At 64.1% G+C, this 915,795-nt stretch carries 813 protein-coding genes, 17 tRNA genes, 7 pseudogenes and 4 riboswitches (1 of these 841 only partly in view); of the genes and pseudogenes, 361 read left to right on the forward strand and 476 right to left on the reverse strand.

Annotated features, from left to right (window positions below; all coding sequences use genetic code 11):
* Positions 1-42 precede the first annotated feature (42 nt).
* Both AC0IYS_RS17190 and AC0IYS_RS17195 read left to right on the forward strand, forming a co-directional pair.
* The gene (locus AC0IYS_RS17190) at positions 43-915 is read left to right on the forward strand and encodes an RNA polymerase sigma-70 factor (RefSeq protein ID WP_471706308.1); all 873 of its coding nucleotides are present in this window, start codon (positions 43-45) and stop codon (positions 913-915) included.
* A gap of 85 nt (positions 916-1,000) precedes the next feature.
* Complete coding sequence (locus AC0IYS_RS17195) at positions 1,001-1,474, forward strand: carboxymuconolactone decarboxylase family protein (protein ID WP_471706309.1); 474 nt, start codon at positions 1,001-1,003, stop codon at positions 1,472-1,474.
* Positions 1,475-1,489: 15 nt separating this feature from the next.
* On the opposite strand, the gene AC0IYS_RS17200 is transcribed toward AC0IYS_RS17195, so the two are convergent.
* Complete coding sequence (locus AC0IYS_RS17200) at positions 1,490-2,947, reverse strand: right-handed parallel beta-helix repeat-containing protein (RefSeq protein WP_471706310.1); 1,458 nt, start codon at positions 2,945-2,947, stop codon at positions 1,490-1,492.
* Between the two features lie 243 nt (positions 2,948-3,190).
* Here AC0IYS_RS17200 and AC0IYS_RS17205 point away from each other — a divergent pair, with 243 nt between their 5' ends.
* From AC0IYS_RS17205 to AC0IYS_RS17260, 12 genes are all read left to right on the forward strand, one after another.
* On the forward strand, positions 3,191-5,989 hold the full coding sequence (locus AC0IYS_RS17205; protein WP_471706311.1) for a TonB-dependent receptor: 2,799 nt from the start codon (positions 3,191-3,193) through the stop codon (positions 5,987-5,989).
* Position 5,990: 1 nt separating this feature from the next.
* Positions 5,991-6,911: an EamA family transporter gene (locus tag AC0IYS_RS17210; RefSeq protein ID WP_471706312.1), complete on the forward strand. Its 921-nt coding sequence runs from the start codon at positions 5,991-5,993 to the stop codon at positions 6,909-6,911.
* 25 nt (positions 6,912-6,936) lie between these two features.
* A complete protein-coding gene (locus AC0IYS_RS17215; RefSeq protein WP_471706313.1) occupies positions 6,937-8,238 on the forward strand; it encodes a D-tagatose-bisphosphate aldolase, class II, non-catalytic subunit in 1,302 nt (433 codons plus the stop codon).
* On the forward strand, positions 8,232-9,422 hold the full coding sequence (locus AC0IYS_RS17220; protein WP_471706314.1) for an SIS domain-containing protein: 1,191 nt from the start codon (positions 8,232-8,234) through the stop codon (positions 9,420-9,422). Before AC0IYS_RS17215 ends, AC0IYS_RS17220 begins: the two co-directional genes overlap by 7 nt.
* On the forward strand, positions 9,406-10,371 hold the full coding sequence (locus AC0IYS_RS17225; protein WP_471706315.1) for an N-acetylglucosamine kinase: 966 nt from the start codon (positions 9,406-9,408) through the stop codon (positions 10,369-10,371). The genes AC0IYS_RS17220 and AC0IYS_RS17225 overlap by 17 nt, the downstream gene beginning before the upstream one ends.
* A 24-nt stretch (positions 10,372-10,395) precedes the next feature.
* Positions 10,396-10,830 carry a hypothetical protein gene (locus AC0IYS_RS17230; RefSeq protein ID WP_471706316.1) on the forward strand — a complete coding sequence of 145 codons (435 nt, stop codon included), beginning with the start codon at positions 10,396-10,398 and terminating at the stop codon, positions 10,828-10,830.
* Positions 10,797-11,504, forward strand: a complete 708-nt coding sequence (locus AC0IYS_RS17235) for an amidohydrolase family protein (RefSeq protein WP_471706317.1) — start codon at positions 10,797-10,799, stop codon at positions 11,502-11,504. Before AC0IYS_RS17230 ends, AC0IYS_RS17235 begins: the two co-directional genes overlap by 34 nt.
* Positions 11,505-11,599: 95 nt before the next feature.
* On the forward strand, positions 11,600-12,427 hold the full coding sequence (locus AC0IYS_RS17240) for a DeoR/GlpR family DNA-binding transcription regulator (protein ID WP_471706318.1): 828 nt from the start codon (positions 11,600-11,602) through the stop codon (positions 12,425-12,427).
* A gap of 63 nt (positions 12,428-12,490) precedes the next feature.
* A complete protein-coding gene (locus AC0IYS_RS17245) occupies positions 12,491-14,677 on the forward strand; it encodes a glycoside hydrolase family 36 protein (protein WP_471706319.1) in 2,187 nt (728 codons plus the stop codon).
* 151 nt (positions 14,678-14,828) lie between these two features.
* On the forward strand, positions 14,829-16,871 hold the full coding sequence (locus tag AC0IYS_RS17250) for a TonB-dependent receptor plug domain-containing protein (protein WP_471706320.1): 2,043 nt from the start codon (positions 14,829-14,831) through the stop codon (positions 16,869-16,871).
* Positions 16,861-17,376: a YfiR family protein gene (locus tag AC0IYS_RS17255; RefSeq protein ID WP_471706321.1), complete on the forward strand. Its 516-nt coding sequence runs from the start codon at positions 16,861-16,863 to the stop codon at positions 17,374-17,376. Before AC0IYS_RS17250 ends, AC0IYS_RS17255 begins: the two co-directional genes overlap by 11 nt.
* Positions 17,373-19,232: a putative bifunctional diguanylate cyclase/phosphodiesterase gene (locus AC0IYS_RS17260; protein WP_471706322.1), complete on the forward strand. Its 1,860-nt coding sequence runs from the start codon at positions 17,373-17,375 to the stop codon at positions 19,230-19,232. The genes AC0IYS_RS17255 and AC0IYS_RS17260 overlap by 4 nt, the downstream gene beginning before the upstream one ends.
* Here the strand turns inward: AC0IYS_RS17260 and AC0IYS_RS17265 are convergent.
* The 8 genes from AC0IYS_RS17265 to AC0IYS_RS17300 are packed head-to-tail and all read right to left on the reverse strand — an operon-like array spanning position 19,229 to position 29,761.
* A complete protein-coding gene (locus AC0IYS_RS17265; protein WP_471706323.1) occupies positions 19,229-19,738 on the reverse strand; it encodes an NUDIX hydrolase in 510 nt (169 codons plus the stop codon). The genes AC0IYS_RS17260 and AC0IYS_RS17265 overlap by 4 nt on opposite strands.
* An 11-nt stretch (positions 19,739-19,749) precedes the next feature.
* Positions 19,750-20,991 (reverse strand): acyl-CoA dehydrogenase family protein, encoded by a 1,242-nt coding sequence (locus AC0IYS_RS17270; RefSeq protein ID WP_471706324.1) that lies wholly within the window; start codon positions 20,989-20,991, stop codon positions 19,750-19,752.
* Positions 20,988-21,950 (reverse strand): ABC transporter permease, encoded by a 963-nt coding sequence (locus AC0IYS_RS17275; RefSeq protein WP_471706325.1) that lies wholly within the window; start codon positions 21,948-21,950, stop codon positions 20,988-20,990. The genes AC0IYS_RS17270 and AC0IYS_RS17275 overlap by 4 nt, the downstream gene beginning before the upstream one ends.
* Complete coding sequence (locus tag AC0IYS_RS17280; RefSeq protein WP_471706326.1) at positions 21,947-23,647, reverse strand: ABC transporter substrate-binding protein; 1,701 nt, start codon at positions 23,645-23,647, stop codon at positions 21,947-21,949. Before AC0IYS_RS17280 ends, AC0IYS_RS17275 begins: the two co-directional genes overlap by 4 nt.
* 3 nt (positions 23,648-23,650) lie before the next feature.
* Positions 23,651-25,876: a TonB-dependent receptor family protein gene (locus tag AC0IYS_RS17285; RefSeq protein WP_471706327.1), complete on the reverse strand. Its 2,226-nt coding sequence runs from the start codon at positions 25,874-25,876 to the stop codon at positions 23,651-23,653.
* On the reverse strand, positions 25,845-27,548 hold the full coding sequence (locus AC0IYS_RS17290; protein ID WP_471706328.1) for a dipeptide ABC transporter ATP-binding protein: 1,704 nt from the start codon (positions 27,546-27,548) through the stop codon (positions 25,845-25,847). The genes AC0IYS_RS17285 and AC0IYS_RS17290 overlap by 32 nt, the downstream gene beginning before the upstream one ends.
* On the reverse strand, positions 27,545-28,411 hold the full coding sequence (locus AC0IYS_RS17295; protein ID WP_471706330.1) for an ABC transporter permease: 867 nt from the start codon (positions 28,409-28,411) through the stop codon (positions 27,545-27,547). The genes AC0IYS_RS17290 and AC0IYS_RS17295 overlap by 4 nt, the downstream gene beginning before the upstream one ends.
* A 3-nt stretch (positions 28,412-28,414) precedes the next feature.
* Positions 28,415-29,761 carry an LLM class flavin-dependent oxidoreductase gene (locus AC0IYS_RS17300; RefSeq protein WP_471706331.1) on the reverse strand — a complete coding sequence of 449 codons (1,347 nt, stop codon included), beginning with the start codon at positions 29,759-29,761 and terminating at the stop codon, positions 28,415-28,417.
* A 239-nt stretch (positions 29,762-30,000) separates the two neighbouring features.
* Between AC0IYS_RS17300 and AC0IYS_RS17305 the strand changes: the two genes are divergently transcribed.
* Together AC0IYS_RS17305 and AC0IYS_RS17310 are read left to right on the forward strand one after the other, a co-directional pair.
* Positions 30,001-30,927, forward strand: coding sequence for a CysB family HTH-type transcriptional regulator (locus AC0IYS_RS17305; RefSeq protein ID WP_471706332.1), 927 nt, complete (start codon positions 30,001-30,003; stop codon positions 30,925-30,927).
* Complete coding sequence (locus AC0IYS_RS17310) at positions 30,924-31,355, forward strand: ElyC/SanA/YdcF family protein (RefSeq protein ID WP_471706333.1); 432 nt, start codon at positions 30,924-30,926, stop codon at positions 31,353-31,355. The genes AC0IYS_RS17305 and AC0IYS_RS17310 overlap by 4 nt, the downstream gene beginning before the upstream one ends.
* Positions 31,356-31,573: 218 nt before the next feature.
* On the opposite strand, the gene AC0IYS_RS17315 is transcribed toward AC0IYS_RS17310, so the two are convergent.
* The 11 genes from AC0IYS_RS17315 to AC0IYS_RS17365 form a co-directional block, all read right to left on the reverse strand.
* On the reverse strand, positions 31,574-32,587 hold the full coding sequence (locus AC0IYS_RS17315; RefSeq protein WP_471706334.1) for an aldo/keto reductase: 1,014 nt from the start codon (positions 32,585-32,587) through the stop codon (positions 31,574-31,576).
* Between the two features lie 16 nt (positions 32,588-32,603).
* The gene (locus tag AC0IYS_RS17320; protein WP_471706335.1) at positions 32,604-34,415 is read right to left on the reverse strand and encodes an ABC transporter ATP-binding protein; all 1,812 of its coding nucleotides are present in this window, start codon (positions 34,413-34,415) and stop codon (positions 32,604-32,606) included.
* Positions 34,412-36,244 carry an ABC transporter ATP-binding protein gene (locus AC0IYS_RS17325; protein WP_471706336.1) on the reverse strand — a complete coding sequence of 611 codons (1,833 nt, stop codon included), beginning with the start codon at positions 36,242-36,244 and terminating at the stop codon, positions 34,412-34,414. Before AC0IYS_RS17325 ends, AC0IYS_RS17320 begins: the two co-directional genes overlap by 4 nt.
* A 136-nt stretch (positions 36,245-36,380) precedes the next feature.
* Positions 36,381-38,078 (reverse strand): ABC transporter substrate-binding protein, encoded by a 1,698-nt coding sequence (locus AC0IYS_RS17330; RefSeq protein WP_471706337.1) that lies wholly within the window; start codon positions 38,076-38,078, stop codon positions 36,381-36,383.
* Between the two features lie 10 nt (positions 38,079-38,088).
* Positions 38,089-39,393: an SfnB family sulfur acquisition oxidoreductase gene (locus tag AC0IYS_RS17335; protein WP_471706338.1), complete on the reverse strand. Its 1,305-nt coding sequence runs from the start codon at positions 39,391-39,393 to the stop codon at positions 38,089-38,091.
* Between the two features lie 2 nt (positions 39,394-39,395).
* Complete coding sequence (locus tag AC0IYS_RS17340; RefSeq protein WP_471706339.1) at positions 39,396-40,208, reverse strand: ABC transporter permease; 813 nt, start codon at positions 40,206-40,208, stop codon at positions 39,396-39,398.
* A complete protein-coding gene (locus AC0IYS_RS17345) occupies positions 40,205-41,191 on the reverse strand; it encodes an ABC transporter permease (RefSeq protein WP_471706340.1) in 987 nt (328 codons plus the stop codon). The genes AC0IYS_RS17340 and AC0IYS_RS17345 overlap by 4 nt, the downstream gene beginning before the upstream one ends.
* Before the next feature lie 10 nt (positions 41,192-41,201).
* Positions 41,202-42,968: an ABC transporter ATP-binding protein gene (locus tag AC0IYS_RS17350; protein WP_471706341.1), complete on the reverse strand. Its 1,767-nt coding sequence runs from the start codon at positions 42,966-42,968 to the stop codon at positions 41,202-41,204.
* Positions 42,959-44,344 (reverse strand): LLM class flavin-dependent oxidoreductase, encoded by a 1,386-nt coding sequence (locus tag AC0IYS_RS17355; RefSeq protein WP_471706342.1) that lies wholly within the window; start codon positions 44,342-44,344, stop codon positions 42,959-42,961. Before AC0IYS_RS17355 ends, AC0IYS_RS17350 begins: the two co-directional genes overlap by 10 nt.
* A gap of 163 nt (positions 44,345-44,507) precedes the next feature.
* On the reverse strand, positions 44,508-46,748 hold the full coding sequence (locus tag AC0IYS_RS17360; protein WP_471706343.1) for a glycoside hydrolase family 3 N-terminal domain-containing protein: 2,241 nt from the start codon (positions 46,746-46,748) through the stop codon (positions 44,508-44,510).
* Between the two features lie 150 nt (positions 46,749-46,898).
* Positions 46,899-47,834, reverse strand: a complete 936-nt coding sequence (locus AC0IYS_RS17365; protein ID WP_471706344.1) for a glycoside hydrolase family 6 protein — start codon at positions 47,832-47,834, stop codon at positions 46,899-46,901.
* 297 nt (positions 47,835-48,131) lie between these two features.
* Here AC0IYS_RS17365 and AC0IYS_RS17370 point away from each other — a divergent pair, with 297 nt between their 5' ends.
* Positions 48,132-50,135: a TonB-dependent receptor gene (locus AC0IYS_RS17370; protein WP_471706345.1), complete on the forward strand. Its 2,004-nt coding sequence runs from the start codon at positions 48,132-48,134 to the stop codon at positions 50,133-50,135.
* A gap of 146 nt (positions 50,136-50,281) precedes the next feature.
* Entirely contained in the window at positions 50,282-53,212 is a 2,931-nt protein-coding gene (locus AC0IYS_RS17375; RefSeq protein WP_471706346.1) for a glycoside hydrolase family 31 protein, read from the forward strand.
* A gap of 31 nt (positions 53,213-53,243) precedes the next feature.
* Here the strand turns inward: AC0IYS_RS17375 and AC0IYS_RS17380 are convergent, their stop codons facing one another.
* The 11 genes from AC0IYS_RS17380 to AC0IYS_RS17430 form a co-directional block, all read right to left on the reverse strand.
* Complete coding sequence (locus tag AC0IYS_RS17380; protein ID WP_471706347.1) at positions 53,244-53,528, reverse strand: type II toxin-antitoxin system RelE/ParE family toxin; 285 nt, start codon at positions 53,526-53,528, stop codon at positions 53,244-53,246.
* Entirely contained in the window at positions 53,525-53,803 is a 279-nt protein-coding gene (locus AC0IYS_RS17385; protein WP_471706348.1) for an antitoxin of toxin-antitoxin stability system, read from the reverse strand. The genes AC0IYS_RS17380 and AC0IYS_RS17385 overlap by 4 nt, the downstream gene beginning before the upstream one ends.
* 152 nt (positions 53,804-53,955) lie before the next feature.
* Positions 53,956-55,113 carry a Gfo/Idh/MocA family protein gene (locus AC0IYS_RS17390; RefSeq protein WP_471706349.1) on the reverse strand — a complete coding sequence of 386 codons (1,158 nt, stop codon included), beginning with the start codon at positions 55,111-55,113 and terminating at the stop codon, positions 53,956-53,958.
* A 1-nt stretch (position 55,114) separates the two neighbouring features.
* On the reverse strand, positions 55,115-56,170 hold the full coding sequence (locus AC0IYS_RS17395) for a sugar phosphate isomerase/epimerase family protein (protein WP_471706350.1): 1,056 nt from the start codon (positions 56,168-56,170) through the stop codon (positions 55,115-55,117).
* A 13-nt stretch (positions 56,171-56,183) separates the two neighbouring features.
* Positions 56,184-57,134, reverse strand: coding sequence for a substrate-binding domain-containing protein (locus tag AC0IYS_RS17400; RefSeq protein WP_471706351.1), 951 nt, complete (start codon positions 57,132-57,134; stop codon positions 56,184-56,186).
* A 21-nt stretch (positions 57,135-57,155) separates the two neighbouring features.
* Entirely contained in the window at positions 57,156-58,157 is a 1,002-nt protein-coding gene (locus tag AC0IYS_RS17405) for an ABC transporter permease (RefSeq protein WP_471706352.1), read from the reverse strand.
* Positions 58,135-59,625 carry a sugar ABC transporter ATP-binding protein gene (locus AC0IYS_RS17410; RefSeq protein ID WP_471706354.1) on the reverse strand — a complete coding sequence of 497 codons (1,491 nt, stop codon included), beginning with the start codon at positions 59,623-59,625 and terminating at the stop codon, positions 58,135-58,137. Before AC0IYS_RS17410 ends, AC0IYS_RS17405 begins: the two co-directional genes overlap by 23 nt.
* A 15-nt stretch (positions 59,626-59,640) precedes the next feature.
* Complete coding sequence (locus tag AC0IYS_RS17415) at positions 59,641-60,513, reverse strand: sugar phosphate isomerase/epimerase family protein (RefSeq protein ID WP_471706355.1); 873 nt, start codon at positions 60,511-60,513, stop codon at positions 59,641-59,643.
* A gap of 9 nt (positions 60,514-60,522) precedes the next feature.
* Positions 60,523-62,262 carry a GMC oxidoreductase gene (locus tag AC0IYS_RS17420; protein ID WP_471706356.1) on the reverse strand — a complete coding sequence of 580 codons (1,740 nt, stop codon included), beginning with the start codon at positions 62,260-62,262 and terminating at the stop codon, positions 60,523-60,525.
* A 1-nt stretch (position 62,263) separates the two neighbouring features.
* A complete protein-coding gene (locus AC0IYS_RS17425; protein WP_471706357.1) occupies positions 62,264-62,839 on the reverse strand; it encodes a gluconate 2-dehydrogenase subunit 3 family protein in 576 nt (191 codons plus the stop codon).
* Between the two features lie 23 nt (positions 62,840-62,862).
* Entirely contained in the window at positions 62,863-63,723 is an 861-nt protein-coding gene (locus AC0IYS_RS17430; RefSeq protein ID WP_471706358.1) for an AraC family transcriptional regulator, read from the reverse strand.
* 250 nt (positions 63,724-63,973) lie between these two features.
* On the opposite strand from AC0IYS_RS17430, the gene AC0IYS_RS17435 reads away from it, so the two are divergent.
* Complete coding sequence (locus tag AC0IYS_RS17435) at positions 63,974-64,591, forward strand: exopolysaccharide biosynthesis protein (RefSeq protein ID WP_471706359.1); 618 nt, start codon at positions 63,974-63,976, stop codon at positions 64,589-64,591.
* A gap of 70 nt (positions 64,592-64,661) precedes the next feature.
* Positions 64,662-65,951 (forward strand): hemolysin family protein, encoded by a 1,290-nt coding sequence (locus tag AC0IYS_RS17440; RefSeq protein WP_471706360.1) that lies wholly within the window; start codon positions 64,662-64,664, stop codon positions 65,949-65,951.
* A 13-nt stretch (positions 65,952-65,964) separates the two neighbouring features.
* On the opposite strand, the gene AC0IYS_RS17445 is transcribed toward AC0IYS_RS17440, so the two are convergent.
* Positions 65,965-67,614: a mechanosensitive ion channel family protein gene (locus AC0IYS_RS17445; RefSeq protein WP_471706361.1), complete on the reverse strand. Its 1,650-nt coding sequence runs from the start codon at positions 67,612-67,614 to the stop codon at positions 65,965-65,967.
* 212 nt (positions 67,615-67,826) lie between these two features.
* Here AC0IYS_RS17445 and AC0IYS_RS17450 point away from each other — a divergent pair, with 212 nt between their 5' ends.
* Entirely contained in the window at positions 67,827-68,696 is an 870-nt protein-coding gene (locus AC0IYS_RS17450) for a phytanoyl-CoA dioxygenase family protein (RefSeq protein ID WP_471706362.1), read from the forward strand.
* 14 nt (positions 68,697-68,710) lie between these two features.
* On the opposite strand, the gene AC0IYS_RS17455 is transcribed toward AC0IYS_RS17450, so the two are convergent.
* The 6 genes from AC0IYS_RS17455 to AC0IYS_RS17480 all read right to left on the reverse strand — a co-directional run bounded on the left by AC0IYS_RS17455 (position 68,711) and on the right by AC0IYS_RS17480 (position 73,180).
* Entirely contained in the window at positions 68,711-69,388 is a 678-nt protein-coding gene (locus AC0IYS_RS17455; RefSeq protein ID WP_471706363.1) for an HAD-IA family hydrolase, read from the reverse strand.
* 31 nt (positions 69,389-69,419) lie between these two features.
* Positions 69,420-69,938: a helix-turn-helix transcriptional regulator gene (locus AC0IYS_RS17460; RefSeq protein WP_471706364.1), complete on the reverse strand. Its 519-nt coding sequence runs from the start codon at positions 69,936-69,938 to the stop codon at positions 69,420-69,422.
* A 3-nt stretch (positions 69,939-69,941) separates the two neighbouring features.
* Positions 69,942-70,217: a hypothetical protein gene (locus AC0IYS_RS17465; RefSeq protein WP_471706365.1), complete on the reverse strand. Its 276-nt coding sequence runs from the start codon at positions 70,215-70,217 to the stop codon at positions 69,942-69,944.
* A gap of 159 nt (positions 70,218-70,376) precedes the next feature.
* On the reverse strand, positions 70,377-71,078 hold the full coding sequence (locus AC0IYS_RS17470; RefSeq protein WP_471706366.1) for a GntR family transcriptional regulator: 702 nt from the start codon (positions 71,076-71,078) through the stop codon (positions 70,377-70,379).
* Between the two features lie 106 nt (positions 71,079-71,184).
* Positions 71,185-72,129 carry a dihydrodipicolinate synthase family protein gene (locus AC0IYS_RS17475; RefSeq protein WP_471706367.1) on the reverse strand — a complete coding sequence of 315 codons (945 nt, stop codon included), beginning with the start codon at positions 72,127-72,129 and terminating at the stop codon, positions 71,185-71,187.
* 145 nt (positions 72,130-72,274) lie between these two features.
* The gene (locus AC0IYS_RS17480) at positions 72,275-73,180 is read right to left on the reverse strand and encodes a LysR family transcriptional regulator (protein ID WP_471706368.1); all 906 of its coding nucleotides are present in this window, start codon (positions 73,178-73,180) and stop codon (positions 72,275-72,277) included.
* A 110-nt stretch (positions 73,181-73,290) separates the two neighbouring features.
* Between AC0IYS_RS17480 and AC0IYS_RS17485 the strand changes: the two genes are divergently transcribed.
* On the forward strand, positions 73,291-74,040 hold the full coding sequence (locus tag AC0IYS_RS17485) for an SDR family oxidoreductase (RefSeq protein WP_471706369.1): 750 nt from the start codon (positions 73,291-73,293) through the stop codon (positions 74,038-74,040).
* A 51-nt stretch (positions 74,041-74,091) separates the two neighbouring features.
* Here AC0IYS_RS17485 and AC0IYS_RS17490 read toward each other — a convergent pair whose 3' ends face one another.
* From AC0IYS_RS17490 to AC0IYS_RS17500, 3 genes are all read right to left on the reverse strand, one after another.
* A complete protein-coding gene (locus AC0IYS_RS17490) occupies positions 74,092-75,273 on the reverse strand; it encodes an aldose epimerase family protein (protein ID WP_471706370.1) in 1,182 nt (393 codons plus the stop codon).
* A gap of 121 nt (positions 75,274-75,394) precedes the next feature.
* The gene (locus AC0IYS_RS17495) at positions 75,395-77,734 is read right to left on the reverse strand and encodes a family 43 glycosylhydrolase (protein WP_471706371.1); all 2,340 of its coding nucleotides are present in this window, start codon (positions 77,732-77,734) and stop codon (positions 75,395-75,397) included.
* A gap of 103 nt (positions 77,735-77,837) precedes the next feature.
* Positions 77,838-78,788 (reverse strand): LysR family transcriptional regulator, encoded by a 951-nt coding sequence (locus AC0IYS_RS17500; RefSeq protein ID WP_471706372.1) that lies wholly within the window; start codon positions 78,786-78,788, stop codon positions 77,838-77,840.
* Positions 78,789-78,894: 106 nt separating this feature from the next.
* Between AC0IYS_RS17500 and hmgA the strand changes: the two genes are divergently transcribed.
* Positions 78,895-80,235 (forward strand): homogentisate 1,2-dioxygenase, encoded by a 1,341-nt coding sequence (gene hmgA / locus AC0IYS_RS17505; RefSeq protein WP_471706373.1) that lies wholly within the window; start codon positions 78,895-78,897, stop codon positions 80,233-80,235.
* Here the strand turns inward: hmgA and AC0IYS_RS17510 are convergent.
* The 4 genes from AC0IYS_RS17510 to AC0IYS_RS17525 all read right to left on the reverse strand — a co-directional run bounded on the left by AC0IYS_RS17510 (position 80,209) and on the right by AC0IYS_RS17525 (position 82,259).
* Positions 80,209-80,700 carry a GNAT family N-acetyltransferase gene (locus tag AC0IYS_RS17510; RefSeq protein ID WP_471706374.1) on the reverse strand — a complete coding sequence of 164 codons (492 nt, stop codon included), beginning with the start codon at positions 80,698-80,700 and terminating at the stop codon, positions 80,209-80,211. The two genes, hmgA and AC0IYS_RS17510, sit on opposite strands and share 27 nt — an antisense overlap.
* A gap of 2 nt (positions 80,701-80,702) precedes the next feature.
* Entirely contained in the window at positions 80,703-80,975 is a 273-nt protein-coding gene (locus tag AC0IYS_RS17515) for a type II toxin-antitoxin system TacA family antitoxin (RefSeq protein WP_471706375.1), read from the reverse strand.
* A 61-nt stretch (positions 80,976-81,036) separates the two neighbouring features.
* Positions 81,037-81,678, reverse strand: coding sequence for an NrsF family protein (locus tag AC0IYS_RS17520; protein ID WP_471706376.1), 642 nt, complete (start codon positions 81,676-81,678; stop codon positions 81,037-81,039).
* On the reverse strand, positions 81,675-82,259 hold the full coding sequence (locus tag AC0IYS_RS17525) for a sigma-70 family RNA polymerase sigma factor (RefSeq protein ID WP_471706377.1): 585 nt from the start codon (positions 82,257-82,259) through the stop codon (positions 81,675-81,677). The genes AC0IYS_RS17520 and AC0IYS_RS17525 overlap by 4 nt, the downstream gene beginning before the upstream one ends.
* 118 nt (positions 82,260-82,377) lie before the next feature.
* On the opposite strand from AC0IYS_RS17525, the gene AC0IYS_RS17530 reads away from it, so the two are divergent.
* The 3 genes from AC0IYS_RS17530 to AC0IYS_RS17540 all read left to right on the forward strand — a co-directional run bounded on the left by AC0IYS_RS17530 (position 82,378) and on the right by AC0IYS_RS17540 (position 84,131).
* Positions 82,378-82,995 (forward strand): cytochrome b/b6 domain-containing protein, encoded by a 618-nt coding sequence (locus AC0IYS_RS17530; RefSeq protein WP_471706378.1) that lies wholly within the window; start codon positions 82,378-82,380, stop codon positions 82,993-82,995.
* 72 nt (positions 82,996-83,067) lie between these two features.
* Positions 83,068-83,799, forward strand: coding sequence for a molybdopterin-dependent oxidoreductase (locus AC0IYS_RS17535; RefSeq protein WP_471708898.1), 732 nt, complete (start codon positions 83,068-83,070; stop codon positions 83,797-83,799).
* Between the two features lie 59 nt (positions 83,800-83,858).
* The gene (locus AC0IYS_RS17540; RefSeq protein WP_471706379.1) at positions 83,859-84,131 is read left to right on the forward strand and encodes a pentapeptide MXKDX repeat protein; all 273 of its coding nucleotides are present in this window, start codon (positions 83,859-83,861) and stop codon (positions 84,129-84,131) included.
* Between the two features lie 7 nt (positions 84,132-84,138).
* Here AC0IYS_RS17540 and nhaA read toward each other — a convergent pair whose 3' ends face one another.
* Positions 84,139-85,314 carry a Na+/H+ antiporter NhaA gene (gene nhaA, locus AC0IYS_RS17545; protein WP_471706380.1) on the reverse strand — a complete coding sequence of 392 codons (1,176 nt, stop codon included), beginning with the start codon at positions 85,312-85,314 and terminating at the stop codon, positions 84,139-84,141.
* A 180-nt stretch (positions 85,315-85,494) separates the two neighbouring features.
* Here nhaA and AC0IYS_RS17550 point away from each other — a divergent pair, with 180 nt between their 5' ends.
* The 4 genes from AC0IYS_RS17550 to AC0IYS_RS17565 all read left to right on the forward strand — a co-directional run bounded on the left by AC0IYS_RS17550 (position 85,495) and on the right by AC0IYS_RS17565 (position 91,009).
* Positions 85,495-87,012: a BCCT family transporter gene (locus AC0IYS_RS17550; RefSeq protein ID WP_471706381.1), complete on the forward strand. Its 1,518-nt coding sequence runs from the start codon at positions 85,495-85,497 to the stop codon at positions 87,010-87,012.
* Positions 87,013-87,109: 97 nt separating this feature from the next.
* The gene (locus AC0IYS_RS17555; protein ID WP_471706382.1) at positions 87,110-88,456 is read left to right on the forward strand and encodes a chloride channel protein; all 1,347 of its coding nucleotides are present in this window, start codon (positions 87,110-87,112) and stop codon (positions 88,454-88,456) included.
* A 203-nt stretch (positions 88,457-88,659) separates the two neighbouring features.
* Positions 88,660-90,033 (forward strand): glycoside hydrolase family 27 protein, encoded by a 1,374-nt coding sequence (locus tag AC0IYS_RS17560; protein WP_471706383.1) that lies wholly within the window; start codon positions 88,660-88,662, stop codon positions 90,031-90,033.
* A 34-nt stretch (positions 90,034-90,067) separates the two neighbouring features.
* The gene (locus AC0IYS_RS17565) at positions 90,068-91,009 is read left to right on the forward strand and encodes an alpha/beta hydrolase fold domain-containing protein (RefSeq protein ID WP_471706384.1); all 942 of its coding nucleotides are present in this window, start codon (positions 90,068-90,070) and stop codon (positions 91,007-91,009) included.
* Here the strand turns inward: AC0IYS_RS17565 and AC0IYS_RS17570 are convergent.
* From AC0IYS_RS17570 to AC0IYS_RS17585, 4 genes are all read right to left on the reverse strand, one after another.
* Positions 90,974-93,025: a PAS domain-containing sensor histidine kinase gene (locus AC0IYS_RS17570; RefSeq protein ID WP_471706385.1), complete on the reverse strand. Its 2,052-nt coding sequence runs from the start codon at positions 93,023-93,025 to the stop codon at positions 90,974-90,976. The two genes, AC0IYS_RS17565 and AC0IYS_RS17570, sit on opposite strands and share 36 nt — an antisense overlap.
* Positions 93,026-93,169: 144 nt before the next feature.
* Positions 93,170-94,222, reverse strand: coding sequence for a glycoside hydrolase family 43 protein (locus AC0IYS_RS17575; protein ID WP_471706386.1), 1,053 nt, complete (start codon positions 94,220-94,222; stop codon positions 93,170-93,172).
* A gap of 48 nt (positions 94,223-94,270) precedes the next feature.
* Positions 94,271-95,038, reverse strand: coding sequence for a LytR/AlgR family response regulator transcription factor (locus AC0IYS_RS17580; protein WP_471706387.1), 768 nt, complete (start codon positions 95,036-95,038; stop codon positions 94,271-94,273).
* 2 nt (positions 95,039-95,040) lie between these two features.
* Complete coding sequence (locus tag AC0IYS_RS17585; protein WP_471706388.1) at positions 95,041-96,117, reverse strand: sensor histidine kinase; 1,077 nt, start codon at positions 96,115-96,117, stop codon at positions 95,041-95,043.
* Positions 96,118-96,318: 201 nt separating this feature from the next.
* On the opposite strand from AC0IYS_RS17585, the gene AC0IYS_RS17590 reads away from it, so the two are divergent.
* The 3 genes from AC0IYS_RS17590 (at position 96,319) to AC0IYS_RS17600 (ending at position 100,165) form a co-directional block, all read left to right on the forward strand.
* On the forward strand, positions 96,319-98,403 hold the full coding sequence (locus AC0IYS_RS17590; protein ID WP_471706389.1) for a TonB-dependent receptor plug domain-containing protein: 2,085 nt from the start codon (positions 96,319-96,321) through the stop codon (positions 98,401-98,403).
* 146 nt (positions 98,404-98,549) lie between these two features.
* Complete coding sequence (locus AC0IYS_RS17595; protein ID WP_471706390.1) at positions 98,550-99,500, forward strand: 5'/3'-nucleotidase SurE; 951 nt, start codon at positions 98,550-98,552, stop codon at positions 99,498-99,500.
* Positions 99,501-99,508: 8 nt separating this feature from the next.
* Positions 99,509-100,165 carry a hypothetical protein gene (locus AC0IYS_RS17600; protein WP_471706391.1) on the forward strand — a complete coding sequence of 219 codons (657 nt, stop codon included), beginning with the start codon at positions 99,509-99,511 and terminating at the stop codon, positions 100,163-100,165.
* On the opposite strand, the gene AC0IYS_RS17605 is transcribed toward AC0IYS_RS17600, so the two are convergent.
* Both AC0IYS_RS17605 and AC0IYS_RS17610 read right to left on the reverse strand, forming a co-directional pair.
* On the reverse strand, positions 100,153-101,394 hold the full coding sequence (locus tag AC0IYS_RS17605) for a TetR/AcrR family transcriptional regulator (protein WP_471706392.1): 1,242 nt from the start codon (positions 101,392-101,394) through the stop codon (positions 100,153-100,155). The two genes, AC0IYS_RS17600 and AC0IYS_RS17605, sit on opposite strands and share 13 nt — an antisense overlap.
* Before the next feature lie 97 nt (positions 101,395-101,491).
* Positions 101,492-101,902, reverse strand: coding sequence for a hypothetical protein (locus AC0IYS_RS17610; RefSeq protein WP_471706393.1), 411 nt, complete (start codon positions 101,900-101,902; stop codon positions 101,492-101,494).
* A gap of 201 nt (positions 101,903-102,103) precedes the next feature.
* Here AC0IYS_RS17610 and AC0IYS_RS17615 point away from each other — a divergent pair.
* Positions 102,104-103,608 (forward strand): annotated as a pseudogene (locus tag AC0IYS_RS17615) (CYTH and CHAD domain-containing protein).
* A 55-nt stretch (positions 103,609-103,663) separates the two neighbouring features.
* Here AC0IYS_RS17615 and AC0IYS_RS17620 read toward each other — a convergent pair.
* From AC0IYS_RS17620 to AC0IYS_RS17635, 4 genes are read right to left on the reverse strand one after another with little or no spacing between them, the layout of a single operon-like run.
* Complete coding sequence (locus AC0IYS_RS17620) at positions 103,664-104,389, reverse strand: GGDEF domain-containing protein (RefSeq protein ID WP_471706394.1); 726 nt, start codon at positions 104,387-104,389, stop codon at positions 103,664-103,666.
* Entirely contained in the window at positions 104,386-104,766 is a 381-nt protein-coding gene (locus tag AC0IYS_RS17625) for a DUF1987 domain-containing protein (RefSeq protein WP_471706395.1), read from the reverse strand. Before AC0IYS_RS17625 ends, AC0IYS_RS17620 begins: the two co-directional genes overlap by 4 nt.
* A 5-nt stretch (positions 104,767-104,771) precedes the next feature.
* Positions 104,772-105,329, reverse strand: coding sequence for a SiaB family protein kinase (locus AC0IYS_RS17630; protein WP_471706396.1), 558 nt, complete (start codon positions 105,327-105,329; stop codon positions 104,772-104,774).
* A gap of 11 nt (positions 105,330-105,340) precedes the next feature.
* Entirely contained in the window at positions 105,341-106,567 is a 1,227-nt protein-coding gene (locus AC0IYS_RS17635) for a SpoIIE family protein phosphatase (RefSeq protein WP_471706397.1), read from the reverse strand.
* 312 nt (positions 106,568-106,879) lie between these two features.
* On the opposite strand from AC0IYS_RS17635, the gene AC0IYS_RS17640 reads away from it, so the two are divergent.
* Positions 106,880-108,037, forward strand: a complete 1,158-nt coding sequence (locus AC0IYS_RS17640) for an FAD-dependent oxidoreductase (RefSeq protein ID WP_471706398.1) — start codon at positions 106,880-106,882, stop codon at positions 108,035-108,037.
* 60 nt (positions 108,038-108,097) lie between these two features.
* On the forward strand, positions 108,098-108,727 hold the full coding sequence (locus AC0IYS_RS17645; protein WP_471706399.1) for a pyridoxamine 5'-phosphate oxidase family protein: 630 nt from the start codon (positions 108,098-108,100) through the stop codon (positions 108,725-108,727).
* Here AC0IYS_RS17645 and AC0IYS_RS17650 read toward each other — a convergent pair.
* Positions 108,721-109,734, reverse strand: a complete 1,014-nt coding sequence (locus tag AC0IYS_RS17650) for a zinc-dependent alcohol dehydrogenase family protein (protein ID WP_471706400.1) — start codon at positions 109,732-109,734, stop codon at positions 108,721-108,723. The genes AC0IYS_RS17645 and AC0IYS_RS17650 overlap by 7 nt on opposite strands.
* A 121-nt stretch (positions 109,735-109,855) precedes the next feature.
* Between AC0IYS_RS17650 and AC0IYS_RS17655 the strand changes: the two genes are divergently transcribed.
* The gene (locus AC0IYS_RS17655; RefSeq protein WP_471706401.1) at positions 109,856-110,794 is read left to right on the forward strand and encodes a LysR substrate-binding domain-containing protein; all 939 of its coding nucleotides are present in this window, start codon (positions 109,856-109,858) and stop codon (positions 110,792-110,794) included.
* 9 nt (positions 110,795-110,803) lie between these two features.
* Here the strand turns inward: AC0IYS_RS17655 and AC0IYS_RS17660 are convergent, their stop codons facing one another.
* A complete protein-coding gene (locus AC0IYS_RS17660; RefSeq protein WP_471706402.1) occupies positions 110,804-111,574 on the reverse strand; it encodes an alpha/beta fold hydrolase in 771 nt (256 codons plus the stop codon).
* 113 nt (positions 111,575-111,687) lie between these two features.
* Positions 111,688-112,368, reverse strand: a complete 681-nt coding sequence (locus AC0IYS_RS17665) for a type 1 glutamine amidotransferase domain-containing protein (RefSeq protein ID WP_471706403.1) — start codon at positions 112,366-112,368, stop codon at positions 111,688-111,690.
* A gap of 293 nt (positions 112,369-112,661) precedes the next feature.
* Here AC0IYS_RS17665 and AC0IYS_RS17670 point away from each other — a divergent pair.
* From AC0IYS_RS17670 to AC0IYS_RS17680, 3 genes and pseudogenes are all read left to right on the forward strand, one after another.
* Positions 112,662-113,420, forward strand: a pseudogene (locus AC0IYS_RS17670) (aconitase family protein).
* A complete protein-coding gene (locus AC0IYS_RS17675) occupies positions 113,420-113,755 on the forward strand; it encodes a 3-isopropylmalate dehydratase small subunit (RefSeq protein ID WP_471706404.1) in 336 nt (111 codons plus the stop codon). Before AC0IYS_RS17670 ends, AC0IYS_RS17675 begins: the two are co-directional and overlap by 1 nt.
* Complete coding sequence (locus AC0IYS_RS17680; RefSeq protein WP_471706405.1) at positions 113,743-114,672, forward strand: alpha/beta fold hydrolase; 930 nt, start codon at positions 113,743-113,745, stop codon at positions 114,670-114,672. The genes AC0IYS_RS17675 and AC0IYS_RS17680 overlap by 13 nt, the downstream gene beginning before the upstream one ends.
* Before the next feature lie 37 nt (positions 114,673-114,709).
* Here the strand turns inward: AC0IYS_RS17680 and AC0IYS_RS17685 are convergent, their stop codons facing one another.
* From AC0IYS_RS17685 to AC0IYS_RS17715, 7 genes are all read right to left on the reverse strand, one after another.
* Positions 114,710-115,615, reverse strand: a complete 906-nt coding sequence (locus AC0IYS_RS17685) for a LysR family transcriptional regulator (RefSeq protein WP_471706406.1) — start codon at positions 115,613-115,615, stop codon at positions 114,710-114,712.
* 30 nt (positions 115,616-115,645) lie between these two features.
* Positions 115,646-115,987: a type II toxin-antitoxin system HicB family antitoxin gene (locus AC0IYS_RS17690; RefSeq protein ID WP_471706407.1), complete on the reverse strand. Its 342-nt coding sequence runs from the start codon at positions 115,985-115,987 to the stop codon at positions 115,646-115,648.
* Between the two features lie 112 nt (positions 115,988-116,099).
* Positions 116,100-116,297 (reverse strand): DUF1289 domain-containing protein, encoded by a 198-nt coding sequence (locus tag AC0IYS_RS17695; protein WP_471706408.1) that lies wholly within the window; start codon positions 116,295-116,297, stop codon positions 116,100-116,102.
* A 15-nt stretch (positions 116,298-116,312) separates the two neighbouring features.
* The gene (locus AC0IYS_RS17700) at positions 116,313-118,367 is read right to left on the reverse strand and encodes a TonB-dependent receptor (protein ID WP_471706409.1); all 2,055 of its coding nucleotides are present in this window, start codon (positions 118,365-118,367) and stop codon (positions 116,313-116,315) included.
* A gap of 118 nt (positions 118,368-118,485) precedes the next feature.
* Positions 118,486-119,922, reverse strand: coding sequence for an efflux transporter outer membrane subunit (locus AC0IYS_RS17705; protein ID WP_471706410.1), 1,437 nt, complete (start codon positions 119,920-119,922; stop codon positions 118,486-118,488).
* Positions 119,919-121,082: an efflux RND transporter periplasmic adaptor subunit gene (locus tag AC0IYS_RS17710; RefSeq protein WP_471706411.1), complete on the reverse strand. Its 1,164-nt coding sequence runs from the start codon at positions 121,080-121,082 to the stop codon at positions 119,919-119,921. Before AC0IYS_RS17710 ends, AC0IYS_RS17705 begins: the two co-directional genes overlap by 4 nt.
* Positions 121,072-124,317, reverse strand: a complete 3,246-nt coding sequence (locus AC0IYS_RS17715) for an efflux RND transporter permease subunit (protein WP_471706412.1) — start codon at positions 124,315-124,317, stop codon at positions 121,072-121,074. Before AC0IYS_RS17715 ends, AC0IYS_RS17710 begins: the two co-directional genes overlap by 11 nt.
* A gap of 303 nt (positions 124,318-124,620) precedes the next feature.
* Between AC0IYS_RS17715 and AC0IYS_RS17720 the strand changes: the two genes are divergently transcribed.
* Positions 124,621-125,316 (forward strand): hypothetical protein, encoded by a 696-nt coding sequence (locus tag AC0IYS_RS17720; RefSeq protein WP_471706413.1) that lies wholly within the window; start codon positions 124,621-124,623, stop codon positions 125,314-125,316.
* Between the two features lie 70 nt (positions 125,317-125,386).
* Here AC0IYS_RS17720 and AC0IYS_RS17725 read toward each other — a convergent pair whose 3' ends face one another.
* Complete coding sequence (locus AC0IYS_RS17725; RefSeq protein ID WP_471706414.1) at positions 125,387-126,256, reverse strand: SDR family oxidoreductase; 870 nt, start codon at positions 126,254-126,256, stop codon at positions 125,387-125,389.
* A gap of 117 nt (positions 126,257-126,373) precedes the next feature.
* On the opposite strand from AC0IYS_RS17725, the gene AC0IYS_RS17730 reads away from it, so the two are divergent.
* Positions 126,374-127,270 carry a LysR family transcriptional regulator gene (locus AC0IYS_RS17730; protein WP_471706415.1) on the forward strand — a complete coding sequence of 299 codons (897 nt, stop codon included), beginning with the start codon at positions 126,374-126,376 and terminating at the stop codon, positions 127,268-127,270.
* Between the two features lie 7 nt (positions 127,271-127,277).
* Here the strand turns inward: AC0IYS_RS17730 and AC0IYS_RS17735 are convergent, their stop codons facing one another.
* Positions 127,278-128,189 (reverse strand): LysR substrate-binding domain-containing protein, encoded by a 912-nt coding sequence (locus AC0IYS_RS17735; protein WP_471706416.1) that lies wholly within the window; start codon positions 128,187-128,189, stop codon positions 127,278-127,280.
* A gap of 100 nt (positions 128,190-128,289) precedes the next feature.
* On the opposite strand from AC0IYS_RS17735, the gene AC0IYS_RS17740 reads away from it, so the two are divergent.
* Complete coding sequence (locus AC0IYS_RS17740) at positions 128,290-129,126, forward strand: SDR family oxidoreductase (protein ID WP_471706417.1); 837 nt, start codon at positions 128,290-128,292, stop codon at positions 129,124-129,126.
* Here the strand turns inward: AC0IYS_RS17740 and AC0IYS_RS17745 are convergent.
* Positions 129,100-129,651 carry a cytochrome b gene (locus tag AC0IYS_RS17745; RefSeq protein WP_471706418.1) on the reverse strand — a complete coding sequence of 184 codons (552 nt, stop codon included), beginning with the start codon at positions 129,649-129,651 and terminating at the stop codon, positions 129,100-129,102. The genes AC0IYS_RS17740 and AC0IYS_RS17745 overlap by 27 nt on opposite strands.
* Positions 129,648-130,736 (reverse strand): catalase family peroxidase, encoded by a 1,089-nt coding sequence (locus AC0IYS_RS17750; RefSeq protein WP_471706419.1) that lies wholly within the window; start codon positions 130,734-130,736, stop codon positions 129,648-129,650. The genes AC0IYS_RS17745 and AC0IYS_RS17750 overlap by 4 nt, the downstream gene beginning before the upstream one ends.
* 176 nt (positions 130,737-130,912) lie before the next feature.
* Here AC0IYS_RS17750 and AC0IYS_RS17755 point away from each other — a divergent pair, with 176 nt between their 5' ends.
* From AC0IYS_RS17755 to AC0IYS_RS17770, 4 genes are all read left to right on the forward strand, one after another.
* Positions 130,913-132,187, forward strand: coding sequence for a DUF819 family protein (locus AC0IYS_RS17755; protein WP_471706420.1), 1,275 nt, complete (start codon positions 130,913-130,915; stop codon positions 132,185-132,187).
* 137 nt (positions 132,188-132,324) lie between these two features.
* Positions 132,325-132,714, forward strand: a complete 390-nt coding sequence (locus AC0IYS_RS17760) for a phosphonate transporter (protein WP_471706421.1) — start codon at positions 132,325-132,327, stop codon at positions 132,712-132,714.
* Positions 132,711-134,042 carry a sensor domain-containing diguanylate cyclase gene (locus tag AC0IYS_RS17765; protein ID WP_471706422.1) on the forward strand — a complete coding sequence of 444 codons (1,332 nt, stop codon included), beginning with the start codon at positions 132,711-132,713 and terminating at the stop codon, positions 134,040-134,042. The genes AC0IYS_RS17760 and AC0IYS_RS17765 overlap by 4 nt, the downstream gene beginning before the upstream one ends.
* On the forward strand, positions 134,018-135,778 hold the full coding sequence (locus tag AC0IYS_RS17770; protein WP_471706423.1) for a putative bifunctional diguanylate cyclase/phosphodiesterase: 1,761 nt from the start codon (positions 134,018-134,020) through the stop codon (positions 135,776-135,778). The genes AC0IYS_RS17765 and AC0IYS_RS17770 overlap by 25 nt, the downstream gene beginning before the upstream one ends.
* Before the next feature lie 28 nt (positions 135,779-135,806).
* On the opposite strand, the gene AC0IYS_RS17775 is transcribed toward AC0IYS_RS17770, so the two are convergent.
* Both AC0IYS_RS17775 and AC0IYS_RS17780 read right to left on the reverse strand, forming a co-directional pair.
* Entirely contained in the window at positions 135,807-137,774 is a 1,968-nt protein-coding gene (locus tag AC0IYS_RS17775; RefSeq protein WP_471706424.1) for an NPCBM/NEW2 domain-containing protein, read from the reverse strand.
* 32 nt (positions 137,775-137,806) lie between these two features.
* Positions 137,807-140,650, reverse strand: coding sequence for a TonB-dependent receptor (locus tag AC0IYS_RS17780; RefSeq protein WP_471706425.1), 2,844 nt, complete (start codon positions 140,648-140,650; stop codon positions 137,807-137,809).
* A 419-nt stretch (positions 140,651-141,069) separates the two neighbouring features.
* Here AC0IYS_RS17780 and AC0IYS_RS17785 point away from each other — a divergent pair, with 419 nt between their 5' ends.
* Positions 141,070-142,338, forward strand: a complete 1,269-nt coding sequence (locus tag AC0IYS_RS17785) for a glycoside hydrolase family 27 protein (protein ID WP_471706426.1) — start codon at positions 141,070-141,072, stop codon at positions 142,336-142,338.
* A 21-nt stretch (positions 142,339-142,359) separates the two neighbouring features.
* On the opposite strand, the gene AC0IYS_RS17790 is transcribed toward AC0IYS_RS17785, so the two are convergent.
* A complete protein-coding gene (locus tag AC0IYS_RS17790; RefSeq protein WP_471706427.1) occupies positions 142,360-144,480 on the reverse strand; it encodes a TonB-dependent receptor in 2,121 nt (706 codons plus the stop codon).
* Between the two features lie 157 nt (positions 144,481-144,637).
* Positions 144,638-144,872, reverse strand: a riboswitch (cobalamin riboswitch).
* A gap of 130 nt (positions 144,873-145,002) precedes the next feature.
* Here AC0IYS_RS17790 and AC0IYS_RS17795 point away from each other — a divergent pair.
* Positions 145,003-146,280 carry an aminotransferase class V-fold PLP-dependent enzyme gene (locus AC0IYS_RS17795; protein WP_471706428.1) on the forward strand — a complete coding sequence of 426 codons (1,278 nt, stop codon included), beginning with the start codon at positions 145,003-145,005 and terminating at the stop codon, positions 146,278-146,280.
* A gap of 48 nt (positions 146,281-146,328) precedes the next feature.
* Here the strand turns inward: AC0IYS_RS17795 and AC0IYS_RS17800 are convergent, their stop codons facing one another.
* From AC0IYS_RS17800 to AC0IYS_RS17810, 3 genes are read right to left on the reverse strand one after another with little or no spacing between them, the layout of a single operon-like run.
* Positions 146,329-146,745: a hypothetical protein gene (locus tag AC0IYS_RS17800; RefSeq protein ID WP_471706429.1), complete on the reverse strand. Its 417-nt coding sequence runs from the start codon at positions 146,743-146,745 to the stop codon at positions 146,329-146,331.
* Positions 146,746-146,767: 22 nt separating this feature from the next.
* On the reverse strand, positions 146,768-147,004 hold the full coding sequence (locus AC0IYS_RS17805) for a hypothetical protein (RefSeq protein ID WP_471706430.1): 237 nt from the start codon (positions 147,002-147,004) through the stop codon (positions 146,768-146,770).
* A gap of 8 nt (positions 147,005-147,012) precedes the next feature.
* Positions 147,013-147,345 carry an ArsR/SmtB family transcription factor gene (locus AC0IYS_RS17810; RefSeq protein WP_471706431.1) on the reverse strand — a complete coding sequence of 111 codons (333 nt, stop codon included), beginning with the start codon at positions 147,343-147,345 and terminating at the stop codon, positions 147,013-147,015.
* Positions 147,346-147,516: 171 nt separating this feature from the next.
* On the opposite strand from AC0IYS_RS17810, the gene AC0IYS_RS17815 reads away from it, so the two are divergent.
* Together AC0IYS_RS17815 and AC0IYS_RS17820 are read left to right on the forward strand one after the other, a co-directional pair.
* The gene (locus AC0IYS_RS17815) at positions 147,517-148,494 is read left to right on the forward strand and encodes a CE1 family esterase (protein WP_471706432.1); all 978 of its coding nucleotides are present in this window, start codon (positions 147,517-147,519) and stop codon (positions 148,492-148,494) included.
* A complete protein-coding gene (locus AC0IYS_RS17820; RefSeq protein ID WP_471706433.1) occupies positions 148,491-149,330 on the forward strand; it encodes a hypothetical protein in 840 nt (279 codons plus the stop codon). Before AC0IYS_RS17815 ends, AC0IYS_RS17820 begins: the two co-directional genes overlap by 4 nt.
* Here AC0IYS_RS17820 and AC0IYS_RS17825 read toward each other — a convergent pair.
* Positions 149,327-150,100, reverse strand: coding sequence for an SDR family oxidoreductase (locus AC0IYS_RS17825; protein WP_471706435.1), 774 nt, complete (start codon positions 150,098-150,100; stop codon positions 149,327-149,329). The genes AC0IYS_RS17820 and AC0IYS_RS17825 overlap by 4 nt on opposite strands.
* A gap of 153 nt (positions 150,101-150,253) precedes the next feature.
* Here AC0IYS_RS17825 and AC0IYS_RS17830 point away from each other — a divergent pair, with 153 nt between their 5' ends.
* Together AC0IYS_RS17830 and AC0IYS_RS17835 are read left to right on the forward strand one after the other, a co-directional pair.
* Positions 150,254-151,156, forward strand: a complete 903-nt coding sequence (locus AC0IYS_RS17830) for a LysR family transcriptional regulator (protein ID WP_471706436.1) — start codon at positions 150,254-150,256, stop codon at positions 151,154-151,156.
* Between the two features lie 116 nt (positions 151,157-151,272).
* Positions 151,273-151,857: a nuclear transport factor 2 family protein gene (locus AC0IYS_RS17835; protein ID WP_471706437.1), complete on the forward strand. Its 585-nt coding sequence runs from the start codon at positions 151,273-151,275 to the stop codon at positions 151,855-151,857.
* Between the two features lie 19 nt (positions 151,858-151,876).
* Here AC0IYS_RS17835 and AC0IYS_RS17840 read toward each other — a convergent pair whose 3' ends face one another.
* Together AC0IYS_RS17840 and AC0IYS_RS17845 are read right to left on the reverse strand one after the other, a co-directional pair.
* The gene (locus AC0IYS_RS17840) at positions 151,877-152,785 is read right to left on the reverse strand and encodes an alpha/beta fold hydrolase (protein WP_471706439.1); all 909 of its coding nucleotides are present in this window, start codon (positions 152,783-152,785) and stop codon (positions 151,877-151,879) included.
* Between the two features lie 21 nt (positions 152,786-152,806).
* On the reverse strand, positions 152,807-153,037 hold the full coding sequence (locus AC0IYS_RS17845) for a hypothetical protein (protein WP_471706440.1): 231 nt from the start codon (positions 153,035-153,037) through the stop codon (positions 152,807-152,809).
* A 200-nt stretch (positions 153,038-153,237) separates the two neighbouring features.
* Here AC0IYS_RS17845 and AC0IYS_RS17850 point away from each other — a divergent pair, with 200 nt between their 5' ends.
* The gene (locus AC0IYS_RS17850) at positions 153,238-154,236 is read left to right on the forward strand and encodes an SDR family oxidoreductase (RefSeq protein ID WP_471706441.1); all 999 of its coding nucleotides are present in this window, start codon (positions 153,238-153,240) and stop codon (positions 154,234-154,236) included.
* Between the two features lie 193 nt (positions 154,237-154,429).
* Here AC0IYS_RS17850 and AC0IYS_RS17855 read toward each other — a convergent pair whose 3' ends face one another.
* Together AC0IYS_RS17855 and AC0IYS_RS17860 are read right to left on the reverse strand one after the other, a co-directional pair.
* Positions 154,430-155,734 (reverse strand): hypothetical protein, encoded by a 1,305-nt coding sequence (locus AC0IYS_RS17855; RefSeq protein ID WP_471706442.1) that lies wholly within the window; start codon positions 155,732-155,734, stop codon positions 154,430-154,432.
* Positions 155,735-155,780: 46 nt separating this feature from the next.
* Positions 155,781-156,278, reverse strand: coding sequence for a lactoylglutathione lyase family protein (locus AC0IYS_RS17860; protein ID WP_471706443.1), 498 nt, complete (start codon positions 156,276-156,278; stop codon positions 155,781-155,783).
* Positions 156,279-156,382: 104 nt separating this feature from the next.
* On the opposite strand from AC0IYS_RS17860, the gene AC0IYS_RS17865 reads away from it, so the two are divergent.
* Positions 156,383-157,264, forward strand: a complete 882-nt coding sequence (locus AC0IYS_RS17865) for a LysR family transcriptional regulator (protein WP_471706444.1) — start codon at positions 156,383-156,385, stop codon at positions 157,262-157,264.
* Positions 157,261-158,172 (forward strand): LysR family transcriptional regulator, encoded by a 912-nt coding sequence (locus AC0IYS_RS17870; protein WP_471706445.1) that lies wholly within the window; start codon positions 157,261-157,263, stop codon positions 158,170-158,172. Before AC0IYS_RS17865 ends, AC0IYS_RS17870 begins: the two co-directional genes overlap by 4 nt.
* Before the next feature lie 58 nt (positions 158,173-158,230).
* Here AC0IYS_RS17870 and AC0IYS_RS17875 read toward each other — a convergent pair whose 3' ends face one another.
* From AC0IYS_RS17875 to AC0IYS_RS17890, 4 genes are all read right to left on the reverse strand, one after another.
* Positions 158,231-158,752, reverse strand: a complete 522-nt coding sequence (locus AC0IYS_RS17875) for an SRPBCC family protein (RefSeq protein ID WP_471706446.1) — start codon at positions 158,750-158,752, stop codon at positions 158,231-158,233.
* Complete coding sequence (locus AC0IYS_RS17880) at positions 158,749-159,129, reverse strand: hypothetical protein (protein ID WP_471706447.1); 381 nt, start codon at positions 159,127-159,129, stop codon at positions 158,749-158,751. Before AC0IYS_RS17880 ends, AC0IYS_RS17875 begins: the two co-directional genes overlap by 4 nt.
* A gap of 31 nt (positions 159,130-159,160) precedes the next feature.
* Positions 159,161-159,349, reverse strand: coding sequence for an LLM class flavin-dependent oxidoreductase (locus tag AC0IYS_RS17885; protein WP_471706448.1), 189 nt, complete (start codon positions 159,347-159,349; stop codon positions 159,161-159,163).
* Between the two features lie 297 nt (positions 159,350-159,646).
* The gene (locus AC0IYS_RS17890; protein ID WP_471706449.1) at positions 159,647-160,114 is read right to left on the reverse strand and encodes an Lrp/AsnC family transcriptional regulator; all 468 of its coding nucleotides are present in this window, start codon (positions 160,112-160,114) and stop codon (positions 159,647-159,649) included.
* Between the two features lie 117 nt (positions 160,115-160,231).
* Here AC0IYS_RS17890 and AC0IYS_RS17895 point away from each other — a divergent pair, with 117 nt between their 5' ends.
* Positions 160,232-163,783: an indolepyruvate ferredoxin oxidoreductase family protein gene (locus AC0IYS_RS17895; RefSeq protein WP_471706450.1), complete on the forward strand. Its 3,552-nt coding sequence runs from the start codon at positions 160,232-160,234 to the stop codon at positions 163,781-163,783.
* A 69-nt stretch (positions 163,784-163,852) separates the two neighbouring features.
* Here AC0IYS_RS17895 and AC0IYS_RS17900 read toward each other — a convergent pair whose 3' ends face one another.
* The 7 genes and pseudogenes from AC0IYS_RS17900 to AC0IYS_RS17930 form a co-directional block, all read right to left on the reverse strand.
* On the reverse strand, positions 163,853-164,764 hold the full coding sequence (locus AC0IYS_RS17900; protein ID WP_471706451.1) for an MBL fold metallo-hydrolase: 912 nt from the start codon (positions 164,762-164,764) through the stop codon (positions 163,853-163,855).
* 6 nt (positions 164,765-164,770) lie between these two features.
* A complete protein-coding gene (locus tag AC0IYS_RS17905) occupies positions 164,771-167,653 on the reverse strand; it encodes an insulinase family protein (RefSeq protein WP_471706452.1) in 2,883 nt (960 codons plus the stop codon).
* 24 nt (positions 167,654-167,677) lie between these two features.
* A complete protein-coding gene (locus tag AC0IYS_RS17910) occupies positions 167,678-168,541 on the reverse strand; it encodes a hypothetical protein (protein WP_471706453.1) in 864 nt (287 codons plus the stop codon).
* A 1-nt stretch (position 168,542) separates the two neighbouring features.
* Positions 168,543-168,872, reverse strand: coding sequence for a thioredoxin (trxA, locus tag AC0IYS_RS17915; RefSeq protein ID WP_471706454.1), 330 nt, complete (start codon positions 168,870-168,872; stop codon positions 168,543-168,545).
* A gap of 124 nt (positions 168,873-168,996) precedes the next feature.
* Entirely contained in the window at positions 168,997-170,685 is a 1,689-nt protein-coding gene (locus tag AC0IYS_RS17920; RefSeq protein WP_471706455.1) for an ABC transporter ATP-binding protein/permease, read from the reverse strand.
* A 26-nt stretch (positions 170,686-170,711) separates the two neighbouring features.
* On the reverse strand, positions 170,712-171,317 hold the full coding sequence (locus AC0IYS_RS17925; RefSeq protein WP_471708899.1) for a TonB-dependent receptor domain-containing protein: 606 nt from the start codon (positions 171,315-171,317) through the stop codon (positions 170,712-170,714).
* Positions 171,206-173,254: pseudogene (locus AC0IYS_RS17930) on the reverse strand (TonB-dependent siderophore receptor); the annotation flags it as partial. The pseudogene AC0IYS_RS17930 and the gene AC0IYS_RS17925, both read right to left, overlap by 112 nt.
* Positions 173,255-173,291: 37 nt before the next feature.
* On the opposite strand from AC0IYS_RS17930, the gene AC0IYS_RS17935 reads away from it, so the two are divergent.
* Positions 173,292-174,731, forward strand: a complete 1,440-nt coding sequence (locus AC0IYS_RS17935; RefSeq protein WP_471706456.1) for an aminotransferase-like domain-containing protein — start codon at positions 173,292-173,294, stop codon at positions 174,729-174,731.
* On the opposite strand, the gene trxB is transcribed toward AC0IYS_RS17935, so the two are convergent.
* Together trxB and AC0IYS_RS17945 are read right to left on the reverse strand one after the other, a co-directional pair.
* Positions 174,728-175,693: a thioredoxin-disulfide reductase gene (gene trxB, locus AC0IYS_RS17940; RefSeq protein WP_471706457.1), complete on the reverse strand. Its 966-nt coding sequence runs from the start codon at positions 175,691-175,693 to the stop codon at positions 174,728-174,730. The two genes, AC0IYS_RS17935 and trxB, sit on opposite strands and share 4 nt — an antisense overlap.
* The gene (locus AC0IYS_RS17945) at positions 175,693-177,216 is read right to left on the reverse strand and encodes a leucyl aminopeptidase (protein ID WP_471706458.1); all 1,524 of its coding nucleotides are present in this window, start codon (positions 177,214-177,216) and stop codon (positions 175,693-175,695) included. Before AC0IYS_RS17945 ends, trxB begins: the two co-directional genes overlap by 1 nt.
* A gap of 415 nt (positions 177,217-177,631) precedes the next feature.
* Here AC0IYS_RS17945 and AC0IYS_RS17950 point away from each other — a divergent pair.
* The 3 genes and pseudogenes from AC0IYS_RS17950 to AC0IYS_RS17960 all read left to right on the forward strand — a co-directional run.
* Positions 177,632-177,838 (forward strand): annotated as a pseudogene (locus AC0IYS_RS17950) (alpha/beta fold hydrolase); the annotation flags it as partial.
* 52 nt (positions 177,839-177,890) lie between these two features.
* Positions 177,891-178,238: a hypothetical protein gene (locus AC0IYS_RS17955; RefSeq protein WP_471708966.1), complete on the forward strand. Its 348-nt coding sequence runs from the start codon at positions 177,891-177,893 to the stop codon at positions 178,236-178,238.
* Positions 178,222-178,419 carry a hypothetical protein gene (locus AC0IYS_RS17960; RefSeq protein ID WP_471706459.1) on the forward strand — a complete coding sequence of 66 codons (198 nt, stop codon included), beginning with the start codon at positions 178,222-178,224 and terminating at the stop codon, positions 178,417-178,419. The genes AC0IYS_RS17955 and AC0IYS_RS17960 overlap by 17 nt, the downstream gene beginning before the upstream one ends.
* A 24-nt stretch (positions 178,420-178,443) precedes the next feature.
* Here AC0IYS_RS17960 and AC0IYS_RS17965 read toward each other — a convergent pair whose 3' ends face one another.
* Entirely contained in the window at positions 178,444-178,773 is a 330-nt protein-coding gene (locus tag AC0IYS_RS17965; RefSeq protein ID WP_471706460.1) for a helix-turn-helix domain-containing protein, read from the reverse strand.
* 139 nt (positions 178,774-178,912) lie between these two features.
* Entirely contained in the window at positions 178,913-179,038 is a 126-nt protein-coding gene (locus tag AC0IYS_RS17970) for a hypothetical protein (RefSeq protein ID WP_471706461.1), read from the reverse strand.
* A gap of 184 nt (positions 179,039-179,222) precedes the next feature.
* Here AC0IYS_RS17970 and AC0IYS_RS17975 point away from each other — a divergent pair.
* Both AC0IYS_RS17975 and AC0IYS_RS17980 read left to right on the forward strand, forming a co-directional pair.
* Positions 179,223-179,913 (forward strand): IS6 family transposase gene (locus AC0IYS_RS17975; protein WP_471706462.1). Its coding sequence is split into 2 segments (ribosomal slippage): positions 179,223-179,542 and positions 179,541-179,913, totalling 693 coding nucleotides; the frame shifts between segments, so codons are not numbered across the junction.
* Positions 179,914-180,305: 392 nt separating this feature from the next.
* Complete coding sequence (locus AC0IYS_RS17980) at positions 180,306-181,994, forward strand: subtype B tannase (RefSeq protein ID WP_471706463.1); 1,689 nt, start codon at positions 180,306-180,308, stop codon at positions 181,992-181,994.
* An 89-nt stretch (positions 181,995-182,083) separates the two neighbouring features.
* On the opposite strand, the gene ltrA is transcribed toward AC0IYS_RS17980, so the two are convergent.
* The 4 genes and pseudogenes from ltrA to AC0IYS_RS18000 form a co-directional block, all read right to left on the reverse strand.
* Positions 182,084-183,451, reverse strand: coding sequence for a group II intron reverse transcriptase/maturase (gene ltrA / locus AC0IYS_RS17985; protein ID WP_471706464.1), 1,368 nt, complete (start codon positions 183,449-183,451; stop codon positions 182,084-182,086).
* Between the two features lie 449 nt (positions 183,452-183,900).
* A complete protein-coding gene (ligK, locus tag AC0IYS_RS17990) occupies positions 183,901-184,584 on the reverse strand; it encodes a 4-carboxy-4-hydroxy-2-oxoadipate aldolase/oxaloacetate decarboxylase (protein WP_471708900.1) in 684 nt (227 codons plus the stop codon).
* Positions 184,585-184,595: 11 nt separating this feature from the next.
* Positions 184,596-185,621, reverse strand: coding sequence for an amidohydrolase family protein (locus AC0IYS_RS17995; RefSeq protein WP_471708902.1), 1,026 nt, complete (start codon positions 185,619-185,621; stop codon positions 184,596-184,598).
* Positions 185,622-185,644: 23 nt separating this feature from the next.
* Positions 185,645-186,750 (reverse strand): annotated as a pseudogene (locus AC0IYS_RS18000) (4-oxalomesaconate tautomerase).
* 128 nt (positions 186,751-186,878) lie between these two features.
* On the opposite strand from AC0IYS_RS18000, the gene AC0IYS_RS18005 reads away from it, so the two are divergent.
* From AC0IYS_RS18005 to AC0IYS_RS18020, 4 genes are all read left to right on the forward strand, one after another.
* On the forward strand, positions 186,879-188,087 hold the full coding sequence (locus tag AC0IYS_RS18005) for a LysR family transcriptional regulator (RefSeq protein WP_471706465.1): 1,209 nt from the start codon (positions 186,879-186,881) through the stop codon (positions 188,085-188,087).
* Positions 188,088-188,246: 159 nt separating this feature from the next.
* Entirely contained in the window at positions 188,247-189,590 is a 1,344-nt protein-coding gene (locus AC0IYS_RS18010; RefSeq protein WP_471706466.1) for an MFS transporter, read from the forward strand.
* 32 nt (positions 189,591-189,622) lie between these two features.
* Complete coding sequence (locus tag AC0IYS_RS18015) at positions 189,623-190,921, forward strand: gallate dioxygenase (protein ID WP_471706467.1); 1,299 nt, start codon at positions 189,623-189,625, stop codon at positions 190,919-190,921.
* A 90-nt stretch (positions 190,922-191,011) separates the two neighbouring features.
* On the forward strand, positions 191,012-192,103 hold the full coding sequence (locus AC0IYS_RS18020) for a porin (protein WP_471706468.1): 1,092 nt from the start codon (positions 191,012-191,014) through the stop codon (positions 192,101-192,103).
* Positions 192,104-192,193: 90 nt separating this feature from the next.
* Here the strand turns inward: AC0IYS_RS18020 and guaA are convergent, their stop codons facing one another.
* Positions 192,194-193,804: a glutamine-hydrolyzing GMP synthase gene (gene guaA, locus AC0IYS_RS18025; RefSeq protein ID WP_471706469.1), complete on the reverse strand. Its 1,611-nt coding sequence runs from the start codon at positions 193,802-193,804 to the stop codon at positions 192,194-192,196.
* 66 nt (positions 193,805-193,870) lie between these two features.
* Entirely contained in the window at positions 193,871-195,343 is a 1,473-nt protein-coding gene (guaB, locus tag AC0IYS_RS18030) for an IMP dehydrogenase (protein ID WP_090313801.1), read from the reverse strand.
* A gap of 226 nt (positions 195,344-195,569) precedes the next feature.
* On the opposite strand from guaB, the gene AC0IYS_RS18035 reads away from it, so the two are divergent.
* From AC0IYS_RS18035 to AC0IYS_RS18075, 9 genes are all read left to right on the forward strand, one after another.
* Positions 195,570-196,307, forward strand: coding sequence for a hypothetical protein (locus AC0IYS_RS18035; protein WP_471706470.1), 738 nt, complete (start codon positions 195,570-195,572; stop codon positions 196,305-196,307).
* A gap of 216 nt (positions 196,308-196,523) precedes the next feature.
* The gene (locus tag AC0IYS_RS18040; RefSeq protein WP_471706471.1) at positions 196,524-197,144 is read left to right on the forward strand and encodes a PEP-CTERM sorting domain-containing protein; all 621 of its coding nucleotides are present in this window, start codon (positions 196,524-196,526) and stop codon (positions 197,142-197,144) included.
* 351 nt (positions 197,145-197,495) lie between these two features.
* Positions 197,496-198,215 carry a hypothetical protein gene (locus AC0IYS_RS18045; protein ID WP_471706472.1) on the forward strand — a complete coding sequence of 240 codons (720 nt, stop codon included), beginning with the start codon at positions 197,496-197,498 and terminating at the stop codon, positions 198,213-198,215.
* Positions 198,216-198,388: 173 nt separating this feature from the next.
* Complete coding sequence (locus AC0IYS_RS18050) at positions 198,389-198,931, forward strand: DUF4124 domain-containing protein (RefSeq protein WP_471706473.1); 543 nt, start codon at positions 198,389-198,391, stop codon at positions 198,929-198,931.
* Between the two features lie 73 nt (positions 198,932-199,004).
* Positions 199,005-200,033, forward strand: a complete 1,029-nt coding sequence (gene gntR, locus AC0IYS_RS18055; RefSeq protein WP_090313807.1) for an HTH-type transcriptional regulator GntR — start codon at positions 199,005-199,007, stop codon at positions 200,031-200,033.
* 146 nt (positions 200,034-200,179) lie between these two features.
* Positions 200,180-200,701 (forward strand): gluconokinase, encoded by a 522-nt coding sequence (locus AC0IYS_RS18060; protein WP_471706474.1) that lies wholly within the window; start codon positions 200,180-200,182, stop codon positions 200,699-200,701.
* A 254-nt stretch (positions 200,702-200,955) separates the two neighbouring features.
* Positions 200,956-202,302, forward strand: coding sequence for an MFS transporter (locus AC0IYS_RS18065; protein ID WP_471706475.1), 1,347 nt, complete (start codon positions 200,956-200,958; stop codon positions 202,300-202,302).
* 44 nt (positions 202,303-202,346) lie between these two features.
* Positions 202,347-204,728 carry a GH36-type glycosyl hydrolase domain-containing protein gene (locus AC0IYS_RS18070; RefSeq protein WP_471706476.1) on the forward strand — a complete coding sequence of 794 codons (2,382 nt, stop codon included), beginning with the start codon at positions 202,347-202,349 and terminating at the stop codon, positions 204,726-204,728.
* Positions 204,729-204,755: 27 nt separating this feature from the next.
* Positions 204,756-207,020: a glycoside hydrolase family 3 C-terminal domain-containing protein gene (locus tag AC0IYS_RS18075; protein WP_471706477.1), complete on the forward strand. Its 2,265-nt coding sequence runs from the start codon at positions 204,756-204,758 to the stop codon at positions 207,018-207,020.
* A gap of 64 nt (positions 207,021-207,084) precedes the next feature.
* On the opposite strand, the gene AC0IYS_RS18080 is transcribed toward AC0IYS_RS18075, so the two are convergent.
* The 6 genes from AC0IYS_RS18080 to AC0IYS_RS18105 all read right to left on the reverse strand — a co-directional run bounded on the left by AC0IYS_RS18080 (position 207,085) and on the right by AC0IYS_RS18105 (position 210,383).
* Positions 207,085-207,915, reverse strand: coding sequence for a hypothetical protein (locus AC0IYS_RS18080; RefSeq protein ID WP_471706478.1), 831 nt, complete (start codon positions 207,913-207,915; stop codon positions 207,085-207,087).
* A gap of 18 nt (positions 207,916-207,933) precedes the next feature.
* A complete protein-coding gene (locus AC0IYS_RS18085) occupies positions 207,934-208,608 on the reverse strand; it encodes a hypothetical protein (protein ID WP_471706479.1) in 675 nt (224 codons plus the stop codon).
* A gap of 137 nt (positions 208,609-208,745) precedes the next feature.
* The gene (locus AC0IYS_RS18090) at positions 208,746-209,075 is read right to left on the reverse strand and encodes a helix-turn-helix domain-containing protein (protein ID WP_471706480.1); all 330 of its coding nucleotides are present in this window, start codon (positions 209,073-209,075) and stop codon (positions 208,746-208,748) included.
* A 38-nt stretch (positions 209,076-209,113) separates the two neighbouring features.
* Positions 209,114-209,515: a hypothetical protein gene (locus AC0IYS_RS18095; RefSeq protein ID WP_471706481.1), complete on the reverse strand. Its 402-nt coding sequence runs from the start codon at positions 209,513-209,515 to the stop codon at positions 209,114-209,116.
* A 159-nt stretch (positions 209,516-209,674) separates the two neighbouring features.
* Positions 209,675-209,959, reverse strand: coding sequence for an RnfH family protein (locus AC0IYS_RS18100; RefSeq protein WP_471706482.1), 285 nt, complete (start codon positions 209,957-209,959; stop codon positions 209,675-209,677).
* Positions 209,949-210,383 (reverse strand): type II toxin-antitoxin system RatA family toxin, encoded by a 435-nt coding sequence (locus tag AC0IYS_RS18105; protein WP_471706483.1) that lies wholly within the window; start codon positions 210,381-210,383, stop codon positions 209,949-209,951. The genes AC0IYS_RS18100 and AC0IYS_RS18105 overlap by 11 nt, the downstream gene beginning before the upstream one ends.
* Before the next feature lie 99 nt (positions 210,384-210,482).
* On the opposite strand from AC0IYS_RS18105, the gene smpB reads away from it, so the two are divergent.
* The 3 genes from smpB to AC0IYS_RS18120 all read left to right on the forward strand — a co-directional run bounded on the left by smpB (position 210,483) and on the right by AC0IYS_RS18120 (position 212,358).
* Positions 210,483-210,932, forward strand: a complete 450-nt coding sequence (smpB, locus tag AC0IYS_RS18110; protein ID WP_090313823.1) for an SsrA-binding protein SmpB — start codon at positions 210,483-210,485, stop codon at positions 210,930-210,932.
* Positions 210,933-211,132: 200 nt separating this feature from the next.
* A complete protein-coding gene (locus AC0IYS_RS18115) occupies positions 211,133-211,804 on the forward strand; it encodes a hypothetical protein (RefSeq protein ID WP_471706484.1) in 672 nt (223 codons plus the stop codon).
* Positions 211,804-212,358, forward strand: a complete 555-nt coding sequence (locus AC0IYS_RS18120) for a FlgO family outer membrane protein (protein ID WP_471706485.1) — start codon at positions 211,804-211,806, stop codon at positions 212,356-212,358. Before AC0IYS_RS18115 ends, AC0IYS_RS18120 begins: the two co-directional genes overlap by 1 nt.
* Positions 212,359-212,370: 12 nt before the next feature.
* On the opposite strand, the gene AC0IYS_RS18125 is transcribed toward AC0IYS_RS18120, so the two are convergent.
* Positions 212,371-213,198: an NAD-dependent protein deacetylase gene (locus AC0IYS_RS18125; RefSeq protein WP_471706486.1), complete on the reverse strand. Its 828-nt coding sequence runs from the start codon at positions 213,196-213,198 to the stop codon at positions 212,371-212,373.
* 147 nt (positions 213,199-213,345) lie between these two features.
* Here AC0IYS_RS18125 and AC0IYS_RS18130 point away from each other — a divergent pair, with 147 nt between their 5' ends.
* The 5 genes from AC0IYS_RS18130 (at position 213,346) to AC0IYS_RS18150 (ending at position 217,620) form a co-directional block, all read left to right on the forward strand.
* The gene (locus tag AC0IYS_RS18130; protein ID WP_471706487.1) at positions 213,346-213,930 is read left to right on the forward strand and encodes an RNA polymerase sigma factor; all 585 of its coding nucleotides are present in this window, start codon (positions 213,346-213,348) and stop codon (positions 213,928-213,930) included.
* The gene (locus AC0IYS_RS18135) at positions 213,927-214,685 is read left to right on the forward strand and encodes a zf-HC2 domain-containing protein (RefSeq protein WP_471706488.1); all 759 of its coding nucleotides are present in this window, start codon (positions 213,927-213,929) and stop codon (positions 214,683-214,685) included. Before AC0IYS_RS18130 ends, AC0IYS_RS18135 begins: the two co-directional genes overlap by 4 nt.
* The gene (locus AC0IYS_RS18140) at positions 214,682-216,184 is read left to right on the forward strand and encodes a S8 family peptidase (protein WP_471706489.1); all 1,503 of its coding nucleotides are present in this window, start codon (positions 214,682-214,684) and stop codon (positions 216,182-216,184) included. The genes AC0IYS_RS18135 and AC0IYS_RS18140 overlap by 4 nt, the downstream gene beginning before the upstream one ends.
* Positions 216,181-216,885, forward strand: a complete 705-nt coding sequence (locus tag AC0IYS_RS18145; protein ID WP_471706490.1) for a TorF family putative porin — start codon at positions 216,181-216,183, stop codon at positions 216,883-216,885. Before AC0IYS_RS18140 ends, AC0IYS_RS18145 begins: the two co-directional genes overlap by 4 nt.
* A gap of 117 nt (positions 216,886-217,002) precedes the next feature.
* Entirely contained in the window at positions 217,003-217,620 is a 618-nt protein-coding gene (locus tag AC0IYS_RS18150) for a PEPxxWA-CTERM sorting domain-containing protein (RefSeq protein WP_471706491.1), read from the forward strand.
* Between the two features lie 49 nt (positions 217,621-217,669).
* Here the strand turns inward: AC0IYS_RS18150 and AC0IYS_RS18155 are convergent, their stop codons facing one another.
* The 4 genes from AC0IYS_RS18155 to ppsA form a co-directional block, all read right to left on the reverse strand.
* Positions 217,670-218,089: a DUF4259 domain-containing protein gene (locus AC0IYS_RS18155; protein ID WP_471706492.1), complete on the reverse strand. Its 420-nt coding sequence runs from the start codon at positions 218,087-218,089 to the stop codon at positions 217,670-217,672.
* A 7-nt stretch (positions 218,090-218,096) separates the two neighbouring features.
* A complete protein-coding gene (locus tag AC0IYS_RS18160; protein WP_471706493.1) occupies positions 218,097-219,047 on the reverse strand; it encodes an SPFH domain-containing protein in 951 nt (316 codons plus the stop codon).
* Positions 219,048-219,070: 23 nt separating this feature from the next.
* Positions 219,071-219,502 carry an NfeD family protein gene (locus tag AC0IYS_RS18165; RefSeq protein WP_471706494.1) on the reverse strand — a complete coding sequence of 144 codons (432 nt, stop codon included), beginning with the start codon at positions 219,500-219,502 and terminating at the stop codon, positions 219,071-219,073.
* A 174-nt stretch (positions 219,503-219,676) separates the two neighbouring features.
* Positions 219,677-222,106, reverse strand: coding sequence for a phosphoenolpyruvate synthase (gene ppsA, locus AC0IYS_RS18170; protein WP_471706495.1), 2,430 nt, complete (start codon positions 222,104-222,106; stop codon positions 219,677-219,679).
* 175 nt (positions 222,107-222,281) lie between these two features.
* Between ppsA and ppsR the strand changes: the two genes are divergently transcribed.
* On the forward strand, positions 222,282-223,130 hold the full coding sequence (ppsR, locus tag AC0IYS_RS18175; RefSeq protein ID WP_315212929.1) for a posphoenolpyruvate synthetase regulatory kinase/phosphorylase PpsR: 849 nt from the start codon (positions 222,282-222,284) through the stop codon (positions 223,128-223,130).
* Between the two features lies 1 nt (position 223,131).
* Positions 223,132-224,181 (forward strand): endo-1,4-beta-xylanase, encoded by a 1,050-nt coding sequence (locus tag AC0IYS_RS18180; protein WP_471706496.1) that lies wholly within the window; start codon positions 223,132-223,134, stop codon positions 224,179-224,181.
* Positions 224,182-224,186: 5 nt separating this feature from the next.
* Here the strand turns inward: AC0IYS_RS18180 and AC0IYS_RS18185 are convergent, their stop codons facing one another.
* The 17 genes from AC0IYS_RS18185 to rpsB all read right to left on the reverse strand — a co-directional run bounded on the left by AC0IYS_RS18185 (position 224,187) and on the right by rpsB (position 241,074).
* On the reverse strand, positions 224,187-225,386 hold the full coding sequence (locus AC0IYS_RS18185) for an EAL domain-containing response regulator (protein ID WP_471706497.1): 1,200 nt from the start codon (positions 225,384-225,386) through the stop codon (positions 224,187-224,189).
* Positions 225,387-225,406: 20 nt separating this feature from the next.
* A complete protein-coding gene (locus AC0IYS_RS18190) occupies positions 225,407-226,192 on the reverse strand; it encodes a TrmH family RNA methyltransferase (RefSeq protein ID WP_471706498.1) in 786 nt (261 codons plus the stop codon).
* Complete coding sequence (gene rnhB, locus AC0IYS_RS18195; RefSeq protein WP_471706499.1) at positions 226,189-226,902, reverse strand: ribonuclease HII; 714 nt, start codon at positions 226,900-226,902, stop codon at positions 226,189-226,191. Before rnhB ends, AC0IYS_RS18190 begins: the two co-directional genes overlap by 4 nt.
* Before the next feature lie 9 nt (positions 226,903-226,911).
* On the reverse strand, positions 226,912-228,090 hold the full coding sequence (lpxB, locus tag AC0IYS_RS18200; RefSeq protein ID WP_471706500.1) for a lipid-A-disaccharide synthase: 1,179 nt from the start codon (positions 228,088-228,090) through the stop codon (positions 226,912-226,914).
* Positions 228,074-228,865 carry an acyl-ACP--UDP-N-acetylglucosamine O-acyltransferase gene (gene lpxA / locus AC0IYS_RS18205; protein ID WP_471706501.1) on the reverse strand — a complete coding sequence of 264 codons (792 nt, stop codon included), beginning with the start codon at positions 228,863-228,865 and terminating at the stop codon, positions 228,074-228,076. The genes lpxB and lpxA overlap by 17 nt, the downstream gene beginning before the upstream one ends.
* A gap of 2 nt (positions 228,866-228,867) precedes the next feature.
* On the reverse strand, positions 228,868-229,377 hold the full coding sequence (fabZ, locus tag AC0IYS_RS18210; RefSeq protein ID WP_090313858.1) for a 3-hydroxyacyl-ACP dehydratase FabZ: 510 nt from the start codon (positions 229,375-229,377) through the stop codon (positions 228,868-228,870).
* A 2-nt stretch (positions 229,378-229,379) separates the two neighbouring features.
* Positions 229,380-230,435: a UDP-3-O-(3-hydroxymyristoyl)glucosamine N-acyltransferase gene (gene lpxD, locus AC0IYS_RS18215; RefSeq protein WP_471706502.1), complete on the reverse strand. Its 1,056-nt coding sequence runs from the start codon at positions 230,433-230,435 to the stop codon at positions 229,380-229,382.
* Between the two features lie 23 nt (positions 230,436-230,458).
* Complete coding sequence (locus AC0IYS_RS18220) at positions 230,459-230,983, reverse strand: OmpH/Skp family outer membrane protein (RefSeq protein WP_471706503.1); 525 nt, start codon at positions 230,981-230,983, stop codon at positions 230,459-230,461.
* Positions 230,984-231,054: 71 nt separating this feature from the next.
* Positions 231,055-233,391, reverse strand: coding sequence for an outer membrane protein assembly factor BamA (bamA, locus tag AC0IYS_RS18225; protein WP_471706504.1), 2,337 nt, complete (start codon positions 233,389-233,391; stop codon positions 231,055-231,057).
* 34 nt (positions 233,392-233,425) lie between these two features.
* A complete protein-coding gene (gene rseP, locus AC0IYS_RS18230; RefSeq protein WP_471706505.1) occupies positions 233,426-234,862 on the reverse strand; it encodes an RIP metalloprotease RseP in 1,437 nt (478 codons plus the stop codon).
* Complete coding sequence (gene ispC / locus AC0IYS_RS18235; RefSeq protein WP_471706506.1) at positions 234,859-236,040, reverse strand: 1-deoxy-D-xylulose-5-phosphate reductoisomerase; 1,182 nt, start codon at positions 236,038-236,040, stop codon at positions 234,859-234,861. The genes rseP and ispC overlap by 4 nt, the downstream gene beginning before the upstream one ends.
* Positions 236,041-236,051: 11 nt before the next feature.
* A complete protein-coding gene (locus AC0IYS_RS18240) occupies positions 236,052-236,888 on the reverse strand; it encodes a phosphatidate cytidylyltransferase (protein ID WP_471706507.1) in 837 nt (278 codons plus the stop codon).
* Entirely contained in the window at positions 236,888-237,640 is a 753-nt protein-coding gene (gene uppS, locus AC0IYS_RS18245; RefSeq protein WP_471706508.1) for a polyprenyl diphosphate synthase, read from the reverse strand. Before uppS ends, AC0IYS_RS18240 begins: the two co-directional genes overlap by 1 nt.
* Positions 237,641-237,797: 157 nt before the next feature.
* Positions 237,798-238,358 carry a ribosome recycling factor gene (gene frr / locus AC0IYS_RS18250; protein ID WP_090313874.1) on the reverse strand — a complete coding sequence of 187 codons (561 nt, stop codon included), beginning with the start codon at positions 238,356-238,358 and terminating at the stop codon, positions 237,798-237,800.
* 47 nt (positions 238,359-238,405) lie between these two features.
* Positions 238,406-239,122: a UMP kinase gene (gene pyrH, locus AC0IYS_RS18255; RefSeq protein WP_090313876.1), complete on the reverse strand. Its 717-nt coding sequence runs from the start codon at positions 239,120-239,122 to the stop codon at positions 238,406-238,408.
* A gap of 161 nt (positions 239,123-239,283) precedes the next feature.
* Positions 239,284-240,195: a translation elongation factor Ts gene (gene tsf / locus AC0IYS_RS18260; protein ID WP_463450415.1), complete on the reverse strand. Its 912-nt coding sequence runs from the start codon at positions 240,193-240,195 to the stop codon at positions 239,284-239,286.
* 126 nt (positions 240,196-240,321) lie between these two features.
* The gene (gene rpsB / locus AC0IYS_RS18265; protein ID WP_090313880.1) at positions 240,322-241,074 is read right to left on the reverse strand and encodes a 30S ribosomal protein S2; all 753 of its coding nucleotides are present in this window, start codon (positions 241,072-241,074) and stop codon (positions 240,322-240,324) included.
* A gap of 498 nt (positions 241,075-241,572) precedes the next feature.
* Here rpsB and AC0IYS_RS18270 point away from each other — a divergent pair, with 498 nt between their 5' ends.
* The 7 genes from AC0IYS_RS18270 to AC0IYS_RS18300 all read left to right on the forward strand — a co-directional run bounded on the left by AC0IYS_RS18270 (position 241,573) and on the right by AC0IYS_RS18300 (position 252,176).
* Complete coding sequence (locus AC0IYS_RS18270) at positions 241,573-242,376, forward strand: MHFG family PEP-CTERM protein (RefSeq protein WP_471706509.1); 804 nt, start codon at positions 241,573-241,575, stop codon at positions 242,374-242,376.
* 165 nt (positions 242,377-242,541) lie between these two features.
* Positions 242,542-243,381 carry a type I methionyl aminopeptidase gene (gene map / locus AC0IYS_RS18275; RefSeq protein ID WP_471706510.1) on the forward strand — a complete coding sequence of 280 codons (840 nt, stop codon included), beginning with the start codon at positions 242,542-242,544 and terminating at the stop codon, positions 243,379-243,381.
* 18 nt (positions 243,382-243,399) lie between these two features.
* Positions 243,400-245,967, forward strand: coding sequence for a [protein-PII] uridylyltransferase (locus AC0IYS_RS18280; protein ID WP_471708903.1), 2,568 nt, complete (start codon positions 243,400-243,402; stop codon positions 245,965-245,967).
* A gap of 31 nt (positions 245,968-245,998) precedes the next feature.
* Positions 245,999-246,748 (forward strand): pseudouridine synthase, encoded by a 750-nt coding sequence (locus AC0IYS_RS18285; RefSeq protein WP_471706511.1) that lies wholly within the window; start codon positions 245,999-246,001, stop codon positions 246,746-246,748.
* 270 nt (positions 246,749-247,018) lie between these two features.
* Complete coding sequence (locus AC0IYS_RS18290) at positions 247,019-247,690, forward strand: flagellar brake protein (protein ID WP_471708904.1); 672 nt, start codon at positions 247,019-247,021, stop codon at positions 247,688-247,690.
* A 144-nt stretch (positions 247,691-247,834) separates the two neighbouring features.
* A complete protein-coding gene (locus AC0IYS_RS18295; RefSeq protein WP_471706512.1) occupies positions 247,835-251,254 on the forward strand; it encodes a hybrid sensor histidine kinase/response regulator in 3,420 nt (1,139 codons plus the stop codon).
* Positions 251,238-252,176 carry a response regulator gene (locus AC0IYS_RS18300; protein ID WP_471706513.1) on the forward strand — a complete coding sequence of 313 codons (939 nt, stop codon included), beginning with the start codon at positions 251,238-251,240 and terminating at the stop codon, positions 252,174-252,176. Before AC0IYS_RS18295 ends, AC0IYS_RS18300 begins: the two co-directional genes overlap by 17 nt.
* Positions 252,177-252,316: 140 nt before the next feature.
* On the opposite strand, the gene AC0IYS_RS18305 is transcribed toward AC0IYS_RS18300, so the two are convergent.
* The 5 genes from AC0IYS_RS18305 to AC0IYS_RS18325 all read right to left on the reverse strand — a co-directional run bounded on the left by AC0IYS_RS18305 (position 252,317) and on the right by AC0IYS_RS18325 (position 254,969).
* Complete coding sequence (locus AC0IYS_RS18305; protein WP_471706514.1) at positions 252,317-252,934, reverse strand: DUF1444 family protein; 618 nt, start codon at positions 252,932-252,934, stop codon at positions 252,317-252,319.
* A 28-nt stretch (positions 252,935-252,962) separates the two neighbouring features.
* Entirely contained in the window at positions 252,963-253,292 is a 330-nt protein-coding gene (locus AC0IYS_RS18310; RefSeq protein WP_471706515.1) for a ribonuclease E inhibitor RraB, read from the reverse strand.
* Positions 253,293-253,346: 54 nt separating this feature from the next.
* Positions 253,347-253,718, reverse strand: a complete 372-nt coding sequence (locus AC0IYS_RS18315) for a hypothetical protein (protein WP_471706516.1) — start codon at positions 253,716-253,718, stop codon at positions 253,347-253,349.
* A gap of 110 nt (positions 253,719-253,828) precedes the next feature.
* Entirely contained in the window at positions 253,829-254,293 is a 465-nt protein-coding gene (locus AC0IYS_RS18320) for a hypothetical protein (RefSeq protein WP_471706517.1), read from the reverse strand.
* Between the two features lie 121 nt (positions 254,294-254,414).
* The gene (locus AC0IYS_RS18325; protein WP_471706518.1) at positions 254,415-254,969 is read right to left on the reverse strand and encodes a hypothetical protein; all 555 of its coding nucleotides are present in this window, start codon (positions 254,967-254,969) and stop codon (positions 254,415-254,417) included.
* A gap of 209 nt (positions 254,970-255,178) precedes the next feature.
* Between AC0IYS_RS18325 and AC0IYS_RS18330 the strand changes: the two genes are divergently transcribed.
* Together AC0IYS_RS18330 and AC0IYS_RS18335 are read left to right on the forward strand one after the other, a co-directional pair.
* Positions 255,179-255,655: an SRPBCC domain-containing protein gene (locus AC0IYS_RS18330; protein WP_471706519.1), complete on the forward strand. Its 477-nt coding sequence runs from the start codon at positions 255,179-255,181 to the stop codon at positions 255,653-255,655.
* A 9-nt stretch (positions 255,656-255,664) separates the two neighbouring features.
* Positions 255,665-256,012 carry an ArsR/SmtB family transcription factor gene (locus AC0IYS_RS18335; RefSeq protein ID WP_471706520.1) on the forward strand — a complete coding sequence of 116 codons (348 nt, stop codon included), beginning with the start codon at positions 255,665-255,667 and terminating at the stop codon, positions 256,010-256,012.
* 6 nt (positions 256,013-256,018) lie between these two features.
* Here AC0IYS_RS18335 and AC0IYS_RS18340 read toward each other — a convergent pair whose 3' ends face one another.
* The 6 genes from AC0IYS_RS18340 to AC0IYS_RS18365 form a co-directional block, all read right to left on the reverse strand.
* Positions 256,019-256,663, reverse strand: coding sequence for a GNAT family N-acetyltransferase (locus tag AC0IYS_RS18340; protein ID WP_471706521.1), 645 nt, complete (start codon positions 256,661-256,663; stop codon positions 256,019-256,021).
* Between the two features lie 33 nt (positions 256,664-256,696).
* The gene (locus tag AC0IYS_RS18345) at positions 256,697-257,590 is read right to left on the reverse strand and encodes a hypothetical protein (RefSeq protein ID WP_471706522.1); all 894 of its coding nucleotides are present in this window, start codon (positions 257,588-257,590) and stop codon (positions 256,697-256,699) included.
* Positions 257,591-257,717: 127 nt separating this feature from the next.
* Positions 257,718-258,047, reverse strand: a complete 330-nt coding sequence (locus tag AC0IYS_RS18350) for a hypothetical protein (RefSeq protein WP_471706523.1) — start codon at positions 258,045-258,047, stop codon at positions 257,718-257,720.
* Between the two features lie 2 nt (positions 258,048-258,049).
* Entirely contained in the window at positions 258,050-260,596 is a 2,547-nt protein-coding gene (locus AC0IYS_RS18355; RefSeq protein ID WP_471706524.1) for a cbb3-type cytochrome c oxidase subunit I, read from the reverse strand.
* The gene (locus AC0IYS_RS18360; protein WP_471706525.1) at positions 260,593-261,564 is read right to left on the reverse strand and encodes a cytochrome c oxidase subunit II; all 972 of its coding nucleotides are present in this window, start codon (positions 261,562-261,564) and stop codon (positions 260,593-260,595) included. Before AC0IYS_RS18360 ends, AC0IYS_RS18355 begins: the two co-directional genes overlap by 4 nt.
* The gene (locus AC0IYS_RS18365) at positions 261,561-261,920 is read right to left on the reverse strand and encodes a c-type cytochrome (RefSeq protein ID WP_471706526.1); all 360 of its coding nucleotides are present in this window, start codon (positions 261,918-261,920) and stop codon (positions 261,561-261,563) included. The genes AC0IYS_RS18360 and AC0IYS_RS18365 overlap by 4 nt, the downstream gene beginning before the upstream one ends.
* A 120-nt stretch (positions 261,921-262,040) precedes the next feature.
* Here AC0IYS_RS18365 and AC0IYS_RS18370 point away from each other — a divergent pair, with 120 nt between their 5' ends.
* On the forward strand, positions 262,041-262,925 hold the full coding sequence (locus AC0IYS_RS18370; RefSeq protein ID WP_471706527.1) for a c-type cytochrome: 885 nt from the start codon (positions 262,041-262,043) through the stop codon (positions 262,923-262,925).
* 15 nt (positions 262,926-262,940) lie between these two features.
* Here the strand turns inward: AC0IYS_RS18370 and urtE are convergent, their stop codons facing one another.
* From urtE to AC0IYS_RS18400, 6 genes are read right to left on the reverse strand one after another with little or no spacing between them, the layout of a single operon-like run.
* Positions 262,941-263,639: an urea ABC transporter ATP-binding subunit UrtE gene (urtE, locus tag AC0IYS_RS18375; RefSeq protein ID WP_471706528.1), complete on the reverse strand. Its 699-nt coding sequence runs from the start codon at positions 263,637-263,639 to the stop codon at positions 262,941-262,943.
* A 5-nt stretch (positions 263,640-263,644) separates the two neighbouring features.
* Positions 263,645-264,442, reverse strand: a complete 798-nt coding sequence (gene urtD, locus AC0IYS_RS18380; protein ID WP_471706529.1) for an urea ABC transporter ATP-binding protein UrtD — start codon at positions 264,440-264,442, stop codon at positions 263,645-263,647.
* Positions 264,439-265,557 (reverse strand): urea ABC transporter permease subunit UrtC, encoded by a 1,119-nt coding sequence (urtC, locus tag AC0IYS_RS18385; RefSeq protein WP_471706530.1) that lies wholly within the window; start codon positions 265,555-265,557, stop codon positions 264,439-264,441. The genes urtD and urtC overlap by 4 nt, the downstream gene beginning before the upstream one ends.
* The gene (urtB, locus tag AC0IYS_RS18390; RefSeq protein ID WP_471706531.1) at positions 265,554-267,146 is read right to left on the reverse strand and encodes an urea ABC transporter permease subunit UrtB; all 1,593 of its coding nucleotides are present in this window, start codon (positions 267,144-267,146) and stop codon (positions 265,554-265,556) included. Before urtB ends, urtC begins: the two co-directional genes overlap by 4 nt.
* A 55-nt stretch (positions 267,147-267,201) precedes the next feature.
* Positions 267,202-268,458 (reverse strand): urea ABC transporter substrate-binding protein, encoded by a 1,257-nt coding sequence (gene urtA, locus AC0IYS_RS18395; RefSeq protein WP_471706532.1) that lies wholly within the window; start codon positions 268,456-268,458, stop codon positions 267,202-267,204.
* 24 nt (positions 268,459-268,482) lie between these two features.
* Positions 268,483-269,610, reverse strand: a complete 1,128-nt coding sequence (locus AC0IYS_RS18400) for a porin (RefSeq protein ID WP_471706533.1) — start codon at positions 269,608-269,610, stop codon at positions 268,483-268,485.
* Between the two features lie 165 nt (positions 269,611-269,775).
* Here AC0IYS_RS18400 and AC0IYS_RS18405 point away from each other — a divergent pair, with 165 nt between their 5' ends.
* Together AC0IYS_RS18405 and AC0IYS_RS18410 are read left to right on the forward strand one after the other, a co-directional pair.
* On the forward strand, positions 269,776-270,003 hold the full coding sequence (locus AC0IYS_RS18405; protein WP_315212814.1) for a hypothetical protein: 228 nt from the start codon (positions 269,776-269,778) through the stop codon (positions 270,001-270,003).
* A gap of 75 nt (positions 270,004-270,078) precedes the next feature.
* On the forward strand, positions 270,079-271,188 hold the full coding sequence (locus tag AC0IYS_RS18410) for a DNA topoisomerase IB (RefSeq protein ID WP_471706534.1): 1,110 nt from the start codon (positions 270,079-270,081) through the stop codon (positions 271,186-271,188).
* On the opposite strand, the gene AC0IYS_RS18415 is transcribed toward AC0IYS_RS18410, so the two are convergent.
* A complete protein-coding gene (locus AC0IYS_RS18415; RefSeq protein ID WP_471706535.1) occupies positions 271,174-272,055 on the reverse strand; it encodes a hypothetical protein in 882 nt (293 codons plus the stop codon). The genes AC0IYS_RS18410 and AC0IYS_RS18415 overlap by 15 nt on opposite strands.
* A gap of 140 nt (positions 272,056-272,195) precedes the next feature.
* Here AC0IYS_RS18415 and AC0IYS_RS18420 point away from each other — a divergent pair, with 140 nt between their 5' ends.
* Together AC0IYS_RS18420 and AC0IYS_RS18425 are read left to right on the forward strand one after the other, a co-directional pair.
* Positions 272,196-272,621 carry a hypothetical protein gene (locus tag AC0IYS_RS18420; protein WP_471706536.1) on the forward strand — a complete coding sequence of 142 codons (426 nt, stop codon included), beginning with the start codon at positions 272,196-272,198 and terminating at the stop codon, positions 272,619-272,621.
* Positions 272,622-272,790: 169 nt separating this feature from the next.
* Complete coding sequence (locus tag AC0IYS_RS18425) at positions 272,791-274,419, forward strand: methyl-accepting chemotaxis protein (protein ID WP_471706537.1); 1,629 nt, start codon at positions 272,791-272,793, stop codon at positions 274,417-274,419.
* 28 nt (positions 274,420-274,447) lie between these two features.
* On the opposite strand, the gene AC0IYS_RS18430 is transcribed toward AC0IYS_RS18425, so the two are convergent.
* The 6 genes from AC0IYS_RS18430 to AC0IYS_RS18455 all read right to left on the reverse strand — a co-directional run bounded on the left by AC0IYS_RS18430 (position 274,448) and on the right by AC0IYS_RS18455 (position 283,910).
* Entirely contained in the window at positions 274,448-275,506 is a 1,059-nt protein-coding gene (locus tag AC0IYS_RS18430) for an AI-2E family transporter (protein WP_471706538.1), read from the reverse strand.
* A 112-nt stretch (positions 275,507-275,618) separates the two neighbouring features.
* Complete coding sequence (gene def, locus AC0IYS_RS18435; protein ID WP_471706539.1) at positions 275,619-276,155, reverse strand: peptide deformylase; 537 nt, start codon at positions 276,153-276,155, stop codon at positions 275,619-275,621.
* An 18-nt stretch (positions 276,156-276,173) separates the two neighbouring features.
* Positions 276,174-278,507 (reverse strand): NAD-dependent DNA ligase LigA, encoded by a 2,334-nt coding sequence (gene ligA, locus AC0IYS_RS18440; RefSeq protein WP_471706540.1) that lies wholly within the window; start codon positions 278,505-278,507, stop codon positions 276,174-276,176.
* 14 nt (positions 278,508-278,521) lie between these two features.
* Entirely contained in the window at positions 278,522-279,742 is a 1,221-nt protein-coding gene (locus AC0IYS_RS18445; protein ID WP_471706541.1) for a cell division protein ZipA C-terminal FtsZ-binding domain-containing protein, read from the reverse strand.
* Entirely contained in the window at positions 279,739-283,266 is a 3,528-nt protein-coding gene (gene smc / locus AC0IYS_RS18450; protein WP_471706542.1) for a chromosome segregation protein SMC, read from the reverse strand. The genes AC0IYS_RS18445 and smc overlap by 4 nt, the downstream gene beginning before the upstream one ends.
* A gap of 125 nt (positions 283,267-283,391) precedes the next feature.
* Entirely contained in the window at positions 283,392-283,910 is a 519-nt protein-coding gene (locus tag AC0IYS_RS18455; protein WP_471706543.1) for a phosphatase PAP2 family protein, read from the reverse strand.
* 326 nt (positions 283,911-284,236) lie between these two features.
* Between AC0IYS_RS18455 and AC0IYS_RS18460 the strand changes: the two genes are divergently transcribed.
* Positions 284,237-284,875, forward strand: a complete 639-nt coding sequence (locus AC0IYS_RS18460) for a LysE family translocator (RefSeq protein ID WP_471706544.1) — start codon at positions 284,237-284,239, stop codon at positions 284,873-284,875.
* Between the two features lie 20 nt (positions 284,876-284,895).
* On the opposite strand, the gene AC0IYS_RS18465 is transcribed toward AC0IYS_RS18460, so the two are convergent.
* Positions 284,896-287,271 (reverse strand): DUF1631 family protein, encoded by a 2,376-nt coding sequence (locus AC0IYS_RS18465; protein WP_471706545.1) that lies wholly within the window; start codon positions 287,269-287,271, stop codon positions 284,896-284,898.
* 239 nt (positions 287,272-287,510) lie between these two features.
* Here AC0IYS_RS18465 and AC0IYS_RS18470 point away from each other — a divergent pair, with 239 nt between their 5' ends.
* Both AC0IYS_RS18470 and AC0IYS_RS18475 read left to right on the forward strand, forming a co-directional pair.
* The gene (locus tag AC0IYS_RS18470) at positions 287,511-289,340 is read left to right on the forward strand and encodes a methyl-accepting chemotaxis protein (protein WP_471706547.1); all 1,830 of its coding nucleotides are present in this window, start codon (positions 287,511-287,513) and stop codon (positions 289,338-289,340) included.
* 171 nt (positions 289,341-289,511) lie between these two features.
* Positions 289,512-289,706: a hypothetical protein gene (locus AC0IYS_RS18475; protein ID WP_471706548.1), complete on the forward strand. Its 195-nt coding sequence runs from the start codon at positions 289,512-289,514 to the stop codon at positions 289,704-289,706.
* 66 nt (positions 289,707-289,772) lie between these two features.
* On the opposite strand, the gene AC0IYS_RS18480 is transcribed toward AC0IYS_RS18475, so the two are convergent.
* Complete coding sequence (locus tag AC0IYS_RS18480; RefSeq protein ID WP_471706549.1) at positions 289,773-290,333, reverse strand: ATP-dependent Clp protease proteolytic subunit; 561 nt, start codon at positions 290,331-290,333, stop codon at positions 289,773-289,775.
* 150 nt (positions 290,334-290,483) lie between these two features.
* Positions 290,484-290,580: riboswitch (glycine riboswitch) on the forward strand.
* 44 nt (positions 290,581-290,624) lie between these two features.
* A riboswitch (glycine riboswitch) is annotated at positions 290,625-290,750 on the forward strand.
* A 75-nt stretch (positions 290,751-290,825) separates the two neighbouring features.
* Between AC0IYS_RS18480 and gcvT the strand changes: the two genes are divergently transcribed.
* The 3 genes from gcvT to gcvP are packed head-to-tail and all read left to right on the forward strand — an operon-like array spanning position 290,826 to position 295,277.
* Positions 290,826-291,947, forward strand: coding sequence for a glycine cleavage system aminomethyltransferase GcvT (gcvT, locus tag AC0IYS_RS18485; protein ID WP_471706550.1), 1,122 nt, complete (start codon positions 290,826-290,828; stop codon positions 291,945-291,947).
* Between the two features lie 51 nt (positions 291,948-291,998).
* On the forward strand, positions 291,999-292,379 hold the full coding sequence (gcvH, locus tag AC0IYS_RS18490; protein WP_471706551.1) for a glycine cleavage system protein GcvH: 381 nt from the start codon (positions 291,999-292,001) through the stop codon (positions 292,377-292,379).
* 3 nt (positions 292,380-292,382) lie between these two features.
* A complete protein-coding gene (gene gcvP, locus AC0IYS_RS18495; protein ID WP_471706552.1) occupies positions 292,383-295,277 on the forward strand; it encodes an aminomethyl-transferring glycine dehydrogenase in 2,895 nt (964 codons plus the stop codon).
* A gap of 105 nt (positions 295,278-295,382) precedes the next feature.
* On the opposite strand, the gene AC0IYS_RS18500 is transcribed toward gcvP, so the two are convergent.
* On the reverse strand, positions 295,383-297,011 hold the full coding sequence (locus tag AC0IYS_RS18500; protein ID WP_471706553.1) for a methyl-accepting chemotaxis protein: 1,629 nt from the start codon (positions 297,009-297,011) through the stop codon (positions 295,383-295,385).
* Between the two features lie 12 nt (positions 297,012-297,023).
* Complete coding sequence (locus AC0IYS_RS18505; protein WP_471706554.1) at positions 297,024-297,473, reverse strand: cache domain-containing protein; 450 nt, start codon at positions 297,471-297,473, stop codon at positions 297,024-297,026.
* A gap of 123 nt (positions 297,474-297,596) precedes the next feature.
* Here AC0IYS_RS18505 and AC0IYS_RS18510 point away from each other — a divergent pair, with 123 nt between their 5' ends.
* On the forward strand, positions 297,597-297,935 hold the full coding sequence (locus tag AC0IYS_RS18510; RefSeq protein WP_471706555.1) for a DUF6677 family protein: 339 nt from the start codon (positions 297,597-297,599) through the stop codon (positions 297,933-297,935).
* A gap of 31 nt (positions 297,936-297,966) precedes the next feature.
* Here the strand turns inward: AC0IYS_RS18510 and AC0IYS_RS18515 are convergent, their stop codons facing one another.
* From AC0IYS_RS18515 to AC0IYS_RS18530, 4 genes are all read right to left on the reverse strand, one after another.
* Positions 297,967-299,397, reverse strand: a complete 1,431-nt coding sequence (locus AC0IYS_RS18515) for a hypothetical protein (RefSeq protein ID WP_471706556.1) — start codon at positions 299,395-299,397, stop codon at positions 297,967-297,969.
* Positions 299,394-300,269 carry an ABC transporter ATP-binding protein gene (locus AC0IYS_RS18520; protein ID WP_471706557.1) on the reverse strand — a complete coding sequence of 292 codons (876 nt, stop codon included), beginning with the start codon at positions 300,267-300,269 and terminating at the stop codon, positions 299,394-299,396. Before AC0IYS_RS18520 ends, AC0IYS_RS18515 begins: the two co-directional genes overlap by 4 nt.
* Entirely contained in the window at positions 300,266-300,664 is a 399-nt protein-coding gene (locus AC0IYS_RS18525; RefSeq protein WP_471706558.1) for a GntR family transcriptional regulator, read from the reverse strand. The genes AC0IYS_RS18520 and AC0IYS_RS18525 overlap by 4 nt, the downstream gene beginning before the upstream one ends.
* An 82-nt stretch (positions 300,665-300,746) precedes the next feature.
* A complete protein-coding gene (locus tag AC0IYS_RS18530) occupies positions 300,747-300,998 on the reverse strand; it encodes a hypothetical protein (protein ID WP_471706559.1) in 252 nt (83 codons plus the stop codon).
* 144 nt (positions 300,999-301,142) lie between these two features.
* On the opposite strand from AC0IYS_RS18530, the gene AC0IYS_RS18535 reads away from it, so the two are divergent.
* The 4 genes from AC0IYS_RS18535 (at position 301,143) to AC0IYS_RS18550 (ending at position 304,157) form a co-directional block, all read left to right on the forward strand.
* A complete protein-coding gene (locus AC0IYS_RS18535) occupies positions 301,143-301,604 on the forward strand; it encodes a DUF421 domain-containing protein (protein ID WP_471706560.1) in 462 nt (153 codons plus the stop codon).
* 23 nt (positions 301,605-301,627) lie between these two features.
* Positions 301,628-302,413 carry an exodeoxyribonuclease III gene (xth, locus tag AC0IYS_RS18540; protein WP_471706561.1) on the forward strand — a complete coding sequence of 262 codons (786 nt, stop codon included), beginning with the start codon at positions 301,628-301,630 and terminating at the stop codon, positions 302,411-302,413.
* Positions 302,413-303,183 carry a histidine phosphatase family protein gene (locus AC0IYS_RS18545; RefSeq protein ID WP_471706562.1) on the forward strand — a complete coding sequence of 257 codons (771 nt, stop codon included), beginning with the start codon at positions 302,413-302,415 and terminating at the stop codon, positions 303,181-303,183. Before xth ends, AC0IYS_RS18545 begins: the two co-directional genes overlap by 1 nt.
* A gap of 149 nt (positions 303,184-303,332) precedes the next feature.
* Positions 303,333-304,157 (forward strand): NAD(P)H-hydrate dehydratase, encoded by an 825-nt coding sequence (locus AC0IYS_RS18550; protein WP_471706563.1) that lies wholly within the window; start codon positions 303,333-303,335, stop codon positions 304,155-304,157.
* 2 nt (positions 304,158-304,159) lie between these two features.
* Here AC0IYS_RS18550 and AC0IYS_RS18555 read toward each other — a convergent pair whose 3' ends face one another.
* From AC0IYS_RS18555 to AC0IYS_RS18595, 9 genes are all read right to left on the reverse strand, one after another.
* The gene (locus AC0IYS_RS18555) at positions 304,160-305,827 is read right to left on the reverse strand and encodes a peptide chain release factor 3 (RefSeq protein ID WP_090313935.1); all 1,668 of its coding nucleotides are present in this window, start codon (positions 305,825-305,827) and stop codon (positions 304,160-304,162) included.
* A gap of 124 nt (positions 305,828-305,951) precedes the next feature.
* Positions 305,952-310,688, reverse strand: a complete 4,737-nt coding sequence (locus AC0IYS_RS18560; RefSeq protein ID WP_471706564.1) for a pilus assembly protein — start codon at positions 310,686-310,688, stop codon at positions 305,952-305,954.
* 2 nt (positions 310,689-310,690) lie between these two features.
* Positions 310,691-311,308, reverse strand: a complete 618-nt coding sequence (locus tag AC0IYS_RS18565) for a pilus assembly PilX family protein (RefSeq protein ID WP_471706565.1) — start codon at positions 311,306-311,308, stop codon at positions 310,691-310,693.
* Complete coding sequence (locus AC0IYS_RS18570) at positions 311,305-312,540, reverse strand: PilW family protein (protein WP_471706566.1); 1,236 nt, start codon at positions 312,538-312,540, stop codon at positions 311,305-311,307. Before AC0IYS_RS18570 ends, AC0IYS_RS18565 begins: the two co-directional genes overlap by 4 nt.
* A gap of 1 nt (position 312,541) precedes the next feature.
* On the reverse strand, positions 312,542-312,958 hold the full coding sequence (locus tag AC0IYS_RS18575; RefSeq protein WP_471706567.1) for a type IV pilus modification PilV family protein: 417 nt from the start codon (positions 312,956-312,958) through the stop codon (positions 312,542-312,544).
* Positions 312,955-313,605 (reverse strand): pilus assembly FimT family protein, encoded by a 651-nt coding sequence (locus AC0IYS_RS18580; RefSeq protein WP_471706568.1) that lies wholly within the window; start codon positions 313,603-313,605, stop codon positions 312,955-312,957. The genes AC0IYS_RS18575 and AC0IYS_RS18580 overlap by 4 nt, the downstream gene beginning before the upstream one ends.
* Positions 313,593-314,021 (reverse strand): type IV pilin protein, encoded by a 429-nt coding sequence (locus tag AC0IYS_RS18585; RefSeq protein WP_471706569.1) that lies wholly within the window; start codon positions 314,019-314,021, stop codon positions 313,593-313,595. The genes AC0IYS_RS18580 and AC0IYS_RS18585 overlap by 13 nt, the downstream gene beginning before the upstream one ends.
* A gap of 155 nt (positions 314,022-314,176) precedes the next feature.
* The gene (locus AC0IYS_RS18590) at positions 314,177-315,352 is read right to left on the reverse strand and encodes a sensor histidine kinase (protein ID WP_471706570.1); all 1,176 of its coding nucleotides are present in this window, start codon (positions 315,350-315,352) and stop codon (positions 314,177-314,179) included.
* Complete coding sequence (locus AC0IYS_RS18595; protein WP_471706571.1) at positions 315,345-316,031, reverse strand: response regulator transcription factor; 687 nt, start codon at positions 316,029-316,031, stop codon at positions 315,345-315,347. The genes AC0IYS_RS18590 and AC0IYS_RS18595 overlap by 8 nt, the downstream gene beginning before the upstream one ends.
* A 217-nt stretch (positions 316,032-316,248) precedes the next feature.
* On the opposite strand from AC0IYS_RS18595, the gene AC0IYS_RS18600 reads away from it, so the two are divergent.
* On the forward strand, positions 316,249-317,058 hold the full coding sequence (locus AC0IYS_RS18600; protein WP_471706572.1) for a Crp/Fnr family transcriptional regulator: 810 nt from the start codon (positions 316,249-316,251) through the stop codon (positions 317,056-317,058).
* On the opposite strand, the gene AC0IYS_RS18605 is transcribed toward AC0IYS_RS18600, so the two are convergent.
* From AC0IYS_RS18605 to AC0IYS_RS18660, 12 genes are all read right to left on the reverse strand, one after another.
* Positions 316,955-318,610, reverse strand: a complete 1,656-nt coding sequence (locus tag AC0IYS_RS18605) for a CHASE3 domain-containing protein (RefSeq protein ID WP_471706573.1) — start codon at positions 318,608-318,610, stop codon at positions 316,955-316,957. The genes AC0IYS_RS18600 and AC0IYS_RS18605 overlap by 104 nt on opposite strands.
* A 159-nt stretch (positions 318,611-318,769) precedes the next feature.
* Positions 318,770-319,402 carry a response regulator gene (locus AC0IYS_RS18610; protein ID WP_090313944.1) on the reverse strand — a complete coding sequence of 211 codons (633 nt, stop codon included), beginning with the start codon at positions 319,400-319,402 and terminating at the stop codon, positions 318,770-318,772.
* 146 nt (positions 319,403-319,548) lie between these two features.
* Positions 319,549-319,956 (reverse strand): MerR family transcriptional regulator, encoded by a 408-nt coding sequence (locus AC0IYS_RS18615; protein ID WP_471706574.1) that lies wholly within the window; start codon positions 319,954-319,956, stop codon positions 319,549-319,551.
* 13 nt (positions 319,957-319,969) lie between these two features.
* Positions 319,970-320,317: an integration host factor subunit alpha gene (locus tag AC0IYS_RS18620; protein ID WP_008449399.1), complete on the reverse strand. Its 348-nt coding sequence runs from the start codon at positions 320,315-320,317 to the stop codon at positions 319,970-319,972.
* Positions 320,318-320,478: 161 nt separating this feature from the next.
* Positions 320,479-322,905: a phenylalanine--tRNA ligase subunit beta gene (pheT, locus tag AC0IYS_RS18625; RefSeq protein WP_471706575.1), complete on the reverse strand. Its 2,427-nt coding sequence runs from the start codon at positions 322,903-322,905 to the stop codon at positions 320,479-320,481.
* Between the two features lie 78 nt (positions 322,906-322,983).
* Positions 322,984-324,003 (reverse strand): phenylalanine--tRNA ligase subunit alpha, encoded by a 1,020-nt coding sequence (gene pheS / locus AC0IYS_RS18630; protein ID WP_463450341.1) that lies wholly within the window; start codon positions 324,001-324,003, stop codon positions 322,984-322,986.
* A gap of 100 nt (positions 324,004-324,103) precedes the next feature.
* Positions 324,104-324,463, reverse strand: coding sequence for a 50S ribosomal protein L20 (gene rplT, locus AC0IYS_RS18635; protein WP_090313948.1), 360 nt, complete (start codon positions 324,461-324,463; stop codon positions 324,104-324,106).
* 26 nt (positions 324,464-324,489) lie between these two features.
* On the reverse strand, positions 324,490-324,687 hold the full coding sequence (rpmI, locus tag AC0IYS_RS18640) for a 50S ribosomal protein L35 (RefSeq protein ID WP_471706576.1): 198 nt from the start codon (positions 324,685-324,687) through the stop codon (positions 324,490-324,492).
* A 263-nt stretch (positions 324,688-324,950) separates the two neighbouring features.
* On the reverse strand, positions 324,951-325,490 hold the full coding sequence (infC, locus tag AC0IYS_RS18645; protein WP_255372374.1) for a translation initiation factor IF-3: 540 nt from the start codon (positions 325,488-325,490) through the stop codon (positions 324,951-324,953).
* Positions 325,491-325,511: 21 nt separating this feature from the next.
* Positions 325,512-327,419 (reverse strand): threonine--tRNA ligase, encoded by a 1,908-nt coding sequence (gene thrS, locus AC0IYS_RS18650; protein ID WP_471706577.1) that lies wholly within the window; start codon positions 327,417-327,419, stop codon positions 325,512-325,514.
* A gap of 199 nt (positions 327,420-327,618) precedes the next feature.
* Positions 327,619-327,695, reverse strand: a tRNA-Val gene (locus tag AC0IYS_RS18655).
* 87 nt (positions 327,696-327,782) lie between these two features.
* Positions 327,783-327,859 (reverse strand) — tRNA-Val (locus tag AC0IYS_RS18660).
* Between the two features lie 140 nt (positions 327,860-327,999).
* Between AC0IYS_RS18660 and AC0IYS_RS18665 the strand changes: the two genes are divergently transcribed.
* The 3 genes from AC0IYS_RS18665 to AC0IYS_RS18675 are packed head-to-tail and all read left to right on the forward strand — an operon-like array spanning position 328,000 to position 330,083.
* Positions 328,000-328,953: a cation diffusion facilitator family transporter gene (locus AC0IYS_RS18665; RefSeq protein ID WP_471706578.1), complete on the forward strand. Its 954-nt coding sequence runs from the start codon at positions 328,000-328,002 to the stop codon at positions 328,951-328,953.
* An 18-nt stretch (positions 328,954-328,971) separates the two neighbouring features.
* Complete coding sequence (locus AC0IYS_RS18670; protein WP_471706579.1) at positions 328,972-329,613, forward strand: CatA-like O-acetyltransferase; 642 nt, start codon at positions 328,972-328,974, stop codon at positions 329,611-329,613.
* Positions 329,614-329,636: 23 nt separating this feature from the next.
* The gene (locus AC0IYS_RS18675) at positions 329,637-330,083 is read left to right on the forward strand and encodes a nuclear transport factor 2 family protein (RefSeq protein ID WP_471706580.1); all 447 of its coding nucleotides are present in this window, start codon (positions 329,637-329,639) and stop codon (positions 330,081-330,083) included.
* Between the two features lie 150 nt (positions 330,084-330,233).
* Here the strand turns inward: AC0IYS_RS18675 and AC0IYS_RS18680 are convergent, their stop codons facing one another.
* Genes AC0IYS_RS18680 through AC0IYS_RS18690 form a run of 3 tightly spaced genes read right to left on the reverse strand, consistent with a single transcriptional unit; the run spans position 330,234 to position 333,788 of the window.
* Positions 330,234-332,501, reverse strand: a complete 2,268-nt coding sequence (locus AC0IYS_RS18680) for a RelA/SpoT family protein (protein ID WP_471706581.1) — start codon at positions 332,499-332,501, stop codon at positions 330,234-330,236.
* A gap of 7 nt (positions 332,502-332,508) precedes the next feature.
* Positions 332,509-332,859, reverse strand: a complete 351-nt coding sequence (locus AC0IYS_RS18685; RefSeq protein ID WP_471706582.1) for a RidA family protein — start codon at positions 332,857-332,859, stop codon at positions 332,509-332,511.
* Positions 332,860-332,909: 50 nt separating this feature from the next.
* Positions 332,910-333,788 (reverse strand): alpha/beta fold hydrolase, encoded by an 879-nt coding sequence (locus tag AC0IYS_RS18690; RefSeq protein ID WP_471706583.1) that lies wholly within the window; start codon positions 333,786-333,788, stop codon positions 332,910-332,912.
* Positions 333,789-333,912: 124 nt separating this feature from the next.
* Between AC0IYS_RS18690 and AC0IYS_RS18695 the strand changes: the two genes are divergently transcribed.
* From AC0IYS_RS18695 to AC0IYS_RS18705, 3 genes are all read left to right on the forward strand, one after another.
* Entirely contained in the window at positions 333,913-334,707 is a 795-nt protein-coding gene (locus AC0IYS_RS18695) for a 3-hydroxybutyrate dehydrogenase (protein ID WP_471706584.1), read from the forward strand.
* Positions 334,708-334,837: 130 nt separating this feature from the next.
* Positions 334,838-336,148, forward strand: coding sequence for a dicarboxylate/amino acid:cation symporter (locus AC0IYS_RS18700; RefSeq protein WP_471706585.1), 1,311 nt, complete (start codon positions 334,838-334,840; stop codon positions 336,146-336,148).
* Between the two features lie 149 nt (positions 336,149-336,297).
* Positions 336,298-336,843 (forward strand): PEPxxWA-CTERM sorting domain-containing protein, encoded by a 546-nt coding sequence (locus tag AC0IYS_RS18705; protein ID WP_471706586.1) that lies wholly within the window; start codon positions 336,298-336,300, stop codon positions 336,841-336,843.
* 65 nt (positions 336,844-336,908) lie between these two features.
* Here AC0IYS_RS18705 and AC0IYS_RS18710 read toward each other — a convergent pair whose 3' ends face one another.
* The gene (locus AC0IYS_RS18710) at positions 336,909-337,559 is read right to left on the reverse strand and encodes a CoA transferase subunit B (protein WP_471706587.1); all 651 of its coding nucleotides are present in this window, start codon (positions 337,557-337,559) and stop codon (positions 336,909-336,911) included.
* Between the two features lie 20 nt (positions 337,560-337,579).
* Positions 337,580-338,278 (reverse strand): CoA transferase subunit A, encoded by a 699-nt coding sequence (locus tag AC0IYS_RS18715; protein ID WP_209714198.1) that lies wholly within the window; start codon positions 338,276-338,278, stop codon positions 337,580-337,582.
* A gap of 209 nt (positions 338,279-338,487) precedes the next feature.
* Between AC0IYS_RS18715 and AC0IYS_RS18720 the strand changes: the two genes are divergently transcribed.
* On the forward strand, positions 338,488-339,054 hold the full coding sequence (locus AC0IYS_RS18720) for a LuxR C-terminal-related transcriptional regulator (protein ID WP_471706588.1): 567 nt from the start codon (positions 338,488-338,490) through the stop codon (positions 339,052-339,054).
* On the opposite strand, the gene AC0IYS_RS18725 is transcribed toward AC0IYS_RS18720, so the two are convergent.
* Entirely contained in the window at positions 339,047-339,823 is a 777-nt protein-coding gene (locus AC0IYS_RS18725; protein WP_090313962.1) for an SDR family oxidoreductase, read from the reverse strand. The genes AC0IYS_RS18720 and AC0IYS_RS18725 overlap by 8 nt on opposite strands.
* 245 nt (positions 339,824-340,068) lie before the next feature.
* Between AC0IYS_RS18725 and AC0IYS_RS18730 the strand changes: the two genes are divergently transcribed.
* From AC0IYS_RS18730 to AC0IYS_RS18775, 10 genes are all read left to right on the forward strand, one after another.
* On the forward strand, positions 340,069-341,745 hold the full coding sequence (locus AC0IYS_RS18730; protein ID WP_471706589.1) for an electron transfer flavoprotein-ubiquinone oxidoreductase: 1,677 nt from the start codon (positions 340,069-340,071) through the stop codon (positions 341,743-341,745).
* A 184-nt stretch (positions 341,746-341,929) separates the two neighbouring features.
* Positions 341,930-342,391: a flagellin N-terminal helical domain-containing protein gene (locus AC0IYS_RS18735; protein ID WP_471706590.1), complete on the forward strand. Its 462-nt coding sequence runs from the start codon at positions 341,930-341,932 to the stop codon at positions 342,389-342,391.
* Positions 342,392-342,617: 226 nt separating this feature from the next.
* Positions 342,618-342,830: a flagellin gene (locus AC0IYS_RS18740; protein ID WP_471708905.1), complete on the forward strand. Its 213-nt coding sequence runs from the start codon at positions 342,618-342,620 to the stop codon at positions 342,828-342,830.
* A 213-nt stretch (positions 342,831-343,043) separates the two neighbouring features.
* On the forward strand, positions 343,044-343,937 hold the full coding sequence (locus AC0IYS_RS18745; protein WP_471706591.1) for a flagellin N-terminal helical domain-containing protein: 894 nt from the start codon (positions 343,044-343,046) through the stop codon (positions 343,935-343,937).
* 98 nt (positions 343,938-344,035) lie between these two features.
* Positions 344,036-344,944 carry a hypothetical protein gene (locus tag AC0IYS_RS18750; RefSeq protein WP_471706592.1) on the forward strand — a complete coding sequence of 303 codons (909 nt, stop codon included), beginning with the start codon at positions 344,036-344,038 and terminating at the stop codon, positions 344,942-344,944.
* A gap of 95 nt (positions 344,945-345,039) precedes the next feature.
* Positions 345,040-347,256, forward strand: coding sequence for a tetratricopeptide repeat protein (locus tag AC0IYS_RS18755; protein ID WP_471706593.1), 2,217 nt, complete (start codon positions 345,040-345,042; stop codon positions 347,254-347,256).
* A 54-nt stretch (positions 347,257-347,310) separates the two neighbouring features.
* Positions 347,311-348,270 carry a hypothetical protein gene (locus AC0IYS_RS18760; protein WP_471706594.1) on the forward strand — a complete coding sequence of 320 codons (960 nt, stop codon included), beginning with the start codon at positions 347,311-347,313 and terminating at the stop codon, positions 348,268-348,270.
* Between the two features lie 24 nt (positions 348,271-348,294).
* Positions 348,295-349,656 carry a chromate efflux transporter gene (chrA, locus tag AC0IYS_RS18765; protein WP_471706595.1) on the forward strand — a complete coding sequence of 454 codons (1,362 nt, stop codon included), beginning with the start codon at positions 348,295-348,297 and terminating at the stop codon, positions 349,654-349,656.
* 5 nt (positions 349,657-349,661) lie between these two features.
* Positions 349,662-350,072, forward strand: coding sequence for a hypothetical protein (locus AC0IYS_RS18770; protein WP_471706596.1), 411 nt, complete (start codon positions 349,662-349,664; stop codon positions 350,070-350,072).
* 19 nt (positions 350,073-350,091) lie between these two features.
* On the forward strand, positions 350,092-350,844 hold the full coding sequence (locus tag AC0IYS_RS18775; RefSeq protein WP_471706597.1) for a class I SAM-dependent methyltransferase: 753 nt from the start codon (positions 350,092-350,094) through the stop codon (positions 350,842-350,844).
* Between the two features lie 33 nt (positions 350,845-350,877).
* Here AC0IYS_RS18775 and AC0IYS_RS18780 read toward each other — a convergent pair whose 3' ends face one another.
* From AC0IYS_RS18780 to AC0IYS_RS18810, 7 genes are read right to left on the reverse strand one after another with little or no spacing between them, the layout of a single operon-like run.
* Positions 350,878-352,965, reverse strand: a complete 2,088-nt coding sequence (locus AC0IYS_RS18780; RefSeq protein ID WP_471706598.1) for a flagellar biosynthesis protein FlhA — start codon at positions 352,963-352,965, stop codon at positions 350,878-350,880.
* Positions 352,962-354,101: an EscU/YscU/HrcU family type III secretion system export apparatus switch protein gene (locus AC0IYS_RS18785; protein ID WP_471706599.1), complete on the reverse strand. Its 1,140-nt coding sequence runs from the start codon at positions 354,099-354,101 to the stop codon at positions 352,962-352,964. The genes AC0IYS_RS18780 and AC0IYS_RS18785 overlap by 4 nt, the downstream gene beginning before the upstream one ends.
* Entirely contained in the window at positions 354,094-354,882 is a 789-nt protein-coding gene (locus AC0IYS_RS18790; RefSeq protein WP_471706600.1) for a flagellar biosynthetic protein FliR, read from the reverse strand. The genes AC0IYS_RS18785 and AC0IYS_RS18790 overlap by 8 nt, the downstream gene beginning before the upstream one ends.
* Before the next feature lie 19 nt (positions 354,883-354,901).
* Positions 354,902-355,174 (reverse strand): flagellar biosynthetic protein FliQ, encoded by a 273-nt coding sequence (locus AC0IYS_RS18795; protein WP_090313971.1) that lies wholly within the window; start codon positions 355,172-355,174, stop codon positions 354,902-354,904.
* 29 nt (positions 355,175-355,203) lie between these two features.
* Positions 355,204-355,986, reverse strand: a complete 783-nt coding sequence (fliP, locus tag AC0IYS_RS18800) for a flagellar type III secretion system pore protein FliP (protein ID WP_471706602.1) — start codon at positions 355,984-355,986, stop codon at positions 355,204-355,206.
* Positions 355,983-356,354, reverse strand: a complete 372-nt coding sequence (locus AC0IYS_RS18805; protein WP_177196625.1) for a FliM/FliN family flagellar motor switch protein — start codon at positions 356,352-356,354, stop codon at positions 355,983-355,985. The genes fliP and AC0IYS_RS18805 overlap by 4 nt, the downstream gene beginning before the upstream one ends.
* A gap of 5 nt (positions 356,355-356,359) precedes the next feature.
* A complete protein-coding gene (locus AC0IYS_RS18810) occupies positions 356,360-357,241 on the reverse strand; it encodes a FliM/FliN family flagellar motor switch protein (protein WP_471706603.1) in 882 nt (293 codons plus the stop codon).
* Between the two features lie 665 nt (positions 357,242-357,906).
* Here AC0IYS_RS18810 and fliE point away from each other — a divergent pair.
* The 17 genes from fliE (at position 357,907) to AC0IYS_RS18895 (ending at position 372,209) form a co-directional block, all read left to right on the forward strand.
* A complete protein-coding gene (fliE, locus tag AC0IYS_RS18815; protein WP_471706604.1) occupies positions 357,907-358,272 on the forward strand; it encodes a flagellar hook-basal body complex protein FliE in 366 nt (121 codons plus the stop codon).
* Positions 358,273-358,351: 79 nt separating this feature from the next.
* Positions 358,352-360,115, forward strand: coding sequence for a flagellar basal-body MS-ring/collar protein FliF (fliF, locus tag AC0IYS_RS18820; protein ID WP_471706605.1), 1,764 nt, complete (start codon positions 358,352-358,354; stop codon positions 360,113-360,115).
* On the forward strand, positions 360,099-361,145 hold the full coding sequence (locus AC0IYS_RS18825; protein ID WP_471706606.1) for a flagellar motor switch protein FliG: 1,047 nt from the start codon (positions 360,099-360,101) through the stop codon (positions 361,143-361,145). The genes fliF and AC0IYS_RS18825 overlap by 17 nt, the downstream gene beginning before the upstream one ends.
* Positions 361,142-361,852 (forward strand): flagellar assembly protein FliH, encoded by a 711-nt coding sequence (fliH, locus tag AC0IYS_RS18830; RefSeq protein WP_471706607.1) that lies wholly within the window; start codon positions 361,142-361,144, stop codon positions 361,850-361,852. Before AC0IYS_RS18825 ends, fliH begins: the two co-directional genes overlap by 4 nt.
* Positions 361,849-363,159, forward strand: coding sequence for a flagellar protein export ATPase FliI (gene fliI / locus AC0IYS_RS18835; RefSeq protein ID WP_471706608.1), 1,311 nt, complete (start codon positions 361,849-361,851; stop codon positions 363,157-363,159). The genes fliH and fliI overlap by 4 nt, the downstream gene beginning before the upstream one ends.
* Positions 363,156-363,596, forward strand: coding sequence for a flagellar export protein FliJ (gene fliJ / locus AC0IYS_RS18840; RefSeq protein WP_471706609.1), 441 nt, complete (start codon positions 363,156-363,158; stop codon positions 363,594-363,596). Before fliI ends, fliJ begins: the two co-directional genes overlap by 4 nt.
* Before the next feature lie 178 nt (positions 363,597-363,774).
* A complete protein-coding gene (gene fliD / locus AC0IYS_RS18845) occupies positions 363,775-365,169 on the forward strand; it encodes a flagellar filament capping protein FliD (RefSeq protein WP_471706610.1) in 1,395 nt (464 codons plus the stop codon).
* Positions 365,170-365,227: 58 nt separating this feature from the next.
* Positions 365,228-365,617, forward strand: coding sequence for a flagellar export chaperone FliS (fliS, locus tag AC0IYS_RS18850; RefSeq protein ID WP_471706611.1), 390 nt, complete (start codon positions 365,228-365,230; stop codon positions 365,615-365,617).
* On the forward strand, positions 365,610-365,927 hold the full coding sequence (locus AC0IYS_RS18855; protein ID WP_471706612.1) for a hypothetical protein: 318 nt from the start codon (positions 365,610-365,612) through the stop codon (positions 365,925-365,927). The genes fliS and AC0IYS_RS18855 overlap by 8 nt, the downstream gene beginning before the upstream one ends.
* A 319-nt stretch (positions 365,928-366,246) precedes the next feature.
* Positions 366,247-367,377 carry a flagellar hook-length control protein FliK gene (locus tag AC0IYS_RS18860; RefSeq protein ID WP_471706613.1) on the forward strand — a complete coding sequence of 377 codons (1,131 nt, stop codon included), beginning with the start codon at positions 366,247-366,249 and terminating at the stop codon, positions 367,375-367,377.
* Positions 367,378-367,384: 7 nt separating this feature from the next.
* Positions 367,385-367,894, forward strand: coding sequence for a flagellar basal body-associated FliL family protein (locus AC0IYS_RS18865; protein ID WP_471706614.1), 510 nt, complete (start codon positions 367,385-367,387; stop codon positions 367,892-367,894).
* 33 nt (positions 367,895-367,927) lie between these two features.
* Entirely contained in the window at positions 367,928-368,662 is a 735-nt protein-coding gene (locus AC0IYS_RS18870; RefSeq protein WP_090313985.1) for a FliA/WhiG family RNA polymerase sigma factor, read from the forward strand.
* Positions 368,663-368,715: 53 nt separating this feature from the next.
* Entirely contained in the window at positions 368,716-369,630 is a 915-nt protein-coding gene (gene motA / locus AC0IYS_RS18875; protein WP_090315135.1) for a flagellar motor stator protein MotA, read from the forward strand.
* Complete coding sequence (locus AC0IYS_RS18880; protein WP_471706615.1) at positions 369,614-370,660, forward strand: flagellar motor protein MotB; 1,047 nt, start codon at positions 369,614-369,616, stop codon at positions 370,658-370,660. Before motA (AC0IYS_RS18875) ends, AC0IYS_RS18880 begins: the two co-directional genes overlap by 17 nt.
* 52 nt (positions 370,661-370,712) lie before the next feature.
* Positions 370,713-370,988, forward strand: coding sequence for a flagellar biosynthesis anti-sigma factor FlgM (gene flgM / locus AC0IYS_RS18885; RefSeq protein ID WP_471706616.1), 276 nt, complete (start codon positions 370,713-370,715; stop codon positions 370,986-370,988).
* Positions 370,985-371,419, forward strand: coding sequence for a flagellar export chaperone FlgN (locus AC0IYS_RS18890; protein WP_471706617.1), 435 nt, complete (start codon positions 370,985-370,987; stop codon positions 371,417-371,419). The genes flgM and AC0IYS_RS18890 overlap by 4 nt, the downstream gene beginning before the upstream one ends.
* Complete coding sequence (locus AC0IYS_RS18895; protein WP_471706618.1) at positions 371,406-372,209, forward strand: glycoside hydrolase family 73 protein; 804 nt, start codon at positions 371,406-371,408, stop codon at positions 372,207-372,209. The genes AC0IYS_RS18890 and AC0IYS_RS18895 overlap by 14 nt, the downstream gene beginning before the upstream one ends.
* A 77-nt stretch (positions 372,210-372,286) precedes the next feature.
* Here the strand turns inward: AC0IYS_RS18895 and AC0IYS_RS18900 are convergent, their stop codons facing one another.
* A complete protein-coding gene (locus AC0IYS_RS18900; RefSeq protein WP_471706619.1) occupies positions 372,287-373,975 on the reverse strand; it encodes a DUF3300 domain-containing protein in 1,689 nt (562 codons plus the stop codon).
* Between the two features lie 94 nt (positions 373,976-374,069).
* Positions 374,070-374,654: a flagellar basal body P-ring formation chaperone FlgA gene (flgA, locus tag AC0IYS_RS18905; protein WP_471706620.1), complete on the reverse strand. Its 585-nt coding sequence runs from the start codon at positions 374,652-374,654 to the stop codon at positions 374,070-374,072.
* Positions 374,655-374,956: 302 nt separating this feature from the next.
* Here flgA and flgB point away from each other — a divergent pair, with 302 nt between their 5' ends.
* The 12 genes from flgB to AC0IYS_RS18965 all read left to right on the forward strand — a co-directional run bounded on the left by flgB (position 374,957) and on the right by AC0IYS_RS18965 (position 385,091).
* Entirely contained in the window at positions 374,957-375,319 is a 363-nt protein-coding gene (gene flgB / locus AC0IYS_RS18910; RefSeq protein WP_471706621.1) for a flagellar basal body rod protein FlgB, read from the forward strand.
* A 67-nt stretch (positions 375,320-375,386) separates the two neighbouring features.
* The gene (gene flgC / locus AC0IYS_RS18915; RefSeq protein ID WP_471706622.1) at positions 375,387-375,809 is read left to right on the forward strand and encodes a flagellar basal body rod protein FlgC; all 423 of its coding nucleotides are present in this window, start codon (positions 375,387-375,389) and stop codon (positions 375,807-375,809) included.
* A gap of 3 nt (positions 375,810-375,812) precedes the next feature.
* Positions 375,813-376,487: a flagellar hook capping FlgD N-terminal domain-containing protein gene (locus AC0IYS_RS18920; RefSeq protein ID WP_471706623.1), complete on the forward strand. Its 675-nt coding sequence runs from the start codon at positions 375,813-375,815 to the stop codon at positions 376,485-376,487.
* A 24-nt stretch (positions 376,488-376,511) separates the two neighbouring features.
* Positions 376,512-377,729 carry a flagellar hook protein FlgE gene (locus tag AC0IYS_RS18925; RefSeq protein ID WP_471706624.1) on the forward strand — a complete coding sequence of 406 codons (1,218 nt, stop codon included), beginning with the start codon at positions 376,512-376,514 and terminating at the stop codon, positions 377,727-377,729.
* A 14-nt stretch (positions 377,730-377,743) separates the two neighbouring features.
* Positions 377,744-378,469: a flagellar basal body rod protein FlgF gene (locus AC0IYS_RS18930; RefSeq protein ID WP_471706625.1), complete on the forward strand. Its 726-nt coding sequence runs from the start codon at positions 377,744-377,746 to the stop codon at positions 378,467-378,469.
* Between the two features lie 47 nt (positions 378,470-378,516).
* Positions 378,517-379,308, forward strand: a complete 792-nt coding sequence (flgG, locus tag AC0IYS_RS18935) for a flagellar basal-body rod protein FlgG (RefSeq protein WP_177196627.1) — start codon at positions 378,517-378,519, stop codon at positions 379,306-379,308.
* Entirely contained in the window at positions 379,308-379,982 is a 675-nt protein-coding gene (gene flgH, locus AC0IYS_RS18940; protein WP_471706626.1) for a flagellar basal body L-ring protein FlgH, read from the forward strand. Before flgG ends, flgH begins: the two co-directional genes overlap by 1 nt.
* 32 nt (positions 379,983-380,014) lie before the next feature.
* Positions 380,015-381,136 carry a flagellar basal body P-ring protein FlgI gene (locus tag AC0IYS_RS18945; protein WP_471706627.1) on the forward strand — a complete coding sequence of 374 codons (1,122 nt, stop codon included), beginning with the start codon at positions 380,015-380,017 and terminating at the stop codon, positions 381,134-381,136.
* Positions 381,137-381,155: 19 nt separating this feature from the next.
* Positions 381,156-381,587: a rod-binding protein gene (locus tag AC0IYS_RS18950; protein WP_471706628.1), complete on the forward strand. Its 432-nt coding sequence runs from the start codon at positions 381,156-381,158 to the stop codon at positions 381,585-381,587.
* Positions 381,588-381,739: 152 nt separating this feature from the next.
* Positions 381,740-383,110, forward strand: a complete 1,371-nt coding sequence (gene flgK, locus AC0IYS_RS18955) for a flagellar hook-associated protein FlgK (RefSeq protein WP_471706629.1) — start codon at positions 381,740-381,742, stop codon at positions 383,108-383,110.
* Positions 383,111-383,119: 9 nt separating this feature from the next.
* Positions 383,120-384,025 carry a flagellar hook-associated protein FlgL gene (gene flgL, locus AC0IYS_RS18960; RefSeq protein WP_471706630.1) on the forward strand — a complete coding sequence of 302 codons (906 nt, stop codon included), beginning with the start codon at positions 383,120-383,122 and terminating at the stop codon, positions 384,023-384,025.
* A 28-nt stretch (positions 384,026-384,053) separates the two neighbouring features.
* A complete protein-coding gene (locus AC0IYS_RS18965; RefSeq protein WP_471706631.1) occupies positions 384,054-385,091 on the forward strand; it encodes a hypothetical protein in 1,038 nt (345 codons plus the stop codon).
* 122 nt (positions 385,092-385,213) lie between these two features.
* On the opposite strand, the gene AC0IYS_RS18970 is transcribed toward AC0IYS_RS18965, so the two are convergent.
* From AC0IYS_RS18970 to AC0IYS_RS18985, 4 genes are all read right to left on the reverse strand, one after another.
* Positions 385,214-387,418 carry a putative bifunctional diguanylate cyclase/phosphodiesterase gene (locus AC0IYS_RS18970; RefSeq protein WP_471706632.1) on the reverse strand — a complete coding sequence of 735 codons (2,205 nt, stop codon included), beginning with the start codon at positions 387,416-387,418 and terminating at the stop codon, positions 385,214-385,216.
* A 139-nt stretch (positions 387,419-387,557) separates the two neighbouring features.
* Complete coding sequence (locus tag AC0IYS_RS18975; RefSeq protein WP_471706633.1) at positions 387,558-388,232, reverse strand: amino acid ABC transporter permease; 675 nt, start codon at positions 388,230-388,232, stop codon at positions 387,558-387,560.
* Between the two features lie 2 nt (positions 388,233-388,234).
* On the reverse strand, positions 388,235-389,011 hold the full coding sequence (locus tag AC0IYS_RS18980; protein WP_471708906.1) for a transporter substrate-binding domain-containing protein: 777 nt from the start codon (positions 389,009-389,011) through the stop codon (positions 388,235-388,237).
* A 92-nt stretch (positions 389,012-389,103) separates the two neighbouring features.
* Positions 389,104-389,514: a hypothetical protein gene (locus AC0IYS_RS18985; RefSeq protein WP_471706634.1), complete on the reverse strand. Its 411-nt coding sequence runs from the start codon at positions 389,512-389,514 to the stop codon at positions 389,104-389,106.
* Between the two features lie 54 nt (positions 389,515-389,568).
* On the opposite strand from AC0IYS_RS18985, the gene AC0IYS_RS18990 reads away from it, so the two are divergent.
* Positions 389,569-389,787 carry a DUF3460 family protein gene (locus AC0IYS_RS18990; protein ID WP_471706635.1) on the forward strand — a complete coding sequence of 73 codons (219 nt, stop codon included), beginning with the start codon at positions 389,569-389,571 and terminating at the stop codon, positions 389,785-389,787.
* Between the two features lie 22 nt (positions 389,788-389,809).
* Here AC0IYS_RS18990 and AC0IYS_RS18995 read toward each other — a convergent pair whose 3' ends face one another.
* Both AC0IYS_RS18995 and AC0IYS_RS19000 read right to left on the reverse strand, forming a co-directional pair.
* A complete protein-coding gene (locus AC0IYS_RS18995; RefSeq protein WP_471706636.1) occupies positions 389,810-390,577 on the reverse strand; it encodes a YcbK family protein in 768 nt (255 codons plus the stop codon).
* 131 nt (positions 390,578-390,708) lie between these two features.
* Positions 390,709-391,554 (reverse strand): EAL domain-containing protein, encoded by an 846-nt coding sequence (locus AC0IYS_RS19000; protein WP_471706637.1) that lies wholly within the window; start codon positions 391,552-391,554, stop codon positions 390,709-390,711.
* 154 nt (positions 391,555-391,708) lie between these two features.
* Here AC0IYS_RS19000 and AC0IYS_RS19005 point away from each other — a divergent pair, with 154 nt between their 5' ends.
* Positions 391,709-392,515, forward strand: coding sequence for a class II glutamine amidotransferase (locus AC0IYS_RS19005; RefSeq protein WP_471706638.1), 807 nt, complete (start codon positions 391,709-391,711; stop codon positions 392,513-392,515).
* Positions 392,516-392,543: 28 nt separating this feature from the next.
* On the opposite strand, the gene AC0IYS_RS19010 is transcribed toward AC0IYS_RS19005, so the two are convergent.
* Positions 392,544-393,086, reverse strand: a complete 543-nt coding sequence (locus AC0IYS_RS19010) for a GNAT family N-acetyltransferase (protein WP_471706639.1) — start codon at positions 393,084-393,086, stop codon at positions 392,544-392,546.
* Positions 393,087-393,365: 279 nt separating this feature from the next.
* Here AC0IYS_RS19010 and AC0IYS_RS19015 point away from each other — a divergent pair, with 279 nt between their 5' ends.
* From AC0IYS_RS19015 to AC0IYS_RS19025, 3 genes are all read left to right on the forward strand, one after another.
* On the forward strand, positions 393,366-394,391 hold the full coding sequence (locus AC0IYS_RS19015) for a sulfate ABC transporter substrate-binding protein (RefSeq protein WP_471706640.1): 1,026 nt from the start codon (positions 393,366-393,368) through the stop codon (positions 394,389-394,391).
* An 83-nt stretch (positions 394,392-394,474) separates the two neighbouring features.
* Positions 394,475-394,696 carry a TOBE domain-containing protein gene (locus AC0IYS_RS19020; RefSeq protein WP_019919846.1) on the forward strand — a complete coding sequence of 74 codons (222 nt, stop codon included), beginning with the start codon at positions 394,475-394,477 and terminating at the stop codon, positions 394,694-394,696.
* Positions 394,697-394,947: 251 nt separating this feature from the next.
* Positions 394,948-395,820, forward strand: coding sequence for a serine hydrolase (locus AC0IYS_RS19025; protein WP_471706641.1), 873 nt, complete (start codon positions 394,948-394,950; stop codon positions 395,818-395,820).
* Between the two features lie 237 nt (positions 395,821-396,057).
* Here the strand turns inward: AC0IYS_RS19025 and recD are convergent, their stop codons facing one another.
* The 4 genes and pseudogenes from recD to AC0IYS_RS19045 all read right to left on the reverse strand — a co-directional run bounded on the left by recD (position 396,058) and on the right by AC0IYS_RS19045 (position 408,523).
* Complete coding sequence (recD, locus tag AC0IYS_RS19030; protein WP_471706642.1) at positions 396,058-398,040, reverse strand: exodeoxyribonuclease V subunit alpha; 1,983 nt, start codon at positions 398,038-398,040, stop codon at positions 396,058-396,060.
* The gene (recB, locus tag AC0IYS_RS19035; RefSeq protein ID WP_471706643.1) at positions 398,030-401,776 is read right to left on the reverse strand and encodes an exodeoxyribonuclease V subunit beta; all 3,747 of its coding nucleotides are present in this window, start codon (positions 401,774-401,776) and stop codon (positions 398,030-398,032) included. The genes recD and recB overlap by 11 nt, the downstream gene beginning before the upstream one ends.
* A pseudogene (gene recC / locus AC0IYS_RS19040) lies at positions 401,773-405,235 on the reverse strand (exodeoxyribonuclease V subunit gamma). The gene recB and the pseudogene recC overlap by 4 nt, the downstream one beginning before the upstream one ends.
* Before the next feature lie 63 nt (positions 405,236-405,298).
* Positions 405,299-408,523, reverse strand: a complete 3,225-nt coding sequence (locus tag AC0IYS_RS19045; protein WP_471706644.1) for a CHASE domain-containing protein — start codon at positions 408,521-408,523, stop codon at positions 405,299-405,301.
* A 418-nt stretch (positions 408,524-408,941) separates the two neighbouring features.
* Here AC0IYS_RS19045 and AC0IYS_RS19050 point away from each other — a divergent pair, with 418 nt between their 5' ends.
* From AC0IYS_RS19050 to AC0IYS_RS19065, 4 genes are all read left to right on the forward strand, one after another.
* A complete protein-coding gene (locus AC0IYS_RS19050) occupies positions 408,942-410,369 on the forward strand; it encodes a CehA/McbA family metallohydrolase (protein ID WP_471706646.1) in 1,428 nt (475 codons plus the stop codon).
* 248 nt (positions 410,370-410,617) lie between these two features.
* Complete coding sequence (locus tag AC0IYS_RS19055; protein WP_471706647.1) at positions 410,618-412,525, forward strand: putative bifunctional diguanylate cyclase/phosphodiesterase; 1,908 nt, start codon at positions 410,618-410,620, stop codon at positions 412,523-412,525.
* Between the two features lie 4 nt (positions 412,526-412,529).
* Positions 412,530-417,446, forward strand: a complete 4,917-nt coding sequence (locus AC0IYS_RS19060; RefSeq protein ID WP_471706648.1) for a hybrid sensor histidine kinase/response regulator — start codon at positions 412,530-412,532, stop codon at positions 417,444-417,446.
* Entirely contained in the window at positions 417,434-418,303 is an 870-nt protein-coding gene (locus AC0IYS_RS19065; protein WP_471706649.1) for a CheR family methyltransferase, read from the forward strand. Before AC0IYS_RS19060 ends, AC0IYS_RS19065 begins: the two co-directional genes overlap by 13 nt.
* A 9-nt stretch (positions 418,304-418,312) precedes the next feature.
* On the opposite strand, the gene AC0IYS_RS19070 is transcribed toward AC0IYS_RS19065, so the two are convergent.
* Positions 418,313-418,939 carry a glutathione S-transferase family protein gene (locus AC0IYS_RS19070; RefSeq protein ID WP_471706650.1) on the reverse strand — a complete coding sequence of 209 codons (627 nt, stop codon included), beginning with the start codon at positions 418,937-418,939 and terminating at the stop codon, positions 418,313-418,315.
* A gap of 1 nt (position 418,940) precedes the next feature.
* On the reverse strand, positions 418,941-419,642 hold the full coding sequence (locus tag AC0IYS_RS19075; protein WP_471706651.1) for a glutathione S-transferase family protein: 702 nt from the start codon (positions 419,640-419,642) through the stop codon (positions 418,941-418,943).
* Positions 419,643-420,124: 482 nt separating this feature from the next.
* Here AC0IYS_RS19075 and AC0IYS_RS19080 point away from each other — a divergent pair, with 482 nt between their 5' ends.
* Complete coding sequence (locus AC0IYS_RS19080) at positions 420,125-420,874, forward strand: YceI family protein (RefSeq protein ID WP_471706652.1); 750 nt, start codon at positions 420,125-420,127, stop codon at positions 420,872-420,874.
* Between the two features lie 245 nt (positions 420,875-421,119).
* On the opposite strand, the gene AC0IYS_RS19085 is transcribed toward AC0IYS_RS19080, so the two are convergent.
* On the reverse strand, positions 421,120-421,752 hold the full coding sequence (locus AC0IYS_RS19085; RefSeq protein ID WP_471706653.1) for a LysE family translocator: 633 nt from the start codon (positions 421,750-421,752) through the stop codon (positions 421,120-421,122).
* Between the two features lie 183 nt (positions 421,753-421,935).
* On the opposite strand from AC0IYS_RS19085, the gene AC0IYS_RS19090 reads away from it, so the two are divergent.
* Positions 421,936-424,842 carry a hybrid sensor histidine kinase/response regulator gene (locus AC0IYS_RS19090; protein WP_471706654.1) on the forward strand — a complete coding sequence of 969 codons (2,907 nt, stop codon included), beginning with the start codon at positions 421,936-421,938 and terminating at the stop codon, positions 424,840-424,842.
* A 17-nt stretch (positions 424,843-424,859) separates the two neighbouring features.
* Here AC0IYS_RS19090 and AC0IYS_RS19095 read toward each other — a convergent pair whose 3' ends face one another.
* Positions 424,860-425,267 carry a DUF3597 domain-containing protein gene (locus tag AC0IYS_RS19095; RefSeq protein ID WP_471706655.1) on the reverse strand — a complete coding sequence of 136 codons (408 nt, stop codon included), beginning with the start codon at positions 425,265-425,267 and terminating at the stop codon, positions 424,860-424,862.
* 297 nt (positions 425,268-425,564) lie between these two features.
* Here AC0IYS_RS19095 and AC0IYS_RS19100 point away from each other — a divergent pair, with 297 nt between their 5' ends.
* The 3 genes from AC0IYS_RS19100 to AC0IYS_RS19110 all read left to right on the forward strand — a co-directional run bounded on the left by AC0IYS_RS19100 (position 425,565) and on the right by AC0IYS_RS19110 (position 427,087).
* Positions 425,565-425,888, forward strand: a complete 324-nt coding sequence (locus AC0IYS_RS19100; RefSeq protein ID WP_471706656.1) for a hypothetical protein — start codon at positions 425,565-425,567, stop codon at positions 425,886-425,888.
* Between the two features lie 75 nt (positions 425,889-425,963).
* A complete protein-coding gene (locus AC0IYS_RS19105) occupies positions 425,964-426,545 on the forward strand; it encodes a helix-turn-helix domain-containing protein (RefSeq protein WP_471706657.1) in 582 nt (193 codons plus the stop codon).
* Positions 426,545-427,087: a GNAT family N-acetyltransferase gene (locus tag AC0IYS_RS19110; RefSeq protein WP_471706658.1), complete on the forward strand. Its 543-nt coding sequence runs from the start codon at positions 426,545-426,547 to the stop codon at positions 427,085-427,087. The genes AC0IYS_RS19105 and AC0IYS_RS19110 overlap by 1 nt, the downstream gene beginning before the upstream one ends.
* Here the strand turns inward: AC0IYS_RS19110 and AC0IYS_RS19115 are convergent, their stop codons facing one another.
* Entirely contained in the window at positions 427,088-430,222 is a 3,135-nt protein-coding gene (locus AC0IYS_RS19115) for an NAD(P)-binding protein (RefSeq protein ID WP_471706659.1), read from the reverse strand. It abuts the gene before it with no gap.
* 122 nt (positions 430,223-430,344) lie between these two features.
* On the opposite strand from AC0IYS_RS19115, the gene AC0IYS_RS19120 reads away from it, so the two are divergent.
* A complete protein-coding gene (locus AC0IYS_RS19120) occupies positions 430,345-430,995 on the forward strand; it encodes a phosphohydrolase (RefSeq protein WP_471706660.1) in 651 nt (216 codons plus the stop codon).
* On the opposite strand, the gene AC0IYS_RS19125 is transcribed toward AC0IYS_RS19120, so the two are convergent.
* From AC0IYS_RS19125 to AC0IYS_RS19135, 3 genes are all read right to left on the reverse strand, one after another.
* Positions 430,992-431,699 carry a CPBP family intramembrane glutamic endopeptidase gene (locus AC0IYS_RS19125; protein WP_471706661.1) on the reverse strand — a complete coding sequence of 236 codons (708 nt, stop codon included), beginning with the start codon at positions 431,697-431,699 and terminating at the stop codon, positions 430,992-430,994. The genes AC0IYS_RS19120 and AC0IYS_RS19125 overlap by 4 nt on opposite strands.
* Before the next feature lie 128 nt (positions 431,700-431,827).
* Positions 431,828-432,799 carry an SDR family NAD(P)-dependent oxidoreductase gene (locus AC0IYS_RS19130; RefSeq protein ID WP_471706662.1) on the reverse strand — a complete coding sequence of 324 codons (972 nt, stop codon included), beginning with the start codon at positions 432,797-432,799 and terminating at the stop codon, positions 431,828-431,830.
* A 39-nt stretch (positions 432,800-432,838) separates the two neighbouring features.
* The gene (locus AC0IYS_RS19135; RefSeq protein WP_471706663.1) at positions 432,839-433,597 is read right to left on the reverse strand and encodes an SDR family NAD(P)-dependent oxidoreductase; all 759 of its coding nucleotides are present in this window, start codon (positions 433,595-433,597) and stop codon (positions 432,839-432,841) included.
* 127 nt (positions 433,598-433,724) lie between these two features.
* Here AC0IYS_RS19135 and AC0IYS_RS19140 point away from each other — a divergent pair, with 127 nt between their 5' ends.
* Entirely contained in the window at positions 433,725-434,321 is a 597-nt protein-coding gene (locus AC0IYS_RS19140; protein ID WP_471706664.1) for a TetR/AcrR family transcriptional regulator, read from the forward strand.
* A 34-nt stretch (positions 434,322-434,355) separates the two neighbouring features.
* On the opposite strand, the gene AC0IYS_RS19145 is transcribed toward AC0IYS_RS19140, so the two are convergent.
* The 3 genes from AC0IYS_RS19145 to AC0IYS_RS19155 form a co-directional block, all read right to left on the reverse strand.
* Positions 434,356-434,823: an FKBP-type peptidyl-prolyl cis-trans isomerase gene (locus AC0IYS_RS19145; protein WP_471706665.1), complete on the reverse strand. Its 468-nt coding sequence runs from the start codon at positions 434,821-434,823 to the stop codon at positions 434,356-434,358.
* Between the two features lie 118 nt (positions 434,824-434,941).
* Complete coding sequence (locus AC0IYS_RS19150; protein WP_471706666.1) at positions 434,942-435,700, reverse strand: hypothetical protein; 759 nt, start codon at positions 435,698-435,700, stop codon at positions 434,942-434,944.
* Between the two features lie 112 nt (positions 435,701-435,812).
* A complete protein-coding gene (locus AC0IYS_RS19155; protein ID WP_471706667.1) occupies positions 435,813-437,258 on the reverse strand; it encodes an NAD-dependent succinate-semialdehyde dehydrogenase in 1,446 nt (481 codons plus the stop codon).
* 170 nt (positions 437,259-437,428) lie between these two features.
* On the opposite strand from AC0IYS_RS19155, the gene AC0IYS_RS19160 reads away from it, so the two are divergent.
* Positions 437,429-437,833, forward strand: a complete 405-nt coding sequence (locus AC0IYS_RS19160) for a hypothetical protein (RefSeq protein ID WP_471706668.1) — start codon at positions 437,429-437,431, stop codon at positions 437,831-437,833.
* A 14-nt stretch (positions 437,834-437,847) separates the two neighbouring features.
* On the opposite strand, the gene AC0IYS_RS19165 is transcribed toward AC0IYS_RS19160, so the two are convergent.
* Entirely contained in the window at positions 437,848-438,114 is a 267-nt protein-coding gene (locus AC0IYS_RS19165; protein WP_471706669.1) for a UBP-type zinc finger domain-containing protein, read from the reverse strand.
* A gap of 148 nt (positions 438,115-438,262) precedes the next feature.
* Between AC0IYS_RS19165 and AC0IYS_RS19170 the strand changes: the two genes are divergently transcribed.
* The 11 genes from AC0IYS_RS19170 to AC0IYS_RS19220 all read left to right on the forward strand — a co-directional run bounded on the left by AC0IYS_RS19170 (position 438,263) and on the right by AC0IYS_RS19220 (position 449,034).
* The gene (locus tag AC0IYS_RS19170) at positions 438,263-438,889 is read left to right on the forward strand and encodes a response regulator (RefSeq protein WP_315217501.1); all 627 of its coding nucleotides are present in this window, start codon (positions 438,263-438,265) and stop codon (positions 438,887-438,889) included.
* 36 nt (positions 438,890-438,925) lie between these two features.
* Entirely contained in the window at positions 438,926-439,198 is a 273-nt protein-coding gene (locus AC0IYS_RS19175) for a hypothetical protein (protein ID WP_471706670.1), read from the forward strand.
* A 68-nt stretch (positions 439,199-439,266) separates the two neighbouring features.
* Positions 439,267-440,988 (forward strand): Hsp70 family protein, encoded by a 1,722-nt coding sequence (locus AC0IYS_RS19180; protein WP_471706671.1) that lies wholly within the window; start codon positions 439,267-439,269, stop codon positions 440,986-440,988.
* Positions 440,989-441,003: 15 nt separating this feature from the next.
* Positions 441,004-441,501, forward strand: a complete 498-nt coding sequence (locus AC0IYS_RS19185) for a GNAT family N-acetyltransferase (protein ID WP_471706672.1) — start codon at positions 441,004-441,006, stop codon at positions 441,499-441,501.
* 58 nt (positions 441,502-441,559) lie between these two features.
* Positions 441,560-442,387 carry an alpha/beta fold hydrolase gene (locus AC0IYS_RS19190; protein ID WP_471706673.1) on the forward strand — a complete coding sequence of 276 codons (828 nt, stop codon included), beginning with the start codon at positions 441,560-441,562 and terminating at the stop codon, positions 442,385-442,387.
* 50 nt (positions 442,388-442,437) lie between these two features.
* A complete protein-coding gene (locus tag AC0IYS_RS19195) occupies positions 442,438-444,807 on the forward strand; it encodes a J domain-containing protein (RefSeq protein ID WP_471706674.1) in 2,370 nt (789 codons plus the stop codon).
* A gap of 99 nt (positions 444,808-444,906) precedes the next feature.
* Positions 444,907-445,899: an MBL fold metallo-hydrolase gene (locus AC0IYS_RS19200; protein WP_471706675.1), complete on the forward strand. Its 993-nt coding sequence runs from the start codon at positions 444,907-444,909 to the stop codon at positions 445,897-445,899.
* A gap of 108 nt (positions 445,900-446,007) precedes the next feature.
* Positions 446,008-446,850, forward strand: a complete 843-nt coding sequence (locus AC0IYS_RS19205) for an alpha/beta fold hydrolase (protein ID WP_471706676.1) — start codon at positions 446,008-446,010, stop codon at positions 446,848-446,850.
* 185 nt (positions 446,851-447,035) lie between these two features.
* Positions 447,036-447,581, forward strand: coding sequence for a Dps family protein (locus tag AC0IYS_RS19210; RefSeq protein WP_363503156.1), 546 nt, complete (start codon positions 447,036-447,038; stop codon positions 447,579-447,581).
* A 2-nt stretch (positions 447,582-447,583) separates the two neighbouring features.
* Positions 447,584-448,432, forward strand: a complete 849-nt coding sequence (locus AC0IYS_RS19215; RefSeq protein WP_471706677.1) for a sensor histidine kinase — start codon at positions 447,584-447,586, stop codon at positions 448,430-448,432.
* A complete protein-coding gene (locus AC0IYS_RS19220) occupies positions 448,411-449,034 on the forward strand; it encodes a response regulator (protein WP_471706678.1) in 624 nt (207 codons plus the stop codon). Before AC0IYS_RS19215 ends, AC0IYS_RS19220 begins: the two co-directional genes overlap by 22 nt.
* 212 nt (positions 449,035-449,246) lie before the next feature.
* Here the strand turns inward: AC0IYS_RS19220 and AC0IYS_RS19225 are convergent, their stop codons facing one another.
* The gene (locus AC0IYS_RS19225; protein ID WP_471706679.1) at positions 449,247-449,933 is read right to left on the reverse strand and encodes a hydrolase; all 687 of its coding nucleotides are present in this window, start codon (positions 449,931-449,933) and stop codon (positions 449,247-449,249) included.
* 159 nt (positions 449,934-450,092) lie between these two features.
* On the opposite strand from AC0IYS_RS19225, the gene AC0IYS_RS19230 reads away from it, so the two are divergent.
* Positions 450,093-450,506: a hypothetical protein gene (locus AC0IYS_RS19230; protein WP_471706680.1), complete on the forward strand. Its 414-nt coding sequence runs from the start codon at positions 450,093-450,095 to the stop codon at positions 450,504-450,506.
* A 34-nt stretch (positions 450,507-450,540) separates the two neighbouring features.
* Here the strand turns inward: AC0IYS_RS19230 and AC0IYS_RS19235 are convergent, their stop codons facing one another.
* The gene (locus tag AC0IYS_RS19235; RefSeq protein ID WP_471706681.1) at positions 450,541-453,543 is read right to left on the reverse strand and encodes a sensor histidine kinase; all 3,003 of its coding nucleotides are present in this window, start codon (positions 453,541-453,543) and stop codon (positions 450,541-450,543) included.
* Between the two features lie 215 nt (positions 453,544-453,758).
* On the opposite strand from AC0IYS_RS19235, the gene AC0IYS_RS19240 reads away from it, so the two are divergent.
* Positions 453,759-454,142, forward strand: coding sequence for a hypothetical protein (locus AC0IYS_RS19240; RefSeq protein ID WP_471706682.1), 384 nt, complete (start codon positions 453,759-453,761; stop codon positions 454,140-454,142).
* Between the two features lie 332 nt (positions 454,143-454,474).
* Entirely contained in the window at positions 454,475-455,368 is an 894-nt protein-coding gene (locus AC0IYS_RS19245; RefSeq protein ID WP_471706683.1) for a PAS domain-containing protein, read from the forward strand.
* A gap of 252 nt (positions 455,369-455,620) precedes the next feature.
* Here the strand turns inward: AC0IYS_RS19245 and AC0IYS_RS19250 are convergent, their stop codons facing one another.
* Entirely contained in the window at positions 455,621-455,848 is a 228-nt protein-coding gene (locus AC0IYS_RS19250; RefSeq protein WP_471706684.1) for a hypothetical protein, read from the reverse strand.
* Between the two features lie 172 nt (positions 455,849-456,020).
* Between AC0IYS_RS19250 and AC0IYS_RS19255 the strand changes: the two genes are divergently transcribed.
* Together AC0IYS_RS19255 and AC0IYS_RS19260 are read left to right on the forward strand one after the other, a co-directional pair.
* On the forward strand, positions 456,021-456,599 hold the full coding sequence (locus tag AC0IYS_RS19255) for a chromate transporter (protein WP_471706685.1): 579 nt from the start codon (positions 456,021-456,023) through the stop codon (positions 456,597-456,599).
* On the forward strand, positions 456,596-457,183 hold the full coding sequence (locus AC0IYS_RS19260; RefSeq protein ID WP_471706686.1) for a chromate transporter: 588 nt from the start codon (positions 456,596-456,598) through the stop codon (positions 457,181-457,183). Before AC0IYS_RS19255 ends, AC0IYS_RS19260 begins: the two co-directional genes overlap by 4 nt.
* A 31-nt stretch (positions 457,184-457,214) precedes the next feature.
* On the opposite strand, the gene AC0IYS_RS19265 is transcribed toward AC0IYS_RS19260, so the two are convergent.
* Positions 457,215-457,853, reverse strand: coding sequence for an XAC2610-related protein (locus AC0IYS_RS19265; protein WP_471706687.1), 639 nt, complete (start codon positions 457,851-457,853; stop codon positions 457,215-457,217).
* Positions 457,854-458,302: 449 nt separating this feature from the next.
* On the opposite strand from AC0IYS_RS19265, the gene AC0IYS_RS19270 reads away from it, so the two are divergent.
* The 6 genes from AC0IYS_RS19270 (at position 458,303) to AC0IYS_RS19295 (ending at position 463,764) form a co-directional block, all read left to right on the forward strand.
* Entirely contained in the window at positions 458,303-458,674 is a 372-nt protein-coding gene (locus tag AC0IYS_RS19270) for a VOC family protein (protein WP_471706688.1), read from the forward strand.
* A 104-nt stretch (positions 458,675-458,778) separates the two neighbouring features.
* Positions 458,779-459,573, forward strand: a complete 795-nt coding sequence (locus AC0IYS_RS19275; protein WP_471706689.1) for a hypothetical protein — start codon at positions 458,779-458,781, stop codon at positions 459,571-459,573.
* A 55-nt stretch (positions 459,574-459,628) separates the two neighbouring features.
* Positions 459,629-460,579 (forward strand): ATP-dependent Clp protease proteolytic subunit, encoded by a 951-nt coding sequence (locus AC0IYS_RS19280; protein WP_471706690.1) that lies wholly within the window; start codon positions 459,629-459,631, stop codon positions 460,577-460,579.
* A gap of 369 nt (positions 460,580-460,948) precedes the next feature.
* Entirely contained in the window at positions 460,949-461,731 is a 783-nt protein-coding gene (locus AC0IYS_RS19285) for a class I SAM-dependent methyltransferase (protein WP_471706691.1), read from the forward strand.
* Between the two features lie 208 nt (positions 461,732-461,939).
* On the forward strand, positions 461,940-462,767 hold the full coding sequence (locus AC0IYS_RS19290; RefSeq protein WP_471706692.1) for an HNH endonuclease: 828 nt from the start codon (positions 461,940-461,942) through the stop codon (positions 462,765-462,767).
* 298 nt (positions 462,768-463,065) lie between these two features.
* A complete protein-coding gene (locus tag AC0IYS_RS19295) occupies positions 463,066-463,764 on the forward strand; it encodes a hypothetical protein (protein WP_471706693.1) in 699 nt (232 codons plus the stop codon).
* A 115-nt stretch (positions 463,765-463,879) separates the two neighbouring features.
* Here the strand turns inward: AC0IYS_RS19295 and AC0IYS_RS19300 are convergent.
* The 8 genes and pseudogenes from AC0IYS_RS19300 to ssuE all read right to left on the reverse strand — a co-directional run bounded on the left by AC0IYS_RS19300 (position 463,880) and on the right by ssuE (position 472,259).
* A pseudogene (locus AC0IYS_RS19300) lies at positions 463,880-464,863 on the reverse strand (IS5 family transposase).
* A gap of 324 nt (positions 464,864-465,187) precedes the next feature.
* Entirely contained in the window at positions 465,188-466,963 is a 1,776-nt protein-coding gene (locus tag AC0IYS_RS19305; RefSeq protein ID WP_471706694.1) for an amidohydrolase, read from the reverse strand.
* Between the two features lie 89 nt (positions 466,964-467,052).
* Complete coding sequence (locus AC0IYS_RS19310; RefSeq protein ID WP_471706695.1) at positions 467,053-467,619, reverse strand: YceI family protein; 567 nt, start codon at positions 467,617-467,619, stop codon at positions 467,053-467,055.
* Positions 467,620-467,831: 212 nt separating this feature from the next.
* Positions 467,832-468,644 carry an ATP-binding cassette domain-containing protein gene (locus tag AC0IYS_RS19315; protein WP_471706696.1) on the reverse strand — a complete coding sequence of 271 codons (813 nt, stop codon included), beginning with the start codon at positions 468,642-468,644 and terminating at the stop codon, positions 467,832-467,834.
* Positions 468,645-468,662: 18 nt separating this feature from the next.
* Positions 468,663-469,499 carry an aliphatic sulfonate ABC transporter permease SsuC gene (gene ssuC, locus AC0IYS_RS19320; RefSeq protein ID WP_471706697.1) on the reverse strand — a complete coding sequence of 279 codons (837 nt, stop codon included), beginning with the start codon at positions 469,497-469,499 and terminating at the stop codon, positions 468,663-468,665.
* A 1-nt stretch (position 469,500) separates the two neighbouring features.
* On the reverse strand, positions 469,501-470,643 hold the full coding sequence (gene ssuD / locus AC0IYS_RS19325) for an FMNH2-dependent alkanesulfonate monooxygenase (protein ID WP_471708907.1): 1,143 nt from the start codon (positions 470,641-470,643) through the stop codon (positions 469,501-469,503).
* Positions 470,644-470,658: 15 nt separating this feature from the next.
* On the reverse strand, positions 470,659-471,651 hold the full coding sequence (locus tag AC0IYS_RS19330; RefSeq protein ID WP_471706698.1) for a sulfonate ABC transporter substrate-binding protein: 993 nt from the start codon (positions 471,649-471,651) through the stop codon (positions 470,659-470,661).
* 20 nt (positions 471,652-471,671) lie between these two features.
* Entirely contained in the window at positions 471,672-472,259 is a 588-nt protein-coding gene (gene ssuE / locus AC0IYS_RS19335; RefSeq protein WP_471706699.1) for an NADPH-dependent FMN reductase, read from the reverse strand.
* Positions 472,260-472,521: 262 nt separating this feature from the next.
* On the opposite strand from ssuE, the gene AC0IYS_RS19340 reads away from it, so the two are divergent.
* From AC0IYS_RS19340 to AC0IYS_RS19360, 5 genes are read left to right on the forward strand one after another with little or no spacing between them, the layout of a single operon-like run.
* Positions 472,522-473,730 (forward strand): acyl-CoA dehydrogenase family protein, encoded by a 1,209-nt coding sequence (locus tag AC0IYS_RS19340; protein ID WP_471706700.1) that lies wholly within the window; start codon positions 472,522-472,524, stop codon positions 473,728-473,730.
* Positions 473,730-474,560, forward strand: coding sequence for a methionine ABC transporter ATP-binding protein (locus AC0IYS_RS19345; RefSeq protein ID WP_471706701.1), 831 nt, complete (start codon positions 473,730-473,732; stop codon positions 474,558-474,560). The genes AC0IYS_RS19340 and AC0IYS_RS19345 overlap by 1 nt, the downstream gene beginning before the upstream one ends.
* Complete coding sequence (locus AC0IYS_RS19350) at positions 474,553-475,245, forward strand: methionine ABC transporter permease (protein WP_471706702.1); 693 nt, start codon at positions 474,553-474,555, stop codon at positions 475,243-475,245. Before AC0IYS_RS19345 ends, AC0IYS_RS19350 begins: the two co-directional genes overlap by 8 nt.
* Positions 475,246-475,256: 11 nt before the next feature.
* The gene (locus AC0IYS_RS19355) at positions 475,257-476,105 is read left to right on the forward strand and encodes a MetQ/NlpA family ABC transporter substrate-binding protein (RefSeq protein WP_471706703.1); all 849 of its coding nucleotides are present in this window, start codon (positions 475,257-475,259) and stop codon (positions 476,103-476,105) included.
* The gene (locus AC0IYS_RS19360; protein WP_471706704.1) at positions 476,105-477,493 is read left to right on the forward strand and encodes an LLM class flavin-dependent oxidoreductase; all 1,389 of its coding nucleotides are present in this window, start codon (positions 476,105-476,107) and stop codon (positions 477,491-477,493) included. Before AC0IYS_RS19355 ends, AC0IYS_RS19360 begins: the two co-directional genes overlap by 1 nt.
* Here the strand turns inward: AC0IYS_RS19360 and epsC are convergent.
* Entirely contained in the window at positions 477,490-478,413 is a 924-nt protein-coding gene (gene epsC, locus AC0IYS_RS19365; RefSeq protein WP_315217428.1) for a serine O-acetyltransferase EpsC, read from the reverse strand. The two genes, AC0IYS_RS19360 and epsC, sit on opposite strands and share 4 nt — an antisense overlap.
* Before the next feature lie 167 nt (positions 478,414-478,580).
* Here epsC and AC0IYS_RS19370 point away from each other — a divergent pair, with 167 nt between their 5' ends.
* Positions 478,581-479,762: a multidrug effflux MFS transporter gene (locus AC0IYS_RS19370; protein WP_471706705.1), complete on the forward strand. Its 1,182-nt coding sequence runs from the start codon at positions 478,581-478,583 to the stop codon at positions 479,760-479,762.
* 40 nt (positions 479,763-479,802) lie between these two features.
* On the opposite strand, the gene AC0IYS_RS19375 is transcribed toward AC0IYS_RS19370, so the two are convergent.
* The gene (locus tag AC0IYS_RS19375; protein ID WP_471706707.1) at positions 479,803-480,054 is read right to left on the reverse strand and encodes a hypothetical protein; all 252 of its coding nucleotides are present in this window, start codon (positions 480,052-480,054) and stop codon (positions 479,803-479,805) included.
* Positions 480,055-480,171: 117 nt separating this feature from the next.
* Between AC0IYS_RS19375 and AC0IYS_RS19380 the strand changes: the two genes are divergently transcribed.
* The gene (locus tag AC0IYS_RS19380; RefSeq protein WP_471706708.1) at positions 480,172-480,633 is read left to right on the forward strand and encodes an RrF2 family transcriptional regulator; all 462 of its coding nucleotides are present in this window, start codon (positions 480,172-480,174) and stop codon (positions 480,631-480,633) included.
* A 16-nt stretch (positions 480,634-480,649) separates the two neighbouring features.
* On the opposite strand, the gene AC0IYS_RS19385 is transcribed toward AC0IYS_RS19380, so the two are convergent.
* Positions 480,650-481,312, reverse strand: coding sequence for a GntR family transcriptional regulator (locus AC0IYS_RS19385; RefSeq protein ID WP_471706709.1), 663 nt, complete (start codon positions 481,310-481,312; stop codon positions 480,650-480,652).
* A 158-nt stretch (positions 481,313-481,470) separates the two neighbouring features.
* On the opposite strand from AC0IYS_RS19385, the gene AC0IYS_RS19390 reads away from it, so the two are divergent.
* From AC0IYS_RS19390 to AC0IYS_RS19435, 10 genes are read left to right on the forward strand one after another with little or no spacing between them, the layout of a single operon-like run.
* The gene (locus AC0IYS_RS19390; protein WP_471706710.1) at positions 481,471-482,487 is read left to right on the forward strand and encodes a TRAP transporter substrate-binding protein; all 1,017 of its coding nucleotides are present in this window, start codon (positions 481,471-481,473) and stop codon (positions 482,485-482,487) included.
* Positions 482,484-483,053 carry a TRAP transporter small permease gene (locus tag AC0IYS_RS19395; RefSeq protein WP_471706711.1) on the forward strand — a complete coding sequence of 190 codons (570 nt, stop codon included), beginning with the start codon at positions 482,484-482,486 and terminating at the stop codon, positions 483,051-483,053. Before AC0IYS_RS19390 ends, AC0IYS_RS19395 begins: the two co-directional genes overlap by 4 nt.
* Positions 483,050-484,399 (forward strand): TRAP transporter large permease, encoded by a 1,350-nt coding sequence (locus tag AC0IYS_RS19400; RefSeq protein WP_471706712.1) that lies wholly within the window; start codon positions 483,050-483,052, stop codon positions 484,397-484,399. The genes AC0IYS_RS19395 and AC0IYS_RS19400 overlap by 4 nt, the downstream gene beginning before the upstream one ends.
* Positions 484,400-486,061: a malonate decarboxylase subunit alpha gene (gene mdcA / locus AC0IYS_RS19405; RefSeq protein WP_471706713.1), complete on the forward strand. Its 1,662-nt coding sequence runs from the start codon at positions 484,400-484,402 to the stop codon at positions 486,059-486,061.
* 10 nt (positions 486,062-486,071) lie between these two features.
* Positions 486,072-486,386 (forward strand): malonate decarboxylase acyl carrier protein, encoded by a 315-nt coding sequence (gene mdcC / locus AC0IYS_RS19410; protein ID WP_471706714.1) that lies wholly within the window; start codon positions 486,072-486,074, stop codon positions 486,384-486,386.
* Positions 486,383-487,315 carry a biotin-independent malonate decarboxylase subunit beta gene (locus AC0IYS_RS19415; RefSeq protein WP_471706715.1) on the forward strand — a complete coding sequence of 311 codons (933 nt, stop codon included), beginning with the start codon at positions 486,383-486,385 and terminating at the stop codon, positions 487,313-487,315. Before mdcC ends, AC0IYS_RS19415 begins: the two co-directional genes overlap by 4 nt.
* Position 487,316: 1 nt before the next feature.
* Positions 487,317-488,033, forward strand: coding sequence for a biotin-independent malonate decarboxylase subunit gamma (gene mdcE / locus AC0IYS_RS19420; protein WP_471706716.1), 717 nt, complete (start codon positions 487,317-487,319; stop codon positions 488,031-488,033).
* Complete coding sequence (mdcG, locus tag AC0IYS_RS19425; RefSeq protein ID WP_471706717.1) at positions 488,017-488,736, forward strand: malonate decarboxylase holo-[acyl-carrier-protein] synthase; 720 nt, start codon at positions 488,017-488,019, stop codon at positions 488,734-488,736. The genes mdcE and mdcG overlap by 17 nt, the downstream gene beginning before the upstream one ends.
* Positions 488,737-488,738: 2 nt before the next feature.
* Positions 488,739-489,677 carry a triphosphoribosyl-dephospho-CoA synthase MdcB gene (gene mdcB, locus AC0IYS_RS19430; RefSeq protein WP_471706718.1) on the forward strand — a complete coding sequence of 313 codons (939 nt, stop codon included), beginning with the start codon at positions 488,739-488,741 and terminating at the stop codon, positions 489,675-489,677.
* Between the two features lie 2 nt (positions 489,678-489,679).
* Positions 489,680-490,603: an ACP S-malonyltransferase gene (locus tag AC0IYS_RS19435; RefSeq protein WP_471708908.1), complete on the forward strand. Its 924-nt coding sequence runs from the start codon at positions 489,680-489,682 to the stop codon at positions 490,601-490,603.
* On the opposite strand, the gene trxC is transcribed toward AC0IYS_RS19435, so the two are convergent.
* The 3 genes from trxC to AC0IYS_RS19450 form a co-directional block, all read right to left on the reverse strand.
* Complete coding sequence (trxC, locus tag AC0IYS_RS19440; RefSeq protein ID WP_363500558.1) at positions 490,604-491,065, reverse strand: thioredoxin TrxC; 462 nt, start codon at positions 491,063-491,065, stop codon at positions 490,604-490,606. It abuts the gene before it with no gap.
* A 118-nt stretch (positions 491,066-491,183) separates the two neighbouring features.
* A complete protein-coding gene (gene phaP, locus AC0IYS_RS19445; protein ID WP_471706719.1) occupies positions 491,184-491,825 on the reverse strand; it encodes a TIGR01841 family phasin in 642 nt (213 codons plus the stop codon).
* Between the two features lie 294 nt (positions 491,826-492,119).
* Positions 492,120-493,751 carry an OFA family MFS transporter gene (locus AC0IYS_RS19450; protein WP_471706720.1) on the reverse strand — a complete coding sequence of 544 codons (1,632 nt, stop codon included), beginning with the start codon at positions 493,749-493,751 and terminating at the stop codon, positions 492,120-492,122.
* A 174-nt stretch (positions 493,752-493,925) separates the two neighbouring features.
* Here AC0IYS_RS19450 and AC0IYS_RS19455 point away from each other — a divergent pair, with 174 nt between their 5' ends.
* The 7 genes from AC0IYS_RS19455 to AC0IYS_RS19485 all read left to right on the forward strand — a co-directional run bounded on the left by AC0IYS_RS19455 (position 493,926) and on the right by AC0IYS_RS19485 (position 500,395).
* Entirely contained in the window at positions 493,926-494,249 is a 324-nt protein-coding gene (locus AC0IYS_RS19455; protein ID WP_471706721.1) for a flagellar basal body rod C-terminal domain-containing protein, read from the forward strand.
* Between the two features lie 82 nt (positions 494,250-494,331).
* A complete protein-coding gene (locus tag AC0IYS_RS19460) occupies positions 494,332-495,921 on the forward strand; it encodes a class I adenylate-forming enzyme family protein (protein ID WP_471706722.1) in 1,590 nt (529 codons plus the stop codon).
* Between the two features lie 20 nt (positions 495,922-495,941).
* On the forward strand, positions 495,942-497,114 hold the full coding sequence (locus tag AC0IYS_RS19465) for an ABC transporter substrate-binding protein (RefSeq protein WP_471706723.1): 1,173 nt from the start codon (positions 495,942-495,944) through the stop codon (positions 497,112-497,114).
* A 16-nt stretch (positions 497,115-497,130) separates the two neighbouring features.
* Complete coding sequence (locus tag AC0IYS_RS19470; RefSeq protein ID WP_471706724.1) at positions 497,131-498,003, forward strand: branched-chain amino acid ABC transporter permease; 873 nt, start codon at positions 497,131-497,133, stop codon at positions 498,001-498,003.
* Entirely contained in the window at positions 498,000-498,983 is a 984-nt protein-coding gene (locus AC0IYS_RS19475; protein ID WP_471706725.1) for a branched-chain amino acid ABC transporter permease, read from the forward strand. Before AC0IYS_RS19470 ends, AC0IYS_RS19475 begins: the two co-directional genes overlap by 4 nt.
* The gene (locus AC0IYS_RS19480) at positions 498,976-499,701 is read left to right on the forward strand and encodes an ABC transporter ATP-binding protein (RefSeq protein WP_471706726.1); all 726 of its coding nucleotides are present in this window, start codon (positions 498,976-498,978) and stop codon (positions 499,699-499,701) included. Before AC0IYS_RS19475 ends, AC0IYS_RS19480 begins: the two co-directional genes overlap by 8 nt.
* A complete protein-coding gene (locus tag AC0IYS_RS19485; RefSeq protein WP_471706727.1) occupies positions 499,694-500,395 on the forward strand; it encodes an ABC transporter ATP-binding protein in 702 nt (233 codons plus the stop codon). Before AC0IYS_RS19480 ends, AC0IYS_RS19485 begins: the two co-directional genes overlap by 8 nt.
* Before the next feature lie 18 nt (positions 500,396-500,413).
* Here the strand turns inward: AC0IYS_RS19485 and AC0IYS_RS19490 are convergent, their stop codons facing one another.
* Complete coding sequence (locus tag AC0IYS_RS19490) at positions 500,414-501,400, reverse strand: Lnb N-terminal periplasmic domain-containing protein (protein ID WP_471706728.1); 987 nt, start codon at positions 501,398-501,400, stop codon at positions 500,414-500,416.
* Positions 501,401-501,630: 230 nt separating this feature from the next.
* Here AC0IYS_RS19490 and AC0IYS_RS19495 point away from each other — a divergent pair, with 230 nt between their 5' ends.
* A complete protein-coding gene (locus tag AC0IYS_RS19495) occupies positions 501,631-502,542 on the forward strand; it encodes a LysR family transcriptional regulator (RefSeq protein ID WP_471706729.1) in 912 nt (303 codons plus the stop codon).
* Between the two features lie 66 nt (positions 502,543-502,608).
* Entirely contained in the window at positions 502,609-503,613 is a 1,005-nt protein-coding gene (locus AC0IYS_RS19500) for a gamma-glutamyl-gamma-aminobutyrate hydrolase family protein (RefSeq protein WP_471706730.1), read from the forward strand.
* A 147-nt stretch (positions 503,614-503,760) separates the two neighbouring features.
* On the opposite strand, the gene AC0IYS_RS19505 is transcribed toward AC0IYS_RS19500, so the two are convergent.
* Complete coding sequence (locus AC0IYS_RS19505) at positions 503,761-504,879, reverse strand: YbdK family carboxylate-amine ligase (protein WP_471706731.1); 1,119 nt, start codon at positions 504,877-504,879, stop codon at positions 503,761-503,763.
* On the reverse strand, positions 504,880-506,067 hold the full coding sequence (locus AC0IYS_RS19510; RefSeq protein ID WP_471706732.1) for a cation:proton antiporter: 1,188 nt from the start codon (positions 506,065-506,067) through the stop codon (positions 504,880-504,882).
* A gap of 86 nt (positions 506,068-506,153) precedes the next feature.
* Here AC0IYS_RS19510 and fghA point away from each other — a divergent pair, with 86 nt between their 5' ends.
* Positions 506,154-507,005: an S-formylglutathione hydrolase gene (gene fghA / locus AC0IYS_RS19515; RefSeq protein ID WP_471706733.1), complete on the forward strand. Its 852-nt coding sequence runs from the start codon at positions 506,154-506,156 to the stop codon at positions 507,003-507,005.
* On the opposite strand, the gene AC0IYS_RS19520 is transcribed toward fghA, so the two are convergent.
* From AC0IYS_RS19520 to AC0IYS_RS19530, 3 genes are all read right to left on the reverse strand, one after another.
* Positions 506,995-507,576: a DJ-1/PfpI family protein gene (locus AC0IYS_RS19520; RefSeq protein WP_471706734.1), complete on the reverse strand. Its 582-nt coding sequence runs from the start codon at positions 507,574-507,576 to the stop codon at positions 506,995-506,997. The genes fghA and AC0IYS_RS19520 overlap by 11 nt on opposite strands.
* Before the next feature lie 104 nt (positions 507,577-507,680).
* Entirely contained in the window at positions 507,681-508,652 is a 972-nt protein-coding gene (locus AC0IYS_RS19525) for a chemotaxis protein (protein WP_090314093.1), read from the reverse strand.
* A 244-nt stretch (positions 508,653-508,896) separates the two neighbouring features.
* Positions 508,897-508,972: transfer RNA gene (locus tag AC0IYS_RS19530), tRNA-Gly, on the reverse strand.
* 117 nt (positions 508,973-509,089) lie between these two features.
* Between AC0IYS_RS19530 and AC0IYS_RS19535 the strand changes: the two genes are divergently transcribed.
* The 5 genes from AC0IYS_RS19535 to AC0IYS_RS19555 all read left to right on the forward strand — a co-directional run bounded on the left by AC0IYS_RS19535 (position 509,090) and on the right by AC0IYS_RS19555 (position 514,434).
* Positions 509,090-510,724 carry a Na+/H+ antiporter gene (locus tag AC0IYS_RS19535; protein ID WP_471706735.1) on the forward strand — a complete coding sequence of 545 codons (1,635 nt, stop codon included), beginning with the start codon at positions 509,090-509,092 and terminating at the stop codon, positions 510,722-510,724.
* Positions 510,725-510,732: 8 nt separating this feature from the next.
* Positions 510,733-511,803 (forward strand): sensor histidine kinase, encoded by a 1,071-nt coding sequence (locus AC0IYS_RS19540; RefSeq protein WP_471706736.1) that lies wholly within the window; start codon positions 510,733-510,735, stop codon positions 511,801-511,803.
* Entirely contained in the window at positions 511,791-512,540 is a 750-nt protein-coding gene (locus tag AC0IYS_RS19545) for a LytR/AlgR family response regulator transcription factor (protein ID WP_471706737.1), read from the forward strand. Before AC0IYS_RS19540 ends, AC0IYS_RS19545 begins: the two co-directional genes overlap by 13 nt.
* A 77-nt stretch (positions 512,541-512,617) precedes the next feature.
* A complete protein-coding gene (locus AC0IYS_RS19550; RefSeq protein ID WP_471706738.1) occupies positions 512,618-513,118 on the forward strand; it encodes a VOC family protein in 501 nt (166 codons plus the stop codon).
* Positions 513,119-513,231: 113 nt separating this feature from the next.
* Complete coding sequence (locus tag AC0IYS_RS19555) at positions 513,232-514,434, forward strand: acyltransferase family protein (RefSeq protein WP_471706739.1); 1,203 nt, start codon at positions 513,232-513,234, stop codon at positions 514,432-514,434.
* Here AC0IYS_RS19555 and waaF read toward each other — a convergent pair.
* The 6 genes from waaF to AC0IYS_RS19585 all read right to left on the reverse strand — a co-directional run bounded on the left by waaF (position 514,316) and on the right by AC0IYS_RS19585 (position 521,124).
* A complete protein-coding gene (waaF, locus tag AC0IYS_RS19560; RefSeq protein WP_471706740.1) occupies positions 514,316-515,581 on the reverse strand; it encodes a lipopolysaccharide heptosyltransferase II in 1,266 nt (421 codons plus the stop codon). The genes AC0IYS_RS19555 and waaF overlap by 119 nt on opposite strands.
* Positions 515,563-516,138 (reverse strand): D-glycero-alpha-D-manno-heptose-1,7-bisphosphate 7-phosphatase, encoded by a 576-nt coding sequence (locus tag AC0IYS_RS19565; protein ID WP_471706741.1) that lies wholly within the window; start codon positions 516,136-516,138, stop codon positions 515,563-515,565. Before AC0IYS_RS19565 ends, waaF begins: the two co-directional genes overlap by 19 nt.
* Complete coding sequence (locus tag AC0IYS_RS19570) at positions 516,129-516,872, reverse strand: SDR family oxidoreductase (RefSeq protein ID WP_471706742.1); 744 nt, start codon at positions 516,870-516,872, stop codon at positions 516,129-516,131. The genes AC0IYS_RS19565 and AC0IYS_RS19570 overlap by 10 nt, the downstream gene beginning before the upstream one ends.
* The gene (locus AC0IYS_RS19575) at positions 516,869-518,218 is read right to left on the reverse strand and encodes a glycosyltransferase (protein WP_471706743.1); all 1,350 of its coding nucleotides are present in this window, start codon (positions 518,216-518,218) and stop codon (positions 516,869-516,871) included. The genes AC0IYS_RS19570 and AC0IYS_RS19575 overlap by 4 nt, the downstream gene beginning before the upstream one ends.
* Positions 518,219-518,233: 15 nt before the next feature.
* Entirely contained in the window at positions 518,234-519,187 is a 954-nt protein-coding gene (locus AC0IYS_RS19580; protein WP_471706744.1) for a glycosyltransferase family 4 protein, read from the reverse strand.
* A 62-nt stretch (positions 519,188-519,249) separates the two neighbouring features.
* Positions 519,250-521,124: an ABCB family ABC transporter ATP-binding protein/permease gene (locus tag AC0IYS_RS19585; RefSeq protein WP_471706745.1), complete on the reverse strand. Its 1,875-nt coding sequence runs from the start codon at positions 521,122-521,124 to the stop codon at positions 519,250-519,252.
* Positions 521,125-521,342: 218 nt separating this feature from the next.
* On the opposite strand from AC0IYS_RS19585, the gene AC0IYS_RS19590 reads away from it, so the two are divergent.
* From AC0IYS_RS19590 to AC0IYS_RS19605, 4 genes are read left to right on the forward strand one after another with little or no spacing between them, the layout of a single operon-like run.
* Positions 521,343-521,630, forward strand: a complete 288-nt coding sequence (locus tag AC0IYS_RS19590; protein WP_471706746.1) for a DUF2795 domain-containing protein — start codon at positions 521,343-521,345, stop codon at positions 521,628-521,630.
* A 9-nt stretch (positions 521,631-521,639) separates the two neighbouring features.
* The gene (locus AC0IYS_RS19595) at positions 521,640-522,311 is read left to right on the forward strand and encodes a DUF4254 domain-containing protein (protein WP_471706747.1); all 672 of its coding nucleotides are present in this window, start codon (positions 521,640-521,642) and stop codon (positions 522,309-522,311) included.
* Complete coding sequence (locus AC0IYS_RS19600) at positions 522,308-523,156, forward strand: glycosyltransferase family 2 protein (RefSeq protein WP_471706748.1); 849 nt, start codon at positions 522,308-522,310, stop codon at positions 523,154-523,156. The genes AC0IYS_RS19595 and AC0IYS_RS19600 overlap by 4 nt, the downstream gene beginning before the upstream one ends.
* Before the next feature lie 7 nt (positions 523,157-523,163).
* A complete protein-coding gene (locus AC0IYS_RS19605; RefSeq protein ID WP_471706749.1) occupies positions 523,164-524,255 on the forward strand; it encodes a glycosyltransferase family 9 protein in 1,092 nt (363 codons plus the stop codon).
* Between the two features lie 34 nt (positions 524,256-524,289).
* On the opposite strand, the gene AC0IYS_RS19610 is transcribed toward AC0IYS_RS19605, so the two are convergent.
* The 4 genes from AC0IYS_RS19610 to AC0IYS_RS19625 all read right to left on the reverse strand — a co-directional run bounded on the left by AC0IYS_RS19610 (position 524,290) and on the right by AC0IYS_RS19625 (position 530,945).
* Entirely contained in the window at positions 524,290-525,333 is a 1,044-nt protein-coding gene (locus AC0IYS_RS19610) for a glycosyltransferase family 9 protein (protein ID WP_471706750.1), read from the reverse strand.
* Positions 525,330-526,730: a N,N-dimethylformamidase beta subunit family domain-containing protein gene (locus AC0IYS_RS19615; protein WP_471706751.1), complete on the reverse strand. Its 1,401-nt coding sequence runs from the start codon at positions 526,728-526,730 to the stop codon at positions 525,330-525,332. Before AC0IYS_RS19615 ends, AC0IYS_RS19610 begins: the two co-directional genes overlap by 4 nt.
* 9 nt (positions 526,731-526,739) lie before the next feature.
* Positions 526,740-528,440, reverse strand: a complete 1,701-nt coding sequence (locus AC0IYS_RS19620; RefSeq protein ID WP_471706752.1) for a carbamoyltransferase family protein — start codon at positions 528,438-528,440, stop codon at positions 526,740-526,742.
* 84 nt (positions 528,441-528,524) lie between these two features.
* Positions 528,525-530,945 carry a penicillin acylase family protein gene (locus AC0IYS_RS19625; RefSeq protein ID WP_471706753.1) on the reverse strand — a complete coding sequence of 807 codons (2,421 nt, stop codon included), beginning with the start codon at positions 530,943-530,945 and terminating at the stop codon, positions 528,525-528,527.
* A gap of 188 nt (positions 530,946-531,133) precedes the next feature.
* Between AC0IYS_RS19625 and AC0IYS_RS19630 the strand changes: the two genes are divergently transcribed.
* Positions 531,134-531,472 (forward strand): four-helix bundle copper-binding protein, encoded by a 339-nt coding sequence (locus AC0IYS_RS19630; RefSeq protein ID WP_471706754.1) that lies wholly within the window; start codon positions 531,134-531,136, stop codon positions 531,470-531,472.
* A 217-nt stretch (positions 531,473-531,689) separates the two neighbouring features.
* On the opposite strand, the gene AC0IYS_RS19635 is transcribed toward AC0IYS_RS19630, so the two are convergent.
* From AC0IYS_RS19635 to AC0IYS_RS19720, 18 genes are all read right to left on the reverse strand, one after another.
* On the reverse strand, positions 531,690-532,637 hold the full coding sequence (locus AC0IYS_RS19635; protein ID WP_090314101.1) for a LysR family transcriptional regulator: 948 nt from the start codon (positions 532,635-532,637) through the stop codon (positions 531,690-531,692).
* A gap of 56 nt (positions 532,638-532,693) precedes the next feature.
* Positions 532,694-533,665: a glycoside hydrolase family 43 protein gene (locus AC0IYS_RS19640; protein WP_471706755.1), complete on the reverse strand. Its 972-nt coding sequence runs from the start codon at positions 533,663-533,665 to the stop codon at positions 532,694-532,696.
* Positions 533,666-533,699: 34 nt separating this feature from the next.
* A complete protein-coding gene (gene yjfF / locus AC0IYS_RS19645) occupies positions 533,700-534,704 on the reverse strand; it encodes a galactofuranose ABC transporter, permease protein YjfF (RefSeq protein ID WP_471708909.1) in 1,005 nt (334 codons plus the stop codon).
* 11 nt (positions 534,705-534,715) lie between these two features.
* Positions 534,716-535,753, reverse strand: a complete 1,038-nt coding sequence (locus AC0IYS_RS19650; protein ID WP_471708910.1) for an ABC transporter permease — start codon at positions 535,751-535,753, stop codon at positions 534,716-534,718.
* 14 nt (positions 535,754-535,767) lie between these two features.
* Positions 535,768-537,333 carry a sugar ABC transporter ATP-binding protein gene (locus tag AC0IYS_RS19655; protein WP_471706756.1) on the reverse strand — a complete coding sequence of 522 codons (1,566 nt, stop codon included), beginning with the start codon at positions 537,331-537,333 and terminating at the stop codon, positions 535,768-535,770.
* Between the two features lie 12 nt (positions 537,334-537,345).
* Complete coding sequence (locus tag AC0IYS_RS19660; protein WP_315217327.1) at positions 537,346-538,320, reverse strand: ABC transporter substrate-binding protein; 975 nt, start codon at positions 538,318-538,320, stop codon at positions 537,346-537,348.
* Positions 538,321-538,452: 132 nt separating this feature from the next.
* Positions 538,453-540,888, reverse strand: coding sequence for a beta-L-arabinofuranosidase domain-containing protein (locus tag AC0IYS_RS19665; RefSeq protein WP_471706757.1), 2,436 nt, complete (start codon positions 540,886-540,888; stop codon positions 538,453-538,455).
* Positions 540,888-541,913 carry a family 43 glycosylhydrolase gene (locus AC0IYS_RS19670; protein ID WP_471706758.1) on the reverse strand — a complete coding sequence of 342 codons (1,026 nt, stop codon included), beginning with the start codon at positions 541,911-541,913 and terminating at the stop codon, positions 540,888-540,890. Before AC0IYS_RS19670 ends, AC0IYS_RS19665 begins: the two co-directional genes overlap by 1 nt.
* A 60-nt stretch (positions 541,914-541,973) precedes the next feature.
* Positions 541,974-543,521, reverse strand: a complete 1,548-nt coding sequence (locus AC0IYS_RS19675) for an alpha-N-arabinofuranosidase (RefSeq protein ID WP_471706759.1) — start codon at positions 543,519-543,521, stop codon at positions 541,974-541,976.
* A 17-nt stretch (positions 543,522-543,538) separates the two neighbouring features.
* Entirely contained in the window at positions 543,539-545,476 is a 1,938-nt protein-coding gene (locus AC0IYS_RS19680) for a glycoside hydrolase family 97 protein (RefSeq protein WP_471706760.1), read from the reverse strand.
* Between the two features lie 101 nt (positions 545,477-545,577).
* Positions 545,578-546,345 carry an SDR family NAD(P)-dependent oxidoreductase gene (locus AC0IYS_RS19685; RefSeq protein ID WP_471706762.1) on the reverse strand — a complete coding sequence of 256 codons (768 nt, stop codon included), beginning with the start codon at positions 546,343-546,345 and terminating at the stop codon, positions 545,578-545,580.
* Positions 546,346-546,408: 63 nt separating this feature from the next.
* Positions 546,409-547,977, reverse strand: a complete 1,569-nt coding sequence (locus AC0IYS_RS19690; protein WP_471706763.1) for an aldehyde dehydrogenase (NADP(+)) — start codon at positions 547,975-547,977, stop codon at positions 546,409-546,411.
* Entirely contained in the window at positions 547,974-548,966 is a 993-nt protein-coding gene (gene araD1 / locus AC0IYS_RS19695; protein ID WP_471706764.1) for an AraD1 family protein, read from the reverse strand. Before araD1 ends, AC0IYS_RS19690 begins: the two co-directional genes overlap by 4 nt.
* 17 nt (positions 548,967-548,983) lie before the next feature.
* Entirely contained in the window at positions 548,984-550,729 is a 1,746-nt protein-coding gene (locus tag AC0IYS_RS19700; RefSeq protein ID WP_471706765.1) for an IlvD/Edd family dehydratase, read from the reverse strand.
* 149 nt (positions 550,730-550,878) lie between these two features.
* A complete protein-coding gene (locus AC0IYS_RS19705) occupies positions 550,879-551,940 on the reverse strand; it encodes an aldose epimerase family protein (protein WP_471706766.1) in 1,062 nt (353 codons plus the stop codon).
* A gap of 107 nt (positions 551,941-552,047) precedes the next feature.
* The gene (locus AC0IYS_RS19710) at positions 552,048-553,001 is read right to left on the reverse strand and encodes a glycoside hydrolase family 43 protein (RefSeq protein ID WP_471706767.1); all 954 of its coding nucleotides are present in this window, start codon (positions 552,999-553,001) and stop codon (positions 552,048-552,050) included.
* A gap of 19 nt (positions 553,002-553,020) precedes the next feature.
* Positions 553,021-554,376: an MFS transporter gene (locus AC0IYS_RS19715; protein ID WP_471706768.1), complete on the reverse strand. Its 1,356-nt coding sequence runs from the start codon at positions 554,374-554,376 to the stop codon at positions 553,021-553,023.
* A gap of 79 nt (positions 554,377-554,455) precedes the next feature.
* On the reverse strand, positions 554,456-557,158 hold the full coding sequence (locus tag AC0IYS_RS19720) for a TonB-dependent receptor (protein WP_471706769.1): 2,703 nt from the start codon (positions 557,156-557,158) through the stop codon (positions 554,456-554,458).
* Between the two features lie 321 nt (positions 557,159-557,479).
* On the opposite strand from AC0IYS_RS19720, the gene AC0IYS_RS19725 reads away from it, so the two are divergent.
* Complete coding sequence (locus AC0IYS_RS19725) at positions 557,480-557,953, forward strand: hypothetical protein (protein WP_471706770.1); 474 nt, start codon at positions 557,480-557,482, stop codon at positions 557,951-557,953.
* Between the two features lie 47 nt (positions 557,954-558,000).
* Here the strand turns inward: AC0IYS_RS19725 and AC0IYS_RS19730 are convergent, their stop codons facing one another.
* The gene (locus tag AC0IYS_RS19730) at positions 558,001-558,657 is read right to left on the reverse strand and encodes a PEP-CTERM sorting domain-containing protein (RefSeq protein WP_471706771.1); all 657 of its coding nucleotides are present in this window, start codon (positions 558,655-558,657) and stop codon (positions 558,001-558,003) included.
* A gap of 180 nt (positions 558,658-558,837) precedes the next feature.
* Between AC0IYS_RS19730 and AC0IYS_RS19735 the strand changes: the two genes are divergently transcribed.
* Complete coding sequence (locus AC0IYS_RS19735; RefSeq protein WP_471706772.1) at positions 558,838-559,833, forward strand: SDR family oxidoreductase; 996 nt, start codon at positions 558,838-558,840, stop codon at positions 559,831-559,833.
* Here AC0IYS_RS19735 and AC0IYS_RS19740 read toward each other — a convergent pair.
* Complete coding sequence (locus AC0IYS_RS19740; protein WP_471706773.1) at positions 559,811-561,310, reverse strand: AMP nucleosidase; 1,500 nt, start codon at positions 561,308-561,310, stop codon at positions 559,811-559,813. The two genes, AC0IYS_RS19735 and AC0IYS_RS19740, sit on opposite strands and share 23 nt — an antisense overlap.
* Positions 561,311-561,451: 141 nt before the next feature.
* Here AC0IYS_RS19740 and AC0IYS_RS19745 point away from each other — a divergent pair, with 141 nt between their 5' ends.
* From AC0IYS_RS19745 to AC0IYS_RS19755, 3 genes are all read left to right on the forward strand, one after another.
* On the forward strand, positions 561,452-565,516 hold the full coding sequence (locus AC0IYS_RS19745) for a Pls/PosA family non-ribosomal peptide synthetase (protein ID WP_471706774.1): 4,065 nt from the start codon (positions 561,452-561,454) through the stop codon (positions 565,514-565,516).
* A 269-nt stretch (positions 565,517-565,785) separates the two neighbouring features.
* Complete coding sequence (locus AC0IYS_RS19750; protein ID WP_471706775.1) at positions 565,786-566,421, forward strand: PEP-CTERM sorting domain-containing protein; 636 nt, start codon at positions 565,786-565,788, stop codon at positions 566,419-566,421.
* 20 nt (positions 566,422-566,441) lie between these two features.
* Complete coding sequence (locus AC0IYS_RS19755; RefSeq protein ID WP_471706776.1) at positions 566,442-567,167, forward strand: polysaccharide deacetylase family protein; 726 nt, start codon at positions 566,442-566,444, stop codon at positions 567,165-567,167.
* A 26-nt stretch (positions 567,168-567,193) separates the two neighbouring features.
* Here the strand turns inward: AC0IYS_RS19755 and AC0IYS_RS19760 are convergent, their stop codons facing one another.
* Positions 567,194-567,739 (reverse strand): hypothetical protein, encoded by a 546-nt coding sequence (locus AC0IYS_RS19760; protein WP_471706777.1) that lies wholly within the window; start codon positions 567,737-567,739, stop codon positions 567,194-567,196.
* Positions 567,740-567,769: 30 nt separating this feature from the next.
* A complete protein-coding gene (gene bla / locus AC0IYS_RS19765; RefSeq protein WP_471706779.1) occupies positions 567,770-568,645 on the reverse strand; it encodes a class A beta-lactamase in 876 nt (291 codons plus the stop codon).
* A gap of 116 nt (positions 568,646-568,761) precedes the next feature.
* Here bla and AC0IYS_RS19770 point away from each other — a divergent pair, with 116 nt between their 5' ends.
* The 5 genes from AC0IYS_RS19770 (at position 568,762) to AC0IYS_RS19790 (ending at position 574,667) form a co-directional block, all read left to right on the forward strand.
* A complete protein-coding gene (locus tag AC0IYS_RS19770) occupies positions 568,762-568,878 on the forward strand; it encodes an FAD-dependent oxidoreductase (RefSeq protein ID WP_471706780.1) in 117 nt (38 codons plus the stop codon).
* A gap of 12 nt (positions 568,879-568,890) precedes the next feature.
* Positions 568,891-570,339: an FAD-dependent monooxygenase gene (locus AC0IYS_RS19775; RefSeq protein ID WP_471706781.1), complete on the forward strand. Its 1,449-nt coding sequence runs from the start codon at positions 568,891-568,893 to the stop codon at positions 570,337-570,339.
* Positions 570,340-570,499: 160 nt separating this feature from the next.
* The gene (locus AC0IYS_RS19780; protein WP_471706782.1) at positions 570,500-572,392 is read left to right on the forward strand and encodes a DUF885 domain-containing protein; all 1,893 of its coding nucleotides are present in this window, start codon (positions 570,500-570,502) and stop codon (positions 572,390-572,392) included.
* Positions 572,393-572,400: 8 nt separating this feature from the next.
* Entirely contained in the window at positions 572,401-573,660 is a 1,260-nt protein-coding gene (locus tag AC0IYS_RS19785; RefSeq protein WP_471706783.1) for a D-amino acid dehydrogenase, read from the forward strand.
* 41 nt (positions 573,661-573,701) lie between these two features.
* The gene (locus tag AC0IYS_RS19790) at positions 573,702-574,667 is read left to right on the forward strand and encodes a tetratricopeptide repeat protein (protein WP_471706784.1); all 966 of its coding nucleotides are present in this window, start codon (positions 573,702-573,704) and stop codon (positions 574,665-574,667) included.
* Positions 574,668-574,675: 8 nt separating this feature from the next.
* On the opposite strand, the gene AC0IYS_RS19795 is transcribed toward AC0IYS_RS19790, so the two are convergent.
* Positions 574,676-575,647, reverse strand: coding sequence for a LysR family transcriptional regulator (locus tag AC0IYS_RS19795; protein WP_471706785.1), 972 nt, complete (start codon positions 575,645-575,647; stop codon positions 574,676-574,678).
* Between the two features lie 196 nt (positions 575,648-575,843).
* Between AC0IYS_RS19795 and AC0IYS_RS19800 the strand changes: the two genes are divergently transcribed.
* Entirely contained in the window at positions 575,844-576,491 is a 648-nt protein-coding gene (locus AC0IYS_RS19800; protein WP_471706786.1) for a response regulator, read from the forward strand.
* Here the strand turns inward: AC0IYS_RS19800 and AC0IYS_RS19805 are convergent.
* The 4 genes from AC0IYS_RS19805 to AC0IYS_RS19820 are packed head-to-tail and all read right to left on the reverse strand — an operon-like array spanning position 576,488 to position 579,747.
* Positions 576,488-577,144, reverse strand: a complete 657-nt coding sequence (locus AC0IYS_RS19805) for a YoaK family protein (protein WP_471706787.1) — start codon at positions 577,142-577,144, stop codon at positions 576,488-576,490. The genes AC0IYS_RS19800 and AC0IYS_RS19805 overlap by 4 nt on opposite strands.
* Positions 577,131-577,541, reverse strand: a complete 411-nt coding sequence (locus tag AC0IYS_RS19810) for a DoxX family protein (protein ID WP_471706788.1) — start codon at positions 577,539-577,541, stop codon at positions 577,131-577,133. The genes AC0IYS_RS19805 and AC0IYS_RS19810 overlap by 14 nt, the downstream gene beginning before the upstream one ends.
* A 2-nt stretch (positions 577,542-577,543) precedes the next feature.
* Positions 577,544-579,472, reverse strand: coding sequence for an amidohydrolase (locus tag AC0IYS_RS19815; protein WP_471706789.1), 1,929 nt, complete (start codon positions 579,470-579,472; stop codon positions 577,544-577,546).
* Positions 579,472-579,747 (reverse strand): DUF1427 family protein, encoded by a 276-nt coding sequence (locus AC0IYS_RS19820; protein ID WP_471706790.1) that lies wholly within the window; start codon positions 579,745-579,747, stop codon positions 579,472-579,474. Before AC0IYS_RS19820 ends, AC0IYS_RS19815 begins: the two co-directional genes overlap by 1 nt.
* Before the next feature lie 231 nt (positions 579,748-579,978).
* Between AC0IYS_RS19820 and AC0IYS_RS19825 the strand changes: the two genes are divergently transcribed.
* From AC0IYS_RS19825 to AC0IYS_RS19845, 5 genes are all read left to right on the forward strand, one after another.
* Complete coding sequence (locus tag AC0IYS_RS19825; protein ID WP_471706791.1) at positions 579,979-580,386, forward strand: hypothetical protein; 408 nt, start codon at positions 579,979-579,981, stop codon at positions 580,384-580,386.
* Between the two features lie 26 nt (positions 580,387-580,412).
* Positions 580,413-581,114 carry a response regulator transcription factor gene (locus AC0IYS_RS19830; RefSeq protein WP_471706792.1) on the forward strand — a complete coding sequence of 234 codons (702 nt, stop codon included), beginning with the start codon at positions 580,413-580,415 and terminating at the stop codon, positions 581,112-581,114.
* 86 nt (positions 581,115-581,200) lie between these two features.
* Positions 581,201-581,521 carry a hypothetical protein gene (locus AC0IYS_RS19835; RefSeq protein WP_471706793.1) on the forward strand — a complete coding sequence of 107 codons (321 nt, stop codon included), beginning with the start codon at positions 581,201-581,203 and terminating at the stop codon, positions 581,519-581,521.
* A gap of 138 nt (positions 581,522-581,659) precedes the next feature.
* Positions 581,660-583,813 carry a TonB-dependent receptor gene (locus AC0IYS_RS19840; protein ID WP_471706794.1) on the forward strand — a complete coding sequence of 718 codons (2,154 nt, stop codon included), beginning with the start codon at positions 581,660-581,662 and terminating at the stop codon, positions 583,811-583,813.
* Positions 583,814-584,019: 206 nt separating this feature from the next.
* Positions 584,020-585,477: a serine hydrolase domain-containing protein gene (locus AC0IYS_RS19845; RefSeq protein WP_471706795.1), complete on the forward strand. Its 1,458-nt coding sequence runs from the start codon at positions 584,020-584,022 to the stop codon at positions 585,475-585,477.
* Here the strand turns inward: AC0IYS_RS19845 and AC0IYS_RS19850 are convergent.
* On the reverse strand, positions 585,474-586,061 hold the full coding sequence (locus AC0IYS_RS19850) for a TetR/AcrR family transcriptional regulator (protein ID WP_471706796.1): 588 nt from the start codon (positions 586,059-586,061) through the stop codon (positions 585,474-585,476). The two genes, AC0IYS_RS19845 and AC0IYS_RS19850, sit on opposite strands and share 4 nt — an antisense overlap.
* A gap of 60 nt (positions 586,062-586,121) precedes the next feature.
* Here AC0IYS_RS19850 and AC0IYS_RS19855 point away from each other — a divergent pair, with 60 nt between their 5' ends.
* A complete protein-coding gene (locus AC0IYS_RS19855; protein ID WP_471706798.1) occupies positions 586,122-586,865 on the forward strand; it encodes an SDR family NAD(P)-dependent oxidoreductase in 744 nt (247 codons plus the stop codon).
* Positions 586,866-586,879: 14 nt separating this feature from the next.
* Here the strand turns inward: AC0IYS_RS19855 and AC0IYS_RS19860 are convergent, their stop codons facing one another.
* The 3 genes from AC0IYS_RS19860 to AC0IYS_RS19870 all read right to left on the reverse strand — a co-directional run bounded on the left by AC0IYS_RS19860 (position 586,880) and on the right by AC0IYS_RS19870 (position 588,792).
* Positions 586,880-587,926 carry a GGDEF domain-containing protein gene (locus AC0IYS_RS19860; RefSeq protein WP_471706799.1) on the reverse strand — a complete coding sequence of 349 codons (1,047 nt, stop codon included), beginning with the start codon at positions 587,924-587,926 and terminating at the stop codon, positions 586,880-586,882.
* Positions 587,927-587,956: 30 nt separating this feature from the next.
* Positions 587,957-588,088, reverse strand: a complete 132-nt coding sequence (locus AC0IYS_RS19865; RefSeq protein ID WP_471706800.1) for a hypothetical protein — start codon at positions 588,086-588,088, stop codon at positions 587,957-587,959.
* Positions 588,089-588,171: 83 nt separating this feature from the next.
* On the reverse strand, positions 588,172-588,792 hold the full coding sequence (locus tag AC0IYS_RS19870) for an EF-hand domain-containing protein (protein ID WP_471706801.1): 621 nt from the start codon (positions 588,790-588,792) through the stop codon (positions 588,172-588,174).
* Positions 588,793-589,237: 445 nt separating this feature from the next.
* On the opposite strand from AC0IYS_RS19870, the gene AC0IYS_RS19875 reads away from it, so the two are divergent.
* The 3 genes from AC0IYS_RS19875 (at position 589,238) to AC0IYS_RS19885 (ending at position 595,318) form a co-directional block, all read left to right on the forward strand.
* Entirely contained in the window at positions 589,238-589,861 is a 624-nt protein-coding gene (locus AC0IYS_RS19875) for a PEP-CTERM sorting domain-containing protein (RefSeq protein ID WP_471706802.1), read from the forward strand.
* Between the two features lie 28 nt (positions 589,862-589,889).
* Positions 589,890-593,468 carry a pectinesterase family protein gene (locus AC0IYS_RS19880; RefSeq protein ID WP_471706803.1) on the forward strand — a complete coding sequence of 1,193 codons (3,579 nt, stop codon included), beginning with the start codon at positions 589,890-589,892 and terminating at the stop codon, positions 593,466-593,468.
* Positions 593,469-593,641: 173 nt separating this feature from the next.
* Positions 593,642-595,318: an alkaline phosphatase family protein gene (locus AC0IYS_RS19885; protein WP_471706804.1), complete on the forward strand. Its 1,677-nt coding sequence runs from the start codon at positions 593,642-593,644 to the stop codon at positions 595,316-595,318.
* Between the two features lie 61 nt (positions 595,319-595,379).
* Here AC0IYS_RS19885 and AC0IYS_RS19890 read toward each other — a convergent pair whose 3' ends face one another.
* Positions 595,380-595,748, reverse strand: a complete 369-nt coding sequence (locus AC0IYS_RS19890) for a response regulator (RefSeq protein ID WP_471706805.1) — start codon at positions 595,746-595,748, stop codon at positions 595,380-595,382.
* A 167-nt stretch (positions 595,749-595,915) separates the two neighbouring features.
* Here AC0IYS_RS19890 and AC0IYS_RS19895 point away from each other — a divergent pair, with 167 nt between their 5' ends.
* From AC0IYS_RS19895 to AC0IYS_RS19910, 4 genes are all read left to right on the forward strand, one after another.
* Entirely contained in the window at positions 595,916-597,454 is a 1,539-nt protein-coding gene (locus tag AC0IYS_RS19895) for a carboxylesterase/lipase family protein (protein ID WP_471706806.1), read from the forward strand.
* Between the two features lie 144 nt (positions 597,455-597,598).
* Positions 597,599-599,998, forward strand: a complete 2,400-nt coding sequence (locus AC0IYS_RS19900) for a M1 family metallopeptidase (protein ID WP_471706807.1) — start codon at positions 597,599-597,601, stop codon at positions 599,996-599,998.
* A complete protein-coding gene (locus AC0IYS_RS19905) occupies positions 599,995-600,489 on the forward strand; it encodes a DUF6702 family protein (protein ID WP_471706808.1) in 495 nt (164 codons plus the stop codon). The genes AC0IYS_RS19900 and AC0IYS_RS19905 overlap by 4 nt, the downstream gene beginning before the upstream one ends.
* Positions 600,431-602,518 carry a TonB-dependent receptor gene (locus tag AC0IYS_RS19910; RefSeq protein WP_471706809.1) on the forward strand — a complete coding sequence of 696 codons (2,088 nt, stop codon included), beginning with the start codon at positions 600,431-600,433 and terminating at the stop codon, positions 602,516-602,518. The genes AC0IYS_RS19905 and AC0IYS_RS19910 overlap by 59 nt, the downstream gene beginning before the upstream one ends.
* On the opposite strand, the gene AC0IYS_RS19915 is transcribed toward AC0IYS_RS19910, so the two are convergent.
* From AC0IYS_RS19915 to AC0IYS_RS20015, 21 genes are all read right to left on the reverse strand, one after another.
* Positions 602,519-603,544, reverse strand: coding sequence for an aldo/keto reductase (locus AC0IYS_RS19915; RefSeq protein WP_471706810.1), 1,026 nt, complete (start codon positions 603,542-603,544; stop codon positions 602,519-602,521).
* 109 nt (positions 603,545-603,653) lie between these two features.
* Positions 603,654-605,372, reverse strand: a complete 1,719-nt coding sequence (locus tag AC0IYS_RS19920) for a methyl-accepting chemotaxis protein (protein WP_471706811.1) — start codon at positions 605,370-605,372, stop codon at positions 603,654-603,656.
* Positions 605,373-605,551: 179 nt separating this feature from the next.
* Positions 605,552-607,171 carry a rhodanese-related sulfurtransferase gene (locus AC0IYS_RS19925; protein ID WP_471706812.1) on the reverse strand — a complete coding sequence of 540 codons (1,620 nt, stop codon included), beginning with the start codon at positions 607,169-607,171 and terminating at the stop codon, positions 605,552-605,554.
* Between the two features lie 32 nt (positions 607,172-607,203).
* On the reverse strand, positions 607,204-607,785 hold the full coding sequence (locus AC0IYS_RS19930; protein ID WP_471706813.1) for a cysteine dioxygenase family protein: 582 nt from the start codon (positions 607,783-607,785) through the stop codon (positions 607,204-607,206).
* Positions 607,786-607,813: 28 nt separating this feature from the next.
* Positions 607,814-609,154, reverse strand: a complete 1,341-nt coding sequence (locus AC0IYS_RS19935) for an LLM class flavin-dependent oxidoreductase (RefSeq protein ID WP_471706814.1) — start codon at positions 609,152-609,154, stop codon at positions 607,814-607,816.
* Between the two features lie 32 nt (positions 609,155-609,186).
* Positions 609,187-610,194, reverse strand: coding sequence for an ABC transporter substrate-binding protein (locus AC0IYS_RS19940; protein ID WP_471706815.1), 1,008 nt, complete (start codon positions 610,192-610,194; stop codon positions 609,187-609,189).
* Positions 610,184-612,688 (reverse strand): TonB-dependent receptor plug domain-containing protein, encoded by a 2,505-nt coding sequence (locus AC0IYS_RS19945; protein ID WP_471706816.1) that lies wholly within the window; start codon positions 612,686-612,688, stop codon positions 610,184-610,186. The genes AC0IYS_RS19940 and AC0IYS_RS19945 overlap by 11 nt, the downstream gene beginning before the upstream one ends.
* Before the next feature lie 33 nt (positions 612,689-612,721).
* Positions 612,722-613,735 carry an ABC transporter substrate-binding protein gene (locus AC0IYS_RS19950; RefSeq protein WP_471706817.1) on the reverse strand — a complete coding sequence of 338 codons (1,014 nt, stop codon included), beginning with the start codon at positions 613,733-613,735 and terminating at the stop codon, positions 612,722-612,724.
* Between the two features lie 28 nt (positions 613,736-613,763).
* Positions 613,764-614,186 (reverse strand): ExbD/TolR family protein, encoded by a 423-nt coding sequence (locus tag AC0IYS_RS19955; protein ID WP_363500262.1) that lies wholly within the window; start codon positions 614,184-614,186, stop codon positions 613,764-613,766.
* A 1-nt stretch (position 614,187) separates the two neighbouring features.
* Positions 614,188-614,985, reverse strand: a complete 798-nt coding sequence (gene tolQ / locus AC0IYS_RS19960; protein WP_471706818.1) for a protein TolQ — start codon at positions 614,983-614,985, stop codon at positions 614,188-614,190.
* Between the two features lie 14 nt (positions 614,986-614,999).
* Complete coding sequence (locus AC0IYS_RS19965; protein ID WP_471706819.1) at positions 615,000-615,803, reverse strand: TonB family protein; 804 nt, start codon at positions 615,801-615,803, stop codon at positions 615,000-615,002.
* 17 nt (positions 615,804-615,820) lie between these two features.
* A complete protein-coding gene (locus AC0IYS_RS19970; protein ID WP_471706820.1) occupies positions 615,821-616,690 on the reverse strand; it encodes a class II aldolase/adducin family protein in 870 nt (289 codons plus the stop codon).
* Positions 616,691-616,707: 17 nt separating this feature from the next.
* Positions 616,708-617,676 carry a D-isomer specific 2-hydroxyacid dehydrogenase family protein gene (locus tag AC0IYS_RS19975; RefSeq protein WP_471706821.1) on the reverse strand — a complete coding sequence of 323 codons (969 nt, stop codon included), beginning with the start codon at positions 617,674-617,676 and terminating at the stop codon, positions 616,708-616,710.
* A gap of 13 nt (positions 617,677-617,689) precedes the next feature.
* Positions 617,690-618,805, reverse strand: a complete 1,116-nt coding sequence (locus AC0IYS_RS19980; protein ID WP_471706822.1) for an LLM class flavin-dependent oxidoreductase — start codon at positions 618,803-618,805, stop codon at positions 617,690-617,692.
* Positions 618,802-620,040 carry an acyl-CoA dehydrogenase family protein gene (locus tag AC0IYS_RS19985; protein WP_471706823.1) on the reverse strand — a complete coding sequence of 413 codons (1,239 nt, stop codon included), beginning with the start codon at positions 620,038-620,040 and terminating at the stop codon, positions 618,802-618,804. Before AC0IYS_RS19985 ends, AC0IYS_RS19980 begins: the two co-directional genes overlap by 4 nt.
* Before the next feature lie 2 nt (positions 620,041-620,042).
* On the reverse strand, positions 620,043-620,906 hold the full coding sequence (locus tag AC0IYS_RS19990) for an ABC transporter ATP-binding protein (protein WP_471706824.1): 864 nt from the start codon (positions 620,904-620,906) through the stop codon (positions 620,043-620,045).
* A gap of 2 nt (positions 620,907-620,908) precedes the next feature.
* The gene (locus AC0IYS_RS19995) at positions 620,909-621,751 is read right to left on the reverse strand and encodes an ABC transporter permease (RefSeq protein ID WP_471706825.1); all 843 of its coding nucleotides are present in this window, start codon (positions 621,749-621,751) and stop codon (positions 620,909-620,911) included.
* A 128-nt stretch (positions 621,752-621,879) separates the two neighbouring features.
* The gene (locus AC0IYS_RS20000) at positions 621,880-622,806 is read right to left on the reverse strand and encodes a LysR family transcriptional regulator (RefSeq protein WP_471706826.1); all 927 of its coding nucleotides are present in this window, start codon (positions 622,804-622,806) and stop codon (positions 621,880-621,882) included.
* 44 nt (positions 622,807-622,850) lie between these two features.
* The gene (locus AC0IYS_RS20005) at positions 622,851-625,238 is read right to left on the reverse strand and encodes a TonB-dependent receptor plug domain-containing protein (RefSeq protein ID WP_471706827.1); all 2,388 of its coding nucleotides are present in this window, start codon (positions 625,236-625,238) and stop codon (positions 622,851-622,853) included.
* A gap of 28 nt (positions 625,239-625,266) precedes the next feature.
* On the reverse strand, positions 625,267-625,767 hold the full coding sequence (locus AC0IYS_RS20010) for a RidA family protein (protein WP_471706828.1): 501 nt from the start codon (positions 625,765-625,767) through the stop codon (positions 625,267-625,269).
* Positions 625,768-625,794: 27 nt separating this feature from the next.
* On the reverse strand, positions 625,795-627,357 hold the full coding sequence (locus AC0IYS_RS20015) for a flavin monoamine oxidase family protein (protein WP_471706829.1): 1,563 nt from the start codon (positions 627,355-627,357) through the stop codon (positions 625,795-625,797).
* A 240-nt stretch (positions 627,358-627,597) separates the two neighbouring features.
* On the opposite strand from AC0IYS_RS20015, the gene AC0IYS_RS20020 reads away from it, so the two are divergent.
* Complete coding sequence (locus AC0IYS_RS20020) at positions 627,598-628,563, forward strand: aliphatic sulfonate ABC transporter substrate-binding protein (protein WP_471706830.1); 966 nt, start codon at positions 627,598-627,600, stop codon at positions 628,561-628,563.
* 200 nt (positions 628,564-628,763) lie between these two features.
* Here the strand turns inward: AC0IYS_RS20020 and AC0IYS_RS20025 are convergent, their stop codons facing one another.
* The 3 genes from AC0IYS_RS20025 to AC0IYS_RS20035 are packed head-to-tail and all read right to left on the reverse strand — an operon-like array spanning position 628,764 to position 632,795.
* On the reverse strand, positions 628,764-629,552 hold the full coding sequence (locus tag AC0IYS_RS20025) for a phosphate/phosphite/phosphonate ABC transporter substrate-binding protein (protein WP_471706831.1): 789 nt from the start codon (positions 629,550-629,552) through the stop codon (positions 628,764-628,766).
* Positions 629,553-629,556: 4 nt separating this feature from the next.
* The gene (locus tag AC0IYS_RS20030; RefSeq protein WP_471706832.1) at positions 629,557-630,519 is read right to left on the reverse strand and encodes a fatty acid desaturase; all 963 of its coding nucleotides are present in this window, start codon (positions 630,517-630,519) and stop codon (positions 629,557-629,559) included.
* Positions 630,519-632,795: a TonB-dependent receptor gene (locus AC0IYS_RS20035; RefSeq protein ID WP_471706833.1), complete on the reverse strand. Its 2,277-nt coding sequence runs from the start codon at positions 632,793-632,795 to the stop codon at positions 630,519-630,521. The genes AC0IYS_RS20030 and AC0IYS_RS20035 overlap by 1 nt, the downstream gene beginning before the upstream one ends.
* 171 nt (positions 632,796-632,966) lie before the next feature.
* On the opposite strand from AC0IYS_RS20035, the gene AC0IYS_RS20040 reads away from it, so the two are divergent.
* Positions 632,967-633,161, forward strand: a complete 195-nt coding sequence (locus AC0IYS_RS20040; protein WP_143067886.1) for a hypothetical protein — start codon at positions 632,967-632,969, stop codon at positions 633,159-633,161.
* A 36-nt stretch (positions 633,162-633,197) separates the two neighbouring features.
* Here the strand turns inward: AC0IYS_RS20040 and AC0IYS_RS20045 are convergent, their stop codons facing one another.
* Both AC0IYS_RS20045 and AC0IYS_RS20050 read right to left on the reverse strand, forming a co-directional pair.
* Positions 633,198-633,908, reverse strand: a complete 711-nt coding sequence (locus AC0IYS_RS20045; RefSeq protein ID WP_471708911.1) for a Crp/Fnr family transcriptional regulator — start codon at positions 633,906-633,908, stop codon at positions 633,198-633,200.
* A gap of 223 nt (positions 633,909-634,131) precedes the next feature.
* Positions 634,132-635,301, reverse strand: a complete 1,170-nt coding sequence (locus AC0IYS_RS20050) for a 4-hydroxybenzoate 3-monooxygenase (RefSeq protein WP_471706834.1) — start codon at positions 635,299-635,301, stop codon at positions 634,132-634,134.
* 134 nt (positions 635,302-635,435) lie between these two features.
* On the opposite strand from AC0IYS_RS20050, the gene AC0IYS_RS20055 reads away from it, so the two are divergent.
* Positions 635,436-636,329, forward strand: coding sequence for a helix-turn-helix domain-containing protein (locus tag AC0IYS_RS20055; protein ID WP_471706835.1), 894 nt, complete (start codon positions 635,436-635,438; stop codon positions 636,327-636,329).
* Here AC0IYS_RS20055 and AC0IYS_RS20060 read toward each other — a convergent pair.
* Positions 636,326-637,099 (reverse strand): IclR family transcriptional regulator domain-containing protein, encoded by a 774-nt coding sequence (locus tag AC0IYS_RS20060; protein WP_471706836.1) that lies wholly within the window; start codon positions 637,097-637,099, stop codon positions 636,326-636,328. The genes AC0IYS_RS20055 and AC0IYS_RS20060 overlap by 4 nt on opposite strands.
* 145 nt (positions 637,100-637,244) lie before the next feature.
* Between AC0IYS_RS20060 and pcaH the strand changes: the two genes are divergently transcribed.
* The 4 genes from pcaH to pcaCD are packed head-to-tail and all read left to right on the forward strand — an operon-like array spanning position 637,245 to position 641,138.
* Positions 637,245-637,937, forward strand: a complete 693-nt coding sequence (gene pcaH / locus AC0IYS_RS20065) for a protocatechuate 3,4-dioxygenase subunit beta (RefSeq protein WP_471706837.1) — start codon at positions 637,245-637,247, stop codon at positions 637,935-637,937.
* A gap of 11 nt (positions 637,938-637,948) precedes the next feature.
* Positions 637,949-638,470, forward strand: coding sequence for a peptidase associated/transthyretin-like domain-containing protein (locus AC0IYS_RS20070; RefSeq protein WP_471706838.1), 522 nt, complete (start codon positions 637,949-637,951; stop codon positions 638,468-638,470).
* Between the two features lie 18 nt (positions 638,471-638,488).
* Entirely contained in the window at positions 638,489-639,868 is a 1,380-nt protein-coding gene (locus AC0IYS_RS20075) for a lyase family protein (protein ID WP_471706839.1), read from the forward strand.
* Positions 639,869-639,875: 7 nt separating this feature from the next.
* Entirely contained in the window at positions 639,876-641,138 is a 1,263-nt protein-coding gene (gene pcaCD, locus AC0IYS_RS20080) for a bifunctional 4-carboxymuconolactone decarboxylase/3-oxoadipate enol-lactonase PcaCD (RefSeq protein ID WP_471706840.1), read from the forward strand.
* Positions 641,139-641,156: 18 nt separating this feature from the next.
* Here the strand turns inward: pcaCD and AC0IYS_RS20085 are convergent, their stop codons facing one another.
* Together AC0IYS_RS20085 and AC0IYS_RS20090 are read right to left on the reverse strand one after the other, a co-directional pair.
* On the reverse strand, positions 641,157-642,188 hold the full coding sequence (locus AC0IYS_RS20085; protein ID WP_471706841.1) for a porin: 1,032 nt from the start codon (positions 642,186-642,188) through the stop codon (positions 641,157-641,159).
* Positions 642,185-643,450 carry a C4-dicarboxylate transporter DctA gene (locus tag AC0IYS_RS20090; RefSeq protein WP_471706842.1) on the reverse strand — a complete coding sequence of 422 codons (1,266 nt, stop codon included), beginning with the start codon at positions 643,448-643,450 and terminating at the stop codon, positions 642,185-642,187. The genes AC0IYS_RS20085 and AC0IYS_RS20090 overlap by 4 nt, the downstream gene beginning before the upstream one ends.
* Before the next feature lie 259 nt (positions 643,451-643,709).
* Here AC0IYS_RS20090 and AC0IYS_RS20095 point away from each other — a divergent pair, with 259 nt between their 5' ends.
* The gene (locus tag AC0IYS_RS20095; protein WP_471706843.1) at positions 643,710-644,573 is read left to right on the forward strand and encodes a MurR/RpiR family transcriptional regulator; all 864 of its coding nucleotides are present in this window, start codon (positions 643,710-643,712) and stop codon (positions 644,571-644,573) included.
* Between the two features lie 63 nt (positions 644,574-644,636).
* On the opposite strand, the gene AC0IYS_RS20100 is transcribed toward AC0IYS_RS20095, so the two are convergent.
* The 3 genes from AC0IYS_RS20100 to AC0IYS_RS20110 are packed head-to-tail and all read right to left on the reverse strand — an operon-like array spanning position 644,637 to position 647,852.
* Positions 644,637-645,821 (reverse strand): ABC transporter substrate-binding protein, encoded by a 1,185-nt coding sequence (locus AC0IYS_RS20100; protein ID WP_471706844.1) that lies wholly within the window; start codon positions 645,819-645,821, stop codon positions 644,637-644,639.
* Positions 645,822-645,840: 19 nt separating this feature from the next.
* Positions 645,841-646,803 (reverse strand): PDR/VanB family oxidoreductase, encoded by a 963-nt coding sequence (locus tag AC0IYS_RS20105; RefSeq protein WP_471706845.1) that lies wholly within the window; start codon positions 646,801-646,803, stop codon positions 645,841-645,843.
* Entirely contained in the window at positions 646,800-647,852 is a 1,053-nt protein-coding gene (locus AC0IYS_RS20110) for an aromatic ring-hydroxylating dioxygenase subunit alpha (protein ID WP_471706846.1), read from the reverse strand. Before AC0IYS_RS20110 ends, AC0IYS_RS20105 begins: the two co-directional genes overlap by 4 nt.
* A gap of 131 nt (positions 647,853-647,983) precedes the next feature.
* Between AC0IYS_RS20110 and AC0IYS_RS20115 the strand changes: the two genes are divergently transcribed.
* Complete coding sequence (locus tag AC0IYS_RS20115; RefSeq protein WP_471706847.1) at positions 647,984-648,511, forward strand: MarR family winged helix-turn-helix transcriptional regulator; 528 nt, start codon at positions 647,984-647,986, stop codon at positions 648,509-648,511.
* 45 nt (positions 648,512-648,556) lie between these two features.
* On the opposite strand, the gene AC0IYS_RS20120 is transcribed toward AC0IYS_RS20115, so the two are convergent.
* The 7 genes from AC0IYS_RS20120 to AC0IYS_RS20150 all read right to left on the reverse strand — a co-directional run bounded on the left by AC0IYS_RS20120 (position 648,557) and on the right by AC0IYS_RS20150 (position 654,555).
* The gene (locus AC0IYS_RS20120) at positions 648,557-649,258 is read right to left on the reverse strand and encodes an ABC transporter ATP-binding protein (RefSeq protein WP_471706848.1); all 702 of its coding nucleotides are present in this window, start codon (positions 649,256-649,258) and stop codon (positions 648,557-648,559) included.
* A complete protein-coding gene (locus tag AC0IYS_RS20125) occupies positions 649,251-650,009 on the reverse strand; it encodes an ABC transporter ATP-binding protein (RefSeq protein ID WP_471706849.1) in 759 nt (252 codons plus the stop codon). Before AC0IYS_RS20125 ends, AC0IYS_RS20120 begins: the two co-directional genes overlap by 8 nt.
* On the reverse strand, positions 650,006-650,998 hold the full coding sequence (locus AC0IYS_RS20130) for a branched-chain amino acid ABC transporter permease (RefSeq protein WP_471708912.1): 993 nt from the start codon (positions 650,996-650,998) through the stop codon (positions 650,006-650,008). Before AC0IYS_RS20130 ends, AC0IYS_RS20125 begins: the two co-directional genes overlap by 4 nt.
* Before the next feature lie 50 nt (positions 650,999-651,048).
* Entirely contained in the window at positions 651,049-651,915 is an 867-nt protein-coding gene (locus AC0IYS_RS20135; RefSeq protein ID WP_471706850.1) for a branched-chain amino acid ABC transporter permease, read from the reverse strand.
* 97 nt (positions 651,916-652,012) lie between these two features.
* On the reverse strand, positions 652,013-653,215 hold the full coding sequence (gene pcaF, locus AC0IYS_RS20140; RefSeq protein ID WP_471706851.1) for a 3-oxoadipyl-CoA thiolase: 1,203 nt from the start codon (positions 653,213-653,215) through the stop codon (positions 652,013-652,015).
* 15 nt (positions 653,216-653,230) lie between these two features.
* Complete coding sequence (locus AC0IYS_RS20145; RefSeq protein ID WP_471706852.1) at positions 653,231-653,893, reverse strand: CoA transferase subunit B; 663 nt, start codon at positions 653,891-653,893, stop codon at positions 653,231-653,233.
* On the reverse strand, positions 653,890-654,555 hold the full coding sequence (locus AC0IYS_RS20150) for a 3-oxoacid CoA-transferase subunit A (RefSeq protein WP_471706853.1): 666 nt from the start codon (positions 654,553-654,555) through the stop codon (positions 653,890-653,892). Before AC0IYS_RS20150 ends, AC0IYS_RS20145 begins: the two co-directional genes overlap by 4 nt.
* Positions 654,556-654,727: 172 nt before the next feature.
* Here AC0IYS_RS20150 and AC0IYS_RS20155 point away from each other — a divergent pair, with 172 nt between their 5' ends.
* On the forward strand, positions 654,728-655,567 hold the full coding sequence (locus AC0IYS_RS20155; protein ID WP_471706854.1) for an IclR family transcriptional regulator domain-containing protein: 840 nt from the start codon (positions 654,728-654,730) through the stop codon (positions 655,565-655,567).
* Between the two features lie 182 nt (positions 655,568-655,749).
* Here AC0IYS_RS20155 and AC0IYS_RS20160 read toward each other — a convergent pair whose 3' ends face one another.
* Positions 655,750-656,841 (reverse strand): porin, encoded by a 1,092-nt coding sequence (locus AC0IYS_RS20160; protein WP_471706855.1) that lies wholly within the window; start codon positions 656,839-656,841, stop codon positions 655,750-655,752.
* A 206-nt stretch (positions 656,842-657,047) separates the two neighbouring features.
* Between AC0IYS_RS20160 and AC0IYS_RS20165 the strand changes: the two genes are divergently transcribed.
* Entirely contained in the window at positions 657,048-658,223 is a 1,176-nt protein-coding gene (locus AC0IYS_RS20165; RefSeq protein ID WP_471706856.1) for an ABC transporter substrate-binding protein, read from the forward strand.
* A gap of 170 nt (positions 658,224-658,393) precedes the next feature.
* Positions 658,394-658,576 (forward strand): DUF3606 domain-containing protein, encoded by a 183-nt coding sequence (locus tag AC0IYS_RS20170; protein ID WP_090314197.1) that lies wholly within the window; start codon positions 658,394-658,396, stop codon positions 658,574-658,576.
* Between the two features lie 16 nt (positions 658,577-658,592).
* On the opposite strand, the gene AC0IYS_RS20175 is transcribed toward AC0IYS_RS20170, so the two are convergent.
* The 4 genes from AC0IYS_RS20175 to AC0IYS_RS20190 are packed head-to-tail and all read right to left on the reverse strand — an operon-like array spanning position 658,593 to position 662,881.
* Entirely contained in the window at positions 658,593-658,910 is a 318-nt protein-coding gene (locus AC0IYS_RS20175; RefSeq protein ID WP_471706857.1) for a DUF3325 domain-containing protein, read from the reverse strand.
* Entirely contained in the window at positions 658,903-660,423 is a 1,521-nt protein-coding gene (locus AC0IYS_RS20180; RefSeq protein ID WP_471706858.1) for a PepSY-associated TM helix domain-containing protein, read from the reverse strand. Before AC0IYS_RS20180 ends, AC0IYS_RS20175 begins: the two co-directional genes overlap by 8 nt.
* Positions 660,424-660,432: 9 nt before the next feature.
* Positions 660,433-660,729, reverse strand: a complete 297-nt coding sequence (locus AC0IYS_RS20185) for a DUF3649 domain-containing protein (RefSeq protein ID WP_471706859.1) — start codon at positions 660,727-660,729, stop codon at positions 660,433-660,435.
* A 1-nt stretch (position 660,730) separates the two neighbouring features.
* Positions 660,731-662,881 carry a TonB-dependent receptor gene (locus AC0IYS_RS20190; RefSeq protein ID WP_471706860.1) on the reverse strand — a complete coding sequence of 717 codons (2,151 nt, stop codon included), beginning with the start codon at positions 662,879-662,881 and terminating at the stop codon, positions 660,731-660,733.
* 268 nt (positions 662,882-663,149) lie between these two features.
* On the opposite strand from AC0IYS_RS20190, the gene AC0IYS_RS20195 reads away from it, so the two are divergent.
* Positions 663,150-663,332, forward strand: coding sequence for a DUF3606 domain-containing protein (locus AC0IYS_RS20195; protein ID WP_471706861.1), 183 nt, complete (start codon positions 663,150-663,152; stop codon positions 663,330-663,332).
* A 32-nt stretch (positions 663,333-663,364) separates the two neighbouring features.
* Here the strand turns inward: AC0IYS_RS20195 and AC0IYS_RS20200 are convergent, their stop codons facing one another.
* From AC0IYS_RS20200 to AC0IYS_RS20235, 8 genes are all read right to left on the reverse strand, one after another.
* Complete coding sequence (locus tag AC0IYS_RS20200) at positions 663,365-664,282, reverse strand: alpha/beta hydrolase (protein WP_471706863.1); 918 nt, start codon at positions 664,280-664,282, stop codon at positions 663,365-663,367.
* Positions 664,272-667,319, reverse strand: a complete 3,048-nt coding sequence (locus AC0IYS_RS20205) for a glycosyl hydrolase family 28-related protein (protein WP_471706864.1) — start codon at positions 667,317-667,319, stop codon at positions 664,272-664,274. Before AC0IYS_RS20205 ends, AC0IYS_RS20200 begins: the two co-directional genes overlap by 11 nt.
* An 11-nt stretch (positions 667,320-667,330) precedes the next feature.
* Positions 667,331-668,695 carry a gluconate:H+ symporter gene (locus AC0IYS_RS20210; protein WP_471706865.1) on the reverse strand — a complete coding sequence of 455 codons (1,365 nt, stop codon included), beginning with the start codon at positions 668,693-668,695 and terminating at the stop codon, positions 667,331-667,333.
* Between the two features lie 21 nt (positions 668,696-668,716).
* Positions 668,717-671,740, reverse strand: coding sequence for a TonB-dependent receptor plug domain-containing protein (locus AC0IYS_RS20215; RefSeq protein ID WP_471706866.1), 3,024 nt, complete (start codon positions 671,738-671,740; stop codon positions 668,717-668,719).
* 103 nt (positions 671,741-671,843) lie between these two features.
* Positions 671,844-672,398, reverse strand: coding sequence for a gluconokinase (locus tag AC0IYS_RS20220; protein WP_471706867.1), 555 nt, complete (start codon positions 672,396-672,398; stop codon positions 671,844-671,846).
* 301 nt (positions 672,399-672,699) lie between these two features.
* Entirely contained in the window at positions 672,700-672,945 is a 246-nt protein-coding gene (locus tag AC0IYS_RS20225) for a hypothetical protein (protein WP_471706868.1), read from the reverse strand.
* 108 nt (positions 672,946-673,053) lie between these two features.
* On the reverse strand, positions 673,054-673,671 hold the full coding sequence (locus AC0IYS_RS20230) for a TetR/AcrR family transcriptional regulator (RefSeq protein WP_471706869.1): 618 nt from the start codon (positions 673,669-673,671) through the stop codon (positions 673,054-673,056).
* Positions 673,672-673,772: 101 nt separating this feature from the next.
* A complete protein-coding gene (locus AC0IYS_RS20235; RefSeq protein ID WP_471706870.1) occupies positions 673,773-674,495 on the reverse strand; it encodes a siderophore-interacting protein in 723 nt (240 codons plus the stop codon).
* Positions 674,496-674,607: 112 nt separating this feature from the next.
* Here AC0IYS_RS20235 and AC0IYS_RS20240 point away from each other — a divergent pair, with 112 nt between their 5' ends.
* A complete protein-coding gene (locus tag AC0IYS_RS20240) occupies positions 674,608-675,048 on the forward strand; it encodes a MarR family winged helix-turn-helix transcriptional regulator (RefSeq protein ID WP_471706871.1) in 441 nt (146 codons plus the stop codon).
* A 29-nt stretch (positions 675,049-675,077) separates the two neighbouring features.
* Here AC0IYS_RS20240 and AC0IYS_RS20245 read toward each other — a convergent pair whose 3' ends face one another.
* A complete protein-coding gene (locus tag AC0IYS_RS20245) occupies positions 675,078-675,830 on the reverse strand; it encodes an NADPH-dependent F420 reductase (protein WP_471706872.1) in 753 nt (250 codons plus the stop codon).
* A gap of 94 nt (positions 675,831-675,924) precedes the next feature.
* On the opposite strand from AC0IYS_RS20245, the gene AC0IYS_RS20250 reads away from it, so the two are divergent.
* Positions 675,925-676,323: a winged helix-turn-helix transcriptional regulator gene (locus AC0IYS_RS20250; RefSeq protein ID WP_471706873.1), complete on the forward strand. Its 399-nt coding sequence runs from the start codon at positions 675,925-675,927 to the stop codon at positions 676,321-676,323.
* On the opposite strand, the gene AC0IYS_RS20255 is transcribed toward AC0IYS_RS20250, so the two are convergent.
* The 7 genes from AC0IYS_RS20255 to AC0IYS_RS20285 all read right to left on the reverse strand — a co-directional run bounded on the left by AC0IYS_RS20255 (position 676,287) and on the right by AC0IYS_RS20285 (position 687,775).
* Complete coding sequence (locus AC0IYS_RS20255; protein WP_471706874.1) at positions 676,287-676,868, reverse strand: M23 family metallopeptidase; 582 nt, start codon at positions 676,866-676,868, stop codon at positions 676,287-676,289. The genes AC0IYS_RS20250 and AC0IYS_RS20255 overlap by 37 nt on opposite strands.
* Before the next feature lie 104 nt (positions 676,869-676,972).
* Positions 676,973-679,549, reverse strand: a complete 2,577-nt coding sequence (locus AC0IYS_RS20260) for a TonB-dependent receptor (RefSeq protein WP_471706875.1) — start codon at positions 679,547-679,549, stop codon at positions 676,973-676,975.
* A gap of 206 nt (positions 679,550-679,755) precedes the next feature.
* A complete protein-coding gene (locus tag AC0IYS_RS20265; RefSeq protein ID WP_471706876.1) occupies positions 679,756-680,991 on the reverse strand; it encodes a cyanophycinase in 1,236 nt (411 codons plus the stop codon).
* 82 nt (positions 680,992-681,073) lie between these two features.
* Positions 681,074-681,658 (reverse strand): PEP-CTERM sorting domain-containing protein, encoded by a 585-nt coding sequence (locus tag AC0IYS_RS20270; RefSeq protein ID WP_471706877.1) that lies wholly within the window; start codon positions 681,656-681,658, stop codon positions 681,074-681,076.
* 125 nt (positions 681,659-681,783) lie between these two features.
* The gene (locus AC0IYS_RS20275) at positions 681,784-683,208 is read right to left on the reverse strand and encodes an efflux transporter outer membrane subunit (protein WP_471706878.1); all 1,425 of its coding nucleotides are present in this window, start codon (positions 683,206-683,208) and stop codon (positions 681,784-681,786) included.
* Positions 683,205-686,537 (reverse strand): efflux RND transporter permease subunit, encoded by a 3,333-nt coding sequence (locus AC0IYS_RS20280; protein WP_471706879.1) that lies wholly within the window; start codon positions 686,535-686,537, stop codon positions 683,205-683,207. Before AC0IYS_RS20280 ends, AC0IYS_RS20275 begins: the two co-directional genes overlap by 4 nt.
* A gap of 11 nt (positions 686,538-686,548) precedes the next feature.
* Positions 686,549-687,775 (reverse strand): efflux RND transporter periplasmic adaptor subunit, encoded by a 1,227-nt coding sequence (locus tag AC0IYS_RS20285; protein WP_471706880.1) that lies wholly within the window; start codon positions 687,773-687,775, stop codon positions 686,549-686,551.
* A 311-nt stretch (positions 687,776-688,086) separates the two neighbouring features.
* Between AC0IYS_RS20285 and AC0IYS_RS20290 the strand changes: the two genes are divergently transcribed.
* Together AC0IYS_RS20290 and AC0IYS_RS20295 are read left to right on the forward strand one after the other, a co-directional pair.
* On the forward strand, positions 688,087-688,803 hold the full coding sequence (locus tag AC0IYS_RS20290) for a succinate dehydrogenase iron-sulfur subunit (protein WP_471706881.1): 717 nt from the start codon (positions 688,087-688,089) through the stop codon (positions 688,801-688,803).
* 62 nt (positions 688,804-688,865) lie between these two features.
* A complete protein-coding gene (locus AC0IYS_RS20295) occupies positions 688,866-689,135 on the forward strand; it encodes a Crp/Fnr family transcriptional regulator (RefSeq protein ID WP_471706882.1) in 270 nt (89 codons plus the stop codon).
* Positions 689,136-689,158: 23 nt separating this feature from the next.
* Here the strand turns inward: AC0IYS_RS20295 and AC0IYS_RS20300 are convergent, their stop codons facing one another.
* Positions 689,159-690,055 (reverse strand): LysR family transcriptional regulator, encoded by an 897-nt coding sequence (locus AC0IYS_RS20300; RefSeq protein ID WP_471706883.1) that lies wholly within the window; start codon positions 690,053-690,055, stop codon positions 689,159-689,161.
* Between the two features lie 87 nt (positions 690,056-690,142).
* Here AC0IYS_RS20300 and AC0IYS_RS20305 point away from each other — a divergent pair, with 87 nt between their 5' ends.
* The 3 genes from AC0IYS_RS20305 to AC0IYS_RS20315 are packed head-to-tail and all read left to right on the forward strand — an operon-like array spanning position 690,143 to position 692,870.
* Positions 690,143-690,814 carry an RraA family protein gene (locus AC0IYS_RS20305; RefSeq protein WP_471706884.1) on the forward strand — a complete coding sequence of 224 codons (672 nt, stop codon included), beginning with the start codon at positions 690,143-690,145 and terminating at the stop codon, positions 690,812-690,814.
* Between the two features lie 24 nt (positions 690,815-690,838).
* Positions 690,839-691,495 (forward strand): 4-carboxy-4-hydroxy-2-oxoadipate aldolase/oxaloacetate decarboxylase, encoded by a 657-nt coding sequence (locus tag AC0IYS_RS20310; protein ID WP_471706885.1) that lies wholly within the window; start codon positions 690,839-690,841, stop codon positions 691,493-691,495.
* Between the two features lie 40 nt (positions 691,496-691,535).
* Entirely contained in the window at positions 691,536-692,870 is a 1,335-nt protein-coding gene (locus tag AC0IYS_RS20315; RefSeq protein WP_471706886.1) for an MFS transporter, read from the forward strand.
* A gap of 7 nt (positions 692,871-692,877) precedes the next feature.
* On the opposite strand, the gene AC0IYS_RS20320 is transcribed toward AC0IYS_RS20315, so the two are convergent.
* From AC0IYS_RS20320 to AC0IYS_RS20340, 5 genes are all read right to left on the reverse strand, one after another.
* Positions 692,878-693,879: an NADP-dependent oxidoreductase gene (locus AC0IYS_RS20320; protein WP_471706887.1), complete on the reverse strand. Its 1,002-nt coding sequence runs from the start codon at positions 693,877-693,879 to the stop codon at positions 692,878-692,880.
* 21 nt (positions 693,880-693,900) lie between these two features.
* Positions 693,901-694,746: an oxidoreductase gene (locus AC0IYS_RS20325; protein ID WP_471706888.1), complete on the reverse strand. Its 846-nt coding sequence runs from the start codon at positions 694,744-694,746 to the stop codon at positions 693,901-693,903.
* Between the two features lie 118 nt (positions 694,747-694,864).
* Positions 694,865-695,506 carry a TetR/AcrR family transcriptional regulator gene (locus AC0IYS_RS20330; RefSeq protein WP_471706889.1) on the reverse strand — a complete coding sequence of 214 codons (642 nt, stop codon included), beginning with the start codon at positions 695,504-695,506 and terminating at the stop codon, positions 694,865-694,867.
* Between the two features lie 37 nt (positions 695,507-695,543).
* On the reverse strand, positions 695,544-698,516 hold the full coding sequence (locus AC0IYS_RS20335; protein WP_471706890.1) for a glycoside hydrolase family 2 protein: 2,973 nt from the start codon (positions 698,514-698,516) through the stop codon (positions 695,544-695,546).
* Between the two features lie 123 nt (positions 698,517-698,639).
* Positions 698,640-700,652: an ATP-binding protein gene (locus AC0IYS_RS20340; protein WP_471706891.1), complete on the reverse strand. Its 2,013-nt coding sequence runs from the start codon at positions 700,650-700,652 to the stop codon at positions 698,640-698,642.
* Positions 700,653-700,900: 248 nt separating this feature from the next.
* On the opposite strand from AC0IYS_RS20340, the gene AC0IYS_RS20345 reads away from it, so the two are divergent.
* The 3 genes from AC0IYS_RS20345 (at position 700,901) to AC0IYS_RS20355 (ending at position 702,802) form a co-directional block, all read left to right on the forward strand.
* On the forward strand, positions 700,901-701,098 hold the full coding sequence (locus AC0IYS_RS20345) for a hypothetical protein (RefSeq protein WP_471706892.1): 198 nt from the start codon (positions 700,901-700,903) through the stop codon (positions 701,096-701,098).
* A gap of 33 nt (positions 701,099-701,131) precedes the next feature.
* Positions 701,132-701,650: a hemerythrin domain-containing protein gene (locus tag AC0IYS_RS20350; RefSeq protein ID WP_471706893.1), complete on the forward strand. Its 519-nt coding sequence runs from the start codon at positions 701,132-701,134 to the stop codon at positions 701,648-701,650.
* Positions 701,651-701,842: 192 nt separating this feature from the next.
* Positions 701,843-702,802: a GGDEF domain-containing protein gene (locus AC0IYS_RS20355; RefSeq protein ID WP_471706894.1), complete on the forward strand. Its 960-nt coding sequence runs from the start codon at positions 701,843-701,845 to the stop codon at positions 702,800-702,802.
* 9 nt (positions 702,803-702,811) lie between these two features.
* On the opposite strand, the gene AC0IYS_RS20360 is transcribed toward AC0IYS_RS20355, so the two are convergent.
* Entirely contained in the window at positions 702,812-703,723 is a 912-nt protein-coding gene (locus AC0IYS_RS20360) for a LysR family transcriptional regulator (RefSeq protein WP_471706895.1), read from the reverse strand.
* Between the two features lie 96 nt (positions 703,724-703,819).
* Between AC0IYS_RS20360 and AC0IYS_RS20365 the strand changes: the two genes are divergently transcribed.
* From AC0IYS_RS20365 to AC0IYS_RS20375, 3 genes are all read left to right on the forward strand, one after another.
* Complete coding sequence (locus AC0IYS_RS20365) at positions 703,820-704,953, forward strand: DSD1 family PLP-dependent enzyme (RefSeq protein WP_471706896.1); 1,134 nt, start codon at positions 703,820-703,822, stop codon at positions 704,951-704,953.
* Positions 704,954-705,119: 166 nt separating this feature from the next.
* Complete coding sequence (locus AC0IYS_RS20370; RefSeq protein ID WP_471706897.1) at positions 705,120-707,207, forward strand: methyl-accepting chemotaxis protein; 2,088 nt, start codon at positions 705,120-705,122, stop codon at positions 707,205-707,207.
* 3 nt (positions 707,208-707,210) lie between these two features.
* Complete coding sequence (locus AC0IYS_RS20375; protein WP_471706898.1) at positions 707,211-708,599, forward strand: chemotaxis protein CheW; 1,389 nt, start codon at positions 707,211-707,213, stop codon at positions 708,597-708,599.
* A 4-nt stretch (positions 708,600-708,603) separates the two neighbouring features.
* On the opposite strand, the gene AC0IYS_RS20380 is transcribed toward AC0IYS_RS20375, so the two are convergent.
* The 9 genes from AC0IYS_RS20380 to AC0IYS_RS20420 all read right to left on the reverse strand — a co-directional run bounded on the left by AC0IYS_RS20380 (position 708,604) and on the right by AC0IYS_RS20420 (position 717,640).
* Positions 708,604-709,827: a TerD family protein gene (locus AC0IYS_RS20380; RefSeq protein WP_471706899.1), complete on the reverse strand. Its 1,224-nt coding sequence runs from the start codon at positions 709,825-709,827 to the stop codon at positions 708,604-708,606.
* Positions 709,828-709,832: 5 nt separating this feature from the next.
* Positions 709,833-710,786, reverse strand: a complete 954-nt coding sequence (locus tag AC0IYS_RS20385; protein WP_471706900.1) for an HpcH/HpaI aldolase/citrate lyase family protein — start codon at positions 710,784-710,786, stop codon at positions 709,833-709,835.
* Positions 710,779-711,927 (reverse strand): cysteine protease StiP family protein, encoded by a 1,149-nt coding sequence (locus AC0IYS_RS20390; RefSeq protein WP_471706901.1) that lies wholly within the window; start codon positions 711,925-711,927, stop codon positions 710,779-710,781. The genes AC0IYS_RS20385 and AC0IYS_RS20390 overlap by 8 nt, the downstream gene beginning before the upstream one ends.
* Positions 711,924-712,676, reverse strand: a complete 753-nt coding sequence (locus AC0IYS_RS20395; RefSeq protein WP_471706902.1) for an HAD family hydrolase — start codon at positions 712,674-712,676, stop codon at positions 711,924-711,926. Before AC0IYS_RS20395 ends, AC0IYS_RS20390 begins: the two co-directional genes overlap by 4 nt.
* Positions 712,654-713,844 carry a phosphoribosyltransferase domain-containing protein gene (locus AC0IYS_RS20400; RefSeq protein ID WP_471706903.1) on the reverse strand — a complete coding sequence of 397 codons (1,191 nt, stop codon included), beginning with the start codon at positions 713,842-713,844 and terminating at the stop codon, positions 712,654-712,656. Before AC0IYS_RS20400 ends, AC0IYS_RS20395 begins: the two co-directional genes overlap by 23 nt.
* On the reverse strand, positions 713,841-714,899 hold the full coding sequence (locus AC0IYS_RS20405; RefSeq protein WP_471706904.1) for an ATP-grasp domain-containing protein: 1,059 nt from the start codon (positions 714,897-714,899) through the stop codon (positions 713,841-713,843). The genes AC0IYS_RS20400 and AC0IYS_RS20405 overlap by 4 nt, the downstream gene beginning before the upstream one ends.
* Before the next feature lie 150 nt (positions 714,900-715,049).
* Positions 715,050-715,625, reverse strand: coding sequence for a TerD family protein (locus AC0IYS_RS20410; protein WP_471706905.1), 576 nt, complete (start codon positions 715,623-715,625; stop codon positions 715,050-715,052).
* Positions 715,626-715,778: 153 nt separating this feature from the next.
* Positions 715,779-716,498, reverse strand: a complete 720-nt coding sequence (locus AC0IYS_RS20415; RefSeq protein ID WP_471706906.1) for a transglycosylase domain-containing protein — start codon at positions 716,496-716,498, stop codon at positions 715,779-715,781.
* Positions 716,499-716,533: 35 nt separating this feature from the next.
* Positions 716,534-717,640 (reverse strand): S-(hydroxymethyl)glutathione dehydrogenase/class III alcohol dehydrogenase, encoded by a 1,107-nt coding sequence (locus AC0IYS_RS20420; protein WP_463450038.1) that lies wholly within the window; start codon positions 717,638-717,640, stop codon positions 716,534-716,536.
* 140 nt (positions 717,641-717,780) lie between these two features.
* On the opposite strand from AC0IYS_RS20420, the gene AC0IYS_RS20425 reads away from it, so the two are divergent.
* Positions 717,781-718,824 (forward strand): GlxA family transcriptional regulator, encoded by a 1,044-nt coding sequence (locus AC0IYS_RS20425; RefSeq protein WP_471706907.1) that lies wholly within the window; start codon positions 717,781-717,783, stop codon positions 718,822-718,824.
* Positions 718,825-718,950: 126 nt separating this feature from the next.
* Here the strand turns inward: AC0IYS_RS20425 and AC0IYS_RS20430 are convergent, their stop codons facing one another.
* Positions 718,951-719,283 carry a DMT family transporter gene (locus AC0IYS_RS20430; RefSeq protein WP_471706908.1) on the reverse strand — a complete coding sequence of 111 codons (333 nt, stop codon included), beginning with the start codon at positions 719,281-719,283 and terminating at the stop codon, positions 718,951-718,953.
* Positions 719,284-719,509: 226 nt separating this feature from the next.
* Here AC0IYS_RS20430 and AC0IYS_RS20435 point away from each other — a divergent pair, with 226 nt between their 5' ends.
* The 7 genes from AC0IYS_RS20435 to AC0IYS_RS20465 are packed head-to-tail and all read left to right on the forward strand — an operon-like array spanning position 719,510 to position 724,524.
* A complete protein-coding gene (locus AC0IYS_RS20435) occupies positions 719,510-719,932 on the forward strand; it encodes a CsgE family curli-type amyloid fiber assembly protein (protein ID WP_471706909.1) in 423 nt (140 codons plus the stop codon).
* Positions 719,933-719,948: 16 nt separating this feature from the next.
* Positions 719,949-720,386: a curli assembly protein CsgF gene (locus tag AC0IYS_RS20440; RefSeq protein ID WP_471706910.1), complete on the forward strand. Its 438-nt coding sequence runs from the start codon at positions 719,949-719,951 to the stop codon at positions 720,384-720,386.
* A complete protein-coding gene (locus AC0IYS_RS20445; protein WP_471706911.1) occupies positions 720,383-721,261 on the forward strand; it encodes a CsgG/HfaB family protein in 879 nt (292 codons plus the stop codon). The genes AC0IYS_RS20440 and AC0IYS_RS20445 overlap by 4 nt, the downstream gene beginning before the upstream one ends.
* Entirely contained in the window at positions 721,258-721,701 is a 444-nt protein-coding gene (locus AC0IYS_RS20450) for a hypothetical protein (protein WP_471706912.1), read from the forward strand. The genes AC0IYS_RS20445 and AC0IYS_RS20450 overlap by 4 nt, the downstream gene beginning before the upstream one ends.
* Positions 721,702-721,761: 60 nt before the next feature.
* Entirely contained in the window at positions 721,762-722,721 is a 960-nt protein-coding gene (locus tag AC0IYS_RS20455) for a hypothetical protein (protein ID WP_471706913.1), read from the forward strand.
* A gap of 48 nt (positions 722,722-722,769) precedes the next feature.
* Complete coding sequence (locus AC0IYS_RS20460; protein ID WP_471706914.1) at positions 722,770-723,513, forward strand: hypothetical protein; 744 nt, start codon at positions 722,770-722,772, stop codon at positions 723,511-723,513.
* Between the two features lie 45 nt (positions 723,514-723,558).
* A complete protein-coding gene (locus AC0IYS_RS20465) occupies positions 723,559-724,524 on the forward strand; it encodes a hypothetical protein (RefSeq protein WP_471706915.1) in 966 nt (321 codons plus the stop codon).
* Between the two features lie 10 nt (positions 724,525-724,534).
* On the opposite strand, the gene AC0IYS_RS20470 is transcribed toward AC0IYS_RS20465, so the two are convergent.
* From AC0IYS_RS20470 to AC0IYS_RS20485, 4 genes are all read right to left on the reverse strand, one after another.
* Complete coding sequence (locus tag AC0IYS_RS20470; RefSeq protein WP_471706916.1) at positions 724,535-724,789, reverse strand: hypothetical protein; 255 nt, start codon at positions 724,787-724,789, stop codon at positions 724,535-724,537.
* Between the two features lie 201 nt (positions 724,790-724,990).
* Positions 724,991-725,812, reverse strand: coding sequence for a response regulator (locus AC0IYS_RS20475; protein WP_471706917.1), 822 nt, complete (start codon positions 725,810-725,812; stop codon positions 724,991-724,993).
* Positions 725,805-727,502: a PAS domain-containing hybrid sensor histidine kinase/response regulator gene (locus AC0IYS_RS20480; RefSeq protein ID WP_471706918.1), complete on the reverse strand. Its 1,698-nt coding sequence runs from the start codon at positions 727,500-727,502 to the stop codon at positions 725,805-725,807. Before AC0IYS_RS20480 ends, AC0IYS_RS20475 begins: the two co-directional genes overlap by 8 nt.
* Complete coding sequence (locus AC0IYS_RS20485) at positions 727,499-728,227, reverse strand: Crp/Fnr family transcriptional regulator (RefSeq protein ID WP_471706919.1); 729 nt, start codon at positions 728,225-728,227, stop codon at positions 727,499-727,501. The genes AC0IYS_RS20480 and AC0IYS_RS20485 overlap by 4 nt, the downstream gene beginning before the upstream one ends.
* A 303-nt stretch (positions 728,228-728,530) precedes the next feature.
* Between AC0IYS_RS20485 and AC0IYS_RS20490 the strand changes: the two genes are divergently transcribed.
* Positions 728,531-730,762: an NADP-dependent isocitrate dehydrogenase gene (locus AC0IYS_RS20490; RefSeq protein ID WP_471706920.1), complete on the forward strand. Its 2,232-nt coding sequence runs from the start codon at positions 728,531-728,533 to the stop codon at positions 730,760-730,762.
* Positions 730,763-730,849: 87 nt separating this feature from the next.
* Here the strand turns inward: AC0IYS_RS20490 and AC0IYS_RS20495 are convergent, their stop codons facing one another.
* From AC0IYS_RS20495 to AC0IYS_RS20505, 3 genes are all read right to left on the reverse strand, one after another.
* Positions 730,850-731,104, reverse strand: a complete 255-nt coding sequence (locus AC0IYS_RS20495; protein WP_471706922.1) for a FitA-like ribbon-helix-helix domain-containing protein — start codon at positions 731,102-731,104, stop codon at positions 730,850-730,852.
* A gap of 337 nt (positions 731,105-731,441) precedes the next feature.
* Complete coding sequence (locus tag AC0IYS_RS20500) at positions 731,442-735,632, reverse strand: NACHT domain-containing protein (protein WP_471706923.1); 4,191 nt, start codon at positions 735,630-735,632, stop codon at positions 731,442-731,444.
* A gap of 475 nt (positions 735,633-736,107) precedes the next feature.
* A complete protein-coding gene (locus tag AC0IYS_RS20505; RefSeq protein ID WP_471706924.1) occupies positions 736,108-736,434 on the reverse strand; it encodes an NIPSNAP family protein in 327 nt (108 codons plus the stop codon).
* Positions 736,435-736,622: 188 nt separating this feature from the next.
* On the opposite strand from AC0IYS_RS20505, the gene AC0IYS_RS20510 reads away from it, so the two are divergent.
* The 4 genes from AC0IYS_RS20510 (at position 736,623) to AC0IYS_RS20525 (ending at position 739,483) form a co-directional block, all read left to right on the forward strand.
* On the forward strand, positions 736,623-737,888 hold the full coding sequence (locus tag AC0IYS_RS20510) for an ABC transporter substrate-binding protein (protein WP_471706925.1): 1,266 nt from the start codon (positions 736,623-736,625) through the stop codon (positions 737,886-737,888).
* Between the two features lie 126 nt (positions 737,889-738,014).
* The gene (locus AC0IYS_RS20515) at positions 738,015-738,860 is read left to right on the forward strand and encodes a 3-keto-disaccharide hydrolase (protein ID WP_471706927.1); all 846 of its coding nucleotides are present in this window, start codon (positions 738,015-738,017) and stop codon (positions 738,858-738,860) included.
* Positions 738,861-738,954: 94 nt separating this feature from the next.
* Positions 738,955-739,200, forward strand: coding sequence for a type II toxin-antitoxin system ParD family antitoxin (locus tag AC0IYS_RS20520; protein WP_471706928.1), 246 nt, complete (start codon positions 738,955-738,957; stop codon positions 739,198-739,200).
* Entirely contained in the window at positions 739,193-739,483 is a 291-nt protein-coding gene (locus tag AC0IYS_RS20525) for a type II toxin-antitoxin system RelE/ParE family toxin (RefSeq protein WP_471706929.1), read from the forward strand. The genes AC0IYS_RS20520 and AC0IYS_RS20525 overlap by 8 nt, the downstream gene beginning before the upstream one ends.
* 62 nt (positions 739,484-739,545) lie before the next feature.
* On the opposite strand, the gene AC0IYS_RS20530 is transcribed toward AC0IYS_RS20525, so the two are convergent.
* The 3 genes from AC0IYS_RS20530 to AC0IYS_RS20540 all read right to left on the reverse strand — a co-directional run bounded on the left by AC0IYS_RS20530 (position 739,546) and on the right by AC0IYS_RS20540 (position 744,063).
* The gene (locus AC0IYS_RS20530; protein ID WP_471706930.1) at positions 739,546-741,204 is read right to left on the reverse strand and encodes an alpha-L-fucosidase; all 1,659 of its coding nucleotides are present in this window, start codon (positions 741,202-741,204) and stop codon (positions 739,546-739,548) included.
* A 36-nt stretch (positions 741,205-741,240) separates the two neighbouring features.
* On the reverse strand, positions 741,241-742,740 hold the full coding sequence (locus AC0IYS_RS20535) for a tryptophan halogenase family protein (protein ID WP_471706931.1): 1,500 nt from the start codon (positions 742,738-742,740) through the stop codon (positions 741,241-741,243).
* 132 nt (positions 742,741-742,872) lie between these two features.
* Complete coding sequence (locus AC0IYS_RS20540; protein ID WP_471706932.1) at positions 742,873-744,063, reverse strand: XylR family transcriptional regulator; 1,191 nt, start codon at positions 744,061-744,063, stop codon at positions 742,873-742,875.
* A gap of 552 nt (positions 744,064-744,615) precedes the next feature.
* Between AC0IYS_RS20540 and AC0IYS_RS20545 the strand changes: the two genes are divergently transcribed.
* On the forward strand, positions 744,616-746,742 hold the full coding sequence (locus AC0IYS_RS20545) for a beta-galactosidase (RefSeq protein WP_471706933.1): 2,127 nt from the start codon (positions 744,616-744,618) through the stop codon (positions 746,740-746,742).
* Here the strand turns inward: AC0IYS_RS20545 and AC0IYS_RS20550 are convergent, their stop codons facing one another.
* Entirely contained in the window at positions 746,743-747,957 is a 1,215-nt protein-coding gene (locus AC0IYS_RS20550) for a helix-turn-helix domain-containing protein (RefSeq protein ID WP_471706934.1), read from the reverse strand.
* A gap of 232 nt (positions 747,958-748,189) precedes the next feature.
* Between AC0IYS_RS20550 and AC0IYS_RS20555 the strand changes: the two genes are divergently transcribed.
* Entirely contained in the window at positions 748,190-749,278 is a 1,089-nt protein-coding gene (locus AC0IYS_RS20555) for a calcium:cation antiporter (protein ID WP_471706935.1), read from the forward strand.
* 3 nt (positions 749,279-749,281) lie between these two features.
* Here AC0IYS_RS20555 and AC0IYS_RS20560 read toward each other — a convergent pair whose 3' ends face one another.
* The 6 genes from AC0IYS_RS20560 to AC0IYS_RS20585 form a co-directional block, all read right to left on the reverse strand.
* Positions 749,282-750,028 (reverse strand): substrate-binding periplasmic protein, encoded by a 747-nt coding sequence (locus AC0IYS_RS20560; RefSeq protein ID WP_471706936.1) that lies wholly within the window; start codon positions 750,026-750,028, stop codon positions 749,282-749,284.
* Between the two features lie 92 nt (positions 750,029-750,120).
* Entirely contained in the window at positions 750,121-751,077 is a 957-nt protein-coding gene (locus AC0IYS_RS20565; protein WP_471706937.1) for a GGDEF domain-containing protein, read from the reverse strand.
* Positions 751,078-751,158: 81 nt separating this feature from the next.
* Complete coding sequence (locus tag AC0IYS_RS20570; protein ID WP_471706938.1) at positions 751,159-752,067, reverse strand: LysR family transcriptional regulator; 909 nt, start codon at positions 752,065-752,067, stop codon at positions 751,159-751,161.
* A gap of 172 nt (positions 752,068-752,239) precedes the next feature.
* Positions 752,240-752,875 carry a response regulator gene (locus AC0IYS_RS20575; protein WP_471706939.1) on the reverse strand — a complete coding sequence of 212 codons (636 nt, stop codon included), beginning with the start codon at positions 752,873-752,875 and terminating at the stop codon, positions 752,240-752,242.
* Between the two features lie 117 nt (positions 752,876-752,992).
* A complete protein-coding gene (locus tag AC0IYS_RS20580; protein ID WP_471706940.1) occupies positions 752,993-753,490 on the reverse strand; it encodes a hypothetical protein in 498 nt (165 codons plus the stop codon).
* Positions 753,478-753,789 (reverse strand): hypothetical protein, encoded by a 312-nt coding sequence (locus AC0IYS_RS20585; protein ID WP_471706941.1) that lies wholly within the window; start codon positions 753,787-753,789, stop codon positions 753,478-753,480. The genes AC0IYS_RS20580 and AC0IYS_RS20585 overlap by 13 nt, the downstream gene beginning before the upstream one ends.
* 354 nt (positions 753,790-754,143) lie before the next feature.
* Between AC0IYS_RS20585 and AC0IYS_RS20590 the strand changes: the two genes are divergently transcribed.
* From AC0IYS_RS20590 to AC0IYS_RS20600, 3 genes are all read left to right on the forward strand, one after another.
* Positions 754,144-755,685: an alpha-N-arabinofuranosidase gene (locus AC0IYS_RS20590; protein ID WP_471706942.1), complete on the forward strand. Its 1,542-nt coding sequence runs from the start codon at positions 754,144-754,146 to the stop codon at positions 755,683-755,685.
* A gap of 131 nt (positions 755,686-755,816) precedes the next feature.
* A complete protein-coding gene (locus AC0IYS_RS20595) occupies positions 755,817-756,071 on the forward strand; it encodes a type II toxin-antitoxin system Phd/YefM family antitoxin (RefSeq protein ID WP_471706943.1) in 255 nt (84 codons plus the stop codon).
* Positions 756,068-756,493, forward strand: a complete 426-nt coding sequence (locus tag AC0IYS_RS20600; protein ID WP_471706944.1) for a PIN domain-containing protein — start codon at positions 756,068-756,070, stop codon at positions 756,491-756,493. Before AC0IYS_RS20595 ends, AC0IYS_RS20600 begins: the two co-directional genes overlap by 4 nt.
* A gap of 78 nt (positions 756,494-756,571) precedes the next feature.
* On the opposite strand, the gene AC0IYS_RS20605 is transcribed toward AC0IYS_RS20600, so the two are convergent.
* The 26 genes from AC0IYS_RS20605 to plsX all read right to left on the reverse strand — a co-directional run bounded on the left by AC0IYS_RS20605 (position 756,572) and on the right by plsX (position 776,543).
* Positions 756,572-756,647, reverse strand: a tRNA-Gly gene (locus AC0IYS_RS20605).
* Positions 756,648-756,664: 17 nt separating this feature from the next.
* Positions 756,665-756,738 (reverse strand) — tRNA-Cys (locus tag AC0IYS_RS20610).
* A 54-nt stretch (positions 756,739-756,792) separates the two neighbouring features.
* Positions 756,793-756,868: transfer RNA gene (locus tag AC0IYS_RS20615), tRNA-Gly, on the reverse strand.
* A gap of 53 nt (positions 756,869-756,921) precedes the next feature.
* Positions 756,922-756,997: transfer RNA gene (locus tag AC0IYS_RS20620), tRNA-Gly, on the reverse strand.
* A 79-nt stretch (positions 756,998-757,076) separates the two neighbouring features.
* Positions 757,077-757,152, reverse strand: a tRNA-Gly gene (locus AC0IYS_RS20625).
* A 116-nt stretch (positions 757,153-757,268) separates the two neighbouring features.
* A complete protein-coding gene (gene pgsA / locus AC0IYS_RS20630) occupies positions 757,269-757,850 on the reverse strand; it encodes a CDP-diacylglycerol--glycerol-3-phosphate 3-phosphatidyltransferase (RefSeq protein WP_471706945.1) in 582 nt (193 codons plus the stop codon).
* Between the two features lie 143 nt (positions 757,851-757,993).
* Complete coding sequence (gene uvrC / locus AC0IYS_RS20635) at positions 757,994-759,889, reverse strand: excinuclease ABC subunit UvrC (protein WP_471706947.1); 1,896 nt, start codon at positions 759,887-759,889, stop codon at positions 757,994-757,996.
* Between the two features lie 19 nt (positions 759,890-759,908).
* Complete coding sequence (gene acpS / locus AC0IYS_RS20640) at positions 759,909-760,304, reverse strand: holo-ACP synthase (RefSeq protein ID WP_471706948.1); 396 nt, start codon at positions 760,302-760,304, stop codon at positions 759,909-759,911.
* Positions 760,301-761,059 carry a pyridoxine 5'-phosphate synthase gene (gene pdxJ / locus AC0IYS_RS20645; RefSeq protein WP_471706949.1) on the reverse strand — a complete coding sequence of 253 codons (759 nt, stop codon included), beginning with the start codon at positions 761,057-761,059 and terminating at the stop codon, positions 760,301-760,303. Before pdxJ ends, acpS begins: the two co-directional genes overlap by 4 nt.
* 28 nt (positions 761,060-761,087) lie before the next feature.
* Positions 761,088-761,990: a DNA repair protein RecO gene (recO, locus tag AC0IYS_RS20650; RefSeq protein WP_471706950.1), complete on the reverse strand. Its 903-nt coding sequence runs from the start codon at positions 761,988-761,990 to the stop codon at positions 761,088-761,090.
* 10 nt (positions 761,991-762,000) lie between these two features.
* Positions 762,001-762,903 carry a GTPase Era gene (era, locus tag AC0IYS_RS20655; protein ID WP_090314275.1) on the reverse strand — a complete coding sequence of 301 codons (903 nt, stop codon included), beginning with the start codon at positions 762,901-762,903 and terminating at the stop codon, positions 762,001-762,003.
* Positions 762,904-762,953: 50 nt separating this feature from the next.
* On the reverse strand, positions 762,954-763,763 hold the full coding sequence (gene rnc / locus AC0IYS_RS20660; RefSeq protein WP_471706952.1) for a ribonuclease III: 810 nt from the start codon (positions 763,761-763,763) through the stop codon (positions 762,954-762,956).
* Positions 763,764-763,818: 55 nt separating this feature from the next.
* Positions 763,819-764,229, reverse strand: coding sequence for a DUF4845 domain-containing protein (locus AC0IYS_RS20665; RefSeq protein WP_471706953.1), 411 nt, complete (start codon positions 764,227-764,229; stop codon positions 763,819-763,821).
* A 46-nt stretch (positions 764,230-764,275) separates the two neighbouring features.
* Entirely contained in the window at positions 764,276-765,196 is a 921-nt protein-coding gene (gene lepB, locus AC0IYS_RS20670) for a signal peptidase I (protein ID WP_471706954.1), read from the reverse strand.
* On the reverse strand, positions 765,193-766,986 hold the full coding sequence (lepA, locus tag AC0IYS_RS20675) for a translation elongation factor 4 (RefSeq protein WP_090314279.1): 1,794 nt from the start codon (positions 766,984-766,986) through the stop codon (positions 765,193-765,195). Before lepA ends, lepB begins: the two co-directional genes overlap by 4 nt.
* 185 nt (positions 766,987-767,171) lie before the next feature.
* A complete protein-coding gene (locus AC0IYS_RS20680; RefSeq protein ID WP_471706955.1) occupies positions 767,172-767,420 on the reverse strand; it encodes a glutaredoxin family protein in 249 nt (82 codons plus the stop codon).
* Between the two features lie 101 nt (positions 767,421-767,521).
* Positions 767,522-769,063, reverse strand: coding sequence for a Do family serine endopeptidase (locus AC0IYS_RS20685; RefSeq protein ID WP_471706956.1), 1,542 nt, complete (start codon positions 769,061-769,063; stop codon positions 767,522-767,524).
* 146 nt (positions 769,064-769,209) lie between these two features.
* Positions 769,210-769,548 (reverse strand): RseA family anti-sigma factor, encoded by a 339-nt coding sequence (locus tag AC0IYS_RS20690; protein WP_471706957.1) that lies wholly within the window; start codon positions 769,546-769,548, stop codon positions 769,210-769,212.
* Between the two features lie 90 nt (positions 769,549-769,638).
* Positions 769,639-770,241, reverse strand: coding sequence for an RNA polymerase sigma factor RpoE (gene rpoE, locus AC0IYS_RS20695; protein ID WP_471706958.1), 603 nt, complete (start codon positions 770,239-770,241; stop codon positions 769,639-769,641).
* A 79-nt stretch (positions 770,242-770,320) separates the two neighbouring features.
* Entirely contained in the window at positions 770,321-770,749 is a 429-nt protein-coding gene (locus AC0IYS_RS20700) for a hypothetical protein (RefSeq protein ID WP_471706959.1), read from the reverse strand.
* 173 nt (positions 770,750-770,922) lie between these two features.
* Positions 770,923-772,170 (reverse strand): beta-ketoacyl-ACP synthase II, encoded by a 1,248-nt coding sequence (fabF, locus tag AC0IYS_RS20705; protein WP_471706960.1) that lies wholly within the window; start codon positions 772,168-772,170, stop codon positions 770,923-770,925.
* A 31-nt stretch (positions 772,171-772,201) separates the two neighbouring features.
* Positions 772,202-772,441 (reverse strand): acyl carrier protein, encoded by a 240-nt coding sequence (gene acpP, locus AC0IYS_RS20710; protein WP_008449912.1) that lies wholly within the window; start codon positions 772,439-772,441, stop codon positions 772,202-772,204.
* A 154-nt stretch (positions 772,442-772,595) separates the two neighbouring features.
* On the reverse strand, positions 772,596-773,342 hold the full coding sequence (gene fabG, locus AC0IYS_RS20715) for a 3-oxoacyl-ACP reductase FabG (protein ID WP_471706961.1): 747 nt from the start codon (positions 773,340-773,342) through the stop codon (positions 772,596-772,598).
* Positions 773,343-773,390: 48 nt separating this feature from the next.
* Entirely contained in the window at positions 773,391-774,332 is a 942-nt protein-coding gene (fabD, locus tag AC0IYS_RS20720; RefSeq protein WP_471706962.1) for an ACP S-malonyltransferase, read from the reverse strand.
* Between the two features lie 129 nt (positions 774,333-774,461).
* Positions 774,462-775,466, reverse strand: a complete 1,005-nt coding sequence (locus tag AC0IYS_RS20725; RefSeq protein WP_471706963.1) for a beta-ketoacyl-ACP synthase III — start codon at positions 775,464-775,466, stop codon at positions 774,462-774,464.
* A gap of 15 nt (positions 775,467-775,481) precedes the next feature.
* Positions 775,482-776,543 carry a phosphate acyltransferase PlsX gene (plsX, locus tag AC0IYS_RS20730; protein WP_471706964.1) on the reverse strand — a complete coding sequence of 354 codons (1,062 nt, stop codon included), beginning with the start codon at positions 776,541-776,543 and terminating at the stop codon, positions 775,482-775,484.
* Between plsX and AC0IYS_RS20735 the strand changes: the two genes are divergently transcribed.
* Positions 776,515-776,691 (forward strand): hypothetical protein, encoded by a 177-nt coding sequence (locus tag AC0IYS_RS20735; RefSeq protein ID WP_177196599.1) that lies wholly within the window; start codon positions 776,515-776,517, stop codon positions 776,689-776,691. The two genes, plsX and AC0IYS_RS20735, sit on opposite strands and share 29 nt — an antisense overlap.
* A gap of 38 nt (positions 776,692-776,729) precedes the next feature.
* Here the strand turns inward: AC0IYS_RS20735 and rpmF are convergent, their stop codons facing one another.
* A complete protein-coding gene (rpmF, locus tag AC0IYS_RS20740; RefSeq protein ID WP_008449924.1) occupies positions 776,730-776,912 on the reverse strand; it encodes a 50S ribosomal protein L32 in 183 nt (60 codons plus the stop codon).
* A gap of 195 nt (positions 776,913-777,107) precedes the next feature.
* Positions 777,108-777,605: a YceD family protein gene (locus AC0IYS_RS20745; RefSeq protein ID WP_471706965.1), complete on the reverse strand. Its 498-nt coding sequence runs from the start codon at positions 777,603-777,605 to the stop codon at positions 777,108-777,110.
* Positions 777,606-777,741: 136 nt separating this feature from the next.
* Between AC0IYS_RS20745 and AC0IYS_RS20750 the strand changes: the two genes are divergently transcribed.
* Together AC0IYS_RS20750 and AC0IYS_RS20755 are read left to right on the forward strand one after the other, a co-directional pair.
* Complete coding sequence (locus tag AC0IYS_RS20750) at positions 777,742-778,383, forward strand: Maf-like protein (RefSeq protein WP_471706966.1); 642 nt, start codon at positions 777,742-777,744, stop codon at positions 778,381-778,383.
* Positions 778,384-778,389: 6 nt separating this feature from the next.
* Positions 778,390-779,115 carry an SAM-dependent methyltransferase gene (locus tag AC0IYS_RS20755; RefSeq protein WP_471706967.1) on the forward strand — a complete coding sequence of 242 codons (726 nt, stop codon included), beginning with the start codon at positions 778,390-778,392 and terminating at the stop codon, positions 779,113-779,115.
* A 102-nt stretch (positions 779,116-779,217) separates the two neighbouring features.
* On the opposite strand, the gene AC0IYS_RS20760 is transcribed toward AC0IYS_RS20755, so the two are convergent.
* The 3 genes from AC0IYS_RS20760 to AC0IYS_RS20770 form a co-directional block, all read right to left on the reverse strand.
* Entirely contained in the window at positions 779,218-781,410 is a 2,193-nt protein-coding gene (locus AC0IYS_RS20760) for a KAP family P-loop NTPase fold protein (protein WP_471706968.1), read from the reverse strand.
* A 397-nt stretch (positions 781,411-781,807) separates the two neighbouring features.
* Complete coding sequence (locus AC0IYS_RS20765; protein ID WP_471706969.1) at positions 781,808-783,076, reverse strand: EAL and HDOD domain-containing protein; 1,269 nt, start codon at positions 783,074-783,076, stop codon at positions 781,808-781,810.
* Positions 783,077-783,176: 100 nt separating this feature from the next.
* Positions 783,177-784,106 (reverse strand): 23S rRNA (adenine(2030)-N(6))-methyltransferase RlmJ, encoded by a 930-nt coding sequence (locus AC0IYS_RS20770; protein WP_471706970.1) that lies wholly within the window; start codon positions 784,104-784,106, stop codon positions 783,177-783,179.
* Positions 784,107-784,282: 176 nt separating this feature from the next.
* On the opposite strand from AC0IYS_RS20770, the gene AC0IYS_RS20775 reads away from it, so the two are divergent.
* Entirely contained in the window at positions 784,283-784,540 is a 258-nt protein-coding gene (locus AC0IYS_RS20775; RefSeq protein ID WP_471706971.1) for a hypothetical protein, read from the forward strand.
* Entirely contained in the window at positions 784,537-784,773 is a 237-nt protein-coding gene (locus AC0IYS_RS20780; protein ID WP_471706972.1) for a hypothetical protein, read from the forward strand. The genes AC0IYS_RS20775 and AC0IYS_RS20780 overlap by 4 nt, the downstream gene beginning before the upstream one ends.
* Positions 784,774-784,842: 69 nt before the next feature.
* On the opposite strand, the gene rraA is transcribed toward AC0IYS_RS20780, so the two are convergent.
* Together rraA and AC0IYS_RS20790 are read right to left on the reverse strand one after the other, a co-directional pair.
* Positions 784,843-785,337, reverse strand: a complete 495-nt coding sequence (gene rraA / locus AC0IYS_RS20785) for a ribonuclease E activity regulator RraA (protein ID WP_471706973.1) — start codon at positions 785,335-785,337, stop codon at positions 784,843-784,845.
* 37 nt (positions 785,338-785,374) lie between these two features.
* Positions 785,375-786,595, reverse strand: a complete 1,221-nt coding sequence (locus tag AC0IYS_RS20790) for an MFS transporter (RefSeq protein WP_471706974.1) — start codon at positions 786,593-786,595, stop codon at positions 785,375-785,377.
* A gap of 106 nt (positions 786,596-786,701) precedes the next feature.
* On the opposite strand from AC0IYS_RS20790, the gene AC0IYS_RS20795 reads away from it, so the two are divergent.
* Positions 786,702-787,493 carry an AraC family transcriptional regulator gene (locus AC0IYS_RS20795; RefSeq protein ID WP_471706975.1) on the forward strand — a complete coding sequence of 264 codons (792 nt, stop codon included), beginning with the start codon at positions 786,702-786,704 and terminating at the stop codon, positions 787,491-787,493.
* A gap of 130 nt (positions 787,494-787,623) precedes the next feature.
* On the opposite strand, the gene clpB is transcribed toward AC0IYS_RS20795, so the two are convergent.
* From clpB to AC0IYS_RS20825, 6 genes are all read right to left on the reverse strand, one after another.
* Positions 787,624-790,224: an ATP-dependent chaperone ClpB gene (gene clpB / locus AC0IYS_RS20800; protein WP_471706976.1), complete on the reverse strand. Its 2,601-nt coding sequence runs from the start codon at positions 790,222-790,224 to the stop codon at positions 787,624-787,626.
* A 129-nt stretch (positions 790,225-790,353) separates the two neighbouring features.
* Positions 790,354-790,812, reverse strand: coding sequence for a molybdenum cofactor biosynthesis protein MoaE (locus tag AC0IYS_RS20805; RefSeq protein WP_471706977.1), 459 nt, complete (start codon positions 790,810-790,812; stop codon positions 790,354-790,356).
* Positions 790,809-793,322 carry a DUF349 domain-containing protein gene (locus tag AC0IYS_RS20810; protein WP_471706978.1) on the reverse strand — a complete coding sequence of 838 codons (2,514 nt, stop codon included), beginning with the start codon at positions 793,320-793,322 and terminating at the stop codon, positions 790,809-790,811. The genes AC0IYS_RS20805 and AC0IYS_RS20810 overlap by 4 nt, the downstream gene beginning before the upstream one ends.
* 77 nt (positions 793,323-793,399) lie before the next feature.
* Positions 793,400-794,161 (reverse strand): hypothetical protein, encoded by a 762-nt coding sequence (locus AC0IYS_RS20815; RefSeq protein ID WP_471706979.1) that lies wholly within the window; start codon positions 794,159-794,161, stop codon positions 793,400-793,402.
* Positions 794,162-794,322: 161 nt separating this feature from the next.
* A complete protein-coding gene (locus AC0IYS_RS20820; protein WP_471706980.1) occupies positions 794,323-796,734 on the reverse strand; it encodes a bifunctional acetate--CoA ligase family protein/GNAT family N-acetyltransferase in 2,412 nt (803 codons plus the stop codon).
* Between the two features lie 53 nt (positions 796,735-796,787).
* Positions 796,788-797,777 (reverse strand): DUF2804 domain-containing protein, encoded by a 990-nt coding sequence (locus AC0IYS_RS20825; protein ID WP_471706981.1) that lies wholly within the window; start codon positions 797,775-797,777, stop codon positions 796,788-796,790.
* A gap of 257 nt (positions 797,778-798,034) precedes the next feature.
* Between AC0IYS_RS20825 and AC0IYS_RS20830 the strand changes: the two genes are divergently transcribed.
* The 13 genes from AC0IYS_RS20830 (at position 798,035) to dbpA (ending at position 815,554) form a co-directional block, all read left to right on the forward strand.
* On the forward strand, positions 798,035-800,686 hold the full coding sequence (locus AC0IYS_RS20830) for a diguanylate cyclase domain-containing protein (protein ID WP_471706982.1): 2,652 nt from the start codon (positions 798,035-798,037) through the stop codon (positions 800,684-800,686).
* 105 nt (positions 800,687-800,791) lie between these two features.
* On the forward strand, positions 800,792-802,030 hold the full coding sequence (locus AC0IYS_RS20835; protein ID WP_471706983.1) for an exonuclease SbcCD subunit D C-terminal domain-containing protein: 1,239 nt from the start codon (positions 800,792-800,794) through the stop codon (positions 802,028-802,030).
* Positions 802,027-805,878, forward strand: coding sequence for an AAA family ATPase (locus AC0IYS_RS20840; RefSeq protein WP_471706984.1), 3,852 nt, complete (start codon positions 802,027-802,029; stop codon positions 805,876-805,878). Before AC0IYS_RS20835 ends, AC0IYS_RS20840 begins: the two co-directional genes overlap by 4 nt.
* 52 nt (positions 805,879-805,930) lie before the next feature.
* Entirely contained in the window at positions 805,931-806,515 is a 585-nt protein-coding gene (locus AC0IYS_RS20845) for a putative metalloprotease CJM1_0395 family protein (RefSeq protein WP_471706985.1), read from the forward strand.
* A gap of 54 nt (positions 806,516-806,569) precedes the next feature.
* Complete coding sequence (locus tag AC0IYS_RS20850) at positions 806,570-806,779, forward strand: hypothetical protein (protein WP_008449977.1); 210 nt, start codon at positions 806,570-806,572, stop codon at positions 806,777-806,779.
* 67 nt (positions 806,780-806,846) lie between these two features.
* The gene (locus AC0IYS_RS20855; RefSeq protein ID WP_471706986.1) at positions 806,847-807,863 is read left to right on the forward strand and encodes a hypothetical protein; all 1,017 of its coding nucleotides are present in this window, start codon (positions 806,847-806,849) and stop codon (positions 807,861-807,863) included.
* 129 nt (positions 807,864-807,992) lie between these two features.
* Entirely contained in the window at positions 807,993-809,162 is a 1,170-nt protein-coding gene (locus AC0IYS_RS20860) for a methyltransferase (RefSeq protein ID WP_471706987.1), read from the forward strand.
* Between the two features lie 61 nt (positions 809,163-809,223).
* A tRNA-Met gene (locus AC0IYS_RS20865) sits at positions 809,224-809,300 on the forward strand.
* 164 nt (positions 809,301-809,464) lie between these two features.
* Positions 809,465-810,265 carry an alpha/beta fold hydrolase gene (locus AC0IYS_RS20870; RefSeq protein ID WP_471706988.1) on the forward strand — a complete coding sequence of 267 codons (801 nt, stop codon included), beginning with the start codon at positions 809,465-809,467 and terminating at the stop codon, positions 810,263-810,265.
* 4 nt (positions 810,266-810,269) lie between these two features.
* Positions 810,270-811,865, forward strand: a complete 1,596-nt coding sequence (locus AC0IYS_RS20875) for a hybrid sensor histidine kinase/response regulator (RefSeq protein WP_471706989.1) — start codon at positions 810,270-810,272, stop codon at positions 811,863-811,865.
* A 144-nt stretch (positions 811,866-812,009) separates the two neighbouring features.
* Positions 812,010-813,671, forward strand: a complete 1,662-nt coding sequence (locus AC0IYS_RS20880; protein WP_471706990.1) for an acid phosphatase — start codon at positions 812,010-812,012, stop codon at positions 813,669-813,671.
* Between the two features lie 127 nt (positions 813,672-813,798).
* On the forward strand, positions 813,799-814,023 hold the full coding sequence (locus AC0IYS_RS20885; protein ID WP_315215088.1) for a hypothetical protein: 225 nt from the start codon (positions 813,799-813,801) through the stop codon (positions 814,021-814,023).
* A 91-nt stretch (positions 814,024-814,114) separates the two neighbouring features.
* On the forward strand, positions 814,115-815,554 hold the full coding sequence (dbpA, locus tag AC0IYS_RS20890; RefSeq protein WP_471706991.1) for an ATP-dependent RNA helicase DbpA: 1,440 nt from the start codon (positions 814,115-814,117) through the stop codon (positions 815,552-815,554).
* Between the two features lie 9 nt (positions 815,555-815,563).
* On the opposite strand, the gene AC0IYS_RS20895 is transcribed toward dbpA, so the two are convergent.
* The 4 genes from AC0IYS_RS20895 to AC0IYS_RS20910 all read right to left on the reverse strand — a co-directional run bounded on the left by AC0IYS_RS20895 (position 815,564) and on the right by AC0IYS_RS20910 (position 820,743).
* Positions 815,564-816,850: a hypothetical protein gene (locus AC0IYS_RS20895; RefSeq protein ID WP_471706992.1), complete on the reverse strand. Its 1,287-nt coding sequence runs from the start codon at positions 816,848-816,850 to the stop codon at positions 815,564-815,566.
* Positions 816,851-817,157: 307 nt separating this feature from the next.
* Entirely contained in the window at positions 817,158-818,231 is a 1,074-nt protein-coding gene (locus AC0IYS_RS20900; protein WP_471706993.1) for a c-type cytochrome, read from the reverse strand.
* Positions 818,228-819,997 carry a GMC family oxidoreductase gene (locus AC0IYS_RS20905; RefSeq protein WP_471706994.1) on the reverse strand — a complete coding sequence of 590 codons (1,770 nt, stop codon included), beginning with the start codon at positions 819,995-819,997 and terminating at the stop codon, positions 818,228-818,230. The genes AC0IYS_RS20900 and AC0IYS_RS20905 overlap by 4 nt, the downstream gene beginning before the upstream one ends.
* Entirely contained in the window at positions 819,997-820,743 is a 747-nt protein-coding gene (locus tag AC0IYS_RS20910; protein ID WP_471706995.1) for a gluconate 2-dehydrogenase subunit 3 family protein, read from the reverse strand. Before AC0IYS_RS20910 ends, AC0IYS_RS20905 begins: the two co-directional genes overlap by 1 nt.
* A 229-nt stretch (positions 820,744-820,972) precedes the next feature.
* On the opposite strand from AC0IYS_RS20910, the gene AC0IYS_RS20915 reads away from it, so the two are divergent.
* Entirely contained in the window at positions 820,973-821,722 is a 750-nt protein-coding gene (locus AC0IYS_RS20915) for a hypothetical protein (RefSeq protein WP_471706996.1), read from the forward strand.
* A gap of 12 nt (positions 821,723-821,734) precedes the next feature.
* Here the strand turns inward: AC0IYS_RS20915 and AC0IYS_RS20920 are convergent, their stop codons facing one another.
* The 3 genes from AC0IYS_RS20920 to earP form a co-directional block, all read right to left on the reverse strand.
* Entirely contained in the window at positions 821,735-823,333 is a 1,599-nt protein-coding gene (locus AC0IYS_RS20920; protein ID WP_471706997.1) for an amidase, read from the reverse strand.
* A gap of 260 nt (positions 823,334-823,593) precedes the next feature.
* Positions 823,594-824,169: an elongation factor P gene (locus AC0IYS_RS20925; protein WP_471706998.1), complete on the reverse strand. Its 576-nt coding sequence runs from the start codon at positions 824,167-824,169 to the stop codon at positions 823,594-823,596.
* Between the two features lie 130 nt (positions 824,170-824,299).
* Positions 824,300-825,451 (reverse strand): elongation factor P maturation arginine rhamnosyltransferase EarP, encoded by a 1,152-nt coding sequence (earP, locus tag AC0IYS_RS20930; protein ID WP_471706999.1) that lies wholly within the window; start codon positions 825,449-825,451, stop codon positions 824,300-824,302.
* A 229-nt stretch (positions 825,452-825,680) separates the two neighbouring features.
* Here earP and AC0IYS_RS20935 point away from each other — a divergent pair, with 229 nt between their 5' ends.
* From AC0IYS_RS20935 to AC0IYS_RS20945, 3 genes are all read left to right on the forward strand, one after another.
* Positions 825,681-826,790, forward strand: coding sequence for a hypothetical protein (locus AC0IYS_RS20935; RefSeq protein WP_471707000.1), 1,110 nt, complete (start codon positions 825,681-825,683; stop codon positions 826,788-826,790).
* Positions 826,791-826,883: 93 nt separating this feature from the next.
* Entirely contained in the window at positions 826,884-827,174 is a 291-nt protein-coding gene (locus AC0IYS_RS20940) for a hypothetical protein (protein ID WP_471707001.1), read from the forward strand.
* Between the two features lie 11 nt (positions 827,175-827,185).
* Positions 827,186-829,222, forward strand: a complete 2,037-nt coding sequence (locus AC0IYS_RS20945; protein WP_471707002.1) for a S8 family serine peptidase — start codon at positions 827,186-827,188, stop codon at positions 829,220-829,222.
* Positions 829,223-829,287: 65 nt separating this feature from the next.
* Here AC0IYS_RS20945 and AC0IYS_RS20950 read toward each other — a convergent pair.
* The 10 genes from AC0IYS_RS20950 to apbC all read right to left on the reverse strand — a co-directional run bounded on the left by AC0IYS_RS20950 (position 829,288) and on the right by apbC (position 833,086).
* A tRNA-Glu gene (locus tag AC0IYS_RS20950) sits at positions 829,288-829,363 on the reverse strand.
* A gap of 52 nt (positions 829,364-829,415) precedes the next feature.
* Positions 829,416-829,491: transfer RNA gene (locus AC0IYS_RS20955), tRNA-Glu, on the reverse strand.
* A gap of 184 nt (positions 829,492-829,675) precedes the next feature.
* Positions 829,676-829,751 (reverse strand) — tRNA-Glu (locus AC0IYS_RS20960).
* A 22-nt stretch (positions 829,752-829,773) separates the two neighbouring features.
* A tRNA-Ala gene (locus AC0IYS_RS20965) sits at positions 829,774-829,849 on the reverse strand.
* A gap of 72 nt (positions 829,850-829,921) precedes the next feature.
* Positions 829,922-829,997: transfer RNA gene (locus AC0IYS_RS20970), tRNA-Glu, on the reverse strand.
* Positions 829,998-830,041: 44 nt separating this feature from the next.
* Positions 830,042-830,117, reverse strand: a tRNA-Ala gene (locus tag AC0IYS_RS20975).
* A 128-nt stretch (positions 830,118-830,245) separates the two neighbouring features.
* A tRNA-Glu gene (locus tag AC0IYS_RS20980) sits at positions 830,246-830,321 on the reverse strand.
* Positions 830,322-830,380: 59 nt separating this feature from the next.
* Positions 830,381-830,456: transfer RNA gene (locus AC0IYS_RS20985), tRNA-Ala, on the reverse strand.
* Between the two features lie 83 nt (positions 830,457-830,539).
* Positions 830,540-831,946, reverse strand: coding sequence for a glutamate--tRNA ligase (gene gltX, locus AC0IYS_RS20990; RefSeq protein WP_471707003.1), 1,407 nt, complete (start codon positions 831,944-831,946; stop codon positions 830,540-830,542).
* 51 nt (positions 831,947-831,997) lie between these two features.
* Positions 831,998-833,086: an iron-sulfur cluster carrier protein ApbC gene (gene apbC, locus AC0IYS_RS20995; RefSeq protein ID WP_471707004.1), complete on the reverse strand. Its 1,089-nt coding sequence runs from the start codon at positions 833,084-833,086 to the stop codon at positions 831,998-832,000.
* Positions 833,087-833,219: 133 nt separating this feature from the next.
* Between apbC and metG the strand changes: the two genes are divergently transcribed.
* From metG to AC0IYS_RS21020, 5 genes are all read left to right on the forward strand, one after another.
* Positions 833,220-835,385: a methionine--tRNA ligase gene (gene metG / locus AC0IYS_RS21000; RefSeq protein WP_471707005.1), complete on the forward strand. Its 2,166-nt coding sequence runs from the start codon at positions 833,220-833,222 to the stop codon at positions 835,383-835,385.
* A gap of 13 nt (positions 835,386-835,398) precedes the next feature.
* Complete coding sequence (locus AC0IYS_RS21005; RefSeq protein WP_471707006.1) at positions 835,399-835,878, forward strand: GNAT family N-acetyltransferase; 480 nt, start codon at positions 835,399-835,401, stop codon at positions 835,876-835,878.
* Between the two features lie 138 nt (positions 835,879-836,016).
* Complete coding sequence (locus tag AC0IYS_RS21010; protein WP_471707007.1) at positions 836,017-836,535, forward strand: hypothetical protein; 519 nt, start codon at positions 836,017-836,019, stop codon at positions 836,533-836,535.
* Between the two features lie 578 nt (positions 836,536-837,113).
* Positions 837,114-838,850 (forward strand): extracellular catalytic domain type 1 short-chain-length polyhydroxyalkanoate depolymerase, encoded by a 1,737-nt coding sequence (locus AC0IYS_RS21015; RefSeq protein WP_471707008.1) that lies wholly within the window; start codon positions 837,114-837,116, stop codon positions 838,848-838,850.
* Between the two features lie 146 nt (positions 838,851-838,996).
* On the forward strand, positions 838,997-839,377 hold the full coding sequence (locus AC0IYS_RS21020) for a hypothetical protein (RefSeq protein ID WP_471707009.1): 381 nt from the start codon (positions 838,997-838,999) through the stop codon (positions 839,375-839,377).
* A gap of 56 nt (positions 839,378-839,433) precedes the next feature.
* Here AC0IYS_RS21020 and AC0IYS_RS21025 read toward each other — a convergent pair whose 3' ends face one another.
* From AC0IYS_RS21025 to AC0IYS_RS21040, 4 genes are all read right to left on the reverse strand, one after another.
* On the reverse strand, positions 839,434-840,498 hold the full coding sequence (locus tag AC0IYS_RS21025) for a porin (protein ID WP_471707010.1): 1,065 nt from the start codon (positions 840,496-840,498) through the stop codon (positions 839,434-839,436).
* 24 nt (positions 840,499-840,522) lie between these two features.
* Complete coding sequence (locus AC0IYS_RS21030; protein ID WP_471707011.1) at positions 840,523-844,146, reverse strand: hydantoinase B/oxoprolinase family protein; 3,624 nt, start codon at positions 844,144-844,146, stop codon at positions 840,523-840,525.
* A gap of 44 nt (positions 844,147-844,190) precedes the next feature.
* Complete coding sequence (locus AC0IYS_RS21035) at positions 844,191-845,468, reverse strand: MFS transporter (protein WP_471707012.1); 1,278 nt, start codon at positions 845,466-845,468, stop codon at positions 844,191-844,193.
* A gap of 83 nt (positions 845,469-845,551) precedes the next feature.
* The gene (locus AC0IYS_RS21040; RefSeq protein ID WP_471707013.1) at positions 845,552-846,325 is read right to left on the reverse strand and encodes a putative hydro-lyase; all 774 of its coding nucleotides are present in this window, start codon (positions 846,323-846,325) and stop codon (positions 845,552-845,554) included.
* A gap of 153 nt (positions 846,326-846,478) precedes the next feature.
* Between AC0IYS_RS21040 and AC0IYS_RS21045 the strand changes: the two genes are divergently transcribed.
* Entirely contained in the window at positions 846,479-847,414 is a 936-nt protein-coding gene (locus tag AC0IYS_RS21045) for a LysR family transcriptional regulator (protein WP_471707014.1), read from the forward strand.
* 16 nt (positions 847,415-847,430) lie between these two features.
* Here AC0IYS_RS21045 and AC0IYS_RS21050 read toward each other — a convergent pair whose 3' ends face one another.
* A complete protein-coding gene (locus tag AC0IYS_RS21050) occupies positions 847,431-848,333 on the reverse strand; it encodes a DMT family transporter (protein WP_471707015.1) in 903 nt (300 codons plus the stop codon).
* A 137-nt stretch (positions 848,334-848,470) separates the two neighbouring features.
* Between AC0IYS_RS21050 and AC0IYS_RS21055 the strand changes: the two genes are divergently transcribed.
* The 3 genes from AC0IYS_RS21055 to panC are packed head-to-tail and all read left to right on the forward strand — an operon-like array spanning position 848,471 to position 850,508.
* Complete coding sequence (locus AC0IYS_RS21055; protein WP_090315205.1) at positions 848,471-848,680, forward strand: DUF3460 family protein; 210 nt, start codon at positions 848,471-848,473, stop codon at positions 848,678-848,680.
* Between the two features lie 18 nt (positions 848,681-848,698).
* Positions 848,699-849,619 carry a segregation and condensation protein A gene (locus AC0IYS_RS21060; RefSeq protein ID WP_471707016.1) on the forward strand — a complete coding sequence of 307 codons (921 nt, stop codon included), beginning with the start codon at positions 848,699-848,701 and terminating at the stop codon, positions 849,617-849,619.
* 49 nt (positions 849,620-849,668) lie between these two features.
* A complete protein-coding gene (gene panC, locus AC0IYS_RS21065; RefSeq protein WP_471707017.1) occupies positions 849,669-850,508 on the forward strand; it encodes a pantoate--beta-alanine ligase in 840 nt (279 codons plus the stop codon).
* Here panC and AC0IYS_RS21070 read toward each other — a convergent pair.
* The 17 genes from AC0IYS_RS21070 to flhD form a co-directional block, all read right to left on the reverse strand.
* A complete protein-coding gene (locus AC0IYS_RS21070; RefSeq protein WP_471707018.1) occupies positions 850,505-850,882 on the reverse strand; it encodes a hypothetical protein in 378 nt (125 codons plus the stop codon). The two genes, panC and AC0IYS_RS21070, sit on opposite strands and share 4 nt — an antisense overlap.
* A 15-nt stretch (positions 850,883-850,897) precedes the next feature.
* A complete protein-coding gene (locus tag AC0IYS_RS21075; RefSeq protein ID WP_471707019.1) occupies positions 850,898-851,269 on the reverse strand; it encodes a hypothetical protein in 372 nt (123 codons plus the stop codon).
* Positions 851,270-851,354: 85 nt separating this feature from the next.
* Positions 851,355-852,572, reverse strand: a complete 1,218-nt coding sequence (locus AC0IYS_RS21080; RefSeq protein ID WP_471707020.1) for an EAL and HDOD domain-containing protein — start codon at positions 852,570-852,572, stop codon at positions 851,355-851,357.
* A 93-nt stretch (positions 852,573-852,665) separates the two neighbouring features.
* A complete protein-coding gene (gene cheY, locus AC0IYS_RS21085) occupies positions 852,666-853,055 on the reverse strand; it encodes a chemotaxis response regulator CheY (protein ID WP_008450066.1) in 390 nt (129 codons plus the stop codon).
* Positions 853,056-853,199: 144 nt separating this feature from the next.
* Positions 853,200-854,270: a protein-glutamate methylesterase/protein-glutamine glutaminase gene (locus AC0IYS_RS21090; RefSeq protein WP_471707021.1), complete on the reverse strand. Its 1,071-nt coding sequence runs from the start codon at positions 854,268-854,270 to the stop codon at positions 853,200-853,202.
* A 46-nt stretch (positions 854,271-854,316) separates the two neighbouring features.
* Positions 854,317-854,913 carry a chemoreceptor glutamine deamidase CheD gene (gene cheD / locus AC0IYS_RS21095; RefSeq protein WP_090314347.1) on the reverse strand — a complete coding sequence of 199 codons (597 nt, stop codon included), beginning with the start codon at positions 854,911-854,913 and terminating at the stop codon, positions 854,317-854,319.
* Positions 854,914-854,916: 3 nt separating this feature from the next.
* Positions 854,917-855,792, reverse strand: a complete 876-nt coding sequence (locus AC0IYS_RS21100; protein WP_471707022.1) for a CheR family methyltransferase — start codon at positions 855,790-855,792, stop codon at positions 854,917-854,919.
* Positions 855,793-855,840: 48 nt separating this feature from the next.
* Entirely contained in the window at positions 855,841-857,577 is a 1,737-nt protein-coding gene (locus AC0IYS_RS21105; RefSeq protein ID WP_471707023.1) for a methyl-accepting chemotaxis protein, read from the reverse strand.
* Positions 857,578-857,711: 134 nt separating this feature from the next.
* Positions 857,712-858,200, reverse strand: coding sequence for a chemotaxis protein CheW (locus AC0IYS_RS21110; RefSeq protein ID WP_315214975.1), 489 nt, complete (start codon positions 858,198-858,200; stop codon positions 857,712-857,714).
* A 32-nt stretch (positions 858,201-858,232) separates the two neighbouring features.
* Positions 858,233-860,419, reverse strand: a complete 2,187-nt coding sequence (gene cheA, locus AC0IYS_RS21115) for a chemotaxis protein CheA (RefSeq protein ID WP_471707024.1) — start codon at positions 860,417-860,419, stop codon at positions 858,233-858,235.
* A gap of 39 nt (positions 860,420-860,458) precedes the next feature.
* The gene (locus AC0IYS_RS21120; RefSeq protein WP_090314352.1) at positions 860,459-860,824 is read right to left on the reverse strand and encodes a response regulator; all 366 of its coding nucleotides are present in this window, start codon (positions 860,822-860,824) and stop codon (positions 860,459-860,461) included.
* A gap of 85 nt (positions 860,825-860,909) precedes the next feature.
* Positions 860,910-861,458 carry a chemotaxis protein gene (locus AC0IYS_RS21125; protein ID WP_471707025.1) on the reverse strand — a complete coding sequence of 183 codons (549 nt, stop codon included), beginning with the start codon at positions 861,456-861,458 and terminating at the stop codon, positions 860,910-860,912.
* Positions 861,459-861,522: 64 nt separating this feature from the next.
* Positions 861,523-862,482, reverse strand: coding sequence for a flagellar motor protein MotB (gene motB / locus AC0IYS_RS21130; protein ID WP_471707026.1), 960 nt, complete (start codon positions 862,480-862,482; stop codon positions 861,523-861,525).
* Positions 862,483-862,535: 53 nt separating this feature from the next.
* Positions 862,536-863,396, reverse strand: coding sequence for a flagellar motor stator protein MotA (motA, locus tag AC0IYS_RS21135; protein WP_471707027.1), 861 nt, complete (start codon positions 863,394-863,396; stop codon positions 862,536-862,538).
* Between the two features lie 132 nt (positions 863,397-863,528).
* Positions 863,529-864,275: an SAM-dependent methyltransferase gene (locus AC0IYS_RS21140; RefSeq protein ID WP_471708913.1), complete on the reverse strand. Its 747-nt coding sequence runs from the start codon at positions 864,273-864,275 to the stop codon at positions 863,529-863,531.
* Between the two features lie 62 nt (positions 864,276-864,337).
* Positions 864,338-864,883: a flagellar transcriptional regulator FlhC gene (flhC, locus tag AC0IYS_RS21145; RefSeq protein ID WP_471707028.1), complete on the reverse strand. Its 546-nt coding sequence runs from the start codon at positions 864,881-864,883 to the stop codon at positions 864,338-864,340.
* A gap of 80 nt (positions 864,884-864,963) precedes the next feature.
* Positions 864,964-865,281, reverse strand: coding sequence for a flagellar transcriptional regulator FlhD (gene flhD, locus AC0IYS_RS21150; protein ID WP_090315207.1), 318 nt, complete (start codon positions 865,279-865,281; stop codon positions 864,964-864,966).
* 629 nt (positions 865,282-865,910) lie between these two features.
* On the opposite strand from flhD, the gene kynU reads away from it, so the two are divergent.
* From kynU to AC0IYS_RS21165, 3 genes are all read left to right on the forward strand, one after another.
* Positions 865,911-867,161 carry a kynureninase gene (gene kynU, locus AC0IYS_RS21155; protein ID WP_471707029.1) on the forward strand — a complete coding sequence of 417 codons (1,251 nt, stop codon included), beginning with the start codon at positions 865,911-865,913 and terminating at the stop codon, positions 867,159-867,161.
* A 10-nt stretch (positions 867,162-867,171) separates the two neighbouring features.
* Positions 867,172-868,056 (forward strand): tryptophan 2,3-dioxygenase, encoded by an 885-nt coding sequence (gene kynA / locus AC0IYS_RS21160; protein ID WP_471707030.1) that lies wholly within the window; start codon positions 867,172-867,174, stop codon positions 868,054-868,056.
* Positions 868,057-868,177: 121 nt separating this feature from the next.
* A complete protein-coding gene (locus tag AC0IYS_RS21165; protein ID WP_471707031.1) occupies positions 868,178-868,810 on the forward strand; it encodes a CHRD domain-containing protein in 633 nt (210 codons plus the stop codon).
* 121 nt (positions 868,811-868,931) lie between these two features.
* Here the strand turns inward: AC0IYS_RS21165 and htpG are convergent, their stop codons facing one another.
* Positions 868,932-870,851: a molecular chaperone HtpG gene (gene htpG / locus AC0IYS_RS21170; RefSeq protein WP_471707032.1), complete on the reverse strand. Its 1,920-nt coding sequence runs from the start codon at positions 870,849-870,851 to the stop codon at positions 868,932-868,934.
* Positions 870,852-870,944: 93 nt separating this feature from the next.
* Positions 870,945-872,594 carry an aminotransferase-like domain-containing protein gene (locus tag AC0IYS_RS21175; RefSeq protein WP_471707033.1) on the reverse strand — a complete coding sequence of 550 codons (1,650 nt, stop codon included), beginning with the start codon at positions 872,592-872,594 and terminating at the stop codon, positions 870,945-870,947.
* A 217-nt stretch (positions 872,595-872,811) separates the two neighbouring features.
* Between AC0IYS_RS21175 and AC0IYS_RS21180 the strand changes: the two genes are divergently transcribed.
* The 4 genes from AC0IYS_RS21180 to AC0IYS_RS21195 all read left to right on the forward strand — a co-directional run bounded on the left by AC0IYS_RS21180 (position 872,812) and on the right by AC0IYS_RS21195 (position 877,249).
* Entirely contained in the window at positions 872,812-873,699 is an 888-nt protein-coding gene (locus AC0IYS_RS21180) for a DMT family transporter (protein ID WP_471708914.1), read from the forward strand.
* A gap of 112 nt (positions 873,700-873,811) precedes the next feature.
* Positions 873,812-874,273, forward strand: coding sequence for a RidA family protein (locus AC0IYS_RS21185; protein ID WP_471707034.1), 462 nt, complete (start codon positions 873,812-873,814; stop codon positions 874,271-874,273).
* 108 nt (positions 874,274-874,381) lie between these two features.
* Positions 874,382-875,575, forward strand: a complete 1,194-nt coding sequence (locus AC0IYS_RS21190) for an aminotransferase-like domain-containing protein (RefSeq protein WP_471707035.1) — start codon at positions 874,382-874,384, stop codon at positions 875,573-875,575.
* A gap of 315 nt (positions 875,576-875,890) precedes the next feature.
* Positions 875,891-877,249, forward strand: coding sequence for a diguanylate cyclase domain-containing protein (locus AC0IYS_RS21195; protein WP_471707036.1), 1,359 nt, complete (start codon positions 875,891-875,893; stop codon positions 877,247-877,249).
* Here the strand turns inward: AC0IYS_RS21195 and AC0IYS_RS21200 are convergent.
* The gene (locus AC0IYS_RS21200; RefSeq protein WP_471707037.1) at positions 877,227-878,426 is read right to left on the reverse strand and encodes a hypothetical protein; all 1,200 of its coding nucleotides are present in this window, start codon (positions 878,424-878,426) and stop codon (positions 877,227-877,229) included. The genes AC0IYS_RS21195 and AC0IYS_RS21200 overlap by 23 nt on opposite strands.
* Positions 878,427-878,602: 176 nt before the next feature.
* On the opposite strand from AC0IYS_RS21200, the gene AC0IYS_RS21205 reads away from it, so the two are divergent.
* Entirely contained in the window at positions 878,603-879,667 is a 1,065-nt protein-coding gene (locus AC0IYS_RS21205) for an AraC family transcriptional regulator (protein ID WP_471707038.1), read from the forward strand.
* 18 nt (positions 879,668-879,685) lie between these two features.
* On the opposite strand, the gene AC0IYS_RS21210 is transcribed toward AC0IYS_RS21205, so the two are convergent.
* From AC0IYS_RS21210 to AC0IYS_RS21220, 3 genes are read right to left on the reverse strand one after another with little or no spacing between them, the layout of a single operon-like run.
* On the reverse strand, positions 879,686-880,561 hold the full coding sequence (locus AC0IYS_RS21210; RefSeq protein ID WP_471707039.1) for an SDR family NAD(P)-dependent oxidoreductase: 876 nt from the start codon (positions 880,559-880,561) through the stop codon (positions 879,686-879,688).
* Between the two features lie 19 nt (positions 880,562-880,580).
* Complete coding sequence (locus tag AC0IYS_RS21215; RefSeq protein WP_471707040.1) at positions 880,581-882,098, reverse strand: aldehyde dehydrogenase; 1,518 nt, start codon at positions 882,096-882,098, stop codon at positions 880,581-880,583.
* Positions 882,099-882,106: 8 nt separating this feature from the next.
* Complete coding sequence (locus tag AC0IYS_RS21220; RefSeq protein WP_471707041.1) at positions 882,107-883,519, reverse strand: flavin-containing monooxygenase; 1,413 nt, start codon at positions 883,517-883,519, stop codon at positions 882,107-882,109.
* 275 nt (positions 883,520-883,794) lie between these two features.
* On the opposite strand from AC0IYS_RS21220, the gene AC0IYS_RS21225 reads away from it, so the two are divergent.
* Positions 883,795-886,233, forward strand: coding sequence for a TonB-dependent receptor (locus AC0IYS_RS21225; protein WP_471707042.1), 2,439 nt, complete (start codon positions 883,795-883,797; stop codon positions 886,231-886,233).
* A gap of 4 nt (positions 886,234-886,237) precedes the next feature.
* Here AC0IYS_RS21225 and AC0IYS_RS21230 read toward each other — a convergent pair whose 3' ends face one another.
* Positions 886,238-886,660, reverse strand: a complete 423-nt coding sequence (locus AC0IYS_RS21230; RefSeq protein WP_471707043.1) for a hypothetical protein — start codon at positions 886,658-886,660, stop codon at positions 886,238-886,240.
* 168 nt (positions 886,661-886,828) lie between these two features.
* On the opposite strand from AC0IYS_RS21230, the gene AC0IYS_RS21235 reads away from it, so the two are divergent.
* Positions 886,829-887,227 (forward strand): VOC family protein, encoded by a 399-nt coding sequence (locus AC0IYS_RS21235; protein ID WP_471707044.1) that lies wholly within the window; start codon positions 886,829-886,831, stop codon positions 887,225-887,227.
* A gap of 10 nt (positions 887,228-887,237) precedes the next feature.
* Here AC0IYS_RS21235 and AC0IYS_RS21240 read toward each other — a convergent pair whose 3' ends face one another.
* Both AC0IYS_RS21240 and AC0IYS_RS21245 read right to left on the reverse strand, forming a co-directional pair.
* On the reverse strand, positions 887,238-887,438 hold the full coding sequence (locus tag AC0IYS_RS21240; protein WP_471707045.1) for a hypothetical protein: 201 nt from the start codon (positions 887,436-887,438) through the stop codon (positions 887,238-887,240).
* Positions 887,439-887,491: 53 nt separating this feature from the next.
* A complete protein-coding gene (locus tag AC0IYS_RS21245) occupies positions 887,492-890,218 on the reverse strand; it encodes a M16 family metallopeptidase (RefSeq protein WP_471707046.1) in 2,727 nt (908 codons plus the stop codon).
* Between the two features lie 217 nt (positions 890,219-890,435).
* A riboswitch (FMN riboswitch) is annotated at positions 890,436-890,585 on the forward strand.
* Positions 890,586-890,680: 95 nt separating this feature from the next.
* Between AC0IYS_RS21245 and ribB the strand changes: the two genes are divergently transcribed.
* Positions 890,681-891,343, forward strand: coding sequence for a 3,4-dihydroxy-2-butanone-4-phosphate synthase (gene ribB, locus AC0IYS_RS21250; RefSeq protein ID WP_471707047.1), 663 nt, complete (start codon positions 890,681-890,683; stop codon positions 891,341-891,343).
* Between the two features lie 122 nt (positions 891,344-891,465).
* On the opposite strand, the gene AC0IYS_RS21255 is transcribed toward ribB, so the two are convergent.
* Entirely contained in the window at positions 891,466-892,830 is a 1,365-nt protein-coding gene (locus tag AC0IYS_RS21255) for an MFS transporter (RefSeq protein WP_471707048.1), read from the reverse strand.
* 115 nt (positions 892,831-892,945) lie between these two features.
* Between AC0IYS_RS21255 and AC0IYS_RS21260 the strand changes: the two genes are divergently transcribed.
* The 6 genes from AC0IYS_RS21260 to AC0IYS_RS21285 are packed head-to-tail and all read left to right on the forward strand — an operon-like array spanning position 892,946 to position 897,657.
* Positions 892,946-893,812: a LysR family transcriptional regulator gene (locus tag AC0IYS_RS21260; RefSeq protein WP_471707049.1), complete on the forward strand. Its 867-nt coding sequence runs from the start codon at positions 892,946-892,948 to the stop codon at positions 893,810-893,812.
* Positions 893,813-893,864: 52 nt separating this feature from the next.
* Positions 893,865-894,653, forward strand: a complete 789-nt coding sequence (locus AC0IYS_RS21265; protein ID WP_471707050.1) for an MlaE family ABC transporter permease — start codon at positions 893,865-893,867, stop codon at positions 894,651-894,653.
* A 21-nt stretch (positions 894,654-894,674) separates the two neighbouring features.
* Positions 894,675-895,655: an MlaD family protein gene (locus tag AC0IYS_RS21270; RefSeq protein WP_471707051.1), complete on the forward strand. Its 981-nt coding sequence runs from the start codon at positions 894,675-894,677 to the stop codon at positions 895,653-895,655.
* Positions 895,652-896,323, forward strand: coding sequence for a hypothetical protein (locus AC0IYS_RS21275; protein WP_471707052.1), 672 nt, complete (start codon positions 895,652-895,654; stop codon positions 896,321-896,323). The genes AC0IYS_RS21270 and AC0IYS_RS21275 overlap by 4 nt, the downstream gene beginning before the upstream one ends.
* Positions 896,324-896,329: 6 nt before the next feature.
* Positions 896,330-897,310 (forward strand): nucleoside hydrolase, encoded by a 981-nt coding sequence (locus tag AC0IYS_RS21280; RefSeq protein WP_471707053.1) that lies wholly within the window; start codon positions 896,330-896,332, stop codon positions 897,308-897,310.
* A complete protein-coding gene (locus AC0IYS_RS21285) occupies positions 897,307-897,657 on the forward strand; it encodes a translation initiation factor Sui1 (protein ID WP_471707054.1) in 351 nt (116 codons plus the stop codon). The genes AC0IYS_RS21280 and AC0IYS_RS21285 overlap by 4 nt, the downstream gene beginning before the upstream one ends.
* Positions 897,658-897,675: 18 nt before the next feature.
* Here AC0IYS_RS21285 and AC0IYS_RS21290 read toward each other — a convergent pair whose 3' ends face one another.
* Positions 897,676-898,944, reverse strand: a complete 1,269-nt coding sequence (locus tag AC0IYS_RS21290; RefSeq protein ID WP_471707055.1) for a DEAD/DEAH box helicase — start codon at positions 898,942-898,944, stop codon at positions 897,676-897,678.
* Positions 898,945-899,061: 117 nt separating this feature from the next.
* On the opposite strand from AC0IYS_RS21290, the gene AC0IYS_RS21295 reads away from it, so the two are divergent.
* A complete protein-coding gene (locus AC0IYS_RS21295) occupies positions 899,062-900,036 on the forward strand; it encodes a dipeptidase (protein ID WP_471707056.1) in 975 nt (324 codons plus the stop codon).
* Between the two features lie 34 nt (positions 900,037-900,070).
* Here AC0IYS_RS21295 and AC0IYS_RS21300 read toward each other — a convergent pair whose 3' ends face one another.
* The gene (locus tag AC0IYS_RS21300) at positions 900,071-901,912 is read right to left on the reverse strand and encodes a DUF4153 domain-containing protein (protein ID WP_471707057.1); all 1,842 of its coding nucleotides are present in this window, start codon (positions 901,910-901,912) and stop codon (positions 900,071-900,073) included.
* A gap of 188 nt (positions 901,913-902,100) precedes the next feature.
* Between AC0IYS_RS21300 and dapC the strand changes: the two genes are divergently transcribed.
* From dapC to AC0IYS_RS21315, 3 genes are all read left to right on the forward strand, one after another.
* Positions 902,101-903,315 carry a succinyldiaminopimelate transaminase gene (gene dapC, locus AC0IYS_RS21305; RefSeq protein WP_471708915.1) on the forward strand — a complete coding sequence of 405 codons (1,215 nt, stop codon included), beginning with the start codon at positions 902,101-902,103 and terminating at the stop codon, positions 903,313-903,315.
* Between the two features lie 22 nt (positions 903,316-903,337).
* Positions 903,338-904,165: a 2,3,4,5-tetrahydropyridine-2,6-dicarboxylate N-succinyltransferase gene (dapD, locus tag AC0IYS_RS21310; RefSeq protein ID WP_315214858.1), complete on the forward strand. Its 828-nt coding sequence runs from the start codon at positions 903,338-903,340 to the stop codon at positions 904,163-904,165.
* A 63-nt stretch (positions 904,166-904,228) separates the two neighbouring features.
* Complete coding sequence (locus AC0IYS_RS21315) at positions 904,229-905,371, forward strand: PilT/PilU family type 4a pilus ATPase (RefSeq protein ID WP_471707058.1); 1,143 nt, start codon at positions 904,229-904,231, stop codon at positions 905,369-905,371.
* Positions 905,372-905,386: 15 nt separating this feature from the next.
* Here the strand turns inward: AC0IYS_RS21315 and AC0IYS_RS21320 are convergent, their stop codons facing one another.
* Positions 905,387-905,560 carry a hypothetical protein gene (locus tag AC0IYS_RS21320; RefSeq protein ID WP_471707059.1) on the reverse strand — a complete coding sequence of 58 codons (174 nt, stop codon included), beginning with the start codon at positions 905,558-905,560 and terminating at the stop codon, positions 905,387-905,389.
* A 189-nt stretch (positions 905,561-905,749) separates the two neighbouring features.
* Between AC0IYS_RS21320 and AC0IYS_RS21325 the strand changes: the two genes are divergently transcribed.
* The 4 genes from AC0IYS_RS21325 to AC0IYS_RS21340 all read left to right on the forward strand — a co-directional run bounded on the left by AC0IYS_RS21325 (position 905,750) and on the right by AC0IYS_RS21340 (position 910,292).
* Complete coding sequence (locus tag AC0IYS_RS21325) at positions 905,750-906,103, forward strand: ArsC family reductase (RefSeq protein ID WP_315214850.1); 354 nt, start codon at positions 905,750-905,752, stop codon at positions 906,101-906,103.
* Between the two features lie 20 nt (positions 906,104-906,123).
* Positions 906,124-907,257, forward strand: coding sequence for a succinyl-diaminopimelate desuccinylase (gene dapE / locus AC0IYS_RS21330; protein WP_471707060.1), 1,134 nt, complete (start codon positions 906,124-906,126; stop codon positions 907,255-907,257).
* Positions 907,258-907,317: 60 nt separating this feature from the next.
* Positions 907,318-908,205, forward strand: a complete 888-nt coding sequence (gene prmB / locus AC0IYS_RS21335; protein WP_471707061.1) for a 50S ribosomal protein L3 N(5)-glutamine methyltransferase — start codon at positions 907,318-907,320, stop codon at positions 908,203-908,205.
* An 86-nt stretch (positions 908,206-908,291) separates the two neighbouring features.
* Positions 908,292-910,292 carry an ATP-binding cassette domain-containing protein gene (locus AC0IYS_RS21340; protein ID WP_471707062.1) on the forward strand — a complete coding sequence of 667 codons (2,001 nt, stop codon included), beginning with the start codon at positions 908,292-908,294 and terminating at the stop codon, positions 910,290-910,292.
* Positions 910,293-910,312: 20 nt separating this feature from the next.
* Here the strand turns inward: AC0IYS_RS21340 and AC0IYS_RS21345 are convergent, their stop codons facing one another.
* Positions 910,313-910,813 carry a chemotaxis protein CheW gene (locus AC0IYS_RS21345; protein WP_471708916.1) on the reverse strand — a complete coding sequence of 167 codons (501 nt, stop codon included), beginning with the start codon at positions 910,811-910,813 and terminating at the stop codon, positions 910,313-910,315.
* 201 nt (positions 910,814-911,014) lie between these two features.
* Between AC0IYS_RS21345 and arfB the strand changes: the two genes are divergently transcribed.
* Positions 911,015-911,395: an alternative ribosome rescue aminoacyl-tRNA hydrolase ArfB gene (arfB, locus tag AC0IYS_RS21350; protein WP_471707063.1), complete on the forward strand. Its 381-nt coding sequence runs from the start codon at positions 911,015-911,017 to the stop codon at positions 911,393-911,395.
* Here the strand turns inward: arfB and AC0IYS_RS21355 are convergent.
* The gene (locus AC0IYS_RS21355) at positions 911,385-912,170 is read right to left on the reverse strand and encodes a sulfite exporter TauE/SafE family protein (protein ID WP_471707064.1); all 786 of its coding nucleotides are present in this window, start codon (positions 912,168-912,170) and stop codon (positions 911,385-911,387) included. The genes arfB and AC0IYS_RS21355 overlap by 11 nt on opposite strands.
* Before the next feature lie 82 nt (positions 912,171-912,252).
* On the opposite strand from AC0IYS_RS21355, the gene AC0IYS_RS21360 reads away from it, so the two are divergent.
* Positions 912,253-913,161, forward strand: a complete 909-nt coding sequence (locus AC0IYS_RS21360) for a LysR substrate-binding domain-containing protein (protein ID WP_471707065.1) — start codon at positions 912,253-912,255, stop codon at positions 913,159-913,161.
* A 3-nt stretch (positions 913,162-913,164) separates the two neighbouring features.
* On the opposite strand, the gene AC0IYS_RS21365 is transcribed toward AC0IYS_RS21360, so the two are convergent.
* Complete coding sequence (locus AC0IYS_RS21365; RefSeq protein WP_471707066.1) at positions 913,165-915,030, reverse strand: flagellar assembly protein A; 1,866 nt, start codon at positions 915,028-915,030, stop codon at positions 913,165-913,167.
* Between the two features lie 129 nt (positions 915,031-915,159).
* Positions 915,160-915,795, reverse strand: the 3' end of a protein-coding gene (locus AC0IYS_RS21370; RefSeq protein WP_471707067.1) for a flagellar assembly protein A. The gene runs 1,275 nt beyond the window's last position; 636 of the gene's 1,911 nt are visible here — the last part of the coding sequence; its start codon lies off the right edge, out of view — the gene reads right to left on this strand; it ends in the stop codon at positions 915,160-915,162.

Raw genomic sequence — 915,795 nt, forward strand, 5'->3', positions numbered from 1 at the left:
CCCGCGCGTCTAGCAGGGAAGACCACTCCGTTCGCAGACACCATGACCGACTCCGCCGCCTTCACCGCCCTCAGGCCCCGCCTGTTCGCCATCGCCTACCGCATGCTCGGCGTGCGCGCCGACGCCGAGGATGTGGTGCAGGATGCCTGGCTGCGCTGGCACGGCAGCGACCAGCTGGCGGTGCAATCCGCCGAGGCCTGGCTGGTCACCCTCACCACCCGCCTCGCCATCGACCGCCTGCGCGCCCGCCAGGCCGAGCGCGAAACCTACGTCGGCTGGTGGCTGCCCGAGCCCATCGTCGAGCTGGACGAGCGCACGCCCGAAAGCAGCGCGGAAATGGCCAGCGAGGTGTCCATGGCCTTTTTATGGGTGCTCGAACGCCTGTCCCCCGAAGAGCGCGCGGCGTTCCTGATGCGCCAGGTCTTCGATCACGACTACGCCGACATCGCCGACATGCTCGGCAAAAGCGAAGCCGCCTGCCGGCAGATGGTGCACCGCGCCCAGGAGCGGGTGCGCCAGCAAACACCCCGCTTCGATGTGCACAAAGACACGCATCGCGCCCTGCTGGGACGCTTCATGGCCGCCGCCCAGGCCGGGGACCGCGCCGCCATGAAGACCATGCTGGCCGACGACGTGCAGTTGGTGTCCGACGGCGGCGGCAAGATCAAATCGTTCCTGCGCATCCTGCGCGGCGCCGGCCGTGTGGCGGGCGTGTTCTGGTCGCTGGAGCACCAGTATCCGCTCGATGTCGCCTACCGTCAGGCCAGGGTCAACGGCGAGCCGGGGTTGCTGCGCTATGTCGCAGGCAAGCTGGAGTCGGCGCAATCGTTCGTCATCGAGGACGGGCGCATCGCCGCCGTGCTGGTGGTGCGCAATCCCGACAAACTGACGGGGATTCCGCAAACTATTTTCTAAAAGCAGTCACAGGCGGCACGGATGGTCCGTCTAACAAGGTATGAGCGGCGCAATGGTGCGCCCCTCCCCTTCGAAAGGCATCAACATGACGCAAACCGCCCGTATTTCGTCCTTCTACTCGGTGGCCCCGGCCAACCTGCAAGCCATGATCGCGCTGTCGGCGTCGGTCAAGAAAAGCTCGCTGGGCATCCGTCTGGTCGAACTTGTCAACCTGCGCGTGTCGCAGATCAACGGCTGCGGCGTTTGCATCGACATGCACTGGCGCGACTTGATCAAGCAAGGCGCCGATCCACGCCACCTGAACGCCATCGCCGGCTGGCGCGAGGCGCCTTCGTCGTTCTTCAGCGACAGCGAACGCGCAGCCCTCAACTGGGCCGAAGCCGTCAACGCGCTGCCGCACCAACAGCCGAGCGACGCCGATTTCGCCCGGCTCAAAGAACATTTCAACGAGACCGCGATCGCCGAACTGAGTTACGCGATCGCGGTGATCCGTGGTTGGAACCTGATCAACGCCAGTTTGCACAATCAAATCCCGGAGGTGCCGGCGTCGGGATTCTAAAGCCATACACTTCGGTTAAGGGGCGGTACCGTATTCGTCCGCGCCCAGATCGATCACGCCCTCCGCGCGCGCCTGGCCGTTGATGTCCTTGACGCCGTTGACCGGGATCGCGCCGGACGGGAAATAGGTCGCCCACAGCGGCGAGGTCCAGGTGGTCAGCGCCGTGCCGGGGTTGCCCACATTGATGGCTGGCGAGGTTTGCTGAAGGTTCAGATTACCGCTCTGCGGCGCGACATAACGCGGATCGGCCTTGACCTGGGTCCCCGGCAGATTGGTCGAACCGGACGCGCTGCCCCACCAAAGGTTGACACCCCAGACGTTGCCCGTATTGCCGCTGCCCTGCACCTTGTAGTTCTCCGCGATCGTCCCTTTGCCGAAGAAGATGTTGTTGCTGAAGCGGGAATCGATCACCTTGTACTGGAACACCACCTCGGTCCCCCAACCCTTGTTCTTGTAGAAGGAATTGTTGTTCACATAGATGCGGCGCGCCTGGCCAGCGGCCGACTTATAGCCGCCCACCGCCAAGCCGGCCTCGCGGTTGTTGTAGACGAAATTATTCGTCATCAGAATGTCTTCGGTGGCCTTGCCGCCATGTTCGCTGGCAAATTCGAAGCCGATGTCATTGCCGCTCGAGATGTTGCGATCGAAAATGATATTGCGCCCGCCGTCCACATAAAAGCCGCCGGCGGATCCTTCCCCGCTGTACCAGGGGTTGGTCTTGCTCGAATTGTTTTTGGCGATATTGTCGCGCACCATGCCGTTGCGCACCCGGTCCTTCTCGCCGCAACCCTCGCACGTTCCCTCGTAGCCGATGAAGTCGAAGCCGATGTTGTTGTTGTCGTGTACGTTGTTGTTGAGCACCTCGAAGCGGTCGACATTGCCATTGATAACCAGCGCCTCGCTTGCCTGCAACACGTTGCCGTACACCTCGTTGCCCTGCACCAGCAAGTCGGTCACGCCGGTGGCGTCGGTGCCGAACACCGCCAGGCCATGCGCGCCTACTTCGCAAGGATCCGTGCAGGTGTCCGTATTGATGATGCCGTGGATCTTGTTGTTGACGATCTGCAGGCGTTTGCCGTTGCCCTCCACCAGGATACCGACCGGGGTCGCGTTGGCGCCCGAGGTCAGGCCGTTGATGTCGAAACCCTCCACCCGCACATAGTTGGCGTTCCTGATCGTCACCAGCCCCTCGCGGTCGGACGGGCTCAATCCCTTGCCGCTGATGATGGCCCCCGGATCGCCTTTCAACGTGATAAACGCGCTGGCGGTGCCGGATTTGTCTTCGATCAGTACTTTTTGCTCGTACGTGCCAGCCAGCACGCGGATGGTATCGCCGGCCTTGGCCTGGTTCACTGCGGCCTGGATCGACTGGCCCGGGTTGACGGTCACGCTGGCGGCAAGCGCGGCGCCGACACAGGTGGACAGCAGAAGTCCGGCAGCCACGCGGCTCACGGTAGTTTTGACACAGTTCATAGGCTTTTTCTCCAGTTGGGTTAAGCGACCAGCCATCTCATCCGGGTCGTGGAAAGAATAGTAGTAAGCAAACAAAGAAAATACAAGAAACTTTCGAAGTATTTCTTTTTAGGGCAACAGCGGCTTTCGATGGCTTTTTCATCGCAAGATACAACATCAACCGAAAGTTTTCGAAAGTTACTTGCATTTCCGATTTCGTTTTATTACTATCGGTACCAGACGACAAAAAAACAGGAGAATGGCATGGATGGAGCAATCGGCAAGGGACTTCGGCGCACCTTAATGGCGGTGGCGGTGGAGATGGCTTTATGCGGCATGGCGTATGCGCAGGTTCAACCGGAAGCGCCTGCCGCGTCGGCCAAGGATCAAACCGGCGCGGCGCAGGAAGCGCCGCCGGTCGTCGTCGTGACCGGCGCGCGCGCCGCGCTGGCCAGGTCGCTGGAACTGAAACGCAACGCCGACGTGATCCAGGACTCGATCTCGGCGACGGAACTGGGCCGCTTCCCCGACGATAACGTGGCCGACTCGCTGACGCACATCTCCGGCATCTCGGTCTCCCGCACGCGCGGCGGCGAAGGCCAGTACATCAACGTGCGCGGCCTGGGTTCGGGCTACAACATCGTCACCCTGAACAAGCGCATCCTCGCCACCGACGGCGACGGCCGCGACTTCGCCTTCGACGTGCTGCCCTCGGAGGTGATCAGCGGCGCCGACGTGATGAAATCGGCCGAAGCCGCCCAGATGGAAGGCAGCATCGGCGGCTCGGTCAACCTGCGCTCGGCGCGGCCGATGGACAATCCCGGCTACCACGCGTCGGTGCGCTTCGAGGGCGACCGCAACGACCTGTCGCGCAAGAACGGCGGCAAACTCTCCGGCGTGGTCAGCAACACCTTCAATAACAACACCATGGGCGTGATCGTCGGCGCTGTGCTTTCCAAGCGCAACGTGCGCACCGATTCGCTCGGCTACCAAACCTTCAACGCCGATTCGCCGGGCAGCTTCGACGCCAACGGCGACGGCGCCATCGGCAGCGGCGAAAGCGGCCTGCTGGCGCCATGCTGCACCTCCTTCGGCTCCATTTTCGAGGAAAAGAAGCGCACTGCGCTGTCCGGCGCGTTCGAGTGGAAGGTCACGCCACAATTGCGCATGACCGTCGATGCCCTCGCCACCCGGCTCGATTCGCCGCAGGTCGGTTACCAGCAGTCGTACTATGTCGAACACGCGCCGGGCCGCTGGTCGGACGTGGTGATCAAGGACCATCTGATCACCAGCATGACGGTCAAGGACCTGGTGCCGGAAATGAGCAATGTCACCACCGACCGCGTGGTCGACACCAGGCAGCTCGGCTGGCACGGCGACTGGAAGGCCAGCCCCGACCTCAAGCTCTCGGGCGACTTGTACCGTTCGACATCCGAGCGCAACTCCGGCGGCAAGGACAGCTTCGTCGTTGCCGGCATCGCCGGCCACAACACCGGCTACTACCGCGCCAACAACGGCCGCCTGCCCGACATCCGCGTCACCCTCGAAGATGGCCGCGACCTGGCCACCGAACTGGCGGCCGGCCGTCTCGGCAACAAGGATTACGGCCTCCATTTCGTCGGCCTGACCGGCACCGACATCAAGGACACCGTCGACGGCGCCACCTTCGAGGGCCGCCTGGCGCTGGGCGGCGCGTGGCATATGGACGGACTGCAGTTCGGCGTGAGCGGCACCCGCCGGCAAAAGGACCGCAACTCGATCGGCAACGAAAAAAGCGGCGGCGCCTGCCAGTACTGCGACATGTATTCGACCACCTTCGCCTCGCTCGGCGCCGACGTGGTCAGCCCGATGACACTGCCGAACTACATGCGCAACGCCGGCGGCAGCTTCCCGGGCAGCTTCGTCAAGTTCGACGTGCCGGCCTATCTGGCCGCGCTCAAAAAGCTCGACGGCCGGCCCAATCCCGGCAGCCAGGTCAATCCGGACGGCCAAACCTTCAACGCCAGCCTGTCGCAGCCGGTGCTGGTGCCGACCGACTCTTATGCGGTGAGCGAAAAGACCGCGACCCTGTTCAGTCAACTGGAACTGTCGGGCGAGAACTGGAACGGCAATGTCGGCGCGCGCCTGGTGCGCACGCGGACCACGTCGCACAGCGCGATCGACCAGATCCTGGCGATCAACGACCCGACGCCGGACATCCCGACCAGCAGCCCGGACATCACCTACAGCCCGGCCGTGCCGGTGTCGCAGGACGGCAGCTACACCAAGCTGCTGCCGTCGGCCAATCTGAGCTGGTGGGCGCGGGACGACTTCGTGGTGCGCGGCGCGCTGGCCAAGGTCATGGCCCGGCCGTCGCTCGACAAGCTGGCGCCGACCCGCACCGACAATACGCTCGACCGCAGCTATGTGCTCAACATCGTCGGCGACCCGAACCTGAAACCGACCACGGCGGTGCAGCAAGACCTGTCGGTCGAATGGTATTACCGGCCGAAATCGGCGATCACTGCGGCGGTCTTCGCCAAGCAGATCAAGAATTTCGTCACCTACCAGACCGACGAAAAAGTCGACATCGGCGTGCCGGGCTACCTGTACACGGTCACGCATCCGGTCAACGGCGACAAGGCGCGCGTGCGCGGCATGGAAATCGGCGTCCAGCACCTGTTCGACAATGGCTTCGGCATCAACGCCAAATTCGCCAAGACCTGGACCAAGGCCTATCAGGGCGGCCAATACGTCGGCCAGCTCGAAGGCGTGGCGCCGACCGCCTCGTCGATCGGCTTCCTGTATGAGAAAAGCGGCGTCAACGCCTCCATCTCGTTCGACTACACCGGCGAGTACACGCAGAGCACCAATGTGATTGCCGGCTTCCCGAACAAGGTCGATTCGCTGACCTGGATCACCGCCTCGGCCTCGTGGGACATCACGCCGACGATCACGCTGTTCGTCGAAGGCAAGAACCTCGGCGACGCGGTCATGCGCTCCAACCTGGGCCGCGCCGACGCGCAGTATGGCTTCGAAACCTGGGGCCGCACCTACGTCGCCGGCATGAGCGTGAAGTTCTAACATGACCTCTTCGATAACGATGACCAACAAAGCCGGCGCCCGCCCCGCCGGCTGGCTCGGCTACGCGCTGACCACCACCTTGTTGTGGGGCGTGTGGGGCGCCTTCGCCGGCCTGCCGGGGCAGAACGGCTTTCCCGAAACCTTGATCTACGTGGTGTGGGCGTTGACGATGGTGCCGCCGGCCCTGCTGGTGCTGGCGCGCAATGGCTGGCGCGTGCGGCGCGACGGCCGCTCCGTCGCCTTCGGCCTGACCATCGGCCTGCTGGGCGCCGGCGGCCAGATGATCCTGTTCTACGCCGTCAAGGCCGGGCCGACCTATCTGATCTTCCCGCTGATCTCGCTGTCGCCGGTGATCACCATTGCGCTGTCCTACCTGTTCCTGCGCGAACGCACGGGCATGCTCGGCGTGGCCGGCATCATCCTGGCGGTGTGCGCGCTGCCGCTGTTCGACTTCACGCCCGGCGGCGCGCCTCGCCAATACGGCCTGTGGTTCGTGCTGGCCATCGGCGTGCTGCTGGCGTGGGGCTTGCAGGCCTACTTCATGAAACTGGCCAACGCCAGCATGGACGCCGAGAGCATCTTCTTCTACATGACCGCCAGCGCGCTGCTGTTCATCCCGGTGGCGCTGGCCATGACGGACTTCTCGCAGCCGATTAACTACGGCCCGGGCGGACCGCTGCTGGCCGCCGTCACGCAAATCCTCAACGCGGTCGGCGCCCTCACGCTGGTGCACGCCTTCCGGCACGGCAAGGCGCTGGTGGTCTCGCCGCTGGTCAACGCCGGCGCGCCGCTGCTGACCACCGTCATCGCCATGACCGTGGCGGCCACGCTGCCGAGCGGTTACAAGCTGGCCGGCATCGCGCTGTCGCTGGCCGCCGCGCTCTGCCTGGCGCTGCAACCGGACGACAACCCAACCGCCTGAATACACAGACTTCAAGGAACCTGACATGCAATATCTTCTCAATCTGGTGCGGCGCCACAAGGCCGGCGAAGCGGCCGGCATCTATTCGGTGTGCTCGGCCCATCCGCTGGTGATCGAAGCGGCCATGGAAGTGGCGGCCGCCGCCGGCGAGCCGGTGCTGATTGAAGCCACCTCCAACCAGGTCAACCAGGATGGCGGCTACACCGGCATGACGCCGGCCAGCTTCCGCGACTTCGTGCACGGCATCGCCGACAAGGTCGGGCTGGCGCGCGACAGCGTGCTGCTCGGCGGCGACCACCTCGGACCGAACGCCTGGCAGGACCAGCCGGCCGACGACGCCATGGCGAAGGCCGAGCTGCTGATCGAACAATACGTACTGGCCGGCTTCCGCAAGATCCACCTGGACTGCTCGATGTCGTGCGCCGGCGATCAGGTACCCCTGCCCGACGCCATCGTCGCCTGCCGCGCCGCGCGCCTGTGCGCGGTCGCCGAAGCCGCCTGGCAGCAAGCCGGCGGCGAGGCCCCGGTCTACATCGTCGGCACCGAAGTGCCGGTGCCCGGCGGCGCCCACGAGGACCTCGACGAACTGGCCGTCACCACGCCGCAGGCGGCCGCCGCCACCAGCGCCGTGCACCGCGCCGCCTTCGCCGAAGCCGGCTTGCAAGCGGCTTGGCCGCGCGTGATCGGCCTGGTGGTGCAGCCCGGCGTCGAGTTCGACCACCACAAGGTGATCGACTACCGCCCGGAAAAAGCACGCGAGTTGAGCCGCTTCATCGAGGGCGAATCCACCCTGGTTTACGAAGCCCATTCGACCGACTACCAGATCCGCGACAGCCTGGCGGCGCTGGTGCGCGACCACTTCGCCATCCTCAAGGTCGGCCCCGGCCTGACCTTCGCGCTGCGCGAGACGCTGTGGGCGCTGGCCGACATCGAAGAGGAAATGCTCGACGGCCGTCCCGGTTCCAACTTCAAGAACGTGGTGCTGGAGACCATGCGCGCCGAACCGGGCTACTGGCTCAAATACTACGGCGATCCGGTGCGCGTGCGCTTCGACCAGCAGTACAGCCTGAGCGACCGGATTCGCTACTACTGGCCGCACCCGGCGATCCAGCGAGCACAAACCGCATTGATCGATTACCTCGAACGCAACGCGCCGCCACTGACCTTGCTGAGCCAGTACCTGCCGGCCCAGTACGAGGGGGTGCGCGAAGGCCGACTGCGCAACCGTCCGGCCGACTTGCTCAAGGAAGGCGTGGCCAAAGTGCTGCGCCAATATATGGACGCCTGCACGGCAGGCGCCGCAACAAAGGAGTTGGAAACATGTTAGTAGTAGATACCAAAACAAGCATCATCGGCATCGACGAGGATAAGCTGGACGCGGCCGGCGCGGGCCTGACGGCGCGCGAAGTCGCCCAACAAAGCGCCGTCTGGCCGGCCATCGCCGAACTGCTGAACAGCCGGCGCGCCGACGTCGACGCCTTCCTCGCCCCGCTGCTGGCGCGGCCGGACCTGCGCATCGTGCTGACCGGCGCCGGCACCTCGGCCTTCATCGGCGAATGCCTGGTCCCGGCGCTGCTGCGCCAGGGACTGCGCGCCGAAGCCGTGCCGACCACCGACCTGGTATCGGGCCCGCATTCGTTCCTGCAACCGGCCGTGCCGACCTTGCTGGTCTCGTTCGGCCGCTCCGGCAGCAGCCCTGAAAGCGTGGCGGCGGTGGCGCTGGCCGACCAGCTGGTGGCCGACGTGCACCACCTGGTCATCACCTGCAACGCCGACGGCGAGCTGTATAGCATGGCCGAGGGCCGCGCCAACGCACTGGCGATCCTGCTGCCGGAGGCGACGCACGACCGCGGCTTCGCCATGACCACCAGCTTCACCTCGATGCTGCTGTCGGCCGCGCTGGCCTTCGGCGCGGTCGCTGACGAAGCCGTGCAAGCGCCATCGGCCGCCGCGCGACAATTGCTGCATAGCGCCCTGCCGCTGCTGAACCAACTGGTGGCGCAGCGCTTCAACCGTGTCGTCTACCTCGGCAGCAACGAGTTGCGCGGCTTGGCGCGCGAAGCCGCGCTGAAACTGCTGGAACTGACCGATGGTCAGGTGGTGGCGCTGTTCGATTCGCCGCTGGGCTTCCGCCACGGACCGAAGACCATCGTCAACGACCGCACCTTGGTGGTGGTCATGCTGTCGAACGACGCTCACGCGCGCCGCTACGATCTCGACCTCTTGCGCGAACTGCGCAACGACGGCCGCGCCGGCCGCGTGCTGGCCCTGAGCGGCATCGCCGAACCGGCGCTGGGTAACGATTGCGTGCTGCTGGACGGCGTGGACAACGCCAACGAACTGGCGCTGGCGCTGCCGTATATCGTATTCTGCCAAAGCTACGCGCTGCTGCAATCGCTCGACCTCGGTCTGCGCCCGGACACGCCCAGCGTCTCCGGCACGGTCAACCGGGTGGTGCGCGGCGTGACGATTTATCCATGTGAAGGAAAAAACGATGTTTCTGGGCGTTGACGGCGGCGGCACCAAGACCGCGTTCGCACTGGTGGACGCGGACGGCAACGTGCGCGCGCGCCACGAGGAAGGCAGCGCCTACTATCTCGAGGTCGGGATGGAAGGCGCCGCCGCGATGCTGGAGCGCGGTTGCCGCGCGCTGTTCGCCAACGCAGGCGTGCGGGCCGAGGACATCGCGCAGGCCTTCTTCGGCCTGCCCGCCTATGGCGAAGACCGCGCCGTCGTGCCCGCGCTCGACGCGCTGCCGCGCGCCATCCTCGGCCACGACCGCTACCGCTGCAACAACGACATGGTATGCAGCTGGGCCGGCTCGCTGGCTTGCGCGGACGGCATCAGCATCATCGCCGGCACCGGCTCGATGGCTTACGGCGAATACGCCGGCAAGCAGGCACGCGCGGGCGGCTGGGGTGAATTGTTCAGCGACGAGGGGTCGGCCCACTGGATCGCCCGCGCCGGCCTGGCTTTGTTTTCGCGCATGAGCGACGGCCGTACGCCGCGCGGCGAGCTGTATGCATTGGTGCGCGAGCGCCTGTCGCTGGACGAGGATTTGGACCTGTGCGGCGTGGTCTATGGCGATTTGAAGCGCGAACGCAGCGGGATCGCGCGATTATCGCGGCTGGTGAGCGAGGCCGCCGCGCTGGGCGACCGCCAGGCCATGGCGATCATCGACGACGCCGCCGGCGAGCTCGCCGACCTGGTCGATGCGGTGCGCGCCGCGCTGAACGTGGCCGACGATGTCGACGTCGCGGTGTCGTTCACCGGCGGACTGGTTGGCCCGGACGGGCCGTTGCGGACGCCGCTCACCAGGGCGCTGGCCGGCCGCGCGCGACCATATCTGGTATCGCCGCCGCTGTTCGCACCGGTCATCGGCGCGGCCTTGTACGCCGCCCGCAACGCCGGCACGCCGCTCGACGCCATCGCGCTGCATCGCTTGTCCGACAACAGCTGAACCACCAATACAAGAGGAAGTCCGATGCGCTCCACCCTCATCCGTCTCATGCTGGCGATGCTGCCGGCCTTGTCGGCGCAAGCCGCACAAAGCAATTACACCATGGCCGACTTCGAAAAGGTAGCGAAGATCGACGCCCATCTGCACCTGCATGGCGACAGCCAGACCGCCTATCTGAAGCAAGCCCGCAAGGACAACTTCCACGCACTGACCATCAACGTCGACTACGGCGACTCCCTCCTCCGGCGCGTCAACGGCAAGTCGCCAGCAAACTGGCGCACGCCAACCCGAAGGATGTCGCCTGGGTCGCGACATTCTCCACCAAGGACTTCGAGCGCCCCGGCTGGACCGAAGCCACCCTCAAAGACCTCGACACCGCCCTGGCCGACGGCGCCGTCGGCGTCAAGGTCTGGAAAAACATCGGCATGGACCTGCGCGACGCCGCCGGCAAACTGGTGATGGTGGACGACGCCCGCTTCGACCGTCTGTTCGACGGCCTGGCCCAACGCGGCGCCATGGTGCTCGGCCACCAGGGCGAACCTCACAACTGCTGGCTGCCGCTCGAAAAAATGACGGTCAACAGCGACCGCGAATATTTCAAAGCCCATCCGGCCTACCACATGTACCGGCACCCGGAAATGCCCAGCTACGAGCAGCAGATGGCCGCACGCGACCGCCTGCTCGCCAAGCATCCGACGCTCCGCTTCACCGGCGTTCACCTGGCCTCGCTCGAATGGGACATCGACCTGCTGGCGCGTTTTCTGGACGCGCACCCCGCCGTCAACGTCGATGTCGCCGCCCGCATCGGCCAATTGCAGTACCAGTCGCAGCGCGATCGCGAGCGCGTGCGCGCATTCTTCATCAAATACCAGAACCGCCTGATGTACGGCTCCGACCTGGCCCAATCGTCCGCCCAGCCCGACGCCGATTTCGCCAGGGACCTGGACACTGTCTGGCGGCGCGACTGGCGCTACTTCGCCACCGCCGAGAGCCAGATGGTGCCGGAACTGGACACGCCGGTGCCCGGTCTTGAGCTGCCGCGCGCGGTGATCGACAAGCTGTTCCGGGAAAACGCCGAAAAAACCTTCCCGAACGCGTGGAAAAACGCCCCGGCGAAGGCCAAAAAAGACTGAAAAAAGGATAACGCCGAACTTTCGATTCTTTTCGCGCCGGGCGTCCTGTATCATCGGGAACACTCTTTATTCGCGCAAAATTGGAAAGACCGGCAATGAAAACAACCCAGAAGACGGAAGCGAAAGCGATAGCAAAGGAAGCGCCAGCCGACAACAACCTGCTGGTGGAAGAACGGCGCCGCCACATCCGCGAGCTGGTCGCCGAGCGCGGCCGGATCACCGTGGCCGAACTGGTGACGATGTTCGACATCTCGCAAGTGACCGTGCGCAGCGACCTGAACGCGCTGGCCGAGATCGGCGCGGTGGTCCGCACGCGCGGCGGCGCCCTGGCCCAGCGGGCCGATGAAGACCTGCCGATCGGCGTCAAGCAAACCTTGCGCCGCGCCGAGAAGATGCGCATCGCCGAGGCGGCCGTGCAACTGATCGGCGAGGGACAAACCATCGTGCTCGATTCGGGCACGACGACGGCGGAAATCGCCAAGCAGATACGCGGCCTGAAGCTGCAGTCGATCAACGTCATCACCAACGCGCTCAACATCGCGGTGCTGCTGGCCGGCGCGCCGCACGTGACGTTGATCATGCTGGGCGGCGTGCTGCGGCCCAGTTCGTATTCATTGGGCGGGCCGCAGGCCGAGGCGGCGTTGCAGGGTCTGCACGCGGACATCCTGTTCCTCGGCTTCGACGGCCTCGATCCGGAGATCGGCGTGATGACGCCGCACCTGCTGGAGGCGCGTTTGAACTCGCGCATGCTGGAGATCGCGCGCAGCGTGGTCGCGGTGGGCGACTCGTCCAAGCTCGGACGGCGCAGCCTGTCCGTGATCGCGAAGATCGAACAAGTCGACCGCATCATCACCGACGCCGGCGCGGCGCCGGAGACGGTCGAAGCGCTGCGGGCACGCGGCGCGCAAGTCGTGCTGGTGTAGGCGGTCGCTGCGGCCGCCGTGCGCCGGCCATGCAGTCCACCTACAAGACAGACGAGGAGATGTATGAAGCAAGCGCATCAAAAAGCCAGCGACCGGGACCAGCCACAGCAACACGACAAGCTCATCGACAACGGACACGACCAGCGGCGCCGCACGCTGCTCGGATGGCTGGCCGGAACGGCCGTGGCCGTGCCGGTGGCCTCCGCCGCCTGGGCCGCCGAAGCGGCCACGATGGCGGCCGCCAAGGCCGGCGGCAAGAACGTCGCCCGCATCGGCGACGCCGCCATGGCGCTGGAATTCGACGGCCAGTTGCGCTGCCGCGTGCTCTCGAAACATGCGCCCCGCCCCAACCCCACCGCCGTCACCGCCGTCACCGCCTTCGCGCCGAGCGAACGGCTGCGCCTGAAAACCGGCCGCTGGATCGAACGCTTCGCGCTGACCGCGCAGGCGGCCGACCGCGTCGACGGTCCGCATGGCGCCGGCGTGCGCCACCGCTTCACCGGCGTGGCCGCCGAAGGCGTCGAGAAGACCGTCAACGTCACCTTCTACGAGCGCCATCCCGGCTTCGCCATCATCCGCGTCGGCTACCGCAACACCGGCGCCGCCGCGCTCCCCTTCACCGCCTGGAGCAACAGCGGACACACCTTGCAACCCGCCGCCGGCCGCACAGCCGAATTCTGGACCTTTTCCGGCGCCAGCCACCTGGACCGGCGCGACTGGGTCCAGCCGCTCAAAGCCGGCTTCGACCAGCGCAACTTCATGGGCATGAACGCGTCCGATTACGGCAGCGGCACGCCGGCGGCCGACGTCTGGCAGCGCGACTGCGGCCTGGCCGTCGGCCACATCGACACCGTCCCGCGCCTGGTGGCACTGCCGGTGCGCGAGGTCAAGGGCGGCGCGGCGCTGGCCGTCGAGTGCGAGCTCGATGTCACTTTGCAACCGGGTGAATCGCTCACCACGCTCGACACCTTCCTGGCGCTGCACACGGGCGACTACTTCGGCGCGCTGGACCGCTACCGCCAGGTGATGGCCGAACGCGGTCTGCGCTCGCCCGACTGCCCGGATGAATGCTACGAGCCGATCTGGTGCGCCTGGGGTTACGAGCGCGATTTCACGGTGCCGCTAATGGTCGGCACCTTGAAGAAAGCCAAGGAACTGGGGCTGGAATGGGCGGTCCTCGACGACGGATGGCAGACCAACGAGGGCGACTGGAAGATCGACACCAAGAAATTCCCGGGCGGCGAGGCCGACATGCGCGGCCTGGTCGGCTCGATCAAGGAAGCCGGCCTGAAGGCGCGCCTGTGGATCACGCCGCTGGCGGTCGACCCCGGCTCGGACCTGCTGCACGACCACACCGATATGCTGTTGCTCGACAAGGACGGCGCGCCGCAGCTGGTCACCTGGTGGAACAGCCTGTACCTGTGCCCGGCCTACCAGCCCACCATCGACATGACGCGCGACCTGGTGCGCAAGATCCTCGGCGAATGGGGCTACCAGGGCCTCAAGCTCGACGGCCAGCACCTGAACGGCGTGGCGCCCTGCTACAACCCGGCCCACAAGCACGCCCGCCCGGAGGAATCGGTCGAGAAGCTCCAGGATTTCTGGAAGATGGTGTACGACACCGCGATGGAAATCAACCCGAAGGCGGTGGTCGAGCTGTGCCCCTGCGGCACCTCGTACTCGTTCCACAACATGCCGTACATGAACCAGGCGCCGGCCGCCGACCCGTTGTCGTCGTGGCAGGTCCGCCACAAGGGCAAGACCCTGAAGGCGCTGATGGGGCCGTCCGCGCCGTACGCCGGCGACCACGTCGAACTGAGCGACGGCGGCGAGGATTTCGCCTCCACCATCGGCATCGGCGCGGTGCTGTCGACCAAATTCACCTGGCCGGTCGATCCCAAGCCGAAGGACAGCTTCCTGCTGACGCCGCAGCGCGAGGACAAGTGGCGCAAGTGGATCGGTATCTACCGCGACAAGATGCTGCCCAAGGGCATCTACCGGGGCGAGCTGTACGACATCGGCTTCGACAAGCCGGAAGGCCACGCGGTGGAGAAGGACGGCAGGCTGTATTTCGCATTCTACGCGCCGCGCTGGGACGGGCCGGTCGAGATACGCGGCCTGGGCGCCGGCCGCTGGCGCCTGCGCGACTATATCGACGGCCGCGACCTGGGCGAGGTGCATGGCGGCGGCAACCCGAAAGTGACGCTCCGGTTCGAGCATGCGTTGCTGATCGAAGCGGTCCAGGTCTAAGCGCTCGCGACCTAAGCGAGCTCAGCCACGCGCGCCGTTGCTGTGCTGTTGCAAGCACGCACAGGAACATTTTCAAAATACTAAAAAACGGCATTTCCAGCCATTACAAGGAGTAACATACTTTCTAAAAACCAATAAATCATTGCATACCGTGAACTCATCAGATCGCCGTGCACCGCGCTTCCGCTGCGTCACGCTGTTAGTACTGCTGGCGCTGCAGGCAAGCCGCGCCCTGGCCGTTGAAACAACCCAGTCCGCCCCGCCTTCCGAGGCGGAGGAACTGAGCACCCTGTCGCTCGAAAGCCTGATGGAGGTCACCATGGTGACCTCCGCCTCCCGCTTCGCCCAGCGTGTCAGCGAAGCGCCGTCCGCGGTCTCCGTGCTGACCTCGCAGGATGTGCGCGAGCATGGCTGGCGCACCCTGGGCGCGGCCCTGGCCTCCCTGCCCGGCCTGTACGTCTCGAGCGACCGCAACTACGACTACCTCGGCGCGCGCGGCTTCCTGCGCCCGGGCGACTACGACAGCCGTTTCCTGCTGCTGATCGACGGCGTTCGGGTCAACGACAGCGTCTACGACCAAGCCTCCATCGGCCAGGACAGCCTGGTCGACATGGACCTGGTCGAGCGCATCGAATACGTGCCCGGCCCGGGCGCGGCGGTCTACGGCTCGAACGCGCTGTTCGGCGTCATCAACGTCGTCACCAAGACCGGCAGCGCCATGGCCGGTCCGCAGGGGACGATTTCGGTCGGCGGCAAGGGCGAACGGCGGGCGCGCGCCAGCTACGGCTACCATGCCCAGGACGGCACCGACGTACTGTTTTCCGTCAACGCCTCCACCAGGCGCGGCGGCGCCCTGTACGCGCCCGAGTTCGACACGCCTGAACAGAACAACGGCCTGGCCGAGGGCTTGGACTACCAACGCGCGCGCGGCGCCTTCATCAAGGCCGGCCGCGACGGCTGGGGCATCAGCGCCGGCCACGTCACGCGCGTCAAGGGCGTGCCGACGGCGTCCTTCGGCGCCGTATTCAACACCCCCAACTACACGCGCGACGCCCAAAGCTTCGCCAGCCTGTCCTACAACGCGGCCCCCAGCGAAACGGTGGCGGTGTCGACCCGCATCGACTGGGGCCGCGCCGATTACCTGGGAGTCGGCCTGTATCCGGACGATCAGGGCCGGCCGCGCGCCAACGTCGACGGCGACCACGCCGCCTGGTACGGCCTGAACGTCAACGCCACGCTCACCGGCATCGCCGGACACAAGCTGGTGGCCGGCCTGGACGCGCAGCGCAACGCCCGGCGCGACCAGTTCAATTTCGATCCGGATCCGTACCAGGTCAAATTGGACGACCGCCGCGCCGACAGCCGCCTGGGCGCCTATCTGGAAGACGAGATGCGTCTGGCGCCGACGGTGATCGTCAACGCCGGACTGCGCTTCGACCGCGACAGCATCACCGGCACCCGCTTCAATCCGCGCGCGGCGCTGATCTGGCACGCGACGCCGGCCGACACGTTCAAACTGATCTACGGCACCGCCTACCGCTCGCCCAACGCCTACGAGTCCTACTACGCGGTGGGCGTGGGCGAAGGCGGCCAGGCGGCCAACACGCACCTGCGCGCCGAGGAGATCGCCACCCAAGAACTGGTGTGGGAGCGCCGGCCCGACGCCTACAGCAAATTGTCGCTGGCGATGTTCCACTACCGCCTCGACGGCCTGATCACCGAGACCTTGCGCGAGGACGGCCTGCTGGTGTTCGACAACACCGAGCGCGCATCGGCCAACGGCGCCGAGCTGGCGGCCGAGCGCCTGTACGCCGGCGGCGCGCGGCTGCGCGCCAGCTACGCGTGGCAGCAGGTGCGCAACGGCGACGGCGCGCGGCCGGTCAACTCGCCCCGCCACATGGCCAAGCTCAATGGCACCTGGCCGCTGCCGGGCACCGGCGGCACCCTGGCACTGGGCGTGGAAGGACAATGCATGGCGGGCCGGCTCACCCAAAACGCCGCCACCGCCGGCTTCTGCACCGTGAACCTGACCGTCACGCCAGCGCGCCGGCGCACCGGCGGCCTCGATTGGTCCGTCAGCTTCTACAATGCCGCCGACCGCCGCTACGCCGACCCGGCCGGTCCCGCGTTTGTGCAGGAATCGATTCCACGCGAGGGGCACACCGTGACCGCCAAGATCGGTTATGCGTTCTGAACCGCACAGCGTGACGCTGCTGGTGCTGTCGAGCGGCGCGCTGGCCCTGCTGATGTTGGCGCTATTGGCGCGCAGCGCCTGGGCCCAGTCCGACGACGCCGCGCTCAAGGCGGCCTACGTCTACAACATCGCCCAATTCACCAGTTGGCCGGCGGCGGCGGGCGCGCGGCCGCTGACCGTTTGCCTGAGCAGCGCGCACGCCTTGTGGGACAGCCTGCGCAAGTTGCAGGGCAAGCCGGTCGGCGAGCGCAAGCTGGCGGTGCTCGAACCGGGTCCGGGCGTCCAGTGCGACGTCGCCGTGTTGCGCGCCGGCGCCGCGCGTCCGGCCGGCGCGGCCAACGGCATCCTCGCCATCGTCGACGAGCCCAAGAACGGCTACGGCGGCGCCGTCGCGCTGGTCGAGGAGGACCAGCACCTGCGCTTCGACATCGACACCGAGGAAGCCGCGCGCGCCGGCCTGCGTTTCAGCTCGCGCCTGTTGAAGCTGGCGAGGAACGTCCGATGAAACCGCCATCGCCCGCGACGCCGGCGCCGATCTCCAGCGCGCTCGGCGCCGGCCAGGTCATCGCCGCCGCCGCCGCCCTGGTGATCGCCGGCGCCGTGCTGATCGCCTATCAGTTGCTCGACATGCGCCACGCGCTGACCGAAGGCGCCCGGGTGCAGGCGGCGATCGTGGCCGACAGCGTGACGGCGCCGCTGATGTTCGGCGACCGCGAGGCCGCCGCCGACGCCCTGCGCGCGTTCCGCTTCGCGCCCGGCCTGCGGGCGGTCGGCGTCTACGACGCGCAGGGCAATCTGTTCGCCGAGTTTTCCTATCCCGACAGCCGCTTGCCGGCGCGCCTGCCACCGGCCGACGCGCCCCCCGCCGGCGTGGTCAACGTCACCGACACGGTGCGCCACCGCGGCGTCACACTCGGCCACACGGTCACGCACACCAGCACCGGCAAGCTGCGCGCGGCCATGCTGCGCTACCTCGCGCTGCTGACGGTGGCCTCGCTGCTGGCCATGCTGGGGGTGGCCGCGCTCAGCCGCAAGACGCGCGCCCGGGTCGCCGCCGCCGAGCGCAAGCTCGATTACATGGCCCATACCGACCACGTCACGGGCCTGCCCAACCGCCACGCCACCTACGCACGCCTCGCGTCGGACATCGACGGCGCGCGGGCGAGCGGGCAGCAACTGGCATTGCTGCTGGTCGATCTGGACAACTTCAAACTGGTCAACGACAGCGCCGGCCACGCCGCCGGCGACGAGTTGCTCCAGCACGTCGCCGCCGCCCTGTCCGGCGCGGTGCGCGGCTCGGACCTGGTAGGCCGCATCGGCGGCGACGAATTCGCCATCATCGCCGGTCCCGTGCCCGACCGCGCGGCCGCACTGGCGCTGGCGGCGGGCGTCACGCAGGCGTTGCAGGCGCCGTTCCAGCTCAAGCAGGGCGAGTTCTTCGCCACCGCCAGCGTCGGCTTCTGCCTGTACCCGGACGACGCCGGCACCATGGGCGAGCTGATGAGCAGCGCCGACACCGCCCTGTACCACGCCAAGCACGGCGGGCGCAACCGGCTCGCCGAGTTCGTGCCGGCGATGACGGCCGCCACCCAGCGCCGCGCCGCGCTGGAACGGGAGCTGCGCCGCGCCATCGAGCAGGACCGGCTGTCCGTGCACTACCAGCCGCAGTTCGGCTGCGCCGACGGCGCGCTGGTCGGGGTCGAGGCGCTGCTGCGCTGGAACCATCCGGAGCACGGACCGGTGTCGCCGGCCGAATTCATTCCGATCGCCGAGGACAGCGGCTTGATCGTGCAACTGGGCCGCTGGGTGCTGCACCGCGCCTGCGACCAGGTCGCCGCGTGGGAGCGCGACGGCGCGCCGGCGCTGATGTTGGCGGTCAACATGTCGGCCCGCCAGCTGCGCGAGCCGTGCTTCATCGACGATGTCACGCGCGCCTTGGCGCAAAGCGGCCTGGCGCCGGGCCGGCTCGAACTGGAGCTGACCGAGAGCGTGCTGATGGAGGATGTCGACGGCGCCATCGCCTTCATGCAGGCCGTGCGGGCGCTCGGCGTGCGGCTGGCGATCGACGATTTCGGCACCGGCTACTCGTCGCTGGCCTACCTGCAATGCTTCCCGATCAACCAGCTCAAGGTCGACCGCAGCTTCGTGCAATTGCTGCCCAAGCGCGGCGAAACCATCGTCCACGCCATTCTGGCGCTGGCGCGCGGCTTCGGCCTGGCGGTCGTGGCCGAAGGCGTCGAGGAACAGCCGCAGCTGGACTGGCTTCGCGAGGCCGGCTGCGACATCGTCCAGGGCTTCCTGCTCGGCAAGCCGGTTGGCCCGGAGGAATTCGCCGCGCGCTATCTGGGCGGCGCCGGCTAGCCGCCGGCCAGTTCTATGGTCACCGCGCCGGGCGGAAGACGCCCGGCTAGGACCGGTTGTAAATGCTGGTGCAGGCGCGGTGGGAAAATCAGTTCCCGCGTCGAGGCCAGTTCCGCAAGCGACCACCACCTGAAATCCTTGACCACCCGCTCCTCCTCGGGCGTCAAACTCTGCACGCCGAGTTGCTCGCGCCGCGTGCGCGCCAGCACGAACTGCTCCTTCTGCAGTGTGGCGGTCCCACCAAGGTCGATCAAATGCTCCCCTTGCCAGATAATGGGTCCCAGTTCGAGATCGGCACCGGCCAGCCCCGTCTCTTCAAGCGCTTCGCGGCGCGCCGCTTGCCGCACCGTCTCTCCGGCCTCGATGCCGCCCCCGATCGTGCACCAAAAGCGCCGGTCCGGCAGTGCGATTTCCATCAACAACAGCTGATCCGATTGATTAAGCAATACCAGTCGGACAGTGCGCCGTTCAGGATACGGCCGCGCAGGTGTGGAAGCCTCTACCACCGACCGGCCACTCAAGCGGGATCAGCGGGCGGCAGTTGGCCTTCGGACGGCTCCTTCCACCAGCCCGAATCCGGCACCGTCCCGTTCAACAGGTAATCGCCGATGGCGCGCTCGCGGAAAATGGCCGGGTTGTGCGAGGCGGCCGTGCGGGCGTTGCGCCAGTGGCGGTCGAAGCGCCGCGTCTCGCTGGTGGCCGAGGCGCCACCGACCTCGAACAACAAGGTGCTTGCCTGTAGCACCAGATCGATCACCACCTGCTGCGCCTGGAACGCCTCGATTTCGGTCGCCACATACAAGGCGTCGTCGGCGGTCCCCGCGCGCGCCTGTTGCCAGTTGTGCTCCAACGCGCGCGCCACACTGTGCACCAGGCTGTCGGCCGCGTAGGACAGGCTGGCGATGCGTCCGACCACCCGCTGCACCAGCGGATCGAGGCGCGGACTCGATTGCCCCTGCACGTCGAAGGCCCGGGTGCGCGGCTGCACGAAGGCGACCGCGTCGCGCAGCACCGCGCGGCCGACGCCGGCGATGCTGGTCAGCAGCACCAGTTGCAGGAAGGCCTTTTGGTATGAGCTCGGCGGTTTCGAAGGGAAGCGCCGCACGATATGTTCTTCCGACAGCCGTACATTGTCGAACAAGGTGGTGCCGCTGCCGGTCATGCGCTGGCCGAAGCCGTCCCAATCGTCGAGCCGCGTCACGCCCTCCAGCGTCGCCGGAAAAGCCACGCTGACGCGCTCCTCACCGTCGACCACCGACGCCACGATCCAGTCGGCATAGATAGTGCCGGTGCTGTAGTACTTCTTGCCGTTCAACAGCCAGGACGCGCCGTCGCGGGTGATGGTGGCGCTGGTGCCGGTGGTCTCGGTGCGCTCGGCCATCGCGTAGCCGATCAGGGCGCCTTCCGCCACCTTCGGAAACCAGAACTCGCGGGTCGCCTCGTCCTCGTGATTGAGGCGGCTTTCAAGAAAGGCGAAGTGCCCGCGCAACAGATGCGAAACGTTCGAATCGGCCGTCGCCAGCTCCAGCAGCAGCGCGAAAAACTGCGGCAAGGTGGCGCCGATGCCGCCGTAGCGCTGCGGCACGCGCAGCGCGCCGAAGCCGGCCTCACGCAACCACCCGACCGCTTCGAACGGCAGGCTGCGTTGCTGCTCGCGCTCGACGGCACCGGCGGCGATGCGGTCGAAAATGGGACCGAAACGCGCGCGCAGCTGGTCATCGGTGGGGGCGTCGTGGGTGGGGATATAAGCTTGGTTCATGAGATGTTTTCAGATAGAGTTTGCGATGGACGGCGCAGGCGCGGATCGATCAGCACGTAGCTCGCGTCCACCAGGATATGCACGACGGCGTATAACAAGGCCGACAGCAGCGTGATGCCGAGCACCAGCGGAATGTCCTTGCCTGCGGTGGCCTCCACCATCAAGCGTCCAATGCCGCGCCGGGCAAACAAGGTCTCCACCACGGCCGTGCCGGCCAGCAAGGTACCGAGGATGAAGCCGGTCAGCGTGACCAGCGACAGCAATGCGTGGCGCATGGCGTGGCGCAGCCGCACGCCGGCTTCGCCCATGCCGCGCGCGCGGGCCATGGCGATGAACGGCTGTTCGAGGATATCGTCCAGCTCCTGGCGCAGCACCTGCGCCAGCCACGGCGTGATCGGCAACGCCAACGTCAGCGTCGGCAGCACCAGCGCGCGCCAGCCGTCCGAGCCGGAGGCCGGGAACCAGCGCAGCCGGAAGGAAAACAGCAACAACAACAGTAACCCCAGCACGAAGCCGGGCATCGACGCCAGCATCAGTTCGCTGGCCGAGGCGACGCCGCGCCAGCGGCTGCGGCGCCGTCCGGCGGTGGCCACCGCCAGCGGCACGGCCAGCAGCAGCGCCAGGGCGGCGGCGCTCAGCGACAAGGTCACCGTGTAGCCGAGCTGCTGGGCGATCAGCTCGGTGACCGGTGCGTTGAGGCGGTAGGAAATCCCCAGATCGCCCTGCACCACCTTGCCGAGGTAGATCGCGTACTGCACCGGCAACGGCCTGTCCAGGCCATAGTCGACGCGCACGCGGGCCAGCGCCTCCGGCGTCGGCTGCGCGGTTTCGCCGCCCAGGATCGCCACGGCCGTGTCGCCGCCGGTCAGGCTGACGGCGGCAAAGGCCAGGGTGGCTGCGCCCAGCATCACACCCAGCGCGCCCAAAACTTTATTGACGACATTACGGATCGGATTCATTTTTTCTCCAGCCAGACGCTCGGCAAGAACACCGTGTTGTGGGAGGTATCGAACACCAGCCCCTTGAGCCGCGTGCTGTAGGCGATCGAAGAGTAGTTTTCGTGGATCGGGATGGCCGGCACCAGTTCGGTCAGACGTTGCTGCGCCTGTGCGTAGACCGACTTCGCCAGCGCGGCATCCTGCGTTTGCCTGCCCTGCGCCAGCCAGCCGTCAAGCTTGGCGTCGCGCAGGCGCGAGATATTCTGGCCGATGCGCTTGTCCGAGCTGATCTCGCCGCTGTGGTAGCCGATGAACAGCGCGTCCGGCGTGTTGGTGTGCCACACGCCGGCGAACACGGCCTGGTAGGTGCCGGCGCTGCGGCGGTCGATCATTTGCCCCATCGGCAGCTGGGTGATGGTCAGCTCCATGCCCAGCTTGCGGGCGTCGGACTGGATCGCGGCAGGCATCGGGCTCGGCTGGAACGCCGACGACAGCAGCACCTCCGCGCTCAGGCGCTTGCCGGCGCGCGTGCGGTAGCCCTGGGTGTCGCGTCCGGTCCATCCGGCTTCGTCGAGCAGCTTGGCCGCTTGCGCCGGGTCGTAGCGCAACGCCTGCTGGAACGATGGGTCGTAATAACGCGTCGTGGCCGCCAGAAAATCCGCCTTGGGCTGGAATTCGCCAAAGCCGACCACCTTGACGATCCCCTCGCGGTCGACGCCGGCCGCCAGCGCGCGCCGCACCCGCACATCGTCGAACGGTGCGCGTTCGGTGTTGAACGCCAGGCCCCGCCACGGCGAGCCGGTGCGGATACGGTTGTCGAAGACGAAGGCCGGATCGGCCCGGATCGCCGCCGCGTTCTGCGTCGGCGCGTCCATCGTCAGGTCGTACTGTCCGGACAGCAGCGTGTTGTAGCGGATCAGCTGCTCGGGCACGAAATCGACTTCCACCCGGTCCAGGTACGCCGGTCCCTGGTGCCTGACCTGCGGCGGCGACCAGTTGTAATCCTTGCGCTTGACCAGCCGTATGCCTTGCTGGCGCGTGTAGCGCTCGACCACGAACGGTCCGGAGCCGACCGGGAACTCCCCCAGCTTGCCGGGATTGTCGCTGATTGCGCGCGGCGACTCCATCGACAGCCACGATTGCGCCAGCACATAGAGGAACGGCGTGTAAGGCTCGCGCAGCGTTGCCTCGAACACGTATTCGCTGAGCACCTTGCCGTCCACGTAAGGCGCGATATAGGCGGCAGCCAGCGGCGAACGCGTGGCCGGGGCGCGCATGTGCTCCAGATTGGCCTTGACGGCGGCGGCGTTGAACCTGGCGCCGTCGCTGAAGGTGACGTCGTCGCGCAGGTGGAAGGTGTAGGTCTTGCCGTCGGGCGAAACGTCCCACCGCGTGGCCAGCCACGGCGAGATCTTGCCGTCGGCATCCAGATACACCAGATTGTCGTAGATCATGCGCCCCAGCCACTGCGCATCGCCATGCGAGATGGCGTGGAAGTCCAGCGACGTCGGATCGCCGTAGGTCGAGATCCGCAGCGTGCCGCCGGCCTTGCCCGGCGTCGCTTCGGCATAGTCGGCCGCCGAGAACGGCCGCGCCCCCGCCTGCCGCGCCGGGCCGGCGTCGGCCGGCGCGTCGCAGGCGCTCAGGCCCAGCGCGGCCGCGGCGGCGAACAAAACCGCCCGCAGCGCCCGGGTCCATATGTAAGCGAGCCGCGTCATGGCTTAGCGGAAGCTTACGGTCAGGCCGGCATACGCGCCGAAGCCGTCGCCCGGCGCCGAGCGGCGCTGGTCGGTGCCGGCGTCGTTGTAGGCCGGCGCCACGCTGGAGACATAGTGCTTGTCGCCCAGGTTGCGCAGGTCGACGAACACTTTCCAGCCCTGCGTCGGATGGTCGAAACCGAGGCTGGCGCCGAAGATGCCGTAGCCGTGCGTGCGGAACGAGTTGGCATAGTCGACATCGATGCGCGACGCCGCCTGCGCGCTCACGCCGACATAAAGGCCGCTGGCATGCTCGAACTGCAACTCGCCTTGGTAATAGCGGCGCGGAATGCCCGGCAAGGTGTTGCGGCCGAAGCGCTGGTCATTGCGGAAGTAAAAGTCGTTGAGCGTGAACGACTGGCGGGCCGACAGCTTGCCCGCTGCGCCCTTCCACAACTGCGATTCCAGTCCGGCCTCGATCCCCTGGTGGATGGTCGGGCTGGCGTTGGACTCGGCGGTGATGGCGGCCGTGGTGGAACTGGCCGGGATCACCTCCACCGACAGCAGCTCGTTGCGGACATAGGAACGGTACAGGCTCAGGCTCCAGTTGGAGTTGAACGCCTTGCCGCGGCTGCCGATCTCGATGGTATTGGCCGATTGGTCCGCCAGATCGAGCCCGCGGCGCGACAGGCCGGTGGCCGGGCCGCTGGTGAAGGTCGGCGGTATCGTCAGGAAGGCCCAGCTGTTGGGCGGTTCGATCGAGCGGCTGACGTTACCGTACAGCTGAATGTCATTGTCTAGCGTGTAGCGCAGGCCGAGGCGCGGCGCCAGCGCCGTCGTGCTGCGGTTGTAAGGCTCGTTGGTGACCGGAAAGGTCACCTCCGTGTAGCGCTTGGTATGGATGGCCGACACGCCGGTGCTGAGCCACAGCTCCGGCGCCAGCTCCAGGTCGTTGCCTGCGTGCAGGATATGATCGGCGCCGTCGTAACGGGCGCGGCGGATCTTGGTCCCCACCGGCAGGCCGGCGGTCGGGCCGGCCGGGATGCGGACATAGGTGTCGAGCGAACCGTTCAGGTGACTGGTCGACAGCAACCCGACCTTGGTTTCGCTGCGCTTGCCCCACCAGTTGTCGTTGTGGGCAAACTGCAGCGACGCCGAAAAGTCGCGGAAGCCCCACTCGCCGGCGTTGACGCTCAGCTGCTGGTCGATCGGATAATCGTGGTAGACCAGGCCGGCCTCGAGCCGCGAGTTGTCGTCGATGTTCCACGTGGTCTTGTTGGCGATCCAGGTCGAGCCGGGCTGCTTGCGGTGGGCGTTCTGCGCCACCGCCACCGGGTTGGCCTGGCGCGGATCGGCCTCGATCTGGGCCACCGTCAGCGCGCCGGGCTGGTAGTTGTCGGTCTCGCGGTAGCGCAGATAGAAGCGGGTTTGCACATCCGGGCTGAATTTGTAGCCGACATTGGTGATCAAACCGCGCGAGCGGCCGTTCGACAACTGCTGGTAGCCGTCCCGTTCCGAATAGGTGCCGGCCGCATAGTAGTCCCACGCGCCGCTGACGCCGCCCGAGGTCAGCGCCACCTTGCGGTAGCCGTAGCTGCCGCCCTCGATGCGCGCCTCGAACGGCGCGGCGTCGGCGCCGGTGCGGGTGACGTAGTTGATGGCGCCGCCGAGCATCAGCGCGCCGAGGTTGAAGGCATTGGCGCCGCGCAGCACTTCGGTATGCGACAGCCCCAATGGCTCGAACAGTTCGTACGGCGTGCCGCCCGGACCGGTCACGGGCAGGCCGTCGAACAGGAACAGGGTGCCTGAGCGGAAGAAATTGGTGCCGCGGTTGATGGCCGAGCCGCGAATCGAGATTTTGATGCCGTCGGTGCCGCCGGCCGCCTGGGCGTAGACGCCCGGCTGGTAGGCCAGCACGTCCTCGTTGGTGAACACGCGCCCTTTTTCCACCTGCTCGGCGCTGATGACGCTGGTGCCGCCGGGGATTTCGTCGAGATTGAGCTTGGCGCGCTCGGCGCCGCCGAGGGCCTTGCCCTTGACGACGACCGATGCCATGGTCAACGCCGAGGCGCTTTCTACCGTGTTCGCTTGCGCGTCCTCCGCCTCATCGGCGGCCAGCGCGCCGCCGCCAAGGCACAAGGTGCCGACGGCGGTGGCGATCAGGGTTCTGGCGAAGCGGCGGCCCGGGGCCGCGCCGCGCTGTCGGGAAATCGTTTCTTCAGGCTGCGCCGAGTACACTTGCTTTTTCATTGATCCAGCTTTCTTCATTTATCGAATTGAACAAAAAAACGGGTTGGGGCATGCTCGCCTGCGCCGATAGCAGCAGGCGCGTATAGGGATGGCGTGGATGGGCGTAGATCTCGTCGACATGGCCCTGTTCGACGATGGCGCCATCCTTCATGACGGCGACGCGGTCGCAGATGCGGCGCACCACGCCCAGGTCGTGCGAGATGAATAAACAGGACAGACCCAGCCGGCGTTTGAGGTCGGCCAGCAGGTCGAGCACCTGCGCCTGGACCGAGACGTCGAGCGCGGACACCGGTTCGTCGCACACCAGCACGTCCGGTTCGGCCGCCAGCGCCCGCGCAATGGCGAGGCGTTGGCGCTGGCCGCCCGACAGCAGCAGCGGACGGCGCGCCAGACAGCCGGCGCCGAGCCGCACCAGTTCCAGCAGTTCGAGCGTGCGTTGGCGCCGGCCCGCGCCGCGCGCGACGCCGGCGGCGGCCAGCGCCTGATCGAGAACCCGTTCCACCGTATGGCGCGGATCGAAGCATCCCAACGTGTCCTGGAAGATCACCTGTACGCGGCGCCGCTCGCGGCGCTGCTGGGCCTTCGACAGCGACTGGACATCCTGACCGAACCATTGCACGCGGCCGCTATCGGCATATTCCAGGCCGAGCAGCACGCGGCTCAGCGTGGTCTTGCCGGAGCCGGACTCGCCGACGATGCCCAGCGTTTCGCCACGCCGCAATGTCAGCGACACATCTGCCAGCGCCCGGCGCGCGCCGCCGCCCGGTGCAGCGAAGGTCTTCGACAGACCGCTTGCCTGCAGCACGGCGGGTACGCGATGCGGCGGTGCGGCCGGCGGCCGGGGTGCGCCGCTGTCGTCGCGGCCATGCACGGCGTGGGCGGCGGCCACCAGGCCGCGGGTATACGAATGCTGGGGCGCATGGAGTATCTGCTGCGTCGGCCCCTGCTCCACCACCTCGCCGTTGAGCATGACGACCACGCGGTCGGCCAGCTTGGCCACCAGCGCCAGGTCGTGGCTGATCAGCAGCATTGCCATGCCGTCGCCGCGCAGCCGCAGCAGCAGTTCGAGCACTTGCGCCTGCACGGCCGCATCGAGTGCGGTGGTCGGCTCGTCGGCGATCAACAGGCGCGGGCCGCAGGCGATCGCCGAGGCGATCAACGCACGCTGGCGCAAGCCGCCCGACAACTGGTGTGGATACAGGCCGACGCGCTGTTCGGCGTCCGCCATGCCGGCCGATTTCAGCAGATTAACCACCTTGGCGGCGCGCTGGGCGCCATCGAGCTTGCGGTGCAAGTCCAGCGGCTCGCCCACCTCGCGGCCCAGGGTGCGCATCGGATCGAGCGCATTGAGGGCGTCCTGCATGACAAAGCCGATCCTGTCGCCGCGCAGCGAGCGCCATTGGCGCTCACCATAGGCGCTCAAGTCCTGGTCGCCGAAGCGCAGGCGCGCGGCGCTAACGCGGGCGCCATCGCCGGCCAGGCCGAGCAGGCTGCGCGCGGTCACGCTTTTGCCGGAGCCGGATTCGCCGACGATGGCGACGCATTCGCCCTCGCGCACCTCGAACGTGACGCCCTTGACGACGTCTTCCGCCTGGCCGAAGCCCACGCGCAAGCGCTCGACCGTCAGCAGCACGGGCTTGAGTTGATGCAGAATCGAGATGGGCATGTTCATGATGTTCTTCCTTCGCTTAGCAACAGCAGTTCGCGACCGAGCACGGTGATGGAGATGACGGTCAGGGTGATGGTCAGACCCGGCACGGCGACCAGCCACCAGGCGTTCGACATGAAATTGCGGCCCAGGGCCAGCATCGCGCCCCACTCCGGCGATGGCGGCGGCGCGCCGAAGCCGAGGAAGCTGAGCGCGGCGCCGAGCGAGATCTTGGCGCCGATGCCGATCGTGGCCAGCGGCAGCACGGGCCGCAGCGCGTTGGGCAGCACGTGGCGCCACAGGATCGACAGCGGATGCCAACCTTGCGTGCGCGCCGCCTCCACATACAAGGATGAACGCACCTGCACCGTCTGGGCGCGGATCATGCGGGCGTAGCGCGGCACGCTGGCCATGCCGACCGCCAGGGTGGCGTTGAGCAGGCCTTGGCCCCAGATCGCGATGAACACCAGTGCCAGCAACAGATCGGGAAACGCCAGCAGGATGTCGACGAAGCGCATCACGGCGGTGTCGAGCCAGCGGCGGCCCAATCCGGCCACGAGGCCGAGCGCCGCGCCGATGCCCACGCCGATGATGGTGGCGCCAAGACCCATGAGCAGCGACGGACGGGCGCCGTGGACCAGGCGGGTGAAGACATCGCGGCCGTTTTCGTCGGTGCCCAGCACGTGCCCGGCGATGCCCGGCGCGCCAAAGGCGTCGCGGGCGCTGCCATCAAGCGGATCGCCCGGCGCGAGCAGTCCCGGCGCGATCGCGGCGAGCAGCAGCACGGCGACAAAGATCGCGGCCAGCGTCAGGCCGGCGCGCGGCAGCGTGATATTGCGCGCGCGGGTTGGTGACGCGATCGGTGAGAGGGAAATACGGCTCGTCATGGGTCAGGCGGCGCTGCGGGCAAGACGACGTGCCGAGTACTGGCTGGCCGGCCGTTCCAGGCCAAGGTGATGACGCAGCGTGCTGCCGCTGTATTCGTGGCGGAAGATGCCGCGCTTGCGCAGCAGCGGCACCACGTGGTCGACGAAGATCTCGGCGCCGGACGGGAACACGTCGGGCATGATATTGAAGCCGTCGGCGGCGCCAGCCAGAAACCATTGTTCCAGGCTGTCGGCAACTTGCTCCGGTGTGCCAACCAGCAGGCGGTGACCGCTGCGGATGCGTCGCGACAGCTGGCGCACCGTCAGCTTCTCGCGGCGCGCCAGATTGATCTGGGCCTGGAAGAAGCCGTGCGAGCCGTTCGTCAGATCGCGCACATCGCCTATGCGCTCCCACGGCAGTTCGCTGTCCAGGTCCAGCTCCGCCACGGAGATGCCGATGCGCTGGGCGATCTGGCCCACCAAGCCTTCCTCTCCCTGGAAAGTGTCGAGCAGGTCGCAGCGGGCGTTCGCCTCCGCCTCGGTCGAGCCGATGACGGTCGACAGGCCGGGCATGATCTTCAACGACTCGGGATCGCGCCCCCAGCTTCGGGCGCGCCCTTTCATCTCGTTGTAAAAATCGATGCCGTCCTCCAGCGTGGTCTGGGTGGTAAAGATGGCGTCGGCGTAGCGCGAACCGAGACTTTTCCCATCCTCCGAAGATCCGGCCTGCACCAACACCGGGCGCCCCTGCGGCGTGCGCGGGACGTTAAGCGCGCCGTGAACCGAAAAATGCGCGCCGTCGTGGCGAATTTCATGAATCTTCGACGGATCGGCGTAGGTACCCGCTTCGCTGTCGCCGATGACGGCGTCGTCCTCCCAGCTGTCCCAAAGTTTGTTGGCGATGTCGATAAATTCGGCCGCGCGGCCATAGCGGTCCGCGTGCAGCGGCGCGCCGGTCAGGCCGAAGTTGCGCGCGGTGGCATCGCCGGCGGTGGTGACCACGTTCCAGGCCACACGGCCGCCGCTGACATGGTCGAGCGACGCCAGCCTGCGCGCCAAATTGTACGGATCGTTGTAAGTTGACGACGCCGTAGCGATCACGCCGATATGACGGGTGGCCAGCGCCACGGCCGTCAGCAGCACGGTCGGCTCCAGCCGTCCGGTCGGCGTGCTGACGATGTCGCCGAACAAGACAGGACCGTCGGCCAGGAAGATCGCGTCCAGCGTACCGCGCTCCGAGATGCGGGCGATATTGGTGTAGTAGTCCACGTCGAACAACGCCGATGGCGGCACTTCCCCCAGCCGCCACGCGGCACTGTGGCCGCCCAGGCCGAGGATGTTCATACCGATGCTCATTTGCTTGCGTGTCATGTCGCCGATCCGTCTTGCGTTGAATAGTGGGACGGAAGTTACATGGCAAATCGGCCACGCACAAACAATCAAAAGTGGTAACGATAGAAGCTGCGACGATATAAGCATGGCAGTACGAAGGGGCTTTGCTTTGCCGACCAACGTAGTTCGGATATGCATATTCGGAAGCGTTCGTTGTAAGCTGGCGCGGAATATTTATCATGTTGCCAAGCTCTTTACTTCAACCGATCGGACGCGACATGAATTTCCAGCAACTGCGCTTTGTGCGCGAAGCCATACGGAACAATCTGAACCTCACCGAGGTCGCGGCTGTGCTCTACACCTCGCAGTCGGGGGTAAGCAAGCAAATCAAGGATCTGGAGGACGAACTGGGGATCGAGCTGTTCGTCCGCAGCGGCAAGCGCCTGACGGGACTCACGCGCGCCGGCGACGGCGCCGTGCAAATCGTCGGCCGCATCCTGCAGGAGACCGAAAACCTGCGCCGCTACGCCAGCCAGTACGCCGGCGTCGATAGTGGGCGGCTGGTGATCGCTGCCACCCACACTCAGGCGCGCTATACGCTGCCCAAGGTGGTGGAGGAGTTCAACCAGGCCTTCCCGAAGGTGAAACTGGAGCTCCACCAGGGCGCGCCGCGCCAGATCGCCGACATGCTGGCCAACGGCGAGGCCGACATCGGCATCGCCAGCGAGGCGCTCGACAAGGCCAGCGAGGTGCAGGCCTATTCATGCTTCACCTGGAACCACCAGGTGGTGGTGCCGCTGGACCATCCGCTGCTGCGCCATGCGCCGGTGACCCTGGCGCAGATCGCCGAGTGTCCGCTGGTGACGTACAACGAGCAGTTCACGGGGCGAAAATGCGTTGACGCGGCCTTCAGCAAAGCCGGTTTGACGCCGGACCTGCGCCTGACGGCGATGGACGCGGACGTGATCAAGACCTATGTGCGCCGTGGGCTGGGGGTCGGCATCGTCGCCGAGATGGCGCTGGAGGACATCCAGCGCGACGGACTTGTGGTATTGCCGACACAGGGCGAATTATTCGGCACGTGCAGCACGATGCTGGCGGTGCGCAAAGGCGTCTTCCTGCCCAGCTTCGCGTACCGCTTCATCGAAATGTTCGCCCCCGGCCTGCCGCTGGAACGGGCAGCCGAGGAACGCCTGCCGGCATGACGATCGCATTAGTCACGGACTACCTTTTCGGGCCGCAGGAAGATATCGATGCCAGAACCCTGTTTGTCTTCGGTACGCCACACCATCAGGAGGAATTCGCGCTTCGCATCCACGAATTATGGCTGGCAAAGAACCTCGAACTGATAGTCATCAGCGGCCACAATGGCGAAGCGCAATCTATAGCAGCGATGGCGCAGCGACTAGGCGTGTCGCCGGATCTCTTCGTCCTTGAACATGCGGCCAGCAATACCTTGGAAAACGTGAAGCTGGGTGCGGACCTGCTGCGCCTGCACGTCCCAAGGCGCAGCACATACTTACTATGCAAACTACACGCGGTGCCCAGGAGCTTGTTGAGCTTTCGCAGGGTGCTGCCGGACTGGCACTGCCACGCGTACGCAGTGAATAACTTTGGCGTCGATGCCTCATAACTGGCAACACCATTCCCTTTTTGTGGAAAAGGTCAAAGGCGAGCTTCAGCGCATCGTTCGATACAGCGCCAAAGGCGACCTCACGGCACCCGAGGGGCTGGAGGAGAATGTCGCCGCCATGATCGTAGAGTTGGAAGCGCTGGACCGAGTTCCACGTAGGGCGGATTAGCGAAGCGTAATCCGCCACCGCAAGCGCGGCCAGCGGCGTCAAATACGACTCACCAGCGATGGCGGCTCGCCGAGAAATCGGCTTCGTAGAACGGCGCAACATGGGTGCCGGGCGGGATGATGGCGTCGATGCGCTCCAGATCCGCCGCGCTGAATTCCACTTTCAGCGACGCCAGCGCGTCCTCGAACTGCTCCAGCGTGCGCGGACCGATGATCGAACTGGTGACGGCCGGCTGCCGCACGGTCCACGCCAGCGCCAGTTGCGACAACGGTACGCCCTTCTCCTCCGCCAACTGCGCCAGCGGCTCGATCACATCGTACATGCGCGTCGTCATCCGCCGCGCCTGGAGCGGACTCGGATCGACGTAGCGGCCCTCGGCCGGCAACTGTCCGAGCCGATACTTACCCGACAAAAGACCGCCGGCGATGGGACTCCAGGGCAGCAGCGCCAGGCCCCAACTCTGCGCCACCGGCACCAGCTCGCGCTCGATGCGGCGATCGAGCAAATTATACGGCGGCTGCTCGGACACGAAACGGTTCAATCCCAGCTCCTTCGAAGCCCACAATGCCTCCACCACCTGCCAACCGGCGAAGGTGCTGGAACCGATATAACGCACCTTCCCCGACCGAACCAGATCGTCCAAAGCGCGTAAGGTCTCGTCGATGGCGGTATCCGGCGCCGGCCGGTGGATCTGATACAGATCGAGATAATCCGTGCCAAGCCGCCGTAAACTGTTCTCCGCCTGCTCGATGATATGCCGGCGCGAGCTGCCACGCAGGTTGGCGTCGGTGTCGTGCATCGGCAGATGCACCTTCGAGGCAAGGAAGACGTGCTGCCGGCGCCCGTTGGCCTTCAGCGCCTTGCCGGTGAATTCCTCGCTGACGCCGCGCGAGTACACATTGGCGGTGTCGATCAAGTTGATGCCGACATCGATCGCGCTGTCGATGATGCGCGCCGAGTCCTCATACTCGGTCTTTGAGCCGAACATCATGGTGCCCAGCGCCAGTGGCGATACCTTGACGCCGGTGCGTCCGAAAGGACGGTATTCTTGTATGGTAGTCATTTCTGCAAATCCTGAATCAGTTGGTTGGAAGGTCATCAAAAGAGGCGCTGCTGCTCGCGTGCAGCGCCGCGTAAAGGCCGTTGTGGGCCATCAGCTGCCGGTGGTCGCCTTGTTCGGCGATCCGGCCATGCCGCAGCACGACGATCTGGTCGGCGTCGCGCACGGTGGCAAGGCGGTGGGCGATGATGATCGTCGTGCGCCCCTTGCGCAAAAGTTCCAGCGCGCTCTGGATTTTCAATTCGGTGAAGCTGTCGATATTGGCCGTGGCCTCGTCCAGGATGAGTATCTTCGGCGACGCCAGCAAGGCCCGCGCAAAGCTGAGCAACTGGCGCTGGCCGACCGACAGGTTGCGCCCGCGCTGCCCCAACGGCGTGTCGTACCCCTGCGCCAGCGCGACGATGAAGTCGTGCGCATGCACCGCCTTGCAGGCCGCCACGATCTGCTCGCGGGTGGCCTCACGCACGCCGTAGCGCACGTTCTCCTCCACCGTTCCGCTGAACAGGAACGGCTCTTGAAGCACCATGCCCACGCCCTGCCCCAGCGAGTCCAGGGTCAGGTCGCGGACATCGTCGCCCGCCACGGTGACCGATCCGCTCCACACATCGTAGAACCGGTGCACCAGCGCGGCGATGCTGGTCTTGCCGGAGCCGGTGGCGCCCACCAAAGCGACGGTTTGATAAGGCTCGATGCGCAGGCTCAGATCGTGCAGCACAGGCTGACCGGGCCGATAGCCGAAATTGACCTTGTCGAAGATGATCGACGGCGGCGCCGCCGACATCGGCCGGGCGTCGGCCCGGTCCTCCAGCGTCACCGGCACGTCGAGCACTTCGAAAATGCGCTGGCCCGAAGCCATCGCCCGCTGCATGACGGTGTACTGCATCGTCAATGTGCGGATCGGATCGAAGAAGCGCTGCACGCAAAAGATGAAGGCGACGATGACGCCAACATCCAGCTCCCCCGCCACCACTGCGCGGCCACCCACCAGCACCACGATGGCCATGGCCACGCCGGTCAGCACATCGACCGTGGGCACCATCACCTGCGAGGCGCGCGACGAATCGACTTGCGCGGCGAGGTTTTCACGCGCGCGCAGCTCGAACCGGCCGAAGTTGACCTGTTCGCGGCGGTTCTCCTGCACCGTGCGGATGCCGTTGATGTTTTCCGCCAGCGCCGCGTTCACGCTCGACGAAGCTTCCCGGGCGCGCGTGAAGGCCACCCGCGCCCAGGGCAGCCAGACCAGCCGTATCAGCAGCAACGCCGGCAGTACGCACAGCGTCAGCAAGCCGAGTTTCACATCCATCGTCAGCAGCAGCGCGATGATCCCGATCAGCAGGAAAAGATCGCTCAGCGCCGACACCGATGTCTCCATGAATTCCTGCAGCGCGTTGACGTCGCCCTGAAGGCGCGACATCAACCGGCCGACCTGGGTCCGGTCCATGATCGACAACGAGAGCCTCTGCAAATGCTCGAACATGGCGCGCCGCAGATCGAAGATGACGGTTTGCGCCAGGCGCGCCGCCACCCACTCCTGAAGGAACGTCAACGCGGCGTTCAACCCGATCAACACCGCAAACAGCGCCAGCACCGCGCCAAAGCTGAACGGCGAGCGACCCAGCGCGCTGTCGACCGCGTGGCGCACCGCCACCGGTATCGCCACCTGCACCAGGGTGTAAAGCGCCACCGTCGCCAACACGCCGATGGCCGCAAGGCGGTGCGGCAGCATGAAACGCCACATGCGCGCGGTCACGCTGCGGTCGAAGCGCAGGAAGACCTGCTCGCCGCGATCGCGCAGCAGCGCTTCGACGGCGTCGGACTGGTCGGTGCTCAAGATTGCAACTCCTGTTCCGTTTCATCGGCAGTTAGACTTACGACGGTACCTTTGTTAGTCGACCTGGCTGCGCGGTGCTGAAGGCGCCACAACTCCGCATAGCGTCCCCCCAGCTCCAGCAACGCCTCGTGATCGCCGCGCTCCACGATGCGTCCCGCCTCCAACACGATGATCTGATCGGCGTGCCGCAAAGAACTGAGACGGTGGGCGATAACGATTGTCGCCGCCTCCCGCATGGCGGCTCGCAGCGATTGCCGGACCTGCTGTTCGGTGACGGCGTCGATTGCAGCCGTCGAGTCGTCCAGCACCAGAATATCGGGCCGGTCGACCAGCGCCCGCGCGATCGTCAGGCGCTGGCGCTGACCGCCCGACAAGGCCACGCCACGCTCTCCCACCTCGGTATCGTATTTCGCCGGCAGCTGTTCGACGTGGTCGTGGATACCCGCAGCGGCGGCCGACAACTTCACCGCTGACGCGCCGGCGTCGGGCGCGGCGTAGGCGACGTTGTGGTGCACCGACGTATTGAACAAAAAGTTCTCCTGCTGGACGACGGCGACCACGCGCCGCAAAGACGCCAGCGCGATGTCGCGCACATCCACGCCGCCCAGCGTGATACGGCCGACGGTGACGTCGTAGAAACGGGGGATCAGATGCGCCAGCGTCGATTTTCCGCTGCCGGGCGCACCGACCACGCCCAGAACCTGGCCGGGTGCCAGCTCGAAGCTAATGTCCTCCAACACCGGCCGCGCCTTGGCGCCGTGACCATAGCTGAAACAAACCTGCTCGAAGCGCAGCACGCCGGCGCCGTCATGCGGCACCTGGGCGGCGCTGCCGGCGTCACCGATGCCCGGAACCGCGTCGAGCACGTCGAACAGGCGCGCGCCGGAGCTGGTGGCGCGCGCGCTGGCGTTGACGATCATGCCGATCTGCCGCAACGGCTGCTGCAAAATCGTGATGAAGGTCAGGAATTCGGTCAGTTCGCCCACCGTCGACGTGCCGGCTGCCACGCGCAAGCCGCCGGCCCACAGCACCAGTCCCATGGAGATGTAATAGGCCAGTGTCATGAGACTCATCGACCGCATTCGCTGGGTGATGCGCAGATTCGACAGCACCAGCGCGCGCCGCGAGATGTCGTCGAAGCGCCCCATTTCGGCGCGCACCGAGTGGAAGGCGCGCACCACCCGCACGCCCTGGAGGTTCTCCTCCATGCGCAAGGTCAGTTCGGCCATCATCTTTTGCAGCCGCTGCCAGCTCACCCGCAGGCGCAGGCCGGTCGTCACCGAATTGGCCAATACAAAAGGCACGAAGCTTAATGCCAGCAAGCCAAGCGTGACGTCGAGGCTGAGCAAGCGCCAGGAGCCAATTCCCAGCAACAGCAGCAGTGTCAGCACGCGCAGAACGCCGAATTCGAGGAAGGCACGCACGCCCTCCAGATCGAGCATGCCGCGTGAAATGAGCTCGCCGGTGTGGATGCCATCGTGATAATCGAAACCGAGGCGCTGCAGCTTGTCGTAGTAGGCCAGCCGCAAATCGTAGCCGACTTGCTGCGCCAGCGTCTCGCCGAGATAACCCTGCAAACCGGTCAAGACGCCGCGCACGGCGCAGGTGGCGACGATCAATAGTGCGGTCAGCGTGAGCGCGTCCTGCGTCGAGCCGCCCGCGCCACCGCCGCCCGGTAGCAGATGGGCGGTCTGGTCGACCGCCTGTCCGAGCAGCCGTGGCATGACGAGATTGAAGACGGCGGCACCGAGCGCGCAGCCCAGCGCCGCCGCGCAGCGCCATGGATAGCGGCCGGTCAGCGCCATCAAGCGCCCGAGCACCTCGGGCATGGCCTGTACGTCAATGGTTTCAGCATGTTGCGGTGGTACATGGCGAGGCGGCGTGGCCGCGTTCATGGACGGGCCACCCTGCCAGCCCTGTCACCGCCTATCCGTTCGTGATCGATACCCAGGCTCATTGCCATCCTTATGTTTTGGTCAGCCAGACATTGGCGAAGTTGTTGCGCGTCTGCGCGGGGAATTCATCGACGTTGCGCAGGCGGCTGGAATAGATCGAGAACCACTTCACCTCCAGCAGCGGCAGCACCGGCAGGTCGGCCTGCACGATCTGCTGCAGGCGTTTGTAGTTGACGACGCGCTGGGCCGGGTTTTCGCCGGAGCGGCTTTGTTCGAGCAACGCGTCGACCTCCGGGTTGCTGTAACCCGAGGCTTTGCTCCACGGGACGCCGACGCGGTCGCCGCGTTTGCCATAGCGGATCTCCAGGCTGGCCTGCGGATCGCGGATCCAGCCGCCCCAGGAACTGATCAACTGGAAGTCGCGTTTGGTGAACACCTCGCGCGACCACGTCGACAAATCCTTGGCCCCGAGGCTGGCGTCGATGCCGATGCGGCGTAGCGCCTGGCGCACGAATTCGCCGGTGCGGCGGTAGTCGTCGCCGAACGGGATGAAGTCGTGCACCAGCCGGAAGCGCCAGCCGCCGGCCTTGCGCGGATAGCCCGCCTGGTCGAGCAGTTTCTCGGCCAGCGCGGGATCGAACGGATAGCGAGGCAGGTCACCGGTGTGGTATTCGGGTATCCCCGACGGCACCGGGCCGTCGAGCGGCGCGCCGTAACCGCCCCACACGGTCTTGACCAGCGCCGCGCGGTCGATCGCGTGTGCGATGGCGTGGCGCACCGCCAGCTTGCCGAGGATGGGATCGCGCAGGTTGAACTCTAGCCAGAACGACGTGGGCTCGTACTGGCGCGTATCGAGCACCAGGCTATCGAGCTTGCGCAGGCGCGCGGCGTCGCTGAAGGTGACCGGATTGCGCACGGCGAAATGCGCGGCGCCCGTTTCCAGCGCGGCGGCGCGGCTCGACGAATCGTTGATGACCTTCCAGACGATGCGGTCGAGATAGGGCTGGCCGGCCAGATAATAGTTCGGGTTGCGCTCCAGGACGATGTGGCTGCCCCGCTGCCACTCCTTGAACATGAAAGGACCGGTGCCCACGGGCTTGGTGTTGTACGGATTGGTGGCCAGGTCCTTGCCATGATAAAGATGGCGCGGCAGGATTTGGCCGCTGTTGGTGCCCAGGTAGCGCGTCAGCACCGGCCAGCGCTGCTTGAGCCGCAGCACGACCGTGAGGCTGTCCGGCGTGTCGACCCGCTCGATCACCGACGACACGTTGCTGACGCTGCGCGGCCAGATTTCCTCGATCGAGTATCTGACATCGTCGGCGGCAAAAGCGTGGCCGTCGTGCCACCGCACGCCGGGACGCAGCTTGATCGTCACCGTGCGGCCGTCGGCGGACGTGACGAGGCCGAGCGCCAGGCGTGGCACCAGTTCACCATCGTTGCCGTCGGCGAACAGCCGGTCGTAGATTTTGGACGTGATCAGCGAGATAGGATTGGCACCGTTCAGGTGCGTGGCCAGGGTCGGCGGCTCCGGATAAGCGATGCCGACCAGCGTACCGCCGCGCACCGGGGTTTCGGCCTTCGCATCCTTGACTGTGGCAGCCGCGGTGCCGGCGGCGGCCATGAAGGCGGTGGCCGCGGCGCCATGGGCGTGGGCTGCCGCCGGCAGCACGCCGCCCGCCAGCGCGGCACCGGCCCAGCGCAGCAGACGGCGGCGATGGTCGTCGGCGATACCGGCATAGACCGGCTTTCGGTGTGGCGTTTTGGTCATCGCGGCCTCCTTACAAACCTGCGGCCAGGCGCGGCACCGGCGGCGCGCCGGTGACCGGTTCCGGTCCTTCGGGCATGGCCTTCGGCGGCTTTTCGTCGGCCAGGTACTTGGCGCGGCGCAGCGGGGCCTTGTCGTTCACATAGTAGTTGCCGACGTCGAAGACGCGCCAGCGCACCGGATCATGCAGCGTATGGGTGCGGGCGTCGCGCCACAGGCGGTCGAGTGCATGCTCGGGAGCCGTCGAGCGCGTGCCGGCCAGTTCGAACAGCTTGTTCGTCAGCAGCAGCGCGCTGGCGGTGCTGGCCGCGCGCACCTCGGATACCGCCACCGCCGCCCGCGTCCAGTCGTCGGGCAGGCCGCTGACATAGGCGCGGTCGATCGCTCGCCCCGCCCGTTCCAGCAAGGCCTCGGCGCCGTGCAGCGACACCGCCAGTTCGCCCAGTTCGCGGATACTCAATTGATCCTCTTCCCACACCGCGTCGGCCGGCGCGTCGGCCGTTTTCGGATTGCGCTGGCGGATGAAGGCCACCGTCGCCTGGAACGCGGCGCGCGCCAGACCGGTGTCGATTGCAGCGTGCATGATCTGGCCGACCGGCCCCACCGGTTTGACGTGGTCGGGCGCGACGCTGTGCGGCACCAGCCATTCGGATTTGAGCGGCGCGTTTTCCGCGATCACCGTGCCGCTGGCCGTGGTGCGCTGGCCGAACGAGGCCCAGTCGTCGACGATGCGGATGCCTTCGGCCGCACGCGGGTAGATGGCCAGGAAGTGCCGTTTTTCGGCGTCGGCCACCGCGATCGGCACCCAGTCGGCGAACAGCGCACCGGTCGAGTAGTATTTGCGAACGCTGACGCGGTAGCCGTCGCCGTCGGTGGTCAGGCTGACTTTGCGGTCTTCCGGCTTGCGCACGTCCGGTTCCACCAGCGCGTTGCCGAAATGGTCGCCCGCGAGCACCCGCTCGAAGAAGAACGCCTTTTGCGCGTCGCTGCCTTCGTGGCGGATGATCTCCAGGATGAAGTAGTGGTTCTGCGGTATCTGACCTATCGAGCCGTCCGCCGCCGAAAGCAGCACGAAAACCTCGGCCAGCGTTGCATAGGATACGCCGGCGCCGCCGTACTCCTTCGGCACCGTGATGCCCCACAGGCCGCTCTGGCGCAGGCGCTTGAGTTCATGTACGGGAAGGCGCCGCTCGCGGTCGCGCAGAGTGGCGCCGGGCGCGAATTCGGCCGCCAGCGCGCGTGCGACTTCCAGCGCCTCGGCGTCGTCGCGGATGATGTGCGCCTTGCCGGCGCCGATGGGTGTGATGTGGGTGGTCATGATCAGTCTCGCAGCTTGGGGTTGAAGTACTGGTTGAGCGAATCGCCCAAAATGTTGAGCGACCAGACGGTGAGCATCACCGCCAGGCCCGGGATGGCAATCATGTACCAGCCGGTGCGGATCGCCTCGCGGCCGGTGCCGATCATCGCGCCCCAGCTGACGGCGTTGGGATCGCCCAGACCGAGGAACGACAGTCCCGACTCGGCCAGGATGCAGCCGGCGACGACGATCGAGGTGCTGACGATGATCGGCGTGAGCGCATTGGGCAGGATGTGGCGCAGGACGATGCGCGCGTGCGACATGCCCGCCGCCAGGCCCGCCTGCACGTATTCGCGGTTGCGCAAGCCGAGCACCTCGCCGCGCACCACGCGCGACGTATGCGTCCAGGAGGTCACGGCCAGCGCCAGTACCACCACCCAGACGGACGGCGACAACAGCGCCACCATGATCGCCGCCAGCAGGAAGCGCGGCACGATCTGGAACACGTCGGTCACGCGCATCAGGACATTGTCGACCCAGCCGCCGCAATAGCCGGCCAAGGTGCCGGTGACGACGCCCAGCAGCAGCGTCAACGCACCGGCGGCCGCGCCGACCAGCAGCGACACGCGGGCGCCGTGCGCCAGGCCGGCGGCGATATCGCGCCCCATCAGGTCCGAGCCAAGCGGATGGCGCCAATCCTCGCCCGGCCACAGGTAAGGCGCCAGCGACATGTCCTGCGGGTCGCCCGGGTACAGCAGCGGCGCGAACAAGGCACACAGGAGCACCGATAACAGCACCGCGACGCTGATCCTGACCTGGAAAGTCATGTTCTTCATGCCAGCTCGATGCGCGGGTCGAGGCGCGCCATGAGTAGATCTGTGAGCAGGCTAACGGCCATCACCACCAGGGAACTGAGGAACAATATCGACAGCAGCAGGTTGGTATCGCGCGCGCCGACGGCGTCGTAGGCCAGCTTGCCCAGGCCGGGCCAGGAAAACACCGTCTCGATGACGATGCTCCCGCCCAGCAGTTCGCCGACGCTGGCGCCGGCCAGGGCCAGCACCGGCAGCAGCGCGTTGCGCAGCGCGTGGCGGAAGTACACCAGCCGCTCCGACAGGCCCTTCGAGCGCGCCGTGCGGATATAGTCCTCCTGCAGTGCGTCCACCATCGAGGCCCGGGTGAAGCGCGCGTAGACCGCGCAGGAATACACGGCGAGTGTCAGCACGGGCAGCGCCAGGTGCCACAGCACGTCCCGCACGTCCGCCCAGCCTTGGAGCGCGACGCCCTCCACCTCGCGCATGCCGCCGATGGGGAACATTTGCAGCTTGACGCCGAACAGCACCACCAGCATCAGCGCCAGCCAGAACATGGGGATCGAGTAGCACAGCGCCATCAGCGCCGTCACCGAGCGGTCGAACCAGGAACCCCGATGGCGCGCGCACAGCATGCCAATGGCCACGCCGGCCACAAGCGCGACGGCCAGCCCGCTCAGGCCGAGCAAGGCGGTGGCGCCGATCCGGTCGCCGATCAGCTCCGCCACCGGCGCGCCGTAGCGGTGCGAGTAGCCCAGGTCCAGCATCAGCAGCTTTTTCAGGTAGATCAGCAGCTGCATGTGCAGCGGCGCGTCCAGGCCGAACGAGGTGCGCAACTCGGCCAGTTGTTCAGCGGTGCCGCCGGCGTTGTCGCCCTGGCCGGACTCGCCGGCGACAACTTCGGCCAGGTCGCCCGGGGCGAGCTGGATCAGCGCGAAGTTGAGGATGCAGATGCCGAAGATGATCGGAATGAATTGCGTCAGCCGGCGTTTGAGATACGTTTTCATGGCGTGGTCCTTATGCCAGGCGCGCCAGCGGCGCGGGTGCTTGCACCGGTGGCGCGGGCCAAGCCGGCGTCGCCGCGATCAGCTGCCGCGTGTAGGGATGCGAGGCGGCGCCGAACAGGCGGTCGCGGTCCACGGTTTCCACCGCCTCGCCCTTTTGCATCACCATCACGCGGTCGGCCATGTAGTTGATCACGGCCAGGTCATGGGAGATGAACAGGTAGGACAGGCCGAACTCCTGCTTCAGGTCGACGAACAGGTTCAGTATCTGGGCCCGCACCGACACGTCCAGCGCCGATACCGGCTCGTCGCAGATCAGCAATTGCGGCCGCAGGATCAGCGCGCGGGCGATGCCGATGCGCTGGCGTTGGCCGCCGGAGAACTCGTGCGGATAGCGCGCCACGGCGCCCGCCGGCAGCCCGACCGCGTCGAGCATGGCGCGCACGCGGCGCTGCCGTTCGGCGCGGTCGCGCTGGCCCTGCACCAGTTGGACCTCTTCCAGCATATCGCCCACGCGCAGGCGCGGATTGAGCGACGCGTAGGGGTCCTGGAACACCAGTTGCACCTTGGCCCGGTGTGGCCGCAGCGCGCCCCCGCGCAGGCGGGCGATATCGACGCCGTCGAGCACCACCTCGCCGGACACCACCGGATTGAGGCCGATGATGGTTTTGCTCAGCGTCGATTTGCCGCAACCCGATTCGCCAACAAGGCCCAAGGTTTCCCCGCGCCCGATGGTCAGCGAGACGCCTTTGACGGCGGAGATGGTGCCGTAGCGGGTGGAATACTGCGCGACCAGGTCGCGCACGGATAAAACAGGCGGCACGACCGGCGCGGGCGTGACGGAATCGGGCAATGGCGCCCGGCCCGTGGCCGGGCTGAAGGTGAAATCGTCTTCGCCGGCCGCCACATCGTCCACCTTGCGCATTTCGGCCAGCCTGACACGCTTGTAATGGCTGTCCGCCGCCACCTGCAGGGTGGCATCCAGCAAGCCCCGGCTATACGCGTGGCGCGGCGAAAAGAAGATCTCGTCGCGCGTGCCCTCCTCCACCTTGCGCCCGGCGCGCATGACCGCCACGCGGTCTGCCCACTGTCCGACCACGCCCAGGTCGTGCGTGATCAGCAGCAGCGACATCGACAGCTGTTCGCGCAATCCGGCCACCAGCTCCAGCACCTGCGCCTGGATCGTGGCGTCGAGCGCGGTGGTGGGTTCGTCCGCCACCAGCAAGCGCGGTTCGCAAGCCACCGCCATCGCGATCATCACCCGCTGCCGCTGCCCGCCCGACAGGTGATGAGGGAAATCGTCCACCCGCCGGTCCGGGTCGGCGATCCGCACCAGGTCCAGCAGCTCGATCGCGCGTGCGCGCGCCGCCGCACCTGTCAACCCCTTGTGCCGCCGCAGCACCTCGATGATCTGCATGCCGATGCTGAGCACGGGATTTAACGATGTCATCGGGTCCTGGAAGATCATCGCGATGTCGTTGCCGCGCACCCCGCGCAGCACCGACTCGGGCGCCGCCAGCAAGTCGCTGCCGTCCAGGAGAATCTCACCAGCGGTGCGCGCTTTCGGCGACAGGAGCCGGGTAATGGCCGCCGCCACGGTCGATTTGCCGCAACCGGATTCGCCCACCAGCGCGACAACCTCGTTGTGGCGGATCGACAGGTTGAAATCGGTCACGGCGGCGCCGCCCGGATACCAGACCTCGAGTCCGCGTATCGTCAGCAGAGGGGATGCCTCGTCGCGGCCGGCCTGCGTCCGGCGCCAGGCGGGTGTCATTTCCATAGGCGGTACGAGGCTGCGGTGTGGTTGGCGGGCAGGCGCGCGCGGTCGCGGCCGAACAGCTTCTGGCGCAAGGTGCCCTCCTGGTATGACGTCTTGTACAAGCCGCGTTGCTGCAGCTCGGGAATCACCAGGTCGACAAAGTCGCTGAAGGTCTCCGGCGCCACGGTGCGGGTCAGGTTGAAGCCATCGAGGTCGGTTTCGCGCACCAGCTTTTCGATTTCATCGGCCACCTGGGACGGCGTGCCGACGATGGCAGACTGCTGCGACCCGAAACCGCGCGTGGCCAGCAACTGGCGTCGCGTGGTGCCGGGGGCGAAGCGGCGGCCGCGCGCCTCGCCCACGCGGCGCAGCCGGTTCGGATACAGGTCCTCCAGCTTTTCCTCGGTGATCTCCTCGTCCAGGCCGAACTTTTCCAGATCCACGCCCATGCCGCTGACCATATGGGCCAGCGAACCCTGCGCGCTGGCATACTGTTTGTAGTCCTCGAACTTCTCGCGTGCCGCTTTCTCGCTGCGGTCGGTCACCACGGTGAGACTGGAGAACACCTTGATATCGTCCGCCTGCCTTCCGGCGTCCACCGCCAGGCTGCGGATGTTGGCGACGATGCGGGCGGTGCCGGCTCGGTCGGGACCACCGGTGAACACGCACTCCGCATGTTTGGCTGCGAATTGATTCCCGCGCTCCGAAGCGCCAGCCTGGAACAGGACCGGCGTGCGCTGGGGCGACGGCTCGGTGAGGTTGTAGACGCCATCCACCTTGTAGTATGGGCCTTCGTGGAAGACGCGATGGATCTTGGCCGGATCGGCATAGATGCCGCGCACGCGGTCGGCCAGCACGGCGTCGTCCTCCCAGCTACCCTCAAGCAGCTTGTAAAAGGCCGCCAGGAAGTCGTCGCCACGGTCATACCGGTCGTCGTGGTCCTGCAACTGCTTCAAGCCGACGCCGCGCGCCGCGCTGTCGAGATAACCGGTGACGATATTCCAGGCCACCCGGCCGGCGGTCAGGTGATCGAGCGTCGCCATGCGGCGCGCGAACAGATAGGGGTGCTCATAGCTCAAATTGCAGGTGACGCCGAATCCCAGGTGCTCGGTCGCCTGCGCCATGATCGGCACCACGTACGTCGGATCGTTGACCGGCAGTTGCACCGCCTCGCGCGCCGTGACGTCGATACCGCCGCCCAGCACATCGTAGACGCCAACGATATCGGCCAGGAAGACGCTGTCGAACAGCCCGCGCTCGAGCAGTTTGGCCAGGTCCGTCCAGTACTGCGGTTTGGTGTAATCGAGCGAGTTGTCGCGCGGGTGCTTCCACAGGCCGTGGTGTATATGTCCCACGCAGTTCATGTTGAATGCGTTCAGGCGTATCTGTTTGGTCACTGACGATCTCCGGCAAAGCTGAGCGATTTACTCAACCGGGGAACAGCTTATCCGCCGCGCTATCGTTTTAGAACCAAGCGATTTTCAGTTCGATATCATCGTCCCGCGTATAAGGTAAGCACAAATTCGGGATTGGGCGGGCGCCGCAACGCCCGCGCATCCCTCATTCGGTCAACTCGATGTTGGTGCGCAGCCGGATGTCGTTCGAGGCCGAACCCACCATCAGCTCGAACTGGCCGGGTTCGGCCACCCATTGCAGCTTGCGGTTGAAGAACGCAAGGCTGTCGCGGTTCAGCGTGAAGCTGACTTGTTGCTGCTGGCCGGGCGCCAGTGCGACTTTCTGGAATCCCTTGAGCTCTTGCAGCGGACGCACGGTGGAGGCGACCGGGTCGCGCAGGTACAGCTGCACGATTTCGGCGCCGGCCACCTTGCCGGTGTTCGCCAGCGTGAACGACAGCGTAACCTTGCCGTCGGCCTTCAGCGCGTTCTGGCTCACCTTCATATCGCGATAGGCGAACGTGGTGTAGCTCAGGCCATGGCCGAAGGCGTAGCGCGGCGTGTTCGGCATGTCGATGTAGCCGGACTTGTACAGCACGTCGCGCGGATCGGTCACCGGACGGCCGGTCCGGTATTGCTGGTAGGTGATCGGGATCTGCCCCTGATGGCGCGGGAAGGTCATCGGCACCTTGGCGGACGGGTTGACGGCGCCAAACAGTACGTCGGCGATGGCGTTGCCGCCCTCGCTGCCCGGCAGCCACGCGTACAGGATGGCCTTGGCCTGTTCGGCCACGTTCTCGAAGATCAGCGGACGGCCGGCCAGGACCACCACCACCGGCGTCTTGCCGGCCGCCTTGAGCGCGTCGAACAATTGGCCCTGGCGTCCGGGCAGGCCGATGTCGGCGCGCGACTTGGCTTCGCCGCTCATCTCCCACGACTCGCCGACGGCCAGCACCACGACGTCGGCGTCGCGCGCCGCCGCCACGGCGGCCGCGAAACCGCCATCGGTGGCGCAGGCGATATCGCAGCCGGCGGCGAAGCTCACGCGCGTGCCCGCTCCGGCTTGCGCGCGGATGGCGTCGACCAAATTGACCACGCGCGCCGCGTTCGACTTGACGATCCAGCCGCCCTCCAGGTCGCGGCGGGCGTCGGCCAGCGGACCGATGACGGCGATCGATTTGACGCCACGCTTGATCGGCAAGGTGGTGTCATCGTTTTTAAGCAGCACCATGGACTTGGCGGCGGTGGCGCGCGCGGCGGCACGGTGCGCGGGGTCGTTGATGGCCTGCTTTTCGCGCTGCACGTCGGAGTAGCGGTAAGGGTCGTCGAACAGGCCCAGTTCGAATTTCTTGGTCAGCACCCGCCGCACGGCGTCGTCCACCAGCTTGACGTCGACCTTGCCGGCGCCGACCAGTTGCGCCAACGAGCCGGAATAGGCGTTGCTCTCCATGTCCATGTCGCTGCCGGCAGTGATGGCCTTGGCCGCCGCGTCGGACAGGTCGCCGGCATAACCGTGCGGGACCATCTCGCCGATCGAATTCCAGTCGCTGACGACAAAGCCCTTGAAGCCCCAGGCGCCCTTGAGGATGTCGCGCTGCAGGAAGGCGCTGCCGGTGGCCGGCACGCCGTTGAGCGTATTGAAAGAATTCATGAACGTCGCCGCGCCGGCGTCGAGCGCCGCCTTGAACGGCGGCAGGTAGGTCTCGTACAACAGCTGGTCGCTCATGTCGACGGCGTTGTAATCGCGCCCGGCGATGGCGGCGCCATAAGCGGCGAAGTGCTTGGCGGTGGCCATCACCGAGCTCGTGCCGCCCAGCTTGGCGCCCTGGAAGCCGCGCACGCGCGCCTCGGCGATGCGGCTGCCGAGGAAGGCGTCTTCGCCGGCGCCCTCCATCACCCTGCCCCAGCGCGGATCGCGGCCGATGTCGACCATCGGCGCGAAGGTCCAGTGGATGCCCGAGGCCGACGCCTCGCGCGCGGCGATGCGCGCGGCCTGCTCGATGGCCTCCACGTCCCACGACGCCGCTTCGCCCAGCGGCACCGGGAAGACGGTCTCGTAGCCGTGGATGACGTCCAGCCCGAACAGCAGCGGTATCTTCAGCCGCGACTGCATGGCGATGGCCTGCACGGCGCGCGTGTCAGCCGCGCCCTTGACGTTGAGCATGGAGCCGACCTTCCCGGCGCGCAGGTCGCTCTCGAGATTGCGGCGCAGTTCGGATTCCGGGCCGGTGATGAATTCCTTGTCCGATATCTGGTTCAGCTGGCCGACCTTCTCTTCCAGGGTCATCTGGCGCAGCAGCGATTCGACCCGTTCGGTGATGGGAGCGCCCTGGGCCGCCCAGGCCCCGTTGGCGATCAATGCAAGCAGCGCCGTTGCGACCGAGCGTGCGATCAAGTTCCGTGTCATGCGTGTCTCCGTGCTATTTGTCGTTTAGTTAGCGTAGTGTGCGAAAAAGTTACGCAAATATACACGCAAACCGGGTGCGGGCTAAGCGGTTTTTGCCAGGATCGGAAACGATTCCATTCAGATCGTCGCGCGCCGCCCGCACCGCCCTCCCTAGAAGCCGTAGATCATCTTATAGGCCAGCTCGGGCACGAAGGTTCCGGCCGGCCCGGCACACCCGTCCGACTCGCCCGGCGACTTGATCCACAGCGCCATCTCCGGCTGGCTGCCGGCGGCGTTGACGCGCGGCGTCACGCCAAGCTTGCGCCCGGCCGGGTCGCACCACTGCGTCCCGTTCGGGCCGTTGCCGTTGCGGCTGGTGTCGACGACGAAGGTTTTGTTCACGCCGCGCTGGCGCAGCGCGTCGGCGACGGCCACGCCGTACGGATTGCTTTCGGCGTCGGTGCGGTAGTTCGACACGTTGAGCGAGAAGCCGCGGGCGTTGGCCACGCCGGCGTTGACCAGCCGCGTGGCCGCTTCGGCCGGCGCCAGCCAGGCGCTGTTGCCGATGTCGAGGTACAGATAGGCGCGCGGCGCCAGCGCGGTGAACTGCGACACCGCGTACTTGAACAGGTCCAGCCGCGCGGTCTTGCCGGCCGCGTCCAGGCAGTCGAGTTGCGGCAGCGCGTCCGGCTCCAGCACCACGATGGCCGGACGGTTGCCGACGGCGGCGGCGAACGCACGTATCCAGTCGCGGTAGCCCTGCACCGAGCCGGCGCCGCCGGAGCTGTACTGGCCGCAGTCGCGCGCCGGGATGTTATAGGCCACCAGGACCGGCGTGCGGTTGTTGGACGCGGCCGTGCCGACGTAGTTGCCGACGGCGGCGCCGATCTCGCCGCTCCAGTTGCCGAACCAGCGGGCGCCGGGCTGGTTGGCGATGCGGTTGCGGATATCGGTGGCGCGGCCGTCGGACGGGTTGTTGCGGGCCCAGACCGCGGCGCTCGAATTGGGGTCGGCGTATAACGCCGGATTGACCTGCGCATTGGCGGCCTGGACGGCGCCACACAATATCAATATCGCGGCCAGGGTTGGCCGTATCGTCATGTTCATGTTTGTCTCCTGTTGGTTTTAGAGGTCGTATTTACGGCATGAAACCGTTTTCAACCTCATCGGACCTTACCTGCGGCGTGGCGTTTTCGCCAATAGTTTGTTTAGTGACGTTTACTAAATTTGATAAACAATCGCAAATTGTGGCAAATTTGCCTCGCCCGCGAGAGGTCGGCGCGTCGGCCCGCAGGATCCCACGCCTCGGCGGCGGCAGCGCACGATGATTTGCCATGCAAAAAGGACATGGCTTGAACACGATTTCATCTAGGTAGGCAGGCCGGATACCGGTAAAATATCGGGATGACAACCCCGCCCTCCATCCGCTACGCCGTCCTGCTGGCCTGCGCCATTGCCGCCGCCGGGCCGGCAGCCGCCGCCGATGGAGCGCCGCCGCAGTCCTACCCTCCCGACTATTTCAAGCAATTCCAGGCCACGACGGCGATGGACATGGCCACCCGCCTGCCCGGCTTCGTCTTCGATGGCGGCAATGCGTCGCGCGGGGTGGCCGGCAACGTCCTGATCAACGGCAAACGCCCGGCGTCCAAGACCGAACCGCTCGGCGACGTGCTGGGACGAATCCCGGCGGCGGCGGTCGAACGCATCGACGTCATCAACGGCGGCGCGGGCGGCATCGACATGCAGGGCTACCCGACCATCGCCAACCTGGTGATCAAGCAGATGGACCTGGTGTCGGCCAGCACCACCGCGTCGAGCTACCTGACGGCGGACGGCGACCTGACGCCTTCGCTGGAAGGCAACTACAGCCTGAAACGCGCCGACAAAAGCATCAACCTCACCTTCGGCTGGACGCGCTCGCCGGACACCTCGCAGGGCCAGGCACGCAAGACCACCGTGTACGCCGGCCAGGTGCCGGCCACCGAGGTGACGATGGCCGGCGCCGGCACTTCCGGCAACAAGGTGGCGAAGTGGAACTACGGGCAAGACCTGCTCGACGGCCAGCTGACCTGGAACGGCGCCGTCAATCCCTGGACCTACCAGTCGCAGGCACGCTTCGACACCGAGACCGGCGCCCTGAACAGCAACGACAACGCCGGACGCACGATTGAACAGGGCCTGACCTACACGCGCGACCTGGCGCCCGGGACCAGCCTGGACCTCAAGGCGCTGTTCCGCACCTCCGAGGTGGACGCCGAGTCGACATTCTCCTCCAGCGGCAACACCTCTTATGCGGTCACGACCGCCAACGCCACCGAACAGATCCTCGCCGCGCAAATGAGTTGGCAGGCGCCGAACGGCGTGGTGCTGCGCGGCGGCGTCGAGCGGGCCGTCAACACCAACGACAGCGCCAACACCTACCAGGCCAGCGCCGGCGCGGCCGCCGTGCCGACCGGCAGCGCCTGGGTGCAGGAGGAGCGCATCGAGGGCCAGCTGTCGTCGGTCTGGCAGCTCGACAATTCGATCAACGCCGAAGCCGGCCTGAAAATTTCGCACGCCAGCTTGAGCGTGGGCGCCGACCAGCCCGAGGGCAAGGCCCACTTCTACCCCAAGCCGCGACTGCGGCTGTCGATGTCGCCGACGCCATCGCTGCAATTGCGCCTGCGCCTTGAGCGCGAGGTCAGCCAGCTCAATTTCGGCGACGCGGCGGCGTACTTCGGCATCGCCGACGAGTCGCTGCGCTCCGATTACCCGGAGCTGGTGCCGGCCAAGACCTGGCTGTGCGAAGGCGCGCTGGAATACCGCTTCTGGGACCGGGGCGCTGCCGTGCTGAGCTACACGCAATCGCATATCAGCGATGTCATCGACCGCATGCCGATGCGCGCGGCGAACGCCAATTACGACGCCGCCGGCAATATCGGCGACGCCAGCGCCGACAGCGTCATCGGCGTGCTGAACCTGCCCACCGACGACTGGGCCCTGCCGCAGGGCCTGCTCAAGCTGTCGACCACGTGGCGCTCGTCGTCGGTCACCGACCCCACCACGCAGGAGACGCGCCGCCTGTCCGGCGAGCAGCCGCTGGCGTGGCGGATCGAATTCTCGCAGGACTTGCCACGGCAGCGCACCGCCTGGGGCTTCTCGGTCGACAACGGCTGGAGCAACGACAGCTGGCAGATCGCCGACCGCGCCTCCAGCAGCGGCAGCGGCTGGGCGCGCGCCTTCGTCAACTACCGGCCGGCGCCGAACATGATGGTGACCCTGGAATTGAACAACCTCACCAGCCGCACCATCGCCTACGACCGCACGCACTACACCGGCGACCGGCTGGCGGGCGGCGTCGACTTCGTCGAACACAACCTTACCCGTACCCAACCCTTCGCCATGCTGCGCGTGCGCCGCGACTGGTAACCGTCCAACCCGGACTGATACCGATTTTGCTATCGACAGCGTGAAATTTGGAATTGGCGCCTGTCGAGCTCCTCTGCTAGTTTCGAGTCTTATCCTGGCCGCGTACAAGAGCCAGACCATCCACCGAGCAGGGGAGACAAATCCACATGAACCGACCTACCGCGCCAGCGGCATTGACGCTACTCGCCGTTCTCGCCGCAAACGCCTACGCCAACGCGGACGCGAAACCACCCGTCGGCCTCGACGCCAACGGCCACATGATGCCGGTCGCGGCTGGCGCACCTTCCTCACCGGCGTTCTCGTATTCGCAGATCGAACACGGTGTGCAGATCCGCGTCGGCGGCATGACCAAAAATGTGATCTTCTATGGCCCGGCGACGGTGCGCGTCAACACTACGCTGGCCGGGAATTTCTGGCGCCATCCGAGCATCGTCGTCACCGGCAAGCCGGCCGCCGTCGCCTTCAAGACGCGCGACAACGCAGACACCCTGACCCTGGAAAGCAAACTGCTGCACATCGTCATCGACAAATCGAGCGGCGCCCTCACCTTCAAGGACGCAAGGGGCAAGGTCTACACGCGGGAAAACCAGGCCGCGCCGCAGACCCTGAAAAAAATCGACATCTCCGGCGCACCGACTTATGAGGCCCAAAACACCTTCACGCTCAAGCCCGATGAAGGCATTTACGGCTTCGGCTTCGTGGGCCAGGGTGAACTCAATCGCCGCAACAAGGAGTTGCTGCTGGTGCAGACCAACGTCGGCATCGTCATCCCGGTCATGATGTCGTCGGAGCGCTACGGCATCCTGTGGGACACCTACTCGAAGATGCGCTTCAAGGACACGCCCGAAGGCGCCACGCTGTGGGCGGAGAGCGCGCCGGGCGGCGTCGACTATTACTTCATGGGCGGCGGCACGCTGGACGAGGTCGTGGCCGGCTACCGCGACCTCACCGGCGCGGCGCCGATGTACGCGAAGCAGGCCTTCGGTCTGTTCATGAGCAAGGAGCGCTACCAGACGCAGGCGCGCCTGCTGGAGGTGGCGCAAACCTTCCGCAAGGAGCAGTTCCCGCTCGACTACATCGTGCAGGACTGGCAGTACTGGGGCAGCGACAAGGACGGCACCTGGAGCGGCATGATCTGGAATCCAGAGCGCTTCCCCGATCCGAAGGGCATGACCAAGGCGATCCACGACATGAACCTCAAGCTGATGGTGTCGATCTGGCCGTCGATCGGCAACGACACCGCGCTGGCCAAGGAACTCGACCAGAACGGCCTGCGCTTCGAACCGCTGCACTGGATTTCCAAGAAGGCGCGCATCTACGACGCCTTCAGTCCCGAGGGCCGCAAGATCTACTTCAAGCACGTCAAGAAGGGCTTGCTCGACGTCGGCGTCGACGCGCTGTGGATGGACGGCACCGAGGTGGAGGTCGGCACGGCGGTCCACGACGCCGGTGAAACCGAGCGCGACATCAAGGGTCTCGGCAACAACGCCATGGGCGATTTCACCCGCTACCTCAATCCCTATTCGCTGATGACCACCTTGGGCACGTACGAAGGCCAGCGCGCCACCAGCAACCAGCGCGCCATGACCTTGACGCGCTCGGCCTGGGCCGGCGCGCAACGGACCGCCGCCACCTCCTGGTCCGGCGACACGCGCGCCAGCTGGAAAACCTTGCAGGAACAGATCAACGGCGGCGTCAACGTCACCGTCACCGGCAACCCGTACTGGACCCAGGACACCGGCGGCTTCTTCGTCAGCGGATTCCCGGGCGGCGAAAAGAACGCCTCGTACCGCGAGCTGTACGCGCGCTGGCTGCAATACGCCGCCTTCAATCCGCTGATGCGCATCCACGGCACCGACATCGAGCGCGAGCCCTATCTGTTCAAGCAATCCGATCCGGAGATGTACAAGTCGCTGCGCGACGCCGTCCACCTGCGCTACCGGCTGCTGCCCTACATCTACAGTCTGAGCTGGAAAGTGACCCATGACGGCTACACGATGATGCGACCGCTGCCGATGGACTTCCCGGATGACAAGGGAGTACGCAGCATCAACGACGCCTTCCAGTTCGGGCCGTCGTTCCTGGTCCATCCGGTCACGCGCCAGATGTACCGTTTCCAGCCGCCACCGCCAGCCACGATTCCGGCCAGCGCGCTGCGCACCGCCGACGGCAAGCCGGGACTGGCCGGACAGTACTTCGAAGGGACCGCCTTCGAAACGCTCAAGGGCAAGACCGTCGACGCCACCATCGACTTCCAATGGCCGGGGCCACCACTGGCGGATATCCCGGGCGGGCTCACCAGTCTGGACAACTTCTCGGCCCGCTGGAACGGGTCCATCGTGGCGCCGGAAGACGGCGAGTACGAACTGGGCCTGGAGGGCGACGACGGCTTCCGCCTGTTCTTGGACGGCAAGCTCGCCGCCGAGGACTGGAAGAATGGCGGCAAGCGCTACGCAGGAACCAAGGTCACGTTGAAACAGGGTCAAAGCCTGCCGGTCACCCTGGAGTACTTCCAGGGCGGCAACGAGCGCAACCTGCGGCTGGTGTGGCGCACCCCGTCGCAAGTCGCCAGCGCGGCCAAGGATAGCGGCAAGCCGGACACCATGATGCAAACCTACCTGCCCGCCGGCGCCGACTGGTACGACTTCTGGACGCATGAACGTTTTGCCGGCGGCAAGACGGTTGGCAAGGACGTGCCGCTCGATGTGTTCCCGCTGTACGTGCGCGCCGGGTCGATCGTGCCGATGGGACCGGTGGTGCAATACGCGACCGAGCGTCCGGACGCGCCGTACGAGATCCGCGTCTATCCCGGCGCCGACGGCAAATTCACCGTCTACGAGGACGACAACGAAACCTACGATTACGAAAAAGGACGTTACGCGACCTATGACCTGACCTGGAACGATGCTGCCAAATCGCTCACCGTCGGCGCCCGCAAAGGCAACTATAACGGCCTGGTCAAGACGCGCAAACTGAATATTGTGTTGGTGAGCCCGAAGAACGCCACCGCGATCAAACCGGCCGACGCCACTAAGTCGATCACCTATGCGGGCAAACCGGTGTCGGTGAAGTTCTAGCGAACCGGCGTTGCGCTGTCCCAGGGGGGAATCAATCACGGATCAATGGCCATTGACGCGCAGTGTGGACCAAAGCCAGCACCCACACAGTTTCGCCATTGATTTCATAAACGAGGCAGTAGCTTTCGTGCGGCACCAGCTGCCGCGTTCCTTGGATCTTTCCCGGCCGTCCCAGCTCCGGGTGATCGGCAAACCTGCCAGCAGCAACACTGAAAAGTTCATCCATATGGATGGCGGCGCGTAGATTGTCTGCCGCAATGTAATCCCAAATATCAGCGCGATCCTGCAGCGCTTCGGGAGTCCAAACGACATTCACACCTGGCTCTTGCCGCGTGCGCGCCGAGCGGCGAACATCGCCTCAACCTCGTCGTTGGAATGTCCCACACCTGCGCGCATCGATTGGCGCCCCGCATCAACCTTGCGCTGCAAGAACTCGTCATATTCCCTCGCCTCCCGCTGACGTTGGACAAAGTCCCGCATCAGCTCGCGCAGAATTTGCGAGGCAGGCCGGTGGGCGGCCTCCGCCTCGGCCATGAAGTCGGCGCGTAGTTCCGGCTCAAGCTTCATCGTAAAGACAGCTTCCTTTGCCATAAATCGACTCCCCACTAAATGTATGAACTAAGTATATACGTTTTCATTACATCGCAAGGTATTCAGGCGCAGTGGGAACCAAGCCAATCACGAAAAGAGACATATGACAGACGCATGGTAATCGCCGTCCAGAGCCGGCTGTGTCACCGCCACTAATCTGAGATTCTGATCCAGCGCGAACCCTGCCGGCTGCTTTCCATCGCCGCGTCCATGAACTGGAGGCCGGCCACGCCGTCGCCGACATCTGGCATGCCCTGAGTTAGCTCGGGAATGGGCTGCCCGGCATCGATTGCATGGATTTGCGCCGCAGCGTCGCGATACAGCTGCGCGAACGCTTCCAGATAGCCTTCCGGATGACCGGACGGCACGCGCGTCGCCGCATCGGCCGCCGCGCTGCGCACCCGTCCACGCGTCAGGCGCTGGGCGCAACCGCCCTGCGGCGTGAGCCACAGTTCGTTCGGGTTCTCCTGCTCGAAGCTGAGGCTGGCCTTGGTGCCGTACACGCGCAGACGCAGACCGTTCTCGCAGCCGGTCGCCATCTGGCTGCTCCACAGCATGCCGCGCGCGCCATTGGCGTAGCGCAGCATAACCTGCACGTGGTCGTCCAGCTTGCGTCCGGGCGTGAATGCGTGCAGCTCGGCGAGGATCTCGTTCGGCAGCATGCCGCTGACATAACCGGCCAGGTGATAGGCATGGCTGCCGATATCGCCCAGGCAGCCGTTCGGACCGGCGCGCAGCGGATCGTTGTGCCAGTTGTTGCGCTGGTAATCCTCGCTCTGGTTGGCCGCATCGGCCAGCCAGTCCTGAGGGTATTCCACGTGCACCAGCCGGATCTCGCCGATCTCGCCGGCCGCGACCATGGCGCGCGCGTGCCGCACCATCGGATATCCGGCGTAGACGTGGGTCAGCGCGAAGATTTTGTTGCGTTCGCGCGCCAACGCGGCCAGCGCCTCGCCTTCGGCCAGCGAAATCGCCAGCGGCTTGTCGCAAATGACGTGGATGCCCGCCTCCAGGAAGGCGGTGGCCATCGGCGCATGCAGATAGTTCGGCGTGACGATGGCGACCGCGTCGATGCCATCCGGCCGCGCCGCTTCGGCGCGCGCCATCTCGTGGTAGTCCGCGTAGCTGCGCGCCGAACCGAGCCGCAGGCCGGCGGCACTGGCCGCAGCTTTTTCCGGATTGCTGGACAGGTTGGCCGCCACCAGTTCGTAGCAGTCGTCCAGACGGCCGGCGATGCGGTGCACCGCGCCGATGAAGGCGCCGTCGCCGCCGCCCACCATGCCGAGTCGAAGTCGTCGTTGCACACTCATATCAATTCTCCAGTCCCATCAGCGCGCGCACCTGTTGCAGGTCCGCGCCGCTGCCGGCGAAATCGTCAAACGCCCGGCTAGCCACACGGATGATGTGGCTGCGGATAAAGTCCGCGCCTTCGCGCGCGCCGTCCTCGGGATGCTTGAGCGCGCATTCCCATTCCAGCACCGCCCAGCCCGGATAATCGTATTGCGCCATCTTCGAGAAGATCGCCTTGAAGTCGATCTGGCCGTCTCCCAGCGAGCGGAAGCGCCCTGCCCGCTCCTGCCAACCCAGATAGCTGCCGTACACCCCCTGGCGCCCGTTGGGCCGGAACTCGGCGTCCTTGACGTGGAAGGCCTTGATGCGCTCGTGGTAGATGTCGATGAAGGCCAGGTAGTCCAGCTGTTGCAGCACGAAGTGGCTAGGGTCGTACAGGATGTTGGCGCGCTTGTGGCCGCCCACCGCGTCGAGGAAGCGCTCGAAGGTCACGCCGTCGTGCAAATCTTCTCCGGGATGCAGCTCGTAGCAGACGTCGACACCGGCATCCTCGAAGGCGTTCAGGATCGGCAGCCAGCGGCGGCCCAACTCGGCGAACGCCTCCTCGACCAGTCCAGCCGGGCGCTGCGGCCACGGATACAGGTAGGGCCAGGCCAGGGCGCCGGAAAAGCTGACGTGGGCCGCCAGGCCCAGCCGCTTCGACGCGCGCGCGGCGCGCAGCAACTGGTCGACCGCCCAGGCCTGGCGCGCCACCGGATCGCCGCGCACATGCGCCGGCGCGAAGCCGTCGAACAGCGCGTCGTAAGCCGGGTGAACGGCGACCAGCTGGCCCTGCAAATGGGTCGACAGCTCGGAGATCTGCAAGCCGTGCGAGGCCAGCAGCGCGACGACGCCATCGCAATAATCCTGGCTGTCGGCGGCCTGCTCCAGGTCGAACAGGCGCGGATCGCACGGCAGCTGGATGGCTTTGTAGCCTAAGCCGGACGCCCAGCCGGCCAGGTTCTCGAGGCTGTCGAACGGGACGTCATCGCCCATGAACTGCGCCAGGAAGATGGCCGGCCCCTTGATGGTTTTCATGCTGAACTCCTACTTAGTACGGCGAATCGGCGAAATAGAACTGCTTGGCGTTCTCACGCGTGATCAGTACCGATGGAATGACGGTCTTGGCCGGCAAGGCTTCGCCTTTGAGGCGCGCGGTGGCGGTCATTTTGATGGCGTCGTAGATGAACTTCGGCGAATACGAGACGTTGGCCTGGATCAGCTTGTCGCCATCGATGATTTTCTTCACGGCGGTCTTGGCGCCGGCGCCGCCGAACACCTCCTTGATGTCGGTGCGCTTGGCTTGCTCGATGGCTTTGACCACGCCGATGGCCATGTCGTCGTCGGCCGCCCAGACGGCGTCGATCTGCTTGAAGCGGGTCAGGTAATCCTGCATGACCTTGAAGGCGTCGTCGCGGTTCCAGTTGCCGTATTTGGTGTCGAGCACCTTGATGCCGGGATTGGCTTTCAGGGCGGCGTTGAACGCGTCCACGCGCTCGTTGTCCAGGGTGCTGGGCATGCCGCGCAGGATGACGATATTGCCCTTGCCGCCCAGTTTCTTGGCCAGGTATTCGGCCGGCAGTTTGCCGAAGGCGGTGTTATCGCCCGCCACATAAGCGTTCTGCGCCGCCGGATTGGTCAGGCCGCGATCGACCACGGTGACATACACGCCCTTGTTTTTCAGCTGCGTCACCGGCTGCGTCAGCGAGGCCGACTCCAGCGGGAAGATCACCAGCGCGTTGATCTTGTTCACCACCAGCATGTCCTGCAGCTGGTTGGCCTGGTCCGGCGTGCTGGCGGCCGTCTTGATGATGACCTTGAGCGTCGGGTTGGCCGCCTCCAGTTCCTTCTTGGCCTGGTTGGCCCACCAGACGATGCCGCCGGTGAAGCCGTGGGTCGCGGTCGGGATAGCGACGCCGAGCGTGACTTTTTCAGCGGAGATGGCCGAGCCAGCTGTCACTGCCAGCAGGCATGCGCCAACGATGCGTTTCATTGTGATCATTGTGTTCCCTATTCAAAAAAATTAACGACGGCCGCGCTGCATGTAGGCGACGGTGATGATGACCACGCCCTGGACGGCGGCGTTCAGGTGGACGCTGATGATGCTGGTCAGGTTGACGATATTGCCGATGACCGACAGCAGGATGGCGCCGATGACGGTGCCCATGATGCGTCCCGATCCGCCCTTGAGCGAGGTGCCGCCGACGACCACGGCGGCGATCGCCTCGAGCTCCCACAGGATGCCGGTGGTCGGCGTGGCCGAGCCCAGGCGCGGCACGTACAGGATGGTGGCGATCGCCACGCACACGCCCAGCAGCAAATAGGTCAGCACCTTGATCTTGTCGACGCGGATGGCGGCGTAGCTGGCGACCTGCTCGTTGGAGCCGATGGCCTGCACGTGCTGGCCGAAGGCGGTACGGTTCAAGATCACCGCGCCGCCGACGGCCACCAGCAGGAACACCAGCACCGGAATCGGCACGCCCAGCACGCTCTGATAGTAGACCGGGCTATACACATCGGAGACGGTGCTGTCCAGGGTCAGCGCGCCGCCGTCGGACAGGTAGGTCAAGGTGGCGCGGAAGATGCCAAGCGTGCCCAACGTGGCGATGAACGGCTCGATGCGTCCGCGCGTGACCAGCAAGCCGTGGGCGCCGCCCAGCACGCCGCCCATCAGCAACGCCAGCGCGCAGCCCAGCATCACGGTCGTCACCGGGTCGAGCGGTTGCGCCGAAGCCGCGGCCGCGTTCATCACCATGATCATGGCGCCGGCGATCAGCGCCGCCATCGAGCCGACGGACAGGTCGATGCCGCCGGAGACGATGACGAAGGTCATGCCGACCGCGATGATGCCGATGAAAGCGGTGCGGGTGAGCACGTTCATCATGTTTTCGACGGTGGCGAAATCAGGGTTCAGCAGGCCGCCGGCGATGCACAGCAGGATCAGCGCCAAAACCGGGCCGTAGCCACGGAAGCGCGACAGTCCCGGCAGGGCGAAAGGAATCTTAGTGGTGGGTGTCGGTTGCATGGGAGATCAATTCTTCTTCGGTGAGATGGTCGTGGTCCAGCATCGCTTGCAGCTTGCCGCCGTGCAGGATGGCCACGCGGTGGCAAAGTCCGATCAGCTCGATCAGCTCGGACGAGATGACGATGACGGCCCTGCCCTCGGCCGCCAGGCGGTGGATCAGTTGATAAATGTCGCGCTTGGCGCCGACATCGACGCCACGGGTCGGCTCGTCGAGCACCACCACGCGCGGATCGCTGTGCAGGTATTTGGCCAGCGCCAGCTTTTGCTGGTTGCCGCCGGACAGGGAGCCGGCCTTGCAATCGATGTCGCGCAGGCGGATGCCGAAATCGGTGATCGCCTTGTCCAGCGCGGCGCGGCCGCCTTTCAGGTCCAGCCACGGTTTGGAGTCCCGCTCCAGCGTCATCATGGTGAGGTTTTCACGCAGGCCGAGGTCGACGTGCAAGCCCTTGCCCTTGCGGTCCTCGCTCAGGTAGGTCAAGCCGTGCAGCATGGCCTGGCGCGGGTTGCGGATATCGACGGGCTTGCCGTCGATTTCGATCCGCGCCGACGAGCGCGGGCGCAGGCCCAGCAAGGCTTCGAAAGCCTCCGTGCGGCCGGCGCCGACCAGGCCGCCGAAACCGAGGATTTCGCCGGCGCGCACCTCGAAGCTCAGGTCGCTCACCCAGCCGGGCACGGTCAGCCCCCCGACCTTGAGCAGCGCCTTGGCGTCCGGCGACGGCAACTGCTTGGCGACGAACATGTCCGACACGTCGCGCCCCACCATCAAATTCGCCATCTGATGGCGGTCGATGTCGGCGGTCACGGCGCGGGTGACGAAGCGGCCGTCGCGCATCACCACCACCTCGTCGGTGTTGGCTTCCATCTCGTCGAGCTTGTGCGAGATGTAGACGATGGTCACGCCCTCGGACTTGAGCCGCGCCATCAGCTCGAACAGCTTGCGCGTCTCGCCGGACGACAAGCTGGCGGTCGGCTCGTCCATGATCAGCAGGCGGGCCTTGCGGCTGAGCGCCTTGGCGATCTCCACCAATTGCTTTTCCGCGACGATCAGGTCGGCCACCTTGGTATCGGGACTGACGTTGAGCCCCACCTGCTCCAGGCAGGCGGCGGCGGCGGCGCGCATCGCCTTGGTGTCCAGCAGCCAGCCGCTGGTTTTCTCATGGCCGAGGAAGATGTTCTGCGTGATCGTCAAATGCTCGGCCAGGTTGAATTCCTGGTGGATCAGCGCGATGCCCAGCGCCTCCGCCTGGCGCGCGTCGGCGAAGTCGCGCGCCGTGCCGTCGATCAGCAACTGGCCGGCGGTGGGCCGTTCGTAGCCGGCCAGGATTTTCATCAAGGTCGACTTGCCGGCGCCGTTCTCGCCCAGCAGGCCGTAGACGCGGCCCGGCTCGAGCGCGAAGTCGACCCCGTGCAGCACGCGCACCGGGCCGAACTCCTTGACGATGTGTTGAAAATGTACTGACAAGCTCATGGAGTTCCCTGGACCTTATGGCGCCGGCATCTTGGACAAAATGGCTTGCAGGCCGCGCATCGACGCCGCCACCGATTCCAGCTGGCCCATGCCGTTCGGATACTCCTCCTGCTCGACGATGATCCACTCGGTGCCGCCGACGCTGCGCACCGCCTTGGTCAGGCCGGTCCAGTCGGTCTTGTCCTGGCCGATGATGCTGGTGCCTTCGGTGCCCTTGACGAACTTCGCCTTGTAATGCGTCGTCACGGTGCGGCCCGGATACTCTTTGACGAAATCGATCGGGTCTTTACCGGCGTAGGTGGTCCAGCCCACGTCCTGCTGCAGGATGAAGTTTTTGGGCGTGTTTTTGGCCAGCAGGTCCCAGTTGGTCTGTCCCTTGTCGCCCAACATTTCCGCTTCGTGGTTGTGATAGCCCAGCTTCATCCCCTGCGCGTCCAGCTTGGCCGACAACGCGCTCAGTTCCTTGGCCAGTTCGGTCGAACCCTCTTTGCTGGCGGCGCGCTCGTCCATCGAAATGATCAGGCGGTTGCAGCCGAGCGTTTTGTAGAAGTCGGTGGTGGGTTTGAAATTGGCGGCGTTGAGTTGGTCGACACGCATGTGGGCGCCGGCGCATTGCAGCCCCTTCTTCCGCAAAAACGCTTTCAACCCTGCAGGATCGGCCTTGTACTTGCCAAACTCGCCGGCGAATTCCACGCCCTGGAAGCCCAGCTTGGCCAGTTTGTCGAGGGTGCCCTCGAAGTCCTGCTTGACCTCGTCCTTGACCGACCACAGTTGCACGCCCAGCAGCGGGCTGGTGGCGGCCTGGGACGACGCGGCGCCCAGGGTGAAGCACAGCGTCAGGGACAGGGTAAGCGACAGGGAGAGGGCCTTGCGTTGATATGTTTTCATTATTATTCCTTAGAGTTTGCCAAGTTTGAGTTGTTCAGCCGCGTAAGCACAGGCGCGCACGGTGAGCGCCATGAAGGTCAGCGACGGGTTCTGCCAGGCGCTGGAGCACATGCTGGCGCCATCGGTCACAAACAGGTTCGGCACGTCGTGCGCCTGGTTGTAGCCGTTGAGCATCGAGGTCTTCGGATCGCGCCCCATGCGTGCCGTGCCCATTTCGTGGATCGACAAGCCCGGCGCCCACTGCTCCGTGGTCCTGATCGATTTCTGGATATCCTTCACGCCCAGCGATTCGAGGATGTTGGCGGCGGTGTCGGCCATGTCCTCGCGCATCTTGTCGTCGTTGGCCGAATACGTGCAGTCGATGTGCAACTGCGGCATGCCCCATTTGTCCTTTTTGGTCGGATGCAGGCTGACCATGTTTTCGTAGCGCGGCAGCATCTCGCCCTGGCCGTGCAGACCGAAGTGCCATGGTCCGGGCTTGCGTATCATGGCCTTGTACTCCTTGCCGAAGCCCGGCTTGTTGCCCTGCTGCGCCCAGCCCTCGCGTCCGGCGGCGCCCGCCAGAGCATAGCCGCGCAGGAAGCCGGGGTGCTGATCCGTCACGTTGCGGAAGCGCGGAATGTAAGGCGCGGTCGGACGGCGGCCGGAGTAATAATCGTTCTCGTAGCCTTCGACACGGCCGGAGGCGCCGGCGCCGAACAGGTGGTCCATCAGGTAGTGACCCAGCACGCCGGACGAGTTGCCCAGCCCGGTCGGGAAGGCCTCGGAGGTCGAGTTCAGCAAAACCTGCGTGCTGCCCAGGGTCGACGCGCACAGGAACACCACCTTGGCGTAGAACTCGCGGGTTTCCATGGTTTCGGCGTCGATCACGCGCACGCCGGTGGCGCGGTTGGTCTTGGCGTCGTACAACACGCTGTGGACGATGGCGTTGGTGGCCACGCTCAGGCGTCCAGTCGCGGCGGCGGCCGGCAAGGTCGAACTTTGCGTCGAGAAATACGCGCCGAAGGAGCAGCCCCGATGGCACATGCTGCGCGCCATGCAGCTGCCGCGTCCCATCTCCAGATGCTTTTCGTTGGGCTTGGTCAAATGGGCGCAGCGGCCCATGATCATGCGCGCCGGCGCGAAGCTGGCGTCGAACTTCTTCTTCATCGCCGCTTCGACGGTGTTGAACTCGAACGGCGGCAGGAATTCGCTGTCCGGCAGCACCGCCAGGTTTTCCTTCGCGCCGCTGATGCCGACGTGGCGCTCGACGTGGCCGTACCAGGATTCCAGGTCCGCATAACGGATCGGCCAGTCGACGCCGTGGCCGTCCTTGGCGTTGGCTTCGAAGTCGAGGTCGCTCCAGCGGTAGGACTGGCGCGCCCACATCAACGATTTGCCGCCCAGCTGGTTGCCGCGTATCCAGCTGAAAGGCTTGCCCTCCGGCGTGCTGTAAGGCATGTCGCGGTCGTTGTTGAAGAAATGCTTGGTATGGTCGTCGAAGGCGTAGCACTTGCGCTGCTCGGCGAACTGGTCGGCCGCGAGCTTTTCGTCGACCAGGCCGCGGTTGGGCAGGTTCCACTCGTCGACGCCTTCGCCGATGTAGTCGCTGCGGTGCTCGACGGGACGGCCGCGCTCGACCATGAGGGTGCGCAGGCCGCGCTCGCACATTTCCTTGGCCGCCCAGCCGCCGGTGATGCCGGAGCCGACCACGATGGCGTCGAATTGCTCGGCGCTTTGCTTGATATAAAATGATGAAGTTTGGCTCATGTCAGATCGCCCAGGTCCTGGTGTTTTTACGAACGGGGAAGTTGCCCTTGAAGCCTCCCGGCACCGGCAGGTAGGCCAGTTCGAGCGTCGAGCCGGCCTCCGAGGTGTAGTAGGCGAACAGCGTGTAGGACTTCATCTTTCGAAAAAACCGCTGGTCGTCGGCGCTGAACGGCGCGCTGCCGCCATCGAGGGCGTGCAGCAGCGCAATGCGGCGCTTGGCCGGCAATGCGCGGAAGCGTTTGCCGTCGGCCGCCAGCGCGACGGCGTCCACCCGCTCGAGGCCGGCGATAAAGCCCTGCTGCTCGGACGCGGTGGCGCACACCTTCAACATATGGTCGATGGTGCGGTGCGCGCCGACCGCCAGCGCGCCGGGCGTATCGGTCGCGGGAATGATGTGCTCGGCCATCACGGCCGTCAGCGCCAGCGCGTCGGCCGACAACAACTCCGGCGCGGCGGGTGCCTTGCCGGAAACCGCCAGCGCCGCCAGGGCGTCGCCGGACAATGCCAGGCCGCACAGGCCGGCTAACTTGATGAGAGCGGATCTGCGTCCGTCTATCTCTCGTTCAGCGTGCAACATGTCTCCTCCAATGCTTCTTTGGTTCAACTACTCCTTCGGACCGTTCCCGCCCGCCCGGAGGCCAGCAAGGACAGCTGATATTGTTTGGGCGTGATACCGACCACACTACGGAAAATCTTGGTGAAATAACTCTGCCCGCCAAAGCCGGTCTCCACCGCCACGCGGGCGATGCTTTGCGCGCCCGGCAGCAAGCGGCACGCCTCGTGGATCTTCATGCGCAGGATGTATTGCTTGGGCGTCAGCGAAAAGTGCTGCTTGAACTTGCGCTCGAAGGTGGACAGCGACATGCACGACAGGCTGGCCAGATGTTCGATGCCGATATCTTCCGTCAGGTGCGCTTGCAGGTATTCGATGCAGCTCTTGAACACGTGGAACGGCGCGATGGCCTCCTGCGAGCGCTGGGCGTCGCGGCTGAAACCCTCGACGCCGACAATCTCGCCATGGCGGTCGCGCACCGGCGCCTTGGTGGTGAACAGCCAGGTCAAGGCACCACTATTGCCGTCGATGACTTCCAGCTTGTTCTTGACGGCGACGCCGCTTTCCATCACCTGCAGATCGTCGGCGCGGATGCGGTCGGCGATGTCGCGGCGGAAGAAGTCATGGTCGGACTTGCCGATGATGTCTTTGACGCTGGACAGGGAATGCTGCTCTTGCAGCAGCCGGTTGCCCCAGACGAACTGGCCGGCGCGGTTCTTGGCGAAATAGTAAGTATCCTGCAGATCGTCGAACAGCACGCTGGGGGTGGAAATGCCATTGCGGTAGAAAAACTCGGTGCAATCGGAGCTGGACGCGCCGCCGTCACCGGCCAGGAAATTTTGGTGCTTTTCCTTTTCGGTATCGCTGGTGGCCACCACCATGCCCATCCTGATCATCCTCGTGCTCATCGCCTCTGCCATTCGCTAGTCTGGCGAGAATGGTAGCATCGACAATGCCGGGAAAGTAATAAAAAATCGGAAAAATTTATAACAAAATCGGCAAGTCAAAAATCGGGGAAGCGGCCTTCACGCCCTGCCGGCGCGGTTGGAATTTGTCACAACGGCGGACTTCTCCATGCCGTTAATAGGGTCTTAAGGTTCCAGGCCCACAATCGTGCAGAGTCCACTCCGCCTCCCCCTGAATAATGAAGCCTAACAAATGAGTTGCGCAGGCGACGGCCCCGCACTTTCCCAACTATTGCGCCAACTGGCCGACGATACGTCGCGGGACCGGATCGCCGTGGGCGACCTGTTGCACGCCCTGGGCGACCGCGCCACCGGCGCCCTGCTGTTCATTTTCGCTTTTCCAAACATCTTGCCGGTGCCGCCGGGAACGTCCGCCATCTTGGGCGCTCCCCTTGTGTTCCTCGCCGCCCAGCTGACATTCGGCATGCGGCCTTGGCTGCCGGGGATCATCAGCCGGCGTTCCATGGCGCGCGCGGATTTCCATGGCATGATGCGGCGCGTCATTCCGTGGCTGGAGCGCGCCGAAAAACTGCTGCGTCCACGCATCAGCGTCCTGGCGCTGCCGCCATGCGAATACGTGATCGGTCTTGTCTGCCTGTTGCTGGCACTGGTGTTGGTGCTCCCCATCCCGCTGGGAAACATGTTGCCGGCCCTTTCCATCAGTCTGCTTGCGCTGGGACTGCTGGAACGCGACGGCTTCGCGATCGCGACCGGCGTGGTGGCGGCCACCGCTTCGGCCGTTTTGGTTTCCGGCGTCATCTGGGGCATCGTCAAGGCGTGTGTTTTCATGGTCGCGCAAGTGCTGGTCTAGCTGCCCCCTGCTTCGTCCATGGCGGCTCCCGCGTCCCGCCCTTTTTGGTATGCTCGAAGCGGGAGATGCCATGGAAATCCTGATACTGATCGGCCTCAGCGTGCTCAACGGCGTATTCGCGATGTCCGAGATCGCCCTGGTCACTGTCCGCAAAGCCCGCTTGAAAAAGCTGGCGTCCGAAGGCGACAATGCCGCCACGACCGCCCTCGAACTGGGCGGCGATCCCACCGATCTCATGTCCACCGTTCAGATCGGCATCACCTCCATCGGCCTGCTCAACGGCATCGTCGGCGAAGCCGTGCTGGCCGCCCCGCTGGCGCAGTGGCTGCGCTCCCTGGGCCTGGCCGCAGGCACGGCCAACATCGGCGCCACCGCCGCAGTGGTTGTGGTGGTGACCTATATCTCCATCGTCGTCGGCGAACTGGTGCCCAAGCGCCTGGGGCAGATCGCAGCCGAGCCGGTCGCGCGGCTAGTCGCCCGGCCGATGCGGATACTGTCGATGGCGACGCGCCCATTCGTCGCCCTGCTGTCGCTATCGACCCGCTTCCTGCTGCGCCTGATGGGCGTGAATCAAAACGCCGAGCCCGGCGTGACCCCGGAGGAGATCCACGACGTGCTGGAGGAAGGTTCGGCGGCCGGCGTCATCGAGCAACACGAACACGAGATGCTGCGCAATGTCTTCCGCCTCGACGCCCGCCAGCTCGGCTCGCTGATGGTGCCCCGCGCCGACGTCGTCTTCATCGACATCAATCTGCCGCCGGACGAGAATCTGCGCCGCCTGATCGAATCGGAGCACACGCGCTTCCCGGTCTGCGAGGGCGGCCTGGACAAAATACTGGGCGTGATCCACGCCAAGCAGGCGCTCGCCGCCGTCGCACAAGGCCGGGCGCCCGATTACACGGCCAATCGTCGCCCCGCCATCCACGTGCCGGAAACGCTGACCGGCATGGAATTGCTCGACCAGTTCCGTGGCAACCAGGCGCAGATGGTTTTTGTGATCGATGAGTACGGCGAAGTCCAGGGCATCGTGACCTTGTACGACCTGCTGGTAGCGGTGACCGGCGAGTTCACCCCGCGCAGCGCCGACGCCGCGTGGGCGGTCCGGCGCGAGGATGGCTCGTGGCTGCTGGACGGTTCCATCCCGATTCCGGAGATGAAAGACCGGCTAGCGCTGAAGACGGCGCCGGAAGAGGACAAGGCGCGCTACCACACGCTCGGCGGCATGATGATGCTGCTGCTGGGGAAAATACCCGTACCCGGCGACTACGCGGAGTGGGAAGGCTGGCGGCTGGAGGTGGTCGACATGGACGACAAGCGCATCGACAAGGTGTTGGCCGTTCCACCGGCCCCGGCGGCTTAAGCGCTTCCTCTTTTTACATCACTGATTTGGCGAAGCTGTTGCGCGAAGCGGTGACGCCGATGCCCACCGGCGTCGGCATCTCCGCCGCCGCCGCGCGTTGCGGGGCGTAGAAAACGGTCTGGGTCGGGAACGCCAGGCCGATGCCGGCGGCTTCAAGCCGCTCGTATATCGTCAGAAGCAATTCTTCCCGGATCACCACCTGGGTGTCGAAGTCGGGCACGTCGATGTACGAGAACACCTCGATATTGAAAGCGCGGTCGGTGATGTTGCCCAACCGGGCGCGGGCGCCCTCCGCCATCTTGTCATGGGTGGCGAGCACCTGCTGGACGATGGTGATGGCCTCGCGCAGTTTGGCCGACGTGGTGCCGTAGGAAATGGCGATCACCGGATTGAACAGGAACCGGTCGCGCTCGGCGTAGTTCTCGATCTGGCGCGCCGACAGGTCGCCGTTGGGCACGGTCACCACGGTGCGCTCGCCGGTGCGGATGCGCGACGAGCGGATGCCGACGTCCTCCACCGTGCCGACCACGTCGCCGACCTTGACGAAGTCGCCCACCTGCAGCGGACGGTCGGCGATGATGGTGACGCTGCCGACCAGGTTCTCCACGGTCTTCTGGGCGCCCAGCGCCAGCGCGATACCGCCTATCCCCAGCGCCGCGATCCCGGTGGTCACATCGATGCCGAAGGTGCCGAGGATACCGATGCCGGCGAACGCGAGCAGCAGGAACTTGACCGTGCGTCGCGCCAGGATGATGACGGAGACGATCTGACGGCGCTGGTGGCGCTGCATGCGCGCGACGGCGAGGTCGGCGATGCCGTCGACCAGGCGCAGGCCGAACCACACCACCGCGATGGCGGTGATGACGCCGGTGTAGCGCAGCAAATTCTGGCGCGCGACGATGGAAACGGGCAGCGCGTCGGCCCAGTTGTAGAAAACGGCGACGGCAATGAGCAGGCTCAGCGGCGGCAGCGCCGCCTCGGCGAAGCGGTAGCCGCTGCTGGCGGCCGGATCGGCGACCAGCCGGCGGATGACGGTCACGCAAATGACGGAAACCAGCCACAAGCCGCCGAACACCACGACGCCCAGCCCGAGCAGCACGCCCCAGTCCTTGAGCGGCGCGCCGGCGACAAACCATTCGTTTTTCGGCGGCGTCTGCGCCACCGGCGCCAGCTTGATCGCCGCCGACGTCAGCGCCAGCGTCTCTTTCGAGATGCGCCACACCTGCCGGTCGCCGTCCTGGCCGCGCGTGAGCAGTATGGGCACTTGCTTGCCCTGCAATTTGATTTCACCGATGTTTTCCTCGTCGGCCGGCAGATCGTCGTCCAACCTGCCCGTGTCGACGTTGGACAAGGCGGCGAACGGCTTGAGCGAGCCGCTGTCGTCGAGCAACGCATGGAACGCGCGCGCCTGGCTGGCGGCGGTGCGCTGCTGCCGGTTGCTGGTCGGCGCCGGCAGATCGAAGAATTGGGCGGCGCGGTCGTAATCGAGTTCGGCCAGCGCGCCGATGAGCCCGGCGACCATGGAACGCGGGGTCTCGCGGCCGAGCGTATCGGAGGGAACCGATGGCGCCTCGGCGGCGGGCTTGGTGGGCGGTATCGCGGCGGCGAGGGGCGCAGTCAGCGCGAGCATCAGCCAGATCAGGAAGGTGGGAATAAAACGCATGCTAAGAACGACTCCTATGCCTGTTACATGGCAGCGCAAAACTGCCGCAAGACCACCATATGGGCCGTCAATGATAAAAGTCTCTCCGACGATGCTCCGTTCGCTACCGCACAAAGCGCACCGTCCTGCGCGATGCGCCGTTCAGCCGTGCCGCGCCGATTGGCGCGATTGTCTACAATCATCCCTGACCGCATCGAAACCAGGAGGCCACCATGGATCCAGACAAGCTCAAGTCCCCGGCGCCGGCCGATTACAGCGAAGCCGCCATCATGGGCGGGCTGTACGGAGACGGCTTTATCGCCTGCAAGGGCGCCTTCACCCGGGAGTGGGTGGGTCAACTAGGCGCGGATATCGCCGCGCTCTTCCAGGAGGCGCTGGCACGGCCGGGCGGCGCCCTGGGGCGCGGGCCGAACCGCTATTACGTCGAGATCCACCCGGAGCGCCTGGGCGGCTTCCTCGACATCGTCACGCACCCTTGGGTGGTGGCGGTCTGCCGCGCCATCCTGGGACCCGATTACCGTATCGTCGAAGCCGGCTTCGACGTGCCCGGCCCCGGCGCGCTGCACCAGCCCTGGCATCGCGACTTCCCGACGCCGGAGGCGACGCTGAAAGGCCGGCGCCTCAACTCGCTCGCGTTCAACATCACGACGGTGGACGTGACCGAGGACATGGGCCCCTTCGAGATCGCACCCGGCACGCAGTGGGACGACCTGGCCGGCGGCGACCCGATGTTCCCGGCGCGCGAATTATGGCCGCGCTACGAGGCGCTGGCGCAGCGCAAGCTGGCAAAAATGGGCGACATTTCGGCGCGCTCGGCGTTGACCATCCATCGCGGCACCGCCAACCAGTCCGACAAATCGCGCCCCGTGTTCGTGCTGGGGGTGGATGCGCCGGATGCCCGCAACGCCGACAAGCACGATCTACAGCTGACGCGCGGCTATTACGACAGCTTGCCGGAAGAAGTGCGCCGCCACATCACCTGCCGCGTGGTCCATACGCTCGATCCGATCGTGCAGGAGCATACAATCGCGGGCCTGCTGACGGGCGTGTCGCCGGGTGAACGAATGGGAACGGGCGGTTGAGCGCGCGGGCGTGCTCAAGACTGCCGACGCAATCCCTCCACCAAACCCGGCAATTCCGCCATCGAACCGAACACGAGCCGGGCGCCCGCCGCGCGCAGCCGATCGGCCTGGTCCGGCGGGCTGTGCGGGCCGCCGGTGAAGCCCAGTACAACGGCGCCGGCCGCCACGGCCGCGTGCACACCGGTGATACTGTCCTCGACGACGACGCAGTCGGCGGCGCGCGCGCCCATGCCGGCCGCTGCCAACAGGTAGACCGCCGGATCGGGTTTCGGCCGGCCGGCGATATCGGCCGTGTAGAGGCCGCCGTCGAACAAGGAGATCAATCCGGTGCGCTCCAGCAGGCCCTGCACGCGCACCAGGCGGCTGTTGCTGGCGACGGCCTTGGGCAGCGCGATGGCGCGCAACGCGGCCTCGACGCCGGGCACCGGCTCGGCCTTGCGGTCGCATTCGGCCTCGACCACGCCGCGCATGACGGCCAGGTCGGCGACACTCGGTTCCGGCAGGCCCAGCTCGGCGCAAACGCCCAGCACCAGCGCTTCGAGTTTCAGGCCCAGCCGGGGACGAATCAGCGGCAACACGCGCTCGCGGTCGCCGGCGATCGGCGCCAGAAAGTCGGCCAATGCCTGCAGGGCGATGGCTTCGCTGTCGATCAGCACGCCGTCGCAGTCGGAGATGAGGTGGGTGATGGTCATGCCTGGCCTTAGAGAATTGATAGAACTCCAATCATGCCATATCAGAATCCTGGCAACCGCAGCGCAATAACCGCTTCCCTTCCTTCGCCACGTTGACCTGCAGCGCGACGTTTGCCACTTCGAGCATATCTTGCGTCAACGAGTAGCCGCCCTTGGTATGCAGCCAAGCCAACACGTCCGCTAAATGCCAGATCGAAGAACTACCTTCATGTACCGGTGCCGGGAAACTGCCCGGGTAGGTCAACATCAGCTTGCGCATGTTTTGCCGCGACACACCCACTAATTCAGCCACGTCCGTCAATCCAACCAGATCCGGAGCGACCTCGATCAACGTCGCCGAAGGGATAGCTCTGCGCACATCGGCCAGTGCGCTGCGCACGGCAGCGTCCGCGTTGTCCGCGTCGCGTGTGAATTCCAGCGCCAGCCGGCCCGGCTGACCGATCCCGACCAAGGCATCGTCGCAGCCCTGCTGGCCCAGGCGCTCGACCAACCCATCGGCATCACGATCATCATCTGCCAGCTGATACTTCAACGTAAAGATATATTCCATTTGTCAATCCTCGGCATCGTTGGTGGCTTGCTGTTCCTTGCGGCGCGCCGTGCAACCGTCGACGACACGCCGCAGGGCACGCGCGTGGTTGCCAGGATTCTTCGGCGTGCTCCATACGGATGTGATACAGAATTCGCCGCAGCGGCACTCGCGATCGTTGTACGGACAGTAAATGCACCCCCAAGCATGGCCGCGGCCAACCTCAACCCGCCATCCTTGCCTTTCAGCGTGCCGAAGAGCACGCTCAATTTCATTTTTGGGATGGGACGGACGGACCATCAGTGATCTCCAGTATAGGACTTGCAATCAGGTTGTCAAGTGACAACCTGATTGCAAGCATGGGTTTTCGCACAGCCCATACGGGATTTTGAGTCAATGTGATGACGCGCAGGTTGAGACAGAATCAAATGGATGCCGCTCGGGGCGACTTTTGTCGCCCTACACCCGCCGCCGCGAGACGATGAAGCGCTCCAGCTCGGCGGCCGCGTGCTCGATGTGCCGCTTCAGCAGACCGGCCGCCGCCCTCACCTCGCCGACTTTGCATAGGCGCACGAGTTCGGCGTGCTCTTCCTCCGCGCGCCGGCAGCTTTCGGCGCTCAGCGACAATTGCAGTCGCGTGTAGCGGTCGGTCTGCTGCAACAGGCCGGTGACGATGGCCAAGGTGCGCGGCTGTTCGGCGCGCGACATCAGCAAGTCGTGCAGCCGCGTGTTCAGTTCGCCCCAGCGGGTCGGATGTTGCGTGTGTAATTCTTGTTTGTACTCGGCCAGGATGGCGTCGATTTCCGCAAAGTCGGCGGCGGTGAGCTTGGGCGCGGACTTTTTCAGCAGCAGCGGTTCGAGCAGGCCGCGCAACATGAACAATTCATTGATCTCGGCGATCGACAGTTCGGACACCACCGCCCCCTTGTGGGGAACGATCCTGACCAGGCCCTCGCCCTCGAGTTGCACCAGCGCCTCGCGCACGGGAATCCGGCTGATGCCGAATTCGGCCGCCAGCGCGTCCTGGCGCAACTGGAATCCTTCAGGCAGGTCGCCGGCCATGATCTTGCGGCGCAACGCGTCCGCCGCCTGCTCGGCGACGGTGGTCACCGCAAAACGCGGGGCGGCGGCCTTATTGGCGGCAGTGGCAGGGGAACTCATGGCGGGCTTTCGGTCAGCTGTCCGGTCAGGCGCCGGACTTTGCAGGCGGCAGTATAAATTATATTGTCGCCCCGCCGTAAATTACCGGCGCGCGCCGTCGAAAACCTCAGGCGGCGACCTCTTTCGACCAGCCGGCGTACCAGGTCCGGAACAGGCCGAACTGGATCTCTGCGTAGCGGCGCTGGCTGTCGCTCAGCACATCGGTCTCGTTGAAGTGCAAGGTGTATTCCTTGTCGCCGTTGAGCACCATCAGATATTTATAGAACAGCACCAGGTCGGTGCCTTCGTCGAACGACGACAGCACGGCCAGCGCCGATTCCAGCTCGCGCGCCTGGCGCCGTGCCGTAACGTCGCCCTCGGCAGCCTTGCGGCACAGCGCGACCAGTTGCAGCACTTCGCGCGGCAGCGCGTTGCCGATGCCGGTGATCGCGCCGGTGGCGCCGCAATTGACGAAGCCGTGAAACACCTGGGTGTCGACGCCGGCCATCAGCGTGACGTTCTCGTCCTGGCTGGTGATGTGCTCGGCCGCGTAGCGCAGATCGACCGCGCCGCCGAATTCCTTGAAGCCGATCAGGTTGGAATGCTTGGCGCGCAGTTCGAAGAACAGGTCGGCGCGCGTGGCGAAACCGTAGTACGGGCTGTTGTAGATCACGCTCGGAAGCTTGGGCGCGGCCGACAGGACCGCCTCGAAGTGCGCCTTCTGCGCGGCCGGCGAGGCGCCGCGCGACAGCACGCGTGGAATCACCATCAAGCCGCTCGCGCCCACCTTGGCGGCGTGCGCGGCGTGCGACACCGCCTCTTTCGAGTTGACCGCGCCGGTGCCGACGATGGTCGGAACGCCGGCGCCGACCAGGCGCGCCACGCCTTCCTGGCGCTGCGCTTCGGTCAGCAGCGGCCAGTCGCCCATCGAACCGCAATACACCACCGCACTCATGCCGAGGTCGACCAGCTCGCGGCCCTTCTTCACCAGCGCGTCGAAGTCGGGGGTGCGCTCGGGGGTGCATGGGGTCATCAGGGCCGGAATGGTGCCGGTGAAGATGTTGTCGCTCATGGTGCTTCCTTTAGATAGGCGTTGGGAGTGGGTAAAACGGACCCACGAATCATAATCCTTTTGGATATTTTATACAATCTTAAAAATCACGGGTAAGCGAAGTTCCGTCAAACCTTTGATTTTTATAGGAATCCCTGCGATCGACTTATCGATCCCAAGGTGGAATGCCTGAAAATTCGTCCGCCAGGAAGTCGATCATCACGCGCACTTTGGCGCTCAGGTGGCGCCGGCTGGGATACACCGCCAGCACGTCGATGTCGGGCAAAGAATAGTCCGGCAAGACGCGCACCAACCGCCCGGCCTTCAAGTCCGCGCCGATCAAAAAGGTCGGCTGCCAGATGACGCCGCCGCCGGCGACCGCCACAGAGCGGGCCGTGTCACCGTTATTGGTATGCAACGCGCAACTGACCTTGACCATGTCCGGCTGTCCCTGCGGATTGCTGAAGTGCCACTCGTCGGCGGTTGCCGCGTAACGGTAGCCGATGCAGCGGTGCGTGGCCAAGTCTTGCGGCACCTTGGGCACACCGTGTTTTTCGAGGTAGGCCGGCGCGGCGCAGCAGATATTTTGCGACGTGGCCAGCTTGCGCGCCGCGTGCGACGCCGAGCCGGAGCGCGAGATGCGAATCGCCAAGTCATAGCCCTCCTCGACGATATCGACCACGCGGTCGCTCAAGGCCACCTCCAGTTCGACGCCGGGATGCAGGTCCATGAACTTGCCCCACAGCGGCGCCAGCTGCAGCACGCCAAAACTGAGCGGCGCGTTCAGCCGCAGCAGGCCGCGCGGCGTCATCGATGTCGACGACGCGATCGCTTCGACCTCGGCCATATCCTCGACGATGGTCTTGGCACGCTCGTAGAGCGCGTCGCCGCTCTCGGTCAGCGACATCTTGCGCGAACTGCGGTTCAGCAGCCGCGTGCCAAGGTGGCTTTCCAGATCGGCGATGATGCGCGTCACATTGGCCGGCGACGTATCGAGCGCGTCGGCCGCCCGCGCGAAACCGTTCTTGCGCACCACCTCCACGAACACTTCCATCGCCCGCAACCTGTCCATAGCGCCTCCAATCTTCAGAAAACCTGAATATATCACCAACAAGCAAGGCTTTGATTGCTCGGATCATTAATCCTATAGTGGTTTCACACACACTCTTTTGGAGAACCACCATGAAACGCTTTGAAAACAAAACAGTCCTCGTCACCGGCGGCAATAGCGGCATCGGCTTGGCGACCGCCCTGCAATTTGCCAATGAAGGCGCGCGCGTTGTCATCACCGGACGCGATCCGGTCACGCTGGAAGCGGCTCGCCAGCAGTTGGGCGGCGCCGCGATCGCCGTGCGTAACGACCAGGGCGATATCAAGGATGCCGCACTGCTGGCCGCCACGCTCAAGGAAAAAGGCATCACGCTCGACGCGCTGTTCCTTAACGCGGGTGTGGCCAAATTCGCGCCGTTCGACGACACCGACGAAGCGCTGTGGGACAACACCTTCAACGTCAATGTCAAAGGCGCCTATTTCACGATCCAAGCGTTGACGCCGCTGTTCAATCGCGGCGCCGCGGTAGTGCTGAACGGTTCGATCAACGCCCACATCGGCATGCCCAACTCGTCGGTCTACTCCGCCAGCAAGGCCGCCCTGATCTCGTTCGCCAAGACGCTGTCGGCCGAGCTGATCCAGCGTGGCGCGCGCGTCAACGTGATCAGCCCCGGGCCGGTGTCGACGCCTTTGTATGGCCGCCTCGGCCTGCCGGACGCGCAACTGAACGACATGGCCGCCGGCATCGCGCAACAGATCCCGTTGAAACGTTTCGGTACGCCGGACGAGATCGCCGGCGCGGTGCTCTACCTCTCGTCGCCCGAGGCCGCCTTCGTCGTCGGCACCGAGCTCATCATCGACGGCGGCATGAGCCAGCTGTAAGTCACCGGTAGACAGGGGCGCGCCGTCGGATGGCGGCGCGCCCCGTTGGGTTTACTTACCGAGGGTATAGAAATGCAGTACCGTGGTCTGCGCATAGTCGCGGCCCGGGTCCACGCGGGTGGTCGGGAACGCCGGCTGGTTCGGGCTGTCGGGATAGCCCTGCGCCTCGAAGCTGATCGACTGGTACTTGGTCAGCTTCTGTCCGCCTTTGCCGGTGATCTCGCCCTTGAGGAAGTTGCCGGTGTAGACCTGCATGCCCGGCTCGGTGGTGGCGATGGTCAGGCCACGTCCGGAGGCGCGGTCCTCGATCTTGACGGCCGGCTTGGGTTCGGCCGTCTTGCCGCCGCGCAGGATGTAGTTGTGGTCGATGCCGCCGTTGGCCAGCGCCAGCTGCGGGTGCTGCATGCGCACGCGCTCGGTAACGACGCCGGGGGTGCGGAAGTCGAACGGCGTGCCGGCCACCGGCAGCGGCTGTCCGGTCGGGATCAGCGTTTTATTCACCGGCAGGATGGCGTCCGATTCGATGGTCACCTCGGCGTCGGTGGCCAGGCGCGTGGCCGGGATGCCAGACAGGTTGAGCATGCTGTGCCAGGTCAGGTTGACCACCGTCGGCTTGTCGGTCTTGGCGCCGTAGCGGATGGTCAGGTCGTTCTTGTTATTGAGTTCGTACGTCACGTCGGCGACGACGGTACCCGGGAAGCCCTGGTCGCCATCGGGCGACGTCAAGGTGAACGTCACCGACGCTTTTTCAGCCGTCTGTTCGACACTCTTGACCACCCAGTTGCGCTTGTCCCAGCCGATCGCGCCACCGTGCAGCGTGTTGGGCGCCTCGTTGACCGCCAGCGCGAACTTCTTGCCGTCGATGGCGAACGTGCCGTTGGCGATGCGGTTGGCGTAGCGGCCCACGGTCACGTTGGTGAAGCCCGGGGTCGTCTCGTATCCGGCCAGGGTGTCGTAGCCGACCGCCACATCGGCGGCGTTGCCCTGCTTGTCCGGGAAGCGCAGGCTCTGCACGGTGGCGCCGTAGGAAATGAGCGTGGCCGACAGCCCGCCGGCGTTCTTCAGGGTGATGGCTTCAACCTTGGCGCCATTGGACAGCGTGCCGAAGGGCATGCGCGACAGCGATACGCCCGAAGCAGCGGCGTCGTCGCGGGATGGCGTCTGGCTGCAGGCGCTGAGGCCGACCAGGGTACTGAGCAGGAAAATCTTGGCGGGTCTGGTGGAAATAGTCATGTGTAGGTGATGTGTCCGTTAAAAAGGAGGCGGCCGGCGGGTGCCGGCCATGCCTATGATAATTGCTGAGCCGGCCATTCGGCGCCCGGGAGGGCAGGCTCAGCATAAAAAAATCCCAGGCCTAGCGCGCGATGCTGGAAATCTCGCCGTCCGTCAACGCCGAGCCGTAGATGCGCAGGTCGTCCATCGACCCTTTGTACGGCGCATCCCACCAGTTCACGCCCAGAGCGAACACGCCGGTGGTGGTGGTGAACACGTTGGGGAAGTTCACGCCGCTGTAGCGCTTGGCGCCGTTGACGTAGATGTTGACGGCGCCGTTCTTGACGCTGAACGCCACGTGCGACCACTGTCCGGCCGGGATATTCATGCCCAGCCCGGCGTCGTACCACGCGGTGCCCGACCACAGCATGGTCGCGCCGCCGACGCCGTCATGGCCCTTCGGCAGCAGGCTGATCCAGGACTCGCCGTTGCGGGCGCCAAAGAACGTGGTGGAGAACGCGGTCAACTGGGCCGGCTTGAGCCACATCGCCACGGTGTAGGTATTGCTGGAGATCAGGCCGTTCGGCAGGCGCACACCGCTGGCGCCGTTGAACACGGCGGCGCTGCCCTTCATGCCCGGCTCGTAGCCCAGGCTGCCGCCGCCGACATCGATTTTCGCCCCGATCACGGTGCCGGCGCCGAACGCGCCGGTCGCATCGCCCAGGTTGCCATCGAAGGTGTAGTGGGCGATCATGCCGCCCACCTTGCGGACCGTCACGACGAACGACTTGACCACCCGCGCCTGCCCCTTGGTGATGGTCGCCGTCAAGGTGACGGTCACATCGCTGGCCGGGCTGGTGACCTGCCCGGTATTGCTCAATACCTGCGGGTTGGACGAGGTCCACGTGATCACGGCATCGCGCGCGCCACTGGTCGGCAGGGTCATGTCGCCGGTGACCGCGTTGGTATTGCCCAGCGTGAGCTGGTCGGCGATGGCGTTCACCGCCTGCATGTCGCTGCGCGGCGCCAGGCGGCTGCCCATGATGGAGACGCCGTCGCGCGAAGTCGCCGTGAACGTCATCACATGGCTTTGCGAGGTTTCATCCCACTGTTTGAGGAACACGCCCTTGAACGGCGGCGAACCGGGTAGACTGATCTCGGCCTGGTTGGCGCCCACCAGCGCCCACGAGCCGGAGACGGCACCGCTGATCGTGCCGTTGGCGTTGAGCGCGATGAAGCGGGATTTTTTGATGGTGGCCGAAATATCCTTGCCGTGGTTGACGAACATATAGTCGCCGAACACGAATCCGCGCTGGACCGCCTCCAGCGTCTCGTTGGAATTACGGTACGGCGCCACCACCGGCCAGCCATCGGCGTTCATGAACATCTGGTGCACGCGCACCTGATGCTGTTCGCCGCGCTCCGGGAACCGGGTATGGAAGATCAGGAAATGCTTGCCGGTGGCCGCATCGTAATAGGCCGAGTTGTGGCCGGCCGAGACATAGCCGGTACCGATGCCCGTGCCCGGCTCGCCCAGCTTGCGTTCGAACAGGAAGTTACCCATGATCTTCACGCCATACGGCGCGATCGAGGCGTCGTCGAACAGGGGTTTGGATGGATCGGCCTTGACGTTGGCCATGTCCACGCCCTGGGCGTCGTAGTACGGGCCGTCCGGCGAGGTGGCGCGGGCCACCCGCATGTTGTAGCCGCCGGCCGCGTCGAGGCCGCCGAACGAGGTGAACATGTAGTAATACTGCGTGACGGGGCTGAACATCACGTAGGCGCCTTCGATCCTGCTGTGATTGCCGCCCATCAAGCGCTTGCCGTACCCTTGCCCCGGCAGCGGCATGCCGTTGACCGGGTTCATCCGCATGATGAAGATGCCGCCGGAGTACGAACCATAAATCATCCACAGCCGGCCGCCGTTATCGAAAAACACGTTCGGATCGACGGTGTTTGGATGCTTGAGCGCGTCGTAGGCCGTGCCGTCATAGCTGGCCTGGCCCCACATGCCGGATTTGAGGAAGACGCCCTTGTTCACGTACGGGCCTTCGATCTTGTCGGCAACCGCGATGCCCATGGCAGAGCGCGGGGAATCGCCCTTGCAGGCGTTGTAATACATGTAGAACTTGCCATCGGCGAGGCGGATCACGTCCGGCGCCCACAGCGTGGTCGTTTGCGCCCAGCTGAAGGTCTCCGCCAGTTCCGTGTAGACGTTGTTCGAACCGTTCAGGAATAACTTGTTGGTGGCGGTGACGGAATCGGTGATCGGGGTCCAGCGCATCAAATCCTTGCTCTTGGCCGACGCCAGATGGGAGCCGAAAACGTAATAAGTGCCGTCCGTTTTGATCACGGAAGGATCGTGGACCGAGGCGTTCAGGAAGGTCACCGGCGCGGTGGGCGCCTGCGCGGCGACGTTGAGGGAAAGCATGGATGAGGCCACTACAGCGGCGGCTCCCCACAGCGAGAAGGATTTGGTCATGTCTGTCTCCGTTGATATTTTTATCGTTTTAGTCGTCAGCGGTTGGAACTCCACTGGCGGCCATGCACGATATCGCGCTGGAAACAAGGTGTCCAATGACCTTTTACTCCGCCGCGATAGCCAAACCAGCATCGGCAATGACGGCGGGGGCCGGCTCGGCGAACAGCGCGGCCACCAGCGCCCGCAACCAGCGGCCGCCCTCGTCCTGGTGGTAACGGCGGTGCCAGAACATATTTGTTTGCAGCACCGGCAACGGCAACGGCGAGTCGCTGTAGGCCAGGCCGAACGGCCCGGCGGCGCGCTCGGCCAGCTTGAGCGGCACGGTGGCCACCAGATCGGTGCCGGCCAGGATGTACGGCACGGCGGCAAAATGCGGCACGCTGAAACCGCCGTCGACGGCAATGCCGGCCTGCTCCAGCGCCAGGTTGATGCCGTCGTACGGACTTTCCATCGAATTGACCCGCAAGTGCCGCATCGCCGCCAGCCGCGACAGCGTGTGTTCCCCCTCGCCCAGCGAATGGCCGCGCCGGTACAGGCTGACGAAGTGCTGGCGGAACAGGCGGCGCTGGACCAAGACCTCCGGCGCGTCGTCGAAGGCGCCGATCGCCAAGTCCACCCTTCCCGCCTCGAGCGCCGCGCGCAGGTCGGTGGTTCCGGCGCGCACCGTGTCCAGCGCCACCCCCGGCGCCACACCAGCGCAGGCGTCGATCAGCCGGGGCATGAAATAGGTTTCGCCGACATCCGTCATGGCCAGGGTGAAGCGGCACCGGCTGACTGCCGGATCGAACGCGGCCTCCGGCCGCAGCGCGCGCTCGACATGCGACAGCGCCTCGGCCACCGGCCCGGCCATGCGCTGGGCGTACGGGGTGGGCTGCATGCCGTCGCTGGTGCGCACGAACAGTTCGTCCCCGACGCTGCGGCGCAGCCGAGCCAGCGCGTTGCTGACGGCCGACTGCGTCAGCCGCATGCGCTTGGCGGCGGCGGAAATCTGCCGCTCGCGGAACACTTCATGGAACACCAACAACAGATTCAGGTCGAGTTCGCGCAGGTCCATGCGATCCTTTATTTACATTGTAAATAGTCTTCATTTATCTATTTATATCGCAAAATCGGCGCGGCTGCACTACATTGTGCCGATACCATCTGCAAAAGGATCCAGCATGAACGTTCCCCATCCTCCCACCGGCTATCAAACCGGCTTCGGCAACGAATTCGCCACCGAGGCGCGCCCCGGCTCCCTGCCGCCGCACCGGAATTCGCCACAGCGCGCCCCGTACGGCTTGTACGCCGAACAACTTTCCGGCACCGCGTTCACGGCGCCCCGCGCCCACAACCGGCGCAGCTGGCTGTACCGCATCCGCCCGGCGGCCATGCACCAGCCGTTCCGCCAAGTGAGCAACGGCCGCATCGTCAGCCGCTTCGACCAGGTCGCCGCGCCGCCCAACCAGCTGCGCTGGGACCCGCTGCCGATGCCGCAAACGCCCACCGATTTCCTCGACGGCTGGGTCACCATGGCGGGCAACGGTTCGGTCGAGTCGCAATCGGGTTGCGCGATCCATCTGTACGCCGCCAACCGCGACATGGAAGACCGCTACTTCTACAGCGCGGACGGCGAGCTGCTGATCGTGCCGCAACAGGGCCGCCTGCGCATCGCCACCGAACTGGGACTGATCGAGATCGAACCGCAGGAGATCGCCGTGGTCCCGCGCGGCGTGCGCTTCCAGGTGGCGCTGCCCGACGGCGAGGCGCGCGGCTATATCTGCGAGAACTTCGGCGCCTTGCTGCGCCTGCCGGACATGGGGCCGATCGGTTCCAACGGCCTGGCCAATCCGCGCGATTTCCTGACCCCGCGCGCCGCTTTCGAAGACCGCGAGGGCGACTTCGAGCTGGTGGCCAAGTTCGCCGGCAACCTGTGGAGCGCGCGCATCGGCCATTCGCCGCTGGACGTGGTGGCCTGGCACGGCAACTACGCGCCCTACAAATACGACCTGCGCCATTTCAATGCGATCGGCTCGATCAGCTACGACCATCCGGACCCGTCGATTTTCCTGGTGCTGCAGGCGCCGTCCGACACGCCCGGCGTCGACACGCTCGACTTCGTGATCTTCCCGCCGCGCTGGCTGGCGGCCGAGGACACGTTCCGTCCGCCCTGGTTCCACCGCAACGTCGCCAGCGAGTTCATGGGCCTGATCGAAGGCCAGTACGACGCCAAGTCGGAAGGCTTCCGGCCCGGCGGCGCCAGCCTGCACAACTGCATGAGTGGCCACGGCCCGGACGCGCCCACGTTCGACAAGGCCAGCGCTGCCGACACCAAGTTGCCGCACAAGGTCGACAACACGATGGCCTTCATGTTCGAGACGCGCGACGTGATCCGCCCCACCGCCCACGCGCTGGCGTCGCCGCAATTGCAGCCGGACTATTACCAATGCTGGCAGGGCTTCAAAAAGTATTACTCCGACGACGGAGACCAGGAATTAAGACCGGCCAATGGGCAAATATAGGGTCAATGCCTTGCTTGCTGTTCGCCGGAATCCAAATCCCTCATAGAACGCAGCCGTCCGAGCATCCTTGGCATCCACGATCAACACGCGCACGCCCATCTTCTCTCGCACGGACAGGGCTAGGTTAACGGCATGCCCAAGCAACAAATGCCCGTGTCGCTTGCCTTTCTCGGCTCGCGCCACTGCCAGGCGCGCAACCCGTATCGCAGGCACAGGATACTTTGGGAGCCGCTTGCGGTCATGATGCAGCAATTCGTGCACATGCAGTTCCGTTGCGGAGAATGCGCAGTACCCCAGGATACGCGCCGGTTGTGCGTCGTCGATCAGGACATGAGTGGTGGCGATACCGTCGCGCTGATGCTGTCCCGCGCGTTCACGCAGATAGTCATCCAACGCGACGACGCCACACTCGAAGCCGTCGCGGTCATGCCGGGAGGCGTCCAGAACGGTAAAGACCAGCGCCATGCTCAGCCCTCAGCGAGCCGGGATGCCGCCTCCATCGCCTTCTTCAGCCGGTCATTCGGGCGGAATTGATCATCCAAGGCGTCAAGGAACCGGCGCGACTCCTTTTCGGACAGCGTGGTAACGCTGGCGGCGGCAATGGTGGTATCTGCTTCGCGCAGCACAGCATCGCGCACGAAAGCCGACACTGCCATTCCTCGCAGTGCGGCTGCTCTAGCAATACGATCTTTCTCACGCGATTCAAGACGAAGATCAAGGCGAGCGGGGGCAGTGGTCATGGCGAACTCCTTTGTACGGAATACTAGCGTACAAGCCCGGTCCCTGCAATCGATCAGTACCCTACCAGGCCAGCGCGCGCGGGCCGAGCGCCGCTCCCAAGGCGGTCGGAATCAGCATCCCCAACAGATACCAGAAACTAACGAATACAGGACTCATTTCCGGGCAGTGCAGGCAATACACGACCGCCGCCGCGCCGCCGGCCGCGAAACCTGCGGCGGCGCCCGCCAGGCGCAGGCGGGTGGGCGCCCGCCCGCGCAGGATATGCAGCGCTGCCGCCAGCAGCGGCAGCGACAACACCGCGATGAGCAGCGGGCAATAGCGCCACGTGCTGCCCCAGAACAGCTCCGAACGCGCTTCGGGCGCCGCCAGCCATAGCGAAGCGGCCGCCGCCGTCCACAGCGCCAGCACCGGGGCGGCGATAAACAACGGCAGCGCGCGCGTGCTGGCTCCCGGCGCGGCCAGGCGCTTGACCGCCAGCGCGCCCGCGCCCGCCAGCGCCAGCGAAAACACCAGCTTCAGCCAGAATTTCGGCCAGGTCATCTCCAGGTCCAGATCCGGGCGCAGGCCCAGTATCGCCAGCATCAGCGCGGCGCTGGCGAGCAGCCCGCCGAGCAGCGGCAGCGCCGTGGCGCGTAGCGGCCGCGCGGCCAGCGCCACATCGGGGCCGCTGGACAACATGGTGATCAAATCGTCTGTCTTCATGGCGAACCTCTCAGGATAGTGGCCAACGTCTTCATTCCACGATGCACGGATACCTTGACCGCCGCCTCCGACATCTTCAGCACCGCGGCGGCCTCGCGCGTCGACAAGCCATCGAGCTTGGTGTGGACGATGGCGTCGCGCTGCTTGTCCGGCAGCAGGCCAAGTATCTTGGCGAGGTCGCGACGCGCTTCGCCGGCCTCCTCCTCCGCGCTGGAGAACAGCGCGCTCTCGCCCTCGTCGACGTCGTCGAGCGAATCGTGCAGGCTGTCGCGCCGCGCGTGCCGCCGCAGCCAGTCGATCAGCTTGTACTTGGCGATGGTGTAGACCCACGCCGTCAGCGGCACTGCCGTGTCATAGCTGAGGCGCTGGTTGTGGATCGCCAGCAGCGCCTCCTGCACCAGATCCTCCACTTCGTCCGGCCAGCGGCTCAGGCGCCGGCGCAGGAAGGCGCGCAAATGCGTCGCCGTCGCCGTCAGAAAGCGTCGATAAGCCAGGGCGTCACCATCCCTGCCCTGTAAAAACAGGGCATGGAGGCGTAATTCGGTCATGCGAAGGTGGTCCACCTCTTCTATTCGTCGCATCGCGGCCTTTGGTTACATCGTCCTGCAGATAAACTTTTTTACGAATATTTTGATCCGGCCTGTAACCAATCCGCCGGCCGCCGCGAACTCACTGTTACCGACATCGAGAACGCTCATCATGAAACCCACAGTTATGCCAGCGCACCGAACAACAGCGATTATCCACCCAATATGGCTGCGGCTGACACATTGGCTCAACGCCGTCGCCGTCGTGATACTGCTGACAAGCGGCTGGCGCATCTACAACGCCACGCGGTTTTTCGATTTCGCGATTCCGCCGGGCCTGACCCTGGGCGGCTGGCTCGGCGGCGCCTTGCAGTGGCACTTCGCCGCCATGTGGCTGCTGGTCGCCAACGGCGTCCTGTATCTGCTGATCAACGTCGCATCGGGCAGATTGCGGCGGCAGTTTTTCCCGGTCACGCCGCGCCAGTTGCTGCGCGACCTGGGCCAGGCGCTGCGGGGCAAGCTGTCGCACGCCGATCCGCGCCATTACAACAGCGTGCAGCGGTTGGCGTATCTGTTTGTGATGGTCGCCAGCATCGTCATCGTGCTGTCCGGATTGGTGCTGTGGAAGTCCGTGCAGTTTCCGCTGCTGCGCGAGCTGATGGGCGGCTACGAAGGCGCACGCCTGGTGCATTTTTTCGCGATGGCGGGCCTGTTCGGCTTCATCGTTATCCATGTGGTGATGGTGGCCCTTGTGCCGCGCACGCTGCTTGCCATGTTACGCGGGCGTTGATCGCCGACTGGACACACCATGATAAGACTCTTCAAAAAACGCGAGATCGTATTGCCGACCGAAGGCGCCGCGATGCTGGCCGACGCCATCGCCCGGGTCCCGGAGCCGTCGCGCCGCGCCTTCCTGCAGCGCAGCGTCACCCTGGGCGGGTTGACCCTGCTGAGCGGTTGCTCCCTCGGCGGCGAGGAAAGCATCGAGGCGGCGCTGAACCAGGTTTCCCGTTTCAATGACCAGGTGCAGGGGATGCTGTTCGATCCCGCCCGGCTGGCGCCGACCTATCCGGCATCGATGATCACGCAACCGTTTCCCTTCAACGCCTATTACGGCGAGGAGGAGATCCGCGACATCGACGGCGACGATTGGCGCCTGGAGCTGAGCGGCATGGTCGCCGACCGCAAACCGTGGACGCTGGCCGGCTTGCGCGCGCTGCCGCAGCAATCGCACATCACGCGCCACATCTGCGTCGAGGGCTGGAGCGCGATCGGCAAATGGGGCGGCGTGCCCTTCTCCCACTTCCTGCGCCACATCGGCGCCGATTTAAGCGCGAAATACGTCGGCTTCAAATGCGGCGACGACTACCACACCAGCATTGACATGGCGACCGCCCTGCATCCGCAAACGCTGATGGCGCTCAGCTTCAACGACCAGCCGCTGCCGCCGCGCTACGGCTTCCCGATGAAGCTGCGCATGCCGACCAAGCTCGGTTACAAGAATCCCAAGCATGTACAAGCCATTTTTGTCACGAATACCCACCCTGGCGGCTACTGGGAAGACCAGGGGTATAACTGGTTCGGCGGCAGCTGACCGGTATCCACGTTGTTAATCTCGTTGTTAAAACCGTTGTTAAACTAAAAGGACCCACCATGAACAAAATGACCTCCGCCCTGATCGCCTGCCTGATGATGTCTGGCGCCGCCTACGCCCAGGATGCGATGAAGAAAGACGACATGTCCAAGGACGCCATGGCCAAGGACGGCATGGCAAAAGATGGCATGAAGAAGGACGCCATGAAAAAGCCCATGCATCAGGACAAAATGGCCAAGGACGGCATGAAGAAAGACGGCATGGCCAAGGACGAGATGAAGAAGGACGATATGAAAAAGGATGACATGGCGAAAGACGCGATGAAGAAGTAAGCGTCGGTCACGGATGTTCGGCAACGGGCTTGCCGAACATCTTCAACCAGACAAAACCCGCGATGCCGGCCACCAGCGAGGCCAACAAAATCGCCATTTTGGAGGCGTTGATCAGTGCCGCATCGTTGCTGAACGCAAGATTGGTGATGAATATCGACATCGTAAATCCAATTCCCCCGAGCAGGCCGGCGCCGATGACGTGACGCCATTTCAGATCGGCAGGCAGGGCGCAAACGCCCAGCGCCACCGCCCCCGTGCACGCGAGCGTGATGCCCAGCGGCTTCCCCAATACCAGGCCGGCAAGGATGCCGATGCTGTTGGACGACAGCAGCTCGCCCATCCACCCGGAGCCGATGACAATCCCCGTATTTGCCAACGCGAAGATGGGCAGGATGACAAACGCCACCGGCATGTGCAGCGCATGCTCCAAGCGGTGCGACGGCGAGGCGACGTCCTCTACCTTGGCCGAATAGGGAATGGCGAACGCCAGCAGCACGCCGGCGATGGTGGCGTGCACACCGGATTTGAACATCAAAAACCACATGAGCGCGCCGCCGACCAGGTACGGCGCGAGCGCAACCACGCGCAACACGCGGTTCATGCACAGCAGGCCGGCGAACACCAGCAGCGCCCCCAGCAGGTAGAGCGGCGCCAGGGTCGAGGTGTAGAAAACGGCGATGACGATGATCGCGCCAAGATCGTCCATGACCGCCAGCGCCGTCAGGAACACTTTCAACGAGGTGGGCACGGCCTTGCCAAGCAGCATCAGCACGGCCAGCGCAAAGGCGATGTCGGTAGCCATGGGAATGCCCATGCCGGTCTGGCTAGGCGTACCGCCATTGAACAGGAAGTGGATCAGCGCCGGCACGGCGATGCCGCCGGCCGCCGCCACCATCGGCAACAGCGCGCTGCGTATGCTCGACAGCTCGCCGTTGTGGATCTCCCGCTCGAGCTCAAGGCCGATCAACAGGAAGAAAATCGCCATCAAGGCGTCGTTGATCCACAACTCCACGGACAGGCCGGCGACCTTGGCATGCCAAAAATGCAGATAGGGCTCGGCGAACGGCGAGTTGGCCAGGCACAGGGAGATGATGGTGCAGCCGATCAGCAGGATGCCGCCGGCTTTTTCCGATTCGACGAAACGGTTGAAGGTGTTGGAGAGGGGCGTTGGAATGATATTCATAAGGACGCGTAAAAACCGCGCGGCGGCCCGACCTGACGCATTCCCTGCCACACGACATGTGCGGACACCCAAGTACGATGATAACAGAAGGTAACGACTTGCGGCGCACGGCACCGACGCACGCCTGAAAATGATGGCAAATTTGCTACGGTATAATTTGCCATGAGTTAAGGAGTTCCAATGCAAATTATATTCCCCGCATGTTTAATCATGCTCGTCGTTTTGTGGGGAATTTTCTCTCCCGCGACGATGGCCACCGTGTTCGGCGCCGCGCTGTCGCTACTGACCAAAAACTTCGGCTGGCTGTATTTGTGGGTCGTCCTCGGCCTGGTATTTTTCGCCGCCTACGTCGCCTTCAGCCGCTACGGCAATCTTAAACTCGGCAACGAGGACGACGAGCCGGAATTCAGCGTCGGCAGCTGGTTCGCCATGCTGTTCGCCGCCGGCATGGGCATCGGCCTGGTGTTCTGGGGCGTGGCCGAACCGGTTTCCCATTACGTCACACCGCCACCGGGCATCACCGCCGGCACGCCGGAGGCGGCCAACGCGGCGATGCGCTACGTCTTCTTCCACTGGGGCATACACCCGTGGGCGGTCTACAGCATCGTCGCGCTGGCGATCGCCTTCTTTCAGTACCGGCGCGGCGGCCTGCCCATGATCAGCACCGTAACCGGCAGCCTGCCGTGGCGCTGGGTGCGGTCGCTGTCGGGCGTCTTCAACGGCCTTGCGATTGTCGCGACGGCCTTCGGCGTGGCCGCCTCGCTGGGCGTGGGCGCGCTGCAGATCAATACCGGCATGAACGCCGTCTTCGGCCTCGACGTCAGCAAGACCTGGCAGATCGTCATCATCGTGGTAACGGCCGCCGTGTTCATGACGTCGGCCGTGACGGGCGTCGAAAAGGGCATCAAATATCTGTCGAACTTTAATATCGGCGTGGCCGTGCTGCTGGCCGTCACCGTGTTCGTGCTGGGACCGACGGTGGCCATCATCGACACCTTCAGCAACACCCTCGGCAGCTACCTGACCGATATCGTGCGCATGAGCCTGAGGTCAACGCCGTTCCGCGACAGCGAATGGGTGGGCAACTGGACGATTTTCTACTGGGCCTGGTGGATCTCCTGGTCGCCTTTCGTCGGCCTGTTCATCGCCCGCGTCTCGCGCGGCCGCACGATCCGGGAGTTTATCGTCGGCACCGTGGTCGCGCCTTCGCTGGCGGCGTTCGTCTGGTTCTCGGTGTTCGGCGGCACCGCGCTGCACATGGAAATCTGGCAGCACGTGCCGCTGTCGGCAGCGGTCAAGGCGGACGTCGCGACGGCGCTGTTCGCCATGTTCGCGGCCATGCCATTCGGCCTGATCATGTCGGTGGTCGCGACCATGCTGGTGTTGGTGTTTTTCATTACCTCGGGCGACTCCGCCGTGCTCGTGCTCGGAATGATGAGCACCAATGGCAATCCCAACCCGCCTAACAAGGTCAAGGTGCTGTGGGGCGTGCTGGTGGCCGGCATCGCCGTCAGCCTGCTGCTGGCCGGCGGCCTTGAGGCGGTGCAGACGGCCACCATCCTGTTCGCGCTGCCGTTCGCCGTGGTGATCGTGCTGATGGTCGTGGCGCTGTGGCGGGCGCTGCGCGAAGACTGGGACGCGGAGAACAAACGCGAGCGTGAGATGCGCAAGCGGGTGCGCGAGTTGTTATCCAAATAGGGGCCGGGACAAGGCCGGTGTCCGGTGCATATATCCTGCCGGGCACGGCTGCCCTTCCCCCGCATATATAATAGGTTTCCGTCTCCCGAGCCCATCCATGCATCCGCCCGACAAGTCTCCCCACGACATGCGCAGCGCCTTCCGGCGCGAGTTCGCTTCGCCACAAGTGTGGATGGTGCGCACCGTGGTGGTGGGCGCGGCCGCCGTCGCCGGTCTGGTGGTGGTGGGCTTCACCTGGCTGGCCGAGCGCGCGCTAGGCCTGTTCCTGCAACTGGCCAACGCCGCGTGGTGGCTGCCGCTGCTGTGGACACCGCTTTGCTGCGGCGTCATCGTCTGGCTCACCCGGCGCTATGCGCGCGGCGCGGGCGGCTCCGGCATTCCGCAAGTGATGGCCGCGCTCGACCCGGAAGTGTCCGGCGGCAGGCGGCCCCTGCTTGTCTCGCTGCGTCTGAGCGTCGCCAAGATCGGACTGACGTCGGCCGGCCTGCTGGGCGGCCTGTCGCTGGGACGCGAGGGACCGTCGGTGCAAATCGCGGCCGGCGTGATGCTCGCCGCGCGACGCTGGTTGCCGCGCGGCAGCGGGGTAAGCGCCCATTCCCTGCTGGTGGCCGGCGGCGCGGCCGGCATCGCGGCGGCGTTCAACACGCCGCTGGCCGGGGTCATGTTCGCCATCGAAGAACTGTCGCGCACGCCAGAACAACGCAATAGCGGTCTGATCGTCTCTGGCATCGTGCTGGCAGGCTTGATCGCCGTCTCGGTGTATGGGAACGGCACGCATTTCGGCGTTATCCACCCGGGGCCGATCGGCCTGCCCCTGCTGGGGCCGGGACTGCTGGTGACCCTGGTCGCCGGGCTGGCCGGCGGTCTGTTCGCCCGCCTGCTGCTCGCATCGCTGCGCGGCACCTCGCCCGACCGGCCCAGCCGCTGGCGGCAGCGCTTTCCGATCCGCTTCGCCATCGGCTGCGGACTGGCGGTGGCGCTGATCGGCGTCGTCACCGGCGGCGCCACGTATGGCAGCGGCAACGAAGCCACGCGCGCCTTACTCGACAATAACGGCCACGTCCCGACCGGGTTCGCGCTGTTCAAGTTCACCGCGACCTGGTTGACGGCCTGGTCGGGTGTACCGGCCGGCATCTTCGCGCCGTCGTTGTCGATCGGTGCGGCGCTCGGGCACGACGTCGCCGCGCTGACCGGTTATCCGAACGCCCCGGCCGTCATCGCGCTGGGCATGGTCGGCTTCCTGGCCGCCGCGACCCAGGCGCCACTGACCGCGTTCATCATCGTCATGGAAATGGTCGACGGCCACGGCATGGTGCTCAGCCTGATGGCGTGCGCAGTCATCGCCAGCACCGTCTCGCGCGTGCTGAGCCCGCCCCTTTACACGGCTCTGGCGACGATCCAGTTGCCACCCCGGCGTGTGTACGCCGCCCCGGACAAGGGCTGACGTATCGACTGATCGAGACGTTGAACGGCAAACGCCTTCTCCCTAGCAGGCAGGCGCAGCTTGTGCGCCATCGGCTTGCCGGCATGCAGGCTGACGCATTTTTGGTTGCCGTTTTGGCGAAATTCACAATTGATAAGAATCGCGAGTTGTGCAATGCTATTCCGCACCGAAATATCCCCCCGACTCGTCCCGCTCAGGATTCCATGATCAACTTACCGCGCCGCCACCTTCTGACCGCCTCCCTCGCCACCGCCACCGCCGCAGCGGCCACAGCCCTGCCCGGCGCGGCGCTTGCCGCCAGCGACCAACCCGCCGGCCGGAAGTCGCTGGTGCCGACGCCGCCGATGGGCTGGAATAGCTGGAATTCGTTCGCCACCACCATCACCGAGGCCCAGGCGCTGGACAACGCGCGCATCATGGCGCAGAAGTTGCTGCCGTCGGGCTACGACATATTCACGGTGGACATCCAGTGGTACGAGCCGAACGCCACCGGCTACGACTATCGCAAGGACGCCGAGCTGACGATGGATGCGCATGGGCGACTGCATCCTGCGCCGAACCGTTTTCCCTCGGCCGCCAATGAGAAGGGCTTCAAAGCGCTTGCCGATCAAATCCACCGCATGGGCATGAAATTCGGCATCCACGTCATGCGCGGCATTCCACGCCAGGCGGTAAGGATGAACACCCCGATCCTGGGCACGAATCTGCGCGCGCGCGACATCGCCGACACCAATTCCACCTGCGGATGGAACAGCGACATGTACGGCGTCGACATGACCAAGCCCGGCGCGCAGGAATACTACAACTCGATTTTCAAGCTGTACGCGTCGTGGGGCGTCGACTTCGTCAAGATGGACGACATGTCGCGTCCGTATGAAAAGAACTGGCGCGAGGTCGAGGCGGCGCACAAGGCCATCCAGGCGTCGGGCCGGGCGATAACGCTGAGCCTGTCGCCCGGCGAAACCGATCTCAAATGGGCCGGGCATGTGCCGCACTACGCGCAGCTGTGGCGCATCTCGGACGATTTCTGGGACGAGTGGAAATTACTCAAGGAGCAGTTCCAGCGCCTGGAAAACTGGAACCCGACGATGGCGGAAAACGCCTGGCCGGACGCCGACATGCTGCCGCTCGGGCGCCTGGCGATGGGCGAGCGCGACACCAAGTTCACCCCGGACGAGCAGCAGACGCTGATGACGTTATGGTCCATCGCCCGCTCGCCGCTGATCATGGGCGGCGACCTGCGGCGCCTGGACACGAACACGCTGGCCCTGCTGACCAATCCGGAAGTGATCGTGGTCAATCAAAAGAGCCACCACAACCGGCCGCACCGCGCCGATCCGGGCACGCGCATCTGGAGCGCGCGGGCCGACGGCGCCCAAGCGGCCCACTACCTGGCGTTGTTCAACACCGAGGACAAACCGGTGGACATCGAATTCGACCTGTCGCGCCTCAACCTGGGCGACAGGACGGTCAAGCTGCGCGACCTGTGGACGCGCCAGGATCTGCCACCCGCGCGCGGCGTCATCCGCCAGAAACTGGTTCCGCACGGCTCCGCCCTGCTGCGCGTGATAGTCTGAGCGTCTGCCAATTCAACCAGGATGAGACCGAACGATGAGACTTCCGCTAATACTGCTGTGCTCCACCCTGTGCCTGCTGCCGCCGGCGCCAACCCTGGCGCAAAGCGCCGCCGACGACGGCTTCGCTGCCGCCGTCCAGATCGGCAACGGCTATAACGTGAAGGCGAACGTGACCTACCTGACCGCCAGCGGACGCGACCTCAAGCTCGACGTTTATCAGCCTTCGCCGGCCACATCGGCCGTCCCGGTGGTGATCAACTTCCACGGCGGCGGCTGGGTGGCGGGCTCGCGTGAAGGGAGCTTGCTGAAGCTACTGCCTTATATGCAGATGGGCTTCGCGGTGGTCAATGTCGAATACCGGCTTGGCAAAACCGCGCTGGCGCCGGCCGCCGTGGAAGACACGCTGTGCGCGCTGCAATGGGTCGGCCGCAACGCCAAGGAGTACAACTTCGACCTGTCCAAGGTGGTGGCGACGGGCGGCTCGGCGGGCGGACACCTGGCGCTGGCGACCGCGATGATCCCGTCCGATTCGCCTCTCACCAACCAGTGCGCGTTGCACGGCTCGTGGAGCGGGCCGTATGTCAACCCGGCGCCGAAAGTGGCGGCGGTGATCAACTGGTTCGGCATCACCGACGTGGCTGACATGCTGGAAGGGCCGAACGTGCGCTCGTATGCGGTGGCGTGGTTCGGCGCCACGGAGGGCCGCAAGGAGCTGGCGCGCAGCCTCTCCCCGCTGAGCTATGTGCGCAAGGACGGTCCGGCGGTGCTGACCATCCACGGCGACGCCGATCCGCTGGTGCCCTATGCGCACGCGCTGCGCCTGCGGCAGGCGATGGACAAGGCCGGCCAGAAGAACCGCCTGCTGACGATCAAGGGCGGCGGCCACGGCGGCTTCACGCCCGCGCAGGACCAGCAAGCCTACTTGGCGATGCGTGATTTTCTACGCGAGCTGGGGATCGTCGCGCCCGCCAGATGATGCGCGCAATGTGACGGTAAACCGGCTGCCGGTCCCCGGGCCGTCGCTCGCCGCCGTCACCTGCCCGCCGTGCAGCACGACGATCTCGCGCGCCAGCGCCAGGCCGATGCCCAAACCGCTTTGCGCGCGGTCCGGCGAGCGCTCGGCCTGCGTGAACAGGTCGAACACCTGCGGCAGCAGGCGCGCGTCGATGCCGATGCCGTTGTCGCGCACACTGATCGACACCTCGGAATCCCGCGACGATACCGTCAGCGCGATCCGGCCGCCGGCCGGTGTATATTTCGCAGCGTTGTTCAACAGGTTGACCAGGACCTGCGTCAAGCGGACCTGATCGCCGATGATGGCCGCGCCGCCTGCATCGCCCTCGACGACCAGTACATGCTTTTTCGCGGCAACAAGCGGCTGCGACTGCTCGACGGCGCCGGCCACGATCGCCATCGGATCGAGCACCGCCTTATCGAGCTGGATCAGGCCGTGAGTGACGCGCGAGACGTCGAGCAGGTCGTCCACCAGCGACGTCATGTGACGCGCCTGGCGGCGGCTGATGTCGCTCGACCGGCGCACCTGCTGCTCGTCGCCCGCCTTGAACTGCAGCAGCTGGGCGGCCGACATGATAGGCGCGAGCGGATTGCGCAACTCGTGCGCCAGCATCGCCAGGAATTCATCCTTGCGGCGGTCCTGCTCGCGCAGCGAACCATAGAGGCGCGCGTTCTCGAAGCCGGTGGCGGCGATCGAGGCGAGCTGCACGAGAATGGCCTCGTCCTCCTGGGTGAAATCGCCCTCGAACTTGTCCGAAACCTGGATCAGCCCGATATTGTTGCCCTTGCGGTCGATCAGCGGCACGGCCAGCCAGCCGCGCATCGGCGGATGCGCATGGGCCTGGCTTCCAAAGCCCCTCCAGGCCGGGTGCGCCTCCAGTTCCTGCTGCGTCAGCCGCATGACCCGGTTGTCGCGGCACACCTGGGCGTAAATGCCGGAACCGTCGGTCTTGACCGCGTAGTCGCCGAAGTGGGCATACTTTTCGGACAAGGACACCGCGTTGATCGCCTGCGACCAGCTGCCGTTCTCGGTCAGGGAGACCACCGCCTGGTGCGCCTGCAGGATGCCGCGCGCCTCGGCCACCAGCGCCTTGGCGATTTCGTCGCTCGACAACACCGTGTGCAAGGTACGCGCCGCTTGCGCCACCTTCGCCAGCAGCGCGCTGGTGCGCTTTTCGTACTCCAGGCGCTGGGCCAGTTCGATTTCGGCCATGACCATGTCATGGATGTCCGTGTTGGCACCGATCCATTCGCGGATCGTGCCGTCGGCGGTGACGATCGGCACGCCCTTGACGGCGGTCCAACGGTAGGCGCCGTCCGGGCAACGGATGCGGTATTTGGTCTCGAACACGGACCGCGACGCCACGCAGGCCAGCCACAGCGTCTCGGTCGGCGCGCGGTCGTCCGGATGCAAGGCGTCGAGCCAGCCGAACTCCTTCCATTCGTCGTAAGTCTGGCCGGTGAACGCGCGCCAGGACGGCGAGTCTTCCAGCACGCGGCCGTCCGGCGTGTTGGACCAGACAATCTGCGACGTCGCCATCACCAGCGACCGGAAGCGCTCTTCACGGATGCGCAGCGCGGTTTCGTTGTGCACCCGTTCGGTGATGTCCTCATGTATCAGCATCACTTCCAGCACCTTGCCCGCGCCGTCCTTGATCGGATGCGCCCGCGCCGTCACCCAGCGCGCCGGTCCGCTACCGCCGAGCGCGGTGACGTCGTAGAGGGCCGATGGGATTTCGACCGATTCGCCGTCAAATGCTCGCTGGAGCAGCAGCGAGATGCCGGTCTTGACCAATTGCGGATCGCGCAGCACGTTGTACTCGGCGCTGAAGACGAACGCCTTCAGTGGCGAGCCCTCGTAAATCTGCCACAAGTTCTCCCACGCCTTGTTCACCCGAATCGTGCGGCCGTCCGGCGACAAGAGCTGGATGCTGACGGGCGCCTGTTCGAACAGCGCCTGGAACCTGACATCAGGCACGGGATGCGGTGGAGTGTGAGGCACGGCGTTGGTCGGAGCGGTAGGCATGGAATATGAGTCTGGTGCACAGGGGCCAGCATGATGTCATAGTTTGGACGAACCCGGATCAAATACGCGCATTTTGCCAGCTTCGGTGCGTCCCATTCAACGCGACGGAGGCCTTGGCGCCACGCCCTCGGTCGTCATGACGACCGGCCGGATCGTGCCGTCGTCGTTGAAGACCATCTGCTCGATCGCCAGTTCGCGATGATTGCCGTCGACCTCCGTCAATGGACGGCGGTGGTAGGCGATGTACCACTCGTCGGTTCCCGGAACATTGACCACCGAATGATGGCCCGCGCCACGGGCGACGCGCTCGTCCTGTCGCAGGATTTTACCGATACGCTTGAACGGTCCCAACGGCGAGTTGCTCATCGCATAGGCGACGCTGTACCCCGGCCCGGTCCACTCCCCCTCCGACCACATGAAGTAGTACACGCCCTTGCGCTTGGCCATGAACGAGCCTTCGACGTATTCCGGGTCCGGCGTGATTTCCTTGAACGTCGTGCCGTCGGCGAACGGGACCACGCTGAGCAGATCCGGCGCCAGCTTGACCACGTTGGCGTGCTTCCAGCCGCCGTAATACATATAGACCTGGCCGTCGTCGTCCTTGAACACCATCTGGTCGATGGGCTGGGCGCCGTTGTGGATTTTCCCGATCAGGGGCCGCCCCAGCGCGTCCTTGAACGGTCCCTCCGGCCGGTCGCCGACGGCCACGCCGATGCCGCCGAGCTGCGTGTCGGTTTTGATGTCATTGGCGCCGAAGAACAGATAGTACTTTCCCTTGTGCTCGATCGCCGACGGCGCCCACACCGCATAGGCGGCCCACGACACGTTCTCTACATCGAGCGCATGCGGATGCTTGGTCCAGTGCACCAGATCCGGCGACGAGAAGGCATTGAAGAAGGTGCTCTTGAGGAAGGGCTCCCAGATCAGCGCCGACTGCGCCCGCATGCGTTGCTGCGCGGGCGTGAAGGCCTTCGACCTGTCCGGCGCGCCCTGGTCGTCCGAGTAGGTCGGGTAAATCCAGTATTTCCCATTGAAAATACGAATCTCCGGATCGGCGTACCAGCCGGGAACGACTGGGTTGGCCGCGTGCGCGGATGCCGCCGCGCCCGCGAGCCAAAATACGGTCAGACGACGCAACAAACCATTCATTCGCAAATTCATGATCGACATTTAAAAAAATTGATTCGCGCAAGAATATCACGGCAGCTTGGCTATCCCGCCTTCCAGCGCGGACTTGACGGTCGCCCAATAGCGCTCACTGACCGGCAGCGACTGGCCACCGCGGAGCGCGACGACGTAGCCGCCCTCCGGCACCTGACGCAGTCCCAGCACCTTGTCACGCCTGACCAGTAAGCGGCGATGAACGCGCAGGAATTCTTCCGGGTCCAGGTATTGCAACAGTTCCGTCAGCGTCGTCCGATGCAACAGGGTGCGCTGCGCCAGATGCAGTTCGACGTAATTGCCAGCCGTCTCGATCCACAACACATCCTCCAACGCGACTTTATCCATCCGCCCCACCGACCTGACGATCAGTTCACGCCAGAACCCGGGAGCAGGGTCGGTGAATTGGCGCAAAGCCTTTGTGTAGAGGGCGCGCTGCTCCAGCAACACCTGGGCGCGGGCCATGGCCTGGTGCAGGCGCCGCTCGTCGACGGGCTTGACGATGTAGTCCAGCGCATGGGCGTCAAAGGCGTCGAGCGCGTGTCCCCGGTGCGCGGTGGCGAATACGATGAGCGGTGGTTGCTCCAGCTGGCTCAGGGAACGGGCCATCTCCAGCCCGGACTCCTGCGGCATCTGGACATCGAGCAGAATCAGGTCCACGTCATTCGATTGCAGGAAGCTGCGCGCGGCGGCCGCGCCGGGACATTCGGCTGCCACCGTCCAATCGCCGAGCGGCGCCAGCGCCAGCCTCAAATTGGTGCGCGCGTGCGCCTCGTCGTCGACGATCAGTACTGTAAAAGCCATCGTCAATCCGCCACTTGCCATGGCAGCCGCAGTCCGGCCACGAAGCGGCCATCGACCCGCGCGATCTCCAGCGACGCCTGGCCGCCGTAGGCAAGCGCCAGGCGGGCCCGGATTCCCCGCAGGCCGATCCCCAGCCCCGCCGCCGGCGCCGCCTGCGGGAAGATCGGGTTGCTCACCCGGACCAGCAGGAACATGCCCTGCCGCGCAAACGTCACACTGATATCGCTGCTGTCTGCGTGACATTCCAGATCATGCCGCAGCGCGTTTTCGACCAATGGCTGCAGCAGCATCGGCGGACACTCCACCTCCTCGTCCAGCAAGTCGGCGCCTTCGATGATGACGCGCAAACGCGGCCCGAAACGCAGGTGTTGCAGGTCCAGATAATCCCGCACGAATTGCAGCTCTTGTGCCACGCTGACCCAGTCGCGCTCACTGCTTGACAAGGCATATTGCAGCAAGTCGCCGAAGCGCGACAGCCCTTCCAGCGCCACGGGCTTGTCATCGGTGCGCACCATGGCGCCGATCGCGCTGAGCGTGTTGAAGACGAAGTGCGGCTCCAGCTGTCCGCGCAACGCCGCCAGGCGTTGCCGCTCAAGCGCCAATCGCATGTCGGCCAGTTCGCGTGTCTGCTGCTGCCGCTGCTGCCACAGCAAGCCCGCCACCACCACGCCAAACGCCAGGGTCAGCAACACGAACACCACGAACCATTCGAATTTCCCCATCGAGAGCCAGTAGCGCCAGGCGTTTGAAAGATTCGGGACCAAGTCAACCTTGAAGCAGCGCCGATAGGCAAGGCCGAGCATCGCGACCGGCCAACACAGCGACAGGTACAACAGGTAACCGCGCACGATGCGCCGGCGCGTGGCCAGCCAGTCGGGATGGCGCTGATAAACCAGGTAGAGCACATAGCTTTGCACCATCATCACCGCGTAGCCGCACCACCAGCCCAATGTCATCATCCAATAGCTGCGGGCGTCGAGATGATGCGCCGCATCGCCGTAGGTGCTGATTCCCGCTACCGCGCATAGCAGCGTCCAGAGGCCGAAGTTAATCAAAAAGGCACGCAAATTAGCGGACATGGGCAGCGAATATTGTTGATCTGGTTGGCAAAGTATAGCAGCCGCCCCCACCCGCTCCTGGCCCGCTCGTCCCGCAGATACAGGCACTCGTCACACCCAGCTGTGGCTGCGGCTGGCCTTGGGCTACGCTGGCCGCTTTCCAACTTTCGGTCTACCTTCATCATGCGCCTTTCCATATTGCGACCAATCCCGCTGCTTGCCTTGAGTCTCGCCGCCGCGGCCAGCGACGACACAGCCCCGTTGCAGCAAGTCGAGGTGCGCGGGCCGGGGAGCAGTCAACTGCGGCGTGACGACGCCGTCGGCCGCATCGTGATCGGCCGCGACGACCTGCAGCGCTATAGCGAGACGACATTGGCGGACGCGCTGAAGCGGCAGCCCGGCCTGAGCGTCGTCGGCGGCGAGATACGCATGCGCGGCCTCGGCGCCGGCTACACCCAAATCCTCATCGACGGCCAGCCCGCGCCCGCCAACTTTGACATCACCACCTTGTCGCCGGAGCTGATCGAGCGCGTCGAAATCCAGCGCAGCGCGCAAGTCGATGCCAGCGCGCAATCGGTCGCCGGCTCGCTCAACATCGTATTGCGCAAGGCGGCGGGTGCCGCGCGGAGCACGGCAAAAATCAGCGCCGAGCGGCAGGCCGGCGAAACCAGCCCGACCGCGACCGCCCAATGGATCGCACGCAGCGGCGCGGTCGGCTACGGCCTGACCACAACCGCCAGCGAGACGCGGCGGCGCGACCGCATCGCCACCGGCGAACAAACCAGCGATGCCGGCGTCACCGCCGTGCGCCGCCTGGAGGATGAGGGTTACACCCGCACCCGTCGCCTCAGCGCCGCCCCACGCGCCGACGTCAAGCTCGACGGCGGCAACACGTTGACATGGCAAGGACTGGTCGATCTGTCCCATATCGATGCGCGCGGCGCGCAGTCGGAGGACACGCTGCAGGGATCCCCCACCGCGTCGCCCGACTCCAACTGGCGATCGCTGTCTAAAAACTGGCTGGTGAAGTCGGACCTGGCTTGGATGCAGCGCTTCGATGCCGGCAGTCTCACGCTCAAGGCGGGCGTGGAGGCCAGCAATCGGGACGGCGACTACCTTTTCCACGGCATCGACGCGGGCGGCACGCCCTGGCTGAATCGCGCCGTCCTGTCGCGCGCCTACCAGCGCCGCGCCAACACCAGCGGAAAATACCTGACACCCCTGGCCGCCGGCCATGACGTCGCGATCGGCTGGGACGCGTCCCAGGTGCGACGCGAAGAAAGCCGCCACCAGCGCGACACCAACCCGCGGCAGCCGGACGCCGCGCCCTCGTACACCCTGGATCAAGACTACAACGCCAGCGTCGAGCAAGTGGCGCTGTTCGCCCAGGACGAGTGGAGCGTCACGCCGCGCCTGCAAGCGTATCTTGGCTTGCGTTGGGAAGGACTGGAAACGCGCACCTGGGGGACGGGCAAGGCCGCGACAGCCTCGCGCGTCTGGAGTCCGGTGGCCCAAGTGGTCTGGAAGCTTCCCGACAGCGCGCGCGACCAGCTGCGCCTCGCGCTCGCGCGCACCTACAAGGCGCCGCAGCCACGCGATCTGGTGCCGCGCCGCTATACGATCAACAACGACAACGGACCGACGCAGCCGGACTACCAGGGCAATCCGTCGCTGCGCCCGGAGCTGGCCTGGGGCCTGGACGCCGCGCTGGAATCGTATTTTGCACGTGACGCGATGGTCAGTGTCTCGGCGTATGTGCGGCGCATACGGGACGTGGTCCAGCTCAGGCTTTGGCAGGAAAACGGCGTTTGGGTCAGCAGCCCGGCCAATGGCGGCGTCGCCGATGCGCGCGGCGTGGAGATTGACGCACGCGTCCCACTCAAGCTGGCGTCGGCCGGCGGCACCGCGGTCGAGTTGCGGACCAATCTCAGCCGCAACTGGTCGCGCGTCGGAGGTGTGGCCAGCCCCGACAATCGGCTTGGCAACCAGGCGCCGCTGACCGCCAACCTGGGCATGGACTGGCGCATGCCGCAGGGGCGCGGCGCCGGCGCGAACCTCCGCTTTGTCGGCGGCTGGCGGGCGCGAACGGCCCAATCCCTGGTCCAGGAAACCGGCGTCGTCCGCGAGCTGGAAGCCTACGCGACCTGGCCGGCCGCCGGTGGCCGCTTGCGGCTGACAGTGGCCAACCTGCTGCAATCGGCGCGCAACTCCGGCCAACGTTATAACGACGGCCTGTACGCAAGCACCCGCCTGTCCTTAGACGAGCAACGGCCCGTTTTTCGATTCCAGTATGAGGTGCAGAAATGATTCAGGAGTCAGCGTGTCTCGCACATCTGTATTTTTATTTCGCATAGCTGGCATTTATTCAGCGATGACATCCGCACGATCGTCATAATGATGTCACAAACTTTGAATATGATTCGTGCTTCCATCCCCAGCACAAGAGGTAGAACATGAATCACCGTGTGATGGCCGCCGTCGGTCTGGCCGTCTGTGCCAGCCCGGCGTTGGCACTGAACATCCTGGTTGCCAACGACGACGGCCTGACCAGCAACGTCAAGGCCCTGTACGACGAGCTCAAGGCCGCCGGCCATTCCGTCATCGTCTCGGTGCCCTGCACGGGCCAGAGCGGGCGCAGCGCCGCCATCGTCATGTACAGCACCACGACCATTGTGGCCGACAACGACAAGACCCAGATCGAAGCCGAGGGCGGCTGCCACAACGGCGCGGCGCCGGTCGGCGCACCGGCGGTGGGCGCGTTCAGCAAGAGCGGCTACACGGGAGGCGATTACAACTATGTGCACGGCACGCCGGTCATGGCCACGATGTACGGCCTCGATGTGCTGGCCACGGCGCGCTGGGGCAAGGCGCCGGACCTGGTCTTGTCCGGGCCCAATGAGGGACAAAACGTCGGCAAGCTGGCGATCAACTCCGGCACCATCGGCAACGTGCAGTTCGCCGCAGGGCGCGGCATTCCCGCCATCGCCCTGAGCGCCAGCGCCGACAGCGCCGACAACAGCGGCCTGGCCAATCCAAAGTCGCGCGTGGTGGCGCAACTGACCGTCAAACTGATCGCAGCGCTGCAATCGAAGGCGGGCACGTCCCCGCTGCTGCCGGGCGGCCTGGCGTTGAACGTGAATTTCCCGGACACTCCGGCCGCCAACACCGGCTGGGCTTTCTCGCGCCAGGGCACCTACGACAGCTATCGCCTGAAGTTCAGCAGCGCCGCGCCATGGGGGCTGAGCGGCACGGCGCCGGGATCGCCGACTGCCGAACAGGCCGAGGATGAAGCGTTGCTGTACCGGACCAAGGTGGCCGTGACCGCGTTCCAGGTCGGCTATGAACAGCGCCCCGCCGGCCAGCAATGGCTGCGCCTGCGCCTGCGCGACCTGTTTGCCCAATGAGCCGCGCCATGACATCGCGTTTCCTCTCACGTACCGGCGCCCCGCTCGTATTGGTGTCGCTGCTGGCTGCCTGCGGCGGCAACCATGATGACGCAACCGCGCCGCCCATCCCCCTCGTCAAAGTGACCGAATTGGGCCCCGGCGCCTACGCCGTCAGCGCCGGAGACGCCGCCGATCCCACCGCTGGCAAATACTATGCGGCGGCCGATGGCAGCCGCCTGCTTGTGCTCAACAACAGCGCCCAGCGGGCCAGCGCCACCTACCGCCGCGACGCCAATGGCGCCTGGCTGCGTTCGCCAGAGGCCAAGGCGGACACCGCGCTCGACCTGCTCCACAGCAGCGCCATTCCCGCCAAGGCGCTCGCCACCGCGCCACTGGCCGGCAGTTACGCCGTGCGGCTGGACAACGGCGGCGCGGCGCTCTTTTCGATCGGCACCGGCGGAGAGATCACGGCCGGCGCCAGCCCTTGCAAACTGTCGGGCAAGCTGGCGGCATCGAGCCTGCCGAACGCCCTCAAGCTGTCGCTGGCCGCCAGCGGCTGCGGCGACCTTGCCGCGCAATCGGAGGGGTTGCTGGTCGCCGACGACGACTATGCGCCCGCCGCGTTTCGCCTGATCACCTCGGGCGCGGGCGGGCCGGTCGATCTGTGGGCCTATCCGGAATAAGTGGCGAGCCACCTGCCGGCCGCCGCGAACGCCGAGGCGACCGACTTATCGGACGCCTCGCCGGGCGGCTCGGTGATGGTCAGCCCGGTCAGCCCCATGGACACCACCTGCGCCGCCAGCCCGTCGATGCCGCGCGCCTGCGGCAAATACTTGCCGAACACTTTCACCAGGTTGGCGCCACGGCGGGCGCGCATGTCGGCCACGCATCCGGCCAGCTCGGGCATGCGCGTGGCAGCGATGGCGACGGCGACGCTGGCGCGGGCCAGGTCGAGTTTTTCACCGTCGCCCTCGGTGCGCAAGCGCTGTAACTTGTCGAGGTCGTCCGCATCGACGGCGGCCGAGATATGGGCGACGATCGACTCCAGCCCGGCCAGCACCAGATCGCGCTGGGCGGGATAACGGTAACTCAGCGTGCTGGACGGGATACCGACTTCGGCCGCGATGGCGCGATGGGTCAGGCCGCCGACGCCCTGCGCCGCCAGCCGGATGCCGCACACCCGCGCCGCCGCGACGGACCACGCCGGCACGCGCGCCGAGCTCGCACCGGCCGGCTGCCCCACGGGCGGCAATGCCATCCGTTGCGCCACCGCCGCGAACAGGCGGGCATCCGCCGCGTCGGGAGCGGCGGCGGCGCCACCGGCCAGGGCCCGCTGCAAGCACAAACGGCGCAGCATGCGATAAGGCCCCACCCCATCGAGCACCACGCCATAGGCCTGTTCGGCGATCACATAACCGTGCCACCAGCCGCAGGCGATCAACGCCGGCGCCACGTGCGCCCGCTCGCCGAAGCCTCGCCAGAAGTCGCGGCGGATGCCGACCCAGTCGGCCATCACCGGTCGCAGCGACGCATCCCAGGTACAGGCGTGCAGCATTTCAAGGAATAACACCGTCAGCCCGCGCTGGCCGCTGGCCTGCTCCTCCAGGATCGCTTCGGCCAGGTCGGCGGCAAGCGGCATCGGCAACGGGGCCGGCTGATCCAGCATGGCGCGCCAGCCGTCGAGCACGCGCGCGTCTTGTTGCGCGGCGGCCTGGCAAATGGCGGCGATGACGCCGGCGCGCGCGCCGTAATGATGGGTCAACACCGTGACCGACACGTCCAGTTCACCCGCCAGGCTGCGCAGCGTGAGCGCGGCCAGCCCGCCGTCGCCGACGATTTGGCAAGCGGCGGCCAGCAGTACGTCGTGCTGCGGCGCCTTGTTCGGTCTACCAGGTTCGGCACGTTGGTTCAATCGCGACTCGTGTAAAAAGGATCAAGACGCGATTGTAGGATATTTGACCGGCCGGCATCGCCTATCGCCGGTCGCGGTCTCGCAAGGTCAGGGGATTCTACAGCGTCACGTCCGTCTGGATGTCGGCCAACGCCATGCGCAGCACCTTGTAATCGGGCTCGATGATGGCGTTGAGGTCCGGCGAAAACAACAGGCAGACCAGTTCGGCGGCCAAGCGGCAGACCAGTCCGTGAAACTGAACGCTATCGTTTCTTCTGTCGAAGCGCGCTACGATGGACGCCGTAGACCCGTTCGAGAAGATGACGTCGATGCGATTGCCGTTTTCCGGCCCGAAAACAAACCAGTCATTGGCGACCGACCACGATGGCCCAAGGTAGCCGGACACGATCTGCTGCGCCCGCAGTACCCAGTTCCGGTCCAGGACCGGTGGCAACCACCCATCCAGGGTGATATCGGGCAGGTGTTCCACCCCCGATATCAGATACAAATCACTCTGCCACACCGCCATTGCGTCTACTTTCCTGGTTTGTCACACCAAGCAAAGTTTATCTACGGAAAATTACCCAGGCATGACAGCGTGGCCGCCGACAGCCCGTTACCATGCTCAGCCATGCGGTCGAACCCTACACTGAAGTTGCTCTTAGTCCTACTCCCGTCGGGTTGCAAAAAGGTTCTAATTAAGCCTCAGAAATTAGCCAGGAGAATGCGAATGGAAACCGAACTCAAACTCAAGATCGCGCAGCCGGATCTGGCACGGCTGCGTGAACATCATTTGCTGACCGGCTCGCCTGCGACGGCGCCGGTGGAACACGAATTGCACGATGTGTACTACGACACCCCGAATTTGGATTTGTGGCAAAACGGATTGACGTTGCGCGTGCGCGCCGAAGCAGGTGGCTGGACGCAGACCGTCAAGACGGCCGCGCAAAGTTCTACCGGCTTGCACCAGCGTGGCGAATGGGAATCCGTTCTTGACGGGCCGGCGCCGGAACCGGCCACACTGGCCAAACAGATCAAGCAGAGCCGCATCGCCGAGCTGCTGCGCTCGCCGGAGATCGGCAAGCACCTCTCGCCGATATTCAACAACACCACCCGCCGCACCAGCTGGCGCATCGTGCTGCCGGACGGGCGCAAGGTCGAGTGCGCGCTGGACGCGGGCGACCTGCATGTCGGCAGCCGCAACGCGGCGATCGGCGAACTTGAATTTGAACTCAAACGGGGCAATCCCGCCAGCCTGTTCGAGCTGGCGCTGGCGCTGCACGCCGACATCCCCTTCGAGATCGCCAACGACAGCAAGGCGGCCCGTGGCTATGCGCTGATCCACAGCGAGCCGATCAAGCCGGTCAAGGCCACGGCGGTGAGGCTGACGAAGGAGATGTCGCTGGAGGATGCGCTGCAAAGCATGGGCCTGAACTGTCTGGCGCAGATGGAGGCAAACGTCCCCGGCGTGCTGAAGAAAAGCGTGGAAAGCCTGCACCAGATGCGCGTGGGCTTGCGGCGTCTGCGCGCCCTGCTGGATATGTTCGAGGAGATGGCGCCGTTGCCGGCGCAAACACGCGACAGCCTGGAATGGCTGGCGGGGAACTGGGCGCCACCCGCGACTGGGACGTGCTGGCGGGGTCGACCCTGGCGGGCATACAGGGGGCGGATGTGTCGGGCTTGCGAGAGATCGCGCACCAGCGCTCGCAGCAATTACACCGCGACATGCTGGACAAGCTCCGCGAGCCACGCTATACAGAACTGATCCTCCAGCTGAACGGATGGTTCCATGCGCGGCTATGGCGTGCCGAAGGAAAGCTGCCGAAAGGTTCGTCGCTGGCGCGTCCCGCGCACGAGGCCATGGCGCCCCTGTTGCGCAAGGCGCAGCGCCGCCTGCACAAGCGCATCGACACGCTGGATCAGAACGATGCGCCGTCGCGTCACCGCATCCGCATCGCTGCCAAGAAAACGCGCTACGCCGCCGAGTTTTTCCGCGATCTTTTGCCGGCAAAACAGATCAAGTCTTATCTCCGCACGCTGGAAGATTTGCAGGGGAAACTCGGCCACTTGAACGACCTTGCGGTCGCGCAGGAGCTGCTGGCGCAGATCGACGCGGCCGACGCGGCGCCATACGTGCAGTACGCGCGGGGCTATGTGACGGCGGCGGCGGAGAAGGAAAGCCGGCATTTAGGACGGTCATTGCACGCCATTGACCGAATGAAGATGACGCGGTAGAGGAATTCCGCTTCCACAAACGCAGTAATCAATAGCGCCGCTAGAGCGCGCCCCTTCAGTCGGCCATGCGCACGCAGTTGCGGCCCTGGCGCTTGGCGCGGTACAGCGCCTGGTCGGCGCGGCTGTAGGCCTGTTCGAACGTGCTGCCGCGCTCGTTCCAGCTGACGCCGACGCTGGCCGTCACGGCCACCTCGATCGGCGCCGGCCAGCCGGTTGCCTCGATGGCCTGGCGCAGCCGTTCGCCCAGCGCCAGGCCCTGCACCGGCGTCAGCCCCGGCCACACGACCGAAAACTCCTCGCCGCCGACGCGGCCGATGACCGCTTGGCTGCCGGCCAGCGTCTTTAGGCAACGCACCACCGTTTGAATCACCGTGTCGCCGGCCGGATGGCCGTAGGTGTCGTTGACCTGCTTGAAAAAATCAATGTCGAGCACGATCAGGACCATGTCCTCTTGCGCCAGGCAGCGGCGCGCCTGTTCGATCACGGCGCCGCGATTGAGCGCGCCGGTCAGCGGATCGTGGCTGGCGCGGTATTCCAGCTGGCTGGCCATCTCCTGCAAGCGCGCGTTGAGCTGGGTCAGGTGCCGCTCGGCGCGGTCGCTGCGCTGGACCAGGCGGCGGCTCTCGCGCAACAGCCGCTCATAGTGCGCGGCCAGCTCGCCCAGCGCCAACAGGTGGCCGCCCGGGCTATGGCAGGCGCGCCGCGCGGCGTCGAGCGCGCGCTGCTCCGCGCCGAATAGATCGGGCGCGGCTTCGGCCGCCGCCATGGGTGCGCTGATCATATCGGGCAGTCGCGGAAGCGCAGCGCGGCGAAATCGTCGCGCAGCTCCTCGCCGAATTCGAGGATGGTGTCATCCTCCGGGTCGCGGTACCAGTTGAGCAGCACCTCGTTGCCGGCCAGCGCCGTGTCGTTGAGCGCCTCGAACAGCGCGAACAGCATCTTGGTCGACGAGCTGTTGAAGTAGGCCAGCGAGACGTGCACGGTGATGCTGCTGCCGTCGCACCCGGCCAGATAGTGGCGCAACTGTTCGATCACCGGGCCGTAGAAAGCGGCCGCGTTTTCAGGATAGGACTCGCCTTTCAGCGACAGGGTGTGCTCGGCGAAGCGGAAGTCGACTTCGGGCGAGGTGGGCGTGGCGGCGATAAATAAGGGGTCCATGGCATTCAAATGATGGCTTTGATACAAAAAATAGTCGTGTCGGGGTCGTTCGCCGCCGGCACGAACTCGAATTCGAGCGGTTCGCTCGCTTCGCGCGCCATCGTCAGAAAGCCCAGTCCCGCGCCTTTGCTGTCGGCCGGCGTTTCGGCGCGCAGCGCCTGCTTGTAGGCGGCCTTGAGCTGCTCGACCGTCATGGTGCGCAGCGATTCGAGCCGCGTCTGGATCGCCAACGCCTGATTGCTCATGACCGGATTGGCGCACAGCAGGAAGAACTGGTCGCCGCTGGCGCCGATGCAAAACGAGCCGCGCCGCATCTGGCGGTCGCGCTGGTCGGCCGGGGTCAGCGCCTCGGACGAATAGTGCATGATGTTCTGCGCCATCTCGACGAAGGCCGAGAAGATGCGGCGGCTGGTCGGCCCGGCCGCGCCGGCGCTGTCGAGGCGCGCGCGGATCGTCTCGGAAACGGCCGCCACCACCGGCTGTGAGAAATACCCGGCATAGAAAAAGATCACGTGGCGCTTTTGCGCCACCTGCCACAACTCATCGAACTCCTCGTACAACACGGCGCTACTCCTCAAGGACGGCAACAAAAGAAAGTCAGGTCGTCGCGGCGCGGCTGCTCGCCCTGCCACTCCGCCAGCGCCTCCAGCAACAACGCGGCCAAGCGTGGCGCGGTCTCGCCAGCGTACGCGGCGAGCAACTCGCGCACGCGCCGCTTGCCGAAGGCGATCGCCTTGGCGCCGCCGATCTGGTCGGTCAAGCCGTCGCTGGCGACGAACAGCAGGCTGTCCGGCGCCAAGGTCAGCACGTGGGTCGGCCATTCCTGGGACTGGTCGGTGTCGACGTAGCCGAGGCCGGCCCGTTCGCCCTCCACCACCCGCAGCGGCTCGCCCGGCGCCAGCACGTGCAGCGCGATGCGGGCGCCGGCGAAGTGCAGCCGGCGGCTGGCCGGCTCGAACCACAGGAAGGCGGCGTCGAGGCCGTCGTCCGATTCGGCCGCCGCGCGCCGCTGGCCCGTATGCGTCTGGCCCAGCAAGGCCTTGACGCCGGCGCTGACCTCCCGCAGCAGGCGGCCGGGATCGCGCGCGCCCACGCGCGGCAAGGCCTGGTTGAGCACCTGTGAGGCGATCAAGGTCATGAAGGCGCCGGGCACGCCGTGGCCGGTGCAGTCGCCGAGCCCGACGAACCAGCCGTCGGCATGCCGCTCGACCAGGTAAAAGTCGCCGCCGACGATGTCGCGCGGCTGCCATTCGAGATGGGCGTCGGCCATGGCGGCAAGCGCGTCGCGCGAGGGCCGCAGCACCGCGCGCTGGATGACGCTGGCGTATTCGATGCTGTGCATGATCTGGCGGTTGCGCTCGGCCTGCATGGTGGCGACCACGTTCATCAGCTGCAGCCCGAAGCCGACGCCGGCCAGCTCGCCGCCGCGCGTGATGATGAAGCCGTCGGCCAGCGCCTTCTCGCCAGAGGCCACGGCGCGGAACGTCAGCTCCTCGATGCTCAGCGACGCCTCGACGATCAGCGGTTCCTTGTCCATGAAAGCGATGCAGCTCTTCTTGCCGTACAACTCCTGGTAGAAGGGCTTGGACATCTGCGACATGAAGATGTTGCGGCTGATGAGCCCGATCGGGCGGGCGCCGTCCAGCACCGGCAGACTCATGAGGTCGCGGCGGTCGGTGAACAGTTGCTGCACCTCGGCGTTGCAAGCGTCGGCGACGACGGCCGCCGTGTCACGGCACAGGTCGCCCGCCGTCGATTGGCGGAAGCGCGGCAGATGCTGGCGGGAGGCGTCGAATTCCACAGTTCACCCAATCAATTAAAGATGCATGGTAGCAACTCAATGTGACAACATTATGACCGGATTGGCAAGCCGGGAAAGTGCCTCGCATGGCGACGCCCGGCTTTGCCATCGCCGCAAGCTATGCCATAATTGCCGCTCGAAGACCGCGAAAAACGGCCGTCCGAACCGAGTGGCCCACGCGCCGCTGGAGCAGGCGGCCGCGCACACGCCGACCGGCAATCCTGCCGGCTCGGCCAGCGTTTCCCCCGACATCCGTCGGAATGTATTGCGAACAGTCCCTGCCGGGACTGCACGTATTTATTGGAACGCGCCATGAACACATCTCCCGCCAAATCTAAACCCTGTTCGCATGCCCGCATCGCCATCGTCGGCGCCGGCCTGGGGGGCTTGACGCTCGCCCGGGTTTTACACCGCAACGGCATCGCGGCGACGATCTACGAAGCCGAGGCCTCGCCCGGGGCCCGTGCCCAGGGCGGCCTGCTGGACATCCACGAGTACAACGGCCAGCAAGGACTCAGGGACGCCGGCCTTTACGAGGAATTTCTCGGGATCGTGCTGCCGGCCGAGGACGCCAAGCGGGTGGTCGATAAACACGGCAATATCCTGCTCGACAGGCCCGGGCTGGGCAGCCTCGCCAGACCCGAGGTGGACCGGGGCGAGCTGCGCCGCCTCCTGATCGAATCGCTGCCGCCCGATGCCATCCGCTGGGGGCGCAAACTCGCCGGGACGGCGCGTCCGGGCGGAGCGCGAACGGCGTTGGTGTTCGCCGATGGATCGTCGGCGATGTGCGACCTGGTGGTGGGGGCCGATGGCGCGTGGTCGCGCGTGCGCCCCCTGCTCTCGGCGGCCTTGCCGGCGTACACCGGCACCACGTTCATCGAGACCAGCATGATCGACGGCGATACCCGGCACCCGGCCACCGCGGAGGCGGTCGGCCGGGGAACGCTGATGGCGGTCGCGCCCGGGCAAGGCATTCTGGCGCACCGTTACGCCAACGGGACCTTGCACGCCTATATCGCGCTGAACAGGGCCGAGGCATGGATCGACATGATCGATTTTAGTGACCCCTCCGCAGCGCTGGCGCGCATCGCCGACGAGTTCAAGGACTGGGCCGCGCCGCTGCGGGCGCTGATCACCGACGGCGAGGCCGCGCCGGTTGTCAGGCCGATCCACGCGCTGCCCGTCGTCCACCGGTGGGAGCGTGTCGCCGGTGTCACGCTGCTGGGCGATGCCGCCCACTTGATGTCGCCCTTTGCCGGCGAAGGCGCCAACCTGGCGATCCATGACGGCGCCGAGCTGGGCAAGGCGATCTGCGCCCATCCCGACGATATCGAGGCCGCGCTGGCAAGCTATGAGCAGGCCCTGTTCCCGCGCAGCGCAGCGGTGGCCGCGCAAACGGCGCGCAACCATCAACGTTTTTTCGGACCCGAGGCGCCCCGCAGCGTCGTCGAGTTGTTTTTAACGGTTTAGCCGTCGCGTCGATCGCGGCGTTGTGAGACCATGGAGAGCCCTTCTCGGACCGGACGACCCATGCCAGCCTACCCGCCACATCACGCCATCACGACCATCGCCGACCTCGAGGCCTTGTTCGCGCCGCCGGCGGCGCCATCGATTGCCAAGGAAGCCGCTTACATCCATCCCCACTACGCGACTTTAATCGCCGCCTCGCCCTTCGCGGTGCTGGCGACCAACGGCCCGGACGGCCTTGATGTGTCGCCGCGTGGCGACGCCCCGGGTTTCGTTGTCGTGGAAGACGACACGACGCTGCTGCTGCCCGAGCGGCGCGGCAACAATCGTATCGACAGCCTGCGCAACCTGGTCGTCGATCCGCGCGTCGCGCTGCTGTTTCTCATTCCCGGGCACGGCGAAACGTTGCGCGTTCAGGGCCGCGCGAGCATCGTCGCCGTGCCCGCATTGCTGGAGCGGTTCGCCATCAACGGCAATCCGCCAAAATGCGTGCTGGTGATCAAGGTGGAGTCGGTCTTCTTTCAATGCGCCCGCGCGGTCTTGCGCTCGCGCCTGTGGGATCCGGCGGCGGCCATGCGCGACACCGCGCTGCCGAGCCCCGGCGCCATCCTTGCCGCCCTCAGCGACAACGCTATCGATGGCGGCAAGTACGACGCCGAGTTGCCGGCCCGCCAGCGCACCACGCTTTATTGAGTGATATCGATGACCACCTTGCCGAACGCGCCTGCCTGCACGCGGCGGAAAGCGTCGCCCGCCTGCTCGAACGCAAAGCGCGTGTCAATCACGGGACGCACGCCGGCGACGTCGATAAAGCGCACCAGGTCCTCCAGCATCGCCCGGCTGCCCACCATGATGCCGGCGAGCGTCTTGGCGCCGCCGATCAGCGCGCCCGGTTCGACGCCGTCCCCGGCCGCACCGGCCCTGGCGCCCACCACCACCACGGCGCCGCCCATCCGTGTCGCCTCAACCGAACGGCGCATGGTGCCCTGCCCACCGACCTCGATCACCAGATCGACGCCAACCCCATCGGTGAGGCGCCGGACCTCCTGCTGCCACTCGGGCGTGGCGCTGTAGTTAATCGTGGCGACAGCGCCCATTTTTTTCGCACGCACCAGCTTTTCATCGCTCGACGAGATAATGATCGGCCGTAAGCGCGCGGCCAGCGCCAATTGCAGCGCCCACAAGGAGACGCCGCCGGTGCCCAGCAGCAGCACCGTCGCCCCGGGCTTGAGCGCGCCGCGCGCGAACAACGCGTTCCAGGCGGTCAGGCCGGCGCAGGCGACGGTTGCCGCCTCGGGGTCCGACAAGCTGTCCGGCGCGATGACGAGTGCGTGTTCATCGGCGACTACCGCCTCGGCCAGCGTGCCGGCAAGCTGCGCGCCGAACGAGCGCGCCACCTTGCCGGGCGTGATGGGGCCGTCGACCCAGTCGGGCCAGAAACCGAGGATGACGCGATCGCCGTTCTTCACCCGCGTCACGGCCGAGCCGGTTTCGACGACCCGCCCGACGCCATCGCTGAGCGGCACCACGACCTCGCCGGCCGAATAATAAGTGCCTTCGGCGATCATTACATCCCGGTAGTTGAGCGCCGCCGCGGCCAACTTGACGCGCACTTCGTGCGGTCCCAGCGGGCCTTCCGCGCGCTCGACCATGCGCAGCGAGTCGACGCCCTTGCCTGATGTCAGTTCATAAGCCTTCATGGGTAATTCTCCTGTTTGGTGGATGACATACTGGCGGTTGCCAGCTGTCGCCACTGTATAACGCCACCCACAGGCGACGCTAATGATATTATTTCCCCTTATTGTCTCCTCAAAATCTACAATGACCACGATCGATTTGTTTAACGATGTGCCCGCCTTTGTGGCGGTGGTGGAAGCCGGCAGCTTCGCCGACGCGGCCAGGCGCTTGCACTTGTCGCGCTCGGCCGTGGGCAAGGCGGTGGCGCGGCTCGAGGAGCGCTTAAACGTCAGGCTGTTCCAGCGGACCACCCGCAGCAAGAGCCTGACCGACGACGGCCAGATTTTTTACGAGCACTGCCAACACGCGATTGCCGCGTTGCAGTCCGGGAAAGCCCGGCTGGAAACGGGGCGCAAAACCGTCAGTGGCCGCCTGCGGGTCACCATGCCGGTGCTGTTCGGGCGCATGTGGGTCGCGCCGATCTTGATGGGCCTGGCGGCTGCCAATCCCGAACTTTCGCTCGAACTCGATTTCCGGGACACCGTTGTCGATCTCATCGACGCCGGCATGGACCTGGCCATCCGAAATGGCCCCGTCGGCGTCGTCACCGGCCTGCAAACGCAGCGCATCGCCCTGAGCCGCTACGTGGTCTGTGCCTCGCCTGCCTATGTCGAACGGCACGGCGTGCCGGCCACGCCCGACGATCTCGCCCGGCATGAAGCGATCGTCTACAGCCGCGATGGCCATTTGCACATTTGGCAATTTCTTCGTGCCGACGGCACGCCGATGGAATTGGTGCCGCCGGCCAGATTAGGCCTGAACGATCTCGGCGCCATGCTCAACGCGGCGCTGGCCGGGCAAGGCGTCGCATGGCTACCCGAATGGCTGGTGGCCGAAGCGCTCGAGAGAAACGAGCTGGTCAATCTGATGCCCGGGATGGCAAGCAGGCTTGAGGAGATTCATCTGATCTGGCCGGAATCACCGCATCTGCCCACCCGGACGCGGGTCGCGATCGACCTCGTCGCGCAAAGCATCGCCACCGCGCGCTGGTCGATCGCCTCAACGGCGCAGGCCAGGTTGTAGTCCACGCGATTAGTGCCCAACCTTGGCGGCGGCCTGCTCGATCACCTTGGCGACGTCGGCGGGACGGGCGATAAAGGCCGCGTGGCTGCCGTTGATCTCCACGGTCGTGCTGCTGGCGCGCTTGGCCATGTACCGTTCCAGGTCCGGGTTGACGGTGCGATCGGCGGTCGACACGATCGCCCAGCTCGGCTTGGTTTTCCAGGCGGCCTGCGTGACCGCCGTCCCCGCCGTTTGCACAGCCGGCATCACCTGCGACATGGCCATGAAGCGCGCGGTGGCGGCCGGCAGATCGGCGGCGAAGTCCGCGTGGAACAGCGATGGCTCGAAATACAGATGACCATCGGCGCTGGCCTTGATCGCCTCGCTGGCCGGCGGCGTTTTCTTGACCAGATCGAGCAGGCTTTCGCCGACGTCCGGCGCGAAGGCGGCCACATACACCAGGCCCGCGACCTTGGGATTGTTGCCCGCCTCGGTGATGACCACGCCGCCATAGCTGTGGCCCACCAGGATGCTGTCGCCGTTCATGGCGTCGACCGCGCGCGCCGTCGCCTTGACGTCGTCGGCCAGCGACGTTTCCGGCTGCTGCACGACGGCGACGTTGTAGCCGTCCCTGGTGAGGATGTCGGCCACGCCCTGCCAGCCGGAACCATCGGCGAAGAAGCCATGGACTAAAACGATGTTCTTGACCGGCGGCTTGACCGGCGCGGCCATGGCGGCGGTGCCGGTGCCGGCGGCGAAAGCGATGGCGAGTGCAGCGGCGATGCGGGTAACGGTTTTCATGGTGCGTCTCCAAAAGGAAATAGAAATAAAAGGAAGGTCATAGCGTTCAAGGTGTTATGGCGACCGCCGCACTGGCGACGCGCGGCCGGGTGGCCGTCGCGCCGCCATGCCGCTTAAGCGATTTGCGTCAGCAACAGGGCTGCCGCTTCCGCCGACGAGGCCGGGTTCTGGCCGGTGATCAGCAGGCCGTCGCGGACCACGTACGAACCCCAGTCCGGGCCTTTGGAGTAGACGCCGCCCTTGGCGATCAGCTCATCCTCGACCAGGAACGGCACCACGTTGGTCAGGCCAACGCCCTCTTCCTCGGTGTTGGTGAAGCCGGTGACCTTTTTGCCCTCGACCAGCGGACGGCCAGCCGGCGTTTGAACATGACGCAGTACGCCGGGCGCATGGCAAACCAGCGCGACGGGCTTGTTGGCGGCCAGGAACGATTCGATCAAGGCGATCGAGTTGCGGTCTTCCGCCAGATCCCACAGCGGGCCGTGGCCGCCCGGATAGAAGACGGTATCGAAGTCGGCCTGGTTGACGCTGTCGAGGCGCACGGTGGCCGCCAGTTGGGCGGTCGCGGCGGCGTCGGCTTCGAAGCGGCGCGTCTGCTCGGTCTGGAACGATGGCTCGTTGCTCTTCGGATCCAGCGGCGGCTGGCCGCCCAGTGGCGATGCCAGCACGACTTCGACGCCGGCATCCTTGAAGGTGTAATACGGGGCGGCCAGTTCCTCGAGCCAGAAGCCGGTTTTGCGGCCGGTGTTGCCCAGGGTGTCGTGCGAAGTCAAAACCATCAGTACTTTTTTCATGTTAGTTCTCCAAAGTTAAGTTAATTTACTGTGCATACCATCTTCGCTAATAGACCAGTCGTCTATAAGCAGTTTGAAAAAAACAGACCCGGGGGCGTTTCTGTGTGCCGTTCGGTCCGTCCATGTGAAGAACTTTATCATCGATTAGACCGGTCGTCTACAACTATTTTAAAAAGTTTGATGATTGCAATAATCGGATGGTTGGATTCGATCTTTGCATGGCAGGACGGCACGCGGCGTCGTTAGAATTGCTGCTGATCCCTACCACCAACAACAAGGCCAAGATAACCATCATGGTAAGAACGCTCTACGACAAGCTGGTCGACAGCCACACGGCGGTGCTGCCGGGCATGGTGATCGCCGCCGGCGACAGCCACACCACCACCTACGGCGCCCTCGGCGTGCTCGGCTTCGGCATCGGCACCTCCGACATCGAGCATTATCTGGCCACCCAAACGCTGGCCTAGAAACGCCTCAAGACCATGCGCGTGACGGTGGAGGGCCGGTTGGGGCCGGGCGTGCGCTCCAAGGACGTAATCATGGCGCTGGTCGAGCGCATCGGCGCCTCGGGCGCCACCGGCTACGCCATCGAGTTCGAGGGCACGGCGATCCGCGCGCTCGGCGTCGAGGCGCGCATGACGATCTGTAACATGGCCGTCGAGTGCGGCGCGCGCGGCGCGCTGATCGCGCCCGACGAGAAGGTCGTCGAGTATCTGCACGGGCGCCCGCGCGCGCCGCAAGGCGCACTGTGGGACGCCGCCCAGGACGCCTGGAAAGGCCTGCACAGCGACCCCGGGGCCAAATTCGACGGCGAGGTCGTCCTGCCGGCCGCCGACATCGCGCCGATGGTCACCTGGGGCACCAGCCCGGACCAGGCGGTACGCATCGACGAACGCGTGCCCGACCCCGCCGAGGCTGCGGACCCGGCACGCCGGCGCGACATGCAGCGCGCGCTCGACTACATGGGGCTGCAGGCGGGCCAGGCGATGGCGTCGATCACGATCCATCGCTCGGCTGCGGCTCGAGCCGCGAGCACGCCGTCTGGGGCTTGATGCAATACGGCGTGCGCGCCGTCATCGGCACCACCTTCGCCGGCATCTTCTTCGACAATTGCGCGCGCAACGGGCTGCTGGCGGTCTCCCTGCCGGCCGACGTCGTCGCCATGCTGGCGGCCCTGGCCGAAGACGCCGCGACAAATCTGTTGACGGTCGACCTCGAACGGCAGACCATCAGCGCGGGCAACGTTAAAATCGGCTTCGAGATCGACGCCGTGCGCAGGGAGGCGCTGATGCGCGGACTGGACGCCGTCGGCCAAACGTTGACCCTGCGCGACGAGATCGTCGCGTTCCAAAACAGACATTTCAAGGCACATCCATGGTTTCTTTGACGTCGGCGCCCTTCACGCCACGCGGCCCCTCACCCTTCCTCGACGGCCACGCGCTCTACGACTTCGCCGCCCCGTCGGGCGTGACGATCCGCTTCGCCATCGCCGGCGCCGGCCCGGCGCTGCTGCTGGTGCACGGCCATCCGCAAACCCACGTCACCTGGCGCAAGGTGGCGCCGGCGCTGGCGCGGCGCCACACGGTGGTCGCGCCCGACCTGCGCGGCTACGGCGACAGCGGCAAGCCCGATGGCGGCGCGCGACATGTCAACTACTCCAAGCGGGCCATGGCGGCCGACCTGGTCGCGCTGATGACGGCGCTCGGCCTGGAACGGTTCGCGCTCGCCGGCCACGACCGGGGCGGCAGGGTCGGCCACCGGCTGGCGCTGGACTTCCCACAGGCCGTCACCCGCTTGGCGCTGTTCGACATCGCTCCCACCGCCACCATGTACGCGCGCACCGACAAGGCCTTCGCCACCCGCTATTTCTGGTGGTTCTTCCTGATCCAGCCGTATCCACTGCCGGAACGGCTGATCGACGCCGATCCGGAGTTTTTCCTGCGCACGCACATCGACGGCCAGAACAAGACGGCCGGCGCCACCGAGCCGGAGGCCTTCGCCGAATACCTGCGCTGCTACCGCGATCCGCGCACCCGCCACGCGATCTGCGAGGACTACCGGGCGGCGGCCGACATTGACCTGGAGCATGACGCCGCCGACGCCGACGCAAGGCTGGCCGTGCCGGTGCTGGCCCTGTGGGGGGGCAAAGGCACCGTCGGCGCCCTGTACGACGTGCTGGCGACGTGGCGCGAGAAAGCGCTCGACGTGCGCGGCCGCGCGCTCGACTGCGGCCACACGCTGCAGGAGGAGCGGCCGCTGGAAGTGCTGGAGGAGCTGGAGCGGTTCCTGGCGGACCCGGACTAAAAGCGCCCCAGTGCGCTGCGCACTGGGGCGGTGGCGATCACGGCGCCGGCGGCGCCCAGCAACCGTGCGCGACGACCTGCTCCCAGAAGCGCTCGGCGGCGCGCACCTGCCGCGCGCGCGGCCGGAACAAGTGGATTTCGATGCGCACCTCGTCGGCGGCACCGCCCAGCCTGACCAGCCGGCCGCTCGCGAGGTCGTCGGCCACCAGGCTCAGCGGCGACCACGACACGCCGCGTCCCTCGCGCGCCATCATCACCAGCACGGTCGCCAGGTGCGACGAAAACACCGGCTCGCCCAGCGGCGCGCGGCGCCCCTCGTCCCATGCCGCGCGCAGGATGCGGCCCATGCCCGACGACGGCGTGTACGCCAGGTGCGGCCCGTCGCGCAACGCGTCGGCGCCGGCCAGCGACGGCGCGGCCACCGGCACCAGCGCGTCCGCGCCCAGCACCACCGAGCGGAAGCGATCCGGCGACAGCTTGCCCGGCGCCGCCGGATGCGCGTGGCACAGCAGGAATTGCGCCGCGCCATCGACCATCAGGCGCTCGCAGCCCAGCATGGTATCGGCGGTCAGCTGGATCGGCGACGCCAGCGGCGCCCTGTCCTCGAGCGCGCGCAACCACGACGGAAAGAAGGTCATCGACAACGCCTGCGTCGAGGCGAAGCGCAGCGTCTCGACGCACGCCTGGGCGGCGCCGAGCGCGTCGCGCCGGCCGGTGTCCAGCTGGCGCAGGATTTCCTCGGCGAAGGGTGTAAAGCGCTCGCCGGCGGCGGTCAGCCGCACCGCGCGGCCGGCGCGCTCGAACAGCGGCGTGCCGACCCACTCCTCCAGGCAGCCGATGCGCCGGCTGAAGGCCGGCTGGCTGATGGCGCGCCGCTCGGCGGCGCGGGAAAATCCGCCCTCGCGCACGACGGCGATAAAATCTTCCAGCCAGGTGGCATCCATTCCGAACAAGTTCCTTGTGATCCGCGCAGTTCAGGCCAAGGCGGCCCGGCGCAGCACGTCCTCGACCCACTGATTCAGGCTCTTGCCGTGGGCGGCGGCTGCGAGCGCCGCGGCCTCGTGCAGCGAAGGATCGACGCGCAGGGAGAACTTGCCGGAAAATTGTTTGCGCGGTTCGACGCCGTCCGCAGCGCAAGCCTCGAGAAAAATATTTAGGGAAATCATACCCTCCCTTTGCAGTCCCTCGACATCCTTAGCGTAAAAGTCCGCTCCTCCGTTAAGCCCAAGAAATTCGCCGCGGAACATTTGAATTTCAGGATCGAAAGCAATCACAGCTTGGTAGCCGCCGATGGTCATCGTATTCTGCATACTCATGGCTTAACTCCGTTCTCTTGGAACGATGGTAGCAGAAAATGGTATCAATCCGAGCTCGGAGAACTGCAAAAACACGGATTCCATCAAAAATACAAGGGTCTTCGACGCGACGTCACTCGTCCTTGGCCGCGCCGGCCACCTTCGCCAGTTTTTTCACGCGCCGCGCCTTGTCGTTGACGATCTGGTGGCGCTTGTGATCCGTCATTTTCTTCCAGTCGCGCGCCTCCTCGAGCGTGCGCAGGCACTCCGAGCAGTAGCCGGTTCGACCGTCGAATTCGCACACGCCGGTGCAGGGAGACTTAAGTGCCATGTATAACCTTGAGCATTACATCTTCAGGTTGAGCGAAATATACGCGGCGCGCCCGGGTCCCGGAGAAAACATCGGCTGCGCGTCGGCGGCCGGCCAGAAGAAATTGTCGTACCACGCATACGCATACTGGCGATCGGCCAGGTTTTTGACTTGGACATCGATGCTTACGCGCTTCGACACCGCGTAGCGCACGCTGGCGTCGAACAGGACGAAGCCGCCGAACTTGCCGCGCGTGTTCGGGCTGTCGATGAAGTAGTCGCCCTGCGCCCTGCCCTGCAGGCCCACACGCCATTTGTCCGAGGGGCGATACTCGGCGCCGGCGTTGCTGATATGGCGCGGCGTGGAAAACACTTCCTTGCCGGCCAGCGAGACGCCATCGGCCGTGAACGCGCTGGTCACTTCGGCCTTTTGCAGCGAGTGCGAAAGCCAGAAATCGAGCTTGTCGGTCGCGTGCGTGGATAGCTGGATGTCGACGCCCTGCCTGCGGGTTTCGCCCAGGCCGACCGTGGTGCCGGTGGCCGGCATATTGGCGACTTCGCCGGTGGCGTCCTGGCGCCAGACGGCCAGGCGCATTTCCGACCCTTGCAGCGGCTTGAACTTGACGCCGAGTTCCTTGCCGGTGTTGATCGACGGCGCGAAGGTGGCCTGGTTCGCGACCAGATAAGCCGGCCCGCCCGAACCGGTCAGGACCTGGAACGTGCGTCCCCAATTGCCGTACAGGCTGACATTGGCGGCCGGGTTGTACACCATGCTCAACTTCGGTTGTTCGATCCAGCCGTAGTCCTGCAGGTCGGACTTGACGCCCACCGTCCTGACTTTCGAGCTGCCGGAGAATTTATCGGTGCGGAAGCCGGGCACGATCTTGAGCGACTCGAACGGCTTGATAATCGCCTGGACGTAGGCGCCAAAGTTATCGAGCGTATAGATGTCGTTGTTCTGGATCTGGGCCGGCGTGCCGAAGTTGGTGGGCACGCCGAAGCTGTAGCGCTGGCGGCGGTAGCGGTTGTCCTGGTGTTCCGCGTTGACGCCGCCGTCGATGACGAGCTTGTCGTCGGCGCGCCAGGTCAAGGTGCTCAGGAAGCCGTATTGATCCTCGTCCCACAGGCGGCGCTGCCGGGGCGCGGTGCCGGCGGGATTGCTGGTGAAGGTCACGCGGCGATCGTCCGCATAGCTGTTGTAGTAAAGCTTGCTGCTGAGGAAAGCATCCGGCGTCATCTGCCAGTCGAGGTGTGCGCTGGCATGGCGCATCTCGCGCTCGGTGGTGTCGTTGGCGTTCTTTGCGGGCGACTGGCGGCGGTCTTCGGCTATTTGTTTGGCGGTCAGGAACCCCGGCTCTTCGGCGTCGTGCTTGTAGGCACGCACGATCAGTCCGGCCTTGACCTCCTTGCCGGGCGACGTCAGGAACCACTTGGCGCCGAGCGAGTACTTGTCGCTATCGCTGTGATCGCGATAGCCGCCCGAATCCTGCTTGGCCAGCATATAGTTTTGCGCGAAGCCGTCGCTCTCGCGGCCGATCGCCACCTGCGCCTCGCGGGTGTCGAAGCTGCCGTAGGTGAACCGGCTATCGACGTAATTGCCGCCCTGGCGGGTGGCGAAGTTGATGTTGCCGCCAATATTGTGCAGGCCGTAACGCGGGTCGTTGGTGCCCCGCACCACCTCGATATAGTCGACCTCGAGCGGGAAGATCATGTCGATGAAGCGCTGGTTGCCGCTGTTGACGTTGCTCGGCACGCCGTCGATCAACACCTTGATGCCGTTGATGTAGCCCTCGCCGTTGAAGGCCCGGAACGTGGCCTTGCCGGACTCGGCGCCCATGCGGGTTTCGGTGAGCTGGACGCCCGGCAGCTGGCCGACCAGCTCCCAGCTGTTGCCCACGTTCTTGTCCTCGACCTTGTCGGCGCCGAGGATGTCGACCGACGTCAGCACGCGGTTGCTCAGCAGCGGCCCGGCGAGGCGCTGCCCGCTGATGTGGACCTGGCCAATCGTGATGGCGGTGTCGTCGGACTGGGCGCTGGCGCTCATAAAGGGCATGGCCGAGGCGATGGCCAGCGGCAGGAGTTTTCGTTTCATAGGAATCTTCAGTGGAGAAATCACAAAGGCGGCGCCGCGTGGAAGTATACACGCACGCTGCACTATTGCAAGTCTTTTGCAATAAGCGAGACTTCCCCCTGTTGATGATCCCGCCGGCTTATGATCCGCCGCGCGACTTCCTGTCCAGCACCTGGCCCGCCGACCAGCCGCCGCCGATCGCTTTGACGAGCTGCACGCCGGCCTGGCGGTAGCGTGTCGTCAAATCCAGTTCGCTGCGGGCCGACTGCAGATAGGCGGTTTGCGCCGTCACCACATCGAGGTAGCTGGCCGCGCCCTGATCGTAGCGTTTCTTGGCCAGGTCCAGCGCGCGTTTGGCGGCGGCCGCCGCCAGATGGTCGGACTTGGCCGCCTCGTCGTAGTTGGTCAGCAATGACAGCTGGTCTTGCACCTGCTGGAACGCGGTCAGCACCACCGAGCGATAGCGCTGCCCCGCTTCGTCGAGCACCGCCTCGGCGTTGGCGATCTGCGCCTTGCGTTTGCCGCCGTCGAGCAGGCTGACCGCCAAAGTGGGACCGACCGCCCAGAACAGGTTCGAGGCCTGCGCGAAGCGGCCGAAATCGCTGGACTGGAAACCGCCCGCCGCGTTCAGGGTCAGCGACGGGAACAGCGCCGCGCGCGCCACGCCCACCTGGTCGCTGGCGGCGGCCACGCGCGCTGCGGCGGCGGCGATGTCCGGCCGGCGTTGCAGCAACTGCGACGGCAGGCCCAGCGGCAGCGCCGGGGTGGCGAAGCCGTCGCCGGCCGGCGCCACCGCGAAGTCGGCGGCGTTGGCGCCGACCAGCGCGGCGATCGCGTGCTCCTGTACATTGCGCTGCGCCTGGCGCTGGCGCAGCAATGAACGGGCCGATTCGAGCTGGGTCTCGGCGCGCGCCAGATCCAGGCCCGAGGCGCTGCCGCCGTCGTGGCGCCGCGTGATGAGATCGGCCTGGCGCTGGTAGGCCACTTCGGTCTCGCGCAGCAGCTTGAGGTCGGCGTCGGCGCCGCGCAGGGCCAGCAGCGTGTCGGCCAGTTGCACCTGCAGCGACAGGCGCGCGGCGGCCAGGTCGGCGTCTGCGGCGCGCTCCTGCGCCACGCCGGCGCTGACCTGCTTGCCAATGCGGCCCCACAGGTCGATTTCGTAGCCGAGGTCGAATTCCAGCGTGCCGCTGTCGTACTGGCTGGGCGAGGTGGCGCCGCGCAACGGTTTCATATCGGACTGGCGCAAGCGCTGGCCGTTGAGCGACGCGCCCAAGGTAGGCGATTGCGCCGCGCGCAGCACGCCGGTGGCGGCCTGCGCCTGGCGGTAGCGCGCCAGCGCGCTGGCCAGGTCCGGGCTGTTGGCGATCAGCTGCCGTTCGAGCTGGTCCAGCTGCGGATCGGCGTACATGGTCCACCAGTCGGCCGGCAAGGCAGGCGCCGGGTCACCGGCGGCGGACCAGCCGGGCGGCACGTCGCGGAAGGTGGCTGCCATCGGCACCGCCGGCGGCGCCTGCAACGGCGCCTCGGCGCACGCCGCCAAGGCCAGCGTCAGGGTGGTGGCGTAAAGGATCTTCACGGTTTGGCCTTGGCGTTGTTGGTAGGGCCGGCGGTGGCCGCCACGCGCACCAGGTCGCCGGTGGCGACGCCGTCGGGCGGGTTGGCGATCACCTGCTCACCCTTGTCGAGGCCGGCCGCGACTTCGACCGCGTTGCCGAGGTCGCGGCCGACGGTGATCCGTTTGACCAGCACGCGATTGTCCTTGCCCAGCACGGCCACCTGGGTGCCGCCCTTGTTGAAGATCAGCGCGCTCGGCGGAATGCTCAGCGCTCCGCTCGACAGCGGCGCGTCGAAATGGATCGACGCATAGCCGCCCGGCAGCAGTTCACGGCTGTCGTTGCGCACCGCCAGCTGCACCAGCATGGCGCCGGAGTTGGCGTTGATGGCCTGCGACAGCGACTGCACGGTGGCCGTGTAGACCTTGCCGGCGCGCTCGGGCACCGTCAGCTCGGCCTGGTCGCCGACCTTGATGGCGGCCACCTGGCGCTGCGGCACGTTAACGTACACGCGCAGGCGGCTGATGTCGGATACCACGAACAGCTCGCTGCCGGGCGTGCCGCCGACGTTGATCAGCGCGCCAACGTCGGTGTTGCGCGCGGTGACCACGCCGTCGAACGGCGCCACCAGGCGGGTATAGCGCTGCAGCGCCTGCACGCGGTCGACGTTGGCCTGCATGGCGTTGACGGCCGAGCGCTTGGCCGCCAGGTCGCCGGCCTTTTCATCGGATTCCTGGCGCGAGACGGCGTCCGCCTCCAGCAATCCCTGCCAGCGCTTGGCGGTGCTGGTGGCCAGGGTCAGGTTGCTGCGCGCGCTGGCCAGTTCGGCCTTCGCCTGCAGCAGCTGCTGGTCGAGGTCCGGGGTTTCGATGTCGGCCAGCGTCTGGCCGGCCTTGACCGGCGCGCCGATGTCGACCTTCCAGTTTTTCAGATAGCCGCTGACGCGCGCATAGATCGGCGCCCTCGCCCACGGCTCGATGCGGGCCGACAGGTCGATCGAGGCGCCGGCCATTTGCCCGGCCGGCAGGATGCTGACGGCCGGCACCAGCGGCGCGCTGGCTTCCTTGACTTGTTGCGCTTCCGAACGGCGGCTGATGACGCCGGCCGCGACCAGCGCGGCGGCCAGCACGATCAGCCCGAAGAACATTGGCTTGTGCCCCATACGGGTGGTTTTAGTTGGCATGGACGGGTGCTCCGGAAACAGGTTGGTCATGGTGCGGCGGCGGGGTCGGCGAGGCCTTGGTCCCGGGCGCGTGTTTTTTGTGCACGATGCTGAACACGACCGGCACGAACAGCAAGGTGGCGGTGGTGGCGAAGATCAGGCCGCCGATGACGGCACGCCCCAGCGGCGCGTTCTGCTCGCCGCCGTCGCCCAGCCCAAGCGCCATCGGCAGCATGCCGATGATCATCGACAGCGCGGTCATCAGCACCGGACGGAAGCGCACCGAGCCCGCCTCCAGCGCGGCGGCGGTGGCGTCGCCCAGTTCGTCGAGTCGTTCGCGCGCGAAAGAGATCACCAACACCGAGTTGGCGGTGGCCACGCCCATGCACATGATGGCGCCGGTCAGCGCCGGCACCGACAGCGTGGTGTTGGTGGCGAACAGCATCCAGACGATGCCGGCCAGCGCCGCCGGCAGCGCCGAGACGATCACCGCCGGGTCGAGCCACGACTGGAAGTTGACGACGATCAGGAAGTAAATCAGCACCACCGCGCCGAGCAGACCGAACAGCAAGCCGGAGAAGGCCCGGTCCATGGTCTTGACCTGGCCCAGCATCTGCGCCGACGCGCCCTTCGGCAGCTCGGCCTTGGTCTCGGCTAGCAGCTGGTTGATGTCCTTGGCGACGGCGCCGAGGTCGCGGTCCTGCGTGGTGGCGTAGATCTGCACCATCGGCGCGATGTCGTACTGGCTCACCAGCGCCGACGCCGTGCCGCGCTCGAAGCGGGCCACGCCGCCCAGGGTGGCGCCGCCGGTGGTGGCGCCGTTGCCGACCGGCAGGTTGGCCAGCGCCGACAGCGAATCGAGCTGCGGTTGCGGCGTCTGCATGACGATCGGGTAGCTCACGCCGTTGGCCGGATTGAGCCAGAAGGTCGGCGCCACCTGCGAAGAGCCGGCGAGGTTGACCACCATGCTGTTGGTGACGTCGCGCGTGGTCAGGCCCAGTTGCTGCGCCTGCCCCCGGTCGACCTCGACATTGAACACCGGCGCCTTGTTCGATTGCTGGATGCGGGCGTCGGCCACGCCGGGAATGGCGCGGATGCGCTTGAGCAGCTTCTCGGCGTAGACGTAGTTGTCGGCGATCTTACCGCCGCGTATCTGCACATCGATCGGCGCCGGCGAACCGAAATTCAGGATCTGGCCGACGATATCGGCCGGCGGGAACGAGAACGTGGTGTCAGGGAATTCCTCCGGCAGTACCTTGCGCAGCTTGCGCACGTATCCGGCGGTGGGTGCGTGCCCTTCGCCCAGCGCGATCTGGAAGTCGCCGTCCTGCGCGCCCATCATGCCGGTGTTGTTGTAGACCATGTTGATCGAGCTGGCCGGCATGCCGATGTTGTCGGTCATGGTGACGATCTCGCTGGCCGGAATCACGCGGCGAATCGCCTGGTCGATGCGGGCGAAGCGCGCGGCGGTTTCCTCGATGCGGGTGCCGACCGGCACCCGCGCGTGGATCAGCACCTGGCCGGAATCGACCGACGGGAAGAAGTTACTGCCCAGGAAAGGCACCAGCACGAACGACGCGGCCACCACCAGCAGGAAGCCGATGACGAACGGCGGCCGGTTGCCGATGGCCGACTGCAGGATGTCCATATAGCCGGCGCGCACCTTCTCGAAGCGCGCCTCGAAGCCGCGCTGGAAGCGCACCAGCGGATTGCCCGACGGCGGCGGCGCGCCGTGGCCGCCGTGGGCGTGGGCATGGCCCTCGCCGGTGTCGTGCGGCGTGAGCAGGTAGTTGGCCATGGTCGGCACCAGGGTACGCGACAGGATGAACGAGCAGACCATGGCGAAGATCACCGCCTCGGCCATCGGCACGAACAGGAAGCGCGACACGCCGTCGAGGAAGAACATCGGCACGAACACGATGCAGATGCACAGCAGCGAAACGAAGGCCGGCGTGACGATTTGCGCGGCGCCGTCGAGGATGGCGTTTTCCACCGACTTGCCCTGCTCCAGGTGCCAGTTGATGTTTTCGATGGTGACGGTGGCGTCGTCGACCAGGATGCCGACGGCCAGCGCCAGCCCGCCCAGGGTCATCAGGTTGAGCGACTCGCCGATGGCCGACAGCGCCACGATGGAGCCGAGGATCGACAGCGGAATCGACACGGCGATGATGATGGTCGAGCGCCAGCTGCCGAGGAACAGCAGGATCATCAGCGACGTCAGCGCGGCGGCGATCACGCCCTCCGACGCCACGCCCTTGATGGCGGCGCGCACGAACACCGACTGGTCGTTGATCGGCGTGACCGTCAGCGCGTCCGGCCAGCCGGCCTTGAGCGTATCGATTTTCGCGCGCACGCCGTCGACGATGGCCAGGGTCGAGGCCGAACCGTTCTTGAGCACCGACATCAGCACCGAGCGGCTGCCGTCGACGTGCACCACGTTGGTCTGCGGCGCATTGCCGTCGTGGACGTTGGCGATGTCGCCCAGGTAGATGGTGGCGCCGTTGACCACCTTGACGGGCAGGCGCGCCAGGTCGGCGATGGCCGACGGCGCGCTGTTGAGCTGGATCGTGTATTCGAGCGTATCGATTTTCTGCGTGCCGACCGGGGTCAGCACGTTCTGCGCCGCCAGCGCGTTGGCGATGTCCTGCGCCGACAGCCCGCGCGCCTGCAGCGGCGCCGGGTCGACGTCGATCTGCACTTGCCGCTGCTTGCCGCCATACGGCAGCGGAATCGCCGCGCCCGGCACGCTGACGAGCGGCGTGCGCACGGTGTTGGTGCCCAGGTCGGACAGCTGCTGTTCCGACAGGCCCTTGCCCGACAGCGCCACTTGCAGGATCGGCACGGTGGCGGCGTTGTAGTTGATGATCAAAGGCGGCGTGATCCCGGCCGGCATCTGCTTGAGCAGCGCCTGCGAGATCGCCGTCACCTGGGCGTTGGCCACCGCCACGTTGACGCCGGGCTGGAAAAAGATCTTGACGATGCTCACGCCGGTGTAGGTGTTGGCCTCGATGTGCTCGATGTCGTTGACGGTGGTGGTCAGCGCGCGCTGGAACAGGGTCGACACGCGGCCGGCCATCTGGTCGGGCGGCTGGCCGGTGTACTGCCACGCCACCGCGATCACGGGGATCTTGATGTCGGGGAAAATGTCGGTCGGCGTGCGCAGCGCCGCCAGCGGACCGGCGATCAGCAGCAGCAAGGCCATGACCACAAACGTATAGGGACGCCGAAGCGCCACGCGGACAATATCGATTAACACAACACCCCCAGGGACGACCGGCCGGCCACGAAGGCCGGGCAATGCTACATTAGTGAATCAATTTTAGCCGTTTTATCGTTATTTACGGTCCAAGAATTGTTTCTACTATGTATCAAGGTAACCGTGCGGATGGGCGCAGAGGTCAAGGCTTTGGTGCGCAATGGCGGGTGTATATTTCCTTAGGCGTCTGGCCGCGCGCTTCCAGCTGGGCTAGAATCGGCATCGAAGACGGCTTGCGGCCCAGGCCAGTCAAAGCGGCAAAGGGGCCATCGATGTTTTGCACATCCACCCCGAGGAGCCCACATGGATTCCCGTTCGAAGGAAACGAAGGCTTTTCTCATCGCGCACGCGGCCTTCCTTGCCATCGTGCTGGTCGGCTTCGGCCGAACCTTTTATCTACGCGTGCTGTTCACCGAGCGCCCGATTCGCACCCTGTTGCTGCTGCACGGCATCGCCTTGACACTGTGGTTCGTCCTGACGGTGGTCCAGGGCGCGCTGGTGCTGAAACAACAGCGCCGGTGGCACAGGACAATTGCGTGGCTGGCCGTCCCCGTGGTCCTGGCGACGGTGGCGAGCGGCATCGCGGTCAACATGCGCGTGGCGCTCGAGATAGAGTCGGCAAGCAGTCCGGAAAACATGTTCGTGTGGGCCAATTTCATGAGCTTGGCATCGTTCGTGATGCTGGTGGCCGCCGGCGTCGCCCTGCGGCGCAGGCATGTGGCCCACCATCGGCTCATATTGTTCGCCTCCGTTGCCATCATCGGTCCGGCGTTCGCGCGCTTCGCCTTCTGGCCGGTCATCGGCCTTGGCCTCGCATTCGCGCCGGCGTTTGCGATCGCCGGCATGCTTTTGCTGATACTGCTGGCGATCGGCTACGATCTTCGGACGACAAGGCGTGTGCAGCCTGCAACGCTGGCGGGCGTCGCCGGCGTGCTGATTCCGCTGGTGGGCGGCACGGCCATTGCGATAACCGGGATTGGATTCCGGTTGCTGCACTGAGCGGGCTGGCACCGGTCGCTGAAGAACCGGACCGCCCTCGAGCACAGCGGCCCGGCAACCCGGCCGGCGATCATGCTGCCGGCGCGATTTCCCGTGCGAAGTTGCGGTAGGAATGGAGCGGACGGCCCAGCAGCTTCGTCAGGCGCTCGACGTCGCCAGCCTCGGGAATCATGCCATCGCTGACATACCGCTCCGCCATCAGGCGCATTTCGTAGGCCATCCATTTCGGCATGAAGGTCGCCAGGTTCTGCTCGAAGCCGGTCGGGTCGTCGCCGCCGTAGACCACCGGACGGCCCAGCACCTCGGACCAGATCGCCGCCACGCCCTCGCCGGTGAGCGTGTCCGGCCCGACCAGGTTGATGGTGTCGATCGGCAGCTTGCCAGGCGCCCGGTCGCGGCGGATCAACTCGATCGCGGCGACTTCGGCGATGTCGCGGGCATCGACCATGGCAACGCCTTTGCCGCCGACCGGCATCGGGTACACGCCGTGCTGGAAGATGACATCCTTGACCATGTGCTCATTGTCGATGAAATACGACGGCCGCAGGATGGTGGCGCTAAAGCCCATCTGTTCGATCATCCGCTCCGCGCCCAGCTTGACCGCGAAGTGCGGCACGTTGACGAAGCGGTCGCTGTGCAGCACCGACAGGTAGACCAGCCGCTCGACGCCCGATTCGCGGGCAATGTTCAAGGTGATCAGCGCCTGGGTGAATTCGTCGCCGGCCACCGCGTTGAGCAGGAACAGCGTGCCCACGCCCTTGAAGGCGCTGCGCAGCGAGTCGATGTCGAGCAGGTCGCCCTTCACGATCTCCACGCTGGAGGGGAAATCGGCCTTCGACGGATCGCGGACGAGGACGCGCACGTTGGCACCACGGGAAACGAGTTGCTGGACAACTTGGCGGCCGACACGGCCGGTCGCACCGGTAACGAGGATAGTCATGGTAATGCTCCTTGGTTGGGTTGAAAGGCTTTGTTTGGAAGACAGTTCCATAGTAGTCGTACCGAACATGGCCCGATAGATGCCATAATGGGACACCTCGTCTCACTGGTGGAACACATGGACCTGCTTGCACTCACCGATTTCAACCTTGTCGCCCGCCATGGAGGATTTGGACGGGCCGCCCGGGCCACCGGCCGCCCGAAAGCCACGCTGTCGCGGCGGGTCGCGGAACTGGAGGCCGGTCTCGGCCTGCGCCTGCTCGAACGCGGCGCGAATTCGCTGAAACTGACTGAGGAGGGTCGCGCGCTGCATGAGCGCACCTGGGCTTTACTGGCGGAGGTCGATGAAACGGTGGCGGCGATCGTATCGGGCGGCGAGACGCCGCAAGGCAGGTTGCGGATCAGCGCGCCGCTGCTTTTTTCACACGCCGCCATGGGCAAGCTGGCCGCCGGCTTCGCGATGAAATATCCCCGGGTACGGCTGGAGGTGACGACGGAGGACCGTCCCGTCGACATGGTCGAGGAAGGCTATGACCTGGTGATCCGGGTCAACCCGGACCCCGATGAAAGTCTGGTTGGCCGGATCTTCCTGCGCGATCGACTGGTGGTGGTGGCGCATCCGGATCTGCATCGCCCCCAAGACAAGTCAGCCGTCCCCGCCGTGGTGCGCGGCACGGCCGACAAGAGCGAAGTCTGGAGTCTGGCGGCGCCGACGGGGAAATCCACCGTCGCCATCGAAACGGTGCTGCGCTTGTCATCGCACTTCATGGTGCGCGACGCCGTTCGGCTGGGCGCCGGCGCCGCGCGCCTGCCATTGTCATTGGTGATCGGTGACCTGGCCTCAGGCTCTCTGGTGGCCTGGGGCGATGTCGATGGACCGGATGTCGCCCTGTGGGTGCTCTACCCTTCAAGGCGATTGATGAGTGCCCGCGTGTCCGCTTTCCTCGGCTATTTAAGGGAAGCTTTTCCTGCCGGCACGCCGGAAGAGCTGGCCGCCTTCATATCGGTGCGCTAAAGACGCGCTACATGGCCGTGGCGTCACGCCACTGGTTGATCGTGTCGAGCAGCGCCTTCATTTTCGGCTGCGACTGCGACCGGGCCGGAAAATACAGGTACAGGCCCTGATCGGGCGGAATGAAGCTTTGCAGAGTGGCCTCCAGCTCCCCGGCCGCCACATGGGCGCCAACTTCCATGTCGGAGACAAACGCCAGCCCCATTCCCTGACGGGCCATGGCGACGAGCATCGCACGGCTGTTGACGACCACGCGGCCCGTGACATCGACCGTGAAGTGGCGCCGGCCTTCGCGGAACTCCCAGTGGTGCATGCGCCCGGAGGCGGCGAAACGATAGCGGATGGCTTCGTGACCGGTCAACTCGGCTGGCGTCGACGGACGCCCATGCCGCGCGAAATAGCCCGGCGTGGCGACGACCGACCACGTCACCGGCGGTGTCATGCGCACCGCCAGCATGTCTTTTTCTACCGCGCTGTCCAGGCGTATTCCGGCGTCGTACCCCTCTGCGATCAGGTCCACGAATCCGTCATTGCTGTCGATGTCGAGCGTGACGTCGGGATACGCAAGACGAAAGCGCGGTACCAGGCCGGCCAGGACGCGCTCGTTGACGACATGCGAGGCCGTGATCCGCAGGATGCCGCTCGGTCGCTCGCGATGATCGTGCAAACTTGTCAGTGCGTCGGCGATGTCGAGACTCGACGGACGCAGTCGCTCATAGAGCGCGGCGCCGGTCTCGGTCAGCCCGACGCGCCGCGTGGTCCGCTGGAACAACACGACGGCGTGGCGCTGCTCGAGCTGGCGCACGCTTTTGCTGACCGCCGCCGTGCTGACGCCCAAGACCTGTGCCGCAGTGGTGAAGCTCTTGTGTTCGGCCACCGCGAGGAACACGCTGATGCCATCGAAAAGGTCGTGCACGCCCATGATTATTAACCTCTGGTTGATACCTTTTAAACGATTACCTAGTTTATCTCAACAACCCGCAACGTTATGCTGTCTTTTCACACAAACGGAGGGGGTTAAGATGAAACAACGTCATTGGTTTATCACCGGTACATCCAGCGGGCTGGGACGCGAAATGACCGAGCAATTGCTGCACGGCGGCGCGCATGTATTTGCCACCGTGCGGCGCCGCGACGCGCTGGCCGATCTTGAGGAGCAGTACGGCGCCCGGTTGCGGGTGGCGGTGCTGGACGTCACCGACATGGTGGCGATCCGCGAGGTGATGGCGCAGGCGTTTGCGGCCTGGGAACGGATCGACGTCGTCGTCAGCAATGCCGGCTACGGGTTGGTCGGCGCGGCCGAGGAACTCACCGACGACCAGATCGCACGCCAGATCCAGACCAACCTGACCGGCTCGATCGGGGTCATCCGGGCCGCCATCCCCGCTTTGCGGGCGCAGGGAGGCGGACGGATCATCCAGGTCTCGTCGGAAGGCGGGCAACTGAGCTATCCGGCATTTAGCCTCTACCACGCGACCAAATGGGGCATCGAAGGCTTTGTCGATGCGGTGAGCCAGGAGGTCGCACCGTTCGGCATCGAATTCACGCTCGCCGAACCCGGCCCGGCCCGCACCGCCTTCGCGGCCGGCATCGAGCGCGCGCTGCCCATGGATATCTACGACGACACGCCCGTGGGTGCTCTACGGCGCGCATTCGACAGCGGCGCCTTCGCCATCGACGGCGACCCGCGAAAAATGGCACGCGCCATGATCGATTCGGCGTCGCACTCCCCTGCTCCGCTACGCCTGACGCTGGGTGCCAGCAGCTACCGGGGCGTGCGCGCCGCGCTCGAAGCGCGACTGGCGCAGCTTGAGGCGAACAAGGCGGTGACCTTATCGACCGATGTCGATGCCGCCTGATCCCTTGGCCATCTGGCCGAACACCGCGTCGCGCCGCACCCAGGCGTGATACAGCGCCGCGCCGAGGTGGGCCAGGATGGTCAGGAACAGCAGGTACGCCAGCGCGCCGTGCAGCGGTCGCAAGACACCATACAACTCCGGGCTGTGCGGCAGGATGGCCGGCAGGTGGACGCCGCCGAACATCGGTATCGGATAGCCGCCAGCCGACAACATGGCCCAGCCGATCAGCGGCATCGCCAGCATCAGCCCATACAACAGCCAGTGCGACGCGTGCGCGGCGAATTTCTGGATGGCCGGCAAGTCCGCCGGCAGCGCCGGCGTCGGCCGCGCCAGACGGTTGACCAGGCGCACGAGGGCCAGCAGCAAAATAGCGATGCCAAGCGGACGGTGCAGGTCTAGCAGCTGGTCGCGGTAGCGCAGCGAGACGACCATGCCGGCGCCGACGAACAGCATGGCGAGGATGGCGAGGGCCATGGACCAGTGCAGCACCCGGGCAAGGAGGTTGAAGTGGCGTGGGCGGTTCATCGTGCGCTCCCGTTCTGGCCGATAGGTTGGGCGGTCTTGCCCTGGCTGATTTCACGCTCGCGACGGTTGAACGACACCGAGTACGCCGCCGAGCGCGCATGCAGCACCGGATCGTCGCTGGCGGCGATGCCGGTCGGCAGTATCAAAGGATCGAAATTGAGGTCGCGACAAGGTCCGGTCGCTTGCGGCTCGGCATGGACCAGCGTCAACGTGCCGATGGTGGCCTCCGGCCGCGTGTCGGGCCAGGCCTTGGATGGATCGGTGATCGGATCGCCGGGGGCGGCGATTTGCACCACCAGGTCCCAGAGCAAAGGGCCGGTGGCGAGGCGCCGGTTCAGGTCGTCGATCAGGAAATTGGGATCGGCCGCCTTCAGCTGCTCGGGCGTCAGCGCCACGAACGGCGCGCGCGGACGCATTGACCAGCGCACCATGCGGTCGGTGCCCTGCCCGTCCGTCAAGCGGAACGCGTTGACGCCGTTGAAGCGGGTGCTGCCCAGGCTGTCCGACCGGGGCGCCGATTTGGCCCACGCCTGGAACGCGGCGATCTCCGGGTTGGCCGCTAGCACGGCCTTCATCTTGTCCGGGTTGGGCTTGCCGGTGGCGGGGTCCGGCGCGCCGGCCTCGTTCATGGCCTGGAATGCCTGCGGCGTGGCGGCGGCGAAGAACGGAAAACTGTTCATCGCGATGCGCCACTCCTGGCCGTCGTCCGTTTTCAGCTGCACGGCCATGCCGCGCACCGGGGACGCGCCGTCCGGCGCGTACGGATTGTTGGAGGAGGCGGAAAAGCGGCCGATGACGGCGATCGACGGCTGCGAGAACGCGCGCGCAGTCGACAGTTTGGCCGCTTCCGGCGCCGGTGCGAACGTGCCGGCAAAGCACACGCCCTTGCTGTGCGCGCGCCGGAAACCGGCCGCCTGCTTGCCCGACGTCTCGGCGAAGTCCATCATTTTTTGCGGCGTCAGGTCGTGATTGCCGAACCAGCCGCCCACCCACGCGAACAGCGCGGCGGGGACGGCCAGGATCAAAGCGATCGGTAGCAGCAGAAGCATGGCGCTGCGCTGCGGTGTGGGCGTGGGGGTGGGCATGTTGGCTTTCGTTGGTTGCTACGTTGGTTGCTACGTTGATTGCTACGTTGGTTGCTACATCAGTGAACCGATTTTAGCCGCCTTGCGATTACTGTCTGATTACCAATTGTTTCTGTTATGTATCAGCTTCGGGGGTGGTAATATCGCCGACTCATCCGTCCCACTACAGGAAATTCATGGCCGTCTCCAGCGCAACCGTCCCCGCCTCCGCCCCGCTCATCGCCTCCGATCCCGTGGTGCTCGGCATCCTGGTCACGATTCTTGCGCTGGTGATGGCCAGCGAACGCTCGACGCACCCGTTCTGGCGCAAGTTCTACGCGGTGGTGCCGGCGCTGCTGCTGTGCTATTTCATCCCCGGCCTGCTCAACACCTTCGGCGTGATCGACGGCGAAACCTCGCGCCTGTATCCGATGGCGCGCGACTACCTGCTGCCGATGGCGCTGGTGCTGCTGACCCTCGCCTGCGATCTCAGCGCGATCGCGCGGCTCGGGCCCAAAGCCATCATCCTGTTCCTGACCGGCACCACCGGCGTCATCGTGGGCGCGCCGGTGGCGCTGGCGATCATGGGCGCATTCGACCCGTCGCTGCTGAACCCGGAAGGCCCGAACGCCATCTGGCGCGGCATGACCACCACCGCCGGCGCCTGGATCGGCGGCGGCGCCAATCAGGCGGCCATGAAGGAAGTGTACGGCGTGGGCGCGGACGTGTTCGGCAAATTCGTCGCCGTCGATGTCATCTGCGCCAACATCTGGATGGCCTTCCTGCTGTTCCTGGCCAGCCGCGGCGCCCGCATCGACGCCTGGCGCGGCGCCGACACCAGCGCGCTCGACGCGCTGCGAATCAAGGTCGAGAAAGTGCAGCTGGAAAGCGCGCGCATCGCCGGTTCCTACGACATGGTGCTGATCCTGGCGTACGGCCTGGGCGCCACCGGCCTGGCGCACTGGATGGCGGGCTACATCGTGCCCTTCATCAAGACCCACGCGCCGCACCTTGAGCGCTTCAGCCTGACGGCCAACTTTTTCTGGGTGACGGTGCTGGCCACCACCTTCGGCCTGCTGCTCTCGTTCACCCGCGCCAAAAAGCTCGAAGGCGCGGGCGCGTCCAAGGTCGGCTCGGTGGCGATCTATGTGCTGGTCGCAACCATCGGCATGCAGATGAACCTGGCCGCTATCTTCTCGGACCCCGAGCTGTTCGTGCTGGGCCTGATTTGGATCAGTTTCCACGGCGCGCTGATGCTGGGCATGGCCTGGCTGATCAAGGCGCCTGTGTTCTACATGGCCGTGGGCAGCCAGGCCAACGTGGGCGGCGCGGCCAGCGCGCCGGTGGTGGCCAGCGCCTTCCACCCGGCGCTGGCGCCGGTGGGCGTGCTGCTGGCGGTGCTCGGCTATGCGCTGGGCACGTACGGCGGCTGGATCGCAGGACAACTGCTGCGCTTGCTCACGGGAGCATGAGGGCACACTCGTTGCGCGTTGATGCCTTCCGCCCACAAATGTCCCATTAAAGCCCGCACGCCGCGCATGGGCGCTGGCGAATTGCTGTGAGCCAATGTTATGCTTCTTCCTGTCCGCCACCGAAGGAATAGCCAAAAATGACATTGCATGCAGAAACACCGTTCGACCAGCCCGATCTGGCCGCCTTGCTGGAACACAGCGACGCCGAAGGGCTGGACGCCCTGGGATTCGGCGTCATCGGTTTCGACCATGACGACCGCGTCCAACGCTACAACGCTTTCGAATCGCAAGCCGCCGGGCTGCGGGCGCAGCGGGTCGTGGGGGAAGACCTGTTCGTGGCCGTCGCACCGTGCATGAACAACTTCATGGTGGCCCAGCGCTTCACCGACGCGCGCGCCGAGGGCGCGCCGCTCGACGACACCATCAACTACGTGCTGACCTTGCGCATGCGCCCGACCAAGGTCAAGCTGCGGCTGCTGTACCAGCCCGGCGCGGCGCTGGCATACGTGCTGGTGCAGCGGCCGTGAGCGCGCTCGCCGAACATCCGGACGTGCAGGAATACGAGGCGCTGTTGCAGTTCCTGTACCTGGCGCCGGTGGGCCTGGTGCAGCTGGCCGCCGACGGCGCCATCCAGATGCTCAATCCCTTGTCGGCGCAGCTGCTCATGCCGCTCAGCCGCGATGGCGGGCTGACCAACCTGTTCGAGGCGCTGGCGCCGGTGGCGCCCGACCTGCGCTCGCAATGCGCCAGTTTCGCCGCCCCGCAGGGACAGGTGTGCGACGCCGTTCGCCTGTACTTGCATGCGGACGACAACGGCGCCGGCCCGCAGGTCATGTCGCTCAGCGTTTTGAAACTGAACGCCGATCGCTTGATGGCGGTGCTCACCGACGTCACCGTGCAGGACCGCCGCGAGCGCCAATTGCGCAAGACCGACGCCTGGCTCAATGCCATCATCACCAACATCGCCGACTATGCGCTGGTCAGCCTGGATCGCCAGGGACGGGTCGAGTCCTGGAACGAAAGCATCGAGCGCGTCACCGGCTATGACTCGGCCGCCATCAAAGGCCAGAACTACGCGCGTTTCTATCCCGACGGCGCCACCACCGAGGCGCAGCAACTGGACCGCCTGCGCGAGGCCGACGAAAACGGCTGGACCCTGGACGAGGGCCTGCGGCGGCGCGCCGACGGCAGCGAGTTCTGGGGCAGCGCCATGATTTCGCCGCTGCCGCTGCGCGGCGACGAGGAGGTTCGCGCCGGCGGCCCGGCAGCCGACGACGAGCCGGCCTACTGCATGATCATCCGCGACATTTCCGACTGCCGCGACGCCAGCGACAACCTGCGCAAGGCCACCTACAGCGACCACCTGACCGGGCTGTCGAACCGGCGCGCGTTCTTCGAGGCGGCCGAGCTGGAGCTGACGCGCCGCAAGAAGGCGGTGCGCCCGGTGGCGCTGATCGTGATCGACGCCGACCATTTCAAGGCCGTCAACGATGGCCACGGCCACCCGGCCGGCGATGCGGTGCTGGCCCATCTGGCGCAAACCATGCGCCGCGTGTGCCGCCAGGTGGACGTGCTGGCGCGCATCGGCGGCGAGGAATTCGCCATCATCCTGCCATCCGTCGCGCTGGACGACGCGCTGGCCATCGCCGAGCGCCTGCGCGCCGAGGTGGCCTCGGCGCCGGTCACCTACGCGCAGCAGCCGATCGCGTACTCGATCAGTCTGGGCGTGGCCGTCATGGACGACACGCTGGCCGGCTTCGACGACCTGATGAAGCGCGCCGACGAGGCCTTGTACGCGGCCAAGCGGGGCGGACGCAACCGGGTGGCCGCGTGGCAAGCGCCAGCGCCGGCATGAGCGGCGACACCGACCTCGCCTACGAGGCGCTGATCCAGTTCCTGTATCGGGCCCCGGTGGCGCTGATCCAGCTGCAGCAGGACGGCGCCATCGAAATGCTCAATCCGATGGCGGCGCGCCTGCTGATGCCGCTCGCGCCGGACGGCGAGATGGACAACTTCTTCCACGTGCTGCGCCGCCACGCGCCCGATTTGCCGCAGCGGTGCGCGGACTTCGCCGCGCCGCAGGGCGTCATTTACGAGGGCCTGCGCATCGGCGTCGACGACGCCGGCAACCACGCCGAGGCCCCAGCCGTGCTCTCGCTCGGCCTGCTCAAACTCGACAACAACCGCCTGATGGCGGTGCTGCTGGACGCCACCCAGGAGGTGGTGCGCGAACGCAGCATGCTGGCGCGCGCGGCGCAGGTGGACACGCTCACGCAATTGCCCAACCGGGCCGGGACGCTGGCCTTGCTGCGCAAGATGGCGGCGCGCGGGCGGGCCGCCAGCGGCGACCACGGCGCGCTGCTGTTGCTCAACCTGGACCGCTTCAGGCAAGTCAACGATACGCTGGGCAACGCGGTGGGCAACCAGGTGATCGCGCTGGTCGCCGAGCGGCTGCGCACGACGCTGCGCGCCGGCGGCCGCGTCAGCGACGACGGCATCGCCACCGAAACCGCCACCCACCTGGGCGGCGACGAATTCACCGTGCTGCTCGACGGCTTGCCGGAACCGGCGGTGGTCGGGCGCATCGCCGCCCGCCTGCTCGAACGCCTCGGCCAGCCCTATCGCGTCGGCGACCGCGAACTGGCCCTGACCTGCAGCCTGGGCATGGTGATGCTGGAGGGGGGCTCGCGCGATGCCGACGACCTGCTGCGCGACGCGGCGATCGCGATGACGGTGGCCAAGTCGCAAGGCGGCCACCGCATGGTGAGGTTCGAGCAGGACATGCGCGATCAAGCATTGTTGCGCAGCAGCCTGGAGGCGGATTTGCGCACGGCGGTCGAGCGCGGCGAACTGTTCAATGTGTACCAGCCCGTGGTCGGCCTGATGGACGACGGCCGGATCGATCCCGCCGCCGGCGTCGAGGCGCTGGTGCGCTGGCGCCACCCGGTGCGCGGCCTGGTCGCGCCGATCGAGTTCATCGGCGTTGCCGAATCGACCGGCATGATCCATGCGATCGGCGAGCAGGTGCTGGCCACGGCCTGCCGCGATTTCGTCGCATGGCAAGGCCAGCTGGGCGCCGGTGCGCCCCGTCTGCTGGCGGTCAACCTGTCGCGCGCGCAGCTGGCCGAGTCCGACCTGTGCGACAAGGTCGCCGCCATCCTCGCCGCCAGCGGCATGCCGGCGCAGCAGTTGCAGCTTGAGATCACCGAGAGCCTGGCGGCGCAAGGCGCCGACATCCAGCAGCAACTGCTCGGCCTGAAGCGGCTGGGCGTGAAGCTGGCGCTCGACGATTTCGGCACCGGTTATTCGTCGCTGTCGAGCCTGCACCTGCTGCCCGTCGACACCGTCAAGATCGACCGCTCGTTTATCACCCTGGCGGCCGGCAGCGCCCACCACAAGGTGTTGATCGAAGCGACCGTGCTGGTGGCGCGCAGCCTGGGCATGAACACGGTGGCCGAAGGGATCGAAACCGTCGAACAGGCCGGCGTGGCCCATGGCCAGGGCTGCGACAAGGGCCAGGGCTACCTGTACAGCCGGCCGCTCGAGAGCGCCGCGCTGGTTCAATGGCTGGCCGAGCAGCCGGCCGGTTAAGGGACCGCAGCGGCCGGACGGCGCAGCATCAACGCGCCGCAGCGGCGTCGTTGACCAGACGCACCTCACCCCAGGTCGCCACCGTCGGCTGCACCGGTTCCCGCTTCGTGTCCCGCGCCACCAACTCGATGATCTTGACGCCCGTGATATCGGCCCTGATCGGGGCCGCCTTGCCGCCCCAGACCGTCACCGGGCTTTCGGCAAGCAGCTTGCCATCGCCATAGACAAAAAACCGTACGCCCGGACTCGCCTTGCCGGAGGAATCATCCACGCCCACCGACGCCATCAGCAGCGCATGGCCGGCGTCGTTGCGGACTTGAAGCCGTGAATTGGACAGCACGCCGAGGCCGGATTCGAACGGCTGTCCGGCAATCTGCAGCGTCTGGCCGAAAGGCGTGGTGTCCGCCTGCGCGCCGCCCCAGCCCGCGTACTGGGGTCGCGTTCCACCGGAGCGCGTGCCGGTCCAGGGGTCGATCATGCGATGGATGGTCGGGTCGAGCTCCGGCTGCCGGGTGCCATCGACGGCGACGTTGATCGCGCCGGGAATCTCGGACAGGTAGACGCCGTTCGACAGGCGCCGCTTGCCGGTTGCTTCGAACACGCGCGTTTCGTGCGGGGCCAACGTGAACGCCTGTTCGCCGCTGAAGGTCGACCGCTCCTTGGTCCAAAGGTCCCGCAGGACGACCGGTGCATCGTCCGCCAACTTCAGATGACTCGCGAGCAAGACCACCGGGGCCGGCGTCGCGCTCCGGTTGAACAGCGCCACGGCCTTGCGGTCGCCCTCGCCCAGCGTCTTGACGATGATCTGCGCATCGTCGGAGTCGTAGGCCACCACCGCCTGGTGTCCCGCCTTGTCCTGGTTGAGGCGAACCAGATCCGCGTTGCCCAGCACGCCCAGCAGCGAAGCCGGCCCAGTGCGCAGGTCGTAACTGATCAGCAGCGGCGCGTTGATCATCGCCCACAAGGTGAAGTGCGAGCGCGCCTCCACCAAATGGTCCGCATCGAACGCCTCGTGCCCTATATGCAGGATGTCCGGATCGTTCCAGTGGCCGGGGCCGGCGTAGAGCGCGCGCTTCGCCGCGCTGTCGAAGTTATGCAGCATGCTGGTCCAGCTGGGCGTGATGTCGCTGCTGGTGCGCCACAGGTTGCCGACATCCTTGCCCCACGAACGGACATTCGCCATGCCCCAGGCGCAGATCGACAGGATGTAGTCGTCGTCCGCATTGGCGGCCTTGAGGGCGGCGGCAACCGCCTCGTACCGGGTCCGCACCGCGTCGCTATCGGTGCGGTTGATCGCGGCGCGGTCGATCAGCGGGGCGACAGCGCGGTATTGCTGCTGTGCCACCAACGGCGAGCCGGGCACGAAGTCGGCGAGGCCGCAAGCGTCGATCTTGATGTAATCGAAGCCCCATTCCTTGAAATACAGTTTCATGTCCTGCTCGACATGCCCATCGAGTCCAATTTCGCGCTCGGCGGTCGTACCTTGCGGCAGATTGGGCGAATGCAGGTCATAGGCCTGAGAACAGGCATTGCGGCCGATGTCGGTATAAATGCCGGCTTTCAGGCCCATGGCGTGCAGCTTGTCCGTAAACGGCTTGAAACTGGTCCCATCCTTGCCTCCGGTGGCTGCCGACGGGAAGATATTCGTACGGATCTGCAAACGTCCATCGCCCTGGCGTCGGTTGAGCCACCAACCATCGTCGACGTTGACATACCGGTAGCCGAGCGCCGCCAACCCGCTGTCGACCAGCACCCGGGCGGCGCCGATGACCTTGTCCTCGTCGACTTCGGTACGAAACGCATTCCAGCTGTTCCAGCCCATCGGCGGCGTGGCCGCCCCTCCCCCCGCGCGTCCTTCCCACCGCGCCGCCGGCGCCAGTGGATCGTCACTCGATACGGCGACGCCCGGCATGACCAGCATGGCCAGCGCCGCCAGCAGCCCGCGAACGACAGCGGGCCGGTGTAATTTTCCATTATTGGACCGGCGATCTGGCATGCGTAACCCTTTACTTGTTTTCATTGAGATAGTCAAAACTTCAGGCTCGCACCCAAGGTGATGGATCGGCCGTAGCGGTAATAGCCGTTGGGAAGGCTGATGGTGCCGTTGCCCAGCGTGGGCTTCTGCACCGCATCGGTCAGGTTGTTGCCTTCGATGCTGATGCGCAGCGACTTGTTCACCTCGTAGGCCAATTGGGCGGTCAGCCACGTCACGGCGTTGGCCGTCTCGTTGAAGCCGGCGCCGATCACATTGGTGGCGGTGACGAAGGCATCGGTGTAGTCGGCCGTGGCGCTCATGCTCCACGGGCCCCGTTCGTACAGCAAGCCCAACGACGCGGTCGCCGGCGCGATGCCCTCGAGCGGGCGTTCGGTACCGTTCACCCAGCTGCGCGAGCGGTTGCGCGTGTACTGCGCGCGCACGCCGAAACCGTTGTCGAACAGGTATTGCAGGCCGATCTCGACGCCGCGCGCGGTGGCCTTGTCGCCGTTGACGGGACGCTGCACGTTGAACAATCGGCCGCCGGGCGCGCCGATGTCCTGGCCCGACAGCCAGAGGCTGGTGATCTGGTTCTTGATGTTCTTCTGGTAGACGGCGACCGTGAACGCGGAGTCCTTGGCGAAATACCACTCCAGCGAGACGTCGGCCTGGCGCGCGGTGTACGGCTTGAGATCGGCATTGCCGCCGTAGATCTGCGTGAAGTCGCCCCAGGAAATGCTGGCGGTGGTACTGGAAGGAGCGAGCTTGTCCACCGACGGGCGCGCCATCGTCTTGGCGGCGCCGAGCCGCAACTGGAGGGCGTCGGTGAGCATGTAGGTGAAGTTGGCCGCCGGCAGCGCGAAAGTGTAGCTGGAATCCTGCTCGACAGCCGACGGCGTGGCGTAGACGGCCGTGTAGTTGAAGGCGCCATTTTCAATGATGTCGGTGATCTTCGCGTCCCAGGCCTGCGCAGTGGTTTTGGTGTGCACCAGGCGTACGCCGAGGTCGGCGTTCCAGCTGTCGCCGGCAAGATCCGCTTGCACGTAGGCCGCGGTGGTCTTCTCGCCGACGCGGTAGCTTTCCAGCGGGTTCCAGGCCGGTGCCGACAGCGTCGAGCTGTAGACGCCGCCGCCCGGACGCGGCTTGCCGTCGTAGGCCTGCAATGCCTGCGCATAGTTGGCGATGTCAAAGCCCAGGAAGCTGCGCGGAAAGTTGCCACCCACCCCAGACAGGAATCCCTTGGGGGTCAGGGTCTGGTTGATGACGTTGCCGCCCAGGGTACCCACATCGATCGCGTTCTGTCCCGAGTAATGATCCTGGCCGCCATTGAAGGCGTTGTTGACCATGTCGCGCGACTTCTTGCGGTTGGTCTGGCTCAGGCCGAAATTCAGCTGGTTGATGTTAAAGCGATCCAGCTTCCATTCGGCGCTCGCCGTTGCGCCACGGATGCGGTCGTCGATGTTGTCGCCCGCCCGGCTGTAAAAGTGGGTGTTGAAATCGCTGGCCTTGAACAGGCCCTGCGCCAGGCCGCTCTGCAGGTCGCGGCCGTCGGCGAAGGTGGTCGTCACATCGGGCACGGCGGCGCCGGTGAGCCGGATGCGCGTGACGTTGGGCTGGTTCATGCGCAGCACGACGTAGCTGTCCTTGCCGCCGGAATGGCGCTTGGACGTGGACTCGTAGATGTCGCCCGTGACTTTGAGCGTCGGCGAAATCTTCCAGTCCGCCTTGGCGCCAACCATCGCCGTATCGACCACGCGGTACTCGGTTTTGTTGAGGATCTCCGGATTGAGCCGCATTTCCGGGTCGGCGCCGGACAAGGTGAGGTCGGACACGACGCCGTTGCTGACCTTCATGTCCGACCAGCGCCCCGGCGCGAACAGCGGGTAGAACGACAGCTGATAGCCGACCTGGGGCGAGTCGAGCCGGGTCTTGAAACCGTCGACAACCACTTTGACGTCGCTGCTGGGCCGCCACTCCACCTTGCCCGAGAACGCCAAGCGTTCCTTCTTCTCCATGATGGAGCCGAAACGGAACTGGCCGGGTCCGATCAGGCCTTCTTCGTCGCGGTCGAGGATGCCGTTGCCGTTGGGATCGATGGCGCCGCCCCAGGTATTGCCCGACTCCCAGAACTGGCTCGGGTCGCTGGGGATCGGATTGCGCGACCACCCGCCGTCGTTGCCGGCCGTATCGGTGCGCACGTCGCGCTTGGCGTAGACGACGCCCAGCAGCACGCCGAGCTGGTCGCCGAAAGTGTTGCTGTAGGTGCCGGACAGCTTCTTGCCGTTCAGGCTGCTCATCTGGTTGCGGTCGGCTTCCGCGCGCAGCAGGCCGCGCTGGCCTTTCTGGTCGAACGGGCTGGCGGAGCGCAGGTTCACGAGGCCGCCGATGGCGCCTTCGATCAACTGCGCCTGGGTCGACTTGACGACATCCGCGCCGCTGATGACGTCGGCCGGCAGGACGTCGAAGGCGAAGTAGCGTCCGGCGCTGTCGGTGCCCAGCAGGCGGCCGTTGAAGGTGGTGATGGTGTAGTCGGGACCCAGACCGCGAATGCTGACCTTTTGGCCTTCACCGCCGGCCGTGCGGGAGATCGAAACGCCGGTGATATGGCTCAGCGAATCGGCCACGTTGTTGTCGGGGAAGCGGCCAAGTTCGGTCGCGCTGATGCTGTCCTGCACGACGGCGGAATTGCGCTTAAGCGCCAGCGACTGCTGCAGGCTGGCGCGGGCGCCGGTCACGACGACCTTGGCAACCTCCTCGGCATCGGGCGTGACGGCATCCTGCTGGGCGCGCGCCGGCGCGGCGACCGCCGCCAGTGCGAGCAAGCAAGCGGAAGTGAGCGGATTCAGTGCCAGGCGAGGATGAGTGGCGGCGTGCGCGCGGCGGTGCAGGTGACTCATTAAACGGTTCCTTTAAGTTGTCGGAGCAGCGAAGGCGATGCGGGGCAAACCAAAAGACTGTCCGAACGCGCCTACACCTCAGGGGATGGAACCCTGCAACTGCTGGAGTGCGCTGACTTGATTGACACTTTCGTTTTATTTCGCACCGCATGATCTTACCCCAAAGCTCGCTTTAAACATATTCCGAAAGTCAAAAGCAAGGAAAAGAAAGCTTTGAAGTGGCTCACTTTATCCCAAAACCTCGTTCGACTCAAAGCATCTTGCGTTTTTTTCATGTCAATGTCGCATTTGTGCCATTTAGCGTCACCCGCGCACGAAAAATGACTCCCCACATTGATGATTTTGAGAATTGCGGCGCATGCACAAGGCCGGCAGAATGCAGTTCATCGTTGAGAGACCGGTTTCGGAAGGATTTAGAAATGAAAACAAAGCACGTAGCACACAAACCGCTGTCGCCGGGCATGACCCTGATCCGGGCCGCCGCGGCGTTGACCCTGTTCGTTGGCGCGGCAGGCAATTGTTGGGCGCAAAAGTCTGAAGGCCTGGCCGCCACTCCGCAAATGGGCTGGAACAGCTGGAACAAATTTGCCTGCGAAATCGACGAGCGCCTGATCCGCGAGACCGCCGACGCCATGGTCAAAACGGGCATGAAGGACGCCGGCTACCAGTACGTGAACATCGACGATTGCTGGCAGGGCCAGCGCGACGCCGACGGCAACATCCAGCCCGATCCGAAGCGCTTCCCGTCCGGCATGAAAGCGCTGGCGGACTATGTGCATGGCAAGGGACTCAAACTGGGCATCTACTCGGACGCCGGCGCGACCACCTGCGGCGGCCGTCCCGGCAGCCGCGGCCACGAGTACCAGGATGCGCGGAGCTATGCGCGCTGGGGCATCGATTACGTCAAGTACGACTGGTGCGACACCCCGGGCCTGAACGCCGAAGCGGCATACACGACGATGCGCGACGCGATCGCCAAGGCCGGCCGTCCGATGGTGTTCAGCATCTGCGAATGGGGCATGAGCAAGCCGTGGGAATGGGCCGGCCAGGTCGGCCATTCGTGGCGCACCACGCCCGATATCTATAATTGCTTCGACTGCCAGTTCAGTCCCGGCTTTTCGACCGGCCTGGGCGTGCTGCGCATCCTCGACAAGCATGCCGACGACAACCTGCGCAAGTTCGCCGGACCCGGCCGCTGGAACGACATGGACATGCTCGAAGTGGGCAACGGCATGAGCGAAGATGAAGACCGCGCCCATCTGTCGATCTGGGCCATGATGGCCTCGCCCCTGATCCTGGGCAACGACCTGCGTTCCATGTCGGAGTCGACCCGCCGCATCCTGACCAACCCCGGCGTGATCGCGGTGAGCCAGGACAAGCTGGGTATTCAAGCGCTGCGCGTATTGGCCGACGGTCCGCTGGAGGTCTATGCCAAGCCGCTCGACGGTGGCGAATGGGCACTGATGTTCCTGAACCGTTCCAACCAGGCGGCCGACGTTCACCATGACTGGAAGAAGCAAGTGCTGACCGATGACCTGAGCAAGCGGTCGGTCGATTTCAAGCAGAACGTCTACCGCTGGTCCGACCTGTGGAGCAAAAAGACGGGCGACACCAGCGGCACGCTGCGAGCGAGGCTGGCGCCGCACAGCGTGCTGATGTTGCGCCTGGGCGGCCCTGCGAAACCATAGGAAACGCGCTGCGGCGCCGCTTTAGAAGCGCCAGGCCAGCCCGGCCCGTAACGTGCGCATCTCGCCGGGATGGGTGTGGATGTCGGCCACCGGCGCCGCCTCGCCCGGCAGTTGCGACGCGTAATAGTAATCGATGTCGCTGACGCGTCGATCCAGCAGGTTCAGCACCTCGATGGTGACCTTGAGGTTCGGCGCCAGCTTGTAGCCGAGCTTCATGTTGACCAAGGTCGACGACGGCGACCGCACCGTGTTGTCCTCGCTCAGCGCGCGCGGTCCGAAGTAGCGCAGCCGCACCCCACCCGACCATGGCCCCGATTCCCCCGACACGCCGGCCGAGGCGGTGCGGCTGATCGAACCCGGAATGAAATCGCCGGCCGGATCGCTGTCGCGGAAGCGAGCGCGCGACCAGGCCAGGTTGGCGTCGACAATCCAGTCCTTTGCTGGCGAATAGAAATTGGCCAATTCCACGCCGTGGCGCCGGCTCGGGCGCCCGGCCTCGGTGGTGCCGGCGTCGCCGATGAAGATCAGTTCGGAATCGAGGTCGAGCCGCCAGGCGGCGATGGTCGTCTGCAGGCCGGGAACCAGGCCGACCAGGCGCAGTCCCGCCTCCTTGCCGGTGGCCTTGACCAGCGGCGTGGCGCGCTCGATCGCGGCGCCATCGGCATCGACCGCCAGGCCGGTCTTGGGATCGACGGTCCCGGTGACGCCGCGCGCGTCGTTGCTATGGAAGCCGCGTCCCCAGTTCAGGTACACCTCGGCGTTCTTGCCGGGCGTGAAAACGGCGGTGAATTTGGGACTGGTGATGGAGGCGTCGACCTTGCCCGAGTTGGCGCCGGTATCGCTGTCCACATCGAACGCATAGCGGTCCGACCGCACGCCGGCCACGGTGCGCAGCCAGGGCGTCCAGACGACGCTGCTCGACAGGTAGACGGCGGCGGCGCGCTCCCTGACCTCGTCCTCGCGCACCGTCGACAGGCGCCGGCGCGCTTCGCTCAGATACAAGCCGACCGGCGACAAGCGGTCCTGGCGCAGTTGCACGCCCACCGAAGTCTCGGCAGCGAAGGGGCCGAGCTTGTGCTGCCAGGCGCGTTCCGCGTTCAGGCCAAGGATCTGGCGGCTCTCGGCCTGGTGAAACTGATCGCCATGTTCCGGATCGTCAAGCACATAGGTGAAATTGCTGAACAGGTCCAGGCGCGATTTGACCACGTAGGCGCCGACTTTGCCATAGCCGTCGGCGTATTGGCGCGTCCACTCGGCGGATGCGCTGTAACGCGACGTTTCGCCACCGTCGCTGGGATCGAGCGCGCCGTAGCGGCCGATCAAGCCGCTGTCGAGCGCGCGTTGCGGCACCTGGTCGGTCGAATTCCATGACGAGTGCATGCCCATCGCGGTCAGCCTCAGGTCGTCGTCGCCGCTGCGCAGACTATATGACAGCACGCCGTTCACGCGCTTGTAGTCTTCGGGCGTGTCCCACGGGCCATCCTGGCCCGCGCGCTCGATCGCGTACAGCAGCGTGCCGGCCGCAAGCGGCGTCGAATTGGCCACCAGCATGCGCGCAAAGCGGTTCTGGCCCGCCTCCACGCTGAGCAATCCCTGCTGCATCTGCCGCACGTAGTCGAAGGCGGCCGCGCCGGCGGCCGAAAAATCGCCCTCCTCCGCGTAGTAGGTGCCCTTCTTGTACTGGATGGTGGCCACCAGTTCCGGGATCAGGAAATTGAGGTCCGAATAGCCCTGGCCGTGCGCGTTGGTCGGCAGGTTCACCGGCATGCCCATCACCGTGGTACGGAAGTCGGTGCCGTGATCGAGATTGAAGCCGCGCGCGAAATACTGGTTGGCCTTGCCGTCGCCGGCGTGCTGGGTCACGATCAGGCCGGGCACCGCTTCGAGCAGCTCGCCGGTGCGCAGCAGCGGGCGGTTTTCCAGCTGCTTGGCGGTCACCGTGCCCTGGTTGGCGGAATCGGCCACGCCGAGGGGAATCAGGCTGGCCGAGACCTGCACCTGTTGCACGGGCGGGCTGTCGGCGGCGGGGGTGTTGTCGTTGCCGTTGCCGTTGTTGTTGGCGAAGGCGGGCAAGGCCGTCAGCAGCATCGCTGGAAGCAGGCGCAGGCGTGGCAGGCTGCGGGGGATGGCGTGGTGGTTCATGGGACTTTCGATTGCGACCGGCTGGCGGTCTTTTTTATACGGCGCATTCCTCGTGCACCGAGAAAAAAAGAAGCAGTCGCGAACAGGGGCGGAGGACGGAGACTGTTGAGGCGTGAGCCGGGTTCCGTCGACCACAAATACGACAGGTCCCGGTCGCTTGCTTCCATCTGTCCTGGCCGGTATCCGGGCTAACAGGACCAATCACCCCGCCTTCCCATGCCGAACGCACAGTGGACTGTTGAGCTGACCGGCCGGCGCTGTCGCAATGACATGCCGGCGCCTGTTTTACCGTTGCGGGGACAGCACACGTTTGCCGCCGGCCTCCCGACGCGTGTTTCCCGTTTAACTGCGGCCAAGACATGGCCGCGAGCACCAAAACGGCGCCATCATACCCCGGCCATGACAACCAGGCAACTCTCGACATCGTTCAACCTGCCGAGAAATCCAAATGCAACCATCTTGCAACTACAGGACAACAGTGCAATAATCTAAAGTAACCAACAATCGAAATCAAGGAGCATGATGATCACCCTCCCCCGAAACCGACGTCACTGGTTGCGCGATGTCGCCGGCCTGGCCCTTGGCGGTGTCGGCCTCGCCGCCGCACCGCGCGGCGCCGCTGCAACCGAAGCCTCCGGGAAATGGGAGAGCCTGGCCGCGCATTACGATGTGGCGCCCGATTTCATCAATCTCGAGAACGCCTACTACGGCATCATGCCGACGCCGGTGGCCGAGGACTTCAAGCGCAACATCGACACCCTGAACCGTCAGAACTCGCGCTATCTGCGCAGCCAGTTCGACCGCGACGGAATCGAAGCCATCCGCGCCAGCCTGGCCGCGCATGCCGGCGTCGCCACCGGTGAAATCGCCATCACCCGGGGCGCCAGCGAGTCGCTGCAAAACCTGATCGCCAACTACCGGCCGCTGAAGGCCGGCGACACCGTCATGGTCGGCAACCTCGACTACGACACCATGATCGACGCGATGAACGACCTGGCGCGCCGTCGCGGCGCCAATGTCGCGACGGTGCGCATTCCCGAACCGGCTACGCGCCAGGCGGTAATCGACACTTACGAACAGGCGTTGCGGCAGCATCCGCGCACCCGCCTGCTGCTGCTGACGCACATCAGCCACCGCACCGGACTGGTGATACCGGTGGCCGAGATCGTCGCACTGGCCAAGCGCCGCAACGTCGACGTCATCGTCGACATCGCGCAGTCCTGGGGCCAGCTCGATTTCCGCATCCCGGACCTCGGCGCCGATTTCGTCGGCGCCAACCTGCACAAATGGATAGGGGCGCCGCTGGGGCTGGGTTTCCTGTACATCCGCGAATCGCGCCTGCAAGACATCGATATCCAGCTGGGCAACAGCAGCTACCCGGCCACCGACATCCGCGCGCGCGTCCATTCCGGCACCGTCAACGCCGCCAGCGTCATGACCATTCCCGCCGCGCTGAAATACCACGGCCAGATTCCGCTGGCCGAGCGCAGCGCCCGGCTGCGCGAACTGCGCGACTACTGGGTGCGGCGCGTGCTGGACGCGCCGGGCGTGCAGATCCTCACTCCCGAGGAGCCCGGCATGTACGGCGCGGTCACCTCCTTCCGCCTGCGCGGCAAGACCAGTTTCGAGGACAACGTGGCGCTGGCCAAACGGCTGATGGACGAGCATGGCATTTTCACCGTCGCGCGCAGCGGCCCGGTGGGCGGCGCCTGCATCCGCGTGACGCCGGCCTTCTTCACCCGCACGTCGGACCTGGACCGGCTGGTGGCCGCCATCCGCGCGCTTGCCGCCAAGGCGTAAGCGCTCGCGGCCGGCGGCTCGCCGCGCGCCGTCCGCCCGCGCTCGCGCTCAGTGCGACACCGAACGGCTCCAGCGGTCGCCCGGTTGCTTCCAGTACCTCGCGGCCACGTAGCCCCACGGCATGGCGATCGGGATGATGACGACCAGTCCGACCGCGAACAGGTTTTCCAGCATTGACTGGTCCAGCGGGCCGGCGCGCCACGCCGGCAGCGCGACCACCAGCAGCCAGATGGTTTTCCAGGTCAGTTCCCACAACAACACAGGAAGCATTTGCAGCGGATAACGGATGCCCAGCGCGCACAGCAAGCCGAACGCCGCCAGCATGCAGTTGACGAAGCCTTGCGCCACGCCCCATGGCTGCGCGTGATGGATCACGCCGGGCCAGATCACCAAGCCCAGTCCGACGGCGATGATCAGGTACACGATTCTCAACATATACAGACGGGTCAGCGATACTGCTTGCATGGCGATGCTCCTTGAGATTGGATTACTCGACTTCTTTCAGAATTTTTTCGATGGCGATGACGCGGGACTTCAAATCCGCCAGCGCGGCGGCCGTTTCAGCCTGCGCGGCCACGCTGCGTTCGGCCAGCTGGCGATAATCGTTGTCGCTTTGCTGGCGCAACTTGGCTTGCTTGATCTGCGCAATGAAGCGCATGCCGAAAATCAGCAGCACCGTCACCGGCAGCAGGAATATCGTCAGCAAATAGATAGGTTCGGACATAAAAGCCTCTAGGTTTCGAGATGGGTGGACAGGGACTGCGCCGCCTCGGCGATCGCGGACGGCGTGAGCTGGACGCTGAAATCGGGCACTTCAAAATAATTCAGCGCCTTGCCGTCGGCGGACAATTCCAGTTTGCTGGTGACCAGGCCGGCGTCTTCCAGTTTTTTCAGATGCAGATGCAGCAACGGGCGGCTGATACCGAGTTCGCGCGCCAGCTGGCTGACGTAATTGCGGCCGCCGGACGTGAGTGCCGCCACGATGCGCAACCGGTGCGGATTCGATAGCGCCGACAGCATTTCCAGCAGCTGGTCTCCGGTCGGGGATGGCGTTTTCGGTTTCATGTGTCAACAATATCTTACACGTGACAGCGAGTCAAACTTTAATTTCAAAAATCCCGAAATGGACCGCCCTCCCCCGAGTCGCCTGGATAGACGACGATGCCCATCCGGAGCGCACTTCCGACTACAATCGAGTAATCTGCGAGTTTTCACGACCGAGCCTGGAGAGACCGAATGACCGTTGCCCACCGCCTGCCCACAATCAATGCATTGATATCCGCAGGAATTGTTGCGCTCTGCCTGACAGGCGGCTTGTCGGCAGCGCAAGCAAGGGAGGCTCAACAGGCCGAGCATCAAATCGACGTCCCCGGCGCAGCGCCGTTCGTCGTGTATCGTCCCGAGACGGTCAAAGCGGGAGCGCCGGCCCCGCTAGTGTTTTTGCTGCACGGGAGCTCGGGCGAAGGAGCATCCATACTGCGCCGCTCCAACCTCAAAACCTTGGCCGACAAGTACGGCTTTATCATCGCGGCGCCGACCGGCGCGATACGGCTCGCCCAGGGGTTTGCGTGGAATATACCCGGCGTGGTGACCGCTGGCGGCGCGGCGCCCGGCGCTGGCGACCGGGACGACGTGAAATATCTGCTGTCGATCCTCGATTTGCTTGCCGAACAAGGACTGGTCGACCGCAGCCGCGTCTACGCGACAGGCTTTTCCGGTGGCGGCCGCATGGCAAGCTGGCTGGGATGCGTCGCGTCGACACGCTTCGCCGCCATTGCTCCGGTGGTGGGCCTGCGCGCGGGCGCGCCGCTTGCGTCGGACCCGCGACAGCCCGACCCGGACAGCTGCCGGCCGGAATCCGCAATTCCCGTTCTGACGTTTGCCGGCGACCGCGATACGACCAACCCGATTGCCGGCGGTGGCGCCAAATATTGGCAGTACTCCATGCATGCCGCTGAAATGCGATGGGCCGGACTCAATCGCTGCGAACGCCGCCCTGTCACACAACGGATCTCGGCAAAGGTTTACCAGGAGCTCTACGATGGCTGCCAGGACGGCGCCATGGTCACCGCGTATATCACCGAGGGAGGGGGCCATACATGGCTTGCCGATGAGGAAGCCATGTGGAAGTTCTTCACCCGCTACGCCCGCGCGGCGGATGGCAAATTACTGACAGGCGACAGTCCCGACGCGTCGGCGGCGTCCCGACAATGATACGCGCGCTACGCTCCATTTTCCTTGCCGCATGCACCCTGTGTTTATCGGCCTCATCGACGTCGGCGTCGGCGCCGGTTTCAGGCCTCGCACCGCTCGAATTACGGGTCGCCGTGGTGTCCGATGGCCGCGCGGACTATTTCGTCCGCCTGCTCGAGGAGTCATTGAAGCTGATCAAGCAACCCTACAATATTCAGTACATCAGGGACATCCCCGCCCGCCGCATGTGGTGGATGCTGGGCCAGGGTGATATCAATCTTTTTTACGGCATCCAGTCGAAGGACAAGGATGGCAGCAAGGAGCTCGTCCCGGTGCGTAACGCGCTGACCAACGGGCTGATCGGCCAGCGTGTGCTGCTCATCCGTCGAACGGATGCCGAAGCGTTCGCGCGGGTCCGATCCGTAGGCGATCTGAAGCGCACCGGACTCATAGCCGGGCTAGGCGCCGGCTGGCACGATGCCAAAGTGTTCAAGGCGTCGGATTTGCCGCTCTACGAGCACACCGCGCCATGGAGTACGATTTACGCGATGGTCGCTGCGGGAAACCGCCGCGTCGACTATCTTCCGCGCGGCGTCACCGAGGTGTTGGAAGAGGCGCGCGCGCATCCGGAATTAGTTGTGGAGCAGCATTTGCTGTTGGCGTACCAAGCCGACTTCATTTTCTATCTCGACGCAACGGCCGCGCGCTATCGCCCGATTCTGGAGCGGGCCTTGAGGCAAGCAGAAATCACCGGGCTCAAGGCACGCCTGATCGAGGAAACGTTCGGCGCCGATATCAGGGCGCTACAGCTGAACGGCCGGCTACGCCTGGAGCTGCCTCCCGGCCAGGGCCGTTAGAACACGCTGGGCACCAGGTTTTCCCCGCCTGATACCTCGATGACGGTACCTGTGACATAAGGATTAGACATGAGAAACAGCGCGGCGTGCCCGATATCCTCCGCCGTACCCACGCGGCGCGCCGGAAGAGTGTTCCGCACCCTTTCTTTCAGATCAATGCGCTCGCTAGCGGATAAGCCACTCCACAGGTCCGTGTCGACGTAGCCGGGACGTATCGTGTTGACGCGGATCGGCGCCAGCTCGAGCGCCAGTGAACCGGACAGCGATTCCACCGCCGCAAACGCGGCAACCACCGCCGCCAGGCCTTTTTTTGCCCGCGCCGCCAAGCCGCCGGTGAGGAAAGTAATCGAGCCGCCCGCCTTCAGATGGGGCGCAGCGTAACGCGCGCACGCCCAGCTGCCCATAAACTTGGTGTCCATGTAGCTGCGCACGCCGCGCATATCGTCCGCCATGAACGTTTCCCAGGTTCCGAAGGCCGGCCCCGACGTGACAACCAGATGATCGAACGGTCCGATGGCGTCGAATGCGTCGCGCACCGCCGGTTCGTCGCTGATATCCAGCACCACCTGGTTGAAATCAGCAAGGTGCGGACGTTCTTCGTCCGACGCGGTCCGCCGGCTGGCGACCGTCACGGACGCACCCGCCGCGTACGCCGCGCGCGCGGCGCCCAAACCAATGCCGGTTTTTCCGCCGACGACCACGACCTTTTTCCCGGCAAGGCTTAGTGGCGAGTTCGCGAAGGGTTCGCTTCCATTTTCCGATGTGCTCATGGTTTTTCTCACATTGCTTAATGATTGATAACGAGTGCCAGCATAATTCCATTGTCACCGGATGATAATTGCGATATTTTGAATGAGATAGATTCTGGAATGGAATGAATATCCCCGTTCCGTCCCGCTATTCAACTTTCACGGCAAGGAACCATGGACCGTTTTCATGAAATGGCTGCGTTTGTCGCGGTCGTCGAAACCGGGGGCTTCTCCGCCGCCGCACGCCGGACGGGCGACACGCAGTCCTCGATCAGCAAGCTCGTCGGCTCGCTGGAAAAACGACTGGGGGTGAAGTTATTTAACCGCAGCACACGCAGCGTGACGTTGACCGACGATGGACAGAGTTATTACCAGCGGACCAAGCCACTGCTCGAGGAGATTGATTCGGCCGACCGCGAACTCACCAACCGGACCTTGAATGTCGCAGGCCAAATCAGAATCGCGGCGGCGGCAACTTTCGGCCGCCTTCATATCCTGCCCCTCCTACCGGATCTGCTGTCCCGTTATCCGAAGCTGAAAGTCGATCTTGTCCTGTCGGACTCCGTACGCGACATGGTCGACGACCGCATCGACCTTGCCATCCGCGTCGGCGCTGTCAATGAACTCGATGCGGTGGTGCGGCGCGTGGCGACCTCCAGCCTGGTTTGCGTCGGAGCCCGCCGCTACTTCGACCAGCACGGCATCCCTGCCACCCCTGCGGATCTGGCCCACCATAATTGCCTTGTCTACGAAGGCACGGGCAATGCCGAGACCTGGCCGTTTGTCGGACCGCAAGGGCAATATAGCGTTCCCGTCTCCGGCAACCTCCGGTCGAACAGCATCGAAACGATACGGGCCGGGGTGCTGGCCGGGGTTGGAATCGGTCTGTTCACGCGCATGTCGCTTTGCGACGAATTGCGCCATCCCGACATCATCACGGTACTCGATGATTTTTCGAAACAAGCCCTGGACATCAGTCTGATCTGGCCAAATCGCCGGTTGGTCTCTTCGCGCGTACGCTGCGTTACCGACTACTTCGCCGCCGCGCTCCAGGCCGGCGCGGCGACCTCCTCCTGAACGGCACGCCGATCCGATCTATTCCGGGATCGAATCAAGGTTATTCGAGATAGGTCGATTATCAGCGGCGCTTGCGGCGGCTACCATGTTTTCCACTAACCTACACCGGAGGAAAAATGAATCAGCTGAAATCTCAAAGTGCGGTATCCCTGGCACGCCGCGTCATGCTTGCCAGCGGTGCGATTGCCGCGACGGGCCTGCTCAATATCGGGCGGGCTGCAACGCAACCGCAGGCCATACCGCGCCCCGCATCGGCGCCCGAGGCCAATATTGCACTGGAAATTTACAAAGCGCTCGCGGCAGATGAGCTCGACCGGTGGGACGCGGTGGTCCACCCCGACGTGGTCGCCAACAGTCCCGCCGGGCGCAATATCGTCGGCCTGCAGAACCTGAAGCGCTGGCAGAAATCGTTCGGGCTCGCGTTTCGCCCGCGAATCGACCTCATCGACCATTTCGTCGCCGGCGACCGGGGCCTGGTCACCATCAATCTGCACTGGAAGCATGACGGCGGACCCTTCAACGGCATTGCGCCAACCGGCAAGGGCGGCACCTCGGTCGAGAGCTTTATGCTGCGGATTGAAAACGGGATGGTCGTCCGCTGGGACATCGCCGACCATTCCCTCGATCTCGCGAATTACCTGCACGACCAGGGAATGAAAATGCCCACGAACGTGGCGCCGCTGGCGGAGATCAAGGGATAGGCGCAAACCGAGATGCTGATCAGCTCCGCTCGACCAGTTCCCGAATTGCGACAGCAAAACTGATCGGCGCTTCCTGCGGCACGTTGTGCCCAACGCCAGGCAGTACACGGCGCGCATAGACTCCGCTGAATTTCCCCGCATCCTCGTCTTCCTGGGGCGGAGGATCGACGCCGTCGGCCGCGCCCAGCAGCACAATGCTCGGAACCGGAATATCGGGTTGGCGTGCCAATCTCGCTTCGATCCCAGCATAGGCCGGATCGCCTTCGATAACGCCATACCGATGCCGGTAGGAATGAATCACCACATCGACGAAGTCGGGATTATCGAAAGAGGCTGCGGTCCGCTCAAATGTGTCCTCATCGAAGGACCAGGATGGTGACCATGTCTTCCAGAGCAGCCGACAGATCCCGCGCCGGTTCGTATCCAGGCCTCTGCGGCCCCGCTCGGTGTGAAAGTAGTATTGATACCAGTCGCGTGCCTCCTGCTCGGGCATGCCCGGCTCGGCGGCGGCTGCGATGTCCTGAATGTTGTAGCCCCTGCCGGCGCTAACCAGACCGATTACCCGCTTCGGCCATAACGCAGCCACGATACAGGCAGCCCTGCCACCCCAGTCGTAACCACCGAGAATGGCTTTTTGAATATTGAGGGCATCCATCAATGCCAGCAGATCCGCGCCAAGCGCCGCCTGCTCACCCGAGCGCGGCGTATCGGGCGACAGAAACCGAGTCGCGCCATAGCCACGCAAGAACGGGACGATGCAACGGTGCCCGGCACCGGCGAGACTGTCCGTCACCTCGTCAAAGGCGTGGGCATCATAGGGAAAGCCATGGAGAAGAACGGTCGGCACGCCATCCGCAGGACCCGCCTCGTAATACGCGACATCCAGGACACCTGCGGACACGCGGTTTAAGAGGGATAGCTGTGACATGACCAATCCGCCGCCCTTCGTTCATTTTCCGCGGCGGGAAGCGGCCCGCGCGCCGCTGCTTTTGCGCCGCGAGGCGGACCGGCGGGCAGGCTTGTGCGTGTGTTTCTTCGTCTCGCCCGCTTCGGCGCGCTGTTTATTGACGATACGCGAAGCGACCTCCTCCTCCCGGCCCTTGTAACGGCCCTCCTTCTTAAATTTCCGTTCGATCTTTTTGTATTCCCGTTCGCGCTTCGGATTGGCACCTGTCGGCATGACGCTCTCCTTTGAAAATGAAATTCAGGATACTTTTTGGCGCGCCAGCTGTATGCGAAGTGCCGCACATTTTCCGGCATAAAAATGGGGCCAGCGGGTTCGCCATGCGATTTGCACGGAGAACGACGTTATGCGAAACAACGCACAGTACGCCTCCGGAAAAGCCGGAAAGATGACGTCACACCCATTGGAAAGGAGCCATGATGGATAAACCAAATTCAAGCAGGCGCGCGGTCGTCGGCGCGGCGGCAACCGGTCTTCTTGGAGCGGCGATGGCGCCATCGCTGGCCAAGAGCGGGGCTGACGCCGGCGCCGACATGCCGCCGAAAAATCCGCTCACCGCCTATCCCGCGCCGCCGTTTCTGAAACAGCAGCAGCCCTGGCCTGGCTTGACCAGCAAGATGAATCCACGCCCCGACCATGGCGAAACCAGCTATAAGGGTTCGGGGCGGCTCAAGGGCCGCAAGGCGCTGCTCACGGGTGGCGATTCCGGCATCGGCCGCGCCGCCGCGATCGCCTACGCGCGCGAGGGCGCGGACGTGGCCATCAACTACCTGCCGGCGGAGGAAGCGGATGCGCGCGAAGTGGTGGCGCTGATACGCGCCGAGGGCCGCAAGGCGGTCGCCATCCCGGGCGACATCAAGGATGAAGCGTTTTGTAAAAAACTCGTGGCCGATGCCGCGCGCGAGCTGGGCGGCTTGGACATCCTCGTCAATAATGCCGCGCGCCAATTCTCGCGCGACTCCATCCTCGACATGACCACCGCACAGTTCGACGAGACCTTCAAAACGAATGTGTACGCGATGTTCTGGATCACCAAGGCCGCCGTGCCGCTGCTCAAGCCCGGCGCCACGATCATCAACACCGCCTCGGTGAACGCCTACGAACCGAGCGAAAACCTGATCGACTATGCGGCAACCAAGGGCGCGATCATGATTTTCAGCAAGGGACTGGCCAAGCAGCTGGCGCCGAAAGGCATCCGCGTCAACGCGGTCGCGCCCGGGCCCTTCTGGACGCCGCTGCAGGTCACGGGCGGCCAGCCGCCGGACAAATTGCCGGAATTCGGCGCCGATACCCCAATGAAACGGCCGGGCCAGCCGGCGGAACTGGCGGGCATCTACGTGCTGCTCGCGTCGAACGAATCGAGCTATGCGACCGGCCAGGTGTATGCCGCCGTCGGTGGCAGAGGCGGGCCCTGAAGTCTACCGTACCCCAACCGATATTACTGGCCACTCATTATTGGAAGATGCAACCACATCCGAAATGAAAAAGCCCTTGGAAAAATCAGCAAGCTGGCCTCCGGCGTGCTGGCCTCGACATATACGACATGCGCGGCGAGCTCGCTGTGGCGGTTTGCGATACCTCGACGGAGGCACTGCCGGTCCGGTACGGTCAGCGAGCCGCAGTGCCCTTCCGGATCTCGCTATCGAATCCTGTATAGTTAAAACCCGCGTAGCGCGCGCCGATATCTGCGCCGCTGCCCTTGAGGTTTAAATACAGCAGGTAGACCTGGTAGTCGGCCTGCGCACCGGCACCATCGCCTTCTGCCACCGTGTTTGCGCTCGCGATGGCCGCCTGCAGCATCTTGTAAGCCTGCGGCGTGACCCAGTTGCGATTGGCCGGAACGTCGCGGCCGTCGCTGCTGGCCACCACGCCGGCCAGCCGCGCGCGGGCGATCGCGATGGCCTTGGCCAAAAACGCCTGGCCGTGACCGCCGCTGGTCATGCCGACCGGCGCGCCAGGTGTGGCGGCATCCGTGGTTTGCACCAGCCACAGGCTCACCACCCAACCCTCACGGTTGTTATTGAAGCCAAAATACTTGTGGGCATTGGCAAACTCCCCGGGCCGGTTGGAGATGAACAGGTTGTCGCGGGAAAAACGCATCGCGTCGCCATAGGCCGTGCCGCCGATAGTGTAGGAGACGTGATCGGCGCCGTCGACGAACAGTCCCTTCACCTGCCTGGCACGCTTGACCGCCCAACCGTCGGTGCCATACCAGAAAAGTGCGATGTCGCCGCTTGCGAGCGACGCATCGAAGTTGGCCGCCTTGATGATCTCGCCGGAGTCGCCGGTAAAATGCTTGCCGTCGAACGCTGCGCCTTCGCCGGCGGACTTTTTTGCACCGCCGATCGCGCCGCGCTCGAGACGATAGGAGCCATCGCTGGCCTTGGTCGTGCGGCTGACAAGGACGCCCTCGAGAAAATCGGCGTCGATCAGGTCGGCATAGCCGTCGTGGTCGGTGTCATAGAGCCTCACTTCCAGTCCCGCAACGATCCCGGTCGCCACCGCCAGCGCTGCGGCCTCGTACGTGGCTGCAACACCCTGGCCCTTGTAGCCGCCTTTCCAGGTATTGGTTTCTGCATCATGGGTCAACCAGGGCACTTGGTTGACCAGGTAGCCGGCAGGGGTTTGCCGCAGAAAATCCTGCCCGGTTGCCGGAATGGCGTAGCCATTGATAAAAAACCTGCCAGCGGCGATGATGGCCGGCACGCCGGCGGCGGCGCTGTGCTGCCGGAAGTAGCTGTCATAGCGGGCGCTGACAACGGTGGCGCTCTCGCCGCCCATGTTCAGCACCACGGCCTTGAGCAGCGCGCTGCTGCTGGCCGTCGCCAACGCCCCGGTGCGCTCAGCGGCGCCAGCCGCTCCGATGGCAAGTGTCAATGCCAGGCACAGGCCGGCGGTGGTTGTTTTGATCATGGTTGTTTGCCAGCCGGGCCAGGCCCCACTAAGGTTTATCTGACGATCAGGCATAGGCGCCGGCTGCGTAAGTCAACTCGTAGCTGTGGCTGTAGATCTCCAGGATGTTACCGAACGGGTCTTCCATATACACCATGCGGTAGGGCTTCTCGCCGGGGAAATAGTCACGCACCGGCATGCGCTGCTTGCCGCCGGCTGCCACGATTCTGGCAGCGAGGCCTTCCACGTCCGGGTCTTGCACGCAGAAATGGAAAACGCCCGATTTCCAGTACTGGAAATTATCGGCTGGACGTTCGGCATTGCGGAACTGGAAAATTTCAACGCCCACGCGGTCGCCCGTAGACAGGTGCGCGATCCGCAACGACATCCATCCGGCGCCGAACACGTCGGTACACATCACGCCCACTGCGCTGTCGTCCTCGGTGATGGTGGTCGGCGGCATGATCAGGTACCAGCCCATCACCTCTGTGTAAAACTTGACGGCGCCGTCCAGGTCGGTGACCGACAGGCCGATATGGGAAAAACCGCGTGGATAAGGAGACATGCTGGTCCTTGTTGAAAGTAATGGTGATGAATTCATTGTATTTACTGCCAGGGATAAATAAAATAAGCTGGCGTTTATTGAATCGATAAAAATCTCTTATACCAATGCTCAATCCCACTTGGCTGCGCACGTTTGTCACGCTTGCGGAAGAAGGCAGCTTTACCCGCACCGGCGCGCGACTCGACCTGACGCAGGCGGCAGTGAGCCAGCACCTGCGCCAGCTGGAACGGGAGCTCGGTCCGCTGCTGATACGCCGTCCGCGCACCATCGAGCTGACACCGGCGGGCCTGGCGCTGCTCGACTATTGCAGCGACGCGGACCATGCCGAACGGCGCCTGCGCCAGCGGCTGCGCCAGGACGAGGACGAGGCCGGCGAGGTTTCCCTGATCTCCCCGGGCAGCATCGGCCTGTGCCTGTATCCGTGGTTGCTGGAATTGCAGGCAGCCACGCCGGGCCTGGTGATACGCCACCGGTTTGCGCCCGATAACGAGGTGCTGGCCGCAGTGCTGGACAACCGCTACACGCTTGGCCTGGTCACCTTGCGGCCCGATGACAGCCGCCTGGCGTCGTCACGCTTTGCCGAAGAGCCGCTCGAACTCGTGCTGCCCGCCGGGCGCGATTTGACAGGCTGGGACGACCTTGTGGCCCTGGGGTTCATCGACCATCCCGACGGCTTGGCCATGGCCACCCGGCTGCTGAGTCGCCAGTTCCCTGATGCACCGGGCATGCGCCACATGCCGTGTTCGGGCTTCAGCAACCAGATCGGCCTGATCCTCGAGCCGGTGGCGCGCGGCCTTGGCTTTACCGTGCTTCCCCGTTTTGCCCGCGAGGCGTTTGCGCGGCAGGATGCCATCGCCGTGATCGCGGGCGCCACCGACCTGGTGGACACGCTCTGGCTGATCCACCGCGCCGAGTGGCCGCTGTCGCACCGCGCCCGGCGCACCATCGACTTTCTGATGCAACGCCTGAGGAGCCGGCCCGCATGAACAATTTCAAGACACTCGACTTCAACCTGCTCAAGGCACTCGATGTCCTGCTCGATGAGTGCAACGTCACGCGCGCGGCAACCCGGCTGGGAGTGACACAGCCGGCCATGACCGGCATGCTCAACCGGCTGCGCGAAAACTTCGGCGATCCCTTATTCGTGCGCGCCCAGCGCGGCATCGTGCCTACCGGGCGCGCGCTGGAACTGGCCGGGCCGCTCAAGCAGGTCCTGGACGGCATCGCGGCGCTGCGGCAGCCTGCCATGTTCGATCCGGGCAGCGCCAGCAACACGCTGACCATCGCCGCGACCGACTACGCGCTGCGCGCCATTGCCCTGCCCTTCCTGTCCGTGCTCAAGCAACAGGCGCCGCACATCCGGGTGGCGCTGGTGCCGGTCGAAGACGCGCAGGTGCAGTTGCAACTCGAACGGGGCGATATCGACCTGGCGCTCGTGACGCCCGAGCGCACCGCGCCAGACCTGCATGCGCGCACTTTGTTTGAGGAGCATTATGTGTGCGTGCTGCGCGAAGGGCATCCAGCCTTGCATGGCCGCAAGCGCTTGACGGTGGACCAGTTTTGCAAACTCGACCATGCGCTGGTGTCGTATGCCGGCGGCGCCTTCCGGGGTGTCACCGACGAGGCCCTGGCCATGCTGGGCAAGCAGCGCGCAGTCACCTTGTCGGTCAAGAGCTTCCTGATCGTGCCCGACATCTTGCGTGCCAGCGACATGGTGGCGATTCTGCCCAGCCGACTGGTGGCCGGCATGCCGGGCCTGACTGTCTGCACACCGCCAATCGCCGTGCAGGGATTCACCAAGGTGGCGGCGTGGCACGAGCGCACCCACCGCGATCCCGCCCAGCGGTGGCTGCGCGAACTGTTATTCGCCCATTGCGGCGATACGCGCCGGTAGCCACGCCGGTGCCGGTGCCAACCGGCGAGCAGGGCCTGCCGCTGCTCGTCCCGCGCCGCTACGCTTGCACTTTGGCGATGCGGGCTGCCGCTACCAGGCCATCAAGCCAGTCCTGGTGCCCATTGATCATGGGATTCGGCTTGGCATTGTGCAGTTCGACGGCTGGCTTGCCTTTTTGCGTTTCCTGCGTCAGGATGCGCACGCGGCCGCCATCAAGATCTTCGACCAGCCAGGCATGGTGCACGTCGAGGCGGTCGTCGGCGCCCTCGTCGCCAGCCCAGCCGTGCCATGCGACCCTGCCCGGCTGCCCGGCAGCAGGCGGCATGAATTCATTGCATTGGGCCTCGACCGGAAAGCCGAAGGTCTCGAAATAGAAACGGTCGCCGTCGCGCAGCACCGGCCCCAGGTTGTCGTAGAAACGCACATTTGCCGAATTGGCGTAATAGGTCGGCCAGTGCGCCGGCGTGGCGAGCAACGGCCAGATGTCGGCGGCGCTGAGGCCGGCAACGATGACTTCATTGGACGCGAAATTGTCGGTGTAACCCGGAACATAGCCCGCAGGCCAGAGAATGGTATTCATGTAAAACTCCTTGTGTTGAAGAACACCATTTTGCCCTTGCTGCAGCCATCAATCCAATCCCATATTTTTATCACATCCATAGGCCGAACTGATATCAAAGTATGGCCAGCCAGGCGCGGGGATCGACGCAACGATAAGCAGAAAGCGCAGCGCATGAAGCGAAACGCAATGGTCGCGCTTTTCGGTAAGCCTGTACTCGAGTCAACATGTCGCTGGCGCGAGGAACCGACGACGATCATCGGAATTTGCGTGGCCGGACCGGGCAATATCTCAAAGCCGCCGGTATGGCCGAGCAGCGCCGCATGCGCTTCGGCGTGCGGGTCGAGCGCGGCGCGGACGATGTTCCAGCTTTCCCGGTACAGCGCCGACTGCGCCACATCCTTGGCAAAAGCAGCAAACTCCCTCGGTCTATCCCCCCGAACCCAGCCCCAGAATAAAGCGCCCGCCCGAGATGCGGTCCAGGGAGAGCGCCGCTTTCGCTAGGTGCAGGGGATTGCGCAGTGGCAGCACGGCTGCGGCGGTGTCCCCCGACGATACGCTCGCTGGCGCCCGCCAGGTTGGCGGGCCAGATGAACGGATCGTCCAGCGCGCTGACATTGCCCTCCTGCGCGATCATCAGCCGCACGTCGCGGCACCACAGCGCAGCGAAACCGGCCGCTTCGGCAATTTTCGCGGTCAGGCGCGCCTCGCCCGGATCGGCCGGCGTCAACCCGGGCATCGGTGCCGGCGTCATCAGGCACTAGGTCAGGCCCGACCCCAGCACGCTGGCGTAGGCGCGATTAAAATCAGGAAGAACAATATTTTGGCGCAATGGAAGTCCCGGAAGTAGTGGCACGACAGCCTACATCATGCCTAATCGGCGGCGCTCATGCCGGAGGCGGCGCCCACGTTCGGCTAGAGAGGTAACGCCGTCTCGTACTTCACCTCACGCAAAGCCACACTGGTATTGATCTGGGATATTCCGGGCAGTTTGACGAGCACGTTGTGCAGGAAGTCGTGGTAGGCGTCCATGTCCGACACGACGACCTTGACCATGTAGTCGGAGCTGCCCGTGGTCTCGTAGCACTCGACCACCTCCGGACGTAGACGCATCGCTTCCTCGAAATGCTGCACAGCGCCCTCCGCGTGCCGCAGCAGCGAGATGTGCAGCAGACACACCACCGACAACCCAAGCTTGCGGCGGTCGACCAGCGCCGTGTAGCGCACGATATAGCCGTTATCCTCCAGCTCCTTCTGGCGGCGCCAGCAAGGGCTGGCGGACATCCCCACCCGCTCGGACAATTCGCTCGACGACATGCGGCCGTTTTTTTGCAACTCCGAGAGGATCTTGAGAGAGGCCGCATCGAGAGACAGGTTTTTCATTTTAGCGCTGGTTTTTAGGTGAGTTCTAGCCATTTTACTGCCCAGCATCGAATAGATAGAAATAATTTTTCCCATGCATCGACATATTCTTACCCATCCTAATTACAAGATGAGACAATGAATTCGATGACCCTTCCGATGTCGCCGCTGGCCGACCCGCACTACGCGCTGCAAGACAACCTGACCCGCATGCAAGGCCGCGTCTTTTTGACCGGCACCCAGGCGCTGGTGCGCCTGCTGTGCATGCAAAAGCTCCGCGACCAAGCCCGCGGCCTCAACACTGCCGGCTTCGTCAGCGGCTATCGCGGCTCCCCGCTCGGCGCGGTCGACCAGGAACTGTGGCGTGCCAAGACGCTGCTCCAGCAACACCGCATCGAGTTTTTACCAGCGATTAACGAGGAACTCGGCGCGACCGCCGTCATGGGATCGCAGCAGGTGGAGGCCGATCCGACCCGCCACGTCGATGGCGTGTTCGCCATGTGGTACGGCAAAGGCCCCGGCGTCGACCGCGCCGGCGACGCCCTCAAGCACGGCCACGTCTATGGGTCGTCGCCGCGCGGGGGCGTCCTGGTCATCCTCGGCGACGACCACGGCTGCGTCTCGTCATCGATGCCGCACCAGAGCGAACAGGCGCTGATCGCCTGGAACATGCCGGTGATCAATCCCGCCAACATCCAGGAATACCTGGAGTTCGGCCTGTACGGCTGGGCCATGTCGCGTTATTCGGGCGCGTGGAGCGGCTTCAAGGCCATCTCGGAGACCGTCGAGGGCGGCGCAGTGGTCGAATTGCCGCCGCTGCCAGCCTTTGTCGAGCCGGCCGATTACGTCGCGCCGCCGGACGGCCTGCACAACCGCTGGCCAGACCTGCCCGGGCTGGCCCTGGAACAGCGCGCTGCCGACAAGCTCGAAGCAGTCCAGGCCTTCGCCCGCGCCAATTCGATCGACCGGCTGGTCGTGCCGGCGTCCGGGGCAAAGCTCGGCATCATCAGCGCCGGCAAGGCCTACCTCGATTTGCTGGAGGCGCTCGACCGCCTGGAATTGCCACTCGAGCGCCTGGCGGAGTTGGGCGTCAGGCTCTACAAGCCGGGCCTGACCTTCCCTCTGGAGCGCACGCGGCTGCTTGCCTTTGCCTCCGGCCTCGATGAAATCCTCGTGGTGGAAGAAAAAGGTCCGGTCATCGAGCAGCAAATCAAGACGCTGCTCTACAACCTCCCCGGCGACGCGCGTCCAATGGTGTTCGGCAAGACCGACCGCAACGGCGACGCCTTGCTGTCGTCGCTGGGAGAACTGCGGCCCTCGCGGATCGCGCCGGTACTGGCGCGCTGGCTGGCGCCGCACTTCGCCGAACTCTCCCTGCATCGCATGCTGCCAGGCTTCTGCGCCGCCGAAGCATTGTCCAACAGCGCCGACAGCGTGAAGCGAACGCCCTACTTCTGCTCCGGCTGCCCGCACAATAGCTCGACCCGGGTGCCAGAGGGCAGCCGCGCGCTGGCCGGCATCGGCTGCCACTTCATGGCGACGTGGATGAAGCGCGACACGAATTATCTGTCGCAAATGGGTGGCGAGGGCATCAGCTGGGTCGGGTCCTCGCGCTTCGTCGGCGAGCCGCACGTATTCCAGAACCTGGGCGACGGCACCTTCTACCACTCCGGTTCGCTGGCGATCCGGCAAGCGATCGCCGCCCGCGCCAACGTCACCTACAAGATACTCTACAACGATGCGGTGGCGATGACCGGTGGCCAGCCGGTGGACGGCAGCCTGTCCGTGCCGCAGATCGTGCAGCAGGTCTGTAGCGAAGGCGCGGTCAAGGTCGTGGTGGTGACCGACGCGCCAGAAAACTACCCCCGCGTGACCCTGCCGGATGGTGTGGCGGTACACCACCGGCGCGATCTGGATGCGATCCAGCGCATGTTGCGCGAGATCGCCGGTGTCACGGTGCTGGTCTACGACCAGACCTGCGCGGCCGAAAAGCGCCGCCGCCGAAAAAAGAACACGCCGGTGCGCACCATCTTCCCCGACCCGGCCCGACGCATGGTCGTCAACGCGGCCGTGTGCGAAGGATGTGGCGACTGCGGCGTGCAATCGAACTGCCTGTCGATCCTGCCATTGGAAACCGAACTGGGACGCAAGCGCCAGATCGAACAATCCTCGTGCAACAAGGATTACTCGTGCGTCGAAGGCTTTTGCCCCAGCTTCGTCTCGGTGCTGGGCGGCACGCTGCGCAAGCCGGCCTCTGTCGCACTATCGGTGCGGGATCTGGAGCACGCACTGGCGTCTTATCCGCCACCGCCCTCCAACCCGCTGGACCGGCCCTTCGAAATCCTGGTGGCCGGTGTGGGCGGCACCGGCGTGGTCACCGTCGGCGCCCTGATCACGATGGCGGCGCACCTGGAGGGCAAAGGCGCGTCGACGCTGGACTTCATGGGCTTCGCGCAGAAAGGCGGCGCGGTGATGTCGCATGTGCGCGTGGCCGCGTCGCCGGCGCGGCTCAATCAGGCGCGCATCGACCTGCGTCAAGCCGACGCGGTGTTCGCCTGCGATCTTGTGGTCGCTGCGATGGCAGACAGCCTGGCGGTCATGGAGCATGGACACACGCAGGTCGTCGCCAACGAGCGCGAGATCCCGACCGCCGATTTCACCCGCGACCGCGACGCATCGATCAACAAGGCCGGGCTGCTGGAGAAACTGGCGGCGTCGGCCGGAGAAGCCAACCTGCTGCGGCTCGACGCCCACGAACTGGCGGCGCGCTTCCTGGGCGATCCGGTAGGCGGCAACATCTTGTTGATGGGTTACGCCTGGCAGCGCGGTCTGGTGCCGGTCGGCCTGGAGGCGCTGACGCGGGCGATCGAGCTGAACGGCGTTGCCATCGACATGAACCAGCGCGCCTTCATGTTTGGCAGGCTGGCCGCCGCCGACCAGCCGATGCTGGAGACGCTGTTGCAACCGCAGCGGCAGGTCATCCAGTTCTCTGCGCCGCGCCCGCTCGCCGACACGGTCGCCGCCCGCGTCGAACTGCTGACACAATACCAGGACGCCGCCTATGCCCGCCTTTACCGCGAGACGGTCGAAGCGGTCGAGCAGCGCGAAACCGCGCTTGACGGGAACACCTCCCGCAATCCGCTCACCAAAGCGGTGGCGCGCAACCTGTTCAAGGTCATGGCCTACAAGGACGAATACGAGGTCGCGCGCCTGCACGCCGATCCGGCGTTCCGCGCGCAGATCGCGGCGCAGTTCGACGGCGACTACAAGCTTGCCTTTCATCTGGCGCCGCCGCTGCTGGCGCGTCGCGAACCGCACTCCGGCGTTCCGCGCAAGATGACGTTCGGCGCCTGGATGCTGCCGGTATTCGGGATGCTGGCCCGTTTCAAGCCATTGCGCGGTACGCCGTTCGACGTATTTGGGTACACGGACGAGCGGAAACGCGAGCGCGAACTGCGCGACCGCTATCTGGCCTTCGCCCGCAACCTGGCGACCAATCTGCGGAACGACAACCAGAAGGCCGCGCTTCAGCTGGCGCAACTGCCGGACCAGGTGCGCGGCTACGGCCACGTCAAGCTGGCGGCGATGGAAAAGGCAGATGCGCTATGGGCCGGGTTGCTGACGGAATTCAATACTTACAAGACCCGTGTCGAACAGGTAGCGGTGGTGGAACTGCGACGCGGCGGATAGAAGCAAGCGGAACAGGCGGATGGAGCGGCCGCGCGGCGGGCGGCCGCTCCATCGACCAGGGCGACCGGCTTAGCCACCGATCGCGTCCAACGGCAATTTCAGATAGCGGATGCCGTTAGGCTCCGGCTCGGGCAAGGCGCCGGCGCGCAGATTCACCTGCAGCGAAGGCAGCAGCAACGCCGGCATCTGCAGCGTCGCGTCGCGCGCGCCACGGCGGCGAACGAAGTCAAGCTCGGACACGTCGTCGTTCACATGGATATTGGCGCGGCGCTGTTCGGCGACAGTGCTGACGCAGGCGGGACCGCGCCCTGCCGGCGGATAGTCGTGGCACATATACAGTTTCGTCTCCGCCGGCAAAGCCAGCAGGGTGCGGATGGAGCCATACAAGGTCGCGGCCGAGCCGCCGGGGAAGTCGCAGCGCGCGGTGCCGATATCCGGCATGAACAGCGTGTCGCCAACAAACACCGCCAATCCCACCATGTAGGCGACGTCGGCGGGAGTGTGGCCCGGCACCGCAAGCGCGCGCACCTTGAGCCGGCCGACGGAAAACTCCTCGTCCGGACCGAACAGATGGTCGAAACAGCGGCCACCTCCGCCTCTGCCGGCCACATTACCAAACAGCGGATCGAAGGTCTTTCGCACCGCGTTGACGCCCTCGCCGATACCGATGTAGCCGCCCAGTTTCGCTTGCAGATAGTGGGCGGCGGACAGGTGGTCGGCGTGGACATGCGTCTCGAGCAGCCACAAACAATGAAGCCCGGCGCTGCGGATGAACGACAGCACTTCGTCGGCGCGGCGGGTACCGGTCCGACCCGACTTCGGGTCGAAGTCGAGCACCGGATCGATCACCGCGCAGCTGGAGCCGGGTCCGTCATGGATCACATGGCTGAAGGTGCCGGTGGCCGGGTCGAAGAACGACTCGACCGTCGGCTGGGTATCGGCGTGGCTGACCAGGCGGCTGACGCGGTCCGGATGCTCCATGCCGGCCTACTGCTCTTGGATCAACGAGTGCAGGGACACGACCTGCAGCCCGCTCAGATCCTGCTCCAGGTTACCGGCGAAAGCGGCGCGGCTGGCGTGCTGCGGCGTCAGGAAGGCGGCGACAACCGCCCTGACAGCCGCCAGGTCGCAACCAAGCACGCCCTTGCGGAAACGCGCGCGCATGTCGTCGTCGATGCCGCACTGGCGCAACTGCCATGCGTGGACGACCGTATCGAACGGCGACCTGGGCTTGTCGAGGCCTTTGATGACACTGACGATCGCCTCCTCCAACTGTTCCTGGCTGAACGCCTGCTGGCCGACCTGGACGATTGCGCGGTTGAAGTCGGCGTAGGTGGCGGCCAGGCGCGGGTCGCGGAACGACGTCATGCTGAAGACGCCGGAGACGGCGTCGTAGCGGGCGTAGCCACCGTACGCGCCGCCCTTCTCCCGTATCGACTGGTGCAGCAATTGATGCGACATCAGCTCGGCGGCGACGGCCAGCGCCGGCGCTTCGTGCACGCCGATGCTCGGCGTGCTCCAGGCGACCGTGCAATGGTTGACCTGGCTGACCGCGTGCAGCGCGACGTTGGCCAGTCCGCCGGACGGCGGGTGCGCGCCGTGTCCGGCGCCGGCCGCGGCACGCTTGCCGTCTTGCGGCGGCAGCTTGACGAGCGCGGCCAATTTTTGCGCGTCGCCGTCGACGCCGGCGCACAGCACCGACGCCGGCGAGCCGACGATCGCGCGGTGCAGCGCGTCGAGCTTCGCCGCGATCTGATCCAATCCCTCGGGTGTACGCGCTTGACGCATCAGCTGCGCCAGGAACGCCAGAAAGCCGGCGCCGGCGGTCCTGTCCTCGAAGTGGCCCAACGCCGACAAAGGCGCCCCGGCGCTGAGCGCCGCATAGCGGCCGCCTTCCTGGGCCAGGTTGTTGACATGCTGCTGGTAAGTGCTTTCGATCAGGAAGACGATACGCTCATGCTCGTCGAAGCGCGCACCATCCACGTAGGCGGCCAGCACCTCGGCGATGCCGGCCTGCTCCTCGCCCAAGCCGCTGGCCTGGAAGCGCAGGGCCAGGCGCAGCCGGCGCTGGCGGTCCAGCACCGCGTCCGTGCTCAGCCAGAACGAAGCGACCTTGCCCTCGCGCCATACGCTCGCGCCCAGGTAGTCCTTGTCGCCGACGCCGAGCGCGCCGCGCAAGTCGGTGTACAGCACCAGCCACTGCCACGCGTCCTCCGGCAAGGCCGAAATATCGAACTCGACGAACGCGTACGAGATTTCATTGGAGGCGATCGCAAACGCATATTTGCCGTCTTGCGGGGCCGGTATCGCCGGCACCGGTACCGGCAACGGATTGACGTCGCCGGGTTTGATCCGTGGCAGCACACTGAAATCGCTGGCCTGGTCCTGATGCGCGTCCAGCGCCGCCATGTCGGCGGCGATCCGCGCGCGGTCGGTATCGGTCAGGCAGGCTTGCGCCGCCGCCAGGTTGTTCGCCTCGGTCTGCTGGCGCCGGTCGAAGTAGGCGGGATCCGGCACCACGGTGGTGGTCAGGCGCGTGGGCGAGTCGATCAGGCGGCGCACCAGTCCCTTGAAAAACTCGGGATCGGCGATACGCGCTTCGAGCTGGCGCAGCGCGGCGCCGCTGTCGATGGCCGAAAACGCGTCGCCGCCCCGCATCGCCACCGGCAGCGCTTGCAGCAGCCGCCCCAGTACGTTGGGCATGCGTCCGCTCGACGTATCCCGTTGACGGTATTTGAGGTCGCGCAGCGCGGCGCGCAGCAGCTCCGGCGGCACGCCTTCATTAGCCGCCTGTTCCAGCGCCTGTTCGATGCGCACCCGGGCGGCGGGAAGCTGCTCGATCGTCAATCCTTCCATACCGATGAAAAACAGCATCTGGCGCGCGCCGGGGTCGACGCCGTTCAACTGCGAGGGCCGGCCGTAGCCGGCCGATTCCATCGCGTGCTGCACCGGCGCGCTAGGGCTGCCCAGCAGACCGGCGGTCAGGATTTCCGCCTCGTACAGCGCCGTGACGTCGGCGGCCTCGCCCAGCAGCCACGAATGCTGCAGGCCATACTCGTCGTCGTTGGCCGTCTGCGACGGGATGTTGACGGTGTTTTCGCGCGGCGCGGCCGCCGACGCCGCCAGTTGCGGCATCCGGCGCGGCGATTTTCCGCCCAGCTTGTTAAGCACGTTGTAGCGGATGCGCCGCTGTATTTCCGCCGGCGACACGGCGCCGGCGGACATGAAGACCGCCTGTGAAGGATGATAGTGACTGGCGTGGAAGTCCACCAGATTCTGGTGGGTCAGCTGCGGAATCGCCAGCGGATCGCCGCCATACTCGTTTTCATACGTCGTGTTCTGCAACTGGGCCGATGCGACGCCATGGTACAAGGCGCGCATCGGGTCGCTGAATGCGCCTTTCATCTCGTTAAAGACCACACCCTGATAACCGAGCTTGCCGTCTTCCAGGGTGTGACGCCAACCCTCCTGCAGGAAATTCAGGTAATCGAGGCGCGGGAAGAACGTCGCGTCCAGGTAGACGTCGAGCAGGTTGAAGAAATCGGCGCGGTCGGTGCTGGCGAACGGATATACCGTACGGTCGGCGTAGGTGAAGGCGTTCATGAAGGTGGCCGTCGAACGGCGCATCATGGCAAAGAACGGGTCGCGCACGGGATAACGCTCGGAGCCGCACAAGGCCAGGTGTTCCAGGATGTGGGCGCGGCCGTCGCTGGTGCCCGGAACGGTCGGGAAGGCGACCAGGAACACCAGTTCAGCGTCCTTGGTCGCCAGATGGTAGTGCACGGCGCCCGTCGACGGCTCGACATACTCGTCGACGACGGCGTCGAGCGTGGGGATCGCGTGGCTGCGGATTTTTTCAAATTGGGTCATGGGTTTTTCTGTGTGCCTTTCCAGTCAAGCGGTGCGCAAGGTTTCCAACAGCAGCGCGGCGGCGCGCGCGTTAAGGCGCTCCGCGACGTCGCTATCGATCTTGTTCCGGCCAAGTACCAGATCATGGTCTTCCGGATGGTATTTCGCGAGCATGTCGAACACGGTGATGGTCGGTCCCTGCACCCCGCCCATGTGGACCTGGAACATCTCCTCCAAGCGGGCGCGGATCCGCGTATCGATCTCCTTGGTCCAGCCCGCCTCGTGCGTGGCCTTGGCGCGGCTGCTGTTCTGCCACAGCCGGACCACATCGTTGACGGTCGAATTGCTACGCTGCGGATCCCAGGCCGCGCTTTCGGCGCAGGCGGCCAACTCATGCGCCGGGGTTTCCTCCTCCAGCGTGTCGGTCACCGCCGTGGCCGCCTTTCGGACGGCGCGCCATTCGGCCGGGGCGACGGACTCGCCGGCGACGGCGCGCCGGTGCAAGGCGGCGACGGCCTGCAACGATGCGGTCACGGCCGGCAGGACGACGTCGCTATCCCGCTCTGCCTCTTCCAGCAGGCGCAGTACCAGGCGGCTGCCGGCGGTGGACAGGTTGGCGCCCGGACGGATGGCCTCAAGCACGGTGACGCCGAATTCCAGCATGTCAGCAGGCTCGTGCAGGTTGCCGGCCAGCGCGTCGAGCACGACGGCCAGCCATTGCGGCAGCGCCAGCTGCTTTTCCCACTCGGCGATGTCGGCGCTCTCGACCAGGCAACCGGCCAGGCTGCCCTGTTCACCGGTCCATTCCATGGCGCCGGGTACGAGACGGCCGGCAGCAACATGTGCGCACAGGCGTTCGATATGCAGGTTGCGAACGCCGGCGTAGGCGTGATAGGCGGAATTGGTCATCTCAAGCCTCCAGGTGTTTTTCAATGAAGGCGGCCAGACGGGTCTTGGTCATGACGCCCAGCAGGCGATCCACCTCCACGCCGTCGACATACAGCGCCAGCGTGGGCAGCCCGCGCACCGATTGGGCTTGCATCGTCGCCTCGTTCTTGTCGGCGTCGACCTTGACGATTTGCACCTCCGGATATTCGAGCGCGATATCGGCCAGCACCGGCGCCAAGGCCTTGCATGGGCCGCACCATTCGGCCCAGAAATCGACCAGCACCAGGCCGTGGGTCTTGATGACATCGGTATCGAAGGAGGCGTCGGTGGCGTGCAGCATAGTTTTTGACATGTTGTGCTTTCAAATAAAGTGGCGATGGCTGAAGTATGTTGCTTCCGTCCTGCAATAATCAGGACGGAAGTGGTGGAAATCAGCGAATTGGTAGGAGAGTCGATCAGTACGGTTTTCGCGCCGCTCAGGCAGCGGAGAGCACCAGCCGTTGCTCGTGGAATTGCTCCAGCGCCTCGTGGTGGGCGACGCTGACAATCGCCGTGCCGGGCAGCGCGGCGATCAGCGCAGCGTAGAGCACCGCCTCCGATTGCGGGTCCAGCGCACTGGTCGCTTCGTCGAGGAAAACGAAGTCGGGCCGGTGCAGCAGCACGCGGGCGAACGCCACCCGCTGCTGCTCGCCGCCCGACAGCTGTTGCTGCCAGTTGTCGTAGGCGATCAACGACGGAATACGTTCGGCAAGGCCGACCGTGGCCAGCACCTCCAGGCATCGCTCATCGCTGAACAGGTCGTCCTGCGCGGGATAGCACATGGCCGCCTTGAACTTGCCGGTCGGCAGATAGCTGCGTTGCGGGAGGAACATCAGTCTCGCTTCGCGTGGGATCGTCACGTCGCCGCTGCCATGCGGCCACAGGCCGGCCAGCGCGCGCAGCAAGGTGCTCTTGCCCACGCCCGACGGACCGGACACGAGCCAGCGGCTGCCCGGCGCGAGCCGCAGTCCGGCGATGCTGCTGAGCGGACGTTGCAGCGGATCGAGCAAGGTCAACTCCCGCGCCCCGAGCGCCTCGCCGTCGCCGCGCTCGACGGTAAAGCCGCTGTGCCGATGATGCGCCTTGTCGATCGCCCATTGCAGATCGCGCACGCGGTTGGCGACGGCCAGCCAGCTGGTGAAGCCCTGGTAAGCCTGGCTGAAGAACGACAGCGCGCCGTTGAGCGAGTTGTACGCGCCCGTCACCTGGGTGATGCCGCCCATCGTGATCTCCCCCGCCAGATAGCGCGGCAGCGCCAGCAGCACCGGCAGGCAGGCGAAGAAATTCCCATAGACGGAAGTGGTGAGCATCACCTTGGAGTTGCGGATCATGAGCGCGTAGAAATTGCTGCGGATTTTTCCGAACAGATAGGTCATGCGCTGTTTTTCGTTCTCCTGCCCGCCGTAGAAGGCGATCTGCTCGGCGTTCTCCCGAACCTGCATGGCGCTGAAGCGGAAGTCGCCCTCGACCCCCTGCTGCTCCATGCTCAGGCCGATCAAACGCTTGCCGACCCAGTGCACCAGCGCCAGGTTGACCACGTTGTAGACGACCACGACCAGCACCATGTAGCCTGGTATCGTGATCAGCATGGTTCCGACGCTGAACGACACCGCGCCCGACAAATTCCACAACAGCACGGTAAAAGTGCCCACGCTGGCCAGCATCGAAATCAGGCTGAGCGACATGTTCATCGTCTGGTTGACGAACAATTTGACGTCCTCCGCGATGCGCTGGTCGGCGTTGGTGAGCACCCCTTCGCGTTCGATGTCGTAATAGGCGTTGGTGCTGAGCCAATCGTCCATCAGCTTGCCGGTCAGCCAGGTGCGCCAGCCGATCTCCAGCAACCCGTCGAAGACGACGCGGCTGATGGAGAGCACGCCGCCGGCGATCGCCGCGACCACCGTCAGCAGCAGCACCGGCTTGAGCACTTCCCATTTCGCGCCCACCAGCGCGTCGGTCAGCTCGCCGGCCAGGTCGTTGGCCCACACCTGGATGTAAACCCCGCCGAACATGATGCACAGGATAACGGCCAGATTGGCGATGGCCTTCCACCGGTGCTCGGAGCGCCAGTAACCCGACATCAACTGCAACAGGCCCGGGCGGCCCGGCGCGAGATCATTCTTCATAAACGGCGTTCTTATTTAAAGCTGCGTTAGTTAAAGCTGCGTTTGACGGTCAGCATGAATTGGCGCCCCGGAAGGATGGGGACGAAATTGCTGGCCGATGCGGGCGAATAAAGCACCCGGTCGCCCAGGTTCCTGACGCCGAGGATGACGCTGAGTTTGTCCGAGGTGTAGAAGACACTGGCATCGATCTGGGCCTGGCCCGGCGTACGGAAGGGGTATGTCAAATCGTACGTGCCCAGGCTGCCACTGCTGGCGCTGATGCCCACGCCAACGCCATATCCAGCGAGCGCGGCCGACTGAAAGGCGTAGTTCGACCACAGACTGGTCTTGTGTTTTGGCTCGCCGGGAAACACCAGGTTCGGGTCGACCGGGTCGGTAATGCGCTTATAACTATAATTGAAGATGATATCCAAGCCCTTGGCGGCCTGGCCCTGGACATCGATTTCCACACCCCGCGTGCGGTCCCCGCAGTGACGTCGTAGCAGTCCTGCAGTACCAGGTAGCGTGAGCGATTGGCGAGCTGCAGCAAAAACACGCTGGCGGTGACGGACAGCTTGCTGTCGAACAAGTCCAGCTTGGCGCCAACTTCCTTGTTCCTGGTTTGCTGTGGAGGAATCTTCTCCAAGGCACACGACAGCCCCGGTTGCGGGCTGAATCCCTCCGCATAGCTGGCATAGACGGAAGCTTCAGGGCTCAGACTGTAAACCAGGCCGACGCCGGGCGTATTCCGTGTGACCGTGCTGGCGGCGTCTGAAACCGTCTGATCGAGACCCGCGTAGTAGGTCGCCGACGCCGGCGAGTGATAGCGCGTGCGGCGCGCATTGACCAGCAGGGTCCAGTCGCCATAAGTGGCCATATCCTGAAGGTAAACACCCTTTTGTTCCTGCCGAAAGCCACCGGTGTAGCTGAGCGCTGTCGAGCTGTCGCGCACGCGTGGAAAATCGATCGGCGTGGCCGGGTACACTTGGCCAAAGACCGAATCGCCCTCCCACTGCGTGGAGCCATAGGCGGTGTCGGAATGGTTATAGCCGACGGAGAGTTTATGCCGCACGGGGCCGGTCGCAAAGCTGCCCCGCAGATAATGGTCGCCGCTGCTTGTGGTGGTCTTGTCCACCTTTCGTGATATGTAAAACAGCGTCGAACCGTCGCTCACCAAAGGAGCGGCCTCATCCGGATAATTGAGGTCTGTCGGGCTCGGGACGTGAAGGTCCAGCCCCGAGATGCTGCGCTGCAGCCGGCTGACGAGGACCAGCGACGGTGTCAGTTGCCGCTCCAGTTGGTAATACAGCTTTTTATCCGTGTTGTCGAAGCCGTCGCTGCGGTTCGCCAGCGGGATTGCCGGCGCCGGCAGCAGCGACCCGTCGCGCGCGGCGAAGGTGTAGAACGGCATCGGCGCATGCTGCTTGGTAGTGGACGCGCCGACGACCAGGTCGGTTGTCTTGTCCTTCCAGCGCAGGCTGGGCATAAAGGACCGATTCGTGCGCCCGTCGTAACCGCCCTGGGCCGACGAGGCGTCGGCGACCACCCCGATCAGCCGGTAGCTCAACGTCTTGTCGTCGTTCAATGCCTCCGACAGATCTATTGCAACGGTCTTGTCCCCGTACGATCCAAGCTGAAGCGACAGATCGCGTATCCGCTCCGCTTGCGGTTTCTTGGAGACCACATTGACCCCGCCGCCCAGCGAATCGCCGCCGGAAAGGATGGCCTGCGGGCCTTTCAGCACTTCGATGCGTTCGACGCCGTAGACGCTCGTCAACGCGGCGCCCGGGTCGGCAACACCGTTGCTGGTTGCCGATGCCGTGTAGCCGCGGATCGTGTATTCCGGCGCGCCCTGCGGACTTTGGCTCAGCCGCACGCCGCTCACGTTACGCAGCGACTCCTGCAAATTGATGATTTGCTGGGTCTCCAGCACCTTGGACGTAATCAATGTCACGCTGGCCGGCACGTCCTGCAGGTAGCCGCCGCTGCGGGTGGCCGTGTTGGAGCGGCCAGCCTTGAAACTGGTCTCCGCCTCGTCACGCTTGGCGGTGACCTCGATCACCGCCGGCTTGACGACGAGGGCGCCGTCGGCCCGTTCCTCGACCAGCAAGCCGCTGCCCGACAACGCCAGTTGGACGGCGGCGAGCGCCGCCAGCTCGCCCTTGACCTCGCCCGCCATCAGGTCGCGGGTCTGGCCCGCCTGGAATGTCACTTCGCGCCCGGACATGGCGGCGATGGCGGCAAGCGTGTCGTTCAACTTGCCGGCCTCGATCGCATAGCTGCGCGTCTCGGCCGGGTTGACGCCGCCGGCCGGCTGTTGCGCGAACGCCATCGGCGGCGCGGCATAACACATGAGGCCGGTGAAGATGGCGGCTGAAAGAGACAGTCTGCGTGGGGCGGTGCGAGGGGCCTTGCGTAACATGATTGCGCCTTGTGGTTGGGGAATGAACTCATGTAATATAAATAAAGACCCTGTGTCCGGCCAATGACCAAACCGTACGGTTACCGCCATCTTCCCTCGCACTGTACTGACGTTGCGATCGGTACGAAAATGAAATCCGTCGCTCCCAACTATAGAGATCGCTTGCATGGTTAAAGGTCGCCCCCGGCATCAATCTGACACGAGATTGAACAAAAAGACACTGGACGTTGTAATTCTTCAACACGAACGGCTGTCGCTGGTCGATGGCATTTTCGACATGGTGGTCGAGCAGATCAAGGCCGGGCACCTGACCACCGGCCACCGGCTGGTATCGGTGCGCCAAATGGCCGAAGACTGCGGGGTCAGCCGCGACACGGTGGTGCGCGCCTACGAAAAGCTGGTCGCGCACGGCCACTTGGAAGCGCGCCCCGGGTCCGGCTTTTTCGTCACCGGCGGCGGGCGCACCCCGCTGCGCCGCTTCGACGCCCCCGTCGCGCAGCGCCCGGTGCTGCCGGACTGGAAACGCTTGCGCCTGCTGCAGCCCATCGCGGCCGACGCCGACAGTCCCGGCAGCGGCCTGCTGCCGGCGGACTGGCTCGACGAGCACGCCGTCGGCTTGTCCATGCGCGCGCTGGCGCGCGCCAGCCAGCGGCCGCTGGCCGCCTACGGCGACGTGTACGGCTATCTGCCGCTGCGCCTGCAATTGCAGGCAAAACTCAGGGACATCCAGATCCAGGCGCCCGTCGACCAGATCATGGTGACGGCCGGCGCCAGCGACGCGCTGAACCTGCTTTTTCAGTCGAGCCTGAGACAGGTCGGCGAAGCGGTCCTGATCGAAGACCCAGGGCCGTTTTTGCTCACCGACCGCCTGATGGCGTCCGGGCTGGCCCCCATCCATATACCGCGCCACGCCGACGGCCCGGACCTCGACGCCTTGCGCCAGGCATGCGAGGAGCACCGTCCGCGTTTTTTCTTCTGCAGCGCCGTGCTGCACAATCCGACCTGCACCCATATCGCGCCGCACAAGGCTTACCAGTTGCTGCGAATGGCGGAGGAATTCGACTTCACCATCGTCGAGGACGATACCTATGGCGATTTGATGCCGGCCAACTCGGCGACGCCGGCGATGCGCCTCGCCAGCCTGGACCAACTCAAACGCGTCGTCTACATCGGCAGCTTTTCCAAGACCATCGCCCCGGGCCTGCGCGTCGGCTACATCTGCGCCCCGCCCGACCTGATCGAGTGGCTGCTGGTGTACCGGCGGGTCGGCGGCATCGCCGGGCCCCAGCTATCCGAGCGCGTCGTCTACCAGTTCCTCTCCGAAGGAACCTACCGGCACCACTGCGCTCAGCTGCGTGGGCGGCTGGACCAGTGCCGCCAGGCGGTCGCCGACAAGCTGATCAGCCTTGGCTGCAGCTTCAACCACATGCCCGACGCCGGCATGTACCTGTGGGCCAACCTGCCGGACCACTGCGACGCCAGCGCCATCGCGGACGCCCTTTACGAACAAGGCTACCACTTTGCCCAGGGCCGGCTGTTCAGCAGCATCCACTACGATCAGCGCGACGACAAAATGCGCTTCAATATCGGGCGCACGCTCGACAGCCCGGCCCTGCCAGCGTTTGCCAAGCTGCTGGGCGCCTAACCGCCCGCCGGCGCTTGTTCGAGATACCGCTGCGCGTCGAGCGCCGCCATGCAGCCGCTGCCGGCCGAGGTAATGGCCTGGCGGTACACATGGTCCTGCACGTCGCCGGCGGCGAACACGCCGGCGACGCTGGTCGCCGTCGCCATGCCGTCGCCGCCGGCGCGCGTAAGGATGTAGCCGTTGCGCATGTGGAGCTGGCTCGCGAACAACGCCGTGTTCGGATGGTGGCCGATGGCGATGAAGACGCCATGCGCCGGTACCGTAGTCAGTGTGCCCCCGTTCCCGCCGGCTAGCACCGCGCCGGTGACGCCGGCGGCGTCGCCGAGCACTTCCTGGAGCGTATGATCGAGCTTGAGCCGCACCACGCCGGCGGCGACCTTGGCCTGCAAGCGGTCGATCAGGATCGGCTCGGCCCGCAGGCGCGCGCCGCGATGGACCAAGGTCACCTTCGAGGCGATGTTGGACAGATACAACGCCTCCTCGACGGCGGTGTTGCCGCCGCCGACCACCAGCACCTCGCGGCCGCGATAGAAGAAGCCGTCGCAGGTGGCGCAGGCCGACACGCCCCTGCCCATGTAGGCGGTCTCGGACGGCAAGCCAAGGTATTTGGCGGACGCGCCGGTGGCGATGACGAGCGCGTCGCACGTGTAGTCGGCTTGGTCGCCGGACAGCCACAGCGGCGGTGCGCTGAAATCGACCGTGTGGATGACGTCCTGCACGATGCGCGTGTCGAACCGCTCGGCATGCTGGCGCAGGCGCTCCATCAGTTCCGGCCCCTGCACGCCGTGCGGGTCGCCGGGCCAGTTTTCGACATCGGTTGTGGTCGTCAACTGGCCGCCCGGTTGCAGGCCGGTGATGAGCACCGGATTAAGGTTGGCGCGCGCGGCGTAGACGGCAGCGCTGTAGCCGGCGGGACCGGAGCCGAGGATAAGCAGGCGGGCATGTTTGACCGGCTTGGACATTATCGGACCTCCCGCTTGGCATTGGCCGCGTTGGCCGCGTCGGCCAGATCGCACAGATACCGCACCAGCAGCGGCACCGGCCTTCCCGTTGCGCCCTTGTCTCCGCCGGACTTCCACGCCGTGCCTGCGATGTCGAGGTGCGCCCAGGTGTATGCGCGCGTGAAGCGTTCGAGGAACGCGCCGGCCACGCTGGCGCCCGCGCCGGGACTGCCGATGTTGGCGAGGTCGGCGAACTCGCTCTTGAGTTGCTCGCCGTGCGGCGCCCCCAGCGGCATGCGCCAGGCGGGATCGCTGGCGTCGCGGCCGGCGGCTAGCAGCGCGTCGGCCAGCGCCTGGTGCGCCGCGTCGTCCCGGGTAAACAGACCGCTGTCATGGGCGCCCAGGGCGACCACGCAAGCGCCCGTCAGCGTGGCGATATCGATCACGGCCGCCGGCTGGAAGCGCTCCGCATAGGTCAGCGCGTCGCACAAGACCAGGCGGCCCTCGGCGTCGGTATTGAGCACTTCGATCGTCAGCCCCTTCATCGACGTGACGATGTCGCCCGGCCGCACCGACCGGTCCGACGGCATGTTCTCGCAGGCGGCGACCAGGCCGACGACGTTAAGGTCCAATCCAAGTTCGCCGATCGCCCGGAACACGCCCAGCACCGCCGCGCCGCCGGCCATGTCGTACTTCATTTCGTCCATCGCGGCGCTGGGCTTGATCGAAATGCCGCCGCTGTCGAACGTCAGTCCCTTGCCCAGCAGGACCACCGGCGCCTCACCCACCGCGCCGCCGTCGTGGCGCAGCACGCAGAACGCCGGCGCCTGAGCGCTGCCGTCGGCCACCGCCAGATAGCTGTGCATTCCCAGCGCAAAGAGCTCGTCACGGCCCAGTATCTCGACACCGAAGCCATGGTCGGCCGCCACTGCGCGGGCACGCTCGGCAAGATAGGACGGCGTGCAAATGTTCGGTGGCAGATCGGCCAGTTCGCGCGCCACCAGCATGCCATTAGCAGCCGCCATGGCTTGCCGCAGTGCGGACCTGGCCGCCGGTGTTGACTCGACGTGGAGCACCAGTTCGGCAGCCCCGGGAGGCGCGATCTCCGGCTCGCTTTTGAGCCGGCCACGCCGGTAAACGGCGTTAATCGCCGCCGACGTGACATGCCGCACGGCCCACGCAACATTGCGCCCTTCGATCCCGGCGAACGGCAGTGCCAGCACGGCCTGATCGGCCTTGACGGTTTTCAGGCGGCACAGTGCCTCGGCCACCACTTTGACAAAGGTGCTTTCTGTCAGTCCCTGGCGGCTTCCGAGCCCCAGAAGGAGCACGCGTTCGGCGCCGGTTTCGCTCGCCAGCCGCAGCATGCAGCTCGATCCGGGCTTGCCCGACAGGTCACCGGCCCTGACCGCCGCCTGCAGCACGCCGGAAACGTCTAACAGGGAAGCTTCGGCCGTCAACGAGCCGTCGTCGAACACGCCAACCGCGATACAGCCCACGCGAATGGATGCCAGGTCGTCAACCAAGTTCAAGGATACTTTCAATCGCTGCTCCATCTGGTTTGAAAGCGTCCATGCTAGGGTATGGAGAGACTTCAAATCATCACGGAAATAGCGACAGTCGCCCCACTGTCGGCATAAGCTGCCAGTACGTAAAATCGCCGCCGGCGTGCGCCGACGCGCAGTTTCTCGCGCACGCCATCCCTATTCCAGCGATTAGATTGAACATCGACCGCGATTAATATCGCCGAATCACTAAAACACTCAGGAGACTAAACTGAAAACACAAATCGAGGCTTCTCCCCAGCGGCGGAGCTTCCTGCGCTTTTCCGCGCTCAGCATCGCCGCGCCCGCCGCAGGCGTCCTGCTCGGCGCCTGCGGCGGGGAATCGGCGCCGGTCACCGCTCAATCGGTGTCGGAGTCGCTCAACTTTCCGGTAGTGCCCGCAGGAATACGCCGCATGGCGTTCAGCGCCGACGGCACCAAACTGGCCTTGAATGAATACGGCAACCCGCTTGGCAAACCGATTCTGTTCATCCACGGTTTCTCGCAAAGCCGCCTGTGCTGGTTACGTCAGTTCACCGATGCCGCCCTTTTGGCGAGATATCGGATCTGCACCATGGACTTGCGCGGACACGGCGACTCGGACAAACCGGCAGGGCCCTACACGCCCGAAGACAAGGGCGTCCGACGTCAAGGCGGCGATTACGGCGCTGGGCTTGGTCAAGCCAGCGATAGTGGGCTGGTCCTTCGGCGGCGTGGTCACGCTCGACTACCTCGTTACCTACGGGCCGGGCAGCGTTTCAACGGTCATGTTTGTGGATGCGGGATACGGCAACAGCTCGGCGGCCGGGGCGCCTTCACTGTTTGGCACCGGCCTGACCGACAATGTACCGCTGATGCTGTCCGCCGACGCCGCTGAAAACGCCCGTGGGACCTTACAGTTCCTGCAAGCCTGCAGCGCCGCGCCGTTACCTCATTCGGATCTTGCGTTCGCGCTGGCGTACAACATGCTGGCGACGCCAGGCGGCGCTGACTGGCCGGCCGGGCGTGCCGGAAGACTATGACAAGAACGTCATGGCCGCGCTCAGGCTGGCGGGCGTGCCGGTGCTGGCCATGACCGACGCGCAGGACAACATCGTGCTGCCGTTCGCTGCACGCGACATCGCTACCGCCACCGGGGGGGGCGCTGATGACCTATCCAAACGTGGGGCACATGCCGTTTGTCGAGGCGAGCACGCGCTTTAACGCCGACCTGGCGGCTTTGGTCGGCTAATCCGGATGGCGTCGCCGGCCCGCGCTGGCCGGCGACGCCATCCCCTGGTCCGCCAGGTCCGCCGCCAGGTGTGTCGTAAAAACGAGCTCGCCACGGCTTCGCACCCCCGCCTTGTCCATCAGCCTCGCCAGGTGCGTGCGCACCGTCCAGTAGCTTATTCCCAGCGAGCGGGCGACCATCTTGTCGGTCGCCCCTCGCACCACCAACTGCAGCACCTCGCGCTCACGCGGTGTGAACGCTGGCGGCGGCGCCTGGGGCGTGGTGGCGGCATGGCGATCGGCGGTCTGGCGCGCGCAAACGCCCGGCGAGGTGGGCGCGCAACACATTGAGCAGCGTGATCTCGCGTTGGTCTAATGGCTTTGCCCCTGGCGCGCGCCAGACGCGGAAGTCGCCCAACATTTGCCTTCCTTCATAAAGGTACAGGTCGACGCCTTCGGCGAGGTGGTTCTGCCGCAGGAAGTCGGCTTAGTATTCGCTCGCCTCCAGCACATGTTTCGGGAGCGCGGCGTAAATCGAGTGCGCGGTGCGATACTTCCTGAGCACAGGCGAGATCGGATCGATGAACTGGTAGTGCTGTTGGTAGCGGGCCAACTAGAAACCGGTTGGGGGTGCGTCTATTTAACCGTACCACGCGTAGCGTGGCTATCACAGAAGCGGGCGAGCAATTTTTAGCGCGGGTACGACCCGCCTTAGGCGCCCTAAACGGTTCTGTCGCATTAGCGAACGCTGCGGGCCGGTCGGGTAAACTGCGGTGCCGAATCCACGACAAATCGAGATGCTCAACTTCAAAGGTATGCGCTTTCCAATCGACGTGATCCTGGTCTGTATCCGCTGGTACGCGGCCTACTCGCTGAGCTACCGGCACCTCGAGGAGATCATGGAAGAGCGCGGCGTGTCGGTCGACCATTCATCGATCAACCGGTGGGCGATTCGTTTCCTGCCACTCATCGAGAAGATGGCCCGGAAACACAAGCGCTCGGTCGGCGGCAGCTGGCGCATGGATGAGACGTACATCAAGGTCAAGGGCGTCTGGAAATATCTCTACCGTGCTGTCGACAAGCAGGGCAAGACTGTCGACTTCCCGCTGACGGCTAAGCGATATGGCTGCGGCGAAGCGCGTCTTCGACAAGGCCATGGGAGCGAACGGCGATCCGGACAAGGTCGCGATGGACAAGAGCGGCGCCAACAAGGCGGCCATGGATGCGATCAACGCCGGCCGCGACGTGCCGATCTTGGTGCACCAGGTTAAATACCTCAACAACATCGTCGAGCAGGACCATCGCGCCATCAAGCGGATGACCAGGCGGATGCTCAACTTCAAATCGTTCCGGTCCGCCGGCTCCGTACTCGCCGGCATCGAGCTGATGCACATGATCCGCAAGGGCCAGTTCGCAATCGACCGTGCGGAGGCCATGTCGTTCGCGGACCAATTTTCTGTCCTGGCAGGAGTGGTTCGTCCAGTTTGAGCGTGCCGTACCGTTCCGGGGAAATCTGGTCGTTGGATCAATAACGCGACAGAACCCGAAATTATCGGTGTAACCTGGAACATAGCCCATAGGCCAGAAGATGGTATCCATGTGAACTCCTCGTATCGAAGAAAACCATTTTGCCCGCCCTTGTACCATAATTCCAATCTCATATTTTTATCACTCCCATTGGCTGAACTGATATCAAAATATGGCCGGGTGGCGCTCGGGATCCATGCCACGATAAGCAGAAAGCGCAGCGCATGAAGCGAAACGCAATGGTCGCGCATGTCGCCAAGCCTATACTTGAGTCAACATTTCGCTACGAGGTGTACCCGCCTGGCCAGGCACCCAAAATGATTCGATGATGTGATAAGCCTGGAGACACTAAGATGAAACGCACGACTATGGGCGCTTGCCTGCTGCTATCGCTGGCCGCCTGCGGCTCGGACAATGGCCCCATTGCCACTGTGGCCGCAACCCCCACCGCGCCGGCGACGCCGGTCGGCGCTTACGACAGCGCCCTGGCGTTCGACAAGACGAAGTACACCACCATCAATGTCACCATCGACGGTGTGAACACGCCGGTACGCTGGTACAAGGAAGTCTGCTACGTCGGCAAGCCGATCCTGATGGCCACCAGCCAGACCGGCATGTTCGGCGCCAGCACCCTGGCCAATCCGCAGTGCGGCTACCAGAGCATGAACGTGTTTGTCCCGGAAACCGCCGCTGCCAGCCAGGACGCGGCCATCTACTTCGCTGTCAACAACGGCGGCTGGATGGCCAGCTACATCAAGGCCAGCATCGCCGACGGCGCCAGCTTCAACAGCAGCGCCAGCAATGTCGGCGCGGCGATCAAGGCGGGCTACGTTTACATCGACATCGCCACGCGCGGCCGCGGCATCGTCGCCGCCGATGGCAGTTATCCCGGCAAGGCGCCGGCGGCGATCGTCGACGCCAAGGCCGCGGTGCGCTACCTGCGCCTGAACGACGCCGTCATGCCCGGCAACGCCAACCACATCGTGGTGAACGGCACCAGCGGCGGCGGCGGCTTGTCCGCCGCGCTGGGCGCGTCGGGCAACAGCAGCGACTACCTGCCCTATCTGGCCGCCATCGGCGCCGCCGGCGTCACATCGGCGGGGGCAAGCATGCTGCGTGACGATGTGTTGGCGATCAACGCCTATTGTCCGATCACGGACCTGGGCAATGCCGATCTCCACTACGAGTGGATGTACAACATCCTGAACACCCGCCAGACGGTCGGCGGCCAGCCGAATCCGGCGGGCAGCGCGACGCTGATGGCGAAGTTCGTGGCCTATCAGGCAAACCTGGGGCTGAAGGACGCCAGCGGCGCGGCGCTGACCGCCTCCACGATGCTGGAAACGGTCAAGCAGGAAGTGATACGCTCGGCGGAAACCTATCTGGCATCCGGCGGCAAGATCCCCGCCCTGGGCGAACTGATGACCTATAGCAGCGGCATGGGAACGGCCGCTTCCACCAAGACGTATGTCAACGACTGGATCTCGGTCGACAACGGCGCCAAAAAAGTGACGTCGCTGGATATGGAGAAGTACCTGAAGTTTGTGGCCACACAAGCGACGCTCAAGGCCACGCCGGCCTTCGACCAGACCGGGCTGACCATCACCGGCGCCGCCGGCGAGTCCAATATGTTCGGCGCGGCCACGCAGATCTATTCCAACTTCACCGAGTACAGCTGGGATAACAACGATGTGGCCGGCGATGGCGTCGGCTATAAGGACACCGGCTTGTCGTGGTCCCAATATTCCACGCTGCCGACCACCGATGTCCTTGCCCAGGTCAAGCTGATCAACCCGATGGCCTATCTCGGTGGCGCCAGCACCACGTCGCCATACTGGTATGTGCGGCACGGCACGCGTGACCGCGACACCTCGTTTACCGTGTCGCTGAACCTCAGCCGCGCGCTGGCGGCGGATGCCAAGGTTCAGGACGTCAACTATCGCCTGGCCTGGGATCAACCGCACGCTGGAAATTACGATGTACCTGAAGCCATGGCCTGGATCGCCCAGACATTGAAAGCGGCTGCGGCGAAAGGTCTGTAATCGGCATAGGGGCGGCCAGTATAACTGGCCGGTCCCCTGCCACACCACCCGGCATGCGGGTCCGCACCGGGCGGTTCAAGTAGTTGAGGTTAGGAGAGGCGAGGTACGCCAAGGCGGTCGAAGTAGGCAATCGTGAGCACTGTTTTCAACAGGCGATCAGCGTTGCGCCACCAGTGGCGGCTGTTTGCCGCGACCTTTCTTGCGACCGAGGCCGCAGCCCCGAGCTGAAGCAGTTCCCGATGCATGGTTTTCCCGTGCTTCCAGTGCTTGAGCTGGATCGCTCGTAGCCTGTGACGCAGCCACTCATCAAGTTGCCTCCAAATCTTGGGGGTTTGGGCCAGCTTGAAGTACCCTTTCCAGCCTAGCATATAGGTTCGCAGCTTTTCGACGATCTGGGACATGCTGCGCCCGACAGAACGTCTTGTCAGTTCACGGATGCGCTGTTTAAACGTTGCCAGCGGTTTCTCCGCAACTTTCAATTTCACCACTTTCCCGGGTGCCACCCAGAAGTTGTAACCAAGAAACTTGCGACCGAATGCACTGCCGACCGCGCTCTTACTTTCGTTGACCACGAGATGCAACTTGTCGTAGAGGCGGCGCAGCAGCACCATCACCCGCTCGCCAGCACGTCTACTGCGAACGTACACGTTCGCGTCATCGGCATAGCGTGCGAAGCAATGACCACGTCGTTCCAGTTCCTTATCCACTTCATCAAGCAAGACGTTTGCCAGCAACGGCGAGAGCGGGCCGCCTTGCGGCGTGCCCTCATGCCGCGACTGCACCAGGCCATGGTCCATGATGCCGCTGTTCAGATAAGCACGGACCAACCGGATCACGCCGGCGTCGTCGATGCGTTTCCGTAAGCGGTCGATCAGGATGTCATGGTTGACCCGATCGAAGAATTTCGACAGGTCCACGTCTACCACGACCCGTCGTCCCGACTGGACATACGCTTGAGCGGCAAGCACCGCATCCTGCGCACGCCGGCCCGGACGGAAACCGTAGCTATGCTCGCTAAATGTTGGGTCAAGAATCGGTTGCAACACCTGAAGCAGTGCTTGCTGGATCAGCCGATCCGTCACCGTCGGAATGCCAAGCTCGCGCTCGCCACCATCGGGCTTCGGGATCGTTACCCTGCGTACCGGACTGGGCCGATACGTCCCTGCCAGGAGTTGTTGACGTATTTCCGGCCAAGCCAGCGCCAGATAGCGCGAGGTTTCGTCGATGTCCCGACCATCCACCCCGGCTGCGCCCTTGTTGGCACGCACACGCTTAAACGCCTGCAGCAGATTCTCCCTTCTCAACGCTGCACGCAGCAGCATTGATCCTGCGTCTCCTGACGCATGACGCGGGCAACAAGCTTCGTCGCTGGAGGTTGCGGCCAAAGCTTCACCCTGACCTACGGCCTCCCGCCCCGCTTTCGCGGGCATCTGACGCATTACCTGTCGCATCGACATGCCGGATAACACTCCTACCCGTTTGGTCCTTCATCGGCGGGGTCGAGCCTTCCCGGCGCTACCACCAACTACTATGACCTCTGCTGAGACCCTGCTACGGCAGCGCCGCCGTCCTTTCAGACGCAAGGCAGGGCGTCCCCAGGTAAGGGCCGCACTCCTTCATCACACAACCGCCGCATCTACGCCGCTCCGCTTTGACCACAAGGGCTTTACGGTTTTATGCCCGCTCGCCCTGCTCGGCAGCGCCTTCTATACGGTTCGTGTACCTCGGCTCATGATTTACGATTCACGCTTCCTTCCCACGGTCAGTTGCCCTTCCGCAGTTGCGCTTCACTTCGTTCACTGTGGTCAGCTCACGGTGGGACTTTCACCCACAGGAGCGCGCCCATGCTGGGCGCACACAAGAAAAAAGGCATCGCAAGCGATGCCTTTTTTTTGACGTACTCTTATTAGTCGATGTATCTCAAGCCTGCCTGCTCCAGCGGCGCGCGCATGTTGTACATGTCCAGCCCCAGCACGCCGGCCGCAAGTTTGGCGCGCTTTTCGCCCTCCAGATCCTCCCGTTTTTGTGCGATGGCGGCCACGCGCGCCACATCGGCGGCGGGTACGATCACGACGCCGTCGTCGTCCGCGATGACGGCGTCGCCAGGGTTCACCAGCGCGCCCGCGCACAGCACAGGGATGTTGACCGATCCCAGGGTGGACTTGATCGTCCCCTTGGCGCTGACACATTTGCTCCAGACCGGAAAGCCCATCTCCTTCAATATGCGCACATCGCGCACGCCCGCGTCGATGATCAGCGCCTTGGCGCCGCGCGCCATGAAACTGGTCGCCAGCAGATCGCCGAAATAGCCGTCGGTGCATTCGGCCGTGATGGCGGCCACCACGATGTCGCCGGGCTGGATCTGCTCCGCCACCACGTGCATCATCCAGTTGTCTCCTGGGTGCAGCAGCACGGTGACGGCGGTGCCGGCGGCCAGCTGGCCATTGTGGATCGGACGCATGTACGGCTGCATCAAACCGACCCGGCCCATGGCTTCGTGCACGGTGGCGCTGCCGAATTGGCCGAGATGATCGACGTGCGCGCGTTCGGCGCGCACGATATGGCGCTTGACGACGCCCAGTTGGTTCATCAGTGGCGTGCTCATAATCCCTTCTCCTTCAGTGCGGCGTCCAGGCGCGGGAACACATGGCGCGCGTTGCCTTCAAAAATGGCGCGACGATCGGCATCGCTGATGTCGGCCGCTTCGATGTAGCGTTTGGTATCGTCGTAGTAGTGTCCCGTTTCGGGATCGATGCCGCGCACGGCGCCGATCATCTCGGACGCGAACAGTACGTTCTTGACCGGCATGACCTTGGTCAGCAGGTCGATGCCCGGCTGGTGGTAGACGCAGGTATCGAAGAAGATATTGTTGAGCAGGTGACCGCCGAGCAGCGGTTTTTTCATTTCCTGCGCCAGGCCACGGAAACGGCCCCAGTGATAAGGCACGGCGCCGCCGCCATGCGGGATCAGGAATTTCAAGTCCGGGAAGTCTTTGAACAAATCGCTGGTCAGGCACTGCATGAAGGCGGTGGTGTCGGCGTTCAGATAATGCGCGCCGGTGGTATGGAAGCACGGATTGCAGCTGGTGCTGACATGGATCATCGCCGGAATGCCATGTTCGACCATCTTCTCGTAGATCGGATACCAGGATTTGTCCGACAGCGGCGGCGCGGTCCAACGGCCGCCGGACGGATCGGGATTGAGGTTGATGCCGACCATGCCGTATTCCTTGACGCACCGTTCCAGCTCGGGGATGCAATTGGCCGGATCGACGCCCGGCGACTGCGGCAGCATCGCCGCGCCGATAAAGTGATCCGGGAACAGCTGCGCCACGCGCGCGCACAGTTCGTTGCAGATCGCCGCCCAGGTGGCGCTGGTGTTGAAATCGCCGATGTGGTGCGCCATGAAACTGGCGCGCGGCGAGAAGATGGTCAGATCAGAGCCGCGTTCTTTCATCAGGCGTAGCTGGTTGGCTTCGATCGATTCGCGCAGCTCGTCGTCGCTGATGACCAGTTCCGAGACTTTCGGGCCAAGCTCCGGCCTGTTGACGTGGGCGATCTGTTTGTTGCGCCACTCTTCCAGCGCTTTCGGCGCGGTGGTGTAGTGGCCGTGACAATCGATAATCAGGGGATTGCGCATGGTGGTCCTTGTCAGAAAAGCGCGGGCACGAGCACTTCGCCCCGCATGATGGGCCGGGCGGTGCGCAGCAATGCTGCGCGCGCGACCTGCCCGGGGTGGTGCGGATCGAGCTCCAGCTCGACGCTGAATTCGCCCGTCGGGTGTTCGATCGACAGCGTCTTGCAAGCATCGGGGGGACGACGGCGATGCCTTCGGCGATAGCGCCCTGCAATACACAGGCGGTGGCCACGGTCACGGCCGCCAGCACGCCGATCGCATCGTGGCACACGTGCGGAATGAAGCAGCGCGTGGTCGCGGCCCCGCCGTTGCGGGGCGCCGCGATCAGGCACATCTTCGGGTAATTCTTGGCCGCGACGTCGCCCAGCCCCATCAGCGGTCCGGCCGCCAGGCGCAGCGCCTCCAGGCGCGCCTTCAGCGTGTCGTTCGCATCCAGTTCGGCCACGGCTTCGTAGCCGGAGATATCGAAGTCGGACGCCCGCACCAGCACCATCGGCATGCCGTTGTCGATCAACGTGGCCGCGATTTGAACGCCGTCGACATCGATACGGTCCAGCGCCCGGCCGCTTGGCAATAGCGACGGACATACCGAGCCTGCCGTATCGAGAAAGTTGATGCTGATCGGCGCGGCGCTGCCCGGCACACCGTCGATGCGGGCGTCGCCACCGTAGCGCAACGCGCCCGCTGGCGTTTGCATGGTGACGTCGCAGCGCATGCCGGTGTTGAGGGTCAAGATGCGCGCCGTGGTGGTGCCGCCGCCGATCGGCAGCAGGCCGCGCTCCAGCGCGAACGGCAGCACGGCGGCCAGCATGTTGCCGCAGTTGGGCGTGACATCGACGGTGTCCTTGTTCGGCTGGAGCTGCGCGAACAGGAAGTCGAGGTCGACGCCGGGCGTGGTGCTGGGGCGGACGATGCCCGCCTTGCTGGTGAGCGGATGGGCGCCCCCCAGTCCATCGATCTGGCGCGGGTCGGGCGAACCGAGCGCCGCCAGCAGCACGCGATCGCGGACGACGGTGTCGCTTGGCAGGTCCGACTCAAGGAAAAAGGGGCCGCGCGAGGTCCCGCCACGCATGAGCATGCAGGGGATGGCGCGCAGGTCGGAAACGGGGGCATGACGCATGATGATCCGCTTATTGATGGTTGAATGGCCTCAAGTATTCAACGCGGGACCGTTTCCAGGGTTGCGTTGTGCCTGCTGATTTGTTCTAATCTGCTTATCGTCCTTACTTTAGAGGGGATCTCCGCACCATGATCCTGGTCAGCCTGCGCCACCTTCACGCTTTCAATGCCGTCGCCGCCGCCGGCGGCATCCGCCGGTCGTCCGAAAGTCTCTATCGCGCCTCCTCGGCCATCGCCCGCTCGGTAACGGCGTTGGAGCAGGCCTTGGGCACACTGTTATTCGAGCGCAAAGGACGCGGCATGCTGCTCACCGCCGCAGGCGACGTGGTGCGGCTGCGCGCCGGGCGCATCGAGGCCGAGCTGCATGCCGTGCGCGAGGACGCCCTGCGCCAGCGCGATCGCAACGGCGCCAAAGTCGGCGGCATCGAGGCCCTCCTCAACGAGCGCCGCCTGCAAGCGGCCACACTACTGGCCGAGACACACCACATGCCGACCGTGGCCAACGTCATGGGCGTGTCGCAGTCGGCGGTCAGCCAGGCCGTCGCGCGCCTGGAAGACATGCTGGGCCAGCAGTTATTCCTGCGCACCGCGCACGGCATGGTCCCGACCGACGCGGGCCGGCGCTGGACCGACTCGTTCGAGCGCGTGCTGGCCGAACTGCGCCACATTCCCGAAGACATCGCGGCGCTCGAAGGCGTGGTGCTGGGCGTGGTCACGATCGGCGCGCTGCCGCTCGCGCGTTCACAGTTGCTGCCGACCGCCATCGCCTCGGTGTTGAAGCGCCACCCGCAACTGCAGGTGCGTTCGCTGGAAAGCCCCTACGAAGAACTCACCGCCAGCTTGCTCAGCGGCCGCATCGACTTCATCGTCGGCGCGCAACGCGCCGGCGCTGGCGACGCCTTCGAATCGCGGGCGCTGTTCGAGGACAAGGCGGCGCTGGTTGCGCGCTGCGGCCACCCACTGGCAAGCCGCGACCAGTTGCGCATCGGCGACCTTGCCGGCTACCCATGGGTGTTGTCGCGCCACGGCACGCCACTACGCGAATCCCTGGTCGAGTTCTTTGTCTCCAAAGGCGAGCAGCCACCCTCGCCCGCCGTCGAAACGGGCGACCTTGCGCTGCTGCGCGGCCTGCTGGTGGCCAGCGACATGCTGACCGTGCTGTCGGCACACCAGCTGTATCACGAGGTGCTTAGCGGCCAGCTTGCGGTGCTGCCTTTCGAGATGCGGGGCATGGAGCGCGCCATCGGCGTCACTACCCGCAAAGGCGCGCACCTGTCGCCCGGCGCCTATGCCCTGCTGGCCGAAATCGAAACGATCAGCGCCCGCTGGCGCGCCTGAGAATATCCCGACCGATAAGCAGATTGAAACAGTCCGGCAAGCAAAAGCAATACTTCAACTCCTGTCGATACGTACACTGGAAAGCGTTATCAGTGCCTTTGCCCAGGCATCGGCCTTTACACCGCTTTACACATAACCAAAATCCTGACAGGAGACTTAATGAATATAGGACATGTATTGGATGTGCGTGCGCACATCAACGGCCGCAAAATGAGTGGCCGCCAGTGGCTGTTGCTGGCCCTGTGCTTTTTGATCGTCGCCACAGATGGCATGGATGTCGCCATCATGGGTTTTCTGGCGCCAGCCATCACCAGGGAGTGGGGAATCTCCCGCGCCGCCTTCGGCCTCGTCATGAGCGCCGCCCCGATCGGCCTGGCCATCGGCGCCATCCTCGTGGGCCCGATGTCGGACCGTTTCGGCCGCAAGAAGCTGCTCATGGTGTCGGTGGCATGGTTCGGCACCTTTACTGTGCTCAGCGGTTTCGCCCACGACGTCACCACCTTGTCGGTATTGCGCTTCGTGACCGGTCTCGGCCTGGGCGCCGCCATGCCCAACACCACCACGCTGTTGTCCGAGTACGTGCCGGAACGCTCGCGTTCGGCCCTGATCGCCATCATGTTCACCGGCTTTAACCTCGGTTCGGCGCTGGTGGGCTTTGGCGCGGCGGCGATCCTGCCGGAGTACGGCTGGCGCGGCGTACTGATCGCTGGCGGCGTGATTCCGCTGGTCTGCCTGCCCCTGTACTTGCTGCTGATCCCCGAGTCGGTGCGCTTCCTGGTGGTGCGCAAGTTTCCGGCGGAACGCATCGCCCGCACGCTGCGGCGTGTGGTGGGCGGCGATGTTCCCGAAGGCAGCAAGTTCACCATCAGCGAACCGCAGGTCACCGGCTCGCAGCCGGGTAAGGTATTGTTGTCTTCCGCTTATCGCGGCACCACGCTGTCGCTGTGGGGAACCTACTTCATGGGCCTGCTGGTCATCTACCTGTTGAGCGGCTGGCTGCCGACCATGATCAAGGACGCCGGCCTGCCGATCGAACGCGCCGCCAACATTACGGCACTGTTCCAGCTGGGCGGCACCGTGGGCGCGCTGCTGGTGGGTTACTTCATGGACCGCGTGGCGCCGACCAAGGTGATTTCCGCCGCCTACATGGGTGGCGCCCTGTTCATCTTGTGCCTGGCCTCGGGCAGCGTGGAATCGACGCTGTTTGCCACCTTCGTGATGTTCGCCGGGTTTTGCATGAGCGGCGCCCAGACCGGCCTGAACGCGTACGCCCCGCAGTGCTACCCTACCGCGGTGCGCGCCACCGGCGTCAGCTGGATGCAGGGCATGGGCCGTTTCGGCAGCATCTTCGGCTCGTTTGCCGGCGGCGTGCTGTTGTCGATGGGCTGGAGCTTCAGCGCGGTGATCGCCATCCTGGCCGGTCCGGCGACCTTGGCGGCCATCTTCATCCTCTTGAACAAATACGGTCAGCGCACTCTCGCAGCCACGCATAAAGCAGTCTAATCAACGCACCATTGCAACGCATAGGAACCATCATGGCTAACATCATCGGCGCCATCGCCTCATCCCACACGCCGACCATCGGCTTCGCGCTCGACGCCGGCAAGCAGCAGGATGCCGCCTGGGCGCCCATCTTCAGGGCGTTCGAACCGGTCCAGCAATGGTTGGCGGAGAAGAAGCCCGATGTCATGCTGGTCATATACAACGACCATGTGACCTCCTTCTTCTTTGACCACTACTCGGCCTTCGCGCTCGGCATCGGCGACACCTACCACGCCGCCGATGAAGGCGGCGGCGCGCGCAGCCTGCCGCCGATCGCCGGCCATGCCGGCCTGGCGCGGCACGTCGGCCAATCGCTGATGGCCGATGAATTCGACATGTCCTTCTTCCAGCAAAAGGGCCTGGACCACGGCTGCTTTTCGCCACTGTCCATTCTCTGGCCGCACGACCAGCAGAACGGCTGGCCGGGCAGCATCGTGCCGTTGCAGATCGGCGTGCTGCAATTCCCGGTGCCATCGGCGCGTCGCTGCTTCAAGCTGGGGCAAGGGCTGCGCCGCGCTATCGAAAGCTACCCGGAAGACCTGAACGTGGTGCTGGTCGCCACCGGGGGGCTGTCGCACCAGGTGCACGGCGAGCGCGCCGGCTTCAACAACACGCCGTGGGACCATCAGTTCCTCGACCTGTTCGAAAGCGATCCGGAGACCCTGCTGAACATGACCCATGCCGAGTATGCGAAGCTGGGCGGTTGGGAAAGCGCCGAAGTGGTGATGTGGATGGCGATGCGCGGCGCCATGTCCAGCAAGATCCGCTGCCTGCACCGCGAATACTACCTGCCGTCGATGACCGGAATCGCCGTTGCGCTGTACGAAAACGAGACCGTGCCGGACCCCGCGCTGAAGGCGCGCACCATCGCGATGCATCGCGAGCACATCGCCCACCAGACCAAAGGCGCGGAGGAATTGCAAGGCACCTACCCGTTCACACTCGAGACCAGTGTGCGCGCCTATCGCATCAACAAATATCTGCACCAGCTGGTGGACCCGGCGTTCCGCCAGCGCTTCAAGGAGGCGCCGCAGGCGACCTACGACGATGCGCTGCTGACCGATGAGGAACGCGACCTCGTCACGCGCCGCGACTGGCGCGGCATGATCCATTACGGCGTCATCTTCTTCCTGCTGGAGAAGTTGGGCGCGGTCAGCGGCGTATCCAACCTGCACATCTATGCGGCCATGCGTGGCCAGACGCTGGAGGAGTTCCAGAAAACCCGCAACGCGCCGGGGGCGCTGTATTCGGTCGGTTCCAGCGCAGCTTGGGACAAGCCCGTCGACAAGTAAAAAAACGCACGACAAGCGGGATGCCGCCGCCCCCCCACAACGGGGCGACCGGCACACGCACGCCTATTCAAAACCAAAAGGAGACATAACATGAAAAGAACCATCACACTGGCAGCAGCAACCGTGACAGCGCTCGTCTCGACCGCAGCGCACGGGCAATCCAACGTCACCATGTACGGCATCCTCGACGTCGCCGTCGAGCGCTACAGCAACGCCGACGCCGCCGGCAATAGCGTGACCCGCATGCCCAGCCTCGGCGGCGGCATGTTTCCTTCGCGCGTGGGATTTCGCGGCGCCGAGGACTTGGGCGACGGCCTGAAAGCCATTTTCCAGCTGGAGAGCGGTTTCGCGCCGGACACCGGCGCCATGGGTCAAGGCAACCGCTTGTTTGGACGCCAGGCGTGGGTCGGCCTTGCCGGCAACTGGGGGCAGCTGACCTTCGGGCGCAACTACAACATGCTCAATGTCTCGACCTATGACGTCGACATCATCGGTCCTTCGCAGTACGGTCTGGGTTCGCTCGATTCCTTCATCCCGAACGGCCGCACCGACAACTCGATCGCCTATCGCGGCACCTTCAGTGGCCTGACACTGGGCGGGACTTACAGCCTGGGCCGGGACACGTCGTCGGCCGGCGGTCCGGCAGCGACCAACTGCGCCGGCGAAAGCGGCACCGACGCCATGCAGTGCCGCGAATGGTCGGTGCTGGCGCGCTACGACGGCAACGGCTACTCCCTGATCAGCGCTTACGACCGCATCTACGGCGGTCCAAATGCGTCCGGTGGCCTGAACAGCAGCGACAAGACCGACAGCCGCCTGCACGTCGCCGCCTTCCTCAAGCGCGACGACTGGAAACTGGGATTGGGCCTCATCACCCGCGACAACGACGGGTCGGCCACGCCGCGCAGCCGCCTGTCATACATCGGCGCCGCCTACAACATCACCCCGCTGTTCACCATCGATGGCCAGTTGTCCAAGCTCGATGTGCGCGACAGCAGCAACGATGCGACCCAGGTGGTGCTGCGCGGCACCTACAACCTGTCGAAGCGCACCGCCGTCTACGTGGCAGTGGCGCGCATGAACAACGACGGCCAGTCGGCGGTGGTGCTGAGCGCCGGCGGGTCGGTTGGCGCCGGCCTGAACCAGAATGGTGTCATCACCGGTATCAAGCACAGCTTCTAACGCGCGTGCACGGGCATGAAAAAGCCCCTGAAGTCAGGGGCTTGGTCTTAGGCTACTGCTAGGTAATCCTCAGGCTTTCACTCAGCCTGATCATTCCCACTCGATCGTCGCCGGAGGCTTGCCCGAGATGTCGTACACCACCCGGTTAATCCCGCGCACCTCGTTGATGATGCGGTTCGACACCTTGCCCAGCAACGCGTGCGGCAGGTGCGCCCAGTGTGCCGTCATGAAGTCCTGCGTCTGCACCGCGCGCAAGGCCACGACGTATTCATACGTGCGGCCATCGCCCATCACGCCCACCGATTTAACCGGCAGGAACACCGCAAACGCCTGGCTGGTCGCCTCGTACCAGTTGGCCGGCACGCTGTCCTGATCGAAGCCCGGCACCACCACCGCCTCGTATGGCGTATTGCGCAGCTCTTCGATGAAGATGGCGTCGGCGCGGCGCAGCAGGTCGGCGAAGTCCTTCTTCACCTCGCCCAGGATGCGCACACCCAGGCCAGGGCCCGGGAACGGATGGCGGTAGACCATGTCATGCGGCAAGCCCAGCGCGACGCCCAGCTTGCGCACCTCGTCCTTGAACAGTTCGCGCAGCGGTTCGAGCAGCTTGAGCTTCATCGTCTCCGGCAGGCCGCCGACGTTGTGGTGGCTCTTGATGGTCTGGCCCTTCTTGCCCTTGCCGGCCGATTCGATCACGTCCGGGTAGATGGTGCCCTGCGCCAGCCATTTGGCGTTGACCAGCTTGCCCGATTCGACCTGGAACACTTCGACGAATTCGCGGCCGATGATCTTGCGCTTTTGCTCCGGGTCGGCGACGCCGGCCAGGTGGCCCATGAACTGGTCCTCGGCGTCCACGCGGATGACCTTGACGCCCAGGTTCTTGGCGAACATGTCCATGACCATCTTGCCCTCGTCCAGGCGCAGCAGGCCGTGGTCAACGAACACGCAGGTGAGCTGGTCGCCGATGGCGCGGTGGATCAGCGCGGCGGCCACGGACGAGTCGACGCCGCCGGACAGGCCGAGGATGACCTCGTCGGTGCCCACTTGCGCGCGGATCTTCTCGACCGCTTCGCTGATGTAGTCCGGCATGTTCCAGTCCGATTTGCAGCCGCAGATCTCGTGCACGAAGCGACCCAGCATGGCCTTGCCCTGCACCGTGTGCGTCACTTCCGGGTGCCATTGCACGCCGTAGAAATGCTTCTCTTCGTTGGCCATCGCGGCGATCGGGCAGCTTGGCGTGTTGCCCATCAGGACGAAGCCCGGCGGCATTTCCAGCACCTTGTCGCCGTGGCTCATCCACACCTTCAGCATGCCGTGGCCTTCGTCGGTGACGAAGTCGTTGATGCCGTCGAGCAGCTTGGTGTGGCTGCGCGCGCGCACCTCGGCGTAGCCGAATTCGCGCACCAGACCGTTTTCCACTTTACCGCCCAGCTGCGCGGCCATCGTCTGCATGCCGTAGCAGATCCCCAGCACCGGCACGCCCAGCTCGAACACGGCTTGCGGCGCGCGCGGCGAGTCGCCGTCCAGCGTGGAGTTGTGGCTGCCCGACAGGATCACGCCGGCGGCGCCGTAGTTGCGCACGAACTCGTCGCTGACGTCGTACGGGAACACTTCCGAAAACACGCCGGAGTCGCGCACGCGGCGGGCGATCAGTTGGGTGACTTGGGAGCCGAAATCGAGAATGAGGATTTTAGAATGCATGGATGTCTACAGAAGTGGTCTGGAATGGAAAAACGCCGGCTTGCTAGCCGGCGTTGCAAGGACTGCTTAGTCGCCGGAACGGTAGTTCGGCGCTTCCTTGGTGATTTGCACGTCGTGCACATGCGATTCGCGCATGCCGGCCGAGGTGATCTCGACGAACTCGGCTTTGTTGCGCAGCTCGTCGATGGTGGCGCAGCCGCAGTAACCCATCGATTGGCGCACGCCGCCGACCAGCTGGAAGATGATCGCCAGCACGCTGCCTTTGTAGGCGACGCGCCCTTCGATACCTTCGGGCACGAACTTGTCGGCCTTCATCGTGGCGTCCTGGAAGTAGCGGTCGGCCGAGCCGTCCGACATCGCGCCCAGCGAGCCCATGCCGCGATACGATTTGTACGAGCGGCCCTGGTACAGGATCACTTCGCCCGGCGCCTCTTCGGTGCCCGCGAACATCGAACCCATCATCACGGTCGACGCGCCGGCGGCCAGCGCCTTGGAGATGTCGCCCGAGAAGCGGATGCCGCCGTCGGCGATACAGGGCACGCCGGTGCCTTCCAATGCCTCGGCGACGTTGGAGATGGCGGTGATCTGCGGCACGCCGACGCCGGCGACGATACGGGTGGTGCAGATCGAGCCCGGGCCGATGCCGACCTTGACCGCGTCTGCGCCGTATTCGACCAGCGCCTTGGCGGCGGCGGCGGTGGCGATGTTGCCGCCGATGACGTCCACGTGCGGGAACTTGGTCTTGATCCATTTCACGCGGTCGAGGATGCCTTGCGAGTGGCCGTGGGCGGTGTCGACCACCAGCACGTCGACGCCGGCGGCGACCAGCAGCTCGATGCGTTCCTCATCCTTGGCGCCGACGCCGACGGCCGCGCCGACCAGCAGTTTGCCGTGCTGGTCCTTGGAGGCGTTCGGGTGCTCCGTGGACTTCTGGATATCCTTGACGGTGATCAGGCCGCGCAGTTCGAACGCGTCGTTGACGACCAGCACGCGCTCGAGGCGGTGCTTGTTCATCAGGCGCTTGGCTTCGTCGCGGTCGGCGCCATCGCCGCTTTCCTTGATGAACACCAGCTTTTCGCGCGGGGTCATCTTGGCGCGCGCTTCGGCGTCGAGTTCCTGTTCAAACCGCAGGTCGCGGTTGGTGATGATGCCGACCACTTCCTTGCCTTCGACCACCGGGAAGCCGGAAATGCCATACTGCTCGGTCAGTTTGATGACGTCGCGGATTTTCATCGTCGGCGGGATCGTGATCGGATCGCGCAGCACGCCGGCCTCGAAACGCTTGACCTTGGCCACTTCGCGCGCCTGGTCCTTCGGATTGAGGTTCTTGTGGATGATGCCGATGCCACCCTCTTGCGCCATGGCGATCGCCAGACGGCCTTCGGTCACGGTGTCCATCGCGGCAGACAGCAGCGGAATGTTCAACGTGATATTGCGGGTCAGACGAGTTTTGAGGGACGTATCGGCAGGCAGAACATTCGAATACGCTGGGACGAGAAGCACGTCATCGAACGTGAGTGCTTTTTGGAGAAGACGCATAGCAATTCCTATAGGCGCAAAAGCAGATTATACAGAAAATGAGGCATTCTGTCTGGAACTTCTTCCCGCCCCATCCTCCAACCAGCCCGTCATGAAAATAGCAAAATATTGTTACATTTGAATAGATTGTCGATACGTTACTTCCAGTATTGTAGCGTCCGGTTCGTGGTGTTTTTTGCACGCTCCGACGACTGCCCCTCCCGACTGCCCCAACCAAAGGTTTAACATGAACTATGCAACCCATTCGATCAAGCGACTACTCGCGGCGGCAACGCTGACGATGGTGGCGGTCGTGCCCGCTTTGGCTGGCACTATCCAGCTCGCAAATTATGACTTGTCGTACAGCAACGGATTTACCCCCGTTTCCTATTCGGGTAATACCGTAACGTTCGTCAGCAACTATTACTACTCCAATTACTCTGCAGGTTACGCCGTGTTCCGTGACGACTTCTTCGTCGGGGCGCATGCCGGCGTATCGTTCACCGGCAACGCGAGCGTCGCGACCGAAGTCGATTACCAGATGAACGCCGTGCAGGGCCATAGCGGCAATTACGACTACAACCTGGCGACCTCGGTCGATGTGCTGGCGCAAAATTGCCAGCCATGGGGATGTTACGAGTCCACATTACTGGGCGGCGGCTCCACGAACGCATCCGTGAGCTCGCCAGTGCCGATCCAAGGCCAAGCCAGCGGCGCCCTGGACATCACCAACACCGTTGGTGGCACGTACAGCGGCTTGGTGCTGCACGTGGTTAACAACTACCAGTTCCCCGCAGGCAACGGCGCAATGCACCTGAATCGTTTCAGCATCACGCTCGACACCGTCGGCGGAAACACGAACCCCAGCCCGGTGCCGGAACTGCCCCCGATCGCCATGATAGGCCTGGGCATGGCGGCCCTGGCGATGCGCCTGCGCCTCGTCAAGGCACGCCGGGCCAACGATGCGGCGCAGGGCGCGGCATAACGATTGAAACCGGGCCCCCATTGGGCCAGCACCGGCCGATGTCGGCGCGCCGCAAAGCGAACGGAGGAGGCGATTCGGTCACGGCCGTCAAATCGCCTCCTGACCACGTTTGCGAAGTAACACCCCCTCGAATCTGCTTGTCTTTTTGGCTACATGATTTATAGTGAAGCACGGTCTTGTCGAGCGATGTTCATTGGTTGCGCAAGGGAGAAGTTCATGGCAATTGTAAAAGCGATCTCGGTGGTTCTGGCGACACTTTTAACGATGGCGCGAGTCGATGCCGCCGAACTTTCCGGCAACGTGGCCTATGCCGACGGACTGTACACATACAGCTACGAATTGTCGGCGTCTGAGACGCCCGTCATCCAAGTGTTTGTGCTGGTCAACAGCACCGCCGCGCGCTACTCGCTGGTCCCGCTCGCGAGCAGCAGCCCGGCAGGCTGGACCCAGGAGACCTACGGCGGATTTATGCTCGATGCGACCTACAGCCAATACGTGACCTGGTGGGGTTGGGGCACGCGGACCGCGAGCGGCACCGCGCCGGTATCGGGTTTCTCGTTCACCACGGCCGCCGCGCCTGCCGCCGCGCCGGTTGCAATAACCTATGCCTTGTTCAGTCCGGAATACACGGGCGGGCCGCCGGCCTACCCGAACTTTTTCCTCGGCTCGGTCGTCGCGCCTGACTTCCTGTTGCCTGCCGACCCGCCGTCCAGCGCCATCCCCGAACCAGCGACCTACGGCATGATGCTGGCCGGTCTGGCGCTACTCGGCGTGGTGGCGGCCCGCCGGCAAAAAGCGCAGAACGATCCACGGCCTGATCGAGTTACCCCCCTCTGAACCGCCGAGCGATCACGACCGTGAAGCAGCAGCGACGCGCGATGAGGCAGACGCAGATGCTGTCGCGGGCGGACTAACGAAGCGTGAGCCTTCGAGTCCACCGGCACACGAAGCATTTTTCCTTGCCAGTAAAATTGATAATATTTCAATATTGTTAGATTTCGATAGATTTCCTGTTTGATATCGAGCGTATAGTGCCGTGCGGCTATTGGCTTCTTGACATCGTTCCGAAGAGATTGTCATGGCCACTAGATGGACCTGGGCCTCCCGCGCTTGCGCCTCGCCTGATCTCTTGGCGAGTTCTAAATATCGGTCGCCACGCGGCTACCCTCAACCTCAATAGATATCTCCATGAAAAAATCGATCCTGAAGTTATTGTCCGCCACCGCGCTGCTGGCGTGCGTCGCAGCCCCAAGCTTTGCCGGCACGATCAAAACCGCCAACTTTGACCTTTACTACAACGACACGTTCACTCCCGTGTCATTGGTTGGCAACACCATTACTTTTGTCAGCAATTTTTACTTCACGACGTACGGCAACTCCAATGCTGTGATGAAAGACACCTTTTATGCATGGGCGCACACCGGCCAGGCTTTTACCGGCGATGTCGACGTTAAAACCGGTCTGGAGTACACCTTGGGCAATTATCAGGGGACGGCCAGCAGCTACGGTGCCTATGTAAATACCAACATCGACGTTCTGGCACCAAATTGCGCCAGCTGCTCCATCTATGATGCAAAGGCGCTGTCGCAGGGCAACGTCTTTACATCGGGCACCGCCAACGCCCCAGGTTCAGGCACCGCCACTGGCGCGATCGACCTGACTAACACCGTCGGCGGCACGTATCAAAACCTGGCGCTTTACGTGATCAACGATTACAACTTGAATCCAGCCAGCGGCATGATGCATCTGAACAGCTTCAGCGTAACGCTCGATACCGTCGGACCGATTACGAGCGCGGTGCCGGAACTGCCGCCAGTGGCCATGCTGGGCCTGGGCTTGGCCGCACTGGGCCTGCGTGCCCGCTTCGGCGGCCGCAAAACCAAAGCCAAGGCTGCGCTGGCAGCCTAAGGCGGCACAGTCCCCAAACCGGGGGACGGTTTAGCTAGCCGCACAGTGCAGGGGCCGATTCTGTAACGCACAGAACCGGCCCCTTATTTTAGCTAAGCGCTCAAAAGCACAGCGACATCATTGACAGTAACCCGAGATCGTGGCGAAATCAGCCAGAACGGTATTGGAGCAATATGATGACATTTCGCACAGCCACCGGTCCCCTCCGCTACTTGATCGGCGTGATCCTGCTGGCAGCCTGCCCGATAACGATCGCGCAATATGTCTGGATTGACGACAAGGGCGTGAAACAACTATCCGACCGGCCACCACCGCCATCCGTCCCCGACAAGCACATCTTGAAGGCGCCCGGCAAACCACGGTGGAACCCAAACACGCAGCCCGCCTCCGCTCCGGCCGCCGCCCCCGTCACGACCGCTGAGACGGACGTCGCCGAAGCGGCCGGCTCTGCCACGGCGTCGCTCGCCGCGCGTGAGCAGGCGTTCCAGCGGCGCCGCGCCGACACTGCCGCCGCCGAGCGCAAAGCCGCCGAGGACGCGCAACAAAAAGCCGACACCGCCGCCAATTGCGAGGCCGCGCGGCAAAACCAGCGGGCGCTGGACCAGGGTATGCGCATGGTCAATGTCGATAAAAACGGCGAGCGTGCCGTCCTGAACGACCAGGAGCGCGACGAAATGGGTAAAAAGAATCAAAAAGTGTTGGCTGGCTGCCAATAAGCACTTTCCCCCTCTTCCTTTCGGCGTGGGCTGCCGTATGATATCGCTATCAATACCACTATAAGTATTACCGATGACGAAATCACAAGCGGGCAGGAGCCGCGCCAGCGGCCGCATCACCCTGGCGATGGTGGCGAAACACGCCGGCGTGGCGACCATGACCGCCTCGCGCGCGATCACCCAGCCGGACATGGTGTCGCAGGCGCTGCGCGACCGGGTCGACAAGGCGGTGATCGAACTGGGCTACGTGCCCAACCGCGCCGCCCGCGCGCTGGCCTCGTCGCAATCGAAGGTGATCGCCGTGCTGGTGCCGTCGTTGTCGAACGCCGTGTTCACCGAAGTGCTGGCCGGCATCCAGGACGCGCTCGACGCCGACGACTACCAGATTCTGATCGGCAATACCCGCTATTCGGACCAGGAAGAGGAAAAACTGATCGGCACCTACCTGCAGTCGAATCCGGACGGCATGCTGCTGTCGGGGCTGTCGCACAGCGACCGCGTGCAGCAAATCCTGACCAATTCACGCGTGCCGGTGGTGTCGATGATGGACATGTCCACCGACCCGGCCCAGCTGACGGTGGGCTTTTCCCAGTTCCAGGCGGGCCAGGCGATGACGCGCTATCTGCTCGACAAGGGCCACAAGCGCATCGGCTTCATCGGCGCGCAGCTCGACGAGCGCACGCTGCGCCGCGCCGAAGGCTACCGTCAGGCCATGAACGAGGCGGGCCTGGCCGACGTGCGGCTGGAGGTCATGGTGGCCGAGCCGTCGACCATCGCGCTCGGCGCCGAGCTGCTGGGGCGCATGCTGGCCCAGGCGCCGGACTGCGACGCCATCTTCTGCTGCAACGACGACCTGGCGCACGGCGCCATCTACCAATGCCAGCGGCGCGGCATCTCCGTGCCGACCCAGCTGGCGATCTGCGGCTTCAACGACTTGCCGGCCTCTGCCTGGATGAATCCGTCGCTGACGACGATCGGCACGCCGCGCTACCGCATCGGCTTCGAGGCGGCCACTCTGCTGCGCGCGGTGATCAAGGGCGAGGCGCCGCCCAACCGCCAAATCGACCTGGGCTTCACGCTGATGGCCAGGGAAAGCGCCTGAGCCAGGGCAGCCGGCCGGGTGCCGCACTGCTGCTGCGCCCCCACACACCCTTGCCTTGATGCGGCGCACCATAGAATCTTGTTTACAAATCCCGTCAAAAGCTTACACTACAAACAATCTGTTAGCGCTAACATGCAATTACAACTATGAGTAATCAAACAACGCAGGTCCGCTGGGTCGTCATGGGCGTGAGCGGCTGCGGCAAGAGCTCGGTCGGGCTGCAACTGGCCACCGCGCTGGGCGCGCCCTTCCTCGAGGGCGACACCTATCACTCGTACGCCAACGTCGCCAAGATGTCGGCAGGCATGGCGCTGACCGACGACGACCGCGCCGACTGGCTCAAGGCGCTGCACGCCGAGATTGTCGCGGCGCGCGACCGCCATTCAGGCCTGGTACTGTCGTGCTCAGCCTTGAAGCGCCGCTACCGCGATCTGCTGCGCGGCGCCGACCCGCAACTGCGTTTCGCCCATCTGCACGGGCCGCGCGAGCTGATCGCCGCGCGCATGACGGCGCGCCCCGGCCACTACATGCCCACCTCGCTGCTGGACAGCCAGCTGGCGGCGCTGGAACCGTTGCAGGCCGACGAAGCCGGCATCGTGCTCGACATTAGCAGCGACCCGTCCGAACTGGTGCGGGAGATCTTAAAAACCAACAAGCAGGAGACATGATGACATCCATCCCGGTTACCGCTATCCGCATTACCCCCCAATTCGCGCCGCCAGCCCCCTGCTGACGGCCGCAAACCGAGCTCTCTCGGGGTGGCGTCTCCCGCCGCGCTGGACCGTGCGTATGCATGCGCGCATAAGTACGGCCCCGGCGTTCCGCCCTGTTCGGGCAGTGGAGTTCCGGCTCCACTGCCTGTTTTTACATGTGCAAGAATCGACGGCATTAAACTGTCGGGTATCGTTAAGACAAGGCGACTGTGAATAAACAACTGACCTGGCGTGAAAAGATCAGCTACGGCATCGCCGATATGGGCTTCAATTTTTATTGGACCAATATCGCGACCTTCCTGCTGATCTACTACACCGACGTCTTCGGCATCTCGGCCGGCGCGGCGGCGTCGATGATGTTTACGATCAAAATCATCAACGCCTTCACCGACCCGATGATCGGCGCCGCCGCCGACCGCACCAGCACACGCTTCGGCAAATTCCGCCCCTACCTGGTCTGGGTGCCGGTGCCGCTGGCCTGCGCGGCCATCCTCACCTACACCACGCCCGACCTGGGCCACGACGGCAAGATCGTCTGGGCCTACGGCACCTATCTGCTGATGATGGTCTGCTACACCTGCATCAACATCCCGTACAACGCGCTGTCCGGCGTGCTGTCGGCCGATCCGCAGGAGCGCTCCACCGTCAACGGCCTGCGCTTCATCTTCGCCTTCGCCGGCGGCACCCTGGTCACCGCCGCCACGCCGGCGATGGTGTCGTGGCTGGGCGCCGGCGACGATAAACTTGGATGGCAGTTGACGATGCTGGTGTGGAGCATATTCGCCTCCGGCCTGTTCGTGCTGACGTTCCTGAACACGCGCGAGCGCATCGCGCCGCCGCCCTCGCAAAAATCCAACGTCGCCCAGGACATCCGCGACCTGTCGCGCAACCGGCCGTGGGTGGTGCTGTTCTTCCTGGCGCTGATCATCATGATCACCATCACCTTGCGCACCACCAGCGCGGCCTACTACTTCAAGTACGTGGTGGGGCGTCCGGAACTGATGCAGGGCTTCGTGCCGGCATATATGATCTCGGCCGCCGTCGGCGCCTCGATCACGCCCTTCCTTACGCGCTTCGTCGACAAGAAAAAGCTGATGATGATTTTGATGAGCATCACCGCCGTGCTGTCATCGGCCTTCTTCTTCGTGCCCAAGGACCAGGTGACGTTGATGTTCGCGCTGCAGATCGGCATGGGCCTGGCGCTGGGACCGAAGTCGCCGCTGGCCTTCTCGATGTACGCCGACACCGCCGATTACAACGAATGGCGCACCGGCCGCCGCGCCACCGCGATGACCTTCGCCGCCGCCACCTTCTCGCAAAAGCTGGGCACCGCGATCGCCGTCGCCGTCATCGGCTCGCTGTTCACGCAGCTCGGGTATGTCGCCAACGCGGCGCAGTCGGTCGGCTCGCAGGCCGGCATCGTCTGGCTGATGTCGTTCATCCCGGCCGCCTTCGCGGTGCTGGCCGTAGTGGTCATGTTCTTCTATAACCTCGACAACACCAAGCTGGTTGAGATCCAGGCCGAGCTGGAACAACGCAAGGCCAAACCGGCATAACCTCACATTTTATTTAGTTTAAGCTTTATTACGGAGACCGTCTCATGCTACGCCCAACCCACAATGGCGACCGCTTCGAACTGACCAGCGCCACGGCCATGCCGCGCGCCGCCGGCTTCCTGTGGAACCAGAAAATGATGATCCAGGTGACCTGCCGGGGTTACGCCGTCGCCCAGTACATGCAGCCGGAACCCGCCAAGTACGCCTACGCGCCGAACCTGGAGGCCAAGACCTTCATGCAACCGGAGCAGAACTACTACGCCCATCATCCGGGCCGCTTCTTCTACATCAAGGACGAGGAGACGGGCGAGTTGTTCTCGGCGCCGTATGAGCCCGTGCGCACACCGGTCGACAGCTTCAATTTCTCGGTCGGCAAAAGCGACATCGAATGGACCATCGAGCACCTGGGCCTTCGCGTGGAACTGACGTTGAGCATTCCGACCACCGATGTGGTGGAACTGTGGTCGCTGCGCGTGACCAATCTGTCCGGCCGCGCGCGCAAACTGAGTGTATATCCCTACTTCCCGATCGGTTACATGTCGTGGATGAACCAGTCGGGCGAATATCGCGCCGACCTGGGCGGCGTGGTGGCGAGCAGCGTGACGCCGTATCAAAAAGTCACCGACTACTTCAAGCAGAAGGATTTCAAGGACAAGACCTACTTCCTGTGCGAGCAGGCGCCGGAGGCGTGGGAAGTGCAGCAACAGGCGTTCGAGGGCGAAGGCGGCCTGCATTATCCAAGCGCGATCCAGGAGCCGCTGCTGGCCAATGGCGACGCGCGCTATGAAACCCCGGCCGCCGTGGTGCAATACCGCCTGGCGCTGGCGGAAGGCCAGTCGCACGACTACCGCTTCATCTTCGGACCGGCCTTCGACGACGCCGAAATCATCGCCATGCGCGAGAAATACCTGGGCGCCGCCGCCTTCGACAACGCGCGCAAGGACTACGCCGACTACATCGCCGGCGGTCGCGGATGCCTGCGCATCGAGACGCCGGACAAGGAACTCGATAACTTCGTCAACAACTGGCTGCCGCGCCAGGTGTTCTACCACGGCGACGTCAATCGCCTCAGCACCGATCCGCAGACCCGCAACTACCTGCAGGACAATATGGGCATGAGCTTCATCAAGCCCGGCGTGATGCGCGCGGCCTTCCTGCACGCGCTGTCGCAGCAGGAGGCCAGCGGCGCGATGCCGGACGGGATCCTGCTGGCCGAGGGCGCGGAGCTCAAATACATCAACCAGGTGCCGCACACCGACCATTGCGTGTGGCTGCCGGTGGCGCTCAAGGTGTACCTGGACGAAACCGGCGACTACGACATCCTCAACGAGGACGTCGTCGGCCACGACAGCGGCGTCGCCATCACCGTCTCCGAGCGCATGAGCAGCGCGATGGACTGGCTGCTGCAGGCGCGCGACAAGCGCGGCTTGAGCTACATCGCCCAGGGCGACTGGTGCGATCCGATGAACATGGTCGGCTACAAGGGACGCGGCGTGTCGGGCTGGCTGACGGTGGCCACCGCCTACGCGCTGAACCTGTGGGCCGAGATCTGCGAAAAAAGCGGCACGGCCAACGCCTCGCTGGCCGAAAGCGCGAAGCACTTCCGCGCCGGCGCCGTGACGGTCAACCGCGCCGCCAACGAGCACCTGTGGGACGGCGACTGGTACGCGCGCGGCATCACCGACGACAATGTCACCTTCGGCATCAGCAAGGACAAGGAAGGCCGCATCTATCTGAACCCCCAGGCCTGGGCGATGCTGGGCGGCGCGGCCGATGCCGGCAAACGCGCGGCGATGATGGCGCAGGTCGAGCAGCAGCTGGACACGCCGTACGGCGTGGCGATGTTCGCGCCGCCCTACAGCGCCATGCGCGACGATGTGGGCCGCGTGACGCAAAAGCATCCCGGTTCGGCGGAAAACGGCGCGGTCTACAACCACGCGTCGATCTTCTACATCTACAGCCTGTACACGGTCGGCGAAGGCGACCGCGCCTACAAGCTGCTGCGCCAGATGATCCCCGGCCCGAGCGAGGCCGATTACCTGCAGCGCGGCCAGCTGCCGGTGTTCATCCCGAATTATTATCGCGGCGCCTACCACCAGTATCCGCGCACGGCCGGCCGCTCCAGCCAGTTGTTCAACACCGGCACGGTTTCGTGGGCGTACCGCTGCTTCATCGAGGGGCTGTGCGGCTTGAAAGGCGATACCGACGGTTTGCTGGTCGATCCGCAGCTGCCCAAGCACTGGGACGGCATCAAGGTCACCCGCCAGTTCCGCTACGCGACGTTCGAGGTGTCGATCCGCCGCGCCGACGTGGGCGAAATTCAGGTCACGCAGGACGGAAAACGATTGCCTGAACCGCGCGTGACCGGTATCGTTGCGGGTGGAGTATACGCGCTCGAGGTTTTAATCCCGCGCGCGGATCTATAAATCGAAATATAAGGACATCGTAATCGTATGAAGAAGCGTCTCTGGCTGTCACTGGCACTGGTTTATCCCCTCATGCTGTCTTCCACGTTAAGCGGAGCGGCCCATGCCGCCGACGCCAAGCGTCCATGGCTCGATAAAAAGCTGACGCCCGACGCCCGCGCCGAGCAGCTGGTCAAGGCGATGACGCTGGATGAAAAAATCCAGACCGTGTTCGGCTACTTCTCCACCGATTTCGAGTCCAAGAAACACATCGCGCCAAAGGAAGGCCGCAAGGATTCGGCCGGCTTCATTCCGGGCATCGAGCGTCTGGGCCTGCCGCCGCAATGGCAGGCCGACGCCGGCGTCGGCGTCGCCACCCAGGCCGCATCCAAAAAGCCCTACCAGCGCACTTCCCTGCCCTCCGGCCTGGCCACCACGGCCACCTGGAATCCGGAACTGGCGTTCGCCGGCGGCGCGATGATCGGCAGCGAGGCGCGCAAGACGGGCTTCAACATCATGCTGGCCGGTGGCGTCAACCTGCTGCGCGAGCCGCGCAACGGCCGTAACTTCGAATACGGCGGCGAAGATCCGCTGCTGGCCGGCGTCATGGTCGGCGAGCAGATTCGCGGCATCCAGTCGAACCACATGGTCTCGACCTTGAAGCACTTCGCCTTCAACGACCAGGAAACCAACCGCAATAACATCAACGTCAAGATCGACGACACCGCCGGCCGCATGTCGGACCTGCTGGCGTTGCAGATCGCCATGGAGCGCGGCGATCCGGGTTCCGTGATGTGCGCGTACAACCGCGTCAACGGTTCCTACGCCTGCGAGAGCGACTACCTGCTGAACCAGGTGCTGAAGCAGGACTGGGGCTTCAAGGGCTATGTCATGTCCGACTGGGGCGCCACCCACTCCACCGTTCCGGCCGCGATGCACGGACTGGATCAGCAATCGGGCCACCCGTTCGACAAATCGGCCTACTTCAACGAAGCGCTGAAGGAGGCGGTGGTCAACGGCCACGTGCCGCAGGCGCGCCTGGACGACATGGTCAAGCGCATCACCCGCGCCATGTTCGCCAACGGCTTGATCGAGCATCCGGTGGTCACGCCGACCACCGACGAAGCGGGCATCGACTTCGCCGCCAACGGCAAGATCTCGCAATCGGACGCCGAAGAAGCCATCGTCCTGCTCAAGAACACCAACGATCTGCTGCCACTGGGCGCCAACGTGCGCACCATCGCCATCATCGGCGGCCACGCCAACGTCGGCGTGCTGTCGGGTGGCGGCTCGGCCCAGGTCTATCCGGTCGGCCTGTCGCCGGTCGCCAACGAAGGCCCGGCCTTCTTCCCCGGACCGATGGTCTACCACCGCTCGTCGCCGCTGCAGGAACTGAGCACGCGCATCGGCGCCAAAATCGTCTACAACGACGGCAAGGACGCCGCCGCCGCCGCCAAGCTGGCGGCGGCGAGCGATGTCGCCATCGTGTTCGGCAACCAGTGGATGGCCGAAGCCATCGACGCGCCGGACCTGAACCTGCCGAACAAGCAGGACGCGCTGATCGCGGCCGTGGCCAAGGCCAACGCCAAGACCGTCGTGGTGCTGCAAACCGGCGGCCCGGTCGTCATGCCGTGGCTGAACAACGTCGGCGCCGTGGTCGAAGCCTGGTATCCGGGCACCAGCGGCGGCGCGGCGATCGCGCGCGTGCTGACCGGCGAAGTCAATCCGTCGGGACGCCTGCCGGCCACCTTCCCGGCTTCGGTGACGCAGTTGCCACGTCCGGTGATGGACGGCGACGCGGTGACCAAGGACGAAAACATCATCGAGAAGATCACCACCGACTACAACATCGAAGGCGCGGCGGTCGGCTACAAGTGGTTCGACCTGAAAGGCCACAAGCCGCTGTTCCCGTTCGGCTACGGCCTGTCGTACACCAGCTTCGCCTATGCGGACCTGAGCGCGAACAAGTCGGCCGACGGCGCCGGCATCGACGTCACCTTCAACGTGCAGAACACCGGCAAACGCGATGGCAAGGCGGTTGGCCAGGTGTATGTGTCGCCTGCGGCCGGCGGCTGGGAAGCGCCGAAGCGCCTGGGCGGCTGGGACAAGGTGGCGGTGAAGGCCGGCGCCAGCGGCAAGGCCAAGGTGAAGATCGATCCGCGCCTGCTGGCCATGTACGACAGCGCCAGCAAAACCTGGAAGATCGCCGGCGGCGAGTACATCGTGACCCTGGCCGAATCGGCGGGCGCCAAGCCTGCGGCCACCGTCAAGGTCAAGCTGGACGCGCGCACGCTGAACATCAGCGGACGTTAACAGCGGAAGCTAAGCAGCGGCAGCCAAGCAGCGGAAACCAAGCGACGCCGGCGGCGTCGCTGCTCTACTCTTTCCAGTTGACCGCGACGTTGCCGACAGTCTGTTCATTCCATGCGGTGACGTTCGCCGTCACGAACGCACCGTTCTGGTTGTAGTTGATGAAGATATAGTGGGCGTGGTAGCGGTAGCCGGGCCCGCCCTGCGCCATCGCCAGCTGCTCCGCGTGCCGGCCACGCTCGCCCCATAGTTGGCCGTTGAGGAAAAACAGCATGGCCGCTCCCAGCACCACGCCGAGCGCAAACGGAACGCGCATGTCGAAGCGTCGGCGCCCCTCCAGATCGCGCGCGGCTTGAATGGCGGGACCGCCCAGCAGGCGCAGCGAATAGATCATCAAGGCCGCCTGGGCCACCGTCAGCAGCACGGTGCCCAGATACAGCGCCGGCGCCAGCCGCAGCTGGGTCAGGCTCAGGTCGAGCGGCTGGCTGAAGGTCAGCGGCACCATCATGACCGCCGCCGCAACGCCCAGCCACATCAGCCAGCGCATCACCACCGCCACGCGCAGGCTGCCGCCCATCAGGAACGCGGCGACGATAATCCCGGAAATATTCAATTGAGAAAGTGCCGCCCCCGGCGGCGCGCTCCAGAGGCCGAAGCCGAGCGTCGCGACGGCCAGCGCCAGCCATAGCATTCCCGCGCGGCGCATCGGCGGCAGATAGCTGGCGCGGTCGGCGACGTGGCGTTTAGCGCCCGCAGGTGGCTGCGGCGGCGCGTTCGCCAAGTCGGCCAGGCGCGCATCGATTTGCGCGATACGCTCGGGAAAACGGTCGGCGTCGATGCGGCTGCGCACCTGGCGCAGCTGTTCCTCGTCGTAACGGGAGAAATCCGGTTGATTCAAGGCGTACCTCGCGGTTGGTTATTTTTCTTTCCAGAACACGTCGACCGTGTCGACGCGGTCGGCGCGCCAGGCCTGCACCTTGGCCTCGACGAAGGTGCCTTCCATGTCGGCGCGCGGCGTCACGCTGGTGGCATGGTAGCGGAACTGGTCTCCGTGCTTTTCCAGCGCCAGCTGTTCCGCCTTGCGGCTCAAATCGCCGTTGTGGCTCAGTTGTTTGCCGGTCAGCGCCAGCATCGCCAGCCCGACACCGACGGTGAGCGCGACGTTGACGGCTGGCTTGCGGCGGCCCGACGACTGGATCGCCGCCTGCACGGGCTGGCGGCCGAGCTGTTGCAGCAGCCAGTACAGCAGGCCGCAGAAGACCACCAGCGGCAGCGCCGCGCCGAAGTTGGCGGCGGGCGCCACGCGCAGTTGGGTCATGGTCAGGTCGAGCGGCTGCATGAGCGACATCGCGCCGCTGGCAAGGGCCATCGGCAGCAGAATGGCGGCGATCCAGATCAGCGCGGAGGCGGCCCTGAGGCTGCCGCGCATCAGCAGCACGCCGGCGATCACGGCGGGAATGGTCATGCTGTAGGAATAGCTGGCGCCGGTGGACAGGCACCAGATCATGTAGGCGATATCGACTGCCCCGACGACCAGCAGCACAACGCCGGCCCGGTGCAGGATTTGTGGTGCGGTGTGTGTTTCGATCAATTGGGCTCCGCAGCAATTACAGTGAGCCAATATTGTAGCTGATGCCAATCGGGCCGCGCGGCAGCGTCACCACTCGTCTGTTCGCCGAACCCAGCGTCGGCTGCTGCTTACGGCACACAATCACAATGGCTGGTCGCTTAACTGCTGTGAGCTTCGCGCGAGCCTTGTGATCGCAAGCGGCAGTACTCGGCGAACTCCCGTTCAACATAAGCTGGATCTTGCGCGATATGCCACAGCAGTGTTTCTTCGTAAAAGCCTGGGCGGGCCTCGCCCGATTCCCACCGACGAACGTTGCGCAGGCTAAGGCCAAAACGGCTGGCGAAGTCGGACTGCGATAAGCCGGTTGAGGCGCGCAGGCAAGCCACGTTGATCGGTTCGGGAATGAACTCGACGGTTTCTAGCTCGATCTCGCCGCGGAGGTGCTGGCCCATTTCCTCGATAGCCTCGATTAGTCCATGTACGTCCATCACTACCTCCTGTCATAGGTATTTTTGTGTTAGATCGGTTAGAAGTCAATAAGGTTCCATAGCCATTTCAGGCCGCTGCGCACCGTTAAAGCTACCGCGCTCCCTGTGGCGGCCGACAGCGCGACACGCACCAATCCCTTCTCGTTCGACACCGCTGCGGAAGCCACATTCCAATCCACTTTTTCAATGCTTAATAGATGAACACGCATGCAGTCGGCGGAAAGATTGTAGTAAATAATGCTACCGGCAAAATCAAGGCCGCGTAGTAGTCCGGCATCAGGACCTCCCCCGACTGACTTCCCACATCTTGTGTCATGCATCAGCATCAGCAACAGCGCGCGATACTCTTCCGGATTCAATGACAAATCCAAGCCGCGCTTGAATTTTTTTGTTGAGGATATCCTCACAGGCGGTTTCGACGAGGGATATGGTTGTTTCATAAGGCCACCGTACGATAGGAAGAGTCATTGTCTTCCTGCTAACGACGAGACGTATGAGCTACCTCAATTGAAGCCACATTGTTATGGCGATGGACAGTGCGGGTGAGCGGAAACGGCATAAACCGTTTATGCCCGAATGACAGACTTGACCCCGGGCTGTCAGGCGGCGGCCTTTCGGCGGCGGCGGGCGTTCTTGGGATCGGCGATCAGTGGGCGGTAGATTTCAACGCGGTCGTGCTCTCGCAGCACCGTGTCCAGCGGCTTCTTCTTGGCGTAGATGCCGACCTGCATCGTGGTGAGGTCGATCGCCGGCACCTCGCCCAGCACGCCGCTGGCGGCGATGGCCTGCTCCAGCGTGGTGCCCACAGGGACCCGTAAATCGCGCAGGAACTGCAGCGCGTCGCTGGCGTAGCACACCTGCACGTTGATCAGTTCAGCCGCCATAGACGGTTTCCGCCCGTTTGCAGAAGGAATCGACCATGCTATTGGCGATCATGCCGAACACCGGCCCGACCAGCTTGTCCAGCAGGGTGCCGGAGAATTCGTAGCGCATATCGAGTTCGATTTTACAGGCGTCCTCGCGCAGCGCCTTGAACGTCCACACGCCGTCCAGACACTTGAAAGGACCGTCGACCAGCTTCATCTTGATGGCGGTCGGCGCCGTGTTCTCGTTGGAGGTCGTGAAGCTTTGCTTGACGCCGTGATAGTTGATGCCGATGCTGGCCACCACCACGTTGTCGCGGCGCTCGCGGATCTCGACGCCGCTGCACCACGGCAGAAACTTGGGATAGTCATCGATGTTGGCCACCAGGTCGAACATCTGCTGGGCGCTGTAACCGAGGAAAACTGATTTGTGCACTACTGCCATTGGCTAACCATTTGCTATGATGTTGAATTAGTCGCGTTTTTTGACGCGAAGCAGTAGTTTAACCGACCCGCACGGGTTTTCAGCTGATTTACGAACCCCATGACCATAGCCGATAACAAAAAAGCCTTTTTTGACTACTTCATCGAGGACCGCTACGAAGCGGGCATCGTGCTCGAAGGCTGGGAAGTGAAGGCGATCCGCGACGCCCGCGTGCAGATCAAGGAAGCCTACGTCACCATCCGTGGCGACGAGCTGTTCCTGTTCGGCGCCCACATCAGCGCCCTGCCCACCGCGTCGACCCACATCAGCCCGGAGGCCGTGCGCACCCGCAAGCTGCTGCTGCACCGCCAGGAGATGGACAAGCTGATCAGCAAGGTCGAGCGCTCCGGCTACACCTTGGTGCCGCTCAACCTGCATTACAAGGGCGGCAGGGTCAAATGTGAAATCGGCCTGGCCAAGGGTAAAAAAATGCACGACAAGCGCGCCACCGAGAAAGATCGCGACGGCAAACGCGAAGTGGCGGCCGCGATGAAGACCCACAGCCGCTGAAACCGCCGAAACTGTTGCGCGCTCCGTACACAACCCGGTCCCGAACCGGGTTTTTTATCGCCTTCAGAATTTCTAATCGGAAACATCCATGCTAAACTGGACGCTGGATGATTTTACATTCGCGGCCGCCGCTCACCTTTCGCGGTCCCGGATAACGGTGGACTTTTGACGATGAGGCAACAATGGCGCTGAAAACTGCAATGGCTCTGGCAGCCGGACTGGTCCTGTCAGGATGTGCGGCGCGCTACACGCCCACGCCGCTGGCCGCGAACTTCCCCGTCACCAAGCAGGCCAAGCTGCAAGCGGCCTACCATTGGGGCGTGGTGTCGACCAGCATCGAAAAACGCCTGGTGACCCAGCTCAAAAAGAGCCCGCCCCGCCCGGTCTTCATCAACGAGCCCGCCGATTCCAACGCCTTCCAGCGCGCGCTGGTCACCCAGCTGACGACCTCGCTGGTGAACGACGGCTATGTCGTCACGCGCACGCCGGCCGGTTCGCTCAAGATCGATCTGGACATCCAGGCCGTCACTTTCGCCGCCCACCGTCCGCAATACCGTCCCATCGGCGAGCGCACCGCCCTGCCCGGCGGCGTGTCGATGGCCGAGCTGTCGCCGGCGCCGATGTCCGACGAGGATGCGATCAACGCCGGCTGGGACCCGTACGACCTCAATAACGCCCAGTTCGCCCCCGGCCAAACGCCGAAGACCGAGATCATCGTCACCCTGTCCGTGTCCGACCAGTACCGCTACCTGGCGCGCACCACGTCGGCCTATTACGTGGCCGATTCCGACCGCGAACTGTACGGCGTCCTCGAGCCGGACGCCGAGCTCACCAAATTGACCCGTACCTTCAAAGTACGCGGAGACATGTAATGCTGATGACATCCCTGGCCCGCGCCGCCGCGCTGGCGCTGCCGTTGCTGCTGGCGGCCTGCTCTTCCACCGCCACCAAGGAGGAAGGCAATTATTCGACGATCTCGTCGAATCAGTTCATCGACGCCAACTACAAGGCCGCCGATTCGCTGATGCACCAGCTCAGCGGCAAGCTGACCGCCGACAAGCCGCTGATCATGGCCACCATCGTCAACATCGACGCGCTGGAGCAGACCACGACCTTGGGCCGGCTGGTGTCGGAACAGGTGTCGACCCGCCTGGCGCAGGGCGGCATGCGCATGATCGAGATGAAACTGCGCAACAACGTCTATTTGAAGCGCAATCAGGGCGAATTGATGCTCACCCGCGAAATCGGCGAAGTGGCCACCGCGCACAATGCCCAGGCGATCGTGGTCGGTTCCTATGCGGAAACCAGCGACATGGTGTTCATCAACGTCAAGGTGATCCAGCCGAACTCCAACCTGGTGCTGGCCGGCCAGGACTATGTGCTGGCCAAGGAAGCCATCGTCCGCTCGATGTTGCAGCGGAACTAACTCGCCCCGAGCTTAGACAAGGCGCGGCAGCACGTCCGCCGCGGCCGCCTCCACCTTCAGTCCGATCAGGTCGTCCGCGCGGGTCTTGCCCAGGTTGATCGCCGCGATGGGCTTGCCCGCAGCGGCCGCCAGTTTGCAAAAGCGGTAGCCCGAAAATACCATCAGCGACGAACCGACCACCAGCAAGGCGTCGGCGTGCTCCATCATGGCAAGCGCGTTGGCGGTGCGCTCTGCCGGAATATTATCCCCAAAGAAGATCACATCCGGCTGCAGGGTGCCGCCGCAATGTGCGCACACCGGCACATGGAAGTGCTGCAACGCCTCCAGCTCGACCTCGGCGTCGCCGTCGGGCCGCACCTCGGCGTCGACCGCGAACAGGCCGGGATTCGCTTCCAGCAACTCCGTCTGGATCGCGGCGCGCTCGACGACCCGCCGGCAGTCCAGACAGACGACACCGTGGATATTGCCGTGCAGCTCAATCACATTGCGGCTGCCGGCGCGCTGGTGCAGGCCGTCGACGTTTTGCGTGATCAAGCCGTCGATGCGGCCGGCCTCCTCCAGCGCGGCCAGCGCGCGGTGGCCGACGTTGGGCGCGGCCTGCGCCAATGTTGGCCAGCCGACCATGCTGCGCGCCCAGTAACGGCGGCGCACGCTTTCGTCGCGGCGGAAATCCGGCCCCTGGATCGGCGTGCGGCCGCGCCGGACGCCATCCTTGTCGCGATAGTCGGGGATGCCGGAGTCGGTGCTGAGGCCGGCCCCGGTCAGGACCAGCACGCGCCGGTGCTGGTGTAAAAACGTTTGCAGCTGGTCGATGTGGGCGTTCAGGTTCATGAATGCCATGGTAGCCGAATCCGGGTGGTAGCATGCGGGATGGACAGGTTTTGACCCGGCATCGCCGCTTACCGCTTGTTGCGCATATATATTTACTGTTTAGTAGAACCATTTGTCGGCGGAACGGCATCTACGGCAAACAATGGAGGATGGCGGATGCGTCAATCACAGGGCCTGTCGACGGGCTCATTACCGGATGCGAACGAGGCGTGCCTGCTGGGCAGGATAGCGGGCGGGGATCGTGCCGCGTTCGAACAGTTGTACCGAAGTTATTTTTCGCGCCTGTCGCGCTTTATCGGAAGGATGACCCGCAATGCCACGCTGATCGAGGAAATTGTCAACGACACTATGTTGGTGGTCTGGCAAAAAGCCGAGACCTTCGACGGCAGTTGCAAACCTTCCACATGGATTTTCGCCATCGCCTACCGCAAGACCCTCAAGGGTTTGCGCGGCAGCGACGATCCGGTGGAGTCCGATGCGTCGCTGTACGAGGATGAAAGCGGCAACCAGCCGGAGCAGACGATCACCCGCCTGCAACTGCAGAACACGGTCGCCGAGGCGTTGGATCAGTTGCCCGCCGCACAGCGCGCGGTGATGGTGCTAACCTATTATCATGAGATGGCCTACAGCGACATCGCTGAAGTGGTCGATTGCCCGGTGAACACGGTCAAAACCCGGATGTTTCACGCGCGGCACAGATTGAAGGATTTGTTGTGGAACGAGAGAGAGAACGGGCGATGAACGGGCGAGTCTTCAGACTGGATGTCCCGGCTCACCAGGCGGTGCAGGAGCTGCTGCCGTGGTATGCGTCATCGCAATTGGAACCGGACGACGCGCACCGCGTGGAAGCGCATCTGCACACGTGCGAGCAATGCCGTCAGGATTTGCACTGGGAGCGCGAGATGCTGGACCAAGGGAGCGCCGACACCGCCCTGCCGCCGGGTGTGGACATGGAACGTGCGTGGGCGCGGATCTTGCCCGCGCTGGGCCCGGTGGACGAGATAGACGATGCCCCGCTGCGCGCCGACCCGGCGCCGGGCGGCATTGCCGCGATCGCGCCAGCCGCCGATGCCAAGCCGCTGGCCGATGCGCCTGCGCCTGCGCCGGTGGTGCCGCGGCGCTGGTGGGCCATGGGCGCGGCCAACCAGCCGATCTGGCTGCGCTGGGCGGTGGCCGCGCAATGGGTGCTGATCATCGGCCTGGTCGCGCTGCTGGCGCGTCCGGACGAAGCACCGCCCGCGTATCGCGTGCTGGGCAACAGTATCGGCGCCAGTCCGGTCGGCAACCTTGTGGTGATGTTCCAGCCCACCACCACCGAACGCGAACTGCGGCGCATCCTGCAAACACAAGGCGCGCGCGTGGTCGACGGCCCGACCGTGACCGACGCTTACCTGATCAGCGTCCCGCAAGAAAACCGCGACCGCGCGCTGCAAGCGCTGCGCGCCGATCCTGCCGTCAAATTGGCCGAGGCGCTCGACGACGGCGGCACACCTTGAACGCGCGCGCCATCGTGCTGGCCGCCTTGCTCGCCGCCGCGCTGGCACCAGCGGCGGCGGGCACCGTCCTGGCACGCGCCGGTGAGCCGCAAGCAGCCGCTCCCGCAGCCAGCGCCGCGCCGCCGGCCGGCGACGAACGCATCCTGCCGCCCGCCGACGACGGCGCCCATGATCCGGGCGCCAACCAGCTGCTGGTGATGCTGCGCCTGCCCGCCACGCACTACCGTCCGGACGCCACCTACGGCGGCCGCTACATGGACGACAGCGGCAGCGGCGGACGCCGGCGCCGCGCCGAAGCGCTGGCGCAACAGCACGGCATGACGGTGGTCGAAGGCTGGGCCATGTCGCTGCTTGGCATCGATTGCTACGTGATGCGCTACAAGGACAACGCCGACGCCGGCCTGATCATCGAGCAACTGTCGCGCGATCCGCAGGTGGAATGGGCGCAACCGGTGGCCAGGTTCGAAGGCATGGCCGAACAGGCGCCGCGCGGCGCTCCCGGCGGCAACGCCGGGCCGCAGGTCGCACCGGCCGCATCGACGAATCCGGTCGTGCCGGTGGCAGCTTTGCCGGCCGGCGCAGGGGCCGGCGCCGCCGACGCGCTGTATCCGGTGCAGCCGGCGGCGCGCTACTGGCACGTCGCCGACCTGCACCGCTACACCACCGGCCGCGAAGTGCGGGTCGCGGTGATCGACAGCGGCATCGACGGCAGCCACCCGGATCTGCAGGGGCAACTGGCGGTCAACGCCAACTTCGTCGACAACGGCGAGCCGCCGCCGGAAATCCACGGCACCGCCGTGGCCGGCATCATCGCGGCGCGCAGCGGCAACGGCGGCATCCTCGGCGTGGCGCCCAAGGCCAGATTGATGGGCTTGCGGGCTTGTTGGCAACTGCCCAACCAAAGCACCCGCTGCAACAGCTTCACCTTGAGCAAGGCGCTCAACTACGCGATCCTCAACGGCGCCAAAGTGATCAACCTGAGCCTGTCCGGTCCGCCCGACAGGCTTTTGGACCGTTTACTGGACGTCGCGCTCCAGCGCGGCATCGGCGTGGTCGGGGCGGTGGACGCGCAGGCGAGCGCGCCGACCTTCCCCGCCAGCCATCGCGGCGTGCTGGCCGTGGCCTCGCAGCCGAGCGTAAAGGTATCCGGCAATTTCGCGCCGGTGAGCGCGGCAGCGCTGATGGTGCAGACGGCGGCGGCGGCCGGGCTGGAGCGGCCGCTGTTCGCCCCGGGCAACGACGTGCCGACCACCGCGCCGGGCGCGCGCTGGTCCTTCGTCAGCGGCAGCTCGTACGCGGCGGCCCACGTTTCCGGCATGCTGGCGCTGCTGGGTGAGTTGCAACCGGGCGCCACGCCCGCCCAGGTGCGGCGTATGCTGCAACCGCCAGAAGTGTTGAACGCTGTTAATATTGACGCATGCGCCACCATCTCCCATCTTATCGACCATTGCAGCTGCCGCTGCCCAGCCAAACTGACCCAGCGCGGCGCCACCCAGTGACGTTACCCGGCGCGGCCTTCGCCCTCGCCTGCCTCTGCGCGCTGGCGCCGCCGGCGCGCGCGCAGGCGGAGATGGATATCAGCGGCAGCGTGGCGCTGCAGTCGGAGTACCGGTATCGCGGACAGAACCCCGGCAAGGGCAACGCCGTGCCGCAGGTCACGGTCAATATCGACGGCGTGGCGGGATGGTACCTGGGCGGGTTCGCCAGCGCCATGACGATCGGCGACGCCGAAGGCTACAAGCTGCAAGGCTACGCCGGCTATGCGCGACGCCTGCAGTCGGGTGGCAGCTGGGAGATCGGTTGCAGCCGCATCACCTACACGCAGGCGCATCAGAACGACTTCTCGGAATGCTACGCCGGCTTGAGCCTCGAGCGCGGCAGCACGCGGATCTATTACTCGCCGAAGTACCTGGGCTTTCCGGTGAAGACGGTGTACGCGGAGGTCAGCGCCTTCTACCCGGTGCATCCGCGCTTCAACCTGATCGCCCACGCGGGCGTCCTGCATAACATCAGCGGCGGCTACTGGCCCGGCATTCCGACATCCTCGCGCATCGACGCGCGCCTTGGCGTCGGCATCCCGTTCGGTAACTGGACGGTGCAGATCGCCCGCGAATATGTGCAGGACGACGGCCGGCGCTATGCGTGGTATCCGGTGCATCCGCCGAAGTCCTGGAGCCTCGGGCTGACCTACGCGTTCTAAGTCGCAGCAACATTCGCCGACGAAAAAGCTCGCACAAAATAAATTACTGGATTACAATTTAAATATCCTATAAGGAATTCTAGTTTCCAAAAATAAATGTTACGGGGAAATACAAAAATGAAAATCACGACTTTGTTCAAATCTTCCATGCTCGCCGCCCTGCTGTCCGGCGGCAGCGCCTTCGCCGCGCCCGTGGAACTGCTGGTGAACGGCAGCTTTGAAGCCACACACCAGGCGGCAGGCAGCTGGAACAATTACGCCAACCTGAGCGGTTGGACCGGCGGGCAGTATGGCATCGAACTGCGCAACAACGTCCAAGGCGTAGCCGCCGATGGCGTCAACTTCATCGAGCTGGACACCACCCGCAACAGCAGCTTCAGCCAGACGGTGTTGACCACGCTAGGCCAGCACTACACATTGAGCTTCCAGTTCCAGGACCGCGCCGGCGTAGCCGCTTCGTCACAAGGCCTCTCAGTGAACTGGGGCGGCAGCTTGATCGGCCAAGTCAACAACTCGCTGAACGGCGGCTGGCAAACCCAGACCTACTCCCTGATCGGCGACGGTTCGGCGATGAAACTGAACTTCAGCGCTATCGGCGTCAGCGACAGCCTGGGCACTTCGCTGGACAATGTGTCGTTGATCACCGCCGTGCCCGAGCCGGAGACCTATGCGATGCTGCTGGCGGGCATGGCGCTGGTCGGCGTCGCAGCGCGCCGCCGCAAGGCCGCCAGGTAATTCCCGCGGCTCACCGTCAAAAAACGCCCTTCCGGGCGTTTTTTTCATTTCAGGCGACGATGCGTTCACGCAGGGCTTCGACCGAGGCGCGCCATTCCTCGTAATGTTCGCTCTCGGCCCACAGCTCGCGCAGTTCCGATTGGTCGGACAGGATGCGGGCGATGGCCTGCAAGGCCTTCTCCTCCAGATCCGCGCGCCGGCGCGCTTTCGGCTTGCGCGCCTCGACCCATTCGTCCACCACCGCGCTGTCCTCGCTGGCCGCGCCGCCCTTGCCCTGAAGCCGCGCGAGGACCTCGATGGCCACCAGCGCCTCCGCCGCGAACGGCGCTTCCAGCTCGCCGGCGCCGGTGTCGAGCGCCGTGTTCAGCGTGTCCTCGACCGCGTCCAGATTACTAATCTCCTGCAAATCCTGCGCCCAGTCCTGCGCGTAGTCGTTGCCGAAGGCGTCCACCGCCCATGTACCCATCATCCGCTCCTTATGCTTTGGCGGGTTTGATCAGCGACGCGTCCTTCTGCGTCTTCACCATTTGCATCGCGGTCGCGATCAAGCCGCTCATCTCACCCAGGTTGGCCGGGATGATAATCGAATTATTGGTTTTGGCAAGCTGGCCGAAGGCACCGACATACTGCTCCGCCACTTTCAGGTTCACCGCGTCCTCGCCACCCGGCTCGCGGATCGCGGCACCGACCTGACGCAGCGCCGACGCATTCGCTTCCGCCAGCGCGACGATGGCGGCGGCCTGGCCCTCGGCGCGGTTGATGGCGGCCTGCTTGTCGCCTTCCGAGCGGGCGATCTGCGCTTCGCGTTCGCCATTGGCGATGTTGATCTGCTCCTGCTTGCGCCCTTCGGAAGCGGCGATCAGTGCGCGCTTTTCACGCTCGGCGGTGATCTGCGCCTGCATCGCGTGCAGGATCTCCTTCGGCGGCGTCAGGTCCTTGATCTCGTAGCGCAGCACCTTCACGCCCCAGTTGGCGGCCGATTCGTCGATGGCGTTGACCACCGTGGTGTTGATGTGGTCACGCTCCTCGAAGGTCTTGTCCAGCTCCATGCGGCCGATCACCGATCGCAAGGTCGTCTGCGCCAGCTGCGTGATGGCGGCGATGTAGTTCGACGAACCATAGGAGGCGCGCATTGCGTCGGTGATCTGGAAGTACAGGATGCCGTCCACCTGCAACTGCGTGTTGTCCTTGGTGATGCAGACCTGCGGCGGCACGTCCAGCGGGATCTCCTTGAGTACATGCTTGTAGGCGATGCGGTCGACGAACGGGATCACGATGTTGAGGCCCGGCCCCAGGGTCGCGTGATATTTGCCAAGCCGCTCGACCACCCACGCGTGCTGCTGCGGCACCACATTGATGGTCTTGAATACGAACACCAACGCCAGGACAAACAGGACCAGGCTTACGTTACCAAAACTGATATCCATCTAAACTCTCCAGTGAATGAATCTTAGCCGGCCACAATCAGCCGGCTGCCGCGCACTTCGCATATTCTGTATTGGCCCGGCGCGGGGTTGGGACCCGACGCGCTGCGATCGAGCTCCACGTCCCACAAGGCGCCGCGATACATCACGCGCGCCGAACCATCCTGCCAGGCCGGCACGTTGACCGTCTGGCCGATATCCATATTGACGTTGGGATCGCGCTCGGCGCGCACCTGGCCGCCGGTTCGACCGAAGCGGCTGCGGCGCAGGGCGACGGTGGCGCCCACGCCCACCAGCGCTGCCACCAGCGTCTGCGCGGCCACGCCAAGGCCCAACAGCGCCGCCAGCGCGCCGGCGGCAAGGCCGATCGCGATCATCAGCAGATAGAACGTGCCGATGAACAGCTCCACGATGACGGCCGCGCCGGCGGCGACGAGCCAGTAACTCCACTCAGCCATGATGATCTCCTTCTGTGCGTACATCAAAGACGGTTGAAAAATGCAAAAACCCCCGCTTCCCGGAGTGGGACACGAGGGTTCTTGCAGCAGGACAGAATGTATTGATAGAGTATTTTGCAACTAAATTCGACAACTCCAGTCTATACCAATTTCAGCCTGCGTCAAACTTTATTCTTACTTCTGCAGCGCGGCCAGCTTCTGCCACGTGTCGATCACCGAGTCCGGATTCAACGACATCGACTCGATGCCCTGCTCCATCAGCCAGACCGCGAAGTCCGGATGGTCGGAAGGACCCTGGCCGCAAATGCCGATATATTTGCCCTGTGCGCGGCACGCCTTGATCGCCAGCGACAGCAGCGCTTTGACGGCCGGATCGCGCTCGTCAAAGTCGGCCGCCAGCAGCGCCATGCCGGAGTCGCGGTCCAGGCCCAGGGTCAGCTGGGTCAGATCGTTGGAACCGATCGAGAAGCCGTCGAAGTGCTCCAGGAACTGGTCGGCGAGGATCGCGTTGGACGGCACTTCGCACATCATGATCAGACGCAGTTCGTTTTCGCCGCGAACCAAACCGTTCTTGGCCAGCAGATTGACGACCTTCTCGGCCTGGCCCAAGGTACGCACGAACGGCACCATGATCTCGACGTTGGTCAGGCCCATGTCGTTACGCACGCGCTTCATCGCCTGGCATTCCATTTCGAACGCGCCGGCGAAGTCCTCGGCCAGGTAACGCGCCGCGCCGCGGAAGCCCAGCATCGGGTTTTCCTCGTCCGGCTCGTAGCGCGAACCGCCGATCAGCTTTTTGTACTCGTTCGACTTGAAGTCGGACAGGCGCACGATCACCGGTTTTGGCCAGAAGGCGGCGGCGATGGTGGCGATACCCTCGGCCAGCTTGTCGACGTAGAAGGCCTTCGGCGAGGCGTGGCCGCGCGCGACCGACTCCACCGCTTTTTTCAGGTCCGCATCGATGTTCGGGTATTCCAGAATCGCTTTCGGATGAACGCCGATGTTGTTGTTGATGATGAATTCCAGACGCGCCAGGCCGACGCCGGCGTTCGGCACCGACTGGAAGTCGAACGCCAGCTGCGGATTGCCGACGTTGAGCATGATCTTGGTCGACAGCTTGGGCAGTTCGCCGCGCGCCACTTCCGACACTTCCGTTTCCAGCAGGCCGTCGTAGATCTTGCCCTCGTCGCCTTCGGCGCAGGACACGGTGACGAAGGTGCCGTCTTTCAGGATCTCGGTGGCGTCGCCGCAACCGACAACCGCCGGCACGCCCAGCTCGCGGGCGATGATCGCCGCGTGGCAGGTACGGCCGCCGCGGTTGGTGACAATCGCCGAGGCGCGCTTCATGACCGGTTCCCAATTAGGATCGGTCATGTCGGCCACCAGCACGTCGCCCGGCTGCACGCGTTCCATGTCGGCCGGGTCGTGGATCACGCGCACGGGACCAGCGCCGATCTTCTGGCCGATCGCGCGGCCCGAGGTCAGCACGGTGCCGCTCGATTTCAGTTTGAAGCGCTGCTGCACGTCGGTCGCCTTCTGCTGCGATTTGACGGTTTCAGGACGCGCCTGCAGGATATACAGTTTGCCGTCGCGGCCATCCTTGCCCCACTCGATGTCCATCGGACGGCCGTAGTGGTTCTCGATGATGACGGCATACTTGGCCAGTTCCACCACTTCGGTGTCGTTCAGCGAGTAGCGGTTGCGCATTTCGACAGGAACGTCGACGGTCTTGACCGAGCGGCCAGCCTTGGCTTCGTTGGTGAACTCCATCTTCAGCAGCTTGGAGCCGATGTTGCGGCGGATGACCGGCGATTTGCCTTTTTCCAGCATCGGTTTGTGGACATAGAATTCGTCCGGATTGACCGCGCCCTGCACCACCGTCTCGCCCAGGCCATAGCTGGAGGTGACGAAGACCACGTCCTTGAAGCCGGATTCGGTGTCGATGGTGAACATCACGCCGGCCGCGCCCAGGTCGGAACGGACCATGCGCTGCACGCCGGCCGACAAGGCCACTTCGGCGTGGGTGAAGCCTTTGTGGACGCGGTACGAAATCGCGCGGTCGTTGTACAGCGAGGCGAAGACGTGCTTCATCGCGTCGAGCACATTGTCGATGCCGACGACGTTGAGGAAGGTCTCCTGCTGGCCGGCGAACGAGGCGTCCGGCAAATCCTCGGCGGTGGCCGACGAACGCACGGCAAACGACATTTCGGTGCTCGAATCGGCCACCAGTTTGTCGTAGAAGGTCTCGATTTCCTGCTGCAGGCGTGGCTGGAACGGGGTTTCGACGATCCATTGACGGATCTCGGCGCCCGCTTGCGCCAGCGAGCGCACGTCGTCGATGTTCAAATGGGCGAGGCGGTCGGCGATGCGCTCGGCCAGCGGCTTGCCGCCGTCGACACTATGCGACAGGAAGTCGCGGAACGCCTGCGCCGTGGTGGCGAAGCCGCCCGGAACACGCACACCGGCTTCCGCCAGTTGGCTGATCATTTCGCCCAGCGAGGCGTTTTTGCCGCCGACGGATTCGACATCCGTCATGCGCAAATTTTCGAACGATGCGACGTAAACCGCTTCGTTATTTTGCTCCTTCAATGCTGCGTTAGACATATTGACACCTTTTGATGATAGAAATCTTGCGGCGGTGCGCAGACGCCGTACCTTCGAGGTACGTTGTTTCATTCTTGTTATTCTGGTCGTCGTGCAGCACAATCTTACCTATGGCGTCCATTCTACAGCTTGCGGCCCAAATTGACGATTCACAATCCTGACAGGCTTACATCACATGACACAAGAACAACGTCCTCCCCTGCCGTCGTCCGCCCGCACCGTGTTCTTCGTCTCGGACGGCACCGGCATCACGGCTGAAACTTTTGGTCACTCGGTCCTGACCCAGTTCGAGCTGCGCTTCCGCCAGGTGCGCCTGCCGTTCATCGATACCCTGGACAAGGCGCACGACGCGGCGCGCAAGATCAACGAGGCTTTTGCAACCGACGGTCAACGTCCGATCATCTTTTCGACCCTGGTGCAGACGCAGTTGTCGGACGTGATCCGCGCCTGCAAAGGCATGTATATGGACTTGTTCCAGACGTTTGTTGCCCCGCTGGAACAAGAGTTGAATGTCAAATCGACGCACACCATCGGCCGTTCGCATAACATCGTCGACAGCGAAGAATACAAAAACCGCATCGAGGCGATCAACTTCTCGCTGGCGCACGACGACGGCCAATCGCACAAGAACCTGGCCTCGGCCGACGTGATCCTGGTGGGCGTTTCGCGCTCGGGCAAGACGCCAACCAGTTTGTATCTGGCCATGCAGTACGGGATCAAGGCGGCCAACTATCCGCTGATCCCGGACGATTTCGAGCGCGGCAAGCTGCCGTCGTCGTTGTACGACTTCAAGCCGAAGATTTTCGGCTTGACGATCACGCCGGAGCGCCTGGCCGAGATCCGCAACGAGCGCCGCGCCGGCAGCAAGTACGCGTCGATCGAGAACTGCCGCTATGAGGTCAACGAGGCGGAAATGATGATGAAGCGCGAAGGCATCCGCTGGCTGTCGTCCACCACCAAGTCGATCGAGGAGATTTCGACCACGATCCTGCAAGAGATCAAACCTAACCGCCGGGAGTACTGACATGATCGGCCGCGCCGCGTTGACCATGCTGTTGGGGACTGTTGTTTTAAACGGGGCCGCGCAGGAGACGCCCTCCCTGGCGAAAGCCTACGCGGGCCGGCTGACGATCGGCGCCGCCATCGAGCCGTCGCAACTGACGTCGGCCGAAGCGCCGCTGCTGGCGGCGCACTTCAACAGCATCGTCGCCGAAAACGTCATGAAGCCGGCCGATATCCAGCCCAAGGAAGGCGCCTACAATTTCGGGCCCGCCGACAAGCTGGTGGCCTACGCGCAGGGACGCGGCATGGCGATGCGCGGCCACACCTTGCTGTGGCATCTGCGCACGCCCGAGTGGATGTGGACCGACAGGGAAGGCAAGCCGGCGTCGCGCGACTTGGTGCTGGCACGTTTGAAATCGCATATCGACACGGTCGTCGGCCGCTACAAAGGCGCGGTGTACGCGTGGGACGTGGTCAATGAAGTCATCGACGAGAAGCAGCCCAACTGCCTGCGCAAGGACAAGTGGTTCGCAGCGACAGGTGACGCGTATATCGAGCAGGCCTTCCGCTATGCCCATGCGGCCGATCCGAAGGCGCGGCTGTATATCAACGACTATTCGACCGAGGAACCGGCCAAGCGCCAGTGCCTGGAACGGATCGTCAAGGGATTGCTCGAGCGGGGCGTGCCGGTGCACGGTGTCGGGCATCAGATGCACGTTTCGGTATTCAGCCCTTCGGTGGAATCGATCGATAAATCGCTGACCACCTTCGCTCAGTTAGGGCTGGAGAACCAGGTCACCGAGCTGGATGTGAGCTTGTACCGGTATCAAGCCAAGTCGCTGTCGGACACCGAGGAAAAGCTGCTGCAATTGCAGGGCGAACGCTATGCGGCGCTGATGAAGGTCTTCCTGGCCCACCCCGAACTGCGCGCGGTGACGCTATGGGGCATCTCCGACAGCCACACCTGGCTCAATCACGGCGAATACGAAGGCCGCCACGACTCGCCGCTGCTGTTCAACCGCCAGCAAAAGCCCAAGCCGGCGTTCACCGGCATGCTCAACGCCGCGAAATAGCCGTTCTAGAAGAAGTGCTGCCAGTCAGCGAGCCAGGCGGGGAATTCTTCGACCGGCATCGGTTTGGCGATGTAGTAACCTTGGGCGTAGGTGCAGCCCAGCCCTTGCAGGAAGTCCCAGTCCTGCTTGGTTTCGACGCCGACCGCCACCGAGCGCCGGTCCAGGCTACGCGCCAGGCCGAGGCAGGAGCGCAGCACCGTTCCTATCGCTTGCTTTTTGGAGGCGCCGTCGACGAAGCTGCGGTCGATCTTCAATTCTGAAAAAGGTATGCGCGCCAGCAGCTGCAGGTTGCTGCGCCCCGTGCCGTAATCGTCGATGGCAAGGCCGAAGCCTTTCATCCGCAGCCGCAGCAGCCGCTCGAGGAAGTGCGGGTCGGTGGTCAGCACCGACGATTCGGTCATCTCGAAGGTGATGTAGTCGGGCAGGATGCTGTGCCGCATAAGGCAGGCCGCGATCTGCTCCATGAACTGCGGGTGCGCCAGCGTGCTTTGGTCGACGTTGATCGAAAACGAGATCGGGATGCCCTGGTCGTGCAGGGTGCGGCAGGCGCCGACCGACTTTTCGATCATGCTCCAGTCAAGAAAGTCGATGCGCCGGTTCTGCTCCAGCGCCGGCATGAACGATGCCGGCCCCAGTACGCCATGCAGCGGATGGCGCCAGCGCGCGAACATTTCCAGCCCCTTCACCTGCCCCGTTTCCAGTTCGATCTTGGGCTGGAAGTGGGGATCGAATTCGCGCGCCTGCAATCCGGCGCCCACTTCGGCGAACGACATCGGCTGCACCTTGGCGGTGGCGGCGTGGGGTTCCGGGCGATGCAAATAGTTGGCTACCAGCGCTTCGAGGCGGCTGCCGATGACCGGCTTGCCGATCGCGCCGAGAACATTGACACCGTAGGCGTCGGCCATGGTCTCGACCGAGAACAGCACCGCGTTGGTTTGCGCGCCGACGATGATGATGCCGGCCGTGCTTTTCGCTTCACCCAGCCGGCGTATGAGCTCCAGCGCGTCCATGCCCGGCAGCGCCAGGTCTAGGATGGCGATATCGACCGGAGGCGTGATGCCGGCGCTGAAATGGCGCAGTGCCGTGTAGCCGTCGGGCGCCTGCGTGATCCGGCCCACGCCCAGGTGAACCAGGATATCGGCAAGCGCGTGTCGTTGTACTTGATCCCCTTCCGCTACAAGAAAGTGCAACTGCGCGATATCCATGACGGCTCCGATCAAACGTTCTACAGTTGATTCTGCCTGACTTGTTCGAAAAAGCATACCGCCGCGCATGCGGCGACGTTCAGCGACTCCACCTGGCCCAAATGCGGGATCACCACCTGGTGCGTCGCCATCGATAGCAGATCGTCCGCCACGCCCTGCCCCTCATGGCCGAACAGCCACGCGACCGGCTGCCGCAGATCGACGTCGTACAGGCGCTGCGTGGCGTAGCCGCTGGTCGCAAGCGACGTCACCTTCGACGTGGACACCAGCGAGGCCAGGTCGACGTTCTCGAATATATCGAGCACGAAGTGCGCGCCCATCGCCGCCCGCAGCACTTTCGGCGACCAGCAGAACGCGGTGCCGGCGCTGCAATAGACTTGTTTGATGCCAGCCGCCGCCGCGCTGCGCAGGATGGATCCGACGTTGCCGGGGTCTTGCACGTTATCGAGCAGCACCGCCGACACGGCCAGCGGCTCGGTGACGGCGCGCTCCGGCGTCTGCACCGAGAACATTACGCCGACGCCGTGTTCTACCTGGCTGACGGCGTTGTACAACGCATCGGGCAGCGCCAGCACGTGCGCGTGCTTGGCCTCGAGCTGGCCGACGATGTCCATCACTTCGGGGTTGTGCAAGGCGGTCTCGCTGACGATGCATTGCTCCGGCAGGCCGCGCAGCTGCAAATAGGCCTGGCACAAATGCACGCCGTCCAGCAAGGTGCGCCCGGACTTGCGCCGCGCCTGCGAACTGCCGGCCAGCTTGACCAGTTCCTTGTATTGCGCGTTGTCGCGCGAGGTGATGGTCTTCATGCGAAACCTCCGGCGGGCAGCAAGTCCATGGTGTACGCGGTTTGCACCGTTTGCGTCACTTTCACGGTCTCGACGACGACGCCATTGCGCATCGCGTGCAGCTCCAGCACCTCGCGCACCGGCGCGAACGAGCGGCGGTGCACCGGCGAGGCGCCATGCTCGCGCAAGCGCTCCATGTGCAGCGCCGTGCCATAACCCTTGTGCTGGTCGAAGCAATAATGCGGATATTGCGCGTGCAGCGCCACCAGCGCCGCGTCGCGCGCTGTCTTGGCCAGGATCGACGCCGCCGAAATGGCGTCCACCTTGTCGTCGCCGCCGATGACGGCGATGCTCTGGATTTTCATGACCGGGCAGCGGTTGCCGTCGATCAGGGCCAAGGTCGGCACCGTCTTCAGCGCCTCCACCGCGCGCCGCATCGCCAGCATCGACGCCTGCAGGATATTGAGCTTGTCGATTTCCTCTTCTGACGCTTCCGCGATGGCCCAGGCCAGCGCCTGCGCCTTGATCAGGGGCGCGAGCAAATCGCGTTTGGCTTCGGTCAGCTTTTTCGAGTCGCGCAGGCCGGCGATGGGCCGCGAGACGTCGAGGATGACGGCGGCGGCGAACACCGGCCCGGCCAGCGGGCCACGGCCGGCTTCATCGACGCCGCAAATGATCTCGTCGGCCGAATCGGGCAGATCGTCGAACAGACCGGGATGTTGATTTTTCACGTTGATTCTCTATCTTGAAATGACCTTGAGCACGGCCGCCGCGCTCTCCACCGCGCTGTTGCGCAGCAGGCTGTGATGCATGTCGCTGAAGCGCTGCACCAGCTTGAGGCGGTGCGGCACGTCGCTCAGTTGCTTCCACATGGCGTCGGCCAGTCCCTGCGGGCTGGCCTCATGCTGCACCATTTCCGGCACCAGGAATTCGCGCGCCAGGATGTTCGGCAATCCGATCCACGGCTGGTAGCCGAAGTGGCGCAGGATCTGGTATTCGGCCGCCATCATCTTGTATGCGATGACCATCGGCTTCTTAAACAGCGCCACTTCCAGCGACGCCGTTCCCGACGCCACCAGCACGGCGTCGGCTGCGGCGATGGCGGTGTGCGACTGGCCGTCCAGCAGCTGCACTTCCACGTCCTGCAGGCCGGCCTGCGCCACCAGTTCGAGGAAGTACCGGCGCTGGCGCTCGCCCGCCATCGGCGCGACGAAACGCAACGAGCGGTCGCGCTCCTTGAGCAGCTTGGCGGCGCCGATGAAGGCCGCCGTGTTGTACTTCAATTCCGACATGCGGCTGCCGGGCATGATGGTCACGACGTTGGCATCTTCCGGCAGGCCCAGAACGCGGCGCGCGGCCGCTTCGTCCGGCGCCATCGGTATCAGCTCGGCCAGCGGATGGCCGACATAGCTGACCGGCACCCCCGCCTTGCGGTAGATCTCCTCCTCGAACGGGAAGACCACCAGCATGTGCGACACCGCCTTGATGATTTTCTTGATGCGGCCACCGCGCCAGGCCCAGATCTGCGGCCCGATGTAGTGGATGGTCGGAATGCCGGCGTCCTTGAGCTGCATCTCCAGCCCCAGGTTAAAACCCGGGTAGTCGGCGCCGATGAAGGCAGCCGGCCGCTCGGCCAGCAGGCGGTCGCGCAATTCGTTCTGGATGCGTTTGATTTCGGGATAGCGCGGGATCACGGCCAGCAGGCCGCGCACCGTCAGCGTGTCCAGCGGGTAGTGCGATTCGAAACCCTGCGCGATCATCTGCTCGCCGCCGATGCCGTGGAAGCGCGCATCCGGCAGGTGCGGACGCAGTCCCGATAACAAGCGCGCGGCCAGCACGTCGCCCGAAGGCTCGCCGGCGACAACCGCCAGCGATAGTGGCGATCGTTCCGGCTGCGTCATGTCAGCGGACGATGCCACGGCTGGCGACGCCGAGGAATTCGCGCATCGACCGGATGTGCTCGGCCACCGCCGCCGGCGACGCCTCTTCCTCCGCCAACAGCGCCGCCTTGGCTTCTTCCAGGGTCAGGCCGGAACGGTAAATCAGCTTGTACGCGGTGCGGATGCCGTTGATCTGCTCGCGAGTGAAACCGCGCCGCTTCAGACCCTCGATATTGACGCCGTGCGCCTGCGCCGGGTTACCGTTCAACAGCACGAACGGCGGCACGTCCTGGGTCAGCGAGGTGCTCATGCCGACGAAGGCGTGGGCGCCAATCTTGCAGAACTGGTGGACGTTGGCGAAGCCGCTCATGATCACCCAGTCGCCGATTTCGACGTGCCCGGCGATCTGCGCGTTGTTCGAGAAGATCGTGTTGCTGCCGACCTGGCAGTCGTGCGCCAGGTGCACGTAGGCGGAAATCCAGTTGTCGTTGCCGAGCGAGGTGACGCCCTTGTCCTGCACAGTGCCGGTGTTGAAGGTGCAGAATTCGCGGATGGTGTTGCGGTCGCCGATGGTCAGGCGGGTCGGTTCGCCCGACCACTTCTTGTCCTGCGGCGCGGCGCCGATCGACGAGAACTGGAAAAACTTGTTGTCGCTGCCGATGCTGGTGTGGCCTTCGATGACCACGTGCGGGCCGACGACCGTGCCCGAACCGATGCGCACGTTCGGACCGATGACCGAGTACGGCCCGACTTCGACGCTGCTGTCGAGTTCCGCTTTGGGATCGACGATGGCGGTGGCATGAATCTTCGACATGCTTACTTCCCCATCGGCTGGCTGGCGTCGACGGCGCTGCGGATGGTGCACATCAGTTCCGCCTCGAGCGCGAGCTGGCCGTCGACCGTGCCCACGGCCTTGTACTTCCAGATGCCGCGCGCGTGGCGCAGGATCTCGACGTTCATCACCAGCTGGTCGCCCGGTTCGACCGGACGCTTGAAGCGCGCGTTGTCGATGCCGACGAAGTAGACCACCGAGTTCTCGTCCGGCTTGACGCCGATCGACAGGAACGACAGGATGGCCGCAGTTTGCGCCATCGCCTCGATCATCAGCACACCCGGCATGACCGGCTTGTGCGGGAAGTGGCCGTTGAAGAATTCCTCGTTGACGGTGACGTTCTTGATCGCCGTGATGCGCTTGTTGGCCTCCCAATCCAGCACGCGGTCGACCAGCAGCATCGGATAACGGTGCGGCAGGTACTGTTTGATCGCGTGAATATCCAGGCACTTTTTGGTGCAGGACGATTCGGTGGTTTCCGGAGTGGTGGTCATAATTATTTCTCTTCTTGATTCGTCAGTGTTTTAATTGTTTTTTCCAGCGCCCGCACCTTGTCGCGCATGGCGGACAGGTTACGCACGATGACGGCCGACTTTTCCCATTCGGCCGGGCGCGACATCGGGTAGTAGCCGATGTAGGTGCCTGGTTCCGTCAGCGAGCGCGGGATCATCGTCGACGGACCGACGTTCACGTGGTCGGCGATGGTGATATGGCCGTTGATCATGGCGGCGCCGCCGAAGGTGCAGTACTTCCCCACCGTGGTGCTGCCGGCCATGCCGACGCAGCCGGCCATCGCCGTGTGCGCGCCGATGTGGCAGTTATGGGCGATCTGGATCAGGTTATCGAGCTTGACGCCGTCCTCGATCACCGTGTCGGCCAGCGCGCCGCGGTCGACCGTGGTGTTGGCGCCGATGTCGACGTCGTCGCCGATCATCACGCGGCCGGTCTGCGGGATCTTGATGTAGACGCCCTTCTCGTTGGCGAAGCCGAAACCGTCGGTGCCGATCACGGCGCCCGAGTGGATGATGCCGCGCGCGCCGATCTGGCAATAGGCGTGGAAGGTGACGTTGGCGAAGAAGTGCGTGCCCTCGCCGATGACCGCTTCGCGCCCGATGTAGCAGCCGGCGTCGATGACGGCGTGCTCGCCGATGACGGCGCCCGGCTCCACCACCACCTTCGGTCCGATGTGGGCGGTGGCGGCGATCTGCGCGCCCTCGCCGATGAAGGCGGTCGGGTGGATGCCAGCCGGCGGCACGATGGCCGTCAGCGAGTGGAAATACTGCGCCGCCTTGGCGAAATACACATACGGGTTGGGGGTGACGATGCGCGCGCCGGTGTAGCCGGCGGCGATGAATTCGTCATCGGCGGGCGAGACGATCAATGCCGCCGCCGCCGTCTGCAGCGCCTGTGCGCGCAGTTTGCTGTTGCTCAGAAAGCTGATGTGCGAAACGCCGGCGTCGGTCAATGGCGCGATCCCGGACACTTCCAGGTTCGCGTCACCCATCAACTGCCCGCCGAAGCGTTCGACCAATTCTCCCAGTCGAGTGCCCATCGGGGTATCCAATCTTGTGTGATTTATTTGTCTTTATCGAGCGCCGCCAGCACCTTGTCGGTGATGTCGATGCGCGGGCTCGCCCATACCGCGTCCTGCAGCACGATGTCGAAGCCTTCGACATTGGCCATCTGGCGGATGATCTTGGTGGCGCGGTCCGAGATGGCCTGGCGCTCCTCGTTGGTGCGCTGGCTCAAATCCTCGCGGAACTCGCGCTGGCGGCGCTGGTATTCCTTATCGAGTTCGAACACGTCGCGCTGGCGCTTGACGCGGTCGGCCTCGGACAGCGCCGGCCCTTCCTTCTCCAGCTTGTCGGACGCCGTCTTCAGGCGCCCGGCCATATCCTGCATGGCCTTCTCGCGGCTCTTGAACTCTTCCTGCAGCTTCTCGCTGGCCAGCTTGGCCAGCTTGGACTCGTTGTAGATACGCTCAGGGCTCAGCCAGGCGATGCGCGAGGCCGAGGTCTGGGCCTGCACCGGCGCCAATGCACTCCACCCCAGCGCAAGCACGGCGAGATATTTGGTCAGATTAGCGGATGCAGTCTTCAACTTGTTTCTCCGAGGTAAATATTTGTACGGTGTACGCTGTGGGGTTCGCTGTAAAGTCGCACCCGCCCGCATCAGAAGCCGCTACCCATCTGGAACTGGAAGCGTTCCAGGCGGTCGCCTTCCTTGGCGTTCAAAGGCTTAGCATAACTCAACTTGAGCGGGCCCACCGGCGAAATCCAGCTGATGCCCAGGCCGGAGGAATAGCGCAGCTGCTGCAGGCGCATCTTCTCGCCTTCCTGGTAGACCTGGCCGCCGTCGAGGAAGGCGAACCAGCGCAGGCTGCGGTCCTGGCCGGAGCCTGGGAACGGCATCTGCAGCTCGGCGTTGCCGATCAGGCGCGAGGCGCCGCCCAGCGCGTCGCCGTAACGCGGATCGACCGCGCCCAGCGAGGAGCTCAGGTAGCCGCGCACCGAACCGATACCGCCGCCGTAGAAGTTTTTAAACACCGGATACGAGCTGTCGCGCAGCCCGCGGCCGTAGTCGATCTCGCCCTTGAGCGCCAGCGTCACCTTCGAGAACAGCGGCTTGTACCACTGCTGCTCGTAGACCGCGCGGTAGTACTTCTGCTGGCCGATGATGTCCAGTTCCAGGTTGGCGCGCTGGTAGCGGCCCACGGTCGGCGTCAGCGCCGAATCGCGGCTGTCGCGCGCCCACGCCATCGTCAGCGGCACGGCGTTGGTCTTGGCGCTGCCGATGCCGCTCTGGATGCCGGTGATGTCGCGCACGTACTGCTGGAAGCGGGTCGGCGACGTGGCGTCGGTCTCGATGTTCGAGCGTTCCAGGCCGATGCCGAAGAATACGGTGTCGACTTCGGAGAACGGTACGCCGTAGCTGACGCGTCCACCCTGCTGTTTGATCGTGTAGTAACCGGTGTTGAGCGCCGGCGGTTTTTGCGTGCGCAGATAGATTTCGTACGAGCGCGAAACGCCGTCATCGGTGTAATACGGGTCGGTCTGCGAGAACGAAATCGTGCGGCTGTACTTGGACGTGTTCAGTTCCATGCCGACGGTGGTGCCCGAGCCGGCGAAGTTGGCCTGCTGGATCGCCGCCTGGAAGGTGAACTTCTCCGACTGCGAGAACGCGCCGCCGATCTGGAAGTTACCGGTCGGCTTTTCGACCACGGTCAGGTTGACGTCGACCTGGTCGGAGGTGCCTTGCGCCTCCGGCGTGTCGACGGTGACGTCCTTGAAGTAGCCCAGGCGGTCAACGCGGTCGCGCGACAGCTTGATCTTGTTGGCGTCGTACCAGGACGATTCGAACTGGCGGAACTCGCGGCGTATCACTTCGTCGCGCGAGGTGGTGTTGCCGGCGATGTTCATGTGGCGCACGTAGGCGCGCTTGCCCGGATCGATGAAGAAGGTGAACGCCACTTCGCGCTTGTCGCGGTTGATGTCCGGATTGGCGTTGACGTTGGCGAAGGCGTAGCCGAAGGTGCCGAGGCGGTCCGAAATGAGCTTGTTGGTCGCGGTCAGGCGCGCGCCGGAATAGGTCTCGCCGTTGCGCAGCAGGACCAGCGAGCGCAGTTCCTCTTCGCGGCCGAAGGTCTCGCCCTCGAACTTGATGCCGGAGACGGTGTATTTCTCGCCTTCGGTGATGTTGATCGTGATGTAGATGTCCTTCTTGTCCGGCGTGATCGACACCTGCGTCGAGTCGATGTTCATCTCGATGTAGCCGCGATCGAGGTAGAAGGATTTGAGCGACTCGATGTCGCCGGTCAGCTTGGTCTTGGAATACTGGTCGGCCTTGGTGTACCAGCTGAACCAACCGCCGGTGTTGAGCGCGAGCTGCTGCTTCAGTTCCTTATCGTCGAACACCTTGTTGCCGACGATGTTGATCTGCTTGATCTTGGCGACGTCGCCCTCGTCGACCGCGAACGTGATGTTGACGCGGTTACGCTCGATCGGCGTGACGGTGGTGACGATCTTGACGCCGTACAGGCCGTGCGACAGGTACTGGCGCTTCAATTCCTGCTCGGCGCGGTCGACCGACGCCTTGTCGAAAATCTTGGCCTCGCCGACGCCGATGTCCTTGAGCGCCTTGACCAGCGTGTCTTTTTCAAATTCCTTGGTGCCGGTGAACTCCACCTTGGAGATGGCCGGGCGTTCCTCGACCAGCACCACCAGCACCTGGCCGTCGGCCTCGAGCTTGACGTCCTTGAAGAAACCGGTGGCGTACAGCGCCTTGATGGCGGTGACGCTCTTGTCGTCGTTGAAGGTCTCGCCCACCCGCACCGGCAGGTAGCTGAACACGGTGCCGGCCTCCGTACGCTGAATACCTTCGACGCGGATGTCCTTGATGACGAACGGTTCGATCGCCATGGCACGGCCGGCGCACAGCGCCAGGACGGCGGCGCCGATCAGGCTGCGGCGTAAAGAAGGTGAAGTAATACGGTCAGAATATAATTTCATTGGGGTTATTCAATGGCTAAATCAACGAACTACTTTATAAAAGCCGGGCGACGTCGTTAAATACCGCCAACAGCATTAACGTCATCAGCAAACCGATGCCAACTCGCTGTGCAATCTCGTTAAAACGTTCCGGCACAGGACGCCCAGTTAAAACTTCCAGCGAATAATACAGCAAATGCCCCCCATCTAGAACCGGAATCGGTAGCAAATTCATGACCCCTAAACTGATGCTGATGAAGGCGATAAAGCTTAAATAACTGACCACGCCCATGCGCGCGGTCTGGCCGGCGTAATCGGCGATCGTGATCGGGCCGGTGACGTTCTTGAGCGAGACCTCGCCGACGATCATCTTGCCGATCATCTTCAGCGTCATCGTACAAGTGTCCCAGACGCGGGCCATGGCCTTGCCCACCGCCTCCAGCGGCGACGATGGCACGACGATCATATCCGGCTGCAAAGCGACGTAAGCGCTGATCTTACCGACTGTTACAGTTCCTTTGCCGCTTTTTGCCTGCTCGGCCTGGGGCGTGACGGCCACTGTGACCGGCTGGCCGGCGCGCCGCACCACCACGTCCACCGTCTTGCCGGCCGAGGCGCGGATGATGTCGATGAAGGCGATGCCGTCGGCCACCGGCGTGCCGCCGACCGACAACAGCAGGTCGCCGATCCGCAGGCCGGCGCGCTCGGCCGCGCCTCCCGGCAGCACTTGCTGCACCACCGGCGCCGGCCGCGCCACGCCCAGGCCCAGCTTGCCGAGCACGTCGCCGTCGAGGTCGAGCGCGGCCAGCACGTCGGCCGGCAGCACGAAGTGGCGGCGGCCCTCGCCCGGACGTTCGACCGTCAGGCGCGCTTCCTTCTTGTCGATGGCCGACTGCATCAGGTTCCAGCGCAGCTCGGACCAGACGGTCACCGGCTGTTCGTTGATGGCGGTGACCAGGTCGCCGCTGCGCAGGCCGGCCTGCCAGGCGGGCGTGGCGGAGGCGGCCTGCTTGCCCTGCCCCGCATCGGCGTCGTTCGTTGCTATCGAAGCGTCGGTGGCCAGCGTGGGCACCTCGCTGGCGCGCACGCTGATCTTGCTGACCGGCTCTTCCACGCCATACATGTACAGGCCGGCGAACAGCACGATCGCAATCAGGAAATTGGCCAGCGGGCCGGCGCCGACGATGGCGATGCGCTTCCACACGTTCTGGCGCGTGAACTCGCGCTTCAGGTCCTGCGGCGGAAGGTGCGCCAGGTCGCCCTCGCGGGCGTCGAGCATCTTGACGTAGCCGCCCAGCGGCAGCGCCGACACGGCCCATTCGGTCTGGTCGGGGCCGAAGCGGCGCGACCACACGACCTTGCCCATGCCGACCGAGAAGCGCAGCACCTTGACGCCGCACCAGCGCGCCACCAGGTAGTGCCCCAATTCGTGGAAGACGATCAGGGAGCCGAGGCAGACGACAAACGCCAGCACGGTTTGCAGGAAATTCATTTTGCCATCCCGGCGATGATGGTTTCGGCGGCGTCGCGCGCCAGCGCGTCCTGCGCCATGACGGCCTCGATGCTATCGGCGGCGTTGTGCGGCAGCTTTTCCATCACCTGGGCGATCACGCGGTCGATCTGGCGGAAGCCGATCTTCAGGTCAAGGAAGGCTTGCACCGCGATCTCATTGGCGGCGTTGAGCAGCGCCGGCGCCGTGCCGCCGGCGCGCAGGGCGTCGAAGGCCAGCGCCAGGCACGGGAAGCGCGCGAAGTCGGGACGCTCGAACTGCAAGGTGGCGATTTGCGTCAGGTCGAGCTGGGCGACGCCGGAGTCGATGCGCTCCGGGTAGGCCAGCGCGTGGGCGATCGGCGTTCGCATGTCGGGGTTGCCCAGCTGGGCCAGCACCGAGCCGTCGACATACGACACCATCGAATGGATCACCGACTGCGGGTGGATGACGACGTCGATCTGGTCGGCCGGGGCGCCGAACAGCCAGTGCGCCTCGATCACTTCCAGGCCCTTGTTCATCATCGTGGCCGAGTCGACCGAGATCTTGCGGCCCATCGACCAGTTGGGATGCTTGCAGGCCTGCTCCGGCGTGACGTCTTCCAGGGTCTCGACGGCGCGCGTCAGGAACGGGCCGCCGGAAGCGGTCAGCAGGATCTTGGCGACGCCGCTGGCGCCCGGCTGGCGGCCGTACGACGACGGCAGGCACTGGAAAATCGCGTTGTGTTCGCTGTCGATCGGCAGCAGCACGGCGCCTGCCTCGGCGGCGGCGTCGATAAACAGCTGGCCGGACATGACCAGCGCTTCCTTGTTCGCCAGCAGCACTTTCTTGCCGGCGCGGGCGGCGGCCAGGGTCGGCGCCAGGCCGGCGGCGCCGACGATGGCGGCCATGACGCTGTGGACCTCGGGGGCGCTGGCGATGGCGCACAGGGCTGTCTCGCCGTATTCGACCTCGGTGGCGACGCCGGCCGCGCGCAGCAGCGCGTCCAGGCGCTCGGCGGCGTCGGCCGTGCCGACCACCGCGCGCAGCGGACGGAACTGCACGCACTGGGCGGCCAGTTCGTCGACGCGGCTGTGCGCGGACAGCGCGTAGACCGAATAGCGTTCGGGATGGCGGGCGAGCACGTCCAGCGTGGACACGCCGATCGAACCGGTGGCGCCAAGGATGGTGATGCGTTGCATAGGAATGTCTTTCAGAGCCAGGCGGTCAGCAGCGCGGCCAGCGGCAGCACGGGGATCAGCGCGTCGACACGGTCGAGCACGCCGCCGTGGCCAGGCAGCAGGTTGCTGCTGTCCTTGATGGCGGCGCGGCGCTTGAGTTGGGATTCGAACAGGTCGCCGATGACGGAGGCGGCGACGATGACCAGCAACGCCAGCAAGGTCAGCGCCCAGCCGAAGCGCGCCTGCAGGCGCACGGCGAAGGTGTCCTGCAACCACGGAACGGAAGCGGCCAGCACGATGGTCAGCGAGGCGATCGCCAGCACGGCGATGCCGCCGCCGATGGCGCCCTCCCACGATTTACCGGGGGAGATGGTCGGCGCCAGCTTGCGCTTGCCGAAGGCCTTGCCGGAGAAATAGGCGCCGATGTCGGCGATCCACACCAGGGCCAGCACCGACAGCAGGTACAGCGGCGATACCATGTACAGGCCGACGATGGCAAAGAAGCAGGCGAAAATGGCGAAGCTGAAGGTGATGGCCATCGACCAGTTGGCCGCGCCCTTGAGCGGCGGCAGCCCCAGGCCCAGGGTCGGCGCATAGCGGATCAGCCACAGCAGCGCGGCCACGCCGTACAGCGCGGTGACGGCGCCGGGCTTGGCGCTGTACATCAGCAGCACGAACAGGCCGCAGCTGACCACGCCGGTGACCTTGGCGGCGGTGGGCGACAGGCCGAACAGGCGCGCGCCCTCCCACATCGCGGCGCCGACGAACAAGGTGACGACCACGGCAAACGCGGGGAAATAATTGAAGAACAGGACCGGCAGCAACACCGCCAGCAAGAGCACCGCGGTAATAATCCGTGTTTTCAGCATTAGTTTGTCTTTTCGGCCAGTTGCGCGCCGGTGCGGCCGAAACGGCGCTCGCGGTGCTGGTAGGAGGCGATCGCCTCGTCGAGGCATTCGATGGAGAAATCGGGCCAGTACGTCTCGGTGAAGAACAGTTCGGTATAGGCGAGCTGCCACAGCAGGAAATTGGAGATGCGCTGCTCGCCGCCGGTGCGGATGAACAGGTCCGGCTCGGGCGCGTAGGCCATCGCCAGGTGCGGCGCCAGCTGTTCTTCGGTGAAATCGCCGCTACCAGGATGGGCGGCCACCATCTTGCCGACCGCCTGCATGATGTCCCAGCGCCCGCCGTAGTTGGCGCAGACGGTGACGGTCATGCGGGTATTGTTGGCGGTCTTGCGCTCGGCGTTGGCGATCATGCCCTGCAGCTTGGCGTCAAAGCGGCTCAGGTCGCCGACGACCTTCAGGCGGATATTGTTGGCGTGCAGTTTGGAGACCTCGCGGTCGAGCGCCGTGACGAACAGGCGCATCAGCAGCGACACTTCTTCTTCCGGGCGGCGCCAGTTTTCCGAGCTGAAGGCGAACAGGGTCAGGTATTCGACGCCGCGGCGGGCGCAGGCCTCGACCACGGTGCGCACCGCTTCCACGCCTTTGACGTGGCCGGCGACGCGCGGCAGAAAGCGTTTGGTCGCCCAGCGGCCATTGCCATCCATAATGATCGCGACGTGACGCGGCACATTCGGGGCTTCCGGAACCTCAGTAGTCGAACTCGTATATTTCATGAAAACTTTGGTGCCAAAGTATAAAGTATTGCAGGTGTGACGCAAAAAGACAAGGTAGCACGGTAACCCGCACCCAAAAGCGTGACGGGGTCGGACCCCGTACGGGGTCCGACCCCTAAGCCGGGGACTGCGGGTCGGCAGCTGGCGCCCTGAGGGGTTAAACCGTCAGCACTTCTTTTTCTTTTTCGACAACCATCTTGTCGATGTCGGCGATGAACTTGTCGGTCAGTTTTTGCACGTCGTCGGAGGCGCGGCGCTCGTCGTCCTCGGAGATGGCCTTGTCCTTGACCAGCTTTTTGAGCGATTCATTGCCGTCGCGGCGGATGTTGCGCACCGCGATTTTGGCGTCCTCGGCTTCGCTCTTGACCAGCTTGACCATTTCCTTGCGGCGTTCCTCGGTCAGCGGCGGGGTCGGCACGCGGATCATGTCGCCCTGCGACGACGGGTTCAGACCCAGGTCGGCGTCGCGGATGGCTTTTTCGATGGTCGAGGCCATTTTCTTTTCGAACGGCTGCACGCCGATGGTGCGCGCGTCCATCAGGGTGACGTTGGCCACCTGGGTCAACGCCGTCGGCGAACCGTAGTACTCGACCATCACGTGGTCGAGGATGCCGGTATGGGCGCGGCCGGTGCGGACCTTGGCCAGATCGGCACGCAAGGTTTCCAGCGATTTGGTCATGCGTTCTTGCGCATTCTTTTTAACGTCAGCTACGGACATTGCTGCTCTCCTGTGATCGGATATAAATGATGATGGTATTAAAGACGTTACACGTGGACCAGTGTACCCTCATCCTCGCCCATGATGACGCGTGCGAGCGCGCCCGGCTTGGTGATGGAGAACACCTTGATCGGCAATTTCTGGTCGCGGCACAGCGCAAAAGCGGTCGCGTCCATGACTTGCAGGTGCTTGGCGATCGCCTCGTCGAAGGTGATCGAGTGATACAGGGTGGCGTTCGGGTCCTTCTTCGGATCGGCCGTGTAGACGCCGTCGACCTTGGTGGCCTTCAGCACGATCTCGGCGCTGATCTCGGAACCGCGCAGCGCGGCGGCCGTGTCGGTGGTGAAGAACGGGTTGCCGGTGCCGGCCGCGAACACCACGACCTTGCCCTCTTCCAGGTACTGCAGCGCCTTCGGGCGCACGTACGGCTCGACCACCTGTTCGATGCCGATGGCCGACATCACGCGCGCGGTAATGCCGACATGGCGCATCGCGTCGGCCAGCGCCAGCGCGTTCATGACGGTGGCGAGCATGCCCATGTAGTCGGCGGTGGCGCGGTCCATGCCTTGGGCGCCGGGGGCGACGCCGCGGAAGATGTTGCCGCCGCCAATGACGATCGCCAGTTCCACGCCCATTTTCGCGACCTCGGCCACATCGGCGACCATCCGTTCGATCGTGCCGCGGTTGATGCCGTAAGGATCATCGCCCATCAGGGCTTCGCCGGACAGTTTGAGGAGGACGCGCTTGTAGGCTGGTTTGGACATGAGACGGGGCTCCTAAAGTGTGTATGTGGGGTTGATTCAGGGAAGGCTGCCGGCGCCTATCATACCTTGAGATAGGCGCGACGGCCGCCGGGGACAACTGGTGTTACAGACAAGATTATCTTGTCGGGCTAAAAAACGGGCCTCGCGGCCCGTTTTCACTATTAACCCTGGGAAGCGGCCATTTGAGCGGCCACTTCTGCGGCGAAGTCATCGACCTTCTTCTCGATGCCTTCACCGACGACGTACATCGTGAACGATTTCACGGTGGTCGCTTTTTCTTTCAGCATCTGCTCGATCGACTGCTTGTCGTTCTTGACGAACGCCTGGTTCAGCAGCGACACTTCCTTCAGATACTTCTGGACCGAACCTTCGAGGCGCTTGGCGACGATTTCCGGCGACTGCGCAGGCTTGCCGGCGGCGGCGGCGGTGGCCGCATCCTCGTCAGCCTTCAACTGGGCGACCGAGCGCTCTTTTTCGATCAGTTCTGCAGGAACCTGGTCGGCCGACAGCGACACCGGCTTCATCGCGGCGATGTGCATGGCGACGTCTTTACCGACTTGCTCGTCGGCGCCGTCGAACTCGACCACAACACCGATGCGGGTGCCGTGCAGGTACGAGGCCAGCTTGGCGGTCGTTTCGAAGCGCTGGAAGCGGCGGATCGACATGTTTTCGCCGATTTTACCGATCAAAGCGGCACGCACCTCGTCCAGGGTCTGGCCGTTGCCAGCTGGCAGGGCCAGCAGCGCGGCGACGTCGGCCGGGTTGTTTTCCGCGACCAGCTTGGCGGCGGTGTTGGCCAGGTTCAGGAAGTCGTCGTTCTTGGCGACGAAGTCGGTTTCCGAGTTCACTTCGATCAGCGCGCCCACGCCGTTGGCGATGTAGGTGGCGACCACGCCTTCGGCGGTCACGCGCGACGACGCTTTCGAAGCCTTGCCGCCCAGCTTGACGCGCAGGATCTCTTCAGCACGGCCCATGTCGCCTTCGGCTTCGGTCAGTGCTTTTTTGCATTCCATCATTGGCGCGTCCGTCTTGGCGCGCAGTTCGCCTACCATTGCTGCAGTAATCGCTGCCATAGTGTTTCTCCTGTATTCGGTATTCGGTGGAAGGGGAGCGGCCGGTCAGCCCTGCTCTACCCATTTACGTTAAAAAAAAGGGGGAGCTGTTGGCCACCCCTTTTTCCTTCAGCTAGTAAAGAACAATTAAGCCTGTTCGTTCACTTCGACGAATTCGTCGCCAGCTGCGGCTTTGACCATTTCAACTACTTCGTTACCGGCGGCTGCACGGCCTTCCAGGATCGCATCTGCAACGCCACGGGCGTACAGCGTGATGGCTTTCGACGAGTCGTCGTTGCCTGGAATGACGTACTGAACGCCTTCTGGCGAGTGGTTGGTATCGACCACGCCGATGACCGGGATGCCCAGTTTAGCGGCTTCGGTGATGGCGCCTTTATGGTAGCCAACGTCAACGACGAAGATTGCGTCAGGAACGCCGCCCATGTCCTTGATACCGCCGATCGATTTTTGCAGCTTGATCATTTCGCGTTGGAACATCAGCGCTTCTTTTTTCGACAGCTTCTCAACCGAACCGTCTTCGATCTGGGCTTCCATGTCTTTCAGGCGCTTGATCGAGGTCTTGATGGTTTTGAAGTTGGTCAGCATGCCGCCGAGCCAACGCTGATCGACGAAAGGAACGCCTGCGCGTGCCGCTTCAGCCGCGATGATTTCGCGCGCTTGACGCTTGGTGCCGACCATCAGGATGGTGCCGCGGTTCGAAGCAACCTGCTTCACGTGTTTCATCGCTTCTTGATACATACCCATCGTCTTTTCCAAGTTGATGATATGGATCTTGTTGCGGTGGCCGAAGATGAACGGTGCCATCTTTGGGTTCCAGAAACGGGTTTGGTGACCAAAGTGGACACCGGCTTCCAGCATTTCGCGCATCGTTACGGACATATTTAACTCCAGGGTTGGGTCTGGAATCCGATCAGTCACCATATAGGCACCCTTGTCGATCGGATTCGCGTTTATGAATAAACAATATTGACTACTTTATTGCCTGAACCGAAAGTCAAATCCAAGCAACCCGAGATTCTACCCTGAAAACAGCCACTTAGGCAAGTCCGGCGATAAGATGGAATACAGGGAGTCGCCATCTGGATAGCCAGATACCATGTCTGTCGCGGCGCGAAAAAGAAGACGTCTGCGGCGCCGCATGACGGACAGGCACCGACGATTCCCACCTCATTGTCATGGACAAAAGCATATCGGCGTCATCGCCGATACAACGGACCAAACGTTAAATTGTAACAATCGACAATTAATTGTTCTCAGTCAAGCGAATCGTAGCCAATCTGTAATATCATTTGCAAAAGTTTAGTGCCGTAGCAATAAGACACTTGCTTTCACGTAAGATCTGTTAATATTGCAATATTGCGTTTCGGAGATGCCTGAATGTCTACCCTCTTTGCCATCGCCCTCGCGGCGGCTACCACCGTGCAACCCAGCTGTTCCTGGGACCGGCCGGGCGCCAATCCGTATACCGGCAACACCGACGCCGCCATCGACCGTTACACCGACATCCCGGAACGCACGCGTGTCAAGCTGAAGTACCGCATCACCTACGGCAATCCGGACGAGACCGTCAACATCACACGCGACGCGATCACCGGCAAATACGTCTACGACGCGCAGATCCGCGACATGCACTTCGGCGCGGCCTCCGTCTGCCATACCGTCACGCGCAGCAAGTGGGCAGCCAGCCGCAGCGAACCAGGCGCCGTTTATTGCGCAGATCAACATTGCATCCTGGTGCCGAAAATCTGCGGAAACGTCAGCCGCATCGTGCGGCCCCGTCCGGCCGTGGCGCAAGTGCCGCCGCCGGCCGCCTTGACGCCGCCGAACTTTAACGAGCATGTCGGTGACAGCGATCTTGGCCTGCTGGATGCGCCCATCATCGAAGACGTGCCCACCCTGCGCACTGCCGGCTTCCTGCCGCCGCCGCTAGTGGTGCGCGCGCCGGTCGAGGAACGCCCGGTCGAACGGGGCTTCACGGCGCCGCCCGTGCCGGTCAACCAGCCGATCTATCCGGGCACTGGCGTGCGTCCGCCGCCGCTGCCACAGCCCGGATCGCCGGTCGCCCCGGTGCCGGAACCGGAAACCTACGCCATGCTGCTGGCCGGCCTGGGCCTGCTGGGCTTCGCGGCCCGCCGCAAGCATCGCGCCGCCGCTGCGGCAGCCGCCGGCAAGGCCGCCTGAGCCTCAGAGCGGGCGGCGCGGGGCCGATTACGCCACAGGCCGGTCATTGCCGCACGCGACGCCCCCCGCGTCGTTTATAATTTCAGCATATTTGCACGCCGCGAGGGACGAAAGTCCGCTCGCCGCCTGCGTTTTTACCGTTTACCTTGCTGATTGCGATCCTCTATGTCTATCTCCATCAAATCCGCCGAAGATATCGCCGGCATGCGCGTGGCCGGCCGCCTTGGCTCCGAAGTGCTCGACTACATCACCCCCTTCGTCAAGGCCGGCGTGACCACCGGCGAGCTGGATCGCCTTTGCCACGAGTACATGGTCAACGTCCAGGGCACCATCCCGGCGCCGCTGAACTACTGCCCGCCCGGCTACACGCCCTATCCGAAGGCGATCTGCACCTCGGTCAACGACGTCATCTGCCACGGCATCCCGGGCGACAAGGTGCTCAAAAGCGGCGATTCGGTCAACCTCGACATCACCGTCATCAAGGATGGTTACCACGGCGACAACAGCCGCATGTTCCTGATCGGCGAGCCGTCGATCATGACCAAGCGCCTGTCCGACATCACCTATGAATGCATGTGGCTGGGCATCGCCAAGGTCAAGCCGGGCGCGCACCTGGGCGACATCGGCCACGCCATCCAGCAGCATGCCGAAAAAGCCGGCTACAGCGTGGTGCGCGAGTTCTGCGGCCACGGCATCGGCAAGATCTTCCACGAGGAACCGCAGGTGCTGCACTACGGCCGTCCGGGCACGCTCGACGAGCTCAAGCCGGGCATGATCTTCACCATCGAGCCGATGATCAACGCCGGCAAGCGCGAAATCCGCGAAATGGGCGACGGCTGGACCATCAAAACCAAGGACCGCAGCCTGTCGGCGCAGTGGGAACACACCATCCTGGTCACCGAGACCGGCTACGAGGTGCTGACCTTGTCGGCCGGCAGCCCGCCGCCGCCGGCGTTTATCACGAACGCCGGCACTGCGGCGTCGGCCACGCCCGTCGCGGCGTAACAGCGCATGTCGGCCGTCATGAAGAACGAGCTGCGCGAGCAGCTCAAGCGCCAGCTCAAGGCCGAACGCCAGATCGTCATCGCCGGCTTCCAGGCCGACGGCATGCCGGAAAAGCTGCTGCGCAGCCTGCGCCAGAGCGTCGACGCGGTCTTGACGACGGCCTGGCACGAGGCGCGCCTGCCGGCCAACACGGCGCTGGTCGGCGTGGGCGGCTACGGCCGCGGCGAGCTGTTCCCTTATTCCGACGTCGACCTGCTGATCCTGCTGGAAGAAGCGCCGGACGCCCCCACCACCGAAAAACTGGAAGAACTGGTGCAGTTGCTGTGGGACCTGGGCCTGGAGATAGGCCACAGCATCCGCACCGTCGATGAATGCCTGACCGAGTCGGCCGCCGACATCACCGTGCAAACCAGCCTGCTCGAGGCGCGCGTGATCTGCGGCGACGAACAATTGTTCGAACAGCTGCAGCGCCGCTACGACGCCGCGATGGACCCGCGCGCCTTCTACCACGCCAAGCTGCTGGAGATGCGCCAGCGGCACGCCAAGTACGAGGACACCGCCTTCAGCCTGGAGCCGAACTGCAAGGAAAGCCCGGGCGGCCTGCGCGACCTGCAGGTGATCCTGTGGCTGGTCAAGGCCGCCGGCCTGGCCAACTCCTGGCGCACCCTGGCCACCAGCGGCCTGATCACGCAGACCGAGGCCAAGCAGCTGATGGAAAAGGAGCGCGCCTTCAAGGACATCCGCGTGCGCCTGCACCTGCACGCGGGCCGGCGCGAAGACCGCCTGGTTTTCGACATCCAGACCGCCATCGCCGAGTCGCTGGGCTTGCAGGCCACCGGCAGCGGCCCGGGCATGCGCCGCGCCAGCGAATACCTGATGCAGCGCTACTACTGGGCCGCAAAAACCGTCACCCAGCTCAACACCATCCTGCTGCAAAACATCGAGGAACGGCTGTTCCCGCAGGAAGAGCTGGCCGTGCCGATCAACGAGCGCTTCAACGACCTGAATGGCTTGATCGACATGCGCGAGGACGACACCTTCGCCCGGCGGCCGTCGGCCATCCTGGAAATCTTCGTGCTGATGACCGAGCGCCCGTCGCTCAAGGGCATGACCTCGCGCACCATGCGCGCGCTGTGGCACGACCGCTTCCTGATCGACACGGCGTTCCGCGCCGATCCGGCCAACCGCGCGCTGTTCCTGCGCATCCTGCAGGCGCCGCAAGGCATCATCCACGCGCTGCGGCGCATGAACGATTTGTCGATCCTCGGCCGCTACCTGCCGAACTTCCGCAAGATCGTCGGCCAGATGCAGCACGACCTGTTCCACGTCTACACGGTGGACCAGCACATCCTGATGGTGGTGCGCAACATGCGCCGCTTCACGATGGCAGAGCACGCGCACGAGTACCCGTTCTGCAGCCAGCTGATGGCCAACTTCGCGCAACCGTGGCTGCTGTACCTGGGCGCGCTGTTCCACGACATCGCCAAGGGGCGTGGCGGCGACCACTCCAAACTGGGCACGGTCGACGCCCGGCAGTTCTGCACCGAGCACGGCATGAGCGCCGAGGACACCGAACTGGTGGTATTCCTGGTCGAGCAGCACCTGGCCATGTCGCAGGTGGCGCAGAAGCAGGACCTGTCGGACCCGGACGTCATCGCCGCCTTCGCCAAGACGGTGGGCGACGAGCGCCACCTGACCGCGCTGTACCTGCTGACGGTGGCCGACATCCGCGGCACCAGCCCCAAGGTGTGGAACGCCTGGAAGGCCAAGCTGCTCGAAGACCTGTACCGCATCACCCTGCGCGTGCTGGGCGGCGAGCCGCACAGCGCCGACCATGAACTGAAGAACCGCCAGCAGGAGGCGCTGGCCACGTTGCGCCTGTACGGCCTGGGGCCGGACGCGCACGAAGCCTTCTGGCGCCAGCTCGACGTCGCCTACTTCCTGCGCCACGACGCCTCCGACATCGCCTGGCAGACGCGCGCGCTGTACGACCGCTTCACCAGCGACAAGCCGGTGGTCAAATGCCGCCTGGCGCCGATCGGCGAAGGCTTGCAGGTCGCCGTCTACATCCGCGACCAGCCGGACCTGTTCGCGCGCATCTGCAGCTATTTCGACCGCAAGAACTTCAGCATCCTCGACGCCAAGATCCACACCACGCGCCACGGCTACGCGCTCGACACCTTTCTGGTGACCGAGCAGAACTTCGCCAAGAGCTACCGCGACATCATCAACCTGATCGAGCACGAGCTGTGCGGCGCGCTGACCCATCCGGAGCCGCTGTCGATGCCGGGCAAGGGCCGGCTGTCGCGCCTGTCGCGCACCTTCCCGATGCAGCCGACGGTGGACCTGCGCCCGGACGAGCGCGGACAGTACTACCTGCTGTCGATCGCCGCCAACGACCGCACCGGGCTGCTCTATTCGATCGCCAACGTGCTGGCCAAGTACCGGGTCAACCTGCATACGGCCAAGGTCATGACCCTGGGCGAGCGGGTCGAGGACGTGTTCCTGATCGACGGTCCGGCGCTGGGCAATGCGCGCAGCCAGCTGCAGCTGGAAACCGATTTGCTTGAAGCGATCAAGGTTTAAACCACACCGTTCACCATTATAGAAAAGCATCATGTCAGAAGAATTATTACGCCTGTCCAAACGCATGTCCGAACTGGGCCTGTGCTCGCGCCGCGAAGCCGACGAGTGGATAGCGCGCGGCTGGGTCCGTGTCGACGGCCAGGTCATCTCCGAGCTCGGCAGCAAGGTTTACCCGAGCCAGAAAGTCACCGTCGAGCGCCAGGCCGCCGCCGAACAATCGAAGCGCGTGACCGTGCTGATCAACAAGCCGATGGGCTACGTCAGCGGCCAGGCCGAGGACGGCTACCAGCCGGCCGTGGTGCTGGTCAAGCCGGAGAACCGCTGGCCGGACGATCCGTCGCCGGAACTGTTCCACCCTGCCCAGCTGCGCTCGCTGGTGCCGGCCGGCCGCCTCGACATCGACTCCGTCGGCCTGCTGGTGCTGACCCAGGACGGCCGCGTGGCCAAGCACCTGATCGGCGAGACCACCAGCGTCGACAAGGAATACCTGGTGCGGGTGGAATACACCAAGCCGGGCAAGCTGCCCGACAGCGACCTGAAAAAGCTCAACCACGGCCTGTGGATGGACGGCAAGCCGCTGCTGCCGGCCAAGGTGCGCTGGCAAAACGACGACCAGCTCAGTTTTACGCTGCGCGAAGGCAAAAAGCGCCAGATCCGCCGCATGTGCGACATGGTCGGCCTGAAAGTGATCGGTTTGAAAAGGGTCCGCATCGGCAAGGTCAAACTGGGCGACCTGCCGGTCGGCCAATGGCGCTATCTGCGTCCCGAAGAACAGTTTTAAGCGGCGTGCGGGGGCGCCGACGGCCCCCTCCCCCGAGCCGCGCGTGGATCAAACCGCACATTCGGCGAAATATTCTCACCGGTTATTGCTATTTAGCAAGCCAAGTGCGCGAATAACTTGTAAACTGTTCGAACCGACCTCGCATTGCTGAAGTCATAATCAAAGAGATATGCCGTCGTGAACGATCCAATACCCAATGAAATTCGCCGCGGCCCGCCCAGCCTAAAAGACGCTGTGGAGCCCATACCGGCGGGTTCGAAGCCGCATGACATCACCGATGAGCATGACATCGGCGACTCGCTGACCCTGCTCGCCGACAACGGCGACCCGGTGTCGATCTACCCGGCCAGCTCCAACAACGTGGTGATGGCGCGCATCCGCTCGGTGGACCCGGAAAATCCGCACTTCGTACTCGAACTGAACGAGGGCGAATTCCTGCCGCCCGGCGAGGCGACCTTTGTCGCCTGGCTGCGCTCGGCGAAGATCCAGTTCAAGCTGACGTCCGACGACTGGGCCTGCCTGCCCGGCACGCCGACCCTGATCCCGCTGGGCTTCCCACTCAAGTGCATGGTACTGAACCGGCGCGCCTCGACCCGGCTCGAAACGCCGCTGGGCATCTACTACATGGCCTCATTCGTGTTGAACGGCAAACCGTACGAATTGCAACTGTACGACTTCTCGTCGGGCGGCGTCGGCATGCGCGCACCGCCACGCGACTGCGTCGGCCTGCACGTGGGGCGCAAGCTGCAGCGCGTACGGCTCGAGCTCGGTCCCGATTCGGTCATGATCGCCGACCTCGAGGTGCGCCTGTCGCGCACCTTCCGCTCCTTCCTGCTGGGCGAACAAGTGCAGATCGGTTGCCAGTTCACCAATCTGTCGCCGGCCATGCAGGACGAGCTGACCCGCCTGCTCGACAAGCTCAACGCCAGCCGGCACCGATAGCCGCAGCACCACAATGGTGCGGCCGTCCACGGCCGCACCGCGATGGGGCGCCACGCCCGCAAGCATCGCGCTCCGCATGTTTGTTTATCGGCATATTTCTTGCTTGAAAGTCAGGAGTATAACGATAAGCCAGACAGGGAGCACATGAGCACCACCGCGGCAGAGACCGAACCGCCCCAGCGCATCGTCAAGATCCGGCGCGACTACAACACCTGGGTGGCCAACGAAACGATCGAGGATTACGCGCTGCGCTACACCCCGCGCTCGTTCCGCAAATGGTCGGTGTTCCGCGTCTCCAACACCGCCTTCGGCGCCATCTCTTTTTTGGTGCTCGAAGCAATCGGCGGCACCATCACCGTCAACTACGGCTTCATCAACGCCCTGTGGGCCATCATGGCCGTCGGCCTGATCATCTTCCTCACCGGCCTGCCGATCAGCTACTACGCGGCAAAATACGGCGTCGACATGGACCTGCTCACGCGCGGCGCCGGCTTCGGCTATATCGGCTCGACCATCTCCTCCTTCGTCTACGCCTCGTTCACGTTTATTTTGTTCGCGCTGGAGGCGGCCATCATGGCCTACGCGCTGGAACTGTATTTCGGCCTGCCGCTTTATCTGGGCTACATGGTCAGCGCGCTGGCCGTCATTCCGTTGGTGACGCACGGCGTGACCCTGATCAGCCGCATCCAGATGCTGACCCAGCCCGTATGGCTGATCCTGATGGCCCTGCCCTTCGTCGCCATCCTGCACAAGCAGCCGGAATTGCTGCCGCAGCTGATGGACTACGCCGGCCGCTCCGGCCAGAACGGCCAGTTCAATGTGCTGATGTTCGGCGCCGCCACCGCCGTCGGCGTGGCGCTGATCACGCAGATCGGCGAGCAGGTCGACTTCCTGCGCTTCATGCCGCCCAAGACCGACCAAAACCGCGTGCGCTGGCACATGGGCGTACTGATCGCGGGGCCGGGCTGGATCTTGCTGGGCATCGTCAAGATGCTGGGCGGCGCACTGCTGGCCTTCCTCGCCATCAGCAGCGCCGTGCCGCTGGACCTGGCCGTCAACCCCACGCATATGTACCTGGCCGGCTATAGCCAAGTGTTCGCCGATCCGCGCTGGGCGCTGCTGGCCACCGCGCTGCTGGTGGTGATCTCGCAGGTCAAGATCAACATGACCAACGCCTACGCCGGCTCGCTGGCGTGGTCGAACTTCTTCGCGCGCCTGACGCACAGCCATCCGGGCCGCGTGGTGTGGGCCGTGTTCAACGCGCTGATCGCCGTGCTGCTGATGGAGCTCGACGTGTTCCAGGCGCTCGACCAGGTGCTCGGGCTGTACTCGTGCATCGCCATCTCGTGGATCACGGCGGTGGTGGCCGACCTGGTGGTCAACAAGCCGCTGGGCCTGAGCCCCAAGGGCATCGAATTCCGCCGCGCCTATTTGTACGACATTAACCCGGTCGGCGTCGGGGCCATGGTGCTGGCGTCGGCGCTGTCGGTGGCCGCCTTCATGGGCGTGTTCGGCCACCAGGCGCAGGCCTTCTCCGCTTTCATCGCGCTGCTCACGGCGCTGGTGGCCGCGCCGCTGATCGCCATCGCCACCAAGGGCAAATACTATATCGCCCGCCAGCCCGGCGTGGTGCAGAAGACCTGCGTGATCTGCGAAAAGGAGTACGAGGCCGAGGACATGGCGCACTGCCCGGCCTATCAAGGTTCGATCTGTTCCCTGTGCTGCTGCCTGGACGCGCGCTGCAACGACGTCTGCAAGCCGCACGCCAAGGTGTCGGCGCAGTGGCAGCAGGCGATGCAGGCTCTCTTGCCCAAATCGCTGTGGCGCTATCTGGGCAGCGGACTGGGACACTATCTGCTGCTGATGATCGTCACGGTGCTGTTCCTCGGCGCCCTGCTCGGATTGATCTACTACCACGAGCAATCGGTGCTGCCGCCCGGCGACGCCGCGCTGCTGCCGCAACTGCGGCTGGTGTTCCTCAAGATCTTCGCCGCGCTCCTGATCACCAGCGGCATCGTCGCCTGGTGGCTGGTGCTCACCAGCGAAAGCCGCCGCGTGGCGCAGGAGGAATCGAACCGCCAAACCGGCCTGCTGACGCGCGAGATCGAATTGCATAGCCAGACCGACGCCCAGCTCCAGCAGGCCAAGAAGACCGCCGACCTGGCCAACCAGGCCAAGAGCCGCTACATCGCCGGCATCAGCCACGAAATCCGGACGCCTTTGAGTTCGATACTCGGCTACGCCCAGCTGCTCGACAACGACCCGTCGATCCCCGAGCACCGCCAGCAGGCCATCCGCGTGATCCGCAGCAGCGGCGAGCACCTGCTGTCGCTGATCGAGGGCACGCTCGATATCGCCCGCATCGAGGGCGGCAAGCTGACCTTCGACACCAAGGAAATCAACTTCCCCGACTTCATCGGGCAGCTGGTGCGCATGTTCGAACTGCAGGCGGCCAACAAGGGCCTGACCTTCCGCTACGAGTTGACCGGCGCGCTGCCGCGCATCGTGCGCGCCGACCGCAAACGCCTGGGCCAGATACTCATCAACATCCTCGGCAACGCCGTCAAGTTCACCAGCGAGGGCGGCGTGGTGCTGCGGTTGAAGTACGCGCGCGAGATCGCCTCGTTCGAGATCGAGGACTCGGGCCCCGGCATCCTGCAGGAAGAACTGGACCACATCTTCGAGCCTTTCACGCGCGGCAGCGCCAGCACGCACGCCAACGCCAGCGGCACAGGCCTCGGTCTGCCGATCAGCAAAATGCTGACGCAGCTGATGGGCGGCGAAATGAAAATCCGCAGCGCGCCTTTGCAGGGCAGCTTGTTCCACATCCGCCTGTTCCTGCCCAGCGTGCACGTCACAGGCAAGGCGCTGCGGGAACTGGAGGCGCCGGCGCAGCAGCGCACCGGCTATCGCGGCCCGCGCCGGCGCATCCTGGTGGTCGACAACGAACGGGTCGACCGCGAACTGCTGCTCAACATCCTCGCGCCGCTGGGGTTCGAGATCGCACAGGCGGCGTCCGGCCTGGAATGCCTCGACCTGCACGCCGCGTTCCAGCCGGACCTGATTTTGATGGACCTGGCCATGCCGGGCATGGACGGCTGGGAGGCCAGCTACATCCTGCGCCGCCGCCAGTTGTCACAGGTGCCGATCGCCATCGTCTCGGCCAACGCCTTCGACAAGGGCATGGAGAACGCCGCCGGCATCAAGGCCGAAGACTTCATCATCAAACCGGTCAACGTCGGCGAGCTGCTGGACTGGATCGGCCGACGCCTCGCGCTGGATTGGATCACGCAGCCGCGCGCGGAGGCGATCAGCAGCGAGATGCCGGCTGCCGCGGGTCCTGCGGCCATGGTGATGCCGCCGGCCGCGCAGATGGCGGCGCTGGAGGAATTGATACGCATTGGCTATGTACGCGGCATCCAGTCCAAGCTCGATGAGATCGACGCGCTCGACGCCCAGTACTCCCGCTTCACCCACGCCATGCGCGATTTTGCCAAACGCTTTCAGCTGGATGCGATGGCCGACTTTGTCCGAAAGAATAAGAGCGATGAACTTCAACATTGAACCCGCGCGCGGCAACCTGGTACTGGTGGTCGACGACGTCCCGGAAAATCTCGCCGTGCTGCACGACGCACTGGACGAATCGGGTTTCACAGTGCTGGTGGCGAACAACGGCGAGGCGGCGTTGCAGCGCGCCGCCGAAGCGCAGCCGGACATCATCCTGCTCGACGCCATCATGCCCGGCATGGACGGCTTCGAAGCATGCCGCCGGCTGAAAGCCAATCTGGCCACGCGTCATATTCCGGTGGTGTTCATGACCGGCCTGACGGAGGCCGAGCATGTGGTGGCCGCCTTCGAGGCCGGCGGCAACGACTACGTCACCAAGCCGCTGCGCACCGGCGAGGTGCTGGCCAGGATCGCCGCCCACATGCAGACGGCGCGCCTGATGGACCAGGCCCGCAGCGCGCTGGACGCCTTCGGCAATGCGGTCATCGCGATGTCGCCACGCGACGGCAAGATCGTCTGGCAAACGCCTCTGGCGCGCACCTTGATGCAGGGGTATCTGGTCGACGCCGAGTTACCAACGTGGCTGGCGGCGACGCAGGCCGCGCATAGCCAAGGCCAGTCGCATCCGCCCTTGACGCTGGCGCGCGGCGCGCGCAGGTTGATCTTCTCGGCGGCGGAGTTCAGCGAGGACGAACAATGGATGATCGTGCTGCGTGAGGAATCGGACGTCGCGCAAATCGAAAAGCTGATGGCCGCGTTCAAACTGACGCAACGCGAATCGGAGGTGCTGAATTGGCTAATCAAGGGCAAGACCAACCGCGATATCGGCGAGATTCTCGGCACTAGCCCGCGCACGATCAACAAGCACCTGGAGCATGTGTTCGTAAAGCTTGGGGTGGAGACGCGCACCTCGGCGGCGGCTGTCGCCATGACCAAATTGCGCGCCGGCGGCAGAAACGAGGAGCTTGAACGCTCATGATACCAGCACTGCTTGCGGGAGGAACGACGACTTCGCAATGTAAGGCCAGCTCAACTTAAACTTCCACACGACGGCCGAACGGCCAACGGCAGCTTCCGCCCCAAAGCCGCCGGTCGATATTCTGCAAAATTAACTACTTACTAGGTTTTATCCAACGTTATCGGTTGCCAAGTGCCGTCGATTCTTCGAAATAGCTCACTTGTTAAGGGATGGTCGCCACCTTGAACGCGGTCAGATAATGCATCCAATTCGGGTATAGCAAATACATTTTTTGCATCTCCAAACGCCAGAATATCTCTATACGGAAATGCCGCAACGAAACCATTTGGAGCCAATTCGGAATACCATGTGCTCCAGAATTGGTCGCATAACAACAAGCTTGCTTCAAAATTTCCGCCGCACAGGACTGCAAAGATGTTTCCATATTGCCGGACTTCTGCTTTTTCGCACGCGAATCGAGCCAAATTTCCCCTAGCGCTCCCGTCCAACTCTTCGATAGACATGCCCGCTTCGGCCAAGTGCCTATTTTGAACATAGGAAAAATGCTCTCCTTCGTCCACAAAATACGCAACCAAAAGACCGTGCCCTATCGACCTTAGGACCGGACTATCTTCGAAGCCTAGAACGACTTCATTGGGGCCTTCTCCAATCACCTCCATCTTCAAATGTGCAATTGCTCGAAGACAGAACTCCCTAGAATTTGATGAGCTCACAGAATCCTTCTCGATTAAAATTTTATCACTGCTAAATACCGTCACGAACGGCGGCTTTTGGCCGCTGTCAGACTCAGTGCAACACGCCCCATGATTCACACACGCCGCCGAACCGGGCCGCCATTTCGGAGACGGATTTTTGGTTAAAAATAACTAATTCGTACGTCGGCACAGCATTTAAAACGAATTGTACATATCCGTCTCCACTTGAATCAGGGGAATAAATCTTCACATGCTTAAATTGCGAACGAAGCATACTCACTAGTTCTTCGGACGGTGGCCATGAATCAAAATCCACATTAAAGTCGATATCGACAGCCTTATCGAAGTCAAACCCACTTTTCTGCATTCTACGAAAAACATCTCCATCTGCGTCATTGGGCCAGCGTGTTTTTGAAAACATTCATTCGCTCCTAAAAATACGGTCGTCCGAAAATGGTCGGTTGGTGTCGAAACATTAGATACACTTCCCGCGCACCTTGGCGACAGCTATGAACGGCAGCGCTAGATATCCGCCGAGAAGAAATGTAGGTTGACGCTTTAGTCCTTCTGAGTGAAGACAATCCGGCACCTTCGCTTCAATAAAAGCAGCAGTCATAATGTTCGTATTAGTTGAGCTGAATGCTATGGCGCTTTGATAACGAGGCGGCGGTGTTACTTCGTTTTTTTGCGTTTCAGCGACTGCTTTACTTATCGAGGGATCCACGTGCCCCAGCATCGCCGTCCAGCGCACGTCTGATGTGACGGCATCATCCAATAGATCTTTAACGTTCTCGGCAGAATCAGCCGCCGTGGAAAACATCAAAATGCTTAGAAAGATTAGTTTCACAACGTGCTTCCTCCGCGAGTAGATGAGGCTTTAACCCAATAGGTCCGTTAGTGGCCGGTTGCCCTCTGTGGCCTAACGCGTTCATTTTTCGAAAACAATACTATATCCTGTTAATCAGGCACTCTAATACCTTGCTTACGGGCCTCGGCAAGAACATTCAGCAGTTCCAGCCGCGGAAGAGCACTACCGCCGACTAGCCTCAGCACTTCCTCGCGATTCGTATCGCTTGGGGCGATTAGGACCCGAAGGGTTTTCGGGTTCACTACGCCCCAATTGGCGAGGTCCTTGCAGCCCGTGCCACCGCAAAATGCTTGAAAAATGACTAGCGATTGGGACGTGTCTTTGACCAAACACTGGCCACCAACAAAGTCAATATTCCGATAGCGCAATACAGTAATTGCTTCGTCACGCGAGACGGTAACGATCGCCTCTAGACGTTCTTCCCACACTGGACTTTCACGCGCAACCACCTCGATGCGAACCTCTGCACCATCGCAAGAGAAGACTTGCGCCGCAAAGGAACGACCCGCGACTAATAAGGCGAGTACAGATAACGCGAATGCAGCTAAACGCATTCCATCTCCTACGTTTGGTGAATCTCAGCTTTCTAAACCCCGAGTGCCCATTGAAAGGACAGCTCATGGCCGACGCTTGTCGCTAGTGCTCCAGACAACAAGATTATAACGCGCACATCCATCAGCAATAACTCAACGATGCCCGTTTCTCTTGCCAGTCCCTTCGAATGGCCGCCAGCGATGCGAGCCACAAACTCAATGCCGCTGCGATTCCGGCTATCTCGCCGCCGACCGGTGCGCCGACAAGGAAGCCGATGATGGCAGACGCCAGCAGTACAGCTCCGAGCACATAAAAAGGACGGAAAGAAGCGGCGCGGGCTATCGGGAGGAAATGAAGGCCGACGACAAGAGCAATCGCCGGCAAAAGCAAGTCGTCACGATGCAGGTTGGCTACAACGTTCGAAGCGAGAAAGATACCGATGCCCTCGCCGATGCTACTCCACATCAGCGCTTTTTTAGTTGCTTCGGAAAGGACGACACCGTTGCCCTTCAGGCGCATCGTATGTAAAGCGGCCGCTGCGATGGCAAGAAAAACCACAAAAGGCAATGCCAGCATGAGGCCCAGGACCCGCCATTGCAAATGCATAGTCAGCGCAGCGAAGACCGCACCGAAAAATCCCATAATGACTGCACCGCGAGCGCCCAATTCACCCTCCTCAAAACCGTTATCGGACAATTAGCATGGAGCATACAGTAATGCAATGCAGTAGAAAGACGCGGATTGTCACACTGCCGCCTGCATAACATCCCTGCTACCCCATCCAATCGGCAGCACGCACGGCCCATCCCGCTTGGCACGCGGTCCGATGCCACATCAGTGAAGTCTTGACTTCACTATTCAATCTACATAAACTGAAGCCTCAACTTCACTATCGGAGAAAGATTATGGCTCAGTCAGCGCAATTCGATACCTTCACCATGGAACGTACCTTCGCCGCCCCGCTGGCACGCGTGTTTCAGGCGTTCAGCGATCCGCTCCAGAAGAAGCGCTGGTTTGCCGAAGGCGCCCAGCATGAGATCGAGCACTACGACATGCAATTCGAAGTTGGCGGGCGCGAACTGGCGCGCTACCGCTTCAAGCCCGATACGCCCTTCGCCGGAGTGACGCTGGAATCGGACGGATATCTCCTCGATATCGTGCCGCAACAGCGCATCGTCGCCGCCGCGACGATGGCGATGGGCGGCCGCCGTTTTTCTGCGTCCTTGCACACGTTCGAGTTCTTCAGCGACGAATCCGGCGCCACCCGCCTGGTCTTCACCCATCAGGCGATGTACGGCGACGGTGCGGACGGCCCGGAGATGCGACGGGCCGGCTGGCAGCAACTGTTGGACCAATTGCATGCTGCCGTAGCGGCCAACTAAAGGACTCGCATGAACCAAGTACAGGCAATGCACACGGACGCGGCGGACCAGGTTTTCGCCGCGCTGGGCGACGCCACGCGCCGCGCAATCGTCAAGTTGGTCGCGCAAGGGCCGCAATCGGTCAGCTCGCTGGCTGCGGCGCTGAATGTCACGCTTACCGCTATCTCCCAGCATCTTCGCGTACTGCAAACCTGCGGAATTCTGCAGACGCGCAAGGTGGGGCGCGTTCGCATGTGCGAGCTCGACGGCCACGGACTTGACGTCCTTGGGCACTGGGTAGCGGTCAACCGCCAGATGTGGGAACAGCGTTTCGATGCACTGGACGCGCTATTGCATGAGCACACGGAGGCGAAATGAAGCGTACTAATTCGCCACCGTGGAATAAGGCGCAATAACAGTCCAGCCTAACGTCGAATACAGGGCACGCCCAGCATCGGTCGCCACGAGAACCCGCCGCGTGGCGCCTGAGCGTTGCGCGGAACCCAGCGCCTCCATCATCGCCCTGCCCAACCCTCGTCGCTGATGCGCCTCCTCGACGATGATGCGGTCGAAAATGAATGTCCCGCCGTATTCGGCCGCATAGCCGCTGGCGGCCAGGTCGCCATCGACGCTGAAAATACGGGCCAGGGTGGTGCAGCCTTCCATGACCAATTCCTGCCGATACCCTGCAGGCAAGGCGGGTCGCGCATCCTGTGCGCCATCGTGGACCATGACGTGGGCGCCGGGCTGCAATTGCCATGCGGCCGGCACGAGTTCCAGCAGTTGTTCGGCAGGCCCGATCATTTTGATGAGGGTGCGCGATTGCGTAATCGATTTCGCCAGCTCGCGTATTTCCTGCACCGGTCCGGCGAACACATAGCGCCGAACTTCGATGTCCGATCCCGTGTCGACGCGCAGCCCGCCACTGTCGGCTACCGGCAGCGGCAAGCCGCGCGCGACCGACCGTGCGGCAAGCCAACCCGCCAGCAACTCGGGGGCGACGGCACTGGAGATATTCGGCTTGCCCATCGTAGGTCTGCGCTCCTGTCGACTAACCGGCGCTCACTGGCCGGCGGCGGCGCGATTCTTCGCCTGCTGCTCGGCCGCCTTCTCCGCCATGTCCTTGCCGGCGGCAATCGCCGTGGTGACCTGCTGCGTCGATAGTGGCCCCTTCAACGCCATTTCCACCTGGGCTTTGTAAGGATTGGGGAAATTCGGGTCGCTCCGTGCCAGCATCCGATCGAATATATCGCTCACCGCGTAGGTATAGCGCAGCGCCAGCGCCGGATCGGCGTCCAGCGTCCCGCCATAGCTGTACTCCCGCATCAAGGTCAACATGCTTATCATGTCGCCCGCCTCCGCGTGGGCCGTCAACAACTGCTCCGCCTCCAAGCGCCACGCCTTCACCAACGGATCGTCCGGCCGCGTCTTCAGCGCGCTGCGATCGCCGAACGGACCGACACGCAGGAACGCGTCGTCCGCCCCGCTCACCCCTGCCCTGGCGGCGATCGCCAGATGGTCAAGGCGCGACATCTTGATGCGCTCCGTGAGACCGGCACAAAGCGCCGTCTGCGCCCGATATTCCTCGTCGGTCAGCCCACGCAAAAACGTTGGGCTTTGTGGATCCTCCGTCAGTGCTATGCCCTTCTCCGCGAAGTCGATGCAGCCCTGCGCCAGCCAGTAAGCGCGCAACGCGTCGGCCGGCACGCCGGTGGAGACCAGAAGATCGATTTGAGTCGCCAGCGGCACACCCGTGGCGGCGGCTGGAAGATTGACACGGACCGTATCGGCCGATGGCGCATGGTGCGCGGCGCGCGGATTGGCCAGCCAGGCGTCTGCGGGGCGATGCGGCGACGCCGGCGCTCTCGCAGGCCGTGGAAAGCTGGAGTAAAAATACAGTGCGCACAGCGCGAACATCAACAACAGGAACGCGTACAGCGAATGCTTTACTTGCATGTGACGACGCGGCGCGGGCGCCACTCAAAAAGAAAACAAAGCAATGTAGCACAATATTTAACAGCGAAAATGCGCGCTTTGTCACAAAACGTTGCCGCGCCGACGGCCGAAAACCAGCCAGGGACGCTCAAGGCGCGGTACACATCCCCAGCATCAACATGGGCACGCAAGTCCACACGATGGCCACCAGCGCCAGCGCCGCCGACGCCAAATGGACCCAGACGACCAGGCGCACAGGCTGCGACGCGCGGCATGCCGGCCGTACCGCACGCGCCAGCAGAAGGGCCGCCGCGCCCAGCGCCAGCACCGACGCCACCGTCAGCGCCAAGCCTGGATCGGCACCGTGCTGGCAGGCCGCAGCCGTCCACGCATAGCAAAAAAAGAAGTGCGCCGCCCAGATCAGCAGCGGCGCCACCGCCAGCGTCATTTTACTCAAAAGCCGGTCTTGGGTGCGCATGATCATCCCATCAGTTTGGGCAGCCACTGCACCGCCGCCGCGATGACGATGCCTTGCAGCGTGGCGTAGTGCCACACCAGCGCACAGTTGTCGAGGGTCGCGCGGGCGGGCGGCGTCAGCCTGCCGGTCCAGGAACGGACCAACAGATAACCCGCCAGGATGAACAGCAGCACCGCATGCAGGCCCTGATAGGCCAGCATCGCCGCCACGGTCGCGCCCCACGCGTGCCCGGTCGGATCGAGACCCGCCAGCGCCTGGCCGCGCAGATCGAGTCCGAAGGAGCCCAGCATGCACGCCAACGCCAGCGCGATCGCCAGCCGCTGCCAGCCCTGTCCCCGGCGGGGCGCCTTGCGCGCCTTATCCGGCACGACGGCGCAGGTGCGCCGGGTCCATTCGATCAGCAGCGACCCGGCCAGCAGCAAACCACACGACAGCAGCGGCCAAAACGGTTCGGGCAGGCGACTGCCCGGCGGCGGGCATACCTCCAGCCGCATCGATATGTGGATATGGGCGAACAGGAAGGCGGCGAAGATGGTGCCGTCCACCACCAGCATGATGACCGTGCCCCACCACGAATGCGAGGCCGTGCCGGAGACGCCGACCGGCAACGACACGTCGTCGGAGACCTTGGCCGTGCGCTGCACCGGCGGTGTGTCCGACTGCCACATCCACGCCAGCACCGAGGCCACTGCCACGATGCCGCAGGCCCATGCGACCAAGGTCATTTTGATCGTCAGCAGCAGGAAGAAGCCGGCCGTGCCGACGGCGGCGGCGAACGGCCACCAACTGTCGCCCGGGAGCACCAGCAGATACAATGGGCGCGCCCGCACCGGGCTGGTGACGATGGACTCGCGCCGCCCGGTCGCGGTACCCGGCAACCAGTGCGCGCCCTCTTCCACCTCCCGCGCCAGTCGCGGCCTGTCCCACAAAGGCTCGCGCGACTCCACCTGCGGAATGCTGCGCGTGGCGTAATCGTCGGCCGGCAGCCATTCGAGCGTGGACGCGCGCCACGGATTGCCATGCTCGCGCTCCGGCAGGCGCAAGGTGCGCACCGCGTCGACGATAAACACCAGCACACCCAGCGCCAGCGCGAAGGCGCCGATGCTGGATACAAGGTTCAGAAGGTCCCATCCCATCTCGGGCGAGTATGTGTACACCCGGCGCGGCATGCCGAGCAAACCGGTGATATGCATCGGGAAGAACGCCAAATTCATCCCGCCGAACATCAACCCGAACACCCAGCGCGCGGCTGGCTCCGACATGCGGTTGCCGTTCACCAGCGGCATCCAGTAATACAGCGCCGCGAACATCGGGAACACCAGGCCGCCGATCAGCACATAGTGCAGGTGGGCGACGATGAAATAGGTGTCGTGCACCTGCCAGTCGAACGGCAGCACCGCCACCATCACGCCGGTCAGGCCGCCCAGCACGAAGATGAACATGAAACCGAGCAGGAACAAGGTCGGCGCGTTGATGCGCACCTGCCCGCGCCACAGCGTAGCGATCCACGCGAACACCTGCACGCCGGTGGGTATCGCCACCGCCATGCTGGCCGCCGACACCAGGCTCGTTTCAAGCAGCCCGAGGCCGGCGGTGAACATATGGTGCGCCCACAGCGCGAAACTGAAGAAGCCCACCGCCACCAGCGCGGCGACGATCGAGCGGTGCCCCACCAGCGGCGTGCCGGCCAGCGCCGGGATCATCGTCGACACCATGCCGGCGGCCGGCAGGAAGATGATGTACACCTCAGGGTGGCCGAAGAACCAGAACAGGTGCTGCCACAGCAGCGGGTCGCCGCCGCGCGCGGGAATGAAGAAAGGCCAGTCGTAGGCGCGCTCCAGTTCCAGCAAGGTGGTGCCGGCGATCACCGCCGGGAACGCGAACACGATCATCACGCCCACCACCAGCATGGCCCACGCGTACACCGGCATGCGGCCCAGGGTCATGCCAGGCGCCCGCGTAAACAAGATGCCGACAATCAGCTCGATGGCGCCGGCGATCGCCGAGATCTCGATGAAGCCTATGCCCAGCAACCAGAAGTCGGCGTTCAGGCCGGGCGAATACTCTTTGCCCGTCAGCGGCGGATACATGAACCAGCCGCCGTCCGGCGCCAGACCCCAGAACAGGCTGATGAAAAAACCGAGGCCGCCGACCGCGTAGGCCCAGAACGCGTAGGCCGACAGGCGCGGAAATGGCAGGTCGCGCGCGCCCAGCATGCCGGGCAACAGGAACACGGCGATCGCCTCGACCACGGGAATGGCGAACAGGAACATCATCACCGTGCCGTGCATGGTGAACACCTGGTTGTAGGTGCCGGCGCTGAGCAGCGCGCTCTCCGGAACCGCCAGCTGCGCCCTGATCATCAACCCCAGGATACCGGCGAGAATAAAGAACAGCAGCGCGGTGCCGATGTAAAGCAGCCCGATAGTGGTGTTGTTGACTGAAGTGAGGAAGGCGAGGCCGCGCGGCGTGCGCCAGACCCGTTCAAGTTGTTCGAGCTCTCCCGCCGGCCTTGGCAGGGAGCTGGGGAGATCGCGTACCGCCGTCATTTGAGCTGCTCCAGGTAAGCGGCCAGCGCGCGCAGGGTGGCGCCGTCCATGTCGGCGCTGGCGGGCATGCGCACGCCCGGCTTGGCGACGTGCGGATCGGCGATCCACGCCGCCAGCGCACCCTGCCCGTTGCGCAAGGTGCCCGCGCCCAGATACAGGCGGCTGCCGACGTGCGTCAGGTCCGGGCCCAGGGCGGCGACGCCGTTGTCCGACGTCGCGCTCCTGTTTGGTCCCGTGCGTATCGTATGGCAGGCGGCGCAACGCTGTTCGTCGAAGGCGCGCCGCCCGCGTTCGACTTCGCCTCCTTGTACCACGATGCCGGCAGGCCGCGCCTGCGCAGCCAGCCACGCGGAAAATTCGGCCGGAGACTGCGCCACGACATGCAAGGCCATGCGCGCGTGCTGCTCGCCGCAGTATTCGGCGCACTGCGCGCGGTACACGCCGGCGCGATCCGCCTGCAAGGTCATGCCGTTCACGCGGCCCGGCACCATGTCCACCTTGCCCGCCAGCGCCGGCACCCAGAAGCTGTGGATCACGTCGGCGCTGCTCAGGCCCAGATACACGGGCTGGCCGAGCGGCACGCGGATCTCGTTGGCCAGCACGATATCCTCGCCGCCGGCGGGATCGGTGTAGCGCACCTCCCACCACCACATGCGCGCGATCACCGATATCTTGATCGCGTGCTGGGACGTCGGCTGGCTCAATTGGGCGCTGCGCCAGGTGCCGAACACCAGCAACGCCGACAGCAGCACCAGCGGCAGCAACACGCCGCCGCCGACGATCCAGACCATCGGCCTTACCGGACGCCCGCCGCGAAGGCTCATCGCGCACAGGATCACCACGCCGATGAAGAGCAGCGTGCCGCCGATGAACAATACCCATGTCAGTTGCGCGATGACGGCGGCATCCGGTCCGGCCGGGTGCAGCGCCGATTGCAGCCACTCGGTTGGACTCGTGGATACGCTCATGGCAACGCGTACAGGTAGGCTGCCATGTCGCGGGCGTCCGCCTCCGAGACGCCCATGGCGGGCATCGCGGTGCCGGGCTTCAGGGACGCCGGATCGACGATCCAGCGCGCCAGCGAATCGGGACGATTGGGAATTTGGCCGGCGATATAACTGCGGCGGCCATAGCTCTCCAGCGCCGGTCCAAGCGTGCCGCGCGCCGCCGCCACGTCCGGGATTTGGTGGCAGGATCCGCATTGGTACTGCGCCAGCAGCAGCTTGCCACGTCCGACATCGCCTCCCGGCACCGGCGAACGCGCCTGCTCGCCGGTATCGCAGGCGGCCAACAACGCCAGTAGGGAGAAGGAAAGGATGCGCACGATTGGAACCTGCTCAAGCCAGTTGAATGGCTATAATACAAGAAACATATCATTTCGCTATTTTCAACAGAACACCAGCCGGCGCGGCGTTGTCGGCCCGTTCGGCGAAGGGCTCGAACGATGACGATGCACCGCCGACGACTCGTTTTGATCACCGTCGCCGCCACGCTGGCGACGCTCGGAGCGCTGGGCGCGGCCGTGGGCGCGGTGGTTTTCTTCGGCGGCTATTACGACATTTCCTCGACCAAGCTGCACTTCCAGCCGGTGCACACGGTGCTTGAACAGGGCATGCGCGAATCGGTGCGGCACTATGCGCGCGACATCCAAACGCCAACGTTCGTGGCGCAAGCCAAGGCGCGGGCGCCGTCGGGCGGCGTGTCATCTTCGCCGGCACTGCTGCGCGGAGCCGGACTATATCGAGACAATTGTGTGGTCTGCCACGGCGCGCCGGGCGTCGCACAGGACGATATCGGCAAGAGCATGCAGCCGGTGCCGGGACCTCTGGCAGACGCCTCGCGCCGCTGGCGTCCGAATGAACTGTATTGGATCACCCGCCACGGCATCAAGATGAGTGGCATGCCCGCGTGGGAATTCCATCTGGCGGACGAGGATTTGTGGGCGGTGGTCGGTTTTCTGGTCGCGCTGCCGGAGATGTCGCCGCAGGCGTATGCGGCCATTACCAAACAGGCCGGCGCGCAGCCGCGCGCCCCCCGTCCCGAGCGCGCCCACGCGGACGCCTTGCGTGGGCGGCTCGCGCTCAGTCAATACGCGTGCAACGCCTGTCATGTCATTCCTGGCGTGACCGGGCCGGATACCTTTGTCGGCCCACCGCTGAAAGACCTGGCGGCACGTAAATACATCGCCGGCCACCTGCCCAACAGCGCCGCCAACCTGGCGCGGTGGATACGCGATCCCCGGCAAATCAATCCGCAGACGGCAATGCCGGCGATGGACGTTACCGAATCGGACGCGCGCGACATGGCGGCGTATTTGCTTTCTCAATAGCGGGAATATCCCGTATCAAACCGCCAGATGGCGTTTGACGTCCGGATCGCCCATCGTCGCCTGCACGCCCGATGCCACCACCTCGCCGCGCGACAGCACCATGAACTGGTCCGCCAGCTCGTGCGCGAAATCGAAATACTGCTCGCACAGCAAAATCGCCATGTCGCCGCGCTGGCGCAACAGCCGGATCACATTGCCGATGTCCTTGATGATCGACGGCTGGATACCCTCCGTCGGCTCGTCGAGGATGATCAGCTTCGGCTCCGCCAGCAAGGCGCGCGCGATCGCCAGTTGCTGCTGCTGGCCGCCGGACAAATCGCCGCCGCGCCGGTGCAGCATGTCCTTCAGCACCGGAAACAGCTCGTACACCTCGCCCTTGATGATGCCGGCCTTCTTGCCGCTATGCGTGGCAAGCCCCGTCAGCAGATTTTCCTCCACCGTCAGGCGCGCAAATATCTCGCGTCCCTGCGGCACGTAGGCGATGCCCGCCCTCGCCCGCTGGTGCGGCGCCATGCGCGTGATGTCGCGTCCCTCCAGCTTCACACTGCCAGCCGACACCGGCAACACACCCATCAAACACTTCAACAAGGTGGTCTTGCCCACGCCGTTGCGGCCCAACAGCGCCATGCACTTGCCGCGTTCCAGCTCCAGCGACACGCCCCGCAAGGTATGCGAGGAACCGTAGTACTGATCGATTTTTTCAACTTGCAGCATATTCTTCAGCGTCCCAGATAGACTTCGATCACCCGCTCGTCGGACTGCACCTGCGCCATTGTTCCCTGCGCCAGCACCGAGCCCTCGTGCAGCACCGTCACCACGCCCTGCTGCGCGATCTCCGTCACGAACGCCATGTCATGCTCGACCACCATGATCGAATGCTTGCCGCGCAATTCGTTCAGCAGTTCCGCCGTGCGCGCCGTCTCTGCGTCCGACATGCCGGCCACCGGCTCGTCGAGCAAAATCAGCTGCGGCTCCTGCATCAGCAGCATGCCGATCTCCAGCCACTGCTTCTGGCCGTGCGACAGCAGGCCGGCCAAACGCGCCTCGCTGCCGTTCAGGCGTATCAGCTTGAGGATCTCGTCGATCTTGCCGCGCTGCTCGGAGTTCAGCCGCGCGAATAACGTCGGCCGCACCCGCTTGTCGGTCTTCATCGCCAGTTCCAGGTTCTCGAACACCGTGTGCTGCTCGAAGATGGTCGGGCGCTGGAACTTGCGGCCGATGCCCGCGTGGGCGATCTGGTACTCGGTCATGCGGCTCAAATCCATCGTCTGGCCGAACCAGGCGGTGCCCGACGTCGGCCGCGTTTTGCCGGTGATGACATCCATCATGGTCGTCTTACCGGCGCCATTGGGTCCGATGATGCATCGCAGCTCGCCGACCGAAATATCCAGGCTCAGTTTATTCAGCGCCCGGAAGCCGTCGAACGATACCGTGATCTCCTCCAGATACAGGATCGCGCCGTGCGTCGTATCCAGTCCCTGGCCTGCAACGCGGTCATAGCTCTCGTTTCCGCTCATGCCGCCTCCTCCTTGGCCTTGCCCGAACCGTTGCCCCAACGCGCCGCCAGACCGGCGATGCCCTGCGGCAGATAGCGCGTCACTAAAATAAATATCAACCCCAATGCGAACAACCACAGGTCCGGGAAGGCGCCGGTGAACCAGCTCTTCAAACCGTTGACCGAGAACGCGCCGATGATAGGACCGATCAGCGTGCCGCGCCCGCCGACGGCGGCCCAGATCACCATCTCGATCGAATTCGCCGGCGACATCTCGGACGGATTGATGATGCCCACCTGCGGCACATACAAGGCGCCGGCGATCCCGCACAGCACCGCCGACAGGGTCCACACGAACAACTTGAACCACAGAGGGTTGTACCCGATGAACATCAAGCGGGACTCCGAATCGCGCACCGCCTGCAGCACCCTCCCCAGCTTCGATTGCACGATCGCGCGGCATAGCAGCAGCGAGCCGGCCAGCACCGCCAGGGTCACGAGGTACAGGGTCGCCTTGGTGCCCGGCGCGCTGATCGAATACCCGAGGATGCGCTTGAAGTCCGTGAAGCCGTTGTTACCGCCAAAGCCGGTGTCGTTACGGAAGAACAGCAGCATGAAGGCATACGTCATCGCCTGTGTGATGATGGAGAAGTACACACCCTTGATGCGCGAACGGAAAGCGAAGAAGCCGAACACGAAGGCCAGCACGCCGGGCACCAGCACCACCAGCGCCAGGCAGTACCAGAAACTGTCGGTCGCGGTCCAGTACCACGGATAGGTTTTCCAGTCGAGGAAGACCATGAAGTCCGGCAGATCGCTTTGATACACGCCATCCCTGCCGATGGCGCGCATCAGGTACATGCCGTGCGCATAGGCTCCCAGCGCGAAGAACACGCCGTGGCCCAGCGACAGGATGCCGGCGTAGCCCCACACCATGTCTAACGCCAGCGCGGCCAGCGCGTAGCACATGAATTTTCCGATCAGGCTGACCATGTAGCTTGGCACGTGCAGCGCGTGACCTTCCGGGAAAACCAGGTTAAGCAAAGGCAGCGCCGCCAGCACCACGCAGGTCGCCACGATGCCGCTCCACGCCCGGCGCGAGAACAATGAACTTTGAACCGGCGAGTTATGAATCATTCAGCGCTCCTGCCTTTCATGGCGAACAGACCCTGCGGCCGCTTCTGGATAAAGATGATGATGAAGATCAGGATGGCGATCTTGGCCAGCACCGCGCCCGCCACCGGCTCGAGGAATTTGTTGGCCTCACCGAGGCCGATCGCGGCGATGATGGTTCCGGCCAGCTGGCCGACGCCGCCCAGCACCACCACCATGAACGAATCGACGATGTAACCCTGGCCCAGGTCCGGCCCGACGTTACCCAGCTGCGACAGCGCCACGCCACCCAGGCCGGCGATGCCGGAACCCAGGCCAAAGGTCATCATGTCGATCTTGGCGGTCGAGACGCCCACGCAGCCGGCCATGCGGCGGTTCTGCATCACGGCGCGCACGAACAATCCCAGTCGCGTCTTGTTCAGGATCAGCCACACGCCGGCCACCACGATCATGGCGAAGACGATGATGGCGATGCGGTTATAGGCCAGCACCAGGTTGCCGAGCACCGTCACGCCGCCCGACATCCACGATGGATTGGCAACTTCGACGTTTTGCGCGCCAAAGATGGTGCGCACGCCCTGCATCAATATCAGGCTGATGCCCCAGGTGGCCAGCAGCGTTTCCAGCGGGCGGCCGTAGAGCCAGCGGATCACCGTGCGCTCCATCGCCACGCCCACCGCCGCCGTCACCAGGAAGGCGGCCGGCAGCGCGGCGATCAGGTAGGCGTCCACCGCCGACGGGAAGTACTGGCGGAAGGCCGTCTGGCAAAGATAAGTGGTGTAGGCGCCGATCATCAGCAGCTCGCCGTGCGCCATATTGATGATGCCCATCAGGCCAAAAGTGATGGCCAGGCCCAAGGCCGTGAGCAGCAATACACTGCCCAGCGAGATACCGTAGAAGACATTACCGATAAATTCGGTGCGCGCCAGGCGGCTGTCGATGGCGGCCAAGGTGCGTGCGGCGGCGACGCGCACGCCTTCATCCGGTTCGGCCGGTGTTCCGTCGGCGTTTTTGTTCAGCATCGCCTGCAGTGTCGGGCGCAGGTTGGCGTTGCTGCTGTCGGCCAGTGCCTCCACCGCCGCTTTGCGCTTGACGGCATCGGGCGATTGCAGGTTGGCGGTGGCCGCGACCAGTTGCAGCAAGGGGCGGATATCGGCGTCGGTTTCCTTGGCGAGCGCCTTGTCGATCAGCGGCGCCTGCGCCATGGTCACGCTTTTTTGCAGCTCGGTGACGGCCGCCAGGCGTTCGGTGCGGTCGGGGGACAGGAGTTTGAGCGCCGACAGCGCGTCGTCGATGGCGCCGCGCAGCCGGTTGTTGATCATCAGGCCATCGATCCCCTCGGGCAGCGGCCCGGTGGCGCCGGTGGCAGGGTTGTAGGCCTTGTCGTCGGTGACGATCAGGACCTGGCCGTCCGGCGTCGCGTAGGCGTCGCCGTTTTTCATCGCCATCAGCAGGCGGGTGGCGTCGTCATTGGCCAGGGCGCCGATCTGGCCGACCGCCACGATGCGGGCGTCGGCGTCGTTGCCGGTCAATGGCGCCAGCAAGGCGCTGTCGATGGCCGCCTGTGCCGCCCCGGTGAGCAGCAGTGCGGCGATAAGCAGGAGTTTTTTCAAGATACGTCTTCCTCTAATGAAGCCGGCCGGCCGCCGGACGGCGGCCGGCTCCCGATTACAGCTTTTGCTTGCCCTCGTTACCCTGGATGTACGGGCTCCAAGGCTGCGCGCGCACCGGACCCGGCGTTTTCCATACGACGTTGAACTGGCCGTCGGCACGGATCTCGCCGATGAACACCGGCTTGTGCAGGTGGTGGTTGGTCGCGTCCATCGTCAGGGTGAAGCCCGACGGCGCCTTGAAGGTCTGGCCGCCCATCGCGGCGATCACCTTGTCGGTGTCGGTCGACTTGGCCTTCTCCACCGCCTGCGCCCACATGTGGATGCCGACGTAGGTCGCTTCCATCGGGTCGTTGGTCACGACCGTTTTCGCGTTCGGCAGCTTCTTGGCGACGGCGTAGGCTTTCCACTTCTTGATGAAGTCCGTGTTCACTGGATTCTTCACCGATTCGAAGTAGTTCCATGCCGCCAGGTGGCCCAGCAGCGGCTTGGTGTCGACGCCGCGCAGTTCCTCCTCGCCCACCGAGAACGCCACCACCGGCACGTCGGTCGCCTTCAGGCCGGCGTTGCCCAGCTCTTTGTAGAACGGCACATTGGAGTCGCCGTTGATGGTCGAGATCACCGCCGTCTTGCCGCCGGCCGAGAACTTCTTGATATTGGCGACGATGGTCTGGTAGTCGGAATGGCCGAACGGGGTGTACACCTCGTCGATATCGCTATCCTTCACGCCTTTGCTTTTCAGGAAAGCGCGCAGTATCTTGTTGGTGGTGCGTGGATAAACGTAGTCGGTCCCCAGCAGCACGAAGCGCTTGGCGCCGCCGCCGTCCTTGCTCATCAGGTATTCGACGGCGGGAATCGCCTGCTGGTTTGGCGCCGCGCCGGTGTAGAAGACGTTCTTTTCCAGTTCCTCACCCTCGTACTGCACCGGGTAGAACAACAGGCTATTCAACTCTTTGAAGACCGGCAGCACCGACTTGCGCGACACCGATGTCCAGCAGCCGAAGACCGCGGCCACCTTGTTCTGGGCGATCAGGCCGCGCGCCTTTTCGGCGAACAGCGGCCAGTTGGAGGCCGGATCGACGACCACCGCCTCCAGCTGCTTGCCCATCACGCCGCCCTTGGCGTTGATCTCGTCGATGGTCATCAAGGCGACATCCTTGAGCGACGTCTCGGAAATGGCCATGGTGCCGGACAGCGAGTGCAGGATGCCGACCTTGATGGTGTCGGCGGCGTAAGCGTTGACACCGGCGGCCAGCAGGGACGTGGCGGCGGCGATGCGGCTGATGGTGCCGATGAAATTGCGACGATTTTGCATGTGATGACTCCGTGGGTGGCGAGATTAGTATTGCAGCTGCAAAGTGACCGAGAACTTGTCCTGGCTGGCCACGCTGGTGACCTTGGTCTTCGAGTAGAAGGCGCTGACCTGGGCGTTATAGCCGTCGATGACGTAATTCACGCCGGCGTCGAGCTGCTTGGTGTCGATGTTGGTATCGGCGGAGAATTTTTGCCAGTGCGCGAACGGCTGGACCTTGCCCCAGCCGACTTTCTGCTCGAAGATGTACGAGAGGCCGGCCGAATAGGCCTTGCCCTGCTCCGCGAGGACGATATTGTCGGTGTCATAGTCGTAGTAGGCCGCTTCCACCGCCACCGCGCCGGAGCCCTTGATGCGCTTCTCCATCAGGAAGTCGACGTTGTAGGAGCTGTATTTGCCGCTCTTGGCGACGGTCAGGATGCCGTCCTTCTGATAGCGTCCCGCCACGCCGATCGACAGGATGTCGGCGTTGCCGAGGAAATTGCCGGTGCCGTAGTAGCCCGGTTCCGCGTCCCAGAAGTCGTACCGAAGGCGGCCCGCGTACATCAGCGAGTCGTCTGCCTTGACGCCGGCCGCCTTGGCCTGCGACTGCGTCAGCGAACCGATGCCGAAGGTGTGGCCCTCGAAGGCGCCGAAGGAGTAACCGAGCTTGCCGTCGGCGACATTGCCCCAGACGACGACGCCGTCGTCGCGGCCGCGGAAGATGCCGCCGTTGTAGCCGTAGCGCGAGGCCACGCCGGCCCAGTAGCCGCCGCCCATCGAGTAGTAAGGACCGGCCATGTTGGCGCGGTCGCTCGGCGACAGCAGGCGGCCGGCCCAGATATTGAATTCGGGGGAGATGGCGAACTGGCCGGCGGCGTCCAGCACGCGGATCTTGTCGCCGTCCCACTCGGTGTTGAACATGCCCTTGATGTTCTTGTTCAGCGAGGCGCCGAAATACAGGCGGCCGCTGTCGAGGTTGAAGTCCTGCGAACGCCCGCTGCCGTTGGGCGCCGCGTCTTCCGCGCTGGTGAAGCTCTCGCGCAGGCCGAAGCCGACGCTGACCGACTTGTCGTCGCCCATGTTGATCGTCGCGCCGGCGCAAGCCGGGTTGGACATACCCGCTGCCACCGCCGCCGCCAGCAGCACTTGCCGGCTTCCCCGTTTCAGACGCATCGTGTTTCCCCTTGGTTGGACTATTGTTGAACTAATGTTGCAACTTTAGCCAGCGGGGGCAAGGCGGGGAATACGTCGAATGACGTAGTGGTAAAGCCGGGACATGGTCGCAGACATGGCGATTTGGTGCACAATGTCGCTTTCAGATTTCAAGAAAGCCCCATCATGACCATCTTTGCCGCCCCCGTATTCGACGCCACCGTGATCTACGAGGGCAACGAACTGTTCAAAGGCCAGGGCGCGGCGCGCGGCTGGGCCGAGAAGCTGGCCAAGGAGCTGGAGTGCGAGATCGGCGTCGAAAAGATCGGCACCGGCTGGGTATTGTGCGGCACCGTCGACGGCACACCATGTAAGTGGAGCATCGTTGGCCAGCGCCTCAAACGCATGGATTAAACCGTGCGCTATCGCACATCATTGCCCTGTTTCAAGAGGTAGGATTATTTCCTAACCTGAGAGACGAGGACAGTAATGAAGCGCGATCACCCAGCGGCAAACACCCCGGCCGCGACACCCGCGACGGCCGACGCGGCGGCGGAAGCGTCGGCGGCGGCCAAATCGGCCGGCCTGCGTTATGTGCACGACGACCAGCCCGGCATCGCGCGCCGCAAGCGCGGCAAGACCTTCTACTATGTCGACGCCGACGGTGACAAGATCAAGGACCCCGACACGCTCGCGCGCATCAAGTCGCTGGTGATACCGCCGGCCTGGACCGACGTCTGGATCTGCAAGCAGCCGCTGGGCCACCTGCAAGCGACGGGACGCGACGCGCGCGGCCGCAAGCAGTACCGCTACCACCCGCGCTGGCGTTCGGTGCGCGACGAGTCCAAGTACGAGCGCATGCTCAAATTCGGCAAGGCGCTGCCGGCCATCCGCAAGGCCGTCGACGCCGCGCTCAAGCTGCCGGGCCTGCCGCGTGAAAAGGTGCTCGCCACCATCGTCTACCTGCTGGAAGCGACGATGATGCGCATCGGGAACGAGGAATACGCGCGCGAGAATAAATCGTTCGGCCTGACCACATTGCGCGACCGCCACGTGCGGCTCGACGGCACCAAGGTCGAATTCCGCTTCCGGGGCAAGAGCGGCGTCAACCACACCGTGCAGGTGCAGGACCGGCGCCTGGCCAACACCATCCGCCGCACCCTGGACCTGCCGGGCCAGGAGCTGTTCCAGTACGTCGACGACGACGGCAACCCGCACACGGTGGGCTCGGCCGACGTCAACGAGTATTTGCAATCGATCGCCGGCGAGGACTATACCGCCAAGGACTTCCGCACCTGGTCGGGCACGGTGCTGGCGGCGGTGGCGCTGCTGGAATATGAAAAGTACGACTCCGAGGCGCAGGCCAAGAAGAACATCGTGCAGGCCATCGAATCGGTGGCCAAAAAGCTCGGCAACACGCCGACCATTTGCCGCAAATGCTATGTGCATCCGGCGGTAATTGAGTCGTATCTCGACGGCACGATGCTGACGGCGCTGCGCCAGCGCGCCAAGGAAGAGTTGAAGGAAGACCTGCACGCGCTGCGTCCGGAGGAAGCGGCCGTGCTGGCCTTGTTGCAGCAGCGGCTACAGGCCGCTTGAGGATGGCCGGTCCGACAGGCGCCAGCGCCGCGACAGGAAGTCGAGCGTGATCACGCGGTCGCCAAACGGACGCATGCCTAACACGCCGAGCGTGTCGGCAGGTGGCCGGAAGCCTTCGTCGATGCAGTATGAGACGTTCGCTTGCGGCACCGATGCGCCGCCGACCTCGAAGCCGCCGTCGAGCGTCGTCTCGTAGCAAGGCAGTTGCCGGCCCCAACTCGGTACCGAAAATGCCCGGACCTTCGGCCCCGCTTCCGGCGGCAAACCACCGGACAGGTCGTCCCACTGCTGGCGCGTGAGAGCCGCCAGGTCAAAACGCGCCGACCCGGTGTCCAGCACCGCGTAGCCGGTCTTGCCGCCAGGACGTTTGAGTTCCACCAGCGGTGCGCCGCCACCCTCGGCCAAGCGCGTGTAGCGGAATGGCCTGGCCGCCGGCTCGTCGGCCAGCCTGGCAGACTCCGCGAACGCGAAGCGCGCGCGGCCCAGGTCCAGCGTCAGCGTGCCGTGCTCGAAAAAGGCGCTGCCTACGGTGGCGATGGTCCCCGCCGAACAATTTTCCGCCGTCAGCGCTTCGAGGTTGGCCGCTTGCGCGGAAACGGACTTGCGGATGCCGGCCAGTTCGATCAGCGCCGGCTGGGCAGGAGCCGCAGGCTGCTGCGGCTGTGCCGCCGGCGACTGTCGGGTCCAAATCAACTCCTGGCCGACGGCGGTGTCGAGCTGCACCCGGCAATCGACACCGTTGACCTTCACCGGCAACAACATCGCCACCCGTTCGACGGGACCGCCGCCGATGCTGGCCATATACCAACGGAACGGATGCCAATCGGCCGCGTGGGCCGCGCACGGCAAGGAACATGCGAGCAGCACTGCAAATATCGAACGCATAGAAAAATCGGTTATTGGCGGGAGGAAAATCTTAACATATCGGCCACATGCCGGGTTGTGCGATGGTCGCGTTGCACCCGCCTTCGGAGTAGAATCGAACTCCCTTTGTCGCGAGTCCGTCCATGCCTTCTGCCCTGCCATTTCCCATCCGCAAAGAGTGCCCGCCCGGCGCGTGCGAATGCCGGCATGGCGAGCTGCTGGACGCATGGGAGCGCGACGGCCAGACCGACATCCGCGTGTTGCGGCTGACGCGCGAAGAGGAAAAAGCGCTGATCGCCCGCATCGAAGCGATCGACAGCTACGAAGCGCTGGGCCGCATCGAGCAGCGCATGCAGGAACTGCTGGGCATCCGCCTGACGATCACGCCCAGCGCCAACGGCGTGCGCACCGTTATGGGTTTGCAGATCAAGCTCGCCGACCAACCCGGCCTGTGCCGCCGCACCCGCGAAAACATTCCCGCCGCGATACGCCGTTGCTTCGGCCAGCATCCCGAGATCATCTACGCGCTGCTGAATGCGCGCGACCTGCTGGGCGCCGAACAGGACTGACGCACATCCCGGTCGGGGATAACAGTCGAACGGGCTATCCCGTTGTTGCGTCCACCCGCTCCAAATATTTTACCCACGAGCAATAACAGGCCGGCTGTGTTACAGTCGTAAATTGCCTTACGGAAATATCAACAATTTTATCAATAGAACAACTGCAATAGAGGCTATCATGAAGTTCAAGGGAATGAAGATCGGCACGCGTCTGGCGATCGGTTTCGGCGCCGTGTTTGTGCTGATGACAGCCCTGACCGGCTTGGGCATCGGCCGTGTATCGAGCATCGAACGCATGCTTACCCATATCAGCGACGTCAACAACGTCAAGCAACGCTACGCCATTAATTTCCGTGGCAGCGTGCACGACCGTTCGATCGCCGCGCGAGACGTTGTCCTGTCCGCCAACCCGGCCGCCTTGCAGATCGAACTCGACAAAATCGCCACGTTGGCTGACGCCTACACGAAGTCGGCCACGCCGCTCGACCAGATTTTCGCTACCGCCGCTGACCTGACGACCGAGGAGCGCGCGGCGCTGGCCGGCATCAAGGCCAGCGAGACCCGCACCGTGGCCCTGTTGAACCAGGTGATCGCGCTGCGCAAAGCCGACAATATCGCCGAGGCCACCACCGTATTGCAGACCAAGGCGGCGCCGGCGTTCGTCGATTGGCTGGCCTCGATCAACACCATGATCGATCTGGAAGAAAAAATGAGCCGGGAGGAAGCGGCGCAGGCACGCCACGTCGCTTCCAGCTTCTTCGTCTTCATGGTGGTGCTGTGCGCCATCGCCATCGTGGTGGGCATGTTCGCGGCCTGGCGCATCAGCCGCGGCCTGCTGCGCGAACTGGGCGGCGAACCGTCCTACGCGGCCGACATCGTCGGCAGCATCGCGGCCGGCAACCTGGCCGTGGTTATCGACACCAAGGCCGGCGACCAGGGCAGCCTGCTGCATGCGATGCGCGTCATGCGCGACAGCCTGGTCGATATCATCGGCCAGGTGCGCGCCGGCAGCAAGACCATCGCGCAGGCCTCCGCCGAGATCGCGGCGGGCAACCTGGACCTGTCCGGCCGCACCGAGCAGCAGGCCGGCACGCTTGAAGAAACCGCCTCGTCGATGGAAGAGTTGACCGGTACCGTAAAGAAAAACGCCGAGCACGCGCGCCAGGCCAACCAGTTGGCGCTGTCGGCGTCGCGGGTGGCCGTCAAGGGCGGCGACGTGGTGGCCGAAGTGGTCACAACGATGAGCTCGATCAACGACTCGTCGAAGCGCATCGTCGACATCATCGGCGTCATCGACGGCATCGCCTTCCAGACCAACATCCTCGCGCTCAACGCCGCCGTCGAAGCGGCGCGGGCCGGCGAACAGGGTCGCGGCTTCGCGGTCGTCGCCAGCGAGGTGCGCAACCTGGCGCAACGCTCGGCGGCCGCCGCCAAGGAAATCAAAACGCTGATCGGCGACTCGGTCGACAAGATCGACACCGGCACCAAACTGGTCAACGAAGCCGGCGCGACGATGCTCGACATCGTCGACAGCGTCAAGCGGGTGACCGACATCATGAGCGAGATCTCGACCGCCAGCGCGGAGCAGACCTCCGGCATCGAGCAGGTCAACGTGGCGATCGGCACGATGGATGCGGTGACGCAGCAAAACGCGGCGCTGGTCGAGCAGGCGGCAGCGGCCGCCGACGCGCTGGAAACGCAAGCCGCCAATCTGGCGCGCGTTGTCGGCGTGTTCAGGCTGGACGACCGGGAAGCGCCCGCTCCGCGTAAGGCGTATTCGCGACCGACGCTTCGGGGTCAAGTCTGACATTCGGACACGCGCTCTTGCGTAGGCCTCACTCGGGATGAAACTCGGGGGCGGTGGCGAACAGGTCCCAGGCGGCGATGAACAGGGCGGCGATCACCGGGCCGATGACGAAGCCGTTCAGCCCGAACAAGGCCATGCCGCCCACCGTCGACAGCAACACCACGTAATCGGGCATCTTGGTGTCCTGGCCGACCAGCACCGGACGCAGGAAATTGTCGACCAGGCCGATGACGAACACGCCGAAGGCAGCCAGGGTGGCGCCCTGCCACACGTCCCCTGTCGCCAGGAAGTAGATCGCGACAGGCGCCCAGACGATCGCCGCACCGATGGCCGGCAGCAACGACAGGAAGGCCATCAGTACGCCCCACAACACCGGCGCGCGCACGTCGAGGAACCAGAAGATGAGCCCGCCGAGGGCGCCTTGCGCGATGGCGACCAGGATGTTGCCCTTGACGGTGGCGCGGATCACGGTGGTGAAATTCTGAAACAGGCGTTGCTTGTATTTCGGACTCAGCGGCACGGCCGACCTGATCTTCTTCGACAGCTTGTCGCCGTCGCGCAGCAGGAAGAACAGCAAGTACAGCAAAATACACAGGCTGGTCAGAAAGTCGACCGTGTACAGGCCGGCGTTGATGGCGCGCGTGGCGACCTCCTGGCTGACCTGCGAGGCCGCTTCGGTAAGCTTGTCCTGCAGATAGGCCAGGCTGGTCAGGTGGAAGCGGTCGAGCAGGCTGATCAACCAGTTCGGCAACGCGGCCATGAGCTTGTTGAAGTACATGCCGACCGAAATGTCGCCCGAGCGCACCAGTTCCACCACCGAGGCGGCCTGGTTGACGATCGATATCGAAACGAGTGTGAGCGGCAGGATGACGATCACTATGATCAACAGCAGCGTCAGGAGCGCGGCGAGGCCGGATTTGTTGCGGGTGCGCTGGAGCAGCCAGCGGTAGATCGGCGCGAACAGGATCGCCAGCACGATGCCCCAGAAAATGGCGCCGCCGTAAGGGGCGAGTATCCAGACGAAGGCGATGGTGACCAGGCCCAGCAGGGCCAGGAATATTTTTTGTTGGAACGAGAATTGTGGCATGTTTATAGTTATTTGAATGATGATCTAGTTTCATATCATAGGCGAAGCCGCACTACGCCCGCGTACGCCACCTAACAGTCGCCGCAGCGGCGCCGCCGGACAACAACACTCGTTAATCGTCGTCGTTGGGATCGAGATCCGGGAACATCACCTCGGTGAAGCCGAACTTGGAGAAATCGGTAATGCGCATCGGGTACAGCATGCCGAGCAGATGGTCGACTTCATGCTGCACCACGCGCGCGTGAAAACCGTCGACGTCGCGCGCGATCGGCTGGTTGAACTGGTCCACGCCTTCGTAGCGCAGTTTGGTCCATCGCGGCACGCTGCCGCGCAGCCCCGGCACCGAGAGGCACCCCTCGAAACCCTCTTCCTTTTCGTCCGACAGCGGCGTCAGGACGGGATTGATCAGCACCGTTTCCGGCACCTGCGGCGCGTCCGGATAACGCGGATTTTGCTTGAAGCCGTAGATCACCAGCTGCAGGTTGACGCCGATCTGCGGCGCCGCCAGCCCGGCGCCATTGGCCGCGTGCATGGTGTCGAACATGTCGGCGATCAGCTGGTTCATCTCCGGCGTGCCGAATTCGGTCACCGGTTCGGCCACGCGCAGCAGGCGCGGATCGCCCATCTTCAGGATTTCACGTACGGTCATCTCGCCACCCTTCTTTCTTTATTTCGCCAGCAGTTGCTGCAGGCCCGCCTCGTCGAGGATGGTCACTTCCAGCTCCTGCGCCTTGGCCAGCTTGCTGCCGGCATCGGCGCCCGCCACCAGATAGTGGGTCTTCTTCGAGACCGAACCGGAGACCTTGCCGCCCTGCGCTTCGATCATCGCGGCCGCCTGGTCGCGGCTCAGGTTCGGCAAGGTCCCGGTCAGCACGAAGGTCTTGCCGGTCAGCGGGCCTTCGGCGGCTTCCTCCGGCAATTGCGCCAGCAGGTCCTCGCGCAACTGGTGCAGCGAGGCGACCAGTTCGCGGTTGCCCGGTTCGGCCATCCATTCCGTCAGCGATTCTCCGACGGCAGCCGGCAGCCCGAACACGGTGAAGATCGGCAGATTGGACATCGCCTTCAGGTTCATGCCCTGGTCGACCAGCTGCTTGCTGCGCGGCTCGGTGAGTTTCGGGATCCCCAGCGCGGCCATCAGCTTGACGGTGTCGAGCTTCTCGCGCAGCTTGGCGCTGGGCGGATGCTCGCCTTTCGGCGTCACGCCGGCGGCCAGCAAGGCGTCGATGGCCTCCTGGTTTTTCGGCTCGGCGAAGAATTCGGCGATCGACAGCGCCACCGTGCCGCCGATATCGGGCAGCACGCGCAGCAGCGCGGCCGGCACGCGGCGTATCAGGTCGAAACGTCCCAGCCACTCGGCCAGGGTCTTGGCGGTGGATTCGCCGACGTGGCGGATGCCGAGCGCGAACAGCAGCCGTTCCAGCGGCGGGTTCTTGCTGGCGGCGATGGCCTCCAGCAGATTGTCGGCCCACTTGGTGGCGATCTTGCCCTTGGCGACGGTCTCCGGCGTCGTGCCATCTCGCTCGTCGGCCAGGCGCTTCATCTCCAGCAGGTCGTCGAGCTTGAGCGAGTAGAGGTCGGCCACGCGCTGCACCTTGCCCCATTCGACCAGACTGTCGATGTAGCGGTCGCCCAGGCCTTCGATATCCATCATCTTGCGGCCGGCGAAGTGGCGGATCGCCTCCTTGCGCTGGGCGGAGCAGAACAAACCGCCGGAGCAGCGGGCGATCGCCTCGCCCTCTTCGCGCACCACGTGCGAGCCGCACACCGGGCAGGTTTTAGGCAGCTCGTACATCGCCGGTTCCGGCGTCGGGCGGCGCTCCAGCACCACGGCCAGCACTTCGGGAATCACGTCGCCGGCGCGGCGCACGATCACCGTGTCGCCGACGCGGACGTCCTTGCGGCGCACTTCATCTTCGTTATGCAAGGTGGCGTTGGTGACGTTGACGCCACCAACGAACACGGACGCCAGCCGCGCCACCGGCGTGATGGCGCCGGTGCGGCCGACCTGCACTTCGATCGCCTGCACGGTGGTCAGCGCCTCCTCGGCGGGGAATTTATGCGCCAGCGCGAAACGCGGCGCGCGTGAGACGAAGCCCAAAGTGCGCTGGTCCTGCGCCAGATTGGTTTTGTAGACCACGCCGTCGATTTCGTACGGCATGCCCGGCCGCGCTTCGCCGATCTGCTTGTAATACTTCATCAGGCCTTCGCAGCCGCGCACCACCGCGCCCTCCTTCGCGACCGGAAGGCCCATCGTGCGGTACCACTCCAGCAGCGCGGAATGGGACGGCGGCATGTCGGCGCCATCGAGCATGCCGATCCCGTAGCAGAAGAAACTGAGCTTGCGCGCGGAGGTGATGCGCGAATCGAGCTGGCGCAGGCTGCCCGCCGCCGCGTTGCGCGGGTTGACGAACTCCTTCTGCCCCGCTTCGCGCTGGCGCGCGTTCATGGCGTCGAAATCGGCTTTGAACATCAGCACCTCGCCGCGCACGTCGAGGACGGCGGGCGGATTGGACGTTTTGAGGCGCAGCGGAATGGTGCGGATGGTGCGGATATTGGCCGTCACGTCCTCGCCGGTGTAACCGTCGCCGCGCGTGGCAGCTTGCACCAGTATGCCGTTCTCGTAGCGCAGGTTGATGGCCAGTCCGTCGTATTTGACTTCGGCCGCGTATTCCACGGCGCCAGCCGCGTCCAGGCCCTCGCGCACGCGGCGGTCGAAGTTTTCGACATCCTCGTCGGCGAAGCCATTATTCAGCGACAGCATCGGCACCGAATGCGTGACCTGGTCGAACTGCGGCAGCGGCGCCGCGCCCACGCGCCTGGTCGGCGAGTCGGCCAGCGCCAACTCGGGGTGCTCGAGCTCCAGCGCCTGCAGCTCCATGAACAACTTGTCGTACTCCGCGTCCGGGATGGTGGGCGCGTCCTCCACATGATAGGCGTGCAGGTGCCGGTTCAGCTCAGCGCTCAGCGATTCGATACGCGCCTTGTAATCCACTTCAGTCATTGCTACTTCCAGAATCAGCTAAACAAACGCAGTGCGCGGGTGGAACCGGCCGGAATATCGGCCTCGTTCATCTCGGTGTAGAAGTCCTGTACCTGCGTGGCGATCTCGCCCAGCGCGGCATCGGTCAGCGGCTGGTTGTAATCGTCGACGATGGTCCCGTCCAGGCGTCCCACCAGCGACTTGGCGCAAGCGACCATGGCGCCGAAACCGTCGCGCGCCGGCGCCACGCATGGCACGTCCAGCAGCAACGTCAAACGCGAAGTGGTTTCCTCGGCCAGCGTGACGTTGGTCGACAGCGAGAACAGGAAGCCGCCGTCGCCGTCCGGCATGACGAAACGGCCGTCAGGACGCACGTCGAAGCCCTGCTTTTCCAGCGCGCCGATGAGGGTCGAAATCGCCCACGGCGCGCCGTTCGATTGCAGGTTGACGCCCAGCTGCGCGTCGTGGCCGGCGACGAAACGGTGCAGGTTGCGCGCCTCGGCCATCACTTCGATCATGTCCGGAATTTCCGGCTCGGCGCCGATTTCGTCGGCCATGGCGCGCAGGCGCGTGACCAGTTCCGAGTATTCCAGTTCGTTCAGCGCGGTGCTGCGGCTGGCCAGTTGCACGCCGCCTTGCAGCTTGGTGTAGACGCCGCCGTGGACGATCGGCTCCCAGTCGCCGCTGACGGCCAGTCCGATGTAGTGCACCGGCTTGTTGCCGACCATGCGCAGGGTTTGCAGCACCGGCAGCAGCTTGTCGCCGCGCGCCGCACCTTCCAGCGCCAGCGGCAGCAGGCAGTCGATCAGCGGGTCGACCAGCGCCGTGGCCTGTTCGGCGGCGGCCGCCGATGCCGCGTTGGCGCGCGCGATCATGGCCGCTTCTGCCGCCTCGGTCGACGAGGACGGATCGACAGGGTCGGTGCTGAAGTCGCCGCCGACGGCGCCCAGCGACGCGGCGACGGCCGCCTCGGAGCCCGCCGCGACACCCGGCGAGGACGTGTCGCCGTCGAGCGAGAAGCTCGGTTCCTGGCGCGGGCCGCCGACCGGGTCGACGCGCGGTTCCAGACGCGGCTCGGGACGCGCCGCGGCAGGCGAAGCCGCCTCGCCGGTGCGCATCAGCACATCGTCATGATCGGTCGCGAAGGCGCGTTCGACGCTCTTCTTGGCCTTGTATTCCTGGATTTTGTTGTAGGTGAAGACACCGGCGACGAATACGCCGGCGATCCCGATCAAACTCATTTGAAGGTCTGTCATGCTGCTTGTGCCTCTGAAGCGAAATTGGCGGCGGATTGCATATCCACCGCCACGATGCGCGATACGCCCTGCTCCTGCATCGTCACACCGATTAGTTGATTGGCCATCTCCATCGCAATCTTATTGTGCGAGATGAAGAGGAATTGGGTATGGTCGGACATCCGTTTGACCATCCGGCAGAATCGTTCGGTATTGGCGTCGTCCAGCGGTGCGTCGACCTCGTCGAGCAGGCAGAATGGCGCCGGGTTAAGTCGGAACATCGAAAACACCAGCGCCGTCGCCGTCAGCGCTTTTTCGCCGCCGGACAGCAGGTGGATGGTGGCGTTCTTTTTGCCCGGCGGCTGCGCCATGACCTGCACGCCGGAGTCGAGGATTTCATCGCCGGTCATGATCAACTTGGCCTGGCCGCCGCCGAACAGGATCGGGAACAGCTCGGAGAAGTGACCGTTGACGCGGTCGAAAGTGTCTTGCAGCAGATCGCGCGTTTCCTTGTCGATCCGCGCGATGGCGTCTTGCAGCGTGTTGATCGCCTCGTTCAAGTCGGCGTTCTGCGAATCGAGGAAGTTCTTGCGCTCGGAGGCCGTCGCCAGCTCGTCCAGCGCCGCCAGGTTGACCGCGCCCAGCATCGAGATAGCGTTGGTCAGGCGCGTCACCTCGCCCTGCAAATACGACGCCTTCATCTCCGGATGCAGCTTCTCCGCTAGCGTCGCCTCGTCGGCCTGCACCTCGGCCAGCTGCGCGGCGAACTGCTCCTGGTTCAGGCGCGCGGCCTGCTCCTTGAGCTGCATTTCCATGATCTTGTCGCGTTGCGGTTGCAGCGCGCGCTCGGTCGACATGCGCCCTTCCTCGAACTGGCGCAGCTGCTGCGTGATCTGGTCCAGTTCATGGCGCGCGTCCGACAGCGCCTTCTCCTGGTCGGTGCGGCGGCCCAGCAGGTCCTGCAGGCCGTCGTTGGCGGAACCGGATTCCATCGTCGCCAGTTCATGCTGGCCCGCCTCCAGGCTTTGCGTCACCTGCGCCACCTGCGCGGTCGCGGTGGCGATCGAGCGGCGCAATTCCTCGATCTTGTTGCGCTGGGATTTTTCCGCGAACTGCGCCTCCTGCGCGGCGCGCTCCAGATCGCGCAAGGCTTCGCGGGCGTCGGCCAGGCGCTGTTCCTTTTCCAGGAAGACGGTCTGGCCGTCCTCGTGGTCGCCCTGCAGGTTGCCGAGCTCCATATCGAGCTGCTCGAACTTTTCCTCGGACTCCATCTTGATGTGGGTCTGTTCTTCCTCCTGCGCGGCGATTTCGGCGAGGTCGGTTTCGATCTGGTTGCTGCGCTGGTTGAAGCGCGCCTCGATCTCCGACAGCTTGACGACATCGAGCTGCAAGGTGTGCACCGATTGCTGAAGGCTTTGCAGCTTGGCGCGGTATTCGGTCAGGCGGCGCGTGTGTTCCGACAGCGCCGCCTCGGCGCGCACCGAACGGGCCCGCGCTTCGTCGGCCAGCATCTGCTGCGCGCGCAGCTGCTTGGTGATGTTCTCGATTTCCTGCTGCCGTCCCAGCATGCCGTCCTGCTCCGAGTCGGCCGCGTAGAAGCGCACGCTGTTCTGCGTGACGACGTGGCCCTGGCGGGTGACGAAGTAGCCGCCCGCCGGCAACCTGGCGCGTTCGGCGAAGGCTTCGGCCGCGTCCTCGGCGTGGTAGGCGTTGTGCAGCCAGTCCTGCAGCAGGCCGCGCAGCGACGGGTCGTTGAGTTTGAGCAGATTCAGGAACGGTTTCAGGCCCGGCGCTTCCACCGGCGCCGGCGGCACCGCCGTCGACGGCGCGAACAACGCCAGCTTGGCCGGCGGCGCGTCGCCGAAGAAGGCCTTGGCCCATTCGATGTTCGACATTTGCAGCGCCGAGGTGCGCTCGCGCAGCACCGATTCCAGCGCCGTCTCCCAGCCCGATTCGATATTCAGCTTTTGCCACAGGCGCGGCAGCGAATCCAGCTCGTGCTTTTGCAGCCACGGCGTCACCTTGCCCTGGGTCTGCACGCGTTCCTGCAACTGGCGCAGCGCGTTCAGGCGCGCTTCCAGTTGGGCGTTGGCGGCGGTTTCGCTATTGACCTGCTGCTGCGCGGCCTGGCGTTCCTCTTCAAGGCGCGGCTGCTGCTCCAGCGCCTCCTCCAGCAGGAAGCTTTGTTCTTCCAGCGCCTGCTGCTTTTCCTCCAGCTGCATGCGCATATTGGTCAGGTGCGCGCTGTCCGGCAGACTCAGACCGCTCTTTTCCTGCTGCAGGCGCTCGCGCCGCACGGCCAGGCCATTGAGGATATTGTTGGCGTTGCGCTGGTGCGCCGATTCCAGTTCCAGCTGCTGCTGCGCCTGCATGATGCGGGCGCGCGATTCGGTGCTCCTGGTCTGCGCCTCGCGCCAGGCCTGCTCCAGCATCGGCAACGACTCGCCTTTTTGCTCGGCCATCATCTGCGATTGTTCGACCTTGGCCGACAGTTCTTCCAGCGTGAATTCGGCTTCCTCGATCTGGCCGCCGTATTCGGTGGCCTGGTTCTGCCACTGGTCGCGCTGCGCGGTCAGGGCGGCCAGCTGCGATTGCAGGCGGCCGCGCGATTCGATGACGAACTTGATCTGCGCTTCCAGGCTGCCGATTTCGGCGTTGGTCTGATACAGGCTGCCCTGCGCCGTGTGCAGGCGGTCGCCGGCGGCAAAATGCGCCTGGCGCATGTGCTCCAGGGTCGCCTCGACGTTGCGCAGCTTCGCGGTCTGTTCTTCCAGATCGTTTTGCGCCTGCTCCACCTCGCGGAAGTACTTTTTCTGCTCGTTCTCGGCTTCGACCTTGCGCAGCAGCCAAAGCAGCTTTTGCTTCTCTTCCTGGTCCGATTGCAGCTGGTGGAATTTGGTCGCGACGGCGGCCTGCCCTTCCAGCTTTTCCAGATTCGAATTCAGCTCGCGCAGGATATCTTCAACGCGCAGCAGGTTTTCACGGGTATCGTGCAGACGGTTCTCGGTTTCCCGGCGGCGTTCCTTGTATTTGGAAACGCCCGCCGCCTCCTCGAGGAACACGCGCAATTCTTCGGGACGGGATTCGATGATACGGCTGATCATGCCCTGGCCGATGATGGCGTAGGCGCGCGGACCGAGGCCGGTGCCGAGGAAGATGTCCTGGATGTCGCGCCGGCGCACCGGCTGGCCGTTGATGTAATAGGTAGAGGTGCCGTCGCGCGTCAAGGTGCGCTTGACGGCGATCTCCGCGTACTGTCCCCATTGGCCGGCGGCCTTGCCGTCGTTGTTGTCGAAGACCAGTTCAACGGAAGCCCGCCCGGCCGGCTTGCGATGCGTCGAGCCGTTGAAAATGACGTCCTGCATCGATTCGCCGCGCAATTCCGAGGCCTTCGATTCCCCCAGCACCCAACGCACGGCATCGATGATATTCGACTTGCCGCAACCATTCGGTCCCACCACGCCAACCAGCTGGCCCGGCACCTGGAAATTGGTGGGATCAACGAAAGACTTGAATCCCGACAATTTAATGGAAGATAGACGCACGTGATTATCTGGGCTATGGGCTGTAAAAGATCACAATAATACCATTTAGCGCATTAAATAAGGTTGAAACCCCGGTTGAGGGACGGACCCCAGCCGCAGCCGGGACCCACGCCCGGCGTGGCGCCCTACTGGTGCGCGCGGTGCTTGGACTCGGCCCACATGGCGCGGGTGTAGGGCTGGTCGCGGCCGGAGAGATACAGCGCGGCCTCGGTGATCCATTGCTCCGCCGGCACCGGTTCGACGCGCGGCGCGATCAATACGATCGGCAGGCACAGCACGACCAGCATGCGGCTGAGCGCCCAGTGCTGCTCGGTGCTGGCAAAGCGGATGAAAGCGGCGGCGACGGCCAGCCCCAGGATGCAGCCGGTGACCGATTCGGAGACCGAATGCGCCATCATGGGCACGCGCGAAATGGCGATCAGGATGGCGAAGACGACCCCGGCGGCGGTGGCCGCATACCTGGCGTTACTGCTGGAGCTACGGAAGGCAAGGAAGGCGGCTACCGGATAGACGGCCGCGGCGCGCATCGCGTGGCCGCTAAAGCCCGCGAACTCGACCGACGCGACGCCGATCCCCCAGCCCACGAACGCCATCTTGGTCACGACCACCAGGGTCATGCCGATGCCGAACAACAGCGCCCACATCCACGAAAGTCTCCACGACTTGCCCGCGAGCAGCCAAACGCCGATTGCCACCCCGATGGGTCCCGTTACCGCCAAACTACCCGCTACGCTTAAAGCATGCCACCACATCATCCAATCACCGCCTTTCAATTTTTTTGCACTGCACCATCATTAAAACACACCCAGCCGTATTTGACCGAACAATTGCCGTAAATCAACTTGAATAAGGCAAAAGATAAGCGCGCAAAATGCGTGCCGGCAGTCGGATAAAGAGGGCCGCCGGCAGCTTCGGCGGCGGCGTGGCATACTGTTGCCTATGCTCACTGTTGTTTGATCGGATACGCTTTATGACACTCTCGACCTGGCTGTTATTCCTCTCCGTTTCCCTGGCGGCGGCCTTCAGTCCGGGGCCGGGCGTCCTGATGGCCATCTCGACGGCCGCCACGCAAGGCGCGCGCCGCGCCTTGTATAGCTCCCTGGGCAACGCGCTGGGCGTATTCATCGTCGCCACCACCGCCGTCGCAGGCCTCGGCCTGGTGCTCAAGACCTCCGCGCTGGCTTTTGGCGCGGTCAAGGTGGCGGGCGCCGCCTATCTGATCTATCTCGGCGTGAAAACCTGGCGCCAGGCGTCGAAGGCGCCGGCCCAGGCCGATGACGCAGCCCCGGCGGCGCCGGTCGCGCAGGCCAGCCGCTGGAGCACCTTCCGCTCCGGCCTGCTGGTGGCGATCAGCAATCCCAAGGCGATCCTGTTCTTCACCGCCGTGTTCCCCCAATTCATGCCGCCGGACCACATCGACCCGATGCGCTTCCTGCTGCTGACGTCGACCTTCACCGCGTGCAGCCTGCTGTCGCACTTCTTTTATGTGGTGTGCGCGTCGTGGATGAAGCGCCGGGTGCGCCAGAGCGCGGCCCGTTCGCGCTTCACCAAACGCACCACCGGCGCCTTGTTCATCGGCATGGGCGGCGCGCTGCTGACCGTCAAGTAAACAGACGCGTCGGACCGAGGTCAGCCTGAAGTGGACGCGCGCCGAGCCGGATCGGCCGAGGCTTCGTTGACGGCGCCGCGCGCCAGCGCTTCGGACAGCGCCATGGCCACCACGCCGTCGTTGCGCACCACCCGCGCGGTGGCATCCCGGAATTGCCGCGCCAATTGCTCGCCCGATAGCGAAAAAGCCTCCTGCCGCGACGCGGTCGAGAAAATATACAGCGTGCGAAGCGGACTGATCCATGCAAGCTTGACCTGGCGCCGGCCGCCGTCCGGCTGCGCGAACTCAAGCCACATGCCGCGCCTGAGCCCCTCGACTTCGATGGCGGCCTCCTCCTCGGCCGCTTCAAGCTCCGGCTGGCTGGCGCGCGCCTCGGCTTCGGCTTGGTCGGCCGCCTCCGCCTTCGCCTGCAGTTGCAGACGCCGCTCGGCGGCCTGCTTCGCCACCTGCACCGATATGTCCAGCTGACGTTCCGGCGACAGGTCCAGCGGCGCGCGCACGATGGACGCGTGGCACTCGGCCAGCTCGGCAAAGAATTGCAGGCGGTCGGCGTCCTGCCACTTGATCGCGTCGAGCCACTTGTTCAATGTGGCGAGCATGCCGGGCAGTTTGGAGATCAGCAGCTTGCGGTCGTCGGCGTTCAGCTTGGGGCGCACGCTCCAGATCAGTTCGTCCATGGCCCTGGTGGCGTTGTTGACGGCGCCCGGCTTGCCGTCCTCGATGCTGTAGGCGACGGTCAGCACCGAGACCCAGCGCTGTTCGAGGAACGCTTCCACCACCGCGATGACCTCGCCGGTGCCGATGCGCAGGGCCACGGCGTTTTTCGCCAGCTTGCCCGCTTCCGCCATCTTTTCCTGCTTTAGCGCGGCGGCGATCGGCTCCGCGATGGTGGCCGCGGCGACCCGCTCTTCGGCCAGGATCGACGCTTCCAACTCGCTGACGGCCTGGGCGAATACCGACAGTTCATGGTCGTAGTCGCGGCCGACGCGGTCGACGCTGCGCTGCATCGCCTTGAACAACGGATCTTCCGGCCCATTGCGCTGCTCCCAGCCCATGCGCGACAGCAGATCGATCATGCGGCGCGCCGGGTGTTCCTCCTGGAAGAAGAAGTTCTTGTCGACCAGCGCGGCCTTGAGCACGGGAATCTGCAGGAAACGGATCAGGTCGCGTATCTCCTGCGAAATGTTCTGGTCGCGGAAAACGGTGTCGAAGATCGCCGTCAGCAAATCGAAGGTGCTTTCGTCGGCGCGCGTCAGGCTGCCTTGCGGCATGCTTTGCTTGATGTTGGGCAGGTAGAACACGTTGGCCGGCATGGCGGCGGCGCTTGCGGCCGGCTCGCCGTCCGATCCGTGCTTGCCCACCGCGGTCGCCTGCAACTGCGCCAGATAGGCGAACAGCGGCTGCCTGGCGCCGATCTGCGACTGCCGCTGCGCCTGCTCGTTGCTGACGCCGCGCGACTGGAAACCTTGTGCCGCCCCCTGGACCCAGACGCCGCCCGCGTTCAGCGCCGGCATCGGCACGTCCGGAATGCCCGGATCGATGACGCCGGCGCCTTGCAGCAGGCCGCCGGCGATCTTGTCGACGATCTGGCCGGCGGCCGAACCGGCGACGTCGCTGGAGGCGAAGAACTGGCGCAGTTGCTGGGCCAAGGCCGCCTGGTTGCCGCGCGCGCGGGCGCCCGCCGCCTGCTTGGCCGCGTCGGCCTTGCGGCCCTTGTAGCCATCCACTGAGCCCGGCATTACGCCCTTGCCCTGCAATGCCAGGTCCAGCGCTTCGAGCATCGGTCCCAGTTCGATGAACATGCCGGGTTTGACAAGCGGTTGCAACAACGGCGCCGACTCCGGCTCGGGATCGAATTGCAGCCAGGCTCGCTGCAAGGCCGACAGGAACACCTCGGGGCGAAACGGATTCTGGCTCACGCGCAAGATATCGCGGCCCAACAGGAACGCCAGCCGCACATTGAGCGTCTGCAACGCGTCCGAATGCAACGATTCGAACGGTTTGCTGGCGCCGCCGAGCGCCACCCTTTTGTCCATTTCCTCGAACGGCACCAGCGACATCGGCTGCCCGGCGCCGCTACGTTTGTCTTTCGCGGCCGGCGCCAACTGTGCGATCTCCTGGCGCAGCGTGTTTTCCAATGCCTCCGTCGCCAGATGCAAGAACGCGAAATGGCGGTTACGCAGCAAATTGCCGGCGCGCAGCCGTTGCTGGATGGTGCGCGTATCCCCGTCGGTGGCGTCGATCAGCGCGCCGGCCAGCTTGGCGGCCAGCGCCAGATATTGATCGCCCGCGTGCTTGACGGCGATGCCGATCAAGTCCTCCAGCAAGCCATGCCGCGGCGTGACCGTCTTTATCGGCGCGCCGCTGGTGCTCGGGGTGGTTGAAGTATTCGCCATCGTGTCGGCCCGCTGGTGATCGATCCGTAGACCCCATTCTTACACAGTATTTCCGCATGGCAATACCAGCAGTGAAAGAATCGGCGATTTTTTTTGCCCCTTGCGGGCTGTGTACCACTTTCCTCGTTCCAACAACTGCTTTGACGAGGCGCAATGAACAAGCTTGGACTTTGCTTAACATCATTATATGGTCCGCCCCGCTCCCGCCCTCGCCGTCGCTTCCCTCACCAAGGATATCCATGAAATACCTGCATAACCTGGAAACCTCCAGCAAATTGCTGATCGCCTTCGCCACCGTGCTGGTCCTGACCGTGCTGCTGGGCCTGAGTTCACTCGCGCGCATGGGCGACATCGACCGCGCGTCGACGCAGCTGTCCGACACCTGGCTGCCGCAATCGATCGCCGTGCTGTCGCTCAAAAACAATGTGCAGGAATTGCGCAAGCTCGAACACGTGGTGATCAGCGACAAGGCCAGCATCGACGGTTCCGAGCAAAAACTAAGTCTCGCACTATCCGCGTTCCGTGACAATGCTGACAAGCTCGGCAAGACCATCAACGATGCAAACCTCATGCCGCAGGCGGCGGAATTACAACGGATGGCCGCTTCCTACCTGCTCGCGCACGACAAAATGATGGCGCTGGCCAACGAGGGCAAAAAGGACGAGGCGGTCGCGGTGCTCAAGGGCTCGTCGCTGCCGGCGTTCGACGCCGTCAGCGGCCAGCTCGACAAATTACTGTCCAGCAATCTCGAAGGCGGCCGGCAGGCGGCACGAGGCGCCGACCAGGCGTACCTGGCCGGGCGCATCGTCACGCTGGCCCTGCTGTCGGCGGCGATCGGCTTTGGCGTGCTGCTGGCGTTTTGGCTGGCGCGCTCGATCTCGGCGCCGCTGCAGCAAGTGATGCTGGTGGCGCAGCGCATTGCCGACGGCGACTTGAGCACCCGCATCGAAGTACGGTCCGGCAATGAAACCGGCAAGCTGCTGCAGGCGATGCAGCATATGAACGACAGCTTGATGACGATGATCGCCCAGGTGCAAAGCGGCGCGCGGGCGATCGGCCAGGCGTCGGCCGAGATCGCCGAGGGCAATCTGGACTTGTCGAGCCGCACCGAGCAGCAGGCCGCCTCGCTGGAAGAGACCGCCTCGTCGATGGAGCAGCTGACGGCAACCGTCAAACAAAACGCCGAGCACGCGGTGCAGGCCAACAAGCTTGCCGTGTCGGCGTCGGCGGTGGCGGTGCGCGGCGGCAGCGATGTCGGCCAAGTGGTCGGCACGATGGCGTCGATCAACGACAGCTCGAAGAAAATCGCGGAAATCATTGGCGTCATCGACGGCATCGCGTTCCAGACCAACATCCTGGCGCTGAACGCTGCGGTCGAAGCGGCCCGTGCCGGCGAGCAAGGACGCGGCTTCGCCGTCGTCGCCTCCGAAGTGCGCAACCTGGCCCAGCGCAGCGCGGCGGCCGCCAAGGAGATCAAAAGCCTGATCGACGACTCGGTCGACAAGGTGGTGCGCGGCACGCAGCTGGCCGACCAGGCACGCTTGACGATGGACGAGGTGGTGGGCAGCGTCCAGCGGGTAACCGGGCTGATCGGAGAGATCGCCGACGCCAGCGCCGAGCAAACGGCCGGCCTGGAGCAAGTCAACCGGGCGATCGCGGCGATGGATCAGGTGACCCAGCAAAACGCCGCGTTGGTCGAGCAGGCGGCCGCCGCAGCGTCGTCGATGCGCGACGAAACGGGCAAGCTGAACGAGGCGATCGGTGCGTTCGCCGTGCACGACGGCGCGGACCGGGAAGCGCGGGCGCGGCAGCCGCTGGTCGCCGCCGAGGCGCTCAAAACGCGTGGCATCGCCGGCATGCCAGGCGCGGCGGACATGCGCGACGACGAGGAGACGCCGCCGGCGCTCGCCACCGCCGGCGCGCGCCGCGAACGAATCAAGCCGGCACTGCCCTCGCCGGGAAAACGCACGGTCGCGCCACGCCGTCCGCCCGCCCGCGCCGGCGCCGCCAGCGGACTGGGCAAGGCATCCGGCAAGCTCAACAGTGAGGTCGAATGGGAAGAGTTTTAATGACGAGTGCGAGGCATGTTCCTACAGCCCCCCAAGACGCACTCCGATAGCAAGTGCCTGAGCGAAAACGCATCATTGCTCTACCAGAAACGCGCACGGTGTCACCGTTTTTCCAGTCAGCACGGCGCGCTTGTGGCGAGTACGTTCTTTCACTTTCACAAAGGAACTAAAATGAACTCGAATCAAAAAAGCGGTGGCAGCAAGCAAGGCTCCAGTCAAGGCAGCAGCAAGCAATCGGGCGACAAAGGGTCGTCCAGCGGCTCGCGCTCCGGCACCCAGGGCGGCACCCATGAGCAGCATGTGGAAGCCGGCCGGCAAAGCCATAAAAACGACGGCAACAAACAGACGGGCAACAAAAACCGCTAATCAGGCTCCACCATAATTAGCGGCATGGCGGCGCCTCCCTGGCGCCGCTCCCGTTTCAGCTTGCAATCAAATATTGGCCACGCGCTGTCCACGCGGCGGCACAAAGTCCTTCACGGCGTTGACCATCCCCACCGCCACGCCCTCGGCCGCCGTCAGGTGCAGGTCGGAGTACGCGTGCGTGCGCCAGTGCTCCTCGGTCAGCTTGACGTGTTCGCGCAGGATCTGCTCGGTGCGGGCGTCGTCGGCCTGCAAGCCTTCGACGATGATGCGCAACGCGTCCGGCCGGGCGCCGTGCGGCGCGCTGGCGTGCGATTTGTGCACCATGAAGCGCGCCGTGTCGCTGGCATAACGCTCCTCGCCGGACAGGAACAGGATCACGGCGATGGACGCCACCGCGCCGGCGTTGTAGGTGACGATCTTGATCGGCAACTTGCTCAGGTAATTGTACAGACAGATGCCGTCGCTGACATAGCCGCCGTTGGACTGGATCAGGATGTGGGCGGTGGTGATGCGGTCCTCCGTCATATCGGCAACGGCGTCGAAGACACGGCGCACCATGTCACTGTTGACGTCGCCTGACAGGGTGAACCACGCGTGGCCCTCGTAGGAATTTGGATCTTGGCTCATGGGTGGGCTCTCGAATAAGTGTGATTTATTCTAGCAAATAGTTGTTTATATAGCGTTTTTATTGCACGCCATTCGTGCGCGCCCCCGCCCACCACCCCATCCAGCCCTGCCCGCAAGATTGACATTCAGGCCCTTCTGACATATATTCCCGAGTCTTGATCGGGAGAGGGTTGCGGGCGATACGCCAACGCAGCCGCCGAAGGGGCACTACCCAAAAACTCTCAGGCAAAAGGACCGATCAAGGGACCAGCGCGGCCGCCGTTCGATTTTTTATCGCGGCGGGATGCCAACTGGTCCAACTCTGGAGAGCGGCCGCGGCACACGCCGGCGGCCCACCGAAGGGGCGCACGGGAATCGAGTTCGACTTCGCGTCGATTCGCCCGTAATCTCTCAGGTACCAAGGACAGAGGGGTCTGCGATCATTGTGGAAACAGCTTTTTAGCCGTTCCTTGTATGTTCTGTTAACCCCTTTTCGATATGGACCGAGGAATTATGACGCTCAAAGCCACCCCACTCAATAACGCACACCGCGCCGCCGGCGCCAAGATGGTCGATTTCGGCGGTTGGGACATGCCCGTCAACTACGGATCGCAGATCGAAGAACACAACGCCGTGCGCACCGACGTCGGCATGTTCGACGTCGCCCACATGTGCGTGGTCGACATCAAGGGCGCCAACGTGCGCGCCTTCCTGCGCGGCCTGCTGGCCAACAACGTCGACAAGCTGCAGGTGTCGGGCAAGGCGCTGTACTCGTGCATGCTCAATCCGCAGGGCTTTGTCATCGACGACTTGATCGTCTACTTCATCGACGAGAGCTGGTTCCGCCTGGTCGTCAACGCCGGCACCGCCGAAAAAGACGTGGCGTGGATGCAGGCGCAGAACGCCGCCACCAACAGCGGCGTGACAATCACGCAGCGCCGGGATGGTGATAACGCCATGGCGCTGATCGCCGTGCAGGGCCCGAACGCGCGCGCCAAGGTGTGGGACGTGATCCCCGAATCGAAGGCCGGCACCACCGACATGAAACCGTTCAACGTCGCCTTCGCGCACAGCGCCGCCTTCGGCGAGGCGATGATCGCCCGCACCGGCTACACCGGCGAAGACGGCTTCGAGATCGGTGTCGCCGCCGACCAGGCCGAGAAGCTGTGGAACGCGCTGGCCGCCGCCGGCGTCAAGCCGGCCGGCCTGGGCGCCCGCGACACGCTGCGTCTGGAGGCGGGCATGAACCTGTACGGCCAGGACATGGACGAAACCGTCAACCCGCTCGACGCGGGCCTGGCATGGACCATCGACCTGGTGTCCGAGCGCGACTTCATCGGCAAGGCTGCCCTGCAGGCGATGGGCCAGAACGCCCAATTCGTCGGCTTGATCCTGCGCGAAAAAGGCGGCGTGCTGCGCGCCCACCAGAAAGTCATCGTGGCCGGCACCGACGCCGTCGGCGAGATCACCAGCGGCACCTTCAGCCCGACCATGCAGCAGGCCATCGCGCTGGCGCGCGTGCCCAACGGCGTGGCCGTCGGCGACACCGTGCACGTCGAGATCCGCGACAAGAAGCTGGCCGCCTCGGTGGTCAAGCTGCCCTTCGTCCGCAACGGTAAAATCCTCGCCGTTTAAATGATTTAGTATCCTAGTTCGAACCCGCCCCCTACCCATCTGGAGCCTTACATGAATATTCCTGCAGACCTGAAGTACACCGAATCCCACGAATGGGTGCGCGCTGAGTCGGACGGCACCGTCACCGTCGGCATCACCGAGTACGCGCAGGACGCGCTGGGCGACATCGTCTTCGTCGAACTGCCGAAGGTCGGCAAGAGCTACACGGCCGGCGACGACGCCGCCGTGGTGGAATCGGTCAAGGCGGCCAGCGACATCTACGCGCCGGTGTCGGGCGAAGTCATCGCCGTCAACGAAGACGTGGCCAGCGCCCCGGAGTCGATCAACAGCGACGCCTACGCCGCCTGGCTGTTCAAGATCAAGCCGGCCGACGCCAGCGCGATCGACGGCCTGCTGGACGCAGCCGCCTACGGCAAGACCACCGAAGCGTAAATTATGACCCGTTCAAGCCTGACCCAACTTGAAGCACGCGACGCTTTCATCGCACGCCACATCGGCCCTGACGCCGCAGAACAGGAAGCCATGCTGGCGGTCCTCGGCTACGCCTCGCGCGCCGCCCTGATCGACACCATCGTCCCTGCCAACATCCGCAACAAGGCCACCCTGCCGCTCGGCGCATACACCCAGCCGATGCCGGAGCAGGAAGCGTTGAACAAGCTGAAAAAAATCGCCGGCAAGAACAAGGTCCTGAAGTCGATGATCGGCCAGGGCTACTACAACACGCTGACGCCGGGCGTGGTGCTGCGTAACATCTTCGAAAACCCGGCCTGGTACACCGCCTACACGCCGTACCAGCCGGAGATCTCGCAAGGCCGCCTGGAAGCGATCCTTAACTTCCAGCAGACCATCACCGACCTGACCGGCATGGGCATCGCCAACGCCTCGATGCTCGACGAAGGCACCGCCGCCGCCGAAGCGATGACCCTGATCCAGCGCGTGGGCAAGTCGAAGTCGAACGTGTTCTACGTCGCCGACGACGTGCTGCCGCAAACGCGCGAAGTGGTCGAGACCCGCGCCAAGCCGCTGGGCATCGAAGTCAAGGGCTTCCACCCTGCCGAACTTTCCGGCATCGGTGACGCCTTCGGCGTGCTGCTGCAGTACCCCGGCGTTAACGGCGTGGTGCGCGACTACAAAACCGGCGTCGAGGCGGTCAAGGCCAAGGGCGCGATGGTGGTTGTCGCCGCCGACCTGCTGGCGCTGACCATGCTCACGCCACCGGGCGAATGGGGTGCGGACGTGGTCGTCGGTAACAGCCAGCGCTTCGGCGTCCCGCTGGGATTCGGCGGCCCGCACGCCGGCTACCTGTCGACCCGCGACGAATTCAAACGCAGCATGTCCGGCCGCCTGGTCGGCGTCACCATCGACGCCCAGGGCAACAAGGCCTACCGCCTGGCGCTGCAAACCCGCGAGCAGCACATCCGCCGCGAAAAAGCCACCTCCAACATCTGCACCGCACAGGTGCTGCTGGCGGTGATGGCGTCGATGTACGCCGTCTACCACGGCCCGAAAGGCCTGTTGCAGATTGCCCAGCGCGTGCACCGCTACACCGGCGTGCTGGCGGCTAACCTGAAGACGCTCGGCTACACCGTCACCAACGACACCTTCTTCGACACGCTGACCGTCGCCACCGCCAACGCCGAACAGCTGCACGCGTCGGCCCACTCGCACGGCGTCAACCTGCGCGTGATCGACGCCTCGCACGTCGGCGTCTCGCTCGACGAGACCACCACGCGCGAAGACATCGCCCTGCTGTGGACCGTGTTCGCCCACCCTGTCGGCGGCCCGGCCCACGGCCCGGATTTCGACACCGTCGAAGCGGCCGTCGCCGAATCGTTCCCGGCATCGCTGGCGCGTTCGAGCGATTACCTGACGCACCCGGTCTTCAACCGCTACCACTCCGAAACCGAAATGCTGCGCTACCTGCGCAGCCTGGCGGACAAGGACCTGGCGCTGGACCGCACCATGATCCCGCTGGGTTCATGCACCATGAAGCTGAACGCCACCAGCGAGATGATCCCGGTCACCTGGCCCGAGTTCTCCAACATCCACCCGTTCGCGCCGGACAGCCAGACCATCGGCTACCGCGAAATGATCGCGCAGCTGGAAGAGATGCTGTGCGCGGTGACCGGCTACGCCGCCATCTCGCTGCAGCCGAACGCCGGCTCGCAGGGCGAGTACGCCGGCCTGCTGGTAATCCAGGCCTACCACCAGTCGCGTGGCGAAGGCCACCGCAACATCTGCCTGATTCCATCGTCGGCGCACGGCACCAACCCGGCGTCGGCCAACATGGTCGGCATGCAGGTGGTGGTCACCGCCTGCGACGCCAACGGCAACGTCGACCTGGCCGATCTGAAGGCCAAGGCCGAACTGCACTCGAAGAACCTGGCCGCCGTCATGGTGACCTACCCTTCGACCCACGGCGTGTTCGAGGAAGGCATCCAGGAGCTGTGCGAGATCGTCCATAGCCATGGCGGCCAGGTCTACATCGACGGCGCCAACATGAACGCGCTGGTCGGCGTGGCCGCGCCGGGCGCGTTCGGCGGCGACGTCTCGCACCTGAACCTGCACAAGACCTTCTGCATTCCGCACGGCGGCGGCGGCCCGGGCGTCGGCCCGATCGGCGTTGGCGCCCACCTGGCCAAGTTCCTGCCGAACCAGCGTTCGAATGGCTATATCCGCGACAACGCCGGCATCGGTTCGGTCAGCGCCGCGCCGTACGGCTCGGCCAGCATCCTGCCGATTTCGTGGATGTACATCGCGATGATGGGCGCCGAAGGCCTGACCGCCGCGACCGAAACCGCGATCCTGAGCGCCAACTACATCGCGCGCCGCCTGTCGCCGCACTACCCGGTGCTGTATTCGGGCCACGACGGCCTGGTGGCGCACGAGTGCATCATCGACCTGCGCCAGCTGCAGGACGCCACCGGCATCAGCAACGAGGATGTCGCCAAGCGCCTGATGGACTTCGGCTTCCACGCGCCGACCATGAGCTTCCCGGTACCGGGCACCTTGATGATCGAGCCGACCGAAAGCGAATCGAAGGCCGAGATGGACCGCTTCATCGACGCCATGATCGCCATCCGCGGCGAGATCGCCAAAGTGGAAAGCGGCGAATTCGACAAGCTGGATAATCCGTTGAAGTTCGCGCCGCACACCGCCGAGGTGCTGACCGCAGACAAGTGGGAGCACAAGTACAGCCGCGAAGTGGCGGCCTACCCCGTGCCGTCGCTGCGCAAGCAGAAGTACTGGCCGCCGGTCGGCCGTGCCGACAACGTCTACGGCGACCGCAACCTGTTCTGCGGCTGCGCGCCGATGAGCGACTACGAGTAAGCGAGAGTTTGCGCGGCACGCCGCGCAAACAAAAAGCAGGCAAGCCTCACGGTTTGCCTGCTTTTTATTATCCAATCCGGTGCGGCGATGGTTGCGGGTGTGCGCTCAATTCCTAATCGACGCCAGCCGCAGGCGCACCACCCGCGGCGAGCCCGGTTGCTGGGGGACGTTCGGCTCCTGACCATCCTCCAGCTTGAACATCGCCACCGCCTCGGACAGATTGAGCGCCTGCCGCTGCAACCCCGTGGACGCCGCCGCCGCCTGCCGCACCAGCGCCAGGTTCTGCTGCGTCACCTGGTCCATCTCGAGGATCGCCATGTGCGCGCCCTGCAAACCCTCGGCCTGCTCGGCGCTGGCCTCGCTGATCTGGCCGATGATGTCGCCCACCTGCTGCACCGAGGCCACGATCTCCGCCATGCTGTCGCCGGCCTCCTCCACCGAGCGCGCGCCGCCCTCGATCTCGGCCACCGACTCGGCGATCAAGGCCTTGATCTCGTGCGCCGCCGTCGCCGAGCGCTGCGCCAGGACCAGCACCTCGCTGGCCACCTGTGCGAACGCTTCGCCCTGGGCGCCGGCGCGCGCCGCCTCCACCGCCGCGTTCAAGGCCACCAGATTGGTCTGGAACGCCAGGCCGTCGATGACGCCGACGATGTCCACCACCTTGCGCGAGCTGCCGCGGATCGACGCCATCGTACCCACCAGCCGCTGCACCACGCTGCCGCCGCGCACCGCGAAGTTGGTGGCGCAGCGCACCAGTTGATTGGCCAATTGGGCGTTGTTCGCCGTCTGCGCGACCGTGGAGCTGAGCTCACGCATCGCGCCGCTGGTCTCCCCCAGCGAGGTCGCCTGCCTTTCGGCGCGCTGCGTCAGATCCACGCTGCCTTGAACCACGGAGCGCGACGCCGAGTCCATCGATTCGGCCGACGCCAGTATCGTCTTGAGCGTCGTGTTCAGGTTGCGGATGCTGGTGTCGAGCGCGCGCGAGGTCTCGGAGATCTCGTCGCGGCCATAGACGCGGTTCTTGACCGTCAGGTTGCCCTCGGCCAGATCGATGGCCGCCGAGCCGATCTCGCGCACCTCCTTCAGTAGCGCGTTACGCACCGCCATCGTCACCAGTAGCGACAAGATAATTGATATCGCTACCATGATCGGCATCCAGACCGACACGCTGGTGAACTCCGATTCAGCCTCCGTGAAAGCACGCTCGCTGAGCGATTGTTCGAGCCTTGACAGCTCATCGAGCCGCTGGGACACCACATCGAACGCGCGTTCGGCCTTGAACATGGCGTTGGCGGCCATCGAATGATCGGCCATCCCCAGCTCGATCACATCGGCGATCGCCTTGACATACTGGCTATGCGCGGCCTGCGACTGCACCACGAAGCGGCGCTCGGCGGGATTCGATTGGGTGACCATTTCGAGCTGCGCGAACTGGCGGTCCAGCGCCGCGTGGCGGGTATGGATGTCGCGCACCAGCGCGTCGATGCGCGGCGGCGCGAAGCTGGCATTGATCCAGGTGAGCAGCTGGTAGATTTCGGTGTGCGCGCGGTTGGCGCCGGCCACCAGGTCGGCGGTGGCCTTCAGGCGCACCGCGCGCTGCTGCACCATGTTTTCGAGCGACTCGTTTTGCCGCACCATGCCGAGGTAAGCCCCGGCCGACAGGCAAATCAGCAGGATCAACACCACACCGGGCGCCAACAACAGTTTGGGACCTATACGAAGTTTGCTGAGCATGACGTTGACCGGTCAGTGTTTATAGATGCCGGCTTCCAGCGCCACGTCGTCCACCCGCAGCACGTAGGTGCTCTTGGGTGCGACCTTGCCGGTTGCGGGATTGCGGAATTTGTAGTCGACCCAACCTTTGCCGCTGCCTTGGGCGACGGCCACCATCTCATGGCGGAAGGCCTTGCCGTCGGCGTCCGGCACGTCGAGGAAATCCTTGCCGATCAACGCGTTGGTGGGATGGGCGATGGTGATGCCGCGCATGTCGCGCATGGCCAGGTACAGCGCGCCCTGGTTGAACAGCGGGTCCTTGCGGTTGATGCGGGCGATCATTTCCGCCTTGCCGTAGGTTTTGATGAACAAGGCGCCCCGCTCGGCCAGCGCGACGGCATCCTTCTCGCCCGGATCGGCGTTGGCGGCGACGTTGACCGATAAACAGCTTAACAATGTGACGATTCCGAACATGGCGCGCATGATTTTCCCCGCAGGTAACATGCTGTAATCTACGCCCCGTACCCTTACGCAATCTTGCGCTGTCTCAACTTGGCGCCAGCCCTACCAATAAACAACAGCGATAACGAACGGAACCACGCACGCATGATGAAACCCACTACCAAGGCGGCCCTGGTGTCGGCGCTGATCTTCCCCGGCCTCGGCCACCTGGTGCTGAAACGGCCGCTGCGCGGCTGCCTGTTCGTCGTGCCGGCGCTGGTGGCCATCGGCTTCCTGCTGCGCACCACGCTGGAGCTGGCCAATACGCTGGTCGATGAGATCAACAGCGGCAAGCTGGCGCTCGATCCGATCGACATCATCGCCCGCATCCACGCCACCGGCGTTGACAATCCGGCCACCAACGCGGCCTCGATGGTGATCCTGCTGTGCTGGATCGGGTCGGTGGCCGACGCTTATTGGCTGGGGCGGCGCGGACAGGCGTAGAATTGGCGGCGGCCGCGCGCGGTCGTCATCGTCAGGCGGCCAAACGGCCGGCGGGGAATGCCGGTGGCATCCTGGTCATCGATATCCACCGCACCCACAACGTCAGCAGGGAGCCGGCGACGATCGGGCACACCAGCACAAGCCAGGGAAAGCCTGGATGCCTCGCGGCGAGCGCCGCAAAAAACAGGTATCCCAGGATCAGCGCCACCAGCAAGCCGAAGCTCACACCCCAGCGCGGGGCGGCGCGCAAGCGCGCATAGTCCGGCAGCAGGAAGCAAATGAACGGCAGCGTTAGCGATGCCAGCGCCAGCGGATAAGCGCGAAGTTCCAGGCTGCCTCGCCGCGCGCAGTCGATCGCCACCAGGCCCGCCAGCACCACCAGCCAAATCTTCAGGAACCGCAGCACGACGGCTTTGGCAAACACGCGGTTCAATTCACGCGCGGATGGCGCCCTTGGTGCCAGCCGATACAGCCCCTGCTCGGCGTTATGTGTCACTGCGGCCAACAGCACCGCCACCGTGTACGAAGAAACCGACAGCAACATGAAGACCTGGGCAAGATCAAAGATGGCAATCGGTCCAAAAATCTTCACATCGGGGACGTTTGCCAGTGCCGCCAGTACCGCCAGCAGCGTGCAGACGACCACCCCGAAAACGGTGCTCCCTTCGTTCACGGTCGTCCCCATCGTGTGCATCAGTTTATGCCCCGGGGCCCCTGCCCGCACGCTATCGCGGCGCAGAACGCGCGCGTAGCCCCAACGCCACACACGGCGGCGCTGCAATTCCCGCAGCGCCGCGCCGTCCGTACCGGCGGTCCGCCACAACGTGCGTCGCGCGTTCAGCGCGAAGTGCCGGTCGCCGCCTCGCGGCAGCGCAATGCTTATCCCCCAGGCCAGCAACGCAATATCGGCGGCGACACCGAACAACGACAACGTGGGCTCGTTGATCGACGCCAGCAAAGCTGTCAGCCTGTCGGTCCACGCCGCCGGCACCAACTGGGACAGCGGCGAGGCATACACCGGTAGCATTGCGAGATAGACAAAGCGCTGCGCCAGCAGCACGTAAGGAACCAGCAAGCCGGCGCCGGCCACCGCGTAGCCGAAGTGGCCGAAAAACAGGCTGACCGCGACAGCCAGCACGACGCTGCTGACGACGAACATCGCAACGCAGGCCGTAATGAGGCGTCGCCGCAAATGCGGCACCAGACAGGCGTTGGCCGGATGATTCTGGAGCATGGCGGTGCTCACGAAAACGCTGGACCAGAGCCACAGGAACAGAGCCAGCGCCACGCAGCAGAAGGCGCCGGCGCCTTCTGACGAGTGTTTGACCGCGAGCGACAGCCACGCCCCCACGACGGCGACGACCACCAGTACGCCGCTGACCCACAACAGCGTGCGGCGGCCGCCACGATCGCCGAGCATTTGGTGGAACAAGGGCGCATAGGCGCGGAAAACAGCGTTCATTTGGTCACCTCGACGAACAAGTCTTCCAGGCTGAGTGATTCGACGCGCAATCCGGGGCTGGCGCTCAATGCCGCCGCCTCGGCGCCGGTCAGGCGCGCCAGCACGGAAGCGCCGTCACCGCCGTTGCGCATGCGCCGGATCTCGTCGCCGAAGCGCATACCCGCCATGATCGCGTCGCTGCCGCTGATCCTGTGGGCGCTTTCCAGCAGCTCGTCGAGCGGCGCCTGCAAGGTGATCTTGCCGCCCTGTAGAAACGCCACGTCCAGCGCCACCCGCTCCAGGTCCGACAGGATGTGCGTCGAGAAAATCACCGTCGTATCGCGTTCGATGACGTCGTCCACCAGCTCGTGCAGGAAGTCGCGGCGGCCGACCGGGTCGAGGCTGGCGACCGGCTCGTCGAGCACCAGCAGTTCGGGATCGTGGGCCAGCGCGCGGATGATCGACAGGCGCTGCTTCTCGCCGCCGGACAGCTTGCCGATGTGCTGCCCAGCGGCCTGCCCGTCCAGGCTCCAGCGCCGCATCAGGCCCGCCACCTTGTCGGCGTTCCAGCGCGGATAGAGCGCCTTGAAGTAGTCGAGCATCTGCACGGGCGTCATCCACTCGAACAGGTCGGACTTTTGCGGCACGTAGCCGATCTTCGCGCGCACCGTGTCGCTCAACTCGGGCACCTGTTCGCCGAACAGCGTAACGACGCCGCTATCGGCTTCGCGCAGCCCGAGCAGACAGGCCAGCAAGGTCGATTTGCCGGCGCCGTTGCGCCCCAGCAGGCCGATCACCTTGCCCGGTTCGATCGACCAGTTCACGCCTTGGAGCACCGGCTGGCCGTCGAAGGTTTTATGCAGGCCGGCGACATCGACGATGGATGATTTCATGGTTCTTCCTTGAGAATTTTCTTGAAAAGGGCGAGGACGGCATCGGGATCGAGTTCGAGCTGGCGGGCCTCGGCCGCCGCCCGTTGCAAGGTGGGTCGCAGCAGGTCTTCGCGGTCGCGCCGGCTGTGCGCCTGCGCCGGGCGCTCGGCCACCAGCATGCCGATGCCGCGTGCGCGCGACAGCACGCCCTCGGTTTCGAGCATGTTGTAGGCCTTGGAGACGGTCATCGGGTTGACCGCCAGGGCCAGCGCGACCTCGCGCACCGACGGCAGCACGTCGCCGGGCGCCAGCACGCCGGCGGCGACAAGCCGGCGCGTTTGCTCGATCAACTGCCGGTAGATCGGGTCGGACGAGCCGACGGCGATCGTAAAAAGTGTGGCGGAATGGGAAGTCATCGCTGGCTGTATCGCTCAATGTATTGGTGCATTAGTCGGATAATACACCAAGCCGCAACGCGATGTTGCTTTTTTTATCGGCTTATTTTTCTTCGGCGGGCTTGTCCTCGTTCTTGAAAGCGCCGCGGATATTCGTGGCGACCAGGCACAGCTGTAGCGCGATCAGCGCGTAGGCCTCGTCGTGCAGTCCCCACACCACCCACAACACATTACTGGCGAGAAAACACCAGAACCCGGCCTTGCGCCGGGTGTGCCGGGTGGACGCGACCAGCCAGGCGGCAAGCACGGTCACCGCCATCGCTGGCCATTGCAAGAAATCGATCCAATCGGGCATGCGCACAGCTTAGTGGCGAGGCCGCCCACGCTATGTGCGTTGCTTCACCGCCGCCGCGATTTGGCCCCGCACCAGCGCGCCACGCCCGTGGCGCGCTGCATATAATGCAATGAAATCGCTCGAAGAATCGTACTGGAGAAATGTATGTTCGACATGGAATTGCCATGGTGGGAATTCGTCTTGCGCGCGAGTATCGTGTATATCGCCTTGCTGGTCATGATGCGCTTTTCCGGCAAGCGCACCGTGGGCCAGTTCACGCCGTTCGACCTGCTGGTGGTCATGCTGCTGAGCGAGGCGGTATCGTCTTCGCTGTCGGGCGGCGACGATTCCATCCCGGGCGCGCTGATCCTGGCGCTCACCTTGATCGTGCTGAATGTGGCGATCGCCGTCGCCACCTCGCGCAGCGAAAAGATCGCGGCCATCATCGACGGCGAAGCGGTGCTGCTGGGGCGCGACGGCAAGGTATTCCATGACGCGATGCGCCGCAACCACGTGGCCAAGGGCGACGTCGACCAGGCGCTGCGCGAGGCCAACTGCTCGCTAGATGAAATGAAATGCATATTCCTGGAGGCGAACGGCCAGATCACCGTGCTTCACGACGAGTAGTCAAACCAAACACAAGGAGATTCATGCGTATCGCCACCTTCAACGTCAACGGCATCGGCAGCCGCCTGCCCGCCCTGCTCCAATGGCTGCAAGAGACGCAGCCGGACGCCGTCTGCCTGCAGGAGCTCAAAGCGCCGCAGGAAAAATTTCCCGAGGCGGCGATCAACGAAGCCGGCTACCAAGCCGTCTGGCACGGCCAAAAGAGCTGGAACGGCGTCGCCATCCTGGCGCGCGGCGTGGCGCCGATCGAAGTCGGGCGCGGCCTGCCGGGCGATCCCGAGGACGAACAAAGCCGCTACATCGAAGCGGTGGTCAACGGGGTGTTGATCGCCGGCCTGTACCTCCCCAACGGCAATCCCGCGCCCGGCCCCAAATTCGACTACAAACTGAAATGGTTCGAGCGGCTGATCACGCACTCGGCGCGCCTGCTCGACAGCGGCACGCCGACGGTGATCGCCGGCGACTTCAACGTCATGCCCACCGAGCTCGATGTCTACAAACCGGAACGCTGGGGCGACGACGCGCTGTTCCGGCCCGAGGTGCGCGAAGCCTTCCACCGGCTGCTGGCGCAGGGCTGGACCGACGCGCTGCGCACCATGCATCCGGGCGAGACGATCTACACGTTCTGGGACTACTTCCGCAACGCCTATGGACGCAACGCCGGCCTGCGCATCGACCACCTGCTGCTCAGCCCCGACCTGGCGCCGTCGTTGAAGGCGGCGGAGGTCGACCGCGACGTGCGCGGGCGCGAAAAACCCAGCGACCACGCGCCGGTGTGGATCGAGCTCGATATCGACGGAGGCAAGTGATGGAGCGCGAACAAAAATGGCCTGATCAAATCTGGCTGGTGCGGCACGGCCAAAGCGCCGGCAACGTCGCGCGCGACGCCGCCGAAGCCGCGTCGCAGTTCCTGATCGACATCGCCGAGCGCGACGTCGACGTACCGTTGTCGCCGTTGGGCCAACGCCAGGCGCAGGCGCTGGGCGGCTGGTTCCGCGCGCTCGGACCGGACGGCCAGCCGACGGTGGTGCTGTTCTCGCCGTACATCCGCGCGCGCGCCACCGCCAGCGCGGTGCTCGATCAGCTGGGCCGCGAGAACCTGAGCACCGTGGTGGCCGACGAGCGCCTGCGCGAAAAGGAGTTCGGCATCCTCGACCGCCTCACGCCGCTGGGCATCCGCGACAAATACCCGGAGCTGGCCGAGCAGCGCCAGCACGTAGGCAAATTCTATTTCCGTCCGCCGGGCGGCGAAAGCTGGTGCGACGTCATCCTGCGCCTGCGCAGTACGCTCGACACCATCAGCCGCGAATACCGGGGCGAGCGGGTGCTGATCGTCGCCCACCAGGTGATCGTCAACTGCTTCCGCTACCTGCTCGAACGGCTCGACGAGGAAGGCATCCTGGCGATCGATCGCATGGGCGACGTGCCCAACTGCGGCATCACCGAATACCGTTTCGACCCCAAGGCCGGCAAGCACGGCAAGCTGACGCTGGTGCAAGCCAACTTCGTCGCGCCGCTGGAAGACAGCGGCACGCCGGTCACCCACCAGCCGGACATGCCGGCCGCCCCGAAATCATGAATACCACCAATTCCAATCCGGGGTCAGGTCCACCATTTCTACACGAGCCCGAGGGTATCGAGTCTGTAGGGACGAGCCCGTGTAGCATTGGTGGACCTGACCCCGGAGTTGCTATTACCGCTGGGTCGTTACGCGACTGGAAGTTGCCGATGCCGGGGCCGGATGCCGACAAGGAGGTGCGCGGCCATGTGCTGATCGTCGCAGGGTCGCGCGAGATGCCGGGGGCCTTGCTGCTGGCGGCCACCGCCGCGCTGCGGGCGGGGGCCGGCAAGCTGACCATCGCGACGGCGGTCAGCGTGGCGCCGGCGCTCGGCGTGGCGCTGCCGGAGGCACGCGTGATCGGCTTGGGCGAGACGCCCGACGGCGGGCTGGTGGCCGACGGTTGCGCAAGTCTGTACAAGGCCTGTGAGCGCGCCAGCGCGGTGCTGATCGGTCCGGGCATGCAGGACGAGGCGGCCAGCGCGGCGCTGGTGCGGTCGCTGCTTCCGCATTGCGCACACGCGCCGCTTGTATTGGATGCCGGCGCCATGTGCCTGGTGCGCGACGGCTTCCGCTTCGATAGTCCGGTGCTGCTGACGCCCCACGCGGGCGAACTGGCAGGGCTGACAGGCGAGAAAAAAGAGGATATCGCCACGCAGCCGGAGCTGGCGGCGCAGCAGGCGGCGGACAATTGGGGAGCGGTGGTGGCGCTCAAGGGCGCGGTCACCACGATCGTCGCGCCGTCCGGCAAGCGCTGGCGCCATGAGGGCGGCAATACGGGATTGGCGATTTCGGGATCGGGCGATGTGCTGGCGGGGTTGATCGCGGGCCTGGCGGCGCGCGGCGCGGCGTTGGAGCAAGCCGCCGCCTGGGGCGTGGCCTTGCATGCGATGGCCGGGGAGCAGCTGTCGCTGCGGCATGGACCGCTGGGCTATCTGGCGCGCGAGATCAGCGGCGAGGTGCCCGCGCTGTTGCGGGCCCTCGCGGCGCATTAGTATTACACCAGCTTGGCCGAGTGCTCGCGCGTGGCGTGGAACTTCAGCTTCGGCCAGCGCTCCTCGGTCAAGCGCAGATTGACGCTGGACGTGGCCAGGTAGGCCATGTTGCCGGCGGCGTCGTAGGCGACGTTGTGGCCCAGCGCGTTCTCGAAGTCGGCCAGCGCCTTCTTGTCGTCGCTGGAAATCCAGCGCGCGCTGCTGATGCTGGTGCCTTCGAATACGGCGTCGACGCCGTACTCGTTGAGCAGACGGCTCGCCACCACCTCGAACTGCAGCACGCCGACCGCGCCCAGTACCAGCTCGCCGCCCTGCACCGGCTTGAAGACCTGCACCGCGCCCTCCTCGCCCAGCTGCTGCAAACCCTTGTGCAGCTGCTTGATCTTGAGCGGATTACGGATCCGCACCGAACGGAAGAAGTCCGGCGCGAAGTAAGGAATCCCGGTGAAGGTCAACAGCTCGCCCTCGGAGAACGAGTCGCCGATCTGCATGTTGCCGTGGTTCGGCAGGCCGATGATGTCGCCGGCGTACGCCTCTTCCACCTGCTCGCGCGACGACGCCATGAACGTCACCACCGACGACACCTTGATCTCGCGCCCGAGGCGCAAATGTTTGACCTTCATGCCGCGCTCGAAACGTCCCGAGCACACGCGCAGGAAGGCGATGCGGTCGCGGTGGGCCGGGTCCATATTGGCCTGGATCTTGAACACGAAACCGGTGAACGGCTGCTCCTTCGGATCGACCGAACGCACCGTGGCGTCGCGCTCGCGCGGCGCCGGGGCCCAGTCGACCAGCGCCGACAGAATCTCGCGCACGCCGAAGTTGTTGATCGCGGAGCCGAAGAACACCGGCGTCTGCACGCCCGACAGGAATTGCTCCAGATCGAACGGATGCGAGGCGCCGTTGACCAGCTCCACTTCCATGCGCAACTGGTCCATCTCCAGCGGGAACATCTCCTGCAGGCGCGGATTGTCGATGCCCTTGATGATCTCGAAGGCGCCGTCGGCCTTCTCTTCACCCGCCTTGAACAGCATGATCTCGTCGTTCAGCAGGTGGTACACGCCGCGGAAGTTCTTGCCCATGCCGATAGGCCAGGTCACCGGCGCGCACTGGATCTTGAGCACCGATTCCAGCTCGTCGAGCAGTTCCAGCGGATCGCGCGTCTCGCGGTCCATCTTGTTCATGAAGGTGACGATCGGCGTATTGCGCATGCGGCAGACGGCCAGCAGCTTGATGGTCTGCGCCTCCACACCCTTGGCGGCGTCGATCACCATCAGCGCCGAGTCGACCGCCGTCAGCACCCGGTAGGTATCTTCCGAGAAGTCCTGGTGACCCGGGGTGTCGAGCAGATTGACCACGTGGTCGCGGAATTCGAACTGCATCACTGACGAGGCCACCGAAATGCCGCGCTGCTTCTCGATCTCCATCCAGTCCGAGGTCGCGTGGCGGCCCGATTTACGGGCCTTGACGGTACCGGCCATCTGGATCGCGCCCGAGAACAGCAGCAGCTTTTCGGTCAGCGTGGTTTTACCCGCGTCCGGGTGGGAAATGATGCCGAAGGTGCGGCGGCGCTGCACTTCGCGCGCGATCAGCGCAGGCGTTTTGGCGCTGGCCGCCGGGGCCGCGTCGTCGTTATTTTCGGGTATTGCGGTTTCGATATCGTTGACCATTTGTTCGCGATCTAAGGCGGTTCTGCAAAACCCTCGATTTTACCGGCACTTGGCTCTGCCGTGTGAATTGTTTCACGGGCCGGCGGGGCCACTGCGGCTGCCGCCGCCCCGCTCCGGCCGGCGATTATTCGCCCCGGACCCGGCGCCAGCCCACCCGGTGCGCCTCGGCGGCGGCCTCCTCCTGCCCCTCGTTGACCACCTTGCGGCCGTCGGCCAGCGTCGAGATCAGCTTGAGCTGGCCGCTCGGCAGGCGCACGATGATGAAGCCGACCGCCGCCGAGGTGCTCGATAACGTGATGCCGGCCGGCTGGGTGCCGATCGCGTGGCCGTTGCAGACATTAACCTGGTACAGGTTGCTCGAACCGCCTACGGAACAAGACGACGAGGACGTCGGCAGGTTGGTCACCACGTTGGCCACGCCGCTGACGATTTGCGGGTCCAGGTTCATGCGCTCGCCGGGCACCAGCGACCAGTCGAAGAACCAGCCGTCCTTCTGCGACAGGTCGACCGGGTTGCTGGTGATCGCATAGTTGTTGGTGTTGCTGCTCGAACCGAGCAGGCTGAGCGTCTGTTGCACCATGGTTGCGCCGCGCACATTGCTGATCGGCACGCCGCTGTCCTTGAGCAGGTATAGGCTCTGGATCGCGGTGCTGGACGTGTCCGGAATATCGAGCAGGCGCCCGGTGCCGTATAGCACCACCCGCACGCCCCGCATGCTGGTGGTGGTCACGCCGCCGGCGGTGCTTGTCGTCTGCACGCCGCACATGGTCACGTCGGGACGGGTGGTGATCGGCTTGGTGACGCCGGCGTCGCCCATCTTGATCACCGACACCGCTCCGCTGGCGGCCGTCAGGTCGAAGCGCCACATCTGGCCCTGGTTGTCGCCGCCATAGATATAGGTCGCCTTCGGGTCCGAACCCGGGTCGTCGGAAATGGCGGTGATCTTGCCCAGCCCGGACGGCGTCACGGCATCGCCGGAATTGGTGCCGACCTTTTTCAGCAACTGGCCAGTGTAGGCGTCCAGGATGTACAGGTAGCCCTTGCCGTCGCCGCCGCTGACGCCGTCCGTGCCGGTGATGTTGTTGTAGCCGGAGGTGACGAACACCACCCAGCGGCCGTCGGCCAAGGTGCCGAACTGCGGGTTGCCGAAGGTCAGCCCCAAATCGGGATCGTTGAGCGCGCAGACGGCCGGATCGGCGCAGAACTCCCACAACTGCCTGGGTGCGGCGCCGGTGTCGGTGACGTCGAGCGCGTAGTAACCGCGGCCGCCGCCGTTCAGGCCGGCCACCAGGATGGTGCGCCACTGCTTGCCTGACGGCGTGTCCACCTTGACGTCGGCCACCTCGGGCGAGCCGTCGGTGGTGTACTGGTGGTTGGTGCCGTAGGTGGTGCTGGCCTGCGCGTGCAGCTTTTTCATCGTGATGCGCGGCACGTAGGCCCACACCTCCTCGCCGTTTTGGGCGTTGAACGCATGCAGCATGCCATCGTTGGCGGCGGTGTACACCGTGCCGGCGCGGTAGCCCGGGCTGGCCGGATTGCCGTATTTGTCTTTGTAGGCGTCGTAGTCGCTATCCGGATACTCGGCCAGCGGCGCGCGCACGAAGGCCGGCTTGGACGAGGCGATGTCGCCCAGCACGATAGGAATCGGCGTCGAGGGCGCGCCCGGATCGTCCGGCGTCATCGTATAGGCGCGGAACAGGTTGTCGTCGGCGTGCTGCTGCTGCCCCCGCAGCCAGTTGACCAGGTTGTTGCCGTCGTTGACGATGGCCCGGTCGGGGGCCGACAGCAAGGTGCACTGGGCCAGCGCCGCGCATTTGTTGCTGAACCAGCCGGCGGTGATGCCGGTCATGTTGGCGAAGCGGAAATCGAGCAGGTCGCCGCCGGGCGCGCCCGCCGGATTCATCATGTAGATGCGGCGCGTGTCGGTGCCGCCTGCCACGCGCTTGCCCAGGGTACTGCTGGTGGTCCAGACCGGCGTCGGGATGACGTCGCCGTTGGTGATGTCGATCTTCTGGTTGGACAGCTCGCCGTACCATTTGACCGTCGTGAAGGTGTCGGAGAAGATATCGTTATCAGTGCGGGTGATGTTCGGCGTCGAGGTGGCGGCGGCCGCCGCCGCGCCGCTGCGCACCTGCATGTTCGACAGCGCCTCGCTCAGGCCGCTGATGACCTCCTTGGGCTCCTGCGCGCTGAAGTACTTGCCGTGGCCGTTGATGGCCGCGTGCCACAAATCGTCGACCCGCTCCTGCACCGTGTTGGCGGTGCTGGCGGTGGCCGGATCGGGCCAGACGTAGGCGCCGTTGCCGTTCCACGGACAGCCGGTGGTGAGGCCGGTGACCAGGTTGTAGAAATCGCCGCCGGGCCTGGCCGCGGTGTCGTAATTGCGCTCGTAGGTCATGACACCGTCCACGCCCAGGCCCAGCGTGTAGGTATTCATGTGCAGATGGGTGTTCTCGCCGGGGCCGGCCGGCACCGAGCCGGGGCGCGTCATGTCCGGCTCCAGCGCCGGGCGCAGCGACACCGTGGTGGTGCTGGAGCCGCCGTTGTACCAGTGCAGCGCGACGTCGGCGATCGATGGCTGCCCTTGCGTCCTGCCGTCGACGCAGCCGCGCGCCTGGGTGCAGAAACGCGCCGGGTTCTCCACGTTGTCGTTGTTGACCACGTTGTTGGTGGTGCTGCCGTTCCAGTAGCCGTCGGTCGTCAGGATCAGGAAGTTTTGCTGGCAGGGATATTGCACCACCTCCTGGCCGGTGCCGTAGTTGTAGGGCGCCAGGTTGCCGAACATGCGGCCGACGTTGTCCATCGCGGTGCGGATCGGCGTCGAGCCGGAAGTGGTGGTGGTGTACAGATTGGTGTACCAGTTGGTGCGGGCGGTGCCGGTGAAGTCGGCCGGCTTCTGGTCGATCGCCTGGCCGGCGCCGGCGTTCGACAGCTTGACGTAGCCGACCTTGTAGTTGCCGGTGATGGCCGCGAAGGCCAGGCCGACCGACGTCTTCATCATTTGCAGCCGGCTTTTATAGTAGACGTACCAGTTGGCGAAATTGGTCATCTCCTCGTCGTAGCTGCAACTGGCGCCGGCGCAATCGACGCGGTCGGCGCTCTTCGGATAGGTCCGGCCGCTGACGATGTCGACCCGCACGAAGGGATTGGGCGCGCTCGATCCGGCCGAGATGGCCGCCGTCGAGGTCGGAATGCCGTCGTTGACGGCGGCCTGGTAACCGCCGGTCGCACCGCGCGTCCACGTCACGCCGCCCTGGTTGTCCATCGTGAAATTGCTGATCGCGGCGGCGTTGGACGTGGCGCCGTAATCCAGCAGGCAGACGCTGGCGTCCGTCAGCCCCGGGCACAGCGCGTGGCCGCCTGGATAGGCGCGGATGGCGCCGGCCACGCCGATCTCGCCGGCCAGCGCGCCGGCCACATAGCTCGGACTGCGGTTGCGGCCCATGTTCAGGTAAGGCGGGTTGGCGCCGCTGCTGCCGCCAACCAGCACGGTCGTCCCCAGCGACAGGTTGCGCAGGATGGCGTTCTGGCCGAAGCCGTTGGCCGTATTGGTCCCGGCGAAGGTGATCACCGACTTGGCCGGCACCATCGCGGTGACCACCGCCTGCGGCGCGGTCACTGACAGGCCCCAGCCGGCGCGCGAGCCGTCGCTGACGACGACGCAGCCGGCGACGGTCTTCGGCGTGCCCGTGCAGTTCACCGGCAGCACCGCGACGATGTTGTCGGAGGCCAGGGTAATGCCGAACACGCTGCAGGCGGGAACGTTGGACTGGCTGGTGGGCGTGCGCACGCAGGCCAACATCTGCTTTTGCGTGGGGTTGCTGGTGGCGATGATGTTGGCGGCCAGCGCGCTGGCCACCGTCTGCTGCTTGGTGGCGCTGTTGGTGCCGGCGGCGGCGGTGATGGTGGTATTGGTCAGGCTGGTCTGGACCCCGCCGGCATCGGTCAGCGTCACGCCGGTGATGGTCATCGAGGTCGCCGTGGCCGAGGCGCCGATGGCGATGGTGCCGTAGGCGGCCACCGCGCCGGCCGGCGCCGAATAGCCGGGATAAATGAAGCTGCCGACCCGCTTGCCCTGGCACTGGGTCAACAGCCGGTCGCTGCACCAGCGCACCTTGACCGGCACCGGATAGCCGGCCGGCGCCATCGCCCCGACGGCGGTCGATTGGCACACCTTCATCGTGTCGTCGGTGCAGAACTGGCCGACGCCGATGGTGTAGTAGTAAGGCCCGGTGGTGACGGCGCTGGCGGTCTGGTAGGTCGCGTCCGGATAGGTATAGCTGGAGGTGTTGGCCCGGCAGGTGCCGCCGGCGCACCAGCGCAGGTCCGGAAAGCCGGTCACCAGGTTGAGGTTGGCGGTGACGGTGGCGCCGGCCAGGTCGCGCTTGCTGGCGCCGAAACCGTCGCCGCTGACCGAGGTCCAGTCGGTGGTGTTGGCGCGGTTTTGCTCGGGATAAAAGCTGCCGTCGGCCTTGATCGGCACCAGATAGCGTATCGCCGGGTTGTAGTATTGCTTGTTGAAATCCGGGCTCATGAACGGCGGGTGGCCGACCGCGCACACGGTCGTGCCGGCCTGCAAGGTGGCGCCGCTGCGGCACAGGCTGTCGTTGACGTAATCCGGGGTGTAGGTCTGCTCCATCGAGCCGGAATTATCGAACAGCAGCATCAGATTGGGCTTGACGGTGCCGGTGCCGGTAATATTGAGCAGCGGCACCTGGGCGATCTGGGTGGCGGCGGCGATGACGGCGGATGGCGCCAAGGCCATCATCACAGCCAGCGCCGCAGACTGCACTACGGCCAACAGCGACGCCGGCGACGGGAAGATGTGCTTGCTCATGTGCTTGTTCATTTGCTTGTTCATGATTACGGCCCCTTCAAGACCACGGCTTGCGTCACCACGTTGGCCCCGCGCGCGCCGGTGATGCGCGCCGTCACCACATAGTGGATCTGCGGCTGCAGCAGGAATTTCGGCCCGCCCAGCGCCAACGAGGTGCCGAACGGCTGCGGCGCCTGGCTGTTGGGCCGCGCCGACGTGGTCCGGCAGCGGTTGTTGTTGCCGTTGTACGGCCCGGGAAAGGTGCACATGCGGTGGATCACGTACTGCACCTGGTCGCCGGTGGCCGGATTGGCCGCCATGGTGACGGCGCCGAGCCAGAAGTTGGCGTTGCTCACGGTCCAGGTCGGCGTCAGGGTCGCCACATAACCTTGGGCGGGCTGGTTGACCAGCAAATCGGAACGGTTTACCACCGAGCGCAGATAGGCGAAGCCGGCGTGCAGGCCGGCGTCGGCCGACTTGCTCAATGCCGAGTCGTAGGCCAGGTTGGCGGCGGTCATCGTCGTCGACGTGCTCGACTTGAGCAGGTAGATGCTGCTCACCATCATCACCGTCAGCATGATCAGCATGACCGGCAACGCGATGCCGCGCTGGAGCCGGCGGCGGCGGAAAGGCGACGGCGATGGCGGTGGGAGCGGGATCATCATGGCCTCCATTGGGCGTTACGGATCGGCACGATCGTCTCGAACACGCGGTAGCGATAGCATTTCCAGTCGAGCGTGTCGCCGGCCACCGCCACGTTCACCTGCACCGGCGCGGCCGCCACCGTGGCCGGTGCATTGCCGGCGAACACGGTCGGCTGCACGGTGGTGGCGCCGCACTGGCCGGCGCTGTTGGGCTTTTCGGCGCTTTTGCTGCGCGCCACCACCGCCAGCCGCACCGAACCGATGCGCTGATAATCGCCGGCGCTGCCGACGACGCCGTCGTGGTCGGCGTCGATCATGGTCGAACTCCAGACGCCGATCCGCATGCCGCTGGCGGTCGACACCGGCACCGTGCTGTTGCCGGGCGTGTTGGGGTCGTACTCCGCCAGCGCGCGGTTGTCGAAGCCGTACTGCGCCTTGAGCGCCACCACGTTGTCGATCACCGACGCGCCCTGCTGCGCCGAGCCGGGCATGTCGGTCGAGCGCAGCAGCAGGATGCCGTTGTTGACCGACCAGGTGTGGAAATGCAGCCGCGCGGCGCTGCCCAGGTTGTAGACATAGCTGACGTTGAGCGGGTACGCGGAGGTCAAGCCGGCCTGCGGATTGAACGGGAAATCCGCGCCGCCGGCGACCTGCAACTGGTTGCCGTTGACGCCGATGCCGAAGCCGGACAACTGGAATACCGTGCATGGCCGCGCCCCGGGTGTGGCGGGCGCCACCACCAGCACGTCGCCGACATTGAAGTCGTAAGGATTGCGGCTATCGACGGTGAGCGTGCCCTCGCCGGGGACGTAATTGCTCACCAGCTTGGTCGAGCCGACGCCGGCCTGCGAGGTGCCGCTATAGAACGACACGACGTCGCTGCTGGCGCCGTTGGACTGGATCACCACGGGCGCCAGGGGCGTAATGGGGGCGCCGCCGCGCTGCGCCGCCGCCAGCTGGTAGCCGTTAGCGTCGGAGAACACGGTGTCGCAGCCGGCCAGCATCGTATCGTTCAAGCCCCAGCCGGCGTCGGCGGCGTCGCCGCTGAGGGAGAACAGCGCCAGCATGCCGTTTTGCATGGAGTCGGAACCGCCGACGGCGGCATCCTTGTTCTGTTCGCCGCTGACGACAAGCCGGGTGGCGAACACCAGCGCCAGCAGGCCGATCACCACGCTAACCATCAGCTCGACCAGCGAAAAACCGCGGCCGAGACGGCGCCGCACGGCCAGGACGGGAGCGAGATGGGCGCCCATCTCAGTTCGCAATATAGGAGGTGAGCAAATGCCGGTTCTGCTCGGTATTCGCCTTGCGCTGCCAGCGGATCGCGATATCGACCTGGGTCTGGAACACCTGGCGGGTCACGGTGACGGAGACGACGGCGCCGGGGATCGCCGCGCGCGTCTCGGCCACCCACGGCGCGATGGCCGGGCCCGGCGTGCCGTTCTCGGCCAGGGTATAAGCGGCAAGGTTGGCCGTATCGGCCGTCATCACGCCCAGCAGTTTCTCGCCGGCCACGGTGGCCTCGGCGCGCATGCCCGCGTCCGACAGCGCCGAATAGGCGCGCGCCTGCAGGCCGACCGTGCCCAGCAGGCCGATGCCCAGGATCACGATGGCCAGCATCGCCTCCAGCAACGCGATACCGGCCTGACGGCGGACGGGAATGGTTTTCATGGCGGACAGCTCCTGTTATCGGTGCTTGGCAAGGTCGGATTGCATTTGGTGGCCATACCGGCCAGGGTCACCACCAGCGCCACCGGCTGCACCTCGTCGGCGAAGGCCGTCGATGGATCGAGGCGCAGACTGCCGAGGCGATTGGCGATCTGCGGATCGACCCAGCCGAGCGGCGTGTAGTACACCTGGCTGCTGCCGGCGGGCTGCGTGGTCGGCAGCAGGATCTCGGCCGGCGGCAGCGCATCGGCCGCGCGGAACACGGATTTCCAGCCGGCGGCGCCTTCCGGGTCGCTGGCCGAGGGCGCATCGGTGGTCGACCACGCGCCCTGGGCATCGGTGCACCGGGCGTCCTGGCTGACGAAGCAGATATCGACCTGCCAATCCATCTGGCCGGTGTTGACGTTGGGCGTGAGCGAAATGCGGCTGAAGGCGTTGTGGGCGACGGCTTGGCGGCGTGCCAGGCTGAACCCGTCGGCGTAGAACTCGCTGGCGCCGCGCGCGCGGTTGGCCAGCAGCCAGCGGCTGGCGTTGGGAATGCCGACCGCCAGCATGATGCCGAAGATGGTGATGGTCACCAGCAGCTCGATCAGCGTCACGCCGCTTTGGCGACGCCGGCCGCGCCGGGGCGGCCGCGTCAATTGGTGCATGCGCCACCCTTGTGATCGACCCAGCATGAAGCGCTAATGCCCCAGCCGGCCGGACTGCCGGTGGTGGCATGGGTGCCGTTCTGGTCGATGGTGTAGACGAAGCCGGCCGTCTTGCCGGTGCCGGTCGCGGTCAGGGTATAGGTCGAGGCCGACTCGCCGCTGAGCGCGTAGGTGAAGTAAGCGGTATTGGCCGGGAAGGTATTGGCGGCGCCGAAGCCGACATAGGTGCGGTTGTTCGACCAAAACTGCTCGGCGGCCGGTTGGGCGCCGCCAAGCGCGGTGAAAGCCTCGCTCAAGCGGCCGCGCACCACGTAATCGCTGTAGGCGGGGATGGCCACGGCCAGCAGGATGCCGACGATGGCGACAGTGACCATGACCTCGATCAGCGTAAAACCCTTAGGTAGTCGTTTTTTCATGGCCGGCTCCAGGTATGTTATCTGCTAGAACCAGTCTACGCCCGCAAGCTTGCATTTCCCTGAGGAAATGCTGACAAACACCTGACAAACAACAACTCCGGGGTCAGGTCCACTTTTTCTACACGAGCCCGGCCGTTAACCGCGATTTGGGCGGCCTAGGGCAGAGCTTGTGTAGAATTGGTGGACCTGACCCCGGAGTTGCTGTTGGGGAAGCGGACCGTGAACAGGGCGCCGTGGCCGCCGGTGGCGTCGCCGATGCTCAGCGTGGCGCCGTGGACGATGGCGATGTCGCGCACGATGGCAAGGCCGAGGCCGCTGCCGTGGGTTTTGTCGTCGAGCCGGACATAGCGGCTGAAGACTTGCCCGCGCTTGGCCGCCGGGATGCCGGGGCCGCTGTCCTCGACCGTCAGCACACCGCCGCCCTCGTCCGCCCGGCACGCGACCGTCACCGTGCCGCCCGCCGGCGTGTAGCGGATGGCGTTGTCAATGACATTGTCGATCAGGTCGCGCAGCAGGAAACGGTCGCCGTTGATCTCCACCGGCCGCAAATCGAAGCCGATGTCGATCCCCTTGCCCGTGGCCTGGTCGACGAAGGATTGAATCGCGTCTTCGACCAGCTCGTTCAACGCCACCGCTTCGAGCCGGGTCTTTTCAAAATGGTTCGGTTCGGCGCGAGCCAGCGCCAGCAACTGGTTGGTTTGCCGGATCATGCGCTCGGTGGCCGACAGCATCAGCTTGACCGAGTGCGCCGTGTCCGGCTCGGCGTGGCGCGCGCCCAGCCATTCGAGCTGCGTCTTCAAGCCCGCCAGCGGCGTGCGCAGCTGATGCGCGACGTTGGCCAGGAAGTCCTGGCGCGCCTTGGCGCCCTCGCCCACCTTGTCCAGCAGGCCGTTGAAGGCCGACACCACCGGCTCCAGTTCGTACGGCACGTCGGCGATGGCGATCGGTGCGAGGTCATCACCGTCGCGCGCGTTGAGGCCGGCACGCAGGCGGTTCAGCGGCCGCAGTCCGTTGCTGACCGAGAACCAGATCAAGCCGATACATGCGAGCGCGATCAATACCTCCAACAGCACCAGCCCGCGCACCACGGCTTGCCGCATCTGCACGTGCTTGTTCGGTGCCTGGCCGAGCACGATTTTCCCTGCCGGGGACGCAACGACGGCGCCGTCCGTGGACGGAACCTGAGGCGTCGCCGGCTCGCCCCGGCTTTGGTCGAACGCGATCTGCGCCGGCAGCCATGCCAGCATGTAGGCCAACGCGCCGCCCGCCAGATTGATCAGCAGGATGGGTACGATCAGCGTTTTGAGCAGCCGCAGCCTGATGCTAGTCATCCGTGCCCCGCGCGGCAGCCAGCTCCAGCATGTAGCCGAAACCGCGGATGGTGCGGATCGAGACGCCGGCGTCAGCGATCTTCAAGCGCAGCCGCGAGATATAGACCTCCACCGCGTTCAAGGTCAAATCGTCGCCCCACGGCAGGATGGCTTCGATGATCTGCTGCTTGGACACCACCCGCGCGCCGTGCTGCAGCAGGTACTCGAGCACGGCCCATTCGCGCACCGACAGCTCGACGGTTTTGTCGCGCACCCGCGCCCGCTTGGCCGACAGATCGAGCGCCAGGTCGCCCAGCGCCAGCACGGTCGGCTTGGGCGCGTTGCGGCGCGCCAGCGCCTTTAGCCGCGCAACCAGCTCGGCGGTGGCGAAGGGCTTGACCAGGTAATCGTCGGCGCCCAGCTCCAGCCCGCGCACCCGGTCCTCGATGGCGTCGCGCGCCGTGAGCAACAGCACCGGCACCTGGCTGCCGCGCGCGCGCAGCCGGCGCACCACCTCGAAGCCGTCGACGCCCGGCAGGCCGATATCGAGCACGATCACCTCCGCCTGCGCGGCACGCTGCAGCAGCGCGTCGGCCTGGGCGCCGTCGGCCACCACTTCCACCACCATGCCGTGGCCGCCCAACACACGGCTCAGGCCGTCCGCAAGGACGGCGTCGTCTTCCACCACAAGTACATGCATGTTGTGCGCCCTCCGACTGGGATTTGTGGATTATGCACCGGCGATAAGTAGAAACATAGTCACTATGTAGGAGCAGGCCTACATCCAACCATGTTGCAAGCCTACATTTGTGCGTCTACTCCTCTTATGTTCGCAAACTAACATTCCCCATAAAGTGCTACCAGCACGTCAGATAACCCCGACGTGTTTTGTATAGCCAGAGATTAGTGAGGAAAATATGAACAACACCCAAGTCAACGCAACCGAGAAATCCACCGTATCCGGCACCATGGCGGTCGATTCGAAAGAGTTTAAGGTTGCGTCGCGGCCTGTTGTCAGCTACAGCGGCACCCAGCAAAACGAACTGCTGGCCGCGCTTCCACGTGACGTGCTCGAATCCTTGTTTGAACACCTGGAACTCGTCACCCTGCCCTTTGGCAAAGAACTGTTTGAATTCGGCGGCGCGATGGACTACGTTCATTTCCCCACTACCGCCATCGTGTCGCTGCTGTATGTGATGGAAGACGGCGCCACCACCGAGATCGCCGTGGTCGGCCACGAAGGCGTGGTCGGCGTGTCGCTGTTCGACGGCGAGCGCGCCATGTGCAGCGCCGTGGTGCAGGCTGCCGGTTACGGCTACCGCATGAAGGCCCAGCACCTGCGCGACGCCTTCAACCAGGGCGGCGCCCTGCCCGCGCTGCTGATGCGCTACAACACCGCGCTGTTCGCGCAGATGGCGCAAAACGCCGTCGGCGGCCGCCACAGCTCGATCGAGCAAAAGCTGTGCCGCTGGCTGCTGGACCGCCTGGACCGCTCGCCATCGAACGAACTGAAAGTTACGCAGGAAATGATTTCGATCATGCTGGGCGTGCGCCGCGAGAGCATCACCGCCGCCGCCGGCAAACTGCAGGAAGACGGCTTGATCACCTACCGCCGCGGCAACATCACCGTGCTTGATCGCTCAGGCTTGGAGGATTATGCGGGTGAGTGTTATAAGGTTGCGAAGACGGAGTATGACCGTCTGCTGATTGATGTAGCGCGCTGTTAAGCGCGTCGGCGCGGTTCAGTACGTCCGTGATGGCGGACGGCAGCGGCGGCAATGGCGCCGCCGTGACGGCCGTCGCGGTCATCATCGCATCCACCGTCTGCGGCTGCATGCGGCGCTCCTGTCCCGGCGCTGGCGCGGCATTGGTCGCCACGCCGCTACGGCCATCGCTCTTACGCAGCGGAATGGCCACTTCGATGCAAGTCCCCGTATCGTTGCGTCCCCGCCGTATCGTCATCGTCCCGCCCAGCAGCAAGGCGCGTTCGCGCATGCCCAGCAAACCGTGCGACATCGGCTTGACGATGTTGTTGGCGGCGATGCCGATGCCGTCATCGATAATGCGCAGCATCAGCGCTTCCTCATTGCGGTTCAAGGTCACCGTCACGCGGCTGGCCTTGGCGTACTTGCGGATATTGGTCAGCGATTCCTGCACGATGCGGAACAAGGCGATCGACAGGTCGCCCGAATCACGGCCCAGCGCCTCGATGTCGGCGGCGACGTCACAATCGCAGCGCACTTGCGACATGCGGCTGAACTCGTCGCAATAGCTTTCGATGGCCGCGCACAGGCCCAGATTGTCCAACAGGCTAGGCCGCAAGTTCTCGACGATGCGGCGCTTCATTTCGACCGCTTCCATCAGGGTGCCGCGCGCGCGCTTGAGCTGGGCGGCCATCTCGGGCTGATTCTTTTGCAACTGCTGCGTGACGGCCGCGATGTCCATGCTGATCGAGGTCAGGAAGGCGCCCATCTCGTCGTGCAGCTCGCGCGATAGCCGCACCTTCTCCTCCTCGCTGATACTGATCAGGTGGCGCGACAGCACCGATAGCTGCTCGGTGCGCTGTTCGACCTGCGTTTCCAGGGTTTCATTGGCAGCCTGCAGCGCGTGCTCGACCTGGGCCCGGTTGGCGAAGCTGCGCCGCACCAGCTGGTAGAACATGATCAACACCACGATGGCGACGGCGTTGATGCTCATGCCGAGCAACACCGCCTTTTGATATTCCTGATAGAACATGGCGCTGCGCGTGGCCATGGTCTCGTTCTGCTCCTGCTCCATGATGACGACCTGCAGGCGGATCTCGTCCATGCTGCCGCGGCCGTCGCTCAGTTTGGCGATTTTAACGATCTCGTCCAGCCCGCCCTCGCGGTAGACGTCGATCGCCTGGCTGACGGTGGTCAGCCGGCGGCGCACCAGGGTTTGCAGCTGGGTCAGATTCTTGAGCTGGGTCGGATTGTCGGCCAGCAGCTTTTGCAATTCCTTGAATTCGTGTTCACTGTCGACCAGGGCGGTGCGCGTCGGACCGAGATAGGCGTCGCTGCCGGACAGGAAATAGCCGCGCATGCTGCTTTCGGCATCGAGCACCAGCACGTTGAGATATTGCAGGCGGTCGGCCACGCGCGCGCTCTGGCCCAGCAGCACTTGCGCGCCGCGCAGGGCCTGCAAATTGTAAAACAGGCTGAAGCCGTTCACGATCAGCAACAACGCACAGGTCACGCACAAGACGGTCTTGTACAGCGGCAGGCGGTGATGCGGCGCTGTTTCGGCGGTGAAATACATCCACTTCCTTCGCGGGGGAGAGTTAAGTCCAGCCGGCAACACGCCAGGCTGGCTCATTATAGTCCGTTAGGGAAATAGATGCAGCAGCGGCGCACCGCAAGAGTGCGCAACTGTATCCATTAAGCAATTGGTCTCAGGACGAGACCGGCTTGCAAAATTTCAGTCCAGCAAGTTATTTTTCATTGCGTAATATGTTAAATCGCTGTTCGACTGCATCCCCATCTTTTCCATGATGCGGGTGCGGTAGGTGCTGACGGTTTTGATGCTTAACGACAGCGCCACGCCGATATCGGACACCGTTGCTCCGCGCGCCAGCCGCAGAAAGACCTGGAACTCGCGGTCGGACAACTCGGTGTGCAGCGCCGTGTTCGGATCGCGGTCGAAGCTTTGCGCCAGCAGTTCGCCGACGGTCGAGCTGACGTAACGGCGGCCCTGGTACACGGTACGCACGGCGGTGATCAGCTCGTCGGCCTCGCACTCTTTGTTCAGATAGCCGTTGGCGCCCATCTTGAACAGGTTCAGCGCGTACTGCTGGGCCGGATAGCCCGACAAAATCAGCACCGGCAGATCAGGCTGCCCTTGGCGTATGGTGCGCAAGGTATCGATGCCGCTCTGGTCGGGCATGGCGATATCGAGCAGCAACACGTCGCAAATCTCACGGCGAGCGATATCGAGCGCTTCACGCCCCGTACCGGCTTCCGCGACCACGTCGAAATCGTCCGACGCCGAAAAAATCTGTTTAAATCCTGCTCTTACTATCTGATGGTCGTCACAAATGGCAACGCGTATCATTGTTTCCCCTCGTCTTGTCCGGCCCGCGCCCCTCGGGCACGCCGGACTTCACGCCACCGTGTATATCAGCGTCGCTGATAATTGAATAATATTGAAAGTATATCAGGAATTAGCTTCTTGCCACGCCCTGCGCAGTGGTGTGCGCGCTAGTCTTGCTGGAGCAGACTCAGGATGGAAAGCAGTTCGCTGCGTATCATTTCGCGGTCCAACGGCGGGGGCACGTCCCGCGCCTCTTCGCCGAAACCGCCATCATACTCCGCCGCCGCGCCATCGACAGCACGGCTGTCGAGTTTATTGCGTGCCCCGCTGATGGTGAAGCCTTGCTCGTACAACAGCTCGCGGATGCGGCGTATCAGCAGCACTTCGTGATGCTGGTAATAGCGCCGGTTGCCGCGCCGTTTGACGGGCTTGAGCTGGGTGAATTCCTGCTCCCAGTAGCGCAGCACATGCGGTTTGACGCCGCACAGCTCACTGACTTCACCGATGGTGAAGTAGCGCTTGGCCGGTATTGGTGGCAGGACGACCAGTTCGGACTTGGCGAGACGATCGTTCATCACTCGCTCCTACTCAGGCGGCACGCGCCATCGGGTTGGTCTCTTCGACCATGCCCTTGAGTTTTTGGCTCGCATGGAAGGTCACCACGCGGCGCGCGGTGATCGGGATTTCCTCGCCGGTCTTGGGGTTGCGGCCCGGACGCTGCGGCTTGTCGCGCAGCTGGAAGTTGCCGAACCCGGACAGCTTGACGGCTTCGCCACGCTCGAGCGCGTTGCGGATCTCGTCGAAGAAGGTTTCCACCATGTCCTTGGCTTCGCGCTTGTTCAGACCGACCTGTTCGAACAGCAGTTCGGCCAGCTCCGCCTTGGTCAGCGTGGGCAAATCTTTTTCCGCATCCTGGCGTACCTTGGCGACCTGCATGGCGCGATGCAAATCGGCAGCCAATGCGGATTGGAGTACGGCGGAATCAACGTCGTTGTTATTAATTTTCCTGCCCTGCCTTATCAAAGAACGAATGAGTCCGGCCTTTGCCGGACTCCCGAATGATCAAAAAAAGAAAACGGAACGGACTTTATCGGCCATCAAGACCGTAAGCGCGCGCCGTGTTTTTGCTTCGCCGCATCGCCTACCGCGGCCATGACGGCCTCGACAACATCGTCCTGCAGCGTGTTTTGAGTATCTTGCAAGCTAAAGCGGAAAGCAAGCGATTTCTCGTCCTGTTCCAAACCTTTGCCACGATATTCATCAAACAAAACAATGGCTTGCACGATTTTTCCTTGCGGACTTGCTTGCACGGCAGCATTAAACGCGTCCACCAAATCCTGCGCCGGGACGTCTTGCTTGACCACGACCGCGAGATCGCGCGTGGCGCCGGGGAACTTGGAGATCTCTGCGTATTCTGGCACGGATCGTTGCTGCAAAGCAACCGCATCGACCTCGAACACGACCGGCGCCTGCGGCAGCTCGTACTTCTGCATCCAGCGCGGATGCAGCTCGCCGATGAAGCCGATCACCTTACCGTCCAGCAGCACCTGCGCCGAGCGGCCAGGATGCAGCGCCGGATGTTCGGCCTTGACGAAGCGCAGCGACAACGGCGCGAACAGGTGTTCAAGGTCCGCCTTCAGGTCGAAGAAATCGACCGCGCGGCTGTCCTGGCCCCACTGCTCGTCCGCCACGGTGCCATAGGCGATCGCGGCGACCCGTTTCGGCTGGTTGTAGCCGGCCACCGTCAGCGGACCGTCCGGCACGCTGTCGTCGCGCTGGTAGATCGCGCCGACTTCGAACACGCGCACGCGGTTGGTTTTGCGGTTCAGGTTGTAGCGCACGTTGGCGACCAGGCTGCCGACCAGCGTCGAGCGCATCACGCTCATCTGGCTGGCGATCGGGTTTTGCAGCTTGATCGGGTTCGTGTTGCCGCCGAAGTCCTGCTCCCATGCCGCTTCCACAAAGCTCATGTTGACCACTTCCTGGAAGCCCAGGTCGGCCAGCTGGTGGCGCACGGCGAACAGCGAACGGGTGTTTTCCGGCGCGATGATCATCGTGTTGGCGGCCACCGGGGCCACGGTCGGGATGTTCTCGAAGCCGTAGACGCGCGCCACTTCCTCGATCAGGTCTTCCTCGATTTCGATGTCGAAGCGGTAGCTTGGCGAAGTGACCGAAAATACGCCGTCTTCCAAGGTGAACGGCAGCGCCAGGCGGGTGAAGATGTCGGCCACGACCTTGTCGTCCAGCGCGACGCCGATGACTTTCTGCGCGCGGGCGGTGCGCATTTTTACCGGCTGGCGTTGCGGAATGTTGACGATCTGGTCGTCGACCGGACCGACTTTGGTCGCCGCCGTGCCGCAGATTTCGATCAGCAGCGAGGTGATGCGTTCGATGTGCTCGACCGTGGTCGCGTAGTCGACACCGCGCTCGAAGCGGTGCGCCGCGTCGGTCGAGAAGTTGTATTTGCGGGCGCGGCCCTGAATGGCGTTCGGCCACCAGAACGCCGCTTCCAGGTAAATCGACTCGGTCTCCAGCGACACGGCGGTGGCGTCGCCGCCCATGATGCCGGCCAGCGATTCGATTTCCTTGTCGTCGGCGATCACGCCGACCCACTCGTCGATGTTGACGGTGTTGCCGTTCAACAGCTTCAAGGTTTCGCCGGCCTTGCCCCAGCGGACGTCGAGGCCGCCGTGGATCTTGGCCAGGTCGAACACGTGGGTCGGACGGCCCAATTCCAGCATGACGTAATTGGAGATGTCCACCAGTGCCGACACCGAGCGCTGGCCGCTGCGCTCGAGGCGCTGCTTCATCCAGTCCGGGGTGGCGGCCTTGGCGTTCAGGTTGCGGATCACGCGGCCGGAGAAACGGCCGCACAGGTCCGGCGCCGAGATTTTGACCGGCAGCACTTCGTCGCTGTTGACGGCGGCGTTGCGGAACTGCGGCGCGTGCAGCGCGACGCCGGTCAGCGCCGACACCTCACGCGCCACGCCCAGCACCGACAGGCAGTCCGCCTTGTTCGGGGTCAGCTTGATGGTGAACTTGAGGTCGTTGAGCGCGTAGTAGTCGCGGAAATTCTTGCCGACCGGCGCGTCGTCCGGCAGCTCCAGCAGGCCGCTGCCCTCTTCCGACAATTTCAGCTCCTTGGCCGAGCACAGCATGCCCTGCGACTCGACGCCGCGCAGCTGGCCGACCTTGATCTCGAACGGCTTGCCGTCGGCGCCCGGTGGCAGCACGGCGCCGGCCATGGCGCACACGACCTTCAGGCCCGGACGCACGTTCGGCGCGCCGCAGACGATATTGAGCAAGGTGCCGGTGCCAACATCGACCTGGCAAACATTGAGGCGGTCCGCGTTCGGATGCTTGGCCATGTCGCGCACCAGACCGACCACGACGTTGGAGAACGGCGGCGCGACCGGTTCGACTTCTTCCACTTCCAGGCCGGACATTGTCAGCAGGTGGGCCAGTTCGTCCGAAGTCATCTTCGGATCGACCATGGTGCGGAGCCAGTTTTCGGAGAATTGCATAATCAAGCCTTCAAAGAGTGTCCAGCGGGAGCGCAATGCCTTAAAGGCCGCGCTCGACCGCGTGTGTGTACTGAACCGTTAGTTGAACTGCTTCAGGAAGCGCAGGTCGCCTTCGTAGAACAGGCGCAGGTCGCTGACGCCGTAGCGCAGCATCGTCAGGCGCTCGAGGCCGGAGCCGAACGCGAAGCCGATGTACTTTTCCGGGTCCAGGCCGAAGTTGCGCACCACGGACGGATGCACCTGGCCCGAGCCGGAAATCTCCAGCCAGCGGCCCTTCAGAGGCCCGGAGCCGAAGGCGATATCGATCTCGGCCGACGGTTCGGTGAACGGGAAATACGACGGACGGAAACGCACCTGCAAGTCGTCGGTCTCGAAGAAGGCCTTGACGAAGTTCAGATACACGCCCTTGAGGTCGGCAAAGCTGATGTTCTCGGCGATCCACAGGCCCTCGACCTGGTGGAACATCGGCGAGTGCGTGGCGTCGCTGTCGACGCGGTAGGTGCGGCCCGGCGCGATCACCTTGATCGGCGGCGTGTGGCTGCGGGCGTAGCGCACCTGCATCGGGCTGGTGTGCGTGCGCAGCAGCAACGGCTTGCCTTCGCTGTCGTTGCCTTCGATATAGAAAGTGTCCTGCATCGAACGGGCCGGATGGTTTTCCGGGCTGTTCAAGGCGGTAAAGTTGGTCCAGTCGTTTTCGATCTCGGGGCCGTCGGCCACGTCGAAACCGATCGAGCGGAAGATTTCCTCCACACGCTCCCAGGTGCGCATGACCGGATGCAAACCGCCGCCGGCGCGTCCGCGGCCAGGCAGCGAGACATCGATAGCCTCGGCGTTCAAACGGGTTTGCATCTGGGCGTCGGCCAGCGCGTCGCGCCGGGCCGTCAAGGCCGCTTCAATTTGACCCTTGGCCGCGTTGATCAGGGCGCCCTGCGCCTTGCGTGCCTCGGGGTCGAGCTTGCCCAGACCCTTCATCAATTCGGTGATCTGGCCGGTCTTGCCCAGATATTTGGCTTTGGCATTTTCCAGCGCGGCGGCGTCATCTTGCGCGACCGTGAAATCCTGCACTGCTGAGGCGACGAGTTGTTCCAGGGAGTCCATGCGTTTTTCTTATCCTCAATCAAAAACGGGGCAGAGGTCTAGACCTTTGCCCCGTTCCCACCACCGGCCCGGTAAGGGGCCAGCGATCAACAATCAATGCTTACGCAGCGATTTTTGCTTTCACAGCGTTGACAATCGCGGCGAAGGCCGGCTTGTCCATCACTGCCATATCGGCCAGAACCTTACGGTCCAGTTCGATCGAAGCTTTTTTCAGACCGTTCATGAAGACGCTGTACGTCACGCCATGCTCACGGGAAGCGGCGTTGATACGAGCGATCCACAGGCGGCGGAAGACGCGCTTCTTGTTACGACGGTCGCGGTAGGCGTATTGGCCAGCGCGCATAACTGCTTGCTTGGCAACACGGTAAACCTTGCTGCGACGACCACGGTAACCTTTGGCCAGGTTTAAGACTTTTTTATGACGGGCACGAGCTGTAACCCCACGTTTTACTCTAGGCATAGTAACTCCTTAAATTGAGTGTGAGATTAAGCGGATGGCATCATGCGCAGGACGGATTTCACGTCCGAGGCATCGACGTTCGTGATACCGCGCAATTGGCGCTTCGACTTGGTGGTTTTCTTGGTCAGAATGTGGCGTTTGAACGCGTGACCACTCTTAACAGTACCACCTGGACGCACGCGAAAACGTTTCTTCGCGGAGCTTTTGGTTTTCATTTTTGGCATAGCAATCTACCCTCAGGGTAGCTCCATATCAAACAGGATTGCAGGTGGTGACACGACGTCACACTTAGATGCCTGCTTTCACTTGTTTTTGCAGCAGATGCGAGTCCACTACATTTACAACAGCCGGCAATTATAGACCATCTGCTGCGTTTGCGCACCAAATAAAAAGGGCGCCCGTTGGCGCCCCTTTTTCACCCATAGACCGATGGGGTCGTACCCCACTGGGTACGACCCCGCGACCGATCGCACTGCGGGTCTAGGTGTTACTTTTTCTTCTTAGGAGACAGCACCATGATCATCTGGCGGCCTTCCATTTTCGGGAACTGCTCGACCTGGCCGTACGGCTCCAGATCGGCTTTCAAACGTTCCAGCATGCGGAAGCCAATATCCTGGTGCGCCATCTCACGACCGCGGAAACGCAGCGTGATCTTGGTTTTGTCGCCTTCATCAAGGAACTTGATGAGGTTACGCAGCTTGATATTGTAGTCACCGTCATCGGTACCCGGACGGAATTTGACTTCCTTCACGGCGATGATCTTCTGTTTCAATTTAGCTTCGTGAGCCTTCTTTTGCTCCGAATACTTGAATTTGCCGTAGTCCATCAAACGGCAAACCGGCGGTACCGCCGTTGGCGCGATCTCGACCAGGTCGACATTGGCCTCTTCCGCCAGGCGGAAGGCTTCGGCCAAAGTGACGATCCCGAGCGGCTCGTTCTCGACCCCACTTAAACGCATTTCAGGGGCAGTGATTTCGCCGTTGATGCGATGCGACTTGTCAGTAGCTATGGTGATTCCTTTTAAAATCTAATGGTAAGGCCAGTGCGATCAGGCTTTATTGGCGACGTCTTGCTGGAGTCGCTCGATCAGGGCATCGACGGACATGACGCCCAGATCGACATTGCCCCGTGCCCGCACGGCCACGGTGTTGGCATCCCGCTCTTTATCGCCGATTACAAGGATGTAAGGCAGTTTTTGGACGGAATGTTCACGTATTTTATAGGTTATTTTCTCGTTGCGCAAATCGCTCTGCACGCGGAACCCGCTCCGCCGCAGCTTTTCCGTGACCTGGTTCACATAATCGGCCTGCGCGTCGGAGATGTTGAGCACCGAAACTTGCACTGGCGCAAGCCAGGTCGGCAACGCGCCGGCGTAGTTCTCGATCAGGATGCCGATGAAGCGCTCCATCGAACCGACGATCGCACGGTGCAGCATGACCGGCACCTGACGGGTGTTGTCAGCCGCGACATATTCCGCGCCCAGACGCTCCGGCATGAAGAAGTCGACCTGCATCGTGCCGACCTGCCATGGGCGGCCCAGCGAATCCTTCAGGTGGTACTCGATCTTCGGACCGTAGAACGCGCCCTCGCCCGGCAACTCGGTCCAGGTCACGCCGCAGGCGCGCAGGCCGGAGCGCAGCGCGTCCTCGGCCTCGTCCCAGACTTCGTCGGTGCCGATGCGGTTGTCCGGACGCAGCGCCAGCTTGACGTCGATGTTGTGGAAATCGAAGTCCTTGTAGACTTCCATCGCCTGCGTGTGGAACGACACCACTTCCGGCTCGATCTGCTCTTCGGTGCAGAAGATGTGGCCGTCATCCTGGGTGAAACCGCGCACCCGCATGATGCCGTGCAGCGCGCCGGATGGCTCGTTGCGGTGGCACTGGCCGAACTCGCCGTAGCGCAGCGGCAGGTCGCGGTAGCTGCGCATATTGCTGTTGAAGATCTGCACGTGGCCCGGGCAGTTCATCGGCTTGAGCGCGTAGGAACGGTTTTCCGATTCCGTCACGAACATGTTTTCGCGATAGTTATCCCAGTGGCCGGTCTTGCCCCACAGGCTGGAATCCAGGATCTGCGGCGCCTTCACTTCCTGGTAGCCGTTGACCTGGTACTTGTTGCGCATGTATTGCTCAACTTGCTGCCAGATGGTCCAGCCCTTCGGATGCCAGAACACCAGGCCCGGCGCCTCGTCCTGGAAGTGGAAGAAGTCCAGCTGCTTGCCCAGTTTGCGGTGGTCGCGCTTTTCCGCCTCTTCCAGCTGGAACAGGTACTGCTCTTGATCTTCCTTCTTGGTCCAGGCGGTGCCGTAGACACGCTGCAGCATTTCATTCTTGCTGTCGCCGCGCCAGTAGGCGCCGGCCAGCTTCATCAGCTTGAACACCTTGATCTTGCCGGTCGACGGCACGTGCGGCCCACGGCACAAGTCGGTGAACTTGCCTTCGGAGTACAGCGACACGTCCTGGTCGGCAGGAATAGACGAAATGATCTCGGCTTTGTAGTCTTCGCCAATCGACTTGAAGTAGGCGACGGCTTCGTCACGCGGCAACACCTTGCGGGTGACCGGCTCGTCCTTCTTGGCCAGCTCGGTCATTTTCTTTTCGATCGCGACCAGATCGTCCGGGGTGAACGGACGCTTGTACGAGAAGTCGTAGTAAAAGCCGTTTTCGATCACCGGGCCGATGGTCACTTGCGCGTCAGGGAACAATTCCTTGACGGCGTAGGCCAGCAAGTGGGCGGTCGAGTGACGGATCACGTCGAGACCTTCCGGATCCTTGTCGGTGATGATGGCCAGATCGGAATCTTTTTCGATCAGGAAAGAGGTATCCACCACTTTGCCATCGACCTTGCCGGCCAGCGCGGCTTTGCCCAGGCTGGTGGCAATGCTGGTCGCCACTTGAGCCACGGTGACTGGGCCGTCGAATTCACGGGCAGAACCATCTGGAAGGCGGACTGAAAGCATAGTGATCTCCTGTTGGCGCAAGGCCGGTGTAGTTACAGCGGAATGTGATAATAAAAAACGCGGACGAAAAAAAACGCGGGCTAGCCGCGTTTTCTCTTTTTTGAGCAAAAGAATCCCGATCGACTAGCGTCACTCCCAAAGCTTGGTAGTAGTTCGCGGTGTCATAACCGGATTGCCTTTCTCGCTCTTACATATGTTCTGGTGGGCGGTGCAGAATTCGAATCTGCGACCCCTTGGATGTCGACCAAGTATTCTAACCAGCTGAACTAACCGCCCGAGGTACTTCTTAACTTTGCTACTGTGCTGCCATTTTACCGCTTTTTACTACTCTTTACTGCTCATTTACAACCGTACTACGTAATCTGGTGGGCGGTGCAGAATTCGAATCTGCGACCCCTTGGATGTCGACCAAGTATTCTAACCAGCTGAACTAACCGCCCGAAGACCAGCATTATAGAGAGCGATTCGGAGAAAAACAAGGGTATTCATAGGAAACATTTACAAAACGCACTATGACAGCGCAAGACGCGCAAGGCGGCATCCTTTAAACTGTGGTTTATTCTCATCACCGACAGACCTCATGCAAGCTGAAACCCGCATCAACGCTAGCGCCGAGGCTCCGCCCTCGCCTTCCGCCCATCTGCACGAACACCGCGACGGCGACGCCAAGCACGCGCACTTCACGTTGCAGCGCAGCCAATCGGTGCTGGCGTGGTCGCTGGCGTTGACCCTGGGCTTTGCCGTGGTCGAGGTGATTACCGGCTTCATGTCCAATTCGCTGGCGCTGATTTCCGACGCCGGCCACATGGTCACCGACGCCGCCGCACTGGGACTGGCGTTGCTGGCGCAGTTGATCGCCAAGCGGCCGCCGTCGGCGCGCCACTCGTTCGGCTTCGGCCGCGCCGAGGCGCTGGCAGCGTTCGTCAACAGCCTGGTGCTGCTGGTGCTGGTCGCGTGGATCGTGTTCGAAGCCGCGCAACGCTTCTCGCATCCCGAGCAGGTGCATGGCGCGACGGTGTTCATCGTCGCCGGCATCGGCCTCGTCATTAATATCGTGCTCGCCTATATGTTGTCGCGCGGCGACAGCAACATGAACACGCGCGCGGCGCTGGTCAACGTCATGGGCGACTTGCTGGGATCGGTCGCGGCGCTGGTAGCCGGCGCCGTCATCTATTACACCGGCTGGATGATGATCGACCCGCTGCTGTCGATCTTTGTCGCGCTGCTGATTTTAAAGTCGACCGTCAGTGTGCTGCGCGAGTCCTACCACTTCCTGATGGGCGGCGTGCCCGAGCCGATCGACTATCTGAAGGTGGGCGCCGACCTGGAACAGATCGCCGGCGTCTGCTCGGTGCACGACCTGCACGTGTGGGACATGTCGCCGGGCGAGCCGGCGCTCATCGGCCACGTCGAGATCGTCGACCTCGGGCGCTGGCCCGAAATCCTGCACGCGATCAAGGCCATGCTGCTCGACAAGCACGGCATCGACCACATCACCTTGCAGGCCGAAGTCGCGCCGCAGGCATCCCTTTAACAACAGTCCTGGAACACCATGCACAATTTCGAAAAACGCCGCGACCGCTACAACCTGTTCGCGGCGTTTGAAAAGCCGCTCGTCAACGTCAGCTTTGAGATGGCCCTGCCCGACTTCCGGCCTTACTGCAAGGAGCACAAGCTGCCGCCGTTCCACTTCTTCCTGTATTGCATACTGAATTCGATCAAGGAGATCGACAACTTCATGTACCGCATCCACGACGGCGAAGTGATCAGGATCGAGGAGTTCTGGGCGTCGTACACCGTGCTCAACAAGGACAAGAATCTCAACTTCGCCTGTTTCGCCATGTCGACAGACTTGCGGGAATTCGTCGCCCGCAGCCTGGAAGCGAAAGCGATCGCCGAGGCCAGCAGCGAGATGATCAACTCGGCCAAGGAACAATCGGAGCGCGACCAAAAGAACAACGTCCACATCACCTGCATGCCGTGGTTCAAGCTCACCTCGATCGAGCACCCGATCTACCGGCACGGCGGCTATGACATTCCCTCGCTGGCCTGGGGCAAGTTCGGTGACGCCGCCAACGGCATGATGACCGTGCCGTTCTCGGTGCAGGCGCACCACGGCTTTGTCGACGGCTACCACATTCACTTGCTGGCCGAAACCATCGCCGCGCGCGTGGCGGGGATCATCGAAGCATGATCGCCGGGATATCTAAAAGAGAAATGATGCGCCGTGGCCTGCTCGCGGCAACGCTCGCCATGGCCTTGGGTGCATCGCTGCCGGTGGTGGCCGCCGAAGCGCAGCGGGAGTCGCTGACGGTCGTCGACGACGCGTGGAACACACTGCGTCAGCAAGCGCGCGTCGAACAATTGGGCCAGCTCATGGCGGAGGACTTCGTGCTGGTGAACGCGAATGGCGCGGTTCAGCGAAAGCTCGACTATCTGATGTACCTGGCCGCGCGACCTAGCCTCAGCAACGCCATCCTCAACGAGGAATCAAGCACGCGGTTCTACGGCGACATGGCGATCATCAACAACGTCAGCACGCAATCGGGGACGCGCGACGGCGCCCCGTGGACGGAACGCCAGCGCATCACCCGCGTCTGGCAATGGTCTGGCGACACTTGGCTGCTGGTATCGTCGCACGCCTCGCGCATTCCCCAAAGCTAACTCCGGGGTCAGGTCCAACATTTCTACACGAGCTGGACGCTACAAGGTAAAAATGTGTCATCACGCGCCATTTTAGGGTGCCCCGACGCCCACGTTGGCGCCAATGGATCAGGCCGTGTAGAAATGGTGGACCTGACCCCGGAGTTGCTTTTAGGCGCGGCGGGCTTCCTGCACGCCGGTGACCTCGGCGATGGCGTTGAGCGCTTTTTGCAGTTGCGCCGTGGCGCCGATTTCGGCCGTGAACGTCATGCGCGCGTAGCCTTTGGCGCTTTGCGTGTTGACGCCGACGACGTTGATCTTTTCACGCGAGAAGATCTCCGAGATATCCCGCAGCAGCCCTTGGCGGTCGCCCGCCAGGATGAAGATGTCGACCGGATAAACCGTGTCCGAGACGGCACGCCCCCATTCGGTGACGATCACCCGCTCCGGCGCCTTGGCCCGCATTTCGGCGAAGTTCTTGCACGTGGCGCGGTGAATCGAGACGCCTTTGCCGCGCGTGACGAAGCCGACGATGCCGTCCGGCGGCGCCGGCTTGCAGCACTTGGCCAGCTGCGTCATCAAGCCGTCGGTGCCGACCACCAGCACGCCCGACTTGGCACCCTGGTCCACGCTCGACGCCTTGCTCTTGCCGAGGACCACCGCGTCTTCCTGCTCGACCGGCTCGCCCGTGTCGTGCAGCGCGTGCTCGACATGGCGCAGGCTGAATTCATCCTTACCCACCGACAGGAACAGGTCGTCGACCTTGGCGAAGCCCAGCTTGTTGGCCAGCGCTTCCAGGTTGACCGCCGTCTTGCCTTCCCGCTGCAATGATTTTTCCACCATCGCGCGCCCGTGCGACAAGGTTTCCTGCATGTCGATGGCGTGGAACCAGGCACGGATCTTCGAACGCGTGCGTGTGGCAACCGTGTATTCGTCGCTGAGCCAGTCGCGCGACGGACCGGCCGTGCCGGGCGCGCCCTTGGCGGTGATGATTTCGCAGGTCTGGCCGTTTTTCAGCGGCGTGTTCAGCGGCACCATGACGCCGTCGACGCGCGCGCCGCGGCAACGGTGGCCCACGTCGCTGTGCAGGTGATAGGCGAAATCGACCGGCGTGGCGCCGACCGGCAACTCCAGCACCCGCGCCTGCGGCGTGAGCACGAAAATGCGGTCGTCCAGCGCCGCCGACTTGAGCTTCTCCACCCATTCGCGCTGCTGCTCCTCCTGCCCGACGACGGCGTCGGCGACGTCGGTTTTCCACGCCAGCAGCTGGCGCAGCCAGGCGATCTTTTCGTCGTACTTTTGCCCGGCGAAATTGGAGCCGCCCTCCTCCTTGTAGCGCCAGTGCGCGGCCACGCCGTACTCGGCGAAGCTGTGCATCTCTTGCGTGCGGATCTGCACTTCCAGCGGCCGGCCGTCCTCGGCCGTCACCACCGTGTGCAGCGACTGGTAGCCGTTGGGCTTCGGACGAGAAATGTAATCGTCGAATTCCTTGGGGATCGGCGTCCAGATGTTGTGCACCACGCCCAGCACCGTGTAGCAGGTCTTGACGTCGGCGACGATGACGCGGAAGGCGCGCACGTCGTACAGGTCGGTGAAGTCGAGCTCCTTGCCCTTCATCTTGCTCCAGATGGAGTAGATGTGCTTGGGTCGGCCGAACACCTCGGCCTGGATGCCGGCGGCCGCCATTTCAGATTGCAGCCGCGCGATGGCGTTGGTGACGAAGCCTTCGCGCATCATGCGCTTTTCTTCGAGCATCTTGGCGATGCGCTTGTACGCCTCCGGCTCGATGAAGCGGAACGACAAATCCTCCAGCTCCCACTTCAGCTGCCAGATCCCCAGCCGGTTGGCCAGCGGCGCGTACAGGTCCAGGGTCTCGCGGCCGTAGGCGCACGTCATGTCGTTGAACAGCTTGATGTCGGCGAAGTAGCGCAAGGTCGTCACGCACGAGGCGAGGCGCACCAGCACCACGCGCATGTCGGAGGCCATCGCCAGCAACATCTTGCGCAAGGTTTCAACCTGCGCCACCGCCAACTGCGCGGCGTTGCGCCCGCGTCCCACCGCCACCGGCGCCACGCCGCCGTGTCCACCGGGCGCCTGCGTCAATTCGCGCAGGCGTATCAGCTGGCGCACGCCGGCCACGAGGTCACCGACCTCCTGGCCGAAACGCGGTTCGATCACCGCCGCCTGCGTGGTGTCGAGCAAGGTCAGCTCGAACATCAGGCCGGCGATGCGGGTCTCGACGTCGGTGCGCATGAACGACAGGGTGCCGGCCACGCCGATGGAGAAGTCCAGCGCCGACTGGCCGCTGGTGCTGACCAGGTCGCCGTACGCGGCACTGGCGAAGTCGAGCGCCGACAGCATGCGCGCGCTGTCGTCAGGCGTGAGCCCCTGCACCAGTTGTTCCGACGTGGCGCTGGTGAGCGCGGTGATTGAAACCATGATGTTCCTAACGCTGCGCGGCGACGATGACGATCTCGACCAGGACTTCCGGATTGGCCAGTTTGGCTTCGACCGTGGCGCGCGGCGGCGTGTGGCCGCTCGGCACCCAGGCGTCGTACTCTTCGTTCATGCCCTCGAAATCGACCATGTCGGCGATGTAGATCTGGCAGCTGAGGATGCAGGTTTTGTCGCTGCCCGATTCGGCCAGCAGGCGGTCGACGTGACCGAGGACTTCACGGGTTTGACCCTTGATATCGAGACTGGTTTCTTCGGCGATCTGGCCCGCCAGATAGACGGTGCCATTGTGAATTGCCACTTCGGACAATCGTTTGCCTACGTGCAGTCGTTTGATTTCCATACTTTTTCTTCTTTACTTAATTTGAGGCTTGATGTCATACGCCGGGCTCATCAGCCCAGCAGGAATTTCCGGGCGATCGCAATCTGATCGTCGTGGGTGAAGGTCGGCGCGTGGCCGACGTTCGGGATTTCCACCAGGGTGGCTTTCGGACCGCGCTGCGCCATCATGGCCGCCGTCTCGCGCGTCAGCAGATCGGAATCGGCGCCGCGCACCAGCAGGGTCGGGCAAGTGATGGCGTCGTAGGCGGCCCACAGCATCGCCTCGTCGGCGCCGGCCGACTCCGGTGTGGCCGAGCGGAACGGCAGCGACAGCCCCATATCGTAATGGCGCACCCACTTGCCGTCCTTGTCCTGGCGCAGCACATCGGTGGCCAGTTTATGCCATTCCTGCTCGGTGTGCTCGCCGAACGACGCCGAGACGTCGCGCACGAACTTGGCGCCATCCTCGAACGTGTCGAAGCGCAGGTCCTGGCCGATGTAGTCGCCGATGCGCTGCAGCGCCGCCGGCGCCAGCACCGGGCCGATGTCGTTGAGCACCAGCTTGCGGACCGGGTTCTCCGGCAGCGAGGCCAGGCCCAGGCCGATCAGCCCGCCCATCGAGGTGCCGAACCAATCGATCTTTTGCGCCGGACCCTGGTCCAACACACGTGCCAGCAACGTCACCATGTCGCTGACATATTGGGGAATGCGGTACAGCTGCGGATTCCTGAGCCAGTCGGAGCGGCCCCGGCCGACAACGTCCGGGCAGATCACACGGTAGTCGGACGCCAGCGCGCGCGCCATGTTGTCGAAATCGTCGGAGACGCGGGTCACGCCGTGGACGCAGACGAGCACGTTAGGGTTGGCCGCGTCGCCCCATTCCTTATATGCCATCCGGTGCAAGCCAGCCAACGACAGGCACTGAACGGACTTTATTTTCGCTTCGAGCATGCGGCTTCCTTGATGGTTTTTATGTAATGATGTTCTGAAATACCATTTTACCGGGCGTTGCGCTTAAAATCCTACCGAAGTGTAGCGCAGCCAGCCTTTTATCTCCAACCCCGCAGAGGACACCATGACAAACCAGACTTTGAGCGGTAAAACAGCATTGGTCACCGGCTCCACATCCGGCATCGGATTGGGCATCGCGCGCACCCTGGCGGCCGAGGGCGCCAACGTGGTGCTGAACGGTTTCGGCGACGCCGCCGAGATCGACAAGTTGCAGCAGGATCTGGCCAAGGAATTCGGCGTCCAGGTCGCCTATCACAACGCCGACATGTCCAAGCCGGCCGAGATCGAAAGCATGATCGCCTTCGCCGGCGAGAAATTCGGCGGCGTCGACGTGCTGGTCAACAACGCCGGCATCCAGCACGTGGCCAACATCGAGGATTTCCCGGTCGAGAAATGGGACGCCATCATCGCCATCAACCTGACCTCGGCATTCCATACGTCGCGCCTGGTGCTGCCGCGCATGCGCGCCAACAACTGGGGCCGCATCATCAACCTGGCCTCGACCCACGGCCTGGTGGCGTCGGCCGGCAAGTCGGCCTATGTCGCGGCCAAGCACGGCCTGATCGGCCTGACCAAGGCCGGCGCGCTCGAGACGGCCAGCACAGGCGTGACCGTCAACGCCATCTGCCCCGGCTTCGTGCTCACGCCGCTGGTGCAAAAGCAGGTCGACGCCCGCGCTGCCAAGGACGGCATCAGCAACGACGAGGCGAAAAAGGCGCTGCTGGCCGACAAGCAGCCGTCGGGAGAGTTCGTCACGCCCGAGGAACTGGGCGCGCTGGCGGTGTTTCTGTGCAGCGACGCCGCCAAGCAGGTGCGCGGCGTGGCCTGGAACATGGACGGCGGCTGGGTCGCGCAGTAAATTAATTCCGGGTACGTGTTATCCCTCATATGGGAGAGTTATCACAGCCAGTGATTTGCGGGTTTCCACAATAGTGATAACTCTCCAGTTGGGACATCATGAACTCCTCAAATGAACGCGAGGAGACCCCGTGAAAAAGCCATTCTATAAAATCCTATATATCCAGGTGCTGTTCGCCATCGCCTGCGGTATCCTGCTCGGCATCTTCCTGCCTGCCGACGCGGTCGCCATGAAACCCCTGGGCGACGGCTTCATCAAGCTGATCAAGATGATCATCGCCCCGGTGATCTTCTGTACGGTGGTCTCCGGCATCGCCGGCATGCAAGACGTCAAGAAAATCGGCCGCGTCGGCGGCAAGGCCCTGATCTACTTCGAAGTAGTCTCCACCTTCGCCCTGGCCATCGGCCTGGTCGTGGCCAACGTGCTCAAACCGGGCGCCGGCTTCAACGCCGATCCGGCCCACCTGGACGCCAAGTCGATCGCGCAATACACGCACGCCGAAGGCCTGACCACCACCGACTTCCTGATGAACATCATCCCGAAGACCTTCGTGGACGCGTTCGCCAAGGGCGACATCCTGCAAGTGCTGCTGATCGCCATCCTGTTCGGCTTTTCGCTGTCGCTGCTCGGTGAGCGCGGCCGTCCGATCACCAAGCTGATCGACGAGCTGTCGCACGCCATCTTTGGCGTGGTCAACATCATCATGAAAGTCGCTCCGATCGGCGCGTTCGGTGCGATGGCCTTCACCATCGGTAAATACGGCCTGGCCTCGCTGATCCCGCTGGCAAAACTGATGGGTTCGTTCTACCTTACCTGCGGCCTGTTCGTGTTCGTCGTGCTGGGCCTGATCGCCCGCTACACCGGCTTCTCGATCTTCAAGTTCATCAAGTACATCAAGGAAGAGCTGCTGATCGTGCTGGGCACCAGCTCGTCGGAAAGCGCGCTGCCTTCGCTGATGACCAAACTGGAGCGCCTCGGCTGCGCCAAACCGGTGGTCGGCCTGGTGGTTCCGACCGGCTACTCGTTCAACCTGGACGGCACCAACATCTACATGACGATGGCCGCGCTGTTCGTCGCCCAGGCAACCAACACCGAGTTGACCTTGTGGCAGGAATTGACCATCCTGGGCGTGGCGATGCTGACCTCCAAGGGCGCTTCCGGCATCACCGGCGCCGGCTTCATCACCCTGGCCGCGACCCTGGCCGTAGTGCCGACGATCCCGGTGGCAGGCATGGCGCTGATCCTGGGTATCGACCGCTTCATGAGCGAATGCCGCGCACTGACCAACTTCGTCGGCAACGGCGTGGCAACGGTGGTGGTGTCGAAATGGGAAAACGAACTCGATGTGGCCAAAATGAACGCGGAGCTGAACAATCCGGGTTCGACCGTGGTCGCCGTGGACACCGAAGTGAAACCGGCGATCATCGTGCCAGCGCACTAAGCTGACATCCAGTTCGCAAGGAGCCCCGCGCAGCGATGCCCGGGGCTTTTTTCTTTGCTGATATGCGCCATGCGAAGCTGGGCCACATTTTTCTTTTGTATAACTTAATAGCCTATGAGACAATCAAAGTTATCCAACAGGAATCTTAAATGAACAAAATTACACGCACCTTCGCCTGCGCCGCCCTGCTCGCCGGCAGCGCCGCCGCCCAAGCCGGCAGCTTCGCCTTTGAATACACCATGCTCGACAACACCCGCATCACCGGCAGCTTCGACGGCACGGCCAACGGCAATCTGGTCGAAGGCATCAGCAAGCTGGCGATCGCGGTCAACGGCTTCGCCATGCCCAACAGCGGCAACCTCTACGCCTATGCCACCGATGGCGGATACGTGCAAGGTGACGCCAGAATCTCCTTCGACGGCCTGGCCACCTCGCTGCTGGCGTTTGACGGCCCTGTCACCGGTGTCTGGACATCCACCTTTATCATCGGCGCGTTCAACGGCGGCGACACCGACGCCATCAACTACAACATAGCCGGCCTGCCGTTCAATGGCGAAGGCGACGGCGACTACTCGGCCAGCCGCTGGAGCCTGACGACCGTCTCGGCGGTGCCGGAGCCGGCGACCTATGCGATGCTGCTGGGTGGCCTGGCGCTGATCGGCGCCCTCGCCCGCCGCCGCAACCCGTCGGCCTGATCCGATACCAGGCAAAAAAATAGCACGCCGAGGCGTGCTATTTTTTCATACGGCTACCGCAAACGTCACAGCGCCGACATATCCAGCTCGACGCCCGTGGCGGCCTGGATCTGCTCCCGGCTCACACCCGGCGCCAGCTCGGTCACCTTCAGGCCGGCGTCGGTCACTTCCATGACGCCCAGATCGGTAACGATCAGGTCAACCACGCCGACGCCGGTCAGCGGCAGGTCGCATTTCGGCAGCAGCTTGTGCGACGTCGTGCCGTCCTTGGCGGTGGCGACGTGCTCCATCAGCACCACCACCCGCTTGACGCCGGCCACCAGGTCCATCGCGCCGCCCATGCCCTTGACCATTTTGCCCGGGATCATCCAGTTGGCCAGGTCGCCCCGCTCCGACACCTGCATCGCGCCCAGGATCGCCAGGTTGATCTTGCCGCCGCGGATCATGCCGAACGAATCGGCCGAGCTGAAGTAGGCCGCGCCCGGCAGCGCCGTTACGGTCTGCTTGCCGGCGTTGATCAGGTCCGCGTCGATCTCGTCCTCGGTCGGGAACGGGCCGATGCCCAGCAAGCCGTTCTCCGATTGCAGATACACTTCGATACCGGGCGGCACATAGTTCGCCACCAGGGTCGGCAAGCCGATGCCCAGGTTGACGTAAAACCCGTCCTGCAATTCCTTCGCCGCGCGCGCGGCCATTTCGTCACGTGTCCATGCCATGATAGTTGTCTCCGATGTTCTTAGTTGGCGCGCACGGTGCGCTGCTCGATGCGTTTTTCCGGCGTCGCGTTGACGACGATGCGGTGCACGAAAATGCTTGGCAGGTGCACGGCGTCCGGATCGATCTCGCCGATCTCGACCAGGTGCTCGACTTCGACGATGGTGATCTTGCCGGCCATCGCCGCGTTCGGATTGAAGTTGCGCGCCGTCTTGCGGAACACCAGGTTGCCGGCCTTGTCGGCCTTCCACGCCTTGACCAGCGCCACGTCGGCCACCAGGCTGCGTTCCATCACATATTGCTCGCCGTCGAATTCGCGGATTTCCTTGCCGTCGGCGACGATGGTGCCGACGCCGGTCTTGGTGAAGAAGGCGGGAATGCCGGCGCCGCCGGCGCGCAGCTTCTCGGCCAGGGTGCCCTGCGGCGTGAATTCCAGTTCCAGTTCGCCGGCCAGGTACTGGCGCGCGAATTCCTTGTTTTCCCCGACGTAGGATGCGATCATCTTCTTGATCTGGCGCGTTTCCAGCAACTGGCCCAGGCCGAAGCCGTCGACGCCGGCGTTGTTGGAGATGGCGGTCAAGCCGGTCACGCCGGAATCGCGCAACGCGCCGATCAGCGCTTCGGGTATGCCGCACAAACCGAAGCCGCCCACGGCGATCGTTTGACCGTTTTGAACGACGCCCGCCAAGGCTGCGGCGGCATCCGGATAGATTTTGTTCATGTTGTCCCTTAACTCTTGTATTTAAGTGGTGCTGGTCTTATGTATCGAAGTCGCTTATGTATCGAAGTCTCTTATCTATCGAAGTCGATTGTTCGTCTCTGTTGCTAAATCAGTTGATAACGTTGTTAACTGTGCTACTGATGCGGCGTCTCAGCATAGAATACGCTCTCTAAAAGCACAATACCGTAGAACTACCTGCCACTTTCGCCATGAACGCCGCCCCCGTCATCGACTACGAATCCATTTTCCTGCACGCGCCGGTGGGCATGTGCATCTCGGAAAGTCGCGTCATCCAGCGCTGCAACGACGCGCTGGCGTCGATGTTCGGCTACACCCGCGCCCAGCTCGAAGGCCTGTCCTTCCTGTCGCTGTATCCGACGATGGACGAGTTCCTGCGCACCGGCGACCGCATCATTCCGATCATGAACGCCAAGGGGCGCTACTCGGACGAGCGCATCATGCGCCGCGCCAATGGCGAACTGTTCTGGTGCCACGTCACCGGCCATTCGATGAAGGCCCAGGAACCGCTCGGCCCCGGCATCTGGACCTTCGAGGACGTCAGCGAAAAACGTCCCGTCACCGCCGAGCTGACCCCGCGCGAGCGGGAGATCGCCGCCCTGCTGGTCGAGGGCAAGACCAGCAAAAGCATCGCCCGCCAGATCGACCTCAGCCCGCGCACGGTGGAAATGCACCGCGCCAAACTGATGCGTAAATTCTCGGCTTCGACCTCTTCGGAACTGGTGCACAAGCTGGTCGGCATCCAGCTCACTACATAGCCGTCATGCCATCATCGGCCGATATGATGGCGCCGTTGATGAAATTCGAATCTTCCCCCGCCAGCAGCAACAGCAAACCATCCAGATCCTCCGGCGTGCCGGGACGCTTGCGCGGCAGCATGTTGATCAGCTTTTGGCCCTGCTCGCTGGCGAAATAGTCCTCGTTGATCTCGGTCGAGATGTAGCCGGGACAAATGGCGTTGGTGTTGATGCCGTACTTGCCCCACTCCACCGCCATCGCCTTGGTCATCTGCACCACGCCGGCCTTGCTCATGCAATAGACGCCGATCTGCGGCAGCACGCGCAAGCCCGCCACCGAGGCGATGTTGATGATGCGGTGCTTCTTGCTCGGGTCGCCCTTGGCGCGCGCGATCATGCGCTTGGCGGTCTGCTGCGCAACAAAGAAGGCGCCGCGCAGGTTGGTGTCCATTACGAAGGCATAGTCCTCGGGGGTGACATCGACCAGCCGCTGCGTGGTCGACACGCCCGAATTGTTGACCAGGATGTCGATCGGACCGGCTTCCGTCTCGGCATGGGCGATGGCCGACTTGATGCTGGCGAAGTCGGTCACGTCCAGGCTGACCACGTGCGCGGCGCCGCCGTCGGCCTCGATCTCGGCGCGCAGCTCCTTGAGCCGCTCGGTGCGGCGCGAGGCCAGCACCACCTGGGCGCCGGCCTGGGCCAGCACTTTGGCGAACCGGGCTCCCAGACCGCTGGAGGCGCCGGTGATCAGCGCGATTTTTCCCTCAAAGTTGACTTCTATGCCCACGAGCTACTCCTAGATTTTATTGGTGACGAATTCTTGATGGCCGGGTCGCACCCCAGGTGACCGCCCCGGCTGTCGAAACGTAATCATTACACAAATCGCCAGTATTAGATTGCGGTGTCTAATAATGTCCCTCAAAATGGCGCCAAAGTTGCATTCGGACGGAAAAAGAAGCACACTCGTGCTAAAATTTTCCCATCACGTAGCCGTCCCCCTATTAAACACCTCATAACCACTATAAAAAGACCATGACACAGCCTCAAAATCTCGTAGAACAGTACGGCCCGCGCGACGCGATGGAGTACGACGTCGTCATCGTCGGCGGCGGCCCCGCCGGCTTGTCGGCGGCGATCCGCATCAAGCAGCTGGCGGCCGACAAAGGCCAGGAAGTCTCGGTCGTCGTGCTGGAAAAAGGCGGCGAGCTGGGCGCGCACATCCTGTCGGGCGCCGTCATGGACCCGAAGGCGCTCACCGAGCTGATCCCTGACTGGAAGGAAAAAGGCGCGCCGCTCAACACCGCCGTCACCGAGGACCGCGTGCTGTTCCTGACCGAAACCAAGTCGTTCAAGACGCCGGGCTTCGCGCTGCCGGCCTGCTTTGAAAACCACGGCAACTACGTCATCTCGCTGGGCAACGTGGTGCGCTGGCTGGGCCAGCAGGCCGAGGCGCTGGGCGTGGAGATCTTCCCCGGCTTCCCCGCCGCCGAGATCCTGTACAACGACGACGGTTCCGTCAAGGGCGTCGCCACCGGCAACATGGGCGTCAAGCGCGACGGCGAGGCCGGCTCGGATTTCCAGCTGGGCATGGAGCTGCACGGCAAATACACCTTGTTCGCCGAAGGCTCGCGCGGCCATCTGGGCCGGCAACTGATGGCCAAGTACGACCTCAACAAGGGCAAGGACCCGCAGTCGTACGGCATCGGCATCAAGGAACTGTGGGAAATCGACCCGGCCAAGCACCAGCCCGGCCTGGTGGTCCACACCACCGGCTGGCCGCTGGACAACAACACCTACGGGGGCTCGTTCCTCTACCACATGGAGAACAACCAGGTCGTGGTCGGCTATGTGGTCGGGCTCAATTATGAAAATCCCTACCTGTCGCCGTACGAGGAATTCCAGCGCTACAAGACCCACCCGGCCATCAAACCGTTCTTCGAGGGCGCCAAGCGCATTTCCTACGGCGCGCGCGCCATCACCGCAGGGGGGTTGCAATCCCTGCCCAAGCTGGTCTTCCCGGGCGGCGCGCTGATCGGCTGCGACGCCGGCTTCCTGAACATGAGCCGCATCAAGGGCAGCCACGCCGCCATCAAGACCGGCATGCTGGCGGCCGAGGCGGCGTTCGAGGCGCTCGGCGCCGGCCGCCAGCACGACGAGCTGGCCGCCTTCCCGGCCGCGTTTGAAAAATCGTGGCTGCACGAGGAACTGCACGTGGCGCGCAACGTCAAGCCGTGGCTCAACAAGGGCCTGGTGCTGGGTTCGCTGATGACGGGCATCGACCAGATCGTCTTCCGCGGCAAGGCGCCATGGACCCTGCACCACACCCACGCCGACCACGAGTGCCTGAAGCCGGCCTCGCAGTTCGCGCCGATTGTGTATCCGAAGCCGGACGGCAAGCTGACCTTCGACCGCCTGTCGTCGGTGTTCATCTCCAACACCAACCACGCCGAGGACCAGCCGATCCACCTGACGTTGAAGAACCCGAGCGTGCCGGTCGACGTCAACCTGGCCCAGTACGCCGGGCCGGAGGCGCGCTACTGTCCGGCCGGCGTGTACGAGTTCGTCAAGACCGATGCCGGCGCCGACCGCCTGCAGATCAACGCGCAAAACTGCGTGCACTGTAAAACCTGCGATATCAAGGACCCGACCCAGAACATCGTCTGGGTCACGCCGGAAGGCGGCGGCGGGCCGAATTATCCGAATATGTGATCGGGCGACCAGTTCCAAAAACACAAGCTTCGGCTTGTGTTTTTTTATGTCGGACCTGTGATCGAACATATTTTCAAAAAATTTCCACAAAGCATTTAATTACTTCGGGGCTACGGTCGTCTTGTTCTTTGGTGGGCGCAGGATAGCTGCGCTTACGCTGAAACCACCTACCAGGAGTCATTCGATGTTAAGCCTTCACACCAACTCCGCCGCCCTGTCGGCACAGAACTCGATCTCGCGCACGCAAGCGTCGCTGTCGACCTCGCAGACCCGTCTGTCGACCGGCTTCCGCGTCAACTCGGCCATGGACGACGCCGCCGGCCTGCAGATCGCCACGCGCCTGAAGTACCAGACCAGCGGCATGACCGTCGCCATGCGCAACACCCAAAACTCGATTTCGCTGATGCAAACCGGCGAAGGCGCGCTCGACGAGACCACCAACATCCTGGTCCGCATGAAAGACCTGGCCACCCAGGCCGCCGACGGCTCCTCGAGCAGCGCCGACCAGGCCTCGATGCAGTCCGAATTCGACGCCCTGACCAACGAACTGACCAACATCGTCGGCAACACCTCGTTCGGCGGCCAGAAACTGTTCAGCCACCGATACGAGCACCGGCACCTCGACCTTCCAGAACGCCTCGCCTGACGTTCCAGATCGGCGCCTCGTCGAGCGAAAAACTGACCGTCGACATGTCCTCGATGGTTGGTTCGATGCACAGCGCCATCTGCCGCTGCCGCCACCGCCTACAGCGCCGCCGGCACCGCGTCGACCGCGATCTGGTACCCAACTGACGGCCACCGGCACCGCCGCCAACAGCGCCATCAACCTGCTGGCCAGCGCCATCGACTCCGTCTCGAACCTGCGTTCGACCCTGGGCGCGACGTCGAACCGGTTGGAACACGTGTTCAACAACCTGGCCAATGTCTCGACCAACACCAAGGCCGCGGCGGGACGCATCATGGACACCGACTTCGCTGCCGAATCGTCCAACATGACATCGCAACAGATGCTGCTGCAGGCGGGCACCGCGATGCTCAAGCAGTCGAACAGCACCTCGTCGCTGGTCATGTCGCTGCTGCAATAATAGTAGTCTGCAAAGTAATTGGGTATCGCGCCCGCAGCGCCGACGGCACTGCGGGCTTTTTTACGCCCGTTCCGCCCGTCACCGCCCTTTCCGGCACTTATTTCAACAAATTTCCACAAAGCATTTAATATCTCCACGGCGTTGGTCGTCTTGTCATTAGGAGAGCGCAGAACAGCGTCGCTCCGACCGAATCCACCTACCAGGAGTAATTAGATGCTGAGCCTTCACACCAACGCCGCCGCCCTGTCGGCACAGAACTCGATCTCGCGCACGCAATCGTCGCTGTCGACTTCGCAAACCCGCCTGTCGACCGGCTTCCGCGTCAACTCCGCCATGGACGACGCCGCCGGCTTGCAGATCGCCACGCGCCTGAAATACCAGACCAGCGGCATGACCGTCGCCATGCGCAACACCCAAAACTCGATTTCGCTGATGCAAACCGGTGAAGGCGCCCTCGACGAAACCACCAACATCCTGGTGCGCATGAAAGACCTGGCCACCCAGGCCGCCGACGGCTCCTCGAGCAGCGCCGACCAAACGTCGATGCAGGCCGAATTCGACGCCCTGACCAACGAACTGACCAACATCGTCGGCAACACCTCGTTCGGCGGCCAGAAACTGTTCAACGCCGACACCAGCAGCACCACCGCCACGTTCCAGAACGCCAGCCTGACGTTCCAGATCGGCGCCTCGTCGAGCGAAAAGCTGACCGTCGACATGAGCTCGATGGTCGGTTCCATGCACGCCGCGATCGCCTCGGCCACCGCCGGCTACAGCAGCTCGGGCACCGCCTCGACCGCCGTCGGCACCGAACTGACCGCCGCCAACGGCGCCAACAGCGCCATCAACCTGCTGGCCAGCGCCATCGACTCGGTGTCGAACCTGCGTTCGACCCTGGGTGCGACCTCGAACCGCCTGGAACACGTCTACAACAACCTGGCCAACGTCTCGACCAATACCAAGGCTGCCGCAGGCCGCATCATGGACACCGACTTCGCCGCCGAATCGTCGAACATGACGTCGCAGCAGATGCTGCTGCAAGCGGGCACCGCGATGCTCAAGCAGTCGAACAGCACCTCGTCGCTGGTCATGTCCCTGCTGCAATAATAGTCTTGCCTGTTCCGGCGACGGAACAGTGCGAACGGGAGCCAACCGGGTATGCGGTTGGCTTTTTTTTCACCGAATATTCGTGAAGGGCGAGCCCGATGGCCGTCGACCGCGTCAGCGCCTCCGGGCGTATCCAGCGCCCAGCGGCGCGCGCCGCCGCAAGGCCGGGCGTGGCCGTCGGCACGCCGCCGCTCGCCGTCGGCGCGGCGTCGGCCCTGGGCGCCGACGCCCCGGAAGCGCTGCCGCTGCCGCTGTCGGGCCTCGAGACGCTGGCCGCCGCGCTGGCCGCCGCGCCGCAGCAGGAGGACGAGCCGTCGGCCATGCGCGCCAACCAGGTGTTCCTGTCGCGCCAACTGGTCTGGCAGACCCCCGACAGCGCGGCCATGGCAGCGTCGTGGCACACCATGGTGCGCGCCTACGGCGAGCGGCGCGCGGCGTGGCTGGAACAGGCCAGCGGCCGGCATGTGCCGTCGAGCCTGTTCATGGCCGACCACACGCCGGCCGCCATGCGCGATGGCGGGCAGCCACCGCCGCTGGTCACCGAGATCGAACCGTGGCGCTTCGCCGTGTTCGCCCGGGGTAACCAGCGGCTGGTGCTCAAGGTGGTGATCGAAGACGAGCAGCCCGGGCATGGCCAGCGCCGGCACGGGCGCGCCGCGCTGCGCCTGGAGCTGGTGCTGCCGGGCCAGGGCCGGGTGCTGGTTCAGCTCGAGGCGGCGGCCGGCAACGGCCTGCTGCTCGAGTTGGCCACCGTCCACGCCTCGGCCATGCGGCATTTGCGCGAAACGCTGCCGCGCCTGGCGCTGCGTATCAACGGCTGCGGCCTGACCATCGTGCGCTGCCGGCTGCGGGGCGCGCTGGCGCCGGCCGGCGCGCTGCAGCCGAGCCGCGCGCAGGCGGGCGCGCTCAGTCCGGCGCTCTTCCGCGCCATGGCCGAAGTGGCGACGCTGCTGTCGCGCCCACCCGCCCAGGGGCACGCAACGCGCGACGCCCCTGGTAATCCTTAGTGCCCCTTACTCGCCGCCTTCACTAGCCAGAAGGAATGTTGCTCAGGTATGATCAGTACACCGTCCCGTCCCGATTTCTCTTTCCTCTCTCATCTATGTCAACTTCATCCAACGTCGACCAGTTGTTCGCCCAGGGCGTTCAGTTGCACAGCGAAGGCAACCTGCCCCAGGCCTTGCAAGTGTACGAGCAGGTGTTGCGGCTCGCGCCCCAGCACTTCGACGCGCTGCACCACACCGGCATCGCTGCCTTCCAGAACGGAAACTTCGAAATGGCCGCCAGCTTTATCCGCTCGGCGCTGGCGGTCGACGCCGGCCACGCGGCCGCGCAGAACAACCTCGGCAACGCGCTGCGCGAGCTGCAACTGCTGGAAGATGCGCTGCGCTGCTACGACAAGGCGCTGGCGCTCGACGCCGCCGATGCCCACACGCACTTCAACCGCGCCGTCACGCTGCAGTCGCTGATGCGGGTCGACGAAGCGCTGCAAGGCTACGACCAGGCGCTGGCGCTCGATGCCGGCGACGACCAGGCCTGGAACAACCGCGCGCTGCTGCTGTGGCAAACCAAACAATATGAATTGGCGCAGATCAACGTCGAGCAGGCGCTGGCGATCAATCCGGACAACATCGAGGCGCACAACAACCTCGGCAACATCCTGCAGGATCTGGGCCAGCCGGACGGGGCCGAACAAAGCTACCGCCAGGCGCTGGCCATGCTGCCGGACTACGCCGATGCCCATTACAACCTGGGCCGCCTGCTGCTGGCGGCCGGGCGCGACGCCGAGGCGCTGGCCTGCCACGAACAGGCCATCGCCCTGCATCCGCAATTCCTGCAGGCCCAGCGGCAGCGGGCGCAGGCGCTGCGGCGGCTGGACCGGGCCGACGAGGCCGCGCACGCCGAGACCCAGGCGCTGGCGCTGCAAGCCGGGCTGGTGGCGGCCTACCGCAAGCGCGCCGGGGAGCTCGAACAACTCAGGCAACACGAATCGGCCGCCGCGCTGTACGCCTCCGCGCTCGAGTTCGATCCCGAGGACGACACGCTGCGCCAGGACCACGCGCGCGCGCTCGGCAACAGCCGCCAGCAGGAACAGGTGCTCACCAGCCTGCGCCAGGCGCTGGAATTGAAGATGGAACGCGCGGCCCTGCACGGCGCCCGCGAAGTGCTGGAAAACACGGACCAGGACCGCGACTACGAGTCGGCGCGCATCGCCTTCGAGAAACTGACCAAGCTGGCGCCGAGCAATCCGCGCGCTTACATCAACCTCGGCAGCATTTTGCAAAAGCTCGGCCTCGACGATCTGGCCATGGAGAATTACGATCGCGCGCTGGCGGTCGCCCCGAACTCACCGCTGGGCAACTGGAACCGCGCGCTGATGCTGCTCGCCCGCGGCGACTACGAGCGCGGCTGGGCGGCCTATGAGTGGCGCTGGAAAACCCCGGAGCTGCCGCTCTACAAGCACAAGCGCCACTTCCTCAAGCCGCAATGGAGCGGTCGCGAGCCGTTGCAGGGCAAGACCATCCTGCTGCACGCCGAGCAGGGTTTCGGCGACTCGCTGCAGTTTTGCCGTTATGCGGCGCTGGCCAAGCAGCGCGGCGCGCGGGTGGTGCTGGAAGTGCCGAAAACGCTGGTACCGCTGATGGGCACGCTGGCCGGCGTGGACCAGATCGTCGCCGCCGGCAGCAGCTTGCCGGCCTTCGATTTCCACATCCCGCTGATGAGCTTGCCTTTCGCCTTCAAGACCCGGGTCGACACGATTCCATCGGCGCCGTCCTACCTGAGCAGCGACGCGGCCAAGCGCGAGCAGTGGAATGCGGTGCTCGGCCCCAAGACCAAGCTGCGCGTGGGCCTGGTGTGGAGCGGCAGCGCCACCCATGGAAACGACCACAACCGCACTTTGCCGCTGTCCGTGCTGGCCAAGGCACTGTCCGACCGGTACGAATTCATCTGTTTGCAGAAAGAAATCCGGGCCGACGACCAGCCGCTGCTGGCCACGCTGCCGGTACGCCAGGTCAGTGAACTGCTGCTTGACTTTGGCGACACCGCCGCGCTGTGCGACGTGATGGACGTGGTGATCACGGTCGACACCAGCGTCGCCCACTTGGCCGGGGCGCTCGGCAAGCGGGTCTGGATCCTGCTGCCGACGCCGTTCGAATGGCGCTGGCTGCAAGAGGGAGCGACCAGCCCGTGGTATCCAACGGCCACGCTGTACCGCCAGGAACGCATCGGCGCCTGGGAGCCGGTGATCGCCGCCGTAGCGGCGGACTTGGCCAGGGAAGCGGCGAACGGGGTTGCGGGGGTCGACGGGTGTGAATAATCCCGCCGGCCGCACATCCGGCAGCGGCCGGCAATCATTCGGAGAGGCAGCGAGATGGCCGTAGACCGCGTCGGCGCCACATTGCGCCCGCTGGGCATTCCAGAGCGGCAGTCCGGGCAGCCGGGGCCGGCCGTGCGCGGACCGCTCGACGCGCGCGACAGCAACGCCCCCTACCCGGTCACGCCGCAGGCGCCGACCGCGCCGGCCGCGCCGGGCCGGGTCGGCATGCCGTTCGACGGCCCCGACGCCCAGCCGCTGCCGCAGTCCGGGCTCGAGGCCCTGGCCGCCGCGCTGGCCGACCTGCCCAACGCGGCCGAGCCGTCGGCGATGCGGCCCAACCAGGTCTTCCTGTCGCGCCAGATGGTGTGGCAGCCGCCCGACACGGCCATGATGGCCGGCTCGTGGCAAACCATGGTGCGCGCCTACGGCGAGCAGCGCGCCGCCTGGCTGGAACAGGCCGCCGGCAAGCACGTCCCGTCGAGCCTGTTCATGGCCGAGCACACGCCATCGGCGCTGCGCGAGGGCCGCCCCGGCCTGCCGTTGGTGACGGAAATGGAACCGTGGCGCTTCGCCGTGTTCGCCTGGGGGGCGGAACGGCTGGTGCTGCGCGTGGTCGTCAACGACGACGAGGAGCCCGCGCCACCGCGCCGCAAGCGCGCGCGCGTGGCGCTGCGGCTCGAACTGATGCTGCCCGGCCTGGGCCGGATCGTGATCCAGATGGAACCGGCGGGCGGCAACGGCGTGTTCATGGAGGTGGGCGCGGCCCATACCTCGGCCATGCAGCACATGCGCGAAATCCTGCCGCACCTGGCGGCGATGGTCGGCCGCTGCGGCCTGACGATCCTGCGCTGCCGCCTGCGGCGCGAACTGCCGCCGACCAGCAGCGAGCACCCCTACCCCACCCGGGCCCACACGGCGGCGCTGACGGCGGCCGTGTTCAAGGCCATGGCCGAGATGGCCGTCATGCTGTCGCAGCCGCTGCCGCCGGACGACGTTTTTGTGGAAACCGCCTGATAGCGGCATGATAAACTCGCGCGCATGAGTGCAAAAGACATCGGACACCATACCGCCCAGGCGGCGCCGGAAGCGGTCAGCTTCGGCGCCGCTTTTCTGTATTGGCTCAAGCTCGGCTTTATCAGCTTCGGCGGACCGGCCGGCCAGATCGCCATCATGCACCAGGAGCTGGTCGAGCGGCGCCGCTGGATTTCCGAACGACGCTTCCTGCACGCGCTCAACTACTGCATGGTGCTGCCCGGCCCCGAGGCGCAGCAGCTGGCGATCTACATCGGCTGGCTGATGCACCGCACCCGGGGCGGCATCGCCGCCGGCGTGCTGTTCGTGCTGCCGTCGCTATTCATCCTGATCGGCCTGTCGTGGATGTATATGGCCTATGGCCACACGCCGGCCATGGCGGGACTGTTCTACGGCATCAAGCCGGCCGTCACCGCGCTGGTGTTGCACGCGGCCTGGCGGGTCGGTTCGCGCACGCTGAAAAACGGCTGGCTGTGGGCGATCGCCACGGCCGCCTTCCTGGCCATCTTCCTGCTGGCGATCCCGTTCCCGCTGATCGTGCTGGCGGCCGGCCTGGCCGGCTACCTGGGCGGCCGCTATGCGCCGCAGCGCTTTAACAGCGCGGGCGGCCACGGCAAGGCCGCCGCGCCCGCGGGCCCGGCGCTGATCGACGACCACACGCCGCCCCCGGCCCACGCGCAATTCAGCTGGCGGCGCTGCGGCATCGTGCTGCTGGCGCACCTGGCCCTGTGGCTGGGCGGCATCGGCGCACTGGTCGCCGTGTTCGGCACCGACGCGGTGCTCACACGCATGGCCTGGTTCTTCACCAAGGCCGCGCTGCTGACCTTTGGCGGGGCGTACGCGGTGCTGCCTTACGTGTTCCAGGGCGCGGTCGAGCACCATCACTGGCTCAGCGCGGCGCAGATGATCGACGGCCTGGCGCTGGGCGAGACCACGCCGGGACCGCTGATCATGGTGGTCTCGTATGTCGGCTTCGCCGGCGGCTGGAACACGGCGATCTTCGGCGCGGACGCTTTGCTGCTGTCGGGCGCGGTGGCGGCGGCGGTGGTCACCTGCTTTACCTTCCTGCCGTCGTTCCTGTTCATTCTGCTGGGCGGACCGTTCATCGAATCGACGCACGGCAACCTCAAATTCACCGCGCCGCTGACCGGCATCACCGCCGCCGTGGTCGGCGTGATACTCAACCTGGCACTGTTTTTCGCCTGGCACACCCTCTGGCCCAACGGCTGGACCGGCGCCTTCGAGTGGCCGTCGGCACTGATCGGGCTGGCGGCGGGTGTGGCCCTGTTCCGTTACAAACGCGGCGTGATCCAGGTCGTGGCAGCCTGCGGACTGGCCGGCCTGGCCTGGACGCTCCTACTCAAATGAGGCACATGAAAGCACATTTATATTCCGCAGTGATCCTGGCCGCGCTGGGCGGCTGCACCCTGCTCAAGCCGGCACCGAAGGTGGTGCAGACCTGGGAAAGCCCGGCCGCCGAGTATCCGGCGATCTGCATGCTGATGCTGGAGGACGGCACGCTGGCGTTCAAGGGCGGCCTGCGGTTCTACCAGCCCGGCACATGGCGGCAGGATGCCGGCACCGGCATTCTGACGCTGACCCTGGGCGGCACCGAACCGTTCCCGACGGATCTGACGAAGGTACAACTGCGCAGCAAGATCGGCGCGCTGACCGGCTACAACGCGCAGCGCCGCGAGCTGACCTACAGGGTCGTGCCGGCCACACCGTTCATCGCCCTGGCCAACTTTTACTTCTACCCCGCCAATACATGCCATGCGAACTGAGGACTTAACCGGAATTGCCATGACCACCCATCCACTCTGCCCCGTATGCAACACCGAGACGGTCATCCACGACGTCGTCGATTTCAACAAAAGCTGTGAAGAAGCGCGTCAATTCTTCCTGCCGCTATCGGGACGGCCTATCTATTACAATCGCTGTCCGGGCTGCGCTTTCACGCTGGCGCCGGAGTTCGGCCAGTGGTCGGACCAGGAGTTCCAGGACCACATCTACAATGATCGCTACATCGACATCGATCCCGACTACGTCAGCATACGCCCCCGGGGCAACGCCGAATTCCTGAAAAAACTGTTCGGGGAAAGCCGCAAGCAGATCCGCCACCTCGATTACGGCGGCGGCAGTGGCGTGCTGTCGAAAGACTTGCGCTCGCAAGGCTGGAACTCGACCACGTACGATCCGTTTCCGCGCAATGAGCGGCGGATCGAAGATCTGGGCAAATTCAATCTCATCACCGCGTTCGAGGTGTTTGAACATGTGCCCGACGTGTCTGAATTAATGCGCAACATCACTTCCCTGATGGAGGACGAGTGCGTGGTCATTTTTTCGACTTTACTGTCGGACGGGCACATCACGCCCAACAGCCGGCTGACCTGGTGGTATGCCTCACCGCGCAACGGGCACATCAGCCTGTTTTCAAAGCGCAGCCTGGTGCTGCTGGCCGAGCGCCATGCACTGCAGTTCGGCAGCTTCAACAGCGTCACCCACTGCATCTTCAATCGCGTGCCAAGCTGGGCAATGAAACTGCTCGGCGGCTAGGCGCATACGGGCGTTCAGCCCGCTCCGCCCGGTCTATCCCACCGTGCCGATGATGCTCACTTCGCGGTTCTCGGGGATCTCGTTGTACGACAGCACGTGCAGGCCGGGCGCGAACAACCTGGCGTAGCGCGCCAGCAGCGGCCGTATCTGCGGCAGCACCAGCAGCAGCGGTGGCGTGGCCTGCTGCTTCATCTGCTCGCGCGCCACCGGCATGTTCACTTGCAGCTGCGCCAGCAGGTGCGGGTCGATCGGGTAATTGTCCAACACCACCTTGCCGCCCTGGCGCGCCTGGTTCAGCGAGCCGAGCAGCATGTTCTCCAGGTCGCCGCCGAGGTTGAACGCCAGCATCTCGGTCTTTTGCCCGAACAGCCCGGTGACGATCTGGCGCCGCAGCGCGCAGCGCACCTCGGCCGCCAGCAGGATCGGGTCCTTGGTGGTCTCCGAGCTGTCGACCAGGGTGGTGGCGATCGGCACGATATCCTTCAGCGAGACGTTCTCGGCCAGCAGCACGCGGAACACGCGCAGCATCTGCGTGTGCGTCAGCGCCTTGTCGAGCGAGGCGGCCAGCTTGGGCGACAGGGCCGTGAGCCGGTCCATCAGCGCCGGCACGTCCTCGTGGCGGAACAGTTCCGGCAGGTATTCGCGGATTAGCTTGGACAGGTGGGTGGCGATCGCGCTCGGCGCCTCCACCACCTGGTAGCCCAGCCCCAGCGCGTTGGCCTTCTCGCTGGTTTCGATCCACGTCACCGGCATGCCGTAGGCCGGCTCGATGCCGGGAATGCCGTCGATCTGGCCGTAAACATTCGGCGACGGGATCGCCATCAGGCGGTCGGCGAACACCTCGGCCTGGGCCACCACGCTGCCCGAGAGCATCACGGAATATTGCGACGGCTTGAGGCCGAGGTCGTCGCGCACGACGATCGGCGGCAGCAGCAGGCCCATCGATTCGGACAGGCTCTGGCGCACGCCGCGCACCCGCTTGGTCAGCGGCTCGCCGTGGGTCTTGTCGATCAGGCCGACCAGCTTGTAGCCCAGCGCCAGCTGCAACTGCTGCACCGCCGGCAGGCTGTGCCAGTCGAGCTCGGGCGCGCGGTCGTCGCGCAGCGCCGCCTCGATGGCGTCGATGCCGGAGGTGTCGGGCGCCTTGACCACCTGCCCCAGCTTCCAGCCGACATAGGCCAGCACGATGGCGAAGGGCGCGAACATCTGCCACGGCATGCCCGGCACCAGGGCCAGGATCAGCATCATGCCGGCCGCGCTGAACATCACCTGCGGCGACGTCAGCACCTGGTCGCCGACCTGCTTCTCGAAGTCGCCCGAGTCGGAAATGCGGGTCACCAGGATGGCCGAGGCGGCCGACAGCAGCAGCGCCGGGATCTGCGCCACCAGGCCGTCACCGATGGTCAGCAGCGCGTATTGCTTGAAGGCGTCGCCGAACGACATGTCCTGCATGATCGAGCCGATCGCCACGCCGCCGACCATGTTGATGATCAAAATCAGGATACTGGCGACGGCGTCGCCGCGCACGAACTTGGAGGCGCCGTCCATGGCGCCGTAGAAGTCGGCCTCGGCGGCGACGTCCTTGCGCCGCGCCTGGGCCTTCTCCTGGTTGATCAGGCCGGCGTTGAGGTCGGCGTCGATCGCCATCTGCTTGCCCGGCAAGGCGTCCAGGGTGAAGCGCGCCGACACTTCCGAAATACGCTCGGCGCCCTTGGTCACCACCATGAAGTTGATGATCATCAAAATGACGAACACGACGATACCGACCACGTAGTTGCCGCCGATGACGACCTCGCCGAAGGCCTCGATCACCTCGCCGGCCGCGGCCGTGCCCTGGTGGCCGTGCAGCAGCACCACCCGGGTCGAGGCCACGTTCAACGTCAGCCTGAGCATGGTGGTGGCCAGGATCACCGTCGGGAATACCGAGAAGTCCAGCGGCCGCTTGGCCGAGACGGCCACCATGATGACGATCAGCGCCAGCACGATGTTGAACGTGAACATCACGTCTAGCAAAATCGGCGGCAACGGCAGGATGATCATCGCCAGGATCACCAACAGGAATATCGGTGTGGCGAACTTGTGGCGACGCGCTTCGGCGATCAACCGCTGGAATAAATTCATGACTGCTTAACCTCGCTCATGGATGTTGGGACGACGACTTCATTCGGATACGCCGGCTCGGCGGCGCGCCGCCCGGTACGGAATGCTTTCAATTGCAGCACATAGTTCAGCACCTGCGAAACCGCCTGGTACAGCTGCACCGGGATCTGCTGGTTGACCTGGCTGGTGTTGTAGATGGCGCGCGCCAGCGGCGCCAGCGCCATCACTTCGATCTTGTGTTCGGTGGCGATCTGGCGGATGTAGAGCGCCATCTCGTCGACGCCCTTGGCCACCACGTACGGCGCCTCGGCGCGGTCGTGGTCGTACTTCAGCGCAACCGCGTAGTGTTCCGGATTGACGATGACGACGTCGGCGCTGGGCACGGTCTTGCGGGCGCTGTTGCGCGCCAGCGCGCGCTGCAGCTGGCGGATCCGCCCTTTCACCTCGGGGCGGCCCTCGGTCGACTTGTGCTCCTCCTTCTGGTCCTGCTTGCTCATGCGCTGCTGCTTGGCGAAGAAGAAGGCCTGCGCCGGCACGTCGATCAACGCGAAGATGACGAACACGGCGATCAACGCCATCAGGCCGTCGAGCATCAGGTTCGAGCCGTTCATCATCGCCAGCCCCATCGGCATGTGCTGCAGCTGCGTGTAATCCTTGACCGTCGAGCGGGCAACGTGGATCAGCACGGAAATCAGCACGCCGGCCTTGGCGATCGACACCAGCAGCTCGAAGGCGTGCTTGCCGCCGAACAGCCGCCCCAGGTTGGCGGCCGGGCTCATGCGGCTCAGCTTGGGCGCCCAGTGCTTGGTGCTCATCACCCAGCCGCCCGGCACCATCGCGCCCAGCACGATGAACAAGGGCACCACGAATAGCGGCAGCACCATCTTGATGAACAGCCACATGGCGCTGCCGAACACGGTCGACATCGCGTTGTCGATCGACCCGGTGCTGTCGAACGGCGCAAAGCTCTGGTGGAAGATTTCGTGGAACTCGGCCATATAGGTCGGCAACAGGTAAACAAACAGCTTCAGGCTCACCAGGATGCCGATCGCCGTCGACAGGTCGCGCGAGCGGACCACCTGCCCTTCGTCGCGCGACTTCTTGAGCTTCTGTTGGGAAGCCTTTTCTGTTTTGTCGCCGCTGCTATTGTCAGCCATTGGCGGCCACCTGCATCTGCTGGCGGATCAGCTCGAGCACCTGGTTGGTCATGCGCACGTAATGCTCGGGAATGAAGCGCACCACCTCGGCCAGCATCATCAGCCCGAAGATGGTGATCACCGAAAAGCCCAGCGCGAACAGGTTCAGGCTGGGGGCGACCCGGTTCAAAAAGCCAAAGCCGAGCTGCACCACCAGCGTGGAAAACACGATCGGGATCGCCAGCAGCATCGCCGCCGAGAAGATCCAGGCGACGTTGTAGGCCACCGCGTTGAGCAGGATCGGCGCGTAGCCCTGCCCCAGCGGCCAGGCGCGGAAGCTCTGGCCGATGATGTTGGAGATCACCAGGTGGCCGTCGATGGCGAAGAACACGATGATCGACAGCACCGACAACAGCGCCGACACAACGTCCGACGACTGGCCGTTCATCGGGTCGTTCATCACCGCCATCGAAAAGCCCATCTGCGACGACACCATAAAGCCGAGCACGCCGATGACCGACATGGCGAAGTGGAACGCCAGCCCCAGCACGAAGCCGATCAGCGCCTGCTCGATGGTGGCGACCACGCCGTGCATCGAGAACGGGTCGATCTGGTACCCGCCGACGCCGCCAGTGGCCGGCAGCATCAGCACCGCCAGCACCAGCGCGATCAGGATGCGCACCGTTACCGGCGTGACGGCCTCGCCCAGCACCGGGGCGCCGATGAACATCGCCAGGATGCGGCAGAACGGCCACCAGATGGCGGTGAGCATCGGCAGCAGCTGGGCCAGGACCGGTTCCATGTCGCGGGTGGGCGCGCGGCTAGCCGACCAGCGTGGCGGCGCGGGTGAAAATGGAGACGCAGAAGTCCATCAGGTAGCCGGCCATCCAGCGGCCCATCAAAATGATGGCCAGCAGGGTGACCAGCAACCTGGGCAGGAAACTGAGCGTCTGTTCGTTGATTTGCGTGGCCGCCTGCACCAGCGCCACCAGCAGGCCCATGATCAGGCCGGGCACCACCAGCAGGATCACCAGCAGCATGACGATGTGCAGCGATTCGACCACCAGGTCGACGGCAACTTCGGGAGTCAGCATGGGGCTAGCCTATCTTTATCTCTATCTGTCTAATACGCCTGCACGCTGGTGACGAGCGTGTTGACGGTAAGGGTCCAGCCGTCGACCAGCACGAACAGCAGCAACTTGAACGGCAGCGAAATGACCAGCGGCGAGAGCATCATCATGCCCATCGCCATCAGCACCGACGACACCACCAGGTCGATCACCAGGAACGGGATGAACAGCATGCAGCCGATCTGGAACGCGGTCTTTAGCTCCGACAGCACGAACGCGGCCAGCTTGACGGTGAACGCGTGCTCGGCCGGCACGGTGATTTTGTCCTCGCCGGCCAGGTGGGCGATCTGCTGCAGCGCGGCCTTGCTGGTTTGCGCCAGCATGAAGCGGGAAATGGGTTTTTCGGCGATTTGCAGCGCCGTCTCCAGGCTGATCTTGTCCTGGTCGTAGGGCACGAAGGCGTCGGTCCAGATCTGGTCGCCGATCGGGCGCATCACCAGCAAGGTCAGAATCAGGGCGACCCCGGTGATCACCCGGTTGGGCAAGCCCTGCTGCAGACCCAGCGCCTGGCGCAGCAGCGACAGCACAATGACGAAGCGGGTAAAGCTGGTCATCATCATGACCATCACCGGGAGCAAACCCAGCAAGGTCATGATGATCAGGATTTGCATCTTGACCGTCAGCTCGGTCTTGGCGCCCGGCACCACGTTGGCCAGCAGGTCGACCGCCTGGGCCGCGCCCGGCGCCAGCGCCAGGGTCATGCCGGCCGCGAGCGCCGCCACGCCGGCGGCGGCCAGGCCGGGCCGGCGCCACCGCGTCGTCGCACTCCGGGTCATGAAGTCATCATGTCGAGATTGAGGCCGTCCAGGTCGATGACTTTGAGGCCGTAGTTCTCACCGGCCACCACCACCTCGGCGCGGCCGATGGCGGTGCCGTTGACCTTGATGACCAGCGGCTCGCCGGCCAGCACGTCGAGCTCGACCACGCTGTCCGGGCCGATCGCCATCAACTCCTGCAGCGAGATGCGCGCCGAGCCGACCTCCAGCGTCAGCGTCACCGGGATCTTGCGCATCATCGCCGGCAGGTCGCGGCGCGGCGCGACGGCCGGCACGTCGGCCAGCTCGGTGCCGACCTGGTCGATGATCATTTCCTCGGACAAGTCTTCCAGCAGGGCGTCGGTGGGGTTGGCTACGTTCATGTTCATCATGTTTATTCAACATCTTCAAAGGAGGTTAGACAGAGTTTGCCCTTGTGCTCGGTCACGGCCGCGGTGAACAGCCGGGAATCCTCGAGCAGGACGTCGGCTCTGCTCAGGCTGATGGGGATGACATCGCCCACCTGCAAATCGTACAAGGTTCCCAGCATCACTTCCTTGCTGGCCAGGCGGCCCGTCAGGCCCACCTGCAGGCGCTGCGCCAGCGGACTGGCGGCCTGCGGCTTCTTGGCGCCGTCGCGGTCGCGCAACAGTCCGCGCAGCACGCTGGCCATCAGCGCCTTGTCCAGCGCAAACCAGAACTGGCCGGTGGCGCCGCTGGCGTTGTCGGCCAGGGTGACGGTGATGGTCCAGTTGCCCTTGGGCGGCGGTGCGCCGGGCGCCGGTTTGAATTCGGTATCGACGCCCTCTTCGCCGTCGCCGGCCGGCGCCTTGTCGATCACCGGCAGGTTCAGCTCGATGCGGCCGGCCAGGGTGCCGGCCAACTGTTGCCCCAAAACCACAGCGAGGCGCTCCTCGGTGGCGGTCACGCGCACCGCGCTCTCGTCGACCGGGGCCGGACTGGTGTCGGACTTGCCGGGGCTGCCGTAACGGGAATTGAGTACGCTGAGCAACACCTTGCGTTCGAGCGAGAAAGAGATGTGGCCGGCCGGGGCCGCAAAACTCAACCAGCGGCCGCGCTGTTCGCCGTCGAAGCGGGTGAACTGCACGTCGTCGACCCGGAACCCGCCCCAGTAGCGGCGGTTCATGTTCAGGCGCATGGCCTGCGTCAGGTCGTCGCGCAACTGGGCCGCGAAAATGTGCAGCAGGTGCACGGGACGCCCCAGCAAGCAAGGGTCCAGAACCTGATGGGGCGCGGTCGGTTTTGTGGTTGTCATGTTAGGGCCAGGTCGGGTGTTAGGGCCGGGTCGGATAATTCTTCATACGCTCCATCATCGCACTATCCAGCTAAAAACTGCTTACTTCCAGCGCAAAATTTGGCTCCGTGCAACAGCATAACGGAAAGTAGCTCTGGATCGCTAGCCAGAGTCTACAGGATAATTCACATTATTGCCATGCAACAAGTTTTTGTCGCAGGATGTTTACGGAGGGCAAATAAACCTTTACAAGAATATTGCCAGTCGGTAAGCTAAACGCAGCCTCATAGAGGAAGCGCTGCAATGCAACAACCTTAACAAACGACCCTTAGTGAATGATTTATAACGGTATTTACTCCAGGAAAACACTTTCCAAGAGATCCGAGATTCGCAGCGCAAACATTTAATCAGGGTACGCTCAAAACGTGACATTTTCCCGCCACACCATACCGGCCGACACAATTGCTTATGCGCAATGCGCCAGGTTGGTCACCTGCCCTCACTGTCATTCCTACAAGACTGTGACATGCAAGATGAATGTGTAGCACGAATGCGATAGAGACGAGGCGGCACGGCCCGGCGATGGACGCCAAGCTTGCTGCATACCGGCAATCTGGATATGGTAGACACGTGGGACCGACGCGGCATGCAAGCCGCACAGTTGCACGCAACAGGAGGTAACAAGCATGAGTAACGGATTCTCCAGCCTGATTCAGGCCGACCTGGCGTCCCTGACCAACGCCGCGCAAACGCTGGGCAACAGCGCCATCGCGCCGGCGGCCCAGTTCGGCGGCCACGCGGGCCAGTTCGGCGCCGCCGACGCCAACGCCGGCTTTTCGTTCGCCCAGTCAATGAAGGACGCGATCGGCAAGGTCAACGACGGCGACGCCGCCGCCGGCCAGAAGATGGCCGACGTCGACGCCGGCAAGAGCGACGACCTGGTCGGCGCCATGCTGGCCAGCCAGGAAGCGAGCCTGTCGTTCTCGATGCTGATGCAAGTGCGCAACAAAGTGATGGGCGCCGTCGACGAGCTCATCAAGTTGCCGCTGTAAGCGCCGTTAATCAGGCAACCCAGCGGACCAAGCAAACACCACCACACCACCGCGCACCCACAACGCGAAAGCAATCAACGTGATCAACACCATCAAGACCGCCTTTGGTCGCTGGCGCACCAGCCCGGCCGCCATGTCGCTGCCACCTAACCTGCTCAAGAACCTGTATCCGCTGCTGCTGCTGGCGATCGGCGTGACGGCCCTGGTGCTGATGTACCTTTGGAACGACCAGTCCGGCTACAAGCCGGTCTTCGGCGCGCGCGAGAAAGTCTCGGCGTCCGACATGATGACCGTGCTCGACACCGACCACATCCCCTACCGCCTGCATCCCGAGAGCGGCCAGGTGCTGGTGCCGGCGTCGATGCTGGGCAAGGTGCGCATGCTGCTGGCGGCCAAGGGCGTCACCGCCCAGCTGCCGGCCGGCCTCGAATTGATGGACAAGAACGACCCGCTGGGCGTGTCGCAGTTCGTCCAGGACGTGCGCTTCCGCCGCGGCCTCGAAGGCGAGCTGGCGCAGTCGATCATGACCATGGACGCCATCGCCCACGCCCGCGTGCACCTGTCGATCGCCAAGTCGACCTCGTTCGTCTCGTCCGACGGCGACAAGTCGTCGGCCTCGGTGGTGGTGGCGCTCAAGCCGGGCCGCACCCTGCAGCCTGAAGCGATCGCCGCCGTGGTCAACATGGTGGCCGGCAGCGTCGCCAGCCTGAACCCGCAGCGGGTCAGCCTGGTCGACCAGACCGGCAACCTGCTGTCGTCGCACATCGACCTGACCGACGGCTTCGACGCCGGCAGCGCCGGCAACGAAAACGGCAAGCGCATCCAGGACGAGGTCAAGGCCAACGTCAAGAACCTGCTGGGCCCGGTGATCGGCGACGACAACTTCCGCCTGAGCGTGATGGCCGCCGTCGACAACGACAAGATCGAGGAAACGGTGGAGAAATTCGGCGCCGACCCGAAAGTGACGAGCGAGGCCATGCGCGAGGAGCAGGACCGCAACCGCATGACCATGGGCGTGCCCGGCACGCTGTCGAACCGGCCGCCGCCGGCCAACCCGAATCCGGCCGACGCCGCCAAGCCGGCCACCGACCCGGCCAGCGCCGGCGACGGCACCGCGCGCAAGAACGCAACCACCCGCCAGTACGCCTACGACCGCAGCATCGTCCAGACCAAGCGCAGCCGTGGCCGCCTGCAAAAACTCAGCGTGGCCGTGGTGCTGGCGCAGGCCGCCGCGCCGACGCCGAAGACCGGCTGGAGCGCCGCCGAGATCGCCAACATCGACAAAATCCTGCGCAACGGCCTGGGCATCAACGCCGAGCGCGGCGACCAGCTGGTGGTGTCGGCCATGAACTTCCCGCCGAGGGCGGCCGTGACGCCATGGTGGGAAGAGCGCGACAACATCGTCGACATCAGCTCCTACGTGATCTACGGCGTCGGCCTGCTGCTGGGCTACCTGTTGATCCTGCGTCCGCTGATGCGCCTGGTCACGGTGCGCTTCACGCCCGATCCGAAGGAATTGCAGCGCGTGGCCGCCGAGCGCCGCGCCGCCGAGGCCGCCGCCGTGGCGGCCGCCAAGGAAGCCAGGGACGCCAAGGACGGCGTGCTGCCGGCGCTGGCGGGCGCCGCCGCGCCGGGCACGCCGGGCGCCGCCCCGGCCCTGCCGGGCGCCGCCGGACAGCCGGGCATGCCGGTGGTGCCGCTGCTGGAGAACTACGATCTGCCGCCACCGGGCTCGGCGGTCGACGTCATGGTCGACCACCTCAAGGTGCTGGCCGCCAAGGAACCTGAACGCGTAGCCGAAGTCGTTAAACAATGGATGCAGAAAAATGGCCGAACTCAATAAACCGCAGGACCAGGACGATTCCGACTACGCCCACGCGGCGCCCAAGCTGTCGCCGGTCGAGCAGGCCGCGATCGTCTTGCTGAGCATTGGCGAGGAGCCGGCGGCCGCCGTGCTGCGCTGCCTGAGCCGCGAGGAATTGCTGGAGGTGACGCAGGTGATGTCGCGCATGAGCGGCATCAAGGTCGAGTCCGTCAAATCGGCAATGCAGACCTTCTTCGACGACTACCGCGAACAGTCCGGCGTGCATGGCGCCTCGCGCAGCTACCTCAAGCGCTCGCTGGACCTGGCGCTCGGCGGCGACCTCGCCAACACCGTCCTCAACAACATCTACGGCGACGAGCTGCGCCCGAAAATGGCGCGCCTGCAGTGGGCCTCGCCGAAGTGGCTGGCCGAATACATCTCCAACGAACACGTGCAGATGCAGTCGGTGTTCCTGGCCTTCCTGCCGCCGGCGCTGGCCGGCCAGATCATCGACGCCCTGCCCCAGGAAGGCCGCGACCTGGTGCTGCTGAATCTGGCGCGCCTCGACGAGATCGACCGCGACCTGCTGCAGGAGCTCGACGAACTGGTGGTGCGATGCCTGAGCTCGTTCGACTCGCAAAGCACCAGCGTCGAGGGCATCCGCCAGGCCGCCGAGATCCTCAACCGCCTGCCGGGCAACCGCGCCCAGATGGTCGAACTGCTGCGCGCCCATGATCCGGAGGTGGTGGCGCAGATCGAGCTGTCGATGTACGACTTCTTCATCCTCGGCAACCAGTCCGAAGTGGCCATCACCCGCATCATCGAGGAAGTGCCGCTGGAGCAATGGGCGATCGCGCTCAAGGGCGCCGAAGTGTCGATCCGCGACGCCGTGCTCAAGACCATGCCGAAACGCCAGGCCCAGGCCTTCGAGGACATGATGCGCCGCGCCGGCCCGATGCCGATGTCGCGCATCGAGCAAACCCGCCAGGAGATCATGGCCACCGTCAAGGCCCTGGCCGACGGCGGCGAGATCGAAATTCAATTGTTCGCAGAACAGGTGGTCGAATGAAGCAGTTCCGCGCCTACCGCTTTCCGCCGCTGGCCCAGTTCACCAACCTCGCCCACCAGCGCGCCGTGGCGCAAAGCCACGGTCAGGGCGGCGACGGCGGCGCCCAGTGGGCGGCGTCGGTCAGCGAGGGTTTTGAACAAGGCCAGCGCGACGGTTACGAGATCGGCATGGCGCGCGGGCAGGAGGACGGCTTCGAGGCCGGCCGCACCGCCGGCCAGGAACAGGGCCGCGAGGAAGGCCGCCACGAAACCCTGGTCGCCTACGACCAGATGGCGCGCCCGGTCGACGCCATGCTCAAAAGTTTGAAGAAGCTGCGCTCGGACTACCGCGCCGCCCAGCGCAAGGAAGTGGTCGACCTGGTGGCCAAGGTGGCGCGCCAGGTGATCCGCGCCGAACTGGCCCTGCAGCCGGTGCAGCTGATGGCCCTGGTCGAGGAAACGTTGGCATCGATGCCACCGACGCGCGAAGAGATCGACGTCTTCCTCAACCCGGAGGAATTGAAACGCATCGCCGAGCTCGATCCGAAACGCTCCAAGCGCTGGAACCTGATTCCCGACGCCCGCCTGGAAGTGGGCGAGTGCCGCATCAAGGCTGGCGATAACGAAGTCGATGCCGGATGTCATCAACGTCTTGCCGCTGTCATGGAACAGGTCGATAATCAATTGCAGGCGGCCGACGGCGGCGACGAAACGGAGACGGAAGAGTGATCGCTGACGCGTTACGCAACCTCGAGCTGGGCTCCGTGCCCATGGCGACCCCGACGGGCCGCCTGGTCGGCGCGTCCGGCTTGCTGCTCGAGGCCGCCGGGTGCCCGCTGCACACCGGTCAGCGTTGCCAAATCGAGACAGTCGGCGGCGAATGGCTCGACGCGCAAGTCGTTGGCTTTCGCGACAAGCTTTCCTTTTTGATGCCGTTCAAAAAAGCGGTCGGGCTGACCACCGGCGCCCGCGTGCTGCCCTCCCCCGAAAAAATCAGCCTGCAAATCGGCTCGAGCTGGCTCGGGCGCATGGTCAACGGCCTGGGCGAACCGATCGACGGCCTGGGCAAGCTGACCGGCGACTTTCCGCTCGAGTCGCAGCCGCCGCGCGTGCATCCCCTGAAGAAAAAACCGGTCACCGAGCCGCTCGACGTCGGCGTGCGCGCCATCAACTCCATGCTGACCCTGGGCAAGGGCCAGCGGGTCGGCCTGATGGCCGGTTCCGGCGTCGGCAAGTCCGTGCTGCTGGGCCTGATGACCCGCCAGACCGTGGCCGACGTGGTGGTGGTGGGCCTGATCGGCGAGCGCTCGCGCGAGGTGCGCGAATTTGTCGACATGTCGCTCGGCAAGGACGGCTTGGCCAAGGCGGTGCTGGTGATCGCCCCGGCCGACGAAAGCCCGCTGATGCGCATCATGGCCACCGAATTGTGCCATTCGATCGCGGCCCACTACCGCGACCAGGGCAAGAACGTGCTGCTGCTGGTCGATTCGCTCACGCGCTACGCGATGGCGATGCGCGAGGTGGCGCTGGCGCTGGGCGAGCCGCCGGCCACCAAGGGCTATCCGCCGTCGGTATTCTCGGCGCTGCCGCAATTGGTCGAATCGGCCGGCAACGGCGAGAACCAGACCGGCTCGATGAGCGCGATCTACACCGTGCTGGCCGAGGGCGACGACCAGCAGGACCCGGTGGTCGACACCGCCCGCGCCGTGCTCGACGGCCATATCGTGCTCACCCGCGAGCTGGCCGAGCGCGGCCACTATCCGGCGATCGACATCGGCGCCTCCATCAGCCGCTGCATGAGCCAGGTCATCACGCAGGAACACATGCTGGCCGCGCGCGCGCTCAAGTCGAGCATGGCGCGCCACAACCGCGTGCGCGACTTGATCCCGCTGGGCGCCTACGTGCCCGGCGCCGATCCGATCACCGACAAGGCGGTCATGCTGCACCCGAAAGTGGAAGATTTTCTGTGCCAGGGCACCAAGGAAGAAGCGCCGTTCGCGCCGTGCGTAAGTGAACTTGAAAAGCTGATGACATGAGCCACAACAACATCCGTAACCTGACCACCCTGGTAGCGCTGCGCAACACCGAGGTCGAGAAGCTGCAGACCGAGATGGCCGAAAAGCAAAACTTGCGCGACCGCTACCAGAAAAACCTCGACCGCCTGACCGGGCTGTATACGAATAGCGGCGCCAGCGGCAACCTGCACCCGGCCCTGGCCGGCAATTGCGGCGACTACAAGCAGGCCGTGATGCAAATGGTCGACAGCCACCGGCTCGACCTGCACATGCACGAGGCCGACATGGCGGTGTCGCAACAGGCGCTCAACGCCGCCTGGGCCAAGCGCGAGGTGCTGGGCAAGGTGCTGGTGACGCAACAGAAGGTGGTGCTCAAGGAAAAGGACGCCAAGGAGCGCAAGCAGCATGACGACCTGGCAACCCAGGCCTGGCTGCGCGGGCAAAAAATCCCCGGGTAATCTTGACGCCTTGTCAGCTCTGTTGTCGCCGCGTCATCGATAGCCTTCAGGACACATTCCAGCGCTGCGCGACACATTTGCAACACCAAAAAAAAAGTTAGAAATATTTTCATACGGAAACGATTAGGGTCGCCTTGTATCAAGGTACACTTCATTCATCCTTTCCAGGAGCAAGATCATGGCAGTCATCAGCAGTCCGACCTACGACCCGAAAACCACCGCCACCAACCTGGCCAACGCCTACGTCGGCCCGACCAAGGCGATCCTCGACGCGCAGGCGGCCGAGGCCAAGGCCACCTCGAGCGCGCTGTCGGCCCTCGGTTCGGCGCTGAGCGCGTTCCAGGGCGCGCTGTCCGGCCTGACCTCGGGCACCAAGACGGTGACGGCCAACACAGCGACCATGAGCAACACGGCGGTCGCCACCGCCAGCGCCAACTCGAAGGCCGTCGCCGGCACCTATTCGTTCTACGTCGAACAGCTGGCCACGGCCGGCCAGGTCTCCTATAACGTTGCCGACAGCACCGCCACCAATGCCGGCTCGCTCAAGATCGCGCTGGCCGACGGCTCGAGCTTCCAGGTCACGCTGACCAGCGCCGACAGCGACATGGACGGCAAGCTCACCGCCAGGGAAATCGCCGCCGCCGTCAACGTCGCCGCCACCAACAACTCGCGCATCTCGGCATCGACGATGACGATCAACGGCGTCTCCAAGCTGGTGCTGACGTCGACCAAGACCGGCGCCGACAACGCCGTCGCGTCGATCGACGTCGCCGGCCTGGGCGACTCGGCGCTGCAGTCCGACCTGTCGGCCAAGACGGTGCTGCGCGCGGCCAGCAACGCCATCGTCTGGATCGGCGGCCAGAACGGCACCAAGATCGAGCAGGCCTCGAACACCATCACCGCCATCGACGACATCAGCTTCACGGTGGCGCAGGCGCAAGCGGCCAACGCCGCGCCGGTGACCCTTACCGTGGGCGCCGACAGCGGCGGCACCGCCGCCAACGTCCAGACCTTCGTGACCGCCTACAACACCCTGCTGGGCGTGATGAACACGCTGACCAGCTCGGGCGCCGAGGGCGCCCAGGGCGCGGACGCCGCGCTGCACGGCGACGCCGGGCTGGCCTCGCTGCGCGACCGCCTCGGCGCGGCGCTGCGCTCGGCCACCGGCGGCCAGTCGCTGGTCACCTTCGGCATCGCGGCCGGACGCGACGGCATGCTCACGCTCGACACCGCCCGCCTGAACAAGGCCGTCGGCAACAATCCGGCCGCGCTCGACACGCTGTTCGGCAAGACCGGCGTCGGCACCAACGCCGGCACCGGCGTGCTGGGCACGATGAACAAGCTCGTGTCGAGCTGGACCAACGCCACCAACGGCTTCATCGGCGCCCGCCAGCAGCAGACGACCAAGGAGCAAAACGCCGTCACGGACCGCCTGGCGACGCTGGAAAACCAGTTCACCAACGCCTACGAGCGCTACCTGGCGCAATTTACCGCGCTGCAGACGCTGCAGGCGTCGATGACGTCGACGTCGAACATGTTCACGGCGATGTTCTCGTCGGACAGCAATAGCTAGCAACCCACTTATCGCCGCGGCAATCGTGCCGCGGATACTTACCCGTACGGTGAATCCCATGTTGAACCATGAAGCTTATAGCAGTTACCACTCCACCAATCTGGACGCCCAGGTGGCACGGGCGTCGCCGATCGAACTGGTGCTGGTGCTGACCGACGGCTTGCTCGAGGAGCTGGCGCGCGCGCGCGGCCACATCGTCGGCAAGCGCTACGAGCTCAAGGCTGTCAGCCTGAACAAGTGCACCGACATCATCAATGGTCTGTCGAGCTCGCTGGACTTCGACAACGGCGGCGAGGTGGTCGAAAACCTCGGCCGCCTGTACGACTACTGCGCGGGCCGCCTCTACACCGCCGGCGTCAGCCTGGACCCGGCCGTCATCGACGAGGTGACCACTTTACTGACGACCATCAAAAAAGGCTGGCTGGGCGTGCAGGCCAAAAATGGATAGGCAAGCGACATTGCTGCAGATGGCAAAGAAAATGAACGCCGCCATCGCCGCCGAGGATTGGAAGCTGCTGGCGGCGATCAACACGCTGGTGGCGTCGACCTTGCCGCACATGGCGGCGCAGGGCAAATGGAGCGGCGCCGAACGGGCCGCCCTGTCGGCCTTGCATGAAATGCATCAGGAAGCGGTACAGCGTTGCGACCTCGCCACCGAAGACCTGGGGCGTCGTCTGAACGAAATGCAGGCAAACAAGGAGGGGTGGCTGGCCTACGCCCTCGACAGCGAACAAGCAGAAAACGGAATTCAAGCATGAGCATCACTATGAACCGCGTCAACCACGCCAGCGCCGCCGACCAGGCCGCCAAAGCCGATTTCGCCGCGCCGGTCGCCGCCAATCGCGGCCAGCAGGAGCGCGCCGGCAACAGCGCCCCCCCGCCAGGCAGGCGGCCCAGCGCAACGCGACCGCGTCCAACGCAACGACGGGCCAGGCCACGCCGGCCAGATCGCCGTCCGGCCCGGCCCCGGCCAAAAGCGCCCAGTCCGGCGCGGGCACGCAAGCGGCCAAGACCACGCAATCCGGCAAGACCGGCCAGGCCGCCGAACCGACCGACGAGCCCAGCGCCGACACCCCGGTGGTGGCGCCGTTCGCCTACCTGCTCAATATGGGTGACCCGGCCGCCGCCAGCCAGGACGATGCCGCGCCGCCGGCCGCCGCTGCAACCGACACAACCGCCAGCGCAAGCGCCGACAACGCCGCCGCGACGGGCGCCGACACGCTGCCGGCCATGCTCGCCTCGATGCTCAACGCCGGCGCCGCCCCCGGCGGCACGCTGGCCATGGCCGCCGACGCCCGCGGCGAGACGGTCAGCGCCGTCTCCACGCTGAGCAACTCGGCCACGCGCCTGAACCTGGCCGCCGCCAGCGTGGCCGTCAACGTCGTCGCGCCGCAGCCGGCCGCCGATGCCGCCGCCGCGCTGGCCGCCGCCCAGCTGCAAGCCACGGCCGGCGCCAGCGCCCAGGGCTTGCCCAACGGCGCCGCCCTGCCCGCCATGGCCCAGCAAACCAAGGCCGACGCGCCCGGCGCCGATGCCGCTCCTGCGCCGGCGATCGACGCGGCCGTCCCACAAACGGCCAACGCCGGTCCGGCACCGCGCGCGCTGCCGCGTGGCGCCGAAGCGGCAGCCGGCCAGCGCGCCGACAACGCCGCCGCGCCGCTGGCCAACGCCGCCGTAACGAAAGACGAGAACCGCGCCACGGCCGCCGCGCCGGCGGCCACCACCGCCGGCGCCGGCCTGACGGCGGGCGCGCCCGCCGCCCCGGCCGCCGCCGGCGCCACCGTCAAGCTCGCCGGCACGCCGGAACAGTGGCAGCAGCCGCTGCGCCAGGCGCTGGGCGACCGCCTGCAGCTCAACCTCCAGCGCAACAACGACCACGCGGTGATCCGCCTGGAACCGCCCAACATGGGCAGCATCGAGATCTCGATCCGCCACAGCGCCGGTTCGCTGCAGGTAAATCTGTCGGCCAACAACAGCGAAGTGCTGCGCCAGCTCAACACCATCGGCGACAGCGTGCGCCAGGACTTGTCCACGCGCCAGTTCGGAGACGTCGCCGTGACGGTGTCGTCGAGCCGCGCGCAGGCCCAGGCCGACGGCGGCGGACGCAACGGCCAGCAGCGCGACCAGAACGACGCCCGCACGCCGGGCCGCGCGCTGTCCGAGGACGGCGCCGCCTCCCTCTTTGCCATGACGTCCGAGCAGGAGTAATCAGTAGATGAAGAACATGAAAATGATTGTCGCGTTCGCCCTGGTGGCGGTGGTCGGCGCCGCCGTCGCCGGCGGCGCGGTGTGGTACATGTCCAAGGGCGACGAGGCCGCCGCCGCGGAACACGACGCCAAGGGCGGCAAGGACGGCAAGGAAGCCAAGGCCAAGAAGGCCAAGAAGGAAGAGAAAAAGGATGAAACGCCGCCGAAGTACCTGACGGTCGACAAGGTCATCATCATGCTCAAGCGGGTGCCCACCGACACCTCGGCCCACTACATGTCGGCCGACCTGGTGATCACCACCAACGCCAAGCTGGAGAAGGAAGCCAAGGAACACTTGCCGATGCTGCGCAGCGTTGCCGTGCGCACCCTGTCGAATTTGCCGATGGCGACCGCGCAAGTGATGACGATCGACCAGTTCGCCAACGAATTGAACAAGGCCTTCGACGAAACCTACGAGCAGGAAGGCCGGGAAAAACCATTTTCCGAAGTCATGATCGGCAAACTCATCATTGAGTAAGCCGGACCGGGCATGAACACGAGCGGAGCGGGCATGGCCTACACAGAGCAGTATGCGGAAACTTATGCCGAAGGCTACAGTGAAGACGGCAAGGCGCCGGTCATGCACAGTGCGGCCGACGAGCAAAAGTATCTGCTCGCCTATGCGCCGCTGGTCAAGCGCATCGTGCGCCAGCTCAATTCGCAGGTCGCCGGCGCCATCGACCGCGACGACATGGAGCAGATCGGCCTGATGGGCCTGCTGGAGGCGCTGCGCCGTTACGGCGAGCCCGACGGCGGCTTCGGCAGCTACGCCAGCCTGCGCATCCGCGGCGCCATCCTGGACGAATTGCGGCGCCAGGACTGGCGCCCGCGCGCGGTGCGCCAGCAAAGCCACAAGCTGCGCGACGCGGTGCGCGCGCTGACCCGCAAGCTCGGCCGCGAGCCGAGCGAGCAGGAGATCACGACCGGCCTGGGCTTGACGGCCGAGGCCTACCAAGCCTACCAGCTCGACGAGAACGCCGAGCTGATCGCCAGTTTCGACGAGATCCTGCAGGACAGCGTCAGCAACGAGAGCGCGCCCAGCCCGGAAGACCAGCTGATGGTGCGCCGCAGCCTGGAACAGGCGCTGCGCGGGCTCGACGAGCGCGAACAGCGGGTGGTGCAAATGTATTACGAATTTGAGCTCAGCTACAAGGAAATCGCCGCCGTGCTGGACCTGACCGACGCCCGCGTCTGTCAGCTCAACAAGGCGGCGCTGGGCAAAATGAAAGCCGTGCTGCAGGCCTGAATCGTTCGGGATTGCACCAGGAATTAGTCAATGACGCGGAAAGGCGAATCATCATGCAGCAAATAGTCGGCATCCTCATCGTTTTAGGCAGCGTCTTCGGCGGCTTCTTCATGATGGGCGGCTCGTTCCATCAAATCTGGCAGCCGATCGAGTTGATCGTCATCGCCGGCTCGGGCCTGGGCGCGCTGGTCATCGGCAACCCGACCCACGTGCTCAAGGAAATGATGACGCAAATTAAAAAAATCGTCACCAAGAAGAAGTACGACTCGGAATTCCAGCGCCAGCTGCTGTTGCTGATGTACGAACTGCTGCAACTGGCCGCCGGCGGCCTCAAGGCGCTGGACGCCCACGTCGAGGCGCCCAAGGACAGTCCGCTGTTCCAGCGCTATCCGCGCGTGCTGGAAGAACCCAAATTGCTGGCCTTCATCGTCGACAACTTCCGCCTGATGGCCATGGGCAAGATCAACGCCCACGAGCTGGAAGGCGTGCTGGAACAGGAACTGGAAGCGATCCACACCGAGCTCGAGCAGCCGGCCAAGTCGCTCGGCAAGATCGGCGAGGCGATGCCGGGCTTCGGCATTCTGGCCGCCGTGCTGGGCATCGTGATCACCATGAGCACCGTGAGCGAAGGCGCCACCTCGGGCGAGATCGCCGAGCACGTCGGCGCGGCCATGGTCGGTACCTTCATCGGTATTTTCCTGTGCTACGGCCTGATCGATCCGCTGTGCAACATGATGAAGCAGCTGGTCAACTCGGAAGGCTCGAACAAGGAAACCGTCAAGGTGGTGCTGGTCACGCACGTGGCCGGCAAACCGCCGCTGCTGGCGATCGACGCCGGGCGCCGCCTGGTGGCGCTGAACATCAAACCGAGCTTTGCCCAGCTGGAACGCTGGATCAACGACCTCGAGGGCCGCGACAGCGAACCAGCCGACAACGCCAGGGGAGGTCGTGGTGCTAAAGCCGCATGACAAGGGGCATGACCAGACCATCGTCAAGCGCGGTGGCGGCAAGCACAAGCACGACGACCACGGCGGCGCCTGGAAGGTGGCGTTCGCCGACTTCTGCCTGGCACTGATGTGTTTGTTCCTGGTGCTGTGGCTGATGGCCGCGCGCAACACGGAATCGCTCGAACAAATCCTCACCGAGGCCAACGGCGCCAAGACCGACCAGGGCAAGGGCGTCATGCCGCAGCAGGTCGGCGGCCCGCGCGGCAGCCTGATCGACCGCTACCCGATGCCGCACTTCGGCACCAGCGACGCGCCCGGCGAGAAGACCAACGCCCAGGGCGAGCCGGACCCGGTGCCGCCGCTCAAGCAGGACAAGGTCAAGTACGAGTCGCAAGCGGACCTGGCCGCGCTGTCGAAGGCGCTGACCAAGATGAGCGCCGATTTCGGCCTGACGTCCAACCTGGAGGCCATCATCACGCCCTACGGCCTGCGCGTGATGCTGCACGACACCGACCGCCAGGGCATGTTCGTGCGCGGCAGCGCCGTGCCGACCGACAAGTTCAGCGCGCTGCTGCGCAAGATGGGTCCGCTGTTCAAGAAGATGGAAAACCAGATGCTGATCGTCGGCCACACCGACTCGCTGCAGTACGCCGACACCAGCTACGCCGCCTTCTCGAACTGGACCTTGTCGTCGAACCGCGCCATGTCGGCCCGCGCCCAGCTGCTGGCCGGCACCATGAATCCGGAATCGGTGCTGCAGGTGGTCGGCATGGCCGACCGCGCGCCGCTCGACACCAAGCGCGTCGACGCCGGCGTCAACCGCCGCATCGAGCTGCTGATCCTGACCACGACGCAAGCGAAGATCATCGCCGCCATGTTCGGCATGCCGGACAACTCGGTGCCGCTGACCGACGAGATCCACACCGCCCTGCCCGACCGCGGCCTGCTGGAAAAGCTGCGCGACTCGCTCGGCGGCGGCGGCGCCCAGCGCCAGCCCGCGCCGGCGCCGGCCGATCCGCGCCGCAGCGGTAACAGCAGCGGCCACAATTAAGCGGTAACATTAAAGATATCGTATGGAAACCAAGCCAAGCAGAGGCACACGTATGAGAATCACGACCTCCACCCCGGACGGCATGACCGTCCAACGCGTGGCCGACGCCGCGCCGGTCGACGCCGGCGAAGCTGCCGCGCCGGCGCCGGCCGCCGCGCCGTTGCAGTCGGCCGTCATGCAGCCGGCGCTGCAGGCGATGCGCGACATGCCCGAAATCGACCAGGAAAAGGTCGACATGCTGCGCGACGCGCTGGCCAAGGGCGAATTGCCGTTCGACCCGGCCAAACTCGCCGGCCTGATCCAGCGCTTCCACGGGAGCGAGCCGTGAACATCGCCGCCATGACGCGCCAGGACGCCATGCGCGTGCTGCTGGCCGGCATCGCCGACGACTTGCGCGCCTACCCCGCGCTGCAGGATTTGCTGGATCAGCAATTCCATGCCGCGCTGCGCCACCAGGCGGCGGAGCTGGGCCGGGCGGCCGAGGCCATTTCGGCCCTGGTGGACGTCTTGCAGGCGCGCCGCGCCCAACGCGTTGCGCTTGCGCAACGTTTACTTGGTCCAACTGCCAACATGGACCAGGCGTTTGCCTTGCTGAAAAATGCTGCCCGAGAGAAAATAGAGTCCGACTGGAAGACGCTGGAAACCATGGTGGTTGAATGCAAGCGTCTCGGCAAGCGCAATAGCGACTTGCTGTTAGAACAGCACAGCATCATGCAGCGCGTGCTGCATGGCGAGGACCAACTTTATGCGCCAGCTTAACTTTATGCCCGCGACGGCGCCGACCGCCGCCACCGTATCGAACATGACCTCCAGCCGCCCCGTCGCGGCTGTGGGCGCTTTCTCGTCTTCGCCTTCGTCCTCGTCCCCCGGCAACTTCGCCTCGACCTTCCGCCAGGTGCAGCAGGATGTCGCCACCTTCATCAGCCACGGCGGCGGCGGCTTCGGCGATCCGTCGCCCTCGCCTTCCGCGTCACAGGCGATGAGCCTGCAGGCGATGGCGTTGCAGCGCTCGAGCGGCGCCATCGATGGAGTCAACGCGGGGGCAAACGACGGCGGCATCGACAACGATCTCAAGAATCAATTCCTGGCCTCCATCAAGCCTTGGGCCGAGGAGACCGGCCAGAAGCTGGGCGTCTCGGCGGACGTGGTCGCCGCCCACGCCGCGCTCGAATCGGGCTGGGGCCAGCAACCGCTGCGCAAGGGCGGTGCCGACACCAACAACCTGTTCGGCATCAAGGCAGGCGGCAACTGGCAAGGTGCCGTGGCAGCGGCCACCACCACCGAATACGAACAGGGCGCGATGGTCAAGAAGACCGAGCGCTTCCGCAGCTACCCGGATGCCGCCAGCGCCTTCCGCGACTATGCCGATATGCTGTCGAGCAATCCGCGCTACCAGGCCGCGCTCAACACCGGCAACGACGCCCGCGCCTTCGCCACAGGCTTGGCGCGCGGCGGCTACGCCACCGACCCCGCCTACGCCGACAAGCTGAGCAAGCTGGCGGCGCAAGTCCAGCGTGGCGCCAGCGCAGCGCTCGATTCCAAGCCTTAACTCAGATCGTCAGGCCAAACAACGAAAAGCCAACCCCTCGGGTTGGCTTTTTCGCTTTCCGGCTGGTGGACGGCACGCTAGCCGTGACGCTCCTGTCCGTCGTGCTTGTCGTGATGATGGTTGTCTTCGTGCTTCGCCGCCACGTGCTTGACCGGCGCCGGCGGTGACGCATGAGGGCGCTCATTGTGCATGGCGAGCATCTCCTGGCGTGCGCCGTTGGCATGCGCCCGCTCGAAATCGTTGACGTCGTGGTTGGACGGCGTGCCGCGCGGCGGGAAAGCCTCGGCGTGCTGGACCGGCCGCATGGGAGCCTCAGCGTGCTGGACCGGTCGCATGGGAGCCTCTGCGTGCTCGACGGGCCGTACCGGCACCTCGGCGCGCAGGACCGGCGCGGTCTCCGGGTGCTGGAAGGATCTCATCGGCGCCTCGGCGTGATGGACGGGCGGCATCGGGGCTTCGGCGTGAGGGCTGGGCGTCGTCGAGGGCTCGGCATGCCGGACCAGCGGCATATGCATGCCGCCGCCGCGCTCCTGTAACGACATCGCCGGGGAGCCAAACGACGGGCGCGTGCCGGGCACCGCGTCGTGGGTGGTGAAATGCGGCACCGTCATCGCGCCGACCGGACGCTGTGCCGGTGGATGGGCCGCCAACGACGTTCCCAGGGGCGCATAATTCGGCTGGAAACGGGCCGCGCCGGGGATCCCGGCAGGCGGCTGCGGAGCGTTGTGAATCGCGACGTTCTGGGTGCGATTGACAACGTTGTTAGTCGTTCGGTAGTTATTGTTGACGACGTTTATATTGTTGACATGATTCACGACCGTCACCGATTTCGAGATATAGGTCGCGTTGTTGTACACCACCGCCGGACGCTGCCAGCCGCCGTCGTAGTGGCGCGGCGCGCCCCAGTTGACGTCCCAGGCATTCCATCCCCAATCATGGTGATGGCTGACGGCCGCGCCCACCAGCACCCCGACACCGAACGAAATCACGCCGGTCGCGACCAGGTTCTCGCCGGAATAGGCCGGCTGAAGGTAGCTGCGGTATACCGGCACCGGCGCGCCATAGACCACCGCCGGATCGTAGCGCGGGACATACACCACATCGGGCTCGGCCGGCTCGATGACGATGGTTTGGGGCGGCGGCGGAATCACCGCCGGCCCCGAATAGACCAGCGGTTCCGCTGGCGATTGCTCGATGTAATTGGGCGGCGGCGCGGCGCGCGCGGTGGTCGATACCCGCAGATGCGGCGAGGATTTCAGGTTGCCCGCCTGCTGCGCGCGCAAGCGCATGGCCTGGATCGCGTTCATCACATCGTTCGGATCGTTGACATAGGCCTCGCCCAGCGCCGTGGTCCACTGGAGATTGCCGGCCATCTGGTTCAGCACACTTGGGAAGGTGGTCAGCGCCTTGACGCTAACATCCCACGGCTGGCCGGCTTCGGCACTCTGCAGCGCGTCGCCCTTCAGCGATGGATTTTGCGCCAGCCACTGGTTGGCGGCGGAGATTTGCTCCGGATAGGTCGCCCCGGCCAGCACCTGGCCGACCAGCTTGTCCGGAAACAGTGCGATCGGCGCGACCATCTGCGACAGCTGGTCGGCCGTCGGCGGCGTGTAGGGCGCGGCCTGCGCGGCGGCCGGCGTGTCCGCCGTCTTCGGCTGCACGGGGTCGGAAGGCTTGTTACATCCGGCAACAGCCAGCAGACTCAGCAACAGCGCCGAGGACACCACGGTCCTCATGTTCTTCGACGGCATACCCATGATTGACATCCTTCCACGCTAAAAGTATGGAACTAGATTAACAATCGCCCGGGCATCAAGCTGTTACCCTTTGTAACGTGCGTAAGCAGCTGTTCGGAACGCGCTAGGGCTTGATCGTCACCGGCATGTCGGCCGGCTGCACCGTGCCGGCGCCGGTCACCTTGGCGCGGATGATGGTGCCGCTGGCATTGCGCACGCGCACCAGCGAGCCGCGCGCGCCGGCGTCGAGCGCCTCGCCGGCCATGCTCACCTCGACCTGGTCGTTGCGCGCGACGATGCGCACCGCCTCTCCGCGCTTGACCAGGGTGGGCGAAGCCAGCAGCGCCATGCGCAGCACCTCACCACTGCGCAGGGCGCGCTTGCCGCTCATGCCCACCACGTCCTGCGGATCGGAGACCGGGTCCGTGATGTTGGAAATATCGTGGCGTTCAAGTAACACATCTTCGTCCGCAATAACTTTCCCGGCTGGCACGTCGCTGGCCACGATGGCGATCCGCGCCGACACCTGCGCCCGCACCACGAACTCGTAGCGCCAGCCCGGCGCGCCCGCGCCGGCCGCACACGACGCGGCGAACTTCATGCGGCCCGGCGAGCGCGTATCGACCGCCTCGACCGTCACGCCCTGCCCGCACGCGGCCAGCGGACGGCTGCCGCGCAACACATTCAACGCGAATTGAGGCTCTATCAAACCGCTACTGTCTGCCCAGCGCAACACATATTGACGCGCCGCAGCCTCCACCAAAACGGGGACTTGTTCGGCGTTTGTGGGGCTGGAGGCGGCAAAAGTGTTAAAAAATGTTGTGCTAAGCAGCAACATTCCACCTAAACCAGTTACAATACTTTTGTTGAACATGGGCAATACCTCTACTATGATGCGGAGAGCGATGGTAGTTAAACCGCTGTGCCGTCATTTTACATTGACGGTAACGTTTTGCACTCATGCAACACCGTTTTTTAGCAACGCAGCCTGAATTTGGACAGGGGAAGACTATGGGCATCAACTTCAAAGAAGCGGCAGGGGTCCACGCCGACGCGCTCCAGTTGCGCGCCGAACGCACCCGCATCCTGGCCACCAACCTGGCCAACGAGAACACGCCGGGCTTCCAGGCGCGCGACATGGACTTCGCCGCCACCCTGGCCAACACCCAGGCCGAGGCGGCCGGCGACATCGGCGGCGACGACGGTGCCGCGTCGATGTACCGCGTGCCCTACCACCCGACCCGCGACGGCAACACCGTCGAGATCGGCGTCGAGCAGGCCGCGTTCTCGCAAAACGCCTCCGACTTCCAGACCAGCCTGACGTTCGTGACGATGCGTCTGCGCGGTCTCGCCAAAGCCATCAATGGCCAGTGAGCACGCCGCCGCCATGATCCCGGCCGCAACAACCGCAGCAGCGCCCGCATCCACCACGGAGTAAGCCATGTCCTTTAAAAATATTTCCGAGATCGCAGGATCGGCCATGTCGGCCCAGACCGTGCGCCTCAATACCATCGCCAGCAACCTGGCCAACGCCGATTCGGTCAACGGCAACGAAGCCGACACCTACCGCGCCCGCAAGCCCGTGTTCTCGGCCGTCATGGGCGACAGCTTCGACGGCGACATGCAGGCCGGCGGCAAGGTGCAAGTGCTCGACGTGGTCCAGTCGGCCGAGCCGCTGCGCAAGGTCTACGAGCCGGGCCATCCGATGGCCAACGCCGAGGGCATGGTGTTCTACCCCAACGTCAACGAAGTGGCGGAGATGGCCGACATGATGTCGGCCTCGCGCGCCTTCGAAACCAATGTCGAAGTCCTGGGCCGCATCCGCGGCATGCAGCAATCCCTCCTCAAACTCGCTGAAGGTTAAGCCATGGCAGTCAGTCTACTCAACAACAGCAGCGCCAGCACCGGCAACGGCGGCGGCACCAGCGTCACCGGCAACGCCGCCAGCGCCTCGTCGGACATGTTCACCAAATTGCTGGTGGCGCAGATCCAGAACCAGGACCCGCTGTCGCCGACCGATCCGTCGCAGTTCGTCCAGCAGCTGACCCAGCTGTCGCAGACCGAGGCGCTGCAGAACCTGTCCCAGCTCACCAGCGCCAACTCGAGCGTGCTGCAAAGCATGCAAGTGATCTCGCTGGGCGCCCAGGTCGGCTCGGACGTCATGGCCGAGAGCAGCTCCGTCAAGATCGATGGCAAGACGCCCGTCAGCGGCCAGACCACCCTGGCCGCCTCCAGCACCGCGACCAGCGTCGTGCTGACCGGCGACGACGGCACAAAGTACACCGTCAAGCTGGGCACGCAGGCGGCCGGCACGGTGCCGTTCACGATCGATACGGCCGGCCTGAAGATTCCGGCCGGCACCTACAAGCTGTCGGTCGAGACCAGTTCCAAGGAAGTCCCGCCGGTTGACGTCCAGGGCCGCCTCAACAGCGTGCGCCTGTCGGCCAACGGCGGCGTCGTGCTCAACGTCAGCAACATCGGCGAAATCGCGCCGACCTCGATCACCGCCTTCAACGGCAAATCCGCCTCTGCCATTCAATAATCTTTACTTAGGAAGGACTCCATCATGAGTTTCGATATCGCATTGTCTGGCATCCAGGCCATCAACGAATCGCTGAACAGCACCAGCCAGAACATCGCCAACGCCGGTACCTACGGCTACAAGTCGTCGCGCGCCAACTTCTCGTCGCTGGTCTCGGGCGACGTCCAGACCGGCGTCATGATCGGTTCGACCACGCAGAGCATCAGCAAACAGGGCGGCGTACTCAACACCGGCCGCGCGCTCGACGCCTCGATCAACGGCCGCGGCTTCTTCGTCACCAAGGACCAGAACACCGGCCAGACCGAATACACCCGCGTCGGCATCTTCGACGCCTCCAAGGACGGTTTCCTGGTCGACGCCACCGGCCGCAAGGTGCAGGGCTATCCGATCAAGCAAGGCAGCACCACGCTGGGCGCGCTGGGCGACGTGCCGATCCCGACCGGTTCGATCCCGGCCGTGGTCTCGAAAAACATGGATTACGTCGGCAACATGTCGGCCGACTGGACGACGGCCGCCACCTGGGTGCCGGCCACCGTCGCCGCGCCGCCCGACCCGTCGACCTTCAACATGTCCAAGGCCTCGGTGATCTACGACACCCTGGGCGGCAAGCACACCATGACCCAGTATTTCGCGCAGGACGCGACCGCCAACTCCATCAGCGTCCACTACGTGCTGGACGGCGTGAGCGTGGGCGGCACCGCCACCCTGACGTTCAACGCCGCCACCGGCCAGATGACCGCCCCGGCCACCGGCAAGTTCACGGTGACGCTGCCGGCTACCGCCCCCAACGGCGGCCAGTACGGCCCGCTCGACATCGACTACGCCGGCACCACCGGTTTCGCCGGCGAAGCGACCACCAGCACCAACGCCGCCGACGGCTACGCGGCCGGCACCTTCACCGGCATCGCGCTGGCCACCGACGGCTCCGTCATCGCCAGCTACAACAACGGCCAGAAGCAGGCCGTCGGCCGCCTGGCGATCGCCACGTTCCCGGACGAGGGCTCGCTGCAGGCCATCGACGGCACCAGCTGGATCGAGTCGGTCAATTCCGGCACGCCGCTGGTCAACGCCCCGGGCATCGGCCAGGGCGGCAACATCAACACCTCGTCGCTGGAACAGTCCAACGTCGACATCACGTCCGAACTGGTCGGCCTGATGACCTCGCAGCGCAACTACCAGGCCAACTCGAAGGTCATCCAGACCGAGAGCACGATGCTGCAATCGCTGATGCAAGCGATCTAAGGAACGACTGAGCCATGGACGCGTTGCTTTACACAGCGGTGAGCGGGGCCGAACGGGCCCTGCGCGGACAACAGGTGCGGGCCAACAACCTGGCCAACATCGACACGGGCGGCTTCCGCGCCAATATGGAACTGGCGACGGCGCAAACCGTGCAAGGCTACGGCTACGACGACCGCCACATGTCGCAGCTGCAGGCGAATTCGGTGTCGACCCGCCAGGGCACGCTCAAGGCCACCGGCCGCGAGCTCGACGTGGCCGTCTCCGGCGCCGGTTTCCTGGCCGTCGACGGCCCGACCGGGGAGGCCTACACCCGCGCCGGCAACATGGCGCTCGACGAAAACGGCACCCTGCGCATCAACGGCAACGTGGTGCTGGGCGAAGGCGGTCCGATCACCCTGCCCGAGTACAGCAAGATCGACATCGGCGCCGATGGCACCATCTCGATCCAGAATCCGGGCACGACGACCATGCAAACGGTCGACAAGCTGCGCCTGGTCAAGGCCGAGGCGTCCGAGCTGACCAAGAACGAAGCGGGCCTGCTGATCGCGCGCGACGGCATCCCGCTGGCCACCGATCCGACCGTGGTCATCCGCGCCGGCCACCTCGAGGGCAGCAACGTCTCGGCGGTGGAGGAAATGGTCGCCACCATGAGCCTGAACCGCACGTTCGAGATCCAGATGAAATTATTCAAGGCCAGCGATTCGATGGCCGAAACCGGTAACCGCCTGATCAGCGGCTAAGCTGATCCAAGTACCTCGTACTCGCGTACTATTAACAGGAGCAATTCATGAATCCAGCAATGTGGATCAGCAAGACCGGTGTGCAGGCGCAAGACCAGAAACTGCAAGCCATCGCCAACAACCTCGCCAACGCCAACACCGTCGGCTTCAAGCGCGACCGCGTGGTGTTCGAGGACCTGTTCTACTCGATCGAACAGCAGCCGGGCGCGCAAGTGGCCGACAACAACACCTTGGCGCCGTCGGGCGTGCAGCTCGGTAACGGCGTGCACATGGTCGGCACGCAAAAAGTGTTCACCAACGGCAGCCTGCAAACGACCGGCCGCGACCTCGACGTCGCCGTCATGGGCAACGGTTTCATGGCCGTGCGCCAGCCCAACGGCGAGACCGCCTACACCCGCGCCGGCCAGTTGCAGGTCGACGCCAACGGCATCCTGGTCAACGCCCACGGCCTGCCGCTGATCCCGCAGATCACCGTGCCGCCGACCGCCACCGCGCTGACCATCGGCGAGGACGGCACCGTCTCGGCCACCATCGCCGGCACCGCCACCCCGAGCCAGCTGGGCCAGTTGACCCTGACCAGCTTCATCAACCCGACCGGCCTGATGGCGCTGGGCGAGAACCTGTTCGCCGAAACCGCCTCGAGCGGCACGCCGACCGAAGGCGCGCCGGGCACCGCCCAGTGGGGCAAGCTCAAGCAAGGCACCCTGGAAGGCTCGAACGTCCAGGTGGTCGAGGAAATGGTCGACATGATCGCCGCCCAGCGCACCTACGAAATGAACACCAAGGTGCTGTCGGCCGCCGACAACATGCTGCAATACCTGGCGCAGGCGGCACGCTGATGAAAGCCGCATCGCACACCCTGGCACTGGTGGTCGCGGCCTCGCTGCTGGCCGGGTGTGCCGCGATCCAACCGCCGCCGGTGCGCCCCGGTCCGTCCGACGAGGCGCCGACGATCTCGCGCGTGATGGGACCGAAGGGCAGCTCGGGCGGCGTCTACAGTCCCGACGTCGGCCTGTCGCTGACCTCGGACAGCCGCGCCTTCCGCGTCGGCGACGTCGTCACCGTGAGCCTGCAGGAAACCACGCAGGCCAGCAAGAAGGCCGGCACCAGCTATTCCAAGGATTCGGACAACAACATCAACGCCCCCAGCCTGTTGGGCAAGGTGTTCCCCAAAGCATCCATCGGCCTGGGCTCGTCGAGCAACTTCGCCGGCGACGCCACCAGCACCCAGCAGAACGCTTTGACCGGCGCCATCACCGTGATCGTGCAGGAAGTGCTGCCCAACGGCCTGCTGCGCGTGTCCGGCGAAAAAACGCTGACCCTGAACCAGGGCGAGGAATTCGTCCGCCTGCGCGGCTACCTGCGCGCGGCCGACATCGACGCCAACAACCAGGTGTCGTCGCTGCGCATCGCCAACGCCCGCATCGCCTACTCGGCCCAGGGCACCTTGGCCGACACGCAATCGGCCGGCTGGCTGTCGCGCTTCTTCACCGGCCCATATATGCCGTTTTAACGGCGGCCGTTTTAATTACCTGGATGAACATCATGAACTTCCGCAAGCTGCACCGCATTCTCGCCCTGCCCTTGACGCTGTGCCTGACGCTGACCGCGACGGTGCCGGCGCAGGCCGCGCAAGTGCTGCGCAACCTGGTCGCCGTCGAAGGCATGCGTGACAATCCGCTGGTCGGCTACGGCCTGGTGGTGGGCCTGAACGGCAGCGGCGACTCGACCCAGGTCAAGTTCGCCAGCCAGTCCGTCATCAACATGCTCAAGCAGTTCGGCGTCAAGGTGCCCGACGGCACCGACGCCAAATCGAAAAACGTCGCCACCGTGATGGTGTCGGCGGTGTTCCCGCCCGGCTACCGCAAGGGCCAGAACATCGACGTGGTGGTGTCGTCGATGGGTGACGCCAAGAGCCTGCGCGGCGGCGCCCTGCTGCTGACCCCGCTGCGCGCGGCCGACAACGAAGTCTACGCGCTGGCCCAGGGCAACGTGGTGGTCGGCGGCTTCAGCGCCCAGGGCAAGAGCGGCTCGTCGGTGACCGTCAACACCCCGACCTCGGGCCGCATCCCGAGCGGCGCGGCGATCGAACGCGAGATCGCCACCGATTTCGCCACCAAGCCGAGCGTGCGCCTGTCGCTGCGCCACCCGCACTTCCAGACCGCCATCAATATTGTCGATTCGATCAACAAGCGCTTCGGCGACATCGCCACCGCCAGCGACGCCACCAGCGTTGACGTGGTGGCCCCGGCCAACCCGACCCAGCGCATCGCCTTCATGGCCAAGCTCGAAGCGCTGTCGATCGACGTCGGCGACGATTCGCCGAAAGTGGTGTTCAATTCGCGCACCGGCACCGTGGTCATCGCCGAGGGCCTGCGCGTGCGCGCGGCCGCCGTCACCCACGGCTCGCTCAAGGTGGTGATCTCCGAGAGCACCAAGGTCAGCCAGCCGAACGCCCTGGCCGCCGGCAACACCGTGGCCACGCCGCAATCGCAGGTCAGCGTAGACCAGGGCTCGGGCCAGATGTTCAACTGGCCGGCCGGCGCCAAGCTGCAAGGCATCATCGACGTCATCAACAGCCTGGGCGCCTCGCCCGACGACATCATGGCGATCCTGCAGGCGCTCGACCACGCCGGCGCCATCGAAGGCGAACTGGTCGTCATCTAATCGCCACTGAAAGAGCCCCATGAGCATCCAAGCCCCTTTCGATCCCAGCAAGCTGATTCCCGGCATCGCCGACAAGCTGAGCGACGTGCATGTGGCGCCGGAGGCGGCCCAGCCGGGCGACACGGTCGATCCGGCCTACCGCGCCAAGGTCACGCAGGCGGCCGTCAAGTTCGAGAGTTTCTTCATCAGCCACATGCTGCACCAGATGCGCTCGGGCACGCGCGAGCTGTCGGCCGAGGACAGCGTCTTCAAGAACAAGGTCAACCAGGACATGCTGGACATGGCCGACAACCTGGTCGCCGACCAGATGGCCGGCCGCCGCGCCTTCGGCGTGGCCGACGTCATCCTGCGCCAGCTGCTGCCGGCGGCGGCCCCGGTGGCGCCGGCGCCGAAAACCGCCGCCGCTCCGGCCTCCCCGCCCGCAGCGAACGGCGCCGCACCGGCCGCCTGAGCCGGAAAAACTTCCCGAACGGAAATTTTATGCGGGCAGCGCTTAATCCTGGCCGCTTCGCTGTCGCCTTGTACTGATAACGGAGCGCTCGTGCCAGCTTTGGCGCTGCCAGCGACCGCTCCTTCGGCCTTCACCAGGAAAGACCCAGCACCATGAGCATCTCATACAACGCATTGTCCGGCGCCCTGGCCGCCCAAGCCGCCATCAACACCGCCAGCCAGAACGTCGCCAACCTGCAGACCAAGGGCTACACCCGCCAGGGCGTGCTGTTGCAGTCGATCGGTTCCGATCCCGGCGTCAACAGCCCGGGCAATGGTGTGCAGGTCGGCGCGCTGCTGCGCTTTAGCGATTCCTACAAGTCGCAGCAGATGTGGCGCGCCAACTCGGACCTTGGCCAGCGCGGGCAGATCCAGCCCTACCTGACCCAGCTGGAAAAGGTGATGGCCGACAAGACCTCGAGCATCAGCTACGGGGTCGACAACTTCTTCAAGGCGCTCAACGCGGCCGCCGTCGATCCGACCTCGACGCCGCTGCGCCAGCAGGTCATCACGATGGCCAACGCGATGTCGCAACAGATCAACAGCATCTACAACCTGACCGCGACCCAGCGCGTCTCGGTCGACCAGCAGCGCACCACGATGCTGCCGTCGATCAACGAATCGCTGGCCGGCATCGCCGCGCTCAACAAGCAAATCATCCAGGTCGGCTCCGCCGGCACCAGCACCTCTGGCCTGATCGACCAGCGCGAACAGCTGATCGACGACGTGTCGGCGCAGGTGGCGGTGGAAGTGCTCAACAACCCCGACGGCAGCGTCAGCGTGTCGCTCAAGAGCGGCCAGCCGCTGGTGATCACCGACATGGCGGCCACGCTCGGTTTCGAGACGCTGTCGGGCACGCAAACGCTGAACCTGACCTTCGCCGGCACCAAGTTCAAGCTCGACGACACCAAGGTCGGCGGCCAGTTGGGCGGCCTGGGAGATTTCCTGAAAAAAACCCTCGAGCCGCTGCAAACATCGATCTCCGAGATCGCCGAGCAGATGTCGACATTGGTCAACGACCAGCTCAAACTGGGCTACACCGCGCCCGGCGTGCCCGGCACGGACCTGTTCGTGTTCAACCCGTCCAGCGCCACCGGCCTGCTGGGCATCGATCCGACCATCACGGCGGCCGGCCTGGCCTTCTCCAACGACGGCACCCCGGGCGACAGCAGCAATTTGCAGGTGCTCATCGATATCAAGAGCCAGCCGATCACGTTGACCGGCCTGGGCAGCGTGCTGCTCAACGACGCCGATACCCAGGTGGTTGGCAAGCTGGCCGTCGAAAGCCAGCAAAACCAGGCGCTGCTCAAGACCGCCACCACCATCCGTCAGCAGTCCGAAGACGACTGGAAATCCACCAGCGCCGTCAACCGCGACGAGGAAGCGATCAACCTGATCGAGTTCCAGAACATGTACCAGGCCAATATGAAGGTCATCTCGGTGGCGAACAACCTGTTCGACGCCACCTTGCAAATGTTTAATTAAGGAATCGTCATGCGTATCGCCTCCAGTCAATTCCAGGCCACCATGAACCGTGGCCTGCAGGAAAACCAAAGCTGGGTCTCCAAGCTGACCGAGCAGATGGCCGCGCGCACCCGCATCATGGTGCCGTCGGACGATCCGATCGGCGCGGTGCGCATTTCGCGCCTGACGCGCGAGGAAGCCATCGTCGGGCAGTACCGCGACAACATCGCCGCCTCCAAGATCCGCTTGAACAGCAACGAAGAATACCTGAGCAGCATGACGCGCGACATCACCTCGCTCAACGACCTGCTGGTGCAGGCCACGGACGGCAGCAACTCGACGGCCGACCTGAAGGCGACCGTCACCTCGCTGAGCGCGTTGCGCGACAGCCTGCTTTACACCGCCAACCAGAAGGACCAGGAAGGCCGCTACATCTTTTCCGGCACCGCAACGGACATCGAGCCGATGCAGGCCACGGCCGGCCCGCCGGCGACCTATGCCTACATGGGCAATCCGGGCCAGCAAAAGACCGTCATCGGCAACGGCATCACGCAGACCGTCAACGTCAACGTCGACGGCTTGCAGCACTTGCTGACCAAGCTGAGCGCCACCATCGCCGCGCTGTCCGATCCCGCCATGTCCGCCGGCGACCCGGGGCTGCGCACCACGCTGACCGACAACATGGACAGCGCCACGGCCACGCTCGACCTGCTGGCCGGTAAGATCGCCGAACTGGGGGGCGCCCAGAACATCATGAGCACGCTCGACGACAACCACGCCAACGTCAGCCTGTCCAACAAGACCGCCATCGTGGACCTGTCACAACTCGATTACGCCGAGGCCGCCACCGAGCTGTCCGGGTATAATCTGTCGCTGGAAGCATCGTACAAGGCCTATTCCAAGGTGAGCAACCTGTCGTTGTTCAGCATCCTGTAACCGCGTCACCACGTCACCATCCTAGCGTATGCAAATCTCGCCCCAACCCGCCCCCACCGTCATTGTCCCCGGCGGCGCCGGCAATGCCAGCGCGGTGGACGGCACCGCGCTCGGGCTGAACGGCGAGAACGCGGCCACGGCCACCCCGGTCAACCCGACGCCGACCTCGGCGGCGCCGTTGCGCCGCGGCCTGACCAATATGGACCAGCCGCTGCAGGGCGAGATCTCCGGCGCCCAGCAAGCGCTCGACTTCCTCGAACAAAGCGCGGCCCAGCTGCGCAACCTCAAGGCCGACCTGAGCGCGCGCCTGGCCAACCGCCAGCGCGCCGACGGCACCCTGGAGGCGCGCGTGCGCCAGTTCAGCAACAGCTGGCGCAACCGTTCGCAGGCGTCCGGCGGCACCCTGGACTCCCAGCTCAACTTCAGCAACCAGGCCACCAACACGCGCTTCAACGTGCGCGGCATGAACCTGACCAACCTGCGCCCCGGCGGGCGCGAGGTGCTGGCCATCTCGCTGGGCGGGCAAAACCTCAGTTCGGTGGTGCTCGAGCCGGGCCTGACCGACCAGCAGATCGCCCAGCGCTTCGACACGGCGCTGGCGCCAAGCGGCGTGCGCGCCGCCTTGGGCGAAGACGGCCAGCTGGAATTTACCGTCGCCGAATCGCAATGGGGCAATATCCGCGACACCATCGCCGTGCAGGGCGGCGGCCTGCGGTTCCCCACCGGCCAGTTGAACCGCGTCAAGGCCGAGGCGCAGGCGCCGGTGGTCGACCCGGACAACTGGCAGACGGCCGACGTCGAATCGATCCGCACCACCTTGCAGCAAGTGCTGCAGGCGCTGGCGCAGGTGGAACGCTCGATCGCCTCGGTGCAAACGGCGCTCAACCAGGCCGCCGCGCGGGTCAAGAACGCGGTGCCGTCCGGCACCACCGACGGCATGGAGCAGGTCGCGCAAAACTTCGTGACGACCGCCAGGCAGCCCGGCTACCAGTCGCTGCTGTCGATCACGTCGGCGCTGGCCGGCATCAGCCGCGAGCGCGTGGTTTCGCTGCTGAGTCTGCGCTAGTCCAGCGCGCCAATTTACCATCTGCAACACGTAGGGCGGATTAGCACAGCGTAATCCGCCGTACATGCGCCGCCGACGAAGCTAGGCGGACTGCGGCGTGCCGCCTAATCTGCCCTACACAATCAATTCAGCCTCGGTAGTCCCTGGCGCGCCAGCGCGCTGAACGCCTCGGCCGGCATCGGCTGCGCGTACACATAGCCCTGCGCGAAATCGCAGCCGGCCAGCTCCAGCAGATTGCTCTGCGCCACCGTCTCGACACCCTCCGCCACCACCCGCAGCCCCAGCTTGTGGGCCATCAGGATCAGCGCCTCGCACATGGCCAGGTCGCCGCTGTCGTTGGCCAGGTGCTGGATGAAGCTGTGGTCGAGCTTGAGCAGGTCGATGCCGAAATGCTTGAGGTGGGCCAGCGACGAATAGCCGGTGCCGAAGTTGTCCAGCGCCACCTGCAAGCCCATCTCGCGCAACTCGCGCAGGCGGTCGCCGACCTGGGCGGCGCCGTCGAGCAGCACGCCCTCGGTGATCTCGATGATCAGGCTGCGCGGCGACAGGCCCAGCGCGGCCGCGTGCTCGAGCCAGCCCACATACAGCGCCGTGTCGCCGCGAAACTGCGCCGACGACTGGTTGATGCCCACCTGGAAGCCCGAACCGAGCTCGTCCTGCCACTGCCGGGCCTGCCTGGCGGCCTGGCGGAACACCCAGTCGCCGATCTCCATCATCAGCCCGCCCGATTCGGCGAACGGCAGGAACTCGGCCGGCGCCAGCAGGCCGCGGCGTGGATGGCGCCAGCGCAGCAGCGCCTCGGCACGCTCGATCTGGCCGCTGCGCAGGTTGACGATGGGCTGGTAATGCAGCTCGAACTGCTGGCCCGACAGCGCCGTTCGCAAGTCGACGGTGACCTGCTGGCGCGCCTGCGCCGCCTTTTGCAGTTCCGGCGTGAAATAGCTATAGCGGTTGCGCCCGCTCTGCTTGGCCGCGTACATGGCCTGGTCGGCGTTGCGCAGCAGCGCCTCGGGGGAATTGGCGTCGGCCGGGAACACCGAAATGCCGATGCTGGCCGACACCGACGGATGGGCCACGCCCAGGGTAAACGGCCGGTGCAGCCGCGCCAGGATGGTCTGCGCGATGCGTTCGATGGCGCTGATCTGCTCCAGTCCCGTCAGGATCACGGTGAACTCGTCGCCGCCCAGGCGCGCCACGGTGTCGGAGGTACGCACGCAGGCGCCGATGCGGCGCGCCGCTTCGACCAGCAACACATCGCCCTGGTCGTGGCCCAGGGTGTCGTTGACCCGCTTGAAGCCGTCGAGGTCGATGAAAAGCAGTCCCAGCAGCACGCCCTCGCGGCGCGCCTTCTTGACCTCCTGCGCCAGCCGGTCGTGGAACATGTGGCGGTTGGGCAAGGCGGTCAGGCTGTCGAAGTTGGCCTGCTGCCAGATCAGTTCGGTCGAGGCGCGGGTCGCCGTGATGTCGCTCACCAGCGCCAGCGCGCCCAGGTAGCCGCCTTCGCCATCGAAGATGGGATTGGTCGCCAGGGTCACCCACAGCTCGGCGCGGTCCTTGCGCAGGAACTTGAACTCGTGGCGCTCGGCCACGCCGCGCTGGCGCCGCGCGATGTTGCGCTCGAGGATGGCGCGGCCCTCGTCGTCCATGAACGCCACCAGCGGCTGGTCGAGCATTTCCTCGATCGTATAGCCGAGCATCTGCGCCATCTTCGGATTGACAAAGCTGGTGCGCGCGCTGGCGTCGATTTCCCAGATGCCCTCCTCGGCGCAATGGACGATGCGGCGGAAGCGCTCCTCGCTGCGTTCGAGCGCGGCGGCCTTGCCCTCGGCCAGCTCGACCACCACCCGCAGCGCCTGGCCGCTGGCGTCGGCGCTGGCGCGCAAGGTGACGGGGAAGCCCTGCTGGTTGCGCCCGCGCACCATCTGCAGGTCGCACTGCTCGGGCTGCGCGCTGTTGAGGGCATGCCGCACGAAGCGGTCGAAGTCCTCGTGGAAGCGCGGCGCGACGAACTGGCGGAACGACGCCTGCTCGGGATGCCCGCGTGACAAGCCCAGCAAATCGGCGCCGACCACGTTCATCTGCAGGATGGCGGTGTCGAAGCCGAGCACGAAATAGCCGACCGGCGCCAGCAGATAGATATCGTTGAAATAGGAGGTCTCGGCGACGGCCGTGCCGGTCTCGGCGAAGCCGGCGGCGGGCACGGTGGACTCGCCGATGGTGGCCATCATGGCCTCATAGGGCGCCAGGGACGCCAGCCCGCCGAGGCGCTCCTCGGTGATCGGCTGCCCGCGGCCCAGCGCCTCGGTACCGGACGTTTGCTTCTCCATACCCTCCCTTTGCGTAACCCCAACTCCGGGGTCAGGTCCACCATTTCTACACGGGCTCGTGCATCAATGGCGGACCTGACCCCGGAGTACGGAACTAGACTAGCATTTACGGGTGGCGATGTCGAGAAAACACGGGAAGTTAGCGATGTGCACGGTTCAAACGTTGTTCGGCGCGTCGTTGCAGCGCCTCAAACAGCAGGCTCAGCGCCCAGTAGATCAGCGCCGCGGCCAGGTACAGCGGCAACGGCCGGAACGTGGTGGCGATCACTTCCTTGGTCGAGAGCATCAGCTCGGTCATGGTGATGACCGACACCAGCGAGGTGTCCTTGATCAGGCTGATCAAGGTGTTGCTCATCGCCGGCACCGCGATCCTTAGCGCCTGCGGCAACACCACGTGGCGCAAGGTGCTCCAGTAACCGAGCCCGAGGCTGTAGCTGGCCGCCCACTGCCCCTGGCTGACCGCGCCGATGGCGCCGCGCAGGCTTTCGGACAGGAACGCGCCCGAGTTCAGGCTCAGCGCCAGGATGCCGGCCGTCACCGGCGTGAATTCGATGCCGACGCTGGGCAGGCCGTAATAGATGACGAACATCTGCACCAGCAGCGGCGTGCCCCGGAACAGGCTGACATACACGGTGGCCGGCCAGCGCAGCAGCCGGTACGGCAGGATGCGCATCACCGCCACCGGGAAGCCGATCAACAGCCCGCCCAGCATCGAGGCCAGCGCGAAGACCACCGTGTAGCCGGCGCCGCGAAGCATCACCGGCGCTGCCTCCGCCAGCAGCGTGCGCAGCTCCAGCACGTCCTGCCACGCCATGCTCAGGGCGCCTTGCTGACGTCAGTGCCGAACCATTTGATCGAAATCGCCTTCAGGCTGCCGTCGGCGGCGACGTCGGCCAGCGCCTTGTTGAGCGCGGCCTTGAACTCGGGGTTGCCCTTGTGGAAGGGAATGCCCATGCGCTCGACCGCGCCGACCCGGGCGCCGGCCTTGATCGGCAACTTGGAGATTTTCAACAGATAGGCCGACATCAGGCTGTCGTTGAGCGCGGCGTCGAGCCGGCCGCTGGCCAGGTCCGACATAGTGTCGGGCGCGGCCGCGTAGCTGCGCACGTCGATGCCGGGCACCGCCCTGGCCTGCTGCTCGTAGACGCTGCCCTGCCCCACGCCGAGCTTCTTGCCCTTCAGATCGGCCAGCGAAGCGTAGGCGGCCTTCTCGTCCTTGCGCACGATCAGTTGCGGCATCGAATAGATATACGGGGTGGAAAAGTCGAACGCCTGCTCGCGCTTGGGATTGATGCCGACCTGCGAAATGATCACATCGTATTTGTTGGCCGACAGCCCGGCCAGGATGCTGGCCCATTCGCTGCTGACGAACTCCACCTTCACGCCCAACTTCGCCGCCAGCAGGCGCGCCACATCGACGTCGTAGCCGGCCAGCTGACCCGTCTTCTGGTCCTTGTAGTTGAACGGCGGATACGTTCCCTCCAGCGCCACCTTCAGCGTGCCGCGCGCCTTGACGGTGGCCAGCAGGTCCGCCGCCGACGCCGTCGCCGGCGCCCAAGCCGCCGCCAGGCCGGCCGCGAGCGCCAAGGTCATGGCCACGGTCCGCAGCGCGCGGCGGCGCCCGGGGTTGATGGCGGAAGCGATACTGAACTGTGTCTGCATGGAATTCCTCATAGTGGCAGGCGCTACCAGGCGCCCATACGGCGACGCAGGCCGAAATTGTGGCCCACGACCAGCATCGAGGTGGCGATCAGTCCGCTCAGCCCGATCATCAACTGTACCAGCTTATCGTCCGGCAGCACCCACAGCGAGCCCTGCGGCGCCTCGTCGGTGCGCGCGGCCGCCATGATCAGTGGCGCCACCCATTCCGCTTCGGGCGTAACATCCAATATCAGCGCGCCGTCCTGGGTGGTCTGCATATAGATCTCGCCGCCCTCGGCCAGCGTGAAGCAGACGCCGTAACCGGTTTCGTTCTTGCCGATATGTTGCTGCAGGCTGAGGTTATGTTCCTCGATCCACAGTTCGACATCGGCCGGGCTCTCGAGCCCCTGCCACGGCACCGGCTTGAAACGCGGCGGCTCATTCTTATCTTGCATACTCATCCCATTGACTGGCCAAGCCGCCAGTTTACTCGATAGGAGGAATCGACGATGAAATTCAAATCTTTATTTGCCCCCCGCCGGAGGGAATATGTCTCTGACTTCGGCCAGTTTCTGAACCAGTTCATGGACGAGCATCCCGAAGTCAAGCGCGACCAGGAACTCGGCTGGCGTATCTGGTGGGAGCGTCCGGTCGACCCGCGCGCGATCGACCGCGAGCGGCAGGCCAACCTGAAGCCGACCGCCTACCACTCCTACTATTACGAGTAGACGCCGCCGATGGCGGCCCGGGTCAACCCTTCCAGGTGCGCTTGAGGCCGGTGTCCGCGTGGATCCACCCGCCGCGCGGACCGGCGCGGTAATAAAAGCCGACGCCGCCCTGGCGGAAGCTCTTGACCAGGCCGCCGAGCACTTCGGCGTTCAGGTTGGCGATGCGGATGTCGGCGGCGCGGCCTTCGATGTGCAGCGACTGGCGCGCGGCGGGCACGCCGGCCTCGCGCAGCTTGTTGTTGGACGCCGAGGTGCGGTAGCCCGACAGGATCTCCAGCGGCGTATCGATGCCGTAGCGCTGCACGAAAGCCTGGGTGCCCCACAAGGTTTCGAACAGTTTGGGATCGATGCGGGCGGTTTCCTTGCCGTTGACGTCGCGCAGCAGATGGCACAAGTCCTGGTAGGCGGACTCGATGATCTCGCCGTCGCGCCAGTACAGCAGCTTGGCGCGCTCGTTGCTGGCCGGACGGAAGACCTCGATGGTGCGCGGCTTGAGCCAGAATTCCATGTCGAGCAGCTGGGCGTCGAAGATGTCCGGCGGAGGCTCGATCTCGCCCGAGCCCGAACCCAGGCCCGACGGCGCCGATTGCGTCGATGCCGACGGCATGCTGCTCGCCGTGCGCGACTGCGTGACGACAGCCGGGGCCGCCACTCGCGCCGCCGGCGGCTTGGCGGCCGAGGCGGTTTTGCGCGCGGCGCCGTCCGATGCACATCCTATCAACGGCACGGACAAGAACCCCGCCGCCGTCAACCCCAAGCCCTGCTGTAAAAACTCTCTGCGCGATGCCATAGCTATTCCGTAAAACTCGATAGGGATACTATAGCGTAAGCAGGGGGAAATGAAAAACACGGCAGGCGCTGCGTAACGCCATCGCGCCAGCGCAACGCCTGCCGCGCCGCCCGTTCGGGCACGATGGATGATTACGCGGCGGCGGCCACCCGCTGCGGCGCCGACTGCGGCAGCAGCAAGGCCGCGCGCGGCTCGTCGAGCAGATAGCCCTGCGCCAGCAGCGGCACGCCGGCGGCCTCGCCCAGCTGCCGCAGCACAGTCAGCGTCTGCGGCGCTTCCACCCGTTTGAACAGCACCGACACGTTGGCGGCGGCCGAGCGACGCAGCAAGGTCAGCAAATTTTCGGTGTCGTGCAGCTCGCGCGCGTCGAGCTTGAACACGTCCGGACGCAGACGGTCCAACACCTGCAAGCCGTCCTGGGCGCTGGCCACGTTGACGGCGAAACGGAAACCGTTGCGCCGGTAATTGTCGGACACATAATTCAACAGCCAGCCCTGCTGCGGCGTGGCCGCCGGCAGTTGCAGCACGATGCGCGACAACGGCAACTCCAGCGCGTCGAGGATGCGCCGGAATGCGTGCCCGTGGTTGCTGCTGACGGCGCTGAGCAGGCGGTCGTGCACGTTCAGGTACAGATCGGCGTCGGCATTGGGCGCCGTGTCGGCCTGGCGGAAGAAATTGATCGAGTGCAGCATGCGGCACAGCCGGTCGAGCTCGATGGACTCGTCGTCGCTGGCCGCATGGTCGAGCAGCTTCCACAGCGACAGGCCCATGTCCTGCGCCGACACGCTGCGCGCCAGCCCCTCGTACGCGTGGATCGTGCCGGTTTCGAGCTGGCGCACCGGCTGGAAGGCGCTGCTCATGGTGCAATTGAAAAACCGCCCCTGCGCCTTGCCCTCGTGATCGAGCCAGATGCTGGTGGCGGCGCCGGTCGCGTCGGATAAACGCGCCAGGTATTTTTGTAGAACGGGAAATGACATGGGTTCCTCGACGGATACAGGCAATGTCGACAGCGTATGCGCGCCCCGGGAAAACCAGAACGAATGCTTTCACCTATGGATATGCCAAAACATTCCTTCCGCTCCCATGGGGGCGCGGCTATTGTGGGGCATCGTCAACCAACTCCCCAGACCCATGTGCCAACTACTCGCTATGAACAGCAGCAAGCCTGCCGCCGTGGATTTTTCGTTCGCGGGCTTTGCCGAACGGGGCGGACGCACGGGCGAACACAAGGACGGCTGGGGCATCGCGCTGCACACCAGCACCGGCTGCCGCCTGTACACCGACTTCCTGCCGTCGATCGATTCGCCGCTGGCGGCGCAGTTCAAGCAAAACCCGATCAAGGCGAAAAACGTCGTCGCGCATATCCGCAAGGCCACGCAAGGCCGCATCTCGCTGGAAAACAGCCACCCGTTCACGCGGGAGCTGTGGGGCCAGACCTGGTCGTTCGCCCACAATGGCGATTTGAAACTGTTCAACCCCAACCCCAGCCTGTACGCGCCATGGGGCGATACCGACAGCGAGCGGGCTTTCTGCCACCTGCTATCGGGCCTGGCGCTGCGCTTCGAGCAGGCGCCGCCGCGCCACCTGCTGTATCAAACGCTGGAAACGCTGGCCGGCGAGATCGCCGATTACGGTACCTTCAACTTCATTTTGTCCAATGGCGAGCTGCTGTTCGCGCATTGCAGTACGGATTTGCATTTCGTGGTGAGGGAGTATCCGTTTTCGGTCGCCAAACTGATCGATTGCGACCTCAGCATCGATTTCAGCAAGCACAACCATCTCGACGACCGGATCGCCGTGATCGCCACCCAGCCGCTGACGTCGAACGAGACGTGGACCAGGCTGGCGCCGGGCGAGCTCAAGCTGTTCGTTGGGGGTGAGGAGGTGGGCGCTGCGCCGGCAAGGCGCGAGGCGTGGCAACTGGCCGTGTGCTATTAAAGTAAAGCCGGCCAAGGCCGGCTGTGATTTACGCTGAATTACAGTTACAAAACCGTTTACGCTTGGCCGCGTCCGGCACGCCGGCCTCGTCGAGCTGCTTCCAGAAGAACACCGTCTCGACGCCATAGGGCGAGCGGACCTTGCCCGCATCCACATAGCCGCGCCGCGCGAAAAACGCCTGGCCGGTGGCCGTGCTGTGCAGCTGCAGGGCCTTGACGCCCCAACTGCAAGCCTGCTCCTCGACGCGCGCCAGCAGGGCCGTGCCGACCCCGTGCCCCCGTGCTTCCGGCAATAGATAGCATAAAGCCAACTTCCCTGCCCCGGTCAGCAAAGCGACGCCGACCACGATGCCTTCGCTGACCGCGACCAGCGAAAAATTGGTGGGCGAACTGAACCAGTTGGCCACCATCTGCGGCGTTTTGTTGCCCAACCACGCATCCAGGATCGCCGGATCGTTTTTGTGGTCGAGCTCACAGCACTCCGAGATAGAACGGCGCAAGACGTTGCACGCCGCGTCCGCATCTGTCGAAACAGCAATGCGGACTTCAAGACTCCGAATTTCAAGACTCATGTACGCTCACAAATATTCCCGATAGCAAAATGAAGTCGCCTTCTCAGTGCCTGATTCGACTATACACCAAGCTGCCAAAGCCGTTGCGGACGCCCCGGTTTCCCCTATGACAGCCTAGTGGCTGGCCCTGCTTTTGCCCACGAATGTTTTCAAAAATCGTTATACGGTTTTTAACGAAAACTTCGCGAAATCCATACGGTCTAAGCATATTACGAAAAATTCGTATCTTTTCCGGGCGAAATTTTACACCATGGGCGTCTGTTATTACGAAAGCTCATTATGACCAACAAAAATCCTGCTCGCCGCCTCGTTGTCACCTCGTTCCTGGCCGCCTCGGCGCTCTTGATGGGCCTGCCGCTGCATGCCAGTGCCGCCGCCGAGCCTGTGCTGCTGAACGCCTCGTACGACGTTGCGCGCGAACTCTTCAAGGACATCAATCCGGTATTTGTTGCTGACTGGAAGAAGACCACCGGCGAAACCGTCAGCGTCAACCAGTCGCACGGCGGCTCGTCGAAGCAGGCCCGTTCCGTCGCCGACGGCATGGAAGCGGCCGTTGTCAGCATGAACCAGGCCAATGACATCGATATGCTGGCCGATCGCGGCCTGGTGGTGCAGGATTGGGCCAAGAAGTTCCCCAACAACGCCGCGCCGTTCTACTCGACGATGGTATACCTCGTCCGCAAGGGCAATCCGAAGCAGATCAAGGATTGGGCCGACCTGGCCAAGCCCGGCGTCAAGGTTGTCATCCCGAATCCCAAAACCGCCGGCAACGGCCGCTATACCTATCTGGCAGCGTGGGGCTCGGTAGTGAAAAAAGGCGGCACCGAAGCGCAAGCGCGCGACCTGGTCGCCAAGATATTCAAGAATGTGCCGGTGCTTGACGCGGGCGGACGCGGCGCCACCACCACCTTCACCCAGCGCGACATCGGCGATGTGCTGGTGACCTTCGAAAACGAGGTCAACATGGTGCGCGCCGAGTTCGGCGACAACTTCGAGGTGGTCTATCCTTCGATCTCCATCCTTGCCGAATCGCCGGTGGCGGTGGTCGACAAGGTGGTCGACCGTCGCGGTCTGCGCAAGCAGGCCACCGGCTACCTGAACTTCCTCTACACCGAGGCGGCGCAGGACATCATCGCCAAGCACTATTTCCGTCCCCGCTCGGAAAAGGCTTTCAAGAAATACAGCGCCAACTTCCGTCAAATCACCATGTTCACGGTGGATGACGTCTTCGGCGGCTGGAAAGCGGCCCAGAAAAAGCACTTTGACGACGGCGGCGAATTCGACAAGATCTACCAGAACAAATAAGGTTATACGGATCGATTCGTTTGCAAAGGCCGTGAATGCCCTTAATCTGGACGTGTAGTAACTAACCAGACAAAGGATGCACGATGGCCATTTCTGAAATTAACGTACGTAACCAGTTCCGTGGCAAGATCAAGGAAATCATCTTCGGGCCTGTGGTCTCGGAAGTCGATGTGGAAACCCAGCACGGCATCGTCACCTCGGTGATCACGTCGCGCTCCATCCACGATCTGGACCTGAAAGTGGGCAGCGAAGTGATCGCCCTGGTCAAATCCACCGAGGTCTCGATCGCCAAGATCAGTAGCTGAGCCGTCCAACCGCCGCAGCACCCGCAACACCGGCCGCCGCCGGACACCGATAAAGCCCCGAGCGCTCCCCCCGCCTCGGGGCTTTATTTCTGCCTGATACAAAATAATAGAATCCGTAGGTTACATACAATAGACGAGAAACCACTTTAATGTTATCGTCTATCCTTCGTATTGCCGTATAGCTAGTCTTAGCTTTGCGCTGCGCCTTCGTCAGGCGCCCGTTTCACTCCTCACTCCCAAGAATACCTAACATGCTCAAGAAAATTGTCGCTGTATTGCTGAGTACGTTCACTGCGGCCGCGCTCGCAGTGCCGCTCGGCTCTCAGTCCGTGCTGGTCGTCGAAGACGCCACTGGCAAGGTCCTCGTCGAAAAGAATTCCAACGTTCAAGTCCCTATCGCGTCGCTGACCAAGCTGATGACCGCGATGGTGGTGCTCGACTCCAAACCGGACATGTCGGCGCCCATCAGCATCGACCAGGCCGACGTCGACATGCTGAAGCACAGCACCTCGCGCGTGCCGGTCGGCGCGGAAATTCCGCGCGGCGATGTGCTGCAGTTGGCACTGATGTCGTCAGACAACCGTGCCGCCGCGTCGCTGGCGCGTACCTATCCGGGCGGTCCTGCCGCGTTCAAGGCGGCGGTCAACGCCAAGATCCGCGCGTTGGGGCTGACCCAGACGGTGATCGAGGAGCCGACCGGTTTGTCGCCGCATAACCGCTCGACCGCAACCGATCTGGTCAAAATGGCAAAGGCCGCTTCGGCCTATCCGGAGATCGCCCGCATCACCACCGACACCAAGGACATCATCAAGATCAAGGGTCGGCAGGTGGAGTATCACAACACCAACCGCTTGGTCGGCGCCAAGGGTTGGGATGTCGGTTTGTCGAAAACCGGCTACACCGAAGAGGCTGGTCGCTGCCTGATCATGCGCTTTAAGTCTGGTGGCAAGGACAATACTTTGGTGTTGTTGAATGCGAAAGCAAATTCGGCAAGGTTGATGGATGCGTTCAATATCCGCCGCTTTATTTCGGGTCCGATCGAGAAACCAAAAGTATTGAAGGCTGCGGCGAAAACCAAGAAGAAGGTTATCAAGGCGAGCAAGCGGAATCGTCGGGCAATGTGATTTTTTGCTGTTTTGGGATGCTGAAAACCGGACTTTGGGTCCGGTTTTTTTTCGTCTGGTGGATGGGGGCTGGCGGTGGCGGTGGTGGCGGCGCTTGGCGGATTACGGCGTGCCGCCTAATCCGCCCTACGTGTTTTCGTTGTTACGCGACCTCATCATGCCGGATTTTGGTGTTTTCGTGCTAATTTTTGGCATATTGGGGGCGTTGAATTCCCTGTGGCTGTGCGTTTTGATCGTTCAGTTGTCGAGGAGGTTGCGCAGGCCGCTGGCGCGTTGCGTGCGTTGGGCGATGGCGTCCAGCAGGACTTGGCCGTTGGGGGTCAGTAACGTAAAGTAGTCGCGGGCGCGGGTAATTCCCGTGTAGATCAGCTCGCGCGCGAGCATGCCGCCGCTGTCTTTCGGCAGCACCAGCACGGTGTGCTTGAACTCGGAACCCTGTGATTTATGCACCGTCATGGCGAACGCGGTTTCCACATTCCGCAGCCGCGTGGCGAGCACGCTGCGGACGTTTTCGCCCTCCGAGAAATACACGCGCAGCGCTCCGGGACGCGCCGGGTCAGGCAAAGTCAGGCCGATGTCGCCGTTGAAAACGCCGGTGCCGTAGTCGTTGCGGGTGACCATGACCGGTCGCCCGACGTACCATTCGCCGGTCCTTTTCAGCAGGCCGGCCGACTGCAACTTCTTCTCGATTGCATCATTCAAACCGGTCACGCCCCATTCGCCTTCTCGGACCGCGCACAAGATGCGGAAGGTTTCGAAGCTGTTCAGCACAGATTTGACCCAGGCAAGTCGTACGATCTCCTCGCCTTCCGGAGCGCCTGCCGCGATCATTTTGAGGTAATCCTGATAACCGCCGGCGGCGCCGTTGCGGCCTGCCAAAGCGAGTTGCAACAGGTCCGCCGCTTGCGCCGGATCGATCCAGGCCACCTTTTCTTCCTCGCTCTCGCGCAGGACATTGACCGCGGCGGCAGCGTCGCCGGCATTGACCGCGAGCGCCAACGCGCCGATCGGACCGCCAAAACGACGGCTTTCGCGCAGCATGACCGTTTGCTGGGCGATCGGGCCGCCGTCGCCGGCGAAGCTGGCAGGCATTTGCTGGCCCGTGCTTTCGAGTACATATGTCAACGTTTTCGCGCCGTAGTCGCCGGCTTCGGCGTTGTGGCACAGGTCGCCCAGCACCGCGCCGGCTTCCACAGACGCAAGCTGATCCTTGTCACCCAGCAGTATCAAGGTGGCGCTTGGCGGCAGCGCGGCCAGCAGCGCCGACATCATCTCCAGGTGAATCATTGACGCTTCATCAACAATCAGCACGTCGACATCCAGCTGGTTGCCGGCGTGGTGCTGGAACGCGCGCGTGTCCGGGCGCGCGCCCAGCAAGCTGTGCAAGGTCCGGGCCGCGCCCAGTTCACGCTCCGGCATCACTTCGCGAACCCGCTGGTCCAGGCCAGCAAGCGCGACGTCGATCGATTGCTTCAGCCGGGCCGCCGCCTTGCCGGTCGGCGCCGCCAGGGCGACGCGCAGATCGGAATGCCGGCCGCCGCTGGTGGCGAACAACAGTGCCAACAAGCGTGCCACCGTGTAGGTTTTGCCGGTGCCGGGGCCGCCCGTAATGATGCCGAGCTTGCCACGCATGGCCACGGCGCACGCCACTTTTTGCCAGTCGACACCACCGCCGCGCGCCGCGTGGGGGAACAGGATATCGAGCCAGCGGCGCACGCCGGCCACTTCGTCGTCGGCGTCGATGGCGATGACGCCGCCAAGCGCGCGGCTGCGCACCGCTTGGGCGACCAGCGTTTCGTCGCGCCAATAGCGGCGCAGATACAGCCGCTCGCCGTCCAGCACCAGCGGCTGCTGGAAATCGAGATCGCCAACCGGCCAAACCTGGTCGCAACCAGCCAGCAGGGCCCGCCAAGCGGCGGCGTTTTTCGGCCAGGCGCCCACCGTGTCGCGCAGTTCGCGCCACTCGTCGCCGGTCCAGCCCAGTAATGCGGCGGGGTCGGCCGACAATTCATCCAGCAGCAGACAGCTGTGGCCGCGCCCTTCCAGTTCCGACAACAGTACGCAAGCGGCCATCAACTGCGGCGAACTGCTGCCGACGGAGGCGATAAAGCGCGCAAAAGCGCCGCTTAGCCGGCGTAGATGGCCGCTTTCCGTCAACGCGTCGATCTGTGCGAACAATGGCGCGGACGCTTCGGAGGCCTGCCGGGTTTCAATAGTCATCGTGTGCCTCGCCATGCGCCGCGGATGTGTAGCCGAGCAGTTCATCCAATCCGTTCAATAGCGCCGGGTCCGGCGCCATCCAGTAACAACCCCGCGTTTGCGTATTCGCGATGCCGCGCAGGAACAGGAACACGGCGCCGCCCAAGTGCTCGGTTGGATCGTAGCGCCGGCCAAGGCGGCTTTGCAGCAGCCGGTGCAGCGCCAACATATAGATGGCGCCCTGGATATCGTAGCGATGCTCGGCGATCGCGGCGATCAGCGCCGGCTCGTGATAGGCGGCGTCGCCCGCGCCCAGCGCGTTCGACTTGTAATCGAGCACCCAGAATTTTCCCTCATGCTCGAACACCAGGTCGGCGAAGCCTTTGAGCATGCCGTGCAGCTGGCGCTCCGGCAGCGATGGCCGCGCCGCGCCGTCCAGCAAATGCGCAACGCACAACTGGTCCAACGCGCCGGTATCGAGCCGCTCGCTGGGGAACCAGAATTCCATTTCCGGCAGCGGCGCCTCGATGCGGCTGAGCGGCGCGTTCACATATGGCAGCTCGGTGGTGGCGATCTCGCGCAGCCACGCCAGCGTGTCGGCCAGCCGGTTGCCCCAGCCCGCACGCTCGACACGCCGGGTCAGGCGCGCCTCGAAGTTCTCCTGCTCGACAATGGCGAAGCCCTCCTCGCCCATCCACTCCAGCTGCTCGTGCAGGAAGTTACCGGGCACCGAACCGCGCGGGAAGCGATGCCATGGCGCGTCCTCTACCCGCACCGGCAGCACGATGCCCGGCAGGTCGCCGTCTTCGAGCAAGGTGGCCTGCGATCCGTCGCGCGGCACCGGCGCCGCGCCGATGTTATCGGAGGCGCCGATCATGCCGGTCGGCCCGGTACGCCGCGCCAGCGAACTGAAACTGCCAACCGACCAATCGCGCTCGAAACGGCCGGTGTAATGCAGCGGCTCCAGCAACGGCGGGCGGTGTTCGATTCGGCTCAAGCGCGTCGGCGGCTGCGGCGTCATGTCCAGGGTGACGATGCTGATCGCCACGCAATCCTTGCACGTATGCTCCCAACGCTCCATCACCAGGTCGGACGGCAGCGCTTCGCCGCCGGTGAGCAGGTAGCCGAGCGCCGATTCGTGCAAGGTGTTGTCGCCGGCCTTGCGGCTGGCCAGCGCCGTCACACCCAGCCACAGGAAGTGGCGCGCCCGCGTCAGCGCCACGTACAGCAGGCGCAAGTCCTCTTGCAGACGCGCGCGCTCGACCAGTTCCATCGCCGTTTCGGTCAGCGCCATGTCGATCCGGCGCACGCCGTCGTCGTCGCTGAATTCGAAGAAGCTGCGGTTGCGTCGTTCCACCTTGCGCGCGGTAACAGCGAACGGCAGATACACCAGCGGATACTCCAGGCCTTTCGATTTGTGGACCGTGACGACCTTCACCAGTTCGGCGTCGCTTTCCAGACGCAGCACGCGCTCGTCGCCGGCGCCCTCGCCGCCTTCGATCTGCTCGGCGAGCCAGCGTATCAGCGCCTGTTCGCCATCCAGTTGGCGGCTGGCCGATTGCAGCAGCTCGGCCAGATGCAGCAGATTGGTCAAACGCCGCTCGCCGCCCGGCTGCCGCAGCAAGGCCGCCGGCAATTGCAGCTCGTGGATGAAGCGGCGCAGCATCGCCAGCACGCCCTGGCGCTGCCAGATGATGTGCAGCGCCTTCAACTGCTCGACGCGCTCTTCCCATGCCAGTTCGTCCGATGTCATCAGCGCCAGTTGCGCCAGTTCCAGTCCGGCCGTGCGGGTGGCGTAAGCGGCCCGCGCCAGTGCGCCATCGAGCGGATTGGCGACCGCCGACAGCCAGCGCAGTACGTCGGCCGCTTCCTCGCTGTCGGTGACCGAATCCTTGTCGGACAGGTAGACGCTGGCGATCTGACGCCGCTGCAGCGCGCGGCGGATCGCCGCCGCTTCCTTGCGGTCGCGCACCAGCACCGCGATATCGGCCGGCTTCAAACGCTCGAATCCATCCGGGCCGTCGAAGCCTGCCCGTTCGTCGTTCAGCTTCGCGACGATGTCCTCGGCGCAGTGATGGGCGAAGAACTCGCGGTAGCTGTCGGCTTTCAGATCCTGCGCGGCGCTGCACGCGACCACCAGCGCCGGCACGTCGCCGTCGGCGTCGACCATGCGTTCCTTGCGACCTTTCGCGCCGACCGCCTCGAACGGCAGCGGATTGACGCGCGTGCCTGGATCGCGGAAGCGGAACGCGCCGCGTCCGAAACCGCCCTGCGCCGCCTCGCCCTCGGCGATCATGAACAGATGGTTGACCGCTTCGACCACCGGCTTGGTGGAACGGTAGTTGGTGCCCAGCTGATAATGGCGCCCGGTGGTGGCCCTGCGCGCCGACAGATAGCTGTGGATGTCGGCGCCACGGAAACCGTAGATCGACTGCTTCGGGTCGCCGATCAGGAACAGCCCCGTCTCCGCATCGTTGTCCGCCACGCGGTACAGCAGGTTGAAGATCTGGTACTGGTTCGGCGCCGTGTCCTGGAACTCGTCGACCATCGCCACCGGATACTGCTCGGTGATGCGCTTGCGCAGCGCTTCGGCATTCTCGCCCTGGAGCGCCGCGTTCAGGCGGTCAAGCATGTCGGCGAAACCGAACTGGCGGTTGCGCTTTTTCAGTTCGTCCATGCGCTTGGCGACCGACGCAGCGGCGTGGCGGTACAGCGCGTGCGCCATCGGCTCCAGCTGGTCGAGCGCCTGCTTAAGCACCTCGGTGGCGTCGAAGTCTTCCGGGATGGCCGCGCTGAAGCACTTGGAGAAGGCGTCCTCGATGCCCCAGGGCGTGAGCCGCTTCCAGGCCGTGTCGGTAATCTCGGGCAGCACCGCGCCGGGGTCAAGCGCCCAGGCGCGCAGGCCGTTGAACCAGCCGGCCAGCGAATCGGGCCGCATCTTGTTACCGTTGAAGCACTTGGGCGACATCTCGCGGTGCTGGGCGATCCACTGTTCCATGCGGTTGGCGCGTTCGTGCCAGCCGGCCTTCAAACCGGCCAGCTGCGCCAGTTGCTTGCGCTGGACCGCGCCGATCAGAGCCCCCAGCGACTGCGTCGCATCGACGTCGCCGATGATATCGGCGCGCTTGACCAGTTCGCGGATCGACTTCTTCATCACGCCGACGTCGCTCCAGCAGGACAGCAGCGCCTCCAGCGACACGGCGTTGAGCGGATAGACCTGCTGGCGCCAGTAGTCGTGGGCGGCGTCCTCGAACAGCGCCTGCTCGTCGCTGACCAGTTCCTCGTCGAACAGGCTGCCGCTGTCGAAGGCGTGCTCGCGCAGCATGCGCTGGCACCAGGCGTCGATGGTGAAGATGGCCGCTTCGTCCATCGTCTCCGCCGCCAGCATCAGGCGGTGCGCGGCCTGCTGGCGCTCGGCGTGGCTCGGGTACGACTCCAGTATCGCGTCCAGATAATCGTCACGCGCGTCGTCGTCGCCCATGTCCTCGAAGCGGCGCACGTAAGCCGCGGCCTCCACCAGCCGCTCGCGCACCCGGTTCGACAATTCGCGCGTGGCGGCGCGGGTGAAGGTCATCACCAGGATATCGGCCGGCAGCAGCGGCCGGCGATAGCCGTTCTCGCCGCCATGCCCGAGCACCAGCCGCACATACAGCGCGGCGATGGTCCAGGTCTTGCCGGTGCCGGCGCTGGCCTCGATCAGGCGCGAACCGTGCAGCGGGAACGTCAGCGGCGCGAGTTGATTGGCGACGTTGTTCATGCCGGGCTCCCCGCTTCGATGGCTTCGATCGTGATGTGATGTTCCAGCCAGTTCGCCAATGGTCCGTACAAGGCCTCGGAGACATCGGCGAAGTCCGGCTGCGCGCTCAGCGCCGCGAAGTCGGGCCACAGGCGGGCCAGGCACAGCTCCTCGTTTTCGCCGGAGATTTCGAAGCCGCCGTCGTAGACCGCGCGTGGGTCGCCGCCCTGCGCCAGCGCCAGCGCGGTTTTGCATGCGGTCGGTAAAGGACGGTTCATGCCGTCGCGCCACAGGCATACCAGCTCGCGCAGCGCTTCCAGCGCCTCGTCGCGCGGCAGCGCCTTCATCGTCACGATGGCGTCGCGCGCCACCAAATACCCGGTGACCGGCATGCCGGCAGCGGCGGCGGCCAACTGCCGCAGCCACATGGCGATCAATTTATCGCCGCGAGGCTTGCCCTGCTTGTCCGTCACCTTGGACGACATCTGCGTCAGCCACACCGTCTCCAGGCCGTTGCTGCGCAGCTGGTCGATCCAGTCGTCCATGCGCACGCCGGCCAGCACCAGGTTCAATGCCAACTTGGGTGCGGGTTGCGGATAATGCTCGCGCAAGGTGAGCCACGCGCAGCGCACCGGCACCAGCGCCTCGACCAGCTGGCGTTGATACTGCTGTCCGATCAAACCGATCGGCAGCACGCCTTCGCGCGCCAGCCGTTCCGCGCGTTCGGTCAGCTTGTCGTAGACTTCCTCGATCTGCTCCGCGTCGGCGCCGTCGTCGAGCATCGTGTCTTCGAGCAGGTAGCGTTCCAGCGCGTTCAGCGAGAACGGTTCCTCGTCCTCGCCCACCAGCGCCGATTCGCCGAACATCACGCCCAGCCGCTGGCGGAAGAAGAAGCGCACCGGCTGGCGCACGAAATTATTCAGGCTAATGAGTTTCAGGCTGAATTTGTCGTCGATGTCGAACGGCGGCAGCTCGGACGATGCCGCAGCCGCTCCCTCATCGCCATCTTCCCCCGCCTTGTGCGCCTCGCGCCATTCCCGCGCATAGGTCAGCAAACCGCCGGCCTCGAAATAGCGACGGCTGAACGGCTGCAACGCATGCTCGGTGGTGCGCGCGTGCAGATCGAGTTGCCAGCCGTTGACCAGGTAATCGCGCAACTGCGACACCAGCACCGACGCCGGCTGCTCGCTGTTGTCGCGCACATTGCGGCCCACCCAGCTGATATACAGCTTGTCGCGCGCCGCCAGCAGCGCCTCCAGCATCAGGTAACGGTCGTCGTCGCGGCGCGAGCGGTCGCCGGGACGCGCCATGCCCGGCTGCGCCAGCAGATCGAAATCGGCCTTCGGCGCGCGGCGCGGGAAGTCGCCGTCGTTCATGCCGAGCAGGCACACCACGCGGAACGGCACGGCGCGCATCGGCATCAAAGTGCAGAAGGTCACCCCACCGGAGACGAATTGGTGGTTCAAGGTCGGCTCGTCCATCAATCCCAGCCACGCCTCGCGCAGCACCGCCAGCGGTACCGCTTCGTCGAACTGCGCGCCTTCGCAGGTTTCCAGCCAGTTGTTGAGGGCATCGTCCAGCTGCGCCAAGGTCAGTCGGTCGCCCTCCTCGCCGGCATCGAAGAACGCCGCCAGCAAGGCGCGCGCCTGCACGCCCCAATCGGCCGGCGAGCGCGCCTGCGCCAGCACCGCGCGCCAGTGCAGCAGCGCCTCGACCAGTTGCGCCAGCGAGCCGGCCAGCGCGGCATCGAGGCCGCCGACTTCCGAAAACGGTTCGATGCCCGCGAAGCTGGCGCCGACACCGCCACCGCCGCCACTGGCATAGCCGAGCAGCATGCGGCGCACGCCGAATATCCAGGCGTTCTGCTCACCCGCCGGGCCGAGTCCCAGGCCGCTGCGGTGCTCCTGGTCCAGGCCCCAGCGCACGCCGGCGCCTTCGATCCACAGTCCGAGGGTCGGCAAGTCCTCCTCGCCAAGGCCGAAGCGTGAGGCCAGCGCCGGCACGTCCAGCAGATCGCGGATCTCGCTCTGGCGGCAGCGCTGCTGCGGCAATCGCAACAGCCACTCCAGCGCCACCAGCAGCGGATTGACGCTGCGGTCGTTGACGTCGCCGATCTCGAAAGGAATGTAGCGCGCATCGCTGCGCCGGTGCTGCGCGAAGACCGCGTGGATGGCGGCCGAGAAGGTGTCGATGTCCGGTACCATCACCACCACGTCGCGCGGACGCAACGGCTGCCCGCCGTTCTCCGCACCGGCGAACATCTTCAGCAGCTGATCGTGCAGCACCTCCACCTCGCGCTGCACGCTGTGGGTGACGTGGAATTCGATAGAACGGTCGTCGTCCGATGGCGGCATGTGTGGATGCTCCGACAACGGCAGCAGATCGCGCACCGCCGCCTGCACCTGCGACAACAGCGTCCCGCCATCGCCCTCGCTGAACAAATCGATGCGCAGCGGCGCCACGTGGTCGTCGTCGCCCGCCTCGCTGGCGATGGCGGCGGCGCTGGCCGAAGCCTCGTCGAATTCGTCGAGCATGCGGACGAAGTCGCGTCCCTGACGCCCCCAGCTGGCCAGCAGCGGATGGCTGTGCGCATGCAGTTCCTCGAGCGGGATCTGGCCCAGGTCCTGGCCGTTGCGCAGTTGCTGGCGGCGGTGCGCGGAGCGCAGCAGGTCGCGCCCTTCGATGATGTCGCCCCAATAGAACTGGCAGGGATTGGGCACGGCCAGCACCACTTGCGCATAACGCGCCAGCGAGGCGAGCGCCTGCAGGCTTTGATACGGCAGCGCCGAGACGCCGAAAATGACGATGCGGCGCGGCAGGCGTCCGAGCGGCGCTTCGCCGGCGGCGGCCGCACGCACGAACTCCGTGTGCACCGTCGCGCGGCCCAGGTCACGTTCCTGCGGATCGACGTCGGCGATCACGGCGCGCCACAACTGGCCTTGCCAGCGCTGGTCGTCCGGCAGCGGCACGGCCTCGTTGCGGGCGTTGCGCAGCTGATCGCGGCCATGCGCCCAGTCGTCGAGCCAATCGGCGCGGTACACCTGGTACTGGTCGAACAAGTCGGCCAGCCGCTCGGCCAGTTGCAGGCGCCGCTCCGCTTCGCCGTCGGCGAGGAAGTGGCGCAATGGCGTGAACACGGGATCGGCCAGCAAGGTGGGCAGCAGGCGCATCAGGCGCCAGGTCAGCGGCCCCTTGTCGAAGGCGGAACGGACCGGCACCCGCTCGCGTCCTGAACATGCCGCGATAGGTTTCCCAGAGAAAGCGGGCCGGCAGCGCAACGCGGGTGGCGGCGCACACGCCCATTTCCTCGGCCAGCGCGATCTTCAGCCACTCGGCCACGCCATTGGACTGGACAAGGAAGATATCCGATTCCAGCGCCCCAAGCGGGTGATTGCGCAGCCACTGGAACACAGCGGCGCGCAGCTGCTCCATCTGATTGCCGTGCAAAATCAACAAACCGGGGGTGATGCTGGGTTGCATAAGACTCTTTATAGGGGACCGAGCGGGTCAAACCGCCGCTGTGAAAACCCTATTATCGCTCATCTAGCCCGGCGCGTAGGCCAGCAACTCCTGTGCGATGTGCCGGTCCAGCACCATCAGCATGGCGTGCATCTGCGCCACCAGGCGGCGCGCGTTGGCCGTATCGGGATCGGCGCGCACCCGTTCCAGCGCCAGGCACAGATTCCCGAATTGCATCGCCCCCACCGCGCGGGCAGACGATTTGATGCGGTGGCCCAGTTCCGACAGCGCCACCAGATCGTCCTGCGCCAGCGCGGCGTCGACTTCGCGCATGCCGTCGCGCGCCGATTCGACAAACAGCAACGCGTATTTACGCATCTTGTCAGGCTTGCCGCCGAATGTCTGCGCCAGCGCGGCCAAGTCGAACAACTCGCCGTCGACCGGCATTGGATGCGGCTCCGGTTCCGATTCGCGTTCAGGTTCCGGCAGCGCAAGCTGTGGCATCGTTTGCAACCTCGTTTGCACGATGCCATGCGCGCGCATTTCCACGTCCGCTTCCGTCATCGTCCGCACCGGCGGCTGTGGAGGCGCCAGCGCTCCGATCGCGCTGGACGCGGCCATTGCGGCCGACGCCGTGCCATCGGCCATCGTGAAGTACGACGGCGGCGGCGGCGACACCGGCCGCGCCACGCCGGCGGCGCCCCTGGCGCGTTGGCTCATCCACTTCGACAGCATATTAAACAGCAGCTTGGGCGCGATCGGCTTGGTCACGAATTCGTCCATGCCCGCCTCCAGGCAGCGCTCCTGGTCGCCGCGCCCGGCGTTGGCGGTCATCGCGATAATCAAGGTGGCCGACAGCTTGGGATGCGCGCGGATCAGGCGCGTGGTCTCGTAGCCGTCCATCACCGGCATCTGCACGTCCATCAGCACGCAATCGAAGCGCTCCTTGAGCAGCAGGTCGATCGCCTCCTTGCCGTTATTGGCCACGCAAACGGTGGCGCCGGCGTCCTCCAGCAGCTCCTGCCCGACCTGCTGGCTGAAGATATTGTCCTCGACCAGCAGGATGGATGCGCCGCGTATGCTGTCGAGCACCTCCGGCTGCACCGCCTCCACGCTGGGCTGCAGCAATTGCGTGCCCTTGGCCAGGCGCGCCGTGAACCAGAAGGTGCTGCCCTCGCCCGGATGGCTGTCGACACCGACGCCGCCGCCCATCAACTCGGCCAGCTGCTTGCTGATGACCAGTCCCAGCCCCGTGCCGCCGTAGCGCCGCGTGGTGGAGGTGTCGGCCTGGTGGAACGACTGGAACAGCTGCGACATCTGGTCCGGCGTCATGCCGATGCCGCGGTCGGCGACCTCGAAGCGCACCAGGATATGGCAGTCGTTGTCCTCCAGCTGGCGCGCCCGCACGAAGACCTTGCCGTTCTCGGAGAATTTGATCGCGTTGCTGGTGAAGTTGAGCAGCACCTGCTCGAGCCGCAGCGGATCGCCGCGCAACTGCCGCGACAAGCCGGGATTGACCTCGTACACCAGCTCCAATCCCTTGGCGCGCGCGCTCTCGCCGAGCTGACTGGTGATGTTGGCCAGCAGCGCGTCGAGCGTGAAGTCGAGCATCTCCAGATCCATCTTGCCCGCTTCGATCTTGGAGAAGTCCAGGATATCGTTGATGATGCCCAGCAGGTGCTGGCCGGAGTGATAAATCTTCAGCAGATAGTCGCGCTGCTTCGGATGCGTGACCGATTTTAGCGCCAGGTGGGCCATGCCGATGATGCTGTTCATCGGCGTGCGGATCTCGTGGCTCATATTGGACAGGAAATCGCTCTTGGCCTGGTTGGCGGTATCGGCCTTTTCCTTGAGTTGATGGAGCTCGGTGACGTCGGTCGACATGCCGATCACCGCCGTCACCGAGCGGCCGATCTCCACCGGCGCCCTGACGGTCCAGTGGTACTGCACCTCGCCGTCGGCGCCGACGAACTGGGTCTCGCCGGAGCGCTTGACGTTTTCCTGGAACACGGGCTGCTCCAGCGCCCACGCGGCGTCGGCGGCGGCTGCCGGCATCAACTCGCTATCGAGTTTGCCGACGATGTCCTGCACCGGCATGCCCAGGCTGTGCGCCATGCGGGCGTTGACATAGATGAAGCGGCGGTTCTGGTCCTTCATGTAGACGTGGGCGTCGACGTTGTTAAGCACCGTGTCAAGCAGCACCCGGTGCTTGACGGCGCGCCGGCGCGACGAATACAGCACCGCCAGATAGCTATATAGCAGCAAGGTCCCGGCGAACCCGGTCAACCCCGCCAGCCAGGGGAAGTAGACATCAAAGCCGGTCAGCAGCTGCGATTTCTTCACCTGGAAGTGGGCCTTCCACAAGCTGCCATTGAAATCGATCGGCAGCACCGACTCCAGATAGTCGCCGCGTTCGGCCGCCGACAACGGCGTCACCGTGGTCGCGCCGGTATCGGTGAACAGCAGGCGGTCCTGTTTTTCGATCACCAGGCGGCGCTGCTCGACGTCGGTGCTGCCGTCGGCGTACAAGGTCAAATGCACCTGGCGCACCGTCATCTCGTCGATGGCGCCCTGCACCAGCTTGGCCACGCTGAAGCCCAGCCCCACCGATCCCAGGTAGGCGGCGCGGCGCTCGGTGACGTCGGCCAGCGGCATATTGCGCCGGTACACCGGCAAGCGCATGCCCAGCGCGATCTGCCGCTGCGGCTGTTCGATCACGAAGGGCTGGCCCGAGGCGCTGACTTGGCCGCTGTCGCGCGCCGCCGCGTTCAATCGTTCGACCACCCCATTGGTCGCCAGATCGAGGCCCATTTTCTCGTCAAGCAAGTTGTTCGGTTCGACGTAGGTCAGCGGCGCGTAGGACGGGCGGCGCCCGGCCGGCCAGATGTCGAAGCGGGGATAGCCCTGCGGCGACAGGCTGCGGTCGGCGCGCACCGCCGCGACAAAGGCGTCGCGCTCGGCGTCGGTGACCACCGGCGCCCAGCTGAGCATCGCGATGGCCGGAAACTGGCGCGGCAAATCGAGTCCCGACACGTATTGGTGGAACTGCTGGCGGCTCAGGTTGTCGCTGGTCTGGAACAGCGCGACCAGGCCCCGCGTCAGGTCGGAATACGCCTTGATGCGCGCCGAGATCGCGTACTGCGTGCTGCGGGCCAGGTTCTCGAAACGCTGGCCGGCGTCGGCCTCGACAATCCGCGTGGCGACGCCGTACAAGGTCGCGCCCATCGCCATCGCCAGGGTCCAGCCCGCCGCCCAGAACAGCGCGCGCGACCAGACGGCTGTCTTTCTGCTGTTAGCCGATTTAAGCATGCGCCATCACTCAATTCTTTCGGGATAGACAACAAATCATAAAAACTTTTGCATCACAGCAGCATACTATTAATGCCGTCGAGTAACCAGCGAAAGAATTTGATAGATTTGGTGAGAATTTTAACGGAACCTTACGCCATAACGGGCGCTCTAATTGATGAGTCTGTAAGAATACATATCAGAGGAGCACGCCATGCCCGCCACATCTGTTGTATCCGTCACTGTCCTGGCGGTCTTCTGCTGCGCCTGCGGGGCCATGCCAGGAGACAGCAAGGCCTCGACGTCGGACCATCGCGAATTCGAGGCCGTGCTACAAACACCCTTTCATGCGGACAACAACGGCATCCGGACCATTACACTGCATTTCCACTACCCGGATAGTGAGCGAACGCAACAAGTGCGTTGGCGCCTGGAATTATTGCGTGACGATGGACACGTACTCAAGCATTGGAACGGACGGCAAACGCTCGCCGCCGCCCCGGTGCAGGTGGCGATCCGCTGGAGCACGGCCGCGCGCGCCGGGCGGGCCGCCAGTGTCCCGCCCGGCATCTACCACCTGCGCTTGCGCGCCGGCATTGAAATGAGTATCGGCAACACACTCGATAACGATATTGATATAGAACAAACTTGGGACGTGGCCGTGGGTCTGCCCGCCCCGACGCCATCGATCGCCCGTCTACCGGCATTTTCCACCGCGCCGGCGCCGGCCGGCCCCCGCGCGACGCGCTACACGACCTACCTCGGCAACCTGCACAGCCAGACCAACCACAGCGACGGCGGCGGCGCGCTCGACCACTGCACCGGCTCGCAAGCGCCGCAGAGCGCGGCGCTCGGGCCCAACGAGGCCTTCGGTTACGCGCAGCGGCACGGCCTGGATTTCCTGATGACGTCCGAGCACAACCACATGTTCGACGGCTCCGACGGCACCAACGCCGGCGCCGACCCGACGGCCGTCAAGGCGCTCTACCAAAGCGGCCTGCGCGCGGCCAGCACCTGGAACCTGGCCCATCCCGGATTCCTGGCCATTTATGGACAGGAATGGGGTGTGATCAACAACGGCGGCCATTTGAACATCCTCAACAGCGCCGAGCTGCTCGGATGGGAGCGCAACGCCGCCGGCGCGTTGCTGGCCGACACCGGCACACCCCGGAGCGATTACGCCAGCCTGTACGCGCAGATGCGCCAGCGCGGCTGGCTCGGCCAGTTCAACCACCCCAGGGCCGACCAGTTCGCCATCGGCGGCAAACCGCTGGCCTGGACTCCGGACGGCGACGCCGCCATGGTGTTATGCGAGGTGATGAACAGCAACGCCTTCTCCCGCCGCGACGACGAATCCGAGCCGCAGCACAGCACCTACGAAGCCGGTTGCAACAAGCTGCTCGAAGCCGGCTATCACGTCGCCTTCAGCAGCAACCAGGACAACCATTGCGCCAACTGGGGCGCGTCGTCGCCGAATCGCACGGGCGTGCTGATCGAACGTGGCCACCCGCTCACGGCCGGCGCCTTCCTGGCCGCCCTCCAGGCCCGCCGCGTCTACGCGACGATGGACAAGCATGCCGAACTGATTTTAACGGCCAACGGGCGCATGATGGGTGAGCGCTTCGACAACATCGGCAAGCTGACCCTGCAGGTACGCTACACCGGCAAGCGAGGCCAGCGCCCGGCCGCCATCAAGCTGTTTGCCGGCGTGCCGGGAAGAAACGGCGAGGTGACGGTTCTCAGCCGTAAGGCAAGGGCCGTGTTCACCCCCAAGGCCGGCGCGCATTTTTACTATGCGCGCGTGACGCAGAACGATGGAAAAATGCTGTGGAGCGCACCGGTCTGGATCAACCAGCGCCGGCGCTAACGCGCACCTGTTGTACCGTACAAACACCGCCAAAACATTCAGGCTAACCGTGCGCGCGGGAGCATATCTTTCCTGTACTCTACGAGCCGAGTGAAAACGTTGCCAACTACCTTATCAGATAGATACAATAACCGAAACCGCCATGTTGCGGCATTGCACAATATTGCTTGACTCCCAGATACACAGGAGTATCTTTTACCTTCCAGACTCCATCCCCGGACCGTAACCCGACAACCACACAGCCCGCCGTGCAGATCCCGAAAGTTCTTCTCGTCAATGACGATCCGGCAAGCTTGTACGCGCTGGAAAGCTTGCTCACAAATGCGGTCGAACAGCAGATATACGAGCTGATCACCGCAGCGTCGGGCAAGGAAGCGCTGCGCCACGTGCTGCTGCACGAATTCGCCGTGATTTTGCTCGACGTCAGCATGCCGGGCATGGACGGTTTCGAGACGGCCGAGGCGATCCACTCGCATCCCCGCTCGGCCGGCGTGCCGATCATCTTCATCACCGCCCACTACGCCGACGAAATGAACCGGTTGCGTGCCTATCAGGCCGGCGCCGCCGACTATCTGTTTACGCCGGTGATCCCGCAGATCCTGCAGGCCAAGGTCGCGGTGTTCGTCGATATGGCGGTGAAAAACATGGAGTTGCAAAGCAAGACGGAGGAGCTGGTGCGCCTGAACCAGGATTTGCGCGTGCAGCGCATGCAGGATCTGCAGCGCATCAACGGCGAGCTGGAACTGGAGATCAAAGAGCGCAAGGTGGCCGAGCAGCGCGCGCACGACCTGTCCACGCGCGACGTGCTGACCAACCTGGTCAACCGCCGCGCGCTGATCCAGCACCTGGAACACGCCGTCGCCGTCTCCGACCGCAACGGCATCGGCTTCGCGTTGCTGTTCCTGGACCTCGACAAATTCAAGCAAATCAACGACAACTACGGCCATGAAGCCGGCGACGAGCTGCTTCGCCAGGTGTCGGCGCGCTTGTCGGCGGCGGTGCGCGTGGCCGACATCGTCGCACGCCTGGGCGGCGACGAATTCGTCGTGCTGATCGAAGGCCGCGCCGCCTCGGCCAACGCCGCCCGCGTGGCGCGCAAGATCGAAATGGCCTGCGCCCTGCCCTTCGAGATCGGCGGCCAACGCCTGAAAACGGCGTCCAGCATCGGCATCGCGCTGTACCCGCAGGACGGCGCCAACGCCCAGCTGCTGATGAAGCACGCCGACACCGCGATGTACCACGCCAAGCAGAACCCGGCGGCGTCGGTGCAGTTCTTCCACGAAGGCCTGAATGTACGCGAGCGCGAACGCACGCAATGGACGCTGGAGCTGCGCCAGGCGATGAGCGGCGGCGAGCTGGAACTGCGCTATCAGCCGCAGATCGAAATCCGCAGCGGCCGCACCGTCGCCGCCGAGGCGCGGTTGTACTGGCACCATCCCGAACGGGGCGAGCTGGAGGCGTCGCAGTTCCTGCCGCACGTGCAGGACCGCGTGCTGCTGGACCGGGTCGATGTCTGGGTCATCGCCCAGGCGTGTTCGCAATCGGCGCTGTGGCAGCGGGCGGTGCCGGGCGACGATGGCCAGCCCGCCGCGCCGCTGTGCATCTGGATCAACCTGGCCACGCCGCAGCTGCACGGCGAACTGCTGCAGGTGCTGCTGCCGGCGATGCGCATGCACGGCCTGGCGCCTGGCAGCATCGGCATCGAACTCAATGAAAAACTGCTCCAGGGCGCCGCCGGCCCGCTCGAACAGGTGCTGGCGCAACTGCAGGCGGCCGGCGTGCGCGGCGCGCTGGACGATTTCGGCAGCGCGCGCTCGTCGCTGGCCGCCTGCAAGCGCTGGCAGCTCGAGGTGCTGAAGATCGACCCGGTGTTCATCCACGCCATCGGCAACGACCAGGGCGGCACCGACATCGTCGCCGCCGTGATCCACCTCGCGCGCGCCCTGTCGATGCGCGTCGTGGCGCTGGGCGTGGACCAGCGCCAGCAACTTGAGGTACTGCGCAAGCTGCGCTGCGACAGCTGCCAGGGCGAGCTCTTTGCGCCGCCGCAGGCGGCCGGCGACGTGCTGCGGCACGTCGCGCCGGGCGCGCCCTTCCCCGTTTCAACCCTCTCAACCCTATCCACCACCAATTCCCTCCTGAACAACGAGGATTAAGCCGATGAATAACATGACCGACCTGGGCGAACAGCTGGATCTGAAAATCCTGCTGGCGACGCTGATGGCCCTGAAAAAAGGCGACTTCTCCGCCCGCATGCCCTCCGACTGGACCGGCATGTCCGGCAAAATAGCGGACACGCTGAACGACATTATCGAGACCAAGGAAAAGATGGTCCACGTCGTCACGGACGTGAGCCGCGTGGTCGGCCGCGAAGGCCGTTTGACGCAGCGCGCGCAGGTGCCCAACATGGCCGGCGGCTGGGCCACCATCATCAGCGCGGTCAATGCGCTGATCGACGACCTGGTTCGCCCGACCACGGAAATGGCGCGCGTCATTGGTGCGGTGGCGAAAGGCGACCTGTCGCAGACGATGGCGCTGGAGGTCGACGGCCATCCACTGAAGGGCCAGTACCTAAGAGCGGCGACCACCGCCAACACGATGGTGGAACAGCTGTCGTCGTTCTCCTCGGAGGTTACCCGCGTGGCGCGCGAGGTCGGCACCGAGGGTAAGCTGGGCGGCCAGGCGCAGGTGAAAGGCGTGGCCGGCACCTGGAAGGACTTGACCGACTCGGTCAACTCGATGGCGGGCAACCTGACCTCGCAGGTGCGTAACATCGCCGAAGTGACCACCGCCGTGGCCAACGGCGACTTGTCCAAGAAGATCACGGTCGATGTGCGCGGCGAGATCCTGCAGCTGAAGGACACCATCAACGTCATGGTGGACCAGCTGCGCTCCTTCGCGTCGGAGGTGACGCGGGTGGCGCGCGAGGTAGGCACCGAGGGTAAGCTGGGCGGACAGGCGTATGTGCCGGGCGTCGGCGGCACCTGGAAGGACTTGACCGACAACGTCAACTTCATGGCGTCCAACCTGACGGGCCAGGTGCGTAACATCGCGGCGGTGACGACGGCGGTGGCCAACGGCGACTTGTCGAAAAAGATCACGGTGGACGTCAAGGGCGAGATTCTCGAACTGAAAAATACCATCAACGTGATGGTGGACCAATTGTCCTCGTTCGCATCGGAGGTCACGCGCGTGGCGCGGGAGGTCGGCACCGAGGGCAAGCTGGGCGGACAAGCGCAGGTGAAAGGCGTGGCCGGCACCTGGAAGGACTTGACCGACTCGGTCAACTCGATGGCGGGTAACTTGACGGGGCAGGTGCGTAACATCGCCGACGTGACCACCGCCGTGGCCAACGGCGACTTGTCGAAAAAGATCACGGTGGACGTCAAGGGCGAGATCCTGGAACTGAAGAACACCATCAACGTGATGGTCGACCAACTAAACTCCTTCGCCTCGGAGGTGACGCGGGTGGCGCGCGAGGTCGGCACCGAGGGTAAGCTGGGCGGCCAGGCCAACGTGCCCGGCGTCGCCGGCACGTGGAAGGACTTGACCGACGGCGTGAACTCGATGGCGGGTAACCTCACGGGCCAGGTGCGTAACATCGCCGACGTGACCACCGCCGTGGCCAACGGCGACCTGTCTAAAAAGATCACGGTGGACGTCAAGGGCGAGATCCTGGAACTGAAAAACACCATCAACGTGATGGTGGACCAATTGTCTTCGTTCGCGTCGGAAGTGACGCGGGTGGCGCGCGAGGTGGGTACGGAAGGTAAGCTTGGCGGCCAGGCGTATGTGCCCGGCGTCGGCGGCACCTGGAAGGACTTGACCGACAACGTCAACTTCATGGCGTCCAACCTGACGGGCCAGGTGCGTAACATCGCGGCGGTGACCACCGCCGTAGCGCGCGGCGACCTGTCGAAAAAGATCACGGTGGACGTCAAAGGCGAGATTTTGGAGCTGAAAGACACCATCAACGTCATGGTGGACCAACTGTCGTCGTTCGCGTCGGAAGTGACGCGGGTGGCGCGGGAGGTGGGCACCGAAGGTAAGCTGGGCGGCCAGGCCAACGTGTCCGGCGTGGCCGGTACGTGGAAGGACTTGACCGAGAACGTCAACCAGCTGGCGGCGAACCTGACCAACCAGGTACGCGCGATCGCCGAGGTGGCGACGGCGGTGACGCGCGGGGACTTGTCGCGCTCCATCCAGGTGGAAGCGCGCGGCGAGGTGTCCTACCTGAAGGACAACATCAACGAGATGATCCGCAACCTGAAGGATACGACGCTCAAGAACGCGCAGCAGGATTGGCTCAAGACCAACCTGGCGCGTTTCACCCGCCTGCTGCAGGGCCAGCGCGACTTGCAGGCCGTGACCAAGCTGATTCTGTCCGAGCTGGCGCCGCTGGTGTCGGCCCACCACGGCGTGTTCTACATGATGGACTCGCAGGAATCGGACGCCCGCCTGCGCATGATCGCCAGCTACGGCTACCGTTCCAGCCGCAAGCTGCCGACCTCCTTCCTGCCGGGCGAAGGCCTGGTGGGCCAGTGCGCGCTGGAGAAGGTGCGCATCTGGCTGACCGACGTGCCGCGCGACTACATCGTGGTCTCGTCGGGCCTGGGCGCGGCGCCGCCGACCAACATCGTCGTGCTGCCTATCCTGTTCGAGCAGCAGGTCAAGGCGGTCATCGAGATCGCCTCGCTGGACCGCTTCACCGAAACCCACCTGTCCTTCCTCGACCAGCTGATGGAATCGATCGGCGTGGTGCTCAACACCATCGAGGCGAACAGCCGCACCGAATCGCTGCTGACGCAATCGCAGTCGCTGGCGCAGGAACTGCAACAGACCAACCAGGAGCTGGCCGAAAAAGCCCGCCTGCTGTCGGAGCAGAACATCGAGGTGGAACGCAAGAACCGCGAGGTGGAACAGGCCAAGCTGGCGCTGGAGGAAAAAGCCACCCAGCTGGCGCTGTCGTCCAAGTACAAATCCGAATTCCTGGCCAATATGTCGCACGAGCTGCGCACGCCATTGAATTCGCTGCTGATCCTGGCGCAGCAGCTGGGCGACAACCCGGACGGCAACCTGTCGGGCAAGCAGGTGGAATTCGCCAAGACCATCCACGGCTCCGGCTCCGACTTGCTTACGCTGATTAACGACATTCTCGACCTGTCGAAGATCGAGTCGGGCACGGTGACCCTGGACGTCTCCGAATACCGCTTCCAGAATCTCCGGAACTACGTCGACCGCACCTTCCGCCACATGGCAGAAGCCAAGCACCTGGGCTTCTCGGTCGACCTGCGCGAAAACCTGCCGACCGCGATGATGACCGACACAACGCGCCTGCAGCAGGTGCTGAAAAACCTGCTGTCGAACGCGTTCAAGTTCACCACGCACGGCCAGGTCTCGCTGGTCATCAGCCTTGTGAACAGCGGCTTCTCCAACGACCACCCCAACCTGATCCACGCCGACGCGGTATTGTCCTTCGCCGTCAGCGACACCGGCGTCGGCATCGCGTCCGACAAACTGCAGCTGATTTTCGAAGCGTTCCAGCAGGCCGACGGTTCGACCGCCCGCAAATACGGCGGCACCGGCCTGGGTCTGTCGATCTCGCGCGAACTGGCGCGACTCCTGGGCGGTGAAATCCGCGTCGAATCGGTGGTCGGCAACGGCTCCACGTTCACGCTGTTCCTGCCTTACAACCGCGCGGGATTCATCAACTACGACATGGGCCGCCAGCCGCAGGTGCGCCTGCCGATGCCTGCCGCGCCGGCGCCGCATATCGTCTACTCCGCGCCGCACTACAGCGAATTGTCGATGCCGGAACATGACAGCGCCGCCGCCGCGGCCGCCGAGCTCGATGCCGATATCAGCGAATACAGCACCAGCGACGACCGCGGCCTGGTGGCGCCGGGCGATCCGTCGGTGCTCATCATCGAAGACGACGAACGCTTCGCCAAGATCGTGCTGGGCTTCGCGCGCGAGAAGAACTTCAAAGGCGTCGTCACCATGCAGGGCGATTCCGCCCTGAGCCTGGCGCGCGACTACCTGCCGTCGGCGATCCTGCTCGACCTCGACCTGCCGGACATCGACGGCTTCACGGTGCTCGACCGCCTCAAACGCGACCCGAGCACCCGCCACATCCCGGTGCACGTGATGTCCAGCCTGCGCGAACGCGAACGCGCGCTGCGCCTGGGCGCGATCTCCTACCTGAACAAGCCGGTCAGCAAGGCGGCGCTGCAGGAGGAATTCGCGCGGATACAGAAATTCCTGTTGGGCGGAAAACGCAGCCTGCTGGTGGTCGACGACGAACCGGCGCAGCGCGACTCCATCGTCGCGCTGATCGGCGACGCCGACCTGCACATCGTCGCCGTCGATACCGGCAAGGCCGCGCTGGAAGCGCTGCGCGAACAGCGTTTCGACTGCATGGTGCTCGACCTGACGTTACCGGACATCTCAGGCTTCGACCTGCTCGACATCATCGGCAAGGACGAATCGCTGCGCGACCTGCCGATCGTCATCAACACCGCCAAAGACTTGAACCGCAAGGAAGTGGCCAAGCTAAAACGCTACGCCAAGACCATCGTCATCAAGGATGCGCGCTCGCCGGAACGCCTGCTCGACGAGACGGCGCTGTTCCTGCACCGCTCCCAGGCCAGCCTGCCGGAGGCGCAACGCCGCATGCTCGAGGAAATCCACGCGGCCGATGGCGGCCTGGCCGGGCGCAAGGTGCTGATCGTCGACGATGACCTGCGCAACATCTTCGCGCTGTCGTCGCTGCTGGAGCGCCAGCAGATGCAGGTGTCGTTCGCCGAAAATGGCCGCGACGGCATCGAGGTGCTGGAAAAGGATCCGACCATCGAGATCGTCCTGATGGACATCATGATGCCGGAGATGGACGGCTACGACACCATGCGCGCGATCCGGCGCATCCCCAAGTTCAAGTCGCTGCCGATCATCACGTTGACGGCCAAGGCGATGAAGGGCGACCGGGATAAGTGTATCGCCGCCGGTGCGTCCGACTACATCACCAAGCCGGTGGACGTGGCACAACTGCTGTCGCTGATGCGGGTGTGGCTGCACTGATGGGCGACATGATGCCATCGGCGCGGCGCCACTCCCCGTCCTCGGTCGAGGAGCTGGAACTGGAGTTGCTCCTGGAAGCGCTGTTCCAATGCCACGGCTACGACTACCGTGGCTATCGGCGCGACCAGGTGCGTCGCAAGGTGCGGCGCCTCATGACGGAAATGTCCGCGACGAGCATCTCGGCGCTGCAAGCGAAGGTGCTGCACGAACCGGCCGCCCACCAGGCGTTTCTCAAAGCGCTCTACGTCGAACCGGCGCTGATGTTCGACAACGCCTCGGAGACCGCGCTGCTGCGCATGTCGCTGGGCGTCTGCCTGCACGGCGCCGCGTTGCCGCGCGTCTGGCTGGCCGATTGCGCCGGCGCCCAGCAGGCGTGGACCCTGGCCATCCTGCTGGAGCAGGAGCAGCTGGGTCCACGCACGGAGATCTACGCCACCGTCGCTAGCGACGCGCTGCTGGACGAAGCGCTGCAAGCGAGCCTGCCGATGGCGCGCCTGGGTGAACTGCAGGGTAACTACATCAAGAGCGGCGGCGTCGGCCGCCTGATCGACTATTTCGAAGTGAACGCGGAAGGCACGCGCGCCGTGCCGTTGCCGCATCTGCGCAGCCGCATCACCTGGGCGCAATACAACCTGGTGACGGACGCCTCGTTCAACGAATTCCAGATGATCGTCGCCGATCGCACGCTGCCGGATTTCGGCCCGCCGCTGCGGGAGCGCGTGCTACGCCTGTTCGACGACAGCCTGGCGCAATCGGGCATGCTGGTGCTGGACCGCCCGTTCGACGACGACGAACCGCTGGCGCGCCAGTACAAACAGGTTTTCCCGCGCCAGCCCTGGTACAAGCGGGTGGTTTAGTAAGCTTAATTAAAACCTGGTCGACGCGCTGGGGCGCTCCGCGATGCGGTCGCGCCACGCCTGCAGATGCGGCATCCCTTCGGCAGACGGCCGGAACTTCATCAAGCCGCGCGCGAACTCCAGCGCGCAGAACGCGGTGATGTCGGCGATGGTGAAGCGCTGACCGGCGACGAACGGCTGCTCGGCGAGCAGGCGGTCGAGCCAGCGCGCCGTGTCGCGCATCTTCTCTCCCTGCGACGCGCCGAAATCGGCAAACTGCGGCTGCTCCAATATCGCCAGCCCCGGATGCGTATGCCGCACGCAGTTGGCGATGCCGAAGAACAGATGCAGCTCCACCCGGCGGTCCGTCATCTCGATGAAGGCCCGCTCGTCGTAGCCCTCCCCCATCAGATTGGGCTCCGGCGCATAGCCTTCCAGCCAGCTGCAAATGGCGCGCGTCTCGCTCAGCAAACGGCCGTCGTCCAGCTCCAGCACCGGCACGCGGCCGAACGGATTCTTCTCCAGGAATTCGGCGCTACGGTTCTGGCCCGTGCCCAGATCGATCTGCACCTGCTCCACATCCGCCAGGCCTTTCTCGGCCATGAACATGGCGACCCGGCGCGGGTTGGGCGTGCGGCTCGACGTGTAGAACTTCATCTCACACGCCCCCGGCGCGCGATTGGCCGGTCTCCAGCATTTTGCGCGCCTCGACCGCCACTTGCTCCAGTTCCTCCGGCGTGGTGCGCTCCACGCGCGGCGGCAGGATCAAGCCGCGCTTGACGGCGGGCCGCTCGCGGATCGCCGCCAGCCAGCGCTGCAGATTCGGCAAATCGTCGACCGGGATCCCGGTCCAGTTGTGAATATTCACCCACGCGAAATTGGCGATATCCGCGATCGAATAATCGCCGGCCAGGTATTCGTTGTCGGCCAGATGGCCATCGAGCACGCGGAACAGGCGCTTGCTCTCGCCCTGATAGCGGTCGATCGCCGGCTGGATCTTCTCGGGAAAGTAGCGGTAGAAGACGTTGGCCTGTCCCATCATCGGACCGACGCCGCCCATCTGGAACATCAGCCATTGCAGCACCCTGGAGCGGCCCTTGAAATCGGTGGGCATCAACTCGCCGGTCTTCTCGGCCAGGTAGATCAGGATGGCGCCCGATTCGAACACGGCGAAATTGTCTTCCGAGCGGTCGATGATGGCCGGGATGCGGCCGTTCGGGTTAATCGCCAGGAACCACGGCTGCTTCTGCTCATTGGTCGACAACTCCAGCGCATGCAGCGTGTAGGTCAGTTCCAGCTCTTCGAGCGCGATGGAGATCTTGTGGCCGTTGGGCGTGGCGGCGGTGTAAAGGTCGATCATTTGTCTCTGCCTTTGCTTGTAGTTTGTCTAAAGGGATAATAGCCCGATTCGAAAAATGGTGCTGCGATCAACGATAAAAAAAAGATAACACAAAGCGATGGCCGGCGGCGCAAAAAAAACCAGCGTCATCGTGAGATGAAACTGGTCGTAAAACGCTCGAGAGCGTGGGGATGGACGGTGTCCGGCGGCGATCGTGCCGCCTGAACGTATTTGTGCCGGACTGTACGGGTCCGGCAACCGGGCGCTTGGCTTTACCGCGCGCTATGGGTAGTACTTTGCCAGTTATCGGCAAAGTCAGGCTTAGGACTTCATTAAGTTTGTAGCGGGGAGGGAAACTTAGGTAGGATGGTGCCGGTGTTTCAGGCCACCGGCGAGCCTGCTGAGTCATGCTTTGTGAAATCCCGCACCTGCTTGGGTACGGCGACCAACTGGAGCACGCTGGGATCAGCGAACGCATAATAATCTTACAATATGACGGCCAAATGACGCATACACAAATCACGCACTTTCGTCGCGCAGCGAGAAATCCGTCGAACGCGGCGCTGCGCAGCCTGGCCGGCGCCGCGCTGCTGATTACGTTGGCCGCCTGCTCGCCGCTGCAAGCGCCAAGCGCAGGCACCGGCGCGGCATCCGGCCCATCCGAACCAGCGCCGGCCGCTCCCGCGCGAGCCGCCGCGCCTTCCGCCCCGAGCGCGGCGCGCATCCTCACCATCGACAGCGCCCAATCGCTGATCGCCGTCACCGTGCGGCGCGGCGGCGTGCTGGCGCGGCTCGGCCACGATCACGTGGTCGCCAGCCGCACGGTCACCGGCACGGTCGCGCCGGCGCACAACCGCGCCGACTTCCAGTTCCGTCTTGACCAGATGACGGTGGACGAACCGGATCTGCGGCGCGCCGCCGGTCTGGAAAAGCAGCCGTCGGCCGACGCCATCGACGGCACGCGAACCAATATGCTGACCAAGGTCTTGGACGCCGAGCGCTATCCCGTGGTGTCGGTGCGCGCCGAACGCGGCGCGGCCGGCGAACCGCTGCGCGTGGCGATCACACTGCACGGCGTCACGCGCGACTACGCCATCCCGGTCGATCTGCGCGAGGACAACGGCGTGATGACCGTCAGCGGCACGGTCGATCTGAACCAGACGGATTTCGGCCTCGTACCATTTTCGGTGATGGGCGGCGCCATGGCCGTCCAGGACAAAATGGCGCTGCGCTTCACCCTGGTTGCAAAATAAACTCCGGGGTCAGGTCCATTATTTCTACACAAGCTGAGCAATGGGAGGCTGGAAATGGGGCTTAAAGCAGAGACCGTGTAGAAATGGTGGACCTGACCCCGGATAAAAAAAAGGCCCGCAGTAAGGAGCGCGGGCCGAAGGTTTTCAAATCGGGAGAGACTTGAAAGAGCAAGGCCAGTATGTCAACGCCGCATGACGACATGATGACAATCGCCCGCATAAACAAACTTTTTTAACAAACTTTTTTAGCGGGCGACGATCAGGCGCAGTCCGAGAACGACGAAAATCACGCCCGCCACCCGGTCCATCCACATCCCGGCGCCGGGATGGCGGTTGATCCATGCGCCCACCGTGCCCGAAAAATAGCCCAGCAAGCCAAACACCAGCACACCCTGCGCCGTGAACAGCAGCCCCAGTTGCGCGGTCTGCCAACTGGCGTCGCCACGCTCGGCCACCACGAACTGCGGCAGGAACGAGAGGAAAAACAGCACGACCTTCGGATTGATGGCGTTGGCGAACAAGCCTTTGGCGAACAACTTGCCCAGGCTTTCATCGGGCACGCCGCCGGCGCTATTGACGCGCGCGCCACCACGGCTGCGCAAGGCGCCGATGCCGAGCCAGATCAGATACGCGCCGCCCACCAGCTTGAGCGCGCCGAAGGCCAGCGGCGATGCCTTGATCAGCGCGCTGACGCCCAGCGCCGCCAGCACCGTGTGGCTCAGGCAGCCAAGCGCGCACCCCAGACCGAAAACCATGCCCTGCCGGCGCCCGCGCGACATGCCCACGCTGAGCACCATCAGATTGTCCGGACCCGGCGAAATGGTGATCAACAGCGCGGCGCTGAGAAAGCCGAAGAATTGTTCTGGAGTAATTAACACGCGTGTTGTCCCGATGCAAAAGCGAGCATGATAACCGCCTGCCATCTTCCGCTGCAATTCTTCGCCTGCAATATTGCCAACAAAGTTGCCTCCGGCGACGGTCAAATTTTGTCTAAGGCAGACATGTTCTCGTTTAAAATGATCAAAAAACTACCCCCAGACCGGCGGCCCTACGGAACACCGATGAGTAAAGCAAGCAAGACGTCCCACGCGCTCACTGTGCCGGCCCGCCACGCCGGGCGCTACGCGTTGCTCTTGCTGCTGAGCTTATTTTGCCTGTGGCACGCGACCCAGGCCGTTGCCGTGGCCGCCGAAGCGCCCGCCCCCATCGGTTTGAGCGTGGCCGACGAAGACAGCGGCATCGACCTTGCCAAAGTTGGTAGGCTTTACCTGGATGAAGGCCAGCCCTACCCGGCCACGGCGGCCGGACTGCCGGCGCTGGTGGCCGGCCTCAAGCCGGCCGACAAAGTCGACCTGCTCGGCGGCGGCTACTGGCTGGTGGCCGAGCTGCGCAACGACAGCCGCCAGTCGGCCTGGGTCATCGATCCCAACGACACGCTGATCGACATGGTCGACATCCAACTCTACGGCGAGGACGGCAGTGTGCGCCAGATGCTGACCGGCTACCGCCAGCCGCATTCCTACCTGCTGCACTACGGCAAGGACATCGACCTGCAGCCGGGCCAGCGCTACCATGTGCTGATCCGCTTCTCCAGCCCGTACTACGCGCGCACGCCGGTGTTCTCGGTGATGCCGCGCACCACCTACCAGCAACTGGTCGCGCGCGAAAACGTGCTGATCATCGGCTCCATCGGCGCCCTGCTGGCGCTGACCGTGTTCAACTTCTTCATCTACTCGATCACGCGCGACCGCTCCTCGCTGTACTACTCGCTCTACGTGCTGTGCTACGCCATCGCCTGGGGCATGACGTTCCACCTGTCGGCCGATTTGTTCAACTGGCACAACCTGCACTGGCATTACGTGCCGTTCTTCCTGCTGCCAGTGCTCAGCACGCTGTTCTACACCACCTTCCTGCGCCTGAAGGACCACGCGCCGCGCCTGTATAAACTCAGCCGCGTCAACATCGTGCTGCCGCTGCTCACCTTGCCCAGCTGCTTCCTGGCGCTCAGCTACGCCCACACCATCGCCACCATCGTCATCACGATCTGGATGACGATGGCGCTCACCAGCGGCATCGTGGTATGGCGGCGCGGCTACCAGCCGGCGCGCTTCTTCGTGCTCGGCTTCGTCGCGCTGATGGTGCCCGGCCTGCTGATCCTGCCGGCCAACGTCGGCCTGATCCCGGCGATGGTGACCAACGCCCAGCTGTTCACCCTGCTGGGCGGCACGCTTGACGGCGTGCTGCTGGCCTTCGCACTGGCCGACCAGATCCGGCTGCTGCGCAACACGCTGGAGCAGCGCGTGCAGGAGCGCACTGCGCAGCTGACCGAGGCCAAGGAGCACGCCGAGGTGGTCAGCCGCCACCGCATCGATTTTCTATCGGCGATGAGCCACGACATCCGCACGCCGCTGGCCGGCGTCATCGGCATGATCAAGTTCGCCATGCGCGACCAGTCGGTGCGCGGGCGGACCGAGGAATACTTGCGCATCGGCCTGCAAAACAGCGAATCGCTGCTGGCCATCCTCAACGACATCCTCGATTTTTCCAAGATCGACGCCGGCCGCCTGTCGATCGAGACAGTCGACTTCGACCTGATCGCGCTGATCGACGACGCCATCGGCATCCTGCAAGGCCAGGCCGACGCCAAGAGCCTGCTGCTGCGCAGCGATCTGGCGCTGGACCTGCCGCGCTACGTCAGCGGCGACCCGACCCGGCTGCGCCAGATCCTGCTCAATTTGCTGGGCAACGCCATCAAGTTCACCGACCGGGGCGAGGTGCGGCTCGACGCCTCGGCCATGCTGACCGCCGAAGGCCACGCCACCGTCTGCTTCAATGTCACCGACACCGGCCCCGGCATTCCGGCCGACACCCTGCCGCGCCTGTTCCAGAAGTTCGAGCAGGCCGACCACTCGACCACCCGCCGCTACGGCGGCACCGGCCTGGGACTGGCCATCTGCAAGGAACTGGTGGAGCTGATGGGCGGCTCGATCGCGGCCGAAAGCCGGGTCGGCGTCGGTTCCACCTTCAGCGTGACGTTGCCGCTAACGCTGGGCAGGGAACCGGCGATCGATCCGTCCAGCCTGCCGCGCAAGGAACACCACGCCTACCGCCTGCGCGTGCTGTGCGCCGAGGACGTGCGCACCAACCAGATTATCGTCAGCACCTTGCTGGAGAACATGGGCCACGACATCCGCATCGTCGAAAACGGCCTGCAGGCGCTGCACGCGCTCAGCACCGCCGCCTACGACCTGGTGCTGATGGACGGCCGCATGCCGATGATGGACGGCGAACAGGCCGCGCGCCTGATCCGCAGCGGCGGCAGCGAGGACTACCGCGTGCTCGACCCGGGCATCCCGATCATCGCGCTGACGGCCAACGCCAGCGACCACGACCGCGCGCGCTACCTGGCGGTCGGCATGGACGGCTTCCTGAGCAAGCCGGTCGACGAGCGCCTGCTGTACGATCAGATCGAGAAAATCATCGCCCTGCACCTGAGCCTGGGCCGGCCGCTGCGCGCGACCGACTCGGCGCGCCTGACGGCGGCACGCACCGAGGCGCTGGACCAGCAATTCGGCGTGGGTCCGGACACGGACGCCGGGCAGCCGGAGGACCCGGCGGCGGTGCAGATCATGCCGCTGGCTGGCATGTCGCACAAACACAGGCAGCGCATCACGCAAGCCTTCCTGGAAGAAGCGCCACGGCGCATGGAAACGGCGCGCGCGGCCGTCATCGCCGGCAACACCGGCGCGGCGGCGGCGGCCATCCACGCCCTCAAGGGCAGCGCCGGCTATCTCAGTTCGACGCACCTGCACACGCTGTGCAGCGAAATGGAATCGGCGGCCAGCGCCGGCCAGCTGGTCGAGGTAGCCGACCTGCTGCCGGACGTCGAGGCGGCGCTGCACAAGGCATGCAGCGATCTGCGCACCGCCGTCGACCACGCCAGGGCGCCGGACGTCAGCAGCGCGTAGGCGTTAGGCAGCAGGCATTAATCCTTCAACTCGGCCGGCACCTTGCCGCCGTTTTCCGACAGCTTGATCATCACCTGCTTGTGCAACCAGATATTCATCGACGCCGAATCGTTTTTGTCGCCGGTGTAATGCAGCTCGTCGGCCAGCTCCTTGCGCGAGGCCAGGCTGCTGTCCAGGTTGAGCAGCTTGAGCAGGTCGACGATGGACGTGCGCCAATTCAACGGCTGCGAGTTCTGCTGCTGCATCGTGGTCAGGATCGCTTCGACATCGACCAGCGGCGTCACCGGCGTGGCGGCGGGCTGTGGTGCGGCGGCCGGCGCGGCAGCAGGTGCCGCTGCGGCAGGCGCCGGCGCGGCGGCGGGTTGGGCCGCTTCAGGCTTCGAGCCCGGGAAAATCTTGTGGAAAATGTTGCTGAGTATGCCCATGGTAGATCCTTTCAACGTTGATAAAATATAGACCGCTTGCGCGGCCATCCGTTCCGTGCTCCCCGTACGTTCCACCTCGGCCACGCCAGGCGGGGGGTCTGGTTCATAGTAGCCGAGATAACGTTCCCCCGCCGTCTGCTTGCCGCGCCCATCACACCCGGTGTCATGTCGAAAGTTTCCCTCCGTGCACTCCTACATGGCCGCGGGATGTGCGCCTACTCACTGAACCGTTGGGCCGGCTTAGGATGTGAACTCGGGGAAGGACAATGGTTCCTCCCCTTTCCAAGGAGAAGCACCATGAGCCAACCTAACAAACCGAGCGAAAAAGGTTTCAAACCCGGCGCCAACATGCCCCACGACGGCTACGATCCCGAGCGGGACGGCATGTCGGAGAGTGGCAACCATGCCGTCGGCCATGTGGCGAACGACACTCCGCATGTGAACGAGCAGCATGGCCGTGCGCCGGCACGTTCCGACCAAGGCATGCGCCAAGGCAACCTGAGCCGCAGTTACCAGGACAGCAAACAGGATGCAGCGGCCGCCTCGGCCGAGACCACGCACCGCGACCGCGCCGCCGGCGCCCGGGGCGACAACAGCACCGACACCAACCGTGGCCGCTAACGGCTAGACGCTAACCGGCAGCAAAGATATCGATTCCAGTTTACTGGACATGGATTTCCTGTAAAATGGAAATCCATGGATATCAACTTATTGATTGCCCGCCGCGTGCGGGAATTGCGCGATGCGCAAAGCTTGTCGCTGGATGCGTTGGCGGCACGCAGCAACGTCAGCCGCTCCACCATCTCATTGATCGAACGCGGCGAAAGCAGCCCCACCGCCGCCGTCCTGGATAAATTGGCCAGTGCGCTGGGCGTCGCGCTCGCCAGCCTGTTCGAGGACAAGGCGGCGCCAACCGAACAACCGTCGCCGGTGGGACGCGCGGCCGATCAGCCGGTATGGACCGACCCCGCCTCCGGCTACACCCGGCGCAGCCTCTCGCCCGCCGCCCCCTCCCCGATACAACTGGTCGACGTGATCTTTCCGCCGGGCCAGCGCGTCGCCTACGACAGCGCGCCGCACGGCGCCGACATCCACCAGCAAATCTGGATCATCGAAGGCACGATGGAGATCGGCGTCGGCGACCAGCAATGGCGGCTGCAAGCGGGCGACACGCTCGCCATCCGGCTCGAACGCCACATCGTCTACTTCAATCCCACCGATGAACGCGCGCGCTATCTGGTCGCGCTGACCTCCCAACCCGCGACAAGGAGAAACTGATGTCCGATTCAATCACCGTGCGCCGCATCGACGCCGATGAAGCGCGGGAGCGCGGCGAAGCCTTGGCGCAGGCGCTGGCCGATGTGCTGATCGATTGCGTGGAAGGCGGCGCCTCGGTCAGCTTCATGCTGCCGCTACCCCGCGAAAAGGCGTTAGGGTTTTGGCACGGAGTGCTGGCAGAGGTGACTAGTTCGGAGCGCGTGCTGCTGGTGGCGGAGGACGGCGGCGGCCGCGTGGTCGGCACGGTGCAGTTGATCACCGCGCAGCCGGACAATCAACCGCACCGCGCGGACGTCGCCAAGATGCTCGTGCACCGCGACGCGCGGCGGCGCGGCGTCGCCGGATTATTGATGGCGGCCGTTGACGACGCCGCGCGCGATGTCGGCAAAAGCGTGCTGGTGCTCGACACCGTCACCGGCGGCGACGCCGAACGGCTGTACCAGCGCGCCGGCTGGCACAGCGCCGGCGTGGTGCCGAAATACGCATTGATGCCGGATGGCGCCTATTGCGGCACCACGTTTTTCTATAAGCATCTGGCCTGACTAAATAAAGTCGGTCTCACCATCGATCATCCGGGGATGGCCGCTCATCGCGCGCGACGTCTGCATGCCGGCCATCACCGCCGCCTCCACGCAGCCGGCGTTCAAGCCGGTCTTGATCCAGTCGCCGGTCAGGAACAGGTTGTCGAAGCCCGATTGGTCGGTCTGCAAACGGTATCTGGTGCTACCCACCACCGACATCACGTAGCGCTCGGACGGATCGACATTCGCTCGCCAGTACTGCGCGTCGAAGCGCTGCGCTCCAGTGCCCTCGCTGGCGTCGGTCAGCCACTGCCACGGAAACGCCCCTGCGGGTCCGGCCGCCGACCACAATGATGCGATCTGCTGGCTAAGCTGGTGGACCGCGCCCTCCTTCGCTGTTTCCGCCATCCGTTTGGGGAAGTCGGTATCGGTGGCCGGCGGATAGCTGTCGACCGTCAGCGCGCTGCAGAAGTAGGACGTGTTGCGCGGCTCCTGGCCGGCCGGCCAGTCCTCGCGTACCAGCAGCTGGTCCATCGGCGCCCATGTGTCGTATGGTTCGGTGAAGCCGCTCAACACCGGTTGCTGGCCGTTGGGCTGGATGCTCCAGCCCATCTGCGCCAGGTCCTTGTCCAGCCAAACCTGGTAGGCTTGCGTTGCCACAGTCTTCACATGCTCGGAGGTGGCCAGCAGCGCCGGACTTTTCGCCAGCAGCTGCGGGCACAGGGCCGGCAACGAGCCGACCGAAATGCCGAACACCACCTGGTCGAAATCGACGCCGCGCTTGAGCGTCAGCGCCGGCAGCGGCTTGTCGAAGCGCTCCTGGTACACGCGCGACCAATCGCTCCAATACGACTCCAGATTGATCTCGTTCTCCCGCAGCAGCGCCGCCTGTTCCGGGTCGATCTGGTCGTAATTCGGCTCGCTCGGCCAGCATGCCAGGTCCTTGACGTCGACCAGCGGGTGGTAGTCGTCACCCGCCAGATCGACCTGGCGCGTCATGCGGATCGCGCCGATCTCGCGTCCCTCCGGCACCAGCTCCTCGACCTTGTGGAAAAACTTGAACTTGACGCCGCGCTTGAGCAGCGCCTCGTACAGCGGCGTGAAGACGGTATCGCCCATCCCCGCCTGCATCTTGAACATGATGCCGCCCTTGTAGCAAAGGCCGATGCGCGCCATCGAGCGCAGCAAGGTTCCCGCCTCGGCGTTCGGCTTGGTGAAATCGCCGCCTTCGTATGCGAACACCAGATCGTAGAAGCCGCGCACCGGCGCCGAGTTCACGCACAGGTCCTCGTCGCCGCCATGCTTGCGCAGCCAGTCGCGGAAATCGATATCGTTGATGGCATCGAAGCCGTGTTTGAGCACCCCGTCGTCGAACACGCCCTTCATCACCGTGATGCCCAGATCGAGGCAGATGAACAGCCGGCGGATGTCGTCGAAGATGTCGCCATCGGCATGGGCGCGGTCGGCCAGGCCGCGATAACGCGTACGCAGCCTGCCACGCACGCCAACCAGCACGCCCGCCAGCGCATGATGCTCCACCTCCGTGTGCACGCCGGTATCGGCCGACATGTTCGTGACCATCCCGGTCAGCGCGCTCGCGGACAGGGTCAGGTCGTCGGCCAGCTCGTTGACCGTGTTGGCCACGCCCTCCGCCAGGCGGTGCAGCCAGTCCGGCAGCATGCCGCCGTGGTGCGGCGGCTCGTCCACGTCCAGCGTCGCGGTCAGCTCGTCGATACAGTTGATCCATTGTTCGATCCAGCCCATCATCGCCACCGCCAGCTGCCACATGGAGATCTCCTGGTCGCCCTCGCCCGGCTCCCCGGGCAGCGATGGAAACACGATCGACCAGTTGTGCCAACGGTCGCCGACCTGCTCCGAAAAAGCCACGTAATCGTGCTGCTTGAAGGCGTCGCGCCACGTCGCCAGCGGCGCGCCCGGTGGCCGATCGAGGCTGGTGTAGGCGTCCTTGATCATCTTGAAGGCGTTGGTGTAGAAGCCGAACCAGATATGCAGGCCATGCTCCTCGATGCGCTGGCCGTATCGGGCATTGCGGCCGCTGGCGCCCTTGCCGCCCAGCCGCCAGCCTTGCTGATAGACGGTGATGTCATAGTTGTTTTGCCATCCCGGCTGGTCGCTCAGGTAAAAGGCCGCCGTCATGGAGCCGACGCCGCCGCCAAGGATGGCGATCTTCTTCGGCGCCACGCTGGAATTGTCGATCAACTCCTCGCCCGGCTGCGCGGTGAAATCGAAATTCAGCTTGTACGGCAGGATCGCCTGTTGCGGTCCCAATTGCAGGCCGAGCGTCTCGTGCAGCGGGAAGCTGTCGAAGGCGTGCAGCACGCATTCGTATTCATAGCCAAGCAGGCCGCCGCCATGGATCTTCTCGATGGTGGCCGGCGCCGCCAGGATCGCCTGGTACACCGCCTTCAGCCCCGCGCTGTCCGGGAACTGTTTGAGGAAGATTTGATCGATGCGCGGATTGCGCAGCAGCGAGATGATATCGTCCCAGCCGGCGGCATCGAGGTTGAAGAAATCGGGGATCGAGAAAAACAGCTTGATGGCCTCCTCGATCAGGTCGAACAGGCTATGGATCGGGGTATCGATGCCGGTCTTCTGCGTCGCGTTCACCTCCAGCAGCGGGTGCATGGCGATTTTGGTCTCCGGCGAGAACGGATGGAAGCCTTTGGCCGAGACGGCGCAGCGCAACGGCTCGGCGCCGGCGGCGGGAATTTCGTACTCGCACAGGTATTTAGGATAGCCGAACAGCTCACGGCCGTTGATCAGCGCCATGGCGTCGTCGACGAAGATATGCGCCGGGTAGTAATAGATGTGGGCCAGTTCGCCCTCCTCGTCCATCGCCCCCACCATGATCCAGGTGACGATATCGATCTCGCTGATCCAGCCCTTGTTCTGGTCGACCGCCACCGCCGAATCGGCGTGGTTGACGCGCGTGAACGTCAGCAGCACATACGGCGAGATGGCCTTGAAGCGCATGCGCCGGCCGGCCACCTGGTTGAGCGTGCCGTCGAGCGTGGCCTGCAGCTTGGCCAGATCGCCCCGCACAAAGTAGCCGTACATCTCGGCGTTTTTCAGTTGCAGCGGTGAATGCATCAGCACCGAACCACCCTGATAGATATATGAAGGACGTGTCGCCATAGCCTGACCGATATCAAAAGATGAACAGTTTTTTAGTGTATGACAAACGCGATCATGTTGCCTAAAGATAATTCATCTTTCAGGGTGTAGGATGGCGTCTACGCCACAAAAAAGGGAAATCGATGGGCCGCGACGATCACCGTAATCAGCCTCACCGCGCCTGGGTGCGCATGCCGTCGGAGCGACGGCTGGATCTGCTCGACCCGACGCCGTTCGACTGGGACGACTCGGACCTGGCGCTGGGGCTGGCGCGCACCTATCGCTGGGGCGGCCACTCGGCCTGGCCGCGTCCGCTATCGGTGGCGCAGCACTCGCTCACCGTCATGCATCTGCGCGCTGCCGCCTGCAAGGCGGTCGGCGTCGAGCTGGCGCCGCTGGCGGCGATGCGCGAGTTGTTGCACGATGCCGAGGAAGGCCTGCTGGGCTTCGACTGCGTCTCGCCGCTCAAGCCGTTTCTCGGGGAGGGCTTCCGCGCGCTGACGGTGCGGCTGGAAAACGCCGTCTTCCTGCGCTACGGCTTGCCGCACTGGACGGACAAGGAGCACGCCGCCCACAAGCTGGCGGACCGGCTTGCCGCCGCCAGCGAGGCGGTGCATGTGGTCGGCTGGTCGGCCAAGGAAGTGCTGCACACGCTGAAGATCACCGTGCCGCCGCTTACCGACGACCCGCTGCATGCGATCTACGGCGGCACCGCGTGGGAGCCGTGGGCGCCGCCGTTGGCCGCCGAGCGGTTTTTAGCGGAACTGGACCGCCTCAAGGCGCTCAGCGCCTAAGCGTCCGTCGAGGGCCGTGGGGTTATCTTCCGCGCGGCAAACATCATCGCGACCGGCGCGGCCGCGTGCAGCACGATCAGCCACCAGAGATTGCCCGTCATCGCGTAGCCGATGGTGAAAGCGAAGGCAGCCACGATAGAGCCGAAAAACTGCTTGGGATTCTGATAGCCGTGCCCGGCGCCATAAGAGATCGCCGCCAGCGCAACCGCCAGCGGCAAACCGGTCGCAGGCGTCAGTACCAGCAGCAAATAGCCTCGAAAAAGTAACTCCCATGTGGCCGTCATGCCGATCATTGTGACCAGGTAGGCCAGGGTTTCGGTTTGCGTGCGCGGCATCGGAAACGGCAAGTCCCGCAGTTTGTCTTCCTGCTTGATGCGCTGTTCAGGCGTCAACTTCCGGTCCATACGATTGCCAAGTAGATGCATCGCAACCAGCAGAAAAGCGGCGGCCGCCAGCCCCCACAGCGCCCCTGGAGTAGAAGGAAAACCAAGTCCGAGCTGGACAAAGCTATGACCGCCGAGCCACTTGACCACCATGAACACGCAGAGAAGCGAGAGCACGTAACGTCCTTGCCGCCAGTAGCTGCGCAGCGCCGGCAAGTCCGGCTTGGGCGGCCGGGGATGACGACTGCGCCAGAGGCTGCTAAGCGGAAAATACACCAGCAGATACAAGGTGAAGAGCAAGTCCGGAATCGGGAGCGTCATGCCGGTGCGGCCGATCCGCGCAAGGAAATCATATCAATCCATTCGATGACAAAGATAGCAGTGTAGCCCATGGGGCTCGCACAAATAGTCACGGACTGTCACGACATTCCCGGCGCGGATTTGGTCGCTCAGCGCGTCGCCTTGCCGATCAATGCCGCGCTCTTTGTCCACAGCAGCCCGGCTTTGCTGGCGTCAAGGGCATACGAGCGGACGCCGTCGGCAAACGGGTTCGGCGTATCGTTGACCGGCGCTACCGCGCAGTCCTCCAGGTAGCGTCCGCCGATCGCGTCCTTGTCGGCCACCACTGCCGCCCAGACGGACGTCGCGGCCGCCTGGGAAATGTCCTTGAGTTCGGCCGGCGGCAAGCCGGCGTCCGCGCGCGCCTTGCCGACGGTCGCGAACAGCCCCTGCAACTGCTCCTGAGAGAAGTTGCGTGGCAGATCGGTCAGGCTGTTACCGGGCATTACCGATGCGGCACGCACGCCGCGCGCGCGGTGCCGCCGGTCGAATTCCACCGGCAGCAGCGCGGTCGCGGTCTTCGACCGGCCGTAGGCGACGAAAGGCTCGTACGCCTGTTGTTCGAAATTCGGATCGTCCAGATCGACGTCCGCCACCCGGTGCGCCTGCGACGACAGCACCACCAGCCGTCCGTTATCCAACAGCAGCGGCTCAATCCGCTCGATCAGAGCGAAGTGGCCCAGATAATTGGTGCCGAACTGGGTTTCGAAGCCGTCCACCGTGTGGCCGAATGGCGTCGCCATCACGCCCGCGTTGGCGATGATCGCGTCGAATCGCCGGCCGTCCGCCAGCAATTGGTCAGCAGCTGCGCGCACGCTTTGCAGCGATGCCAAATCGAGCGCGATCAGTTCCACACTGCCGCCCGCCCGGGAAGCCGCTTCGCGCAGCGGCGCCGTCGCGGTCCCGGCCTTGTCCATGTCCCTGACGGCGCCGACGACGCCGGCGCCGCGCGCGAGCAGCGCCCGCGCCGTTTCCAGTCCGATGCCCGACGATACGCCGGTAATCAGGAATCGCTTCCCTTTCAGATCTACGCCGGCAAGCACCTCGTCGGCCGTTGATTTCGCTCCAAACGCTTCGTTCATGTCATTTCCTTATTTATTGTGGGTAAAAGTTTGCGCCGCTCAGACGCCGAGGCCACCGGCCACGTCGTGCACGCCGCCGGTCATGTAGCCGCCGTTCGGCCCCGCCAGGAAGCACACCAGCGCCGAGACTTCCTCCAAGGTGGCGATGCGGCGGATCGGGTGCAGGTTCATCAGCGACTCCGGCACCTCCTCGCCCAGCGCTTGGGCCGACATGTCGGTCGGCATCACGCCCGGCTGAATCACGTTGACGGTGATATCGCGCCCGCCCAGATCGCGCGCCACGCCCCGCGCGTAGCCGGCGATCGCCGCCTTGGTACCCGAGTAATCGGCGACGCCGGCGAACGGCACGCGCGTGCCCAGCAACGAGCCGATAAAGATGATGCGCCCGCCGTTCGACAGCACCGGAGCGGCCGCGCGCGTGGTCGCCACCGCGCCCATGACGTTGACCTGCCACTGGCGGTCGAGGTTGACCGTGTCGAGCGCTGGATCGTCGACCGTCTTGCCCTGCACCGCGATCGCCGCGTTGTTGACGAGGATGTCGAGCTTGCCGAACTGCGCCAACACCTTGTCGACCAGCGGCTTGGCGGCTGCCGTGTCGGCCTGGTCGCTCTGGATCGCGATGGCACGCACGCCCTTCGCCTTCAGCTTCTCGACCACGGCCTCCGCCTTGCCGGCCGACGCCACGTAGCTGATGGCGACATCCGCGCCCTGATCCGCCAGCGCTTCCGCCGTGGCGGCGCCCAGTCCGCGCGATCCGCCTGTCACCAGAGCTACCTTGCCCGTCAATGTTTTCAGCATAAAAAAATCCCTATTGGTTATCGAAGATTATCTATAACGACCGTTACGATAACGATTAGTATATAATTTTCAAACCGGGTGTCAAGCAATTTCGTAACGGCTGTTATTTTAAATCTGAGGTGATCTGATGGGACGCCATCGCGAATACGATGTGGACAAGGTGCTTGATGCGACATTGTGCGTTTTCTGGCGCAAGGGCTACGAGGGCACGTCTTATGCCGACCTGACCGAGGCTGCGGGCGTGGAGCGCCCCGCCCTGTATTCGGCGTTCGGCAATAAGGAAGCGCTGTTTCGGCGCGTGCTGGACCGCTATGAGGAGCGGTTCATGAACCACATCCCGGAAGCGCTGGGGATGTCGACCGCGCGCGAGGTGGCGCGGCACATACTGTTCAGCTCAGTCGAACTCAACACGCGTTCTCCCGAGCAGGCCGGATGCCTGGGCATCAACGGCTCGGTGGCGGGATCGGACGAATCGGAGTCCGTGCGGCAGGCGTTGATCGACTTCCGTGCGGCTGGCGAGCTGCGGTTGCGGGAACGTTTTGTGCGGGCGAAGGCCGAGGGCGACCTGCCGCCGACCTCCAATCCGGAGACGCTGGCGGCCTTCCTGATGGCGGTGATGCACGGCATGGCGATACAGGCGAAAGCCGGCTTCAGCCGGGAGATGCTGGAAGCGGTGGCCGAACAAGCCTTGTCGGCCGTGCCCGGCGGCGGCACATCTGCCTGAGTTGTCAGATGTGGACCGCGCCAGGCGTGCGGATTTACTGCACGTCGAGCAGTTCGACGTCGAAGATCAGATTGGCGTTGGGCGGAATCGGACCGGCGCCGCTATCGCCGTAACCCATTGCGGCCGGGATGATTAGCGTGCGCTTGCCGCCGACCTTCATGCCCTGCACGCCCTCGTCCCAACCCTTGATGACCTGGCCGCCGCCAAGCTGGAAGCTGAACGGCGAGCGGCCGCTCGACGAGTCGAACTGGGCGCCATGCTGCTGCGGGGAGTTCGGCTCGTACAGCCAGCCGGTGTAGTGAACCACGGCGGTGGCGCCGGCCACGGCATCCTTGCCGGTGCCGGTCACGGTATCGATCTTTTGCAAGACAACGGGCGCGACGTTGGCGGCGTTGGGCGCGGCCTCGGTGGTGGCGGGCTGCGGCGGCTTGCTCTTGTCACAGGCGACCAGCGCCAAGGTGAGCGTCAGGCCGATGGCGCAGGTGGAAAACAGCTTGTTCATGTGATTCTTTCTTGTTGGTTGGGGTGCGGATGGCGCAGCATACATTGCGCGCGGGCGGATGCCAACACCTGAGCCCGCGCGTGCGGCAACCGATGGCTGCCACCGCCGCAACGCCGGCTTAGCCTGGCGGCTGGGCTTCAACCGCCTCCTGCGCCGTTTGTCGATCGCCGATCTCGCGTGTGATCGTTCCCGGCGCATCGAGCTCGCGCCGCGCCAGCGCCTTCAGCTCATCCGAATCGAGCCCTGCCACCAGCGCCGGGCCCAGCAGGTCGGCCTTGCCGCGATGTCCCGTGCCCCATAAAACCGCGATGCCGATGCGCACATCACGAACGAGATTGCTCAACTCGGCCGCCAGCCTCGGCGCTTGACGTGGCGGTGGATACAACGGGAGCGAAAGCGCTGTTTCGTTCACCGCATCCAGCAACTTCAGCGGATCATCGCGATATCGATCGGCCAGTTCGAAGTGCCCTTCCGCCACCAAGGCTGGAAGTGCTGCCCAGGCATATCGCCGCGCCAACTCGGGATGACCGCTATCGAGCTGCGAGAATACGTCGCACGTTGACGCGTGGTCCTCCAAAATGTCGTTGATTTCAACAATCAGCGAAAATCGTCGGATACGACGAAACTCTTCAATGGCGTGGTCGCCATCGAGACCAAAGTGGATATCTCCGGCAAGCAGACGTTCTGCTTGCGTAGCACGTATGTCTCGCAGAAAAGCGCGCGCGGGCTCGTATTGTTCGGCTAGCAGTTGCAATTGAAACATCGTCATGAAAATATCCGACCGAGCCGGCGCCACGGCAAGCTCGGCATTTTTAAACAAGTGTTCAAGCACGGACAGCGCCTCTTCCGACGCGCCTTCCTGCGTCAGTTGCGCCACTCGGCGGTGATCCGCATTAGACATTGGATGTTTCTCTCCATGAGAATTTTTTATTTGGCACCCGCGAAACCAATCCCCGGCGCCGGAAACCGCCGCCTGGGACCGGACAGACCTACACGCCCACCATCGACACCGCCTTGGTGTTCAGGTACGCCTCCAGCGCCTCCGGGCCGCCCTCCGAACCATAGCCCGAATCCTTGACGCCGCCAAACGGCAGCTCGGCGCTTGGCGTGGCCGGCTGGTTAATCCACAGCATGCCGACTTCGACGTTGTGCATCAGCTGGTGCGCGTTCTTGATCGAGCGCGTGAACGCGTAACCGGCCAGCCCGAACGGCAGGCGGTTCGATTCGGCGATCGCCTCCTCCAGCGTGTCGAAGCCGCGCACCGCCGCGATCGGACCGAACGGTTCGTCGTTGAACACCATGGCGTTGAGCGGCACGTCGGCCAGAATCGTCGGCGCGAAGAAGTTGCCGGCGGTGCCGACGCGCTGGCCGCCGGTGGCCACCTCGGCCCCCTTGCTGCGCGCGTCCTCCACCACCTGGCTCATCGCGGTCACGCGGCGCGCGTTGGCCAGCGGGCCGAGCGTGGTGCCGTCGGCCATGCCGTCGCCCAGGGTCAGGCTCTCGGCGTGCGCCACCAGCGCGCGGGTGAACTCGGCCTTGATGCTGTTGTGGACCAGGAAACGCGTCGGCGCGATGCAAATCTGGCCGGCGTTGCGGAACTTGGCGCCGCCACTGGCGGCGACGGCCAGCGCCACATCCGCATCCTCGGCCACGATGACCGGAGCGTGGCCGCCCAGTTCCATCGTCGCCCGCTTCATGTGGGCGCCGGCCAGCGCGGCCAGCTGTTTGCCCACCGGCGTCGAGCCGGTGAAGGTGACCTTGCGGATGACCGGATGCGGAATCAGGTAGCCGGAAATCTCGGCCGGGTCGCCGAACACCAAGCCCACGGTTCCCGGCGGCACGCCGGCGTCGACGAAGCATTGCATCAGCGCGGCGGGCGATGCCGGCGTCTCTTCCGGCGCCTTGCACAGGAACGAGCAGCCGGTGGTGAGCGCCGCCGCCAGCTTGCGCACGATCTGGTTGATCGGGAAGTTCCATGGCGTGAAGGCGGCGACCGGGCCGACCGGCTCCTTCAACACCAGCTGCTGCGCGGCCGGGTTGCGCGACGGCACGATGCGGCCGTACACGCGCATGCCTTCGGCGGCAAACCAGTCGATGATGTCGGCGCCGGCCAGCGCTTCGGCGCGCGCTTGCGCCAGCGGCTTGCCCTGTTCCTGCGTCAGCAGGCGGGCGATGTCGTCGGCGCGCTCGCGCAGCAGGCTAGCGGCGCGGCGCAAGGTGGCGGTGCGTTCGAAGGCCGAGATCTTGCGCCAGGCGTCGAAGCCGCGCTGCGCGGCCGCCAATGCGTGGTCGAGGTCGGCGATGCTGGCGTGGGCGACGGTTCCGATGGCCTGGCCCGTGGCCGGATTCAGCACCGGAATAGTCTTGCCGCCGGCGGCTTCGCGCCATTCGTTGTCGATGAGAAGGCGGACGTCGGGATAGCTTGCGTTGGTCATTGATGATCTCCAATCGGGTGGTGAGTGCGTGCGGCGGTCGCCCGCTCCATCCTCTACTTTGCCAGAAATACGACAACTGGGTATCACACCGCTTGTCATTCCGATTCTGGTGGACCGTGGGCGGGTCCTTGGCGCAAAATGGAGCCATCGCGTGAAAGGACCTTCCGACCATGAACTCGAATGTTGCGACACTGAAATTAGCCGCCCTGCCCACCCTGAGCCGCGCCGAGGAATCCCTGGCCAGCCTGCGCGAATGGCAGCGCACCGGCGCCCTGCTTTCCTTCCTTTATATGCGCTCGCTGGGCGGCCTGATGCAAACCGGGCACGGCCGCATCACGGCGCTGAGCGACACCGCGCTGACCGTCGACGCCGGCGGCTCGTCGCTGTACGTGGCGCTGCTCGACGCCAAATACGACGACAGCCCTCAATTGTTCTTCACGGCGAACTACAGCGGCCACTTCCATGTGCCCGGCGTCAGCATCAGCCTGGGCAACCACGACTGGCTGTTTTTCTCGGCCGATCAGATGCCGCAGGGCGTGGTGCTCACGCGCGACACCGTACCCAAGCTGACCTGACGCCGGCGCGATCGCTAGATCGGATCGAACATCTTGCGGTCGACATAGCACCAGCCCCACGTCTCGCCCGGTTCCTTCGAGCGCATGATGGGGTGGCCCGTTTCGGCGAAGTGTTTGCTGGCGTGCTTGTTTTTCGAGTCGTCGCAGCAACCGGTCTTGCCGCAAATCATGCACACCCGCAGGTGTACCCAGCTGTCACCGATTTTCAGGCATTCCTCGCAACCGGCGGTGTTGGCGCCGCGTGTGTGGATCAAATTCAAGTGTGCACAGCTGTTGCCCATGGTGGCTCCTCCTTAAGATGGGTCCATCTTACCGCGCGGCGCCGCGTCCGCGTCCTAGTCTTTTGGCGGGCACCATACCAAGGTATAACTATCGGCGCCGGGCAATGTTGCGCAAAATGAGCTCATCAACAACACAGAGGAGCTCGACATGAACACATCCGCATCCATCGTCATCGCCGACGTTCATCCGCTGATCCGCGCCGGCATGGCGTCGCTGATCGAATCGGAGGACAACTTCAAACTGTTGGGCCAGGCCAGCAGCGGCAGCCAGGCCGTCGAAATGTGCGAACGCTTGCAGCCGGATCTGCTGCTGATCGACCTGAACATGCCGGACTGCGACGGCATCGAAGCCATCGGCCGCATCAGCGCGCGCCGGCCGGACGCCAAGATCATCATCCTCAGCGGCCACGAGCGCGAAGAGGACGCCGACCGCGGCATGCGCGCCGGCGCCAGCGCCTACATGCTCAAAAGCGCCCCGCTCGACGACCTGATGGCCTGCATCCACACCGTGCTGTCCGGTAAAAAGTACATGATGCCGGAACTGGCGCTCAAGCTTGCCAGCCGCATCCACGGCAACCAGCTGACGCCGCGCGAACGCGACATCCTCGGCCATCTGGCCACCGGCATGAGCAACAAGGTCATCGCGCGCGCGGCCGGCATCGGTGTCGGCACCGTCAAATTCCACGTCAAGAGCATCATGTCCAAACTGAACGTCTGCACCCGGACCGAGGCCGCCATGGTCGCCGCGCGTCGCGGACTCGTCCATTTGGCCTGATCGGCTAAACTCACTATTCAACAACAAGGAGGCACCATGATAGATCGTCACGCGGCAACTTATATTCCGGTCAGCACGGAACGGACCAAGGCCGTCGTCAAGGAATTACGCCCTGGCATGCGGGAGAAAATCGATGTCGTCAGCCTGGCCGATCCGCACAAACGCGCCGAGGTCGATGCCTGGATCGTCGCCGACGACGACGGCCCGGTGCATTTCATGTACCAGGACGGCCCAGGCGGCCACGAGGTGCAGTTCGGCTTTGCCGACGAGGTGCGCGAGACCATCGCCGAGGCGGAAACCGACTTGTAAGCCCGCGCCATCCAACAATCAAAACGCCAAGTCCCGTGATAAAATGGTAATTTTTCCGGGAAGAAAAAATGATTGTCGGGATAGACCTGGGTACGACCAATAGTTTGATCGCGGTGTGGGAAAACGGCGCGCCGCGCCTGATTCCCAATAGCCTGGGCGAAACGCTGACGCCGTCGTGCGTCAGCATCGACGAAGACGGCAGCATCCTGGTCGGCCGCGCCGCGCGCGAACGCTTGCAAACCCATCCCGCGCGCACCGCCTCGGTGTTCAAGCGCTACATGGGCAGCGACAAGCAGATCCGCCTCGGCAACCGCGAGTTCCGCCCCGAGGAGCTGTCCGCACTCATCCTGCGCTCGCTGAAGGAAGACGCCGAAGCCGCCTTGGGCCATCCGGTCACCGAGGCCATCATCACCGTCCCGGCCTATTTCTCCGATGCCCAGCGCAAGGCCACCCGCGCCGCCGGCCAGCTCGCCGGCCTGCGCGTCGACCGGCTGTTGAACGAACCGACGGCGGCCTCGCTGGCCTACGGCATCAACCTGCGCGACGCCGAAACCCGCTTCCTGGTGTTCGACCTGGGCGGCGGCACCTTCGACGTTTCCGTGCTCGACCTGTTCGAGGGCGTCATGGAAGTGCGCGCCTCGGCCGGCGACAACATGCTCGGCGGCGAGGATTTCGTGCTGTGCCTGATCAACCATTTCTTCGAGCAGCAAAAGATTCCGCTCGCGCTCAAGAGCGACGCCCACTTCATGCAGCGCCTCATCGCCAACACCGAACGCGCCAAGCGCGCGCTCAGCGAGGCGCCATCGGCCACGATCCAGATCACCCACAACGACACCGACTACGCGATGACGCTTGACGAGGCGGCACTCGAGCGCGTCTGCGCCGGCCTGCTGCAGCGCTTGCGCGATCCGGTCGAGCGGGCCCTGCGCGACGCCAACCTGCGCATCACCGAACTGGATAACGTCATCCTGGCCGGCGGCGCCACCCGCATGCCGGTCGTGCGGCGGCTGGTCGCGCGCATGTTCGGCCGCTTCCCGGCCTGCGACATCAATCCGGACGAGGTCGTGGCGCTGGGCGCCGCCGTGCAGGCCGGCCTGAAGATGCGCGACGCCGCGCTCGACGAGGTCGTCATGACCGACGTTTCGCCCTACTCGCTCGGCATCGAAGTATCGATGCAATTGGGCGACCGCAGCTATTCGTCGGGCCACTTCGACCCTATCGTCGAGCGCAACACGCCTGTGCCGGTCAGCCGCGTCAAGCGCTACCACCCGGTCAGTGACAATCAGAAATATCTGGAACTGAATGTCTACCAGGGCGAGGCGCGCATGGCGCGCGACAACATCCGGCTCGGCAGCCTGAAGATTCCGCTGCCCACCCTGGCGATCGAGGACAGCGGGATCGATATCCGGTTCACCTACGACGTCAACGGCTTGTTGCAGGTCGAGGCCACCGTCGCCAGGACGCAGGAGACGCATACGTTGGTGATCGAGGGCAATCCCGGCATGCTGTCCGAGGCGGAGATCGCCGCGCGCTTCATCACGCTGTCCGAACTGAAAATCCACCCGCGCGACCGCATCGAACACCGTACCCTGCTGGCACGGGCGGAGCGGCTGTACCAGCAGCTGCGCGGGCAAGGCCGCGAATGGTTCGGCGGCCGGATCGTCGCCTTCGAGCAGGCGTTGGAAACACAGGACAAGCGCGTGATCGACCCGGTGCGCGCGCAGTTCGAGGCGACGCTCAACGATATCGAGCACGATAGTTTTACGGTGCCGTTCAATGATCCGCAGTAAGCCAGCAGGAATTTTATGAACATCGAAGTACGATTGGCGCATAGCAACGAGCGCCTGGTGGTCCGCCACATGATGGAGCTGTACCAGCACGATTTTTCGGAGTTCGACGGCACCGACCTCGACGAGCATGGCCAATACGGCTACTACGACCTGGACTGCTTCTGGATCAATCCGAACTTCTCCGCGTTCATCATCAAGGTCGATGACAAGTGGGCCGGATTCGTCCTGGTTAACGACGAGGTTCTCAATCCTGAAAACTCGGCGACGATTGTCGAGTTCTTTATCCTGCGGAAATACCGCCGCCATGGCGTCGGCCAATACGCCGCGCAAGCGATCCTGGGCGCCCATCCCGGCCGCTGGGAGATCAAGGTCATACAAGAAAATCCGGCGGCGTTTGTTTTTTGGCAGAACATCATCAAGGCCAACTGGCCCGGCCAGGAAAATGCCGTGCCGATAAATGACCAACATTGGCACGGCCCGGTTTTCACCGTAACGACCAAATCCAGAACCTGATGGCGGTGCGGCCATTTAATCGGTGAAACCTTGTTTTTCAACATACCTATTTAAGTCCATGACCAAATTCACTCTTCCCGCCGTCGTTGCCACCGCCCTCCTGCTGGCGAGCGCCGGCAGCCACGCTGCGCCGCCAGCAGGCCAGGATGCCCTCGCCGGCCCTAAAATCAAGGTGGATGTCGGCGGGCGCAAGCTGAATATGTATTGCATCGGCAAAGGCTCGCCGACGGTGCTGTTCGAAGCCGACATCGGCCGGGCCGGCTGGGATTGGTCGGCGGTGCTGCCCGAGGTCGCCAAGCGCACCCGCGCCTGCGTGTACGACCGCGCCGGCCTCGGTTCCAGCGATCCGATCATCCGCGCATCGACCGTGGCCAACGCCAGCAAGGATTTGAACTTCCTGATCAAGAACGCGCGACTGGAGGCGCCTTTCGTGATGGTTGGCGCAGGCTATGGCGGCATGGTGGCGCAACATTTTGCGCTGCGATCGCGCGGCACGGCCGTCTCCGGCCTGGTCCTGGTGCAGCCCTTGCACGAAGAGGCGCTGCCGGCGGACCGCGCCGCCCAGCTCGATACCGCGCTGGCCTGCCTGACCGCTGCGGAACAGGGCAAAGCAGACCCTGCCTGCACCTACCCCGCCACCAGCGTCAACGGCGACATTGGCCAGGCGCTGGCTGCCGCCCAGGCGGCGCAAGCGGCCAAACCGACCTATTGGCGCGCCCGCGCCTCCGAGTGGGACAGCCTTGAAACCAGCGCCGGCCAGCTGCGAACGGCCCGCAAGCCGTTTGGCGACATCAAAGTGGCCGAAGTGAAAGACGCGCAACCGGCGGCGATCATCGACGCCGTGATCGGCATGCTCGGCGCGCCAGCGGCCGCAAGCAACGAGTAAGCCCCGAGCCCGGGGAAACGAACACCGGCCAGCGACACATAACACAGCATATGACCACCGACTTGAATTTCTTGCAGCGACTCAACGTGGGCGAAGACGCCGACGAGCGCACCATCCGCCGCGCCTACGCGCGCGAACTGAAACTGATCGACCAGGAGACCGACCCGGTCGGTTTCCAGACGCTGCGCGAGGCCTACGAGACGGCGCTGGACTGGCAACGCCATCACGCGGCCCAGCCTTTGGTGGCGCAGAGCGGCAGCGGGGACCGGCCGGACGACGCCGGCCAAGCGGTCGCGGCGTTTGCAACGTCAGAGCCGGCACCGGCGGCGGAGCGGCAACAGGCAGCGCCGCCGGAAGGCCATTCCCCAGCGCCGTCCGACAGCCAAAGCGCGGCGCCGGCGTCGACGCCCGACGATCCGCACGCCGTGGCGGCCGCTGTGTTCGAGGAATTCCTACGGCGCGCCGGCGCCCTGGTCGAGGCGCGCGCCATCAGCAGCGACGCGCCCTGGCGCCACGCGCTGGGCCTCTGCCTCGACGAAGACCGGCTGGTGCACATCGTCGCGCGCGACCTGTTCGAGCAGCACGTCGCCGATCTGCTGGCGCAGGGCTGGCAGCCGGGCCACGACGTGCTGCTCGAAGCCGCCACCAAGGTTTTCGGCTGGCACAACGACCGCCGCCGCACGCGGGCGCTCGGCTACGCCGGCTACGTGCTCGACAGCGCCATCGACGAGCGCAGCATGTTCGACACGCTGGCCGACCGCGACTACCAGCAACAACTGATCGAGCGCCTGCGCGATCCGCGCCCGCCGACCGCGCGCGAACTGCTGGCCCTCACGACGCCAATGGCGATGCTGTTTTCGCGCTTTCCGACCTGGATGCCGCTGGTCACCAGCGCCGCCAACATGGCGCTCTGGCGCGAAAAGGAAGGTGCGCTGCCGGGCTGGCGGCGCATGTTCCAGCGCGCCAAGGCGCGCACAAGCGAGCACGAATTCCGCTGGCGCTTCAGCTGGAAATGGGCCATCTTCATCGCCGTGATCACCCTGGCGCGCGTCGGCTGGAACAGCGGGAGCGCGGACAACAACATGGACGAGAGCGCCCGGCGCCACGCGCAGTCCACCGGCCAGCCGTCGACCGCCGCGCGCGAGAACCTCGCCAGCCTGCTGGCCAAGGCCGACGACATGCTCCAGCAGGGCGACTATGACGGCGCCATCGCCACCTACACGCGCGTGATCCAGCTCGACCCGCGCAATTCGGTCGCCTACTCCAACCGGGCGCTGGCGGCGCTCTTCACCAAGGCCGGCGAGGCCGGCATCGTCGCCGATCTCGACCGGGCAGCCGAACTGGACAGCAACAATGCCAATGTGCCCCGGGCACGCGGCTTGCTGGCGCTGCGGCACGAGCGCTACGACGAGGCGATCGCCGAATTCTCCCGCGCGCAGGAACTGTATCCCGACCACCCTTACACGCTCGACAAGCGCGCCGAGGCCTACGCGCGCGCGGGCCGGTACGACCTGGCGCTGGCCGACATCGATCGCCGCCTCAAGGTGGCGCCGACCGGCAACGTCGACGCCTACCGGTTGCGACTGCAGATCCTGATCCGGCAGGGCAACGAAGCGGACGCGCTGGCGCAGATCGAAACCATGATCGGCGCCAACAAAAACAACGCGGAGGCCTATTTTTACGCCGCCAGCCTCTACCGCAATGCCGGCCAGGAGCGCCAGGCGATTTTCATGCTCGAACGCGGCATCGCCGAGGCGCCGGTCAGCACCTTGTACCTGGCGCGCGAACTGCTGCGCGAGCGCGCCGACCTCGCCGGCCGCCGCGACGACATCGCCAAATGCGTCGCCAATAGCTTCTGCGTCCACTACGCGCTCGAGCAGCGGATCGAGCTCGAATTGGACGACGGCAAACCCGAAGCCGCGCTGAAACTGATCGCCGCCGAAATCGACGGCGGCAAGCTCGACTACGCCAGCCAGCCGGCCATGCTAGCCTATCGCGCCCTCGTCTACGCGAAAATGGGGCAGGCCAAGCTGGCGGAGGCCGGATTCGATGCGGCGCGCGCCGCCGCCGGCACGCGCCTGGCCCAGAACAACCTGGCGTGGTTCCTGGCCACCCACAACACCGCGCTGCCGCGCGCGCTGTCGGCCATCGACGCGGCGCTGGCGGGCCCGGAGCAGATTCCGGCCTACCTCGACACCAAGGCCATGGTACTGCTGCGGATGGGGCGCAACCGCGAGGCCGTGGCCGCCTACGACAAGGTGCTTGCAAGCCGCTCCGGCATGGCGTCTTCCCGCTTCGGCCGCGGCCTGGCCAAGCGGCGCACCGGCGACCGCGCCGGCGGCGACGCCGACCTGAAGGAGGCACGCCTGGCGTCGCCCGGCGTCGACGATGAGTATGCCCGCATGGGCTTGCGGCCCTGATCGTGCTCCGTACGGCGCGCCCCCCTGTCTTCAGTACAGGTGTGGCGCGCCCCTGCTTCGGTTAGCATCGGCGTCATCGTCGCCAATGAAGGATGCCCCATGCCCCCTCGCAACAACCTCCTCGCGCCCCTGCTCGCCTCGCTGCTGATCGCGGTCACCGCCACCCTCGCCGCGCCGCCGGCCGCCCAGGCCGCCGCGCCGCTGGTCGGCACCCAGGCGCCCGGCTACTACCGAATGATGCTAGGCGACTACGAAATCACCGCTCTCTCCGACGGCAGCCACGCCTTTCCGATCGACACCGTGATGACGCATATCACGCCGGCCGCGATCACGCAGGACCTGGCCGACGCCGACCTGGCGCAACCGGTGCAAGGCTCGATCAACGCCTTCCTGATCAACACGGGCAAAAAGCTGATCCTGGTCGACGCCGGCGCCGGCGCACTGTACGGCGACTGTTGCGGCAAGCTGCTGGCCAACCTGCGCGCCGCCGGCTATCGGCCGGAACAGGTCGACGAACTGCTGATCACCCATTTGCACAAGGACCACGCCGGCGGCATCATGGCGCAGGGCGCAGCGGCCTTCCCCAACGCCGTGCTGCGGCTGTCGCAAGCCGAGGCCGACTACTGGCTGACGCCGGCCAACAAAGCCAAAGCGCCGGATTTCCTGTCGACGTTCTTCGACGCCGCCAAGGCCGCCGTCGCGCCCTACCAGGCCGCTGGCCGCTACCAGCTCTACGGCAAGTTCGGCCAGCTGGAACCGGGCATCGAGGCGCTGCCGGCGCCCGGCCATACCCCGGGCCACGCAATGTACCTGGTGCAAAGCAAAAACCAGCAACTGCTGATCTGGGGCGACATCGTCCACGTCTCCGCCATCCAGCTGCCGAATCCGGAAGCGAACGTCAAATACGACAGCAGCGAGGACGACGCGCACGGTACGCGCACGCGCCTGTTGCAACTGGCCGCGAGCAAGCACATGCTCGTCGGCGCGGCGCACATCGCCTTCCCGGGCCTGGGCCACATCCGCCAGCGCGACGGCCGCTATGACTGGTTGCCCGTGAACTACGACGGCGCGCCGGCATCCAACAACCGGTAACGCCCACCCAAACGCCGAGTTGCGGACTGGCCTTTTGGCAGGAGCTTTACTTCGATGGGCTGACTACACTGCTATGGCAGCATCCACCCACCCATCAAGGAGCTTCAAATGTCTAACAGCAAACTCTCAGTCGACAGCGTCATCACCGAAGACGGCACCCGCATCCACTTCAAGGATTGGGGCACCGGCCCGGCCGTGGTTTTCAGCCACGGCTGGCCGCTGCAAGGCGACGCTTGGGAAGACCAGATGATCTTCCTGGCCAGCAACGGCTACCGCGTCATCGCCCATGACCGCCGCGGCCACGGCCTGTCGAGCCAGCCATGGAACGGCAACGACATGGACACCTACGCCGACGACCTGGCCACCCTGATCAACGCGCTGGACCTGAAGGATGCGACCCTGGTGGGCCACTCCACCGGCGGCGGCGAAGTGGCGCGCTACATCGGCCGTCACGGCACTGGCCGCGTCGCCAAGGCGGTGCTGGTGGGCGCCGTGCCGCCGCAGATGGTCAAGTCGGACAACAACCCGAACGGCTTGCCGATGTCGGTGTTCGACGGCATCCGCAGCGCCGTGCTGGCCGACCGCTCGCAGTTCTTCAAGGATCTGACCCTGCCGTTCTATGGCTACAACCGCGACGGCGCCAAGCCTTCGCAGGGCGTGCGCGATACCTTCTGGGCACAAGGCATGCAGTGCGGCATCAAGAACGCCTATGACTGCATCAAGCAATTCTCGGAAACCGACTTCACCGAAGACTTGAAAAAGATCGACGTGCCAACCCTGTTCGTGCACGGCAGCGACGACCAGATCGTCCCGATCGACGCCGCCGCGAAGGCCGCCGTCAAGCTGGTCAAGAACGGCACGCTGAAGATCTACGAAGGCGCGCCGCACGGCTTGCCGACCACCCACAAGGACAAGCTCAACGCCGACCTGCTGGACTTCCTCAAGTCCTGAGCGTAGCGCCGGACGATAGCGGTGCCGGCGGCATGCCGGTACCCCTATCGGGTAATCGATCCCCTCCCCTATGAACTTTCCACGTCACCCTTTCGGATAAGGGATTATCCGGCCGCGCGCCGGATAATGTCAGCACCGGGTGCCCCCATGCGGATTGCGGCGCGGAACAATTTTGAAAGCACATCATGAGCAACGAAAAATCCTCCGACATCCTGCAAGACTTCGGCGCACTGGCCAACGTGCGCATCGGCCTGAGCGCGGAAGTGCGCTCGCAAGGCGTGCGCGCCTTGAACCGCCTGCTGGCCCACACCATGGCCATGCGCGATGCCTACAAGAAAGCACACTGGCAAACTTCCGGCGCCACCTTCCATCAGCTGCACCTGCTGTTCGACAAGCACTACACCGAACAGGTCGCGATCATGGACGCCATCGCCGAGCGTGTGCAAACCCTGGGCGGCGTGACCTTCGCGCTGGCGCAGGACATCGCCGACGAGTCGACCATCTCGCGCACCGCGCCGCGCGGCCGCGAATCGGCCCAGGCGCAACTGAGCCGCCTGCTGGACTCGCACGAAACCATCCTGGTCGAAGCCCGTCCGTTGGCGCGCGCGGCCGCCGAAGCCGGCGATGACGGCACCAACGACCTGATCGTCAGCCAGGTGGTGCGCAGCAACGAGTTGCAAAGCTGGTTCATCGGCGAGCACCTGGCGGCGCAAACGCAGTCCGCCAAGTAACGATGTCCAAGCCCATGGATAACGCGGCGGTATTGACGCTCGATAACGAGCAACTGTACCGCCGCTTGCAGGAAGAAAAAGCGCGCCGGCTGCAAGCCGAGGAAGCGCTGCAGCATGCCACGGAAGAACTGGCACGGCTGGCCCGCATCACCTCCATGGGCGAGTTCGCCGCATCGATCGCGCACGAGGTCAACCAGCCGCTGGCAGCGATGGTGCTGCACGCCGAAGTGGGCCTGAACGCGCTGATGCACCACCCGCCGCAGCCCGAGCAGGCGCGCGACGCCTTGAAACTGATCATGCACGTGGGCGCCACCGCCGGCGACGTCATCCGCAGCATTCGCGGCATGTCGAGCAAGACCAGTCCCGTGCCGACCTTGTTCGCCGTCGATGAGGCGCTGCGCGAAGTGCTGCGCCTGCTGCGCGCGGAGTTGCATAAACACAGTATTGAAGTCTGCGACGGCCTCGCGCTGGGCGAGCATCAGCTACATGCCGACCGCGTGCAGTTGCAGCAAGTGATGATGAATCTGGTGCTCAACGCCATCGAAGCGATGAAGGACGTGCACGACCGTCCCCGCAAGCTGGCGCTGCGCTCGGCGCTGGCCGACATCTCGGGCACCCTGCGTATCAGCGTGGAAGACAACGGCGTCGGCGTCTCCGCCAAGTTGGCCGAGCGGCTGTTCGATCCGCTGTTTTCCACCAAGCCGGGCGGCACCGGCCTGGGCCTGTCGATCTGCCGCACGATTATCCTGGCGCATGGCGGGCGCATCTGGAGCACCTCGCGCCAGCCGCACGGCACCGCATTTCACATCAGCCTGAAGGGAAATCCCACATGGACACCATCTCCATCCTGATCGCCGACGATCATCCGCTTATCCTCGCCGGGCTTAGCGCCCTGATCAATTCGATGCCGGAGTTCCGGCTGTTGGCGCAGGCGGCCAACGGCTTGCAGGCGGTGGAGCTGTACCGGCAGCACCGGCCGGATGTGGTGATCATGGATTTGAGCATGCCGGAGATGCATGGGGTGGATGCCATCGGGCATATCCGCGAATTCGATGCGGCGGCGCGGATTGTCATCCTGACGACTTATCAGGGGGATGAGGATGTGTATCGCGGCTTGCGGGCGGGAGCGATGGCCTATCTGTTGAAGGATAGCGGTTCGGAGCAATTGGCCAAGTGCATCAGGACGGTGGCTGCGGGGCAGAAGTTCCTGCCGGCGGAGGTGGCGGGCAAACTGGCCGAGCGGGCCGAGACGACCAGGCTGTCGCGCAGGGAGCTGGAGATATTGGCGCATCTGGCGACCGGCAAGAGCAACAAGATGATCGCGCGCAGCGCAGAAATCGAGGTGGGCACGGTCAAGTTCCACGTCAATAATATTCTCGCGAAACTGAATGTCGCGAGCCGGACGGAGGCGGCCACGGTGGCTGCACGTCGAGGCCTGCTAAGCGTCTTCTGAGCGCGGCATCAACAATTCCAACGGAGACACGTAGGGCGGATTAGCGAAGCGTAATCCGCCATGCAGGAGCAATCGGCGGCGCATGCATGGCGGATTACGGCTTCGCCTCTTAAGGCCTACCGGCAGGTAGGCCGCCCCCTTCGGTGGGCCCCCGGGGCGGATTGGCGGGCCTCACCCGCTAATCCGCCCTACGTTTCTCCGAGGTGAAGCTATTATTTGGCCGCGATAGGCGCCAGCGTTTTGTGGTCGCCGGTGGTACGCGGTGCCGCCTTGTGCACCATCGTGTAAGCGTAATCCACGCCCATGCCGTACGCGCCGGAATGCTCGCGCACCACCGCCATCACCGCATCGTAGGTCTCGCGGTGCGCCCAATCGCGCTGCCATTCCAGCATCACTTGCTGCCAGGTTACCGGCACCACGCCAGCCTGGATCATGCGCTGCATCGCGAAGTCGTGCGCTTCCTTCGTGGTGCCGCCCGAAGCATCTGCCACCATGTAAATCTCGTAGCCGCCTTCGAGCATCGCGCACAGGGCGAAGCTGTTATTGCACACCTCGGTCCACAGACCCGAAACGATCACTTTCTTCTTGCCGTTGGCGGCCAGCGCGTCGCGCACTTTCTGGTCGTCCCACGAATTCATCGAGGTGCGTTCCAAGATGTCTTTACCTGGGAACACATCCAGCAATTCCGGATACGTGTGACCGGAGAACGATTCGGTTTCAACGGTGGTGAGGATGGTCGGAATGTTGAAGATCTTCGCCGCTTTGGCCAGCGCGACGGTATTGTTCTTCAGTACCTGGCGGTCCATCGACTGCACGCCGAACGCCATCTGCGGTTGCTGGTCGATAAAGATCAGCTGGCAGTTGGTCGGGGTCAGGACTTCGAGTTTTGGATTCATCATGATGGCTTCCATATGGTGTAAAGGAGAACGATCATGTTAGGTGCTGGACCGCGCGAACACCACTATCTAAATGTAGGCTCCGGCGACGTGGCAAGTCTGCTAAGCTGCCCGCTAAATCCTACTTAACCTTACTTAACATAACTTAATAACGGACCTGACATGACCACACCGGACGACGTCGCGCAACGCGCGCAACTGACCGCGCTGGCGCGCGGATTGCGCGACCTGCACAAACAATTGCTGCACATTGAAACCCAGTACTTCGGCGCGGTCGGCAGTCCGCTCGAATTGTTGCAGCTGGTGACCAACCACCCGCATTTCGCCTGGCTGCAAAAGCTCTCCGGCCTGATGGCGCAGATGGACGAGCGGCTCGACGAACCGGAACCCATCGCCGTGGCCGACGCGCTGGTGTTCCGCCGCGCGGTGGAGGCGCTGATCGGCCCGTCCGAGGAAGGCGACATGGAATTCCGCGCCAAGTACAACGCCTTGCTGCACGACGCGCCGGAAGTGGTGATGTCGCACGGCGCGGTGCGCAAGCTGCTGGCCGCGATCGGCACCGCGCCGGCCGCTTAGCTTCGCCTCGGCTAAGCTGTGCGGCAGTGCATGGTTAGCCGGGCAGCCGCAAGCGGCGCAGCAAGCGCTTCCACCGCGACTGGCCGACATAGGCCAGCGCGGCGGGAATCGTCAGCCTCACGCGCGTGCCGATCAACGGGCTGTCGATCACCAACGCGGCGCCGATGCGCGCGGCACGCTCCGCCATGCCCGGCAGGCCCCAATGGCCGGCGCGTTTACCTTCCGACAGGATCTCGGCGGGAATACCCTTGCCGTCGTCGGCCACCTGCATGACGAACTGGTCGGCACCGTAGCGCAGCGTCACCTGGATCGACTTCGCGCCGGCGTGGCGGAAAGCGTTCATCAGCGCCTCGCGGCCGATGCTGTAGACCTCGCAACTCGCATCTTCCGTCAAGTCCACCGCGTCGCCTTCGCTGCGCAGGCTGAAGACGCTATCGTGACTCTCCTGCAGCACCTCGCCGACGATCGTCAGGCCGCGCTCGAGATCGCCGTCGCTCATCGCGCTCGAACGCAGGTCCTGGACCTCGTCACGCCCCTCCTCGATCACGCGGTCGGCCAGCAGCAACATGCGCTCCAGACGCGCGCGGGTGGATGAATCTCCCGGCAAGGCGCTCATCGCGTTCTGGAAGCCCAGCACCAGTCCCTGCACGCTTTGCAGGAAGGTATCGTGCAACGTGCGGGCGATACGCTCGCGTTCGGCCATGCGCTCGGCGATGCGCAAGGTGGCCTGGCGCAGCCACAGCCGATACAGCAGGTACAGCAAAAAGGCGGCGACCAGCGCGCACAGGACGAAGAACAGCGGCGTTTGTCTGAACATCGGCAGAATAGTCAGCGTGATCGAGGTGTCGCGCTCGTTCCACTGCCCGAGCTCATTGACGGCGGCGATGTGGAAGCGATAGTCGCCCGGCCCCACGTTGGTGTACGACACGGCGCGGCGGTTGCCGGATTCCTGCCAGTCGGCATCGACACCCTCCAGTCGATACCTGAAGCGTACCATTTCCGGCATCCTGTAACTGAGCGCGGTGAACTCGATGCGGAACGAGGTCGTGCCCGGCGCCAGTTGTACCGCTTTCGAAAAATCCAGATAGCGCCTGCCCTTGGCCACCAACGTCTCGACCACCACCTCCGGCGCATACTGCGGCGGATAGGATTTGGTGGTATCCAGGCGGACCATGCCGGTGGCGCCGACGAACCATAGCTGGCCGTCGACGTCGCCCAGGGCCGTGGTCCCGCGGGTGCTGGTATCGGCAAAACCGGGATAGCCGTCCAGTACGCCATACAACACGTATTTCAGCGGTACGCCGGGCGCGGCCGTCGCGGCCTTCCAATCCGCCGCCTTAACGTGAACCACGCCCTTGCTGCCGTTGAGCCAGCGGTCGCCGTTGGCGCCCACCACGGTGCCCGTCACACCCGCGAGCACATCGGGATCGGCGGCGACCAGGCGGTGGAACGCGCCGCCGCGCAACACCGCCAGGCCGCCGATGCCGCCGGCCACGACTTCGTCGCCGGCGACGTGCAGATGAGTGGACGGGCCGATATCGTTCTCCGCCGACATGCGATAGCGCGTGAAGCCGCCATTATCGAAATACACGATAGTCCCGTCATCGTAGCAAAGCCAAAGCGTTCCCTTGCCGGCGCCCGCATCGGCCACGAAGCGGCCCGGCGGCAAGCCCAGATCGGCCTGGCTGGTCCATTTGCCGTCCACCAGCCTGAACATACCGCGCCGCGAGATCGACACCCACAAGCCGACGCCATCGTCGAACACCCGTCCCACGCCCACAGGGTCGCCGGTGTCGAGCGGGTCGGGCGGATAGGCGATGCGCTCGGAACGATCCGGATAGCGCCGCTCGATCGCGTCCGGGCGGGCCAGCAGCAAGGCGCCGTCGCGGGCGTTGCCGATGGCGCCGACATCGCCGGGCGGGAAGCGTTCATCGATGGCTTGCGCGCCGTCGGCCCGCAGGCGCCACACTTGCCCCGATGGCAGACTCAGCGCAAGCACATGGCCCGAGTCGTCCCGCGCCAATTTAAAGGCGCGCCCGCCGCCGGCCAGCTTGACCGGCGCCAGGCGGTTGTGACGGAAGCGCTCCACGCCGGCCTGGGTGCCGATCCAGATGCTGCCGTCGCGGTCCTCGAACAGGATGTTTCCGGTCAGGCTGCTGAGCTGCCAGGGCTGGTCCAGCCGGTGCCCGGGCCGGGCGTTGGGGGTCATCAGTCGGCTGGGCATGGCCCCCACGCCATCGGTCCGGCAGACGCCGACCGGACAGGCCAGCGCCCAGAAATTGCCATCACGGTCGAACAGGCCGTTTTCCTGGCCCTGCGATTGCGCCAGCCAGGCCGGACGCGGCTTGAGCGGGCCCACATGCTGGGCCGGCACCGGTATCAGCCGGTCGTGCATATCCTGCCACAACCGTCCATCCGGCGATTCGATCAGGTTGACGGTATGCACATCCTGGCGTTGCACCTGGCGGAAGTTTTTGGCGCCGGCGGGCCGCACATACACCGCGTGGCCGACGGCGACCCAGACTTGTCCGTACTGATCGGCGACCACGTTGGACACCTCGCCCGCCGGCAAGCCCAGTTCCGGCCCGACGTTGTGCCAGACGCCGCCGCGCAGTTGCAGCAGCGCGCTGGTGGTGGCGACCCACAGCTCGCCGCGCTCATCGGTGGTGGCGCTGGTCACAGGCCCTATCCGCGCTTTGCCCACCATGGCCGGGTAATGGGTGATATGGCCGCCATGCAGCCGACTGAGCCCGCCAAACAGGTAGCCGATCAGCAAATCGCCGTCGCGCAGCGCCGTCAGCGCGGTCACGGGACGCTTGGGCGCGGTCTCGCCGTTCAAGGCCTCGAAGCGCTGGAAGCGCATGCCGTCAAAGCGGTAGAAGCCGTCGACGCTGCCGATCCACAGCCAGCCATCGGTGGTCTGCGCCATCGACGACACCTGCGCCGGTGCGCCGTCCTTGCCGGTCCAAATGTCGTGATGCAGCTCGTCGAGGGGAACTTTGCCATCGAGCGCCATCGCGTTGGCAGACGCGAACATCAACAACACCACTAGCCGACGTAACGACAGCAACATAAAAGTCATACGGCGAAAGAGAAATTAACAACCCGCCATCATAGGCGATTTTCCCTACAACCACATCAGGGGCATCCACCACATGACGATTGCTATCGAAACCATAGTAATAATAAAATTTACCAATCGCCTGCGGGCGCGTATTCTGACAACTCCAACCCAGCCAAACGAGTATCGTCATGAACAAGTCCGCAGCAGCCATTTCCGTCCGCCCTCTTCCGCTCAGTGGCATTTTGTTGGCACTCGCGTATGCCGTGGGCATGCTGGGTACTGAAATGCTGGGATGGGCCTTGTTCGCGGTGGGCGCGATAGCATGGATGATGGCGGACGGCAGGACGGTGGTGCGCATGCTCACGCGCAGCACGCCGCATCACACGCAGCGCCTGATCACCTACAGCACGCCACCGGCGATCGCCCTGCTGGCCTACATGACACTGGCCGGCGCCCAGGCCGATGCCGTCGTCGGCGGCGCACTGGCCTTGCATGCCTTGCTGGTCTGGGCGGTGCTGATGGGCGCGGCCTACGCTGTTTCTCAACAAACAGCGGTAAGCCAGCGTATTTAAAGCGGATTTCGCAGATATCCACACCAACTGTGGATAACGTTGTGAATAACCCCCACTTGACAGCAGAGAACGCCTTTAACGACGGGGGTTTTAATAAAATGCCCAATCCGAAGGCAGATTTTTTCCCCAATAAAATCAATTACTTACAACATCAAATTTTTTAGCCGCCAAACTTTTTGAGGCCGCTTGAAAAATATTTTTCTGTGCATAAGTAGGGTGGGAGACAACTATGTCACGCCGCACAGGGGAATCCTTTGACAAAAGTACGTGTGAGGAATAGTGTGGCTCTGGAGGTACGCATGGCCTTCATAGACTCGCCTCGGGATTGATGCATGAACCAGAATGACGATGACACCGATTGGATGATAGAAGATGAGGTTGCACCGGTCGGCGCGCCGCAGGCGGGAGCGCCGTCGGCGCCACCGCCGTGGCGGATACTGATCGTGGACGACGACGTCGATGTCCACGTGGTCACCAAATTTTCGCTTAGTAATGTGTGTTTCCTCGGGCGGCGACTCAGCTTTCTGCATGCCTACAGCGGCGAGGAAGCCCTGAATACGCTGCGCAACACGCCCGACATCGCGCTGGTGCTGCTGGACGTCATCATGGAGACCAGCGACGCCGGCCTCAATGTCGCGCGCCAGATCCGCGACGCGCTGCATAACCAACTGGTGCGCATCGTGCTGCGCACAGGCCAGCCGGGACAGGCGCTCGAACACAGCATCATCCTGGACTACGATATCAACGATTTCTGGTGCAAGACCGACCTGACCACGCGCAAGCTGTTCACGACCGTGATCTCTTCGTTGCGCGCGTATAACGGTTTGGAAGAAGCGCACCGGCAAACGGTGGCGCTTCAGACACAGCTGGACCATGCGCAGCGGCTGCTGGCCGCCGTCGACCAGCACGCCGTCATCATGACGTTGACTCCGCGCGGGAAGATCGCCACCGTCAACGACAAGTTCAGCAGCGTCTTGCAGTTCACGCGAGACGAACTGATCGGGGCCGATCTGCGCCTGTTGCATCCGCCCCCCTACCCGCAGGATCAACTGGCCGATGCCTTGCAAGCCGTCAAAGAGGGAGAAAGCTGGACCGACGTCGTCACCGCCTGGCGCCGCGACGGCCAAGAGGTGCGGCTGCGTGTGACAGTCAGCCCGCTTGAAGAACCGGCCACGCCATACATTGTGGTGGCCAGCGTTTTGCAACCGCTCAAAAAATCCTTCTAAGTTACGGATTGTTAAGCACTTTTTCGGATATCCACAGCCTCTGTGGATATCTATGTGGACAACACCCCATTGACATCGCGGAACGCCTGTAACGACGCGGTTTTCTACAAACTGCCCATCCAAAAGGCAAAATTAAAGCCCTTGGAAATCAACAACTTACGGTGACATCGATTGTTACACGAAATTATCTAAAAAAAATTCTTGTCAACATGATGTGTGCATAACTAAACACAAATCCGGTTCATGCCCAGGTCAGTGATGCTCCCTGCGGCGTTGCTCTGGATGCAGCAAGACGCGTTCGATCACCTGCGGCGCGACGTTGTGCGACTTCATATACTCGATCGCGCAAATCGTATTGAAACTCGACTGAACAATGATGCCGCGTTCGACGACGGCGCTGCTGCGTTCGTCATGCCGCTGCTGAGTGAAGTCGGCTTTCGGGACGGATTCCAGACGGGGGGATAGGAGTGCGTTCATCATGATCCTTTGCAAGAGGTTGAGGGACATTTGATCCCGATCAAAGTGACGTGCAACGAGAGTATGAGCGACACGAACTCAAAGTCAATGTCAGGTTCCTATCATTCCGAAATTAAAATATTGCTCGTACTGAACGCAATAGACATAGGGCAATAACCGGGGCGATAATGAACGGATGACTCCAGAGACGCCGCGCCCCCGCCCCACTTCGCTGTTTGATTTATTCCTATCGTTTACCATCTTGGCCTTGCAAGGCTTCGGCGGCGTGCTCGCGGTCGTACAGCGCGAGATGGTCGAGCGCAAGCGCTGGCTTACACAGGATGAGTTTGTCGAGGACTGGGCGGTCGCCCAGATCATGCCCGGTCCCAACGTGGTCAACCTGTCGCTGATGATAGGCAGCCGCTACTACGGCCTGCGGGGCTCCATGACGGCACTGGCCGGCATGCTGACGGTGCCCTTGATCGTCGTACTGTGCCTGGCGCTGCTGCATGCGCAATACGCCAACCATCCAGGCGTCGCGGGCGCGCTGCGCGGCATGGCGGCGGTGTCGGCCGGCATGATCGCCGCCACCGGTGTCAAGCTGGCCTCGGCGCTGCGCAAGCATCCGTTGCCGATGTGGCTGACCGGCATGATCGCCGTGCTGTGCGTCGGCTTTGTCGTGGTCATGCGCTTGCCGCTGGCCTACACCCTGCTGATACTCGGCAGCATCGCCGTCACCTTGACCTACCGCACCATGAAAGCGAAGTTGCCATGAGCGCGGCGCCGATCCATATCGTTTTGAGCTTTACCGACTGGCTGAACCTGTTCGGCCATTACATGCTGTTGTCGCTGCTGTCGATCGGCGGCGCGATCTCGACCACGTCGGAGATGCACCGGTTTCTGGTTGAGGAGCACCATTGGCTGACGCAATCGCAATTCAACGACTCGATCGCCATCGCCCAGGCCGCGCCGGGACCGAACGTGCTGTTCGTCGCGCTGATGGGCTGGAACGTGGGGTTGAACGCCGGCAGCTATGCGGCGGCGTTCGCCGGAGTCGCGGTGACGATGTTCGGCGTTCTGCTGCCCAGCACCACGTTGACGTATCTGGCGGCGCGCTGGGGCCACCGCAACCGCGAACTGCTGGGTGTGCGGGCGTTCAAGCAAGGCATGACGCCGGTGGTGGTGGGATTGATGGTGTCCGTGGGGATCATCCTGGGCAGCGCCAACAGCAACTGGACCACCGACTGGCCGTTGTGGCTGTTGTCGGTGGTGGCCGGCGTGATCATCTGGCGCACCAAGCTGCACTTGCTGTGGTTGCTTGGTGCGGGCGCCGCGTTGGGTTGGTACGGGCTGGTGTGAACTGATCTATCTGACAGCAGTTACTTTGCCGTTAATCAATACTTTTCGTGCAGCGTTTGCGGATTTTTTTTCGGCCGTTCACGTAGGTCGTGTTGATCTGTTCATAGCAGGAGAAGTCGCCGTCCTCGTCCACCAGCATCGTTAAAGAAGATTCACTTTGCAGGACGAGTTTGCCCTTTCGCCAGCAATGGGTCGCCGCATACATATTTTCGGCACCACCCTTCCACGAACTCGTCACGCAATTTGGGTTGCCGGGATCGATATCGATCCCTCCGATGTCGGATAGCACCTTGCTGAAAACGAAGCGCCGGCTCGCGCGGTCGTAAAGAAACACGGAACTGCTTTCATTGCCTATCGCCGCCATGGCGCTGGTGACAGCCAGGTCACCACAACCGTCGTTATTGAAATCGCGGGAGTACAAGGACTCGCTGTCAGCCCGATAATTTTCCACGTGCTCAAGTACCTGAAGAATCTTGCCGCTTTTAATGTCTTCAACTTGCACACTGCCAACTTGCGATTCGACGCCACCCTCAGGCAACCATTTAAAGCGCAATACTTCTTCGGGACGCGGACCGCACCATGGGTCCGCCCATGCGGAAGGCGAGCATGACAAAAGCACGGTAAGTAAAATGATTAAACGTAGCATATTTTCCCCAACAATGGCTGCCATGTGAACGGCGCTTGGCAAGGGACACATCTTACAGAATGATCGAGTCCCGCGCCTGCGTTGGGGCGACTGCTGCGGTCGCCCTGTTACAAGCATCCGCTTTCTCGGCCATTTCGCCCAACCAACTTGCCCTCGTTCCACGGGGTAGGTTGGCTAAAACCTTTCACTTGCTCGTTCCTGATAGACCTCCCGGATGGCGCTCTATAATGCTAATGCCAGCTTCGGCGCGAGCACGCAGATGGCGTGACAATTGTTGAGTTTTTCAGTTGCGCAAGATGATATCCTTGCAAACCGGCCAGTCGGCCAAAAGCGGACCCTTCTATCAAAGTTTGGATTAAATAAGGCGCATGAAATGGGCGAAAAGCCCGCTGTCGCAAACCTGCACTTACCATGTCGTAAATTCTGTGAACGCTCAGTCCTGAATGCCAATCATCTTGATCATGGAGGAATACATGCAACCTGTACTCAGTCGGATAATGCTGTATGTCAAAGATGTTCAGACGACTACCGACTTTTACCAAAACCATTTTGGCTTCATAGCGGAACGTGCTCCTGATGATAGAGTCGTCGAATTGATACCGGAGAACGGTGGTGTGATTATTATGGTTCACCCCGCAGCAAAAGGTGTAAAAATAGGACAGGTTACAGTCAAGCTGGTCTTTGATATCGAAGACGTCGGTGGATTCATGGAAAAGAGCCTGGCAAAAGGCTTGGCATTCGGCGCCATACACAAGGCCAAAGGTTACACCTTCGCTAACGCCAAAGATCCTGATGGTAATTCCATCTCCATATCAAGTAGAGCGTTCGCTACGGCCGTTAACTAGATCAAGCGCTACTATAGCCAAGCATACGTCCTGGGCGACCACTACCGGCAACTAGCGTACCTACCCTCAATCGAGCCACCCCAAACAAAAATGATTGCCTCTTTATGCATATCGTTCTACCACTCATCCTTCTGTGGTCAGTCTCCAGTTCCGTCCTGGCGCAATCCAAGACGGACCAGCCTCCTCCCGAAGCAACTCAGCAAGTAAACGTGGCGAGTAGTAAAGATCCAGACTGGAAACCGTACCGCAAAATGCTGGAGGGAATAGATGCATTCGACCGCTACCATTCTCTGGCGCCGCAAGCCCAGCTGAAATTTATTCTACGCCCACAACAGCCTCAGCTGACAACATCCGAGCTCAAACTTCGCATCGTCGGGGATAATGTGGACATCGACGTTCCGATTGCAGCCGACCTAACTTTCTCGGTACCCCGCGACGATTCTGCCGCAAAAGATGATGCCGACCTCCGGCTCAGTACCAAAAAGGGCTTGTTCCGTTGGCGGCCGGACATCCACACTGCAGGCATCCCTCTCGGAACGAGGCGCTTGGGTGATCTACGCTTGGAATGCGAAGTGAGATGGGCTGTCGACAAATTTGACGCGTCGTTGATCAAACTGGCCTATCTAGTCCCTTTAGGCGGAGTTTGTCATACCTCGAGAAGTCGAGTTTTTTATTCGACTAACGCTCCCATTACGGGTGCTACGCTGGTGTCAGGTTCGCGCCGCGAAAGCCTTCCGGTAGAGCGTCTAGATGCAAAAGACCGCGCGCGTTATGCACCACCGCTGCATGATCAAAGCTGGCCGGATGACACGCTGGTGGAATTTGAGCCCGCGATACCGAATAACGCCACAGCAGCCGATACGGTTAGCTTGCCGTCATCGGCCAACAGCAGCCACTGAATTATCTTGTAAATGACAGAGACGACGCACCGTTCCGATGAACCAGGAGAAGAAAGTGTCTCTCGATGAATTGATGAAGGTTAACAGTAACCCGTCCTGGGCGATCAAACTTTCATGCCCTCGCGCGGCACGATTCTGCGCTGCCGCTCTGTCCACGGCGCTGATCGTGCCGTTGACACACGGAGCAGAATCCGAGCAGCATGCGCTCGCCCCTGCGGACGGCGTCATGGAAAAATCGTATGACTTGAAGGTTGACGCCGTGATCAACGCTGCCTGGCTACCCGTGTTTAAGAAATTTCTCGCGGCCGACAGCCGCTCCCCGGTCCACACGATGCTGATCAGATCGCCAGGCGGCCAGGTGAACGCTGCTCTGGATATCGCGGAGTTAATGCACAGCGGTACATGGGACATCACGGTACAGGGCTTCTGCGTTTCCGCCTGCGCGTCGTATATTTTTCCCGCCGCCAGAAACAAGATCGTCCTGCCCGGATCGGTCGTCGGCATTCATTCCAAGAAGCTGAAGCTAAGCGATTCAAGCGGAACACCGGCTTCGCTGTCCGGCAATGAAATCGACCTGGGAAAAATGATCGGGGGACCGCATGACGCGCTGGTGGACGCAGCCCTGCAGCAGACCTATCGCGAGCGGCGTTTATATAACTCCCTCGGCATTTCCGACGACCTACCGCAGGTCTTCGACGACTACGTCACGCGGCGCAAGCGCGTGCTCGGCTTGGAAAACGTCGACGATTATCCTGGCACGCCGGAATGCCCGCGCTTCTCGATTTGGGCGCTGTCCAAACCGCAATTGGAAAGCATGGGCGTCAAGGGTATCGGCGCGTTTTGGTATCCCGCCAGCGAAACGGATAGACAGTTTGCGGAAAAGACGACAAGGTATGCTCCCGGCACCATGTTTTTCGGCGAGGCGAAACAGCTGAAAAGCTTCTGCAACGGCAAGCCCATCGGCTGGCTGCGGCGCATATGGCTCCTCCACGGCCCGACGTATTGAAATACCCCAACCTCACCTGCATCGGGTACGTCGTACGATTGCGCCCTAGCTGCTTGGCCACCTTGTGCGCGGCTTCCGTTTCGCGCCCCGGAAACATGGGGTAAGCCTGAACTTCCGTCATGAGATGGCTTCGTGCTAACGTGAGAATTGGCGAGTTTTGCCTATGAGTAAGCTGCTATCCTAACGCCATCGACCGCGTTCGGCCAGTTGCAGACAAAAGTTTCCAGGTCGTGGCCACCTATTGTCGGCAGTACGCTCGCGAACGCATTTCGAGGCCCGCAATATTAACTTGACGACAAGTATGTCATGGTCGATGATTGCCAGGCGGCACGGCATAGCGCCGCTGCCATCGACCCTGGGGACGACACAATGAAGATATTCAAACTGGCCGCCGGTGTGCTTGCGTGCAGCCTGGCCGGCCTCGCGCCGGCCGCTGATAAGGCCGACGATGCCCAGCTGCGCACGGCCATCGCAGCCAGCCACCGGAGTAGCACCAACGTTGCGCGCGATAGTTGGCGCCATCCTTACGAAACGCTCACTTTCTTCGGTATCAAGCCGACCATGACAGTGCTCGAACTGCTGCCGGAAGGCGGCTGGTACACCGAGATCCTGGCGCCGTACCTTCGAAAGGACGGCAAGCTGATCAGCGCTGGCGCCATATCTAAGACTTTGCTGGAGTCCAACCCGGCAGTCTATGACAAGGTCGCGCGGGGTGCATTCAGTCCGCCAAAGGCCATATACAACTTCGCCCCAGCAAACAGCGTCGACATGGTGCTCACCTTCCGCAACGTGCACAACTTCGTCGACCTGGGCGACGACAAGGTCAAGGACATGTTCAAGGCGCTGTACATCAGCCTGAAGCCCGGCGGCGTGCTGGGCGTGACTGACCACCGCCTGCCGGAATCGATGCAGCAAGATGCCACGGCCACGAGCGGCTACGTTCACCAGTCGTATGTGATCAAGATGTCCGAGAGCGCCGGCTTCAAGCTTGCCGGCAAATCGGAGATCAACGCCAATCCGAAGGACACGGCCGACCACAAGGGCGGCGTATGGGCGCTGCCGCCGACCCTGAGCAACGACGCACTTGATCGCGACAAGTACCAAGCCATCGGCGAGAGCGACCGCATGACGCTCAAGTTCGTGAAACAATAAACGACCGGTGCTCGCCGAGGCCAACGTAACGCCCGGCGAGTATTTGTAGATTTTGATGCAGTGTCGCGCGTCGTCGTGGCCTAAGCTTCTCTTGCGGCTGCATCCGGCCAAAACCGGACTTTCATTTGTTGTCTCGTTGTGAGACCATCATCTAGAACGGCATCGATTTTCCTTTGCCACTAATTTATGATTAACTCGTGACTTGACTATGAAATCAATCCAAGAAATATTTGCAGGAGAATTTGTAGATGCGAGGCTCGCTGTTGTACAAAAGATTCAGCCAAATGAACGGAATCTGGATGCGTTGAACTCGGGATTCACTGAAAATTGGCCACCCCTTCCGCCGGAAAGGCCGGCTGACGTATTTGCGCTTTCAATTGCAAAAAACGATGACAGCAAATGTCAGGAAATCTGGGTCGGTTTTATCAACGATGTTCAACCAAGTACGGAATCTCGGTTTCGTTTTTACGTTGATCGTTTCCGACACATCGGGGAGCACGATCTATCGACTGTATCGGACGCTGACTTTTACGGCCATGGCGGTGGTGGTGGATCACGCAACTATGCAGTTAATCTGTCGGAAACGGGAAGGGAACTTGTATCTAAGCCGCTTGATTTGGAATTGCCGACTGCGGAAGGGAGCAACGAACATCGTCTAGTCTGGGTCAGGAAGAATCATGATAAATTTCGTGATCCTGTTTGGAGACACTGGGAAGGACGGTGCGCGGTAACAGGTTCTGATTGCAATGATCTACTGGTAGCTTCGCATATCCATCCTTGGGCACGAAGCACGCCAAAAGAAAAAACCGACCCAAATAACGGATTGTTGCTTGCGGTGCCTCTAGATAAGCTTTTTGACCGAGGCTGGATTTCGTTCAGTGACTCCGGGAAAATGCTTGTTAAATCTATTCTATCTCAAGAAACGCGTGCTATCTTCGGATTGCAAAAAGAAGATATGAGCTTAAGAATTAGCAAAGTCAGTGACAAGATGTTGAAATATATAGAACGCCACCGAACTCTCCATGGGTTCGATTAAGAGCCGCTTTGGGCGACTTCCGCCGGCAGTGACAAAGCGAGACCTTTCGCATGAGCAAGATACTAACCTGATAGCTACCGCTTGGCACCCATTGCGTGAGACGCAATCGGTGTGGCGGTACCGCCAAAAATACGAATATCTTCGTGCTTGCATGGGATTTTTTCGATTGTGAGAAGTTATTGCAGGGATGGAGCTACACTTTCCACTTGGATACTTTTCCTCGCGGCTGAGAAACAGCGCCCCGCCAGTTGCGCTTTTATTTTGGTTGAACATTTTGGGAGGAAGAGTGAGATTTAAGATGACGAAAGCAGGTGTAGTTAATTTTATACTGATAGCTATACTTATAGCATTGCCAACAATGTTTGGTGTAATGGGTAAACCCACAGAGATGACAATCTCTACAGTTACTTGTGCTATCGCGCTGGCATTTTCCAATATAAATAAGCTCGAGAGCTTTAAAGGGGTTGGGTTTGAGGCACGGATGCGAGACGTCATAGCTGAAGCAAATGCCACATTATTGTCGTTGCAGAACCTTGCTCGGCCTCTGCTCCTAACCAATGTGGCGAATATTACTCAGTCTGGAAGATGGCACGGTATCGGCAGGGAAAAGGAGCATGAACTGATAACTAAGCTTAAAGAATTAGCTAAGTCGTTAGAATTAAGTGATGACGCCGAAATTAGTGAGATGATTGAAGACTACTACAACCACGGGCACGTGGATCATATTCGATTCATTGCATCAGTAATGGACCATTTCAAAATATCGAACAGCGACGTCAAAGGAAAACTAGACTTATTAACCCAGGGTCGTATTGGCTATGTACCACCTGAGACTGTTGTAGTTCGAAAAGCGCTGCTCGATCTGTCGGGTGACCAGCTAAACATGCTTGAACCATTCGTTCTTGATTATGACTACTACAGAAAACACAGGGCATTCCGGCGGATTGAAGCAGTCGACCATTGGCACTTGAATGACTTAGTTTCGAACTCAGCCTAAGGAAGCGCTGATCAATTAGCTTTCTGAGCCTGGTCGGCGCGCGAAATGCTCGAATGGCGAGTCGAATAAGCGCGTTTTCGGCCGATTTGGCGTGATGCTTGGCGCCTTCCGCTAATCAGGACGGACTACGGGATTCGGTGATCTTAAAGCGCCTGCCGGCCAGCACCAGATTGGCCAAGGCGAACAAGGTAAACAGTTGTGCAGTGTTCTTGGCCAAGCCGCGATAGCGCGTTTTACGATGACGGAACAGGTTCTTGACGATATGAAACGGATGCTCGACTTTTGCCCGAACGCTGGCCTTCAGATGCTACAGCTTCTCGGTCATTCGTCCCAATTTATTCTTGGGCAGCGCCTTGCGTTTGGAGCGCTTCATGGCCACGTGCCACGTCACCGATTTGCCGATGTTCTCCGGCCGCTTTTCCACACCCTGGTAGCCGGCGTCACCGAGCGCAGCGCTCTCGTCGCCGTGCAGCAGCGCGTGCGCCTGCGTCACGTCGGCGACATTTCCCGCCGTGCCGATGACCGTGTGCACCAAGCCCGAAGCAGCATCGACGCCGACGTGGGCCTTCATACCAAAGTGCCAGTCATTGCCTTTCTTAGACTGGTGCATTTCGGGATCGCGCTTGCCGTCCTTGTTTTTTGTCGACGGCGGCGCGGCGATCAGGGTGGCGTCGACGATGGTGCCTTCGCGCATCATCAGGCCCTTCTCGGCGAGGTGACTGTTGATCGTCTCGAAGATCTGGCGTGTGAGCCCTTTGGCTTCAAGCAAGTGGCGGAACTTCAGCAAGGTCGTCGCGTCCGGCGCCGACTCGCGGCCCAGATCAATGCCGACAAAAGCGCGAATGGATTGGCTGTCGTAGATCGCATCTTCAATGGCTTCGTCCGACAAACCAAAGCACTGCTGGGCCACGTACATGCGCAACATGCGAGCGAGTCCTATCGGTGGCCGACCGGCGCCTTCGACCTTCGGATAGAACGGCTCGACGGCTTGATGCAGCTTGCCCCATGGCGTCACGCTGTCGATCTCAGCAAGGAAACGGTCGCGCCGCGTCAACTTCTTCTTGGCGGCGTATTCGAGGTCGGAAAAGCTCTTTTGCATGGTCGATGGCGGACAGTGGGGATGCCGTTATTGTCTCAGGTCGCCTGCTGCACGGAACGGCGGCCGATGAATAAATCAGTGCTTCCCTAAGTTCAGAAGAAAGAATTTTCGTATCGACTCTAATAGTCTGAGTGTTGCACATCAAAACCGCTGCGATCCGAACCAATGCATGTGAGTAAACAGCTCAGCCCATCTGCAGGCGCGAACTTCCGCTTTGGGGCGGTAGCGGCCGCTCGTGGGATAGCCGCGCCAGCTCAAGTCTGAACCAACACAGCTGATCCGCCCCACGTATCTCTATACGTGGCACCAAGTTAGACTACCGGGTTATTTATTCTGGTACCCGCCGTAATACTTGACGGGACTCCACTCCGGCTGCACCTCTGGCACGGCTGGCGCTAACTGCTTGTACTCCGGGGCCGCGTACACCACCTTGCCGTTGACAATGGTCAGGCTGCTTTCCAGGTTCTTGATCTTCTCGACATCCATCGAGAAATAATCCTGCGGCAAGATCACCACGTCCGCGTACTGACCCTTGGCCAGGGTACCCTTGAGTTTCTCTTCGCCACTCATCCAGGCACTGCCCTGCGTCATCAGCTTCAGCGCTTGATAGCGGCTCAGCACATCACCCGGTTGCCACAAGCTCAGTCCGCCCGCCGTCTTGCCCGTCACCGCCCAGTAGATCGACGGCCAAGGACCGTAGCTGCTGACGCGCGTGCCGTCCGTCCCCAAGCCCACCGGAATCTTCATCTCCAGCATCTTCTTGATTGGTGGCATCTGGCGGGTTTGCGCGCCGTACTGCTTCCAATACAGCTCGCCCTGGAAGTGCATCCGGTTCTGCACGGCGATACCGCCGCCCAGCGCCTTCACGCGCGCCAGTTGCTTGTCGCTGATGGTTTCGGCATGGTCGAAGAACCAGCGCAGGCCCTTCAGCGGCGTATCCTTATTGACCTTTTCGATCACGGCCAGGTCGCGGTCGATGCTTTCGTCATAAGTCGCGTGGATGCGGAACGGCCAGCGGTTCTTGATCAGCAGGCGCAGCACCGGCTCCAGTTCGCTCTCCATCTCCGCCGGCATGTTCGGACGCGGCTCCAGGAAATTCTCGAAGTCGGCCGCGCTCCACACCAGGTTCTCGCCACCACCCTCGGTGTTGTAACCGTTGGCGTAGAACAAGTGGTCATTCTTGTCCGGCTTGGTCTGCGTCAGCCAGCGCTGGTAGTCCTCCAGCTCCTTGCCCGGCTTCTGCGCGAACAGGTAGTAGGAAGTGCGCACCGTCAACTTGCCGTTCTTGGCCAGTTCCAGGCTGACCGCGTAATCGTCCGGATAGGCCTGCCCACCGCCACCCGCGTCGATGGCGCTGGTGATGCCGAGGCGGTTCAGTTCGTTGTAGTACTGCTGCGTGGAATTGATCTGCTGCTCGCGCGGCAGCACGTTGGTCTTGGCCAAGGTGGTGTACAGGATCATCGCGTTCGGCTTGGCGATCAGCAGGCCGGTCGGCTTGCCGTCAGGGCCCAGCTCGACCACGCCGTCCTTGTACTTGGTGTCGGCGTTGTAGCCGAGGGTGGCGATGCCCTTCTGGTTGAGGAAGCCCAGGCCGTACAGGTACAGCAGGAACACAGGCTTGTCCGGGACCGCTTCATTGATCTCAGCCAAGGTCGGCAGACGCTTTTCCTCGAACTGGAATTCATTCCAGCCGCCCACGACCTTGATCCAGGCGCCGTCCGGCGTGCGCGCGGCCTGCTCCTTGAGCATTTGCAGCGCCTTCTTCAGCGACGTCACGCCGTCCCAGCGCAGCTCGGCGTTGTAGTTCAAGCCCTCGCGGATGATGTGCAGGTGGGAATCGTTAAGGCCGGGAATGACGGTCTTACCGCCGGCGTCGATCAACTGGGTGTTGGCCGATTTGAGTTTGAGGATGCTGGCATTGCTGCCGACGGCCTCGATTTTGCCGTCCTTGATGGCGAGCGCCTGGGCGAACGCGCCCTCTTTCGTCATCGTGGCGATTTTGCCGTTGGTGATGATCAGATCCGTGGCTGCCTGCGCCAAAGTGGACAGGCCGGCGGCGTGGATCAGGGTGACTGCAAAAGCGAGCTGCTTCAATTTCATCGTACTACTCCTAAAATAAAGGGCCAGCGCGGCATGTGTACCGCGCCGGCCCGCATCAAAGGCCAACGAATCGAGCGAGCCCGGTTCGCTTAGTCTTTGAGTGCTTCGACCGCGAAGGTCAGGGTTACGTCGTCGCCGACGTTCGGTGCGTATTTGCCTGCGTTAAATTCGGTACGCTTGATGGTGGCGGTGGCGTTGGCGCCGCATGCCAGTTTCTTCATCATCGGGTGATCCATGCACTTGAAGCCGGTCACGGTCAGGGTCACCGGCTTGGTGACGCCCTTGATGGTCAGGTTGCCGTCGATGGTCGACGGGGTGTCGCCCTTGAAGTTGACCTTGGTCGACTTGTAGGTGATGGTCGGGAACTTGGCGGTGTCGAGGAAATCCTCGCCCTGGATGTGCTGGTCGAACAGTTTCGAGCCGGTATCGACCGATTTGGTGTCGATGGTCGCTTCGACCGAACCGGTCTTGGCGGCGCGGTCGATCGTGATCTTGGCGCTGGTGTTGTTGAAGCGGCTCGTCTGCAGCGAGTAGCCGAAGTGGCTGTACGAGAAGCTCGAGAACGTGTGGTTGGCATCGGACGAGAACGTCTCCGGTGCGGCAAAGGCGGACATCGAGATACCAGCGGCGACCAGCAGGGCAAAGATTTTTTTCATTGTAGAACTCCAGAATGTTGACATACGGATGAGAACGCGACGGGGTTGGTTTTGCCAGCCCGCAAATGTTCTCGAGTGCGAACGATTATGCTCGCGACATCTAAAGTTGTAAAACGAAAAATTTACCGCGTTACTATCGATAAAATCGATCATAGCGGAGTTTGGCGGGGGGCGAATCCGCCAAAAGGCGGATGGGGGGACGGAACTTCAGATCAGGCTGCGACTGAATGCGCTGCCGGATGATGCAGGATACTACTTAACAGCCGCTGCTCAAGCGCTGCGAAGGCAGCGTTGCCCCGGGCCCGTGGGCGCGGCAAATCCACCTTCAGATCCAGCGTGATGCGCCCGTCCTCGATCAGCACCACGCGATCGGCCAGGGCCAGCGCCTCCTGCACATCGTGCGTGACCAGCACCGCCGTGAACCCGCGCTGCAACCATAACGCCTCGATCAACTGCTGCATCTCGATGCGCGTCAACGCGTCCAGCGCGCCAAGCGGCTCGTCGAGCAGCAGCAACTGCGGCTCGTGCACCAAAGCCCGCGCCAGCGCCACGCGCTGCCGCTGACCGCCAGACAGCTCCGCCGGCCAATCGTCGGCGCGTTCGGCCAGCCCCACCGTCGACAACGTTGCCGCCGCCGCGTTCAAGGATCGCGGCAACCCGAGCGCCACATTCTCCAGCACCGTCTTCCAGGGCAGCAGGCGCGCCTCCTGGAACATGATGCGGATGCTGGCGCCGATGGCGCCCTTGCCGATCGCTATGCTGCCCTCGTCGGCCGTTTCCAGTCCCGCGATCGCGCGCAGCAAGGTGCTTTTACCGCATCCGCTGCGGCCCACCACCGCGACAAACTCACCGGGGTGCAGCTCCAGCCGCACATCCTTCAACACTTCACGCTCACCGAAGGATTTGCTCAAGCCTTCCAGCGCCAGGGACACGCCCTGACGCTTGGCCGGCGCCGGCGACGGCGTGCTTTGCTTGCTCGCCTTGGAGAAGCGAGGGACATCGAATAACGCGGTCGAAAGGTTCATATCATGTACTCCATCAAATCAACGGTAGGCCGGATTCCAGCGTAGGAAGCGCTTTTCCAGGCCGCGCGACAGCAGGTCGGCCGCCTTGCCCAATAACGCATATAGCAGTATCCCGACCAGCACCACGTCCGTTTGCAGGAACTCGCGGGCGTTCATCGTCATGTAGCCGATGCCTGCTTGCGCCGAAATCGTCTCCGCCACAATCAACAGCACCCAGACGAGGCCCAGCGAAAAACGCACGCCCACCAGGATCGACGGCAGCGCGGCCGGCAGGATCACATCGCGGTACAGCGGCCAGCCGGACAGGCCGTAGCTGCGCGCCATCTCGATCAACCCCTGGTCGGCCGAGCGGATGCCGTGGAAGGTGTTCAGATACACCGGGAAGAACACGCCCACCGCCAGCAGGAACAGCTTGGCCGTTTCGTCAATGCCGAACCACAGGATCACCAGCGGTATCAGCGCCAGCGCGGGGATGTTGCGCACCATTTGCAGTGTGGTGTCGAGCAGCGTTTCGGCGCGGCGGAAGCTGCCCGTCAAAAGGCCAAGCGCCAGACCCAGTCCGGCGCCGATGGCGAAGCCGCTGATGGCGCGCCACAGGCTGGTGCGAAGGTGCACCCACAACTCGCCCGACACCGCCAGCGTCCAGAAAGCCTTGGCGACCGCCCACGGCTCCGGCAAAATGCGGCTCGAGAGCCAGCCCAGTTGCGACGCCGCCTGCCAGCCGGCGATCAGCAGCACCGGCAAGATCCACGGCGCGAACGCGCTGCTCTGCGTCCGGCCGCCGGCGCTGCCGCTACTTTTGCGCGCGGGCTTGCTGGTGCTCTTGACCAGGGGTTGGGGTAAGACGGCCGCCATCTCAGGCTGCCTTCTTCGGCACGATATCGCTGGCCATCACCTCGCCGAAAGGCCCGCTCAGGGACTGCTCGCCCACCGCTTTGCCTTTGCCCAGCAACGGGAACACCAGCTCGGCGAACCGGTACGACTCCTCCAGATGCGGATAGCCGGAGAAGATGAAGGTGTCGATCCCCAGGTCGGCGTATTCCTGGATGCGCGCGACCACCGTCTCCGGATCGCCGACCAGCGCGGTGCCGGCGCCGCCACGCACCAGGCCCACGCCAGCCCACAGGTTGGGCGAAACTTCGAGCTTGTCGCGGCGGCCGCCGTGCAAGGCCGCCATGCGCTGCTGTCCCACCGAATCCATTTTTCCGAAAGCAGCCTGCGCCTTGGCGATGATGTCGTCGTCCAGATGGCTGATCAATTCATCGGCGGCGCGCCATGCGGCTTCGTTGGTTTCGCGGACGATCACGTGCAGGCGGATGCCGAATTTCACAGTGCGGCCATGCTTGGCGGCGCGCGCGCGGATGTCGGCGATCTTCTCGGCGACAGCTGCCGGCGGCTCGCCCCACGTCAGGTAGACGTCCATCTGTTCGGCCGCCAGTTCATGCGCCGGCTCGGAGGAGCCGCCGAAGTACAGCGGCGGATAAGGTTTTTGCACCGCCGGGTACAGCGTCTTGGCGCCCTTGACCTTGATATGCTTGCCCTCGAAATCGTAGCCGGCGTCGCCGCCCTCGCCCGCCAGCGACGCGCGCCAGACGCGGATGAATTCATCCGAAATTTCATAGCGCTTGGCGTGGTCGGCGTACAGTCCGTCCGCCTCCAACTCACCCTGGTCGCCGCCGGTGACGACGTTGATCAACAACCGTCCGTTGGACAAGCGGTCGAAGGTGGCGGCCATGCGCACGGCCAGGCCCGGCGTGGTCAGGCCGGGGCGGATGGCGACCAGGAACTTGAGCTTTTGCGTGACGCTGATCAGCGACGAGGCGACCACCCATGCGTCCTCGCAGGAGCGGCCGGTCGGCAGCAGAACGCCGTCGTAGCCCAGCGTGTCGGCGGCGACCGCGCACTGTTTCAGATAGTCGGCATCGACCGGGCGCGCGCCCTTCGAGGTGCCAAGATAGCGGCTGTCGCCATGGGTCGGGATAAACCAAAAGATATTCAATGACATGATGCTCCTTTATTGCGCCGCCAGCTGTTTGGCCGGCAGTTGTGCGTCCTTGACCACGATCGGTTTCGGGATCAATTTAAGATTGGAGAAGGCGTCGGCCAGCTTTTGCTGCTGTTGCAGCACGTCGGCGGTGATCGGCTTGACGCCATAGGCATAGCGGGAGGCGGCCAGCGCCACCACGTCCGTATCGAGCCCGGTTTGCGCGGACAGGATGATGGCGACTTCCTTCGGATTCTTGGCGCCCCACTCGTCGACCTTGGCGATTTCCTCCAGCACGATGCGGACCACTTCCTGGTTCTTCTCCGCATACGGACGCGCGGCCAGATAGAACTGGTGGTTGGCGACCAGGCCTTTGCCATCGGCCAGCACGCGCGCGCCCAACTGCTTCTCGGCGGCGGCCAGGAACGGGTCCCAGATCGCCCAGGCATCGACACTGCCGCGCTCAAAGGCGGCGCGCGCGTCGGCCGGCGGCAGGAAGATGATATCGATTTCCTTGTAGCCGATGCCCGCCTTCTCCAGCGCCTTGACCAGCAGGTAGTGCACGTTGGAGCCCTTGTTCAGCGCGACCTTCTTGCCTTTCAACTCGGCCAGGCTGCGGATCTTCGAGTCCTTGGGCACCACGATCGCCTCGCTGGCCGGCGACGGCGGCTCGTTGCCGACATAGACCAGGTTCGCGCCCGCAGCCTGCGCGAAGATCGGTGGCGCCTCGCCGACGGTGCCGAAATCGACGCTGCCGACATTCAGGCCCTCCAGCAGCTGCGGCCCGGCCGGGAATTCGGTCCACTTGACGGTAATGTTTTTGGTCGCCAGACGCTGCTCCAGGGTGCCGCGCCCTTTCAGCAAGGTCAGGGTGCCGTATTTCTGATAGCCGATGCGGAGCGTCTGCGCCTCCGACTTGGCCTGCGCGGCGGCGATGGTGGGTGCTCCAGCAGCCAGCACGCCGGCGGCGAACAGCAGACCCAATGTGTAGCGGCGTGCTGCGCGTTTTTGTTCGATGCTCATGAATTCTTCCTTGAAGTGACTTAGCTCGCCAGGCGCACTGGTTCCGCCTGGACCACATAGCTGTCGCCGATACGGCCACTGAGGGCATTCAGGCCGGCTGCCAATGCTTCGACGCCGGCCTGCACGCGCCAGGAAATCGCCTGATCGAGCGCCAGGCCGGAGCCTTCGACCCATACCAGCTGCTGTGAGGTGGCGTAGACGCTGGTCAGCACGTGGCGCGCATCCAGCGCGTGCAGCACCGGCCGCAGCGCGTAGTCCAGCGCCAGCATGTGCGACTGGCTGCCGCCCGTGGCCAGCGGCAGCACCAGTTTGCCGGCCAGGCCGTCCTGCGGCAGCAAATCGAGGAAGGCTTTCAGAATGCCGGTGAATGACGCTTTATAGACCGGCGTGGCGATGACCACGGCGTCGGCGGCGGCCACCGCAGCCAGCGCGCGCTTGATCGCCAGGTCCGACGTATCGGCATGCAGCAGCGCCTGCGGCGGCAGATCGCGTACCTGCAGCTTGCTGTGGCGATGGCCGTGCAAGGCCAGCTGTTCGCCGACATGATCCAGCAAACGGCCGGTGCTCGATGTCGCCGCAGGACTGCCGCCTAGAAGAAGAATGCTCATGCTCTGGTCCCCATTGATGTTGTGGCGACCAGAATAAATCCGCACCTTTGAAATCAAAACGAATAGTTTTACGCTTTGATATTCGGATTACGTTCCATGATTTTTCCAACTAAGGTAAATTGAATTTCTTCTACCTCGCCAGGACCTCGCTGGACGCGACGCGTCGACAATTTTCCGCATAAGGAAAGCCGGATTTCTTCGTGTACGGCTTAAGGGCTCGGGTGCAATACTGACGGCACCGATACCTTTAAACGGACATACCATGTCTAAAGCTTTACTCAAACCGGCGGCGCATCCGGCACAGGACGCGGCACCGGACCCGCTGGACGTCGCCACCGATCTGGCCAAACGCCTGGCGGAAACAGCCAACGCCCGCGACCAGGCCGGCGGCCATGCGGCGCAGGAGCGCGAATGGATACGCGAATCCGGCCTGCTCACGCTGTCGATCCCCACCGCTTTCGGCGGCCAGGGCGCGGCCTGGCCGACGGTCTACCAGGTGATACGCATCGTGGCCCGTGCCGATAGCGCGCTGGCGCACGTCCTCGGCTTCCACTATCTACAACTGGCGGGCGTCGATCTATACGGCACGCCCCAGCAGCAGCGCCGCTTCCTCACCCAAACCGTGGAGCAGAATCTGTTCTGGGGTAACGCACTCAATCCGCTGGACCGCCGCACCACGGCCGTGGAAGCCGACTATGGCTTCGTGCTCGATGGCGTGAAGAGCTTTTCGTCCGGCTCCGTGGGCTCCGACTGGCTCACCATCTCGGCCTGGCACGCGGAAACGGAAACCGCCTTGATCGGCGTGCTGCCGACGCGCCAGGAAGGCGTATCCGTTCAAGCCGACTGGGACGCCTTCGGCCAGCGCCAGACCGACAGCGGCAACGTCCACTTCAACCAGGTCGCGCTGCCATCGACGCAAGTCCTCCAGGCGCCGGGCCATACGCCGACGGCGCGGGCGACGTTGCGTTCGCAGATCGCGCAGCTGATCATGGCCAATCTCTATCTGGGCATCGGCGAAGGCGCCTTCGAGGCGGCACGGGCCTACACCTTGAGCGAGGCGCGGCCATGGTTCGCCTCCGGTGCGGCATCGGCCGCCGCCGATCCGCTGATACAACACCGTTTCGGCCAGTTGTGGCTCAAGCTACGGCCCGCCGCAGTGCTGGCCGACCATGCGGCGCAAGAGCTGGACCGGTTGTTCCGGCTCGGGAGCGCGGTCACCGCCCGCCAACGCGGCGAACTGGCCGTCGCAGTGGCCGAGGCCAAGGTGCTGGCCCACACCGCCGGCATCGATGTCAGCAACCAGATGTTCGAATTGACAGGCGCGCGCTCGACCTCGGCCCGCTACGGTTACGACAGGTTCTGGCGCAACGTGCGTGTACACACCTTGCACGACCCGGTCGACTACAAGATCCGCGATCTCGGACGCTACGCGCTCGATGGTACCGTGCCCGAACCTACGGCTTATTCCTGATGACGACTCCCTTGATTAATATTACCCACGCGGACAAAACCTTTGCGCTGCCCGGCGGCGGCGCGTTCCACGCTGTGCGCGACGTCTCGCTATCGATAGCCCAAGGCGATATTTTTGGCTTGATCGGCAAGAGCGGCGCCGGTAAATCCACGCTGCTACGCCTTATCAACCTGCTCGAACGCCCGGACCAAGGCCTGATCCAGGTCGATGGCCGCGAGCTGACGTCGCTGAACAAGCGCGATCTGCGCGACGCCCGCCGCAACATCGGCATGATCTTCCAGCAGTTTAATCTGCTCCAAAACGCCAGCGTGTTCGATAACGTCGCCTTCCCCTTGCGCATCCACGGCGGGCTGACGGCCGAACGCATTACGGAACGCGTCAACCAATGCCTTGAACTGGTCGAATTGGGCGGCAAGTCGGCCAGCTATCCGGCGCAGCTTTCCGGCGGCCAGAAACAGCGCGTCGCCATCGCCCGCGCGCTGGCCAGCGGACCGGCAGTGCTGCTGTGCGACGAGCCGACTTCCGCACTGGACGCCGAAACCACGCGCGCCCTGCTCGCCACGCTGCGCGACATCAACCGGCGGCTTGGCGTCACCATCGTGATCGTCAGCCACGAGCTGTCTGTGATCGGTGAGATCTGCAACCGCGTTGCCGTCATCGAGGACGGCGCCATCGCAGAACAATTCGCGCTGGACGACGCGGCCAGCCTGACGGTCCCGCGCAAAACGGCGCTGGGCCGGGAGCTGGCGCAGCATGGCGCGGCCATCCTGGGCATCGCCGACGCGGCGTCGCGCTCCACCGCAGCCAGCCGGGAGAGCGCCCATGTTTGAGTCGATCAGTTCCCTGAGCGTCTCGGCGGTCAACATCATCGCCATGCTGCCAGAAATGTGGACCGCCCTGGGCCAGACCCTGACGATGCTGGGCATTGGCCTGACGGCGGCGGTGCTGATCGGCGGCCCGCTCGGCATCCTGCTGTTCCTGGTCGCCGACGGCCAATCGCTGCAAAACCGTCCGGCCGCGCTGGTGCTGGGTTGGTTCGTCAATACGGTGCGTTCCTTCCCGTTCATCATCCTGCTGGTGGCGCTGGTGCCGTTCACCCGCATCATCGCGAGCACCTCGATCGGACCGCTGGCGGCGGCCGTGCCGCTGTCGTTCGCCGCGATCCCCTACTTCGCCCGCATGGTGGAGCAAAACCTGCGCGAGGTGCCGCGCGGCGTCGTCGAGGCGGCGCACGCGATGGGCGCGTCGGAACTGCAAATCGTGCTGCGGGTGCTGCTGGTCGAAGCGCGCTCCGGACTCGTTCTGGCATTGACCGTACTGTCGATCAGCTTCCTGTCCTATTCCGCCGTGGCCGGCGTGGTGGGCGGCGGCGGCATCGGCGACCTGGCGATCCGCTACGGCTACTACCGCTTCGAGACCGACATCATGGTCGCCACCGTCGCCATCCTGATCGTCATGGTGCAACTGATCCAGTTCACCGGCAACCGCATCGCCAAACGTATCGATAAACGCTAGAGGAAAACAATATGAAAACCCCGAATCGCCGCCGACTGCTGCTGGCAGCCCTGCTCATCGCCGCCGGCGCCAATACCATCGCCAACGCCAAGGACCCGAGGGAACTGGTCATCGGCACCAGCGCCGGCCCGTACGCGGATCAGGTCAAGCTGGGCATCAAGCCTATCCTGGAAAAACAGGGCTACAAGGTCAAGCTGGTGGAGTTCAACGACTACATCCAGCCCAACTTCGCGCTGGCGGAGGGTTCGCTGGACGCCAACATCTTCCAGCATATTATCTACCTGACCAAGTTCTCGACGGAGCACAAGCTGCAACTGAGCGAATTGGTGAAAGTGCCCACCGCCCCTATCGCCATCTACAGCAAAAAGCACAAGACGCTCAACGATGTGAAGGAAGGCACCACCGTGGCGCTGCCCAACGACCCGACCAACCAGGCGCGCGCGCTGGTGCTGCTCGATCAACTGGGCTGGATCAAGCTGCGCGACAAATACGATCCGGTGCGGGCCTCGGAAAAGGATATCGCCGCCAACATCAAGAAAATCAAGCTGATACCGCTGGAAGCGGCGCAGTTGCCACGCTCGCTGCAGGACACGGACTACTCTTTCGTCAACGGCAATTACGCGCTGGCGTCGGGCCTGAAACTGAAGGATGCGCTGACGACCGAGAAGATCTCGCCCAACTACGCCAATCTGGTGGCGGTGCGCACGGCCGACAAGGACAAGCAGTTCGCCAAGGACATCGCGGCCGCCTACCGCTCGCGCGAGTTCCTGGAGGTGACCAAGAAGCACTTCGCCGATTACGCCAAGACCGACTATCAACTGGCATTGGAAGCCGGCGGCAAGCCCACCGCTGGAAAATAATGGGCAAGCAAATACGCTTTAACGCCTTCCAGATGCATACGGTGAGCCACCAGTCGCCCGGGCTGTGGACGCACCCGCGCGACAACGGCCACCGCTACACCGATCCTGACCACTGGACCGAGCTGGCGCGGTTGCTGGAGGCGGGCCGCTTCGATGCAGTCTTCCTGGCAGATGTACTGGGCGCCTACGATGTGTATCAAGGCAGCGCCGACGCGGCGCTGCGCCACGGCGTGCAAGCACCGCTGAACGACCCGCTGGCGCTGGTGCCGCTGATGGCGCAGGCGACCACGCACCTGGGCTTCGGTGTGACGTGCGCGCTGACGTATGAGCATCCCTACACCTTCGCGCGCCGCATCTCCACGCTCGATCACCTGACGCGCGGCCGTATCGGCTGGAATATCGTGACCGGCTACCTGGATAGCGCGGCGCGCAACCTGGGACTGAACCAGCAACTGGGCCACGACGAGCGCTACGACCTGGCGGACGAGTATATGGATGTCGTCTACAAATTGTGGGAAAAGAGCTGGGAAGACGACGCCGTCGTCAACGACAAGCAGCGCGGCGTGTACGCGGAGCCGTCGCGTGTGCACCCGATCAATCACGTTGGGCGACACTACAAGGTGCCCGGATTCCATCTGTGCGAGCCTTCGCCGCAGCGCACGCCGTTGCTGTACCAGGCCGGCACCTCGCCGCGCGGCACGGCGTTCGCGGCAAAGCACGCGGAGTGCACCTTCGTCAGTGGTCCCAGCAAGCAGGTGGTGAAAAAGTATGCCGACGATCTGCGGGCAGCCGTGCGGGCGATGGGACGCGATGGCGATGAACTGAAGATCTACGCGCAGGCGTTGATCGTCACGGCGCCGACCGAAGCGCAGGCGCGGGCCAGGCACGAGGAGTATCGCCGGCACATCGATATCGAGGCGGCTCTGGCGCTGCTGTCCGGCTGGACCGGCGTGGACTTCGGCCGTTTTGCACTGGACGCGACGATCGAATATATCGACTCGGATGCAGGACGTTCGGCGCTGGCGTCATTCAGCCAGGCCGACCCGGACCGCAAGTGGACGGTGCGCGAAGCGGCGGAGTTCATCGGCCTTGGCGGACGCGGACCGGTGCTGGTTGGCGATCCGGCGCAGGTGGCCGATCAACTGGAGGCATGGCAGGACGAAACGGGAATCGATGGCTTCAATCTGGCGTTCGCGGTGGCCCATGAAAGCATGCGCGACGTGGTGGAGCTGATTGTGCCTGAATTGCAGCGGCGCGGGCGCTACCGCAAGGAATACACGCCCGGTACTCTGCGCGAACAAGTGTTCGGAAAGGGGCCGCGGCTGCCGCAGGAACACGCCGGCCGCCAAGTGCGCATCGATACGGCGCCGCTGAAATCCGCCGCCTAATCGTTGCGCATCTGCGCCTGCGAGACATTGCTGCCCGCCGGGACGCTCTGCGTGAGCCACACATTGCCGCCGATGGTGGAACCGGCGCCGATGGTGATACGGCCCAGAATCGTCGCGCCGGCGTAGATGACGACATCGTCCTCCACCACCGGATGGCGCGGCACGCCTTTGATCAGCATGCCCTTGTCGTCGGCCGGGAAGCGCTTCGCGCCCAAGGTCACGTGCTGGTACAGCCGCACGCGCTGGCCGATGATGGCCGTCTCGCCGATCACCACGCCGGTGCCATGGTCGATGAAGAAGCTGCCGCCAATCTGCGCGCCGGGGTGGATGTCGATCCCGGTCAGCGAATGGCCGATGTCGGAGATCAAACGCGCCAGGAACGGCGAACCGAGACGATGCAGGCTATGCGCCAGACGGTAATACAGGATCGCGATCGTGCCCGGATAGCACAGCATGATCTCCGCCACCGATGTCGCCGCCGGATCGCCGGAAAATGCCGCCTGCACGTCGGAGACCACCAGCGCGCGGATGGCCGGCAGGCCGGCCGCGAACTCGCGCGTGATGGCGTGCGCGCAGCGGGTCAGCTTTTCCTCGTCGACCACCGCCTCCTCGCACGAAAACTGCAAGCCGCGCCGAACCTGCTCGGTGAGGCGGTTCAACGTGGTGTTGAGGGTATCGCCGACAAAATAGTCGATGCTTTCGTCGGTCAGGTTGGGCCGGCCGTAATGGGTGGGGAACAAAACCGCCGACAGGCCGTTGACGATGATCGTCAATGCCTCCCGGGACGGCAGCTCCCTGACCTTGCCGTGATGGCGGATGTTGTGCGTCGCCTCGCGCGAGACGCGCAGCTGCTCGACGACGCTGTCCAAATTCCAGTGCGACGGCTTCACGCCGGTTCCGTCAAAAGTATCGATGGTCATGATGTCTCAAATATAGAAATAAAAACGCGGGCGCAAAACGCGGGCGAAATCACCCACCGTGCAGCTTAGCCGCCGCGCCTTTAAATAAGAACGAAGCTTTTTATCCTTCCATATGCGGTAATCGCATATCGCGTAAAATGCCGGGTCTAACGAACAATACGCCTTTCATGAATATTTTGCTGACATTGCTGCTGGCGGGGCTGACCATGGTCGGACCGCTCGCCATCGACACCTATCTGCCCTCGTTCCCGGCCATCGCCCAGACCTTCGATGCCAGTCCTCTGATCATCCAGCAGACCTTGAGCATGTTCCTGTTCTGCTTCGCCTTCATGATGCTGTTTTACGGGACCCTGTCGGACTCCTTCGGCCGCCGTCCGGTGATCCTGGTTTCGCTGGTGCTGTATATCGCAGCATCGATCGGCGCGGCGATGGCGCCGTCGATCGGCGTCCTGCTGGCCTGCCGCGTGGTGCAGGGCCTGGCCGCAGGCGCCGGCTCGGTGGTGGGCCGCGCCATCGTCATGGATCGGTTCTCCGGCGCCGAGGCGCAGAAGATCCTGGCCCATATCATGATGGTGTTCGGTCTGGCGCCGGCCATCGCGCCGGTGCTCGGCGGATGGTTGCAGGTCGGTTTCGGCTGGCGCTCGGTGTTCTGGTTCCTGGCCGCCTTCGGCCTTCTGATGTTCATCTCCGTGCAGCGCGCGCTGCCGGAAAGCCTGGCCGTCAAGGACCGCCATCCCTTCCACCTCGGACCGATCGCCAAAAACTACTGGAAGGTGCTGTGCCACCATCACTTCCTGTTGCTGTCGATCGCGGTCGGCATGTGCTTCGCCGGCGTGGCGCTGTATATCGGCTCGGCCGCCTACTTTGTCATGAACATTCTGCATCTGCCGGAGACGGCGTTCGCGTGGATGTTCGTGCCGCTGATCGGCGGCATGGTGGTGGGCTCGGCGCTGTCGGGCAAATTCGCGCATAAATTCGCGCGCAAGACGCAGGCGTGGATGGGCTTTGCCGTCATGATCGCGGCGGGCGTGATCAACGTCGCCTACAACTACAATTATGTGGCGGCGGTGCCCTGGGCTGTGATGCCGCTGTTTATCTACTCGTTCGGACTGGCGCTGGCCATGACGCCGTTGTCGATGATCGCGCTGGACTACTTCCCGAACAACAGCGGGCTGGCCTCGTCGATGCAGTCGTTCATCCAGATGCTGCTGTTCGCGCTGGTGTCCGGGTTGGTCGCGCCGCTGCTGTTCGACAGCGCGTTGAAGCTGGCGTGGGGCGTGCTTGCCAGCCTTGTCTTGAGCGTGATCGCATGGATTTTGGCCCAGACCGGCAAGCCGGTGACGCATTAGAACCGCATTAAAACCGCATTAGAACCGCATTAAAACCCGATCAGGGCCATGGCGCGGGATTCAAATTTTCGTACTGGGCGCCGCCCTGTTCCGGTTCGCGGTCCGCCGGCAAGCCAGCCGGCGCCTGGGCCGGATTGCGCAAGCCCAGTATCTCCTTGCGCGACTCCACAAAATCGGCGCTGGACAGCGGATTGTCCTTGTCCGGCCAGTTCTCTTCCGCCCACTTCTGTAATTCTTCAAACCGCTGCCAAAGCTCGTTGACGAACTGGCGTCGCGTGTCTTCGTTAACCATGATTTCTCCTTGATTTTAACTAAGTGTAAGTTCCCTGCAAGCTAGCGTCAGTACGCCCACGCACGAATATACATCCGCGGTTAGAATAGCGCCTTAAACTGTCTTAAGTACTCATCAATGCGACTGACCTCTTTTACCGACTATTCGCTGCGAACGCTGCTCTTCCTCAGCGCGAACCGGGATCGCCTGGTCACCATCCAGGATATCGCCGACCTGCACGTGATCTCGAAAAACCACTTGATGAAAGTGGTCTACCAGCTGGGCCAATCGGGGCTGGTGGAGACGGTGCGGGGCCGCAATGGGGGCCTGCGGCTTGGCAAGGAGCCGAAGGACATCAACATCGGCGCGCTGGTGCGGGCCACGGAGACGGATTTTTTCATGGCCGAGTGCTTCGATCGCGCCAACGATACCTGCCCGCTGACGCCGGACTGCCGCCTCAAACACACGCTCAACGACGCCACCAAGGCCTTCCTCGACGTGTTGGACCGACAGACCCTCGCCGACATGCTGCCGGCCGATCCGGCCAGCTCCAACATCAAACCGGTGCGCATCATGCGCGGCGCCGCCGACCAGGATTAACGCCGGCGCGGCGCAATCAGGCCGCGTACTGCGTCAACTGCGGCAGGGACGCCATCAGGTCGGAAAACCGCTGCCCCTGTATCATCACGTGATCGCGCAGCAGCCGCGCCGCCAAGTCGCCGTCGCCCGATACGATCGCCTGCACCACCCCGTCATGCTCGCGGTAGGAATTCGACAGCCGGTCGCGCACGCGCAGCTGCAGGCGGCGATACGGCCGCAGGCGCCGATAGAGATTGCGCGTCTGCTCGATCAAAAACTGGTTATGGCTGCCGGCGTAGATCGCCTCGTGGAACACTTCGTTCTTGTAGTAGTAATCGTCTGGCTCGTGCGCCTGCATGGCCGCATGACAGGCCTCGTGCGCCGCCAGCAAAGCCTTCTGCTCCTCCGCCGTCATGCGCCGCGCCGCCAGCCGTCCGCAGGTCGCCTCCAGTTCCGACATCACCTCGAACATCTCCACCAGCTGCTGCGGCCCCAATTCGGCCACGATGGCGCCGCGCCGTGGGCGGATCACCACCAGTCCCATTGAAGACAGCTGTATCAGCGTTTCGCGGATCGGCGTGCGCGAGACGCCGAAGCGCGTCGCCAGTTCCGTTTCGTCCAGATGCTGGCCGGGCTTGAACACCCCGACCGCGATCATTTCTTCTATTTGTTCGCGCAGGGTTGCGGAGTGGGTAGTCATGGTTTGCGATGCCTTCCGTAATACAGGCTTCATTATAAGTGCCAAATTGACCTTGACAATGTATCCAAGGTGGACGATCTTGTATACACAAAAAAGAATATTGCATAAGCTATGCAATAAATATAATATTTCTAAACATCAATTTCTTGGAGGAATGTATGACCACTTTTACCCGCAGGTCCGTACTCGCCGCACTGGCCACCAGCCCGTTACTGTTCCAACCCGCCTGGGCGCAGACCAAGACCCTCAAAATCTCCCACCAGTTCCCCGGCGGGACGATCAACGAAGGCGACTTCCGCGACCGCATGACCCGCATGTTCGCGGCCGAAGTGGAAAAACGCTCCAAGGGCGGCCTGAAATTCGAGATCTATCCGGGTTCCTCGCTGATGAAGACCAACGCCCAGTTCTCGGCCATGCGCAAGGGCGCGCTCGATCTGTCGCTGGTGCCGCTGTCGTACGCGGGCGGCGAAGTCCCGGAGGTGAACATCGGGCTGATGCCAGGGCTGGTGACGTCGTACGAACAAGCGTACGGCTGGAAGAACGCTGAAGTGGGCAAGGAACTGAGTCGCATCCTCTACGACAAGGGCATCGTGCTGGTAAGCTGGATCTGGCAGGCCGGCGGCGTCGCCTCGCGCACCAAGCCGGTGGTCGATCCGGACGACGCCAAGGGCATGAAGATCCGTGGCGGCTCGCGCGAGATGGACCTGATCCTCAAGGCCGCCGGCGCCGCCGTGGTGTCGCTGCCGTCCAACGAAATCTACGCCGCCATGCAGACCGGCGCCATGGAAGCGGCGCTGACCTCCTCCACCTCGCTGATCTCCTTCCGCCTCGAGGAAGTGTCGAAGGCGCTGACCACGGGCCGCAACGGCGCCTACTGGTTCATGTTCGAGCCGCTGATGATGTCGCGCGCGATCTTCGACAAGCTGCCGAAGGACCAGCAGCAGTTGATCCTGACCGTCGGCGCCGAGCTGGAAGCGTTCGCCCTGAAATCGGCCAAGGCCGACGATGTGCAGGTGGCCGCCGTGTACCAGAAGGTCGGCGCCAAGGTGGTCGACCTGAATCCGGCCGTGGTGAAAAAATGGCAGGCCATCGCCCGCACCACCGCCTGGAAGGACTACGGCGAGAAAAACGATAACTGCGCCAAACTGCTGAAACTGGCAGAGCAAACGCTATGAGCCACGGCGTCGAGATAGAGCCGGGGCGCGGCCCCGCGCCACCCGACAACGCCGTCGTGGCGGCGGCAACCGCGCTGCTCGACCGTCTGAACCGCGCGTTGCTGCTCGTGTCGATGATCGCGCTGGTGCTCACCGCGATCGTGCTGACCTATTCGGTGGTGTCGCGTTACTTCTTCAACGCGCCCACCGACTGGCAGGACGAGGCGTCGGTGTTCATGCTGGTCGGCGTGACGTTCTTCTGCACGGCCTTCGTGCAATCGCATCGCGGCCATATCGGCATCGAGGCGGTGGCCTCGCTGCTGCCGCGCGGCGTCAACGCGGCGCGCCTGCTGTTCGTCGACATCATGTCGGCGCTGTTCTGCGCTTTCTTCGCATGGAAATCGTGGGCGCTGTTCCACGAAGCCTGGGTCGATGGCCAGACCACGTCGTCGACCTTCGCGCCGCCGCTGTGGATACCGTACTCGATGATGGCGGCCGGCATGACGCTGCTGACACTCCAGATCGTGCTGCAAACGCTGGCGAGAATGACCAACAAATCCAAACCAACGCTGGAGCGTGTGGCATGAGCGAACTGACTCTGGGCGCGCTGTATGGCGCCGTCACCCTGGTGGTGATGTTCTCCGGGATGCCGATCGCCTTTGCGCTTGGCGTGGTGGCGACGGGCTTCATGTACTTCTTCATGCCGTCCTCCTCGCTCGACACGATCACGCAGAACGTCTACGAGGAGATGGCGTCGATCACCTTGCTGTCGATCCCCCTGTTCATCCTGAAGGGCGCGGCCATCGGCAAGTCACCTGCCGGCAAGGACCTGTACTCCGCCATCCACACCTGGATGCACAAGGTTCCCGGCGGCCTGGGTATCGCCAACGTCTTTGCCTGCGCGCTGTTCGCCGCCATGGCCGGCTCCTCGCCCGCCACCTGCTCGGCCATCGGCTCGGCGGGGATTCCGGAAATGCGCAAGCGCGGCTACTCGCCCGGTTTCGCGGCCGGCATCATCGCCGCCGGCGGCACGCTGGGCATCCTGCTGCCGCCGTCGATCACGATGATCCTGTACGCGGTCGCCGCCGAGCAGTCGCTGGGCCGCCTGTTCCTGGCCGGTATCGGCCCCGGCGTCCTGCTGGTCGCGCTGTTCGCCGGCTACGCCGTCTACCGCGCGCAGAAGGAATACAAAATGGCGCTGGCCATCTACCAGAACGGCGGCGAAAAGTCGCCGTACCTGGAGGACGAGCATTTCACCTTCAAGCAAAAAGTGGAAATGCTGCCGCGCGTGCTGCCGTTCATCGTACTGCTGATCGGCGTCATGGTCGCGCTTTACGGCGGCTTCGCCACCCCGTCGGAGACGGCGGGCCTGGGCGCGCTGCTGGCGATGGTGCTGCTGGCCGTGATCTACGGCGTATGGAAGCCGAAGGACCTGTCGCCCATCCTCAGTTCATCGATCAAGGAATCGACGATGCTGTTGCTGATCATCGGGATGTCGCTGCTGTATTCCTACGTGATGAGCTATCTGCACATCAGCCAGTCGGCCGCCAACTGGGTGGTCAGCCTGCACCTGTCGAAATGGCTGCTGTTGACGGTGATTTTGCTGATGGTGGTCGTCTTCGGCTTCTTCCTGCCGCCGGTTTCGATTATCCTGATGACCGCGCCGATCATTTTGCCGCCGTTGAAAGATGCCGGTTTCGACCTGATCTGGTTTGGCGTGGTGATGACCGTGGTGATGGAAATGGGCTTGATCCATCCGCCGGTGGGGCTCAATATATTCGTTATCAAGAACATCGCGCCAGACATACCGCTCAAGGATGTGATCTGGGGCGTGTTCCCCTTCCTGGTGCTGATGTTCGTGGCGGTGATTTTGTTATGCCTGTTCCCGTCCATCGCCACAGGCCTGCCTGACATGATTATGGGAGCAAAGTAAATGACAGTCGCCGCATGGAACACCTTGCAGCTTAACCGCGCCGCACGACTCAAGCGCGCCGGCACGGAGTTGGGCACCGACCTGACGGGCAAAAGCCTGCCGGCCGCGCGCATCGCCGATCTGCTGCACGCGGTGATCGAATGCGGCGACCGCGTTTGCCTTGAAGGGAATAACCAGAAACAGGCCGACTTCCTCGGCCACGCGCTCGCGCATCTGAATCCGGAACGTGTCAACGACCTGCACATGCTGCAGTCGGTGCTGGCGCTGCCGGAGCATCTGGATGTGTTCGAGCGCGGCGTCGCCTCCAAGCTGGACTTTTCGTTCTCCGGCCCGCAGGCGGCGCGCGTGGCGCGACTGGCGTCGGCCGGTAAGCTGAATATCGGCGCGATCCACACTTATCTGGAGCTGTTCAGCCGTTACTTCATCGACCTGCCGCCGCGCGTCTGCCTGATCGCGGCGGAGGCGGCCGACCGCCACGGCAACCTGTACACCGGCCCGAACACCGAGGATACGCCGGCCATCGTCGAGGCGACCGCCTTCAAGCAGGGCATCGTCATCGTCCAGGTCAACCGCATCGTCGACAGCGTGCCGCGCGTCGACGTGCCGGGCGACTGGGTCGATTTCGTCGTGCAGTCGCCGCGTCCCTACTATATCGAACCGCTGTTCACGCGCGATCCGGCGCAGATCTCCGAGATCCAGGTGCTGATGGCGATGATGGCCATCAAAGGCATTTACGCCGAATACGGCGTGCAGCGCCTGAACCACGGCATCGGCTTCGACACCGCCGCCATCGAACTGCTGCTGCCGACGTACGCCGAGTCGCTTGGCCTGCGCGGCAAGATCGGCAAGCACTGGGCGCTGAATCCGCACCCGGCGCTGATTCCGGCGATCGAGGCGGGCTTCGTGCAATCGGTGCATTCCTTCGGTTCGGAGCTGGGCATGGAGGACTACATCCACGCCCGGCCGGACGTCTTCGCCATCGGCCCCGACGGCACCATGCGCAGCAACCGCGCCATGTGCCAGGCCGCCGGCCACTACGCCTGCGACATGTTCATCGGCTCCACCCTGCAGATCGATTTGCAGGGCAATTCGTCGACGGCGACGGCGGGCCGCATCTCCGGCTTCGGCGGCGCCTCCAACATGGGCGCGGACGCGCGCGGACGCCGTCACGCCAGTCCGGCGTGGCTGAAGGCGGGCCAGCAGGCCCGCGAAGGCCGTAACACCATCCCGCGCGGCCAGAAACTGGTGGTGCAGATGGTCGAAACCTTCCGCGAACATATGCAGCCGGCCTTTGTCGAAAAGCTCGACGCCTGGGAATTGATGGAACAGGCCAAAATGGCGATTCCACCGGTGATGATCTACGGCGACGACGTCACCCACATCCTGACCGAGGAAGGCATCGCCAACCTGCTGCTGTGCCGCACCGACGAGGAACGCGAGCAGGCGATACGCGGCGTGGCGGGCTACACGCCGGTCGGACTGGGGCGCGACGCGAAGATGGTGGAAAACCTGCGCGATCGTGGCATCATCCAGCGTGCGGAGGACCTTGGCGTCGACAAGCGCCTGGCCACGCGCGACCTGCTGGCCGCGCGCAATATGAAAGACCTGGTGCGCGCATCGGGTGGCTTGTATCAGCCGCCCAAGCGTTTCCGCAACTGGTAAAGGAATAATTATGGAAACCCTGAACTACCGATTCGAGCAAGGAACCCGCCGCCTCAAGACCGATCCGCAAGTGGTCGGGGTGGTCGGTTCCGGCAATCTGGAAGTGCTGATCGAGCCGGCGGCGCTCGATGGCGCCTGCACCATCGAAATCACCACGGCGGCGGTGGGCTTCGGCCCGATCTGGCAAGCCGTGATGAACGACTTCCACGCGCGCTGGCTGCTGGCCGACACGCGCATCTCGATCAACGACATGGGTGCGACGCCGGCCGTCGTCAGCCTGCGGCTCGACCAGGCCGTGCAGACCATGCTGGGAGAAGGATCATGAACGCCGTCGTGACCTCAAACATGAATCCAATCCGCGCCGTCAGTTATCAGGAGGCGACCGCGCGGGAGCGCCTGCAGTCGCTGTTCGATCCAGGCAGTTTCGAGGAATTCCTGCCGCCGTCCAAACGCGTCATCAGCCCGCACCTGGGTCAACTCAACGCGCCGGTGGCGTTCGACGACGGCGTCGCCGTCGGCCGCGCGCTGCTGGGCGGGGTGCCGGTCTACACCGCCGCGCAGGAAGGTGGTTTCATGGGCGGCGCCGTGGGCGAGGTCCACGGCGCAAAGCTGGTCGGCCTGCTGCGCCGCGCCGTCGCCGACAAGGTCGCGGCGGTGGTGCTGCTGGTGGAGTCGGGCGGCGTACGGCTGCACGAGGCCAACGCCGGCTTGATCGCGGTGTCGGAAGTGATGCGCGCCCTGCTCGACGCGCGCGCAGCCGGCGTGCCGGTGATCGTGCTGGTGGGCGGCTCCAACGGCGCCTTCGGCGGCATGGGCATCGTCTCGCGCTGCGCCAACGTGGTGGTGATGTCGGAGGAAGGCCGGCTGGCGATGTCCGGTCCGGAAGTGATCGAAACCGCCAACGGCGTCGAGGAATTTGATTCGCGCGACCGCGCGCTGGTCTGGCGCAGCACCGGCGGCAAGCACCGCTACCTGATGGGCGATTGCCAGCGCATCGTCGTCGACGACATCGCTGCCTTCCGCGCGGCCGCGCAGGAGGCGGTGGCGCAATATGCCAGCGAGCCGGCCGAGTTGTCGCTGGAGGCGCTGGAGGCCGAGCAGGAAATGCTCGGCGACCGCATCGCCCGCTTCGGCGCCCTGCCCGATCCGGTCGACATCTGGAGCGCGATGCAGATACCCGACGCGGCCAACGTGCCGATGCTGGAAGTGGAGAGTTTTATCGCGGTGGCGACAGCGCGCCGCATGGGAGCCTGACATGGATTGGAAAAAACTGGCGGATGCGCTGTTCCCGCAAGGTCACTCGATCATCGAAAAGGACGATTTCCTGTCCGGCAGCGGACAGGTGGATGGTCACACGGTGGCGGTGATCGGCACCACCGGCCACACGCCCATCGGCGTGGAGATCGCGCTGGCGCAGGCGCGCGGAATACTGCACACGGTGCGCGAATTCCCCGGCAAACCGATACTGATGCTGATCGATACGCAAGGCCAGCGTTTGCGTCATCGCGACGAGATGTTGGGCATCAACAGCTATATGGCCCACCTTGGGAAATGCGTGGACCTGGCGCGGCGCAAGGGCCACAAGATCATCGGCCTGGTGTACGACCAGGCCTTGTCGGGTGGCTTCATCACCAGCGGTCTGATGGCCGACGCCTGCTACGCGCTGCCCGACGCCACCATCCGCGTCATGGGGTTGCCGGCGATGGCCCGTATCACCAAGGTGCCCGAGGAACGTTTGACGGAACTCGCGCAAAGTAACCCCGTGTTCGCGCCCGGCCCGGAGAATTATCTGCGCATGGGCGGCCTGCAGGCGATCTGGGAGGGCGACCTGGCGGCGCAACTGAAAGCGGCGCTGGCCGAACCCACCACCGGCGACCGGCGCAGCGCACTGGGCCTCGAACGCGACGGACGGCGCCTGGCGCAGCCGGTGATCGAAGCGGTCATGACGGACGGCGATGTACTCACCGCCTGAAAAAGCTGGCAAAACCGCTGGCAAGACCGGGGCCGCGACAACCGTCCCGGTGCTGGAACGGCACATGCTCGTCTGGCTCGACGACGCCGGCTGGATAGCCGCGCAGCGCACCGAGGAGCCGCAACACAAGGCCGCCTTCAGGCTGTGGCAAATCCAGTCATGGCCGGTGGTCGTGCGGCGCGCCGATGCGGATGCGGCGCCGGATGAAATCTGCCTGGGCCTGCCGTTGCCGCCGGATGAAGACAGCGGACATAAGGTGCGCATCTCGCTGCGGGCGCACGCGGCCCATATCAAAAAGTCAGCGCCCGCGATGGCGCTGGCATCCGTATTGCGCTCGTCGCCCAGCACTTGGCGCGCGCAACTGGCGGCGCTCCAGCGCGACGCGGCGGGCATGCATCTGCGGGCCTACGGTTCGCTGGCGATGGAGGCGATCACCGAACTACCGTATGTGTCGGAGACTTCGGATGTCGACATCCTGTTTCACCCGACAAGCCGGCGGCAGCTGGAGGACGGCATGGCCATGCTGTCCCGTCATGCCGCGCTGCTGCCGCTCGACGGCGAGATCGTCTTCCCCGGCGGTGCGGCCGTATCGTGGAAAGAGTGGCGAATGGCGATCGCCAATCCGGCCAAGGTGATCGTCAAGGAGCTGGGCGTGGTGCGACTGGCGGATACGGCGTCGCTGCTGGCGCTATTGGAGCCGTAACGATGCGCACCACCAGCCTTGCCCGTGCCCCTGCTCCGCGCGCGATTATTCCGCACGACGCGCCACGGCAGCTAAGCGCCGCGGCGCAACGACGCTTCGCCCGTGAGATCGCGCGGCTTGCCGTCGGCAGCCTGTACACGGAACTATGCCTGTATCCGAAGCCCGGACTGGTGTCGCGGGTCGATTCGGGCAGCCATAGCGACATGAACGCGGCCACTTTCATGCGCAGCCTGTTCTCGCTGCGCCACTATTTCAGGAATATCTGCCTGGCGGGCCTGGAAGACGCGCCCTTCGCTCGATTGAAGCAACTGGGCATCGCGGCGGAAAAGGCCATGCTGAAGGCGACGAAAGGCATCAACACCCATCGGGGCGCCATCTTCAGCCTTGGCCTGCTGTGCGCGGCGGCGGGCCGCGCCCGCACCCAGGGCACGCCGATGACACCGGCCGCGCTGCGCGCCACCATGCTGATACGCTGGGGCGAGGACCTGGCGATGCACGCCAGCGCGCCGTCCACGCCGGCAGCGCCGGCCAGCAACGGCCTGCGCGTGGCGGCGCAATACGCGGCGAGCGGCGCGCGGGAGGAAGGAGCGCTTGGCCTGCCATCGGTGTTCGAGATCGGCGTGCCGGCGCTGCAAGCCTCGCGCGCACGCGGCTCCACCATGACGATGGCCCGCATCGACGCGCTGTTCGCGTTGATGGCGCACATCAGCGACAGCAACGTGTATCACCGCGCCGGCCCGAACGGCGCGCTAACGGTGCGGACGCACGCGCAGCGTTTCCTCGATGCCGGCGGCACCGCGAACCCCAACTGGCTTGGGCAGGCGCTGGCCAGCCATCAAGTGTTTGTCCAGCGGCGACTATCGCCGGGCGGCGCCGCCGACCTGCTGGCGGCAAGCTGTCTTGTGCAGTCCATCGCCGCGCTGGACGCGGACGGACCGTGACGATGTCATACGGCGCCCAATCACGGCTGCTGCTGCTCTGCCCTGGCCAAGGCGGGCAGCATGCGCACATGTTCGACCTGGCGCGCACCAGCGCCAGCGCGGCCGCCCTGCTCGACGGCCTGTCCGCCATGATGCCGCAGGCTTTCGATGGCGGCGATATTTACGCGAACGGCAACGCCCAGCCGCTGATCGTGGCCGCCACCTTGGGCATGTGGGAATCGATCCGGGAGTTTGCGCCGCGGCCGGCGCTGGTCGCCGGGTACAGCATCGGCGAATTGTCGGCTTATGGCGTGGCTGGCGCCTTCACCGCCGCGACGGCGACCGAACTGGCCGCGCGGCGCGCGCAACTGATGGACGCGTGCCTGGCGACGCATCCGGGCCAGGCGTTGCTGGCATTATCTGGTCTGAGCCTGAAGCGGCTCGGGGAACTGGCGACATCGCACGCATTCCAAGTCAGCATAGAAACCGGCGACGACGCCTGTATCGCAGGCGGCCTGGCACAAACGGCGCAGGCGCTGGAAGCGGCCGTCATCGCGGCGGGAGGGCGATGCACGCGTCTGCCGGTCGAGGTGGCATCGCACACGCCATTCATGCGCGACGCCGTGCGACCGTTCGCGGACATGCTGCGCCAAACCGAATTTAGCCCGATGACCGCACCAGTGCTGGCCGGGATCAGTGCAACGGCTGTCGATAGCAAAGCCCAAGCGGTCGACCTGCTGTCGCGCCAGATGGCGGAAAAAATCCGCTGGCTGGCCTGCATGGATGCCTGCGCGGAAGCCGGCATCACCTACGCGCTGGAATTGGGTCCCGGATCGGCGCTGACCAAAATGATGCAGGCCAGGCACCCGCACATCAACACACGTTCGATCGCCGACTTCCGCACGCTCGACGGCATCAGGAAATGGCTGGAGCGCGCGGCCGAATAATCATCCACGATTATTCTGCGTGGCCCACGCGACGATGTTGGTCGCATCCATCGCCCCCGGCTGGCGCGCGATTTCCCGCCCGCCCTTGAACAAGGCCAATGTAGGAATGCTGCGGATGGCGTAGCGCGCCGACAAATCCTGCGCCTCTTCGGTGTTCACCTTGACGACGCGGAACTGCGGCTCCAGCCGCTGGGTCGCCTGTGCGTAAAACGGCGCCATCGTGCGACACGGACCGCACCACGGCGCCCAGAAATCCACCAGGACCGGAATATCGCTGCGTTCGATATGTTTGAGGAAGCGCGCGCTCGACAGATCGACCGGCTGGCCGGTGAACAGCGCGCGCTGACATTTGCCGCACACCGGCTCGGCCGACAGCCTGGCGGCCGGCACGCGGTTGACCGCGTCGCAATGGGGGCAAACGATGTGCAGCGATTCCGGCTGCGCGGTGGTGGACGTCGTCATACTTTATCTCCAGACAGCATAAGCCGGCCATGATAAAGCATGGGCGAAAAAAATGCCGCGCGCGGCGATTCTCGATCCCGCACACGGCAAATCTTATTTTATTTTACTGCAACCGTTATCAAGTTTCCTTGCGGGCTCCGGCTTGCTTGCTGCCCTGGGCGGCCGCCTGGGCCGCCGTTTGTGCCTGGGACGCTTGACCGCCTTGCATGCTGCCTGCCTGGCTGTCGGCGCCGTTCTGGCCGGCGCTCTGCAGCGACTGGCTACCGTGCATTTCGGTACCACGCGACTGGCGCGAACCGTCGTACTGGCTCATGAACGGATCGGTGAACTTGCTGACCGCGTCCTGCTGACTGCGCAGGTTTTTTTCCGTCTCTTCCGACGTCACACGCGCCACCTCGTCGGCCAGGGCGCGGGCGGTGCGGCTGGTTTCCTGCACATGCTCTTCGGCCACTTTGGACAGGTCAACCTGGGTGTCGGCGGCGATACGCGACAGGTGCTGCTGGTAGGCGCGCAGCTTTTCCGCAGTGGGCTGGGCGTGTGCCGCCGCAGCTGCCATCGCTTCGGTCGGACGATTGGCGGTGATGAACTTCTGGCCGCTCATCGTGCTTTCTTCCAGCATGGTTTGGGCCAACTGGATATTGAGGTCGCTGTATTGCTGAACAGTACGGAACAAGGATTTCGACATGTCGTCGAAGAACGACAATTGCGCTTCCAGATGGGTTCTGGCGGCTGGGGTGACTGACTGGGAAAATGGATACATAAATATGCCTCGAAAAGAAAGTAAAAGGTGCCTTGAAATCTAGCGATGGTGTCGATCCGGTTTTCGACGACGCGTCTGCAGCGCGAGAGACAAGGCTACGTCAGCCCAACCCGCGCTATATGATCTAGATCAAAGGTGCACCGAACCGCCCTTCCGATAGAATGCCCGCCCGTTTTGCTCTCCGTCAGCAAACATGCCGCTAGCCAATGACATGCCGCAGCATCCGGGGAATAAAAAAAGGCCGGCCCAGCATCAGCTGAACCGGCCCCGTCGGCCGCTGGTAAGCGACGGCTCTTACTTGAACAGTACCGAAGCCTTCTGCACCGTGATGGAGATACCGATGGCCATCGGGATGCCGACGGCCAGCCAGCCGAAAGCGACCGCGATCGGGCTGGTGGTGCCGCCCGCCGCAGCGGCCGCGCCGGTCGATGCGGCCGCGTCGCGCTCGTGCGCCAGCTTCTTCTCGGCCGCCAGTTCGGCGTCGGTCATGAAGTGCTTGTCGGCGATCGGGCGCACCAGCAGGTTGCACACCAGGCCGACCAGCAGCAGGCCGGCCAGCACGTACATCGTGAAGTCGTAGGCCTGGGCCTTCGGCACGCCGTTGGCGATCTGGTACTCGCGCACGTAGTTGACCAGGATCGGGCCGAACACGCCGGCAGCTGCCCATGCGGTCAGCAGGCGGCCGTGGATGGCGCCCACCATCTGCGTGCCGAACAAGTCGGCCAGGTAGGCCGGCACGGTGGCGAAGCCGCCGCCGTACATCGACAGGATGATGCAGAAGAAGCCGACGAACAGGCCCAGATGGCCGCCGTGCGCCATCGAAGGAATCGACGCGTACAGCGCGAAACCCAGCACGAAGAAGATACCGTAGATGACTTTACGGCCCAGGAAGTCGGAGCACGACGCCCACACGAAGCGGCCGCCGATATTAAACAGCGACAGCAAGCCGGTGAAGCCGGCGGCGATGGCGGCGATCTGGCCCTTCTGCGCCAGGGTCAACTCGTTGAACGCGGTGGTCACGCCAAGCAGCTGGCCGCCGAAGATCTCCTGCAGCAGCGGCGAGGCCATGCCCAGGATGCCGATACCGGCCGTCACGTTCAGGCACAGGACCAGCCACACCAGCCAGAATTGCGGAATGCCCCACACCTTGCTGGCGTGGACGTGGCGGGTGGTGATCATGGCGTTGGCGTTGGTCGCCGGCGGCGTCCAGCCGGCCGGTTTCCAGCCGGTGGCCGGCACGCGGTACGACAGCGCGCCCGCCATCATGAAGACGAAGTAGATCGCCGCCATGGCCAGGAAGGTTTGCCAGACGCCGACGCCGCCGGCGGTGGCGAAGTGCTTCATCAGCATGTCGGCCAGCGGTGCGCCGATCATCGCGCCGCCGCCGAAGCCCATGATGGCCATGCCGGTCGCCATGCCGCGACGGTCCGGGAACCATTTGATCAGGGTGGACACCGGCGAGATGTAGCCGAGACCCAGGCCGATGCCGCCGATGACGCCGGAGCCGATCCACATCAGCCAGATCTGGTGGTGGTAGACGCCCAGCGCCGAAATCACCAAACCACCGCACCAGCACAGCGCCGACACCACGCCCGCTTTACGCGGACCGGCGTGTTCCAGCCAGCCGCCGAACAGCCACGCGGACAGGCCGAGGAAGACGAAGAACATCGTGTACATCCAGCCCAGCATCGAGATCTGCCAGTCGCAGGTCGACGACAGGATGCGGGCCATCAAATCCATGTCGGCCGCGCAGGCCAGCGGTTCGGTGACGCCGACCGCGCGCGACAGCGGCAGCCAGAACACCGAGAAACCGTAGGCCATGCCGATGCAAAGGTGGATCGCCAACGCCGCCGGCGGAACCAGCCAGCGGTTGAAGCCGAACCCCGCTATCGTGCGGTCCTTCTCCAGAAAATCAAAAAACGCCATGATTACTACTCCCCTGATTATTTCTCAAAAACAACTAAGGCGCGCAGAGTAGCATAGAAACCGCGATTTTTGAACCAATACATTGTCTAACGATCTAGTTAACATACATATGGGCAATATTTGAGCTACACTGGACCTGATTTCCATAGAGTAATTAACAGGCAGGCAACTATCATGGCGATATCAACGATCCACACGGCGGCCTCGGGGCTGCAGGCCAGCGCCGGCGCGCTGGCCAACAGCGCGCATTCGGTCGCCAACATGGGCACCGCCGGATTCCAGCCGGCGCGCGCCTCGTTCCAGGAAAGCTCGCCGGCCGGCGGCGGCGTCACGCTGTCGGTCGAGGGGCGGCAAATGCAGTCGTCGGAGGCCAGCGGCACCGACTACGCCGCCGAGGCCACCAACTCGCTGGTCTACAAGGCGCAATTCGACCTGTCGGCCAAAGTGATACAGGCCGCCGACCAAAACCTCGGCACGCTGATCGACATCAAAGCTTGACAGGGTCTGGCCGAATCGGCACATTGGGGACTTCCGAGAGGGAGACCATGACAAGAGAGCAGAAAACCCCGGCGCGGGCCGGATGAAAGATAGCGCCGCTATCGACGTCGAGCAGGTGCTGACATCGCTGCCGGACCGCATCAGCGGCATTCCGCGCCGCTGGTCCGCGCGCGCGCCCGACGCGCCGGCGCTGCACGACGGCCGGCGCCACTGGAGCTACGCGCAACTGGCGGCGGCGGTCGATCAAACTTCCGCGCTGCTGCGCCGCCTCGATGTGCGCGCCGGCGACCGCCTGATGGTGGTCGGCGAGAATTGCGTCGCACAAGTGGTGCTGACCTTCGCCGCCGCCGACATTGGCGCCTGGATCGTCCACGTCAACGGCCGCCTCTCCGCGCGCGAGGTCGACCAGATCCTCGACCACAGCGGCGCGCGGCGCGTGATCTACACCTCCATGCCAGCCTCCCCTGAAACCACGGCCCACGGCCGGCGCCACGGCGCCGAGCCGGCGCAGCCGCCCTTCGACGACGTCGCATGGATGATCGGGGCGCTGAACGCCGAATGCGCGCAGGAGGCGCCGCATGCCCCGCCCGAAAGCCAGGTGGCGGCGCTGATCTACACCACCGGCACCACCGGCAATCCCAAAGGCGTGATGCTCACGCACCGCAACCTCTTGTTCATCGCCGCCATTTCGAGTACGCTGCGCGGCCTGACGCCGGACGACCGCGCCTACGGAGTGCTGCCGATCACGCACGTCTACGGACTGGCCTCGGTCATGCTGGGCACCCTGTACGCGGGCGCCTGCCTGTATCTGTGCCCGCGCTTCACGCCCGACGCGCTGATCGCGGCGATCCGCGACGACCGCCTGACCATCCTGCAGGGCGTGCCGGCGATGTACGCGCGCCTGCTGGAAAAGCTCGGGACCGGCGAAGACGGCCAGCCGCGCCGGCTGGAAAACAGCCTGCGCTTCGCCTATGCCGGCGGCTCGCCGCTGTCGCCCAGCCTGAAAACGCAAGTCGAAACTTTACTAGGCGTCGCACTGCACAACGGCTACGGCATGACCGAGACCTCGCCGACGGTAAGCCAGACGCGCCTGGACGCGCCGCGCGGCGACGCCTCGGTCGGCATGGCGATTCCGGGCGTGGAGGTACGCGTGGTCGACCAGACCGGCGCCGATGTGGCGGCAGGCGCCGAGGGCGAACTGTGGGTGCGCGGCCCCAACATCATGCTGGGCTATTACCGCGAACCGGAAATGACGGCGGCGGCGATGCGGCCCGGCGGCTGGATCAACACCGGCGACATGGCGCGCCAGGAGGCGGATGGCGCGCTGTTCATCGTCGGCCGCACCAAGGAGCTGATCATCCGCTCCGGCTTCAACGTCTATCCGCTGGAAGTGGAGACGGTGCTCAACGCCCATCCTGCGGTGACGCAATCGGCGGTGGTGGGCCGCGATTCGAACGACGGCGACGGCAACGAGGAGGTGGTCGCCTTTGTCGAACTCGATCCACGGCATAGCGGTTCGACCGCGGAGTTGACCATGGAATTACAGCAGTACCTGGCGGGCCGGCTGTCGCCTTACAAATGCCCGTCGGAGATCATCGCGATGCAAACACTGCCAGCGGCAACGACCGGCAAGATCTTGAAAGGACGGCTGCGGCAACTGGCACAAAAATAACCCAAAAGGTGGAGACAGTCATGAAAAAAATAACGATGGCCGCGTCAATCGCGGTACTGATGACGGCAATGGTGGCAACCGGGTCCCCGGCGTACGCGGAGGAATTCATCGTCGGCGCGCAGCTGCCGCTGACCGGCACCCTGGCGCGGGTTGGCGCGGGCATGCAGGAAGGCGTGATGGTCGCCGCCGATGTCTTCAACAAGAGTAACGGCAAGCACAAGGTCAAGATCGTCACCATCGACGACGAATCGGCGCCGGCCAAGGCGGTGGCGGCGGTCGAGAAGCTGGCCAGCGATGGCGCGATCGCCATCACCGGCGGCTACGGCTCCAACAATATCTCCCCGGCCTCCGACGCGGCCAACAAACTGGGACTGCCCTATATCACCTCCGGTGGCGTCGACGATAGCCTGGTCAACAGCGGCCGCAAGAATTTTTTCCGTATTAATAACACCGCCGGCTACGAAAAAGCCGTCCTGGGCATCCTGGCCGACATGGGCGCCAAGAGCGTGTCCATCGTCTTCTCGACCAAGGAAGCCACTTCCGACCTGGCCAGCTCGGTGCAAAAGGCGCTGGCGGGGAAAGGTGTAAAAGCGACTTCGCATTCGTTCGACCCGGCCATCACCGACTTCAAGCCGATCGTCAACAAGATCCGATTGCAGGACAAGTCCGAAGTGATTTTGATGGTCGGCTACGAGAACGACTACGTCGGCATCCTGCGCGCGGCGCGCGTGCTCAAGCCGCCCGTCAACGCGCTGATCGGCGTGTGGTCGCTGGCGACGCCGAAGATGGCGGCCGAATTCCCCGACCTGATGCCCAATGTGTACGGCACTGCGCTGCTGCCCTTCCCCGCCACCTTCGACACGGCCGACGGCAAGGCTTTCGCCGCCGCCTACAAGGCGCTGTACAAGAAGGAGCCGGACTACCTCGGCCAGTTCGGCTACGTGCAATCGATGCTGCTGTTCGAGGCCATCGCGCGGGCCGCCGACAAGGGCACGGTCAAGAAAGGCGGCGTGGCCGAGGAACTGCGCAAGACCGACCGCGAAACGCTGATCGGCCGCGTGCAGTTCGGCGCCAACGGCGACAACCTGAACTTCGTCCACCGCATGGCCCAGCATCAGGGCAAGAACATCGTCATCGTCTGGCCGGCTGCCAACGCCACCGGCAAGATGATCTATCCGGGCAAGCCGTGGTAAGCCCGGACCGCGGCGCATGACCGACCTGATACTGCAAGCGCTGTATTCCGGCCTGCTCCAGGGAGGCTCGTATGCGCTGATCGCGCTGGGACTGGCGCTGGTGTTCGGCACCATGCGGGTGATTAACCTCGCCCACGGGGAGCTGGTGCTGCTGGCGGCCTACATCGCCTACGCGGTGGAATCCGGGCTGGGACTCAACCCCGCGTGGGCGATTCCGATCGCGGTGATCGTCGTCAGCCTGACGTCGGCCGGCGTGTACGGCATCGTCAGCCGCATCCGCAAGGACCGCGAAATCAATTCGCTGATCCTCACCTTCGGCATCGGCGTGATCATGACCAACCTGATCCTGCTGATCTGGAAGGCCGACGTGCGCTCGACCAGTTCCAGCTGGCTGCAGGAAGCCTTTGTCGTCGGGCCGCTGTACAGCATGCGCGGCGAGGCGGTGTTCTTCATCGTCAGCCTGCTGCTGATGGCCGGCTTGTGGTGGTGGCTGTCGCGCAGCTGGTATGGCCGCGCGCTGCGCGCCGTCTCGAGCAACCGCGAAGCTGCCAAGTTGATGGGCATTCCGCCGGCCCGCACGGAACTGGTGTCCTTCATCGTCGCCGGCATGCTGGCGGGATTCGCCGGCGTGGCGTTATATAGCTACGGCGTGATCCAGCCGGCGTACGGCGGCGCGCTGACCGTCAAGGCCTTCATCATCACCGTGCTGGCGGGCGTCGGTTCGATCCCCGGCGTGCTGCTCGGCGCCGTGCTGCTTGGCGTCGCCGAGGCGCTGACCGTCACGCTGGCCAGTTCCGCGCTGCAGGAGCTGGCCGGCATGATGCTGTTCCTGCTGGTGCTGTTCGTGATGCCGAATGGCCTGATGGGCGCCAGCCGGAGGCGCGGATGAGCGGCCGCTTCGCATCGGGAAGCGACTGGGCGCTGTTCATCGCGCTGCTGACGGTCGGCTACGTCGGCGTGCCGCTGATGCTCGGCGCGAACCAATACATTATGAGCCTGATCGTCGCGGCGCTGGTGATCGGCTGCGTGGCGCTATCGTGGGCCTTGCTGGGCAATCTGGGCGGCATGGTCAGCTTCGGCCACAGCGCCTTCTTCGGGGTCGGCGCCTATGTTTCGGCCATCGTCACGCTCAAGGCGGGGCTGCCGGTGCCGGCCGGGATGGCACTGGGCGGGGCCGGCGCGGTGGTCGCATCGCTGGCGATGCTGCCGGTGCTGCGCCTGCGCGGCCCCTACTTCGCGCTGGCGATACTGGCGTACGCGCACATCTTCCGCATCGTCGCCACCGAATGGACCTCGGTGACGGGCGGCGCCGCCGGCATCGGCAATATCCCGGTGCTGCCGGCGAACCTGTTCGGCATCGGCATGGGCGGCAAGACCGGCGCCTACCTGGTCATCCTCACCATCGTGCTGCTGTTCGCGCTGGCCTACCGCGCCATCCGCGCCAGCCACTACGGCCTCGCCCTGCGCGCCATGCACGACAGCGAAGACGCCACCCGCGTGGTCGGCGTCAACAGCACGCTGCTCAAAGGCGCGATGCTGATGGTGTCGGCCTTCATGGCCGGCGTGGCGGGCGCCTTCAACGCCCATTACCTGAATTTCCTCGAACCGGATTACGCGTTCAACGGCGTCTGGGTGACGCTGCCCATCGTCGCCGCCATCTTCGGCGGCTACCGCACCATCGGCGGACCGGTGATCGGCGCGCTGGTGGTCTATCTGCTCGATCAACTGGTGTTCAAGTCGCTGATCCCGACCGGACATCAACTGGTGCTGGGCGGCCTGCTCGTCGCCATGATCATCTTCAGTCCCACCGGTCTGCTGCCGCTGCTGCACATGCCAGCATCCAAGCCAGGAAGGAACGACCATGCTTGAACTGAACAACCTCTCGGTGCGCTTCGGCGGGCTGACAGCGGTCAACAACGTCACGCTCAACGTCGGCGCAGCAGATGTGGTCGGACTGGTCGGCCCCAACGGCGCCGGCAAGACCACGCTGTTCAACGCCATCTCGGGACTGGTGCGCACGACGGGCGGCAGCATTCGTTTCGATCGCCACGACGTTCTGCGCACGCCCATGTACCGGCGCGCGCGGCTCGGCATCGGCCGCACCTTCCAGGTGCCGCAGCCAATGCACGAACTGACGGTGCGCGAAAACCTGATCGTGGCCCAGCGCTTCGGCGCCGAGAAAATCGACACACGGCAAATCGACGAGATCCTGGAGTTCACCAGCCTGGCCGACAAGGCCGCCCGCGACGCCTCCACGGAGCTATCGCTGACCGAGTTGAAAGCGCTGGAAGTGGCGAAGGCGCTGGCCACATCGCCCAAGTTGCTGCTGCTCGACGAAGTGCTGGCCGGGCTGGAAACCACAGGCAAACGGCGCTTCATGGAGATGCTCAGGGAGATGCATACGCGTTTTGGCGTCGGCATCGTCATGATCGAGCACGATATCGAGACCATCAGCGCCTTGTGCCCGCGGGTGGTGGTGCTCAATTTCGGCCAGCTGATCGCCGATGGCACGCCGGACGCCGTGTTCCGCGATCCGGAGGTGATGCGCAGTTATACGGGGACCGTTGTGGGAGCCGGCAATGCTTGAGATGGACCGGGTGCGTGCCGGGCATGGCGCTATCAACGTGTTATGGGACGTGTCGATGCGGGCGCAGGCCGGCGAGCTGACGGCCATCATCGGACCGAATGGCGCGGGCAAGACCACGCTGCTGCGCACGATCATGGGATTGCTGCCGGTGAACGGCGGCGAGATCCGCCTCGATGGCAAGCGTTTGAACCGTACGCCGACCTGGCATATGGCCGGCCATGGGGTGGCGCTGATCACAGAGGATCGTTTGACCTTCCGCGACATGAGCGTGGAGGAAAATTTGATCATGGGAGCGTATCATCCGTCGCACCGCGCGCATGTCAAAACGCGTCTGGAGAAGTCGTACCTGATGTTTCCGCGCCTGCGGGAGCGGCGCGCACAGTTGGCCGGTTCGCTGTCGGGTGGCGAGGCGCAGATGCTGGCGATGGCGCGCGCGTTGATGTCCGAGCCGCGATTGTTGCTTGTCGACGAGCCGTCGCTGGGATTGGCCCCGGTGATCGTCAACGAGGTGTTCGAGACCCTCGAGCGGCTCAAGGCCGGCGGGCGAACCATTATCCTGGTTGAGCAGAACACGGAACGGGCGATTGGCATCGCCGATCATGTCTACCTGATGCAGAGCGGGAAAGTGGCGCTGTCGCAGCGGGCGGCCGAGGTCAGCCTCGATCGGGTGAACGAGCTGTATTTCGCGCGGTAGAAAAATCAGGACGATGCCTCATCTGGGAACCGTACGTATGCGGGCTGAAAAATCCTCGGCCTTGTCGGCGGCGCGCGCGCGTTCGGTGATATGGGCGCTGCGGCGCAGCGTCTCGAAATCCTGCCCGCCCTCCAACGCGCCGATATCGAACAGATACCGGTCCAGGTAACCCGACGCCAGCAAGCGCCAATCGAACGGCAGTCCCGGATCGATGCGGCGCGCCATCTCGAAAATGATGGTGGTGCAGTTGGCCGTCAACGTATTGTAGAAACGCGGCTCGCGTTTGAGCGCTGCGCCCTCCTCCAGATACGCCAGGAACAACGAGCGCATCGCTTCGGACGACATCTTCAAACGGTACAAATACATGTCCTCGCCGCGAGCGTTGGTGCGCACCCGCAGGATGTCACGTTCGTCGGCGGCGATCAGCACCGTCTCGAAACCCTTGAAAAACCCGGCGATGGCGTCGAAACTCTCGCCGCGCTGCTTGCGGATCTCGATCGAAAACGTCAGGTAGCGTCCATCGGCAAAGCCGAACGACACCAGCGTATGCGCGATCGCAGGTCCCATCCAGTAGGACATGGCGACATCGACCGAGCGCAGTTGCGCCAGATCGTAGCTGCGCGCTTCCCAACGCTGCGTATAGTCGGTATCGCTGCGCCAGTCGAAATTGCGCACCTGGTCCAGGGTGACCACGCTGCCCCGCACCTGGCCGGCGACCATGCGCGACACATCGTCGGCCCACACGCGGTTATGCGTCGGCTGCAAGGTGCTCCACCACGCCATCAGCGCAATCATCGCGGCCAGCCATGGCAGCGCCACGCGCGCGTCGCGCCGGCGCCACCACAGGACCAGCGTGACGATGGCGCCCACGCCCCACGCCACCACCGCCGGCAAGCGCAGCGCAGGCAGCTGAAACCACAGCGCCAGGCCACCCCACACCGCCAGCACCGACAGCACCACCGACGCCAGCGCGCGGGCCGCGATACGAAGATTATTTTTAGTCATGCCCAATTATATGGGCTGCCGCTTCAATCCTCGTGTTCGTCTTTGCCGCCGCCGCACCCGATCTGGACGCATATCAGTTTTACTGCAATACTCAAGACCATGCCGATGATTCCGATAAGCTCCAACATGGCGGTTCCGTAAATGAAGAAGAGACGCTTCACTTTAACGGCGCCGCCCCATTCGAGCCAATATCAAATACGGCGGCCATCTATCTCGAAACGGCATACACGGTGATATCGCTTAAACAGTTCAAATACTTCGTTGAAATCGTCGAGGCGGGCAGCTATTCGCGCGCCGCCGAAAAACTGTACGTGGCCCAATCGGCGCTGAGCCGCCAGATCAAGGAACTGGAAGACGAGCTGCAAACGCAGCTGCTGACGCGCGACTCGCGCCATATCGAGCTCACGCCCGCCGGCCAGCTGTTCTTCGAACGCGGCAAGCGCATTCTCGACGACATCGACGACACGGTGGTGCAAGCGCGCCAGGTCGGACTCGGCGCGCGCGGCGTGATCCGGCTCCAGCATTCGAGCTCGGTGATCCTGACGCCCACCCTGACCGGCGCCATCGCCCAGCTGCTCGACCAGTTCCCCGGCGTGACATTGGAGGTGTCGATGGCGCCGTCGGAAAACCAGACGCTCGATATCGAGGAAGGCCGCGCCGACATCGGCCTGATCCGCCTGCCGACGCTGCGCAAATATCCGCACATCCACGTGCGCGAGTTGTCGACCGAGCGGCTGATGGTGGCGGTGTCGCAGAACTCGCCGCTGGCCGCGCTCGACAACGTCGAACTGGCCGACCTGAGCAAGGAGAAGTTCATCTCGATCCCGCACAAGGACCGGGGCGGCCTGAGCTACCTGGTCGCCAACCTGTGCCTGGAACAGGGTTTCTTTCCGATACCGGCCCGGGCACTGTCGCGTAAATCGTCGCAGCTGAGCCTTATCGCGGCCGATCTGGGCATTGCTATCGTTCCTGAGTGCATGCAACTGATGGCGCCGGCGGGCGTGCGTTTCGTGCCACTGGCAAGCGGCAAATTGATGTCGTCCGTCGGCCTGGTCTGCCTGCGCGAGGCCGACCCGCTGGTGGCCGGCTTCGCCGACGCCTTCCTCGCTTTCCTGAAGTCCGACAGTTGTAAGGATTTGTGAAGCGGGCGACCGCCGACGCCGGTGTATGGCACACTGGCATCATGTCAATAGTAAATGAGGGACAGCATGAGCACCGGGCCGGACGATAAGGACATCATAGACGTACCGCCAGAAGACGTGCACGTGCAGGAAACGCCCCACCGCCGCGCCAGCGACCACGAGCGCCGCTCGGCGCGTCCCGAGGTGGGCACGCCCCGCTATCTCGATCCGGGCGACAACGTCTTCAGCCTGTGGGGCCGGGTCATCATGGCGCGCTACCGCAGGGTTGCCGCCTCGGTCACGCGGCACATTATTCAGCGGCCGCTGCACATTGGCGTGTCGGCGCGGATTTTCCATCCGGAAGCAGGTGCGACCGGTTTGCGCAGCAAGAACCTGCAGTATCTGGAGGAATCCATTGCGCAATGGGTCATGTCGCGCGACGTGCTGGTGTTTATGATCCCGACTGTCAACACCGACGGGTTGCTGCACCCTTCCAATATCCGCCTGCGCGACTACGCACGCCACCTCGACGGCCTGGTGCTGCAGGGCGGCGCCGATGTTTCGCCGCAGAGCTACTCGGAAACACCGACCCGGCCCGAATGGGGCGGCGACCGCGCGCGCGATATGTACGAGCTGGAACTGCTGCACGAATTCGTCGAGGCCGGCAAGCCGGTGCTGGGGATTTGCCGCGGGTGCCAGCTGATCAATGTGGCGTTCGGCGGGACGTTGTACCAGGATATCGCGTCGGACGTGCCCGATTCGCTGGCGCACGTGAATGACGAGTATGACCGCAACCGGCACGAGATCAGCTTCCCGGCGGGGTCGTCGTTGAGCAAGCTGTTCAAGGGACGTCCGACGGGGTTGGTCAATTCGATTCACCATCAGGCCGTTAAGACCTTGGGCCGCGATATGGTGGTGGAGGCGTTGTCGGTGCCCGATAATATGGTGGAGGCGATCAGGTATCGCAAGGCGCCGTTTGTGATGGGATTGCAGTGGCACCCGGAGTTTCACAGCGCGGGTGGTGTGGAGCTGCTCGATTGCACCGGGATTTTGGATAACTTCCTGCGCGTGGCGCGGGAGACGCGGTTTTAGACGTGCGCCGCTGGCGGATCGTGGCGGTACGCTACGCTAATCCGCCCTACGTGGTTCAGAATTCATCATCGTCTGCTCGACAACGGCGACACGTAGGGCGGATTAGGCGGCACGCCGTAATCCGCCATGGTCCGCCAACACCGCTAATTACCGGCCTCGGAACCGGTGAATCGCCGCGTCGACCATGCCCTCGGCGCTACCACTCCGATCGAACTGCTGCCGCAGATAATGCGCGTCGCTGCCCTCGTGCGTGACCTGCATCAGATGCTGCAAACCAGCGGTGGCGCCAAGCTTGGCGCCATACGGCTCCATCTTGCGCAGCGTCGTCAAAATATCCTCGCGCAGCGACAGGCTGTCATAACTCTTCGGATGCACCAGCGTGCCATCCAGCCCGAAACGGCAAGCCTGGAAGCGGTTGTAGTTATATACCAGATAGTCATCCTCGGCCGGCGCCTCTTCCCGGCGCTCCAGCAGATAGCTGCACAGCGATTGCAGATACACCGCCAGCGCCGCCGCCCGCTCCACCGTCAGCGGCGTGTCGCACACCCGCAGCTCGATGGTGCCGAATTCCGGCTTGGGACGAATGTCCCAGTAAAAGTCCTTCATGCTCTTGATCACGCCAGTGTGTTCCATCTTGGCGAAGTATTCATTCTCGAAGGTCGCCCAGTTCTGCACGAACGGCGCGCGTCCGCTCATCGGAAACGCAAACACCGAATTCAGACGCGCGGAATTGAACAAGGTATCGTTCCCCTGCACGTACGGCGACGATGACGACAACGCGATGAAGTGCGGCACGTAGCGGCTGAGCGAATGCAGCAGGAACAGCGCGTCGTCGCCGTTGGCGCAGCCGATGTGCACGTGCTGGCCGAAAATCGTAAACTGCTTGGCCAGGTAGCCGTACAGCTCCGATACTTCCTTGAAGCGCGGTTTGGAAAAGATTTTCCGGTCCGACCATTTCTGGAACGGGTGCGTGCCGCCGCCGCAGATGCCGATGTTCAGCTGTTCGCCAGCGGTGACCAGGGTGTCGCGGATCAGCTGCAACTGCGCCACCAGTTCGGTGTGATTGGTGTGCACGTCGCTGTTAATCTCGATCATGCTCTCGGTGATCTCCGGCGTGACGTTGCCGGGGAACGGCTTGCGTCCCAACAGGTGCAGCAGGTCAGGGCTGGACGCCGTCAAGTCGTAGTCCGAAAGGCTGATCAACTGGAGCTCGAGCTCCACGCCCATCGTCAGCGGTTCCGATGTGTTGAATGGTTCTAATGGCATTTACTTTTCCTCCTTGACCTGGGTTTCGTTGGCCCAGATCAGCGCGCGTTGCGTGACGATCGGTCCGACCACTTCCAGCAGCAGCGTCATCGCCGCCAGCGCCGCCAGTTCGTCGACCAGCACGATCCCCATGTATTTAGTTTGTTCGAGCAGCAGCGTGACGAAGACCGACATCGGCGCCAGCGCGACGCCGGTCAGCACGCCCTTGCGCCACGAGATGCCGCCAACCTTGGCGAACGCCGCCACGCTGGCCGTCTTGACCAGGAAGCGCGCCAGCAGCAGCACGATGCCGAGGCCCGCGCCGTCGACCACGCGCTCCCACTCCAGGGTGGAGACGGCAAACACGAACAGCAGCACCGTCAGGAGTTCGCCGATGCCGCCGAAATTGCGCTCGGTGCGGCTGAAGGCGACGCGGCTATGGCGCGCGGCCAGGCCGAAGGTCAACGTGGCGAGAACCGGCGAGACATCGAAGGCGCCGGCGGCGGCGACCAGCAGCACCACGCCAAGCGCGAAGGCGACGGTGCCGTCCTGCGCCAGCGCGCCGAGGCGGCGCAGCAAGGCCGGGACCATAAAGCCCATCACCGCGCCCATGACCGCCGATACCACCAGCTCGATCAAGCTGTGCGAAATCGCCTGCGGCAGGCTGCCGGAGGTCTGGAACACCCAGAAGCCCACCACCACCTTGAAGACGAATACCGCCAGTACGCAGTTGATCGCAACCAGGTGGAGCACGCGCTCGGTGACCTGGCCAGAGCTGTTCTGCTCATTGATCACGCGCAGCACGCCGGCCGGCGATGTGGACATGGCCAGCGACGCGAGCAAGAGCGACGTCAGCGACGGCATGCCGGTCAGATAAGCGATGAAATAGACGACGCCGAAAGTGGCCGCCGATTCCGCCAGGCCGCTGACAGCGATCCAGGGATTAATCCTGAGCCAGCGCAGATTGATGCGGTAACCGAATTCAAACAGTATGAGTCCGAAAGCCAGATTGGCCAGGGTGGTGACGGTGCTCGACGCACCGCTGCTGAGCGCTGCGGGGAAGGCCTGCGCGAGTAAAAATCCGACGATGCCGTAGACGCTGATGCGTGGCAGCTTGGTCCAGCGATGCAGGAACTCTCCCGACAGCCAAGCCAGCGCGATCGCGAACGGCCAGCCCAAATCGGCCATGATGACCTGAATATCCGGCATGTACTTCTCCTCTGTAAACCATACTTCGATTATTATGGCCGATAAACCGGACCACGACTGTTCGCTAGGGAACATAGGAAAAACACATGCTTGAACTAATCAGTGAACACGCCTGCTTCGGCGGCACCCAGCGTTTCTACCGCCACGACTCGCGCGAAATCGGCTTGCCGATGCGCTTTTCGGTCTTCATTCCAGAACGCCAGGAAGGCGATCAAACCCGCATGTCGGCGCTGTTCTACCTCGCGGGACTGACCTGCAACGAAGAGACCTTCATGATCAAGGCCGGCGCGCAGCGCGCGGCGGCGCAGGCGGGGCTGATCCTCATCGCGCCCGACACCAGCCCGCGCGGCGCGGGTATCGACGGTGAAGCGGACAGCTGGGATTTCGGCGTCGGCGCCGGCTTCTACCTGGATGCGACGCAAGAGCCGTGGGCGCGGCACTACCGGATGTACAGCTACATCCACGAGCTGCGCGAACTGGTGGTCAAAGAGCTGCCGGTCGACGGCGCGCGCCTCGGCATCTTCGGCCATTCGATGGGTGGACATGGCGCGCTGACGATGGCGCTCAAACGGCCGGACGTCTTCCGCTCGGTGTCCGCGTTCGCGCCGATCGCCGCGCCATCGAAGTGCCCTTGGGGCCACAAGGCGTTCAGCGGCTACCTCGGCGACGATACCGCCGCATGGGCGCAGTACGACGCCAGTTTATTGATGGCCGGCCTGAAGACGCCCTTCCCGGCCGGCATCCTGATCGACCAGGGACTGGGCGACAAATTCCTGGCCGAGCAGCTGTATCCGGAGGCGTTCGAGGAAGCCTGCCGCAGCGCGGCGCAGCCGCTGGAACTGCGGCGGCACGCGCGGTACGACCATGGCTACTACTTCATCTCGACGTTCATGGAAGACCACATCCGCTTCCACGCGCGCAATCTCGCTACAGTTTGATTTCCGTTCCCAGCACGCGCAGGAACTGGCCGAGCCACGCGGGGTGCGCCGGCCACGCGGGGGCGGTGACGAAATTACCGTCGGTGACCGCCTGGTCGACCGCGATGTCGGCGTACTCGCCGCCGGCCAGTTTGACTTCCGGCGAGCAGGCCGGATAGCACGAGATCTTCTTGCCGCGTATGACCTCCGCCGCCGCCAGCAACTGCGCGCCGTGGCACACCGCCGCTATCGGCTTCGACGCGGCCGCAAACTCCTGGACGATGGCGATCACGCGCGGATTAAGGCGCAGGTATTCCGGCGCGCGGCCGCCGGCGATCATCAGCGCGTCGTAGTTGGCGACGTCGACGTCGTCGAAGCTGGCGTTGAGCGCGAACAGGTGGCCCGGCTTTTCGGTGTAGGTCTGGTCGCCTTCGAAATCGTGAATCGCGGTCTTGATGGTGTCGCCGGACTTCTTGCCGGGACAGACCGCGTGCACCGTGTGCCCAACCATCTGCAGCGCCTGGAACGGCACCATGGTCTCGTAGTCTTCCGCAAAATCGCCAGTCAGAAACAGAATTTTCTTAGCTGCCACGGTATGTCCTTTCGAGAGCGGGTTATAAAGAGGGTCGTAAAAACAAAGGGCCGCGACGTCACCGTCACGGCCCTTCGATACTACCCTGATTTGTTGGCGGACGCTTAGGCTGCGGCGCCGGCGGCCTTGGCGATCACCGTGCGGATGGTGCCCGCCAGATCCTCGGCCGAGAACTTGGCCACATACGCATCGGCGCCCACGCCCTTGACGTGATCTTCGTTGGTCTTGCCCGACAACGAGGAGTGGATCACCACCGGAATCTTGGAGAAGCGCGCGTCCTGCTTGATCAGGCGCGTGAGCGTGAAGCCGTCCATTTCCGGCATCTCCAGATCGGTCAGCACCATCGCCACGCGGTCGGTGATGGCCACGCCTTCGGCCTTGGCGCCATCGGCGATGTGCTGCAGGCGCTCCCACGCCTCCTTGCCCGACTTGGTCATGATGAAGTGGACGCCCATCGCATCCAGCCCTTTTTCGATCAGGTTGCGCGCGACCACCGAGTCGTCGGCCGCCAGGATCACGGCGCCCGGTTTCAACAGCACTTTCGGGCCGATGGTTTCCGGGTCGACGTCCTTGCCTTCCGGCGGCACCAGCTCGCGCAAAATGGTTTCGACGTCGAGCACCTGCGCCAGGCGGGTGTTCTGCACGTCGCCGTCGACGCGCGCGATACTGGTGACTTTGCCGCCGGCCGTGCCTTCGGCGGTCAGCACCTGGCTCCAGTCCAGACGCACGATTTCATCGACCGATTCGACCGCGAACGCCTGCGTGGTGCGCGCGAATTCGGTGACCAACATAATATTCAGACCGGTTTTTGGGGTCACACCCACGATGCCCGGCAAATCGAGCACCGTAATGATTTGACCGCGCAGATTGACGACGCCCAGCATATGTGGCGGGGATCCGGCCACTGCGGTGACTTCCGGCATCGCGACGATCTCGCGGATTTTGAAGACATTAATACCAAACAACTCGGAGTGTTGGCCGTTGGCGTCGCCGCCCAAACGGAACAGCAGCAGTTCGAACTTGTTGGAATTTGTTAAATTACTGCGCTCATCCACTTCCTGCTGAACTGATTTCATAAATTGGTCTCCACTAGGGTCCGCTGATAGGAAATGGCCCACGGCGGGCTTGGCTTCCATTGCTATCCAAGTATAGCGGGAGCAACACGCCCGCGTCACATTTTGGACCACAAGATATTGATTTAAAGCACGATTTACAACGGTTGGTGGTCGCCGGGAGGTAAAACATTGGCATAAAAAAAGAAACCTCAAGGGTTTCTTTTTGGTAGCCGAACATGGCAGCGTGTTTCAGCTTGAAGAATTCTGGAGCGGGAGAAGAGTCTCGAACTCTCGACCTCAACCTTGGCAAGGTTGCGCTCTACCAACTGAGCTACTCCCGCGTGGAGAGGCCAGATTATGACAGAAAGATCCCCGCTTGACCAGTGCTCGCCGCCAACTTTTTACCGGACCGGCGATAGTGTAAGCTTGATAGCGATTTGCAATGGAAAAGGATGGGAATGGATTCAATCGAAGTGGTGTTGGCGATGTTGTTGGCGGTCGTGGCCAGCGCCTATATTAAGCGGCTGCTGCCGCCGGCGATACCGCTGCCATTGGTGCAGATCGCGCTGGGCGCGCTGATCGCCGCCAAGTCGTCGCACGGCGTGGACCTGGAACCGGAGCTGTTCTTCCTCGCCTTCCTGCCGCCGCTGCTGTTCCTCGACGGCTGGCGCATTCCCAAAAGCGGCCTGCTGCGCGACAAGGGCACCATCCTGGAACTGGCCCTGGGCCTGGTGATCTTCACCGTCGTCGGCGCCGGCTTCCTGATCCACTGGCTGATCCCGGCCATGCCGCTGCCGGTCGCCTTCGCGCTGGCGGCCATCATCTCGCCGACCGATCCCATCGCCGTCAGCTCGATCGCCTCCAACACGCCCATCCCCAAGCGCCTGATGCACATCCTGGAGGGCGAATCGCTGCTCAACGACGCCAGTGGCCTGGTGTGCTTCCGCTTTGCCGTCGCCGCCGCGATGACCGGCAGCTTCTCGGTCGGCACGGCCGCCATCACCTTTGTCTGGCTGGTGGTGGCCGGCATCGGCGCCGGCGTCGGCGTGACCCTGGCCGTGACGTGGGCGCAGCGCTGGCTGTCGCGCCGTTTCGGCGAACCGGTCGGCTCGCCGATCCTGGTCAACCTGCTGCTGCCGTTCGGCGCCTATCTGGTGGCAGAGCGCCTGCATGGCTCGGGCATCCTGGCCGCCGTCGCCGCCGGCGTGACAATGAGCTACGTGGAGTTAAGTGGCCATGCGCTGGCCAATACCCGCATCCAGCGCTCCGCCGTGTGGGACACGGTGCAGTTCGCGCTCAACGGCGTGATGTTCGTGCTGCTCGGCGAGCAGCTGCCGGACATCTTCCGCGGCGCCAGCCTGTCGATCATGGAAAGCGGCCATCTGAACCCATGGTGGCTGCTGGTCTACGCCTTCGCCATCACCGCCGGCCTGCTGGTGCTGCGCATGGCGTGGGTGTGGGCGTCGCTGCGGCTGACCATCTTCAAGCAGAAAATCCGCCACGAGGAGCGCCAGAAGATCAATCCGCGCCTGCTGCTGGCGACCACGCTGGCCGGCGCGCGCGGCACAATCACCCTGGCCGGCGTGCTGACCTTGCCGCTGGCGTTGCCCAGCGGCGCCCCCTTCCCGGCGCGCGCGCTGGTCATTTTCCTGGCCTGCTCGGTGATCCTGATTTCGCTGCTGACCGCCAGCATCGCCCTGCCCCGCCTGTTGGCCGGCATGACCTTCCCGGCCGAGCCGGAGGAGCAGCAGGAGGAAGACCTGGCGCGCCGCGAAGCGGCCAATGCGGCCATCAGGGCGATCGAGAAGACGCAGGTCTCGCTGATGGAGGCGGAAACCTGCATCGACCCGGAGGTCTACCCGCAGGCGGCGGCGCGCGTGATCGCGTTCTACGAGCATCGGCTCAATGAGGTCGACCGGGATGACGACTCGGAGTGGCGCAAGACCGACCATGCCGAGAACGAGCTGCGGCTGGCGGCGCTGGCGGCCGAACGGCGCGCGGTTTTCGACCTGGCCCGCACCGACCGCATTTCCGATGCGATCTCGCGCAAGCTGGTACGCGAGATCGACTTGATGGAAACGCGGTACCGCTAAGACCCGCCATGCGACCCACACGCACACAAACCATCATCGCGGTCGCCTGGGTGCTGTTCTGGCTCCTGATGACCACCACCGCCGTGCAGGAATACCTGCGCGAGAATGATCACGGCGTGTGGAAACCGATATTGTGGGAAACCTCGTCGGCCTTCACCGGCACGGTGCTGATCATCCTCCAGCGCTACTTCACACGCCGCCATGACCACCTGATCTCATCCCCCCTGCGCTGGTTCTTCCGCCAGCTTGCGTGGCTGCCGGTGTACTGGGTGGCCTTCGTGCCGATCGCCTTCGGCATCCGGCACGTGGTCTACCGCCTGGCCGGCGAAACGTACACACACCACGCGTGGCCGCAGGTGTATCTCTATGAGGATGTGAAGATGACGGTGTTCTTCTTTATCTTCGCCACCATCACATTCGGCGTGCTGTCGTATCACGCCATGCTGAACGAAAAACTGCGGGTCGAGCGTGTCAACGCTTCGCTGCGCGAGGCCCAGCTGCTTCGCCTGACGCAGCAACTGCAGCCGCACTTCCTCTTCAATGCCCTCAACACCATCTCGTCGCTGATGCACAGCGACGTGGCGCGGGCCGACGCGATGCTGATCCAATTGGCCGACGTGCTGCGCGCCACGCTCGATGTGGGCGAGCAGCACGAGGTGCCGCTGGAACTGGAGCTGCGCCTGCTGCGCGGCTACGCCTCGCTGATGACCGAGCGTTTTGCGGACCGCGTGCACATCGCCTGGCACATCGACGACTCGCTGCTGGCCTGCCCGGTCCCGGTCATGAGCATGCAGCCGCTGTTGGAAAACATCTTCAAGCATACCGTCGAACGGCGCCGTCAGCAAACCGCGATCGGCATCGCCGTCAGCCGCGAGCAGGATGTCATCGTGGTGCGGCTGGAGGACGACGCCGGCGTGCTGTCCGCGGCCGACGTGACTATCGAACGCGGATCCGGCATCGGCGTGCGCAATCTGCGCGAACGCCTGGCGGGATTGTATGGCGAGCGCGCATCGTTCAACCTGATACAGCTCGCGCCGGCCGGCGTGCGGGCGGAAATGCGATTGCCATGCGTCTGCTGATCGTCGACGACGAACGTCCCGCGCGCGACAAGCTGCGCCGCATGCTGGCGCTGGAGCCGGACATCGGCGCCATCGAAGAGGCGCGCGACGGCATCGAAGCGCTGGAGATGCTGCAGGCATTCGCCCCGGACGTGCTGCTGCTCGATATTCAGATGCCGGAGATCAGCGGACTCGATGTCGCCGCCTCGCTGCCGTCGCCGGCGCCGCTGGTGGTCTTCGTCACCGCCTACGACGACTACGCGATCCGCGCCTTCGACGCCAACGCCATCGACTACCTGCTCAAACCCTATGACCAACAGCGCTTGCAGCGGGCGTTGCGACGGGTGCGCGAGCGGCTGGGCGTCACGGTGCCGGCAACGCCGACGTTGGCGACAGCGCCCTCGCCGCAGCCGCTGCCGGCCATCACCCAGTTGCTGGTGCCGGAGCGGGGCGGCACGCGCATCGTGAAGGTCGAACAAATCCAGTGGATCGAGACGGCCGATAACTACGTCGTCTTGCACACGGCCGACGGCGATCCGCTGATGCGGCAAACGCTGGCCAGACTGATTGAAAAACTCGGCCCGCGCTTCCTGCGCTGCCACCGCCGCGCGGCGGTGCGACTGGACTGGATCAGCAGCGTCCAAGCGCTGGACAAAGGCGACTGCGAACTGGTACTGCGCAGCGGCGCCCGCGTCCCCTGCTCGCGCCAATACCGCGCCGAACTGATGGAGCGCCTGCAAATGGGCGGCATCCGTTAGACCACCCAGTCGTGCGCCTGAACGGCCCTCATCCTGCTAGCCTTGAACGGCCACCATCAACGATCAGGAGCGCCGTCATGCAAAGTCTTCAGAAGATCACCCCATGCCTCTGGTTCAACGATCGGGCCGAGGAAGCGGCCGAGTACTACACCAGCATCTTCCGCAACGCCAAACTGTGCGAAATCTCGCGCTACCCCGAGGTCGGCAAGGAACACCACGGCCACGAAGCGGGCTCCGTCATGACCGTGGCGGTGGAACTGGACGGCCAGCGCTTCACCTTGATGAACGGCGGCCCGCAGTTCCAGTTTTCCCCTGCGGTATCGTTCCAGATCAATTGCGAAAGCCAGGATGAGATCGACTACTTCTGGGACAGGCTCTCTGAAGGCGGCGCGACCGAGGCCCAGGCCTGCGGCTGGCTGGCGGACAAATTCGGCGTGTCGTGGCAAGTCGTGCCGACGATACTGACCTCCATGGTCATTGACCCGGACCCGGAAAAATGCAACCGCGTCATGACCGCGCTGCTGCAAATGAAAAAGCTCGATATCGCCGGCCTGAAGAAGGCCTACGCGGGTCCCTAAACCAACGCCGGCCGGCTCGCCCCAACGGCATCCCGCTTCGCCCCATCGCGCTGGACGCGCACGGGGCGCATTACCTAGACTGGCTCCATCGCACCCTACGACGAGAGCCAGCAATGCACAACCCCGACAACAACCGCCTGTACTTCCTCGATTGGATACGCATCTTCGCGTTTTTCCTGCTCATTCTTTACCACACCGGCATGTATTACGTAACGTGGGACTGGCATGTCAAAAGCCCCGACACCAGCCACGCCATCGAACCGCTGATGATCCTGTCGTCGCCATGGCGGCTGGGATTGCTGTTCATGATCTCGGGCGTCGCCAGCGCCTTCATGTTGAAAAAGCTCCGCGTCGGCACGCTGCTCAAGCAACGCAGCTGGCGCCTGCTGGTGCCATTGGTGTTTGGCATGCTGGTCATCGTGCCGCCGCAGGCATACTTCGAAGTCGTCGAGAAAGTGGCCTACAAAGGCGGTTACGGCGAATTCATGCATTTGTACATTACCAGCTACAAGGGATTTTGCCGTGGCGACGACTGCCTCGACATGCCGACCTGGAACCACCTGTGGTTTGTCGCCTACCTGTGGGTTTATACGATGCTCATCGGTGGCATCGCCTGGCTGGCCGGACCGCGCCTGCAAGCCTGGTCCAACGCGCTCGGGCGGCTGTTGACGGGCTGGAAGATCATTATCCTGCCGGTGATCGGGTTGGCGATCGCCCGCTTCACGCTGGCCGATAGTTTCCCGACCACGCATGGACTGTTCGACGACTGGTATAACCACGCGCAATCTTTCTACCTGTTCTTGCTGGGCGCACTGCTGGCGACGCAGCGCGGCTTCTGGGCGAACGTGGAGCAGCTGCGCTGGACCGGTCTGGGTTTATGGCTGGCAAGTTGGGCGGCGATCGTTTGCTACTACTCGATCCCGGAGGCGCAGGCGGCATCGCCGGCCGTCGCACAGTGGAAGCCGGTGATGCGCCTGGTCTATTGCCTGTGCCAGTGGGTGCCGATCATGGCCGTTTGCGGATTCGGGCATCGGCACCTGTCGTTCGACAGCGCCAAGCGCCGGTATCTGACGGAGGCGGTGTTCCCGGTCTACATTCTGCACCAGACCTTGATCGTCACCATGGCGCATAGCTTCAAGCCGCTCAAACTGGCGCCGGTGACCGAGGGTTTGATCCTGGTCGTACTGACGTTCTGCATCAGCTTCGGGGTGTTCGAAGCGGTGCGGCGGGTTGGCGTGTTGCGGCCGTTGTTTGGCTTGGGTCGGCGGCCGGCCAAGGCGCAGCATGGTTACCAGGCGGAGGCGGCGACGGTGTAAGAGCCAGCAGGCTGTCGATGGCGGAGACCACTCTCTCGGGCGCGACGCCAGCCAGACATCGGTGATGCCCTTGCGGACAAACGCTCTTGTAACAGTAGCGGCAGGGCACGTCGTGGAACAGCACCCGGCTTTCCACCTGCCACGGCGTGTGCTGCGGATTGGTCAATGCATACAAATCGACCACCGGCGTTCCGAGCGCGGCCGCGATGTGCGCCGGGCCGGTGTTATTGGAAACGAACACCGGCGCGAGCGCGATGAGCGCGCCCAACTTCCCCAAATCGAGCTCGCCCGCCAGCGAGTGCGCCGACGCGTCGGCCATCCTCGTCGAGGCCCGGGACACGCCGGACTCGCGGATAATCGCGGCGATCAACTCCGCCTCTCCCGCCTCGCCGCTCAGCACCACCGGCAATCCTCGCTCCTGGTTCAAACGGCGCACCACGCCGGCCCAGTGCGCGGCCGGATAGCGGCGCGACGGCGCGCTGGCGCCGGGATGCATCAGCACCCATGGCCGCGCGGCGCCGGCCAGCACCGGACGCAGCCGCTCCCGCACCCACGCCAGATCGGCCTCGCGCACGGCGAAGGACAAGCGCTGGTTGTCGGTGCGGCATCCAATATCCGCGACCAAGGACAACTGCCGCAGCACCTCATGCCGGATGCCCTGCTCCGGCTCGGGGTCGGCCACCCGGTCGGTCAGCAATTGATACGGATTCTCCCGGCAGTGCGCCAATCTGAGCGGAATGCCGGCCTGAAAACACAGCAGCGCCGCCGGCAGCGCGCTCTGACTGAACGAACTGAAGATGACCGCCCCATCGAAACCGGCCGCGCGCAAACGGCCCGCGAACTCCCGCGTGTCATCGACATCGGCCGGATGGCAGCCCTTGACCCACGGCGCCGAAAACGTCAGCACGGCGTGCAACTCGGGAATGAAGGGCGTGACGGCGGCCGCTGCGGGCGATGCCAGCAATGTCAGCCGACGTCCCGGCAGCGCCTGGGCCAGCGCGCGCATCGCGGGGGTGCACATGAGCACATCGCCCATGTTGTCGAGACGCACGCACAGGATGCGGGTGGCGCCGGCCCAGGCGCGCGCGCCACCCGCCCGCGCATCATGCCGCTCCATGGCGACGGCACTCATAGCGACGCCAGGCATGACATTCCCCGGGTCGCCTGTATCAGCTGCGCGGCCGCGTCCAGGTCGGAGGCGATCCACGTTGGCGTGCGCAAGGGCGAGCGCAGCCATAAGGTTTCGTTGCCGTTGTCGACCAGGATGGTGCGGCAGCCGGCGCGCGCGCCCGCTTCGACATCGTCGAGGATGTCGCCGATCATCCACGAGGCGACCAGATCGACCTGGTGCTCGGCGGCGGCCGTCAACAGCATGCCGGGCAGCGGCTTACGGCAGGCGCAGCCGTCATCAGGGGCGTGGGGACAGTAATAAAATCCTTCCAGACGCACCCCCTGCTCGCTTAGCAACTGCGCCAACCGTTGCCGCACCGGCTCCAGCGCGCCGGCGTCGAAGCGGCCCTGCGCCACACCGGGCTGGTTGCTGACCACCAACAAACGGTAGCCCAGGCAGCTCAACCTGCGCAGACCCGCGACCGCGCCGGGCGCCAGCGTCACGCGCCCGGGATCGACGTTGTAAGGCACGTCGTCGATCAAGGTGCCATCCTTGTCGAGAAAGACGGCCGCCCCGGCCGCGCTCACGGCCATGACGTCTCCCGCAACGGCAGCACCGTCAACTCGGCCACCACCGATTCGGCGGGCAGCAGCAGCGCGGCCTTGACGGCGCGCGCCACGTTCATCGGGTCTTGCAGCGTTTCCGGATCGAGGTCGGGAAAGCGGTCCAGCAGAAACGGCGTGCGCATGCCGCCGGCAATGACGGCCGTGACCTTGATGCCGTGCGGGCGCAATTCCGCATGCATCGCATGCGACAAGCCCAGCAAGCCCCACTTGCTGGCGTGGTAGGCCGAGGCGTTGGGCCAGGCCCGTTTGGCGGCGGTCGAGGCAATGTTGATGATATGCCCGCCGCCGGCCCCGATCATGTGCCTCGCGGCGCTGCGCGACAGGAAGAATGGCCCGTTGAGATTGGTTGCGATGACGCGCAGCCAGTCCGCCGGCGCCAGCTCCGTCATCGGCAAGGTCAGATCCGTGCCGGCGTTGTTGATCAAGACGTCGAGCCGCCCCCAAGCGCCGACGGTTTGCCCGACGATGCGCTCGGCCGCTGCCGCGTCGCCGACGTCCAGCCCGGCGGAATCGGCGCGCAGGCCCTTCGCGCGCAAGGCCTGCGCCAGCGCACCGGCCTTCCCGCCATCGATATCGGCGACCGTGACGCAGGCGCGGGCGCCGGCCAGCAACCGGCACAGCGCCTCGCCCAAGCCGCTGCCACCGCCCGTCACCAGCACCACCCTGCCCTCCAGACTGCTATCGAGATCGCTATGCATCATGAGGCACCTCCCAAGGTAAATTCCCGCGTCGGCGCGCTGGCCGTTTCTTCCAGCCGCCCAACCTGGGCGAGCTGCTCGACCCTGTCGGCCTTGCCGGCGCCGCCGGCCTGGCGCGCGTGTCTCGCGATCACGCCCTCGTAGACCGACAGGATGCGCTGGGCGACGCCGCGCCATGTGTAGTAACGATGCGCGCGCCGCCAGCCGGCCCGGCCGAGCTTGCGCGCGTGGTCCGGATCGGCATACAGCCGGTGCAGCCGCGCGGCCAGCTGGACCGGGTCGCGCGGCGCGATCAGATAGCCGGTGCGGCCGTCGACAACGGTGCTTTTGATGCCGCCCACCGCCGCGCCGATGACCGGCGTGGCGCAAGCCATCGCCTCCACCGGCGTGATGCCGAACGGCTCATACCAGGGCGTGGTAACGAACACGTCGGCCGCGCTGTACCAGTAGCGCAACTCGGCCGGCGCCTTCGGCCCGGTGAAGGTGACTTGTTGCCCCAGGCCGAGCCGCCCGGTCAGCGCCATCAGCGCGCGCAGTTCGGCGGTTTCGTGCCCGCCGCCTGGCGCCGCCGCGCCGCCGACCACCAGCAGGCGGGCCCGCACGCCGTGGCGCGCGGCCAGCTCGGCGACGCCTTCGATGACCGTGTCGATGCCCTTGCGCGGCACCATGCGGCCCAGCTGCAGCACAACGAACTCGTCCTCCGCCAGTCCCAACCGTGCGCGCGCCCTCTCGCGCACCGGCCACAAGGTCAGCGGATCGAAGCCGCACGGCACGATGTCGATGTTGGCGCGCCGGGCGCCATACAGGCGCACCATGTCCTGCAAGTCTTGCCGGCATTCGGCGATGACGCGATCGGCGTCGCCCATCAGCACGCGCTCGATCGCCACCCGCTCGTCGGGAAAGCCGTCGGCGCCGCGCTGCGCCATGCGCCTGACCATGCCGAGCGCGTGGAACGTGACCACGTACGGGATGTCCAGCGCGCGCCGCAACTCGCGCGCCACCTGCCCGGACATGAAGAAATTGGCGTGCACGATGTCGTAGCGGGGCCGCTGGTCGCGCGCGAAACCGGACACGAAGCGCGCGAACTCGGCCATGTGCGGCAGCATCTCCTCCTTGCCGACAAAGCTGGCGGGGCCGGCCGGCACATGGACCACGCGCACATTGCGCTGCCAGTGCGTCAGCAGGGCCTGGCCCGGACTGTCGCGCCGCGTGAAGATGTCGACCGGGCAGCCGAGGCGCGCCAACTGGCAGGCCAGGTGCGCGACATAGACGTTCTGGCCGCCGCAGTCGATGCTTCCCGGCGCGGCCAGCGGCGAGGCGTGATCACTGATGAGGGCAATTTTCAGCATGGCAAGGGCTCCTGATTAAAGTCCGGTCACGCGCGTGAGCGCACGGTTCCAGTCGGCGACAAAACGGTCGATATGAAAGCGTTCCAGCGCCACCGCGCGGCCGCGCGCGCCCAGTTCGCGCGCCAGTCCCGGCTCGCAAAGCAGCGCGCGCATGGCGTCGACCAGCCGCTCGGGCCGCGTATCGATGAAGCCGCTGCGGCCGTTTTCGATCACGGTCGGCAGCTCCGTCGTGGCCAGTCCGACCACCGGCAGGCCGACCATCATGGCTTCGATCACCGCCAGCCCGAGGCTGGTGTAGCGCGCCGGATGGAAAAACCAGCGGTAGTCGGCCATGAAATCCGGCAATTGCCCGTGCGCGATCTCGCCGAGCCCGTCGAGCTCGTCGGAACCCATGCCGACCAGGTCCAGCGGCACCTGGGCGCGCGTGGCGGCGAACAGGTCGGCGCCGAGCCGCCGTCCGCGCCGGGCCAGGTGGTTGACCACCACCAGCCCGCGCTGGCGGGCGCCCCGATAGGCGATGCCGGACGGCACGCTCACGCCGTGCTCGATGACCGTGCACGGCGTGCGCCCGCTGTCCCACATCAGCGCGTTGTAGGGCGTCACATGCACCAGCAGCAAGCCGGGGTCGTCGATCGGATGCACGGTATCGGTCGCATGCGGACGGGGCGTGTCGTGCTCGACGTAGATACGTGGCAGATGGCGTTGCTCGGGCGTCATCAGCTCGTACTGGTCGCGGAAATACTGCGGGTCGTCCTGGTAGATGATGCAATCGAAGCGCCGCCGGCGCACTTGCTCGGCGGGCAGGTCGATGACATTGTCGCCCCAGGGCATATCGCCACAACGCCCGCCATAACCTGGCGGACGGCGCGGCCGCGACACGACGTGGAAGCGGTGCGGCGCCTGGCTCAGATAGTAGAGATAGCTGCCGTGCGTATGCCAGGTCAGGATGTCTAGGGCACGCATGGGCATCCCCCGGACATGACGCCGCCCATGACAAACGAGATTGCCGGTTCTTTCATTCCGCCTCCGGTTCAAAACACCACGTGACGTTGCGCCGTTTCCTGTTCCACCCGCTGCTGGAGCTGCCACAGCCGCGCGTAAAAACCCTGCTGCGCGAGCAACTCGGCGTGCGTGCCGCGCTCCTCGATGCGACCGTGCTCCAGCACGATGATTTCGTCGGCGCCGACGACCGTCGAGAGCCGGTGCGCGATGATCATAATGCTTCGATTTTTTGACAGGCGGTTAAGTTCCAGCTGAATTGCGTGTTCTGAAGCTGGATCAAGTGCGGACGTGGCTTCGTCGAAAATCAGCATCGGCGGGTTCTTCAGCACGATGCGGGCGATGGCCAGACGCTGGCGCTCGCCGCCGGACAGCATGACGCCGCGCTCGCCCACCAGCGTGTCGTACCCTTGCGGCAGCGCGGCGATGAAGTCGTGCAAATGGGCCGCGCGGGCGGCCTGCTCCACGTCCGCCAGGCTGGCGCCGACGCGGCCGTAGCCGATGTTATAGGCGATGGTGTCGTTGAACAGCACGGTCTCCTGCGGCACCACGCCGATCGCCTGGCGCAAGCTGGCGGGACTGACGGTGCGGATATCCTGGCCGTCGACCAGGATGCGGCCGGCCGTGGGATCGTAGAAACGCAGCAGCAGGCGCGCCAAGGTCGACTTGCCGGAGCCGCTGCTGCCGACCACCGCCAGCGTGCGGCCCGGTGCGACGCGCAGGCTGATATCGCCCAGCAGCGGCCGTTCCGGCTCGTAATGAAAGCCGACGCCCTCGAACACCACTTCGCCGCCCGCCGTCCGCAACGCCGGCAGCGCCGCCGATGCGTCCACTTCCGGCCGCTCGCCCAGCAGCGCGAACAGGCGCTCGACGTTGACCCTGGCGTCGCGCGTTTCGCGGTAGATGAAACCGAGCGCGTTGAGCGGCAGGCAAACCTGCAATACATAGGCGTTGACCAGCACCAGGTCGCCCACCGTCATGCGGCCGCGCCAGACGGCGTCCCCGGCCAGCAGCATCACGGCGGCGACGCCGGCGGCGATGATGGCGCTCTGCCCGACATGCAGGATGAACAGCGCGCGCTGGTTGTGGCCGACCGCCTCGCGCCAGTTCTGCATGATGGCCGCGAACTGGCGCGCCTCCAGCGCCTCGTTGCAGAAGTATTTGATGGTTTCATAGTTGATCAGGCTGTCGGCAAGGCGGCTTTTGGCGTGCGAGTCCAGCTTGTTGACGCGGCGCTGATGGGTGCTGCGGCGCCCTGTAAACAACAGCGTGTAAGCGCCGTAGGCGATAAAGGTCAGCGCGATGATGGCGGCGAACCAGCCGCTGTAGCGCGCCAGCATGACCGCCAGCACCATGCCGATTTCGATCAGGGTCGGCACCAGCGTGAACAGTCCGACACCCAACAGGAAGGCGATGGCGCTGGTGCCGCGATCGATATCCGGCAGCAGGCCGCCGATCTGGCGCCGCGTGTGAAACCGCGCGCCGAGCGCATGCAGATGGGCGAAGGTCTTTTGCGCGTACAAGGCCACCGTGCTCTGCGCCACACGCGAAAACAGCAGGTCGCGCAACTCGTTGAGCAGGGTGGCGGCGAAGCGCAACAGCGCGTAGCCTGCCAGCAGGACCAGCGGCACCGCGGCCAGTTGCACGGGACCGGAGAGCGCCTCGATGATGCGCTTGAGCAGCAAAGGCACGGCGACGGTCGCGACCTTGGCAAGCACCAGCACCAGCAGCGCGGCGACGATGCGCCAGCGGTAGCCGATCAGCAGGCACCACATGTCGTAGGCGGCCTCGCCCGGTCGCGGCCGCCACCACGCGCTCCAGCGCACGCCGGCCGTTGCCGTTTCCCCGCCCACCGCTGTTTCCACTTGCCGCGCGCCGTCCCCTGCGCCGTCCTTGCGCTCGTTCATCTTTGCCGTCCCCCTGGCCCATACCCGGCACGCACGGTGCGCGCGCGCTTCGGTTGGACCGGCATTGGCGGCAGAAGTGCCCGTCGTCGATCCCGCACAAGTTTGTGGCGCGTCTCCGGAACCCGACGGCCATCCGGCGGTCATATGTATCAGGCGCGGTGTCAACGGCAGCGTCCAGCGCAGCGTCCGGGAAGACGCAAGATTTCAAGGAGACCGAGATGGCCCATGCAAATCCGATCCAGATCCAAAAGTATTTGAAAGGCGTCGACTATCCCACGGACAAGCAGACGCTGATCGACACCGCAAAACAGCAGGGAGCGGACGAAAGCGTTTGCGCGTCGCTGGACCAGTTGCCCGATGAGCAGTTCCAGACGCCGGCCGACGTCAGCGCGGCGTTCAAGGGGCCGTCGCAGGACCATGCGGAGCGTGGCGACGACGACCGCGACGATAACGACGATAGCGACGGCGACGGCGGCGGCAGCGGCCGCCGCCGCCGCGACCACTGAGCGGCGACCATGCAAGGCCACTTGCCCTCGCCGCCGGACGCCCGCGCCATCGTCCACTTCCACGACGAAGCGCTGCTGCATCCGCAAGCCGGCGATCACGACACCGTTCGCCGCGATGCGGCGGATGCCGTCTGGCGCGCCATCCGCGTGAACCACCATCACAACCGCCTGCTGTGGCAGGAAGAGGATCGCGCGCGGCGCAAGGATGTGGGCGCCGAGATCATCGCGGCCAGCAAGCGCGCGATCGATCGCCACAACCAGTTGCGCAACGACGCCGTCGAAGCGATCGACGAGGCGCTGCTGGCGCGGCTGTCCGCACTGGCGACGCCGCCGCCCACAGGCGCCGGTCAGGCCGCCGCGCGGCTGAGCAGTGAAACGGCTGGCGCCATGATCGACAGGTTGTCCATACTCGCGCTGAAGATATTTCACATGCGCATACAGGCGCATCGTGCCGAGGCGGGTGCGGCGCACATGGCCGAGTGCGCCGCCCGGCTCGAGCGGCTCGCGGCGCAACGCGACGACCTGGCCGGTTGCCTCGACCGCCTGCTGGGCGAGGTGGCGTCGGGCGCCGCCTGCTTCAAGGTTTACCGCCAGTTCAAGATGTACAACGACCCCGCGCTCAATCCGTGGCTGTATGGAACGCGGGCAGCCCTTGCTTACAAACAAGGGGGCGGACCGTGAGCGGGCTGGTCGATGTCCTGCTACCCACTTGCAACCGCCCGCAAGCGCTGACGGCCACGCTGGTATCGCTGGCGGCACAGTCCACGCCGCATCTGCGGGTGGTCATCTCGGACCAATCGGACGGCGGCGGCTCGCTGGAGCAACCATCGGTACTGGCCGCGCTGCGCTTTCTGCTCGCGCAAGGGCACGAGGTCAGCGCGTCGCGCCACCTGCCACGGCGCGGCATGGCCGAACAGCGCGCCTTCCTGCTGTCCCGCGCCCGCGCGCCCTACTGCCTGTTTCTCGATGACGATGTGCTGCTCGACAGCGACTTGATCGAGCGGCTGCTAAGTACCATCACAGAACAGCGATGCGGCTTCGTCGGCAGCGCACTGCACGGCCTGAGCCACGTCGGCGACGTGCGCCCGGACGAGGAGGCCATTGAGTTTTGGCAATCGCCAGTGGCGCCGGAATCGATCGCCCCGGACGGGCCGGCATGGCGGCGGCATCACTTGCACAGCGCCGCCAACCTGTTCCACGTGCAATCAAGGTTGGGCATAACCCGCGCCAACAGCCAATGTTACCGGGTGGCGTGGATAGGCGGCTGCGTGCTGTACGACACGGCAAAGCTGCGCGCGGCCGGCGGTTTCGACTTTTGGCGCCAGCTGCCCGCCGAGCATTGCGGCGAGGACGCGCAAGCGCAGCTGCAAGTGATGGCGCGCTTCGGCGGTTGCGGCATCATCCCGTCGGGCGCCTATCACATGGAACTGCCGACCACCATCACGGAGCGCGCCTGCAACGCGCCGCATGTGCTGCGACAAGCCGAGATGCTCCGTGGCGACGTCCCGCCGCCGCGACAAGGCTAAGTCCAGCATGTCGACGCCAAAAACGCAACCGGAACCGCCAGATTCGCTGCCGCCGGAGGTCCGGCACATCGTCGTATTGCGGCCGAACGCGCTGGGCGACTACATCTTCGCGTTGCCGGCCTTACACGCGCTGCGTGACAGCTATCCCGCCGCGCGCATCACACTGTTGGGCAAGCCCTGGCATGCCGAGTTCCTGCACGGGCGTCCGGGACCTGTGGACGATGTCATCGCCATGCCGCCGTTGCCGGGCATCGGCGCGCCGCCCGACGGGCCGATACCCGAGTCCGCGCGCCAGCTGGTGGCGGCGCTACGCAGCATGCACATCGACCTGGCGCTGCAAATGTACGGCGGCGGCGCCTACTCGAACGGCTTCGTCGCCTCGCTTGGCGCGATGGTCAGCGCCGGCGCAACGACCCCGGGCGCTCCAACGCTCGACCGCAGCATCGCCTACAGCCGTCTGGCGAACCGCCGCATCGAGCTGCTGCAGATCGCGGCGCTGGCCGGCGCGCGCCCGTGCCTGGTGTCGCCGGAGCTGGAGGTCACCGCTTCCGACCGCGCCATGGCTCAGCGGATACTGCCCGGACATGCCGGCGCACGGCTGGTCGTCGTGCATCCCGGCGCCAGCGACCCGCGCCGCTGCTGGCCGCCGGCGGGATTTGCCGCAGTGGCCGATGCGCTGGCCGATGCGGGCGCACAAGTCGTCATCAGCGCCACCGATGCCGAGGCAGACACCGCCAGGGCTGTCGTGCAACACATGCGCCACCGCCCGATCGACCTGACCGGCAGGCTGCCGCTGTCGGGCCTGTGCGGACTGCTCGACCGGGCCGAGCTGATCGTCTCCAACGACACGGGGCCGCTGCATCTGGCGTTGGCGCTGGGCAAGCCGGCGGTTGGCGTGTTTTGGCTGACGAACATCATCGAGTCGTGCCCGTTGGCGCAGCATCTGTTGCGGCCGGCCATATCCACACGCGTGCACTGTCCCGAGTGCGGCCAGGAGAATCTGCGTACACGCTGCACCCATGACGTCAGCTTCGTCGCCGATGTGGGGCACGACGACGTGATTGCGCTGGCGTTGGAATTGTTCCGGGACGTCGAATGACTATCGGCCTAACCCACCACCCAACACCCAAAACTTAGGCCCAATGCCGCCGCGCCGCCGCGTCCGCCATGCGCGCCCCCGCCAGCAGCGAACGCGCCTGCGCCAGCACCAGCTGCGTCTTGCGCCCTTCCGGATCGCGGATGCAGCGGTGCAGTCGCCGGTTCAGCGGCGCCCAACGCCCCATGTCGGCCTTGCTGAATATCACCACACTCCGCAACCCCAGGCCGGCGGCGATATGCGACACCCCGGTGTCATTGCAAATCAGTAAGCGCGCCCCGCTCATCAACGCCGCCATCGCCCCCACCGACATCGGCACCGTCGCGTTGATCGCGGGCGTGTCCATGCGCGCTGCCACGGCCCGTGCCAGATCGGCCTCGCTGGCGGAACCGGTCAAAACGATCTTCAGCCCATGCTCCAAGGCCAGGCGGTCCGCTACTTCGGCGAAGCGCGCCGGCGGCCAGCATTTATCGCGCAGGCGCGCACCGGCGTGAATGCATGCGTAGCCGCCGGGCGGCAGGCCGCGCGCGGCGCCGGTGTGTTCCAACTCTTCCCAGTCCTCCGGCATCAAGGGGAACTCCAGGCGGCAGCCCATGGTGTCGGCCCCCAGCCATCGGGCCAGCCGCAGCAGACGCAATGGTTCGGCCCCGTGCTGCGGAAAAGGCAACGCGTGCTTCCGGCCGCACGGCGACTTGGCAACGGTGCCGTAGCCGGCCTGGGTGCCGGCGCCGAACGCGGCGACGATTCCATTGGTGACCTCGCCGCTGCCATGCATCTGCAACGCCAACGCAAACTCCTGTTCGCGCATGTACGAATAGAAGTCTTCCTGGGCGTACGGCAGCGCGGGTTGTTCCGGCAAATCGGGATGGCCGGGAAAGGCGACGAAGCCATCGAGATAGGCGCTGTAGCGCTTCGAGAATTGCTCGGCCCACGGCAGGCCCACCAGCACTATGCGGGCCTGCGGCAAGGCCGCGCGCAACGCCCTCAACGCCGGCACCGCGCACAGCATGTCGCCCAGGTACAAGGCGCGGAACACCGCTACCGGACCTTCGCCTATGCGCTGCAACAACGGCGTGTTCATCGCGCCCCCCCAGCCGCCAGCAGGCGGTCGATGACGTTGGCGGTGATGCGCTCGACGGGGGTGTCCTGGCCGCTGTCGAGCACCTGGGCCCAGTCCGTGGTGCCTGCACTGAACACGGTGCCGCCGCGTTCGAAGAGTCCCATGCAGGCGGCGTGTATGCCCTGCCCGGCCGCGTGTTGCTCGCGCGCGGGCAATTCCTGCCAGTCGTCGCCCAACACGCTGCTGGCAAGCAGTTCGTAGGTCGCCGGTGTGCCGTAGCTGGACGCCGCCAAGGCGACACGCGGCAACGCATCCGACGCTCCGATGCCGGCGCCTGCGCGGGCGCCCGTTTCCGCTTCGCGCTCCAACGGAACGCCGTCGCACTCGTAGCCAATCAACGGTGGCCGGGTGGCGGCGCCGAACACCTCTCCGCGCCGCAGCCCGGTCCCGGCGAAGACCCAATGATCGGCCGCATGCACGGTATAGCCCGGGACGCGGCGCGGACCGTCCCACCATCCGCCGCCGTGGCGATAGCTGGCGCCGCCGAGCGCGTCCTCCGGCCGGCCGGCGCCGCCGCGCGGCCACCAGTGATCGAGCGCGCCTTGCGGACCGCCTTGATGACAAACCATCGCCCGCCCCTGATCGACGTAGTGGATGCGCCACCAGCATAGATTGGCGCCGAAGAAGGCAGCGTTGCCGCCGTTGGCGATGAACGCTTCCACATGGTCGCGCGCAGGCTCGCTCCAGTATTCGTCGTGGCCGGCGCTGAGCAACAAACTGTAACGCCCGCACAAATCGGGGTCGGCGTGAATATCGAAATCGGTGCAGAACGCCGGCTCGTAGCCGTTGCGCAGCAGCCAGCGGATGAAGCGCGCGTCCCAGTGCGCAAAGCTCTGGCGCGGCGAGCTGGTGTCGTAATGATCCGGCGCGCCGAAGATCGCGCCGCCGATCCCGCCGCCGGGCCGCCGCAGCGACAACCGCGCGCCGGGAGGGTGCGTCGAGCGCGGCGGATTGTCGTAAAAGCACCCGCCACCGCTGTGGTTATAGGCGTGCCAGGTCGCCAATGGCAGCTTGACCAGCAGGCTTCCACGCGTGGCGCCGCGCACCACGAACAGCGCAGCCGCCTGCGGCATCCACGGCGCCGGCGGCTGCGCGCCGTCCGTTTCACAGCAGGCGATGTAGACGGCCGAGCGCCAGTCCCCGGGGATTTCGAAGCCATAGGCGGGCCAGTGCCAATCCTGATCCGGTCCGCGCGGCGGCGCATGCTCGCCGCGCAACCAGTCCGAGCGCAGCACGGGTTGCAAGGCCACGCTCCAGCGGAAGAAGTGCACGCGAAAGCGCGGCTGGTCGGTCGACACATGCAGCACCAGGCGCTCTCCGGGCAGCACGCTGGCGGGCGCGGGATAGAGCTGAATCATGGCGCGCCCTCAGAACGGCGCATCGGGTTCGACCCGTTTGCGCACCCAAAAAGGCGGCATGGCCAAGGCATGCAACGGCGTGGCCCTGAATGCCTCCACCGCCTCGGCGGGCGTCTCGACGATCGGTTCGTCCTTGCGGTTGAACGAGGTATTGAGCAGCACCGGCACGCCGGTGCGCGCCTCGAACGCCAGCAGCAAGGCGCGCAGCAAGGGGTCGTCGTCCGGCCCCACGCTTTGCAGCCGGGCGCTGCGGTCGATGTGGGTGGTGGCGCCCAGGCGCTCGGCGCCGAACGGCGTGACCGGCACCGCGAACTGCATGAACGGCGCCGCATGCATCAGGTCGAAATAGTCTCCGGCCCGCTCCAGCAACACCACCGGCGCCAGCGGCCGAAACCATTCGCGTTGCTTGACGCGGGCATTGATCCAGTCGCGCATCCGTTCGGTGCGCGGATCGGCCAGTATGCTGCGGTGCCCCAGCGCGCGCGGGCCGAATTCGCTGCGCCCCTGGTACAGCGCCAGCGCCTTGTTGCCCGCCAGCAGATCGACCATGCGCGCGCACAGCGCCTCACGGCTATCCAAACGCTCGACGACAAGGTCGTCCGCGTCGCGCAGCGCCGCCTCGATAGCGGCGGCATCCGGCTGCGGGCCCAGATAATCGTCGCGCCAGCGGAAATCGCAGCCGCGTTCGGCCAGCTCGGTCAGACCGTAGACCGCGCAACCGAGCGCGGTGCCGCCATCGCCCGGAGTCGGCGGGATGAACAGCGAGCGAAACGGCGTCTCGCACATCAGCCGCTCGTTGACCGAACAATTAAGCGCGGTGCCGCCGGCAAAGCATAGCTGGTCGGCGCCGGTGCGCGCATGCAGCCAGCGCGCTACCTGCAACAGGGCATCCTCGAAGGCGGACTGGCCCGCCGCCGCCAGATTGGCGATATCCTGGAACACGCCGCCGCCCGTTGGCGCGTAGCGGAAGCGCTGGCGCTCGGCCAGCAGCGCGCGCCAGCGATCCGGCATGAACACCCGGCAGCCGTCGACGTCCAGCGGCGGCATGCCGAGCGCGTAGGGGTCGCCGAACGGCGCCAGGCCCATCACCTTGCCTTCATTGCCTTCGCCGGGGAAAATCGCCTGGGTCAGCATGAAATAAAACATGCCGAGGCCGGCGGGCTGTTGCTCGTCGCGCTCCCACAGCTGCTTGCCGATGCAGTCGATGCGCGCGGGGTGGCCGGGGTGGCCGCGGTCGGCCATATAAAACGACGACACCTCGCGCCAGTGCCCCGGCACGGCGGCCGCGTCGGCCCAATGCTCGGTGAAATCTGCCACCGCGCTGCCCTGGCCGTCGATGACCATGACGGCGGCCCGCGTGAACGGCGACGGATGAAAGGCGCTATATAAATGCGCCACGTGGTGCGAGATGCGGGCGCGGCGCGCGTGCGGCGCCAGCTTCAGGCTCGCGGCCAGTTCGCGCTCGTAGACGGGCAGATTGTCGATCTCGGCGTCGGACGAGTAACATTCGACCAGCACGTCGACCGGCGCGTCCAGTCCCGGCAGGCGCGCCGCGTAAAAGTCGCGCAGGTCGCCCGGCCTGCCCCAGTGATGCTTGACGCGGCTCAGCCGCTCCTTCTGTATCGCCCACTGCAGGGTCGAGCCGCGCAGCAGGCAAGCGCTGGCGTCCTGCGTTCGGTTTATGCCCAACACCACCGGTTCGTCTTCCATCGTCGCCTCCCCGTGCCGGGACGCAACGCACCGCGCGCCGCGTCCTGCAGGTTAGAGCGTCGGGATGCCGGGTTAGTTCTGCCTCTACTTTACGAACGTGAGCGTATGCTTCGCCGGCCCCGGCAACAGCGGCGACTCCCGCCCGCTGAGCCAATCCTCGCGGCCGCCAAGGAAATTCGGCGACAAGGGATGGCCGCTCTGGCCGGCCGGCATATTAAAGATGCCTTCCTGCTCGCGCCCCGGCGTCACCGTCATGCGCTCGGACTGTCCGAATATCGGCCCGGCCACGCGCGGCATGTGCTGGTCGCCGGCCAGCATGTCCGGCGCCACCTTCAGGAAGCGGCCCACCAACGGCAGCGCCGACGCCATCGGATGGGCGCTGGCGGCGGTATTGCGCTTGCCCCAGGTGGCCTCCGACAAAGGCTTGCCGTCCTTGGTCAGGTCGGCGATCACGCGGTCCAGCGCGGTCAGTTGCAAGGCCTGCCAGTCGGCGAACTGCGGCGGCAGCCATCCTGGCGGCTGCTCGTCCAGCAGGCGCGCCAGCATCACCGGCCAGCGCGCGCTGATGGCCGCCATGCTGGCCTTGGGGTCGATCGCGGCCATCTGCTGGTCGGCGTTTTCGAACAGGATGTCGTACAGCGCGTACATGTAGGCGCGCGTGATGCGGTAGCCCACCGAATCGACGCTGGCCCTGCCGGTCCAGCTGGTTTTCAGCAGCGCCAGCGCCTCGGCGCGGCGCGGATGGTCGGCGACCGCCTTGCCGTCGAGCGCCACGATCGCCCGCTTGCGCCACGGCGCCAGGAACACCGCGCGGTCGTCCAGCGCGATGGCGTAGACCTTCTTGACGTCGGTCTTGGCGCCCAGCGCCGTCAGGTCCTCGCGCACCTGGTGCGTGCGCGCGCCCAGATCGAAGCCGCCATCGCCGATCAACGCCGCGCCGGCGCCGGCCAGCTGGCGGCTGTTGGCGGTGGCCAGCTGGCCGCCGGCCGGATTGACCACCTTCGGATATTCGGCCGGCGCCAGCCAGCCATCCCACACGCCGGCCTTGTCGTCGGCGGCCAACGGATAGGTGATCTCCACGCCGGCCGGCGCGCGGCGCGGCAGCGGACCGGCGACGGTCCAGCCGATATTGCCCTTGTCGTCGCCGCCGACGAAATTCTGCGCCGGGATGCCCAGCGTCGGCGCGATCGCCAACGCCTGGTCGAGCGTATCCGCCCCTTCCAGCCTCTGGACATTGACGTTGACGGCGGCCAGCGTGTGCGCGGTCCAATGCACCGCGTAGCTGCGGCCCATCGCCTCGCGGATCGGGCCGAGCGAGGTCTCGCGCACCGCCAGCGTCTCGGCCGGCGCGCCCTTGACCAGTATCGTCTCCTCGTGCACGGACGGCGTCTCCCAACCGGCCTGCGTGAGCACCTGCCCGGGCCTGGCCGGATCGGCTTCCAGCGCGATCAGATCCAGGTAATCGCCGTAGCTGTTGGTGAAGCCCCAGGCCACATGGCCGTTACTGCCGGCCACCACCACCGGCGTGCCGGGCAAGGTGACGCCGACCACGCGGCGCTGGCCGCCCTTCGCGTCCGGGAACTGCAAGGCGGCGCGGTACCAGATGCCGGGCAGCTGGATGCCCAGGTGCATATCGTCGGACACGATGGCGCCGCCGCTGTCGCTGCGGCTGCCCGCCACCGCCCAGTTGTTGCTGCCGACGGTATTGAGCATCTCGACGGGCAAAGGCGCGAACGCCATTTTCGACAACGGCGCCGTGCCGGCCGTTCCTGGCTTGCCCCACCACGCCGGCGCCGCCGCCGGAATCGGTGGCGGCTCGCCCGGCACGTTGTCGGCGTCGAGCGGCGCGTCCCACTGCGTCGACTCCGGCGCCAGGAAGGCGCGCTGCTCCTGCGACGCATGCTCGGCGAGCCAGCCGCGCGACAGTTCGCGCGGCAGCAGGCTCCCTTGCAGGTCGAAATACATGGCCCAGATCACCAGCAGCGAATCGGTGGCCGCCCAGGCGCGCGGCGGCATGCCCACCAGCGCATACTCGAACGGCTTGGTGCTCAACGCGCCAAGGCCCGCGTTGACGCCGGCGGCGTAGCGCTCCAGCAGCGCGCGGTCCGGCGCGGGCAGCGACTTGAACGCCAGGTCGGCGCGGGCGCGGAAACGGTGGAAGCGGCGCGCTTTGTCCACCGGCAGCGCGCGCGCGCCAAACAGTTCGGACAACTCGCCTGCCGCGGCCCGGCGCAGCAAATCCATCTGGAAGTAGCGCTCCTGCGCGTGCACGAAACCGGTGGCGTAGGCCACATCGAGCCGGCTGCCGCCGCTGATCACCGGCACGCCGCGCTCGTCGCGCGCGACGCTGGCGGTGGTCTCCAGCCCCGCCGCCTGCCGCGTGCCGTCCAACTGGGACAGGCTACCGCGCAAATACAACCATGCCGCCAACAGCGCCAGGACCAGCAACGCCACCGCCACCAACAAGATCCGCCTGGACCACACCGTCAGCCTGCTCTTTTGCATACCATTCCCGGAAATCAGATCAATCCGGCAATAGTGCCAGAGAATCCACTCCGCAGGCAATCGGGGGCCACGAACTTACACTTCTTCGATATCAGATCGGCAATCCATAAAGAGAGTCCGCGCACAGAGGCCTCCCCCGCGGCGGCCTACCATGGAGTTTTAGACCACCCGGAAGAGAAAGGAGCGCCATGGATACCGTGACCAACATGCAGGACTGTATCGACGCCTGCACCAACTGTCATCAGGCCTGCCTGCAGACCGCGATGACCCACTGCCTGCAGATGGGCGGGCGGCACGTCGCGCCGGACCACCTGCGGCTGATGTTCGATTGCGCGGCCGTGTGCGAGCTGTCGGCCAATTTGCAGCTGAGCGGCTCGCCGTTCGCCGAGCGCCTGTGCGGCGTCTGCGCCGAGGTATGCCACGCCTGCGCCCTGAGCTGCCGCGACCCGGATGGCATGGAGGAGTGCCTGCGCGCCTGCGAAGTGTGCGAGCACTCGTGCCGCGAGATGGCAAAAATGGCCGCCTGAGCGTAATGTCGCTAACTTAAGCGCTCATCTAAATCATGTAGGGCGGATTAGCGCAGCGTAATCCGCCAAGCTCCGTCGGCGGCTCATGGCGGATTACGGCGTTCCGCCTCTTAAGGCCTACCGGCAGGTTAGGCCGCCTCCTTCGGTGGGCCCCCGGGGCGGGTTAGCGGGCCTCGCCCGCTAACCCGCCCTACGAAAACCGCTTTAACTTAGCGGGTCAGGCGATCTGGTAGATGTCTTTCGCCACTTCCCGCACGTAGCGCAGCAGCAGCGCCGCGCCCGGAGACATCAAATGGCCGTCCACCGTGATGATGCCGAAAGCGTCCATGCGGCACGGCAGCTCGATCGGCAGGATGTTGAGCACACCCTGCGACTCGTAATACTTGGCCACCGCGATCGGCATCACATTGAGCGCGTCGGTCTGCTGCAGCAGCGGTTTAATCAGCAGCACCGCCGTGGTGTCGACCACGTTGCCCGGCACTTCCAGGCCCGCGCGGCGGAACATCAACTCGCAGCGCGCGCGCAGGATGCTGCCCTGCGGCGGCAGTATCCACGGTTGCCCGGCGATGTCGCGCAGCTGCAGGTTGCGCGCCTTGAGCAGCGGATGGCCGGGGCGCACCACCGCGCACGCCGGCTCGTCGCCCAGCTCCTCGTAGGCCAGCCCCTGCGCGCTCTGACGCTCGGGTATGCGGCCGATCATGAAGTCCAACCGGCCGCGCTGCAACTGCTCCAGCAGGATGTTGGACTGCTCCATCTCGACACCGATGCGCAAGCGCGGCGAGGCCTGCTTGGTGCGCGTGATCGCCTGCGGCAGCAGCGAAATCCCCGGGGTCATGATGGTGCCGATGTCCACCTGCCCGGTCAGGCCGGCCTTGATGGCGACGATGTCCTCGTGCGCCAGCGAGAGGCTGGTCAGCGCCATGCGGGCGTGGCGTATCATCGTTTCGCCGTAAATGGTCGGCTCCATGCCGCGCGGCAGACGGTCGAACAGCTGCACGCCGAGCATCTCCTCCAGGTCCTTGAGCTGCTTGGACGCGGCGGGCTGCGTCATGTGCAAATCTTCCGACGCACGGTGGATGTTGCGTTGTTCGTCCAGCGCGATCAGCAGCAGCAGCTGGCGCGTTTTGAGCCGCGCGCGCAGGAACCAGTTCGAATTAGTATCCATAGGAAAATGATATCACGATGGGTATTGATTTTGCATCAAAACCCATCATTTCAATATCACTTGCAAGCCGAACTAGGATTGGCCGCAGGCCCTTCCTTGGTTTGCTTGATGAACGGGATGGTGCCGTCGGCGTTGTACTGGAACTCCTCCACCGCCACCGAGCGGCGATACTCGCCGCCGGTGGGCAGCTTGTCGTTGTGGTAGAAGATGTAGTTCTTGCCGTTGAATTCGACGATCGCCTGGTGGATGGTCTTGACCTTGGCGTTTTTCTCCATAATCACGCCGCCGAACTTCCACGGGCCGATCGGGCTGTTCGACATCATGTAGGCGGTGGTCTCCGGGAAGTCGCGTGAATACGACAGGTAGTACACGCCCTTGTGCTTGTGCATATACGGCGCCTCGGTGAAGCGGTCCATGCCCACGGTGTGGATAGGGCCATCGAACTCGGTCATGTTCGGTTTGAGCTTGGCATATTTGAGCACCGTGTTACCCCAGTACAGATACGCCTGGCCGTCGTCGTCGACAAACACGCCCGGATCGATATCGTCCCAGGCGATCGGCGCTTCCAGTGTCATGTTGTTGGTGACCAGCGCCGAACCGCGCGCATCGACGAACGGGCCTTCCGGCTTGTCGGAGACGGCCACGCCGATGGCGCGGCCGGGGATGGTCGCGTGATCGACGGTCGAATAGAAGTAGTATTTACCATTGCGCTTGGTGACGTCGGCGGCCCAGGCGTCCACCTTGCCGATTGCCCATTTGAAGGCCGACGGCTTGAGCGGCGAGCCGAGATCCTTCCAGTTCTTCATGTCGCAGCTGCTGTAGACGCGCCATTCCTTCATCACATAGTCCTTGTCCGTCACCGCGGCGCTGTCGACGCCGACGTACAGGTAGACCGTGCCGCCGTCGACATACGCCGACGGATCGGCCGTGAACAGTTTCGGGAACATCGGGTTGGCCGCCTGCGCGCTGTTTACGCTGTTAATTGCGGCAAAAGCCATCCCCGCCGCTGCGATAGCGGCAAATTTCATCAGTTTTGTTTTCAAAGCTCTCTCCAGTGATATCTTATTTTTTAGCCGTCGCGCCGATCGCCATCAGGCGCTGGACAACGCAGAATACAAACAGCAGACCGCCGATGACGATCTTGGTCCACCACGAGCTGAGCGTGCCGTCGAAGGCGATCAGCGTCTGGATGGTTCCGAGCACCAGCACGCCGGACAGCGCGCCGGCGACATAGCCGTAACCGCCGGTCAGCAAGGTGCCGCCGATGACCACCGCCGCGATGGCGTCCAGCTCCGTGCCTTGCGCATGCAGGCCGTAACCGGACAGCATGTAGAACGAGAACAGCACGCCGGCCAATGCCGCGCAAAAGCCGCTGAACGCGTAGATCAGCACCTTGGTGCGCGCCACGCGCAACCCCATCATCAGCGCCGACTGCTCGTTGCCGCCGACGGCGTAGATGGCGCGGCCGAACGGCGTGCAGTGCGCGACGTAGATGGCGATGGCCAGCATCGCCAGCGCGATCAGCGCGCCCGGCGACAGGAAGCCGCCCAGCACCGGAATCTGCGTTTGCGACATGGCGACGAAGAACGGATCTTCGATGGTGATCGAGTTGATGCTGATCAGGTAGCACAGGCCGCGCGCCAGGAACATGCCGGCCAGGGTGACGATAAACGGTTGCAGCTTGAAGTAGTGGATGATGGCGCCCATGGCCGCGCCGAAGCCGGCGCCGAGCACCAGCGAGATCGCGATCACCAGCAGCGGCGGCACATGCCAGGTTTGCAGCAGCCAGGCCGAGATCATCGTCGTCAGCGCCAGCACCGAGCCGACCGACAGGTCGATGCCGCCGGACAGGATCACAAAACTCATGCCGACCGCGATCACCAGCAGGAAGGCGTTATCGATCAACAGGTTGAACATCACCTGCAGCGACAGGAAACCCGGATAGGCGGCGCCGCCGGCAACCAGCAGCACGGCCAGCAGCATCACCGTAACCAGCGAGGTGAAATACGGCGACGATGTAAAGCTGCGCGGACGTGATGGTTTGGCCCCGGCGGCGCCGCCGGTCATGACGGTTGCGCTCATGTTGCGATTCCCTTCGAGCGGGCCGGGAAGACGCGGCGCCACATGTTTTTGAATTCTGCCGACTGCGAAATACAGACCAGGAACACGACCACCGACTTGACGACCATGTTCACCTCCGGCGGCAGGCCGAGCGAGTAGATGGTGTAGGTCAGGGTTTGAATGATCAAGGCGCCGATCACGCTGCCGGCCAGGCTGAATTTACCGCCCGCCAGCGAGGTGCCGCCCAGGGTAACGGCCAGGATGGCGTCCAGTTCCAGCAGCAGGCCGGCGTTGTTGGCGTCCGCGCTCTTGATGTTCGCGCTGATCATCAGGCCGGAGAGTCCGGCGCAGGCGCTGCAGAACAGGTAGACGAAGAAGATCAGGGTCGCGGTCTTCAAGCCGGCCAGGCGCGCGGCCACCGGGTTGATGCCGACCGACTGGATGAACAGGCCGAGCGCCGTCTTGCGCATCAACAGGAACGTCACGATGAAGACGGCGGCGACGATGTACAGCGAGAACGGCAGGCCAAACAGATACCCGCTGCCGAGGAAGAAGAACGGCTCGTAGTAGACCGTGACGATCTGGCCATCCGTCATCAGCTGCGCCAGGCCGCGCCCCGCCACCATCAGGATCAAAGTGGCGACGATGGGTTGCAGGCCAAGGCCAGCCACCAGCACGCCGTTCCACGCGCCGCACAACAGCGCAGCGCCCATGGCCGCGCACAGCGCCCACACCATCGGCGTATTGGCGACGTATTCGGGCACGCCGTTGTTCATCACCATGGTGCCGCCGATCAGCATCGAGGCGACCGTGCCGCTGATGGCGACCACCGCGCCGACCGAGATGTCAATGCCGCGCGTGGCGATGACCAGGGTCATGCCGATGGCCGCCAGCGCCAGCGGCGCCGCGCGGTTGGCGATGTCGATCAAGCTGCCGTACAAGTGGCCGTCCTTGATCTCGATGTGGAAGAAGCCGGGAATCAGCAGCAGGTCGATCAACAGCAGGATCGCCAGCGCCGCCAGGGGACGGAAAAGTGGATGCCGCACGATGCTCATTTGGTTCATTCCGCTCATTTCGCGTGCGCTCCTTCCGCCGCGATTACGTGCAGCACCGACGTCTCATCGAGTGCGCCGCGCGGGTATTCGCCGCCGGTTTTACGGTCGCGCATGACCACGATACGGTCGCTGCAACGCAGTACTTCCGGCAGCTCGGACGAGATGAACAGGATCGACATGCCCTTGCGGCACAACTTGACCACGTAATCCATGATCTCCTGCTTGGCGCGCACGTCGATGCCGCGCGTCGGCTCGTCCAGGATCAGCATTTTCGGCTCGGTCGCCAGCCAGCGCGCCAGCAACACCTTCTGCTGGTTGCCGCCGGAGAGCGTGCCGATAGGCGTCTCGATGCTGGCGGTTTTGATGCCGAGCGCCTTGACATATTCTTCCGCCAGTTGCTGCTGGCGTTTGAGCGGAATCGCGCGCGTCAGTCCCATGCGGGCCTGCAAAGCCAGAATGACGTTTTCCCGCACCGACAGCTCGAGGATAGCGCCTTCGTGCTTGCGATCCTCTGAACAGAAGCCTATGCCGGCGGCGATGGCGTCACGCGGCGAATTGAAGCTATGCTCCTTGCCGTCGATGGAGATGGCGCCGCTGTCGGCCTTGTCGGCGCCAAACAGCAGGCGGGCGGCCTCGGTGCGGCCGGAGCCCAGCAAACCGGCCAAGCCAAGCAGCTCGCCCTCGCGCAGCTCGATATCCATCGGCGCCAGCGCGCCTTTGCGGCCGAGGCCACGCGCACTGAGAAAAGCCTTGAGTTTCGATGGCGCGGCGGCGACCGCGTCATCGTTTGCGGCCGGCGACGCGGGTGCGGCGTCCGGCGTGGCGGTGGCCGGCGCGCCGACCATTTTATTCACCAGTTCAAGCCGCGACAAATCGGCGCAGGCGTACTCCCCTTCGCGTTCGCCGTTGCGCATCACGGTGATGCGGTCGGAGATCGCGTAGGTCTGGTCGAGGAAGTGGGTGACGAACAAGATCGACATGCCCTGCTCGCGCAGGCCGCGCAGAACGCTGAACAGCAGGTCGACTTCCTTCTCGTCGAGACTGGAGGTCGGCTCGTCGAGGATCAACACCTTGGCCGAGACCAGCAACGCGCGCGAAATCGCCACCATCTGCTGGATCGCCAGCGGATAGTGGGCCAGCGGCATGGTGACATCGATGCGGATCTGCATCCGCTCCAGCAGCTCGGTGGCCTGCTGTTGCATGCCGCGCCAGTCGATCCCGCCGAACTTGCGCGGATAGCGGCCGATGAAGATGTTCTCCGCCACCGACAGGTTCGGGCAAAGGTTCACTTCCTGATAAACGGTGCTGATGCCGAGGTTCTGCGCATCGAGCGTGGACGTCGGATAGATCGCCTGGCCGTCGAGCAAGATCTCGCCCTGGTCCGGCGCATACACGCCGGTCAGCACCTTGATCAAGGTCGATTTGCCGGCGCCGTTCTGCCCCATCAGCGTGTGTACCTCGCCCGGATACAGGTTCAGCGCCACGCCGCTCAAGGCCTGTACGCCGGGGAAGGCTTTGCTGATGCCGCGCAGCTCCAGCACCGGCGCTGTCGACAACGCGGCTTGCGCTAATGTACTCATCGCGGGAGGCTATCAGTATTTACGGTTCGGGAATTCCTTGGCCGCCACCTCGGCCGGGAACACGCCCTCTTGCACCGTGATGCGCTTGGGTACCGGCTTGTTGGCGGCGACGTCGCGCGCGATCTGCATCAGTTGTGGGCCGAACAGCGGATTACATTCGACGGTCACGTTCATCTTCCCGGCCACCATCGCCTGGAAGGCGCCGCGCACGCCGTCGATCGAAATCACAAGGATGTCCTTGCCCGGCTTCATACCGGCTTCCTCGATCGCCTGGATCGCGCCAATGGCCATGTCGTCGTTGTGCGCGTACAGCACGTTGATCTTCTTGCCCTCGGCCTTAAGGAAGGCTTCCATCACTTCCTTGCCCTTGGTGCGGGTGAAGTCGCCGGTCTGCGAGCGGATGATCTTCAGCTTCGGATTGGCGGCGATGACTTCGGCGAAGCCCTTCTGGCGATCGATCGCCGGCGCGGAGCCGACGGTTCCCTGCAGCTCGACGATGTTGAAGGTGGCGTCGGGCGTCTTCTTGGCGCGTTCCAGCAGCCAGCGCGCGGCCAGGCGGCCCTCTTCGACGAAATCGGAACCGATGAAGGTCACGTACAGCGACGGGTCGGTGACGTTGACGGCGCGGTCGGTCAGGATGACCGGAATTTTCGCGGCCTTGGCTTCGCGCAGGACGGTATCCCAGCCCGATTCGACAACCGGCGAGAACGCGATGATATCGACACGCTGGGCGATGAAGGAACGGATTGCCTTGACCTGGTTTTCCTGGCGCTGCTGGGCGTCGGCGAATTTGAGGGTGATGCCCTCTTTCTTGGCCGCGTCTTTGATCGAGACGGTATTGGCGGTGCGCCATTCGCTCTCGGCGCCGACTTGCGAGAAGCCGATCACCAGCGGTTTAGCGGCAAAGGCCGGGCCGACGCTACCGAAGGCGGCGACGATGGCAGCAGCTACGCCGGCTTTGAGTACGGTTCTGCGATTGCATGTCATAGCAAGGTCTCCAGATTAGATTTTTAACTACTTATTGATCATATACTATGAGAAACACAAATATCTATCCAATGATATTTTGGTCAACTACGATATCGATTCCGATATCGGTTGAACTGCGGAAGTAATAGCTCAGCGCAGCAGGCGCAAGCCGTACAAGCCACCGGCCGCCGAGCCATTACGGGCCACAAATTTCACCACCAGCTTCCCGCCCGCTGCTGCGACCAACGCCGGCGGAATCGGGTAGTCCACCGTATAGAGTTCCTGCGGCGCCGTGGCGTCCAGCTTGACCTCGGCCAGCAACTGGCCGTTGATCAGGATATCGAACCTGCGCCCGGCATCCGCTTTCGAATATGTCAGCAGCAAAGTGCGGGCTTCCGACTTTTTGTCGGTCAGGTCATAGCTAAACCAGCTTTTCGAATGCCGCCAGCGACGCCCCTTGGCCAAACCGGATTCGCCGCCTTCGGCCTTGAAAAAGTGGTCCGATTCCGGCTGCTGCTCACCCGGCGCCACCTGGTCGATGGTGCGCGCGTCCAGTTCAAGCCGCGCCTTCTCGTCCTCGGCGGCTTTGGCGCGCGTGGCCGCCAGATCGGCCGCCGTCGAATACGGCCAATAAACCATATAGCGGGATTCGTGCACTCGGAAAAACGGCACGAAGGTGGTGGCCTCCTTGCCGTCCCTGCCATCGACCAGTCCTGGAGCGACAAACGTCAGCGGTCTGCCGGATACCGGCTTGAAGCGGCCTTCGAACGCGGGACTGTCGTCGACCAGCACCGGCGCGGCCTGCAACGGGACTACCGGCCCGGAGGCGATATGGCCCATGCGCGAGTCGTCGGCCAGGAAGTTCAGTTTCTCGTCAGGGAACGGGTTGGTCTTGGCCGCCAGCACGACGGGGCCATGCAGGACCGCGTAGTAATTGGATTTGTCCGGCATCTGTTCGAGCCGGGTTTTCATCGGCAATGCGATATCGACCTTGTCGCCGTCGCGCCATTGGCGGCGGACGCTGACATAACGGTCGGCGCCGATGCTGGCCGCGACCTGCTTGCCGTTGACGGCGACGCGCAGCGCACCCGGCGCCACCCACTCCGGATACCGGATCTTCAAGGTGAAGGTCTTGTTGCCCTTGACCGTGATGGTGCTGCCGCCTTCATCCGGGAAGCGGTTGGACTGGCGGAGGGATACGCCCTGCTCGCGCCAGTTCAAGGTCGAAGGGATGAACAGGTTGACATACAGGTTGTCGCCCCGATGCGCGTAAATGAACTCGCCGTACTTGGCGTGGCTCTCCAGGCCCGAGCCCACGCAGCACCACATGCCCTGCTGCGGCTGCGAATACATGCGGTAGTGGTTCGGCCGCATCGGCGTGAAGTAGACAAAGCCGCCGGTGTGCGGGCGCTGCGACCCGAGAATATGGTTGTACAGCGCGCGCTCGTAGTAGTCCGCGTAGCTGCCCTTGGCGTCGCCGAGGAACAGCAACCCGGTGAGCTTGAGCATATTGTAGGTATTGCAGGTCTCGGGGCCTTCGACTTCCTCGATCATGGACGAGAAATCATTTTGGTCGTGGAAGTGTTCCTTGACGCTGTTGCCTCCGATAGCGACGGTGCGGTGATCGTGCACGGTTTGCCAGAAGAACTGCGCGGCCATCTGCCAGTCGCGCCGGCCGGTGAGGTCGCCGATGCGCTTAAAGCCGATCACTTTCGGGATTTGCGTATTGGCGTGCAGGCCGGTCAACTGGTCCTTGCCATCCTCCAGCGGGCGCAGGATGGCCTGGTGCGAAAAGCGGATTGCCAGGTCCATGTATTTTTTCTGGCCGGTCATCTCGGAGACGTCGGCCAGCACTTCGTTCATGCCGCCATGCTCGCAGCGCAGCATGTTCTGCATCTGTTCTTCGCTCAGGTGCGAAATCAGCCCGACGGTCCAGTCGCACAGCGCGATCAGCATCCCGCGCGCGTCCTCGTTGCCGGTGTAGACGTAGGCGTCGCGCAGGCCCGCGAACAGCTTGTGCAGGTTGTACCACGGGACCCATTTGCCGTTGACGGAGAAGCCGTCGGCCTGGAGTTTGCCCTGCGCGATATCGCGCCACGCTGCGGCGCCACCTGGTACGCCGCCGATGTAGCCATTGCCATTGCTCGCCTGGCAGCGCTTAAGTTCCGCCACAAAGTAATTCAGCCGCTTGAGCACTTCCCCGTCGCCGGTGGCGGCGGACATCAGCGACAACGCCGTCAGATAGTGGCCGCCCATGTGGCCATCGAGTCCCGTCGATTCCCAGTTGCCGTAGCTGGCCTCCTTCGGTGTCAGGCCGGCTTCGCGCAGGAATGGCGCCAGCAGCCTATCCGGATTCAGCGCCATGATGTAGCGCAGGTCGGTTTGCTGGGCTTCCAGGAAGGGACTGGCGGTCAGGCGCACGGCCGACAGCGGGAACAGGCGCACAGGCGCTTTGTCAGGCGCAGGCACGGCGGCGCCGGCACGCGTCGCGGCGCCGGCCATCGGCGCGACCGCCGCTGCCGCCATCGCACTGGCGGCGTAACGCAAGGTGCGCCGGCGCGCCGGCTTGTGGGTGGCCGCCGCCATTATTTCGGCGGCAGCTGCGTGCTGCGGTACTTGTTCAAGTCGGCCTGGTCAACCGTCGGCCACCCTTTCGCGTCCCATTTCATTTCCATGATTTTCAGCTTTTGCAGGTAGTTGTCGGCGGTCTCGTAGGCGTGCAGCACCAGATAGTCCTTGCCGTCCATCGTGTAAGCGCTGTTGTGGCCGAGGCCCTTCCAGTCCTTGTCGCCGGCGATCAAAAGCGAACCGCCGCCCTTCATCATATCCACGCCTTTTTTGTCGATGTAAGGACCGGTCACCGATGTCGACCGGCCGACGACGACGTTGTAGGTGCTGTCGCCCTTGCGGCAGCAAAGGCCGAACGACGCGAACAAATAGTAGTAGCCATTCTTCTTGAAGATGAACGGCGCCTCGATCTCGCCCGGCCCCGCATCCGTGCCGGCCGGCGCGTCGACGTTGGCGGTCCGGCTGGCGATCGAATGCCACTCCTGCGGCTCGGCCAACCCGGTCCAGGCGTCGTTCAACTTGACCAGTTTCAGTCCGCTCCAGAAGGAGCCGAACGACATCCAGGCCACGCCTTTTTCATCTTCGATGATGTTCGAATCGATCGCGTTCCAGTCGTCCCGCAGCGGCACCGACTGCAACACCATGCCCTTGTCTTCCCAGCGGTAGTCCGGGGAGCGCGGATTGAGCGTCTTGTTGACGGTCACGCCTATGCCCGACGTGTTTTTACCGAAGCCGGAAACCGAATAATATAAATAGTATTTACCGTTATGGAACTGCACATCCGGCGCCCAGATATGGCCGTCGAAAGTCGGTGCGGCGCGCTTGGCCCACGACGGCTGGTCCTTGAACACACGGCCCTCGGGCTTCCAGTCTTTCATATTGGTCGAACTATAGAAAGTGATGCCCGGCCCGGTACTGAAGACGTAATAGGTATCGCCTTCCTTGGCCATCACCGGATCGTGCACGCTGACTTCCTTGGCCGTGCAGGCCGACAGGCCGGCCACGCCCAACACCAGAGCCATCGTCGAAAAAATATACTTCATCTACAACCTCGATTAACGATGCGAGACCAAGCCACCGGCATGGCCTCGCGGGCTTACAACTTACTCCACCGCGACCACGATAACGGCCTTGGCCGGGATCTTGACCGTCAGCTTGCCATCGGCGCCGGCGGTGGCGCTGAACGGCGCCGGCTTGATCGCTTCCGGCGACTGGAAGGTGTTATGCGTATCCATCGCGGCGGACGTCAGCACCCGGCCATTGACCGACTTGATGGCCTGGCCCGGCACGTCCACGGCGATTTCCGCTTCCTTGGTCGGGTTGGTGTTGACCAGCGCCAGATACAACTTGCCGTCCTTGGCGCGCGCGGCCGAAGCGCTGATCTCTGGAATACTGCTGCCGTTGTACGAATACCGCGGATTGTTCGTCAACTTCAGCGGCAGCGAGGTCGCGTCCTGGAATGGCACATACATCTGGAACGCGTGGTACGTCGGCGTCAGCACCATCTTGTCCTTGTCGGTGATGATCATCGCCTGCAGCACGTTGACCATCTGCGCGATGTTCGTCATGCGCACGCGATCCGCGTGGTCGTGGAAGATGTTGAAGTTCAGCGCCGCCACCACCGCATCGCGCAGCGTGTTTTGCTGGAACAGGAAGCCGGCGTTGGTGCCCTTCTCGACGTCGTACCAGGTGCCCCACTCGTCGACCAGGAAGCCCAATTTCTTCTCAGGGTCGTACTTGTCCATCACCGCCGTATTGTTCTTGATGAAGCCATCCATCTTGATCGTGTTGGACAGGGTCGAGAACCACTGGTCTTCCTTGAAGCCGGTCGCCATGCCCTTCACTTCCCACTGGCCGGTCGGGATGGTGTAGTAGTGGAAGCTGATGCCGTAGGTCTGCTTCTTGAGCTCTTTGCTCAAGGTTTCGGTCCACGTCAGGTCATGGTCGTTGCCGCCGCTGGCGATCATCTTCGGGCGATACTGCGGTGGAGCGCGCAGGAAGGTTTCGACATTCTTGTACAGGTTTGCGTAGTGTTGGGGCGACATGTTGCCGCCGCAGCCCCAGGCCTCGTTACCGATGGCGAAGTAGTCGACCTTGAACGGCTTGTCGCGGCCATTCTTGCGGCGCAGTTCCGCCAAGGTCGATTTGCTGTCGGAGGTCATGTACTCGACCCATTCCGACATCTCTTGCGCACTGCCGGTGCCCAGATTGCCGTTGACGTAGGTCTCCGCGCCAAGCTGCTCGGCCAGTTCGAAGAATTCGTGGGTGCCGACGGCGTTGTTTTCCTCGACGCCGCCCCAGTTGGTATTGACCTTCACAGGACGCTTCTCTCGCGCGCCGATGCCGTCGCGCCAGTGGTATTCGTCGGCGAAGCAGCCGCCCGGCCAGCGCACCAGCGGCACGTGCATGGCTTTGAGCGCGCCGACAACGTCCTTGCGCCAGCCATTGACGTTAGGGATCTTCGACTTCGGACCGACCCAGATGCCCTCGTAGATGCCGGTGCCCAGGTGCTCTGCGAACTGTCCGTAGATGTTTTTGTTGATGACCGGACCAGGCTTGGTCGTGTCGATCGTCACGCCGACAGGCGCGGCGAAAGCGGCGCCCGAAGCGAGCATGCACAGGGTGAGAACACCACGTTTGATGTGATTCATATTTGTCAATCTCCTGATTACTGTTTTATTGTCATCACGAAGCCGCCATGCGGCTTGATGGTTACTGCTGCTTTTTTGCCGGCAGCGATGCTGCGCTGGCTAAAACTCCGTTCGCCCTCTTCGCCGTCGGCGATGATCGTGCCTTGCTTGCCACCGGCGAAGGACAAGTCCAGCGTCAGCGCCTTGTCGGATTCGGTGGCGTTGATGCCGGCGATGTACCAGGTGTCGCCGGAGCGTCGCGCAACAACCGCGTATTTGCCGGGGAAGCCGTCAACCAGGCGGCTGTCGTCCCAGCTGCGCGGCAGCTCTTGCAGGAAGCCCTTGACGTAGGCCGGCACGGTCGCCATCCCCTCCGGCACTTCGGCGAAGTGCTGGATGCCGGAGACGTACAGCACCGATGTCGCGAGCTCGAAGCCATTGCTGCCGGTGCGCTTGATCTTGGGGATGTCGCCGAACACCATCGGCGTGAAATCCATCGGATCGAACAGGTTGCGGGCGAACGGCATCATCGCCGCGTGCGTCGGCATCTTGTCCTCGTCGGCCTGCTCGAAGGTGGTGAATTCAAAGCCGCGCACGGCCTCCATCGTCATCAGGTTGGGCCAGGTGCGGGTCCAGCCGCGCGGCAGCGTGGCGCCGTGGAAGTTCACCAGCAGGCCGGCGGTTGCCGCGTCGTTCAATATATCGACGTAGTAGGCGATCATCGACTGCGCGTCGCCATTGAAGAAGTCGATCTTGACGCCTTTGACGCCCATCTGGCGCAGGCGCTTGAACTCCGCCACGCGCTGCTCGTGCGTCAGCAATTTGCTTTTCGGCGAATACTCGGTCGCGTTCCATGGGCCGGACGAGTTGTACCAAACCAGCACGCCGACGTTCCTGGTCGCGGCGTAGTCGGCCAGTTCCTTCATCTTCTCGTAACCGATCTTGCGGTCCCAGTCGGCATCCACCAGGGTGTAGTCCCACTTCATGTCAGCGGCGTAGTCGATGAACTTCTTCTGCACGTCGTAGAGGGTGGCGTCATCCTTCAGCAGCGCCCAGCTCCAGGAAGCGTGGCCCGGCTTGACCAGTTGCCTGTCGAAGGCGATCGCCGGCGCCGCAAGGTCGGTACCCAGTGTCGATCCGACTACGGTCGACAGCGACCCAACCGCCATCAGGCGCCACGGTGAAGTCAGTGTGCCTTCGACGTCGGCCAGCAGACCGCGATCGGGATAGACTTCTTCCTTCATCGGGTTGCCGATGCTGTACTTTCCGCCTTTGGAGTCCGGCGCCAGGCGCGAGCCCTGGAAGCTACCGTCCATGCCCGCTTCCGAGATCGCCAGCCAGTTGTCGCCCGCCTTGAACAGCGCCGGGAACACCCAACCGGCCGGCGACGGCGAGACCGTACCGACCGGGATGTCCATCTGATAGTGCTCTTCGTAGGAAGGATTGGTCCGCCCCCAACCGGTCTGCGCGACGGCAATCGGCTGCAGCCAGGCCTTGGCCGATGCTGGCAGCGCGAACGTCGTGCGTTCCTGGATCAGTTTTTTGCGTGGCAGCGACGGCTCGGCGACGATGTAGCGGAAGGCCACGCCGTCGTTCGACACGCGGAAGACGATGTCCATCTTCTGCTTCTGCGCGTTCTGCACCGAGTAGGTTTGTTCGTTGGCGCTGTAGGTGATGTCACGCTTCTTACCCGTGGCCATCTGGTACTTGTCGGTGACGGTACCGACCTTGGAGCTGGCGGCGATGGTCAACGCGCCGGCCAGATCGGCGCCTTGCAGTTGCAGCCCGAGTTCGGATGCCAGCAGCACCGGTTTGCCGTCGCGGGAGACGGTGTAGGTCAGGGGTTTGCCGGGCGACTCGTTCAGCTGGACGCTGATGTGACGGTCGGGGCTCGTCAACGCGCCAGGGGAAGCCGCGAAGGCGGTGGACGCGGCTGTGGCGCCCACCGCGACCGCGGAGATAAATCTATTCACCATGTTCTCACCAATTTTTTAGGGTTATGTAGCCCCGCCACCTCTAAGGGTGGGTGTCTCCGGGGCGGCGAACGGTGTTGCTGGTGCTTCTACTACGTCACTACTTATACCCATCCTCCATCGACGATGAACTCCTGGGCGGTGCACATGGCGCCGTCGTCGGCGGCCAGGAACAAAATCATCGACGCGATATGCTGCGGCATCAGCTTTGTCGGCATGCACTGGTTACGCTTGATATCCTGCTCGCCCGCTTCGTCCAGCCACAGGTCGATCTGGCGCTGGGTCATCACCCAACCCGGCGTGACGGTGTTGACGCGGATGCCGTGGGCGCCGAATTCGCGCGCCAGGCCGCGTGTCAGGCCATGGGTAGCCGCCTTGGAGGTGGCGTAAACCGGATAGCCGGCATTCTTGACCTGCCACGAAATCGAACCGACGTTGATGATCGAGCCTGCGCCCTTTTCCTTCATGCCCTCGAAGACAGCCTGGCAGGTGAAGAACATCGGGCGCTGGTTGATGGCGATACGCTCGTTCCAATAATCGACGGTGACGTCCTGGGTCGCGTGGCGCTGGTCGTTGGCGGCGTTGTTGACGAGGATGTCGAAGGAACCGATGATGCCGGCCAATTCGGCCATCGTGGACTGCAAGGCGGGAATGTCGGTGATGTCGCAAACGCGGAACTCCGGCTCGGGGTAGCCGGCTTCCTTGACGCGGCGAACCAGCTCCAGGCTGGCGTCGCGGGCGATGTCGACGAAGGCGACTTTTGCGCCCTGCTCGGCGAAGGAAATCACCATCGCCTCGCCGATGCCGGTGCCGCCACCGGTGATGAACACGCGCTTGCCGCGCAGGCTGGCGAATTTAGCCAATTGGGTCATACAATCTCCGTTATTTTTATAGATGAAAGCCCCGCCGTGGCGGGGCCGGTACAGCCACCACAATCACTTGTGGTGCAATTCACCTTCGAGGCGTCGCCAAGGCGCGCCGCCTTCGTCGCGCAGCACTTGCGGCAGCAGCGGCTGCGGCAGGTTCTGGTACGAGACGGGACGCAGGAAACGCGTGATCGCGCCGGTGCCGACCGAAGTGCTGCGGCCATCGGACGTCGACGGGAACGGGCCGCCGTGGACCATGGCGCTGCATACTTCCACGCCGGTTGGATAACCGTTGGCCAGGATGCGGCCGACTTTACGTTCCAGCACCGGCAGCAGCTGCTGCGCTGCGTCCAGGTCCGCTTCGTCCATCAACAAGGTGGCGGTCAGTTGGCCTTCCAGTTCTTCAGCGATCTGGCGCATTTCAGCGATGTCCTTGCACGCCACGACCAGCGAGGCCGGGCCGAATACCTCCTCGGACAACACGTGTTGATCCAGGAACGCCGCGCTACTCGTGTCGAACAGCGCCGGAGCGGCCTTGCCTTCCGACTGCGGCGCCAGCGCCAGCGTGTTGACGTCGGCGTTGTCGGCCAGTTGCGAGATGCCGCGCTTGTAGCTGCCGGCGATACCCGGCGACAGCATGGCGCAGGCGGCGCCGCCTTCCAGAGCCTTGGATGCAGCGGCCTTGAAGCGATCCAGGTCCGGGCCGGCGATACCGATCACCAGGCCCGGGTTGGTGCACATCTGGCCCACGCCCAGTACCAGCGAGGCGGAGAAGCCGGCGGCCAAATCCTCGGCGCGGCTGGCCAACGCCTTCGGCAGCAGGAAAACAGGATTGATCGAACTCATTTCGGCGTACACCGGAATCGGCACGGGACGCGCAGCGGCCACCGCCATCAACGCGAGGCCACCGCCACGCGAGCCGGTGAATCCGACCGCCTTGATCGACGGATGACGCACAACCTGCTGGCCGATGTCGTTGCCCACACCGTTCAGCAGCGCGAATACGCCGGCCGGCAGGCCGCAGATTTCAACGGCCTTGACGACAGCGCGGCCAACCAGTTCCGACGTGCCGGGATGGGCGAAGTGCGCCTTCAGCACCACCGGACAGCCGGCCGCAAAGGCCGACGCGGTGTCGCCGCCGGCGACGGAGAACGCCAGCGGGAAGTTACTGGCCGAGAAAACGGCGACCGGACCGAGGCCGATCATGCGCATGCGGATATCGGGACGCGGCGGCGCGCGCTCGGGAAGCGCCTTGTCGATACGGACGTCGTTCCACGAACCTTCGCGCAGCAGGTTGGCGAACAATTTCAACTGACCGACGGTACGGCCGCGCTCACCTTCAACACGGGCGCGCGGCAGGCCGCTTTCGGCCATCACGCGCTCCACCAGCAGATCGCCCAGGGCCATGATTTGTTCGCCGATGGTTTCCAGGAACACGGCGCGCTTCTCGTCGCTCAGCGAACGGAAAGTGTCGAATGCCGCTTCGGCCAGGCGGCAAGCCTGGTCGATCTGATCGACGTCCGCCGTCGTGAACTCCGGGTCCATCGACTGCTGCAACGATGGATTGTAGGCGCGGAAAGCGGCGCCGGTGCCTTTGACGGCCTGGCCGCCAATCAGCGAATCGCCGGTAATGATCATAAGGTTTTAACTTTCGCGACTTCGGTTTTGTACACGGTCAGCTTGTTGCGCAAGGCTGGGCCAAACTGCGGCGAATCGATCTCGAACGTTTCGCCAGGCTTGACGACGATGTTATCGGCCACGCTCAGGGTGGCGGTGCCGAAGAAGTGGATATGCACATCGCCTGGGCGCTTGAACAGCGGGTACTTGAAGTGGTGATGTTCCAGGTTGCCGATGGTGTGCGACATATTCTGTTCGCCGCTGAAGAAGGCCTTCTCCCAACGCACCTTGCCGTCCACGTCGTAGATGCGAGACGTGCCCTGGATGTTGGCCGGCGCTTCGCCGACCAGCAATGCCGGGCCCAGGCCGCAGGCGCGCAGCTTGGAGTGCGCCAGGTACAGGTAGTTTTGACGCTCGGTCACGTGGTCCGAGAACTCGTTGCCGATGGCGTAGCCGACGCGGTAAGGCTGGCCGTCGTCGCCGATCACATACAGGCCGGCCACTTCCGGCTCTTCGCCGCCGTCGAGCGCGAAGTCGGGCATGCTCAGGTCCTGGCCGCTGGCGGCCACGATCGAGCCGTCGCCCTTGTAGAACCATTCCGGCTGCACACCGGCTTCGCCTGCGGCCGGCTTGCCGCCTTCGACGCCCATGCGGAACATCTTCATGGAGTCGCTCAGGCTTTCGACGTCGCCGCCGATTTTCTTGTGCATGGCGTCACGGGTGTCGGCGCTGCCCAGGTGGGTCAGGCCGGTGCCGGTGACGTAGGTATGGGCGTCGTCGGTGTGGTCCAGTGGCGCCAGCAGGCGGCCGGCGGCGGCGACGGCTTCGAACGAAGCAGTGGCGCTGCCGACAGACTTCTCAACCAATGCGGCCAGTCCGGTCGACTTGCGGATCGCATCCTGGGCCAGCGCGTAGGTGGTGCTGTAGCCTTCGATGACGCGGATGGTGTCTTGTTCCAGCACGCCGATCTGGCGCGCGCCTTGTTCGTTCTTGAATTGTACGAGTAACATGGTATCTCCGAATTTCATTAGTGCGAATGACGAGGAACTGCCGAACCACGATTCCCCACCAGGAAATCGAAGTCGCAACCTTCATCCGCTTGCAGCACGTGTTCGATGTAGAGCTGCTGGTAGCCGGTCTTCGGACCCGGCGCGCTGCCCGGCACGCGGGCGGCCTGGCGTTCGGCCATTTCGGCGTCCGAGATTTCCAGGTTCAGCAAACCGCCTGCGCAATCCAGAGTGATCCAGTCGCCATCTTTGACGATGCCCAGCGGGCCACCGGCCATCGCTTCCGGCGCCACGTGCAGCACGACGGTGCCGTAGGCGGTGCCGCTCATGCGGGCGTCGGAAATGCGGACCATGTCCTTGACGCCGGCCGCCAGCAATTTAGGCGGCAGGCCCATGTTCCCAACTTCTGCCATGCCCGGATAACCTTTCGGGCCGCAGTTCTTCATCACCAGCACCGAGTTCGCGTCGACCACCAGGTCCGGATCGATGATGCGGCTCTTATAGTGTTCAAAGTCCTCGAACACCACGGCCTGGCCGCGATGCTGCATCAGTTCAGGCGTTGCCGCCGATGGCTTCAGCACGGCGCCGCGCGGCGCCAGGTTACCGCGCAGGATGCAGATGCCGCCATCCTTCAGCAGCGGCTTCTCCAGCGGACGAATCACTTCGTCGTCGTAGATCGGCGCGTCCTGGCAGTTTTCCCAGATGGTCTTGCCGTTGACGGTCAGCGCGTTAGGGTTCGGCAGCAGCTTGCCCTCGCCCATGCGGCGGATCACGGCCGGCAAACCGCCAGCATAGTAGAACTCTTCCATCAGGAAGCGGCCCGACGGCAGCAGGTCGACGATGGTCGGCATGCCGCGGCCGACGCGGGTCCAGTCTTCCAGTTCCAGATCGACGCCAATACGGCCGGCGATGGCTTTCAAGTGGATCACGGCGTTGGTCGAACCGCCGATGGCGGCGTTGACGCGGATCGCGTTCTCGAAATTCTCCTTGGTCAGGATCTTCGACAGCTTCAGGTCTTCCTTGACCATGTCGACGATGCGCATGCCGGACATGTGCGCCAGCACGTAGCGGCGCGCGTCGACGGCTGGAATGGCGGCGTTGTGCGGCAGCGAAGTGCCCAGCGATTCGGCCATGCAGGCCATCGTCGACGCAGTGCCCATCGTGTTACAGGTGCCGGCGGAGCGGGAGTGCCCCGCTTCGGCCGCGAGGAAGTCGTGCATGCTGAGTTCACCGGCTTTGACCTGCTCGTGCAACTGCCAGACGGCGGTGCCGGAGCCGATGTTCTTGCCGTTCAGTTTACCGTTCAGCATCGGGCCGCCGGTGACGACGATGGTCGGGATGTCGACCGAGGCGGCGCCCATCAACAGTGCCGGCGTGGTCTTGTCGCAGCCGACCAGCAGGACGACGCCGTCCATTGGATTGCCGCGGATGGATTCCTCGACGTCCATGCTGGCCAGGTTACGGGTCAACATGGCGGTTGGACGAAGATTCGATTCGCCGTTGGAGAATACTGGGAATTCGACCGGGAAGCCGCCGGCTTCGAGGATGCCGCGTTTGACGTGTTCCGCCAGTTTGCGGAAGTGGGCGTTGCAAGGGGTCAGCTCGGACCACGTGTTGCAAATGCCGATGATCGGTTTGCCCTGGAATTCGTGATCAGGAATGCCCTGATTTTTCATCCAGCTGCGGTACATGAAACCGTTTTTGTCCTGGGTGCCGAACCATTCGGCGGAGCGCAGCTTTACCTTCTTGTTTTCATTGTCAGACATGCAATTCTCCTCAGTATTTTCCTGTGCGGAGACGTGAATGTCATGCCCCCGCATCGATAAAGCATACTAAGATGGACTGAGATATCTTTCCAATAAATTATTAATCAACTTCGATATCAAAAACGGTATCGCGGGCCCCAGCGAGCGGCTCAGGCGTCGGTACTGAAGCGGTAAGCCATCACCGTCGAGTATTCCTGGCCCGGGCGCAGTATCGTCGACGGGAAATCGGGACGGTTCGGCGAATCCGGGAAATGCTGCGGTTCGAGGCAGAAGGCGCTGCGATAGCTGTAGATCTGCCCTTTTCCGGTCATCTTGTCATTCATGAAATTCCCGCTGTAGAACTGGATGCCCGGCTCCTGGCTCCACACCTCCAGCACCCGGCCCGAGGCCGGATCGCGCACGCGGGCCGCCATCTCCAGCGCGCCCGGCTGCGATTTTTTCAGCACGAAGTTATGGTCGTAGCCAAAGCCGTTGCGCAATTGCTCGTCATCCTGGTCGATACGCTCGCCGATCGCATGCGGCGTGCGGAAGTCGAACTGCGTGCCCGCGACCGGCGGCAGATCGCCCAGCGGGATCTGCGCATCGTCGATCGGCGTGTAGGCGTCTGCCACGATGGTCAGCTCGTGGCCCAGGATATCGCCCTTGCCGGCCAGGTTGAAATAAGCGTGGTTGGTCAGGTTGACCGGCGTCGCCTTGTCGGTGATGGCGTGGAAGGCGATACGCAATTCGTTATCGTTGCGCAGCTCATAGATGGCGGTGACTTCCAGATTCCCGGGATAACCCTGCTCGCCATCGGCGCTGACGTAACTCAGTATCAGGCCGGCCGAATTCGGGGTGGTGAAGGTTTCGCCGGTCCAGAGGCGGCGGTGGAAGCCGTCGGTCCCGCCGTGCAGGTGATTGGCGCCGTTGTTGACGTCCAGCGCAACGGTCTCGCCGTCGAGCGTGAAACGGGCGTTGGCGATACGGTTGCCGTAACGGCCGATCAGGGCGCCGAAGTAATGCGAATCGCCCATATAAGACGCGACATCGTCGTAGCCGCAATTGACATCGGCCAGCGTGCCGCTGCGGTCCGGCACATGGATTTCGGTGATGGCGCCACCCAGGTTGATGATCTTGACGACCATGCCGTTGGCGTTGGTCAGCGTGTAGCGGGTGACGTCGCGGCCGTCGGCCATTTGGCCGAACGGGGATTCAGTGATCGAAGCTTGCATGATAGGACTTTCAGCTTTCAAATGAGTCGGCGGCCGGGAGGAATGAACCCACCGGCCGCCGCGATTGTTCTTGGGCGGTCGCGCACGACCGGCCGCACGGACCGAAGTTAAGCGATCGACGGCTTTCCGAAGACCGGCATGCCCTGCCCGTCCCACTTGAGCGGCTTGACATAGGTATGACGGTCGGGATTCCACAGCGGGTCGCCGATAATCTCGGTGTAGGTCCTTGCATGATAAACCAACATGACAGTTTCGCCATCATCGCCAATGGTGAAACTGTTATGTCCCGGGCCGTAGACGCCGTGCTCGAAGCAGGTTTGCAGCACCGGCTCCTTCAGTTTGGTCCACGAGGCAGGGTCCAGCAGGTCGGCATTTTCGTCCGCCCACAGCAGGCCCATGGCGTAGTTCTCGTCCGTGGCGCTGGCCGAATAGCTGATGAAGATCTTGCCGTTCTTTTTCAGCACCGACGGTCCCTCGTTGACCCAGAAACCACGGATCTCCCAGTCGAATTCCGGCTTGCTCAGCATGACCGGCGGGCCGCCAAGCTGCCACGGCGTCTTCATTGGCGCGATATACAGGTTGGAGTTGCCCTCGATGGCGACGTCCTTCTGCGCCCACAGGTAGTACAACTGGCCATTGTGCGTGAAGGTGGTGGCGTCCAGGCAGAAGGTGTCGATGCCAGTGTCGATCTGGCCCATGAACTCCCACTCGCCTTCCAGCGGGTTGGCGTTGGTGTTACGGATCGCGTACATGCGGTGCTGGAAAAGCTTGTACTTGATCTCGCGGCTCGGCGCGGCGGCGAAGTAGACATACCAGGCGCCCTGGTTGAAGTGGATCTCCGGCGCCCAAACCAGTTCGCTGTACATGCCGGTCTCCGGCTTGAACCAGACGTCCACCTTCTCGGCGTCGACCAGGCCGGCGATGGATGTCGCGCGGCGCAGCTCAATGCGGTCGTACTGCGGCACCGAGGCGGTGAAGTAGTAATAGCCGTCGCTGTGGCGGATGATAAAAGGATCGGCGCGCTGTTCGATCAGCGGCTGCAGTACGTCTTTGCTTTCCATTGCTTCGTTTTCCAAAAAATTAGACTGCCACATAAGAATCGGCTCCCATTTGCTTCTTCACTTCCGTGTAATACTCGTCGGTCACCCGGTATTTGAACATCAAAAGTCCCATCAGGGTATGGAAGAAACCGGGAATCAGGGTCATCATCAGCACGATGCCGTGCAGCGCGAACGCGGTCTGCTCGTGGTTCGGCTGATACTGGAAATACGTCAGCAGGCCGCCGGCCAGCGCGCCGGCCACGCCCATGCCGGCTTTCTGGCACACCGAGATACCGCCGAAAGCGAAGCCCGATACGCGCTTGCCGGTCTTGACCTGACCGTAGTCGATGGTCTCGGCGATGGCCGACCAGAACACCGGCGCATGCAAATCCACCACGAACGACAGCACGAAGTACAGCACGAACGCCAGCATGATGTCGCCCGGCTTGACGAAGAAGTAGATCGCGGCGCTGATCACGCCGACGGCGATCTGGCTCCAGCGGAACAGCTTGACCTTGCAATAGAACTTGGTGATCCAGGTCGAGGCGACCATCGACAGGATCGCCGCGACCACGCCGATCGACAGGAAGGTGGCCACGGTGGCGGTGCCGCCGCCAAGATAATATTTGACGTAGTAGATGGCGGCCGTCGCGCGCAGCACGTAGCCGATGGTGCCGGTCACGCACACGCCGCACAGGATCAGCCACTGGTCGTTTTGCAGCAGCAGCTTGAACTGCGTCCACAGCGACTGGCGCTGCACCACGTGGATCACGCGCTCCTTGGTGGTGAAGAAGCAGAACAGGAACAGCGCCACGCCCATCGCCGCCATCACCGCCATCGCCGCCTGGTAGCCGGTGGCCGCGTTGCCGCCGCCCCAACGCTCCGACAGCACCGGCACCACCACGGTCACCATGAAGGCGCCGACCTTGGCGAAGAACAAGCGGTAGCCGTTGGCCGACAGGCGCTCCTGCGGATCGTTGGTCAGACTGCTCGGCAGCGAGATATACGCCACGCCGACGCCGGAGGTCATGATGGTCATGATGATGTAGGTCGAATAGGCCCAGATCAGTTTCGCGTCGTAGCCCCAGTCGGGCGTGGTGAAGACGAAGAACACGCTGATGCCGTAAGGGACGGCGAGCAGCAGCAGCCAGGGGCGATAGCGGCCCATGCGCGCGCTGGCATAGCGGTCGGTGAGCTGGCCCACCACCAGATCGGCGATGGCGCCGACGAATTTGACGACCAGGAACAGCAAGGCCAGGTCGGAGGTTTTCAGTCCATAGATATCGGTGTAGAAGAACGTGATGATCAACATCATCGACGAAATCACCACGTTCAGCGCCATGTCACCGGCGCCAAAGCCCACTTTTTCCAACAGCGATAATTTTTGATTCGACATTTACAGCCTCTTAAAAATGCAGCTATCCCGCTAAAGCGGGATAGTTTTTAACGACATGGTGACATCAAGAGTTCAACTTTTAATACTTCAAGTTCATCGACAGGCCGACGGTGCGATCATAACGGCGCGTATCGCGCGGGAAGATCTTCGAATCCGACCAGTAGTCCTGGAACTTGAAGTTCAACAGATTGGTGCCGGTCAGGTTGACGGTGACGTGATCGCTGACCTTGTAGCTCAGGGAGCCATCGAGCGACGACATCGGCTTGACGATCAAATCTTTCGGCACCAGGTTCGGGTTGTTCCTGTCGGGGGTATCCGCATAGGTGTCGACGAACTTCGAGCGCCAGTTGTACGCCAGGCGCGCAGACCAGCCCTCTTTCTCGTACAGCGCCACGATGTTGTACGACAGCCGCGACATGCCCGCGAAAGGCTTGCCTTCGATGTCCTTGTTCTCGGACGCGGTCACGCCGCCTTCGCTGTAGGTCACGTTGGCCTGCAAACCGAAGCCGCTCAACCAGCCAGGCAAGCCGTCATAGAACTGCTGGTAGGCCAGTTCGACGCCCTGCAGGTGGCCCTTGTCGGTATTGAACGGCCGGGTCGTATTGTAAGGAATGCCCTGGAACGTCTCCGATATCACACGGTTCATGATGTAGCCGTCAAAGTTATGACGGAACACCGTGCCGCTGATGGAACCGGTGGGCGCGAAGTACCACTCGAGCGAAGTATCGAAGTTCTGCGCGGTGAATGGCTTCAAGTCCGAATTGCCGCCGCTCGCCGTCGCCACGTTGGTGGTGCCGTTCGGTTTGATGTACGCAGTGGCGGGGTTGAGCTGGCCGAAGTCCGGCCGCGTCATCGTCTTCGCGTAGGCGAAACGCGCCAGCAAGTCCTTGCGCAATTCCAGCTTGAAGTTCGCGCTTGGCAGCACTTCGGTGTTGGACGAGTCCTTGGAGGTCGGCACCAGCACGCCATCGACACTGTCGTTAGCCTCGATATCCGAGTCGGTCTTGGTCACACGCACGCCGACCACGCCATCGACCGGGAACTGGCCCAGGTCGAAACCGACCTTCGCTTTGCCGTACAAGGCGTAGTTCTTCTCCTTGTTGGAGAAGCGGGAGGCCGGATCGAGCGCCCTGGCTGCGGCGTTGCCGGTGGCGGCGGCGCGGATCACCGACGTATTGTTAATCAAATAGCCGGCGCAAGGCGTCGACCACTTCGGCGTGCCGTAGTTCTCGGAGAACTCCGTGGTGCTGCACGACAGGCCCGGAATGCTGGACATGGCGATGCCGGCCGGCGTTGGCACGCTGCCCTCGAACGACTTGATCGAACTGGCGGTACGCTCGTTGAGACGCAGGCCGCCACTAAACTCCTTGAAGAAACCGTCCGCCTCAGGCGAGTAGGTCACGTCGCCGCGCCAGTCGGTCGATTTGCCGCGATCCATGCCGTAGCGGTCGAAGAACTGCGACAGGAAGATCTTGCTTGGATCGTTCAGGGCCGGGCTCTGATACTGGACGAACGCGCCGCCGTTGACGTTGGTCTTGACGAACACGTTGTCGACATTGAGGCTGGTGTCGAGGATCGGATTGACCCAATCGAATTTGCTGCGCGTGGTCGCCAGCTCGGTGGTCGCGCGCAGGCCCGGCGCAACGCGCCAGTTGGCGCCGACCGCGTACTGCGAAGCGGTACTGGTATTCTCACGGCCTTGTGTCGACAGGATGGTGAACGCGTTGGTCGACGTGATGGTGTCGGTCTGGTTGGTGCCCGGGATTTTGGTGACCTTGATCTGGTCGGCGGACGTCGCCCATGGCAGGCCGACGAAGAAATCGGTCTCCTCGGTGTTTTTCAACACCGAATGCAGGCCTTCGGCATACACTTCCAGATCGGCGTTCGGCTTCCACTGCAGCGCGAAGTTCGCGGCCTGGCGCTTGCGCTGGCCGTGCACGTCCTGCAGGCCGACCAGATCGGGGCCGGTCAGGTTGGGCGCGGCGAAGCTTTTATCGATCGGGAAGGTCTGGAACGCGCGCTCCTCCTGGAAGCGGTCCTTGATCGACGACACGCCGAACAAGGCCCCCACTTCGCCGATGCCGGTTTTCCAGCGGTTCGACACCATGCCGGACAATTCCGGATCGGTGGCCTTGGCCTTGTCCTTGTTCTTGGCGCCGACCTGCGCGCTGGCGGTGAAGTCCTTGAAGTCGAACGGACGGTTGGTGCGCACGTCGATTACACCGGCGATGCCGCCCTCCACCTGGTCGGCGCTCTGCGACTTGTAGACGTCGGCGCGTTGCAGCATGGTCGAAGGAATGTCGGCCAGTTTGATATAGCGGCCGGTGGTGGTGAACATCTCACGACCGTTAATCAAGGTGGCGATGCCGGGCAAGCCGCGAATCAGCACGGTATTGGCTTCACCGGCGTCGCGGCGCACCTGGATTCCGCTGACGCGTGCCAGGGTCTGGGCCACGTTCGTGTCCGGGAATTTGCCGATATCGTCGGCGACGATCGAATCGATAACGTTGTCCGAATCCTGCTTGATCTTCTGCGCGGTTTGCGCGGCGCGGCGCACGCCGGTCACGGTGACAACGGCTGCGGGTGCGGGCGTGGTGTCGGCGGCGGCGGCCGGGGATTCAGCGGCGGCCGGCGCGGTGACGGCTGGAGCCGCCGAAGTATCTTGTGCCAAAACCGGGAAGGCGCTCAGGAGGCCGGCTGCGGCCAGTACTGCAACGCTGGATTTGAGGACGAGGCGATGCTTCGCCTGGGACTCGCAAGTCCCGGATGTGAGGTAGTTCATAGGTCTCCAGTGTTTGTCTGTTATCTGTTTTATTAGAGAGTTGCCACGCTGGGTGCAACTTTCGGATTTCATCTTAGGGGCTGGGCAAAAAACAAACCAATCAATTTTTTCGGGTTTTTGATACCGAAAAAGGTATCGATACCGAAAATCGACCGGGGTCAAGTCTGTCATTCGGACACGAGCTGACCCGCATGGTGGCTTACCGCACGCAACGCGATGGACGACAGTTGCCCCGTGCGCCGTGGCAGACGGCGCTGATGCTAGACTTTTTTTATCACCGGATACCAGAGTCAACCAGCATCACCAACCAGGAGTAACAAAATGAAACTCAGCAGCCTGCTTCCTTCCGCTTTGATCGGCGCCGTTGCCAGCGCGCGATCGATGACGCCGATGGCCACCCTTTCGGCCGCACGCCTGGCGAACCGTCACACCACGGGAAAATTGGTACTTCTGGATCGGCCACTGTTCAAGTACGGTGCCTTGGCCATGGGGGCGGGCGAACTATTGGGCGACAAGATGAAAACGGCGCCTGACCGCACCGTCTTTCTGGGACTGCTGGCGAGGGTGGCGAGCGCCGGTATCGCGGGCGCGGCCCTCGCGCCGGAGGGTAAGGAGAAAACTGGTGCGGCGGTCGCTGTGGCAACCGCCGTGCCGCTCGCCTATCTGACGCTCGCTGGCCGCAAGCGGGCGATGTCAAGTATCGGTCAAACCCGCAGCGGGCTGATTGAAGACCTGCTGATCGTCGCCGCCGGCGCCGCGATCGTGGCGCTGGCGACGCGATCGCAAACCGAATAGACAGCGATCCTGTCCAGAACCGCTGCCGGCTCGGCGCCTGAACCGATTCAGGCTTGGCGGCGGCGCGCGACGAAGCCCATCACACCCAGTCCCGCCAGTAGCATGCCGTAGGTTTCCACTTCGGGAACGGCGCTGACGGCGATGGCGTTGACGTTATCGACCGAAAAACCATTGTACTCGGCCCACTCGCTGCCGCTGCTGCTAAAGCGGACCGACACCAGGTTGGTGAAGCCCGACGAGAAGGCATACGACGTGAAATTGAGACCGCCGTTACCGCCTGTCGATTTATCGATCTGGAAGGATTGGTAGACGGTTCCACCGCCCGCGAGCACGCCGGTGACGTCGATCTGATTCGGAATGGAATTGGAGCCTTCGCCGAAGTTGAAGGCGCCGGCGCCGTCAAAGCTGGACAGGCCGAACAAGCCGCCACCGGTCTTGGTCATCGTCAGCGATGTGGTCTCCGGGCCATATGGCGCGACGAAATACCGGGTGCCGTTGTCCGGACACTGCGGGGTGCAGAAGGCGCCCGTGGAGGTGACGGCGGCGCCATCGCCGACCAGGCTAAAATCGAAGCCGTTCGAGGAAAAATCGACGTCGGTGTAGGCCGGCACGTCTTCAAAATCCACTGTGACGGCCTGGGCGTGGATGGACAGGATGGCACCGCAGGCGAAGAGCGCGTTGGCGGTCAGCGTTTTCAAGTTCATGAGTTCTCCAAAAATATTATTGTCATTTTGCATCGTAAAGCGGCTGCGATAGTAGCATGTGATTTTGCAAGCGTCCCGGCAAATCCACAACAAGGCAGTTTGCAGCGAGGCAAGGTGGCGCTGTCGTCCGGCGCTCCGTGCGAGGATGGATCTCTTCTCCACCAGTGCGGGATGAGGCGTATGAAACATAGCAATCTTCGGATCGTCATCACCGGCGCGTCGAGCGGCATCGGCGCCGCCACGGCCATCGCTTTCGCAAGACAAGGCGCCCATCTCGTACTCGGCGCGCGCGGCAAGGAAGGCCTCGAAGACATCGCCCGGCGCTGCCGGGAGGCCGGTGGCAACGCCGAGATTGGCGTTGTCGACGTTACCGACGCCGCCGCCGTGGCGACCTTCGCCGCCCAGGCGCGCGACACCCTGGGCGGAATCGACCTGTGGTTCAGCGATGTCGGCATCGGCGCGGTCGGCAAATACCTGGACGTACCGATCGATGACCACCGACGCGTGGTCGAGACCAATCTGATCGGCCATATGAACGACGCGCACGCGGTGCTGCCGATCTTCCGGGCACAAGGGCACGGCATTTGGGTGAACATGATTTCGGCTGGCGGATTCGTGACCTCGCCTTACGCAGCCGCATACGCGGCAAGCAAATTCGGCCTGCGCGGCTTCAGCTCCGCGTTGCGGGCGGAATCACATGATTATCCGGATATTCATATTTGTGACGTCTATCCGACGTTTGTCGATACGCCGGGCGTCTCCCATGCAGCGAATTACACTGGCGCCAGACTGAAGTACCCACCGGGCGCACTGGCGCCGGAAAAAGTGGCGGCGGCCATCGTTAAACTGGCCGAGCATCCGCGCGACACCACGGTGGTCGGCATGCCGGCGATGCTGCTTCAGCTCGGCCAGTTGGCCAGCCCCCTCGCCGCCTCGCTGATGAACCGGTTTATGAACGCATGGTCGCAGCGGGCGGAGCCGGCCGGCGACACCACCGGCAGCCTCTATACGCCACCCGCCGGAGCGAGTGGCATCCACAGCGGCCAACGCCCTCCCGCTCGAACGGCACAGAAGGCCATTGCGCTGGGGGCCGTAGTGGTAATCGCCGCGATCGGCGCGCAGCTTTTGCGCCGACGTTCCCCGGCCCACGACCTTACTGGAACGCCACCTCGGTGAAGCTGCGCAGTTTGCGGCTGTGCAAACGATCCACACCCAGGTCGCGCAACATTTCCACGGCGCGGATGCCGATTCGCAGGTGCTGGTCGACACGGTCGCGATAGAACTTGTTGGCCATGCCCGGCAGCTTGATTTCGCCGTGCATCGGCTTGTCGCTGACGCACAGCAAGGTCCCGTACGGCACCCGGAAACGGAAACCGTTGGCCGCGATGGTGGCGCTTTCCATATCCAGCGCGATCGCCCTGCTCTGGCTGAAGCGGCGCTCGGGCGTGCGCTGCGGCAGCAATTCCCAGTTGCGGTTGTCGGTGCTGGCCACGGTCCCGGTGCGCATGATTCGCTTGAGGTCGTGTCCGGTCAGCTGGGTCACCTCGGCCACCGCCGCTTCGATCGCGACCTGCACCTCGGCCAGCGGCGGAATCGGCACCCACAGCGGCAAATCCTCGTCGAGCACGTGATCCTCGCGCACATAGCCGTGCGCCAGCACGTAATCGCCCAGTTCCTGCGTGTTGCGCAGGCCGGCGCAGTGGCCCAGCATCAGCCAGGCGTGCGGACGCAGCACGGCGATGTGGTCGGTGATGGTCTTGGCGTTGGCCGGACCGACGCCGATGTTGACCATCGAGATGCCGGTGCCGTCGGCGCGGATCAGGTGGTAGCCCGGCATCTGCGGCAGGCGCGGCAGCGCGGCGCCGAGCGCGTCCACCGCCTGCACCGACTCGCCGACGCGGCGCGTGACGATATTGCCCGGTTCGACGAAGGCGATGTAGTCGTGCTCCGGCCCGGCCGCCGCCATCAACTCGTGGCCCAGCTTGACGAATTCGTCGATGTAAAACTGGTAATTGGTGAACAGCACGAACTTCTGGAAGTGCTCGCACGAGGTGCCCGTGTAGTGGCGCAGCCGCTGCAGCGAGTAGTCGACGCGCGGCGCGGTGAACAGCGACAGCGGATGCGCTTCGCCCGGCGGCGGTTCGTGGGTGCCGTTGGCGATGCCGTCGTCCATCGCGGCAAGATTGGGCAAGTCGAAGACATCGCGCATCAACAGGCGCCGTTCGGCCGTCATGCTGCCTTCAATGTGCTCGTGCTCGGCGAACGAGAAATGGATCGGGATCGGCTGCGCGCTGGTGCCGACCTCCAGCCGCACCTGCTGGTGGTGGCCGTGGTTCTTGAGCAGCAGGCGGAACTGTTCCTGATAGTAGCGGGCGAACAGGTCGGGCCGCGTCAAGGTGGTTTCGTAGGTGCCGGGACCGGCGACGAAACCGAAGGCCAGCCGCGAATCGGCGCGGGCCACGGTATCGGTATGGACTCGGACGAAGGGATAGCAAGCGCGGACGTGCTCGCCGAGGTCTTCGCCGGCGACAAAGCGTTTCATGGCATCGCGCAGGTGGGCGATGTTGGCGTCATAAATGGCCAGAACCTGTTCGTAAGCGGCAATCGGATCGTCAAATTGCATCGGGGCGATATGAGGACGGTTCGGTAACATGCGACTCCTTTTTGAAACGGCGAATGAATCAGGGGTTCTTATTTCCTATTGTAAAGGCTGTAAGCAGAACTTGCATTCTTCCCATCGAGGAAGATACAGGCGTACCGTACAATGAGAGCACGCCACTAATAAAGTTTGAGCATGAACGAGCCAGTAACGCCACACCTTACGCTTCCGCAACCGCACCCCGACATTCTTTACGGTCACCAGCAAGGCGAACTGCTGCGCGAGGAGATCCTGGCCGACCTGCTGGAGGCGACCGCGCGCCGCACGCCCGACCAGATCGCGCTGATCGCCGGTGACCGACAACTCACCTACCGCGAGCTCGATGCGCAGGCCGATCTGGTGGCAGGACGCCTGATCGAGGCCGGCGTGCGGCCGGGCCAGATCGTCGGACTGTGGCTGCCGCGCGGGATCGCGTTGCTGGTGCTGCAGGCTGGCATCGCCAAAGCCGGCGCGGCGTGGTTGCCCGTGGATGAGGACACCCCGGTCGACCGCCTGCAAGTGTGCCTGGACGACGCCGACGGCGCCGGCGTGCTGACCTGCGCCGCCTTCGCGCCGCGCCTGGCCGGCATCGGCCGCCCGGTGTGGACGGCGGAGGCGGTGCTGGACGCCGCCAACCCGCCTTCGGCGCGGCGCGGCGAGGTCTCGCCCGACCTGCCGGCGTACGTGATCTACACCTCCGGCTCCACCGGCAAGCCCAAAGGCATTTTAATCACCCAGCGCAGTATCTGCCACTTCCTGCGCAGCGAAAACGCGGTGCTGGGCGTGACGGCAGCCGACAAGGTGTATCAAGGCTTTTCGGTGGCCTTCGACATGTCGTTCGAGGAGATCTGGATCGCTTATCTGGCCGGGGCCACCTTGTGGCTCGGCCCCAAGGAGATCAGCGGCGACCCGGAAACGCTGCCGCGCATGCTCGACCAGCACCGGGTGACGGTGCTGCACGCCGTCCCCACCCTGCTCGCGCTATTCAACCAGGACGTGCCGAGCCTGCGGTTGATCAACCTCGGTGGCGAGATGTGCCCGGAATCGCTGGTCGAACGCTGGTCGCGCGACGGCCGCCAGATGTTCAACACCTACGGCCCGACCGAGGCGACGGTGTCGGCCAGCCTGGCGCGCCTGCGCCCGGGCCATCCGGTCACCATCGGCACGCCGCTGCCCAACTACGGCCTGCTGGTGATCGAGGCCAATCCCGATGCCGCGCCGGGCGCGCCCCTGCGCCTGCTGCCGCGCGGCGAAATCGGCGAGTTGTGCATCACCGGCCCCGGACTGGCCGCCGGCTACCTTGGGCGCCCCGACCTGACGGCGGAAAAATTCCTGCCCAATCCCTGGTCCACCGGCGGCCATGACGAGCGCCTGTACCGGACCGGCGACCTGGCGCGCATCGCCGCCGACGGCGAAGTGGTTTGCCTGGGCCGCGCCGACGACCAGGTCAAGATACGCGGCTTCCGCGTCGAGCTGGGCGAGATCGAAGCGCTGCTGGCGCAGGCCGACGGCGTCGGCACCGTGGCGGTCCTGCTGCGCAAGGACGACGGCATCGACCAGCTGGTCGCCTACCTGGTCGCCGAAGCCGGCGCCGGATCGACTGCGACCCTGGACCCGCGCGCCCTGCGCGCCGGCCTGGCCGACAAGCTGCCACCCTACATGGTCCCGGGACGCTACGAAATCCTGGACGCCATGCCGCGCCTGACCTCCGGCAAAATCGACCGCAAAACGCTGAAGGCCGCCCCGCTCAGCACCGCGCCGGCCGGCGGCGCCGAGGATTCCGACCTGCCCGAAACGCCGGCCGAGGAGGCGCTGTTCGCCGCGCTGGCCAAACTGTTCCCCGGCCAGCCAATACTGCGCCATGCCGATTTCTTCTCCGACCTTGGCGGCCACTCGTTCTTCGCCGCGCGCCTGGCCTCGGCCCTGCGCGCCGATCCGCGCTACGCCCACGTGACCGTGCGCGACATCTACCAGCAGCGCGAAGTCGGCAAGATCGCCCAGGTGCTCGGCCAGGCGCACAGCGCCAGCAAAGAAGAAGCCGAGTGGACGCCACCTTCCGCCATCAAACGCTGGACCTGCGGTCTGGCCCAGGCGGCGATGATGCCGGCGCTGGTGGCGCTGCGCATGGCGCAGTGGCTGGCGCCATTCTTCACCTATCACTTCTTCACCGGCGATCCGGGCGATTCGGTCAAGCGCGCCATCGCCGCCTCGGTCGGCGTGTTCCTGCTGGCGACGGTGATGGAGTTCGCCATCGCCATCGGCGGCAAATGGCTGGTCGCGGGCCGCATCAAGGCCGGCGACTATCCACTGTGGGGCCTGACCTACTACCGTTGGTGGCTGGCCGACCGCCTGGTCGAAGCCGCGCCGGCGTATCTGTTGAGTGGTTCGTCGCTCAACGCCTGGTGGCTGCGCGCACTGGGCGCGAAGATCGGCCGTGACGTCACGATCGGCTCGATGAGCGTGCGCGCGCCCGATCTGCTGACCATCGCCGACAACGCCAGCATCGGCAACGCCGTCAATTTCGAAAACGCCCGCGTCGAACGCGGCGTGCTGCGCCTGGGGCAAATCACGCTGGAGCGCGACGCCTGCGTCAGCTCCTTCGCCATCCTCGAAGGGAACACCCATGTGGAAGCGCAGGGCCACCTGGACGGCCAGTCGGCGCTGGGCGATGGCGCCCGCGTGCCGGCGGGCCGCATGTTTGCAGGCTCGCCGGCGCGCGACGCCGGCGCCTTCGATCCCGCGCGCCTGCCGCCGCGCCCAGAGCTGACACGCGCGCGCAGCCTGGGCGAAGGCTTGTTCTTCGTCGCCGGCATCCTGCTGATCGTCACGCTGTTCTTCATGCCGGTATTCCCGAGCTTTGTGCTGATCGATTGGTTCGATGAAGCCGGCGTGATGCCGGCGATCCAGGGCGACGGCATGGGCATCCGCCTGCTGCGCTACTTCCTGCTGGCCTTCCCGGCCAGCGCGGTGCTGATCCTGCTCACGGCGCTGCTGTCGGCGGGGATCCGCTGGACCGTGCTGCCGAAACTGAAGCCGGGCCGCTTCGCGGTGCACAGCAACACCTACTGCGCCAAATGGCTGGTCAGCCAGATCCAGGAATCGAGCCTCCAGGTCCTGCACGGCATCTACGCCACGGTATTCGCGCCGTACTGGTATCGCCTGCTGGGCGCCAAGGTCGGCAAGGACGCCGAGATCTCCACCGCGCTGGGCGTGGTGCCGGACATGCTGACCCTGGGCGACGAGACCTTCATCGCCGATGCCGTCATGCTGGGCGACGAGGAAATCGACGGCGGCTGGATGACGATGCAGCCGACGGTGATCTCCAACCGCAGCTTCGTCGGCAATGGCGCCTACATCCCCGACGGCACCGTGCTGCCCGAGGGGGTGCTGATCGGCGTGCATTCGCGCGCGCCGGACAACGCGCGCGTGCGCAGCGGCGACACCTGGCTCGGCTCCCCGCCGATCAACCTGCCCGCGCGCGAGCAGACCAGCGGCTATCCGGAATCGCTGACATTCCACCCTTCGCCCATGCGCCGGCTCGGGCGCGGCCTGATCGAAGCGTTCCGCATCGTCGCGCCGCACGCGCTGGTGATCGCGGTCGGCTATACCCTGGTGATGGAAGTGATGCCGGCGGCAGGCGCGGGCCGCTGGGCAGAGGTGATCTGGGACCTGACCCTGGCCGGGCTGGTGTACGGCGTCGGCAACTACGTGTTCGTGGCGCTGCTCAAGTGGGTGCTGATCGGCCGCTACCGCAAGCGCTCGGCGCCGATGTGGACGCCGTTCGTCTGGCTGTCGGAAGGCGTCACCAATCTCTATGAGGGTATCGCCGTGCCCAACTTCATGCGCTACCTGCGCGGCACGCCGTGGCTGCCGCTGGCCTTCAACCTGATGGGCGCGAAAATCGGCAAGGGCGTCTACCTGGACACCACCGACATCACCGAATTCGATTGCGTGCGCATCGGCGATTACAGCGAACTCAATGCCCTTACCTGTCCGCAGACCCATTTGTTCGAGGACCGGGTGATGAAAATCGACACGGTGACCATCGGCGCGCGCGTCTATCTGGGACCGCGCAGCGCTGTGCTGTACAGCGCCGTTGTAGGGGATAACGCCCGTCTCGGCGCGTTGACCCTGGTCATGAAAGGCGAGCATATCCCCGCCAACGGCAACTGGTCCGGCTGCCCGGCGGCACCGGCGCCGGCGCCCAAAATCCAGCCATGATCCCTCACTTGGGCACCGGCTGCCGGGCGACATATTTGCGACCCGGGCCGCCGCCTACGGCCGATAACATTGCAAAACAATAGTCACAATAGTGTTATGCTGTCTACTTTACTTCCGCATGCGGGACTGTGCGACACTATGGAGGCAAATGTGTTAATCCTCCACGCGACTATTTAACGACACGGGAAATTTGATGATTTCAATTAATAAGTAAGCATGTAATAATGGTGTTGTGCTTTTTTTACTTTTTTTGAATTAGGAGATTCTCCATGTCACTCAAAAGTCTACTCGCGGCCCCCATGCTCGTCGCCGGCCTGCTGGCCGGCCCTGCCAACGCCGCAGTCATCCTGGACAGTTTCGGCCCCTTCATTTCACCGCTCGCGCTCGACAATGGCGTCGATGCGAACGGCAATACCTACGGACAAAGCCATGCGATCCGCTTCGACCTGTCCGCCGCGACGACGATCACCTCGATCCAGACTGCGATCAGCAACGCCAGCGGCAAGGGTAAGCTGATCGTTGGCATCATGGCGTCCGCCAGCGACGAATTCGCGGCCGATCTGCCATCGGGCAAAGTACTGTTTTCTCGTGAACTGGCCGGCGTGCAAAACGACGCCTCGCTCGCCGGGCTGAATTGGACGCTCGGCGCCGGCACGTACTGGCTAACCGGCTCGGCGGTTGACGCCAACGCCACCTGGACCAGCGGCTTCTTTGGCAAGCACGCGATCTCCGTCGGCTCCGGCGTGTGGACCGGCGGCTACGAAGATATCTTCGCCCCGGCCGCGCTGATCGAAGGGTCCGCAGCCGACATCGCCGTCGTGCCCGAGCCGGAAACCTACGCAATGGTACTGGCCGGTCTTGCACTGGTATCTGGTATGGCCCGCCGCCGCAAGCACGCCGCCTGAAAGTGGATTTCGCCGGAAAAGTGGTAAAGCTCATTGCAATGGGCGCGCTGGCCACGCTGGCCGCCCCCGTCCTCGCCGCCGACTGCGGCACAGGCAAGCTCGGCACCAGCCGCACCATCAAATTGCCACGCGACGGCGCGCTGTACGGCGCGCACCAGCATACCGCCCTGCCGCTGGAAAAAGGCGAGGTCGTGCTGACCTTCGACGACGGACCGGAACCGTCTGGTACCCCCGCCGTGCTCGCGGCGCTGGCCGACCAATGCGTGAAAGCGACGTTCTTCATGATCGGCGACAAGTTGGTGACTTCGCCGGCGTTGGCGCGGCGCGTCGTCGCCGAAGGCCACTCGGCCGGCCTGCACAGCAACACGCACGCGCATTTGTCCGAACTCGGCGCGCAACAGCAGCTCGACGACCTGGGCAAGAACCAGGCCGCCTACCAGGCCGCGTTAGGCGTGTCCGCGCCGGCCTACCGTTTCCCGTATCTGGAAGAAACGCCAACGATGCTGGCGGCGCTCAAGGCCGGCAACATCACCGTGATGTCGATCGATCTGGGCATCAACGACTGGCTGCCGGAAGACACGACCGAAATCCTGACCACACGCCTGACCGAGAGCCTGGCCAAAACCGGCCGCGGCATCATCCTGATGCACGACGCCAACGGTCCGACGGTCAAGGCCCTGCCTTCGCTGCTCAAGCTGCTCAAGGACAGCGGCTACAAGGTGGTCCACCTCGAGTGGGACAAGTAAGCCGGCGCCCCTGACGCGTGCGCGCCTTAGCCTGCCGCCGGCGCGTCCAGGAAGAAGATGGCGTGGGCCTTGGCCGGCGCCTTTTCGGTCGGCTTGTCGATCTGCACCTGGGCGCAATCCTCGACCACCAGGCTGCGCCAGTTGCCGACGCCGGCGTTGGCGAACGCCGTGTGCGCCTTCGAACCCAGGCTGATATCCAGCGCCAGCCGCGCGTTGCGCTCGCCCGTCTTGGCGTAATTGACGCCGCGCAGCTCGAAACCGTAGGCGGTCAGCCACGGTTCCCACAAGCCACTTTCGACACCTTCGACGATGCGGTCCAGCATCGTCCACAGCGGCAAGCCCTTTTTGACCACGCCGCGCAGCACCGCCAGCGACGGCGCCTTGCGCGCGTCGGTGCTGCGCTTGCCGGCGCCGCTCTCGCCGATCGCCTTCAACTCCTTCGAGAACGCCGCGTCGCGCTCGGTGTAGTCGCGCATGCGGGAATACAACTCGGCGTTGAGGAAGGGATTGGGCGCGCGGCCCACCGGCGCCTCGGCGGGATTTTTGGCTGGCGGCTGTTTTTTGTTCGTCATGGGTGGCCCACTAGTGTTAAGGGCCGTAGTTTAGCCGACCTTGAACGCATCGATGACAATCTTCGCCGCCTGCCCCAGGATTTCGGGGCGCGTTTTGTCGTCCTTGCCCGGTTGCGTCAGGTAAACGGCCAACACGATCGGCGGTTTATTGCCCGGCGGCCACAGAATGGCGATGTCGTTGATGGTGCCGTAATCGCCGGCGCCGGTCTTGTCGCCCACCGTCCAGCTAGACGGCACGCCGGCGCGGATGCGGGTGGCCCCGGTGGTATTGCCGATAAGCCAATCGATCATGATTTTGCGCTTGGCCGGCGGCAGCGCCTCGCCCAGGGTCAGCTTGTGCAGCGAGGCCATCATCGCCGCCGGCGTGGTGGTGTCGCGGGGATCGCCGGGAATCGCGCTGTTGAGCGCGGTTTCCCAGCGGTCCAGGCGGAACTGGCGGTCGCCGATCGATCGGGCGTAGGCGGTCACCTCCTCGGGCCCGCCCAGGTGGCGGATCAGCAGGTTGGCCGCCGTATTGTCGCTGTACTGGATGGTGGCGGCGCACAGCGCCTCGATGGTCATGCCGCCGTCCAGATGCTGCTCGGTGATGGGCGAATGCGCCACCAGCTCGGCCTTCTCGTAGCGGATGGTCTGTTGCAGCACCGACGGCTCCTTCGCCAGTACCGCCGCCGACAGCATCATCTTGAACGTGCTGCAGAACGGAAAGCGCTCATCGCCACGGTGCAGCAGCTGGCGCCCGTTCGCGGTGTTAAGCGCGGCCACGCCCAGGCGCCCGCCGGATGCGGCCTCCAGCCGGACCAGACGCATATCGGGTGGCATGATCGCCGTTGGTGCGGCGTAGGCGCGGCTAAGTGGGGTCGCTGCGAGTGCCAGCAACAAGGTACGACGGGTGGCGGAATGGGTCATATGAGACAAAGTTGGGTGGTGAGGAATTACAATATTGACCAATATAATACCAATTCACCCAACAAGCCATCGCCAATTGCGCGCGCCGCATTCGCCCACGCAGGTAGACTGGCTTGATGGTTCCCCAAGTTCTCATCGTCGGCGCCGGACCCACCGGCCTGGTACTCGCCCTGCGGCTGGCGCGGCATGGCGTCGCCGTGCGCATCATCGACAAAAACAGCGGGCCGGGCTAGGCTTCCCGGGCGATGGCGGTGCATGCGCGTACGCTCGAATTCTATCGCCAGCTGGGTTTTGCCGACGCCGTCGTCGATCTCGGCATCCGCATCGACGCCGTACATTTGCGCGAGGACGGCCACGATATCGCCCAGTTGCCACTCAAGGATGTCGGCGCCGGCATCAGCCCCTACCCCTTCGTGCTGGCATTCCCGCAGGACGATCATGAACGATTTTTGGTCGAGCAGTTGCGCGCGCTGGGCGTGGAGGTCGACTGGAACACGGAACTGGAATCGTTCACGCAGGACGAATGGGGCGTGCGCGCGGTGCTGCAGCGGGGCGCCGAGCGCATCGCCGTCGCAGCCGCCTTCCTGTGCGGCTGCGACGGCGCCCACAGCCGCGTGCGCGAATCGCTGCAGGTCGGTTTCAGCGGTGGCACCTACGAGCATCTCTATTATGTGGCGGACGTCAAGACCGACGGCCCGCCCAATGTCGACCTGGTCGGCCACCTTGGCGCCAGCACCTTCGCGCTGATGTTGCCGGTGCGCTCGCGCGGCATGCAGCGGCTGATCGGCATCATGCCCGAACCGGCTCCCGGCCAACCCGAAGCCAGTTTCGAGGACGTGCGGCCCGTACTGGAACCGTTGCTCGGCATTAAGGTCGAACAGCTCAACTGGTTTTCCACCTACCGCGTGCACCACCGGGTGGCGTCGCAATTCCGCGTCGGCCGCTGCTTCCTGGCCGGCGACGCCGCGCACATCCACAGCCCGGCCGGTGGCCAAGGCATGAACACCGGCATCGGCGACGCCATCAACCTGGCGTGGAAGCTTGCGCAGGTGTTGCAGGCGGGCGCCCACGGCGCGCTGCTCGACACCTACCAGGCCGAACGGCTCACCTTCGCGCGCAAGCTGGTCTCGACCACCGACCGCGCCTTCCAACTGGTGGTGTCGCAGGGCGCGGGCGGGCAATTGTTGCGCAACTGGCTGGTGCCGCATGTGTTCCCGATGCTGACCGGCTTCAGCGCCGCGCGCCGCACCCTGTTCAAGACGGTGTCGCAAGTGCAGATCCACTATCCCGACAGCTTGCTCAGCGGCGGACGCGCGGGCGAGATCATCGGCGGCGACCGCCTGCCGTGGGTGCCGCAGCCCGACGGCGGCGACAATTTCTCCCCGCTGCGCAGCCTGGGCTGGCAATTGCACGTCTACGGCAACACCGATCCGCTGCTCGCCGCCGCCGCCCAGGTGTTGCACCTGCCGCTGCACGCCTGGCCGTGGACCGAGACCGCCGGCGAGGCCGGCCTGCTGGAGGACGCCGCCTACCTGATCCGCCCCGACATGCACGTGGCGCTGGCCCTGCCGCGCCAGGAACTGGACGCGCTGCGCGAGCTGATCGACCGCTTCCAGCTGCGCTTTCCGCAAGATCTGACGGGCATGACACCGGCGGAGCACGGCACCCCGCCATTTAATTCTGCCGAGCATTAAATTTGCCTTAATCCGGCTAGGCCGGCACACGATACTCATTGACAATTTTCCGGCTGGCGCGCTATGGTCTTCGTCGCGCCGGCCGCCCTGCGATGAGCATGATCGACAACGCTCGCCTGCCACGCCCGCCCGCATTAACAACAAACAATAAAAGGATGTTATGAGCAACAAGTCCCAGAACTTCACCCGCCGCGACCTGCTGCTGTCCGCCCTTTCCGCCACCGCCGTCGGCGCCCTGCCCTTGCTGCCCGGTTTGGCGCGGGCGCAATCGCCGGCGTCAACACCTGCGTCGCCGGCCCCCGGCGACGCCCGCTTCACCCAACTGATCGACAGTTTCGCCGAGGAAATCCTGCGCCTGTCGCCGACCACCGCCACCTCGCTGGGCCTGGACAAGGGCGAGCGCGCCGGCCTGAAGTCCCAGCTGGAAAACCTCAGCCGTTCCGGCGACGCCGCCTGGGCCGGCCAGGTCAAATCGATGCTCAAGCGCCTGTCCGCCATCGACCGCGCCAAGCTGGGCGCGGACGCCCAGATCCGCTACGACGCCATCCGCTACGCCGCCAACGAAGGCCTGGAGGGCTTGCGCTTCTCCTTCGGTGGCGCCGCCGCCGGTTTCAATGGCGGCACCTCGCCCTTCCCGGTCACGCAGCAGGACGGCGCGGTCACGCGCATCCCGGAATTCCTGCACTCGCAGCACCAGATCGCCGACGCCGCCGACGCCGAGGCCTACCTGGAACGCGTCACCGGCCTGGCGCGCATGCTGGACCAGGAAAGTGCGCGCATCGCCGACCAGGCCGGGCGCGGCATCCTGCCGCCGAACTTCATCGCCCGCACCGCGCTGGCCCAGTTGCAGGACTACCGCAAGACCGCGATCGCGCAGCAAAAGCTGGTCACCTCGCTGACCGAGCGCACCCAAAAGCTGGGCATCGCTGGCGACTGGAACGCGCGCGTCACGGCGCTGGTGGAAAGCCAGGTCTATCCGGCGCTGGAGCGCCAGATCGCCACCTTCACCCGCGCCACCGCCAAGGCCACCGACGTCGCCGGCGTGCACCGCCTGCCGGACGGCGCGGCTTACTACGAGTGGGCGCTACACCTGGGCACCTCCACCAACCTCAATCCACGCGAGGTCCACGCGGTCGGCCTGGAACAAAACAAGATGCTGCAGTCCCGCATCGACGCCATCCTCAAGGCGCAGGGCATCACGCAGGGCACCGTGGGCGCGCGCCTGCTGTCGCTGTCGAAGGACCCGAAGCGCTTCTACGCCGACAACGACAAGGGCCGCGAGGAGCTGATCGCCTACTGCAACGACCGCGTCGAAGCCGTGCGCGCGCTGATGCCGAAGATCTCGAACATGAACCTGAAGGCGCCGCTGGAAGTGCGGCGGGTGCCGATCGATATCGAGTCGGGAGCGCCGCTCGGCTACATGAACTTCGCCTCGCTGGACGGCTCGCGCCCGGCGATCTATTACATCAACCTGAAATCGACCACCTTGTGGCCGAAGTCCGAAATCGCCACCCTGACCGCGCACGAAGGCTTGCCGGGCCACGCCTGGCAAGGCGCCTACCTCGCTGAGCACCAGAGCGAGCTGCCGCTGATCTCCTCGCTGATGGGCTTCAACGCCTTCGTCGAAGGCTGGGCGCTGTACGCCGAACAGCTGGTCGACGAATTCGGCCTGTACGTCAACGATCCGTTCAGCCAGATCGGCTACCTGCAGGCGCAGCAGTTCCGCGCCTGCCGCCTGGTGGTCGACACCGGCATGCACGCGATGAAGTGGACGCGCGAACAGGCGATCCGCTTCCTGGTCGAGAGCACCGGCCGTGGCGAACAGGCCATGACCAGCGAAATCGACCGCTACACCGTGTCGCCAGGCCAGGCCTGCGGCTACAAGGTGGGCCACAACGAGATCCTGCGCCAGCGCGAACGCGCCAAGGCCGCACTGGGACCGAAGTTCGACCTGCCCGGCTTCAACGACGCGCTGGTGCAAAGCTGCGGCGTGCCGCTGACGGTGCTGCCGACGGTGATCGACCGCTACATCGCGGGCTTGAAAAAGGCCTGATCCACGCCATGAAGACCATCGCAGTCATCGGCGGCGGCATCACCGGGGTGACCACCGCCTACGCGCTGGCCAAACGCGGCCTGCGCGTGACGCTGCTCGAGCGCCACCGCTATCCGGCGATGGAGACTTCGTTCGCCAACGGCGGCCAGCTGTCGGCCTCCAACGCGGAAGTGTGGAACCACAGCGCCACCGTCGCCAAGGGGTTGAAGTGGATGCTGCGCAAGGACGCGCCGCTACTGCTCAACCCCAAGCCCAGCTGGCACAAGCTGTCCTGGCTGGCGGAGTTCATCTCCGCCATGCCGGACTACCGCGAAAACACCATCGCCATCGCCAAACTGGCGGTGGCGGCGCGCGCGCATTTGTTCAACTGGGCCGAGGAGGAGCGCATCGACTTCGACCTCAAACGCGCCGGCATCCTGCACATCTACCGCGACCGCGCCGACTTCGAACACGGCGAGGACGTTTCGCTGCTGCTGGCGCAGGGCGGCGTGCATCGGCGCACCGTCACGCCCGAGGAGATGCGCGCGATCGAACCCACGCTCGCGGGCGACTACTACGCCGGCCACTACACCGAGAGCGACAGCTCCGGCGACATCCACAAATTCACCACCGGGCTGGCGCAGGCGGCGCAGCGGCTCGGCGTGCGCATGCGCTTCGGCCAGCAGGTGGTGGGCCTGAGCGCGGACGCGCGCGGCGCCTGCGTCAGCGTGCTGCACGACGGCGTGCCGGACATCGGCGTCTACGACGGCGTGGTGATCTGCGCCGGCACCGCCAGCCGCGAACTGGCGGCCATGCTGGGCGACCGGGTCAACGTCTACCCGGTCAAGGGCTATTCGATCACCGTCCACCTGGACGACGACGCCAGCCGCGCCGCCGCCCCCACGGTGAGCCTGGAGGACGACGCCGCCAAGCTGGTCACCAGCCGGCTGGGCGAGCACCGCTTCCGCGTCGCCGGCACGGCCGAATTCAATGGCTTCAACCGCGACATCCGCGCCGACCGCATCGTCCCGCTGGTCGACTGGGTGCGGCAGCGCTTCCCCGGCGTCTCCACGCGCAACATCACGCCGTGGGCGGGGTTGCGGCCGATGATGCCCAACCTGATGCCGCGCGTCGGCCAGGGCAGGCTGCCTGGCGTTTTCTATAACACCGGGCATGGCCACCTGGGCTGGACCTTGTCGGCCGCCACCGCCGACATCGTCGCCGCCACCGTCGAAGCCAATCTGCGCTCTGTGGCGCAGCGCACCGCCGTCCCCTTGAAAATAGCCTAAACTGCCATCATTATCAGAGTAGTTCCAACTGGAGATCGACCATGAAGACAAAATCCTTAGCAAGCATCGCTTTGCTGGCCGGCGCGATGGCGTTGGCGGCACCGGTCTTTGCGGCTGCTCCCACCGTACACGATGTCTACGTCGCCGCCGAAGCGGGAAAATTCACCGAGGCGCAGGCGCTGATGGACCAGGTGCTCAAGGAGCACCCCAACAGCGCCAAAGCCCACTTCGTCGAAGCCGAACTGCTGGCCAAACAAGGCAAGTTCGCGGCCGCGCAAAAGTCGCTGGAGACGGCCGAACGCCTGTCGCCCGGCCTGCCCAAGGTCGACGCCACCGCCGTCAGCAAGCTGCGCGCCGTGATCGCCGCCGGCGAAGCCAAGCCGAAGGAAAATTACACGCAGCACAAACCAGCCGCCGAGAAGACCGGCTATAACAGCGGCGGCTACGCCAACGGCGCCAGCGCCGGTTCGGGCTCCAGCGGTGGCGGCGGCATCCCATGGGGCACGGTGCTGCTGATGGGCGGCCTGCTGGTGGGCTTCATCTTTATCGCCTCGCGCTTCATGTCGCGCCGCGCGCAGCAAGGCGGCGCGGGCGGCATGGGCGGCAACGGGTTTAACCAGGGGGGCCAGGGCTTCAATCCGGGCGGCACGCCTCCGGGTTATCCTCCCGGCGGCGGTTATCCGCAGCAGGGATACGGTCCGGGCTACGGCCAGCAACCTCAGGGTAATGGCATGGGTTCGCGCATCATGGGCGGCCTGGCGACCGGCGCGGCGTTGGGCGCGGGCCTGGTGGCCGGCGAGGCGATCGCCCGCCAGTTCACGGGCGGCCATGAGAATGGCGGCAACGCCGCCAACGACCAGGGACGCAACGACATCGTCTATGACGATCCGGCGCAGAGCAACATCGTGCAGAACGACGACATGGGCGGCAACGACTTCGGCGTCAGCGGCGGCTGGGACGATTCCGGCGGCGGCGATGCCGGTGGCGGCAGCGACGAGTGGAATTAAGTAAGCAGTTAAGCCGGGGCGCGGCGCTCGCCCGCGCCGGCGGCCTCCATGGCCAAGTCCCAATACGGCGGATCGCCGAAATATTCCCGCAAATGATCGATCAACAGGTGCGACTTGGCCTGGTTGGAGCGGCCCGGCATGTGCACGGCGTGGATCGCCGATTCGGCCGGATCGTGCTTGGCTGACGGGCCTCCCCGTTGCAGCGGCGCCATCGGAAACACTGGCACCAGCTTACCGGCCACGATCGCGTCGCTCACCATCCAGTTGGCCAGGTGAACCAGTCCCGCCCCCGCTATAGCCGCTTGCATGAGCGTATCCGTGTCGTCGCAGCGCAGCGCGCTTTTCACGTCCAGCGGCTGGTGTTGATTGACGCCCTCGAAACGCCACCACGCGCGCGGCGACTTGCCCACCATCGACAGGCACTGGTGGTTCAGCAAATCCTCGGGCGACGCCGGCCAGCCATGCCGCGCCAGATACGCCGGGCTGGCGCTAACCACGCGGTTGTTCGGCGCCAGCCGCGTCGCCACCAGATCCCCATCGGGCAGCACGCCGGCGCGCACCGCCACATCGACCCGGCGCGAGGCCAGGTCGACGACACTGTCGCTGACGTGTAAATCGACCTCCAGCCTGGGATAGCGGCGCAAAAACGTCGCGAGGGCGGGCGCCACATGCAGCCGGGCGAAACCGGCAGGGGCGGTGACCGTCAACAGGCCGCGCGGCTCGCTTTCGGTCTCCTGCACCGCCGCCTGCCCTTCGGCCAACTCGGCCAGGATATTCCGGGCGCGCGGTAAAAAGCGCTCGCCGGCGTCGGTCAGCACCACGTGGCGCGAGCTGCGCACCAGCAGCCGGGCGCCCAACTGCGCCTCCAGCGCGTCGAGCTTGCGCGAGACGGACGACACAGCCATCTCCAGCTGCACCGCCGCACGCGACAGGCTGCGGTGCTCGACCACTGCGATCAGGCAATGCAAGGCATCGATCATTCAATTCTCCCCCGGTGACGGCCGTTTGCGGAAAGTGCAAAAGACATTTGTCGGAAGAGCTATTGTGCCATTTTTTGCTAAAGTGCATACTTTGTGTTGCATTGCACACCACAATGGCATGCCCCGGGCGCGAGCGCCCAAAGTCGTATAAATTCCTGGGTTAAATCCTGCTAATTGGAAGATTGCCTCCTACAACATGGAACTCAGCAACGCACCCCGCCCCATCACCGTGCTGGTCGTCGACGACCATCCAATGCTGCGCGCCGGCCTTGGCGAGGCCATCTCCAGCCAGGACGACATGCGCCTGGTCGGCGAGGCCAACAACGGCCGCGAGGCCATCGAGCGCTACGAGGCGCTGCGTCCCGACGTCACCATCATGGACATCGCCATGCCGGAAATGTGTGGCGTGACGGCGCTACAGCACATCCGCCGCGAACACAGCGGCGCGCGCATCATCATGCTGACCACTTATAAGGGCGACGCCCAGATCCTGCGCGCCGTGCAAGGCGGCGCCAGCGGCTTCCTGCTGAAAAGCACCCTGCGGCGCGAATTGCTCGACACCGTGCGCGGCGTCCACATGGGCCAGCGCCGCATCCCGCCGGAAATCGCCATGGAACTGGCCCAGCACATGGGCCAAGGCCCGCTGAGCCCGCGCGAAATGGAAGTGCTCAATCACGCCGCCGGCGGCAATTCGAACCGCCGCATCGCCGAGCACCTGTCGATTTCCGAGGAGACCGTCAAGGCGCACATGAAAAACGTGCTGGCCAAACTGGCCGCGAACGACCGTACCCATGCGGTGACGATCGCCCTCAAGCGCGGCATTATCAGTATTACGACGATTTAGTCGACGGCGGCCACGGCCAGCCACAACAGCAGCGCGCACGGCAACAGCAAGCCGTTGAAACCGACCGCGATAAACGCCAGCGCGCCGCCCATGCAACCGAGCGCGAACGCCAGCACCGGCCAGACCAGCTTCTTGCACCGGCCCATCGCGTCAGGATCACCACGCGCCGAATCCACCAGATCGATCACCAGTTGCGTGACGTTGCCGGTCATGACGGTGGTGGCCGCCGATTTACCCAGCAGCAGCTTGCCGTAGGCGTTCTGCACCGCCATCGCGCCGGCGCACAGCATGCCGGTCGCCATGCTCAGCGGCGCGTCGGCCGAGACGATGGGCGCGGCCAGCCAGGCGCAGGCCACCGTCGCCACCATCAGCAGCAACTGCGTCAGGAAGCTGTTGCGCAGCTGCTTGCCGCCGGTGCGTTGCCAGCGCAGGATCAGCAGCCGCGCGATCGCCACGAACAGCATGAACACCGGGAACACCAGCAGCTTGAGGAAGATCTCCGGCGCCGACTGCACCACCGAACGGCCGATCAGCACGAAGTTGCCCGTCACGTGGGCGGTGAACAATCCGAACAGGCCGATGAAGCCCAATGTGTCGACGTAGCCGGCCAAAAAGCCGAGCGTGACGCCTTGTTTGATATCACCGCGTTCCATCCTTACCTTTCTGAATATCGTACCAGGCCACCAGCACGAACGCGCCGGTCAAGCCCAAATGTTCGAAGAAGCCGTTTTCGGCCATAAAGCGCGCCGGCCCGGTCACCTCCCAAAAGCGGTTGGCCATGAAGGTGGCCATCAGGGTGAACACCGCCAGGTAGCCGGCGCCCAGCCAGCGGTAGAAGCCGGCCAGGATCATCAGCGAGGCGCCGATCTCGCCGACGATCACCACGGCGGCCATCGGCGCGGCGGGCGACACGCCGAAGTGCTGCATCTCGGCGACCGCGCCGCCAAAGTCGGCCAGCTTGTCGATGCCACCCTGCAGATACGCGGAGCACAGCAGCAACAGCCCGCACCAGCGCACCCACGGCGCGCGCAAAAATGCTGGGAAGGCCATCGTCACACCGCCCAGCAGGCGCAACCCAGCGCGCCCCAGAAGCTTTTCAGGTCGGCGATCGGCAGCTTGCTGGTCCACGCCGTGGCATGCTGGTGGCCGTGCACATTGCACTGCTTGGCGCAGCCGCAGGCGGCCTGCTGCTCGCGCAACTGCGCCTGCTGGCGCTTGCGCTGTTCCAGCTCCTTGAGGGCGGCGCGGTTGTTACCGATCTGTTCACCCCAGCCGGCGTAACCGCCGAAGCGGCGCACCGGCGACCAGTCCGGCATGGCCGGCGGCGGCGCCTCGTCGTAGCTGGCGAATTCCCCGGCCGCGTAGACGATCTTGCCGCCGACGATGGTCAGGCGCGAGCTCATATCGGAGATTTCGCTTTCGGCGCAGGCGTAGAAATCCTTGTCCGGCACGATCAGGTCGGCCAGCTGGCCCACTTCGATGCGGCCCTTCTTGCCCACCTCATTCGAGAACCAGGTGGTGTTCTCGGTCCACATGCGCAGCGCCGTTTCGCGGTCCAGGCAATTGGCGCGCGGGTACAGCTGCATGCCGCCCACGGTTTTACCGGTAATCATCCAGGCCAGCGACACCCACGGGTTGTACGAGGCGACCCGGGTGGCGTCGGTGCCGGCGGAGACCTTCACGCCCGCTTCCAGGATCTTCTTGACGGGCGGCGTGGCTTCGGCCGCGCCGTGGCCGTAGCGCTCGACGAAGTATTCGCCCTGGTAAGCCATACGGTGCTGCACGGCGACGCCGCCGCCAAGCGCGGCGATGCGGTCGATCGACTGGTCGGAGATGGTTTCGGCATGGTCGAAGAACCAGTTCAGGCCCGCCAGCGGGATGTCCTGGTTGACCTTCTCGAACACGTCCAGAGCGCGGCTGATGGTTTCGTCGTAGGTGGCGTGCATGCGCCACGGCCAGCGGTTCTGCGCCAGCACCCGCACAACGCCTTCCAGGTCGTCTTCCATATTGTCCGGCATGTCGGGACGCGGCTGGCGGAAGTCCTCGAAGTCGGCCGCCGAGAAGGTCAGCATCTCGCCGGCGCCGTTGTGGCGGAAGTAGTCGTCGCCCTGCTGGTAGGTCACGCTTTGCGTCCAGTTGAGGAAGTCCTCTTTTTCCTGCGTCGGCTTTTGCGTGAACAGGTTGTAGGCCAGGCGTATCGTCAGCTGCTTGGCGTCCGACAGCTGCTGGATCACCTGGTAATCCTCGGGATAATTCTGGAAACCGCCGCCGGCGTCGATAGCGCCGGTCACGCCGAGGCGATTGAGTTCGCGCATGAAGTGGCGGGTCGAGTTGACCTGGTATTCCAGCGGCAGCTTCGGCCCCTTGGCCAGGGTCTGGTACAGGATGGCGGCGTTGGGTTTGGCCAGCAGCAGGCCGGTCGGATTGCCGGCGGCGTCGCGCAGTATCTCGCCGCCGTGCGGGGCCGGCGTGTTCTTGTCGTAGCCGACGGCGCGCAGCGCGGCCCCATTCAGCAAGGCGCGGTCGTACAGGTGCAGGATGAACACCGGCGTGTCCGGCGCCACCGCGTTCAATTCGGCGATGGTCGGCAGGCGCTTCTCGGCAAATTGGTGTTCGGTGAAGCCGCCCACCACCCGCACCCACTGCGGCGCCGGCGTGATCGCCACCTGCGCCTTGAGCATTTCCATCGCGTCGGCCAGGCTGCGTACGCCGTCCCAGCGCAGCTCCAGGTTGAAATTCAGGCCGCCACGGATGATGTGGCAGTGGTTGTCGATCAGGCCAGGCAGCACCCGCTTGCCCTGCAGGTCGATGACCTTCGTGGCCGGACCGGCCAGCGCCATGATCTCGTTGGCGCGGCCGACATGGGTGAAGCGGCCGTCCTTGATGGCCACCGCCTCCGCGTGCGGGTTGGAGCGGTCAAGGGTGGTGAACAGGCCGCGGTGCAAAATCAGGTCGGGACTGCTGTGGGTGGTGGGAGTCATTATGCTTTCCTTTTCGTTTGATCTTCAGGCTGCGCGCCTGGTAGCTGGCCGAAGCAATGCGGCTTGACGTGGTCTTCGATCCACGACACCTGCTTGGCCTGCGCTTGCTGCGGTTGCCATAGCTGGCGCAGCAACGGCGGCACCTGTTCGCCGAGCAGGATGCCCAGCAGGCCGACCAGCGCGATGACCGGCGGCGCCGGCGAGCGTACGTTCAAGAATCCGTAGATGATGCCGACCAGCAGGCCGGTGGCGATCGAGACGATGTAAATCTTCATGGCTGACTCCTTAAAGCTAAAACTGTACTCCCTGAACCGCATGCCGCGCCCCTGCCTTTGTGCCAGGGACGCGCGGGGCGGCGGTGATGTTGCCCGAACAATGTCACAGACGGTGGGGTTTGAACATACCCCGATCTGGGTATGTCCTCCACCCCGGATCGGGGCGTGGCAAAAGCCTCGAAAAAGCTTAAGCTGGCTGCCAGAAATGCAAACCAGCGAGGGCCGACAGACATGCGTGGATTCAGTACCAGTTTTCCGCGCGGCGGCGCCGGCGTCGGCCTGCTGCTATTGCGGCTGGCCGTGGCGCTGCAACTGCTGTCCGAAACGCTGTTCACCGAAGTGGCGCCGTGGTGGCAGACATTGCTGCCGAACGGCCTGGCGGCCTTGTTGTCGGTATTGCTGGCGGTGCTGCTGGTGCTCGGCATGCTGACACCGGTGGCGGGCGCCGTCGCCTCGCTTTGCCAGTTGTTCTGCCTTGGCCACGCCGGCTGGTCGCAAGCCTCGCCGTGCATCGTCGGCGCCTTCACGGCCGCCGCGCTGGTGCTGCTGGGGCCTGGCGCCTACGCGGCGGACGCGCGGCTGTTCGGCCGGCGGCGGCTGGTGCTGCCGGCCAGCCCGGCGGACCACAACCGATTTTAGTCAGACGTTCATTTGGGAGTAACGACATGCGACTCGATAGCAAAACCTGGCCGCAGATGGCCGTGGGAGGTAGCAATGGGACCGCCGCCATCCTCCATCAGGGCGAAAAAATCAATGTGCTGGTGGCGCACGCGGACGCCATCGTCAACGCCGGCCTGGCCGCGCTGCTCGGCGCCGGCGCCGACGTCTCGGTCAGGAGCGCCACCGTCCCGGACGACGCGCTGCACTGCGGTGCCGACGTCGTCGTCGTCGACCACAAAGGCGCGCTGGAACACATGCGCCGCCGCGCCGACGCCCAGCACGGCCAGCTCGAACAACTGCCCAAGGTATTGATCGTCACGCAGCTGGACCGCGAGTGGGAGGTGCGCACGGCGATGATGGCCGGCGTGCACGGCTACCTGCTGCAAAACAGCCCCGCCGACCAGCTGCTGTCGGCGGTGCGCTCGCTGAGCCGCGGCATGCGCTACCTGAGCGCGGACCTGAGCCGCTGCGTGGCCGACAGCTTTACCCGCATCGGCCTGACCAGCCGCGAAACCGACGTGCTGCAGCTGCTGGCGCAAGGCCAATGCAACAAGTCCATCGCGCGCGAGCTGGGAATTGGCGTCGGCACCGTCAAGACGCACGTCAAAGGCCTTTTCGACAAGCTTGGCGCAACGGCACGCACCCACGCGGTGGTGCTGGCCACGCGCCGGGGGTTGGTCGGCGACAGCGTCCATAGCCAGCACTAGGCCATCGCCCCCCACGATGGGCGGGTAAAGCGAATAGGCGTTGTCTGTTTGCGCATAAGCCCTGTAAAATCGCGGCTATGCACGCAATGACGCTCTCTCCGGCCACACAACATCGCAACACGCGCTACCAGCGCGTGGTGATGTTCTTCGTGCTGGTGTTCCTGGCGCTGCAACTGATCGGGGCGGTGTCGCATACGCATGCCTACACCGACGACCACAAAACCGATTGCGCGGCGTGCGAAATCACCGACATGCCGTTCGGCGCGCCGCCGCCACCGGCGCAGGTGGTTCCGGTGGCCTCGGTGGTCACCTACGCCGTCGCCGCGCTGCCGCGCCAGGCCTGGATCGCCAGCGCCGGCTACCTCACTCCCCCTTCGCACGCCCCGCCTTTCGCTGTTCTCTCCTGACCTGAAGTCACCGTACCAAGCGTAACGCCCCATTGCGCGCTTTTGCGCAGCCGCGCGCCTGCCCGACACGTTTCGATTTGCCTCGATACGTAGCGGCAGGCCGGCGGCCGCACGCGCCCGAACATTCAAGGATTGAACATGCAACGCACTCCACAACTCCGCACCCTGCCACTGCTGCTGGCCGCCGCCTTTTACGCTTCACATGCCCACGCAGACGACAGCGCTGCCGCCGACGGCGCCCCCGCACCGATGCAGCAGGTCGACGTGATCGCCCACCTGAAAAGCGCGCGCATCGACCTCTCGCCCAACGTCGGCACCACCGTCTACTCGATCGACCGCCACATGATCGACCAACTGGGCCAGGGCGACAACACGCCGTTCAACGAAGTGCTGCTGCGCCTTCCCGGCGTGGCCCAGGACTCCAAGGCGTCCGGCTCGATCCACGTGCGCGACGACCACGCCAACGTGCAGTACCGCGTCAACGGCGTACAGCTGCCGGAGAGTATCACCGGCTTCGGCCAGTCGATCGATACCCGCTTTGTGCAGCAGACCGATTTCATCACCGGCGCGCTGCCGGCACAATTCGGCCTGCGCACCGCCGGCATCGTCGACATCCAGACCAAGGAAGGCACGGGCAAATCGGGCGGCCGTGTTGGCGTGCTGGTGGGCAGCAACGACTACGTCGCGCCAAGCGCGGAATTCTTCGGCAACCAGGGCGCATTTAACTACTACCTGTCGGGCAGCTATCTGGCCAATAAAATGGGCATCGAAAACCCGCTGCCGACCCGCGACGCCATCCACAACGAAACCAGGCAGGCCAAATCGTTCGGCAGTCTGTCCTGGTTCCTCGACGACCAGACCCGTTTGGGCCTGATGTTCGGCACCTATAACGGCCGCTTCCAGATCCCGAACAATCCGGACCAGGCGCCGGCGTTTTCGCTCACCGGCCAAAGCGACGCCGCCGCCGGCACCAGCAGCTTGCCGTCTTCGCGGCTCGACGAGCGCCAGCGGGAGGTCAACCGCTTCCTGGTGCTGTCGCTGCAAAAGAGCCTGGGCGACCTGAATTACCAGGTCTCGGCCTTCCATCAATACTCCGAGCTGCATTACACGCCGGATCCGGTCGGCGATCTGGTTTACAACGGCGTCGGCTCGAACACCCTGCGTTCGAACTCCTCCAGCGGCGTGCAGTTAGACGCCAGCTATAAGCTGAACGACTCACATACCGTGCGCACCGGCCTGGCCTACTCGCGCCAGAACACGCACAGCGACAACAGCGTCTCCGTGTTCGACATGAACGCCGACGGCACGCAGGCCGGCACCGATCCGCGCACCATCGTCGATAACAGCAGCCAGATCGGCAAACTGTCGAGCATCTACCTGCAGGATGAATGGCATATCGCCGGGCCGCTGACGTTGAACTACGGCCTGCGCTACGACAAGGTGTCGGCCTTCATCAACGAGCATCAATGGAGTCCCCGTGTGAACCTGGCCTACCAGGTGGCCAAGGATACTTCGCTGCACGCCGGCTATTCGCGCTACTTCACGCCGCCACCGCAGGAGCTGGCCGCGCAGTCCAGCATCGACAAGTACGCCGGCACCTCGAACGCGCCGCAAGTGCCGGTGTCGGACAACGTCAAGGCCGAACGCACCAACTACTTCGACGCGGGCCTGAGCCACAAATTCAACGAGCAGTTGACGGTGACGGCGGACGCCTACTACAAGAAGATACACAACATGCTCGACGAGGGACAGTTCGGCCAGGCGCTGATCCTGTCGCCGTTTAATTACGATCGCGGCTACGCCAAGGGACTGGAACTGTCGGCCGTCTACAGCGAGAAGGATTGGGGCGCCTTCCTGAACGTGACGTCGCAGAAGGCCAAGGCGCAGAACATCACCTCCGGCCAGTCGCTGTTCGCGCCCGACGAACTGGCGTACATCTCCAACCACTATATCTTTGTCGATCATGACCAGACCTACACCGTCTCGGGCGGCGCGCACTACCACTTCGGCGACTCGCAGGTCAGCGGCGACGTCCTGTACGGCAGCGGCCTGCGCATGACGCCGGACGGCGGCGCGCCGAATTCGGGCGCGCTGCCCGGCTATGTCACGGCCAACCTGACGCTCACGCACGACTGGAAAAACACCCCGGTCGGCAATGTCGAGGGACGGCTGGCGGTGATCAACCTGTTCGACCGATCCTACCTGCTGCGCGACGGCTCCGGCGTCGGCGTCGGCGCGCCGCAGTACGGCGCGCGCCGCACGCTGTACGCCGGCCTGTCGACCAGCTTCTGACCATGAGCGCCGGCGCCGGAAGCAACACCGGCGCCGGCCTCGATTTCTTCGTGTGCGCCAGCGTGTGCCCGTTGTATTACGCAATCGATGTAGGCATAATCAACGCGAAGCCTTACGCGGAAGATGACATGCCCTGCCCTTATTTTGATCGTTGTGATGGTTGTGATCACCGCAACACTCGCCGGACCTCGACGGCAAGGGTGTAGATGGCGTCTCGCGCATTCCCCCGGCTGTTGGTCCGATCGCTGCTTGCCATCGGCGTCATCCTGATCATCCTGGCCGCCGCCGCGTGGGCGGTGATCGCCAATCCGCCGGAGCTGCTGCGCATCGGCGCCGCCTACGCCGCTAAAACCGTCTGTTCCAACGTTTTCGTCGCCGGCCGCGATAGCGCGGGCGTGCTGGCGCAAGACGTGCAGGCACCCGGCCATCCGATACTCGAACACCTGGAAGTAAGGATCGACCAGCAGCGCAAGGTGGTGCGTGCCGGCTTGTTCGGCGTGATCGGCGGCGGCGTCGCCGTCTACCGTCCCGGCACCGGCTGCGCCGTGGTCCCCGATGGCGACATAGAACGAGCCTCGCTTTATAATTTTGTGCCGATCAAAATCTGGTCGCCGTCGCCCAGCGTGCCGTGGCCGACAGGCTCGATGGCGGAAACCGCGCCGGCGGTGCAGGCGCTGGTGAACCAGGACACGCTGTCCGGGTCCGGCATGCGCGGCATCGCCGTGATCCATCGCGGCCGGCTGGTGGCGCAGCGCTACGGAGACGGCTTCGCGCTGCGCACGCCGCTGCTGGGCTGGTCGCTGACCAAGACCGTCAACGCCACCCTGGTGGGCATGCAAATCGCCGAAGGCAAACTGTCGCCGCAACAAAGCGGCTTCTGGCCGGCGGGCGCGGACGGCCGCTCGCAGATCGCGTTGACGCATCTGATGGCGATGAGCAGCGGTCTGGCGTTCGACGAGACCTATGGCGGCGTCTCCGACCTGACGCGCATGCTGTATCTGCAGCCCGACATGGCGGCCTACGCGGCGGCCCAGCCCCTGGTGCAGCCGGCGGGCACGCTATGGAACGATTCGAGCGGCACCGCGCTGCTGCTGTCGCGCATCTGGCAGCGCGCGGCGGCCGGCGCCACCGGGAATGAAGGCGCCCTCCCGGCCAAAAACGGTCCGGCATCGGCGGCCGTGCTGTCGCTGCCGCACGACCGGCTGTTCGCGCAACTGGGCATGAGCAGCGCCTTGATCGAGGCCGACGCGCGCGGCAACCTGGTTGGCTCAAGCTATATGTTCGCCAGCACCCACGATTGGGCGCGCTTCGGCCAGTTCCTGCTGCAAGACGGCGTTTGGCAGGGCAAGCGCATGCTGCCGGCCGGCTTCGTGGAGTCCATGCGGCAGCCGGCGCCGGCGTCGGGCGGCCAATACGGCCAGGGCCAGGTGTGGCGCCACGGACCGCAAGGCGCCACGCCGCCGGGACAAAACCCCGACCTGCCGTTCAAGCTCCCGGAGGATACCTTCTGGATGCTGGGCCACGACGGCCAGGCCATCGCCATCGTTCCCTCCAGGGGATTGGTGCTGGTGCGGCTTGGCCTGACGCCTGAGCGAATGAACTATCAGCCGCAAGCCCTGCTGGCGGCCATCATCGCTGCGCTGGAGCCGGATGTGGCCCGCTAATCCGCAGCTTTAACGCTTATACCATTCAGGAATAAGTCCACCAGATGCCCAATCCGTGACTTCGATGAACCGTCGTTTTCGATTGCGATCGAAATGGCGGTCAACACGTAAATGAAGTCGTCGAAAGTGACATCGGGGCGGATGGCGCCTGCTGCTTGTCCACGCTGAAGCAAGCGATGCCCTTCCGCGGTGATCGCATGGCATCCGGGCGTGCCGCATTGGATAACAGTGCCGATCGACGCGGCAAGGCTCTGGTAAATGCTCGTGTTCCTGGCGAGTTCCTCAAGGTAAGCGCGGAGCGCCTCGCCTGGTGCGAGTGCAGGGTCGCGCGCACGGCTGGTCTCCGCCAGTGACAGGAAACGCTCATTGCTGGTAGCGGCCAAAAGCGCCTCACGCGTGGGAAAGCGGCGATACAGCGTCCCGATACCGACGCCTGCGCGCTTGGCAACTTCCTCCAGCGCAACATCCGCTCCTTTTTCCAGGAAAAGCTGCTCGGCGGCAGAAAGGATCAGTTCGCGGTTTTTTTGCGCGTCGGCCCTGAGGGCAGGTTCATCACTCACAATTTTCCTTTTTTTGCTTGTCAAACGGAGGATACCTCCATATTATAAGTGGAGCAATCCTCCATTTACTGAAAAAGGGTAGAAATGATGAAACGTTTTGACAACAAGGTGGTCGTGGTAACGGGCGGCAGCGACGGCATCGGCCTGGCAACGGCGAAACTTTTCGCCATCGAAGGAGCGCACGTGTACATCACGGGGCGCCGGCAAGAATTGCTGGACGAGGCAGTGAAAGAGATCGGCCACGGGGCGGTCGGCGTGCAAGGTGACGTCAGCAAGGCCGCCGATGTCGCCCGGCTTTACGAACGGATCCAGCACGATCACCAAAGGGTCGACGTCGTGTTCGCCAATGCGGGCATTTACGAGGCCGCCCCGCTCGATACGATCGACGATACGCTTTTCGACTCGACCTTCAACGTCAATGTAAAGGGCGTGCTGTTCACCGTGCAGAAAGCATTGCCGCTGATGGCGGCGGGAAGCGCCGTCGTCCTCAACGGTTCCGTGGCTGCCAGTAAAGGGCTGCCCGGCCAGCCCCTGTATAACGCCAGCAAGGCGGCGGTGCGCTCGTTCGCCCGAAGCTGGACCAATGACCTGAAGGAGCGGGGCATCCGCGTGAACGTTGTCTCGCCTGGTGGGACAGAAACACGCATGATACGGAGCTACCTCGACGCGCAACCGGAAGTCGAAAAAGCACTGAATCAAAGCGTCCCGCTCGGGCGCTTGGGTGAACCCGACGAAGTGGCGCGAGCAGTCCTCTTCCTCGCATCAAGCGAAAGCAGCTTTGTCGCTGGACATGAACTGTTCGTCGATGGCGGCGTGACCGCGGTTTAGGCAGCCCGGCGGTTTTAGACCCGTTGCGTGTTCGCCACCGGCGCCGAGTGGTTGTCCACCCGAACCGCGTTGCGGCCGCCCTGCTTGGCGGCGTACAGCATTTTATCGGCGCGCATCAGCCAATCCTCCGGCGTGCTGGATTTGTCCATGCCCGCCACGCCGATCGACACGGTGATCGGATGTCCTTCGATCAGCGGTTCCTCGGCGACCGCCGCGCGCAGGCCTTCGGCCAGGCGGCTGGCGGCGCCCAGGCCCGCGCCGGTGGCGATGATGGCGAATTCTTCGCCGCCGTAGCGGAAGATCTGGTCCGAGGAGCGGGTATGGTTGCGCATCAATTCGCACAGGCGTATCAGCACCTTGTCGCCGGCGGCGTGCCCGTGGCGGTCGTTGACCTGCTTGAAGTGGTCGAGGTCGAGCAGCAGCAGGCACGATCCCGGATGCGGCCTGCGTTCGGCGGCATACGCTTCCAGCTTGCCATCCAGCGCGCGGCGGTTGCCCACGCCGGTCAGGAAGTCGCGCTCGACCTCCGTATGCAGTTCCTGGTTCTGCAAGCCGGTGCGATACGAGAAGATGTAGGCGAACAGGTTGACCAGCGAAATGGTCACCACCACCGTGAACAGGTTGAGCAAAGCCAGCTCGCGCGTCAGGATCGCCACCAGCACCAGCATCGACACGCTGTTGATCGCCAGCGCCACGGCGGGACGCAGCATGAAATAGGCGGCGATCATGGTCGGATAGACCCAGTACACCAGCGACAAGCCGCGCAGGTGGATGGTGGCCAGCATGCCGGCCGAATAGAACAGGGTCACCCCCAGGCTGGCCGCCTTGTACCGGCCGGTTCGCCAGACATCGACGATCACCGCCAGCATGGCCGCCACCAGCGCCAGATCGACAGCTGCGGAGATCAAGCTGCCCTGCAGCAGCCGGTAGATACCGAACGGCAGGATGCTCGGTATGCTCAATGCGCACATCAACAACAGGATGACTTCTTCCTTGCTGCGCTTGCGGCGCGCCGACACCCAGGCCAGCCGGCCGCCAAACATCTTCTCTAATTCAGGCATAAAAGGTGGACAGTCGTCTCTTTGGTTTTTTTATATTTTTACGGAGGCTTCCTCGATCGCTTCGCGCTTGCTCTTTTCGGCCGCCCGCAAGTGGTTCGCCACTTCGACGATCAGCATACCATGCCTGGAGATGAGTCCCACCAGATCACAATCGGATCGCATCCGTGTGCCTCAAGGGCGCACCCGCGAAAAAAAAGGCTTTGCCACGACGGCAAAGCCTTTTTATGGATACTGACAGTGTGAAATCAGGCCAGCGCCGCAGCCACCACGCCATAGGCGCGATTGGCTTCGGTCAGCGAGAATGCCGATGGGCCGTCGACCAGCGCATCGGTCGAGCGCTCGCTGCTGCGGTAGGTGATCGGCAGCTGATAGCGGCGGCGTTCATCTTCGCTGATCTTGCCGTCGTTGTTGATGTCGGCGGCGGCATGTTCCTTGCTGCTGACGCCCAGCACGCCGTCTTCGCTCACGCCAGGCAACGGGTCCGGCGACACCAGGTTTTCCTGGGCGCCGTTGTCCAAGCCGTACTTGGCCTGGAAGATCTGGGTTTCCGGACGCATGGCCAGACGTTTCAGGCCGTCGTCAAATTGTTTCAGCGCTTCTTTCAGGCCGGTGTCATCCGACTCCGTCACGGCCTTGACCATGGCGCTGGCCTTCTCGGCGGCGCTGACTGTGTTGCTGGCCTCGCTGGAATCGACTTGCGTCGGCGCGTTAAAGCCAGGCAGCGACAGATACGAGGCCACGGAAGCGTTCAGTTCGAAGCTTTGTGGCTCGTTCGATGGATCACGGTTTTTGTTTGGGTCGAGCGCCGCCTCTGCAACAACTGCTGCAAACCGGGTGGCGCCACCTATGGCATTTATCATAATCATCATCGACTCCTGTTGGGAGATTCCTCACAGCACGATTTTAACAAGAAATTTACCAACAAGCACCATTTTTAGCGGCCCGCGAGCCCAAATAGTTGATTTTTCGCACGAAAAATTCGGCCCATCATCGTCAGAATTTATCACAACGAGATTGTTATAGTTTCTATTCATAGCGCCAATTTCCAGCATGGCGTGCGTTGTTGTTTTATTGGCCAGTCCACCTTGCGGGATTGGTCAGACCACCGTAGAATTGGCTTGAGGAATTGGCAAACTTACATCGCCATCCAGTGCCAGGCCTTCCGGGCTGCACGTCCTTTACGACAGATTTTTGACCAACCACGAGCTCGGCGCTTCCTGCGCCCTCCTCGCGGTGGCACGGCATACGCGAGGTGTGCCGACCGGCGACCGGCAAAGACCGGCGTTGTTGAACTCAATATCTGGAGACAAAATGCACACCTCATTACAAAAAGCCGTGGCCGCCGCATGTTTTGCGCTGGCCGCCGGCGCCGCGCACGCGGCCGCCGATCCGCTGCACAACGCCATCATCACCGCCAGCTACAACGGCCAACCCGGCGGCATGCTGGGCGCCGACCACCTGTTCGCCGATGAAGCGGGCAGCAATGTCAGCGGACTCGATCCGATCGAGCCGGGAACCGAATTCCTCACCAGCGACTACCTGCTGGGGTTCGACTTCGCGCCCGACGGCCGCCTGACCATCTTCAACAACGGCGCCCTCCCCACCGGCGCCTACAGCGCCACCTTCGATTTCGGCGCCAGCCTGGCCGCGCCCATCGTCGGCTTCAGCGTGCTCGATGCCGGCATCACCAGCGGCGCGCCGGTCCTCAACATCGTCAATGGCCACACCATCTCGATCGACCTGTCCGGCGTGACGTGGAACGGCGACTTCAGCGCGCTGACCACCGGTATCACCTTGCAGGGACCGGTGACGGCGGTGCCGGAACCCGCCACCGCCTGGATGATGATGGCCGGCCTTGCAGGCATCGGCATGCTGGCCCGCCGCCGCGCGGGTGGCAGCAAAACCGGTACCGATACCGATACCCCGGCACGCTAACAACGCCCGCCCAAACAAGGAGCTTCACATGAAACTGACACGCTTCAGGGCGGCGTTACGCCTGTCCTGTTCACTCCCCATTCTGCTGTCGTTGATGGCAGCCGGCGCCGCCACCATCGATCCCGCGCTGCACACCGCGCCGGCCGACGGCTTCGCCGGCCAGGCCGGCGGCACCATCGGCGGTTCCGCCGCGATCCCGGCGCAGATCTACACCGCCACCAATCGCGCCGAGCTGCTGGCGGCGCTGCGGCGCGGCGCCGCCACCCCCAAGATCGTCAAACTGCGCGGGACCATCGACATGAGCGAAGGCGTTCCATACGCGAACACCGGCGACCAGGCCAGCCGGGGCCTGATACGCCTGCCCAGCAACACCACCCTGATCGGCGAAGGCGCGGGCGCCGGCATCGTCAACGGCCATATCGTCGTCGCCGGGGTCTCCCAGGTCATCGTGCGCAATCTGAAGATCGTCAATCCCTGCGACGTCGGCCCGATCTGGGACCCGAACGACGGCGCCCTGGGCAACTGGAATTCGGCCTTCGACGCCATCGGCGTGACCACCTCGGATCACGTCTGGATCGACCACAACACCTTCACCGACGGCGCCATGACCGACGATAAGCTGCCGATCGAGAATGGCCAGATCAAGCAGTGCCACGACGGCGCGGTCGACATCACCAAGGCGTCGGACTATGTGACGGTGTCGTACAACGTCTTCGGCCAGCACCGGAAAAACAACCTGATCGGCTCCAGCGACAACGACCCGGCCGACACGGGCAAGCTGCGCGTCAGCTTCAGCAACAACGTCTTCCGCGACATCGTCAGCCGCGCGCCGCGTGTGCGCTATGGCCAGATCCACATGTTCAACAACTACTTCGTCGGCAGCAAGGTTAACCCGGCCTACCCGCACGAATACTCGATCGGCGTGGGCCACGCTTCGCAGGTCCTGTCGCATAACAATGTGTTCGACATCGCCGGCGCTCCAGGTACGCCGGTTCGCTGCGACGACGTCATCGAACCGATAGGCGGCACCATCCCCGGCGCCTTCAAGGACACCGGGTCGACGCTCAACGGCGCCGCGCTGGCCGGCTGCTCGGTGCCGAACGGCGTCGCCTTCGCCGCGCCGTATGCGTATGCGGCGCGTCCACTGGCGCTGGTCAAGGCCAACGCGCTGGCGCAGGCCGGCGGCGGCAAGCTGACGACCACCATCAGCGGCAGCGGCGACGTCACGCCCGACACCACCGTCACGCTGAACTGTCCGCCGTCGGGCCTCTACTTCTGCGACGACTTCCAGAGCGGCGGGACCGCCAACTGGAACCTGTTGCCGGTCGCCGGCGCCAACGGCAGCTTCAGCGTCAAGGCCGAGAGCATCGGCGCGACCAACATGGTGATGCAGTACACCGCCGCCTCCACCGGCGGCGTGCTGGCCCTGCTCAAGCCAACCGCGTTGAGCGCCGTGCCGTCGGCGGACTACTACGTCGAGGCGCGCATCAAGCCGATGACCAACAGCACCACCGGCAACAAGCAGCTGTATCTGATCACCCGTTACAAGGACGCGACCAACTGGTACGGCGCCGGCCTGAATGTGCAGAACTCCAGCGCCACCACACAGGTGGAGATCGCGCGCATGCTCAACGCCACGTTGTCGCGCCCCAGGCAGGCGCGCAAGCCTATTCTGATGGACGCGCAGTTCTACACGGTGCGCTTCGAGATGATCGGCACCTCGCTGACCGTCTACCTGGACGGCGAGGCGCTGGGCACCGTCACCGACGCGTCGTTCGCGGAGCGCGGCCTGGTCGGCCTGTACACCACCAACAAGTCGTTCCAGATCGACGACGTGCGCATCGGCGATCCATCGCTCAAGCCCGCGCAGCTGACGCTCAATCCGGCCGCGCTGAACTACATCGCCGAGGTGGGTGACACGCCGTTCACCGTCAACGTCAACGCCGTCAAGCCGGACGGCACGGCGGATACCTTCGCCGCCACCTCCAGCAAGCCTGGCGTGGCCGCCGTCGCCAGCAGCGGCGGCACCTTGACCATCACGCCGGTCGGCGCGGGTACCGCCACCATCACCGTCACCAGCGGCTCGGACGCCACGCTGCAGCGGACCATCGCGGCCACCATCAGCCCGCAGTTCGTGCAGCCGTCGCAAGCCTACCCGCTGAACGGCGCCACGCAGCCGGCGGCCGCCGCGCCATCGGCCCACGTCGACGCCGCGCTCAAGCTGACCTTCGACACCCCGCCGACCTTGGGCGCGGGCGGCAGCATCCGCATCTTCCGCAAGGCCGACGACGCGCTGGTCGATGTCATCCGCCTGTCCGGCGAGACCGATACGCTGGGCTACGCCGGACAGGCGGCGGTCCGCAAGGTCAACACCACGCCGATTACCATCAGCGGCAACACGGCAACCATCAAACCGCATAGCAACAAGCTTGAATACGGCACGGAGTACTATGTCGCCATCTCCAACGGCGTGTTCACCGGCGCCTCGCTGGGCGGCATTCCGTTCGTCGGCATCGGCAAGCTGGGTGACTGGTCGTTCACCACCCGCGCGGCGGGACCGGCGCCTGGCAGCGCCGGCGTGACCGTGGGCGCCACCGAGGACGCCGACTTCGCCACCGTGCAGGCGGCGCTCAATTATGCGATGAAGGATGTGGCGGCCAACGATCCGCTGACCATCACGGTGCGCAACGGCACCTACACGGAACTGCTTTACCTTCGAGGCAAGAACAACGTCGCCATAGTCGGCGAAAGCCGCGACGGAGCCGTCATCCAGTACACCAATTACGACAGCCTGAATAGCGGCACCGGCGGCAGCCAGTCGCCCGACAGCCCGGCGACATCGGGCGGACGCTCGGTGATGCTGGTGGAAGCGGCGGACATGCTGACCCTCGACACGCTCACGCTGCGCAACACGACGCTGCGCTCGAGCGCCATCTCGGCCCAGGCGGAGACGGTCTACTTCAACAGCGACAACGGCCGGCTGGTGGCGAAGAACGCCGCCTTCTTCAGCGAACAGGATACCTTGAACCTGAAGGGCTACGCCTGGTTCTACCGCACCCTGGTCGCGGGTAACGTGGACTTCATCTGGGGCGGCAGCCGCGCGGCGCTGTTCGAGGAAAGCGAAATCCGCTCCGTCGGCGATACCACCAGCGCCACCGGCGGCGGCTACATTTTGCAAGCGCGCGTGCCCAACGCCACCGACAAGGGTTTCGTCTTCCTGAACAGCCGCCTGACGCACGGTCCCGGTCCGGGTCCGCTGCACGGCGACGTGCCGGACGGCGCCACCTGGCTGGCGCGCAGTCCCGGCGGCACCGCCACGTGGGACAACATCGCCTTCATTAACACTAGAATGGATACCCACGTCGCCGCTGCGGGATGGGCCGGCGCGGGTGTCAACGGCCAGCCTGCCCCCAATCCGGTGACCCCGACGGCGGCCAGCGGCTGGCGCGAATACGGAACCACCACCCTGGGCGGCGATCCGGTCAACCTGGCGGCGCGCGTGGGCGGCTTCCAATTGAGCGCATCGGATGTCGCCGCCGGTTTCGCCAACCGCGCGTTGGTGTTCTCCGCCTGGAACGGCGGCGCGGGTTGGGATCCGCAACCATAGCGGTCTGGGGATTGCCGCCAGCGGCTGATTGAAGGCATGCGGCTCGATGCAGCCCAGCCTTCAATCCTGTCACGTCATCGTCATAAGAATGATGTAGCATACCGGGGCGCATGATAGGCTATGCGGTTTCGCCAAACGCTTTTGCTAACCTTCCCACCTGACGACGAACCAACATGACGAAGAAATTGTCCCTGCCCGTACTCGCGATCGCAAGTGCCTGTTTCGCCTTACACGCCGGCGCCATCGCCGCGCCGGCCGCCAAGGCCACCACCGCCAACGCCCAGCCCAAGCTGGTCGTGGTGCTGGTGATCGACGGGCTGCCGAATGAACAGGTGCAGCGCTACCGCGACCAATTCGGCGAGGGCGGCTTCCGCCGCCTGCTGGACCAGGGCGCGTCATTCAGCAACGCGCACCAGGCGCACGGCGTGACCGTCACCGCGATCGGCCACAGCGCCGTGCTGACCGGCGCCTACCCCTACGTCCACGGCATCATCGGCAATAACTGGATCGATCCGGTCACCAAAAAATCGGTCTACTGCACCGAGGACACCAACTACACCTACATCGGCGAGCACACCGATCCGAGCGACGGCACCGCGCCGACCAGGCTGCGGGTCGACACCCTGGGCGACCAGCTGCGCTACGCCACGGGCGACCGCAGCAAGGTCGTCGCCGTCTCGGGCAAGGACCGTGGCGCGATTCTGCTGGCCGGCAAAACCGGCACCGCGTACATGTACATGGAACAAACCGGCAATTTCGCCAGCAGCACCTTCTATATGAAGTCGCACCCGGCGTGGGTGCAGGCGTACCAGGCGACCAAGCCGCAGGACCGCTACTACGGCAAGGCGTGGGCGCCGCTGCTGCCGGAAGCGGCCTACGCCGGCGACGCCAGCGAGGAACTGACCCCCGCCAAGCCGGGTGGCCACAACCGCCTGCCCTACACCTACTACAGCGAGAGCGGCCAGATCGATGCCGGCTACTACAACAACCTGAAAACCGGTCCGTTCCTCGACCAGCTGACGCTGGACTTCGCGCAGGCCGCCATCGAAGGCGAAAACCTCGGGCGCAATCCGTCCGGGGTGCCGGACCTGCTGGGCGTGAGCCTGTCGGCGCACGATTACGTCAACCACGCCTTCGGCCCGGAGAGCAAGCTGTCGCACGACCACCTGCAGCGGGTCGACCGCATGCTGGCGCAGTTCTTCAACTACCTGGACAAACGGGTGGGGATGGACAATGTGCTGGTGGTGCTGACGGCCGACCATGGATTCGCCAACACGGCCGAATTCTCGCAGTCGCGCCATCTGGACGCGCAGCGCATCAAGGGCGATCAGCTGATGAAGGATATGGGCCAATATCTGTCGGATAAATTCGGCGGCGCCAAGCTGCTGACAGCATGGTCGCTGCCTAACATCCACCTGGACTACGCGCAGATCGACAAGAGCGGCTTGCGTCGCGCGGACGTGGAAAACGCCGCCGCGCAATTCCTGCTGCAGCAAAAAGGCATCGCCGACGTCTTTACCCGCACGCAGTTCGAGAGCGGCGCCGTGCAAGGCACGCGCATCGCCACCTTGATGCGCCGGGCGTGGAACCGTGAATCATCGGGCGACCTGATGGTGATCACCAAGCCATACTGGTACTTCGGCTACGGCGACACCGGCACCACGCACGGTTCTCCGTACGCGTACGACACCAATGTGCCGTTGCTAATCATGGGTAAGCGCTGGATCAAGCCGGGCAACTACGGCCAGTATGCGGAAGTGGTTGACATCGCGCCGACCCTCGCCAACATCCTGCGCGTTCGGCCGCCAGCAGGCACCGAGGGCCGGGTGCTGACCGAGACCCTGCGTTAAGCCGCAGGCGAATCGTGGCGGATTACGCCGTTCCGGCTAATCCGCCCTACGTGTCTCTGCTTTAATTGAGGCTGGCCAGGTACTGATTCAAATGCTCGAAATTGAGCGGCTTCGAAAAATGGTGGCTGAAGCCGGCCGCCATGGCCTTGCGCGCCGACTCGCTGTCGGCGGAGCCGCTCAACGCAATGATCGGCAAGGCCTGGGTCCCTGGCATGCGGCGAATCGCCCGCACCGCGCCGTAACCATCCATCCAGGGCATCCCCAAATCCATGATGATCGCCTTCGGCATCGCGTCGCGCACCGAGTCGCACGCCTCGTAACCGTTATGCGCGGCCGATGTCTCGTAGCCGTGGCACTGCAGCAGCGCCGATAACGACTCCACCACATCGATATTGTCGTCGACGACCAGTACTTGATTTGCGTTTGCCATGTTTGCCTCGTTATTGATGAGTTCGATGGAGTGATCCTAACAATGCCTATACGCAATGTATGTTCGATAGCGCACCTTGGCCGAACGGCGACGACATCGAAAATCATTCGCCAATGGAAGGGCTTCCAGCTATAGTTGCCACTCTTTCCTTCCGGGCCAAACAAGACATGAATAAATTCGGTTTGCTGCTGATCGCCTCCGGCGTTTTCACCTCTTCCTTCACCTCCTACGCGGCGGCGGCCAGCGCGCCGCGCGCCACCACCGCAACCGGCGTGGTGCAAGGCACGCTGGAGTCATCCGGCGTGGCATCCTATAAAGGCATCCCGTTCGCCGCGCCGCCGGTGGGCGACTTGCGCTGGAAGGCGCCGCAGCCGGCGCAAAAGTGGCAAGGCGTGCGCAAGGCGGACCACTTCGGCCCGCGCGGCATGCAGCTGCCGCTGTTTAACGACATGGTGTTCCGTTCCGACGGCATGAGCGAGGACTGCCTGTATCTGAACGTCTGGACGCCGGCCAAATCCCCAAAAGAAAAGCTGCCGGTGCTGGTCTACTTCTACGGCGGCGGGCTGGCCACCGGCGACGGCTCCGAGCCCCGCTACGACGGCGAGAGCATGGCCGCCAAAGGCATCGTCACACTGACCGTGAACTACCGCCTCAACGTGTTCGGATTCCTGGCCCACCCGGAATTGAGCGCCGAGTCGCCCCACAAGGCATCCGGCAATTACGGCCTGATGGACCAGGCGGCGGCGCTGAAATGGGTCAAGAATAATATCGCGGCCTTTGGCGGCGACCCGGCGCGCGTGACGATCGCCGGCGAATCGGCCGGCTCCTGGTCGGTCAGCGCGCAGATGATTACGCCGCTGTCGAAGGGATTGATCGCCGGCGCCATCGGCGAAAGCGGCTCGCTGCTCGGCATGCACCCGCCTCCGCCGCTGGCCGAGGCTGAGAAGACCGGCGCCGCCTTCGCACAGAAGATCGGCGCGCCGACCCTGGCCGCGCTGCGCGCGCTGCCGGCGCAGCAGCTGCTCGAGTCGCTGCGCCAGCCTGGAACCCCTTGGTTCAGCGCGACGCAGGACGGCTATGTCCTGCCACGCGCCCCGGGCGCGATGTACGCCGCCGGCGAACAGGCCAAAGTGCCGCTGCTGGCCGGCTGGAACTCGCACGAGAGCGACTATAAACGGGTGCTGGAAGACGCCGAGCCAACCGAGGAAAACTTCAACGCCGCGTTGAAAAAATTCTACGGCGAGCGGGCCGCCGCCGCGCGCGTCGCCTACCCCGGCGACGTGAAGCAGGCGGCGACCGACCTGGCCAGCGACGGCTTCATTGTCTACGGCACCTGGAAGTGGATCGACACGCACGCACGCACCAGCGGCAAACCGGTGTATCGTTATTACTACAGCCGCCCGCGTCCCGGCGACCCGGGCGCCGCGCACTCGGCCGAAATCGAATACGCCTTGGGTAACCTGAACCTGAATAAAGTGTATGCGTGGACCGGCGACGACCGCGCGCTGTCGACCGTGATGCAAGGCTACTTCGCCAACTTCATCAAGACAGGCAATCCGAATGGCGCCGGCCTGCCGGAATGGCCGCAAGCGAGCAATGGCGCGGGTTCCCGCCTGATGCACCTGGACGCGACGTCGCGCGCCGTCACCGCTACCGACGACGCCCGCTTCCAGTTCCAGGACGCCGAGATGAAGAAAAAGCACTGACCGGCGCGGGCGGCGACGAAGACGGTTTAAGTAAATAATATAAACCGTATCATCGATTGTATTTTATTGTATCTGCCGGTGATACTTTGAAAACTTGCTATACACTAGTTCCTTTTCTTCTGGCTAAGATCAGGAACACAGAATATGCGCAAAACATTCGGCTTCGTCGCCATTTGCTTTACGGTATCCGCATTTGCGGCGGAGCCTTTCGATGACAAGTTCCGCCAGCTGGACGAGGTTCTCCCCAGCGCCAACACCTACCGCACCGCCTCCGGCGCCCCGGGCGCCGCTTACTGGCAGCAGCGCGCGGACTACACCATCCGCGCGACGCTGGACGAAGCCAAACGCTCGCTCACCGGCAGCGAGCAAATCCGCTACCACAACAAATCTCCCGATACGCTCAGCTACCTGTGGGTGCAGCTGGACCAGAACATCTATAAAAAAGACTCCGACGCGCGTCTGATGATGACGCAGCCGTCGCGCGAGGCGTGGGCCAAGCCGGCGACGCCTGACGACAGCTACAAGTTCGAAGGCCTGCGCGGCGTGCTGGCGGGCCGCGACTTCGACGGCGGCTTCAAGATCAAGAGCGTGAGCGCCGGCGGCCAGCCGCTGAAATACGTCATCAACCGCACGATGATGCGCATCGACCTGCCGACGCCCTTGAAGCCGGGTCAGAGCTACGCCTTCAATATCGACTGGTCCTACAACATCAACGAGCAGAAGGTGCTCGGCGGGCGGTCCGGCTACGAGAGCTTCGAGGAAGACAAGAACGACCTGTTCGAAATCGCCCAATGGTTCCCGCGCATGGCCGCCTACTACGACGTGACGGGCTGGCAGCACAAGCAGTTCCTGGGCGCCGGCGAGTTCACGCTGGAATTCGGCGATTACGACGTGCAGTTGACCGTGCCGGCCGACCACGTGGTCGCCTCCACCGGCGACCTGCAAAATCCCGGCGAGGTACTGAGCGCGGCGCAGCGCGACCGCCTGGCCAAGGCGAAGACCGCCACCAAGCCGGTGCTCATCGTCACCCAGGAGGAAGCGGAGAAGGCCGAGAAATCCGTCAGCACCGCCACCAAGACCTGGCACTACAAGGCCGCCAACGTGCGCGACTTCGCGTGGGCGTCGAGCCGCAAGTTCATCTGGGACGCGCAAGGCTACAAGAAGGACGGCACCAACGTGATGGCGATGTCCTACTATCCGAAGGAAGGCAATCCGCTGTGGGGCCAGTACAGCACCCAGGCCATCATCCATACCATCGAGCAGTACAACAAGTACAGCTTCGACTATCCCTACCCTGCGGCGATCTCGGTCAACGGCCCGGTCGGCGGCATGGAATATCCGATGATCTCGTTCAACGGCCCGCGTCCGACCAAGGACAAAAAGACCGGCGCGCTGACCTGGTCGCAGCAGACCAAGTATGGCCTGATCGGCGTGATCATCCACGAGGTGGGCCACAACTACTACCCGATGATCATCAACTCGGATGAGCGCCAGTGGACCTGGATGGATGAAGGCCTGAACACCTTCGTGCAGTATCTGGCCGAGCAGGCGTGGGAACAAAACTACCCGTCGCGCCGCGGCGAGCCGCGCAACATCGTCGACTACATGCGCAGCAAGAACCAGGTGCCGATCATGACCAACTCGGAGTCGCTGCTCCAGTTCGGGAACAACGCCTACGCCAAACCGGCCACCGCGCTCAATATCCTGCGCGAGACCATCCTGGGACGCGAGTTGTTCGACTACGCCTTCAAGGAGTACGCCAGCCGCTGGAAGTTCAAGCGCCCCACCCCGGCCGATTTCTTCCGCACGATGGAAGACGCCTCCGGTACGGATCTGGACTGGTTCTGGCGCGGCTGGTTCTATACCACCGACGCGGTGGACATCAGCGTCGACGGCATCAGCGAATACGGCGTGAGCACCAAGGACCCGGAAAAGGAAAAGGCCTGGAAGAAGGCGCAGAAAGAGGCGGAGCCGATTTCGGTGTCGCAGCAGTTGAACAAGACGATGCCCAAGCGCCTGGACAGCCATCCGGAGCTGAAGGACTTCTACAACGAGCATGACGAATTCACCGTCACCAACAAGGACCGCAACAGCTACGCCGAGGCGATCGAAAAACTGGAGCCATGGGAGAAGAAGCTGCTCGATCAGGGCAAGCACCTGTACCTGGTGGACTTCTCGAACGTCGGTGGCCTGGTCATGCCGCTGGTGCTGGAAATTGAACTCAAGAGCGGCAAGAAGTACATCGAGCGCGTTCCAGCCGAAGTATGGCGCTTCTCGCCGAAGAAGATCACCAAATTGATCGTCACCGACGAGCCGATGGTCGGCCTGGTGCAGGACCCGTATTGGGAAACCGCCGATATCGACACGAGCAACAACGCCTGGCCGCGCAAGCTGACGCAGTCGCGCGTGGAACTCTTCAAGACCGAACGTGACCGCAACAACCTGATGCGCGACTTTAATACGCCGCTCAAAACCAAAGGCGACAAGTCCACCGGCAAAGAAGACGGCAAGGAAGATGACCATAAGGACGCGGCGGGCGAATGACGCTGCGCGCCTTACGCTCCTTGACGGCCGCCGTGCTGGCACTCGCCTGCACGGTGGCCGGCGCCCATAATTTTCACATGGGCATAGCCGATATCAGCTACAACGACCGCACCGGCAATACGGAGATCGTGCACACCTACACGTCGCACGACGTCTCCACCCTGCTCACCAATCTGTACGGCCGAAGTTTCGACCTGGGCCAGGCGGACAGCGAACAGCCGCTGCGCCGTTACGTGGAGAAGCAGTTCCAGCTTGCCGGTCCGGATAACAAACGCCTGCCGCTGCAATGGGTCGGCGTGAAAGCGGACGCCGACAGCGTCGTCATCTTCCAGGAGATCGCCGGCACGAAACTCAAACCCGGCACTCGCATTCACAACGCCCTGCTGATAGACTTCCTGCCTTCGCAAAAGAATACAGTGAACCTGCAAACAGATGGCGCCATCCAAACCCTCATTTTCGATCAAGACAGCATCGATCAAACCGCCCGCTAAGCGGCTGATTCCCGTGATGCTGGCGGCGGTCGCCTTCCAGTCTCCTGTCCACGCCGACGACCTGCTGCAAAGAGTGACCATCGACGGCTCGCGCGCCAACCAGCTTGGCCTGGCCGATGCCGCCAGCGCGGGCAGCGTGTCGCAAAAGGAGCTGGCTGCGCGCACCGTCTACCGTCCCGGCGAACTGCTCGAAGCGATGCCAGGCCTTATCGTCAGCCAGCATAGCGGCGAGGGCAAGGCCAATCAGTTCTACCTGCGCGGCTTCAATCTGGACCACGGTACCGACCTGCGCACCACGGTCGACGACATGCCCGTCAACCAGCGCAGCCACGCTCACGGCCAGGGTTGGACCGATCTCAATTTCCTGATACCGGAACTGGCGGTGCGGCTCGATTACAAAAAAGGCCCCTACTCCGCCGAGGAAGGCGACTTCGCCTCCGCCGGCACGGCGTCGGTGGTGTACGCGAACCGGCTGACGCAAGGCCTGGCGAGCGTCTCGGCCGGCCAGAACGGCTATGGACGCGCGCTGCTCGCGGATTCCGTGGAACTGCCGCGCGGCAGCCTGCTGTACGCGCTGGAAGTGCTGCAGAACGACGGTCCGTATGAAAATCCGGACAACTATCAAAAGCTCAACGCCGTGCTGCGCTACAGCGAAGGCTACGCCAACAACGGCTTCAATGTCAGCCTGATGGCGTATCGCGCGGACTGGAACGCCACCGACCAGATCCCGCTGCGCGCTGTGCGCGACGGCCAGATCGGCCGCTACGGCGCCATCGACCCGACCGACGGCGGCGCGGCGCACCGCTACAGCCTCTCCGGCGCATGGCGCCGCACGACGCAGGACAGCTCCTCCAAGGTCAACGCCTACATCATCGCCAACCAGCTGGATCTGTTCTCCAACTTCACTTACTTCATGGACGATCCGGTGCGGGGCGACCAGTTCGCGCAACCGGACAAGCGGGTGACCAGCGGCCTGAATGCGAGCCACAGCTGGCACCAGCACGGCGACGGCTGGAACAGCGAAACCACCGTCGGTTTGCAACTGCAGAACGATAATATCTTCAATGGTTTGTACAACACGCAGGCGCGCCAGCGGATTTCCACCACGCGCCAGGACCACATCGTCGAATCCAGCGCAGGCGTGTTTGTCGAGAACAGCACGCGCTGGAACGACGCCTGGCGCACGGTGGCCGGCGCGCGCATCGACGGCTACCGCTTCGATGTCGGCAGCGACCTGGCGGCCAATTCCGGCACTGCCGACGACCACCTGGTCAGCCCCAGCCTGAGTGTTATCTACGGACCGTGGAAGACGGCCGAGCTGTACGCCAATATCGGCACTGGGTTCCACAGCAACGACGCGCGCGGCACCACGATCCGCATCGATCCGAAGACCGGGCTGGCGACGGACAAAGTCTCGCCGCTGGTGCGGTCGCGCGGCATGGAACTGGGTGCGCGCAGCACCTGGCTGCCAGGCCTGCAATCGTCACTGTCGTTATATCGTCTGGATTTCGATTCCGAGCTGACCTTCGTCGGCGACGCCGGCACCACCGAGGCGGGTCCGCCGAGCCGCCGCTACGGCGTGGAATTCTCGAACTACTACAAGCCGCTCAAATGGCTGTCGGTCGATCTGGATTTGGCTTATGCGCGTGCGCGCACACGCGGCGATGCGGCGGATGGCAACCGCATCGCCGGAGCGATCGAGGGCACCGGCCAGCTGGCGGTGACGGTAGATAATGGCGGGCCGTTTTCCGGCTCGCTGAAGTTGCGCTACTTCGGTCCGCGTCCGCTGATCGAGGATAACAGCGTACGCTCCAATTCCAGCATGACCTTGAATGGCCGGCTGGGCTGGAAGATCGCCAGGGACCTGTCGCTGGAACTGGAGGCGTTCAACCTGACCAACCGCCGCGATTCCGCCATCGACTACTACTACGCTTCGCAGTTGAAAGGCGAAGCGGAGCCGGTGACCGACATCCACTTCCACCCCATCGAATCGCGCTCGCTGCGGGCGACGCTGGTCAAAACCTTCTAATCAGCCCGCGCGCTCGTTCAGCATCGGGAAGCCGCGCTGGTGCCACACCGGATAGGCCGGCGACACGTCGCTGGCCGCTTCCAGCAACGCGTTCTGCTCCGCGCTCAAACGCCAGCCGGTGGCGCCGATGTTATCGATCAGTTGCTGTTCGTCGCGCGCGCCGATGATGACGCTGGAGATAGTCTTCTTCCCCAGCAGCCAGTTCAGGGCCACCTGCGGCACGGTCTTGCCGGTTTGTTCGGCCACCACGTCCAGCGCGTCGATGATGCGGAACAGGCGCTCCTCCTCGAAATGCGGGCCGGTGCCGGCGATATCGTGCGCGCGGGTGCCCGGCTTGGCGGGCTGCCCGCGCCGGATCTTGCCAGTCAGCTTGCCCCACCCCAGCGGACTCCAGACCATCGCGCCGACACCCTGATCCTCGGCCAGCGGCATCAGCTCCCATTCATAGTCGCGGTTCAGCAGCGAGTAGTAGACCTGGTGGGCGACGTGGCGCGGATAGCCGTAGCGGTCCGACACCGCCAGCGATTTCATCATGTGCCAGCCGGAGAAATTGGAGCCGCCGATGTAGCGCACCTTGCCATCGCGGACCAGCTGGTCCAAGGTGGACAGCGTCTCCTCGACCGGGGTGTTGTCGTCCTGGCCGTGCAGCTGCAGCAGGTCGATATGCTCGACGCCCAGGCGCTTGAGGCACTTGTCGACGGCATCGATCAAATGCTGGCGCGAGGAGCCGAAATCGTTGGCGCCGTCGCCGGTGGGGAACGTGACTTTGGTGGAGATGAGCAGGCGGTTGCGCTTGCCCTTGATGGCTTGGCCCAGCACTTCCTCGGCCAGGCCATCCGAATAGACGTCGGCGGTGTCGAACATCGACACGCCGTGTTCAAGGCAGACATCGATCAGGCGCGTAGCGCCGCCGGCATCGGTGTTGCCCCAGGCTTTGAAGAAGTCGTTGCCCCCTCCAAAAGTCGCCGTGCCAAAACTGAGCTCCGGCACGCGCAAACCTGATTTTCCTAAACGATTGTGATTCATGGCTACCCTCCAGAACGTGAAACGCGCCACGGCAAGGTGGCGCGTTGGTTCCCGATTGTAGCGCGGACAACAAAAGCACGTCGTCCGCCAAATTAAAAGCTTACCCCGATCAGAACTCTTCCCACTCGCCGCTCGACGTCGCGGCAGCGGTGGTCTTGGCCTTCTGCGCAGGGGACGCCAATGGCTTGGCGGCGGCCTTTGCAACCGGCTTCGGAGGCAGCTTCTTCGCCACCGGCGCGCTGCGCACGGCGGGGCGCGCCGGCGGCGGCGTGTAGCCAACCTGCTGCGCGCCGATCGTGAACGCGCTGACCACACGCTCCAGTGCATCCGCCTGGTCGCGCAGGGTCTGCGCGGCGGCAGCGGTCTGCTCCACCAGGGCCGAATTCTGCTGCGTGGTCTCGTCCATCTGCGTGATCGACTGGTGCACCTGGGCGATGCCATCGTTCTGCTCTTGCGTGGCGGCGCTGATTTCGCCGACGATGTCGGTCACCTGCTTGATGCTGGAGACGACTTCGTTCATCGTCGAACCGGCCTGCTCGACCAGCTTGGTGCCGGAACCGACTTTTTCGACCGAGTCGTCGATCAGCGCCTTGATCTCTTTCGCCGCCGCCGCCGAACGCTGCGCCAGGTTGCGCACTTCGGTCGCCACGACCGCGAAGCCGCGGCCCTGTTCACCGGCGCGTGCCGCTTCGACCGCCGCGTTCAACGCCAGGATGTTGGTCTGGAAAGCGATGCCGTCGATGACCGAGATGATGTCGACGATCTTGCGCGACGATTCGTTGATCGAACCCATGGTCACGACGACCTGCTCGACCACGCTGCCGCCCTGCGCCGCGACGTCGGAAGCCGACCGTGCCAGCTGGTTGGCCTGGCGCGCGTTATCGGCGTTCTGGCCGACGGTGGACGTCAACTGCTCCATGCTGGCGGCGGTTTCCTCGAGCGAGGCCGCCTGCGACGAGGTACGGTTCGACAGGTCGCCGGTGCCCGATGCGATCTGCTGCGAGGCCGTGCCGACCGCGCTGGTGGCGGCGCGCACGGTGTCGATCACGCCGGCGATCTGCTCCAGCAGCTTGTTGAAGGCGACCGCGGTGTGACCGATTTCGTCCATGCGCTGAACCGGGATTTTCTGGGTCAGGTCCAGCGTCTGGCTGACATTGACCAGGGTGCTGCGGATGCTTTCAAGGCTGCTCTTGATGATGCTATAGAGCTGCCATGCCAGCGCGCCGGTCACCAGCAGGCCAAGCACGATCACCGACAGCATCAGGCGGAAAGCGAAGGAATACGCTGCGCCGCTCTCGGTACGGATATCGTCGCTCAGCTTATTGTTATAGGCGATGTGGTCGTCGAAGCCTTTTTTCAGCGCGCCGGCCGTCAGGGCCAGAGGCGTGCCGGGCATCAGCGTGGCGCGCACCGCATCCATGTCGCCGGCGTGGGCGCCGGCCAGGAACGGTATCAGCGCCTGGCGATAGGCTGCCATGTTGGCCTTGTCGGCTTCCAGCAGCTTGCGGTCGGTGTCGTCGAAGATGCGTTCTTTTTCATACGTCGCGATGACGGTATCGAACTTGGCGTGGGCCTCGTTGTACGCCTTGTCGAGCGCCGTTTTATCCGTCAGGTTGGAGAACACCGAGAGACGATAGCCGGCCAGGCGGCTGTCGGCGAGGTAGCCTTTGGCCTCGTTCAGGCCAGCGATGCTCGGGACTAAACGGGTTTGCACCAGGTCCAGCCGCGCTTGGGCGCGCGACAACTGATTCAGGCCGGTGAAGCCGACAAAGATCAGCGCAAGTAGCGCCAATGACAGGGTCAGAATCAAGCGCTTGGTAATAGTCATGGTGACTTTTCTCATAAAAGTGTTAAAAGATTCGATTGTTGCTCGGCTACATTTAAGTATACCGGAACCCTGTTACCACAAGACAACAATGAGGAAATTTACGCTGCGCCGCAACCAAAACGCAACGCATGCATCCATTAAGTGACGCATCGCGTTGCGCTTGTTGCAAGGAAGATTAGTCAGAAAACCACAAACCCGTGTGTGGCGTCACGTCCGAGCTGTTCGACCAAGCCAAACTCCCAATCCAGGTAGGCCTGCATCGCCGCGTCTTGATTATCGGTTCCCTCGTAAGGCCGGCGATAGCGGTCGATCAGCGGCGAGGCCAGGCGCGTCGGTCCCTCTTCCAGCGGCAGTCCGGCGGCGGCCCATGCCGTCGTCCCGCCGGTCAGTACGCGTATCGGCAGATCGGTCAGCGCGCGCAGGTCGCCGGCGACATAACGCGCCAGCAGGCTGCTGCCGCAGGTGAGCACAAACCGTTTGGCGCCGGGCGAAAGCTTAGATACGATCGCCGGCAATTCGGAGCGCAGCGCGAACCATGCGCCGGGAATATGACGCTTTTGATAATTGACACCTGAGGTGAAGTCCAGCAGCACCGTTTCCTCCGGCGCCTCGGCGAGCCATTGCGCAAGTGCCTCCGTGCCGATCTCGCGTACTTCGGGATGCGGCGGAAGTTCGTCGGTCCATGCCTCCGCCACATTGAAGTCGGCGGCTTGCAGCCCGTCGACCACATAGACCTCGTGGTTCATTTGAGCCAGCCAATGCGCGGTGAGGTTGGCGCGCACACCGTCGCTGTCGGCCAGCACAATGCGGGCGCCGCGCACCGGCGCAAACTGTTCGGTCTCCTGCACAAGCTGGCCGCCCGGCGCGGAGCGGAAGCCAGGCAGGCGGCCGTCGCGGAATTCCGCCGGACCGCGCACATCGAACAGATAGGTGGTGCGGGCGGCGTCGGCCCGCAGTTGGTCCAGTCCCGCGCGATCGAGGCGGCGCACACCGGTGCGGTCAGCCAGCGATCTGGCGTCGTCGGCGGCGGTCAGGCGGTTGTTATCGGACGCCGGCGGATAGCTTCGCGACTGGCCGTGTTCCAGTTTTTGGCGCGCCAAAGTCCAGCCGATCGTGCCGTTGCGCAGCGCAGCAACCGGATTGGGAATTCCGGCGTTAATCAGCGATTGCGTGCCGATGATGCTGCGGGTGCGGCCGGCGCAGTTGACGATAATTTGTGTCTTCGGGTTCGGCGCCAGCTCGCGCGCGCGCAGCGCCAGCTCCGCGCCGGGAACGCTGAAGCTGCCGGGAATGCTCATGGTCTGGTACTCGTCGTAACGGCGCGCATCGAGGATGACGATATCCTTGCCGCCGTCGATCAGCGCCTTCACCTCCGGCGCCGACAGCGATGGCGTGTGAAGCTTCGCCTCCACCAGTTCGCCGAAGGCTTTGCTGGGCACATTCACGTCGCGGAACAATTCGCCTCCGGCGGCCTGCCATCCCGCGACGCCTCCGGCGAGCAGCGAGACGTCGGCGTAGCCCAACTGCCGCAGGCGGCTGGCGGCGGATACGGCCAGGCCCTCACCGCCATCCAGCACGACGATGGGCACATCACGGCGCGGCAGCTTGGCGTAGGCATCGAGTTCGATGCGGCCGTACGGCAGGTTGGCGGCGAACAGCGGGTGTGCCTGTGCGTGCGGGTCTTCCTCGCGCACGTCGAGCAGCGCGATCTCGCGACGCGCCAACAGGTCTTCGCGCACCTCCTGCGGGCTGCGGTAAGGGACGCCAAGCAGGCCGGTTTGGAGCGGGTTTTTAGTCATGGCTTTCGGATTCCTTGGATTGTGTGTGGCGGTCAGGCGGCATTGGCGTAGCCGGAGCGGAAAGGCTTGACCGCGCCTTCCGGCGTGAAGACGCTGCGGTCCACCGCGCCGATATCGGCGCCATAGACGTGGATGCCGATCGAAATGCGGTCGTCATAGGCGTTGAAGACCTGGTGGATATCGCCCAGCGTTGGCGACACGGCCGTCACCACGCCGGTTTCCAGCCGCTGCGGCTCGCCCACTTTTTCGAGCACGCCATCGGCGCGGCGGCGGTAGTCCTGCGAGATCTCGGCCCCGCGCAGCAAGCCGATGAGACCCCATACCGTGTGGTTGTGGATCGGCGTCGATTGACCCGGTCCCCAGACGAAGCTGACCACCGAGAACCGCGCCGCCGGATCGCGGTAAAGTAGATACTGACGATAGTATTGCGGGTCCGGCAACGCGGCCTGCTGCGGCAACCAGTCGTCATGGGCGACCAGTTCGCGCAACAGTTCGGAGCCCCGCGCGACGATGCGCGTTTCGTCCGTTTCATGGCCCTGCTCCAGCAGGGCGTCCAGCGCCTTGACGAAATGCCGCAGGCGGGCCGGCGTTTCAAAACCAGGTGATGCGCTCATCTAAGTCTCCTCATCCAAATGGCTCCTGTCAGGCGGCCTGGCGGCGCGCGGCGGTGTTGCGGTTTTCCGGCACGTCCAGTCCGAGGTTGCCGCGCAAGGTGGCGTGTTGGTAGTCCCGGCGGAACAGGCCGCGCTGCTGCAGCACCGGCACCACCTCGGCCACAAACGCGTCGAGCTGTCGCGGCAGGGACTCGAACAGTATAAACCCGTCGGCGGCGCCGCCATCGAACCAGTTCTGGATGGCGTTGGCCACCTGCACCCCGGTGCCGACGAACTCCTTGCGCGGGCTGGCGTAGCGCAGCGCGGTCTCCCGCAAGGTCAAGTTTTCCTCCCGCGCGGTACGCACGATGCGCTCGGAAGCGCTGCGGTTGCTCTCGGCGCCGTATTGGGCGATGTCAGGGAACGGACCGTCCAGCGGGTACTGGGCCAGGTCATGTTCGTTGAAGGAACGCGCCAGCGCCACCAGCGCATCCTCGATGCGGATCAACGCCACCGCTTCCTGGTAGAGGCGCTGGGCGTCCTCCTCGGTTTCGCCGACGATGGCGCGCAACGCCGGCAGCACGGCCAGCTTGCCGGCCGTACGGCCGAAGGCCGCGGCGCGCTTTTTGATATCCGCGTAATAGGCCTGCGACGATTCGAAGCTCGATCCCTCGGTGAAGAAAGCTTCGGCGTGGCGCGCCGAGAAATTGCGGCCGTCCTCCGAGGCGCCGGCCTGGAAGATCACCGGCTGTCCTTGCGGCGAACGGCTGATGTTCAGCGGACCGCGCACCGAGAAGAACTCTCCCTGGTGGTGCAGTGTGTGCAGCTTGTCCGGGTCGATGAACCGGCCGCTGGCCTTGTCGTGCACCAGCGCGTCGTCCTCCCACGAATCCCACAGTCCTTGCACGGTTTGCAGATGCTCGGCGGCGATCCGGTAGCGCACCTCGTGCGGCGGGTGCGCCGGCTTGCCATAGTTCTCGGCGCTGCCCGACAGCCAGGACGTGACCACGTTCCAGCCGGCGCGTCCTTTGCTGATATGGTCCAGCGATGCGAACTGCCGGGCGACCGTGTATGGCTCGCTGTAGCTCACAGTGAGCGTGCCAACCAGTCCGATATTCCTGGTGGCGGTGGCCAGCGCCGAAAGGATGGTCAGCGGCTCGAAGCGGTTCAGGTAGTGCGGGCTGGACCTCTCGGTGATGTGGACGCTGTCCGCCACGAACAGGAAATCGAACTTGCCCTGCTCCGCCAATTTGGCCTGGCGCAGGTAGAAGTCGATATTGGTGCTGGCGCCTGGATCGGCATCCGGATGGCGCCAGTCGCCCCAACCCGGGCCAACGCCGTGCAGGATGAAACCGAGTTTGAGTTGGCGCGATGCTTGTGGTGTAGTCATGACGATGCTCCTGATCTGGAATGGAAAGTGAGTTAAGCCGGACGGAAAAGTGTGGTGTCAACCAGCCGGCTGGCATCGACCCGGCGTGGGAACAGCTTCGCTTCGAAAAATGTATCGGCCACCTGCTGCAGCTGCGTGACGATCCGCTGATCGACAGGGCGTAGCTGCGGGCGGTCGCGATCGACCACCAGCTTGACCACATCGGCCGGCAAACCGGTCAGGCGTTGGAACACTTCGGCGTATTCCTTGGGGTGCGCATTGGCCCAGGTATTGGATAACGCGAGGCGCCGCAACACATCGGCCAATGCGGCGCGCTTGCCCGGATCGGCCAGCGCCGCATCCGAAGCGGCGATCACGCCGATGCCGGAATTGATGCCCACGCCATCGCGCAACACGCGCGCACCGTGAATCTCCGCGTTGGCCTGGTAGGTGCCGAAGGTGGCCCACGCTTCGATCTTCCCGCTGGAGAAGGCGACGGCGGCGTCGCTCGGCAAAAGGAAGCCGGTGGTGACGTCGTCAGGTTTGAGGCCCGCCTCGCGCAGCGCGCCGAACAGCAGGTAATGGGCGACGCTGCCGCGCGCCGACGAGACGATGACGTTGCGGCCTTTGAGGTCGGCCACCGACTTGATCGGCGATCCGGCGGGCACCAGTATCGCCACGCCGGTCGGCGACGACACGCTGGCCGCCACCACCTTGACGCGCGCGCCTCCCGCCGCTGCCGCAAGCGCCGGCGTATCGGCCGCCATCGCCGTGTCGACGTCGCCGGACACCACCGCCTCGAACAGCGGCGCGGCGCCCTGGAAGCTGGCCCACTGGATCTTGTAAGGCACGTCCGTAAGCACGCCGGCCGCTTCCGCCTTGGTGCGCAGCAGCTTGACCTGGTCGCCCAGCACCACGGTGACCTTGGACAGGTCGACCGGGACCGGGGCGCCGCTGCTTGCCGCCCCGCCGGCATCGCCTGCCTTGCCGCAGGCGCCCAGCAGCGCGGCCGCCGGCAGCATCGCCAGCAAGCGCCGGATGCGATTGGGATCAGAAGTCATAGGTGACCTTGCCGTAGTAGTAGGCGCCGCTCGGCGCGAATGGCGCGGGCCCGTAGACAAAGCCGCTGCTGCCGGAATTGGCGTCGCCCGGACCGTTGCGATCCGGTTTGGTGTCGAACAGGTTGGCCGCCCCCACCACCAGCCTGGCGCGCTTGGTGACGGCGTAGCTGACATCGAGGTCGGTCAACCACTTGGCGCCGAAGTGATAGTCCCTGGCGCGATCGGCAGTGGTCTGCCAGGTGGACGAATCGTAGCGGGTGGTTTGCAGGTTCGCCTCCACCGGTCCGATAAACCAGCGCGCCGACAATATCAGCTTGGTCCTCGGCGTGGCCGTCAGATCGCCAATGCCGCCGCCGGCCGAGTAACCGAACCACACCGAGCTGCCGCCCGGATTGGCGCCCAGTGCTGTGATTTCCGATGGCGTCGCCTTGATGTTGGTGATCGTGGTGCGGTTCCAGTTGACGGCCGCGCCCCAGCGCACCAATCCATAGCTGCCGTAGTCGCTGGTGATGTCCGCCACCAGGTCGGCGCCACGCGTGCGGGTATCGACGCCGTTGGCGAAGTACTGCACCCATTCGGTGCCGGTCAATCCCCCGGCCACCAGTGTCGGCGCGAAGGCCGGGCCGAACATGTAGCCGGTACGGATGATGCGGTCCTTGACCTTGACCTGGTAGCCGTCCAGCGTAATGTTGATATTATCGGCCGGCTTGAGCACCAGGCCTAAGCCGAAATTGACCGACTTCTCCGGATCGAGATCGCGCGCGCCGAACTGACGTGCCAGCGCCGAATCGTTGCGCAGCAGTTTGGACAGGCTGGGTTCAACCACCCCGCTGACGGGATTGATGTTGGTGCGGTTGTCGGTCTGCGAGTAGCCCGATTGCGTCAGCGACGGCGCCCGGAAACCGGAACCGACGGTGCCGCGTACCGCTAACTTTGGCGAGAAATCGAAGCGGCTGTTGATTTTCCCGCTCGCGGTGTTGCCGGCGCTGTCGTTGTAGTGCTCCGCGCGCACCGCGCCATCGACGAACAGGTTCTCGACGGGATAGAAGCCGATATCGTTGTAAATCGCCAGCACTGTGCGCTGGATGCTGGTCGCGTCGGCAGGAGACAGCGCCACGCCGGCCTGCGCGCCGACGGCGGCCGGCTTGCCGACATTCGGATTGCCTTCCTGGTCGCCGGGTTTGAAGATGTAGCCGCCGTTGATGTAACCCAGGGGATCGCCGGCATAGGTGGTGAAGCGCTCGACACGCTGCTCCAGGCCCCACGACCACTGCAACGGCTTTTTCAGACCGATGTCGAAGGCGCGCGTAAAGTCCTCGTTGGTGGTCCATTGTTCGAACTGATAAACGGCCAGGTTATCGAAGCTGGTCGGCGACGCAGGTCCCAACGATGGATTCAGTGTCAGGTTGCTGTACTGGCGCGCACGGTTCTTGCCGTAGCCGGTGCTGATATCCCAGTTCCAGCCGGCTGCGCGCCCGCGCGCGCCGGCGTTCAGCTGAAAGTCGAAGGCGCTCATGTTATTCAGCGCGAAGTAACCGTCCGGGTAGACCTGCGCTATTGTCGCAAGCCCGTTGGGACGGCGGAAGTTATTTCCCGCCACCGTGTTGCGGGTGCCGGCGGTACCGAACGCGTACAGCGTGATGTCCTTGTTGAATGGCTTCTCGGCGTTGAAGGCCAGGTCGTAGGCTTCGATACCCGGATCGCCGTTGTGCGCGCCGTCGCGGTTCCAGCTGGCGTTCTTGGGATTCGACGCGGGCGAATACGCGACCAGGTTCGTCGACGGGAAGTTATTCCAGGACTGTCCGCGCTTGCGCAGTGCGGCGGCGATATGGACGAAGCCGTCGTCGCCGAGCGCGAAGCCGACGTCGCCCTCCAGCTTCTTGTTCGACAGGTCGCCGGCGCCGCTCTTCAACTCCCCGTAGCTGGCCGAAATCTGGCCGCCGTGGTTACCCGTCTTGAGGATGACGTTGACCACCCCGGCCACCGCGTCCGATCCGTATTGCGCGGCCGCGCTGTCCTTGAGCACTTCGATATGGTCGATGGCGCTGAGTGGAATGGTATCGAGATCGATCGCGTTGACGCCGCTGGTATCGCCGCCGCCATTGGTCAGCAGCGCAGAATTATGACGGCGCTTGCCGTTGACCAGGACCAGCGTGTACGCCGGCCCCAGGCCACGGTTGCTGACCGGCCGCACCACCGAGTTGACGCCCGCCTGGTTGGTGCCGAAGTTAAACGACGGCAGCAGCCGGCCCAAGGCCTCGGCCAATTCCGCGCGGCCGGTATGGATCAACTGCTCGCCGCTGATCACGTCGATCGGCGCCGGGCTGTCCGCCACGGTGCGGGCTTCGCCGCGCACACCGGTGGTGACCACCACGTCCTGCACTTGGCCGACGCTGGTCTGCGCCAAGGCGTTCATGCCTCCCAGCAGGCCGGCCGCCAGCAGCGCCAGGCGCAGGGTCTTCAATTTTGGTTGATTGTTCTTATAGTGCTGCATGCGTTGATTCCCTGTGTCGTTATGTATTTTTGATCAGGCGAGGTACTTGGCAAAGCTGCGGTCCCAGATTGGTTTGACGTCGACGCGGCGCGCCAGCAGGCCGGCATCGGAAAACACATCGGCCACCTGCTGCTGCGACTTGATTGCCACGTCGTCCACCGCCACCAGCTTGTAGGGCTGGCTGCGCTGGGTCGCCTGGTTGAGGAAGAACTGCGGCGGCACGCCGGCAATCTGGCCGCTCTTGACAGCCCACGGCTTCGGATTGCGGTTGATCCAGTCGTAAACCTTGGCCACACGCTGAAGGTAGTCGCCGATGGCTGCATGCTTGAGCGGATCGGCTATTGCCTGCGGCGAGGTGCTGATGACGTAGTTCCCGGACAGGTAGCCGTCGGCCGTGCGCAGCACGCGCGCGCCTTCCTGGCTTTTGGCCAGTTCCACCACAAGGCCGTAAATCACCCACGCATCGAGCTGCCCGCTCTTGAACGCGGCGAAGGCGTCCTGCGGAGGCAGTGCGACCGGCTGGATGTCCTTGAAACCAAGGCCGTTCTCTTTCAACAGCTGCAGCAGAAAGTAGTGCGAGGTGGTCGACCGCGCATAGCCGATGCGCTTGCCCTTGAACTGCGCCGGATCGGTGATGGGCGAGTTTTTCGGCACCAGCACCACCTGGTTGTTGACGTCTCCGCGCAGCACGGCGATCACCTTCAGCGGTGTGCCGCTGGCGGCTGCAAAGATCGGCGGGATTTCGCTCATGCTGCCGAAATCGAGGGAGCCCGATGCCAGCGCCTCGACGATCAGGTTCCCGGCTGCGAATTCGGCCAGCGCCGTCTTGTACGGGATGCTGGCGACGCCCGCCTCGTTGAAATAGTAGGAGTCGCCGCCCTTGTAGGTGCCGACGCGCAGTGTGGTATCGCGCAGTTGTGCCGCCGCCGCCCGGGTGGCGTTGCTCCAGCCGCCCAGCAGCGCGGCCAGTCCGGCGCCGGCGCCCAATCGCGCGCTCCGGCGCAGAAATTGACGGCGAGCGTCGCCCTTCGAAGTGATCGAATCCATTTTTCCAGCCTCTTTGATTTGTAGGTGTTTAGGGCGCGGGCGCTTCCGACACCAGCGCGATGCGGGCGTAGCCGGCGTCGTTCAGGGTTCCCATGGTCTTGACGATGCGGCCGTAGGCCAGCGCCTGATCGCCGCGAAGGTGGATGCGGCGCTCCTTGTCGCCGGCGGCCTCCTGCGCCATCAGCGGCAGCAGCGTGTCCGGCGTGGCGGCGGTCTGGTTGACGAAGACCGTGCCGCTGGCATCGATGCTGACGACGATAGGCGGCTTGGGCTCCTCCAGCGGCTTGGCGCTGGAAGTCGGCAGATCGACCTTGACGCCGGCCGTCATCATCGGCGCCGCCACCATGAACACGATCAGCAGCACCAGCATGACATCGACCAGCGGCGTGACGTTGATATCGCTGACCGGACCTGGCCGGTGTGCCGGACCTGAAGATAAACGAACGCCCATGTCAGACTCCCTGCGCCGCCAGCGGCGTGATGTTGCGTGCGGCGCGGTCGGCCTTGGCCGGCGCGGCCTCGATAGTCTCCACCAACGCCTCCCCCGCTTCCAGTTGGCGTGACAGCTGCACCTCCACCAGTCCGACCAGGGTGGAAAGGCGGGCGGCGTAACTGTTCAAGTCACCGGAGGCGCGGTTGTAGGCGACGACGGCGGGAATCGCCGCCACCAGGCCCAGCGCGGTGGCGAACAAAGCCTCCGCGATGCCCGGCGCCACCACGGCCAGGCTGGTGCTGTTACTGGCGGCGATGCCCTGGAATGCGTTCATGATGCCCCACACGGTACCGAACAGGCCGACGAAGGGTGCGACCGAGCCGACCGTCGCCAGTATCGACAAGCCTTTTTGCAGTTCCTCCACCTCGACATTGCTGCTGATCTGCCCCACGCGGTTGATGCGTTCCTTCAGGCTGTCGCGACCCGCCGCGTCGACATGCAGATGCTGGCGATGGCTGGTATTCCACTCGTCGACGATGGCGTGATAGATGCGCGCGAACGGGTCCTGCGTATTTTGCTTGAGAGCCTGCGCCAGCCGCGTTAGCGAGCGCTGTCCCGCCAGCGCGCCGGTCCAGGCGATGGCATTTCGGCGCAGGCGAGAAAAGCGCAACAGCTTGTCGATGATGACGCCCCAGCTGGCGAGCGACGCCAGCACCAGAACCACCATGATGGATTTAACGATAAAGTCGGCCTGCTCGAACAGCTGCAACGGCGAGAGATGGGCGACAGACTGGGCGACAACTTGGGTAGCACTCATGGCGTTTTCCTTGACTAGTTAATTTTGAAGACGATGTTCCCGGCCAGCAGATAAGTGCTGCCGCCCAGATCGGGCAACCGGGGAAATGGCGCCGCGCGACGAATCGCGTCACGCGCCGCCTCGTCCAGCGCTTCCACGCCGGACGGCTGGATATCGAAGGAGATCAGCGCGCCCTGCGGGTTGAGGGTCAGGCGGTAGCCGACCTTGCCCTGCTGGCGGCGCATCTTCGCTTCGCGCGGATAATCGGCATTGCTGTTGATACGGGAGTAGACCTGGTTCACATAATCGGTCGGAATGCCTTCGGTGCTGATTTGCCTGGGCGCGGCGGCAACCGGCGCGGGAGCTGGCGGCTGCGGCGGCGCCGGCGCCACGGGCGTCACCGGCCCGATGGGCGCTGCCTGTACCGGCGGCGCGGGCGGCGTGTAGGTCTCGGCTTTCTCGGCCGAAGTCTCCACCGTCTTCGGCGTGGGCAAGGGCTGGGCCACCGGTTTGGGCGGCGCCAGTTGCACCGGTTTTTCCTTCACCGGCTCCGGTTTTGGCGGCGCCAGTTCTTTCTTGGGCTCCGGCTGCAATCGGATCAACTCCACCACCGGCGGCGTCACCGCAGGTTTAACGACAACGCTGGAGAAGCTCCAGATGGCCAGCAGCGCCGCACCATGCACCAGCACCGTGCCGGCGGCGCCGGGGCTGCGCAGCCAGCCGGCCGGTTTGGCCGCTGCGGCGTTCAGGTAGGAAGTGGCGAATCCAGCACTCAACGCTACTGCGTCAACCTGGTCGGTCTGGTATGCGTCATTAAATGACAGTGTGGCGCTAGACATTGATGGTCCTCCTTTGATTAGTCGAACAGGTCGGGCTCTTCGCGCGTGATCACGTCCCACAGCGGCTGGAAGCTGAACCAGCCGCCGGCGTCGGAGCCAATCTGGCCGGCCGTGTGCAACGCCACCTCGTGCGGAATCGGCTTGGTCGGACCGGCCGCCTCGGACAATAGCTGCGCCTGGGCGGCGTTTTCGAAGGCGATGTAGCGCCACACCGCCGACTCCACCGACGCGCCTACAGTCAGCAGGCCGTGGTTCTGCAGGATCACCGCTTTGCGCGGCCCCAAAGTAGCGGCGATGCGTTCGCCCTCGCTCGAATCGAGCACCACGCCGCTGAAGTCCGAGAAGATCGCGTGGTCCTGGTAGAAAGCGCAGGAGTCCTGGGTCAGCGGGTCGAGTAGCCTGCCTTGGGCAGCGAATGCCTTGCCATACAAGCCATGCGAATGGGCCGCGGCGATGACGTCCGGCCGCGCCTTGTGCAGCTCCGAGTGGATCGCGAACGCGGCGCGGTTCAGGAGACCATCGCCTTCGACGACCTTGCCGTCGTGGCTGACCAGGATCAGGTCCGATACGCGAATGTGGCCGAAATAGACGCCGGCCGGATTGACCCAGAAATGGTCCGGGAATTCAGGATCGCGCGCGGTGATGTGCCCCGCCCCGCCCATGTCGTAGCCATAGCGCGCAAACAGGCGGAAGGAGACGGCCAGGCGCTCTTTGCGATATTGGCGCTGGGCTTCGATAGTCGGCGGCGGTGGTGGCTCGGCGAAGATGATGGCGCCATTGGCGTCGCGCGGCGCGGCGTAGATCGCCGGACGCGGCGTGTTCTTGCCAACTTGGCGCAGGTGTGGCCGCGACAGGGGCGCCGAGTAAAGTGGTGAGGAGCTGCTCATAGTGATTCCTTAAAGGTTCAGTAGCCGCGCGCGGTGTCGACCACGTCGGTCAATGGTTCGCCACTGCGGAAGCGGTCCAGGTTCAGCACGAACTTGTCGATCAGCGCCGGCACGATCTGATCGGTGCTGGGCGAAATGTGCGGCGACAGGCGCACGCGCGGGTGGCCGTAGAACGCATGGCCGGCCGGCAGGGGCTCGGGGTCGGTCACGTCCAGTGTCGCCAACGCCACCTTGCCTTCGTTGAGCGCGTCGAGCAGCGCCTGGTGGTCGACCAGGTTGCCGCGCGCGATATTAATCAGGTGCAGACCAGGTTTGGCATGGGCAAGCGCGGTCCGGCTGATGGCGTGGCGTGTCTCGGCGGTCGACGGTGCCGCCAGCACCAGATGATCCGAGCGCGCCACCAGTTGATCGAGCGAGTCGACTCGCTCGACGCCTTCGACACCGAACGGCGCGTCGGAGCGGCGCAGCGCCACCACCTTGATTCCCAGCGCGAGCGCCCGTTGCGCCAGCGCCTGGCCGATCGAGCCGAAGCCGAACAGGCCCAACGTCGTCCCCTGCACCAGTCCAAGCGACAGGCGGCGCCAGTCGCTGGCCTGCTCCAGCCAGATTTCCGGAATGTGCTTGGCGGCCGTGAAGATCGCAGCCAGCACGTATTCGGCAATGGCCACCGAGGCGGTGCCGCGCGCCGAGGTGACAACCGGCCCGTCGAACAGCCAATCGGGGTAGTAATCGATGCCGACCGAGGCCAGTTGCACCCACCGCACCTCGTTCCAGCCGGCCGGCGCGGGTGTCTGCAACAGCGTCTGGCCTTTCGGCGCGGGCAGCGCGAACAGGACGTCGGCGCCTTGCGGCAGTGCCGTCAGCGGACCCGGTGGGACGTCGCGCACGGCCAAGCCCGTGCGCTGGGCCAACAAGGCGTTGACCTTGGCGTCGAACTGGCTGGCGACAATGATGTCGCCTCTATTTAAACGGGTGGTCTGGGTCATCGACTACTCCGTATCAGGCGGCCAGGCGCGAAGGTTCGCCGGCCTGCAACGCTTCGCGTTCGGCCACCGCCGCGCGCACCAAGGGAATCAGCTCGCGGCCGTATTGCAGCGCGTCCTGGATCGGGTCGAAGCCACGGATCAGGAAGGTGGTCACGCCCAGTTCCCAGTACTTGAGCAGCGCGTCGCGCACCTGTTCCGGCGTGCCCACCAAGCCGGTGGAATTGCCGGCCGCCTTGGTCAGCGCGGCGATGCCGGTCCACAGGCGCTCGTCGACCACCCTGCCCTGCGCAGCGGTATCGAGCAGGCGCTGGGAGCCGGCGTTCTGTGGTTGCTGCGGGCGCTGGCTGAAATGGACATTGCCCTTTACGCGTTCGGTGGCGGTGGCCAGGATGGCGTCGGCCTTGGCCCAGGCCTGATCCTCGGTCGCGGCCAGCACGGGACGCAGCGACAGGCTGAAACGGATCTTGTCGGCGCGGCCATGCCTGGCGGCGGCGGCCCGCACGCGGGCGATCGTCTCCGCCACCTGGGCCAGCGACTCGCCCCACAGCGCGTACACGTCCGCATGCTTGCCGGCGACTTCGATGGCCGCCTCGGACGAGCCGCCGAAGTAGACCGGTATGTGCTGGTTGTTCAGCGGGCGCACGCCGGCGTTCTGCCCCTTGAAGCGGTAGATCGGGCCCTCGTGGTCGAACGGCCCTTCCGAGGTCCACGTCTTGCGGACCACGTCCAGGTATTCGTCGGTGCGCTGGTAGCGCTGGTCATGGTCAAGGAAGTCGCCGTCGCGCTGCTGTTCGGTGTCGTCGCCACCGCTGATGACGTGGACCGCCAGGCGGCCGTCGCTGAAATGGTCCAGCGTCGCGAACTGGCGCGCCGCCAGCGTCGGCGACACGAAGCCGGGGCGATGGGCCAGCAGGATGCCCAGCTTCTGCGTCTGCGAAGCGATATAGGAGGCGACCTGGAAGCCGTCCACCGACGCGCTGCTATGGGCCACCAACACGCGGTCGAAACCGGCGTATTCGTGGGCGCGGGCCACCGCTCCCAGGAAGCTCTTGTTGACGACGGAACCCTGCGGCAGCACGGTTTCGGATACTTCCTGGGTGGCGCTAAAGCCGATGAATTCGATGCTCATGATGCTTCCTTTGCAGTGATGGATGAAATACCGGCCACGCCGGAGGATGAGGTTTTGCTGGCGGCGCGCGCGGCGAAAGCCGCCTTGCCGCTGTTGACTAAAATGGTGTCGTTCTGCGGCGTGTGGATACGGCTGCACAGCACATCGCGGTAGTGGCGCTGCAGCGCATTGGTGCGCGACAGACCGGGATTTCCGCTTAATTCAATCGCCTTTTCCACTACCTGGATAGCCTGGTTCGTGACCAGGTATTTGATGCGGAAGGCGTCCTGCGGCGGCACCGCGCCGTTGGCGGCGGCATCAATCAGCACCCGATTGGAGAACAGCCAGGCATCCAGTTGGCCCAACGCCTCTTGAAAGCGCGGCAGCGTCGAGAGCGGCGCGCCGAGATTGGCCGGCACGCGTTCTTCCAGCCACGCCGCCAGCCAATCGCGGGCCGCACGGGCCACCGCGTTGTAGATCGCCGACAGCAGCACCGACATCCACAGCAGCAGCGAGGCATCCAGATCCGGCGCGGCACCGGCCGGCGCCACTTCCACCGCGTGATCGAGCGGTACCAGCACGTCGTCGAACACCACCTCGTGGCTACCGGTGGCGCGCATGCCCAGGTGATCCCAGTTTTCGATAACTGTGATGCCCGGTGTGTCGCGGCGCACCAGCCAGCTGCCGACCAGCGGTTCCGGATCGTCGCTGCGGGCCCAAACGCCCAGCCAGGTCAGACGCGGTATGCCGGTCGAATAGATCTTGCGGCCACTGATGCGCCACCCCTCCGGTGTGCGTCGCGCCGTGGTCGCCGGCAGGCCGCCGCGTGCAGGCGTGCCCAGTTCCGGCTCCACGCGCAGCGCGTTGATCAACGCGCCGTCGCGCAGAGTCTCCTCGACGACACGGTGCAGCAGGTGCGGCGGCCACTTCGACTGCCGGCCCGACGCGTGGTGCAGATACTGCATCGTCAGTACCAGCGCGGTGGACGGCTCGCCGCGCGCCACGGCGGCAACCACGCGCGTCGTCTGCGCCAGGCTGGCGCCAAGCCCACCCAGGGCACGCGGCACCGTCAGGCCGAGCAGACCTAGTTCGTGCAGGCGTTCGAAATTTTGGTGCGGGAAGCTGCCGTCGCGATCATGCCGTTCGGCGGTGGCCGCGAATTCGGCGCTCAGGCCCTCCAGCAGCGCGGCGAATTCCGGGCTGTCCAGCTGATGAACGGGATCGATGACGGGCAGGCGAAGGACGGATGTGGTCATGATCAGATCGAGAAGTTACTGAAGTTGAATGGCGTGTGAACCGGCGCCTGGACTTCCGGCTCGGGCGCTGGCGCCGGAGCATCGGTTTCCACGCCCAGTAATTGCAGCAGTTGGGCGCGAACCCGCTGGAACTCCGGCCGCTCCGCGCTGCGGGGACGCGGTTGGGCGATTGCGATGTCCGAGACGATGCGGCCCTTTTCCAGTACCAGCACGCGGTCGGCCAGCAGCACCGCCTCGTCGACGTCGTGCGTCACCAGCAGCACGGACGGCCGGTGTTGGCGCCACAACGACAGGATCAGCTGGTGCATGCGGATGCGGGTCAACGCGTCGAGCGCGGCAAACGGCTCGTCGAGCAGCAGCAATTGCGGTTCGCGCACCAGCGCCCGGGCCAGCGCCACGCGCTGCGCTTCTCCGCCGGACAGCGTCGCCGGCCAGGCGTTCTCGCGGTGATCCAGCCCCACTTCGGCCAGCGCCCGCCGTGCGCGTTCGCGCGGCTGGTCGATCTTCAATCCCAAAGTGACGTTGCGCCAGGCGCGCTTCCACGGCATCAGGCGCGGCTCCTGGAACACGGCGGCGCGCGCTTCCGGCACCTCCAGGGTGCCGGAGGTGATGCGGTCCAATCCCGCCAGTGCGCGCAGCAGCGTGGTCTTGCCGGAGCCGCTGCGGCCCAGCAGCGCGACGAATTCGCCGGTACGGATGTCAAGATTGAGCTGGTCGAGAATGACGTTGGGGCCGAAGTGCTTGCTCAGCAAGCGTGCCTGCACCGGGGTACGGGGCGCGACCGGCGCTTCGGGGCGGAAGCTGGAGGCGCCGTCGTTGCGTGCGGAGATGCCGGTCCCTGGCAGATCGAGTTGGATGGTTTGCATGCTCAGTCCTTGATGAAGGTCGGACGCCAGGCCAGCGCATAGTGTTCGATGGCGCGCACCAGCAGATCGGTGGCGAGGCCCAGCAGGCTGTAGACCAGCAGGCAGACGACGATGACGTCGGTGCGCATGAAGTCGCGGGCGTTGTTAATCAGGTAGCCCAGGCCCGCCGTGGCGTTGATCTGCTCCACCGCCACCAGCGACAGCCAGCTGACACCGAGCGAGTAGCGCAGGCCGACCAGGAAGGATGGCAAGGCGCCGGGCAGGATCACATGGACGATCAACTGCGGGTAGCTCAAGCCGAACAGCCGCGCCGCCTCCACCAGCTTCGAATCGATGCCGCGTATGCCGCTATACAGCGTCAGGTACATCGGGAAGGTGGTGGCGAAGGCGATCAGCGCAATTTTGGTGAACTCGCCGATGCCGAACCACAGGATGAACAGCGGAACCAGGCCGAGGAAAGGCAAGGTGCGCGCCATCTGCATGGTCGAATCGACCGCCACTTCGCCCTGGCGCGACAGGCCGGCGATCAGCGCCAGCGCGGTGCCCAAGGTGAGCGACACCGACAGGCCGGTGAGAACGCGATGCAGCGACACCCATACGTTGCTGCCCATTTCACCGGAGGCGATCAACTCGCCCAGCGTGACGAGGATCTGCGACGGCGCCGCCAGCACGCGCTCCGGCAGAAAGCCGGTGCGCGAGGCCACCTCCCACAGCGCGAGCAGCACCAGCGGGCTGGCGGCGCGCCGCAGCACGGAGAGCAAAACGGAAGGCTTGGTTTTAGCGGGCGCGGTATCTGAGGATACTGGTACTGTCGCGCCGCCGTAGGCAGGAGTTGAAACCGACATGTCTTTGCTTCCCTATGCTGAGGATTCGAAGGCTTTTCGAGCCGTTGAAACTAGTATAGGTAGCAAATGATTATGTCAAAACTAATTGTTTCGACTATTGATATATGATTTTCAGGAATAATTACAAACTAGCGGGAAGCCACCTTGGGCACCGCCTTCAGCGGCGCTTCGGCGAACGCGTGCTGCACCGCCTGCGCGAAGAAATCAATCGCATGTTGCACTGGGCCTGGCTGCAAAGGCTGCACCAGCCAGATATCCAGCACCGGTTTGAAGTCCACCACGTTGACGATATCGAGCTGCGCGCGGTGGCGGCTGCGCTCCAGTATGGGACGCGGCATCAGTCCCAGTCCCAGTCCGCTGGCGGCCAAGCCCAGTTGGAGGTCGGTGCCGAAGGTCTCGAGATTGATCTTGAACGACAGCCCCTGCTCCATCAATGCGCGCGCCAGCCCGGCGCGGAAGCCGCAACCGTCCGGATTGAGCACCCAGCCGGTACTGAAAATGTCGCGCAGCTTGTAACTGCGCTTGGGCATGGCGCCCTTCTGCGCGACGATCACCAGCTCAATTCGGCCAAGCGTGCGCCCGCGCAGCCCTTCGGGCAGCACTTTCGTGGCCGGGAACAGCGCCACGGCGGCGTCGATCTCCGCGTTGGCGACCCGCTCGACCAGCTGCGAACCCCAGCCCGACGTCACCTCCGTATGCAAGCCGTCGAAGGTGCGGTTCAAATTTTGCAGCGTATCGAGCAGCACCACGTCGCCGATGGTTTGAATGACACCGATGCGGAATACGCCGGTGGGCGCCTGGTCCATCTGCACCAGGTCGCGCAGGCGGTCGACTTCCAGCAGCACTTTTCCGCACTGCTCGAACACCTGCTTGCCCATCAGGCTAGGTTTGGGCGGCTTGACGCTGCGGTCGAGCAGTTCCACGCCCAGCTCCTGCTCCAGGTTCTGCACGCGGCGCGTGATCGCCGACTGCGTCAGCCCCAGCGTTTCGGCGGCGGCGCTGACCGACTGGCTGCGCACCACCGCCATGAACGCACTGATGTCATCTATTTTCATGTCGAATTAAACCCTGCAAAAACAGACGCCATATTACCTCCTAATCAGAACTTGTAGTTTGCCCTGACATAGTAATAGCCGCCATTGAACGGTATCTGCGCGGCCGCCGTATCGTACTGATACACGCCCAGATACCGGCTGATGGCCGGCACCCTTGTCGGATAGACGTCGAACAGGTTGGTCGCGCCGGCGGCCACTTGCAGCTTTTTCGTCACCGCGTAGCGCAATTCCAGATCGGTCAGCGTCTTCGGCTTGTTCTCTATGTGGTTGAACACCGTCGTCGAGTAGATATTCGGTCCCGAATAGAAAGTCGCTTCGGTGGCGGTCTTGCCGTAACGAGTGGCGTGCAGGCTGACGCTCCAGTCGTCCAGCGTCCAGACGCCGCCGATAATCAGCTTGTTCTTGGGCGTGGCAGTGGTCAGGTAACCGACTTGCTGGGCGTTGAGCAGGGTCTGTCCGTTGCCGTCGTTGGCAACCTTGGTGACCTTGCTCGTGTTGATGTTGGCGCTGAAGTCCCAGTCGACGCGGCCCAGGGTTCCCAGGTTGGTGGGGTAGCCCGCGACAAAATCAAGCCCCTGCGTGCGCGTGTCGACACCGTTCGCGTAGTAGCTGGCACTGACCGAAGACAGGCCGGCCGGCAAGCTGATGCCGGCTGCCGTGAGTGCATCGATCGCCGCCTGGCCGGTGTAGGTGCCACCCTGGACGATCCGGTCGCGGATCAGGATACGATAGGCATCCACCGTCACATGCAGATTCTCTATCGGCTCAGCGACCAGGCCCAGATTGAAGCTGCGCGACTTCTCCGGCCGCAGCGCCAGGGCGCCCAGTTTGCGGGCCGCCTCCGAATTGACGGCCAGCTGGCCGCCGGCGGTGGTGGGCGAGACGGCGAGGCTGGTGTAATTCGCCTGTGCCAGCGACGGCGCGCGGAAGCCGGTGCTGGCGGTACCCCGCACCGCGAAGCGCGGACTGAACTCATAGCGCGTCGAGACCTTGGCGTTGCGGGTGCTGCCGGCATCGCTGTAGTGCTCATAGCGGCCAGCCAGTTCGGCCTCCCACTGGCTCGTCAACTTGGTCGAGAAATCGACATAGGCGGCGCCGATATTGCGCGAATGCTTACCGGCGCTGACCGGGGAGAGGCCTGGTAAAGCCTGCGAGCCGCTGCCGAAGTAAGAAGCCTCGTCGCCCGCCCCCACCTCGTAAGTCTCCCGGCGGAACTCGGCGCCCAGCGCCACGCTCAACGACGAAGGCAGCAAACCGGTGTCCAGCGAGCGCGCCAGATCCGCATTCGCGCTTTGCTGGATATTCTTGTACTGCGCCAGATGGAAGCTGGTGGGCGTGACCCCGGTGGCGGCGTACAAATCGGTATTGGCGGAATCGACCATGTTGATTTTGACGTTGTCGATGCCGTAGCTGGCGCTCAGGTCCCAGCGCCACCCCGCCAAGTCGGTACCTTTGATACCGGCGGTCAGCGCGGCATCGGTCTCGTTGCTGGTTTCGATGGGGCTGAAGCCGTTGGGATGCACCTGCGGCAGCCGCGATGGCAACCGGTAGTTCTGATAGCTGCCGCCTGTGCGATGGGCGGCGGTACCGAACGCGTACAACTCGACATCCTTGCTGACCACGATACCCGCGTTGGCGCCGAACGATTCGCGGCGGATCTGCGGGTCGCCGAGCGTACGGTTGACAAAAGTTCCGGTTCGCTCGTCGGCGCCGCTGCGCATGCTGTGCTCATGCCGTCGGTATTCCGCACTCAGATGCAGGAAACCGTCCGCGCCGAGCGGCAGGCCGATATCGGCCGCGCCGCCCAGCGTGAAGCCGTCGTGCTTGTAGTATTCGCCGGTGGTGGCGGTCAGGCTTCCGCCCTGGCTCGACGACTTGAGTATGACGTTAATCACGCCGGCGATGGCGTCGGACCCGTATTGCGCCGCCGCGCCGTCGCGCAGCACCTCGATATGGTCGACGGCGCTGACCGGTATCAGGTCGATGTCGACCGGCGTGGCGCCCTGCTGCGAGCCTGCATCGGCAGTAATGTTGGCAGAAGTGTGACGGCGCTTGCCATTCACCAGCAGCAGAACGTGATTGGGACTGAGCCCGCGCAAGGTCAGTGCGCTGGTCAGGTTAGCGGCGTCGCCGGTCTGCGCCAGCCGGTTGATCGACGGCAGCAGCTTGACCAGCGCGTCGCGTAAATCGGTCTGGCCGGTGCGCTGCAAATCCTTGGCGCTGATCACATCGATGGGACTGAGACTTTCACCGGCCGAGCGTTGAAGGTCGCGGGTGCCGGTGACGACGACGTCCTGCACGACGGCGGCGGCCAGCGTCGCCGCTTCGGGTTCGGCTTCGGCGGCCATCGCGGGCGACGCGGCTGCGCACAACAGCGAGATTGCCAATGCTAAGGGAAGAAGACGTGGTCGGATCGATGATGGTTGATTCATGCGGTTCAGCTCCTGAAGGAAATATAAGTTATGGCTTGACGCGGGCGGCGATCAGGTCGATCTCCACCAAGGCGCCGGGCAGCGGCAGCGCTGCGACCTGCAAGGCGGTGCGGGCCGGTTTGGCCGGCTGCGCGGCCGTACCAAAGAACTGGCCGAAGGCGGTATTCAGCCCGCTGAAATCAAGCTTGTTATCCAGCTTCGGATCGCCCACCAAGAACACCCGCAGCGAGACGACATCGCCGAAAGACAACCCTTCGGCCGCGAGCGCGGACTGCAGCTTGCGCAGCACCGACGCGGTCTGCGTCTCGGTACTGCCATAGGCGGCCGGCGTTCCTTTCGGCGCGGTGGCGTCGGCGACATCGGGCAGCACGCCGCTGAAATAGATGGTTTCCGCGTTGGCCGGCACAGTGACGGCGACCGAGATGGGGAAATTGGAATTGGGGATGGGCGTGCGCTTGATCTGCTGCGCCTGGGCGGCGACGGTGGACAAGAACAGGCTTGCGAACAATACTTTAGCGGTGGTTTTCATGGTGTGCTCTCTCGATGTAAAAAGAAATCAGACGGCGCGCTTGGCGACGGTAGCGCCGGTGGCGACGCGGTGTGCGATGGCGGCAATGGCATGGTGGGCCGACAGTGCGGCGCCCTCCTGCCACGCGCCGATCTGGCTCAGGTACTCGCCGGCGAAGTGGACGCGCCCCTCCGGCTTATTCAGTAACGTGTATTCCTTCTCCGCAGGCGTGGCCCAGTGCACCCACGACCCAAGGCTGTAAGGCACCTTGTGCCAGGCCACACTGACTGGACGTTGCAGTTCGGCGCCGCGTCCCGGATGCACGCGGTCGATGACGCCGCGAGAGGACGCAAATTGCGCCGCCAGGGATTTGGCGGTGAAGTCGCGCGCGGCCTGGCCGATGTTGTAGCAGCCAACCAGCACGCCGGTGGCCTTGTGAAAACCGCCGCTGGGATACCAGATCAGCGCCGTTTCGTGCTTGACGATGGAGATGCCGCCATAGATATTGGTCTCCGTCTCCCAGAAGCGGCGCGACTGCCAGGCGATCTTGCTGGCGGTGTCGTAGTGAACGCCGGAGATCGCGGCTTTCACCTCCGGCGAGAAATTGGTGTCGACCAGCGCCAGCACCGGCAAAGGGAAAGTCGTGACAGCGAAATCGGCCGACAGCACCTGCACCGTGCCGCTGGCGCGGTCGCGCACCGTCACATCGACGCCCGCCGGTTTGTTGCGGATGGCCTTGACCTCTGTATTCAGCCGCACCACATCCTTCAGCCGCTCGTAGAAGGCGTGGGGGATGCGGTCCATGCCGCCGACCGGTTGCAGCATCGTCGGCTGGAAGATCAGCAGCTCGTCGAAAATCAACGACGTCCAGAGGTCGGGGTCGAGCAAGGCCTCCAGCGACAACGGTTCCTGGCGTTCGCCCACCTGCTCCGCCGATCCCGGAAAGACCTTGTAGCCGGAACGCTCGGTACCCTTGAACTCCGACTTTAGGGTCAGGTCGCCATAAACCTTCAAGAATTCGACCAGGCGCGCACGGTCGTCAACGCTCAGCTCCTGATCGAGCGCGCCGCGATTGACCGACTTGGCAAGCAGCTCGGAGATATGGCCGCGCGCATCATTGATGGCGCGGCGCAGCTGGATCGGCTGGCCGCCCTTGGCAGGATCCGGCAGAAAATAGGCGCTGCGGCTGGTGTTGACCTCCGCCTCCAACTCGACACCGAACTCGCGGCAGTAGCCCAGGATGGTCTGATGATGGCTGGGCAAACGCGCCGGCCCCGCGTTGAAATAGTGGTCCGGCTCAAATTCGGCGGTCTGCGTGGTGCCGTCTTCGTACTCGATGCGGGTGCCGTTGCGTATGGTCCAGTTACGACCGCCGACGCGCTCGCGCGCCTCCACCACCTGCACCTCATAGCCAGCCTTGCGCAGCTCGTAGGCCGACACCAGGCCGGCGATGCCTGCGCCCAGCACCAGCACGCGCAAGCCCTTTCCCGAACCGGGAGCCAGTTGCAAACCGGTGGTTTGGCCGGCTACCGCGATCGACGGCACACCTAAACCCAGGGTCGTCATGGCGGCGGTGGCTGCGGCGTAGCCGCTGGTCGCAGCAAGCTGCATGAGGAAGTTCCGACGCGATATTGTCATTAGTAGCTCCACGAATTGGTCAAGTTGGAGCGATCTTATGACGCGGATAATTATGTAGAAACTAATTGTTTATCATATTCAAATATGAATTTTGAGAATAATGTATTTACGTGGGCGATATGTGCCGACGCTATATCCAAACGCGAAACCATTCGTTCCGGGGACCGTGACACGCGACCTACAATCGAAAGATAACCAACTTCCGGAGTCTTCATGTTCACCCCGCGCCGCCGTATCGTGCTATCCCTGTTTGCATTGACATCCTTGCTACCGCTGGCTTCCTTGCCGGCGTTGGCGCAAAAACCATCGACGCTGCGCATCGGCTATCAGAAGTCGTCCACCCTGCTCACCATCCTCAAAGTACGCGGCCAACTGGAACAGGATCTCGCGCCGCTGGGCGTCAAGGTCAGTTGGCACGAGTTCTCCAGCGGCCTGCCGCTACTGGAAGCGCTCAATGTCGGCGGCGTGGATTTAAGCGCCGACGTCGCGGATACGGTGCCGGTATTCGCGCAGGCTGCCGGCGCGCAGCTGACCTATTTCGCGCAGGAGGCGCCGTCGCCGTCCGCGCAGGCGATCGTGGTGCGCGCCGACGCGCCGTATGCGACCGTCGCGGATTTGAAGGGGAAGAAGATCGCACTGACCAAGGCGGCGGGCAGCCACTACCTGCTGATCGCGGCGCTGGACAAGGCGGGATTGCGATTCAAGGACATAGAACCGGCTTACCTGACGCCGGCCGATGGCCGCGCGGCGTTCGAGCGTGGCAGTGTTGCGGCCTGGGTGACCTGGGACCCGTATCTGGCTGGTGTGCAGCGCCAGTCGCCGGTGAAGATTTTGGCGGATGGCCGCAACATCGCCGACTATCAGCGCTATTACCTGGCGTCGAGCAGCTATGCGGAGGCGCGTTCGGACGTGCTGGCGGTAGTTTTTGAAGCTTTGCGCAAGACCGGCAAATGGGTCAAGCAATCGCCGAAGGAGGCGGCGGAGTTGCTGGCGCCGGCGTGGGGCTTGGATGCGAAGACGGTGGAACTGGCCAATAGCCGGCGCAGCTATGATGTGCGGCTGGTGCAGAAGGACGCGCTGGGCGAGCAGCAGCGCATCGCCGACGCGTTTTACGGCGAGGGCCTGCTGCCGCGCAAGCTGGATGCGACAGCGGTGCCGCTGTGGCGCGGCACGAAGTAAAGCACCCGTGCACCTGAACGTTTGATCAACCACGGAGACACGTAGGGCGGATTAGCGGGTTAGGCCCGCCAATCCGCCCCGGGGGCCCGCCGAAGGAGGCGGCCTACCTGCCGGTAGGCCTTAAGAGGCGCAGCCGTAATCCGCCATCTATGAGCCGCCGACTGAGCATGCATTGGCGGATTACGCTACGCTGATCCGCCCTACGTGATTCCCGGATAACCCGCCGTCTCGGCCTCCGTTCGAAGCTGGAGAATCCGCGCGTAATCGGCGTCGTCACGATACTCGAAGCCGCTGATACTCAACACCTCCATCAACTCCCGCACCCGCACACTCGGCCGCAACAATGACCCGCGCAGCCGCAACACCAACGCCTCCTCCACCCCACCACCCGCGATCAACGGCAACCCCGGCGACGCCACCGAATGCCGTAGCACCTTCAGCCCCCTCACCGCCCCTGAATCCTCCCGCGCCAGATACCCCCACGTGACGCAGTCCACCGCCGCGATATCGGCCGCGCCCTGGCGCACCATGCGCACGCTGGCGGCATGGCTCCCCGACTGAATCACCTTACCGAAGAACCGCCCGCCCCGCGCCAGCGGCGCCACCGCATGGCGAAGCACATTCATCCCGCTATTGGAACTCGAATCATTGATCGCCGCGACCAGCCCGACCGCATCGGTCAGCACATCGACCTCCGCACCCTCGCGCACCACGATGACGCTCGAATAATCGCTACCGGAGCACCCGGCGAAATCGTAGCAGGGCGTGGCGACCAATGTCACCTTGCCCCGCAACTGGGTCATATAGGGATAACCGCAAGTCTGGCTAAGCAACAGATCCCGCCGCCGCCAAAACGCCAGCAGGTCCGAAGGCGATTCCAGCGAAACCGCCTGCCCGGCTTCCTCCGCCAACGCAACCAGAAAAGCCTCATATGCCTGCCCGAGCCGCTCGGAGACGTTGTACATCGGCAGAGCGGCAATCCAGGTCATTTGACTAATCCGGCATATGGGGATGAACCGGCGCGTCGATCGCGCCGAAACCGAGACGGCGCATCAACCGTCCATAGCCCTGGACATGAAAACCGCCACTACGCGTATTGTAAGCCAGCCGCCGCGCCCTGTAGACGCGCGGCAGCAGATACCACGGCACCGAAGGCAGGTCGTGATGGACCAGGTGCAGATTATTGTTCAGGAAAAGCACCCGCCAAACGAAACCGGCTTCGTTGAGCACGATGCGCTGTTTGTGATCCGCCGCCGGCCGGTGCTCATAGTAGGAACGCACCATCGCCAACGATTGCGCCGGATAAGAGATCGCCAGCAGATAATACAAAGGCTCGACGCCGAAGGCCGACCGCACCCACCACAACATCGCCGCCAGCACGGCGACATGGGTCAGCCACATCGGCACATTGCGCCATTCGCCCCGCAGCGGTTCGCGCACCGCCTCGACCCAGGCGCCGGTGACGGCCAGCGCCGGACCGACCAGCATGCGTCCCCAAAAAGTCTTGTTAAACCAGTGCAGCGCGCGTAAGGGCTTATTCATTTCCGCCCACCGCGCCGGTGCGACGTAGTTGCTCTCGGTGTCCAGCGCAGGCATCGTCAAGTGAAAGTCGTTATGGTGGCGCAGATGGCTGTCGCGATAAAGGCCATATGGGTACCACACCGCCAGCGGCAGATAGCCGAACAGGCGGTTCACCGCCGGCCAGCGGGTGGGATGGCCGTGTATCAGTTCGTGCTGCAGCGACATGTACCACGCACACCACCAAATCATCAGCAACGTCGCGGGCACGGTACCGATCTCACGCCAATATGCAAGCGTCAGCAGCCAGCCGCCGTGGATAACGGCGATCAGCACCCACGTCGGCCACTCGCCCAGCCAAAGCAAGCGACCCCGTTCCGCAGCGACCTCGCCGCGCTGATGCGCATCCATATACTCGGAGGGCCGCTGCTTCAGCATCAGAATCTCGCTTTAACGCGAAGTCCCACGGTGCGGGGACGCGCCATGTACACCAGATTACCAGGCTGGATGGCGATGGTGTTGGGTACCACGTCGCTCACCTTGGCGCCATTGGTCAGGTTGGTGCCGAACAGGCCAACCTCGTAGGCGCCGGTCTTGTACGTCACCGTGGCGTTGACCGTGTTCGACGACGGAATGCGCGCATAACTTCCCTGCTCCGGCGCGAAGTTGGTGTAGGCGTCGCCGCGATACGCGTAGCTGGCGGAGACGCCCACTTCGTCCGTGCCGCGCACCGGAATGCTGTAGCTGGCGGTGGCGGTGGCCGACAGGCGCGGCGCATACGGAACGCGGCTGCCTTCGGGGATGTTCTGGGCTGCGATGCCGGTGACGACAGTCCGCGTAGCGTAGGCGTGGTTGTAGGCGGCACTCAATCCCACCGATGCGCGGCGCGTCAGCTTGAAGGCGGTTTCCAGTTCCAGTCCTTCGCTGCGGATCTTGCCGGCGTTTTGCGTGAAGTAGTAAGTGCAAGGCAGGCGGTTGAACACCTGCACGTCCTTCCATTCGATCACATAGGCGCTGGCGTTGAACGTCATACGATGATTCAGCAGCGTGTTTTTCGAGCCGACCTCGTAGTTCCACAGACTGTCAGGTTCGAACGTGGTTGGCGCGTTGATGCCGCAGAAGTTGAAAGGCACCGGCTGGTTGTTGCCGCCATAGCGGAAGCCCTTGCCCGCCGAGGCGTAAAGCGTGTGATCCGGATCGAGACGGTAGGCGGCGACGAAACGCGGATTGGCGCCTTTCGACGTCGCGCTGCTGTTGCTGAGGGTCGGCTGCCCGACCGGCGCGGCCGGCGTGGCGCCGACCAGATTGCCGAACAAGCCGCTGAAACGCAGATCGAAGTCCTGCGTGCCGCGGAACAGCCGCACGCCGGCCGTCAGGTCCAGCTTTTCCCAAACGGTGTACGTCGCTTCGGCGAACAGCGCGGCCTGGCGCGATTTGGTGTTTTGCGCGCCAGAGAAGAAATCGTCCGGATTGAAAGCCAGTTCGTTGGTCTGCGAGTTATAGCCGGGGAAATTGCGGGTCTCGGCGTAGCGCGCATCGAAACCGACGGTCGGCTCGTCCTGCAGCGTATTGCGCTTGCCCTTCTCGAAGAAGGCGCCGGCGGTCCACTTGAACGGGCCTTCACCCTTGGAATTGACGCGGAACTCCTGCGCGAAGTCCTCGACCTTGTTGCCGATCGTGTAGGCGGCCTGCATCAGCGGATTTTGTCCGCCGAAGATAAACGCCGTCGCCGGATACTGCGCCGATGTCACGTACAGCGTGTCGCGATGCAGGTAGGAAGTCGAGGAGACCAACTGCGCGCCGCCCAAATCGTAGTTGACGCCGACGTTATACAACTGCAGTTTGTCGTTGCTGGTCTGCGGGATCAGCGCGAAGGTGGTATACGGCGCCAGATCGCCGTAAGCGTCGTTGACACCCGCCTTGACGTTGGACGCGGTGACGCTGGCGTCGATCACCAGATCGCGCGAAGCCTTCAAGCGCAGCGCCGCCCGTCCCTGGTTGGTGGAGACAGCGTTGGTGACGGCGCCGTTGTATTGGTTGCGGATGTAGCCCGAGTCGTCGCCCGTGTAGGCAGTCAGACGAAGTCCCAGCACATCGTTTTTCAGCGGCAGGTTGACCATGCCGCGCAGGTTGTGATTTCCACCACCAAATTTGGATGTGCTGGAGCCGACCGCCTCCACCGAGCCGAATAAATCGGTCAAATCGGGTTTCTGGGTGATCTGGCGGACCGCGCCCGCCATCGCGCCGGCGCCGAACAGGGTACCCTGCGGGCCTTGCAGCACCTCGATGCGCTCCAGGTCCAGCACCTTCAGGTCCGGATTGGATGACTTCAGCGTCACCGGCATGTCGTCGATGTACACCGCGACCAGCGACGCGTCCTGCACTTCGGAAGGGACGATGCCGCGCACAACCAACCCGCGCATCGTGATGTTGTTGATACCCGGTCCCTGCTCCTGCACCGACATCGCCGGCACCAGGCTGGCGATATCGGTCAGGCCGCCGAGACCATATTTGATCAGATTGTCCGGTTTGAGCACGGTGATCGCCGCCGGCACCTGCTGCACATCGACCGCGCTGGCCGAACGCGTCGCGGTGACCTCCACTTTTTCTATCCGGTCGCCGTCCTGCGGAGGCGTTGCGGTCTGCGCCTGAGCGCCGGCAATGACGCCAGCCGACAACACGACAGCGACCCGAAAATCCCTCTTCCCCATCATTTTTCCTTATTAAGCAGCCTATACCATGAGAAAACAGTATATAGACCCGGAAAAGACTGGGAAAGGAAGATAAACGCGCTTGCTTAGAAGAAAATTGGAAAAGAAAGTAGCTGTGCGCCAACGTGGTACACCGCACAGCCGGAGTTGTGGGACGAGGCCACAATAAGACCCATGGATACTTCAAAAGCCCCCAAACACACGCCCGCCGCGCGCGCCCTACATCGCCAGATGATGGCGGTTCAGCGGACCATGTCCGCGCCGACGGTGGAGGAATCGATGCTGGCGTCCAAATGGGCGATGGCTTGGTACTGCCTGGTGCAGCGCAAGCTGGATCAACTCCAGCATGCGCCGAGGTACCTGCACTAAGAGGTTTGAAGCGGGGAGGTACTGGTTGAGGACATGTTACGCGGCGACGTAGCAACCGCCGGCACGACGTTCCATGCCGCTGCGGTCCAGAACCGTGACGGTGCCGCGACGGTATTCGATCAAGCCTTCTTCCTGCAGTTTGCCGGCCGAGCAGGTGATGCTCTCACGGCGCACGCCCAGCATATTGGCGATCATCTCCTGCGTCACTTTCAGTTCGTTGGAAGTGGAGCGGTCCAGACGCTCCAGCAACCAGCGGCACAGGCGCTGCTCGATGCTGCCGTGACGGACACCGGCCACCGTTTGCGCCAGTTGGGCGAACAGCGCGCTGGTATGGCGCATCAGTTGCTGCGCCAGTGCGCCGCCGCTGAAGAAGGCTTCGCGCAGCACGGCCGATTTGATGCGATAGCCGTAACCGGCGCTCTGCACCACTGCCGAACAATTTGCGCGTTCGGTTTCGTACATCGACACGCCGACCACACCTTCGCGGCCTACAACCGCGATCTCGGTCGCGCCGCCGTCTTCCGTCACATACTGCAGCGAGACGATGGCATTGGTCGGGAAGAAGGCGTATTCCATTTTGTCGCCGAAGTCGAACAGGTGTTTGCCGGCGGTCAGGGGCACCAGCTCCAGGTGGTCGAACAAGCTAACCAGTTCCTCACGCGACAGGGCCCGCAGCAGTTCATTCTGCTGTGCGCCGATGATGCTGATGGCGGGCGACGGCGCAGCGGCAGGGGTAACAGCGTGCATTGCCAGTACTGCGTTGCCGGTAGCGGTGGTGTGAGTAGCTTGTTGCATGGCGAGCCTCTTATAGTGTGTTTTATTCCGGTAGATCGTTGCCGACCTGATGGATACACTATATCTCCGCTATGTGCGCTAGCTCATAGGAGCGCGTAGGAGCCTTATGTAGGCTAGGAACATAGCACTTTGTCATCCCAGTCCTACGCGGTCTCTCTTGTATTCCTACCCGGCTTCAAAACGCCCCGACGTAGTTCTCCGCCAGCGCCGTCGCCATCGCGCGCGAGGTCACGATATTCTCCAGCTCCGCGCGCTGCATTTCGCGCTCGAACGGCGTCGCCTCGGCGAAGGTGTGCAGCAGCCGCGTCATCGTCCACGAAAAATACTCGGCGCGCCAAATGCGCTTGAGCGCATCGTCGCTGTAGCTTGCGAGGCGCTCTTCGCTGCCCTTTTTATAGAACTGCTCCAGGCCCCGCGCCAGCAGCTTGACGTCGGAGATGGCCAGGTTCATGCCCTTGGCGCCTGTCGGCGGCACGATGTGCGCCGAATCGCCGGCCAGGAACAAGCGGCCCGATTGCATCGGCGTCGATACGAAGCTTCGCATGCCGATGATATTTTTCTGGAAGATCTTGCCCTCGTTGAGCTTCCAGCCGTCGTGGTTCTCCAGGCGCGCGTGCAGCTCCGCCCAGATCTGGTCGTCCGACCAGTTGTCGACATTATCGGAAGGATCGCACTGGAAGTACAGGCGTTGCACCGTCGGCGAGCGCGTACTTACAAGGGCGTAGCCGCGCTCGTGCTGCGCGTAGATCAATTCCTCGGACGATGGCGCCGACTCGACCAGGATGCCGAACCAGCCGAATGGATATATACGCTGGAAGTTCTTGCGCTGCTCCTGCTCCGGCATCGCAGGGCGGCTGACGCCATGATAGCCATCGCAACCGATGACGAAGTCGGCCTCGATCGAGCGCGCCTCACCTTTGTGCACGAAGGTCACGGATGGTGTCAGCGTATCGACGCCGTGCAGCGCGACCTCGCTCACCTCGAAGAAGATCTGGCCATCGGCGGCCAGGCGCGCCGCCACCAGGTCCTTGATGACCTCATGCTGAGGGTAGACCGTGATGGCCTTACCGGTCAATCCCATCAGGTCGATGCGGTGACGTTTGCCGCCGAAAGCCAGTTCGAAGCCTTCGTGCAGCGCGCCCTCGCTGCGCATGCGCTCTCCGACACCGGAATCGTTCAGGATATCCATCGTGCCCTGTTCCAGCACGCCGGCGCGGATGGTCGCCTCGATGTCGGCGCGGGAGCGGGTTTCGACGATGATCGATTCGATGCCGTCGAGGTGCAGCAAATGGGATAACAGCAGGCCGGCCGGGCCGGCGCCGATGATGGCTACTTGGGTACGCATGGTTGTCTCCGATGTGTGTACGTTTGACTTATTGATCAAATCACTGACGCCATCGTAGCGCCGCCAGCTCCCAAAAAAAATGGATGAAACGGCATAAAACTTGTACTATTTGTACAAATAGCGGATTCCACACCATGCCCTCCCCAGCCCAAGAGCCACGCGCCGAGATACCCAAGTTTGCCCTCTACGGCGAACAAACCCGCACTGAAAACGCCGAATTCGTGCATATAGAGCTGATCGAAACGCGCAGCCGCAGGTACGACTGGCATATCGACAACCACACACACCCGGGACTATTTCAGGTACTTTTTTTATTCGGGGGCGAAGTGCGCGCGAGCGTCAACGACACGCTCTGGGAGCGGCGCGGCCCCGCCGTTTTGACGATCCATCCGTCGGTGGTGCACGGCTTCGATTTTTCGCCGGAGGCGCAGGGTTACGTGCTGACGGTGGACCAGAATGTGATTTTCTCGGCGGCCGACAACCAGGGGGATTTGTATTCCCCGCTGTTTGTCGAGCCGCTTGCGATCGACTTGACGGGACTGCCGGAGGCGCGCGCGCGTCTGGAGGCGCTGCTGCAACAGCTGCTGGCCGAAGCGGCGTGGCCTCAGTACGGCCACACGCTGATGCTCGAGTGGCTGGCGCGCGCCGCCCTGCTGTTGCTGGTGCGGGTGCAGGCCGACCACCGCTTTGCCGACCAGTCGGGCCGGGGAGACTTTGAGTTGTTCAGCCGCTTCAGGGCGGAGGTGGAGCGTCATTTCAAGGAACAGTGGCAGGTCGGCCAGTATGCCGATGTGCTCAAGGCGTCGCCGGTGCGCCTTAACCGCCTGTGCCTCAAGCTGTCCGGCAAATCGGCGTTCGACATCACCCAGGACCGGCTGATGCTGGAGGCCTGCCGCAAACTGACTTACGTCCCGGCCAGCATCGCCAGCATCGCCTACGAACTGGGATTCCAGGATCCGGCCTATTTCAGCCGCCTGTTCAAGAAGCGCATGGGCCTCACGCCCAAGGAATTCCGCAAAAACGACTAAAGCAAAGCGTTCAACTCCACCTGCATCTTGATCAGCGCAGGCAGGCAGCGCTCCACCATCTGGTCGAGCGGCATGCGCGCCGCGTGGACGCTGATGTTCATGGCCGCCACCACCTCGCCGCGAAAATTCTTCAACGGGACAGCCATCGTGCGCAGTCCCAGCTCCATCTCCTGGTCCACCAGCGCGTAGCCCTGCGCCCGGGCGCGCGCAATCTCCAGCGCCAGGCGCTCCTTGCCGACAATCGTATGCTCGGTGATCTGCTCCGGCCGTACCCGGACCAGAAAGGCGTCCAACTGGTCCTGCGGCAGGCTGGCCAACAGCATGCGGCCGTTCGCGGTGCACCACGCAGGCACCCGCGTCCCCGGCTGCAGGGTCGCCGACACCAGTTGACCGGCGCTGACAGCCGCCACGCACACCAACTGATCGTGATCGAGCACGCCGACGGATGCCGCCTCCCCCACCGAATAGGCGAGCCGGTATAACAGCGGCTGCGCCAACCGCGGAAGGCGCGCCGAATGCAGGTAGGACTGGCCGAGCCGCAGCACCATCGGCGTCAGCGAAAACAGCTTGTTCTCGTGTCGCATATAGCCAAGATGCGTGAGCGTGATCAGGTAGCGCCGCGCCGCCGCGCGCGTCAGGCCGGTGCGCTCGGCCACTTCAGCGATGCTCAGGCGGCCGCGCTCCTGGTCGAACGCCTCGATCACCTGCAAGCCTTTTTCGAGGCCGGCGATCATGTCGCGCTTGGCTGGCGCGTCGTTTTCAGTGCTCATAACGGAGAAAAATGGCAATTTGGGCGATATGCGCACAAATTGTGCGTTTAGCGAATATAACACGCCCCCAGCCGCTTGTGACGGCAAGCCCGCTTTCGTACCATCAGCTACAGAACAACCACATCACCCACCTCAGGAGACAGCAGTGAAATTCGATGCTATCGCGCCCGGCGTCTATCCGGAGCTGATTTATTCAGAATATAAATCGACCGCCAAGCGGGGGCCAGTGCAGCCGGCGCTGCGCATCGTCGCGCCGGTCCCGGTGACGCAGAATATCGCGCCATCGCCGCGCATCCTGCTGCCGAACGACATGGACCTGACCGCGCACGGAGAATCGGAACCGCTGGGCGAGAAGATCGTCGTCACGGGCCGCGTGCTCGATGAAGACGGCAAACCGGTACGCAACTCGCTGCTGGAAGTTTGGCAGTGCAACGCGGCCGGCCGCTATCGCCACAAGCGCGACCAACACAACGCGCCGCTGGACCCCAACTTCAACGGCTGGGGCAAGATGATGACCGACGACGATGGCCGCTACCGCTTCGTCACCATCAAGCCCGGCCCGTACCCATGGGGGAACCACGACAAGGCCTGGCGTCCGGCACACATCCACTTCTCGCTGTTCGGGAACGTGTATGCGCAGCGGCTGGTCACGCAGATGTACTTCCCCAGCGATCCGCTGTTCGACTACGATCCGATCTTCCAGAGCATTCCGGACCTGGCCGCGCGCCAGCGCCTGGTCTCGCGCTTCAGCCTTGAGCACACGGTCGGCGCCGAAATGCTGGGCTATGAATTCGACATCGTGCTGCGCGGCCGCGACGCCACGCCAACCGGCATCTGAAGGGAACCGACATGACCAATCCAGCAAAACCGATAACCACCTCGCAGACCATCGGCCCGTTCTCGCACGCGGCGTGGCAATGGGCGGTGGATCTCAGCGACGCCGCCAAGCCGGCCGATGCCATCACCATCAGCGGCACCATCTACGACGGCGACGGCGTGGCGATCAACGATGCCCAGATCGAAGCCTGGCAGCCGGCGGCAGCCGATGCGGAAGCGTCGCAGCCACTGGCAGGCTTCCGCCGCGTGCCGAGCGGCGACCAGGGCGAGTTCACCCTGCGCCTGTACGCCATCCCGCAGGCACCGGGCCTGCCGCTGGCTTACATCACCGTGTTCGCGCGCGGCCTGGTCAAGCACCAGTTCACCGCCGTTTTCCTGGAAGACGACGCCGGACTGGCGGAATCGGCGATACTTGAGCAAATTCCGGCGGCGCGCCGCCCCACCCTGCTCGCGGCGAAAACCGCCGATGGCCAGTACCGCTGGGACATCCATATGCAGGGCGCACAGGAAACCGCCTTCTTCGACTATGTTTGAACCTGAACTGGAGCCGCAGTGAGTGTATCGATTTTCGACAGCTTCCTGACCACCACCGACATGATCGCCGTGTTTGACGACGCGGCCATCGTGCAGGCGATGTTCCGTTTCGAGGAAGCGCTGGCGCAGGCCCAGGCTGATGAAGGCCTGATGGAACCCGCCGCCGCACGCGCGATCGCCGGCGTCTGCAACGCGCAGCTTTACGACATCCCCGCCATCATCAGCGCCGGCCGCCGCGCCGGCAGCCTGGCCATCCCGCTGGTCAAGGAATTGACCAAGACCGTGGCGCTCTACGACGCCGAAGCCGCAGGCAAGGTCCACTGGGGCAGCACCAGCCAGGACGTGATCGACACCGCCATGGTGCTGGCCACGCGCGACGCGCTGCAACTGCTCGATGACGGCCTGCACGACCTGACCGGGCATCTGCTGGAACTGGCGGAGCGGCATCTGGCAACGCCGGTGCTGGCGCGCACCCTGATGCAACCGGCCCAGGTGACCAGCTTCGGTTTCAAGCTGACAGGCTGGCTGGCGCCCCTCGTGCGCGCCCGCCTGCGCCTGCGAGACAGCGCATCGCGCGCGCTGCAGCTGCAACTGGGCGGCGCTGTCGGCACCCTGGCGGTGATGGGAGAACAAGGTCCGGCGGTCGCCGGCCGTGTCGCCGCCGCGCTCAAACTCAAACTGGCAGATGCAGCCTGGCACACGCAGCGCGACGAGTGGGTGCGTCTGGGCCTGGAAGTGGCGGTGTTGTCGGGTAGCCTGGGCAAGCTGGCCACGGACCTGAGCCTGATGGCGCAGGGCGAAATCGCCGAACTGGCCGAACCATCCGGCAATGGGCGCGGCGGCTCGTCGGCCATGCCGCACAAACGCAACCCGGTATCGGCGATGATCGCCCTGGCCGCCGCCACGCGCACGCCGCAGCACGCGGCGGCGCTGTTGGCCAGCATGGGCCAGCAGCATGAGCGGGGACTGGGCAACTGGCAGGCGGAACTCGCCGAGTGGCCCAAACTGTTCCTGAGCGCCCACGGCGCGCTGCAAGCGCTGAACGACGCCTTCGCCGGCCTGCACATCGACAGCACGCGCATGCTGCGCAATATCGATGCGCTGCAAGGGCTGGTGTTCGCCGAGGCGGCATCGGCCTATCTGGCTGCCACGATCGGCAAGCAGGCGGCGCACGCGCTGCTGGAAAAAATGACCGGCGAGGCGCTTTCCAGCCAGCGCCACCTCGCCGATGTACTGGCGGAAGCCGTGAAACAGGACGACAAGCTGCGCGCCCACGTCGACATGGCGCATCTGCACACGCTGTTCGATCCGGTCGCCGCCACCGCGCCGGCACAACGGCTTGCGCAAAAACAGCTGCAAAGCCTGCGAAGCGATATCGCCTCGCTCAACCACAAGTGAAGACACCATGAGCTACGATCCCATCGACCACGACTTCGAACGTGGCCTGAACAACCGCCGCGCCATCCTGGGCGATGCTTGGGTGGACCGGTCACTCGGCAACGCCAACAACTTCAATGCCGATTTCCAGAACCTGATCACGCGTTTCGCCTGGAACGAGATCTGGGGACGTCCGGGTCTTGAACAAAAAACCCGCCGCGCCATTGTCCTCTCCATCACCATCGCCCTGGGCCGTTGGGAAGAATTTGATCTTCACGTGCGCGCAGCGCTGCTGGGCGACGAAACCAACCGCCTGACGCCGGACGAACTGAAGGAAGTGCTGATTCAATCGGCCATTTACGCGGGCGTGCCGGCGGCGAACACCGCCTTCACGCATGCGCTGGTAATCCTGCGCGAGGTGGGCTCGCAGATCGGCTACGAGCTGGAACCTGCGGCCCCCGCCTACGCCAGCCACCCCGGCGCAGGCCGCGAAGGCCGCACAGGCAGCCGGCCATCGCTGCACTACACTGTGCGCGAGCCGCGCAACGGCAAGGCGCCCCGTCACACCGTCGTGCTAAGCCACGCCATCGGCTGCGACTTGACGATGTGGGACGGCTTGGCGAATCAGCTGTCGGAGGATAGCCGCGTCATCGCCTACGATCACCGGGGCCATGGTAGTTCGGAGTCGCCGGCGGGAGCGTACACAATGGCCCATCTGGCCGACGACGCGGCCGCACTGCTGCGCGAACTCGATACCGGACCAGTGGTATGGGTAGGGCTGTCGATGGGCGGCATGGTGGGCCAGGAACTGGCGCTGCGCCACCCGGCGCTGGTGCGCGCGCTGGTGCTGGCCAATACCACGTCCGGCTATCCGCAAGCCGCGCGCGACGCCTGGAATCAGCGTATCGCCACGGTGAACGAGAGCGGCATCGAGGCGATCGCCGATGCCGTCATGGGACGCTACTTCCACGATGGCTTCCGCGCCGAGCACGCGGCGACGGTCGCCCGCTTCCGCCGCCGCGTGGTCTCGACCGACACCGTCGGCTACACCGGCTGCTGCAACGCCGTCGGCACCGTCGACACGACCGCGCGCCTGACGGCGATCCAGACTCCAACCCTGGTGATCGCTGGCGAACTGGATCAGGGAACGCCAATCGAGATGTCGCAAACACTGGTGGACGGCATCCCCGGCGCAAAGCTGGCGATACTCCGCGACGCTTCCCACCTGAGCTACATCGAGCAGCCGTCAGCCTTCAGCCAGGCGGTCCGCTCGTTCATCGCGGAACTTTAGACAAGCCGGGGAGGCAGCTTAAAACCGGTGGTGTATGCCCACACCATAAAAGTTAACCGACGTCGCAGTCTTGCGCTGCGACGCATCGGCATACAAGAACGTCCGCGTCGACAGGTTGTATTCGTACCCCACCCCGATCTGTTTGGTCGGCTCCATGCCATCCGGCGACTTGCGGCCATAGCCGGCCAACAGCGTTCCGGGGCCGATATCCAGATTCGCCCCCACCACCCAGGCCTTCGTCACCGAATTGACGGCAACGGTATGATCCTGGTCCTGGCTCTGGTAAGAAGCCATCAGCTTCAGATCGCGCCTGGGCTGAACCGACGCCGCCACCGACCACAAACGGGTTTCGGCGGCATTGCGTTCCGACGCCAGCATCGCCCCGAACATGCCTGCCTTGTACACCAGGGTGGCGGAATACGGATTGCTGTTCAATTTCGAATTGGCCGGATACTGCGGAGCCGCCGCCGTCCCGCGCCCGATCAGCACCGGATTGCCAAGCGCCTCGTTGCTGGCGACGGTGACGTTGAGCTGCAACCCACCCACCACCGGCGAGTTATAAAACACCGCATTGGAAAAACGATTTGCCGACGACCCGGCAGGGTCGAGCGGCTGGCTGTTGTAACCCGCCACCATCAAGTCGGTTTCAAAACCGGCGGTGCTGGGCGTGCCCCGAAACGGCTCGAACACCACGTTCGAGTCCTGATAGGCGGTCAAGCCGCGCCCGATCCGTACGGTGCCGAAATCGCCCTGGAGACCGACGCGGCTCTGCCCCTGGAATAGCGGACGCGATACACCTTCGACAGCCCCGATATCCGGATCGTAGCGTATCTCAAGCTGGAACAAGGCCTTCAAGCCGCTGCCCAGGTCCTCCACGCCCCTGAAGCCAAGCCGGTTGTTATCGCGCCGTCCCTCGGACAGCGCGCCGCCGGTTTTCTTGGATATGCCCAGATCGATGTTGCCATAAACGGTAACCCCGGACTGCGCCTGCGCCACGCCGCCGGCAGCCAAAGCCGTCAACACCGCCAGCGCAAAAAACGATTTCTTCATGCTTTTTCCTTTCCATTTAAAACCGCGTGCGCCCGCTCGCGATCGATATCCTTCTCCCATACCGCCACCACCACGGTCGCCACGCAGTTGCCGATCAAATTACCGGCCGCGCGCGCGATGCCGATGAACCAATCGACCGACAGCACCAGCACCAGGCCGACCACCGGAATGGCGGGTATCGCCGTCAGGGTGGCCGCGAGGATCACGATGGCCGAACCGGGTACGCCGTGCGCGCCCTTGGAAGTGATCAGCGCGATTGCCAGGATGGACAGCAGATCGCCCGTCGCCAGCGGCGTGTTGGTGGCCTGCGCGATAAATACGGCGGCCAGCGTCAGGTAGATCGAGAACGCATCCAGATTGAAGGAGTAGCCGGTCGGGATAACCAATCCAACGGTCGAATCCTTGATGCCCATGAACTTCAGCTTGCGCATCACCTGCGGAAGCACGCTGTCCGAGGAAGCCGTGCCCAGTACGATGAGCAGTTCCTCGCGCAGGTAGCCGATCAGCTTGAAGATGTTGAAGCCAGCTGCACGCAGGATCGCGCCAAGGATGACGAACACGAACACGATCACCGCGCCGTAGAACAGCAGCACCAGCATGGCCAACTGCTTGAGCGAGCCGATACCGTACTTACCGACCGTGAAGGCGATCGCACCGAACACGCCGATGGGCGCCAGCTTGATGATGAAGGACATGCACTTGAAGAAGGCGGTGGCGAGGCCGTCGATCAGGGTCGCCACCGGCTGCGCCTTCTCGCCGATCAGCGACAGGGCGCAGCCGAATATAATGGAGAACAACAGCACCTGCAGCACGTCGCCGGAGGTGAAGGCGCTGACCACGGTGTTGGGGATCAGCTTGAGCATGAATTCGGCCAGGCCGGCCTTGCGCACGCCCTCGGCGTTATCGACATAGCTGGTCAGCGAGCTGGCGTCGAGCGTGGCGGCATCGATGTTCATGCCAGCCCCGGGATGGAAGACGTAAGCGAACACGATACCCAGCAACAGCGCGATCGTCGTCACCGCCTCGAAATAGATCAGGGCCTTCAGGCCCACACGTCCAACCTTGCGCAATTCGCCCGCGCCGTGGATGCCCTGCACGACAACGCAAAACACGATCATCGGAACGATCATCTTGATCAACTTGATGAATCCATCGCCCAGCGGCTTGAGACTCCGGCCGACATCCGGGTAGAACACCGCCAGCAATATGCCCGCGCACATCGCGACGATGATCTGGCCAAACAGTGATTTGAAAAACCGCATTGCTGATCCCTCCCTATTTATTCAACACGCACAAAACTACCTTTGGTTTCTTTTATCAGGCCCCGCGCATCGCCGATAATCTTTTTTCACTTATCAATTTATTGAAAATCGTTTTTCATCCAGCGTCAACATTTTCCTGTCGCTTGCATCGAAATAGGCGCGGCGTTAGTCGCATTTCGCCGACAACCGCAAACGCCGGGGCGGTGTATATTGGCGCTGCGGCGGGTGATCCTTACGCGCTTTTCCTGGAATGCGATCGATGACAAAAAAAACTCCTTTCATAGACAGCCTCTCGACCACCATCAAGCAGCATCTCGACCAACTGCCGCAGGCCGAAAAGCGCCTGGCGAATGTGATACTGGAGTCGCCCGGACAATTGGCCAGCTATTCGGCTTCGGAGGTGACGCGCATGGCGGGGGTGTCCAACGCGACGATGACGCGGCTGGTTCATCGACTGGGGTATGAGAATTACGACCAGATGCGCCGTCTTGCGCGCGAAGGCAAGGATTGGGGCTCGCCGCTGTATTTGATGGATCGCCGCGAATCGGACGAGGGAGGAAAGGATGGCGGTCCGTTCGATCGCCATGTGTCGGCCAGCGTGCAAAACATCCAGCGCACCTTCGCGGGCATGTCGGCGGCGCAGGTGGGTGAAGTCGGCACCGCGATCGCCAAGGCGCGGCAGGTGCGCGTGTTCGGCCAACGAAACAACTATTTTTTTGCCGCGTACCTGCGCTGGCAGTTCATCCAGTTTCGAAGCAACGTGTATCTACTTCCGGTATCAGGGGAAACGATGGCGGAGTATCTGGTGGGACTGCAGCCGAACGATATTTTCATCGTGTTCGGCCTGCGCCGGCGCACGCCGGGACTGGGCGCGCTGGTCGCCGCCGTCAGCCGGGCGGGCGTAAAGACGGTGCTGATCACCGATTCGTCGAATCACAGCGACCTTGGCGCCACTTGGGTGTTGAAGTGCGATACGGGCAGCGCCACCCCGCTGGACAATCATGCGGCGGTGATGGCGCTGTGCCACGTGCTGGCGTCGCAATTGATCGACAAGACCGGTCAGGCCGGCCGCCAGCGCCTGGTCAAGATCGAGGAGCTGCACGCGCAACTAAACGAGTTGTGATTATCTTGGCGGCTCCTGGCGGATTACGCTGCGCTAATCCGCCCTACGTGGATCAGCAACGAATCAGGTGCCCGGGTCGCGCACTTTATCGACTTTGTCGAATTCCACGTTGAAGAAGGAGCCGCCGCTAGCCTCGGCTTTGCGAATATAAACCGTTTGCACGATATCGCGGGTGCCGGCATCGATACTGACCGGGCCGCGCACGCTGGTCCACTCCATGCCCTTCATCGCCGCCAGCAGCTTGTCGCCGCTGCTGTCGCCAGAGGTCTTCTTGAGCGCCGCATACAGCAGATGCATGCCGTCATAGGCGCCGACCGAGTGGAAGTTTGGTCGCATTCCCTTGTTCGCCTTGCCGAACGCCTCGACATACGCCTTGTTCTCCGCCGACGGATGCGCGGCCGAATAATGATGGCTGCTGACGACACCTGCTACGGCCGGACCGATGCTCGCCATCAGATCGTCGTCCAGCACGTCGCCGGTGCAGATCAAGCGAATGCCGGCGCCGGCCAGACCTCGTTCGGTGAACTGCTTGAGCACCGCCGCGCCCTCGCCCGAGGGCACGAATACAAACAGCGCGTCCGGTTTCAAGTCCTTCACCTTGGCCAGGAACGGCGCGTAATCCGGATTCCGCAATGGCGCGCGCAGGCTTTCCACCACCTTGCCGCCACCCTCGTTGAAATCCTTGACGAACACCTTCTCCGCGTCCAGCCCGGGACCATAGTCGCTCACCAGCGTCACCACGGTTTTCATCTTGTTCTTGGCGGCCCACTGCGCCATCGGCGCGGTCACCTGCGCCAGCGTAAAGCCCGTGCGCACAATGTACGGCGAGCGTTGCGGAATCACCGACGTCGCCGCAGCCATCACGATCATGGGAACCTTGGCCTGCGTGGCCACCGGCGCGGCGGCGAAGGCCAGCGGCGTCAGGCCGAAGCCGGCAAGCACCTGCACCTTCTCGCGCGAGACCAGTTCCTGCGCCAGACGCTTGGTGACATCCGGCGCCACCCCGCCGTCGTCCTTGAGGATGATTTCCACCTGGCGCCCGGCGACGGTGGCGCCGTTCTGCTGCATGAACAGTTTGACGGCTGCCTCGATCTGGCGGCCGGTGGAGGCGAACGGTCCGGACATCGGCACGATCAGACCCACCTTCAACGGCTCGGCCGCAGCAGCGACAGTCGGCAGCACGCCGGCGGACAAGGCGGCCGCGCCCAGCAGGATGTGACGGCGATGCGTATTGATATTCTGTGACATGGTGTCTCCTTCTTGTTTTTTATAGGTCGAGCACGAGGGTCGGGCTTTTGGAACGGGAACAGCAAGGGGTGAACTGGTCGTTGGCCGCCTGTTCTTCTTCGGTCAAATACAGATCGCGGTGATCAGGTACGCCTTCGATCACGCGTGTCAGGCAGGTGCCGCACACGCCCTGCTCGCAGGAAGCCGCGACAAATACGCCGGCGTCCCGCAGCACCTGCATCACGGTGACGCCGGCGGGAACACTGTAACTCGCGCCGGTGGACGACAGTTTGACTTCGAAGGCCAGGTCGCCGCCCGTATCGACGGCGGCCGCGCCGAAGTACTCCAGGTGCAGTTGCGCCTCCGGCCACTGCTGCGCGGCGGCTGCCGCCTTCACGTAGTCGATAAAGCCGGTCGGGCCGCAGAAGTAGATGTGGGTCTCGCGATCCAACCCCGCCAGCAGCGCCGCCAGGTCGAGTTTTTGTTCGGGCGCGCCGCTATCGTAGTGGAAGTGCACCTGCGCGGCGAACGGTGAGGCGGCGATGCGCTCGCGGAAGGCGGTGCGCTCGGGCGAGCGCGCGCAGTAATGCATCTCGAAGTCCGCGCCCTGCGCCGACAACGCCTCCGCCATCGCCAGCACGGGCGTCACACCGATACCACCGGCCAGCAGCAGGCTGCGTTTTGCGTCCACCAACGGAAAGTGGTTTTTCGGCGAGCTGATGGTCAGCGAAGCCCCGACATGGATCTTTTCATGCATGCCCTGTGAGCCGCCGCGCGACGCAGGATCGCGCAGTACGCCGATCAGGTAGCGGTGGGTTTCGTGCGGCGGATTGCATAGCGAGTATTGGCGCACCAGGTCCGGCCCCACATGCACATCGATATGCGAGCCGGCGCTGAAAGCCGGCAGCGGCGTGCCATCCGCGCTCACCAGCTCATAGCTGCAGATATCCTCCGCCTCGCTGGTACGGCGCTCGACGCGGACGTTCAGCAGGCCGGCGCTCATGCCGCCTGCTCCGGCTTCTGCTGCGCGTTCTCCTTCTCCATCCACTGATCCAGCAGACGGCGCGACTGCACGCCGCCGGCGTCGATATTCAGCATCAGCAGCTTGCGGTCGGGATGGCGCAGGATGTTCTGCTGCTGCAGCTCCAGCATCTCCTGGTCTTCGGCGAAGATCTTGCCCTGCCCTTCGCGTATCGTCGCCGTCAATTCCTTGTCCTCGGGCTTGAAGTTGCGCGCCATGCCCCAGAAGTACCAGTGCGACGTCTCCGTCTCCGGCGTGATGAAGTCGACCACGATGCTCGACGCCTTGAACTTCGGATCGGCGTCGTAGCCGCCATTGCCCGCGTGTGCGACGCCCACCTCGATCATCACATGGCTCGGTGGCGTGAAGCGGCAGACCTGCCAGCGGTCGACCGGCACGTCGTCGGCCAGGCCGTTGCCGCGCAGCGCCGCGCGCCAGAACGGCGGCGCCATGATGTTCTCCATGTAGCGGCTGGTGATGACTTCCTCGCCCTCGACGCGGGTGGTGACCGGCGCCTCGTCGATCTCCTTCTGGCCGATGCTCGACGCGTGGACGTAGGTCTCGTGCGTCAGGTCCATCAGGTTATCGATCATCAGACGGTATTCACATTGGATGTGATACAGGCCGCCGCCGTAAGCCCATTCCGGATTGTCCGCCCATTCCAGATGATGGATCAGCGCCGGATCGGCCAGCTCCTTGTCGCCGGTCCAGACCCAGATGAAGCCATAGCGCTCCTCCACCGGATAGCTGCGGATGCAGGGGAAGCCGCGCACGCGCTGGCCCGGCATGCTGATCACCTTACCGTCGCAGCCCATCTCCAGGCCGTGGTAGCCGCAGACCAGCTGCCCCTCGCGCACGAAGCCCAGCGACAGCGGCGCGCCGCGATGCGGACAAAAATCCTCCACCGCCGCCACTTTGCCCTCGGCGCCACGATAAAAAACGATTTTCTCGCCGCAGATCTGGCGGCCCAGCGGTTTGACGTCGATCTCGTCGGGTGTGCAAGCCACATACCATGTGTTTTTTGGATACATCTTGTCTCCTTATTGGTTTTCAGCTTAACATTCAGTGCACTGAATATCGTAAAGTATAGACCGGAAACCGCGGAAGTAAACACCCAGGCCCAATTCTTTTCATATTGCGCCGCACAAGCAGAGAATACGCCATGCCAGAAACCGAAAGCACCTTGACCAATTTGTACGAACATCCGGGACACTTGCTGCGCCGCGCGCAGCAGATATCGGTCTCGATTTTTTACGACGAGATGGGCGGCGAATTGACGCCGGTGCAGTACGCGATGCTGCGCAACCTGGCCGGTAATCCCGGCATCGACCAGGTCTCGCTGTCGGCCGGCAGCGGCATCGACACCTCCACCGGCGCCACCGTGTGCGCGCGGCTGGAGGAGAAGGGTCTGCTGGAGCGCAAAGTCATTCCGACCAATCGTCGCCAGCGCGCTCTGACCATCACCCGCGCCGGCCAGCAGCTGCTGGACGATATGATCCCTGGCGCGCAACGTCTGCGCCGCCGTCTTTTGGCGCCGCTGAGCAGCGAAGAGCAGCTCAAGTTCATGGAGTTGTTGACCAAGCTGGTACAGGAAAACAATGAGCAAAGCCGGGCGCCTTTGACCGCCCCCGCCCCCGCCCCCGCCCCCGCCAGCGCATCGGCACCGACCGTCGCCGTCTACAAAACATAGCGAATAAAAAAGGCGCGCCGCGATGGCGCGCCTGCAAAGCGAGACTCAGGCCACCGACACCAGTCTATCGAGCTTGTCACCGTCTGCCAGCAAACTGGCGCTGTCCGAGTCGTGAATGATGCGGCCGCGATCGAGCACGATGGCGCGCTTGGTCAGCGACAGCGCCAGGCGCGCATGCTGCTCGACTACGATCACCGACATGCCCTCCTCCTCGACCAGCTTGCGGATCACGCGCACCAACTCCTGCACGATGATTGGCGCCAGGCCTTCCATCGGCTCGTCGAGCAGCAGGATGCGCGGATTGGTCATCAACGCGCGCGCGATCGCCACCATCTGCTGCTCGCCGCCGGACAACTGGTTGCCCATGTTGCTGCGGCGCTCGAACAGGCGCGGAAAGATCTGATAGACCTTTTGCAGATTCCACGGACCGGGACGCGCGACCACGGTCAAGTGCTCCTCCACTGTCAGCGACGGGAACATATGGCGTTCCTGCGGCACCCAGCCAAGCCCCGAGCGCGAGCGCTTGTGCGTCGGCATTCGCGCGATGTCGTTGCCGTCCCAGCGGATACCGCCCCCGTGCAGCCGCGTCAATCCCATCAGCGTCACCAGCAGGCTGGTTTTACCCACGCCATTGCGGCCCAACAGCGCCAGGCTGTCGCCTTCATTCATCGTAAACGACACATCTTCCAGCACGATGGACTCGCCGTAGCCGGCGGTGACTTTATCGAGCGCCAGTAACTCACGCATGTTCGGCCTCCCCCAGATACACTTCCTTCACCCGCGGGTCCGCCGCGATTTCCTCCGGCGTGCCTTCGGTCAGCACCTTCCCGCCCACCATCACGGTGATGCGGTCGGCGAAGCGGAACACCAGCCCCATATCGTGTTCGATGAAGAGCACCGTCACATCGCGCGGCAGTTGTGACAGTACTTCGAACAGCTCCTTGCTCTCGGCCGAAGGAATGCCGGCCGCCGGCTCGTCCAGCAGCAGGATGCGCGGCTTGGTCGCCAGCGCCAGCGCGATCTCCACCAGCCGCTGCTTACCGTAAGCCATGCTGCGGGTGATGCTATTGGCCTGGTCGGTCAGTTTCAGCGTGGCCAGCAGCGCCATCGCCTCGTCGATGACGTCGGGATGGTTTTCCACCGTCTTGTACCAGACCGACTGCAAGCCGCGACGCTCGCTGATGGCCAGCGCCACCGATTCCAGCACCGTCATGCCGGCGAACAGGGTGTTGAGCTGGAAGGTGCGCGTCATGCCGCGATGTACCCGCTCATGCTGCGGCAGGTTGGTGATATCCTCGCCGCCCAGATAGACCTTGCCGCTACTGGGCATGAAGCCGCCGGTCAGCAGGTTGATGAAGGTGGTCTTGCCGGCGCCGTTAGGGCCGATCAGCGCGTGGCGCGCGCCGGGTTTGAAAGTCAGGGTCACGTCGCTGTTGGCGACGAATCCGCCCCAGCGCTTGCCCAGGCCTTCGGTGCGCAGTGTGGTGTCCTGGCTCATGCCTGCTCCTTACGGGATGGTTTGAAACGCTGGGCGATCCTCTCAAGGCCACCGAGGATGCCGCCGCGCGCGAACAGCACGATCAGCACCAGCAACAGGCCGATGTAAAACTGCCAGTAGGCCGGATTCAGGCCGGAGATGTAATCCTGCGCGATCATGAACACGGCGGCGCCGATCAGCGCACCGTAAAGTCGCCCGGTGCCTCCCAGCACCAGCATGATCAACAGCTCGGCCGAGCGCGGGAAGCCCAGCGCATCGAGTCCGACGAACTGCGTCGTCTGGGCCAGCAGCGCACCGGCCACGCCGGCTATGGCCGCGGCGGCCGTGAAGATCGCGATCAGGCGGCGATTGACGTTGACGCCCAGCGAAGGCATGCGGCGAACGCCTTCGCGGATGCCGATCAGGCTCAGACCGAACGGCGACTTGACCACGCGGCGCAGCACCACGAACAGGATGAACAGCACGGCAAAGCTGTACCAGAAGGCCACCGTTCCGTTCAAGTCGAATTCGAAAACGCCGAACAGCTTACCCACCATCATGCCGGACAGGCCATCGACGCCGCCGGTGATGAAGGATGCCTTGTTGGCCGCTTCGTGCAGCATCAGGCAGATGCCCATGGTGACCATCAACCGCGTCAAATCCTGGCCGCGCACGACCAGGAACGATGTAACGAAGCCGAACACGCCCGCCACCACCGCGCCGGCCAGCAGGCCGCTCAAAGGCTCGCCCCAGCCATGCACCGCCAGCAGGCCGGCGGTGTAGGCGCCAAGGCCGAAGAATGCGGCATGTCCCAGTGAGACGATGCCGGCGTAGCCGAGGATCAGATCCAGCGACAGCGCGAACAAGCCGATGATCATGATCTGGCTGATCAACACCAGATAACCGGGAAAGAAAAAGTACGCGGCCACCGGCATCAGCCAGAAGACGATTTCGAGCGGCTTCCAGCGGTCGTTCGGCAGGTTCAGTTGGCGTTTCTGTAGTGGCGTCATGACGGTCTTTGCGACTGGAACAGGTTGAACTGCGGTTTCGGTAAAGGCGTTCATGCTTTCCTCCTTACCAGGCCAGCCGGGAAGACGATCAGCAGCACCACCATCAGCGCGTAGATAACGAAGGCGCCGATGTCAGGTACGTAGTATTTGCCGGCGACGTCGAACACGCCCAGTATCAGCGCGGCCAGCAGCGGCCCCTTGATGGTGCCGGCGCCGCCCACCGCCACCACGAGCAGGAAGTAGACCATGTACTTGATCGGGAAGGTTGGGTCGAGGCCCAGCACGTCGATGCCAAGCCCGCCGCCCAAGCCGGCCAGGCCGGAACCCAGCGCGAAGGTCAGGCTGAACACCAGGCTGACGTTGATGCCGAGGCCCGCCGACGCGGTTTGGTTATCGACCGATGCGCGGATCTGCGCGCCGAAGCGGGTGCGCTCGATCAGCAGTCCGAGCGCGATGGTGATCAGCACCACGATACCGATCAGGAACAGCCGGTAGGCGCCGACATCGAGGCCGAACAACGATACCTGTCCGTGCAGCCAGGCCGGCAGCGTGACCGGCTGCTGCGTCGGTCCGAAGAAGAAGGTGGCGGCGGCCACGGACATGAAGGTCAGGCCGATGGAGAACAGCACCTGATCGAGGTGGCTGGCCTTGTACAGGCGGCGGTACAGCGTCCGCTCCAGCACCAGCCCCACCACGGCGGAGGCGATGAACGCCAGCGGCAGCGACGCCAGGAAAGGCACGCCGAGGCGTGACAGCAGCATCACGCTGACGTACCCGCCCAGCATCGCGAACGCGCCGTGGGCCAGGTTAATAAAGTTCATCATCCCCATCGTGACCGACAGGCCCACGCTGATGAGGAAAAGGAGGCTGCCATAGGCGATGCCGTCAAACAGCACGCCGGCCAGATTCGCTAGCATGGCTGCCTCCGTCGATACGCAAGGCGCTCGTTGGCGCCGTTTTTTTGCTTATTCATTTTGTCTCCCGCACTTGTAACTGCATTAAATCAAAGAGGCTTTACACCTTTTCGATGATCATCGCGATGCCCTGCCCCACGCCGATGCACATGGTGCACAGCGCATAGCGGCCACCGGTGCGGTGCAACTGATAGGTGGCGGTGGTGACCAAGCGCGCGCCACTCATGCCCAGCGGATGGCCCAACGCGATCGCGCCGCCGTTGGGGTTCACGCGGGGATCGTCGGCGCCCAAGCCAAGTTCGCGCAGCACGGCCAGGCCTTGCGCGGCAAACGCCTCGTTCAATTCGATCAGGTCCATCTGCTCCAACGTCAGGCCGGTCTGGCGCAGCAGCTTTTGCACCGCCGGCACCGGACCGATGCCCATCACGCGCGGGGCCACGCCGGCGGTGGCCATGCCGACGATGCGCGCCAACGGCTTCAGTCCGTGCTTTTGCATGGCGTCGCCGCTGGCGATCAACAGCGCGCAGGCGCCGTCATTGATGCCGGACGCGTTACCGGCGGTCACGCTGCCATCGGGGCGCACCACGCCTTTGAGTTTGGCCAGCGCCTCCATGGTCGTCGCGCGCGGATGCTCGTCCTGCGCAAACACGACCGGATCGCCTTTCTTCTGCGGGATCGACACCGGCACGATCTCGCGCTCGAAGACCCCTGCGGCGATCGCGGTGGCGGCGCGTTCCTGGCTCGCCAGCGCGAACGCATCCTGGTCGGCCCGGCTGACGCCGAAATCCTCGGCGACGTTTTCCGCCGTTTCCGGCATGGTGTCGGTACCGTAGGCTTCCTTCATCTTCTTGTTGACGAAGCGCCAGCCCATCGTCGTGTCCTGCAGCGAGGCGCTGCGCGAGAAGGCCGAATCGGCCTTGCCCATGACGAAAGGCGCGCGCGTCATCGATTCGACGCCGCCGGCGATCATCAGGCAAGCGTCGCCCGCCTGGATCGCGCGCGCAGCCGTGCCCACGGCATCCATGCCGGAGCCGCAAAGGCGATTCAGCGTGGTGCCTGGCACCTGCTCCGGCAGTCCGGCCAGCAGCGCCGACATGCGCGCCACGTTACGGTTATCCTCGCCCGCCTGGTTGGCGCAGCCGTAAATCACGTCATCCACCTGGTCCCACTGCACGCCGGGATTGCGCTTCATCAGTTCGCGCAGCGGCACCGCGCCCAAATCGTCGGCACGCACATCCTTCAGGGCGCCGCCGTAGCGTCCGATCGGGGTGCGGACCGCGTCGCAGATATAAGCTTCGTTCATGTTTCGATCCTCGTATTAAATTCTGTTGTTGGCGGTTGGCGGTGGCAGCAGCTTGGCGCCGGTGGCCGCCTGCAGCTCTTCAAAGGTCAAGCCGGGCGCCATCTCGCGCACGGACAGTCCTTCCGGCCTGACGTCCAGCACCGCCATGTCGGTATAGATGCGATTGACGCAGGCGACGCCGGTCAGCGGATAGGTGCACCGGCCGACGATTTTACTCTCCCCGGTCTTGGTCAGATGATCCATCATCACGAACACCTGCTTGGCGCCGATGGCCAGGTCCATCGCGCCGCCGACAGCCGGTATCGCGTCGGGCGCGCCGGTGTGCCAATTGGCCAGGTCGCCCTTTTCGGACACCTGGAAAGCGCCCAGCACGCACACGTCCAGATGGCCGCCCCGCATCATCGCGAACGAATCGCCATGGTGGAAGTAGGCGCCGCCGACCAGCAGCGTGACCGGCTCCTTGCCGGCGTTGATCAGGTCCTCGTCCTCCTCGCCCGGCACGGGGGGCGGCCCCATGCCCAGCAGGCCGTTCTCGCTGTGCAGGAATATCTCGCGTTCGGACGGCAGGTAGCGGGTCACCTTGGTCGGCAGGCCGATGCCAAGGTTGACGTAGGCGCCTTCGGGGATGTCCTGCGCCACGCGGGCGGCGATCTGGTCGCGCGTGTATCGGTTAGTCATGCGGCCTCCTGGACGACGCGTTGAACGAAGATGCCCGGCGTGACGATCGCTTCCGGATCGATTTCGCCCAGCGCGACCACCTTGCGCACCTGCGCGATGGTGACCTTGGCGGCCATCGCCATGATGGGGCCGAAATTGCGGCCGGTTTTGCGGTAGACCAGATTGCCCCAACGGTCGCCGTGCAGTGCCTTGATCAGGGCGAAGTCGGCGTGGATCGGCGATTCGAGCACGTAGTGGCGGCCGTCGATCAGGCGCGTCTCCTTGCCCTCGGCCAGCAGCGTGCCATAGCCGGTCGGCGAGAAGAAACCGCCGATGCCGGCGCCGGCGGCACGGATGCGTTCCGCCAGGTTGCCCTGCGGGGTCAGTTCCAGTTCGATCTCGCCGGCGCGGTACAGCGCGTCGAAATGCTGGGAGTCGGCCTGGCGCGGGAACGAGCAGATGATCTTGCGTACACGTTTGGCCTTGAGCAGCGCGGCCAGCCCGGTTTCGCCGTTGCCGGCGTTGTTGTTGACGATGGTGAGCTCGCGCGCGCCCTGCGCGATCAGCGCGTCGATCAGCGCCGATGGCATGCCCGCGTTGCCGAAGCCGCCGATCATGACGGTCGCGCCGTCATGGATATCGGCCACCGCGCGCTCCAGTGATTCAAAAGTTTTATCGATCATATCTCTGCCTTGGTGATTCGCTGCCTTGGTGATTCGCTGCCTTGATGATTCGTCGTTTCTTGTGCGATAATCGAACTAATGATTGATTACCGCACAGCCAGTGTAGAACTTGCGCCTGCCTTGGTCAAGAAAAAACGCCAATTAAATCCACCGTCTGCATTAAAATCACGCCATGTCAAAAGCCACCACCACCGATACCAGCGCCGCCGGGCAGGATGACGAGCGCGAACCGACCATCGCCGAACAGATAGACGCGATGACCGATCCCAGTTTCATGACCTCACTCGCACGGGGTTTGGCCGTGGTGCAGGCCTTCAGCGATTCGCGCAAGCCGCAGACCATCGCCAACATCAGTCAGAAAACGGGCATCCCGCGCGCTGCGGTACGCCGCTGCCTGCACACGCTGCGCGAACTGGGTTATGTGGACGCGGAGCTGAATAATTTTTCGCTGCGTCCCAAGGTGCTCACGCTCGGCTACTCCTACCTGTCGTCGACGCCGTTGACGGTGTCGGCCCAGCCCTACCTGAACGACATCAGCCGCACGCTGAATGAATCGAGTTCGATGGCGGTTCTGGAGGACGGCGAAGTGCTGTATGTCGCGCGCGCGTCCACTTCGCGTGTGATGTCGGTGGCGCTCAACACGGGCAGCCGTTTGCCGGCCTATTGCACCTCGCTCGGCCGCGTGATGCTGGCGCACTTGCCGGGCGCTGAACTGGAGCAGTATCTGGCCAAGACCAAACTGCGCGCGATGACCGAGAACACGGTCGTCAACCAGAAGCGTTTGCGCGAGATCCTGGCCGACGTGCGCCGTGACGGCTATGCCATCAACGACGAGGAACTGGAGCTGGGTCTGCGCTCGATCGCGGTGCCGGTGCGCGGCGCCTCCGGCCAGGTGCTGGCGGCGCTGAACGTGGGCGCGCAAGCGGCCCGGGTCAGCGTCAAGCAGCTGGAGAAGGAGTTTTTGCCGGTGCTGCTGCGCGGCGCGCAGGAGTTGGCGATTCTGCTGCCGTAATTTGTCCGGGAGCCGGTGGTGACGCCGGCATGGCGGATTACGCTGCGCTAATCCGCCCTACGTGTCTCCGCGATATATCGCCGGCCGCATGCCACGTTGAATGCCGGCCAACGCATACCACGGTTCCACGTAGGGCGGATTAGGCGGAACGCCGTAATCCGCCACGAGCCGCCAATGCCGCCTTAGAAGTTGTGGCGCAAACCGCCCATCACACCATTCTGCGTCTTGCCCACGCCAACGGTGCCGCCGGCATCGAGCGCAATCGCCGACAAGCCGCTGTTCTTCATGCGGCCGATACCACCGTAAACAGCGGTCCGCTTCGAGAAGTAATAGGTCAAGCGCGCCACCAGCAAGGTCGCATCCGCACTGCTGTTCTTCACATCACGCTTGGCCACCTGCGCATCGAGCGTCGTCAGTGGCGTAACCGGATAGCTCGCCCCCAAGAAGTACAGCTCCGATTCCGTCAGCCCGGTCACCGCGCGCGTGGTGCGATCGACCAGGCCGGCGCCGATCTTGCCCTCGCCAACCTTGAAGTAGCCGTTGACGGTGATGCGCTTGTCGCTGTTGTCGCTGCTCGTCAAACCGGCGGCCGCGCCGGTGTTCCCGTACAGGATGTCGTAGGACGCATTCAAGCCGTAAGCCGGCAACTCATAGCCGAACAACGCGGTGACCTGGCGGCAGGCCTTCGAATTGCCCGGCACCTCGCCGGCGCAGCCGGTGGCTGCCGGACCGCCGGCCGCCGACGAATCGCGCCCGGTGCTGTAGGTGGCACCCACCACGAAGTTATTGAAGTTACCCAGGTAGCCGATGGCGTTGTCGCTGCGCGCGTTCGGCAGATACGGATCGATACTGCCGATCGCGAACAGGTTCGGTCCCATCACGTCGGCCTTCTGTCCGGCGATATAGGTCATGTTGATCTGGCGTCCCAGGGTCACGGTGCCGAAGGCGCCCTTCAATCCCACCGACGCCTGGCGGCCGAACAGGCGGTTGCCCTGCTGGCTGGTGCCGGTGTCGAGCGCCAGGCCCGATTCCAGCGTGAAGACCACCTGCAGTCCGCCGCCCAGATCCTCGACGCCGCGGAAGCCGATGCGCGACGGGAAGGACCCTGTCAACGAAGGCATCTTGGTCACGGAATCGCCGGCGGCATTGACGTTGGTGACGTGAACCAGGCCGGTGTCGAGCAAGCCGTACACGGTCACATTGGATTGCGCCATCGCTGCGGATGCGCCCATGCCTGCCAGAAGCGCCACGGCGCAACGGATACTGTTTTTCATTACTGTCTCCTGTTATTTTATTGGATGTGCGATTATCGAACAATAGGTTGTTAATCGCACATAAATTGGATACTATGGTTGTCGCGGGGCGTTGTCAAGAAACAGAACGGCAGCGATGCCTCGACAAAACGGCACTAAAATGGCCGCGACATGGCGCTTCGCATCGCCCCCACATAGACAAAAACAGAACCAGACAGGAGACCGGCATGACAATGAAAAAATTTGTAAATATTGCGACACTAACGGCCATCACCCTGGCCGCCATGCCGCTGGCGCGGGCGCAGGACACCATCAAGGTCGGCGTGATCGCCGCATTCTCGGGCCCCTTCGCCGACTACGGCAAACAGATGGAAGGCGGTATCAAGGCTTACATGGCGCAGAACGGCGCCACTGTGGCCGGCAAGAAGATCGAGATCATCGTCAAGGATACCACCGGCCCGTCGCCGGAAATCGCCAAGCGCCTGGCGCAGGAGCTGGTGGTACGCGACAAGGTCGATTTCCTTGCCGGCTTCGGCCTGACGCCTGAGGCGCTGGCGGTGGCGCCGATCGCGGAACAGGCCAGGAAGCCGATGATCATCATGAACGCGGCCACGTCGATCATCACCACCAAGTCCAATTACATCACCCGCTTCTCCATGACGCTGCCGCAGATCTCGGCGCCGATGGCGACATGGGCGGTGAAGAACAAGATCAAGAAGGTTGTCACCCTGGTGGCGGACTACGGTCCCGGCATCGATGCCGAAACAGCGTTCAAGAATGAACTGGTCAAGGGCGGCGGCACGGTGACCGAATCGATCCGCGTCCCGCTGCGCAACCCGGAGTTCGCGCCCTACATCCAGCGCATCAAGGACGCCAAGCCGGATGCGGTGTTCATCTTCGTGCCGGCCGGCGAGCAAAGCATCGCCTTCATGAAGGGCTATCGCGAGCGCGGCCTGGCCGAAGCGGGCATCAAGGTCATCGCCACCGGCGACCTGACCGACGACCACGTGCTGCCGGCGATGGGCGACGCCACCTTGGGCGTGATCACCACCTTCCATTATTCGGCCGCGCACAAGTCGCCGGAAAACGCGGCGTTCCTGAAAAGCTTTGCGGCCACCAATCCAAACGGCGGCCGCCCGAACTTCATGGCGGTGGCGGCGTATGACGGCATGGCCGCGATCTATGAAGTGGCCCGCAAGCTGAATGGCAAAATCGACGGCGACAAGGCCATGGAGGTCCTCAAGACCATCAAGCTCAATAGCCCTCGCGGCCCGATCTCGATCGACCCGCAAACGCGGGATATCGTGCAGACGGTCTATGTGCGCAAGGTCGAAAAGATCGGCAATGAGGTTTACAACGTGGAGTTCGACCAGTTCGCGAACCAGAAGGATCCGGGCAAATAATCCGTATCCGATACGTGTGGCGGAGTGGCCCGGCCAAATCCGCCACACGGGAATCCCAACTTTTTTGCGTCAGCTTGTCATCCGGATCGGATCACCATGCGTTATAGCAATGCAGGACAACGCAATCGGTGCCATTTGATTAACGTCCCACTATCAATAAATGAGACATCATGCAAGCATACCAAAACGCCAACGAAGCGGATTTCCGCTGCCAACATACGATCAACCCGAATCTGACGCAGGCCGTGCGCTATTGGGCGAGCGAGTTCGACGTGCCGCCATCCAAGCTGCTCGAAGTCGTCCGCGAAGTGGGCCGCAACCTGCTCGAAGTCCGCAAGCGCCTGTCGACGTAAGTTCGACAGTGGCTATTTACTGAAAAGCCAGCACGCGCAGCCAACGTACGCGCCAGCTAATCGTGAAGGCCACCGCCATCGCGCCGACAGCCGACAGCAGCACCCACAACACGGTCCCGAAACTTGGACCGTGGCCCCACAGGCAAAGCGCGTAAGAGCAGGCCAGCATGCACGCCGCCCACCAGCGCCACCGCCGCAGCACATGGGACGCTGGCGCGGTTTGATCGGCGTTGCCTGGAAGCGCACGCCAGTGTCCCTCCTGCGACAGCGCCAGCCACGCGAATGCCACATACGACATCGCCGCCGCGCCCAGCATGGTCAGCAATTCAAGCACGCTTGATACTCCTCAGTGCCATCAGCGCCAGCAAAGCGGTGGCTAACAATCCCAAATCCATGCCGGCGACGGCGAACTGGCTTTGCGCCAAAGCCTTCAGCACATGTGCGCCGGTCGTCACCCAGTTCGCCCCCACCGCCAGCACACAGAGCCCGGCGATGGCCCACAGCTGCTCGCGCCATGCGCACGCCCGCCGCCACCATGCGTGGCAAAACGCCAGTACCCAGACCAGATAGAACACGCGCATTTCCATCCCCGCGCGGTCCATGTCCGCGTAGCCCGCATCCGCCGGCAGCAAGCGATTGGCGACGAAGAAGGCCAATGTCGCCAGCAAAATACCGGTCACGCTGCCGATGGTCAGGCCCTCCACGACCGCCACCCCGGCCAGTCCGTGCTTCGCATGTTTCGTGCGGCGCCCCTCAAGCCAGAATAAAAAGCCGGTCGCTATCATCACACAACCGGAAATGCCACCGAAGAAGTACAGCCAGCGCAAGGTCCAGCGCTCGAAGCGGACGAAGTGCAAACCCGAGAAAAAGCGCTGCACCGTCATCACCGGGCCGGCCTCGAACCGCTCCAGCACTTCGCCGGTGGCGGCGTCGAAATAGATCTGGTCCAGGTTCATCGTCATGTCCTGGGCATATGAGCGGCGCAATTCGACATAGCTGTTGGCGTCGCCCGGATTCCACACACGCACAAAATACGGCTGGCCGCCCTGCCACTCGTGCTCCGCGCGTTCACGCATGGCATCCAGCGACGCCAGGGTCCCCGGCGCTTTGGCCGGTTTGCGGGTGTAGCGCCCGTAGGCCTCGGCCGTGAACGCGGCCTTGTCCTTCGCAGTACTGCCATACGCGCCGTAATACGATTGCGGAAAATAGATTGTCATGAAGATGATCAGGCCAGACAAGGCGATCGCAAAATGAAACGGCAAAGCCAGCACGCCGGTCAGATTGTGCAGGTCCAGGGCACTGCGCTGCAGGCGCTTGCGCGGACGGAAGGTGAAAAATTGGGCGATGATTTTCTTGTGGACGATCACGCCGGACACCAGCATCACCAGCATTGTCATCGCCGCCACGCCCACCAGCCACTTGCCCACTTCCATCCAGTTCAGATGCAAGTGATAGTGGAACGGCACGATGAAACCGCTCGCGCCGGCCGAGCCTTGCGGCGGCAGGAAAGCGTAGCTGGACGGGTCAAGCAGGCGGCCATGTTCCACGCCGTCGGCGCCGCGATAGGAGAACTCCATCACCGGCATGCGCGCAGTCGGCAGGTCGACGCGCCACTGCCGCGCGCCGGCCGGCACGCTGGGCACAACCGCCTGCGCGATGCTGTCCAGCGAAGGCGCCGCCGCCGCGTTACGGACCTCGAGGCGCGTGTCCGGCAGCATCCAGCGATCGATCTCGTTACTGAAAACGCTCAATGTCCCCATCCAGAAGATGGCGAACAACAGGGCGCCGATCGTCACGCCCGCCCATGTGTGCAATGCCGCCATCGATTTAGTGAAGGTATCGCCCATCCCGCACCCTTAGTCCAGCAAGCGCCATAACGCCCACACGGCGGCCGCGCCGACGGCAAAGGCGAGCCAGAGGCGGCCGACCTTGCGCACGCTGAAGCCCCACAGCAGCAGCCCCAGATACAGCACAAAGCCCAGCATCGCCGCCACCGCCACCGCCTCGGAGCGCGGCATGCCTGCGCGGGACAGCGCCACCGCGCCGACGGCCACGCTCAACGCCGTCAGCGCATAGCCGCCGCCGACCGCGCCCAGCACGCGCAGTGCTGTGACGGCGGCGCGCGGCAGGCGGCCATGGCGATGATCGGACATATCAGAACCGTAGCGCGTAGCCGAGGCTCACGGTGCGGCCGCGACCCGCGAAGTAGCGCTTAGGCTCCACCAGCGCGCTTTGCGAGTAGTACGTGATGTAGCTGCGGTCGAACAGGTTGGCCATCGAAAGGCGCAGTTCGCCGTTTTTTCCGAGCTTGTAGTTGGCACTCGCGTCGACCAGCGTGTACCCGCCGAAATCCTTGGCCGGATCGTCGAACGATTGGCTGAAAGCGTGCTGCGCCTGCACGAAGGTCGAGAACTTGCCGTTCCAGTCCGCGCTCCAGGTGGCGATCAGGCGATTCGGCGCCACGTTCAAGCCATCCAGTTTGGCGTCGAGCGTGCCGTTTTCGTCACTGTCGTAACGGCCCTTGGTATAGGCGTAGGACAGCTTGGCGCGTTGCGCCTTTGTGAAACGATGGCCCAGGCTCAGGTCCACGCCCTCGATGCGCGTCTTCTCGCGCGCCATCATGAAGGCGCCGTTGATCGGCACCACACGCGTACCGAAATCCGAATCGGAGCGGAACAGGCTCGCATCCAGATCCCAGGCGCCGCCATGATAGCGCCCTCCCACCTCCACGCTTTTGGTCAGGATCGGCTGCAGGTCGCGCATGTTGGCCACGCTTTGGCCGACCGTGTTGATGGAGCGGAGCACGCGGCCGATATCCGGCATGCCGAAGCCCTCCGAGTAGCTGGTGAACAGCGACACGTCCTTGACCGGATTCCACACCAGCCCCGCGTTCATCAGCGTCTCGTTGAAATCGATGGTGCCGCCCTGGACCAGCACGCGGCGGTACTGCGCCAGCGTGCGGTAGGTGTCGATCTCCAGATCGGCCTTCTCCTTGCGTACGCCGGCGTGCATCGTCAGCGTATCGAGCAGCTTGTATTCCCCCTGCAGGAACAAGGACAGGTTGCGGTATTCTGATTGCGGCACGTAGGTGCGGTTGGTCAGATACAGATCCTGCTTGCCCTTGTCGAACAGCGTGTCGAAACCGACGGTGAGCTTCAGGCGGCCGTTGAGCAGATCGTCGCGGCTCAACCCCACTTTGCTGCCGTACTTGGAGGCGACCGAGCGCGATTGATCGTACAGCGTGCCGCTTGGCGCGATCAGCGGGTCCTGGAAGGTGGCCGAGATGTCCGCACCGAACAGGCCCTCGAACTCCTGGTTGAACACCATCGCCGACAGCTCCATCCCCGCCAGATTGGCGTGGCGGTAGCTCAGGCTCGAAGTCCACACATCGTTCCACGGCGCGATGCCGGGCGGGGTGCCCTCGATCGAAGTGGTGGGAATGCCGCGCGCGCGGTCCCCCGCCACGGCCAGGTAGCCGGCCTTGGATTTGATCTTGTAGCGGTTGACGGAAGCCTGCAGGCGCTGGTCGTCGTCGATCCAGTAGCCCAGCTTCGCCAACACATCGTAGGTGCGCGAGTCCATCAAATCGCCCTGCGTGTTGTCGGTGCCGATCGAACGGCCCTTGCCGTCCAGGTACAGGCCCTGATCCTCATAGGACAGCGCGAACAGGTATTCGAACTTGTCGTTGCGGCCATCCAGGCGATAAGCGGTCTTGTAGCTGGCCGTCTCCGAACCGACATCGCTGGTCGGCAGCGTGGACTGCACGTCGATCGACTGGTCGAACGCGCCCTTCTCCGGGCGCTTGGTGATGATGTTAATGGTGCCGCCGGTCGCGCCAAGGCCATTGATCGCATTCGCGCCCTGCACCACTTCGATCCGCTCGACCATCGAAAAGTCGATCGTGTGGGCCTCGCGGCCTGTGGGACGCATCGGATTCGATTGCGGCACGCCGTCTAACAGCAGCAGCGGCGTGCGGCCGCGCAGCGTCTCGCCGGAGCCGTTCATCTTGCCGCGGCTGGGCGTATAGGACGGCAGCACGCTGCTCAACACGTCGGACGAATTACCGGAAATCGCCATCTGGCGCTCGATCTCTTCCTGCCTGATGATGACCACCGTTTGCGGCGCCTGGTTGGCGGCGATATTGGAGCGCGACGCCGACACCAGCACCGCCGGCACGGCGGCATCGTCGGCCGCCTGCGCCGCCACTTGGGCCGAGACCTGTGGCGCCGACAAGGCCGCGACGATGGCGATGATCGCGCCAGGCAGGCGCGCGCGGGGATACAACGTGGGATTCAGGGATTTCACAGCGCTTGGCTCTCCGGTACATGGCACCGCCCGTACCGACCAACATGGTCTAAGAAGACATCCGAGGAAATCGCCGGCGATCGGTGGGCAGATGGTGTGCTGGCTGGCGCCTTGACGCGCGTGGCTTGCAAATAAGAATGATTACCATTATCAGGAAATCTTTCTGTTTGGTCAAGCGCGCGATTTACCGACATAAGTGCGGTAATGCACTGTAGAAGCGGCGCATCGCTGCCACCATTGTGACACCCGATACCATTTATTTAACATCATGCAACCACAACAAACCTCCGTCCCTGCGGATTTCCGCTTCCAGACCACCATCAATCCCAAGCTCACGCAGGCTGTGCGCTACTGGGCGGACGAATTCGATGTCCCGCCGGCCAAGCTGCTGGAAGTCGTGCGTGAAGTGGGGCGTAACGTCTACGAGGTGCGCAGGCGACTCTCCGCCTGAGCATCGGCATCAGCGTCAGCGTCACTGGATGGTTACTGCGCCGGAGATGGCACCCCTTGCGGCGCCTTGCCACCGTGCGGCACCAGCCAGCCGCTGTCGGCCAACCAATCGGCCAGGCGATCCGGCCAGTGCACGTCGGACAGCCGCTCCGAACGCTGCCCCATGTTGAACGCGTGGTCGGTATCCGCATACATATGCAGTTCCGCCGACACGCCGGCCGCCACCAGCTGCTGATACAGCGCCACCGCCGGCGGGCCGCAGCACTTGTCCGCCGATCCCGCGACGATGAAGGCCGGCGGCGCGTTTTGCACCGCCTTCGCCGGCACGCCCAGTGGTCCCGGATACACGAGCACCTGGAAGTCGGGCCGCCCGCTTTGCTGGTCGACCGCGTCCTTTTTCGCGCCGGACGACTGTGACGGCGCCGGATTGTCGGCCACCAGCGACACCAGCTCGCCGCCGGCCGAGAATCCCATCACGCCAAGCCGGTTCGGATCGACGCCGAATTCCGCCGCGTGCGCCCTCACCCAGCGCACCGCGCGCCGCAGATCGGCGGCGCCGTCGTTCTCGATGCTATAGTTCGAGCCCTGGTCGCGCGCCAGCCGGTACTTCAGAACGAAGGCGGTCACGCCCACGCGGTTCAGCGACTTCGCCGCCACCATGCCCTCGTTCATCCATACCAGCATGCGATGCCCGCCGCCTGGCGCGATGATGACAGCCGCGCCGTTGGCGTGACGCGGGTCGGCCTTGACCACCGTCAGCGATGGATCGTGGATGTTGCTGACGTAGGTGTTCTGCACCGTCTCCGGCTCGCCGTGGCGCTTTTCCGATCCCGGCGCGCCGTCCGGCCACAGGATGTGGGTCGACTGCGCGGCCGGCTGCTGGGCGGCCGCCTGCGCGCAGGCCAGTAAAAGCGCGGGCACCAAGGCCCATAACGATTTCTTAGAGAGCATTCAAGCCTCCGGTCGCGTACAGCGCGCGGTGGGTCAGTATGAACAGCGTGCGTCCGCCCTCGCCGCCGAAGATCAGTTGCAGCGGGCGTTCCGGCACATCGATGCGGCCGATCTCCTTGCCATCGGGCGCATAGACGAAGATCTGGCCGTTGGCCACATACACATTGCCCGCCGCATCCACGGCCGCGCTCTCGCCGCCGCGATTGGCCGCCAGTTTGAGATCGGTGATGCCGCCGCCGGTGCCGATCACGCCACTGAAGGTGCGGTTCTCCGAGCCGTTGGTGAACACCACGCGGCCGTTACGCCCGGCCGACACCAGTCCATGGGTATCGAGCGAGTCCGAGAAGCGCCAGCCCAGATGATTCGGCTGCCCCTGCTGGAACATGCGGTAGGCCGGCAGCACCAGCGTGCCGTCCGGCGACACATACTCGCGCTTTTTCGGCAGCGCGACGTCGCGCGCGAACATCTCGGCCAGCGTGGTGAACTCATAGGTCTCGGGATTGAGCTGGTCGCGGAACTCGCCGTTCTGCCAGAAGTTGACCGGCACCACGGTCTTGGCCCACGGACGGGCCTTCACCGGGGTCGGCTTGATCACCGTTACCTCGCCAGCCGGGCGATCCGGATGGAAGGAATACACGGTGCCCTCGAAGCCGTGCGACGACAGCACCATCAGCGCGCCGCTGTTGTCGATGGCCAGATTGATCGGGTCGAGCGGCGCGTCGCGCACCACCACCAGCCCCTTGTCCTTCGACCAGCTGTAGATGCGCTGGAAGCGGCGGTCCACGAAATACAGCTTGCCCTTGGCGTCGACCACGCCGCCGGCGATCGAATAGAAGCCCTCCTCGAGCTTTTCCACTTTAATCGGATTGGCCGGCGGCGTCACCGGATTGGCGACGATATCCAGCATCGCGAACTCGCGTTCGCGCACCTCCAGCTTGTGCGTCGCATCCAGCAGCGCGTTCTCGAACGGGAATTTGCTGGCGCGCAGATAGGTGTCGCAACCGTTGTCGTCGCAGGTCGCATAGCCGCTCTCGCCGTTGACGTGCACATTGCGGAAGCGGATATCGCTGGAATTGGTCATCTTCACGGCGGCCGGCGCCGGCTTGATCGAGCGCGTGACGCGATAGGCGTGATAGTTTGCGAACAGGATATTGCGCGAATTGCGGACTTCCAGCGATACCGCGTCCATGCCGTCGCGGACCTCCTGCTCCGTTTGCGGCGCCAGGAACTCCCAATTTTCCACGTTATCGAGCACGATCTCGGCGCGCGCATGGTGCTCGGCGGAGAGCTCGTAGACGCGGCCCGGCGTCTTGGTGTCCGAGACATAGAACCCAGCCTGCGCGAAGGTGCTCGGCGACCATACCGCGACAAAGGTACCGCCGCCGCCGTCGGTCACCCAGATGCTGGGATACTGCCGGTCCCAGTGCGCGGTCGGATCGAAGTCGGCGCGCTTTTGATACGGGTCGCGGCGCACGCCGTCGTAAAGCCGCGTGCCGTGACCGCCCTGGATGCGGATGTCGTCAACCAGCGAGTGCTCGCCGGCCTTCCACAGCAGGCCGACCGCGCGCGGATTGACTTCGCCGGTCGCCAGGCCAAAGCCGGAGACGATGGCGTCGCCGCCCTTGGCGCTTTCCAGCAGCGCCTTGGGTCCGTCAACACCGGCGTACCGCGGCGAGCCATTCGGCAGCACCAGCTGCGTCAGGCCCGGATGCAGCGCGACGATCACGGTGTCGGGCTTCATGCGAATGGTATCGTTGACGATGTAGAAGCCCAGCGGCAGGTACACCACGCGGTTGTTGTCGATGGCTTTCTGGATCGCCGCCGTATCGTCGGTCTGGCCGTCGCCTTTCGCGCCCAGGGCGCGGGCATTGGCCCACTGCGTGGTTGGCGGCAGCGCGCGCAGCACACGCTGGGGCGCGGCCGGCATGGCGCTCAATGGCGCAATTTTGGAATTGGTGCCGAACTTACCGGTGCTGCCGACGCCTGGCAGCATCAAGCCGTAATTGAATTCACCGACGCGGTAGATCGCTCCCGGCGCGGCGATCTTCTTGCCGCTGTCGCGGAACTGCGCGAATACCGGCGTATTACGCGCGACCGCGTTGTCGAAACCGACCTGGGTGTAGACGTTGTCCTCGTTCGAGATGATGATTGCCGCCTTCGACACGTTCTCGAAGCGCACATCCTTACCCCACAACCAATCGCCGTAACCCCGGTCGATCTCGATGCCCACCTTGGTATTGCGGACGGAGACGTTGATCATCGTCAGGCCGGCTTCGTGCTCGCGGATGGCGGCGTCGCGCTGGCCCTCGAAGGTCGAATCCATCAGCGTGAACTGCCAGGCCGGCGACGTCTTCTCCGACAGGATGCCGTAGCGTCCACCGTAGAACTTCAGGTTGAAGCCCTCGTTGCCGACCTGGTAGATGCCGGCCAGCCCGGAGCCGATATGGAAGTCGATGTGGCTCAGGTTAGAGTGCTGCGCGGTGCGCAGTCGCACGGCCGCCGCCGCCGGATTGCCGTCGCCGATTTCAAAATCGACATTGCTCATCGCCGAATAGAAGGTCGACGAATTCGCGTCGCGCACCTTCTCGCTGAACGGCACCGCGCTCGCTACCGGAACCGGCACCTTGCCGACCGTGTACTGGTCGCCGCCGGTGAACACCACCATGTTGGCGACGCCTTTCTGGAAGCCGGGCGTGCGCTCGCCCAGCACCAGCACCGGCCGCGTCGCGCCGACGCCATACAGGCGCACCGCCAGCGGAATCAGGATGGTGCGCGTGATGCGGTAGCGTCCCGACGGCAGGAACACCACGCCGCCCTCGCCTTTGTTCGCCGCGCTGTCGATGGCTTTCTGGATCGCCGCGGTGTCGTCGGTGCGGCCGTCGCCGGTTGCCTGGACTTTGATGGCCAGCGCGTCGTCCGGCATGGTCTGATAAACGGAAACCGAGGCCGGCGCGGCCGGTGCGGCCTGCGCGCCTTCCAACGGGACGGCCAGCATCGCCACGGCCGCCATCAGCAACCGCGTTAAAGATAATTTCATTTGCTTAGTCCTTAGATAAAGATCGATAGGAGCAACACGAAAATCAGCCCGAAGACGCCAACCAGCGTCTCCATCAAAGTCCACGAGCGGAAGGTGTCCTTCAGCGACAGGCCAAAGTACTCCTTGAACATCCAGAATCCGGAATCGTTCACGTGGCTGCACATCAAACTGCCGGCGCCGATCGCCAGCACCATCAGGCTCGGATCGATACCCGAGCTTTCCACCAGCGGCGCGACGATGCCGGCCGCCGTCAGTCCAGCCACGGTGGCCGAACCAAGGCAGATACGTATCAGGGTCGCCACCAGCCAGCCAAGCACCAGCGGCGGCACCGGCAGGCCGCCCAGCTGCCGGCCCAACTCCCCGCTGACGCCCGAATCGACCAGCACCTGTTTCAGCGCGCCCGCCCCCGCGATCACCAGCAGGATGGGCGCGATGTCGCGCAAGGCGTCCTGCGCGCCGGACATCAGCGCCGGCAGGCTTTTACCGCGCGCCAGTCCCAGAGTGACCAGGGCCACGGCCAGCGCGATCAACATCACGATCATCGGATTGGCCATGAAGTTGATGACCGATTTCAGCGCCGCATCCTCGGTGGGCACCATGGTCAGCGCGGTGGCGCCGGCCAGCAGCCAGACCGGCAGCAGCGCGGTGGCGAAGCTGTTGAAAACGCCCGGCAGCTGCGCCTCCTCCAGCAGACCGGCGCGGAACATCGGCGCCGGCTCGCTGTGGATGCGCTTCAACGTCATCGCGAAGATCGGCCCGGCGATGATCAGCGTCGGTATGGCGACGATCATCCCGTAGAACAGCGTGCGGCCCATATCGGCATGGAACTGCGCCACCAGCGCGGTGGGCGACGGATGCGGCGGCAGGAAACCGTGCGCGATCGACAGTCCGGCCAGCAGCGGTATCGCCAGCGCCACCGCCGGCCGCCCGCTCTGGTACACCAGCGAGAACACCAGCGGCACCAGCAGCACGAAGCCGACGTTGTAATACAGGGGTATTCCAGCCACGAAGCCGGTCAGGGTCAGCGCCACGGGCATGCGCGCCGAACCGAATACGCCGATCAGATAACTGGCGATGCGCTGGGCGGCGCCGCTGTCGGCGATTAATTTGCCGAACACCGCGCCCAGGCAGACAATGACGATCAGCGATCCAAGCAGGTCGCCGATGCCCTTGTCGATCGATTTGGGAATGCTCTCCAGCGGCATGCCGAGCAGCAGCGCCGCCACCAGCGCGGCCACCACGAACGCCAGCAGCGGCTGCACTTTGCCCCAGGCGATCAAAAGGGTCAGCAGGCCGACGGACAAGCCGACGGCCAGCATGCCCCAGACGGCTGGCGTGACGCCGAACAGCGCCGCCAACGGACTGGTAATGTTCATAACCGCGCCTTGGCGTGAAGGTTAGAAGTTGTAGCGGACGCCGACGCGGTACACGCGGCCGAGGACATCGTACAGCTGCGGGTTGATGCCGTAGCTCAGGTTGGACTGCGGCGCGGCGGCCGGAGAAACGTCGCCGATGTTATCGACCTTGAAGTAGGCGGTGGTTTTCTCATCGAACTTGTAGCTGCCACCCAGATCGACGTAGAACGCGCCCTTCATCTTGTTGTCGAAGATGGTCGGATGGATCGTCGTGGAGACAGGGCAGTTGGTCTGGCACTCGATGAACTCGTTGCTGTAGACGCCTTTGCTGATCCAGCGCTCGGTCAGGGTCAGGCTGTACTTGTCGGTATCCCACGACTGCGAGGCCAGGCCCTTCCACTTCGGCGTCGCGCCCTGGTTGGCACCGGCGCCCTCGGACGGAATGGTGCCGACAACGCCAGGGTCGGTCAGGAAGCTGATGTTGCGGGTGACCAGCGCGCGCAGCGTCACGCGACCCGGCAGGCCCTTGATGTTCATGCGGTAGGCGCCTTCCAGGTCGTAGCCCTTGGCGCGCAGGGACGCCAGGTTGAACGCCTGCACGGTCACGTAGTTGTTGATCGAGACCGGGCTGTTAAGCACCATCGCCTTACAGATTTCCTGGTTGCCGGCCACGCACAGATCGACTTCCTGCTGCGCGTTCAGCGACGAGATCACGCCTTTGACCTTGATATCGAAGTAGTCGATCGACGCGCTGAAGCCGGGCGCCCACGACGGCTGCGTCAGCACAATGCCGGCGGTGTTGTTGCGGGCGATCTCTGGACGCAGGTTGACGTTGCCGATGGCGCGCTGCTGCACGCTGATGGTGTTGCCCTGGTAGGCGACGACGTTGTTGGTCACCACCTGCGCGGCAAACAGCTCGCTCAAGTTGGGCGCACGCACGTCCTTGGATGTCACCGCGCGCAGGCGCAGGCCGTCGATGCCGGTCTTCCAGCTGGCGCCCAGCTTCCAGCTCTCCACGTGGCCGGAGGTGCTGTACTTGGTGTGGCGGTCGGCCATGTTGATATTGGCCTCGCCCCACGTGGCCGATTTGAGCACCGGCACGTTCAACTCCACGTACGCTTCCTTGACGTTGTAAGTGCCTCTGGCGTTGTGGTAGTTACCGGCGTACCAGTTGTTACCGACGGCGGTGTTAAGCAGCGGGTCGGCCGGATAGTTCGCGTTGTTCTGGCTGTCCGGGAAGATGCCGTTGCCATACGGGTCGCCGGTGACCTTGTAGTGCTCGCGGCGGTACTCGGCGCCGGTGGCCACGGCGATCGGGCCCGCCCACGACTCGAACGCTTCGCCGCTGAAGTTGACGCTGGCGACATCCTGCGTCTGGCGGGTATGCTGGCGCGGACCGTTTTCCGGCGCGATGTACGACCACGCGCCGGCGTCGATCGGGTTGTTGCCGATGATGTTGAGCGGTTTGCAGCCCGATGCTGCGGCCAGCGGATTGCGGCACACGATGGTGCCGTCGGGGCCGCGCACGGCGTCGATGGCGGCGTTGTAGCGCGCGTTGAGCGTCATGTCGTTGACGATGATGTCGGTCTTGTTGGCGCCATGCTCGGCGTAGGCGTCATACGACCATTCCTTGCCCATCACCTGGAACTTTCCGGTGCCGCCGAAGACCACGCGTTCCATTTGGCGGGTCGGGTGGACGTTGATATTCTCCGGGAAGATCGCGTTGGCGGTACCGTACTGGAAGCTGGTGATGTTATTGGCCGCGCAGGCGGCGGCGATCGACGCAGGCAGATACGGATTGCTGCACTGGATTGTCAGGTTGGCGTTTTTGGCCGCGCCCGGATTCGGCGAGAAGGCCGCCTTCACCTTGCCGAAGTTGGCCGTCATATAGATCTCATGATCGGGATTGATGTCGAAGCCGACGCGCGTATACGCCACCTGGCGCGTCAGGTCCATCGCCAGGCTGGTGCCGGCGCCGACGCTGCCGCTCAAGTCGCCGCCGATGCAAAGCGGGTTGATACAGCCGGTCACCGCCCCCGTGCCGGTCGGCACACCGTTAGAGCCATAGTTGAATTTATACGGCTGGCCGTTGTCGCCGAAGGCCGTGCCTTGCAGCGGTCCGTTGGTGATCAGGCCATACTTGGCATACTGGTACTGCTGCGCGTGCAGCACCGAATAATACTGAGGCTTGCCGTCGGTGGTCTGCGCCAGCGTACGGACTTGGTAGGCCGGGTTTTTAAACCACGTGCGTCCGTTTGCGCCCACCTCGCCGAATCCGGGCGACTCGATACCCTTCTGACGGCCGTATTCTCCGCTGACCTGCACGTGCAGGCGGTCGTCCATGAACGATTTGCCCCAGGCTGCCTGCAAGTTGCCGTTCTGATCGTCGCCGTAGGTCGTCATCCCGCCCTGCACATTGGCCTTGAACCCTTGGAAGCGTTTGTCGGTGATGAAGTTGACCACGCCGCCGACCGCGTCCGAACCATACGAGGCCGAGGCGCCGCCTGTGACCACGTCGACGCGCTTGATCAGCAGTTGCGGGAACTGGCTCACGTCGGTCACGCCGGTGACATTGGCACCGACTACGCGCTGGCCGTCGAGCAGCGTCAGGGTACGGATCGGACCCAGGCCGCGCAGGCTCAACGAGCTCAAGCCCTGTATGCCGCTGCTGGTGCTGCCGGTGCTGGTGGTGCGGCCGGTGCTGCCTTGCAGCGCTGGCAGTTCGGCGATGCTGTTGAAGATATTGGGCTGTGCGCCCTTGGCCAAGTCGTCGGCGCTCAGGGTGGTGGTGGGCGTGGGTTGGGTGAAGCCGCGTGCGGCGATGCGCGAACCGGACACGGTGACAACATTCTGTACCGGCGCAGCCGCTTCCGGCGCGGCAGGAGCTTGGGCCGCCGCCGGAGCGTTGTCCTGCACCGTGGCGGCCTGCGCTTCGGCGCCGGCCGGCGGGGTTTGGGCCTGGACTTCAGCTTGAGCCCCGGCCTGGGCCTGGGCTGACAAGGCTATCCAGCTGCAAGCGCTGGCGACGGCCAGGCGCATGATGGTGTTACGTGTAGGTGTAGTCATTTTAGTCTCCGTTTTCTGGTCTGTAGTTGTTTGCGCGCGGTACTGCTGACGGTCCGCTGCGTTTTGCTGCCTTTTGCCGCGTTTTACTTCCCCCCGTATTCCGTTACCCCAATCCGTCGACCCTGGAGGCAGCCCTGCCCTCGCTGGCCAAGATCTGCGCGACCAGTTGCTCTGGCGGCGCCGTAATGGCCAAGGTGATTCCGGCCTCGTCGGCCTGAAGCGGTTCCAGGTCCCTGAACTGGCTGTCCAGCAGCGACGGCGGCATGTAGTGTCCAACGCGCGCTTGCATGCGGTCGGCGATCAGGTCGCGTGCCCCGCTCAGATGGGCGAAGCGCAGCACCGGGTCGCCCCCGCGCAGCAGGTCGCGATAGCGGCGCTTCAGCGACGAGCAGGACAGCACCAGTCCGACGCCGGCCCGGCGCGCCTCGGCCACCTTCGCCTGCAACGCCAGCAGCCAATCGGCACGGTCGTCGTCTGTCAGCGCGTGGCCGGCCGACATCTTGGCGACGTTGGCAGCCGGATGGAACTGGTCGCCCTCGACGAACTCGATGCCTTGCGCCGTCGCCAGCGCCTGGCCTATGGTGCTCTTGCCGCAGCCGCTCACGCCCATGACGACCCAGCGTATGGCACTGTCTTGCGGGCTGCGGGAACTCTCCATCCATCTCTCCAAGTCAAAGTTAGCGCTATCATTTCAGTTCCAAGTGAAGCGCCTGAATGGGGGCGCTATCGCTTGTCTGATATGGGAATTTATCCGGAGATGTCGGCCAACATGAAGTTAGCGTTATCATCGATAGGTGAACTCTAGCGCAACGTAGAGTTTTGTAAAGGATTATTAATATTGCATCGCAGCACGCGAGTCACTATCGAAGGGCATGCAGCCCCTGCGAAACAGCTACGCGGCAGTGCAACATGGTCGTGGCGCACCCGCAACAGATGCTTCAACAGTGCGGGCAGCCGATTCAGCGAATAAACTTGTACCGCGAAGCCTCTTCCGCCAGCAGACTGTCGTCCCTGCCGCGCAGTCGGCCCATGTTACGGCGATGCGCCGGCTCGGCGATAACCCGGTTGATGACCGGTTCCAGCACCCCGCGCTCGCTCAGGTAGGCGGCGGCGCTATCCGGCCCTTCCCGATCCGCGAGTTCGATGCCGGTTTTGACGATTTCCGACGACACCAGATCGGGACGAAAAGTGTGGCTACTGGACATGACAATCTCCTTCAATAAGAGGGCTATTGTGCGCTTGTTGCACCAGACGGGTGCGTGCGTTCGCTCACTTTGGGCAATTTAGCCACATCATTTTTTACTATGGCTGTGTCATCGTGGCGTCATACCGGCGAAGAACAAATCGGCGGCGCGCGTCACCATCTGCTGAATCTCCCTGAGCGCCAGTGGCGGCGGGTCCTGCTGGAAGATCCGGGCGGTCACCTCGGCCGTCACCAGCGCCGTGTACTGCAGCGCCGCCACGCGCGCGTCGGCGCGCCGGATCTCCCCGCGCTGCATGGCCGCCTCCAGCACCGACGCCAGCGCCGTGATCGACTCGCTCGGTCCGGCGTCGTAAAACAGCTGGCCCACGTCCGAGCGCCCCGCCTCGGCCACCACCATCCGATAGACGGCCACCGCTTTCTTATCGTTGGCCAGCACGTGCAACATGCGCTCGCCGAAGTGGATCAGCGCCATCTCCAGCGCGGCGCGGCCGACCACATTGGCCGCCAGCTCGCGCGTCGCGTCGAACAGCTGCGCCGTGGCGACGGTCCTGACGACGGCGCCGAACAGCTCCTCCTTCGACGGGAAGTAACCGTAGAGCGTCGCCTTCGAACCGCCCAGGCGCTTGGCCAGCTCGTTCATCGACGCGCGCTCGTAGCCCGACTCCTGGAACAGCTCCGCCGCCGCCTCGACGATCGCCTGACGGCGCGCCTCCGTCCGTACCTTCATTCCAACCCCATATCCGAACCTGAAGGGTCATTTTAGGGCATGCTTCACATATACAACAGACTGGATAGTCACCGGGACGCCCGGTCACCGGCCGGTGTGGCTTATTCCAGGTTCTCGTGATGGGCGGACGCGCCCTTCTTCCAGTACGCCGAAATGCGCGCCGCCTCGCGCGAAAAGCCCTTGTCGACAAACAGGATATCGCGCACCTGCCTGGCCATCTGCGCCTCGCCCGCGCACCAGATAAAGCCGTCGCCCTCGGGCAGTTGCATGGCGCGGAAGGCGGCGACGATATCGTCCGGCGTCGGCACATGCTGCACGCGCAGCCGCGCGGGGCTGGCAAATTCCAGCGCGGCGGCTTCCTCGCCGGCGACCAGCACCAGCACCTCGGCGGACGCCGGCAGCTCGTCCAGGCGGCGGCGGATCGCCGGCAAGGCGGTGGCGTCGCCGGCCAGGATCTGCCAGGTGTAATCGGCCGGGATGATCATCGATCCCTTCGGTCCGCCGATGACGGCCTGCTGGCCGACCTGCGCCTGGCGCGCCCAATCGGTCATATGACCCTCGGTGTGCAGCGCGAATTCGAGGGTCAGCTCGCGGGCGTCGCGGTCGTAGCTGCGCGGGGTGTAGTCGCGCATCACGCGCTCGCCGGCGGCGTCGTGCAGGATGAACTTGACGTGATCGTCATACGACAACGAGACGAAATCGTGCAGGCTCTCGCCTTTGAATGTTACGCTAACGAAATTCGGCGCCAGCTGCTTCACCGCGCTGACCGTCACTTCGCGCGCCTTGAGTTCGTGACGAACACGCTGTAGTCGTTTATCATTCATGCAAATCACCTTTTAGTTGACAATGTCCTCCAATCTACAGAAACAAGTTAACGTTGTCAACCAATTTGGCAGCGGTCCGGCCGAGGCCGTTTTTGACGCGATCCACACGCTCATGCATATGTACCGGTCGATGCAGCTGCGCAGCCTGCGCGACACCGGGCACGAGCTCACGCACATGGAATACAAGGTGCTGGGCTTTTTCGCCAAGCATCCGGGCGCCAGCCAAAGCGAGCTGGTCGCGCATTCGGGACGTGACAAGGCGCAGCTGGCGCGTCTGATGCGCGGGCTGCGCGACAAGAAGCTGCTAGACGCGCAAGTCGACGAGAGCGACCGGCGCAGCGCGCGGCTGCAGCTGACCGAAGAAGGTTTGACGGTCATACAAGGTTTGCAGGCGCTGGGGGCGGAGGTATCGAACCTTGCCGTGACCGGCATGAACGATAAGGAATGCGCGCAGTTGTTGGCGCTATTGCAGCGGGTTCGGAGCAATCTGGATCGAGCGGACCCGGAATCGATGCCGCCGCAACCCGGAGCGGCGGACCGCCGCGCGAAATAAATTCATGAACGACCGATCCGGTATTCTCGTCAGAGCGCGAAGCGCGAGTTGACGCGGCGATTCATCGCCGCGACCGCCTCATGGCTGGGCGCGGTGCCGAGTTCGGCGAACATCGCCGGCAACCGATCGCGCTTGCTGGCCGCCTCGTGCTTCACTGCCGCCGCCAGTTCCCTGCGCATCGTTTCCGCGTCATAGTCACAGCAGTATGCCGGCGTTGATGGTTGCTGCCTCCATGACTCCTCAAGCGATCCGGCATCAACAGGATCAAAACCACATTGGTCGACCAATTCCATCGCCGTTTGCTTACCCCGGGCGTCGTCACCCGCCACCGCAATCGCCAAGCGCCCGGGTGTTCCGGCAGGCTGGCCGAGCTCTTGTAGCGTGTATGCCAATGCGTTGTTGAATGCCTTCACCACCGGCCGGTCGATTTGACGGGCAACCCATACGCTCTCCGTCATGCCAGCGTCGATCTCTGCGATGCGCGGGTCGCGCATATCCGGATAGTAATTGCTGGTGTCAATGACGGTCACATCCAACGGCGCCGCGTCGAACAGTTGCGCCGGCAGGCCACTGATTGCGGCCAGCGGGATGGCGAGAATAATCACATCGACGCCGTCGGCCGCGGTCTGCACATCGGCTGCGGTCGCACCGATTTCGTCAGCAAATGGTTTAACCGCCGCGATGCCGCCGGAGTTGGCGACCCGGATATCATGTCCCGCCGCGCGCAGCTTCCGGGCGATCGTGCCCCCTATATTGCCCGTCCCTATCACTGCAATTTTCATCACATGCTCCAATAATTACACGTCGAGAAATCATTTTAGGGAGCTTATGCGATAATTGGAAGTACCGACAAAAAAGTAAGTAACACACCAAATCATGACGCAAATTGAACGTGAATGGGATTGCGGCGATCCACAAAAGCGCTTGGAATGGGCGAGCGCCACGACCGAAACCCTGCGTGTGTTGGAAGGAAAGTGGAAAATCATCATTCTCTGCCAACTTTTTGCCGCCAAGGCGCCATTGCGCTTTTCCGACCTCGAACGGCTGATCGACGGTGTCAATCAGAAGATGCTGATCCAGCAACTTAAGCAACTGGAACAGGATGGCATCGTGCTGCGCACGGTGTTCGCGCAAGTCCCTCCCCGGGTCGAGTACGAGCTCACCGAAATGGGCTACGGGCTGGGCCCATCCATGCAGGCGCTAATTGAATGGGCCGAAATGCGCCGATCCCGCCTGGCTCAGAACGGGAGCTCATCGGCCGAGGGGCAAGTCTGACATGTGTGCACGATCCCGGCCGTGAGAGGCTCGGCGCGGAGCAACGGGTATGGATTGATCGCTCCGCCGACGTCGTACACGCCGTAGTGCAAATGCGGCGGCGTGCCTTTCGCGTTGCCGGTGTTGCCCACATAACCGAGCACCCGCCCGGCATCGATGCGCATGCCCGCCTCCACGCCGGCATAGCGATCGAGGTGGGCGTAATAATGACGCTGGCCGCCCGGTCCCATCACCCAGACCACCAGGCCACCGAGACGGTTGGTGCCGACCCGCATCACGATGCCTTCCGTACTCGATAGCACGGGAGTACCGCGTTTGGCGAAAATATCGATGCCTTGGTGCTTGCGCCCTTCACTGCGCGCGCCACCCCAGGTGTCGCGCAGCGCACGCGCCCGCACGCCTTCGACCGGCACGGGAAGCGCAATGGGCTTGGGCATCGCCGCCAGGCGCATCGGATAAACCGCCCTTTCGACGACAGGCTCGAGCAAAGCCGTACCCAGGATCAGGACCACGGCAATCACAAGCGCGCGTAGAAAAATCCGCATGTCGGTTTCGTTATGTTCAGGGGAAACCGATCAGATGGGGGCGAACGGCCGCTTTGCCAGACCATGGCATCGCGGCCCACTTGACGGCCGCCTCCCGGTGCGGGCTACTTGAACGCGTACGCCAGCGCGGTGTAGAACTGGCGTCCGCGCGGATCGGTATAACTTGGGTCGTAACCGACCGAAAAACTGAACAACTGGTTCGAGCGCGGGGGATTCTTGTCGAGCAGGTTCTTGATTCCGGCCCTGAGCTTTAGCGCCGTCGAAATTTGGTACGCGCCGGTCAGGTCGAGCAAGGAATAAGAATCGACGCGATGGACCGACCCATCGGCCAACAGGTTTTGGTCACGATAGCCGCTCAGGAAGGTTTGCTGCAAAGTCACGCTGATTGGCCCGCGGTCGTAGTCCAGGCTCACCGTATGGCGCCAGCGCTGGATGACCTGGTCGTTGGTGTAGACGCCCAGCGCGCTGATATCGGGGCCGTCGGCCGCCTCGCGCGTCTTGTAGTCGAACACATAGGTGCCGTTGAGCGTGACACCCAATCTGCCCAGGTTGGTGGCCGGCGAGCGCCAGTTGAAGCCCAGGTCGATGCCCGATGTTTCCAGCGCGCCGATATTGCGCAGGCGCGAATCGATCGACAGAATCGGTCCCGGTATGCCTGGCAGGGCCGGGTCGGGCTCGCCGCGGATGATGTAGGCGGCATTGCGCACCGGGTCGCTAAAGTAAGACCCTTCCGGCGAGACAATCACATCGGTTTTTTTGATGCGCCAATAGTCCAGCGTTGCCGTGATGTCGCGATGCGGTTCGAGCACCAGGCCCAGCGAATACTGCTTCGACTCCTCCGGGCGCAGCTGCGACGAGCCGCCCCTGAGCTTATCCGGTTGCAGGCCGCAGTAATCGGGATTTTCGGTGTTGTCGATCGACCCGACCTTGATGCAACCGAGCGGGTCGTTGTAGATGCCGTTGGCCTGGCCCAGCCGCACCGGGCTGTACAGGTCGGCAAGCGATGGCGCGCGAAAGCCGGTGCCGTACGAGCCGCGCACCACCAACTGCTTGATCGGATTCCAACGCACGCCGACCTTCGGGTTGGTCGTCGAACCCACGTCGTTGTAGCGGTCGTGGCGCAGCGCCAACTGGGCCTCGAGGCTGGCCAGCAACGGCAGGTTGAACTCGACATAAGCGGCCTTGACGTTGCGTCCGCCGGAAAACGGCGTGGCCGTGCCTTCGCCGCGGATTTCCCCCGCCATCAGCAATGCGGACGGCGTAAACGCCATCTTTTCGCGCCGGTACTCAACGCCGAGCGCGACGGCGGCGTTGCCGCCAGCCATCTCGAACAGGTCGCGCGTGGCCTTCACATCGAACGAGTCGGTCGTGCCGCGCGAGTGGCGCGCCAGGTCGTTGACCTTGGCTGCGGCCAGCAGGGCCAGCCCCTCAGGGCCGGATGGTCCGAAGGGATTGATGATCCCGGACGCGAAAGCATTATCGAACATCGTCGTCTTGACGTAACCATCGACATACTGGTCGTCGACCTTGTTGACGCTGTGATTGAGCGCCATGTCGTAGTCCCAGCCCAGCGCGATCCCCTTGCCGCCGAGCACCATGCGCGTTGCCGTCGCATCGATGTCGTTGGTCCGCGGTCCGCCTTCGGTCAAGCGCATATTGACGTTGAGCGGTGTTTTATTGGTGGTCACCAGCGCGTGCGGATAGTACTGCCCGGCCAGGGGATAAATCTCGCCGGAGATGGTCAATGCGCTGATGCGGTAAGTGGTCGACGTTTTGTTGAGGAGCAATTCACCGTACAAGGTAGTGTCCTTGTCGAGCGCGAACTGCCCGCGCGTGAGCAGCGACACGCGCTTCGAATCCGGGAACAGTTCGGTGTCCTGCATGTAATCGTACATGCACGCAGCCGCGCCGACGAAGCTCTCCGGCGCATAAACAGTTGCCGGCGGATTGCAGGCCGGCGCACTCGGATTCATCCGGGGGCCGGTGGCGGTGGTGCCGTTGGCGCGCGTGCGGCGGAAGTTTGCGGGAAAGGTGTTCGAACTGCCCGAATCGAGATTGATATCGGGCTGGTATGCCGAACCGATCCAGCTGCGCTGCGACGAGCGCAGGCTGCCCGTGTCCTGGTAATCGAACACGCCCATTACGTTGTAGCGATCGGTCGCCAGATTACCGATGCCGCCCGACAAGGTTGCCATCGCCTTGCGCGCACCGCCATGCTGGGTGTCGGCGTAGTAGGCGCTGGCGTCGGCGCCTTCGTAATTGCGGCGCGTGATGAAGTTGATCACGCCGCCGATCGCATCCGTGCCATAAATGGCCGAGGCGCCGTCCTTGAGCACTTCGACCCGGTCGATCGCCGCCGACGGGATCGCGTTCAGGTCGACGCCGGCGTTGCCGCCCGGGGAGGCAAAGTTGGCCAGGCGCCGGCCATTGAGCAAGACCAGCGTTGACGACACGCCAATGCCGCGCAGGTTGGCGCCGTTGAAGCCGCGCTGTCCGGCAATGTCGCTGAAACTGGCGCCGTCGGTCAGCGCGGCAGCGTTGGCGGACACCTTCGACAGCAGTTCAGCCGCCGTGGTGGTCCCACTTTTCTCGATGTCAGCACGGGTGATCAACTGCACCGGCAGCGCGGTTTCGGCATTGATGCGCTTGATCGAGGAGCCGGTGATTTCAACCTTTGGCATCGGTGGCGCATCTTGCGCGGCGGCCGGAACGGCTAGCGTGGCCAGCAAACCGGCCGTGGCCGTGCGGCCGAAGGCCTCCAGTATTCTTATGGCGATACACTTTGGAACCGGCCGGTCCCCGCGCTCATATGGCATTCACTTCCCTCCCAGGTGATCGTTTTAAAACTTCCGTGTTCGCCGCAAGCGGCGTCAATCGGCGCGCGCCCTCAGTACCAGTCCGCAGGGAATAACGCGCCGGCGGTGACGTCCAACTGTTTATACAGTGGTACGCCTGTCCAGTCGGTGATATTGAAGACCGTATTCGAGTCCGCCAGCTTTTTTACTTCGACATTGGCGACTGTGAGGGGTGTTTTGGATTTGCATACACTTGGCGCGACAGAGGGACGGACAAAATACACAGCGCTTTCCGTTGTTGTCGAAACGTTGGTGACCCGTTTCGCAGTAACAGGATTCCCGTTGCCATTTCCCTGGACCAGCAATGCGGTCTCGACGCCGATGCCAATGCCGCGCGCGGTCGTATTGCCGCTGGACGATGCGGGCAGCACGCCGCCGATGCATCCGAAGGTGCCGCCCGGCGTTATCGTCGGCGCCACTATTCTTGAAATAAAGGTGATAAAGCGCCCCATCCGATCGCGGCTGTCGAAGTGAGAATCGAAAATCATATTTGCCAACGCCGGCGGTGCGATAAAGCCGCCTTGCAGGCTCAAGGGACTTGGGTCGAACGTGATGTCCTTGGAGTAAGGATCGAGCATCGACGCTTCCGACGTAGCGGATTTATAGAGCGCCGAATAATCGAACTGCCCCAGCACTGCCAACCCCGCGCTGGTGCCACCGACAGGGACATTTTTCTGCATCAATGTCTTCAAGGTCTGTTCGAGCGCCGTACCTTTCCAAAAACGGATGTACTGACTCTGATCCCCGCCGGCGATGAACACGACGTTGGCCTTCGACAGGATGGCATTGACGGCCGGACTATTCGCCGCTTTGACACTCGGAATCACCAGCGTCTCCACCGATGTCAGGCCCAGCGAGGCGCCGCCCACCCACAAGTCGGCGATTGTCTTAGAGGTCGACAACGTCTCATCGCTATAAAATATATAAGGGTTGTAAGCCTCCGTTCCGGTGGCCCGAATGACCACGAATCGCCCTCCGGTACCTGGTGTGATGCCGGCCCGTTGGATCAACCATCGAAAGGCGGGATCGACATCGGGACCTCCACCCATCAATACAAATGATGGCGTGGGAAGGACCGATGGCGCTGTCACCACGGCATTCACGTCACCGGTTGTGAAATAGGAATAGAGCGGAATCGGTTTCGCGGGTTCGAACGTCGCTCCAGCATGTACGGGACCGGCAAAGGAACCCGATGCCATCGCGAGTATTATCGCGCCTTGCTTTGAAAAAACCCGGATGAGCCACTGATGGAAAATGCGTGTCAACATTTTAGAACTCCGGTCGCGATCGTTGAGGAACTGGCCACTCTGCGGGAACAACTATTTGCTGGAAATTTGAAAATACCGGGATCTAACAGCGACGCCGCTTGACAACGGCCGAGACCAACAACAACCCACCCAGCATCATCCCAAAGACAGGTGGTTCGGGCACGGGAGAAACACCAACGGACAGCGTGCCGTAGTTCCACCTGCCCTCCGGTTCGTCAAACGCAAGGTCCTTGAATCCGTCATGAAACTCGACGCGCAAAATGCCATCGGCACCCACTGCAAAAATCTGTCCCAGGTCGCCCAGATTCTGGAAGCCCGCGTAATCTGCTGTCCCGTCAAAATCATCGCCGTCGCCGGGCGTGAAAGTGACGCCCGTGCCCAGTGAATCGCTGAAGGTGATTTTCATTTCGGACAAGTAGCTGCCGGCATAACTCGTCACGTTCACATCCCACTTGAGGCTGGTAATTGAAGCGCCGGACCCAACGTAAAAGTCCCACACCACATTACTCGCGGAACCTCTTTCGTCAAAATTCGGGATGCCGTCCGTATGTATCAGCAGTTGGTACGGAACAGGACTGATTCCCTCTGCTTTCGCCATGCCAAAACCCATTGCCGCAGTTACAATCACAAGCGCCATCAGGCGCCGTACATAATTTAACCTTGGCATGATTTTTCCCCGTAAATAATTACGATCGAACACAGAAGACTGGGTACACAACGCGTAGTAATTGTATAACTAACTTGTGCCGTCAAATCGTTCGATGTAAAAAAAACATGGGTGCGCGTCACACTTTATTGGCTCGGTACTTCCCATCCACCCGCCAGCGCCTTGTACACCGCCACCAGCGTGGTCGCCGCTCCCGCCTGCGATTGCGCCAGCCTGTCGCGCGCCGTCAGCAGCTCGCGCTCGGCGTCGAGCACCGTGAGGAAATCGGTGGAGCCGACCGCGAAGCGCTCGCGCGCGATCAGCGCCGCCTGCTCCGACGACTGCGCCGCCTCGTACAGCAGCGCCGCCTGCCGCTGGCTGCGCGTGTACGCCGCCAGCGCGCCCTCGGTCTCCTCCAGCGCCGTCAGCACCGCGCGCTCGTAGGCGATCATCGCCCCGTCGTTGCGCGCGTCGGCGGCGGCGATCTGCGCGCGGATACGCCCGAAGTCCAGCAAATTCCATGTCAGTTGCGCGCCCAGGTTATATACGTAGGCCGGTCCTTTCGCCAGTTCGCTCAGATGCTGGGCGTTCTGTCCCAACGTCCCGCCCAGCACAATTTGCGGGAACAGCGCGCTGCGCGCCACGCCCACCTGCGCCGCCGCCGCGCTGACCTGCGCCTCGGCCAACTGGATATCGGGACGGCGCCGCAGCAACGCCGCCGGCGAGCCGATCGCCGACAGTTCGACCGCCTGCAACCCCGGCAAAGGTTTCACAGGCTCCAGCTCCGCGTCCAGCGCCGTCGGCTGCTGGCCGCACAGCACCGCGATGCGGTAGCGCGTGCGTATCAGCGCCGATTCCAGCGCCGGGATATTGGCGGCCGTCGATTTCACCAGCGCCCGCGCGCGTTCGCTGTCGAGCGCCGTGCCACGGCCGACGTCAAGCCGCGCGTCCACCAGCTTGAGCGCCTCGTTCTGCGTCTCCAGCGAGGACACGGCAACGCGCAACTGCTCCTGCAAGCCGCGCAAGTCGAAGTAGTTGCGCGCCACCTCGGCCGCCACGCTCACTTGCGCCGCCCGCACGCCGGCCGCGCCGACCAGCACGTTGGCCTCGGCCGCGCGCCGGGCGTCGCCCAGGCGCCCGAACAGGTCGACCTCCCAGCTGACATCCAGACCGGCCGAGTAGTTGTTGGCGGTGCTGACGACGCCCGCGTCGTTCGGCCCGCGGATGCGCGCGGCGCCAGCGCTTACGCCAATGCTGGGCAGCAGATTGGCGTCGGCAAATCGGTTCAGCGCGCGCGCCTCGCGCAGGCTGGCGGCGGCCGAGCGCACGTCGGTGTTGGCCGACAACGCCCGCTCCACCAGGCTATCGAGCAGCGGATCGTTAAAGCCGCGCCAGAACTGGCTGACCGGTTCCTCGGCCTTGGCGCTGGCCGGCGCGTTGGTGAAGCCGGCGCCCAGCACCGGTTCGAAATGCCTGGCAGGCGGCGCGCTCGAACAAGCCGCCAGCGCCAGCGACACAGCGATGGCCAGGCCGGCCGGACGCAGGGATGCCATGCGGCGCGACGTGATCATAAGTCCTCCTTGCGTGGCTCGTGCGCCGATGGTGACTTGTGCGCGCCGGGCGCCCCGGCGGGACCGGCATCATCGACACCGGCATGGAACGGATGCGCGGCGGCGTCGATCTCTCGCCGTAGTTCTTCCGCGTGGGCGCGACGTTTCTCGGTACCCTTGCGCAGCAGCGCGTAGAACACCGGCGTCAGGAAAATGCCGAACAAGGTCACACCGACCATGCCGGAGAAAACCGCGATCCCCATCGCGCGGCGCATCTCGCTGCCCGCGCCGCTGCCGAGGATCAGCGGTATCACGCCGGCGCAGAAGGCGATCGACGTCATCAAAATCGGCCGCAGACGCAGATGGCAGGCTTCGATGACGGCATCCACCATCGGCTTGCCCTGCTCCTCCAGCTCCTTGGCGAATTCCACGATCAGAATCGCGTTCTTGCACGCCAGGCCGACCAGCACCACCAGCGCCACCTGCGTGAACAAATTCAAATCCCCCGCCTGGCCGAACGGCGGGAAGTGCGACAGCCACACGCCGAACAACGCCGACAGAATACACATCGGCACGATCATGATGATCGCCAGCGGCAGGCTCCAGCTTTCATACTGCGCGGTCAGCACCAGCACCACCAGCACCACCGACAGGAACAGCACCGCGCCCAGGGTCGGAATCTTGATGTCCAGCCCCGGCAAGGTCACGGAACGCGTCAGCCGGTCCTGGTAGGCCAGGTCGGTCCACTCGTACGACATACCGCGCGGCAGGGTCTTGACCAGCCGTTCGATCTCCGCCTCCGACTGCCCGCTCGAGAAGCCCGGGTTGGCGGCGCCGTTGATGTCGGCCGACGGGAAGCCGTTGTAGCGCGTCACGCGGGTCGGACCGAAGGTCGGATTGACCTGCATGACGGAGCCCAGCGGCACCATCTGCCCGGCCGAATTGCGCGTCTCCAGCCGCGCGATGCTGTCGGCGCGCGAGCGGAACGGCGCATCGGCCTGCACCACCACCTGGTAGGTCTTGCCGAAGCGGGTGAAGTCGTTCACGTACAAGGAGCCCAGATTGATCTGCAAGGTGTCGTAGATATCCTGCAGCGGCACGCCCATTTGCTTGGCTTTGGTGCGGTCGACGTCGGCGAACAGCTGCGGCACGTTGATGTCGTAGGTCGAATACGGCGTGCCGATGCTCGACTTTTGATTGCCGTAGATCTGGCCAAGCACGCCCCAAACGGCGCCGTACAGCGCCTGCTCCCCCTGACTGCCGCGATCCTGCACCTGCACCTTGAAGCCGCCCGCGTTACCGAGGCCGTCGACGGCCGGCGGCGGCACCACGAACATGCGCGCGCCCTGGATCTGCTGGATCGCGCCATTGACCTTGCCGAGGATCGCATCCTTGGACAGGTCGCCGGAGGTGCGCTTGTCGAACGGCGCCAGGCCGAAGAAGACGATGCCCTCGTTCGGCGAGGCCGAGAAGCCGGCGATCGACAAGCCCGGGAAGGCGATCGAATCGGTGATGCCCGGCACCTTGAGCGCGATGTCGCTCATGTCGCGGATCACCTTCTCGGTACGCGCCAGCGAGGAGCCGGCCGGCAGCTGCGCCACGCCAATCAGGTACTGCTTGTCCGGCGCCGGCACGAAGCCGCTCGGAATACGCGTGAACAGCAGCCCTGTGAGCAACAGCAGCACGCCGTACACCACCAGCGCCAGCGACTTGCGCCCCAGCAGACCGGTGACGCCCCGGCTATACGCTGCGCTGCGGCGCTGGAACATGCAGTTAAACCAGTGGAAGAAGCGGCCGAACACCTTGTCCATGCCGCGCGAGAGGCGGTCCTTGGGCGCGTCGTGGGGCCGCAGCAGCAGCGCCGCCAGCGCCGGCGACAAGGTCAGCGAATTGAAAGCCGAGATCACGGTCGAAATGGCGATGGTGGCGGCGAACTGCTTGTAGAACTGGCCGGACAGGCCGGGCACGAAGGTCAGCGGAATGAACACCGCGCACAACACCAGCGCGATGGCGATGATCGGCCCACTGACCTCGTTCATCGCCTTTACCGTGGCGTCGTGCGGCGTCAGGCCGTCGGCGATGTTGCGCTCGACGTTTTCCACCACCACGATGGCGTCATCGACGACGATACCGATCGCCAGCACCAGCCCGAACAAGGTCAGGGTGTTGATCGAATAACCGAGCAACAGCAGCACCGCGAAGGTGCCGACGATGGACACCGGCACCGCCAGCAGCGGAATCACCGAGGCGCGCCACGTCTGCAGGAAGATGATCACCACCAGCACCACCAGCAGCACCGCCTCGATCAAGGTGTGCACCACTTTTTCGATCGACGTCTGCACGAAGCGCGTCGGATCATAGACGATGCTGTAGTCGACGCCCTTGGGGAAGTTGGCCTTCAGGCGCGCCATCGTCGCCCGCACGTCGTCCGACAGTTGCAGCGCGTTCGATCCCGGCGCCTGGAAGATGGCGATCGCCGCCGCCTCCTTGTTATTCAACAGGCTGCGCAGCGAGAAGGTGCTGGCGCTCATCTCGACGCGGCCGATATCCTTGACGCGCACCACCGCGCCGTTGGCCGGATCGCTGCGCACGATGATGTTGGAGAAGTCCTCTTCCGTGATCAGGCGGCCCTGCGCGTTAACCTGCAACTGGAAATCCGTGTCGTCCGGCGCCGGCGGCGAGCCGACCACGCCGGCAGCCACCTGCGCGTTCTGCTCGCGGATCGCCGACACCACGTCGCCGGCGGTCATACCGCGCGCCGACAATTGCTGGGGATTGAGCCACACGCGCATCGCGTAGTCGCCGGCGCCGAATTGCAGCACCGATCCCATGCCCGGTATGCGCAGCAAATCGTCGCGCACATTCAGGTTGGCGTAGTTGCGCAGGTAAAGCGCGTCGTGGCTGTTGTCGGGGCTGACCATGTGCACCACCATGGTCAGGTTGGGCGACTGCTTCTCGGTCGTCACGCCGATGGTGCGGACGATCTCCGGCAGCCGTGGCAAGGCGCGGTTGATGCGGTTCTGCACCGCCGTCTCGGCCTGCTCCGGCACCGTGCCGATCTTGAACGTGACCGTCAGCGCCATGCTGCCGTCGGCTGTGGCGCGGCTTTCGAAGTACAACATGTTTTCCAGGCCGTTGATCTGCTCTTCCAGCGGCGCGGCCACGGTTTCCGAAATCACGCGCGGATTAGCGCCCGGGAACTGCGCGCGCACGACGATCTGCGGCGGCGCCACTTCCGGATACTCCGAAATCGGCAGCTGGAAAATGGCCAGCACGCCGACCAGGAAAATGAACAGCGAAAGAACGGTGGCGAAGCGCGGACGATCAATGAAAAACCGTGAGATATCCATGCGTGCGCCCCTCAGCTCTTGGCGGCGGCGGGGGCGGCCGGAGCACCGGGAGCACCGGGTGGCGCAGCCGGAATCGGCACGCCCTTGTCATCGACCTTGAGCTGCTGCGGCGTGACCGGCGCGCCGGGCATGGCGCGCAGCAGGCCGTCGACGATCACCAGTTCGCCGGGCTTGACGCCGGTGACGGCGCGCATGGCGCCAATCAGCGCGCCGATCTTGACCTCGCGCTGGTCGACGATGTTGTTTTTGCCGACGATCAGCACGACCTTGCGCGTCTGGTCGGTGCTGATGGCGCGGTCCAGCACCATCGTCGCCGTGTACTTGCCGCCGCCGACCAGCTGCAGGCGCGCGAACAGTCCGGGCGTGTACAGGCCGTCCTTGTTGTCGAACACCGCGCGCCCGCGCATCGAGGCGGTGGCCGGATTGAGGCGATTGTCGACGAAGTCCATCTTGCCCTCGTGCGGGAAGCCCTCCTCGTTGGCCAGGCCGAGGCGCACGCTGTTGGGCGTATCGCGCGACGAGCCGCGCGAGCCTTCGCGCGACGAGCGCATATATTTCAGGTAGATCGCCTCGCTGGCGTCGAAGTAGGCGTACACACGGTCGCTCGACACCACCGTCGTCAGCACCGGATCGCCGACGCTGACCAGGTTACCCTCGGTGATGTTGGCGCGCGAAGTGCGGCCCGTGACCGGCGCCGTGATGTTGGTGAACTCCAGATTGAGCCTGGCCTGCACCAGCGCCGCCTCGGCCGCCTTGACGTTGGCCTGGGCGCTCGCCAGCGCCGCGCGCAGCTGGTCGATTTCCTGCTGGCTGACGCCGCGCACCGACACCAGTCGTTCGGCGCGCGCCAATTCGGTTTTATTCAGCTCGCCCTGGGTTTTCGCCGCCAGCAGCTGCGCCTCAAGCCGCGCCGCCTCGGCGGCGAACGGACGCGGATCGATGGTGAACAGCCGGTCGCCCTTCTTGACCACCTCGCCCTCGCGGAAATGCACCTTGGTCAGCATGCCGGCCACGCGCGAGCGGATCTCGACGGTGTCCGGTGCTTCCAGCCTGGCCGTGAACTCGTCGAACTCCTGCACCTCGCGCTGGACCGCCGGCGCCACCGACACCGGCGGCGGACCGCCGGCGTGCTGGCCGCCGTCATCGCCCTTCCCGCAGGCCGCCAAGGTGAGCACGAGGCCGCACATGAAGGAAGTTTTCGCCCAATGCGAGCGTGACAGTACGGCCAGAATTTCCATCGTTGACTCCAAAAATGGTGACAAGCGCTAAGTGACTGGTGAGTTGCTGGTGGTTGGTTGCCGGTGAATTGATACTAAATCAAGTCGTTGAATTCTGACAAAAAAAAATTGGCCTGTCATCAACTTTAACGGTCAAAAGGACTACATCGTTCGGAAAAAGCCGAAAAAGCTGCCATTTCGCTGCCTACGTCTCACCGAGCGCCAGTCCTACACAGCAGCGCCTACCCCATGACAGAATATCCATCACACCTCAAGCGAGGATCTGCAGGCGCGCGCACGGCGCTGGCAGCAAGTTCAAATGGGAGAGACCTATGCCGCAAAACGGCCCCGTACACCTGAAAATCTACCGCTACGACCCCGACACCGGTGAGCCACCGCGCATGCAGGACTACATCGTGGAGGCCGGCTACAAGGGCACGATGGTGCTCGATCTGCTGATGCATATCAAAGCCGACGTCGACGACAGCCTCTCCTTTCGCCGCTCATGCCGCGAGGGTGTGTGCGGCTCGGATGCAATGAACATCAATGGCAAGAACGGCCTGGCATGCGTGGCCCCGATCGCCACCACACGCCAGCCCATCGTGCTGCGCCCGCTACCGGGCGTGCCGGTGGTGCGCGACCTGATCGTCGATCTGAGCGAATTCTGGAAGCAGTACCACTCGGTCAAGCCCTACCTGGTCAACGACGATCCGCCGACCGACCGCGAGCGCCTGCAATCGCCGGAAGACCGCGACAAACTCAACGGCCTGTACGAGTGCATCCTGTGCGCATGCTGCTCTACCGCCTGCCCAACGTTCTGGTGGAACCCGGACCGCTTCGTCGGCCCGGCCGGGCTGTTGCAGGCTTATCGCTTCATCGCCGACACGCGCGACAGCACGCCGTCGGAACGGCTCGACGATCTGAGCGACGCCTATCGGCTGTTTCGCTGCCGTACCATCATGAATTGCACCGACGTCTGTCCCAAAGGACTCAATCCGGCCGCCGCAATCAGCGAGATCCGCGATTTGCTGGTGCGGCGCATGATTTAGTCGCGCGAAGCGGAGGATTTTGACGCAGATCACGGTCGCGCGCCGCCAGCACCTCAAGCAATATGCTATTGCTCGGCAACGCCAAGGCGCCGCAGCGGCTGGCCGCTTTTTTGATGGACCTGGCAACCGGCCACCAGGCGCCGGAGCCGCCGGCGGCGGCGTTCGAACTGCGCATGTCGCGCGACGACATCGCATCCCACCTGGGTCTCGCGCTGGAAAGCGTGAGCCGTCAACTGACGCAGTTCCGCGCGGCCGGCCTGCTGGAAGTGCAGAACCGCCGCATCGAGTTACTCGACGCCGATGCCCTGCGGGCCATCGCCATTTCTTCATAGAAGACAGCATCGAGCCGGACCGTTTACGGGCTTTCGCTCTGGCGGACGATGTCCAGGAAGGCGGCGACTAATTTACTGCTTTCGCCGTTGCGCGTGACCGCCACCACCGTGGTGCTGGAATGGATATCGCGCACCGGGATGAAGGCAACGTCGTTGCGCTTGTTGTCGGCGATCGAACGTCCCACCAGGGTCGCGCCCAGCCCCGCGCTCACCAGCGCCAGTGCGGTGTAGATCTCCACCGCGCCATATGCGACCTTCGGCTCGGCGCCGCCGGCAGCCTTCAATATTGCCACGATCTGCTGCCCGAAGGGGCTGAGCGGATCTTTCGGATACAGGATGAACGGCACCTCGGCCAATGCCGCTGCCGTCAGCGATTTGCGTCGCGCCAGCGGATGATGGACCGGTAGCGCAGCCACCAGCGGATCATCCAGCTTGACCGCGTGCGTCAGATCGTCCGGCGCCTCGAAGTCGCCGATGAAACGCGACAATCCTACATCGATTCGGTTTTGCCGCAATTGCGCCGGCTGGTATTCGGACAGCGCCTCCACCAGGTCGAGCTGCACCTGCGGATACGCCGCGCGAAACCGCCGTATCACGCGGGGCAGCAGCGAGAACGTCGCCGAACGCGTGAATCCGATCGACAGCCAGCCGCCGCTGCCGGTGGCGATGCCGCGCGCCTCGCTATCGAGCCGCGACATCTGCTGCAGCAGCTCCTTTGCGCGCGGGTAGAAGAATTTCCCAAGGTCCGTCAGGGCCATCGGCCGCCGCGAGCGGTCGAACAACTCTCCCCCGAGCTGCGACTCCAACTGCGCCAGCTGCATGCTGATGGCGGTCGGCGCGACAAACAGGCGTTCGGCGGCATTGGCCGCACTACCCGCCTCCACCACTTCGCAGAAGTACCGCATCGTCTTTATGTTCATTTTTATTGATCCTAGACTCAATAATCGATGTTTGATATCTAAATCACTTTATATAAAACTCCTTGCATGGTCAACAAGGAGACAACAATGAGCTATCCAATCACCGCCGAATTGCTGGCGCAGGCACGCGGCCTGACGACCGCCGAAATATCCGACGCGCTCGATTTCTTCAAATTGCCCGGCAGCGCACCTGGCATCCACGCCATCGCCGGTCCCAAGCACATCGTCGGCATCGCCTTCACCGTGCGCTTCGCGCCGGTCGACACCAGCGTCCCCGGAACCGTGGGCGACTACCTCGACGACATGCCGGCCGGCGCGGTCGCCGTGCTCGATAACGGCGGCCGGACCGACTGCACCGTCTGGGGCGGGATCATGAGCCAGATCGCCGCCAGACGCGGCATCGCCGGCACCGTCGTCAATGGCGTATGCCGCGACACCGCCGAAGCCGACCAAGCAGGCTACCCGCTGTACGCGGCCGGCCGCTTCATGCGCACCGGCAAAGACCGCGTGCAGGTCGACGCCGTCGGCGGCGCCGTCACCCTGGGCGACATCCGCGTCGTCGCCGGCGATCTGGTGGTGGCGGACCAGGATGGGGTTGTCGTCGTCCCCGCCGCCCGCGCATGCGAAGTAATCGGGCGCGCGCTATCGATGCAGCAGATCGAACAACGCATCGTCGCCGCCGCGCTGGACGGCATGCCGCTTTGCGAAGCGCGCCGCCGCTTCGGCTATCACACGCTGCAACGCCAGCCCCAAACATAAACCAACGAAAAGGAGACACCCACCATGAGCCAGATCAGTCCCGATATCAGTCTCGATACCCTGCGCGGCTTGCGCGAGCTCGGCGCCGCCACCGTGCACGAAGCCCAGGGCGGCAAAGGTGCGCTCGACAGCGGCATGAAACCCATCGACGCCGCCATGCGCGTCGCCGGCCCCGCCTTCACGGTCGACGCCCGCCCCGCCGACAACCTGATGCTGCACTACGCCATGCTCAAGGCCAGGCCGGGCGACGTGCTGGTGGTCGACGCCAAGGGATTCCTCGAAGCCGGTGTTTGGGGCGACGTCTTCACCGAGCAGGCCTTGAAGATGGGCCTTGCGGGACTGGTGATCAACGGCGCCGTGCGCGACGCCGCCGCCATCATCGCCGCCGGCTTCCCCGTGTTCGCGCGCGGCCTGTCGATCAAGGGCACCGGCAAGCACCAGCCGGGCCGCATCGACGTCCCCGTCGTTATCGGCGACGTGGAAATCCAGCCGGGCGACATCGTCATCGGCGACCAGGACGGCCTGGTGGTCGTGGCGCGCAAGGACGCGGACGCGGTGCTCGCGGCGGGCCGCGCCCGCGAAGCAAAGGAAGCGGCCTACCGCGAGCGGATCAGAAACGGCGCCACGACCGTCGATCTACTGGACCTTGCCGAGACGTTGCAGCGCCTGAATTTGCGCTAATCCCAGCGATCCATAAAAACACAACAAACCAGGAGACATCATGCATAGCAAATCCATGACGGTGGAGGGCACCGTTCGTCCAACGAAATACCGCTGGTTCGTCGCCGCGCTGTTCTTCGTCATCTACACCATCGCCGCCGCCGACCGCGCCAACCTTGGCGTCGCCCTGCCTTTCCTGCGCAAGGAATTTGCGATGACCAATACCGAAGCCGGTGGCCTGGTCAGCCTGTTCCTGATCGCCTACGGACTGGCGCAGCTGCCATCGGCCTGGCTGCTGTCGCGGTTCGGTATCCGCAAGGTGTTCACGATCTCGATGATACTGACGTCGATCGCCACCGGGCTGACCGGCATGGTCGGTTCCCTCCTGGCGTTGAAAGTCTGCCGCCTCGCGCTGGGAGTGGCCGAAGGACCACTGCCGATCGGCGTCACCTCCACCATCAACAACTGGTTCCCGGCGCGTGAAAAAGGCACGGCCACCGGCATCTTCCTGTCATCCGTCAAATTCGGTCCGGTGATTACGCCCATCCTCGGCGCCGCGATCATCGCCGCATGGGGATGGAAAGAGGTGTTCATCCTGTTCGCCATCCCCGGCATTTTCCTGTCGGTGCTGTGGTATTTTTTGGTCGCCAACCAGCCATCGGAGAGCCGCTTCGTCAACAGCGCGGAACTGGCGTGCATCACCGACGATGGCGTCGGCGGCAATAGCCGCAGCCAGGGCGCCGCGTCGAAACCGATTCCATGGCTCGACAAACTGATACGCGTGCGCGACGAAAAGGTGTTGGACACCACCGGCGGCGTGCTCAAATCGTGGAACATCATCGGCTGCGCGCTGGGCTACTGCTGCCAGTTGGGTATTTCCAGCGTGCTGCTGGCATGGATACCGACGTATCTGCTGACGGTCAAGAACTTCTCGGTGATGAATATGGGCTTTGTGGCGGCGGCGCCCTGGGTCGGCGCGGTGGTCGGCAACATCCTCGGCGGCCTGTTCGCCGACCGTGTACTCGACAAGCGCCGCAAACCGGGCATGCTGATTTCCGCAGCGTCGACGGCCATCATGATGTACGTCTTGATCAACGCGCCGGCAGACCCGGTCACCTATGGCTTCCTGCTGTTCCTGACCGGGATCTTGCTGAGCATAGGCTACTCAGCCTACATGGTGTATCCGATGGCGTTCGTCTCAAAGGAGAAGTTCCCCACCGCGAACGCGGTGGTGAACATGGGCGGACAACTGGGCGGCGCCGCCACCCCGTGGATCGTCGGCATGCTGCTCGATAGCCTGGGCTGGGACTATGTGTTCGGCTTCATGGCCGCGATATCGTGCCTCACCTTCCTGGTGGTGCTGACGATTTCGGAGCCGTTGAAGTTGCGTCAGTAATCCAGGGTTATCGTACCTTGATGATGGCCTTCCCCTTCGACCTGCCTGTTTCAACGTAGGCCAACGCTTCCCTGGTCTGCGCGAACGGGAACACGCGGTCGATCACCGGGCGGATGGCGCCGGCGTCGATCAGTTCCGCGAGCTGCCGCAGCTGCTCCCCGCTGGCGCGCATGTACAGGAAGGAGTAGCTGACGCCGGCCGCCCTGGCCTTGCTGCGGATGCCGTAACTGAGCATGCGCATCACCAGGCCCACCAGCGCGTTCACGCCGCGCGCCTTGGCGAAGTCGGGGTCCGGCGGCCCGGCGATGCCGACGACTTTCCCACCGGGCTTGAGTACGCCCAGCGATTTTTTCTGCGTCACCCCGCCCTGCGAATCGAGCACCAGATCGTAGTCGCGCAGCCGCAGCGAGAAATCATCCTTCTTGTAGTCGATGACGATATCGGCGCCCAGCTGTTCGAGCATGGCGGCGTTGGCCGCGCTGGCGGTCGTCGCCACCGTGGCGCCCAGATGCTTGGCCAGCTGGATCGCGACCGTCCCCACGCCGCCGGTGCCGGCGTGTATCAACACCTTCTGTCCCTTCTTCAAATGGCCTTTTTCGACCAGCGCCTGCCACGCGGTCAGGGCCACCAGCGGCATCGCCGCCGCCTGTTCCATCGTCAGCGTCTTCGGCTTGAGCGCCAGCGCATCCTCCTTGATCGCGATGTATTCGGCAAACGTGCCGATGCGGTTGTCGTCGGGCCGCGCATACACTTCGTCGCCGACATTGAAGCGCCGTACGCCCGAGCCCACCCGGACCACCACGCCGGCCATGTCGTTGCCGAGGATGAGCGGCATGCGATACGGCAGCAGCAGTTTGAATTCGCCATCGCGGATTTTCAGGTCCAGCGGGTTGACGCTGGCGGCGTGGATCTGCACCAGCACGTCGTCGGCGCCCAGCTCCGGCTCGGGCATTTCGCCGGCGCGCACCACATCGGCCTTGCCGTAACGGTCAATAATGAATGCCTTCATGTCTCTCTCCGATGATCGTTTTTATTCCAGCACGGCGGCGACAGGACCCACCGCCGGCTGCGAGTCGAGCTTCATATCCTTGCGTATCGCCGCCTCCACCAGCGCGGCCGGTGCGAACCGTCGCAGCGCCCGCAGGCGCGCGGCCACCGCGCCCGCCGTGTAGCGCACCTTCGGATGCGCGTCGCGCGCCGCTTTCAGCAGCGTCTCGGCCACCACCTCCGGGCGGTCGGCCTTCGCCATCGCTTGCTTCACGAAGTCCGCCAACGAGGCGCGTAGCGCGCGGTACTCGGGCAGCTGGGCGTCGGCCTGCAACTGGTTGGCGTCGAACGGCGTATTCACATACGCCGGCTCGATCAGCGACACGCGCACGCCCTGGGTGCGCAGTTCCTGGTCCATCGACTCCGGATAGGCTTCGACCGCGTGCTTGGTGGCGCAATACAGCGCCGCATACGGTATCGCCACCAACCCGAGCACGGAACTGATGTTCAGGATGCGTCCCTCGCGCTGGCGCCGCATGTGCGGCAGCACCGCGCGCGTCATCCGCACCAGGCCGAAGAAGTTGGTATCGAAAATGGCCTGCGCCTGCTCCATGCTGCTCTCCTGCGCCGCCGCCGGCGCCACGCCGAAACCGGCGTTGTTGACCAACAGGTCGATGCGCCCGTGCCGCCGCATTACCTCGGCCACCAGCGCCGCCACCGATTCGTCGCTGGTGACGTCCAGCGCCAGCATCTCGAACCCGTGCTGCGATGCCGATGTACCCTTGCGGCTGGTGCCGTAGACTTGATAGCCGGCTTGGGCCAGCAACCGGGCCGTTGCCTCGCCGATTCCCGACGAGGCGCCGGTAACGATTGCAATCTTGCTGTTCATGGTGATTCCCTCATTGTGTGCCCATTGCTAGACGGCTGGTGCGAAAATAAAATATGACGATCATCATATTATGGTTTAAAAAAAACGGCCGTCACGGCTGCCGCTTGGTGGACGACCTTTAGTCATCCACCGGTGAAAAATACTTGAACGCCGCCTCGCGCAGCGATTTCGATAGCGCCGGATCGTCCACCGCGCGCGCCAGCACCACCGTACCGACCATTGCGCTGATCCTCACCATCGCCTCGTCGTGGGCACTGCGATCGCCGCCCTCCGGTATCTGTTTTGCCACGATATCGATCAACTGCTGGATGTGCTGGGTGGCCACGTGCCGCACTTCCGGCGCCTGGCGGTGCATCTCCGAGCCCAGCGCGGACACCGCGCAGCCCCGTTCGACGCCGTTCAAATGTTCGTCCGACAGATACGCCTGCATCAACGCCTGCAAGCCCTGCCCCTTGGGCGCGGCCTCGAAGACCTGGGCCGTCCACCCCAGCGCTTCGGCGCGGGCGCGGTCGGCCGCCTCGGCCAGCAGCGCCTCGCGCGAGGCGAAGTGCGCGTAGAAACCGCCGTGCGTCAGGCCGGCTTCCTTCATGATGTCGGCCACCCCGGTGCCGTCGTAGCCGCTGCGGCGTATCGCCCGCGCGGCCACGTCCACAATGCGCTCGTGCGTCACTTCCTTGCGCGCCTGCGTCGCACGCAACTGTGGCGCCTTGGCTTTCGCCGCCGCTTTGGTCGATTTTTCCTTCTGCATGACGATCATCATATACCACTTTGAGGAAAAGCGCCAAGCGGGCGCAGCTTCACGGGGCCCGGTAAAACTCGATTTCGACGATGGACAACACCCCTTTCGGCGTGGTGTTGGCGCCGGTGTCGACGATCGCCTGGTTCGCCACCTCCGTCATCTTGACGGCGTTGCCCTCCTCGGCCACGCCGTTCAGCTCCACCTTAACCACGCTGCCCAGGCGCGGCTTGAGCGGCAAGGTCACATAGCCCAGGCTTTTCGGCGTCATGCCGGAGAAAACCACTTCGCCATCGACGGAAATCCTGAGCGGGTAGCTGCGTTCGCGCCAGCCCGACAGCTTCATCGCGATCTCGCTCAAGGTGGCCGCTTGCGCCAGCCGGTAGGTGATGGACGGCGCGCCCTCCCCCGGCTTGCTGACCCACCTGGTGGTTTCGTCATCGTCGTAGGAGTTGGCGACATCGGCCGCGTTGCTGGCCGCTTCGGCCGACGCCGGCCGCACGGCCACCCGCGTTACCTTGTACGACGGCGTGGCCGGTGTCGGCCCGCGCTCCAGATACACGGGAAGGTTCGTGCCCGGCAAACGCTTCGACAAACCGTTGACCGACGCCGCCGGCAGTGAGTCCAGCGCCAGTTCGGCGCCCGCCAAACCGGGCGCGGTGGCGCGTACGACGATTTTACCGGCCCGCGTGGCGCTGCGGATCAGCACCCGGTTCACGCCGCCCTCCACCGGCAAGGTCTTGGCCAGCACGTGGTTGTTCGGTCCCTGCGCGATGCCGCCGCGCCATTCGGCCGGCCCTTGCAGATCGAAGCTGACGGTATCCAGCGCCACGGGGTTGCGGCGGCCCTGCGCGTCCACCACCTCCACCTGTACCAGCGCCAGGTCGGCGCCGTCGGCCTGAAGGCCGGACGGCGACGTGATCGACGTGAGTTTAAGCGCGGCCGGAGCGCCGGCCGTCGCCAGCACGGCTTCGCACACCTGCTTGCCGGCGGCATCGAAGCCCACCGCTTTCAGCTCGCCCGGCTGCCACGCGACGTCGTCGAAGGTGAACAAAAAACGTTCGCTTTGGCGCCCTTGCCCAAGCGGCTTGCCGTTCAAGCGCAACTCCACCTTGTCGGCGCTGGAGATCACCGTCACCGCCTTGGTGGTGCCGGCGGCGTAGTTCCAATGACCGACGATATGGGCGCGCGGCTTCTCGACATCGACCCAGCCGTCCCACATGACCTGGTGCGCGTAGAAGCCGTCCTTGGGAATGCGCATCGCATCGACCTCGCCGCTGCGGCGGTAATTTTCAGCGCCGCGATGGTGGGTGTTACTGTCCGAGAAAACGATATTGACGCCGCCCGACGACACGCGCGTGCCGGTGCCGGGCCGCTCGCGCCAGTAGTCGTACCAGCGCTTGACGTTTTCGATCGCGTGCGTGTCCTGGTTGCGGTTGTAGACGCTGGCGTCCTGCCCCTTGTACAGCGGACCGTCGCCGTCCTTGTGGAATGGCGGCGTCAGATCGTCCCAGAACTTGCGCGCGCCCTCGTCGCGGGAATACTCCATCGCCCACATCGGTATGCGCGCGCTCTTGTTCACGTACAGCATCTCGCCGCCGTATTCAGCCACCTGCTGAAGGCGCGCGCTGAGCATCTCGCGGCTGCCGGAAGCGCGGCCGCCGTGCGGGTCGAACTGGTCGCGCAGCGCCTTCATCTCCAGCATGTGCGGCTCGCTCACGCCGCGGTTGCCGCTCTCGTAGAAGATAATGCTCGGGCTATTGCGGTTGTAGACAATCGCGTCGCGCATGGCCTCAATGCGCTGCTCCCAGCGCCGGCCGGTGACGTCGGCCTCCGAATCGCCCGGCGGCATCGCCTGCATCAGCCCCAGACGATCGAGCGATTCGACATCCTGCTTCCATGGCGTGATGTGCATCCAGCGTATCAGGTTGGCGTTGCTGGCCAGCGCCAGACCGTTACTGTAGTCGCTCAGCCAGCCCGGCACCGACATGCCGACCGCCGGCCACTCGTTGGAGGTGCGCTGCGCGTAGCCCTTCATCTGCAGCACGCGGTCGTTCAGCTTGACCATGCCGTCGGCGAAACCGGTCTTGCGGAAACCGGTGCGCGTCACCAGATCGTCGACCGGTTTGCCGTCGACCTTGAGGATGGTCTGCACGTCGTACAGGTAGCCGTAGCCCCAGCTCCAGAAATGCAAGCCCTTGACCGGCGCGCTGGCCTTGACGACCGTCGTAGCCCCGGGCGCCAGCGTCTGCGCCGGCGAACCGAAAGCGGCAACCTGCCGGCCTTCGCGGTCGCGTATGCGCACCTCGTAGGTGAAGCTGCGTGGCTGTGCATAGTCGTTGCGCACCTGCGCTTCGGCGGTCACCGTCGCCCGGCGTCCCGGGATATCGAAGTCGCTCGCGTACACATAGACGCCGGTGGTGCCCAAGCTCGAATACAGCGGCAAGGTCTGATACAGCTTGTCCGTCACATGCAGTCGCACGTTCTTCGACAGGCCGCCGTAGTTGGCGTTGAAGTTCTTGTCCGACCATTGATAGCGCTGGCCGGTGGCCTTCTCGCGGTAGTCCCAGCTGTTATCGGTGCGCACCGCCACCGTGTTCTCGCCGTCGACCAGCGCGGCGGTGATGTCGAAGGCGAAGGCGTTGATGCCGTTCTCGTGCAAGCCCATGCGCTTGCCGTTGACGTACACTTCGGCCGCCTGGCGCGCGCCCTCGAACTCCAGGAACACCTTTTGTCCGCGCGCCCCCGCCGGCAGGGTGAAGCGCTTGCGGTACCAGGCCACGCCGGTCGACTGGTCGACGATGTCCCTGGCGAAGGCGTCGTCCTCGTTCCAGGCGCGCGGCAGGGTCACGGGCTTCCACGCCTGGTCGTCGAAATCGGCTTTCGCCGCCTCGGCCGGATCGGCGACGGCCAGGCGCCAGTCGGCATTGAAGTTGTAGGTCAGGCGTTCGGCCAGTACCGGGAGCGGCAGCGCGATGCAGCAGGTGATCAGAAACGCCGGCAGGGTCATGGCCGGGCAACGTCGACGGGTCATATGCGCTTTCAGTGATGGGGATGCGTCCAGATAAAGCGGACCATCACTAAAATCTTAGCATTTTAGATCCCTCTTAAAAGCCTTACGCGCGCATTGATCAACAAGCTGAGCAAAGCGCTGGCCTTACGTCGTCATCACATCTTCCAGTAGCTGCATCAACTTGCCGAAATTAACCGGCTTGACCAGATAGCGGTCGAAGTCGCCCTTGCCGCCGGCCTTTTCCTCGATGTTGCCGTAGCCGGTGACGGCGATCAGCCGCGTGCCCGCCGTGTGCGGCTGGCCGCGCAGGCGGCGCGCCAGTTCGTGGCCGTCGATGTCGGGCATGCCGATATCGAGCAGGAACACGTCCGGCACCCTGTCCGCCGGGATGGCCAGCGCCGCGCGCGGGTTGGTCATCTCCTCGACACTGTGGCCGACCGCCCGCAGGCAGGTGGCCAGGGTCCACGCGGCGTCGGCGTTGTCGTCGACCACCACGATGCGCAACGCCTTTCCCGACTGCGGCACCAGGCCGCCCGTGGTGCCGTCGCCCGCATCGGCCACTTGATGGCGCGGCAGCCGCACCTCGAACACACTGCCGGCGCCGGGGCCGCCGCTGCTGGCGACCACGCGCCCGCCGTGCAACCCGACCAAACTCTTGACCAGCGGCAGTCCCAGTCCGAGACCGCCCTGCGCCCGGTCCGGCGTGCGCGCACCTTGCACGAACAGTTCGAACACATGCGGCAGCAAATCCGTGGCGATGCCGGCGCCGTTGTCGGCCACCGTGACGACCACCTCGCCGCCGTCGATCCGCAGCGCCAGCTCGATCGCACCCCGGGCCGGCGTGTACTTGGCCGCGTTGTTGAGAAGATTGGCCAGCACCTGCACCAGCCGTTTTTCGTCGCCGACCACTTGCGCCTGCTCGTAGGTGATCTGCGTGCTCACCTTGTGGCCGCGCGTCTCGATCAGCGGGTTGACCTGCTCCAGCGCGGCGGCGACCACCTGCTTGCAGTCGATCACGGTCTTGTTCAGCTCGACCACGCCGCGCGTTACGCGCGAGACGTCGAGCAGGTCGTCGAGCATGGCCGACATGTGCCGCGCCTGGCGCGACAGCACCTCGCTCATGCGGGCGATGCGGGCCGGGTCGGGCGGCGCCATCGCCAACAGATCGGCGGCGGCCGTGATCGGCGCCAGCGGATTGCGTAGCTCGTGCGCCAGCATGGCCAGGAAGTCGTCCTTTTGCTGGTTGCTGCGCGCCAGCTCGTCCTGGATGCGCTTGGTGTCGCTGATGTCGATGGTGATGCCGTCGAAGCGCGTCGGCGCGCCGTCGCGGTCGTAATAGGTGCGGCCCTTGGCGCGCAGCCAGCGCTCTCGTCCGTCCGGCGCCAGCACGCGGTAGTCGACGTCGTATCCTTTCTTGTCCACCACGCTGGCGTCGACCGCCGCGCGGGTGTGCTCGCGGTCGTCTGGATGGATGCGGCTGTAGAACACATCGAAATCGACCTCGGCGTCCTCTGGCAGGAAGAAATGCTCCTTGCACTTGTCGTTCCAGAAGATCTTCCCCAGCGGCATGGGGCAGTAGAACGTGCCCAGCTCGCCAGCGGCGACGGCCAGTTCGAGCCGTTCGCCGGCCTCGGTCGCGCGCGCCTCGGCGTTGCGGCGCCGACCCTCCCCCTCGCGCATCAGTTCGGCCAGCTGCCGCAAGTCCTGCAGCGAACGGGTCAGGTGCGCCGGCTGGCTGCCCACGCCCTGCCCGTCCTCGCTGGCGAGGATCGCCGTCAGGTCGTAGACACGGTGCAGGATGAAGCGCACGCGGCCGTCCTCGCCGCGCACCGGAATATTCGTCGGCAGCCAATACTTGACGATGAAGCCGTCGCCATCGCGGTCCGGCACGTCATAGCGCTGCACCTCCATCGCGTGCGTGAGCCCCGTGGCGAGCACCTGCTCCAGCGACGCGCGCAGCCGCGCGGGGCCGTCGGCGTCCGCGCCCGATGCGGGGAACGCCTCGAACAGCGGGCGGTCGATCAAATCGGAACGCTTGGTCAAGGTTGCCGCCAGGTACTCGTCGGAAGCCTGCCGGATGACATAGTCCGGCGTCGCGTCGAGCACCAGAATGGCAAATGGCAGGGACTGCACAATCAGGGAGGTATCGAGCGTCATGCGAATTTCTATACGGAATGCTGGTCCCAAGCCCCAAACGGCGAACCCGGATATTGAAGGGAAAGTAACCAAGATTGTAGCATTCGCCGTCGGCAAACCGATGGGCGACGCGGCCTACACGGACACAGGCAACACTCCTACAGGGAATTGTAGAGCGCGCGCCTACTATATTCCCATAGCAAAGCTTTTCCATTGCTAACTTCAGGTTACAACAATCCGATTCACATCGAACCATCCAGGAGACAATGATGAGCAAACCAACCCAAGGCGGCAAAAACGGGGGCAACAGCAAGGTGGAAGAAACCGGCACCGCCAAAAACTCCGGCAACAGCAGCACCGGCAAAGGCAACAGCCAGTCGGCCACGTCCGGCGGCAAGTCATCTGCCGGCGCATCGTCGGCAAAACCGGCCGCCGGCAAATCTTCCTCCGGCTCGAAATCGAAATAATCTCCCCACCCTTACCGATACGAGGCAAACAATATGAGCACTACGACCACCACCAAGAGCAAGACGCCACGCGCGCCACAAAGCACCGACTCCATCGACGCTATCGAACTGCTGACGCAGGATCACAAAAACGTCAAGGAACTGTTTGAAAAATACGAGAACCTGAGCGATCGTTCGACGGCTAGCAAAAAGAAACTCGCTACCCAGATCTGCCTGGAACTGACCAAACACGCGACGGCCGAGGAAGAAATCTTCTACACCGCCGTGCGCGAAGCCAGCGGCGAGGCCGAGGATCTGGTCGACGAGGCAACCGTCGAGCACGCTTCCGCCAAGGACCTGATCGCGCAAATCCTGGAAATGGAACCGGGCGACGACCTTTACGACGCCAAGGTGAAAGTGCTGTCGGAATATATCGAGCACCACGTCGAGGAAGAAGAAAAGGAAATGTTCCCGAAGGCGCGCAAAGCCAAGCTCGACATGGCAGCGCTGGGCGAGGCCATCGCCGCCCGCAAGGAAGAAATCGAACTTCCGATGCCTTCCCTGCCGCACTAAGCATACGCATTGATACGCGCTGCAACCCGCCCTTCGGGGCCGACGCCGCCCCCGCTTCCTGCAAGCCGGGGCGGCGTGCCATTTAGCAACACTTAGGCAACACTTACCAACACTTTTGGTAGCCGCGCTGGCTGACGGATAGTCGCTTGTGTAGAATCGGCACAAGCCGCACCACATCGCCAGGAGACCCGGTTGGAAGCACCTGCCACGCCCGCCAATGAAGCCAGCCGGCTGACTGCACTGCGCTCGATGAACATCCTCGACACACCAGCCGAGGAACGCTTCGACCGCCTCACGCGCATGGCCAAGCGCATGTTCCGCGTGCCCATCGCGCTCGTCAGCATCATCGACGAGAACCGTCAATGGTTCAAATCGAACGAAAGCCTGCCGGCCAGCGAAACACCGCGCAATATTTCCTTTTGCGGCCATGCGATCCTCGGTGACGATATCTTTCTTATCTGCGATACGCTCGCCGACCCGCGTTTCGCCGACAATCCGCTGGTCACCGGTGCGCCGCATATCCGTTTCTACGCCGGTTGCCCACTGCGCTCGGCCGGCGGCTTCAAGATCGGCACCCTGTGCATCATCGATGCCGTGCCGCACGAATTCGACGAGGACGACGCCGTCGCACTGCGCGACCTGGCATCCATGGTCGAGGACGAACTCACCGCCTTCCAGGCCGCCACCACCGACGAGCTGACCCGCATTTCCAACCGCCGCGGCTTCATGCAAATGGCGCAATACAGCCTTAATTTTTGCGCCAGGCAGGGCGCGCCGGCGACGCTGGCGTTCCTCGATCTGGACGGCTTCAAGCCCATCAACGACACCTTCGGCCACGCCGAGGGCGACCGCGCGCTGGTTGCCTTCTCCGACGCCATGCGCAAGACCTTCCGCAACACCGACCTGTTCGCCCGACTTGGCGGCGACGAATTCGTCGTGCTGCTGACCAGCGCCGGAGAGGCCGACGCGGCAATGGTGATCGACAAATTTACCGACGTCATCGACCGGTACAACACGGAAGCCCAACGCGGCTACGCGCTGGCGTTTTCCTGCGGACTGGTCGAATTCGAACCATCCGCGCACCGGCAGATCGAAGCGCTGCTGGCCGACGGCGATGCGCGGATGTACGCGATCAAGGCCGCCAAGAAATAGCGGCAAGCTTCACGCCGGGCGCAGTGCATCGACAAAGAAGTCGAATGCCGTTCGCACCCGCGACGGCAGGTTTTTACTAGATGCCACAAGAATCAGGATCGGCGCGGCATCGAATTGCCATTCCTCAAGCACCCTCACCAGCTTGCCCCTGCGCACCGCCTCCGCCACATCCCACTGCGAACGCAGCACCAGTCCCAGCCCCTGCTCTGCCCAATAGCGCGCCGTGCCGCCGTCGTTGCTTTGCATCGCCGGATGGATGCGGACCGACTCGCGCGCGCCCAAGCGGCCGTCGGCCCCACCCTTTTCCCGCCTGAAATGCCACAGGGTGACGTCCTCGTCATTTTCCCGGATGCAAATGCACGGATGCGTCAACAACTCGCGCGGCGTGCGCGGCTCGCCATGCTTTTTGATATAGGCCGGGCTGGCGCACACCCAGCGCGCGTTGTCGGCGATGGTGCGCGCCACCCACGACGAGTCGCGCACGCTGCCGATGTGGAACACGATATCGGCCTCGGCGCGCTCGGGCCAGGGCGTCTCGCGCAAGTCCAGTTGAACGTTGAGCTCGGGGTACATCCGCGCCAGCCGCACGATCAACGGCGCGATGTGCTGGCGTCCGTAGCCGAACGGCGCCGCCACCCGCAGCTTGCCTTTGACGCTCTGGGCGCCGCGCTCGAACAGGTCGGGCAATTGCTCCAGGCGCGACAGCAGCGCGGTCGCCTCCTGCGCCAGCACCTCGCCGTCCGCGCTCAAGGTCAGCATGCGCGCGGTGCGCGTGGCCAGCGGCAGGCCCAGCTCCCGCTCCAGGCCGCGCAAGCGCATCGACAGCGCCGAGGGTGTCACGTTAAGCGCCCGGGCTGCCTCGCTGAGCGACACGCTGCGCGCCAGGGTCGCCATCAAGCGCAGGTCTTCGATCTTGATCATTCAATTTTTCTTAAGCTTCGATTGTCTTCCATTTAAACACAGGTTGATGAATAGGATTTACATTAGACGCTTGGTTTCATTCATCAAGGAGAAAATATGTCGACGCTTACCGGACTCAACACGCCTGCGGCCATCATCGACGTCCCGCGCATGCAGCGCAACATCGCGCGCATGCAAGAGAAAATGGACACGATGCATGTCAACTTCCGTCCCCATGTCAAAACCAGCAAGAGCGAGCCTGTGACGGCCATGCAACTGGCCGCCGGCGCGCGCGGCATTACGGTCTCCACCTTGCTCGAAGCGGAGCATTTCTTCGCAGCGGGCACCACCGATATCCTGTACGCGGTCGGCATGGTCGGCAGCAAGCTGGCGCAGGCGATGGCCTTGCGCCGACGCGGTTGCGACTTGAAAATCATCACGGACAGCCTGGCCTCGGCCGAAATCATCGTGCGCTTCGGCAAGCAGCACGACATGCGGTTCGAAGTCTGGATCGAGATCGACAGCGACGGCCACCGTTCCGGCATCCGCCCCGAGCTCGCCACCTTGCTCGACGTCGGCCGCCATTTGCACGAAGGCGGCATGCTGCTGGGCGGCGTGATGACGCACGCCGGTTCCAGCTACGACCTCGACGACCAAAACAAGCTGATCGCCATCGCCGAGCAGGAGCGCAAGGCCTGCGTCGGCGCGGCCGAACGGCTGCGCGCCGCCGGCCTGCCCTGCGCGGCGGTCAGCATCGGCTCGACGCCGACGGCGCTGTCGGCGCAGTCGTTCGACGGCGTCACCGAGGTGCGCGCCGGCGTGTACGTATTCTTCGATCTGGTGATGCACAACATCGGGGTGTGTTCAATGGATGAGGTCGCCCTAAGCGTGCTGACCACGGTAATCGGCCACCAGCAGGACAAAGGCTGGGCCATCGTCGACGCCGGCTGGATGGCGATGAGCCGCGACCGCGGCACGCAAAAACAGAAGCAGGACTTCGGCTACGGCCAGGTGTGCGACGTGCGCGGCACGCCGATCGCCGGCTATGTGCTCAGCGGCGCCAACCAGGAGCACGGCATCCTGTCGCTGCGCGATGGCGTCGATGGCGATATCGCGTCGCGCTTTCCGATCGGCACCCAGCTGCGCATCCTGCCCAATCACGCCTGCGCCACCGGCGCGCAATATCCGCAATACCAGGCGCTGGGCGGCGATGGCGGCCTGGTCCCATGGCCGCGCTTGCATGGCTGGTAACGTTGCCCCATCACTTGCAGAAGGATTGTTTTGCGGGAGGAGAAATGACGCGCGATAGCAACGCAAGTGGACCCGCCGGCAAAACTCCGGTGCCTTTTGCTCGCCCTGAAGGTTTCTTCACGGCTACACTTAGCCTTCTCCAGCAGTTTCCACAGGTTAGGTAATCATGCACAGTTCTATTGAAGAGATCGGCACTTGTGATTCACGGTTGAGTATTGCCATGTCGGTGCTCGACGCCATCAACCGCAGCCAGGCGCTGATCGAGTTCGATCTGTCCGGCAATGTCACCCACGCCAACCACAATTTCCTCGACGCCATGGGCTACAGCCTGGACGAGATCGTTGGCAAGCACCACCGGATGTTTTGCACGCCCGAGTTCGCCGCATCCGACGAGTACCGCAACCTGTGGCTCGAGCTTGCGGCGGGCCACCCCAGCAGCGGCGAATACATGCGCCTGCACAAAAGCGGCAGGCCGATATGGTTGCAAGCGTCGTACAATCCCGTCATCGGTCCCGACGGCAATCCGTTCAAAGTGATCAAGTTTGCCACCGACATCACCGAACAAACGCTGCGCAACGCCGACTTCGAGGGCAAGATGATGGCGGTCGACCGCGCCCAGGCGGAGATCGAGTTCGACCTGACCGGCCGCATCCTGCACGCCAACGACAACTTCCTCAAGACCATGGGCTACGAGCGCGACGAGGTGGTCGGCAAGCACCATTCGATCTTCTGCGAGGGCGCGTTCAGCCGTTCGCACGAGTACCGCAGCTTCTGGGCGGAGCTGGCCAAGGGCGAATTCCACGCCGGCGAGTTCAAGCGCATCGGCAAGCAAGGCAACGCCATCTGGATCCAGGCCACCTACAACCCCATCTTCGGCGCCGACGGCAAGCCGTTCAAGGTGGTCAAGTTCGCCACGGACATCACGGCCGAGAAAATGCGCAACGCCAATTTCGAAGGCAAGAACCAGGCGGTCGACCGGGTCCAGGCGGTCATCGAGTTCGACCTGCACGGCAAGGTGCTGTCGGCCAACGACAACTTCCTGGACGTGATGGGCTACACGCTCGACGAGGTGCGCGGCCAGCACCACCGCATGTTCTGCGATCCCGCCTTCAGCCACTCGCCCGAGTATATGGCGTTCTGGGAGCGCCTCGGACGCGGCGAGTTCAACGCCGGCGAATACCGGCGCGTCACCAAAGCGGGCAAGGAGGTGTGGATCCTGGCGTCGTACAACCCGATCTTCGACGCCGACGGCAAGCCGGTCAAGGTGGTCAAGTTCGCCACCGACATCACCAAGCAAAAAATGCTCAGCGCCGAGACCAAGGGCAAGCTCGACGCGCTGGGCCGCTCGCAGGCCGTCATCGAGTTCGACATGCGCGGCAACATCCTCTCGGCCAACGAGAACTTCCTGCGCACCATGGGTTATGTCGAAGAGGAAGTCATCGGCCAGCACCACAGCATGTTCTGCGACGGCGAGCTGGTGAAAAGCGCCGAGTACCGCAACTTCTGGGCCAACCTCGGCCAGGGGGAGTTCCAGTCGGGCCGCTTCAAGCGCGTCGGCAAGCATGGCGCCGAGATCTGGATCCTGGCCACCTACAACCCTATCCTCGACATCAACGGCAAGGCCTACAGGGTGGTCAAGTTCGCCATGGACGTGACCGAGCAGGTCAACCGCGAGGAAATGGTCACGCAAAAGGTCAAGGCCATCTCCGGCGTGCTGGGCGAACTGACTTTGTCGATCGCCGGCATCGCGCAGGGCTCGCAGCACAGCGCCGGCCTGGCCGGCCAGACCCAGTCGGAGGCGGCCGACGGCAGCAAGTTGCTGGCGCGCTCCCGCGAGGCGATCGTCGCCATCCAGCAATCGTCGGGCGCGGTGCATGAAATCATCGACACCATCAGCGACATCGCCGGCCAGACCCACCTGCTGGCGTTCAACGCCGCGATCGAGGCCGCGCGCGCCGGCGAGCACGGCTACGGCTTCTCGGTGGTCGCCAACGAGGTGCGCAAGCTGGCCGAAAAGTCGGCACTGGCCACCCGCGAGATCGCCAAGCTGATCAACGAAACCGTCAACCGGGTCGGCGAAGGCACGCGCCTGTCGGGCGACGTCGAGGCGGCGTTCGAGCGCATCGTGCAGTCGGTCGCCAAGACCAGCGCGTCGATCGACCAGATCCACGCGTCGACCTCGGCGCAGGCGGCCGCGACGCAGGACGCCTCGTCGTTGCTGACGGAACTCGAGAACATGGCGACGGAGCGCTAAGGCATGACGGCCATGGAATCGGTGTCTGCGTCGGCGCCGGCCGAAGGCGCGGTGCGGCTGGCGGTGGCGGCCGTGGGCGCGGTCAACATCGGCGTGGCCATCGACGCCGTGCTGCAGGCCATCCCCGCCAAGGGCGCGCTGACGGCCCTGCCGCGCCGCCAGGGCGCGCTGTGCGGCGTGGCCGAGCACGTCGGGCGGCTGGTGCCGGTGGTCGACCTGGCGCGCTGGGTCGAACTGGGCGCGTCGCAAGCGGATGTGGAGGTCGCCGAACGGGTCATGATGCTCAGCGACGGCCGGCGCACCATCGGTCTGAAGGTCGACAGCATCCGTGGCTTGACCGATGTCGCGCCGCAGGCCTTGTCGCAGGTCCATCACGACGACGACAGCGAGGAAGTATTTCACACCGTCGTCAAGTCGGCGGAGATGGGCCTGGTGCTCAGCATCCTCGACGTCGGGCGACTGATCGCGCTGGCGTCGGCCTGGCATGAATCCAACGGGGACGGCGGCGCCGAGGCGCCTGCTTCGGCGGACTATGCGCCGGCTGAGGACGAAAAGGTGTTGAGCGCGCTGCTGGCGGTGGGCGATGTGCGGGTGGCGCTGCCGGCGGCCGAGCTGGCCGAGGTGATCCATTTGCCCGAACTGCTTGCCATCGGCACGGCCGGCAGCAACCGTTACTGCAAATGGCGCGACCGTACCATTCCGGTGATCAACTTGGGCGCCCTGCTCGGCCAGCCGGATACCGCACAGGCAAAGCTTCTCGCCATCGTGCAACGCGAAGGCCTGACGCTCGGCTTGCTGGTGCGGGAAGCGCTCGAGTTGCGGTCGTTGGCGGTAGCCGGCGCGGCCATGTCGGACGACGGCGTCGCCGCTACCATCTTCGAGGAAGGGACGGGCGAGATCCGCGTCATCGACACGGCGCTGCTGTTCGCCAGGACGCCCGAGGCCAGCATCAGCAAGAGCGCCGCGCTGGAACAGGACAAAGGCGAGGCGCAGCGCGCGAACACGGGCGCCTATATCGTGTTTCAAACCGATCAGGCGTGCGCGGCGCCGATCGATGCGATGGAGGAGATCCTGCCGCTGCGGGCGGAGCATATGGATGGGCCGGAGGCGTTGGCTGCCAATATCGAATGGCGCGGACAAGCGGTGCGGCTGGTGGATCTGCGCGCGGGTCTGGAGCCGTCGTCGGCCAGGCCCACTGCGCGGATTATCGTGGTGAAGGGGCTGGACGGATACGCGGGGTACGTGGTGCGCCACGTGCTGCTGTTGATTCCGCCGCATACCGGCTGGCTGTACCGGATGGCGCTGGCCGGCGCCGGTCCGGTGGAATTCATCACCACCGGCGAGGGTAGCGATCAGGTCAGTTACCGCACGATCGACCTGGCGAATCGTTAGGCAATCAACCTTTGCTGCCCGCCACCCACTTCATGCCGAAGTTGTACTTGCGATCCATTACCTCGTGCATGCTCTTGCCGCCTTCCGGCACGATGTAATCGACCAGCTTGGTCACCTGCAGCTTGCCGCCGATATTCTCGATCATCGCGATGGCGCACATGCGCTGGCTGGCGCCCTGGTCCAGCCGTACCTCGATCGGCGGCTGGTCCGGCACATTGATCGTGACCACGCCATCGGTCGCGGCCCAGTTCGGCGCACCTTCGTAAATGAACGCGAAAATCAACGCCCGCCTGACCTCGTCGAAACGTTGGCCGTTGATGGTCAGATTTTCGCCATCGACATTGGCGCCGGTGCGGTCATCGGCTGCCAGCTGGATGTACGGCTTGCCATCGAAGTTGCCGAAGCTGTTGCCCAACGCTTGCACCACGCCCTTGGAGCCGTCGTTCAGCTCGAACATGCAGGCCAGATCCAGATCCAGCCCCTTGGACGGGCGCAGGCCGCCGGTCAGCTTGGACAGGAAGCCCCCCTTCTCCACCGGCGCCACGGCGCCCGAACGATTCCAGTTCAAATTGACGTGGATGCGGCCGAAACCGCGCGCCGCCGATTTCTCCAGCGAGATCTTGTCGCCACGCTTCTCCAGCGTGATCTTCGACAGCGACACCTTGGCCTGCGGCGCAGCCGCCGGCGCTGGCGCCGGTGACGGCGCGGAGGCCGACGACGACGCGCTCTCGCTGCCGCCGAAGTGCGTCAGCAACGCCGACAAACCGCCATTGAAGCCCTGCCCCACGGCGCCAAAGCGCCACAGTCCGTCCTTGCGATACAGCTCGGCCAGTATCACCGCCTTCTCATCCTGGAAGTCGGCGCCGGCCAGCGGGAACTGCGCCACGCCGCCGACCGTCACGCTGCCCTGGCTCAGCGAGCGCATCGCGCCGCTGTCGATGGCGGCGGTGAACACCAGCTTGGCGATCGACTCCGGCAGCGCCGCCAGGTTCACGGCAAAGCTGGAGCGGTCGCCCGCGATGGTCAGCCTGACCGCCCCGCCCGGGCTGGCCAGCTGGTTGTAGAACACCATGTAACGGTCGTCCGACAGCCGCTCCGACGCGTCGAGGCCGAAGCACGAGACGTCGGCGCTGGAGCCGCCCAGCTTCAGTTCCACATCGACATTGAACGCCTGGCCGCAGCCCAGGTCGTCGAGCTTGCTCTTTTGTCCGCGCGAGAATTGCTTCATTTCGATCACCTCAGAATGGTTTGACTCGTTAACACCGGCGAAGTTGCGGCCTGCATCGACTCTTGCTCCTGCTTCTGCGCCTGGCCCGGATGCGACCCGAACAGGCGCGAGCGTTCGAGCGTGCTCTCGGCCCAGGCGCGATGGGTGGCCACCTCACACATCGACTGATTCATCGCGAACACGGCCGGGCTGTCCGGCCGCAGGATGGCGGAGGCCTCCTCCAGGTCGCTGGCGGAGACGCGGTAATGGCTTTCGATCGGCTCGATCTGGCTCGGATGGATCGCCGTCTTGCCGACCATGCCGTGCGCCAGGTCTTCGTTGACCTCCTCGGCCAGCAACTCAGGCAGGTCCAGATGCTCGAACACCGGCGCCGTCAGCGCGAAACCGTGCGGCCGGAAAGTCGTCACCAGGCGGCCGATCACCGGCCCCAACGGCGTGCGGTAGATCGTCATATTGCGCGGCCGGCGCAGGCCCAGCAGCGCCAGCAGGTCGTTGCCGCCGATGCGCAGCGCCACCACCCGCTCGCGGATGCCGGGCGAGCCGATCAGATGACGCAGCGCGTGCATCTCGGCGTCGTAGAACACCTCGGCCGTCTCCAGGGTCGGCATCAGCGCGTGGGCCGTGTCGCGCACCAGGTTGCAGTACATCGGCAGATTGTACTGGGTCGCCTTGGGGATGACGAAGCCGGTCAGCTTGTCGGCGCCGGGCATGGCCAGCACGCGCGCCATCACGTCGAGGTTGCGCACCCGCACGAAGCGCTCGGCCTGGCTCTCCGCCGGCATGTTGGCCAGCACCAGCGACAGGTTGAACAAGGCGTAGCTGAGCTCGCGGTCGGCGACCGCGTCCTCGGTGCACATGATCAGCGAGCGGACATTGCCCAGGCGCGTGCCGCTGGCGACGTCCATCAGATATTTATGGGTCGCCGGCACGTACAGCGAAGCCCCTGGTGTCTTAACCATCGGCGATACTCCTGATGATGGAAACGGCCTGGTATGGCAGCTCCGGATCGAGTTGCACCGGCACGTCTTTTTCGCGTGCCAGCACCAGCAAATGGGCGACGTCGGCGCTGGCCGCGTCGCGCACGATCAGCCTGTCCGGCGAGCGCCGCAGCAGCACGCGCGTGGCTTCGCCCAGGCCGGGTTTGATCAGGTTGCGGTCGGCGATACCGTGCACGCGCATGGCCGCCTCCATGTAGTCGCGCGAGACGCGCGCCGCCGTCGCGCGCGCGGTCTCGGTGGCGAGTTCGGCCAACGCGGTGGTCGCGCCGGCCGGTTCGCTGGCCGGGCCGATGACCGCGTCGATGGCGGCCGGACCTTCGGCCCATTGTTGCGCCAGGTCGACCAGGCGGTCGGCGAACACGCGCGACTGGTCCTGCGGTTCGAACTCGGCGTAGTACACGCAACCGTGGAAATCGTCCGGGCCGATCTCGTCGTTCAGGATCGAGCGGCTGACGAGGCCCGACACGGTGGCGTTCAAAATGCTCGACGGAATCAGGTAATCGTCGTGGCCGGCGGCGCGCGCGGCCACGCCGGCCAGGTCGGACAGCACGTACAGGCCGCTGTCGATGGCGCAGCCGTGGCGGGCGTTGAACACCGCCATGCTGGCGTGCAGCTCGGCGGCGATGACGCCCTTGCCGGTCCAGCCGTCGATGAAGACGATCGATTCGGGCGCGTGGCCCTGCGCCAGGATGTATTCCAGCGCGACCTGGTCGATGCCGCGGTCGCGGATGATGGACAGCGAATAATGCGCGACCTCGCGGCCGAACACGCTGCCGAGCAGGCGCTTGAGCACCACGCCGACCGGCGTGCCGGCGCGCGCCAGCGAGACCAGGGTCACCGGCCCGGCGCGGCGGCGGGCGATCAGGCCGGCCAGGGTCACGCAGTCGCGCGCCATGCGCTCCAGGTTGGCCGTGCAGGCCTGGCCGAACACGTCCAGGTAGCGCGGCGACGGCAGCGACTCGCGCGACAGCATCTCGCTGTAATGGCGCTGTCCCGACTGGATCAGGCGTTCCTTGTCGGGCACATCGACGAACGAGGCCAGCGCCAGCGGCTTGAGCAGGAAGCGCACATCGTCGGCGTGGTAGCTGCCGCTGAAATTCATAGCGGCTCCAGGGCAACCCCGGCCAGTTGCGTACCGCGCGGCACGATGGCGTAGTCGCAAGCGGCCATGAAACGCGCGTCCGAACGGCTGTCGCCGATGCCGAAGGTCAAAATGGGGCCATGCGCGGCGCGCAGCAGCTCGGTGACGTAGGCCACCGCGTGCGACTTGTTCAGCGCGTTGGGCAGGATGGCCAGGTTGTTGGCGTTACGGTGGACGAAGTAGTCGTGGCCGCGCGCCTCCAGCCAGGGCATCACCACCTCGCGCTCGATCGGCTCGAGCCGGGCGGCAATCTTGTCGGCGTCCTTGATCAGCAGATAGAACGGAATCGAGTAATCCTCAACGATGCGGGTGCGGCTGCCCTGGCCGGCGGCCTCGACGTAGGCGTCGATCAGGCGGCCCAGCTCGGCCAGACCGTCCTGCGCGGCCAGCATCGCCGGGCGCATGCGTTCGAGCCAGGACCGGTCGGCGCTGCCGTCGGGCAGCAGCACCACGCCGCCGTAGTTGATCACCGCGTAGCTGGTGAAGTCGAGCTTGACGCGGCTGAAGGCATCCTGGTTGCGCGCGGTCGCGGGAATGATGGTCATGCCGTCATTCATGAACTGGAACATCGCGCGCTGGCCGGCGGTGGTGAACGAGCAGGCGACGCCGTCCTTGAGCACGGCCGCCGGTTCGAGGTCGTCGCGCCCGGCGCACTTTTCCAGCGATTGAAACAGTGTGTCGTCCAGGTCAGCAAACAGGAATTTCTTCAATCAGGGCCTCACTCTTAAAATGGAACAGACGCGCCTTGAGCAGCGCGGCCAGCTCGAACAACGCGGCGTTGGGCGGCGTCTCGTGGCAGATGAAAACATGGTCGTACTGACCGGGGGCGACGTTGTACAAAAAATTGGGAATGCCTTCGCCGTAGTTGTCGGCGAAGGCGAGCGTGTGCGCCACCGCGCCCCAGCGGCGGATCGGCGAGCGCGTGGTCGACTGCACCAGCACGTCGACGCCGTCGCGCGCCAGCCCGGCGCCCAGCGCATAGGCCGCATGCATGAACTCGCCGGTTCCGAGCACCAGCACTTTCTGGCCGGCGCCGATGTCGGCGGCCAGGCCGGACACCAATGCCTGCGGCAGGCGCAGCGGCGCAGTGCGGCCGCGACGGCCGAACTGGTCGCTGGCGCCACGCTCGGCGTCGGCGTCGAAACGCTGCGCCGGCAGCGCGCCCGATTCCATCGCGCCGGCCGTGAAGCGATAGCTGCCGTGCAGGCAAGCGCCCACCGTCATCGGCAAGGCGCAGCGTTGCGCCAACGCTTCGACGCCCTGCTCGCCCATGAAATTGGTGATTACCGCCAGATGCAGGTGACCAAGGGTAGGCTTTACCCCGGGCTGTACCTGCCGGCAAGCGTTCAACAGGTTGACGAAGGTGTTGCCGGTGCTGGCCTCGTCGTCGACCAGCACCAGCGAGCGCATGCCGGCGAACAACTCGCGCTGCGCGGGATCGGCCGGCCAGTGCAGGAACTGGCGCGGCGCGTGGCTGTGCGCCTCCTCGAATTCGATCAGCGGCTCATTGCCGACCCGGTAGCGGGTGGTGTGCAGGAACAGCGCCGGCTGGTCCGGATGGGCGCGCTGCCACGCCTCGAACATGCCCTGCCCCAGGCCGATGCCGGTTTCCGCCATCGAGATGAACACGACCGGTCCCGGCAACTCCGGCACGCCGGCCGCCAGGCTCTCGTGGATCTCGGCCATGCGCTGCGGCGTGACCGGCCAATGCTTGCCCAGCACCTTGCTCAGGAACAGGAAGCCGCGCTTGGCGTTATCGCGCGCGGCAAAGCCCAGCAGGCTGTCGGGAGGAAACTCGCTGCCGGTGACGCGCAGTTCCAGCGTCCCGGTCGGCAGTTCCACCTCGACAGTGCCTAAAAATGGCGATGGCCCGTTCATGGCAATGCCACCGCCGTGCCCAGCTCGCCTACGCGCATGCCGTCGCGCACCGCCAGTTGTTCCGGGGTGAACCCTTCATGGCCGTCGACAAAGCTGGTCAGCGCCAGGTAAGGCAGGTTCGGCCCGGCCAGGCAAGCCATGCCGATGCCGCCCGAGGCGCGCGCGTTGATCTCCAGCAGGCGCAGGCTGCCCTGGCCTTCGCGGAACTGCACATTGAACATGCCGCTCAGGCCGAAATCGGCCGCCAGCTTGGCGCACGATTCAACGATGTCTGCGCGCACCTCGATCACCTGGCCATGGCCGGGCTGCGGCAGCTTCTTGCGCGCCACCGCCGTGACCAGGTGGCCATTGGCGCCGACGCAATCGACGCTGTATTCGTAGCCGTCGAGATATTCCATCAGCAGCATGGTGCGGAAGGTGTCCAGCTCCGCCAGGCCACGGCGCAGGTCGCCCAGGCCGATGCGATAGCTGGAGCCGGCCAGTAACAGCGCGGCGCTGCTGCGCTCCTCGTCCAGCACGCTGAAGCCGAGGCCGTAGACCGAGCGCGCCGGCTTGACGCACAGCTCCTTGTGCAGCGGGCGCAACTCGGCGTGGGCGGCCTCGAACTGGGCGATGTCCTTGAAGATGCGGAACTCGGGCGGCGGCGCCAGCGGAAGATCGACGCCGGCGTAGAAGGCGGCCTTGTCGTCGATGATGTCGAGCTTGTCGGAGGCGGCGGCGCTGAGCACCCGCACGCCATGCTCGAGAAAGCGGCCCCTTGCCGCGCTCAGCGCGGAGGCGTGCTTGGCCGGCGCGAACACGTCGACCTTGTGCTCGCGGCAAAATTCCAGGCACCAGTCGACATAGTCGGCCGCCGTCAAGCCTTTCGGCTCGATGTGGAACTCGTGCGCGGCGCCGGCCGCCGGGGTATGCGCGTGCGGGTGCGTGTAAATGGTATGGAACCGGCCGGCGTGGTCGGCCTCGCGGATCAGCGTGAGCACGTTCGCGATGGACGAGAAGGCGCTGTTATACCAGACGCGCAAAACCCGTTCGGGCGCGCTCAAATCAATGCTCATGCAATCCTCATGTCGATCGATGGTGAAAAACAGCTTGTACAGCGGGCGCGGCCATAGACCTTGCGCGCACGAGCAAACCGGGAGACGAAGGCCTCCCGGTTTGCACGGTCGGCGCACAACCGGCGCCGGATTGGATGCTGGTACTGGGTGTTAAGCGTTGACGCCGAACGAGCGCGCCAGCGGACCGAGGCCGCCTTTGAAGCCCTGGCCGACAGCCTTGAATTTCCACTCGGCGCCGGCGCGATACAGCTCGCCGAAGATCATTGCCGTTTCCACAGAGCTATCTTCCGACAGGTCGTAGCGGGCCAGTTCGGCGTTGCCGTTGGCGTTCAGGCAGCGGATGAAGGCCTTGCCGATCATCCCGAAATTTTGCTTGCGCTGTTCGGCTTCGTGGATGGTGACGCAGAAAGACAGGCGGTCGATTTCGGCCGGCACGCGGGACAGGTCGACGGTCAGGGTCTCGTCGTCGCCGTCGCCCTGGCCGGTGGTGTTGTCGCCGTTGTGGACCAGCGAGCCATCGGTCGATTTGAGGTTATTGTAGAAGATGAAGTCGCTATCGCCGCGCACTTTACCGTCGGCCTTGAGCATGAAGGCGCTGCCGTCGAGGTCGAAGGCGGCGCCGTCGGTGGCGCGCGGATCCCAGCCCAGGCCGATAACGACCTTGGTCAGGCCGGGTGCTTCCTTGCTGAGGTTGACGTTACCGCCTTTTTGCAAACTGATCGCCATTGAGGTCTCCCATTTAAAATTTCAAATTATTAACATGCGCCCCGCGACACCATGCCGCGAAACGGCCTTTAAATTTCATCCCCAAGTATGTGGCGACATTTGCGCGAAAATCAATACTGTCCGAATATAATCTTTAAATCGATCTTACCTTAACTACTGGGCGCAGGCGTCGTAAACGGTATCGAACCAGCCATCCGGCTTGCATTTTCCATCGAGCAATGCCTGGATGCGCGCCACCCGGGCGGCGTGCTGCTCGGGCTGCGAAATCGGATGGTATTGGTTGGGCGCCTTGATCATCGCCACCAGGCCGACGAATTCCGGCTCGCTGAGCTCGTCGAGCGGCTTGCCAAGGTAAGTGGCGGACGCCTGCTGCAGCCCGATGACCGGGTTGCCGTCCTGGCTGCCCATGTAGACGTCGGCCACATACAGGGCGAGCTGGTTACGTTTGGGCAGTTTCGCGTTCAACACGAACGCCAGGACGTCGCGGCCCAGGTCGAACTTCTTGCAGCAATCGAACACGCGGCTGTAAAAGCGCTGCAACACGCCGGAGACGCCGGACAGCGGCCGGTCGGACAGATAGAGGTCGCGCGCCACCGCCGACGAGATCGTGGCCACGCCCTGCCCTTCGGCCAGGCTCACGCCGGCATGCTGGAAGAAAGTGGGGTCCTCGACCCGCAACAGGATGGTGGTCTGGCGCGCGGAAAGCGGCATCATGGGCGGCGCCGGCACCGCCTCCATGACGGCATTGAAGGATGCCGACGCCCAGACGGCGACCAGCCCCAGATAGGCGGCCGCCAGCAGGAACATCGCCAACACGGCCTTGCACGCGAAACGCATCACGATGACATCCTTGTCGTCAGCAAAAGATGCCAATTCTACGCTGCGGCACAGGCCGCCGCCATACTATATTAGTACAGCACCACCGAGCGGATCGACTCGCCGCTCTTCATCAAATCGAAACCTTCGTTGATGCGTTCGAGCGGCAGCCGGTGCGTGATCAGATCGTCGATATTGAGCTTGCCCTCCATATACCAATCGACGATCTTCGGCACATCGGTGCGGCCGCGCGCGCCGCCGAAGGCCGAGCCGCGCCACTCGCGTCCCGTCACCAGCTGGAACGGCCGGGTCGAAATCTCCTGCCCCGCCGCCGCCACGCCGATGATGAAGGACTTGCCCCAGCCCTTGTGCGTGCACTCGAGCGCCTGGCGCATCAGCGTGGTGTTGCCGACGCACTCGAAACTGTAGTCGGCGCCGCCGTCGGTGAGTTGCACAATGCTGTCGACGACGTTCTCGACCTCGTTCGGATTGATGAAATGCGTCATGCCGAACTTGCGCGCGATCTCCTGGCGCGCCGGGTTGATGTCGACGCCGATGATCTTGTCGGCGCCGACCATGCGCGCCGCCTGGATCACGTTCAGGCCGATGCCGCCCAGGCCGAACACGACGACATTGGCGCCCGCCTCCACCTTGGCCGAGAACAGCACGGCGCCCACGCCGGTGGTCACGCCGCAACCGATGTAGCACACCTTGTCGAACGGCGCGTCCTCGCGGATCTTGGCCAGCGCGATTTCCGGCACCACGATGTAGTTGGAGAAGGTCGACGTGCCCATGTAGTGGAACAACGGCTTGCCGTCCAGCGAAAAGCGGCTGGTGGCATCCGGCATCAGGCCGCGGCCCTGGGTCGAGCGGATCGCCTGGCACAGATTGGTCTTGCGCGACAGGCAGAACTTGCACTCGCGGCATTCCGGCGTGTACAGCGGAATCACGTGGTCGTCTTTTTTCAGGGTCTTGACGCCGGGGCCGACATCGACGACGATGCCGGCGCCCTCGTGGCCGAGGATGGCAGGGAAGATGCCTTCCGGATCGGCGCCCGACAAGGTGTAGTAATCGGTGTGGCAAATGCCGGTGGCCTTCAGCTCGATCAGCACCTCGCCGGCCTTGGGGCCTTGCAGGTCGACTTCTTCGATGGTCAGCGGCGCGCCGGCGCGCCAAGCGATGGCAGCTTTGGTTTTCATGGTCAGGTTCCCGTCATAAGGCAATAGTGGAACCGGCCATTGTGACGCCAGCCCGGGCGTAGCGCCCTCGCACGGACGAGAATGGCCGGAAATGATGCCATAATGACCGGATTTTAAGGACCAACAGTGACCACCAACACATGAACGCCAAGCCAGCGACGGCCGCCAGGACTGTCGCCAGGACCGTCGACATCATCGTCTATCCCGGCTTCAAGGCGATGGAAGCGATCGGACCGATGTCCGTTTTCGAGTACGCCAACCTCCACCTGCAACGCCGTGGCCGCGCGCCCGGCTACGACGTGCGCATCGCCTCGACCGCGATCGGCCCGGTGCGCTCGGATACCTTGATGTCGCTGGACGCCACCAAGGCGCTCAGCCCGTTGGCCCTGCCGGACGACGCCATCGTCGTCGGCGCCCGCCACATCCAGGCAGCGCTGGTCGCCGGCACGGACATCGTCGACTGGGTCGCGGCCTCGGCGCCGCGCCTCAAGCGGCTGGCGGCCTTGTGTTCGGGCGCGTTTTTCCTGGCGGCCGCCGGCGTGCTGGACGGCAAACGCGCCACCACGCACTGGAGCGTGGCCGACCGGCTGCAATCCGAGTTTCCCGCGATATCAGTCGAAGCCGATGCGATTTTCATTCGCTCGGACAATCTGTGGACATCGGCGGGCGTGACGGCCGGCATCGACCTGGCGCTGGCCTTGGTGGAAGAGGATTTCGGCCGCGACCTGGCGCTGGAAGTGGCGACCGAAATGGTGGTGTATCTGAAGCGGCCGGGCGGCCAGTCGCAGTTCAGCGCGCATTTGCTGATCGAGCGCACGGCCAAGCCCAACATCCGCGATATTCAAAACTGGATACTGGACAATCTGCACGAGCGGCTGTCGGTCGCCCAGCTGGCGCAGCGGGCGATGATGAGCGAGCGGCACTTCACGCGCGTATTCCAGCAGGAGGTGGGCGTGAGCGCGCAGGCGTTCATCGAGGCATGCCGCTTCGAGCGCGCCACGCAGCTGCTGGCCGATTTGGCGCTGCCGATCAAGAAGGTGGCCGCGCGCGCCAGCTTCAGCGACGAAGCGCACATGCGGCGCGTGTTCCAGAAAAAGCTCGGCATCACGCCAAAGTTATACAGGGAACGATTCGCCACCACCGGCGTCGGCCCGGGCAATTCACTAATCAACGGAGACACGTAGGGCGGATTAGGCGGAACGCCGTAATCCGCCATCTATGAGCCGCCGACGGCGCATGCATTGGCGGATTACGCTGCGCTAATCCGCCCTACGTGTTTCCTCGTGAATTTAACCGCCCCGAATCGCGGCTTAGTGCGCGCCCGCGCTTGAAAACACGTTCATGATCACCACGCCGGTGATGATCAACGCCATGCCTATCAGCGCCGGCGCATCCATCTTTTGACCGAAGAACGCCCAGCCGACCGCCGTGATGAGGACGATGCCCACACCCGACCACACGGCATACGCAATGCCCACCGGTATCGAACGCAAGGTCAGCGACAAAAAATAAAACGCCACGCCATAGCCGACCAGCACGACTACCGACGGCACCAGTTTGGAAAAGCCCTCGCTCGACTTCAGCGCCGATGTCGCAATGGTTTCCGCGACGATTGCAATGCCCAGCATCAGCCATTTGTTCATTGTGCACCTCCTGTTGAGCGGCCAGTATGCATAAGTTTCGCCGTCGAAACCAGTCTGTTCAAACCAACCGGGCTGTGCGCAAATCAAGCAATTCCCGCCGTACAAATTGAGGCCATCTTCTTGATGGCTCGCGACGAGCCCGCATGATCGCCATCAAATTTGCGAGGGAGCCCGGCTCCTATACTGGACTTCACACCTTCCGTCGCCCCACTCTCAGTGAGCTCACATGTCAACTGGTCACATCGTCATCGCCGCGACCTTGTTAACGCTGGGCGGCACCTTGAGCGCGACCGCGACGGCGGCCGACCCCGATCCCGAGCCCGAGCCGGCGACGGGCGTGGTGACCGTGCAGACCGTCACCATCGCCGGCCACGATTTTTCACAGTATTTTCTTGCCGCCTGGCGCGACAAGGAAGGCAGCGAGCACTACACGCTGTCGATCAACGAGCGTCCGTCCGCGCGCCTGGGCAGCGAGGTGTGGATAGGCTTCGCGCAACGCCGCGTGTTTCAAACCCGCCTGCCGCCGGCCCGCGCGGCGATCCGTTCGCTGAGCGAAAACGCGGCCGAGGCGGTCTGGCAAACCGTGCTGCAAACCGACGTCGAACGCAAACTGATCCAGGACGCCGACCTGGCCCCCGATGAATTCTGACCACCAGGAGCGAGCCATGCCCATCATCCGATCTCCACGCCATGCCTGCACCGCCGCCTGCCTTGCCCTGTTTGTGGCCGGCGGCGCCGGTGCCTCGGACATCGTCTACCAGCCGGTCAATCCGGAGTTCGGCGGCTACCCGGCCAATGGCCAGCATCTGCTGGCAACGGCGACGGCCACCAACAAGCACGTCGGCAAGGACGGCCTGGGGCGCTCGATGCTGGACCAGTCGCCGCTGGCCCAGTTCAACCAGACGCTCGAACGCACCGTGCTCAGTCAACTGGCCGCCGCCGCCACCTCCAAGCTGACCGGCGCCGACGGCAAGCTCGTGCCCGGCACGTTCTCGACCCAAAACTTCACCATCAACGTGGTCGACCTGGGCGGCGGCATGCTGCGCATCACCACCACCGACAAGGCGACCGGCGCCTCAACGTCGTTCGAGGTGGCGCAATGAACAGCGTGATGCGCCGCGCCGCGCCGCTTGCCGTGGCGGTCGGGATCTTGCTGCTGTCGTCCGGCTGCGCCCTCACCCACCCGCCGTCGGTCGCGCGCGAGGACGCGCAACTGACACCGTCGACCGTCGCCACCGGCGACCTGCGCAAGCTGCCGCCGCCCAAAGGCAAGGTGGCGGTGGCCGTGTACGGCATCCGGGACCAGACCGGGCAATACAAGCCGGCGCCGGACAGTTCGTTCTCCACCGCCGTCACGCAGGGCGCGTCGTCGATGCTGATCAAGGCACTCAAGGAATCGGGCTGGTTCATTCCGGTCGAACGCGAAAACCTGCAAAACCTGCTGACAGAACGCAAGATCGTGCGCGCGCTGGAAATGCCGCAGCCGGCCGGCACTCCGGCGGTGCAGATTCCGCCGTTGCTGGCGGCGTCGGTGCTGATCGAGGGCGGCATCACCGCGTTCGAAAGCAATGTGCGCACCGGCGGCGCCGGCGCCCGCTTTCTCGGCATCGGCGTCAGCACGCAGTACCGGGTCGACCAGGTCACGGTCAGCTTGCGCACCATCGATATCCGCAGCGGCCAGATCCTGCAAAGCGTGTCGACCACCAAGACCGTCTACGCCTATGAGGTGCATCCGAGTGTGTTCAAGTTCGTCAACGTCAAGGATTTGCTGGAACTGGAGGCCGGCATGACGCGCAACGAACCAACCCAGCTATGCGTGAACGAGGCGATCGAGGCCGGCGTGGCCCATCTGATCGTCCAGGGCGTGCGCGAGGGACACTGGGCGTTGCAGGACCCGGCGCGCTGGTCCGATGCGGTGGTGCAGCGTTATGCCACCGATTACGATACCCGGTACAACCCGGCAGGAGGGATGCCATGAGCGCCCGTCTGAGGATAGCGACGGCTCTGCTCGCGGCACTGCTTGGCCCGGGCTTGTGCACGGCCGGCGATCTGGCCGGCGCGGAGTTGCCGTCCGGGGGCTTGCTGAGCGGCGGCTCGCTGGCCACGGTCGGCCAGCACGGCACCATGAATACGATCGCGGCCGACCAGCGCGGCGGAGAACACAGGCTGTCGGCCTCGCAGCGCGGCCGGCAAAACACGGCGACGGTGGTGCAGGCAGGAGCCGCCAACGCCGTCGAGCTCGAGCAGGTCGGCAAGGGCAACCAGGCCACCGTCGTCCAGGACGGCACCGGCAACAGCGCTTTTGTCGATCAGCATGGCAACGCCAACAGCGCGCGCATCGAACAGCACGGCCACGACGCCAGCGCCCGCGTCACGCAGAACGGCGACGGCAAACGCGTCACCGTGATCCAGCATTGACGACCTCCGTCAAATCGGGAACCCCCGCCGCCATCGTTTTACCACTAGAAAGGAGCCATCATGAACTACGCACTGTCCACCATCGCCGCCGGCCTGTTGCTGGCCGCGTCCAGCGCCTCCGCGCAATTCGCCAACACCGCCACGCTCACCCAAACCGGCAGCGGCAACTCGGCCTATGCCGAACAGCATCGCGCCAGCAACGCCGTCGCGGCCATCACGCAATCCGGCAACGACAACACCGTGGGGGATCCGACCGCACGGTCCGGCGGGATCCTGCAACGCGATGTAAACGGCTCCGACATCACCGTTGCCCAAACGGGCGACAACAACGCATTCACGCTGCTGCAAACCATCGGCGACCGCAATCTCGCGCGGGTCGAGCAGTCCGGCGTCGGCAACGTCGCCACCGTGTTGCAGAACAGCGTGTTCCAATCGGCCGACACCATCGTGCAACAAGGCGAGCGCAACACGATCGACAGCCGCAACGCAGAAAGTCTTGCCACCGGCGCCACGATCACGCAACGGGGCGCCGACAACGTCGTCAACGTGGCCACCACGCTGTCCGGTTTTTCGGGACCGATCATCAGCCAGCAGGGCGATCGCAACCGCACGACGGTCAACCAGGACAACGCGTTCTTGTCCTTCTCCAGCATCAACCAGCAGGGCATGGACAACCGGGCGACGGTCAACCACAGCGCTACGCTGTCGACCACCTTGTTCATCACGCAGACCGGTAACGACAACCAGGCCACCGCCAACCTCGACGGCAACCAGACCGTGTCGATGATCACGCAGACCGGCAACCAGAACATCGCGACCGTCAGTCAAGGCCGGTACCTGAACGAGTCGACCATCCTGCAGAGCGGCAACCTCAATACGGCGTCCATCGCGCAAACCGGCTTGCCCGCGTCGCCAACGGCGCTGGCCAACACCGCCTGGATCACGCAGATCGGCGAGGGCTTCGTCGCCAGCATCACCCAGACGGGCAGCGGCAATTCGGCCGGCATCTATCAACATTGAGCGCCCCCACCGCCTCCGCCCCTTCCCCTTTCACTGCAAGGAGCCGCTATGAAGTCCGCAATGTTTACAGGCGCCACCGTTTTGCTGTTGGCCGCGTCCAGCGCGTCCGCGCAGGATCAGGCCAGCGCCGCCATCACGCAAAGCGGTGTCGGCAACCAGTCCTACATCGAGCAGCACCAGGTCACCAGCGAATCGCAGGTGACCGTCACGCAGAACGGCAACGACAACAAAGTGGGCGACCCGGGCAGCCGGGCCGGCGGCATCCTGCAGCGCGACACCAATCGCATGCGGGTCAGCGTCAACCAGCTGGGCGACAACAACCAGGCGGCGTTCGGACAGCTCACCGGCGATTTCGACCTGGCCTTCGTCAACCAGACCGGCAACGGCAACTTCGCCACGATCCAGCAGAACCGCGCCTACGAGTCGGTGGTGCGCATCGAACAAAACGGCGAGCGCAACCTGATCGACGTGGCTGGCACCGAAATCCTGGCTTTCGGCTTCGACGCCTCGCAGACCGGCTCGGACAACGTGATCAGCCTGGCGCGCAGCTGGTCCGGCTTTGGCGGGCCGGACGTGACGCAGGAAGGAATCGGCAACCGCGCGGCGGTCACCCACGACCGGGCCGACTACTCGTTCGTCGACATCCGCCAGCTGGGCATGGGCAACCAGGCCACCGCCAGCCAGACCAACACGATGGTCACCACCGCATGGATCACCCAAACCGGCGACGGCTTCTCGGCCGCCACCACGCAGACAGGCAACGGCCACCGCGCAGGCATCCACCAGCATTGAACCACCGGCGTCGCCCCCTTTTTCTCATCGCATCAAGGAGCTATCATGAACCATCCAACATTCACCGCCGCCTTCGGCCTGTCCCTGGCCTTGGCCCTGGCCGGCCCCGCCGCGTTCGCACAAGAGCCCACCACCGCCGCCGTCGCGCAAACGGGTACCGGCAATCAAGCCTACGTCGAACAGCGATCGTCCGAAGGAGCCACCGTCTCCATCGTTCAAACGGGCAACAACAACGTGATCGGCGACCCGGCCAGCCGCACCGGCGGCGTGCTGATGAGCGAAACGCCGCGCATGATCGTCGAGATCAGTCAGCTGGGCGATGCCAACCAGCTCACCTTGCAACATCGTGAGGGCGGCTTTTTCGGCTTTGCCTACCTCAACCAGTCCGGCACCGGCAACATCGTCAGCTTGTTGCAGAATGGCGTGTACGAATCGACGATCCGGGTCGAGCAGCATGGCGAACGCAACGTCATCGATGACCGGGCCGAGGCCTCGGGACCGCTCAGCTTCCGCCCCAGCCAGTACGGGTCAGACAATGTCATCACCACCAGGCGCACCCATTCCGGCTACGCCGGCATGCCGATCTACCAGGAAGGCACGGGCAACCGTGCCACCGTCACGTACGACGATGCCTTCTATTCCGGAATCGGCATCCGCCAGACCGGCATCGGCAACGAGGCGCGCGGCAGCATGACCTCGACCGGTTTCGCGACCGACGCCCATATCAACCAGGACGGCGCAGGCAATCTGGCGGTCACCGACATCCGTGCGTCCGGCGGCGCGGAGACGACGCAAACGGGGAACGCCAACACCGCCACCGTCGGCCAGACCACCGGATCGAACGTGTCGGCCATCAGTCAGACGGGCTCGCTCAACACGGCCGCCACGATGCAGACCGGCGTCGCCTATACGATGCCGAACACGGCCTGGATCACGCAAATGGGTGAGGGTTTTGTTGCCGGCATCACGCAGACGGGCAGCGGCAATAGCGCCGGCATCCATCAGCACTGAGTGCGCGGCGTTACGTTGCGACGCGGAGCTGTCCGAAGGCGAGCTTGGCGGCGGCGAGGTCTTCCAGCGCGGTGCCGACAGCCTTGAAGACGGTGCGTTGTTCGGGCGATGTTCGGCCGGGGACCTGGCCGCGCGCCAACGATGCCAGGTCGCCCCGTATGTCCTCGCTCTTCAGGCAGCCGGCGGCGATGGCGTCGCGCAACGACTGTATCAGCGCCGGAAACGGCAGCGCGTCGGTCAGCGATGATTCACTTTTCAGCAGCATCGGCATTCCTCTAATTCACGTAGGGCGGATTAGCGTAGCGTAATCCGCCATGAGCCGCCAGCGGCGCACGCATGGCGGATTACGGCGTTCCGCCTCCTAAGGCCTACCGGCAGGTAGGCCGCCTCCTTCGGTGGGCCCCCGGGGCGGATTGGCGGGCCTCACCCGCTAATCCGCCCTACGTGTCTCCGTGGTATTTTCAGGTCAGCGGTCAGCCGTCGCGCCGAACATCGCCGCCATCGCCGTCACATCCCGCCCCACGCCACGGTAGCCGACAAAGCGGCTGGCCTCGTCGAACATCGGCTCGCCGCTGACCTGCAGATACTGCACCCTGCCGTTGCCGGCGGTGCGCCGGTAAACGAAATCGAGGAAAGGCTTGCGCTCGGCGATGTTGGCTTCCAGGGTCGCGCGCTCGGCCACGTCCCAGCCGTCGGCGGCGCTGGCGCCGATGCCGACCATGTCCATCACCGGTCCAGACCAGTGGCTGAGCTTGCCTCCGGCGTCCTGCTCCCAGTACCAGTCGCTCGATAGCTCGGCGAAGCGCTGGAAGCGCGCCTCGCTGGCGCGCAGCTCGGCCGTGCGTTGCATCACCTGGTGTTCCAGCTCCTGGTTATAGCGGTTGAGCTGGCGGTGCAGCAGGCGCACTTCCAGCATGTTGTGGATGCGCGTCTCGACCTCGACCAGCTCGAACGGCTTGGCGACGAAATCCTTGGCGCCGGCTTGCAATGCGCGCAACTTGTGGCCGGGCTGGGCGGTCACCACCAGCACCGGCACGTAGCCGTCGGGCTCGATCGACTTGAGCGCTTCGAGCACCTCGAAGCCGTCCATGCCCGGCATTTGCAGGTCGAGCAGGATCAGGTCGTAGTGGTTGGCCAGGTGCAGCGCGCCGACGGCGAACGGATCCATCGTGCTGGTGACGCGGGTGTAGCCGGCGTTGTCGAGCATGCGCTCGAGCAGCATGACGTTGGCCTCCTGATCGTCGACGATCAGGATACTGGCGTTTAATATCTGGCTGGCGTCAATCATGGTGCACTTCCTTATGGGCGGCGGCAAACGCCAGCGCCAGGTCCAATGCGTCCATGAACTGGGCCACGTTGATGGGTTTGGTGAGATAGCGGAAGAAACCGGCCTCCACGCCTTTTTCTATGTCGCGCGGCATGGCATTGGCCGACAGCGCCATCACCGGGATGTGGGCGGTGGTCGGATCTTCCTGCAGGATTTTCAGGCAGCCGAAACCGCTGACGCCGGGCAGGTTGATGTCCATCAGAATCACGTCCGGCTGGTAGGTGCGCGCCAGCTGGATGCCGGCGTAGCCGTCGATCGCCGTCAGCAGCTTGAGGTCGGGACGGCGCGTGATCAGCTGCTCGACCAGGTTCAGGTTGGCCGGATTGTCCTCGACATACAGCAAGGTGCGCGGCGCCGAGATGATCTGCGCATCGATATAGGTGCTGGTGTCGAACGCGGCCATCTCCAGCACCGGCTCGTCGCTGGCGGCCAGCTCGACCCAGAACGTGGTGCCGGCGCCGACCGTGCTGTCGACACCGATGGAACCGTGCATCAACTCCACCAGTTGCTTGGTGACCACCAGGCCGATGCCGGTGCCCTCCTCGCCGCCCTCCTCCTGGCCGAGGCGGTTGAACGGCTCGAACAGGTGGACGATCTGCTCCTGGCTCAGGCCGGCGCCGGTGTCGACCACGCTCACGCGCACCATGCCGTCGCTGCCTTCGGCGCAGGTCACCGTTACGCTGCCGCCGACGCGGTTGTATTTGATGGCGTTCGACAGCAGGTTGATCATCACCTGCTTGACGCGGGTGCGGTCGGCGTGGACGAAGAACGGCCGCGCCATCGGGCTGAATACGAGCCGGATGCCGCGCTTTTGCGCCTGCGGAGCGACCATCGCCTCGCAATCCTTGAGCACGTCGGATAGCCCCATCGATTCCTGCGACATCGTCACCTTGCCCGATTCGATCATGGCCAGGTCGAGGATTTCGTTAATCAGCTGCAGCAGATACCAGCCGCCCTTGAGGATCTGGTCGATCGAGCGCAGCTGCGAAGGGGTCGGCGGCGGCTTGTCCGACGCCAGCAGTTGCGCGAAGCCGAGCACGGCGTTGAGCGGCGTGCGCAGCTCGTGACTCATGCTCGAGAGAAACTCCGATTTGGCCCGGTTGGCCTTGTCGGCCACGGCGCGCGCGGCCTCCAGCTCGACGTTGGTCTCCTGCAGCGCCAGTTGCTGCTCGCGCAGGCGGGCGTCGAGCACGGCCTGCGCCGCCTCGACCTGCTTGCGGGCCGTGTTGTCGGTGCCGATCAGCAAATAGCCGATAATCTTGTCGTCGCCGTCGCGCAGCGGGCTGACCGAGACGATGGCGGGGAAGCGGCTGCCGTCCTTGCGCACATGGGTCAGCTCATACACATCCTCGATGCCGCGCGAGGCCTTGAACGCCAGCGCCTCGAAGCCCGGGCGGATGGTGGTGCCCAGCTCCAGGCTCAGCGCCTCGGCCCGCTCTATCATCTCCTGGGCGTCGGAAATGCCGGCCGGCGTGGTCAGGTTGACCATCTCCGACGCGCTATAACCGAGCATGCGCTCGGCGCCGACGTTGAACAGCTGGATGACGCCCTGGGCGTCGGTGGCGATGCAGGAAAAATTGGCGCTCTTGAAAATGGCCTGCTGCAAGGCGTCGGCCTTGAGCAGCGGCGCGTCGGTCTTGTTCTGGCTCATTGGGATCCCTGGCGTTGCCGCACGTCTGACATCAGCCGCGCGAATTCCTTTTTGACGACGTCGTAGCACTCGCACACCTCGGCCTCCAGGCCGACCCTGTCGAGCACGGTGATATGGCCGCGGCGGTAGCTGATGTAGCCGTTCTCCTGCAACTTGCCGGCGGCGACGGTGACGCCCTCGCGGCGCACGCCCAGCATGTTGGCGATCAATTCCTGGGTCATCGTCAATTCGTTGCCCGGCAAGCGGTCGAGCGTGAGCAGCAGCCAGCGGCACAGTTGCTGCTCGACCGTGTGGTGGCGGTTGCAGACGGCCGTCTGCGACATCTGCGTCAGCAGCGCCTGCGTGTAGCGCAGCAGCAGGCGCATCACGGGACCGGCGCGGTTGAACTCCTCCATCAGGATATGCGACTTGAGGCGGTAGCCGTGGCCGGCCGTTTGCACCACCGCGCGGCTTGGCGTTGTATTTCCGCCCATAAACAACGAGATGCCCAGGATGCCCTCGTTGCCGACGCCGGCGATCTCGGACGAGCCGCCGTTCTCCAGCACATAGTGCAGGGAAACAATGGCCGATGTGGGGAAATAAACATGTTGGAGTTGTCCGCCGGACTCGTACAGCACGTCGCCCAGCCGCATCATGATGGGTTCGAGGTGCGGCGACAGGCGCGCGAAATCGGACTCCAGCAGGGCGGACAGCAGGTGGTTTTGGTTCGGGTCGTTGAGACGCATGGAAACATTCGTTATCCAGTCGTCAACTAGGCGGGCTGCGGGGACGGTGAACGATGACCGTGCCGCACAATAGCACATCCGGGCCGCCGGCACCCGGCCAGCCGCTGAAACGGCAAAAAACGCCCTGGCGACCCCGTCCTTTGCAGGGGTTTCCGCCCATCTCCGCCCGTATTGTCCTAAAATAAGCGCTTGAGTGAAAATGGCGACCGCGCCAACGCACCATCCGCTCCGGGTTTGCGCAGACTATCCTGCCCGACCCGGGAACGGGATCATTAACTACACTACCGTATACAAGGGAATGACATGTCAACAGAAAAGTCAAAAATCATCTACACACTGACTGACGAGGCGCCATTGCTGGCGACGTATTCCCTGCTACCGATTATCAAAAAGTTCACCGCGCCGGCCGGCGTCGACGTTATCGCCAAAGATATTTCCGTCGCCGCCCGCGTGCTGGCCGAATTCCCGGAATTCCTGACCGAAGAACAAAAAGTCCCCAACACCCTGGCCGAACTGGGCGCCCTGACGCTCAAGCCGGAAGCCAACATCATCAAGCTGCCTAACATCTCGGCCTCGGTGGCCCAGTTGCAGGCCGCCATCCGCGAACTGCAGGAAAAGGGCTACGCCCTGCCCGACTTCCCGGAAGACCCGAAAACCGACGAGGAAAAAGCCCTCAAGGCGCGCTACAGCAAGTGCACCGGCTCGGCCGTGAACCCGGTTCTGCGCGAAGGCAACTCCGACCGTCGCGCGCCCAAGGCTGTCAAGGAATACGCCCGCAAGCACCCGCACTCGATGGGCGAATGGAGCCAGGCCTCGCGCACCCACGTGTCGCACATGCACGGCGGCGACTTCTACGACGGTGAAAAGTCGATCACCCTGGACAAGGCCCGCAACGTCAAGATGGAACTGATCACCGCCTCGGGCAAGGCCATCGTGCTCAAGCCGAAGGTCGCGCTGCAGGCCGGCGAGATCATCGACTCCATGTTCATGAGCAAAAAGGCGCTGCTGGCGTTCTACGAGAAGGAAATCGACGACGCCTACAAGACCGGCGTGATGTTCTCGCTGCACGTCAAGGCCACGATGATGAAGGTATCGCACCCGATCGTGTTCGGCCACTGCGTGCGCATCTTCTACAAGGACGCGTTCGAAAAGCACGCCAAGCTGTTCGAGGAACTGGGCGTGAACGTCAACAACGGCATGGTCAACCTGTACGACAAGATCGACAAGCTCCCTTCGTCGCAGAAGGAAGAGATCATGAAGGACCTGCACGCCTGCCTGGAGCACCGTCCGAAGCTGGCCATGGTCGATTCGGCCAAGGGCATCACCAACTTCCATTCGCCCAACGACGTCATCGTCGACGCCTCGATGCCGGCCATGATCCGCATCGGCGGCAAGATGTGGGGCGCCGACGGCCGCACCGCCGACGTCAAGGCGGTCATGCCGGAGTCGACCTTCGCCCGCATCTACCAGGAGATGATCAACTTCTGCAAATGGCACGGCAACTTCGACCCGACCACCATGGGCACCGTGCCCAACGTCGGCCTGATGGCCCAACAGGCCGAGGAATACGGCTCGCACGACAAGACGTTTGAAGTGGCCGAAGGCGGCATCGCCAACATCACCGACCTCGACACGGGCGAAGTGCTGCTGACCCAGACCGTGGAAGCCGGCGACATCTGGCGCATGTGCCAGGTCAAGGACGCGCCGATCCGCGACTGGGTCAAGCTGGCCGTCACGCGCGCCCGCCAGTCCGGCATGCCGGCCGTGTTCTGGCTCGACACCTACCGTCCGCATGAAGCCGAAGTGATCAAGAAGGTCCAGCTCTACCTCAAGGACCACGACACCAGCGGCCTGGACATCCACATCATGTCGCAGACCCGCGCCATGCGCTACACGCTGGAACGCGTCTCGCGCGGCCTCGACACGATCTCGGTGACCGGCAACATCCTGCGCGACTACCTGACCGACCTGTTCCCGATCCTGGAACTGGGCACCAGCGCCAAGATGCTGTCGATCGTGCCGCTGATGGCCGGTGGCGGCATGTACGAGACCGGCGCCGGCGGTTCGGCGCCCAAGCACGTCAAGCAGCTGGTCGAGGAAAACCACCTGCGTTGGGATTCGCTGGGCGAGTTCCTGGCGCTGGCGGTCTCGCTCGAGGAGCTGGGCATCAAGGAAGGCAACGCCAAGGCCAAGATCCTGGCGCAGACCTTGGATGTGGCCACCGGCAAGCTGCTCGACAACAGCAAATCGCCATCGTCGCGCACCGGCGAGCTGGACAATCGCGGCAGCCACTTCTACCTGTCGCTGTACTGGGCCCAGGCCCTGGCCGCCCAGACCGACGACGCCGAGCTGCAAGCGCACTTCGCGCCGCTGGCCAAGGCGCTGGCCGAGAACGAAGGCAAGATCGTGGGCGAGTTGAAGGATGTGCAGGGCAAGCCGGCCGAGATCGGCGGCTACTACTATCCGGACCCGGCCAAGACCGAAGCGATCATGCGTCCTAGCGCCAGCTTCAACGCGGCGCTCGACAGCATCTGACGATCCGCTTGTGAATGCGGCGCCTAGCGCCGCGCCTACACAACGAAAAGGGAAGCCCATGGGCTTCCCTTTTTTACTTCCCCACAATCAGTCAAACCTCAGCGGCTCGGCTGGTATCTTGTCTTCCATCGACCACAACCCCTCGACATTCTCGTCTGTCAATCCGGTATTGTGGAACAACGCGACTATCGCATCGCCAAGGCGCACGCGCCTCTTGTGTTTCACCGCTGCTGAGAGAATTTCGCGAACCTCGGCCTCCGTGCTCTGCCCGTGTTGAGTCGCACGCATGCGCAAGGCCTGATATACGTCGTCGGGAAAATTTCGAACTATCAGCGTTACCATCAATAGCTCCATTGAACGAATGTATGGATACATGTTATCGCATCAAACCCACATACCTCCGCTGATGCGCAACAAACGTACCGGTAGCAAACACACCTGCGAGCTAGATGTCACGACTGACCTCACAGTCGTCCTCGTCATACTTCCGCAGTAGCGACTGTAGGCTCAAACCAGTCGAAACTATTTCAACGCACAACGCGGCGAACAAAGTTACGAGCTAGCTCAACAGAGCGCGGCAATTTCACTGCTAGCGCCTGCTGCTGGCTTAAAACGGCACCTCTACAGGTTCCCTCTCGAAAACACTTTTATCCTAAATGATGGGTTAAACGAAACTGGCTCATACGTAACAACGGAAATCGAAGATTGCCAGAGACTCGACAGAGCGACTACTCAGTGCGTTGTGCTCCGATTTAATCCGCTCAGCTTCACTCGTCAGGTAACTGCGTAAGACATCGAACGGTTGCAGCCCTTCGTATCCAGGCACCGCCCATCGACGCTCCTTTAGTCGAAAGAGTACAAGTACACCGTTCGCGCTGTTATTCCCCTTGAGGTACTGCCCCACCATCTGGTCTCGTAAAGTGGACACTAACTCCGACACGGAATACCTTTCGTCATCCAAAGGCTTAATTTCGATGCAGACGGTAAAGCCTCTCCCCGTCCCTAGCTGAATATCGGTTTTCTTATCGTCATCGACCTCTTCCTCTCGCTGAACGGAAAATCGCTTCATGGGGTTTCGTTCTGCCAGGCGAGCAGCGAGCCAAAGCTGCACATCTTTTTCTTTCATCCTCGGTTTGAACAGCCGGCGGTCGCTAAACGGCCCCTCTTCCAAGCCGCGACGGATCTCGATCAATCTGGCCATAACTTGCTTTAGCAGCCCAGCTTCAGACATAGGGTCGGCTTCAAATCCGTCGATAATAATTTGAAGTGCCTCAGGCTCCATAATAGAATTACCTTGAGCATCGGCCGCAGCGTGTTCAAACTGCTGCGACAACAACCAGAAACGCACAGCCTCATCTGGCTCTTGGGCCGCGATCTCGGCCAAAGCACGGTTCGCAAGCTCGCCAGGACTGGAACGCAGCAAATTTGGGATGGACCCGACCATAGCTGAAATTGGTTCCTTGTCGAACGGTTCCATCTCACCTAGCGGCTTCGATAGCGGCAACAACAATCTGTAAAGCTGAACAAGGACATCAACATATACGTTCCCGGCAAATGACGACGATGCTTTCAAACCGCCGAAATTCTGAGCGAACAAACGTAGCTGTGCATCGTGGCCTTCGCGGATATCGACAACGTGCACCTTGAACCAAGCCCAAGCGGCCTGAGGCTCCGCGTGAAGCCAACGGCGATACCAACTAAACTCTGACAATAATCCATCTGATGCAACCGAGTTCATTACAATTCCACGCGCGATCGCCGCCTGTTCCTCTATGCTTAGCACTGCCGCCACTACCATCTCGTCAAATAACCCAAGCCTATATGTCGGATGGTTGAAATCTGAGTCAGACGGCAGCGCCTTCAGCTTACGCAGCAAAGGTAACTTAATTTCAGGCGACAAACGCATAGCAAATTTGATGACGCTGCATGAAGCCTTATCAGCATTTTCACTCACAGCTTCGGCCATCACCCATTCGGACAGACTCTCCACAACATCAGCTTCGTGCCCAACATAAATGGGTTTGAACAAGTCCGATGGTCCGTTCGGGAACCACAAATCCAAACGGGCTAGCTTACCTATAGGTGCGGATTGTATCAAGGCATCTCGAACGCCTAGTTCGAGTGCCGCTGTTGCCGCCAACAATACACTCCACGGAAAAGCGCCACTTTGGTAGTCGGCTGGGTTGGGTATTTCAATGTTCTTAAAATGAAGCATCAGCCCTGCAAAGAGGGCATCGGCAATTTCCGGACTAAACTCCCGTGCAACTTTAGAAAAATCCAGATTCTCAAAAAAATTAATTCGCATCCTGTTAAAAACAAAACCCGCCATCTTCCTTAGCGCGTTGGGTTCGCCCAAAGCAACTATTTCAAGGTCTTTCGTCATGAGTGCAATATCACTCAGGCTTGCTTGGCGTCGGTTGCGCTCGCGAACGCGCTCCTCGTTCGTAAAATTCCTACTCGAGCAACGACTCTTCACGAACATTGCCACTGCTTGCCCGATCGATTCCCGACGAACGTTTGACTCGTTGCCAAAAATCAACTTGGCCAGCGCTTCCCGACGGGCACGTTTCTGCAGAGTTCGAAACACAAGTCCAACCGCCACGCCAAACCAGATCGCGCGATATTCATTTGACTCGCCAGCGTCGTTTGCCCTACTGGTGACTTCAGCTAAGTCGGCCAGATGCAAGGTCACAATGCTGCCATAACCCAGACGATTAATATTTTTCCCAGCATCAGCTGCTGCGAATCGTTCAATCAATCGCCAGCGCAAACCGCCATGTTTTTCAATTAGCCCCTCAACACGCGCGAGTGCATCATTCCGAGCCAACCGTGAGTGCCGAATCAAATCAATTTGTTCGGCTGCGCCCACCGCAACCTCATCTACTTCACCGTCTTCCGGTAACAGAGTCAGGAGTCGTTCAAAGCAATCTGGTAATACTTCATAGAGCCAAATAAGCGGCGCAGCGGCAGAGTCCACGTCTCCCCCAAACCGTGCTCCATCGCTTACTTCAGGAAGCGACTGGAGTATCGCCTGCAGCGCAGTTCTCACAACTTCGACGTCAGTTTCTGACTCTACCAATCGGCTAACCGACTGCGCCATTTCACCGCCAATTTGATTTGCATCCGGCGAACTCTGAAGGAACACATCGACAAGTTCGGCGAGATCAAAGTCCTTCAAACCAGTAGCCTCCATCGCCGCAGCGATCAAGCTATTGTTGCCCGCGAACGTCCACTCCAACAGGGTCCGTTTCACAGTACGTTTTTGTTCGGCGCCGCCAATCACGCCGATAGCTCTAACCGCCATCAAAAAGCGATAGCTTCGATGTGGTGCTGAGTCATAAATACTCTTCACGGCATCTGCGCAGTCCTTAACCGCGCCGCGAAGAACATACTGCAACAATGTCATACACGCCGGCTCACTCGGGGAAAATTCCAGAACTAAATTCGCCAGAAAGCCGGGCCTTAGCGGCAGCACTGCGCGCCGAATCTCACTTACAGAGTTCGACCAATCTTTATGCCGACCGCTCGCGAGCAGACGAATATATCCGGCAAAGGCCTGTTCTGCCGTTGGCGCATCCCACGCCGCCGGGTCCCCATCAAAAACATAGGTTTCTGGGAATTTTGCTGCCGCCCATTGCCGGAAATTAGAGTCAATCGCACACGCCCAACAAAGCGCGTAGCGCCTCGATGGAATTAGCAAATTCCTGCCGTACAAGTTGGAAGAGAATAAGCCACACAGAAGCTCAAAAGGAACTCCCGCTTTAAATTTCCGCACCACCCATCGGCCCGCCAAAAATTCGCGTATCGACCGATGATTGAAACGCACGCGATCGTAAGTAGCCAAGTCGAAAACAGCTGACTTCAGCAGATAATCAATCTCGCTGGGCTTTAACTTTGGCAGGATTCGTTGGGCTGACAACTCATTCGGCTGCGGCGATTCCGACAGTGAGAAGAACGCCCTGCCTGACATCTCCGCCGCAGCGGCAAGCTCCTCGACGCAGAGCTCCATCTCAGACATTGCAAGCACCGAAGCAGCATTCTTATACGTTACGTTGTGTTCGCTAAGCCTGTTGCGCACATGCTCCTGCATGAGCTCTAAATAGCTTCCCAGACGCTGATTGCTGTTCCAATAACCGACCAGCCACTTGAGGTCGCGGGGTCGAACAGCCATTTCGAGATAGTCACCATCTTCTACATTTGCCCAGAACAGAGCCTCATTTCTCACACAAAAAAACCGAGCTAGCCGCTCACGGTCATTCTTTGACAACGGCTTCAAGAGAACCGCTTTAGTCCTAGGAACGTCTAATCCTAAAGGTCGGGCCAAGGCGGCTTCCATCTCGTCAGGCCCCATCGTCACCAGAAATGTAGGAACAGTAAGAAACTCATGGACGGCATCAGGCACCGCTGGAACTGCCCAATCAGAATGCCGACTTGACAATACAAACCTGGCGCGGCCTAAGTACGGCTGGAGCTTCTCGTGGACAAATCCCAGCGCAGTCCGAAACGCAGTAGGAGTAGCCAGACGTGACTCATCAATCGCATCAAGGAAGAAAAATCCGATTTCCCTCGATGCTTCCCATACTTTAAAAAGCGCTACATCAGCTGGAGAAAGTGCCCAGTGGTTTGCGTCAATAATTGCGTTAATCGAGACAAACAAAGCGAACGTTCCCGAGCGGCGTAAGACTTCGACCCGATTTTGAAATTCAGCAGTTTTCCCGACGCCGGCCTCGCCTAGCACCACTACAACCGCACGCTCTTTTAATGTTTCCCAGGTTGGTCCTTTCTCACGCAAGGAAAGGTAACCAGCCCAAGTGTGCTCATCATGGTCACCGACATTCGTTGAAAACTCTCGATTTAGCTGAAGATTCATTAACTCATCTCACAATTTCGGAAATTATACGGGCGCCGTACGAAAGACCAGTTCTTGGCGAATGCACTCGACGTTACTGGGCTCCAGGCGGTCGAATTCCATCGTGTTGGACGTAAGGCTTCATGACATTCTGACGACGTCAAATATCCACGAAGAAGCCCATCCGTAGTTACAGCCCTTTCCTCAGGGAGTTCAATCCCATTACTCCGATCAAATTTCTGTATTTTCCAAAAGTGCTCGACGTGCCCCCCGGCCCTGAGTTTCGTCTTCACATTGAGGTTCAACAAAGTTTACGCCATCGCTTTCGTCGCCGATCCTGACCTTCGTACGGTCCCAGTCGTATCGAAAGAGGACATCGAACGCCTCTACAAATTCTTAGCGCTCAAATCCATGTCATTTTCCTTAATAGGCACTTTCTAAATAGCCGGTACTAACACAACGACTGCTTAGCTAGGATTTCAGCCAAGCAAGGTCCTCAACGCACCGACGAATACGCGGTCGGCTCCAGGAACGAGTTATCGATGCGCTCGACGATGATGCCATCGGCCTCCGACGCGGCGCGCGCGGCCACCCATTCGGGATCGGTGGCGAAGGCGTTCCACTTTGTTTCGCGCTCGGCCAGGCTTTCCCACTTCAGCAAGTAGGTCAAGGTCTGGTTGCTGGGGCCGACGACAGTGGTGAAGAAGCCGGCCTGTTCGATGCCGTGCTTCAGAAATAGCGGCAGGGTCACGTGCGAAAATCGCTTGTGCAAGGCCGGCAGGCGGCCGGCGGCGCAGTGGTAGACCCGTAATTCGTAAATCATTAGTTATATCCTCTCGGTATTAGGGAATGGATGTGATGTCGCCGCCGATACGGCGTCCACATAGTCATTGCAGTATAACCATCCTTGCCACAAGCAGACTCTACAACACACTCGCCGGAGTTGACAGCGAGAGCCTTCGCGGACACACTTTATTCATGCATCCCTCCCCGCTTCCAGGCCTGGCCCGATTGCCCGCACTACGCAACCGGGGCTGGCTGGCATGGGTGCTGCTGTGTTTGGCTGTAGCGCCGGCCCCGGCCGCCGTCGGCGCCCCCACCGAGCACCTGGTGATCGACTACGTGGTCTCCAATACGCCGCAGCGCACCACCTGGGTCGGCATCATCAATGAGTTCGCCGCCGCCAATCCGGACATCCAGATCATCCACCAAGGCTATCCGCAAGAGGAATACAAACGCGGCTTCACGGCCCGCCTGCGCGCCGGGCGGGCCGACCTGGCGTTCTGGTACGCGGGCGAGCGCCTCGGCGACGCCGCCAGGAACAAGCTGCTGTCCCCGCTCGACGCCGACCTGGTCGCGCTGCTGAAGAGAAAGAAATTCTCGCCCGCCACCCTCGACGGCACGCGCATCGACGGCGCCGTCTACGGTTTTCCGCTGTACTACTACGTGTGGGGCTTCGTCTACCACAAGCCGCTGTTCGAGCGTCTGGGGCTGCGCCCGCCGGCCACGTGGGCCGAGTTCCTGCGGACCTGCGAACGCTTGAAGGCGGCGGGCGTGACGCCGCTGGCGGTCGGCGCCAGGAGCGGCTGGCCGGCGGCCGGCTGGTTCGACTACCTGAACCTGCGCATCAACGGCATCGAGTTCCATCGCAAGCTGGTGCGCGGCGACGCCCGCTTCGACAGCCCGCAGGTGCGGCAGGTGTTCGATGTCTGGGGCGGCCTGCTGCGCAAGGGGTATTTTCTCGACGCGACAATGGAACAGGAGCCGGAGCGCGTCATGCCCTATGTGTACCGCGACCGCGTCGGCATGATGCTATCGGGCAGCTTCGCCGCCTCCAGGTTCCCGGCCGCGATCGCGGCCGACATGGGCTTTTTCGGCTTCCCAAACTATTCGCCGGGCATGCCCACCTACGAAGAGGCGCCGATCGATGTGCTGGTGCTGCCGGCGCGGGGCTTGAATCCGCGCGCGCGCAACCGCTTCCTCGCTTTCCTGGCCGAGACCGGCGCCATGCGCAAGATTGCCGAGGCCGACCAGACGCTGTCGGCGCAGGTTGCCGCCGATCCGCGCCCGATCTGGCTGGGCGACGCGCCAAGCCGCGTGTGGCGCGCCGCCGCCGGACTGACCTACTTCTTCGACCGCGACGCCAAGGCCGAACTGGTCGGTCCGACGTACGAGGGCCTGCGCCGCTTCCTGAAGCCGCCGCACGACACCGATCAAGCGGTGCGTTACATCGACGAGGCGATCGCAGAGGCGGGCGAGCCTAAAAAACCGCCTTGAACGGCGCATGCGCCACTGTCGAAATTCGGAGATTTTTATAACGAAATCGGCAATCACCACTTTTTCGGGCACGCTCCCGGCGCCCCGTGATAGATTCGTTTTTTCCAAAAAAGGAGACGAAACGATATGAAAAACCTGTTCACCAAAAGCGCCCTGCTCGGTGCCCTGTTCGCGCTGAGCTGCGCGGCGTCGGCGGCCGAGGCCGGTCCCTGGAAATCGCTCTTCAACGGCAAGGACCTGAACGGCTGGAGCACCTACGTCAGCATGCAGCCGACCACCGACGGCATGAAGACGCCGACCTCGGTGCGCGGGGTGGACAACGACCCGCGCCGCGTGTTTTCCGTGGTCGACGGCATGCTGCGCGTGTCGGGCGAGGAATGGGGCAGCGTCTCGACCTTGGACGAGTACGAAAACTTTCACCTGAAATTCGAATTCAAATGGGGCGTCAAGAAGTGGCCGCCGCGCGAGAACGTGATGCGCGACAGCGGCCTGCTGTACTACGCCGTCGGCAAGGAAGGCGCGCAGGACGGACATTGGATGCGCAGCCACGAGTTCCAGCTGCAGGAAGGCGACTGCGCCGACTACCACAGCCTCGACGGCGTGACGGTCGACGCCCATGTCGGCGACGCCAACCAGGGCGACTGGAAATTCTACCGTTACGAGCCGTCCCTGCCGCTGCGCAAAGACATCAAGGCGCGCATCCTGAAGAAAGGCAATTTCGAAAAGCCGAGCGGCGAATGGAACACGATGGAAGTCATCGCCGACGGCAAGACGCTGGTGCACATCGTCAACGGCCACGAGGTGCTGCGCATGACCAATTCGCGTCAACTGGTGGACGGCAAAATGGTGCCGCTCACGCGCGGCAAATTCTCGATCCAGTCCGAGGGCGCCGAGGCGTTTTTCAAGGACATCCAGGTGCGGAAATTGGGGGCGCCGGTTCCGCCCCCGGCACCAGCTAAGAAGCCGGGCTAACTTCGGATGCCGTATCGGCCCGCTGGCATCGTGACGGAGATTGCGCCATAATTCATCAATAATATCTTTACCAGTGCCGGCCAAGGAGGTCACAATGGGAACCGTGCGCAAGACAATTACGCTGACGGACCAACAAGACGAATGGATTAAGGCGCAAATCGACGCCGGACACTACACCGACGACAGCGAATACATCCGTGACCTGATCCAACGGGAACAGGAACACGGTGCTGAGGCCGAGGCCATACGTGCCGCGCTGATTGAAGGCGAGGCCAGCGGGGAGCCTGCATCTTTCGATGTCGCCGCGTTCAAGCAGCGTATGCTGACCCCGCGTGGGTGAATATCGCCTGACACCTGCGGCGGAGCGCGATCTTGAGTCAATCTGGACCTATACTTCGCAGCATTGGGGTGTGGATCAGGCCAATCGTTATATCGACATCTTGACGGCAATCTTCGCAGAACTGGCACAGTCGCCGAAAACTGCGCCGGCATGCGATCACATACGGCCGGGCTATCGACGCCGGATTGTTCATCGGCACGTGATCTATTTTCGCATCACCGCCTACGGCGTCGCCATTGTTCGTGTCTTGCATGAACGCATGAATCAGCCGCGCCGCCTGTGATCATAACAGCGACGCCAGCGGGTTTGGAACCGGTGGTCGCCGCGATAATGCCGAGAAACGCGCTAGCTGATCTTCAGCGCGCTGGCGTAGGCCAGTGCCGGGCGGTCCGCCGGCAACGTCACCTGCAGTCCCTCGGCGGTCTGGCGGAACGCCAGCGCCACGCCGCTGCCGAGCAACTCCACGCGCTTGACCGGCCGTGCCAGGTGCGCGCCGCCGCTGGCCATGGCCTGGATCGCCAGCTTGCCCGCCGCCGGCCATCCCATGAGGAAGGCGTACACGCTCTCGCCCTTGGCCGTGAAGCGGATGTCGGCGGCGGAGAACGGCTTGCCCTTGCCCTCGTTGAAGCCCGCGCCCGACATCGGCGCGCCGGCGTCCGCCGCCACCGGTCCCTCGCCGAAGATCGCCCATGGCCGGGTATCGTAGATGCCCTCGCCGTTGACGGCGATCCAGCGGCCGATCTCCTCGACGATGGCGCGCTCCTGCTCGTCGATGGTGCCGTTGCCGCGCACCGGCACGCTCAGCAGCAGGTTGCCGTTCTTGCTGACCACGTCGATCAACGTATGCACCACCGTTTGCGCGCTCTTGTAGGCCTTGTTGTCGTACACACGCCGGTCGTAATGCCAGTTGCCAATGCAGGTGCAGGTTTGCCACGGCAACGCTTCAATCTTGTTGCTCTGGCCGCGTTCGATGTCGAGCACCATGCTGCGGCGCTGCTGGGCATTGAGTATCTTGCCGTTGACCACGGCCTCCAGCTTGCCCTTGCGCGCGATGCTGCGGTTGTACATGTGCGCCGCCAGGCGCAGGCCGGCGTCGCTGAACGGCCATAGCGGCAGCACGGTATCGTCGTAGTACACCAGGTCCGGATCGTAGTTGTCGATCAGCTCGCGCGTGCGGTTGAAGAACTTGTCGTTGTAGGCCTGGTCGGGAATCGACGCGCCGCCGCCCCAGTGCCACTGTTCGTGCTGCACGCCGCCGTCGCCGCCCGACTTGCTGAGCGCGTGGTTCTGCGCGTACAGCGCCTGCGGGTCGAGCCCCTCCCACCACTTGCCCTTGCCGTCGGCGCGGGTCAGCTTGCCGTCGTAGGGAACGCCGGCGTACTGGCCGTTCTTGTCGGCGCCCTGCGCCGTCTCGTACCAAGCCCACGCGTGCGCCGCGTGCACGCTGACGCCGAAGCGCAGGCCGTTGGCGCGCGCGGCCTTGCTCCAGCCGCCGATCAAGTCCTTGCGCGGCCCCATTGCGGTGGAATTCCACTGCGGCTGGTAGCTGCTTTTGTACAGGTCGAAATTATCGTGGTGGTTGGCCAGCGCCACGAAGTACTTCGCGCCGGCGCGCTTGTACAAGGCCACCAGTTCGTCCGGGTTCCATTGCTCGGCCTTCCACTGGTGGATGATGTCCTTGAAGCCGAACTTGGACGGGTGGCCGTACTTGCGTACGTGGTAGCGGTAGGGATCACTGCCCTCCTCGTACATGATGCGGCCGTACCAGTCGCCGAACTCCGGTTCGCACTGCGGGCCCCAATGGGCCCAGATGCCGAACTTGGCGTTGCGGAACCAGTCCGGAGTCTGGTACTTCTCCAGCGAATTCCAGTCCGGCGAAAACGGGCCGGCGGCAATGGCGCCCGGCGGCGTTGCCGCCAGCGCGTCGGCGGCGCGCGCCACGCCGGACAAGGCCACCGCCGGGATGGCCGCGCCCATGTGTTTCAACAAATCCCTACGCTTCATTGCGTCTCCTCCGGTTGTATTTTTATGGGTGTATCTCTATGCGCGCTGCGCCAGCACGGCACGCAAATAATCTTCATGGCGGGGCATGGCCGCAACGGTAGCGGCGATGCCGGCGCGCCGCTGCCGCAGTCCCAGCAACGCCGCCTCGGGCGCCACCTCGCGCAGCGCCGGGTCGGCATGCTCTGGCCAGTGCCCCATGCCGGCATGGATCGCCAGCCAGCTGGTGGCGTCGAAGCCCTCCTCGCCGTACTGGTGCAGCGCGCCGGTCTGGCGCCACGCGTGGATCTTGAACGCCAGCGTGTCGGGCAACTCCATCGTCGCCATCGTGCGCCACAGCGCGCTGTCGCGACGGGCCGTCAGGCGGTAGTGCAGGATGATGAAGTCGCGCACGCGCTCGAACTGGCGCACCATGCCGGTGTTGTAGCCGGCCAGTGTCCGCGCGTCGGGCACCGTGCCCGGCAACAGCGCTTCGATCAGCCGTCCCAGGCCGCTCTGCACCAGGAAAATACTGGTCGATTCCAGCGGCTCCAGGAAGCCGGAAGATAAGCCCAGCGCCACCACGTTATGCACCCAGAAGCGCGCGCGGTGGCCGGTGGTGAAGCGCAGCAGGCGCGGTTCGGCCAGCGCCGGCGCGTCCATTTGCGCCAGCAACTGCGACAGCGCCCGCTCCTCGTCGATATGGCGGCTGGCGAATACATGGCCATGTCCGGTGCGGTTGCTCAGCGGGATGCGCCACGCCCAGCCGCCTTCCAGCGCCGTCGCGCGCGTGTACGGCGCCAGCGCGGTGCCGCTGCGCTCGGTCGGGCAGGCCCAGGCCCGGTCGACCGGCAGCCAGTGGCTGAAATCGACGAAGGGTTCTTCCAGGGTGCGGCCCAGCAGCAGCGAGGCGAAGCCGGAGCAGTCGATGAACAGGTCGCCCTCGACCACCCGGCCGTCGGCCAGCCGCAACCGGCTGACACCGCCATCGGCGCGGCGCCGCACGTCAACGATGCGGCCCTCGGTGCGGCGCACGCCCTTGCGCAGCGCCATCGTGCGCAGGAAGCCGGCGTACAGCACGGCGTCGAAGTGGTAGGCGTAGTTGAAGAATTGCCCCTGTTCGGGCGGCACCTGGAAGCGCCCCTCGCGGGCCATCACGCTGGGCAGGCATTGCTCGCCCAGCGCGCCGAGGCCGGCGTCGCCCAGGCGCCGGTGCTGGCCCCACAGGGACTGCGGACCGGCCAGCGCGCCGAAATCGCCGAAGGTATGGAAATAGCGCTCGCCCTGCACGCGCCAGTCGCAAAACTCGATGCCCAGCTTGTAGGTGCCATTGGTGGCGCGCAAGAACTCGGCCTCGTCGATGCCGAGGATCTTGTGGAAGGCGCGGATGGAAGGAAAAGTCGCCTCGCCGACGCCGATGATGCCGATTTCCTCCGACTCGACCAACTCCACCGCGCTGCCCGGCAGCGCGGTGGCCAGTGCCGTGGCCGCCATCCAGCCGGCCGCGCCGCCGCCGACCACCACGATGCGCCGATAGGCGCTCTTGTATGCCGCATCCATGCCCTACCCCTTGCAATCGGTGACTGAAAAGTACATTGTGCAAGCAAGCGTAGCATGCGGCAATTACCAAAACCGCGAACAGGGGGAACGATATCCACCAAAGCCATTAACGTTATTAACGCCATCGAAGCCTCAGGCCGCCTCCATGCTCTCGCCCAGTACGCGGTCGCGGTAGGCGCGCGGCGTGCAGCCCAGCTCCCGCTTGAATACCAGGTGCATATATTGGGTGGAGGTGAAGCCGCAGCCCAGCGCGACGTCGGCGATGCTGCGCTCGCCGCCTTCCAGCCCGGCCTTGGCCGCGTCGAGCTTGAAGCGCAGAATCATGTCGTGCACGCTGCAGCCCAGCTCCTCGCGGAAGTACGCTTCCAGCGACGAGCGCGACACGCCCACGTGTTCGGCCACCTGCTGGGTCTTGATGCCCTGGCAACCGTATTGGCGGATGAAGTGGCAGGCCCGCATCACCTGTGGATGCCTGATCCGCTGGTGCTCGCTGGAGGCGAGGATGTTGATGCCGGCCGGCGCCACCCGGATGCGGGTATCCGGCAGGCGCACGCCGTGCAGCATCTGGTCCAGCAGGTGGGCGGCGGTCCGGCCCATTTCCTGCGCGCCCTGGATCACCGAGCTAAGCGGTATCCGGGTGAGCATACGCACCATCGGGTCGTTGTCGATGCCGATCAGCGCCACTTGTTCCGGCACCTCGATGCCGGCGATGATGCAGGCTTGCAACAGCTGGCGCGCGCGCGCGTCGGTGACGGCGATGATGCCGACCGGTTTGGGCAGGCTGCGCAGCCAGTCGATTTGCAGGCGCATCGACTCTTCCCAAGACGAGGCGCAGGTCTCGCTGCCATGAAAGATCTCGGCTTCCATTCGGTCTTGCCGCATCAGGCTGAGGAAGGCGTTTTCGCGCTCCTGCGCCCAGCGGTTCTCCTTGGACTTGGGCAGGCTGAACATGGCGAAGCGGGACAGTCCGACGTCGATCAGGTGGTCGCGCGCCATCTTAATCAGCTTGTAATTGTCGGTTGCAACGTAGGGAACACCGACGGGATAGTCGGCCGGGTTGGCGTAGGAGCCGCCGACGCCGACAACAGGCACGCTGCAGTGCGACAAGGCCTCGGCCACTGCCGGATCGTCGAAATCGGCGATGATGCCGTCGCCCTGCCAGCGTTCTATGCCGGACAGGCGCAGCCGGAAATCTTCTTCCAGGAACAAGTCCCAGGCCGCCCGCGTGCTGCCCAGGTAGGCGGCAATACCGGCGGTTACTTCTCGATCGAAACTCTTATTCGCATTAAACAGCAAGGCAATCCGACGTACTTTCGCAGTCATGGTCTTTGTCTCCGGTTTATAGATTTTATCCGGGCGCTTTATGGCAGCGCCTCGGTCAATAAATCCTTCGCCGCCCCCGGCGCAAAGCCGTGGCGAAGTGAGTCCAGCATATAGCCGGCCCCGGAGCGCGGTTAACGACCGTAAAAGGATTACTAATACGGTGCAAAAAGTACGAGAAGTTCTGCAAGAAGTGCTAGAACGGCCTGTTTAGCGGCGTTTCGGGCCTCCCAGCAGCTTAAGTAGGAAAAAAAGGGGGCGGCCGAAGCCGCCCCTAAAGTGCCTTTGGAGAGGCAGACAAACACAAACGGGTTCCGTGAAACAATCCTGCCACTTGAAGTGATGACGCATTGTGGAATCAGCGCCGCGATGCCGCAATTGCAATATTCGTCAATGCGGAACATGAAATTGCGCAGCGCCCGCGTTCCGACAAATCATTGCGCCCGCCGGTGAATTTTGTAATTGCGCGCCAGGCCCGTCCATGGCCCAATAGGCGCGCGCCCGCCTTGTTAGCGCGTTGAGCGCCATCGATAAAACAAATCAGGAAGACACCGAATGCTGAAACGTACCCTCCTCTGCTGCGCGCTGTCGTGCGTGCTCGCGGCCGCGCCGCACGCGCCGGCCGCCGCGCAGGCCACGCCGCCCGAATTCCCCACCGTGCTGTACGGCGCCGCCTACTACCACGAGTACATGCCCTACGAGCGGCTGGAAAAAGACGTGGAGATGATGAAGGCCGCCGGCTTCAACGTGGTGCGCCTGGGCGAATCGACGTGGAGCCTGTGGGAGCCGGAGGACGGCCGCTTCGAGTACGCGTGGATGGACCGCGTCATCGACGCCATGACCAAAGCCGGGATCAAGGTCATCATGGGCACGCCGACCTATTCGATTCCCGCCTGGATGGCCAAGCAGAACCCGGAGATCCTGGCCCGCAAGTTGAACGGCGCGCAAAACACCTACGGCATGCGCCAGAACATGAACACCGACTCGGCGGCCTACCGCTTCTACGCCGAGCGCCTGATCCGCAAAATCGCCACCCGCTACAAGGACAACCCGAACGTCATCGGCTGGCAGGTGGACAATGAAACCGGCACCTACGGCGCCGCCAACGACGACGTCTTCGTCCGCTTCCAGCACTACCTCGAAAAGAAATTCGGCACGCCGGAAGCGCTGAGCAAGGCCTGGTTCCTGAACTACTGGGGCCAGGACCTGCACAGCTGGGTCGACCTGCCGCGCCCGGACGGCGCCCAGAGCACCGGCTACAAGCTCGAATGGTCGCGCTGGGGCCAGATGCGCGTGACCGACTTCCTGCAATGGCAGACCGCGCTGATCCGCGAATGCGCGTCGCCGCGCCAGTTCGTCACGCACGATTTCGCCGGCTCCATGCACGGCGACGTCAACGAGGTGGCGGTGTCGCGCAAGCTCGACATGCCGGCCGTGAACGTCTACAACTGGGGCCCGCGCGAGTACTACAACGGCGCCGCGCAGACCTTGGACGCCGACTTCACGCGTTCGCTCAAGCGCGGCAATTTCCTGGTGACCGAGACCAACGCGCAAACGACCGACTGGAGCTCGTCGTTCCAGTATCCGCCGTATGACGGCCAGTTCCGCCAGGATGTCTACACCCACCTGTCCAACGGCGCCAACATGGTCGAGTACTGGCACTGGGCGTCGGTCCACGCCAACCAGGAAACCTACTGGAAAGGCGTGCTGTCGCACGACCTGGAGCCGAACCGCGCCTACGCCGAGATGCGCCGCACCGGCCAGGAGCTGAAAAAGATCGGCCCGCGCCTGGTCAACATGAAGATCAGGAACGACGTCGCCATCCTGTGGAGCCGCGACTCGCTCAACGCCCTCAACGACATGCCCTTCGCCAAGGAATCGCAATGGGGCGGCGGCGGTACCAAGGCCGATTATGGTTCTCTGGTGCGCCAGCTGCATCGCCAGCTGTACGACATGAATGTCGGCACCGACTTCGTGTTCGACGATACCGAGGATTTCTCGTCCTACAAACTGCTGGTGGTGCCGTCGCTGTATGTGGCCGACGACGCGCTGCTCAAGCGCATCTCCGACTACATCCGCAAGGGCGGCCACGTCGTGATGACCTTCAAGAGCGGCTTTGTCAACGAAAACGCGGCGGTGCGCTGGACCATGGCGCCGGGCCCGCTGCGCGAGGCGCTCGGCTTCCACTACCAGGAGTTCTCCAACCTGGCGCAGCCGCTGGCTTTGAAGGGCGACCCGTTCCAGGCGGGCGCCGACAACCAGGTCAAGCACTGGGCCGAATTCCTGCAACTGGACACGGCCAAGGCGCTGGCCTGGTACGACCATGCCTTCTTCGGCCGCTGGCCGGCCATCACGTCCAACCGGTTCGGCGCGGGCAAGGTGGTGTATGAAGGCACCTATCTGTCGGACAAGCTGCAAAAGGCGGTGCTGCAATCGTCGCTGCGCGAGCTAGGCATGGTCGGGCCGGACCAGCAGTTGCCGCCCGGCGTGCAAACCCGCAGCGGCACCAACGGCTTCAAGCGGGCGGTGCACTACTACTTCAACTACAGCGGCGCCGAGGTCAGCTTCAACTACCCGCGCAAGGCGGGCACCGAGCTGCTGGCGACACGGCGCGTGGCCGCCGGCGAGAAGCTGACATTGGCACCGTGGGAAGTGGCCATCGTCGAAGAAGACGGCAAGTAATCACCCGCCGGTCTTCTGTTCGGGGCGGCCGGCTTGCGGCGTGCCGGCCGGCGTCGTGTCTTGTTGGGTGGACATGGCACGGAAGGCTTTCGGCGTGCAGCCATATTCCTCCTTGAACAACCGGTTGAAGTAGGAGACGTTGCCGTAGCCGACCGAGTAGGCGATTTCCGCCACCGCCGCGCTGTTTTGCTCGGCCAGCAGTCTGGCCGCCTCCGTCAGCCGCAGCTTGTTCAGGTAGCTGGTGAAGGTCATGCCAAGTTCGGCCTTCAGCAATTCGTTGACCTTGTTGCGGTTGGCGCCGGTTCCGGCCACCACGCCTTCGAGGTCCAACCCCTGGTCGGCATAGTTGGTGGCGATGAAGCGCAATACCGATGCCTTCTCCTTGTCCTTGAACGGCTCCAGGGTCAACTGGCGGTAGGCGACCAGCGGCAAATCCTTGTGTATCTGGGTATCCCGGTTGGCGATCAGGGCGCGCGCCTGGCCGCGGAAAAACCAGATGGCGAAGCCCAGCCAGCTGACCAGGGTGAGCACCGCCAGCGCGATCAAATAGCGGTAATCGCGCCCGTGCAAGGTGACCTCGCTCACCTCAAAGTAGGAATCGACGTTGCGGCGACTGAAGGGAGCGGTCCCGAAGGCGAGTTTCGACACCCCGTCCAACGTATAGCCCTGCTCCGACAAGTCCAGTTTCATCTGCTCGAACCACCACTGCGGCATCGTGAAGCGGGTCATGTCCAGCGACACCGGCACGCCCTGCTCGTTGCACGAGAAGTAGCTGCCGGGCGAACGGTAGGTCTCGGGCTTGCCCACCGTCGACACCTTGGCGTCGTAGGTGGAAATAACCAACGACATCGTATTGGCCGGCGAGCATTTGGCCAGGAAACTGATGGTGGTGTACTTCGACCAGTCCATATGGGCGGGCTTGCCGTTGTTGTCGTCCAGCGCCAGCTCGGTGGAGACGTAGGGGAATTGCGCCTTGTCGGTCAGCTTAAAGTCGAAGCGCATGCGCTCACGCGACGGCGCCGGCATGCGCACCGACGAGCTTCCCGCCGTCGCCTGGTCCGAGTAGGTGCGGTAATGCCAGCGGGCGTCGTCCTGCTTCCCCGGCAACAGCGACAAGGTCGGATAGCTCCGATAAACGAAAAAGCCCGCCAGCAGGGCGTCGGCAGCCACCAGCAGCAGGAGCGCGATCAGCGCCCTCTTGTAGAAATCGTGCATTGCGATATGTCTCTGGTCTCTTAAAGCTACACCTCTAGGCGGGTGTGCGCTCGCATCATAGCAGTTCAGTCCGCCAGCACGGCGGCTGTGGAACACAGTGGCGCATTTCCGCCACAACGGTCCCCGTATGCCGAACGCGACCGGGACGGGTGCCGCAGTGGCTCATCGGGTAAAATTAACGCGCTGGCAATAAATCGTCCGCCTTCCCTTCACCATTTCCGATGAGCCGCCCATGAAAATATCCACCACCCTGCCCGCCTGGGCCATCGCCGGACCCGTGGTCGGCTGGCTGGCACTGGCCGGCAAGGCGCTCGGCGCCCAGGAGCTGCTGGGCGGCGCCTATCTGGTGGTGCTGGCCATCGGCCTGTTCTGGGGCGTGCTGGCGGCGGTGTTCCACGCCGAGGTGGTGGCGCACAAGATCGGCGAGCCCTACGGCACATTGGTGCTGGCGGTGGCGGTGACCGCGATCGAGGTGGCGCTGATCGTGTCGCTGATGATCGCTGGCGGCGCCGAGACCACCGGCCTGGCGCGCGACACCGTGTTCGCCGCCGTCATGCTGATCCTCAACGGCATGGTGGGCATCTGCCTGCTGGCCGGCGGCAGCCGCCATGGCGAGCAAACCTTCACGTTGAGCGGCGTGTCGGCGGCGCTGACCACGCTGGCGGCGATCTCGGTGCTGACGATGGTGCTGCCGAACTACACCACCACCACGCCGGGACCGTTCTACAGCGGCAGCCAGCTGATTTTCATCGCCGTGGTCTCGCTGGTGTTGTACGGAACGTTCGTGTTCGTGCAGACGGTGCGCCACCGCGATTACTTCCTGCCCGCCAGCGGCGGCGAAGACGACCACGCGGCGGTGCCGCCGGCCAGGCTGGCCTGGTGGAGCGGCGCGCTGCTGCTGGTGTGCCTGGGCGGCGTGGTGCTGCTGGCCAAATCGCTGTCGCCGGCGCTGGAGGCGGCGGTGGTGAAGATGGGCGCGCCCAAGGCCCTGGTCGGCATCATCATCGCGGCCGTGGTGCTGCTGCCGGAAGGCATCGCCGCTTATCAGGCGGCGCGCGCCAACCGCCTGCAAACCAGTTTGAACCTGGCGCTCGGCTCGGCGCTGGCCAGTATCGGCCTGACCATTCCGGCGGTGGCGATCGTGTCGCTGGTCAACGGCTGGACCCTGACCCTGGGCATCGACGTCAAGTCGACCGTGTTGCTGCTGTTGTCGATCATCGTCACCTCGCTGTCGCTGGGAAGCGGCCGCACCACCATCATGCAGGGCACGGTGCTGCTGATGATCTTCGCGGTGTATTTGTTCGTGACGGTGGTGCCCTAGGCCTCACTTGCCCGGCGGCGCCCAGTTCTCGTACTTGCGGCCGATCCGTTCCATCGTGCCGTCGCGCCACATCTCGGCGGCGGCGGCGTTGAGCCGCTCGATCAGGGCGTCCGGCACCGAGCTATTGCACGCCAAATAGACCTGTACCCTGTGAAACGATAGCAGCGGCGCCACCTCTGCCCCGGTCAGCCCGCGCGGCCCCTTGGTGCCGTTGCGAACGCTGACCGCCCACAGGTCGATACGACGCATTAAGAGTTTTTGCGCGTTCAACATGTCTTCGTTGACCGGCTCGACGGTGAACCCGCGACTACGCAGGAACTCATCCCGCGCGTCGCCGTTGGCGGTGCCGATGCGCAGCCGGCGCGCGTCCTCCAGGGTTTTCAACGCGAACCCGGAATCGACGCGGCCCCACAGCTGCCATTCGGCAAAGTCGGTCGCGCCGACCCATTTGAACAACGGCTCCCGCTCCGGCGTACGCGTTGTCGAATAAACACAGGCGTAATCGTTGGTCAGGGCGTTGACGTAAGCCCGTTTCCATGGCAAAAGTTCAAGCTTGTATGCGGTGCCGGTACGCGCCATCAGCTCGCGTATCTTGTCGGTTTCCCGGCCCGTCATCACGCCGTCCACCACCATGCTCGATGGCGGCATGCGTTCGGTGGCGATGCGCAGCGTCACCGCCGGCGTGGCGGTTGCTGTGGCCGCTTCCTGTTTGACAGCGATGGCGGGATTGGCCGTGGCCAAAATGATCATGCAAAGTGCCGCTCGAATCCTCATGCCGTCTATCGCCCTGTTTTTTCCCCTTCCCCTATAACGGCAAGTTTTGGAATAACTGAAATGCGGGCTCAGGCCTCGACGTCGCAGATGCGGTCGCGTCCCGAGGATTTGGCCTGGTACAGGCGGCGGTCGACCCGGTCGAGGAAGACGTCGGCATCGTCCCCCGCGCCCGGCACGATGGTGCCGACGCCCATGCTGACGGTGACCACGCGGCCGACGCCGGAGCGGGCGTGCGGCAGCTCCTTCTGCGCCAGCAGCTTGCGGCAGCGCTCGGCCACATTGCGGGCCGACGCGGCGTCGGTGGCCGGCAGCAGCAGCACGAACTCCTCGCCGCCGAAGCGCGCGCACAGGTCGCGCGAACGCGAGGCGCCGGCGTCGAGCGCGCCGGCCACGCGGCGCAGGCACTCGTCGCCTTGCACGTGGCCGTAGTGGTCGTTGTACTGTTTGAAATAGTCGATATCGACCACCACCACCGACAAGGGCTCGCCGGTCGCGCGCGCCTTGGCCCACTCTACCGGGTACAGGGTGTCGAACATGCGGCGGTTGGCGACGTTGGTCAGGCTGTCGCGGTAGGACAGCACTTCCAGCTCGCGCTGCAGTTGCACGATCTTGTCCTCGGCCTGCTTGCGCTCGGTGATATCGAACATGAAGCCGACCAGCGAATCGACGCTGCCATCCTCGCGCCGCACCACGTGCACCACGTCGCGGATCCAGACGTAACCGCCGTCGCTGGTCAGGGCGCGATAGTCTGCCTCGTGGTCGACGCCCTTCTGCGACTGGGCGATGCAGAAATCGACGGTCTTTTGCCGGTCCTCCTCGTGGATGCGCTCGATCCAGTCGTTGGCCGAAAGCCAGCTGGACTGGCTCCAGCCGAGCAGCGCCTCGATCTGCGGGCCGATATAGCTAAAGCTCATCGTGGCCCAGTCGATGCGCCAGGGAATGGCGCGGGTCGATTCAAGCAAGGTGCGATAGACGCCGTGATCGGCGGGGGCGGCCGAATCGGCGCCGGGAAGAGTCGGTTTCATGATTGAAGGAAGTTAGCGAACACAGCGCATTGTGCCCGCAAAACAGCTCATGGGGCAACGCTACCGAAAGAGAACGCAATTTCAGGCGTGGTGGTTCATGTACGGATGCGCGCGCAGCGATGCGGCCAGCAGGTCGATGAAGTGGCGCACCTTCGACGAGCCCAGCGTGCCATGCCGGTGCAGGATGTGCACCGGCCACGGCGCCTCCTCGTAATCGGCCAGGATGATGCGCAGGCGCCCCTCGGCCAGGCCAGAGGCCACCTGGTAGCACAGCAGCCGGGAGATGCCCAGGCCGGCGAGCACCGCTTCGATCGCGGCGTCGTTGCTGGTGACGGTCAGGCGCGGCTTCATCCGCACCGTGGTCGGCTCGCCGGCGCCACCGAACTTCCATTCCACGCCGGGCGACACGCCGGCCGCCGCGATCACGGTATGGCGCTGCAGCTCGCCCGGATGGTCCGGCACGCCGTGCCTGGCCAGATACTCCGGCGAGGCGCACAGCACGCGCCGTACCTGGCCGACGCGCAAAGCCTTCAGGCTCGAATCGGGCAGCGGGCCGATTTTCACGGCCACGTCGATGCCCTCGTCGACGAAGTTGACGTTCTGGTCGAGGAAATGGGCCAGCACCTCGACCTCCGGATAGCGCTTGAGGAACTCGACCACGCAGGGCACGACGAAGGACTTTCCGTACAAGACCGACGCCGTGACCGACAGGCGCCCCTTGGGCGCGGCGTTGACGCCGGCGGCGGCCCGCCCCGCCTCCTCGATGCTGGCGAGGATCTCGCGGCTGTTGTCGAGGTAGCGCTGCCCGGCTTCCGTCAGGCGCACGTTGCGCGTGGTGCGCAGCAATAGCGTCACGCCCAGGCGCGCCTCGAGCGCGGAGACGGCGCGCGTGACCGCCGCCGGCGACAGCGCGAGCCGCCGCGAGGCGCCGGAAAAACTCTCTTGTTCGCCCACCGCGACAAACACGCGCATGAGATGTATCTGGTCCATTGCCAAGGCCGTCCCCGTTGAAAGTCGTCGTAGTAGCGTAGTAGCGTAGTAGCGACCAGCTTGCCTGATTTTCCTCCGGTAGGGGTGGCGCGCCGCGCAGATGGCGCCGGATTACCCCCCTGAAATGGGGGGCCACGACGGCGCCGGCACCATCGGGCCGGCGCGGCCGGCGTCACAGGCCGAGGATGCCGCGCTCAAGCGCGATCATCACCGCGTGGGCGCGGTCGCGCGCCTGCAGCTTGAGCAGGATGTTGCTCATGTAGCCCTTGACGGTTTCGCTCGAGATACCCAGCGTCTCGGCGATGGCAGCGTTGGTGTTGCCGCGCGCGACAAGCTTGAGCACGTCCACCTCGCGCGCCGTGACGACCGTGCCGTTGCGGGTATGGGTCATCGCCGATTCGAGCGACGGCGGGATGCTGCGGCCGCCCGCATGGATGTGGCGCACCGTCTCGAGCAGGCTTTTGCGCACCGCGCTCTTGAACACGTAGCCGACCGCACCGGACATGATGGCGCGCGCCGCGTGGCAGTCGCCCTCGAGCGTGGTGAGCGCGACGATGCGCGCGGCGGGGAACTCGGCGCGGATGGCGGCGATGGCCTCGACACCGCCCATGTCGGGCATTTGCAGGTCCATCAAGGTGACGGCCGGACGCAGGGCCCGGTGCAGCGCGATCGCTTCGGCGCCGCTGGCGGCCTGGCCGACCAGATACAGGTCAGGCTCGGTGGCGATGACGCTGGCGATGCCCTGCTGGAACAGCGGGTGGTCATCGACGCTCAGGATCGTGATCGGCAGCGGCTTGAAGGCGCTCATAAAAACCGTCGGCAAGTGGGAGCGCCCATTCTGACACAAGCGCGCCGTTACCGGTAGGCCAGCGCGGCGCGCTCGGCGCACGCCGCGTCGCCTGCAGTCAGCATACACCTCCTAAGCTCAACGCCCACCGCCCCACCCTGATCCGGTCCCCGCGATCAACGACGACGGCGCGCGTGCGCCATCAGGCATAGCATGCCGGCCACCATCGACCTGGTTCTGGCGGCCCCGGTACGCCTCCGAAATGCCCGAGGTACCGCCGCTGGTGTCGGCCCACAGCGTGTCGTGGCCCAGCATGAACTGGGCGTATGCGTTGGCCCCCATCGGCAAGCGGTTGCCGCCGAATTTGTAGACGCTGACGGCGTCGCCGGCGGTGGACGGCTTGCCGGTGTACGGGTCGACCTTGGTGCCCTGCGACGTCACCAAGCGCAGCAAGCCGATCAGGTTATCGACGTTGTCGCCGCCATGGGCCTGGTCGCGCATCATCTCCTGGACTCGATAGAACGGGTAGCCCGCCGTGTTGTGCGGGTTGTCGGTATCGATGAAAGGAATAAGGGGCAGGATGCCGCCGTTGATGTCCTGACGGGTCGAGGTGGCGTTGACCGTCAGCCATTCCACCGTTTCGCCGTAGCGGGCGCGGTTGTCGGTGAAGATGGCGCCGGCCAGTCGGCCCGCAGCGATTGCGTCAGCGCGTCCTGCGAATCGTTGATCAGCCGGGTCTGGGCGGTGCCGTTGTTGAAGTTGGGCGTGTTGGGCGTGCCAACCTCTTTCGCCGAATTATTGAAAGCGCGTGGCGTCCAGGAAGAGCAACGGCATGCCGTCAACCAACCGGCCGCCAGTCCCCATTCGACCACCGGCCAGCGCATCAACGTCACAGCCGGAGCGATCCGCGCCAACCATCCAAAAAGGGCAGCCACCTCGGCTGCCCTTTTCAGTCGGCGCCGAACTAACGCAAACGGTGAAGATATTAAAAGGTGCAAATAATCGCATTGATGCTGCGCTTTCTTGCATGCGACACGCGGCCACGGCGGCGCTGCCGCTGCCACACAGGCGGTGCGCGAGCCCGAACGGCAGCCTCTTGAACGGGCAATGACAAAATCCGCACGACTACTAGTACAAGCCAGGCCGATACGCCGACATGGCAAGCGGCGCGCATCTCCATGCATACAAAATCCAAAATATCTGGGCTACACTCCGCCGGCTTGTCAGCGGCAGAAAACATTCCCGCCCCTGCCCGGCTCCACAAAAATTGCGAAAAAAATGGAGAAGACATGAGTGTAGTGAAGAGCAGCGTACTGGCGCTTGCAATGCTGGCGGCCATGCCAGTGTTCGCGGCCGTGACCATCAGCATCGATCCAGCCAAGCCTGGCCCCGTCATCAACAAGAACGTCTACGGCCAGTTCGCCGAGCATCTGGGCACCGGCATCTACGAAGGGATGTGGGTCGGCCCCAACTCCAACATCCCGAATACCAGGGGCTGGCGCAAGGACGTGGTCGGCGCGTTGAAGGAGCTGCACGTGCCGCTGGTGCGCTGGCCCGGCGGCTGCTTTGCCGACGAATACCACTGGCGGGACGGCATCGGCGCGCGCGACAAGCGGCCGGTTAAGGTCAACACCAACTGGGGCGGCGTGGAAGAAAGCAATGCGGTCGGCACCCACGAATTCTTCGACCTGGCCGAAATGCTGGGCGCCGACACGTATGTGAACGGCAATCTCGGCACGGGCACCCCGCAGGAAATGTCGGAGTGGATCGAGTACATGACCTCCGACAGCAAGTCGACCCTGGCCGAACTGCGCCGCAAGAACGGCCGCGACAAACCGTTCAAGGTGGATTTTTTCGCCGTTGGTAACGAAGCATGGGGCTGCGGCGGCAATATGACGCCGGAGTATTACGCCAACCTGTACAGTAACTATGAAACCTTCCTGCGGGCACCGTCGCAGCACCGCCCGAAAATGATCGCCAGCGGCGGCCACTCGGACGGCAAATGGAGCGACGTGTTGAGCCGCACGCTGAAGGGCCGCACCAGCGGCATCAGCTTCCACTACTACACCATCCCGACCGGCCAGTGGGACGTCAAGGGCGCGGCCACCGGCTTCCCGGAGTCCGAATGGATGTCGACGATGGCGGCCGCCTTGAAGATCGGCACACAGATCAAGGAAAATGTCGCCGCGCTCGACAAGAACGATCCGGAAAAGAAAATCGGCCTGCTGGTCGACGAATGGGGTACCTGGTACGACGTCGAAAAAGGCACCAACGCCGGCTTCCTGTACCAGCAAAACACGCTGCGCGACGCGGTGGTCGCGGCGCTGCACTTCAACATCTTCCACGCCCATGCCGACCGGGTGACGATGACCAATATCGCGCAGATGGTCAACGTGCTGCAGGCGATGATCCTCACCGAGAAGGAGAAGATGCTGCTGACGCCGACCTACCACGCCTTCAAAATGTACGTGCCGTTCCAGGACGCGACCTCGTTGCCGGTGGCCTTGAGCGGCAATGTCGAGTACAAGGCCGGCGCGGCCGGCATCCCGGGCATCAGCGCCTCGGCGGCGCGCGCGAAAGACGGCAAGCTGTACCTGGCGATCGTCAACACCAACCCGCACGAGGCGTCGGACGTGGCGGTCGATGTCGGCGGGCAGAAAGTGTCCGGCGTCAGCGGCCAGGTGCTGACGGCAACGGCGATGGACGCGCACAACACCTTCAAGCAAAAGGATGCGGTCAAGCCGGCGCCGTTCGCCGCGAAAGCGGTCGATGGCAAATTGAGCCTGAAGATCCCCGCCAAGGCGGTGGTGGTGGTCGCGGTCGAGGGTTAAGCTACGCCTCGCGGTCGTGCCGGGTTTGCTGGTGCCTGGCGCCGCCGGCGAGCAAACACTGCATACTCAATTGAAGCCACGCGTTTGATGTAGTAACATCACTACATCATCCAACCGCCGGGATTGACGCCATGACCATTACCACCATTTCGAGCCGCGAATTCAACCAAGGCGCGAGCGAGGCCAAACGGGCCACAAGCAACGGCCCGGTATTCATCACGGATCGGGGTCGACCTGCCCACGTGCTGATGACCTTTGAGGATTATCAGCGGCTGACCAAGCAGCGGCGTAACATCGCTGATGCGCTGGCAATGCCGGACGGTGCCGACATCGAGTTTGAACCGCCGCGTGCGGCCATCGAGACCCGGCCAGCTGACTTCTCATGATGTTTGTTCTCGATACTAACGTGGTGTCCGAACTGCGTAAGGCACGCTTGGGCAAGGCCGACAGCAATGTGACGGCATGGGCGGAAAGCGTTGATGCCTCCGACCTCTACGTCTCGGCCATCACCATCATGGAACTGGAGCTGGGCGTTCTGTCGGTTGAACGAAAGGACGCCACGCAAGGGGCCATGCTGCGTTCCTGGTTGGAACAGCAGGTTCTGCCTGAGTTCGCTGGACGCACGCTGTCCGTCGATATCGCCGTCGCACAACGCTGCGCCCGACTGCATGTGCCTGACAGGCGCGGAGAACGCGATGCACTCATCGCGGCAACCGCCCTGGTACACGGCATGACTGTCGTCACTCGCAACATTGCCGATTTCGAGCCAACGGGAGTAAGCCTCATCAACCCATGGGAAGCATCGTAATGCGGAACTAGCGGGGCAAGCTGTGAAACGAACATCCAACGCAAAAAGGGCAGCCACATGGCTGCCCTTCTTCAATACTGGAGCGGGAGAAGAGTCTCGAACTCTCGACCTCAACCTTGGCAAGGTTGCGCTCTACCAACTGAGCTACTCCCGCTTGGAGTTCAAATTGTCTGGAGGCGAGGACGGGAGTCGAACCCGTCTACACGGCTTTGCAGGCCGCTGCATAACCGCTTTGCTACCTCGCCAGAGGAAACTTTTGACTAAGAAGGCAGCGGGTTACGCGCTGCGATCCGAAATTCTGGAGCGGGAGAAGAGTCTCGAACTCTCGACCTCAACCTTGGCAAGGTTGCGCTCTACCAACTGAGCTACTCCCGCATTGGAGTTACGTTTTTAGTACTTTTTACCGCACCGGCCAGCTTCTGGGAAACTGGAGCGGGAGAAGAGTCTCGAACTCTCGACCTCAACCTTGGCAAGGTTGCGCTCTACCAACTGAGCTACTCCCGCATCGGAGTCCAACATCATAGCAGCAAGCTGTTGCTAATTCTAGTCCTACTTTTTTCTGACGCTTGGTGCCCCATCAAACTGGAGCGGGAGAAGAGTCTCGAACTCTCGACCTCAACCTTGGCAAGGTTGCGCTCTACCAACTGAGCTACTCCCGCGTCGTCATCAGCAACAACAGGCCAGCATTATAGAGTATCTGTGCCGGCTGTCAATGGTCAAAACTTTGCTGAATAAAAAATATTGAAAATAGTTTATTTCGTTCCTGCATGCAGCCCTACAACGTGCCCGCTTTTTCCTTGATCAGGGGCCATGCCAGGCGAAGGTAGTAGAACATCGACCACACCGTCAGCACAGCCGCAATTTCCAGCAGGCGCGCGCCCCAGAACTGCGTGTCGACGGCGCCGAACAGCACGTCGTGGTACAGCAGCAGCGGGATGGCGGTCATTTGCGCGGTGGTCTTGATCTTGCCCAGCGAGCTGACGGCGACCGATTTGGAGGCGCCGATCTGCGCCATCCATTCACGCAGCGCCGAGATGGCGATCTCGCGCCCGATGATGACGAACGACAGCACGGCGTTGGCGCGGTCCAGCTGCACCAGCACCAGCAAGGCCCCCGCCACCATCAACTTGTCGGCCACCGGATCGAGGAAGGCGCCGAAGGCCGACGTCTGGTTCCAGCGGCGCGCCAGGAATCCGTCGAACCAGTCGGTGACGGCGGCGATGATGAACACCAGCGTGGCCGCCAGGTTTTGATCGGCCACCGGCAGCATCGTCGTCGGCAGATAGTAGACGCCCACCACCAGCGGAATCAGCGCGACGCGCAACCAGGTTAACAGTATCGGTATATTGAAAGGCATAGGCTTGGGTGAAAGTGCTGGTGTAAATATTTTCGCTGTGACTATTTTGTATGCGCCGCTAGTCTACCTTGCCGACGCACATTAAACCAGCACGTTTGCCCCGGGCTTCATCGCCCGGAGCCGCATCGCCACCTTCGCCGCCGCTAGTGCAGCTGGCGGTAGATTTCCTCGGCCAGCGCGCTGGAGATGCCTTCAACCTGCTTCAGGTCCTCGACGCTGGCATTGACCACGCCCCGCAGGCCGCCAAAGCGCGCCAGCAGGCGCTGGCGGCGTTTGGCGCCGATACCCTCGATCTCCTCCAGCCGCGAGGTCTGGCGCGTCTTGGCGCGCTTGGCGCGCATGCCGGTGATGGCGAAGCGGTGCGCCTCGTCGCGAATCAGCGCCACCAGCATCAGCGCCGCCGATTCCTTGCCCAGCTCCTGCGGCGCGCGGCCGTCGACGAACATCAACGTCTCGAGGCCGACGCGGCGCCCTTCCCCCTTGGCCACGCCGACAATCAGGCTGATATCCAGCCCCAGTTCCGCAAACACCTGGCGCGCCATCTCGATCTGGCCCTTGCCGCCGTCGATCAGCACCACGTCGGGCATGACGCCGTCGCCGTTGGCCACCTTCTCGTAGCGGCGGAACAGCACCTGCCGCATCGCCGCGTAATCGTCGCCGGGCGTGATGTCGTTGATGTTGTAGCGGCGGTATTCGCCGTTCTGCATCTGGTGGTGGTGGAACACCACGCACGAGGCTTGCGTCGCCTCGCCCTGCGTATGCGAGATGTCGAAGCATTCGATGCGCAGCAGGTCGACATCTTCCGGCTCCAGCGCCAGCGCCTCGACCAGCGCGCGCGTGCGCGATTGCTGCGAGCCCTGCTCCGACAGCAGGCGCGCCAGCGAAATCTCGGCGCCCTTCTGCGCCAGTTCCAGCCATTTGCGGCGCTGGTCCTGGGGCTGGAAGATCAGGTTGATGCGGTGGCCGCACTGCTCCTGCAAAGCGACCATCAGCGCCGGCTGGTCGAATTCGATATTCAGGATCAGCGTGCCGGGGATGAATTTTTCGGTGTAGTGCTGGACCAGGAAGGCGGCCAGCACCTCGACCTCGATCGGGTCTTCCGCGATGGCGGCGGCGTCGCCGATGTGATTCGGGAAGTAGGCGCGGTCGCCCAGGTGGCGGCCGCCGCGCACCATGGCCAGGTTGACGCAGGCGCGACCGCCCTGCACCAGCACGGCGATGATGTCGACATCGGCGTCGCCGGTGGTTTCCATGCTTTGCTGGTGCAGCACGCGCGACAGCGACTGTATCTGGTTGCGCACCGACGCGGCCTGCTCGAATTTGAGGTCGGCGGCGTAGGCGTGCATTTTCCTTTCCAGGTCTTCCATCACTTCGCTCTGGCGCCCGCGCAGGAAACGGGCGGCGTTTTCGACGTCGACCTTGTAGTCTTCCTTGCTGATCAAATCGACGCACGGTCCGCTGCAACGGCCGATCTGGTGCAGCAGGCAGGGGCGCGTGCGATTGGAGTAGACGCTGTCCTCGCAGGTGCGGATCAGGAACACCTTCTGCAGGATCTGCATCGATTCCTTGACCGCCCAGGAGCTGGGGAACGGGCCGAAATACTGGTTCTTCTTGTCGACCGCGCCGCGGTAGTACACCATGCGCGGCGAGTCGCCGCCGGTGATCTTCAGGTACGGGTACGATTTGTCGTCGCGGAACAGGATATTGAAGCGCGGCGCCAGCGCCTTGATCAAATTATTCTCGAGGATCAGCGCCTCGGCCTCGCTGTGCGTGACCGTGGTTTCCAGCCGGGCGATGCGTTCGACCATCATGGCGATGCGCGGGCTGGCGATATTCTTCTGGAAGTAGCTGGAGACGCGTTTTTTCAGGTCGCGCGCCTTGCCGACGTAGAGAACCTTGTCCTCGGCGTCGAAATAGCGGTACACGCCCGGCAGGTTGGGGAGCTTGGCCACGGTGGCCAGCACTTGTTCGCGCGGGTCGGGCGCTGGCGCTGTTGGTACGGTTGGCGAGGTTGGCGAGGTTGGTACGGCGTCGGTCATTACGGGTCTCGGTACTGTCTCAGTTGGCTTGTTCCACGATGACGAATGCGACGGCGTATTCCGCCTCGTCGCTGACCGTCACCTGCGTCGTCAGCTTATTCTTGTCCATGAATTCTTTCAGTACGCCGCTGCACACGATCATCGGCTTGCCGCTCGGCGCGTTGAGCATCTGCGCGGCCGGCCACGTCATCGGCATGCGGATACCGAGGCCGATGGCCTTGGCGAAGGATTCCTTGGCGGCGAAGCGCGTGGCGACGAAGCGGATGCCGCGCACGGGGTTCTTGGCCTTGCGCGCCAGGTACTTCTCCATCTCCTGCGGTCCCAGTATCTTTTTCGCGAAGCGGTCGCCGTGGCGCGCCAGCGCCGCCTCGATGCGCGGGATTTTGCAGATATCGGTGCCGATGCCGTAGATCACCGCGCCCCCAGTCGGGTCGAGACCATGATGGCCTTCATTTCACGCACCGCGTTCTCCCAGCCGACGAACACCGAATGGGCGACGATGGCGTGGCCGATGTTCAGCTCCGCGATATCCGGAATGGCGGCGATGGCCTGGACGTTGGTGTAGTGCAGACCGTGGCCGGCGTTGACCTTCAAGCCCTTGGAGACGCCAAACAGCACGCCGCGCTTGATGCGTTCCAGTTCGGCCGCCTGCTCGGCGCCCTCGGTGTCGGCATAGCGGCCGGTATGCAGCTCGATGACCGGAGCGCCGATGTCCGCCGTGGCGGCGATCTGCGCTTCGTCGGCGTCGATGAACAGGCTGACGCGAATGCCCTCGGCCCGCAGCTGCTTGACGGCCGCCTGCACGGCGTTGAAGTGGGTGACGACATCGAGGCCGCCTTCGGTGGTGACCTCGGTGCGCTTTTCCGGCACCAGGCAAACGTCGGCCGGCTTGATGCGGCAGGCGAAGTCGATCATCTCCTGCGTGACGGCGGCCTCAAGGTTCATGCGGGTGAGCAGCTGCGGCGCCAGCGCGATGACGTCGGCATCCTTGATGTGGCGGCGGTCTTCGCGCAGATGCAGGGTGATGCAGTCGGCGCCGGCCTGCTCGGCCAGCAGCGCGGCGCGGATCGGGTCCGGATACATGGTGCCGCGGGCGTTGCGCAAGGTGGCGACGTGGTCGATGTTCACGCCAAGGTCGATGATGGTGCCGGAAGGATGCAGGTAGCTCATTTGTCTTTACCGTGTAATTATGATTGTTTTACAACTGCGACAGGTCGATCAATATCTGCCGCGTGTTCAGCGGCGCGCCGCCCAGGTGGTGCGCCAGCAGGAAGCGCATCAGCTGCTTGCTCTGCGATTGCGTGGCGGCGTCCTGGTAGTCTTCGCGCTCCATGTCGATCAAGGTCTTGCCGGCCACGCGCGGCGACTGGTCGGATGCGCGCTCGGGACGCGGACCGCGCTCCGGATCGACCACATAGACCACGTCGGCCCGCACCGGCGCGCGCGTGGCGGTGCAGCGCGACAGGTCGGCCGAGACCCCCGTCTCTTTAAGTAAGGCCCGTTCGAACTTTCGCAAGACGATGGGCGCAGGTTCGTTGTGCGCGAGTTGATTGAGCGTGGCGACGTAGTGGTCGAACAAGGCCGGATGGGCGTCGTCGCGCGCCAGCAGCTTGACCAGCAGTTCGTTGAGATAGAAGCCGCACAGCAGCGCGGTTTTTTCCAGCGGCAGCATGCCGCCAACCCATTCGGCGTCGGTCAGGGTGCGCAACTCGGATTTGCCCACCCAGCTCGACGACAGCGGCTGGAAGGTTTGCAGCACCCCGCGCAGCTGCGAGTGCGGCCGCTTGGCGCCCTTGGCGATCAAGGCCACGCGGCCGAAGTCACGCGTGAACAGATCGATGATCAGGCTGGTTTCTTTGTAGGGATAGCTGTGCAGGACGAAGGCCGGCTGGCCGGCGACCTTGGTGCCGAAGGTGCGCTCGCGCGACGGCGCGCGGGGCCGCTTGGGGGGCGTTGCGGGCGTCGCCGGGGTGGCAACCACCACGGGCGCCGGCGCAGGGGTTATGGCGGGCACCCCGCCACGCTCCACGGCAGGCGCTGCCTGTCGCGGTTCGGCCGTGCTATCGGCATCAGCCTCGGCGTCGTGCGTGGTGTTGGACATCGGTCCTCTTTTATTCGTAGCCGTAGGCGCGCAGACCCGCTTCGTTGTCGGCCCAGCCGGATTTGACCTTGACCCAGATCTCCAGGTAGACCGGGCCGCCGAACAGTTTTTCCATGTCCAACCGCGCTTGTGTCGACACTTCTTTCAGGCGCGCGCCCTTGTTACCGATGATCATGGACTTATGCGTGTCGCGCTCGACCAGGATGGCGGCGAACACACGGCGCAAGTCGCCCTCCTGCTCGAACTGCTCGATCAGCACGGTGCTGGTGTACGGCAGCTCGTCGCCGACGAAGCGGAACAGTTTTTCGCGCACGATCTCCGACGCCAGGAATTTCTCGCTGCGGTCGGTGATGTCGTCCGGTCCGAAGATCGGCTGGTTCTCCGGCAGGAATTTCTTGATCTCTTTTTCGAGGCCGTCAAGCTGGAAGCGCAGCTTGGCCGAGACCGGCACGATGGCGGCGAAGTTGAACTTGGCCGCGACTTGCTGGGCGAACGGCAACAGCACCGCCTTGTCCTTGACCCTGTCGGCCTTGTTGATCACCAGGATCACCGGCACTTCGGACGGCAGCAAGTCCATCACTTGCTGGTCGGCCGGGCCGAAGGTGCCCGCCTCGATCACGTACAGGATCAGGTCCGACGAGATCAGCGTATTGGTGACGGTCTTGTTGAGCGTCTTGTTGAGCGCGTTCGCGTGGCGGGTCTGGAAGCCTGGCGTGTCGACGTAGATGAACTGCGCGTCGTCATGCGTCTGGATGCCGGTGATGCGGTGGCGCGTGGTCTGCGCCTTGCGCGAGGTGATGCTGACCTTGGCGCCGATGAGCGTGTTCATCAACGTCGATTTGCCCACGTTGGGGCGGCCGACAATGGCGATATAGCCACAACGGAAGTTGGCGGGGGTCGTTTCGGTAGTCATGCTATATCGCTTCAGAGTATGGTGTTGCGCTTCGTGTAATGCTGCGGCGGTTACTTGCTGGCCGCCTTGGCCGGCGCGGCCGCGGCCGGCTGATCTGCAGCCGCCTCGCCCTGCACGGTGGCGATGCCGGCCAGCTTGAGCTGGGCGGCGCGCGGCTTGGCCTTGCGGCCGGCGGCCGGGGTCTTCAGCAACGCCTGCTCGGCCACTTCCAGCGCCAGCTTGGCGGCGGCCTGTTCGCCGGCGCGGCGGCTGCCGCCGCGTCCGTAGACCTGGATGCCCAGCTTGGGCACCAGGCATTCGATCTCGAATTCCTGGCTGTGCGCGGCGCCATGGGTGGCCACCACATTGTACAGCGGAAGCGAAATCTTCTTACTTTGCAGGAATTCCTGCAGCAGCGTCTTGGCGTCCTTGCCCAGGGTCTGCGGGTCGACGGTGTCGAGGATGGGGATGTAGAAGGCGCGGATCACGTCGCGCGCCGGGTTGAAGCCGCCATCCAAAAAAATGGCGCCCAACAGCGCCTCGAGCGTGTCGGCCAAGATCGATGGACGCCGGAAACCGCCCGATTTCAACTCGCCCTCGCCCAGGCGCAGGAACTGCGACAGCTCCAGCTTCTGGGCGATCTCGTACAGCGACTGCTGCTTGACCAGGTTGGCGCGCAGGCGCGACAGGTCGCCCTCGTCGATCGCCACGTAACGCTCGTACAGGATCGACGCCACCACGCAGTTGAGGATCGAATCGCCCAGGAACTCCAGCCGTTCGTTATGCAAACTGCTGTGGCTACGATGCGTCAAGGCCTGCTGCAGCAGGCCGGCATCCTGGAACGTATAGCCTAAACGGTTTTGCAATAACTGAAGATTCATTGTTTGATCGGTTCTGTGTGACGTCGTCTCGACGTTTTAAATTAATCGGCTGGCGTTATTGATCGATTTTTGCCGTCGCCGCCGGCAGGCCGGACTTGGCGGTCGTGCCCTGGTATTCGAGCAGCAGGCTGGCCGGTCCGACCAGCGGGATTTTCTTTTCGTACGCGAAACTCACTTCCATCTCGCCGTTTTCCTTGCCGATGACCAGATCGCGGCCGTTGATCGAGCTGATGTACCCGGTCGTGGCACTGGCGTCGAACGCCTTCTGGATCTCGACCACCGAATTGCCGCCAACGGACTTGGCCGTGACGATGGCGTTCTGGATCGCCCGGTATTCGGTGTAGGTCGGCACGATCTTCAGCCCCAGCACGCCGACAAAGCCCAGTACGGCCAGGAGCAGAATCAGTCCCACCAGCGAAATACCCTGCTGCCTTGCATGCTTCCCGTGCTGACGAACTGATTGCATGTTAGTCCCTTTCGGCCCGCCTTGCGCTCAACAACCTTGCCGGCGATTACTGGATGCTGCCGATGCGGCGCAGATTCCCCAGGTTCATCCAAACAAAGAATGCTTTTCCAACAATGTTCTTATCAGGAACGAAGCCCCAGTAGCGGCTGTCGAGGCTGTTATCGCGATTATCACCCATCATGAAGTAGTTACCCTTCGGAACCGTGCATGTGAAACTGTCATAGGTGTAGGTGCACGACTCGTCCTTGAACGGGAACTGCTGCACTTCGGCCGGGTTCAACGTCGGCGCGCGTTCGTTGTTCAGAATGCGGTGGGTGACGCCGGTCAGGCCTTCCTGGTACTGCTTGTTGTAGACCAGGCGCTCGTCGTCCAGGTAATCGTCCAGCGCGGTGTACTTTATTTCCACGCCGTTGACCGTCAAGCGCTTGTTGGCATACGTGATCTTATCACCCGGCACGCCGACCACGCGCTTGATGTAATCCTGGCTCATGTCGCGCGGGTATTTGAAGACCATCACGTCGCCGCGTTGCGGATCGTTGATCTGGATGATCTTCTGGTTCAGCACCGGCAGGCGGATGCCGTAGGTGAACTTGTTCACCAGGATCAGATCGCCCACCAGCAGGGTCGGCACCATCGACGACGACGGGATCTTGAACGGCTCGTACAGGAACGAGCGCAGGAAGAACACCAGCGCGATGACCGGGAAGAAACTGCCCGAGTACTCGATCCACACCGGCTGGCGCAGGATGCCGGCCTCGATCGCGGCGCGGTTGCCGGTGTTGTCGACCTTGATGCCGTCGGCGGTCAGCTTGGCGTTGCGCGCGTCGTACTCGGCCAGCGCGCGGTTGGCGGCGGCGCGGCGCTGTTTGGCCAGGTAAAACACGTCGAGGAACCAGATCACGCCCGTGATGACCATCAGCACGAACAGGATTAATGCGAAGTTACCCAAGATCACTTGCAGGTTCATTTATCGTCCACTTGTAAGATTGCCAGGAATGCCTCTTGTGGAATCTCGACCGAGCCCACTTGTTTCATGCGTTTTTTACCAGCTTTTTGCTTCTCGAGCAGCTTCTTCTTCCGGCTGATGTCGCCGCCGTAGCACTTGGCCAGCACGTTCTTGCGCAAGGCCTTGACGTTTTCACGCGAGATTACGTTGACACCGATGGCGGCCTGGATCGCCACGTCGAACATCTGGCGCGGAATCAGTTCGCGCATCTTGGCGGCCACCTGGCGGCCCCGATAGGCCGAGTTGGAGCGGTGCACGATGATGGCCAGCGCGTCGACCTTCTCGCCGTTGATCAGCATGTCGACCTTGACGACGTCGGAGGCGCGGTATTCCTTGAACTCGTAGTCCATCGAGGCGTAGCCGCGCGAGGTCGACTTCAGCTTGTCGAAGAAGTCGAGCACGATCTCGCCCATCGGCATTTCGTACACCAGTTTGACCTGGCGGCCGTGGTAGGCCATGTCCATCTGCACGCCGCGCTTGCCGATGCACAGGGTGATCACCGAGCCGACGTATTCTTGCGGCATGTACAGGTTGACCGTGACGATCGGTTCGCGGATCTCGTTGATCTTGGTCGGTTCCGGCATCTTCGATGGATTGTCCACCTTCAGGATGCTGTTGTCGCGCATGACGACCTCGTACACCACGGTCGGGGCCGTGGTGATCAGGTCCATGTCGAATTCGCGCTCCAGGCGCTCCTGGACGATCTCCATGTGCAGCAGGCCGAGGAAGCCGCAGCGGAAGCCGAAGCCCAGCGCCTGCGACACTTCCGGCTCGTACATCAGCGCGGCATCGTTCAGTTTCAGCTTTTCCAGCGAGTCGCGCAGCGCGTCGTACTGGTTGGCCTCGACCGGGAACAGGCCGGCGAACACCTGCGGCTGGACTTCCTTGAAGCCCGGCAGCGGCGCGGCGGCCGGACGGTTGGCCAGGGTGACGGTGTCGCCCACCTTGGCGGCCTTCAATTCCTTGATGCCGGCGATGATGAAGCCCACCTGTCCCGCCGACAGCTGCGGCAGCGAGACCGAGCGCGGCGCGAAGATGCCGACGTCCTCGACTAGCTGCAGCGAGTCGGTCGCCATCAGTTTGATCTTGTCTTTAGGTTTCAAGGTGCCGTTGATCACGCGCACCAGCATGACCACGCCGACGTACGGGTCGTACCAGGAATCGACGATCAGCGCTTGCAGCGGCGCGTCCGGGTCGCCCTTCGGCGGCGGCACCTTGGCAATGATCGACTCGAGCACGTCTTCGACGCCCAGGCCGGTCTTGGCCGAGCAATGGACCGCGTCGCCGGCTTCGATGCCGATCACGTCTTCGATTTCGGCGATCGCGGTCGGCGGATCGGCGTTCGGCAAGTCGATCTTGTTGAGCACCGGCACCACTTCGACGCCCAGGTCGAGCGCGGTGTAGCAGTTGGCCACGGTCTGGGCTTCCACGCCCTGGGAGGCGTCGACCACCAGCAGCGCGCCTTCGCACGCCGACAGCGAGCGCGAGACTTCATACGAGAAGTCGACGTGGCCGGGTGTGTCGATCAAATTCAGGTTGTAGACCACGCCGTCGCGCGCCTTGTATTGCAGCGCGGCGGTCTGCGCCTTGATCGTGATGCCGCGTTCGCGCTCCAGATCCATCGAATCGAGCACCTGCGCCTCCATCTCGCGGTCGGACAGGCCGCCGCAAAGTTGAATGATGCGGTCTGCCAGGGTCGATTTACCGTGGTCGATGTGGGCGATGATGGAAAAATTGCGTATGTTGTTCATTAACAAATATTCAAAAACGGGGGTGAGACGACGGGCGCGCGTGGAACTTCATCCTGTGCGCAATACAAAAAAAGCGCTCCGAGCGGGGCTGGAATGCCCTGGCGAGCGCCTAATGTAGCTAACCCCGCATTTTACCGGATTTCAGAGGGGAAAGGCCGACTTCTGCAATGCGGCATTTATTTTGCTTATTTATTGAGCAATGCCAGTACGCGTGGCTCGTCGAGGAAGTAGTGGCACAGCTCGGGTTGGGACAGGTCGGCGTACAGCACGGGCACCAGCTCGTCGAAGCGGGCCAGCAAGGTGGGGTCGTCCGAAGTGTCGATGTCGATGACGTCAACGGTGAACGGGCGCGACGGCGTTTGCAGGCGCAGCAAAGCGTCCAGCATGTCCTGGCAGAGGTGGCAGTAGCTGCGGGAGTAGAGGGTGAAGTGCATGGAGATCGAAACCGTTCAACCCGCACCCCACGGACGTGGGGTCGGACCCCTTGGGGTCCGCCCCCCGGGTTGGCCGGGGGGTTGGCGGGCGGCGCGGCCGCTTACTTCTCTTTCGCCGCTGCGCTTGGCCGCAACGAAATGAACTGCGTCGCCTCACCACGGCGCACCAGCAGCACCGACGGCTTCTTCGGATCGAGCTTGGCCACCAGCGCATTGAACTGCTTGGCGTCCTTGATCTCGCTGTTGTTCAACTGCAGAATCACGTCGCCCTCCTGCAGGCGCGAAGCCACGCCCTCGGCCGATTCGACTGCCGCACCGCCGCTGACGCCCAGCGCCTTTTTCTGGTCCGCCGTCAAATCGCTGACAACCAGGCCCAGCGCGTTGGGTTTGCCTTGCGCTTCAGGCTCGGCCTGCTCACCCTTGCCCTTGCCTTTGCCCTTGGATGCCTTGGCGCCCTTCTCCGCCTCCAGCTCGGCCACCACCACCGGCAGGTCGATCTGCTGACCTTTGCGCCATACCGTCACGGTCGCCTTGCTGTTGATGGCGGTACCGCCCACCAAACGCGGCAGGTCCGACGAGCGGGTCACCGCCGCGCCGTTGAACTTCAGGATGATGTCGCCCGACTTGATGCCGGCCTTGTCGGCGGGACCGCCCGGCTCGACCAGCGACACTTCGGCGCCCTGCGCATTCTTCAAGCCCAGCGATTCGGCCACTTCCTTGCTCACTTCGCCGATCTGCACGCCGATGCGGCCGCGCGTGACCTTGCCCGACTTCTTGAGCTGCTCGGAAACGCGGATCGCCTCGTCGATCGGCACCGCGAACGAGATGCCGTTGTAGGCGCCGGACAGGGTGGCGATCTGCGAGTTGATGCCGATGACTTCGCCACGCATATTGATCAGCGGGCCGCCCGAATTACCGGGATTGACGGCCACGTCGCTCTGGATCAGCGCAAGGTAGTCGCCGGTGTCGCGCTGCTTGGCCGAGATGATGCCGGCGGTAACAGTGTTTTCCAGGTTGAACGGGGAGCCGATGGCGATCACCCATTCGCCGACGCGGATCTTGTCCGAGTCGCCCATGATCAGGAACGGCAACTTGTCGCCCTCGATTTTCAGCACGGCGACATCGGTGCGGGCGTCGGCGCCCAGCACCTTGGCCTTGAACTCGCGCTTGTCGGTCAGGGTTACGAACACCTCGTCGGCGCCCTCGACCACATGGGCGTTGGTCATCACATAGCCGTCGGCCGACAGGATGAAGCCGGAGCCGACGCCGCGCTGGACCGGCTCTTCCGGCGCCTGGCGGCGTCCGCGCGGATTGCCCCTGCCCGGGGGCGTAGCCTTGCCGCCGGGACCGGGCTGGGGAATGGCGCCGCCGAAGAAGCGGCGCAGGAATTCCTGCATTTCCTCGTCGCCGAGCTCCTCGCCGCGGCCGCCCTGCTTCACCACCTCGGTGGTGCGGATATTGACCACCGCCGGGCCGACCTTGTCGACCAGGTCGGCGAAATCGGGCAAGCCCTGCACGGAACCGGTGACCGGCGCGGCCGCGACGGCGGGCGCCATGCCCAGAAGGGCCGGAGACATCCATACGCTTGCGCCGATGAGCAGCGCGGAAAGAGTTTTACTACCAGCAGTGATATTGTTTTTCATGGAAAGTATCGGTCTCTATAAAGTTCTTGGATGCGTTTAACCACCCAGTAGCGCCAGGCGTTATGGGTGGTTAGCATACATGGTAAGCGAAAAGTCGCCCGCCAGCTTGCCCAAAGTTATTATAAGAGTATGTGACCGCCTTTGGCTTAAGGCAGAATTACGTCGGCCCGCGATTCCGGATAGTCCTCGGACGGCGGTGGGGCGTCGAACGGCGGCGCGGCCGGATCGCCGGCGCCGGACGTGAACGGGGAAATCTCAAGGGCCGGCTCGGCGGCCAGACGCTCCGCCAGCGCCGCGCTGAAGCCATCGCTCAGGGTGCCGTCGGCCTCATCGCGCAGCACGTCGCCGGTCAGGTGGTAAGCGCGCCAGGCCGCCTGCCCGTCCGCAGTGTCGAGGGCGGCGAATGCCAGCTCCCGTTCGCTGTGCGGCAGTTCACCATCGGCCAGCGCCGAGATGTTTTCGTGCAGTCTTTTCTGGGTATCCATCGCGTATCCCGCCATCTTAAAACACATCCGCCCTGGTGCCGCCTAGTCGACACTTTCCGGACGCCAACAACAATTGCCATCATTACTGCCTTACCAGCGCTTGTCAATCGGCATGTCCAGTAAAGGCTTCAATTTTTCGGCGATGACTTCGCGGGCACGGAATATGCGGCTGCGGACCGTACCGATGGGACAGGCCATGATGTCTGAAATCTCCTCATAGCTCAATCCCTCGATCTCGCGCAAGGCGATCGCGGTCCGCAAATCCACAGGCAAGGCATCCATCGCCGCATTGACCGTCTGCGCGATCTGCTTACTTGCCAGCATGGATTCCGGCGTATTAATGTCGCGTAAATGCTCTCCATCGTTAAAGGCTTCCGCTTGTTCCGCGTCCGCTTCGGTCGACGTGGGCGTACGGCGGCCCTGCGTCGCCAGGAAGTTCTTGGCGGTATTAATGCCGATGCGGTACAGCCACGTGTAGAAGGCGGAATCGCCGCGAAAATGCCGCAACGCCCGATACGCCTTGATAAACGTCTCTTGTACCACATCTTCAGCCTCGGCCGGGTCGTGTACGATACGTGACAGCAAGCGCATCAGGCGGCGTTGGTACTTCGCCACCAGCATGTCAAACGCCTGCTTGTCACCGGCCCGGACCCGGTCGACCAGCATCTGGTCACACTCACGTTCTGTCGTCACTCCTGCATTCCTCAGTGGCCTGCAGCATCACCAAATCTTATAGTCATATATGCTATAGAGTTAGCCCGCTGCAAGAAGTTCACAGTGTTGGCGTTTTTATTTCAGTGCGTCCAGCAACGGAACGGCACGCCAGCGACAGCGCACGCAGCTCAGGCCGCGTTACACCATCGGGCAGCACCAGCACCCACCGCACCTTGCCGTCATCGCCACCCAGGCGCAACAACAAGATGCCCGGCCACAAGGTCGACCCATCCAGCAGGCGCAGAATCGTCCCTGGCTCTTGGTATACCGCCAGCCGAAACCGGCCGACACCTGATATATCAAGCTGCAGCGCGAAACCGCAGGGACGCCCCATCACCCAGCCGAGCACGCCGGCCAACACACACAGCAGCGGCGCCAACACGCCCGGACAGACGGCGCCCGACATCGTCACGCAACTACACAGCCCGGCATGCAACAGACGCAGGCCGGCCGATGGGCGAATGATGACGGACACCGCAATCGACATGACGGCAGCACCACAAAACGCGTACACAAAAAAATAGGGGGAAACAACACAGCTTGGAAGCGCCAGCGCTAGGCTGGGCAATTCTGGCGCTGGCGAATGCCAGCGCCGAATCCTCGCTCACTTTGGTTGGACCAGGTGAGCCCGGATTTAGTTCAACGCGAAGTCAAACTTTTTTACATTTTACCGAACAGCAGACTGCCGTTGGTGCCGCCGAACCCGAACGAGTTCTTCAGCGCGTACTCGATCTTCATCGGACGGGCGACATTGGCACAGAAGTCCAGGTCGCACGCGGGGTCCTGGTTGAAGATGTTGATGGTCGGTGGCGACACCTGATGGTGGACCGCCAGGACCGTAAACACCGCTTCCAGACCGCCGGCGCCACCCAGCAGGTGGCCGGTCAACGACTTGGTCGAATTGACCACCAGCTTCTTGGCATGGTCGCCGAAGGTGCGCTTGATGCCCTGCACCTCGGCCACGTCGCCCTGCGGCGTCGAGGTGCCGTGCGCGTTCACGTACTGCACCTGGTCGGGGTTGACACCGGCGTTGCGCAACGCGGCTTGCGCCGACTTGCTGCCGCCGGCGCCGTCTTCCAACGGCGAGGTCATGTGATACGCGTCGGCGCTCATGCCAAAGCCGAGCAATTCCGCGTAGATCGTGGCGCCGCGCGCCTTGGCGTGTTCGTACTCTTCGAGCACCATCACGCCGGCGCCCTCGCCGAGCACGAAGCCGTCGCGGTCCGTGTCCCATGGACGGGACGCGGTGGCCGGATCGTCGTTACGCGACGACAGCGCCTTGGCCGAGGCGAAACCGCCCAGGCCCAGCGGCGATATGGTCGATTCCGCGCCGCCGGCCACCATCACGTCGGCATCGCCGTACTCGATCAGGCGAGCGGCGGCGCCGATGCAGTGCAGGCCGGTGGTGCAGGCCGTCACGATCGACAGGTTAGGGCCACGCATGCCGTACTTGATCGACAGGTTACCGGAGATCATGTTGATGATCGACGCCGGCACGAAGAACGGGGAGATACGGCGCGGACCGCGCTTGTCGTAGTCTTCCTTCTGCTCTTCGATCATCGGCAGGCCGCCGATGCCGGAACCGATGATGACGCCGATGCGATCGGCGTTGTCTTCGGTCACGACCACGCCCGAATCCTGCACGGCCTGGATACCGGCCGCCATGCCGTAATGGATAAACGTATCCATATGGCGGGCTTCCTTGGCCGTGATGTAGTCCTCGATATTGAAGCCTTTGACTTCACCGGCAAAACGGGTGCTGAAAGCTTGCGCGTCAAACTTGGTGATGGTGGCTATACCGGATTTGCCTTCCAACGCCGCCGCCCACGTGTCGGCAACGTTGTTGCCGATCGGGGAAACGGCGCCCAGGCCGGTAATGACAACACGACGGTTTTTAGAACCTCTCAAGCGATTCTCCTAAAGTCGATCGGGCGGTAAATCAGGCCTTGACGTGTGCAGTAGCGTAGTCGATCGCTTGCTGTACGGTCGTGATCTTTTCTGCTTGTTCGTCAGGGATTTCCATTTCGAATTCGTCTTCCAGGGCCATTACCAGCTCGACGGTGTCCAGCGAGTCAGCGCCCAGGTCGTCGACGAACGAGGATTCGATTTTGATGTCTGCTTCGGCGACGCCCAGTTGCTCAGCGACGATTTTCTTAACGCGTTGTTCGATATCCGACATGTTATGGCTCCATTTGTTTGTTACGGAAAGCGCGCATTTTATCAGGTTTGCGCACTGAAAAACTAATTTCGATGTCTGCCGCTAAATTACTGCAAACTCTTTCGAAATCACTGGTAAAAGACGGGAATCGGCATTTTAATCATGCCCAAACCCATCAATTCATGTACATACCGCCGTTGACGTGCAGGGTGGTACCGGTAATATAGGCCGCTTGCGGCGACGCCAGGAAGGCCACCGCCGCGGCGATGTCCTCCGGCTTGCCCAGGCGCGCCAGCGGAATCTGCGTCAGCAGCGCCGCGTGTTGCTCTTCGCCCAGGGCCTTGGTCATGTCGGTGTCGATGAAGCCCGGCGCCACACTGTTGACGGTGATGTTGCGGCTGCCGATCTCGCGCGCCAGCGCGCGGCCCATGCCCTCGACGCCGGCCTTGGCGGCGGCATAGTTCATCTGGCCTGGATTGCCCGACGACGCCACCACCGAAGTGATGTTAATAATACGCCCAGTTTTCGCTTTCATCATGCCGCGCAGTACCGCGCGCGACAAACGGCCGACCGACGTCAGGTTGGTGGCGATGACGCTGTCCCATTCCTCGTCCTTCATGCGCATGGCCAGCTGGTCCTGCGTGATGCCGGCGTTGTTGACCAGGATGCCGACGGCGCCGAAGGTTTTGCCGATCTCGTCGATGACGGCCGCGCAGCGCTCGGCATCGGTCACGTTCAGGACCATGCCCTTGCCCGCCTCGGCGCCGAACTCGGCCAGGTAGGCGCTGATCGCCTCGGCGCCCGCTTCGGTGGTGGCGGTGCCGATCACGCGCGCGCCCTGGCGGGCCAGCTCTTGCGCGATGGCCTTGCCGATGCCGCGCGATGCGCCCGTGACCAGCGCGACTTGATTTGCTAAATTCATGGTTGTCCTTCTACGTAAATAACGAGTGTCTTTGATTTGGCTTGCCGCTTACTTGAGCGAGGTCAAGATGCGGTCCAGCGAAGCCTGATCGGTGATGGCGTCACCCACCAGGGCGGCGTCGATGCGCTTGGTCAAGCCCATCAGCACCTTGCCCGGGCCGCATTCGACCACCTGGGTGATGCCTTCGGCGGCGACTTTCTGCATCGTCTCCACCCAGCGCACCGGCGCGGCGGCCTGGCGCACCAGCGCGTCCTTGATGGCGGCCGGATCGTTGAGCACGGCGACGTCGACGTTGTTGATCAGCGCGATCTGCGGCGCCGAGAAGTTCAGGTCGGCCATGTAGTCGCGCAGGCGGTCCGAAGCGGGCTTGAGCAGCGACGAATGGAACGGCGCCGACACCGGCAATTTCATGGCGCGCTTGGCGCCCTTGGCCTTGGCGATTTCGCAGGCGCGCTCGACGGCGGCGGTTTCACCGGCGATGACCACCTGGGCCGGCGCATTGAAGTTGACCGCCTCGACCACCGAACCCGGCGTGGCGGCGACCGCCTCGGCGCAGGCGGCGCGGACGTCGTCGTCCGACAGGCCCAGCACCACGGCCATCGTGCCCTGCCCGACCGGCACGGCTTCCTGCATGGCTTGCGCGCGGAAGCGCACCAGCGGCACGGCGTCCTTGAACGCGATCACCCCGGCGGCGACCAGCGCCGAGTATTCACCCAGGCTGTGGCCGGCGACTATCGACGGCACCGGGCCGCCGGCGGCGATCCACGCGCGGTAGGTGGCGACGGCGGCGGTCAGCATCACCGGCTGGGTATTGGTGGTCAGGTCCAGCTCTTCCTTGGGACCTTCGGCCATCAGTTTGCCCAGGTCGAAGTTCAACGCGTCCGATGCCTCGGCGATGGTCTGCGCCACCACCGGGTTGCCGGCGAAGCCGTCCATCATCGCGATCGCTTGCGAACCCTGGCCTGGAAATACAAAAGCAAATTTAGTCATTACGTCATCCATCTCATTGATTGATCTCGTTAATTGGCCGCTACGCTAGCATGCAATGATGACCGCACCACTACCGTAGAGCCCGTTAGAGTTCTAATTCTAATTTACGCGCAAGAACAAGCCGGAGCCTTAGCGGGCGCCCAGGTCGTCGGTGATGCGGGCCAGCACGGCGCCCCACGTGAAGCCGCCGCCGACACCTTCCATCATGATGTTCTGGCCCTTTTTGACGCGGCCGTCGCGCACGGCGGCGTCCAGCGCCAGCGGGATCGACGCGGCAGAGGTATTGCCGTGCTGATCGACGGTCACCACCATCTTCTCCAGCGGCAGTCCCAGCTTCTTGGCGGTGCTGTTCATGATGCGGATGTTGGCCTGGTGCGGAATCAGCCAGTCGATCTGGTCCTGCGCCATGTCGGCTTTTTCCAGCGCCTCGTGGGCCACCTTCTCCAGCACCGACACGGCCAGCTTGAACACCGCCGGGCCGTCCATGTACAGGTAAGCCTCGCCGGCCACCGCGCCGCCGAACGAATCGGGCATGCACAGGATGCCGGAATGGCGGCCGTCCGCGTGCAGCGCGGTGGCCAGGATGCCCGGTTCTTGCGACGCGGTCAGCACCACGGCGCCGGCGCCGTCGCCGAACAGCACGCAAGTGGTGCGGTCGTTGAAATCGAGGATGCGCGAGAACACTTCCGAGCCGATCACCAGCACGTTCTTGTTCATGCCCGCGCGGATGAAGGCGTCGGCGGTCGACATCGCATAGACGAAGCCGCTGCAGACGGCCTGCACATCGACGGCCGCGCCGTTGTTGGTGATGCCCAGCTTTTGCTGGACGACGCAGGCGGTGCTGGGGAAGCTGCCGAAGAAATCGGGGGTCGAGCTGGCCAGGACGATCAGGTCGATATCGTTGGGTTGCAAGCCGGCCATGTCGAGCGCGCGCTTGGCGGCCTTGACGGCCAGGTCGGACGACTTCTCGCCCGGCTCGGCGAAGTGGCGCGCCGAGATGCCGCTGCGGCTGACGATCCACTCGTCCGAAGTCTCGATGCCCTTCGCGGCGAGCTGATCGGTCAGATCCTGGTTGGTGACACGCCGCTCAGGCAGATAGCTGCCGGTGCCGATTATTTTGCTGTACAAAGTCATGCCGTCTACCATCCACTAAATAGTTGAGCTTGGTACTTCCGGGGTTTCCGTGTTGCGTGGCATGAGTTCGGCGATTAACGTCGAAATGTGCGGCAACACATCATTTTTTGCAGCATCATACGCCCGCTTGATCGCCCACTCGAAAGAATATGCGTCGGCGCCGCCGTGGCTCTTGAACACCAGGCCGCGCAAACCGAGCAGGCTGGCGCCGTTATAACGCGACGGCGACAGGCGGGCCTTGATGTTGTTGAGCGCGCCGCGGCCGAGCAAGGCGCTCAGCATCGTCAGCGGGGTGCGTTTGAATTCGGTCTTGACGGTGTCGGCGAAGAAGCGCGCCACGCCCTCCACCGCTTTCAGGGTGACGTTGCCGACGAAGCCGTCGCAGACGACGATATCGGTGGTGCCCTTGAAGATGTCGTTGCCTTCGACGTTGCCGTAGAAGTTCAGCGCGCCGCGCTCGTGGTCGGCCTGCAGCAGCTTGCTGGTGGCCTTGACCACGTCGTTGCCCTTGATGTCCTCGGTGCCGACGTTGAGCAGGCCCAGGGTCGGGCGCTCGATGTTTTCCATGGCCGACACCAGCACCGACCCCATGATGGCGAACTGGTGCAGGTGATGCGGTTCGCAATCGACGTTGGCGCCCAGGTCGAGCATGTAGGTCGGACCGCCCTTCTGGTTCGGCATGATGCTGCAGATGGCCGGACGGTCGACGCCGGTCATGGTCTTGAGCACGTAGCGGGCCACGGCCATCAGCGCGCCGGTGTTGCCGGCCGAGACGCAGGCCTGGGCGCTGCCGCCCTTGACTTGCTCGATGGCCACGCGCATCGACGAATCCTTCTTGCGGCGCAGCGCCACTTCCAAAGGGTCGTCCATGGTGACTTGTTCGGATGCATGCACGACGGACAGGCGCGGATGCGCGTCGGCGTGATGTTTTTTCAATTCTGCGCGGATAACGTCTTCCAAACCGACCAAAATCAGTTCAGCATCGGGTTCGCGTTTGACGAAGGATAGTGCTGCGGGGATGGTGACCGATGGACCGTGATCTCCGCCCATGCAGTCGATAGAAATTTTGATTGTCATTGTTTTGATTCAGTACCACGCTCCAGCCCTTGTCTGGGCAAGCTGCGGCAAGCGGCGGACCACTGAAACCCAGGTCTACGCGTTTCAAAATGACGGTGTGCAAAAGAGGATTGCAGCCGATGAAAAAAGAAAAAGCGATGCTTCATAAGACAGCACCGCCTATTCCGGGTCCAGCAAAAGCGTCGATTACTCGTCGTTTTTGGTTTTCAGGACTTTACGGCCACGATAAAAGCCGTTAGGGCTGATGTGGTGACGCAGGTGGGTTTCACCGGTGGTTGGCTCGATACCCAGTTGTGGAGCTACCAGGAAATCGTGCGAACGGTGCATACCGCGCTTCGAAGGGGACTTCTTGTTCTGTTGAACTGCCATGTTAATGACTCCTAATACATAAGTTCTAAAATTTTAACACATTCGACCAGCAAATACATGCGAATCGAGTATCCTGCCGGCAAAACGGAACCGGCATAGTTAAACTGAGATTTACTACATTGCCCTACTGACTTGCCATACTCGACTACAACACGTGCGTGGCACGTACTTTACGTACTACATATTCGGTCTTGCTTATTCGGATTTGAGGCCCTTGAGGGCGTCGAACGGCGAGATCTTCTCGCTTTTCGCCTTGTCCAGCAGGGCGTTGTCGGGGCAGACATCATGTTTCGGCGTATGCGGCAGGGCCAGCAGCGCTTCGTCTTCCACCAGATCCGCCACCGCCATGGTGCGGCTACCGACGATCACGTCGATCGTTTCGTCGTCGATCATTTCTTCGATTTCATCCGCCTGCTGATCGTCCTTACCCAGCATCAACAGCGTCGACGAATCGATGGTGTGAGCGTATGGGGTCAGGCAGCGCTGGCAGACCAATTGCACGGTGCCGGCGACCGACAGCTTCAGCTGCGGGAAGCCCATCTTGCCGGTGCCTCCTTCGACCTTCCAGGTGATAGCGCCCGAGGTATCGGCACAATCCTTGATCAGGCGGGTCATTTCGGCAACAGGCGTCACGCCTTGCTGGCTGCCGTTGCTCCGACAGAACTCAAAAGCGTCGATGACAATAGCATTCATTACAGAAAATTCCCCGGAAAACCTGCGATAATAACAGGGTTTTCGGCACCAAGTCAAAGCCTGCGCGGCTTTTTCCTGTTTTTCGTCTTTTTCCGTCGCTCTTCAAGCCGGCGACAGAGCATATAACATTCCCCCTATGACATCAAGCGCAACCGCTCAAATCGCCGCACAACGGCTCGTTTTGGCCTCCAGTTCGGCCTATCGCAAGGAATTATTATCACGGCTACAACTGCCGTTCGAGGTTGCCGTGCCCGACATCGACGAGGCGCCGCTGCCCGGCGAAACCCCGAGCGCCACAGCGCTGCGCCTGGCACGCGAAAAGGCGGCCGCCGTGGCCGCCAAGCTGCCGGGCTGTATCGTCATCGGCTCCGACCAGGTCGCCACGCTGGACGACGAGCAGATCGGCAAACCGGGCAACCACGCCAACGCGCTGGCGCAGTTGCAAAAGATGCGCGGCCGTGAGGTGGTGTTCCACACCGCGCTGTGCGTCTGGGACGGCCGCGTGGGCGATCCGGCGGCCGCCGCGCAAGTGGAGGACATCCGCACCGTCGTCAAATTCCGCGACCTGCCCGACGCCGAGCTGGACGCCTACCTGCGCATCGAACAGCCGTACGACTGCGCCGGCAGCGCCAAGAACGAAGCGCTCGGCATCGCCATCCTCGAACGCATCGACAGCAGCGACCCGACCGCCCTCACCGGCTTGCCTTTGATCGCGCTGACAGGCATGCTGCGCAAGATTGGCGTCTCCTTTTTCAACACTTCATCACACAACACCTAGATTGATATGCCCGGCACCCTCTTTTTAATACCGAATACCTTGGGCGAGACTGAAGCGCTCTCCTCCGTCCTGCCCGAACAGGTGCAGCAGATCACGTCGCAACTGGATTACTTCGTGGCGGAGAACGCCAAGACCGCGCGCGCCTTCCTCAAGCTGGTTAACGCCAACCACCCGCTGGCCAAGCCGCTGCAGGAAATCACCATCTCCGAGTTGAACGTCAACACGCCGGCGGCCGCGCTGGCCGGCCTGCTGGCGCCGCTGCTGGCGGGGCGCGATGGCGGGTTGGTCTCGGAGGCCGGCGTGCCGGCGGTGGCCGATCCCGGCGCCGACCTGGTGCGGCTGGCGCATCAGCACAATATTCCGGTGCGCCCGCTGGTGGGGCCGTCGTCGCTGCTGCTGGCAGTAATGGCGAGCGGCCTGAACGGACAGAGCTTCGCCTTCAACGGCTATCTGCCGACCGACGCAGCGCAGCGCGCCACGCGGATCAAGGAGTTGGAGACACGCTCGCGCAAGGAAAAGCAGACGCAGCTGTTTATCGAAACGCCGTACCGCAACGCGGCGATGCTGGAAGCGCTGGTGGCAGCGTGCGCCCCATCGACTTTGGTCTGCGTGGCGACGGATCTAAGCCTGGCATCGGAAACGATCCGCACGATGACCGCCGCCCAATGGAAAAGCGCCAAGGCGCCGGATTTCCACAAGAAGCCCACAGTGTTCTTACTGTTGGCGCAATAAATATAAGGGGGTTTTACAGTCAAAAGAATGAAGAAACCACATAGCAGACCAGATACACTTTCCAGCTTTCGCTCAATAAAAACGCCAACTACTGACCGAGGCTTAAGATGTCATCTGGTCCGCAATCGCTTGCCCAATTTTTTTACGAGCGTGCGCCTGTTCCGCTATCATACGTACCCAATCATCATTCGAGATCAAACTCACTAGCCAGCCATACTCTTGACTGAGAGTAGACTCATTTATTCTTGTTATCAAAGCCACTGCATCATCAACCAGCCCAAACATTTGCAGATCATTAAGCGGACTATTTTTAATGAATACTGACAGAAATTCTTTCAATCCGTCTTCAGTTGAACATATTTCTCGTACTGCCTGAAATACTTCACCGTATGAACGATTGAAGTCCCCTAGCCGATAAAGTATTTCGTGCATATTAGATTCTTTGACTAGGGAACCGTCGCCAACCTTTTTGCGCACCCTTTCTGACCAACGACTAACAGCTTGATCTACAGCATCAAAGTCCGATACAAGCTGTTCACCGACAGCCCTTTCCAGCGTAGCCCCCATTACCCACTTCCCCTGTTCGGCAACGGCATCTAGCAGGACGTTTACTGTTACAGAAAGTGGAGCAAGTTCGACAATTTGAATTAATGCCGCCGCTCTAACATCGTTCGGACTGTAACGAAGTATTCGCGATAAAACTTTAGAGAAAACCCGCGCTAATTGCGCATTCCAGCTGGAATTTTCCACCACGCTCGATGAAAACAGCGCTAGAATAATCAGAATTTGAGGCGAATCGATCCCAGAACATGATGGAACATAGGCATATGTCCACTCAAGGGTCGCCTCAAGCCCTTGTAGATCCTCAGCATCAAGCGCTTGTTGCAACCTTTCTGAATCTCTCAGTAATGCGTGAATTGAGGCCACTTCAGGCACGGAATCCAACGAAGTCATTCTAAAATAACGCGCGAGCCTGTTGGACGAGAGCATACGCAACTCATCGTCAGGCGTCCCGCGATTTTGATCATACTTTCCAAAAATAAACTTGAGCGCTTTTTTTACTTTTGCATGCTCGCCCTCATCCGGCGGCAAACCTTTTTCCCAAGAGGGGTCATCCTTAGCGGAACTACTCCGATCGTACGCCCAAGCCGCCCAATCAGTATCTGTGTATTCCGCCACATCCACGTCAAATGGCATACCAACATAATCTGAAGGATGCCTATGAACTCTCTCCCTAATTGAAGGAAAGCGCAAAGATATTGCTTCAAATACGAGAACGTCGCAAATGTTCACCTCGTTTCTTGTAGCCGGAATACTCAACATTAAACGATTTGCAAGGCGTACCACGTCTCTTGGCTGCCGCATAAGACTTGCCGCAAGCTTAATAGCGGAGGGGTATCGAGCACTCTCGTAGTCCCTAACAGGCACACTCATGCTAATCAGCAGGTCACCAATCGTTTTATCCACGAATTGGGTCATTTGAAATTGAAAAAGTGGCGGGATCGGATAAGCGACCTGCACGATTTTTTCGAGATAGGAAAGTCCTTTTGTGTCATCGCTGTTACCCAGAGCATGGGCGACTACCGCTCTATCATAAGCGAGGACATAAGTAGTTCTAGGGAAGTCCGCAACAGCCTTGATCGTTTGTACTAGCGCCTTAATTTCTTCAGGTGGCAGGCGGTCCAAATCGTCAACGAACACAATAATAGGCCGACCAACATCATTTAGCGCATCTAAAACCTCCATTTTTTTTCTATTTATATCGAGCTTAGGCAGCGTCGACCGCAGCTCCTTCAATATTGAACCTGCACTCTCTGCCGCAGCGTTAGCAGAATCAACTAGCCCTGCACTATCTTCTGCAAGGTGGCCGATCCATCCGAGACCAGGCGCGTACTTGAAGTATTTTAGATGCTTCAAGTGCTTAAGAAGACTGACATACCCGATGAGTTTTTCGCCTGCTTCAACGCCCTTTTCCAGGCTTGCAGAATTGACGCAAAGCGCGGATGCCATTTGCGTAATTAACGCTTCAACTAACGCTCCTGTGCTACTGATCAACCACGGATTGAACTCAACAATGATCGGCGACGCGCCTGACTCAGTTATATCGCTGAGACATTTCCTTACGAAGCCGAGGACTGTGCTTTTCCCAGATCCCCAATCACCCTCAATGCCAACAACCAGCCCATCTTGGCCGCTGACGGAAAGAAGCGCATATGCAAGAGATCGAGCGAAGTCAGCGCGCCCCAAAGCATCGGTGTCACTAGGACGATCAGAACTAAAGGTGAGAGAAGGCATGGCAATTGTTGAGTAATAAAGCAAAAGATGGTGCGGCGTACGCAGGATTCATCGGTTAACTATCCATCTACCCGACTCGGATCTTCGGAAGGGTCATACAATTTGGCGCTGATAAACCGACAATTGGCTCTGGCCAGTCACATAAGCGATTTTAGTTATGATGTGTATATCGCCGCGCGCAGATAATTTGTAAGCGTTGCCTTTGAAAGGCCGCCAAGAGGGCTTTTGTCCTTGTACAAATATTAGATTGTCAGAGTCCCTTGGAGTGTTTCACGGGCAAGGTCTTATCCAAAACCATGCCGCCAGCCAATGTATCACCCTTGTGATACGCCACCTGCGCTAAGTCATTTTACAAGGCGGGCGCAAGTCGCGGAGATAACGTGGGAAGACGCTAGCACTAAAACCCGCGCGTATATTCCGTCACCCACTCGATCGCGGCCAGCTGTATCGCGTACAGATCGGACGGCCTGAGCGACATCTGGCTCAGCATCTGCGCCAGCACTTGCCCTTCCCGCCCGTGCTCGATGTGCTCGATCAGGCTGAGCATGCTGCCGTAGTCGCCGCCGCGATGCAGCAGCGCCGCCCTCACCTCGTCGAGCACGTTCACGCTCTCGAGCACGTCGCGCATCTGGATCGAGAACAAGGTGTCCATCAACGACATCACGCCCACAGTGAAGCCGATATCGGCGCTGACCCGCTGCCCCGGCCGGAGATGCTCGACCATCAGCTCGAGCGTCTTGCCGCGCGTGGTGGCTAGCTGCAGCAACGGCGACGTGAACTCCTGCGCCCCCGCCCCCTTCACATACAGCAAAATCTGCAGCCAGCGCTTGAGCTGGCGCCGGCCCAGCACCATCAGCGCGTGCCCCACGGAATTAATGCGGTAACGCGTGCCGACCGCCGGCGTGTTCACCAGCCGCAGCAAATTCAACGTGATCAAGGCGTCGTGCTTGACGCTGCTTTCGATTTCATGACTGCTGGCGTCGGCATCGAGCAACTCCAGCAGATGCAGCACGCTGCGCTGCGACGGCGAGATCTTCTTGCCGCTCAGGATCACCGGGCGGGCGAAATAATATCCCTGGAAATACTCGAAGCCAAGATCCATGCACTGACGGAATTCCTGGACCGTTTCGACCTTTTCGGCCAGCAGCTTTTGCTTGGGGTTCTTCAGCACGCGGGCCAGCGCCGGCAAGGTGCCGGGCTGCATGTCCTGGATGTCGACCTTGATGACGTCGCACAACGCCTGCAGCTGTTTCACGTCCTCGGTCGCGCCGATGACGTCGTCGAGTGCGAAGCGGAAGCCGGCCTGCTTGAGCTCGCGAATGCGGTCGAGCACGTCCGGCGTGGCTTTGACGGTTTCGAGGATTTCGAGGATGACTTTGTCGTTGGGCAGAAAGCGGATGAAATCGCTCATCAGCCCGACACCGTCGACGTTGACGAAGGCCATCTGGTCGCCGACCACGTGGCCCATGCCCAGCTCCGACGCGTGGGCGATCACGGTGGCCGTCGCTTCGGCCTGGTCGGTGATATTGGCGGCGTTATTGGTGTGCGCGTCGCGAAACAGCAGTTCATAGCCGACCAGCCGCTGCCCCCGGTTGAGGATGGGCTGGCGGGCCAGAAAGAAGTTGTCCGCAAGCTTGGACGTCGGCAGCTCCGGGGCTGTCATCATTCATTTCCCAATCTGCGATGGCATTATCCGGGTCGCTATCTCAGCGAGCGACCCGCTAACCGCCAGACTACCCCGCACCTACCGTCTTGACAACATTTTTCTATCGAGTAACAGGACGGCGCGCGGGAGTGTTGCGCGTAGAAGTCGGTTTGCCGCTCTCGAGCGTGAATTTGGCGCCGCTGTCCTTGGCCAGCGCCTTGACCAGCCACGGCATCACTTCCTTGAGCATCGGCTCGAGCGTGTAAGGCGGATTCAGGATGAACATGCCGCTGCTGTGCAGGCCGAAGCCGTCCGGCATCGGCGTGTGCGTGGTCAGTACGACGTTGAGCCAGTCGCTGCACGGCAACTGCTTGAGCTTGTCGGCGAACTGGCGCGATTCCATGCGCTGCAGCAGCGGATACCAGACCGCGTAAGTGCCGGTCGGGAAACGGCCCAGCGCCTCGGCCAAGGTGTCCTTGACCTTTTTGTAGTCCATCTTGTCTTCGTACGGCGGGTCGATCAGCACCAGCGCGCGGCGCGACGGCGGCGGCAACAGCGCCTTGACCGCCTGGAAACCGTCGCCACGGGTGACCAGCACGCGTTTGCCGCGCGTGGTCGGACGGATGCCCTGCTGCGCGGCGTGCTCGTCGAGCTTGCGGAAATTGTCGGCCAGCAGTTTCGAATCTGCCGGGTGCAGCTCGAACAGGCGCAGACGGTCTTGCTCGCGGGCGACCTGGTCGGCGATGTACGGCGAACCCGGGTAGTAGCGCATCTTGCCGCTAGGGTTCATCGCCTTGATCAGATCGACGTATTCCTTGAGCGGCGCGGGCAGGTCGGTGCGCTCCCACAGCGGGCCGATGCCGGTGTCGTATTCGGCGTTCTTGGACGCGAACGTGCCGTCGAGCGCGTAGACGCCGGCGCCGGAGTGCGTGTCGATGTAGCTGTACGCGGTATCTTTCTGGTTCAGATACTGCATCAGCTGGATGGTCACGAAATGCTTCAATACATCGGCGTGATTGCCAGCGTGAAAGCCGTGGCGGTAACTCAACATAGCTTGGGGACTTCCTAAAATAAATGGTGCATCACAATCCCGCATTATCCACTAGAAAGCCGCCACGGACAAAAAAGGCCCCACATCGTTTGCATCAAAGCGAGCTCGGTAGCGGTGACTAAGATGGAATGGCCGCTCGGGCATTTGCCGGTGCGACGCACTTTTTGGAGGAGATCATGTCATTCAACAATGTAGGCCCGCTGACCTTCCTGGCGCCGGGGGAAACGGCGTTCTGGAGCTACAGCTTTCCTGGCGACCGCGGCACGCAGTTCGCGTCGGCCGATGTGAAAGCACCCAACCAGGGTGCGGTCCACGTCGCCGACGAGCAGGCCAAGCGCAAGGAAAACAACGGCAACGCCACCTATTTCGTGCAGATACACAATCGCGGCATCGGTGGCGCCTTTCACAACTTACAAGGCGGAGGCATGGTATGAAAATGACCATTATCACCGACGACCAGGGGAACATTCTTGGTGCCGTGCAGGGTCACTCCCTGTCGGAGAAACAAGGCGAGGTCGAGGCTAGCGTCTCGTTCGCGGAGGGCTATCAGACACACCTGATGGAAGTGGACGACGACATGGGCACCATCGACGACGCCACCATCTTCCAGCAGCGTCTGCGCAAGCATCTGGACACGCACCTGCAGAAGACCCATCCCAAGGCTTGAGCGCGAGCCAGCAGAAAGCCCCGACCGGGGCTTTTTTTCCGCCTGTCCAGAGCGCGACGCCCCCCGCTTTCAAGCCAGTTTTTGCTGCGCCACCAGGATGCCGTCCGCGTCGGCATAAATCCAGTCGCCCGGATTGACCGCGACGCCGGCGATGTGGACCCGCAGGTTGCGCTCGCCGGCGCCCTTCTTGCTACTCTTTTGCGGATGGGCGCCGAGCGCGCGCACGCCGATCTCGCAGGCGTTGATTTCATCGGTGTCGCGAATGCAGCCGTCGACGACGATGCCGGCCCAGCCGTTATCCTGCGCCAGCAAGCCCAGTTGTCCGCCCACCAGCGCCCGCCGCAGGCTGCCGCCGCCGTCGATCACCAGCACGTTGCCATCACCTTGCGTTTCGAGCGTCGCCCGCACCAGCGCATTATCCTCGTGCACCTTCAGGGTCGTGACGCGCCCGGAGAACCGCACATGCTTGCCGAAGTGCCGGAACACCGGCGGCAGCACGGCGAGCCGCCCGTCCTCCAACAGATTGGAGTTGTCGTCGCACAAATCGGTGGTGGCAAAGCTCATCGTCTTACCTCGCGGCTGAATTGGGATGGAGCCAATTCTATGCTGTTTTGGGGACGCCGACCACGCGGCTGTTGTTGCCGACGCCGACGGTGGTGACGATCACCAGCGCCTGGAACACGCCGATGAGAACGAACACGCCGGCAGGATGATTGCCATCCATGAGCGCGCCGAACAGCAACGGGCCAAGCGCCAGCCCGCAGTCCAGCCCCGAATAAACGACGCCGAACACGCGTCCGGTGGCGTTGGCCGGCGCCGCGCCGCGTATCATCAGATCGCGCGACGGCCCGGCGATGCCGGTGACCAGGCCGATCATCCCCATCAGCACGACGGCCATCCACGCCGGCACCACGGCGGCGGCGAGCACCAGCGCCAGCACGGCCGCGCCGGCGAAGGCCAGCATGATGATGCGGTCGTGGTGGCGGCTGCCGGCGCCCAGGAAGCCGCCGTACAACGTGCCGGCGGCCGAGGCGAACATGAAGCAGGTGTACGCCGAGGTCGCCCATTGCAGCGACATGCCGTACAGGCTCACCAGGCTGGTGGCGGCGAAGGTCTGGATGCCTGCCAGCGCGACGGCCGAGATCAGGAAGAAACCAAAGCACATCCACACCACTTTGAGGCGCAGGAAATCGAGGGCGCCGGCGGGGGCTGGCGCGCCGGCGGCGGATGGCTTAGCCAGCGGTTCGGGCCGCAGCGCGTGGCGGTTCCACAGCAGCAGCGCCAGCACCGCAAGCGGCAGCAGCGCGGCGCTCAGCAACGCGGTGCGCCAGTCGGTGCGGGCCGCAACGAAAGTGAGGAACAGCGGCGACAGCGCCCAGCCGATATTGCCGCTGATGCCGTGCACCGAGAAGCCGTGCGCCAGCCGGGCCTTGGAAACGCGCTGGTTGAGCAAGGTGTAGTCGGCCGGATGGAACACGCAGTTGCCGCAGCCGGCCAGGAAGGCGCCGGCCACCAACTGGGCGTAGCTGTGCGCGCCGGCCAGCATCACCGCCGACAGGCCCAGCAGCGCGATGCCGCTGAACAGGACGGCGCGCGCGCCGAAGCGGTCGACCACGAAGCCGGCCATCGCCTGGCCGACGCCGGAGACGGCGAAGAAGACCGTCATCAGCAGGCCCAGTTCCGCGTAGCTGAGGTGGAACTCGGGTTTCAGCCAGGGGATCAGCGCGGCCAGGATCACGTGGTAGAAGTGGGAGGTTCCGTGCGCGAGTCCGACCAAGGTGATGACCTTGGCATCCTGGCGCAACAGTGTCGTTTCACTCATTAAGCTCTCCTCTGTCAATTATTAACCAAAGTGTAAGCAATTGTCGGGAGTCTGGTTTAAGATAGGGCGACAACATTTGTCGCGATTACGCCATCAGGTCGACTCCATGCGCCTTCCCATCGTCACCCACACACACTTCGACTCGGATCGCGACGATCCAACGCCGGAGCGCCCGTTGACCATGTCGGGGCGCGACCTGCCGGCCGACGCCAACCTGCTGCCGCACCACCATCCGTGGGGCCAGTTCACTTATGCGATGCAGGGCGTGATGCGCGTGACGGCCAATAACAGCAGCTGGATCGTGCCGCCGCAGCGGGCGATCTGGATCGCGCCCGATGTGGTGCACGCCGTCACCGTGCTCGAACCCTCGCGCATGCGGCCATTGTGCGTGCACGCCAGCCGCTCGCCCTTTCCCGGCGATGACTGCAAGGTGCTGGAGGTATCGAGCCTGCTGCGCGAATTGATCGCCGCGCTGGAACAGCACGACCAGCATGAGCGATCGAACCGCGAGAAATTGTTGGGGGAGATGATATTGGACGAGCTGCCGCGCTGCGCGGTGCGCCCGATTCGCGTGCCGCTGCCGGCGGACAAACGGCTCCGGGCGCTGTGCGATGCGCTGATCGCCGATCCCGGCGCCGAACTGACGCTGCAGCAGTGGGCCGGCCAGGTCGGCGCGTCGGACCGGACGTTGAGCCGTTTGTTCGAACGAGAACTCGGAATGGGTTTCGTGCAGTGGCGCCAGCAGGTCAGGCTGGCGCACGCCGCGCCGTTGATCGCGCGCGGCGTGCCCCTGTCGCAGGTGGCGGCGGAGTTGGGCTACGCCAGCCAGTCGGCGTTTTCCGCGATGTTCAAGAAGACGTTTGGAAATAGCCCGTCAGCGTTTTTCGAGCAACGCTAGAAGTGCGCCTTGGATACGCTGCGGATACATCGCGGAAAAACCACGGATACACGTAGCCATGCATGCGTTTCGACGGCGCACGCATTGGCGGATTACGGCGTTCCGCCTAATCCGCCCTACGTGTCCAAGATCAGGCGCGGAACACCAGCTCGCCGTTGTCGACATCCACGTGGATCGTGTCCTTCGGCCCGAAACGCCCCTGCAGGATCAGCTTCGACAGCGGATTCTCGATCTGCTGCTGGATCGCCCGCTTCAGCGGCCGCGCGCCATACACCGGATCGTAGCCCGCCTCGGCGATCTTGTGCAGCGCCGCGTCGGTCATCGTCAAGGTCATCTCCATCTTGGCCAGACGCTGCTCCAGGATCGCCAGCTGGATCTTGGCGATGGCGCCGATGTTCTTCTCGTCGAGGCCATGGAACACGACGATTTCATCGATACGGTTGATGAACTCCGGCCGGAAGTGCGACCGCACCTCCGCCATCACCGCCAGCTTGACGACGCCGGGGTCCGACTCCTCCATCGCCTGGATCTTGTGCGACCCAAGGTTGGACGTCATGATGATGACCGTGTTCTTGAAGTCCACCGTGCGCCCCTGCCCGTCCGTCATGCGGCCGTCGTCGAGCGCCTGCAGCAGCACGTTGAACACGTCCGGATGCGCCTTCTCCACCTCGTCGAGCAGGATTACGCTGTACGGCTTGCGGCGCACCGCCTCGGTCAGGTAACCGCCTTCGTCGTAACCGACATACCCCGGCGGCGCGCCGATCAGGCGGGCGACCGAATGCTTCTCCATGAATTCACTCATGTCGATGCGGATCATCGATTCCTCGGTATCGAACAGGAAGCCGGCCAGCGCCTTCGACAGCTCGGTCTTGCCGACACCGGTCGGCCCCAGGAACATGAACGAACCATACGGCCGGTTCGGATCGGACAGGCCGGCGCGCGAACGGCGGATCGCGTCCGACACGGCGGAAATGGCCTCGTCCTGGCCCACCACGCGCTCGTGCAGCTTCTCCTCGATGTGCAGCAGCTTGTCACGCTCGCCCTGCATCATGCGCGACACCGGAATGCCGGTCGCGCGCGACACCACCTCGGCGATTTCCTCGGCGCCGACCTCGGTGCGCAGCAGCTTCTGTTTGGCCGGCGTGTTCTTCTCCAGCGACACGCCGTTGGCGGATGCCGTCTCGGCCTGCTTCAGCTCCGCCTCCAGTTGCGGCAGGCGCCCGTATTGCAGCTCCGAGACCTTCTGCCAATTGCTCTCGCGCGTGGCCTGCTCCATCTGCAGCTTGATGCGCTCGATCTCTTCCTTGATATGGGTGCTGCCCTGAACGACGGCCTTCTCGGCCTTGAGAATTTCCTCGAAGTCGTTCAGCTCCCGCTGCAGGCGCACAATCTCTTCCTCGATCAGGTCCAGGCGGCGGCGCGAACCCTCGTCCTTCTCCTTCTTGACGGCTTCCTTCTCGATCTTCAGCTGGATCAGGCGGCGTTCCAGCTTGTCCATCACCTCCGGCTTGGAATCGATCTCGATCTTGATCTTGGCCGCCGCCTCGTCGATCAAATCGATCGCCTTGTCGGGCAGGAAGCGGTCGGTGATATAGCGGTGCGACAGCTCGGCCGCCGCGATGATGGCGGCGTCGGAGATGGCGACCTTGTGGTGCAGCTCATACTTGTCCTGCAAGCCGCGCAGGATGGCGATGGTCGCCTCCACGGTCGGCTCGTCGACCAGGATCTTCTGGAAGCGGCGCTCCAGCGCGGCGTCCTTCTCGATGTATTTACGGTATTCGTCCAGCGTGGTCGCGCCGACGCAATGCAGCTCGCCACGCGCCAGCGCTGGCTTGAGCATGTTCCCGGCGTCCATTGCGCCCTCGGCCTTGCCGGCGCCGACCATCGTGTGCATCTCGTCGATGAAGACGATGGTCTGTCCCTCGTCCATGGCCAGTTCCTTGAGCACGGCCTTGAGGCGCTCCTCGAACTCGCCGCGATACTTGGCGCCGGCGACCAGTGCCGCCATGTCGAGCGCCAGCACCCGCTTGCCCTTGAGCGACTCGGGCACCTCGTTGTTGACGATGCGCTGCGCCAGGCCTTCGACGATGGCGGTCTTGCCGACGCCGGGTTCGCCGATCAGCACCGGGTTGTTCTTGCTGCGGCGCTGGAGGACCTGGATGGCGCGGCGGATTTCGTCGTCGCGGCCGATGACGGGATCGAGCTTGCCGGCGCGGGCACGCTCGGTCAGGTCCAGCGTGTACTTTTTCAGGGCTTCGCGCTGGCCTTCAGCCTCTTGGGAATCGACCTTGGCGCCACCGCGCACGGTGTCGATGGCCGCTTCCAGCGACTTGCGGGACAGGCCGTTTTCGCGCGCCAGCTTGCCGGCGTCGGATTTATCGTCGGCCAGCGCCAGCAGCACCATCTCGCTGGAGATGAACTGGTCGACGCGTTTTTGGGACTCTTTATCAGCGAGGTTGAGCACCGAGACCAGCTCGCGGCTGGCCTGCACGTCGCCGCCGGTGCCGGACACTTTCGGCAGGCGGTCGAGCGAGGCTTTGAGCGCCTTGGTCAGGCCGCCGACGTTGACGCCGGCACGTTGCAACAGCGAGCGGGCGCTGCCGTCGTCCTGGTTCAGCAGGGCCGTCAGCAGGTGCACGGGCTCGATGTACTGGTTGTCGTTGCCCACGGCCAGACTCTGCGAGTCCGACAGGGCTTCCTGGAGTTTGGTGGTGAGTTTGTCTTGCCGCATGGAATTGCTCCGATATATTTAAGTTATCGGATAGATAGTGTTACATATGCGGTTTTCAAGGGCGGGCGGGCGGCGTTCCGGCGACGGTGAAGGCGGCTCGGTAGCGAGCCGCCAACAACGTATGAATGGTTATTGCCACTTCGCCAGGGCGGCATCGTCGCTGACGCGGGCATCGACCCACCGCGCGCCCTCCGGCGTTTGTTCCTTCTTCCAAAACGGCGCTTCGGTCTTCAAATAATCGATGATAAATTCGCAAGCCGCGAACGCTTCGCCGCGATGCGCGGCGGTCGCCGCCACCAGCACGATCTGGTCGAGCGGCTTGAGCGGCCCCACCCGGTGGATCACCAGCGCGCCGAACGTCGGCCAGCGGCCCTGTGCCCGCTCGATAACGGCGCCGATCGACTGCTCGGTCATGCCCGGATAATGCTCCAGCTCCATCTCCGCCACCGTCGCGCCCTCGTTCAGGTCGCGCACCACGCCGACGAACGTGACGATCGCGCCAACCTTGGGATTGGTGGCGCGCAAGGCCGCCACCTCGGTGCTCAGATCGAAATCCTCCGTTTGAATACGTACTTCATTCAAGCTCATGCGCGCTCCGAGGCGCCGATGCGGCGGAACAGCTGCTCGATGCGGCTGGCGGTGCGGGCGTCGGCCAGGGCCGGCATCGCGCACAACTGCAGGTACGCGGCGGCGGCCGTCAGCGGCTTCTGGCCGGACTTGAGCGACGATTGCAGCACCTCGACCTGCATTTTCAGGCGCTCGCGGGCGAATTCGGCGCCGCTGTCGACGCCGGCGACGATCTCCAGCCGCAGCACTTCGTCGAGCAGCTTGGAACGGTTGCGCTCCAGCAGCGCCGCGTAGGCCTCGCGTTTGCCGTCCAAAGCGGCCAGCCCGGCCGTGAAGCGCCCGTGCAGCGCCCGCTCGTATTCGGTGGCCAGCGGCGGCAAGGCCGCCCAGCGAGCTTGCCATTCGGCCGCGTCGATGCCGTCGGCGCCGGCGCCGTCGATGCCGCTGATGGCGGCCTCCAGCGCCTGGCACAGCCGCAGCTTGTCGCGCAGCGCGTTGGCCTGGGCGGCGCCGGCGCGCCGTTTGATCGCCTCCGCCTGCCCCTGCACCGCCGCCACGGCGGCCTGGTAACGCTGCCCGATCTTGGCTTCGGCCGCGCGCGGCACGGTGCCGGACGCGTTCCACGCGGCGGCGGCGTCGCGCAGCGTCTTGGCGATGGCCGCCAGTTGCGCCTTGTCGTCACCGCTGAAGGTGGCCGTTTCCAGTTCCTTGCAGATGGCCTCGCGCGCGTGCAAATGTTCCTTGCGCTCATGATCGGCGGCGTGTGCGGTTTCCTTGCGCTTGGCGAAGATCGCGTCGCAGGCGGCGCGGAAACGCTGCCACAGCGCCTGCTCGACCTTGCGCTCGAGCGGCAGCGCCTTGGCCTGCTCCTGCCAGCGCTCCTGCAAACCACGCAGCTTGTCGAGCGTGTGGCGGTCCGTCGGCTGCAACTGCTCGGCCTCGGTAATCAGTTGTTCGCGCTTGGCCGTTTCGATCTTGCGCTGCTCGGACAGCGGCGCCAGCATTTGCGCCAGCGCCTTGTCGAAGGCCTGGTCAAGCTTGCGCTTTTCCTTGCGGTCGATGGTGCCCAGACGGCCCCATACCTGGCGCAGGCGCTGGCCGGCGGCGGCGACGTTCTTCAAGTCCGCGTTTTCACCGGCGGCGGCCGCGGCCATCGCATGGGTCTCGTCGATCAGCACCTGCGCCTTGGCGGCATTGGCGTGACGCTCGTCGGCCAATTGCTTGAAATGGGCCGCCGCCGGCGCATAGGCAGTGGTGCAGGCGGCGTCGAACCGCTCCCACAAGCTTTTCGGCGCGTGGCCGGAGACGGTGTCGAGCGACTTCCAGCGCTCGCGCATGCTGCCGACCTTCTTGGCCAGCTCGCTCATCGGCAAGCCCAGCGCCGGCAATTCCTCCACCGCCTTGACCAGTTCCTCGCGCGAGACGTTGCCTCCCCAGCGGGCCCAGTCGCCCAGGCGCTTGAGCTCGGCGCGGACGTGGTTCAGCCTATCGGTCTGCGCCGGCGTCAGGCGGGTTTTGTGCTCTTTCAACCATTTATCGTGCTCGGCGGCATCGTGCAGCGAGCCTTGCTCGAGCGCGGCTTCCAGCGCGTCCAGCGTTTCAAGGAATTTCTTGTCGGTTTCTTTGGGCGGCTGCGCGGGCTTGACTGGTTTGGGGCCTTTTGCCGGCTTCGGCTGAGCCTGCGCGCCGGAGGTCGGCGCCGTCTCGCCAGAGGCGCCGGCGTCGGCGGCGGCATTGGTGGCAATGGCGTCGGCCGCCTCCGGCTCGGCGACAGGCGCCGAGGCTGGCTGCGGCTGCGCCGCACGCTGCGCGGCGGCCGACAGCGCGGCGCGCGCCTGCTCGACCGCCTGCGCGAAGTCGCTCAGCAAATGCTTGGGCAGCGCGTTGTGCTCGGGCGCCTGCTGGTAGTCGGCCAGCGCGGCCGCGTGGCGTTCCAGCGCCTGCGTCGCCTCCTCCGGCGCCAGGCCGGTGGCCGGCAGCTGGCGCACGGCGGCCATGGCATCGATGATGGCGCGTTGCAGGTTGACCTGCGCCTCCAGGCGTGCCGCCAGCGCGGCGCGGGCGGCGTCGTACGGCTCGGCCAGCTCCGGCACGGCCGAGGTGATCTTCCATTGGCGATCGAGCTCGGCGACCTGGTTCGGCGTCAATTTTTCGTCCTGCAGCAGGCGGTTGGCAAGGTCGAGGCAGGCTTGCGCCTTTTGCAATTCGGCCTGCTGGTAGCGGATGGCGTCGAGCCGTCCCTGCATCAATTTGGCGACGCGGCGGTCGGTGTTGCGCATCGCCTGCTGCACCTGCTCCAGGTAAGGCTGCGACTTTACATGCTCCGCCGCGGCCAGGCGCACGCCGGCGAATTCGCTTTGGAGAATCAGCTCGACGGCGGCCGCTTCATCGCCGGCCAGCGCGGCGGCGCGTTGCGCCTGCTCGTCGCGGCGGCTGGCCGATAACGCAGCGGCGGCGGCCTGCTCCGGTGCGGCGGGAGCGGCGGCGGCTGCCGGCTGGTCGGTAGTGCGCTTGAAGATGAAATCGAACATGGTGCGCTATGTGATGGAGAAAACCACCATCATAGCAAAGCAGGGGAAATTTGCCCGAGGCGCGTGCTATTTGGCGGCTATTTCGTTATGACATCGTCCAGCGGCTGCTGCCGGGCGCTATATAGAGTGGCCCGGGCCGATCCCGCGTCGGCATCGTCGAGCTGCACCGTGGGTAACACTTGCAGGGCCGGGATGTTGATCGGGGCGTCGTCGATGCGGCTGTTGGCGGCGCGCCGGAGCCCGTTCGGCTGCCCCTGCGCCTCCACCTTGGCCTTGGCCTTGGCCGCCACGGCCGGCGGCGCCTGGTCGCCCAGCGCCACGCCGGAACGTTTCATCTCCTCCAGGTGCTTGTCGTGCATCATCAGCTGGTTGGCGATGGAGAACCAGGTCTCCCCTCCTATCAGACCGCGCGCCATGGCAAACAGTTCCTGCTCTTCTTTCTCGAGCCGCTTGAGCAGCGACGTGCAGCAGGTCTCGATGCTCTCGCACACCTGCTCGACCCGGAAGTCGCGCACGTCGGCGATGATGCCGATGCGCTCATGCAAGGTGCGGATGGCGGCCAGCGCGGCCTGGTTCAAATGGTTGAGCTCGTCGAGCAGCGCGTCGGCGCGCTCGGTCGTGTCGCGCAGCGCCGGGATCAGGTACATCTCGGTCTTGCGCCAATGACAGGCCTGATACAGGCTATTGAGGTTCTCGCACGCGTATTCCAGCTGGGACAGGGTTATGCTGTTCTGCTGCATCAGCGTCGAACGCACATACTTTTGAAAAGATAACAAACTGAGGCGAACGCTGGACTGTTCGACCGACAGCGCTACCAGGGTATATGTGGCCGTTAACATTCTGACTCCCAAGACTAAAGTTGCGCTCACCCGGGATGGGCGGCAAGGGCGGAAGTGAAAGTGTAAATAAACCCGACACGGACGCCTTGAGCTAGAACAAACAGGACCCCGCGTTTTCTTTCATTTGGAACAGCAAATATATATCAACCGGATAACTAACACTATCGCAAAGGCAGTTGGAGACGCACCATTCCGGGTTCTGGATGCGCCGATACCACACCGCCGAATTGGCGCACCAGTTTTTGCACGCCGAGGTTCTCCGACAACGCGTCGCCGACGATCTCAGCAGTACCGTTGGCGCGGAAGTAGTCGACCAGTTTGCCGAACAGGATATAGCCGAGTCCCTTCCCCTTCAGGTCGGAGCGCACGATGATGGCGAATTCAGCATGCTGATTGTCGGGATCGGTGACGGCCCGCACCACGCCCAGGGTTTCCGGCATGCCGTCGGCGCCGTTGCGGGTGGCGATGAAGGCCATCGCACGGTCGTAGTCGATCTGCGTCAGGCGCGCCAGCTGGGCCGGCGGCAGCTCGCGCATGGCCGAGAAAAAGCGCAGCCGCACGTCGTCCGGATCGAGCGCGTGGAAGAAGGCCTGGTGCTGCGGGCCGTCCTCGGGCCGGATCGGCCGCAGCAGGATCTGGCCGCCGTCCCACGCAACGTCCTGCTCCAACTCCTGCGGATAGGGCCGGATCGCCAATGTTGTCCTGCTGCGCGGCGCAGATTCAGACCTTAGTTTGAGCCGCGCGCCCAGCGCCGTCACCGCGCCGCCGATGGCCAGCAAGGGATTGAGGTCCAGCTCGGCCAGTTCCGGCAGCTCGGTCACCATGTCGGCCACCTGCACGACGGTGCGCACGATGGCGTCGGCGTCGGCCGCCGTCTGCCCCGGTCCATACCCCAACAGGCGCGCCACGCGCGTGCGCCCGACCATGTCGCGCGCCAGCACCATGTTCAGCGGCGGCAGGCCGGCCGCGCGGTCGGCGGCGACATCGGCGGCGATGCCGCCCTGGCCGAAAAACACCACCGGCCCGAATACCGGATCGGCGCCGATCTGGATGCGCGCCGCCGCCAGCGTGTGGCCCGACAGCGCCGCCTGCCGCGGCGTGGCCAGCGCGATGCCGTAGGCGGCCAGCAGCGCGCGCGCGTCCTCGTCGGACAATTCGGCGCGGCCGGCCGCCAGCGCCGCCGCGACCAGCGAACGCGCCGCCGCCCGCTCCGGGGCCGAGGTGGTCGGCAGGCCGGCCGGCACCTCCATCAACAGCTCCTGGTTGCGCCGGTACTGGGCGATCTGCACAAAGCCGTGCACCGCCTTCTCGGGCGTGTCGTACGTCGGCAGGCCGGCGTCGGCGAAGACCTGGCGCGCGGCCGTCACCGAACTGCCGCCGAGCCAGCACGACAGCACGTTCTTGCCGACCGAGCGCATCAGCGGCGCCACCGCCTCGGCGATCAACCGGCTCGACACCATCGCCGTCGGCGCGTGCAGGAACAAGAGCGCGTCGGCCTGCGACTCGCGCAGCAAGGTCTCGACGGCGGCCGTGTAGCGTTCGACCGGCGCGTCGGCCAGCAGGTCGACCGGATTGGCGGGCGGCGCGCCGGCCTGCACCAGCTGCTTGAGCGACTCGGCCGACAACGGCGCCAGCCGCGCGCCTCCGCGATCGAGCGCGTCGGCCGCGATCAGTCCCAGCCCGCCGCTGTTGGTCAGCACGGCCAGCCGCTCGCCGCGCTGCGGCCGGCGCCGCGCCAGGGTTTCGACGGCGTCGAACAAATCCTCGGTCGACTGCACCCGCAGCATGCCGGCGCGGCGGATCGCGGCGTCGAACACCAGATCGGCGCCGGGTGCTTGATTGCGCCCGACCTTGAGCACGATGACCGGCTTGCCGCGCGCGGCCAGGCGCCCGGCCGACATGAACTTGCGCGCCGAGCTGACCTGCTCGATGCACAGCAAAATCGCGTGGGTGCTGTTGTCGGCCGCCAGATAATCGAGCAGGTCGCCGAAGTCGACGTCGGCGCTCTCGCCCATGGCGATGCAGCGCGAAAAGCCGATGCCGCGCAGCGCCGCCCAATCGAGCACGGCCGCCGCCAGCGCGCCGGATTGCGAAACGAAAGCCAGTTTGCCGTCGCCGGCCGGCAGGTGGTTGAAGCTGGCGTTCAGGCCCAGCGCAGGCGATTGCACGCCGACGCTGCCCGGCCCGAGGATGCGCAGCAGGTGCGGCTTGGCGGCGTCCAGCATCGCCTGGCGCAGCGTGCCGGAACGGCCGTCGGTGGCGGTCATGACAATGGCCGCCTTGGTGCCGCGCGCGCCCAGTTCGGCGATCACGCCGGGAATGCCGGTCGGCGGCGTGCAGATGATGGCCAGGTCCGGGGCCGCCGGCAAGGCCGACACCTTGGCGTAACACGGCATGCCGCGCAGTTGCGCGTACTTGGGATTGACCGGCCAGACCGCCCCGCCACCGGCGAGGAACGCCCCCTGCAGCAGGTTGTCCAGCACGCGCGTGCCGATGCGGTCCGGCTTTTCCGACGCGCCGATCACGGCCACCGAGCGCGGTTGAAACAGTCGGTCGAGATTCCTGATGCTCATGGCGGGCGTTCCCAGGTTTGCTATGGCTTACCGGCGTGAATGACCAGCGTGAATTACCAGCGTGAAGCGTGGTCCTCGGTCACGCCCATCATTTGCGTGACGATGCGTTTCGGCTGATCCGGCGCACTGCGCACCCAGCCGCTGAAGGTGCCGACCGGCTGCAGATACCGGCTGGCCGCGAACAGCTTCTTCTTGTTGTCGCGGCGCGCGCCCTCCGGCGTGAAGTACAGCTCCAGCAAATCGTCCTCGGTGAAGATATGCCATTGCGATAGCGGATCGCTGCTATCGTACAGGAAGTGGGCCGGCGCCAGCGCATGCAACTCGCCGTCGAGCCACAGCGCGTTTTCGTGGCCGCGAAAATAGCCGGTCTGCAGATTGAAACCCATCTCCAGCGTATGGGCCGAGGCCCAGCGCCACGCGGTCTCGCGCGCCAGCAAACCGTTCGAATAATCGAAGCTGGCCACGCCGCCGGCCAGATCATAATCCTCGCGCCAGGTGCGCACCTCGCCGGTCAGCGGCATGCCGGACGACTTTTGCGTCGCGTGCACCGAGCCGCGCGCCACCGGCCCCGTCGCCAGCAGCAACGGCGAGGCGCCCGGGCCGAACGCGGCGTCGATCTCCAGGAAGTCGCAGCGCAGCGACAGCTCGTAGCGGCCCTCGCCATCGCTCTCGATGGCGATCCGGTTGCTCCCTTGCCGGAACCAGCTCTCGCCGCCGGCGTGGTCGGCCAGCCGCGCCGACCGCCCCGGCAAGCCGTCCTGAGAAAAATTGGCCAGCATGTCGCCGTCGTTGCGGTCGAACGCATAGGCGAACGCGGTGCAGGCCCAGCCCAGATCGACGATGGCGACCGCGCAGAAAATCCGCTCGGTGCACAGCGCCACGTAGTGCCAGCGTTTGTGATGGAAGCGCCGCCACAGACGCCCGCGCGCGAACGGCGCGGCCAGGCGGGTCCAGTCGATGGGACCGGTCTGCCCGGCGTAGCGGCCAAGCAGCGGTTGGCCGTCGGGCCCGACCAGGCCGGCGGGCGCGGCGGGCAGGCTCATGCCACGCCCCGCAAGGTGGCTGGGCCCATCGGCTGCGTTATCATTTCGATCAAGTTTATTCCTTCGCGGACAGGCGCGGACGGGAGTGGCGACTGAATCAGCCGCCATTTATCAGCCGCTATTTTAATAAGGAAATGAATACCACCTGTGAACGGAATGCATTTTTTTTGGCGGCGCCAACAGGAAACGGGATACAAAGCGCGTATTTCCGTGCAGAATATCTACTCATGGCGCTCCGTCCCGCTACCGCTGACTCGATGACCGCACACACAGATAGCCCGACACCCGATTCGCTACCCACACCGCATCGTTCGATGCTGTTGCCGGCCTTTGCGCTGCTGGTGCTCGCGCTCATGTGGTCGGCGGTGCTGTACCAGGTGCGGCAGGAAAAGAAAAGCGCCCGCTTCGAGGCCGTGCTGCATAGTCAATCGCTGGCGCACACGCTGGCCGAACACGCCAACCATCTGCTGCGCCAGACCGACCACGCCACGCAGCTGTTCAAGCTCGAATTCGAGCAGTCGGGCGGCGCGCTGCGGCTGGCCGAATTCACCAACAATAACGGCATGCTCGATACCCTGATGCCGACCAAATTCAATCTGCCGTTCGCGCGCCTGGACGCCGCCGGCAAGGTGGTCGACAGCAGCAACGGCTATTTCGCGCCGGACCTGCGCGACCAGGCCTTCTTCAAGAGCCATGCCGCCAGCGCCGAGCAACGCGCGGTGGTCGCCACGCCGGTGGTCGAGGCGCGCACCAACAAGTGGCAAATCCAGATCTCGCGCCGCCTCGACGGGCCGGGCGGCCGGTTCGCCGGCGTGGTCCTGGCGCTGCTCGACCCGGCCGACCTGGTCGACGACTACGACCGCGTCAGCGTCGACAGCGGCGGCGCGGTGATCTTGCTCAGTCGCGAGAACGGCCTGGCCACCGCCCGCGTCGACGAGCAGCTGGTGATCGGCGACGCCATCGATTTTCGCGTGGTGCCGCGCAGCCCCACCCGCCCGGCCGACGAACTGGTGCTCAAGCGGCCGTTCGACGCCGTCGACCGCATCTACGGCTATGCCGAGATGCCGCGCTATCTGCTGATGGCGGCGGTGGGCAATCCGGTTCCCAGCGCGATGGCCGGTTTCGCCAAACGGCGCGCGCTGTACTTCGGCGCGGTGACGGTGGCGTCGCTGCTGGTGCTGGCCGTGGCCGGGCTGCTGATGCGCCAGGCGCGGCGCGTGCGCGACAGCGCGCGGCAGGTGGCCGAAGCCCAGCTGCTGCTGCGCGCCGCGGCCGACGCCAGCCTCGACGCGCTGTACCTGCTCAAGGCGCGGCGCGGGTCCGGCGGCGACATCACCGACTTCGTCATCGCCGACCTGAATGAATCGGCCGCCGCGCGGCTGGGCTACCATGGCCAGGAGATCAAGGGCAGGCCGCTGCGCGAGGTGGCCCCGCATCTGCACAGCGGCGGCGTGGTGGAGAAATTCAAGCAGGTGATGACCACCGGCCGGCCGCTGCAGGAGGAGGTCGAACGCGAAGAACCCGGCGCCGGACCGTCCGGCGAGCGCTGGTTGCACCGCCAGATTGTCGCGATCGACAACGGCGTGGCCGTGACCACGCGCGACATCACGCCGCACAAGGAGGCCGAGCTGGCGATGCGCAAGAACCAGGCGGAGCTGGCGGCCGTCAACGACGCCTCGCCCCTGGGCCTGATCCGCGCCGACGCCACCGGAAAATGCACCTACGTCAACCGCACCTTCGAATTCATCACCGGCCTGCGGCGCGACGAGGCGCTGGGCGACGCCTGGCTGAGCGCAGTCCATCCGGGCGACCGCCCGGTGCTCAAGGCGGCCTTGCGGCGCATGGTCAAAACGCGGCTGCCGCACCAGGACACGCTGCGCTGCATCCATCCGGACGGCATGATGATCTGGATCTCGTTCAAGGCCGCGCCGATGATCGTCGACGGCCAGGTGTACGGCTACGTGGGCACGGTCGACGACATCACCCACGTGCGCAAATCGGTCATGGCGCTGCGCGAGAGCGAGGCGCGGCTGCGCACCATCACCGATACGCTGCCGGCGATGGTGGCCTACATCGATTACGAGGAGGTGTACCGCTTCCATAACATCGCCTACGAACGGGAATTCAACCGGGGCGGCCTGGCGGTGCTGGGCAAGACCATCCGGCAGACCATGGGCGAGGAGCGCTACGCGGTGCTGGCGCCCTACATCCAGCGCGTGCTGGCCGGCGAGGCGCTGACGTTCGAGGAGGACGACAGCAGCGGCCCCGCCGAGCGCACCTTCGAAGTCGATTACATCCCGCAGCGCGACGAGGACAATGTCACGGTGATGGGGTTTCACGTCATGCGCCAGGACGTGACGGCGCAAAAGAACGAAAAACAGCGGCTGCTCAAACTGTCGCAGGTGGACGCGCTGACCGGTTTGACCAACCGCGCCGGCTTCCTGCAAAAGCTGAACGAGAGCATGGCGGCCAGCCGCGAAAGCGGCGGCATGATGGCGGTGATGTACATGGATATCGACCGTTTCAAGCCGGTCAACGACACCTTTGGCCACAGCGTCGGCGACGCCTTGCTGAAGATCTTCTCGGCGCGCCTGACCCACGCGATGCGCGCCAGCGACACCATCGCGCGGTTGGGCGGCGACGAGTTCACCGTCATCACGGAGCGCATCCACCGCGTCGAGGACGCCGCCGCGCTGGCCGCCAAGATCGTCGGCGTGATGCAGGCGCCGTTCGACTTGAGCGGGACGGTGGTGTCGGTGTCGGCCAGCATCGGACTTGCCTTTTACCAAGGCGAGGACATCACGCCGGCGGAATTGCTGAACCGCGCCGACATGCTGCTGTACGAGGCCAAGCAGGCCGGCCGCAACACCTTCCGCACGGACACGGCGCCGGCCGAAAAACCACTGTAAAAACCGCCGACTCATCATTTCTCAACTCGTGCCCGGCCGTCTTGCGCTATATTGTGCGCTTCCCGGCTGTTTTGCTGCTTTTTGCTGTTTCCACTACACATCTCCATGCGTCTGCTGCACACCTCCGACTGGCATCTCGGCCAATCCCTGCATAATTTCGAACGTCATTACGAACACCAGCGTTTCCTCGACTGGCTGCTCGACACCGTCGTCAGCGAACGCGCCGATGCGCTGCTGATCGCCGGCGACATCTTCGACAACGCCAATCCGTCGTCGGCGTCGCAAAAGCAGCTGTACCGCTTCCTGCAGCGGGCCAGGGAACGGGTGCCGCACCTGAACCTGATCGTCATCGCCGGCAACCACGACTCGCCGGGCCGCCTGGAGGCTCCCGGCCCGCTGCTGGAGGCGCACGGCACCCGCGTGGTCGGCGCCGTGCAGCGCGGCGCCGACGGCGCCATCGACATCGAATCGCTGGTGCTGCCGCTGACCGGCAGCGGCGGCGCGGTCGAGGCCTGGTGCCTGGCGGTGCCGTTCCTGCGTCCCGGCGACGTGCCAAGAATACCGGCCGCCCAAGACAACGAAGGCGCGGCCGATCCCTACCTGGCCGGCATCGCCCTGCTCTACAAACAGGCGCTGGAACTGGCATTGACCAAGCGCCGGGACGGCCAGGCGATCCTGGCGATGGGCCACTGCCACATGGTCGACGGCCAGATGTCCAACGACTCCGAACGCCGCATCGTCATCGGCGGCACAGAGATGCTGCCGGCGGGGATCTTCGACCCCGTCATCGCCTACGCGGCGCTGGGCCATCTCCATTTGGCGCAGGCGGTCGGCAAGCAGGATCACATCCGCTATTGCGGCAGCCCGATACCGCTGTCATTCGCGGAAGTCGGCTACAAGCACCAGATCCTGCGTATCGATATCGACGGCGCGGCGGTTGCCGGGATCACGGCTATCCACGTCCCGCGCGCGGTGGAGCTACTGCGCGTCCCGGCCAAACCGGCGCCGCTGGCGCAGGTGCTGGAGGAACTGGCGGCGCTGGATGTTGCGGACGCCCCGCCCGACCAGCAACCCTTCCTGGAGGTGCGCGTGCGGCTCGACGCGCCGGAACCCGGCCTGCGCTCGCGCATCGAAGCCGCGCTGGAAGGCAAGCCGGTAAGGCTGGCGAAGATCGAAACGTCCAGCGCCGCGCGCGCGTCGTCCATCGACAGCGACGTGATGACGCTCGACCAGCTGGAGCAGCTCAAGCCGGACGACATCTTCCGCCAGCTTTATCAGCAGCGCTTCGGCAACGACGCCCCGTCCGAACAACTGAGCGCGTTCGCGGAGTTGATGCTGCCATGAGAATCCTGAAAATCGGCGGCAAGAACCTGGCCTCGCTGGCCGGTGAATTCGGCGTGGACTTCGAAAGCGAACCGCTGGCATCCACCGGCCTGTTCGCCATCAGCGGCCCGACCGGCGCCGGCAAAAGCACGCTGCTCGACGCGCTTTGCCTGGCCTTGTACGACGCCACGCCGCGCCTGCTCAAGGTCGCGGGCCGCAACTACCTCACCGACGTCGGCGCCGAAACCGTCTCCACGCAGGACACCCGCACCCTGCTGCGCCGGGGCACCGCCGAAGGCTATGCGGAAGTCGATTTCGTCGGCAACGATGGCGCCTCCTACCGCGCGCGCTGGAGCGTGCGGCGTTCGCGCACCAAGGCCGAAGGCGCGTTGCAGCCGACCGTGATGTCCTTGCTCCTGCTGCCGGCGCTGCAACCGGTCGGCGGCACCAAGACCGAAGTGAAGGCGGAGATCGAAAAGCGCATCGGCCTGTCGTTCGAGCAGTTCACCCGCGCCGTGCTGCTGGCGCAGAACGAGTTTTCGGCCTTCCTCAAGTCCGAGGACAACGAGCGCGGCGAGCTGCTGGAGACCCTGACCGGCAGCACCATCTACACCGAAATATCGATGCGCGCGTTCGAACGCGCCAAGGTGGAGCAACTGGCGCTGCAAAAACTGAACGCGCGCCTGGCCGACCAGAAGCCGCTTAGCGCCGAGCAGCGTGGCGAGATCGAGGCGCAGGGCCTCGCCGCCGCCGAAGCGTTGCAAGGGCTGGAGCAGCGCAAGGCGGAGCTGGAACAGGAACTGCGCTGGCACAAGCAGGCGGAAAAACTGAAGGAAGACGAACTGGCCGCGCAGCAGGCCAGCGAGTTGGCCGCCGCCGACATGCAGGCGTCCGCGCCCCGGCGCAGCGCCCTCGCCCGCATCCTTGCCGTGCAGCCGGCCCGCCCTCTGGCCGACGACATCCGCCGCATCGACGCCGACATCGCCGCCACCCAGGCCGCCATCGCCGCCAGCACCCAGGCTGCCGCCGAGGCAGCGTTGGAGCTGGAACGCGCCGACGCCGCGCAAACGCAGGCCGCCACGCAACTGCTGGAAGCGGAGAACGCACAACGCGCCGCCGCCCCGCTGCTCGACCAGGCCAAGGCGCTGGACGCGCGCATCGAAGCGATGCTGCCGGCCTATCGCCAGGCGTCCGCCGCGTGCGAAAAGGCCGATCAAGCCGATGCCGTCGCCAAATCGGCGATGCAGTCCAAGCAGGACGAGCGCGTGCGCCTGGACGCGCAGCAAGCGGCCGGCGTCACCTGGCTGGGCCAGCACAAACAATGGAAAACCCTGGCGCAATCGTGGGAGCGCTGGGACGTGCTGTTTGTGCAGGCCGGCCAGGCCGCGTCGCAGGCGGAAAAACTCAGCAACGCGGTCGCCCGCGTGCAGCGCAACGCCAAGGCCCACCGCGACGAAGAGGCCGACGCCAGCGCCAAGCTGGCGACCTCGAACGCCGTGCTGCAAACGCTGGAGGCCCGACGCCAGGACGCCGCGCAGGCGCTGGCCGCGTTCTCCGCCGAGCAGTTGCAAGCGACGCGCAGCGGCTGGGAGCAGCGCCGCGACCTGCTGGCCGGCGCCGAAAAAATATGGATAGAGCTGGAAGCCCGCCAGCAGCGCGGCGCGCAGATCTCGGCGCAGTCGGCGCAACTGCGGCAGGCGATGGAGGCGGCCGAACAGCAACTGGCGACGGCGCAGCAGGAAAACATCGCCACCCTCGGCGCCTTCTCGCAGGCCGAGCGCTCGCTGAAGCTGGCGGAGGCCGCGTGCGCGGAGAACGTCGAATCGCTGCGGGCGTCGCTGGAAGACGACACGCCCTGCCCGGTGTGCGGCGCGCACGAACACCCTTACCGCCATAACGACGGACCGCTGCAAGCGATGCTTGGCGGGCTGCAGGAGGAAGTCACCCGCTGCCGCCGGCAGATGGAAGCCAACGTCAATCGGCAGGCCGCCCAACGCGCGACCGTGCAGGCCAGCCTGGATCAGCTGCAAGTGCTGACGACCGAAGGCCGTGGCGTGCAGCAGGCACTGGAAAAAATACGCGCGGCGTGGAGCGCGCACGCGCTGGTCGCAGCCGCCGGCGCCTCGCCGTCGGAGCTGCCGGCGGAATCCGAGCGCACCGACTGGTTCACGTCCGAACTGGAGGCTGCCCGCACGGCCCTGCAAGCGGCCGAGCGGCAGGAACGCGCGCTGCACGCCGCCCGCAATGCCCGCGACCAGGCGCAATCGGCCTGGGATGTGGCGTCGGCGGAGCACGCGCGTCTGCAAGGTGTGGCGTCAAGCGCGCAGACCGCGCTCGCACTGGCCAATACAGAATACAAGGCGCTCGAAGACCAGCGCATCGAAGTCGCGCTGACACTGAGCGCGCTGCTGTCGGACCTGGACGCAGCCTTCAGCGGCGGCGACATCCCAAGCGACGAATGGAAGGACGACTGGAAAACCGGGCCCGCCCGCTTCCACGCGGCGCGCCAGGCTGAAAGCAAACAATGGCTGGCGCAGCGCGCCGCGTACGATGAGCGCAGTGCCGTCATGGCCACCATCGACGTCGAGCTGAAAGGCTTGAACGATGCCCTGGCCAAGACCGGCCAAGACGCGCTCGGCGCCCGCGAAGCCTGGAACGTCGCCGACGCCGCGCTGCGCGCCATGCAGGAGCAGCGCATGGCGCTATGGGGCGGCAAGCAAGTGCGCGAAGTCGAACAGACGCTCCTCACCGCCATCGACGGCGCCAGGTCGCAGCTGTCCAGCCGCCAGCAGGCCGTCCAGCAGGCCACGCAAACCAGAACAAGGTTGGACGAGGCGCTGGCGCAAGCCGGCCATCGTCTTGCCGCGTTGCGCGGCGCCGCCACGGCAGCCGCCAGGAATCTGGAAGACTGGCTGGCGGGATTCCAGCAGCGCCAGCCCGCCGACGACGAACATCATCTGCGCGATCTCGACCAGCTGCACGCCCTGCTCGCCAACACCGCCGACGACATCGACGCCCGGCGCGACGCGCTGCAAGCCATCGACCGCGCCGCCGACAACGCCGTCACCGTTTTGAAGGAACGTCAACGCCAGCGCGAACAGCACCAGTTGTCGGCGCCGCCAACCCGCATGCCCAAGACGGTGACGACGGAAGACGAAACGCCCGATCCGGCCGATATTCCCGACCTCCCGGACTCGCCGGTCGCCGCCCTTGCCTCAGCCCTCAATGAACTGATGGCCGAACGCAAAGCCGCCCACGACGCCGCAACCGCGCTGCAACTGGCGCTGGCGCAGGACGACGCCAAGCGCCGGCAATCGCAGGCGATGCTGGCGGAGATCGAACAACAGGAAGCGATCGAACAACGCTGGTCGCGCATGAGCGATTTGATCGGCTCGGCCGACGGCAAGAAGTTCCGCAACTACGCGCAGCAGTTCACGCTGGACGTCCTTCTTGGCTACGCCAACGCCCACCTGAACCACCTCGCGCGGCGCTATCAACTGGAACGCATCAACAATCCGGCAAGCCCGTCGCTGGCGCTGCTGGTGCGCGACCAGGACATGGGCGGCGAAATGCGCTCCGTGCATTCGCTATCGGGCGGCGAATCGTTCCTGGTGTCGCTGGCGCTGGCCCTGGGACTGGCCTCGCTGTCGTCGAACCGGGTGCGGGTCGAATCGCTGTTCATCGACGAAGGCTTCGGCAGCCTGGATGCGGAAACGCTGCGCGTCGCCATGGATGCGCTGGACGGCTTGCAGGCCATGGGCCGCAAGGTCGGCGTCATCTCCCACGTGCAGGAGATGACGGAGCGGATCGCCACCAAGATCCTGGTGCAGCCGTCCGCCGGCGGCCGCAGCACCATCACGGTGATGTGAGGGTCGCGCCACAATTTGCTATTATTAGTGCTCCAGTTCGGAAGCGACTTTCATGAGCATCGGCGCCATAACCAGTTCCGCGATCCAGCCGCCCGAGCGCGCAGCGCCCCGGTCGCGGGAGGATGCGTCCGCGCCGGTCGATTCCAGGACCGCCGCCACCGGTGGCGCCTCCACCACCACGCTGACACCCGAAGCACTGAAACTGATCGACGAGCTCAAAGCGCGCGACGCCGAGGTGCGCCAGCACGAGCAGGCGCATTTGGCGGCGGCCGGCGGCATGGCCGTTTCCGGCGCGTCCTATACCTATCAGCGCGGCCCGAATGGCGTCAACTACGCTATCGGCGGCGAAGTGCAGATCGACACCTCGCCCGGCGGCACGCCCGAGGAAACCATCGCCCGCGCGGCGACCATCCAGGCGGCGGCGCTGGCGCCGGCCGGCCCGTCCGGCCCGGACCGCGCCGTGGCCGCCCAGGCGCAGCAAATGGAAACCCAGGCCCGCGCGGAACTGGCGCAGCAGCAGTCACAGGAGGCGACAGGCGCTACCGGGCAACAAACGCAATCAACCGCATCGGAGCGCATGCGCCGCGCCTACGGCGCCGAACCGGTGTCTCAGCCCGCGCTGAATGTCTATGCATAAGAGCCGCAGGCGAGTGATAAAATCCGGCCTTCGCCTCCCGCTTCCGGATCAATCATGTTAAAAGCACCACGCACCCTCACCTTCAAATGCGCCAAGTGCGCCAAGGCGGTACAAGTCCGCCTGCAGAAAGTCTCGGCCTGTTCGCACATCCAGCCTTACCTGGGCATTTGCGCCTGCGGCGAGGTAAAACACCACGCCATCGGCCAAAAAGACGCGGTCGCGTCCTACCTCGCGGCGCCTGAAGGCTGGACCCACCACCACTAATATGAGGTCGGCCCTCAAGTTTTCCGGCGGACGACCGTTATATAAGTATTACTAAACGGAAACTGCCATGTCCACTCTCTCCGCACTCGGCGCCCGTGCTTTGCCGGCGTCCTACACTGCCGCCACGCCGCAAAACGACGGCAAGACCACCGGCACGCCCGCCACGCAAAAGAGCAACAGCGCAGCGTCCTCGCCGCTTTCCCTGTCCAGCAACGCGCTGGACATGCAAAAACGTGTCGCCTCGGTCGGCACCGCCACCGTCGATTTCGCCGAAGACCTGATGAACAGCTTCACGCAGGCCCTGTTCGGCGACGACGCCAAAGGCGCCACCATCGACTTCGACTCGGCCAGCCTGGACGCCTCGTCCAGCTACGCGCTCGGCGTGCAGCAAAGCTCGGGCCCCAACGGCACCCGCTCGCTGGCCGCCTTCAGCTTGAACGACAGCGCGCACTTCATCGGCAAGGGCACGATCACCACCGCCGACGGCCGCAAGTTCGACTTCGAGGTCGAAGTCAAATACGAGTACCAGCTCGACGCCGCCGCCAGCCAGACCACCGGCGGCAACGCGCCCAAGGCCGACAAGATTGGCAACAACGCCAGCGAGCGTGCCAACGACCGCGCCGGCGACAAGGCCGGCAACAAGCCGCAAACGGTCGACCTGCCGAGCGTCCAGCTGCCGAACATCGACTTCGCCGGCACCCTGGCGGACCTGTTCCAGCTGATCGGCCGCGATCTGCAATCGGCGCTGTCCACCACCGGCGACGACGGTAGCCAAAACGGCGACGCCGTTGACCGCAACGCGCTGCGCAGCCTCTCGCTGCGGCTGCTCAATCTGGTCGACAGCAAGGAGGCCAGCACCAACACCTACACCGCGCCGACCCCGGCCGACCAGGCCAAATCGGCCGCCGCGTATGGCGGCCAGGCCGGCGCCGCCGACAAGGTGACCGGCGGCCCGTCCGGCGCCGTCGATCCGGCGGTTGAAGCGGCCAAACCGGCCGCCTTGGCCGCAGCCGATGCCGACTCCGCGCCGCCCGCCACCGTCGCCGCCGATGACGGCAAAGGCGCCGGCACCGCCGCCAGCTGACCGCCAAGTATAATAAGCGCCTCGACACATGGAAACGCCGCAGGGATGATACGCATCCCCGGCGTTTTTTGTGCTTGTTTTTTTCTCATCATTACATCCGCCTAGCCGCTTCTTTACCGATTGCCTGACATGCCCGTACAAACTCCCTCCTCCCCGATTCCGCAGCAGATACACTGGGAGGAAAACGGCGTGCAGTGCTCCGCGCGCTGGCGCTCCGAGGCCGGCATGCCACCGCCCAAGCGCGTGATGATCGCCGACGACCGCACCAACGCCGATGTCGCCTACCGCCTGGCCTGCGAAGGCACCGCCCTGCTGTGGCGCGGCGACTTCCAGAACGCCCGCCAACTGCTGCAAGCGCTGGCCCGCCGCGCCGACGTCAAAGGCAAACCGTCCAAAAAAGCCAAGCCGGCCAAGGCTCCGGCCACGCCGACCGAAGCGTTCCACCTTCACCGCCAGGCGCAATCGCAGCGCGCCCGCACCCTGGCCATGCTGCTGATCCCCTTCGACGCCGGCTACACCATCCCGCTGCGCCGCGCGCCGGATGTGCAACTGGCCTGCAACGAAGCCTACGGCCGCTTCGAAGAACCGTTCATCGCCTCGCTGCGCGAGCTGCTTGGCCTGATCGGCGCCCACGAATGGCGCCGCACCGGCGTCGAGATTCCTGCGCTGGACGCACGCATCCACCCGCACTACGGCGTGTTCTCGCCGGTGCGCGGCGAATACGTCGAGCTGGTGGCCAATACGCCGCTGCCGGCCGGCGTCAAGCTGGCTTATGACATCGGCGCCGGCACCGGCGTGCTGTCGGCGGTGCTGGCCAAGCGCGGCGTCGCCCGCGTGATCGGCACCGACCAGGACCCGCGCGCGCTCAGCTGCGCGCGCGAAAACCTCGCGCGCCTCGATCTGGACGGCCAGGTCGAACTGCTGCAAACGGACCTGTTCCCCGAAGGCCGCGCGCCGCTGGTGGTGTGCAACCCACCGTGGGTGCCTGCGCGGCCGAGCTCGCCTATCGAATACGCCGTCTACGATCCGGACAGCCGCATGCTGCGCGGTTTCCTGGCCGGCCTGACCGACCACCTGACGCCGGGCGGCGAAGGCTGGCTGATCCTCTCCGACCTGGCCGAGCACCTGGGCCTGCGTCCGCGCGAGGAGCTGATGGCGTGGATCGCCGCCGCCGGCCTCAAGGTGCTCGACCGTCACGACGTGCGCCCGACGCATCCGCGCGCGGCCGACACGACCGATCCGCTGCACGCCGCGCGCGCCGCCGAGGTGACGTCGCTGTGGCGTCTCGCCGCCGCATAAGCCGGAGAAAATATTGGCCCTTGCGGATCGAGTCAGGCCTGTGTATAATTTGGGCCTCAGACGCGGGGTGGAGCAGTCTGGCAGCTCGTCGGGCTCATAACCCGAAGGTCACAGGTTCAAATCCTGTCCCCGCAACCAGATTCAAAAAGCCGTTGATTCTTGTAAAGGAATCAACGGCTTTTCCGTTTTCAGCATCGACCCGCGCGCCACGACTATCTCGTCGCTAGCCTTGCGCGTTTGATGATATCCTTGCCACTCTTGAGCTTGCCAAAGCGACATCAATGTCCTGGACAAAAAATTCTATGCAGCTGAAAACCCGCAACAATATCAACGTCCATGGCGATGGCGACGCGACCATGGTGTTGGTCCACGGTTTCGGTTGCGACCAAAGCATGTGGCGCCATCTGGTGCCAGCCTTCCAGGACCAGTACAAGCTGGTGTTATTCGATCTGGTCGGCAGCGGCGGCTCGGACCTGTCGGCCTACGACAAAACCAAATATTCCACCCTGCAAGGCTACGCCGACGACCTGCTGGAGATCGTCGACCACTATGCGACCGGGCCGGTGGTCTTCGTCGGGCACTCGGTTAGCGCCATGATCGGCCTGCTCGCCTCCAACGTGGCGGCGTCCAAGTTCGCCGCGCAAATCATGGTGGGCCCGTCGGCGTGCTACATCGACGACGAGCACTATCGCGGCGGTTTCTCGCGCGCGGACATCGACGACCTGCTCGACACGATGGAGAGCAATTACCTCGGCTGGTCGAGCAACATGGCCCCGGCCATCATGGGCGCGCCCGAGACGCCGGAACTGGGCGTGGAACTGACCAACAGCTTTTGCCGCACCGATCCGGACATCGCCAAGCACTTCGCGCGCGTCACCTTCCTGTCGGACCACCGCGCCGACCTGGCCAAGTCGACCACCCCTACCCTGATCCTGCAATGCACCGACGACCTGATCGCCCCGAAGGAAGTGGGCGATTTCATCCACCGCGCCATTCGCGGCAGCCAGTTGGCGATGATCGAGAACGTCGGGCACTGCCCGCACCTGAGCGCGCCCGCCGCCAGTATCGACGCCATGCGCGCCTATCTGGCCGGGCTGCGCTGACCCCATGCGCGAGCGCCGCAGTTCGGCCTGGGACCTGTGGGAGGACGCGCCGTGCGGCCTGCTGATCGCCGCGCCCCACGGCACGCTGTTGCGCGCCAACGCCACCGTGTCGCGCTGGCTGGGCTACGATTTGGCCGAGCTGATCGGCCATAAGCGATTTCCCGACCTCATGCCCATGGGCGCCCGCGTGTTCTTGCAAACCCATTGGACGCCGCTGCTGCAAATGCAAGGCTCGGTGTCCGAGGTCCAGCTGGACCTGCTGCACAAGGACGGACGGCGCATCCCGATGATGCTGAGCGCGATCCGGCGCGAGCGCAACGGCGTGGTGCAGGATGAAATCGCGCTGTTGATGGCGGCCGATCGCAAGCTCTACGAGCGCGAGTTGCTGGCGGCGCGCGCCAAGGCGGAGGCGGCCACCAACGACCTGGAACTGGCGCAGGCCCGGCTGCGCCAGGCGAACGACACCATGGCAGCCGACGACCGCCGCAAAGACGAATTCCTCGCCACCCTGGCGCACGAGCTGCGCAATCCGCTGGCACCGATGGCCAACGTCATCGCTACCATGGAATTGCGCGGCGCCGACGCGCCGCCGTCGGGGCGCGAGCTGGGGGTGCTGACGCGCCAGGTCGCGCAAATGACGCGCCTGGTGGACGACCTGATGAACGTATCGCGCATCAGCCAGGGCAAGATCGACCTGCGACTGGAACCGGCCGACCTGGCGCAGACGCTCAAGTTCGCCGTCGAAGAGGCGATGTCGTCGATCCATGCGGCCGGCCAGTCGCTGCGCATCGATCTGCCGGCCGGCCCGATGTGGGGCAACGTCGACCGGGCGCGGGTGACGCAGATCGTCGCCAACCTGCTCAACAACGCCAGCAAATACAGCCACCGGGGCGCCTATATCGAACTGGTCGCGCACGTGTCCGACGGCAGCGCGGTGATCCAGGTGATCGACGACGGCATGGGCATCCCGGCGGACCAGCTCGGCAATATTTTCGACATGTTCTCGCAGCTCACTCCGGCGCTAGACCGCGCCCAGGGCGGCTTGGGGATCGGCCTGTCGCTGGTGAAGGGCCTGGTCGCGCTGCATGGCGGCGAGGTCTCGGCGCACAGCGCCGGTGTCGGCCATGGCAGCTGTTTCACGGTCCGCCTGCCCTTGATCGAGCCGCCAGCGGACGCGGTGGAAGAGGAACCGGCGCCGCCGCCCGCAACTAGCAGCTTCGCGGCGAGCATCGTCATCGTCGACGACAATGTCGACGCGGCCGAGACGCTGGCGGCGGCGATGGAAATGCTGGGCTACAGGACGATCGTCGCCAACAATGGGCAGCAGGCCTTGCGCGCGATCGCCGAGTCGCTTCCGCAGGCCGCCATCCTGGACATCGGCCTGCCGGACATGAACGGCTACGATCTGGCGCGGAAGATCCGCAGCGAGCCGTGGGGCTGCGAAATCGCGCTGGTCGCCGCGACCGGCTGGGGCCAGGAATCGGACAAGCAGGCGGCCAGGGACGCCGGCTTCGACCTGCATTTCACCAAGCCGCTGGATTTCATGAAACTGGACCAGCAACTTCGGCCGTTAATGCCAAACGTCGGGGGTCAAGTCTGACATTCCGACACGTGCTGAACATTATTACTGACGAGGGCGTGTACGAATGTCAGACTTGACCCCCGAAGGTATTTTTACATTCCGACATATTCATTTGCCCCTGCAAATGCCACAATCATGCTTTTTGGCAGCTCAGGAGGCATAGTGAAGCATACGGACCCGGTCGAAACACAAGCGCAGCAGGACGCACCCGCCAACCCGGCGCGCCGCCGCATCTTCCAGGCCGCCGCCGCGACCGGCCTGGCCACTTCCCTGCCCGTCCTGAGCGAGGCCGCGACCGTCAAGCCGCCGGTCAAGGGCTCGCTCGACGCCAAACTCAAGGCCAGCGTCAAGAACGTGGTGGTGATCTACCTGGAAAACCGCAGCTTCAACAACCTGTTCGCCAACTTCCCCGGCACTGCGGCGCCCTTGTCGGCCGCGCCGGCAGCCGCCTGCCAACAGCGCGACCGCAACGGCGCCGTGCTGCCGGCCCTGCCCAAAATCTGGGGCGGCATGGTGCCCACGCCGCAGGACATCGGCGGCAAGAAATACGTGCTGAAGGAAGACGACATCAGGGACTTGCCGAACGCGCCGTTCAAACTGGCCGACGTCGAAGGCAAGCCGCTGCCCGAGGCGGTCATCACGCGCGACCTGTGGCACCTGTTCTACCAGAACCAGATGCAGATCAACGGCGGCAAGAACGACGGCTTCGCCGCGTGGGGCAACACCGGCGGCATGGTGATGGGCTACTACGGCGAAACCAGCAAAAATCTCGGCCTGTGGAAGATCGCCGAGCAGTACACCTTGTGCGATAACTTCTTCATGGCGGCCTTCGGCGGCTCCTACCTGAACCACCAGTTCCTGATCACCGGCCGCACGCCCGAGTACTTCAACGCGCCGCAGACCGCCGCCAAAAAGAAGATCGCGGTGCTCGACGACGGCCCCACCGGCATGCGGCTGAGCGTGACCAAGGACAGCCCGGCGTCGGCGATGGACGGCATGCCGCTCTACGTCAACAACGGCGCCATCACGCCGGACGGCTACGCGGTCAACACCATGGCGCCGCCCTACCAGCCGAGCTACATCCGCCCGGCCGCCGGTGGCGACAAGCTGCTGGCCGATCCCGACGACGCCGGCACCCTGCCGCCGCAAACCTACGACACCATCGGCGACCTGCTGTCGGCCAAGAAGGTCGGCTGGGCGTGGTACGGCGGCGCGTGGCAGGCGGCCCTCGACGCGCGCGGCGGCGGCGAAAAGCCCAACTTCCAGTACCACCACCAGCCATTTAACTATTTCCAGCAGTTCGCGCCGGGCACCGCCGCGCGCGCCGAGCACCTGCGCGACGCCGGCATGGGCGACAGTCCGATCTCGAACAAATTCATCGCCGACGCCATCGCCGGCAAGCTGCCGGCCGTGACCTTCTACAAGCCGCAAGGGAACCTGAACCTGCACGCCGGCTATTCCGACATCGAATCGGGCGACGCCCACATCGCCAACGTCATCGAGCACCTGAAAAAATCCCCGCAGTGGAAGGACATGGTCATCGTGATCACCTTCGACGAGAACGGCGGCTGGTGGGACCATGTGGCGCCGCCCAAGGGCGACCGCTGGGGTCCGGGTTCGCGCATTCCGGCCATCGTGGTCTCGCCATTCGCCAAGAAGGGCCAGGTCGACCACAGCTTCTACGACACCACGTCGATCCTGCGCTTCATCACCCGCCTGCACGACCTGCCGCTGCTGCAAGGGCTGAAGGTGCGCAACGAAGCCTTCGCGGCGCGCCAGGCGCCGCCGCCGGGCGACCTGACGGGGGCGTTGAGCTTCCGCTGAGATTCCCCTTGAGGCCGCGTGGGTATGCTACAATCGCGGTTATTACCTCACTGAGCCCGACTCCTGCAGCCGGGCTTTTGTTTTGAGCGGCGCATTTTCGATGGCGCCGTGGGCACGAGATTTTGAAATGAGAGATAAAAAAGATAACGCTACGTTCGACCTGCCCGGTTTCAGCCCGGCCGCGCCGCTCGAACCGGAAGCGAAGCGTCCACCGGCGCCCCGCGCCAGGCGCGCGCAGCTCAAGCAGGAACAACTCGAACTGCTCGAACCGACCGACGCCAGCGGCTTGCCGGTCTGGGTCCGCGACGAATCCCTGGACCTGACCGGCTTGCCGGTATGGGCGCCAAACTAAGCTTCACCACAATCACCACCGCACACAGCATCAGGGCCGGAACGGAGCCTGTTAGACTGTGCTTACGTCCTTTTTGAACAGGCCTGACATCATGACCTCCCCCGACACCACCACGCCGGATGGCGACAATACCGCCTTCGCCAGCCTGCCGCTGACCGCCGAATTCCTCGCCAACCTCGACTCGCTCGGCTACAAGTCGATGACCACCATCCAGGCGCAAAGCCTGCCGTCGGTGCTGGCCGGACGCGACCTGATCGCCCAGGCCAAGACCGGCAGCGGCAAGACCGCCGCCTTCGGCATCGGCATCCTGGCCAAGCTCAATCCAGCCTGGTTCGCCGTGCAGGCGCTGGTGCTGTGCCCGACGCGCGAACTGGCCGACCAGGTGGCCAATGAACTGCGCCGGCTGGCGCGCAGCACCGGCAACGTCAAGGTGCTGGTGCTGACCGGCGGCTCGCCGATGCGCCCGCAAATCGCCTCGCTCGAACACGGCGCCCACATCGTCGTCGGCACCCCGGGCCGCGTGCGCGACCACCTGGGCCGCAATACGCTGGACCTGACCAAGGTCGAGACCCTGGTGCTCGACGAGGCCGACCGCATGACCGACATGGGCTTCTACGACGAAATCGCCGGCATCGTGAGCGCCTGTCCGAAACGCCGCCAGACCTTGCTGTTTTCGGCCACCTATCCGGACGACATCCGCCGCGCCACCGATTCGTTCCTGGCCGATCCGGTCGAAGTGACCGTCGAGGCGCAGCACGACAACAGCAAGATCGAACAGCTGTTCTTCGAGATCGGCTTCGACCAGCGCACCGCCGCCGTCGGCAAGCTGCTGGGGCACTACAAGCCGGCGTCGGCGATCGCCTTTTGCAACACCAAGGTGCAGTGCCGCGAGCTGGCCGACGACCTGCGCGCCAAGGGCTTCTCGGCGCTGGCCTTGTTCGGCGAACTGGAACAGCGCGAGCGCGACGAGATCCTGGTGCTGTTCTCCAACCGCAGTTGCTCGGTGCTGGTGGCAACCGACGTCGCCGCGCGCGGCCTCGACATCCCGAATCTGGAGGCGGTGATCAACGTCGACGTCTCCAAGGACACCGAGGTGCACATCCACCGCGTCGGCCGCACCGGCCGCGTCGGCGAAAAAGGCCTGGCGCTGTCGCTGTGCGCGCCCAACGAAAAGAAATGGGTCAAACTGATCGAGGAATACCAGGGTTCGAAGGCCGAGTGGTTCGACCTCGATAGCCTGGACGGCGACGACTACGGCGTCGATCCGGCGCCGATGATGACCCTGGTGATCTCGGGCGGCAAGAAGGACAAGCTGCGTCCGGGCGACCTGCTGGGCGCGCTGACCGGCGACGCCGGCCTGAGCAAGGAACAAGTGGGCAAGATCAACGTGTTCGAGTTCCAGACCTACGTCGCGATCGACCGCCGCGTGGCCTACGAAGCGTTCGACCGCCTCAGCAAGAACAATCCGCTGGGCGGCGACTTCGGCGCCATCAAGGGCCGCAACTTCAAGATGCGCTTCATCGAGGCGTAAGCCGTCCGGCTAGCGCGCCGGCGCCGGCGCCGGTTCGCCGCGCGGCCGGTCGGCGCAGCACGGCTTGAGCAGCACCATCCCGGCGCTCGCTTCGGCCACGATCGCGCCGTTGTCGGAAATCGCCAACGCCGAGCCAACCACCAATCCGGCCGGCGCGTTGCGCAGCCGCGTGTTCAGATCGATCATCCCTTCTTGCGCGGTCCAGAGGAATCCCCGGTCCTGGCCCGCCGCGTCGCGCGACCTGCCGACCACCTGCCCCTTGTTGTTGACGTCGAACGCGATCGAAGCCGCCCCGCCCAGCGTGCCAAGATCGACCATGCCGCCCGCGCGCGTCCACGACATCGCGTGCTGGCGCTCATCCGGAAAGTTGATCAGGCCGGCGATGCGGCCATGGTCGTTCATCGCCGTGACAATCGACTCGCTGCCGCCGGCCGTGCCCAAGTCCTGCATGCCGGTGGCCGCCGTCCACAGGAAGGCGCGGATGAGCGCGGTCTCCCCGGACAACGACACATAGTTCCCGGCGACCTCGCCACCGACACCCACCACGCCTGCTGACGAATCGCCCTCTGCCAGCGTGTGGATGTCGACCATCCCCGTTTCGCGCCGCCAGACGAACGCGTGGCGCCGCCCGCCTGGCTGGTCCGACGCCCCGCCGATCACCCCGGCGTCGTTGATCGCATCGCCGAAGGAGATGCCTTCGAAGCCGGTGCCGAACGCGCCCAGGTCCTCCATGCCGTCCGCCACGCTCCAGCGGAACGCATGCGGCGGCACGGGTCCGTTGGCCCAGGAAGTTCCCGTGACCACGCCGTGGTTGTTGATGGCTGCGCCATCCGATTCGCCGTGCCCCGGCAACGCGCCCAGATCGATCATGCCGCCATCGGCATCCCAGACGAAGGCGTGGTGGTTCTCGGGGGTGAGGTAGGACCGGCCGACGATCTGTCCCGCGTCGTTCAACCCTTGGACCCAGGTGATCGAGCCGCCGAGCGTGCCGATATCGCGGACCCGGGCGCCGTCGTAGAAGAAGCCGCGCTGGCCTTCGGCGGTTGCCAGTCCGAAGGCGGCCTGATCGTTGGAATTGATGCGAGGAAGGCTGGTCAGAAGCGTCCCCGGGTGCAGTACGATGACCCGGTACAAGGCCGGCGCGGGGTACGCATTGGCTGATGCCGCGTCAAGCTGCCGCGCGTCTTGCGCCGTGGCCGGCGCGCTAACGCTCAACAGCGCCACCAGCAGGCCCGACAAAAACCGCGCGGCGCGCCCTGCCGGCTGTGGCGCCGGGCTTGCAAAGATGGATGGCATTCTTTTTCTCCTGATGAGTATGAGAAAACCGGTCGCGGCGGCGTTCGGGCCACCGTGATCGGACATGCCTTGAGTGTGGGGCGCGGGCTCGACGCAACCATGAACCGCATCAGTCAACTGCTTGAGGCAGATCAATGCGACGCGCCGATTGCCCAAACTAAATTGAGCCAGGAAAATTTGTTAGTACCGCTCCACGCGCGGCAGCAACGCCGTCAGCACGCCCAGCGGCAGACGGGAACCCAGCTTGTAGCCGTAGGCGACGCCGGCGACGTCGGCGATGTGGCCCATGTCGCGTCGCCAACCATGCTCAGCGACGCTGCGTCGGCGGCGGCGGGTTGCGGACGGGTTCCTGGGAGGATCGGGCCGGTCGCCCGCCCGGTTGCCCGGCCGGCTGCGTTTGGTTGCCTTGCGCGCCACCGCCGCCACCCTGGCCCTGGCTGCCGCCCGTCAGCGGTGCGCCCTGCTCGGTGCCCACGCCTTGCGGCGCGGCTGCGCCCGCGCGCGGACCGGAGGCGTCGGCCCGCGCCGCCACGGCCGGCCGCGCGACGGAACCGGCGGCGACATTGGTCCGCAACGCCGGCGCCTGCGCCGTCTGCGCTGCATAAAAAGCGGCCAGGGCAGCGACATCCTGCTCGCCCAGGCGCGCTGCGATGGTCGGCATCTGTCCGCTGGGATCGGTCTTGCGCGCCCCGCTCTTCCATTCGGCCATCGCCGCCGTCAAATAGGCGGCATGCTGGCCGGCCAGGTAGGGATAGGCCGGCGCCTCGCCCACGCCGTTGGGACCGTGGCAGTTGATGCACGCTTGCACCTGGAGTTTGTCGTCGCCCTGGTTGGCCAGCGCCAGCGCGCGTTTTTGCCGCGCGGCGTCCGGCTTGGCGGCGACTGCGCCCGGCTGCGCGCCCGCCGCCTTGCCCGGGTCGACACTGGCATACCACGCGCTGCTGTCGAGGCGCTGTTGCGCAGTCATCGCCTTGGCGATCGGCGACATCACTGGGTTGTCGCGGCGGCCATCCGCGAAGGCGCTCATCTGCCGTTCCAGATAAAACGGCGGCTGGCCCGCCAGACGCGGAAAACCGGCGGCAGCGTTGCCCTCGCCCTGCGCGCCATGGCAGCTGATGCACGCGGTGACGCCGTCGGCGCCCTGCTCGGCGAGCTGCCGTCCGCGTTCGGCCGAGGCCGGCTGCCGGGCTTGCTGCTGGGGCTGCCGGGGCTGCCGGGGCTGCTGTAATTGCTGCGGTGCCGGCTGCGCAGCGGGTGCCGGCGCGGGCGCCTGCCGCGCCAGCGCCGGCATCGCCAACAACGCCAGGAAGGCGACCAGCGCGGCCACCGCGCACGCGAACACCAGGCAACGGCCGGCAAACAACCAACGCCGGGCGTTCATGCCTGCACCATGGGGCCGGGCGACTTCAGGTAGCGCTGCACGATGGCCTCGGCCGCCATATAAGCGAGCGCGCCAACGGTGTCGGTTGGATTGTAGGACGCGTTCTGCGGGAAGTTGGAGGCGCCGATCACAAACAGGTTGGACACGTCCCAGCTCTGCAAATAGCGGTTGACTACGCTGGTGTTGCGGTCCGCGCCCATCACCGTGCCGCCGGTGTTGTGGGTGGTCTGGTATTGCGTGACCGTGTAAGGCCCCTTGCGCCCGGCCCCGTTGACCTGGCGCGCGCCCATCGCGCGGCCGATCTCGACCGCCTTGCCCGTGACGTAGGCCGACATGCGCAAATCGTTGGCCGGGAAGTCGAAAGTCATGCGCAGCAGCGGCAGGCCCCACGCGTCCTTGTAGGTCGGGTCGAGGTCGAGGTAGTTCGCGCGGTGCGCCATCGAACTGCCGTGAACGTTGAGCACCGACGTGTGGTTGTAGTGGCGAACCACGGCGCTTTTCCACTTGCCGCCCCACGACGGCGTGCCCGGCGGCGTCGGATGGAACTCGATCGGACGGCCGTTGGTCATCACTTCGCCGACATAGGCGCCGCCGATGAACTTGTGCGGTCCGTGATCGAAATTGTCGCCGACGAAATCGGCGATCACCGTCCCGCAGGCGCCCGAGCGCATGAAGGGATTGATGTTGGTCTTTTCGTCAAAGAACACTTGCACCGAGCTCATGGTTTGGTAGGCGTAGTTGCGCCCGACCGTGCCCTGGCCGCTGCGCGGATCGTACGGGGTGCCGATCCCCGACAATAACAGCATGCGCACGTTGTTGAGGGCGAACGAGCCCAGCACGATCAGCTTGGCCGGCTGCTCGAACTCGCGTCCGGCCGCGTCGACGTAGGTGACGCCGGTGGCCTGGCGCTTGTCCTTGCTCAGATTGATCCGCAGCACCTGTGCCTGCGTGCGCAAGGTGAAGTTGGGGTCCTTGAGCAGCACCGGCAGCAGGATCGTCTGCGGCGACGATTTGGCGTAGTGCTCGCAGGCGTAGCGCTCGCAGTAGCCGCAGAACATGCACGTGCTCAGCTGCATGCCTTCCGGATTGGTATACGGCTGGCTCAGGTTGGACGACGGTTGCGGAAACGGATGGTAGCCCTGCTGCGCGGCCGCCTTGCGGAACAGCGCCGAACCGTACGGCTCCTTCATGGGCGGGGTCGGATAGCCGCGCCGGCGCGCATCCTCGAACGGATTGCCGCCAGCGATTTTCTTGCCGCCGATGTTGCCCGCCAAGCCGCTGACGCCAAGCAGATACTCGAAGCGGTCGTAATGCGGCTCCATGTCGGCCGCCGTCACGCCCCAGTCCTGTATCGTCAGCCCGGGATCTGCAAAGCGCGCGCCATAGCGCTCGGTGGTCAGGCTGCGCATGCGAAAATCGCTGTCCTGGAAGCGGTAAGTCTGGCCGTTCCAGTGCACCGCCGCGCCACCCAGCCCCGTCCCCGGCAGAAAACTTTCCCACCGTCGGATCGGCAGCGCCACCTGGTCGGCCCGGTTGCGGAACGTCACCGCCTCCTTGGTGTTGTCCTGCATTAGTCCTTTGCGCACCGAGTAGCGCAGCTCGTCATGCATTTGCGGTCCCTGGAAATCAGGCACCGTGAATTGCGGCCGTCCGCGTTCCAGCCCCACCACTTTGAGGCCGGCGCGCGTCAGCTCGCGTCCCAGCATGGTGCCCACCAGTCCGACGCCGACCAGCACCGCGTCCACCTCCGCCAGTTTGGTCGCCATCACGCCCCCCGCTTGCCGGAGTGCTGCGTGGACACGGGATGCAGGTGGATGACACCGGCACCGTTGTCGCCCATGCTGATCGGCGCGCGCGTATAGGCCACGCCGTGCTGGTCAACCAGGTCGTAGAAGCTGGCGTAGGCGCCGGGAAAGCCGATCATCTTCCAGGACGCCATGTCCTTGTTGCCGCCGTAGACTGGATCGCTGAAGTAGCCCTCGATGGTGAGCGCCAGCAGCGATTCGAAAAACACATGGGCCGGCACGCCGTGCAGATCCTGCTTGCCGTTTTGCAGCGATTCGAGATACGCATCCTGGCGCGGACCGGGCAGCGTTTCGAAGGCGCCCTCCTTGCGGCCCTGCAGCTCTTCGCGCGCGCCGCGCAGCGCGTTGCGGAACAGCTCTGCCGGCGTGAACGGCAATTGATAGCCCTGGCTGGCGTCACCCGGCTGCCAGGGACCGCTGCGGTACAAGCGCTCGCCGGCGCCCCACGCGCCGGCCAGTTGCCGGTCGATGTACACCGGCACGCCGGCCGCGCGCGCGCCGGGGCCGTTGTCGTCCTCGGGAATCAGGCGCTCGGTGGCCGCTTCGATCCAGCGCATCTCTTCAGGGTTGAAAAACAACGCCGCGCCGGCGTGGGCGGCAGGCGTTGGCGCCGGCGCCGCCTGCGCGACCAGCGCCGGCGCCTGGGTCAGCGCGGCGGTGGCGCCGCCGGCCAGTTTGAAAAATCCTCGTCTGGAAATTTTTGTCATCGGGCCTCCTGCCGGGTGTCTGGGGAGGCCGCGCAAGCTAAACGTGGCGCGGCCGCGTCGTTAAATTGTATGAGCGGGCGACGCCGGTTCCGATTGAAACCGCGACAACGCCAGCAAAAAAGAAGCGGAGTGTGGCCGCCCGCGCCACAGGTTTTCCGGCGATCATTTAAAAACATGCACGCTGAAAAGATGGATAATGCGGGACGATGAAAACAGGAAAGGAAGAGCGATGCACAAGCTGATTGCGGAGCTGCGGCGTCTGTATTTAACCAATGACCGGCGCTACCCCGACGCCGATCTCGAGCGGCACCTGCGCGGCGAGCTGGGCATGGCCGTCGACCTGGCGGACGCCGAGGGCATGGCACGCGCGCTGGTGATCAACTTCGTCAAGCGCCCCGGCGACGAACACTGGAGTCAACTGTGCGCCACCGCCAACGCCCTGCAAACCGAACTCGGGCTGCCTGCGCCGGCGGTCAGCGTATCGGGCGGCGACAGCTATGGCTTGTGGCTGTCGCTGGAAAAGCCGGTGCCGGCGGCCCGCCTGCAACAGCTGAAAGCCTTGCTGCACCAGGCTTACTTTCCTGAACAGCCGCTCGAGCTCGACAACGCGGCGGTCGAATTGCCGCCATGCATACACCAGCCCGGCGGCCTGTGGGCGGCCTTCATCAATCCGGGCATGGGCGCCTCGTTCGCCGACGAGCTGGGGCTGGAGATGGCGCCGCCGCTGACGGCGCAGGTGGCGTTTCTGGAGGGACTGCGCGGCATCACCGGCGCCGAGCTGGAACACGCGCTCGCGGTGCTGCAGAAGCCGCGGGATGCGGGCGAGGCCTCAACGCCAGCGCCAGCGCCGATGCCGGCAGCCATCGTCAACCCGCGTGGCGACGACAACGGGCTGCTACTGAAGGACGCTTCGATCGAACAAATCGTCCGGCACCTGCAAGAGCGCAACATCGAACCGACCCTGCGCTTCCTCAAATAACGCTACGATAACTTATCTGACCGCCAGCGACACGCTGGGCGGGAACTGCGGCGCGCGCCGGTGCAGGGTGGCCTGCTCGTACGAGTAGGCCATGCGGATCAGCGCCGCGTCGCTGTAGGCGGCGCCGACGAACGACAGCCCGACCGGCAGGCCATGCACGTATCCCGCCGGCACGGTGATGTGCGGATAGCCCGCCACCGCCGCCGGCGACGAGAAGCTGCCGGTGAAATGGTCGCCGTTGACGAAGTCCGTCAGCCACGCCGGGCCGCCGGTCGGCGCCACCAGCGCGTCGAGCCGGTGTTCGCGCATCACGCGGTCGATGCCCTCGGCGCGCGCGTAGCGGTGGTTGTTGGCCAGCGCCTCGCGGTAGGCGGGCGTGTCGAGCCCGCCCTTCTGCTGCGCGCGCTCCAGCTGCTCCTGGCCGAAGTAAGGCAGCTCCTGCTGGCGGTGTTTCTGGTTGAAGGCGATGACGTCGGCCATGTTGGCCACCGACGCGTTGGGCGCGTACTCCTTCAGGTAAGCGGCCAGGTCGGCCTTGAATTCGTACAGCATCACCTCGGTCTCGGTCTCGCCGTACCTGTTCGCGTTTGGCACCTCGGTCTCGATCAGCACCGCGCCCTGCGCGCGCAGCTCGGCCAGTGCTTTTTCGATGACGGCGTCGACGTCGGCGTTCTCGCCGAAGAAGTTGCGCGCCACGCCGATGCGCGCGCCTTCCAGCCCGCCCGTGCGCAACGATTCCGTGTAGTCGCCGCCCTTGCCGGCGCCTTCCCTGGTGATCGGGTCCTTCGGATCGACGCCGCTGATGGCCGCCAGCATCAGCGCGGCGTCGGCCACGCTGCGCGCCATCGGGCCGGCCGTGTCCTGCGAATGGGCGATCGGGATGATGCCGCTGCGGCTCACCAGTCCCAGGGTCGGCTTGATGCCCACCAGGCCGCAGATCGATGCCGGCGAAACGATCGAACCGTCGGTCTCGGTGCCCACCGCCAGGGTGGCCAGGCCGGCGGCGATGGCCGCGCCGGAGCCGGAGCTCGAACCGCTGCAGTTGCGGTCGAGCGAATATGGATTCAACGTCAGTCCGCCGCGCGCGCTCCATCCGCTGACCGAATGCGTCGAGCGCATATTGGCCCACTCGCTCAAATTGGTCTTGCCGATGATGACGGCGCCGGCCGCGCGCAATTGCGCGGCGACGTGGGCGTCGCGCGCCGCCCGCACGTTCGACAGCGCCAGCGAGCCGGCGGTGGTGCTCATGCGGTCGCCGGTGGCGATATTGTCTTTTAATAGAACCGGGATGCCGTGCAGCGGTCCGCGCACGCGCTTCAGGTGGCGCTCGCGGTCCATCTCGAGCGCGATCTTGAGCGCTTCCGGGTTGATTTCGATGATGGCGTTGATGCGCGGTCCGGCCTTGTCGATGGTGCGGATGCGCGCCAGGTATTGCGACGTCAGCGCATGCGAGGTCAGCTTGCCGGCCTCCATCATCTGCTGTTGTTCGCGCACGCCGGCGTCGAGAATGCCGCCGGCATGCTTGCCGGCCGCCGCAGGCGCGGCCTGCGCCCGGGTTGCGCCGGCGGCGCCCGCCGCGACGCCGATTCGAACGAACTGCCTGCGATCCATACCGTCCTCGTGAATGGTAACCCTGATGATCCGGCGATCACCAATACGCAAAATTTGTTGCGTCGCATTAATATATCAGCGCGTTGTCACCACCACCACAAAAATTACTTCTATTTCAGCAATTAATTGCATTTGACCTACTTTTAGGTGTAAAAAAAGCACGCCGGCTGCTGCGGGCGTGCTTTTTTGCCACAAAATCGCCGATGTTCGGCGATTATTGGCGCATCCGGATCGAAACCGGTGACGAACTAGTGACGAACTTAGTTGCGAACGATGCGCTTGTATTCGTTGGTACGGGTGTCGATCTCGATGACGTCGTCCTGGCTCACGAACAGTGGCACTTGAACGGTGTGCTGCTTCGATTCGATGGCGTTTTCGATCTTGGCTTCTTTCAGGACGTTGCCCGAAGTGTTGCCCTTGACGGCAGGCTCCGAGTACACGATCTGGCGCGCAATGGTGGTCGGCAATTCAACCGAGATCGCCTTGCCGTCGTAGAACACGGCTTCGCATTCCATACCGTCTTTCAGGTAGTTCAGCGCGTCGCCCAGGTTCTCTTCTTCGATTTCATACTGTTCGTAGTCCGCGTCCATGAAGACGTACAGCGGATCGGCGAAGTACGAGTAGGTCACCGGCTTTTTGTCCAGCACGACCACGTCGAACTTGTCGTCGCCGCGGAAGACGTTTTCCAGCGGGCTGTTGGTCAGAAGATTCTTCATCTTCCATTTGTACGTGAAGCCCGTGCGGCTCGAACCGTTCACATCGGAGCGCAGCACGATGAATGGTTTGCCTTCGACCATGATGATATTGCCAACACGAATTTCTTTTGCAGGTTTCATAGGGAGTGTACGTAAAAAGTAGGTTGCGTAAAAATCATCTGTCGCCGGGCCAAAAGCCGTCAGCTCACGGTTGATCCAGTAAAAATGTGCGAGATTAACCCGGCATTATACCCGGCTTTTCCCGCGACGCCTATCTCAAGCTGCCGGCGAAACGCATCAGGTTGGCGGCCAGATCGCCGTTGGCCAACATCTGTTGCCGCCATTCTTCCGCGCGCGCGGCCATTTGCGGCATCTCCGCGTGGAAGGCGCGCCACAGGGCCGTCCCATCGCCCTGCCCGCCTGCCGTCGGCGCGCCGTTCCACTCCAATGCAAATTGTTCCAGCGCTGGCAAGGCGGTGGCGTAGCGTTGCAGGAAGGCGCGCAACTTCTTGTGGTGCAAATTCTCATCCTGCGGATAGATGTGCCAGACGAACGGCTTGCCGGCCCACTGGGCGCGCACGAAGGAGTCCTCGCCGCGCACGAAGTTCAGGTCGCAAGCCCACAGCAGTTTGTCGTAGTCGGGCTGCGGCACGAACGGCAGCACCCGCACCGTCAACGCGCCGTGCGTGGCGGCCGCGCCCGCCGTGGCCGGGCCGCCGAGGAACGCTTGCACCGCCTCGGCGGCGACGCCTTCGGGCACCAGGCAAACCATGGCCTCGCCGCCCTGCCGCAAGGCGTCGAACAAGGCCGCGACCGGCGCGTGCGGATAGCAGAACAGCGACACTTTGATCGCGGCCTGGTCGCGCGGGGTCACGCCCAGCCCGCCCAGGAAGGCCGCCATCGCCGCCGGGTCCGACTGGAACGCCAGCCGCTCGGGTTCCAGCGCGGCCTCGCGCAGCAGGCCGCCGGTTTTGTCGGTAAAGCCGGGGAAAAAGAAATGCTTGGTCAGCGGCAGGCGCGGATGCGGCGACGTCAGCCGATGGCAGCCTTCGACCCACTCCTCCGCCGTCAAGCCTTCCAGGTTGAACCAGATCGGACGCGGCGTGCACTCGGCCATCGCGGAGATGTAGCCGGGCGGGATGTCGCAGGCGAAGAACTCGATGACGATGTCGGCCACGTCGGCGGCGTCGTAGATACCGTCCTGGTCGCGCCAGTGGCGCACGGTGACGCCGTCGATCAGTTGGCTGTCGGCGTCGATCGCCACCTGCGGACACAGGCGCCGGAAGCTGACCAGATCGTCCACCCAGAGCCGCACGTCGAGCGCGTGCTCGCGCCGCAACTGGCGGGCCAGGCGCCAGCAAATGCCGATGTCGCCGTAGTTGTCGACGACACGGCAAAAGAGATCGAGGCTGCGCAAAGTCATGATGGGGGACGGTTTAAAAATGAGGCTGGATGATACCTGATTAACGTACGAAGGGAACCAAGAATACCAAAACTTCGCCTCGCGCCGCAGGTCCAATTCCTTCCAGCCCAGGGCCTCCTCAACGCGCGCTTGCAGAACGACGGAGAACAATAAAAGGTCGCGCCTGGTGGCGGCGCGCTGGTGCTGGAACCAACGCAATCCACAAACGAATCAATAACAAGGAGATGTCATGAATGAGTTCCAACAATACTATGGACAACAACTAGCGCCGCAACAAATGGGGCCGATGGGCCAGATGGGGCCGATGGGTCAGATGGGTCAGATGGGCCAGATGGGCCAGATGGGCCAGATGGGTGGCTTGGCGCCGATGGGCTTCCTCGGTGGCATGTTCGGCGCCCCGCTGGGTGGCCTGATCGGGCGCGGCATCGGCGGCCTGTTCGGCAACGCCAAGCTGGGCAACCAGATCGGCCAGCTGGCCGGCGGCATCGGCGGCTCCTTCCTGCCGCTGGGCGCCGATCCCGTCAGCGCCGCTTACGCACAACAAGCGCAGCAACAACAGCTGCAACAACTCCAGCTACAACAACAATTACAGCAGCAACAGATGATGCCGCAACAAATGATGCAACCCGGCGACCTGTCGGCGCAAGGCTGGTTCGGCAATATGGTGAAGCACGTGGCGCGGCCGTTGGGCGGCGCGATCGGCGGCGCCTTCGGTCACGCCGGCATGGGCAACGCGATCGGCGGCATCGCCGGCCAGTTGGGGGGCATGCTGCCGTTCGGCGCCGATCCGATGTCGATGGCCTATATGCAGCAGGCGCTGCAAGAGGCGCAGATGCAGCCTCAAAGTCTCATCGGGCCGACTCCCGGCTCTGGCGGCACCGGCTGGCTGGCCAATCTGTGGCGCAACCGCTTCCCCAATACCTTCACCGACCTCCCTCCCGGCAACAGCGGCATAGGCGGTTCGCGCATGTTGCGGTTCGGCGCAGATCCGATGGCGCAAGCCTACGCCATGCAGGAGGCCCAGATGCAGCAGATGCAGCAGATGCAGCAGATGCAGGATCCACAGGGAATGATGCCGCAAGGGGGATGGTTCGGCAACCTGATCAAGCACGTCGCCCAGCCATTGGGTGGCGCCATCGGCGGCGCTTTCGGCAACGCGGGAATGGGCAATACCATCGGCGGTATCGCCGGGCAACTGGGCGGCATGCTGCCGTTCGGCGCCGATCCGGTCATGGCCGCTTACGCCCAGCAAGCCGCGCAGCAAGCCCAACTGGCACAGTTGGCCCAGCAGCAAGGCGGCAACGGCGCAATGTATGGCGGTCAGCAAACGCTGCACTGACGCCGCACTGACACGCTAAGGCGACGGCGCCGCACGCCGTTCTTGCCCTCCGACGGCCCCGGCCGCGGAGGGCGCTGCTTTGAGGAGAAACCCATGAGCCACGCGCACACCGCGCCAGGCAAGGCCAGGTATTTGATCCACGCTGGCGGCGGCACGCCGCTGACGGACTTTCTCGCAATGGCCGAAACCGATCCCGAGATCACCGTGATCGATCTGATCGGCCCGCGCGGACAGCCGCACACCGCCGTGTTGGAAATCAGCGAAGACACCGCGCAGCGGCTCCAGCGGCAGTTCCGCGACGCCAGCGCCCCCACCCACCAATTCACGATAGAACCGGACCGCCCGCTGTCGATGTTCGACAGCGGCGCGGCCGGGCCGATTTGAAAGGAATCCACATGCCCAAGAATCCCAACGGCGGCGCACCGATGCCGCCGGAGTCCACATCAAGCGGCGGCGAGCCGGCGGCCGCATCCAATACCGAAGGAAGCGGCGCCACCCCCACCACCCCCACCACCACCACCACCACCACCAACACTACCACCACCGCCGGCGCCGGCGACGGCAATGCCGCGCGGGCGGCCGACAGCCTGGCCGACAACGTCGGCCGCGCCATCGGCTCGCGCAAAAAACAATACGTCGTCGCCCCGCGCCAGGTGCCGGAGGGCTTGCAGACGCTGGGCTTCCAGCCGCTGCAGTTCTCCGCGCTGGAACAGGCGCTGCGCAACAGCGCCGACGTCGAAGTGGTCGACACGGTCGGTCCCAAATCGGTGCTGGGCACGCTGGCCGACGGCATGGGCGGCAGCCAGGGCGTGCTGGTGGCACGCATGACGGAACAGAAGGCGGCCCTGCTGCACCAGCAGGGCCAGGGCCGGCTGCTGGTCGAGCATGACCAGCACCTGACCTTGATGGAGCCGGCGTTTCGCCAGCCGCAGATGGTGACCGGCGTCATGCCCGGCGGCGGCGGCCCGGTCGTGAATGCCGTCATCAGCGTGATCGGCAAGGACGGCGCGCCGCAGGCCGATGCCGAGGTGTCGCTGTTCGGCGGCATGATGCCGGCCAGCGGCAAGACCGACGCCAACGGCCAGGTCACGTTGTCGCTGTTCGGCGAGACGCCGGAGTCGATCACCGGCCTTTACGTCAAACCCAAGGCCGATTACTGGAGCTTCTACCAGCGCGATCCGGACATCAGCACCGACGAGGCCAACGTGGTGGCGCTGCGCGCGCTGTCGGACTGGCCGGCGCTGGCGGGCTTTCCACGCCAGCGCGCGCTCGGCTGGGGGCAGAAGGCGATGCGGCTCGACCAGTTGCCGGGCGCCTACCGCGGCCAGGGCGTCAAGATCGCCGTCGTCGATTCGGGCGCGGCCACCTCGCACGACAATCTGCGCGGCATCAAGGCCGGCTTCGACGTGATGAACAAGAAGACCAATCCCGAAGGCTGGGACCAGGACACGATGGGCCACGGCAGCCATTGCGCCGGCGTCATCGCGGCGGCCGACATCGCTTCCGGCATCCGCGGCTTCGCGCCCGATGCCGAGGTGCACGCGTGCAAGCTGTTCCCGGGCGGCCAGGTCAGCCAGTTGATCGACGCGCTCGAGTACTGCATCGACAAGCAGATCGATGTCGTCAACCTGAGCTTGGGCGGGGCCGAGGTGTCCGAGGCGCTGGAGCAGCAAATCCTGCGCGCCAAGCGGTCCGGCATCGCCTGCATCGTCGCGGCCGGCAACTCCGGCGGTCCGGTGCAATACCCGGCCTCGTCGCCGAACGTGCTGGCGGTGGCCGCCATCGGCAAGCTCGACGAGTTCCCGGTCGATAGCTACCACGCGCAGACGCTCGATGCCAATGTGGACGCCTACGGCTATTTCACCGCCAAGTTCAGCTGTTTCGGACCGCAGGTGGGCGTATGCGGACCGGGTGTGGCGATCACCTCCTGCGTGCCGCCGAATAACTTTGCGGCCTGGGACGGCACCTCGATGGCGACGCCGCATATCACCGGCCTGGCGGCGCTGGTCCTGGCGCACCACCCGGACTTCCAGACCCCGCAATATAAGGAGCGCGGCGCCGAGCGGGTCGAGCGGCTGTTCCAGATCCTCCGCGCCAGCGCGCGCCGGGTCAGCCTAGGCGACCAGAGCCGCACCGGTTTCGGCATGCCGGATGTGTTGGTGGCGGTCGGCCTGCAAACGCAGGCCGGGCAAGCGGTGCAGCAGCCGGCGGTGACGCCGCAGGCGCATGCCATGCAGCAGCCGGTGATCGCCGGCATGATGGCGCCGCAGGGCATGATGGCCCAGCAAGGCCTGCTGTCGCCGTTCATGGCGGGCGGCGTGGAACCGTTCGGGCTGGAACTGGCGCGGGGGCCGTGGAATCTGCCGCGCACCGGGCCGTGGTACCAGATCTCGCCGACGATGCCGCCGCAGTATCCGACCTTCCAATGGTGACGCACTGAAAACGCGCCGGACAATGCAAAAAGCCGCGCGAGGCGGCTTTTTGCATACTGCTTGTTTGGCGTCCCCAGGGGGATTCGAACCCCCGTACTCACCGTGAAAGGGTGATGTCCTAGGCCTCTAGACGATGGGGACAGAAATCTGTCCGTGTTGCCGACCTAAATTACTGGTAAAACTGGAAAAATCCTGGCGTCCCCAGGGGGATTCGAACCCCCGTACTCACCGTGAAAGGGTGATGTCCTAGGCCTCTAGACGATGGGGACTTTTCCAAGGCGCGAATCATAGCAGTCAAATTCATCGAGCGCAATAGCAAACCCTTGTTTTTGCACGAGATTCCCGCAAGATTGGCAGCCCGGCAACGCACGCCCACCAAGGCAAGCGCGGGCAAAAGCGACGGCACAAATACAAAAAAGCCGCGCAAGGCGGCTTCGTCATCGAATCAAATACTGGCGTCCCCAGGGGGATTCGAACCCCCGTACTCACCGTGAAAGGGTGATGTCCTAGGCCTCTAGACGATGGGGACATGTCGGTGCTCTCTGCGCTAATGGTGGAGGTAAGCGGGATCGAACCGCTGACCTCTTGCATGCCATGCAAGCGCTCTCCCAGCTGAGCTATACCCCCGGGCGCAGAAAGTCTTCTGTCGTACTACGGTGCTGCAACTACCTCTTCTACTACTCGTCAGCCTGGCAAAGCTGGCGTCCCCAGGGGGATTCGAACCCCCGTACTCACCGTGAAAGGGTGATGTCCTAGGCCTCTAGACGATGGGGACCTTGGCGCTACGGTTACTACGTCGTCACTATCATCTCCGCGCAGTGGTGGAGGTAAGCGGGATCGAACCGCTGACCTCTTGCATGCCATGCAAGCGCTCTCCCAGCTGAGCTATACCCCCGGGCGCAGAAATAATAAAAGCCGCTTGCGCGACTTTTGTTTTCACTACTTGTATCTATCCAGCATGAAGCCAAACATCAAACAAATCAGTACAAACAACGTCAACTACAACTCTGCTACTTTACAACTTGGCGTCCCCAGGGGGATTCGAACCCCCGTACTCACCGTGAAAGGGTGATGTCCTAGGCCTCTAGACGATGGGGACCGCGAACAACCAAACTGCCACTACGTTTCTGCGCATTTTCAACAATCACCAAAGTTTCTTGGTGGAGGTAAGCGGGATCGAACCGCTGACCTCTTGCATGCCATGCAAGCGCTCTCCCAGCTGAGCTATACCCCCGTTGGCGCAGAAACAAGAGTATAGCAAAGAAGCCGCACTATGCAAATACCCTTTTGCAACTTTGCTCCGGTTTTAATGCAAACTCAGAGAAATTTCGCCAGACGCGCAACAATCGCCTCGCGGCCGAAGATCTGCAACACCGCATCGATGGCCGGTGTCTGCAATTGACCGGTGACGATCAAACGCAGCGGCATGGCGATCTGCGGCATCTTCAAGGTGTTCGCGGCCAGGACTTCCTTGATCATCGCGGCCAAGGCTTCCTTGCTCCACTCCACCGTCTTGCAGCGGTCGGCGAACTGCGCCAGCGCCGGCTTGACGGCGTCGGTCAGATGCTGGGTCAGCAGCGCGTCGTCCGGCTGCGGCGCGCGGTAGAACAGCATCGCCGCGTCGGCCAGTTCGTTGACAGTGTTGGTGCGCTCCTTCATCAGCGCCAGCACGGCGGGCAGATCGGGCGCGCCATCGAACTCGGCGCCAGCGGCCAGCATGCGCGGCTTGGCCAGCTCGGCCAGGCGTGCGTTGTCGGCCTGCTTGATATAGTGGTTGTTCAGCCAGTTCAGCTTTTCGATGTTGAACTGCGCGGCCGAGTTCGACAGGTGCGAACCGTCGAACCACGCAATCACCTGCTCCATCGAAAACACTTCTTCATCGCCGTGGCTCCAGCCCAGGCGCGCCAGGTAATTCAGGATCGCTTCCGGCAGATAACCTTGCGCCGGGTATTCCATGACGTTGACGGCGTCCTTACGCTTGGACATCTTCTGGCCGTCGGAGCCGAGTATCATCGGCAGGTGGCCGTACAGCGGCAGCGGCGCGCCGATCGCGCGCAGGATGTTGATCTGGCGTGGCGTGTTGTTGACGTGGTCGTCGCCGCGCAGCACGTGGCTGATCTGCATGTCCCAGTCGTCGACGGCGACGCAGAAGTTATAGGTCGGCGTACCGTCCGGACGGGCGATGACCAGATCGTCCAATTCCTTGTTGCCGATGGTGATGGTGCCTTTGACGAAATCGTCCCAGGTCACTTCGCCGTCGAGCGGATTCTTGAAGCGCACCACCGGCTTGCGGCCTTCCGGAATGGCCGGCAAGGTCTTGCCCGGCTCGGGACGCCAGGTGCCGTCGTAGCGCGGCTTTTCGCCGGCCGCGCGCATGCGCTCGCGCATCGCTTCGACTTCTTCCGGCGACGAGTAGCAGTGGTAAGCGGTGCCGGCGCTCAGCATCTGGCCGACCACCTCGCGGTAGCGGTCCATGCGCTGCATCTGGTAGAACGGGCCTTCGTCGTGGTTCAGGCCCAGCCATTCCATGCCTTCGATGATGGCTTGCACGGCTTCCGGCGTGGAGCGTTCCAGGTCGGTATCCTCGATGCGCAGCACGAAGGTGCCGCCGAAGTGGCGGGCGAAAGCCCACGAATACAGCGCCGTGCGGGCGCCGCCGAGGTGGAGGAAGCCGGTCGGGCTGGGAGCAAAGCGGGTACGGACTGGCGTGGCTGGTGTGGTCATCGAGGTAAGAAAGCTGAGATGTAAAAGCAGCTATTTTACCTCGTCGCCGCCTTAATCGTTCTTGATGACGATGCTCGGGAACTTGCTGGTCATGTCCTTGGCCTTCTCGGACACTTGCACCGCGATCTTGCGGGCGATGTCTTTATAGATGGCGGCGACCTGGCCGTCGGGATCGGCCACCACCGTCGGCTTGCCGGAATCGGCCTGCTCGCGGATCGCCATCGTCAGCGGCAGCGCGCCGAGGAACTCGACATTGAAGTCCTTGCACATCTTGGCACCGCCGCCGGCGCCGAAGATTTCCTCCGCGTGGCCGCAGTTCGAGCAAATGTGCGTGCTCATGTTCTCGACGATGCCGAGGATCGGAATGCCCACCTTCTCGAACATCTTCAGGCCCTTGCGGGCGTCGAGCAAGGCGATGTCCTGCGGCGTGGTGACGATCACGGCGCCGGTGACCGGCACCTTTTGCGACAAGGTCAGCTGGATGTCGCCGGTGCCGGGCGGCATGTCGACGATCAAATAATCCAGGTCGCGCCAGTTGGTCTGCTCCAGCAACTGCTGCAGCGCCTGCGTGACCATCGGGCCGCGCCACACCATCGGCTCGTCCGGATCGATCAGGAAGCCGATCGACGACACTTGCACGCCATGGTTTTCCAGCGGCTCCATCGATTTGCCGTCCTTGGTTTCCGGACGGCCCGACACGCCCAGCATCATCGGCTGCGACGGGCCGTAGATGTCGGCGTCGAGCAGGCCGACCGAGGCGCCCTCGGCGGCCAGCGCCAGCGCCAGGTTGACGGCGGTGGTCGATTTGCCCACGCCGCCCTTGCCGGAGGCGACGGCAATGATGTTTTTCACATTCGGCATGAGCTTCAAGCCGCGCTGCACCGTGTGCGGGATGACCTTGGTCGACACGCCGACGCTGATGTTGCCCGCGCCTGGCACCGCCTTCAGGCCGGCGATGACGCTGGCGCGGATGCTGTCGACCTGGCTCCTGGCCGGATAGCCGAGCTCGATATCGAGGGAGATATCGCCGTTGTCGACCTTCAAATTCTTGACGGCCTTGCCGCTGACGTAATCTTTCGTTGTATTTGGATCAATGATTTTGGACAGCGCCGCCTTGACGTCTTCTACAGTAATGCTCATGTGACTCTCCGTGAAATGTGCGCCCATTTTAGCGCATCGCGCCATAATTACCGGCCGCGCCCCATTGCCGGAGTGACCGCTTGCCGCTTCCACTGTTAAAATGCTCCTTTTCCACCCACAAAGTGCATCAACCATGACCCGCAAGCTGTTCGTCACCACTGCCCTGCCCTACGCAAACGCCGCTTTCCATATTGGCCACATGATGGAGTACATCCAGGCCGACATCTGGGTCCGGTTCCAGCGAATGCAGCGCGATGGCGATCTGCCGCGCACGGTGCACTTTGTCGGCGCCGACGACACCCACGGCACGCCGATCATGATCGCCGCCGAAAAGGAAGGCATCACGCCGCAGGAATTCGTCGCCAAGATCGCCGCCGGCCGCGCCCAGTACCTCGACGGCTTCCACATCGCCTTCGACAACTGGTACTCGACCGACTCGCCGGAAAACGTCGAGTTGTCGCAAGGCATCTACCGCAAGCTGCGCGACGCCGGCCTGATCCAGACCAAGATCGTGCCGCGCTTCTACGACCCGGTCAAAGGCATGTTCCTGGCCGACCGCAACATCAAGGGCGAGTGCCCGGTCTGCCACGCCAAGGACCAGTACGGCGACAACTGCGAAGTATGCGGCGCGGCCTACCAGCCGACCGAACTGATCAATCCGTTCTCGGTGTTCACCAACGCCACGCCGGTCCTCAAGGATTCGGAACAGTATTTCTTCAAACTGTCCGATCCGCGCTGCTATGAATTCCTCAAGCACTGGCTGAACACGCCCGGCCGTTTGCAGCCGGAAATGGTCAACAAGGTCAGCGAATGGCTGGGCGAGTCCGGCGAGAAACTGGCCGACTGGGACATCTCGCGCGACGCGCCCTACTTCGGCATCCCGATTCCGGACGCGCCGGGCAAGTTCTTCTACGTCTGGCTGGACGCGCCGGTCGGCTACCTGGCCAGCCTGAAAAACTATTGCGAGAAGCAGGGCATCGACTTCAACGCACTGTTGAACGACCCGGCCACCGAGCAGATCCACTTCATCGGCAAGGACATCGTCTCCTTCCACCTGCTGTTCTGGCCGGCGATGCTGAAGTTCGCCGGCCATCCGGTGATCGACAAGCTCAAGGTCAACGTGCACGGCCACCTGACGGTCAACAACGAAAAAATGTCCAAATCGCGCGGCACCGGCATTTCGCCGCTGCGCTATTTGAACCTGGGCATGAATCCGGAATGGCTGCGCTACTACATCGCCTTCAAGCTCAACTCGAAGGTGGAAGACCTGGACTTCACCGGCGAAGACTTCGTCGCCCGCGTCAATAGCGACCTGATCGGCAAGTACGTCAACATTGCCAGCCGCTGCGCCGGCTTCATCGCCAAGAAATTCGACGGCAAGCTGGCCGGCTCGCTGTCCGAGGGCGCGCAGGGCTGGATCAAGCGCGCGCTGGTGACGGCCGAGGGCGTCGAACGCCAGGCCAGCATCGCCGCCAATTTCGAGGCGCGCGAGTTCGGCAAGGCGCTGCGGGAAATCATGGAAATCGCCGACATCACCAACCAGTATGTCGACGAGAACAAGCCGTGGATCCTGGCCAAGGATGAAGCCAAGATTGCAGAGCTGCACGACGTCTGCACCGCCGCGCTGATCCTGTTCCGCCAGCTGACGATCCTGCTGTCGCCGGTGCTGCCGGGTGTGGCCGCCAACGTCGCCAAGTTCCTCAACGACGAAAAGCTGGTGTGGGCCGATACCGATGTCGCCAGCGGCGCCGTCTCGCAAGCCATGCTGGGCCGCACCATCGGCGCCTACAGCCACCTGATGACCCGCGTCGACGCCAAGATGATCGAGGAGCTGTTCGACGCCCCCAAACCGGACGCCGCCGCCCCTGCCGCTGCCACCGCCGCCGTTACCGCCGCCGCGCCTGCCGCCGCCGGCGCCACGGCCGCTGCGCCCGCCACCGGCATCGAGGAACTGTCCCCGGAGATCAAGATCGACGACTTCGTCAAGATCGATTTGCGCATCGCCAAAATCGTCAACTGCGAACACGTCGACGGCTCCGACAAGCTGCTGCGCCTGACCCTGGACGTCGGCGAAGGCCGCCACCGCAACGTTTTCTCCGGCATCAAGTCGATGTACAAGCCGGAAGAGCTGGTCGGCAAGCTGACCGTGCTCGTCGCCAACCTGGCGCCGCGCAAGATGAAGTTCGGCGTGTCCGAAGGCATGGTGCTGGCGGCCTCGGCGGCCGACGAGAAGGCCAATCCGGGCATCTATATTTTGAATCCGTGGCCGGGCGCCGAGCCGGGCATGCGCATCCGTTAAGGACAGTCCAGGCATGAACATCGTAGTGCGTGAAGCGACGGAAGAAGATGCCAAACTGATTGCCGAGCTCACGCGCGCCGCGTGGGCAGGCAAGGTCAGCGTCACCTCCAGCGGACACCGCGAAACCGCCGTCGTCGTTGCAGACCATCTGCGCGACGGCGGCGGTTTTGTTTTATTGGTCGACGACGAGCCCGTGGGCTCGGTGCGCTGGCTGCCGCTCGACGCCGACCCGGACGTCTGGGAAATCTGCCGCATGGGCGTGCTGCCGCGCTACCGGGGCAGCAACTTGTCGCAGCACCTGCTCGAAGCCGTGATCCACCACGGCCTGGCCTGCGGCGTCGAAGAGGTTCGCTTGGCGGTGCGCGCCGATCAGCCCAAGCTGATCGACTTTTACGCCGCCTACGAATTCGAACTGGCGGAAGAGCTCGAGTATTCGCATGCCAATCCGATGGAAACCCCGCCGCTGGTGATGCGCCGCTCGTTGCGCTACTGAATTTTCTTCCAATCATTACAGCGTTTGCTCGCAAAGCGGCTTCCACAAATCCGACCTCTGCGCAAGCGACTCTCCTACTCGCTTCGCCGCCCCCTTGTGAAAAAATGACGACTCCTAAAACCTAAATGAGGAGCAAACATGAAAACCAAATTTGCAGCGTTGACCATCGCAATCCTGATGAGCGCGGCCGCCGTGGCGCAAACCGGCGGCACCAGTGGAAGCAGCAGCGGCCAGACCGGCACCAGCGGCACGGGTGGCACCAGCACCACCGGTAGCAGCGGCGGCGCCGGCGGCACCGGCGGCACCAGCGGCCAGACCGGCAGCGGCGGCAGCAGCACCGGCAGCGGCAGCGGCACGCAATCGGGCACCGGCAGCGGCTCGGCCGGCAGCCAGTCGGCCGGCAGCGGCGGCATGACCGGCAGCCAGTCGGGCGGCTCGACCACGGGACAATCCGGCTCGACGGGCGGTTCGTCCAGCACCGACCAGTACGGCAGCGGCAGCGCCAGCGGCTCGGGCAGCGGCAGCAGCGGTAGCAGCGCCAGCGGCACAAGCGGCAGCGGCCGCCAGGACGGCACCACCTCGTCGACCCGCAGCAAACAGCAACAGTCTAAAAACAAAAACAAGTCGGATCAGAGCGAGACTTCACGCAGCCGTTAAGGCGCGCAACGAAAGGCAATCAAACTTGATTTTTTGCCTTATGGCCCGCCATGACTGGCGGGCTGCAGCAACCCGCTAACAGTCATCTCCGCCGAGCCATGAAGGTCGCGCTTCCGCACTAACTCCAACAAGTCAGGTCCCTGACGAGGCGCCGCGAACGCATGCGCCGCGCGCCGCCCAAAAAAAATGTGCATCGACACCATTTTCTCGCGGAACTAAATTCTCTTGATCTATGTCAAAGCTGTAGAGAGAAGCGAGGCCGGGCATGCGTGGCGACGATGTCGTTTGCGCAAAAGCGGCGAATTCATCGTGATGCAGGTGTCGCCGGACGCGGTTTCACCATCATTTCGATAGTCATCCCCTCCCACGCGAAAGTCTAGCGAACGCTGCCGTACCGGCTTGCGGCGGGGGCGCGCGCGGGGGTCTGACCTCGCTATCTTACATCGCTCGCAGAAGCGAATCACGGACACAACAGTAGAAATACTGGGGTGCTTGTAAGCCGATTTTTTTGCACTACTATTTTCTTCACCCGACCTCATCGGATGCGGGAATTACTTACATAACGGAGACACGGAATCATGGCAATCAACATCAAACGCTTGGTATCGCAGGCAATCGCCGCGACCATTATGCTGGGGTCCGCCTGCATGGCCCATGCCGCTACGGCCGGGCCCGGCACATGGAGCAGCCAGCAAAGCTGGGCCAACGACACAGTCAATGGCGGGCAACTGACCGGCTACTTCTATTGGCCCGCATCGCAACCGACCCTGGCCGGCAAACGGGCGCTGGTGCTGGTGCTGCACGGCTGCCAGCAAACCGCCACCAACGACGTCATCAACAGCGGCACCGACGGCGGCTACAACTGGAAGGCGGTGGCGGACAAATACGGCGCCGTCGTCATCGCGCCCAACGCCCCCGGCAACGTCTACGCGAACCATTGCTGGGACTACGCCAGCACCAACCACAACCGCACCAGCGGCCACGACGCGGTCCTGCTCGACGTCGTCAACCGCTTTGTCGCCGATCCGAAATACGCGATCGACCCCAACCAGGTGTATGTGACCGGCCTGTCCTCGGGCGGCGGCGAGACGATGGCGCTGGGCTGCCTGGCGCCGGATGTGTTCGCTGGTATCGGCATCAACGCCGGCCCGACACCTGGCACCACGACCCTGCAGATCGGCGCCGTACCGTCGGGCTATACCGCCGCAACGGCCGCCGGCAAATGCAAGGCGATGGCCGGCAGCAGCGCCAGCAAGTTCTCCACGCAAATTGCCGGCACCATCTGGGGCACCATGGATTACACCGTGGGGCAGGCCTACGGCCCGCTGGGCGCGGCGGCGATGCGCCAGGTGTATGGCGGCACCTTCAAGGCGGACGCGGCAACGACGGTGCCTGGCGGCGGCAGCAATATCCAATACCGCGACAGCAACGGCAAGGTGCGCACGCACGAAATCACCGTGACCGGCATGGGCCATTCGTGGCCGGCGGGCGCTGGCGGCCAGAACATGAACTACGTTGACGCCACCAAAGTCGACTACCCGGAATTCGTCATGGATTTCTGGTACAAGAACAACATGCGCGTCTCGAAGGTCGCCGGCCCGACCGTCACCGCTTGCTCCGCCAACGTCATCAGCGCCACCAGCGCCACCATCACCGGTGCGGCCACCTCGCCCGGCAGCGTGACGACATACACCGTGGCATTGAGCGGACCGACCGCGGTCAACGACAACGCGGCAGGCAGCGGCCCGAGCTTCAGCAAGACGTATAACCTGAGCAACGGCTACTACAGCGGCACCGTCACCGCCACCGACAACCTCGGCCAGACGTCCGCCGCCTGCGCGGTTCCGCAATTCCTGGTTGGCAATGCACCGACCTTGTCGACGCCGTCGGGCCTGAGCGCCGGCAGCCCGAGCGCCACCGCAGTACCGCTGAGCTGGAATGCCGTCAACGGCGCCACCGGCTACAACGTCTACCGCAACGGCGTCAAGGTGACGGCCACGCCGGTGACCACGCTGACCTACAGCGCCACCGGCCTGACCGCCGGCACCACGTACAGCTTTGCCGTCTCGGCGGTCGGTCCGGACGGCGAGAGCGCGCTGTCGGCGCCGGTGAGCGTCACCACGCCTTCCGGCTTTGCCTGCACGACGGTTACCGCTAACAACTACGCGCATGTGAAGGCCGGCCGCGCGCACCAGGTCGCGGGCTATGCGCTGGCCAACGGCTCCGACCAGGTGCTGGGCTTGTACAGCATCTTCTACACCCGGACGCTGGCGCAAACCGGTCCTGGCTACTATATCGTCGGTAGCTGCCCATAAGCATTAACTTGCCGTCCCGCAGCAGCATGGGGGACGGCATTTTTGACGCGTCGATTCCGACCATGACGCGAGGAATCGTCCTACGCAAGAGCTCAGCTTGCTGTGAAAAAATGGGTCTCCATTCAACGAATAACGAGGAGTCACCCATGAACACCAAATTGACCGTCATGATTGCCGCAATGTGCATGAGCGCGAGCGTGTTCGCGCAGACCCAGCCGACCGGCCAGTCCACCACGCCAACCGGCCAGTCCGCCACGGCGGCGGGCACCAGCAACACCGGCACGCCAACCGTGGGCCAGAGCACCAATAACAGTGGCGAGCAAAACGCGACCGCCATGCAAAACAACAGCAACACCCAAAACGCCGCGACGCCGCGCAACGCCCAGCGCAAGACCGACAAGTCGATGCAGCAGTCCAAAGTGAACGCCGATTGCGCCCAGGGTCATACCGACGGCCACGCGACCGCGCCGACGCATAGCGGCACCGCAAGCGCCGAGGGCTGCGATACCAAAACCATCAAACGCTAATATGCGTGACGGCACGTGGGGATGGCCGGCATTGTCCGGCCATCCCCACCGCTGCTTTAAAAAACGTGGCGGATGCCGAGGTTGACGCCCCGGTTGCCCGTCCCGCCTTCGATGGCGCTGCCCACCGTGTATCCGGCGCCGTTCTTGTTGCGGATGTAAGCGTACACCCCGTACAAATCGGTGCGCTTCGACAGGTAGTAGCGATACCCGCCAGCGAACTGCTGCGCGTCTTGATTGAAGTTGGTCTTGTCGTTTTTGCGGATGTACGACGCCAGCCAAACCCCACTCCCCCGCGGCACCGTCACGCCGAGCAGCATTACGTCGCTGTCGGTGCTCGGCGCCGGCGCGACCGCGTAGCCGAACGGATTGGCCAGGTTGCGCGGCAGCGCGCTGTTCAAACCCTTGTCGATGCCGTAGGCGCCGTGCAGCTTCATGAAGCCGGCGTCGTACAACGCCGTCAGCACCGTGTTATTGGCGGCGCTGGTGTTTTTCAGCGTGGCCGTATCGTTGTCGCGATGGTGCGTCGCCAGCCGCATGGTGAATGCGCCGCGATTGTAGATCAGCGATCCGCCCAATTGGCGGCCGGCCGCGCTGTCGCCGGATACTTCGCCAGCACCATACACCAACTCCACCGTGACACCGCCAAACGCCGGTGACACATACTTGATCGCGTTGTCCATGCGGCTGGCGCTGTTGCCGGTCGACGCCATCAGGTTCTTGGTGTCGCCCGCCGTGCCGGAGCCGAACGGATCGACCGTGGCCACGGCCAGGTACTGCGGCGTGTACTGGCGCCCCAGGGTGACCGTGCCAGATCGGGTCTGAAGGCCGACATACGCCTGGCGCCCGAACAGCAGGCCGCCCTGGCCCATCGCGCCGGTATCGGACTGGAAGCCGTTCTCCAGCAGGAAGATGGCCGACATGCCGCCGCCCAGATCCTCCGTGCCCTTGAAGCCGAGCCGCGATCCCGCCTCGACGCCGCTGGTCAGTTTGGTGGTGGTGGCGATGCCGCCGCTTTCGCGCACCAGCGCCATGTCGACGATGCCGTACACCGTCACATTCGATTGGGCGACAGCCGTCGCCGCCGATGCACCGAGCATCAGCGCCAGCATGGTTTTTTTCATTGTGGACTCCCTATGATTGACTCGTTATTGTTTTGAACCGAAGCCGCCGCCGCCCGGCGTTTCGATGGCGAAGACGTCGCCCGCTTGCATGTCCGTGGTGTGGGTGGCGCCGAATTCCTCGATAGCGCCGTCGCCGCGCTCGACCCAGTTGCGTCCCAGTGCCCCCGGCTGCGCGCCCTCAAGCCCGAACGGCGCGACGCGGCGGTGGCCCGCCAGGATGTTGGCGGTCATCGCCTCGAGGAAGCGGATGCGCCGCAGCGCGCCGTCGCCGCCGTGGTGTTTGCCCGCGCCGCCGCTGCCGCGCCGGATCGCGTGCGTCTCGACCAGCACCGGGAAGCGCCACTCCAGCACCTCCGGATCGGTCATGCGCGAGTTGGTCATGTGGGTCTGCACCGCCGCCGTGCCGTTGAAACCGGGGCCGGCGCCGGAGCCCCCGGCGATGGTTTCGTAGTACTGGTGCTCGTCGTTCCCGAAGGTGAAGTTGTTCATCGTGCCCTGCGACGCCGACAGCACGCCCAATGCGCCATACAGCGCGTCGGTGACGGTCTGCGACACTTCCACGTTGCCGGCCACCACGGCGGCCGGATAGCGCGGATTGAGCATCGAACCTTCCGGGATGATCAGCTTGAGCGGCTTGAGCACGCCCTCGTTCATCGGAATGTCGCTGTCGATCAAGGTACGGAACACGTACAACACCGCCGCCTTGCACACCGACAGCGGCGCGTTGAAGTTGGTCGGCCGCTGCCCGCTGGTGCCGGTGAAGTCGACGATCGCGCCGCCGCTGAAATGGTCGATGGTCAGCTTGACCTTGACCACCGCGCCGTCGTCCATCTCGTAGGCGAAGCTGGCGTCGCGCAGGCCGATGATGGCTTTACGCACCGCCGCCTCGGCGTTGTCCTGCACGTGGCCCATGTAGGCCAGCACCACCTCCTCGCCGTAAGTGCCGACGGCCTTCAGCAGTTCGTTGGCGCCGGTCTCGCAGGCGCCCAACTGGGCGATCAGGTCGGAGATGTTCTGGTCGATATTACGGCTCGGCCAGGGACCGGCGGCGAACAGCCCCCGCACCAGCGGCTCGAGGAACACGCCCTTGTCGACGATCTTGACGTTGTCGAGCAAGACACCCTCCTCCTCGATGGTGGTGCTATTGGGCGGCATCGAGCCGGGCGTGATGCCGCCGACGTCGCCGTGGTGGCCGCGCGCGGCGACGTAGAACAGCGGCGCGCCCCAGCCGGTCTCGCCGTACACCGGGCACACCACGGTGATATCCGGCAGGTGGGTGCCGCCGTTGTACGGCACGTTGAGCACATAGGCGTCGCCCGGCGCCATGGTCTTGGCGTGCTGGCGGATCACGCACAACACGCTGTCGCTCATCGACCCCAGATGGACCGGGATGTGCGGCGCGTTGGCGATCAAATTGCCGTCGCGGTCGAAGATCGCGCAGGAGAAGTCCAGCCGCTCCTTCATGTTGACCGAGTAGGCGGTGTTCTCCAGCGTGGTGCCCATCTGGCGCGCGATGGCCATGAACAGGTTGTTGAAGATCTCCAGGTGGATCGGATGGGCGGCGGTGGTCATCTTGTGGGCGCTGCCGGCGGCGCCGCTGCGCTCCAGCAGCAAGGTGCGGTCCGGCAGCACGCTGGCGCTCCAGCCGGCATCGACCACGGTGGTGGCGATCTCCTCGCGGATCAGCGCCGGGCCGGCCACGCGGCTGCCGACCGCCAGTTCGGCGCGCACGTGCAGCGCGATCGGCACAGTCTGGCCGTCGACGTAGCTGTAGACGCGGCCGGAGCCGGTATCGGCGGAGACGGAGGCCGGCACCTCGATGACGAAGTCGGCGCCGTCGCCGGCCCCGATGGCCTCCGCCGACACCGATTCGATCACCAGCGGCTGGCCTTCCATGACGAAGCCGAAGCGGCCGCGATACAGCACCGCGAACGCCTCCGCCATCTCCTCGACGCCGGCCAGCGCGATGACAAAGGCCGAGTCGCTGTCCTGGTACTTGAGGCGCGCGCACAGCTCGACCCGGATATCGTCCGGCGCCACCTGCTGCACCAGCAGGTCGGCGTGGGCCTGGCGCGCCAGTTCCGCCAGTTGCGGTTGCAGCGCCGCCAGCGTGGCGGCGGTCAGCGGCTGCTCGACGGCGCCCTCGCGCATGGCCCGGATGTCGGCCAGTCCCATGCCGAAGGCCGACAGCACGCCGGCGAACGGATGGATGGCGATCTTGGTCATGCCCAGCACGTCGGCCACGCGGCACGCGTGCTGGCCGCCGGCGCCGCCGAAGCAGCACATGGCGTAGCGGCTGACGTCATAGCCGCGCTCCACCGAGATCGACTTGATCGCCTGCGCCATATTGTCGACGGCGACCGCCAGGAAGCCATCGGCGACCGCCGATGGCGACAGGCGCGTGCCGGTTTCGCGTTCGATCTTCGCTGCCAGTTCGCCAAAGGCGCGCACCACCACGTCGCGGTCCAGCGGCAGGTCGCCATTCGGCCCGAAGACGTGCGGGAAGTGCTCCGGCTGGATGCGGCCCAGCATGACGTTACAGTCGGTGACGGTCAGCGGGCCGCCTTTGCGGTAGCTGGCCGGTCCAGGATTGGCGCCGGCCGATTCCGGCCCCACCTTGAAGCGGCCGTTCTCGAAGCTGCAAATCGAGCCGCCGCCCGCCGCCACGGTATGGATGTGCATCATCGGCGCGCGTACCCGCACGCCGGCCACCACGGTTTCGAACACGCGCTCGTAGGCGCCGTCGTAGTGGGCGACGTCGGTCGAGGTGCCGCCCATGTCGAAGCCGATCACCTGTTTCAGGCCGATCGCTTCGCAGCTCTTGACGGCGCCGACGATGCCGCCGGCGGGGCCGGACAGGATCGCGTCCTTGCCCTGGAAGCGGCCGGCGTCGGTCAGGCCGCCGTTCGACTGCATGAACATGATGCGCGTGTCTCCCGTGTCGGCCGACACGCGGGAGACGTAGTCGCGCAGCACCGGCGACAGGTAGGCGTCGACCACCGTGGTGTCGCCACGGCCGACGATCTTCATCAATGGGCTGACCTGGTGGCTGACCGAGATCTGCGTGAAGCCCGCCTCCTCGGCCAGCGCTTGCAGGCGCAGCTCGTGCCGGGGATAGCGGTAGGCGTGCATCAGGACGATGGCGATGGCGGCGATGCCCTTTTCGCGCAGCGCGGCGAACTGTGCGCGCAGCCGCGCCTCATCCGGCGCTTGCAATACGTCGCCATGGGCGCCGACGCGCTCATCGATCTCGATCACTTCCTCGTAGATCAGGTCCGGCAATTCGATGTGCATGGCGAAGATGTTCGGGCGGTCCTGATAGCCGATGCGCAGCTGGTCGGCGAAACCGCGCGTGATGGCCAGCGCCGTGCGCGCGCCCTTGCGCTCCAACAGCGCGTTGGTGGCGACGGTGGTGCCCATCTTGATCACTTCGATCTGGTCGGACGGCAGCGGATCGCCGGTCTTCAAGCCCAGCATGTCGCGCATGCCCTGGGTGACCGCATCGTCGTAGCGCTCCGGGTATTCGGACAGCAGCTTGTGCGTCACCAGCTTGCCATCCGGACGGCGGGCGACGATGTCGGTGAAGGTGCCGCCACGGTCGACCCAGAATTGCCACAGCATTTTTTGGGTTGGAATGTCGTTTTTCATGTCGATGCCTTTTGATCTTTTGTACGGTGAAATCAGCTTATGGGTCAGGATTCGAGCTTTTTGCCGGCGGTTTCGGGCAGCGTCAGCGCCGCCAGGATCATCACGCCGTAAGCGGTGCCGGCGAAGACGCCGATCGCTTCGCCCAGCGCCATGGAGTTGCTGCTCAAGCCGATCATCAGCGGGAACAGCGAGCCGATGGCGCGGCCCATGTTGTAGCTGAAGCCCTGGCCGGAGCCGCGCATCGAGGTCGGGAACAACTCGGTCAGGAAAGCGCCCATGCCGCTGAAGACGCCGGAGACGCAGAAGCCGAGCGGGAATCCCAGGAACAGCATCACGCTGTCGGTCACCGGCAGCCGGGTATAGGCCAGGGCGATGCACATCGAGCCGGTGGCGAACAGGATGAAATTCTTCTTGCGGCCCAGGTAGTCGGTCAGGAAGGCGCTGACGATGTAGCCGACGTACGAGCCGACGATCACCATCGCCAGGTAGCCGCCGGTGCCCAGCACCGTCAGATGGCGCTCGGTCTTGAGGAAGGTCGGCAGCCAGGTGGTGATGGCGTAGTAGCCGCCCTGGGCGCCGGTGGTCAGCAGCACGGCGCGAATGGTCACGCTGAGCATCTTCGGCGCGAAGATGGCGGTGAACTTGACGCGCTCCTCGCTGTTCACCCGCACCTTGTTTTGCTCGGCGATGAAGACCTCCGGTTCATCGACGAAGCGGCGGATGAAGATCACGAACAGCGCCGGCAGTATCCCCAGCAGGAACAGCGAGCGCCATGCCCATTCCGGCGGCAGCAGCGAGAACATCAACGCATACAGCAAGGCCGACATGCCCCAGCCGAGCGCCCATCCCGCCTGCACCATGCCGACCGCCTTGCCGCGGTCCTTGGCGCGTATCACCTCGCCGATCAGGATGGCGCCGGCGGTCCACTCGCCGCCCATGCCAAAGCCCATCAGGCCGCGCGCCCACAGCAGCTGCTCGAAGTTCTGCGCGAAGCCGCACAACACGGTGAAGAAGGCGAACCACAGGATGGTGATCTGCAGCGTCTTGACGCGGCCGATACGGTCCGACATGATGCCGGCGATCCAGCCGCCGGCGGCGGAGGTGAGCAAGGTGACGGTGCCGATCAAGCCGGCGTCGCCCTTGGACAGGCCCCAGGTGGCGATCAGGGTCGGGATCACGAAGCTGAGGAACTGCGTGTCCATCGCGTCGAGCGCATAACCGATCTTGCAGCTCCAGAAGGTGCGGCGCTCCTTGCTGGTCAAGGCGTGGAACCAGGCGAAATATCCTTCCGGCTGGCTGGTGCTGGCTACTTTTGTGTTCATCGTGCTCTCCCTTTTTTTAGAATGCGGCGGTCCCCCGGGTGCCTGTGCGGACCCGATAGCGGGGACTTGCCATGTTGTTTAAGTCAGAATGCGGCTAGCGAGGCGTTGCGTATGTCCGTCACCAGCATGTAGCCCGGCTGGTGGGTGATCACCAGCGGCAGGCGCGCGTGGCGTATGGCCTCCTGCGGCGTGACGCCGCACGGCCAGAAAACCGGGATCTCGTCGGGCATGACCTCGACCGCGTCGCCGTAGTCGGGTTGAGCGAGGTTGGCGATGCCGATCAGCGCGGGTTCGCCCAGATGGATCGGGGCGCCGTGGACGGCCGGGAAGCGGCTGGTGATCTGGATCGCGCGGATGGCGTCGGCCGCCTTCATCGGCCGCATCGACACCACCATCTCGCCGCCGAACGGGCCGGCGGCCCGGTTGCGGATATTGGTGCGGTACATGGCGACGTTGCGGCGCTGCGCGATGTGGCGCAGCGGGATGCCGGCGTCCATCAGCATCTGCTCGAACGAGAATGAACAGCCGATCGCGAACACCACCAGATCGTCGCGCCAGAGGTCGTGCAGCGCGGCCGTTTGCGCCGACAGCACACCTTCGCGGTAGACGTTGTAGCCGGGCGTGTCGCTGCGCAGGTCCATGTCGGCGCCGAGGCTGGCGACATTCCACTGACCGGGTTCGCCGACCGCCAGCAGCGGACAGGCGCGCTGGTTGCGCTGGCAGAAAAGCAAAAAGGCGTCGGCGTGCGCCTGCGGCAGGATCACCAGGTTGGCCTGGGCATAGTCGCCGCAATAGCCCGCGGTGGGCAAGCGGAATTCGCCGCTGCGGACTTTGTGTCGGAATTCAAGGGGAGTCATGGTCGTTTCGCTCACTAGTCGTATAAAAACTGCATGAGTTCAGAATAAACTTGAATATCCCTTCATGCTATCTAGTTATTTTTGCTGTTGTTGTATAGTTTTTCTTATCGCTGTGCGCTATCCCGGTGCATACGGTTAAGGTATTCTTGTTCCATGAATACCCGATTCCTCGAAACCTTTGTCGCGCTGGCGCAGCTCCGCAGCTTCCGCGCCACGGCCCGCGCGCTGCATGCCACGCCGGCCGCGATCTCGTTGCGCATCAAATCGCTAGAGGAGGAATTGCAGACGGAGTTGATCGATCGGAGCTGCAAGGACTTCCGGCTGACGGCCAACGCCGAGTACCTGCTGGGGCACGCGAAAGCGGTGGTCGACGCCACCCGCAGGCTGCAGGCGGCGGCGCACAAAGATAGTGCGGTGCGCGGCCGTTTGCGTCTGGGCGTGATCGAATCGGTGGTCCACAGCTGGCTGGCGCAGTACATCCGGCAGCTCAATGTGTTGTATCCGGAGCTGGAAGTGGACCTGGCGGTCGATATCAGCAATGTGCTGGAGCGCCGGCTGCGGGCGCGCGAGCTCGATCTGGTCATACAGGTCGAGGGCGTGGAGAGCAACGACATCGTGTCGGAGGCGCTGGCGGTCTATCCGCTGCACTGGATCGCGCGCCGCGGGCTGCTCGACACGCGCAAGGAGGGCTTGAACCAGCGCTTGCTGCAGCTGCCGATCCTGACCTTCGGACGCGGCACCGCGCCGCAGCGCGCGCTGGAGGAAATCGTCAGCAAGATGGCCAACCTGGCGATGATTCCGCTGGAGCAGACGCGCATCACCTGTTCGCCGTCGGTGGCGGCGATCGTCCAGTTGGTGAAGGATGGCTATGGCGTGGCGGCGATTCCCAGCCTGTTCGTGGTGTCGTCGTTGGAGAGCGGCGAATTCATCGAACTGCCGGTGCAGCCGGAGCCGCCGTCGATCATCGTCTCGCTGTGCTTCCACACCAACGCCGAAATGCTGGTGCACGCGGCGGCCAACGCCGCCCGCCACGCCTGCGCCACCTACTGCGCGCAGGTCGATCCGCGCTACATCAAATCGCTCGGCTGACTCCCGGCCACGCCGGCTAACCCTTGCGCGCCGAGGTCACAATGCCGGCGACGATCAGCACGAACGCCACCGCGTGGTAGGCATGCGGCGCCTCGCCCAGGAAGGCCGACGACAGCAGCGCGGTAAACAACGGCGTCAGATTGACGAAGAAGGCGCCGATGGCCGGCCCGGCGCGCTGCACGCCCTCGCCCCAGCAGCGGAACGCGATCACCGCCGGGAAAATCGCGACATACAATAACGCGGCGGCCAGCCACCAGCTCCACCGCACGGGGATCGCCCCCAGCCACTGCTCGCCCAGCGCGAAACCGCCCGACCACAGCGCGCCGAACGCCACCTGCGCCGCCAGGAAGCTGGCCCAGTTGGCGCGGATCGCGGCCGGCTCCCGGGTGCGCATCAGCATCCAGCTGTAGAACGACCAGGCGATGGTCGCCAGGATCATGAACAAATCGCCCGCCACCAGCCGCAGCTCGAGCACGTGCCGCCATTCTCCGCGCGCCAGCACCACCAGCACGCCGGCGATCGACAACGCCGCGCCGGCCATCTGGCGCCCAGTGACCGGCACGCCGAAGAACAGCCGGCCCGTCAGCATCATCCATACCGGCAATCCCGAGGCGACCAGGGTGACGTTGATCGGCGTCGAGCTTTGCAGGGCCATGTATTGAAAGGTGTTGTACAGCCCAATGCCCATCAATCCCAACAAGGCGTACTGCTTCCAATGACGCCACAGCGCGCTGTCACGGCGGAACACCGGGCCGGCCAGCGGCAGCAGGATCAGCAGGGCGATCGCCCAGCGCAGGAAATTTAATAACACCGGCGGCAACATGTCGTGCACCAGGCGGCCGACTATGGCGTTGCCGGCCCACAGCAGCGGTGGCAGGGTCAGCAGGAAGATGGTTTTGGGGCTCAGGCGTGCGGTCATTTTAGTTATATCTTTGCAACATTAGCCCTTTGAGCATACCCGATTCCGCCACTTTGCGTGGCCGGCGGCGATAGAATTACCGCGTCGGTGCCGCGTCGCGGTAAAATACCCATTGCTGAGCCACTCACTTGGACTATATGAAATTCTCTAAACAACATTCGATGTACGAATCCGACCACACCTTGTTCATCAAGTCGCTGAAGGAAAAGAACCCGGCGATCGAAGAAGGACAACGTCTGGGCCGCGCGCTGCTGTGGGACAAGGCGCCACTGTCGCTCGACGAGCAGGAACGCCAGCTCGAGTCGGCCGTCAAGCAACAAGCTTACGTCTACCAGAACAAAGTCTAAGGACTTGGGGCGGCACGGATGTTGCCAGACGATACGGCTGAACAGCCGGCCGGCGAGGCGCCAACCCCGCCGCCGGCGGTAACCGCCGACGGCGACGCCGCTGCGGAAGCCCCCGTGTCGCCGGAGGTCGCCGAAGCGGCCGCCGCCGTGACATCGGAAGTGGCCGCCCTCGCCCGCCTGTACGGCGAGCCGCTGCTCAAGCTGCCCAACGATCTGTACATTCCGCCGGACGCGCTGGAAATCTTCCTCGACGCCTTCGAAGGACCGCTCGATCTGCTGCTCTACCTGATCCGCAAGCAAAACTTCAACATCCTCGACATTCCGATGGCGCAGCTGACGCTGCAATACCTGAAGTATGTCGACCAGATCCGCCTGTCGAACCTGGAGCTGGCCGCCGAGTACCTGTTGATGGCGGCGATGTTGATCGAGATCAAGTCGCGCATGCTGTTGCCGCAGCGGCAGTCGGACCTGGAGATCGAACACGACGACCCGCGCGCCGAGCTGGTCCGCCGTCTGCTGGAATACGAGCAGATCAAGCTGGCCGCCTACGACCTGAACGCGATCCCGCAGGTCGACCGCGATTTCGTGCGCACCCAGATCTTCATCGAGCAAAGCCTGGTGCCGACCTGGCCGGAGGTGGCGCCGATCGACCTGCAGCAGGCCTGGCTGGACGTGATCAAGCGCGCCAAGCTGACCCAGCACCACAAGATCAGCCGCGAGGAGCTGTCCGTGCGCGAGCACATGACCGGCATCCTGCGGCGTCTGCAATCGAGCCGTTTCGTCGAATTCGCCGACCTGTTCGACATCGCCGGCGGCGTGCCGGTGGTGGTGGTGAACTTCGTCGCGCTGCTCGAGCTGGCCAAGGAAACGCTGATCGAGATCACCCAGGCCGAGCCGTTCGCCCCCATCTACGTGCGCCTGGCCTATTCGCCCGCCTGAACCCGGCCCGCGCTAACCGAATTCCCTTTACGCTGATAGCGAACATGTTATGAAAATCATCACCACCATTGAAGAACTGCGCGACCAACTGAGCGGTCAACTGCGCACCGCCTTCGTCCCGACGATGGGCAACCTGCACGAGGGCCACCTGTCGCTGATGCGCCTGGCGCGCAAGCATGGCGATCCGGTGGTCGCATCGATCTTCGTCAACCGCCTGCAGTTCGGCCCCAACGAGGACTTCGACAAGTATCCCCGCACTTTCCAGGCCGACGTCGAGAAGCTGGAAAAGGAAGGCGTCTACGTGCTGTTCGCGCCGACCGAGAAGGACTTGTATCCCGAGCCGCAGGAGTTCCGCGTCAATCCGCCAGCCGACCTGGGCAACACGCTGGAAGGCGAATTCCGTCCGGGCTTCTTCACCGGCGTGACCACCATCGTGCTCAAGCTGTTTTCGTGCGTGCAGCCGAAGGTGGCCGTGTTCGGCAAAAAGGATTACCAGCAGCTGATGATGGTGCGTAACATGGCGCGCCAGTTCGCGCTGCCGACCGAGATCATCGGCGCCGAAACCTACCGCGCCGAGGATGGGCTGGCGCTGTCGTCGCGCAATATGTATTTGTCGGAAGCGGAGCGCGCGGAGGCGCCCGCGCTGTTCCAGGGCCTGAACTACGTGGCCAACGAAATGCGCGCCGGCCATCTGGACATCTTCCAGGTGGAGCACAAGGCGATGGAGGATTTGGCCAAGCGCGGCTGGAAGCCGGACTATGTGTCGATCCGCAAGCGCAGCGATCTGCAACCGCCGAGCGCCGGAGATCTGGCGCAAGGCGCGCCGCTGGTGGTGCTGGCCGCCGCTAAGCTGGGCTCGACCCGCCTGATCGACAATCTGGAGATTTAAGGCGGGGGCTGGACCGCCGGGGGCGGCGCGGTGGTCACACCCTGCGGTGAAAGATGGATGATCACCGGCGCCATCGGCTGAAGCGGCGGCGCGGCAGGCGCCGCTTTGGGCACGGCGTTGTTCAGCACGAAGGTCATTACCGTGATGAAGATAGCCATGGACGCGAGAAAGATACCGACCATCCATTGCACCATCCGCGCGCTGGATTCCGCAATTTCCTTGCGCAGATCCGCGCCGAGTTGATCGATCTTAGCGTTTGTCTCCGCGAATCGGCCATTCACATTTGCCTCGAACGCGTCGAGCCTGCCGCCCATACCGGCCCGGACCGACTCGATTTTGGCATCGATATAATCTTTTTCTGAATTGGCGTTCATTGTCGGCACCGTTTATCAAGGTCGGGCAGGCGCCACCGGCATTGGTGGCAACTGGATGACAATGGGCTGTATCGTCTGCATCGGTTGGGCTTGCAACTTTGAAATCGCGGTATTCAGCAAAAACACCATCGAGCTGAAGAAAATAGTCAGCGTGGCGATGAAAATACCCACCATCCATTTGACCATCTGGAAAGTCACGCGCTCGGCCGACTCTTTAATTTCAGTCCTCACTTGGGCTAAGCTCGCGTCCACGGCCGCGAATTTACCACTCACCTCGGCAAATTTCCCATTCACATTCGCCTCGAACGCACCCAGCCGACCATCGATGCCAGCACGAATGGAATCGGTCTTGGCGTCGATATAGTCTTTGTCGGAATTCGCGTTCATCCGTTTATGATCGACCCGACCTGCGGCCATGTCAACGCGCGCACTGAAGATATCAAGCCGGTGTTTGCGCCAGCTTAAAGCAGCGCTAGGCGGCCACGCTTTGCGCCCACGCCAGCGCCGACAGGTGCGCGGTGTTGACGTCTTCCGGACTCAGCTTGAGCGTCGCCGCCAGCGAGGCGACCAGGTCGGAATTGAGCTCGCAAGCCTCTGCCAGCGCCAGATAGGGTCCGTATTTGCCGCCGCGCGTCAGCAACGCCGTCACCACATCGTCCGACAACTGAATGTTGGCGAGCACCTCTTTCATGCTGATGCCCAGCAGCCGGTCCAGCAGCGAAAACATGCCGGCGACGAAGATATTCTCGGCCTCGCTCTTGCCCAGCGCGGCCTGCCCCAGCAGCTCGGCCAGGCGTCCGCGCACCACCGCCGTCTCCAGCAGCACCGGCGAATAGCCGGACGTGCTGGCCGTCGCCAACAGCAAAGTCAGCCAGCGGTACAGCGGCGTATAACCCAGCAACGCCAGCGCCTGCCGGATCGACTGCACCTCGCGCCCCGCGCCGAAGCCGGCCGAGTTGATGAAGCGCAGCAGCTTGTACGACACGGTGGCGTCATGCTTGAGGACGGTTTCGATCTGGCCGACATCGGCGTTCTGCCGCACCATCTGCATCAGCTGCATGATGATGGTCTGCGCCGGATTCATGCCGCCCGAAAGCGAGCTGGTGCGTGGCGTCAGGTGCAGCTTGCCGACGAAGGCGTTCAGCCCCAGCGCGGCGCAGGCGTCGAAGTCGGCCCAGTTGCTGACCGGCCGCGCGATCATGCCCACCGCCGATTGCTTGAAGGCGGCGTAGGTGCGCGCCTGGGTGGCGACGTCGGTGCCGGAAAAGCGCACCTCGACATACGAAGCGAGGGTCGGCAGGCGGGCGCCGCTGCGCGCCAGGTCGGCCTCGCGCAACAGGATGCCGACACCGCCGGCGCGCAGCGCCTGCACCGCCGCCAGCGTATCGGGATTGGCCAGCGCGGCCGCCTTGAGCGACAGCACCGTGCGCTCCGGCGGCAGGCGATGCAACGCATCGGTCGACAGCATCGCCGGCACGGCTTCTAAAAAGAGGATTTTGTCGCGCAGCAGCCAATTGCCGCCGTTGTCCTCGTCGACCATTTGGGCGGCGACGAAGTCGACCAGCAACTCCAGATCGGCCGGCGTCGACGCCGGCGCGGCGCGCTGTTGCTGCCAGGACAATTCATAGCCAACCACCCGCTGCTTGGCATCCAACAACGGCTCACGAACGAGGAAATTGGTCTGGTGCATGGCTATGAGGGGTGAAGCCCGCGACCGCGCGCCAAGCGCGGACTACGGGCGGGACAGCGCCGTGACGGCGCCGCCTTGCTGCTTAAACCATCATCAAGCGCCGAGTTTTTCGAAGATCTTGTTCAGTTTCTCGTCCAGCGTGGCGGCCGTGAACGGTTTGACCACATAACCGTTGGCGCCGGCCTGGGCGGCGGCGATGATGTTTTCCTTCTTCGCCTCGGCCGTCACCATCAGCACCGGCAGCTTGGCCAGCGCCGGGTCGGCACGAATGTTCTGCAACATCGTCAGACCGTCCATGTTCGGCATGTTCCAGTCGGATACGACGAAGTCGAACGATTCGGCGCGCAGCTTCGCCAGCGCCATCACGCCGTCTTCCGCCTCGTCGACATTGGCATAACCCAGTTCTTTCAACAGATTCCGGACGATGCGGCGCATCGTCGAAAAATCGTCAACAACTAAAAATTTCATCTTTGGATCAGCCATGAATTACTCCGTTGATTCTCTACGCGGTTGTGAATAATGCCTACAATTTCCATCAAGTTGTAGGATAGCATTTTCGTTGCTCTAAGGCGAACAAAGTAGCAGTAATACGTCACCGGCGACACATTTAGCGCCGGTTCTTGTCAATTACACCCGCAAGGCGCGCGCGCCATGCGCGGCCAAGTGGCCCAGCACCATGCCCGGCAGCGCCTGCAGCGCGCCGATCTCGTGGGCGGCCCCCACGGCGATCGCCTCGCGCGGCATGCCAAACACCACGCAACTGGCCTCGTCCTGGGCGAAATTATACGCCCCGGCGGTGCGCATCTCCAGCATGCCGGCCGCGCCGTCCTTGCCCATGCCGGTCAGGATCACGCCGACCGCGTTCTTGCCGGCCGCCTGCGCCGCCGAACGGAACAGCACGTCGACCGACGGCCGGTGGCGGTTGACCGGATCGGCCTGGTCGATGCGGGTCATGTAGTTGGCGCCGCTGCGGGTCAGGTACAGGTGCGAGTGGCCCGGCGCGATGTAGGCGTGGCCCGGCAGCACCCGCTCGTTGCCGGCCGCCTCCTGCACCGAGATCTTGCACAGGCTGTCGAGGCGCTTGGCGAACGAGCGGGTGAAGCCCTCGGGCATGTGCTGCGCGATCAGGATGCCGGGGCAGTCCGACGGCATCTGCATCAGGAATTCGCGGATCGCCTCGGTGCCGCCGGTGGAGGCGCCGATGATGATCAGTTTTTCCGACGACGTCAGCGGGTTGCGCAGCTGCGGCAAGGGCGCCTGGCCCTCGGCGCCGGGCTGGGGCAGCACGCGCGCGCGCACGCGGGCCTTGGCGGCGGCGCGGATCTTGTCGGTGATGAGGTCGGTGTACTCGCGCATGCCCGCCTGGATCGAGATTTTCGGTTTGGTGACGAAATCGACCGCGCCCAGCTCCAGCGCGCGCATCGTGATTTCCGAGCCCCGCTCGGTCAGCGAGGATACCATCACCACCGGCATCGGGCGCAAACGCATCAATTTCTCCAGGAAATCGAGGCCGTCCATCTTCGGCATCTCGACGTCCAGCGTGAGCACGTCGGGATTGGTCTGCTTGATCAATTCGCGCGCGACCAGCGGATCGGGCGCCACGCCCACCACTTCCATGTCGGCCTGGCTGTTGATGATCTCGGTCATGACACTGCGGATCAGCGCGGAGTCGTCGACGATGAGGACTTTGATCTTCATAAAATACTACTTTCCGGGCCTGGCCCTCTATCTACTGCGGTGACTATCAAAACAGATCGATCTCGCCGCCGACCGGCGCCTTCTTGAGGCGGCTGGCGTATTCGATCTCGCGCTTGGCCAGGGTGTCGTTATGGGTTTGCATCAGCTTCTTGACCAGCACCTTGCCGGTGCGCGGGAAGAAGTACACCTTGCGCGGATGGATGTCGTTCAAGTCCTCGGCCACCACGCGGATCTTCTCGGTCTTGAGGAAGCTCAGCACGAAGGCCGCGTTGCGCTCGCCGACATTGATCGCCGTGAAGCCCTTGAGCACGGCGCCGCCGCCGAACACTTTCGCTTCCATGTTCTCGCGCTTGGCGCCGGCCTTGAGCAGGTCGTTGATCAAAATCTCCATCGCGTAGGTGCCGTAGCGCGCCGAGGCCGAGACCGGGCTGCCGTCGCCGCCGCCGTCGGGCAGCATGAAGTGGTTCATGCCGCCCAGGCCGGTGACCCGGTCGCGGATGCAGGCCGACACGCACGAGCCGAGCACGGTGACGATCAGCATATCCTTGTTGGTAAAGTAATACTCGCCGGGCAATATCTTGGCGGCTTCACAATCGAACGTGCGGTCGAAATACACGTTCGTGGCAAATTGTTCTAAGTCCATGTGTTATCTCGTGTTGGTCGCGCCGCTTTTCGGAGCGGCGCCGCGGTGTTGATCGTCCAACTCGTACACCGTCTTGCCGCGTAGTTTGAGCGACTCGGACACGTAGAGGAAATTCTCCGAATGGCCCGCGAAGAGCAAGGCGTCCGGCTTCATCAATGGGACAAAGCGCGACAGGATCTTGCGCTGGGTCGGCTTGTCGAAATAAATCATGACGTTGCGGCAAAAGATGACGTCGAACTGACCGCTGATCGGCCAGCCGTCGGCCAGCAGGTTGAGCGGCTTGAACGTGATCATATTGCGCAGTTCGGGGCGCACGCGCGCCATGCCTTCGCGGTCGCCCTTGCCTTTAAGGAAAAAGCGGCGCGAGCGTTCCGGCGACATCTTGTCGAGCCGGTCCATGGTGTAGACGCCGTTTTCGGCGTGGGCCAGCACGTTGGTGTCGATGTCGGTGGCGATGATGTGGCAGTTCGGCGTCAGCGTGTTGAACGCCTCGCACACAGTCATCGCGATGGAGTACGGCTCCTCGCCGGTGGAAGCGGCCGAGCACCAGATGGTGATCGGCTCGCGCTTGTTCTTGACATGCTCGGCCAGCAGCGGGAAGTGGTGCGCCTCGCGGAAGAACGATGTCAGGTTGGTGGTCAGCGCGTTGGTGAACGACTCCCACTCCTCGCCCAGCCTGCCCGCCTCGAGGTCGTCGAGGTATTTGGCGAACGAGGCGATGCCGGTGGCGCGCAGCCGCCGCGCCAGACGGCTGTAGACCATTTCCTGCTTGCTGTCGGCCAGCGAGATGCCGGCGCGTTTGTAGATGAGGCCGCGAACACGTTCGAAATCCTTGGCGTTGAAATCGAACTCTTTGACGGTGTCTTTAGTATGCGGCATGGGGTATTCCTTGGTTTACTGCGCTGATGCTGTCTTTAAAACTAAGATTTAAAACTCTTCCCACTCGTCGCCGCTGGTCTGCGAAGTGGTCAGTTTCTTCGGCGCCGACGGCGTCTTGGGCTTGGCCTTGGCCGGCGCCGCTACCGCCGCTGCGGTTGGCGCGGCAACCGGCTTGGGCGCGGCGCGCTTGACCGCCGGCGGCGCGGCGATGGCGGCGGCCGGCCGGCGCAGGCCGACATCGTCGGCCAGCTTGAACACGCTGACCGCCTTCGCCAGCAACTCGGCCTGCTCCTGCATGCTCTCGGCGGCGGCGGCCGACTCTTCGACCAGCGCGGCGTTTTGCTGCGTCATCTCGTCCATCTGGGTGATGGCCTGGTTGACTTCCTCGATGCCGTTGCTCTGCTCCTGCGTGGCGGCGGTGATCTCGCCCATGATGTCGGCCACCTGGCGGATCGACGTCACGATCAGGTCCATGGTCTGCCCGGCCTCGTCGACCAGGCGGCTGCCGGCATCGACCTTGTCGACCGAATCGCCGATCAATTCCTTGATCTCCTTGGCCGCACCGGCCGAGCGCTGCGCCAGGTTGCGCACTTCCGACGCCACCACCGCGAAGCCGCGACCCTGCTCGCCGGCGCGCGCCGCTTCCACGGCCGCGTTCAGCGCCAGGATGTTGGTCTGGAAGGCGATGCCGTCGATCACGCCGATGATGTCGACGATCTTGCTGGAACTGGCCTTGATCGAGCCCATGGTTTCGACCACCTGCGACACCACGCTGCCGCCCTTCTCCGCCACCGACGACGCGGTCACCGCAAGTTGGTTGGCCTGGCGGGCGTTGTCGGCGTTCTGCTTGACGGTCGACGTCAATTCTTCCATCGACGACGCGGTCTCCTCCAGCGAGCTCGCTTGCGACTCGGTGCGCGACGACAGGTCGGCGTTGCCGGCGGCGATTTCGTGCGACGCCGTCGTAATCAGTTCGGTACCGCTGCGCACCTCGCCCACCGTCTTGGCCAGGCTGTCGTTCATGTCCCGCAGCGCCTGCAGCAATTCGCTCGTTTCATCCTTGCCCTCGACCCGCACGTCGGAGGTCAGCTCGCCCGAGGCCACGCGCTGGGCCACCGCCACCGCGCCCGACAGCGGCACCACGATGGAACGGGTGATCACCACCGCGAAGACCACGCCCAGGGCCACGGCCACCGCGCCCAGGCCGAACAGCACGAACATCAGCGAACGGTCCGCGGTGACGGAACCTTCCATCACATGCGCGGCGTCGGCCTGCTGCATGTCGACCAGTTTGTTAATCTGCGTCAGCGTTTGCTGGTTAAGCGGATCGATGCGGCCGGAAATGACCTTGGCCGCACCTTCGCTGTTAAACGCCAGCACTTGTCCGATCGCCTCCTTGAAGGCGCTGTCGGTGTCGGCGTCGAGCTTGGAGATCTCGCCCAGCACCTTTTTCTCGTCGTCGTTCAGGCCCAGCGCCTTGAGGTCGGCGACCGCCTTGTCGTAGCGCGCGCGTTGGTCCTTGACCTTCTGCTCTTCCTTCTGCATCAGGCTCACGTCCGATTGCAGGCCGATATTGCGCATGGCGATGCCGGTTTCCAGCATCGAGCTTTTCATCGCCGCCGCCTGCAGGTTCTTGGCGGTGCTCAGCTCCAGGCCCGTGGTCAGCTTGCTCTTGTTGCTGAAGTTGAGGTAGTTGGTCATCAGGACCATCGCCACCAGGATCAGCAAAATGCCGCCGAAGCCGATGCGCAGCCGTGTACCGATGGTGAAATCGCGTAAATTCATTTTGTTTCTCCCCTATGCTATCTGTGCGTATGTCGCCGGAACGGTACTACCAGGCCGATGATCGTTATAGTCGTTTGGCACGCCCTCTGTGGGGCGCTTCCGCGGCCGGCTACTGGCCGCTTCGGGGGCAAGTTTTAGGCCGCCAGTTGTTCCATCAAGCCCATCTCGGCGCTCGACATCAGTTTGTCGATGTTCACCAGGATCAGCATGCGTTCGTCGATCGTGCCGAGGCCGATCATGTAGTCGGAGCTGAAGGCGGTGCCCATTTCCGGCGCCGGTTTGACCTGCTCCGGCGTCAGGGTGGTCACGTCGGACACCGAATCGACCACCATGCCGACGATGCGGCCGCTGATGTTCAAAATGATGACGACGGTGAACTGGTCGTACACCGGCTCGCCCAGGTTGAACTTGATGCGCATGTCCACCACCGGGATGATGATGCCGCGCAGGTTGATCACGCCCTTGATGAACTCGGGCGCGTTGGCGATGCGGGTGACCACTTCGTAGCCGCGGATCTCCTGCACCTTGAGGATGTCGATGCCGTATTCCTCGGAGCCCAGCGTGAACGCCAGGTATTCGTGGCCGGCGATCTCGTTTGCGCCTGTGGTTAGTACGTCTGCCATGATGGTTTCCTATCTATGTTGCGTGGTTCGGGTCAGGAGAAAATCTGTTCGTCGGACAGCTGGCGCGACGAGCGTATCAATGCGGCGACATCCAATATCAGCGACACGCCGCCGTCGCCCAGGATGGTGGCCCCGGAAATGCCGGCCACCTTGCGGTAATTCGATTCCAGGTTTTTGACCACCACCTGCTGCTGGCCGACCAGGTCGTCGATGAACAGGCCCGCCTTGCGGCCGTCCGTCTCGATGATGACCACGATGCCCTGGGTCGGATCGGTGAAGCGCGGCGTGATGTCGAACATCTGGTACAAAGGCACCAGCGGCAGGTACTCGCCGCGCACCTTGATGACGCGGCCCTTGCCGCTGATTTCCTTGACGTCGTCGGCCACCGGCTGCAGCGACTCGATGACAAAGCCCAGCGGCAGGATGTAGACCTCCTCGCCGACCCGGATCGACATTCCGTCGAGGATCGCCAAAGTCAGCGGCAGCGAAATCGAAATCGTGGTGCCGAAACCCTTGGCCGAGCGGATGTCGACCACGCCGCCCATGGCGGTGATGTTGCGCTTGACGACATCCATGCCGACGCCGCGGCCGGAGACGTCGGTCACCGTTTCGGCGGTCGAGAAGCCGGGCGCGAAGATCAGCTGCCAGACTTCGGCGTCGCTCATCGTGTCGCTGACCGGCAGGCCGTTTTGTTCGGCCTTGGCCAGGATGCGCTCGCGGTTCAAGCCGCCGCCATCGTCCGACACCTCGATGATGATGTTGCCGCCCTGGTGGGAGGCCGACAGGAACAGCCGGCCCGACTCGCTTTTGCCGGCGGCGCGGCGCACGTCCGGCATCTCGATGCCGTGGTCGATCGAATTGCGCACCAGGTGCGTCAACGGATCGACGATGCGCTCGATCAGGCCCTTGTCCAGTTCCGTCGCGGCGCCGTTGGTGATGAAGTCGACCTTCTTGCCCAGCTTGGCGGCCAGGTCGCGCACCATGCGCGGGAAGCGCGAGAACACGAAGTCCATCGGCATCATGCGGATCGACATCACCGCTTCCTGCAGATCGCGGGTGTTGCGGGTCAGCTGGCTGACGCTGTTGAGCAAACGCTCGTGCGCCATCGGATCGAGCGTGTCGACGCGCTGTTCGATCATCGCCTGCGTGATCACCAGCTCGCCCACCAGGTTGATCAGCTGGTCGACCTTTTCGATCGACACGCGGATCGACGACGATTCGGCGCCGGCCGACGCGCCCTTCTCCTTGGCGGCCTTCTTTTCCTGTTCCTCGACCACGGCCGGCGTCGGCGGCGCCTCGATCACGATGCCGGCGGCGGCGCGGATCTGCTCGACCGGCTGGAAGAAGCCGTAGCCGTTGGCGTCGTCGTTGCCCTCCTTGGCGTTGGCGCGGATCTCGTCGAGCGGCTGGAAGAAGCCGTAGCCCTGGCCGCCACCGGCCATCGGCGGATGCAATTCGGTTTCGTCGAAGAAGCCGTAACCGAGGTCGCTCTCGACCTTGGAACGCTCGGCGTTTTCCATGCGTGCCTGCTTGTCGCTCAGCGCCGGCAATTCGGTCACCACCATGTCGTCCGGATTGAGCACGAACGAGCAGATGGCGATGATGTCGTCGAGGCTCTCGTGCGTGGTCACGACCATCGCGTTGCGGTCCTTGTCGAGCGGCGTGATGGACACGTGGCCCATCAATCCCAGCTCGGCGCCGAGCGCGGTCACCTCGCGGTGCACCATCACGGGCAGCTCGAGCCGGTAGCGGCGTCCGCCGCTGTGGTCGACCACCTTCGCTTCGGTCGCGTTGAACGCCGGCGCCACCGGCGACAGCGCCACCACCGGCACGTCCTGGGTCAGCGACTGCAGCATCATGCGCACGTCGCCGACGGCGTCCTGGTCGACGGTGCTGCCGAGGCGATGGCCGTCGAGCTGCATCTTGAGGATGTCCTTGGCGGCCAGGAAGGCGTCGACGTGCTCGGACGTCAGCGCCATCTCGCCCTTGCGGATGCGGTCGAGCAGGGTCTCGAGGATGTGCGTGACCTCCGTCATGTCGGTCACGCCGAACGTGGAGGCGCCGCCCTTGACGGAATGCGCGGTGCGGAAGATCGCGTTCAGATCCTCGGCATCGGGGGCGGCGATGTCCACGGCCAGCAGCAGCCGCTCCATTTCAGCCAGCAGTTCCTCGGCCTCATCGAAGAAGACCTGGAAAAACTGGCTTATGTCGATGGTCATGGTGATACTCCGTAAAGTTCGCTCATTGCTCGCGCCTTATCAGCCGATGACCTTCTTCACTACCTCGATGAGGCGCTGCGGATCGAACGGTTTGACCAGCCAGCCGTTGGCGCCGGCCGCGCGGCCCTTGGCCTTCATCTCGTCGGACGACTCGGTGGTCAGCATCAGGATCGGGGTCTTGGCGTAGGTCGGCAGCTCGCGCAGCAGCGCGATCAGCTGCAGGCCGTCCATGCGCGGCATGTTCTGGTCGGTCAGCACCAGGTCGACGCTTTGCAGCTTGGCTTTTTCCAGGCCGTCCTGGCCGTCCACCGCTTCCACCACCAGGTAACCGGCGGCTTTCAGGCTGAACGCCACCATCTGGCGCAGGGAACTGGAATCATCAACTGCAAGTATTGTCTTGGCCATCTTGGTTCTCACTCTTATCAATGCTGGACGCTCGCGTCCAATTTTTTTTAAAACAATCGGTGTTCAGCGGGGGTCTGCCCGACCCTTAAAACAATTCGATGTCGCCGCTCTCGAGGTGTTGCTGACTTACTGCCTTGCGCAACACGCTGCGCAGTTCCAAACTCTGTATCGCCAGCGCCATGCTGACCTTGCCCAATAGGGCGACGATTTCCTCGTTGTCGCTCTCGGGCAGCATCTCGGCGCCGTGCGCGCCCAGGGTGCCGAGGAACTCGCGCAGGCCGGTGACGCGCTTGAGCGTGCGGTCGATCAGCTGGCTCGTCATGTCCTGGAATTGCAGGCTGGTGATGGCGGCGTTGACGTAGCCGCCCACCTGGCCCTGCAGCGCCTGCAGCTGCGCGCGCTGCTCGGGCGAGGCGATGCCGCCGTCGAGCAGCAGCTGGATCGTGGCCTGCTCGGCCTCCACCGTCTGATGGATGGCCATGAAGTTGAACGACAGCTTCTCGATGGCCTCCTCCAGCAGCAGCCGGGTCTGGAGCAAATCGGTCTCGACCTCGGTTAAATGCTTGCGCCCGTGGTCAGACACGCCCGACAGCAGGCGTTTTACATGCGACCCAAGGATTTTTTTTCTCGTCATAAAATTCTCTATGTTCTACTCTGCGCTGCGCGCTTTACGCCGTGCTTCACTATCTTTTCAACACTTATTTGCGGACCGGCGGCCCGCTCGGCGCCGCGGCCGCCGGCACCGCCGCGGCCGCCCCGGCCGCTTCCTCCTCGGCGCCGACCTCGATCTGGCGGCCGCCGTCGCGGATCACGCTCTCTTCCGTCCGCTTGTTCATCACCAGGATGCTGATGCGGCGGTTGATCGGATTGAACGGATCGGCCTTGTCCAGATTGGCGGCCGAGGCCAGCCCCACCACCCGCAGCACCTTGGCGTCGGCCATGCCGCCGACGATCAGTTCGCGCCGCGAGGCGTTGGCGCGGTCGGCCGACAATTCCCAGTTGCTGTAGCCGGTCTCGCTCATGTACGGCGTCGAATCGGTGTGGCCCGACAGCCCGATGCGGTTCGGCACATCGTTCAGCACAAACCCGATCTCGTGCAAAATCTCTTTCGTGTACGACTGCAAATCGGCCTTGGCCAGCGCGAACATCGGACGGTTCTGCTCGTCGACGATCTGGATCCGCAAGCCCTCGGTCGTGATATCGAGCAGCAACTGGTTCTTATACTTGACCAGCACCGGATTGGTTTCGATGGCGGTCTCGATCTTGTCCTTCAGCGACTTCAGGCGCTGCGCATCCTCGGCCTCGACGGCGGCGCGCGCGGCGTTGATGTTGACCTTTTTCTGCGCGCTCGGATCGCTGCTGGCGGCGACCTGGCCGTCCTTGCGGGTCAAATCCTTGCCGCCGCCGGGGATCACCGACGAGCTGTCGCCGCTGCCCGAGCCGCCCTGCATGGCCACCTTCAGCGGCGTCTTGAAGTAGTCCGAAATGCCTTTCAAGTCGCCCTTGGAGGTCGACCCGAGCAGCCACATCAGCAGGAAGAACGCCATCATCGCGGTCACGAAGTCGGCATACGCGATCTTCCACGCGCCGCCGTGGTGGCCACCGCCGTGTTTCTTGATGCGCTTGACGATAATTGGCCGTAAGCCTTCTTCAGCCATGACGATTCCTCACAGAGTCCAACATGATTCCAGTAGCGCGTTTCATCCCGGGCTTACTTCGACTTCGATTTCTTGATGTGGTCTTCCAGCTCGCCGAAGGTCGGACGCTCGGTCGAGTACAGCACCTTGCGGCCGAACTCGACGGCCAGCGCCGGCGCGTAGCCGTTCAGGCTGGCCAGCAGGGTGACCTTGACGCACTGGTACATCTTGGTCGACTCTTCCAGTTTCTGCTCGAGCAGGCTGGCCAGCGGACCGACGAAACCATACGCCAGCAAAATACCGAGGAAGGTGCCGACCAGCGCGTGGGCGATCAGGATGCCCAGCTCGGCCGGCGGCAGGCCGACGTTTTCCATCGTGTGGACCACGCCCATCACCGCCGCCACGATGCCGAACGCCGGCATGCCGTCGCCCAGCCGGGCGATCGCGTGGCCGGGCGCGGCGCCCTCGTGGTGGTGGGTCTCGATCTCGTTGTCCATCAGGTTCTCGATCTGGAACGCGTCCATATTCCCCGACACCATCAGGCGCAGGTAATCGGTGATGAATTCGACGACGTGATGGTCTTCCAGCACGCTCGGATACTTGCTGAACAGCGGGCTTTGCTCCGGGCTGTCGATGTCGCCTTCGATCGACATCAAGCCTTCCTTGCGGACCTTGGAGAGGACGTCGAACAGCAGCGACATCAGCTCCATATATAAGTCTTTGGTGTAGCGCGAGCCCTTGAACAGGGTGGGCAGCGCGGCCAAGGTGGACTTGAGGGTCTTGCCGTTGTTACCGACAATGAACGCCCCGACCGCGCCGCCGCCGATCATCACCAGCTCGAGCGGCTGGAACAGCGCGGCCAGGTGCCCGCCGCCCATCGCGTAGCCGCCGAAGACGCCGAGCAGCACCACCACATATCCAATTATGACTAACAAGTGACCTGACTCCCCATAGTGAAACAAGGCCTAAATGTCAACTAACGCCGGCCCGATTTCAATAAATTTACGTGTAGAACTACAATAACGTGTCCGGGGGTGGCCGAGCAAGTGATTAACGCCAAATGATGCTTAAAAGTACCATTTATAGAGCGCGGCGTTGTCGTCTGTGGCAAGAATGGTCTGATCCGGCGCTCGCGCGTCGATTGCAAATTCATAGCTTATAAGTATGGCATCAGGACACATTTCGGCCTCCGCCTTGCGCCATAAACCGCCCATCGCGGCCGGCGACAGATAGGCGAACACCAGATCGAACTGACCGAAATCGAGGCGCTCGTAATCGCCGAACAGAAAGCGCGCGCGGCTGCCGGTCATTGCCGCGCGCACCTTGCTATATAACCAGGGCAGCGGCGCCAGCTCGATGCCGACGCACTCGATATCCGGCCGCGCACGCGCAAGGTACATCACCAACCCGCCCAGTCCGCTGCCGATGTCGATCACGCGCAGCGGCCGGCCACTGTCGTCTCCAACCCTGCGTGGCGGCGGCAACTGCTGGCGCACCGCATCCCACACGGCCGGGTGCGACGGGTAATAAGGAACCTGCGTGCGGAAGGTCGACCAGTACAGGCCCAGCAGCACAAGGAAGACCGCCAGGAACAGCCACGGCGGCAGCCGCAGCGACAAGGCCGCCAACACCGCCAGCGGGAAAAAGAATTCGATCGCGCGCCACCAGACGGCCAGCCCCGCCAGCCACGTGATGGCGGCGGCGACCAGGCCGTGCACGACGGCGACGGTCAGGTAATCGACGGGGAAGTGAAACGTGGCCAGCAGGTACACCAGGCCGAGGCTGAGCGGCGCGGCGCCGCATTGGATCAGCAAGGCCCGCACGGCGGGCGCGCGGACGATGCGTTGAAGGTAGGACGATTGGGGAATGTGGCGGGTCACGCGGCCAGGGCGTCGGCGTCGCGGGACTTCTTGGTCTTGCCGGCGCGCGAAGGCATGTGGCACAGGCCGCAGACATAGCTGCCGTTCAAGTCCATGCAGTTGACCACGTATTTACCCTGGCATTTGCCGCAAGGGGCCAGTTCCAGCATTCTGCTGCCGAAAAAGCGCACCAGGGTCCAGGCGCGGGTCAGCGACAGCAGCGGCTCTTCGCCCGCTTCCGGCGGCATTTGTTCGAGGTACAGCTTGTAGGCCTTCATGACCGCTTCGATGCCGGTGGCGCCGGCGTGGTCGACCAGGAATTTATGGATGTTGATGAACAGCGAGGAATGAATGTTCGGTTGCCAGGTCAGGAACCAATCGGTCGAGAAAGGCAGCATGCCCTTCGGTGGCGACACGCCGCGCAGCTCTTTATAGAGCTTGAGCAGGCGCTCGCGCGACAGCGACACTTCGGTTTCCAGCAGTTGCAGGCGCGCGCCCAGCTGGATCAGTTCAATCGCAAGCTGAATTTCTTGTGCTTCAGACACTACGCTTTTCTTGGTCATGATCCCTGCTCCCGGCTGTCTATATGATGGTAATGCGCTTTGCGATGCGGTGGCGTTCGGTACGCCGCGTTACAAGTGGCTTAAGCGATTTCTTCGACAGCCTGGCCGGCCATCAGGATGGCGGCGTGCGACTGCGCCAGGGAACGGTCTTTATTATGGCTGGTCAGCATCGACAGGATGGCGCCGTCGTCGAAGCGGAAGCGGGCCAGCATCATGTTGCCGCCTGCCAGCTTGAGGATTTGAGCGTTGCTCATGCCTTCGATCAGGTCGGCGATTTCGGTGGCGATGCCAAGACGGAAGATCGCGGTGACTTTGTCGGCACGGATCATCTGCTGCGCGAGCATCAGGTAGCTCAGGTTAGCGTCGCGAATTTCAGCCATCATATCGTTTGCGGTCATTTCCATCTCCCAGTATTTGTTTCACTGCGGAACACAATTGCGTTTCCAGTGAGATACATTCTGCGGGAGCAACAAAAATACGAGTAGAGGAGGCCTTCCGTATTTTGCGTCAGGCAATAGCGAACGCGACCCGTCGGTGTTTGTCTGACAAACACACTGGGATCGAGGCTCTACGCCCTTGCGGCGTGGAAATTTTATGGCGTGAGATCTTCAAAAAAGTCCTGTCATGACACGAAAAAAATGTTCGTATGGCGACTCTTTTTTGCTACATCTAACCCGGTTACGGCAGCTTTTCCGGGAACTTTAGGGTTTCCACAGAAAAATTTTAAATTATTTTCGACTACATCTTTGCAAGCTGAAGCTCGTTTTACTGACTTTTACGCGCTTCATGAATCTGGTAACGGCAGCGCTCTGCGGAACTTTAGGGTTTTTTTGAATTTTTTTAAAAAAGATTGAAAATAATTTTGGAATCGCCCGCAAAGCCAGCATCCATGCGGGTTTGCGGGGCATGGCGGGATGCCGGCAAACGCCGTCCGCTCAGCAAAACCGGCGGTTTTTCCTGTTACACTGGCGTATCAGGCAACTTGTTTAAGCCTAAAGCATCAACCGACTCACAGGAAAGTGACGTAATGACAACTCGCAATGACTGCCTGCAACGCGACGCGCAAGATCCGCTTGCCCCGCTGCGCGAACGCTTCGATCTGCCGGCCGGCGTGATATATCTCGATGGCAACTCCTTGGGCGCCCGGCCGAAGGCCGCCCTCGCCCGCGCCCAGCACGTCATCGCGCAGGAATGGGGACACGATCTGATCCGCAGTTGGAATACCGCCGGCTGGTTCGACCTGCCTAAAAGGCTGGGCAACCGGCTGGCGCCGCTGATCGGCGGTGGCCCGGACGAGGTCGCCGTCACCGACACCACCTCGCTCAACCTGTTCAAGGCGCTGGCCGCCGCGCTGCACATGCAGGCCGGCGAGCCGGCCTCCGCGAGCCGGCGCGTAATCGTCACCGAACGCTCCAACTTCCCCACAGACATCTATATGGCCCAGGGACTGAGCAGCTGGCTCGACCGCGGCTACACCGTCAAGCTGGTCGACTCGGTGGAGGAGCTGCCGGCCGCCATCGGCGCCGACACCGCCGTCGTCATGCTGACCCATGTGAACTACCGCACCGGCTACCAGCACGACATGCGCGCCGCCAGCGCCCTCGCCCACACGGCCGGCGCCCTGATCGTCTGGGACCTGGCGCACTCGGCCGGCGCGGTGCCGCTCGACCTGAACGGCGACGGCGCCGACCTGGCCGTCGGCTGCACCTATAAATACCTGAACGGCGGCCCCGGCGCCCCGGCCTTCATCTGGGTGCCGCGCCGGCACCAGGCCCGCTTCACGCAGCCGCTGTCGGGCTGGTGGGGCCACGCCGCGCCGTTCGCCATGGCGCCGGACTTCGCACCGGCCGACGGCATCGGCCGCGCGCTGTGCGGCACGCAGCCGGTGGTGTCGCTGGCGATGGTCGAGACCGGACTGGAGGTGTTCGAACAAACGTCGATGGCGGCGATCCGCGACAAATCGCTGGCGCTCACCGACCTGTTCATCGAATTGGTGGAGCAGCGCTGCGCCGACCACCCGCTGGGGCTGGTCACGCCGCGCCAGCACGCGCGCCGGGGCAGCCAGGTCAGCTTTACGCACCCGCACGGCTACGCGGTGATGTCGGCGCTGATCGCGCGCGGCGTCATCGGCGACTACCGCGAACCGGCCATCATGCGCTTCGGCTTCACGCCGCTGTACACCAGCTATACCGAAGTATGGGACGCGGTCGAGATCCTGCGCGACATCCTCGACCGCAAAGACTACGACGTCGACGCCAAGCGCGACGCTGTCACCTGACGGGATCATCATGACCGAACAAAAACCGGCGGCCGGTGGCTGCCCGATGCACGCCAGCCCAGACAGCGCCGGCGACGCCGAATGGCACGGCGCCCAGATGGACTTCAGCAATTCGATGAGCTACGGCGACTATCTGGGCCTGAACCAGATCCTCAACGCCCAGCACCCGCTGTCGCCCAACCACAACGAGATGCTGTTCATCGTCCAGCACCAGACCAGCGAACTGTGGATGAAGCTGATGCTGCACGAAATGCACGCCGTGCGCGCGCATCTGCAATCGAACGACCTGGCGCCGGCCTTCAAGATGCTGGCGCGGGTGGCCCGCATCATGGACCAGCTGGTGCACGCCTGGGACGTGCTGGCGACGATGACGCCGCCCGAATACACGGCGATCCGCCCGTATCTGGGTGCTTCGTCCGGCTTCCAGTCGTATCAGTACCGCGAGATCGAGTTCATCCTCGGCAACAAGAACGCCGCGCTGCTGAACGTCCACACCACCGCGCCGGACGCCTTCGCGGTTCTCGACAAGGCCCTGCGCGCCCCCTCGGTGTACGACGAAGCGGTCAAGCTACTGGCCCGCAACGGTCTGCCGATCGCGGCCGAACGGCTCAATGCCGACTGGACCCTGCCGACGGCCGCCGACGAATCGGTGCAGAACGCGTGGCTGGAGGTCTACCGCGACCCATCGAAGCATTGGGCGCTGTACGAGCTGGCCGAAAAGCTGGTCGACCTGGAGACGGCGTTCCGCTTCTGGCGCTTCCGCCACGTCACCACGGTCGAGCGCATCATCGGCTTCAAGACCGGCACCGGCGGCACGGCCGGCGTCAGCTACCTGCGCAAGATGCTCGACGTGGTGCTGTTCCCCGAGCTGTTCGCGCTGCGCACCGCCTTATAACCGCCCAGGCGCACGGCCATGCCAGGCTAAAAACCCCATCGACACGCGGAACTCCCTCCGGCGCGCGCGCTCTAACAAAAAGGCGCCTAACAACACATCGATAACAACGGAGGGAATAAAGATGAAACAACGTATCCGCAACTACGCGGCCGCCGCCGGCATGCTGCTGGCCGCCGTCACGGCGGCGCACGCCGCCAACTACACAGCTATTCTGACTGGTACGCAGGAAGCGCCGCCCAACAACTCGCCCGGCATCGGCGCGACGGTGCTGAAGTTCGACCCCGACACCCATATCCTGGAGATCAACGTCGCATTCAGCAGTCTCAGCAGCGGCACCACGGCCGCGCACCTGCACTGCTGCACGGACGCGCCGTTCAAGGGCGTGGCCGGCGTCGTCACGGAAGTCCCCACGCTGAGTGGCTTCCCGCTGGGTGTGACCAATGGCGCCTACAGCAACAGCTACAACACGCTGTTGGCCAGCACCTGGAATCCGGCGTTCCTCAGTCGGTTTGGGGGCAGCACGGCGTTCGCGGAAGCGGCGCTTGAATCGGGGCTCAATAATGGATTGGCGTATTTCAACATTCATACCTCGGCATATCCGAACGGCGAGATACGCGGCTTCTACACGCCCGCGCTAGTGGTGGCGGCCGTACCGGAGCCGGAAAGCATCGCCCTGCTCGGGATAGGACTGCCGGCGATGCTGCTGCTGGCAAGGCGACGCTCGAAAAATTCGATCAAACAAAACAACGTCTAAAAAACGTAGGGCGGATTAGCGAAGCGTAATCCGCCATGCATGCTCCGGCGACGGCTCATGCATGGCGGATTACGGCGTTCCGCCTAATCCGCCCTACGTGGATCTGTGGTGATGCTTGCGCTTACTTGCTCGCACCGCTCAACAGCATCTCATTGAGACGCTTGACGAACGTGGCCGGATCGCTCAGCGAACCGCCCTCGGCCAGCAAAGCCTGATCGAACAGGATGTTTGCCCAGTCACCAAACAAAGTGCCCGATTCCTCGTATTTCAAGCGCGTCACCAGCGGGTGGTTCGGATTGATCTCCAGGATAGGCTTGGACTCCGGCGCGCTCTGCCCCGCCGCCTTCAGCATGCGCAGCAGGTTACCCGACAGCTCATGCTCGTCCGCCACCAGGCAGGCCGGCGAATCGGTCAGGCGGAACGTCACGCGCACGTCCTTGGCTTTGTCCGACAAGGCTTCCTTCATCTTGCCGACCAAATCCTTGTACGAGTTTTCGGTCTCTTCGTGCTCTTTCTTCTCTTCCTCGTCTTCCAGCGCGCCCAGATCCAGGCCACCCTTGGCCACCGACACCAGCTCCTTGCCTTCGAACTCGGTCAGGAACGACAGCATCCACTCATCGACACGGTCGGTCAGCAGCAGCACTTCGACGCCCTTCTTGCGGAAGATCTCCAGGTGCGGGCTGTTCTTCGCCGCGACATAATTATCGGCCGTGACGTAGTAGATTTTGTCCTGGCCTTCCTTCAGGCGCGCGACATACTGCTCCAGCGAGACGCTTTGCTCGTCGTTCTCGTTGGCGGTCGAGGCGAAGCGCAGCAGCTTGGCCAGACGGTCCTTGTTGCTCGCGTCCTCGCCGATGCCCTCCTTCAGCACCTGGCCGAATTCCTTCCAGAAGGTGACGTACTTGTCTTTCTTCTCCTGCTCTTCGGCGTTGGCCAACTCCTCAAGCATGCCGATCACGCGCTTGGTCGAACCGTCGCGGATTACCTTGACGTCGCGCGACTCCTGCAGGATCTCGCGCGAAACGTTCAGCGGCAGGTCGGCCGAGTCGATCACGCCCTTGACCATGCGCAGGTAGGCCGGCATCAGCTGCTCGGCGTCGTCCATGATGAACACGCGCTTGACGTACAGCTTGATGCCGCCGCGCTTGTTGCGGTCCCACAGGTCGAACGGCGCCTTGGCCGGGATGTACAGCAGCTGCGTGTACTCGCTGCGGCCCTCGACGCGGTTGTGCGTGTACGCCAGCGGCGCCTGGAAGTCGTGCGAGACGTGCTTGTAGAATTCCTCGTACTGCTCCGGGGTGATGTCCGATTTGCTGCGCGCCCACAGCGCGCTGGCTTGGTTGACGGTCTCGAATTCGTCCTTGACGACGGTTTCCTTCTTCTCGTCGTCCCACTCCTCTTTCTGCATCACGATCGGCAGCGAGATATGGTCGGAGTATTTGCGGATGATGGACTTGATCTTCCACGACGACAGCAGTTCGTCCTCGCCTTCGCGCAGGTGCAGGATGATGTCGGTGCCGCGGCCGGTCTTTTCGATCTGTTCGACCGAGTAATCGCCCTCGCCGGCAGATTCCCAGCGCACGCCCTCGGACGCCTCGGCGCCCGCGCGGCGGGTTTCGACGGTGATCTTGTCGGCGACGATGAAGCCGGAGTAGAAGCCCACGCCGAACTGGCCGATCAGGGCCGCGTCCTGCTGCTGGTCGCCCGACAGCTTGCCGAAGAATTCCTTGGTGCCCGATTTGGCGATGGTACCCAGGTGCGAGATCGCCTCGTCGCGGCTCATGCCGATGCCGTTGTCGGAAATGGTGATGGTGCGGGCGGCCTTGTCGAACGATACCTTGATCTTCAGGTCATGGTCGTTGCCGTACAGCGCGTCGTTGTTGATCGCCTCGAAACGCAGCTTGTCGGCCGCGTCGGACGCGTTCGAGATCAACTCGCGCAGGAAAATCTCTTTATTCGAGTACAGGGAGTGGATCATCAGCTGCAACAGCTGTTTCACTTCAGCCTGGAAACCAAGGGTTTGCTTATCGTTATCTGCCATTTTTAGAGCCTCTAATAGTCTTAGTGTACGTGCGCGAAGTCGCACGGGTCTGGCGAAAGTGGGGATTATAAAATGGTTTTCAAGAGCAGCTTGCTATTTTCCCAACTGCTGCTCCAGAAACTGCCACACGCCGGGTTCCTGCATCGCCGCCACATTGAGCCGCATGCGGGTCGACGGCAGTTGCGCCGGCGAGAACAGGCTGCCCGGCGCCAGCAGCAAGTTGGCGGCCATGGCGCGTTCGGTCAGCACGCTGGTGTCGCAGCCGGCGTCCGCCCAGACGAACATCCCGGCCGGCGAGGCCACATCCACCTTCAGGCCGACCCGCTCCATCTGCCGCACCGCCTTGGCGCGGATGCCGTCGAGCCGCGTGCGCACCCGGTCCGCGTGCTTGCGGTAGGAGCCCTCGGACAGCACTTTATAGACCACCCGCTCGCCGATGTCGCTGGTGGTCAGCGTCGACAGCATCTTGCGGTCGGCCAGCCTCTCGGCCCGCTCGGCCGACGTGGCGATGAAGCCGACCCGCAGGTTGGCCGCCATCGTCTTCGAAAAGCCGCCCAGGTAAATCACCCGCTGCAATTGGTCCAGCGCCGACAGCCGCGTGGCCGGCTGCACCGCGCTGCCGGGGTGCAGGTCGCAGTAGATATCGTCTTCGACGATGATGAAGTCGTGCTCCTCCGACAGCCGCAACACCTGGAAGGCCTTGGCCGCCGACAGCGACGTCGAACTGGGGTTGTGCAGCACCGAGTTGATGATGTAGAGCTTGGGCTTGTGGATCGCCGCCAGTTCCGTCAGCCGGGCGATATCCGGGCCGTCGGCCAGGCGCGGGATGCCGATCACGTTGGCGCCCAGCGCGGCGAAGGAGCCGAACATCAGGAACCAGGCCGGATCGTCGACGAAGATGGTGTCGCCGGGGCGGGTGAACTCGCGCGCCACCATGTCCAGCGCCTGCGTGACGCCGGCGGTGGTGACGATCTGCTCCGGCGCGGCGGCGATTTCCAGTTCCGCGAGCTTGTGCTGCAGTTGCTGGCGCAGCGGCAGGAAGCCCTGCGGCAGGCCATAACTCACCAACAGATTGGGATTCTGTCGACTGACCGCGCGCAGCGCGTTGGCGATCGCGGTGCCGTCCAGCCATTCGGGCGGCAGCACGCCGGAACCGGGCATCTGATGGTGCGGCATCTGGCGGAACATGTTCCGCACCAGCCAAACCACGTCGATCGGCTTGGTGTCCAGGCGGGAGCGCGCGGCCGGCATCCCCGCCGGCGCAGCCGATCCCCCGCTGGCGTTGAGCGCCATCGGCGCCCGCTCGCGCACGAAAAAGCCGGCGCCCCGGCGCGACTCCAGGTAACCGGTTGCCACCAGCTTGTCGTAGCTTGCCACCACCGTGAAGGCGGACACGCCGTGCGCCGCCGCGAAGGCGCGGATCGACGGCATGCGCGAGCCGCCCCGCAGCAGGCGGTCGTCGATGCGCGCCGCCACCGAGCGCACGATCTGGTCGATCAGCGTCTCGCCCGATTCGCGCGACAGCAATCCGACCAACGCGCCGGCGGCGGGCCTGGGCTTGGACGTCCGCACGGCGCGCGCCGGCGCCAGGCCGGTGGACGCCGGCACCGAGGCCACCGCCGGACCGGGTGCGGCGGCGGCCGACGCGCGGGCGTGGGCGGCCGCCAGGGCCTCGTTGACCGCCTCGGCTGCGGCCGAGGCGGCGGCCCCTAGAAGCGACGTGCGTTTTCGTGTATTGGTCATCCTACCGTCACAGTATAAGAAATTAAGTTTAAATTGTACTGGCACTGTACTGGCTTTTGTACCGTAGGATACACCCGTAGACGCAATAAAACCAAGCACGTCCATTGGAGCCAGCATGACCCGCATCGTCACCCACAGCGCCCCGCCCGCCATCGTCGTTCCGATTTCCACGCAAGGCGCCTCCCGCTTGGGCCGCTTCAGCGATGAAACGGCCGGCATGCTGCTTGGCCTGATCGGCGTCGCCATCTTCAGCCTGACCCTGCCCTTCACCCGGCTCGCCGTCGGCGCGGGCGGCGATACGGGGGCCGCCGCCGGCCTGTCGCCGATGTTCGTCGCGCTGGCCCGCGCGCTGGTCGCCGCAGCGCTCGCCGGCGCCTGGCTGCTAGGGAAGCGCGCGCCGCTGCCGCCGCGCGCCGCCTTGGCGCCGCTGGCGATGGTGGCCGCCGGCTGCGTGATCGGTTTCCCGTGGCTGACCTCCATCGCCATGCGCTCGCTGCCCGCCGCCCACGGCGCGGTCCTGATCGGCATCCTGCCGCTGGCCACCGCCGTCTTCGCGGCCCTGCCGGGCGGCGAAAAGCCCTCGGCCGGCTTCTGGATCATGGCAATGTGCGGCTCGGCGCTGGTGGCCGGCTTCGCGCTGCGCCAGAGCGGCGGCGGCCTGCATCCGGCCGACCTGGCGATTTTCGCCGCCGTGCTGCTGGCGGCCATGGGCTACGCCGCCGGCGGACGCCTGTCGCAGACGCTGGGCGGGCAGCAAACCATCTGCTGGGCGCTGGTGCTGGCCGCGCCGGTGCTGCTCCCGGTGGTCGGCTGGCTGTGCTGGCGCGAAGCCGGCCAGATCGCCGCCGCCGGCGCGGCCGCGTGGACCGGCTTCGCCTACGTCTCGGTATTCTCGATGTTCATCGGCTTCTTCTTCTGGTATCGCGGCATGGCGCTGGGCGGCGTGGCGCGGGTCGGCCAGGTGCAGCTGGTGCAGCCCTTCCTGTCGCTGCTCGGCGCGGCCATGATCCTGGGCGAGGCGCTGGAGTGGCCGACCGTGATATTTGCAATCGCCGTCATCGCCACGGTGGGCGTCGGCCGCAAAATGCAGGTGAAACGCGGCTAAAACCGTGGAGTATTCTGATTTTTGCTCAATTGCGGGCATCGCCTGTCTCAAGAGTACAATATCGGTCTACAGCCCCACCGCATTACTGCCCACTTACTATATGGATAAGCACATGTCTGTCTACGAAAAACTGAAAGCGCTCGATATCACCCTGGCCGCACCGGCCACCCCGGCCGCCGCCTACGTCATGTACGCGCAAACCGGCAACACGGTGTTCATCTCGGGTCACATCGCCAAACGCGCCGACGGCAGCGTGTGGGTGGGCCAGTTGGGCAAGAATATCGACACGGCCGAAGGCAAGCTGGCCGCGCGCGCCATCGCCATCGACTTGATCGGCACCCTGCAGGCGGCCGTCGGCGGCGACTTGAACCGCGTGCGCCGCATCGTCAAGCTGATGAGCCTTGTGAACTCCACCCCTGATTTTACCGAACAGCACCTGGTCACCAATGGCGCTTCCGAGCTGCTGGGCGAAGTTTTCGGCGACGCCGGCAAGCACGCCCGCTCGGCCTTTGGTGTCGCACAAATCCCGCTTGGCGCCTGCGTCGAAATCGAACTGATCGCGGAAGTCGCGTAAGCGGGCGGCGTCCTATCCGGCGCCGTTCCTTTTATAAAAGCCGCCACAAGCGCGCTTGTTGAATCGCCGGGCCGTCTTCGGCCGGGGCACACATTGAGTGAGACATGTATGAAAATCGAAAACCCGAACCCGATCCAGTGGCGCTTCTCCGAACGCGCCGACCAGCTGCAATCGTCCTTCATCCGCGAGATCCTGAAGATCACGCAGCAGCCGGAGATCATCTCCTTCGCCGGCGGCCTGCCGTCGCCGCTGACCTTCCCGGTCGACGAAATGAAGATCGCCTTCGACAAGGTCCTCGAGACCAACGGCAAAGTGGCGCTGCAGTACGGCCCGACCGACGGCTACCTGCCGCTGCGCCAGTGGATCGCCGATTCGCTGTCGACCAACGGCGCCAGGATCATCCCTGAACAGGTGTTGATGACGTCCGGCTCGCAGCAGGCGCTGGACCTGCTGGGCAAAGTACTGATCGACGAAGGCAGCCGCGTGCTGGTCGAGACCCCGTCCTACCTGGGCGCGCTGCAGGCCTTCTCGGTCTACCGTCCGGAATTCAAATCGGTCGACACCGACGAACATGGCCTGGTGCCGTCGTCGCTGGACCCGGTCGCCGCCGGCGCGCGCCTGCTGTACGCGCTGCCGAACTTCCAGAACCCGACCGGCCGCACCCTGTCCGTCGAGCGCCGCCTGGAACTGGTCGAGACCTGCGCCCGTCTGGGCTTGCCGCTGATCGAGGACGATCCGTACGGCGCCTTGAGCTACAAGGGCGATCCGCTGCCGAAGATGGTAGCGATGAATCCCGAAGGCGTGATCTACATGGGCTCCTTCTCCAAGGTGCTGACGCCGGGCATCCGCCTGGGCTACGTGGTGGCCCCGCTGCCGCTGGTGCGCCGCCTGGAACTGGCCAAGCAGGCCGCCGACCTGCACACCTCGCAGCTGACGCAGATGGTGGTGCATGAAGTGATCAAGGACGGCTTCCTCGAGCGGCACATCCCGAAAATCCGCACCCTGTACGGCAACCAGTGCCAGGTCATGCTGGATGCGATGGCGCAGTACTTCCCGGCCGGCGTCGAGTGGACCAAGCCCGAAGGCGGCATGTTCATCTGGGTCACGCTGCCGAAGCACATCGACGCCATGAAGCTGCTGGACGAAGCGATCGCCCAGAAGGTCGCCTTCGTACCGGGTTCGCCGTTCTATGCCAATGAACCGGAAACCAACACTTTGCGCCTGTCGTTCGTGACCGTGCCGCCGGAACGCATCCGCACCGGCATCGAGATTCTCGGCAAACTGATCGCCGCCAAGATCTAAAGACACTCGCTGCACCATCCCGTGGGCGGCGTCCGCCGCCCACGCTCCCCTTCTTGTCATCCCCACAAAAAAAAGCACGGTCCCTTCCGCGCATTGGGTCGGCGTCGCTTTCAAGCTTGAAGCGTTCTTCCAAATTCATGCGCTGAATGTTTACATATCAGGCGGGCAACGCGGTATCATTTGATTGATAGTCACTTGGTAAGGCAAGCCTTTGTTCATGCGTGTACAAACTTCCCCAGCTCGCCCCTTGCGCCACCCACCCGCGCGATCGCGGCCCCATGCCGAAACAACCCACCAGGTTAAAGGCGACGCGCAATGAACCCCGTGATTTCCGGATTGTCCACGCGGCGCGATGCCGCCATCCTGATCGTCGACGACGCGCCGGACAATCTCGCCGTGCTGCGCAAGCTGATGGTCGAACAGGGTTATCAAACCTTTGTCGCCACCTCCGGCGAGCGCGCGCTCAAGATCGCGCGCCGCGTCCATCCTGACCTGATACTGCTCGACGTGGTAATGCCCGGCATGGACGGCCTGGAAACCTGCCGCCAGCTCAAAAGCCATACTTCCACGCAGCGCATTCCCGTCATCTTCATGAGTGCCAGGACCGACACCGACGACGTGGTGGCCGGCTTCGACATCGGCGCCGTCGATTACATCGGCAAGCCGCTGCGCATGGCCGAAGTGTGCGCGCGCGTGCGCACGCAGCTGCAAATCCGCAGCAACAGCGAAACCCAGGAAGAACAGGCCGAGCGTCTGCGCACCATCGTCAACAGCATGGCCGAGGGCCTGCTGATCATCGAGGCGGACGGCCGCATCCAGTTCACCAATCCGGCCTGCGACAAACACCTTGGTTACCAGGAGAACGAGCTGGCCGGCCGCGCGATCTCGGAACTGCTCAACCCATTGGTGGCGCAGGAGTACCTGGAATACTTCGCACGCTATGCCGCCTCGCCCGAGATGGCGCACAGCCACGGCACGCGCGAGGTGATCATCCGCCACCGCAACGGCAGTTCGGTGTGCATGGACCTGACGCTGACGCCGATGTACCTGCGCCAGCCGCTGTTCATCGGCCTGCTGCACGACATCACGCACCACAAGCAATCGGAGGACGCGCTGCAGCGCGCCGCCATGGTCGATCCGCTGACGCAGATCGCCAACCGGCGCCACTTCGACAGCTTCCTGGAAAAGGAGTGGCAGCGCTCCATGCGCAGCGGGCAGCCGCTGTCGCTGGTGGTGCTCGACGTCGACCACTTCAAACTGTACAACGACACGCTGGGCCACCCGGCCGGCGACACCTGCCTGCAACGGGTGGCGGCCGCCATCGCCTCGCACGCGCTGCGTCCCACCGACCTGGCGGCGCGCTACGGCGGCGAGGAATTCGTGCTGCTGTTCGCCGAAACCGGCGCCGAGACGGCCGCCATGATGGCCGAGGCGATCCGCGCCCACATCGAATCGCTGGGCATTCCGCACCCGCGCTCGACGACGTCGCAGTGGCTGACCGTCAGCATCGGCGTGGCGACCATCCACCCGCATCAACTGGACAACACCGAATCGCTGTTTGTCGCCGCCGACCGGGCGATGTACGTCGCCAAGGAAGGCGGCCGCAATCAGGTGCGGTCGACCGGCACCGGCGGCGCCGCGCTGGAAGCGGTCAAAGCGCTGGTGATGCGCTGACCCGGCGCGGGCCCCGCAGCGCCTTCAATCCGAGCGGCACGCTGACGGCCAGCGCCAGCATCGAGAACACAATCACCCCCACGCCGCCCGCGTCCTGGAACAGCTCTCCGGCGCCGACTGTGCCCACCGCCACCGCGGCAAACGTCACCACCACCGATTGCGACAGCAAGCTGCCGTCGCGGTCCTGCGCCGAGATGAAGCTGTTCAGCACCGCCATGATGGCGTAGAACGCCATGTTCAACATCAGTTGGCCGGCAAAGAACAGCACCAGGCCATCGGCGGTGAAGAAGCAGGCGACCGACGCGAACATCACCAGCAGCGCGCCCATGACGGTCAGGCCGCGCCGGGCCGCCAGCGCCGGTATCGCCGGCACCACCGCGCCGAAGAAGCCAAGCAGCGACGACACCGCCAGCAACGTCCCTATCGTCGGCAGCGACAGGCCGATACGCTCGCCCTGCAGCGCCGACACCGCCCACACGCCGGCTTGCACGCTGTAGACGCCGACAAACACTCCCCATGCCAGCCATACGCCGGCGCCAACGCGGCGCCGGCCGACTCCCGGCTCGTCGGGCGGCGGCGCGCGAACGGGCACCAGCGCCGGTATGCGCACGGCCGCCACGCCCAGCACCGCCGCCAGCAGCGCAAGGCCGATCCAGATGCCGTCGCCCGCCGCCACATCCGGCAGCAGCGACACCAGCGTGAACACGCCGGCAACGGCCAGCCCCGATAGCAGCAGCACCACGCCCCATAAACGTTCGGCGTCGCGGTGGCAGGCCAGGCAAATGCCGACCATGACGATCATCTGCGCTTCGCAGACGCCGACCACCAGCCGCAGCGCCCCGAACAGCGGTGTAGACAGCGTCAACGCCGTGAGCATCTGGCATAGCGCCAGCAACACCAGCGACACGGCCGTGCATCGGGTCGGCCAGCGGCGCGCCATCGGCGGCAGCAGGATGCAGCCGGCAAGCATGCCGACCATTTCGACGCCGGTCATCAAGGTGGCCTGGCCCTCGTCGAAGTGCAGCCGCGCCATCGTGTTAGTCACCAGCAGCGGCATCATGGTGGTGCCGCCGATGCCCAGCGCCCACGCGGAAGACAGTATCAGGGTTGAACCGGTGGTGGTTTTCGCCGCCGCGGCGTCGATATCGGGCAGGGGCGCTGCGGGTGTGGTGGTCATCGTTGGTCCATGGGTGATGGCGGCACGATTTGCCGTGATTGAAGCATACGACGGATGCCACGGAGGACGGGGCCGAAGCGGCCAAAAACGACACTCCGGCGGCCATTTAGTGCGCATCGACGCGCCGGCCCGTAGATCCTGTGCTAGCCTCGTTCATCAACTTGAAGGATTGGCCCATGCCGGCAAAACCCCACCTCCCCGACGCCGAAGCCGACGTTCCGCCCCATGTGATACGGCAGGTTCTGCAGCTGCTGGCAAGCCGCGGCCATTCGGTCGAAAGGCTGTGCAAGGGGCTGGGGTTCACGCCGGAGAATCTGCGCGACGCCGGGTTCCGCGTCTCCTACCGTCAAACCAGCATGCTGGTGCGGCGCGCCATGCAGCGTTGGGGCGATGCGGCCATGGGCATCGCCACCGGCGCGCGGCAAACGGTGGTGTGCTTTGGCCTGCCCGGCCTGGGCATGCTCACCTGCCCCACCCTCGGCGAGGCGCTACTCTACCTGATCAAGTATCAGCGCGCGGCCGGCACCCTGGTCATCAACGAACTGGCCGTCATCGACGAGCGCAATTTCATGATCGAAGCGGCCACCCGCTTCCACGATCCGGAACTGGAACCGTTTTTTATCGAGGAGATTTTCGTCAGCGGCGTGGAGGTCGCGCGCGCGATGGTGGGCTCGCACGTGCGCCCGTCGCGGCTCGAGCTGCGCTATCCACGCCCGGCCTACGCCAGCGCCTACAGCGAATATTTCCGCTGCCCGGTGGTGTTCAACGCGCCCCTGAATCGCCTGATCTGCGACATGTCCTGGTACCACTGCCCCTTGCCGACGCATGACAGCTTTATGCAGGAAAGCCTGCAGGCGCAGATCGACCAGTTGCTGTCGATCGGCCAGCCGCGCAACGACCTGGTGGAATCGATCATGAACGTGCTGCGCGCCTCCGTCGACGAGATGCCCGGGCTGGCGCAGACCGGAGCGGCGCTCAATATGAGCGAGCGCACGCTGCGCCGCCGTCTGGCCGAATTGGACACGTCCTACCAGCGGCTGGTGGACCAGGTGCGCTACGAGTGCGCGCTCGATCTGCTAAGGCGCAGCGCGATGCCGCTGGTCGATATCGCGATGGCGACCGGCTTCACCGACGCCCGCAACTTCCGCCGCGCTTTCAAGCGCTGGTCCGGCATCCTGCCCAACCAGATAAGGCAAGGCGTGCCCGCCCCGCGGTTGCTGATACCGGAGCGGGCGGATTAAAATGCAGGCCCACGACCGTCAGGGAAGCTCCCACTTTCCGGCGCGCAGCACCACCAGGCCGCGCCGGCGCAGCGACTCCAGATAGCGCGCATGGCCGCGCACCCCTTTTTTGCGGAATAGCGGTATCAGCTTGGGCAGCATGTTCGGCACCAGCATCGCCAGCCTGACCGTCCATGACTCGCTGACACGCGGATAGCGCTCCAGGCATGGGCTGTCGAGCATCCGCATGACCTGGCGGGCGACATCCTCCGGCTGCTGCGGCGGATCCATGAACTGCAGCGTGTTGCCGCCGTCGATCGCCTCGCGCATCAGCATCTGCGTCTCGGTCGCCGATGGCAGCACGCTGCCGACATGCACGCCGTGCCGCTCGCGGTCCAGGCCCAGGCACAGCATGGCGCCGCGCAGGCCGAACTTGGTGGCCGAGTAGATACCCGTTTCCGGCAAGGGGAAGATCCCGCCCAACGAGACGGTATTAATCACCCGGCCGTCACCGGCGCGCTGCAAGTCGCCGAAGGCCAATCGGGTCAGCACGATCGGCGACAGCAGGTTGATATTCAACTCCGCCAGGATGTGATCGACCGAGCGCTCCTCGAAATGCCCCGTTCCCGTCATGGCGGCATTGTTGACCAGGATATCGAGCCGGCCGAAGCGCTCCCGGATAAACGCCAGCAAGGAAGGCAGTTTATTCAAGTCGTCCAGGTCGACCCGCACACCCACCGCCCCCGGCCCCAGCTCCGCCGTCGCCCGGTCCAGCGCCGCCTGGTCGCGGTCGGCCAGCACGCAGGTGATGCCACGCTCGATGAAGCCACGGCAGATCGCCCGCCCGATGCCGCCCGCGCCGCCGGTGACCAGGGCCACGCGCCCCTCCCGGCCGGAGTTGGTTGTTATCGCCATATGTATTCCTCTTGTGGTGTTAGTTGTTTTTATGGCCGGCCGCGCCCAGCTGCATCCAGATGGTCTTGGTCTCGGTGTACTGGTCGTGCGCCAGCAGCGATTTTTCGCGTCCCCCGAAGCCGGATTCCTTGTAGCCGCCGAACGGCACGCCGGTATCGCCTTCCGAAAAACAGTTGATCGACACGGTGCCGGCGCGGATCGACTTGGCCACCCCGTGCGCCGAATCCAGATTGCTGGTGTAGACCGACGACGCCAGGCCGTAGCTGGTGTCATTGGCAATGGCCACGCCCTGCGCCAGGTCGTCGAACGCCATCACCGACAGCACAGGACCGAATATCTCCTCGCGCGCGATCGTCATCGACGCCAGCACGCCGTCGAAAATGGTCGGTTCGACAAAGCTGCCGCCGCTGTCCAGGCGCACCTGGGCGCCGCCGTGCACCAGCCGCGCGCCCTGCTCCCGGCCGCCGGCGATATACCCCAGCACACGTTGCATGTGTCCAGGCTCGATCAATGCGCCGACACGGGTGGCCGGATCGAGCGGGTCGCCGACAATCCACTCGTCGAAGGCGCGCTTGACCTCCTCCAGCAGCTCGTCCTTGCGCGAGCGGTGGACGATCAGGCGCGAACCGGCGCTGCAATTCTCACCCTGGCAAAATAGCGCGCCAGTGGCGACCTGCTGCGCCACACGGGGCAAATCGAAGGCGTCGGCCAGCACCAGCGCAGGGCTCTTGCCGCCGCATTCCAGCACCACCCGCTTCAGGTTGGACTCGGCCGAGTACTTCAGGAACAGCCGCCCCACCTCGCCCGAACCGGTGAAGCTGACGCAGTCGATGTCGCGGTGCCGGCCCATGGCCTGGCCCACGGTCTCGCCATAACCCGGCACGATATTGAGAACGCCATCGGGAATGCCCGCCTCCAGCGCCAGGCGGCCCAGCATCAGCGCGGTCAAGGTGGTCTGTTCGGCGGGCTTGATGACGATCGAGTTGCCGCTGCCGAGAGAGGGGCCGATCTTCCATCCCGCCAGGTAGAGCGGGAAATTCCATGGCAGGACCGCGCCCACCACGCCGATCGGTTCGCGCACGATCATCGCCACCACGTCCGGCGCGGTCGGCGCCACCTGGTCGTACAGTTTGTCGGCCGCCTCGGCGTGCCAGCGCAGGCTCTCGATCATGTCCGGCAGGTCGGCGGACAGCGCGTCGCGTATCGGCTTGCCCGAGTCCAGGCTCTCCATCAGCGCCAGCGTTTCCAGATTGGCCTCGACCAGGTCCGCCAATCGCAGCAGCACCTTTTTGCGATGCTTGGGCGACGCCCGCGACCAGCCGCCATCGTCGAAGGCGCGCCGCGCCGCCGCGACCGCCAAGTCTACATCGGCCTCGCCGCAGCTGACGATGTTCGCCAGATGGGCGCCGTTGGCGGGATTGACGGTGTCCAGGCGATTGCCGGAGATGGCGTCGACGAAGCGTCCGCCGATCAGCGCACGGGTTTCGAAATCGAGGCCGGCGGCCCGTCCTCGGTAGTACTGCAAAGTCTTATCCATGTCCGTCCTTAAGCCGCCGCGCGCAAGCCGGCCGACGACCGCGCGGCCGCCACGCTGGTGCGCAGATTGTCGTAATAGGACTCGCTCAATTCCGGCCAGCCCATTTTCTTGCGCAGACGCTTCAGATACGACTTGAGCGCGTGCGCCTCCAGATAAACCTCGTGCCGCTGCGACTTGACGAATTTCAGTCCGCCCGACAGATCCGGATCGTCGCTGGCGATGAGCGCGTCGAAAGGGCTGGCCTTGCCGGGGTTGTCCAGCTGGTCGCGCAGGTAGGCGGCGATCATGAAGGCCTCGGTGTCGAACAGCTTGTAGGCGCTGGAGTTGGTTTCGACATAGCCGATGCCGAACAGGTTGCGGTGGTCGCGGCTGAACATCGACAGGTAAAGCTGAGGCCTGCCGCCGCGCCACTCGAAGTATTCGCCGGCGTATTTGCAGCTCCACTTGTAGCCGGTGGCGTAGATCACCAGATCGAGCGCCTCGCGGCTGCCGTCCTTGAACACGACGTCGTCGCCGTCGTAGTGCGAGATATCCGGCTTGACCGCGATGTTCCCGTGCTGAAGATTGTGCAGCAACTGGGAGTTGAGCAGCGGATGGCTCTCGAACAGGCGATGATCCGGCTTGGGCAGGCCGAAGCGCGTCAGATCGCCGGTGAACATTTTCAGCAGCACGCTCATGACCGGCCGCGCGATCCAGATCGGCAGCGGCGGGCCGCTCTCGCCCACCTGGTCGGCGGGAAGACCGAACAAATGCTTGGGGATGAAGTGGTAGCCGCGCCGCATGCTGATGAAAGCCTTGTCGGCGCGGGTGGCGGCGTCGCAGGCGATGTCCGCGCCGGAATTGCCCGCGCCGACGATCATCACCCGCTTGCCCTTGAATTCATCGCTGCTCTTGAAGGTGACCGAGTGGCGTATCTCGCCGTTGAAATGGCCTTTGATCTCGGGCATGTTGGGGTCCCAGTTGCAGCCGGTGGCGCAGATGACGGCCAGGTAGCGCCGCCGGCCGCCGTCGCCCAAGGTCACCACCCACTTGCCGTCTGATTCCTTGCGCACGTCCCGCACCGGGCTATTGAAGCGGATCGCCTCGCGCAGGCCGAAGGCATCGGCATAGCTGCGCACATAGCTTAATATTTGCTGGTTGGTCGGATAGTCGGGATAGGACTTCGGCATCGGAAAACCGATGAAGCCCGACAGGTCGCGCGACGAGATGAAGTGCGCCGATTCGTAAATCGGACTGCCGGGATTGTGCATGTCCCAGATGCCGCCAACGTCCGAGTGGCGCTCGAACTGCTCGTACGGCAGCTTCATTCCTTTCAGGGCGCGGGCGGCGGACAGGCCGCCGGGCCCCGCGCCGATCACGCAGACGGCGTTGCCGCAATCAATAATCTGGTCTGTCCGCTCTTGTACCCGTTCTTGTCCCATCTTGGTCTCCTGTCGTTGTGTTGTGCGAACCCATTGTGCGAACCCATTGTGCAAACAAAGTGGCCGCCGCACGGGGGCCAAAGGGACAGGCAGGGAGCATTTCCGGCCAACGCCGCCGTTCGGGCGGTCACGCAACACCGGGGCCTGTTTGGCCATACCGGCGTCCTCCGGTGTCCGATCCGGCCCCTCTGCCGGCACGGCGCGCGACTACATTCGATGACAGAAGCTTAAAAAAAGACCAATCCATAAGACCAAACATAACAACGGGAGATATCGTGAAGACAAACGAAAAACAGCCGCCGTACCACCGCAACGTTGCCTTGCGCACGCTGGCGCGCAGCATCGCCGTGGCATTTGCCGGCACCGCCGCCGTGCCCCTCGGCGCGCTGGCGCAGGACGACATACAGAAGGTGGTCGTCACCGCGCAATCGCGGTCGCAATCGGCGCAGGAGGTGCCGATCTCGATGGAGGTCGTAACGGCCAAGGACATCCGTAACCTCGGCGCGAAGAACCTCGGCGATTTGAACGGCTATCTTCCCGGCCTGGAGGTGGAAGCGACCCAGCCCACGCAGCCGATCTTCGGCATACGCGGCGTGCAGGCGGGCGACTTCGGCATCGGCACCGACATGCCGGTCGGGATCTATGTGGACGGGGTCTATACCGGCAAGACCGGCGGCGCGCTGATGAACTTCATCGATATCCAGCGCGTGGAAGTGCTCAAGGGGCCGCAAGGGACGCTGTTTGGCCGTAACAGCGCCGCCGGCGCGATCTCCGTCGTCACCAACGAGCCGGATCAGACGTTCGACATGAACGGCCACCTGAAAATCGGCGAATACGGCCGCGTCAATGCGGATGCGATGGTGAACTTGCCGCTGGCGGACAACACGGCGGCGCGCCTGGTCTTCGTCCGCGCCGAAAGCGACGGGTGGGTGCGCAACGCCACCACCGGCGAGCGTACCGCCGGCGACAAGTCCTGGGCCGCGCGGCTCTCGCTCAAGCACAAGACGGGCGATGCGACATTGAACCTGACCGTGGAACACGAGCAGCTGCGCCAGAAAGGCTGGCCGGCTTTCGGCGTGGTCAAGGACCCGGCGCTGCCGTTCGCCGGCTTCACGGGCGCCTACGACGCCGCCTATGTGGCCAACTTCGTCGATCCGCGCAAGGGGCCGCTGGAGAACGACACCGGCGGCAGCGAGCGCCGCACCTTCGATGGCGCCAGCCTGCGCGCCGAACTGCCGCTGAACGGCCTCACGCTACGCTCGATCACCGCCTACCGCACCTTCTCCACCTACAACCTGACCGACAACGACGGCACCGCGCGCAGCGATTTCTCCCTGGCGAACACGGATCAAAAGAAGGCCTACAACTGGCAGCAGGAATTCAAGCTGTCCGGTAAGACCGAGCACCTGGACTGGATCGCCGGCGCCAGCTTCTACGACAACCGCGAGCGGCAATCCTCGACCGCCCTGCTCAATACAGCGACCCTGGACAACGTCAGCCTGCTCGGTGGCGGCAACGCCGACCTGGCAAACCTGTTCGGCGCGCTGGGACAGGCCGGCATTCCCGGGGTCGACGCGTCGTCGAATTTTCCGTGGGGCGAAACCACCCACAACTACCTCAGGACGCGCGCCTTCTCGGTCTACCAGGACGTGATCTGGCACGCCACGCCGTCCACCAACCTGACCCTGGGCCTGCGCTGGAGCCGCGACCGCAAGAACATGGAGTGGCACGTGCCGGGGCGCGAGTCGGCAGCGCTGGACGCCCTGCTCAACACCTACGGTCCCCTGGCGGGGCTGAACGCCTCCGCGCTGCCGTCGAACCAGATCTTCTATGCGGCCGGACAGCTGGCGGCGACGCCGGTCCATTCGACCAAAAGCTGGACCGACTGGAGCCCGCGCCTGGTGCTGGATCATAAATTGACGCCGGACCTGTTGCTGTTCGCATCCCTGTCCAAAGGCTACCAGGCCGGCGGTTTCAATGTCTTTACGCCGCCGAATGCGGCGTCGGCCAACGCCAAAGAGCGCGACCCGAGCTACGATCCCGAGAAAATGACCAATCTGGAACTGGGCTTCAAGCTGTATGCCCCCTCGATCAAGGCCACGCTCAACGGCTCCGTGTTCGCCTACCGCTTCAAGAACCTGCAGGACATCAAACTAGGCGGCACCGGCCCCATACCGACCTACAATGTGGTCAACAGCGACCAGCAGGCCAAGGGACTCGATCTCGATGGCCGCATACGGGTATCGCCGAACCTGACGCTGTTCGCGGGACTGGAGCTGATCGACCAGACCTATAAGCGTTACCGCACCGCCGACGACAGCGGCGCGGTGCTGGACCTGTCGGGCCAAACGGTCGGCACGCCCACCTTCAACGGCATGGGCGGCGTCAACGCCAGCTGGGAGGCGCTGGGTGGCCGGATCAGCACCACCCTGCAGGGCACCTATCAGAGCAAGGCGCGCTGCAACGACGACACGCGCGCGCTGCAATGCCTGAACGCGCCGGCCTTCCGCACCGGCGAGGCGCGCGGCAAGGCCGACTTCCGCCTCGGCTGGGACAACGCCAACGGCAAATTCGGCATCGCCCTGCTGGTGAATAACCTGTTCGACAAACAGTATGTGCACACGCTCGACGGCCAAACCAAGCCATTCGGCCTGCCGTATGCCATCGTCACGCCGCCGCGCACCGTCTCGCTGGAGTTAAGGCTCAGCCTGTAGGCCTTCAGATGGCGCTGCCCTTGACCCGCACGAAGGGGCCGATGCAGCGCTCCATGCTGCGCTCCACGCACATCAGGAACATGTCGCCGCCGGGATGGAACAGCAGGTAGTTGGTGACCGAACGCCCCGGCTTGGTGATCTGGCCGGCGCAATCGGGCTTGCCGTTATCCTTGACGAGGGTGTCGACCGACTTGTAGAAGCCCTGCTTGTCCGGCTGGTCGGCGATGACAAAGGTGGACTCGGCCACCTCCTCGTGGCTGAACACCAGCGTGCTGCCGTCGGCCCGCACGCGGTAGGTCTCGCTGCATGCGCCGTCGGGCAGCGTGATTTTCCAGAGGCCGATGTACGGATGATCGCCCCGCAACGGCGCGGCGCTTGCCGTCATCGGCGCGCCGGCTAGCGCCACCGTGCCAGTGAACGCGGCCATCGCGGCCATCCTGAAAAGAGATCCCCTCGTCATCGCATCCCCCGCGCCGGTTTATTTGCCATTTAGTCTATTAAAGCATAAACGGCCCGGCGATCTTCTGGCGCGCCGCTGAAAGCTCGTTTCCCCGCGTATATAATTATCGAATTGATACGCAACCGTGGGGAACGAATGCTATCGCATGTCTACGTCGGCACCAACGATTTTGAAGCGGCGTTCGGATTTTACGGCGCGGTGATGGAGACGCTTGACACGCGCCTGCGCTTCAGCGATCCGGCCAAGCCGTGGGCGGCGTGGATGCCGGCCGAAGGTGGAAGGCCTCTGTTCATCATCGGCAAACCGTACGACGGCCAGACGGCGGGGTGCGGCAACGGCCAGATGATCGCCCTGATGGCGCCATCGCGCGAGGCGGTCGACCGCGCATACACTGCCGCATTGACGCATGGGGGCCGGTGCGAAGGGCCTCCGGGACTGCGTCCGCAGTACCACGACAACTACTATGGCGCCTACTTCCGCGACCCGGAGGGGAATAAACTGGGCGTCGTGTGCCACGACGCCGTGGGTCTTTAATACAAAATACTCAGGCCAAAGCCTCCTTGGCCGCTTCCTCGGGCGTCAGGCCGTCATAGAACTGGTCGGTGAACCATTCGACCTGCTCTTCGATGTGATCCTGCGCCTGTTCCACTGTCGCGCCACCTTTGACAAGGAAACCCTCAACCTCGATACACCAGTTGATCAACTCCAGGGTTTCCGGATCCAGCTCTTCCTTTTTCTTTGCCATGATTTACCTCTACATCGGGTGGGTACGAGCCTCCAGTGTAACAGGCGCCAAGCTTACTTCTCGGGGTACAGCACCACCTGGACGTAATTATTCATGTCGAAGTAGCGCTTGGCCGCCTCCTTCAGATCCGACGGCTTGAGCGCCTGCACGCGCTCCTCGTACTTGAGGATGTCCTCGGGATTGCTGTTGTTGAAAAAGGCATTTTGCAGGGACGCCATCCAGTAGCCGTTCTCGCGCATGCCCTTTTGATACCCTTTGAGCCAGGCGGATTTGACCTTGTTCAGGTCCGCCTCGTCGGCGCCGTCCTGCTTGATTTTCTCGATCTCGGCAAAGGTCGCGGCGATCACCTTGTCGACGTTCTCCGGCGCGCAAGGCAGGTTGGCGCTGATCGAATAGTTCCCGTACGGGAGGCGGTTCAGCGAGCCGTGCATGCCGCCGCTGTAGATGACGCCCATCTTCTCGCGAAGCACCTCGATCAGTTTGATGTTGAGCACCTCGATCAGCGCCTGCATGCGCATGCGCTCCTCGCGCGAGTATTTGGCCTCCCCCGTAAACGACAGCGAAATGGTGCTCTTCGGATCGGCGCCTGCGCGCACCTCTTTCTTGACCACGCCGCGCACCGGACGCACACCTTCATCCTTGAAGGCCACCGGGATCTCGCCGGTCGGCAGGCTGGCCAGGTAGGTCGCGACCAGCGGCTTGATTTTCTCCACATCGAAGCTGCCGACAATGAAGAAGGTGAAATCGCGCGCGCTGGACAGACGGCTCTTGTAGATCTCCATCACGCGATCGAGCGACAGCTGGTCGAAATCGGCCGGCTTGGCCGCGCGCAGCACGCGCGGACTGTTGTTGTAGATGGTCGCGGTGATCGTATCGTAGAACACCGACTCCGGCCGCGCCATATTGTTCTGCGCCAGTTCGCGCTGGCGGTCCACATAGGCGCTGTAGATGGCGGCATCCTTGCGCGGCTGCGTCATCTGCAGATAGGCCAGCTGCAGCATCGATTCGATATCGTCGCTGCCGGAACCGCCGGACACCGACTCGTTGAGCGAACTGACGCTGGCCTGGGAACTGACGCTTTTCCCGGCCAGGACCTTTACCACGTCGTTCGGCGTGTAATTCAATATGCCCATCTGGCCGACGATGCTGCTCGCGTAGTGGGCCGCGAAGACATCCTTGTCGTCGAACAGCGACCAGCCGCCGTAGCGCAGGCCCGCCATCATCACCTGGTCGTTATTGAAGTCGGTGGGCTTGAGCACCACCTTGACGCCATTGCTCAACACCAGCTCCGTGGTGCCGATCTTCTCATTGAAGGTCTGCTTGACGATGGTGCCCGGCTTCGGCAGGACCGGCATCAGCTGGTTCGAGTAGACCTTCTCCTCCTGCGCCTTGACGCTGATTTTTTCGGCTGCGTTGGCGATCGCCACCAGGTCGGCCGCCTTCGGTGTCGCCACGCCGGGCTTGTCGACGCCCGTGTAGATCACCAGTTTGCTCTGGTTGTCCGGGATCGCCACCTTGACGGCCGCATTCACCTCCGACAGCGAGATCTCCGGAATCAGCTCGCGCGCATAGCGGTATTCGGCGGCGATGCCCGGGATGGTTTCGTCTTCGAGGAAATGGCGGATATATTCGGCCGCGTAGCCGGACGAATCGGATTTGTCACGCTCGTTGTACAGATTCTCGTAGGTGCGCAGGATGCCTTTCTTGGCCCGTTCCACTTCGGAGGCGGTAAAGCCGTACTGGCGGGCGCGCTCGTCCTCTTCCACCAACGCGTTGATGGCGGGCGTCACGCCGCCCTTGCCCAGCACCGCGCCGGCGCCGAATGAACGGTAGCCGCGCACGATCTTGTTCATGCCGCTGCCGCCTTGCAGGAACGGCGGATTGGCCTGCTGCGTCAACTCGTACATGCGCTGACTGAGGATAAAGCTGTACAGGTTCTCGATCAGCTTCTGGCGATAGTCGGCCAGCGTCACCCCGGCCGGCCAGGGCTGGATCGGATAGCGGATATAGACGGAGTTATTGCTGACTTCCTTGTCGGTGAAGACGATGCCTTCCGACTCCTGGCGCTCGGGGATCCTGGCATATTCGCGCGGACGCGGATTCGCCGGATTCTTCAATTTGCCGAAATGCTGTTCGATCAGCTTCTGCGCCGCTTCCGGCTCGATATCGCCGACCACCACCACCGCCATCAGGTCCGGACGATACCAGTCGCGGTAGAAGCGCTTGATGGCGTCGTACTTGAAGCTCTTGATAATGTCTTCCTTACCGATCGGCATGCGCTGCGCATAGCGCGAGCCATTCAGCACCTTCGGCAGCACCACCTTGTTCATGCGGTCGTCCACGCCCTTGCCCATGCGGAGCTCTTCAAGCACGATGCCCCGTTCGCTGTCGATGTCGGCGTTGTTGAAGGACAGGCCGTGCGCCCAATCCTCCAGCACCTGGAAGCCCTGCTCGACGGTCTCCTTTTTATCGGTCGGTATCGGCAGGATGTAGACGGTTTCGTCGAAGCTGGTATACGCGTTCAAATCGGCGCCGAACTTGACCCCGATCGACTGCAGATACGATACCAGCTCGTTGCGCTTGAAATTGCTGGAGCCGTTGAAGGCCATGTGCTCGGTGAAGTGGGCCAGGCCTTGCTGGTCGTCGTCCTCCAGGATCGAACCGGCTTTGACGACCAGCCGCAGTTCCAGCTTCTTCTCGGGTCGCGCGTTCTTCTGCACATAATATGTCAGGCCGTTTGCCAGCTTGCCAACCTTGACCTGGGGTCCGATCGGCAGCACGTCGCTTAGTTTGAGCGGGGGCTCCTTGCCCTGCCCCCTACTTGTCCCTGGCCTTGCGCCAGGAAGGAAAACGACAACAACAACGCCCCGGACAGCACCTGCAATTTAATCAATTTCATTCGGCAGACAGTCTAAATAATCGGAAAAAGCCACCTTACACTGAAAATCTTAATTTGGGCTAAAATCCTCGTTCGCCTGCCGGCCGGCAGGCGATAACTTACGTCTTCGGGGCGGGGTGCGATTCCCCACCGGCGGTAAGGCCAGCGATGGCCAAGCCCGCGAGCGCCTTTCCGGCCGATTGGAAAGGGTCAGCAGATCTGGTGCGACTCCAGGGCCGACGGTATAGTCCGGATGAAAGAAGATGTGCGGTGACGCGGCCTGCCGCCCGAGCGATCGGTGCGGCGGGCCGCGCGTATTCGCTTGCCCTGTTGCGTTTTTCGCTATTGCGAGGAGCGTTCCACCATGTTTGACCAAGTATGCGCAGTATCCCCCTACTCCCTTGTTTCGGATGATCTGGAAGGCCGCATCGCCGCCGCTCTGGAGGCCATGCGCGCCGGCGTGCCGGTGATCCTGCTTGACGATTTCGACCGCGAGAATGAGGCCGACCTGATCGTCGCCGCCGAAAAAATCACCGTGCAATCGATGGCGTTGATGATCCGTGAATGCAGCGGCATCGTCTGTCTGTGCCTGAGCGCCGACAAGGTGCGCGCGCTGGAGCTGCCGCCGATGGCCGCCGACAACGGTAGCCGTTACGGCACGCCGTTCACGGTATCGATCGAAGCGCGCGAAGGCGTCACCACCGGTGTCTCCGCGTCCGACCGCGTGACGACGATCCGCACCGCCATCGCCGCCGATGCGCGGCCGGGGGATCTGGTGCATCCCGGGCACGTGTTCCCGTTGCGGGCAACGCCGGGCGGCGTGCTGGCGCGCAAAGGCCATACCGAGGGCTCGGTGGACCTGGCCACGATGGCCGGCCTGCAGCCGGCGGCGGTGCTGTGCGAGTTGATGAACCCGGACGGCACGATGATGCGCGGCGCCGAGATCGAACGCTTCGCCGAGCTGCATGCGATGCCGATCCTGACGATCGCCGAGATGATCGAGTGGCGCAAGAATCGTAACGTCTGATCCACAACGGCAGATGATATACGACGGAGACACGTAGGGCGGATTAGGCGGAACGCCGTAATCCGCCATTTTATGAGCCGCCGACGGCACATGCATGGCGGATTACGCTTCGCTAATCCGCCCTACGTGTCTCCACGAGAAATCATCGGCTTCACATAAAAATACACCAGGGTCAGGGCGACCGCGTAGGCCGCCGACACCAGCCCGAACGCCGCCGGCAAACGCCACGCCCAATCCCCCGTCACGTGCAACACGGTTCCCATCATCGCCACGCCGACCAGCGCGCCGATCTGGCGATTGGCGTTCAACGCGGCGGCGGCGCTGTTGGCATGCGCCTTGCCCGCCACCAGCATCACCGTCGCCGTCATCCCCGGAATCGCGATCCCGATGGCGACGTTCATCACGATAGTCCCCAGCACCAGCAACCAATAAGGCGTCTGCGGCGACAGCCCGGCCAGCATCGCCAGCGCCGCCCCCAACCCCACCAGCAGCCCATATAACATCGGCGGCCGCGTACCCACCCGCGACACAATCGCACCCGATGTCAAATTTCCGATGGCGAAAGCCCCCATCATCGGTATCAGCTTCAATCCAGTGTCCAGCGCATCGGCCCCGCCCTGCTGGATATATAGACTAAGCAAAAACAACTGCCCAAACACCGCAAGGTTGATCAGGAACCCGACCCCATTGGCCGCCGCAAAAGCCGGCGTATCGAACAAGGCGCGCGGCAGCAGCGGATGCGCGCCGGTGCGCTCGCGCACCACCAGCAGCGTCCCGCACACCACAGCGGCGACAACCGCCGCCAGCACCGCCACCGACATCCAGCCCAGCACCGGCCCCTCGATCAGCACAAAACTCAACGCAGCCAGCGCCGCCACACCGAGCGCATGGCTCAACATCGACAACGCGCGCCGATGCGGCGGCGTGGCCGGCGCCAGCATCTGCGTCAGCACGATGCCGGCCAGGCCGATCGGCACATTCACCCAAAAAACGCTGCGCCAGCCGAATGCATGGACCAGCAAACCGCCAACGAGAGGACCGGCGGTCGCCGAGCACCCGACGATCGCGGACCAGGTGCCCAGCATCCGCGCCCGCGTGCCCTGATCCTCGTAGGCGTGCGTCAGCAGGCTGAGAGAACTAGGCATGAACAGCGCATTGCCACTCGGCGCCAGCGCGCACGCCACCGAACCGAGTATGAAAACACTCAGGCCGCCCTGATAGACGTTCTTCGGGCCAAAGCGGTCCGCCAGCGCGCCGCCGGCCAGCAGCAGCGCGGCGAAGGTCAGCGTGTAGCCGTCCACTACCCAAACCAGTCCGGTAAGTGGCACCGACAAACTGACCGAGATATCGGACAAGGCGGTGTTGACCGCAGTGACATCGATCATCGCCATCACAAAGCCGATGGCCAGCGTCATCAGCATCAGCAGCGGGGGGACCTGGCGGGTGGGCGCGGTGACAACCGGGCCGGTGGTGCATTGAGTAGTCATGGAGCGTCCTTCAACGAGATCCGATCCATCTTAGGCCGCTTGCCTGATGCAGTAAATACGCATAATATCGGCGCTCCGATGCAAAAATGCATTCCAATCGACGGGCCGACCGACCATGGACTGGGACAACGCCAGGATTTTCCTCGCCATCTACCGCAAAGGTACGCTGCGCGCGGCCGCCGGCGAACTCAATATCGACCAGGCCACTGTCGGCCGGCGTCTCAACGCGCTGGAGGATTCGCTGGGCGCGCGCCTGTTCCTGCGCACGCCCTCCGGCTACATGGCCACGCCGGCCGGCGAACTGGCCGTCACCGCAGCCGAATCGATGGAGCAGGCGGCGCTGCGGTTTCAGCGCGAAATGCAGGGCATCGACAACCGTCTCTCCGGCGTGGTCCGCGTGACCACGTCGGACACGATGGCGAGCCATTTCGTCATCGACGCCATGCGCCGCCTGCACGAGACGCATCCGGAAATCCGCATCGTCCTCAGCACCGGCACCGAAATCACCAGCCTGACGCGCCGCGAGGCCGACCTGGCCGTGCGCACGCTCAAACCGACCAGCCCTGACCTGATTTCGCGCCATCTCACCAAACGCAGTATGGGTTTGTACGCCACCCAAGGATATCTTAAGCAGCGCGGCATGCCGATACCGGGCAACGGCCTGGCGGGCCATGACATTGTGATCTACCAAAACGCGGTGGCGCCGCGCCACCGGGAGAAAATCTGCCTGGAGCCGATCACCAATGCCCGCGTCGCGATCGAGGTCAATAGCGGCTTGATGCTGCTGGAGGCGGCGCGCAAGGGCATGGGCGTGACCGAACTGCCCTGCCACATGGCCGACGGCGATCCACAGCTCACGCGCATCTGGCCGGACCGGGTCGACCATTACGACGTCTGGCTGGTGATGCACAGGGATTTGAGTCGCAGCGCGCGCGTGCGCGCCGCCGCCGACGCCATCATCGACAGCTTCCCGCCGGCGTAAGGAAGACCATGACGAACACCTGCGCACGCCGTCCCGGTGCTAAGATGCCAACATGAACGCACAAGCATCGACTCCATCCATCTTGCAACGGCTCCACCATGGCGCGGTGGACTGGCTGCAGACGTGGTGGCGGCTGGCGCAGTTCGCGGTGCTGATGCTCTCCGTGGCACTCACGCCGGCCACCTACGGCCGCGCCAACCGCCCCGTGCTGGCGCGCCATCTGGTGGCCGACACGGTGCCCAACCTGGCGTGGTTCGGCGTGTTGTCCGCGTTGGTCAGCCTGGTGCTGATCCGGATCGTGGTGGTCACCTCGCTCAGCTACGGTCTGTCGCGCTTCGCGCTGGAGATGGTGGTCCGGGTGCTGGTGCTGGAGCTGATTCCATTGACCGCCGCCGCCTTCGTCGCCTTGCGTACCACTTTACCGGCCGGCCTGGAGTTCTCGCAAGGGCGCGGCGCCGGTACCGTCGCCACGGTACAGGAACTGAGTGGCGAATTTTTCCCGCGCGTGGCCGCCGGCGTCTTCGCCGTCTGGATGCTGGCCGCCGTCAGCTGCGTGCTGACCCTGATCCTGGCCTATCTGACGTTGTACGGTTTCACGCCTTGGGCGCTGACCGGCTACACGCGCGTGGTCGGCCAGGTGTTCAACCCCGCCGTCACGCTGATATTGGTGCTGAAGGTGGTGTTCTTCAGCTTTGCCGTCGGCTTGATCCCGATGGCGTCCTCGTTCTACTTCGGCGGCAATTACCGCGTCAAGGTCACGCACGGCCTGTCGGACATGGTGCGGCTGTTCGCCATGATCCTCCTCATCGAAGTCGCCTCACTGATGGGCAACTACTACTAAGCGGCGATAGCCCGAAAAACCATGACTGAACAACCAACCCAAACAACCCACACCGCGCCGCCAGTGCGCAACGCCGAACTCAAAGCCGCCGTGCTATTGGTGATCATGGTGCTGCTGGTCGCCGGCGCGGGGGTCTATCTGCTGTACGCGCGCGGCGCCTTCGAATCGACGCAAACGCTGTTCCTGGAGGCGGATGACTCCGAAGGTGTTGTCGTCGGCATGGATGTCACCTTCGCCGGCTTCCCGATCGGGCGCGTGCGCCGCATCGAATTGAGCAAGGAAGGCAAGGCCCGCATCGTCGTCGACGTGCCGCGCGACGACGCGCACTGGCTGCGCAAGTCCAGCATCTTTACCTTGGAGCGCGGGCTGGTGGGCGGCGCCAAGCTGCGCGCGTTCACCGGCATTCCGGCCGACCCGCCGCTTGAGGAAGGGGCAGCGCGCGCGCTGCTGGTGGGCGACCCGGGGGCCGAAATTCCGCGCCTGCTGGCCACGGCGCGCGACCTGCTGGAAAACCTCAACACGCTGACGGCGGAAAATTCCGCGCTCGCTGCCAGCCTGGCCAACATCCAGGGCGTGACCGGAAAACTCAATGGACCGTCCGGCGCCATGGGACTGATCGCAGGCGACGACAAAAATGCGCAGCAGTTGACCGAGCGCGCCAACAAGCTGCTGGTCACGGTCAACGCTTTGGCCACCAAGGCCGATAGCCTGATCGGCCACGCGGACACCCAGGTCTTCGGGCCGCAAGGCGTGGTGACCGATGCGCAGGCCACCATCGTCCAGCTGAACGGATTGCTGGCCGACGCCCGCAACAGCCTGAAAAAGATGGACGCGGTGCTGGTGGAGGCGCAAGCCGTCGGCGCCAACGCCAAGGAAGCCACCGCCGATCTGGGTACGCTGCGCGCGGAGGTGGAAAGCAGCCTGCGGCGGGTCGAACAACTGGTCAACGAAATCAATAAGAAGTGGCCGTTCAAACGCGATACGGAGATCAAACTGCCATGAAAAGTACCGCTCCGCTGATCGCCGCCGCCATGTCCGTGGCCGCCCTGCTGGCCGCCTGCGGCAACAACCCGCCGGTGCCGGACTGGCAGATGAACGCCCAAAGCTCGATAGAGCGCTCCACCGCCGCCTACATGACCGGCAACGCCCGCGTCGAGGAAGCCGAATACAAACGCGCCCGCGACGCGCTGGGCAGCACCGGCAAGGTCGACCTGATCATCCGTGCCGAATTGATACGCTGCGCCGCCCGCGTGGCGTCGCTCGTTTTCGAGGACTGCGCCGGTTTCGACAAGCTGGCGGCGGACGCCAGTCCAGCAGACCGCGCCTACGACGCCTATCTGTCCGGCCGCGCCACCGCGGCAGATGCCGCGCTCTTGCCGGCGCAGCACCAACCGGTAGCATCGGCGTCCACCGACACGGCCGCCGCCGGCGCCGCGCAGGCGATCGCGGACCCGCTATCTAAACTGGTCGCGTCCGGCGTGCTGCTGCGCGCGAACAAGGCCACGCCGGCGGTGCTGGCCGACGCCGTGGAAACCGCATCGGCGCAAGGCTGGCGCCGTCCGCTGCTGGCGTGGCTGGGCGTGCAGGCCATGCGCGCCGAGCAAGCCGGAGACGCCGCCGAAGCCCAGCGCATCAAACGCCGCATCGACCTGATCGCCAATAAAACCTGATTACGAATGACTTATTCCCTATCCCGACCGCTGCGCGGCCTGCTATCCATAGTCGCGCTGTCGTGCGCCATGCTGGCGCCGCCGGCCCATTCCGCCGACAAGATCAAGGTCATCGTCGACATGGATATCGGCGACGACATCGACGATTCCTTCGCACTCGCGCTGCTGCTGCAAAGCCCGGAGATCGAGATCGTCGGCATCACCACCGCGTGGGGCGACACCGCGCTGCGCGCGCAGCTGCTGGAGCGCATGCTGCGCGAAACGGGCCACTCCGGCATCCCGGTCGCACAGGGCATCGCCAGCACCGGCAATCCACAGCCGTTCACGCAGGCGCGCTACGCCCGGCGCGGCACGCTGACGGCCAAGGTGGCGGCGGTGGACTTCCTGCTGGATCAGATCAAACGACAGCCCGGCCAGATCACGCTGCTGGCGCTTGGTCCGCTGACCAACGTTGGCGCCGCCATCGAGCGCGACCCCGCCACTTTCGGTAAGCTGAAACAGGTGGCGATGATGGGCGGCTCGGTGCGCGCCGGCTACCGCAAATCGCAGTACGTGCCGGCGCGGCCCGCGGACAAGGAATACAACATCGCTTCCGATATCGGCGGCGCGCAAAAGCTGTTCACATCCGGCGTGCCGATCGTGATGATGCCGCTCGACTCGACGCAGATACGCCTCGATGAAGTCGAGCGCAACGCGCTGCTCGGCCACGGCTCGCCCGTCACGGACGCGCTGGCGCTGATGTACCACCAGTGGATCGACGCCTACCAGCCCTGGTCGAGCAATATGCCGTCGCTGTTCGACGTGGTGCCGGTGACGTGGCTGATCGATCCCGCAACGTGCCCCACCACGCCGCTGCGCATCGTCGTCAGCGACGACGGCTACACCCGCGAGGAAGCCGGCAAGCCGAATGCGGCGGTCTGCCTGGCGTCCGATCAAAAACGCTTCTTCAGCATCCTGATGCCGCGACTGCTGGAGGACAAGCCATGAGCACCCGCCTCGTTTATTCGAGCGAGACGGGCCGCATCTGCCCCGATTGCGGCAAGCCGCTGGCCGATTGCGTCTGCAAGACGGCCGCCAAAGCCAAGCCAGCGGGCGACGGCAACGTCAAGGTGTCGCGTGAGTCCAAGGGACGTGGCGGCAAAACCGTCACCTTGGTCAAGGGGCTGGCGCTCGACGCCATCGCCCTGGCCCTGCTGGGCAAGCAGCTGCGCGGCGCTTGCGGCTCCGGTGGCACCGTCAAGGATGGCGTGATCGAGATCCAGGGCGATCACTGCGACCTGGTGATGGAAACGCTGAAAAAACAGGGCCACAAACCCAAACGCACCGGCGGCTAGGGCTGAATTGCGGACGTTTTACTCGCCGGAAGTCTCGCCACCCTCACGGGCAGCCGCTTCGCGCAGCTTGTCCTTCTTGCTCTTGCGCTTGCCCTTGATGCCGCCGTTGACCGTATCGGTGACCGAACCGGCCGCCGGCGGGGGCAGCGTCTCCACCGGTTCGAAGCCGGCGATCCGCTCGCGCGGCAGCAGAATATCCTGGCGCTTCTCGATCAACCGGAAATGCTGCTCGGTCTCGGCGCTGACGAAGCTGATCGCCACACCGCTCTCGCCGGCGCGGCCGGTGCGGCCGATGCGGTGGGTGTAGTCGACGGCGGAACGCGGCAAGTCGTAGTTGACCACCGCCGGCAGGCGCGCGATGTCGATGCCGCGCGCGGCGACGTCGGTCGCCACCAGCACCTGCAAGCGGCTGGCCTTGAAATCGCCCAGCACCTCGGTGCGCGCACCCTGGCTGAATTCCCCATGGAAGGCGCCGGCGCGGATGCCGTTGCGATTCAATTTGTCGGCCACGTGTTCCGCCGCGTACTTGGTGGCGACGAACACCAGCACCCTGCTCCACTTTTGCTCCTGGATCAGATGCTTGAGCAGCATGGTACGGCGCGACACGTCGACCATGATCGCGCGCTGGGCGATATCCGGCTTGCTCAACGGCTCGGACAGCACTTCGATACGGGTCGGTTGATTCAGCATGCTGTCGGCCAGCGCCTGCACCGCCGGCGGGAACGTCGCCGAGAAAAACAGGTTCTGGCGCTGCTTCGGCAGCAGTTCCAGTATCCGGTTCAACTCCTCGCTGAAGCCCAGGTCCAGCAGGCGGTCCGCCTCGTCCAGCACCAGCATCGCCGTGCGCGATATCTTCAACGCATTATGGTCGATCAGATCCAGCAGGCGGCCAGGCGTGGCGATGACGATGTCGGCGCCGCCGCGCAGCGCCATCATCTGCGGATTGATCGACACCCCGCCGAACACGATCGACACCTTGACCTGCATCGACAGGTGCGACGCCAGCTTGCGCACCGATTCGCCCACCTGCGCCGCCAGCTCGCGGGTCGGCACCAGGATCAGGCCATGCAGCTGGCGCGGACCGCTGCGGTTGTCCAGCAACGCCTGCAACAGCGGCAGCGCGAAGGCTGCGGTTTTGCCGGAACCCGTCTGCGCCGCGCCCAGCACGTCTTCGCCACGCAAAATGGCGGGAATGGCGGCGCTCTGGATCGCCGTCGGCTCCAGATAGCCGATTTCGGTGACCGCGTTGATCAGGGAGGGAGCAAGGCCCAGCGAAGCAAATGACATGTTGGCCTATGAAGTAAGCGTGTGAATTGGCCGACAGTATAAAGCATGCGCGGGCGCCAGCCCTTGGCAGGCGGCGCCGTTCTCGGGTAGAGTGAGCTTTTCGACAAAGAAAACCATATGATCAATTGGGATGCCCACGTTTGCCTGCCGCAGCACCCGCACGCCGACTTCACGCCCGTGCGCCAGCTGCACGCGGCCGGCGTGAACTATGTGTCGCTGAACGTGGGGGCCGATATGAATCCGGTGTCGCAGGTCATGTCCGTGATCGCCGGCTACCGCGCCACCATCGCCGCCGAACCGGAACGCTATACGCTGGTCTCCAGCGTGGACGACATCATCAAGGCGGCCGCCGACGGCCGCATGGCCATCACCTTCGACCTGGAAGGCGCCATGCCGCTGCTGGACCAGCCGGAAATGGTGGCGCTGTATGCGCAACTGGGCGTGCGCCAGATCCACCTCGCCTACAACCGCAACAACACTGTGGCCGACGGCTGCCACGACCTGCCGCGCGGCCTGACTCCCCTCGGGCATAGCATGGTGGCTGCGATCAACGATGCGGGCATACTGATGGACTGTTCGCACACGGGCCGCATGTGCAGCCTCGATATCATGGCCGCGTCGTCCAAGCCGGTGATTTTCAGCCATACCAACGCCTACACACTGGTTCCGCATGGGCGCAACGTCACCGACGAGCAAATCCGCGCCTGCGCCGAAACCGGCGGTGTGGTGTGCGTGTCGGGCCTGTCGTGGTTTGTCGGCGCCGACAACCCTGGAGCGGACGACGTCGCACGCCACGTCGCCTATATCGCCGATCTGGTAGGGGTGGCGCACGCCGGCATCGGCCTCGATCTGTGCTTCCAGCAGGCGGGCCTGGACGATACGCCGCCGGGCGAATTCGATCCGGCCCACTGGTGGCCGGCATCGGCCGGGTACCGCGCCGACAAACCGCCAACGTTCACGCCGCCGGAAGTCTGGCGCGAACTGGCCGCCGCCCTGCGCAAGGTCGGCATGAGCGACGCGGACACCGCCCTGGTCATGGGCCGCAACATGATGCGCGTGGCCCAGCAGGTATGGCGCCAGGCGCAACGCTGACTTAGCACTGCGGCTGACTCGTTACGCGGCTGCGCTACTTGATCGCCTTACAGCCGGCTTCGGGCGACACGGGGAGCATGGTCAGCCCTATTCGCTGACCGGCGACCTCCAGTTCCCGAACCTTGGGCTCAACCACGCTAAAGGTGCCGGCTTTGAGTTTTTCAAGCAGAGGTTTGCAGCGCGAATATTGATAGTTGATGGTGCCGATCAAAGCCCAACTGCCATCGGGGCGCTGGGCCATCAGCGCGTTGTCGCCGCTAGCGACGTCGATTAGAAGCACTTCGTCGATGCCATCGCCGGTCATATCGATCATGAAGCCGTCGCAGCGGCCCTTTTTACTGTTCAGGCAATCTGGCTTGGCTTCGTCGACGACCGCCTCCCACTTCTGCGATACAAAACTGGCGGGCAGCTTGGCCCCCGCAGGCCACGCGGTGACATTTTCCTCGACCGAGATCGGCACCGCCGCGAGCTTGATGCCGGTCCAGCGCTGATTGTCGGCCAGCGCCAGCACCAGCGCGGCCTCCCGGCGTACCGATGCGGCGTCGGAGCCGGTGGACCACTGTTTCAGCCGCTCCAGGGCTTCTTTGCCGTAGCGCCCACCCTCGAAGCGCAGATAGCGGAAGTCGAACTTGCCGACCGCCGTTTTGCCGCTCTCGAGCCGCGCCATCTGGCTATTGACCGATATGCGCGCCGGATCGGCGATCGGCGAAAACAGCGCCAGCATCACCGCGATCGTCAAGAAGGCCGCCGCGACATTGACGGCCGCGAGGGGGCGCAGCCAGGTGTCGTATTGATACGCCGCCCACGCGTAGCCGATCGCGTAGCAGCTGGCCACCAGCAGGCAGGCCGCCGCGATGATGCGGTCGGTGGTCCAGCCGTACTGCGCCACCCGCAGCGCGAGCGCGTAGATGCCGATGACGGTCAGCGGGAAGATCAGGATGCAGGCTGCGCGTGTGCTCAGTCTCACGATCGTCTGGACGCCGGCCACCGCCTCCCCGTTCTGGAACGCGGCGTTGATCAACACCACCAGCACCACCACTGCCGACAACAGCACGGACGTGGCATGCCGCGTCTCCCACAACGCCTGCAGGCCGGTGAACGGCAGGCTGCATAGGAAGCCGGTGACGATGATCGCCGCCACCGGCAAGATCCACGACATCAGCACCAGCAGCAACGTGCGGATGCCGCGCACAATGGCCGGCCGCACGTCGGTGATGTGCATGGCGCACGAAAAGGCGGTGAAGACGACCGGCACATTGAACCAAGCCTCCCTGAGCAGCTCCTCCAGGAAGGTCAACTTGATCAACTTGAACAGCGCGCCACCCATGAACAGCACCATGAACAGCGCGCCGACGAAGAACATCGAAAACAACAGCTGCACGCCGAGCTTCCACGCGATTTCGAAATAGGTACCGTAACCGGCCACCCGGCGTCGATCATGGACGCCGGCTAGCACCAGCGACTGCGCAATGAAGAAAAACGGAACGCTGCACAACGCCAGTATCTGCGACGGCGAGTAGACGCGCCGCTCCGCCCAATTATCGAACATCGGGTAGCCATGGTGGCCGCGCCAGGCGTCGTGCAGCGCCATCGCCAGAATGACCAGCGACGCCGTCGCCAGCCAGGCCGCAGCCTTGCGCGCCGGCATATGGCCGATGCTGGACACCAGCAGTACCGGCAGGAACAGCGCCAGCATCATCAACGGCACCGCCAAATACGGGGCCGTGGCCGGCCACACGCCATCCTTGCCGGCGCGGTAAAGCCAATACAGCAGCACGCCCTGCAGCAGTCCCGTGATCAGCCTCGCGGCCATTACACGCCGGCTGACGCTTGTACCGAGCGCCATCTCGTCCCGCTCCACCGCCGAAAGCTCCATGATTCGTCCTCTTATTACTGTGTGTGCTGTCAATGCGACGAGTATCGCATGATTGGCAATCCCGCCATGTTAACTGTTTGGCACTGATGACAAAGCGGCCAGGCCGCGAATGACCCAAGCGCGCCATAGGCGCTATAATGCCTGGCCTACGCCGTTCCTATTTCAACGATCCGCACCCGGTCCGCCACGTGAATCCACATCTCGAAAAGCTGCAACCCTATCCGTTCGAAAAGCTGCGCCAGTTGTTTGCGCAGGTCAGCGCCAGCCCAAGCCACAAGGCGATCAGCCTTGGCATGGGCGAACCCAAACATCCGACGCCGGCTTTCATCCAGCAGGCGCTGATCGATAATATCGACGGCCTGGCCAACTACCCGACCACCATCGGCTCGGACGCGCTGCGTGGCGCCATCGCCGGCTGGCTGGAGCGCCGCTACGGCCTGCCGGCCCTGAATCCGGCCACCCAGGTGCTGCCGGTGAACGGCTCGCGCGAGGCGCTGTTCGCGCTGGCGCAGACGGTGATCGATCCGGCGGCGAAGTCGCTGGTGGTGTGTCCCAACCCGTTTTACCAGATCTACGAAGGCGCCGCCTACCTGGCCGGCGCCGAGCCGTACTTCGTCAACTCCGACCCGGCCCGCAATTTCGGCTGCGACTACGATAGCATCCCGGCCTCGGTCTGGGAACGCGTGTCGCTGCTGTTCCTGTGCTCCCCCGGCAATCCGACCGGCGCCGTGCTGACACTGACCGACTGGGAGAACCTGTTCGCCCTGTCCGAGCGCTATAACTTCATCATCGCCGCCGACGAGTGCTACTCGGAGATTTTCCACGGCGAGCAAGCGCCCCTGGGCGCGCTGGAAGCGGCCCACACCCTGGGCCTGTCGACCGTCGAGAAGCCTTACGCGCGCCTGGTGGTGTTCAGCAGCCTGTCGAAGCGCTCCAATGTGCCGGGCATGCGCTCGGGCTTTGTGGCCGGCGACGCCGACGTGCTGAAAAAATTCCTGTTGTACCGCACCTATCACGGCGGAGCCATGAGCCCTTCCGTGCAAGCTGCCTCGATCGCGGCCTGGAACGACGAAACCCACGTCGAACAGAACCGCGAAAAATACCGCGCGAAATTCAACGCCATCACGCCGCTGCTGCAAGAGGTGCTGACGGTGGAACTGCCGGACGCCGGCTTCTACCTGTGGGCGGACGTCAGCCGCACCGGCCTGTCGGACACCGAATTCGCGCAGCGCCTGTACGCCGAATATAATGTCACGGTACTGCCGGGCAGCTATCTGGCGCGCGACGCGCACGGCGCCAATCCGGGCCGCAACCGCATCCGCATGGCGCTCGTCGCCGAGACGGTAGAAGGCTTGGAAGCGGCCAAGCGCATCGTCCAATTCTGCAAGTCCATCAACAAATAATCACCACATAATTGAGCAAATCATGACCCAACAACTCCAGCAAATCATCGACCAGGCATGGGAAGACCGTGCCAACATCAACCCGGCCAACGGCGCCGCCGAACTGCGCGACGCCGTCTCGCACGTGATCGCGGGCCTGGACGCCGGCACCATCCGCGTGGCCGAAAAAACCAGCGGCGACTGGGTTGTCAACCAGTGGGTCAAGAAGGCCGTGCTGCTGTCCTTCCGCCTGGAGAACAACGTGGTCATGCCATCCGACGGCACCATGCAGTTCTACGACAAGGTACCGACCAAGTTCGCCAACTACACGCCTGAAGATTTCGCCAAGGGCGGCTTCCGCGTTGTGCCGCCGGCAGTTGCGCGCCGTGGCTCTTTCATCGCCAAGAACGTGGTGCTGATGCCTTCTTACGTGAACATCGGCGCCTACGTCGATGAAGGCGCGATGGTCGACACCTGGGCCACGGTCGGTTCGTGCGCGCAGATCGGCAAGAACGTCCACCTGTCCGGCGGCGTCGGCATCGGCGGCGTGCTGGAACCGATGCAAGCCAATCCGACCATCATCGAAGACAACTGCTTCATCGGCGCCCGTTCGGAAATCGTCGAAGGCGTGATCGTCGAAGAGAACTCGGTGATCTCGATGGGCGTGTACATCGGCCAATCGACCAAGATCTACGACCGCGCCACCGGCGAAGTGACTTACGGCCGCGTGCCTGCCGGTTCGGTGGTCGTCTCGGGCAACCTGCCATCGGAAGACGGCAAGTACTCGCTGTACTGCGCCGTCATCGTCAAACGCGTGGACGCCAAAACCCGCGCCAAGACCGGCATCAACGAACTGCTGCGCGGTATCTAAACGCGTCCCCGGCAGGTGCCGGCATGCCGGCACCTGCACGCCTGTGATTTTGAGGAGCGCATCATGGCCATGGACCGCCTGTTCCAGCTGATGAAGGAAAAAAACGCGTCGGACATGTTCTTCGCGGTGAATTCGCCGGTACACATCAAAATCAACGGCAACCTCATTCCCATCAACCAGCAGAAGCTCGAACCGGGCAACATCGAATCCATGCTGGCCGAAATCGCCTCTCCGGCGCAGATGGACGAACTGGCGGCCACCAATGAGCTCAATATGGGCGTATCGGTGGCAAACCTGGGCCGCTTCCGGCTGTCCGCCTTCAAGCAGCGCGGCTCCACCTCCGCCGTGATCCGCTTCGTCCCCGCCTCCATCCCCGTATTGGCCGATCTGGGACTGCCACCGGTGCTATCGGACCTGATCATGGAAAAGCGCGGCCTGCTGCTGCTGGTCGGCTCGACCGGCTCCGGCAAGTCGACCACCATCGCCTCGATGCTGGACTACCGCAACGAACTGCGCTCGGGCCACATCCTGACGCTCGAAGACCCGATCGAGTACCTGTTCAAGAATAAGAAGTCGATCGTCAACCAGCGCGAGATCGGCAGCGACGCCAAGGATTTCGCCACCGCGCTGCGCAATTCGATGCGCCAGGCGCCGGACTGCATCCTGATCGGCGAGATCCGCGACAAGGAGACCATGGCGGCGGCGCTGGCCTACGCGCAGTCGGGCCATCTGGTGCTGGCCACCCTGCACGCCAACAACAGCTATAACGCGCTAAACCGTATTATCAGTTTCTACCCGATCGAAAACCGCGCCGCGCTGCTGCAGGACCTGTCGTCGACGGTCAAGGCGATCGTCTCGCAGCGGCTGGTCCGTTCGATCAACGGCGGCGCCCGCACGGCGGCGGTGGAAGTGATGGTCAATACCCGCTACATCTCGGACTTGATCGAAAAAGGCGACATCGGCCAGATCAAGGAAGCGATGGAGAAAAGCCTGTCGCCCGGCTCGCAGTCGTTCGAGCTGGCCTTGCTCAAGCTGGTGCAAGATGGTTTGATCAGCCAGGAGGAGGCGCTGGCCAACGCCGATTCGGCCACCAACCTGCTGTGGCTACTGAATAATGGCCCCGACAGCAAAGCCGCCAAGGCCGAACCGGAGGCGAAGACGCCTCCGGACGAGGCGTCCTTCACCGAGTTCACGCTCAATACCTGACCCGGACACCCCGGGTCAGCGACGCGGCTGCGGGTCGGCCGGCGCAACGCAATCATCGGTGGACGGCACCAAACCCCAACCAAGCTGCCGGCGGATATCCCCGGTCGACGGCGGCGAGCACTGTTGCGTCAACCGCTCGCTCATATACTGACGGATCTGTTCTTTGGTCGGCTTGTTCGGCAATTCCATCCCACGGCTCCTGGTAGTTGTACGACAACCGATCCATATTAGGCAGCGTATCGGCCGACCACCAATGCCAATTCGATAAGTAGCAATATCAAATTGTTATACCAGCGTGGCATCCGCGCGGCGCCGCGCCGTATCCTCCACCTGCGGCCCATGGTATTCTGTCGGCCTTTCGCCCGACACCGCACGCACATGAAAACCACCCTTTACGGCATCCCCAACTGCGACACCGTCAAAAAAGCCCGCGTATGGCTGGCCGACCAGCAGCAGGAGTTTACCTTTCACGACTTCAAGAAGCAGGGACTGACCCGCGAAATCGTCGCCGGCTGGCTCAAACACCTGTCGCGCGATGTGCTGGTGAATAAAAAAGGCACGACCTGGCGCGCCCTGTCCGACGAGCGCAAGGCCTCAATCGTGGATGACGAATCGGCCATCGCGCTGATGCTGGAGAACCCTTCGGTGATCAAGCGCCCGGTGCTGGACAAGGACGGCACGTTCGCCGTCAGCTTCTCCGATGCCCAGTACAAGCAAATTTTCAATCTCTGATTTCCACTATTACCTCCATCATGACACCTTCCAAGACCCTGGCGCTGACCGAAAAACTGATCGCCCTCTCCTCTGTCACTCCGGACGACAAGGGCTGCCAGAAGCACCTGATCGATTTGCTGTCGCCGCTGGGCTTTGTCTGCGAGGTGATCGAATCGAACGGCGTAACCAATCTGTGGGCGCGCAAGGGCACGACCGCGCCGCTGCTGGTGTTCGCGGGCCACACCGACGTGGTGCCCACAGGCCCGGTCGAGCAATGGCGCTCGCAGCCCTTCACCCCGACCCACCGCGACGGCAAGCTGTATGGACGCGGCGCCGCCGACATGAAAACCTCGATCGCCGCCTTCGTCGTCGCCTGCGAGGAGTTCATCGCCGCCCACGCCGACCACAAAGGCTCGATCGCCTTCCTGATCACCAGCGACGAGGAAGGCCCGGCCACCGACGGCACGGTCATCGTCTGCAATATGCTCAAGGAACGCGGCGAGACGCTGGACTACTGCATCGTCGGCGAGCCGACCTCCAACGAAACGCTGGGCGACGTGATCAAAAACGGCCGCCGCGGCTCGCTGTCGGGTAAATTGACGGTCAAGGGCGTGCAAGGCCACATCGCCTACCCGCAGCTGGCCAAGAACCCGATCCACCTGGCCGCGCCGGCGCTGGCCGAACTGGTGGCCGAGGTTTGGGACTCGGGTAACGAGTACTATCTGCCGACGTCATGGCAAATGTCCAACATCAACGGCGGCACGGGCGCGAACAACGTCATCCCCGGCGAGATGGTCATCGACTTCAACTTCCGCTTCTCGACCGCCAGCACCCACGAGGAACTCAAGCGCCGCGTGCACGCCATCCTCGACAAGCACGATCTGCATTACGACCTGAAATGGGCGCTGAGCGGCCTGCCGTTCCTGACCCCGCGCGGCACCCTGAGCGACGCGCTGTCGGCGGCGATCAAGTCCGAAACCGGCGTGGACACCGAACTGTCGACCACCGGCGGCACCTCGGATGGACGCTTTATCGCTCAGATCTGCCCCCAAGTGATAGAATTCGGGCCTCCCAACGCAAGTATCCACAAGATCGACGAGCATATCGAGCTGCGTTTTGTCGATCCGCTGAAGAATATCTATCGCCGTACACTGGAAAACCTGCTGGCCTGATTTACCGGCCGGCTGCCCGCGCGGCGTGCGCGAACCGATTACCGTTTTACCGAGATAACCATGAACACGACTCCCTTCACCACGCCGCGCGACCTGTTGCGCTACGCCGTCACCCGCTTTAACGCCGCCCAGCTGTTTTTCGGCCATGGCAGCGTAGAGGCCTTCGACGAAGCGGCCTACCTGATCCTGCACACGCTCAAGCTCCCGCTGGACAAGCTGGAGCCGTTCCTGGACGCGCGCCTGCTGCCGGAGGAAGTCGCGTCCGTGCTGGCGGTGATCGACCGCCGCACCGTCGACCGCGTGCCTGCCGCTTACATCACCAACGAGGCGTGGCTGGGCACTTACAGCTTCTACGTCGACGAGCGCACCATCGTGCCGCGCTCCTTCATCGCGGAACTGATCCCGGACTACTTCGCGCCGTGGGTCAACCAGCCGGATAACATCGCCAACATCCTGGAACTGTGCACGGGCTCCGGTTGCCTGGCCATCATGCTGGCCGACGCCTTTCCCGACGCCCAGGTCGACGCGGTCGATATTTCGCCCGACGCGCTGGAAGTGGCGAAGAAAAACGTCGCCACCTACAAGCTGGAAGACCGTTTGACGCTGATCCAGTCCGACCTGTACACCAATGTGCCGGACAAGAAGTACGATCTGATTATCACCAATCCGCCGTACGTCAATTCGGGCTCGATGTCCAAGCTGCCGAAGGAATACCTGGCCGAACCGCAGATCGCCCTCGACGGCGGCAGCGACGGCATGGACTTGGTGCGCAAGATCGTCGCCGGCGCCGCCGAACGGCTGACCGATGACGGCATCCTGATCGTCGAAATCGGCAACGAGCGCGAATTCGCCGAAGCGGCCTTCGGCCACCTGGGCCTGACCTGGCTCACCACCAGCGCCGGCGACGACATGGTCTTCCTGCTGACCGCCGACCAGCTCAAACTGTAAACCAAACCCGTACCCCGCCCGCGTGAGGTCGTACCCCGTACGGGGTACGACCCCGGTTCGCCGGGGTTCAAACGTAGAAGAACAAGATGATCCGCTTTATACAAGTAAGTCTGATGCGCGGCACCAAGCCGCTGTTGGAACAAGTCGATGTCACACTGAACCCGGGCGACAAGATCGGCCTGATCGGCGCCAATGGCGCCGGCAAATCGAGCCTGTTCGCGATGATGCGCGGCGAGCTGCACCCGGACCAGGGCGAAATCGACTTCCCGGCCAAATGGCGCGTCGCTTACGTGGCGCAGGAAACGCCGCCGCTGGACCGCGCGGCCCTCGATTACGCCATCGACGGCGACGTCACCCTGCGCAAGCTGGAAGCGGAACTGGCACGCCTGGAGTCGGAACCCGAATCGTCGGAAAACGGCATCGCCATCGGCGAAATCTACAGCGCGCTGGCCGACGCCGACGCCTACACCGTGCAATCGCGCGGCGAACAGCTGCTGCTCGGCCTGGGCTTCACGCTCGACCAGATGCAGCAGCCGGTGGCCAGCTTCTCCGGCGGCTGGCGCATGCGCCTCAATCTGGCGCAGGCGCTGATGTGCCCTTCCGACCTGCTGCTGCTCGATGAACCGACCAACCACTTGGACCTGGACGCGATCATCTGGCTGGAAGACTGGCTCAAACGCTATGCCGGCACCCTGCTGATCATCTCCCACGATCGCGACTTCCTCGACGAAGTGGTCAACGTGGTGGTGCATATCGACGAGCGCAAGCTGAAACGCTACTCGGGCAACTACTCGTCGTTCGAACGTCAGCGCGCGGCGCAGATGATCCTGGCCGCCGGCGCGCTGGAAAAGCAGCAGCGCAAGCGCGCCCACCTGGAATCGTTCGTCAACCGCTTCAAGGCGCAGGCTTCCAAGGCCCGCCAGGCGCAGAGCCGCATGAAGGCGCTGGCCAAGATGGAAGAACTGGCGCCGCTGCGCGCCGCCGCCGAATTCTCGTTCGAGTTCCGCGAGCCGCTGAGTGCTCCGAATCCGCTGCTGGTGATGGAAGACGTCAACGCCGGCTACAAGATCGAAGACGAAGCGACCGGCGACATCACGCACAAAACGATCGTCAACAACATCAAGTTCTCGCTGCAGATCGGCCAGCGTATCGGCCTGCTGGGCGTGAACGGCGCCGGTAAATCGACCTTGATCAAGACCATCGCCGGCGAACTGGCGCCGCTGACCGGCGACGCCACCATCGGCAAGGGCCTTAACATCGGCTACTTCGCCCAGCACCAGGTGGAGATGCTGCGCCACGACGAATCGCCGCTGTGGCACCTGGCCAAGATCGCCCCGACCGTGCGCGAACAGGAACTGCGCAACTTCCTGGGCGGCTTCAACTTCCCGGGCACCATGGTGACCAGCTCGATCGCGCCGTTCTCCGGCGGCGAAAAGGCCCGCCTGGCGCTGGCGCTGATCGTTTGGCAGCGCCCCAACCTGCTGCTGCTCGATGAACCGACCAACCACCTGGACCTGGAAACGCGCGAGGCGCTGACCGAAGCGCTGGCGCAGTTCGAAGGCACCCTGGTCGTGGTATCCCACGATCGCCACCTGCTGCGCGCCACCACCGACGAATTCATCATCGTCGCCGACGGCAAGCTGCAGCCGTTCGACGGCGATTTGGACGACTACAAGGATTGGCTGTTCAAGACCAAGCTGGGGAAAGGCACCGACGTGCTACCCGCCGCCGGCAAGGCCAACAAGACGGACTTCCCGGTGGTTTCGCCGGTGGCCGCGCCAACGGCAGCCGCGGCGCCGGCCGCCAGCAAGGACCAGAAGCGCCAGCAGGCCGAGGATCGTCAGCGCCTGGCCGCGCTGCGCAAGCCGCTGGAGCAAAAGATCAAACGCCTGGACGATCAAATCGCCAAGCGCAGCGCGCAAAAAGCCGAGGTGGATGCCAAGTTGGGCGAGTCTTCGATCTACGAAGCGGCCAACAAGGCCAAGCTGAAACAGCTGCTGGCCGATCAAAGCTTCTTCACCAAGGACTTGGGCCAGCTGGAAGCGGAATGGCTGGAATTGCAGGAGCAGCTCGAAGCGCTGGCCTGATCAATCCCTGACCGCGAGCTTCAGGCGGCCTGGCGGGCGCCCACCGGCACTTTGCGGATCGACATCAGCCTGTCGATGTCGACCACGATCAGGCGGCGCCCGTCGACCTCTCCGAGGCCCAGCAGGTAATCCACCGGCGGGGCCGTGCCGCCGCCCGCGACGGTGCCGGTGCCGGGTATCGGCAGCAGCTCGTCAAGCGTCAACGACACGATATCGGTCACGCCATCGACCACCATCCCCATCACGCAGGTCGACAGTTTGAGGATGATCACATCCGTCAGCGGATCGTGCGCCGGCGGACGCGGGCCGAAAGCAATGCGCATATCGACGATGGGCATGATCACGCCGCGCGACACGGCCACGCCGCTGATAATCTCGCCGTCCGAGGCGAAGCGTTCCAGCTCCTTCAGCGGACGCAGTTCCTGCACCTTGCTAAAGTCCAGCGCATAATCCAGGCCGCCGAGCCGGAACACGAGATACTGCTGCGCTCCGGTGTCGGTCGAGCGCGCGCCGTTGTTCATGGCGTTGGCATTCAGGGCTTGCATCTTCGAGAGAATCATGATCATCCTTTCGTCTATTGACGTGCGGTAACAGGCATGAATCATCCTAACCGCGCGCTTCTGGTGCGGGATTGATTGGCATCAACGTTAGCCCGGCGGCCGGCGGCCGTTTGCTACAATGAGACAAAGAGCGCGACCAATCCAATGACGAATTTAATAGATATGAATGACGTGGAGCTCAGTGCGATCCGCGCGCAGGGACCGGGGGGACAAAACGTCAACAAGGTCTCCAGCGCGGTGCACCTGCGTTTTAATATCGTAGCGTCTTCGCTGCCCGAGCATATCAAGGAGCGCCTGCTGGCCATGCGCGACAGCCGCATCACTAAGGACGGCGTGGTGGTGCTGAAGGCGCAGCAGTCGCGCAGCCAGGAGGCCAACAAGGAGGACGCCCTGCGACGCCTTCAGGAACTGGTCGACAGCATCGCGGTGCTGCCCACCGTGCGGCGCGCCACCAAGCCGACGCGCGGCTCGCAGCGCCGCCGGCTGGATGGAAAAACCAGGGACGGCGAGCGCAAACAGCTGCGCGGCAAAGTCACCCTATAGCCACGCGCAGGCATTGGTGGGCGCCGAGCGCCAGCAGGCAAATAAAAAAGCAACGCCGAAATACCGCAGCCGGCATGCGGTCCCGCAGCCACTGCCCCAGCAGCATGCCCGCGCCGGCGGGCAGCAGCGCCAGCACCGATCCCCCTGCGGCCGACACCTGCCAGTTTCCGCGGCAGGTCAACACCACGGCCAGCGCCAAGGTCGATACGGTGAAGGCCAATCCCAGCGCCTGCACCAGATCGTCCTTTTCCAGGTTGAGCGCTTGCAGATAGGGAGCGACCGGCATGACGAAGACTCCCGTTATGCCGGCCAGCACACCCGTGGCGGCACCGGCCAGCGGCCCGGCCCACGGCTCGGCGCGCGGCGCCACGCGTCCGCGCCAGCCGCTCAAACCCAGCGCGCCGTAGGCCGCCAGCGCCATTCCGAGCACCACCGAGGCCCAGGCGCCGCTGGACATGCCCGCCGCGCCGGAAGCGACAAAGTCTTCCGGAGGCGGTGGCGACGACAGCAGCCATCCGCCCGCCGCCGTACCCACGCAAACGGCCACCAGCAAGGTCCGCATGCGCAGCCAGAGCGGATACAGCGCCGGCCCGGTGGCCAGCTGCCATACATTCGTCACAGCCGAAGGCACGATGAGCAGCGCCGCCGCTTCCAGCGGCGGCAGCGTCAATGTCAACAAGGCCATCGCCACCGTCGGCAGGCCCATTCCCGTGACGCCTTTCACCAAGCCGGCCAGCACAAAAACCAATGCGATAAAAACTGTCGATGTATTCATGGGGGCTATTCTGCACTCCGGCGGCTTGCCTGGGAATGTGGAATATACTTAGCGTGACTTCACATTATCCGTAGGCTGAACCATGCGCTTCGACCTGATCGACCTTAAATTGTTCGTCCACATCGCAGAAAGCGGCAGCATCACCGCCGGCGCCAAGCTGGCGCACCTGTCGCTGCCTTCGGCCAGCGCCCGCATACACGGCATGGAGGAAAGCTTGAACCTGGCGCTGCTCGAGCGCGGACGGCGCGGCGCCGAGCCAACCGAGGCCGGACGCGCGCTGCTGCATCACGCGCGCGCCATCGCCCGCCAACTGGACGACATGCGCGCAGACCTCGCCCAATTCGGGTCGGGCCTGAAAAGGCAGGTGCGGCTGCTGTGCAATACCTCGGCCATGACCGAATTCCTGCCGGAGGCGCTGGCCGGCTTCCTGTCCGGCCACCCGCACTTGAGCATCGATCTGGAGGAAAGGCTCAGCCGCGACATCGTGCGGGCCGTCACCGACGGCGCCGCCGATATCGGCATTTTCACCGATGCCGTCGACAGCGCGGCGCTGCAAACCTTGCCGTTCCGTGACGATCCCCTGGTGCTGGTGATGGCGCGCAAACATCCGCTGGCCCAGCGGATCGGCAAAGGGCGCGGTAAACCGCGCGGCGTGCTGTTCGCCGATGCGCTGGATCAGGATTTCATCGGCTTGGCGGGCGACAGCGCTTTGCAGCAGTACGCGGCCGAGCAGGCGTCGCGGCTGGGGCGCAAGATGCATTGCAAGATTAGGTTGCGCAGCTTCGAGGCGGTTTGCCGCATGGTTGCCAGCGGCGCCGGTGTGGCGATACTGCCGGAGATGGCGGCGCGGCGTAGCGCGGATTTGGATGCGCTGCGGGTGGTGGCGTTGAACGACGATTGGGCGGATCGCAAGCTGCTGATCTGCGTGCGCGATCATGCGGCCTTGCCGGTTCACGTGCGTGAGCTGGTCGCAGCGCTGCGGCGGGTTTGAGCGTCAGTCGGCTTGCGGCGCCCAGTTGATCGGGCCTACATGGCCAAAAAAGATTTTCGTCATGCCGGCGTCGGCGCCGCGTACCTTGGCTTTCAGTTCCTTCGCCGGCCGGTCGTAGGGCGGCGGGCCGTCCGGCACGAAACTCATGGTCCGCGCCAATACGTCCCCGGTCAGCATGTGGACGGTGCAGCGCGAGCCGTTCATCAACGCGTTTTTCTCGCGCTGCACCTGGTTGACCTCTTCCTGCGCCTGTTCCTGCTGCGCTAGCGCGGCCTTGATCGCCAGCGAGATCCTGGCGACCGCGCGCAGCGACGGTCCCACCGTCGTCGCCATCTTGTGGAACAGCGGCTCCTGCTCCGTTGTCAGTATCACCTCGCGCTTGCGCACCCGGGTCGCAAGGTTCAGATAATTGCGCACCTCCGGCTGGCCGGTGATAGCGTCCATTTCCGCCTTGCGTTGCTCGGCATCGCGCAGCGCGTGCGACACCTTCGGCAGCAGCTCGGCGATTTTGCTGTCGAACTTAGTCATGTCCGGCACCAGCGTGTACAGCAGCATCTCGCTTTGCTTGCGCGGGCCGGCGTGAATGATCTCGATCTTGCGCGCGGCGATCGCGCAGCCCTCGGCCACCTTGATGATCACCTCGTCGGCCATGATCTCGCAGTTGCTTGCCTCGCCGATCACCACCCGCGTGCCGGAGATGATGCAGCTCTCGGCGCGCGCCAGCGACACCTCGCCCCGTTTGGTCTGCAGCACGGCGCCCGACGCCACGCCCTTCACGCGGATCGCGCCGTCGGCGTTGACGGCGGTGCCGCCCATCAGGTTGCGGTTCAGGACGATGTCGCCGCCGCGCGAGCTGATATTGCCGAAGACGTTGCCGTGGATGGTGATGTTGCCGCCATCGACCGAGCGTTGGTCCTGCACGTCGCCGAATTCCTCGTACTCGCCGGTCAGTTGCAGGTTGCCGGTGGTGCGCGCGCTCACCCCTTCCCGGCTGATGATCTTCGGGCCGATCGAGATGCGCTTGCTGCCCGGTTCCACGCTGAGGAATCCCTCGACCGCCGACACCAGGTACTCGCCGTCGCGCAGGTTTTCAATCACCGTGCCGGCGCCGGCCACGGAGGTCAGTTCGATATCGCGCGGCACCGGCGGTTCCAGCACCGCGCCGGACAATTCGACACCACGCACACCTGGCGTGCGCGGCACCTTGCGCAGCAGCTTGACGTTGGGTTTGACCTGCGGGAAGCGGTTCTGGAAGGTCTGCAGATCGAGCTTGCCGTCCGGCGTCTCGCGCGGCGCGTTGCTGCGGTGGATATCGCGCGATACTTCCACGATGGTAGCGTCGCGCCCCGGCACGACGTTGAGCCTCCGCGCGACGATGATGCGCGCCAGGCGCCCGGTGACGATGACGTCGCGCACGGCCGGCGCGTCGATACCGAAACGGATGCCCTTGCCCCACATGTCGGCGACGAATTCATCGAACTTCAGGCGCGCCGGTTGCGGCGGCATATCGGGAATCTCGAAGAACACCGGCTCGAAATAGTATTCCGCCTCGCCGGCGATGACCTTGACGGTCTTGTACAGGGCGCGGCGCACGGTGTGGAACGGCTCGATGCTGTCGGCGAAGCGCAGCAGCGACTTGCCGGCCAGGTTGGCCGGCAGCTCGGGACCGCAGTTGTACAGCATTCTGGTGAAGACGGCGTAGTCGAGGCCCGCGAAGTAGGCGCCGCCGAGGAAAACCTGGCTGACGGCGGCGACGCAGGATACCGCCGTCGCCTCGGCATCGAAATAGACGCCGTCATCACGCTTGACGATCGCCGCGGGCAAATCACCTTCCGCAGTTTGTTCCAGCGTCGTTGCGTCGTCTGACACGGTAGTCCCCACAAAGATGTACGTCGGAGCCGGCGCCCCTTCACTTTTTTAATATTATTTGTAGATTAGCATGAACGCACGGGATTGTGCGCGCGCGTTGCTACGCGCAAGGGCGCCGGCCAGCCGGCCCTATTCCGCCGGGCTGCGCGCGCGCGGGTCGAGGTGCCAATCGAGCGATCCGGCGCTGTCGCAGAACAGCATCTCGCCGCCGTTCGGCGTGCCGCGCAGCCGCTGCTTGATCTCCTTGGGGGACAGCAGCGTCAACGACGCACCGTCTGCCGCGAAAGGCATGGTGCGCACCGTGGTCTCGCCGCTGACCATGTGTAGGCCGCAGCGCGCCACGCCGGCCGCCGCCACCTTCTGCTCGATCACCCGCGCCAGCCGGTCCCGCAACAGCGTTTGCTGCGTCTGGGCGGCCTGGATCTCCTTCTTCAACTGCTCGATCGCCTGGATCTCGGTCGCCACCGCGCCGGCGATCTTGCGCAGGAACTGGCCCTGCTCCGGCGTCAAGGTCAGCTCCTGGGTGCGCAGCTTGACCGCCAGCGCCAGATAGCGGCGCACGTCGGGCAGCGCGGCGATGCGCGCGACTTCCTGCTCGGCGGTAAGGATGATCTGCGCGAAATCGGCCACGCGCGCATCGAGTTCGGCGATCTCCTCGTCGAACCGCTTGACGTCGCGCACCAGCACGTGGATGAGCATCTCGGTGCGGCGGCGCGGCCCGGCGCTTTCGATTTCCACGTTGCGGCCGGCCACGGCGCAGCCCTC

Source organism: Duganella sp. AC237 (genome assembly GCF_979254035.1).

Excerpts from the sequence above, each read along its gene's own strand:
- AC0IYS_RS17190 (WP_471706308.1), top strand. The coding sequence starts at position 43 with ATGACCGACTCCGCCGCCTTCACCGCCCTCAGGCCCCGCCTGTTCGCC.
- AC0IYS_RS17195 (WP_471706309.1), top strand. The coding sequence starts at position 1,001 with ATGACGCAAACCGCCCGTATTTCGTCCTTCTACTCGGTGGCCCCGGCC.
- AC0IYS_RS17200 (WP_471706310.1), bottom strand. The coding sequence starts at position 2,947 with ATGAACTGTGTCAAAACTACCGTGAGCCGCGTGGCTGCCGGACTTCTG.
- AC0IYS_RS17205 (WP_471706311.1), top strand. The coding sequence starts at position 3,191 with ATGGATGGAGCAATCGGCAAGGGACTTCGGCGCACCTTAATGGCGGTG.
- AC0IYS_RS17210 (WP_471706312.1), top strand. The coding sequence starts at position 5,991 with ATGACCTCTTCGATAACGATGACCAACAAAGCCGGCGCCCGCCCCGCC.
- AC0IYS_RS17215 (WP_471706313.1), top strand. The coding sequence starts at position 6,937 with ATGCAATATCTTCTCAATCTGGTGCGGCGCCACAAGGCCGGCGAAGCG.
- AC0IYS_RS17220 (WP_471706314.1), top strand. The coding sequence starts at position 8,232 with ATGTTAGTAGTAGATACCAAAACAAGCATCATCGGCATCGACGAGGAT.
- AC0IYS_RS17225 (WP_471706315.1), top strand. The coding sequence starts at position 9,406 with ATGTTTCTGGGCGTTGACGGCGGCGGCACCAAGACCGCGTTCGCACTG.
- AC0IYS_RS17230 (WP_471706316.1), top strand. The coding sequence starts at position 10,396 with ATGCGCTCCACCCTCATCCGTCTCATGCTGGCGATGCTGCCGGCCTTG.
- AC0IYS_RS17235 (WP_471706317.1), top strand. The coding sequence starts at position 10,797 with ATGGACCTGCGCGACGCCGCCGGCAAACTGGTGATGGTGGACGACGCC.
- AC0IYS_RS17240 (WP_471706318.1), top strand. The coding sequence starts at position 11,600 with ATGAAAACAACCCAGAAGACGGAAGCGAAAGCGATAGCAAAGGAAGCG.
- AC0IYS_RS17245 (WP_471706319.1), top strand. The coding sequence starts at position 12,491 with ATGAAGCAAGCGCATCAAAAAGCCAGCGACCGGGACCAGCCACAGCAA.
- AC0IYS_RS17255 (WP_471706321.1), top strand. The coding sequence starts at position 16,861 with ATGCGTTCTGAACCGCACAGCGTGACGCTGCTGGTGCTGTCGAGCGGC.
- AC0IYS_RS17260 (WP_471706322.1), top strand. The coding sequence starts at position 17,373 with ATGAAACCGCCATCGCCCGCGACGCCGGCGCCGATCTCCAGCGCGCTC.
- AC0IYS_RS17270 (WP_471706324.1), bottom strand. The coding sequence starts at position 20,991 with ATGAACCAAGCTTATATCCCCACCCACGACGCCCCCACCGATGACCAG.
- AC0IYS_RS17275 (WP_471706325.1), bottom strand. The coding sequence starts at position 21,950 with ATGAATCCGATCCGTAATGTCGTCAATAAAGTTTTGGGCGCGCTGGGT.
- AC0IYS_RS17280 (WP_471706326.1), bottom strand. The coding sequence starts at position 23,647 with ATGACGCGGCTCGCTTACATATGGACCCGGGCGCTGCGGGCGGTTTTG.
- AC0IYS_RS17285 (WP_471706327.1), bottom strand. The coding sequence starts at position 25,876 with ATGAAAAAGCAAGTGTACTCGGCGCAGCCTGAAGAAACGATTTCCCGA.
- AC0IYS_RS17290 (WP_471706328.1), bottom strand. The coding sequence starts at position 27,548 with ATGAACATGCCCATCTCGATTCTGCATCAACTCAAGCCCGTGCTGCTG.
- AC0IYS_RS17295 (WP_471706330.1), bottom strand. The coding sequence starts at position 28,411 with ATGACGAGCCGTATTTCCCTCTCACCGATCGCGTCACCAACCCGCGCG.
- AC0IYS_RS17300 (WP_471706331.1), bottom strand. The coding sequence starts at position 29,761 with ATGACACGCAAGCAAATGAGCATCGGTATGAACATCCTCGGCCTGGGC.
- AC0IYS_RS17305 (WP_471706332.1), top strand. The coding sequence starts at position 30,001 with ATGAATTTCCAGCAACTGCGCTTTGTGCGCGAAGCCATACGGAACAAT.
- AC0IYS_RS17310 (WP_471706333.1), top strand. The coding sequence starts at position 30,924 with ATGACGATCGCATTAGTCACGGACTACCTTTTCGGGCCGCAGGAAGAT.
- AC0IYS_RS17315 (WP_471706334.1), bottom strand. The coding sequence starts at position 32,587 with ATGACTACCATACAAGAATACCGTCCTTTCGGACGCACCGGCGTCAAG.
- AC0IYS_RS17325 (WP_471706336.1), bottom strand. The coding sequence starts at position 36,244 with ATGCCCGAGGTGCTCGGGCGCTTGATGGCGCTGACCGGCCGCTATCCA.
- AC0IYS_RS17330 (WP_471706337.1), bottom strand. The coding sequence starts at position 38,078 with ATGACCAAAACGCCACACCGAAAGCCGGTCTATGCCGGTATCGCCGAC.
- AC0IYS_RS17335 (WP_471706338.1), bottom strand. The coding sequence starts at position 39,393 with ATGACCACCCACATCACACCCATCGGCGCCGGCAAGGCGCACATCATC.
- AC0IYS_RS17340 (WP_471706339.1), bottom strand. The coding sequence starts at position 40,208 with ATGAAGAACATGACTTTCCAGGTCAGGATCAGCGTCGCGGTGCTGTTA.
- AC0IYS_RS17345 (WP_471706340.1), bottom strand. The coding sequence starts at position 41,191 with ATGAAAACGTATCTCAAACGCCGGCTGACGCAATTCATTCCGATCATC.
- AC0IYS_RS17350 (WP_471706341.1), bottom strand. The coding sequence starts at position 42,968 with ATGGAAATGACACCCGCCTGGCGCCGGACGCAGGCCGGCCGCGACGAG.
- AC0IYS_RS17360 (WP_471706343.1), bottom strand. The coding sequence starts at position 46,748 with ATGACACGGAACTTGATCGCACGCTCGGTCGCAACGGCGCTGCTTGCA.
- AC0IYS_RS17365 (WP_471706344.1), bottom strand. The coding sequence starts at position 47,834 with ATGAACATGACGATACGGCCAACCCTGGCCGCGATATTGATATTGTGT.
- AC0IYS_RS17370 (WP_471706345.1), top strand. The coding sequence starts at position 48,132 with ATGACAACCCCGCCCTCCATCCGCTACGCCGTCCTGCTGGCCTGCGCC.
- AC0IYS_RS17375 (WP_471706346.1), top strand. The coding sequence starts at position 50,282 with ATGAACCGACCTACCGCGCCAGCGGCATTGACGCTACTCGCCGTTCTC.
- AC0IYS_RS17385 (WP_471706348.1), bottom strand. The coding sequence starts at position 53,803 with ATGGCAAAGGAAGCTGTCTTTACGATGAAGCTTGAGCCGGAACTACGC.
- AC0IYS_RS17390 (WP_471706349.1), bottom strand. The coding sequence starts at position 55,113 with ATGAGTGTGCAACGACGACTTCGACTCGGCATGGTGGGCGGCGGCGAC.
- AC0IYS_RS17395 (WP_471706350.1), bottom strand. The coding sequence starts at position 56,170 with ATGAAAACCATCAAGGGGCCGGCCATCTTCCTGGCGCAGTTCATGGGC.
- AC0IYS_RS17400 (WP_471706351.1), bottom strand. The coding sequence starts at position 57,134 with ATGATCACAATGAAACGCATCGTTGGCGCATGCCTGCTGGCAGTGACA.
- AC0IYS_RS17405 (WP_471706352.1), bottom strand. The coding sequence starts at position 58,157 with ATGCAACCGACACCCACCACTAAGATTCCTTTCGCCCTGCCGGGACTG.
- AC0IYS_RS17410 (WP_471706354.1), bottom strand. The coding sequence starts at position 59,625 with ATGAGCTTGTCAGTACATTTTCAACACATCGTCAAGGAGTTCGGCCCG.
- AC0IYS_RS17415 (WP_471706355.1), bottom strand. The coding sequence starts at position 60,513 with ATGAAAACATATCAACGCAAGGCCCTCTCCCTGTCGCTTACCCTGTCC.
- AC0IYS_RS17420 (WP_471706356.1), bottom strand. The coding sequence starts at position 62,262 with ATGAGCCAAACTTCATCATTTTATATCAAGCAAAGCGCCGAGCAATTC.
- AC0IYS_RS17425 (WP_471706357.1), bottom strand. The coding sequence starts at position 62,839 with ATGTTGCACGCTGAACGAGAGATAGACGGACGCAGATCCGCTCTCATC.
- AC0IYS_RS17430 (WP_471706358.1), bottom strand. The coding sequence starts at position 63,723 with ATGAGCACGAGGATGATCAGGATGGGCATGGTGGTGGCCACCAGCGAT.
- AC0IYS_RS17435 (WP_471706359.1), top strand. The coding sequence starts at position 63,974 with ATGAGTTGCGCAGGCGACGGCCCCGCACTTTCCCAACTATTGCGCCAA.
- AC0IYS_RS17440 (WP_471706360.1), top strand. The coding sequence starts at position 64,662 with ATGGAAATCCTGATACTGATCGGCCTCAGCGTGCTCAACGGCGTATTC.
- AC0IYS_RS17445 (WP_471706361.1), bottom strand. The coding sequence starts at position 67,614 with ATGCGTTTTATTCCCACCTTCCTGATCTGGCTGATGCTCGCGCTGACT.
- AC0IYS_RS17450 (WP_471706362.1), top strand. The coding sequence starts at position 67,827 with ATGGATCCAGACAAGCTCAAGTCCCCGGCGCCGGCCGATTACAGCGAA.
- AC0IYS_RS17455 (WP_471706363.1), bottom strand. The coding sequence starts at position 69,388 with ATGACCATCACCCACCTCATCTCCGACTGCGACGGCGTGCTGATCGAC.
- AC0IYS_RS17460 (WP_471706364.1), bottom strand. The coding sequence starts at position 69,938 with ATGGAATATATCTTTACGTTGAAGTATCAGCTGGCAGATGATGATCGT.
- AC0IYS_RS17465 (WP_471706365.1), bottom strand. The coding sequence starts at position 70,217 with ATGGTCCGTCCGTCCCATCCCAAAAATGAAATTGAGCGTGCTCTTCGG.
- AC0IYS_RS17470 (WP_471706366.1), bottom strand. The coding sequence starts at position 71,078 with ATGAGTTCCCCTGCCACTGCCGCCAATAAGGCCGCCGCCCCGCGTTTT.
- AC0IYS_RS17475 (WP_471706367.1), bottom strand. The coding sequence starts at position 72,129 with ATGAGCGACAACATCTTCACCGGCACCATTCCGGCCCTGATGACCCCA.
- AC0IYS_RS17480 (WP_471706368.1), bottom strand. The coding sequence starts at position 73,180 with ATGGACAGGTTGCGGGCGATGGAAGTGTTCGTGGAGGTGGTGCGCAAG.
- AC0IYS_RS17485 (WP_471706369.1), top strand. The coding sequence starts at position 73,291 with ATGAAACGCTTTGAAAACAAAACAGTCCTCGTCACCGGCGGCAATAGC.
- AC0IYS_RS17490 (WP_471706370.1), bottom strand. The coding sequence starts at position 75,273 with ATGACTATTTCCACCAGACCCGCCAAGATTTTCCTGCTCAGTACCCTG.
- AC0IYS_RS17495 (WP_471706371.1), bottom strand. The coding sequence starts at position 77,734 with ATGACCAAATCCTTCTCGCTGTGGGGAGCCGCCGCTGTAGTGGCCTCA.
- AC0IYS_RS17500 (WP_471706372.1), bottom strand. The coding sequence starts at position 78,788 with ATGGACCTGCGCGAACTCGACCTGAATCTGTTGTTGGTGTTCCATGAA.
- hmgA (WP_471706373.1), top strand. The coding sequence starts at position 78,895 with ATGAACGTTCCCCATCCTCCCACCGGCTATCAAACCGGCTTCGGCAAC.
- AC0IYS_RS17510 (WP_471706374.1), bottom strand. The coding sequence starts at position 80,700 with ATGGCGCTGGTCTTTACCGTTCTGGACGCCTCCCGGCATGACCGCGAC.
- AC0IYS_RS17515 (WP_471706375.1), bottom strand. The coding sequence starts at position 80,975 with ATGACCACTGCCCCCGCTCGCCTTGATCTTCGTCTTGAATCGCGTGAG.
- AC0IYS_RS17520 (WP_471706376.1), bottom strand. The coding sequence starts at position 81,678 with ATGAAGACAGACGATTTGATCACCATGTTGTCCAGCGGCCCCGATGTG.
- AC0IYS_RS17525 (WP_471706377.1), bottom strand. The coding sequence starts at position 82,259 with ATGCGACGAATAGAAGAGGTGGACCACCTTCGCATGACCGAATTACGC.
- AC0IYS_RS17530 (WP_471706378.1), top strand. The coding sequence starts at position 82,378 with ATGAAACCCACAGTTATGCCAGCGCACCGAACAACAGCGATTATCCAC.
- AC0IYS_RS17535 (WP_471708898.1), top strand. The coding sequence starts at position 83,068 with ATGCTGGCCGACGCCATCGCCCGGGTCCCGGAGCCGTCGCGCCGCGCC.
- AC0IYS_RS17540 (WP_471706379.1), top strand. The coding sequence starts at position 83,859 with ATGAACAAAATGACCTCCGCCCTGATCGCCTGCCTGATGATGTCTGGC.
- nhaA (WP_471706380.1), bottom strand. The coding sequence starts at position 85,314 with ATGAATATCATTCCAACGCCCCTCTCCAACACCTTCAACCGTTTCGTC.
- AC0IYS_RS17550 (WP_471706381.1), top strand. The coding sequence starts at position 85,495 with ATGCAAATTATATTCCCCGCATGTTTAATCATGCTCGTCGTTTTGTGG.
- AC0IYS_RS17555 (WP_471706382.1), top strand. The coding sequence starts at position 87,110 with ATGCATCCGCCCGACAAGTCTCCCCACGACATGCGCAGCGCCTTCCGG.
- AC0IYS_RS17560 (WP_471706383.1), top strand. The coding sequence starts at position 88,660 with ATGATCAACTTACCGCGCCGCCACCTTCTGACCGCCTCCCTCGCCACC.
- AC0IYS_RS17565 (WP_471706384.1), top strand. The coding sequence starts at position 90,068 with ATGAGACTTCCGCTAATACTGCTGTGCTCCACCCTGTGCCTGCTGCCG.
- AC0IYS_RS17575 (WP_471706386.1), bottom strand. The coding sequence starts at position 94,222 with ATGAATGGTTTGTTGCGTCGTCTGACCGTATTTTGGCTCGCGGGCGCG.
- AC0IYS_RS17580 (WP_471706387.1), bottom strand. The coding sequence starts at position 95,038 with ATGGCTTTTACAGTACTGATCGTCGACGACGAGGCGCACGCGCGCACC.
- AC0IYS_RS17585 (WP_471706388.1), bottom strand. The coding sequence starts at position 96,117 with ATGTCCGCTAATTTGCGTGCCTTTTTGATTAACTTCGGCCTCTGGACG.
- AC0IYS_RS17595 (WP_471706390.1), top strand. The coding sequence starts at position 98,550 with ATGAATCACCGTGTGATGGCCGCCGTCGGTCTGGCCGTCTGTGCCAGC.
- AC0IYS_RS17600 (WP_471706391.1), top strand. The coding sequence starts at position 99,509 with ATGACATCGCGTTTCCTCTCACGTACCGGCGCCCCGCTCGTATTGGTG.
- AC0IYS_RS17610 (WP_471706393.1), bottom strand. The coding sequence starts at position 101,902 with ATGGCGGTGTGGCAGAGTGATTTGTATCTGATATCGGGGGTGGAACAC.
- AC0IYS_RS17620 (WP_471706394.1), bottom strand. The coding sequence starts at position 104,389 with ATGATCAGCGCACCCATGGCGGCGGCCGAAGCCGCGCCCGATCTATTC.
- AC0IYS_RS17625 (WP_471706395.1), bottom strand. The coding sequence starts at position 104,766 with ATGGACCCCTTATTTATCGCCGCCACGCCCACCTCGCCCGAAGTCGAC.
- AC0IYS_RS17640 (WP_471706398.1), top strand. The coding sequence starts at position 106,880 with ATGAACACATCTCCCGCCAAATCTAAACCCTGTTCGCATGCCCGCATC.
- AC0IYS_RS17645 (WP_471706399.1), top strand. The coding sequence starts at position 108,098 with ATGCCAGCCTACCCGCCACATCACGCCATCACGACCATCGCCGACCTC.
- AC0IYS_RS17650 (WP_471706400.1), bottom strand. The coding sequence starts at position 109,734 with ATGAAGGCTTATGAACTGACATCAGGCAAGGGCGTCGACTCGCTGCGC.
- AC0IYS_RS17655 (WP_471706401.1), top strand. The coding sequence starts at position 109,856 with ATGACCACGATCGATTTGTTTAACGATGTGCCCGCCTTTGTGGCGGTG.
- AC0IYS_RS17660 (WP_471706402.1), bottom strand. The coding sequence starts at position 111,574 with ATGAAAACCGTTACCCGCATCGCCGCTGCACTCGCCATCGCTTTCGCC.
- AC0IYS_RS17665 (WP_471706403.1), bottom strand. The coding sequence starts at position 112,368 with ATGAAAAAAGTACTGATGGTTTTGACTTCGCACGACACCCTGGGCAAC.
- AC0IYS_RS17675 (WP_471706404.1), top strand. The coding sequence starts at position 113,420 with ATGCAATACGGCGTGCGCGCCGTCATCGGCACCACCTTCGCCGGCATC.
- AC0IYS_RS17680 (WP_471706405.1), top strand. The coding sequence starts at position 113,743 with ATGGTTTCTTTGACGTCGGCGCCCTTCACGCCACGCGGCCCCTCACCC.
- AC0IYS_RS17685 (WP_471706406.1), bottom strand. The coding sequence starts at position 115,615 with ATGGATGCCACCTGGCTGGAAGATTTTATCGCCGTCGTGCGCGAGGGC.
- AC0IYS_RS17690 (WP_471706407.1), bottom strand. The coding sequence starts at position 115,987 with ATGAGTATGCAGAATACGATGACCATCGGCGGCTACCAAGCTGTGATT.
- AC0IYS_RS17695 (WP_471706408.1), bottom strand. The coding sequence starts at position 116,297 with ATGGCACTTAAGTCTCCCTGCACCGGCGTGTGCGAATTCGACGGTCGA.
- AC0IYS_RS17700 (WP_471706409.1), bottom strand. The coding sequence starts at position 118,367 with ATGAAACGAAAACTCCTGCCGCTGGCCATCGCCTCGGCCATGCCCTTT.
- AC0IYS_RS17710 (WP_471706411.1), bottom strand. The coding sequence starts at position 121,082 with ATGCCAACTAAAACCACCCGTATGGGGCACAAGCCAATGTTCTTCGGG.
- AC0IYS_RS17720 (WP_471706413.1), top strand. The coding sequence starts at position 124,621 with ATGGATTCCCGTTCGAAGGAAACGAAGGCTTTTCTCATCGCGCACGCG.
- AC0IYS_RS17725 (WP_471706414.1), bottom strand. The coding sequence starts at position 126,256 with ATGACTATCCTCGTTACCGGTGCGACCGGCCGTGTCGGCCGCCAAGTT.
- AC0IYS_RS17730 (WP_471706415.1), top strand. The coding sequence starts at position 126,374 with ATGGACCTGCTTGCACTCACCGATTTCAACCTTGTCGCCCGCCATGGA.
- AC0IYS_RS17735 (WP_471706416.1), bottom strand. The coding sequence starts at position 128,189 with ATGGGCGTGCACGACCTTTTCGATGGCATCAGCGTGTTCCTCGCGGTG.
- AC0IYS_RS17740 (WP_471706417.1), top strand. The coding sequence starts at position 128,290 with ATGAAACAACGTCATTGGTTTATCACCGGTACATCCAGCGGGCTGGGA.
- AC0IYS_RS17745 (WP_471706418.1), bottom strand. The coding sequence starts at position 129,651 with ATGAACCGCCCACGCCACTTCAACCTCCTTGCCCGGGTGCTGCACTGG.
- AC0IYS_RS17750 (WP_471706419.1), bottom strand. The coding sequence starts at position 130,736 with ATGCCCACCCCCACGCCCACACCGCAGCGCAGCGCCATGCTTCTGCTG.
- AC0IYS_RS17755 (WP_471706420.1), top strand. The coding sequence starts at position 130,913 with ATGGCCGTCTCCAGCGCAACCGTCCCCGCCTCCGCCCCGCTCATCGCC.
- AC0IYS_RS17760 (WP_471706421.1), top strand. The coding sequence starts at position 132,325 with ATGACATTGCATGCAGAAACACCGTTCGACCAGCCCGATCTGGCCGCC.
- AC0IYS_RS17775 (WP_471706424.1), bottom strand. The coding sequence starts at position 137,774 with ATGCCAGATCGCCGGTCCAATAATGGAAAATTACACCGGCCCGCTGTC.
- AC0IYS_RS17780 (WP_471706425.1), bottom strand. The coding sequence starts at position 140,650 with ATGAGTCACCTGCACCGCCGCGCGCACGCCGCCACTCATCCTCGCCTG.
- AC0IYS_RS17785 (WP_471706426.1), top strand. The coding sequence starts at position 141,070 with ATGAAAACAAAGCACGTAGCACACAAACCGCTGTCGCCGGGCATGACC.
- AC0IYS_RS17790 (WP_471706427.1), bottom strand. The coding sequence starts at position 144,480 with ATGAACCACCACGCCATCCCCCGCAGCCTGCCACGCCTGCGCCTGCTT.
- AC0IYS_RS17795 (WP_471706428.1), top strand. The coding sequence starts at position 145,003 with ATGATCACCCTCCCCCGAAACCGACGTCACTGGTTGCGCGATGTCGCC.
- AC0IYS_RS17800 (WP_471706429.1), bottom strand. The coding sequence starts at position 146,745 with ATGCAAGCAGTATCGCTGACCCGTCTGTATATGTTGAGAATCGTGTAC.
- AC0IYS_RS17805 (WP_471706430.1), bottom strand. The coding sequence starts at position 147,004 with ATGTCCGAACCTATCTATTTGCTGACGATATTCCTGCTGCCGGTGACG.
- AC0IYS_RS17810 (WP_471706431.1), bottom strand. The coding sequence starts at position 147,345 with ATGAAACCGAAAACGCCATCCCCGACCGGAGACCAGCTGCTGGAAATG.
- AC0IYS_RS17815 (WP_471706432.1), top strand. The coding sequence starts at position 147,517 with ATGACCGTTGCCCACCGCCTGCCCACAATCAATGCATTGATATCCGCA.
- AC0IYS_RS17820 (WP_471706433.1), top strand. The coding sequence starts at position 148,491 with ATGATACGCGCGCTACGCTCCATTTTCCTTGCCGCATGCACCCTGTGT.
- AC0IYS_RS17825 (WP_471706435.1), bottom strand. The coding sequence starts at position 150,100 with ATGAGCACATCGGAAAATGGAAGCGAACCCTTCGCGAACTCGCCACTA.
- AC0IYS_RS17830 (WP_471706436.1), top strand. The coding sequence starts at position 150,254 with ATGGACCGTTTTCATGAAATGGCTGCGTTTGTCGCGGTCGTCGAAACC.
- AC0IYS_RS17835 (WP_471706437.1), top strand. The coding sequence starts at position 151,273 with ATGAATCAGCTGAAATCTCAAAGTGCGGTATCCCTGGCACGCCGCGTC.
- AC0IYS_RS17840 (WP_471706439.1), bottom strand. The coding sequence starts at position 152,785 with ATGTCACAGCTATCCCTCTTAAACCGCGTGTCCGCAGGTGTCCTGGAT.
- AC0IYS_RS17845 (WP_471706440.1), bottom strand. The coding sequence starts at position 153,037 with ATGCCGACAGGTGCCAATCCGAAGCGCGAACGGGAATACAAAAAGATC.
- AC0IYS_RS17850 (WP_471706441.1), top strand. The coding sequence starts at position 153,238 with ATGATGGATAAACCAAATTCAAGCAGGCGCGCGGTCGTCGGCGCGGCG.
- AC0IYS_RS17855 (WP_471706442.1), bottom strand. The coding sequence starts at position 155,734 with ATGATCAAAACAACCACCGCCGGCCTGTGCCTGGCATTGACACTTGCC.
- AC0IYS_RS17860 (WP_471706443.1), bottom strand. The coding sequence starts at position 156,278 with ATGTCTCCTTATCCACGCGGTTTTTCCCATATCGGCCTGTCGGTCACC.
- AC0IYS_RS17865 (WP_471706444.1), top strand. The coding sequence starts at position 156,383 with ATGCTCAATCCCACTTGGCTGCGCACGTTTGTCACGCTTGCGGAAGAA.
- AC0IYS_RS17870 (WP_471706445.1), top strand. The coding sequence starts at position 157,261 with ATGAACAATTTCAAGACACTCGACTTCAACCTGCTCAAGGCACTCGAT.
- AC0IYS_RS17875 (WP_471706446.1), bottom strand. The coding sequence starts at position 158,752 with ATGAATACCATTCTCTGGCCTGCGGGCTATGTTCCGGGTTACACCGAC.
- AC0IYS_RS17885 (WP_471706448.1), bottom strand. The coding sequence starts at position 159,349 with ATGTCAGCGCGCTGGACGATCCGTTCATCTGGCCCGCCAACCTGGCGG.
- AC0IYS_RS17890 (WP_471706449.1), bottom strand. The coding sequence starts at position 160,114 with ATGAAAAACCTGTCTCTCGATGCGGCCTCTCTCAAGATCCTCTCGGAG.
- AC0IYS_RS17895 (WP_471706450.1), top strand. The coding sequence starts at position 160,232 with ATGAATTCGATGACCCTTCCGATGTCGCCGCTGGCCGACCCGCACTAC.
- AC0IYS_RS17900 (WP_471706451.1), bottom strand. The coding sequence starts at position 164,764 with ATGGAGCATCCGGACCGCGTCAGCCGCCTGGTCAGCCACGCCGATACC.
- AC0IYS_RS17905 (WP_471706452.1), bottom strand. The coding sequence starts at position 167,653 with ATGACCCAATTTGAAAAAATCCGCAGCCACGCGATCCCCACGCTCGAC.
- AC0IYS_RS17910 (WP_471706453.1), bottom strand. The coding sequence starts at position 168,541 with ATGACCAATTCCGCCTATCACGCCTACGCCGGCGTTCGCAACCTGCAT.
- trxA (WP_471706454.1), bottom strand. The coding sequence starts at position 168,872 with ATGTCAAAAACTATGCTGCACGCCACCGACGCCTCCTTCGATACCGAT.
- AC0IYS_RS17920 (WP_471706455.1), bottom strand. The coding sequence starts at position 170,685 with ATGAAGAATGATCTCGCGCCGGGCCGCCCGGGCCTGTTGCAGTTGATG.
- trxB (WP_471706457.1), bottom strand. The coding sequence starts at position 175,693 with ATGTCCAAGCCGGTCAAACATGCCCGCCTGCTTATCCTCGGCTCCGGT.
- AC0IYS_RS17965 (WP_471706460.1), bottom strand. The coding sequence starts at position 178,773 with ATGTGTTGCGCGCCCACCTCGCCGGGCGTTTGCGCGCGCCAGACCGCC.
- AC0IYS_RS17980 (WP_471706463.1), top strand. The coding sequence starts at position 180,306 with ATGAAACGCACGACTATGGGCGCTTGCCTGCTGCTATCGCTGGCCGCC.
- ltrA (WP_471706464.1), bottom strand. The coding sequence starts at position 183,451 with ATGTCGATGCGACAGGTAATGCGTCAGATGCCCGCGAAAGCGGGGCGG.
- ligK (WP_471708900.1), bottom strand. The coding sequence starts at position 184,584 with ATGAACCAACTGGGCGTCGTCAAGCGCCATATCGTGCGCGCCGAACGC.
- AC0IYS_RS18005 (WP_471706465.1), top strand. The coding sequence starts at position 186,879 with ATGATCCTGGTCAGCCTGCGCCACCTTCACGCTTTCAATGCCGTCGCC.
- AC0IYS_RS18010 (WP_471706466.1), top strand. The coding sequence starts at position 188,247 with ATGAATATAGGACATGTATTGGATGTGCGTGCGCACATCAACGGCCGC.
- AC0IYS_RS18015 (WP_471706467.1), top strand. The coding sequence starts at position 189,623 with ATGGCTAACATCATCGGCGCCATCGCCTCATCCCACACGCCGACCATC.
- AC0IYS_RS18020 (WP_471706468.1), top strand. The coding sequence starts at position 191,012 with ATGAAAAGAACCATCACACTGGCAGCAGCAACCGTGACAGCGCTCGTC.
- guaA (WP_471706469.1), bottom strand. The coding sequence starts at position 193,804 with ATGCATTCTAAAATCCTCATTCTCGATTTCGGCTCCCAAGTCACCCAA.
- guaB (WP_090313801.1), bottom strand. The coding sequence starts at position 195,343 with ATGCGTCTTCTCCAAAAAGCACTCACGTTCGATGACGTGCTTCTCGTC.
- AC0IYS_RS18035 (WP_471706470.1), top strand. The coding sequence starts at position 195,570 with ATGAACTATGCAACCCATTCGATCAAGCGACTACTCGCGGCGGCAACG.
- AC0IYS_RS18040 (WP_471706471.1), top strand. The coding sequence starts at position 196,524 with ATGGCAATTGTAAAAGCGATCTCGGTGGTTCTGGCGACACTTTTAACG.
- AC0IYS_RS18045 (WP_471706472.1), top strand. The coding sequence starts at position 197,496 with ATGAAAAAATCGATCCTGAAGTTATTGTCCGCCACCGCGCTGCTGGCG.
- AC0IYS_RS18050 (WP_471706473.1), top strand. The coding sequence starts at position 198,389 with ATGATGACATTTCGCACAGCCACCGGTCCCCTCCGCTACTTGATCGGC.
- gntR (WP_090313807.1), top strand. The coding sequence starts at position 199,005 with ATGACGAAATCACAAGCGGGCAGGAGCCGCGCCAGCGGCCGCATCACC.
- AC0IYS_RS18060 (WP_471706474.1), top strand. The coding sequence starts at position 200,180 with ATGAGTAATCAAACAACGCAGGTCCGCTGGGTCGTCATGGGCGTGAGC.
- AC0IYS_RS18070 (WP_471706476.1), top strand. The coding sequence starts at position 202,347 with ATGCTACGCCCAACCCACAATGGCGACCGCTTCGAACTGACCAGCGCC.
- AC0IYS_RS18075 (WP_471706477.1), top strand. The coding sequence starts at position 204,756 with ATGAAGAAGCGTCTCTGGCTGTCACTGGCACTGGTTTATCCCCTCATG.
- AC0IYS_RS18090 (WP_471706480.1), bottom strand. The coding sequence starts at position 209,075 with ATGGACGTACATGGACTAATCGAGGCTATCGAGGAAATGGGCCAGCAC.
- AC0IYS_RS18095 (WP_471706481.1), bottom strand. The coding sequence starts at position 209,515 with ATGAAACAACCATATCCCTCGTCGAAACCGCCTGTGAGGATATCCTCA.
- AC0IYS_RS18100 (WP_471706482.1), bottom strand. The coding sequence starts at position 209,959 with ATGGCGGCTGAACTGATCAACGTGCAGGTGTGCTACGCCAGCGACGCG.
- AC0IYS_RS18105 (WP_471706483.1), bottom strand. The coding sequence starts at position 210,383 with ATGGCAGTAGTGCACAAATCAGTTTTCCTCGGTTACAGCGCCCAGCAG.
- smpB (WP_090313823.1), top strand. The coding sequence starts at position 210,483 with ATGACCATAGCCGATAACAAAAAAGCCTTTTTTGACTACTTCATCGAG.
- AC0IYS_RS18115 (WP_471706484.1), top strand. The coding sequence starts at position 211,133 with ATGGCTCTGGCAGCCGGACTGGTCCTGTCAGGATGTGCGGCGCGCTAC.
- AC0IYS_RS18120 (WP_471706485.1), top strand. The coding sequence starts at position 211,804 with ATGCTGATGACATCCCTGGCCCGCGCCGCCGCGCTGGCGCTGCCGTTG.
- AC0IYS_RS18125 (WP_471706486.1), bottom strand. The coding sequence starts at position 213,198 with ATGGCATTCATGAACCTGAACGCCCACATCGACCAGCTGCAAACGTTT.
- AC0IYS_RS18130 (WP_471706487.1), top strand. The coding sequence starts at position 213,346 with ATGCGTCAATCACAGGGCCTGTCGACGGGCTCATTACCGGATGCGAAC.
- AC0IYS_RS18135 (WP_471706488.1), top strand. The coding sequence starts at position 213,927 with ATGAACGGGCGAGTCTTCAGACTGGATGTCCCGGCTCACCAGGCGGTG.
- AC0IYS_RS18150 (WP_471706491.1), top strand. The coding sequence starts at position 217,003 with ATGAAAATCACGACTTTGTTCAAATCTTCCATGCTCGCCGCCCTGCTG.
- AC0IYS_RS18155 (WP_471706492.1), bottom strand. The coding sequence starts at position 218,089 with ATGATGGGTACATGGGCGGTGGACGCCTTCGGCAACGACTACGCGCAG.
- AC0IYS_RS18160 (WP_471706493.1), bottom strand. The coding sequence starts at position 219,047 with ATGGATATCAGTTTTGGTAACGTAAGCCTGGTCCTGTTTGTCCTGGCG.
- AC0IYS_RS18165 (WP_471706494.1), bottom strand. The coding sequence starts at position 219,502 with ATGGCTGAGTGGAGTTACTGGCTCGTCGCCGCCGGCGCGGCCGTCATC.
- ppsA (WP_471706495.1), bottom strand. The coding sequence starts at position 222,106 with ATGTCTAACGCAGCATTGAAGGAGCAAAATAACGAAGCGGTTTACGTC.
- ppsR (WP_315212929.1), top strand. The coding sequence starts at position 222,282 with ATGACACAAGAACAACGTCCTCCCCTGCCGTCGTCCGCCCGCACCGTG.
- AC0IYS_RS18180 (WP_471706496.1), top strand. The coding sequence starts at position 223,132 with ATGATCGGCCGCGCCGCGTTGACCATGCTGTTGGGGACTGTTGTTTTA.
- AC0IYS_RS18185 (WP_471706497.1), bottom strand. The coding sequence starts at position 225,386 with ATGGATATCGCGCAGTTGCACTTTCTTGTAGCGGAAGGGGATCAAGTA.
- AC0IYS_RS18190 (WP_471706498.1), bottom strand. The coding sequence starts at position 226,192 with ATGAAGACCATCACCTCGCGCGACAACGCGCAATACAAGGAACTGGTC.
- lpxA (WP_471706501.1), bottom strand. The coding sequence starts at position 228,865 with ATGTCGAAGATTCATGCCACCGCCATCGTCGATCCCAAAGCGGAACTC.
- fabZ (WP_090313858.1), bottom strand. The coding sequence starts at position 229,377 with ATGACCACCACTCCGGAAACCACCGAATCGTCCTGCACCAAAAAGTGC.
- lpxD (WP_471706502.1), bottom strand. The coding sequence starts at position 230,435 with ATGGGCACTCGACTGGGAGAATTGGTCGAACGCTTCGGCGGGCAGTTG.
- bamA (WP_471706504.1), bottom strand. The coding sequence starts at position 233,391 with ATGAAATTATATTCTGACCGTATTACTTCACCTTCTTTACGCCGCAGC.
- rseP (WP_471706505.1), bottom strand. The coding sequence starts at position 234,862 with ATGAATTTCCTGCAAACCGTGCTGGCGTTTGTCGTCTGCCTCGGCTCC.
- ispC (WP_471706506.1), bottom strand. The coding sequence starts at position 236,040 with ATGCAACGCATCACCATCCTTGGCGCCACCGGTTCGATCGGCGTGTCC.
- AC0IYS_RS18240 (WP_471706507.1), bottom strand. The coding sequence starts at position 236,888 with ATGCTGAAAACACGGATTATTACCGCGGTGCTCTTGCTGGCGGTGTTG.
- uppS (WP_471706508.1), bottom strand. The coding sequence starts at position 237,640 with ATGAAATATACGAGTTCGACTACTGAGGTTCCGGAAGCCCCGAATGTG.
- frr (WP_090313874.1), bottom strand. The coding sequence starts at position 238,358 with ATGTCCGTAGCTGACGTTAAAAAGAATGCGCAAGAACGCATGACCAAA.
- pyrH (WP_090313876.1), bottom strand. The coding sequence starts at position 239,122 with ATGTCCAAACCAGCCTACAAGCGCGTCCTCCTCAAACTGTCCGGCGAA.
- tsf (WP_463450415.1), bottom strand. The coding sequence starts at position 240,195 with ATGGCAGCGATTACTGCAGCAATGGTAGGCGAACTGCGCGCCAAGACG.
- rpsB (WP_090313880.1), bottom strand. The coding sequence starts at position 241,074 with ATGTCCGTAACGATGCGCGAAATGCTGGAAGCCGGTGTCCACTTTGGT.
- AC0IYS_RS18270 (WP_471706509.1), top strand. The coding sequence starts at position 241,573 with ATGTCTACCCTCTTTGCCATCGCCCTCGCGGCGGCTACCACCGTGCAA.
- map (WP_471706510.1), top strand. The coding sequence starts at position 242,542 with ATGTCTATCTCCATCAAATCCGCCGAAGATATCGCCGGCATGCGCGTG.
- AC0IYS_RS18280 (WP_471708903.1), top strand. The coding sequence starts at position 243,400 with ATGAAGAACGAGCTGCGCGAGCAGCTCAAGCGCCAGCTCAAGGCCGAA.
- AC0IYS_RS18285 (WP_471706511.1), top strand. The coding sequence starts at position 245,999 with ATGTCAGAAGAATTATTACGCCTGTCCAAACGCATGTCCGAACTGGGC.
- AC0IYS_RS18295 (WP_471706512.1), top strand. The coding sequence starts at position 247,835 with ATGAGCACCACCGCGGCAGAGACCGAACCGCCCCAGCGCATCGTCAAG.
- AC0IYS_RS18300 (WP_471706513.1), top strand. The coding sequence starts at position 251,238 with ATGAACTTCAACATTGAACCCGCGCGCGGCAACCTGGTACTGGTGGTC.
- AC0IYS_RS18310 (WP_471706515.1), bottom strand. The coding sequence starts at position 253,292 with ATGTTTTCAAAAACACGCTGGCCCAATGACGCAGATGGAGATGTTTTT.
- AC0IYS_RS18320 (WP_471706517.1), bottom strand. The coding sequence starts at position 254,293 with ATGCGTTTAGCTGCATTCGCGTTATCTGTACTCGCCTTATTAGTCGCG.
- AC0IYS_RS18330 (WP_471706519.1), top strand. The coding sequence starts at position 255,179 with ATGGCTCAGTCAGCGCAATTCGATACCTTCACCATGGAACGTACCTTC.
- AC0IYS_RS18335 (WP_471706520.1), top strand. The coding sequence starts at position 255,665 with ATGAACCAAGTACAGGCAATGCACACGGACGCGGCGGACCAGGTTTTC.
- AC0IYS_RS18340 (WP_471706521.1), bottom strand. The coding sequence starts at position 256,663 with ATGGGCAAGCCGAATATCTCCAGTGCCGTCGCCCCCGAGTTGCTGGCG.
- AC0IYS_RS18345 (WP_471706522.1), bottom strand. The coding sequence starts at position 257,590 with ATGCAAGTAAAGCATTCGCTGTACGCGTTCCTGTTGTTGATGTTCGCG.
- AC0IYS_RS18350 (WP_471706523.1), bottom strand. The coding sequence starts at position 258,047 with ATGCGCACCCAAGACCGGCTTTTGAGTAAAATGACGCTGGCGGTGGCG.
- AC0IYS_RS18355 (WP_471706524.1), bottom strand. The coding sequence starts at position 260,596 with ATGACGGCGGTACGCGATCTCCCCAGCTCCCTGCCAAGGCCGGCGGGA.
- AC0IYS_RS18360 (WP_471706525.1), bottom strand. The coding sequence starts at position 261,564 with ATGAGCGTATCCACGAGTCCAACCGAGTGGCTGCAATCGGCGCTGCAC.
- AC0IYS_RS18370 (WP_471706527.1), top strand. The coding sequence starts at position 262,041 with ATGACGATGCACCGCCGACGACTCGTTTTGATCACCGTCGCCGCCACG.
- urtE (WP_471706528.1), bottom strand. The coding sequence starts at position 263,639 with ATGCTGCAAGTTGAAAAAATCGATCAGTACTACGGTTCCTCGCATACC.
- urtD (WP_471706529.1), bottom strand. The coding sequence starts at position 264,442 with ATGAGCGGAAACGAGAGCTATGACCGCGTTGCAGGCCAGGGACTGGAT.
- urtC (WP_471706530.1), bottom strand. The coding sequence starts at position 265,557 with ATGATTCATAACTCGCCGGTTCAAAGTTCATTGTTCTCGCGCCGGGCG.
- urtA (WP_471706532.1), bottom strand. The coding sequence starts at position 268,458 with ATGCAAAATCGTCGCAATTTCATCGGCACCATCAGCCGCATCGCCGCC.
- AC0IYS_RS18400 (WP_471706533.1), bottom strand. The coding sequence starts at position 269,610 with ATGCGTCTGAAACGGGGAAGCCGGCAAGTGCTGCTGGCGGCGGCGGTG.
- AC0IYS_RS18405 (WP_315212814.1), top strand. The coding sequence starts at position 269,776 with ATGACCATCTTTGCCGCCCCCGTATTCGACGCCACCGTGATCTACGAG.
- AC0IYS_RS18410 (WP_471706534.1), top strand. The coding sequence starts at position 270,079 with ATGAAGCGCGATCACCCAGCGGCAAACACCCCGGCCGCGACACCCGCG.
- AC0IYS_RS18420 (WP_471706536.1), top strand. The coding sequence starts at position 272,196 with ATGCCTTCTGCCCTGCCATTTCCCATCCGCAAAGAGTGCCCGCCCGGC.
- AC0IYS_RS18425 (WP_471706537.1), top strand. The coding sequence starts at position 272,791 with ATGAAGTTCAAGGGAATGAAGATCGGCACGCGTCTGGCGATCGGTTTC.
- AC0IYS_RS18430 (WP_471706538.1), bottom strand. The coding sequence starts at position 275,506 with ATGCCACAATTCTCGTTCCAACAAAAAATATTCCTGGCCCTGCTGGGC.
- def (WP_471706539.1), bottom strand. The coding sequence starts at position 276,155 with ATGACCGTACGTGAAATCCTGAAGATGGGCGATCCGCGCCTGCTGCGC.
- ligA (WP_471706540.1), bottom strand. The coding sequence starts at position 278,507 with ATGACTGAAGTGGATTACAAGGCGCGTATCGAATCGCTGAGCGCTGAG.
- AC0IYS_RS18445 (WP_471706541.1), bottom strand. The coding sequence starts at position 279,742 with ATGACAGACCTTCAAATGAGTTTGATCGGGATCGCCGGCGTATTCGTC.
- AC0IYS_RS18455 (WP_471706543.1), bottom strand. The coding sequence starts at position 283,910 with ATGTGGGCGCTGTTGTTCGGCATCGGCATGACCCTGGTGGTCGTGACC.
- AC0IYS_RS18460 (WP_471706544.1), top strand. The coding sequence starts at position 284,237 with ATGACACTCTCGACCTGGCTGTTATTCCTCTCCGTTTCCCTGGCGGCG.
- AC0IYS_RS18465 (WP_471706545.1), bottom strand. The coding sequence starts at position 287,271 with ATGGCGAATACTTCAACCACCCCGAGCACCAGCGGCGCGCCGATAAAG.
- AC0IYS_RS18470 (WP_471706547.1), top strand. The coding sequence starts at position 287,511 with ATGAAATACCTGCATAACCTGGAAACCTCCAGCAAATTGCTGATCGCC.
- AC0IYS_RS18475 (WP_471706548.1), top strand. The coding sequence starts at position 289,512 with ATGAACTCGAATCAAAAAAGCGGTGGCAGCAAGCAAGGCTCCAGTCAA.
- AC0IYS_RS18480 (WP_471706549.1), bottom strand. The coding sequence starts at position 290,333 with ATGAGCCAAGATCCAAATTCCTACGAGGGCCACGCGTGGTTCACCCTG.
- gcvT (WP_471706550.1), top strand. The coding sequence starts at position 290,826 with ATGACGCTCAAAGCCACCCCACTCAATAACGCACACCGCGCCGCCGGC.
- gcvH (WP_471706551.1), top strand. The coding sequence starts at position 291,999 with ATGAATATTCCTGCAGACCTGAAGTACACCGAATCCCACGAATGGGTG.
- gcvP (WP_471706552.1), top strand. The coding sequence starts at position 292,383 with ATGACCCGTTCAAGCCTGACCCAACTTGAAGCACGCGACGCTTTCATC.
- AC0IYS_RS18500 (WP_471706553.1), bottom strand. The coding sequence starts at position 297,011 with ATGCTCAGCAAACTTCGTATAGGTCCCAAACTGTTGTTGGCGCCCGGT.
- AC0IYS_RS18505 (WP_471706554.1), bottom strand. The coding sequence starts at position 297,473 with ATGCGCGCCATGTTCGGAATCGTCACATTGTTAAGCTGTTTATCGGTC.
- AC0IYS_RS18510 (WP_471706555.1), top strand. The coding sequence starts at position 297,597 with ATGATGAAACCCACTACCAAGGCGGCCCTGGTGTCGGCGCTGATCTTC.
- AC0IYS_RS18515 (WP_471706556.1), bottom strand. The coding sequence starts at position 299,397 with ATGAACGCTGTTTTCCGCGCCTATGCGCCCTTGTTCCACCAAATGCTC.
- AC0IYS_RS18520 (WP_471706557.1), bottom strand. The coding sequence starts at position 300,269 with ATGAAATCATCCATCGTCGATGTCGCCGGCCTGCATAAAACCTTCGAC.
- AC0IYS_RS18525 (WP_471706558.1), bottom strand. The coding sequence starts at position 300,664 with ATGACTTCCCATTCCGCCACACTTTTTACGATCGCCGTCGGCTCGTCC.
- AC0IYS_RS18530 (WP_471706559.1), bottom strand. The coding sequence starts at position 300,998 with ATGCCCGATTGGATCGATTTCTTGCAATGGCCAGCGATGGCGGTGACC.
- AC0IYS_RS18535 (WP_471706560.1), top strand. The coding sequence starts at position 301,143 with ATGTTCGACATGGAATTGCCATGGTGGGAATTCGTCTTGCGCGCGAGT.
- xth (WP_471706561.1), top strand. The coding sequence starts at position 301,628 with ATGCGTATCGCCACCTTCAACGTCAACGGCATCGGCAGCCGCCTGCCC.
- AC0IYS_RS18545 (WP_471706562.1), top strand. The coding sequence starts at position 302,413 with ATGGAGCGCGAACAAAAATGGCCTGATCAAATCTGGCTGGTGCGGCAC.
- AC0IYS_RS18550 (WP_471706563.1), top strand. The coding sequence starts at position 303,333 with ATGCCGGGGCCGGATGCCGACAAGGAGGTGCGCGGCCATGTGCTGATC.
- AC0IYS_RS18555 (WP_090313935.1), bottom strand. The coding sequence starts at position 305,827 with ATGGTCAACGATATCGAAACCGCAATACCCGAAAATAACGACGACGCG.
- AC0IYS_RS18560 (WP_471706564.1), bottom strand. The coding sequence starts at position 310,688 with ATGAACAAGCAAATGAACAAGCACATGAGCAAGCACATCTTCCCGTCG.
- AC0IYS_RS18565 (WP_471706565.1), bottom strand. The coding sequence starts at position 311,308 with ATGATGATCCCGCTCCCACCGCCATCGCCGTCGCCTTTCCGCCGCCGC.
- AC0IYS_RS18570 (WP_471706566.1), bottom strand. The coding sequence starts at position 312,540 with ATGGGCGCCCATCTCGCTCCCGTCCTGGCCGTGCGGCGCCGTCTCGGC.
- AC0IYS_RS18575 (WP_471706567.1), bottom strand. The coding sequence starts at position 312,958 with ATGAAAACCATTCCCGTCCGCCGTCAGGCCGGTATCGCGTTGCTGGAG.
- AC0IYS_RS18580 (WP_471706568.1), bottom strand. The coding sequence starts at position 313,605 with ATGCACCAATTGACGCGGCCGCCCCGGCGCGGCCGGCGTCGCCAAAGC.
- AC0IYS_RS18585 (WP_471706569.1), bottom strand. The coding sequence starts at position 314,021 with ATGAAAAAACGACTACCTAAGGGTTTTACGCTGATCGAGGTCATGGTC.
- AC0IYS_RS18590 (WP_471706570.1), bottom strand. The coding sequence starts at position 315,352 with ATGACTAGCATCAGGCTGCGGCTGCTCAAAACGCTGATCGTACCCATC.
- AC0IYS_RS18595 (WP_471706571.1), bottom strand. The coding sequence starts at position 316,031 with ATGCATGTACTTGTGGTGGAAGACGACGCCGTCCTTGCGGACGGCCTG.
- AC0IYS_RS18600 (WP_471706572.1), top strand. The coding sequence starts at position 316,249 with ATGAACAACACCCAAGTCAACGCAACCGAGAAATCCACCGTATCCGGC.
- AC0IYS_RS18605 (WP_471706573.1), bottom strand. The coding sequence starts at position 318,610 with ATGTATTTCACCGCCGAAACAGCGCCGCATCACCGCCTGCCGCTGTAC.
- AC0IYS_RS18610 (WP_090313944.1), bottom strand. The coding sequence starts at position 319,402 with ATGATACGCGTTGCCATTTGTGACGACCATCAGATAGTAAGAGCAGGA.
- AC0IYS_RS18615 (WP_471706574.1), bottom strand. The coding sequence starts at position 319,956 with ATGAACGATCGTCTCGCCAAGTCCGAACTGGTCGTCCTGCCACCAATA.
- AC0IYS_RS18620 (WP_008449399.1), bottom strand. The coding sequence starts at position 320,317 with ATGCAGGTCGCCAAGGTACGCCAGGATGCGGAAAAAGATTTGCCCACG.
- pheT (WP_471706575.1), bottom strand. The coding sequence starts at position 322,905 with ATGCAATTCTCCGAAAACTGGCTCCGCACCATGGTCGATCCGAAGATG.
- pheS (WP_463450341.1), bottom strand. The coding sequence starts at position 324,003 with ATGGACTCCCTGGAACAACTCGTCGCCTCAGCAGTGCAGGATTTCACG.
- rplT (WP_090313948.1), bottom strand. The coding sequence starts at position 324,463 with ATGCCTAGAGTAAAACGTGGGGTTACAGCTCGTGCCCGTCATAAAAAA.
- rpmI (WP_471706576.1), bottom strand. The coding sequence starts at position 324,687 with ATGCCAAAAATGAAAACCAAAAGCTCCGCGAAGAAACGTTTTCGCGTG.
- thrS (WP_471706577.1), bottom strand. The coding sequence starts at position 327,419 with ATGCTTTCAGTCCGCCTTCCAGATGGTTCTGCCCGTGAATTCGACGGC.
- AC0IYS_RS18665 (WP_471706578.1), top strand. The coding sequence starts at position 328,000 with ATGCAAGCTGAAACCCGCATCAACGCTAGCGCCGAGGCTCCGCCCTCG.
- AC0IYS_RS18670 (WP_471706579.1), top strand. The coding sequence starts at position 328,972 with ATGCACAATTTCGAAAAACGCCGCGACCGCTACAACCTGTTCGCGGCG.
- AC0IYS_RS18675 (WP_471706580.1), top strand. The coding sequence starts at position 329,637 with ATGATGCGCCGTGGCCTGCTCGCGGCAACGCTCGCCATGGCCTTGGGT.
- AC0IYS_RS18680 (WP_471706581.1), bottom strand. The coding sequence starts at position 332,501 with ATGGTTTCAATCACCGCGCTCACCAGCGCCACGTCGGAACAACTGGTG.
- AC0IYS_RS18685 (WP_471706582.1), bottom strand. The coding sequence starts at position 332,859 with ATGGAAATCAAACGACTGCACGTAGGCAAACGATTGTCCGAAGTGGCA.
- AC0IYS_RS18690 (WP_471706583.1), bottom strand. The coding sequence starts at position 333,788 with ATGCTCGAAGCGAAAATAAAGTCCGTTCAGTGCCTGTCGTTGGCTGGC.
- AC0IYS_RS18695 (WP_471706584.1), top strand. The coding sequence starts at position 333,913 with ATGACAAACCAGACTTTGAGCGGTAAAACAGCATTGGTCACCGGCTCC.
- AC0IYS_RS18705 (WP_471706586.1), top strand. The coding sequence starts at position 336,298 with ATGAACAAAATTACACGCACCTTCGCCTGCGCCGCCCTGCTCGCCGGC.
- AC0IYS_RS18710 (WP_471706587.1), bottom strand. The coding sequence starts at position 337,559 with ATGGCATGGACACGTGACGAAATGGCCGCGCGCGCGGCGAAGGAATTG.
- AC0IYS_RS18715 (WP_209714198.1), bottom strand. The coding sequence starts at position 338,278 with ATGAACAAAATCTATCCGGATGCCGCCGCAGCCTTGGCGGGCGTCGTT.
- AC0IYS_RS18720 (WP_471706588.1), top strand. The coding sequence starts at position 338,488 with ATGAACGCCGCCCCCGTCATCGACTACGAATCCATTTTCCTGCACGCG.
- AC0IYS_RS18730 (WP_471706589.1), top strand. The coding sequence starts at position 340,069 with ATGACACAGCCTCAAAATCTCGTAGAACAGTACGGCCCGCGCGACGCG.
- AC0IYS_RS18735 (WP_471706590.1), top strand. The coding sequence starts at position 341,930 with ATGTTAAGCCTTCACACCAACTCCGCCGCCCTGTCGGCACAGAACTCG.
- AC0IYS_RS18745 (WP_471706591.1), top strand. The coding sequence starts at position 343,044 with ATGCTGAGCCTTCACACCAACGCCGCCGCCCTGTCGGCACAGAACTCG.
- AC0IYS_RS18750 (WP_471706592.1), top strand. The coding sequence starts at position 344,036 with ATGGCCGTCGACCGCGTCAGCGCCTCCGGGCGTATCCAGCGCCCAGCG.
- AC0IYS_RS18755 (WP_471706593.1), top strand. The coding sequence starts at position 345,040 with ATGTCAACTTCATCCAACGTCGACCAGTTGTTCGCCCAGGGCGTTCAG.
- AC0IYS_RS18760 (WP_471706594.1), top strand. The coding sequence starts at position 347,311 with ATGGCCGTAGACCGCGTCGGCGCCACATTGCGCCCGCTGGGCATTCCA.
- chrA (WP_471706595.1), top strand. The coding sequence starts at position 348,295 with ATGAGTGCAAAAGACATCGGACACCATACCGCCCAGGCGGCGCCGGAA.
- AC0IYS_RS18770 (WP_471706596.1), top strand. The coding sequence starts at position 349,662 with ATGAAAGCACATTTATATTCCGCAGTGATCCTGGCCGCGCTGGGCGGC.
- AC0IYS_RS18775 (WP_471706597.1), top strand. The coding sequence starts at position 350,092 with ATGACCACCCATCCACTCTGCCCCGTATGCAACACCGAGACGGTCATC.
- AC0IYS_RS18780 (WP_471706598.1), bottom strand. The coding sequence starts at position 352,965 with ATGAATTTATTCCAGCGGTTGATCGCCGAAGCGCGTCGCCACAAGTTC.
- AC0IYS_RS18785 (WP_471706599.1), bottom strand. The coding sequence starts at position 354,101 with ATGGCTGACAATAGCAGCGGCGACAAAACAGAAAAGGCTTCCCAACAG.
- AC0IYS_RS18790 (WP_471706600.1), bottom strand. The coding sequence starts at position 354,882 with ATGGAACCGGTCCTGGCCCAGCTGCTGCCGATGCTCACCGCCATCTGG.
- AC0IYS_RS18795 (WP_090313971.1), bottom strand. The coding sequence starts at position 355,174 with ATGCTGACTCCCGAAGTTGCCGTCGACCTGGTGGTCGAATCGCTGCAC.
- fliP (WP_471706602.1), bottom strand. The coding sequence starts at position 355,986 with ATGACCCGGAGTGCGACGACGCGGTGGCGCCGGCCCGGCCTGGCCGCC.
- AC0IYS_RS18805 (WP_177196625.1), bottom strand. The coding sequence starts at position 356,354 with ATGAACATGAACGTAGCCAACCCCACCGACGCCCTGCTGGAAGACTTG.
- AC0IYS_RS18810 (WP_471706603.1), bottom strand. The coding sequence starts at position 357,241 with ATGACAACCACAAAACCGACCGCGCCCCATCAGGTTCTGGACCCTTGC.
- fliE (WP_471706604.1), top strand. The coding sequence starts at position 357,907 with ATGAGTAACGGATTCTCCAGCCTGATTCAGGCCGACCTGGCGTCCCTG.
- AC0IYS_RS18825 (WP_471706606.1), top strand. The coding sequence starts at position 360,099 with ATGGCCGAACTCAATAAACCGCAGGACCAGGACGATTCCGACTACGCC.
- fliH (WP_471706607.1), top strand. The coding sequence starts at position 361,142 with ATGAAGCAGTTCCGCGCCTACCGCTTTCCGCCGCTGGCCCAGTTCACC.
- fliJ (WP_471706609.1), top strand. The coding sequence starts at position 363,156 with ATGAGCCACAACAACATCCGTAACCTGACCACCCTGGTAGCGCTGCGC.
- fliD (WP_471706610.1), top strand. The coding sequence starts at position 363,775 with ATGGCAGTCATCAGCAGTCCGACCTACGACCCGAAAACCACCGCCACC.
- fliS (WP_471706611.1), top strand. The coding sequence starts at position 365,228 with ATGTTGAACCATGAAGCTTATAGCAGTTACCACTCCACCAATCTGGAC.
- AC0IYS_RS18855 (WP_471706612.1), top strand. The coding sequence starts at position 365,610 with ATGGATAGGCAAGCGACATTGCTGCAGATGGCAAAGAAAATGAACGCC.
- AC0IYS_RS18865 (WP_471706614.1), top strand. The coding sequence starts at position 367,385 with ATGAAGAACATGAAAATGATTGTCGCGTTCGCCCTGGTGGCGGTGGTC.
- AC0IYS_RS18870 (WP_090313985.1), top strand. The coding sequence starts at position 367,928 with ATGGCCTACACAGAGCAGTATGCGGAAACTTATGCCGAAGGCTACAGT.
- motA (WP_090315135.1), top strand. The coding sequence starts at position 368,716 with ATGCAGCAAATAGTCGGCATCCTCATCGTTTTAGGCAGCGTCTTCGGC.
- flgM (WP_471706616.1), top strand. The coding sequence starts at position 370,713 with ATGAGAATCACGACCTCCACCCCGGACGGCATGACCGTCCAACGCGTG.
- AC0IYS_RS18895 (WP_471706618.1), top strand. The coding sequence starts at position 371,406 with ATGCGCCAGCTTAACTTTATGCCCGCGACGGCGCCGACCGCCGCCACC.
- AC0IYS_RS18900 (WP_471706619.1), bottom strand. The coding sequence starts at position 373,975 with ATGTCAATCATGGGTATGCCGTCGAAGAACATGAGGACCGTGGTGTCC.
- flgB (WP_471706621.1), top strand. The coding sequence starts at position 374,957 with ATGGGCATCAACTTCAAAGAAGCGGCAGGGGTCCACGCCGACGCGCTC.
- flgC (WP_471706622.1), top strand. The coding sequence starts at position 375,387 with ATGTCCTTTAAAAATATTTCCGAGATCGCAGGATCGGCCATGTCGGCC.
- AC0IYS_RS18920 (WP_471706623.1), top strand. The coding sequence starts at position 375,813 with ATGGCAGTCAGTCTACTCAACAACAGCAGCGCCAGCACCGGCAACGGC.
- AC0IYS_RS18925 (WP_471706624.1), top strand. The coding sequence starts at position 376,512 with ATGAGTTTCGATATCGCATTGTCTGGCATCCAGGCCATCAACGAATCG.
- AC0IYS_RS18930 (WP_471706625.1), top strand. The coding sequence starts at position 377,744 with ATGGACGCGTTGCTTTACACAGCGGTGAGCGGGGCCGAACGGGCCCTG.
- flgG (WP_177196627.1), top strand. The coding sequence starts at position 378,517 with ATGAATCCAGCAATGTGGATCAGCAAGACCGGTGTGCAGGCGCAAGAC.
- flgH (WP_471706626.1), top strand. The coding sequence starts at position 379,308 with ATGAAAGCCGCATCGCACACCCTGGCACTGGTGGTCGCGGCCTCGCTG.
- AC0IYS_RS18945 (WP_471706627.1), top strand. The coding sequence starts at position 380,015 with ATGAACTTCCGCAAGCTGCACCGCATTCTCGCCCTGCCCTTGACGCTG.
- AC0IYS_RS18950 (WP_471706628.1), top strand. The coding sequence starts at position 381,156 with ATGAGCATCCAAGCCCCTTTCGATCCCAGCAAGCTGATTCCCGGCATC.
- flgK (WP_471706629.1), top strand. The coding sequence starts at position 381,740 with ATGAGCATCTCATACAACGCATTGTCCGGCGCCCTGGCCGCCCAAGCC.
- flgL (WP_471706630.1), top strand. The coding sequence starts at position 383,120 with ATGCGTATCGCCTCCAGTCAATTCCAGGCCACCATGAACCGTGGCCTG.
- AC0IYS_RS18965 (WP_471706631.1), top strand. The coding sequence starts at position 384,054 with ATGCAAATCTCGCCCCAACCCGCCCCCACCGTCATTGTCCCCGGCGGC.
- AC0IYS_RS18970 (WP_471706632.1), bottom strand. The coding sequence starts at position 387,418 with ATGGAGAAGCAAACGTCCGGTACCGAGGCGCTGGGCCGCGGGCAGCCG.
- AC0IYS_RS18975 (WP_471706633.1), bottom strand. The coding sequence starts at position 388,232 with ATGGCGTGGCAGGACGTGCTGGAGCTGCGCACGCTGCTGGCGGAGGCA.
- AC0IYS_RS18980 (WP_471708906.1), bottom strand. The coding sequence starts at position 389,011 with ATGACCTTGGCGCTCGCGGCCGGCCTGGCGGCGGCTTGGGCGCCGGCG.
- AC0IYS_RS18985 (WP_471706634.1), bottom strand. The coding sequence starts at position 389,514 with ATGCAAGATAAGAATGAGCCGCCGCGTTTCAAGCCGGTGCCGTGGCAG.
- AC0IYS_RS18990 (WP_471706635.1), top strand. The coding sequence starts at position 389,569 with ATGAAATTCAAATCTTTATTTGCCCCCCGCCGGAGGGAATATGTCTCT.
- AC0IYS_RS18995 (WP_471706636.1), bottom strand. The coding sequence starts at position 390,577 with ATGGCATCGCGCAGAGAGTTTTTACAGCAGGGCTTGGGGTTGACGGCG.
- AC0IYS_RS19000 (WP_471706637.1), bottom strand. The coding sequence starts at position 391,554 with ATGTCATTTCCCGTTCTACAAAAATACCTGGCGCGTTTATCCGACGCG.
- AC0IYS_RS19005 (WP_471706638.1), top strand. The coding sequence starts at position 391,709 with ATGTGCCAACTACTCGCTATGAACAGCAGCAAGCCTGCCGCCGTGGAT.
- AC0IYS_RS19010 (WP_471706639.1), bottom strand. The coding sequence starts at position 393,086 with ATGAGTCTTGAAATTCGGAGTCTTGAAGTCCGCATTGCTGTTTCGACA.
- AC0IYS_RS19015 (WP_471706640.1), top strand. The coding sequence starts at position 393,366 with ATGACCAACAAAAATCCTGCTCGCCGCCTCGTTGTCACCTCGTTCCTG.
- AC0IYS_RS19020 (WP_019919846.1), top strand. The coding sequence starts at position 394,475 with ATGGCCATTTCTGAAATTAACGTACGTAACCAGTTCCGTGGCAAGATC.
- AC0IYS_RS19025 (WP_471706641.1), top strand. The coding sequence starts at position 394,948 with ATGCTCAAGAAAATTGTCGCTGTATTGCTGAGTACGTTCACTGCGGCC.
- recD (WP_471706642.1), bottom strand. The coding sequence starts at position 398,040 with ATGACTATTGAAACCCGGCAGGCCTCCGAAGCGTCCGCGCCATTGTTC.
- recB (WP_471706643.1), bottom strand. The coding sequence starts at position 401,776 with ATGAACAACGTCGCCAATCAACTCGCGCCGCTGACGTTCCCGCTGCAC.
- AC0IYS_RS19045 (WP_471706644.1), bottom strand. The coding sequence starts at position 408,523 with ATGCTTAAATCGGCTAACAGCAGAAAGACAGCCGTCTGGTCGCGCGCG.
- AC0IYS_RS19060 (WP_471706648.1), top strand. The coding sequence starts at position 412,530 with ATGAATAACATGACCGACCTGGGCGAACAGCTGGATCTGAAAATCCTG.
- AC0IYS_RS19070 (WP_471706650.1), bottom strand. The coding sequence starts at position 418,939 with ATGAAGTTCTACACGTCGAGCCGCACGCCCAACCCGCGCCGGGTCGCC.
- AC0IYS_RS19075 (WP_471706651.1), bottom strand. The coding sequence starts at position 419,642 with ATGATCGACCTTTACACCGCCGCCACGCCCAACGGCCACAAGATCTCC.
- AC0IYS_RS19080 (WP_471706652.1), top strand. The coding sequence starts at position 420,125 with ATGACGCATACACAAATCACGCACTTTCGTCGCGCAGCGAGAAATCCG.
- AC0IYS_RS19090 (WP_471706654.1), top strand. The coding sequence starts at position 421,936 with ATGAGTAAAGCAAGCAAGACGTCCCACGCGCTCACTGTGCCGGCCCGC.
- AC0IYS_RS19095 (WP_471706655.1), bottom strand. The coding sequence starts at position 425,267 with ATGGGCATACTCAGCAACATTTTCCACAAGATTTTCCCGGGCTCGAAG.
- AC0IYS_RS19100 (WP_471706656.1), top strand. The coding sequence starts at position 425,565 with ATGAGCCAACCTAACAAACCGAGCGAAAAAGGTTTCAAACCCGGCGCC.
- AC0IYS_RS19105 (WP_471706657.1), top strand. The coding sequence starts at position 425,964 with ATGGATATCAACTTATTGATTGCCCGCCGCGTGCGGGAATTGCGCGAT.
- AC0IYS_RS19110 (WP_471706658.1), top strand. The coding sequence starts at position 426,545 with ATGTCCGATTCAATCACCGTGCGCCGCATCGACGCCGATGAAGCGCGG.
- AC0IYS_RS19115 (WP_471706659.1), bottom strand. The coding sequence starts at position 430,222 with ATGGCGACACGTCCTTCATATATCTATCAGGGTGGTTCGGTGCTGATG.
- AC0IYS_RS19120 (WP_471706660.1), top strand. The coding sequence starts at position 430,345 with ATGGGCCGCGACGATCACCGTAATCAGCCTCACCGCGCCTGGGTGCGC.
- AC0IYS_RS19125 (WP_471706661.1), bottom strand. The coding sequence starts at position 431,699 with ATGACGCTCCCGATTCCGGACTTGCTCTTCACCTTGTATCTGCTGGTG.
- AC0IYS_RS19130 (WP_471706662.1), bottom strand. The coding sequence starts at position 432,799 with ATGAACGAAGCGTTTGGAGCGAAATCAACGGCCGACGAGGTGCTTGCC.
- AC0IYS_RS19135 (WP_471706663.1), bottom strand. The coding sequence starts at position 433,597 with ATGCTGAAAACATTGACGGGCAAGGTAGCTCTGGTGACAGGCGGATCG.
- AC0IYS_RS19140 (WP_471706664.1), top strand. The coding sequence starts at position 433,725 with ATGGGACGCCATCGCGAATACGATGTGGACAAGGTGCTTGATGCGACA.
- AC0IYS_RS19145 (WP_471706665.1), bottom strand. The coding sequence starts at position 434,823 with ATGAACAAGCTGTTTTCCACCTGCGCCATCGGCCTGACGCTCACCTTG.
- AC0IYS_RS19155 (WP_471706667.1), bottom strand. The coding sequence starts at position 437,258 with ATGACCAACGCAAGCTATCCCGACGTCCGCCTTCTCATCGACAACGAA.
- AC0IYS_RS19160 (WP_471706668.1), top strand. The coding sequence starts at position 437,429 with ATGAACTCGAATGTTGCGACACTGAAATTAGCCGCCCTGCCCACCCTG.
- AC0IYS_RS19165 (WP_471706669.1), bottom strand. The coding sequence starts at position 438,114 with ATGGGCAACAGCTGTGCACACTTGAATTTGATCCACACACGCGGCGCC.
- AC0IYS_RS19170 (WP_315217501.1), top strand. The coding sequence starts at position 438,263 with ATGAACACATCCGCATCCATCGTCATCGCCGACGTTCATCCGCTGATC.
- AC0IYS_RS19175 (WP_471706670.1), top strand. The coding sequence starts at position 438,926 with ATGATAGATCGTCACGCGGCAACTTATATTCCGGTCAGCACGGAACGG.
- AC0IYS_RS19180 (WP_471706671.1), top strand. The coding sequence starts at position 439,267 with ATGATTGTCGGGATAGACCTGGGTACGACCAATAGTTTGATCGCGGTG.
- AC0IYS_RS19185 (WP_471706672.1), top strand. The coding sequence starts at position 441,004 with ATGAACATCGAAGTACGATTGGCGCATAGCAACGAGCGCCTGGTGGTC.
- AC0IYS_RS19190 (WP_471706673.1), top strand. The coding sequence starts at position 441,560 with ATGACCAAATTCACTCTTCCCGCCGTCGTTGCCACCGCCCTCCTGCTG.
- AC0IYS_RS19195 (WP_471706674.1), top strand. The coding sequence starts at position 442,438 with ATGACCACCGACTTGAATTTCTTGCAGCGACTCAACGTGGGCGAAGAC.
- AC0IYS_RS19200 (WP_471706675.1), top strand. The coding sequence starts at position 444,907 with ATGCCCCCTCGCAACAACCTCCTCGCGCCCCTGCTCGCCTCGCTGCTG.
- AC0IYS_RS19205 (WP_471706676.1), top strand. The coding sequence starts at position 446,008 with ATGTCTAACAGCAAACTCTCAGTCGACAGCGTCATCACCGAAGACGGC.
- AC0IYS_RS19210 (WP_363503156.1), top strand. The coding sequence starts at position 447,036 with ATGAGCAACGAAAAATCCTCCGACATCCTGCAAGACTTCGGCGCACTG.
- AC0IYS_RS19215 (WP_471706677.1), top strand. The coding sequence starts at position 447,584 with ATGTCCAAGCCCATGGATAACGCGGCGGTATTGACGCTCGATAACGAG.
- AC0IYS_RS19220 (WP_471706678.1), top strand. The coding sequence starts at position 448,411 with ATGGACACCATCTCCATCCTGATCGCCGACGATCATCCGCTTATCCTC.
- AC0IYS_RS19225 (WP_471706679.1), bottom strand. The coding sequence starts at position 449,933 with ATGATGAATCCAAAACTCGAAGTCCTGACCCCGACCAACTGCCAGCTG.
- AC0IYS_RS19230 (WP_471706680.1), top strand. The coding sequence starts at position 450,093 with ATGACCACACCGGACGACGTCGCGCAACGCGCGCAACTGACCGCGCTG.
- AC0IYS_RS19235 (WP_471706681.1), bottom strand. The coding sequence starts at position 453,543 with ATGTTCGCGTCTGCCAACGCGATGGCGCTCGATGGCAAAGTTCCCCTC.
- AC0IYS_RS19240 (WP_471706682.1), top strand. The coding sequence starts at position 453,759 with ATGAACAAGTCCGCAGCAGCCATTTCCGTCCGCCCTCTTCCGCTCAGT.
- AC0IYS_RS19245 (WP_471706683.1), top strand. The coding sequence starts at position 454,475 with ATGAACCAGAATGACGATGACACCGATTGGATGATAGAAGATGAGGTT.
- AC0IYS_RS19250 (WP_471706684.1), bottom strand. The coding sequence starts at position 455,848 with ATGATGAACGCACTCCTATCCCCCCGTCTGGAATCCGTCCCGAAAGCC.
- AC0IYS_RS19255 (WP_471706685.1), top strand. The coding sequence starts at position 456,021 with ATGACTCCAGAGACGCCGCGCCCCCGCCCCACTTCGCTGTTTGATTTA.
- AC0IYS_RS19260 (WP_471706686.1), top strand. The coding sequence starts at position 456,596 with ATGAGCGCGGCGCCGATCCATATCGTTTTGAGCTTTACCGACTGGCTG.
- AC0IYS_RS19265 (WP_471706687.1), bottom strand. The coding sequence starts at position 457,853 with ATGGCAGCCATTGTTGGGGAAAATATGCTACGTTTAATCATTTTACTT.
- AC0IYS_RS19270 (WP_471706688.1), top strand. The coding sequence starts at position 458,303 with ATGCAACCTGTACTCAGTCGGATAATGCTGTATGTCAAAGATGTTCAG.
- AC0IYS_RS19275 (WP_471706689.1), top strand. The coding sequence starts at position 458,779 with ATGCATATCGTTCTACCACTCATCCTTCTGTGGTCAGTCTCCAGTTCC.
- AC0IYS_RS19285 (WP_471706691.1), top strand. The coding sequence starts at position 460,949 with ATGAAGATATTCAAACTGGCCGCCGGTGTGCTTGCGTGCAGCCTGGCC.
- AC0IYS_RS19290 (WP_471706692.1), top strand. The coding sequence starts at position 461,940 with ATGAAATCAATCCAAGAAATATTTGCAGGAGAATTTGTAGATGCGAGG.
- AC0IYS_RS19295 (WP_471706693.1), top strand. The coding sequence starts at position 463,066 with ATGACGAAAGCAGGTGTAGTTAATTTTATACTGATAGCTATACTTATA.
- AC0IYS_RS19305 (WP_471706694.1), bottom strand. The coding sequence starts at position 466,963 with ATGAAATTGAAGCAGCTCGCTTTTGCAGTCACCCTGATCCACGCCGCC.
- AC0IYS_RS19310 (WP_471706695.1), bottom strand. The coding sequence starts at position 467,619 with ATGAAAAAAATCTTTGCCCTGCTGGTCGCCGCTGGTATCTCGATGTCC.
- AC0IYS_RS19315 (WP_471706696.1), bottom strand. The coding sequence starts at position 468,644 with ATGAACCTTTCGACCGCGTTATTCGATGTCCCTCGCTTCTCCAAGGCG.
- ssuC (WP_471706697.1), bottom strand. The coding sequence starts at position 469,499 with ATGGCGGCCGTCTTACCCCAACCCCTGGTCAAGAGCACCAGCAAGCCC.
- AC0IYS_RS19330 (WP_471706698.1), bottom strand. The coding sequence starts at position 471,651 with ATGAGCATCGAACAAAAACGCGCAGCACGCCGCTACACATTGGGTCTG.
- ssuE (WP_471706699.1), bottom strand. The coding sequence starts at position 472,259 with ATGAGCATTCTTCTTCTAGGCGGCAGTCCTGCGGCGACATCGAGCACC.
- AC0IYS_RS19340 (WP_471706700.1), top strand. The coding sequence starts at position 472,522 with ATGTCTAAAGCTTTACTCAAACCGGCGGCGCATCCGGCACAGGACGCG.
- AC0IYS_RS19345 (WP_471706701.1), top strand. The coding sequence starts at position 473,730 with ATGACGACTCCCTTGATTAATATTACCCACGCGGACAAAACCTTTGCG.
- AC0IYS_RS19350 (WP_471706702.1), top strand. The coding sequence starts at position 474,553 with ATGTTTGAGTCGATCAGTTCCCTGAGCGTCTCGGCGGTCAACATCATC.
- AC0IYS_RS19355 (WP_471706703.1), top strand. The coding sequence starts at position 475,257 with ATGAAAACCCCGAATCGCCGCCGACTGCTGCTGGCAGCCCTGCTCATC.
- AC0IYS_RS19360 (WP_471706704.1), top strand. The coding sequence starts at position 476,105 with ATGGGCAAGCAAATACGCTTTAACGCCTTCCAGATGCATACGGTGAGC.
- epsC (WP_315217428.1), bottom strand. The coding sequence starts at position 478,413 with ATGACCATCGATACTTTTGACGGAACCGGCGTGAAGCCGTCGCACTGG.
- AC0IYS_RS19370 (WP_471706705.1), top strand. The coding sequence starts at position 478,581 with ATGAATATTTTGCTGACATTGCTGCTGGCGGGGCTGACCATGGTCGGA.
- AC0IYS_RS19375 (WP_471706707.1), bottom strand. The coding sequence starts at position 480,054 with ATGGTTAACGAAGACACGCGACGCCAGTTCGTCAACGAGCTTTGGCAG.
- AC0IYS_RS19380 (WP_471706708.1), top strand. The coding sequence starts at position 480,172 with ATGCGACTGACCTCTTTTACCGACTATTCGCTGCGAACGCTGCTCTTC.
- AC0IYS_RS19385 (WP_471706709.1), bottom strand. The coding sequence starts at position 481,312 with ATGACTACCCACTCCGCAACCCTGCGCGAACAAATAGAAGAAATGATC.
- AC0IYS_RS19390 (WP_471706710.1), top strand. The coding sequence starts at position 481,471 with ATGACCACTTTTACCCGCAGGTCCGTACTCGCCGCACTGGCCACCAGC.
- AC0IYS_RS19395 (WP_471706711.1), top strand. The coding sequence starts at position 482,484 with ATGAGCCACGGCGTCGAGATAGAGCCGGGGCGCGGCCCCGCGCCACCC.
- AC0IYS_RS19400 (WP_471706712.1), top strand. The coding sequence starts at position 483,050 with ATGAGCGAACTGACTCTGGGCGCGCTGTATGGCGCCGTCACCCTGGTG.
- mdcA (WP_471706713.1), top strand. The coding sequence starts at position 484,400 with ATGACAGTCGCCGCATGGAACACCTTGCAGCTTAACCGCGCCGCACGA.
- mdcC (WP_471706714.1), top strand. The coding sequence starts at position 486,072 with ATGGAAACCCTGAACTACCGATTCGAGCAAGGAACCCGCCGCCTCAAG.
- AC0IYS_RS19415 (WP_471706715.1), top strand. The coding sequence starts at position 486,383 with ATGAACGCCGTCGTGACCTCAAACATGAATCCAATCCGCGCCGTCAGT.
- mdcE (WP_471706716.1), top strand. The coding sequence starts at position 487,317 with ATGGATTGGAAAAAACTGGCGGATGCGCTGTTCCCGCAAGGTCACTCG.
- mdcG (WP_471706717.1), top strand. The coding sequence starts at position 488,017 with ATGTACTCACCGCCTGAAAAAGCTGGCAAAACCGCTGGCAAGACCGGG.
- mdcB (WP_471706718.1), top strand. The coding sequence starts at position 488,739 with ATGCGCACCACCAGCCTTGCCCGTGCCCCTGCTCCGCGCGCGATTATT.
- AC0IYS_RS19435 (WP_471708908.1), top strand. The coding sequence starts at position 489,680 with ATGTCATACGGCGCCCAATCACGGCTGCTGCTGCTCTGCCCTGGCCAA.
- trxC (WP_363500558.1), bottom strand. The coding sequence starts at position 491,065 with ATGACGACGTCCACCACCGCGCAGCCGGAATCGCTGCACATCGTTTGC.
- phaP (WP_471706719.1), bottom strand. The coding sequence starts at position 491,825 with ATGTATCCATTTTCCCAGTCAGTCACCCCAGCCGCCAGAACCCATCTG.
- AC0IYS_RS19450 (WP_471706720.1), bottom strand. The coding sequence starts at position 493,751 with ATGGCGTTTTTTGATTTTCTGGAGAAGGACCGCACGATAGCGGGGTTC.
- AC0IYS_RS19455 (WP_471706721.1), top strand. The coding sequence starts at position 493,926 with ATGGCGATATCAACGATCCACACGGCGGCCTCGGGGCTGCAGGCCAGC.
- AC0IYS_RS19460 (WP_471706722.1), top strand. The coding sequence starts at position 494,332 with ATGAAAGATAGCGCCGCTATCGACGTCGAGCAGGTGCTGACATCGCTG.
- AC0IYS_RS19465 (WP_471706723.1), top strand. The coding sequence starts at position 495,942 with ATGAAAAAAATAACGATGGCCGCGTCAATCGCGGTACTGATGACGGCA.
- AC0IYS_RS19470 (WP_471706724.1), top strand. The coding sequence starts at position 497,131 with ATGACCGACCTGATACTGCAAGCGCTGTATTCCGGCCTGCTCCAGGGA.
- AC0IYS_RS19475 (WP_471706725.1), top strand. The coding sequence starts at position 498,000 with ATGAGCGGCCGCTTCGCATCGGGAAGCGACTGGGCGCTGTTCATCGCG.
- AC0IYS_RS19480 (WP_471706726.1), top strand. The coding sequence starts at position 498,976 with ATGCTTGAACTGAACAACCTCTCGGTGCGCTTCGGCGGGCTGACAGCG.
- AC0IYS_RS19485 (WP_471706727.1), top strand. The coding sequence starts at position 499,694 with ATGCTTGAGATGGACCGGGTGCGTGCCGGGCATGGCGCTATCAACGTG.
- AC0IYS_RS19490 (WP_471706728.1), bottom strand. The coding sequence starts at position 501,400 with ATGACTAAAAATAATCTTCGTATCGCGGCCCGCGCGCTGGCGTCGGTG.
- AC0IYS_RS19500 (WP_471706730.1), top strand. The coding sequence starts at position 502,609 with ATGAGCACCGGGCCGGACGATAAGGACATCATAGACGTACCGCCAGAA.
- AC0IYS_RS19505 (WP_471706731.1), bottom strand. The coding sequence starts at position 504,879 with ATGCCATTAGAACCATTCAACACATCGGAACCGCTGACGATGGGCGTG.
- AC0IYS_RS19510 (WP_471706732.1), bottom strand. The coding sequence starts at position 506,067 with ATGCCGGATATTCAGGTCATCATGGCCGATTTGGGCTGGCCGTTCGCG.
- fghA (WP_471706733.1), top strand. The coding sequence starts at position 506,154 with ATGCTTGAACTAATCAGTGAACACGCCTGCTTCGGCGGCACCCAGCGT.
- AC0IYS_RS19525 (WP_090314093.1), bottom strand. The coding sequence starts at position 508,652 with ATGAAATCAGTTCAGCAGGAAGTGGATGAGCGCAGTAATTTAACAAAT.
- AC0IYS_RS19535 (WP_471706735.1), top strand. The coding sequence starts at position 509,090 with ATGGATTCAATCGAAGTGGTGTTGGCGATGTTGTTGGCGGTCGTGGCC.
- AC0IYS_RS19540 (WP_471706736.1), top strand. The coding sequence starts at position 510,733 with ATGCGACCCACACGCACACAAACCATCATCGCGGTCGCCTGGGTGCTG.
- AC0IYS_RS19545 (WP_471706737.1), top strand. The coding sequence starts at position 511,791 with ATGCGTCTGCTGATCGTCGACGACGAACGTCCCGCGCGCGACAAGCTG.
- AC0IYS_RS19550 (WP_471706738.1), top strand. The coding sequence starts at position 512,618 with ATGCAAAGTCTTCAGAAGATCACCCCATGCCTCTGGTTCAACGATCGG.
- AC0IYS_RS19555 (WP_471706739.1), top strand. The coding sequence starts at position 513,232 with ATGCACAACCCCGACAACAACCGCCTGTACTTCCTCGATTGGATACGC.
- waaF (WP_471706740.1), bottom strand. The coding sequence starts at position 515,581 with ATGCCTGGCGTCGCTATGAGTGCCGTCGCCATGGAGCGGCATGATGCG.
- AC0IYS_RS19565 (WP_471706741.1), bottom strand. The coding sequence starts at position 516,138 with ATGGCCGTGAGCGCGGCCGGGGCGGCCGTCTTTCTCGACAAGGATGGC.
- AC0IYS_RS19570 (WP_471706742.1), bottom strand. The coding sequence starts at position 516,872 with ATGATGCATAGCGATCTCGATAGCAGTCTGGAGGGCAGGGTGGTGCTG.
- AC0IYS_RS19575 (WP_471706743.1), bottom strand. The coding sequence starts at position 518,218 with ATGCTGAAAATTGCCCTCATCAGTGATCACGCCTCGCCGCTGGCCGCG.
- AC0IYS_RS19580 (WP_471706744.1), bottom strand. The coding sequence starts at position 519,187 with ATGCCCATGCGTGCCCTAGACATCCTGACCTGGCATACGCACGGCAGC.
- AC0IYS_RS19585 (WP_471706745.1), bottom strand. The coding sequence starts at position 521,124 with ATGAACGAGCGCAAGGACGGCGCAGGGGACGGCGCGCGGCAAGTGGAA.
- AC0IYS_RS19590 (WP_471706746.1), top strand. The coding sequence starts at position 521,343 with ATGGCCCATGCAAATCCGATCCAGATCCAAAAGTATTTGAAAGGCGTC.
- AC0IYS_RS19595 (WP_471706747.1), top strand. The coding sequence starts at position 521,640 with ATGCAAGGCCACTTGCCCTCGCCGCCGGACGCCCGCGCCATCGTCCAC.
- AC0IYS_RS19605 (WP_471706749.1), top strand. The coding sequence starts at position 523,164 with ATGTCGACGCCAAAAACGCAACCGGAACCGCCAGATTCGCTGCCGCCG.
- AC0IYS_RS19610 (WP_471706750.1), bottom strand. The coding sequence starts at position 525,333 with ATGAACACGCCGTTGTTGCAGCGCATAGGCGAAGGTCCGGTAGCGGTG.
- AC0IYS_RS19615 (WP_471706751.1), bottom strand. The coding sequence starts at position 526,730 with ATGATTCAGCTCTATCCCGCGCCCGCCAGCGTGCTGCCCGGAGAGCGC.
- AC0IYS_RS19620 (WP_471706752.1), bottom strand. The coding sequence starts at position 528,440 with ATGGAAGACGAACCGGTGGTGTTGGGCATAAACCGAACGCAGGACGCC.
- AC0IYS_RS19625 (WP_471706753.1), bottom strand. The coding sequence starts at position 530,945 with ATGCAAAAGAGCAGGCTGACGGTGTGGTCCAGGCGGATCTTGTTGGTG.
- AC0IYS_RS19630 (WP_471706754.1), top strand. The coding sequence starts at position 531,134 with ATGGATACCGTGACCAACATGCAGGACTGTATCGACGCCTGCACCAAC.
- AC0IYS_RS19635 (WP_090314101.1), bottom strand. The coding sequence starts at position 532,637 with ATGGATACTAATTCGAACTGGTTCCTGCGCGCGCGGCTCAAAACGCGC.
- AC0IYS_RS19640 (WP_471706755.1), bottom strand. The coding sequence starts at position 533,665 with ATGAAATTTGCCGCTATCGCAGCGGCGGGGATGGCTTTTGCCGCAATT.
- yjfF (WP_471708909.1), bottom strand. The coding sequence starts at position 534,704 with ATGACCGGCGGCGCCGCCGGGGCCAAACCATCACGTCCGCGCAGCTTT.
- AC0IYS_RS19650 (WP_471708910.1), bottom strand. The coding sequence starts at position 535,753 with ATGAGCATCGTGCGGCATCCACTTTTCCGTCCCCTGGCGGCGCTGGCG.
- AC0IYS_RS19655 (WP_471706756.1), bottom strand. The coding sequence starts at position 537,333 with ATGAGTACATTAGCGCAAGCCGCGTTGTCGACAGCGCCGGTGCTGGAG.
- AC0IYS_RS19660 (WP_315217327.1), bottom strand. The coding sequence starts at position 538,320 with ATGACATGCAATCGCAGAACCGTACTCAAAGCCGGCGTAGCTGCTGCC.
- AC0IYS_RS19665 (WP_471706757.1), bottom strand. The coding sequence starts at position 540,888 with ATGGCGGCGGCCACCCACAAGCCGGCGCGCCGGCGCACCTTGCGTTAC.
- AC0IYS_RS19670 (WP_471706758.1), bottom strand. The coding sequence starts at position 541,913 with ATGAAGTATATTTTTTCGACGATGGCTCTGGTGTTGGGCGTGGCCGGC.
- AC0IYS_RS19675 (WP_471706759.1), bottom strand. The coding sequence starts at position 543,521 with ATGAATCACATCAAACGTGGTGTTCTCACCCTGTGCATGCTCGCTTCG.
- AC0IYS_RS19680 (WP_471706760.1), bottom strand. The coding sequence starts at position 545,476 with ATGGTGAATAGATTTATCTCCGCGGTCGCGGTGGGCGCCACAGCCGCG.
- AC0IYS_RS19685 (WP_471706762.1), bottom strand. The coding sequence starts at position 546,345 with ATGACCCAATTGGCTAAATTCGCCAGCCTGCGCGGCAAGCGCGTGTTC.
- AC0IYS_RS19690 (WP_471706763.1), bottom strand. The coding sequence starts at position 547,977 with ATGATCATTACCGGCGATTCGCTGATTGGCGGCCAGGCCGTCAAAGGC.
- araD1 (WP_471706764.1), bottom strand. The coding sequence starts at position 548,966 with ATGTTACTCGTACAATTCAAGAACGAACAAGGCGCGCGCCAGATCGGC.
- AC0IYS_RS19700 (WP_471706765.1), bottom strand. The coding sequence starts at position 550,729 with ATGTCTGACAATGAAAACAAGAAGGTAAAGCTGCGCTCCGCCGAATGG.
- AC0IYS_RS19705 (WP_471706766.1), bottom strand. The coding sequence starts at position 551,940 with ATGCAAGCTTCGATCACTGAATCCCCGTTCGGCCAAATGGCCGACGGC.
- AC0IYS_RS19710 (WP_471706767.1), bottom strand. The coding sequence starts at position 553,001 with ATGGAAAGCAAAGACGTACTGCAGCCGCTGATCGAACAGCGCGCCGAT.
- AC0IYS_RS19715 (WP_471706768.1), bottom strand. The coding sequence starts at position 554,376 with ATGTCGAATCAAAAATTATCGCTGTTGGAAAAAGTGGGCTTTGGCGCC.
- AC0IYS_RS19720 (WP_471706769.1), bottom strand. The coding sequence starts at position 557,158 with ATGAACTACCTCACATCCGGGACTTGCGAGTCCCAGGCGAAGCATCGC.
- AC0IYS_RS19725 (WP_471706770.1), top strand. The coding sequence starts at position 557,480 with ATGAAACTCAGCAGCCTGCTTCCTTCCGCTTTGATCGGCGCCGTTGCC.
- AC0IYS_RS19730 (WP_471706771.1), bottom strand. The coding sequence starts at position 558,657 with ATGAACTTGAAAACGCTGACCGCCAACGCGCTCTTCGCCTGCGGTGCC.
- AC0IYS_RS19735 (WP_471706772.1), top strand. The coding sequence starts at position 558,838 with ATGAAACATAGCAATCTTCGGATCGTCATCACCGGCGCGTCGAGCGGC.
- AC0IYS_RS19740 (WP_471706773.1), bottom strand. The coding sequence starts at position 561,310 with ATGTTACCGAACCGTCCTCATATCGCCCCGATGCAATTTGACGATCCG.
- AC0IYS_RS19745 (WP_471706774.1), top strand. The coding sequence starts at position 561,452 with ATGAACGAGCCAGTAACGCCACACCTTACGCTTCCGCAACCGCACCCC.
- AC0IYS_RS19750 (WP_471706775.1), top strand. The coding sequence starts at position 565,786 with ATGTCACTCAAAAGTCTACTCGCGGCCCCCATGCTCGTCGCCGGCCTG.
- AC0IYS_RS19760 (WP_471706777.1), bottom strand. The coding sequence starts at position 567,739 with ATGACGAACAAAAAACAGCCGCCAGCCAAAAATCCCGCCGAGGCGCCG.
- bla (WP_471706779.1), bottom strand. The coding sequence starts at position 568,645 with ATGACCCATTCCGCCACCCGTCGTACCTTGTTGCTGGCACTCGCAGCG.
- AC0IYS_RS19770 (WP_471706780.1), top strand. The coding sequence starts at position 568,762 with ATGGTTCCCCAAGTTCTCATCGTCGGCGCCGGACCCACCGGCCTGGTA.
- AC0IYS_RS19775 (WP_471706781.1), top strand. The coding sequence starts at position 568,891 with ATGGCGGTGCATGCGCGTACGCTCGAATTCTATCGCCAGCTGGGTTTT.
- AC0IYS_RS19780 (WP_471706782.1), top strand. The coding sequence starts at position 570,500 with ATGAGCAACAAGTCCCAGAACTTCACCCGCCGCGACCTGCTGCTGTCC.
- AC0IYS_RS19785 (WP_471706783.1), top strand. The coding sequence starts at position 572,401 with ATGAAGACCATCGCAGTCATCGGCGGCGGCATCACCGGGGTGACCACC.
- AC0IYS_RS19790 (WP_471706784.1), top strand. The coding sequence starts at position 573,702 with ATGAAGACAAAATCCTTAGCAAGCATCGCTTTGCTGGCCGGCGCGATG.
- AC0IYS_RS19795 (WP_471706785.1), bottom strand. The coding sequence starts at position 575,647 with ATGATCGATGCCTTGCATTGCCTGATCGCAGTGGTCGAGCACCGCAGC.
- AC0IYS_RS19800 (WP_471706786.1), top strand. The coding sequence starts at position 575,844 with ATGGAACTCAGCAACGCACCCCGCCCCATCACCGTGCTGGTCGTCGAC.
- AC0IYS_RS19805 (WP_471706787.1), bottom strand. The coding sequence starts at position 577,144 with ATGGAACGCGGTGATATCAAACAAGGCGTCACGCTCGGCTTTTTGGCC.
- AC0IYS_RS19810 (WP_471706788.1), bottom strand. The coding sequence starts at position 577,541 with ATGGCCTTCCCAGCATTTTTGCGCGCGCCGTGGGTGCGCTGGTGCGGG.
- AC0IYS_RS19815 (WP_471706789.1), bottom strand. The coding sequence starts at position 579,472 with ATGACTCCCACCACCCACAGCAGTCCCGACCTGATTTTGCACCGCGGC.
- AC0IYS_RS19820 (WP_471706790.1), bottom strand. The coding sequence starts at position 579,747 with ATGAAGATTTACATCGTCTCGATCGCCACCGGCCTGCTGGTCGGCATC.
- AC0IYS_RS19825 (WP_471706791.1), top strand. The coding sequence starts at position 579,979 with ATGCGTGGATTCAGTACCAGTTTTCCGCGCGGCGGCGCCGGCGTCGGC.
- AC0IYS_RS19830 (WP_471706792.1), top strand. The coding sequence starts at position 580,413 with ATGCGACTCGATAGCAAAACCTGGCCGCAGATGGCCGTGGGAGGTAGC.
- AC0IYS_RS19835 (WP_471706793.1), top strand. The coding sequence starts at position 581,201 with ATGACGCTCTCTCCGGCCACACAACATCGCAACACGCGCTACCAGCGC.
- AC0IYS_RS19840 (WP_471706794.1), top strand. The coding sequence starts at position 581,660 with ATGCAACGCACTCCACAACTCCGCACCCTGCCACTGCTGCTGGCCGCC.
- AC0IYS_RS19845 (WP_471706795.1), top strand. The coding sequence starts at position 584,020 with ATGGCGTCTCGCGCATTCCCCCGGCTGTTGGTCCGATCGCTGCTTGCC.
- AC0IYS_RS19855 (WP_471706798.1), top strand. The coding sequence starts at position 586,122 with ATGATGAAACGTTTTGACAACAAGGTGGTCGTGGTAACGGGCGGCAGC.
- AC0IYS_RS19860 (WP_471706799.1), bottom strand. The coding sequence starts at position 587,926 with ATGCCTGAATTAGAGAAGATGTTTGGCGGCCGGCTGGCCTGGGTGTCG.
- AC0IYS_RS19865 (WP_471706800.1), bottom strand. The coding sequence starts at position 588,088 with ATGCGATCCGATTGTGATCTGGTGGGACTCATCTCCAGGCATGGTATG.
- AC0IYS_RS19870 (WP_471706801.1), bottom strand. The coding sequence starts at position 588,792 with ATGATTATGATAAATGCCATAGGTGGCGCCACCCGGTTTGCAGCAGTT.
- AC0IYS_RS19875 (WP_471706802.1), top strand. The coding sequence starts at position 589,238 with ATGCACACCTCATTACAAAAAGCCGTGGCCGCCGCATGTTTTGCGCTG.
- AC0IYS_RS19880 (WP_471706803.1), top strand. The coding sequence starts at position 589,890 with ATGAAACTGACACGCTTCAGGGCGGCGTTACGCCTGTCCTGTTCACTC.
- AC0IYS_RS19885 (WP_471706804.1), top strand. The coding sequence starts at position 593,642 with ATGACGAAGAAATTGTCCCTGCCCGTACTCGCGATCGCAAGTGCCTGT.
- AC0IYS_RS19890 (WP_471706805.1), bottom strand. The coding sequence starts at position 595,748 with ATGGCAAACGCAAATCAAGTACTGGTCGTCGACGACAATATCGATGTG.
- AC0IYS_RS19895 (WP_471706806.1), top strand. The coding sequence starts at position 595,916 with ATGAATAAATTCGGTTTGCTGCTGATCGCCTCCGGCGTTTTCACCTCT.
- AC0IYS_RS19900 (WP_471706807.1), top strand. The coding sequence starts at position 597,599 with ATGCGCAAAACATTCGGCTTCGTCGCCATTTGCTTTACGGTATCCGCA.
- AC0IYS_RS19905 (WP_471706808.1), top strand. The coding sequence starts at position 599,995 with ATGACGCTGCGCGCCTTACGCTCCTTGACGGCCGCCGTGCTGGCACTC.
- AC0IYS_RS19910 (WP_471706809.1), top strand. The coding sequence starts at position 600,431 with ATGGCGCCATCCAAACCCTCATTTTCGATCAAGACAGCATCGATCAAA.
- AC0IYS_RS19915 (WP_471706810.1), bottom strand. The coding sequence starts at position 603,544 with ATGAATCACAATCGTTTAGGAAAATCAGGTTTGCGCGTGCCGGAGCTC.
- AC0IYS_RS19920 (WP_471706811.1), bottom strand. The coding sequence starts at position 605,372 with ATGACTATTACCAAGCGCTTGATTCTGACCCTGTCATTGGCGCTACTT.
- AC0IYS_RS19925 (WP_471706812.1), bottom strand. The coding sequence starts at position 607,171 with ATGACTAAAAACCCGCTCCAAACCGGCCTGCTTGGCGTCCCTTACCGC.
- AC0IYS_RS19930 (WP_471706813.1), bottom strand. The coding sequence starts at position 607,785 with ATGAGCGCATCACCTGGTTTTGAAACGCCGGCCCGCCTGCGGCATTTC.
- AC0IYS_RS19935 (WP_471706814.1), bottom strand. The coding sequence starts at position 609,154 with ATGACTACACCACAAGCATCGCGCCAACTCAAACTCGGTTTCATCCTG.
- AC0IYS_RS19940 (WP_471706815.1), bottom strand. The coding sequence starts at position 610,194 with ATGACTTCTGATCCCAATCGCATCCGGCGCTTGCTGGCGATGCTGCCG.
- AC0IYS_RS19945 (WP_471706816.1), bottom strand. The coding sequence starts at position 612,688 with ATGCAGCACTATAAGAACAATCAACCAAAATTGAAGACCCTGCGCCTG.
- AC0IYS_RS19950 (WP_471706817.1), bottom strand. The coding sequence starts at position 613,735 with ATGGATTCGATCACTTCGAAGGGCGACGCTCGCCGTCAATTTCTGCGC.
- AC0IYS_RS19955 (WP_363500262.1), bottom strand. The coding sequence starts at position 614,186 with ATGGGCGTTCGTTTATCTTCAGGTCCGGCACACCGGCCAGGTCCGGTC.
- tolQ (WP_471706818.1), bottom strand. The coding sequence starts at position 614,985 with ATGAGTGCTACCCAAGTTGTCGCCCAGTCTGTCGCCCATCTCTCGCCG.
- AC0IYS_RS19965 (WP_471706819.1), bottom strand. The coding sequence starts at position 615,803 with ATGTCTAGCGCCACACTGTCATTTAATGACGCATACCAGACCGACCAG.
- AC0IYS_RS19970 (WP_471706820.1), bottom strand. The coding sequence starts at position 616,690 with ATGAGCAGCTCCTCACCACTTTACTCGGCGCCCCTGTCGCGGCCACAC.
- AC0IYS_RS19975 (WP_471706821.1), bottom strand. The coding sequence starts at position 617,676 with ATGACCCAGACCACCCGTTTAAATAGAGGCGACATCATTGTCGCCAGC.
- AC0IYS_RS19980 (WP_471706822.1), bottom strand. The coding sequence starts at position 618,805 with ATGAGCATCGAATTCATCGGCTTTAGCGCCACCCAGGAAGTATCCGAA.
- AC0IYS_RS19985 (WP_471706823.1), bottom strand. The coding sequence starts at position 620,040 with ATGACCACATCCGTCCTTCGCCTGCCCGTCATCGATCCCGTTCATCAG.
- AC0IYS_RS19990 (WP_471706824.1), bottom strand. The coding sequence starts at position 620,906 with ATGCAAACCATCCAACTCGATCTGCCAGGGACCGGCATCTCCGCACGC.
- AC0IYS_RS19995 (WP_471706825.1), bottom strand. The coding sequence starts at position 621,751 with ATGTCGGTTTCAACTCCTGCCTACGGCGGCGCGACAGTACCAGTATCC.
- AC0IYS_RS20000 (WP_471706826.1), bottom strand. The coding sequence starts at position 622,806 with ATGAAAATAGATGACATCAGTGCGTTCATGGCGGTGGTGCGCAGCCAG.
- AC0IYS_RS20005 (WP_471706827.1), bottom strand. The coding sequence starts at position 625,238 with ATGAATCAACCATCATCGATCCGACCACGTCTTCTTCCCTTAGCATTG.
- AC0IYS_RS20010 (WP_471706828.1), bottom strand. The coding sequence starts at position 625,767 with ATGAAAACCACCGCTAAAGTATTGTTCGCAAGCCTGTTCTTGTCCACC.
- AC0IYS_RS20015 (WP_471706829.1), bottom strand. The coding sequence starts at position 627,357 with ATGCAGCTTGCTGCGACCAGCGGCTACGCCGCAGCCACCGCCGCCATG.
- AC0IYS_RS20020 (WP_471706830.1), top strand. The coding sequence starts at position 627,598 with ATGTTCACCCCGCGCCGCCGTATCGTGCTATCCCTGTTTGCATTGACA.
- AC0IYS_RS20025 (WP_471706831.1), bottom strand. The coding sequence starts at position 629,552 with ATGACCTGGATTGCCGCTCTGCCGATGTACAACGTCTCCGAGCGGCTC.
- AC0IYS_RS20030 (WP_471706832.1), bottom strand. The coding sequence starts at position 630,519 with ATGCTGAAGCAGCGGCCCTCCGAGTATATGGATGCGCATCAGCGCGGC.
- AC0IYS_RS20035 (WP_471706833.1), bottom strand. The coding sequence starts at position 632,795 with ATGATGGGGAAGAGGGATTTTCGGGTCGCTGTCGTGTTGTCGGCTGGC.
- AC0IYS_RS20040 (WP_143067886.1), top strand. The coding sequence starts at position 632,967 with ATGGATACTTCAAAAGCCCCCAAACACACGCCCGCCGCGCGCGCCCTA.
- AC0IYS_RS20045 (WP_471708911.1), bottom strand. The coding sequence starts at position 633,908 with ATGCACGCTGTTACCCCTGCCGCTGCGCCGTCGCCCGCCATCAGCATC.
- AC0IYS_RS20050 (WP_471706834.1), bottom strand. The coding sequence starts at position 635,301 with ATGCGTACCCAAGTAGCCATCATCGGCGCCGGCCCGGCCGGCCTGCTG.
- AC0IYS_RS20055 (WP_471706835.1), top strand. The coding sequence starts at position 635,436 with ATGCCCTCCCCAGCCCAAGAGCCACGCGCCGAGATACCCAAGTTTGCC.
- AC0IYS_RS20060 (WP_471706836.1), bottom strand. The coding sequence starts at position 637,099 with ATGAGCACTGAAAACGACGCGCCAGCCAAGCGCGACATGATCGCCGGC.
- AC0IYS_RS20070 (WP_471706838.1), top strand. The coding sequence starts at position 637,949 with ATGACCAATCCAGCAAAACCGATAACCACCTCGCAGACCATCGGCCCG.
- pcaCD (WP_471706840.1), top strand. The coding sequence starts at position 639,876 with ATGAGCTACGATCCCATCGACCACGACTTCGAACGTGGCCTGAACAAC.
- AC0IYS_RS20085 (WP_471706841.1), bottom strand. The coding sequence starts at position 642,188 with ATGAAGAAATCGTTTTTTGCGCTGGCGGTGTTGACGGCTTTGGCTGCC.
- AC0IYS_RS20090 (WP_471706842.1), bottom strand. The coding sequence starts at position 643,450 with ATGCGGTTTTTCAAATCACTGTTTGGCCAGATCATCGTCGCGATGTGC.
- AC0IYS_RS20095 (WP_471706843.1), top strand. The coding sequence starts at position 643,710 with ATGACAAAAAAAACTCCTTTCATAGACAGCCTCTCGACCACCATCAAG.
- AC0IYS_RS20100 (WP_471706844.1), bottom strand. The coding sequence starts at position 645,821 with ATGTCACAGAATATCAATACGCATCGCCGTCACATCCTGCTGGGCGCG.
- AC0IYS_RS20105 (WP_471706845.1), bottom strand. The coding sequence starts at position 646,803 with ATGAGCGCCGGCCTGCTGAACGTCCGCGTCGAGCGCCGTACCAGCGAG.
- AC0IYS_RS20110 (WP_471706846.1), bottom strand. The coding sequence starts at position 647,852 with ATGTATCCAAAAAACACATGGTATGTGGCTTGCACACCCGACGAGATC.
- AC0IYS_RS20115 (WP_471706847.1), top strand. The coding sequence starts at position 647,984 with ATGCCAGAAACCGAAAGCACCTTGACCAATTTGTACGAACATCCGGGA.
- AC0IYS_RS20120 (WP_471706848.1), bottom strand. The coding sequence starts at position 649,258 with ATGCGTGAGTTACTGGCGCTCGATAAAGTCACCGCCGGCTACGGCGAG.
- AC0IYS_RS20125 (WP_471706849.1), bottom strand. The coding sequence starts at position 650,009 with ATGAGCCAGGACACCACACTGCGCACCGAAGGCCTGGGCAAGCGCTGG.
- AC0IYS_RS20130 (WP_471708912.1), bottom strand. The coding sequence starts at position 650,998 with ATGACGCCACTACAGAAACGCCAACTGAACCTGCCGAACGACCGCTGG.
- AC0IYS_RS20135 (WP_471706850.1), bottom strand. The coding sequence starts at position 651,915 with ATGCTAGCGAATCTGGCCGGCGTGCTGTTTGACGGCATCGCCTATGGC.
- pcaF (WP_471706851.1), bottom strand. The coding sequence starts at position 653,215 with ATGAACGAAGCTTATATCTGCGACGCGGTCCGCACCCCGATCGGACGC.
- AC0IYS_RS20145 (WP_471706852.1), bottom strand. The coding sequence starts at position 653,893 with ATGACTAACCGATACACGCGCGACCAGATCGCCGCCCGCGTGGCGCAG.
- AC0IYS_RS20150 (WP_471706853.1), bottom strand. The coding sequence starts at position 654,555 with ATGATCGATAAAACTTTTGAATCACTGGAGCGCGCGGTGGCCGATATC.
- AC0IYS_RS20155 (WP_471706854.1), top strand. The coding sequence starts at position 654,728 with ATGTCAAAAGCCACCACCACCGATACCAGCGCCGCCGGGCAGGATGAC.
- AC0IYS_RS20160 (WP_471706855.1), bottom strand. The coding sequence starts at position 656,841 with ATGAAAAACAGTATCCGTTGCGCCGTGGCGCTTCTGGCAGGCATGGGC.
- AC0IYS_RS20165 (WP_471706856.1), top strand. The coding sequence starts at position 657,048 with ATGACAATGAAAAAATTTGTAAATATTGCGACACTAACGGCCATCACC.
- AC0IYS_RS20170 (WP_090314197.1), top strand. The coding sequence starts at position 658,394 with ATGCAAGCATACCAAAACGCCAACGAAGCGGATTTCCGCTGCCAACAT.
- AC0IYS_RS20180 (WP_471706858.1), bottom strand. The coding sequence starts at position 660,423 with ATGGGCGATACCTTCACTAAATCGATGGCGGCATTGCACACATGGGCG.
- AC0IYS_RS20185 (WP_471706859.1), bottom strand. The coding sequence starts at position 660,729 with ATGTCCGATCATCGCCATGGCCGCCTGCCGCGCGCCGCCGTCACAGCA.
- AC0IYS_RS20195 (WP_471706861.1), top strand. The coding sequence starts at position 663,150 with ATGCAACCACAACAAACCTCCGTCCCTGCGGATTTCCGCTTCCAGACC.
- AC0IYS_RS20200 (WP_471706863.1), bottom strand. The coding sequence starts at position 664,282 with ATGCTCTCTAAGAAATCGTTATGGGCCTTGGTGCCCGCGCTTTTACTG.
- AC0IYS_RS20205 (WP_471706864.1), bottom strand. The coding sequence starts at position 667,319 with ATGAAATTATCTTTAACGCGGTTGCTGATGGCGGCCGTGGCGATGCTG.
- AC0IYS_RS20210 (WP_471706865.1), bottom strand. The coding sequence starts at position 668,695 with ATGAACATTACCAGTCCGTTGGCGGCGCTGTTCGGCGTCACGCCAGCC.
- AC0IYS_RS20215 (WP_471706866.1), bottom strand. The coding sequence starts at position 671,740 with ATGACTACACCTACACGTAACACCATCATGCGCCTGGCCGTCGCCAGC.
- AC0IYS_RS20220 (WP_471706867.1), bottom strand. The coding sequence starts at position 672,398 with ATGGAGAGTTCCCGCAGCCCGCAAGACAGTGCCATACGCTGGGTCGTC.
- AC0IYS_RS20225 (WP_471706868.1), bottom strand. The coding sequence starts at position 672,945 with ATGTCCAGTAGCCACACTTTTCGTCCCGATCTGGTGTCGTCGGAAATC.
- AC0IYS_RS20230 (WP_471706869.1), bottom strand. The coding sequence starts at position 673,671 with ATGAAGGTACGGACGGAGGCGCGCCGTCAGGCGATCGTCGAGGCGGCG.
- AC0IYS_RS20235 (WP_471706870.1), bottom strand. The coding sequence starts at position 674,495 with ATGAATGATAAACGACTACAGCGTGTTCGTCACGAACTCAAGGCGCGC.
- AC0IYS_RS20240 (WP_471706871.1), top strand. The coding sequence starts at position 674,608 with ATGCATATGTACCGGTCGATGCAGCTGCGCAGCCTGCGCGACACCGGG.
- AC0IYS_RS20245 (WP_471706872.1), bottom strand. The coding sequence starts at position 675,830 with ATGAAAATTGCAGTGATAGGGACGGGCAATATAGGGGGCACGATCGCC.
- AC0IYS_RS20250 (WP_471706873.1), top strand. The coding sequence starts at position 675,925 with ATGACGCAAATTGAACGTGAATGGGATTGCGGCGATCCACAAAAGCGC.
- AC0IYS_RS20255 (WP_471706874.1), bottom strand. The coding sequence starts at position 676,868 with ATGCGGATTTTTCTACGCGCGCTTGTGATTGCCGTGGTCCTGATCCTG.
- AC0IYS_RS20260 (WP_471706875.1), bottom strand. The coding sequence starts at position 679,549 with ATGCCAAAGGTTGAAATCACCGGCTCCTCGATCAAGCGCATCAATGCC.
- AC0IYS_RS20265 (WP_471706876.1), bottom strand. The coding sequence starts at position 680,991 with ATGTTGACACGCATTTTCCATCAGTGGCTCATCCGGGTTTTTTCAAAG.
- AC0IYS_RS20270 (WP_471706877.1), bottom strand. The coding sequence starts at position 681,658 with ATGCCAAGGTTAAATTATGTACGGCGCCTGATGGCGCTTGTGATTGTA.
- AC0IYS_RS20275 (WP_471706878.1), bottom strand. The coding sequence starts at position 683,208 with ATGATCACGTCGCGCCGCATGGCATCCCTGCGTCCGGCCGGCCTGGCC.
- AC0IYS_RS20280 (WP_471706879.1), bottom strand. The coding sequence starts at position 686,537 with ATGGATATCTCACGGTTTTTCATTGATCGTCCGCGCTTCGCCACCGTT.
- AC0IYS_RS20285 (WP_471706880.1), bottom strand. The coding sequence starts at position 687,775 with ATGGAAATTCTGGCCGTACTGTCACGCTCGCATTGGGCGAAAACTTCC.
- AC0IYS_RS20290 (WP_471706881.1), top strand. The coding sequence starts at position 688,087 with ATGCCGCAAAACGGCCCCGTACACCTGAAAATCTACCGCTACGACCCC.
- AC0IYS_RS20295 (WP_471706882.1), top strand. The coding sequence starts at position 688,866 with ATGCTATTGCTCGGCAACGCCAAGGCGCCGCAGCGGCTGGCCGCTTTT.
- AC0IYS_RS20300 (WP_471706883.1), bottom strand. The coding sequence starts at position 690,055 with ATGAACATAAAGACGATGCGGTACTTCTGCGAAGTGGTGGAGGCGGGT.
- AC0IYS_RS20305 (WP_471706884.1), top strand. The coding sequence starts at position 690,143 with ATGAGCTATCCAATCACCGCCGAATTGCTGGCGCAGGCACGCGGCCTG.
- AC0IYS_RS20310 (WP_471706885.1), top strand. The coding sequence starts at position 690,839 with ATGAGCCAGATCAGTCCCGATATCAGTCTCGATACCCTGCGCGGCTTG.
- AC0IYS_RS20315 (WP_471706886.1), top strand. The coding sequence starts at position 691,536 with ATGCATAGCAAATCCATGACGGTGGAGGGCACCGTTCGTCCAACGAAA.
- AC0IYS_RS20320 (WP_471706887.1), bottom strand. The coding sequence starts at position 693,879 with ATGAAGGCATTCATTATTGACCGTTACGGCAAGGCCGATGTGGTGCGC.
- AC0IYS_RS20325 (WP_471706888.1), bottom strand. The coding sequence starts at position 694,746 with ATGAACAGCAAGATTGCAATCGTTACCGGCGCCTCGTCGGGAATCGGC.
- AC0IYS_RS20330 (WP_471706889.1), bottom strand. The coding sequence starts at position 695,506 with ATGATGATCGTCATGCAGAAGGAAAAATCGACCAAAGCGGCGGCGAAA.
- AC0IYS_RS20335 (WP_471706890.1), bottom strand. The coding sequence starts at position 698,516 with ATGACCCGTCGACGTTGCCCGGCCATGACCCTGCCGGCGTTTCTGATC.
- AC0IYS_RS20340 (WP_471706891.1), bottom strand. The coding sequence starts at position 700,652 with ATGACGCTCGATACCTCCCTGATTGTGCAGTCCCTGCCATTTGCCATT.
- AC0IYS_RS20345 (WP_471706892.1), top strand. The coding sequence starts at position 700,901 with ATGAGCAAACCAACCCAAGGCGGCAAAAACGGGGGCAACAGCAAGGTG.
- AC0IYS_RS20350 (WP_471706893.1), top strand. The coding sequence starts at position 701,132 with ATGAGCACTACGACCACCACCAAGAGCAAGACGCCACGCGCGCCACAA.
- AC0IYS_RS20360 (WP_471706895.1), bottom strand. The coding sequence starts at position 703,723 with ATGATCAAGATCGAAGACCTGCGCTTGATGGCGACCCTGGCGCGCAGC.
- AC0IYS_RS20365 (WP_471706896.1), top strand. The coding sequence starts at position 703,820 with ATGTCGACGCTTACCGGACTCAACACGCCTGCGGCCATCATCGACGTC.
- AC0IYS_RS20370 (WP_471706897.1), top strand. The coding sequence starts at position 705,120 with ATGCACAGTTCTATTGAAGAGATCGGCACTTGTGATTCACGGTTGAGT.
- AC0IYS_RS20375 (WP_471706898.1), top strand. The coding sequence starts at position 707,211 with ATGACGGCCATGGAATCGGTGTCTGCGTCGGCGCCGGCCGAAGGCGCG.
- AC0IYS_RS20380 (WP_471706899.1), bottom strand. The coding sequence starts at position 709,827 with ATGAAGCAATTCTCGCGCGGACAAAAGAGCAAGCTCGACGACCTGGGC.
- AC0IYS_RS20385 (WP_471706900.1), bottom strand. The coding sequence starts at position 710,786 with ATGGTTAAGACACCAGGGGCTTCGCTGTACGTGCCGGCGACCCATAAA.
- AC0IYS_RS20390 (WP_471706901.1), bottom strand. The coding sequence starts at position 711,927 with ATGAATTTCAGCGGCAGCTACCACGCCGACGATGTGCGCTTCCTGCTC.
- AC0IYS_RS20400 (WP_471706903.1), bottom strand. The coding sequence starts at position 713,844 with ATGAACGGGCCATCGCCATTTTTAGGCACTGTCGAGGTGGAACTGCCG.
- AC0IYS_RS20405 (WP_471706904.1), bottom strand. The coding sequence starts at position 714,899 with ATGAGCATTGATTTGAGCGCGCCCGAACGGGTTTTGCGCGTCTGGTAT.
- AC0IYS_RS20410 (WP_471706905.1), bottom strand. The coding sequence starts at position 715,625 with ATGGCGATCAGTTTGCAAAAAGGCGGTAACGTCAACCTCAGCAAGGAA.
- AC0IYS_RS20420 (WP_463450038.1), bottom strand. The coding sequence starts at position 717,640 with ATGAAAACCAAAGCTGCCATCGCTTGGCGCGCCGGCGCGCCGCTGACC.
- AC0IYS_RS20425 (WP_471706907.1), top strand. The coding sequence starts at position 717,781 with ATGAACGCCAAGCCAGCGACGGCCGCCAGGACTGTCGCCAGGACCGTC.
- AC0IYS_RS20430 (WP_471706908.1), bottom strand. The coding sequence starts at position 719,283 with ATGAACAAATGGCTGATGCTGGGCATTGCAATCGTCGCGGAAACCATT.
- AC0IYS_RS20435 (WP_471706909.1), top strand. The coding sequence starts at position 719,510 with ATGTCAACTGGTCACATCGTCATCGCCGCGACCTTGTTAACGCTGGGC.
- AC0IYS_RS20440 (WP_471706910.1), top strand. The coding sequence starts at position 719,949 with ATGCCCATCATCCGATCTCCACGCCATGCCTGCACCGCCGCCTGCCTT.
- AC0IYS_RS20445 (WP_471706911.1), top strand. The coding sequence starts at position 720,383 with ATGAACAGCGTGATGCGCCGCGCCGCGCCGCTTGCCGTGGCGGTCGGG.
- AC0IYS_RS20450 (WP_471706912.1), top strand. The coding sequence starts at position 721,258 with ATGAGCGCCCGTCTGAGGATAGCGACGGCTCTGCTCGCGGCACTGCTT.
- AC0IYS_RS20455 (WP_471706913.1), top strand. The coding sequence starts at position 721,762 with ATGAACTACGCACTGTCCACCATCGCCGCCGGCCTGTTGCTGGCCGCG.
- AC0IYS_RS20460 (WP_471706914.1), top strand. The coding sequence starts at position 722,770 with ATGAAGTCCGCAATGTTTACAGGCGCCACCGTTTTGCTGTTGGCCGCG.
- AC0IYS_RS20465 (WP_471706915.1), top strand. The coding sequence starts at position 723,559 with ATGAACCATCCAACATTCACCGCCGCCTTCGGCCTGTCCCTGGCCTTG.
- AC0IYS_RS20470 (WP_471706916.1), bottom strand. The coding sequence starts at position 724,789 with ATGCTGCTGAAAAGTGAATCATCGCTGACCGACGCGCTGCCGTTTCCG.
- AC0IYS_RS20475 (WP_471706917.1), bottom strand. The coding sequence starts at position 725,812 with ATGATTGACGCCAGCCAGATATTAAACGCCAGTATCCTGATCGTCGAC.
- AC0IYS_RS20480 (WP_471706918.1), bottom strand. The coding sequence starts at position 727,502 with ATGAGCCAGAACAAGACCGACGCGCCGCTGCTCAAGGCCGACGCCTTG.
- AC0IYS_RS20485 (WP_471706919.1), bottom strand. The coding sequence starts at position 728,227 with ATGCGTCTCAACGACCCGAACCAAAACCACCTGCTGTCCGCCCTGCTG.
- AC0IYS_RS20490 (WP_471706920.1), top strand. The coding sequence starts at position 728,531 with ATGTCAACAGAAAAGTCAAAAATCATCTACACACTGACTGACGAGGCG.
- AC0IYS_RS20495 (WP_471706922.1), bottom strand. The coding sequence starts at position 731,104 with ATGGTAACGCTGATAGTTCGAAATTTTCCCGACGACGTATATCAGGCC.
- AC0IYS_RS20500 (WP_471706923.1), bottom strand. The coding sequence starts at position 735,632 with ATGAATCTTCAGCTAAATCGAGAGTTTTCAACGAATGTCGGTGACCAT.
- AC0IYS_RS20505 (WP_471706924.1), bottom strand. The coding sequence starts at position 736,434 with ATGATTTACGAATTACGGGTCTACCACTGCGCCGCCGGCCGCCTGCCG.
- AC0IYS_RS20515 (WP_471706927.1), top strand. The coding sequence starts at position 738,015 with ATGAAAAACCTGTTCACCAAAAGCGCCCTGCTCGGTGCCCTGTTCGCG.
- AC0IYS_RS20520 (WP_471706928.1), top strand. The coding sequence starts at position 738,955 with ATGGGAACCGTGCGCAAGACAATTACGCTGACGGACCAACAAGACGAA.
- AC0IYS_RS20530 (WP_471706930.1), bottom strand. The coding sequence starts at position 741,204 with ATGAAGCGTAGGGATTTGTTGAAACACATGGGCGCGGCCATCCCGGCG.
- AC0IYS_RS20535 (WP_471706931.1), bottom strand. The coding sequence starts at position 742,740 with ATGGATGCGGCATACAAGAGCGCCTATCGGCGCATCGTGGTGGTCGGC.
- AC0IYS_RS20540 (WP_471706932.1), bottom strand. The coding sequence starts at position 744,063 with ATGACTGCGAAAGTACGTCGGATTGCCTTGCTGTTTAATGCGAATAAG.
- AC0IYS_RS20545 (WP_471706933.1), top strand. The coding sequence starts at position 744,616 with ATGCTGAAACGTACCCTCCTCTGCTGCGCGCTGTCGTGCGTGCTCGCG.
- AC0IYS_RS20550 (WP_471706934.1), bottom strand. The coding sequence starts at position 747,957 with ATGCACGATTTCTACAAGAGGGCGCTGATCGCGCTCCTGCTGCTGGTG.
- AC0IYS_RS20555 (WP_471706935.1), top strand. The coding sequence starts at position 748,190 with ATGAAAATATCCACCACCCTGCCCGCCTGGGCCATCGCCGGACCCGTG.
- AC0IYS_RS20560 (WP_471706936.1), bottom strand. The coding sequence starts at position 750,028 with ATGATCATTTTGGCCACGGCCAATCCCGCCATCGCTGTCAAACAGGAA.
- AC0IYS_RS20565 (WP_471706937.1), bottom strand. The coding sequence starts at position 751,077 with ATGAAACCGACTCTTCCCGGCGCCGATTCGGCCGCCCCCGCCGATCAC.
- AC0IYS_RS20570 (WP_471706938.1), bottom strand. The coding sequence starts at position 752,067 with ATGGACCAGATACATCTCATGCGCGTGTTTGTCGCGGTGGGCGAACAA.
- AC0IYS_RS20575 (WP_471706939.1), bottom strand. The coding sequence starts at position 752,875 with ATGAGCGCCTTCAAGCCGCTGCCGATCACGATCCTGAGCGTCGATGAC.
- AC0IYS_RS20590 (WP_471706942.1), top strand. The coding sequence starts at position 754,144 with ATGAGTGTAGTGAAGAGCAGCGTACTGGCGCTTGCAATGCTGGCGGCC.
- AC0IYS_RS20595 (WP_471706943.1), top strand. The coding sequence starts at position 755,817 with ATGACCATTACCACCATTTCGAGCCGCGAATTCAACCAAGGCGCGAGC.
- AC0IYS_RS20600 (WP_471706944.1), top strand. The coding sequence starts at position 756,068 with ATGATGTTTGTTCTCGATACTAACGTGGTGTCCGAACTGCGTAAGGCA.
- pgsA (WP_471706945.1), bottom strand. The coding sequence starts at position 757,850 with ATGCCTTTCAATATACCGATACTGTTAACCTGGTTGCGCGTCGCGCTG.
- uvrC (WP_471706947.1), bottom strand. The coding sequence starts at position 759,889 with ATGACCGACGCCGTACCAACCTCGCCAACCTCGCCAACCGTACCAACA.
- pdxJ (WP_471706949.1), bottom strand. The coding sequence starts at position 761,059 with ATGAGCTACCTGCATCCTTCCGGCACCATCATCGACCTTGGCGTGAAC.
- recO (WP_471706950.1), bottom strand. The coding sequence starts at position 761,990 with ATGTCCAACACCACGCACGACGCCGAGGCTGATGCCGATAGCACGGCC.
- era (WP_090314275.1), bottom strand. The coding sequence starts at position 762,903 with ATGACTACCGAAACGACCCCCGCCAACTTCCGTTGTGGCTATATCGCC.
- rnc (WP_471706952.1), bottom strand. The coding sequence starts at position 763,763 with ATGAATCTTCAGTTATTGCAAAACCGTTTAGGCTATACGTTCCAGGAT.
- AC0IYS_RS20665 (WP_471706953.1), bottom strand. The coding sequence starts at position 764,229 with ATGCAATCAGTTCGTCAGCACGGGAAGCATGCAAGGCAGCAGGGTATT.
- lepB (WP_471706954.1), bottom strand. The coding sequence starts at position 765,196 with ATGAACCTGCAAGTGATCTTGGGTAACTTCGCATTAATCCTGTTCGTG.
- lepA (WP_090314279.1), bottom strand. The coding sequence starts at position 766,986 with ATGAACAACATACGCAATTTTTCCATCATCGCCCACATCGACCACGGT.
- AC0IYS_RS20680 (WP_471706955.1), bottom strand. The coding sequence starts at position 767,420 with ATGCACTTCACCCTCTACTCCCGCAGCTACTGCCACCTCTGCCAGGAC.
- AC0IYS_RS20685 (WP_471706956.1), bottom strand. The coding sequence starts at position 769,063 with ATGAAAAACAATATCACTGCTGGTAGTAAAACTCTTTCCGCGCTGCTC.
- AC0IYS_RS20690 (WP_471706957.1), bottom strand. The coding sequence starts at position 769,548 with ATGGATACCCAGAAAAGACTGCACGAAAACATCTCGGCGCTGGCCGAT.
- AC0IYS_RS20700 (WP_471706959.1), bottom strand. The coding sequence starts at position 770,749 with ATGTCGATTGCGGTGTCCGTCATCATTCGCCCATCGGCCGGCCTGCGT.
- acpP (WP_008449912.1), bottom strand. The coding sequence starts at position 772,441 with ATGTCGGATATCGAACAACGCGTTAAGAAAATCGTCGCTGAGCAACTG.
- fabG (WP_471706961.1), bottom strand. The coding sequence starts at position 773,342 with ATGAATTTAGCAAATCAAGTCGCGCTGGTCACGGGCGCATCGCGCGGC.
- fabD (WP_471706962.1), bottom strand. The coding sequence starts at position 774,332 with ATGACTAAATTTGCTTTTGTATTTCCAGGCCAGGGTTCGCAAGCGATC.
- AC0IYS_RS20725 (WP_471706963.1), bottom strand. The coding sequence starts at position 775,466 with ATGACTTTGTACAGCAAAATAATCGGCACCGGCAGCTATCTGCCTGAG.
- AC0IYS_RS20735 (WP_177196599.1), top strand. The coding sequence starts at position 776,515 with ATGCAGTCGATAGAAATTTTGATTGTCATTGTTTTGATTCAGTACCAC.
- plsX (WP_471706964.1), bottom strand. The coding sequence starts at position 776,543 with ATGACAATCAAAATTTCTATCGACTGCATGGGCGGAGATCACGGTCCA.
- rpmF (WP_008449924.1), bottom strand. The coding sequence starts at position 776,912 with ATGGCAGTTCAACAGAACAAGAAGTCCCCTTCGAAGCGCGGTATGCAC.
- AC0IYS_RS20745 (WP_471706965.1), bottom strand. The coding sequence starts at position 777,605 with ATGAATGCTATTGTCATCGACGCTTTTGAGTTCTGTCGGAGCAACGGC.
- AC0IYS_RS20750 (WP_471706966.1), top strand. The coding sequence starts at position 777,742 with ATGACATCAAGCGCAACCGCTCAAATCGCCGCACAACGGCTCGTTTTG.
- AC0IYS_RS20755 (WP_471706967.1), top strand. The coding sequence starts at position 778,390 with ATGCCCGGCACCCTCTTTTTAATACCGAATACCTTGGGCGAGACTGAA.
- AC0IYS_RS20760 (WP_471706968.1), bottom strand. The coding sequence starts at position 781,410 with ATGCCTTCTCTCACCTTTAGTTCTGATCGTCCTAGTGACACCGATGCT.
- AC0IYS_RS20765 (WP_471706969.1), bottom strand. The coding sequence starts at position 783,076 with ATGATGACAGCCCCGGAGCTGCCGACGTCCAAGCTTGCGGACAACTTC.
- AC0IYS_RS20770 (WP_471706970.1), bottom strand. The coding sequence starts at position 784,106 with ATGTTGAGTTACCGCCACGGCTTTCACGCTGGCAATCACGCCGATGTA.
- AC0IYS_RS20775 (WP_471706971.1), top strand. The coding sequence starts at position 784,283 with ATGTCATTCAACAATGTAGGCCCGCTGACCTTCCTGGCGCCGGGGGAA.
- AC0IYS_RS20780 (WP_471706972.1), top strand. The coding sequence starts at position 784,537 with ATGAAAATGACCATTATCACCGACGACCAGGGGAACATTCTTGGTGCC.
- rraA (WP_471706973.1), bottom strand. The coding sequence starts at position 785,337 with ATGAGCTTTGCCACCACCGATTTGTGCGACGACAACTCCAATCTGTTG.
- AC0IYS_RS20790 (WP_471706974.1), bottom strand. The coding sequence starts at position 786,595 with ATGAGTGAAACGACACTGTTGCGCCAGGATGCCAAGGTCATCACCTTG.
- AC0IYS_RS20795 (WP_471706975.1), top strand. The coding sequence starts at position 786,702 with ATGCGCCTTCCCATCGTCACCCACACACACTTCGACTCGGATCGCGAC.
- clpB (WP_471706976.1), bottom strand. The coding sequence starts at position 790,224 with ATGCGGCAAGACAAACTCACCACCAAACTCCAGGAAGCCCTGTCGGAC.
- AC0IYS_RS20805 (WP_471706977.1), bottom strand. The coding sequence starts at position 790,812 with ATGAGCTTGAATGAAGTACGTATTCAAACGGAGGATTTCGATCTGAGC.
- AC0IYS_RS20810 (WP_471706978.1), bottom strand. The coding sequence starts at position 793,322 with ATGTTCGATTTCATCTTCAAGCGCACTACCGACCAGCCGGCAGCCGCC.
- AC0IYS_RS20815 (WP_471706979.1), bottom strand. The coding sequence starts at position 794,161 with ATGTTAACGGCCACATATACCCTGGTAGCGCTGTCGGTCGAACAGTCC.
- AC0IYS_RS20820 (WP_471706980.1), bottom strand. The coding sequence starts at position 796,734 with ATGAGCATCAGGAATCTCGACCGACTGTTTCAACCGCGCTCGGTGGCC.
- AC0IYS_RS20825 (WP_471706981.1), bottom strand. The coding sequence starts at position 797,777 with ATGAGCCTGCCCGCCGCGCCCGCCGGCCTGGTCGGGCCCGACGGCCAA.
- AC0IYS_RS20830 (WP_471706982.1), top strand. The coding sequence starts at position 798,035 with ATGACCGCACACACAGATAGCCCGACACCCGATTCGCTACCCACACCG.
- AC0IYS_RS20835 (WP_471706983.1), top strand. The coding sequence starts at position 800,792 with ATGCGTCTGCTGCACACCTCCGACTGGCATCTCGGCCAATCCCTGCAT.
- AC0IYS_RS20840 (WP_471706984.1), top strand. The coding sequence starts at position 802,027 with ATGAGAATCCTGAAAATCGGCGGCAAGAACCTGGCCTCGCTGGCCGGT.
- AC0IYS_RS20845 (WP_471706985.1), top strand. The coding sequence starts at position 805,931 with ATGAGCATCGGCGCCATAACCAGTTCCGCGATCCAGCCGCCCGAGCGC.
- AC0IYS_RS20850 (WP_008449977.1), top strand. The coding sequence starts at position 806,570 with ATGTTAAAAGCACCACGCACCCTCACCTTCAAATGCGCCAAGTGCGCC.
- AC0IYS_RS20855 (WP_471706986.1), top strand. The coding sequence starts at position 806,847 with ATGTCCACTCTCTCCGCACTCGGCGCCCGTGCTTTGCCGGCGTCCTAC.
- AC0IYS_RS20860 (WP_471706987.1), top strand. The coding sequence starts at position 807,993 with ATGCCCGTACAAACTCCCTCCTCCCCGATTCCGCAGCAGATACACTGG.
- AC0IYS_RS20870 (WP_471706988.1), top strand. The coding sequence starts at position 809,465 with ATGCAGCTGAAAACCCGCAACAATATCAACGTCCATGGCGATGGCGAC.
- AC0IYS_RS20875 (WP_471706989.1), top strand. The coding sequence starts at position 810,270 with ATGCGCGAGCGCCGCAGTTCGGCCTGGGACCTGTGGGAGGACGCGCCG.
- AC0IYS_RS20885 (WP_315215088.1), top strand. The coding sequence starts at position 813,799 with ATGAGAGATAAAAAAGATAACGCTACGTTCGACCTGCCCGGTTTCAGC.
- dbpA (WP_471706991.1), top strand. The coding sequence starts at position 814,115 with ATGACCTCCCCCGACACCACCACGCCGGATGGCGACAATACCGCCTTC.
- AC0IYS_RS20895 (WP_471706992.1), bottom strand. The coding sequence starts at position 816,850 with ATGCCATCCATCTTTGCAAGCCCGGCGCCACAGCCGGCAGGGCGCGCC.
- AC0IYS_RS20900 (WP_471706993.1), bottom strand. The coding sequence starts at position 818,231 with ATGAACGCCCGGCGTTGGTTGTTTGCCGGCCGTTGCCTGGTGTTCGCG.
- AC0IYS_RS20905 (WP_471706994.1), bottom strand. The coding sequence starts at position 819,997 with ATGGCGACCAAACTGGCGGAGGTGGACGCGGTGCTGGTCGGCGTCGGA.
- AC0IYS_RS20910 (WP_471706995.1), bottom strand. The coding sequence starts at position 820,743 with ATGACAAAAATTTCCAGACGAGGATTTTTCAAACTGGCCGGCGGCGCC.
- AC0IYS_RS20915 (WP_471706996.1), top strand. The coding sequence starts at position 820,973 with ATGCACAAGCTGATTGCGGAGCTGCGGCGTCTGTATTTAACCAATGAC.
- AC0IYS_RS20920 (WP_471706997.1), bottom strand. The coding sequence starts at position 823,333 with ATGGATCGCAGGCAGTTCGTTCGAATCGGCGTCGCGGCGGGCGCCGCC.
- AC0IYS_RS20925 (WP_471706998.1), bottom strand. The coding sequence starts at position 824,169 with ATGAAACCTGCAAAAGAAATTCGTGTTGGCAATATCATCATGGTCGAA.
- earP (WP_471706999.1), bottom strand. The coding sequence starts at position 825,451 with ATGACTTTGCGCAGCCTCGATCTCTTTTGCCGTGTCGTCGACAACTAC.
- AC0IYS_RS20935 (WP_471707000.1), top strand. The coding sequence starts at position 825,681 with ATGAATGAGTTCCAACAATACTATGGACAACAACTAGCGCCGCAACAA.
- AC0IYS_RS20940 (WP_471707001.1), top strand. The coding sequence starts at position 826,884 with ATGAGCCACGCGCACACCGCGCCAGGCAAGGCCAGGTATTTGATCCAC.
- AC0IYS_RS20945 (WP_471707002.1), top strand. The coding sequence starts at position 827,186 with ATGCCCAAGAATCCCAACGGCGGCGCACCGATGCCGCCGGAGTCCACA.
- gltX (WP_471707003.1), bottom strand. The coding sequence starts at position 831,946 with ATGACCACACCAGCCACGCCAGTCCGTACCCGCTTTGCTCCCAGCCCG.
- apbC (WP_471707004.1), bottom strand. The coding sequence starts at position 833,086 with ATGAGCATTACTGTAGAAGACGTCAAGGCGGCGCTGTCCAAAATCATT.
- metG (WP_471707005.1), top strand. The coding sequence starts at position 833,220 with ATGACCCGCAAGCTGTTCGTCACCACTGCCCTGCCCTACGCAAACGCC.
- AC0IYS_RS21005 (WP_471707006.1), top strand. The coding sequence starts at position 835,399 with ATGAACATCGTAGTGCGTGAAGCGACGGAAGAAGATGCCAAACTGATT.
- AC0IYS_RS21010 (WP_471707007.1), top strand. The coding sequence starts at position 836,017 with ATGAAAACCAAATTTGCAGCGTTGACCATCGCAATCCTGATGAGCGCG.
- AC0IYS_RS21015 (WP_471707008.1), top strand. The coding sequence starts at position 837,114 with ATGGCAATCAACATCAAACGCTTGGTATCGCAGGCAATCGCCGCGACC.
- AC0IYS_RS21020 (WP_471707009.1), top strand. The coding sequence starts at position 838,997 with ATGAACACCAAATTGACCGTCATGATTGCCGCAATGTGCATGAGCGCG.
- AC0IYS_RS21025 (WP_471707010.1), bottom strand. The coding sequence starts at position 840,498 with ATGAAAAAAACCATGCTGGCGCTGATGCTCGGTGCATCGGCGGCGACG.
- AC0IYS_RS21030 (WP_471707011.1), bottom strand. The coding sequence starts at position 844,146 with ATGAAAAACGACATTCCAACCCAAAAAATGCTGTGGCAATTCTGGGTC.
- AC0IYS_RS21035 (WP_471707012.1), bottom strand. The coding sequence starts at position 845,468 with ATGAACACAAAAGTAGCCAGCACCAGCCAGCCGGAAGGATATTTCGCC.
- AC0IYS_RS21040 (WP_471707013.1), bottom strand. The coding sequence starts at position 846,325 with ATGACTCCCCTTGAATTCCGACACAAAGTCCGCAGCGGCGAATTCCGC.
- AC0IYS_RS21045 (WP_471707014.1), top strand. The coding sequence starts at position 846,479 with ATGAATACCCGATTCCTCGAAACCTTTGTCGCGCTGGCGCAGCTCCGC.
- AC0IYS_RS21050 (WP_471707015.1), bottom strand. The coding sequence starts at position 848,333 with ATGACCGCACGCCTGAGCCCCAAAACCATCTTCCTGCTGACCCTGCCA.
- AC0IYS_RS21055 (WP_090315205.1), top strand. The coding sequence starts at position 848,471 with ATGAAATTCTCTAAACAACATTCGATGTACGAATCCGACCACACCTTG.
- AC0IYS_RS21060 (WP_471707016.1), top strand. The coding sequence starts at position 848,699 with ATGTTGCCAGACGATACGGCTGAACAGCCGGCCGGCGAGGCGCCAACC.
- panC (WP_471707017.1), top strand. The coding sequence starts at position 849,669 with ATGAAAATCATCACCACCATTGAAGAACTGCGCGACCAACTGAGCGGT.
- AC0IYS_RS21070 (WP_471707018.1), bottom strand. The coding sequence starts at position 850,882 with ATGAACGCCAATTCAGAAAAAGATTATATCGATGCCAAAATCGAGTCG.
- AC0IYS_RS21075 (WP_471707019.1), bottom strand. The coding sequence starts at position 851,269 with ATGAACGCGAATTCCGACAAAGACTATATCGACGCCAAGACCGATTCC.
- AC0IYS_RS21080 (WP_471707020.1), bottom strand. The coding sequence starts at position 852,572 with ATGCACCAGACCAATTTCCTCGTTCGTGAGCCGTTGTTGGATGCCAAG.
- cheY (WP_008450066.1), bottom strand. The coding sequence starts at position 853,055 with ATGGCTGATCCAAAGATGAAATTTTTAGTTGTTGACGATTTTTCGACG.
- AC0IYS_RS21090 (WP_471707021.1), bottom strand. The coding sequence starts at position 854,270 with ATGAAGATCAAAGTCCTCATCGTCGACGACTCCGCGCTGATCCGCAGT.
- cheD (WP_090314347.1), bottom strand. The coding sequence starts at position 854,913 with ATGGACTTAGAACAATTTGCCACGAACGTGTATTTCGACCGCACGTTC.
- AC0IYS_RS21100 (WP_471707022.1), bottom strand. The coding sequence starts at position 855,792 with ATGCCGCATACTAAAGACACCGTCAAAGAGTTCGATTTCAACGCCAAG.
- AC0IYS_RS21105 (WP_471707023.1), bottom strand. The coding sequence starts at position 857,577 with ATGAATTTACGCGATTTCACCATCGGTACACGGCTGCGCATCGGCTTC.
- AC0IYS_RS21110 (WP_315214975.1), bottom strand. The coding sequence starts at position 858,200 with ATGGCAGACGTACTAACCACAGGCGCAAACGAGATCGCCGGCCACGAA.
- cheA (WP_471707024.1), bottom strand. The coding sequence starts at position 860,419 with ATGACCATCGACATAAGCCAGTTTTTCCAGGTCTTCTTCGATGAGGCC.
- AC0IYS_RS21120 (WP_090314352.1), bottom strand. The coding sequence starts at position 860,824 with ATGGCCAAGACAATACTTGCAGTTGATGATTCCAGTTCCCTGCGCCAG.
- AC0IYS_RS21125 (WP_471707025.1), bottom strand. The coding sequence starts at position 861,458 with ATGACGAGAAAAAAAATCCTTGGGTCGCATGTAAAACGCCTGCTGTCG.
- motB (WP_471707026.1), bottom strand. The coding sequence starts at position 862,482 with ATGGCTGAAGAAGGCTTACGGCCAATTATCGTCAAGCGCATCAAGAAA.
- flhC (WP_471707028.1), bottom strand. The coding sequence starts at position 864,883 with ATGACCAAGAAAAGCGTAGTGTCTGAAGCACAAGAAATTCAGCTTGCG.
- flhD (WP_090315207.1), bottom strand. The coding sequence starts at position 865,281 with ATGACCGCAAACGATATGATGGCTGAAATTCGCGACGCTAACCTGAGC.
- kynU (WP_471707029.1), top strand. The coding sequence starts at position 865,911 with ATGACAACTCGCAATGACTGCCTGCAACGCGACGCGCAAGATCCGCTT.
- kynA (WP_471707030.1), top strand. The coding sequence starts at position 867,172 with ATGACCGAACAAAAACCGGCGGCCGGTGGCTGCCCGATGCACGCCAGC.
- AC0IYS_RS21165 (WP_471707031.1), top strand. The coding sequence starts at position 868,178 with ATGAAACAACGTATCCGCAACTACGCGGCCGCCGCCGGCATGCTGCTG.
- htpG (WP_471707032.1), bottom strand. The coding sequence starts at position 870,851 with ATGGCAGATAACGATAAGCAAACCCTTGGTTTCCAGGCTGAAGTGAAA.
- AC0IYS_RS21175 (WP_471707033.1), bottom strand. The coding sequence starts at position 872,594 with ATGACCAATACACGAAAACGCACGTCGCTTCTAGGGGCCGCCGCCTCG.
- AC0IYS_RS21180 (WP_471708914.1), top strand. The coding sequence starts at position 872,812 with ATGCTGCTTGGCCTGATCGGCGTCGCCATCTTCAGCCTGACCCTGCCC.
- AC0IYS_RS21185 (WP_471707034.1), top strand. The coding sequence starts at position 873,812 with ATGTCTGTCTACGAAAAACTGAAAGCGCTCGATATCACCCTGGCCGCA.
- AC0IYS_RS21190 (WP_471707035.1), top strand. The coding sequence starts at position 874,382 with ATGAAAATCGAAAACCCGAACCCGATCCAGTGGCGCTTCTCCGAACGC.
- AC0IYS_RS21195 (WP_471707036.1), top strand. The coding sequence starts at position 875,891 with ATGAACCCCGTGATTTCCGGATTGTCCACGCGGCGCGATGCCGCCATC.
- AC0IYS_RS21200 (WP_471707037.1), bottom strand. The coding sequence starts at position 878,426 with ATGACCACCACACCCGCAGCGCCCCTGCCCGATATCGACGCCGCGGCG.
- AC0IYS_RS21205 (WP_471707038.1), top strand. The coding sequence starts at position 878,603 with ATGCCGGCAAAACCCCACCTCCCCGACGCCGAAGCCGACGTTCCGCCC.
- AC0IYS_RS21210 (WP_471707039.1), bottom strand. The coding sequence starts at position 880,561 with ATGGCGATAACAACCAACTCCGGCCGGGAGGGGCGCGTGGCCCTGGTC.
- AC0IYS_RS21215 (WP_471707040.1), bottom strand. The coding sequence starts at position 882,098 with ATGGATAAGACTTTGCAGTACTACCGAGGACGGGCCGCCGGCCTCGAT.
- AC0IYS_RS21220 (WP_471707041.1), bottom strand. The coding sequence starts at position 883,519 with ATGGGACAAGAACGGGTACAAGAGCGGACAGACCAGATTATTGATTGC.
- AC0IYS_RS21230 (WP_471707043.1), bottom strand. The coding sequence starts at position 886,660 with ATGGCCGCGTTCACTGGCACGGTGGCGCTAGCCGGCGCGCCGATGACG.
- AC0IYS_RS21235 (WP_471707044.1), top strand. The coding sequence starts at position 886,829 with ATGCTATCGCATGTCTACGTCGGCACCAACGATTTTGAAGCGGCGTTC.
- AC0IYS_RS21240 (WP_471707045.1), bottom strand. The coding sequence starts at position 887,438 with ATGGCAAAGAAAAAGGAAGAGCTGGATCCGGAAACCCTGGAGTTGATC.
- ribB (WP_471707047.1), top strand. The coding sequence starts at position 890,681 with ATGTTTGACCAAGTATGCGCAGTATCCCCCTACTCCCTTGTTTCGGAT.
- AC0IYS_RS21255 (WP_471707048.1), bottom strand. The coding sequence starts at position 892,830 with ATGACTACTCAATGCACCACCGGCCCGGTTGTCACCGCGCCCACCCGC.
- AC0IYS_RS21260 (WP_471707049.1), top strand. The coding sequence starts at position 892,946 with ATGGACTGGGACAACGCCAGGATTTTCCTCGCCATCTACCGCAAAGGT.
- AC0IYS_RS21265 (WP_471707050.1), top strand. The coding sequence starts at position 893,865 with ATGAACGCACAAGCATCGACTCCATCCATCTTGCAACGGCTCCACCAT.
- AC0IYS_RS21270 (WP_471707051.1), top strand. The coding sequence starts at position 894,675 with ATGACTGAACAACCAACCCAAACAACCCACACCGCGCCGCCAGTGCGC.
- AC0IYS_RS21275 (WP_471707052.1), top strand. The coding sequence starts at position 895,652 with ATGAAAAGTACCGCTCCGCTGATCGCCGCCGCCATGTCCGTGGCCGCC.
- AC0IYS_RS21280 (WP_471707053.1), top strand. The coding sequence starts at position 896,330 with ATGACTTATTCCCTATCCCGACCGCTGCGCGGCCTGCTATCCATAGTC.
- AC0IYS_RS21285 (WP_471707054.1), top strand. The coding sequence starts at position 897,307 with ATGAGCACCCGCCTCGTTTATTCGAGCGAGACGGGCCGCATCTGCCCC.
- AC0IYS_RS21290 (WP_471707055.1), bottom strand. The coding sequence starts at position 898,944 with ATGTCATTTGCTTCGCTGGGCCTTGCTCCCTCCCTGATCAACGCGGTC.
- AC0IYS_RS21295 (WP_471707056.1), top strand. The coding sequence starts at position 899,062 with ATGATCAATTGGGATGCCCACGTTTGCCTGCCGCAGCACCCGCACGCC.
- AC0IYS_RS21300 (WP_471707057.1), bottom strand. The coding sequence starts at position 901,912 with ATGGAGCTTTCGGCGGTGGAGCGGGACGAGATGGCGCTCGGTACAAGC.
- dapD (WP_315214858.1), top strand. The coding sequence starts at position 903,338 with ATGACCCAACAACTCCAGCAAATCATCGACCAGGCATGGGAAGACCGT.
- AC0IYS_RS21315 (WP_471707058.1), top strand. The coding sequence starts at position 904,229 with ATGGCCATGGACCGCCTGTTCCAGCTGATGAAGGAAAAAAACGCGTCG.
- AC0IYS_RS21320 (WP_471707059.1), bottom strand. The coding sequence starts at position 905,560 with ATGGAATTGCCGAACAAGCCGACCAAAGAACAGATCCGTCAGTATATG.
- AC0IYS_RS21325 (WP_315214850.1), top strand. The coding sequence starts at position 905,750 with ATGAAAACCACCCTTTACGGCATCCCCAACTGCGACACCGTCAAAAAA.
- dapE (WP_471707060.1), top strand. The coding sequence starts at position 906,124 with ATGACACCTTCCAAGACCCTGGCGCTGACCGAAAAACTGATCGCCCTC.
- prmB (WP_471707061.1), top strand. The coding sequence starts at position 907,318 with ATGAACACGACTCCCTTCACCACGCCGCGCGACCTGTTGCGCTACGCC.
- AC0IYS_RS21340 (WP_471707062.1), top strand. The coding sequence starts at position 908,292 with ATGATCCGCTTTATACAAGTAAGTCTGATGCGCGGCACCAAGCCGCTG.
- AC0IYS_RS21345 (WP_471708916.1), bottom strand. The coding sequence starts at position 910,813 with ATGAACAACGGCGCGCGCTCGACCGACACCGGAGCGCAGCAGTATCTC.
- arfB (WP_471707063.1), top strand. The coding sequence starts at position 911,015 with ATGAATGACGTGGAGCTCAGTGCGATCCGCGCGCAGGGACCGGGGGGA.
- AC0IYS_RS21355 (WP_471707064.1), bottom strand. The coding sequence starts at position 912,170 with ATGAATACATCGACAGTTTTTATCGCATTGGTTTTTGTGCTGGCCGGC.
- AC0IYS_RS21360 (WP_471707065.1), top strand. The coding sequence starts at position 912,253 with ATGCGCTTCGACCTGATCGACCTTAAATTGTTCGTCCACATCGCAGAA.